The organism is Corynebacterium simulans, assembly GCF_001586215.1.
GTDB lineage: Bacteria > Actinomycetota > Actinomycetes > Mycobacteriales > Mycobacteriaceae > Corynebacterium > Corynebacterium simulans.
On record NZ_CP014634.1, the window covers coordinates 746966 to 1669711 of the forward strand.

838 protein-coding genes, 16 tRNA genes, 3 rRNA genes, 1 other RNA gene, 27 pseudogenes and 1 CRISPR repeat array (2 of these 886 only partly in view) are annotated in these 922746 nt (G+C 59.0%); of the genes and pseudogenes, 398 read left to right on the forward strand and 487 right to left on the reverse strand.

Annotated features, from left to right (window positions below; all coding sequences use genetic code 11):
* Positions 1-763, forward strand: a protein-coding gene (locus tag WM42_RS03485; RefSeq protein ID WP_370633393.1) for an IS3 family transposase (it extends 430 nt beyond the left edge of the window). Within the gene, positions 1-763 belong to an annotated coding region that runs on past the window's edge; the region does not span the whole gene.
* A gap of 509 nt (positions 764-1272) precedes the next feature.
* On the opposite strand, the gene WM42_RS03490 is transcribed toward WM42_RS03485, so the two are convergent.
* From WM42_RS03490 to gabT, 5 genes are all read right to left on the reverse strand, one after another.
* Positions 1273-7827, reverse strand: a complete 6555-nt coding sequence (locus WM42_RS03490) for a putative Ig domain-containing protein (RefSeq protein WP_062035698.1) — start codon at positions 7825-7827, stop codon at positions 1273-1275.
* Positions 7782-9242, reverse strand: a complete 1461-nt coding sequence (locus tag WM42_RS03495; RefSeq protein ID WP_062035699.1) for a hypothetical protein — start codon at positions 9240-9242, stop codon at positions 7782-7784. Before WM42_RS03495 ends, WM42_RS03490 begins: the two co-directional genes overlap by 46 nt.
* A 470-nt stretch (positions 9243-9712) precedes the next feature.
* A complete protein-coding gene (locus WM42_RS03500; protein WP_061920929.1) occupies positions 9713-10936 on the reverse strand; it encodes an aromatic amino acid transport family protein in 1224 nt (407 codons plus the stop codon).
* A 147-nt stretch (positions 10937-11083) separates the two neighbouring features.
* Complete coding sequence (locus WM42_RS03505) at positions 11084-12565, reverse strand: NAD-dependent succinate-semialdehyde dehydrogenase (RefSeq protein WP_061920927.1); 1482 nt, start codon at positions 12563-12565, stop codon at positions 11084-11086.
* Between the two features lie 31 nt (positions 12566-12596).
* The gene (gene gabT / locus WM42_RS03510; protein ID WP_062035700.1) at positions 12597-13925 is read right to left on the reverse strand and encodes a 4-aminobutyrate--2-oxoglutarate transaminase; all 1329 of its coding nucleotides are present in this window, start codon (positions 13923-13925) and stop codon (positions 12597-12599) included.
* Positions 13926-14069: 144 nt separating this feature from the next.
* Here gabT and WM42_RS03515 point away from each other — a divergent pair, with 144 nt between their 5' ends.
* The 6 genes from WM42_RS03515 to WM42_RS03540 all read left to right on the forward strand — a co-directional run bounded on the left by WM42_RS03515 (position 14070) and on the right by WM42_RS03540 (position 21061).
* On the forward strand, positions 14070-15578 hold the full coding sequence (locus WM42_RS03515) for a PucR family transcriptional regulator (protein ID WP_062035701.1): 1509 nt from the start codon (positions 14070-14072) through the stop codon (positions 15576-15578).
* A gap of 82 nt (positions 15579-15660) precedes the next feature.
* Complete coding sequence (locus WM42_RS03520) at positions 15661-16593, forward strand: carbohydrate ABC transporter permease (protein WP_371326196.1); 933 nt, start codon at positions 15661-15663, stop codon at positions 16591-16593.
* 16 nt (positions 16594-16609) lie between these two features.
* On the forward strand, positions 16610-17434 hold the full coding sequence (locus WM42_RS03525) for a carbohydrate ABC transporter permease (RefSeq protein ID WP_062035702.1): 825 nt from the start codon (positions 16610-16612) through the stop codon (positions 17432-17434).
* A 64-nt stretch (positions 17435-17498) separates the two neighbouring features.
* Positions 17499-18821 (forward strand): ABC transporter substrate-binding protein, encoded by a 1323-nt coding sequence (locus WM42_RS03530; RefSeq protein ID WP_062035703.1) that lies wholly within the window; start codon positions 17499-17501, stop codon positions 18819-18821.
* A gap of 44 nt (positions 18822-18865) precedes the next feature.
* Positions 18866-19945, forward strand: a complete 1080-nt coding sequence (locus tag WM42_RS03535; RefSeq protein WP_062035704.1) for an ABC transporter ATP-binding protein — start codon at positions 18866-18868, stop codon at positions 19943-19945.
* 807 nt (positions 19946-20752) lie between these two features.
* Positions 20753-21061, forward strand: coding sequence for a hypothetical protein (locus WM42_RS03540; protein WP_062035705.1), 309 nt, complete (start codon positions 20753-20755; stop codon positions 21059-21061).
* A 15-nt stretch (positions 21062-21076) separates the two neighbouring features.
* On the opposite strand, the gene WM42_RS03545 is transcribed toward WM42_RS03540, so the two are convergent.
* The gene (locus tag WM42_RS03545) at positions 21077-22318 is read right to left on the reverse strand and encodes a M20 family metallo-hydrolase (RefSeq protein ID WP_062035706.1); all 1242 of its coding nucleotides are present in this window, start codon (positions 22316-22318) and stop codon (positions 21077-21079) included.
* Positions 22319-22441: 123 nt separating this feature from the next.
* On the opposite strand from WM42_RS03545, the gene WM42_RS03550 reads away from it, so the two are divergent.
* From WM42_RS03550 to WM42_RS03575, 6 genes are all read left to right on the forward strand, one after another.
* A complete protein-coding gene (locus WM42_RS03550; protein WP_158510260.1) occupies positions 22442-23554 on the forward strand; it encodes an RsbRD N-terminal domain-containing protein in 1113 nt (370 codons plus the stop codon).
* Positions 23555-23558: 4 nt separating this feature from the next.
* Entirely contained in the window at positions 23559-24173 is a 615-nt protein-coding gene (locus WM42_RS03555; protein ID WP_062035708.1) for a cation efflux transmembrane domain-containing protein, read from the forward strand.
* 88 nt (positions 24174-24261) lie between these two features.
* Positions 24262-24489, forward strand: a complete 228-nt coding sequence (locus tag WM42_RS03560; protein WP_062035709.1) for a hypothetical protein — start codon at positions 24262-24264, stop codon at positions 24487-24489.
* Between the two features lie 23 nt (positions 24490-24512).
* A complete protein-coding gene (locus WM42_RS03565; RefSeq protein WP_141741003.1) occupies positions 24513-24806 on the forward strand; it encodes a hypothetical protein in 294 nt (97 codons plus the stop codon).
* Between the two features lie 159 nt (positions 24807-24965).
* On the forward strand, positions 24966-26243 hold the full coding sequence (locus WM42_RS03570; RefSeq protein WP_062035711.1) for an arginine deiminase: 1278 nt from the start codon (positions 24966-24968) through the stop codon (positions 26241-26243).
* 15 nt (positions 26244-26258) lie between these two features.
* A complete protein-coding gene (locus tag WM42_RS03575) occupies positions 26259-27575 on the forward strand; it encodes an amino acid permease (protein WP_062035712.1) in 1317 nt (438 codons plus the stop codon).
* On the opposite strand, the gene WM42_RS03580 is transcribed toward WM42_RS03575, so the two are convergent.
* From WM42_RS03580 to WM42_RS03590, 3 genes are all read right to left on the reverse strand, one after another.
* Positions 27572-28546, reverse strand: coding sequence for a nucleoside hydrolase (locus tag WM42_RS03580; RefSeq protein WP_062035713.1), 975 nt, complete (start codon positions 28544-28546; stop codon positions 27572-27574). The two genes, WM42_RS03575 and WM42_RS03580, sit on opposite strands and share 4 nt — an antisense overlap.
* A gap of 106 nt (positions 28547-28652) precedes the next feature.
* Complete coding sequence (gene ulaA / locus WM42_RS03585) at positions 28653-30227, reverse strand: PTS ascorbate transporter subunit IIC (RefSeq protein WP_062035714.1); 1575 nt, start codon at positions 30225-30227, stop codon at positions 28653-28655.
* Between the two features lie 9 nt (positions 30228-30236).
* A complete protein-coding gene (locus WM42_RS03590) occupies positions 30237-31076 on the reverse strand; it encodes a PTS sugar transporter subunit IIAB (RefSeq protein WP_062035715.1) in 840 nt (279 codons plus the stop codon).
* 890 nt (positions 31077-31966) lie between these two features.
* Between WM42_RS03590 and WM42_RS03600 the strand changes: the two genes are divergently transcribed.
* Positions 31967-33175, forward strand: coding sequence for an ATP-binding protein (locus WM42_RS03600; protein ID WP_235591306.1), 1209 nt, complete (start codon positions 31967-31969; stop codon positions 33173-33175).
* Here WM42_RS03600 and WM42_RS13835 read toward each other — a convergent pair.
* A complete protein-coding gene (locus WM42_RS13835) occupies positions 33128-33406 on the reverse strand; it encodes an integrase core domain-containing protein (protein WP_082787629.1) in 279 nt (92 codons plus the stop codon). The genes WM42_RS03600 and WM42_RS13835 overlap by 48 nt on opposite strands.
* Before the next feature lie 334 nt (positions 33407-33740).
* On the opposite strand from WM42_RS13835, the gene WM42_RS03605 reads away from it, so the two are divergent.
* Positions 33741-35135 (forward strand): GntP family permease, encoded by a 1395-nt coding sequence (locus tag WM42_RS03605; RefSeq protein WP_062039114.1) that lies wholly within the window; start codon positions 33741-33743, stop codon positions 35133-35135.
* A 50-nt stretch (positions 35136-35185) separates the two neighbouring features.
* Here the strand turns inward: WM42_RS03605 and WM42_RS03610 are convergent, their stop codons facing one another.
* The 3 genes from WM42_RS03610 to WM42_RS03620 all read right to left on the reverse strand — a co-directional run bounded on the left by WM42_RS03610 (position 35186) and on the right by WM42_RS03620 (position 36551).
* Entirely contained in the window at positions 35186-35656 is a 471-nt protein-coding gene (locus WM42_RS03610; protein WP_082787713.1) for a gluconokinase, read from the reverse strand.
* Between the two features lie 62 nt (positions 35657-35718).
* Positions 35719-36129, reverse strand: a complete 411-nt coding sequence (locus WM42_RS03615; RefSeq protein ID WP_235591307.1) for a hypothetical protein — start codon at positions 36127-36129, stop codon at positions 35719-35721.
* 173 nt (positions 36130-36302) lie between these two features.
* Positions 36303-36551 carry a hypothetical protein gene (locus tag WM42_RS03620; RefSeq protein ID WP_129720980.1) on the reverse strand — a complete coding sequence of 83 codons (249 nt, stop codon included), beginning with the start codon at positions 36549-36551 and terminating at the stop codon, positions 36303-36305.
* A 131-nt stretch (positions 36552-36682) separates the two neighbouring features.
* Here WM42_RS03620 and WM42_RS03625 point away from each other — a divergent pair, with 131 nt between their 5' ends.
* Positions 36683-38653 (forward strand): fructose-specific PTS transporter subunit EIIC, encoded by a 1971-nt coding sequence (locus tag WM42_RS03625; protein WP_062035719.1) that lies wholly within the window; start codon positions 36683-36685, stop codon positions 38651-38653.
* A gap of 42 nt (positions 38654-38695) precedes the next feature.
* Here WM42_RS03625 and WM42_RS03630 read toward each other — a convergent pair whose 3' ends face one another.
* On the reverse strand, positions 38696-39247 hold the full coding sequence (locus WM42_RS03630) for a hypothetical protein (RefSeq protein ID WP_061920882.1): 552 nt from the start codon (positions 39245-39247) through the stop codon (positions 38696-38698).
* 525 nt (positions 39248-39772) lie between these two features.
* Here WM42_RS03630 and WM42_RS03635 point away from each other — a divergent pair.
* Both WM42_RS03635 and WM42_RS03640 read left to right on the forward strand, forming a co-directional pair.
* On the forward strand, positions 39773-41140 hold the full coding sequence (locus WM42_RS03635) for a hypothetical protein (protein ID WP_062035720.1): 1368 nt from the start codon (positions 39773-39775) through the stop codon (positions 41138-41140).
* Between the two features lie 258 nt (positions 41141-41398).
* Positions 41399-42319 (forward strand): ribokinase, encoded by a 921-nt coding sequence (locus WM42_RS03640; RefSeq protein WP_062035721.1) that lies wholly within the window; start codon positions 41399-41401, stop codon positions 42317-42319.
* Here WM42_RS03640 and WM42_RS03645 read toward each other — a convergent pair.
* Positions 42316-43539 (reverse strand): amidohydrolase, encoded by a 1224-nt coding sequence (locus WM42_RS03645; RefSeq protein ID WP_062035722.1) that lies wholly within the window; start codon positions 43537-43539, stop codon positions 42316-42318. The two genes, WM42_RS03640 and WM42_RS03645, sit on opposite strands and share 4 nt — an antisense overlap.
* 232 nt (positions 43540-43771) lie before the next feature.
* On the opposite strand from WM42_RS03645, the gene WM42_RS03650 reads away from it, so the two are divergent.
* From WM42_RS03650 to WM42_RS03665, 4 genes are read left to right on the forward strand one after another with little or no spacing between them, the layout of a single operon-like run.
* Positions 43772-44533, forward strand: a complete 762-nt coding sequence (locus tag WM42_RS03650; RefSeq protein WP_062035723.1) for a LamB/YcsF family protein — start codon at positions 43772-43774, stop codon at positions 44531-44533.
* Positions 44533-46086 carry a 5-oxoprolinase subunit B/C family protein gene (locus WM42_RS03655; protein ID WP_062035724.1) on the forward strand — a complete coding sequence of 518 codons (1554 nt, stop codon included), beginning with the start codon at positions 44533-44535 and terminating at the stop codon, positions 46084-46086. Before WM42_RS03650 ends, WM42_RS03655 begins: the two co-directional genes overlap by 1 nt.
* Before the next feature lie 9 nt (positions 46087-46095).
* Positions 46096-47856 (forward strand): acetyl/propionyl/methylcrotonyl-CoA carboxylase subunit alpha, encoded by a 1761-nt coding sequence (locus tag WM42_RS03660; RefSeq protein WP_062035725.1) that lies wholly within the window; start codon positions 46096-46098, stop codon positions 47854-47856.
* A gap of 18 nt (positions 47857-47874) precedes the next feature.
* Positions 47875-48489, forward strand: coding sequence for a GntR family transcriptional regulator (locus tag WM42_RS03665; protein ID WP_062035726.1), 615 nt, complete (start codon positions 47875-47877; stop codon positions 48487-48489).
* Positions 48490-48703: 214 nt separating this feature from the next.
* Here the strand turns inward: WM42_RS03665 and WM42_RS03670 are convergent, their stop codons facing one another.
* Both WM42_RS03670 and WM42_RS03675 read right to left on the reverse strand, forming a co-directional pair.
* A complete protein-coding gene (locus WM42_RS03670; RefSeq protein WP_062035727.1) occupies positions 48704-49498 on the reverse strand; it encodes a putative hydro-lyase in 795 nt (264 codons plus the stop codon).
* 14 nt (positions 49499-49512) lie between these two features.
* Positions 49513-50676: an NRAMP family divalent metal transporter gene (locus WM42_RS03675; protein ID WP_141741058.1), complete on the reverse strand. Its 1164-nt coding sequence runs from the start codon at positions 50674-50676 to the stop codon at positions 49513-49515.
* Between the two features lie 297 nt (positions 50677-50973).
* On the opposite strand from WM42_RS03675, the gene WM42_RS03680 reads away from it, so the two are divergent.
* Complete coding sequence (locus WM42_RS03680; RefSeq protein ID WP_062035729.1) at positions 50974-52137, forward strand: thiolase family protein; 1164 nt, start codon at positions 50974-50976, stop codon at positions 52135-52137.
* Complete coding sequence (locus WM42_RS13785; RefSeq protein ID WP_062035730.1) at positions 52138-54321, forward strand: 3-hydroxyacyl-CoA dehydrogenase/enoyl-CoA hydratase family protein; 2184 nt, start codon at positions 52138-52140, stop codon at positions 54319-54321.
* Positions 54322-54409: 88 nt separating this feature from the next.
* Here WM42_RS13785 and WM42_RS03690 read toward each other — a convergent pair whose 3' ends face one another.
* Positions 54410-55360, reverse strand: coding sequence for a DUF559 domain-containing protein (locus tag WM42_RS03690; RefSeq protein WP_062035731.1), 951 nt, complete (start codon positions 55358-55360; stop codon positions 54410-54412).
* Between the two features lie 384 nt (positions 55361-55744).
* Positions 55745-56920 carry an acyl-CoA dehydrogenase family protein gene (locus WM42_RS03695; protein WP_062035732.1) on the reverse strand — a complete coding sequence of 392 codons (1176 nt, stop codon included), beginning with the start codon at positions 56918-56920 and terminating at the stop codon, positions 55745-55747.
* Between the two features lie 94 nt (positions 56921-57014).
* Here WM42_RS03695 and WM42_RS03700 point away from each other — a divergent pair, with 94 nt between their 5' ends.
* Entirely contained in the window at positions 57015-57572 is a 558-nt protein-coding gene (locus WM42_RS03700; protein WP_062035733.1) for a TetR/AcrR family transcriptional regulator, read from the forward strand.
* A gap of 3 nt (positions 57573-57575) precedes the next feature.
* Here WM42_RS03700 and WM42_RS03705 read toward each other — a convergent pair whose 3' ends face one another.
* Positions 57576-58637 carry a hypothetical protein gene (locus tag WM42_RS03705; protein ID WP_062035734.1) on the reverse strand — a complete coding sequence of 354 codons (1062 nt, stop codon included), beginning with the start codon at positions 58635-58637 and terminating at the stop codon, positions 57576-57578.
* Positions 58630-59052, reverse strand: coding sequence for an RNA polymerase sigma factor (locus WM42_RS03710; protein WP_235591308.1), 423 nt, complete (start codon positions 59050-59052; stop codon positions 58630-58632). Before WM42_RS03710 ends, WM42_RS03705 begins: the two co-directional genes overlap by 8 nt.
* A gap of 326 nt (positions 59053-59378) precedes the next feature.
* Here WM42_RS03710 and WM42_RS03715 point away from each other — a divergent pair, with 326 nt between their 5' ends.
* Positions 59379-60425 carry a ribonuclease HI gene (locus WM42_RS03715; RefSeq protein WP_062035736.1) on the forward strand — a complete coding sequence of 349 codons (1047 nt, stop codon included), beginning with the start codon at positions 59379-59381 and terminating at the stop codon, positions 60423-60425.
* A 573-nt stretch (positions 60426-60998) separates the two neighbouring features.
* On the opposite strand, the gene WM42_RS03720 is transcribed toward WM42_RS03715, so the two are convergent.
* The 7 genes from WM42_RS03720 to WM42_RS12890 form a co-directional block, all read right to left on the reverse strand.
* On the reverse strand, positions 60999-61391 hold the full coding sequence (locus WM42_RS03720) for a hypothetical protein (protein ID WP_062035737.1): 393 nt from the start codon (positions 61389-61391) through the stop codon (positions 60999-61001).
* Positions 61392-61493: 102 nt separating this feature from the next.
* Positions 61494-62732 carry a galactokinase gene (galK, locus tag WM42_RS03725; protein ID WP_062035738.1) on the reverse strand — a complete coding sequence of 413 codons (1239 nt, stop codon included), beginning with the start codon at positions 62730-62732 and terminating at the stop codon, positions 61494-61496.
* Complete coding sequence (gene galT, locus WM42_RS03730) at positions 62725-63816, reverse strand: galactose-1-phosphate uridylyltransferase (protein WP_062035739.1); 1092 nt, start codon at positions 63814-63816, stop codon at positions 62725-62727. The genes galK and galT overlap by 8 nt, the downstream gene beginning before the upstream one ends.
* The gene (locus tag WM42_RS03735) at positions 63816-64097 is read right to left on the reverse strand and encodes a hypothetical protein (RefSeq protein ID WP_062035740.1); all 282 of its coding nucleotides are present in this window, start codon (positions 64095-64097) and stop codon (positions 63816-63818) included. The genes galT and WM42_RS03735 overlap by 1 nt, the downstream gene beginning before the upstream one ends.
* 13 nt (positions 64098-64110) lie before the next feature.
* On the reverse strand, positions 64111-65766 hold the full coding sequence (locus WM42_RS03740) for a sodium:solute symporter family protein (RefSeq protein WP_062035741.1): 1656 nt from the start codon (positions 65764-65766) through the stop codon (positions 64111-64113).
* 15 nt (positions 65767-65781) lie between these two features.
* Positions 65782-66633 (reverse strand): aldose epimerase family protein, encoded by an 852-nt coding sequence (locus WM42_RS03745; RefSeq protein ID WP_062035742.1) that lies wholly within the window; start codon positions 66631-66633, stop codon positions 65782-65784.
* Positions 66634-66737: 104 nt separating this feature from the next.
* A complete protein-coding gene (locus WM42_RS12890; RefSeq protein WP_235591309.1) occupies positions 66738-67145 on the reverse strand; it encodes a YdcF family protein in 408 nt (135 codons plus the stop codon).
* 100 nt (positions 67146-67245) lie between these two features.
* Between WM42_RS12890 and WM42_RS03755 the strand changes: the two genes are divergently transcribed.
* Positions 67246-68223 (forward strand): LacI family DNA-binding transcriptional regulator, encoded by a 978-nt coding sequence (locus tag WM42_RS03755; RefSeq protein ID WP_062035744.1) that lies wholly within the window; start codon positions 67246-67248, stop codon positions 68221-68223.
* A 23-nt stretch (positions 68224-68246) separates the two neighbouring features.
* Here WM42_RS03755 and purE read toward each other — a convergent pair whose 3' ends face one another.
* Both purE and WM42_RS03765 read right to left on the reverse strand, forming a co-directional pair.
* A complete protein-coding gene (gene purE / locus WM42_RS03760) occupies positions 68247-68747 on the reverse strand; it encodes a 5-(carboxyamino)imidazole ribonucleotide mutase (RefSeq protein ID WP_062035745.1) in 501 nt (166 codons plus the stop codon).
* A 78-nt stretch (positions 68748-68825) separates the two neighbouring features.
* Positions 68826-70106, reverse strand: coding sequence for a 5-(carboxyamino)imidazole ribonucleotide synthase (locus tag WM42_RS03765; protein ID WP_062035746.1), 1281 nt, complete (start codon positions 70104-70106; stop codon positions 68826-68828).
* Here WM42_RS03765 and budA point away from each other — a divergent pair.
* The gene (budA, locus tag WM42_RS03770) at positions 70092-70811 is read left to right on the forward strand and encodes an acetolactate decarboxylase (RefSeq protein WP_062035747.1); all 720 of its coding nucleotides are present in this window, start codon (positions 70092-70094) and stop codon (positions 70809-70811) included. The two genes, WM42_RS03765 and budA, sit on opposite strands and share 15 nt — an antisense overlap.
* Here budA and WM42_RS03775 read toward each other — a convergent pair.
* Complete coding sequence (locus tag WM42_RS03775) at positions 70808-71248, reverse strand: hypothetical protein (protein ID WP_062035748.1); 441 nt, start codon at positions 71246-71248, stop codon at positions 70808-70810. The genes budA and WM42_RS03775 overlap by 4 nt on opposite strands.
* A gap of 45 nt (positions 71249-71293) precedes the next feature.
* Here WM42_RS03775 and WM42_RS13750 point away from each other — a divergent pair, with 45 nt between their 5' ends.
* Positions 71294-71428 carry a hypothetical protein gene (locus WM42_RS13750; protein WP_256365606.1) on the forward strand — a complete coding sequence of 45 codons (135 nt, stop codon included), beginning with the start codon at positions 71294-71296 and terminating at the stop codon, positions 71426-71428.
* A gap of 110 nt (positions 71429-71538) precedes the next feature.
* Here WM42_RS13750 and WM42_RS03780 read toward each other — a convergent pair whose 3' ends face one another.
* Together WM42_RS03780 and WM42_RS03785 are read right to left on the reverse strand one after the other, a co-directional pair.
* A complete protein-coding gene (locus WM42_RS03780) occupies positions 71539-72399 on the reverse strand; it encodes a biotin--[acetyl-CoA-carboxylase] ligase (RefSeq protein WP_062035749.1) in 861 nt (286 codons plus the stop codon).
* A 54-nt stretch (positions 72400-72453) separates the two neighbouring features.
* A complete protein-coding gene (locus tag WM42_RS03785) occupies positions 72454-73074 on the reverse strand; it encodes a hypothetical protein (RefSeq protein WP_070498745.1) in 621 nt (206 codons plus the stop codon).
* 47 nt (positions 73075-73121) lie between these two features.
* Between WM42_RS03785 and WM42_RS03790 the strand changes: the two genes are divergently transcribed.
* The 16 genes from WM42_RS03790 (at position 73122) to WM42_RS03865 (ending at position 87957) form a co-directional block, all read left to right on the forward strand.
* Positions 73122-74114 (forward strand): ABC transporter ATP-binding protein, encoded by a 993-nt coding sequence (locus WM42_RS03790; RefSeq protein WP_062035750.1) that lies wholly within the window; start codon positions 73122-73124, stop codon positions 74112-74114.
* Positions 74115-74290: 176 nt separating this feature from the next.
* The gene (locus WM42_RS03795; RefSeq protein ID WP_062035751.1) at positions 74291-75574 is read left to right on the forward strand and encodes an ABC transporter substrate-binding protein; all 1284 of its coding nucleotides are present in this window, start codon (positions 74291-74293) and stop codon (positions 75572-75574) included.
* Positions 75575-75773: 199 nt separating this feature from the next.
* Entirely contained in the window at positions 75774-76730 is a 957-nt protein-coding gene (locus tag WM42_RS03800; RefSeq protein WP_062035752.1) for a carbohydrate ABC transporter permease, read from the forward strand.
* On the forward strand, positions 76730-77551 hold the full coding sequence (locus tag WM42_RS03805) for a carbohydrate ABC transporter permease (RefSeq protein ID WP_061920765.1): 822 nt from the start codon (positions 76730-76732) through the stop codon (positions 77549-77551). The genes WM42_RS03800 and WM42_RS03805 overlap by 1 nt, the downstream gene beginning before the upstream one ends.
* On the forward strand, positions 77551-77916 hold the full coding sequence (locus tag WM42_RS03810; protein WP_062035753.1) for a hypothetical protein: 366 nt from the start codon (positions 77551-77553) through the stop codon (positions 77914-77916). Before WM42_RS03805 ends, WM42_RS03810 begins: the two co-directional genes overlap by 1 nt.
* Positions 77916-78101, forward strand: coding sequence for a hypothetical protein (locus tag WM42_RS13585; protein ID WP_061920760.1), 186 nt, complete (start codon positions 77916-77918; stop codon positions 78099-78101). The genes WM42_RS03810 and WM42_RS13585 overlap by 1 nt, the downstream gene beginning before the upstream one ends.
* A complete protein-coding gene (gene treS, locus WM42_RS03820) occupies positions 78098-79612 on the forward strand; it encodes a maltose alpha-D-glucosyltransferase (RefSeq protein WP_062035754.1) in 1515 nt (504 codons plus the stop codon). Before WM42_RS13585 ends, treS begins: the two co-directional genes overlap by 4 nt.
* A 332-nt stretch (positions 79613-79944) precedes the next feature.
* Positions 79945-81249 carry an inorganic phosphate transporter gene (locus WM42_RS03825; protein WP_062035755.1) on the forward strand — a complete coding sequence of 435 codons (1305 nt, stop codon included), beginning with the start codon at positions 79945-79947 and terminating at the stop codon, positions 81247-81249.
* 8 nt (positions 81250-81257) lie between these two features.
* Complete coding sequence (locus WM42_RS03830; RefSeq protein ID WP_061920753.1) at positions 81258-81560, forward strand: hypothetical protein; 303 nt, start codon at positions 81258-81260, stop codon at positions 81558-81560.
* Between the two features lie 206 nt (positions 81561-81766).
* Positions 81767-82018, forward strand: coding sequence for a hypothetical protein (locus WM42_RS03835; RefSeq protein ID WP_062035756.1), 252 nt, complete (start codon positions 81767-81769; stop codon positions 82016-82018).
* A gap of 162 nt (positions 82019-82180) precedes the next feature.
* On the forward strand, positions 82181-83794 hold the full coding sequence (locus WM42_RS03840) for an acyl-CoA carboxylase subunit beta (protein WP_062035757.1): 1614 nt from the start codon (positions 82181-82183) through the stop codon (positions 83792-83794).
* A 227-nt stretch (positions 83795-84021) separates the two neighbouring features.
* Positions 84022-85215 carry a metallophosphoesterase family protein gene (locus WM42_RS03845; protein WP_235591310.1) on the forward strand — a complete coding sequence of 398 codons (1194 nt, stop codon included), beginning with the start codon at positions 84022-84024 and terminating at the stop codon, positions 85213-85215.
* 106 nt (positions 85216-85321) lie between these two features.
* A complete protein-coding gene (locus tag WM42_RS03850; RefSeq protein WP_062035758.1) occupies positions 85322-86656 on the forward strand; it encodes a carboxyl transferase domain-containing protein in 1335 nt (444 codons plus the stop codon).
* A 13-nt stretch (positions 86657-86669) separates the two neighbouring features.
* On the forward strand, positions 86670-86864 hold the full coding sequence (locus WM42_RS03855; protein ID WP_061920746.1) for an acyl-CoA carboxylase subunit epsilon: 195 nt from the start codon (positions 86670-86672) through the stop codon (positions 86862-86864).
* Positions 86865-86887: 23 nt separating this feature from the next.
* The gene (locus WM42_RS03860; protein ID WP_062035759.1) at positions 86888-87484 is read left to right on the forward strand and encodes a Maf family protein; all 597 of its coding nucleotides are present in this window, start codon (positions 86888-86890) and stop codon (positions 87482-87484) included.
* 50 nt (positions 87485-87534) lie between these two features.
* Positions 87535-87957, forward strand: a complete 423-nt coding sequence (locus WM42_RS03865; protein WP_062035760.1) for a DUF3151 domain-containing protein — start codon at positions 87535-87537, stop codon at positions 87955-87957.
* 88 nt (positions 87958-88045) lie between these two features.
* Here WM42_RS03865 and WM42_RS03870 read toward each other — a convergent pair whose 3' ends face one another.
* Both WM42_RS03870 and WM42_RS03875 read right to left on the reverse strand, forming a co-directional pair.
* A complete protein-coding gene (locus WM42_RS03870) occupies positions 88046-89128 on the reverse strand; it encodes a DUF4282 domain-containing protein (protein ID WP_062035761.1) in 1083 nt (360 codons plus the stop codon).
* 163 nt (positions 89129-89291) lie between these two features.
* Positions 89292-90344 carry a Cj0069 family protein gene (locus tag WM42_RS03875; RefSeq protein ID WP_062035762.1) on the reverse strand — a complete coding sequence of 351 codons (1053 nt, stop codon included), beginning with the start codon at positions 90342-90344 and terminating at the stop codon, positions 89292-89294.
* 389 nt (positions 90345-90733) lie between these two features.
* Here WM42_RS03875 and WM42_RS03880 point away from each other — a divergent pair, with 389 nt between their 5' ends.
* The 3 genes from WM42_RS03880 to WM42_RS03890 all read left to right on the forward strand — a co-directional run bounded on the left by WM42_RS03880 (position 90734) and on the right by WM42_RS03890 (position 94088).
* A complete protein-coding gene (locus WM42_RS03880; RefSeq protein WP_062035763.1) occupies positions 90734-91585 on the forward strand; it encodes a sulfurtransferase in 852 nt (283 codons plus the stop codon).
* Positions 91586-91736: 151 nt separating this feature from the next.
* Positions 91737-93506 (forward strand): acetyl/propionyl/methylcrotonyl-CoA carboxylase subunit alpha, encoded by a 1770-nt coding sequence (locus WM42_RS03885; protein ID WP_062035764.1) that lies wholly within the window; start codon positions 91737-91739, stop codon positions 93504-93506.
* A gap of 18 nt (positions 93507-93524) precedes the next feature.
* On the forward strand, positions 93525-94088 hold the full coding sequence (locus WM42_RS03890; RefSeq protein ID WP_062035765.1) for a GNAT family N-acetyltransferase: 564 nt from the start codon (positions 93525-93527) through the stop codon (positions 94086-94088).
* Between the two features lie 89 nt (positions 94089-94177).
* Here WM42_RS03890 and WM42_RS03895 read toward each other — a convergent pair whose 3' ends face one another.
* Positions 94178-97609 (reverse strand): pyruvate carboxylase, encoded by a 3432-nt coding sequence (locus tag WM42_RS03895; RefSeq protein ID WP_062035766.1) that lies wholly within the window; start codon positions 97607-97609, stop codon positions 94178-94180.
* A gap of 323 nt (positions 97610-97932) precedes the next feature.
* Here WM42_RS03895 and WM42_RS12895 point away from each other — a divergent pair, with 323 nt between their 5' ends.
* From WM42_RS12895 to WM42_RS03910, 3 genes are all read left to right on the forward strand, one after another.
* The gene (locus WM42_RS12895; protein WP_158510261.1) at positions 97933-98340 is read left to right on the forward strand and encodes a peptidase inhibitor family I36 protein; all 408 of its coding nucleotides are present in this window, start codon (positions 97933-97935) and stop codon (positions 98338-98340) included.
* A 70-nt stretch (positions 98341-98410) separates the two neighbouring features.
* Complete coding sequence (locus tag WM42_RS03905; RefSeq protein ID WP_062035768.1) at positions 98411-99106, forward strand: ABC transporter ATP-binding protein; 696 nt, start codon at positions 98411-98413, stop codon at positions 99104-99106.
* Between the two features lie 115 nt (positions 99107-99221).
* Positions 99222-101501, forward strand: a complete 2280-nt coding sequence (locus WM42_RS03910) for a hypothetical protein (protein WP_141741056.1) — start codon at positions 99222-99224, stop codon at positions 101499-101501.
* Positions 101502-101852: 351 nt separating this feature from the next.
* Here WM42_RS03910 and WM42_RS03915 read toward each other — a convergent pair whose 3' ends face one another.
* The 3 genes from WM42_RS03915 to WM42_RS13590 all read right to left on the reverse strand — a co-directional run bounded on the left by WM42_RS03915 (position 101853) and on the right by WM42_RS13590 (position 104237).
* Positions 101853-102620: an ATP-binding protein gene (locus WM42_RS03915; protein WP_062034988.1), complete on the reverse strand. Its 768-nt coding sequence runs from the start codon at positions 102618-102620 to the stop codon at positions 101853-101855.
* Positions 102621-102626: 6 nt separating this feature from the next.
* Positions 102627-103706, reverse strand: a complete 1080-nt coding sequence (locus WM42_RS03920; RefSeq protein WP_235591219.1) for a Mu transposase domain-containing protein — start codon at positions 103704-103706, stop codon at positions 102627-102629.
* A 99-nt stretch (positions 103707-103805) separates the two neighbouring features.
* Positions 103806-104237 (reverse strand): hypothetical protein, encoded by a 432-nt coding sequence (locus WM42_RS13590; RefSeq protein ID WP_235591277.1) that lies wholly within the window; start codon positions 104235-104237, stop codon positions 103806-103808.
* Between the two features lie 70 nt (positions 104238-104307).
* Between WM42_RS13590 and WM42_RS13595 the strand changes: the two are divergent.
* Together WM42_RS13595 and WM42_RS03925 are read left to right on the forward strand one after the other, a co-directional pair.
* A pseudogene (locus WM42_RS13595) lies at positions 104308-104523 on the forward strand (GntR family transcriptional regulator); the annotation flags it as partial.
* A 92-nt stretch (positions 104524-104615) separates the two neighbouring features.
* A pseudogene (locus WM42_RS03925) lies at positions 104616-104996 on the forward strand (DUF2083 domain-containing protein); the annotation flags it as partial.
* Between the two features lie 68 nt (positions 104997-105064).
* On the opposite strand, the gene WM42_RS03930 reads toward WM42_RS03925, so the two are convergent.
* The 4 genes from WM42_RS03930 to upp all read right to left on the reverse strand — a co-directional run bounded on the left by WM42_RS03930 (position 105065) and on the right by upp (position 108884).
* Entirely contained in the window at positions 105065-106513 is a 1449-nt protein-coding gene (locus tag WM42_RS03930) for an NAD(P)H-quinone dehydrogenase (protein ID WP_235591311.1), read from the reverse strand.
* 65 nt (positions 106514-106578) lie between these two features.
* A complete protein-coding gene (locus WM42_RS03935; RefSeq protein WP_062035771.1) occupies positions 106579-107760 on the reverse strand; it encodes a M20 family metallopeptidase in 1182 nt (393 codons plus the stop codon).
* A gap of 113 nt (positions 107761-107873) precedes the next feature.
* Positions 107874-108197, reverse strand: a complete 324-nt coding sequence (locus tag WM42_RS03940; RefSeq protein ID WP_062035772.1) for a helix-turn-helix domain-containing protein — start codon at positions 108195-108197, stop codon at positions 107874-107876.
* A gap of 51 nt (positions 108198-108248) precedes the next feature.
* Complete coding sequence (upp, locus tag WM42_RS03945) at positions 108249-108884, reverse strand: uracil phosphoribosyltransferase (protein WP_062035773.1); 636 nt, start codon at positions 108882-108884, stop codon at positions 108249-108251.
* Between the two features lie 52 nt (positions 108885-108936).
* Between upp and WM42_RS03950 the strand changes: the two genes are divergently transcribed.
* From WM42_RS03950 to WM42_RS03960, 3 genes are all read left to right on the forward strand, one after another.
* Positions 108937-109221 (forward strand): hypothetical protein, encoded by a 285-nt coding sequence (locus tag WM42_RS03950; RefSeq protein ID WP_062035774.1) that lies wholly within the window; start codon positions 108937-108939, stop codon positions 109219-109221.
* Positions 109218-110153 carry a C40 family peptidase gene (locus tag WM42_RS03955; RefSeq protein WP_062035775.1) on the forward strand — a complete coding sequence of 312 codons (936 nt, stop codon included), beginning with the start codon at positions 109218-109220 and terminating at the stop codon, positions 110151-110153. The genes WM42_RS03950 and WM42_RS03955 overlap by 4 nt, the downstream gene beginning before the upstream one ends.
* 68 nt (positions 110154-110221) lie before the next feature.
* Positions 110222-111460 (forward strand): hypothetical protein, encoded by a 1239-nt coding sequence (locus WM42_RS03960; RefSeq protein ID WP_062035776.1) that lies wholly within the window; start codon positions 110222-110224, stop codon positions 111458-111460.
* A 99-nt stretch (positions 111461-111559) separates the two neighbouring features.
* Here WM42_RS03960 and WM42_RS03965 read toward each other — a convergent pair whose 3' ends face one another.
* On the reverse strand, positions 111560-112444 hold the full coding sequence (locus WM42_RS03965; protein WP_235591312.1) for an amidohydrolase family protein: 885 nt from the start codon (positions 112442-112444) through the stop codon (positions 111560-111562).
* 40 nt (positions 112445-112484) lie between these two features.
* Between WM42_RS03965 and WM42_RS03970 the strand changes: the two genes are divergently transcribed.
* Positions 112485-113771: a D-alanyl-D-alanine carboxypeptidase family protein gene (locus tag WM42_RS03970; RefSeq protein WP_062039127.1), complete on the forward strand. Its 1287-nt coding sequence runs from the start codon at positions 112485-112487 to the stop codon at positions 113769-113771.
* Here the strand turns inward: WM42_RS03970 and WM42_RS03975 are convergent.
* The 6 genes from WM42_RS03975 to WM42_RS04000 all read right to left on the reverse strand — a co-directional run bounded on the left by WM42_RS03975 (position 113740) and on the right by WM42_RS04000 (position 119537).
* Positions 113740-114576 (reverse strand): RDD family protein, encoded by an 837-nt coding sequence (locus WM42_RS03975; protein ID WP_062035778.1) that lies wholly within the window; start codon positions 114574-114576, stop codon positions 113740-113742. The two genes, WM42_RS03970 and WM42_RS03975, sit on opposite strands and share 32 nt — an antisense overlap.
* A 51-nt stretch (positions 114577-114627) precedes the next feature.
* Entirely contained in the window at positions 114628-115710 is a 1083-nt protein-coding gene (locus WM42_RS03980) for a YhjD/YihY/BrkB family envelope integrity protein (RefSeq protein WP_062035779.1), read from the reverse strand.
* A 96-nt stretch (positions 115711-115806) separates the two neighbouring features.
* Complete coding sequence (trpS, locus tag WM42_RS03985; RefSeq protein WP_062035780.1) at positions 115807-116826, reverse strand: tryptophan--tRNA ligase; 1020 nt, start codon at positions 116824-116826, stop codon at positions 115807-115809.
* A 97-nt stretch (positions 116827-116923) separates the two neighbouring features.
* Complete coding sequence (locus WM42_RS03990) at positions 116924-117115, reverse strand: hypothetical protein (RefSeq protein ID WP_005527974.1); 192 nt, start codon at positions 117113-117115, stop codon at positions 116924-116926.
* A 55-nt stretch (positions 117116-117170) separates the two neighbouring features.
* On the reverse strand, positions 117171-118097 hold the full coding sequence (locus tag WM42_RS03995; protein WP_062035781.1) for an exodeoxyribonuclease III: 927 nt from the start codon (positions 118095-118097) through the stop codon (positions 117171-117173).
* 102 nt (positions 118098-118199) lie between these two features.
* Positions 118200-119537, reverse strand: a complete 1338-nt coding sequence (locus tag WM42_RS04000) for an MFS transporter (protein ID WP_235591313.1) — start codon at positions 119535-119537, stop codon at positions 118200-118202.
* A gap of 222 nt (positions 119538-119759) precedes the next feature.
* On the opposite strand from WM42_RS04000, the pseudogene WM42_RS04005 reads away from it, so the two are divergent.
* From WM42_RS04005 to WM42_RS04030, 6 genes and pseudogenes are all read left to right on the forward strand, one after another.
* Positions 119760-120795 (forward strand): annotated as a pseudogene (locus WM42_RS04005) (iron-siderophore ABC transporter substrate-binding protein).
* 4 nt (positions 120796-120799) lie between these two features.
* On the forward strand, positions 120800-121792 hold the full coding sequence (locus WM42_RS04010; RefSeq protein ID WP_062035782.1) for a FecCD family ABC transporter permease: 993 nt from the start codon (positions 120800-120802) through the stop codon (positions 121790-121792).
* A pseudogene (locus WM42_RS04015) lies at positions 121792-122796 on the forward strand (FecCD family ABC transporter permease). The gene WM42_RS04010 and the pseudogene WM42_RS04015 overlap by 1 nt, the downstream one beginning before the upstream one ends.
* A 15-nt stretch (positions 122797-122811) precedes the next feature.
* Entirely contained in the window at positions 122812-123612 is an 801-nt protein-coding gene (locus tag WM42_RS04020; protein ID WP_062035783.1) for an ABC transporter ATP-binding protein, read from the forward strand.
* Complete coding sequence (locus tag WM42_RS04025) at positions 123613-124515, forward strand: siderophore-interacting protein (RefSeq protein WP_062035784.1); 903 nt, start codon at positions 123613-123615, stop codon at positions 124513-124515.
* A gap of 72 nt (positions 124516-124587) precedes the next feature.
* A complete protein-coding gene (locus WM42_RS04030; protein ID WP_062035785.1) occupies positions 124588-126774 on the forward strand; it encodes an NADP-dependent isocitrate dehydrogenase in 2187 nt (728 codons plus the stop codon).
* A gap of 109 nt (positions 126775-126883) precedes the next feature.
* Here WM42_RS04030 and WM42_RS04035 read toward each other — a convergent pair whose 3' ends face one another.
* Entirely contained in the window at positions 126884-127666 is a 783-nt protein-coding gene (locus tag WM42_RS04035; protein ID WP_062035786.1) for a MerR family transcriptional regulator, read from the reverse strand.
* A gap of 78 nt (positions 127667-127744) precedes the next feature.
* Here WM42_RS04035 and WM42_RS04040 point away from each other — a divergent pair, with 78 nt between their 5' ends.
* Positions 127745-129799, forward strand: coding sequence for a M3 family metallopeptidase (locus WM42_RS04040; protein WP_062035787.1), 2055 nt, complete (start codon positions 127745-127747; stop codon positions 129797-129799).
* 66 nt (positions 129800-129865) lie between these two features.
* Here the strand turns inward: WM42_RS04040 and WM42_RS04045 are convergent, their stop codons facing one another.
* From WM42_RS04045 to pdxS, 3 genes are all read right to left on the reverse strand, one after another.
* The gene (locus WM42_RS04045) at positions 129866-130882 is read right to left on the reverse strand and encodes an HNH endonuclease signature motif containing protein (RefSeq protein WP_062039135.1); all 1017 of its coding nucleotides are present in this window, start codon (positions 130880-130882) and stop codon (positions 129866-129868) included.
* 86 nt (positions 130883-130968) lie between these two features.
* Entirely contained in the window at positions 130969-131562 is a 594-nt protein-coding gene (pdxT, locus tag WM42_RS04050) for a pyridoxal 5'-phosphate synthase glutaminase subunit PdxT (RefSeq protein ID WP_062039138.1), read from the reverse strand.
* 49 nt (positions 131563-131611) lie between these two features.
* Positions 131612-132544 carry a pyridoxal 5'-phosphate synthase lyase subunit PdxS gene (pdxS, locus tag WM42_RS04055; RefSeq protein WP_062039143.1) on the reverse strand — a complete coding sequence of 311 codons (933 nt, stop codon included), beginning with the start codon at positions 132542-132544 and terminating at the stop codon, positions 131612-131614.
* Positions 132545-132625: 81 nt separating this feature from the next.
* On the opposite strand from pdxS, the gene pdxR reads away from it, so the two are divergent.
* Positions 132626-133942, forward strand: a complete 1317-nt coding sequence (gene pdxR / locus WM42_RS04060; RefSeq protein WP_062035788.1) for a MocR-like pyridoxine biosynthesis transcription factor PdxR — start codon at positions 132626-132628, stop codon at positions 133940-133942.
* Positions 133943-134106: 164 nt separating this feature from the next.
* Here pdxR and WM42_RS04065 read toward each other — a convergent pair whose 3' ends face one another.
* Genes WM42_RS04065 through WM42_RS04075 form a run of 3 tightly spaced genes read right to left on the reverse strand, consistent with a single transcriptional unit; the run spans position 134107 to position 138251 of the window.
* The gene (locus WM42_RS04065; protein WP_062035789.1) at positions 134107-134946 is read right to left on the reverse strand and encodes an SPFH domain-containing protein; all 840 of its coding nucleotides are present in this window, start codon (positions 134944-134946) and stop codon (positions 134107-134109) included.
* Entirely contained in the window at positions 134946-135593 is a 648-nt protein-coding gene (locus WM42_RS04070) for a hypothetical protein (RefSeq protein WP_061920693.1), read from the reverse strand. Before WM42_RS04070 ends, WM42_RS04065 begins: the two co-directional genes overlap by 1 nt.
* Positions 135594-135602: 9 nt before the next feature.
* Positions 135603-138251, reverse strand: a complete 2649-nt coding sequence (locus WM42_RS04075; RefSeq protein ID WP_062035790.1) for a nitric-oxide reductase large subunit — start codon at positions 138249-138251, stop codon at positions 135603-135605.
* Positions 138252-138655: 404 nt separating this feature from the next.
* Here WM42_RS04075 and WM42_RS04080 point away from each other — a divergent pair, with 404 nt between their 5' ends.
* The 3 genes from WM42_RS04080 to metX all read left to right on the forward strand — a co-directional run bounded on the left by WM42_RS04080 (position 138656) and on the right by metX (position 141511).
* The gene (locus tag WM42_RS04080; RefSeq protein WP_061920689.1) at positions 138656-138865 is read left to right on the forward strand and encodes a hypothetical protein; all 210 of its coding nucleotides are present in this window, start codon (positions 138656-138658) and stop codon (positions 138863-138865) included.
* A gap of 143 nt (positions 138866-139008) precedes the next feature.
* The gene (locus WM42_RS04085; RefSeq protein ID WP_062035791.1) at positions 139009-140346 is read left to right on the forward strand and encodes an O-acetylhomoserine/O-acetylserine sulfhydrylase; all 1338 of its coding nucleotides are present in this window, start codon (positions 139009-139011) and stop codon (positions 140344-140346) included.
* 13 nt (positions 140347-140359) lie between these two features.
* Complete coding sequence (metX, locus tag WM42_RS04090) at positions 140360-141511, forward strand: homoserine O-acetyltransferase MetX (protein WP_062035792.1); 1152 nt, start codon at positions 140360-140362, stop codon at positions 141509-141511.
* Here metX and WM42_RS04095 read toward each other — a convergent pair.
* Positions 141508-141834, reverse strand: coding sequence for a DUF3017 domain-containing protein (locus tag WM42_RS04095; RefSeq protein WP_061920683.1), 327 nt, complete (start codon positions 141832-141834; stop codon positions 141508-141510). The genes metX and WM42_RS04095 overlap by 4 nt on opposite strands.
* Positions 141835-142692: a bifunctional methylenetetrahydrofolate dehydrogenase/methenyltetrahydrofolate cyclohydrolase gene (locus WM42_RS04100; RefSeq protein WP_061920681.1), complete on the reverse strand. Its 858-nt coding sequence runs from the start codon at positions 142690-142692 to the stop codon at positions 141835-141837.
* A gap of 24 nt (positions 142693-142716) precedes the next feature.
* Between WM42_RS04100 and WM42_RS04105 the strand changes: the two genes are divergently transcribed.
* The 4 genes from WM42_RS04105 (at position 142717) to WM42_RS04120 (ending at position 145765) form a co-directional block, all read left to right on the forward strand.
* Entirely contained in the window at positions 142717-143187 is a 471-nt protein-coding gene (locus tag WM42_RS04105) for a tRNA (cytidine(34)-2'-O)-methyltransferase (RefSeq protein ID WP_061920678.1), read from the forward strand.
* 78 nt (positions 143188-143265) lie between these two features.
* Positions 143266-143532, forward strand: coding sequence for a FeoA family protein (locus WM42_RS04110; protein WP_061920677.1), 267 nt, complete (start codon positions 143266-143268; stop codon positions 143530-143532).
* A gap of 2 nt (positions 143533-143534) precedes the next feature.
* Positions 143535-145481 carry a ferrous iron transport protein B gene (gene feoB / locus WM42_RS04115; protein WP_061920675.1) on the forward strand — a complete coding sequence of 649 codons (1947 nt, stop codon included), beginning with the start codon at positions 143535-143537 and terminating at the stop codon, positions 145479-145481.
* Positions 145478-145765, forward strand: coding sequence for a hypothetical protein (locus tag WM42_RS04120; RefSeq protein WP_062035793.1), 288 nt, complete (start codon positions 145478-145480; stop codon positions 145763-145765). The genes feoB and WM42_RS04120 overlap by 4 nt, the downstream gene beginning before the upstream one ends.
* Here the strand turns inward: WM42_RS04120 and WM42_RS04125 are convergent.
* On the reverse strand, positions 145728-147191 hold the full coding sequence (locus WM42_RS04125; protein ID WP_082787632.1) for a PH domain-containing protein: 1464 nt from the start codon (positions 147189-147191) through the stop codon (positions 145728-145730). The genes WM42_RS04120 and WM42_RS04125 overlap by 38 nt on opposite strands.
* Positions 147188-147637 (reverse strand): PH domain-containing protein, encoded by a 450-nt coding sequence (locus WM42_RS04130; RefSeq protein WP_062039146.1) that lies wholly within the window; start codon positions 147635-147637, stop codon positions 147188-147190. The genes WM42_RS04125 and WM42_RS04130 overlap by 4 nt, the downstream gene beginning before the upstream one ends.
* A 91-nt stretch (positions 147638-147728) precedes the next feature.
* On the opposite strand from WM42_RS04130, the gene WM42_RS04135 reads away from it, so the two are divergent.
* From WM42_RS04135 to WM42_RS04145, 3 genes are read left to right on the forward strand one after another with little or no spacing between them, the layout of a single operon-like run.
* A complete protein-coding gene (locus WM42_RS04135; protein WP_062039152.1) occupies positions 147729-147989 on the forward strand; it encodes a helix-turn-helix transcriptional regulator in 261 nt (86 codons plus the stop codon).
* A gap of 4 nt (positions 147990-147993) precedes the next feature.
* On the forward strand, positions 147994-148476 hold the full coding sequence (locus tag WM42_RS04140) for a hypothetical protein (RefSeq protein WP_062035794.1): 483 nt from the start codon (positions 147994-147996) through the stop codon (positions 148474-148476).
* A gap of 55 nt (positions 148477-148531) precedes the next feature.
* On the forward strand, positions 148532-148894 hold the full coding sequence (locus WM42_RS04145; RefSeq protein ID WP_141741054.1) for a hypothetical protein: 363 nt from the start codon (positions 148532-148534) through the stop codon (positions 148892-148894).
* On the opposite strand, the gene WM42_RS04150 is transcribed toward WM42_RS04145, so the two are convergent.
* Positions 148891-152037, reverse strand: a complete 3147-nt coding sequence (locus WM42_RS04150; protein WP_062035796.1) for an error-prone DNA polymerase — start codon at positions 152035-152037, stop codon at positions 148891-148893. The genes WM42_RS04145 and WM42_RS04150 overlap by 4 nt on opposite strands.
* 134 nt (positions 152038-152171) lie before the next feature.
* Here WM42_RS04150 and WM42_RS04155 point away from each other — a divergent pair, with 134 nt between their 5' ends.
* The 4 genes from WM42_RS04155 to WM42_RS04170 are packed head-to-tail and all read left to right on the forward strand — an operon-like array spanning position 152172 to position 155707.
* Positions 152172-153029, forward strand: coding sequence for a MetQ/NlpA family ABC transporter substrate-binding protein (locus WM42_RS04155; protein ID WP_062035797.1), 858 nt, complete (start codon positions 152172-152174; stop codon positions 153027-153029).
* A 4-nt stretch (positions 153030-153033) separates the two neighbouring features.
* The gene (locus WM42_RS04160) at positions 153034-153936 is read left to right on the forward strand and encodes a MetQ/NlpA family ABC transporter substrate-binding protein (RefSeq protein ID WP_062035798.1); all 903 of its coding nucleotides are present in this window, start codon (positions 153034-153036) and stop codon (positions 153934-153936) included.
* A gap of 32 nt (positions 153937-153968) precedes the next feature.
* Positions 153969-155030 carry a methionine ABC transporter ATP-binding protein gene (locus tag WM42_RS04165; RefSeq protein WP_201057414.1) on the forward strand — a complete coding sequence of 354 codons (1062 nt, stop codon included), beginning with the start codon at positions 153969-153971 and terminating at the stop codon, positions 155028-155030.
* Entirely contained in the window at positions 155027-155707 is a 681-nt protein-coding gene (locus WM42_RS04170) for a methionine ABC transporter permease (protein ID WP_062035800.1), read from the forward strand. Before WM42_RS04165 ends, WM42_RS04170 begins: the two co-directional genes overlap by 4 nt.
* On the opposite strand, the gene WM42_RS04175 is transcribed toward WM42_RS04170, so the two are convergent.
* Positions 155694-156548 carry a ferredoxin family protein gene (locus tag WM42_RS04175; protein WP_062039155.1) on the reverse strand — a complete coding sequence of 285 codons (855 nt, stop codon included), beginning with the start codon at positions 156546-156548 and terminating at the stop codon, positions 155694-155696. The two genes, WM42_RS04170 and WM42_RS04175, sit on opposite strands and share 14 nt — an antisense overlap.
* A 104-nt stretch (positions 156549-156652) precedes the next feature.
* On the opposite strand from WM42_RS04175, the gene WM42_RS04180 reads away from it, so the two are divergent.
* Entirely contained in the window at positions 156653-157273 is a 621-nt protein-coding gene (locus WM42_RS04180; protein ID WP_062035801.1) for an AMIN-like domain-containing (lipo)protein, read from the forward strand.
* Here WM42_RS04180 and WM42_RS04185 read toward each other — a convergent pair.
* Positions 157270-158838 (reverse strand): DNA polymerase Y family protein, encoded by a 1569-nt coding sequence (locus tag WM42_RS04185; protein ID WP_062035802.1) that lies wholly within the window; start codon positions 158836-158838, stop codon positions 157270-157272. The genes WM42_RS04180 and WM42_RS04185 overlap by 4 nt on opposite strands.
* On the reverse strand, positions 158835-159518 hold the full coding sequence (locus WM42_RS04190) for a hypothetical protein (RefSeq protein WP_062035803.1): 684 nt from the start codon (positions 159516-159518) through the stop codon (positions 158835-158837). Before WM42_RS04190 ends, WM42_RS04185 begins: the two co-directional genes overlap by 4 nt.
* 59 nt (positions 159519-159577) lie before the next feature.
* Here WM42_RS04190 and WM42_RS04195 point away from each other — a divergent pair, with 59 nt between their 5' ends.
* Positions 159578-159991: a hypothetical protein gene (locus WM42_RS04195; RefSeq protein ID WP_062035804.1), complete on the forward strand. Its 414-nt coding sequence runs from the start codon at positions 159578-159580 to the stop codon at positions 159989-159991.
* Here WM42_RS04195 and WM42_RS04200 read toward each other — a convergent pair.
* Genes WM42_RS04200 through WM42_RS04210 form a run of 3 tightly spaced genes read right to left on the reverse strand, consistent with a single transcriptional unit; the run spans position 159988 to position 162971 of the window.
* Positions 159988-161130, reverse strand: a complete 1143-nt coding sequence (locus WM42_RS04200) for a hypothetical protein (RefSeq protein ID WP_145915034.1) — start codon at positions 161128-161130, stop codon at positions 159988-159990. The two genes, WM42_RS04195 and WM42_RS04200, sit on opposite strands and share 4 nt — an antisense overlap.
* Before the next feature lie 36 nt (positions 161131-161166).
* The gene (locus WM42_RS04205) at positions 161167-161820 is read right to left on the reverse strand and encodes a response regulator transcription factor (protein ID WP_062035806.1); all 654 of its coding nucleotides are present in this window, start codon (positions 161818-161820) and stop codon (positions 161167-161169) included.
* A 2-nt stretch (positions 161821-161822) separates the two neighbouring features.
* Positions 161823-162971 (reverse strand): ATP-binding protein, encoded by a 1149-nt coding sequence (locus WM42_RS04210; RefSeq protein WP_062035807.1) that lies wholly within the window; start codon positions 162969-162971, stop codon positions 161823-161825.
* 112 nt (positions 162972-163083) lie between these two features.
* On the opposite strand from WM42_RS04210, the gene WM42_RS04215 reads away from it, so the two are divergent.
* Positions 163084-164100, forward strand: a complete 1017-nt coding sequence (locus WM42_RS04215; protein ID WP_062035808.1) for a PspC domain-containing protein — start codon at positions 163084-163086, stop codon at positions 164098-164100.
* On the opposite strand, the gene WM42_RS13600 is transcribed toward WM42_RS04215, so the two are convergent.
* Positions 164091-164510, reverse strand: coding sequence for a hypothetical protein (locus tag WM42_RS13600; RefSeq protein WP_235591314.1), 420 nt, complete (start codon positions 164508-164510; stop codon positions 164091-164093). The two genes, WM42_RS04215 and WM42_RS13600, sit on opposite strands and share 10 nt — an antisense overlap.
* Between WM42_RS13600 and WM42_RS04220 the strand changes: the two genes are divergently transcribed.
* From WM42_RS04220 to WM42_RS04240, 4 genes are all read left to right on the forward strand, one after another.
* A complete protein-coding gene (locus WM42_RS04220; RefSeq protein WP_235591315.1) occupies positions 164502-165725 on the forward strand; it encodes an efflux RND transporter periplasmic adaptor subunit in 1224 nt (407 codons plus the stop codon). The two genes, WM42_RS13600 and WM42_RS04220, sit on opposite strands and share 9 nt — an antisense overlap.
* The gene (locus WM42_RS04225) at positions 165722-166393 is read left to right on the forward strand and encodes an ABC transporter ATP-binding protein (protein WP_061920640.1); all 672 of its coding nucleotides are present in this window, start codon (positions 165722-165724) and stop codon (positions 166391-166393) included. The genes WM42_RS04220 and WM42_RS04225 overlap by 4 nt, the downstream gene beginning before the upstream one ends.
* Positions 166390-167661, forward strand: a complete 1272-nt coding sequence (locus WM42_RS04230; protein ID WP_062035810.1) for an ABC transporter permease — start codon at positions 166390-166392, stop codon at positions 167659-167661. The genes WM42_RS04225 and WM42_RS04230 overlap by 4 nt, the downstream gene beginning before the upstream one ends.
* A gap of 417 nt (positions 167662-168078) precedes the next feature.
* A complete protein-coding gene (locus WM42_RS04240; RefSeq protein WP_062035812.1) occupies positions 168079-169038 on the forward strand; it encodes an HNH endonuclease signature motif containing protein in 960 nt (319 codons plus the stop codon).
* Positions 169039-169089: 51 nt separating this feature from the next.
* Here WM42_RS04240 and WM42_RS13510 read toward each other — a convergent pair whose 3' ends face one another.
* Positions 169090-169362, reverse strand: coding sequence for an aldo/keto reductase (locus tag WM42_RS13510; protein ID WP_201057417.1), 273 nt, complete (start codon positions 169360-169362; stop codon positions 169090-169092).
* Between the two features lie 105 nt (positions 169363-169467).
* Here WM42_RS13510 and WM42_RS04250 point away from each other — a divergent pair, with 105 nt between their 5' ends.
* The gene (locus tag WM42_RS04250) at positions 169468-170805 is read left to right on the forward strand and encodes a DUF2252 domain-containing protein (protein WP_062035814.1); all 1338 of its coding nucleotides are present in this window, start codon (positions 169468-169470) and stop codon (positions 170803-170805) included.
* A 52-nt stretch (positions 170806-170857) separates the two neighbouring features.
* On the opposite strand, the gene guaA is transcribed toward WM42_RS04250, so the two are convergent.
* From guaA to guaB, 3 genes are all read right to left on the reverse strand, one after another.
* Entirely contained in the window at positions 170858-172432 is a 1575-nt protein-coding gene (gene guaA / locus WM42_RS04255) for a glutamine-hydrolyzing GMP synthase (RefSeq protein ID WP_062035815.1), read from the reverse strand.
* A 450-nt stretch (positions 172433-172882) separates the two neighbouring features.
* Positions 172883-174019, reverse strand: coding sequence for a GuaB3 family IMP dehydrogenase-related protein (locus tag WM42_RS04260; RefSeq protein ID WP_062035816.1), 1137 nt, complete (start codon positions 174017-174019; stop codon positions 172883-172885).
* Positions 174020-174043: 24 nt separating this feature from the next.
* Entirely contained in the window at positions 174044-175564 is a 1521-nt protein-coding gene (guaB, locus tag WM42_RS04265) for an IMP dehydrogenase (RefSeq protein ID WP_062035817.1), read from the reverse strand.
* A 162-nt stretch (positions 175565-175726) separates the two neighbouring features.
* Between guaB and WM42_RS04270 the strand changes: the two genes are divergently transcribed.
* A complete protein-coding gene (locus tag WM42_RS04270) occupies positions 175727-176098 on the forward strand; it encodes a DUF5319 domain-containing protein (RefSeq protein WP_062039157.1) in 372 nt (123 codons plus the stop codon).
* Positions 176099-176150: 52 nt separating this feature from the next.
* Here the strand turns inward: WM42_RS04270 and WM42_RS04275 are convergent, their stop codons facing one another.
* Together WM42_RS04275 and WM42_RS04280 are read right to left on the reverse strand one after the other, a co-directional pair.
* Complete coding sequence (locus tag WM42_RS04275) at positions 176151-176954, reverse strand: hypothetical protein (RefSeq protein WP_235591316.1); 804 nt, start codon at positions 176952-176954, stop codon at positions 176151-176153.
* 63 nt (positions 176955-177017) lie between these two features.
* Positions 177018-177581, reverse strand: a complete 564-nt coding sequence (locus tag WM42_RS04280) for a sigma-70 family RNA polymerase sigma factor (protein ID WP_062035818.1) — start codon at positions 177579-177581, stop codon at positions 177018-177020.
* A gap of 303 nt (positions 177582-177884) precedes the next feature.
* On the opposite strand from WM42_RS04280, the gene WM42_RS04285 reads away from it, so the two are divergent.
* Positions 177885-178175, forward strand: a complete 291-nt coding sequence (locus WM42_RS04285; protein WP_061920616.1) for a WhiB family transcriptional regulator — start codon at positions 177885-177887, stop codon at positions 178173-178175.
* 10 nt (positions 178176-178185) lie between these two features.
* Here WM42_RS04285 and WM42_RS13605 read toward each other — a convergent pair.
* From WM42_RS13605 to glmS, 11 genes and pseudogenes are all read right to left on the reverse strand, one after another.
* Positions 178186-179116, reverse strand: a pseudogene (locus WM42_RS13605) (AAA family ATPase); the annotation flags it as partial.
* A gap of 242 nt (positions 179117-179358) precedes the next feature.
* The gene (gene groL / locus WM42_RS04300) at positions 179359-180975 is read right to left on the reverse strand and encodes a chaperonin GroEL (RefSeq protein ID WP_062035821.1); all 1617 of its coding nucleotides are present in this window, start codon (positions 180973-180975) and stop codon (positions 179359-179361) included.
* Positions 180976-180981: 6 nt separating this feature from the next.
* Complete coding sequence (gene groES / locus WM42_RS04305) at positions 180982-181281, reverse strand: co-chaperone GroES (protein WP_269465448.1); 300 nt, start codon at positions 181279-181281, stop codon at positions 180982-180984.
* Positions 181282-181444: 163 nt separating this feature from the next.
* Positions 181445-181873, reverse strand: a complete 429-nt coding sequence (locus WM42_RS04310; protein WP_062035822.1) for a hypothetical protein — start codon at positions 181871-181873, stop codon at positions 181445-181447.
* A gap of 105 nt (positions 181874-181978) precedes the next feature.
* On the reverse strand, positions 181979-183028 hold the full coding sequence (tsaD, locus tag WM42_RS04315; protein WP_062035823.1) for a tRNA (adenosine(37)-N6)-threonylcarbamoyltransferase complex transferase subunit TsaD: 1050 nt from the start codon (positions 183026-183028) through the stop codon (positions 181979-181981).
* Positions 183025-183495: a ribosomal protein S18-alanine N-acetyltransferase gene (gene rimI / locus WM42_RS04320; RefSeq protein ID WP_062035824.1), complete on the reverse strand. Its 471-nt coding sequence runs from the start codon at positions 183493-183495 to the stop codon at positions 183025-183027. Before rimI ends, tsaD begins: the two co-directional genes overlap by 4 nt.
* Positions 183492-184160, reverse strand: coding sequence for a tRNA (adenosine(37)-N6)-threonylcarbamoyltransferase complex dimerization subunit type 1 TsaB (gene tsaB / locus WM42_RS04325; protein WP_062035825.1), 669 nt, complete (start codon positions 184158-184160; stop codon positions 183492-183494). Before tsaB ends, rimI begins: the two co-directional genes overlap by 4 nt.
* Positions 184160-184627, reverse strand: a complete 468-nt coding sequence (locus WM42_RS04330; RefSeq protein WP_062035826.1) for a hypothetical protein — start codon at positions 184625-184627, stop codon at positions 184160-184162. Before WM42_RS04330 ends, tsaB begins: the two co-directional genes overlap by 1 nt.
* A 66-nt stretch (positions 184628-184693) precedes the next feature.
* Positions 184694-185158 carry a tRNA (adenosine(37)-N6)-threonylcarbamoyltransferase complex ATPase subunit type 1 TsaE gene (gene tsaE, locus WM42_RS04335; protein ID WP_062035827.1) on the reverse strand — a complete coding sequence of 155 codons (465 nt, stop codon included), beginning with the start codon at positions 185156-185158 and terminating at the stop codon, positions 184694-184696.
* Positions 185151-186245 carry an alanine racemase gene (gene alr, locus WM42_RS04340; protein ID WP_062035830.1) on the reverse strand — a complete coding sequence of 365 codons (1095 nt, stop codon included), beginning with the start codon at positions 186243-186245 and terminating at the stop codon, positions 185151-185153. The genes tsaE and alr overlap by 8 nt, the downstream gene beginning before the upstream one ends.
* A gap of 136 nt (positions 186246-186381) precedes the next feature.
* Positions 186382-188253, reverse strand: a complete 1872-nt coding sequence (gene glmS / locus WM42_RS04345) for a glutamine--fructose-6-phosphate transaminase (isomerizing) (protein ID WP_062035832.1) — start codon at positions 188251-188253, stop codon at positions 186382-186384.
* 152 nt (positions 188254-188405) lie between these two features.
* Here glmS and WM42_RS04350 point away from each other — a divergent pair, with 152 nt between their 5' ends.
* Positions 188406-189233: a dienelactone hydrolase family protein gene (locus WM42_RS04350; RefSeq protein ID WP_062039160.1), complete on the forward strand. Its 828-nt coding sequence runs from the start codon at positions 188406-188408 to the stop codon at positions 189231-189233.
* A gap of 62 nt (positions 189234-189295) precedes the next feature.
* On the opposite strand, the gene WM42_RS04355 is transcribed toward WM42_RS04350, so the two are convergent.
* From WM42_RS04355 to eccCa, 10 genes are all read right to left on the reverse strand, one after another.
* On the reverse strand, positions 189296-189559 hold the full coding sequence (locus tag WM42_RS04355) for a hypothetical protein (RefSeq protein ID WP_062035835.1): 264 nt from the start codon (positions 189557-189559) through the stop codon (positions 189296-189298).
* On the reverse strand, positions 189559-191205 hold the full coding sequence (locus tag WM42_RS04360; protein ID WP_062035837.1) for a hypothetical protein: 1647 nt from the start codon (positions 191203-191205) through the stop codon (positions 189559-189561). The genes WM42_RS04355 and WM42_RS04360 overlap by 1 nt, the downstream gene beginning before the upstream one ends.
* On the reverse strand, positions 191202-191525 hold the full coding sequence (locus WM42_RS04365) for a hypothetical protein (protein ID WP_062035840.1): 324 nt from the start codon (positions 191523-191525) through the stop codon (positions 191202-191204). Before WM42_RS04365 ends, WM42_RS04360 begins: the two co-directional genes overlap by 4 nt.
* A gap of 147 nt (positions 191526-191672) precedes the next feature.
* Positions 191673-193016: a phosphoglucosamine mutase gene (gene glmM, locus WM42_RS04370; RefSeq protein ID WP_062035843.1), complete on the reverse strand. Its 1344-nt coding sequence runs from the start codon at positions 193014-193016 to the stop codon at positions 191673-191675.
* 126 nt (positions 193017-193142) lie between these two features.
* The gene (rpsI, locus tag WM42_RS04375; RefSeq protein WP_061920585.1) at positions 193143-193685 is read right to left on the reverse strand and encodes a 30S ribosomal protein S9; all 543 of its coding nucleotides are present in this window, start codon (positions 193683-193685) and stop codon (positions 193143-193145) included.
* Positions 193685-194128: a 50S ribosomal protein L13 gene (gene rplM / locus WM42_RS04380; RefSeq protein ID WP_034656527.1), complete on the reverse strand. Its 444-nt coding sequence runs from the start codon at positions 194126-194128 to the stop codon at positions 193685-193687. The genes rpsI and rplM overlap by 1 nt, the downstream gene beginning before the upstream one ends.
* A gap of 325 nt (positions 194129-194453) precedes the next feature.
* Positions 194454-194741, reverse strand: coding sequence for a WXG100 family type VII secretion target (locus WM42_RS04385; protein ID WP_061920583.1), 288 nt, complete (start codon positions 194739-194741; stop codon positions 194454-194456).
* 46 nt (positions 194742-194787) lie between these two features.
* A complete protein-coding gene (locus tag WM42_RS04390; protein ID WP_061920581.1) occupies positions 194788-195105 on the reverse strand; it encodes a WXG100 family type VII secretion target in 318 nt (105 codons plus the stop codon).
* 119 nt (positions 195106-195224) lie between these two features.
* Positions 195225-196355: a type VII secretion-associated protein gene (locus WM42_RS04395; RefSeq protein ID WP_062035846.1), complete on the reverse strand. Its 1131-nt coding sequence runs from the start codon at positions 196353-196355 to the stop codon at positions 195225-195227.
* Positions 196352-200092 carry a type VII secretion protein EccCa gene (gene eccCa / locus WM42_RS04400; RefSeq protein ID WP_082787633.1) on the reverse strand — a complete coding sequence of 1247 codons (3741 nt, stop codon included), beginning with the start codon at positions 200090-200092 and terminating at the stop codon, positions 196352-196354. Before eccCa ends, WM42_RS04395 begins: the two co-directional genes overlap by 4 nt.
* Before the next feature lie 235 nt (positions 200093-200327).
* Between eccCa and eccD the strand changes: the two genes are divergently transcribed.
* Entirely contained in the window at positions 200328-201731 is a 1404-nt protein-coding gene (eccD, locus tag WM42_RS04405; protein ID WP_062035848.1) for a type VII secretion integral membrane protein EccD, read from the forward strand.
* 7 nt (positions 201732-201738) lie between these two features.
* On the forward strand, positions 201739-202953 hold the full coding sequence (locus WM42_RS04410; RefSeq protein WP_062035851.1) for a S8 family serine peptidase: 1215 nt from the start codon (positions 201739-201741) through the stop codon (positions 202951-202953).
* 18 nt (positions 202954-202971) lie between these two features.
* On the opposite strand, the gene eccB is transcribed toward WM42_RS04410, so the two are convergent.
* From eccB to rpsH (WM42_RS04505), 19 genes are all read right to left on the reverse strand, one after another.
* Positions 202972-204282: a type VII secretion protein EccB gene (gene eccB, locus WM42_RS04415; RefSeq protein ID WP_062035853.1), complete on the reverse strand. Its 1311-nt coding sequence runs from the start codon at positions 204280-204282 to the stop codon at positions 202972-202974.
* A 65-nt stretch (positions 204283-204347) separates the two neighbouring features.
* Positions 204348-205205, reverse strand: coding sequence for a tRNA pseudouridine(38-40) synthase TruA (gene truA, locus WM42_RS04420; RefSeq protein ID WP_062035856.1), 858 nt, complete (start codon positions 205203-205205; stop codon positions 204348-204350).
* Between the two features lie 15 nt (positions 205206-205220).
* The gene (locus tag WM42_RS04425) at positions 205221-206054 is read right to left on the reverse strand and encodes a trimeric intracellular cation channel family protein (protein WP_062039166.1); all 834 of its coding nucleotides are present in this window, start codon (positions 206052-206054) and stop codon (positions 205221-205223) included.
* Between the two features lie 101 nt (positions 206055-206155).
* Positions 206156-206677, reverse strand: coding sequence for a 50S ribosomal protein L17 (rplQ, locus tag WM42_RS04430; RefSeq protein ID WP_062035859.1), 522 nt, complete (start codon positions 206675-206677; stop codon positions 206156-206158).
* A 73-nt stretch (positions 206678-206750) separates the two neighbouring features.
* The gene (locus tag WM42_RS04435; protein WP_061920569.1) at positions 206751-207761 is read right to left on the reverse strand and encodes a DNA-directed RNA polymerase subunit alpha; all 1011 of its coding nucleotides are present in this window, start codon (positions 207759-207761) and stop codon (positions 206751-206753) included.
* 114 nt (positions 207762-207875) lie between these two features.
* Complete coding sequence (gene rpsD, locus WM42_RS04440) at positions 207876-208481, reverse strand: 30S ribosomal protein S4 (RefSeq protein WP_061920567.1); 606 nt, start codon at positions 208479-208481, stop codon at positions 207876-207878.
* 21 nt (positions 208482-208502) lie between these two features.
* A complete protein-coding gene (gene rpsK / locus WM42_RS04445; protein ID WP_034656521.1) occupies positions 208503-208907 on the reverse strand; it encodes a 30S ribosomal protein S11 in 405 nt (134 codons plus the stop codon).
* Between the two features lie 3 nt (positions 208908-208910).
* Positions 208911-209279, reverse strand: coding sequence for a 30S ribosomal protein S13 (gene rpsM / locus WM42_RS04450; protein WP_034656519.1), 369 nt, complete (start codon positions 209277-209279; stop codon positions 208911-208913).
* Positions 209280-209460: 181 nt separating this feature from the next.
* On the reverse strand, positions 209461-209679 hold the full coding sequence (infA, locus tag WM42_RS04455; protein ID WP_004566852.1) for a translation initiation factor IF-1: 219 nt from the start codon (positions 209677-209679) through the stop codon (positions 209461-209463).
* Between the two features lie 266 nt (positions 209680-209945).
* On the reverse strand, positions 209946-210782 hold the full coding sequence (locus WM42_RS04460; protein WP_062035861.1) for a L,D-transpeptidase: 837 nt from the start codon (positions 210780-210782) through the stop codon (positions 209946-209948).
* Positions 210783-210854: 72 nt separating this feature from the next.
* Positions 210855-211649 carry a type I methionyl aminopeptidase gene (gene map, locus WM42_RS04465; RefSeq protein WP_061920561.1) on the reverse strand — a complete coding sequence of 265 codons (795 nt, stop codon included), beginning with the start codon at positions 211647-211649 and terminating at the stop codon, positions 210855-210857.
* A 6-nt stretch (positions 211650-211655) separates the two neighbouring features.
* Positions 211656-212201 (reverse strand): adenylate kinase, encoded by a 546-nt coding sequence (locus WM42_RS04470; RefSeq protein ID WP_061920557.1) that lies wholly within the window; start codon positions 212199-212201, stop codon positions 211656-211658.
* Positions 212201-213526 carry a preprotein translocase subunit SecY gene (gene secY, locus WM42_RS04475; RefSeq protein WP_062035863.1) on the reverse strand — a complete coding sequence of 442 codons (1326 nt, stop codon included), beginning with the start codon at positions 213524-213526 and terminating at the stop codon, positions 212201-212203. The genes WM42_RS04470 and secY overlap by 1 nt, the downstream gene beginning before the upstream one ends.
* A gap of 247 nt (positions 213527-213773) precedes the next feature.
* On the reverse strand, positions 213774-214223 hold the full coding sequence (rplO, locus tag WM42_RS04480) for a 50S ribosomal protein L15 (RefSeq protein WP_061920553.1): 450 nt from the start codon (positions 214221-214223) through the stop codon (positions 213774-213776).
* Positions 214224-214226: 3 nt separating this feature from the next.
* Complete coding sequence (rpmD, locus tag WM42_RS04485; protein WP_061920551.1) at positions 214227-214412, reverse strand: 50S ribosomal protein L30; 186 nt, start codon at positions 214410-214412, stop codon at positions 214227-214229.
* A 3-nt stretch (positions 214413-214415) separates the two neighbouring features.
* Positions 214416-215042 carry a 30S ribosomal protein S5 gene (gene rpsE / locus WM42_RS04490; RefSeq protein WP_005527787.1) on the reverse strand — a complete coding sequence of 209 codons (627 nt, stop codon included), beginning with the start codon at positions 215040-215042 and terminating at the stop codon, positions 214416-214418.
* 40 nt (positions 215043-215082) lie between these two features.
* Complete coding sequence (gene rplR / locus WM42_RS04495) at positions 215083-215484, reverse strand: 50S ribosomal protein L18 (RefSeq protein ID WP_061920549.1); 402 nt, start codon at positions 215482-215484, stop codon at positions 215083-215085.
* 3 nt (positions 215485-215487) lie between these two features.
* Positions 215488-216024 carry a 50S ribosomal protein L6 gene (gene rplF, locus WM42_RS04500; RefSeq protein WP_061920547.1) on the reverse strand — a complete coding sequence of 179 codons (537 nt, stop codon included), beginning with the start codon at positions 216022-216024 and terminating at the stop codon, positions 215488-215490.
* A 14-nt stretch (positions 216025-216038) separates the two neighbouring features.
* Entirely contained in the window at positions 216039-216422 is a 384-nt protein-coding gene (gene rpsH / locus WM42_RS04505) for a 30S ribosomal protein S8 (RefSeq protein ID WP_061920544.1), read from the reverse strand.
* 353 nt (positions 216423-216775) lie between these two features.
* Between rpsH (WM42_RS04505) and WM42_RS04510 the strand changes: the two genes are divergently transcribed.
* From WM42_RS04510 to WM42_RS04520, 3 genes are read left to right on the forward strand one after another with little or no spacing between them, the layout of a single operon-like run.
* Entirely contained in the window at positions 216776-217021 is a 246-nt protein-coding gene (locus WM42_RS04510) for a DUF6457 domain-containing protein (protein ID WP_062035867.1), read from the forward strand.
* Entirely contained in the window at positions 217021-217863 is an 843-nt protein-coding gene (fdhD, locus tag WM42_RS04515) for a formate dehydrogenase accessory sulfurtransferase FdhD (protein WP_061920540.1), read from the forward strand. Before WM42_RS04510 ends, fdhD begins: the two co-directional genes overlap by 1 nt.
* The gene (locus WM42_RS04520; protein ID WP_062035870.1) at positions 217860-218612 is read left to right on the forward strand and encodes a B3/B4 domain-containing protein; all 753 of its coding nucleotides are present in this window, start codon (positions 217860-217862) and stop codon (positions 218610-218612) included. The genes fdhD and WM42_RS04520 overlap by 4 nt, the downstream gene beginning before the upstream one ends.
* Here WM42_RS04520 and WM42_RS04525 read toward each other — a convergent pair.
* Positions 218609-219394 (reverse strand): formate/nitrite transporter family protein, encoded by a 786-nt coding sequence (locus tag WM42_RS04525; protein WP_062035873.1) that lies wholly within the window; start codon positions 219392-219394, stop codon positions 218609-218611. The two genes, WM42_RS04520 and WM42_RS04525, sit on opposite strands and share 4 nt — an antisense overlap.
* A gap of 194 nt (positions 219395-219588) precedes the next feature.
* Here WM42_RS04525 and WM42_RS13610 point away from each other — a divergent pair, with 194 nt between their 5' ends.
* Positions 219589-220611, forward strand: a complete 1023-nt coding sequence (locus WM42_RS13610; protein ID WP_235591317.1) for a sortase family protein — start codon at positions 219589-219591, stop codon at positions 220609-220611.
* Between the two features lie 57 nt (positions 220612-220668).
* Here WM42_RS13610 and rplE read toward each other — a convergent pair whose 3' ends face one another.
* Genes rplE through rplN form a run of 3 tightly spaced genes read right to left on the reverse strand, consistent with a single transcriptional unit; the run spans position 220669 to position 221910 of the window.
* Entirely contained in the window at positions 220669-221220 is a 552-nt protein-coding gene (gene rplE, locus WM42_RS04535) for a 50S ribosomal protein L5 (RefSeq protein WP_046646792.1), read from the reverse strand.
* Positions 221221-221222: 2 nt separating this feature from the next.
* Positions 221223-221537, reverse strand: coding sequence for a 50S ribosomal protein L24 (gene rplX, locus WM42_RS04540; protein WP_005527724.1), 315 nt, complete (start codon positions 221535-221537; stop codon positions 221223-221225).
* A gap of 4 nt (positions 221538-221541) precedes the next feature.
* Entirely contained in the window at positions 221542-221910 is a 369-nt protein-coding gene (gene rplN / locus WM42_RS04545; RefSeq protein ID WP_061920530.1) for a 50S ribosomal protein L14, read from the reverse strand.
* 532 nt (positions 221911-222442) lie between these two features.
* Between rplN and WM42_RS04550 the strand changes: the two genes are divergently transcribed.
* Positions 222443-223372: a hypothetical protein gene (locus tag WM42_RS04550; protein WP_062035875.1), complete on the forward strand. Its 930-nt coding sequence runs from the start codon at positions 222443-222445 to the stop codon at positions 223370-223372.
* 218 nt (positions 223373-223590) lie between these two features.
* Here WM42_RS04550 and WM42_RS04555 read toward each other — a convergent pair whose 3' ends face one another.
* Both WM42_RS04555 and WM42_RS04560 read right to left on the reverse strand, forming a co-directional pair.
* Positions 223591-225642 (reverse strand): sucrose-specific PTS transporter subunit IIBC, encoded by a 2052-nt coding sequence (locus tag WM42_RS04555; RefSeq protein ID WP_062035877.1) that lies wholly within the window; start codon positions 225640-225642, stop codon positions 223591-223593.
* A gap of 130 nt (positions 225643-225772) precedes the next feature.
* A complete protein-coding gene (locus WM42_RS04560) occupies positions 225773-227098 on the reverse strand; it encodes a glycoside hydrolase family 32 protein (protein WP_062035879.1) in 1326 nt (441 codons plus the stop codon).
* A gap of 21 nt (positions 227099-227119) precedes the next feature.
* Between WM42_RS04560 and WM42_RS04565 the strand changes: the two genes are divergently transcribed.
* Positions 227120-228028, forward strand: a complete 909-nt coding sequence (locus WM42_RS04565) for a carbohydrate kinase family protein (protein WP_061920520.1) — start codon at positions 227120-227122, stop codon at positions 228026-228028.
* Positions 228029-228448, forward strand: a complete 420-nt coding sequence (locus tag WM42_RS04570) for a hypothetical protein (protein ID WP_061920519.1) — start codon at positions 228029-228031, stop codon at positions 228446-228448. It abuts the gene before it with no gap.
* Between the two features lie 223 nt (positions 228449-228671).
* Here WM42_RS04570 and WM42_RS04575 read toward each other — a convergent pair whose 3' ends face one another.
* Positions 228672-228989, reverse strand: a complete 318-nt coding sequence (locus WM42_RS04575) for a hypothetical protein (protein WP_062035881.1) — start codon at positions 228987-228989, stop codon at positions 228672-228674.
* A 167-nt stretch (positions 228990-229156) separates the two neighbouring features.
* On the opposite strand from WM42_RS04575, the gene WM42_RS13615 reads away from it, so the two are divergent.
* Together WM42_RS13615 and WM42_RS13395 are read left to right on the forward strand one after the other, a co-directional pair.
* Positions 229157-229381 carry an ABC transporter permease subunit gene (locus WM42_RS13615; RefSeq protein ID WP_235590997.1) on the forward strand — a complete coding sequence of 75 codons (225 nt, stop codon included), beginning with the start codon at positions 229157-229159 and terminating at the stop codon, positions 229379-229381.
* Between the two features lie 54 nt (positions 229382-229435).
* The gene (locus WM42_RS13395) at positions 229436-229858 is read left to right on the forward strand and encodes a hypothetical protein (RefSeq protein WP_162492782.1); all 423 of its coding nucleotides are present in this window, start codon (positions 229436-229438) and stop codon (positions 229856-229858) included.
* A gap of 48 nt (positions 229859-229906) precedes the next feature.
* On the opposite strand, the gene WM42_RS04590 is transcribed toward WM42_RS13395, so the two are convergent.
* Positions 229907-230440, reverse strand: a complete 534-nt coding sequence (locus tag WM42_RS04590; RefSeq protein ID WP_235591318.1) for a TetR/AcrR family transcriptional regulator — start codon at positions 230438-230440, stop codon at positions 229907-229909.
* A gap of 81 nt (positions 230441-230521) precedes the next feature.
* Positions 230522-231904, reverse strand: coding sequence for an MFS transporter (locus tag WM42_RS04595; protein ID WP_062035890.1), 1383 nt, complete (start codon positions 231902-231904; stop codon positions 230522-230524).
* Positions 231905-231947: 43 nt separating this feature from the next.
* On the opposite strand from WM42_RS04595, the gene WM42_RS04600 reads away from it, so the two are divergent.
* Positions 231948-232559: a GNAT family N-acetyltransferase gene (locus tag WM42_RS04600; protein ID WP_061920509.1), complete on the forward strand. Its 612-nt coding sequence runs from the start codon at positions 231948-231950 to the stop codon at positions 232557-232559.
* Between the two features lie 18 nt (positions 232560-232577).
* On the opposite strand, the gene rpsQ is transcribed toward WM42_RS04600, so the two are convergent.
* From rpsQ to rpsJ, 11 genes are read right to left on the reverse strand one after another with little or no spacing between them, the layout of a single operon-like run.
* Positions 232578-232862, reverse strand: coding sequence for a 30S ribosomal protein S17 (rpsQ, locus tag WM42_RS04605; RefSeq protein ID WP_061920507.1), 285 nt, complete (start codon positions 232860-232862; stop codon positions 232578-232580).
* Between the two features lie 2 nt (positions 232863-232864).
* Positions 232865-233095, reverse strand: a complete 231-nt coding sequence (gene rpmC / locus WM42_RS04610; protein ID WP_061920505.1) for a 50S ribosomal protein L29 — start codon at positions 233093-233095, stop codon at positions 232865-232867.
* Positions 233095-233511: a 50S ribosomal protein L16 gene (gene rplP / locus WM42_RS04615; RefSeq protein ID WP_061920502.1), complete on the reverse strand. Its 417-nt coding sequence runs from the start codon at positions 233509-233511 to the stop codon at positions 233095-233097. The genes rpmC and rplP overlap by 1 nt, the downstream gene beginning before the upstream one ends.
* Positions 233512-233514: 3 nt before the next feature.
* Positions 233515-234261 carry a 30S ribosomal protein S3 gene (rpsC, locus tag WM42_RS04620; protein ID WP_061920500.1) on the reverse strand — a complete coding sequence of 249 codons (747 nt, stop codon included), beginning with the start codon at positions 234259-234261 and terminating at the stop codon, positions 233515-233517.
* Positions 234261-234623 carry a 50S ribosomal protein L22 gene (gene rplV, locus WM42_RS04625; RefSeq protein WP_061920498.1) on the reverse strand — a complete coding sequence of 121 codons (363 nt, stop codon included), beginning with the start codon at positions 234621-234623 and terminating at the stop codon, positions 234261-234263. Before rplV ends, rpsC begins: the two co-directional genes overlap by 1 nt.
* A 3-nt stretch (positions 234624-234626) precedes the next feature.
* Positions 234627-234905, reverse strand: coding sequence for a 30S ribosomal protein S19 (gene rpsS, locus WM42_RS04630; protein ID WP_005527741.1), 279 nt, complete (start codon positions 234903-234905; stop codon positions 234627-234629).
* A 13-nt stretch (positions 234906-234918) separates the two neighbouring features.
* On the reverse strand, positions 234919-235755 hold the full coding sequence (gene rplB / locus WM42_RS04635) for a 50S ribosomal protein L2 (protein WP_061920496.1): 837 nt from the start codon (positions 235753-235755) through the stop codon (positions 234919-234921).
* Between the two features lie 35 nt (positions 235756-235790).
* Positions 235791-236093: a 50S ribosomal protein L23 gene (gene rplW / locus WM42_RS04640; protein WP_061920494.1), complete on the reverse strand. Its 303-nt coding sequence runs from the start codon at positions 236091-236093 to the stop codon at positions 235791-235793.
* Positions 236093-236755: a 50S ribosomal protein L4 gene (gene rplD / locus WM42_RS04645; RefSeq protein WP_061920492.1), complete on the reverse strand. Its 663-nt coding sequence runs from the start codon at positions 236753-236755 to the stop codon at positions 236093-236095. Before rplD ends, rplW begins: the two co-directional genes overlap by 1 nt.
* Positions 236752-237408 (reverse strand): 50S ribosomal protein L3, encoded by a 657-nt coding sequence (gene rplC, locus WM42_RS04650; RefSeq protein WP_061920490.1) that lies wholly within the window; start codon positions 237406-237408, stop codon positions 236752-236754. Before rplC ends, rplD begins: the two co-directional genes overlap by 4 nt.
* A gap of 42 nt (positions 237409-237450) precedes the next feature.
* Positions 237451-237756: a 30S ribosomal protein S10 gene (gene rpsJ / locus WM42_RS04655; protein ID WP_003848085.1), complete on the reverse strand. Its 306-nt coding sequence runs from the start codon at positions 237754-237756 to the stop codon at positions 237451-237453.
* A gap of 678 nt (positions 237757-238434) precedes the next feature.
* On the opposite strand from rpsJ, the gene WM42_RS04660 reads away from it, so the two are divergent.
* The 6 genes from WM42_RS04660 to WM42_RS04685 are packed head-to-tail and all read left to right on the forward strand — an operon-like array spanning position 238435 to position 241499.
* The gene (locus tag WM42_RS04660) at positions 238435-238962 is read left to right on the forward strand and encodes an Asp23/Gls24 family envelope stress response protein (protein ID WP_062035892.1); all 528 of its coding nucleotides are present in this window, start codon (positions 238435-238437) and stop codon (positions 238960-238962) included.
* 29 nt (positions 238963-238991) lie between these two features.
* On the forward strand, positions 238992-239330 hold the full coding sequence (locus tag WM42_RS04665) for a hypothetical protein (protein ID WP_062035894.1): 339 nt from the start codon (positions 238992-238994) through the stop codon (positions 239328-239330).
* A gap of 11 nt (positions 239331-239341) precedes the next feature.
* Entirely contained in the window at positions 239342-239536 is a 195-nt protein-coding gene (locus tag WM42_RS04670; RefSeq protein WP_061920486.1) for a DUF2273 domain-containing protein, read from the forward strand.
* Entirely contained in the window at positions 239536-240372 is an 837-nt protein-coding gene (locus WM42_RS04675) for an Asp23/Gls24 family envelope stress response protein (protein ID WP_062035895.1), read from the forward strand. The genes WM42_RS04670 and WM42_RS04675 overlap by 1 nt, the downstream gene beginning before the upstream one ends.
* Positions 240365-240940: a DUF6286 domain-containing protein gene (locus tag WM42_RS04680; protein ID WP_062035896.1), complete on the forward strand. Its 576-nt coding sequence runs from the start codon at positions 240365-240367 to the stop codon at positions 240938-240940. Before WM42_RS04675 ends, WM42_RS04680 begins: the two co-directional genes overlap by 8 nt.
* A complete protein-coding gene (locus tag WM42_RS04685; protein ID WP_062035897.1) occupies positions 240933-241499 on the forward strand; it encodes an Asp23/Gls24 family envelope stress response protein in 567 nt (188 codons plus the stop codon). The genes WM42_RS04680 and WM42_RS04685 overlap by 8 nt, the downstream gene beginning before the upstream one ends.
* Here WM42_RS04685 and WM42_RS04690 read toward each other — a convergent pair.
* The 5 genes from WM42_RS04690 to rpsL form a co-directional block, all read right to left on the reverse strand.
* Positions 241496-242215, reverse strand: a complete 720-nt coding sequence (locus tag WM42_RS04690) for a hypothetical protein (protein WP_062035899.1) — start codon at positions 242213-242215, stop codon at positions 241496-241498. The genes WM42_RS04685 and WM42_RS04690 overlap by 4 nt on opposite strands.
* Positions 242216-242327: 112 nt before the next feature.
* Positions 242328-243518, reverse strand: coding sequence for an elongation factor Tu (gene tuf / locus WM42_RS04695; RefSeq protein WP_061920476.1), 1191 nt, complete (start codon positions 243516-243518; stop codon positions 242328-242330).
* Between the two features lie 418 nt (positions 243519-243936).
* Positions 243937-246066: an elongation factor G gene (fusA, locus tag WM42_RS04700; RefSeq protein ID WP_062035900.1), complete on the reverse strand. Its 2130-nt coding sequence runs from the start codon at positions 246064-246066 to the stop codon at positions 243937-243939.
* Between the two features lie 348 nt (positions 246067-246414).
* Positions 246415-246882 carry a 30S ribosomal protein S7 gene (rpsG, locus tag WM42_RS04705; protein WP_042529270.1) on the reverse strand — a complete coding sequence of 156 codons (468 nt, stop codon included), beginning with the start codon at positions 246880-246882 and terminating at the stop codon, positions 246415-246417.
* A 6-nt stretch (positions 246883-246888) separates the two neighbouring features.
* Complete coding sequence (gene rpsL, locus WM42_RS04710) at positions 246889-247260, reverse strand: 30S ribosomal protein S12 (protein WP_046646811.1); 372 nt, start codon at positions 247258-247260, stop codon at positions 246889-246891.
* Between the two features lie 673 nt (positions 247261-247933).
* On the opposite strand from rpsL, the gene WM42_RS04715 reads away from it, so the two are divergent.
* Both WM42_RS04715 and WM42_RS04720 read left to right on the forward strand, forming a co-directional pair.
* A complete protein-coding gene (locus WM42_RS04715; protein WP_062035903.1) occupies positions 247934-249727 on the forward strand; it encodes a ribonucleoside triphosphate reductase in 1794 nt (597 codons plus the stop codon).
* Complete coding sequence (locus WM42_RS04720; protein WP_235591319.1) at positions 249684-250424, forward strand: anaerobic ribonucleoside-triphosphate reductase activating protein; 741 nt, start codon at positions 249684-249686, stop codon at positions 250422-250424. The genes WM42_RS04715 and WM42_RS04720 overlap by 44 nt, the downstream gene beginning before the upstream one ends.
* On the opposite strand, the gene WM42_RS04725 is transcribed toward WM42_RS04720, so the two are convergent.
* The 13 genes from WM42_RS04725 to WM42_RS04785 form a co-directional block, all read right to left on the reverse strand.
* A complete protein-coding gene (locus tag WM42_RS04725; RefSeq protein WP_062035905.1) occupies positions 250405-250956 on the reverse strand; it encodes a nucleoside/nucleotide kinase family protein in 552 nt (183 codons plus the stop codon). The two genes, WM42_RS04720 and WM42_RS04725, sit on opposite strands and share 20 nt — an antisense overlap.
* 19 nt (positions 250957-250975) lie before the next feature.
* Positions 250976-251746, reverse strand: coding sequence for an energy-coupling factor transporter transmembrane component T family protein (locus tag WM42_RS04730; RefSeq protein ID WP_062035908.1), 771 nt, complete (start codon positions 251744-251746; stop codon positions 250976-250978).
* Positions 251739-253151 carry an ABC transporter ATP-binding protein gene (locus WM42_RS04735; RefSeq protein WP_062035910.1) on the reverse strand — a complete coding sequence of 471 codons (1413 nt, stop codon included), beginning with the start codon at positions 253149-253151 and terminating at the stop codon, positions 251739-251741. The genes WM42_RS04730 and WM42_RS04735 overlap by 8 nt, the downstream gene beginning before the upstream one ends.
* 15 nt (positions 253152-253166) lie before the next feature.
* On the reverse strand, positions 253167-253790 hold the full coding sequence (locus WM42_RS04740) for an ECF transporter S component (protein WP_062035912.1): 624 nt from the start codon (positions 253788-253790) through the stop codon (positions 253167-253169).
* Positions 253791-254064: 274 nt separating this feature from the next.
* Positions 254065-258057 carry a DNA-directed RNA polymerase subunit beta' gene (locus WM42_RS04745; protein ID WP_062035914.1) on the reverse strand — a complete coding sequence of 1331 codons (3993 nt, stop codon included), beginning with the start codon at positions 258055-258057 and terminating at the stop codon, positions 254065-254067.
* A 136-nt stretch (positions 258058-258193) separates the two neighbouring features.
* Entirely contained in the window at positions 258194-261688 is a 3495-nt protein-coding gene (rpoB, locus tag WM42_RS04750; RefSeq protein WP_062035917.1) for a DNA-directed RNA polymerase subunit beta, read from the reverse strand.
* 228 nt (positions 261689-261916) lie between these two features.
* Complete coding sequence (pgfA, locus tag WM42_RS04755) at positions 261917-262873, reverse strand: cell envelope lipid trafficking protein PgfA (RefSeq protein ID WP_062035919.1); 957 nt, start codon at positions 262871-262873, stop codon at positions 261917-261919.
* Between the two features lie 129 nt (positions 262874-263002).
* On the reverse strand, positions 263003-263389 hold the full coding sequence (gene rplL / locus WM42_RS04760; protein WP_062039172.1) for a 50S ribosomal protein L7/L12: 387 nt from the start codon (positions 263387-263389) through the stop codon (positions 263003-263005).
* A gap of 79 nt (positions 263390-263468) precedes the next feature.
* Complete coding sequence (gene rplJ / locus WM42_RS04765) at positions 263469-263990, reverse strand: 50S ribosomal protein L10 (protein ID WP_062035921.1); 522 nt, start codon at positions 263988-263990, stop codon at positions 263469-263471.
* Between the two features lie 318 nt (positions 263991-264308).
* Entirely contained in the window at positions 264309-265103 is a 795-nt protein-coding gene (locus WM42_RS04770; protein WP_061920452.1) for an ABC transporter ATP-binding protein, read from the reverse strand.
* Between the two features lie 6 nt (positions 265104-265109).
* Complete coding sequence (locus tag WM42_RS04775; protein WP_062035923.1) at positions 265110-266162, reverse strand: FecCD family ABC transporter permease; 1053 nt, start codon at positions 266160-266162, stop codon at positions 265110-265112.
* Positions 266159-267226: a FecCD family ABC transporter permease gene (locus WM42_RS04780; RefSeq protein ID WP_082778544.1), complete on the reverse strand. Its 1068-nt coding sequence runs from the start codon at positions 267224-267226 to the stop codon at positions 266159-266161. The genes WM42_RS04775 and WM42_RS04780 overlap by 4 nt, the downstream gene beginning before the upstream one ends.
* Positions 267227-268171, reverse strand: coding sequence for an ABC transporter substrate-binding protein (locus WM42_RS04785; protein ID WP_062035925.1), 945 nt, complete (start codon positions 268169-268171; stop codon positions 267227-267229).
* A 141-nt stretch (positions 268172-268312) separates the two neighbouring features.
* On the opposite strand from WM42_RS04785, the gene WM42_RS04790 reads away from it, so the two are divergent.
* Together WM42_RS04790 and WM42_RS04795 are read left to right on the forward strand one after the other, a co-directional pair.
* Positions 268313-269089, forward strand: a complete 777-nt coding sequence (locus tag WM42_RS04790; RefSeq protein WP_235591344.1) for a siderophore-interacting protein — start codon at positions 268313-268315, stop codon at positions 269087-269089.
* 72 nt (positions 269090-269161) lie between these two features.
* The gene (locus WM42_RS04795) at positions 269162-270499 is read left to right on the forward strand and encodes a cryptochrome/photolyase family protein (protein WP_062035930.1); all 1338 of its coding nucleotides are present in this window, start codon (positions 269162-269164) and stop codon (positions 270497-270499) included.
* A 379-nt stretch (positions 270500-270878) separates the two neighbouring features.
* Here WM42_RS04795 and rplA read toward each other — a convergent pair whose 3' ends face one another.
* The 9 genes from rplA to WM42_RS04840 form a co-directional block, all read right to left on the reverse strand.
* Complete coding sequence (gene rplA, locus WM42_RS04800) at positions 270879-271583, reverse strand: 50S ribosomal protein L1 (protein WP_061920443.1); 705 nt, start codon at positions 271581-271583, stop codon at positions 270879-270881.
* A gap of 103 nt (positions 271584-271686) precedes the next feature.
* Positions 271687-272130, reverse strand: a complete 444-nt coding sequence (gene rplK, locus WM42_RS04805; RefSeq protein WP_061920442.1) for a 50S ribosomal protein L11 — start codon at positions 272128-272130, stop codon at positions 271687-271689.
* Positions 272131-272339: 209 nt separating this feature from the next.
* Positions 272340-273191 carry a transcription termination/antitermination protein NusG gene (gene nusG / locus WM42_RS04810; protein WP_062035933.1) on the reverse strand — a complete coding sequence of 284 codons (852 nt, stop codon included), beginning with the start codon at positions 273189-273191 and terminating at the stop codon, positions 272340-272342.
* A gap of 195 nt (positions 273192-273386) precedes the next feature.
* The gene (gene secE / locus WM42_RS04815) at positions 273387-273719 is read right to left on the reverse strand and encodes a preprotein translocase subunit SecE (protein ID WP_062035935.1); all 333 of its coding nucleotides are present in this window, start codon (positions 273717-273719) and stop codon (positions 273387-273389) included.
* Positions 273720-273744: 25 nt separating this feature from the next.
* Positions 273745-273820: transfer RNA gene (locus WM42_RS04820), tRNA-Trp, on the reverse strand.
* A gap of 129 nt (positions 273821-273949) precedes the next feature.
* A tRNA-Met gene (locus WM42_RS04825) sits at positions 273950-274021 on the reverse strand.
* 30 nt (positions 274022-274051) lie between these two features.
* Positions 274052-274127 (reverse strand) — tRNA-Thr (locus WM42_RS04830).
* A 251-nt stretch (positions 274128-274378) separates the two neighbouring features.
* A tRNA-Tyr gene (locus WM42_RS04835) sits at positions 274379-274460 on the reverse strand.
* 86 nt (positions 274461-274546) lie between these two features.
* Positions 274547-275551 carry a polyprenyl synthetase family protein gene (locus WM42_RS04840; RefSeq protein ID WP_062035937.1) on the reverse strand — a complete coding sequence of 335 codons (1005 nt, stop codon included), beginning with the start codon at positions 275549-275551 and terminating at the stop codon, positions 274547-274549.
* Positions 275552-275650: 99 nt separating this feature from the next.
* Here WM42_RS04840 and WM42_RS04845 point away from each other — a divergent pair, with 99 nt between their 5' ends.
* Positions 275651-276910, forward strand: coding sequence for a geranylgeranyl reductase family protein (locus WM42_RS04845; RefSeq protein ID WP_062035940.1), 1260 nt, complete (start codon positions 275651-275653; stop codon positions 276908-276910).
* Positions 276911-277012: 102 nt separating this feature from the next.
* On the opposite strand, the gene WM42_RS04850 is transcribed toward WM42_RS04845, so the two are convergent.
* The 7 genes from WM42_RS04850 to WM42_RS04880 form a co-directional block, all read right to left on the reverse strand.
* On the reverse strand, positions 277013-277705 hold the full coding sequence (locus WM42_RS04850; protein WP_061920436.1) for a demethylmenaquinone methyltransferase: 693 nt from the start codon (positions 277703-277705) through the stop codon (positions 277013-277015).
* Between the two features lie 11 nt (positions 277706-277716).
* The gene (locus tag WM42_RS04855) at positions 277717-278913 is read right to left on the reverse strand and encodes a glycosyltransferase family 4 protein (protein ID WP_061920433.1); all 1197 of its coding nucleotides are present in this window, start codon (positions 278911-278913) and stop codon (positions 277717-277719) included.
* A 23-nt stretch (positions 278914-278936) separates the two neighbouring features.
* Positions 278937-279461 (reverse strand): DUF3592 domain-containing protein, encoded by a 525-nt coding sequence (locus tag WM42_RS04860; protein WP_235591320.1) that lies wholly within the window; start codon positions 279459-279461, stop codon positions 278937-278939.
* A 15-nt stretch (positions 279462-279476) separates the two neighbouring features.
* A complete protein-coding gene (gene menD / locus WM42_RS04865) occupies positions 279477-281102 on the reverse strand; it encodes a 2-succinyl-5-enolpyruvyl-6-hydroxy-3-cyclohexene-1-carboxylic-acid synthase (protein ID WP_062035943.1) in 1626 nt (541 codons plus the stop codon).
* A 33-nt stretch (positions 281103-281135) separates the two neighbouring features.
* Positions 281136-281813, reverse strand: a complete 678-nt coding sequence (locus WM42_RS04870) for a hypothetical protein (RefSeq protein WP_062035946.1) — start codon at positions 281811-281813, stop codon at positions 281136-281138.
* A 60-nt stretch (positions 281814-281873) separates the two neighbouring features.
* Positions 281874-284294 carry an excinuclease ABC subunit UvrA gene (locus tag WM42_RS04875; RefSeq protein ID WP_432416271.1) on the reverse strand — a complete coding sequence of 807 codons (2421 nt, stop codon included), beginning with the start codon at positions 284292-284294 and terminating at the stop codon, positions 281874-281876.
* A gap of 156 nt (positions 284295-284450) precedes the next feature.
* Positions 284451-285470, reverse strand: coding sequence for an o-succinylbenzoate synthase (locus WM42_RS04880; protein WP_062035951.1), 1020 nt, complete (start codon positions 285468-285470; stop codon positions 284451-284453).
* 76 nt (positions 285471-285546) lie between these two features.
* On the opposite strand from WM42_RS04880, the gene WM42_RS04885 reads away from it, so the two are divergent.
* From WM42_RS04885 to menE, 9 genes are all read left to right on the forward strand, one after another.
* Positions 285547-286008, forward strand: coding sequence for a DIP1984 family protein (locus WM42_RS04885; protein WP_062035953.1), 462 nt, complete (start codon positions 285547-285549; stop codon positions 286006-286008).
* A gap of 295 nt (positions 286009-286303) precedes the next feature.
* On the forward strand, positions 286304-287272 hold the full coding sequence (locus WM42_RS04890; RefSeq protein ID WP_062035958.1) for a 1,4-dihydroxy-2-naphthoyl-CoA synthase: 969 nt from the start codon (positions 286304-286306) through the stop codon (positions 287270-287272).
* A 15-nt stretch (positions 287273-287287) separates the two neighbouring features.
* Positions 287288-287437, forward strand: a complete 150-nt coding sequence (locus WM42_RS13420; protein ID WP_162839570.1) for a hypothetical protein — start codon at positions 287288-287290, stop codon at positions 287435-287437.
* A 106-nt stretch (positions 287438-287543) separates the two neighbouring features.
* Positions 287544-287792, forward strand: coding sequence for a hypothetical protein (locus WM42_RS04895; protein WP_062035960.1), 249 nt, complete (start codon positions 287544-287546; stop codon positions 287790-287792).
* A gap of 169 nt (positions 287793-287961) precedes the next feature.
* Positions 287962-289128, forward strand: a complete 1167-nt coding sequence (locus tag WM42_RS04900; RefSeq protein WP_062035962.1) for a metal ABC transporter substrate-binding protein — start codon at positions 287962-287964, stop codon at positions 289126-289128.
* A gap of 6 nt (positions 289129-289134) precedes the next feature.
* The gene (locus tag WM42_RS04905; protein WP_062035964.1) at positions 289135-289821 is read left to right on the forward strand and encodes a metal ABC transporter ATP-binding protein; all 687 of its coding nucleotides are present in this window, start codon (positions 289135-289137) and stop codon (positions 289819-289821) included.
* Positions 289821-290651, forward strand: coding sequence for a metal ABC transporter permease (locus WM42_RS04910; protein ID WP_062035966.1), 831 nt, complete (start codon positions 289821-289823; stop codon positions 290649-290651). The genes WM42_RS04905 and WM42_RS04910 overlap by 1 nt, the downstream gene beginning before the upstream one ends.
* On the forward strand, positions 290651-291478 hold the full coding sequence (locus WM42_RS04915) for a metal ABC transporter permease (protein WP_062035968.1): 828 nt from the start codon (positions 290651-290653) through the stop codon (positions 291476-291478). The genes WM42_RS04910 and WM42_RS04915 overlap by 1 nt, the downstream gene beginning before the upstream one ends.
* 56 nt (positions 291479-291534) lie before the next feature.
* A complete protein-coding gene (gene menE / locus WM42_RS04920) occupies positions 291535-292668 on the forward strand; it encodes an o-succinylbenzoate--CoA ligase (RefSeq protein WP_062035971.1) in 1134 nt (377 codons plus the stop codon).
* Here menE and WM42_RS04925 read toward each other — a convergent pair whose 3' ends face one another.
* Positions 292669-293340 carry a metal-dependent transcriptional regulator gene (locus WM42_RS04925; RefSeq protein WP_062039180.1) on the reverse strand — a complete coding sequence of 224 codons (672 nt, stop codon included), beginning with the start codon at positions 293338-293340 and terminating at the stop codon, positions 292669-292671.
* Between the two features lie 215 nt (positions 293341-293555).
* Between WM42_RS04925 and WM42_RS04930 the strand changes: the two genes are divergently transcribed.
* Positions 293556-294446, forward strand: coding sequence for a 1,4-dihydroxy-2-naphthoate polyprenyltransferase (locus tag WM42_RS04930; RefSeq protein WP_062035974.1), 891 nt, complete (start codon positions 293556-293558; stop codon positions 294444-294446).
* A gap of 4 nt (positions 294447-294450) precedes the next feature.
* On the opposite strand, the gene WM42_RS04935 is transcribed toward WM42_RS04930, so the two are convergent.
* A complete protein-coding gene (locus WM42_RS04935) occupies positions 294451-294780 on the reverse strand; it encodes a DUF4229 domain-containing protein (RefSeq protein ID WP_061920409.1) in 330 nt (109 codons plus the stop codon).
* Positions 294781-294821: 41 nt separating this feature from the next.
* Between WM42_RS04935 and WM42_RS04940 the strand changes: the two genes are divergently transcribed.
* A complete protein-coding gene (locus WM42_RS04940) occupies positions 294822-295106 on the forward strand; it encodes a hypothetical protein (RefSeq protein WP_062035976.1) in 285 nt (94 codons plus the stop codon).
* A gap of 164 nt (positions 295107-295270) precedes the next feature.
* On the opposite strand, the gene WM42_RS04945 is transcribed toward WM42_RS04940, so the two are convergent.
* From WM42_RS04945 to WM42_RS13620, 8 genes are all read right to left on the reverse strand, one after another.
* Complete coding sequence (locus WM42_RS04945) at positions 295271-295528, reverse strand: helix-turn-helix domain-containing protein (RefSeq protein ID WP_061920405.1); 258 nt, start codon at positions 295526-295528, stop codon at positions 295271-295273.
* Positions 295528-296559: a c-type cytochrome biogenesis protein CcsB gene (gene ccsB, locus WM42_RS04950; RefSeq protein ID WP_062035979.1), complete on the reverse strand. Its 1032-nt coding sequence runs from the start codon at positions 296557-296559 to the stop codon at positions 295528-295530. The genes WM42_RS04945 and ccsB overlap by 1 nt, the downstream gene beginning before the upstream one ends.
* A gap of 82 nt (positions 296560-296641) precedes the next feature.
* Positions 296642-298285: a cytochrome c biogenesis protein ResB gene (locus tag WM42_RS04955; RefSeq protein ID WP_201057419.1), complete on the reverse strand. Its 1644-nt coding sequence runs from the start codon at positions 298283-298285 to the stop codon at positions 296642-296644.
* 16 nt (positions 298286-298301) lie between these two features.
* The gene (locus WM42_RS04960; protein WP_062035981.1) at positions 298302-299102 is read right to left on the reverse strand and encodes a cytochrome c biogenesis CcdA family protein; all 801 of its coding nucleotides are present in this window, start codon (positions 299100-299102) and stop codon (positions 298302-298304) included.
* Positions 299103-299144: 42 nt separating this feature from the next.
* Positions 299145-299711, reverse strand: a complete 567-nt coding sequence (locus tag WM42_RS04965; RefSeq protein ID WP_062039187.1) for a TlpA disulfide reductase family protein — start codon at positions 299709-299711, stop codon at positions 299145-299147.
* A gap of 46 nt (positions 299712-299757) precedes the next feature.
* On the reverse strand, positions 299758-300366 hold the full coding sequence (locus WM42_RS04970; RefSeq protein ID WP_062035984.1) for a histidine phosphatase family protein: 609 nt from the start codon (positions 300364-300366) through the stop codon (positions 299758-299760).
* A 32-nt stretch (positions 300367-300398) separates the two neighbouring features.
* Positions 300399-301721: a glutamate-1-semialdehyde 2,1-aminomutase gene (hemL, locus tag WM42_RS04975; protein ID WP_062035986.1), complete on the reverse strand. Its 1323-nt coding sequence runs from the start codon at positions 301719-301721 to the stop codon at positions 300399-300401.
* Between the two features lie 573 nt (positions 301722-302294).
* Complete coding sequence (locus tag WM42_RS13620) at positions 302295-302426, reverse strand: hypothetical protein (RefSeq protein ID WP_261340444.1); 132 nt, start codon at positions 302424-302426, stop codon at positions 302295-302297.
* Between the two features lie 306 nt (positions 302427-302732).
* Between WM42_RS13620 and WM42_RS04985 the strand changes: the two genes are divergently transcribed.
* Complete coding sequence (locus WM42_RS04985; protein ID WP_062035991.1) at positions 302733-303572, forward strand: NAD(P)-dependent oxidoreductase; 840 nt, start codon at positions 302733-302735, stop codon at positions 303570-303572.
* 6 nt (positions 303573-303578) lie between these two features.
* On the opposite strand, the gene WM42_RS04990 is transcribed toward WM42_RS04985, so the two are convergent.
* Complete coding sequence (locus WM42_RS04990; RefSeq protein ID WP_049063784.1) at positions 303579-304196, reverse strand: Fic/DOC family protein; 618 nt, start codon at positions 304194-304196, stop codon at positions 303579-303581.
* A gap of 327 nt (positions 304197-304523) precedes the next feature.
* Here WM42_RS04990 and WM42_RS05000 point away from each other — a divergent pair, with 327 nt between their 5' ends.
* The 5 genes from WM42_RS05000 (at position 304524) to WM42_RS05020 (ending at position 309361) form a co-directional block, all read left to right on the forward strand.
* A complete protein-coding gene (locus tag WM42_RS05000) occupies positions 304524-305099 on the forward strand; it encodes an ABC transporter ATP-binding protein (protein ID WP_061920381.1) in 576 nt (191 codons plus the stop codon).
* Positions 305096-306145, forward strand: a complete 1050-nt coding sequence (locus tag WM42_RS05005) for an ABC transporter permease (RefSeq protein ID WP_082787635.1) — start codon at positions 305096-305098, stop codon at positions 306143-306145. The genes WM42_RS05000 and WM42_RS05005 overlap by 4 nt, the downstream gene beginning before the upstream one ends.
* Before the next feature lie 120 nt (positions 306146-306265).
* Positions 306266-307771, forward strand: a complete 1506-nt coding sequence (locus tag WM42_RS05010; protein WP_062035993.1) for an ATP-binding cassette domain-containing protein — start codon at positions 306266-306268, stop codon at positions 307769-307771.
* A 106-nt stretch (positions 307772-307877) separates the two neighbouring features.
* Complete coding sequence (locus WM42_RS05015) at positions 307878-308246, forward strand: GntR family transcriptional regulator (RefSeq protein WP_062035995.1); 369 nt, start codon at positions 307878-307880, stop codon at positions 308244-308246.
* Positions 308243-309361 carry a DUF1648 domain-containing protein gene (locus WM42_RS05020; protein WP_062035997.1) on the forward strand — a complete coding sequence of 373 codons (1119 nt, stop codon included), beginning with the start codon at positions 308243-308245 and terminating at the stop codon, positions 309359-309361. Before WM42_RS05015 ends, WM42_RS05020 begins: the two co-directional genes overlap by 4 nt.
* Before the next feature lie 343 nt (positions 309362-309704).
* Here WM42_RS05020 and WM42_RS05025 read toward each other — a convergent pair whose 3' ends face one another.
* The 9 genes from WM42_RS05025 to WM42_RS05065 form a co-directional block, all read right to left on the reverse strand.
* Positions 309705-311096, reverse strand: a complete 1392-nt coding sequence (locus WM42_RS05025; protein ID WP_061920370.1) for a protoporphyrinogen oxidase — start codon at positions 311094-311096, stop codon at positions 309705-309707.
* Positions 311096-312136 (reverse strand): uroporphyrinogen decarboxylase, encoded by a 1041-nt coding sequence (gene hemE / locus WM42_RS05030; RefSeq protein ID WP_062035999.1) that lies wholly within the window; start codon positions 312134-312136, stop codon positions 311096-311098. The genes WM42_RS05025 and hemE overlap by 1 nt, the downstream gene beginning before the upstream one ends.
* Before the next feature lie 66 nt (positions 312137-312202).
* Positions 312203-312754, reverse strand: coding sequence for a hypothetical protein (locus WM42_RS05035; RefSeq protein ID WP_062036002.1), 552 nt, complete (start codon positions 312752-312754; stop codon positions 312203-312205).
* Positions 312751-313566 (reverse strand): MFS transporter, encoded by an 816-nt coding sequence (locus WM42_RS05040; RefSeq protein ID WP_235591321.1) that lies wholly within the window; start codon positions 313564-313566, stop codon positions 312751-312753. Before WM42_RS05040 ends, WM42_RS05035 begins: the two co-directional genes overlap by 4 nt.
* Positions 313567-313630: 64 nt before the next feature.
* Complete coding sequence (gene hemB, locus WM42_RS05045; RefSeq protein ID WP_062036005.1) at positions 313631-314608, reverse strand: porphobilinogen synthase; 978 nt, start codon at positions 314606-314608, stop codon at positions 313631-313633.
* Between the two features lie 99 nt (positions 314609-314707).
* Positions 314708-316387 carry a bifunctional uroporphyrinogen-III C-methyltransferase/uroporphyrinogen-III synthase gene (locus WM42_RS05050; RefSeq protein WP_062036007.1) on the reverse strand — a complete coding sequence of 560 codons (1680 nt, stop codon included), beginning with the start codon at positions 316385-316387 and terminating at the stop codon, positions 314708-314710.
* 215 nt (positions 316388-316602) lie between these two features.
* On the reverse strand, positions 316603-317490 hold the full coding sequence (gene hemC / locus WM42_RS05055; RefSeq protein ID WP_062036010.1) for a hydroxymethylbilane synthase: 888 nt from the start codon (positions 317488-317490) through the stop codon (positions 316603-316605).
* Between the two features lie 18 nt (positions 317491-317508).
* Positions 317509-318876 (reverse strand): glutamyl-tRNA reductase, encoded by a 1368-nt coding sequence (locus tag WM42_RS05060; RefSeq protein ID WP_062036012.1) that lies wholly within the window; start codon positions 318874-318876, stop codon positions 317509-317511.
* Between the two features lie 114 nt (positions 318877-318990).
* Entirely contained in the window at positions 318991-319242 is a 252-nt protein-coding gene (locus WM42_RS05065) for a glutaredoxin family protein (RefSeq protein ID WP_062036015.1), read from the reverse strand.
* Between the two features lie 138 nt (positions 319243-319380).
* Between WM42_RS05065 and WM42_RS05070 the strand changes: the two genes are divergently transcribed.
* The gene (locus WM42_RS05070) at positions 319381-320397 is read left to right on the forward strand and encodes an HAD-IB family hydrolase (protein ID WP_062039201.1); all 1017 of its coding nucleotides are present in this window, start codon (positions 319381-319383) and stop codon (positions 320395-320397) included.
* A 55-nt stretch (positions 320398-320452) separates the two neighbouring features.
* Here the strand turns inward: WM42_RS05070 and WM42_RS12920 are convergent, their stop codons facing one another.
* The 5 genes from WM42_RS12920 to WM42_RS05090 all read right to left on the reverse strand — a co-directional run bounded on the left by WM42_RS12920 (position 320453) and on the right by WM42_RS05090 (position 323912).
* Positions 320453-320554, reverse strand: a complete 102-nt coding sequence (locus WM42_RS12920; protein ID WP_003855542.1) for a 30S ribosomal protein bS22 — start codon at positions 320552-320554, stop codon at positions 320453-320455.
* 244 nt (positions 320555-320798) lie between these two features.
* Positions 320799-320987, reverse strand: coding sequence for a helix-turn-helix domain-containing protein (locus WM42_RS05075; protein WP_005527601.1), 189 nt, complete (start codon positions 320985-320987; stop codon positions 320799-320801).
* Positions 320988-321223: 236 nt separating this feature from the next.
* A complete protein-coding gene (gene proC / locus WM42_RS05080; RefSeq protein WP_062036017.1) occupies positions 321224-322015 on the reverse strand; it encodes a pyrroline-5-carboxylate reductase in 792 nt (263 codons plus the stop codon).
* Positions 322016-322166: 151 nt separating this feature from the next.
* The gene (locus WM42_RS05085; RefSeq protein ID WP_062036019.1) at positions 322167-322973 is read right to left on the reverse strand and encodes an Rv0497 family membrane protein; all 807 of its coding nucleotides are present in this window, start codon (positions 322971-322973) and stop codon (positions 322167-322169) included.
* Positions 322974-322982: 9 nt separating this feature from the next.
* Positions 322983-323912, reverse strand: coding sequence for a Ppx/GppA family phosphatase (locus tag WM42_RS05090; RefSeq protein ID WP_082787636.1), 930 nt, complete (start codon positions 323910-323912; stop codon positions 322983-322985).
* A gap of 33 nt (positions 323913-323945) precedes the next feature.
* Here WM42_RS05090 and WM42_RS05095 point away from each other — a divergent pair, with 33 nt between their 5' ends.
* The gene (locus WM42_RS05095) at positions 323946-324869 is read left to right on the forward strand and encodes a DUF3109 family protein (protein WP_062036031.1); all 924 of its coding nucleotides are present in this window, start codon (positions 323946-323948) and stop codon (positions 324867-324869) included.
* A gap of 8 nt (positions 324870-324877) precedes the next feature.
* Here WM42_RS05095 and WM42_RS05100 read toward each other — a convergent pair whose 3' ends face one another.
* The 3 genes from WM42_RS05100 to WM42_RS05110 all read right to left on the reverse strand — a co-directional run bounded on the left by WM42_RS05100 (position 324878) and on the right by WM42_RS05110 (position 327662).
* Positions 324878-325576 (reverse strand): response regulator transcription factor, encoded by a 699-nt coding sequence (locus WM42_RS05100; RefSeq protein ID WP_062036033.1) that lies wholly within the window; start codon positions 325574-325576, stop codon positions 324878-324880.
* Positions 325573-326835, reverse strand: coding sequence for a sensor histidine kinase (locus tag WM42_RS05105; protein ID WP_062036034.1), 1263 nt, complete (start codon positions 326833-326835; stop codon positions 325573-325575). Before WM42_RS05105 ends, WM42_RS05100 begins: the two co-directional genes overlap by 4 nt.
* Before the next feature lie 80 nt (positions 326836-326915).
* Positions 326916-327662, reverse strand: a complete 747-nt coding sequence (locus tag WM42_RS05110) for a phosphoglyceromutase (protein ID WP_062039203.1) — start codon at positions 327660-327662, stop codon at positions 326916-326918.
* A 146-nt stretch (positions 327663-327808) separates the two neighbouring features.
* Between WM42_RS05110 and WM42_RS05115 the strand changes: the two genes are divergently transcribed.
* Positions 327809-328849, forward strand: a complete 1041-nt coding sequence (locus tag WM42_RS05115) for a hypothetical protein (protein ID WP_062036036.1) — start codon at positions 327809-327811, stop codon at positions 328847-328849.
* Here WM42_RS05115 and WM42_RS05120 read toward each other — a convergent pair.
* From WM42_RS05120 to mshA, 5 genes are all read right to left on the reverse strand, one after another.
* Complete coding sequence (locus WM42_RS05120; RefSeq protein ID WP_145915038.1) at positions 328846-330045, reverse strand: ABC-2 family transporter permease; 1200 nt, start codon at positions 330043-330045, stop codon at positions 328846-328848. The genes WM42_RS05115 and WM42_RS05120 overlap by 4 nt on opposite strands.
* Positions 330046-330322: 277 nt before the next feature.
* A complete protein-coding gene (locus tag WM42_RS05125) occupies positions 330323-331003 on the reverse strand; it encodes an ATP-binding cassette domain-containing protein (RefSeq protein ID WP_062036040.1) in 681 nt (226 codons plus the stop codon).
* A 69-nt stretch (positions 331004-331072) separates the two neighbouring features.
* Positions 331073-331729: a response regulator gene (locus WM42_RS05130; RefSeq protein ID WP_062036042.1), complete on the reverse strand. Its 657-nt coding sequence runs from the start codon at positions 331727-331729 to the stop codon at positions 331073-331075.
* Complete coding sequence (locus WM42_RS05135; protein WP_082785879.1) at positions 331729-332850, reverse strand: sensor histidine kinase; 1122 nt, start codon at positions 332848-332850, stop codon at positions 331729-331731. The genes WM42_RS05130 and WM42_RS05135 overlap by 1 nt, the downstream gene beginning before the upstream one ends.
* A 32-nt stretch (positions 332851-332882) precedes the next feature.
* Positions 332883-334148, reverse strand: a complete 1266-nt coding sequence (mshA, locus tag WM42_RS05140) for a D-inositol-3-phosphate glycosyltransferase (protein WP_062036047.1) — start codon at positions 334146-334148, stop codon at positions 332883-332885.
* A gap of 82 nt (positions 334149-334230) precedes the next feature.
* Here mshA and WM42_RS05145 point away from each other — a divergent pair, with 82 nt between their 5' ends.
* Positions 334231-335949, forward strand: a complete 1719-nt coding sequence (locus WM42_RS05145) for a long-chain-fatty-acid--CoA ligase (RefSeq protein WP_062036049.1) — start codon at positions 334231-334233, stop codon at positions 335947-335949.
* Between the two features lie 187 nt (positions 335950-336136).
* On the opposite strand, the gene WM42_RS05150 is transcribed toward WM42_RS05145, so the two are convergent.
* Positions 336137-336631 (reverse strand): glycosyl-4,4'-diaponeurosporenoate acyltransferase CrtO family protein, encoded by a 495-nt coding sequence (locus tag WM42_RS05150; protein ID WP_062036051.1) that lies wholly within the window; start codon positions 336629-336631, stop codon positions 336137-336139.
* A 200-nt stretch (positions 336632-336831) separates the two neighbouring features.
* Here WM42_RS05150 and WM42_RS05155 point away from each other — a divergent pair, with 200 nt between their 5' ends.
* The 4 genes from WM42_RS05155 (at position 336832) to WM42_RS13425 (ending at position 351004) form a co-directional block, all read left to right on the forward strand.
* Entirely contained in the window at positions 336832-338562 is a 1731-nt protein-coding gene (locus WM42_RS05155; RefSeq protein ID WP_062036053.1) for a long-chain-fatty-acid--CoA ligase, read from the forward strand.
* Positions 338563-338606: 44 nt separating this feature from the next.
* The gene (locus WM42_RS05160) at positions 338607-340145 is read left to right on the forward strand and encodes an AMP-binding protein (RefSeq protein ID WP_062036055.1); all 1539 of its coding nucleotides are present in this window, start codon (positions 338607-338609) and stop codon (positions 340143-340145) included.
* A 187-nt stretch (positions 340146-340332) separates the two neighbouring features.
* Positions 340333-349434, forward strand: a complete 9102-nt coding sequence (locus WM42_RS05165; RefSeq protein WP_062036057.1) for a type I polyketide synthase — start codon at positions 340333-340335, stop codon at positions 349432-349434.
* Between the two features lie 292 nt (positions 349435-349726).
* A complete protein-coding gene (locus WM42_RS13425; RefSeq protein WP_062036059.1) occupies positions 349727-351004 on the forward strand; it encodes a Fic family protein in 1278 nt (425 codons plus the stop codon).
* A gap of 136 nt (positions 351005-351140) precedes the next feature.
* Here the strand turns inward: WM42_RS13425 and WM42_RS05175 are convergent, their stop codons facing one another.
* Positions 351141-352301 carry an RtcB family protein gene (locus tag WM42_RS05175; RefSeq protein WP_061920324.1) on the reverse strand — a complete coding sequence of 387 codons (1161 nt, stop codon included), beginning with the start codon at positions 352299-352301 and terminating at the stop codon, positions 351141-351143.
* Between the two features lie 551 nt (positions 352302-352852).
* On the opposite strand from WM42_RS05175, the pseudogene WM42_RS13185 reads away from it, so the two are divergent.
* Positions 352853-353038, forward strand: a pseudogene (locus WM42_RS13185) (hypothetical protein); the annotation flags it as partial.
* Between the two features lie 45 nt (positions 353039-353083).
* Here the strand turns inward: WM42_RS13185 and WM42_RS13625 are convergent.
* A complete protein-coding gene (locus tag WM42_RS13625) occupies positions 353084-353341 on the reverse strand; it encodes a hypothetical protein (RefSeq protein WP_061920320.1) in 258 nt (85 codons plus the stop codon).
* A gap of 544 nt (positions 353342-353885) precedes the next feature.
* Between WM42_RS13625 and WM42_RS13520 the strand changes: the two genes are divergently transcribed.
* The gene (locus WM42_RS13520; protein ID WP_201057421.1) at positions 353886-354521 is read left to right on the forward strand and encodes a phospholipase A2 family protein; all 636 of its coding nucleotides are present in this window, start codon (positions 353886-353888) and stop codon (positions 354519-354521) included.
* A gap of 32 nt (positions 354522-354553) precedes the next feature.
* Positions 354554-354868 (forward strand): hypothetical protein, encoded by a 315-nt coding sequence (locus tag WM42_RS05200; RefSeq protein WP_046645678.1) that lies wholly within the window; start codon positions 354554-354556, stop codon positions 354866-354868.
* Between the two features lie 415 nt (positions 354869-355283).
* Here the strand turns inward: WM42_RS05200 and WM42_RS13790 are convergent, their stop codons facing one another.
* The 3 genes from WM42_RS13790 to WM42_RS05210 are packed head-to-tail and all read right to left on the reverse strand — an operon-like array spanning position 355284 to position 356984.
* A complete protein-coding gene (locus WM42_RS13790) occupies positions 355284-355403 on the reverse strand; it encodes an SDR family oxidoreductase (protein WP_160330552.1) in 120 nt (39 codons plus the stop codon).
* A complete protein-coding gene (locus WM42_RS12940; RefSeq protein ID WP_082778537.1) occupies positions 355381-355836 on the reverse strand; it encodes an SDR family NAD(P)-dependent oxidoreductase in 456 nt (151 codons plus the stop codon). Before WM42_RS12940 ends, WM42_RS13790 begins: the two co-directional genes overlap by 23 nt.
* 20 nt (positions 355837-355856) lie before the next feature.
* A complete protein-coding gene (locus tag WM42_RS05210; RefSeq protein ID WP_062036063.1) occupies positions 355857-356984 on the reverse strand; it encodes a YihY/virulence factor BrkB family protein in 1128 nt (375 codons plus the stop codon).
* 80 nt (positions 356985-357064) lie between these two features.
* Between WM42_RS05210 and WM42_RS05215 the strand changes: the two genes are divergently transcribed.
* Positions 357065-357526, forward strand: a complete 462-nt coding sequence (locus tag WM42_RS05215; RefSeq protein ID WP_062036065.1) for an S-ribosylhomocysteine lyase — start codon at positions 357065-357067, stop codon at positions 357524-357526.
* A gap of 3 nt (positions 357527-357529) precedes the next feature.
* Here the strand turns inward: WM42_RS05215 and WM42_RS05220 are convergent, their stop codons facing one another.
* The 3 genes from WM42_RS05220 to WM42_RS05230 form a co-directional block, all read right to left on the reverse strand.
* Positions 357530-358417, reverse strand: a complete 888-nt coding sequence (locus tag WM42_RS05220) for an aldo/keto reductase (protein ID WP_235591322.1) — start codon at positions 358415-358417, stop codon at positions 357530-357532.
* A gap of 144 nt (positions 358418-358561) precedes the next feature.
* A complete protein-coding gene (locus WM42_RS05225) occupies positions 358562-359407 on the reverse strand; it encodes a PDDEXK family nuclease (RefSeq protein WP_062036069.1) in 846 nt (281 codons plus the stop codon).
* A 127-nt stretch (positions 359408-359534) separates the two neighbouring features.
* The gene (locus WM42_RS05230; protein WP_062036072.1) at positions 359535-360644 is read right to left on the reverse strand and encodes a UDP-N-acetylmuramate dehydrogenase; all 1110 of its coding nucleotides are present in this window, start codon (positions 360642-360644) and stop codon (positions 359535-359537) included.
* Between the two features lie 24 nt (positions 360645-360668).
* Between WM42_RS05230 and WM42_RS05235 the strand changes: the two genes are divergently transcribed.
* Genes WM42_RS05235 through WM42_RS05245 form a run of 3 tightly spaced genes read left to right on the forward strand, consistent with a single transcriptional unit; the run spans position 360669 to position 362865 of the window.
* Complete coding sequence (locus WM42_RS05235; RefSeq protein WP_061920287.1) at positions 360669-361160, forward strand: DUF2505 domain-containing protein; 492 nt, start codon at positions 360669-360671, stop codon at positions 361158-361160.
* An 18-nt stretch (positions 361161-361178) separates the two neighbouring features.
* On the forward strand, positions 361179-361991 hold the full coding sequence (locus tag WM42_RS05240; RefSeq protein WP_062036074.1) for a class I SAM-dependent methyltransferase: 813 nt from the start codon (positions 361179-361181) through the stop codon (positions 361989-361991).
* A gap of 52 nt (positions 361992-362043) precedes the next feature.
* Positions 362044-362865, forward strand: coding sequence for an LmeA family phospholipid-binding protein (locus WM42_RS05245; RefSeq protein WP_062036076.1), 822 nt, complete (start codon positions 362044-362046; stop codon positions 362863-362865).
* A gap of 18 nt (positions 362866-362883) precedes the next feature.
* On the opposite strand, the gene WM42_RS05250 is transcribed toward WM42_RS05245, so the two are convergent.
* From WM42_RS05250 to WM42_RS05285, 8 genes are all read right to left on the reverse strand, one after another.
* Complete coding sequence (locus WM42_RS05250) at positions 362884-363354, reverse strand: hypothetical protein (protein ID WP_062036078.1); 471 nt, start codon at positions 363352-363354, stop codon at positions 362884-362886.
* A gap of 1 nt (position 363355) precedes the next feature.
* On the reverse strand, positions 363356-363646 hold the full coding sequence (locus tag WM42_RS05255; RefSeq protein WP_062036080.1) for a DUF2516 family protein: 291 nt from the start codon (positions 363644-363646) through the stop codon (positions 363356-363358).
* A 12-nt stretch (positions 363647-363658) separates the two neighbouring features.
* Positions 363659-364039 carry a hypothetical protein gene (locus tag WM42_RS05260; RefSeq protein WP_062036082.1) on the reverse strand — a complete coding sequence of 127 codons (381 nt, stop codon included), beginning with the start codon at positions 364037-364039 and terminating at the stop codon, positions 363659-363661.
* A gap of 12 nt (positions 364040-364051) precedes the next feature.
* Positions 364052-365338: a DUF445 domain-containing protein gene (locus WM42_RS05265; RefSeq protein WP_062036085.1), complete on the reverse strand. Its 1287-nt coding sequence runs from the start codon at positions 365336-365338 to the stop codon at positions 364052-364054.
* Between the two features lie 156 nt (positions 365339-365494).
* On the reverse strand, positions 365495-365866 hold the full coding sequence (locus WM42_RS05270) for a hypothetical protein (protein WP_062036087.1): 372 nt from the start codon (positions 365864-365866) through the stop codon (positions 365495-365497).
* A 47-nt stretch (positions 365867-365913) separates the two neighbouring features.
* Positions 365914-366663, reverse strand: a complete 750-nt coding sequence (locus tag WM42_RS05275) for a succinate dehydrogenase/fumarate reductase iron-sulfur subunit (RefSeq protein WP_061920270.1) — start codon at positions 366661-366663, stop codon at positions 365914-365916.
* A complete protein-coding gene (locus WM42_RS05280; RefSeq protein WP_062036090.1) occupies positions 366663-368678 on the reverse strand; it encodes a fumarate reductase/succinate dehydrogenase flavoprotein subunit in 2016 nt (671 codons plus the stop codon). Before WM42_RS05280 ends, WM42_RS05275 begins: the two co-directional genes overlap by 1 nt.
* A 15-nt stretch (positions 368679-368693) precedes the next feature.
* Complete coding sequence (locus tag WM42_RS05285) at positions 368694-369449, reverse strand: succinate dehydrogenase cytochrome b subunit (protein WP_061920266.1); 756 nt, start codon at positions 369447-369449, stop codon at positions 368694-368696.
* A 392-nt stretch (positions 369450-369841) separates the two neighbouring features.
* Between WM42_RS05285 and ramB the strand changes: the two genes are divergently transcribed.
* The gene (ramB, locus tag WM42_RS05290; RefSeq protein ID WP_062036092.1) at positions 369842-371248 is read left to right on the forward strand and encodes an acetate metabolism transcriptional regulator RamB; all 1407 of its coding nucleotides are present in this window, start codon (positions 369842-369844) and stop codon (positions 371246-371248) included.
* A gap of 203 nt (positions 371249-371451) precedes the next feature.
* On the opposite strand, the gene lpdA is transcribed toward ramB, so the two are convergent.
* Complete coding sequence (gene lpdA, locus WM42_RS05295) at positions 371452-372864, reverse strand: dihydrolipoyl dehydrogenase (protein ID WP_061920262.1); 1413 nt, start codon at positions 372862-372864, stop codon at positions 371452-371454.
* A gap of 598 nt (positions 372865-373462) precedes the next feature.
* On the opposite strand from lpdA, the gene WM42_RS05300 reads away from it, so the two are divergent.
* The 7 genes from WM42_RS05300 to rfbA all read left to right on the forward strand — a co-directional run bounded on the left by WM42_RS05300 (position 373463) and on the right by rfbA (position 382326).
* Positions 373463-374875 carry an alpha/beta hydrolase gene (locus WM42_RS05300; protein ID WP_062036094.1) on the forward strand — a complete coding sequence of 471 codons (1413 nt, stop codon included), beginning with the start codon at positions 373463-373465 and terminating at the stop codon, positions 374873-374875.
* A 39-nt stretch (positions 374876-374914) separates the two neighbouring features.
* Positions 374915-376000, forward strand: coding sequence for an alpha/beta hydrolase (locus WM42_RS05305; RefSeq protein ID WP_062036096.1), 1086 nt, complete (start codon positions 374915-374917; stop codon positions 375998-376000).
* 61 nt (positions 376001-376061) lie between these two features.
* Entirely contained in the window at positions 376062-377414 is a 1353-nt protein-coding gene (locus WM42_RS05310) for a M1 family metallopeptidase (protein ID WP_062036098.1), read from the forward strand.
* A gap of 108 nt (positions 377415-377522) precedes the next feature.
* Positions 377523-378953, forward strand: coding sequence for an HNH endonuclease signature motif containing protein (locus WM42_RS05315; protein ID WP_062036100.1), 1431 nt, complete (start codon positions 377523-377525; stop codon positions 378951-378953).
* A gap of 100 nt (positions 378954-379053) precedes the next feature.
* A complete protein-coding gene (gene rfbB, locus WM42_RS05320; RefSeq protein WP_201057450.1) occupies positions 379054-380052 on the forward strand; it encodes a dTDP-glucose 4,6-dehydratase in 999 nt (332 codons plus the stop codon).
* A gap of 53 nt (positions 380053-380105) precedes the next feature.
* Positions 380106-381449 (forward strand): dTDP-4-dehydrorhamnose reductase, encoded by a 1344-nt coding sequence (gene rfbD, locus WM42_RS05325; RefSeq protein WP_062036104.1) that lies wholly within the window; start codon positions 380106-380108, stop codon positions 381447-381449.
* Positions 381450-381459: 10 nt separating this feature from the next.
* A complete protein-coding gene (gene rfbA / locus WM42_RS05330; protein ID WP_062036105.1) occupies positions 381460-382326 on the forward strand; it encodes a glucose-1-phosphate thymidylyltransferase RfbA in 867 nt (288 codons plus the stop codon).
* A gap of 10 nt (positions 382327-382336) precedes the next feature.
* On the opposite strand, the gene WM42_RS05335 is transcribed toward rfbA, so the two are convergent.
* The 3 genes from WM42_RS05335 to WM42_RS05345 all read right to left on the reverse strand — a co-directional run bounded on the left by WM42_RS05335 (position 382337) and on the right by WM42_RS05345 (position 385015).
* Positions 382337-382957 carry an MBL fold metallo-hydrolase gene (locus WM42_RS05335; protein WP_062036106.1) on the reverse strand — a complete coding sequence of 207 codons (621 nt, stop codon included), beginning with the start codon at positions 382955-382957 and terminating at the stop codon, positions 382337-382339.
* A 19-nt stretch (positions 382958-382976) separates the two neighbouring features.
* Positions 382977-384092: an S-(hydroxymethyl)mycothiol dehydrogenase gene (locus tag WM42_RS05340; RefSeq protein ID WP_049146094.1), complete on the reverse strand. Its 1116-nt coding sequence runs from the start codon at positions 384090-384092 to the stop codon at positions 382977-382979.
* Positions 384093-384202: 110 nt separating this feature from the next.
* Positions 384203-385015 (reverse strand): GDSL-type esterase/lipase family protein, encoded by an 813-nt coding sequence (locus WM42_RS05345; protein ID WP_062036107.1) that lies wholly within the window; start codon positions 385013-385015, stop codon positions 384203-384205.
* A gap of 232 nt (positions 385016-385247) precedes the next feature.
* On the opposite strand from WM42_RS05345, the gene WM42_RS05350 reads away from it, so the two are divergent.
* Positions 385248-386897 (forward strand): AMP-binding protein, encoded by a 1650-nt coding sequence (locus tag WM42_RS05350; protein ID WP_062036110.1) that lies wholly within the window; start codon positions 385248-385250, stop codon positions 386895-386897.
* 141 nt (positions 386898-387038) lie between these two features.
* Here WM42_RS05350 and nagE read toward each other — a convergent pair whose 3' ends face one another.
* From nagE to WM42_RS13635, 5 genes are all read right to left on the reverse strand, one after another.
* The gene (gene nagE, locus WM42_RS05355) at positions 387039-389162 is read right to left on the reverse strand and encodes an N-acetylglucosamine-specific PTS transporter subunit IIBC (protein ID WP_062036112.1); all 2124 of its coding nucleotides are present in this window, start codon (positions 389160-389162) and stop codon (positions 387039-387041) included.
* A 42-nt stretch (positions 389163-389204) separates the two neighbouring features.
* Entirely contained in the window at positions 389205-389984 is a 780-nt protein-coding gene (nagB, locus tag WM42_RS05360) for a glucosamine-6-phosphate deaminase (protein ID WP_046647861.1), read from the reverse strand.
* Between the two features lie 19 nt (positions 389985-390003).
* Positions 390004-391161, reverse strand: a complete 1158-nt coding sequence (locus WM42_RS05365) for an N-acetylglucosamine-6-phosphate deacetylase (RefSeq protein WP_049146086.1) — start codon at positions 391159-391161, stop codon at positions 390004-390006.
* A 177-nt stretch (positions 391162-391338) separates the two neighbouring features.
* Positions 391339-392022, reverse strand: a complete 684-nt coding sequence (locus WM42_RS05370) for an alpha/beta hydrolase family protein (RefSeq protein WP_235590987.1) — start codon at positions 392020-392022, stop codon at positions 391339-391341.
* On the reverse strand, positions 392001-392216 hold the full coding sequence (locus WM42_RS13635; RefSeq protein WP_235590986.1) for a hypothetical protein: 216 nt from the start codon (positions 392214-392216) through the stop codon (positions 392001-392003). Before WM42_RS13635 ends, WM42_RS05370 begins: the two co-directional genes overlap by 22 nt.
* Positions 392217-392462: 246 nt before the next feature.
* On the opposite strand from WM42_RS13635, the gene WM42_RS05375 reads away from it, so the two are divergent.
* The 5 genes from WM42_RS05375 to WM42_RS05395 all read left to right on the forward strand — a co-directional run bounded on the left by WM42_RS05375 (position 392463) and on the right by WM42_RS05395 (position 398719).
* Positions 392463-393701: an MFS transporter gene (locus WM42_RS05375; RefSeq protein ID WP_062036115.1), complete on the forward strand. Its 1239-nt coding sequence runs from the start codon at positions 392463-392465 to the stop codon at positions 393699-393701.
* A gap of 136 nt (positions 393702-393837) precedes the next feature.
* Positions 393838-394419, forward strand: a complete 582-nt coding sequence (locus tag WM42_RS05380) for a hypothetical protein (protein ID WP_080986250.1) — start codon at positions 393838-393840, stop codon at positions 394417-394419.
* A 494-nt stretch (positions 394420-394913) separates the two neighbouring features.
* Positions 394914-395468 (forward strand): hypothetical protein, encoded by a 555-nt coding sequence (locus WM42_RS13640; RefSeq protein ID WP_062036117.1) that lies wholly within the window; start codon positions 394914-394916, stop codon positions 395466-395468.
* A 411-nt stretch (positions 395469-395879) separates the two neighbouring features.
* Positions 395880-397121: a recombinase family protein gene (locus WM42_RS05390; protein WP_062036120.1), complete on the forward strand. Its 1242-nt coding sequence runs from the start codon at positions 395880-395882 to the stop codon at positions 397119-397121.
* Positions 397122-397123: 2 nt separating this feature from the next.
* Positions 397124-398719, forward strand: a complete 1596-nt coding sequence (locus WM42_RS05395) for a recombinase family protein (protein ID WP_062036122.1) — start codon at positions 397124-397126, stop codon at positions 398717-398719.
* On the opposite strand, the gene WM42_RS05400 is transcribed toward WM42_RS05395, so the two are convergent.
* The 3 genes from WM42_RS05400 to WM42_RS05410 form a co-directional block, all read right to left on the reverse strand.
* Complete coding sequence (locus tag WM42_RS05400) at positions 398688-399203, reverse strand: ClbS/DfsB family four-helix bundle protein (RefSeq protein WP_034969882.1); 516 nt, start codon at positions 399201-399203, stop codon at positions 398688-398690. The genes WM42_RS05395 and WM42_RS05400 overlap by 32 nt on opposite strands.
* Positions 399204-399396: 193 nt before the next feature.
* Positions 399397-399472 (reverse strand) — tRNA-Thr (locus tag WM42_RS05405).
* A 102-nt stretch (positions 399473-399574) separates the two neighbouring features.
* The gene (locus WM42_RS05410; protein WP_080986266.1) at positions 399575-400822 is read right to left on the reverse strand and encodes a DNA polymerase III subunit delta'; all 1248 of its coding nucleotides are present in this window, start codon (positions 400820-400822) and stop codon (positions 399575-399577) included.
* Between WM42_RS05410 and WM42_RS05415 the strand changes: the two genes are divergently transcribed.
* Together WM42_RS05415 and WM42_RS05420 are read left to right on the forward strand one after the other, a co-directional pair.
* Entirely contained in the window at positions 400821-402353 is a 1533-nt protein-coding gene (locus tag WM42_RS05415; protein ID WP_049147246.1) for an adenylate/guanylate cyclase domain-containing protein, read from the forward strand. The two genes, WM42_RS05410 and WM42_RS05415, sit on opposite strands and share 2 nt — an antisense overlap.
* A 60-nt stretch (positions 402354-402413) precedes the next feature.
* On the forward strand, positions 402414-403682 hold the full coding sequence (locus tag WM42_RS05420) for a DUF418 domain-containing protein (protein ID WP_235591324.1): 1269 nt from the start codon (positions 402414-402416) through the stop codon (positions 403680-403682).
* Here WM42_RS05420 and WM42_RS05425 read toward each other — a convergent pair.
* Entirely contained in the window at positions 403630-404289 is a 660-nt protein-coding gene (locus WM42_RS05425) for a hypothetical protein (protein ID WP_062036127.1), read from the reverse strand. The two genes, WM42_RS05420 and WM42_RS05425, sit on opposite strands and share 53 nt — an antisense overlap.
* A gap of 2 nt (positions 404290-404291) precedes the next feature.
* Positions 404292-407255 carry a type I DNA topoisomerase gene (topA, locus tag WM42_RS05430; protein WP_062036136.1) on the reverse strand — a complete coding sequence of 988 codons (2964 nt, stop codon included), beginning with the start codon at positions 407253-407255 and terminating at the stop codon, positions 404292-404294.
* Between the two features lie 357 nt (positions 407256-407612).
* Between topA and WM42_RS05435 the strand changes: the two genes are divergently transcribed.
* Positions 407613-408242 (forward strand): DedA family protein, encoded by a 630-nt coding sequence (locus WM42_RS05435; RefSeq protein ID WP_061920228.1) that lies wholly within the window; start codon positions 407613-407615, stop codon positions 408240-408242.
* Positions 408243-408291: 49 nt separating this feature from the next.
* Here WM42_RS05435 and WM42_RS05440 read toward each other — a convergent pair whose 3' ends face one another.
* On the reverse strand, positions 408292-408495 hold the full coding sequence (locus WM42_RS05440) for a cold-shock protein (RefSeq protein ID WP_061920226.1): 204 nt from the start codon (positions 408493-408495) through the stop codon (positions 408292-408294).
* 186 nt (positions 408496-408681) lie between these two features.
* Here WM42_RS05440 and WM42_RS05445 point away from each other — a divergent pair, with 186 nt between their 5' ends.
* Positions 408682-411045: a DEAD/DEAH box helicase gene (locus tag WM42_RS05445; RefSeq protein WP_062036138.1), complete on the forward strand. Its 2364-nt coding sequence runs from the start codon at positions 408682-408684 to the stop codon at positions 411043-411045.
* On the opposite strand, the gene WM42_RS05450 is transcribed toward WM42_RS05445, so the two are convergent.
* From WM42_RS05450 to ssd, 7 genes are read right to left on the reverse strand one after another with little or no spacing between them, the layout of a single operon-like run.
* Positions 411042-411362 carry an Rv3654c family TadE-like protein gene (locus WM42_RS05450; protein ID WP_062036140.1) on the reverse strand — a complete coding sequence of 107 codons (321 nt, stop codon included), beginning with the start codon at positions 411360-411362 and terminating at the stop codon, positions 411042-411044. The two genes, WM42_RS05445 and WM42_RS05450, sit on opposite strands and share 4 nt — an antisense overlap.
* Entirely contained in the window at positions 411362-411706 is a 345-nt protein-coding gene (locus WM42_RS05455) for a hypothetical protein (RefSeq protein WP_061920220.1), read from the reverse strand. Before WM42_RS05455 ends, WM42_RS05450 begins: the two co-directional genes overlap by 1 nt.
* A gap of 3 nt (positions 411707-411709) precedes the next feature.
* The gene (locus WM42_RS05460) at positions 411710-411901 is read right to left on the reverse strand and encodes a DUF4244 domain-containing protein (protein WP_061920217.1); all 192 of its coding nucleotides are present in this window, start codon (positions 411899-411901) and stop codon (positions 411710-411712) included.
* Between the two features lie 53 nt (positions 411902-411954).
* On the reverse strand, positions 411955-412485 hold the full coding sequence (locus tag WM42_RS05465; RefSeq protein ID WP_061920215.1) for a type II secretion system F family protein: 531 nt from the start codon (positions 412483-412485) through the stop codon (positions 411955-411957).
* Positions 412479-413255 carry a lipase chaperone gene (locus WM42_RS05470; protein ID WP_061920213.1) on the reverse strand — a complete coding sequence of 259 codons (777 nt, stop codon included), beginning with the start codon at positions 413253-413255 and terminating at the stop codon, positions 412479-412481. The genes WM42_RS05465 and WM42_RS05470 overlap by 7 nt, the downstream gene beginning before the upstream one ends.
* Complete coding sequence (locus tag WM42_RS05475; protein ID WP_062039208.1) at positions 413252-414397, reverse strand: TadA family conjugal transfer-associated ATPase; 1146 nt, start codon at positions 414395-414397, stop codon at positions 413252-413254. Before WM42_RS05475 ends, WM42_RS05470 begins: the two co-directional genes overlap by 4 nt.
* Positions 414398-414411: 14 nt before the next feature.
* Positions 414412-415437, reverse strand: a complete 1026-nt coding sequence (gene ssd, locus WM42_RS05480; RefSeq protein WP_061920209.1) for a septum site-determining protein Ssd — start codon at positions 415435-415437, stop codon at positions 414412-414414.
* A 404-nt stretch (positions 415438-415841) separates the two neighbouring features.
* Between ssd and WM42_RS05485 the strand changes: the two genes are divergently transcribed.
* The gene (locus WM42_RS05485) at positions 415842-416708 is read left to right on the forward strand and encodes an HAD family hydrolase (protein ID WP_082778534.1); all 867 of its coding nucleotides are present in this window, start codon (positions 415842-415844) and stop codon (positions 416706-416708) included.
* Positions 416709-416717: 9 nt separating this feature from the next.
* Here the strand turns inward: WM42_RS05485 and WM42_RS05490 are convergent, their stop codons facing one another.
* Complete coding sequence (locus WM42_RS05490) at positions 416718-417455, reverse strand: hypothetical protein (protein ID WP_061920207.1); 738 nt, start codon at positions 417453-417455, stop codon at positions 416718-416720.
* A gap of 109 nt (positions 417456-417564) precedes the next feature.
* On the opposite strand from WM42_RS05490, the gene WM42_RS05495 reads away from it, so the two are divergent.
* From WM42_RS05495 to WM42_RS05520, 6 genes are all read left to right on the forward strand, one after another.
* Complete coding sequence (locus WM42_RS05495; protein ID WP_061920205.1) at positions 417565-418059, forward strand: phage holin family protein; 495 nt, start codon at positions 417565-417567, stop codon at positions 418057-418059.
* Between the two features lie 158 nt (positions 418060-418217).
* Positions 418218-419153, forward strand: a complete 936-nt coding sequence (locus tag WM42_RS05500; RefSeq protein ID WP_062036150.1) for an alpha/beta fold hydrolase — start codon at positions 418218-418220, stop codon at positions 419151-419153.
* A gap of 235 nt (positions 419154-419388) precedes the next feature.
* Complete coding sequence (locus tag WM42_RS05505) at positions 419389-420975, forward strand: peptide ABC transporter substrate-binding protein (protein WP_062036152.1); 1587 nt, start codon at positions 419389-419391, stop codon at positions 420973-420975.
* A 335-nt stretch (positions 420976-421310) separates the two neighbouring features.
* Positions 421311-422237 (forward strand): ABC transporter permease, encoded by a 927-nt coding sequence (locus WM42_RS05510; protein ID WP_061920199.1) that lies wholly within the window; start codon positions 421311-421313, stop codon positions 422235-422237.
* A complete protein-coding gene (locus tag WM42_RS05515; RefSeq protein ID WP_061920197.1) occupies positions 422230-423189 on the forward strand; it encodes an ABC transporter permease in 960 nt (319 codons plus the stop codon). Before WM42_RS05510 ends, WM42_RS05515 begins: the two co-directional genes overlap by 8 nt.
* Positions 423189-424886 (forward strand): dipeptide ABC transporter ATP-binding protein, encoded by a 1698-nt coding sequence (locus tag WM42_RS05520; RefSeq protein WP_062036154.1) that lies wholly within the window; start codon positions 423189-423191, stop codon positions 424884-424886. Before WM42_RS05515 ends, WM42_RS05520 begins: the two co-directional genes overlap by 1 nt.
* Here WM42_RS05520 and WM42_RS05525 read toward each other — a convergent pair.
* The 4 genes from WM42_RS05525 to nth are packed head-to-tail and all read right to left on the reverse strand — an operon-like array spanning position 424883 to position 428141.
* Positions 424883-426079: a MarP family serine protease gene (locus tag WM42_RS05525; RefSeq protein WP_141740965.1), complete on the reverse strand. Its 1197-nt coding sequence runs from the start codon at positions 426077-426079 to the stop codon at positions 424883-424885. The two genes, WM42_RS05520 and WM42_RS05525, sit on opposite strands and share 4 nt — an antisense overlap.
* A gap of 58 nt (positions 426080-426137) precedes the next feature.
* The gene (locus WM42_RS05530; protein WP_062036156.1) at positions 426138-426845 is read right to left on the reverse strand and encodes an NUDIX hydrolase; all 708 of its coding nucleotides are present in this window, start codon (positions 426843-426845) and stop codon (positions 426138-426140) included.
* Positions 426842-427468 carry a TlpA family protein disulfide reductase gene (locus tag WM42_RS05535; protein WP_062036158.1) on the reverse strand — a complete coding sequence of 209 codons (627 nt, stop codon included), beginning with the start codon at positions 427466-427468 and terminating at the stop codon, positions 426842-426844. Before WM42_RS05535 ends, WM42_RS05530 begins: the two co-directional genes overlap by 4 nt.
* 19 nt (positions 427469-427487) lie before the next feature.
* Complete coding sequence (gene nth / locus WM42_RS05540; protein WP_062036160.1) at positions 427488-428141, reverse strand: endonuclease III; 654 nt, start codon at positions 428139-428141, stop codon at positions 427488-427490.
* A 341-nt stretch (positions 428142-428482) separates the two neighbouring features.
* Here nth and glxR point away from each other — a divergent pair, with 341 nt between their 5' ends.
* Entirely contained in the window at positions 428483-429166 is a 684-nt protein-coding gene (glxR, locus tag WM42_RS05545; protein ID WP_061920186.1) for a CRP-like cAMP-activated global transcriptional regulator GlxR, read from the forward strand.
* A gap of 101 nt (positions 429167-429267) precedes the next feature.
* On the opposite strand, the gene WM42_RS05550 is transcribed toward glxR, so the two are convergent.
* The 4 genes from WM42_RS05550 to WM42_RS05560 are packed head-to-tail and all read right to left on the reverse strand — an operon-like array spanning position 429268 to position 431099.
* Positions 429268-430080: an MBL fold metallo-hydrolase gene (locus tag WM42_RS05550; protein ID WP_062036162.1), complete on the reverse strand. Its 813-nt coding sequence runs from the start codon at positions 430078-430080 to the stop codon at positions 429268-429270.
* 19 nt (positions 430081-430099) lie between these two features.
* Positions 430100-430558, reverse strand: a complete 459-nt coding sequence (locus WM42_RS05555; protein ID WP_061920182.1) for a RidA family protein — start codon at positions 430556-430558, stop codon at positions 430100-430102.
* Positions 430558-430716, reverse strand: coding sequence for a Sp36 family protein (gene sp36 / locus WM42_RS13200; RefSeq protein WP_086892235.1), 159 nt, complete (start codon positions 430714-430716; stop codon positions 430558-430560). The genes WM42_RS05555 and sp36 overlap by 1 nt, the downstream gene beginning before the upstream one ends.
* A gap of 59 nt (positions 430717-430775) precedes the next feature.
* Positions 430776-431099, reverse strand: coding sequence for a WhiB family transcriptional regulator (locus tag WM42_RS05560; RefSeq protein ID WP_061920180.1), 324 nt, complete (start codon positions 431097-431099; stop codon positions 430776-430778).
* Positions 431100-431322: 223 nt separating this feature from the next.
* Here WM42_RS05560 and WM42_RS05565 point away from each other — a divergent pair, with 223 nt between their 5' ends.
* Complete coding sequence (locus WM42_RS05565) at positions 431323-433767, forward strand: transglycosylase domain-containing protein (protein WP_062036164.1); 2445 nt, start codon at positions 431323-431325, stop codon at positions 433765-433767.
* 111 nt (positions 433768-433878) lie between these two features.
* On the opposite strand, the gene WM42_RS05570 is transcribed toward WM42_RS05565, so the two are convergent.
* Positions 433879-434343, reverse strand: coding sequence for a GatB/YqeY domain-containing protein (locus WM42_RS05570; protein ID WP_061920175.1), 465 nt, complete (start codon positions 434341-434343; stop codon positions 433879-433881).
* Positions 434344-434394: 51 nt separating this feature from the next.
* Between WM42_RS05570 and WM42_RS05575 the strand changes: the two genes are divergently transcribed.
* Together WM42_RS05575 and WM42_RS05580 are read left to right on the forward strand one after the other, a co-directional pair.
* Entirely contained in the window at positions 434395-435267 is an 873-nt protein-coding gene (locus WM42_RS05575; protein WP_371326192.1) for a metallophosphoesterase, read from the forward strand.
* A gap of 101 nt (positions 435268-435368) precedes the next feature.
* Positions 435369-435445, forward strand: a tRNA-Pro gene (locus WM42_RS05580).
* Between the two features lie 137 nt (positions 435446-435582).
* On the opposite strand, the gene WM42_RS05585 is transcribed toward WM42_RS05580, so the two are convergent.
* Positions 435583-436359: an NAD(P)/FAD-dependent oxidoreductase gene (locus tag WM42_RS05585; RefSeq protein WP_062036166.1), complete on the reverse strand. Its 777-nt coding sequence runs from the start codon at positions 436357-436359 to the stop codon at positions 435583-435585.
* Between the two features lie 260 nt (positions 436360-436619).
* On the opposite strand from WM42_RS05585, the gene WM42_RS05590 reads away from it, so the two are divergent.
* The 6 genes and pseudogenes from WM42_RS05590 to WM42_RS05615 form a co-directional block, all read left to right on the forward strand.
* Positions 436620-437255 carry an MptD family putative ECF transporter S component gene (locus tag WM42_RS05590; RefSeq protein WP_061921197.1) on the forward strand — a complete coding sequence of 212 codons (636 nt, stop codon included), beginning with the start codon at positions 436620-436622 and terminating at the stop codon, positions 437253-437255.
* A 50-nt stretch (positions 437256-437305) separates the two neighbouring features.
* Entirely contained in the window at positions 437306-437977 is a 672-nt protein-coding gene (locus WM42_RS05595; RefSeq protein WP_235591016.1) for an energy-coupling factor transporter transmembrane component T family protein, read from the forward strand.
* Complete coding sequence (locus tag WM42_RS05600; protein ID WP_062036168.1) at positions 437974-439443, forward strand: ABC transporter ATP-binding protein; 1470 nt, start codon at positions 437974-437976, stop codon at positions 439441-439443. The genes WM42_RS05595 and WM42_RS05600 overlap by 4 nt, the downstream gene beginning before the upstream one ends.
* Positions 439444-439450: 7 nt before the next feature.
* Positions 439451-441199, forward strand: coding sequence for an ABC transporter ATP-binding protein (locus WM42_RS05605; RefSeq protein ID WP_062036170.1), 1749 nt, complete (start codon positions 439451-439453; stop codon positions 441197-441199).
* Positions 441192-442964: an ABC transporter ATP-binding protein gene (locus tag WM42_RS05610; RefSeq protein WP_061921189.1), complete on the forward strand. Its 1773-nt coding sequence runs from the start codon at positions 441192-441194 to the stop codon at positions 442962-442964. The genes WM42_RS05605 and WM42_RS05610 overlap by 8 nt, the downstream gene beginning before the upstream one ends.
* A 398-nt stretch (positions 442965-443362) precedes the next feature.
* Positions 443363-444568 (forward strand): annotated as a pseudogene (locus WM42_RS05615) (IS110 family RNA-guided transposase); the annotation flags it as partial.
* Here the strand turns inward: WM42_RS05615 and WM42_RS13840 are convergent.
* Entirely contained in the window at positions 444529-444789 is a 261-nt protein-coding gene (locus tag WM42_RS13840; RefSeq protein ID WP_070497559.1) for a pentapeptide repeat-containing protein, read from the reverse strand. The pseudogene WM42_RS05615 and the gene WM42_RS13840 sit on opposite strands and share 40 nt — an antisense overlap.
* 261 nt (positions 444790-445050) lie before the next feature.
* Complete coding sequence (locus tag WM42_RS05620) at positions 445051-446481, reverse strand: YhgE/Pip domain-containing protein (protein ID WP_062036172.1); 1431 nt, start codon at positions 446479-446481, stop codon at positions 445051-445053.
* Between the two features lie 114 nt (positions 446482-446595).
* Here WM42_RS05620 and WM42_RS05625 point away from each other — a divergent pair, with 114 nt between their 5' ends.
* Positions 446596-447120, forward strand: a complete 525-nt coding sequence (locus tag WM42_RS05625; RefSeq protein ID WP_062036174.1) for a hypothetical protein — start codon at positions 446596-446598, stop codon at positions 447118-447120.
* 16 nt (positions 447121-447136) lie between these two features.
* On the opposite strand, the gene WM42_RS05630 is transcribed toward WM42_RS05625, so the two are convergent.
* Positions 447137-448684, reverse strand: coding sequence for a catalase (locus WM42_RS05630; RefSeq protein ID WP_062036176.1), 1548 nt, complete (start codon positions 448682-448684; stop codon positions 447137-447139).
* Between the two features lie 185 nt (positions 448685-448869).
* Between WM42_RS05630 and WM42_RS05635 the strand changes: the two genes are divergently transcribed.
* The 3 genes from WM42_RS05635 to WM42_RS05645 all read left to right on the forward strand — a co-directional run bounded on the left by WM42_RS05635 (position 448870) and on the right by WM42_RS05645 (position 452563).
* Entirely contained in the window at positions 448870-449421 is a 552-nt protein-coding gene (locus WM42_RS05635) for an RNA polymerase sigma factor (RefSeq protein WP_062036178.1), read from the forward strand.
* A gap of 267 nt (positions 449422-449688) precedes the next feature.
* Positions 449689-451011, forward strand: coding sequence for a YkvI family membrane protein (locus tag WM42_RS05640; protein ID WP_062036180.1), 1323 nt, complete (start codon positions 449689-449691; stop codon positions 451009-451011).
* A gap of 232 nt (positions 451012-451243) precedes the next feature.
* Positions 451244-452563, forward strand: coding sequence for a YkvI family membrane protein (locus WM42_RS05645; protein ID WP_062036182.1), 1320 nt, complete (start codon positions 451244-451246; stop codon positions 452561-452563).
* Between the two features lie 97 nt (positions 452564-452660).
* On the opposite strand, the gene WM42_RS05650 is transcribed toward WM42_RS05645, so the two are convergent.
* Together WM42_RS05650 and WM42_RS05655 are read right to left on the reverse strand one after the other, a co-directional pair.
* A complete protein-coding gene (locus WM42_RS05650; protein ID WP_062036184.1) occupies positions 452661-453698 on the reverse strand; it encodes an aspartate-semialdehyde dehydrogenase in 1038 nt (345 codons plus the stop codon).
* Between the two features lie 21 nt (positions 453699-453719).
* Complete coding sequence (locus WM42_RS05655) at positions 453720-454985, reverse strand: aspartate kinase (protein WP_062036186.1); 1266 nt, start codon at positions 454983-454985, stop codon at positions 453720-453722.
* Positions 454986-455244: 259 nt separating this feature from the next.
* Between WM42_RS05655 and WM42_RS05660 the strand changes: the two genes are divergently transcribed.
* Positions 455245-456102 (forward strand): DMT family transporter, encoded by an 858-nt coding sequence (locus tag WM42_RS05660; protein ID WP_062039213.1) that lies wholly within the window; start codon positions 455245-455247, stop codon positions 456100-456102.
* On the opposite strand, the gene WM42_RS05665 is transcribed toward WM42_RS05660, so the two are convergent.
* Positions 456099-457250 carry a hypothetical protein gene (locus WM42_RS05665; RefSeq protein WP_235591325.1) on the reverse strand — a complete coding sequence of 384 codons (1152 nt, stop codon included), beginning with the start codon at positions 457248-457250 and terminating at the stop codon, positions 456099-456101. The genes WM42_RS05660 and WM42_RS05665 overlap by 4 nt on opposite strands.
* Before the next feature lie 315 nt (positions 457251-457565).
* On the opposite strand from WM42_RS05665, the gene leuA reads away from it, so the two are divergent.
* The 6 genes from leuA to WM42_RS05700 all read left to right on the forward strand — a co-directional run bounded on the left by leuA (position 457566) and on the right by WM42_RS05700 (position 465925).
* The gene (gene leuA, locus WM42_RS05675) at positions 457566-459383 is read left to right on the forward strand and encodes a 2-isopropylmalate synthase (RefSeq protein ID WP_062036190.1); all 1818 of its coding nucleotides are present in this window, start codon (positions 457566-457568) and stop codon (positions 459381-459383) included.
* Positions 459384-459402: 19 nt separating this feature from the next.
* Entirely contained in the window at positions 459403-460302 is a 900-nt protein-coding gene (locus WM42_RS05680; RefSeq protein ID WP_062036192.1) for a hypothetical protein, read from the forward strand.
* A gap of 222 nt (positions 460303-460524) precedes the next feature.
* Positions 460525-462219, forward strand: coding sequence for a hypothetical protein (locus WM42_RS05685; RefSeq protein ID WP_062036194.1), 1695 nt, complete (start codon positions 460525-460527; stop codon positions 462217-462219).
* A gap of 56 nt (positions 462220-462275) precedes the next feature.
* Positions 462276-463814: a DNA polymerase III subunit epsilon gene (locus WM42_RS05690; RefSeq protein WP_062036196.1), complete on the forward strand. Its 1539-nt coding sequence runs from the start codon at positions 462276-462278 to the stop codon at positions 463812-463814.
* 46 nt (positions 463815-463860) lie between these two features.
* Complete coding sequence (locus WM42_RS05695) at positions 463861-465147, forward strand: Mur ligase family protein (protein ID WP_062036198.1); 1287 nt, start codon at positions 463861-463863, stop codon at positions 465145-465147.
* Positions 465140-465925, forward strand: coding sequence for a type 1 glutamine amidotransferase (locus tag WM42_RS05700; protein WP_062036200.1), 786 nt, complete (start codon positions 465140-465142; stop codon positions 465923-465925). The genes WM42_RS05695 and WM42_RS05700 overlap by 8 nt, the downstream gene beginning before the upstream one ends.
* Before the next feature lie 139 nt (positions 465926-466064).
* Here the strand turns inward: WM42_RS05700 and recR are convergent, their stop codons facing one another.
* From recR to ffs, 6 genes are all read right to left on the reverse strand, one after another.
* Positions 466065-466721: a recombination mediator RecR gene (gene recR, locus WM42_RS05705; protein WP_061920107.1), complete on the reverse strand. Its 657-nt coding sequence runs from the start codon at positions 466719-466721 to the stop codon at positions 466065-466067.
* 78 nt (positions 466722-466799) lie between these two features.
* Positions 466800-467174 (reverse strand): YbaB/EbfC family nucleoid-associated protein, encoded by a 375-nt coding sequence (locus tag WM42_RS05710; RefSeq protein ID WP_062036202.1) that lies wholly within the window; start codon positions 467172-467174, stop codon positions 466800-466802.
* Positions 467175-467239: 65 nt separating this feature from the next.
* Positions 467240-469792 (reverse strand): DNA polymerase III subunit gamma and tau, encoded by a 2553-nt coding sequence (locus WM42_RS05715; protein ID WP_062036204.1) that lies wholly within the window; start codon positions 469790-469792, stop codon positions 467240-467242.
* 56 nt (positions 469793-469848) lie between these two features.
* A complete protein-coding gene (locus WM42_RS05720) occupies positions 469849-470325 on the reverse strand; it encodes a suppressor of fused domain protein (protein ID WP_062036206.1) in 477 nt (158 codons plus the stop codon).
* Between the two features lie 69 nt (positions 470326-470394).
* Positions 470395-471666: an aspartate aminotransferase type Ic gene (locus WM42_RS05725; RefSeq protein WP_062036208.1), complete on the reverse strand. Its 1272-nt coding sequence runs from the start codon at positions 471664-471666 to the stop codon at positions 470395-470397.
* A 100-nt stretch (positions 471667-471766) separates the two neighbouring features.
* An RNA gene (gene ffs / locus WM42_RS05730) (signal recognition particle sRNA small type) lies at positions 471767-471863 on the reverse strand.
* Positions 471864-472049: 186 nt separating this feature from the next.
* Between ffs and WM42_RS05735 the strand changes: the two genes are divergently transcribed.
* The 3 genes from WM42_RS05735 (at position 472050) to WM42_RS05745 (ending at position 474488) form a co-directional block, all read left to right on the forward strand.
* Positions 472050-472138: transfer RNA gene (locus WM42_RS05735), tRNA-Ser, on the forward strand.
* Between the two features lie 452 nt (positions 472139-472590).
* The gene (locus tag WM42_RS05740; RefSeq protein WP_049152104.1) at positions 472591-473799 is read left to right on the forward strand and encodes an IS110 family RNA-guided transposase; all 1209 of its coding nucleotides are present in this window, start codon (positions 472591-472593) and stop codon (positions 473797-473799) included.
* A gap of 600 nt (positions 473800-474399) precedes the next feature.
* Positions 474400-474488: transfer RNA gene (locus WM42_RS05745), tRNA-Ser, on the forward strand.
* 90 nt (positions 474489-474578) lie between these two features.
* Here the strand turns inward: WM42_RS05745 and WM42_RS05750 are convergent.
* Genes WM42_RS05750 through WM42_RS05760 form a run of 3 tightly spaced genes read right to left on the reverse strand, consistent with a single transcriptional unit; the run spans position 474579 to position 479788 of the window.
* Entirely contained in the window at positions 474579-475103 is a 525-nt protein-coding gene (locus tag WM42_RS05750; RefSeq protein ID WP_061920097.1) for a methylated-DNA--[protein]-cysteine S-methyltransferase, read from the reverse strand.
* A 21-nt stretch (positions 475104-475124) separates the two neighbouring features.
* The gene (locus tag WM42_RS05755) at positions 475125-477176 is read right to left on the reverse strand and encodes a YhgE/Pip domain-containing protein (RefSeq protein ID WP_062036210.1); all 2052 of its coding nucleotides are present in this window, start codon (positions 477174-477176) and stop codon (positions 475125-475127) included.
* Positions 477176-479788, reverse strand: coding sequence for a YhgE/Pip domain-containing protein (locus WM42_RS05760; RefSeq protein WP_235591326.1), 2613 nt, complete (start codon positions 479786-479788; stop codon positions 477176-477178). Before WM42_RS05760 ends, WM42_RS05755 begins: the two co-directional genes overlap by 1 nt.
* 527 nt (positions 479789-480315) lie before the next feature.
* On the opposite strand from WM42_RS05760, the gene WM42_RS05765 reads away from it, so the two are divergent.
* Complete coding sequence (locus tag WM42_RS05765) at positions 480316-482304, forward strand: acyltransferase family protein (protein ID WP_062036212.1); 1989 nt, start codon at positions 480316-480318, stop codon at positions 482302-482304.
* A gap of 30 nt (positions 482305-482334) precedes the next feature.
* On the opposite strand, the gene WM42_RS05770 is transcribed toward WM42_RS05765, so the two are convergent.
* From WM42_RS05770 to gluQRS, 3 genes are all read right to left on the reverse strand, one after another.
* Positions 482335-482673 carry a hypothetical protein gene (locus WM42_RS05770; protein WP_062036214.1) on the reverse strand — a complete coding sequence of 113 codons (339 nt, stop codon included), beginning with the start codon at positions 482671-482673 and terminating at the stop codon, positions 482335-482337.
* A 26-nt stretch (positions 482674-482699) separates the two neighbouring features.
* On the reverse strand, positions 482700-484256 hold the full coding sequence (locus WM42_RS05775) for a cation:proton antiporter (RefSeq protein ID WP_062036216.1): 1557 nt from the start codon (positions 484254-484256) through the stop codon (positions 482700-482702).
* Between the two features lie 70 nt (positions 484257-484326).
* Positions 484327-485271, reverse strand: a complete 945-nt coding sequence (gene gluQRS / locus WM42_RS05780; RefSeq protein ID WP_062036218.1) for a tRNA glutamyl-Q(34) synthetase GluQRS — start codon at positions 485269-485271, stop codon at positions 484327-484329.
* Between the two features lie 52 nt (positions 485272-485323).
* Here gluQRS and WM42_RS05785 point away from each other — a divergent pair, with 52 nt between their 5' ends.
* Entirely contained in the window at positions 485324-486733 is a 1410-nt protein-coding gene (locus tag WM42_RS05785; protein WP_062036220.1) for a hypothetical protein, read from the forward strand.
* Here WM42_RS05785 and WM42_RS05790 read toward each other — a convergent pair.
* From WM42_RS05790 to WM42_RS13645, 9 genes are all read right to left on the reverse strand, one after another.
* Positions 486730-487251 carry a hypothetical protein gene (locus WM42_RS05790; RefSeq protein WP_235591327.1) on the reverse strand — a complete coding sequence of 174 codons (522 nt, stop codon included), beginning with the start codon at positions 487249-487251 and terminating at the stop codon, positions 486730-486732. The two genes, WM42_RS05785 and WM42_RS05790, sit on opposite strands and share 4 nt — an antisense overlap.
* Positions 487248-488261 carry a TRAFAC clade GTPase domain-containing protein gene (locus WM42_RS05795; protein ID WP_062036222.1) on the reverse strand — a complete coding sequence of 338 codons (1014 nt, stop codon included), beginning with the start codon at positions 488259-488261 and terminating at the stop codon, positions 487248-487250. Before WM42_RS05795 ends, WM42_RS05790 begins: the two co-directional genes overlap by 4 nt.
* Positions 488261-489220 (reverse strand): hypothetical protein, encoded by a 960-nt coding sequence (locus tag WM42_RS05800; RefSeq protein WP_062036224.1) that lies wholly within the window; start codon positions 489218-489220, stop codon positions 488261-488263. The genes WM42_RS05795 and WM42_RS05800 overlap by 1 nt, the downstream gene beginning before the upstream one ends.
* Positions 489221-489225: 5 nt before the next feature.
* Positions 489226-490785, reverse strand: coding sequence for a GAP1-N2 domain-containing protein (locus WM42_RS05805; RefSeq protein ID WP_062036226.1), 1560 nt, complete (start codon positions 490783-490785; stop codon positions 489226-489228).
* Entirely contained in the window at positions 490785-493034 is a 2250-nt protein-coding gene (locus tag WM42_RS05810; protein WP_062036228.1) for a SaeA-related protein, read from the reverse strand. Before WM42_RS05810 ends, WM42_RS05805 begins: the two co-directional genes overlap by 1 nt.
* A gap of 14 nt (positions 493035-493048) precedes the next feature.
* On the reverse strand, positions 493049-495910 hold the full coding sequence (locus WM42_RS05815) for a hypothetical protein (protein ID WP_062036230.1): 2862 nt from the start codon (positions 495908-495910) through the stop codon (positions 493049-493051).
* The gene (locus WM42_RS05820; RefSeq protein WP_062036232.1) at positions 495910-499581 is read right to left on the reverse strand and encodes a tubulin-like doman-containing protein; all 3672 of its coding nucleotides are present in this window, start codon (positions 499579-499581) and stop codon (positions 495910-495912) included. The genes WM42_RS05815 and WM42_RS05820 overlap by 1 nt, the downstream gene beginning before the upstream one ends.
* A gap of 72 nt (positions 499582-499653) precedes the next feature.
* Positions 499654-502521 (reverse strand): vWA domain-containing protein, encoded by a 2868-nt coding sequence (locus tag WM42_RS05825; RefSeq protein ID WP_062036234.1) that lies wholly within the window; start codon positions 502519-502521, stop codon positions 499654-499656.
* Positions 502521-503120, reverse strand: coding sequence for a hypothetical protein (locus WM42_RS13645; RefSeq protein ID WP_235591328.1), 600 nt, complete (start codon positions 503118-503120; stop codon positions 502521-502523). The genes WM42_RS05825 and WM42_RS13645 overlap by 1 nt, the downstream gene beginning before the upstream one ends.
* 319 nt (positions 503121-503439) lie before the next feature.
* On the opposite strand from WM42_RS13645, the gene WM42_RS05835 reads away from it, so the two are divergent.
* Positions 503440-504138: a queuosine precursor transporter gene (locus WM42_RS05835; protein ID WP_062036237.1), complete on the forward strand. Its 699-nt coding sequence runs from the start codon at positions 503440-503442 to the stop codon at positions 504136-504138.
* Positions 504139-504292: 154 nt separating this feature from the next.
* Here WM42_RS05835 and tgt read toward each other — a convergent pair whose 3' ends face one another.
* From tgt to WM42_RS05865, 6 genes are all read right to left on the reverse strand, one after another.
* Positions 504293-505585 carry a tRNA guanosine(34) transglycosylase Tgt gene (gene tgt, locus WM42_RS05840; RefSeq protein ID WP_061920062.1) on the reverse strand — a complete coding sequence of 431 codons (1293 nt, stop codon included), beginning with the start codon at positions 505583-505585 and terminating at the stop codon, positions 504293-504295.
* A 5-nt stretch (positions 505586-505590) separates the two neighbouring features.
* Complete coding sequence (locus tag WM42_RS05845) at positions 505591-507993, reverse strand: MMPL family transporter (protein WP_062036239.1); 2403 nt, start codon at positions 507991-507993, stop codon at positions 505591-505593.
* Positions 507994-508103: 110 nt separating this feature from the next.
* Positions 508104-508194, reverse strand: a tRNA-Ser gene (locus tag WM42_RS05850).
* Positions 508195-508242: 48 nt separating this feature from the next.
* A complete protein-coding gene (locus WM42_RS05855) occupies positions 508243-508443 on the reverse strand; it encodes a CsbD family protein (RefSeq protein WP_061920058.1) in 201 nt (66 codons plus the stop codon).
* A gap of 44 nt (positions 508444-508487) precedes the next feature.
* Positions 508488-508919 (reverse strand): nucleoside deaminase, encoded by a 432-nt coding sequence (locus tag WM42_RS05860; RefSeq protein ID WP_046645837.1) that lies wholly within the window; start codon positions 508917-508919, stop codon positions 508488-508490.
* 31 nt (positions 508920-508950) lie between these two features.
* The gene (locus WM42_RS05865) at positions 508951-509430 is read right to left on the reverse strand and encodes a tRNA adenosine deaminase-associated protein (protein ID WP_061920056.1); all 480 of its coding nucleotides are present in this window, start codon (positions 509428-509430) and stop codon (positions 508951-508953) included.
* A 39-nt stretch (positions 509431-509469) separates the two neighbouring features.
* Here WM42_RS05865 and WM42_RS05870 point away from each other — a divergent pair, with 39 nt between their 5' ends.
* Positions 509470-510498 carry a prephenate dehydrogenase gene (locus WM42_RS05870; RefSeq protein WP_062036240.1) on the forward strand — a complete coding sequence of 343 codons (1029 nt, stop codon included), beginning with the start codon at positions 509470-509472 and terminating at the stop codon, positions 510496-510498.
* A 60-nt stretch (positions 510499-510558) separates the two neighbouring features.
* Here the strand turns inward: WM42_RS05870 and WM42_RS05875 are convergent, their stop codons facing one another.
* The 6 genes and pseudogenes from WM42_RS05875 to WM42_RS05900 form a co-directional block, all read right to left on the reverse strand.
* Positions 510559-510750: a hypothetical protein gene (locus tag WM42_RS05875; RefSeq protein ID WP_235591329.1), complete on the reverse strand. Its 192-nt coding sequence runs from the start codon at positions 510748-510750 to the stop codon at positions 510559-510561.
* Positions 510751-511173: 423 nt separating this feature from the next.
* Positions 511174-511246 (reverse strand) — tRNA-Arg (locus WM42_RS05880).
* Between the two features lie 148 nt (positions 511247-511394).
* Positions 511395-512968, reverse strand: a pseudogene (locus WM42_RS05885) (SLC13 family permease).
* 111 nt (positions 512969-513079) lie between these two features.
* Positions 513080-513397: a DUF202 domain-containing protein gene (locus tag WM42_RS05890; RefSeq protein ID WP_062036242.1), complete on the reverse strand. Its 318-nt coding sequence runs from the start codon at positions 513395-513397 to the stop codon at positions 513080-513082.
* Positions 513398-513775 (reverse strand): YidH family protein, encoded by a 378-nt coding sequence (locus WM42_RS13210; protein ID WP_062036243.1) that lies wholly within the window; start codon positions 513773-513775, stop codon positions 513398-513400.
* A gap of 16 nt (positions 513776-513791) precedes the next feature.
* Positions 513792-514184, reverse strand: a complete 393-nt coding sequence (locus tag WM42_RS05900) for an MmcQ/YjbR family DNA-binding protein (protein ID WP_062036244.1) — start codon at positions 514182-514184, stop codon at positions 513792-513794.
* 131 nt (positions 514185-514315) lie between these two features.
* Here WM42_RS05900 and WM42_RS05905 point away from each other — a divergent pair, with 131 nt between their 5' ends.
* From WM42_RS05905 to WM42_RS05925, 5 genes are read left to right on the forward strand one after another with little or no spacing between them, the layout of a single operon-like run.
* Positions 514316-514927, forward strand: coding sequence for a DUF4178 domain-containing protein (locus tag WM42_RS05905; RefSeq protein ID WP_062036246.1), 612 nt, complete (start codon positions 514316-514318; stop codon positions 514925-514927).
* A 6-nt stretch (positions 514928-514933) separates the two neighbouring features.
* Positions 514934-515416: a DUF2617 family protein gene (locus tag WM42_RS05910; protein ID WP_062036248.1), complete on the forward strand. Its 483-nt coding sequence runs from the start codon at positions 514934-514936 to the stop codon at positions 515414-515416.
* A complete protein-coding gene (locus tag WM42_RS05915; protein WP_061920038.1) occupies positions 515413-515802 on the forward strand; it encodes a DUF4247 domain-containing protein in 390 nt (129 codons plus the stop codon). The genes WM42_RS05910 and WM42_RS05915 overlap by 4 nt, the downstream gene beginning before the upstream one ends.
* A 14-nt stretch (positions 515803-515816) precedes the next feature.
* Entirely contained in the window at positions 515817-516215 is a 399-nt protein-coding gene (locus WM42_RS05920) for a DUF350 domain-containing protein (protein ID WP_062036250.1), read from the forward strand.
* On the forward strand, positions 516203-517762 hold the full coding sequence (locus WM42_RS05925; RefSeq protein WP_062036252.1) for a polyamine aminopropyltransferase: 1560 nt from the start codon (positions 516203-516205) through the stop codon (positions 517760-517762). The genes WM42_RS05920 and WM42_RS05925 overlap by 13 nt, the downstream gene beginning before the upstream one ends.
* Before the next feature lie 5 nt (positions 517763-517767).
* On the opposite strand, the gene WM42_RS05930 is transcribed toward WM42_RS05925, so the two are convergent.
* Positions 517768-518466: a potassium channel family protein gene (locus WM42_RS05930; protein WP_201040617.1), complete on the reverse strand. Its 699-nt coding sequence runs from the start codon at positions 518464-518466 to the stop codon at positions 517768-517770.
* Positions 518459-519760: a TrkH family potassium uptake protein gene (locus WM42_RS05935; protein ID WP_235590983.1), complete on the reverse strand. Its 1302-nt coding sequence runs from the start codon at positions 519758-519760 to the stop codon at positions 518459-518461. The genes WM42_RS05930 and WM42_RS05935 overlap by 8 nt, the downstream gene beginning before the upstream one ends.
* 174 nt (positions 519761-519934) lie before the next feature.
* Between WM42_RS05935 and WM42_RS05940 the strand changes: the two genes are divergently transcribed.
* Both WM42_RS05940 and WM42_RS05945 read left to right on the forward strand, forming a co-directional pair.
* Entirely contained in the window at positions 519935-521341 is a 1407-nt protein-coding gene (locus WM42_RS05940) for an NAD-dependent succinate-semialdehyde dehydrogenase (protein ID WP_062036254.1), read from the forward strand.
* Between the two features lie 597 nt (positions 521342-521938).
* Positions 521939-522670 (forward strand): response regulator, encoded by a 732-nt coding sequence (locus tag WM42_RS05945; RefSeq protein ID WP_235591330.1) that lies wholly within the window; start codon positions 521939-521941, stop codon positions 522668-522670.
* A gap of 49 nt (positions 522671-522719) precedes the next feature.
* On the opposite strand, the gene WM42_RS05950 is transcribed toward WM42_RS05945, so the two are convergent.
* Both WM42_RS05950 and WM42_RS05955 read right to left on the reverse strand, forming a co-directional pair.
* Positions 522720-522811 (reverse strand) — tRNA-Ser (locus WM42_RS05950).
* A gap of 89 nt (positions 522812-522900) precedes the next feature.
* A complete protein-coding gene (locus tag WM42_RS05955; RefSeq protein ID WP_061920029.1) occupies positions 522901-524031 on the reverse strand; it encodes a PucR family transcriptional regulator in 1131 nt (376 codons plus the stop codon).
* A gap of 100 nt (positions 524032-524131) precedes the next feature.
* Here WM42_RS05955 and WM42_RS05960 point away from each other — a divergent pair, with 100 nt between their 5' ends.
* Both WM42_RS05960 and hisC read left to right on the forward strand, forming a co-directional pair.
* Entirely contained in the window at positions 524132-525823 is a 1692-nt protein-coding gene (locus tag WM42_RS05960) for an alpha-keto acid decarboxylase family protein (protein ID WP_062036256.1), read from the forward strand.
* A gap of 10 nt (positions 525824-525833) precedes the next feature.
* Positions 525834-526886 (forward strand): histidinol-phosphate transaminase, encoded by a 1053-nt coding sequence (gene hisC / locus WM42_RS05965; protein ID WP_062036258.1) that lies wholly within the window; start codon positions 525834-525836, stop codon positions 526884-526886.
* Between the two features lie 93 nt (positions 526887-526979).
* Here hisC and WM42_RS05970 read toward each other — a convergent pair whose 3' ends face one another.
* The 3 genes from WM42_RS05970 to WM42_RS05980 form a co-directional block, all read right to left on the reverse strand.
* Positions 526980-527369, reverse strand: coding sequence for a hypothetical protein (locus WM42_RS05970; protein ID WP_062036260.1), 390 nt, complete (start codon positions 527367-527369; stop codon positions 526980-526982).
* A 95-nt stretch (positions 527370-527464) separates the two neighbouring features.
* The gene (locus WM42_RS05975) at positions 527465-527644 is read right to left on the reverse strand and encodes a hypothetical protein (protein ID WP_062036262.1); all 180 of its coding nucleotides are present in this window, start codon (positions 527642-527644) and stop codon (positions 527465-527467) included.
* A gap of 246 nt (positions 527645-527890) precedes the next feature.
* A complete protein-coding gene (locus WM42_RS05980) occupies positions 527891-528148 on the reverse strand; it encodes a MoaD/ThiS family protein (RefSeq protein WP_062039224.1) in 258 nt (85 codons plus the stop codon).
* Positions 528149-528232: 84 nt separating this feature from the next.
* Between WM42_RS05980 and WM42_RS05985 the strand changes: the two genes are divergently transcribed.
* The 4 genes from WM42_RS05985 to WM42_RS06000 are packed head-to-tail and all read left to right on the forward strand — an operon-like array spanning position 528233 to position 531291.
* Positions 528233-529384, forward strand: coding sequence for a molybdopterin molybdotransferase MoeA (locus WM42_RS05985; protein WP_062036264.1), 1152 nt, complete (start codon positions 528233-528235; stop codon positions 529382-529384).
* The gene (locus WM42_RS05990; RefSeq protein ID WP_062036266.1) at positions 529384-529854 is read left to right on the forward strand and encodes a MogA/MoaB family molybdenum cofactor biosynthesis protein; all 471 of its coding nucleotides are present in this window, start codon (positions 529384-529386) and stop codon (positions 529852-529854) included. The genes WM42_RS05985 and WM42_RS05990 overlap by 1 nt, the downstream gene beginning before the upstream one ends.
* Positions 529844-530290, forward strand: coding sequence for a molybdenum cofactor biosynthesis protein MoaE (locus tag WM42_RS05995; protein ID WP_062036268.1), 447 nt, complete (start codon positions 529844-529846; stop codon positions 530288-530290). Before WM42_RS05990 ends, WM42_RS05995 begins: the two co-directional genes overlap by 11 nt.
* A complete protein-coding gene (locus WM42_RS06000) occupies positions 530287-531291 on the forward strand; it encodes a ThiF family adenylyltransferase (protein ID WP_062036270.1) in 1005 nt (334 codons plus the stop codon). The genes WM42_RS05995 and WM42_RS06000 overlap by 4 nt, the downstream gene beginning before the upstream one ends.
* A 202-nt stretch (positions 531292-531493) precedes the next feature.
* Here WM42_RS06000 and WM42_RS06005 read toward each other — a convergent pair.
* Positions 531494-531578: transfer RNA gene (locus tag WM42_RS06005), tRNA-Ser, on the reverse strand.
* Positions 531579-531660: 82 nt separating this feature from the next.
* Between WM42_RS06005 and WM42_RS06010 the strand changes: the two genes are divergently transcribed.
* Positions 531661-532620: an NAD(P)H-quinone oxidoreductase gene (locus WM42_RS06010; protein WP_062036272.1), complete on the forward strand. Its 960-nt coding sequence runs from the start codon at positions 531661-531663 to the stop codon at positions 532618-532620.
* Between the two features lie 24 nt (positions 532621-532644).
* On the opposite strand, the gene WM42_RS06015 is transcribed toward WM42_RS06010, so the two are convergent.
* Complete coding sequence (locus WM42_RS06015; RefSeq protein WP_062036274.1) at positions 532645-533901, reverse strand: aminotransferase class V-fold PLP-dependent enzyme; 1257 nt, start codon at positions 533899-533901, stop codon at positions 532645-532647.
* A gap of 240 nt (positions 533902-534141) precedes the next feature.
* Between WM42_RS06015 and wzm the strand changes: the two genes are divergently transcribed.
* The 3 genes from wzm (at position 534142) to glfT1 (ending at position 536890) form a co-directional block, all read left to right on the forward strand.
* Entirely contained in the window at positions 534142-534993 is an 852-nt protein-coding gene (gene wzm / locus WM42_RS06020) for a galactan export ABC transporter permease subunit Wzm/RfbD (protein WP_062039227.1), read from the forward strand.
* A gap of 28 nt (positions 534994-535021) precedes the next feature.
* Positions 535022-535816: a galactan export ABC transporter ATP-binding subunit Wzt/RfbE gene (wzt, locus tag WM42_RS06025; protein WP_061920004.1), complete on the forward strand. Its 795-nt coding sequence runs from the start codon at positions 535022-535024 to the stop codon at positions 535814-535816.
* A gap of 168 nt (positions 535817-535984) precedes the next feature.
* The gene (gene glfT1, locus WM42_RS06030; RefSeq protein ID WP_062036276.1) at positions 535985-536890 is read left to right on the forward strand and encodes a galactofuranosyltransferase GlfT1; all 906 of its coding nucleotides are present in this window, start codon (positions 535985-535987) and stop codon (positions 536888-536890) included.
* Here glfT1 and WM42_RS06035 read toward each other — a convergent pair whose 3' ends face one another.
* From WM42_RS06035 to WM42_RS06050, 4 genes are all read right to left on the reverse strand, one after another.
* Positions 536891-537352, reverse strand: coding sequence for a GtrA family protein (locus WM42_RS06035; protein ID WP_062036278.1), 462 nt, complete (start codon positions 537350-537352; stop codon positions 536891-536893).
* Entirely contained in the window at positions 537352-537741 is a 390-nt protein-coding gene (locus WM42_RS06040; RefSeq protein ID WP_061920154.1) for a GtrA family protein, read from the reverse strand. Before WM42_RS06040 ends, WM42_RS06035 begins: the two co-directional genes overlap by 1 nt.
* A gap of 71 nt (positions 537742-537812) precedes the next feature.
* Positions 537813-538703, reverse strand: coding sequence for a plasmid pRiA4b ORF-3 family protein (locus WM42_RS06045; RefSeq protein WP_062036280.1), 891 nt, complete (start codon positions 538701-538703; stop codon positions 537813-537815).
* Between the two features lie 55 nt (positions 538704-538758).
* A complete protein-coding gene (locus WM42_RS06050; RefSeq protein WP_062036282.1) occupies positions 538759-539223 on the reverse strand; it encodes a hypothetical protein in 465 nt (154 codons plus the stop codon).
* A gap of 34 nt (positions 539224-539257) precedes the next feature.
* Here WM42_RS06050 and WM42_RS06055 point away from each other — a divergent pair, with 34 nt between their 5' ends.
* From WM42_RS06055 to WM42_RS06075, 5 genes are all read left to right on the forward strand, one after another.
* Positions 539258-539536 carry a hypothetical protein gene (locus WM42_RS06055; protein WP_061919993.1) on the forward strand — a complete coding sequence of 93 codons (279 nt, stop codon included), beginning with the start codon at positions 539258-539260 and terminating at the stop codon, positions 539534-539536.
* A gap of 144 nt (positions 539537-539680) precedes the next feature.
* Positions 539681-541096 (forward strand): decaprenylphosphoryl-beta-D-ribose oxidase, encoded by a 1416-nt coding sequence (dprE1, locus tag WM42_RS06060; protein ID WP_061919991.1) that lies wholly within the window; start codon positions 539681-539683, stop codon positions 541094-541096.
* 48 nt (positions 541097-541144) lie between these two features.
* Entirely contained in the window at positions 541145-541903 is a 759-nt protein-coding gene (gene dprE2, locus WM42_RS06065; protein ID WP_062036284.1) for a decaprenylphospho-beta-D-erythro-pentofuranosid-2-ulose 2-reductase, read from the forward strand.
* Between the two features lie 37 nt (positions 541904-541940).
* The gene (locus tag WM42_RS06070) at positions 541941-543911 is read left to right on the forward strand and encodes a galactan 5-O-arabinofuranosyltransferase (RefSeq protein WP_062036286.1); all 1971 of its coding nucleotides are present in this window, start codon (positions 541941-541943) and stop codon (positions 543909-543911) included.
* Positions 543912-543941: 30 nt separating this feature from the next.
* On the forward strand, positions 543942-547307 hold the full coding sequence (locus WM42_RS06075) for an arabinosyltransferase domain-containing protein (RefSeq protein WP_201057427.1): 3366 nt from the start codon (positions 543942-543944) through the stop codon (positions 547305-547307).
* A gap of 132 nt (positions 547308-547439) precedes the next feature.
* Here the strand turns inward: WM42_RS06075 and WM42_RS06080 are convergent, their stop codons facing one another.
* The gene (locus tag WM42_RS06080; protein WP_235591331.1) at positions 547440-548732 is read right to left on the reverse strand and encodes a PepSY-associated TM helix domain-containing protein; all 1293 of its coding nucleotides are present in this window, start codon (positions 548730-548732) and stop codon (positions 547440-547442) included.
* A gap of 249 nt (positions 548733-548981) precedes the next feature.
* The gene (locus WM42_RS06085; protein WP_062036291.1) at positions 548982-549815 is read right to left on the reverse strand and encodes an alpha/beta hydrolase; all 834 of its coding nucleotides are present in this window, start codon (positions 549813-549815) and stop codon (positions 548982-548984) included.
* Positions 549816-549845: 30 nt separating this feature from the next.
* On the opposite strand from WM42_RS06085, the gene WM42_RS06090 reads away from it, so the two are divergent.
* Positions 549846-550352 carry a CG0192 family protein gene (locus WM42_RS06090; RefSeq protein WP_062036293.1) on the forward strand — a complete coding sequence of 169 codons (507 nt, stop codon included), beginning with the start codon at positions 549846-549848 and terminating at the stop codon, positions 550350-550352.
* On the opposite strand, the gene WM42_RS06095 is transcribed toward WM42_RS06090, so the two are convergent.
* Positions 550339-552276: a M13 family metallopeptidase gene (locus WM42_RS06095; protein WP_062036295.1), complete on the reverse strand. Its 1938-nt coding sequence runs from the start codon at positions 552274-552276 to the stop codon at positions 550339-550341. The two genes, WM42_RS06090 and WM42_RS06095, sit on opposite strands and share 14 nt — an antisense overlap.
* Before the next feature lie 42 nt (positions 552277-552318).
* On the opposite strand from WM42_RS06095, the gene WM42_RS06100 reads away from it, so the two are divergent.
* Positions 552319-552894: a hypothetical protein gene (locus WM42_RS06100; protein ID WP_235591332.1), complete on the forward strand. Its 576-nt coding sequence runs from the start codon at positions 552319-552321 to the stop codon at positions 552892-552894.
* Positions 552891-553739 (forward strand): PrsW family intramembrane metalloprotease, encoded by an 849-nt coding sequence (locus tag WM42_RS06105; RefSeq protein ID WP_062036299.1) that lies wholly within the window; start codon positions 552891-552893, stop codon positions 553737-553739. The genes WM42_RS06100 and WM42_RS06105 overlap by 4 nt, the downstream gene beginning before the upstream one ends.
* Before the next feature lie 4 nt (positions 553740-553743).
* Here WM42_RS06105 and WM42_RS06110 read toward each other — a convergent pair whose 3' ends face one another.
* Genes WM42_RS06110 through betA form a run of 8 tightly spaced genes read right to left on the reverse strand, consistent with a single transcriptional unit; the run spans position 553744 to position 559284 of the window.
* Positions 553744-554040: an MGMT family protein gene (locus WM42_RS06110; protein WP_062036301.1), complete on the reverse strand. Its 297-nt coding sequence runs from the start codon at positions 554038-554040 to the stop codon at positions 553744-553746.
* Positions 554041-554835, reverse strand: a complete 795-nt coding sequence (locus WM42_RS06115; protein ID WP_062036303.1) for a VOC family protein — start codon at positions 554833-554835, stop codon at positions 554041-554043. It abuts the gene before it with no gap.
* The gene (locus WM42_RS06120) at positions 554835-555122 is read right to left on the reverse strand and encodes an RNA-binding S4 domain-containing protein (protein ID WP_062036305.1); all 288 of its coding nucleotides are present in this window, start codon (positions 555120-555122) and stop codon (positions 554835-554837) included. The genes WM42_RS06115 and WM42_RS06120 overlap by 1 nt, the downstream gene beginning before the upstream one ends.
* Positions 555123-555132: 10 nt before the next feature.
* Positions 555133-556056, reverse strand: a complete 924-nt coding sequence (locus WM42_RS06125) for a CE1 family esterase (RefSeq protein WP_145915040.1) — start codon at positions 556054-556056, stop codon at positions 555133-555135.
* Positions 556057-556060: 4 nt separating this feature from the next.
* Positions 556061-556387 (reverse strand): YbjQ family protein, encoded by a 327-nt coding sequence (locus WM42_RS06130; RefSeq protein ID WP_062036309.1) that lies wholly within the window; start codon positions 556385-556387, stop codon positions 556061-556063.
* A 10-nt stretch (positions 556388-556397) separates the two neighbouring features.
* Positions 556398-556751, reverse strand: coding sequence for a DUF2218 domain-containing protein (locus WM42_RS06135; protein WP_062036311.1), 354 nt, complete (start codon positions 556749-556751; stop codon positions 556398-556400).
* Positions 556752-556776: 25 nt separating this feature from the next.
* Positions 556777-557487: a LysE family translocator gene (locus WM42_RS06140; protein ID WP_062036314.1), complete on the reverse strand. Its 711-nt coding sequence runs from the start codon at positions 557485-557487 to the stop codon at positions 556777-556779.
* Between the two features lie 21 nt (positions 557488-557508).
* Positions 557509-559284 (reverse strand): choline dehydrogenase, encoded by a 1776-nt coding sequence (betA, locus tag WM42_RS06145; RefSeq protein WP_062036316.1) that lies wholly within the window; start codon positions 559282-559284, stop codon positions 557509-557511.
* A 333-nt stretch (positions 559285-559617) separates the two neighbouring features.
* Between betA and betT the strand changes: the two genes are divergently transcribed.
* Together betT and WM42_RS06155 are read left to right on the forward strand one after the other, a co-directional pair.
* On the forward strand, positions 559618-561867 hold the full coding sequence (gene betT / locus WM42_RS06150; protein WP_062036318.1) for a choline BCCT transporter BetT: 2250 nt from the start codon (positions 559618-559620) through the stop codon (positions 561865-561867).
* A 45-nt stretch (positions 561868-561912) separates the two neighbouring features.
* Positions 561913-563490 (forward strand): aldehyde dehydrogenase family protein, encoded by a 1578-nt coding sequence (locus tag WM42_RS06155; protein WP_062036320.1) that lies wholly within the window; start codon positions 561913-561915, stop codon positions 563488-563490.
* Positions 563491-563616: 126 nt separating this feature from the next.
* On the opposite strand, the gene WM42_RS06160 is transcribed toward WM42_RS06155, so the two are convergent.
* A complete protein-coding gene (locus tag WM42_RS06160; RefSeq protein WP_061919953.1) occupies positions 563617-564162 on the reverse strand; it encodes an NADPH-dependent FMN reductase in 546 nt (181 codons plus the stop codon).
* 31 nt (positions 564163-564193) lie between these two features.
* Positions 564194-564883: an alpha-ketoglutarate-dependent dioxygenase AlkB family protein gene (locus tag WM42_RS06165; protein ID WP_062039233.1), complete on the reverse strand. Its 690-nt coding sequence runs from the start codon at positions 564881-564883 to the stop codon at positions 564194-564196.
* A 67-nt stretch (positions 564884-564950) separates the two neighbouring features.
* Between WM42_RS06165 and WM42_RS06170 the strand changes: the two genes are divergently transcribed.
* Complete coding sequence (locus WM42_RS06170) at positions 564951-565583, forward strand: sugar O-acetyltransferase (protein WP_062036322.1); 633 nt, start codon at positions 564951-564953, stop codon at positions 565581-565583.
* Entirely contained in the window at positions 565584-567818 is a 2235-nt protein-coding gene (locus tag WM42_RS06175) for an ATP-dependent RNA helicase (RefSeq protein ID WP_062036324.1), read from the forward strand. It abuts the gene before it with no gap.
* On the opposite strand, the gene WM42_RS06180 is transcribed toward WM42_RS06175, so the two are convergent.
* The gene (locus WM42_RS06180; RefSeq protein WP_082787639.1) at positions 567802-568596 is read right to left on the reverse strand and encodes a TSUP family transporter; all 795 of its coding nucleotides are present in this window, start codon (positions 568594-568596) and stop codon (positions 567802-567804) included. The two genes, WM42_RS06175 and WM42_RS06180, sit on opposite strands and share 17 nt — an antisense overlap.
* Before the next feature lie 22 nt (positions 568597-568618).
* Here WM42_RS06180 and WM42_RS06185 point away from each other — a divergent pair, with 22 nt between their 5' ends.
* A complete protein-coding gene (locus tag WM42_RS06185) occupies positions 568619-569665 on the forward strand; it encodes an AbrB family transcriptional regulator (RefSeq protein ID WP_235591333.1) in 1047 nt (348 codons plus the stop codon).
* Between the two features lie 54 nt (positions 569666-569719).
* Here WM42_RS06185 and WM42_RS06190 read toward each other — a convergent pair whose 3' ends face one another.
* On the reverse strand, positions 569720-571381 hold the full coding sequence (locus WM42_RS06190) for a DUF885 domain-containing protein (RefSeq protein ID WP_062036328.1): 1662 nt from the start codon (positions 571379-571381) through the stop codon (positions 569720-569722).
* A 69-nt stretch (positions 571382-571450) separates the two neighbouring features.
* Complete coding sequence (locus WM42_RS06195; protein ID WP_062039239.1) at positions 571451-572020, reverse strand: LOG family protein; 570 nt, start codon at positions 572018-572020, stop codon at positions 571451-571453.
* A gap of 96 nt (positions 572021-572116) precedes the next feature.
* On the opposite strand from WM42_RS06195, the gene WM42_RS06200 reads away from it, so the two are divergent.
* Positions 572117-573178, forward strand: coding sequence for an ROK family transcriptional regulator (locus WM42_RS06200; protein ID WP_062036330.1), 1062 nt, complete (start codon positions 572117-572119; stop codon positions 573176-573178).
* Here WM42_RS06200 and WM42_RS06205 read toward each other — a convergent pair.
* From WM42_RS06205 to amn, 6 genes are all read right to left on the reverse strand, one after another.
* Complete coding sequence (locus WM42_RS06205; RefSeq protein ID WP_062036332.1) at positions 573175-573660, reverse strand: ferritin; 486 nt, start codon at positions 573658-573660, stop codon at positions 573175-573177. The two genes, WM42_RS06200 and WM42_RS06205, sit on opposite strands and share 4 nt — an antisense overlap.
* A gap of 248 nt (positions 573661-573908) precedes the next feature.
* Entirely contained in the window at positions 573909-574727 is an 819-nt protein-coding gene (locus WM42_RS06210) for an HtaA domain-containing protein (protein ID WP_062036334.1), read from the reverse strand.
* A gap of 103 nt (positions 574728-574830) precedes the next feature.
* On the reverse strand, positions 574831-575478 hold the full coding sequence (locus WM42_RS06215) for a biliverdin-producing heme oxygenase (RefSeq protein WP_061919937.1): 648 nt from the start codon (positions 575476-575478) through the stop codon (positions 574831-574833).
* A 102-nt stretch (positions 575479-575580) separates the two neighbouring features.
* The gene (locus tag WM42_RS06220) at positions 575581-576981 is read right to left on the reverse strand and encodes a SulP family inorganic anion transporter (RefSeq protein ID WP_061919935.1); all 1401 of its coding nucleotides are present in this window, start codon (positions 576979-576981) and stop codon (positions 575581-575583) included.
* 95 nt (positions 576982-577076) lie between these two features.
* On the reverse strand, positions 577077-577592 hold the full coding sequence (locus tag WM42_RS06225) for a phosphoribosyltransferase (protein ID WP_061919934.1): 516 nt from the start codon (positions 577590-577592) through the stop codon (positions 577077-577079).
* 43 nt (positions 577593-577635) lie between these two features.
* Positions 577636-579039: an AMP nucleosidase gene (gene amn / locus WM42_RS06230; RefSeq protein ID WP_062036336.1), complete on the reverse strand. Its 1404-nt coding sequence runs from the start codon at positions 579037-579039 to the stop codon at positions 577636-577638.
* A gap of 319 nt (positions 579040-579358) precedes the next feature.
* Here amn and WM42_RS06235 point away from each other — a divergent pair, with 319 nt between their 5' ends.
* Positions 579359-580336, forward strand: coding sequence for an esterase/lipase family protein (locus WM42_RS06235; protein WP_082787640.1), 978 nt, complete (start codon positions 579359-579361; stop codon positions 580334-580336).
* Here the strand turns inward: WM42_RS06235 and WM42_RS06240 are convergent.
* Genes WM42_RS06240 through WM42_RS06260 form a run of 5 tightly spaced genes read right to left on the reverse strand, consistent with a single transcriptional unit; the run spans position 580333 to position 585349 of the window.
* Entirely contained in the window at positions 580333-580581 is a 249-nt protein-coding gene (locus WM42_RS06240) for a hypothetical protein (RefSeq protein WP_061919930.1), read from the reverse strand. The genes WM42_RS06235 and WM42_RS06240 overlap by 4 nt on opposite strands.
* Before the next feature lie 44 nt (positions 580582-580625).
* Entirely contained in the window at positions 580626-581435 is an 810-nt protein-coding gene (locus tag WM42_RS06245; protein WP_062036338.1) for a heme ABC transporter ATP-binding protein, read from the reverse strand.
* Positions 581432-582496 (reverse strand): FecCD family ABC transporter permease, encoded by a 1065-nt coding sequence (locus tag WM42_RS06250; RefSeq protein ID WP_061919926.1) that lies wholly within the window; start codon positions 582494-582496, stop codon positions 581432-581434. Before WM42_RS06250 ends, WM42_RS06245 begins: the two co-directional genes overlap by 4 nt.
* A complete protein-coding gene (locus WM42_RS06255; RefSeq protein WP_061919924.1) occupies positions 582480-583532 on the reverse strand; it encodes a heme/hemin ABC transporter substrate-binding protein in 1053 nt (350 codons plus the stop codon). The genes WM42_RS06250 and WM42_RS06255 overlap by 17 nt, the downstream gene beginning before the upstream one ends.
* Positions 583533-583561: 29 nt before the next feature.
* Positions 583562-585349 carry an HtaA domain-containing protein gene (locus tag WM42_RS06260; RefSeq protein WP_061919922.1) on the reverse strand — a complete coding sequence of 596 codons (1788 nt, stop codon included), beginning with the start codon at positions 585347-585349 and terminating at the stop codon, positions 583562-583564.
* Between the two features lie 127 nt (positions 585350-585476).
* Here WM42_RS06260 and WM42_RS13215 point away from each other — a divergent pair, with 127 nt between their 5' ends.
* Positions 585477-585992, forward strand: a complete 516-nt coding sequence (locus WM42_RS13215; RefSeq protein WP_145915041.1) for a hypothetical protein — start codon at positions 585477-585479, stop codon at positions 585990-585992.
* On the opposite strand, the gene WM42_RS06265 is transcribed toward WM42_RS13215, so the two are convergent.
* From WM42_RS06265 to bioB, 3 genes are read right to left on the reverse strand one after another with little or no spacing between them, the layout of a single operon-like run.
* The gene (locus WM42_RS06265; RefSeq protein WP_062036340.1) at positions 585892-586815 is read right to left on the reverse strand and encodes a Sir2 family NAD-dependent protein deacetylase; all 924 of its coding nucleotides are present in this window, start codon (positions 586813-586815) and stop codon (positions 585892-585894) included. The two genes, WM42_RS13215 and WM42_RS06265, sit on opposite strands and share 101 nt — an antisense overlap.
* 29 nt (positions 586816-586844) lie before the next feature.
* The gene (bsaP, locus tag WM42_RS06270) at positions 586845-587087 is read right to left on the reverse strand and encodes a biotin synthase auxiliary protein BsaP (RefSeq protein WP_061919918.1); all 243 of its coding nucleotides are present in this window, start codon (positions 587085-587087) and stop codon (positions 586845-586847) included.
* Positions 587087-588067 (reverse strand): biotin synthase BioB, encoded by a 981-nt coding sequence (gene bioB / locus WM42_RS06275; protein WP_062036342.1) that lies wholly within the window; start codon positions 588065-588067, stop codon positions 587087-587089. The genes bsaP and bioB overlap by 1 nt, the downstream gene beginning before the upstream one ends.
* 77 nt (positions 588068-588144) lie before the next feature.
* Between bioB and WM42_RS06280 the strand changes: the two genes are divergently transcribed.
* From WM42_RS06280 to WM42_RS06290, 3 genes are all read left to right on the forward strand, one after another.
* The gene (locus WM42_RS06280) at positions 588145-589452 is read left to right on the forward strand and encodes a M20/M25/M40 family metallo-hydrolase (protein WP_062036344.1); all 1308 of its coding nucleotides are present in this window, start codon (positions 588145-588147) and stop codon (positions 589450-589452) included.
* Positions 589453-589857: 405 nt separating this feature from the next.
* Positions 589858-590703 (forward strand): HNH endonuclease signature motif containing protein, encoded by an 846-nt coding sequence (locus WM42_RS06285; RefSeq protein ID WP_235591334.1) that lies wholly within the window; start codon positions 589858-589860, stop codon positions 590701-590703.
* A gap of 8 nt (positions 590704-590711) precedes the next feature.
* Positions 590712-591233: a hypothetical protein gene (locus WM42_RS06290; RefSeq protein WP_062036346.1), complete on the forward strand. Its 522-nt coding sequence runs from the start codon at positions 590712-590714 to the stop codon at positions 591231-591233.
* Positions 591234-591484: 251 nt separating this feature from the next.
* Here the strand turns inward: WM42_RS06290 and WM42_RS06295 are convergent, their stop codons facing one another.
* From WM42_RS06295 to WM42_RS06305, 3 genes are read right to left on the reverse strand one after another with little or no spacing between them, the layout of a single operon-like run.
* Complete coding sequence (locus WM42_RS06295) at positions 591485-591709, reverse strand: helix-turn-helix transcriptional regulator (protein ID WP_049062476.1); 225 nt, start codon at positions 591707-591709, stop codon at positions 591485-591487.
* A 2-nt stretch (positions 591710-591711) separates the two neighbouring features.
* The gene (locus tag WM42_RS06300; protein ID WP_062036348.1) at positions 591712-592533 is read right to left on the reverse strand and encodes an ABC transporter permease; all 822 of its coding nucleotides are present in this window, start codon (positions 592531-592533) and stop codon (positions 591712-591714) included.
* The gene (locus tag WM42_RS06305) at positions 592533-593384 is read right to left on the reverse strand and encodes an ABC transporter ATP-binding protein (RefSeq protein WP_062036350.1); all 852 of its coding nucleotides are present in this window, start codon (positions 593382-593384) and stop codon (positions 592533-592535) included. The genes WM42_RS06300 and WM42_RS06305 overlap by 1 nt, the downstream gene beginning before the upstream one ends.
* Before the next feature lie 93 nt (positions 593385-593477).
* Between WM42_RS06305 and WM42_RS06310 the strand changes: the two genes are divergently transcribed.
* Positions 593478-593873 carry an NUDIX hydrolase gene (locus WM42_RS06310; protein ID WP_049151471.1) on the forward strand — a complete coding sequence of 132 codons (396 nt, stop codon included), beginning with the start codon at positions 593478-593480 and terminating at the stop codon, positions 593871-593873.
* Positions 593874-593961: 88 nt separating this feature from the next.
* A complete protein-coding gene (locus WM42_RS06315; RefSeq protein ID WP_082787641.1) occupies positions 593962-594459 on the forward strand; it encodes a hypothetical protein in 498 nt (165 codons plus the stop codon).
* Between the two features lie 97 nt (positions 594460-594556).
* On the opposite strand, the gene WM42_RS06320 is transcribed toward WM42_RS06315, so the two are convergent.
* The 4 genes from WM42_RS06320 to WM42_RS06335 all read right to left on the reverse strand — a co-directional run bounded on the left by WM42_RS06320 (position 594557) and on the right by WM42_RS06335 (position 598544).
* Positions 594557-595387, reverse strand: a complete 831-nt coding sequence (locus WM42_RS06320) for an alpha/beta hydrolase (protein ID WP_049192692.1) — start codon at positions 595385-595387, stop codon at positions 594557-594559.
* An 81-nt stretch (positions 595388-595468) separates the two neighbouring features.
* On the reverse strand, positions 595469-596875 hold the full coding sequence (locus WM42_RS06325; protein ID WP_062036354.1) for a DUF5129 domain-containing protein: 1407 nt from the start codon (positions 596873-596875) through the stop codon (positions 595469-595471).
* Entirely contained in the window at positions 596872-597513 is a 642-nt protein-coding gene (locus tag WM42_RS06330) for a response regulator transcription factor (RefSeq protein ID WP_005530578.1), read from the reverse strand. The genes WM42_RS06325 and WM42_RS06330 overlap by 4 nt, the downstream gene beginning before the upstream one ends.
* Complete coding sequence (locus WM42_RS06335; RefSeq protein WP_062036356.1) at positions 597510-598544, reverse strand: sensor histidine kinase; 1035 nt, start codon at positions 598542-598544, stop codon at positions 597510-597512. The genes WM42_RS06330 and WM42_RS06335 overlap by 4 nt, the downstream gene beginning before the upstream one ends.
* Before the next feature lie 111 nt (positions 598545-598655).
* Here WM42_RS06335 and WM42_RS06340 point away from each other — a divergent pair, with 111 nt between their 5' ends.
* Positions 598656-599252: an ATP-binding cassette domain-containing protein gene (locus WM42_RS06340; protein WP_062036358.1), complete on the forward strand. Its 597-nt coding sequence runs from the start codon at positions 598656-598658 to the stop codon at positions 599250-599252.
* Entirely contained in the window at positions 599236-600447 is a 1212-nt protein-coding gene (locus tag WM42_RS06345; RefSeq protein WP_062036360.1) for an FtsX-like permease family protein, read from the forward strand. The genes WM42_RS06340 and WM42_RS06345 overlap by 17 nt, the downstream gene beginning before the upstream one ends.
* Here the strand turns inward: WM42_RS06345 and WM42_RS06350 are convergent.
* Positions 600416-601111, reverse strand: coding sequence for a hypothetical protein (locus WM42_RS06350; RefSeq protein ID WP_062036362.1), 696 nt, complete (start codon positions 601109-601111; stop codon positions 600416-600418). The two genes, WM42_RS06345 and WM42_RS06350, sit on opposite strands and share 32 nt — an antisense overlap.
* 139 nt (positions 601112-601250) lie before the next feature.
* On the opposite strand from WM42_RS06350, the gene WM42_RS06355 reads away from it, so the two are divergent.
* From WM42_RS06355 to WM42_RS06370, 4 genes are all read left to right on the forward strand, one after another.
* Positions 601251-602492, forward strand: a complete 1242-nt coding sequence (locus tag WM42_RS06355; RefSeq protein WP_062036364.1) for an adenosylmethionine--8-amino-7-oxononanoate transaminase — start codon at positions 601251-601253, stop codon at positions 602490-602492.
* Positions 602489-603136 (forward strand): dethiobiotin synthase, encoded by a 648-nt coding sequence (gene bioD, locus WM42_RS06360; protein WP_062036366.1) that lies wholly within the window; start codon positions 602489-602491, stop codon positions 603134-603136. The genes WM42_RS06355 and bioD overlap by 4 nt, the downstream gene beginning before the upstream one ends.
* Positions 603137-603841: 705 nt before the next feature.
* Positions 603842-604186: a PadR family transcriptional regulator gene (locus WM42_RS12960; RefSeq protein ID WP_082778677.1), complete on the forward strand. Its 345-nt coding sequence runs from the start codon at positions 603842-603844 to the stop codon at positions 604184-604186.
* On the forward strand, positions 604183-604929 hold the full coding sequence (locus WM42_RS06370) for a hypothetical protein (RefSeq protein ID WP_062036373.1): 747 nt from the start codon (positions 604183-604185) through the stop codon (positions 604927-604929). The genes WM42_RS12960 and WM42_RS06370 overlap by 4 nt, the downstream gene beginning before the upstream one ends.
* Before the next feature lie 559 nt (positions 604930-605488).
* On the opposite strand, the gene WM42_RS06380 is transcribed toward WM42_RS06370, so the two are convergent.
* Positions 605489-606172, reverse strand: coding sequence for a response regulator (locus WM42_RS06380; RefSeq protein WP_235591335.1), 684 nt, complete (start codon positions 606170-606172; stop codon positions 605489-605491).
* Between the two features lie 502 nt (positions 606173-606674).
* Between WM42_RS06380 and istA the strand changes: the two genes are divergently transcribed.
* The 3 genes and pseudogenes from istA to WM42_RS13650 all read left to right on the forward strand — a co-directional run.
* On the forward strand, positions 606675-608249 hold the full coding sequence (gene istA, locus WM42_RS06385; protein WP_062036375.1) for an IS21 family transposase: 1575 nt from the start codon (positions 606675-606677) through the stop codon (positions 608247-608249).
* On the forward strand, positions 608250-608942 hold the full coding sequence (locus WM42_RS06390) for an ATP-binding protein (protein WP_062036377.1): 693 nt from the start codon (positions 608250-608252) through the stop codon (positions 608940-608942).
* A gap of 47 nt (positions 608943-608989) precedes the next feature.
* Positions 608990-610167, forward strand: a pseudogene (locus WM42_RS13650) (IS3 family transposase); the annotation flags it as partial.
* Positions 610168-610574: 407 nt separating this feature from the next.
* Here WM42_RS13650 and WM42_RS13225 read toward each other — a convergent pair.
* From WM42_RS13225 to WM42_RS06405, 3 genes are all read right to left on the reverse strand, one after another.
* The gene (locus tag WM42_RS13225) at positions 610575-610892 is read right to left on the reverse strand and encodes a hypothetical protein (RefSeq protein WP_141740970.1); all 318 of its coding nucleotides are present in this window, start codon (positions 610890-610892) and stop codon (positions 610575-610577) included.
* Positions 610889-611554 carry a hypothetical protein gene (locus WM42_RS13230; RefSeq protein WP_141740969.1) on the reverse strand — a complete coding sequence of 222 codons (666 nt, stop codon included), beginning with the start codon at positions 611552-611554 and terminating at the stop codon, positions 610889-610891. The genes WM42_RS13225 and WM42_RS13230 overlap by 4 nt, the downstream gene beginning before the upstream one ends.
* A 433-nt stretch (positions 611555-611987) precedes the next feature.
* The gene (locus tag WM42_RS06405) at positions 611988-613367 is read right to left on the reverse strand and encodes an ABC transporter ATP-binding protein (RefSeq protein ID WP_168161739.1); all 1380 of its coding nucleotides are present in this window, start codon (positions 613365-613367) and stop codon (positions 611988-611990) included.
* 96 nt (positions 613368-613463) lie between these two features.
* Between WM42_RS06405 and WM42_RS13655 the strand changes: the two genes are divergently transcribed.
* Positions 613464-613781, forward strand: coding sequence for a hypothetical protein (locus WM42_RS13655; protein ID WP_235591336.1), 318 nt, complete (start codon positions 613464-613466; stop codon positions 613779-613781).
* A 655-nt stretch (positions 613782-614436) separates the two neighbouring features.
* On the opposite strand, the gene WM42_RS13240 is transcribed toward WM42_RS13655, so the two are convergent.
* The 5 genes and pseudogenes from WM42_RS13240 to WM42_RS06440 all read right to left on the reverse strand — a co-directional run bounded on the left by WM42_RS13240 (position 614437) and on the right by WM42_RS06440 (position 619938).
* The gene (locus WM42_RS13240; protein ID WP_070497053.1) at positions 614437-615549 is read right to left on the reverse strand and encodes a hypothetical protein; all 1113 of its coding nucleotides are present in this window, start codon (positions 615547-615549) and stop codon (positions 614437-614439) included.
* On the reverse strand, positions 615542-616708 hold the full coding sequence (locus WM42_RS06425) for a hypothetical protein (RefSeq protein WP_141740967.1): 1167 nt from the start codon (positions 616706-616708) through the stop codon (positions 615542-615544). The genes WM42_RS13240 and WM42_RS06425 overlap by 8 nt, the downstream gene beginning before the upstream one ends.
* Positions 616709-616751: 43 nt before the next feature.
* Positions 616752-617534 carry a hypothetical protein gene (locus WM42_RS06430; protein WP_141740966.1) on the reverse strand — a complete coding sequence of 261 codons (783 nt, stop codon included), beginning with the start codon at positions 617532-617534 and terminating at the stop codon, positions 616752-616754.
* A gap of 61 nt (positions 617535-617595) precedes the next feature.
* Positions 617596-618249 carry an ABC transporter ATP-binding protein gene (locus WM42_RS06435; protein WP_062036393.1) on the reverse strand — a complete coding sequence of 218 codons (654 nt, stop codon included), beginning with the start codon at positions 618247-618249 and terminating at the stop codon, positions 617596-617598.
* A gap of 495 nt (positions 618250-618744) precedes the next feature.
* Positions 618745-619938: pseudogene (locus WM42_RS06440) on the reverse strand (IS3 family transposase).
* Between the two features lie 153 nt (positions 619939-620091).
* Between WM42_RS06440 and WM42_RS13845 the strand changes: the two are divergent.
* From WM42_RS13845 to WM42_RS06470, 6 genes are all read left to right on the forward strand, one after another.
* Positions 620092-620220, forward strand: a complete 129-nt coding sequence (locus WM42_RS13845; protein WP_432416270.1) for a hypothetical protein — start codon at positions 620092-620094, stop codon at positions 620218-620220.
* A 157-nt stretch (positions 620221-620377) separates the two neighbouring features.
* A complete protein-coding gene (locus WM42_RS13755) occupies positions 620378-620503 on the forward strand; it encodes a hypothetical protein (protein WP_256366453.1) in 126 nt (41 codons plus the stop codon).
* Positions 620504-620560: 57 nt separating this feature from the next.
* Positions 620561-621777, forward strand: a protein-coding gene (locus WM42_RS06455) for an IS3 family transposase (RefSeq protein WP_115021451.1) whose coding sequence is annotated in 2 segments (ribosomal slippage) — positions 620561-620822 and positions 620822-621777 — 1218 coding nt in all. Because the reading frame shifts where the segments join, the coding sequence is not laid out codon by codon here.
* Positions 621778-621797: 20 nt separating this feature from the next.
* The gene (locus tag WM42_RS06460; RefSeq protein ID WP_062036397.1) at positions 621798-622136 is read left to right on the forward strand and encodes a hypothetical protein; all 339 of its coding nucleotides are present in this window, start codon (positions 621798-621800) and stop codon (positions 622134-622136) included.
* A 48-nt stretch (positions 622137-622184) separates the two neighbouring features.
* A complete protein-coding gene (locus WM42_RS06465; RefSeq protein WP_062036399.1) occupies positions 622185-623315 on the forward strand; it encodes a Mu transposase domain-containing protein in 1131 nt (376 codons plus the stop codon).
* A 6-nt stretch (positions 623316-623321) separates the two neighbouring features.
* Complete coding sequence (locus WM42_RS06470) at positions 623322-624089, forward strand: ATP-binding protein (RefSeq protein ID WP_062034988.1); 768 nt, start codon at positions 623322-623324, stop codon at positions 624087-624089.
* A 751-nt stretch (positions 624090-624840) separates the two neighbouring features.
* On the opposite strand, the gene WM42_RS06475 is transcribed toward WM42_RS06470, so the two are convergent.
* A complete protein-coding gene (locus tag WM42_RS06475; RefSeq protein WP_158510265.1) occupies positions 624841-625482 on the reverse strand; it encodes an AbiTii domain-containing protein in 642 nt (213 codons plus the stop codon).
* Between the two features lie 90 nt (positions 625483-625572).
* Between WM42_RS06475 and WM42_RS06485 the strand changes: the two genes are divergently transcribed.
* A protein-coding gene (locus tag WM42_RS06485) for an IS3 family transposase (RefSeq protein ID WP_115021451.1) occupies positions 625573-626789 on the forward strand; the annotation gives its coding sequence in 2 pieces (ribosomal slippage) (positions 625573-625834 and positions 625834-626789; 1218 coding nt in all).
* Between the two features lie 156 nt (positions 626790-626945).
* Here the strand turns inward: WM42_RS06485 and WM42_RS06490 are convergent.
* Positions 626946-627515, reverse strand: coding sequence for a hypothetical protein (locus WM42_RS06490; RefSeq protein WP_062036403.1), 570 nt, complete (start codon positions 627513-627515; stop codon positions 626946-626948).
* 537 nt (positions 627516-628052) lie between these two features.
* Here WM42_RS06490 and WM42_RS06495 point away from each other — a divergent pair.
* Positions 628053-628373, forward strand: a pseudogene (locus WM42_RS06495) (TIGR02391 family protein); the annotation flags it as partial.
* Positions 628374-628706: 333 nt separating this feature from the next.
* On the opposite strand, the gene WM42_RS13660 reads toward WM42_RS06495, so the two are convergent.
* From WM42_RS13660 to WM42_RS13665, 6 genes are all read right to left on the reverse strand, one after another.
* Positions 628707-629678 (reverse strand): hypothetical protein, encoded by a 972-nt coding sequence (locus WM42_RS13660; RefSeq protein WP_235591220.1) that lies wholly within the window; start codon positions 629676-629678, stop codon positions 628707-628709.
* A gap of 5 nt (positions 629679-629683) precedes the next feature.
* Positions 629684-630517, reverse strand: coding sequence for a hypothetical protein (locus WM42_RS06505; RefSeq protein ID WP_062036407.1), 834 nt, complete (start codon positions 630515-630517; stop codon positions 629684-629686).
* A gap of 536 nt (positions 630518-631053) precedes the next feature.
* Positions 631054-631518: a hypothetical protein gene (locus WM42_RS06515; RefSeq protein ID WP_062036411.1), complete on the reverse strand. Its 465-nt coding sequence runs from the start codon at positions 631516-631518 to the stop codon at positions 631054-631056.
* A gap of 104 nt (positions 631519-631622) precedes the next feature.
* Complete coding sequence (locus tag WM42_RS06520; protein WP_062036413.1) at positions 631623-632024, reverse strand: hypothetical protein; 402 nt, start codon at positions 632022-632024, stop codon at positions 631623-631625.
* A 990-nt stretch (positions 632025-633014) separates the two neighbouring features.
* A complete protein-coding gene (locus tag WM42_RS06525; RefSeq protein ID WP_235591221.1) occupies positions 633015-634775 on the reverse strand; it encodes a hypothetical protein in 1761 nt (586 codons plus the stop codon).
* On the reverse strand, positions 634775-635287 hold the full coding sequence (locus tag WM42_RS13665; RefSeq protein WP_235591222.1) for a hypothetical protein: 513 nt from the start codon (positions 635285-635287) through the stop codon (positions 634775-634777). The genes WM42_RS06525 and WM42_RS13665 overlap by 1 nt, the downstream gene beginning before the upstream one ends.
* Before the next feature lie 1594 nt (positions 635288-636881).
* On the opposite strand from WM42_RS13665, the gene WM42_RS06540 reads away from it, so the two are divergent.
* Both WM42_RS06540 and WM42_RS13850 read left to right on the forward strand, forming a co-directional pair.
* Positions 636882-638075, forward strand: a complete 1194-nt coding sequence (locus tag WM42_RS06540; RefSeq protein WP_143339260.1) for an ATP-binding protein — start codon at positions 636882-636884, stop codon at positions 638073-638075.
* A complete protein-coding gene (locus tag WM42_RS13850; protein WP_432416262.1) occupies positions 638072-638872 on the forward strand; it encodes a DUF6414 family protein in 801 nt (266 codons plus the stop codon). Before WM42_RS06540 ends, WM42_RS13850 begins: the two co-directional genes overlap by 4 nt.
* On the opposite strand, the pseudogene WM42_RS06545 reads toward WM42_RS13850, so the two are convergent.
* Positions 638779-639972, reverse strand: a pseudogene (locus tag WM42_RS06545) (IS3 family transposase). The gene WM42_RS13850 and the pseudogene WM42_RS06545 overlap by 94 nt on opposite strands.
* A 57-nt stretch (positions 639973-640029) precedes the next feature.
* Between WM42_RS06545 and WM42_RS06555 the strand changes: the two are divergent.
* Both WM42_RS06555 and WM42_RS06560 read left to right on the forward strand, forming a co-directional pair.
* Entirely contained in the window at positions 640030-640692 is a 663-nt protein-coding gene (locus WM42_RS06555; RefSeq protein ID WP_062036428.1) for a DUF6414 family protein, read from the forward strand.
* Between the two features lie 290 nt (positions 640693-640982).
* Positions 640983-641692 (forward strand): annotated as a pseudogene (locus tag WM42_RS06560) (IS6 family transposase).
* Positions 641693-641954: 262 nt separating this feature from the next.
* Here WM42_RS06560 and WM42_RS06565 read toward each other — a convergent pair.
* Complete coding sequence (locus WM42_RS06565) at positions 641955-642614, reverse strand: hypothetical protein (RefSeq protein WP_062036429.1); 660 nt, start codon at positions 642612-642614, stop codon at positions 641955-641957.
* 197 nt (positions 642615-642811) lie between these two features.
* Here WM42_RS06565 and WM42_RS06570 point away from each other — a divergent pair, with 197 nt between their 5' ends.
* From WM42_RS06570 to WM42_RS06585, 4 genes and pseudogenes are all read left to right on the forward strand, one after another.
* The gene (locus WM42_RS06570; RefSeq protein ID WP_201057339.1) at positions 642812-643378 is read left to right on the forward strand and encodes a TetR/AcrR family transcriptional regulator; all 567 of its coding nucleotides are present in this window, start codon (positions 642812-642814) and stop codon (positions 643376-643378) included.
* Positions 643357-643758, forward strand: a complete 402-nt coding sequence (locus tag WM42_RS06575; RefSeq protein WP_201057341.1) for a cupin domain-containing protein — start codon at positions 643357-643359, stop codon at positions 643756-643758. Before WM42_RS06570 ends, WM42_RS06575 begins: the two co-directional genes overlap by 22 nt.
* On the forward strand, positions 643758-644315 hold the full coding sequence (locus tag WM42_RS06580) for a DUF4865 family protein (RefSeq protein ID WP_049146591.1): 558 nt from the start codon (positions 643758-643760) through the stop codon (positions 644313-644315). The genes WM42_RS06575 and WM42_RS06580 overlap by 1 nt, the downstream gene beginning before the upstream one ends.
* Positions 644316-644358: 43 nt before the next feature.
* Positions 644359-645346, forward strand: a pseudogene (locus WM42_RS06585) (IS481 family transposase).
* A 68-nt stretch (positions 645347-645414) separates the two neighbouring features.
* Here WM42_RS06585 and WM42_RS06590 read toward each other — a convergent pair.
* Together WM42_RS06590 and rpsH (WM42_RS06595) are read right to left on the reverse strand one after the other, a co-directional pair.
* Positions 645415-645690, reverse strand: a pseudogene (locus tag WM42_RS06590) (50S ribosomal protein L6); the annotation flags it as partial.
* Between the two features lie 14 nt (positions 645691-645704).
* Positions 645705-646103, reverse strand: a complete 399-nt coding sequence (gene rpsH, locus WM42_RS06595; RefSeq protein ID WP_034986964.1) for a 30S ribosomal protein S8 — start codon at positions 646101-646103, stop codon at positions 645705-645707.
* Between the two features lie 524 nt (positions 646104-646627).
* Here rpsH (WM42_RS06595) and WM42_RS06600 point away from each other — a divergent pair.
* The 3 genes from WM42_RS06600 to WM42_RS06610 are packed head-to-tail and all read left to right on the forward strand — an operon-like array spanning position 646628 to position 649673.
* On the forward strand, positions 646628-647746 hold the full coding sequence (locus WM42_RS06600; protein WP_005325331.1) for a FecCD family ABC transporter permease: 1119 nt from the start codon (positions 646628-646630) through the stop codon (positions 647744-647746).
* Positions 647746-648840, forward strand: a complete 1095-nt coding sequence (locus WM42_RS06605; RefSeq protein WP_005325330.1) for a FecCD family ABC transporter permease — start codon at positions 647746-647748, stop codon at positions 648838-648840. Before WM42_RS06600 ends, WM42_RS06605 begins: the two co-directional genes overlap by 1 nt.
* 50 nt (positions 648841-648890) lie before the next feature.
* Positions 648891-649673, forward strand: coding sequence for an ABC transporter ATP-binding protein (locus WM42_RS06610; protein ID WP_019176090.1), 783 nt, complete (start codon positions 648891-648893; stop codon positions 649671-649673).
* A 10-nt stretch (positions 649674-649683) separates the two neighbouring features.
* On the opposite strand, the gene WM42_RS06615 is transcribed toward WM42_RS06610, so the two are convergent.
* From WM42_RS06615 to WM42_RS06625, 3 genes are all read right to left on the reverse strand, one after another.
* A complete protein-coding gene (locus tag WM42_RS06615; RefSeq protein WP_005325329.1) occupies positions 649684-650322 on the reverse strand; it encodes a DedA family protein in 639 nt (212 codons plus the stop codon).
* Positions 650323-650495: 173 nt separating this feature from the next.
* Positions 650496-651512, reverse strand: a complete 1017-nt coding sequence (locus WM42_RS06620; protein ID WP_005291893.1) for an iron-siderophore ABC transporter substrate-binding protein — start codon at positions 651510-651512, stop codon at positions 650496-650498.
* Positions 651513-651577: 65 nt separating this feature from the next.
* Complete coding sequence (locus tag WM42_RS06625; protein ID WP_005325328.1) at positions 651578-652522, reverse strand: methionyl-tRNA formyltransferase; 945 nt, start codon at positions 652520-652522, stop codon at positions 651578-651580.
* Between the two features lie 77 nt (positions 652523-652599).
* Here WM42_RS06625 and WM42_RS06630 point away from each other — a divergent pair, with 77 nt between their 5' ends.
* Entirely contained in the window at positions 652600-653586 is a 987-nt protein-coding gene (locus tag WM42_RS06630) for an alpha/beta hydrolase (protein ID WP_224784305.1), read from the forward strand.
* Positions 653587-653588: 2 nt separating this feature from the next.
* Here the strand turns inward: WM42_RS06630 and WM42_RS06635 are convergent, their stop codons facing one another.
* The 5 genes from WM42_RS06635 to WM42_RS06655 form a co-directional block, all read right to left on the reverse strand.
* Positions 653589-664445, reverse strand: coding sequence for a non-ribosomal peptide synthetase (locus WM42_RS06635; protein WP_062036431.1), 10857 nt, complete (start codon positions 664443-664445; stop codon positions 653589-653591).
* A gap of 100 nt (positions 664446-664545) precedes the next feature.
* Positions 664546-665964 (reverse strand): lysine N(6)-hydroxylase/L-ornithine N(5)-oxygenase family protein, encoded by a 1419-nt coding sequence (locus WM42_RS06640; RefSeq protein ID WP_011274124.1) that lies wholly within the window; start codon positions 665962-665964, stop codon positions 664546-664548.
* 79 nt (positions 665965-666043) lie between these two features.
* A complete protein-coding gene (locus tag WM42_RS06645) occupies positions 666044-667771 on the reverse strand; it encodes an ABC transporter transmembrane domain-containing protein (RefSeq protein ID WP_235591223.1) in 1728 nt (575 codons plus the stop codon).
* Positions 667764-669581 (reverse strand): ABC transporter ATP-binding protein, encoded by a 1818-nt coding sequence (locus WM42_RS06650; protein WP_011274126.1) that lies wholly within the window; start codon positions 669579-669581, stop codon positions 667764-667766. Before WM42_RS06650 ends, WM42_RS06645 begins: the two co-directional genes overlap by 8 nt.
* A complete protein-coding gene (locus WM42_RS06655; protein ID WP_011274127.1) occupies positions 669582-669809 on the reverse strand; it encodes an MbtH family protein in 228 nt (75 codons plus the stop codon).
* 271 nt (positions 669810-670080) lie between these two features.
* Between WM42_RS06655 and WM42_RS12980 the strand changes: the two are divergent.
* The 4 genes and pseudogenes from WM42_RS12980 to WM42_RS06680 form a co-directional block, all read left to right on the forward strand.
* A pseudogene (locus WM42_RS12980) lies at positions 670081-670560 on the forward strand (IS1/IS1595 family N-terminal zinc-binding domain-containing protein); the annotation flags it as partial.
* 1 nt (position 670561) lies between these two features.
* Positions 670562-671778, forward strand: a protein-coding gene (locus WM42_RS06670) for an IS3 family transposase (protein ID WP_115021451.1) whose coding sequence is annotated in 2 segments (ribosomal slippage) — positions 670562-670823 and positions 670823-671778 — 1218 coding nt in all. Because the reading frame shifts where the segments join, the coding sequence is not laid out codon by codon here.
* A 49-nt stretch (positions 671779-671827) separates the two neighbouring features.
* A pseudogene (locus tag WM42_RS06675) lies at positions 671828-672592 on the forward strand (IS256-like element IS3503 family transposase); the annotation flags it as partial.
* Between the two features lie 162 nt (positions 672593-672754).
* Positions 672755-673453 (forward strand): Abi family protein, encoded by a 699-nt coding sequence (locus WM42_RS06680; RefSeq protein ID WP_034966322.1) that lies wholly within the window; start codon positions 672755-672757, stop codon positions 673451-673453.
* 232 nt (positions 673454-673685) lie between these two features.
* On the opposite strand, the gene WM42_RS06685 is transcribed toward WM42_RS06680, so the two are convergent.
* Both WM42_RS06685 and WM42_RS06690 read right to left on the reverse strand, forming a co-directional pair.
* On the reverse strand, positions 673686-674738 hold the full coding sequence (locus tag WM42_RS06685) for an RNA-guided endonuclease InsQ/TnpB family protein (RefSeq protein ID WP_080719550.1): 1053 nt from the start codon (positions 674736-674738) through the stop codon (positions 673686-673688).
* A gap of 191 nt (positions 674739-674929) precedes the next feature.
* Positions 674930-675241 carry a helix-turn-helix domain-containing protein gene (locus WM42_RS06690; protein WP_062036437.1) on the reverse strand — a complete coding sequence of 104 codons (312 nt, stop codon included), beginning with the start codon at positions 675239-675241 and terminating at the stop codon, positions 674930-674932.
* A 704-nt stretch (positions 675242-675945) separates the two neighbouring features.
* Between WM42_RS06690 and WM42_RS06695 the strand changes: the two genes are divergently transcribed.
* The gene (locus WM42_RS06695; RefSeq protein ID WP_049152104.1) at positions 675946-677154 is read left to right on the forward strand and encodes an IS110 family RNA-guided transposase; all 1209 of its coding nucleotides are present in this window, start codon (positions 675946-675948) and stop codon (positions 677152-677154) included.
* A 511-nt stretch (positions 677155-677665) separates the two neighbouring features.
* On the opposite strand, the gene WM42_RS06700 is transcribed toward WM42_RS06695, so the two are convergent.
* Positions 677666-677750, reverse strand: a tRNA-Leu gene (locus WM42_RS06700).
* 189 nt (positions 677751-677939) lie between these two features.
* Here WM42_RS06700 and WM42_RS06705 point away from each other — a divergent pair.
* The 11 genes from WM42_RS06705 to WM42_RS06755 all read left to right on the forward strand — a co-directional run bounded on the left by WM42_RS06705 (position 677940) and on the right by WM42_RS06755 (position 689164).
* Positions 677940-678773, forward strand: coding sequence for an FHA domain-containing protein (locus WM42_RS06705; RefSeq protein ID WP_062036439.1), 834 nt, complete (start codon positions 677940-677942; stop codon positions 678771-678773).
* 28 nt (positions 678774-678801) lie between these two features.
* A complete protein-coding gene (locus tag WM42_RS06710) occupies positions 678802-679254 on the forward strand; it encodes an FHA domain-containing protein FhaB/FipA (RefSeq protein ID WP_062036441.1) in 453 nt (150 codons plus the stop codon).
* Positions 679251-680594, forward strand: coding sequence for a PP2C family protein-serine/threonine phosphatase (locus tag WM42_RS06715; protein ID WP_062036443.1), 1344 nt, complete (start codon positions 679251-679253; stop codon positions 680592-680594). Before WM42_RS06710 ends, WM42_RS06715 begins: the two co-directional genes overlap by 4 nt.
* Complete coding sequence (locus tag WM42_RS06720) at positions 680595-681947, forward strand: FtsW/RodA/SpoVE family cell cycle protein (protein ID WP_062036445.1); 1353 nt, start codon at positions 680595-680597, stop codon at positions 681945-681947. It begins immediately after the preceding gene.
* Positions 681944-683371: a penicillin-binding transpeptidase domain-containing protein gene (locus WM42_RS06725; protein ID WP_062036447.1), complete on the forward strand. Its 1428-nt coding sequence runs from the start codon at positions 681944-681946 to the stop codon at positions 683369-683371. Before WM42_RS06720 ends, WM42_RS06725 begins: the two co-directional genes overlap by 4 nt.
* Before the next feature lie 2 nt (positions 683372-683373).
* On the forward strand, positions 683374-684807 hold the full coding sequence (locus tag WM42_RS06730; protein WP_062036449.1) for a serine/threonine-protein kinase: 1434 nt from the start codon (positions 683374-683376) through the stop codon (positions 684805-684807).
* A 3-nt stretch (positions 684808-684810) separates the two neighbouring features.
* Complete coding sequence (gene pknB, locus WM42_RS06735) at positions 684811-686751, forward strand: Stk1 family PASTA domain-containing Ser/Thr kinase (protein WP_062036451.1); 1941 nt, start codon at positions 684811-684813, stop codon at positions 686749-686751.
* A 70-nt stretch (positions 686752-686821) separates the two neighbouring features.
* Entirely contained in the window at positions 686822-687094 is a 273-nt protein-coding gene (crgA, locus tag WM42_RS06740) for a cell division protein CrgA (protein WP_062036453.1), read from the forward strand.
* A 70-nt stretch (positions 687095-687164) separates the two neighbouring features.
* Positions 687165-688199 (forward strand): sensor histidine kinase, encoded by a 1035-nt coding sequence (locus WM42_RS06745; RefSeq protein ID WP_158510266.1) that lies wholly within the window; start codon positions 687165-687167, stop codon positions 688197-688199.
* 62 nt (positions 688200-688261) lie between these two features.
* Entirely contained in the window at positions 688262-688507 is a 246-nt protein-coding gene (locus WM42_RS06750) for a hypothetical protein (protein WP_062036457.1), read from the forward strand.
* Positions 688508-688513: 6 nt separating this feature from the next.
* Complete coding sequence (locus tag WM42_RS06755) at positions 688514-689164, forward strand: response regulator (RefSeq protein WP_062036459.1); 651 nt, start codon at positions 688514-688516, stop codon at positions 689162-689164.
* 21 nt (positions 689165-689185) lie between these two features.
* Here the strand turns inward: WM42_RS06755 and WM42_RS06760 are convergent, their stop codons facing one another.
* The 5 genes from WM42_RS06760 to WM42_RS06780 form a co-directional block, all read right to left on the reverse strand.
* A complete protein-coding gene (locus WM42_RS06760; RefSeq protein ID WP_046646009.1) occupies positions 689186-689764 on the reverse strand; it encodes a hypothetical protein in 579 nt (192 codons plus the stop codon).
* A gap of 11 nt (positions 689765-689775) precedes the next feature.
* Complete coding sequence (locus WM42_RS06765; protein ID WP_062036461.1) at positions 689776-690345, reverse strand: hypothetical protein; 570 nt, start codon at positions 690343-690345, stop codon at positions 689776-689778.
* A gap of 55 nt (positions 690346-690400) precedes the next feature.
* Positions 690401-691687 carry a hypothetical protein gene (locus WM42_RS06770; protein ID WP_062036463.1) on the reverse strand — a complete coding sequence of 429 codons (1287 nt, stop codon included), beginning with the start codon at positions 691685-691687 and terminating at the stop codon, positions 690401-690403.
* A 516-nt stretch (positions 691688-692203) separates the two neighbouring features.
* Positions 692204-692860, reverse strand: coding sequence for a rhomboid family intramembrane serine protease (locus WM42_RS06775; RefSeq protein ID WP_201057343.1), 657 nt, complete (start codon positions 692858-692860; stop codon positions 692204-692206).
* A 73-nt stretch (positions 692861-692933) separates the two neighbouring features.
* Entirely contained in the window at positions 692934-693464 is a 531-nt protein-coding gene (locus WM42_RS06780; protein ID WP_082787645.1) for a peptidylprolyl isomerase, read from the reverse strand.
* A 68-nt stretch (positions 693465-693532) separates the two neighbouring features.
* Here WM42_RS06780 and WM42_RS06785 point away from each other — a divergent pair, with 68 nt between their 5' ends.
* Entirely contained in the window at positions 693533-694171 is a 639-nt protein-coding gene (locus tag WM42_RS06785) for an HAD family hydrolase (protein WP_061925731.1), read from the forward strand.
* Here WM42_RS06785 and metE read toward each other — a convergent pair.
* Together metE and WM42_RS06795 are read right to left on the reverse strand one after the other, a co-directional pair.
* Entirely contained in the window at positions 694151-696424 is a 2274-nt protein-coding gene (metE, locus tag WM42_RS06790) for a 5-methyltetrahydropteroyltriglutamate--homocysteine S-methyltransferase (protein WP_062036465.1), read from the reverse strand. The two genes, WM42_RS06785 and metE, sit on opposite strands and share 21 nt — an antisense overlap.
* Positions 696421-697344: a methylenetetrahydrofolate reductase gene (locus WM42_RS06795; RefSeq protein WP_062036467.1), complete on the reverse strand. Its 924-nt coding sequence runs from the start codon at positions 697342-697344 to the stop codon at positions 696421-696423. The genes metE and WM42_RS06795 overlap by 4 nt, the downstream gene beginning before the upstream one ends.
* A gap of 327 nt (positions 697345-697671) precedes the next feature.
* Between WM42_RS06795 and WM42_RS06800 the strand changes: the two genes are divergently transcribed.
* The 6 genes from WM42_RS06800 to WM42_RS06825 all read left to right on the forward strand — a co-directional run bounded on the left by WM42_RS06800 (position 697672) and on the right by WM42_RS06825 (position 703707).
* Positions 697672-698529, forward strand: a complete 858-nt coding sequence (locus WM42_RS06800; RefSeq protein ID WP_235591224.1) for a GDSL-type esterase/lipase family protein — start codon at positions 697672-697674, stop codon at positions 698527-698529.
* 99 nt (positions 698530-698628) lie between these two features.
* Entirely contained in the window at positions 698629-699438 is an 810-nt protein-coding gene (locus WM42_RS06805; protein WP_062036469.1) for a DUF4366 domain-containing protein, read from the forward strand.
* 116 nt (positions 699439-699554) lie between these two features.
* Entirely contained in the window at positions 699555-699758 is a 204-nt protein-coding gene (locus WM42_RS06810; protein ID WP_062036471.1) for a hypothetical protein, read from the forward strand.
* Between the two features lie 91 nt (positions 699759-699849).
* Positions 699850-701424 carry an ABC transporter transmembrane domain-containing protein gene (locus tag WM42_RS06815; RefSeq protein WP_062036474.1) on the forward strand — a complete coding sequence of 525 codons (1575 nt, stop codon included), beginning with the start codon at positions 699850-699852 and terminating at the stop codon, positions 701422-701424.
* The gene (locus WM42_RS13855; RefSeq protein WP_062036476.1) at positions 701421-703202 is read left to right on the forward strand and encodes an ABC transporter ATP-binding protein; all 1782 of its coding nucleotides are present in this window, start codon (positions 701421-701423) and stop codon (positions 703200-703202) included. Before WM42_RS06815 ends, WM42_RS13855 begins: the two co-directional genes overlap by 4 nt.
* 10 nt (positions 703203-703212) lie before the next feature.
* The gene (locus WM42_RS06825) at positions 703213-703707 is read left to right on the forward strand and encodes a GNAT family N-acetyltransferase (RefSeq protein WP_062036478.1); all 495 of its coding nucleotides are present in this window, start codon (positions 703213-703215) and stop codon (positions 703705-703707) included.
* 168 nt (positions 703708-703875) lie between these two features.
* Here WM42_RS06825 and WM42_RS06830 read toward each other — a convergent pair.
* Positions 703876-703948: transfer RNA gene (locus WM42_RS06830), tRNA-Ala, on the reverse strand.
* A gap of 176 nt (positions 703949-704124) precedes the next feature.
* On the opposite strand from WM42_RS06830, the gene WM42_RS06835 reads away from it, so the two are divergent.
* Together WM42_RS06835 and WM42_RS06840 are read left to right on the forward strand one after the other, a co-directional pair.
* A complete protein-coding gene (locus WM42_RS06835) occupies positions 704125-704973 on the forward strand; it encodes a polysaccharide deacetylase family protein (protein WP_062036480.1) in 849 nt (282 codons plus the stop codon).
* A complete protein-coding gene (locus WM42_RS06840; protein WP_062036482.1) occupies positions 704973-705521 on the forward strand; it encodes a DNA-3-methyladenine glycosylase in 549 nt (182 codons plus the stop codon). Before WM42_RS06835 ends, WM42_RS06840 begins: the two co-directional genes overlap by 1 nt.
* 6 nt (positions 705522-705527) lie before the next feature.
* Here the strand turns inward: WM42_RS06840 and WM42_RS06845 are convergent, their stop codons facing one another.
* The 8 genes and pseudogenes from WM42_RS06845 to gyrA all read right to left on the reverse strand — a co-directional run bounded on the left by WM42_RS06845 (position 705528) and on the right by gyrA (position 710769).
* On the reverse strand, positions 705528-706013 hold the full coding sequence (locus WM42_RS06845; RefSeq protein WP_061925562.1) for a MarR family winged helix-turn-helix transcriptional regulator: 486 nt from the start codon (positions 706011-706013) through the stop codon (positions 705528-705530).
* A gap of 42 nt (positions 706014-706055) precedes the next feature.
* A pseudogene (locus WM42_RS06850) lies at positions 706056-706328 on the reverse strand (succinate--CoA ligase subunit alpha); the annotation flags it as partial.
* A 311-nt stretch (positions 706329-706639) separates the two neighbouring features.
* Positions 706640-707020 (reverse strand): hypothetical protein, encoded by a 381-nt coding sequence (locus WM42_RS06855; RefSeq protein WP_061925555.1) that lies wholly within the window; start codon positions 707018-707020, stop codon positions 706640-706642.
* The gene (locus WM42_RS06860) at positions 707020-707229 is read right to left on the reverse strand and encodes a hypothetical protein (RefSeq protein ID WP_005325312.1); all 210 of its coding nucleotides are present in this window, start codon (positions 707227-707229) and stop codon (positions 707020-707022) included. Before WM42_RS06860 ends, WM42_RS06855 begins: the two co-directional genes overlap by 1 nt.
* 302 nt (positions 707230-707531) lie before the next feature.
* A tRNA-Ala gene (locus WM42_RS06865) sits at positions 707532-707604 on the reverse strand.
* A 9-nt stretch (positions 707605-707613) separates the two neighbouring features.
* Positions 707614-707690, reverse strand: a tRNA-Ile gene (locus tag WM42_RS06870).
* Between the two features lie 166 nt (positions 707691-707856).
* On the reverse strand, positions 707857-708201 hold the full coding sequence (locus tag WM42_RS06875; protein ID WP_062036487.1) for a DUF3566 domain-containing protein: 345 nt from the start codon (positions 708199-708201) through the stop codon (positions 707857-707859).
* A 3-nt stretch (positions 708202-708204) separates the two neighbouring features.
* The gene (gene gyrA, locus WM42_RS06880; protein WP_062036489.1) at positions 708205-710769 is read right to left on the reverse strand and encodes a DNA gyrase subunit A; all 2565 of its coding nucleotides are present in this window, start codon (positions 710767-710769) and stop codon (positions 708205-708207) included.
* A gap of 78 nt (positions 710770-710847) precedes the next feature.
* Here gyrA and WM42_RS06885 point away from each other — a divergent pair, with 78 nt between their 5' ends.
* The 5 genes from WM42_RS06885 to WM42_RS06905 all read left to right on the forward strand — a co-directional run bounded on the left by WM42_RS06885 (position 710848) and on the right by WM42_RS06905 (position 712999).
* Positions 710848-711060, forward strand: a complete 213-nt coding sequence (locus WM42_RS06885) for a hypothetical protein (protein ID WP_062036497.1) — start codon at positions 710848-710850, stop codon at positions 711058-711060.
* Positions 711057-711326, forward strand: a complete 270-nt coding sequence (locus WM42_RS06890; RefSeq protein ID WP_062036499.1) for a hypothetical protein — start codon at positions 711057-711059, stop codon at positions 711324-711326. Before WM42_RS06885 ends, WM42_RS06890 begins: the two co-directional genes overlap by 4 nt.
* Before the next feature lie 126 nt (positions 711327-711452).
* The gene (locus WM42_RS06895; protein ID WP_062036501.1) at positions 711453-711809 is read left to right on the forward strand and encodes a hypothetical protein; all 357 of its coding nucleotides are present in this window, start codon (positions 711453-711455) and stop codon (positions 711807-711809) included.
* 33 nt (positions 711810-711842) lie between these two features.
* Positions 711843-712280, forward strand: coding sequence for a DUF6918 family protein (locus WM42_RS06900; RefSeq protein WP_062036503.1), 438 nt, complete (start codon positions 711843-711845; stop codon positions 712278-712280).
* A 32-nt stretch (positions 712281-712312) separates the two neighbouring features.
* Complete coding sequence (locus WM42_RS06905) at positions 712313-712999, forward strand: nitroreductase (RefSeq protein WP_082787646.1); 687 nt, start codon at positions 712313-712315, stop codon at positions 712997-712999.
* Positions 713000-713084: 85 nt separating this feature from the next.
* Here the strand turns inward: WM42_RS06905 and gyrB are convergent, their stop codons facing one another.
* The 5 genes from gyrB to dnaA all read right to left on the reverse strand — a co-directional run bounded on the left by gyrB (position 713085) and on the right by dnaA (position 720234).
* Positions 713085-715139, reverse strand: coding sequence for a DNA topoisomerase (ATP-hydrolyzing) subunit B (gene gyrB, locus WM42_RS06910; RefSeq protein WP_062036505.1), 2055 nt, complete (start codon positions 715137-715139; stop codon positions 713085-713087).
* A gap of 143 nt (positions 715140-715282) precedes the next feature.
* Positions 715283-715804: a DciA family protein gene (locus WM42_RS06915; protein WP_062036507.1), complete on the reverse strand. Its 522-nt coding sequence runs from the start codon at positions 715802-715804 to the stop codon at positions 715283-715285.
* On the reverse strand, positions 715797-716963 hold the full coding sequence (gene recF, locus WM42_RS06920; RefSeq protein ID WP_062036509.1) for a DNA replication/repair protein RecF: 1167 nt from the start codon (positions 716961-716963) through the stop codon (positions 715797-715799). Before recF ends, WM42_RS06915 begins: the two co-directional genes overlap by 8 nt.
* Entirely contained in the window at positions 716963-718144 is a 1182-nt protein-coding gene (dnaN, locus tag WM42_RS06925; RefSeq protein WP_082778674.1) for a DNA polymerase III subunit beta, read from the reverse strand. Before dnaN ends, recF begins: the two co-directional genes overlap by 1 nt.
* A gap of 545 nt (positions 718145-718689) precedes the next feature.
* Positions 718690-720234 carry a chromosomal replication initiator protein DnaA gene (gene dnaA, locus WM42_RS06930; RefSeq protein ID WP_062036511.1) on the reverse strand — a complete coding sequence of 515 codons (1545 nt, stop codon included), beginning with the start codon at positions 720232-720234 and terminating at the stop codon, positions 718690-718692.
* A 617-nt stretch (positions 720235-720851) separates the two neighbouring features.
* Here dnaA and rpmH point away from each other — a divergent pair.
* From rpmH to WM42_RS06965, 8 genes are read left to right on the forward strand one after another with little or no spacing between them, the layout of a single operon-like run.
* Positions 720852-720995: a 50S ribosomal protein L34 gene (gene rpmH, locus WM42_RS06935; RefSeq protein WP_005530694.1), complete on the forward strand. Its 144-nt coding sequence runs from the start codon at positions 720852-720854 to the stop codon at positions 720993-720995.
* A 2-nt stretch (positions 720996-720997) separates the two neighbouring features.
* Positions 720998-721357 carry a ribonuclease P protein component gene (rnpA, locus tag WM42_RS06940; protein WP_062036513.1) on the forward strand — a complete coding sequence of 120 codons (360 nt, stop codon included), beginning with the start codon at positions 720998-721000 and terminating at the stop codon, positions 721355-721357.
* A complete protein-coding gene (gene yidD / locus WM42_RS12990) occupies positions 721345-721620 on the forward strand; it encodes a membrane protein insertion efficiency factor YidD (RefSeq protein WP_201057347.1) in 276 nt (91 codons plus the stop codon). The genes rnpA and yidD overlap by 13 nt, the downstream gene beginning before the upstream one ends.
* A gap of 9 nt (positions 721621-721629) precedes the next feature.
* The gene (yidC, locus tag WM42_RS06945) at positions 721630-722616 is read left to right on the forward strand and encodes a membrane protein insertase YidC (protein WP_082787647.1); all 987 of its coding nucleotides are present in this window, start codon (positions 721630-721632) and stop codon (positions 722614-722616) included.
* Positions 722617-722631: 15 nt separating this feature from the next.
* Positions 722632-723240 (forward strand): 16S rRNA (guanine(527)-N(7))-methyltransferase RsmG, encoded by a 609-nt coding sequence (gene rsmG, locus WM42_RS06950; RefSeq protein ID WP_062036515.1) that lies wholly within the window; start codon positions 722632-722634, stop codon positions 723238-723240.
* A 10-nt stretch (positions 723241-723250) separates the two neighbouring features.
* Positions 723251-724099: a ParA family protein gene (locus WM42_RS06955; RefSeq protein WP_062036517.1), complete on the forward strand. Its 849-nt coding sequence runs from the start codon at positions 723251-723253 to the stop codon at positions 724097-724099.
* Between the two features lie 8 nt (positions 724100-724107).
* Positions 724108-725118 (forward strand): ParB/RepB/Spo0J family partition protein, encoded by a 1011-nt coding sequence (locus WM42_RS06960; protein ID WP_061925510.1) that lies wholly within the window; start codon positions 724108-724110, stop codon positions 725116-725118.
* The gene (locus tag WM42_RS06965) at positions 725118-725693 is read left to right on the forward strand and encodes a hypothetical protein (protein WP_061925507.1); all 576 of its coding nucleotides are present in this window, start codon (positions 725118-725120) and stop codon (positions 725691-725693) included. The genes WM42_RS06960 and WM42_RS06965 overlap by 1 nt, the downstream gene beginning before the upstream one ends.
* On the opposite strand, the gene WM42_RS06970 is transcribed toward WM42_RS06965, so the two are convergent.
* From WM42_RS06970 to WM42_RS07010, 9 genes and pseudogenes are all read right to left on the reverse strand, one after another.
* Positions 725690-726871, reverse strand: coding sequence for an N-acetylmuramoyl-L-alanine amidase (locus WM42_RS06970; protein ID WP_061925505.1), 1182 nt, complete (start codon positions 726869-726871; stop codon positions 725690-725692). The two genes, WM42_RS06965 and WM42_RS06970, sit on opposite strands and share 4 nt — an antisense overlap.
* Positions 726872-726933: 62 nt before the next feature.
* Positions 726934-727263, reverse strand: coding sequence for a thioredoxin (gene trxA, locus WM42_RS06975; RefSeq protein WP_062036519.1), 330 nt, complete (start codon positions 727261-727263; stop codon positions 726934-726936).
* 5 nt (positions 727264-727268) lie between these two features.
* Entirely contained in the window at positions 727269-728195 is a 927-nt protein-coding gene (gene trxB / locus WM42_RS06980; protein WP_062036520.1) for a thioredoxin-disulfide reductase, read from the reverse strand.
* A 142-nt stretch (positions 728196-728337) separates the two neighbouring features.
* The gene (locus WM42_RS06985) at positions 728338-728877 is read right to left on the reverse strand and encodes a sigma-70 family RNA polymerase sigma factor (RefSeq protein ID WP_062036523.1); all 540 of its coding nucleotides are present in this window, start codon (positions 728875-728877) and stop codon (positions 728338-728340) included.
* 81 nt (positions 728878-728958) lie between these two features.
* Positions 728959-731442: an aminopeptidase N gene (gene pepN, locus WM42_RS06990; RefSeq protein WP_062036525.1), complete on the reverse strand. Its 2484-nt coding sequence runs from the start codon at positions 731440-731442 to the stop codon at positions 728959-728961.
* Between the two features lie 188 nt (positions 731443-731630).
* The gene (locus WM42_RS06995) at positions 731631-732158 is read right to left on the reverse strand and encodes a YceI family protein (RefSeq protein WP_062036527.1); all 528 of its coding nucleotides are present in this window, start codon (positions 732156-732158) and stop codon (positions 731631-731633) included.
* A 157-nt stretch (positions 732159-732315) separates the two neighbouring features.
* The gene (murJ, locus tag WM42_RS07000; RefSeq protein ID WP_062036529.1) at positions 732316-735492 is read right to left on the reverse strand and encodes a murein biosynthesis integral membrane protein MurJ; all 3177 of its coding nucleotides are present in this window, start codon (positions 735490-735492) and stop codon (positions 732316-732318) included.
* A gap of 12 nt (positions 735493-735504) precedes the next feature.
* The gene (locus tag WM42_RS07005; RefSeq protein WP_062036531.1) at positions 735505-737511 is read right to left on the reverse strand and encodes a DUF6049 family protein; all 2007 of its coding nucleotides are present in this window, start codon (positions 737509-737511) and stop codon (positions 735505-735507) included.
* Positions 737508-738074 (reverse strand): annotated as a pseudogene (locus tag WM42_RS07010) (NUDIX hydrolase); the annotation flags it as partial. The pseudogene WM42_RS07010 and the gene WM42_RS07005, both read right to left, overlap by 4 nt.
* A 46-nt stretch (positions 738075-738120) precedes the next feature.
* On the opposite strand from WM42_RS07010, the gene WM42_RS07015 reads away from it, so the two are divergent.
* Genes WM42_RS07015 through WM42_RS07030 form a run of 4 tightly spaced genes read left to right on the forward strand, consistent with a single transcriptional unit; the run spans position 738121 to position 741178 of the window.
* On the forward strand, positions 738121-739524 hold the full coding sequence (locus WM42_RS07015) for a CCA tRNA nucleotidyltransferase (protein ID WP_062036533.1): 1404 nt from the start codon (positions 738121-738123) through the stop codon (positions 739522-739524).
* 3 nt (positions 739525-739527) lie between these two features.
* Entirely contained in the window at positions 739528-740124 is a 597-nt protein-coding gene (locus tag WM42_RS07020) for a YqgE/AlgH family protein (protein WP_062036535.1), read from the forward strand.
* 17 nt (positions 740125-740141) lie between these two features.
* The gene (locus WM42_RS07025; protein WP_062036537.1) at positions 740142-740846 is read left to right on the forward strand and encodes an AzlC family ABC transporter permease; all 705 of its coding nucleotides are present in this window, start codon (positions 740142-740144) and stop codon (positions 740844-740846) included.
* Positions 740846-741178, forward strand: coding sequence for a branched-chain amino acid transporter permease (locus WM42_RS07030; protein WP_062036539.1), 333 nt, complete (start codon positions 740846-740848; stop codon positions 741176-741178). The genes WM42_RS07025 and WM42_RS07030 overlap by 1 nt, the downstream gene beginning before the upstream one ends.
* Positions 741179-741198: 20 nt before the next feature.
* On the opposite strand, the gene WM42_RS07035 is transcribed toward WM42_RS07030, so the two are convergent.
* The gene (locus WM42_RS07035) at positions 741199-741510 is read right to left on the reverse strand and encodes a hypothetical protein (RefSeq protein WP_061925465.1); all 312 of its coding nucleotides are present in this window, start codon (positions 741508-741510) and stop codon (positions 741199-741201) included.
* On the reverse strand, positions 741507-742466 hold the full coding sequence (locus WM42_RS07040) for a bile acid:sodium symporter family protein (protein WP_062036541.1): 960 nt from the start codon (positions 742464-742466) through the stop codon (positions 741507-741509). Before WM42_RS07040 ends, WM42_RS07035 begins: the two co-directional genes overlap by 4 nt.
* A gap of 84 nt (positions 742467-742550) precedes the next feature.
* Here WM42_RS07040 and WM42_RS07045 point away from each other — a divergent pair, with 84 nt between their 5' ends.
* Entirely contained in the window at positions 742551-742913 is a 363-nt protein-coding gene (locus WM42_RS07045) for an oxidoreductase (RefSeq protein ID WP_062036543.1), read from the forward strand.
* Positions 742914-742999: 86 nt separating this feature from the next.
* Here WM42_RS07045 and WM42_RS07050 read toward each other — a convergent pair whose 3' ends face one another.
* Both WM42_RS07050 and WM42_RS07055 read right to left on the reverse strand, forming a co-directional pair.
* Positions 743000-743371, reverse strand: a complete 372-nt coding sequence (locus WM42_RS07050; protein WP_062036545.1) for a Rieske (2Fe-2S) protein — start codon at positions 743369-743371, stop codon at positions 743000-743002.
* A 236-nt stretch (positions 743372-743607) separates the two neighbouring features.
* Complete coding sequence (locus WM42_RS07055; protein ID WP_062036547.1) at positions 743608-744063, reverse strand: SdpI family protein; 456 nt, start codon at positions 744061-744063, stop codon at positions 743608-743610.
* Positions 744064-744230: 167 nt separating this feature from the next.
* Between WM42_RS07055 and WM42_RS07060 the strand changes: the two genes are divergently transcribed.
* The gene (locus WM42_RS07060) at positions 744231-745448 is read left to right on the forward strand and encodes a dicarboxylate/amino acid:cation symporter (RefSeq protein WP_062036549.1); all 1218 of its coding nucleotides are present in this window, start codon (positions 744231-744233) and stop codon (positions 745446-745448) included.
* 118 nt (positions 745449-745566) lie between these two features.
* Here the strand turns inward: WM42_RS07060 and trpA are convergent, their stop codons facing one another.
* From trpA to WM42_RS07090, 6 genes are read right to left on the reverse strand one after another with little or no spacing between them, the layout of a single operon-like run.
* Positions 745567-746385 carry a tryptophan synthase subunit alpha gene (trpA, locus tag WM42_RS07065; protein ID WP_062036551.1) on the reverse strand — a complete coding sequence of 273 codons (819 nt, stop codon included), beginning with the start codon at positions 746383-746385 and terminating at the stop codon, positions 745567-745569.
* Complete coding sequence (gene trpB, locus WM42_RS07070) at positions 746385-747599, reverse strand: tryptophan synthase subunit beta (RefSeq protein WP_062036553.1); 1215 nt, start codon at positions 747597-747599, stop codon at positions 746385-746387. The genes trpA and trpB overlap by 1 nt, the downstream gene beginning before the upstream one ends.
* A gap of 37 nt (positions 747600-747636) precedes the next feature.
* Positions 747637-749013, reverse strand: a complete 1377-nt coding sequence (gene trpCF / locus WM42_RS07075) for a bifunctional indole-3-glycerol-phosphate synthase TrpC/phosphoribosylanthranilate isomerase TrpF (RefSeq protein ID WP_062036555.1) — start codon at positions 749011-749013, stop codon at positions 747637-747639.
* Positions 749006-750028: an anthranilate phosphoribosyltransferase gene (gene trpD / locus WM42_RS07080; protein ID WP_062036557.1), complete on the reverse strand. Its 1023-nt coding sequence runs from the start codon at positions 750026-750028 to the stop codon at positions 749006-749008. The genes trpCF and trpD overlap by 8 nt, the downstream gene beginning before the upstream one ends.
* A complete protein-coding gene (locus WM42_RS07085) occupies positions 750029-750679 on the reverse strand; it encodes an anthranilate synthase component II (protein ID WP_062036559.1) in 651 nt (216 codons plus the stop codon).
* Positions 750676-752211 (reverse strand): anthranilate synthase component 1, encoded by a 1536-nt coding sequence (locus WM42_RS07090; protein WP_062036561.1) that lies wholly within the window; start codon positions 752209-752211, stop codon positions 750676-750678. Before WM42_RS07090 ends, WM42_RS07085 begins: the two co-directional genes overlap by 4 nt.
* A gap of 295 nt (positions 752212-752506) precedes the next feature.
* Here WM42_RS07090 and WM42_RS07095 point away from each other — a divergent pair, with 295 nt between their 5' ends.
* Entirely contained in the window at positions 752507-753148 is a 642-nt protein-coding gene (locus tag WM42_RS07095; RefSeq protein WP_062036563.1) for a hypothetical protein, read from the forward strand.
* An 87-nt stretch (positions 753149-753235) separates the two neighbouring features.
* Here WM42_RS07095 and WM42_RS07100 read toward each other — a convergent pair whose 3' ends face one another.
* Both WM42_RS07100 and WM42_RS07105 read right to left on the reverse strand, forming a co-directional pair.
* A complete protein-coding gene (locus WM42_RS07100) occupies positions 753236-755086 on the reverse strand; it encodes an FAD-dependent monooxygenase (protein WP_062036565.1) in 1851 nt (616 codons plus the stop codon).
* A gap of 156 nt (positions 755087-755242) precedes the next feature.
* The gene (locus WM42_RS07105; protein WP_062036566.1) at positions 755243-756604 is read right to left on the reverse strand and encodes an MFS transporter; all 1362 of its coding nucleotides are present in this window, start codon (positions 756602-756604) and stop codon (positions 755243-755245) included.
* Between the two features lie 124 nt (positions 756605-756728).
* Between WM42_RS07105 and WM42_RS07110 the strand changes: the two genes are divergently transcribed.
* The 7 genes from WM42_RS07110 to WM42_RS07140 all read left to right on the forward strand — a co-directional run bounded on the left by WM42_RS07110 (position 756729) and on the right by WM42_RS07140 (position 764680).
* Positions 756729-758207 carry a fumarylacetoacetate hydrolase family protein gene (locus tag WM42_RS07110; RefSeq protein ID WP_062036568.1) on the forward strand — a complete coding sequence of 493 codons (1479 nt, stop codon included), beginning with the start codon at positions 756729-756731 and terminating at the stop codon, positions 758205-758207.
* A complete protein-coding gene (locus WM42_RS07115; protein ID WP_062036570.1) occupies positions 758204-758875 on the forward strand; it encodes a GntR family transcriptional regulator in 672 nt (223 codons plus the stop codon). The genes WM42_RS07110 and WM42_RS07115 overlap by 4 nt, the downstream gene beginning before the upstream one ends.
* 31 nt (positions 758876-758906) lie before the next feature.
* Complete coding sequence (gene hpaE, locus WM42_RS07120; RefSeq protein WP_062036572.1) at positions 758907-760421, forward strand: 5-carboxymethyl-2-hydroxymuconate semialdehyde dehydrogenase; 1515 nt, start codon at positions 758907-758909, stop codon at positions 760419-760421.
* A gap of 41 nt (positions 760422-760462) precedes the next feature.
* Positions 760463-761539, forward strand: coding sequence for a 3,4-dihydroxyphenylacetate 2,3-dioxygenase (hpaD, locus tag WM42_RS07125; protein WP_062036574.1), 1077 nt, complete (start codon positions 760463-760465; stop codon positions 761537-761539).
* 107 nt (positions 761540-761646) lie between these two features.
* Positions 761647-762432 carry a 2-oxo-hept-4-ene-1,7-dioate hydratase gene (gene hpaH, locus WM42_RS07130; protein ID WP_062036576.1) on the forward strand — a complete coding sequence of 262 codons (786 nt, stop codon included), beginning with the start codon at positions 761647-761649 and terminating at the stop codon, positions 762430-762432.
* Complete coding sequence (locus WM42_RS07135) at positions 762417-763196, forward strand: HpcH/HpaI aldolase family protein (RefSeq protein WP_062036578.1); 780 nt, start codon at positions 762417-762419, stop codon at positions 763194-763196. The genes hpaH and WM42_RS07135 overlap by 16 nt, the downstream gene beginning before the upstream one ends.
* A gap of 8 nt (positions 763197-763204) precedes the next feature.
* A complete protein-coding gene (locus WM42_RS07140) occupies positions 763205-764680 on the forward strand; it encodes an NAD-dependent succinate-semialdehyde dehydrogenase (protein ID WP_062036580.1) in 1476 nt (491 codons plus the stop codon).
* 47 nt (positions 764681-764727) lie between these two features.
* Here the strand turns inward: WM42_RS07140 and WM42_RS07145 are convergent, their stop codons facing one another.
* The gene (locus WM42_RS07145; protein WP_062036582.1) at positions 764728-765252 is read right to left on the reverse strand and encodes an excalibur calcium-binding domain-containing protein; all 525 of its coding nucleotides are present in this window, start codon (positions 765250-765252) and stop codon (positions 764728-764730) included.
* 49 nt (positions 765253-765301) lie between these two features.
* Positions 765302-766246 (reverse strand): AraC-like ligand-binding domain-containing protein, encoded by a 945-nt coding sequence (locus WM42_RS07150; RefSeq protein ID WP_061925398.1) that lies wholly within the window; start codon positions 766244-766246, stop codon positions 765302-765304.
* 124 nt (positions 766247-766370) lie between these two features.
* Here WM42_RS07150 and WM42_RS07155 point away from each other — a divergent pair, with 124 nt between their 5' ends.
* The 7 genes from WM42_RS07155 (at position 766371) to WM42_RS07185 (ending at position 774057) form a co-directional block, all read left to right on the forward strand.
* Complete coding sequence (locus WM42_RS07155) at positions 766371-767780, forward strand: aldehyde dehydrogenase family protein (protein ID WP_061925395.1); 1410 nt, start codon at positions 766371-766373, stop codon at positions 767778-767780.
* A gap of 30 nt (positions 767781-767810) precedes the next feature.
* Entirely contained in the window at positions 767811-768074 is a 264-nt protein-coding gene (locus tag WM42_RS07160; protein ID WP_005530783.1) for a hypothetical protein, read from the forward strand.
* A 3-nt stretch (positions 768075-768077) separates the two neighbouring features.
* The gene (locus tag WM42_RS07165) at positions 768078-768866 is read left to right on the forward strand and encodes a zeta toxin family protein (RefSeq protein WP_062036587.1); all 789 of its coding nucleotides are present in this window, start codon (positions 768078-768080) and stop codon (positions 768864-768866) included.
* A gap of 320 nt (positions 768867-769186) precedes the next feature.
* Positions 769187-770533 carry a recombinase family protein gene (locus WM42_RS07170; RefSeq protein ID WP_235591225.1) on the forward strand — a complete coding sequence of 449 codons (1347 nt, stop codon included), beginning with the start codon at positions 769187-769189 and terminating at the stop codon, positions 770531-770533.
* Positions 770534-771039: 506 nt separating this feature from the next.
* Positions 771040-771324 (forward strand): lactococcin 972 family bacteriocin, encoded by a 285-nt coding sequence (locus WM42_RS07175; protein WP_046646499.1) that lies wholly within the window; start codon positions 771040-771042, stop codon positions 771322-771324.
* Positions 771325-771329: 5 nt separating this feature from the next.
* Positions 771330-773336 (forward strand): hypothetical protein, encoded by a 2007-nt coding sequence (locus WM42_RS07180; RefSeq protein WP_062036589.1) that lies wholly within the window; start codon positions 771330-771332, stop codon positions 773334-773336.
* Positions 773323-774057 (forward strand): ATP-binding cassette domain-containing protein, encoded by a 735-nt coding sequence (locus tag WM42_RS07185; protein ID WP_062036591.1) that lies wholly within the window; start codon positions 773323-773325, stop codon positions 774055-774057. The genes WM42_RS07180 and WM42_RS07185 overlap by 14 nt, the downstream gene beginning before the upstream one ends.
* 567 nt (positions 774058-774624) lie before the next feature.
* Here the strand turns inward: WM42_RS07185 and WM42_RS07190 are convergent.
* Together WM42_RS07190 and cmtR are read right to left on the reverse strand one after the other, a co-directional pair.
* Positions 774625-776517, reverse strand: a complete 1893-nt coding sequence (locus tag WM42_RS07190) for a heavy metal translocating P-type ATPase (protein ID WP_062036593.1) — start codon at positions 776515-776517, stop codon at positions 774625-774627.
* Positions 776514-776873, reverse strand: coding sequence for a Cd(II)/Pb(II)-sensing metalloregulatory transcriptional regulator CmtR (gene cmtR / locus WM42_RS07195; RefSeq protein WP_062036595.1), 360 nt, complete (start codon positions 776871-776873; stop codon positions 776514-776516). The genes WM42_RS07190 and cmtR overlap by 4 nt, the downstream gene beginning before the upstream one ends.
* 369 nt (positions 776874-777242) lie before the next feature.
* Between cmtR and WM42_RS13000 the strand changes: the two are divergent.
* Both WM42_RS13000 and WM42_RS07200 read left to right on the forward strand, forming a co-directional pair.
* Positions 777243-777469: pseudogene (locus tag WM42_RS13000) on the forward strand (type II toxin-antitoxin system RelE/ParE family toxin).
* A complete protein-coding gene (locus WM42_RS07200; RefSeq protein ID WP_082787649.1) occupies positions 777456-777764 on the forward strand; it encodes a HigA family addiction module antitoxin in 309 nt (102 codons plus the stop codon). The pseudogene WM42_RS13000 and the gene WM42_RS07200 overlap by 14 nt, the downstream one beginning before the upstream one ends.
* Positions 777765-777818: 54 nt before the next feature.
* On the opposite strand, the gene arfB is transcribed toward WM42_RS07200, so the two are convergent.
* The 3 genes and pseudogenes from arfB to WM42_RS13795 all read right to left on the reverse strand — a co-directional run.
* On the reverse strand, positions 777819-778262 hold the full coding sequence (gene arfB / locus WM42_RS07205; RefSeq protein WP_062036597.1) for an alternative ribosome rescue aminoacyl-tRNA hydrolase ArfB: 444 nt from the start codon (positions 778260-778262) through the stop codon (positions 777819-777821).
* Positions 778263-778293: 31 nt separating this feature from the next.
* Positions 778294-778884, reverse strand: a complete 591-nt coding sequence (locus WM42_RS07210) for a putative glycolipid-binding domain-containing protein (RefSeq protein ID WP_201057350.1) — start codon at positions 778882-778884, stop codon at positions 778294-778296.
* Positions 778885-778934: 50 nt separating this feature from the next.
* Positions 778935-779731: pseudogene (locus WM42_RS13795) on the reverse strand (Fic family protein); the annotation flags it as partial.
* Between the two features lie 223 nt (positions 779732-779954).
* Here WM42_RS13795 and WM42_RS07225 point away from each other — a divergent pair.
* Positions 779955-781514: an ATP-binding protein gene (locus tag WM42_RS07225; RefSeq protein WP_062036601.1), complete on the forward strand. Its 1560-nt coding sequence runs from the start codon at positions 779955-779957 to the stop codon at positions 781512-781514.
* On the opposite strand, the gene WM42_RS07230 is transcribed toward WM42_RS07225, so the two are convergent.
* On the reverse strand, positions 781489-782139 hold the full coding sequence (locus tag WM42_RS07230) for an MOSC domain-containing protein (RefSeq protein ID WP_062036603.1): 651 nt from the start codon (positions 782137-782139) through the stop codon (positions 781489-781491). The genes WM42_RS07225 and WM42_RS07230 overlap by 26 nt on opposite strands.
* Before the next feature lie 29 nt (positions 782140-782168).
* Entirely contained in the window at positions 782169-784685 is a 2517-nt protein-coding gene (locus tag WM42_RS07235; protein WP_062036605.1) for a hypothetical protein, read from the reverse strand.
* Positions 784686-785247: 562 nt separating this feature from the next.
* Between WM42_RS07235 and WM42_RS13680 the strand changes: the two genes are divergently transcribed.
* Positions 785248-785631: a helix-turn-helix domain-containing protein gene (locus WM42_RS13680; RefSeq protein ID WP_235591227.1), complete on the forward strand. Its 384-nt coding sequence runs from the start codon at positions 785248-785250 to the stop codon at positions 785629-785631.
* 40 nt (positions 785632-785671) lie between these two features.
* On the opposite strand, the gene WM42_RS13860 is transcribed toward WM42_RS13680, so the two are convergent.
* The 4 genes from WM42_RS13860 to WM42_RS13400 form a co-directional block, all read right to left on the reverse strand.
* The gene (locus tag WM42_RS13860; protein ID WP_141740985.1) at positions 785672-785788 is read right to left on the reverse strand and encodes an HAD hydrolase-like protein; all 117 of its coding nucleotides are present in this window, start codon (positions 785786-785788) and stop codon (positions 785672-785674) included.
* A 167-nt stretch (positions 785789-785955) separates the two neighbouring features.
* Positions 785956-786306 (reverse strand): hypothetical protein, encoded by a 351-nt coding sequence (locus WM42_RS07245; RefSeq protein WP_141740984.1) that lies wholly within the window; start codon positions 786304-786306, stop codon positions 785956-785958.
* A 5-nt stretch (positions 786307-786311) separates the two neighbouring features.
* Positions 786312-786965: a hypothetical protein gene (locus WM42_RS07250; RefSeq protein ID WP_062036609.1), complete on the reverse strand. Its 654-nt coding sequence runs from the start codon at positions 786963-786965 to the stop codon at positions 786312-786314.
* Positions 786966-787262: 297 nt separating this feature from the next.
* Complete coding sequence (locus WM42_RS13400; protein ID WP_062036611.1) at positions 787263-787895, reverse strand: hypothetical protein; 633 nt, start codon at positions 787893-787895, stop codon at positions 787263-787265.
* 379 nt (positions 787896-788274) lie between these two features.
* Between WM42_RS13400 and WM42_RS07260 the strand changes: the two genes are divergently transcribed.
* Positions 788275-788610 (forward strand): hypothetical protein, encoded by a 336-nt coding sequence (locus WM42_RS07260; protein ID WP_062036613.1) that lies wholly within the window; start codon positions 788275-788277, stop codon positions 788608-788610.
* Between the two features lie 54 nt (positions 788611-788664).
* Here the strand turns inward: WM42_RS07260 and WM42_RS07265 are convergent.
* A pseudogene (locus WM42_RS07265) lies at positions 788665-789891 on the reverse strand (IS3 family transposase).
* Between the two features lie 44 nt (positions 789892-789935).
* Positions 789936-791793: a CRISPR direct-repeat array (repeat unit 29 nt; unit sequence GGAAATACCTCCGCGTGCGCGGAGAAGAG).
* Positions 791794-791859: 66 nt separating this feature from the next.
* On the opposite strand from WM42_RS07265, the pseudogene WM42_RS07280 reads away from it, so the two are divergent.
* The 3 pseudogenes from WM42_RS07280 to WM42_RS13865 all read left to right on the forward strand — a co-directional run.
* Positions 791860-793086 (forward strand): annotated as a pseudogene (locus WM42_RS07280) (IS3 family transposase).
* Positions 793087-793187: 101 nt separating this feature from the next.
* Positions 793188-793497, forward strand: a pseudogene (locus WM42_RS13800) (recombinase family protein); the annotation flags it as partial.
* A gap of 302 nt (positions 793498-793799) precedes the next feature.
* A pseudogene (locus WM42_RS13865) lies at positions 793800-794063 on the forward strand (IS1634 family transposase); the annotation flags it as partial.
* Between the two features lie 43 nt (positions 794064-794106).
* Here WM42_RS13865 and WM42_RS07290 read toward each other — a convergent pair.
* The gene (locus WM42_RS07290) at positions 794107-795162 is read right to left on the reverse strand and encodes an alpha/beta fold hydrolase (RefSeq protein WP_062036617.1); all 1056 of its coding nucleotides are present in this window, start codon (positions 795160-795162) and stop codon (positions 794107-794109) included.
* A 361-nt stretch (positions 795163-795523) separates the two neighbouring features.
* Between WM42_RS07290 and WM42_RS07300 the strand changes: the two are divergent.
* A pseudogene (locus WM42_RS07300) lies at positions 795524-796750 on the forward strand (IS3 family transposase).
* A gap of 34 nt (positions 796751-796784) precedes the next feature.
* Here the strand turns inward: WM42_RS07300 and cas2e are convergent.
* From cas2e to WM42_RS07340, 9 genes are all read right to left on the reverse strand, one after another.
* On the reverse strand, positions 796785-797099 hold the full coding sequence (cas2e, locus tag WM42_RS07305; RefSeq protein ID WP_049147286.1) for a type I-E CRISPR-associated endoribonuclease Cas2e: 315 nt from the start codon (positions 797097-797099) through the stop codon (positions 796785-796787).
* Complete coding sequence (gene cas1e, locus WM42_RS07310; RefSeq protein ID WP_062036619.1) at positions 797100-798032, reverse strand: type I-E CRISPR-associated endonuclease Cas1e; 933 nt, start codon at positions 798030-798032, stop codon at positions 797100-797102. It lies immediately after the preceding gene.
* Positions 798032-800659, reverse strand: a complete 2628-nt coding sequence (locus tag WM42_RS07315; protein WP_062036621.1) for a CRISPR-associated helicase/endonuclease Cas3 — start codon at positions 800657-800659, stop codon at positions 798032-798034. Before WM42_RS07315 ends, cas1e begins: the two co-directional genes overlap by 1 nt.
* Before the next feature lie 7 nt (positions 800660-800666).
* Positions 800667-801350, reverse strand: coding sequence for a type I-E CRISPR-associated protein Cas6/Cse3/CasE (gene cas6e / locus WM42_RS13025; RefSeq protein ID WP_082787651.1), 684 nt, complete (start codon positions 801348-801350; stop codon positions 800667-800669).
* A 144-nt stretch (positions 801351-801494) separates the two neighbouring features.
* Entirely contained in the window at positions 801495-802235 is a 741-nt protein-coding gene (cas5e, locus tag WM42_RS13870; RefSeq protein WP_371440784.1) for a type I-E CRISPR-associated protein Cas5/CasD, read from the reverse strand.
* Positions 802192-803256: a type I-E CRISPR-associated protein Cas7/Cse4/CasC gene (cas7e, locus tag WM42_RS07325; protein ID WP_061925336.1), complete on the reverse strand. Its 1065-nt coding sequence runs from the start codon at positions 803254-803256 to the stop codon at positions 802192-802194. The genes cas5e and cas7e overlap by 44 nt, the downstream gene beginning before the upstream one ends.
* Positions 803257-803283: 27 nt before the next feature.
* A complete protein-coding gene (locus tag WM42_RS07330) occupies positions 803284-803895 on the reverse strand; it encodes a type I-E CRISPR-associated protein Cse2/CasB (protein WP_061925333.1) in 612 nt (203 codons plus the stop codon).
* A gap of 15 nt (positions 803896-803910) precedes the next feature.
* Positions 803911-805425, reverse strand: a complete 1515-nt coding sequence (locus WM42_RS07335; protein WP_158510268.1) for a type I-E CRISPR-associated protein Cse1/CasA — start codon at positions 805423-805425, stop codon at positions 803911-803913.
* Positions 805426-805927: 502 nt separating this feature from the next.
* On the reverse strand, positions 805928-807511 hold the full coding sequence (locus WM42_RS07340; RefSeq protein ID WP_082787652.1) for an alkaline phosphatase: 1584 nt from the start codon (positions 807509-807511) through the stop codon (positions 805928-805930).
* 234 nt (positions 807512-807745) lie between these two features.
* Between WM42_RS07340 and WM42_RS07345 the strand changes: the two genes are divergently transcribed.
* Positions 807746-808126: a zinc ribbon domain-containing protein YjdM gene (locus WM42_RS07345; protein WP_062036625.1), complete on the forward strand. Its 381-nt coding sequence runs from the start codon at positions 807746-807748 to the stop codon at positions 808124-808126.
* A 5-nt stretch (positions 808127-808131) separates the two neighbouring features.
* Positions 808132-808371 carry a FitA-like ribbon-helix-helix domain-containing protein gene (locus tag WM42_RS07350; protein ID WP_062036627.1) on the forward strand — a complete coding sequence of 80 codons (240 nt, stop codon included), beginning with the start codon at positions 808132-808134 and terminating at the stop codon, positions 808369-808371.
* A 69-nt stretch (positions 808372-808440) separates the two neighbouring features.
* Here the strand turns inward: WM42_RS07350 and WM42_RS07355 are convergent, their stop codons facing one another.
* Positions 808441-809169, reverse strand: a complete 729-nt coding sequence (locus tag WM42_RS07355) for a GAP family protein (protein WP_062036630.1) — start codon at positions 809167-809169, stop codon at positions 808441-808443.
* A gap of 69 nt (positions 809170-809238) precedes the next feature.
* Here WM42_RS07355 and WM42_RS07360 point away from each other — a divergent pair, with 69 nt between their 5' ends.
* The 3 genes from WM42_RS07360 (at position 809239) to WM42_RS07370 (ending at position 814875) form a co-directional block, all read left to right on the forward strand.
* Positions 809239-809841 carry a TetR/AcrR family transcriptional regulator gene (locus tag WM42_RS07360; protein ID WP_062036632.1) on the forward strand — a complete coding sequence of 201 codons (603 nt, stop codon included), beginning with the start codon at positions 809239-809241 and terminating at the stop codon, positions 809839-809841.
* 121 nt (positions 809842-809962) lie between these two features.
* On the forward strand, positions 809963-812818 hold the full coding sequence (leuS, locus tag WM42_RS07365) for a leucine--tRNA ligase (protein WP_062036634.1): 2856 nt from the start codon (positions 809963-809965) through the stop codon (positions 812816-812818).
* Between the two features lie 242 nt (positions 812819-813060).
* A complete protein-coding gene (locus tag WM42_RS07370; protein WP_062036636.1) occupies positions 813061-814875 on the forward strand; it encodes a DUF2339 domain-containing protein in 1815 nt (604 codons plus the stop codon).
* On the opposite strand, the gene WM42_RS07375 is transcribed toward WM42_RS07370, so the two are convergent.
* From WM42_RS07375 to paaZ, 3 genes are all read right to left on the reverse strand, one after another.
* The gene (locus WM42_RS07375) at positions 814872-815477 is read right to left on the reverse strand and encodes a hypothetical protein (protein ID WP_062036638.1); all 606 of its coding nucleotides are present in this window, start codon (positions 815475-815477) and stop codon (positions 814872-814874) included. The two genes, WM42_RS07370 and WM42_RS07375, sit on opposite strands and share 4 nt — an antisense overlap.
* A gap of 11 nt (positions 815478-815488) precedes the next feature.
* Positions 815489-817165 (reverse strand): FAD-binding dehydrogenase, encoded by a 1677-nt coding sequence (locus WM42_RS07380; protein WP_062039281.1) that lies wholly within the window; start codon positions 817163-817165, stop codon positions 815489-815491.
* 75 nt (positions 817166-817240) lie between these two features.
* A complete protein-coding gene (gene paaZ / locus WM42_RS07385; RefSeq protein WP_062036640.1) occupies positions 817241-819322 on the reverse strand; it encodes a phenylacetic acid degradation bifunctional protein PaaZ in 2082 nt (693 codons plus the stop codon).
* An 89-nt stretch (positions 819323-819411) separates the two neighbouring features.
* Between paaZ and WM42_RS07390 the strand changes: the two genes are divergently transcribed.
* Both WM42_RS07390 and WM42_RS07395 read left to right on the forward strand, forming a co-directional pair.
* Positions 819412-819804 carry a PaaI family thioesterase gene (locus tag WM42_RS07390; protein WP_062036642.1) on the forward strand — a complete coding sequence of 131 codons (393 nt, stop codon included), beginning with the start codon at positions 819412-819414 and terminating at the stop codon, positions 819802-819804.
* A 144-nt stretch (positions 819805-819948) separates the two neighbouring features.
* Positions 819949-820836 (forward strand): endonuclease domain-containing protein, encoded by an 888-nt coding sequence (locus WM42_RS07395; RefSeq protein ID WP_062036644.1) that lies wholly within the window; start codon positions 819949-819951, stop codon positions 820834-820836.
* Between the two features lie 73 nt (positions 820837-820909).
* Here the strand turns inward: WM42_RS07395 and WM42_RS07400 are convergent, their stop codons facing one another.
* The 10 genes from WM42_RS07400 to WM42_RS07445 form a co-directional block, all read right to left on the reverse strand.
* Complete coding sequence (locus WM42_RS07400; protein ID WP_062036646.1) at positions 820910-821746, reverse strand: 3-hydroxyacyl-CoA dehydrogenase family protein; 837 nt, start codon at positions 821744-821746, stop codon at positions 820910-820912.
* Between the two features lie 2 nt (positions 821747-821748).
* A complete protein-coding gene (locus WM42_RS07405) occupies positions 821749-822513 on the reverse strand; it encodes an enoyl-CoA hydratase/isomerase family protein (RefSeq protein ID WP_062036648.1) in 765 nt (254 codons plus the stop codon).
* Positions 822514-823719, reverse strand: a complete 1206-nt coding sequence (locus tag WM42_RS07410) for a thiolase family protein (protein ID WP_062036650.1) — start codon at positions 823717-823719, stop codon at positions 822514-822516.
* The gene (locus WM42_RS07415; protein WP_062036653.1) at positions 823720-824496 is read right to left on the reverse strand and encodes an enoyl-CoA hydratase/isomerase family protein; all 777 of its coding nucleotides are present in this window, start codon (positions 824494-824496) and stop codon (positions 823720-823722) included.
* A gap of 30 nt (positions 824497-824526) precedes the next feature.
* Positions 824527-825681 (reverse strand): 1,2-phenylacetyl-CoA epoxidase subunit PaaE, encoded by a 1155-nt coding sequence (paaE, locus tag WM42_RS07420; protein ID WP_062036655.1) that lies wholly within the window; start codon positions 825679-825681, stop codon positions 824527-824529.
* Positions 825681-826220 carry a 1,2-phenylacetyl-CoA epoxidase subunit PaaD gene (gene paaD / locus WM42_RS07425; protein WP_062036657.1) on the reverse strand — a complete coding sequence of 180 codons (540 nt, stop codon included), beginning with the start codon at positions 826218-826220 and terminating at the stop codon, positions 825681-825683. Before paaD ends, paaE begins: the two co-directional genes overlap by 1 nt.
* Before the next feature lie 14 nt (positions 826221-826234).
* Positions 826235-827071, reverse strand: coding sequence for a 1,2-phenylacetyl-CoA epoxidase subunit PaaC (paaC, locus tag WM42_RS07430; protein ID WP_061925270.1), 837 nt, complete (start codon positions 827069-827071; stop codon positions 826235-826237).
* The gene (gene paaB, locus WM42_RS07435; protein ID WP_062036659.1) at positions 827068-827355 is read right to left on the reverse strand and encodes a 1,2-phenylacetyl-CoA epoxidase subunit PaaB; all 288 of its coding nucleotides are present in this window, start codon (positions 827353-827355) and stop codon (positions 827068-827070) included. The genes paaC and paaB overlap by 4 nt, the downstream gene beginning before the upstream one ends.
* Before the next feature lie 29 nt (positions 827356-827384).
* A complete protein-coding gene (gene paaA / locus WM42_RS07440) occupies positions 827385-828353 on the reverse strand; it encodes a 1,2-phenylacetyl-CoA epoxidase subunit PaaA (protein ID WP_061925266.1) in 969 nt (322 codons plus the stop codon).
* Between the two features lie 134 nt (positions 828354-828487).
* A complete protein-coding gene (locus WM42_RS07445) occupies positions 828488-828922 on the reverse strand; it encodes a hotdog fold thioesterase (protein WP_062036661.1) in 435 nt (144 codons plus the stop codon).
* Positions 828923-829021: 99 nt separating this feature from the next.
* On the opposite strand from WM42_RS07445, the gene WM42_RS07450 reads away from it, so the two are divergent.
* The 3 genes from WM42_RS07450 (at position 829022) to WM42_RS07460 (ending at position 832619) form a co-directional block, all read left to right on the forward strand.
* On the forward strand, positions 829022-829630 hold the full coding sequence (locus WM42_RS07450) for a TetR/AcrR family transcriptional regulator (protein ID WP_062036663.1): 609 nt from the start codon (positions 829022-829024) through the stop codon (positions 829628-829630).
* A gap of 352 nt (positions 829631-829982) precedes the next feature.
* Positions 829983-831248: an AMP-binding protein gene (locus WM42_RS07455; protein WP_371326212.1), complete on the forward strand. Its 1266-nt coding sequence runs from the start codon at positions 829983-829985 to the stop codon at positions 831246-831248.
* Between the two features lie 45 nt (positions 831249-831293).
* Positions 831294-832619, forward strand: a complete 1326-nt coding sequence (locus tag WM42_RS07460; RefSeq protein WP_062036666.1) for an MFS transporter — start codon at positions 831294-831296, stop codon at positions 832617-832619.
* 18 nt (positions 832620-832637) lie between these two features.
* On the opposite strand, the gene WM42_RS13270 is transcribed toward WM42_RS07460, so the two are convergent.
* Entirely contained in the window at positions 832638-832979 is a 342-nt protein-coding gene (locus WM42_RS13270) for a hypothetical protein (protein ID WP_141741045.1), read from the reverse strand.
* Positions 832980-833140: 161 nt separating this feature from the next.
* Between WM42_RS13270 and WM42_RS13275 the strand changes: the two genes are divergently transcribed.
* On the forward strand, positions 833141-833563 hold the full coding sequence (locus WM42_RS13275) for a hypothetical protein (RefSeq protein ID WP_145915046.1): 423 nt from the start codon (positions 833141-833143) through the stop codon (positions 833561-833563).
* A gap of 5 nt (positions 833564-833568) precedes the next feature.
* On the opposite strand, the gene WM42_RS07470 is transcribed toward WM42_RS13275, so the two are convergent.
* Positions 833569-834537 (reverse strand): acrylyl-CoA reductase family protein, encoded by a 969-nt coding sequence (locus WM42_RS07470; protein WP_062039284.1) that lies wholly within the window; start codon positions 834535-834537, stop codon positions 833569-833571.
* Between the two features lie 87 nt (positions 834538-834624).
* Here WM42_RS07470 and WM42_RS07475 point away from each other — a divergent pair, with 87 nt between their 5' ends.
* A complete protein-coding gene (locus WM42_RS07475) occupies positions 834625-835212 on the forward strand; it encodes a VanZ family protein (RefSeq protein ID WP_062036668.1) in 588 nt (195 codons plus the stop codon).
* Positions 835213-835219: 7 nt separating this feature from the next.
* Here the strand turns inward: WM42_RS07475 and WM42_RS07480 are convergent, their stop codons facing one another.
* From WM42_RS07480 to WM42_RS07490, 3 genes are read right to left on the reverse strand one after another with little or no spacing between them, the layout of a single operon-like run.
* Positions 835220-836218: an FAD-dependent oxidoreductase gene (locus WM42_RS07480; RefSeq protein ID WP_062036670.1), complete on the reverse strand. Its 999-nt coding sequence runs from the start codon at positions 836216-836218 to the stop codon at positions 835220-835222.
* Positions 836219-836836: a response regulator gene (locus WM42_RS07485; RefSeq protein ID WP_062036672.1), complete on the reverse strand. Its 618-nt coding sequence runs from the start codon at positions 836834-836836 to the stop codon at positions 836219-836221.
* Positions 836829-837983 (reverse strand): sensor histidine kinase, encoded by a 1155-nt coding sequence (locus WM42_RS07490; RefSeq protein ID WP_235591347.1) that lies wholly within the window; start codon positions 837981-837983, stop codon positions 836829-836831. The genes WM42_RS07485 and WM42_RS07490 overlap by 8 nt, the downstream gene beginning before the upstream one ends.
* 121 nt (positions 837984-838104) lie before the next feature.
* Between WM42_RS07490 and WM42_RS07495 the strand changes: the two genes are divergently transcribed.
* The 3 genes from WM42_RS07495 to WM42_RS07505 are packed head-to-tail and all read left to right on the forward strand — an operon-like array spanning position 838105 to position 840558.
* Positions 838105-839100, forward strand: a complete 996-nt coding sequence (locus WM42_RS07495) for an ABC transporter permease (RefSeq protein WP_062036674.1) — start codon at positions 838105-838107, stop codon at positions 839098-839100.
* Positions 839100-839714, forward strand: coding sequence for an ABC transporter ATP-binding protein (locus WM42_RS07500; RefSeq protein WP_062036676.1), 615 nt, complete (start codon positions 839100-839102; stop codon positions 839712-839714). Before WM42_RS07495 ends, WM42_RS07500 begins: the two co-directional genes overlap by 1 nt.
* A 43-nt stretch (positions 839715-839757) precedes the next feature.
* Entirely contained in the window at positions 839758-840558 is an 801-nt protein-coding gene (locus WM42_RS07505) for a YwaF family protein (RefSeq protein WP_235591230.1), read from the forward strand.
* Here WM42_RS07505 and WM42_RS07510 read toward each other — a convergent pair.
* Together WM42_RS07510 and WM42_RS07515 are read right to left on the reverse strand one after the other, a co-directional pair.
* Positions 840555-842180 (reverse strand): bifunctional ADP-dependent NAD(P)H-hydrate dehydratase/NAD(P)H-hydrate epimerase, encoded by a 1626-nt coding sequence (locus WM42_RS07510; protein ID WP_062039290.1) that lies wholly within the window; start codon positions 842178-842180, stop codon positions 840555-840557. The genes WM42_RS07505 and WM42_RS07510 overlap by 4 nt on opposite strands.
* A gap of 22 nt (positions 842181-842202) precedes the next feature.
* Positions 842203-843021, reverse strand: a complete 819-nt coding sequence (locus tag WM42_RS07515) for an Fpg/Nei family DNA glycosylase (protein ID WP_062036678.1) — start codon at positions 843019-843021, stop codon at positions 842203-842205.
* Between the two features lie 712 nt (positions 843022-843733).
* On the opposite strand from WM42_RS07515, the gene WM42_RS07520 reads away from it, so the two are divergent.
* Complete coding sequence (locus tag WM42_RS07520; protein ID WP_062036680.1) at positions 843734-845230, forward strand: DUF1846 domain-containing protein; 1497 nt, start codon at positions 843734-843736, stop codon at positions 845228-845230.
* 58 nt (positions 845231-845288) lie between these two features.
* The gene (gene trhO / locus WM42_RS07525) at positions 845289-846227 is read left to right on the forward strand and encodes an oxygen-dependent tRNA uridine(34) hydroxylase TrhO (RefSeq protein WP_062036682.1); all 939 of its coding nucleotides are present in this window, start codon (positions 845289-845291) and stop codon (positions 846225-846227) included.
* A gap of 49 nt (positions 846228-846276) precedes the next feature.
* Here the strand turns inward: trhO and WM42_RS07530 are convergent, their stop codons facing one another.
* The 3 genes from WM42_RS07530 to WM42_RS07540 all read right to left on the reverse strand — a co-directional run bounded on the left by WM42_RS07530 (position 846277) and on the right by WM42_RS07540 (position 848390).
* Positions 846277-846753, reverse strand: a complete 477-nt coding sequence (locus WM42_RS07530) for a hypothetical protein (protein WP_061925241.1) — start codon at positions 846751-846753, stop codon at positions 846277-846279.
* Between the two features lie 24 nt (positions 846754-846777).
* The gene (locus WM42_RS07535; protein WP_062036684.1) at positions 846778-847761 is read right to left on the reverse strand and encodes a universal stress protein; all 984 of its coding nucleotides are present in this window, start codon (positions 847759-847761) and stop codon (positions 846778-846780) included.
* A 155-nt stretch (positions 847762-847916) separates the two neighbouring features.
* A complete protein-coding gene (locus WM42_RS07540) occupies positions 847917-848390 on the reverse strand; it encodes a MarR family winged helix-turn-helix transcriptional regulator (RefSeq protein WP_062036686.1) in 474 nt (157 codons plus the stop codon).
* 183 nt (positions 848391-848573) lie between these two features.
* Here WM42_RS07540 and WM42_RS07545 point away from each other — a divergent pair, with 183 nt between their 5' ends.
* From WM42_RS07545 to WM42_RS07585, 9 genes are all read left to right on the forward strand, one after another.
* A complete protein-coding gene (locus WM42_RS07545) occupies positions 848574-848939 on the forward strand; it encodes a DUF5318 family protein (protein ID WP_062036688.1) in 366 nt (121 codons plus the stop codon).
* Between the two features lie 78 nt (positions 848940-849017).
* Positions 849018-851264, forward strand: coding sequence for a transglycosylase domain-containing protein (locus WM42_RS07550; RefSeq protein ID WP_062036690.1), 2247 nt, complete (start codon positions 849018-849020; stop codon positions 851262-851264).
* A gap of 9 nt (positions 851265-851273) precedes the next feature.
* Entirely contained in the window at positions 851274-852764 is a 1491-nt protein-coding gene (locus WM42_RS07555; RefSeq protein WP_062036692.1) for a glycosyltransferase family 87 protein, read from the forward strand.
* Positions 852765-852953 (forward strand): hypothetical protein, encoded by a 189-nt coding sequence (locus WM42_RS07560; RefSeq protein ID WP_062036693.1) that lies wholly within the window; start codon positions 852765-852767, stop codon positions 852951-852953.
* Between the two features lie 200 nt (positions 852954-853153).
* Entirely contained in the window at positions 853154-853444 is a 291-nt protein-coding gene (rpsF, locus tag WM42_RS07565) for a 30S ribosomal protein S6 (RefSeq protein ID WP_179294269.1), read from the forward strand.
* Positions 853445-853499: 55 nt separating this feature from the next.
* Positions 853500-854063, forward strand: a complete 564-nt coding sequence (locus WM42_RS07570) for a single-stranded DNA-binding protein (protein ID WP_062036694.1) — start codon at positions 853500-853502, stop codon at positions 854061-854063.
* Positions 854064-854111: 48 nt separating this feature from the next.
* A complete protein-coding gene (rplI, locus tag WM42_RS07575; RefSeq protein ID WP_062036695.1) occupies positions 854112-854564 on the forward strand; it encodes a 50S ribosomal protein L9 in 453 nt (150 codons plus the stop codon).
* A 568-nt stretch (positions 854565-855132) separates the two neighbouring features.
* Positions 855133-856572 carry a replicative DNA helicase gene (gene dnaB, locus WM42_RS07580; RefSeq protein WP_062036696.1) on the forward strand — a complete coding sequence of 480 codons (1440 nt, stop codon included), beginning with the start codon at positions 855133-855135 and terminating at the stop codon, positions 856570-856572.
* Between the two features lie 31 nt (positions 856573-856603).
* On the forward strand, positions 856604-857572 hold the full coding sequence (locus WM42_RS07585) for an alpha/beta hydrolase family protein (RefSeq protein WP_158510269.1): 969 nt from the start codon (positions 856604-856606) through the stop codon (positions 857570-857572).
* On the opposite strand, the gene WM42_RS07590 is transcribed toward WM42_RS07585, so the two are convergent.
* The 4 genes from WM42_RS07590 to WM42_RS07605 are packed head-to-tail and all read right to left on the reverse strand — an operon-like array spanning position 857496 to position 861950.
* Positions 857496-858074 carry a VanZ family protein gene (locus WM42_RS07590; protein ID WP_061925209.1) on the reverse strand — a complete coding sequence of 193 codons (579 nt, stop codon included), beginning with the start codon at positions 858072-858074 and terminating at the stop codon, positions 857496-857498. The two genes, WM42_RS07585 and WM42_RS07590, sit on opposite strands and share 77 nt — an antisense overlap.
* A 2-nt stretch (positions 858075-858076) precedes the next feature.
* Entirely contained in the window at positions 858077-859414 is a 1338-nt protein-coding gene (locus tag WM42_RS07595; RefSeq protein ID WP_062036700.1) for an MFS transporter, read from the reverse strand.
* A 45-nt stretch (positions 859415-859459) separates the two neighbouring features.
* Complete coding sequence (locus WM42_RS07600; protein ID WP_062036703.1) at positions 859460-861724, reverse strand: heavy metal translocating P-type ATPase; 2265 nt, start codon at positions 861722-861724, stop codon at positions 859460-859462.
* Positions 861725-861746: 22 nt separating this feature from the next.
* Positions 861747-861950 (reverse strand): heavy-metal-associated domain-containing protein, encoded by a 204-nt coding sequence (locus tag WM42_RS07605; RefSeq protein WP_062036705.1) that lies wholly within the window; start codon positions 861948-861950, stop codon positions 861747-861749.
* A gap of 129 nt (positions 861951-862079) precedes the next feature.
* On the opposite strand from WM42_RS07605, the gene trxA (WM42_RS07610) reads away from it, so the two are divergent.
* The gene (gene trxA, locus WM42_RS07610; protein WP_061925198.1) at positions 862080-862454 is read left to right on the forward strand and encodes a thioredoxin; all 375 of its coding nucleotides are present in this window, start codon (positions 862080-862082) and stop codon (positions 862452-862454) included.
* 147 nt (positions 862455-862601) lie between these two features.
* Positions 862602-863345, forward strand: a complete 744-nt coding sequence (locus WM42_RS07615; RefSeq protein WP_062036708.1) for a PspA/IM30 family protein — start codon at positions 862602-862604, stop codon at positions 863343-863345.
* Between the two features lie 104 nt (positions 863346-863449).
* Here the strand turns inward: WM42_RS07615 and WM42_RS07620 are convergent, their stop codons facing one another.
* Complete coding sequence (locus tag WM42_RS07620) at positions 863450-864628, reverse strand: NYN domain-containing protein (RefSeq protein ID WP_062036711.1); 1179 nt, start codon at positions 864626-864628, stop codon at positions 863450-863452.
* Positions 864629-864842: 214 nt separating this feature from the next.
* Here WM42_RS07620 and WM42_RS07625 point away from each other — a divergent pair, with 214 nt between their 5' ends.
* The 9 genes from WM42_RS07625 to WM42_RS07675 all read left to right on the forward strand — a co-directional run bounded on the left by WM42_RS07625 (position 864843) and on the right by WM42_RS07675 (position 877089).
* Complete coding sequence (locus WM42_RS07625) at positions 864843-865217, forward strand: GntR family transcriptional regulator (RefSeq protein ID WP_062036714.1); 375 nt, start codon at positions 864843-864845, stop codon at positions 865215-865217.
* Positions 865214-866104 (forward strand): ATP-binding cassette domain-containing protein, encoded by an 891-nt coding sequence (locus WM42_RS07630; protein WP_062036717.1) that lies wholly within the window; start codon positions 865214-865216, stop codon positions 866102-866104. Before WM42_RS07625 ends, WM42_RS07630 begins: the two co-directional genes overlap by 4 nt.
* On the forward strand, positions 866097-867023 hold the full coding sequence (locus tag WM42_RS07635; RefSeq protein WP_062036720.1) for a hypothetical protein: 927 nt from the start codon (positions 866097-866099) through the stop codon (positions 867021-867023). Before WM42_RS07630 ends, WM42_RS07635 begins: the two co-directional genes overlap by 8 nt.
* Complete coding sequence (locus WM42_RS07640) at positions 867020-867856, forward strand: AAA family ATPase (protein WP_188310733.1); 837 nt, start codon at positions 867020-867022, stop codon at positions 867854-867856. Before WM42_RS07635 ends, WM42_RS07640 begins: the two co-directional genes overlap by 4 nt.
* The gene (locus WM42_RS07645; RefSeq protein ID WP_062036723.1) at positions 867853-868854 is read left to right on the forward strand and encodes a hypothetical protein; all 1002 of its coding nucleotides are present in this window, start codon (positions 867853-867855) and stop codon (positions 868852-868854) included. Before WM42_RS07640 ends, WM42_RS07645 begins: the two co-directional genes overlap by 4 nt.
* Before the next feature lie 570 nt (positions 868855-869424).
* Positions 869425-870941: ribosomal RNA gene (locus tag WM42_RS07650) — 16S ribosomal RNA — on the forward strand.
* A 423-nt stretch (positions 870942-871364) separates the two neighbouring features.
* A 23S ribosomal RNA gene (locus WM42_RS07655) occupies positions 871365-874427 on the forward strand.
* 107 nt (positions 874428-874534) lie between these two features.
* Positions 874535-874652: ribosomal RNA gene (gene rrf, locus WM42_RS07660) — 5S ribosomal RNA — on the forward strand.
* Together the 16S, 23S and 5S rRNA genes form the textbook arrangement of a ribosomal RNA operon.
* 1244 nt (positions 874653-875896) lie before the next feature.
* Positions 875897-877089, forward strand: a protein-coding gene (locus WM42_RS07675; RefSeq protein ID WP_432416263.1) for an IS3 family transposase whose coding sequence is annotated in 2 segments (ribosomal slippage) — positions 875897-876179 and positions 876179-877089 — 1194 coding nt in all. Because the reading frame shifts where the segments join, the coding sequence is not laid out codon by codon here.
* Between the two features lie 483 nt (positions 877090-877572).
* Here the strand turns inward: WM42_RS07675 and WM42_RS07680 are convergent.
* A complete protein-coding gene (locus tag WM42_RS07680; protein WP_167599045.1) occupies positions 877573-878625 on the reverse strand; it encodes a pseudouridine synthase in 1053 nt (350 codons plus the stop codon).
* On the opposite strand from WM42_RS07680, the gene WM42_RS13450 reads away from it, so the two are divergent.
* The 4 genes from WM42_RS13450 (at position 878561) to WM42_RS07695 (ending at position 880750) form a co-directional block, all read left to right on the forward strand.
* A complete protein-coding gene (locus WM42_RS13450; RefSeq protein WP_167599040.1) occupies positions 878561-878704 on the forward strand; it encodes a hypothetical protein in 144 nt (47 codons plus the stop codon). The genes WM42_RS07680 and WM42_RS13450 overlap by 65 nt on opposite strands.
* 43 nt (positions 878705-878747) lie before the next feature.
* On the forward strand, positions 878748-879647 hold the full coding sequence (locus WM42_RS07685) for a universal stress protein (RefSeq protein ID WP_062036739.1): 900 nt from the start codon (positions 878748-878750) through the stop codon (positions 879645-879647).
* A 155-nt stretch (positions 879648-879802) separates the two neighbouring features.
* Positions 879803-880066 (forward strand): GlsB/YeaQ/YmgE family stress response membrane protein, encoded by a 264-nt coding sequence (locus WM42_RS07690; RefSeq protein WP_062036742.1) that lies wholly within the window; start codon positions 879803-879805, stop codon positions 880064-880066.
* Positions 880067-880141: 75 nt separating this feature from the next.
* Complete coding sequence (locus WM42_RS07695) at positions 880142-880750, forward strand: TetR/AcrR family transcriptional regulator (RefSeq protein WP_062036744.1); 609 nt, start codon at positions 880142-880144, stop codon at positions 880748-880750.
* On the opposite strand, the gene yidC (WM42_RS07700) is transcribed toward WM42_RS07695, so the two are convergent.
* Complete coding sequence (gene yidC / locus WM42_RS07700; protein ID WP_062036747.1) at positions 880707-881681, reverse strand: membrane protein insertase YidC; 975 nt, start codon at positions 881679-881681, stop codon at positions 880707-880709. The genes WM42_RS07695 and yidC (WM42_RS07700) overlap by 44 nt on opposite strands.
* Before the next feature lie 61 nt (positions 881682-881742).
* On the opposite strand from yidC (WM42_RS07700), the gene WM42_RS07705 reads away from it, so the two are divergent.
* Together WM42_RS07705 and WM42_RS13455 are read left to right on the forward strand one after the other, a co-directional pair.
* Entirely contained in the window at positions 881743-882474 is a 732-nt protein-coding gene (locus WM42_RS07705; RefSeq protein ID WP_062036750.1) for a class E sortase, read from the forward strand.
* Positions 882475-882627: a hypothetical protein gene (locus tag WM42_RS13455; RefSeq protein ID WP_167599041.1), complete on the forward strand. Its 153-nt coding sequence runs from the start codon at positions 882475-882477 to the stop codon at positions 882625-882627.
* On the opposite strand, the gene WM42_RS07710 is transcribed toward WM42_RS13455, so the two are convergent.
* Positions 882624-883178: a DUF2020 domain-containing protein gene (locus tag WM42_RS07710; protein ID WP_062039299.1), complete on the reverse strand. Its 555-nt coding sequence runs from the start codon at positions 883176-883178 to the stop codon at positions 882624-882626. The two genes, WM42_RS13455 and WM42_RS07710, sit on opposite strands and share 4 nt — an antisense overlap.
* On the opposite strand from WM42_RS07710, the gene WM42_RS07715 reads away from it, so the two are divergent.
* Positions 883177-884349, forward strand: coding sequence for a sensor histidine kinase (locus WM42_RS07715; RefSeq protein WP_062036754.1), 1173 nt, complete (start codon positions 883177-883179; stop codon positions 884347-884349). The genes WM42_RS07710 and WM42_RS07715 overlap by 2 nt on opposite strands.
* A gap of 42 nt (positions 884350-884391) precedes the next feature.
* The gene (locus tag WM42_RS07720) at positions 884392-885030 is read left to right on the forward strand and encodes a LuxR C-terminal-related transcriptional regulator (protein WP_061925116.1); all 639 of its coding nucleotides are present in this window, start codon (positions 884392-884394) and stop codon (positions 885028-885030) included.
* Positions 885031-885071: 41 nt separating this feature from the next.
* On the opposite strand, the gene WM42_RS13690 is transcribed toward WM42_RS07720, so the two are convergent.
* Positions 885072-885170 carry an Lsr2 family DNA-binding protein gene (locus tag WM42_RS13690; protein ID WP_235591231.1) on the reverse strand — a complete coding sequence of 33 codons (99 nt, stop codon included), beginning with the start codon at positions 885168-885170 and terminating at the stop codon, positions 885072-885074.
* A 124-nt stretch (positions 885171-885294) separates the two neighbouring features.
* Positions 885295-885927 (reverse strand): DUF6474 family protein, encoded by a 633-nt coding sequence (locus WM42_RS07725; protein ID WP_062036756.1) that lies wholly within the window; start codon positions 885925-885927, stop codon positions 885295-885297.
* Between the two features lie 66 nt (positions 885928-885993).
* On the opposite strand from WM42_RS07725, the gene WM42_RS07730 reads away from it, so the two are divergent.
* Positions 885994-887457 (forward strand): TM0106 family RecB-like putative nuclease, encoded by a 1464-nt coding sequence (locus WM42_RS07730; protein WP_082787654.1) that lies wholly within the window; start codon positions 885994-885996, stop codon positions 887455-887457.
* 50 nt (positions 887458-887507) lie between these two features.
* Positions 887508-888137 (forward strand): hypothetical protein, encoded by a 630-nt coding sequence (locus tag WM42_RS13280; RefSeq protein WP_070497839.1) that lies wholly within the window; start codon positions 887508-887510, stop codon positions 888135-888137.
* On the opposite strand, the gene WM42_RS07740 is transcribed toward WM42_RS13280, so the two are convergent.
* Positions 888134-889414, reverse strand: coding sequence for a copper oxidase (locus WM42_RS07740; protein ID WP_235591232.1), 1281 nt, complete (start codon positions 889412-889414; stop codon positions 888134-888136). The genes WM42_RS13280 and WM42_RS07740 overlap by 4 nt on opposite strands.
* Positions 889415-889425: 11 nt before the next feature.
* A complete protein-coding gene (locus WM42_RS07745) occupies positions 889426-890577 on the reverse strand; it encodes an MFS transporter (protein WP_062036760.1) in 1152 nt (383 codons plus the stop codon).
* Positions 890578-890669: 92 nt separating this feature from the next.
* Between WM42_RS07745 and WM42_RS07750 the strand changes: the two genes are divergently transcribed.
* Positions 890670-891578, forward strand: coding sequence for a LysR family transcriptional regulator (locus tag WM42_RS07750; RefSeq protein ID WP_062036762.1), 909 nt, complete (start codon positions 890670-890672; stop codon positions 891576-891578).
* 94 nt (positions 891579-891672) lie between these two features.
* Here the strand turns inward: WM42_RS07750 and WM42_RS07755 are convergent, their stop codons facing one another.
* Entirely contained in the window at positions 891673-892275 is a 603-nt protein-coding gene (locus WM42_RS07755; RefSeq protein ID WP_061925107.1) for a superoxide dismutase, read from the reverse strand.
* 197 nt (positions 892276-892472) lie between these two features.
* Here WM42_RS07755 and msrA point away from each other — a divergent pair, with 197 nt between their 5' ends.
* Entirely contained in the window at positions 892473-893123 is a 651-nt protein-coding gene (gene msrA, locus WM42_RS07760) for a peptide-methionine (S)-S-oxide reductase MsrA (protein WP_062036763.1), read from the forward strand.
* Positions 893124-893163: 40 nt separating this feature from the next.
* Here the strand turns inward: msrA and WM42_RS07765 are convergent, their stop codons facing one another.
* Positions 893164-895011, reverse strand: a complete 1848-nt coding sequence (locus tag WM42_RS07765) for an alpha/beta-hydrolase family protein (protein WP_082787655.1) — start codon at positions 895009-895011, stop codon at positions 893164-893166.
* A 130-nt stretch (positions 895012-895141) separates the two neighbouring features.
* On the opposite strand from WM42_RS07765, the gene WM42_RS07770 reads away from it, so the two are divergent.
* Genes WM42_RS07770 through WM42_RS07780 form a run of 3 tightly spaced genes read left to right on the forward strand, consistent with a single transcriptional unit; the run spans position 895142 to position 897729 of the window.
* Positions 895142-896089 carry an L-lactate dehydrogenase gene (locus WM42_RS07770; RefSeq protein ID WP_062036764.1) on the forward strand — a complete coding sequence of 316 codons (948 nt, stop codon included), beginning with the start codon at positions 895142-895144 and terminating at the stop codon, positions 896087-896089.
* Positions 896089-896787, forward strand: a complete 699-nt coding sequence (locus WM42_RS07775; RefSeq protein WP_062036766.1) for a glycerophosphodiester phosphodiesterase family protein — start codon at positions 896089-896091, stop codon at positions 896785-896787. The genes WM42_RS07770 and WM42_RS07775 overlap by 1 nt, the downstream gene beginning before the upstream one ends.
* Before the next feature lie 21 nt (positions 896788-896808).
* Complete coding sequence (locus tag WM42_RS07780) at positions 896809-897729, forward strand: DUF5926 family protein (protein ID WP_062036768.1); 921 nt, start codon at positions 896809-896811, stop codon at positions 897727-897729.
* Between the two features lie 118 nt (positions 897730-897847).
* Here the strand turns inward: WM42_RS07780 and WM42_RS07785 are convergent, their stop codons facing one another.
* From WM42_RS07785 to WM42_RS07795, 3 genes are all read right to left on the reverse strand, one after another.
* Positions 897848-899191 (reverse strand): LCP family protein, encoded by a 1344-nt coding sequence (locus tag WM42_RS07785; RefSeq protein WP_062036770.1) that lies wholly within the window; start codon positions 899189-899191, stop codon positions 897848-897850.
* A 103-nt stretch (positions 899192-899294) separates the two neighbouring features.
* Positions 899295-900044: a CPBP family intramembrane glutamic endopeptidase gene (locus WM42_RS07790; RefSeq protein ID WP_061925099.1), complete on the reverse strand. Its 750-nt coding sequence runs from the start codon at positions 900042-900044 to the stop codon at positions 899295-899297.
* Entirely contained in the window at positions 900041-901189 is a 1149-nt protein-coding gene (locus WM42_RS07795; protein ID WP_062036773.1) for an amidase, read from the reverse strand. Before WM42_RS07795 ends, WM42_RS07790 begins: the two co-directional genes overlap by 4 nt.
* A gap of 33 nt (positions 901190-901222) precedes the next feature.
* On the opposite strand from WM42_RS07795, the gene pheA reads away from it, so the two are divergent.
* Both pheA and WM42_RS07805 read left to right on the forward strand, forming a co-directional pair.
* Positions 901223-902140 (forward strand): prephenate dehydratase, encoded by a 918-nt coding sequence (gene pheA / locus WM42_RS07800; protein ID WP_062036776.1) that lies wholly within the window; start codon positions 901223-901225, stop codon positions 902138-902140.
* 11 nt (positions 902141-902151) lie between these two features.
* The gene (locus tag WM42_RS07805; RefSeq protein WP_062036781.1) at positions 902152-902817 is read left to right on the forward strand and encodes a histidine phosphatase family protein; all 666 of its coding nucleotides are present in this window, start codon (positions 902152-902154) and stop codon (positions 902815-902817) included.
* A 9-nt stretch (positions 902818-902826) separates the two neighbouring features.
* Here the strand turns inward: WM42_RS07805 and WM42_RS07810 are convergent, their stop codons facing one another.
* Genes WM42_RS07810 through WM42_RS07820 form a run of 3 tightly spaced genes read right to left on the reverse strand, consistent with a single transcriptional unit; the run spans position 902827 to position 905090 of the window.
* Positions 902827-903174, reverse strand: a complete 348-nt coding sequence (locus tag WM42_RS07810) for a metallopeptidase family protein (RefSeq protein ID WP_096337089.1) — start codon at positions 903172-903174, stop codon at positions 902827-902829.
* A gap of 45 nt (positions 903175-903219) precedes the next feature.
* Positions 903220-904311, reverse strand: a complete 1092-nt coding sequence (locus WM42_RS07815) for a septum formation family protein (RefSeq protein ID WP_062036784.1) — start codon at positions 904309-904311, stop codon at positions 903220-903222.
* A gap of 44 nt (positions 904312-904355) precedes the next feature.
* Positions 904356-905090: a GntR family transcriptional regulator gene (locus WM42_RS07820; RefSeq protein WP_061925084.1), complete on the reverse strand. Its 735-nt coding sequence runs from the start codon at positions 905088-905090 to the stop codon at positions 904356-904358.
* Between the two features lie 65 nt (positions 905091-905155).
* Here WM42_RS07820 and serS point away from each other — a divergent pair, with 65 nt between their 5' ends.
* The 6 genes from serS to WM42_RS07850 all read left to right on the forward strand — a co-directional run bounded on the left by serS (position 905156) and on the right by WM42_RS07850 (position 913759).
* Complete coding sequence (gene serS / locus WM42_RS07825; protein ID WP_062036787.1) at positions 905156-906412, forward strand: serine--tRNA ligase; 1257 nt, start codon at positions 905156-905158, stop codon at positions 906410-906412.
* Positions 906413-906552: 140 nt separating this feature from the next.
* A complete protein-coding gene (locus WM42_RS07830) occupies positions 906553-908373 on the forward strand; it encodes a lysophospholipid acyltransferase family protein (RefSeq protein ID WP_062036790.1) in 1821 nt (606 codons plus the stop codon).
* Between the two features lie 354 nt (positions 908374-908727).
* Entirely contained in the window at positions 908728-910440 is a 1713-nt protein-coding gene (locus tag WM42_RS07835; protein ID WP_062036793.1) for a glycerol-3-phosphate dehydrogenase/oxidase, read from the forward strand.
* A 27-nt stretch (positions 910441-910467) separates the two neighbouring features.
* Positions 910468-911208, forward strand: a complete 741-nt coding sequence (locus tag WM42_RS07840; protein WP_062036796.1) for an MIP/aquaporin family protein — start codon at positions 910468-910470, stop codon at positions 911206-911208.
* A 45-nt stretch (positions 911209-911253) separates the two neighbouring features.
* On the forward strand, positions 911254-912801 hold the full coding sequence (gene glpK / locus WM42_RS07845) for a glycerol kinase GlpK (protein WP_062036799.1): 1548 nt from the start codon (positions 911254-911256) through the stop codon (positions 912799-912801).
* A 121-nt stretch (positions 912802-912922) separates the two neighbouring features.
* Positions 912923-913759: a Cof-type HAD-IIB family hydrolase gene (locus WM42_RS07850; RefSeq protein ID WP_062036802.1), complete on the forward strand. Its 837-nt coding sequence runs from the start codon at positions 912923-912925 to the stop codon at positions 913757-913759.
* Positions 913760-913794: 35 nt separating this feature from the next.
* On the opposite strand, the gene WM42_RS07855 is transcribed toward WM42_RS07850, so the two are convergent.
* Positions 913795-915942, reverse strand: a complete 2148-nt coding sequence (locus tag WM42_RS07855) for an N-acetylmuramoyl-L-alanine amidase (protein ID WP_062036805.1) — start codon at positions 915940-915942, stop codon at positions 913795-913797.
* A gap of 204 nt (positions 915943-916146) precedes the next feature.
* Here WM42_RS07855 and glf point away from each other — a divergent pair, with 204 nt between their 5' ends.
* Positions 916147-917343 carry a UDP-galactopyranose mutase gene (glf, locus tag WM42_RS07860; protein ID WP_062036808.1) on the forward strand — a complete coding sequence of 399 codons (1197 nt, stop codon included), beginning with the start codon at positions 916147-916149 and terminating at the stop codon, positions 917341-917343.
* 280 nt (positions 917344-917623) lie between these two features.
* Positions 917624-919114 (forward strand): ATP-binding protein, encoded by a 1491-nt coding sequence (locus WM42_RS07865; RefSeq protein ID WP_062039307.1) that lies wholly within the window; start codon positions 917624-917626, stop codon positions 919112-919114.
* On the opposite strand, the pseudogene WM42_RS07870 reads toward WM42_RS07865, so the two are convergent.
* Positions 919111-919320: pseudogene (locus WM42_RS07870) on the reverse strand (type I restriction enzyme endonuclease domain-containing protein); the annotation flags it as partial. The gene WM42_RS07865 and the pseudogene WM42_RS07870 overlap by 4 nt on opposite strands.
* 294 nt (positions 919321-919614) lie before the next feature.
* Between WM42_RS07870 and WM42_RS07875 the strand changes: the two are divergent.
* Positions 919615-920157: a three-helix bundle dimerization domain-containing protein gene (locus WM42_RS07875; protein WP_062036814.1), complete on the forward strand. Its 543-nt coding sequence runs from the start codon at positions 919615-919617 to the stop codon at positions 920155-920157.
* Positions 920158-920165: 8 nt separating this feature from the next.
* Here the strand turns inward: WM42_RS07875 and WM42_RS07880 are convergent, their stop codons facing one another.
* Positions 920166-921476, reverse strand: a complete 1311-nt coding sequence (locus WM42_RS07880) for a hypothetical protein (protein ID WP_062036817.1) — start codon at positions 921474-921476, stop codon at positions 920166-920168.
* Between the two features lie 210 nt (positions 921477-921686).
* On the opposite strand from WM42_RS07880, the gene WM42_RS07885 reads away from it, so the two are divergent.
* A protein-coding gene (locus tag WM42_RS07885) for a glycosyltransferase (protein ID WP_062036820.1) crosses the window boundary here: on the forward strand, positions 921687-922746 show its 5' portion. The gene runs 920 nt beyond the window's last position; 1060 of the gene's 1980 nt are visible here — the first part of the coding sequence; its start codon is at positions 921687-921689; the stop codon falls past the right edge of the window.

Consider the following 922746-nt stretch of genomic DNA (forward strand, 5'->3'; position numbering starts at 1 on the left):
TTCCGATGCCCTTATTGGTGCAAGAATCAAGGCCATCTTTGATGATGAGAACGGGCTTTATGGTGCTAAACGCATCGCTGCAAGCCTCAACGACGATACGGACTTCGGCCCGATCAACCATAAGAAGGTTGCGCGCATCATGAAATCCATGGGGCTAAAAGGCTTTAGCAAACGGCGTCGATGCATCACCACCCGGCGCAAGCCTGGTCACCGTGTCATGCCAGATTTAGTAGGCCGTACATTCACCGCTGACGAGCCGAACCGTGTTTATGTAGGCGACATCACCTACCTGCCGTGTAAGGGCGGTAAGAACATGTACCTGGCCACGGTCATTGACACCTATTCACGAAAACTTGCAGGTTATGCACTCGCAGACCACATGCGTGTCTCACTGGTCATCGAGGCTTTGTCCCATGCCAGCACAGTCCGCGGAAGCCTTGACGGGGCTATTTTCCATTCTGATCATGGAAGTGTGTACACCTCACAGGCGTTTAGGGACCACTGCGCCCAACTTGGTGTACGCCAATCCATGGGCGCGGTGGGAACTAGTGCCGATAATGCCCTGGCAGAATCATTTAACGCCACCTTAAAACGTGAAGTGCTACGTGATCGGAAAGTCTTTGATAATCCCATTATCTGCCGGCAGGAAGTCTTTCGATGGTGCATGCGCTACAACACCCGCAGACGGCACTCCTGGTGCAACCTTCTAGCCCCCAATGACTTCGAAGCACTCACATCAGCTACACTGACCCAAGCAGCATAGCTAACCCCCGACGTGTCTACTTTCCGGGGGTCAGGCCCCACAGGGCTTTTAATGCTGACCAGGCTCCTAATCCACCGTCGAGTACTACGCATAGTGGTGGTTGCAGCTTTGAAAGCAGTTTTTGTAGGCGGGCCTGCCCCCTGTACAAACCGGGCATCGCGGTCGATTCTTAGACATGAAGGCAAATCAAACCGCACTTGCTAGCACAGGTACGGTTCAAACCCCGGGATTGGTCGAAATCCACCCCGATATATTGCCTGCCGGAATATACACGCAGCTTTTAGCAATTGTGACCAGCAGACTTCAAGATTTCGTCCGCATCCCCTTTTGACCCTTAACCCGCCGCAGGCAACAGCGAAGGCCGCGGGATCACCAAACGCCCGCCTTCTACTTGGAAAGAAATAGAAGACGGGCGTTTCGCTTGGTGGTGAAGCTAGTGGCAACCGGGATTAACCGGCTGCCTTAAGCAGTAGCTTCGGCTGCTCGTAGGGAAATTTCTCAGCGAGAGATTACTTGCTGGAACCACCGTTGGAGGAACCGCCGTTGGAGGAACCATCGGAGGAACCATCGGAAGCATCGTCAGAAGAACCGTTGGAGGAAGAGGAGTTCTTCGGGGAGCAAGCATCTGCCAGCAGGCCGATAGCCAGTGCACCAGCGGCAACCAGAGCGACACCGCCAGCAACCTTGCCAGCTGACTCGCCGTACTTACCGAACTGAGCGTTGATGCCAGCAACCTGCTTAGCAATAGCCGGGTTGTAGATACCCAGCTGCTTCTGCAGTTCGATGTTGGCCTTGCCAATCTGGCCGGAAATCTGCTCGATGAACGGGGACAGACCCGGAACCTTGATCTGGGAAGCCATGCCAACCGGAATCAGGAACAGCAGCGGCAGGCCTACAGCCAGGCCAGCTGGGATACAACGACCCAGGTCAACGCTGGAAGAACCGTTGGAAGAACCGTTGGAAGAACCGTCGGAGGAACCGTCAGAAGAGCCATCCGAGCTGCCTGGGTTCTTACCGGGGTCAGTACCAGGGTCGGTGTTCGGCTCGGTGACGGTCACGGTGATGCTGTCGATTTCCTCGCCGGAGCCATCGCGGACGATGACGGTTACGGTATCGCCTGGCTTGGCGTCTGGCTTGATGGTGACGATGACATCGCCGTTCTCTTCCAAGGTCGCGGAACCTGGGCCGGTGGCCTTATCGAGCTTGGCACCTGCCGGTACCTTGCCGCCGGCATTTGGAACCTTCACGGCACCACCAGCCGGGGCCTTCGCATCGTTCCAAGACGGTGCATCCGGGGTTTCCGGAGTATCGCCGGAGGTATCCAGGGTGAACGTTGCCGCAATGGTGTCAGCCACTGCCCCATCCGGGTAGGTGATAACTACCGGAACAACGAGTTCGAGATCATCCGGAGTTGCCGTCCCTGCCTTCGGCGCGATAACCGTCAGCTTGCCGGTGGCTTCATCGATGCTTACGTTCCAACCACCTCGGCCGGCCCAATCAGCAGGAAGCTTATAGGTCGTGCCGCTCGGAGCATCATCAGAACCGTACCGAACTTCAGCAGAACCAGTCTCACCGGATGCAACCTTTACGGGTTTGGAATAAGCAGGTTCGTAATCCGTGACGTCGGCAGGCGCAGGCTCAACAACCGTGACAACAACTTCTACCTCATCAGTAGAGCCGTCTGGATAAGTCACGGTCACCGGAATGGTGATGATATCACCCGGGGTTGCATCCTCCGGGACCTTGACAGTCAGTTCACCCGTTGCTGGGTCAACGCTCGCGTTCAGATCCGTGGTGGAGAACTTAGTGCCCTCAGGAAGTACCGTATCGCCGGTTTGTGGGACCTTGACCTCGCTACCCGGCTCGACGTCTACCGGCGGGTATGCCGGGCTATTTGCGTCTGCCAGCGGTTGCTGCGGATCCTTGACCACGATGTGGAATTCGCTGGTCGAAGATACGCCATTCACCGTTGCTTTAACAGTCACGGTGTAGTCGCCAGCCTTGGTTGGCTTGCCAGAAATCTGGCCGGTGGCCGGATCATAGGTCACGCCATCCGGCAGGCCGGTGACGGTGACGTCTGCTTCCTCGTTATCAACCACGACGTTGATTGGCAGCATCGTCGTATTGGTTGCAGCATCCACGTCAGCGATAGGTGCAATCACCGGTGCCGTGACCGGATCCGTTGGGTCGGTCGGATCCGTTGGGTCGGTCGGATCCGTTGGGTCGGTCGGATCCGTTGGGTCGGTCGGATCCGTTGGGTCGGTCGGATCCGTCGGGTCGGTCGGATCCGTCGGCGCGGCTGCGACGACGTCGATGATGAACGTCGTGGTGGACTTGTTTCCAGCGGCGTCGGTTGCCGTGATAGTAACCTCGCTGTGGCCGAGGGCGCTCGGCTTGCCGCTGATGGTGCCGGTAGCTGGGTCAAATTCGACGCCAGTAGGCAGGCCGGTTGCGCTCAGCGTTGCTGCTGGGTCATCGCTGTGAACGGTGACTTCAGTGACGTCTTCGCCCAGCTTCACGGTCTGATCCGAAATCGGGTCAAGCTTCGGCGCGCTGGTATCGGCCGGCTCACGGACCACGATGGTGAAGGTTTCGTCGGTGGCATTGCCGCTGGCATCGGTGACCGTCACGGTGACCTCGTAGGTGCCCGGCTTGGTCGGGGTGCCGGTGATGGTGGCAACGCCGTCAACGGTCTCAAGCTTCACGCCATCCGGCAGACCGGAGGCCGTTACCTTATCCGTGTCCGAATCAGAAGAGACCCGAATCGTTTCAATCGGCGTATTGGCATCGACAGCCTGATCTGCAATCGGATCCACCTGCGGACCGGTTGCATCCTTTACGGTGATGGTCAGCTTCTTTTCGGTAGTATTGCCTGCCGCATCGGTGGCGGTCACCGTCACTTCATAGGTGCCCGGAGTAGTTGGCACACCGGAAATCTCGCCGGTGGACGCGAAGAACCGAACGCCATAAGGCAAGCCAGTCACGGTCAGGGTAGCCTGCGGGTCATCCGAGGTGATGTGAATCGGGTCAAGCTCGGTGTCTTCCGTGACGGTCCGATCGGCGACGCCGTCTAAGGAAGGCCCCTCAGAATCGACCACGGTGATCGTGAACTTCTCGACGGAAGACTTACCGTCGGCGTCAGTGGCCGTTACGGTGACCACGATGGGGAAGTCACCCGCGCGGGTTGGAGTACCCGAAATCGTATTGGTATTGGTGTCGTAAGTAACGCCGTCCGGCAGCCCGGTCACGGTGATCGTCGTAGAAATCGACGGATCCGTCACGGTTGGCTTAATCTCCGTAATCGCTTCCCCTAGCGGCACCTTCTGATCCGAAATTGGTTCCAGAACCGGCGCTCCAGGGTCGACGACGGTGATGGTGAAGGTCTCCTTGGTCGTGTTGCCCGCGGCATCGGTGACAACCACGGTCACGGGGTGCTCACCAGCGGTGGTTGGCGTGCCAGAGATGGTCCGGGTTTCTGGGTCGAAGCTGAGACCAGCAGGCAGGCCGATGACCGTCACGGTGTCGCTCGGAACGTCGCTGACTACCTTGACAGGAGCGATGGCATCGCCCTTCTTTACCTCTTGATCGTCGATGGGGTCGACCTTCGGAGCAGTGGAATCGCTGACCGTGATGGTGAAGTCAACGTAGGAGGTGTTTCCGGCTACATCGGTTGCCAGGACGCGCACTGGGTAGGTGCCCGCGGTGGTTGGCGTGCCAGAAATCGTGTTGGTAGCGGCGTCATACTGAACGCCCTCTGGCAGGCCGACTACGGAAATCTTGGCATCAGGGTCATCCGCCTTGACAACGATATCTTTAATGGCGCTGCCGGCAGCAACGTCTTGGTCACTGATCTCGTCCAGCTTTGGCCCCTGGGCATCGGTGACGGTGATGGTCGAGGTATCGATAGCCTTGTTGCCCGCTTCGTCGACCGCGGTCACGGTCACGGTGTAGGTGCCCGGCTTGGTCGGGGTACCGGTGATTAGTCCCGTCTCTGGGTCAAAAGTCATGCCATCAGGTAGGCCTTCAACCGTTACCTTCGCAGAAGGATCATCTACGCGCACTGGAATCGGGTTGGCCTCAGATCCCGCAGCGACCGTGCTATCGGGCAGCGGCTGGATGACTGGTGCACCGGCGTCATTGACGTTGATGTTGAAGACTTCTTCGGTGGTATTGCCAGCGTCGTCCTTAGCGGTGATCGTCACTGGGTAGCTTCCCGGCTTAGTCGGGGTGCCCTCAATCTGCTTGGTATCGGGGTTATAGCTCAAACCCTCTGGCAAGCCAGTGACTGTCAAGGAGGTCACCGCAACGTTGTCCTCAGCGGTGATCTCAATTGGCGTGATCGGGGAATCCGCGGGAACGGTAGGATCCGAAATCGGCGCGATCTGCGGCGCGGTCTTATCGGAGACGGTGATGACAAAATCAACGGGCTTCGAGGTATTGCCGGCGGCATCGGTAGCCGTGACCTTAATGGTGTAGGTTCCCGGCTTCTCTGGGCGGCCGGTAAAGGTGTTGGTCACGGGGTCGAAGCTAACCCCCTTCGGCAGGGTCTCCGGATCAACCTGGACGGTAGCATCCGGATCATTTACCGAGACCACGACCGGCTTAATCGTCTCGTTCAGAGCGATATCCTGGGCCTCGATCTTCTCGATGACCGGGGCGGTCTTGTCTTCGACGGTGATGGTAAACGGTTCGTAGGACACGTTGCCCGCTGCATCAGTTGCCGCAATAACGACATCATAGGTACCCGGCTTAGTCGGGGTGCCCTCGATCTGCTTGGTCTTCGGGTTGTAGCTCAAGCCCTCAGGCAGGCCCGTGACTTCAATCTTCGCGTCTGGATCATCGGTAGCGACCGGAATCTCAGTGATTTGGTCACCCTCCGGGACGCTGACATTGTCCACCGGAGTGATGCGAGGCGCCGTTGCATCGTTTACCGCGATGACGAAGGTCTTAGTCGTGGCGTTGCCGGCGGCGTCCGTTGCGGTCACGGTGACCACAGAAGAGCCGGTTTCCTTCGGGGTGCCGGAGATTTTCTTGGTCTCGGGATCGTAGGTCACGCCCTCGGGCAGGCCGGTGACGGTCCAGGCGAGATCCTGCGGTGCGGTGGAGTTGTCGTCCGGGTTTAGGCTCATCAGATCGATGGGTTTGATGGCCTCCCCCTGGTTAATCGTCTGATCCTCCGGATCATCGAAGGTAGGCGCGGTGGCATCGCCCACGAACAAGACAACGGTCTGCTTCGTGGAGTTACCGGCTGGGTCGGTGGCGGTAACGGTAACTTCGTAGCGCCCCGGAGTGGTCGGGGTGCCCGTGACGAGCCCCGTTTCGCTATCAAAGGTCACGCCCTCGGGAAGGCCGGTGACGTCAATCTTCGCGGTTGGGTCCGGGCTGGTGACAGGCTCCAGGTTGAGCGGCTGATCTTCAGGAACCGAGACGTCGCGAAGCGGGCGCAGAGCCGGGGCAACGGTATCGGTGACCTTGATGTTAAAAGTCTTCTCGGTGACGTTTCCATAAGGATCAGTTACCTTGACGGTGACCGGGAAGTTCTTGCCATCTGGGCTCGTGACTTCAGTCTTTGGTGTACCAGAGATGATGCCGGTGTTCGGGTCGATGGAAACACCTTCTGGCAGGCCGGATGCAGCAAAGGTGGAGTTCGGCTCATTGCTGGTCACGGTGATTGGGTCCAGCGCAGTGCCATTTTCTACGGTGGCATCGGCAATGTTATCTACCTGCGGCGCGGTGGTGTCGGCTACCTTGAGAAGGAATTCCTGGGTCGAGGTATTGCCGGCGGCATCGGTCGCAGTCACCGTAATTGGGTACTCTCCCGGTGCCTGCGGGATTCCTTCGATCTTGTGGGTCTCCGGGTTATAGGTAACTTCTGGTGGCAGGCCCGCGACTACAACGTTGCTGACGGACTTGTCGAAGTTATCGGTGACGTCTACTGGAATTGCGGTGATCGGTTGACCGGCCTCTGCGGTGGCGTCGTCGATCTTGGCAATGGTCGGCGCCTTGGTGTCGGTAACAGTAACGACCAGGTTGGATACAGAGTTATTGCCCTGGGGATCGGTGGCCGATACGGCGACCGTGTAGATGCCCGGTTCGGTTGGGGTACCTTCGAGGGCACCGTTTTGCTCGTTCCAGGTCATGCCCGGCGGGATATCACCTTCCACGGTGACGGTGGCTTTAGGATCGTCCACCTTGATCGGAATCGAAGCAGGCTTATCCTCTGGGACGGTGGCATCCGGGCTGGTGAGAACCGGCGCGGAAGTATCCACGACGTTGATACTGAATGCAGTTTCGGTGACATTTCCGGCGGCATCGGTGACGCGGACGTTAACTGTCGACGCCCCGGTGGCCGACGGAGTACCGCTAATGGTTCCGGTCGCAGGATCGTAGGTGACGCCATTTGGCAGGCCACTGACCTCAACGCTGGTCACACCGACGTTATCCGTCGGCTTAACCTGAATCGGGGAGATGGCTTTGCCCAGCTCTAGGTTCTGCGAATCGATCTGCGCAATCTCCGGCGGGATGCCGTCAGTGACCGTGACCTTGGCATTGACGAGGTCGGTCGAGCCATCGGCGTAGGTGACAATGACCGGGACGGTGTAATCTTCCAGCGCAACATCGGCGCCCGGTGTGGCGGTGATGGTGCCTTGGTCATCAACCTTTACCCACGTTGGGGCGCCATCCGCCAGCTTGTAGGTGGTACCGGCTGGTGCCGGCAGGGTTTCAACGGTTGTTGCGGTAGTCGAGTCGTCGAAAAGCGGCGCCGCAACGGAACCAATGCTGCTTTGAGCCACGGTTGTAGAACCATAGGTGGGCTCGTAGCGCCCGGACGTCGGCAGTGGCTTAACGGTGAAGGAATCCTGCGTTATCGCCAGGCCATCGCGCACGCCAGAGGGCGAGACCGCAAACAAGCGTGCGGTGTAGGTGGTGGTCTTCTTCAAGTTAGGGTCGGTGACAAAACCGCAGGAAGGAAGCCTGCCACTCGCGTCTGGCGCTACCGGCGGGCAGGTGTACTGGGTCAGTTCATTGCCAGCCTCGTCGAACCACGCGATCTGATAACGCACGGTCCCGTTTTGTCGTACTGCAGGCCCGTCGTGTTGGTCTCGATGGCTTGACCCGCAGTAGCGACGTTGGAGAAAGAGTCATACGGGGTGACGTCAAACTTCAGGTTGCCCGGGTACAGCGCAAAGTTGATGTTGGTGGCGTAATCCAGCGAACCGCCCCAGTTAGACGGCCATCCGGCCAAGGTGCCGGCAGAGGTTAAGTTGCTGGTGGTGTTGCCGGTGTAACCGTTGTAGTTAAACGGCGTGTTCACGGAAATTCCCGGCATGTCCTGCAATGAGAAGAACATCCACTCGTCGTTGACGTGCTTCGACTTCATGTTGCCGTTGGCCCAAGAACCGTCCGCGGCAGAATCAGCCAGGTTGTGCCAGGTATAATCCTTGGACAAAATACCTCTATCGTCCCAGCTATTTCCCCAGATACCGCGGAACTGCAGCGTGTACTTACCGTTGGCATCGGTCTTGGCTTGGACGGTCTCTGCGATCCACTTCTGCTGGCCTTCCGCTGCCATCCGCTGCTTAATCCACTGCTGCAGCGCGAGTTCTTGCTGGGTACTCCAGTTGGAATCGCGCACGCGGCCCTTGTAACCGATGGCGGCCATGGTTGCGGGATCGTAGATGCGCGATAGCGCGTAATCAGAAAGGTAGGAGCCATACACAGTGACGTCTGGAGCCACGGAGTCGACACCGTTGACGGACTGGTAGTTCTGCCACAAGAGGGCGCCGGCGGCGGCGTTGGTTTGGTTCCAGAAGACGGTACCGGAGTATTGGCCATAGGAGCCCGAGCGCTCGTTGGTAGCAGCTTCGGCCAGGTTGTGCATCACCTTGTTGTTAGCGATGGGCGAGTAAGCGATCTTGATGTCGTTATAGGTATCAGACCCCACGGACTGGCTAGCGCCTGCCTCGGTGTTGGCGACGTTGCTTTCCGGCATGATCTGCTCTTGGCCATAGGAGTAGAGCAGGTTGTACTGTGAGGTATCCGGATTGATGGACCAGATGCGGAGCTTCTCCCCCTCCGGCAAGTTGGGGTCTGCGTCGAAGTTGCGCCGGACGCCCTTGGCGTCAGTAAAGGAGGTCATGCCGATGTGGAACTGACCATCGGCGCCGGTGGTGGTGGTATAAATCGGCGACGCCGTGCCGTCCTTTTCGAACCACTGGGCAAAGACTTTCACGCCAGACATGGGCGCAACGTTTGGATCGTTCAGGTTCGATTGCATGGTGCCGCCGGTCTGCAGGCCCACGAAGCCGTTCACGGAGCGGGTACTTCCCGCGGGAACCGTGGTGTTTATGGCGGTTTCTTCGGAGGAACCTGGCGCTGCGGTCTCCGCCTGGGCTGCAGGCTCATTATCGAGGAGGTTGGGTACAACAACGACCCCGCCCATAACTAGCGCGGCAGCCATGCCAGAGGCAGTGAGCATACGCCAGCGGCCGCTTAAATTAAGCCCGCTGAGTGCAGCTACAGAACGAGGTGGCCGAAAAGTTATTTTGGACATGACCAATGCTTTCTCTAATTCAGGTGTTGTCGCAGCTGTAGAGCAGACAGAGCGATAACAAAGTACGTGAGGAGGTTGGCTATTCGTAGAGGGATCGAATTACTCGAGATGTTATGTAGACGTATTGAGCTCCTTAGCAAAAACTTTAGAAATCTCTGGGAAACTCTTACCCAATAACAGTAACAATTCCTAGCCGAGCAGCCACTGGAAAATATATGACCCTAATCACACTAAATTGATTAGGTGTTCAGAGTTCTCATCCCGTAATGTTCGTTTTATTTCGCTATAACCTGCACTGATAGCCGGACGCGGCTGGAAAAATAAATTTCAGAAATACTTTGGAAAAACACCCCTGCCTACCCCCCTATGCAGGAGCGCTTGCCGACGCCATTTTCTTAAGCCCAGCCCGCCGGAACCAGGCCCACAATCGAGACAACCGAATAAACGAAAGCCAAGAAATAAACCACGATGATGACGCCCTGAATCAGCGGGTTTGCCAACGCGCCGACGCTCCAGCCGGGGTCACGATCACCCTTCTTGCGGGAGGCATTCAGCAACATCACCGGAATGATCGACATGATTGCACCCGCAAAGCCGCCCGCGTAGGACAGCGCTGCGACGAAACCGCCAAGACCCGCGATGGAGATAGCCAGCGGCGGTACAGCGGTCAGCGCCACGGCAATGCCACGCTGCGCGTTGTTGCCCTCCCAGTGCAAAATGTCGAGCACGTTGCGCATGGTGGTAAAACCAATCGCGAGGAAGGAGGTCAGCATCGCCGCCAACGCGAAGACATTGGCCAAGTAGTACGCGACCGGTCCAAGCGCCTCGCCCCAGGCGATGGTAACAACCTCAGTAACGTCCATTCCCAGCAGACCCAAAGCCGCAAACGGCACAAGTGCCAGCGTAAAGCCGGTAATCACCATGCCGAGCACGATGGCGCGAGCTGTCTCCTGCGGCTTCGCCGGGTCCATGCCCTGTACCAGCTCCGGCACCACGTACTGAGCCAAGAACGAGAAGACGGCCAGGTTCAAAATAGGAACGATGAAGAACGGGTGAAGCACCAACAGGTTCTCGGCCTCGATTCCAGGTCCCAGAATGGTCCAGCCGCACAGCACGGCAATGATGATGGCCATACCTGCGGTAATAGCGCCTTCTGTGGCACCGGTGGTGTGCAGGCCGCGGTACATAACCCAAGACCCAAAGCCGAAGAAGATCAACGTACCTGCCAGCGGCGGCAGGCCGAAAATATTATTGATGAGGTCGCCGGAGCCCGAGGCGTAGGCGATGAGCGCGCCGACGCCGTTGACGATAATCGCCACGAAGACCAGCCAACGGCCCCACTGCCCCAGATAGTGCTCCGCCAAACCGGAAACCTGCAGAGGCGCTTTTGTGCGCATCGCACTTTCCGCAACATAAAGCATAGAAATCGTGGTCAGGGTACCCGCAACGAGAAGCGCAATAACGAGCGCCATGAATCCGCCGTTTCGCGCGGCATAGGGAATGGAAAGAATGCCTGCACCAATGTTGGTGCCAAAAATAAGGGCAATGCCTTGGACGAAACTCAAGGCCGGCTTCGCAGCCTGCGAAGCAGCCCCTCCAGACTTTTCAACAACCGTCATATTTTCTCCCGAATCTAAAATAGAAATATAAGTAACTGCGCATGGAACAACTGGGCCCCTCGGCGCCCTCTCCTTTTTCTGCAAAAAGTGAGGGCGCCGAGGGGCAATGCCTGTAAAAATCAGCTCGCTGAGGCTTGCCGGTTAGAGCTAAGGCTTAGCGATGTAGCGCACGGAGATGTACTCCTCGATGCCTTCGGCACCACCTTCGCGGCCGAAGCCGGATTCCTTGATGCCCCCGAATGGAGCGGCCGCGTCAGAGATAGCGGAGCGGTTGATGCCCACCATGCCTGCCTCCAGCGCGTGTGCCAGGTATTCCGCGGTGTGGAAGTTCTCGGTGAAGGCATAGGCTGCCAAACCGAACTCGGTGTCGTTGGCCTTCGCCACGCCCTCTTCCAAAGTGGAGAAGGTGGTCACGGTGGCTACCGGCCCGAAGATCTCCTGGCGCAGAATCTCGGCGTCGTCAGGCACGTTCGCCAGAACGGTCGCTGGATAAAAGAAGCCGGCGCCATCCGGGCGCTCGCCGCCGGTGGTGGCGGTAGCACCCTGCTCGAGCGCGCGCTCGACCAACTGAGCCACTCCGTCGCGCTGCTTCGCGCTGATCAGCGGACCAAGCGTGGTGCTTTCTTCCAAACCATGGCCTGCCTGGATAGCAGCCATCTTCTCGGTCAGACGATCTGTGAACTCCTCAGCCACTGCCTCGTGCACGATGAAGCGGTTGGCCGCGATGCAAGCCTCACCGCCGTTGCGCATCTTCGCCTGCATTGCACAGTCAAGCACTAGGTCGAGGTTGGCGTCCTCGTGGACCAGGAACGGGGCATTGCCACCCAGCTCCATGGAGGTGCGTTGCAGATTATCGGCAGACTGGCGCACCAGAATCTTGCCCACGCCGGTCGAGCCGGTAAACGTCACCTTGCGCAGGCGCGGATCCGCCATGAGCTCGGAGGACAGCGCGCTCGACTGCGTGGTGGTCACGATGGAGAACACACCAGCCGGCACCTCGTGGCGAGCGAATACCTCTGCGATGACCTCACCCAACAGCAGCATGGTCAACGGGGTTTCCGCAGCGGGCTTAACCACGACCGGGCAGCCAGCGGCGAAGGCCGGGGCAATCTTGCGGGTGGCCATGGCCAGCGGGAAGTTCCACGGAGTGATTGCCAGCACTGGGCCCACCGGGGTGTGGGAGACGGTAATGGAGCCGTTGCCGGCCGGCGACTGCGAGTAGCGGCCCGGAATGCGAACTGCTTCCTCTGCGAACCAGCGCATGTACTCAGCACCATAGGCCACCTCGCCCAGCGCTTCCGCGTAAGGCTTTCCCATCTCCAAGGTCATCACGCGCGCGAAGTCTTCCTTGCGCTCAATAATGGCGTTGAAGATGTCAGTGAGGATGATAGAGCGCGTGCGCGGCGCAAAACCGGCCCACTCCTTTTGCGCGGCGTCGGCAAGCTCCAGCGCGCGCATCCAGTCAGCGGAGGTTCCATCTGCAACGTTGGCAATGACTTCTTCCGTTGCTGGGTCGAGGACCTCGAAAGTGGCGCCGCCGGTGGCTGCGACGTTCGTGCCCTCCAGCCAAAGGCCAATTGGCAGAGAACCCAACAGCTCAGAAACCTGCGAATAATCAAAGTTTGTCATTTGCTTCTACCCTTTTGGCTGCAGCCCAGACTTACTTGTACTCGTTGAACTGCTTGACCACTACTTGCAGGGCCTCGCGCCACAGATCCTCCGGGATGGCCAGGGAAGGCAGGAAGCGGATGACGTTGTGGTCAAGGCCGCAGGTGAGGATGAGGACGCCCTCTGCCTTTGCGGCATCTGCAATCTTGTGGACGAGCTCGGAGTCTGGCTCGCCATCAGCGGTGACGAACTCGAGTGCAAGCATGGCGCCACGGCCGCGGAACTCGGCGACGCGCTCGTCGCCCAGGATTGGCTCCAGCTCCTCGCGGGCAATCTTTTCCAGGTTCAGTGCGCGGGCACCAAAGTCCTTCTCCTCAAATTCCTTGAGAGTGGCCAGCGCTGCCGCACAGGAAACAGGGTTGCCGGTGTAGGTGCCGCCCAAGCCGCCTGGCTGCGGTGCATCCATGATCTCTGCGCGGCCGGTGACAGCGGAAAGCGGCATGCCGGAAGCAATCCCCTTGGCGATGGTGACCAGGTCGGGGACGATGCCCTCGTGGTCGGAAGCGAACCAGGTGCCGGTGCGCATCATGCCGGCCTGAATCTCGTCGACGATGAAGACAACGTCGTTGTCGTTGCACCACTTCTGGATAGCTGGCAGGTAACCCTCAGCTGGGACCACGAAGCCGCCCTCGCCCTGAATCGGCTCGACCACAACGCAGGCGAGGTTGGCTGCGCCGACTTCCTGCTCGATCATGGTGAGGGTCTTCTTGGCTGCTTCCTCACCACTGAGCTGGTCGCGCAGCGGGTAGGACATCGGCGCACGGTAGATTTCCGGCGCGAACGGGCCAAAGCCGTTCTTGTATGGGGACTGCTTTGCGGTCATGGCCATGGTGAGGTTGGTGCGGCCGTGGAAGGCACGGTCCATAACTACAACGCCGCGCTTGCCAGTGTAGTTGCGGGCAATCTTGACGGCGTTTTCCACTGCTTCCGCGCCGGAGTTAAACAGCGCGGTCTTCTTCGGGTGATCGCCCGGAGTCACCTCGTTGAGCTTTTCAGCGACCTCAACGTAGGACTCGTACGGGGAGATGGTGAAGGAGGTGTGAGTGAAGTGCGCGACGGCCTCCTGCACGGCCTTGACGACGGCCGGGTTAGAAGCGCCCGCGGAGGTAACAGCGATGCCGGAGGCCAAGTCGATGAAACGGTTGCCGTCAGCATCAGCGAGGATGCCGCCGTCAGCGTCGACGACGTAGCCCGGAAGCGAAGGCGCCATGCCGGCCGGGATGGCGTTCTTGCGGCGCTCATCCAATGCGGCGCTGGCTGGTCCGGGGACCTCCTGAGCGAGGTGGCGGGTCTGCTCGATGCGGTATTCAAGTTCCTGCATGATTCTCCTTCAATCGTCTTGCTTTGTGATGTGAATCATTGTGGATGCCACGACTAGTCACAGACCATGGACATCGCGTATATATTTAGGGCAAAAGACTATTCACTGTGTCTATCGACGAGTTACTGCAAGAAGGTCCCGGCAATGAGCGAGCTTCGCTTTCAATGGCTGTTTAACCAGCGCAAACTAAACCTGCGCCCGATTCTCGAAGGCCCGCGTGAGTTCACAACCATCCAAGCCAGCGAGTTGCGCGATCCCAGCGAGTTCACCACTCAGGGCGCCATCATCCTGACCTTGGGACTAGCCTTCGAACACTCGCCCAGCGACTTTTCCGCCTATGCGCGCACCCTGGTGGCAGCGGGCGTGGGTGCCATTGGCTTCGGCACTGGCCTGACCTTCTCCACGGTTCCGCAGGAGCTTATCGACGCCGCGGCGCGTCACCATCTAACGCTCTTTGAAGTCCCCCGCGCCACGCCTTTCATCTCGATTATCAATACGGTGACTACGGAGCAGACGCGCATCGAGAACAACCTCCAGTTCACCTTGCACCGTCAACAGGAGCGTTTGAATCAGGCGGCGTCGAATGGCACTAATGCGCTGCTGGAGCGGGCGTCGAAAGAACTCGGCGCTGCCGTGGCCGTGGCTAACGATTCAGGAAACGTCATCAATCGTCACGACTTAGGCGAGCTGTCCGCCGTCGAGTTCGCTATTGCCGCGGCAAGCCAAAGCTCGGGACGGACCTCAGGCGCGCGCTCGAGCATCACCAAAGACGGCACGACGATCGCCACCATCACCAACGTGTTTAATACCCACGGCCGACGGCGCATCGCGCTTGCGGTATCCCGCGAGCAAAAATTCGACTCTTACGATCGAGCATTGACCCGCCATCTCGCAGGCTTGGCGGAGATGCTGCTACAAAACCGCGATTCTTCGGCCCGCATCATCTTAGGCGCCCTCGCCCTTGCAACTCAGGTCTCCGGCACCACGTCTGTGCTTGGTGCCACGGCTTTAGACGCCGCTTTCAACTCTGTAGCCTCCCACGGCCGTCTCCACCTCTGCCTCGTGCAAGCTGATTCGCCCACCCGCCTGAGCCGCGCGCTGGGGCTAGTCCACCGCGCCGCAAACAAAGGCGGCTATGCCTGCTTCGTGCTGCCTTTGGAAGGCACGGCGTCTGAAAGCGCACTCATTGCCTTGCCTCCCGAAACCATCGATGCGCAGGAACTATTCGGCCGATACTCCAAAAACTTGCAGGTTTCCGTGCTCCGTGACACCCCGTGGGAGGAAATCAGCACCGACCGCGTAACGACCCTGAAGACCCACGCTCGCAGCCTGCCTCCTGGAACCATGGCGGAATTTAGCTCCGATGCACCCGCCTGGCTCGGTGAATCTGCAGTACACGAGGCTTTAGGAAAGCGCCGCGCCGCGATCGTCGGAAAGCTTCAGCACCATGACGCCGCGCACAATACGGAGCTGCTACGCACCTTGCGCACCTACTTGCTTGCCGACGCCCAGCTCGCCGCCGCTGCCAGCGAGCTCAATGTGCACCGCCACACCGTGCGCGCCCGCATCGAAAAGGTCCAAGCCCTGTGTGGCATCGATCTTGCCAACCCCGTGATTCGGGCGGAGGCTCTGCTACTTTGCCTTAGTTCTTGAGTATTTTTCGTTCATCTTTAGTTGGCCAAGTTTTCACCCCACCGGTAGCGGGTTTTAACCTTCCCAGCCTAGCTTCTCCAAAGTGGTTATTAAACAATCGGAGCATAGTCCCGATACAGCTGCTTTACGCAAGAAAGCAGAGGGGAAAAAGCGCCAAGAGTGGTGGCTCGCGCTAGCACTCTTAGCCCCCAACCTCATTTTGTTGGGAATCTTTACCTATCGCCCACTCATCGACAATATCCGGCTTTCCTTTTTTAACTGGAATATCTCGAGCCCAACGTCGACATTCGTAGGTTTTCAGAACTACGTTGAGTGGTTCACGCGCGACGATACGAAGACCATCATCGCGAATACCCTCATCTTTACTTTCTTTGCCGTAATCGGCTCCCTGGTATTGGGACTCGCGCTAGCTCTCTTGCTCAATCAAAACTTGAAGGGCCGCAATTTCACCCGATCGGTGGTCTTCGCACCTTTCGCGATTTCCGGAGCTGCCATCGGCATTGCTTTCCAGTTCATCTTCGATCCCAACTTCGGGCTTATTCAAGAGATGCTCAGTTGGGTAGGCGTTGAAAGTCCTAACTTCTATGCCATACCCGGCTGGGCGCTATTCATGGTGACTTTCACTTTCGTGTGGAAGAACCTGGGCTATACCTTCGTCATTTATTTGGCTGCTCTACAAGGCCTTTCCAAGGACTTGGACGAGGCCGCGGCTATCGACGGTGCGTCCACTTGGACGCGTTTCCGCCGCGTAACGCTGCCACAGCTTCGCCCCACTACATTCTTTCTTTCGATCACGGTGACGCTGAACTCTGTACAGGTCTTCGACATCATCAACGTAATGACCCGTGGTGGCCCACAGGGTAACGGCACTACCACTCTTGTGTTCCAGATTTATCAAGAGACCTTCGTGAACTTCCGCGCTGGCTACGGTGCTACCGCCGCCACAATCATGTTCTTGATCTTGCTGATCATCACCTTGATTCAGGTACGCATCATGGACAAGCAAAACCACTAATGGGAGCGAAGCCTTAATGGATAACACCCTTAAAAAAGTTTTTGGATACATCGGCATCGTCGCCGTCCTCCTGCTGGTTGGCCTACCGCTGTTTTGGATTTTGATGACCTCCTTCAAAGCCAAAGGCGACATCTACACGGATCCAGTAAATTGGCTTCCACCCAGCTGGGAAACCGCGAACTACAAAGACGCAACCACCCGCGTTCCTTTCTGGACGTACCTGCGCAACTCGGTGCTCATCACAGCTGCACTGTCGGTGCTGAAGATCGTGCTTGGCGTGATTTCTGCGTATGCGCTGGCAATCCTGCGTTTTCCGGGCCGCAACATCATCTTCCTAGTAGTCATTTCAGCGCTGATGGTACCTTCCGAAATCACCGTCATTTCCAATTACGCACTGGTCAACGCGCTGGGCTGGCGAAATACCTTCGCAGGCATCATCGTGCCTTTGGCTGGCGTCGCATTCGGCACCTTCCTGATGCGCAATCACTTCTTATCGCTGCCCTTTGAACTGGTTGAGGCCGCAAGAATGGACGGCGCTGGACCTATTCGCCTGCTGACAAAGGTCTTGCTTCCGATCTCTTGGCCAACGTTGACAGCCTTCGCAGTGATCACCATCGTCAACGAATGGAACCAATACCTGTGGCCATTCTTGATGTCCGATACTGCCGATGTCGCACCGCTTCAGGTGGGTCTAACCATGCTGCAAAACAACGACGGCGTCACCAACTGGGGTCCAGTTATGGCCGCCACCATCCTCACCATCATTCCGATTCTCATCATCTTCCTGGCCCTTCAGAAATACATGATCAAGGGCCTTACCACTGGTGCCGTCAAGGGATAGCCGCAGATGGCTACCTCAACCACGCTCGCCGTTTAGTCTTTCTATTTCTACAAGGAGTTAATTCATGGACCGCCGTTCATTCCTCTCTGTTCTTGCACTGAGCACCGCCTCGGTTTCTCTTTCTGCCTGCGCAGGCACTTCCTCCACTGACCCACAAGCTAAGAAGAATTCCTCTGGTTCCGGGGAAGTCACCGAGCTGACCTGGTGGTCCAACCACCCGGGTTCCTCGAAGGACATCGAAACCGAGATCATCTCCCGCTTCGAAAAAGAAAACCCGGACATCAAAATCAACCTGATTGATGCCGGCAAGAACTACGAGGAAGCAGCCCAAAAGTTTAACGCGGCACTGACCGGCAGCGACCTTCCCGACATCGTGGTTCTCTCCGATGTCTGGTGGTACAACTTCGCTATCAACGGTCAGATCGCGAACGTCGACGAGCTCGCCAAGGAAGCAAACGTCGACCTTTCCTCCTACGTGCAGCCACTGTATGAGGACTACGCCTACGACGGCGGCCACTTTGCACTGCCATTTGCCCGCTCTACTCCGCTCTTCTACTACAACAAGGACGCATGGAAGAAGGCTGGTCTACCTGACCGCGGACCAAAGTCTTGGGACGAGATGGATAAGTGGGCTACAAAGCTCGCGGATGCAAACCCCGATATGCAAGCCTTTGGCTGGGGCGATGCTGTTGACTACCTGGGTTGGATCTTCCAGGGGCCGCTGTGGTCCAAGGGCGGCGCATACTCCGATGAATGGGAGCTCAAGTTTACTGATCCCAAGACCATCGAAGCCGTCGAGTGGCTGAAGAAGGTCACCGATGAAAAAGAAGGCTACTCCTACGTGAGCAACGATATGGCGATGGAATTTTCCACCGGCCGCGCCGCTGCCACGGTGCTTTCCACCGGTGACCTCAGCGGCATCACCGAAAACGCCAAGTTCGACTTGGGCACCGCGTTCCTGCCTAATCCAAACGGCGATGGTGCTTGCCCAACCGGCGGAGCTGGTCTGGCTATCCCAGCCGGCATCGACAAGAATCGCCAAATCGCAGCGATCAAGTTCATCGACTTTGTAACCAATGACCAAAACACTGCCTACTGGTCGCAGAACGTCGGTTACATGCCCGTGCGCAAGACTGCAATGGAACTGGATGAGCAAAAGAAGTTCATGGAAGAAAACCCGAACTTCAAGACTGCTATTGAACAGCTACCGGATACCCGTCCACAGGATTACGCACGTGTATTCCTCCCCGGCGCAGATCAGGAAATCGGCGGTGCCTTCGAGAAGATCGTTACCAACCGCGATGACGTCAAGAAGACCCTAACCGATCTGGAAAAGACGCTGCAGTCTATCTACGACAACCAGGTCAAGCCGGTCATCAAGAAGTAATTCATCTCGCCGCCCCGTCTTCGTACCTGAACTGAGAGGAAACCATGGCAACTGTCACTTTTGATGGTGTCTCGCGGATTTATTCCAAGGACGCCGAACGCCCCGCTGTCGATTCGCTCAACCTCGACATCGCCGACGGCGAGTTCCTTGTGCTCGTCGGACCGTCTGGTTGCGGAAAATCAACGAGTCTTCGCATGCTCGCTGGATTGGAGCCAACCGATTCCGGCTCCATCCGCATCGACGGCAAGGACGTCACGGGCGTTAGCCCATCCGATCGTGATGTTGCCATGGTCTTCCAGAACTACGCCCTCTACCCCAACATGACCGTTGCGCAGAACATGAGCTTCGCCTTGGAAAACCGGAAGATGGGCAAAGCCCTCATCAAGGAGCGTGTTCAGGAAGCGGCGAAGATCCTGCAGATGGAAGACCTACTCGACCGCAAACCTGCAAACTTGTCGGGCGGCCAACGCCAACGCGTAGCGATGGGGCGCGCTATTGTGCGCGAACCGGCGGTGTTCTGCATGGACGAACCACTGTCTAACCTCGATGCCAAGCTGCGCGTATCTACCCGTGCGCAGATTTCCGAATTACAGCGACGCCTCGGTACCACGACGGTTTATGTCACCCACGACCAGACAGAGGCTATGACCATGGGCGACCGCGTGGCGGTACTAAATGCGGGTGTTCTGCAACAAGTTGCACCAACTCGGGAAATTTATGACCACCCCGCTAATACCTTCGTCGCGGGATTCATCGGATCGCCTGCAATGAACCTCTATGACATCGACGCTTCCGTTCTGCGCCGCTGGGGTTTCGAGCAAGCGCCAGAAGGTCCACTTACGGTGGGCATTCGCCCTGAAGATTGGAAGCGGAGTTCTGAAGGCGAAGGCGGCGTAAAGTTTGTCATTCACCATGTTGAGGAACTTGGCCACGAGTCTTACCTCTACGGCGATCTCACTGGCGAGGACGGCACGGTGTTTAGCTCCACTACTCGTCTGGGTGGCAATACCGGTGTGCTCGTGGAACCGCGCAGCCATCAAAGCATCGGCGAAACCATCTGGCTGAAGCCAAATACCTCGAACGTGCATATCTTCGACCGCGAAAGCGGTAACCGCATCAACTAACGGGCAGGGACTAGAGACAAACAGCAAGCGTCCATAAACCGCCAGTGAATGCACAGGCAGTCCCAGCGACCTAACAGCCACACATCATTGCTGTGCCAGCCGCATGTCTCATACTTTTGTTGTGCGTTTGAGAGAGCGCATGAGAGAGATAGAGAGAACCCCTCAGCTTCCGGAGGGCAGCCTTGGCTGATAATCGGAGGCGTTTAGAGAGAGACAGCGATAGCGCCCAGAGCCTTTTCGAAGACCTGGGCGCTTTCGTTGTGCAAAATATAGCGATATACAAACCTACTATCTTTTGCACAGCGTTCTTGTGCCGGTTTCTGGGGTTTGAGAGCTCATAATTTGCGTGTGTGTTTGAGAGAACGCGCAAAGAGGGAGATATAGAACAGTGCGGTACCAGCTTCCTCGAGGCAAGGCTTTCGAGATGACTAAGGAATTGCTCCGTCCTCTTTCCGTAACTGCAATCGTCGCTCTGTCCTTAAACAGCACGGTCGTGCCTACTGCCCAAGGGTTTAGCTCCGGGTCATCGTTTGGGGGTTCCTACCTCGGTGGCTTTGGAAAGAGCGAGTGGGTCAGCCCAGTGGGAATGATCGCCCGCGTAGAAAACGGCGAAATCGTGATGGACCGTCCGCTCAACGAGGGCGATGACGTCGAACAACTCGTAAAATACGGGCACGCTGACAACCTCACGCTGCTGCCAAGCGACATCGGCAGCTGGGGCGAAAGCTACTTCCCGATTCTGGATCAGAAGGTTCTCGCTGGCAAGATGTCGCTGCGCTTTATCCGGGGCTGCTGGGTTCTTAGAGTATGTTCAACGCGCAGACCGCCTCAATTGAGGTTCGCGTATCCCGCGAAATTACTGCCGATTGGAATGCTATAAAACCGGCAACCGTTGTCATCGCGGGTCGTGGCGGCTGGCAAGCCGAGCAGGATGAGGAAAACTTCACCCAGCTCTACGGCATCAACCTCGAAGGATCCGGTGAGCGCCGCGCCAATACCGCCGGCGTCGACGACAGCTCCGTGCTCGACGTCAACGCCGAGCCGGTAGAAGAAACCACGGAGTCTGCCGTACTCGAGTCCATGGCGGGCGCGCAGGTAACGCCGCTGGACAAGTAACTCGAGCCAGGTGTTTTAGGTCAGCGCGCCCTCAACCAGGCGCGCTGCCACGTGGGTAAATACATCAAGACCTGCAACGCAGTCTTCATCCTTGGTGTATTCCGCCTCATTGTGGGAGACGCCGTCAACGCTTGGGATAAAGAGCATGACGGTCGGTACGTGCTCCTTCATATTCGTCGAGTCGTGCCCAGCCACGGTGAAGATCTCCTGGTGAGAATAGCCCAGCTCTTCAACCACTTCACGCGCAAGTTCCACACCGGCCTCTGGATACGGGTTGAGCGCCCACTCATGGGTAGTGTTCAGCTCAACACGGGTACGGGACTCTTCTTCCGCTGCCGCAATAATCTCCCGAACGCGCTTCTGCGCGGTCTCCAGCGTCTCGCTATTCGGCGAGCGTAGGTCGATATTGAAGCGCACCTCACGGGCAATGGTCACCGGCGAGTTTGGCTCCAAGGTCAGCTGGGACACAGATGCCTGAAGCTCAAACTCTGGAAACTCTCGCGTTAAACGCTGTACTTCGGCAATGATGAGAGAAGCGCCAAACAGCGCATCACGACGATCCACCATCATGGTGGAACCGGTATGTCCCTGCTCACCGTGCACTACCGCCTGGAACTTCTTCGCGCCCCAGGTCGCGGTCACCAGGCCGATGGTGTTGCCAGCAGCCTCCAAACCCTTGCCCTGTTCAACATGGATTTCGCCATAGGAAACCACCTTCGGGGCCTGCTCGACCGGGGTCCATTTCGCTTCCTCAAAAGCCTCTGCCACGGTGGTTCCTGCAAGGTCCGTCGATTCCAGCGCCTTTTCCAACGGCATAATTCCGGTGAACACGGAGCTGCCCATCATCGACGGAGAAAAACGCGAGCCTTCCTCGTTAAACCAGTTGATTACGGCCAGGTTATAACGCGGCGAAATCTTCTCCTCTTCCGCAAGGCGGGCCACCCGGTTTGCCGCATGCGCTGCCGCCAGCACGCCGTATGCACCGTCATAACGCCCGGCCAAAGGCTGTGAATCGAGGTGCGAACCCAGGCCTACAAAAGGCGCGTCCGGAACGAACTCGAAGAGACCGTACTGATTGCCAATCTCGTCGTAGTGCACGCGCGCACCCATCGACTCCAGCACCTGCGCAAACCACGCACGATTAACGCGGTCGCCTTCGCTCGCAGCCTGCCTTTCGACGCCGCCTCCCGCAGTCGCGCCATTGGCCGACATCTCACGGAAGTCCGCCAGGTACTGTTCATCAGTTGTTGCTCGCATGCCTTAATCCCTCCGAATCTAGTAATTCATGTTCCAAGTCACACTAGAGCCCAATCGACAAGTGCACAGGTAGATTCAGAAAATCGGGGCAATATCCCACATATCCAGATTATGGTTATGCATATGCACAATTCCGATTGGAAAAAGATACTCGCCGAAGTTCGTGCAGATATACCGAGCATGGCAGAAGAGTTTATTCAGAAATTCCGCGATTCCGGAAGCTACGGCACCTCTCGCATCGACGAAGACGAGCTTCGAGAGACCGCAACCGCCGTGCTTGGCATCCTTATGGACTCACTTTCCGGTGAGGCCACCGAAGAGAAGGTTCGCCAGCACGCCGATGATCTCGGCCGGCGCCGCGCACAACAAGAAGTTGCCATCGGGACGCTTGTCGACGCCATCCAGCTTGACTTTCTTGTCATTTGGCAGCGCATTCGCCGCACCGCACATGCGAATCAGGAAGTGCTCATAGCCCATGTCGATGAGCTCCACAACGCGGTTACCAAATACAACTTCTTTGTCCGCGACGGCTTCCGTAGAGAAAATGCCCGCCTCGCCCGCGACCTCCGCCTCGCTAATGGTCGCTATATCGACAAGCTCTTTTCTTCTGCAACCATTAGCCCGCTCGGAGCTGAAGAAATAGCTCTTGCTCTAGGATGCGCCGCGCAAGAAACTTTCGATGTCGCCGTTTTTCACGCAAGCAGTTCACTCGAAGCACGCGACGCACTCGACACGGCTACCGCGCAAGGCCATGTATTTGGCCATGCCCATCACGGACTCTTCGCTGCGTTCTGGCCAAATAAATTACATCCCGCACCTGAGCTTCCCGATTTGCCCAGCGTCATTTTCCCTAAGGTAAAAGGCTTGGTGGGTGTGCGAGAAGCTGTACTAGCTACCCCGTCCCTTTTTGAAGCGGCTATCCTTGCACCCCATCCCACACCAGTCGAAGAATTGGCGTGGACAATCGCTGGCCAAGCATTGGCGGATTTCCCTGGCACCCGGCTCAAGAAGTTGAGTACTGTAATCACCAAGCTGCGCGCCGAACAGCCCTTGGTTGTCGAAACCGTCGAAACTTACCTGCGCACAGGTTCTGTCAAAGCAACGGCAGAGGCGAGTTTCTGTCACCGCAATACCGTCATCAACCGGCTACACCAATTCGCCGTAGCCACGAATTACGTAGTAACACTCCCCTACGATGCCGCCGCAATAATTCTTGCGCTCAATACTAACATCTAGCCTCGTGAGCTCTGAACTAACTTCTTCCACCCTCGGCACCCGCGCCCGGCGCGTGGTGGCGGGGGTTGCCACATTGAACCTGTTTGGCTTCATCGTTGAAGTGGCCATGGCCTGGCACATCGGCTCGGCTTCACTGCTTGCCGACGCCGCGGATTTCCTTGAAGACTTCCTCATCAACGCACTCGTCTTGGCGGCGCTTGGATGGTCGGTAGCGGGGCGTCGGAAAGCAAGTTACGGGCTTGCGGGACTTATCCTCATTCCGGCAATCGCGGCCTTTGCCACTGCAATCTGGAAGATGATTAGCGGCACTCCGCCAGAAGCCTTCCTGCTTTCCGGTACCGCGGTATTTGCTATGCTCATCAACCTACTTTGCGCGGTATTGCTGCTTAGTCTGCGCAAGCATGGAAGCGCGCTGACCAAGGGTGCTTGGCTGGCGGCCCGTAATGACGTAGCGGCCAATCTTCTTATCCTACTGGCTGGCGTTATCACCATCTGGTGGTTTAGCCCATGGCCGGACATCGCTGTCGGCATTGTAGTAGGAGTTATCAACTTGAGCGCTGCGAAGGAAGTTCTAGAAGCCGCCCAGGCAGAAGACCCGGAACTAGAGCTAGAGGAATAATCCCCATTTTCCGAGGGTCCTTGGGACTTTTACTCCATACTCCTTATCAGAATCGCTGACCTCGATAAGGAAGGAACCTAGATCTCTCATGCAGTCCCAGACCACGCAGATGCCAGCCCTGACGCCTGAACGCATCGCACAGGAACGCTCCCAGATTCAGTCCAACAAGAAGGCAATGGCGCGCGTCGCCAAGCTCGAGCGTGAAGCCTTGTCTGAGGCACGCAAGCAGGAACGCGACTTAGATACCGTGTTCCTAGGCATCCTGTCTGGGGTTCTGCTGGTCTACATGGCGCTGATGGCTGCCGCTTTGGTTTAGATGGGAATGCCATGGTGACCACGATGGAAATTCCCAACCGATACCGCAGCAAAGCTTTCGCGGAAAAAGCCCGCGAATCGGCACGCATGGCAAAGGCTTTGGAAGCCGCCAAGCGGGAGGAGCAAGAGGCCGGACGCGGCACCACCTATCTGTTGGCCGTGCTGTGTGCCTTGGTAGGTATCAGCATCTTCATCAAGTTTTGGCCGTGGGTTTTGGTTTTCTGCGCCGTCGTCATCGCGACGATTATCGTCGTCGCGCTTCTCCCCGCCTCCTACGACGAGTCCTACCCCCAGACGGGTGCAACGCGAGATTCCTGAATCTTTTGTGAATTATGCAAATCTTATGCACTACCAGCAGCATGAATGATATGTATGATTCAAATTACTATTCATTTCGCCATGTGACCCATAACTCATAAGGGTTTAGTTACTGTTGCCTCCAGCACCAAATACTTGAAAAGGAAGGCACAGATTTACATGATGGATTCTGTTGAAACCTCCGGTAACAAAGACGGGCAGCAACTCGGCGCTTGGTCAGAGGTAGGCAAACTCCGCCAGGTAATGGTCTGCCGCCCCGGCCTGGCACACGAGAGGCTCACTCCAAACAACTGCAAGGAGCTGCTTTTCGACGACGTCCTGTGGGTCGAGGAAGCGCAGCGCCACCACGATGAGTTCGTAGCCCGCATGGAAGACCGCGGCGTCGAGGTGTTGCACATGCGCGTCCTGCTAGAAGAAACGCTGGCGACCAAGGAAGGCCGCGAGTTCATCCTCGGCAACAAGCTACTGGATAAGAACGTCGGCGTGGGCGTGGGCAGCGAATTGCGCGAGTGGTTTAGCGGGCTGGACAACAAGACTCTGGCCGAACTTCTCATCGGCGGAGTGCCTTTCAACGAAATCCCCAAGGGCCTCGGCCATGGCGTCATTGACACCATGCGCAACGTGTACGCTCCCGATGAGTTCGCGCTGCGTCCTCTGCCCAATAGCCAGTTCTCCCGCGATAACTCCGCCTGGATTTACGGCGGTGTCTCGTTGAATCCGATGCGCCTTCCTGCCCGCCACCAGGAGACGATGCTCACGCGTGCTATCTACCGCTACCATCCGCGCTTTGCCAACGCATCCTTTGAGTTCTGGTACGGCGACACCGACGAGGATCCGGGCCTTGCCGCCCTCGAGGGCGGTGACATCATGCCGGTGGGCAATGGTGCGGTCCTAGTGGGCATGGGCGAGCGCACTACTTGGCAGGGTGTGAGCCGCTTGGCCAGCAACCTGTTCAAGGCGGGTGCAGCAGAAAAGGTCATCATCGCAGCCATGGCCCCAGATCGCGCCTCGATGCACCTGGATACCGTGTTCACCTTCCTCGACGCCGACAAGGCCACCGCCTATCCGCGCGTGGTGGATACCATCCGTCCGCTTATCCTGCGCCCTGCAGATGATCAGAAAAAGCTGGAACTCGAAAGCCCAGACAAGCACTTCGTCACGGTGGTCGAGGAAGCGCTCGGCCTGGATAAGCTCCACGTCGTAGAAACTGGCGGCAATTCCTATGCCGCGGCGCGTGAGCAGTGGGATGACGCCAACAACGTGGTTGCCTTGGAGCCCGGAGTGGTCGTGGCTTACGATCGCAACAAACACACCAATGCCAAGCTTCGCGACGCCGGCGTCGAAGTCATCGAGATCGGCTCGGCCGAACTGGGCCGTGGTCGCGGTGGCGGACACTGCATGACCTGCCCTATCGTGCGCGATGCAGTGGACTACTAAGGGGAGAACTAGCCGATGACAACATATGACACTGCCGCGCCCGCCGCGGACGAGACCGCATCTACTGCCTCCCCAGTAGGTCGCGAGGGTAAGAAGACCGAAGGTACTGCGCTGGGCTGGGTGCTCGCGCTCTTCGGCACCGCGATGGGCGCAGGTATCCTCTTCCTTCCGCTACAGGCGGGCACCTTTGGCTTCTGGCCGCTGGCCTTTGCTACGGCCATCATCTTCCCAGTGGTCTATTTCTCCCACCGGACCTACGCGCGCATCGTCTCGGGTGCTCCGGTCAAAGACCACGGGCTTGACGTCCTCGAGCTGGTACGCAAGTACTTGGGCCGGCATACCGGCCTCTTCGTGGCATTGATGTACTCGCTGGCGAACATCCCCACGGTGTTCATCTACGCCATCTCGTTGACCAACGCCATCGACAGCTTCATTGTCAATCAGCTCCACGGACCATCCATTAACCGCTGGGTTCTTTCGGTCCTGTGCGTGGGCATCCTGACCGGCATCTTCGCCATCGGCCGCAAGCCCATGCTGTGGCTGGCGCAGGCGCTGGTCTATCCGCTCATCATCTCTTTGGCTGCTACCTCGATCTATCTGATCCCGCAGTGGGACCTGCGTTCCTTCATGGAAGTGGAATATCAAGATGGCAGCTGGCCGTATATCTTGCTCGGCTCAGTACTGATTCTTCCGGTGCTTGCCTTTTCTTTTTCGCACATGGCCGGCCTTTCCCAATTCTCCGTGGATATGCAGCCAACCTACGGCGAGAAGACGGAAAAGCGCGTTACCCGCATCGAGCTCTACACCGCCGCTCTGCTGGTCATCTTCACGATGTTCTTCGTCTGGTCCTGCGTGTTGGCCTTGGGCGCCGATGGCATGAAGGAAGCAACGGAGCAGAACCTGCCAGTACTGTCCTACTTCGCCAACGTCACCGGCGTACCGCTGCTTGCCTGGCTGGCCCCGATGGTCGTTATCTTCGCGATTATTACCTCTTACTTCGGCACCATGCTCGGTGCTGAGGAGGGCACCTCCTATATGGTGCGCCTCATCGCGCCACGCACTGCGAACCGTCTGAACCGCCGCGGATTGCTCACCATCGTCTACACGTTCATCTTTGTCACCGGCACGCTGGTCTCAGTGTTCAATCCGCCAATCCTCAACCTCATCTACTTGGTGGGTGGCGTCTTCGATGCGGTCCTTATCTTCCTGCTTCCGGTCTACATGTTCCACCGGGTCAAGGAGTACAAGGCCTACCGCCATGACCCGTGGAACTACTTTGTGTTCTTCTTTGGTTCGGTGATTCTGGCAGTCACCATCTGGGACCTGTTCTAGTCCGCTTTCTGAATCGGACGGTTTGGGTTGGTCTGGGTTTCCAGGACGTCGCCAAGCAAGCCAAAGAAGCTTTCGCGGTCCGCCTTTTCGATGACGGTCGCGTTAGCTTCCAAGCCAAAGGTCTCCCAGGCCATTGCCGCATAGCCTCGCGTAATACCGTTGCCCGTGACCACGTCTACCTTGTAGCGCCCGGATTCTTGGATGAGTTCTGGGTGCAACAGCGTTGCTAGCGTCATCGAATCCGGGTGGGTGGAACCGCCAATACCGGCGGCTTCATCGAAGTCCAAGGTGGTATCGCACATGGCCTTGAAAAACTTGGCAATCGGGGTGCCCACCGCGACCTTTTGGTCATACTCCGCGCGCGGCATGGTGGCGTCATTGAAGGTCACTGGATCCCACGGCATCACGACGATGTCCTCAAAACCAGCGCCGAAGACAATCTGCGCCGCTTCCGGGTCGACGTAAAAGTTAAACTCCGCGGCCGGCGTAATGTTTCCACGGCCATTGTTGGAACCGCCCATGATGTAAAGCGACTTCACATTCTTTACAAAGTTGCGGTCTTTGACCACTGCCGTTGCGATATTCGTCAGCGGCCCGATTGCCACCACGGATACCTCGCCTGGGTTCTCCGCGGTGATACGCAACAGGGCGTCGACAGCATGCTCTTTTTCTACCTCGCAACCTGAAAAGTCCATGCTGAGGCCTCCCGAACCGTCACCGTGAACGTCTTCTGCCGAGGCCCACTCCTGCAGCATCGGCTGCGAGCAACCGGCATAGATAGGCACCTCGCCCAGCTTGCCCGCCGCATTCAAGGTCATGTGCGCATTCTTAATCTGCTGCTCAAAGCCCACGTTGCCAGCCACCATCGTGATAGCACGGAAATCCGCGCGCGTATTCAACAAGCCAACCAGGATTGCTACGCAATCGTCTTGAGCAGTATCGGTATCGAGAATGAAAGGAACGGTAGACATTATCTTCCTTAAGCAGTGTGGACATCGGGCTAGTTAGGCCTCCAATTTATCCTGTGCACGGGCGCGCAAAAAAAGCGCGCAAGTACATCCTTGCGCGCAGTTGAAATTAGACCCTCGAAGGCGGAACCGGAGCACCCTTCGGAGGAAGCACCTTGGGGTACTTCTTCGAAGCTGCGGTCTGGCCAGCGGCTAATGGCTTAACGCCAGATGCCTCAGCCTTTGGGGTGGCAGCGCCCGGCTGCTCACGCCACGGGGTGGGGTCCCAGTTGGTGGCCACAAGCTTGCGCTGAGAGAACCAGCCCAGGGCCAAGACGACCAAGCCAAGTACAGCGATGAGCACGAGGCCAAACGCTCCGCCGTCCTTGGAGGACCAGCCCAGGAGCAGGCCGAACCAGCCAAAGTCGGCGTCGCCAAAGGTGGTGTTAGCATCGCCGAAGGAGCCGAGCACGCCCAGGAGGAAGGCCGGCAGGAAGGTGATGATGAGGCCGTTAACAAACGCACCGAAGATGGCGCCGCGGCGTCCGCCGGTTGCGTTGGCGTAGACGCCCGCTGCACCACCTGTGAAGAAGTGCGGCACGAGGCCTGGCAGGATCAGCGCCACACCGAATGTTGGACCGAGCCATGCGGCCAGAACAGCGAGGCCGATGAGGCCGCCGATGAAGGAGAAGATGAAGCCCACCAGCACGGCGTTTTGTGCGTACGGGAAGACGATAGGCGCGTCCAGAGCCGGGATGGCACCGGGGACAACCTTGGCGGCGATGCCCTGGAATGCAGGGACGAGTTCGCCCAAGATGGTGCGCACGCCAAAGAGGATCACGGCCACGGCCACGCCGAATTGGAGGCCTTGGGTAAAGGACTGCATGAGGTAGTTACCCACGTTGGTGGCACCGCCTTCGAATGCAGTGAAGGCCTCCTCGGTACCAGCGCGCACCATGAACATGACGGCGAGCACGATGTACATGAGAGCCATGGACAGTGCGGTAGCCACCATGGAGTCGCGCAGGAAGCGCAGGCCTTCGGGAAGCTTGAGCTCCTCCGTGGACTTGGACATCTTCTCGCCCTTGCCGCCAACTGCCTTGCCCACGGCACCGGCAGCAAGGTAGCCGGCAGTGCCGAAGTGACCAATTGCGATGGAGTCGTCGCCGGTGATGCGGCGCGTCCACGGGTGTGCAATGGCAGGCAGGGACACCATCAAGATACCCAGCAACGCGGCGCCAAAGGCAACCACGATCCACGAAGAGTATCCAGCAGGTGCGAGGACCATGGTCAGCAAGGTGGCCATGAACAGCACGTGGTGGCCGGTCAGGAACACATAGCTCATCGGGGTAAACCGGGCCAAGATCAAGGAGACCACGAAGCCCAGAATCATAATCCAGGCTACTTGGGAGCCGAACTGGTCTTGGGCAATGCCCACGATGGCCTCATTGGTGGGCACCACGCCCTGCGCGCCGGTGGCGCCGGTGATCATGGCGCCGAGGGGTTCCAGCGAGGCGGTGACCAAGCCGGCACCCGCGCCCACCAGGAGGAAGCCGAGTGTGGCCTTGATGGCGCCGCCGAGGACCTGGCCCGCGCCACGGCCCATTGCGGCGAGACCCACCGCGGTAATGATGCCGATTAGGAACGCCGGCACGGAGAGAATTTCATTGACCAAGAAGTTGGCAATGTTCAACAAGACATCCATGAGTGCTCCTTAGACGTCGTAAAGCTCGCGCAGAGCAGAATCGATTTCGGACATGTTCGTAAAGTCTTCGATGACGTGGACGGGCACCCCGACGTCGCCAAGCGTTGCAGCGATTTCCCCGGAGGTCAGCAGGAAGTCAGCTTCCTTCGCACGCCCCTTGGCCGAAATCGTGTCTGTTGCCTCGACGGTGAGGTACTTGCCCCAGCCCCATTCATCGAGGACCTGCTCCAGCGTGTTCTTCAGGAACAACGACGTGCCCAAGCCATTGCCGCACACGGTGTAGATTTTGCCTTTTGAAGCCACCGAATCAGCCGCGATCTGGTGCTCGGCGCCCTCTCGCGCGTCACTGTGATCAGCTGCAGGAGCCGCGCTTGCCGACGCCGCTCCTACCCCACCGTTCGCAACATCCACAAGCACCTGTCGCAGCTCAGCTTCGCTTTCTACAGAATCCAGACGCGCACGCACGTCCTTCTTCCCGAGCAGCCCAGCCAGCTCTTTCATTGCCTTCAGGTGCTCGGATGAATCCTTCGCCGCAAGTGCTACGACAAGATTCACGGGGTCATTGGCTTTGGAACCGAACTCCACTGGTCGATCCAGGCGGACCCACGACAACGCCGTTTCGCGCACTGCCTCCGACGGCCGCGCGTGGGCAAAAGCGAAGCCCGGTGCGACCACAATGTACGGTCCATTTTCCTCCACCGAGCGCACCATCGCCTCGGTGTATGCCGGGCTGGTCTTACCCGCCCCAACGAGCAAGCCGCCCGCCAACTCAATAGCTTCACGCCAGTCACCAGCACGGCCGTGCAGATCAACCGCATCCTCCGCGAGCAACGCATTCAGCATGGACATACGTGTCCTCCTACCTTTACTCTTTGCTGGCCAAGAAGGATATGACCAGCCCTAGCTAAAGTAATTACCAGGTATGCAAACGTTTACCTAACCGTTGACGAATATTTAGACACATGCCATTCAACACTCGTTTCTGCCCTATCACGCAGCCCAAGAATGGAAGCCGCATTCACACTTGCACACCGTCAAGCAGAGCAGGCCGAAAGTTTTCCATTCACGATCTGTTTCCATAGTGTCGCGGAAAAGGCCACATAATGGCCTCAATATTTCGAACGGTCTCCTGGCCGCTCCATCAACAACGACGCGCCCTATGTAGGACAACACCCAAACATCGACGGCCAGCAGCGTCTCACCAGCTTGCATGCAGCAATCAAGGGATATTCTGTCCGTGCTCTCAACTACAGCAAGAAGAAGATCACGATCGCGTTCAATCCTTTCAGCGAAAAGTTCGAGTTCCGTACCCCTCCAATTGCCAAATCCCCTGAATGGGTTGCAGACATCTCCACTGTTTTCGACAGTCCGTACAAGGCAACACGTACGTTCCTTCGCCGATACGAGGAAGCAGGCGGAGAGCTCACCGATAGCTAGGGAGAAAAACCACGATACTTTTGCCAAGCTATCCGACCTACTCAAATACCAATTTGATGTTGTCCACCTTCAAAGCGCGGCTGACAAGCGTCTTATGGCGGACGTCTTCGTGCGCATCAATTCCGAAGGCGTACGCCTCAAGGCCGCCGACTACATCCTCACGTGGTTGAGCGTTTGCTGACCCGAAGGCCGCGAGCAAATTGAAGAGTTTTCTCGCAATTGCCAGGACTTAACCGAGCTCCAATCTTCATAGGTTTTCAAAGACTTCATAAATTTCATAAACTTCATAAGTCTTCATAGGGATGTTTCGCTACGATGTGAGTATGAGCCTCCAGCGAAACCCCTTTAAAGCGACCCTCGGCGCCACCCCACCACTGCTTGTGGGACGCAGCGAGGCTATCCGCGACTTCGCTTTCGCACTCGAGGAAGGCTCAGGTGCCCATGAACGAATTTCGCTAATTATTGGTCCGAGGGGTATCGGAAAAACAGTCCTGCTCAATGCCTTTGAGGATACAGCCAGCGAGCAAGGGTGGTTCACTCTCAGCGAAACGGCGACATCTGGATTTGTCGAGCGGCTTCGCAACGATATTATCCGGCGACTTTCCGATAAACGGTCACAGCTCAAAGGCCTAAACGTATCAATTCTGGGAGTTGGAGCAGGCGTTAACTGGGACACTAAAGCCATTGCCGAGTCCACTTACTCCCTGCGCAATGCTCTTAAAGATCTATTGAGCTTCAAACAAGAGCAAGATCGCAGAGCCGGTCAGCAACCTAGCGGAGTATTGATCACCCTTGATGAGATGCATCACCAACAAAGTGACGAACTCATTGAGTTCGGAGCAACTATCCAACATCTTGTCCGTGAAGGTGAAGACATCGCAGTCGCAATGGCAGGAATCCCTTCTTCAATCAAGCCTTTACTGTCCGGGAAACTAAACGATGGGGTAAGCCCCAATCCCGTAACTTTCTTGCGCCGTGCCAACCGGATCGAGCTTGGGCCAGTTTCAGACGAAGACGTCCGCGACGCCCTCAAAGAACCCCTCCGCAACGAAACCGTCTCGTGGTCCCCTTCAGCTCTGGAGATTGCGGTATCTGCGTGCCAAGGCTACCCATTCATGATCCAGCTGGTGGGTCAATGCTCCTTCCGCGAAAAAGAACCAACCGATGGCGATGCTTCACAAATTACTGTTAACGCCGCGGAAAGAGGGGTCGCCACCGCACGAAGAAAACTTGGACAACTTGTCCACGAACCCGCTTTGGCAGATCTTTCTGACGTAGACAGAACATTCCTAATTTATATGGCCCAAGATCCCGGACCATCAAAAATCGCGGACATCAAGGCCCGCTTCCACCGTTCCGACTCTTACGTGAGCAATTATCGCCGTCGATTGCTCGATGCAGAGATGATCATCAATACTCGGCGCGGTGAAGTTGACTTCGCACTTCCGTATCTACGCGACTATTTACGTGAACATGCAGCAGGACTCGTAGCAGAAAACCTCGACTATTAACTCGGACTCAGCATTCATGCACGGCCATGATGGCCACCGAGTGAGGTGCCCCGAGTTTTGGTGGAGTCTAGTCTCGTTCCACCAGCACACCCATTTGAGCGTCGCGATTTCTACCTCGACACCGTCATCCCAACTGCGAGAATGGACGAGCTCGTTCTTATAGGAGCCGTAAACGTTTTCGGCCAGAGCATTGCCATATAAGTCGCCAACCGTCCCGGTGGAAGCGGCAATCCCGTGCTGGGCAAATCACTCGTTATAGACAACACCGACATACTGCCACCCGTGATCCGAATGATCAATGAGACCTGTTGTTTCCTAAACACACACGATCGCCTGTTTGAGAGCTTGCCGCGACAAAGCTTCGGTGCCCACGGAATCTAATAACGCCCACCCATACGATCCGCCGGGAGTATACGGATGACACTTGGGTTCCAATTTGAGCTGCACGGTACGAAAGTCACATTTGAGTGGTTATATCCACGCTTATTTCCGATGATAATCTGACTCACAACTACGGCTTGACAGCAAGGCCGTAACTTAAGAAAGGATTAGTTCCATGGACGTCATGGAAACCTGGGAGCCGGTGCTTACAACCGGCCCTCTGCTGGGGATAGCAGCTGCCGCGGTTGCCTTGATCCTGGTCATGGTGATCTACTTCAAGGTTCACGCATTCATCGTATTGACCATAGTTTCTACCCTGACTGCGCTTATTGCCGGTATCCCTCTTGAAGGCGTAGTACCGACGCTAACCAAGGGCTTCGGCTCAACGCTTGGTTCCGTTGCGCTGTTGGTTGGTTTGGGCGCCATGATCGGGCGCTTGGTTGAAACCTCCGGTGGCGCTAAATCGCTTGCCGACGCCCTGGTTAAACTCTTCGGCGAAGATAAAGCACCGTTTGCACTAGGCGTTGCCTCGCTGATTATGGGTTTCCCCATCTTCTTCGACGCTGGCTTGATCGTGATGCTGCCGGTGATCTTCGCAGTGGCGCGGCGCCTTAACGGCCCGGTCCTCGCCTACGGTATTCCCGCGGCCGGCGCGTTCTCAGTAATGCACATCTACCTTCCGCCCCACCCGGGCCCTGTCGCGGCCAGCGAATTCTATGGCGCTGACATCGGTCTCATTTTGGTCTTCGGCCTGCTGGTCGCGCTTCCTACGTGGTATCTCTCCGGCTACCGCCTGGGCCTGCACTTGGGCAAGAAGTACCCCTTCGTTGTCGGCGATATTTTGACCGGCGAACGCGTGGCGGATGAAAAGCTTCCGGAAAAGCCAGCCTCACCGGCGACGGTCATCGGAATTCTTCTTATTCCGATGCTCCTTATCTTTGGCAACACCGGCTTGTCGGCGCTTTCCTCCGCCGGTCACATTTCGGGCGATGCCACCTGGGTGAAATTCTTCATCTTCCTAGGCCAGACCCCCATCGCACTGCTCCTCACGGCGATTGCCGCGATGATTGCGCTCGGGCTCAAACGCGGAATGGATAAGACCGCGATCGAAAAGACCATGGAGTCTTCCCTGGGGCCGATTTGCTCAGTGGTGCTGATTACCGGTGCCGGCGGCATGTTCGGCGGCGTGCTACGCACTTCTGGAATCGGCGATGCTCTGGCTGATTCGATGGCAGGCCTCGGCATTCCTGTCATTCTTGCCTGCTACCTCATTGCGGTCGCGCTACGTCTTGCGCAGGGTTCTGCCACCGTGGCTCTTACTACTGCAGCAGCGCTCATGGTCCCGGCTGTGGAAGCAGCAGACTACTCTGCGGTGCAGCTTGCTCTTATCGTGCTTGCCACCGCCGCGGGTTCGGTCTTTGGCAGCCACGTCAATGACTCGGGCTTCTGGTTGGTCGGCCGCCTCATGGGCATGGACGTGGCAACCACGCTGCGCACGTGGACCCTCAACCAGGCACTCGTTTCCTTCGTCGGCTTCGTCTTCGTGCTTATTATCTTTGGGATTACTGCAGCGCTTTAGCCCCAGTTAGCCTCAGTCCAAGAAAGCCAAACCACAACGGTTTAGGGCATCTAGCCCCGCAGATATCTCGCTGCTTCGGCAGCTAATTCTGCGGGGCTTTGTGCGACGTCGAGCACTATCCCCGGCTCGTCCTCATCGAGCGGTTCAAGCGTTTCGAACTGCGATTGCAAAAGCGATACCGGCATGAAGTGGCCTGCACGGTTTTGCATGCGCTCCAGCAAAAGTTCGTAGCTGCCGTGCAGATGAACGAAGACTGTATCCGGCGCATGGGTGCGAATCAGATCCCGGTACGAACGCTTAAGCGCTGAGCATCCCACGATGGCGCCTTCGGTTTGCCCCTGCATCCACTGCCCGATTGCTTCGAGCCAGGGCCAGCGGTCGGCGTCGTTAAGCGCGTGCCCCGCGGACATCTTTTCAATGTTGGCGGCCGGATGCATGTCGTCGCCGTCCCTAAAGACGAGGCCGACCTGACCTCCCAGCAGCTGCCCCACCGTGGATTTCCCGCAGCTGGACACTCCCATCACGATGACGTGTTTATGGGCAAGTTCCGTGTTCACCTTAGTAGAGTTCACAGCCTTCAAGCCTAGTACTGCGGGGTGAAGTTGATACGTTCAATCTCCGCTCGCGCGGCCGGGTCCAACATCGCGCACAATCCGCCGACCACGTAACGGACTCCGGGAACCGTGGTGGAAGAACCCACGCCTTGCACGCAACGATCAAAGGCAGGCAAGCCGATACCGGGTGCCGGCGAATTCATCGAATAGAACGACGCTGCCATCACCGCACCGCGATTGCTGTTCAGCGCATCAGAGGAACCCTTGATTCCCTGCCACAAGACTGCCCCAACCGGATCAACTAGGAACTGATGCTGCTCCTCCGGCGTCAACGCGGCAGCCTCTGGCGCAGTCGCACCCACGCCACCACCGCTAACCACGCCAAGGGACAAAAGCCCAACTGTCAAAGCACGAGCACAAACACGAGAGAACTTATTCATAAACGCAACCTACCACGCTAATCAGTCTCACAAAATGGATTTTCCACACGTTATTAACAGTGCTTCGCCTTCACCCAACACGACATGGGGCGAGGTACGTAATTCAGCAGTACCTACAGGCTCAATGCAGTGGACCCAATTGTCTGACTTCCAATGCGGCCAAACGTTACTGGCTACTCATGATTTGAAGGCTTCGGATTAGCTATAGCCTGTTGAATCATCACGAGCTCGACTCCTAAGATTTCGCCGGAAGATGACACATCCACAGCACCAGCAATAGATGCTGGATCGTCACTGAAAGATAGTGGAATTGAGTACTGATATTCGCCGACATCTTTATCATCAGTGCGTTTTAGCGTAATGCCTACATCGTCGAATACGCCTGACAAGTCCAGTTTGTCGCCCTTTTTGATCATCTTCATTCTCCCTTTCCCAATTAGCACGTACATCCAAAACACTATCGCAATTCAACTCCCTCTTCCCTCACTTCATTTCTCAGGCCAAATACCACCGCCGCTAGATTCCCGATTCCCCGTCCTGTTAGATCACTTTTATGAGTACATCGCAATCAAGGCCGCGGCTGCTTGCCATCACGGCCTGTCCTACGGGAATCGCACATACCTACATGGCGGCGGAAAACCTTGAGGCCGCGGCGCAGAAGCTGGGCTACGAGCTTAAGGTGGAAACCCACGGCTCCATTGGAATCGAGGGGAAGTTTTCGCAAGCAGACATCGATGCAGCAGACGCCGTTGTCATCGCGGCGGATACGGTGGTGGCTAAGGACCGCTTCGTCGGAAAGCGGCTCGTAGCTACCGGCGTAGACGAAGCCATTAGCCGCCCGGAGGCGCTGCTGGGCCGCGCACTGGAGGCAACGGCGCTAACTTCAGCCGAGGCCCGGCGTGACTCCGCCGAGAGCGCCACCCCGGCGGGAGGCCGCACGGAAGGTACTGTCGATTCGGGGCTGCGCGGCTTTGGCCAGACGCTATATAAGTCCCTGATGAATGGCGTCAGCCACATGATCCCCTTCGTGGTCACGGGCGGTCTGCTCATCGCGGTCGCACTGTCCATCGGCGGCACCCCTACCCCGGAAGGCATCGCCATTCCGGAAGGCAGCTTCTGGTTCACCATTAATCAACTAGGTGCCCTGTCGTTTTCTTTGATGGTGCCGATTTTGTCCGGCTACATCGCCGTGGGCATTGCGGACCGCCCAGGTCTTGCACCGGGCCTTATCACTGGCCTTATCGCCACGACGGGTTCGCTCTACGGATCGGATGCGGGTGCCGGATTCATTGGCGGCATCATCACAGGTATCTTGTCCGGCTATGTTGCCCTGGCCATCAAGAAGATCCCGGTGGGCAAGTACGTCGCACCGATCTGGCCCATCATCGTCATTCCGATTCTCACCACACTCATCGTGGGCTTGGCGTTCATCTACATCATCGGTCATCCAGTCGCCGCTGCCTTCGAGGCCATGACGGATTACCTCGCCGGCATGCAGGGTTCCTCCGTGCTCATACTCGGCGCTGTCATCGGCGCGATGATTGCCTTCGACATGGGCGGGCCTTTCAACAAGACCGCCTTCCTCTTCGGTGGCGGCCTCATCGCGGCTGGCAACGCGGCACCGATGGGCATGGCGGCAACGGCGATTGCCGTGCCACCGCTAGCCGTCGGCGTCGCCACCTTGGTTCGCCGCAGCTGGTTCAACAAGGCCGAGCGCGATTCCGGTATCGCCGCCCTTTTCATGGGTATGTTCGGAATTACCGAGGGCGCGATTCCGCTCGCCGCTGCTCGTCCGCTGCAGGTCATTCCGGCTAACGTCATCGGCGGTGCCGTCGCGGGCGCCATCGCGGGACAGCTCGGCGTCGAGGATCACGTCATGCACGGCGGCCCGATCGTGGCGCTGCTGGGCGCCGTCGACAACGTTGGCGGATTCATCATCGGCCTGGCGGCCGGCATTCTTGTCGACGCCGCGCTTATCCTCCTACTCGTCGGTATCACCGCCAAGAAGGGTGCCGCGGCGTCGGAAGCAACTCCTACTGAAGGCGCCAGCGATAGCGATGCCCTGCTTCTGCCCGATACGGTCGCGCTTGAGACCACGCGTGGTACCAACCGCGAGGACATCATTCGCGAGCTCGTCGCTTCCATCGCAGCCGCCGGTCGCACTTCCGACGCCGAAGCGCTTGTCGACGCCGCACTAGCCCGCGAAGAGCAACACTCCACCGGCGTCGGCAATGGCGTTGCGATCCCGCACGCCCGCACTGCAGGAGTTACGCGCCCAACCCTGGCTTTCGCCCGTCTTCCCAAGCCCGGCATTCAGTGGGCCGAGGGCGAGGAGGCAACCGACCTGGTATTCCTCATCGCTGTTCCGGAAGGCTCCGGCAATCAGCATCTCAAGATTCTGTCGAAGCTGGCCCGCCGCCTGATGAAGGAAGATTTCCGCGCACAACTGCGTGCTGCGGGCACTCGCGAAGAGGTCATCGACCTGGTGGGCGATGCAGTCGCTGTTCCCACCCCGGCGCAATAGTTCTTGAACTAAACGCTAAATCCCCCGCTTAGCGGGTGCTCGTCACGCTACTCGATCTCCCCATAGCACCCGCAATTCCTCAGTCGCCGGCCGCCAGTACGCAGCTTGGGCCGCAGTAAATTCCTTCAGCAAGTGCCCGCCGCTGCGTGCAGCGGTGCGGGTGGCCTCGTTCGTAGCGGCATCGAGGACGTCGATATAGCGGCCGACCTCGTCGCGCGGGATGCGAAGTCCCATCGTTATATGCGGGGTCCAGCGGGCCCCTCGTGATTCAGGATTGGCCGCGCTAATCTCCCGAGCGGCCGCTTCGAACTCATCGGTTGTTTCCAGAAGCCAAGCGATTGATTGCTTCGAGCGCGTTCCGAATACTACGGTTCCCACCCGTTGAAAAGTTGCTGGCAATAGCGGCGGAAGCAGTTCAGCGGCCAGTTCCACTGCCTCGGGGGCCATGGATTGGGCGAAAGTAATAGTGATGTGCGGGCGCTGATTCTGGCGTGGCAGGCCACGCCGAACGAGGTCGTCGAATAGCTCGGCGATGGCCCGTTCTTGCTCTTCAGAAAGATAAAGCAAGAGATTTTCTGGGGATTTGGCGCTCATGATTTCAGGTTATGGCATTTGAACTATTAAGGTAATCTGGTTTCCAAATGCTGTTAGCCGAGCACATTAGCCCGCATGGTGTTATCCTCACCACTGGGCACTATAGACCACGTGACAATACATCCCAGTCATTAATTTGCACAGGCTATCCCAAGGTGAAGCGCGGGGCTGAGCCAGCAAAACGGATTTTCCGCCTTTCGAGGACCGCCATTTAGCCATTTTCCACATAAGGATCACCCCTGAAAGTAATCATACTTTAGTTTGTGATCGTTCGGACAAGAACACTTTTCGCACGATGTAGTCCTAATTTGGAAAATTCCCAGTCAGCGTTAATTTTCCACCGAAGCTGTTTACAGCGTTCATGGCACTTATGTGAATTTCTATCTTTAATTGTCAATACATCTCTATCGTGCGTCACTGAAAAACAGTCGCTAGCGTAGGTCTTCGTCACGCACCGCCAACGTATTCGCCGTGCGTAACTCGCCAAAAATACGTCCACCTCCAGTCGTTCGAGGAGAACTAAACATGTCTATCCGTCGTCGCTCCGCCGGCCTGTTCGCCGGCCTTGCCATCGCCGGCAGCACGCTCATGATGCCAGCAGCTAACGCTGAAACCATCACCGAGTCCTACCCAGAGACTCCGGCCATCAACGCAAAGCTGCCAATCATCCACACCACCCACGGTTCCGACCACATGAAGGCTAACGTCCTTAACCCACGCCCGGTCTGCAACCCATGGGAAGACCACCGCACCGTTGTCTACAAGGCAACTGACACCTTCATGCCAGCTGGCACCATCTCCACCACCAACCAGACTAAGAAGGACATTCCGCTGCAGCAGAATCTGTCCAAGTCTCAGTCCATCCAGCTGGAGGTCAACGGCGACCGCACCAGCACCACCTCCATGAACTTGGGCGGCGACGTCTCCGGCAAGAACTCCAAGGGCTCCGCAGGCATCTCCCACGAGATCGCTACCAAGATCGGCGCTTCCGCTTCCTACTCCCTGTCCTGGGAGGCTGGCCAGTCCATCGGACCTTACGACGTTCCGCCAAACCACACCGGTGAAGCAACTTACGGCTTCCGCGTTCTGAACATGACCGGCACCCAGCAGTACTGCAAGACTAACGGCACCTGGTCCACCCCGACTGCTTGGTCCGCAATGCAGCCAGTCAAGAACGAGGTTCGCGTCAAGCTGTACGACGACATCGCTGACTCCTTCGCTCCTAACAAGGACGCACAGAACACCGAAGAGGTTAAGCAGGAGGACAAGGATCCGAAGGCTGACGCTGAGGTTGTCAAGGACAACGAGGCTCCGGTAACCGAGGCACCTGTTTCCGAGGCTGAAGCTAAGAAGGAAGAGGAAGCTGACAAGGCAAAGCTCGAAGAGGTAAAGAAGGACGAGAAGTCTGACGAGAAGCAGAAGCTCGACCTGAAGCCTTTCTTCACCACCTCCGGCGCTAAGCACTCCGGTTTCGCAGGCACCGTTGCTCTGCAGCTGGAAAACGTTGGCTCTGACCGTTACTACGGCACCTTCCCTGCAGTTCAGTACCGCGTTGACGTGAAGACCGACAAGGGCCCGAAGGGCGTTGACCGCCTCATCACCCCACGTTCTTCCAACGGCGCTCACATCCGTGACCTGGGCTTCAACGAGAAGACCTCCACCCGCACCTTCGAGGTCACCCTGGCTAACCCAATCAACGCTGGCGAGAAGGTTCGCGTTGCAAACCTCGACTTCGGCGATGGCGACACCAAGGAAGGCCGCATCCACAACTACATCGAGGTCACCCAGATTGGCCGTCTGGAAGGCGACAACTCCCAGGCTAACGACCAGAACGTTGACTCCCGCAAGGCAACCGTCAACGACTTCGGCAAGCAGGTTAAGGGCACCTTCTAAGCCCTGCAAGCATCCGCTGCTTAGATAAGCCGCTCCACATCTTCCTTCAGCTCCCTTCTCAGGGGCTGGAAGATAGGGAGCGGCTTTCCCAGTTTTGCGCACGCCCATCGGGGTCAATCCAGCACAATTTGCCAAACAAGGCGCCAAAACTTCCCGAAATCACCCCAATATTTGGCAAATTGCGCCCTTGCGCCACCCCAAGCCCGGACGCGGACTCTTAGAGTGGAGCACACAAGGCACAAACGCAAAGGAAACTTCATGACTGCAAAACAGCCGCGATGCGTAGTCGTCGGCTCGATCAACGCCGACTTGATGATTAGCGTGGAACGCCACCCCACCCCGGGCGAGACACTCATCGGCAGCGGTGGCGAGGTGCTCGCCGGCGGCAAGGGCGCAAACCAAGCGGTAGCTGCGGCACGCCAAGGCGCCAGCATCTCATTCGTGGGTGCAGTCGGCGATGATGCCTACGCAGGCCCAGCCATGGAACTGCTAGAAGCATCGGGCGTCGATCTCAGCCACGTCGAACACCTCAAGTCCACCACCACGGGCCTTGCGGTAATCGAGGTCGCAGCCGACGGCGAGAACACCATCGTTGTGGTCCCCGGCGCGAATGCGCAGGTGGACGCTGAGTTCGTTCAACAGCACGCGTGTGCAATGCACAAGGCAGACTTGGTGCTACTACAGGGCGAGATTCCCGCCGCCGGTTTCCAGAAGGCGGTCGAACTCGCACGCGCGGTAGGCGCCCGGGTGGTGGTGAACCTGGCGCCGGTGGTGGACGTCGATAAGCAGGCGCTCCTGCAGGCAGACCCGCTCGTGGTTAACGAACACGAGGCGGGGTTGGTGCTCAAGCAACTGGGTGCGCAGACGCCGGGCGATGAACCAGAGGAACTCGTAGACTGCCTGCGCGCCGAAGGCTTTGCCGCGGTGGTGTTAACGCTTGGACCGCGCGGAGCCATCGTGGCGGATGCCGAGGGCATCACGCCAATTCCCACCCCACAGATCAAAGCGGTGGACACAACGGGCGCCGGCGACGCGTTCACAGGCGCGCTCGTGGCGAAGCTCCTACAAGGGGCCATGCTTACCGACGCCGCCCATCACGCCGCCCGCGTCGGCGCCTTCGCCGCGCTGGGCCGCGGCGCCCAGCCTTCCTACCCGGATCTAAAAGCGCAGCTTCCTTAAACCGCGAGCCAAGGGCAAAGCGCAGCAACCGTGGCCTCCGCACCTGCTTCCAGGGTGGGGTGCAGCTCAGGGACGAACTGCGGAGAGTGATTGCCCGGTGCATTCTCCGGAGCTGGGAAGCCGCCGACGACCCAGAAGCAATACGGTGTGCCAAAGGCATTCGGAATGTCCGGGAAATCCTCAGAGGCCGATAAAGGCGCGAAGGTCTCCGTGCGCTCCTCCCCCAACAAGGTCTGCATAGACTCGGTGACCTTGGCAGTTACATCGCGGTCATTGTCCAGCACCGGGAAGCGTTCGGAGTATTCGAAAGATGGCTCCGGCGCGCCCGCCGCGGCGGCCTGATTGTTCACAATGCGCTCGATCGAGGCATGGATGTGGTCTTCGACTTCCTGCGAGTAGCAGCGGGTATTGAGCTCGAACACGACTTTATCCGGAATCACGTTGGACTTCGTGCCGCCGTGAATCGTGCCCACGGAGACCACCGCGCGCTCGCTGGCCGGTAGCTCACGGGAGACAATTGTCTGCAGCTGCATGATGATTGAGGAGGAAAGCACGATTGGGTCGACGCCCTTCTCCGGCATGGAGCCATGCGAGCCGACGCCGCGCACAGTTACCTTCACAGTGGAAGCCTGGGAGAAGCTAATGCCCTCGTTGGTCGCAACATGCCCCAGCGGCAGCGCGCCCATGACGTGCTGGCCCAGCATGACATCGGGGACCGGAATCTTGCCCGTGATTCCCGCCGCAACCATGTCTTTGCCACCCTCGGCAATCTCCTCGGCGGGCTGGAATACGGCCTCGAAAGTGCCGGACCACTGCTCGCGGTTTTCTGCCAGGAATGCGATGGTGGTCAGCAGCCACGTGGTGTGCATATCGTGGCCGCACATGTGCCCGACCGGAACTTCCTCGCCCGTCTTAGCGGAGATCTGCGTTGCAGTGGAGGCATAGTCCACGCCGGAGGCTTCCTTCACTGGCAAGCCGTCGAAATCGGCACGCATCGCCACGGTTTGGCCAGCGCCGTTGCGCAGAATTCCGACGACGCCGGCCCCGACGTCGACCACCTCGACGTCGCCAAGCGCCTCCAGCTCTTTGATAATCCGTGCCTTGGTTTCGGCTTCCTGCAGCGAGAGCTCCGGGTGCTGGTGGAACCACTTATAAAGCTCCTCACGCTGCGTCTTGGTCTTTTCCAGATACGTTTCCAAAGATTCATACAGCTGCGTCATATTTCCCACCTTATGTCCGCCCGGTCACCGCTTGCAGAGAACGCACTCTTGACGCCGCATACCCTGCCAACCTCACCACCGTCATCATCGGGGGGGTAGTCACGCACATCGATACAGCGTGACTACCCCCGCTCTTGCTCAAAAATGGCGTCCTACTTCACAAAGTGGCGTGACGCACGATACACTGTCCGCCTATAGATTGTTGAACAATTTCAGAAGGGGATTTGAGTGTATGAGCCAGCTCTTTATTGATCTCAATGCCGACCTCGGCGAGACCACCGCAGGCAATCCAGTCGCAGACGACGCAGCGATGCTCAAGCTGGTCTCCTCTGCCAACGTCGCCACCGGCTTCCACGCGGGTGACCCACACTCCATCGCCGGCACCGTCCGCGCAGCTAAAGAAGCGGGCGTCGTCGTTGGTGCACACGTGGGCTACAACGACCCAGCCGCGTTCGGCCGTCGCTTCATCGACTACAACCCGGCTGAGTTGGCAGACGAAGTCACCTATCAAATCGGCGCGCTTGAGGCGCTGGCCCGCGCACACGGCACACGCGTTGCCTACGTCAAGCCGCACGGCGCGATGTACAACGCCATCGTTCACCACGAAGCCCAGGCCACGGCAGTCATCGACGGCATCAAAGCCTTTGGAGATATCCCGGTCATGCTACTGCCGGGTGGCGTGGCAGTCGAGGTCGCCGAGGCACGCGGCCTGACTGTAATCCGCGAGGCCTTCGCCGACCGCAACTACAACCCCGACGGCACCCTGGTCTCGCGCACACAGGACAATGCTGTGCTGCACTCGGCAGACGACGTCGTAAGGCGCGTTCTCGAGGTGGCAGAAACCGGCGCCATCACCGCCATCGACGGCAGCGTCCTTAGCGTGGATGCGCAGTCCGTTTGCACCCACGGTGACTCCCCGGGCGCCGTGGAGATGCTGCGCGGCGTGGTAGCCGAGCTGGATGCCCGTGGCATTGAGATCCGGAGCTTTATCTAATGCACATTCACCCCGTAGGAACCCGCGCGTTGCTCGTGGAGTTGGATGATCTTTCCCAGGTCATGACCTGGCACGAGGCACTTACTGCGCAGCCACTGAAAGACCAAGTCGATGCGATTGCCGCAGCGACTACCCTATTGCTCACCTTTAATACCCCAAACTCGGCGCATGCCGCCGCCGAGCTCTTGGAGGATTTCCGCCCTTCCGCACGCTCCGTGGAGGAGCCACGCTTGGTAGAGATCGACGTGCTTTACGACGGCGCGGATCTAGACGAAGCTGCCGACCTGCTCGGCATGTCCCGCGAGGGGCTTATCGACTGGCATACCTCAACCGAGTGGCTTGCTGCCTTCGGCGGCTTTGCCCCAGGCTTTACGTATTGCACCCCGGCAGATGCCTCCCGCGGCGTCGACATCCCGCGTCGCTCTACCCCGCGTACCGCGGTGCCGAATGGTGCGGTAGGCATCGCCGGTAACTTCTCCGCGGTCTACCCGCGCGTCTCCCCCGGCGGCTGGCAGCTGCTAGGCACCACCTCGACCCCGATGTGGGAATCGGATGCGCAGCCGCCGGCGCTGGTGCAGCCCGGCGACCACGTGCGCTACCGTGCCGTCAGCTCCCTGCCAGACATCGTGTCCACCACCCCGTTTGGCCGCCGTACCCCGGCGCGCCTGCCACGCATGGAAGTCATCGACCCAGGCCTTGTCACCCTCTTCCAGGACCAAGGCCGCCCGGGTCGTGGCAACTTAGGCGTTACCCCTTCGGGCGCGGCTGACCAGGCAGCAGCGGCCACCGCCAACGTCGCGGTGGGCAACCCGCGCGGTGCGACGGTGCTGGAAAACATCGGCGGCATTCGCCTGCGTGCCCTAACTGATACCGTCATTTGCGTCACCGGCGCCCAGGCCCGCGTGGTCCTCGAGGAGATGCCGGTGCACCTCGCGCGCCCCGTACTAGTTACCGCGGGTTCCACCGTGCGCGTTGAGCCCGCCACCTACGGCATGCGCTCGTACATCGCCATCCGCGGCGGCATCGTGGCCGATAGCGAGTTGAGCTCCGCGTCCACCGACGTGCTCTCCGGGCTGGGCCCGGCGCCGGTGCGCCTAGGCGACATCATCGGCGTGTTGCCGCGTTCTACCGCCATGACCGACGCGCAGCTAACGAACCCGCTGCGCGTAACCGAAGGGTCCCGGGGACAGACCGAGGGCGTGCTGCGCTGCGTGCTGGGTCCGCGTGATGACTGGTTCACCAAGGAATCCCTCGAGAAATTCTTAAATACCGAATGGGAAGTTACTCCACAGTCCAACCGCGTCGGCCTGCGCCTTAGGGCCAGCGACGATGCGACCTTGTCACGGGCGCGCTCCGGCGAGCTCCCGAGCGAAGGAATGGTCGCCGGCTCCGTCCAGGTTCCGCCATCGGGTGAGCCGGTAGTCTTCCTGCGCGACCACGCCGTCACCGGCGGCTACCCCGTTATTGCCACCGTCCTCGAAGAAGACATTGATATCGCCGCACAGCTTCCACCGGGAGCCACGGTCCGCTTCGAACTCGCTACAACTATTTAAAGGTTAATTATGATTTCTGCAGTCCTTATTGCAAACCGCGGCGAAATCGCCGTCCGCATCGCTCGCGCCGCCCGCGATCTGGGTATTCGCTCCATCGCCATCTACTCCGAGGCAGACGCAGGCGCCCTACATACCCGCGTGGCCGACGAGGCCTACGCCCTGCCCGGCAACACCGCGGCCGATACCTATATGAATGTCCCGGCATTGCTGGACATTGCGGTTCGCGCCGGCGCTGATGCCATCCACCCGGGCTATGGCTTCCTTTCTGAAAACGCTGACTTTGCCCGCGCCGTCGCCAGTGCGGGCCTGACCTGGATCGGCCCAACCCCAGAATCCATCGAACTGCTCGGTGACAAAATTGCGGCCCGCCGCGTGGCCGAGGAGGTCGGCGCTCCTCTGGCACCGGGCACCTCGGATCCGATTGATGACTGGCAGGAGGCCCGGGCCTTCGCCGAAAAGCACGGTCTACCGATTGCCATCAAAGCTGCATATGGTGGCGGTGGACGCGGCCTAAAGGTCGTGGAAAACTTGGAAGACATTGAGGCAGCTTTCAACTCTGCAGGCCGCGAGGCTAAGGAAGCCTTCGGCCGCGCAGAGTGCTACGTGGAGAAGTTCCTGACTCACCCACGCCACGTCGAGGCGCAAATCCTCGCCGATACCCACGGCAACGTCGCCGTGCTCGGCACCCGCGATTGCTCCACGCAGCGCCGCTTCCAGAAGCTCATCGAGGAAGCCCCTGCCCCAGCGCTTAGCGACGAACAGCGCAAGGGCATCCACGAAGGCGCACGCGCCATCTGTGCCAAGGTGGGGTATACCGGTGCCGGCACCGTGGAGTACATCGTTTCTGAGGACGGCACCATCTCCTTCCTCGAGGTCAACACCCGTGTGCAGGTTGAGCACCCGGTCACTGAGGTGGTCACCGGCGTCGACATCATTGCCGAGCAGTTCCGCATCGCAGCGGGTGAGCCACTTTCCATCTCGACAGATCCGGAATCCACCGGCCACGCTTTCGAATTCCGCATCAACGCCGAGGACATCCTGAACGGCTTTGCGCCATGCCCTGGCACCATCGTGCGCTTTGAGCCGCCGACGGGCCCTGGCATCCGCGTTGACGCCGGCGTGCGCTCCGGCTCCATCGTGCCGCCTTATTACGACTCACTGATTGCCAAGCTACTGGTGTGGGGCCCAACTCGTGAGATCGCCCTGGCTCGTGCAAAGCACGCGCTCGAGGAGTTCGATATCGAAGGCGTGCGCACCGTCCTGCCTTTCCACCGCGACATGGTCTCCTCCCAGGTCCTGGCCGATCACGGCGATGCTGAGACACGAGCCGGTATCTACACCGACTGGTTGGACCACAACTACCGCCCTTCTGCAGAGGCTACGAGCCACATCGCGCCGGTGGAAGCCATCTATGCCAAGCGCACCCAGGTGGCCATCGAAATCGACGGCAAGCTGGTTAGCGTTGGTCTGCCAGAGCGTCTGCTTTCCGGTGTGGCTGCCGGCGCTGCACCATCTGGCACGGCAGGCAACGCAGCATCTGCCGGTGAGGGCGGCAGCACGGAGGGTGCTGTCACCGCGCCTTACGACGCCAACCTCGTGGCCTGGAACGTCGCCGACGGCGACACCGTCGAAGAAGGCGATGACATCGCCACCATCGAGGCTATGAAGATGGAATCTGCTGTAAAGGCTCCATGCGGCGGCACGATCAAGCTGTTGGCCAAGGAAGGCGACCGCTTGGATCCGTCGAAGGTTATCGCGACTATCGACTAATGAATTAAGCTGTCTGGCATGCTTTCTCAGTCCGTGGCGTCGAAAATTCGCGATGGCATCTCGGCCGGCGAGTTCATGCCTGGCCAACAGCTCAGCGAGGTGAAAGCCGCTGAGCGCTTCTCTTGTTCCCGCAATACTCTCCGCGAGGCCTTCACCGAGCTCGCTGCGCAACGCCTCGTGGAGCGCATCCCTAACCGAGGCGTCTTCATTGCGACGCCGGATGCCGATTACGTGCGCGACCTGTTCATCGCGCGCGCCGCTATCGAGCCCTCCGGTGTGCTGTGGGGCGAATTCGCCGACCCAGCAGCGTTGATTGAGCTTGTCACTGCTGCTCGCGCCGCGCAGGAACGCGGTGAGGACCAAGAAGTATCCAACATCAACCAGCGTTTTCACCGCACACTGGTGGCGTCGCTTAATTCCCCGACGCTTAACGAGCAGATGAACAACCTACTCGCACGGATGCGGCTGAGCTTCTTGCTCGTCATCCCGCGTTACCCCACCTTGCATGCTGAGCACATTGAGGGAAACATTCGCTTGTCCCGACTCGTTGCCGACGGAAAACGCGAAAAAGCTGCCGCGCTCTTGCACGACAGCCTGCTGCGCACCTGCGAGAAGATGCTCGCGGTCATCTAGCCTGGGGTGGCTTGGCGGGGCGGCCTCCCTGCCCCCCCATTGCGGTTTGGTCCCATAGGTTGGGTCCCTTTGTGGGGTAAAGGGACCAGTAAGCCAAGTTTTCCGGCACCGGCCACTCGTAAAGAAACCCAACCAATGAAACCCAAGCAATGGGACCATCCACAGAGCCGGGCAAAGGAGAGCCAGGCAAAGGAACGGCAGCCGCAGACCGGGCTTAAGGCACTTGATAGTCCACGTCACGCGCGTCGGTGACGAGCATCTTGCCGGGCTGGTGGGCAATCGCCAAGCGCGGCTTCGAGTTCATCACCACTGCTTGTGGTGTCACGCCGCATGCCCAGAACACCGGGATGTGCCCCTCTGGGATGTCCACGGCGTCGCCGAAGTCAGGGCGCGAAAGATCCTCAATGCCAATAGTCTCAGGGTTGCCCACATGCACCGGCGCCCCGTGCACCGACGGGTAGCGCGAGGTAATGCGCACGGCGTCGGCAACCTGAGATGCGGGAATCGGCCGCATGGAGACCACCAGCGGTCCGCTGAAAATGCCTGCCGGCACAGTCGCGATGTTCGTGCGGTACATCGCGACGTTGCGCCCTTGCTCGATATGGGCCAGTGTGATGCCATTTTCCTGCAGTGCTGACTCAAAAGTGAACGAGCAGCCGATGAGGAACGCAACCATGTCCTCAGTCCAAAACTCGGTGGCGTCTTCCACGGAGTCGGTCAGCTCACCGTCGCGGAAGATGCGGTAGCCCGGAATGTCAGTGCGGATGTCGCCACCGGCGAGCAGCTCCGAGCTGTATTGGCCCGCCTCCAATACGCCCACAATCGGGCACGCCTTCGGATTACGCTGGGCAAACAGCAGGAAGTCGAATGCGTATTCCTGCGGCACGGCGAGCAGGTTCGCCTGCATGAAGCCGTCAGCGAAACCTGCCGTGGTCACCATCTGATTCTGCCGTGCATGCGCCCGTACGTTAGCGGGCTGCATCGAGGAAGGGTGCGCTGTGTAAGACATCGACTATGCCTCCCCTAAGCCCAAAGTTTCATGATTCCGGAGAAAGAGTAAAAACCGATGTAGAGCTCTAGGAGCAGGGCCAAGGTGCCCAGCACCAGCAACCAGGTGGGATACTTGGAATCGCCGAGGAGGTCGCGGCGTCGATAAGCAACCCACATCACCATCGCAAACGCGATAGGCAAAATGATGCCGTTGAATGCGCCGGCGAAAATAAGCAGCTTCTGCGGAGCGGAGTTTAGAAGCAGGAAAAGCAAGGTGCAGACCGCAATGAAACCAACGGTCAGGAAGTTACGGGTACGTGGGGCAACCTTCTGTGTGGTCACGAAGGAGATCGAGGTATAAGACGCACCGATGACCGAGGACAGGCCTGCTGCAAAGAGCACCACGCCGAAGGCACGCAGGCCGAACTCGCCGGCCGCCTGACGGAACGCATCTGCCGCGGTGTTGTCCTCAGACAGTGCTACGCCAGTACTGACGACGCCGAGAACCGCCAAGAAGAGCAGCACACGCATGATACCGGTGATGATGACGCCCATGACGGAGGTAGTGGTGATGTTCTTGATGTGCTCACTACCAGACATTCCACTGTCGATGAGGCGGTGTGCACCGGCGAAGGTGATGTAGCCGCCGACTGTGCCGCCGATCAGCGTGGTGATGACGAAGAAGTCAATCTCTTCTGGCATCACAGTGTTTTTGAGCGCCTCGCCTACTGGTGGCTGGGAGACGATGGCAACGTAGAGCATGAGCAGAATCATGATGGCGCCGAGGGCAGCCACCAAGCGGTCAAGCGCGATGCCGGCGCGCTTGGACAGGAAGACGAAGACGGCAATCGCCGCTGCGATGACGCCGCCGATTCGGGCATCGATGCCAAGCATCGCGTTAAGGCCAAGACCCGTGCCGGCGATGTTGCCGATGTTGAAGACGATGCCGCCCAAGAAGACGAGCACCGCAAGGAACCAGCCGAGGCCTGGCAGAACGGTGTTGCCCAGTTCGTTTGCACGCATGCCGGAGACGCACAAGACACGCCACACGTTGAGCTGAATCGCGATATCCACGACGATGCTCAACAAAATGGCGAAGGCGAAGGCCGCGCCCATCTGGACGGTAAAGACGGAGGTCTGGGTCAAAAAGCCTGGACCAATGGAGGAAGTGGCCATGAGGAACATGGCGCCGGCCATGGCACCAATACCCTTGGGCGGGTTTTTGACGGCTGCAGCTGTTTCAGCACTCACTAGACTGTCCTTTCGTGACGCGGGTCGCATCGTTATGTGATGTGCATCATCTTAAGGTGTTGTTGAACAATTTGGAAAGAAAAACGGTCATTCACTCTAAATCTGCAGTTCACAGCCTTATGGGCAGGTACCCCCTCTACCCCAGCCCACCAACTTTATTTCCAATACACCATTGCACATTCCAGAATTGTGACCTAGGATTCATCTTTAACTAATAGTGATTCGTATTCTTAGGGGCTACACATGACCAAGAATGTCTACATCGCCAGCGCGGCACGCTTGCCCATCGGTAAATTCGGTGGCAGTCTCTCTCGTCTATCACTGACGGAACTCGGCACGCTCGCTTCTCGCGAAGCGATTGACCGTTCGGGAATTCCGGCCGCAGACATCGATACGACAGTGGCTTCCAACGTCCTGCCGGTAGTTCCGAGCGATCTCTACATCGGCCGCAAAATAGCCCTCGGCATTGGGATGCCGGACTCCTCAACCGCGCTCGGAGTCAACCGTTTGTGCGGCTCAGGTGTCCAGGCAATTATCTCCGCGGCCCAGCTTCTGCAATCTGGTGACGGCACCACCGCCCTAGTCGCCGGCGTCGAGTCCATGAGCCAGGCGCCCTATTCCGTCGACGGAATGCGCAGCGGCAAGAAGATGGGTGACGGCAAACTCTACGACTGGCTCACCGGCGCGCTGTCCTGTCCTTTCGGGACAGGCCACATGGGTGTAACGGCAGAAAATATTGCCCGTGACTACGGTATTAGCCGCGAGCGCCAGGACGAGTTCGCAGCGGAATCACAGCGCCGCGCCGCGGCGGCGCAAGCAGAAAACATCCAAGCCGAGGAACTGGTCCCCGTAGGCGACCTGGATTTTGATGAACACGTGAGGCAGACGAGCGTCGACAAGCTGGCGCGTCTCAAGCCGGCCTTTGCCAAGGATGGGACCGTAACCGCAGGCAATGCCTCCGGCATTAACGACGGCGCGGCCGCAGTGGTGCTCACAGGCCAAGAGGAGCTGGAGTCGCGGGCGCTGACGCCACTGGCGAAGATCGTCAGCTGGTCCATCGCCGGCGTCGACCCCACCCGCATGGGCCTGGGGCCCATCGCCGCGGCGCCGAAGGCCCTGAACAAAGCCGGCCTAAAGCTGGACGATATCGATCTCATCGAGTCCAACGAAGCCTTTGCTGCCCAGGCCATCGCGGTGCAGGACGAGCTTGGTTTCGACCCGGCTAAGACGAACATCTACGGCGGTGCCGTCGCCCACGGCCACCCGGTTGGCGCCACCGGCGTCATACTTGTCACCCGCTTGGCTTATGCGCTGCGCCGCCTAGAAAAGCGATATGGCCTGGTCACCATGTGTATCGGCGGCGGGCAAGGCATCGCGCTGATCATAGAGAACGAAGGAGCAAAGTAAATGTCAATCACAAAGGTTGCCGTCATCGGAGCGGGTTCCATGGGCTCGGGCATCGCGGCGCTATGTGCGTCGGCAGGCCTCGACGTCGTCCTGCTCGATCAAAACGCCGAGTCCGCGCAGAAAGGCGTCGATATACAGTTGAAGCGCCGCGGCTTTTATCTCCCCCAAGACGCCGAACGCGTGCGCGCTTCCGCCGACTATGCGTTGTTAGAAGACCGCGATTGGATCATCGAGGCCATCTTCGAGGACCTGGGAGCCAAGCACTCCTTGTACCAAGCCATCGAGCCGCATCTGAAGCCTTCAGCGATTCTCAGCTCGAATACCTCCACCCTCCCGCTCGCTCGCCTCAAGGACGGCGTTCCGGTCGCACGCCAGGAGCGCTTCGCCATCACCCACTTTTTCAATCCGCCCAAGGTCATGCGCTTGGTCGAGTTAATCGCTTCCGGCGAGACCGAGGCCACGCTGCGCTCGACCATCGAACAAACCCTAGGCAAGATTGCGCTCGAGTGCCGCGATACCCCAGGCTTTATTGCCAACCGCGTGGGTTGCTACTGGATGGCAGCCGGCGTCGCCCGTACGCGCGAGAATGGCGTGAGCTACGAGCTTGCCGACGCCTCCTTCGGCCGCGCCTTCGGCATCCCCCGCACCGGTATCTTCGGGCTTTTGGACTACATCGGTTTGCAGCTGGTGGGGCCCATCTGGAACTCATTAGAAACCGCACTGCCTGCCGACGACCCGATGTTGAAGGTTCCGCTCGGCGAGGATGCTTTCATCGCGGGTCTGGTCGAGCGCGGTTTGACCGGGCGCACTGGCGAAGGCGGCTTCTACCGCGGGCGCAACGAGGTCATCAACTCCGACTATGAGTACGTGGCACGCACCCAACCGGACGACCCAGTCATAGGGCTCAAGGATCCGCGCGAGGTCATGGACACAGATTCGCCGGGCGGCCGCTTTGCCCGCGCGGTTTTCCTCGATACGCTGCGCTATTGCTGCGAGGTAGCACCGGAAATCGCCGCGCACGTCGGGCTCATCGACGAAGGTCTCATTCTCGGCTTTGGTTGGAAGAAGGGTATCTTCGCGCTTGCCGACGCCATCGGCATCGAGTGGGTTGCCTCCGCCTACGGTGACGACGTGCCGGCGTTGGTAGACGCGGCAGCCAAGGCAGGTGGATTCTTTGCTGACGGTCAGGTGCTTAGCGCTGACGGCAAGCTGCAGCCACTGCCTGCCCGCGAGGGCGTCGAGAGTCTGCGTTCGCTGCCGCTGGAGACCGTGGTGTCGTTGCCCGCCGGCGCGGTGCATGCTTTAGAAACCGAAGCGGGACGAATCGGCATCGTGGATTTCCATACCCCGATGAACTCGTTGCCTTCCACCGCTCTTGAGGTCATTCGTGCTGCGGTCTCTGCGGTAGACGAACACGGCTTGCAGGCGCTAGTCGTGGGCAACGATGCACCGGTGTTCTGCGCGGGCGCGGACTTGGCTTCGATTGCCGCGGCTGGTGAGTCCGGCTCTGCTGAACGCGTCAAAGAGCTCATTGCGGACGGCTCAAACACGCTGCGCCAGCTGAAGTTCGCGTCGGTTCCCGTGGTCGCGGCGGTGCGCGGTGTTGCCCTGGGCGGCGGCTTAGAGCTAGCCCTTTCCTGCGACCGAATCGTGGCGCACGCAGATAGCCAGCTGGCTTTCCCAGAGCTCAACGTGGGTCTCTATCCGGGCTGGTCGGGCACCATATCCGCGCTGGAGCGTCTCCGCGCAGCTGGCGTGGCCGACTACCACCAGAAAGCCTTCGACTTCATCACCTCGACCAAGCCCTTCCCCAACGCTTTCGTGGCCAAGGAACAGGGCTTCCTCACAGCAGACGACGTCGTGTTAATGTCGCCGGATCACGTGCTCGCTCGCGCGATTGCTGAGGCGCAGTCCCTCATCGAGGGCTACGCCCCGCCTGCTGATGGCGCGATTGACCTTTACTCAGGCCCGGCGCTGGACCGCGAGTGGCCCCTGGAAAATGCCACTGAAAACGACCACGTCATCGCAGCAAAGCTGGCACAGATGTACACCGGTGAGGGCTCACTGAGCTTTAACGAGTTCGCCAACCGTGAGGTGGAGTTCGACGTGCCACTGGTGTTACTGCCAGCGAACGTCGAGCGCGCCAAGCACATGGCGGCGACGCGTAAGCCGCTGCACAACTAGCCCGGCGCGCCCCTCTCCCAACCATTTCTTTCGGATTGGTCCCATAGGTTGGGTCCCTTTACGGGGTAAAGGGACCACCTAGCGGGTTTTAGCCGGCCTTCTTACTCGTAAAGGGACCAGTAGACTGGGACCATCCTCGCTGTTGGGCAGCTTCCAGCGCCTGGCACACCTCCCGCACGACACGAGCTCTCTCCGTGAGCAGCTCCCGTGGGCTGTATCGCAGCACGATGAAGCCACGGTTCTGAATCAGCTTCTCGCGTCGTCGCTCCTCCACGATTGTTTGCTCGGCACTCTTGCCAAACGACGAGCCGTCGTACTTGACGGCACCGTCGATCTCGATCACGACGGCGTCGTCAATGCATGTATCTGCGCGGAAGTTCGGCGGAATGAAGTACTGCGCAACCACCTTCTCCCCCAGCTTTTCCGCGATGGCGATGCCTCGAAAGTAGGACTCGAAAGGCGATTCCGAATGCGCGATGGCGTGCTCAATCGCCTTCCGTGCCTGCGGGGCACCGTGCACGCGACCCATGGCGGTCAGCGTGCGGCGCAGCTCGTCCTTCGTGGTGAGTTCCTTCGCGAGCGCCGAATCCATGGCAACGAGTCCCTCTTCGAAGGAATGGTGCCTTGCGATGTCGATGCACGCTCGTGCCACAGTTGTACAACGGGTGCCGAGCTGCTGGGAAACCATGTTGTCTGGCAGGTGCGTCTTGCGGTAATCGTAATCGGCTGGAATCTTCGTCTTGACTGGCAGCGATTTGGACTGCCTGGCCATTTCAATCTTTTCGTCGAAAGGCGGGAGGACCCAAAGGCCCCATAGCCTGGCTGCTGATTTTCCTATCATGATGGCTTTGTGCACGCTTTTGCCCGCGGCAATCACTTTGAGGCGCTGGCGTTCGTAAGTGGGTAATTGCTCGAAGTAATCCCGCGGGGTTGCGACCCAGGGCGCTATTCGCAGAAGCTCGCCATTGGCTATTTGCTCCCACACCTGATGATCGTTGGACAGTGGACGTAAGTGAATGAGTCGTTGTGTTTGAGTCATACAACAATGTTTGCCAAGCGCGTGCGCCCGTGTCTAGAGTCAATTTTTTACCTGTGGATAACTCTGTGTTTGCGCAGCTAGGAGGAAGTATTTCCTAGGGGGAGTTGGCGCTTTCGAGGCTGTCGGCCGGCTAGCGCCTCAGCGGCTGTCCTCTCGCTGGCGAATGGGCGGTTTCAGCTGCCGCGGTTTGGTCGCCCTCTAGTGGTCCCATTGGTTGGGTAGTTTTACGAGAACCGACTCCCGCGCAATGGCTCCTAAGGGTTTCTTTACCCCCTAATGAAACCCAACCAATGGGACCAAACCCGGTAAGGGGGTGGAGCGAGCGCCAAGCGAGGTGCGAGAGCGCTAGGCGGCACGCATGCCAAGCGGGGCGCGGGCAGGCTGCTACTTGTAGGCCGAGAAACCCGTAATGACCTTGCCCATGATGAGGCTCTGCACGGTGTCGGTTCCCTCATAGGTGTGCATGGCCTCGATGTCGGCAAAGTGGCGCGCGATGTCGTTTTCTAGCAGGATGCCCACGCCGCCGAGCATGTCGCGGGCGTCGGAAGCAATGCGTCGCGCAGCGCGGGTGTTGTGCAGCTTCGCCGCGGAAGCCTGCGGCGGGGTGAGCGTGCCGGCCTCCTCGCGGGCGGCAACCTCGCGGCAGGTCAGCATCATCTGGTTGAGGTCCAGCACCATGTTGGCCAAGCGCTGCTGGATGATCTGCGCTTTTGCCAGCTCACGGCCGAACTGGACGCGCTCCATGACGTAGTTGCGCGCGGTTTCATAGCAAGCCACGGCCGAGCCCAACGCCATCCACGAGACGCCGATGCGCGTTGCAGTCAGCACGCGGGAGACGTCCTTAAACGTTTGGCAGCCGGGCAACCGGTTGGAGGCAGGAATGCGGCAATCCTCCAAGACGATGTGCGCCTGGTGGATAGCGCGCAGTGACAGCTTGCCGGTAATCACCGTGGCCGAGTAGCCCGGCGCGTCCTGCGGAACGATGAAGCCACCCACGTTTCCGTCCTCCATACGGGCGTAAATCACGGTCACGCCACCGGAAGCACCGTTGCCGATCCATTTCTTTTCGCCGTTGAGAACCCAGGAATCGCCGTCGCGGACCGCGGTGGTCTCCAGTGCAATGGAGTCAGAACCGTGCAACGGTTCCGTCAGACCAAACGCGCCGAGCAGCGAACACGACGCCATCGCTGGCAGGTAGCGGGAGCGCTGTTCCTCCGAGCCAAGCATCGCGATGGAGCGCATAGCCAGGCCGGCCTGCATGGCAACGACAGTGCCCATCGAGGCGTCGGCACGCGTGACCTCCATGAGCGCCAAACCCGCGCCGAGTGAGGTCATGGACTCGTGGCCAGGAACGTCAAGGCCGTCCGTCATGAGGTCGAGCTCGCCTAAGCGGCGCACAAGTTCGAGGGGGTATTCGCTTTTCTCCCAATGCTCATTGATAACCGGAAGGCAATCTTCACGAAACGAGCGAGCACGTGCCCAGACCTCGGCGTCTTGGGCACTGATGCCGTCGAACGCGCCGAGAAAGTCAGTTGTAGAATCAAAGAGATTATTGGACATTGCGGGCCTCCGAAACGAATCACTATTAGTCTGCTATTGTGATACACGCCTCACCGCCTGTCAAGAGAACGTACCCAGCGAAAGGCACACCACCATGGCTAACCAGAAGCGCCGCGGCCAAATCGCCACCGCCGCCCTCGACCTCTTTGACCAGCGCGGCTACCACGGCACCGGCATGGAAGACATCGCAAAGGCAGTGGGCATGCGGGCATCGAGCCTCTACAACCACTACAAGTCCAAGCAAGAGCTGCTCGCCGAGGTCACCGTCTCCGCCATGGAGGAACTCCTACGTGCCAACGCCGCGGCGCTCGCCGGAGTCACGGGTTCCGAGGAAAAAATCCTCGCCACGATGCGCGCACACGTCGTCTTCCACGCCACCCACGCCAAGCGCGTCCGCGTGGTCAACAACGAGCTCAACAACCTCGAAGAACCCCACAAATCCGTGGTCCTGCAGCTGCGCCGCGACTATGTGGCGCGTTGGATGAACGTCGTCGACGAGGGCAGCTTCCAAGCCGAGAACCTCAAGATTGCCTGCTGGGCGCTCATCGACATGGGCATCGGCGTGGCCACGTGGTTTAGCCCCGATGGCCCGTACACCGCCGAGGAGCTCGGTGACATGTACGGGCAGTTCGCGCTCCGCCAGCTGACCTAGCCGCTACGCGCAGCCAATCTCCTCGGCCTCTTCGTGGTCCGGGTAGATGACACGGATGCGCGAGTACACCTTGGCGTTGTAGCCACACGCTTCACGTTTGTCGACGACCACCCGCACCGGCGTCTGCTTAAACTTGCCCTCCGAGCAGAAGGGGTCGCAGTCGTTTTCCACGGCCGTGCCCTCAGCCGTGGCCTCATCGGCACCCCAGTTGGACCACCTAAGGTCATTGACCAGGTAGTTGTTATCACCGCAGGCCAGCGAAATGCTGTCGGGGCCTTCCAGTCCGGTGACGGACACGCAGCCCAAGATGGCCGTGGCCTCCACGGTGGTGGTCACATTGGGGCCGACCAGACCGACCACGCGGACCAGCTGGCCGGTTGCCGGAAGGATGGAGAAGCTGACGTGGTCAGCGTCGCGAATGACGCTGATGAGGCCGTCCTCCCCCACGCCGTTGTGGGAGCCCTGCGAGGCCGAAGCCAGGTCGTTGCCGTCGGTGGCGGCCAGAATGTCGTAGACAATCTTCTGCTGCTCGCTGCTCAAACCTGGCTGCAGCAGCAGCTGCAGCGCGCCGAGGGCGCGGTTGGGGAAACGATCCGCAAGAGCTTCCAGCCCAGCGCGGTCGGTGGCCGCCATAAGGTCTTCTGCGGGGATGGCCGGCTGCGGGTCGAACCCCGGCAGCTCGCCTTGGGAGGAGATGTTCACGGTGCCGTCGACGCCCACCGAGTACTCGGTCGTGGCAGTAGACGAGCCATCGGTGTCCACGCGCTTGAGGTACTCCTTTGAGGTCACGCCTTTGTCCGCGGCGTCGGGCTGCGCGGCGGCAGCCTCGCCCGCGTGCGTGAGCACCTCCGCCACGGCGACCGGCTCGCTGTGGTTCACAAACGGGATGACCCCGCCCACCAGAGCTAGGACACCGACGCCCGCGGCCACGGCCTTCCACGGCGTGCGTGACCCCGAATCGACGATGCCGCTGAGCACCGCCTCGGAGCGGGTAAGGGCGGCGTCGTCAAGCGCAGCGTCTGGCACCGGATTTGCGGCGCGCAATTGGGAAAGCGGATCAGTCATCGTAGCCTCCGGTGAGCTCGGAAAGGTGGGTGCGGGCGCGGTGCAGGCGCACGCGGACGTTGTTAGGGGTGATGCCGAGGACCTCGGCGATCTCGGCCTGCGTGAGCTCCTCCCAGGCGAAGAGAGTGAGGATCTCGCGCTCGGCATAAGGAAGCTGCAGCAGGGCGCGGTTGATGTCGAGGGACAAGTCAACGGCGGCGGATTCGTCGGAAAGGGCGCCGTCGAAGTCGTCGAGGTTTTCGAACTCTCGGCGCGAGCGATAGAACTCGCGCATCACGTTGCGGGCGATGCCATAGAGCCATGGCAGCGGGTTCTCCCCTGTCAGGGTGTCGAAGTTGGCCCAGGCGCGCGCGAAGACGTCGGCAGCCAGCTCCTCAGCGTACTCCTGCGGCACGCGACGCCGTAAGAACGCCAAGACGGCAGGATAATGCGCGCGAAAATGCCGGGAGAACTCCCGCTTTCGCGCGCCGGGCAAGGTTAAGACGGACAAATAAAACTCCACGAGCCTGCTGGAACATACTTCACATAGAGTATGTTGCAGCAGGCTCGGAATTATTACAGACTAGTGCGCGACTTTTTCTTTAACCGGAATCAGCACTGTCTTGACCAGAGAGGCGGCCATGCCTGCAGCGTCGACGTCGGTCTGCTGACTCGCGAGGATCAGCATTAGCAGGCCGACCGCTAGCGCCGGGTTGAGTCCGAGCAGCTTGGTGTCGGGCGCAGATGGTTTACTAGTAGACGATGGAACCGCTCGAACTCAGCGCGCTCACCGGCACGCAGTCCCGTACGTATGGCACCCGGAAGATCACCGACTCTATGGTGAACGCACCGGTCCATGTGGCGATCGCACTGTGGGACGAGCGCTGGGACTCGGCGCCGGGCGGCACTGTTGATGGCTGGGTCATCGCAGTAAACACCAGGCAGACGCGCTTCATACGCAAGGGCCAGACCAAGAGCGGCGACGTGGTGGAGATTGCCATCCGCGAATTCGAGAAGGCCACGAAGAACCTGAAGGGCCGAGTCTGGATTGTCACGGGGCGCCGGCAAAATGCGCTGCGGTCGGCGCTGGAACGGCGCGGTTATACGGTGACGGGTAGCTTTGCGGAGGAAAATAGGGCGTCGAAAAGCGCGAGCTCTGTGCGCCGCAAAGAAGCGGGCCTGACCGCGCGTAAGGCCAAGAAGTTGGGCGAGGCGCCGCGGAAGAAAGAGTCCACGCAGGTAGAGACCCCGAAGGCACATTGGTGGCCAAACTTCTCGCAGGCGTCATCATGGCCGGAGGGCGCCACGGTGCGCATTGCTACCGACGCCTCCTCCGACACCGTGTTCAAGGGCTCCATGTGCTTCGTGGCGGGCAATGGCGACTACCGGCTACGCACCCGCGAGACTAAGGCGGGTACTGACGAGCTCGAGCTGGAATCGCTGACCCTGGCGCTGAAGTACCTGCTCAAGGTGGGTGCAAAGAAGGCGATTATTGAAAGCGACTCGGTCGCGGCGCTCGAAGCAGTGGAGCAGTTGCGCAATAAGCAGTCGAAGGCGGTGCGCTCGCGGCGGACGTGGCGCGGCGTGACGTCAGGTGCGCGGTCGCGTTTCCAGCAGGCCTGGAACGACGTCGAGGGCGAATGCGAGGTGGAAATCCGCCGCGTGCTTGGCCATGCGGGCGATCCGCTCAACCGCGCGGCGGACCAGATTGCGTACATGGGGCTGCGTGCGATTGCGCATCCGATGAAGCAGTCGCGGGCCACGCTGCAGGAGGGCATCACCAAGGCGCTGGCCAAGCTTCAGGCTTAGCCGCCAAAAGATGATCAGGCAGGCAAACGCCACCGCCCACAGCCAACGGCGTTCGTGCAGCTTATCGCGATAGATGACGGACATTAACAGGTACCACGCCGACGGGATAATAAAGAAGAGACTGGTTCCTGGGGCCGCGCTAAAGCCAGTAAATCCGATTAAAAGGAAAACGCTGACAGGCCAGCTTTCCACCAAGAAAATGGGTAAAACTTGCCATCCGCCTCTGTTGACTCTGGCTCGTTAGCTTCGGTTTGAGCTGGTACGGCTTCGCTTGGCTCGTCTACTGGCGCTGGTTGGAAAGACTGCGTTTGCGGGGCTGTTTTCGACGCTTTCGTGTTGGTCCCCCTCTACGGGTTTCCCTCTAATGGTCCCTTTACGAGAAGCGTTGGCGACGAATACGGCCCATTGGGTTTCATTACCCCCTAAAGAAACCCAACCAATGGGAGCCAACCAATGGGACCAGTCTGGGACGTGCGGAAACCTCAGAAGGCGAGGGTCAGAGTGAAGGCCAGAGCGGAAGCCAGGCCGCGCGGGGCCGCGGAGGTCAGAGCGGAGGCCAGGCCGCGCGGGGCGCTAGTGACCGCCGTTTCCGCCGGACGCGAAGGTGAAGGTATCGGTCTCACCGGAATCGCAGGTCACGGTGTAGGTGTGGTAGCCGTCGGCAGGACCGGGGCCGATGTTGTCCGGCGCGGTTACGTAGCCCACCAGTTGGCCAAGGTCAGCTGCCGGCGACATCACCGTCGTCGCACCCCACGACGTGGTCAGGTTCGCGCGAGTGCCCGGGCAGTTTGCCGCGATAAGCAGCTCCTGGCCCGGCCCCAGCTGACCGTCAACAGTACTGGTCAGCTGGGTGCCAGCGGTGGTCTTCGCATCCTCGCTGAACGGGTTGAAGCCGGTAGCAACTGCAGCGCCACCACCAGCCAAAATAGCGCAAGCGGCGGTAGCAGCAACGAGGGTCTTTTTCATGATGACTCCTTAACTAGGAAGTTGATGTTCACCTAGTTAGTTGCACTACCGCCGCGTTTATTACAGGCGACCAGAAAGTTTTTCCAGCCGCCAGTAGGAGGCTTAACCGGCGATTCGGCGCGCGCCGTCGCCAGGGCTGGCCACAAGGAAGGTCGGCGCCGGGAAGCCGCGCTCAGCCGCGGCAGCAGCGATTGCCTCCGCCGTCGACTCCACATCGGCACGCTTAACCAGCGCAATCACCGCGCCACCGAAACCGCCCCCAGTCATACGCGCGCCCACCTCGCCGGCCGCCGCGAACGCGCAGTCCAGCTCAGGGGTCGTCACCTCATACTGGTCACGCAGCGAGACATGACTATCGCGCATGAGCTCCCGGAAACGGTCAAGGTTGCCGGCCTCCAAGTCGGAGGCAGCTTCCAAGGTGCGGGCGGTCTCCTCCACGACGTGGGCGACGCGGCGCTTAACGACGCCCTCATCCTCCCCCGCTTCCCTTGCCCACCGGGTGGCGGCCGCAACGGCATCGGGAATATCGCGGATAGTTCCGCCGCGGGCCCCAGAGCCCGCCAATGCAGACTGAACCGCGTCGATGACGCCACGGCGGGAGGCATACTGGCCGTCGTTCAAAGAGTGAGGGGCGTTGGTGTCCGCAATCAGCAGCACCATGTCGCGGTCCGCGATGTTAAACGGCACGCGGCGCACCTCACCCGTGGAGAAGTCCAAGACGAGTGCCTTGCCCTTTTGCCCAAACAGGCTGGCGTTTTGGTCCAAGCCACCCGTCGAGGCGCCCACGACTTCGTTCTCCGCGCGCATGCAGGCGAGAACTAGGCGGGTGCGGGCGGCGTCGTCAGGCGCGTGCCCTGTCGAAAGCTCGTAGGCCGCCACCGCCACCGAGCACTCCAACGCCGCGGAGCTGGAGAGGCCGGAGCCTACCGGAACGTCAGAGACAATCGCGATGTCGAGGCCCTCGCAGGAGGCTATGACGCCGTCCTCGAGGCTCGCCCACACGGCGCCGGCGACGTAGCCAGCCCAGGCGTCCGGGGTGCCGTTGGCCCAACCCGGGCCAACCTCATCCAGAAAAACGTCCACGCGGCGGACTTGGCCGCCAAACTCCGAGGCGATGCGCACGAGCCCATCCGAACGCGGAGCCACGGCCACGGCCGTGTTCTGCTCCAGCGCGAAAGGAATCGAGGCGCCACCTGCGTAGTCGACGTGCTCGCCGATGAGGTTTACTCGGCCCGGCGCGGCCCACACGCCAGCCGGGGCAACGTCAAAGGTGGAGCGAAACAGTTGAGTGGCGGCGTCGGCAAGCGCGGCGTCGGAGCGAGTGGAAATCCAGTTAAGCATCCCAGACCTCCTTGAACCGGTCGGCGATGCGCTCCGGGGTCGTGTCATTGATCCACACTGCCTGCGCGGACTCCGAGCCGGCAAGGTACTTCATGCGGTTCGGTGAGCGCATCAGCGAAAACAGCTGCAGGTGCATGCGCACGTCCCCGCGCAGTGTAGGGTCGGTCGGCGCCAAGTTCCAACCCGCGATATACGGGGTCTTCTCGACGCCGTCGAAGAAACGGTCCACAGCGGTATACAACTTCTTGAGCAAGGCGGCGAGGTCGTCGCGCTGCGCGCTGGAAAGCTCAGTGAAATCCGCCGCGTACTCGTTGGGCATGACCATCGCCTCGAGCGGCCACTTAGCGGCCGCGGGGACGAACACGGTGAAGTGCTCGGTCTCCGCGATGATGCGGGTGCCCGCTGCGCGCTCCTTGTCCAGGATGTCCTGGAAGAGATCGCCCTCGTAAGCCTGGGAGCTGGCCACGATAGCCTTCATGCGCGGCGAGAGGAACGGGTAGGAATAGATCTGGCCGTGCGGGTGCTGCAGCGTCACGCCGATTTCGGCGCCGCGGTTTTCAAACGGGAAGACCTGGGCCACCTCAGGCAGCGCAGACAGCGCAGAGGTGCGGTGTGCCCACGCCTCGATCACGGTACGGATGCGGCTGACCGGGAGATCCTTGAAGCTGGATTCCGGATCAGAGGTAAAGCAGACCACCTCGCAGCGCGCCTTGGCAGGCTTGCGCGGGACCAGGCCCATCTCGTCTACGTCTTCCTCGTAATCCTCCATGCCCATGGCAAAAGACGGGAAGCGGTTTTCGAAGACAACGACGTCATAAGAAGGCGAGGGAATCTCCGTGGGCAGCTGGCCCGGCAGTGTTGGCGCCAGCGGGTTTTCATTAGCTGGCGGCATGAACGTGCGGTTCATGCGGTGAGCGGCAAAAGCCACCCAGTCCCCGGTCAGCGGGTCGCGGCGCATCTCTGAGGCCGGCGTAACCTGCGGCAGATCGCGGCTGTCTTCTAGGACGCGATCGGTGTGTGGGGTGTCGTCGAAGTAGATGATTTCGCGGCCGTCGGCAAGCGCGGCCTTGGTGATCTCTACCATTACTTGGCCTCCGCCAGCTTCGATTCGTCGATCTTGGAAGGGTCAACGATGATGGGGCGCAGCTTAGCCCACAGCATGAAACCTGCTGCTACGACTGCCATGACGACGCCCGCCCAGAGGTTGTCGGAAGATTCCTTCGCCATACCGGTTTCCGGGTTTACACCCGGGTCGAGGGCAAAGGAGCAGATGATAAGCACGATGCCGTAGAGACCAAGCAGGGCACCGATGACGTTGCGAAGATCGAAAGCGCCTGCGTGCTGAGGAGAAGTCTTTTGAGTCATGATGGTTGCTCCTTTAGGCAAAGATGACGTTCAGGCCGATTGCAATGACCAAGCAGATGACGCCGAGCGGAACGGTCTGCTTGTACCACGGAAGGTTCTTCTCGGTGTAGTCCTCGAAGTGGTCCTTCGGTGTAACGGAAGAAACAAAGCCCACGAGCTCCTCGTCCGGCTTCGACTGAGTAAACATGGTGACGATGACGGAGACGATGATGTCTACCGTAAATGCCACGCCGGCGGCCACGAATGCGGTGCCCTGGCCCGGCAGGTTGAATATAGATGCGGTGGCGTCGGTGAAGGTAGCCACATACCAGAACGCAATCGCGGAAGCAGTACCTGCCACGAGGCCGGACCAACCTGCGTGCGGGGTCATGCGCTTCCAGAACATGCCCAGGATGAAGGTTGCGAACAGCGGAGCGTTGAAGAAGCCGAACAGGGTCTGCAGGTAGTCCATGACGTTGCCGAAGTTCTGGGCCAAAAGGGCGGTAAAGACGGCCACACCGGTGGCGACGACGGTCGCGATGCGGCCGAACTTCAGGTAGTAGCCATCCTCGCGATCCTTGACCACGTAGGTCTGCCAAATGTCATAAGAGATAACGGTGTTAAAGGCCGAGATGTTGGCGGCCATGCCGGCCATGAAGGAAGCGAGCAGGCCCGCAATTGCAACGCCCAAAAGGCCGTTCGGGAGCAGGTCGCGCATCAGCAGCAGGATGGCGTCGTTTGGCTTGGCGGTCTCTTCCATCAAGTCAGCGACGGAGACGGAGGCAATCATGCCTGGGATAACCACGAGGAAGGGCACGAACATTTTTGGGAAAGCACCAATGATTGGCGTCTTGCGCGCTGCGGAGATCGACTCCGATGCCATGGCGCGCTGGACCTCGACGAAGTTGGTGGTCCAGTAACCGAAGGAAAGGACGAAGCCTAGTCCCAGGACGATGCCGATGACGGACCAGACCGGATTCTCGAAGCCGGATATGTCAGTGCCCGGCCAGGTGTGGAAGTGGGAATCGTTCGCCACGGAATCCTTCAGCCCCTGCCAGCCGCCGACGCGGTTCAGGCCGATAATCGTCAGCGGTGCAAGCGCAGCGATGATGACGAAGAACTGCAGTACCTCGTTGTAGATGGCAGCGGACAAGCCGCCCAGGGTGATGTAGGACAGGACGATGATGCCTGCAACAACGAGCGCGACCCACATAGGCCAACCCAGCAGGGCCTCAACGATGGTGGCCAGCAGGTACAGGTTCACACCGGCGATGAGCAGCTGGGCTACGGCAAAGGAAATGGCATTGACCAGGTGCGCCGCGCTACCGAAGCGCTTACGCATGAACTCCGGAACGGATCGAACCTTCGAGCCGTAGTAGAACGGCATCATCACGATGCCCAGGAACACCATGGCCGGGATAGCGCCGATCCAGAAATAGTGCATGGTCTGGAAGCCATACTCCACGCCGTTGGCGGACATACCGATGATCTCCACCGCACCGAGGTTCGCAGAGACGAACGCCAGGCCAGTCACCCAAGCCGGCAAACCGCGGCCGGAGAGGAAGAAGTCGATGGAGGAGGAAACGCGGGCTTTGGCAGCCCAGCCGATTCCCAAGACGAAGAGGAAGTACAAGGCAACGAGCAGGTAGTCCACCCAGGTTGCGTCGAGTCTCAATACTGAAGGTTCCATGTGGAGAGCTTTCTTTTAGTAGATTGCGCTCAAGCGAAGCTCGTAGGCAATCGGTTGATGTGCGTTAATTTCGGCAAGGTCGATGCCACTGCGCAGTGCGTTCGGTGGAGCGCTCATGGGTTCCACCGCGAGTGCACGGCCGCGGCCGGGGTAGTTGTCCGGGGTATACATCTGTACCCAGTCAAGGCCCGGCCCCATTGCGAGGCGAACGCCTTTGCCTGCGGAAACGTAATCCGCCGTGAGGGGTCCCTGTCCGTGGAAGCAATCATCCCAAGTCACGTCAGCGATACGCTGCTGCTTGACGACGACGCTTTCCACCACGCCCGTGGGCAAGTTCCGGGTATCAAGAAGGTGGTGTTCGGTGACGCCGAGGCTAAGAATTGAGGCGTTGGCAGCCGCGCCGCGGGCAGAAAGATAGGTATGAAGGCCAAACGCGAAGGGGCAATCCTGCTCCGCGTGGGCCTCAAAGCGGGCGTGAAGCCCAGTTTGATCGAGGCTGTAAGTGGCGGTGAGCTGAATGGGCCACGGCCAAGGGGCCTCGATCTGGATGGTGAGCTGCACTTGGTTCACGCAGTAGCGCTTTAATTCCCAAGCCTTGTCGCATACAAAGCCATGGATGGCGTTGTTGCGCTCAGGCTCATTGACGGGCAGACAGTAAACGCTCCCCCGCCAGTTAAAACGGCCATCTGCAGTGCGGTTAGGCCACGGGGCAAGAACTACGCCGGCGCACATGGGCGGGAGATCCTGATAGGTCTCCACCAGCGGCTCGCCGGCGAAGGTCAGCGACTTAATACCGCCACCGAAGCTGGCAATTTCTGCCTCATATGCGCCATGCGCTATCCGGTAAGTAGGTGCCTGACTGGTCATAACCTAAGGCCTTCCTTTTCCGTGTGTAACTCACTACGTGGCTTAGGTTAAGACGCTGTTCAAACGCTAGTCAAACGTTTGCATAAACTTGCATAATGAATTTGCTAACGCCCTAAAGCGCTGATGACTGGTAATAAACGGCGCCACATAATCCGTGCCGCGGAGTGCGGAGTGGCAAGGACCTCACGCAAATAGTTTTCTGGTTTTAGCGCCCATGGCGTGAAAGCAGAATGCACGCGAATCGGGATTCCGAGGTGCCACGACCATAGCTTGGTACGCAGTGCATGGAAATCACTGGTGACTACATCGAAGTAAGGCGGCTTGCTCATCGCATAGGCATTTTCGAGATTCTCGTTGGTACTCGTGGCACGTGGTTCGACGATTATCTTCTCGCGCGGAACTCCCCTGCCCACCAAGTACTCGGCCATGACTTCGGCCTCGCCATAACCGGAGACGATGATGTCTTGTCCCCTCCAAATACGAAATGCATGCTCGAGTCTGCGCTCAAGCATGGGTCCAGGCACGCCACCTTGTACGCGGGCTCCCAGGACCAAAATGGGGACTAAGCTAGGGCCAAACATAGTGCAAAAGCCTAATTGAGAAAGGACTTCCGTGGCCACACCAACCTTGAAGGACCTCGCCGCGGCCACGGGGGTTTCTATCTCCACCGTCTCCCGCGCGCTGGCCAATCACCCTGCGATTTCTCCGGCGACCACGCAAAAGGTCAAGGCTGCGGCCGAGCAGCTGGGCTATCGCCCGAATGCCCAGGCACGCGCGTTGCGCGGTTCACGCTCCGATGCTATCGGCGTGGTGATTCCGAACCTGGCGGATCCTTATTTCGCGCTCATTGCTGCCGCGATTGAAGCCGAGGCCGAGCGCGTTGGCATCGCTGCCATCATGACCACCTGCTCTGAGTCACCTGAGCACTTAGCCAAAGCACTCGACGCACTGACATGGCGGCAGGTAGACGGCATTATCACCGTCCCGGTTGAAGGCGCCGAAGCAGCGCTAAAAGACGCCGCGAAATCCCGGCCGCTGCTGCTCATCGACCGAGAGCTGCCGCCCTTCCCCGCCGTTACCTCGGACCCGCGCCCGGGCATGTTCGCGGCATTAACGCAGCTGCGCCAAAAGGGTCACCGCGTGGTCGGCTATATTCCAGGCCCGCAGCAAACTTCTACGGGTAGGCAGCGGCTGAAAGTCTTCCGCGGTGCAAGCAGCGAGTTTTCCGCGCATTATGCACAAGGCGGCTTCCGCCGCAAGGACGGCTACGTGGGGGCATTAGAGCTTTTTGAAAAGGGCATTACCGCCATCGTGGCGGGCGATTCCATGATGACGGCTGGTGCGCTGGCCGCCTGCTATAACGCCGGCAAGGCCATCGGTGAAGACATCGCGTTGGTGGGCTACGACGACTTAAATCTCTTCCGCCTGCAACCGGTGCCGATCTCGGTGGTGGACCAGGACATGGCGGCGCTGGGCCGGCTAGCAGTCCAGCACCTGACCAAGGCGATTACGCATAACGCAACACCGACCGGGGTAAAGATTCCCACCTCTTATATCCCCCGCGTTTCCACCGCCCGGCAGTTCTCCTAAGGGCGGTAGCTCCAGGAAATCGCCTATTCCCCCAGCAGCTGGGCGCGCAGGTTTGCGTCCTTCTTCTCCACCTCGGCGGCCATATTTTCTTGGTACTGCGCCATCTTCTCGGTTAGTTCAGGATCCCCTGCGCCAAGGATACGAACGGCAAGAAGGCCCGCGTTCTTAGCGCCGCCGATAGACACGGTCGCCACCGGCACGCCACCGGGCATCTGCACGATAGACAGCAAGGAGTCCAGGCCATCCAAGTCCTTCAGCGCGCGCGGAATGCCGATGACCGGAATCGGAGTCGCCGCAGCAACCATGCCCGGCAGGTGCGCAGCACCGCCGGCGCAGGCGATGATGGCTTTCAGGCCACGCTTATGCGCGTCCTTGGCATAAGAGAGCATCTTTTCTGGGGTGCGGTGTGCACTGACGACGCCCACCTCGAAAGGCACGCCAAACTCCGCCAAGACTTCGGCAGCAGGTTTTACGGTAGGCCAATCTGAATCAGAACCCATGATGAGGCCAACGAGTGGTTCCATATCTTCTCCTAGGTAGTTGTTACTGGGGGCAGCAAGAAGGTTGCGGGAATCTGCGGAAAACTTATGCAGGCAGAGCTTTTAGAGCCAGGCCGCGTGCACGAGGAAGTGCGCAGCATCTGCCGCGATGTGGAGGGTTTGCTCGACGTCCTCACCCACGACGTTGACGTGGCCAATCTTACGGCCGGCGCGGTAGTCCTTGCCATAAAGGTGAATCTTGGCCTGCGGGTAACGCTCCATCACGGCACGTACGCGTTGCGGCATTGGCATTTCTGGATCTTCCGGGCCACCAAGGACGTTAGCCATGACGGTTACGGGAGCAAGCGCTGTGGTCTCACCGAGCGGCAGATCCAAGACTGCGCGTAGGTGCTGCTCGAACTGAGAGGTAACGGAACCGTCCTGGGTCCAGTGACCCGTGTTGTGCGGACGCATCGCGAGTTCATTTACAGCAAATTCTTCTACTGCTCCATCGCTTGGGAAACCAGCAGCGGAGGCTGCGGCAGCCGAGGCCGCGCTACCCCAGTTGTCCGCTTCAGCGACAGTGTAAGCAAAGAGTTCAACTGCCAGCACGCCAGTCACTCCTAGCTGCGTGGCCACGAGCTCGCCGACCTCGGCGGCGCGCTGCGCCAGCTCTGGGCTCAGGCCCGGCGCGGGCGCGAAGGCCTCGGCACAGATGCCGTCACGCTGCACGGATTGGGTAATCGGCCAAGCCTTCACCTCGCCGGAAGGACGGCGGGCGACTAGAACCGAAAGCTCGCGGGTGAGGTCAACCTTCTCCTCTGCCATCAAAGGCGTGCCGGCTTCCAGAAGCTCAGCGACCAGGGAATCCAGCTCCTCTGCAGCGGGGAACCACACGCCGTGGCCGTCGTATCCACCGCGGCGGGCCTTCAAGCAAACGCGGCCTTCTACAAGCTCGGCAAAATTACGCGCATCCTCAACAGAGGCGATTTGTGCAAAACGCGGAACCGGTGCACCCAGCTCCGCCAGCTTTTGGCGCATAAAGAGTTTGTCCTGGGCATACAGGAGCGCGGAAGGCTGCGGCTGGACGTTATAGCCGGCGTCGATAAGCGCCTGCACGTGATCGGTGGGCACGTGCTCGTGCTCGAAGGTCAGCGCATCGGCATCTTTAGCTGCAGAAACCAGCATCTCGTAGGCATGGTAATCACCCAAGACCACGTCTGGAATGACCTGCGCTGCGGACTGCTCCTGCGAGGAGGCAAGAATGCGCAGGTGGATGTCGAGCTCGGCGGCAGCCGGCTGCATCATGCGTGCGAGCTGGCCGTCGCCATAAACGGTAACGATGGGCTTTGCTGTATGACTCACCCATCCAATACTAGCCTTAACCTTATGATCGTCAGGCATACCATCTTCCAGAACTCCCTCATGGCCGCTCTGTTGGACGGCATTTATGACGGCGAAATGACCATTGGTGAGCTGCTCGGCAAGGGCAACTTTGGCATCGGTACCTTCGATGCGCTCGACGGCGAAATGTTGATTCTCGACGGCATCTGTTACCAGCTGCGCGGCGACGGAACTGCCACCATCGCGGACCTGGACCAGGGAACGCCCTTTGCGGTGGCCACCAATTTCGTACCCCGCATCAAAGTGCAAGCACCGCGCGGAATGCGCCGCGAAGAGCTTTCGGCCTTCGTCGATGAAGTCGAGCCTTCCGCCAACTACATGTACGCGGTGCGGATAACGGGGCGCTTCGAGTCAGTGCGCACGCGCACCGTGGTCAAACAGTCCAAGCCCTACCCTCCCATGGCGCAGGCGGTGGGCGGCGATAAGGAGCTGCACTTTGAAAACGTCGAGGGCATCATCGGTGGTTTCCGCACCCCAGTGTTTGAAAAGGGAATCTCGGTGCCAGGCTGCCACGTTCACTTTATCGACGCCGCGCGTTGCTCCGGCGGGCACGTACTGGACTACGTCGTCGACGAAGCCACCATCGAGCTCTGCCCCGGCACGGATCTTGAAATGCGGCTGCCGCTTACCCAGGAATTCAAGCAAGCCAACCTGGCTCCTGAGGATCTGGACCACCAGCTGCACACCACAGAGGTTAAGAATTAGAAGAGCTCCTGCTCGTTGAGAATTTCTTCTACGCGTTTGGCCCTGGGGATGGAAGAGAAATACATTGGCCGCTCATAACCGTGGATGGCCAGCGAGATCCCACCGCGGCGCCGCCTAGCACCGCGAATATCCTGCAGCGGGATGGAATCAATGTGCCCTCCCTCGCGGGCGATAACGCGCAGGTTAGTAACGATGAAGCGGCGCCGGCGCGCGCGGTAGAGCGGGATACCGAAACGCCACAGCGATAGCAGCGCCCAGATTAAAACGATGCCGTTACGCAGGTTTCTGTCTAGGCCGTGGACATCCGCCCAGCCGATGCCCATCCATGCCACGCCGGTAATGAGGATGAGCTCAAGGAAAGGAAAGATCAGCGCGCGAAACGGCGCTGTCATATCCACGCGGACTACTTCGCCGCGCCCCATCTTCATCAGTCCCATAGGGGTGCATGATACCCGCCGGAGACGGCGAAGGACTTCAGCAACGTGGCCTATTCCGCGGCTGAAATCACCAACGGCGATTCCTACACCGTCACCGTCGGCGGCACTGTCGCTGAGGCGACTGCCGGTGAGGTCTCCCAGGGAATGGGCGGCGGTCCGATGAGCGGACAGTGCCCCTAAATAGACGCAATTTGCCAAATAGGAATGCCTACCACGCTCTGCGGCGGGCCCTATTTGGCAAATTGTGTTTTAAAGCGCCCCGCCACTCCACTCAGCGCAGCAACGAGTCGCTACTGCACGGGACGCAGGTGGGTGACATCACCTGCCGAGTAATATTCGCCGCCAACGTTGATGCGGCCGTCGTCGCCAATGCCCTCGACGACACCCACGACGTCGCCAGTCGGCGCTTCAAGGCGAACTTCCTGGCCGATCGAGGAGCACACCGCACGGTAGTCTGCCATGAGCTGTGGGTCTTGGTTCTCCCACTGGGTGATGCGACGACGCAGGTTCTTGAGCAGGGCAATCGCCAATTCCGTGCGATCCGTATCGCGACCTTCCAGCATTAGCGAGGTGGCCTTTTCGATAGGCAGCTGCTCTCGAGTAAGCGTGACGTTCAGGCCCATGCCCACAACCACCCGCGCGGAAGGCGCAGGCGCGGCCTGCGTTTTCGGGGCGACCTCAGCCTTATTGACTTCAGCCTTGTTTACTTCCGCCTTGTTTACCTCAGCCTTGCTGACTTCGGTCTTGGGCGCGGACTTGAAGGCGGCACCGACGGGGCCAGCCTCGGCAAGGATGCCGCAGAGCTTATTGCCGTTGATGTGAACGTCGTTCGGCCACTTCAGAACGGAGCCCTCGACGGTGTCGGTGACGGCCAGGCCCGATGCCAGTGGCAGGGTGCCTAGGTGCTCGAGGGAATCTGGAAGGATAAGAACAGAAAGAATAAGCTGCGAACCAGCAGGGCTTACCCAGGTCCGACCTAACCGGCCCTTACCGGAAACCTGCTCGTTGGTCAGCAACACCGTGCCATCGGCAACGTTTTCAGCCTTCATAAGATCGGTGTTGGTTGAGCCGGTCTGCTCCACATATTCAACTAGAGCAAAGTCATCCGCCAGCGCGGTACGAATGCGTTCAATATCAAGTGCAGCTGTCATGCCCTAAGAGAGTACTCGACTATGCCGCATGCATGTTTACACGCAGCACAAAGGCTAGAACCAGTTTGGCTTATGCAGGATTTCCTGCGCGGTCCTTTCATCCAAGCAGCTAGTCAAGACTGCCTGCGGCAGCGCCTTTTCCACCTGTTCCGGGGAGATGGTTATGCCGCGGTTACCCGGCAGCCATTCCACGGTGTCAACAATGAGCTTGTCGTAGATAAAACGCTTATCCCCCGTCAGCGAGCGGCCATCGCCTTCCATGACGGCGGTGTAGCGAATTTCAGGATCCACCCATTCACAAACCCACTGGCCATATTCAGTGACCTCAGAATCAGAGATGTTAAGCCCCGCGGCAGTAAGACTGTCCTTCATAAGGGCGCGATCGAAGTGGCCGTTTTCTTCCAAATAGCCGCGCGCAGCGTTGGCATCAGCCTGCTCACCGAAGATCTTTTTGAAAGTGGTATCGCGCGGTGCGAGTGTCGCAGAGCTGGAAGGCTTTTCCGATTCTTTATTCGGCTCGCTACTCGGCGCGGCAGAAGTTTGAGCGGATTCGGAAGAAGTCTGGGATGCGGCGACGGTGGTCATTGGTGCGGCAACGTCCTCAGAAGCAGCGCCGGAGCAGCTGGCTAAGGGGAGAACAAAAAGAGGGACAAAGAGAGGAATAAGCTTTTTCATGGCGCCAACCAGCATATGTGATTTAGCGGGGGTGCTAGTGTAGGCGCATGGCAAAGGTCACTTTTGAAAAGGTCAACATCACCTACCCCAACGCCGCAGCCCCCACGGTCAAAGACCTTGACCTGGAAATCGCAGACGGCGAATTCTTGGTGTTGGTCGGCCCCTCAGGCTGCGGAAAGTCCACGACGCTTCGTTCGCTTGCAGGTTTGGAGCCGACCTCGAGTGGCCGCATCTTGATCGATGATAAAGACGTCACCGGTTTGGAACCTGGCGATCGCGATATCGCAATGGTCTTCCAGAACTACGCCCTTTATCCGCACCTCACCGTGGCTGAGAACATGGGTTTCGCGCTAAAGCTGGCGAAGATGCCAAAGGATGAGCTCAAGAAAAAGGTAGAAGAAGCTGCCGATATCTTGGGCCTTAGCGAGTACCTGGACCGCAAACCGAAGGATCTTTCCGGTGGTCAGCGCCAGCGCGTGGCCATGGGCCGTGCCATCGTGCGTAATCCAAAGGTCTTTTTGATGGATGAGCCTTTGTCCAACCTTGACGCCAAGCTGCGTGTGCAGACCCGTTCGGAGCTAGCCAGCCTGCAGCAACGCCTCGGCACCACCACGGTTTATGTCACGCACGACCAAGTCGAAGCGATGACCATGGGCGATCGCGTTGCTGTGCTCAAAGATGGTGTCCTGCAGCAGGTGGCCTCCCCGCGTGAGCTTTACGACGCCCCGGTCAACGAGTTCGTCGCCGGCTTCATCGGATCGCCCGCGATGAATATCTTTGACTACGACGGCGGCCGCATCGGCATTCGCCCAGAAGACATGCGCATCATCGACGGCCCGGTCGGCATCCCCGGCACCGTCGACATCGTCGAGGAACTCGGCGCCGAGTCCTTCGTCTATATCAATGTGGGCGAGCAGCGCTTCGTGGCCCGCGCTGACAAGGGCCGCACTCCACAGCGCGGCGAGGAAGTCCTTCTCTCTTTTGATGTGAAAAATGCGCACCATTTCGACCCCGAAACGGGCGAACGCATCGAGCGATAGTCCAAAACTGCAAAGAGTTGTTGGGGGGTAATAACCACCCCCAACTTTTCCTTTTCTGCAGGCCTTTTGCAGGAAGGCTCATTTCCACTTAGTGAATTAGGTCAAAAATTCCACGAAGTGTGGACACTGTAACTTATTTTTAAGGCACAAGAAGTTTTCCGAAAGGTTTATTGCCCATGAAGAAGTCCGTACTTCGCTCTCACCTTCGTACCGTCCAGAAGGGCGCCGTCGTAACCACCGCTGCTCTTGCGCTGGCTCTGGCAGGCTGCTCCTCCGACGAAGGCTCATCCGATTCCGCCGCACAGGGCTCCGTAGACGGTGCCGACGGCCGCGGCCCTATCACCTTCGCGATGGGTAAGAATGACACTGACAAGATCCAGCCGATCATTGAAAAGTGGAACAAGGAGCACCCAGAAGAAAAGGTCACCTTGAAGGAACTGGCCGGTGAGGCTGACGCACAGCGCGACACCTTGGTTCAGTCCCTGCAGGCAGGCAACTCTGACTACGACGTCATGGCACTCGACGTCGTCTGGACCGCAGAGTTCGCAGCCAACCAGTGGCTCGCACCGCTGACCGATGACCTTGAGGTTGATACCGATGGTTTGCTGGATTCCACCGTTGAGTCTGCAACCTACAACGACACCCTCTACGCACTGCCGCAGAACACCAACGGCCAGCTGCTGTTCCGTAACACCGACTTGGCAGACAAGGCTCCGGAGAAGTTCGCTGATCTGAAGTCCGCGTGTGAGGCGCTCAAGAAAGACACCTCCTGTCTGACCACCCAGCTCAAGCAGTACGAGGGTCTGACCGTTAACACCGCCGGCTTCATGGAGGGCTGGGGCGGCTCCGTTCTTTCTGATGATGGCGCTCCTTCCGTGGATTCCACAGAGTCCAAGGCTGGTCTGCAGGCACTTGTCGACGCCTACAAGGACGGCGTCATCTCCAAGGACTCCACCGCCGCCACCGAGGAGGAGACCAACCTAGCCTTCACCGAGGGCAAGTCTGCTTTCGCAATCAACTGGCCGTACATGTACACCAACGCTGAAGATGCTGGCGTGAAGTTCGAGGTCCAGCCGCTGGTAGGCAAGGACGGCGTCGGTGTTTCCACCCTGGGTGGCTACAACAACGGCATCAACATCAACTCTGAGAAGAAGGCCACCGCACTGGACTTCATGAAGTTCATCATCAACGAGGAAAACCAGAAGTCCTTCGCTGAGGCTTCCTTCCCACCGGTTCTGGCTTCCGTCTACGATGACCCAGCCCTCATTGAGCAGTTCCCGTACCTGCCAGCTCTCAAGGAATCCCTCGAGAACGCAGCGCCGCGTCCGGTTTCCCCGTTCTACACCGCTATTTCCAAGGCCGTGCAGGATAACGCTTATGCAGCTTTGACCGCTGACAAGTCCGTGGACGATGCAACCAAGGACATGAAGGCCGCCATCGAGGCTGCTTCCCAGGGATAAATTTTTATGCTCCTTGCAGCTCCTTTCTTCTTGTAGGAAGGCTCAAGAAGGAGGCGCCATGCGGGGCGTGGGTGAGCTTGTGTGCTCGCGCACGCCCCGCATTGTCTTTGATGTCAGGCACACCAGTTAGACTCTTACCCAACCAGTTAATCTCCAGCAGAAAGGCGTCCCCAGCGTGGCAGTAACAACGCCCACCGCCATGAAGCGCAAGCAGAATTTGCATGCCGCGGGCCTTATCGCGCCGGCTCTCCTTGTGCTCGCCGTCGTCATCGGTTACCCAATCCTGCGTGCCATCTGGCTTTCTTTCCAAGGAAACCGCCACCTCAACCCCAAGACAGGAATCTTTGAAGAAGGCGGCTTTGCAGGCCTTGAGAACTACCTGTACTGGATCAATAACCGGTGTGTTTCCGGCACTGGGCAGATAGCGCAATGCCCTCCGGGCGTGATTGCCACGGATTTCTGGCCGGCGCTGAAGATCACGCTGTTTTTCACTGTGGTCACCGTCCTGCTTGAGACCATCCTCGGTATGTTCATGGCCATCATCATGAATGGCGAGTACAAGGGCCGCGGCCTAGTGCGCGCCGCAGTCCTGGTGCCGTGGGCTATTCCTACTGCCGTTACAGCAAAGCTGTGGCAGTTCATGTTCGCACCAGATGGCATCGTTAACTCCCTGCTCGGCACCGACTTCGCTTGGACCACCGATCCTTTCTACGCACGTCTGGCAGTCATCATCGCTGACGTGTGGAAGACTGCCCCTTTCATGGCCCTGCTTATCTTGGCCGGTCTGCAGATGATTCCGCGGGATGTCTACGACGCAGCCCGCGTTGACGGCGCAAGCCGCGTACAAACCTTTTTCAAGATCACGCTGCCGCTGGTGCGCCCGGCACTGATGGTTGCGATCTTGTTCCGCACGCTCGACGCACTGCGCATGTACGACCTTCCTGTCATCATGATTTCGGCTTCTTCCAACGCCCCTACTGCCACTATCTCCCAGCTAGTGGTTGAGGATATGCGCCAAGGCAACTTCAACTCGGCTTCTGCGCTGTCCACACTCATCTTCTTGCTCATCTTCGTCGTGGCCTTCATTCTGGTTCGCTTCTTGGGGGCCGATGTTTCTGGCAGTAAGCGCGGTGCGAATAGGAAGGCGGCCAAGTAATGAAAAAGTTCGGACACTACGCAGGCATCATCTTCATCATGTTCTGGGGGCTTGCGCCCTTCTACTGGATGGTCATTACTGCGCTTCGCAATAAAGACCACACTTTCGACACCACGCCGTGGCCTACCCATGTCACCTTGGAGAATTTCCAGGATGCACTGGCTACTGATAAGGGCAATAACTTCCTTGCCGCTCTCGGCAATTCCTTGGTTATTTCACTGGCCACCACCGCCATCGCCGTAGCAGTAGGCGTATTTACTGCTTATGCTTTGGCGCGCTATAACTTCCCTGGCAAGGGCATCGTTACCGGCATAATTCTGGCGGCTTCCATGTTCCCCGCCATCGCCTTGGTTACCCCGCTTTTCCAGATGTTTGGCAACCTCGACTGGATCGGCACCTACCGCGCGATGATCATCCCGAATATTTCCTTCGCGCTGCCGCTGACGGTTTATACCTTGCTAAGCTTCTTCCGGCAGCTACCCTGGGAGCTAGAGGAAGCCGCCCGCGTCGACGGTGCTTCCCGCAGCCAGGCTTTCCGCCTGGTTCTGCTCCCGCTCGCGGCACCGGCACTGTTTACCACCGCCATCATTGCTTTCATCACCACGTGGAATGAGTTCATGTTGGCGCGCCAGCTCTCGAATGATTCCACTGAGCCGGTCACCGTGGCCATCGCCCGCTTCTCCGGCCCCTCCGCATTCGAATACCCTTATGCCGCTACCATGGCTGCCGGCGCACTCGTGACTATCCCGCTCATCATCATGGTGCTCATCTTCCAGCATCGCATCGTCGCCGGTCTCACCGCCGGAGGTGTGAAGGCCTAATGCTTAAAAACTTAGGGTTTGCCGCTATTTCTGCTTGTCTAGCTCTAGCCAGCGCTGCGTGCGCGCCTTCGGAGGAGGAACAAGTCGCAGCAAGCCAAGCTGAGTCCGTGGGCATGCCTGCCCCACTCATCTTGAGCACAGAGGAGCTATCTGGCCAGACCTTCGACTTAAAAATCGATGAGGTCCTCGTCATCACCGAGTCCACAGGTCTCTTTGCCGAGGTTAGCAATCCCGAAGTCGCTGAATTTTCCCCGGCGCGCACTGATGGTGCCACGGAATACAACGCCAGCGTTCGCGCATTAAAGGAAGGCGCTACCGCCATCCAATTGTCCGACGGAACCGCGTTCAACCTCAAAGTCAGCTAATGCGTCGGGCTTTATTGTGGGACACTGCTCTAGGCTTTGTTGGCTTCTTTGCCTTCCTTGCCTTAATCCAAGCAGTAATCAATCTCTTCTCTGTCTCTCCCGCCATCTGGCCCGGTTTATTGGCCGGCGGCCTATGCACCATTGAATATCTACTCTGGCGCGCAAAAAGAAAGGACCTCGCATGAATTGGTACGAAAACGCCATCTTCTACCAGGCCCTCGTCGGCTCTTTTAAGGACGCGGGTCCCAGCGGCGGCCAAGGCGTCGGCACGCTCCAAGGCGTCATCGAAAAGCTTGACTATCTACAGTGGCTCGGCGTCGATTGTCTCTGGCTTTCGCCTTTCTATGCCTCCCCTTTGAAGGATGACGGCTACGACATCGCCGATTACTACGCCATCCACCCCGATTACGGCACAATGGAAGACTTCGAACAGCTCGTAGCCGAAACCCACAAGCGCGGCATGCGTTTAATGACGGACCTCGCTCTCAATCACACCTCGACCGAGCACGAATGGTTTCAAGCGTCCCGCCGCGATCCTTCGGGCCCTTACGGCAATTACTACGTGTGGGGAGACGATCCGAACCGGTATCCCGAAATCCGCATCATCTTCACCGACGTCGAAGATTCCACATGGGCCTGGGATGAGGTGCGCGAGCAGTACTACTTCCATCGCTTCTACTCGCACCAGCCGGATCTCAACTATGACAATCCTGCCGTCCACGAGGAAGTCTTCCGCATCGTTTCTTTCTGGATGGACAAGGGCCTAGACGGCTTCCGCTTGGACGCCATCCCCTATCTCTATGAGCGTGATGGCCAGGGAGGCGAATCCCTTCCGGAGACCATCGCGTTCGTCGAGAAGCTACGTGCCTTCATGGATGAGAACTATCCGGAGGCCGTCATGGTGGCCGAGGCCAACCAGCCGCCGAAAGAAACCATGGAGTTCTTCGGCACCGGCAATCGCGTCCACATGGTCTTCAACTTCCCCCTGATGCCGCGCATATATGAGGCACTTGCGCTTGGCGACGCCACCCCCCTCTACGCCATCATGGATGAAATCCCCGAGCTACCTGCCGGCTGCCAGTGGGGCACCTTCCTGCGCAACCATGACGAGCTGACGCTCGAAATGGTCGACGATGCCAGCCGCGAGCTGATGTATCGCCATTACCTTCCGGATGAGCAGATGCGCGCCCACGTGGGTATTGCCCGCCGCTTGGCTCCGCTTCTGGGAAATGACCGGCGCAAGATTGAGCTTTTCTTCTCGCTTTTGCTTTCCATGCCGGGTTCGCCTTTCTTCTACTACGGCGATGAAATCGGCATGGCGGATTCTCCTTCACTTCCAGACCGCGACGCGGTGCGCACCCCTATGCAATGGGCCCCTGGCGACGGCGCTGGCTTCACCACGGCCCCGCACCCGCGCCGCCCAATCGTGGGCGGCACGAAGATCAACGTCGAGGAGCAAAAAACGGATCCGACATCGCTGCTCAATACCGTGCGCGAACTCATTGCCCAGCGAAAGGCCTTCCCGGAGCTAGCAAACGCCCCCTTTGAGGCGGTAGAAACGGGCGAAGCAGGCATCTTTGCTTTCCAGCGGGGCGGCCTTCTGTGTCTGCACAACTTCACCGCAGACGCCGTCGATCTGGGCCCGGTGGAATTAGGGCCATTTGGCTACGCTTGGCTGCCCATCGAGGACCAATAAGCCAGTGAATAAATAGGACCTAAACGGAAAATGCATATCGGCCGGGGGTGCACTCCCCCGCCTTGGGTAAACAATAGGTTAACACGATATGTATACCGCGGGAATCTTCACCAAAGACCGACTATCTAATGATTTAAAAGCCGAACATAAAGCGTAAAACCCAAGGTCATAGCAACCATTGAGAGATTAGGCCCAATCTCATAAGGCGTCTACTCTATACCGTTGTTAGTTAGGAACGCGGTTGCGACACTGTCGCCGAGTTTAACCTCGGCCGTCACGCCACGCTCCCTCGCTCGAGAAGAACCGAAGAATCTTGGAAAGGGGTCGCGCCCGTGACAGCGACACTAATCATCTTGGCCATCGTGATCGTCACTGCCCTTGCCTTTGACTTCACCAACGGCTTCCACGACACCGCTAACGCAATGGCCACCTCCATTGCCACCGGCGCTCTAAAGCCATTTACCGCAGTCGCCATTTCCGCATTGCTCAACCTGATCGGTGCCTTTCTTTCCGTTCATGTTGCCGCAACCGTGGCAAAAGGCATCGTCAACCTTGATTCCTACGATCTCTCTGTCGGAACCGATGGAGAAGCACTCCTAATGGTCGTATTCACCGGCCTCATTGGCGGCATCTTCTGGAACCTATTTACATGGCTCCTCGGAATGCCGTCCTCTTCTTCCCACGCCCTTTTCGGCGGCCTCATCGGTGCAGCCTTTGCAGCCCTTGGCAGCGGCGGCGTTGCCTGGTCTTCCATCGCCGGCAAAATCATCATCCCAGCAATCGCATCCCCTTTCATCGCCGCCATGGTTTCGGCCTGCGGCACCGCGCTGGTCTACTGGGTTACTAACACCATCCCAGAGCGCGTAAAGAACGAGCACTTCCGCCACGGCCAGATCGTCACCGCATGCCTAGTTTCCCTGGCACACGGCGCAGGCGACGCACAGAAGACCATGGGCGTCATCTTCCTAGCCCTCGTCGCAGCCGGTGAGGCAAATGCCGATCAGCGCATCCCCACCTGGGTCATCGTTGCCTGTGCAGTGGCAATCGCAGCCGGCACCATGTCTGGCGGCTGGCGCGTCATCCGCACCCTGGGCAAGGGCTTGGTGGAAATCGAGTCCCCACAGGGTATGGCCGCCGAGGCATCTTCCGCAGCCATCATCCTCACCTCCGCCGCTGGCGGCATGGCACTGTCTACCACCCACGTTTCCACCGGCTCCATCCTCGGTACCGGCCTAGGCAAGAAGGGCGCACAGGTCCGCTGGGGCGTTGCAATGCGCATGGTTTCCGCATGGCTAATCACCCTGCCTTGCGCTGCTGCAGTCGGCTTCGCCACCTGGTGGATTGCACGCCTGGTTAGCGGTGCAACCAACACCCTGACTGGCGCCATCGTTGACGCCATCATCTTGCTCGCCATGGTCGCAGCAATCCTGCTGCGCGCTCGCCGCAACCCAGTGGATGCATCCAACGTCAACGACGACTGGGACGCTGATGCTGAGTCTGTTGACTCCTCCATGCAGGCTCACGACAAGGTTGCCGCCGGCGTTGCCACCGGCAACGCTCCGGGCGCCGCGAATGGCGTACACGGCGTCGTCGACGACGCTTCCAGCTCCGCTCACGAAGTCTCCCAAGGAAAGTAGGAATCGCCATGACCGCAATGGAAATTCTCGTCGCCATCACCCGCGTCGCTGGCTTGGCACTAGCCTTCGGCGCTGGCATCCCGCTCCTTTTCGCCTTGGGCATGCGTTGCATGACCGGTGACCCAATCCGCAACAGCGACGGCGTCATCGTCGGCGACACCGAGGCCTCCGCCCAGATGAAGGTTTTGGGCTGGACCGTCTACGCGGTCTTGGGCGTAATCATCCTGATTGCCATCTCTTGGATTGCTAAGGATTCGATTCACAATTACTTCGGAATTGAGCTCTTCCCGGGCCTTTCCAGCAAGCATTAAGACAGAACCTAAACCAAAGTTCTTCAAGCGTTAAGTTAACGAAAAGTTAACTAACACGGAACTAAAGGTTGCTAAACTAGCGGACCGAGCGTACTATCAAGTACTTATCAGCTCGTCCGCTAGTTTCTTTGTTTTTAACTACATTTCTTTTCCCTACCCCCAGCGGCCGAAGATTCATTGTCCAGATCGAAAGAAGGTGAGCATCAATGAATACCATCAACGGACTGATTAACTCGTTCGCAACCACATTCAAGAGCGTCACCGGCACGGGCCTTGACGCCTTGGACGCAACCCCCATGGAAGCCCTCGTCACCGAGGAGCTTGTCAACCGTGACACCACACCGGCCACGACGGATGACATCGTTTCCGTATTCAACTCCATTGCTGGCCGCGCACCGCGCACCGAAGAAGTCTACGAGGTGGAGCTCTTCCTCATGGATTTCGGCCTCGCAGCCTAAATTCCCCAGCCTCAAACCTTAAAGCGCCTAGCTTTTCCACAAAAGGAAGCTAGGCGCTTTTCTTTACCCCACACCACTTAGCAGCACAAACTAGTTTTGTGAGGGAAATCACCCGTGTTTCAAGGTGTAAAACCCCGAGGGTTTTCTTTAAACTCTTCAAACATGACTATTTCCTCACATTTTACCTCCCTCGAGGATGAGCAAGCTGCCACCACTGCCGGAAAAATCGCCGAACTTAAGCGGCGCCGCGAGCAAGCCGCCGCTCCGCTCGGCGAAAAGGCCTACCAGAAAGTCCACGCCGCTGGCCGTTTGACGGCACGCGAGCGCCTTGACTATCTGCTCGATGAAGGCTCATTCGTCGAAACCGATATGCTCGCCGTGCACCGCACCTCCGATTTCGGCATGGGCGCGAAAAAGCCATTGACCGACGGAATCGTTACCGGCTGGGGAACCATCGATGGCCGCGAGGTCTGTATCTTCTCCCAAGATGGCACCGTCTTCGGTGGCGCGCTCGGCGAGGTCTACGGCGAAAAGATGGTAAAAATCATGGAGCTTGCCGTAACCACCGGCCGTCCGCTCATCGGCCTCTACGAAGGTGCCGGTGCCCGCATCCAAGATGGCGCAGTCTCCCTCGACTGGATCGCGCGCACCTTCTACCAAAACGTCAAGGCCTCCGGCGTGGTCCCACAGATCTCCGTCATCATGGGCGCTTGCGCCGGTGGCAACGCCTACTCCCCTGCCCTGACTGACTTCGTCGTTATGGTCGAGGAAAAGTCCAAGATGTTCGTCACCGGCCCCGACGTCATCAAGACCGTCACCGGTGAAGAAATCACCCAGGAGGAACTCGGCGGCGCCTCCACTCACATGCAATCCGCCGGTAACTCCCATTTCACCGCCGCCACCGATGAAGAAGCCCTCGACTGGGTCCACGACCTTTTGACTTATCTCCCCTCCAATAACCGCCAGCGCTCACCTTTTGAGCCCTATGAAGAACTCGGCGATGAAACCGCCGATGACCTCATTCTCGACGAGATCATCCCTGATTCCCCTACCCAGCCCTACGACGTCAAGCACGTCATCGAAGCCATCACCGACGACGGCGAATTCCTCGAAATCCAGGCAGAACGCGCCGAAAACGTCGTCGTGGCCTTCGGCCGCGTCGAAGGCCACACCGTCGGTTTCGTGGCCAACCAGCCGCAGGTCTTCGCTGGCTGCCTTGATATCGATTCCTCCGAAAAGGCCGCGCGCTTCGTCCGCACCTGCGACGCCTTCAACATCCCCATCGTCATGCTCGTCGACGTCCCAGGCTTTCTGCCCGGTGCTTCCCAAGAACACGACGGCATCCTCCGCCGCGGCGCCAAGCTTCTCTACGCCTACGGCGAAGCCACAGTACCGAAGATCACTGTCACCATGCGCAAGGCCTACGGCGGCGCTTATTGCGTGATGGGCTCCAAGGGGCTTGGCGCAGACGTCAACCTTGCGTGGCCGACCGCCCAAATCGCAGTCATGGGCGCCGCCGGCGCCATCGGCTTCATCTACCGCAAGGAGCTCAAGAAGGCCCGTGAAGAAGGCCTCGACGTCGAAGAGCTCGCCAAGTCCTTTGAACGCGAGTACGAAGACCACATGCTAAACCCCTACAAGGCGGCAGAACGCGGCCTAATAGACGCAGTGATCCTTCCTTCAGAAACCCGCAGTGCTATCACTCGGAACCTACGCCTTTACGCTGACAAGAACGTCCCCCGTCCAGCGCGCAAGCACGGCAACGTCCCGCTCTAGATAGTTTCTCCCTATTCTCCTATTCTTCATCTGGCGGCCATTGCCCGGATACCAAAGCGCCTTAGTCTCCAACTGTATTTCAAAAATTTCTTATTTAATAAGGAGACTAGGAATCCACTATGTCCAAGATTAAACGCCGCAATTTCCTCTCAGGTGCCTCTCTTCTCGGACTTGGAGCCGTAGCTTCAAACCGGAGCACAGCAGTCGCGCAAGATGCTTCGCTTCCCTTGGATAGACCCTCGCAAGACGATCAAACGCCATCTCGGCTGGAATTCAATTCCGACGGATCCTTTAAAGTCATTCAGTTCAATGACACTCAAGATGATCACCTAACCGATAAGCGCACAATCGAGTTCATGGAGCACGTTCTCGACGCAGAACAGCCAGGGTTTGTGCTTATCAACGGCGATGTCATTTCCGCCGGCCCAACCACCCCAAAGCAGGTCTACCAAGCCATCAATAACGTGGTGCTGCCTATGGAAAGCCGTGATATCCCGTGGGCCGTTACCTTTGGCAACCACGATGAAGATTCCGCAGAGGAGGGCGGCACTGGTGTGCGCCACCAGCACATGACACAGTTCGTGCGTTCCTACCGCCACAACCGGAATGCGCCTGCCTCGTCCGGCGGCTATGGTGCTTCGAATACGCATCTTGCGCTTTACGACGCCGCGACTGCTCGCTTCAGCTTTTGGCTTCTCGATTCTGGCCGCTATCACCCGGAGATCATCGGTGGACAAGATGCAGCAGATCTGCCGGCCTATGATTACATTCACCCAGAGCAGATTGCGTGGTACGCACAGCAGTCGGATGCGCTGGCCGCGGCGACAGGTTCTCAGGTCGAAGGGCTTATGTTCTTCCATATTCCTACCTATGAGCACCGCGACATGTGGTTCGGCGGCCCGCTCAAGAACGGTCTGCTTGACCACGCGAAAGCGGTAGAGAAGCATGGAATCAAAGGAGAAAAGAACGAAGACTGCTATGTAGGCGCCTTCAATTCTGGTATTTATGCCGCGGCCCAGGCCCGTGGCGACATTCGCGGAATCTACTGCGGCCACGACCACATCAACACCTACATGGGCAACTATTACGGCATCGAATTGGGCTACGGCCCGGGCACCGGTTTTGGGGCCTACGGTCTCCGCGACGGCACAATAGCGCAGCACTCACTGCGTGGCGCACGCGTGTTTGAGTTTTCCGCCAATGCTGAGTCTGTCTATACCGGCACCCGAGTAATCTTTGCCAAGGACATTGGAATTGACATGGCCCCTGCCAAGCAGCCGCTTCAAGAACCAGCGGCGCTTCCGGAATACGTGGAACTTCCGGAAGTCGATGATGCTTCCGCTTCCCCAGGCGAACCTGAAGAAAACGGATCTTCGCAATCTTCGTGGGGGCTTTCTAGCCTAAGCTCGAGTTCTTCCTAGCACTGGGGACTAGCACTGGGGACTAGCACTGGGCGCCATATGATTTCGCGCCATGCCTTCACCGCGAGGTGAGCGTATGGCGCCCAAGCTTGTAGACTGCATATCTATGACTGACATGAAGACCACCGCTGGCAAGATTGAGGACCTGAGCAATAAACTCACCGAGTCCCGAGCGCCACAGGGCGAGGTCCCTGCCGCACGTAGCGCGATTACCGCGTTATTCGATGCCGGCTCCTTCGTCGAAACTGACGCACTGGCGCGTCACCGCTCCACCGACTTCGGCCGCGAGTATGACCGCCCTTATACCGACGGCGTTATCACCGGCTATGGCACGGTAGGCGGCCGCAAGGTATGCGCTTATGCACAGGACGCGACCATCTTTGACGGCACCATGGGCGAGGTTTACGGCGAGAAGATCACCAAGCTTTATGACCTTGCCATTAAGACCGGCGTTCCCATCGTAGCCATGATCGCCGGTGATAAGCCCCGCGCCCAGGAAGGCATCGTTTCCTCCGCAATGCAGGCGCGCATCCTGGCCCGCGCCACCACGGCGTCTGGCCTTATCCCGCAGGTCACCGCGGTCTACGCCGATTCCAAGGATGCTTCGCTGGTCGCCGCGCTTGCCGACGTCACCATTGCACCCGACGGTCATCTCAGCGCCAGCTCCGAAGCCAATGAGATCGCCTTGATCCAGCAGGTTTTGAGCTACCTGCCGGCGAATAACCGCGCTGAGGCCCCCCGCACGGATGCCCCGCTCATGGTGGGCTCCGTCGAAGAAAATATGTCTGCGGATGACGAAGCCCTCAACAGCATCGTCGGCGATTCCGGCGAAGTTGACCTGCACGCAGTCGTCGAAGCTGTCTGCGACGATGTCTTCGAGCTCGAAGCTAAAGTTGAAGGCGTCTTTACCGGCTTCGGCCGCGTCGAGGGCCGCACCGTGGGCATCCTCGCCAACCGTGCAACTTTCGACGCCGCCGCCTCCGTCAAGGCCGCACGTTTTGTCCGCCTCTGCGACGCCTTCAATACGCCAATCCTCGAATTCGTGGATGCTCCTGCCCTGCAGCTGGAAACCGCAGCGCTGGCGAAGTTCGTGCATGCCTACTCCGCCGCGAGCGTCGGCAAGCTCAGCATCATCGTGGGCCGCGCGCACGGTACCGGCTACATCGCTTTCGGGTCCAAGGACCTGGGCGCAGACTTGTCCTACGCCTGGCCGACCGCCGAAATCGCAGTTGCTGACGCCGCTGCATTGGCCCAGGAGCTCGAGATTTCTGAGGAAGAAGCAGCCGAGTATCTAAGCCCGTATCAGGCAGCCGAGCGCGGCCTGGTGGATGCGGTTATCACTCCCGCCGCGACCCGCGCTTCCATCATCGAAGCACTGCGTCTTCTGGAACGTAAAATTGTCCCTACTTTGCCGAAGAAGCACGGCAACATCGTCTTGTAATAAGGAGAACACCATGACTGCTCCTCTGATTAAGGTCCTCAAGGGTAACCCCTCTGACGAAGAAGTCGCAGCGCTTTCCGCAGTTTTGACCCAGCTGGATGCCGATGCCCGCGCCAAGGCCGCAGATACCCGCGCTACCCGCGATCTCTGGGGCCAGCCGGGACAGACCTATAACCCGTCCGCGTTCCGTAACGTGCGCTACTACTAAGCGCCAAGGTTGAAGCCGAATTCATGCGAATTGTCCTCGCTTCTCAATCCCCGTCCCGCGCCTCCATCTTGCGCGGGGCCGGGGTTGAGCCCGTTTTAGCCCCAGCACACGTCGACGAAAGGGCCATCGAGGCGTCGCTAAGCAGCGCCCCGCCTGCCGACGTCGTCGCAGCCCTTGCCACCGCAAAGGCCGAAAAGGTAGCGCCCGATTACCCCGCAGACGTTGTCATCGGCGGCGACTCAATGCTGCTTTTAGATGGTCAGCTGCAAGGCAAGCCGCACACCGAGCAGGCCACCGTGGAGCGCTGGCGCGCCCAAGCCGGCCACTGCGCCGAGCTGTTAACCGGTCACTGCATCATCCATGGCGAAAAGCGCCACGTGGAGACCTCCCGTACCAAAGTCTTCTTTGCATCTGCCACCGAGCGTGACATAGCCGCCTATGCGGCAACGGGCGAACCCTTGGAATGCGCCGGCGCCTTCACCTTAGAGGCTCTCGGCGGCTGGTTCATTGACCGCATCGAGGGCGATCCCTCCTCCGTCATTGGGCTTTCCCTGCCGGTAGTCCGCCGCGCGCTCTATTCCTTTGATTTGCACGTCTCGGACTTCTGGAACGCGGCTTAGATTCCCTAGCCATCTGCACCACCAAACGGATTGGCGGTAGGGTTGCGGGCATGGAAATGAAAGACATGCTAGCCCCTGCCCCTATCCAGTTGCCCGCCGATCCTGGCGCGGATTCCGTTTCCGACCTACAGGCCGGAATCGTCGCACACCCTAATTCCCCACTGCTGTGGGCGCTGCTGGCGGAGCAGGAGCTAACCCGCCTGCGCGAGGACGAGGCCCTGCCGATTGCCTACATCACCGCTTATGCCTACGCACGCACGGGCTACCACCGCAGCCTCGACCGTTTGCGCGGCAACGGCTGGAAGGGCTGGGGCCCAGTTCCTTTTGCCCACGAGCCAAACCGGGGCGTTCTGCGCGCCATCGCGGCTCTCGCGCACGCTGCACAGGCAATCGGTGAGCAAGACGAGTACGACCGCCTCCGCCAAATGCTTTCCGACGCCGACCCAGACTGCGTAGCCCGCCTCCTCGACTAAATCGAATACCTAAAACTTAAAAGGCCTCGGTCTCGGCTCTTGAAAAGAGCACATGAGGCCGAGGCTTTTTAGCTGGCAGGTGAAGGGCTTACTTATCCGCTTCTGCCAGTTCGACGAGCTTCTTGGTGTTCTCCGTGGTCTGGATGTTGGAGACGAAGAACTCAAGCACGAGGCGAACCTGAATGAGGTAAATCAGCAGACCCAGGGTGCCGAAGATGAGGTGGCCCAGGATCATCATTGCAGCCATGCCACCGCCAGCAGAGGACGAGCCTGCAAGATCGCCCATGATGCCGGTTAAGGAGCCGCCCGTGACGGCCACGATGAGGCCACCAATCCAGGACAGAACACCGACCACAACTGCGATCACGTAGATGATGGATGCAAACTTCACGGTGATGAAGCTGGAGAACTTGAAGTCAAACAGGGACTTAAAGAAGTTATCCTTCGGCGCCTGCGGGTACTGGTTGAAGCCCTGCATCTGTGGGTTGTAGCCCGGCTGGCCTGGCTGGCCCTGTGGCTGGAAGCCACCAAAGCCTTGCTGGTTCTGCTGACCTGGCTGCCCCTGTGGCTGGAAGCCACCGAAGCCTTGCTGGTTCTGCTGGCCCGGCTGGTTCTGCGGCTGGTTCTGCGGCTGGAACTGCTGGTTGAAGCCACCCTGGTTGAAGTTGCCGGCCGGCGGAACTGGCTGACCAAAGCTGGATTGGCCAAAACCATTGCCTGCATTGTTATTGCCTGTGTTGATCACGCCGTTTGCGCTACCTGCGTTATCAGCGCTGTGGGAGCCCAATGCAGAGCTTGCGGGCTCGGCGGAAGCGCTGGCAGCCTGAGCGTTCTCAGAGCCAAAGCCCTGGGCATTGTCGGAGCTGTTGAAAGAGGCCTGGTTGAAGTCGGACTGGCCGAAATCAGAGGAAGTCTCACCGAAGTTCACGGTTTCTTCGCTGCTGGTGCCGTGCGCGCCGCCGAAGCTCGATGCCTCGGAGGAATCAGAAGCGCCGAAGGAAGAAGCACCGAAATCGGACTGGCCAAAGTCAGACTTGCCAAAATCAGAATTTCCAAAATCGGAGTTGCCGAAGTCGGAATTACCGAAGGAAGAGGAGCTCATCGCGTCCTCAGCAGCGTGCTGTGGATTCTGGTCGGAGTTGTTTTCTCCGAACTTGTCTGGGTTGGTCATATGAGAGACGTTCCTTTCAATTTATTAAGTACGCACAAAAGAAACTACAACACGCTGCACGATTCGGCAGCCCAATGGGAAATACTCCCTTTATAAGGGGCATATAAAAACCCTGCTTCCACCACCTTCGGGGAAACAGGGTCTGTAAATGTAAGAGGAGACCTTAAGCGTGTTTTGCCTCAACGCGCTTGATGGCTTCAGCGGCAACCTTCTGCTGAATGCCCATGTCAAGCTCGGAAGTAAAGCCCACGCAGGAGCAGTTGATCTCGCCAAGGACATAGGTGTCCTCGCCATTCTCGCCGTCGGCAAGCATGAAATCAGCAGTCCAGATCAGCGGGATGTTGTCACCGCCAAGCTTTTCTGCAATGACCGGACGAACCTCGGCAAACATGCCTACAAGTTCTTGCCAAGCTTCGGGCTTGTCATAGGTGTACTTAGCGCCGGAAAACAATGTGGCGGAGAAGTTGTCGCCGCCTTCAGCCGGCTTCTTGTGCACCACGAAGACTGGGTCAGGGCCGACTAGGAGGATACGGATTTCTCCCTCGACGATGCGCGGCATGAAGCGCATATCAACGAGCATGCCGTTGTCACCGATAATGTACTGGTCACAGAAATCCATGAACTCGCCGAGCTCGCGAACCTCGGTGTGGTTATCCACTGCCTCGGTGCACTTAAGCTTGGTCTCTAGCGGCAGTGCGGTGCCAGGTTCTACCTCGAGGGACTTGTCCTCGAGCTGGACACGCCAGATGCCTTCGCCCGTCGAACCGCGGTTTTGCTTCAGCACGCGCTCGCCGTAAGACAGCGAGGTGGGGAAAGTGTCGTGGAACGACTCAACGTCGTAATATGCCGCAGTATCGGAAGGTACAAGCTCAGTGTCATTGAGCTTGACCAATGCATCCTTGGCACCGTAGGCCATCATCTCATACGGAGTGGACATGCCAACCAGGCCAGCTTCAGAGAGCTTGGTCAGCAGATCAAAGTAGCCTTTCTCGCCGCCTGGGATATTACCCGGGTTCACGCGGGAGATATAAGCGTCGAAGTTTTCGGTGACGTACTCGAAGATGCGCTCAGACCACTCTGGACGGAAGAAGACGACCTCAGAGTGCCAGCCTGCGTCCTTGATGGACTCGACGATGGGCATGGTGTCCTTGCGGTGGCCGTTGAGCTGCTTGTCAGATCCGCCCTCGACCTCGAAGACGACGATTGCCTTGTGCACAGCAATTCCCTTTCGTTTGGGGGTTGTGGGTGATGGTCCGGTACGCCAGCGGCTTTCTGTGGACACTTCGTGTTTCAGACAGTATTTGAGCGATTTACGAAGCGTTTTGTACCGCACCACACCTTAAAAATAACGCAGGTTTGCACCTCCTCGCTGGGTTGTTAACCCCGCATTAACCCCGGTACGTTTTGGCCGCTCAAGATACATTCTAGGCATCTGACCTGCAGGCTTGTTATAACCAGTGATTGTGAGCCACGGCAATCGGCAAGAAAATGTATGCAACGCCACAATGTTCAGCTCAAGGTGACCAATTTAAGGGCTCAAGCGTTAGAGTTGTTGTGTTTAGAGAGATCTCTTTTATAAACCCCATTTAGAAAGGAAACCGGACCGTGGCCGAGTTCGATCCACATCCCCCATTCCAGGAATATGCGCACCCAGAGCGCCTCGTTTCCGCACCTTGGCTCTCCGCTAGGCTCGGCACCAAGGGCCTGCGCGTTATCGAAGTAGACGAGGATTCCCTCCTCTACGACATCGGACACATCCCGACCGCCTCGCGCATTAATTTCCAAACCGAGCTGCTCGATCCCCTCACCCGCGACGTCGTCGATGCAGCCTCCTTCTCCCAGCTCATGCGAGACAAGGGCATTAAGCGGGAAGACACCGTTGTTATCTACGGCGACAAAGCCAACTGGTGGGCAGCCTACGCCCTGTGGGTATTTGAACTTTATGGCCACCCTGACGTCCGCCTGCTCGACGGCGGCCGCGACGCATGGGTTACCGAAGAGCGCGATACCTCTTTCATGGTTCCAGACTTCCCAGAGTCCGATTACCCAGAGGTAGAACGCGACGACGCCACCTCCCGCGCCTTTGTAGACCAGATGCGCGAGACCTCAGCAAAGCTCGTCGATACCCGCACGCCTGAGGAGTACGGCGGCGAGCCTTCCACCGGCGAGTCCACATATGGCACCACCATGCGCCACGGACACATTCCGGGCGCCGCCAACTTGGAGTGGGATCGCTCCGTTTACCCGAATGGCTGTTTCCGCGCGCTTTCTGAGCTCAGAGTCAACTATGGCAACCTCGAGCCAGAAACCGAGACCATCCTCTACTCCCATGTTGGCGCGCAGGCCGCCCACACTTGGTTCGTGCTAACCTTCCTGCTGGGATTCAAGTCCACGAAGGTCTACGACGGTTCGTGGGCCGAGTGGGGAAACATGGTTCGCATGCCAATCGAGAAGTAACTTCTCCGTTCAACACGCCGATTTACTCCCGTATCCTCGCTGGTGCGGGAGTATTTTTGAGAGCAAAACCAGAACTTGACGGTTTACTCATGTTTTTGTGTGCAAGAATAGTGAGCAGTCCAATACGATTTTTATCAGGAGGGTTCCTGCCGTGGCAGTTGAAACCAAGAAGATCACCAAGGTGCTAGTTGCTAACCGCGGTGAGATTGCAGTCCGCGTCATCCGTGCCGCGCGCGACGCTGGCATCGCCTCCGTCGCCGTTTATGCAGAGCCAGACGCCGACGCACCATTTGTTGCGCTTGCCGACGAAGCCTTCGCCCTAGGTGGGCAAAACTCCGCCGAGTCCTACCTTGTCTTCGACAAGATTCTCGACGCCGCCGCCAAGTCCGGCGCAGACGCCATTCACCCGGGCTACGGCTTCTTGTCTGAGAACGCCGACTTCGCGCAAGCGGTTATCGACGCCGGACTTATCTGGATCGGCCCTTCCCCACAATCCATCCGCGACTTGGGCGACAAGGTCACCGCTCGCCACATCGCTGAGCGTGCCGACGCCCCGATGGCGCCGGGCACTCCAGACCCGGTTAAGGATGCAGCCGAGGTAGAAGCCTTCGCCGACGAACACGGCCTGCCAATTGCCATCAAGGCCGCCTTCGGTGGCGGCGGCCGCGGAATGAAGGTCGCCTATGAGCGTGACGAAGTAGCAGAGCTCTTCGAGTCCGCTACCCGCGAGGCCACCGCCGCATTCGGCCGCGGCGAGTGCTTTGTCGAGCGCTATCTCGACAAGGCTCGCCACGTCGAGGCACAGGTACTGGCTGACCAGCACGGCAACGTGGTCGTCGTCGGCACCCGCGATTGCTCCCTGCAACGCCGCTTCCAAAAGCTGGTGGAGGAAGCCCCTGCCCCGTTCTTGAGCGATGAGCAGCGCACCGCCATCCATGAGTCGGCCAAGCGCATTTGCCGCGAGGCTGGCTACTTTGGCGCTGGCACCGTCGAGTACTTGGTCGGCTCCGATGGACTGATCTCCTTCCTCGAGGTCAACACCCGCCTGCAGGTGGAACACCCAGTCTCTGAGGAAACCACCGGCCTGGACCTGGTGCGCGAGCAGTTCAACATTGCAGAGGGCGGTGAACTTTCTATCACCGAGGATCCCACCCCGCGCGGCCATGCTTTCGAGTTCCGCATCAACGGCGAGGACGCCGCAACAGGCTTTATGCCAGCACCGGGCACCATCGTTTCCTACAGCGAGCCTTCCGGACCAGGCGTCCGCGTGGATTCCGGCGTGCGCGAGAACACCGTCATCGGCGGCCAGTTCGACTCCATGCTGGCCAAGCTCATCGTCTGGGGTCCAGACCGCGAGACCGCGCTTGCCCGTGCACGCCGCGCCCTGACTGAGTACACCGTCGAGGGCCTTCCGACCGTCATCCCGTTCCACCAGGCCATCGTGAGCGACCCTGCGTTTAGCGCCGAGAACGGTTCCTTCGATGTCTACACCAAGTGGATTGAGGAAGAGTGGGTAAACGAACTGCCTGCCTACGTCGACGTTGAAACCCCAGAGGAAGAGGAGGCAGCAGCCTCCCAGAAGTTCGTCGTCGAAGTCGGCGGTCGCCGCATCGAGGTAGCACTCCCAGGCAATCTCCTGCTGGGCGGCGGCGCACCCCGCAAGAAGTCCAAGAAGCGCCGCGGCTCTAGTTCTAAGACCGCCGCGTCTGGCGACGCCGTCGTAGCACCGATGCAGGGCACCGTCATCAAGGTTGGCGTTGAAGAAGGACAGGAAGTCGCAGAAGGCGACGTCGTGCTCATCCTCGAAGCCATGAAGATGGAAAACCCAGTCAAGGCCCACAAGGCCGGCACCGTCACTGGCCTCAGCGTCGAGCAGGGCGCCCAGATCAACAAGGGCGCCCCATTGCTGGAGATCAAATAGCACACTAGAGTCGGTGGAATGACCGCCAACGACTCTTTGTATGTGGTCCGGCTGGCCAAGGAGCCAGACCGGACCTACCTGTCTCGTCTGCTCTTCCTCGCTGATGTTTTAGGCGACGAAGAGGCCGCCGTCCCTGACTTCCACACGGCAGACGTGGGCCTGTACATCGACGAATGGTCGCCGCTTGTCGACGGCGGCTGCATCGCCGTTTCCAGTCATAACGTACCGATGGGCGGTGCGTGGCTGCGCTACTACACCGGTGCGCGCAAAGGTGCGGCGTACCTGGGCAACCCGGAAGCAGAGCCTTTCGACGAATCCCAGTGGGCAACCCGTTTTGACCCGGAGGAAATCCCCGAGCTATTCATCGCGGTGGAAAACCGCTACCGTGGCTTAGGCGTGGGCCGCCGCCTGCTGCGCAACATTTGCGACCTCGCTGAGGCCCAAGAGGCCCCCGCGATTGCACTGTGGGTCGACCCCGAGAACCCTGGTGCCCGCAAGCTCTACGAATCCGAAGGCTTCGAAGACATCACCGTCCCCGGTGATTCGGAGGCGCCCACCATGGTCAAGTACTTCGCCCACTAGGTTGCAACCGCGCAGAATAGAGCGCACCTCCCGCCGACGCTTCAAAGGTCAGCGGAAGGGGCGCTCTTCTGTTGCCAGCTTATAGCTGATTAGTTAATGACCACGATGAGGTCGCCACCTTCAACCTTGGTGGCCTGGCCGATGGCTACGCGCTCGACCTTGCCGTCCTTGGTTGCGGAGATGGAGGCTTCCATCTTCATGGCCTCGATGACGGCGACTTGGTCGCCGGCCTTGACCTCGTCACCAGCCTTCACGGTGGCGTTGACCACGCCCGCGAACGGCGCGGCCACGTGGCCATCGTTGGACGGGTCGGCCTTCTCCACGGTGGCCACCGAGGACTCCACGTTTTTGTCGCGGACCTTCATCGGGCGAATCTGGCCATTGACGTTGAGCACAACGTTGCGCATACCCTTCTCATCCGGCTCGCCGAGGGCGTCGAGACGCAGCGTGATCGTCTTGAGATCCGCACGATCGTTGGAGCCATCCGGGAAGTAGTGGACGATGTACTCGTTGCCCTCTTCCAAGCCGTAGAGGAAGACGGTGTCCGTGAGCGCCTCAGTGTTGCCAAAGGTGCGGCGGAACTCATTGAACTCCTCGAACTGCTTCGGGAAGAGCAGTCGGTTCAGGGACGCACGGCGCTCGTCAGAGTTGTCGGAGACCAGGTGAGCTTTCTCCTCTTCCGGTACTGGCTTGACGGAGACGTCGCCAGGCGCGCGGCCCTCAAGGACCTTGTCGCGCAGCGGTGGCCAGCCACCTGGAGGGGTACCGAGCTCGCCGCGAAGGAACGCGATGACGGAATCTGGGATGTCGTACTTGGTCGGGTCGGCCTCGAAGTCTGCTGCGTCGACGCCCGCACCCACGAGGTGCAGCGCGAGATCGCCGACGACCTTCGAGGACGGAGTGACCTTGGTCGGACGGCCAAGCATCTCATTGACGGCGGCATAGGTGTCCTCGATGACCTCGAAGCGGTCCTCCAAGCCCAAGGCCGTGGCCTGCGCGCGCAGGTTAGACAGCTGTCCACCGGGGATCTCGTGGCGGTAGACACGGCCGGTCGGGCCAGGAATGCCCTTCTCAAACGGACGGTAGAGCTGGCGGACAGCCTCCCAGTAAGGCTCGAGATCGGAGACGGCTTTCAGATCGATGCCGGTGTCGCGCGAGGAGTTGGAGAACGCCGCGATGATGGCGGACAGCGAAGGCTGCGAGGTGGTACCAGCCAGCGGTGCGGAAGCACCGTCGACGACGTCCGCGCCAGAGAGCGCCGCAGCGTAATAGGTAGCCAGCTGGCCACCCGCGGTGTCGTGAGTGTGGACGTGAACCGGCAGGTCGAATTCCTTGCGCAGCGCCATGACCAGCTTGGAAGCAGACTCAGGGCGCAGCAGGCCAGCCATATCCTTAATGGCCAGCACGTGGGCGCCGGTGTTCACGATTTCCTCAGCCAGCTTCAGGTAGTAGTCCAGCGTGTAGAGCTTCTCCCCCGGCGAGCACATGTCGCCCGAGTAGGCCATGGCAACCTCGGCCACGGTGGTGTTGGTCTCCAGGACAGCGTCGATAGCCGGGCGCATCTGGGTGACGTCGTTCAGCGCATCGAAGATGCGGAAGACATCAACTCCGGACTTGGCAGCTTCCTGAACGAACGCGTTGCACACGTCGTTTGCATACGGGGAGTAGCCGACGGTGTTGCGGCCACGCAGCAGCATCTGGATGTTCTGGTTCGGCATTGCCTCACGCAGCAGATCCAGGCGGACCCATGGGTCCTCCTTGAGGAAGCGCATGGCGACGTCGTACGTTGCGCCGCCCCACGCCTCGACGGAGAAGAGCTCCGGGGTCATGCGCGCGACAGCCTCAGCAGCGGTGACCAAGTCGGTACCGCGCACACGGGTGGCCAGCAGGGACTGGTGCGCATCGCGGAAAGTGGTGTCGGTGACAGCCAGCGCGGACTGGGCACGAATCTTCTCAGCCCACTTCTTTGGACCGAGCTCCAGCAGCTCATCGCGGGAACCGCGCGGCAGTGGCTGGGACTTGTCGAAGGTAGGAATCTTGTCGAAAGGACGCAGCTTGGTCGGGCGCTCGCCGTTTGGCTTATTGACCGTGACATCAGCGATGTAGTCGATGATGCGGCCGGACTCATCCACTGCCGGCGGAGCCTTGAGCAGGTCTGGGTGCTCCGGGATGAAGCCGGTGTCCACGCGTGTGGCTACGAAGTCAGGCTCGCGCAGCAGGGCGCGCAGGAAGCCGATGTTGGTGGCCACGCCGGAGACGGTGAACTCGTTGAGCGCACGCTGCGCACGAGCAACTGCTTGCTCGAAGGAAGCGCCACGGCAGGTCATCTTGACCAGCAAGGAGTCGAAGTTCGGGGAAATCTCCGCACCGACTGCGGTTGCGCCGTCGAGACGTACGCCTGCGCCGCCCGGAGAGCGGTAGGTGGTCAGGGTGCCGGTGTCTGGGCGAAAGCCGTTGGCTGGGTCCTCAGTGGTGATACGGCACTGAAGAGCAGCGCCGGTAAGGGCGATCTCTTCTTGGCGCAGGCCGAGCTCCTCAAGGGAGACACCAGCGGCGATCTGCATCTGGGACTTCACAATGTCCACGCCGGTGACTTCCTCGGTCACGGTGTGCTCAACCTGCACGCGCGGGTTCATCTCAATGAAGACGTGGTTGCCCTTCTCATCCACGAGGAACTCAACGGTGCCGGCACCTTCATAGTTGATGTGCTGGCAGAACTTTACGGCATCGGCACAAATGCGGTCACGCAGCTGCGGATCCAGGGTCGGGGCGGGAGCGATCTCGACGACCTTCTGGTGACGGCGCTGCACGGAGCAGTCACGCTCGAAGAGGTGTACGACGTTGCCCTGGGAGTCCGCCAGAATCTGCACCTCAATGTGCTGGGGCTTGATGACGGCCGTCTCGAGGTAGACGTGGCCGTCGCCAAAAGCCGCCTCTGCCTCGCGGGAAGCCTCAGCACACTTGGTCTTGAGCTCGGCCTCGTTCTCGATGAAACGCATGCCGCGTCCGCCGCCACCGGCGACGGCCTTGACAAATACCGGGAAGGTGAAGTCCTTGGCGTAACCGGCCAGTACATCGGGGTCCGTGGAAGGCTCGGAGTCCTGCAGTGTCGGCAGGCCAGCTTCTTTCGCCGCGCTGACCGCAGCAGCCTTATCACCGGTTAGGTCCAACGTGCTTGGCGTTGGACCAATAAACTTAATGCCATTGTCCTCACACGCACGGGCGAGATCCGCGCGTTCAGAAAGGAAACCGTAGCCTGGGTAGATGGCATCCGCCCCGGACTTCTTGGCGGCGCGAATGATTTCATCAATATCCAGATAAGCCTTCACCGGCTGGCCCTCAGTACCGATACGGACAGCCTCATCAGCGAAGGCGCGGTGGAAGGAGTTCCGGTCCTCACGAGGGTAGACCGCGACGGTCTTAGCCCCAGTCTCAAAGGCAGCACGGAATGCGCGCACGGCAATTTCGCCACGGTTGGCTACCAGAATCTTTTTGAACGATGGAAGCGCGGGATTAGCCACTTCTGTGTTCCTTTCAACTCGGAAGGCGCTGAAATACAGCGTCTCCACTCGGGTGATCCGCATCTCAGTTTAGAGAGCTGCCCCTAAAATGTCTGCCCTTTTCTACGCCGAATTCGCCACACATACCAGCAGTGGAGTGACGCCCTAGGGGATTTCTGCAGCTCGACCAGTAACAACAGACTTACGACCCCTGTAAACCTTGCAAATTTTTTCCTCAACAAGATTCAGCGGACCCCACCTTAGGTTTACGAAGAATTCACCTTCTCTACATGAAAGTTTCCTTTTAATTAATTCCTATTTATATTCAGAGAGTTATTTTCTTAGTGCGCACTCAGCGCACATTCCACCAGTCTCTAACAAGGAGAGAAAATGAGAATAAAAAACTCGCTACAGCTAGCGCTATTATCGCGGCACTAAGCGGTATCGCTGTACCGACAGCCAACGCCTCGGCAAGTGAATGCGGCGGAGGCCTTGTATGCATTTTCAATGAAGCGAACTTCGGAGGGTTCCTGGGATCCCGTGGCCCAGGAATCGGAATTATGAATGTTTCGCGCAACGCTAATGACAAGACGTCATCGTGGATCAATAACACCGGAGGCCATGCCGCTTGGTATCAGCACGCCAATGGCGGCGGCAAGTGCCACACCATGACCCCATTTTCCAATAACAATTATGTGGGCTGGTGGGACAACGACACCCTCACCTCCTGGCGCACCAATCGGGGCTGCTAAGTAATCAATCGTTAGCTGGGAAGAAGGACGAAATTCACCTTTCTTCCCAGCTTCAATACTTCAGAATTAAATGACCCATATTCGCATTCACCAAGTTCATAAAACGCTCGGCTCCGGCCCTAAAGCTACTCACGCACTCAAAGGAGTTTCTTTAGAAGCAGAAGCTGGAGAATTCATTGCCATCTCCGGAAAAAGCGGTTCAGGAAAAACAACCTTTTTGGACGCCCTGTCCGGACTAATATCCGTCAACTCGGGCTCCATCACGGTTGACGGAATCAGGGTAGACACCGCGTCCGAAAAGGACTTGCTTCGACTACGCAGGGAGGTTGTTGGCGTTGTCCACCAATCCGATCTCATCATTCCCGAGCTAACCGCGGCAGAAAATGTACAACTCGTCCTCTCAGCGGCAGGATACGAGGCTACAGAAGCTCGAACGGCGGCCGAATCCCTCCTAAAACAGGTAGGACTCGAGGGGTTAGAAACTCGATACCCCGACGAATTGTCCCGCGGGCAATGCCAGCGGGTGGGTATTGCCCGTGCATTGAGCGGGAAACGGTCCGTCCTATTGGCAGACGAGCCTTCTGCTGCCCTGGATGAGCAAAACTCGCGAAGCGTATTCGCATTGTTCCAAAAACTCGCTAGCGAAGGAACGACCATCATTACCGCTTCCCATGATCCGATCGTACTGGAGTATTGCACGCGATCTTTCACCCTGATCGACGGCCTACTGCACAACGACCAAGAAGCGGAGAAGTCACTTGGTTAGTCAACTTCTGTTTAAAATCACCAAGCAGCAACCCAAAGTGCGCCTTATGTACGCACTAGCCGCGCTCAGTATTCTTCTCCTTGCTGCAACGGCCACAAGCTCAATGCTTATGACAATGTCCGTCGAGCAACACGTCGCATCCAATCTAGGCGATAACCAGCAGAGAGCAGACGCACCCTGTTCACTTGCTCTAGGCGACAAAATCGACGATTGCCTATCCTCACCGGAAGATCCCGAACGGTTCTCTCGTGAACTTATATCGCAGGATTTCTACACGGACGCTGACCCCGGTCGCAGGATGACATACGCAGAAGGTGATTGGGAAAGCCACGGTTCCAGCTACGGCTTAACCTTGAAATCAGGGCGGTGGCCAACTTCACCCGGGGAAATAGTTGCAACCACGCCTAGCGGCATTTCCGAGGAAACAGAGGTCAGTGCCTTTAGCAGCAACCTCAAGGTAAACGTGGTCGGCACCGTCACAAATGAGTTTATGCCGAAGGCAAGCGCTGTTTATGCGGCCCCAGGTACCTGGGATCTCACTACTTCACCTGTATCTCCATCAAGCGTTGGAGCACGCCCAATGCTTTTGGATAACCAGTCCTCGAACCTGAGCGAACTGGAAAAGACAATGAACCGCATTGCACACAGTGATAATGCCGAGCTCAGTGCCAAAGAGGCAGTGAAACTGTCATACCTCTCTAAGCAATCGCTGGAAGAACAACCTCCCAAAAGCCTCCTTGATGAATACTCGTTTTTCTTCGGTGCGTTTGCGTTTGTCTTGCCGCTGTTCTTCTCCGCTTTCTTAACGACTACTCAACGCCGCGCACTCAAAACTCCAGCTACTTCACTACATCAACTCGGAATTGCCAGAAAGAAGTTGTGGAGTATCTTTCACCTCCGTCTTCTTTTCCTAGTTCTATCCATTTCAACCTGCGCTATTGTCACCGGCGCACTCATTCCCCACCTCTTTAGGAACCAACTAGCAAAGCTGGGATCCGTACCCGGGCGAGATTTCGCACTCCCCTGGAAGTGGTGTTGCTTGCTGCTCGTCTCCGCAGTACTTCCGCCAATTTTTAGCGCGCTGACAACCGTGCTTCCAGTACGATTTCATAAAACTCACGCTGCTGAACATAAGCTTTCCTCGAAATGGAAAAGAGCGTCGGCTGGGATCATCCCCACTTTGTGCGGCATAGCACTAGCAACCGTGCTATTCGCAGGGGTAGTCGGTCCGGAAATTTTCACAACCCTAGCCCCGATCCCCACGTTGGCGCTCGCTTTTGCGGTGGCGCTCCTTTTGACTATTTCGATTAAAAGCAATGCCCCCACGTCACCGAGTCGTCTTGCTCGGCGGTTTTTGAGTTCACACCGTTTTCTTCCACTTATTGGGCTGGGCTTATTATCCAGCACGGTTGGGATAGCCATTTTTAGCAGCAGTCTGGCCGCTAGCATGACCGCTTCGGAAGCTGAATCCTATGCACCAATTGTCCCACCTGACCAGGCAATCTTAACTCTGCCAGCTGAGACGGACTCCGTAAATGGAACTGCACAGAATTCTTTAGTCGCCCAAGGTGACCTGCCCGAGCCTATTTCCGTGCAGCGACTTTCCGCAGGACTACCGATGGATCCCAATATCTCAGGAGCTTTTGGCGTTCTATCCGTTCACGATATCGATAGTTGGGAAAAGCTTACCGACGAAAGACTAACTTCTGACGAAAGGAAAACTCTTGAACGCGGCGGCGTTCTCGTACGCGACGAAAAGCTTGTCGACGCCTCCCACACACAGATCACTGATTCAAGCGGAAAGTCGCACATCCTCGATGCCCAAGAGAGTTCTTTTGGACATTACTGGGGCAGACAAGTTGGAGGTGTCGTTTTAGAAGCTACGGCTCAGCAGCTTGGGCTTCCTACTAATTCACCCCTCTGGGTATTCGACGGATTATCCGCCCAAAAGGCAGAACGTGTGCCAAAAGTCGCAAACGAACTTGGCATACCGCCCGAAGACATCCAGCTTTCCAAAGGTTACGAAACCGAGACCCCCTTATCGTTCTACATCAGCCTTACGGCAGCTCTACTTTCCGCTATTGCCATAGCCTTGGTGGTTTCACGCGGACTGAGTAGCAGTATGAAAGCGTTACATACCGCCTTTTTCCATCTAGGGCTTAGCCGTGATTGGAGCATCAAATCTCTTTCGTGGGCCATAAGCTTTATCTGTTTTAGCTCCCTAGTAATCGGAACCTTTAGCGGTCTCGCTCCTTTAGCAGGATTTAGCTTTCTACTTGGCGACGGCTTTCTATTCGCCATCGATTGGACAGCAATGGGATTAACCATAATCGCAGTTCTACTTGGCACTGTCATCGGAACATTCGCTCAACGAAACCGTCTTAACCAGCGCTAATTGCCGATTCACTCAGCCCGCAGTCACATCTACCGTTGACCGTGGGCACCTTCCGTTATGTGGTTACCCACATAGGTAGTAAACCCATAAACCAGAAAGGGAATCTCTATGCCACTTTCACAGAGGTCTGCGTAATGAGTGACACCCGGCCTATTTATCAGCAGCTGACAGGAGGAATCAGAGACATTATTATCAGCGGCGAGCTGCCAGAAGGCGAACACGCCCCCAGTGCTGAGAGCGGCTTGTTGGTAGGGGTGTTGCGGAACGGTGGTAGGGCTGGATTCCGACTAGGTGGTAGGGCCGGGCCGCTGGCCCTGTTGGGGCCAGCGGCCGGGCTTCTAATCCGATCGACTACTCGTTGGCGCCATATGTGGCGCTTGCCAGGTGTTGGCGCATGTCGTAGTCGCCGAGTTCGATGCGCTGTCCGGCATTGAGTCTGCTGACCAGTGAGTCCGCGCCGATGGGGTCGGGTAGTTTCTTCACCCAGTAGGCGGCGGTTGTCTGGGAGACGATGATGGTCGGCAGTCTGCCGTCGCGGTCGAATATGATCTTGGTTAGGTCTTCTTGTCCGCGCTGGTTGATTCCTATGGTCAGGAAATCATCGAGGATGAGTACATCAATGTTTTGTAGCTTGCGCATTTTAGCTACATAGCGTTCATCTGCTGGCAGGAAGGCCCCTAATTCATCGACGAGCTGATCCAGCCGGTAGTACGCGACACTGTATTCAGCCTGGCAAGCAGCAATACCGATAGCGCAGGCGATGTAGGTTTTACCCGCACCGGTGGGCGCTAGGACGTGCACATTGGAAGGTTCGTCGCGCCAGGGTGTTGCGGCTAGTCGTTTGAGCTGGCGTAGATTCAACCCTCGTTCATCTGGGTTGATCAGCTCGGCGAGTGTTGCTCCCGGATAGCGGAATTTCGCCTGGGTGATGGCTTTTGCGATGTTGGTTTGCCGGCGCTTGGCCGCGGTTTCTTCCACGGCTTTGAGGAAGATTTCCTCCGGTAGAGCGGTGTTGGCGTCATCGGCGGCGACTAGGTCGAAAAAGATATCAGCGAAGGTGGAAAGACGCAGTTTACGCAGTGTAGCTCGGATGTCATCGTCAAGGTTGATGGTGGTCATGATGGTCTAGGCCTCCTTCTTCGGGATGTCGTAGTGGCTGGCTGGGCGCAGGAATACTGCATCAGGGATTGCGGTGATATCCACAATGCGCGACTGGGCGTGATCGGCCTGGACGGCTGGCGTTTGGTTGAGGGTGTGACCGTTGCGGGCGATGTCGGCCTGAATCCGCGCGATGACCTGCATGTTGGGTGCCAGGCTATGGTCAATGACTTGCTGGCAGGCAGGCTCAAGCGTGGTCTTGTTGTGCTTGTTGCCCAGCTTGACGAGCACGTTGCGGGCAGTGTGTAGCCCGCGGGGTACGGCTTTGGCGTTGCGTTCCAAAATTGAGGAGACGACCTTGGCCGTTGCCGGCCCAAATGATGATGCTCGAGCAAGCAGCTCGTCACGGGTAAGAGGTTTGACCCCGGCAATGTCCTTATCCGGGGTATGGGCTGGGTCAGTGCAATAGCGGTACTTGAACCCGTGCATACGTGAGTGCTCTGCGACTAGGTCGTCGCCGTCGAAGATGCTCACCAGGCTGTTGGTCAGCCGTGCCCGCAGGGTTTTGCCGATGTATTGGAACGGCACTGAGTAGTACTGGTAGTCGCAGCAGATGTGCCAGTTACGGTCGACTTTGACGTTTCGCCAGGACACTTCCGTAAACGGGGTATCTGGTAAGTCACGCATCATGGGCGCTTCATCAGCATCAAACAACTCTTTACGGGTTATCCCATCGGGCCTAGGCATATTCATGTTGATGTCGTCGACGCGCTGGGCGATAGCCTCATTGAGTTCATCAAGACTGTAGAAGGTGATCCCATCGAAGTAGCCGAGGATGCGCGAGTAGACGAGTTGGACGGCGCGTTCCACAGCGGCCTTATCCCGAGGTTTTCCAGGTCGGGCCGGTACGAGCAGGATGTCGTAGTAGTCGGCGAAGTCCGCGTAGCGTTGTTGAATGCGCCGGCCGGGCTTGTTCTTCACCGGCCGATAAGTCGCGGTCGGTGCGTTGTCAGGAACGATGATGCCAGGGCATTTACCGAGGTAGTCTAAGGCTTTCACATGGCAGGAAATCCAGTTGTCCATCTTCTCGTTAGCTGTTGCTGTCACAAACAACAGTGAAGAATAGGGGCAGATGGCCACGAATAAGCTGGCTTTCATGCCGACTTCACCGATGGCCTTGTCAATGATGGAAACCTTGTCGCCGGCTCAGTCGACATAGAGTTCCTGGCCTGGCTCGTGTTCGATAATCGAGGTCATTCCAGTGGTGCGGATGTGGGTGCGCAGGCGTTCGCAAAACTGGGAGTACTGATACTTCGACTCGCCTTCACCGACAGGTGCAGCAACGTAGTCCAGCCAGAGCTTGTGGCGGGTCAAGTGCTTGTTATTGGCTAGTCGCTTGGCGAGCTTTTCGAAGTCTGGCTGGTCGTAGCGCTTGCGACGGGCCCCGCGATGGTCGCTGAAGTGCTCGTCGAAGAATGATGGATCCAGCTGAGCAAACGACTCCTTGGTGATGCTCAGGTCCGCAATCAGTGTCTTGGTTTTGGCAATATCCCGGTTGGAACATCCCAACGCCGCAGAGATGGCAGCATAGCTTCCCCCGTCCAAACACATCGCCATGATGTCTTTGAAGTTGGCCATGAAAGGCCCTCCTTAAGGTCATGAAAGGTGATGACGCGCCGGCACAAGTTGTGCCAACGCCACCTATACAATGACCGAAAACAGAGAGCCCTACCATCTATCCGGAAAACCCCGACCAACTACGCGGATTGCCCCTACCAACTACGCCGAAACGGCACCCAGCACCAACGAGCTTTCCGCGTTCCATTCCGTCAACCCGACCACCTCCGCCAAGGCACTTACCGTCCTCTTCGCGGAAGGCCTGCTAGAAAAGCGGGGTCAAGTCCGCGGAAGTGGTGTATCTGTGCTTTCTGAATCGAGGACAGTGTCAGGGGTGGTGCTAGGGTCCGGTCCGGGGTTGATGTCGGTTCATTAGGCTGCCTCTTTGATGGTTTGGTCTTCGCCCGCTCGGGTGGTTCTTGCCCGCTGTGGGTAGTCCACCGCGCCTTTGAAACGCCCAACCGCATCACCCGCCAGGTAGCCGCCATGCCGGATGGCCATTCCTACCTGTGGATAGGTCGCTTTGTGCAAGGAACCGCAAAATCTTGGGGAACCCCTCGCAAGGAATTCGCCGTGGGCTTAGGCTGCGATATCTCTGAGGCCGACCGCATTGTCTACGCCGATGCTCTTAATCTAGACTTATCCGCCGCCACCCCTATCGGCCCTGGTTGTACCGCTTGCCCGCGCGAACATTGTCCCCAGCGTGCCCTTCCACAAGCAGATCGTCCCATCCAGGTTTCACTCAATCGCACCGCCGAGCATTCCTACTCCACCTTTTAACAACGCATGCAAAAGCGCCCACCCTAGGCTGGTTGCTAAAGGCGGGCGCAAAAGAAAGGAAAGATCGCTTACTCCAGGTCATCGTGAGCCACGAGACGGCGTGCCGCCTCAGTGATGGTGCCGGACAGCGACGGGTAGACCGCGAAGGAATCAGCCAGCTGGTTAACGGTCAGCTGGTTGGTCACTGCCACAGCAATTGGCAGGATGAGCTCGGAAGCGGTCGGTGCAACGACGACGCCGCCGATAACGCGGCCGGAGGTAGCACGGCAGAACAGCTTCACAAAGCCGTGGTTCAGCGAGCGCATCTTCGCGCGCGGGTTGGTGTTCAGCGGCATCGTAATGGTGCGCGCGGAAACCTCGCCGGCCTCGATTTCTGCCTGGGTGAAGCCCACGGCTGCGATCTCCGGGCGCGTGAAGACGGCCGTGGCGACAGTCTTCAAACGCAACGGCGAAACGCCTTCACCAAGTGCGTGGTACATCGCGATGCGACCCTGCATAGCGGCCACGGAAGCCAGCGGGAACAGGTCGGAGCAGTCACCGGCTGCGTAGATGCCCGCGACGTTGGTGCGAGAAACGCGGTCGACCTTGATGTGGCCCGACTTCTGAGTAGCCACACCAACGTGCTCAAGGCCAAGTTCCTGGGTATTCGGGATGGAGCCGATGGACATGATGACGTGTGAGCCATGAATCTCGCGGCCGTCCTGCGTCTTGACCACAACATTGCCGTCTTCGGTACGAGTAACGGTCTCAACGCGGCAGTTCTTCTCCAACTCCACACCGCGCTCAGCCAGAACGGTCTCGAGGACGTCGGCTGCGTCGGCGTCATCATGCGGCAGAATACGGTCACGGGAAGCCACCATGGTTACCTTGACACCCATCTCTGCAAAAGCAGAAACGAACTCCGCACCGGTCACACCAGAACCGACCACGATGAGGTGCTCCGGATCTTCCTTCAAGTCATAGACCTGCTGCCAGGTCAGGATGCGCTCGCCGTCTGGCTGCGCGCCCGGCAGGATGCGCGGGGTGGCACCGGTAGCCACGAGCACGAGGTCTGCCTCGAGGGTTTCAGTTTCGCCTTCGCGCTTGACGACGTCGACCTTGTGCGCCGCGCCCTGCACACCATGCTGATCCTCGCTGAAGCTCGCGCGGCCGTCAATAACGTTGACGCCGATCTTCTCCAGGCCTGCACGAACGTCTGCCGACTGCTTGCCGGCCAGCGCCTGCACGCGTTCGTTCAGGGCCTGCAGCTTCAGCTGCATTGAGCCGAGCTGCTCGTTGAGCCCCATGGCTTCAGCGCGACGAAAGTCGGTGCGCAGGTTTGCACCAGCAATGAAGGACTTGGAAGGAACGCAGTCCAGCAAGACGGAAGAACCGCCGGGGCCCTGCTCTTCAACCAGGGTAATCTGTGCGCCGTACTTGGCTCCGGCAATGGCCGCCTCGTAGCCTGCTGGGCCGCCACCGATGATAACGATGCGCGGGGCATCCTCGATTGCAGCGTCTAGCGTTTCCTTCGTCACTGTCTAATGCTCCTTTATAGAGTGTTTAAGGACCTAATCCTTAAGACAGTGTAATGGTTGCTCCCCTATTCCTGCACCTTGGTAAATTGCTCCACCACGGAGCCGAAAAGTTTCACGCCTACACCGATGCAGCGCTCGTCGACATTGAGATCCCCCATGTGTAGATCGTGCTGCTCGCCCTCGCCAGACCAGCAGCCCAAACGCGCCATGGAGCCCGGCACATGTTCTAAGTACCAAGAGAAGTCCTCGCCGCCGGAGGATTGCGGGGCCTGGACGACGGCCTGCGGGTCGATGGCCTGCGCGGCGGAGGCCAACAGTGCGGTAGAGACGTCGTCGTTAAGCACGGGCGGAACGCCGCGGTGATACGTGAGCTCGTGTTCCACCCCAACCGGCGCCAATACCTGCTCCACGAGCTCCGAAAATAGCGCTTGCATGCCGCGCCAGATACCGATGTCCGCGGTGCGCATGGTGCCCGTTAGCGTGCCGGACTCCGGCATTGCGTTCGGCGCATAGCCGGAATTGACCTGTCCGAAGACCAAGACCGTTCCCGTCCGCGGATCCACCCGGCGCGACAGCAGGGCCGGCAGCTCCGTGATGACCTTGCCCAAAGCGTAGACGACGTCTGCAGAAAGGTGCGGGCGGGAGGTATGGCCTCCCGGGCCTTTGATCTCGAGCTCGACGACGTCGGTTGCAGAGGTAATCGCCCCAGCGCGCACGCCAATTCGGCCTACGCGCAGCTTCGGCTCCACGTGTACCGCGAAGATGGAGTTAACCCCTTCAAGAGCGCCCCATTCGATCACATCTGTGGCGCCGCCGACCCATACTTCCTCCGCTGGCTGGAAGATAACGCGTACACCCAACGGCAAGGAATGCGCGCGCTCGAAATCCGCCAGAGCGCACGCAAGCCCCAAAGCGATGGTGGTGTGCACGTCGTGGCCGCAGGCGTGCATGGCGCCGGGGTTTTCGGAGGTGTATTCCAACCCCGTGACCTCGGTAACCGGAAGCGCATCGATGTCGGCGCGAAAGGCCAAACGGCCCTGCTCGGTATCAGGGCCGATATCAACCATCAGGCCAGTCTGCGGGAAACGCTGCGGATTTAACCCATACTCTTCGAGCCTACGGGCGATGAAGTTGGTGGTCTCAACTTCATTATTGGACGTTTCCGGGTGCCGATGAATATGGCGGCGCCATGCAATTACTTCCGCGCGATGATTGTCGAACCACTCATTCACGAATGTGGAAATCACTCGGCACCTCCCAAAATTTTTCTACTGACCTCAAAGTCTACAACTAGACAAAGCGGTTCAGGTAGTCACGCAGCTCAGCGTCGGAATATACCAAGTGGTGCAGTTTTTCTTCTTTAAAATTCTGCGGCCGCTGCGAAGCGACGCCGGTCGATATACTCGGGCGCAAACGGGGTGACTTCGTCAAGCATGTGCTCCGCATCGGGCAGCAACGCAGAGGGTGGCACCTCTAGCGCGAATGCCAACTTAAACATCGTTGAAAGCTGCGGATCCGCACGCAGCGGCAGTGCCTTATCCGTACGCTCCAAGTTTGAGATTTGGCTGCGCGAGACCCCCGAGATTTCCGCCAAAGCCTGTTGGGACATGCGACGCCGTGCACGAATCCCCCGTAGCCGCGCCGCAAAGTCATGCCCTACTAACGCCCACGTTTTGTTGGCCACGAATCTTTCCTTTCCCCCATAAGTAGTTCGTGGCCGCTAGCCTAGCGCAGATTAGAAATCGATGTTGCGCGGGCCGTAGAGGCGGTCACCGGCGTCGCCCAAACCAGGAACGATGTAGGCTTCTTCATTCAGGTGCGGGTCAATCGCGGCGGTAACCAGACGCACAGGCAGGCCAGAATTGGCCAGCGCATCGACGCCTTCCTGCGCGGAAACCATGCAGATTGCGGTGATGTCGGTGGCTCCGCGGTCTGCCAGCAGCTTTAGGGAATACAACAAGGAACCGCCGGTGGCCAGCATTGGATCCACCACGAAGACGGTGCGGCCGGAAAGATCCTCTGGCAGTGCCTCTAGGTAAGGGACCGGCTCGTGGGTCTCTTCGTTGCGGGCCATGCCGATGAAGCCCACCTGCGCATCTGGGATCATGGCGAGAGCTGGGTCAATCATGCCCAGTCCCGCGCGGATAATCGGAACGATGATTGGCGGGTCGAGCAGGCGGCTGCCTTCGGCTGTTGCCACGGGGGTCTCGCAATCGAAGTGCTCGACGTCGAGTTCGCGGGCGGCCTCGTAAACAAGCATGGTTCCGAGGTCTTTGAGGGCGGCGCGGAATGCGGAGTTATCACTGCGGGCATCGCGCATGATGGTCAGGCGGGAAGCAGCAAGCGGGTGATCTACTACGTGGATGTCCATGGTTTCCCACTTTAGAACTTTTGGGAACCGTTTGGGTTTTGGGGCAGTCCAAATGACCATGACGACTTTCACGATTGATACCGAGCTCACCCGACATCTAGCCCGCGAACTTTTTGCCGCCACGCAAGAGACCACTCCTCCACTTCCGCATATACCTGACGGTTCACTTTCTGCATTTGGTGCTCATCTTTGTGACGCCGTTGCCAACCTCAACTCCCGCACAGAATCTCTGCGCGCGGATATGGAAGAGGTAGCCGCGGCGTCGGTAGCCATGGCAGAGGAGGCGGACGCCGCTGATTCTGCGGCTGCCGCTCATCTGGGAGGTGTTCTTTCATGATTGAGGCAGCGGTAAAGCAGATTTCGCAAATGGCTCCTCCTGCGCTACCGGCGGTAGACCTGCCAAAGGTCCCGGATTTAGAGACTGTCCCGGCGCTGGCAGAGATTGCACACGGTGACCCTTCCAAGCTTCTCGACGCCGCGAATGTCCTTAAAAAAGACCGCACCACCATCGAAAACGCGGTATCCCAGGCGCAACAACTGATTAAAGCTGCAGGCCGCGACCTCATTGGTATTGGAATCTCGCTGTTGACCAAGGCCGCCCCCGTGGCTTTGGGGATGCTCGTTCCGAACCCGGCAATCAATGCGGCAGCTCGGGCGCACATACAAGGTTTGATCGCGTCCCATCTGGCACAGGCTTTTGCGCGCTTAAAACAGCTTTTGAGCGAACTGTTGGCGGCGGCGCAGCCGCTATTGCCCATTGCCCGGCGCGCGGTGGAAAAGACTGTCAATGGCCGCAGCTCTGAGCCTGCCGAGCCGCATATAGCGCCGGGAAATAGTGAGAAACCAAGCGAGGTTAAGCCGGTCGCCGGGCTTTCATCTACAGCTGCAGCACAGGCGGCGGGTTCTTCCAGCGCAGGTGCGGGAAGCGAGCAAGGCAAGGCCGCAGTCGCTGCGGCGATGAGCAAACTCGGTACGCCTTATGTTTGGGGCGGTACGGGTAGCGGCGGCTTCGATTGCTCCGGTCTTACCCAATGGGCGTGGCGCCAGGCGGGCGTGGAGATTCCGCGAACGGCGGAAGCACAGACCGTGGGCAGGCAGGTCAGCGCAAATGAGCTCCAGCCGGGAGACCTCGTGGTGTGGGACGGGCACGTCGCGATGTACAAAGGCGGCGGCGAGATGATTGAAGCTGGCAGCCCAGTGGAGACGAGTCCGTTACGCACCAGCAATATGGGTATGGCCTTCAAGGGCTTTTGGCGGCCCACCGGCTAAAAGCATCTCGCTGGACTCGGGATATGCGAATACGGCGAATCTAAAGTGTTTGGGTAGACTGTTTGCCCATGAGCACACGCGCAATTGTTCCAGTCCAGCTCTCCTTGACCGAGGGCGATTTCTACACCCTATGGGCGCCAAAGTGGCGCCAGAATGGCTCTGAGTGGCAGGCATTTTTGGGGGACGCGGAATCAGTCCTCGTTTTCAACTCCGAAGCAGAGATGCTGTGCTACCTGGAGTCCGGAAAGCACCATGATCTCCTCGACCATCCACAGTGGTCCGAGTTCGATGCGCGTGCCGAAGACCGCGTCAGCCCAGCAAAGAAGGAAGTCTTCGATCTCATCGGAATGCCGGCGCACCTAGCTGGCCGCCCCAGCCACGAAAACGTTAGCGCGGTTGCTCGCTGCCTAGAGGTCGCCGAGTCTCTCGCTAACGTAGCCGGCGCCGAGCACACCGTGATTTTCTTCGCCTCCCACTCCATCCTGCGCAACGTCCCGCGCGGTGCAGACCACTATGCGGGCGAGCAAGGCATGAGCGAATGGTCTGGTGTAGGCCGCGTAATCCTTGCTAACTGGAAGAAAGTAATCGAGGACCTCGATTCCAACGTCAAGGTAGTAGATTCTTCCGAGTTCGACTCGGCGCAAGTCGCTTCAGCCGAAAAGCGCATCGCAACCGCAACCGCGGCGGCCGAGAAGGAACGAAAAGAAAAGGCAGAGGCACGCAAAGCTGCGGCGGCGGCAGCGGACCCATATGACAACTCCCCATGGGCTGCGGCGGGCATCGATCCGGTCAAAATCACCGCAGACATGAAGTCGGTTTATACGCTGCGCACCTACCTAGACGGCAAACCCGTGTTCTTGGGCAAGTGGGGCGAAATCTTCACCTTCAACTCCCCGAAGACTCTCGTTCGCTGGATTATGGAAAACGACGAGCATGATCTTGCCCGCGTTTCCACCTGGGAGGAACTCGTCTCCGCGGCCAACGCCGGCGAGCTAGAGCTTAGCGTTCACCCGGATAATCAGTACACCTTCAACGGGCTTACCCGCGATATCGAGAAGGGCCCCGAGGCAGTCGACCAAGACCAGATGGGCCGCTGCTACGAGGTTTGCGCAGACGCCGCAGACTGGGCTGGCGACGACTCTATTAACTCCTACATGCTCGAAAACCCACGTTTCCAGGATTACTTGGGCTACATGCTGGGCTCTACCGAGCACGCAGGCTACGTCCCCTCGAAGCCTTATAACCACCACGCAGAGGCATGGAAGGGCCTAGAGGAAATGCTCATCAAGCGTTTCTCCCGCTTCTAGCCTCAACGTGAAAGGACCCTGCATCGCAAGATGCAGGGTCCTTTACGATGCAGGGTCTTTTGCTTGTGCTGGCATTACTTCGCCGGCTGCTCCGGGGAACTATTCCGAGGCGACGGACTCTTCGGTGTCCGGTCCTGCAAGCTCAGGGTCAGAAAGCTCCTCGTATGCGGGAAGGATGACAGTCTCCAGCAAGTGCTGACGCTCCTCCTCAGTGCTAAACGAGTTCTCCAGCGCCTTCACACTCAAATCGAAGAACTCCTCCAACCCGTAGCCAAAGTGCTCGGTTAAGGCCAGGAACACCTCATTGAGATTGCCCGAACCGGCGGTTACGGCACAGGTAAAGCCCAGCTGCTGTAGCAGCGGCAGCGGATGGTCGCTGAATTCCGCAAAAGACAGTGGCTCAAAGGTAGCTGCCAGATGGCGATCCCGAATCCAACTCGAGACCGTTCCTGGCTGGATGCCCTCGAGATCGGCGGAGAAATCATCCGGCAGCTGGGTCGCATGCGCCAAACGAGTGGCACCGGCCTGCACAGCAGCAGCAACCGCCTCGAATTCGAGGCCGCGAACATCAACAACGAAAGGCACGAAATTCGCGCGCAGGTCCGCAGCAACTTGCGGATCACTCTCGCCTTCCAGCACAAAACCGACGACCTGCGAGCCCAAACGGGCGCTGGCGGACTGCGGGGCGTTGGTCAGCAACAAGCGCGCATCAATTCCGGCAACATCAAGGCCGGCTGTCGCTGCTTCGAGCGCAGCTTCCGCACCAAAAGCAAATGCCTGTGGGTCGAAACGAATCTCTGCATACACCACGTTCGCCGCGGCCAATTCCTGAACATATTCGCGCATCGCCGCGGTCAAGGCGGCGCTATCTGCGGGCAAAGATTCCGGCGCGAAAACCGCATCCAATTCGACCTTGGGTAGACGAGCGATAAGCTCCGGCGCGGAATCTTTATTTTCTGGGCTGATTAATGGTGCGTCATGCATAAGACACATCCTAGGCACTGTGCTTAAGATGTTCCATGCCATGAAATACGTTATCGCTACCGTCCTCGCTTCCGCCTGCCTCGTCGCTAGTGCTCCGCTTGCCTCGGCCCAAGACTTTGCACCCGCAGAGTCCAAACCTGACTCCAACGCTGAGTCGAACGCTGAAGGCGCCGAGACCAACGCAGACGCCGCAGAAATGAGCACGGACGCCGAATCCTCGTCCATCCGCACCGAAGCGCCGAACACCGATAACTGCCCCCATTCGCTTAGCCCCGGAGAGCCTGTCTCCACCTCGGAGCGTCTCGCGCCGGGCCAACCCACCCCAACTCCCCTGCCGCCTGTCGAATCCACGCAGCGCTGTGGTGTCACCGCCGCCCCAAGATTCGATCTCAATAAGGACGTCGTCGCCTCCGCTTGGATGGTCAGCGACTTAGACACCGGCGAGATCATCGCCATGAAAGACCCGCACGGCCGTTACCGGCCGGCTTCTATCATCAAGGCCCTTCTAGCACTCGTGGTCATCGAGGAAGTCCCCCTCGACAAAAAAGTCAAAGCCACCATGGAAGATGCATCCGTCGAAGGTTCCGCCGTAGGTATCGGCCCCGACGGCGAATACACCGTTGAACAACTCCTCGAGGGCCTACTGATGGCCTCCGGCAACGACGCCGCCCACGCCCTCGCCGGCCAAGTTGGCGGCGATGAGAAGGCCCTACGCAAAGTCAACGCGCTCGCGAAGAAGCTCGGCACCCGCTCCACCCACGCGGCAAGCTACTCGGGCCTCGATTCAGCCGGCATGTCCACCTCCGCGGAAGACATCTCCATCATCTACCGCGCTGCGTTCCAAAATAAGACTTTCGCCCGCATCGTCGATACCGAACACGTCAAATTTCCTGGCTGGGGCGAACTTCCCGGCTACGAATTATGGAACGACAACGGCCTTTATTTAAACGATCCCCACGGAATCGGCGGTAAGACCGGCTACACCGAAGACGCTCACCACACTTTCGTTGGTGCACTCGACCGCGATGGCCGCCGCCTGCAGGCCGTCATCTTAGATACCACCGTCGAGCACGGCTTCCGCGCGTGGCAGCAGGCGCAGATGCTTCTCGACGCCGCGTATAAAGTCCCGGCTGGCTCGGGCGTCGGCAAGCTTGGCGACGCCCCGCAGAAAGAAACTCCTCGCCCCGCACCGCAGACCACGCAACAGGCCCCCGAAACTAAAAAATCAGCCCTCGAGAAAATCGAGGGCTGGGCCGGCTGGGTCATCGCTGCAGCAGTGGCCTTGCTGGTTATCGCTATCGCTGCTTTTTCACTACTTCGGCGTTAGCGAGGTTATCGTGCGCACCGAGTAAACTATTTTCCTGATTGATAGTGGTGGCGTAGAAAATCGCGGCGAAGAAGCTGACTACCCCACCCAACCCTGGAACGAGGGTGACAACGCGCCACCACTGCCGTTTCAAAGACTGGACAACGCTGAGCTTGTCACCCGAAGTCCGGTCACGGACCTCATAGCCCAACAGCTTCTTTACCGGCGTTGCGCCCCATGAAACTTCGAAGCCTACGCAGTACAAAATCGTGCACAGCCCGAAGATAAGAGACATCGACAGCTCCGAGGCCCCCGCACTAATTGCCGCAATCGGAGTAGAAACCATGCCGCATAGGACGAGGTCCGCAATAGCCATCAGCGCACGGGTGCTGCCCAACGGGCGCTCGGCGTTAACTTGCGCTGGCTGATACGGGCTAAACGGTGCCGGAGCGGCCGCCTTATTCTGCGGCGCGAAAGGATCGAAAGGCGAAGCCTGGGCCTGCGCGGTTGGAGCGAATCCATAAGGCTGCTGTGGGCGCTGCATTTGCGCCGGCCACTCGCCGTAAGCGGCAAGCTCACTCAGCTGCGCCCAAGTGGGCTGGAAACTATCCTCCAAGCCCTGATCGTAGGTGGCGCGGTTTTCCGGGTTAGACAAGATTGTGTGGGCAATCTGTGCTTCTTGCCGGCGGTCGTCGCCAAGCTCGAAGCCCATCTGCTCCAGACGCGCGTCCTTGGCAGCAAGCAAGATTCCCAGCTCTCGGGAAGTGCTGCGATGGTCGAGGGAAAAGTGCTCGTACAGGTTCGGCGCGAAGGATTCTGGAGTCATAATAAGTAGTCTAAATCAGAGCCTAAATTATAGTGTCGGGGACGGGAAATGTTACTTCCGACGTAGCAGTGCCGCGATGCCAGCAACCACAGCACCCATCGCCGCACCTGCACCGAGGGTCACGCTAGTCGACGGTCCGCTCTTGACCTCATTGCGCACGCGGATCACGGCAGGCTCCGGCACTGGTGGCTCCGCCAACTCCATGGATTCTTCGGTGGTGGCGGTCCACGCGGAGACATAAAGTACGACGCGCCAAACGAGGTACATCATGACCATAAGCACAATAACCGGACCAAATACCGCACCCGCGGGGTTGCCGGAGGCAGAAGACATGATCACGGTGGAAAGCTGCTTGATGGCCTCGAATGCCACCGCACCGATTACCGCGCCCTTCAAGCCGGACTTGGTAGGGACCTCTGTGCGTGGAAGGAAGACGATCATCCACCAGAACACGAGGAAGTTCGCCAGCAGGCCGAGGGCAATACCGGCCAGGAAGATCACGGCGTCCATGCCCGGGAAAGAGGCGATGCCGACCTTGTCAAAGATTTGCTGAGTAAGACCGGACGAGCCCGCGGCGGTAACGCCGAAGGCGATGATGAGCGCCACCAGCAGGCCGATTAGGCCCAGAAGGTCGCTCAATTTTTGGGTAAAGAAGTTGCCCTGGGTTTCGTTCGGGTCCTTATCCCACATCGCAGAAATGCCGATACGCAGGTGATTCATCCAGCCCAAGCCGGACCAGAGAGTGGTAAGGCCACCGATGCCGTACATCGCGCCGCGCTGGGCGATGGCGGTTTCTAGGACCTCGTTGATGGTGCCACCAAGGTCGCCGGATACGGAGTTGGAAATGTAATCCTGGACCTGCTGCATGAGGTCAGGGCGGTTCGCCAAGACCGTTGCGACGCCTGCCACTGTAAGCATGAATAGCGGGAATATTGCCAGCACTGAGAAATAGGTGATGCCGGCGGCGAACTGGTTGCCGCCATTTTCGCCGTAGCGGCCCAGCATGCGCATGATGTGGTCGACAAAAGGCGACTTATCCCGCACCTTGTCTACCGGACCTGGGTCATCAGCGTAGGCGCGCTCGATGCCGTAGTCGTCCGTCTTGGAAGAGTCTGTTTGGGTGGTGGTAGCCACGGGCAACATGTCCTTTTCACGTATGAGTTTTTCACAAATAAGTTCGGACTACCCAGGTTAGCGTGTCACACCACCACCGCGCAGATTAGCTAGCGATTATTTGCGCAGTCGGGGGAGGAATCCGACTGCCTCGTAAACCTTCTCCACGAGCGGTTCTGCGATCTCCGAAGCCGCCTCTGCGCCTTTAGCCAGCAGGCGCTCCAGCTCGCCGCGGTCCGCCATAAGCTCGTCATAGCGCGACTTCAAAGGAGTGGTAAACGCCTCTAGCGCATCGGCGGTATCCACCTTGAGGTGGCCATAGCCCTTGTCGGCGTACTTCTCCACCAGTGCATCAATCTTCTCGCCCGTGAGCGCAGACTGGATGACCAGCAAATTGGACACGCCCGGCTGCTTCTCGCGGTCGAAGGCTACAACGCCCAAGTCATCGGTGACCGCAGACTTGATGCGCTTCGCGGAAGTCTTAGGTGGATCCAGCAGGTTAATAAGGCCCTTTGGGTTATCTCCCGACTTCGACATCTTCGAAGTCGGCTCCTGCAGGTCATAGATCTTCGAAGCGCCTTCCGGAATGAATGGTTCCGGAACGCGGAAAACCTCGCCGTACTTGTTGTTAAAACGCTCCGCCAGGTTACGGGTCAGCTCCAGGTGCTGGCGCTGGTCCTCGCCCACCGGCACGTAATCCGGGGAGTACAGGAGGATATCGGCTGCCATCAGCATTGGGTAGGTAAAAAGGCCAACCGTTGTGCGATCCGAGCCGTGCTTTGCAGACTTGTCCTTGAACTGGGTCATGCGGGAGGCCTCGCCGAAACCGGTCAGGCACTGCAGCACCCAAGTCAGCTCCGTATGCGCCGGAACGTGGGACTGAACAAAAAGCGTGGACTTTTCCGGGTCAATGCCCAGCGCAATAAGCTGTGCGGCGCCCGCGACGGTGCGGTTGCGCAGCTCCTCCGGATTCTGCTCGACGGTAATCGCGTGCAGATCAGGGATGAAGTAGAAGGCCTCGTAGCCGTTTTGCAGATCGATCCACTGCTTCAGCGCTCCCAAGTAGTTACCCAGGTGATAGGAATCAGCCGTGGGTTGGATACCGGACAGTACGCGGGATGGATTCTGCTCATTCATGGTTATTCACTCTACCCCGGCAGCTGCAACGCGCACCCAAGAGATCCAAAAATGCCCCTTCCCCAAAGGCAGGAAAGAGGCATCAAAAGCGCAGGCTTTAAAGCTTGCGGGAGGTTGGCGAGTGAATGTCGAGCATGATTGCCCAACCTGCAACCATGAACGCGCCGCCGACGCCCTGGAGGATAATAGGAGCCAGGAAGGCGAAGGACGGACCTACGATGGTCCACCACCAAATACCCAGGCCGAGCAGTACGGCGCCGAGCACGAAGTAAATAATTGCGCGGGTCATTAGGTTCTCCGTATACGAACTTAAGGGTTTAAAGCCTGACCCAGCTTAGCACCGCTTAGCGATACTGCACCAGCAAAGGGGAATGATCGGACCACCGTTCCTCCACGCTCGGTGCTTTTTCCACCCAGCTTTTTTCTGCACGGGAGAGCAAGTCCTTGGTCGCCGCCTGATAGTCGATGCGCCAGCCTGCGTCATTGTTAAAAGCCTGGCCGCGATAGGTCCACCAGGTATATGGACCATCAGCCTCTGGCGCCAAGCGCCTTGCAACGTCGTACCATTTGACGTCTTCCTCCCCCGGCACGCGGGTGGACCAGTCAGTCTTGGTCGCATACTCCACGACGCCCAGGTAATCGCCCAACCCTTTCTTCGGTTGCGGCGCGTCGTCCGGGAAGGTGCCAAAGACGTGATCCATGAAAGCGCGCTCTTCCGGCAGGTGGCCCGACTTCTTCTCGTTGGCCTTGTTGTTTTTCAGATCCTGCGCGCGATGGCAGATATTCCAGTCACCGCCGATAACCGCCTGCGGGTAAGCCTCTGCCAGTTCAGACAACACGCCCGAGAACTCGTCGAGGAAAAGATACTTTTCATCGAGCTTTGGCGAATCCGTATCGCCCGAAGGCAGGTACAGCGACGCCACGCGAACGTCCTTGCCCTCTGGGTCCTTAACGGTAGCCGCAATGAAGCGACCGGCATCGAGGAAGGAACCGAAGCCAACGGTGACGTCGCTAAGCGGCGTGCGCGACAAGATTCCCACGCCCGCACGCCCCTTAGCGGCAGCCTCTGCCTGCTCGAGGTGCCAGCCGGCCTCCAAAGCTGGGGCAAGCGCCTTCTCCGTCTCCTTCGGATTCGCACGGACTTCCTGCATGAGGACGACGTCCGCAGCAGTCTCAGCAAGCCACGCATTCATGCCTGGGTTGTTTTCATTGCGCTGCCTGCAGGCGGCGCGAATTCCGTTGACGTTAACGCTTGCGATAGTAAAAGTCATGCGCGCCAGTCTACTTACGCGCGAGCAGACAAACCGCAACCGCCACCGCGGCTAGTGCCGTGCCCGCCAGCGCCGGTGGATGCCTGAGAGCTCATAGCCTCTCTAGCTTTGTTCGATGATCTTGCTATAAACACCGCTTCGCTTGGCGGTTACCTGCGTGATGAACCAGACGACGATACCGCCCGATGCGAGCACCGCACCGACAAGCGAGGTGGCGTTGTAGTCAAAGCCCGCACCGACGACGAGTCCGCCCAAAGCCGCGCCCGTGGCGTTCGCGATGTTCAACGCGGACTGGTTGAGCGCGGAAGCCAGGGTCTGGGCATCGCCGGCGACAATCATGAGGCGCAGCTGCAGTGATGGGATAAGGACGGAGCCGAAGAAGGCTAGGAAACCGAACGCGGTGGCGGCCACCCACAGATTGTGGGCGCCGAAGAAGAAGATGAGCGAGGTCGCAACCAAACAGAGGAGGGCGCAGACGATGGAGTATTCGGTGTTGCGGTCAGCAAGCGCGCCGCCTACAGCGTTGCCGATGGTCATTCCGATGCCGTAAATCATCAGCACCGCCCAGGTCCAGTGCTCTGGCATTCCCGCAACTTCGGTCATCGTCCAGGTGATGTAGGTGTAGACGGCGAACATGCCGCCGAAGCCGACGATGCCCATGATGACAGAAAGCCATACCTGCAGGTTCTTCAAAGCGCCCAGCTCAGTGGAGATATCCGTCGAAGGCATCTGAGTCATGTGTGGGAAAAGGAAAAACAGCAGAATCATCGTCGCCAGCGCGAGCAGGACGACGATGAAGTAAGCCGCGTGCCAACCCAAGCTCTGGCCCAGTGCTTGGGCTGCTGGCACGCCGACGACCGTGGCCACGGCCAAGCCCATGCCGATTGCGGCCATCGCCTTACCACGAGCGCCTTTCGGCGCCATCGCCGCAGCCGAGAGGTTAGCCACGGAGAAATAAGCGCCGTGCGGCAAGCCCGCAATAAAACGGGCGATAAGTAACGTCGCCAGGTTTGGCGCCAGTGCCGTCAGCAGGTTGCCAACCAGAAGAAATGCGATTAGCAAAATGATCAGTCGACGGCGCGGGAGTTTGCCCGTTACCGCAGAAATCACCGGCGCACCGACCACAACGCCGAGCGCGTAGACCGAAATCAGCGTCGAGGCAGCGTCCTCCGTAATGCCAAAGTCACCTGCGATAAGCGGCAGCAAGCCCATCGACACGAACTCGGTGGTGCCAATCGAAAACGCACCCAGCGCAAGGGCGAGGGTCACCAGCGTACGGCGGGCATTGGAAATCTCGGTTTGGCGGGGGACGCGGGGCTTGGGTGCGGCGTCGGCAAGCAAGGCATCGGCACGCGAAGCATCGGCAGGCGAAGCATCGGCAGGCGAAGCATCGGGACGCGAACTATCGGCGGACGCGGCGGTAGAAGAGACAGGTTTCACGTGCGGAGACCTTAGCGCGGGGCAGACGGTGTGCGTAAGTCAGAGAGACTGAACTGGGTTATTCCCACACCATCGGACTTTTATGCCAAAGCTCACACCGCAGAAATTACGCAACATAGTCGTTGTGTAATAGGCTTGCCTAAGTTAGAACAGGATACCTTATCCAGTAATCACTGCTGATCCACCAAGCAAGGAGATCTCCCCCTCGTACGTGCACAAAGCATCATCGCCTCCGTCGCAGCGGCAGCCACCCTATTCAGCGTCACCGCCTGCTCGTCCGAAGAATCGACCAGCAACGAGTCTGTCTCCTCTGCAGACAACGCGAACTCGGCCGCTTTCCCCGTCACCATCGAGCACGCTTTCGGTGAGACCACTATCGAGAAGGCGCCTGAGCGCGTAGCCACCGTTGGCTGGGCTAACCACGAGGTCCCCCCTAGCCCTTGGCGTTGTACCAGTGGGCATGTCCAAGTCCACCTGGGGCGATGACAACGGCAACGGCATCATGCCGTGGACCGAAGAAAAGCTAAAGGAGCTCGGTGCTGAACCCCCGACGCTTTTCGATGAAACCGACGGCATCCCCTTCGAGCAGGTCGCCGATACCCAGCCGGACGTCATCCTGGCCTCCTACTCTGGCTTGACGCAGGAAGATTACGACACGCTGTCCAAGATCGCTCCCATCGTAGCCTACCCCGATGTTCCATGGGCTACGTCCATGGAAGAGATGGTGGAGATGAACGCTGAGGCCATCGGCAAGGAAGACGAAGGCAAAAAGCTTGTCGACGACCTCGATAAACAAACCGAAAAGGCCCTGAGCAAATATCCAGACTTAAAGGACAAGAAGCTCCTGTTCACCGCATTCGGCGGCACCACTGACGCCTCCAAGATTGGTTTCTTTACCACTGAGGATCCGCGCATGGGCTTCCTTGCTGAACACGGTCTCGGAACCCCGGACATCGTAGAGAAGAACTCCGAAGACGCGAAGCAGTTCTGGGTTGAGGTCTCGGCCGAAAAGCCGGAAGAATTCAACGACGTCGATCTCGTCGTGGCCTACTCCTCCGGCAACGCGGCAGATGACAAGAAGACTTTGGAGGAAATGCAAAAGGATCCGCTTAAGGGCAAAATTCCGGCCGTAAAGGCTGGCCACGTTGTATTCCTCGACAACGGCCCGCTCGGTGCTTCTGCTAACCAATCTCCGCTTTCTATTCCATGGGGTATCGATAAATACTTCGAGCGCTTGAACTCCGGTTTGCAGGGCTAATTCCATGACGGCTAAAAAGACCGCCGTCAGCATCGGACTATTGGCCGCCACTGTTGCCGCAGTGGTGGCTTCGGTCATGTTTGGCGTGCGCACGATTTCCCTATCCGACGCCCTCTCAGCGCTTAGCGGTTCCACTGCCACCGCCAGTGAGGCCGCCGCCTACTTGCGCGTGCCCCGCACCGTTTTGGCACTATTCGTCGGAGCTGCACTCGCCATGTCGGGCACCACGTTGCAAGCCATGACCCGCAATCCCCTCGCCGACCCCGGCATCTTCGGCATCCTGTCTGGTGCTTCCCTCGCTGTGGTCGTGGGTATCGCGTTCTTCGGACTCTCGCGCCCTGTTCCGACGATGATTGTGTCCATCATCGGTTCTTTCGCGGCCGCGGCGTTTGTTTATTTCGTCGGTTCCCTAGGCCACGGAGGCGCTACTCCCCTAAAGCTCGCGCTGTCCGGCGCCGCTACAGCCGCGGCCTGCTCGAGCTTGGTCAGCGCCGTGCTTTTGCCCCGCACCGATGTCATGGACCAGTTCCGTTTCTGGCAAATTGGCTCCGTTGGCGGCGCCCAGTGGCCGCATATCGCTATGGCCCTGCCTTTCCTAGTGCTGGGTCTTGTCATCGTGTTGGCCTGTTCGACAGCGCTCAACGCACTTGCGCTTGGCGACGACGTCGCCACCGGCCTCGGCATCAACGTCCTGCGTGCGCGCCTAATCTCCGTTGTCGGGGCAGTCATCTTGTGCGGCACGGCCACGGCGCTCGCCGGCCCCATCGCTTTTGTGGGCCTTATCGTCCCTCACGTGATGCGCATGGCCCTAGGAACCGACCATCGACTTCTCCTGCCGATGACCGGCCTCGCCGGCGCCTTCCTGCTCGTCGCAGCCGATACTTTGGGCCGCGTCGTCGCACGCCCCAGCGAGATTGCCGTCGGAATCCTCACCCCGCTTATCGGAGCGCCATTGTTTATTTGGATCGTCCGTCGCACAAAGGTGCGTGATCTCTAATGCAAACACTCCAGCAGCAGCGCCGTGCCCGCACTCGTTCTTTTGCCTGGTGCCTTAGCGCGCTCATCGCTCTCATCGTAGTGTTGTGGGCCGCCAGACTCATGTTTGGCGAGACCGTCTACGGCCCCCAGAAGATCCTCCAGGTCTTACTCGGAGAGACCGTTCCCGGCGCTTCCTTTACCGTCGGCGAACTACGCCTGCCGCGGGCCACCGTGGCCGTGGCTGCAGGAATCGCTTTCGGCATCGCCGGTGTGACCTTCCAAACCATGCTGCGCAACCAGCTAGCCTCGCCGGATATCATCGGCATCTCCTCCGGCGCCTCAGCCGCAGGCATTACGGCAATCGTCTTTTTCAATGCTTCCCAAACCACAGTCTCGATTTAGTCGCTGCTGTGTTCCCTCGCTGTTGCCGGAGCCATCTATTTGTCGTCGCTCAAGTCAGGTTTTACCGGCACCCGCCTGATTCTCATCGGCATCGGTATGGCCGCAATCTTGCAGGCCTGGACGAACTTCGTGCTATCGAAAGCACCGTCCTATGACCTGCCCACGGCCACACGGTGGATTACGGGCTCACTCAACACCATGTCTTGGCAGCGTGGCCTCCCCCTCCTCGTGGCGGTAGTAGTCATCGCGCCGGTCATGGTTATGCTCGGCCACAAACTCAACGTGCTACGGCTTGGCGACGACCTCGCCGTCGGACTCGGCCTCCGCCTTAACGCTGTACGCGTTACGGCAATTGTCGGTGCGGTCATCCTCATCGCAGTGGCCACCGCTTCGACAGGCCCCATTGCATTCGTGGAATTTATGGCAGGGCCAATCGCCACCCGGCTTTTCCGTCAGGGACCTTCGATGATCGCTCCCGCCGGTGCCATCGGTGCCATCCTAGTTCTTGCTGCGGACATGGCCGGACAATACTTCTTCGGCACCCGCTATCCGGTCGGAGTCGTCACCGGTGCGCTCGGCGCTCCCTTCCTTATCTATTTGCTTACCCGTACCAACCGTTAGGACACCGTCGCCACAATGAAACAATCAGCACAACTTTCCGCGCAGGAAATCACCCTAAGCTACGGCGAGCACGACATCTTAAGCGATCTATCCCTCTCGCTCGCCCCAGGAAAGATAACCTCCATCGTCGGCCCAAACGGCTGCGGTAAGTCGACCCTCCTACGTTCGCTCTCCCGTCTGCTAAAGCCAACACGCGGCGACATTTTCCTAGACGGTAAGAAGATTGCCGATATCCCGACCAAACAGCTCGCCACGTCGCTGGGCTTGCTACCGCAATCACCAATCGCGCCGGACGGAATCGTGGTCGCGGACCTCGTCGGCCGCGGGCGTACTCCGCACCAGGGGCTGCTTGGCCGCTGGAGTCAGGAAGACTACGCAATTGTGGAAGAATCGATGGAGCTGACGGGCGTCGCCAGCCTGGCGCAGCGCTCTATCGATGAGCTCTCGGGCGGCCAACGCCAACGCGTGTGGATCGCCATGGCACTAGCCCAGCGCACCGACATCTTGCTCTTGGATGAGCCCACCACCTATCTCGATATCAAGCATCAGCTCGAAGTCCTCGACCTGCTGGTGGACTTGAACGAAAAGCATGACACCACCATCGTGATGGTCATCCATGACCTCAACTTGGCTGCCCGGTACTCCGATGCGCTCATCGCTGTTAAAGATGGCACGGTCTACGCTCAAGGCACCCCGCAGGAAGTTTTGACACACCAGACCGTGCACGACGTGTTCGGTGTTGACTCGGTCATCGTTGATGATCCAGTCTCGGGGCTGCCGGCTGTCATGCCGATTGGGAAAAGGAGGGTGAAATAAGTGGCCTATCAACCATTCCGCGCGACCGTCGTCGACTCCACGCGGATTTCGCCAAGCTTTCAACGCGTACGCCTGTCTGGATTGAAAGAAATGGGCCCTGCAGGTGCGATCCACGATCTGCGCATCAAGCTGATCATCCCCGGCCCTGCCGGCCTGCCTGAACTGCCTGCCGCAGAAGATTGGTTCAGTTCCTGGCAAAAGCTCGACCCGGCTACCCGCGGAGCGATGCGCACATATTCTGTACGCGATTTAGACCGCGAAAACGGCATCCTCACCGTCGACTTCGTCCTGCATACTGCCCCTGGGCAAACCGGGCCAGCATCTTCTTGGGCACACGCGGCCAAACCCGGCGATAGCATTTACGTGATTGCTCCCCACGCCACCGACGCCCCAGGCCCTGGCATCGAATTCCAGCCCGGCGAGTCCCGCGAAATCCACATTCTGGGCGATGAAACCGCACTGCCTGCAATCGCCCGCATCCTCGACGAATGGCCGGCGGGGCTGACCGGCACTGTGCACATTGCGGTGCCCTACTTCCAGGATGCCCAAGCACTCGCTGCTCCAGCCGGTGTCAAGGTGGAATTCCTCCCGCACGACGAAGCCTCACTTATCGGCGCCCTCGCCCACCTCGCAGGTCTTCCCTCTCCCGCCCCTGCCGATAAAGACTTACAACCGAACTCCTTAAGCAGCGTCGTGGAGCGCGAAATCCTCTGGGAAACCCCCGCCTATTCCTCTTCCGGTGAAGAACTAGGCGAGCGCGCTGCAAGCGATGCGTATTGGTGGATTGCGGGAGAAAGCGGCGTCGTCAAGCGTATGCGTCGATTGCTGGTTAAAGAGGCCGGCGTGCCCCGTTCGGCTGTGTCTTTCATGGGATATTGGAAGCGTGGGGTCTCTGAGGGGTAGTCGTCAACGCCGCGAATACTAAGTAGGTATTCTGGTAGGTCGAAACATTTTCACGTTTTAATTAGGAGAATCATGGCAAAGATTATCTGGACCCGCACGGACGAAGCTCCGCTGCTTGCAACCTACTCTTTCAAGCCGGTTGTTGAGGCCTTCGCCTCCACCGCAGACATCGAGGTAGAAACCCGCGATATCTCCCTGGCCGGCCGCATCCTGGCGCAGTTCCCGGAGCGCCTCGGCGACAAGAAGGTCGAAGACGCCCTCGCTGAGCTGGGCAAGCTGGCTAAGACTCCGGAAGCTAACATCATCAAGCTGCCGAACATCTCCGCTTCCCTCGTCCAGCTAAAGAAGGCAATCGCTGAGCTGCAGGCTGCAGGTTACGACGTCCCGGATTACGAGGACGCGCAGGAGGCCTACGCTGTGGTTACCGGTTCCGCTGTGAACCCGGTGCTGCGTGAGGGCAACTCTGACCGCCGCGCTCCCATCGCAGTGAAGAACTTCGCGAAGAAGTACCCACACAAGATGGGCGCTTGGTCTGCTGATTCCAAGACCAACGTGGCCACCATGTCTGATAACGACTTCCGCCACAATGAGAAGTCCGTCATCCTGGAGCAGGATGACACCCTTTCCATCAAGCTCGTTGCTGAGGACGGCGCTGAGACCGTGCTGTTGGAGAAGCTACCGGTTCTAAAGGGCGAGGTTGTTGACGGCACCTTCATTTCCGCAAAGGCTCTGGATGAGTTCCTGAAGGCTCAGGTTGCACGCGCTAAGGAAGAGGGCGTTCTCTTCTCTGCTCACTTGAAGGCCACCATGATGAAGGTCTCTGACCCGATCATCTTCGGCCACGTTGTGCGCGCTTACTTCGCTGATGTCTTTGCACAGTACGGCGAGCAGCTTGAGGCCGCTGGTCTCAATGGCGAGAACGGCCTCGGCGCTATCTACGAGGGCCTGAACTCCCTCGAGAATGGCGAAGAGATCAAGGCCGCATTCGACGCTGCTCTCGAAAACGGTCCGGACCTGGCTATGGTCAACTCCGCTAAGGGCATCAGCAACCTGCACGTCCCATCTGACGTCATCATCGACGCTTCCATGCCGGCCATGATCCGCACCTCCGGCCACATGTGGAACAAGAATGATGAAGAGCAGGACACCTTGGCTGTCATCCCTGATTCTTCTTACGCTGGCGTCTACCAGGCAGTTATCGATGATTGCAAGGCGAATGGCGCTTTCGATCCTTCCACCATGGGTACCGTTCCGAACGTCGGCTTGATGGCTCAGAAGGCTGAGGAGTACGGCTCCCACAACAAGACCTTCAAGGTGCCGGAGAACGGCACCGTACAGGTGACTAGCTCCGCTGGCGACGTCCTCATCGAGCACGACGTCGAGGCAGGCGACATCTGGCGCGCTTGCCAGACCAAGGATGCTCCGATCCAGGATTGGGTCAAGCTGGCTGTTAACCGCGCTCGCCTTTCCGGCATGAAGACCATCTTCTGGCTGGACTCGGAGCGCGCACACGACCGCAACATCACCTCCTTGGTTGAGAAGTACCTCCAAGACCACGACACCGAGGGCTTGGATATCTCCATCGCCTCCCCGGTCGAGGCAACCAAGATCTCCATCGAGCGCATCCGTAAGGGCGAGGACACCATCTCCGTCACCGGCAACGTGCTGCGTGACTACAACACCGACCTGTTCCCAATTCTCGAGCTCGGTACCTCCGCAAAGATGCTGTCTGTGGTTCCGCTGATGGCTGGCGGCGGCCTCTTCGAGACCGGTGCAGGCGGATCTGCGCCGAAGCACGTTCAGCAGGTTGAGGAAGAAAACCACCTGCGTTGGGACTCCCTGGGTGAGTTCCTCGCATTGGCAGAGTCCTTCCGCCACGAGCTCAACGCTCACGGCAACGCTAAGGCAGGGGTGCTTGCCGACGCCCTCGACAAGGCCACCGAGACCCTCCTCGACGAGGGCAACTCCCCGTCCCGCAAGGTCGGCGAGAACGACAACCGTGGTTCTCACTTCCACCTGACCCTGAACTGGGCCAAGGAGCTGGCTGCTCAGACCGAAGACGCTGAGCTGGCTGAGACCTTCAAGCCGGTTGCTGAGGCACTCGAGTCTAAGAAGGACGAGATCCAGCAGGGTCTGCTCGATGTTCAGGGCTCCCCAGCTGATCTGGGCGGCTACTACGCACCGGACGAGGAAAAGATTTCCTCCGTCATGCGCCCGGTTGCTGCCTTCAACGAGATCATTGACGGCCTGAAGAAGTAAACCGTAACAAAAAGGCTCCCCTCTCTTACGGAGGGGAGCCTTTTTGTTGCTCGAGTACAGCACTGCGTTGAGCTCAGCGCTTAGGCTTGCTTGGTGCGTTTGAGCATCACTAACGCCATTGCGCGGTGTCTGGGTCGATTCCCGCGGCGTGTGCGGCGGCGTTAATCGCGTCTTGGAGCCACTGCGCAAGACCTGGCGCCTGGGAATCGTAGTGAGCGCGGAAACGCTCGTCGGCGGTGTAGCCGCGCGCGATAAGCACATGTTTGGACTTCGATACCGGAAAGTGCTCACCTAACAATTCGCGGTGTCGCTCTACCAGCTGTAAAGCTTCCGGCGCTGCGGGGTCCATTCCGGCCGTACAAGCAGCGGCTAGCTCACGCTCGAGTTTTTCATGGCGTTGCTTAAGCTCTTCCCAGTCTGCCACGTTGCGGCGGGCTGCATTGCGCTGGGAGATAGCCCAGTCTTCCGTATCGCCATAGGTTTCTTCGGCTTCGGCGTGGTGTTCGGCGAAACTATCGCCAAGCACTGCCGCAATCTGCGAAACCGAGAGATTGTTGTTATTCATGGTTTCCTCCAAAAGGGCATCGAGTGCGCGCACTTGTTCATCAAGGCGGCGTTGTTTTTCCATGAGCATCGCCTGTTGGCGGCGTAGGTGTTCCACCGGACTATCTCCCGCTTCCAGGGCCGCAGCTATATCTTTAAGCGGCATCCCCGTAGCGCGGTAGACCACAACTCTTTGCGCCCGTGCGATGTCTTGCTCCGAATAAAGCCGGTAGTTAGACCACGTACGAGCGTTCGGTATAACAAGTCCGCGTTCTTCCCAGTAGTGCAGAGTACGTACGCTGACTCCCAGAAATTCTGCGGCTTCGCCTACTTCCATGTGTATGCTCATACCAAAATTTCACTCCCTTACGTCGCGTGAGAGTCAAATCACTCCGCTTCAGCCCCTTATTGGGTACATTGCTCACTTATGAGTAATCCACTACTTTCTCCGTCTACTCTGCCCTACCAATTGCCACCTTTTGCCGAGATTAAAGAAAAACACTTCCTCCCGGCTTTTCACAAGGCTCTTCAGCTTCATGATGCCGAAATCGCCGCCATCGTAGATAATCCCGCCGACCCGACGTGGGAAAACACCGTCGAAGCACTAGAGAGCTCCGGACAAGACCTGGAACGCGTCATTGCTGTCTTTGCGAATCTCTCCGGAACCGATATCACCGACGGTATGGAGGCCATCGGTTCGCAGCTATGGCCAGAGCTTTCCGCCCATCAAGATGCGATCTATCAAAATGCGGTTCTCTACGCCCGTTTGAAGGAAGTGGGCGTAGACACGCCCAAGGACGAGGAATCCCAACGTCTATATGCTCATTTGCTGCGTACGTTCGCTCGCAAAGGCGCGGACTTAGATTCCGCAAGCAAGGCCCGGCTTTCGGAAATCAATCAGCGTCTTTCGACTCTGTCTGAGGAATTCGGCCGAACGCTGATGGAATCAACCCGAAAACTCGCGGTGGAGCTCACGGAACAGGAGTTGGAGGGCCTGCCGGAGGAGAGGAAGGCCTCCGCGAGCGCGGATGCAAAAGCTCTGGGTCGTGAAGGCTTCGTGATTCCTCTAGAGCTGCCAACTGTGCAATCGGAGCAGGCCCGTCTCGTGCAGCCGGAGGCTCGTGCGAAGCTTTATGAGGCGTCTGCTCGCCGCGGCGAAGGAAACGCAGAAGGTCTCATCGAGGCCGTACAGCTACGTGCCGAGCGCGCGGAACTTTTAGGATTTACCTCGCATGCCGACTATGTCATCTCTGAAGAAACTGCCGGAAGCGCCCAGGCGGCTCGCGATATGCTCTTCCAACTAGCACCTGCGGCTGAGGCCAACGCAGAAGGTGAACAGAAGTTGCTCGCCGAGGCAGCGAGCCTGCGCGATGAGGACTTTAGCGCAGCGGATTGGCCATATTGGGAGTCGCAGGTGCGTGCCCGTGATTTCGCGCTGGACGAGGAAGAACTACGCAATTACTTCCCACTCGAACAGGTCTTGGAGGAAGGTGTATTCGCTGCTGCAAATCGTCTTTATGGCATCGTGGTTGTCCCACGCGATGACTTGGAGGGATATGCCGAGGGCGTGCGCGTGTGGGAGGTTTTCGACGAGGGCCAGGATCCCGCAACGGACAAGGACAATGGCATCGGCCTGTTTGTCACTGATTACTTCGGCCGCCCCACCAAACGCGGCGGGGCATGGATGAGCGAGTTTGTGGGTCAGGCAGGTCTGCTGGAGCGCAAACCGGTGATCGTGAACGTCATGGGAATTACCAAGCCAGCCGATGGTTCACAGCCGCTGCTGAGCTTGGACGAGCTGCGCACCGTCTTCCACGAGTTTGGCCATGCGCTGCATGGTTTACTCTCGGATGTCCGATACCCCACTTTCGCAGGTACAAACGTCCCCCGAGACTGGGTCGAGTTTCCCTCGCAGATTAATGAGAACTGGGCATTGGAGCCGGCACTGGTGAAGCGTTACGCCCGCCACGTGGATACCGGCGAGGTCATCCCCGATGCACTCTTGCAGGCAGTTTCGGAAGCCAGCGAGTTCGGCCAGGGCTTTGCCACGGTGGAATACCTAGCGGCCTCGATTGTGGACTTGGCGTGGCACTCGCTTTCATTCGACGAAACCGCAGACCTCAAGGCGGCGGAGGTTGCGCAGTTCGAGAAGCAAGCCCTAGCCAAGGCCGGGCTGAACAACCCGCTTATCGCGCCGCGCTACCGTTCCCAGTACTTCAACCACATCTTCGCCGGCGGATACTCTGCAGGCTATTACTCCTACCTCTGGGCCGAGGTCCTCGACGCCGATGGATTTTCTTGGTTCAAGGAAGAAGGCGCCGGTGACTCGGACGAGCAAGCTCGTGCAGCTGGCGAGAAATTCCGCAAGCTCATCTTGTCCAAGGGCGCATCGCGCGATTTCACCGAAACCTACCGCGAACTGCGTGGCCGAGACAAGGACGTCGAGCCGCTGCTCAAGCGCCGCGGCCTCGCTGGTGCTTAAGGCATGCGTGTAGGCGCAATCGCCCAAGCGATTGCGCTAGTTCTGGCAACTACAGCTGGGTTACTGCTAGGTAACGAAGGTAGGCGGAGCTTCGTACGGTGGCTGCCATGCCACCCGCCCGCCGATGCGGAGCATGCGCCCGCGTTCGGGAGGCGCATTCGGGTCATCGCCGTTTACACCGTTGTGGTAGGAACACAGCGGAACCATATTTGAAACGTTGGTTTCGCCACCGTGGACCCAAGGCTCGATGTGGTGTATCTGGCAACGCTCAGCCGGAACTTTGCAATCCGGCCAGGCGCAGGTGGGGTTTTCTGCTGACAACATCTTTCGCTGCTTCGGCGAAGCAAAGCGCGACATGCGGTATAGATCCACCGGCCCTTCCTCGCGGCTAATCAGGGTAACGAATCCCTCGCCGGAAAAAGTACGCTCAAGATACTCCGCACCAGTCATTGTGGCACCGGAGGTAGTGCGCAAAATAACATCGCCATCATCGCGACCATTACCGCGCTGCAGCTCGCAATAATCCTCGAGATGGACTACCACCATCGTGGTAGCCTGCGTGCGCACTCCGCCCTCGGACTGCGATTCCAAGAAGCTCGCGCCGGGGCGAGACTGGTCGATGCCTTTGAATACATCCGTAATTCCCATCGAAGAACCAGTGACAGTCAGCGTGGCCAGACCATTGGGGTGCTGGCGCAAAGTAGCACGTTCAGATGCTACCCGCGGCGGCTGCATCTCCTTCAAGCGTTTGCGCGCGAGCCTTTCTACCTCTGGCGACGCCGCCGCGCAGAGTTCGACGCGCAAATTCCACGCCGCGACTTTCTTCTTAACTCGCGAAACAAAATGTTCGATGCGCCGCAGGGTGCTCAGGCTATGCTGCTGGTTTCGCGCGTGTGCAACGGCGGTGCGTTGCTTCTTGCTAAACGACGTCGGCCCAAAATAGGTGCTGTGTAGCGCCAGAAGCTCGGCGGCATCAGCAGACGTGGCACCTAAAGAAATCAGCTGTGCGGCAGACATGCCTTCGCACTCAGCGACGAGGTCAACGCCTCGGCTGAGTGCTGCAAGGTATGTCTTAAGGCTCATAGCCATCAAGCTACCCAGGCCTTCTACCAGCCACAACGCCTTGGCGCCCAGGATGGTCAAATTCGCAGCTATCTGACGGTTTATAGCTACACGCTTAAGCCTGCCAACCATCGCGCGTGGATGCGGTCATCGCCATTTTCTTCTGGATGGAAGCTCAAAGCGATGACGTTGTCTTCCCGTACTCCCACGACAACTGGAGTTCCGTCACTCTCAGGAACGGTGGCAATTACTTCCACCCCTGTGCCATGCGAGGTAACGATAGGCGCGCGGATGAAAGACGCCTCCACAGCCAGCTCCTCCTCATCCAAGCGCACGGGCACAGTGCGCTCTTCAGAGAAGCGCTGGTTCCCGAATCCATTGCGGCGCACGACGACGTCAAGTACACCGAGACTCTGTTGTCCAGGCGCCGGATTCTCCAGTTCACGGGCAGAGTAAATCAGTCCGGCGCAGGTGGCAAGGACGGGCAGGCCGGCACGGATGGCATCGCGAAGCGGCTGCGCGAGCTCGAAGGCGCGAGCAAGGCGGTCGATGGTGGAAGACTCGCCGCCTGGAAGCACGATGCCATCAAGGCCATCCAATTCCCGGGGCAAGCGCACGCGGGTTACGTGTGCGCCGAGAGATTCCAGAATTGCCACGTGCTCCTCGACGCCGCCTTGCAAGGCCAGCACGCCAATCGTCAGCGCTTTGCCAGGCTTCGCCGCTTTATCCGCCTTTTCGGCCGTATCTGTCTTACCAGCCACGTTCAGCCAAACGGTGCGGAGCCGGAACGTCAGCTACGTTGATGCCTACCATCGCCTCGCCGAGACCGCGGGAAATCTTCGCCAGCTCAGCTGGCTGGTCATACAGCGTGGCCGCTTTAACGATGGCCTCCGCGCGAGCAGCCGGATTGCCAGACTTGAAGATACCGGAGCCGACGAAGACGCCCTCGGCGCCCATCTGACGGACGAGTGCGGCGTCGGCAGGCGTTGCGACACCACCGGCAACGAAGAGCACGACCGGCAGCTTACCGGTCTCTGCCACCTCTGCGACAAGGTCGTACGGAGCCTGCAGCTCCTTGGCTGCGACATAAAGCTCATCGCGATCCAGGTGCTGTAGGCGGGCAATCTCGCCACGAATGGTACGCAGGTGCTTTACTGCCTCGGAGACGTCGCCGGTACCGGCTTCGCCTTTGGAACGAATCATCGCAGCACCCTCAGTGATACGGCGCAGCGCTTCGCCCAGGTTGGTAGCACCGCAGACGAAAGGCACGTCGAAGTCCCACTTGTTGATGTGGTTGACGTAATCGGCCGGAGATAGAACCTCGGACTCGTCAATAAAGTCCACACCGAGCTCGGCCAGGATCTGCGCCTCAACGAAGTGGCCAATACGAGACTTTGCCATCACCGGGATGGAAACCGCATCAACGATTCCCTCAATAAGGTCTGGGTCCGACATACGAGCGACGCCGCCCTGCGCGCGGATATCCGCTGGCACACGCTCCAAGGCCATGACGGCTGCAGCACCAGCATCTTCGGCGATCTTTGCCTGCTCCGGGGTAACGACATCCATGATGACGCCGCCCTTGAGCATATCCGCAAGGCCGCGCTTGACGCGGGTGGTCGCAATCTTGGAAGTATTTTCCGTCTTATTTTCAGTCTTGTTCTCAGTCTTGTTTTCAGCCATGCGGATCATCGAACCGCATAAAGTGGTCCACAACAAGGTCCAATCTAAGCCAATTGAATTAGACCACTTTAAGATGAGGGTATGAATTTAGGCCTCGACCCGGACGATTCGCGGACGCTGCCCGTGCAGATTGCGGCAGCCATCCGCGAAATGGTTGCCACTGGCACACTGTTGCCAGGCGAGCAGATAGATTCAACCCGTACCTTATCGGCGCAGCTAGGCGTCTCGCGCGGAACTGTGGTAACCGCTTTCGATCAACTCATCGCCGAGGGCTACCTCGTCGCAAGCACAGGCTCCGGAACCCGTATCAATCCTCGTCTACACCCCACCAAATCCCCCACGGTCGCCCCGAAATCGCACACCCCACCACCCCTCAACCGGGTGGAGCTAACCCCCGGTCTACCCGATACAACGAGCCTTATCACCCCCGAATGGCGCGCCGCCTGGCGCGACGCCGCCGCGCTTGCCGCGGCTCCCCAACTCCCCCAAGAAATCGCCCACCACCTCCGCCACATGCGCGGCCTTGCAGTAGATCCGGATAGCATCCTCGTTACCGCCGGCGTGCGTGAGGGGCTTGCGTTGTTATTGCGGGGCGTCGCCAAGCAGCTGCGTATTGGCGTGGAATCGCCGGGTTATCCCAGTCTGCGCAAGGTACCGGAGGCTTTAGGCCATACCCTCGTGGAAGTACCTACCGATTCAGAGGGTGTGCGTGTTCCGCTAACGGATCTGGACGCGCTCATCGTCACTCCAAGCCATCAATATCCGTACGGCGATTCCCTCTCGGCTGCTCGTCGAACGGAGCTGGTGCGGTGGGCACGGGAGACGGGAGTACTCATCATTGAGGACGATTTCGACTCCGAACTGCGTTATGTGGGCCAACCTTTGCCCGCGCTGACTGCCCTCGAGCCCGAGCACACGGCGCTGTTGGGCACGTTTAGCTCGGTGATCTCCCCGACCATCGCTTGTGGATATCTCGTCGTCCCGGAGCACCTGCGCGAGCCGCTGGTGCAGCAGCGGCAGCTTTTTGGGCAGCCCGTGAGTTCTATTACCCAAGATGCGTTGGCGGGGTTTATGGCCAGCGGTGCGCTGCGCCGTCACACCGGCAAAATGCGCCGCGCTTACCGACGCCGCCGTGACCTAGTCACCGCCACCTTCCGCACGCTACCTGGCGTCGAGCTGCTGCCGATTCGCGGTGGTCTGCACGCTGTGTTGCTCTGCGAACGCCCAGCGGCAGCGGTGGTCGCACGGGCAGCGGAACAGGGAATCGGACTTACTGCACTAGCTGATTACTGGGGCGGAGAGGAAGCACCAAACGGAGTCGTATTGGGCTTTGGCCACCTCAGCGACTTGGAATTGGCGCTAGCACTCGCTGCGGTCGCAGAAGCCGCATCTCTTTAATGGGTAGTAACTCGCACTGACTGCGCACTCATGCGCATGCGCAGCCAAGCCGCCTACAAGCATGCCCGGCGACACTGAGCTGCGTCCGGGAAAGCCAAAAGGGCCACGCAAAAGCGTGACCCTTTAGTTGCTGCGCTAACGGTTTACTGCGGCTGCCTAGGACGTTACTTATCCTCAGCCTTTTTAGCGCCGGCTAGCTGCGAGAAGTTCTCGTTGAAATCCTTAAATCCCTTCGAGAAGGTGCCGAGGCTGTCCATGAAGCCGCCCATGATGTCCATCGGCAGTGGGAAGACGATGGTGGAGTTCTGGTCTGCGCCTAACTCCAGCACCGTCTGCAGGTAACGCAGCTGCAAAGCTGCCGGAGCCTTACCCAGCTCCTCCGCGGCTTCTCGCAGCTCGCGGGAAGACTGCAACTCGCCGTGTGCGGAGATGACCTTGGCGCGACGCTCACGCTCGGCTTCTGCCTCGCGGGCAAGGGCACGCTGCATCATTTCTGGGATTTCCACGTCCTTGATCTCCACGATGCGGGTGATAACGCCCCAGCGCTCGGTCTGGCCGTTGATGATATTCGCAAGATCCTCGTTGAGTTCTTCGCGGTGTGCGAGGAGATCATCGAGATCCGCGCGGCCCAGCAGGCTACGCAGAGTCGTCTGCGCGATTTGCGAAGTAGCGACGGCGTAGTTTTCCACTTCCAGCACGGCCTTGAGGGAATCCGTCACTTCGAACATGACCACGGCGTTCACGCGCACGGAGACGTTGTCCTTGGTAATGATTTCCTGTGGAGGGATGGTAAGAGTCACCACGCGCTGGTCCACGCGCTCGAGCTTATCGATGCCCGGCCACATAAAATGCAGGCCTGGCTCCATGAGCGGACGCAGATGGCCGAATCGGAAGGCCACTCCGCGCTCGTACTGTTTGATGACTTTCAGCGAGTACATCAAAAAGACGATGATGAGCGCGACGATGATGCCGATGACGATCGGCCAGAAAACGAGTGCTGACATTAGCTAGCTTCTTCCTTCTTGCGTTCCGAGCGATAACGGCTGGACTTGCCGTACTTCGAACCATAGCGGTCGATTTGGGCGGCCAGCTCGGCTTCACGGTTGTCCATTTCGGGGACGACGATCTGCGGCGCATTCGATGGCGTATTCCACAGGTGGCGTGCCAACGGATAGACACCGAGACCGGTAATCACCAAGACGGTGGCAAGGGTGATAAGCACCTCGGACAGCGAGTGGTTGGTAATTAGGGACGACAGCGGAAGCAGGTAGCCCATGGCGGCCACCGCGAGGGCAATGCCGCGGTGGAAACGACCAGAGTCGGAGTGTGGCCATGGGTCGAGCTGCCGGGTGACTTCCCTGCCATGGTGGGAGACCGTGCAGGCATCCTTTACTGGGCAGGTATTGCACACCGTGGGGTTGGCACGGTAACGCATGACGCGGTTTTCCGGGTCAAAGCTCGACGGCCAAAGCCACTGATCTTCAGGGCACTGCCAGGCGTCGTGTTCCTCCAAGTAGCGGAAAGTGCCAGCGCGGTTAGCCATGGTGCGGTTGGCGGTTTGCTTCGCCATTGCATCAAAGCCCCACGCTACGACCAGCAGAAACAGGCCGTAGCACACCGCCAGGAGGGTAAAGATTCCTGGAGCTTGCATTATGTGTCCCTACTTCTTCCGATCCGGTTTATTCTGATTTGGCTTTTTCTGGCCAGGATTACCGTCCGCCCGCTTGTCGGAGCGGTAGGTGCCGCCCCACTTGGTGCGCGATTCGAACTCTGGGTCCTGTGGGCCAGAAGCTGCAGAATCGCCGCGGCCCGAGTCAGGGGCTTGCTCTTCGACGAAGGCGCCACGCTCGTCAATGTAGCCATAGCGGCGGCCTGCCACGCGTCCGGTGCTGTACGCGCCGTCGCGGGTATCCACACGACCCTTTCCGCCGGAGACAAGGCCGACGCTGGAGGCAGCGCCCGCGACGGGCACCTCGCCGGCGTGATCGTCGTCGTCAGGCGCGATGATGCTAAACAGCGGATCCTTCGGGTGCTCTTCGATGGTTGGGATTTCCTTGTTAAACAGCACGCCCTTGAGCGCCATCCATAGGAACGGGATGATGCCGGCTAAGAACATGACGTCGCCAGGCATGCGCAGCCACTCCATGATGAAGTTGCCGGGCTCGGTGATATAGCCCAGGGAACGGGCCTCGACGTAGCCGGTGGCCACGGATTCGTAAAGCTGCATGACACCAAGTGGCAGCAAGGAGATAACGACCATCCACAAAAGGCCAATGTTTTGCAGCCAGAATGACCAGGCCATGGCCTTTTCAGACCACTTTTCCTTCGGGATTAGGTAGCGCAGCGCGAATACGGACAGGCCAACAGCCAGGAAGCCGTATACGCCCATCATTGCGCCGTGTGCGTGGTTTGCGGTCAGCGCGGTACCGATCTCGTAATAAGAGACGATCGGCAGGTTGACTAGGAAGCCAAAGATGCCGGCGCCCAAGAAGTTCCAGAAGCCAACTGCAACCAGGAACATAACTGCCCAGCGGTGTGGGAATGGGCGTTCGCCGGAGGCGCGCTGACGGGAACCGAGCTGCATGAAGGTCCAAGCCTCAACGGTCAGCAGGGTCAGCGGCACGACCTCGGCAGCAGAGAAGAAAGCGCCAAGTGCCATGTGCTCAACCGGGGTACCGGAGAAGTACAGGTGGTGCATAGTGCCCAAAACGCCACCGGTGGAGTACAAAATAATGTCCAAGAAGATGATGCCGAGGGCGATCTTCTCGCGGATGACGCCGAGAAGCACGAAGACATAGGCCACCATCACGGTGGTAAACAGCTCGAGGAAGTCCTCCACCCACAGGTGGACGACCCAGAAGCGCCAGAACTCGGCAACAGAGATATGGGTCTCGGAGCCAGCCAGGTTACCCACTGCATAGAAAGCAGGGATGGCGATGCCGGCGTAGAAGAACAGCCACGGCATATTGGACTTGTGTTCGTACTTCAGGCGGCCGCGCAGCTGGCGGAAGATGATGCCAATCCAGACAAACATGCCCACAGTGAGCAGAATCTGGAAGAAGCGCGGCAGGTCAAGGAACTCCCACTGCTGGGAGAACAGGGTGCCTTCCTTGATGTAGCCCATGGTGGACAGCCACTCGAAGGCCATGGAGCCAAAGACCACAAACGCGATGGCACCGAGCAGGAACCAAACCAGCCAGTGCTGCTTCTTCGGTTCCTTCTTGCCTACAAAAGAGGCCAAGAAAATACCGGCAGCAAGCAGGCCGCCTGCAGTCCATAGCAGCGACAGCTGGAGGTGCCAGGTACGCGAGACGTTATACGGCAGGATTTCCTGCAATGGGATACCGAAGAAGCCGGTTAACTCCGTGCGGTAGTGCTGCGAGGCTGCACCCAGGAGCGCCTGGATGAGGAAGAGCAAAGCAATGACAAGGACAAACCATGCCACGACCTTCTGCGACTTGCTAAGACCTACCTCGCCCGGCTGGGTGAAGTCGAGGTTTGGCGCCTCTTCTGCGTGCCAACCAATGGACTTAGACCAGCGGCCATAAATCGCGAAGATAAGGCCGGTACCGCCGATCAGCGCGATGAGCGAGAGCACAGACCAGACCACGAGGTCTGCGGTCGGGCCGTTATCCACGCGTGGCTCAGCCGGCCAGTTGTTGGTATAGGAGTAATCGTGGCCCGGGCGCTCCGCAGCGGAAGCCCAAGAGGTCCAACCGAAGAAACCAACAAGGTTGTTGATCTGCTTTTTGTCTGTAATGAACTCAGATGGAAGTCCCTTGTTATGCGAGTCTTCGCCAAAGTACTTCGCGTAGTAGTCCTTGTTGGACTCGAAAGCGGCGATTTGGTTATCGGTCCACTTCAGTACACCAGTTGCTTCGTCATAGCGGTTGGTACGGAACTCCTGCTGGACTGCTTCTTCTGGAGTCGCGTCTGAGGAGATGAAATCGGGATAACCGTTGGCGTCGTTAAGCTCGCGTGCCTTATCCAAAGACATGCGGAGGTATTCCGCCGTGTAGTCAGGGCCTAAGTAGGCGCCGTGTCCCATGACGGAGCCGTATTGCTGCAGGCCGCGGGTTTGGTAGAGAGCCTGACCGTTCAGAATCTCATCCTTGGTCAGGATGGTCTCACCGGTGGTTTCGGAAACAATCTTTTCCGGAAGAGGCATAGACGCGTTGTAAGTGCGGTACGCCAAAAAACCCATGACTAGAAAGCCAAAGATCATGACTAGGGCGACGCCCTGCACCCACACGCTGCTGAGCTTAAGGACCGGCTTGCGGCGGTCCTCGTGGCTAGTAGTGGTGGACATATATTTTCCTGTCTTCTCAATGTGCTGACGCTTAGGCTGCGCGCCAAGGTGTCCCGAGTCAGAAGGCACCCACACCGATTATGGACGGAAAAACTAGAGTTAAATAGCTGGGCACGCGCCCACCTTCCCCAAAGGCGGTCATACGGAAGGTTGACATCCGCCAATAGCTAGACCATTCCCCCCATTGCTGACTTTCAGCTAATTTTTATATCTCCCCAAGCGAAACGCAATAATGCACGTCGACCGCACCTCCCGATTCGCTTTATCTTTAAAGCGATTTCCCAACGATGTTAATTCGATCACCATTTGCAAAGCGCTACAAAAATCAGAGTACATACAGGCTAACGCCACCAACCCCAGCCTCGAAAGTTGTTTAATTCGGATTTTGTCGTATTATTTTAAGCATGACTTTCGCAGAGCACACCAAGCGCAACTGGCTAATCACCCTCTTTGCCACCATCTTCCTTGCGGCGATTGTTTCGATGATTTTTCTGAACGACCCACACCAAACCGTCACGGTCGCAATGGTCTTCATTGCGGCTGCCTTACTACTCTTCGGCGGAATCCTAGGCGGCTGGTACCTCATCCATCAGCGCGCGGGCTCCCAAAAATAGACACGCGCTAAACTCACACCGCGACTAGCGGTCGGCTACCTGCCGACCGCTTTGTCTGTTTTTATTCATTTCACTTGCTGGGCAAACGTCAAATTTTCTCCACATCCATGCCCATTATGAACCGCTTGGTCTAGTCTTTGCTCATGGCTACAAAATACGACACCAGCAACTTAGAAAACCTCGCCCTCGCTACCCGCTGCCTGCACGTAGGCCAGGATCTCGACGGCTCCACCAACTCTCGCAACATTCCGATTTACCAAACCACTTCCTACGTCTTTGATTCGGCCGAGCATGCCGCCGCTCGCTTTGCGCTTGCCGACGCCGGCCCCATCTACACCCGGCTGACAAATCCCACGGTGGACGCACTCGAGCGTCGTCTAGCGGCGCTCGAAGGCGGCGTAGCCGCAGTCGCCTTTGCCTCTGGCCAGGCGGCAGAAACCGCCGCCATCGAAACGCTGGCTGGCGCGGGCGACCACATCGTGGCCTCCCCTCGCCTCTATGGCGGAACGAATAGCCTTTTTACCCATACGCTGCACCGTCTCGGCATTGAAGTAACTCTGGTCGAGGAACCCGATGATCCGCAGTCATGGCAGTGCGCTGTGCGCGGAAATACCAAGGCTTTTTATGGAGAGACCTTCGGCAACCCGGTGGCAGATGTGCTGGATACTCCGGCAATCGCTGAGGTAGCGCATGCAAACCAGGTGCCGCTGATTGTGGACAACACCATCGCTACCGCGGCACTGGCGCGCCCGTTAGAGCTCGGCGCGGACGTCGTCGTCGCCTCCACCACCAAATTCTATTCCGGCTCGGGCTCGGCCATCGGTGGCGTCATCGTCGACGGCGGCACCTTTGACTGGACCGTTCAGCGCGACGGCAAGCCGGTGTTTCCGTTCTTCACCGAACCCGACGAAAGTTACCATGGCCTGCGCTTCGCAGACCTCGGCGAACCGGCTTTCGCACTGCGCGCCCGCGCTGGCATCCTCCGCGATACGGGCGCCGCAGTCTCGCCTTTCAACGCTTGGCTGACCTTAACCGGGCTGGAAACTTTGGAGCTGCGCGTGCAGCGCCACAACGAAAATGCCCAGGCAGTTGCGGAATTCCTCGAGGCGCATCCGAAGGCGGCCAAGGTCAATTACGCCGGCCTCGACTCGAGCCCGTATAAGACCACCAAGGAAAGGCTCGGCTACCAATACACCGGTTCGGTACTTTCTTTCGAAGTGGCCACCGAGTCAGGCGAACCCGCAGCGGCCACAGAAACCGCCTGGAAGTTCATCGATTCCCTCAAGCTGCATTCCAATCTGGCCAACATCGGTGATACCCGCTCGCTTGTGGTGCATCCGGCTACCACCACCCACTCGCAATCCAACGAGGAGGGGCTGCGAGTAGCTGGCATCACCCAAGCCACGATTCGCCTCTCCGTTGGTATCGAAGCAATCAACGACATCATCGCTGACCTCGAGCGCGGCTTCGCGGCCATCTAATCAAGAAGTCGCCATGACTGTGCCCAACTTGGCTTGTGAAGGTGAGCTCGAAGAAGTCGGCGTCGGCAAGCTGCGTACTGAAGCAGGCGCTGAAATTCCCGAGGTGCGTATCGCGTATCAACGGTGGGGCAAATTCGCCGGTGACCCGCACGGCAAGAATAACGTGCTGCTCATCGAGCATGCGGTGACCGGCGATTCCAACGTGGCCGACTGGTGGGCCGACCTGCTGGGCCCAGGCAAGGCTTTGGATACGCGGAAATGGTGCGTGATCGCCACCAATGCGCTGGGCGGCTGTGCTGGTTCCACTGGGCCCGCCAGCGCGCATCCCGACGACGGCCGTGCCTGGGGTTCGCGCTTCCCCGCGCTATCGATTCGAGATTTGGTGAGAGCGGAAAGGCAATTCCTAGAAGTCCTCGGAATCACCCAGGTCCATGCCATCATCGGTGGCTCCATGGGCGGGGCGCGCACACTGGAGTGGACGCTGCTGTACCCGGAATCCATAACCGCGGCCTGCGTCATTGCGGTATCAGCGCGGGCTTCGGGCTGGCAGATTGGCATTCAATCCGCACAGATTTCTGCCATTGAGCGCGACCCGTTCTGGCACGGCGGGGATTACTACGCAAGCGGCAAAACGCCTCGCGAAGGGCTCGCCGCCGCGCGCCGGATTGCCCACCTCACCTACCGCGGCGAACAGGAAATCGACGAGCGCTTCGGCGTCCAGGCACAACGCGGCGAGGATCCGCTCGGGCCTTACCGCGCGGGGAACCAGCGTTTCGCGGTCAACTCCTACTTGGACTATCAGGGAGAAAAACTCGCCCGCCGCTTCGACGCCGGCTCCTATGTAACGCTGACGGAGGCGCTCAACCGCCACGACGTCGGCCGCGACCGCGGCGGCCTCAACAAAGCGCTAGCAACATCGACTGTTCCCACGATGGTAGTCGGCGTGGACACGGACATCCTCTACCCGTATCACCAGCAGGAACATATCTCGCGCAACATTGGCAACCTGCTGGCCATGGCGAAAATCGTCTCCCCCGTCGGCCACGATGCTTTCTTGGCCGAAGCCCGCCAGATGGACCGAATCTTGCGTAACTTCCTTACGCTCTCGGCACCTGACGGACTGGAGTTGGAAACGGCGTTTAGCGGCAGCGAGTACTACATCTAAGACCCCAACGCATCGACTGAAACCGACAAAAACACCATCACGGCACCAATAACGCCGCTAAAGCACGCATCAAAACGGCGCGATCGGACCGCGAGGATGCCGACGATTTTCGAGTCACAGCTAAGCCGCACCAACGAAAGCCAAAGCAGGCCTGCACCAAGGACTACCGTGGCGCGGCGCCAGTGCTCGGAAATCGCGAAAACCGCAGAAAGCGCAACGGCGGCACAAAATAGCCCCACGGCCGCCCACTGCACGGACGCGGGTAGGCGGGAGGGCCGCAGGTTGGCGTCGTGCGGGTTATCGAGGTTTAGCTCCGGGGCCATCTACTGCTGGCCCGCCAACTTTTCTGCGCGCTCCACGATGTTAGACACCAGGAATGCGCGGGTCAGCGGGCCGACACCGCCCGGGTTCGGCGAGACGAAGCCGGCCTTGTCCCAGACGTCTGGTGCGACGTCGCCAGCCAACTTGCCATCAACGCGGGAAACTCCGACGTCGAGAACCGCGGCGCCTTCCTTGATCATGTCTGCGTTGAGCATATGTGCCTTGCCGGCCGCTGCGATGATGACGTCGGCAGCGCGCGTCTCGGCAGCCAAGTCCTTGGTACCGGTGTGGCAGAGCGTAACGGTGGAATTTTCACTGCGGCGGGTAAGCATCAAGCCGATCGGACGGCCAACAGTCACACCACGGCCGATGACGACGACCTTCGCTCCATCCAGCTCCACGCCAAAGCGACGCAGCAGGTGAATGCAACCATTCGGGGTGCACGGCAGCGGGGCATCCTCGTTCAAAACCAGCTTGCCCAGGTTGACCGGGTGCAGGCCATCGGCGTCTTTTTCCGGATCAATCTTGGCCAGGATCTTGTTTTCATCCAGGTGCTTAGGCAGCGGCAGCTGCACGATGTAGCCGGTGCAGCCGTCGTCTTCGTTTAGCTCGTCGATGACCTTTTCCAGCTCCTCCTGGCTAATATCCGCCGGAAGGTCCTTGCGGATGGAGTTGATTCCCAGCTGTTCGCAGTCGCGGTGTTTCATCTTCACGTAGGAGTGCGAGCCCGGGTCATCGCCCACCAGCACGGTGGCCAGGCCAGGCTGGATGCCCTTTTCCTTGAGGGCCTCGACGCGGGTTTTCAGATCCGCGAAGATCTCGTCGCGGTACAACTTGCCATCTAGTTTGGTTGCGCTCATGCGCTCCATCCTAGACTTATGCCCATGAGCCAGCTGCACATCGTCTTTGATAATCCCGTGATCCCCACCAATACCGGCAACGCAATCCGCACCGCCGCCGTCACTGGAGCGTCCCTGCATCTCATCGAACCGCTCGGATTCAACTTCGATGACAAGCACCTAAAGCGCGCCGGCCTGGACTACCACGACCTTGCTGACCTGCACATCCACAAGGACTTCGACGCTTGCATGGACGCACTGCCCGGCGCGCGCGTGTTTGCTTTTAGCACGCATACCGATAAGTGGTTCACGGACGTCGAGTTCCAAGAAGGCGATGTCCTACTCTTTGGCACCGAGCCCACCGGCTTGCCGCCAGAGCATCTTAATCACCCACGTATCACCGAGCAGGTGCGCATCCCGATGGTCCCGGCGCGCCGTTCGATGAACCTGTCTAACGCGGCGTCGACAGCCGTGTATGAGGCTTGGCGCCAGCTGGGGTTTAAGGGCGCTGTCTAGGACAATTGTCACAACGATTAGGTAAACCATCATTCGGTTAGGGTAACTTTATAACCGAATTTGAAAGGATGCCTAGTCATGTTGCCTTTGCACGTACGCTCAGGCGAGTCGACCTCCCACAACTCGGCCTACTCCCTGCCGGTCGGTTCTACTGTTACCCTGCGCCCCGAATGCCTGGATTGCGTGCATAATCCGGCCATGGCCCGCCGCTTGGGCGAGCTGGGCATCCGCCCGGGAGCATGCCTAACCGTCGGCGCGCATGTGGCAGGTGGCGCGCGCATCGTCGCGGTTGGCTCCTGCCGCTACGCCATTGACCGCCAGACGCTGCAATCAATCGGGGTTTAGTGATGAGTGCTGTAACGCCCAGCTGCCATGGAAATCCGGGCGGGGCGCTGGCTCCCGCGGGCGCTGCCATCATCGCCATGGTGGGTGCTCCGAACTCCGGCAAGTCTACGCTTTTTAATGCGCTAACCGGTTCGAAGGTGCAGACCGGCAACTGGCCGGGCACGACCGTGGAGGTCAGCCGCGGCGCATGGAATATTGCGCATTCGTGTTGCCCGGCCGAGGTTGCCGATCTCATTGACTTCCCCGGCAGCTATTCTTTGGATCCGCTCAGCCCGGATGAGGCGCTCACGCGCACCATGCTTTACGACGCCGCCCCTGCCGAGCGCCCCGATCACGTCATCGTCGTGGTCGACGCGACTGCGGTTGCGCGCGGGCTCAACTTGGCGTTTCAGCTCGCAGAGCTTCCCTACCGGCTCAGCATCGCGCTGACCAAGCTGGACGTGGCACAAGACCAGGGCTTACAGGTGGATGCCGATGCGCTCGCGAGGGCCACGGGAATCCCGGTGGTCTGTGTGGATGGCCGCCGGCGGGAAGGATTGGAGCGCCTGCGTGAGACGGTGCAGGTTTCCCTCACTAAGGAGCCACAGGTCCTGCGCGAAGACGCCAGCATCGACGCCCGCTTTGCGGATCTCGACGCCGCCACCAAAGCAGCGGTGCACACGCAGTCCCAGCCGGTCACGCGTTCGCAGCGCCTAGATGCGATAGCGCTGCACCCGGTAGCGGGCCCGTTGCTTTTCCTCGCGGTGATGTGGCTAGTCTTTCAGATAACCACCACGGTGGCCGCTCCTCTGCAAGACGGCTTGGAGGCGCTCGTCTCAGGGCCCATCTCTGACGCAGCACGCCACCTGCTGGAGGCAATCGGCCTTCAGCATCCGCTGGTAGAGGGCTTGCTTGTCGACGGCCTTATTGGCGGCGTCGGCATGGTCCTCACCTTTGCACCCCTGATGGCGCTGATGTTTTTGTGCCTGGCCGTGCTGGAGGATTCTGGCTATATGGCCCGCGCGGCAGTGGTTACGGACCGTTTCATGCGCGCCATCGGCCTGCCAGGCAAGGCATTTTTACCTATAGTTGTAGGCTTTGGCTGCAACGTTCCTGCCATTGCTGCGACCCGCGTGCTGGGTTCGCCGCGGCATCGCATCATGACCTCGCTGCTTATCCCGTTTACCTCCTGCTCTGCCCGGTTGGTGGTCTTCGTGATGCTGGCGGAGACCTTCTTCCCGGGTCATGCCGGCAGCGTCGTTTTTTGTATGTACGTCATCTCCATCGCTCTGCTTATTCTGGTGGGATTGGTGCTGCGCGGCACGTTGTGGCGGGCTGTGCCGCAGGACCCGCTGGTCATCGATCTTCCGACGTACCAACTTCCCACCTTCCGCCTCGCCATGTCGGTGATGTGGACGAGGCTGAAGGGATTTCTGCAGACTGCCGGCGGCATCATCGTCTCCACGGTGGTGGTCATCTGGCTGCTCATGGCGATTCCCGTAGGCGCTGATGGGGTTTCCCTGTCTGACTACAAGTCGCCAGCTCCTGAGGATTCAGCTTATGGCGCTATCTCGCGCAGCATCGCTCCGGCCTTTGCCCCGGCGGGCTTTGATTCTTGGTCGCTCGCGGGCCCGCTAGTGACGGGGTTTGTGGCCAAGGAAGCACTGATTTCCACGTGGTCGCAGACCTACGCAGTAGACGACGTCACCGACGCCGCACCCGAAGAACAGGCATCGAGCCCCTTAAGCGAGAAGGTGCGCGCCGACTTCGCCACAGCCTCCGACGGAAATACGAACGCTGCAGTGTGGGCGTATATGCTCTTCCTGCTCGCCTATACCCCGTGCGTGGCAACGCTGGCTGCCCAGAAACGGGAGATTGGCTGGCGCTGGACACTCTTCGGTTTCGCGGTGCAACTATTTACCGCTTGGGCCTTGGCCGTGGTCGCCTTCCAGCTCTTGAGGCTGCTATGACCTCGCCCATTGCTCAGGTAAAGGACGCGATTTCCTCCGGCACCACCACCCGCGCCGGAATCGCGCACGTAACGGGCCTTAAAATCGGCACGGTCAATCTTGTGATTTCACACCTGCTCTCCACCGGGGAGCTAAACGCCGAAACGCTCAACTCCTGCCCCACCAGCGGATGCGGTTCCTGTACTGCTGCAGCCCACTGCGGCACAGCCTCCGCCAACCCCGGACGAAAGCGCGGTCCAGTCTTGCTTAGTCTGCGCCGGCCTCGCCCGGCGCCGGCATCGTAGCCTCGTGCTCCATCGAAGGCAGTTGGCGTTGCCGCAGGCGGGTGAGAAGCTCGGCGGCGTCGGCAAGCGCAAGCTGCTTTCCCGCCATTCCAACGGGACCCTTAACCAGATCGAAGCGGATGTTTTGCACGCCCAGCAGCTGATTGAGCGGGCCGGCTTGGACCGTCAGTTCCTGGATATGCGGAGTGCCCACGACCATCACCCGACGCGACAGTCTTCCTGAATGCACAACGGCGACGTCCTCGCCCACCAACGTGACCGCCTGCTGGCGCACATCCACCGGCGAGGCCAACCAGGCCTTACGCGGCGACACATAGGTGGGGTGGGTGTGCCCCTCTGGCTGGGCGTAATACTCGATCTGCGCGGCATCAAGATCGGAGACCAGCTCTAGTACGCGCAGCGCCTGCTCCCGCGTGCCCACCGGCAAGATGCGCGTGGAGCCCGACTGCTTGCCGCCGCCCACCGCGCCGTACCCGGCCACGGAAACCTGCACCTCGTACCAGCCAAACATGCGCCACAGCAGCGGCTGGGTAACCCGCACCGCATGAATGCGCGAACGCCGGATCGTCTGGCGGCGGCGGTCAGCCAAGCCGTAGGAGATGTTGAGTACCTCATCGTGGCCGTCGTAGCGGGATTGGAAGCGCCACGAGGTATCGATGAGATTCCAAATATTGGGCACAAAGCCCACCACGATGGGCACCGTGGCGGCGCGGAAATCCGGCAAAGCGAGGAAAATCGCCATGACTACAACCGCAATCAGCGTGGGCAAACGCAGCGCCTCCGCCGCCAGCGTGCGACCAACGGGGATTTCTGGAATCAGCTGCCAGCCCTGCTCTTCCGCCGGAGCTACCTGCCCGACCGCCTCGGAACCGGCATCCTCCGACACCGCCGAACGGCTATGCACGTGGGTCAGAAGCTCCTCGCGCAACGCCATGGCCTCTTGCCTGCGCAGAAAGGAAATCTCAATGACAGAGGCCGTGCCGCCGGCTGTTTCCACGCGCACTGCAGCCAGACCAAATAACCGCGCGATGACGGACTCCACCACGTCGACAGCCTGAATGCGGTCATAGCGTGCGGAGCGAAAAGACGTGGAAATCACGCCGTGGCGCAGCGCCACCTCATCGGGGCCGAGCTTATAGCCCAGCTTGCGCCACCAGATGGCGGAGACATACCAAATGCCCAGGCAGACCACGACGAAGCCGCCGAGCCCCGCGAGCGTTCCAAGGCCAATGTCACTCCAGTGCCCGCCGCGCAGGTAGGCCGCGATGTCGGAGAGCATCTCCAAGTTGAAGTTGAGCACGCAAATGGCCAGAAACGCGAAGATAACCGACCAAAAGCGCAGCAGCGGCGTCAGCCGGTGCACACGGCGATAGCCTTCCCTATCAACTGGGGCGCGGTCCTTGCCCAGCCGGTGCCGTCCGTTCACAGTCCGCTCATCCTCTCGCGCGCCTTCACGGCGAGGCGCTCGCGCAATGCATCGGCGTCAGCGGCTAAAAGGCCTGCAATTTTCGCATCTGAGCTTGTCGACGCCGTGTGAATCTTCACCCTTTTCAGCCCCAAGGACCGCTCGATGGGGCCGGCGGAGACGTCCACGAACTGGATGCGGCCGAACGGAACAATGGTCAGGCGGTACCACAGCTTGCCGCGGGTAATCACCAGCTCATCGTCAGTCTCCTTCCACCCCATATTCGCCACCTGCGCGGGGATAAGCCAGAGCAAGTAAACGAACCACACTCCCCAGGCTCCGGCGAACCAGTACCAAAATGAGCTGGCGAAGTACCCCGCAACCGCGAAAGCGATAGCAAAGACTGCCGACCAGCTCAGGTGGTGAATATAGCGAGCTGTGGTCAGCTTCCGGGAGACCGGATGCATGTCTGGAGAAAGGGCGGAGCGCATGCCGCCTATGCTAACAAAGCCCTCAGACCCCTTGACAAAGTGTTGGGTTTATACAACACTTTGGTTTATGTCCCCAAAGAAAAAGCCGTCTTCCCCAATTTTCAATAGGGTTCGGTTGCTCCGAGTCGAGAGGGACATGTCGCGCGCCCAGCTTGCCGACGCCGTCGGGGTCAACCCCCAAAGCATCGGCGCCCTTGAGCGTGGCGATCACTCTCCCAGCCTCGACCTCGCGTTCAGCATCTGCGAAGTATTCGGCCTCCCTGTCGAAGCCGTCTTCTCCCGCACCGAGTTCCAGCCCTTGTCAACAGAGATGTACCGAAAGGACTAGCCCAATGACTATTCAAAGCTCCGCCGAAGTCCAGGGACGCGTAGCCAAGCGCAAGCGCCTCGTATCTTTAGCCAACTGGAGCCTCGCCCTCATCGTATTGTCTGTTCCCCTACAGTTTGTAGATCAGTTTTGGCCTTTAATGCTCGCCTGCGCAGGTGCGATCATGACTGGCATGTATGTAGCGCAGCTGCGCAAGACCATCGGCGACGCAGACCTCCCCACCACCGAGCTCGACGAATACATGCTGCAACTGCGCGTCGAAGCCCGCGACGACGGTCTGAAGACCGCACTCATGTCTTCCCTGCTATTGCTCCTCGCTTGTGGCGCCATTTCAGTAGGCACGCGTTTCGTCGATTCGATGGACGGGATCTTTGTCGCCGTCTTGTTCTTCAAACTCATCCTGCTGCAGATGCTGTGTATTCCCTTCAGCGTCGCACAATCCCTCGCCGGCAAAATCAACCGCGACGAGCTCATCTCTAAGGAATAATCATGCCTTCACGTTCCCGTTATGGTCCTGTGGCTCGGCGGGAATGCTGGCCGGCGTGCTGATGTTCGGAGCATCGCTCACACTGCTGGGCACCATCGCGCTCGGAATGGACGCCGACGATCGCGCGGACAAGATCGCGTGCCTTTTCCTTCGAGATGCACTCACCGGCATCGTAGTCATAAGGAATGGGCACGCCGCCTTCGTCGGTGCGCCCATACCACTCAGTGGCTTGCTCCGAGGTGGAGTCGAACTCCGCGCCAATAGAATACTCCGCTTCTTCCCCGTCGAGGCCCAGCGGAATCCGCCCGTACTTAGAAAAGACCAGGTAGAGCAGGAGGAAAAACAGGCCCGCTGCCAGCGCGGGGTGAATGTTGTGCGGTATTACCTGAATACGGGGGGATTTCTCGCACCGGCCTAACGGAAATCACGCGAGCCGCGGGAGAGCCACTCACCCATGGCAAGCGGCTCCAGCTTGTCTGCCACCACGTTGACCGCGCCCGTGGCATTTTGCACGATGCCACGAATAACCAGCGCTTTAGACGTCCTGGCCACGGTCTTGTTGAGCTGCCACAGCCCCGGTGAGACCATCACGTTCATCAAGCCGGTCTCATCCTCCAAGCCCAAAAAGATGACGCCGGCGGCAGTCTGCGGACGCTGCCTATGCGTCACGATGCCCGCAATCCGCACCCGTGTGCCGTCTGGAACCTGCCGCAGCTGCGCGGCGGTGCAGACATGGGCGTCGTTAAGCGCGGCGCGCACGAGCTCCATCGGCTGTTTGTCGTGGGTAACGCCAGTACTGGCGACGTCGGAAGCCATCAGCTCGAAAGCGCTCATGCCAGGCAGGCTCGGCGCAGAAATAGCCGAAAGCCCTGCGAGCATGCCCGCCTTTTCCGTAGCCGCCACGCCCGCCTGCCACAGCGCCTGCCGCCGGCTTAGCCCAAAGGTCTCCAGCGCACCGGCACTGGCCAAAGCCTCCACATGCTCAACGCTAAGCTCCGCCCGCCTAGACAGATCCGCGATGTCTTGAAACGGCATCTGCGCGCATGCACCCTCGATACGCTGCGCGGCCTTCTCCCCCAACCCCTTGATGAGGTTAAGGCCCAGCCGGATCGCCACCTCGCCGCCGTCTTGGACCACCGCACGCGCCTGACAACCCGAAGCGTTCACGTCCAGCGGAAGAACTTCCACGCCGTGCCGCCGCGCATCCTGAATGAGCGATTGCGGCGAATAAAAGCCCATCGGCTGCGCCCGCAGCAGACCCACGCAAAACTGCGCCGGATAGTGATACTTCATCCACGCCGAGAAGTAGACCAACGAGGCAAAAGACTGCGAGTGCGACTCTGGGAAGCCATAGGCTGCAAAGGCCACGATCTTGTTCCACAGTTTGTCCGCAACCTCGCCCTCGATGCCATTCGTCTGCGCGAGCCCATCATAAAAACGCTGCTTGAGCGCGGCCATCCGTGCAGGCGAGCGCTTCGAGCCCATCGCACGCCGCAGGTCATCGGCCTCCGCTCCGGAAAAGCCTGCGGCGTCGACGGCAATCTGCATCAGCTGCTCCTGAAACAGCGGAATGCCCAGCGTCTTGCCCAGAGACTTCTCCAGCACCGGGTGGTCATAGGTCACAGCCTCCTTACCGTCGCGGCGGCGCAGATAAGGATGCACCGAACCGCCCTGAATCGGGCCGGGACGAATGAGCGCAACCTCCACCACCAAGTCGAAGAACTTCTGCGGGCGCAAGCGCGGCAGCGTGGACAGCTGCGCGCGCGATTCCACCTGGAATACCCCCACCGCATCGGCGCGGCAGAGCATGTCATAGACCTCTTTTTCCGCTAGGTCGAGCTCCCACAGATTCACCTTGTACCCGGTGGTCTCCTCCACCAAGTCCTGCATGTGGTGCAGCGCCTCCAGCATGCCAAGGCCCAGCAGATCGAACTTCACCAATCCGGCCGCCGCGCAGTCATCCTTATCCCACTGCAGCACCGAACGCTTTTCCATCCGCGCCCATTCCATTGGCACCACGTCTGCAATAGGACGGTCGCACAACACCATGCCGCCCGAGTGAATGCCCAGGTGGCGCGGTTGGCCGAGGAATTGCTCCGCCAGCTTAACGACGCCCTCCGGCGGCTCCGAAAGCCCCTTCGACCAGGAATCGGCGCTGCCTTGGGGATAGCCCAAGGCACGCGCTGCATCGCGAACAGCGCCCTTGCGGCGATACGTAATAACGTTGGCCACCTGCGCTGCGCGCTCGCGGCCATGCTTGTCATAGACGTATTGAATGACCTCCTCGCGGCGGCCGGATTCGATGTCGATATCGATGTCCGGTGGGCCATCGCGGTCTGGCGAAAGGAAGCGCTCAAAAAGAAGCCCCGCGGAAATCGGCTCGGCGTTAGTGATTCCTAAGGCAAAACACACCGCGGAGTTCGCCGCCGAGCCGCGCCCCTGGCAGAGGATGTTGGAGCGACGGCAAAAATCCACGAGGTCACACACGATGAGGAAATACCCTGGAAAGGTCAGCTGCTCGATAACGCCTAGCTCGTACTCGATCTGCTTCCACGCCCGCGAGCGAATCGCAGCCGGGCGCGAGGCATAGCGCTCTTCTGCTCGCTGCCAGGTCAGGTGCGTCAGCCAAGACATCTCGGTATGGCCTTCAGGCACCTCGAAGTCAGGCAGGTTCGGCGCGAGCGCATCCCAGGTGAAACTGCACTCCTTTAATACTTTGACGGTCTCGGCGATGAGCTCCGGCCGCTCCGGAAAAAGCTGCGCCATCTGCTCGCCTGAGCGCAGCCAGCCGGCACCCATCGGGGGCGCATCGGGTTCTGCCTGGTCCAGAGATTTTCTTTGGCTAAGCGCACGCTTTGCCGCGGCTAGGCGCGCTTCCTGCCGTGTGGCGGCAGCGGGTAAGGCAGTGGCGATGGCGCGCAGATTATTGCATTTATCCAGTTCAGCGTGGCGATCTGCGTCCTCAGGAGACATCGTGCAGGAATACTCAAGTACTATGCTGTCTATTTTTATTCTTTCGAGCACATGATCGATTTTGTCCAACCATTGCCAGTCCAGAAGGAACAGGCAATAATCTTGCAAACGCTCCGCAATTACTTCCAACGGCGGGTAAGCCACCTCGCCCTTCACATCTGCATCCATGCGCGCTTGGGCAATCAATCGCGATAGCCGGCGGTACCCCTCGGGGGTGCGGGCGAGGACGACAAGAGGGCCGTCGACAAGCGAAAGCTCCGCCCCAAACACCGCCGGCAGCCCCGCCTTAGCGGCGGCTTCGGCAAATTTCATCAGGCCATAAAAACCGTCCTTATCCACCAGCGCAAGCCCCTCTAGCCCCAGCTGCATCGCGCGCGCCACCAGCTCTTCCGGCTCCGAGGCGCCGTCCAAAAAGCTATAGGAAGAAACCGCATGCAGCTCCGCGAAAGGCACGGCCGAGACCCCGCGCTCGAGACCCTCGCCCCGCTCCCCCAAGTGCTCCACCGAAACGGGCGTTGCGGCAGGACGGCCGGAAAGAATCCGCTCCACCCGCGACCAAGGCAGCGCCACCCCACCATTAAACCTCATGGGGAAAAGATAGGATCGAAACTATGTTCTAGTCAATTTTTCAGTCTCACCCAAAGCGATATAGACAAAGCGGTTCAATCATTGCTAGGTTTCTTGCAACAAACGTTATTTCACTCGAAGGGACACCTCATATCATGCGTATTCGCCGCGTTCTCGCTGCTTCCTCCGCAGCCGTCATCGCAGCCACCAGCCTGGCTGCTTGCTCCTCTGGCGATTCCGACGGCAAGATCGTCGTCGGCACTACCGACGCCGCTAAGAAGGCATGGTCCGCCTTCGAGGACGAAGCCGAGGCGCAAGGCCTTGACATCGAGGTGCAGAACTTCTCGGACTACAACACCCCGAACCAGGCGCTTGACCAAGGCGAACTGGATACCAATAACTTCCAACACCTGAAGTTCTTGGCGGAGTTCAACAAGGGCAACGGCACCGACCTCGTTCCGATCGTCGCCACCGAAATCGTGCCGCTGGCATTGTTCTGGCAGGGGCACGACTCCCTCGACGGCATCGAGGGCCAGGAAGTAGCCATCCCGAATGACACCACCAACCAGGGACGCGCCATCAACGTCCTCGTACAGGCCAAGCTGGTTACGTTGAAGAAGGAAGGCCTCATCACCCCAGGTCTGCCGGATATTGACGAGGCAAAGTCCAAGGTCAAGGTCGTGCCTGTCGACGCCGCACAAACCCCCGCCGCCTACGGCGAAGGCAAGCCAGCCATCATCAACAACTCCTTCCTCGACCGCGCCGGCATCGACCCCACCACCGCCGTATTCCAGGATGACCCGAACTCCAAGGAGGCAGAGCCTTATATCAACGCCTTCGTCGTTCGCGCAGAAGACGCCAACAACGAGGAGATTAAGAAGGTCGCCGAAATTTGGCACTCCCAGGCCGTCCAGGACGCCGTCGCAGAGGATTCCAAGGGCACTTCCGTTCCGGTTCAAAAGTCTCCGGAGGAGCTGAAGAAGATCCTCGACCGCGTGACAGAGCAGAGCTAGCGCCGTGCAGCTGAAAAAGATTGCTGCGCTGGCTGCGGCAAGCATTGTTGCAGCCACGGGCCTTGCGGGTTGTTCTTCCAAGTCCTCCGAGTTTGCTGCCGGCACCGCAGAGGATCCAATCATCATCGGCACCACCGATGCCGAGCTTCCGGAGTGGGACGTATTGAAAGATCTCGCCGCCAAGGAAGGCATCGAGATCGAGATGAAAAGCTTCACCGACTACGCCACCCCGAACCAGTCTCTGGCGGAAGGCAGCACCGACACCAACAAGTTTCAGCACCTGAAGTTCCTGGCGGAATACAACGCGGGCAACGGCACCAACCTCGTTCCGGTGGCCTCCACGCAGGTCTACCCGATGCCGCTGTTTTGGAAGGGCCACAAGGATATAAAGGGCATCGAGGGCCAGGAAGTCGCCATCCCGAATGACGCCACCAACCAGGGCCGCGCCATCAACCTGCTGGCCGCCAACGATCTGGTGACTTTGCAGGAAAAGGGCAAGCTAACCCCGGATCCGGCCGACATCGACGAGGCCAAGTCAAAGGTCAAGGTAACCCCGGTCGATGCTTCCCAGACTCCGTCGGCATACGGCGAAGGCACCCCTGCCATCATCACCAATTCCTTCTTCAAGCGCGCGGGCATCAACCCGGCCGAGGCAGTGCTTTACGACGACCCCGAAGCTCCCAGCGCCGATCCCACCGTCATGTTCGACCCATACATCAACGTCTGGGCAGTACAAGAAAAGGATAAGGACAACGATAAGGTCAAGCGCTTAGCGCAGCTGTACCTTTCACCAGAGGTCAAAAAGGCAGTGCAGGAGACCACGGGCGGCACCACCATCTTCGTGGATCGTCCGCAAAATGAACTCCAGGAAATCCTGGATCGCTTGGAGACTTCCTCCGCCGAGTAAGGTCTTAGAAGGTTTTAGCCAGTCACAACAATATGAAGGAAACGCCTCACGTGACAGATAATCCCGGTGCCAAGCACGGCACCCGCATTGAGTTCCGCAACATCACCAAGGTCTTTAAAAATAACAAGACCGAAACCAAGGCGCTTGACGACGTCTCGCTGACCGTCGAGCCCGGTGAAATCGTCGGCATCATCGGCTTTTCCGGCGCGGGGAAGTCCACGCTGGTGCGCATGATCAACGGCTTGGATAAGCCCACCTCGGGCCGGCTCCTACTGGATGGCACCGACATCGTCGGCATGCCGGAGTCCAAGCTGCGTGGTATCCGCCGCAACATCGGCATGATTTTCCAGCAGTTTAATTTGATGACCTCGCGCACCGCGGCAGGCAACATCGAATACCCGCTGCGCCTAGCCGGTATGCCGAAGGAAGAACGCAAAAAGCGCGTGGAGGAGCTCCTGCAGTTCGTGGGCCTTGGCGATAAGGGCTCGAATTACCCGGAGCAGCTCTCCGGCGGTCAGAAGCAGCGCGTGGGCATCGCTCGCGCGCTGGCGACCAACCCTTCGCTGTTGCTGGCTGACGAAGCCACCTCCGCACTCGATCCCACCACCACGCACGAGGTGCTGGATCTGCTGCGCAAGGTCAACCGCGACCTGGGTATTACCATCGTCGTGATTACCCACGAGATGGACGTGGTTCGTTCCATCGCGGATAAGGTTGCCGTCATGGAAGCCGGCCGCGTCATCGAGGCCGGCAGCGTCTACGAGGTCTTTTCCAACCCGCGCACGGAGGTCGCTTCCAAGTTTGTTGCCACTTCCCTGCGCAACACCCCAGACCTGGTAGAAGCAGACGACCTCCTCGCCCACGAGGGCCGCCTTTTCACCATCAACCTGACCGAGAACTCCGGCTTTTTCACCGCATCGGCACGCTTGGCGGAAAAGGGCGTGTCTATCGCAGTGGTCCACGGCGGTATCACAACTCTGCAGAAGCATTCCTTCGGCAAGCTCACCGTGCGCTTGAACGGTAATGCCGCCGCCATCGAGGAGTTCTACCGCACCCTGCAACGCACCACCGAGATTGAGGAGATTTCCCGATGAACGTGACCTACCAAGCTGCCGCTGACTGGGATCGCTTGGGCGATACCCTCATCGAGGCCGTCCAAGACACCCTCATCATGGTCTCGACGACCCTGGTGGTCGCAGGCCTCCTCGGCCTCGTTTTAGGCGTCTTGCTCTACACCACCCGTCCTGGTGGCATCCTGCAGAACAAGGTTGTCTACTTCATCATCAATATCCTGGTGAACTTCATCCGCCCCATCCCGTTCATCATCCTGCTGGCCTTCGCGCAGCCGCTAACCGTGGCGGTCCTCGGCGGATCTATCGGCCGCGAACCTGCGACCTTCGTCATGGTCATCGCAGCCACTTTCGCCGTGGCCCGCATCGTGGAGCAAAACCTGGTCGCCATCGACCCCGGCGTCATTGAAGCAGCCCGCGCGATGGGCGCTTCCCCTTGGAAGATCATCACCTCGGTCATCGTGCCGGAGGCCCTTGGCCCGCTGGTTCTGGGCTATACCTTCCTGTTCATTGGCATCGTAGATATGTCCGCGATGGCCGGCTACGTCGGTGGCGGCGGCTTGGGCGACTTTGCCATCGTCTACGGCTACCGCGCCTTCGAGTGGGAGGTCACCGTGGTGGCCACCCTGATTATCATCGTGCTGGTTCAGGCAGCGCAGTTCTTCGGCAACTGGCTTTCCGCCAAGATCATGCGCCGTTAATATCCCCTGCGTGCACACCCACTGCGTGCCACGCCTTTGAGGTCTTCGGGCAGTCTCCACACGAGGAGATGACCCCGGAGACCTCTTTTTGTTCCAGCTCTACCCGCCAGGTGCGGCCGTCGTCGTGGTGCACGGTATCTTCAAGCGCGTGCAACTGCTCATAGCGCAAGGCCTCCCCCGCCTCGAGCAGCTCCCGCGCGACTGCCAGTTCCGCCACCTGCCCGCGCGGATCATAGAGCCCGCTGCCGCGATTGCCCGGGTAGAAATACTCCCCGCGACGCGCCGCCAGCAGCATCTCACGCGCCGCCTCAACGTTAAGCCTGCCAAAGGAATAACCCCACGGCATCAAAAGAATCGACGGAGCAAAACGATGCCCCTTCGTGTGCGAGGTCTCCCATACCTCCTCCGGGAAACTTGCAGCCAGCTCCGCCGCAAGCGGACGCCCCTTGACCGCACAGCACACGTCCCGGCGCCCGTGGGTACAAATCAGCACAAGCGGGCGGGAAAGAACGCCTTCTTCCGGCACCGCAAAATCCAACCCCAAGATGCCTTCAGGGCCGTCTAGGAGATGCTCCGTATAAACTCCACGCTCGGCCCAGACCACGTAGCAGCGATGCTTGCCGTTAATGCTGCGGCCTTCCTTGCCGGGCTTGCGGATAAGCTGCAGCCCTGCCACACCTTTGAGCTTGGATTTAAGTTCAGCAGTGAGTTCCGAGCCGAAGGTCCCGCCGTCTAAGACATCGCGCGACCAGCCGTTTGGCCACTCGAAGAGCACAAATACGCTTTCCTTCTTGGCGGTGCCCGGAAGCGGCTCAACCTGTACGTCGGAGCAAAAAGTCATGTGCCACAGCTTACCTGCCACCAAAATGAAAATGATGACAACAATGTGGTTAAGAATCCTGCCTTGGCTATACAGAGTCGGTGGCTAGGCAATAGTCTGTTTGCATGCCGAAATTGTCCTCCCTCGTGCCTACTCTCGCTGTCCTTACTCTCGGATCTGTAGCTTTGGTAAGTTGCGCTAGCGACACAGAGGATAAATCCAGTCTCGCGTTCACAGAGGCGGTATCTACTACGTCCTCTGTCGAAGGCGCCCCCACGACCTCTGCTCCAGCCGGTGTAACCCCGCTTGGCGTCACCAATCTCAGCCGCAAGACAGAACGCCCCGCGGTGCCTTCCCAGCTGGTTGTCACCGATGTTCGCGTAGGCAATCACAATGGCTTCGAACGCGTCGTCTTCGAATTCACTGGGGAAGGCAGCCCCGGCTGGTTCATCGACTACACAGACAAGCCTCTGCAGCAGGGTTCCGGCAACGCCATCGACTATGAAGGCGCCACGGCTCTCAACGTCAACATCGACGGCACCGTTTATCCCTTCGAAAAAGACATGGCCGATCCCAATCTCGGCTCCACCCCCGGCGCAGGCGGTTTTATCACCGAGGTCAAAAGCTCCGGTACATTCGAAGGCCGCTCCCAGTTCGTGGTTGGCCTAAAGGAACGCCACCCATATTCCGTGCAGGTCCTGGAAGAACCCACCCGCCTGGTCATCGATTTCCTCGCTGCCACCTAGCAATAGGACGCCTCCACGCTCCACCGCCCGGCCGCCCAGACCAGCAGCCAGGCCCGCTGATTCTGCGTGCCTTGGCCTACCACTTGCAAGCGTGCAAACCTTTGAGCTTCCTCTCCCCACCACGCAGTATCCACCGGCCATGGCCCAGCCCAGCCGATGACCTGATAGCGCTTGTTACCCCAGCTCAACGCCACTGGCGCCGCGCTCAATAGCGCTTCGGCGGTGACGTAGACGTCGTGGGAGGAGGCGTCGAGAAGCCGGATGCGCGAGGCAGGGTGCGCCAAACTTGCCGGCAGCGGCGAGGGAATTCGGCCTGGCCAGCTGCCCTGCGGAGCGGGGTCGCGCTGCTCGCCGTAGGGGACGTACTCGATGCGCTCTGCCACCCCACGCCCGCCGGCCTCCCGCGGCTGCAGTACTCGATCCACGCCCAGCTGCGATTGCACGCGCGCGATGACCCGCTTGGCTTTGTCATTGCTCTTCGTCTGCCCCCACAGGCCCTCGCCCTCCGGCGCCGCGGTTTCTACCGGTTCCAACGCCAGCCTGACGACGCCGCCTTCCGCGCCCGCCCGCGCCGAGCTCAGCCAGCCATCCAGCTGCCAGCGGACGCGATCGGCCGTTGCGCTTTCATCCAGGGCCTCCTGCGTACGCCACACGCGCTCCAGCACCGCGCCGCCTAGAAACTCCGCGACGACCCGCAAACGCACGCACATCTGCCCTGCCTCCGCGAGCACGCTGTGCAGCTGCGCCGCCAACTGGCGCGCCGCAAAGGCCGCGGCGTCCACTCGCTCTAAGGGTTCTTCATAGCTGACCTCCACCGCCAAATCCGGCCGCGCAAGCTCCGGCGCCACCCGCCTATCCGGGACAGCATTAGCTATGTCATGACAACGCCTTCCTGCCTGCCCAAAGCGCGTCATTACTTGCCTAGCCGGCAATGCCGCCAGCTCGCCGAGGTTGCTAATCCCCAGCTGCCGCAGCTGTTCTACTGCTTCTTTCGCGCAGCCCAAAGACACCTCTGCGGCCAGCACACTTAAGGGCTGGACCGCTAAAAACTCCCGCGAAGCGCCCTCCGGCACCACCGCGCCCAGGCCATTGTGGCGGGCTGCGATGAGCGCCGTGGTGATTTCGTCTGCCACCCCGACGGTGGCGTCGAGGCCGGCGCGGGAGGCGGCGTCGACAAGCATGTGCACCGCCGTGTCCTCACCGCCGTGGAAACGCCCCGCCGCAGCAGCATCCACGATGACCAGGCCCGGACGCAGCACCTCGATGGAGGAGGCCACCGCATCCAAGCCGGCGGCAATCTCGGCAAAGGCAGCGCCATCACGATCCGCGTTAAGCTCCTCGACGCGCAGCTCTGGCAGCACCGCCTGCGCCTGGCGCAAGCGCATCCCGCGGCGCACGCCGGCTCGGCGCGCGAGGCCATCGCATACAACGACCTTGTGCTGCGCCACGATAGCTGTAGCCCGCTCCCGCATTGTGTCTCCCCGCACTGCACCTACCCGCGCCGCCTCCTGCATCCGCAGCGCCTGGACCGGCCAATCTGGAAACCACAGCGCCGCGACCCTCATACCGCCTCCAGCCGACGCCGCTGCCCACACGTCACCGTGCCGCGCTGCGCCCGCGCGCCCTTGGACTCCACGTTTACTGCAATATCCACGCCGTTAATGCGCCCACTTCCGCGCCCCAGCCCGCGGAAGCTGGTGACTTCCGCTTCGATTTCCGTGGTGGTTCCCGGCAGGCGCACGCCCACCGTCACCACGGCCGCCTGCCCGCCGCGGATCTTCGCAAGAACCGGACGTGCCTTCGAAGGCGTAACCAGCCCCGCCCCGCGATGGATCACAACGTCGAGGCCTTCCGCCAACACTCCCGTCACCGACCACGGCTCAGCGCCGGGATCCGGGACGACAATCACGCGGCGCAAATCCCCCGACTCGGCCACCTGTGCGAGAGACAGCTCCGGCCAGCCAACAACGCCGACGTGTCCACCCTGTGCACTAATATGACAAACGAGCTCGACAATAAGCGCAGGACACACCCCACAATACACCGCACTGCGCCGCGCGAGGCCCCCACCAGGAAGCAGCCTGGCCAGGGAAGAAGGCACCTCCACCACTTCCTCATCTGACTGCACTGCCGGGGCGGTTCGAGGCGCTTCCAGCTTGTGCATCTGCGCCCGCAAAGCGGCAATCTGGTCCGCGCGACTCTGCCCCGCGGCCACCTCCGCTATACGAACACTTGTTTGATTCATGCCTCCATTATGGCCCTTGCCCCTATGCTCTTGCAATTGCAGTGGTAGCGTTAACCGGCATGACTGCCCATGCCAGCGATATCCGCCGCCGCGAAACCCCAATCCCCACCCCACACTGGGTGCGATTGGGCGCTTCCCTCCTCATCGGCGCCGCCGTGGCTGTGTTGGTCAGCGATGTCCACTTCGGCATCGCCATCGGGGTTGGCCTGCTTTTTCTCATTGCGGCCTTCGCCCTCATTTTTCTGCACCCCTACCGCACGCAACTACGGGCCTACGCGGACAAAAAGAACGTGACGATGCTGCCGAATATCAGCCAGCTCATCCCCCTGATGCTGCTATGGCTCATCGTCATGCTCGCCCCTCTTTTTACGCTTCCAGCCTGGGGCGTGGCCGTGACCTGGCTGCTGATTTCCGGCGCCGCCTTTTTCGTATTCCCCCACGTCGACGGCACCCGCAAACTAGCTTATGCCTAGCCAGCTTCGTTAAAGCTATCGAGCTCCGTCGGATCCGGCCAGTATTTCCTGGTCAGGCTATGCTCAACCGGCACCTTCTTTGGCCCGTCGGGGGTAAAGCGCATGCCGACGTGGCCGTCGAAAAGCGTGATGCCATCGCCGCGGGTATCAAAAAGCATCGTGCCAACGGCCGTAACCTGCTCATCCTTGAGCGCTTCGTCCGCGTGGAAGAAACTATCGTCGACGTCCTTCGGGAAAACACCGAAAGGCATGGTCAGCTGGATGCTGGCCGCCCGCTCGGCTTTATCCGACGGCGAGGTCAAGTCAAAGTCCGCCTCAGAAGGAAATGGCGTTCCCTCCTCTGCCGCGCAAACCAGAGAAAAGTTCTCCCAGCGGCATACATAGTCTGACTCGCGGGCAGGAATACGGAAAGACCTTTGATCTCGCACCAACTCATCGCGGTTTTCATCCCACGGCTTCACGTTCACGTTGCCCAGTCCCACTGGGCGCCCGCCATCACTGCCTGGCAATGCGCGCTCGAAATCCAGGTAGGCATCATCGTAGCCGTCATAATCAGATTGCAGCTTCTCCAGGCCATCGCCCACGACCAGTTTGTCACCATCTAGGGAGTAAGAGACCTTCTGGCCCTCCGCATAGGTCACCGTGGCCTCGGTGCCCTCGATGTCGACGTCCTCGACGCGCGAGGCAATCTTAATAACGGAGTCTTTAGCCAAATCCTCACCCGCGAAGAAGAGCACCGCCTCGCCGTGGTCCTGGGAAGGCTCGGACTTGCCCTCGCTGTTGTAGCGGCCGACGCGGTCGTCGATAGACACGACTGCGTAACTCATCGGCGCACACGGGTCGAACTGGTTATCCACCAGCCCCAGGTCATCTCCCATTCCGAGGGCATGCCCGCGCGGGCTATCCAGCCCCACCTTGCGCTGCATCAGGTAATAGCCAGCATAGGTATCACCTAGGTCAAAGAAAGGATCCGCGCATTCTTCAGCGCCTTCCACGGCACCCTTATCGGCCTCGCCGCTCCACAAATCAACCATGTTGAACTCCGGTTCCTTGGAGTCAGACGCAGCGTTTGGGTCAAAGAGCGGCTCATCTTTTGAACCCGCAGCAGAGCACGCAACAAGGCTAAGGGATAGGGTCACGCAAGCAATAGGGAGAGATAGACGCATGTAAATAACTTAATCCAGATCATGGCTAGCCGCCCAGCGAGTCAACTGATGACGATTCGACTGCTGCGTCTTGCGCAAAATATTAGAAGCATGCGTCTCCACCGTCTTCACCGAGATAAAGAGACGCTCGCCGATTTCGCGATACGTGTAACCGCGCGCGAGCAGCCGCAGCACCTCGAGCTCGCGCCGTGTTAGCGCATCGACCGCCGGGCCCACGGATTCGTCCGGCGCGCCGGGCTTCGACTCGGCAGGCGCACCCGATGCGAACGCATCAAGCACGAACCCCGCCAGCCGCGGCGAGAAATACGCATCCCCCTCATGCACCCGGCGCACGGCCGCGGCCAGCTCCGGGCCTGAAATATTCTTCGTCACGTAGCCCCGAGCGCCGGCACGGATGAGCGCGATGACGTCCTCCGCCGCGTCCGAGACACTCAGCGCCAGGTACACCGGGCCCGAGGCGCCACGCAGCACGGCCAACCCGCCGCCGTCCGGCATATGCACGTCGAGCAGCACCACGTCCGGGTGCGCCGACTCAATCCCCGCGACCGCCTCGGCGACCGTGCCCGCGTCGCCCACGACCTCGATATCCCCTGCGTCGGCCAACTCCGCACGCACGCCGGCACGGAAGACAGAATGATCATCGACGAGGAAAACGGAAACCATGGCTACAAAGCTACCGTGAGCTCCACCTCGGTGCCCTCTCCCGGACGCGAGTTCACCCGCGCGGTGCCCCCGGCGCGTTCCATGCGCCCGCGGATAGAGTCCCGGATTCCGTGCCGGTCCCCGGTCACCGCGTTCGGGTCAAAGCCCGCGCCACGGTCGCGCACAAAAATGGACAGCTCGCCGGCTAAGTTTTCCGCATACACGTCCACCGTATCGACGCCCGCGTGCTTACTGGCGTTGACCATCGCTTCCCGCGCCGCCTGCACCGCTAGCTTCGTGGGCTCGGTAAGCTCGATATCTTCGCCCACCGTCACCGGCGCAATCCGCACCGGGAACAGGTCTTCGACCTCGCCACACGCCGCGGCCAGCGCGCCAAAGACCGTCGCCGGCGCCGCCGAGGGGGCGTCAAATAGCCAGGCACGCAGCTCGCGTTCCTGCGATCGTGCGAGCCGCGCGACCTCCGCCGGATCCTCCGCGCGTTTTTGAATGAGCGCCAAGGTCTGCAGCACCGAGTCATGTAGGCGCGCCGCCATGATCGCCTGGGCTTCCGATGCCGCCTTCTCCGCGCCCTCATCCGCCACCTGGCGCCACAGCTTGAGCACGAGCGGCACCACGAGGGCGCCGAGGCCGACAACGGTCAGCGCGACCGCCGCCAACGCCGGAATAAAGTCCGCGCCGCCGTCCCACCGCGCGATGGTAATGACCACGCCGGACAAGACGAGCACACTACCCGCAGCAATACTCAGCTTGCTCGATACGTTCTCGAGCCCGCGGTCATAGGCTTGCCACGTCACGAGCGCGCCCGCGCCTACGATGACCAGCGGCAGCAGCATGTTGGCTCCGCTGGCCAGCGCGCTGACGACCGCCGCCACGGCAATGAAGACAAGCAACCAGTTAGCCCGGAAGTCGAAGCGGGAGGCGGGCGCGGGGGCATCGGCAGGCTTGGTCGCAACCCATACCCCGGCGTAGAGGAACGCGCCGAGGCCGCCCAAGGCGCACAACGCGGTCAAGGCCAGACGCACGAACAACACGTCAACGCCCAGGTGCGCCGCGACCCCCGCGCCCACGCCCGCCACGACGCGGCCGTCCTGGGGACGTGCCAAAGTCGGGAACGCGGGCTGAGTCGCGCGCGAAGCATAGGGAGAACTCATGCGCTTAATCTTCGCACGGCTGCACCCCGCGCGGATCGGGGTAAACCCTGAAGTTCAAAAATCAGGGCGTTCCCCGATGGTGGCGTACCTCGCGGTGCGTCACAATATAGGTATGAACACCGCGACTCTCAACCAGATGTGGGACACGCGCCCGCCCCGCATCCCGAGAAACCAGGGCGGCAATGCCATGATTGCCGGTGTCTGCGAAGGCATCGGCGTGCGCTACCAAATCGACCCGGTCCTCGTCCGCGTGGCTTTCGTTGTTACCGCGCTCGTCCTCGGCGGCGGCATCGCGCTCTACGCCCTGGCATGGATGTGCATGCCGCTCTACGGCAAGGCCACCGCACCCGTCCAGGACCTCTTTGGCAAGGCCGACGGCCCAAAGTCCGAATCCAGCCTCGCCATCGGGCTCATCATTCTCTTCGCCGCCACGGCCGGCTTCGGCCCGCTATTCGGCGAGAAGCAAACCCTCTCCACCGTCGTCATCTTCATCCTCGCTGCCGTAGCCTGGTACGGACTGCACCAACGCCAACCCATCCCGCCCGCCGGCGTCCTCGCGTCGCCGATCCCCGATACCACCCCGGGCCCCGATATGTCCGCCTTCACCCCCGTCGAAGGCTACCCGTTTCCGCCGGGGCGCACGACCCCACCGTCCTGGGATCCCCTGGGCACGGTGCCCGAGGCCTGGCATCTGCCCGACCCAGCGCCCTACAAGCAGCCTGAGCCAAAGAAGAAGCACCGCGAAGGCGTCATTGCGGCCATCGCGATTTCCGCCGCCGTCATCGCCGGCCTCGGCTTCGTGCTCACCATGACCATGACCAGCGAGGACGAGACCTCCAGCGACGTACGGTTTACCCCGCACGATGGCGCGGAGCTGCAGGACCTCTACGACAATGGCATCGGCAAGCTCACGCTCGACCTGCGTGAGCTGGAGCTCGACTCCCCGCGCACCGTGACCGTCGACAACGGAATTGGTGCCACGGAAGTCTACCTGCCGGACAACCTGCCCATCGCGATCGAATGCGACGCCGGCATTGGTGAGAGCAACTGCGTTCCACGCACGGATCGAGGCGCTAAGCTGACATTAATTATCGATAACGGAATTGGCACTACTACTATTCACGAATAATGAAAAAGAAGACTATCGCTATCACGACCGCCGCCCTCGCCGTCCTCACTGTGGGCGGTGGCGGCGCCTACTACCTCACCTTCGGCCCCGACGGCGTGGTGCTCACCGCCGCCGATGTCACGACCGTCGCGGCGAAGGACATCACGCAGTCCGTGCCCGCCACGGGCTCGATCGCACCCGCCCGCGAGGTCTCGCTCGCCACGACGCAGACCGGGCCCATCGTCACGCTCGACGCGAAGGTCGGCCAGCGCGTCACGGCCAACCAGCGCCTCGCCTCCTTCGACACCTCTGCTACCGAACGCGAGCTCCAAAGTCAGCGTGCCGCTCAGGCCGCGGAAGAAGTCGGCGCGTTCAATCAGGTCGAGGACGCGCAGCTCCAGCTCAACCAGCTCCAGGACGCGTTGGATCAAGGCCTCAACGGCGAGGTCAATGCCGCCCGCGCCTCCGTGGACACCGCGCAGCACAGCTTCGACGACGCGCAGCAGGCCGTCGCCGAGTCCCGCGCCGCCGCAGATCCTTCCGTCGCCGAAGCCGCCGCCGCGGTAGACACGGCCCGCGCCGGGCTGCGCACCGCGAATAACGCATCGCTCCAGGCCGCGCTCGCCTCACTCGGTGCTGCTGGCGAGGCCACCGCAGACAGCGCCACCATGGCCACGTCGCTGCTCGCCTCGACCGAGGCGGATGACGCGGTCAGCGACGCCCAGAAGCAGGTTGACCGCGCCGAGGAGTCCTACGCCCGCGCGCTCGAGGCCGTGGACCGCGAGGTCGGTGCCAAACAGCGCGCCGCCAACGCTGCCTACGCCCAGCTTTCCGATGCCCAGCTCGCCCAGCGCGCCGCCGAGCTCAGCGCCCAACAGCAAATCGACGCGCAGTCCCAGGCCGTCAACCACGCCCTCAAGTCCGCCGCGGGCGCACGCGTCGCCGCCGAGGAAGCCAATGCGAAACTCGAGTTCGACATCTCTGGTTCTCAGCTATTTTCTCCGCTTAATGGAGTGATCACGTCCGTCACCGCGCAGCAAGGCCGCCCCGCCGAGGGGCCACTGCTCGCGATCGCGGATGACTCGTCCCTCCTCGTCAAGGCAACGGTCAAGGAAGCCGACATCGCGGATATCGAGGTCGGCGACCGCGTCACGTTCACCTCCCCCAGCCAGCCGCATAAGGAATACACGGGCACCGTGTCCTTCATCTCGCCCGTCTCCGCCGCCCCCGCCGCCCCCGCCGCGCCCGCCGAGGCCGCCGGCTCTGGGGCCTCCGCACCGGCGGCGAGCGGCACCGGCGCGGGTTCAGGGAAAGCCGAGTTCCCCATCGAAGTCCGCGTGGACGGCAACCGCGAGGGCCTGCGTCTAGGTTCCACGGCAAAGGTCAAGGTCGTCACGCACGAGGACAAAGACGCACTGACGGTTCCGCTCAGCGCGCTCATCGATGGCGACAAAGCCGTGCTCGTCGTTTCCGACTCCGGCACCATCGAGCGCCGCGACGTGAAATTGGGCACCCGCACCGATTTCGAAGCCGCCGTCACCTCTGGCCTCCACCGCGGCGACCGCGTACTCACCCAGGGCGCGGCCCACGAAGGCGACGTAGGCCAACAGGCATCCCTGCCCGACGCAGCGAGCGGAGAGAAATGAGCCTCATCGACATGCGAGGCATCGTCAAGCGCTTTAACGAAGGCACCGATGCCGAAATCACCGTCCTGCCCGGCTGCGACTTTCAGATGGAGCCCGGCGAGTTCGTCGCCGTCATTGGCCAGTCCGGCTCCGGCAAATCCACGCTCATGAACATCATTGGGCTGCTCGACCGCCCCACCGCAGGCGAGTACTTCCTCGGCGGTGAGGACGTCTCCACCTACGACGATGACGCGCTCGCCCGCCTGCGCGCCGACAAGCTTGGCTTCGTCTTCCAGAACTTCAACCTCATCGGCCGCATCACCGCACTCGCCAACGTGGAGATGCCCATGGTCTACGCCGGCGTGCCCCGCCGCGAACGCGCCCGCCGCGCCGCCGAGCTCCTCGACCTCGTAGGCATGTCCGAGCGCGCCAGCCACCTGCCCAACGAGCTCTCCGGCGGCCAGAAGCAACGCGTCGCCATCGCCCGCGCGCTCGCCAACAACCCGGAGGTCATCCTCGCCGACGAGCCCACCGGTGCCCTTGACTCCCAGACCGGCCGCCTCGTCATGGACCTCTTCCACGAGCTCAACCGCGAGCGCGGCACCTCCATCGTGTTTATCACCCACAACCCGGAGCTTGCCGCCGAGTGCTCGCGCACCGTAACCATGACGGACGGGGTGCTGAAATGAATCTCACCGAATCTTTGCGCATGGCGCTCACCTCGCTGCGCACCAACAAGATGCGCTCGCTACTCACGCTGCTGGGCGTCATCATCGGCATTGCCGCCGTCATCGCGATCCTCACCCTCGGCTCCGCGCTCAAGGGCCAGTTCACCTCTGACCTCGACAAGGTCGGCGCCAATAACTTCCAGGTCCAGGTCAAGGAACGCACCGACGAAGGCGAGACCGACTACCACGTCGAATCCTCCGTCGACGACCCCGACTCCCTCCTCACCCCCGAACAGCTCGAGCAGGTGCGCACGGCGCTCGCTCCCGACGTCGAGAGCGTCATCATCGGCGAATCCGACACGTATCCGGGCGACCTGGCGGTGGAGGAGGCATCGGAAAGCTCAGCGGTGATGGTGAAACCAACCAACCCGGACTACGTGACGGCCTCGCAGTTCACCGTCCGCGCCGGCCGCGCACTCACGGACGACGACATCGCGGCCGACCGTGCCGTGACCATGCTCTCCGCCACGACCGCCACCGAGCTCTTCGGCGACGCCGACCCGGTGGGCCAGACACTGAATTTTGCCCCGCTCGACGGCACGGATCTGGAGCTCACCGTCATCGGCGTCTACGACACCCCCGACACCGGCGCGCTCATCGGTGGCGGCGAGGCCGAATACGCGCTCGTGCCCTATCCCCTCGCTGCCCAGCTTTCCGATGCCCCTTTAGCCGGCGAGGCCTTTTCCTCCGTGTCCCTGCGCGCGGCGCCCGGCACGGACAAGGCCGCGCTCGGCGCGCGACTCCAAGCGGCCTTCGACTCGATGTACGCCGACAACGAGGACTACCGCGTCGAGGTCACCGACTTCAGCAAGGACCTCGCGAGCCTCAACCAGCTGCTCACGGCGTTGTCCGCGGCGATTGCGGCGATCGGCGGTATCTCGCTGCTCGTCGGCGGCATCGGTGTTATGAACATCATGCTGATTACCGTCACGGAGCGCACGCGCGAGATTGGCGTGCGCAAGGCGCTCGGCGCGCGGCGGGGTGACATCCGCCTGCAGTTCGTGACGGAGGCCATCATCGTGTGTCTCATCGGCGGGCTCATCGGCGTGGTGCTCGGCTCTGTGGCGGGCATGATCGGCTCATCGCTCATGGGCTACTTCGTGTTCCCGCCGCTCGGCGCGATTGTGGTCTCGTTGCTCTTCGCGCTCGCCATCGGGCTCTTCTTCGGCTACTACCCCGCCGGCAAGGCGGCAAAACTCGACCCGATTGAGGCGCTGCGCTACGAGTAGCCTGGCTGCATCATTCATTTCGGCAACGACTACAACGAAACCGCCTATCCCGCCGTCCTCTCCGCGCTCACGGTGCCCGGATCGCATGCGGGCTACGGCCTCGACGAGCACTCGGCCCGCGCCGCGTGTGCCGCGCCCGCCGCAGCCGTGTACTTCATGGTGGGCGGCACGCAGGTCAACACCCCGGCCCAGGAGGCCGCGCTCTCGAGCCAGTACGTCTGCCAGTTCTTCGAGGAACACGACGGCCTATGCGCCGTGCGTTTCTGCACGTCCTAGTCCACGCGCGACGAGGACGTCGACGCGCTCTGCGCCTCCATCGCCCAACTCTAGGTCTACCCCCTGTTCGAATACCCCTGTTCGACAAATACATTGGACAATCGGTTGCAGGCTTTCCGACGCCTCCTTAACCTCCGTGGCATGACCGTCTCCATCTTCGATGCCCTTGCTCTCGGCGTCGATTCTCTCAAGGAAGCCGCAGGACTCACCGTGGCTGAACTCCGCGACCGCGGCCTAACACTCGCCGACGCCACGTTCATCCAGCCCTTGGCCGCCGTCTACTGGCGCACTAAGCCCAGAGGCATCGCCGAGGCCCGCAAGGCCGCCCGGGCTGCCGGCCACAGCCTGCGCGTGCTCGCCCGCATCGAGGTGCTCGCCGCGCGCTGCGACGACCCTAACGCCGCCCGCATCACCTTGTGTGGAACCGCGGAGACCAAGCTCGATGAGGTCGGCGCGAGTCTTGCCAAGCCGAAGATCCGCGTAGAGTCCGCCCGCCATACCTATGGCAAAGACGGCTGGCACCGTTTGGTGATTAACACCCAAGACCCGTGGCTGATGGACATGCTCAGCGCGCTGCCCGGCGACGACCTGCTCGACGGGTTCAAACAGTTCGTCGCCGACGGAGAACAAATTCAAGCCCCAGCCCGTGCTGCGCACGTAGTTATTCGTCTCGACGAGCACGAGGAGTACCTCGCCGAGGGCAAGCTCATTCGTGCCACGGATGGCACGGTGCGCCCAGCTCGTTTGCTTGTGCAGGAGAAGTTGGCGGAGGTCGGCTACGTTACGTTGGTGACTGATTGGGGTGAGCCGGTGGATTGCTTTAAGACCACGCCGATCTTCAACGAGAAGCAAACACTCATGGCGTTTGCGCTGCATCCGCAGTGTATTCACCCAGGATGTGTGACCCCGGCTCTGGAGTGCGAGCGTGACCACTTCATCCCACGGAACAAAGGCGGCGACACGAACGTCGCAAACCTTGTGCCGTTATGCCGGTTCCATAACGGACGCAAGGCCGACGAAGATTCGTATACCCGCGATGCCGAGGGCAATTACTGGTACGTCACGCCCTACGGCAAGCGCTACCTCTGCACGGTGGACTAACCCCCACAAACGACAACCCGCCCCGAAAGGCGGGTCATTCGACATGCCGTTTTAGTTTTTCGTGCCGCCGAAAACGTCGGACATGGCGGTGGCGTCGAGGGCCGCATCGATGTCAGCGGCCTCGTTAGCGGTGAGCACGATGTCGGCGGCGGCGAGATTCTCACGCAAACGCTCGGGCTTGCGGCTGCCGGGGATGGGCACCGCGCCCTTGGCCATGACCCAGGCCAGCGAGAGCTGCGCGGGCGTCGCGTCATGCACCGCAGCCAGCCGGCGGACGAGCGCGAGCAGCTCCGCGTTGGCGTCGTAGTCGCGGAACTGCGGCATCGGTGAGTAGGCCATTGGACAGCGGGCTCAACGCGATGAACTGCGCGCCGCGGCGCCCGCGCGCGAACTCTACGAGGCGATCGTTCGCGACTAGGCTGATTCGACGTGAAGACACAACATACTCCTGCCGAACGCCGCGCTGCCGGCAAAGCAGCCCGCAAGCACACCCCGCGCCGTACCCTCGGCTCGTGGCAGCCTGCCGAGGACCGCGACCCGTTGGGCATCATCCACGCGCAGGCTCCGGCGCGCGTCGCGGAGCTGCTGCCGCTGCGCTACGCGCGGATGGGGGAGTCGGCGTTCGCGTTCTACCGCGGCGGAGCGGCGATTATGGCGGCGGACCTCGCGTCGTTGGCTACCTCGGGCATCACGGTCCAGGCCTGCGGAGACGCGCATATCTCGAACTTCGGGCTCTTCTCTGCGCCGGATCGGCGCACGGTCTTCGACCTCAACGATTTCGATGAGACGTTGCCCGGTCCCTGGGAATGGGACGTTGCGCGACTGGTGACCAGCGTGGAAATTTGCGCGCGCGAGCGCGGCTTTGATCCGGAGGAGCTCGTCGAGTCCACCGTTGCCGCCTACCACCGGGCGATGTCTCGTTTCGCGGACATGGGCAACCTCGACGTGTGGTACGCACGCTTCGAGATGGAGGCGACACTCGATGAATTCGGTGGACGACTGGGCAAGAAGTCCGTCAAGAGCGTGCGCAAGCTCATCGCGAAGGCCCGTGCCAAGGACAGCCAGCGTGCGGTGGGCAAGCTCACCGAGGTCGTCGACGGGCAACGCCGCATTATCTCGGATCCGCCGGTGCTCGTGCCGCTGCGTGATCTCGTGGAAGGCCCCGAGCGCGAGCTTGCCGATGCCGTCGTGCGCGAAGCGCTGAGCTCCTATCTCGCCACGCTCGCACCAGAGCGGGCCAGCTTGCTGCGTCAGTACCGCTACCAGGATGCAGCGATGAAGGTCGTGGGCGTGGGCAGCGTGGGCTTGCGTGCGTGGATGGTGGTGTTCGAGGGCAACGGCGAGCACGACCCGCTTGTGCTGCAAATCAAGGAGGCGCGGCCGTCAGCACTCGCGCCCTATCTCCCGGCAAGCGAGTACGCTCATCATGGTCAGCGCGTCATCGAGGGCCAGCACGCCATCCAGGCGACGGCGGATATCCTGCTCGGCTGGACGCAGGTAGGCGACCACCACTTTTACGTGCGCCAACTGTGGAATGGCAAGGGTTCAATCGATCTCGATGACCTCAGCGCCGAGGAACTCAACGCAGTCGCCGTGCTCTCCGCCGTCACGCTCGCCCGCACCCACGCCCGGACCGGTGACCGACTAGCCATCGCGGGCTATCTGGGTAAAGGTACCGCCTTCGAGCGCTCCGCCGCCCGGTTTGCGCGGGCCTATGCCGACCAGAACGAGGCCGACTGGCAGGCGTTTCGCGCCGAATTCCTCTAAAACGCGCGCAGCGCCCCGCCGAGATCGGCGAAGCGCTGCGGGGCGGGCGGGACTATTCCCACTCGATGGTTCCTGGCGGCTTGGAGGTACAATCCAAGACCACGCGGTTGACGTCCTTGACCTCGTTGGTGATACGGGTGGAGATCTTCTCCAACACGTCATAAGGCAGGCGGGTCCAGTCTGCGGTCATGGCGTCTTCCGAAGACACCGGACGCAGCACGATTGGGTGACCGTAGGTGCGGCCGTCGCCTTGAACGCCGACGGAGCGGACGTCGGCAAGCAGTACCACCGGGCACTGCCAGATCTCGCCGTCCAGGCCAGCGGCAGTCAGCTCGGTACGCGCGATGAGGTCTGCCGCGCGCAAGGTTTCCAAACGCTCTTCAGTAACCTCGCCGATGATGCGGATGCCCAGGCCCGGGCCCGGGAACGGCTGGCGCGCCACGATTTCCTCGGGCAAGCCCAGCTCACGGCCCACGGCGCGCACCTCGTCCTTGAACAGCAGACGCAGCGGCTCGACGAGCTCAAACTCGACGTCGTCAGGCAAGCCGCCCACGTTGTGGTGGGACTTGATGTTCGCCGTACCGTCACCGCCGCCGGACTCCACGACGTCCGGGTACAGCGTGCCCTGGACGAGGAAGTCAACGGAGGAACCTGCGGGGGCGTCGTTAAGCACGCCTGCAACAGCACGCTCGAAGGAACGGATGAACTCCGCACCGATTGCCTTACGCTTGGCCTCCGGCTCGGTAACGCCGGCGAGCTTGGCAAGGAACGCCTCGCGTTCGTCTGCGGTGACGAGCTTTGCGCCTGTCGACGCCACGAAGTCCTTCTCCACCTGCTCACGCTCACCCGCGCGCAGCAGGCCGTGGTCGACGAAGACACAGGTCAGACGGTCGCCGATGGCACGCTGCACGAGCGCGGCAGCCACAGCGGAGTCCACTCCGCCGGACAGGCCGCAGATGGCGCGGCCTTCCGGACCAACCTGCTTCTGGATATCAGCGATGAGCTGCTCCGCAATGTTGTCTGCGGTCCAGTTCTGCTCGAGGCCTGCGACCTCGGTGAGGAAACGGGTGAGCACTTCCTGGCCGTGCGGCGAGTGCAGTACCTCCGGGTGGTACTGCACGCCTGCCATGCGCTTTTCAAGGCACTCAAAAGCCGCCACCGGCGCACCCGCCGAGGAGGCAGTAACCTCGAAGCCTTCCGGAGCCTCGGAGACAGAGTCGCCGTGGGACATCCACACCTTGTGTGTGGCCTCGAGGCCCTGGTGCAGGACGCCGCCGGAAACGTTGACGTCGGTGCGGCCGTATTCACGAGAGCCAGTCGAGGCGACCTTGCCGCCGAGCGCTTGGGTCATAGCCTGGAAGCCGTAGCAGATGCCGAAGACCGGGATGCCCAGCTCAAGCAGCTCGGGCTTCAGAGAAGGAGCGCCATCCGCATAGACAGAAGACGGGCCGCCGGAGAGAATCAGAGCGACCGGATTCTTGGCCTTGATTTCTTCCACGGTGGCAGAGTTGGGAACAACCTCAGAGTAGATGTTGGCCTCACGGACGCGACGTGCGATGAGCTGCGCGTACTGAGCGCCAAAGTCCACAACGAGGACTGGACGCGGAGTAGTGGTTGGGTTAGTCACGCGCTATAGTCTAGCCCATTGAACCGCCTTTAAATACGAGGTACCCCAGTTCGTTGTGGGAAGCGGTGGCCGCTACGCTTCGGGCTCTGGCGCGCGGGCGAGCGCGTGCTGCGTTGCCGTGGCTAGAGCGGCGCGGACGTTGCCGTCTGAAAACTCGTCACTCGGATAGTTCCGCGCACGAGTGAGGTCGACGCGAGGACCCGGGACTCCGCTTCGTCGGAAAGCGCAAGCATTCGCCCTGCGTATTCTGCCAAAATCTCACCTTGCTCGGTAAGCCGGATACGCCGCCCGACGTCACGCTCGCAGTGCAGCTTTTCGACGACGGCGGCACCTGGGGCACCGCTGCCCTGCGTCTACTGATGGCGGCGGCCGTCCTGCTGCCCATCAGCCGGCCAAAGGTACGCACCTGGGGCCGCGAGCAGTGGCTCGCCGCAGTCGGGCAAAGGTCGGTTAGCGTACTGCCAAGCCCACCTTCTGGAAAGACTTCAAGTCCGTGTAACCGCACTTGGCCATCGCACGCTGGAGTCCACCGACCAGGTTCAGTTGGCCGTGTGGCTCATTCGACGGGCCGTGCAAGATGACCTCGAGCGAAACCTGCTCCGGCTCCGACAACGGCGCGTATCCTGCCGCGATGAGGTCCACGTCCGCAGCTTCGATGACGCCGCGTGGGAAACGCGGGTGGCCAGCCGTCGACGGCCAGTAGTAACCCTTACCGCCTGCCTCTGCAGCGCGGGCCAAAACCGGGCCCAAGACCACAGAATCAGCGCCGCAGGCAATCGCCTTGGCGACGTCAGCGGAGGTGTAGATATCGCCGTCGGCAAGCACGTGCACGTAGCGGCCGCCGGTCTCGTCGAGGTAGTCGCGGCGAGCGGCAGCGACGTCGGCAATGGTGGTTGCCATCGGCACATCGATGCCCACGGTCTCGGCGTTGGTATTAACGCCAGAGCCCACGATGATGCCGGCAGCGCCAGCACGCATCAGGTGCAACGCAGTAGTGTAATCCGCCACGCCACCAGCGATAACCGGCGTATCGATGGAACCGATGAACTCCTTCAAGTTCAGCGGCTCACCGCCCTGCTGCACGTGCTCCGCAGAAATCAACGTGCCCTGGATAAACAGGATCTCAGCACCCGCCTTGATAACCACCGGTGCCAATTCCCGCGCGCGCTGCGGCGACACACGCACCGCGACGGTCACGCCGGAGTCACGCACCTGTGCGATGCGCTCTGCCAACAGCTCCTCATTCAGCGGCGCTGCATGCAGCTCCTGCAGCGTGGAAAGGTCGAAAGGATTCTCGGTGACCTTCACCAAAGCCGCCTCTAGGTCCGCGTGACGGCCCCACAGGCCCTCCGCGTTGATGACGCCCAAGCCGCCCTGCTTGCCCATCTCGATGACGAACTCCGGCGTGGCCAAAGCGTCAGTGGGGTGCGATACCAACGGAATGTCGAAGGTATAAGCGTCGATGTTCCAAGTGGTGTCGACGTCCTTCGACGAGCGGGTACGGCGGGTAGGGACCAAGGAGATCTGATCAAGATCGTAGGTACGGCGTGCCTCGCGGCCGATACCAATTTCAACGTAATCGCGCATGTGCTCTTTCCTCGAAAGATTCGTTTAGCGGTAGTTCGGAGCTTCGATAATCTGCTGCAGGTGGTGCGGGTGAGATTCCTTCAGGCCCGCCGCGGTGATCTGGACGAAGCGCTTGGTCTTCAGCTCCTCGATGGTGGCCGAACCGGTGTAGCCCATGGAAGCGCGCAGGCCGCCGATGAGCTGGTGCACAATGGCATCGATGTCACCGCGGAAAGGAACGCGACCCTCGACGCCCTCCGGAACCAGCTTGTCCTCGCTCTTAACGTCGGCCTGGAAGTAGCGGTCCTTGGAGTAGGAGCGCTTCTCGCCGGTAAGGCCGCGGCCCTGCATAGCGCCCATGGAGCCCATGCCGCGGTAGCGCTTGTATTGCTTGCCCTGAACCACGACGATATCGCCAGGTGCCTCGGTGGTGCCTGCGAACATGGAGCCCAGCATGACGGTATCTGCACCGGCAGCCAATGCCTTGGCGACGTCGCCGGAGTACTGCATGCCGCCATCACCAATGACCGGCACGCCAGCTGGACCAGCCACTGCCGCAGCTTCCATGATGGCCGTAATCTGCGGAGCGCCAACGCCCGCGACGACGCGGGTGGTGCAGATGGAGCCTGGGCCGATGCCGACCTTGATAGCGTCCGCGCCGGCCTCAATCATGGCCTTCGCCGCCTCGCGAGTAGCGAGGTTGCCGCCCACGACGTCGACCTTGGAGCCGAAGTCCTTCTGTACACGGGAAACCATCTCCAGCACGCGGTTGTTGTGCGCATGAGCGGAGTCGACGACGAGGACGTCAACGCCGGCGTCGACAAGCGCGCCTGCTCGAGCATAGGATTCCTCACCCGTGCCGATACCCGCTGCCACCAGCAGTCGTCCGGAGGAATCCTTGGAGGAGTTCGGGAACTGCTCGGTCTTTACGAAGTCCTTGACCGTGATCAGGCCAACCAGCTTGTTGTCATCATCGACGATAGGAAGCTTCTCAACCTTGTTGGAAGAAAGCAGCGCCAGCGCCTCCTCCTTGGCCACGCCCTCCTTGGCCACAACCAGCGGCATAGGGGTCATAATCTCGGAGACTTTGCGGCCGAAGTCCGGCTCGAAACGCATATCGCGGTTGGTGCAAATGCCCAGCAAGGTGCCCTTGTCATCGACGACCGGCAGGCCAGAAATGCGGAAGCGTGCGCACAGCTCGTCGACTTCCTGGATGGTCATATCCGGGCTAGCGGTAACAGGGTCCGTCACCATGCCGGACTCAGAGCGCTTGACGATTTCCACCTGGGTTGCCTGATCCTCAGTGGACAGGTTGCGGTGCAGGACGCCAATACCGCCCTGGCGTGCCATGGCGATTGCCATGCGAGCCTCGGTAACGGTATCCATGGCGGCAGAAGCCAGCGGAACGCCGAGACGAATGTTGCGGGTGAACTGCGCCGAGGTGTCCACCTCGGACGGAACGATGTTGGATTCTGCCGGCAGCAGCAGAACGTCATCAAAAGTCAAGCCGTGCAGGGCTACCTTGTTTGGGTCATCGCCGCCGGTGAGAATGTGATTATCGCTCATGGGTTAAGGACACTCCTTAAATAAGGCCAAGATGGTTTCGCGGTAACCACAACTGTAGTGCTTAAAGCACCCCGAATGGTAGCCGGGCCACCCCGTAAGAAAGGTAAGCGAACCCCAATGAGGAATTGCCTAAAGGGGGTGGAAGTTTATAGGCTCGCAAAGGTGAACTTCTTCGCCAATATGCCACGCGACCCATTCGCAGACGATCCCAACGACCCCGCTTCCTTCCTGGAGGAAGACGAGCAGGTCATGCCTTTGTCCGAGGAAGAACGCTTGGCTATCATCCACGACCTCGCCTTGGTACAGGAATTCGCCCGCGTGCTGGGCCCGCGCGGAATCGACGGCATCTTCTTTCTATGCGAGGACTGCGAAGAAAGCCACTTCTACGAGTGGGACATCATGGCTGCTAACATGCGCGCCACTTTGGACGGCGAACTCGCCCCGGTGCATGAGCCGGGCGCGCAGCCGGACCCCACGCGCTACGTCCCGTGGGATTACGCCCTGGGCTATATGGACGGCCTAGACGCCCGCTAAGAAAAAATTCCCTACCTCGCTGTGAGGCAGGGAATTTTTTAATACTGCTGGTTTACTGCTGCTGGTTTTCGCCGAGGTAACCATCAGGGCCTTGGCCCTCAGCGGTGTCCGTAGCGACTGAAGTTGGCTCGGTCTGCTCGCCAGTTTCCTGCGAGGGCGTATCCGGAACCACAACCGTAGAGGTGATGGTCTGGTATTCCGTTACGGTTACCGGCGCTGGCTCTGGGCTAGATACCGGGACTTCCTTTTCCAAGGTCTCCGTCGCAGTTACCGTAGAACGCGCTGCGGAGAATGGCTTGGTAGCTGGCGTGGCCGAGGGCTTTTCCGCAGCGGTAGGCTCCGACTGCGAGTTGTGTAATTCGTCGATGATGCGGCGTGCTTCATTAAGCAATTCGCGGGTGCCGGCCATGTCGCCATTTGCGGAGCGACGGTCCATTTCCTCGAGCGTGCCTGCAAGCTCCACGGAGGAAGCATCCGAGGTGCCAAACATGGATTTGTGCACGCCGTAGAGCGGAGAACCAGGACCTGCGTTGTACACGGCAGTACCAGTACCGGCGATGACCAAGGTCGCCGCCGCTGCACCAATTAGGCCGTTCACGAAAGGCCGCGAACGACGCCGCTTGGAGGCCGCGGCCAGAGAAATAACCTCAGCTTCCTCGTCGGCGCCTTCGATAACCGGAGCTGGCGGCATTTGCTTTTCGACGTCGTCACGCAGCTCGAGAAGCAAGCCCGCCAACTCGTCTTCCCCAGCAGAAGGGTCCTGGCCCTGAGAAAGGCTAGTCAGGAATGCGTCATCGTCGACCAAAGGCTGCAGTTGCTCAGAGATATTGAGCTGTGGCTCATCCTTCTTCGCCATGATGGCCTCCCTTCCTTGAATGAGATTATGGACATATGAGATTTGAGAAGATACGCGCTTGCGCTATTGACCAGAGGTGCCGATAGCCTTGCGCAGTTGTGCCAATGCTCGATGCTGCGCCACGCGTACCGCACCCGGTGTAGATTCCACGATTTCCGCAGTCTCCTCGGCTGTAAGGCCCACGAACACGCGCAAGATGACTATGTCTCGAGCTTTGTCACTTAATGTATCGAGCAACTCCCGCACTCTGTTACTACCATCCGTGACCAGCGCAGATTCCTCCGGATTTGCGTCTTTGGCCGCGCTTTCCGGGACTTCCTCGGCGGGGTTGGAGTGGTCTCGGCCCATGGCGCGGTGCGCATCGGCGACCTTGTTGAAGGCAATGCCATAGACGTAGGCCATGAACGGGCGGCCTTTGTCTTCGTAGGAGTCGATGGATGTGGCAACAGCGAGGCAGATTTCCTGCGTGACGTCTTCTGGCGTGGGTTGGCGCCCGCCGCCGATGCGTGCGCGGCAGTAGCGCAGCACCTGCGGGTGGATAATCCGCATGATCTTCTGGAGTGCGCGACGGTTGCCGTCAGCAGCTAGCGGCACGAGGTCCGCTAGCTCTTTATCGGTATCGCTCACTGTTTTTCCTTGGGGCTTTCCTTGGGGTTTGCTGCTTTAGTTTTCGCCTTAGCCCTTACACCCTAGCCCGTTCGGGTGGATTTATATCCTTTTACTCCCGGCGCGCCAAAAGTTCATACACCGTTTACCTTTGCTGTTCGTGCAGTTCAGACCCGCTAAAAATGCCCTCCGCGTAAAGAATCCATATAGGGGAAACAATCCGGTAACCATTCGTTTACCACGTGCGTCGAAACTTCTAAATCGTCTTATTCCTCCATGGCGCGAATTCATGCGCGCAGGGTATTTACTAAAGGAGTTTTGAACATGTCTCAGCCCCATTCGCTTCCCGGCCCTAACGCTGACTTTTGGGATTGGCAGCTGCAGGGTGCATGCCGAGGAGAGAATTCGGACGTGTTTTATCACCCAGACGGCGAGCGTGGCCGCGCTCGCGCCCAGCGTGAGAACCGCGCTAAGGCAATTTGTCAGTCCTGCCCGGTCCTCGAGCTATGCCGCGAGCATGCGCTAAGTTCCGCGGAACCGTACGGCGTGTGGGGCGGCATGAGCGAATCCGAGCGCGTGGCTGCTTTGCGCACCCGCGCTACGGTCACTGTTTAGGGGTCACCGTTTAGGCCACATATTCAGCGAGGTAACGCCCAGTCACAGAGGAGGCGTTGCCGGCGAGTTCGCGAGGGCTGCATGCGGCAACCAACCCGCCACCTGCGGAGCCTGCCCCGGGGCCTAAATCAATGATGTGGTCCGCGTGTGCGACCACAGCTAGGTGATGTTCCACGCACACCACGGTGTTGCCTTCCTCGGCCAGGTGGTCGAGCAATTCGAGCAGCTTATCGACGTCCGCCAAGTGCAAGCCCGTCGATGGCTCATCCAACACCAAAACATCAGCCTGCGCCTTCTTATCCGCCATGTGGACGGCCAATTTCAGGCGCTGACGCTCACCGCCGGAAAGGGTGTTGAGTGGTTGGCCCAAGGTGATATATCCCAGCCCCACGGCAACTCTATTCTCCGCGAAGTAAGCCGCAGCCTCAGCAGCTGGCGTTTCCAGTACGTCGGCGATGTTTTTGCCGCCTAGTTCGTAACGCAGCACGTCTTCGGAAAAGCGCCTGCCTTCACAGACCTCACACGGCACGTCAGCGCCGTCCATGAATCCGAATTCCACGTAGATGACTCCCGCACCATTGCAATTTGGGCACGCGCCTTCGGAGTTCGCAGAAAACAGGGCAGGCTTGACGACGTCGCTTTCAGAACTGTTCGCCTTCGCAAACGCCTTGCGGATGGAGTCCAACGCGCCGGTATACGTCGATGCCGCGTAGGTTGTTGCGCTGGGCGTTATGGATTTCGATGGCGCCCGAAGGAGTGCGGGTTTCTTCCTTGAACTGGGCGCGGTCCGCCAGGTGGCGGCCAGTTAAGGTATCCGCCTCGCGCAGTTTATCGACGGAACCGGTAAAGACCACTTCCCCACCCTGGCTGCCAGCGCGGGGCCCTAAGTCGACGACGTAATCGGCAATAGCGGTGGTCTCCGGTTTATGCTCCACCACGATGGCGGCGGTAAGGCCACTGAGATTCTGCAGCGATGGTTCCGAATACGAGAGAGGACTTGCCAGAACCGGAGACACCGATGAACACGGTGAGTTTCCGCTTAGGGATATCGACGCTTATATTTTTTGAGATTATTATCGCGCGCGCCGATAACGCGGATGAATTCTTGATTGCGCACCTAGCCCTCCTAAGACGAAACCCCGGGCCTCCACGTGGGAGACTCGGGGTGATTCGCGGCTAAAAATTAGTGGTGATGGCCGTGGGAAGCAGCGGGTGCTTCTTCCTCAGCTGGCTTTTCCACTACGGATGCCTCGGTGGTCAGAACCATGCGGGCAACAGAGGTGGCGTTAACCACTGCGGAGTGGGTGACCTTAACTGGGTCAATGATGCCCTGCTCCAGCAGGTTGCCGTACTCCAGGGTGGCGGCGTTGAAGCCGTGGCCGTTCTCGAGTTCGGAAACGTGGTCAACAATGACGGAGCCGTCCAGGCCAGCGTTCTGCGCAATCCAGTAAGCCGGGCGGGTCAGCGCGCGGGATACGGAGAGCACGCCGGTCTTGGCCTCGCCCTCGAACTCCTCGGCAAACTTTTCCAGTTCCTTGGAGATCTGCACGAGTGCGGAACCGCCGCCTGCGATGACGCCCTCATCGACGGCCGCGCGGGCAGCGTTGATGGCGTCCTCGACGCGCAGCTTGCGCTCGTTGACCTCGGTCTCGGTAGCAGCACCGACGCGGATGACGGCAACGCCGCCGGAGAGCTTCGCCAGACGCTCCTCGAGCTTCTCGCGATCCCAGGTGGAATCGGTGCGCTCGATTTCGCGGCGCAGCTGCTCGCGACGCTCTTCCACAGCGCTAGCTTCGCCAGCGCCGTCAACGATGACGGTGTCTTCCTTGGAAACCGTCACGCGGCGGGCAGAGCCCAGCACCTCGAGGCCAACCTCGTTCAAGTTGATGCCTACCTCAGGATCCACAACGGTGGCGCCGGTGACAACAGCCAGGTCATCCATGAAGCCCTTGCGGCGCTCGCCGAAGTACGGGGCCTTCACTGCGGCAACCTTGAGCACCTTGCGGATGGAGTTAACAACGAGTGCCTGCAGCGGCTCGCCTTCCACATCTTCCGCGATGATCAAGGTAGGACGCGACGACTCAGCAATCTTCTCCAGCAGCGGCAGGAAGTCCGGCAGAGAGGAGATCTTGTTGCGGACGAGGAGGATGGCTGCGTCGTCAAGCACTGCGTTGTAGGTCTCTTCTTCCGTAGCGAAGTACGGAGAAAGGTAGCCCTTGTCGAAGGAAATGCCCTCGGTTACGTCCACGGAGGACTCGATGGACTGGGACTCCTCGACGGTTACAACGCCGTCCTTGCCCACCTTGTCCATGGCGCCGGCGACCATCTCGCCGACCTCTGGGTCACGGGAGGAAACGGTTGCCACCTGCGCGATTTCCGACGCCGAGTTCACCGGCGTTGCACGCTTCATCAGCTCTTCAACGGTCTTTTCCGCCGCCGCAGCGATACCGCGGTTTAGCTCAACTGGGTTGGCACCAGCGGCAACGTTGCGCAGGCCCTCGAAGATAAGCGCCTGGGCGAGCAAAGTTGCGGTGGTGGTGCCGTCACCGGCGATGTCGTTGGTCTTCACGGCCACGGACTTCACCAGCTGTGCACCGAGGTTCTCAAAAGGCTCCTCGATGTCGATGTCACGGGCGATGGTCACGCCGTCGTTGGTGACGGTGGGGCCGCCGAAGGCCTTGGACAGCACAACGTTGCGGCCGCGGGGACCGAGGGTGACCTTGACTGCGTCAGCAAGCGTGTCAACGCCGCGCTGGATGCCCTCGCGAGCTTCCTGGTCAAATGCAATCAGCTTTGACATGAAGGCCTACTTCTCGATGACTGCGAGCAGGTCACGTGCGGACAGCAGGAGGTACTCCTGGCCGTCGTACTTCAGCTCGGTGCCGCCGTACTTGGAGAAGATTACGGTGTCGCCCTCGTTGACTCCGACCGGAACGACCTCGCCCTTGTCATTGGTGCGGCCTGGGCCGACGGCGATGACGGTAGCCTCCTGCGGCTTTTCCTTAGCGGAGTCTGGGATAACCAGGCCGGAAGCGGTGGTGGTTTCTGCTTCTACGATCTGGACGAGAACCTTGTCCTCAAGTGGCTTGATGTTTGCCATGGTGATTCCTCCGAAATTTGAATCAGTTAGTTGTATGTGCCGGTTGTGGATGTCCAGCACAGCCGTCGTCGCGGGTGAACAACTGTGGGTCAAACAACCTTCCTAGCACTCTACCCTTGCGACTGCTAACCCTCAACAAACTCCGGAGGCGCGGCGAAGCCTATAAAACTTAGACGGACTTTTCAGAATTGATGACTGCCGCGCGCCAGAGGCCATATTCTTCTGGGTAGTCTTCGCGGTAATTGCGAACGGCACGAATACCGTGCTCGACTGCCTCGATGACCTCGTCGAAGTTCTCAGACTCACCTTCTGCTTCGACGAAGATGACCGGACCGCTAATAGCGCGGATTGGGTCCTGCAGGAATGCCGAGTTACCGGTATCGGCAGCATTGCGCGCCAGGGAGGCAACCGGATTCGGCTCCGCGCCCTCAGCCTTGGCATTGGGGTTAAAAAGCGCGGCATAGGTGGAACCGTCGTCTTGGAACACGACGGCGACGCGGTCTTCGGTGGTGCCGCCCAAGAACTGGTTGGCGTGCTCAAGATCGAATTCGATCTTGCGGCGGGTCAAATCTGAATTAACGAGAAAACCGATGGTCATGACGGGGTAAGGCTCCTTCAATAGCCAGTAGGGCAATATCGTTTCCGCACATTACCGCCGCCTTAACCACCCCGCATCCGGAGGAAAGCAAACTTTTGGTGAACGTTAGTTTGCGCTAACGAGCGGGACTTCCACTTCGAGCTGGGTATCGGTGCCGCAGGCCAGGCCGGAAGGCTCCGCCCCTTCATGAATGAGCTGCGCCGCTACGGCCGCAATCATCACGCCGTTGTCGGTGCACAGCTTAAAACGCGGCACCCGCAGTTCGATGCCCGCCGATTCGCAACGCTTGGCCGCCAGCTGCCGCAGGCGCGAATTCGCAGCCACGCCACCGCCCAGCAGCAGCACCTTGGCGCCGGTGTCCTGGCAGGCCCGCACGGCCTTCGCGGTCAGCACATCCGCCACGGCCTCCTGGAAGGAAGCGCAAATATCCTCGATGGATACGACGCGTCCTTCCTTCTCCGCCTTTTCCACGTACCGCGCCACGGAGGTCTTCAAACCGGAGAAAGAAAAGTCATGGCGATGCACGCCGCGCAGATCCTCCGCACGCGAAAGGCCCCGCGGAAAGTCGATGTTGGCCTCGCCTTGCGCCGCCAGCTTGTCGATGACCGGCCCTCCCGGATAGCCCAGACCCAAAAGGCGGGAGACTTTGTCGTAGGCTTCGCCGGCGGCGTCGTCAAGCGTGCTGCCCAATTCCTTCATGGGCTTTCCCACCGCCTGGGCCTCAAGCAGCTGGGTGTGGCCGCCGGAGACCAACAGAGCCACTGCGTGCGGCAGCTGTTCACCTTCGAGGTTGGCCACAGCTACGTGCCCGCCCAAGTGATTGACGCCGTAGAAAGGCACGCCCCAGGCAGCCGCATAGGCCTTCGCCGCGGAAGCGCCCACCAGCAAGGCACCCGCCAGGCCCGGCCCCACCGTCGCGGCAACGGCATCCGGCTTGGAAATCCCCGCCTCCTCCAGTGCTGCGCGCATCACCTGCGGCATAGCCTCCAGGTGGGCACGCGAGGCGATCTCCGGAACCACGCCGCCGAAGCGAGCGTGCTGCTGCATCGACGAGGCAACGCTGTCAGCCAGGATTTCCATATGGCCATCCGCGTCCAGCTCGATGATTCCTACACCGGTTTCGTCGCAGGAAGACTCGATTCCGAGGATTTTCACTTCGCGGTCCTTTCGCTTTTACGCGGGCGGAACATGGTGTGCGCGTCCGCGCCTGAAGGTTGATAGTAATTGCGGCGGATGCCGGTCTTTATAAAACCGTAGGCTTCGTACATGGAAATGGCGGGATCGTTGCCCACACGAACCTCGAGAAAAACCGGGGCATCTTTCAGGTCAGCGATGTAGACGATGTTATCCATCATCATCCTGCCCGCCCCACGGCGCTGCATCGCGGGATCGACGCCGATGGTATGAATTTCGAATTCCGGGTCGGTGACAGGTCCCATCATGCCGATGCCGGCATAACCAACCAATACATCCTCGTCTTCCACCCCTAGATAAAAGGTGTGGCCGTGTGCGATTTCCTGCACGAAAGCCTCCGCCGGCCACGGCCCTTCCCCTGCAAAAAGCACTTTCTCCAGCTCCGCGCAGCGCTGCGCATCGGCGGCGGTTAGTTCGCGCAGCTTCACAGATTTAGCCCGGAAATGTCGGGAAGGGCGGCTGAGCGCGGCTTCGGCTTCGGCGGCACGGCGTCTGGACGACGCAGGTACAGCGGGGTCAACGGAGCAGGCGTCGCGGAAAGGTCGGCGACGGCAACCAAACCGGCCGGGCGGGGATTCGCCACCACGTGCGGCAGCGCCTGCAGGGCCTCGGGCAGCTTTCCAACCAGGTTATCTGGGATAACTACCGCTTCCACCTCCACGGCTATCTCGCCCGGCTTGACGACGCCCGGGCCTTCCACCCGCGCACCTTCCGCATAGGTAGCCCAGTAGATTTCCTTGCGCCGTGCATCCGTTGCCACGAGGATGCGCTTATCCGCGCCATGCTCGGCAGCGATGGCGTCATGGGAGCAGACGCCGTGGACCGGGATGCCGAGGGCGTCGCCAAGCGCGGAGGCGGTGGCCATGCCTACGCGCAAACCCGTAAACGGGCCCGGACCACACCCCACGACGATTGCGTCCAAATCGGCAAAGCCCATTCCCTTTTCCTCCAACAGACACTGGATGGTGGGAATCAACTGCTCGTTATGCGCGCGGGTATCAGTGATAATCCGCTCGCTGACCGCACCGGATTCGGTATCTACTACGCCGGTAACCAGGTCAGTCGTTGCGGTATCAATGCTTAAAACCAGCATTAAGCGCCCAACTTCCAGGTATCGCCTTCCTTGATAAATGGCAGCAGAGACTGGGTGGCAGCAGGCTGCAACGGCTGGTTCATCGGGCACAGATCGATCTTTTCGCGGTTGAGCTTCTCGGCATAGAACTCATTGTTGCCGCCGATGGCAACGAAGTAGTTGGTGTCCGCGTCGACGTCTTCATCAATGCCCAAGGCTTGCGGGTCGATGCCGTACATCTTCTTGATCTCATCCAACTTGGTGCCAGCGCAGATGGTGGTCATGCCCTGCCAGTTATGGCCCAGCACCTCGCTCGGGGCGACGGCGCTGACGGTCAGGTTGGTCTTATCGAGGGAATCGACAGCGCTTTTTAGGGTGCGCTCCACGGGTGGCTGCTCACGCATGCTCGACAGCGCAATCATCGCGCCCAGGGCAATAATGAACAATCCGATGAGGAATGTGGTGATGAATTGACCGACCTTGGTCATATTGAAAGCGCTCCTTGCACGTCATGTGGGGGGTTAGTTGACCCCGCTTATCCTACAAGAAGGCAGTTAACCTACCCAGTTCCAGGTAAACACGCGAGTATCGTCTGCGGCCTCACGGTTGATGCTGATCAGCAAAAAGGCCTCCGCGAGCTGGTCCATGAAGCCGCCGCCCCACTCGGCGACGACGACGGCGTCGTCAAGCTCGGTGTCCAAATCCAGTGCGTCGAGCTCGCCTAGGGGATCGTCGGAGTGGTCCAGCAGGCGGTAAGCGTCGACGTGGACGAGCGCCGGGCCGCCGACGGTCGAGCGATGCTCGCGGGCGATGACGAAAGTCGGCGAGGTGACGCGGCCTTTGACCTGCATGCCTTCGGCAATGCCTTGGGTGAAGGTGGTCTTGCCTGCGCCCAGCGGGCCGTCGAGGATGACGAGGTCGCCAGCCTCAAGCGCCGCCCCCAGTTCCTTTCCCAGCTCGCGGGCGGCTTCGGCAGTAGCTACCTGCTTTTGGCCCTGCTGCGGAAACTGGTTACGCATGCCCGATTCCTCCCTCAAAGTGACGGGCGGTGCGGCCGGCGGGACGGCAGATGATTTCGTAATTGATGGTTCCGGTGGCCTCCGCCAGATCCGTGGCGCTCAGGCCACCTTCGCCGAAGATGATGGCTTCGTCGCCTTGCTCGACGCTGTACTCGTTCTCGCCCAAGTCCACGACAATCTGGTCCATGCACACGCGGCCCACCTGTGGGTAAAGCTTGCCGCCGATACCGACCTTAAGCTTGCCCTGAAAGTTGCGCGGCAAACCGTCGGCGTATCCGCACGGAATCGTGGCCAAAAATCCCGGCTTCTCGGCTTTCCACGTGAGGTTGTAGCAGGTGCCCTCGCCTGGCTGAATCGGCTTGACGTTGACGACGTTCGCCGCCCAGGTCATCGCCGGCTTCAAACCGTGCTCGAGGCCGGGGATCGGCTCCAGGCCATAACAAGCCAAGCCCGGACGGACCATCTCGAAATGGGAAGAAGGTCGGTCCAAAACAGCCGGGGAGTTGGCCAAGTGATTCACTGGGCACTCCAGGCCTGCAGCCCGGGCCCGTTCCAGCGCGCGGCGAAAATTAGCTTCCTGCTCATCGTTGAAGGGATTATCTGGCTCATCGGCGCACGCAAAATGCGACATGAGGCCTAGAACCTCGACCTGAGGGGCGTCGCGAAGCAGTGCGAAAGTAGCATCCCAGTTCGCTTCCTCCACGCCGGAGCGATGCAGACCGGTTTCAACCTTGATATAAACCTGCGCCGGGATCTCCGATTCCACCAAGCGGCGCGCGTGTACCAAGGAGGGCACTGCAATGTGGATGCGGCACGCCAAGGCCTCCGCGATTTCCTGCGTAGAGTCCCAAATCCACGCCGTAATCGGCTGATCGATTCCGCTGCGCCGCAGCTCAATGGCCTCTTCGAAAGTCGCCACACCGAAAGCATCCGCACCCGCACGCGCCATCACTGGCGCGACTTCTTTGACGCCGTGACCATAAGCATCCGCTTTCACCACGCACATGAGCTGCGCGGGAGCCACCTTTTTCTTTAACAAAGAAACATTGTGGGCAATGGCGTCAAGGTCGATTCTGGTACGAAGCATGGGTCTATTGTGCCACTGCACTGGTGTGCAGGACTAACGCAGCAGCACGCGGCGCGGATTTCTCATGCGGTTAAAACACAAAATCCGGAAGCACCCACCATAAAACGAGGGGTACTTCCGGATTCAAAGCGAGCTCTTACTCGACGGTGACGGACTTAGCCAAGTTACGCGGCTGGTCGACGTCGTAGCCCTTCGCGGTGGCAACGCCACAGGCGAAGATCTGCAGCGGAACCGTGGCCAACAGCGGCTGCATCAGCGTCGGGGACTGCGGAATGCGGATGACGTGGTTAGCATATGCCTCCACAGCATCGTCGCCTTCTTCAGCAATAACGATGGTGATTGCGCCACGGGCACGGATTTCCTGGATGTTGGATACGACCTTGGAGTGCAGGGAATCGCGGCCACGCGGGGAAGGAACGATGACGAAGACCGGCTGGCCCTCCTCAATGAGCGCGATTGGGCCGTGCTTGAGCTCGCCGGCAGCGAAGCCCTCGGCGTGCAGATATGCGATCTCCTTCAGCTTCAGCGCGCCCTCAAGCGCAACCGGGAAGCCAACGTGGCGGCCCAAGAAGAGAACGGACTCGGCGTTTTGCATGGAGTTAGCAAGATCGGTGACCTGCTTCTCGTTGTCGATGACTGCTTGGACCTTCTCCGGCATATCGCGCAGCTCCTGCAGAACTGCGTTTACTTCGTCGGCGAACATGTTGCCGCGCAGCTGCGCTAGGTACAGGCCGAGGAGGTAGGTCGCGGTGATCTGCGCCAAGAAGGCCTTGGTGGAAGCGACGGCGATCTCCGGGCCGGCGTGGGTGTACAGCGCAGCATCGGCCTCGCGAGGGATGGAAGAGCCCTGGGTGTTGCAGATAGCGATCACCTTGGCACCCTGCTGACGGGCGTGGCGCACCGCCATCAAGGTGTCCATGGTTTCGCCGGACTGGGACAAAGCGACGACCAAGGTCTTCTCGTTGACGATCGGATCGCGGTAGCGGAACTCGTGCGCCAGCTCGACCTCGGTTGGGATACGGCACCAGTGCTCGATTGCGTAACGCGCAACGTGGCCTGCATAAGCAGCGGTACCGCAGGCGATGACGATGATCTTATCGATGGACTTCAAAACCGCCTCATCGATGTGAACCTCGTCCAGGGTCAACTTGCCTTTCCCGTCAAAGCGGCCAAGCAGGGTGTCACGTACAGCAGCTGGTTGGTCGTGGATTTCCTTTTCCATGAAGGAGTTGAAGCCGCCCTTTTCTGCGGCAGCTGCGTCCCACATGATTTCGAATGGCTTGCCCTGTGCAGCGTTGCCTTCGTAGTCGGTGATGGAAACTTCGTCAGCAGTGATGGTAACGACCTGGTCATTTTCCATCTCGACGGCGGACTTGGTGTAGTCGATGAAGCCGGAGACGTCGGAGCCCAAGAAGTTCTCGCCCTCACCCAGGCCAATGACCAGCGGGGAATCGCGGCGGGCGGCAACAATGCGGTCAGCCTGCTCGGAGTGGATTGCCAGAAGGGTAAAAGCACCTTCCAGGCGCTTGCCGGTCAGCTGCATCGCCTTGGTGAGGTCACCCGCAGCTTCATTGTGGAAAATATCGCCCAGCAGGGTGGCAGCAACTTCGGTGTCGGTCTCGGAAACGAAGTTATAGCCCTTGGAGGTCAGCTCGGTCTTCAGCTCAGCAAAGTTCTCGATGATGCCGTTGTGAACAACTGCCAGCTTGCCGCCGTCAACTACATGCGGGTGGGCGTTCAGATCGGTTGGGCCGCCGTGAGTTGCCCAACGGGTATGTCCGATGCCCAGGACAGAGTCCTGCAAAGGGCGGGAAGCGATCTCTGCTTCGAGGGCAGCAACCTTGCCGGCCTTTTTGCGCCAGTTAATTTCGCCATCGACGTACATTGCGACGCCGGCAGAGTCATAGCCTCGGTACTCAAGACGGCGAAGGCCTTCCAGCACAACGTCCAGGGCATAGTATTCACGGCCACTGGATGCGTGACCTACGTATCCAACAATTCCACACATAAGCCTCGATCCTACCTCATAGGAATTGGAACCTCTTCACTGCAAAGTTAAAGCTTTTCTTTCGCCGCCAACCGCGAAAGAAAACCCTCATTCTGAGCCATCAATATGGCTTATCCCCCGCCACCGTGCTTTCTTCCTCTATTCTGGAATACGTGTCTGCGAATCTAAAGAAGCATCTAGGAACTCTGTCCAAGCGCGGCCCCCACCGCGTCCTCGTCGGCGATCTTTCTTATGCCGGCATCAACAGCAAGGTTTATACCCCAGCTGAGGGCAAGGGCCTGCCAGCTGTGGCCTTCGCCCACGATTGGACGAAGAAGGTTAAGAATTACCACGCTACCCTGCGCCATTTGGCTAGCTGGGGCATCGTGGTGGTTGCCCCTGATACGGAGACGGGTATTAACCCGAGCCACCGCAATTTCGCTGCGGACGTCGAATCTGCACTGCAAATTGCAGCTGGCGTCAAGCTGGGCACGGGCAACATCGCGGTATCGCCTTCCAAGCTCGGCATCGTCGGCCACGGCATGGGCGGCGGCGTCGCCGCGCTGGCAGCGGTTGATAACCCAAAGGTTCGCGCCGTAGCGGCGCTGTACCCGGCAGATACTGCGCCTTCGTCTTATGCAGCGGCTAAGTCCATCACGGCTCCGGGCCTGATTATCGGTTCCGAGCGCGAGGATCTTTTCCGCGCCGGCAACCCTGCGCAGCTGGCTGACAACTGGGGCGGCGAGGTGGCTTACCGCGAGCTGGCCAAGGGCACCCAGGCTGGTTTCACTGAGGATCGCCTCTTCAAACTGGCCGTCGGTTCCGGTGCGTTCCAGTCAGGCCCGACTGAAACCGCACGCGCTTTGGTAACCGGCTTCCTGCTGTCGACGCTTGCGGGTGAGTCCAAGTACGACGATTTCGCCGAAGCTGATGCAAGCGCTAAGGGCGTGAAGAGTATTTTTGGTGAAGAACTGCGCAAGAAGGCCGGTATTCACCGCTAATATTCGCAGTCACTGCACCGCCTAGCCAGTCCGCACAACGCGGGCTGGCTTTTTATTTACCGCTATTGGTTGCGCCGCAGCACAGATTTGATTTGCCCGCTTCCGCGGCGCTTGCCGTGGGTTAGGAAGGCGGAGTGCTGGCGCGACTCGCTTGCCGACGCCGCCTGCCGCGTGTTCATCTTCGCCCTCGCCGTTGCTTTTTCAGCGGACTTTTCGAGTTGGTCTTGGGCTTGAGCCATTGCCTTTTCGAATTCGAGGAGGCGGGCGGCAGTCCGCTCCCTAAAGCCACGCGCAAATTCCGCGAATTCATCATTTACTGCTGCCATTACCACTGCCCTGCCTTCCGTGCGTGAACTGTTTTATCTTCTGGTGCTGGCTCCGGAGCCGGTGGTGCTGGCGGCGGTGCTGGTGCTGGTTCAGGTGCTGGAGCCGGCTCCGACGGTGACGGTGGGACTGGCGCTTCCGCTGCCTGCATGTGCGCGACCTTCTCCGGCGGCGGCGTAGGCTCTTCTACTTCCGCAAGCTCAGGCGGCGGTGGAATGACGCCATCCCGCGGCGGCTCGGGAGCCGGCGGTTCTGGTGCTGGCGGCGGACATGGTTCCGGCGCTGGTGGTTCAGGTGCCGGCGGTTCAGGCGCCGGCGGCGGCTCCGGGCACGGCTCCTCTGGAATCGGCATATTCTCTAGACACTCAGCAGCAGCGGCAGCCAGCAATCCCACGCCGATGATGGCAACGCCCACTCCCAATGCGCCGAGGCAACCACAGCACGACTGCTCCGGTGGGCATTGTTGGGCTACCTGTGTGGTTTCCTGCTCACACTCGACTATCTCTTGTTCGCACTCAGCTGTCTCTTGCTTGGCTTCGGTGTCTTGCTGTACTTCGGTGTCTTGCTGTACTTCGATGTCCAGCTGGACTGTAACCTGCCGCGGCTGTTCCTCCGGACACGGCGTCTGTGCAGGTTGGATTGGCTCGAGCGCCACCGGCGCCTGCGCTGGCTGCGTACAAGGCTGCTCAACAGGAGCTGCAGGAGGCGGGCAAACCGGCGACTGCGGCGGCGGTGTCGCAACCGGTGGCGCTACAGATGGAACTGTAGGCGGCGCAGTAGGCGGCACGGGATACGGTGCAGGATTCGGTGCAGGATTCGGTGGAGCTGGTGGTGCACCAGCGGGAGTGGTGCAGGTAGGCGGTGTCTTCGAAGGTGGTACTGGAGCATCGCACACTTCGGCCGGCGGTGTTTGGGCAGGCTGCGTGGTATCGGCAGGCGGCTGGCCGGTGACGGTGGGCGGGGCGGATGGACAGGGGGCGTCGGCAAGCGGTGGCTCACAACCGCGCGCGGGCTCGGGCGGAGTCTTAGGGAGCTCGCGCTCGCAGACCTTGGAACAGCACTCCTCGAACTTGTCGTAGCACTGCTCGATTGCGGAATCCCGGTCGCGACAGGTGGTCATCACCATGTCATTGGTTTGCTCGATGACGTTGGCGCCGATAGACGAAATAATCGGGACGATGAAGCGGCCGAGTGGGTGCTTGGAGGCGATCATCGTCAAGATGTTGAGCAACGGCACCACCGCGGAAAACAGCTCCGTCAAAGAAGTATCCGAAACACCGACGATGTCCTCGATGGCATTGGAACACTGCTGCGCCTTACCGGTTAGCTCATCGGCCTCGTCGCGCTCTTGCTCAAAGTCCTTCTGTACTCCACCGAGATGATCCATCAGGGCATTTCCCGCGATGCTCAGCACCGTTCCCACTAGGAAGCCTTTCAGCCCACCGCCACCGCGGGCAGGCCGGCGTCCGCCCATCGCGGCGGAAGTACCGCGCACCAGTTCCTGTGGCTTGATTCCATCGACGGAACCAATCATGCCGCCCAGCAAATCTAGTGGCGTGCTGGGGCCTGCATAGCTGCCCTGGCTGGCGGCCTGAAACTGGGAGACGGCCTGCGAATAATCCCCTAACAAAGACTTCGTGGTGCTCATCGGACCCCACCGCCAAAGGATGGCTCCACGTGGGTAAGGCTTGCCGCGTTGGCCTCGTCCAAGGCAGAGAATTCCTTAATCTGGGCGCGGGCAGCCTCCGCGGTGGCGGTGATGTTATCCAAGCGCCAGACACCGCGCGAGTGCAGCCTTTCCAACATGGCCTGGATGCGCGCGCCTTGCCCGGCAAAGTCGCGGCCTGCCGCCGCCGGGGAAAAGGCGGGAACATCCGCCACGTGGGCGCTGCGCTGGGCTTGGTTTTCCTCAATCACGCGGTTTAAGCGCTGGGCTATATCTTGCTCGTCGAAAAATACGTCAGTCACTGTGGGCACTCCTTGGCCTGCCAAGATTTATTCTTGCCCTTATTGGACTGTCCACAACCGCCTTCGGTTCCCCACTAATTGCAAAAGCCAGCCCGCCACGGCAAATTCACCGCACGGACTGGCTTTTAAATTATGCGCAAGGGCTGCTTATACAGCTGCAACGACAGCTGCAAGGCGTCCTGCTACCTTGCGTGCCTGCTCTTCTTCAGCTGCTTCAACCATCACCCGGAAAAGCTCCTCCGTGCCGGAAGGACGCAGCAGAACGCGGCCGGTGCTGCCGAGCTCAGACTCGGCCTCAGCGATTGCGTCCTGGACTTCCCGGGAAGCCATGATGCTGGACTTATCAGAAACCGGGACGTTGATGAGCACCTGCGGCAGCACGGTCATCACGGACGCCAGTTCTTTGAGAGACTTACCAGATTTAGCCATGCGAGCCATGATGGAAAGGCCGGTTAGCGTGCCGTCACCAGTAGTGCAGTCATCAGGCAGCACCAGGTGACCAGACTGCTCACCACCGAGCGAGTAATTGCCGCGGTTGAGTTCTTCCAAGACGTAGCGGTCACCGACGGCGGTCTCCTTGACCTCAATGCCCTGCTCCTGCATGGCCAGCTTCAGTCCGAGGTTGGACATCACCGTTGCAACGAGAGTGTTAAAACGCAGGTCATTGTCTTCCTTCATGCCCACTGCCAGAAGGGCCATGATTTGGTCACCGTCGACGACGTTTCCCTCAGCGTCGACAGCCAGGCAGCGGTCAGCGTCGCCGTCGTGTGCCAGGCCGAGGTCAGCGCCATGCTCGACGACGGCCGCCTGGGCCTTGTCGATGTGAGTAGAACCGCAATCCTCGTTGATGTTGAAAGCGTTCGGCTTGTTGTGGATGGCAATGACCTCAGCACCCGCGTCCGCGTACGCCTTCGGTGCGACCTTGGAGGCGGCACCGTTTGCGGTATCCACAACGACCTTGATGCCGCTGAGGTCGGTAGTAACGACCTCCGCTAGGTGCTTCAGGTAGCGCTCGCGGCCGTCCGGCGCCTCGGAGATGATGCGGCCCAGCTTGGTGCCCGTTGGACCATGTTCGGTCAGCGTCTCCATGGCGGCCTGGATCTGATCCTCGACGTCGTCAGGCAGCTTCTTGCCGCCCGCGGAGAAGAACTTAATTCCATTGTCCGGCATCGGGTTATGGGATGCGGAAATCATCACGCCCAGGTCTGCCCCATAATCATCAGTCAGGAAGGCAATAGCTGGGGTGGGCAAAACGCCCACCCGCACGACGTCGACGCCACGAGAGGCCAGACCAGCAGCGATGGCAGCATCCAGCATCTCGCCGGAAACGCGGGGATCGCGGCCGATGATGGCCAAGGGCCGCCGCTCGTAGGACTCACGGTTGGCGGTAAGCACTTCCGCCGCTGCTTGTCCCAGCTGCAGAGCCAAGATTGGGGTGAGCTTCGAGTTCGCAAGACCGCGAACACCGTCGGTTCCAAAAAGTCGAGTCATGGATCCAATTATGCACGTTGACCCCACCACCGCACAGCATGAGGTAAGCCTTGCGGAGTGCGAAAACGGCAAAAGCCGCTGCCTCCCAAAGGGAAGCAACGGCTTGAGCTGTACGTAAGCGAAAAATTAACGCTTGGAGTACTGCGGGGCACGACGTGCCTTGTGCAGACCAGCCTTCTTACGCTCGACGGCACGTGCGTCACGGGTGAGCAGGCCAGCCTTCTTGAGGGCAGCGCGGTCAGCCGGGTTGTAGACGTTGAGTGCACGAGCGATAGCCAGACGCAGAGCGCCTGCCTGGCCGGTCGGGCCGCCACCTGCAACGGTGACCTTGATGTCGAACTGGCCTTCGCGCTCAAGCAGGGTCAGCGGCAGGAGGATGTCCTGCTGGTGCAGCTTGTTCGGGAAGTAGTTCTCGAAGGAACGACCGTTAACGGTGATTTCGCCGGAACCAGCAACGAGGCGAACACGAGCGACGGCGCGCTTACGGCGACCGACGGTCTGGATCGGGCCCTCGTGGATCGGAGCAGCGGCCTCAGCCTCTGCCTCGGTGGAAGTAGCGATGGAATCACCGATGGTGTTGGTGAACTCCTCGGTCGCAGTGGTTGCTGCAGCGATGTCGGCAGCGTCGGCTACGTTGTTGTCAGCGTTTGCGATGTTCTGCTCGGTCATTACTGTGCCACCTGCTTAAACTCGAAGGTCTCCGGCTTTTGACCGGCGTAAGGGTGCTCCTCACCAACGAAGACGTGCAGCTTCTTGATGGAGGCGTCGGAAAGCTTGTTGTGCGGCATCATGCCCTTAACAGCTTCTTCGATAACGCGAACCGGGTTGGTGTCCAGGGACTGACCAAGAGTCATGGACTTCAGGCCGCCCGGGTAACCGGAGTGACGGTAGCGCATCTCGCGCTCGCGCTTGTTGGAGGAAACGTGGATCTTGTCCGCGTTCAGGATGATGATGTGGTCGCCGCAATCAACGTTCGGTGCGAACTGTGGCTTGTGCTTACCGCGCAGCATGTCTGCAACGGTGGAAGCAAGCTTGCCCAGTACCACATCGGTAGCGTCGATGACGTACCACTTGCGGGTGATGTCACCGCTCTTCGGGTGGAAAGTAGACAAAATGACTCCTTGAAAGTCTGTCTGAGGACTGCCGGCCAACGCTATGAATGTCCAAACGCTTTGCTACAGCGGCCGGTGGGGACCTGCAGAAAACGCGCGCTATAAAACAGCGCGAACACATAGAGCTATAACCCTACTCGGGCGCAGCTTAAAACCCAAAACGCCGCTAAAACGCCAAAAGTCCCCTGCCCCACTAAAGGCTGTTGCCAAAAGTAGTGCAAGGAACTTTTTTACAACACGCAGCTGGTTGCGTTCGCCTTCTGAAAACCCTGCTCTAACGGTGAAATTCTGGGCCCGGCTGCGCGCTTGTCCGCGTGAAAACTTTTTACCCCCAGCTTGCAGCTGCGCGGCGGTTGACGTCGCTCATTGCGTCGTTGCCCTGCGAGACAGTCTTCGAGATGGTGGCCAGCACGGTGTTGAGCTCCGCCGCTGCCTTATCCCACTTAGCCTGTGCTTCGTTATATGCAGCAGCCGACTCGCCTTCCCACGTAGCAACCATCGGCTGCAGGGTGGATTTCAGGTCACCGAGCAGACCGTTGATGCGGCCGGAGGTGGAGTTGATATCAGCGGCAGCGCCGGCGATGGCACCAAATTCGTACTTGATGGCAGACATGCTTTCTTCCTTTTCTTCTTTTCCAGTATTTACCAATGATGTGTGTTTAAAGCGCGAGGCCCGCGCCGCCGACGTTGCTGAATGCCTGCGCGTTGGTGGCCTCGACGTCATCGAAGTGACGTGCGTTGTCACGGATATTGTCAGAAATCGAGGTCAGTGCCTCGCGCAGCTGCTGCGCCGAGGTGTTGTAGCGCTGCATCAGGTTGTCGAAGGAGACCTGTGCACGGCCGTCCCAGTTAGCTCGTACAGAATCCACTACGCCCTGGAGACGAGTCAGTTCCCCCTGCACTTCATCGTTGGTGGTGTCCACGCGGCCAGCGGTGGCCACCATTACATCGGCTTCAGTCTTGAACAGCTGAGTCATTTCTTGCCCCTCCCTTTGGGCTCAAGTGGTGTGTATTTCCCCCGAAAAAGCCGAGTGCGGCTTTCTCATCTTTATTGGACTGTCCTTTTCCGCAAGCGGTTCCCACAGCGCCAAACTTTTTAGATCTTTTTCACCAGCGATTCCACGGCCATGCGGCAGGCAGCCTTTTGCACCACGTTGGCCTCGTACCTTGTATGACAACCCACGGAGAGCTGGTGGTCCTTGTCAGCCCACGTCATCCACGCGATCTTGGAACCGTCTCCGGGGTCTTCTTTGTAAGAAAGCCGACCTGCTTCTTCGTGCGCCTCGCCCAGGGCGGGATCGGCCTCGATTTCGGCATGGAGTTCCTTCAAGAGCATGTCGGCTGGCACTGCATAGAGGGGATCGGCTGCAAGCAGAATTCGCAGGTTGGGGTCTTCACCAGTTGCCGTAACGACCCCGTCCTTGATCTCCGTTTGAAATCCAAGGGGCAAGACCACGTGCATGCCCTCAACATCGAGTTCTTTTTGGCCCGGCGCGAGTTCCGGCTGTGCCCCATCTTCCGTGTTAGCGCTGATGCTTTCTTTTGCAGGAGCGCTTGGCGATGCCTCCTCTTCCGAAGGCACCGCCTCCGCCGCTGGCGCAGTCTCGGTACTTCGCCCCACTGCCCACCATGAAAGAACAGCGACAATGAGCACGATTGCCGCGATGGAGGCGTAGAAGGGATCGAACCAGCCCGGCAGCGCCGCCTTGCTCGCAATGCCGTCCTTTTTAACGCGTAGTTTTTCCGGCTTAAGGCTGGTGTTATCACCGGATTCTTCGCCGTTATTTGTTCGCAACATTTGTGCCGGTTGTCCGGCTGAAAATTCAGCGTTTTCTACCGCTTCATTTTCTAGTGGCCCACTCTCTAGCGGGCTGGGTTGCGAGGCAGGCCTCACAAAGTCTTCTTCCTCACTGGGAGCTACGGATACTCCGGTTACAGCGAGCTGGCGACGCAGAATTTCTGCCGCTTCGAAAGATACGGCGGTACCGGAAATATCAACGATCACCTCGGCGTTAACCTGCGGCCATTGCGGGCCGCAGATTTTCGTGCATTGTTCCACGACGGCGTTTAACGCCCAGCCTTCGACGATGCCCGTGCCTGGCAGATCATAACGGTAGACGGTTTCAGGGCCTTCAAAGATGGTGGCAGCATCCAAAATGGTAACGACGAGAGTTTCGGTTTCTGTCCAACCAGTAGCGGGATTGTCGCCGGTCAGGATGGAATTCATGAGTCATTCTCCTGGTTTGGTTCGGTGTAGAGAGATTGGGCAATGCCGATAAGCGCCCCGCGGACGGACCATTGGCCCCGGCCAGCTGGTTGGACCGCTGGCTTAAGTCCGAAGATGGTGCCCTCCTCGCGATCGGAATCGAGAAGGAATACCGCCGGCTGCAGGTCACGTACTGCAGAGAGGAATTGGCTGAACAAGGCGCGCGAGATTCCGCCAGACTTGCGGCTGATGATGAGGTGGAGGCCAATGTCCCGGGCATGCGGAAGTAGTTCAAGGAGCGGCGCCAAAGTGATCTCGCTTATGAGCTCAAGGTCCTCAATGACTAGATAGATCTCCGGCCCCTCCCACCACGAGCGGGCCGCCAACTCGGACGGGGTCACTTCCGCGCCGGGCATTCGGGCTTCCAGGGTGCGTACGGTATCGCTGATGACTTGTTGGCAGGCGGCGGTGTTTGCCGCGTAGGCCGCGACCATCTCAGGGTTGAACTCCCCCAGGTGGGCGCGGCGCTGGTCCAAAACAACCAAGCGGGCTTCCTCACGCGGGAATGCCTCGATTCCACGAACCAGGGTGCGCAGGAAGGTAGATTTTCCAGAGCCTTGAGAGCCCACGCAGACAACATGCGCAGTCGTGTCTGGGTTCCAATAAAGCGGCTCGAGATCCGGTCCACCAATTCCCCATGGGATACCAGCTTCTGCATTTTGAGCGGGTACCTCATCAAGCCTATCCGGCAGCATCTTCAGAGCCGGGGCAGGAAGTGAGTCCGCATGCAGGCGCCCGACGTGAGCGATGTCCTGATTGGCAGTTACCGCAATGAGCATGTTCTCGCCTTCCCCAGTAAGGCCCCGCCCCGGCGCGCTCGGCAGTTTTTGTTGGGCCTTTCGGTCGATTAGCGAGTCCATCGCCTCGCCGAGGCGCAGCTCCAATCGTTGAGAAATAAGGTCACGCACGTTTGGCCGCAGGCTGGTCCAACGGTTCGTGCTTACCGCCACATGGATATTGGCTGAGGCACCATCGGCAACGATGCCGGTAATAGCTTCGGATAAATCCTCGTATTCCGCACCAGCCGTACCAATGTGGTGCCAGCCATCGATGACCAGAAAAGTATGGGTCTCACTTGGACACCGAATATGCCCTGCTACTTCATCCACGATGCGGCGGACCTTTTCGGGTTCTGCACGTCCAGCCACACCGGCGACATGCGGGAGACGCTCCAACGGAGCCAAGTCCCCGCCGCCTAAATCGATGACGTAGAAGCGCACCTGCGCAGGCAGGTTCAGCACCGCCAAGGTGCTCACTAGACTGCGCAACGCCATGGATTTACCCGATTGCGGCCCGCCGCAAATGGCTAGATGGCCGCCTTTTTCTGCAAGGTTTACGAGGAGGCGATCCTGGCGCTGGTGATATGGCCTATCGATGATGCCGAGCGCCGCTTCTAGGTTCGGCGGTCCTGCTTGTTCTGTCAATTGCTCGCGGGTATTGCCCACCACCTTGGAAAGCTCCACTACATCAGGCAACGGCGGCAACCAGATGCGATGTGCTTTCTGCTGACGGCGTTGTGCCTCGCTGGCGGCGGCGGAGACCACGGCGTCGAGAAGCGTTTGCGTATCGTCCACCACCGTCTGCGTATCAGGTTGTGCAGGCTTTGCATCCGCATCCGTATTTTCAGGCCAGCCATTGAAAAGGCTGACTCGCCCGCGCGCGACATGCGCAGCTGCCTCGCCTTCCTCGGAGGAACTGACAGCCACGGGAATTTGGCGTTCAACCGGCCCCGATACATAGGTGGCCTGGAAGCTCACTGGGGCATCGGCATCCGTCTTGAGATAGCCCGCGCCCGGCTGGGCTGGCAGATGATAAGCATCCGTGACGCCAAGTACCTGACGGGATTCGGCTGCGGAGAAAGTTTTCAAACCGATGCGATAAGAAAGGTGCGAATCCAGCCCACGCAATCGGCCTTCCTCCAGGCGCTGTGATGCCAAAAGCAGGTGCACATGCAAAGACCTGCCCAACCTGCCCACCGCGACGAAAAGCTCCGCGAAATCAGGATGCTGCCCCAATAGCTCCGAGAACTCGTCGACCACGATGACTAGCGCCGGCAACGGACCGAATTTTCCAACCGCAGACGCCGAAGCATTGAAGGCATCGACGTTGGCGAAGTTACCCGCCGCACGCAGCAGCTCCTGGCGGCGATTCATCTCGCCGGAGATAGCATCGTGCATGCGCTCTACCAGCGTGGATTCATCCTCCAGGTTGGTAATCACCGCCGAGGTGTGTGGTAGCGAATCACAGCCCAAAAAGGTGGCGCCGCCCTTGAAATCCACGAGCACCAGGTTCAACTCGGCCGGCGTATGTGTGGCCGCCAAAGACGTCACGAGTGTTCGAAGGAGCTCGCTCTTGCCGCTGCCAGTGGCGCCGATACATAGCCCGTGTGGGCCCATTCCGCCCTGGGCGGATTCTTTCAAATCGAGAAAGACCGGCTGCCCAACCTCGTCCAAGCCAATCGGCACTTTCAGCCGCTGCTCCCCGACGCGGCCATGCCACATCCCGCTGGTAGCAAGCTCATCCACATCACGCACCCCGACCAGATCCAGAAGGTCATTTTTGTGCTTGCGAGTCCTAATCCCGCGATAAGAATCTGGCCTGCGAAAGCGCGCTAAGTTTCGGGCAAGCAATAAAGCATCGGGCGCCGAAACCATGTCCGGCACACCGAGAACTTCCTCCCCGGCGGCGGTTACTACCTGTAGCTTGTCATCGGCCACCAAGAAGATGCCGTCTTCTTCGGCCCTTTGACCAAGCGGCGTAAAGCGTTGCACTCCTACACAGATATAGGCCGTTATTTCCTCTTCTGCCCAAAGGTCCTCATGCGGTGGGATTGCGGTGGCGTCGACAAGCACGATACGAAAGCGCGCCTTTTTCGGTGCACGTGCATGGGGCAACCACTTCACCCATTCCCACTGCCCACTGGCTTGCGGATAAACCTCAATTCCCAGCGTTTCCGGGCCATGTGCCACAGCCAAATGCGTCACCATAGCGCGCGCTACCCCAGCGGCATTTTCTCCGCTAAGCCCCAGGTAATTGAAAGCCTGAATCTGTATGACCACCGGCATCTGCGCCAACGTGCGCAAAGCATTGACCGTATGGCGCACGCTGACCGCACAGACTGGGTCAAGGTCTTCCGTAGCTCCTGAGTCCGGCACGTTGATAGGCACGCACAACGACATCGGGCCAGTTCCTACCCGCACCTCCAATGCATCCGGGGCATCGGCATTGCGCTCCCACATCCGGTAGCTTCCCACCAACGCCGCGACCTGAGCCGGCGCTGGGTTGCGATGTTCCTCATGCGCGCGCTGCGCGGCAGAGACCTCAAGAACCTTCTCCCGCAGCGCTTTCAAATGCCGCAAGTAAGTCCGCCGCGTCTCATCCGGATCCTGGGAGCCACCCTGCGGATTTATCATCATGAACACAGAGGCCAGCATCATGAGCGGGAACATCAAGCTCATCGGGCTAATGCGGCGGCTAGGCCCTGCTCCCAACACCATGAGAGCGACCATGCCCAGCATTGCGGCCACCATGACAATCGGCATGAGCAGCCTAAGCAGCGGCATAGGCTGCGGACGTACGGCCTCCGGAACTGGCTCTGCATCAATGCCTGCCTGCGGAAGCGGCGGAGCCGGCTCGCGAAGTGCGCTGTCTAAAGGTTCGACAATTTTCTCGCGCGAAAGCCCAAGAATGGACATCATTCCCCCAATAAAATCCCTCCGATTTTTGTGCCGCGCCCACACGCTTTTCCTGCCTATCTAAACCACGAGGCAGCACCCCAGCTGCCTTCGTGGCCAAACACGCAGACACCAAAATGCTGACTGCGGTGGACACGTTGCCACTAGTAAGCCACAATGTGTGCCTATAGGCAAGGGGGAGAAGGCAAAAGCCAATAATTTTGGCGCCTTCAGGATTCTCGGGGGAGGATTTTTACACATGAGACATGCGCCAAACATTGCGCCAACGCAATCGGTGCGGCTTACGGTTCGTTTCAACATCGGTGAATTCCGCAAAGAGGCTGACGTTTGTTTGCCCTTAAACGTCAGTATCGGGGAGGCATTGGGCGAGCTTTTGCTGCTTGTCGACGCCCCTATTTTCACCGTTCCGCTCCAAGCCAGCACCGCTGGTGGAAAGGCCATTGCTCTCAGCACGGCTCTGGAGCGCACGCCACTGCACGATGGCAGTCTGCTTCTCATCGAGCAAGTCGCTGACAAGCCTGCGCCCGTCGTGCGCGATGCGGCAGAAGCACTTGCACACGATGCCGCCGATGCTAAACCCGCGCGCACTGCCACGCTGTGGGCAAGTTGTGGTTTGCTCGGCGCCAGCTGCATCATCGCGGCGCTCGCGGGTCTCGCAGCGGCAGCAGCGGCGTGTGCCCTTGGCGCATTCGCGCTCGCGCTCTGGACTCGCTCGACGCTTATAACGAGCCTTTTCATCCTCGCTGCTAGCGCAGCGGGCTGGCTTTTTGTTGCACCCACTCAAGATGAAATGCCGTGGGGAATATGGGCCGCCTGCGCCGGCGCACTTCTAGCTTTATGCGCCTGCCATATGGCGCAACTCGGCGGAACCCGACTGGCCATGTTGACCATCTCCGCCGCGATACTTTTCACAGTTGGCGCGGCCGGCAGCTATCTACCCGGCGCGCAGTCCGCCGGACTCGCTGGTCCCACAGCCCCCGAAGTTGTACCTGCTGCCGGTGCTGCCTGTTTGTTGCTGGCCATGGTCTTTGTCTTGGCGAACGCTGCCTCACTCTCTACTCACTTAGCCGGGCTCAAGGTCCCGCAACTTCCCACCGCTGGGCAAAGCCTCAACGTCTCCGACTCGGTACAAAGCGACGTCGATGCGCGGGCACAGCGCGCCGGGCTTGCATATGAGGGCATCTGCATCGGCGCAGCTATCGCCGGAATACCCAGCCTTATGTTTTTAGTTGGAATGCCGTTGAGCCGTTCGGACGCCGTAGCCGCATTATTCGCACAGCTTTTATGCCTGGCCTTAGCCGGTGCCACGGTATTGCATTCCGTGCGGCACGCCCGGGTGATCTCCAGTTGGGCGCTTTCCACGTGTGCGCTGACGGCTGCTACCGCCGCTGTGGTGCTAGTGGGCCGGGGTTGGCAAGAGCTTGCTCACCCAGCTCCGTGGAGCCTGTGGGTAATGAGCGTGCTTGGGTTCATCATTGTGGCGGCGATGGCTTCTACCCCGCTGTGGTCGCACAAGATTGCAGCGGCTGAGCCCACCACGATTGCCTGGTACGAACGCGCCGAAACCATCGCGGTGGCCGCGTGCTTGCCGCTCGCCGCGCATGTGGCAGGCTTGTTCTTCCTCATCCGCGGACTGGGATAGGTCCAGCATGGTGAAGTCAAAAAACGTCCAGAAAAAGCTCGCCGCACTACTGCTAGCGGGATTTCCCTCGGCAGCAGCAATTTCTGCATTTACCGCGCCGACCCTAGCGTCGGCGCGTGAACCCGACGTCGCCTGTGCACAGCCGATTGCCGCAGCGCAGTCACCGGATACCTCAGCGGAGCAAAGCGCATATCGGGCGCGGTTGCATTCCTTTGCCACGGGCGAGGGAATCAAAGTTGCCGTCATCGATACTGGTGTCAGCCCACACCCGCAGCTGCGTGCTTTGCGCGGCGTGGATGACTTTGTCACGCCCGAAGAACCAGATCCTTTGCGGGACTGCGATGTACATGGCACCGCGGTTGCGGGCGTCATCGCAGGCTATGACATCGGCATTGCGCCGCGGGCGGAGATTTTATCCATCCGGCAAACCAGCGCGCACTATCGGCACCGCGCTGCTGACTCAGAAAGTACCTCCGGCACGCTGGAGACTTTGGCCGCCGCATTAAACCGCGCCTTGGATGAACAGGCCAAGGTCATCAACATCTCGGTGGTTTCCTGCATTCCAAGCGACGCCGCGGACCGCGTCGACACTCGCGATCTCGACGCCGCGCTCCAACGCGCAGAGCACGAAGGAACGGTCATCGTTGCGGCATCGGGCAATGCTTCTTCCGATGGATGCACCAAAGAAGACACCGTCTATCCAGCACATGCGGATACCGTTCTCGCAGTGGGCGCGCTTTCTACCGCGCACGAGGTCGCGGACTATTCCATCCCTGCCCGCAATGGAGCACCAGAGCTAAGCGCCGAAGGCCACGTCCCGCTCGCCCTTGCACCGGGTAATCAGTGGGCAGAAGCCAAAAGCACCGATGGCAAGCAGACTGCCGCGTTCCACGGCACTTCTTTTGCAGCGCCAGTGGTCACGGGAACCGTGGCACTACTCGCCCAACGCTATCCGCACGATTCAGCGGCGCAGCTGCGCGAGCGTATCTATGCCGCCGCCGAGCCAGGCCACGGCTTCATCGATCCGCTGCAAGCCCTCACCATTCACCGGTCACAAGACGATGACAAAAACGCTGAGGCAGAAGACGAAGAAAAGACAGTCACCGTCTACCCAGCTGCCGTGCATCGCAGCCAGGCACCAACCCGGCTTATGACTTTGCTTGGCCTGCTCGGCCTTGCTGGCGTTATCGCCGCAACGCTGCGGCGCGCCAAGCAGCACTAGAAATTAGAAGCTGGCGCTCTACTCGGTTCCCTCATCGCCGCCCTGGCTCGCCAAGGCGTTTTCGCGGTCTAGAGGCGAGCCCTCCGGCAGCAACCGCAAGATTTCCCACGGGACTTTTGCCTGCGTGGTCGTGCCCAGTGCTTCGACCAGTGCACCTTGTGCCACGGAGTGCCTGATACCCGTCGCCGAAACCACATGGAAACCGTGGCCGCTGTCTATGCCTACACCGCCAGCTTCCAAGCCAGCGAACCGATCAGCAGTGGCCTTGCCGGCAATAGACACAGTAGCCTCAACCGCGGGGCTAAAGACCGTTCCGCCCCGCTCATCCGCGCAGAGCCAACCACGACCTGGAGACAGGAAATCATATGAATTGGCGGGCAGGTTGAAGGGTAACGCGGCGTCGGAAAGCGCGGCGACTTCGGCGCCATCGACCGATTCGCGCGAGGCGCCCATGCCTGCCAGCATCTCTGCCTGCGTGGGAGTAATCGAGGCAACACCCTGCTCATCGCCTGCGCCTACGCGCACCCACAGATCATCGCCGGTGTCTAAAATCTGCGGGGTTTGCTCAGGAAAGCGCAGCGGCGGAAGCTCCGCGTAGGCATTCAGCAGATCCTCCGGGATCTGCCACACATAGGAATCATCGCGCACGCCAATGCCGCGGCGCAGCACGCGGCCCTGTGTCGAGGCAGCAGAAGGCAGCTCTACGCGCCCTGCCGAAGTCAATAGCCATTCCTTGCCACCTGTGGAAACCAACGCCGCCTCCGCACTGCGGAGGTGCTCAACCTTGGCGTTGGCCAGTACCACAGTCTCCCCGGGTCGGCTGCCTTCCCCGTCAATCGTGGTGGGATTTTCTTTGTCCTCGTCAGCTGCGGCCGCATAACAGGCCGCCCAGCCTTGTGCCGGGGTTGCAGGATCAGCCAAGTAATCCGGGGCGTCGGCAATGCCTAGCGGAGTGCCAAGCCGCGCATTGCTCAAGAACTCATTGCCCATGGCCTGGGGCGCCGCCGGCTCTCCCGCGATAAGGCGCGCGGAGGCCAAATTGCTCACCGGATGATAGGACTCATTAACCAGAACGAAAAGCTGGCCTTGCTGCGAGCGCACGATGGGTGCATCGCCCGGATTGGGATTGGGCTGGAGCCACGCGAGCATTCCCGAACCAATAGCCAGAAACGACACTGCGATGATCCCAAAGATGAGGGCGCGGCGCCGGCTCGCTAAAGGATCATGAATCATGCGAATATCGCCAAGTACCAGGCCATGCTCCACGCGGCGCTGCAAAAATTTATGCCCGGATACCTGTGCTTTCGTCGTCGGCATTGGACGTGACATGCAGAATTCCCCCTCAAACAAGGCAGCACCCCTACTGCCCTAGTTTTGTCATTCCACGCGTTAGCTTAACCCAGCGAAAGCTCATCCGCAGTGCGACGGTCACGGGTCTGCGCAGCGCGCGCCGCCAAATCAGCATCTGCCGGATAGTCCACCTGGACCAGGCTCAGCCCCTTTGCCGGCGCTAGCGGAATGTGGGAAGAACGAGAGTTCAAAGCGAGCATCTCCGCGGCAAAGTCGATTCCCCGGGAGCCCTCGCCTACCCGCAAGCAGCAACCCACGAGTGAGCGAACCATCGACCAGCAAAAGGCGTCGGCGCCCACGCGGGCTTCATAAAGCTGCGGCTCGCTCGGGGTAGATACATCGACCCACTCAAAAGACAAAAGGTCGCGAATTGTCGTGGCATGCGGCTTTGCCTTACAAAAGGCGGCGAAGTCATGCAAGCCAACCAACTGCTCCGCGGCTTGCTGCATTGCCTCGATGTCCACCGGCTTCGGCCAGACGGCGGTGTCGCGGGCGCGCGTCGGCAATGCCCCGCGCGGATGCGTGGTGATGCGGTAAACGTAGTGGCGCTCAAGGGCCGAAAAGCGCGCGTCAAAGCCCTCTGGTGCTTGCTGGCAGTCATGTACGCGAACGTCTTCCGGAAGGAGCTTCGCTAGGCGACGCACGAGCTTTACCGGGTCCCCATCAATCGATCGCTGCTCGAGTGCACTAGCTGGAATGTCGAAGTGCGCGACCTGGCCTGCCGCATGCACACCGGCATCCGTGCGCCCTGCCACGGTCAGTTCGACCTCATGGCGCAGGATCATCGAAAGATTGTCTTCGAGAACCTGCTGCACCGTACGCAGCTCGCCCTTCTGGCGGGCCCAGCCATGAAAATCCGTGCCGTCGTAGGCCAGGTCTAGGCGAAGGCGAACGTTAGTCATGGATGCTGATCCTACCTAGTCGTTGGCATTCCACTCGCGATTGAGTTCCCAATCCTGGGACGCGCGCTGGCCCTTCGCGCTCTTGCTCACGCCGAGCTTGCTCAAAGCGGCATAGCCAGCCCGCTTGGGGTGCTTTAGATTCTCCTTGGCCTGGCCGGCTTTGCGCTTGGCCTTGCGGGCGCTATCCCGAACAATGCGGGCAGACAAGCGCAGGCGCGGGTCCATGGGTTGTTCGGCTCCCCGGTATTCAAACACCGGCAGCGACCATCCGAAGTAAATCGCGGCCACGCGCAGCGCCAGCGCCAGGCATACCGTCACGACGCCAGCGACCTCGGCGCTGAGCCCCAGCTCCATCAATCCCGCATAAGAAAAGGCTGCAAGAACAGAAATGGAGGCGTACAGCTCCGCGGACAAGACCAGCGGGATACGGTCGGACAACAAGTCACGCAAAATACCGCCAAAGACACCGGTCAGCACCGCAGCCACGGCAGCGATAACCAACCCATGGCCATGTTCCAAGGCCTTCTGAGCGCCAAGGACGCTGAATACCGCAAGACCTAGGGCGTCGAGAGCCAAGAATACATGCCGGAAATAGTGCATGAGGAAGGACATGTAAACCGTGGCGACGGCGGCGGCCACCACGGCCAAGAGGAACCGCGGTTCCGCCACCCACGTCAACGGGTAGGCGCCCAGCACCATGTCGCGGATCGTGCCGCCGCCCAATGCGGTGACAGCGCCCAACATGATGACGCCAAACAGATCCATCTTTTGCCGGCCAGCGGACAGCGCAGCGGTCATCGCCTCGGAGACGATGCCGATTACGTACAGCACAGTAAACAGCGGGGTCATAGAGTATACGTTCAGGTCGGGGTCATATAGCCCAGAAAGCATAACAAAAGGCCGCAGCCCCACCTAAGGTGGTACTGCGGCCTAGTTAAGGCGAGAGAAGTTTACTTCTCCTCGGACTCCTCAGCAGCGGTCTCCTCGACCTCTGCCTCGGTTGCCTCTGCCTTTGCTTCCTCAGCCTCTTCAGCCTTGGTCTCCTCGACCTTAGCCTCTTCAGCCTGCTTGGAAGCAGCTGCGCGGGTAGCGCGGGTTGCCTCGGAGGTCACCGTCTCCTCGAGAACGAGGGAGATCTGGGACATCGGGGCGTTGTCGCCGGTACGGTTCTCCAGCTTGATGGTGCGGGTGTAGCCACCCTCACGGCCTTCGAACTTCGGGCCCAGCTCGTCGAACAGGTGCGCAACAACATCCTTGTGCGGGATGAGCTTCAGCACTGCGCGGCGGTCAGCAAGGGTGCCGGACTTAGCCTTGGTGATGATCTTCTCAGCGTAAGGGCGAAGCATCTTCGCCTTCGCATCGGTGGTCTTGATTGCGCCGTGCTCGAACAGGCTAGCAGCCAGGTTGCTCAGCAGGTGAGCCTGCTGGGTAGCGGAGCCGCCGAGACGGGCACCCTTCTTAGGGGTTGGCATTATGTACTCCTCGTGTGCGGATAAAGTGAGCGCGCGGCGAGCATAAGCTCGGGCCGCAGGTCAGTGTGGTGCTTTACTCGGAATCGTCCGCAGACGGATCCTTGAAGTCACCGGTTTCTGCGTCGTAACCCTCAAGCTGGGTTGGGTCGAAGTCCTCAGGGGTGTCCTTGAGAGCCAGGCCCAGGTTAGCCAGCTTGATCTTTACCTCGTTAATCGACTTCTGACCGAAGTTGCGGATATCCAGCAGGTCCGACTCGGTGCACTCTGCGAGCTCACCAACGGTGTGGATCTCCTGACGCTTCAGGCAGTTGTAGGAACGAACGGAGAAGTTCAGGTCCTCGATAGGCATGCTGTAGGCCGCGATGTACTCCGTCTCCTGCGGGGACGGGCCAATCTCGATGCCTTCAGCAGCATTGTTCAGCTCGCGAGCCAGGCCGAAGAGCTCGACCAGGGTGCCGCCGGCGGAAGCCAGGGCGTCGCGGGCAGAAATCGAGTTCTTGGTTTCGACGTCGATGATCAGCTTGTCAAAGTCGGTGCGCTGCTCAACACGAGTTGCCTCGACCTTGTAAGAGACCTGCAGAACCGGGGAGTAAATCTGGTCAACCGGAATGCGTCCGATTTCACCAGAGGTCGGTGCTGCTGGAACGTAGCCGCGGCCACGCTCGACGACGAGCTCCATGTCCAGCTTGGCGGTGTCGTTCAGGGATGCGATGTGCAGATCCGGGTTGTGGATCTCCACGCCAGCCGGCGGCTGGATATCGCCCGCGGTAACAACACCTGGGCCTTCCTTGCTCAGGTACATAACAACCGGCTCGTCAGAGTCGGAGGACAGAACCAAGCCCTTGATGTTGAGGATGATCTCAGAGACGTCTTCCTTCACACCGTTGATGGTGGTGAACTCGTGGAGAACACCATCGATCTTGATGGAAGTTACTGCTGCACCCGGGATGGAAGACAGCAGGGTACGACGAAGGGAGTTACCGAGGGTGTAACCAAAGCCCGGCTCGAGCGGTTCGATGACGAACTTGGAACGAGACGGCTCGATGAATTCCTCGGTGAGCTGAGGACGCTGGGAAATGAGCATTGAATATCTCCTTGTCGACGCCCGCTATTTGACGTCGGTAGAAGGGGTAAAGATTGAGGTTTCGAAGATTCACTCTTCTCCGAATGCCACAAACGGGGCACTCGGTTACTAAGTTTACTTCGAGTAAAGCTCGACGATGAGCTGCTCCTGCAGCGGAACGTCGATCTGAGCGCGCTCGGGCAGCTGGTGCACGAGGATGCGCAGGGTCTCAGGAACAACCTGCAGCCATGCCGGTACGTTGGCATCGACCAGGCGGTCCTGAGCGTCTTCGAACCATTCCATCTTCTGGGAACGCTCACGAACATCGATGATGTCGTACTGCGAAACCTGGAAGGAAGGAACGTTGATCTTCTTGCCGTTCACGGTGAAGTGACCGTGGGAGACAAGCTGGCGAGCCTGGCGACGGGTGTTTGCCAGGCCAGCGCGGTAGACGACGTTGTCGAGGCGGGACTCGAGCAGAACGACCAGGTTGTCACCGGTCTTGCCCGGGCGGCGGTTAGCCTCGGCGTAATAACGACGGAACTGACGCTCAAGAACACCGTAGGTGTACTTAGCCTTCTGCTTCTCCTGCAGCTGCAGCAAGTACTCGGATTCCTTGATGCGGTTGCGGCCAGCCTGTCCCGGTGGGTACGGGCGGCGCTCGAATGCCATGTCGCCGCCGACCAAGTCGACGCGCAGACGGCGGGATACGCGGGTAGCGGGGCCAGTGTAACGAGCCATTTTCTTACCTCTTCCTTTCCCTTAAACCTTGCGGCGCTTGGTTGGACGGCAGCCGTTGTGCGGCTGTGGGGTTGCATCCGTGATCGAGGAAACCTCGAGGCCTGCAGCCTGCAGGGAACGGATGGCGGTCTCGCGGCCGGAGCCCGGACCCTTAACGAATACGTCGACCTTCTTCATGCCGTGCTCCATTGCCTTACGAGCAGCGTTCTCAGCAGCCATCTGTGCAGCGAACGGAGTGGACTTACGGGAACCCTTGAAGCCGACGTGGCCGGAGGATGCCCAGGAGATAACAGCACCGGACGGGTCAGTGATAGACACGATGGTGTTGTTGAAGGTGGACTTGATGTACGCGTGGCCTGCGGCCACATTCTTCTTTACGACGCGACGGCCAGTACGACGCGCGCCGGAGCGAGTCTTTGGAGGCATGAATTACTTCTTCTTTCCTGCGATCGTCTTCTTCGGGCCCTTGCGGGTACGAGCGTTGGTCTTGGTGCGCTGACCACGAACCGGCAGGCCACGGCGGTGGCGAATGCCCTGGTAGCAACCAATTTCAATCTTGCGACGGATGTCAGCCTGAACCTGGCGGCGGAGGTCACCCTCGACCTTCCAGGTAGCTTCGATTACGTCACGCAGCGCCGACAGCTGATCATCGTCGAGGTTGTCGGTGCGCAGGTCAGGAGAAATGCCAGTCTTTTCCAGCAATTCCTTGGCACGGGTTGGACCGATGCCGTAGATGTAGGTGAGAGCGACCTCCATACGCTTGTTGCGTGGAAGGTCAACACCAGCTAGACGTGCCATGTGGCGTGTCCTTTCGGGTTGTTACGATGGTTTTCTCCCTATCCGCCCCGCTCCATGCAGCACTTCGCCCGGACCGATGCCGGATCTGTGGGCTACTTACCAGTGCGGGCTCAGGCCATCGCAGCCTGAGGTGGGCTAGACATAGCGCCGCTATGTCAGAGGGTAAGGAGGCTTACAGTGTTTACTTGTAGCGGTAGACGATGCGTCCGCGGGTTAGGTCATAAGGGGACAGCTCTACAACCACGCGATCCTCTGGGAGGATGCGAATGTAGTGCTGACGCATCTTGCCAGAAATGTGTGCAAGAACCTTGTGTCCGTTGTCGAGCTCGACGCGGAACATTGCGTTTGGCAAAGGCTCGATAATACGACCCTCGACCTCGATTGCGCCTTCCTTAGCCATAACCTCTACTTTTCTAGGTGACTTCAAGTGAGTGTCACCTGCATGTTTGGTGTCTACTGCTTGGCGACGTCGCGGTAAATAAGACCGCAAACATACACCAGCGCTCTAGCATACGCTGCGTGCGAGCAATAAACAAACTCCTCTACCTGCGCACTCTTAGCGACACGCGCCAAGGCGGCAATAAAGCAAAAAGTTCTCCCCGGGGAACTATCTTCCACGGGGAGAATTCTCTTTGAAAAGATTAAAAGCGTCTGCGCTTTGGATGCTTAGTAGATGAAAACCTTGGAGCCGACTGGCACATCGTTCCAGAAGCGAACAGCATCCTGATGCGACAGGTGGATGCAGCCGTTGGACTCGTAAGCCGGGGAACCCTCGTGGAAGGCGTGGCCGGAGTTGGTGAAGTACATGGAGTAAGGCATCGGCGCGTTACCGAACTCGCGGGAGATCTCGTCTTTGATCTTGCGGTTGATGTAGAAAGTGCCGCGCGGGGTTTCCTGACCTGCCATGCCAGCAGACATCGCAGATGCTACGTAAGAAACGTTGCCGTTGTCCTGCAGCCAGGTGCGCTTGCCGTTCAGGTCAACGCAGACGCGTGCATCCGCCGGGCAAGGGCCGCGGTCAAACTCGTTGCGCTTGCGCTGTGCTTCGGCCTCACGTGCAGCCGCCTCAGCCGCAGCATGTTCGCGTGCAACCTGCTCTGCGTGCGCACGCTCCTGCGCCTCACGTGCCGCACGTGCTTCAGCGTTCTTCTGGTCAATCAGGCCCGGGAAGATAGCGTTGACTGCAGCGTCAACAGCCGGCTGAATAGCGTCTGCCGCAGCAGGGTTTAAAACCTTAACCTGATCCAGAATCTGATTACGGGTGTTCCAAGCCTGCTCGCGGGACTGACCAACGAAGTTATCGATCTGTGCGCGGGCGTCCGCGGTCAGGGCATCAATCTGTGACTGCGCATCGGAGCTCATGGACTCGATGGAAGGAACGGTCTGTGCGGAAGCAGCTGGGGCGCCTGCCAAGACGGAGACGGTCATGACGCCGGCGGTCATAGGGGCAACTAGGGCACGACGTGCCTTAGAGGACACGTTGCGGGGGCGAAGTTTAGACATGGCAACGAGTATAGACCCTCACGTGGAATCCGCATACTCGACGCGACCCCAGTCCTCCCCCGTGATTTTCAGCTAATAGCGACGAGTAAGGATTCGCGGGCCGTTAGCGGTCGCGGCTACGGTGTGTTCCCAGTGAGCGGCGAGGCTGCCGTCAAGGGTGACCACAGTCCAATCGTCGTCAAGCACGGCGTTATCTTCCGTACCCAGGGTAAGCATCGGCTCAATCGCGAGAACGGAACCTTCTTGAATGAGCGGACCGCGGCCCGGCTTTCCTTCGTTCGCGAGATAAGGTTCTTCGTGCATGGTGTGGCCAATGCCGTGGCCGCCGTAGCCATCCACAATGAAAAGATCAACGCCGAACTTATCTTCAGCGCGGTAGGTTGCTTGCTCAAGAGCGTGCGAAACATCCGTCAAGCGGTTGCCCGGGACCATCGCCTTGAGCCCTTCAGCCAAAACCCATGCCGTGGCGTCGTTAAGCGCGGTTGCTTCGGGGGCCAGCTTGCCCACGCCGAAGGTCCACGCGCTGTCTCCTACCCAACCGTCGAGCGTTGCGCCGCAGTCGATGGAGACCAAGTCACCTTCCGCCAACACGATGTCTTTGCCCGGAATGCCGTGCACGATGACATCGTTGACGGAGGCACATATGGAACCCGGGAAGCCCTCGTATCCCTTGAAGGTAGGGGTAGCGCCCAAGTCCCTGATTGTTTGCTCGGCTACTTCATCGAGCTCGAGTGTGGATACGCCAGACGCCGCAGCGGCGCGCACGGCTTGCAATGCTTTGCCGACGATTTCTCCGGCGGCCTGCATCGCGTCCAGTTCACCTGGGGTGCGTGCGGGAATGGTTTTGCTGCGGCGTCTAAATCCCATGGCGTATTACTTGCCCATAGCCTTCAGGGTGCGCTCGTTGATTTCCTCAACGGTGCCCTCAGCCTTGACGTTGATGATTTCATCGCCGTAGTGCTGGATGAGCGGGAAAGTCTCGTCGCGGTAGACGCCGAGTCGGGTGCGGATGGTCTCCTCGTTGTCATCAGCGCGGCCACGGGCCAGCATGCGCTCGACGACGACGTCCTCGGAAACCTCGAAGTTGATAACTCCGTCGAGCTTGACGCCCTTCTTCTCGAGCAGCTCGGCCAGAATGCCAGCCTGCTCCACGGTGCGTGGGAAGCCGTCCAGCAGGAAGCCGTTTGCAGCGTCGTCCTGGTTAAGGCGATCTTCAACCATGCGCGCGGTGACGTCGGTCGGAACGAGCTTGCCGGCATCAATGTAGGACTTTGCCTCAACGCCCAGCGGGGTGCCCTCACCAATGTTGGCGCGGAACAGGTCACCGGTGGAGATGTGCGGAACAGACAGCTTCTCGCTCAGGATTGCTGCTTGGGTGCCTTTGCCGGCACCGGGAGGGCCGAGGAGTACGTAACGCATTACTTGAGAAGTCCTTCGTAGTTGGATTGTAGGAGCTGGGACTCAATCTGCTTGACGGTAGTCAGAGCAACCGAGACCATAATCAGAATAGCGGTACCGCCGAAAGCGGAGGTGCCGTTTGCGGAAGAATGGCCAACGCCGAGATCCAGCAGGATATTCGGCAGAATAGCGATCAACGCAAGGTATAGGGAGCCTACGAACAGCAGACGGTTCATTACGAAGCCGAGGTACTGTGCGGTTGGGCGGCCCGGACGAATACCCGGGATGAAACCACCATACTTCTTCATGTTGTCTGCCTGCTCGGCAGGGTCATACTGCACCGAGACATAGAAGTAAGAGAAGAAGATGGTCAGCACGAAGTACAAGACGATGTACTGCCAGGAGCTCGGGGACTGCAGGTGCGCAATCACGTTACGCTGCCACCAGTTATCCGGCACGTTACCGGAACCAGAGTTAACGATCTGGGTGATAAGCACCGGCATATAGATAAGCGAGGACGCAAAGATAACCGGGACAACGCCGGCCTGGTTGACCTTCAGCGGCAGGTAGGTAGAGGAACCACCATACTGGCGGCGACCAACCATGCGCTTTGCGTACTGCACTGGGATGCGGCGCTGGCCCTGCTCGATAAAGGTAATGCCAACGACCAACACGACAAGACCCGCAGCGACCATGGCGAAGACCAGACCGCCGTTGTTCTGCATGATGCCCACGCCGTCGGTTGGCAAGCGCGTTGCAATGCCGGCGAAGATCATCAGGGACATGCCGTTGCCGATGCCCTTTTCAGTAATGAGCTCGCCCATCCACATAACGAGGATGGCGCCCGCGGTCATGGTGATGACCAAAACGATAAGGGTAAAGAAGTTACGGTCTTCAGCCAGAACCGGTACGCCCTGGCCCAGCAGCTGCTCGCGGTCCGCCAGGGCCACGATGCCAGAAGACTGCAGCAACGCCAGCGCGAGCGTGAGGTAACGCGTGTACTGCGTCATCTTGGCCTGACCGGACTGGCCTTCCTTCTTCAGCTGCTCAAAATGCGGGATGACAACGGTCAGCAGCTGGACGATGATCGAAGCCGTAATATACGGCATGATGCCGATGGCGAAGATAGACAACTGCAAAAGCGCGCCACCTGAAAACAGGTTAATCACGGAATACAGATTGCCGGACTCCTCCGTCAGAGAACGCAAACGACCGGAGATCGAAGCGTAATCAACGCCCGGGGATGGAATCTGGGCGCCAATGCGGTAAGCAATAATCATCAAGATAGTGAAGATGATCTTCTTACGCAGGTCGGCGTCCTTAAAAGCCTGCAAAATGGCGGACACTACAAAATCCTCCTGGCCTTCCGGCGCTATCAACATTTAAGGGAAAATAGGTGACAACGCTCGGAGGTGGAACTCATCTGTCCCCTAACATGGGGAAGGTTGAACACTTATGACCATGCAAGCCTACCAGCCACGCGCTATTTAGCCACATTTAAGGTAAGGATTGCCAGCCAACTAATAAGGAAAGCGCCCGCCTCCCGATCACTCGGGAAAGCGGGCGCTTTAATGCTTTAAGTAACGCAGTTGATTACTTGGTTGCGGTGGCGGTGCCGCCAGCAGCCTCAATCTTCTCAACAGCGGACTTAGAGAACTTGTCAGCGGTGACATTCAGCTTGACGTTGATGTCGCCGTTGCCCAGAACCTTGACCGGCTGGTTCTTACGAACCAGGCCTGCGGAGACGAGATCTGCAACGGTGACGTCGCCACCGTTTGCGAATGCCTCTGCGAGGTCTGCAACGTTGACTACTTGGTACTCAACGTGGTTCGGGTTCTTGAAGCCCTTCAGCTTCGGCAGACGCATGTGGATCGGCATCTGGCCACCCTCGAAAGCAGCGGAAACCTGCTTACGAGCCTTGGTGCCCTTGGTACCGCGACCAGCGGTCTTACCCTTGGAAGCCTCACCGCGGCCGACGCGGGTCTTAGGCTTGTTTGCTCCTGCGGATGGGCGCAGGTCGTGCAGCTTGATGATATCAGCCATGGTTTACTCCCCTGCCACTTCTTCGACGGTGACCAGGTGGCGTACCTTCTGAACCATGCCGCGGATGATCGGGGTGTCCTGCTTTACAACAGACTGGCCGATCTTCTTGAGGCCGAGAGCCTCAATGTTCTTGCGGTGATTCGGCTTGGTACCCACCAGGCCCTTTACCTGAGTAATCTTCAGAGCCATTGCTTATGCCTCCTGACCTGCGCGCTTACGCAGCATCTGGGCCGGAGCAACCTCTTCGAGGGACTTGCCACGACGTGCGGCAACCTCTTCAGGGCGAACCAGCTGCTTGAGGCCGTCCACGGTAGCGCGGACGACGTTGAGGGCGTTGTCGGAGCCGAGGGACTTCGACAGGATGTCCTGCACACCAGCGCACTCGAGCACCGGACGTGCAGCACCACCGGCAATAACACCGGTACCAGGTGCGGCAGGCTTCATCATGACGATGCCAGCTGCGTCGCGACCCTCGACCGGGTGGGTGATGGTGCCGGCGATCATCGGGACACGGAAGAAGTTCTTGCGAGCCTCTTCTGCACCCTTCTGAATTGCGGCAGGGACTTCCTTAGCCTTGCCGTAGCCAACGCCAACCATGCCCTGGCCATCGCCAACGACGACGAGAGCGGTGAAGGACATGTTGCGGCCACCCTTAACCGTCTTGGAGACGCGATTGATGGTGACTACGCGCTCGATGTACTTATCGCGCTCGTTGTCCTGCTGATTACGACGATCGTTGCGACGACCGCCATTGTTGCGGTCGTTATTACGACCGTTCTCGGCGGAGCGTCCGCCGTCACGCTTTTCACGGTCCGACATTAGGCGTTCCTTCCGTTGATGTTTCCGTTTGCCATGATCATTAGAACTTCAGACCACCTTCACGAGCTGCCTCTGCGAGAGCGGCAACGCGACCGTGGTACTTGTAGCCAGCACGGTCGAAGACAACTGCCTCGATGCCAGCAGCCTTGGCGCGCTCAGCGATCAAGGCGCCAACCTTTGCGGCCTTTGCCTTCTTGTCGCCCTCGAGCGCACGAACGTCAGCTTCCATGGAGGAAGCTGCGACCAAGGTGTGGCCAGCCAGGTCGTCGATGACCTGGACGTGCATGTGGCGGGAAGAGCGGTGAACGACCAGACGCGGTGCCTCAGGGGTGCCGCGCAGGGTCTTACGGATGCGGAAGTGACGGCGTGCGCGTGCTTCGCGACGGCGGGAGGAGATGTCCTTGCCGATTGGGGTGCGCTTTGCGTTTTCAGTGTTAGCCATTGCTTACTTACCCGTCTTTCCGACCTTGCGGCGGACCTGCTCGCCTTCGTAACGAATGCCCTTGCCCTTGTAAGGATCGTCCTTACGCAGGCGGCGAATGTTAGCGGCGACCTGTCCGACCTTTTGCTTGTCAATACCAGATACGGAGAGCTTGGTTGCGCCATCCACAGCGAAGGTGATGCCCTCCGGAGCCTTGATGAGGATCGGGTGGGAGTAACCCAGAGAAAACTCGAGGTCGCTACCCTTCTGCTGAACACGGTAGCCGACACCGAAGATTTCCATCTTGATGGTGTAGCCCTCGGTCACGCCAATAACTGCGTTGTTGACGAGAGAGCGAGACAGGCCGTGCAGAGCGCGGTTCTTGCGGTCATCATCTGGACGGGAAACCGTGATTACGGAATCCTCGACTGCGATGGTGATTGGCTCTGGCAGAACGACGGTCTGGGTACCCTTGGAACCCTTAACCTCGACCTCCTGGCCGTTTACCTTGATTTCAACGCCGGATGGTACGGCGATTGGTGCTAGACCGATACGAGACATGTGTCAATCCTCCCTTACCAGACGTAGGCGAGAACTTCTCCGCCTACGCCCTTCTCCTGAGCCTGACGGTCGGTCAGCAGACCCTGAGACGTGGAGATGATAGCCACGCCCAGGCCGCCAAGGACCTTCGGCAGATTGGTGGACTTTGCGTACACACGCAGACCCGGCTTAGACACGCGACGCAGACCAGAGATGGAGCGCTCACGGTTGTTGTACTTGAGGGTGAGCTCGAGCTCGCGGCCCTCAACGGAGTAGTCAGCGATGTAGCCTTCCTGCTTCAAGATGTCGGCGATGTTTGCCTTGATCTTGGAGGTCGGCATCGACACGGTGTCGTGGTGCGCATGGCTTGCGTTGCGCACGCGCGACAGCATGTCGGCGATAGGATCAGTCATGGTCATGTGAGTGACCGTTACCTTTCTCGTTGCGGTTCCCGTACCCACCAAAGCGTTTTCCGTGTGATTTCGGGCTACTCACGCTCCTCACGGTCAATACCGTAAGGCGCTCGCCACCCTTTGATACATACAACGGGCCGCCGAAAACGGCGGGGGGCCTACAACAAAGTTGATGATGTTCAGTTCTTGATTCAGGCTCTACGTTTCTGCAGCTTGTAGGGCTAGATTTCATTTGCCATCTGGTCACACTACAGCCTCGACGTGAGTCTGAACTGCAACACTACCCGCTAACCTGCAGTTTTCCAAATCTTTTTTAGCGTCGAAGCTGCATGTCACCCTCGAGGACTAGAGTGGCCGTCATGACTGCAGAAAATGACCCTATCCACTCCGCCCACCAGTGGTTGGAGGAAGCGGCAGAACTAATCGGCGTCGACAAGCAAGATGCCACTGCCTTGACCCGTGAGCTGCTCGACCTTACCCGCGACGTCGCACACAGCACCTCGCGCCCGGCCGCTCCCCTGACGGCATATTTGGTTGGGTTGGCCTCGCGGGACTCGGACGAGGCGCGCGCGAACATCGCCAAACTGCGGGCGGAGCTGAACTAGTGGCGGGCCGGGCAACAAAGTCCTTTGCCGTGACCAAGGTTCACTTGGATGGCACGGAGGTAACCCAGGTGGATACCCGCGCCGACATCGTCACTGGCGAGGAGCCGCTGGAGATTCGTGTCGGCGGGCAGACCCTGACCACCACCATGCGCACTCCGGGCCATGATATTGAGCTAGCTCATGGCTTTTTGCATTCTGAGGGCCATATCGCCACGCTTGCCGACGTCTCCGAAGCCCGCTACTGCGCTGGTTCCACCGTGGACGGTATGAACACCTATAACCTGCTGGATATCGATCTGGCCCAGAAGAATGTCATTGGGCTAAAAGATCTGCGGCTTACGCTCACCAACTCCGCGTGCGGCGTATGCGGCACCAGCTCCATCGAGGATTTAAACAAGAAATCGCGCTACGCGCTCCCCAACATCCAGATTGACCCAGCCGTGGTTGCGCAGCTGCCCGAAAAGCTGCGCGCCGAGCAAAAGCTCTTCCGCAAGACCGGTGGTATCCACGCCGCCGGCGCATTCACCTTAGACGGCAAGCCCATCGTTGTGCGAGAGGACGTCGGCAGGCACAACGCAGCAGACAAGGTCATCGGGCACCTGCTCCTTGAAGATCGCCTGCCCGCAGACGACCTTATTTTGGTTATGAGCTCCCGCGCCAGCTTCGAGCTTGTACAAAAGGCAGCAATGGCCGGGTTCGGTATGCTCGTTGCTGTTAGCGCGGCATCCTCGCTCGCTGTGGAGACTGCCCGGGAGACTGGCATGGCTTTGGTAGGGTTTGCCCGCGGCGATCGTTTCAACATCTACGCAGGTGAACTCAAGCCAGGAGAACTCAAGCGATGAGCAACCACTCTTCAAAAAAGATCCGCAGTACTGGGGAACTCATCGAGTTCCTTGCTGACGCCAGCATCAGCCCCGAGGTCGCGGCCTTACGTCCCGACTACCGCGCGCTGCTCATCGCCGTCGATGGCATCACGCCTGCGCCTTCCGACGCCCACTCGGAGCAGCTCTTGCGCAACGCCGAAGACGTTGCCCGCGCACGCTTGGGCAAGTGCGCCGTCACGGACTTCCCGCACATCGCAGCATGGCGCAAGGCTTATCAAGGATTCGGCGCGAAGCCATCGCGAACCCGCAACAGCACGGAGGCGCTCATACGCCGCGCGGAAAAGGGGCTGCCTCGCATCAACCGCCTCACGGACATCTATAACTCGCTGTCCGTGACTTACGAGATCCCCTTCGGCGGCGAAGACCTGAACGACTATGTATCCGCTCCACAGCTGGTGCGAGCTACTGGTGCTGAGAACTTCGCCACTATGGACAAAGGCGAGCCTGTAACCGAGCATCCCGAACCGGGCGAGGTGGTCTGGCTCGATGCGAACGGGGTCACATGCCGCCGCTGGAATTGGCGCCAGTGCACCCGCACGGCGCTGCACGACGACACCACTGCGGCGCTGTTCATCCTCGATGCACTGGAACCTGTCGACGACGTCGAGCTGCGCGCTGTGGGTGAAAACCTAATCGACGAGCTCCGGGAGTATTCCTCGGAACTCGTCGTTGCAATGCGCATCCTGCGCGCAGAAGATGATGCTTAGTCGCGGTAAGCCTCAGGGCCCTTGTTGAGCCAGGCGTAAACGCCGCCGATGAGGAAGCCGCCGCCGATGACGTTGCCCACCCAAACCAGCGACCAGTTGGTGAGAACAGCGCCCAGGGTAAAGCCATCCGGCAGTGGGTTAGAGCAGAAGAAGGTCAGCGTCATCAAGCAGAAGTTTGCGATGACGTGCTCGAGGCTAAGGCCCACGAAGCAGGCGATGATCGGCACGATGACGAAGAACTTCGAGACGATGTCCTTGGCAAAGACAGCACCGACGATGGCCATGTTGACCACGAAGTTTGCGAGGATGCCCTCAACCAGCAGGCCGCCTGGGCCCTTTTCTAGTTTGCCCATGGACAGCGTTGCGATGAGGTGCGATGGGTCAATGTGCCCCAGCTTCGCGGAAACACCCATGGCAGCGGCGAAGAGTACGGCACCAACAAAGTTGAAGAATGTGGTGACGATGAGCAGCCAAAAGCCCTTGCCCCAGCCCACCTGTTTATTGATGGCACCGTAGACGACGTACATCATGCTGCCGGTAGCAAGCTCCGCGCCGAGGATGACGATGGCGAAAAGTCCAAGGCCGAAAAGCATGGCGAAGACTGGTGCACCCAGGCCCTTTGCGTGCTTGTCGACGGCCTGACCTACGACGGCCGCGAAACCGGTACCGATGGCGAGATAGACGCCGGCCAAGATCGCACGTACCGCGAAGCGGGCGAAGGACTCGTCGAGCAGAGTCACTTTCTTCTTAATTGCTGCTGCAGCAGATTCGTTGAGAGACACGAAGCTTCCTTTACCTAGAGTTATAACTGCGATAACACTACAGCGAAGTTCCAGGCTGCGCCAACAACTTTATGCCCACCACACGTGGGTATTTTCCGCGGTTATTATTGCTCAACGCCTGCCAAGGATTAAAATTAGTTAGAAAATTCACTTACTTTTAGAACCCACCTCCCTCACCCCTGGAGCCGCCGCCCATGCCCCCGCGTTATCCTCACGATCTGCCAGATCACAGCGCAGATCACACGCGCCCCCGGGCAGCCAGGACCAGCAGCACCAGCGCCAGTACACAGCGCCGCCCCATCAATAGCAGACCCATCGATACCCGCCGCGCCGGCAACGGCAACCCCGACGGCGAGCGCACCTACGTGCGGCGCACTCCCCCAACGCCAACGACGCCGAAGACACCAACATCAACAGCAGCAGCGCCGAATCCACTACCTAACCGCCAAAAGCGCAGCCCCCAACCAAAGTCGCAAAGCACGGGTGGCCGCCACCGCGCGCCAGAAACGAACACGCCGGCGCTCCATACTCGCGCGCTGGAATTGTGGTCCAGCTCGGGCAAGTTCCGTATTACGGTTGGTGTCCTTGCAAGTGCGGTCCTTGCAAGTGTGGCTCTTGCCGCCACGATGCATCACGTGGTCGATCCTCCTGAAGGACTAGAAAGCAACCAAGTCCCTGTGGCAGCTGCTCCAGTCATTGAGCCCTCCGCCGCAGTTGAGATGTTCATCCCTGCAATCGAGGTCCATGCCGAATTTGAAGATGGCTCCTGCCGCGTCAAAGACGGCGCGATTAACCCGGATACGATGACGGAGGCCTGCACTTATACCGCTGCGGACCGTCCGTATTCGCTGCCAGGCACTAATGCGCCAGACATCACCGTCATCGCCGGACACACCGGCGCCGGCGTTCCCGGTGTCTTCAACAACCTCTACGACGGCGGCGCAAACAAGCACAAGGTCGCCCTCGGCGACAAGCTCTACCTGCGCACTGCAAACTCCGGCGACAACTGGCTGGTCTACAGCGCCACCGACATGCACGACCCAGTAAAAGAAGGCCTCGCCGAAGACACCACAATCTGGGGCGAAGGCCCCATGCCAGGCCGCCTTCTCACCATCAGCTGCATTCAGCCGCTCAACCTCCTTGAAGCCTCCGTGCGCAATGCAGTGGTGGGCTGGCAATACGAAGGCGTCACGACCGTTACCCCACCGGCAGAGTAGGCATACAAAACGCCAAACGCCCTCACCAAAAGGTGAGGGCGAAAAGCTTAAGCCGCTTTACTTGAACGGGAAGCCGAGCTCCTTGAGGAGGCGGCGGCCTTCTTCGTCGTTGGTAGCGGTGGTGACAACGGTGATGTCCATACCACGTGGGCGGTCAACCTTGTCGATGTCGATCTCGTAGAACATGGTCTGCTCGGTGAGACCGAAGGTGTAGTTGCCGTGGCCGTCGAACTGCTGATCGGACAGACCGCGGAAGTCGCGAATACGCGGCAGCGCGATGGTCAGCAGGCGGTCCAGGAACTCCCACATGCGGTCGCCACGCAGGGTGACGCGGGCGCCGATTGGCATACCCTCACGCAGCTTGAAGTTCGCGATGGACTTCTTTGCGCGACGCAGCTGCGGCTTCTGGCCGGTGATCGCGGTGAGGTCCTCGAGAGCGCCGTTGATCAGCTTGGAGTCACGTGCAGCGTCGCCAACACCCATGTTGACAACAACCTTGGTGACACCTGGGATCTGCATGACGTTGTCGTAGTTGAACTCGTCGTTCAGGGTCTTCTTGATTTCCTCGCGGTAGCGGGTCTTCAGACGCGGAGTGTAGTTCTCGCTCATGATTAGATGTCCTTCCCGTTGCTACGTGCGATGCGGACCTTCTTGCCGTTTTCATCGAAACGGTAGCCCACGCGGGTCGGATTGCCCTCGGAGTCAACGATTGCAACGTTAGAAACGTGGATCGGAGCTTCCTGGGTAACGATTCCGCCGGACTCGGCGCCACGCTCGGTAGCGGAGTTAGCAACGTGCTTCTTCACGCGGTTGACGCCCTCAACGAGGACCTTGTCGCGCTTCGGGTATGCTTCGATGACCTTGCCCTTCGCGCCCTTGTCAGGACCCGAAATAACAATCACCATATCGCCCTTATGAATCTTCATAAGACTAGATCACCTCCGGTGCGAGAGAAACGATCTTCATGAACTTCTTGTCACGAAGCTCGCGAGCAACTGGGCCGAAGATACGGGTACCACGTGGCTCGTTGTCGCCCTTGAGAATGACTGCAGCATTCTCATCGAAGCGGATGTAAGAACCGTCCGGACGACGGGTCTCCTTCTTTGCACGGACGACGACAGCCTTAACGACGTCGCCTTCCTTAACGTTGCCGCCTGGGACAGCATCCTTGACAGTGGCGACGATTACGTCACCGATGCCAGCGAAGCGTCGAACGGAGCCACCGAGAACGCGGATGCACAGAATCTCACGTGCACCAGAGTTGTCGGCGACGCGCAGACGGGATTCTTGCTGAATCACTATGGGTCTCCTGACCTGGATTGATGTGCGGTAAGATTTCCGTCCTTACCGCACGCGGTCTACAAACTTGCGATGCTCAAGCCTTGACAACGGATTACACCGAAGGGTCTCGGACCGGCGGTTCGGAAACGCACCACTACGGGCCGACCAGCTTTTGCAACCTATACATTCAACCACACGCCAGCACCCTTACCAAAACGCTGCTCGACGGCTGTCGACGCCCCCTACCTCCACATTTATTTTCGCCAGTACACCCGCTTACCCCTTAGCCCATTATTTCGAATGCACCGACACACAAACAGTCTCCAAAACTATCGGCACACTCTGCACATATAAACCTCACCTTAACGTTCCTCAGTGCAAATCGGGTCGCACGACCATTCTAATAATCCAATTTTTTCACAGCTGTGACGTATGAAAATTACAGTTAACTTCTGATTTCCGCGTGACAACTGTGAATTATGTGACTATTGTTGTTTGCGTCGCGAAAGACATTTTTTGCGCTTTCCCATATTTCCCGAAGGAGAAACACATGAAGCGTTTGCCACAGACCCTGACCGCTGCTGTACTGACCGGCGCGCTCGCCTTTGGTGGCGCAGCTGTTGCTCAGGCTCAGGACAACAACGAATCGAATCAGTTCACTGAGCACGGTGATGGATCTACTCTCACAACTCGTACTGATAACTATGTACCAGGTGCTGAGAACTACAATCCGTCCAATGAAGAGGGCGAGGAAAGCACTGAAGAGCCGAACACCAACGAAGAAAGCGCCGGTGAAGTCGAACGCCACGACGTCGCTGCTGATCCCATCGAGGTAGATGGCGTCAAGTACTACAAGCAGGAGGACGGTAGCTGGCTGTCCAAGCCAGTTGCAGGCAACCCAGTACGCCTGACCGCAGAGCAGGCAGAAAAGTACGTGAAGGAGCAGCAGGACACCTCCGCAATTCCTGCTCCTGCCACCAAGGTAGACTCCGAGGGCAACACTTGGTACCAGAGCATGAAGGATCCGACTGTCTACGTCAACGATCCAGCCCTGGTCAACGTGGAAGTTACCGCCGAGATGCGTGACGCTTACGCAAAGGCATTCCCTTCTGAAGCTGCGAAGCCTGAATTCGACAAGAAGAAGCTCGCATGGTTGGCTCTTCCGGCAGCCCTGGTGATTGGTGGTATCACCTGGTACCTGTCCCAGGACGGCAAGACCTACGTCAAGGACGAGGCACGCAAGAACCAGGAACCGACCGCCGAGGAAAAGGCTGCTTCCGAGCAGATGCTGAACGCTAACAAGGATGCGGTTATCGCCCAGGGCGGTCAGCTCGCTGAGGGCAACGCTGCCCCGGCAGCCGCACGTGGTATGTCCGCTGAGACCGGCTCCAACTCCGTTGCACAGGCTTTGGCTGCTCTGGCCGTAGCTGCAATGGTTGCCGCTGGCGCTTTCGCTGCACGCCGCAAGTTCTTCGCTTAAGCAAGAGCCTTCCTACCAAGTAGGAAACTGAATTGAGACTGGCTGCGCCGGTCGGGCTTCGGTCCGGCCGGCGCAGCTTTTTGCTATAGGCACCCTGGTGCGTCACAGTTTGCTTGGGCTCAAGATGAGCTTTCGCCCCAGAGAGCGCCGCTATTGCTAAACCGTTAAAGGCCGAACTGGGAAGGAGTTCTCCTCAGTTCGGCCTTTGTTCTTTCAAGCTAACGGGTTGTGCCTGCAGGCTCGTCAGTGGATGCAGGTGTAGCTGCATGTCCAGTGGCTGGAGCGAATGCTGGATCGGGCTTGGGATCCACAGTAAAGATATCGGTGCCGAAGCCAATGAGTTCGCCGGGGCGGAAAGCCGCGGTAGGAAGAACAGGGCCAGTCTTCTTCGAATTCGAGACGACCACCGGGGTAGTTACGGGAAGGCCGGCGGCCTTGATGGCGTCGATATCAAATTCGGCGAGGACATCGCCTCGCCTGACCTCATCGCCCTTGGTGACGTGGGAGGTGAAGTGCTTGCCTTTAAGGTTTACCGTATCGAAGCCAATATGCATGAGGATATCGATATTGCCCACCACTGGGCCCTTGGTGCGAATGGCGTAGGCATGGTGGGAAGGGAAGGTAACGGTGATTTTGCCGTCGGCAGGCGCAACCAGTTTGCCCACGGTCGGCTCGATTGCCACGCCCTGGCCTAGCTTGCCGCCGGCAAACATAGGATCGCTGACCTGAGACAGTGGCACGGCGGTGCCCTCCAATGGGGAGAAGATGGTGCAGGCATCCTCGGCTGCTACCGCAGCTGGGGTGGCAGCGGCGGCTTGAGCCTCGGCTGCCGGAGGATTCACCTCATCCGGATCAATGGAGCCGTTCTTCCGGGCTAGGTAGCGGCCATAAAGGTAGGCGCCGATGAAGGAGCCTGCGAGTGCGATTGCAGCACAGATAAAGAACTGACTGTAATCCTCCGGGCGCATCGAAACGAAACCGATGATGCCGGCCGCGCCGAGTGCCGTTGCCTTCACGTCGAAGATGGCAATGAGAGTCGAGGCCACTGCAGAGGCAGCCATGCCGATGTAGAAAGGCCAGCGCAAGCGCAGATTCACACCGAAGATGGCAGGCTCAGTGATACCGAATAGTGCCGAGGTACCGGAAGCACCAGCCAAGCCCTTGAGCTTTTCGCTACGCGCCAGGAAGTAGACCGCGAGGGCTGCGCCACCTTGGGCAATATTCGCCATCGCTGCCGTGGCGAAGATGAAAGATCCGCCTTGATCCCACAGCATGTATTCGATTGGTGGGAAGGATTGGTGCAGGCCGGTGATGACGATTGGCGAGTAAACCAAGCCAAAAAGGAAGCCGCCGACAGGGCCTGCAAAGTCATACAAATTGGCCAAGCCAACGCCCAACCACTCACCGGCAGTGCGCAGGAACGGGCCAATGGCAGCGAAAGTGATAAAGCCGGTGACCAGCAGGGTAATCAACGGCGTGAGCATGAAGTCCACCGTGCCCTTTAGGTGGCGGTGGAGGAACTTCTCAATCGTGGCCAGGATCCACGCAATAACCAGAATCGGCAGGATGGAACCCTGGTAGCCGGCCTGTGCGACATCGAGGCCAAAGATGTTCCAATACTCCATGTCGCCGGCCTCGATGGTCTCAGCCACGTTGTAGCCGTTGACTAGGTCCGGCATAACCATTGCCATGGCCATACCCGCGCCCAAAAACTCATTGCCGCCAAAGCGCTTAGTGGCAGTAAAGCCCACCAAAATGGGCAGGAAAGCAAAGGGAGCAGAAGCCAGCAGGTTGATAAGGCCAGCAACATCTTTGAGTGCCGGCACCATTTCAATGGCCGCTTTCTCACCAAACAACCCTTCAGCCGACAAGACGTTGTTCAGTGCCATGAGCAAACCGCCGCCGACCAGAATCGGGATGAGCGGCACGAAGATATCCGCGAGCACCTTGACGGCGCGGGAGAACCAGTTGCCGGAATTAGCGGCAATGTCTTTGAGCTCTTCGGTGGAAACGGCAACGTCCTTGTGGATCATGCCGTTCAATTCCCTATAAACAACGTTGACGTCACCTGGACCAACGATGACCTGGAACATTCCACCGGCTTCAAAGATTCCCTTGAGGTCAGGGTCAGCCTCTAAGGCCTTGGTATCGACCTTCTTCGTATCCTTCAGCACCATGCGCAGGCGCGTTGCGCAGTGCGCCAAGCCGATGATGTTTTCTTCGCCGCCAAGTGCACGCAGGGTCCGTGCGGCAACTTCCTTATGGTCCATAGGCAAAGCTCCCTTTCTTTTTCACGAGCTAATCAACCTAGAACCATTAGATACAGCTTTCAGACAAAAAGCCAAGAGATCGGACATATTTGAGGGAAAATTCACCAAGTTTTGCCGTTTGAACGGTCACCTAGTTCTTAATCCAGCCGCTCCATCGCGCTCCGCCTTCGCCAAATACGCTTGCCGACGCCGCAATTCGTCCACCGCCAGCGAAAATTTCCACGGCGCAGCCATCGGCAATGGCCATGACCTCGCCCTCTGGGCAAGCAATCACGCGCTCGTCATCGCCCACACTCACGCGCAGCAGTCCTTCGCCTGCGGTAAAGCGCAGGTGTTCCCTACCTTCATCATCCACGAGGCTATAGCTGCCGCCACGCGAAGAGTTCAGGCTCACCGTGCTGCCGAAGCCCTCCCTACCAGCAACATCGGGAATCGTCTCCCACACCGGCCATTGATAAAGCACGCCGTCTTCCAGCCATACCCGGCGCGGCAAGGTCAGGGTGTGCACCCAGCCCTCCTCCACAGTGGGCTTGTCATCTTGAGCAGGAAGGCCCATCCAGCCGAGCAGCAGCGCCTGGCCATCGCTCATGCCAACCAGCTGCGGGGCGTAAAACTCGTGTCCATAGTCCAGCTCGCTGAAACCACGCTCGACGTGGAAGGTGTTGCCGTCCAGCTTGCCCACCAGGTAGCCGCACTGGTCGGAAGAAGCGTAGTGCGTTTGCCCATCTACCTTGATGGGTTCAAGCCCCTGCGGGCAAAAGACCAGGACGTCCTTAGACTCACCGGTCGCCTTATCAGTCAAGGTCACAAGGTTTGGGCACTCCCACATATATCCGCCCGGTAGGAGATCGGGGCTAAGCCCCAGCGCGGCGTCGTCAAGCGCGAATTTCAGTGCTCCCTCAAAGTCCCAGTTCTTAAGGTCCTGCGAGCGGTAGAGCACCACCGCAGCGTTCTCATCCTCACGTTGCGCGCCAATGACCATGCGCCAGCCTTGCTCATCCCGGGAAATCTGCGGATCACGGAAGTGCCCGGTAAAGCCTTCCTCGCTATCGGGAATCAGCGGGTTCGCGGCATCGCGATAATAAATGCCGCCCTCAGGGCCGGAAGGGTCGAGAACGCGCACGCGGTTCTGGGAAGGAATGCGCTTGCCATCCACCTTGAGGTTGCCCGTATAAAACAGCCACACGTCGGTGCCATCGACCACGGCACCGCCGGAGTAACAGCCGTCCTTGTCATAGGGCAGGTCAGGCGAAAGCACGTCCGGATGATGCCGCCAGGGGCCTGCCACTGAGTACTTCGCCGAGGCATGCGCCCACCCCGTTCGCTTCGGCGCGTGCGGGAAGCAAGGGTCATGTTGGTAATAGACGTGCATGGTGTCGCCATCTAGAAAGACACCATTTGGATCGTTGAGACGGCCATACGGGGGCGCGATGTGGAAGTTCGGACGGTAGTTCATATCACCGATACTATGGAATCCATGAGAATCCATGTGTGTGGCGAAGGACTCGTCGATCTCGTCCCCGTCAGCCCAGGTAGCTTGCAAGACCTCACGCCGGCTTTGGGCGGCGGGCCTTTCAATGTGGCCATCGCGGCGGCGCGTCTGGGCGGCGAGGTCAGCTTCCAGTCGCGCCTTTCCACCGACGGTTTCGGTAACGCGCTGGTGGAAAGGCTGGAACAAGAAGGCGTGGACACGTCTATGGTCCAGCGCGGTCCAGAGCCCACCACTTTGGCCGTGACCAGCATCGGTGATGATGGTTCGGCGTCCTATACCTTCTACACGGAGGGCACGGCAGATAGGTTGGTTGAGCCCACGCTTTCCGACGCCGAGATTGCCTGCTTCGGCACTGTTTCCCTCGCGTTGGAGCCAGGTGCTTCGCGCTATGGCGAACTGCTCAAGCAATTCGCAGCTAAGGGCAGCATCGTGGCGCTCGATCCGAATATCCGCCCGTTCTATACCAACGATGAGCACAAGGCCTTCCTCAACGAGCTACTTGCCCACGTCACCGTGCTGAAGCTTTCTGAGGAAGAAGTGGAATTCCTGGGCAAGCAGGCCCTCAAGCAGGTTCCCGTCGTGGTGGTTACCCGCAGCAGCGAGGGCCTCACGTTGCGCGCTGGCACGACCCGGTTCGATGTGCCTTCCGCCAAGGTCGACGTCGCCGACACCATCGGCGCGGGCGATACCATCATGGGCGCGCTGCTCACAGAGATCGCCCGCCGCAACCTCACGGCCGAAGAGCTCACTCACTTGAGCGAATACGACTGGAAAAAGATTTTGGAATTCGCCGCGGCAGCCGCTGCGATTACCGTCTCTCGCAAGGGCGCACAGCCACCGCACCGCGCAGAAGTGCTTGCCATGCAAGCAGATGTTCAGAAGAAAGAGGCCTAAATGTTTTCTTCCTACCAGGGCCGTAGCGCCATACTTCACACCGTGGCGTTCATCTTCGTGGCGCTGTCTTTCATCTTCCCGGTAGTCCTGGGCACTTCTGCCCTGCTGCCCACGTGGCTATCCGGCATCGTGAGTATCCTCGTTGCGCTCGCCATTCTTGTCGACGCCGCGCACAAAGCCTTCGCCCCACCTGAACGCCCCGCACGTGGCCTGCGCGCACTTTCCGCCCTCGCTGCGTTGACCGCGCTCATCGGCTGGATCTGCTGGCTTATCATCTTCAACAACTTCGACGCCGCCGGCACCACCATGTACAAGGTAGGTACCTTCACCCTGGGCACCAGCGCCGTGCTCAACATCTTCTGCGCCGCCATGGCCTTCCTGGATTGGCGGGCTGGCCGCGTTACTCCGGTCAAGCATTAATCGGCAAAACTGCCTTTGGCTCCCCGAAAGACATCAAGAACTCCTTGTAGTAGCTCTGCGCAGCCACAAGGAGTTCTTGTTATTCAGCAGCTTCGATTTCAAAGCCGGTGCCCAGACGAAGCGGGCCGTTCGGCAAAGAGGCATCATTTTGCCAACCAACTTTGTCAGCAGCGATCGACACTGTCACATGCTTGCCCACCCACGGCTCTGCCTTTTCGCGGCTTTACTCGTGCGTGCTGTAGTGCGATGCAAGCAAGCCGCTATCGATCCAACGGGTTTCCTTGTAATTTGCCCTGTTCCCGGTGACCTCCCCCGGAGCGTCAAATTCGAGGATCCAATAGTCGCCGTTGAGCTCGCTTTCAGGGAATCCGGATTCAGACTGCGAACCTAGGGTCTCACGCCCCTTCTTCTTTACAACCTTGCCCGTCATCTTCAAGATGCCGTCTTCAACGACCACCGCTGGTTTCTTCGATTCTTCTGACGCCTTGGATTCTTGGGAATCCGCCTCTGCTGAACTTTGTGGCGCCATCGTATTGAACATCTTCTCTGTTTCTTTAGCGGAGTCGTTTTTTCCGGAATTACTGCAGCCAGAAAGCGCTAGGGCTGCAACACAGAGTAAGGAAACATAGCGGCGCATGATTGGACCTCAAAACACATAAGGAAATAGGAGACAGCGTTTTAGCTTAACGCCCTGGGGCGGTGAGGATTGTGGAAATCGGCGAATCTGCCGCGGCGGTCTCCCACACCGTCTACGAAGCGGCGAAGGTCTCCGGTGCCAAGGGGCACCAGACCTTCTTCCGGATCACGCTGCCTTTGCTTACACCGGGTATCGCAGCAGGCTGGATTCTGGCTTTCTTCGCAGGATTCCGTGAACTCGTGATTCTTCGCTGGTGCGCCGGAACAACATCAACCTGCTCGCGTCCTGGATCATGAACCAATTCGATCAAGGCCACCGCGCCGAGGCCATGGCAATGACCCTTATGGGGGTTGGAACTTCAATTATCGTCCTCGTACTCGTCACTTCCTGGCAACAAAAGGAACGCGCATGATCACCATGACTATAAATGGCCCGAAGGAATCATCGCGCACGGGACCGAACCGCACTTCTTCGAAATCGACGGTGTGCAGGCGTGGACCTGCGGCGTGGCCACCGACCCTGACCCACGAGAGATCGAAATCCCCAGCTTCAATGGCCTGGGACTGCTTCACACCTCTGTGCACGGTGAATTCAGCCGTAAGCCTTGCCTGCCGTGCAAGCTAGAGGATCTGCAAGAAAGCGGTGCGACGTGTGTGCTTGGGCACGTGCACAAGCCCATCACGCTAAGCGCAGAACCGTTCATTGGTTGGACGGGAATGCGTGCCGGCGTGCACTACGACCCGACGACTTCCGCGGTGAGCAGGTTTTCTTAAAGACTATTTCAAAGGTTGTCTTTGCGAGCAGAGACCGCTCGGGGGTCGTTAACTCGGATGCGGCGCGAGAGTTGCTGGGATGGTCTGAATTAAAAGCTCTTTGAGGCCGGCGTTCTTTGGAAAATCCCTGCGCTCGGACCAACCTGCGATGCATTCGATGAAGATGCCGATCAGACTGCGGGCACGGGTGCGGTCGATAATGCTGGTGCCCGTCTCAGCTAGGACGCAGTCCACCCACTGGTCCGAGTGCTGCCAGATATGGCCCAGCAACGAAGGATTTTCACGCAACAGAAGGACTCGATCTGCGAGCTGTCCTCCCCACGCATCGGCATCGCTGAAGAGTTCGCGGAGCGCTGCCTCCAAGTTCTTATAATCAGTCATCTGCGCGATGTCCACCAGAACCTTTGTTGCTTCGGGGCTGATGATGACACTGGTGATAACGGCTTCTTTCGTGCCAAAGTGGCGGTAGAAGGTCATCGCTGAGACATCAGCGGCTTCGGTAATTTCAGCCACGGTGACGTCGTCATATCCACGCTCTGCAAAAAGCTCGAGCGCCGCACTTCGGATCGCGCGCCGCGTCATAAGTTTCTTTCGGTCGCGACGATTAAGCCCAAGATTGTCCGAAGACGAAGATTCTAAAGGACGTGACACCATGCCTTAACTCTATAATTTCTGCTGCCTCGTGTGCATGAATAACAACGCAAATCCCGTTAAAACACAAGCAGCGCTACACAGGACAAAGACGCTATCCATCGCATGGATATAGGAGGCGTCGCTAGCCGGCTCGCCTGCCAAGTTAATTACGAGTGAGGCGATGAAAGCAACGCCTAGGAGCGAGCCAAGCTGCCGAATTGTATTAACCAACGAGGCACCACTTCCCCGGCGCTCCGGGTGAACCTGCGCCATCGCCTCCTGCAAAGCCAAGGATTGACCCGCCCCCACACCAAAGCCGGCAAGGCTTAACCCCGCGGCCAAATATCCATATCCGCTGGATGGACTCGTCAACGCACCAACCAGCAGCCCCCCGGCGACGAGGAAAATCGAGCTAGGCAGAAGCCACCGCCCAATCTTGCTTCGCCGCACCAACAGCCCGGCTGCCAAGGCGCCAACGATGGCAGTGCCGGCCAAAGGCATAAGCATCAAGCCACCCCGGGCAGGCGAGTTGCCCAAGATATTCTGCAGGTAGTGCGGAGTGACATAAAGCAGCCCGAAAAGCACCAAGTTGATAAAGAACAGGGTCACAGTATTCACGAGGAAGCGCGGATTGTTCAAAAGCCCCAAGTCCACGAGCGCTTGATCGCTCCTTCCGCCGAAGACCAGGGCCAGTGCCAAAGCAGCCAACCCAATCAGAATTGGTAACCAAACCGCACTAAATGAGACCTTGCCGCCAACGTTAATCATGCCAACCGTGAGAACAAGGAAACCAAAGGCAGAGAGCAAGATCTGTACCCAAGGCAGCACCGGATGGGAAGGAACAGCTCTTGCCTTCGGCAGTCGGCTACAGCCGAAAAAGACAAGGGCGATGACAACGACGTCAAGCCAGAAGATGCCACGCCAGCCTAAAGCATGAATAATCCAGCCACCCAGGAGCGGACCTAAAGGAGCGCCAACACCACCGGCGGCGGTCCACAAACTATTGGCCAGTGCCATGTCGGAAGGCTCTATCACCGTGGGCAAAAGGGCCAGCGACATCGGCGTAAACACCGAGGCCGCAAGTCCCATGCCCGCACGTCCGACAATGAGCCAGATGGCCGACGGAGCAAGCGCGCACACGAGCGCTGATACAAGAAAGACCATGCTTCCTAAGAGGAGTAGACGTTTATGTCCGAGCCTGTCGCCGAAGAGCCCGCACGGCAGCAATACCGCAAGGAAGGCGACATTGTATGCGGAGACAACCCATGCGGCTTCCGCGGGGCTCGCACCTAGTGAGTTCGTCAATGCTGGCAGGGCAACCGCAACCATGGTCGTATTCATATACAACGCCATAATTCCGGCACACAGTGTTAATAGATGCGACCAATGCGTTTTAGCGATAGTCTCTACCATGCGTTACAAACTACCACTTTTAAAGAGATTGGAGACTACGCTAATGGGCCACTACAAACCAGGACAGATTCCCGTCGGCGAAGCAAAAGAACTCTTCGAACTTCTAACTCGTTGCGACAAGGACTTCACTCCCCCGCTCTCGCAGCGCGCGGCCGTTGGACAGACCGACTGGGACAGCCAGGGAGCGAATACGGGAATCAAAGACTATTACGAGTCGTTGATCGAAAAGGCCACCATCATCACGGTCACCCGCAACAACAAGTTGGCAGGGTTCTGCGCTTATTACTATCCCTATCAATGGCAGGGCCAAAGCTACCTATACGTGAGCACCGCGGTCACCGCGCCCGAATGGCGCAAGCACGGACTCACTAACGCGTATGTGCGCCATATCTGCACCGCCGCAATGCGGTTGAAATGCCCCATCCTGGCCAAGACTTGGTCTACCAACAAGCAGAGTATGACGGCACTATCCCGCTATGCCGATAGAGCAGACACGCTTTGCGACGACCGCGGTGTCGGCATCGACACTGTCTACTGGGAGACCACGCTAGATACGTTGCTATACCGGGCAGCGCGACGAACGCTTAAAAAATACGCGCATATGAAAAGCCGGCCGAGCCTTCTTCCTAAAGGAGGAAAAGCTCGGCCGGCTTAAGTGTTGAAAAGCTAGGTTTTACTTAGCCTTCTCAACGACCTCGACGAGACGGAAGTGCTTGTCCTTAGACAGCGGGCGGGTCTCGGCGATCAGAACGCGGTCGCCGACGCCGGCGGTCTCGTTCTCGTCATGTGCCTTAACCTTCTTGTTAGAGCGCATGATCTTGCCGTAAAGCGCGTGCTGCTTGCGATCCTCGAGCTCGACGACGATGGTCTTATCCATCTTGTCGGAAACTACGATACCGATGCGGGTCTTGCGCGCACCGCGCTCCTTCTTTACTTCGTTCACGTTTGCCTCACTCATGATTAAGCCTCAGCTCCCGGAACTACGGACAGGCCCAGCTCGCGCTCGCGAAGAACGGTGTAGATGCGGGCAATGTCGCGCTTAACCGTGCCGATGCGGCGGTTGTTGGTCAGCTGGCCGGTAGCCTTCTGGAAACGAAGGTTGAACAGCTCTTCCTTCGCATCCTGCAGACGCTTTTCCAGCTCAGCGTTGTCGAGCTCACGGAACTCGTGGGCGGGGGTACCGGTTGCCATTAGAACTGGTCCTCCTTCTTGATGATGCGGACCTTGCAAGGAAGCTTCTGGCCTGCGCGGCGCAGTGCCTCAATTGCGGTGGCCTCGTTCGGGTAGGACATCTCGAAGAGGACGCGGCCCGGCTTAACGTTGGCGACCCACTTCTCAACCGGGCCCTTACCGGAACCCATACGAACGCCGAGCGGCTTCTGGGTCAACGGACGGTCCGGGAAGATGTTGATCCACACCTTGCCACCACGCTTGACGTGGCGGTTGATGGCAATACGTGCGGCCTCAATCTGACGGTTGGTGATGTAAGCCGGCTCGAGAGCCTGGATTGCGTAATCACCAAAGTTGATGCGGTTACCGCCCTTGGAAACACCGGTACGGGTAGGACGGTGCTGGCGGCGGTACTTAACGCGCTTAGGAATCAGCATGGATTAGCCCTCCTGCTTCTGCTGTGCGCGCTGACGACGCTGGCCACCACGGCGCGGACGACCGTTACGGTCACCGCGGCCACGGCCCTGCGCCGGAGCGTTCAGTTCGGATTCGCGTACGCCACCGACGACGTCACCCTTGTAGATCCACACCTTGATGCCAATGCGGCCGAAGGTGGTGTGAGCCTCTGCGGTGCCGTAGTCGATCTCGGCGCGAAGAGTGTGCAGCGGAACGCGACCCTCGTGGTAGCGCTCGGTACGGGACATCTCGGCGCCGCCCAGACGACCGTTCAAGAGGATCTTAATACCCTTGACCTGCGGCTGGCGCATAGCGGACTGGATAGCCTTGCGCATTGCACGACGGAATGCAACACGGTTAACCAGCTGCTCGGCGACGGACTGAGCAACGAGGGTTGCGTTTGCGTCGACCTGCTTGACCTCGAGAATGTTGAGGGCGACCATCTTGCCGGTGAGCTTCTCGAGCTCGCGGCGGATGCGGTCTGCCTCAGCACCGCGGCGGCCGATCACGATGCCTGGGCGGGCGGTGTGAATGTCGACGCGTACGCGGTCACGGGTGCGCTCGATAACGACGTCGGCAATGCCGGCGCGGTCGAGGCCCTTCTCGAGGTACTGACGGATCTTGATGTCTTCGGCTACGTAGTTCGCGTAGTCCTTATCGGCGAACCAGTGGGTCTTCCAGTCGGAAGTGATGCCCAAACGTAGGCCGTGAGGATGGATTTTCTGGCCCATTACTTGGCCCCTTCCTTCTGGCTCTCGACCACCACGGTGATGTGGCTGGTGCGCTTACGAATCATGAATGCACGGCCCTGTGCGCGTGGCTGGAAACGACGCATGGTCGGGCCCTCGTTGGCGTATGCCTCGGAGACGACCAGGGTGCGTGGGTCCAGACCGAAGTTGTTCTCAGCGTTAGCAGCTGCAGAAGCAACAACCTTAGCGACTGGCTTAGCAGCGCCCTGCGGAGCGTACTTCAGGATTGCAAGTGCCTCGGCTACGGACTTGCCGCGAACCAGATCGATGACACGGCGTGCCTTCATCGGAGTAACGCGGACGTAGCGGGCCGTTGCGGATGCGGAGGTGATGGTTTCACTCATCGCTTATCGACGTCCCTTCTTATCGTCCTTGATGTGACCCTTGAAAGTCTTGGTTGGTGCGAACTCACCGAGCTTGTGGCCGACCATGGAGTCCTCTACGAACACCGGCACGTGCTTACGTCCGTCATGGACGGCGAAGGTGTGACCGATGAAGTCAGGCAGAATGGTCGAGCGGCGAGACCAGGTCTTGATGACCTGCTTGGTGCCAGCCTCGTTCTGAGCATCCACCTTGTTGAGGAGGTGCTCATCGACGAACGGGCCTTTCTTAAGGCTGCGTGGCATTGTTTACCTCCTCTTAGCGCTTCTTGTTCGGGCGACGACGGCGCACGATCATGTTGTTCGAGTAACGGTTCGGGTTGCGGGTGCGACCCTCCTTCTTGCCCCATGGGGACACAGGGTGACGACCACCGGAGGTCTTACCCTCACCACCACCGTGTGGGTGGTCAACCGGGTTCATGACGACACCACGGACGGTCGGGCGAACGCCCTTCCAGCGCATACGGCCGGCCTTACCCCAACGGATGTTCATCTGGTCAGCGTTACCGACCTCACCCACGGTTGCGCGGCAACGGATGTCGACGCGGCGGATCTCGGAGGACGGCATACGCAGGATTGCGTACTTGCCTTCCTTACCCAGCAGCTGGATGGAAGCACCAGCGGAGCGAGCAAGCTTAGCGCCTGCGCCCGGCTTGAGCTCCACAGCGTGGATGGTGGTACCGGTTGGGATGTTGCGCAGCGGCAGGTTGTTACCAACCTTGATGTCGGCGTTAGCGCCGGCCTCAACGATGGTGCCCTGCTTCAGGCCCTTAGGGGCGATGATGTAGCGCTTCTCGCCATCTGCGTAGTGCAGAAGAGCGATGTTTGCGGTGCGGTTCGGGTCGTACTCGATGTGAGCAACCTTTGCCGGGATACCGTCCTTGTCCGTACGACGGAAGTCGATCAGACGGTAACGACGTTTGTGGCCACCGCCGATGTGGCGGGTGGTGATGCGGCCGTAGTTGTTACGACCACCAGTCTTGGTCAGCGGGCGCAGCAGGGACTTCTCCGGAGTGGAACGAGTGATCTCCTCGAACTCGGACACGGAGGATGCGCGGCGACCCGGAGTTGTCGGCTTGTACTTACGAATAGCCATAATTCTTCCTTTTCCTTTCGGCTCTCCGGTGGCGCTTAAGCGCCGCCGCCGAAGATGTCGATGGAGTCGCTGCCTTCGCGAAGCGTCACATAAGCGCGCTTGGTGGACTTACGCTGACCGAAACCGGTGCGGGTGCGCTTACGCTTACCTGCACGGTTGACGGTGTTCACGGAGTCAACCTTTACGCCGAAGATCTGCTCGATGGCATCTTTGATCTGGGTCTTGTTGGAGTCCGTGGAGACGTAGAACGTGTAGACGTTCTGCTCCATCAGGCCGTAGGACTTCTCGGAAACGACCGGTGCGATGACAATGTCACGCGGGTTAGCGAGCTTAGCCATTACTTCTCCTCCTTAACTTCCTCGTTCGCACCCTGAGCGCGAGCGACGAAGGTGTGCAGAGCCTCAACGGAGAACACAACGTCGTCAGAGTAAAGGACGTCGTAGGTGTTCAGCTGGCCTGCGTCCAGGATCTGGACGTTAGGCAGGTTGTTGGCGCTGCGGCGAGCGTTGATGTCCTCGCGGCCGACAACGAGCAGCACGTTCTTGCGCTCGGTCAGACGCTCGATGAAAGCCTTAGCCGCCTTGGTGGACGGGGTCTGGCCCGGGACGAGCTCTTCGATTACGTGGATACGCTCGTTGCGAGCGCGGTCGGACAGTGCACCAAAGAGAGCAGCCTTGATCATCTTCTTAGGGGTGCGCTGTGCGTAGTCGCGCGGAACCGGGCCGTGGGAGATGCCGCCACCTGCGTAGTGCGGTGCGCGGATCGAGCCCTGGCGTGCACGACCGGTGCCCTTCTGGCGGAAAGGCTTACGGCCACCGCCGGAAACCTCGCCACGGGTCTTTGCCTTGTGGGTGCCCTGGCGCGCAGCAGCAAGCTGAGCGTTGACAACCTGGTGCATCAAAGCGATGGATGCCTCGGTGTCAAAGATCTCTGCTGGCAGCTCGACAGAGCCGTTGGTCTTACCCTCAGCGGTCTGGACGTCTAGCTTGAGGTTGCTCATGCGTGTGCACCGCCCTTCACTGCGGTCTTAACGGTGACGAGGCCACCGCGTGCACCAGGGATAGCACCCTTGATGAGCAGCAGGTTGGACTCGGCATCGATCTTCTGAATCTTCAGGTTCTGGGTGGTCACACGGTCGTGGCCCATGCGGCCAGCCATGCGGGTGCCCTTGAAGACGCGAGCCGGGGTAGCGCAGGCGCCGATGCCGCCGACGCGGCGGTGAGCAGCCTGGTTACCGTGGGCAGCACCCTGACCTGCGAAGCCGTGGCGCTTCATGGCGCCAGCGTAGCCGTGGCCCTTGGTCGTGCCGGTGACGTCAACGAAGGTGATGCCCTCGAAGATGTCAGCGGTAACTTCCTGGCCAACCTCGTAAGCAGAGGTGTCATCCATGCGGATTTCGGCAACGTGGCGACGTGGGGTTACGCCAGCCTTCTTGAAGTGACCTGCGGCAGGCTTGTTTGCCTTGCGTGGGTCGATTTCGCCAAATGCGATCTGGATGGCGTTGTAGCCATCGGTTTCTGCGGTGCGAATCTGGGTAACAACGCACGGCCCAGCTTCAACGACGGTAACCGGTACAACGCGGTTTTCCTCGTCGAAGATCTGGGTCATGCCGAGCTTCTTGCCCAGAATGCCCTTGATCTCGTTTTCACTCATTGTTAGTTCTCCACCAAATATCTATTCGTCGATCGCTTTACACTACTGAATGTTTACGTCGACGCTGGCCGGAAGGTCGATGCGCATCAAAGCGTCAACGGTCTTCGGGGTCGGGTCGAGAATGTCGATGAGGCGCTTGTGAGTGCGCATCTCGAAGTGCTCGCGAGAGTCCTTGTACTTGTGCGGAGAACGAATAACGGCGTATACGTTCTTCTCGGTTGGGAGCGGCACTGGGCCAACAACACGAGCACCCGTACGGGTAACGGTCTCGACGATCTTCTTTGCAGAAGCGTCGATAGCCTCGTGATCATAGGCCTTCAGCCGAATGCGGATTTTTTGTCCCGCCACGCTTATCCTCTTCCTCGCTACCCCACATTCACATTCCCGGCGTATCCGGGGCGTGAAGCGGTGGGAATTGCTTCTCGATTTCTCTATAACGTTGTCCGGACTCTAGGGCCTGGGCGCAACGCCAGTTGTCTGACTGTCATGACGACCAAAAGTTGCGACCTGGCAATAAACCTGGTTGCAGTGCTTTCGACGGGGTACAAGACCCGTAAGTCAAAGTTCTATAGAAAGAGGACGGTTCCTCACGCATTACACGTGGAGGCACAAATCCAATTCATATACTGCCGCTGTTTATTTGCCATGCCCCTTCTCCGGTCCATTCGCTCGGGATGTCTCTACTAAACGCGGACCTAGCCCGATTGAATGACCTTCTCGGCACACACTTAAAAAGTGCCCACCTGCGAAGGTGTCATGTTCGCTTTACCAGCAACTTTGTTGAATATCGGGTGTGTTTCACCCACGATTTCCAAACGCCGTTGTGTTAAAGCAACCCTTGTATTTAAGCATGTAATCGCGCGTTTTCCAAACTTTTTTCCAAACCGTGTGCAAAGTCACGTTTTCCAAAAGATTGCACCTCAGCACCCCACAATGTCCGCATTCAGATATAGGCTCGGAAAGGTAGCTTTCTTGTTAAGGCGAAACTTCCCGCAATCAAGTCCCTATAGATAAGGAATAAGCACAATGACCGCTAATACCCCAGCGAATACTGATCAGAACGCTGCCCAGAACACCGCACAGAACGCAGCAACTTCCACCGAGCAGGCAAACACCGCCGCTGCTGCCCCGGAGGTCAACAAGAACCTGGAAACCGAGTACGGCACCACCACTATCGACGGCGCCGTGGTTTCCAAGATCGCTGGCATCGCCGCCCGCGAGGTTTCCGGAGTCGCCGCACTGGGCGGCGGCGGCGCTCGCATGATGGGCTCCATCCGTGAGTCCTTCGGCGCATCCGAGGATGTGCGCCAGGGCGTTACGGTTCAGGTCAACAACGCTGTTGCCACCATCGAAGTTGCCATCATCGCTGAGTACGGTGTTGCCATCCACGAGTTGGCTGAGGCTATCCGCCGCAACATCATGAACGCTGTCGAGCGCATGACCGGCCTGGGCGTTGAGCGCGTTGACGTTGTGGTCCACGACGTCAAACTGCCAAAGGAAGACACTGCCGGCGAGCAGGCCTCCAACAACGCTTTGGCACAGGGCCAGGAATAAACCTTTTCAAAGACTAAGGCAGTTTTTAAATGATGGAGTCCTCTCCGGAGCGCTTTGAACTAGATGCCGCTGCTGCACATCGCATCGTCGACTCAGTAGCAGCCATCCAGGGCGTCGCCAAGCTGCATCCCGGTTCTTTCGGCGAAGTTGCGTTGCTTTACCCCGGCAAGCGCATCGGCGGCATAAAGCGCCCGAGTCCGCGCGACAATAGCCATATCGAGGTACACCTTGTAATCGACGTCGCGAAGCGCATTCCGGTTGCCACAATCGCGGACGCCGCCCGCACCGCGGCGCTCGAGGCCTGCCCGGGACTGCAACGCGTTGATGTCGTCGTGGCTGATGCTTTAAGCAGCGCACTGGAAGATTAAGAAGGAAGATTATGAAGAACTACTCCACGCTGGGCATTGTTGCCGGTCTGGTTTTGGCCTTTTTCATCCACCTTGGCCTGTGGCCCACGGTGTTGGCCATCCTGCTTGCCGCCATCGGTGGTGTTGTAGGTGCGCACTTCGACGGCCGTATCGACCTCACCGCCGTGTGGTATGGAATTATCGGCAAGGATAAAGGGCAGGGATAATGCCATCTGCCACGCCACAACAGCGCACTGATGGCACCTTGCGGTTTACGCACAAGGCTCTCGAACACATTGTCACTAGCGCCATCGCTTCCGTCCCCGGGACCGAAGCCATCGACGCCAAGCTCGCCGGCTTAGCTGGGCGCGCATTTCCGCGCCTGCTTATCCAGAGCGATCCTGCTTCCGAGGTGCTAGCGGTGGATGCCTCGATCGCGGTGACCTGGCCGAGTCCTGTCACAGACGTAGCGAAGTCGACCCGCAAAGCCATCGAGGAATGGGTTGCGGCCTATACCGGCTACCGCACCACCCGCGTCAACGTCACCGTTGCCGCAGCAGTACCGGGCGAGCGCGTGTCAGGCCCTGCCGTCGACGCGCGACAAACGCCACGGGCAATCACTCCGCGGTCACTTCCGGAGCGCCAGCTTAAACCGATAACCACCAACCATACGGTGCCAATACGCAATATAGATGCGCCTGCCCCGCAAACGGTGCGCTCTATCGACGCTGACAGCGCTCCGCTTCATGTCGCGTCCGTACACGCCCCGGAGCCAACTAGGCTTTTGCAGGTAAAGCCGCCCACGCCTAGCCACATCCGCCCTGTCGCCGCTCCCAATCCCGTGGCGGTACGCAGCGTGGCCGCTCCTCGGCCGCTGCAGCCGCGTCCGGTAAGTGCTCCCCGCCCGGTTGCGCTGCGCACAGTCCACGTACCCGAGCCAGCACCTGTCCGCCAGCCCTCGCTGCAAGGTACCGCGCCGGTTCGGCATGTCGTAGCGCCCCGTCCACAGCCACTGCGTGAAATCACAATTAGACCGATGTACAGAGGGGGTCAGGATGTCTAAGAAAGATGCTCTCCCGCAGGGCTTTGGCCAAAGTCCGGCGGCATCCCCCGCAGCCCGTAAATGGGCCGTTGTCCTCGGAATCGTTTGCTTGGGCGCCGCAGCTTTTCTCGGAAGGGAAACGTGGGCTGTCAGCACTAAAGCTGATTCCTGGCTGCAGCCTTTCATCGACGTGATGTCACAGGACGCGGTCGAAACTTGGATGCTGATAGGCGGCGGCATCGCTATTGCCATCGGCCTCATCTTCCTCATTGCTGTGTTCAAGCCACGCAAAAAGACCCACACCAGGCTCGCCTCCGACACCGCCTCGATGTGGCTGCGCTCGGTAGACATCGCGCGCGTGGCCTCAGCAGCTGCGCGCCGCGTGCCCGGCGTCAGTGCTGCCCGTAGCCGCGCAGTCATCAGCAAGAAGAAGATCGGCGTCGATATCACCGTCAACGGCGACACTGAGGACAATCTGTTGGTCGGCCGCGTGGAAGAGGCTGTATCGCAAGCCCTTTCCTCGTTGGAGCGCACCCCCCAGCTAAAAGTAAAGGCAGAAAATCTCCCGGAGGTCGATAATCATGTCTAAGGGCTTGGCAGCATTCGACCGTTTCCTATTATTCCTCATCGCCGTGGTCCTCATTGCGCTAGGGCTTTGGCCGATCCTCATCCATTTCGGGGTTCCCTTCGCCACTTCCCTGGCACGCTGGGTTGATCACGACGCTTGGGCAGCGCTGCCTAGCGCTAGTTGGTGGCCGGTAGCGCTGGGTGCAGCCACCATGCTCCTAGCGGTAGCCGGCATCTGGCTCATCGTGGCGAACTTGCGCCACCGGCGCTTCAACAACGTCGCATCCGATTCTTCGAATGATGAAGGCGCCATTTCCACCAATATGCAAGCTATTGCTGGTGCCGTGGCCAAAAGCTTTGATGCTCTCGACGGAGTCGAGAAGGTTCACCGGTTGGTGGCCTATGACCGTGCGCGGCCGACCTTGCAATACAAGATAGAAGCCAGCGCGGATATGCCACTAGATGAGCTAACCAAGGCAGTCGAAACCAGCGAGAAGGACTTCCGCGCAGCCTTCCCCGATGCCAATCTAGATACCGTGTACAAGCTGCACTTTAGCCAGGTTAAGGCACTAAAGGACTAGCCAATGTAGCCATCGACGGCGATATCAGGGGCGGATTCAGCGAGGAGTACCTCGGTGACCGCCCCAAATTCATGCGTAACCCCACGTGACAGCGATACTTGCAAAGGCTTCCCGGGACTACACTGCAGAATCTGCTTCCAGGAATAGTCAGCACGTTGCAGGCAGCGCCGTGCAATTTTAAATGCATGTAAGCCGTGGTCCAAAAGGATGGTTTCCAGCTCGGTGCGGATAAGCCACGCCCGCTCCCCTACGTTGCGCCTTTTCAACCCGCTGAGCTGGCGTGAATCTTGCTTTAGGCGGGTAATTGACTCCACTACGCCAAAGCGATGTTCGATGGACTCCGAGTCCTTGATAACAAGAGGTCGACCAGGCCCCACTGGCCGAACAGCCGAGTACTGCCACGCCACCGGCTGCCGCGGACCATCATCGCTGGTACGGCGAATGACCACATTTGCCTCGTCAATAGTCACGCGCTCACGCTGGGTGACGAGTAGCCACAATCCTTCCTCCACGCGGCCGTCGCCAAGCGGCAGTGTCGGTGGATGCAACCGCGCCATTTGCTCCAACGCACGAACCATATCCGCGTCGTCAGCACCCCATCCGAGGCCTTGGTTGGCCAGCATTGCAAACAGCGTGCCCAAGGGCAGCTCCGGCTGACCTTCCCACGCAGCTTTCAGAGCCTGCAGGGTGCGGTCGATGCGTGTGGGATCAAGCATGGCTCATAGCTTAACTGGCGCGGGAGCAAGACACGCAAAAAGCCACCGCCTTCCCGGAAAGGGAAAGCGGTGGCTTTAAAGGGCGTTACTTTAAACGCTCAAGCAAATGCTCTTACTTGATGATCTTGGTAACGCGGCCAGCGCCGACGGTGCGGGAGCCCTCGCGGATAGCGAAGCGCAGGCCCTCGTCCATAGCGACCGGCTGGATCAGCTCGACGGACATCTCGACGTTGTCGCCAGGCATAACCATCTCGGTGCCCTCAGGCAGCTTGATGACGCCGGTAACGTCGGTGGTGCGGAAGTAGAACTGCGGACGGTAGTTGTCCATGAACGGGGTGTGGCGGCCGCCCTCTTCCTTCTTCAGGACGTAGACGGAACCCTCGAACTGGGTGTGAGGGGTGTAAGCGCCCGGCTTGATAACAACCTGGCCACGCTCAACCTCTTCACGCTTGGTACCACGCAGAAGCAGGCCACAGTTGTCGCCAGCCTCGGTGTAGTCCATCATCTTGCGGAACATCTCGATACCGGTAACGGTGGTGGAGATGGACTTCTCCTGGATACCGATGATCTCGACGTCCTCGTTGACGTTCAGGGAGCCACGCTCAACACGGCCGGTAACAACGGTACCGCGGCCGGTGATGGTGAAGATGTCCTCGATCGGCATCAGGAACGGCTTGTCCAGCTCGCGCTCCGGATCCGGGATGGAGTCATCGCAAGCCTGCATGAGGTCGACAACAGCCTGTACCCACTTCTCGTCGCCCTCAAGAGCCTTCAGAGCGGAGATGTGAACGATCGGAGCTTCCTCGTCGTAGTCCTGCTCAGCGAGCAGCTCGCGGATCTCCATCTCGACGAGCTCGATGATTTCCTCGTCGTCAACCATGTCGCACTTGTTCAGTGCAACGAGGATGTAAGGAACGCCAACCTGGCGAGCCAGAAGAACGTGCTCGCGGGTCTGCGGCATCGGGCCATCGGTTGCAGCAACAACCAGGATAGCGCCGTCCATCTGAGCAGCACCGGTAATCATGTTCTTGATGTAGTCGGCGTGGCCCGGAGCGTCAACGTGTGCGTAGTGGCGCTTCGGGGTGGAGTACTCAACGTGGGAGATGTTGATGGTAATACCGCGCTCCTTCTCCTCAGGAGCCTTATCGATCATGTCGAATGCGAAAGCGGTGTTCTCCTCAGGGTACTGGTCAGCCAGAACCTTGGTGATCGCTGCGGTGGTGGTGGTCTTGCCGTGGTCGACGTGTCCGATGGTGCCGATGTTAACATGCGGCTTCGTACGCTCGAACTTCTCCTTTGCCACTGTTTGTCCTCCTGGACTCTATGGCGGCTGCATAGGCAGCCACGTGGTTGGTTAATGTCATTGGCACTTGGAACGAAAACTCCGAAGCGCTAATGACGCTTTCTTTACGTGCCAGTTACACGATCCTAGATTTATGCCGCAGTTTTTTCAAACCGCCTAAATAGGAGGTAACCCCGCGCATGTTGTGCGGTCGTTGACCCTCGACAAGAATCTGATAACGGATCCTGGGAGGGTAACGGCCGGCTCAACCAACACTTTTTGCAAGTGCAAGTTCAGCCAACCGCTACCCAACCAGTTGCCTCACGCGGGAGAAAAGCTGCAAGCTCTTGCCCCGCCCCGCAACTGGAATCTACTGGCAAAGACTACCAGCCGTATGCGGGGCTGAAGCGTGAGGGGGTGGCGATTGCCTTAAGGCTAGTTAGGCCTTGTTGCCGGTGCGCTCTTCGATGATCTCGGTTGCAACGGAGGAAGGAACCTCAGCGTAGGAATCGAAGACCATGGTGAAGTTTGCGCGGCCAGCGGTGGAAGAACGCAGGTCGCCGATGTAACCGAACATCTCGGACAGCGGAACCTTTGCCTTGACAACCTTTGCGCCGGAGCGGTCTTCCATAGCGAAGACCTGGCCACGACGGGAGCTGATGTCACCGTTAACGGTGCCCATGTACTCCTCAGGGGTAACAACCTCAACGGCCATGACCGGCTCAAGAAGGACTGGCTTTGCCTTAGCAACAGCTTCCTTCAGAACCTGGGAGCCAGCGAGCTTGAAGGCCATCTCGGAGGAGTCGACGTCGTGGTAAGCGCCGTCCTCGAGGGTTGCCTTGATGTTAACCAGCGGGAAGCCAGCGAGGTAGCCGTACTGCATTGCGTCCTGGATACCAGCGTCGACGGAAGGGATGTACTCCTTCGGAACGCGACCACCGGTGACGGCGTTCTCGAACTTGTAGGTTGCGGACTCGCCCTCCTCCAGCGTCTCTGGGTCCGGGTTGTAAGGCTCGATGGTGACGATGACCTTTGCGAACTGACCAGAACCACCGGTCTGCTTCTTGTGGGTGTAGTCCAGGGACTGAACCGTCTTGCGGATGGTCTCGCGGTAAGCAACCTGTGGGTTACCGATGTTTGCCTCGACCTTGAACTCGCGCTTCATACGGTCAACCAGAACGTCGAGGTGGAGCTCGCCCATGCCGCCGATAACGGTCTGGCCGGTCTCTTCATCCAGCTCGACGGTGAAGGTTGGGTCCTCAGCAGCGAGCTTCTGGATAGCGGTACCCAGCTTCTCCTGGTCAGCCTTGGTCTTTGGCTCGATGGAAACCTTGATAACCGGCTCCGGGAAGTCCATGGACTCGAGGATGATTGGGTTGTCCTTGTCGCACAGGGTGTCGCCCGTGGTGGTTTCCTTCAGGCCGATAACTGCGTAGATGTTACCTGCGTCAGCCTGCTCAACAGGGTTCTCCTTGTTGGCGTGCATCTGGAACAGCTTACCGATGCGCTCCTTCTTACCCTTGGTGGAGTTGAGCACCTCGGTGCCTGGGAAGACCTGGCCGGAGTAAACGCGAACGAAGTTCAGCTGGCCGAAGAACGGGTGTGCAGCAATCTTGAAGGACAGTGCGGAGAACGGGGAAGAAACAGCCGGCTTACGAGTAACCTGCTCTTCCTCGTTGCCAACAGCGTGGCCAATGACCTCGCCGACGTCCAGCGGGCTCGGAAGGAAGTCAACGACTGCGTCGAGCAGCGGCTGAACGCCCTTGTTGCGGTAAGCGGTACCACACAGAACCGGGTAGATCTCGGAGTTGATGGTCATCTTGCGGATGGCTGCCTTGATCTCGTCAAGAGTCAGCTCCTCGCCGCCGAAGTACTTCTCCATGAGCTCTTCGTCAGACTCAGCAACAGCCTCGAGCAGCTTCTCGCGGTACTCTTCAGCCTTCTCCTGCAGGTCAGCAGGGATCTCCTCGATGGTCGGCTCAGCACCGGTCTCGACCTTGCCGCGCCAGGTGATGGCACGCATGTTCAGCAGGTCAACGACACCGTCGAAGTCGTCCTCAGCGCCGATTGGCAGCTGCAGAACCAGTGGCTTAGCGCCGAGGCGATCGATAATGGTCTGAACGGTGAAGTAGAAGTCAGCGCCCAGCTTGTCCATCTTGTTGACAAAGCAGATACGCGGAACGTCGTACTTAGCAGCCTGACGCCACACCTGCTCGGACTGCGGCTCAACGCCTTCCTTGCCGTCGAAGACAGCAACAGCGCCATCCAGGACACGCAGGGAACGCTCGACCTCAACGGTGAAGTCAACGTGACCCGGGGTGTCGATGATGTTGATCTGGTTGTTGTCCCAGAAACAGGTAACAGCAGCGGAGGTAATGGTGATACCGCGCTCCTTCTCCTGCTCCATCCAGTCAGTGGTGGATGCGCCATCGTGCGTCTCGCCGACCTTACGGTTAATACCGGTGTAGAAGAGAATACGCTCGGTGGTGGTGGTCTTACCAGCATCGATGTGAGCCATGATGCCGATGTTGCGGACCTTGTGAAGGTCCTTAAGCACTTCTTGTGCCACGGTTTTACCCCAACTTATTTATCGTGGACGCTTCGCGCCGGTTCCCCGCTTTCAAAGCGAGGTTCCAGCACCAATCCGTCCGCATGGATAGGTCTTTATTAATTTTGCCACGTCTCGGCCGTCTTAGCAGCCGCAGGGCTACTAAAACTTCCAGCGGTGCACCTTAATACACCTTTATGTAGCCCGCCTCCCCAAGCTAGCCGTCTGCCCACAAGGAGAAGACACCAGCTTAGAAAAATGGCCCGAGCAACGATATGAAGTTATGTTTGCAGTTTCAACCGCAGAAAGCGGGTGGAACTGTTCAGCAAAACTATTACGTTGCTCGGACCATAGGCATACGCTGGAAAATTACCAGCGGTAGTGTGCGAAGGCGCGGTTTGCCTCAGCCATCTTGTGGGTATCTTCACGACGCTTCACGGAAGCACCAAGACCGTTGGATGCATCCAGGATCTCGTTAGCGAGACGCTCGATCATGGTGTTCTCACGACGCTGGCGGGTGAAAGTCACCAACCAACGCAGAGCGAGGGTGTTAGCGCGAGCCGGCTTAACCTCAACTGGCACCTGGTAGGTAGCACCACCGACACGGCGGGAGCGAACCTCGAGGTCCGGGCGGATGTTGCCCAGAGCCTTCTCCAGGGTGCCGACTGGGTCGGTACCGGTCTTCTCACGGCAAGCCTCGAGTGCACCGTAGACGATGCGCTCTGCGGTGGACTTCTTGCCATCGAGGAGGATCTTGTTCACGAGCATGGTGACCTGCTCGGAGTTGTATACCGGGTCCTTAACTACAGGACGCTTCGGAGCAGCATTCTTACGCATTGTTGATTACTGTCCCTTCTTTGCACCGTAGCGGGAACGAGCCTGCTTGCGGTCCTTAACGCCCTGGGTATCCAGTGCGCCACGGATAATCTTGTAACGAACACCCGGGAGGTCCTTAACACGACCGCCGCGGACGAGCACCATGGAGTGCTCCTGCAGGTTGTGGCCCTCGCCTGGGATGTACGCGGAAACCTCGATACCGGAGGTCAGGCGAACACGAGCGACCTTACGCAGTGCAGAGTTCGGCTTCTTCGGGGTGGTGGTGTAAACGCGGGTGCAAACGCCACGACGCTGAGGGGAGCCCTTCAGCGCTGCGGTTGCGACCTTGGAGCGCTTATCATGGCGGCCCTTACGGACCAGCTGCTGAATAGTTGGCATAAATCTAGTCTTTCTGTATGACTTCGGCTGAACTGACCGATGCTGCCCAAACACGCAAAAATAGGGGCTCTTTTCCGGGGCCCTTCCGCGTGTCCAGAACATCAATCAGCCATTCAAGCCGATTAATCGATCAGACTTTTCGCCCTACATGAAGGCGAAACCTCTTCGAACAATAGCAGCGACACACAAAACATCCAAATTTCATCTACCTGGCTTTTCTTTCCATCACCGCAGGCAGTCAATTACGCAACGCTTGACGACGCCACACCCCACCCAAGCCCGCCTGTGACAAATTCCCCGGAACTTTGATCCCCACCCAAAATCGGGCATTAGGCGAGGCCTATAGGGACAACAATCACATCCACTAAATAGGCACACGCCCCGTCGGCGTTTCAACATTCGAACCACTATATATAGAAACGATAAACCCATTAGTGCGAATATCTTGTGTTTTAGTTGCTCGCCCCGGAAGAAATTACAGCTATGTTATTTCGTGTCGCCCGGCGCTGCGTGGTGGCTTTTTGGCATCCCGGCTTGCCGCAAGTCCTCCCACATGACTGCAGTTGCCACCTAATTCCCCCACATGCACGCCTGGGCGTGCCATCAGAGCTGGAAAGGCAGCGAGCTTTTCGCTGTACCAGCGCTCCATTTCCATAACGAAGGGAAGAACTACATGGGTTCACGGACCATTAACGTCGCAGATTCCATCGAAGAGTACTTGGGCCGGCGCGATTGGCGCATCAACGCCAATGCCAATCAGGATTTCTCGCTAGGAGGGTTGATTCTTAACAACGCTGGCAAAGTAACCGCCAATTACTGGCTAGATGAGGTCTTTACGCCAGCCGCGGGAAGTGCACACCGAGCCGGTGATATTCACATCCATGATCTAGACATGCTCAGCGGCTATTGCGCTGGCTGGTCACTGCGCCGAGTTCTAGAAGAGGGATTCGGTGGCGTTCCAGGCACTATCTCTTCAGCACCACCGAAGCACTTTTCCTCCGCGTGCGGACAGATCGTCAACTTCCTGGGCACTCTGCAAAACGAGTGGGCAGGCGCGCAGGCCTTCTCCAGCTTCGATACCTACATGGCGCCTTTCGTGCGGCTGGATAACCTCAGCTACGGCCAGGTGCTCCAGCACATGCAGGAGTTCATCTTCAACTTGAACGTGCCTTCCCGCTGGGGCACGCAGACGCCATTTACAAACCTCACTTTCGATTGGCACTGCCCTGCCGACTTACGCGACCAGGTACCGCTCATCGGTGGCGAGCCCGTCGACTTCTGTTACGGCGACTTGGAGGCGGAGATGGTCATCATCAACCGTGCCTTCATCGAGGTGATGTCCGCCGGCGACGCGGACGGTAGGCCTTTCACCTTTCCTATCCCCACCTACAACATCACCCCGGACTTCGATTGGGACAGCGAGAACGCCGAGGCGTTGTTTAGTATGACCGCGAAGTACGGGCTGCCCTACTTCCAGAACTTCCTCAACTCTGATCTAGACCCAGGCATGATTCGTTCCATGTGCTGCCGGCTGCAGCTGGACCTGCGCGAGCTATTAAAGCGCGGCAATGGCTTGTTCGGCTCGGCCGAGTTGACCGGCTCCATCGGCGTGGTCACGCTCAACTGCGCACGCCTGGGCTACCTCTACCGCGGCGACGAGGAGGCGCTATTGGCGCGCGTCGCAGAGCTGGTAGATCTCGGCGTCGACACGCTCGAGCGCCGCCGCGCCTTTGTTAACAAGTGTTTGGAGAAAGGTCTTTTCCCCTATACCAAGCGTTGGCTACCCAGCTTGGATAACCACTTCTCCACCATCGGCGTCAACGGCTGCAACGAGATGATCCGTAACTTCACTGCCGACGCCTACGATCTCACCGATCCGTGCGGCCACGCACAGGTTCTGCGTCTGCTGGAGCGGGTTCGCGCACTGCTTGTCGACGCCCAGGAAAGAACCGGGCACCTTTATAACCTTGAAGCCTCACCTGCCGAGGGCGCTACGTACCGCTTCGCCCGCGAAGATCTGAAGCGTTATCCAGACATACTGCATGCCGGCACCGCAGAAGAACCGTATTACACCAATTCCTCGCAACTGCCCGTCGCGCACACTCCCGATCCTTTCACCGCACTTGCAGCCCAAGAGGACCTGCAGACCCAATACACCGGCGGCACCGTGCTGCACCTCTACATGGGCTCAGCAATGTCCTCCGGTAAGGCGTGCGCGAACCTCGTGCGCCGCTCGCTGGAGAACTTCCGACTGCCCTATGTCACCATCACGCCGACCTTTTCCATCTGTAACTCCCACGGCTATATCTCCGGCGAGCATCCGCACTGCCCCGACTGCGGTTCCAGCACTGAGATGTGGACGCGCGTGATGGGCTATTTCCGGCCAGTCTCCAGCTTCAACACGGGCAAGAAGGGAGAGTTCCATGAGCGCCAGTACTTCGACGAGAGGCTTGCGGCCGGCGTTTAAGACTGCGCCGTCGTTGCAAGCGCCGAAGCTAAGTTCCAGAACGCAGCTGCCGATTGGCGGGCTCATCCCCTTCTCGGCATCAGATTGGCCAGATCACCTGACCATGACGTTGTTCCTCAACGGCTGCCCGCTGCGGTGCACCTATTGCCATAACCCGCAGCTGCAGGCCTTTGTGCCGGGAAGCTATAGCTGGCAGGACGCGTTTTCCTTGCTATCCAAGCGCCATGGGCTTCTCGACGGCGTGGTCTTTTCCGGCGGCGAGCCACTTTCCGCGCCCGGGCTGCCGCAAGCGATAGCTGAAGCCCACGCGGCTGGCTTTGAGGTTGGCCTCCACACGAGCGGATACCTGCCGAGCAGGTTGGAAAAGCTCGTGAATAACCCCCTGACGCGGCCAGATTGGATAGGCATCGATGTCAAGGCCTTGCCAGATGATCTGCCACAGGTCACCGGCTGCAGCCGCGCCCAAGCGCAGCGGATGTGGGAGTCCTTTTATCTTTTGGCAGAAAGCGCCCGGGCAGGGCGGCTAAAACTACAGGCCCGCACCACTTTGTGGCCCGGCTCCTGTATAGAGGCACGGCTTCCCGAGCTGGAAGAACGCGTTGCGCAACAGGGACTTAAGCTGGTGCTCCAGTGGGCGCACGACGTCGACAAGCACGGCGTCTACTGCGGGGCGGAAGCTACTGCCATTCCCACGTAAATTCGGCGTCGGTGGCGCGCTCGGAGAAGTAAACCTTCTCTTGTGCCTCCCAGGTCTCGAACCACTCTGCGTAGTCCGGATCTCGCTCGATGGCTCGCTCATAGCGCTTTTCGCGCGGGCCGTCGAGGCGCACCGTAATTACGGTGCCACGCTCCTTAGCGGCGGCGATATTTTCTGGGGTAACCGCACCGACTCCCTCCACGATGAGGTCATCGCGCGCGTCCAAACTCGCCCATTCACCGGGCGCATTGGCTTCCCAATCCCAGCGCCAGTAGCCAGGATTGGCCCCGCGCAGCACCTGTTCGGCAACCATCTGGGAGCCCTGCTCAAGGCCGTGCCAACCGGGATAGAACTCGTCCAGGTGCACCACACGCCAGCCTGCTCTATCGGCGAGGGCGGCGCAGGCCCACGTCTTGCCAGCACCCGATGGCCCATCGATGAGCACCGTCACCGGCTTGAAGGGTTTCTTGCGCGTCGCGGCAGCCTTGATGACATCCTCGATGAGGCGGTCGAGCTGACTGTCGAAGTCCATGCTTCGTGGCCCTTTCGTCTTATAGACCGAAGAATCTCCAGGAATCTGTAACTACCGACGCTACCACCGGCACCGCTGCCAAAAGTGAACCGGCTAACATAATCAGCCAATCTATCCTGCTCACACGCGACTCGCGCGCCCACGTGCGCGCCGGCGAATACAACGGCGTGCGCCCGAAACCACGGGCCTCCATCGCCGTGGCGAGCTTGCCTCCGCGGCGCAGCGCCACTACCAAAAGGCCGAAGGACATCGTAAGCAAATGCTTAACCTTGCCGCGATCCCCCAATCCCCTAGCCCTCCGGGCACGAGCCATGGAATCCCAGTCGTCTCGAAACAGCGTCGCCATGCGCACACCGGCGACCGCGCCAATAACAAAACGCGAAGGCAGGCGAAGGTTTTGCGCCAGGGCGTCGCCTAAGCGTGTGGAATCAATGTCGCGCGCGAGGACAATCATTGGCAGCGCTACCGCGAGCACACGCAGCATCATCGCCACCGAAAGGCGCACCGAGTTCTCCGAAACCACGATGAGCCAAAGCCGGAAGTAAACCTCCCCGCCCTCGGCGCCATACAGCAACATCGAAACGCCAGACAGTGCGGCGAGGATAAACAGGAACCATCCGCTCCTTATGAGCTTTCCCAAACTAACCCCACACAGCGGCGCAAATACGAAGGTGATGACCAAAGAAACCGCGGCGGAGACCCAATCCACCGAGAGAAACAACGGCAAGGTCAGCGCCAGCATAAGGTAAACCCGCGTCAATGGGTTTACGCCGGACAAGATATTAGGCACGCGGCACCTCCACGCGGTGGTCACCGAGAGCCGCAATGAAGAGGGGATCGTGGGTTACCGAGGCAATGGTCACTCCCTCATCGCTTAACTCGCGCAGCATCCACACCAGTTCCGCGAAGGTCTGCGGATCCTGGCCGAACGTCGGCTCATCAAGCAACAGAACCGCCGGCGCGCTCACCAATGCTGTCGCCACCGAAAGGCGCCGTTTCTCTCCGCCCGAAAGGGTGAAGGGGTTGGCGCCAAGCAGCTGCCCCAAACGCAGGCGCTCCACTAATTCCGAGATGCGCTTTTCTGGGACCTCCTCGCCCATCACTCGGGGTCCCACGCGCAGCTCATCGGCAACGCTGCGCGCGACGAATTGATGTTCTGGGTTCTGAAACACGTACCCAATGCGATGCGCGAGCTCGCGCGACTTCCACGTTGCCGGGTCTCCTTTGAGGCCGCGACGCACGTGCTCGGCGACGCCCACCTCACCCGACGTATACGGCAACAGCCCGGCCATGGTTTCCAGCCAGGTGGTCTTTCCCGCCCCGTTGGGACCTGTCACAACGGTCGAAGCTGTCGAGGGAAGCTCAAAGGTACGCGGCGGGCCAAAGCGGGTAGCCAAATCCTTCGACCACATCGCTGGCTCAAGGCTGGATACGTCTTGTGGAACGCGAGCCTGCGGCAGCGTGGGCATCGCTTGGGCGCGTGCTTCCAGCACCTCGCCCACGGAAGCGTCAAGCGCAACCTGCCCATCCTCGATGAGTAGTCCGCGTTGCAGCAAGTGACGCCATCTATCTGGCTGGTGCTCAACCACGATGAGCGTGGCGCCGGTGCGCTCCACTAGCTGGGTCACCGCACGAACCACCGAATCGGCGCCCTCTGGGTCGAGGTTCGCCGTGGGCTCGTCCAACAAGATAAGTCCTGCGCCCATCGCCATCACGCCCGCCAAAGCCAAGCGTTGCTTCTGGCCACCGGAAAGCCGAGCGGTGGGATAGTCACGTGGAAGGTCAAGACCCACCAGCTCCAAGGCTTGGTCGACGCGGCGCCAAATCTCAGAGCGTTCGAGGCCAAGGTTCTCGCAGCCGAAAGCAACGTCGTCGCCCACTCGCGAGGAAATTACTTGGGAATCAGGATCCTGCAGGACCAGCCCCACTGGCATGCCTTCACCAGGCCACTCACCATTGCCCGCGGTATCAGCTCCGAAGAGCTGGATCTCTCCTACCTGCTCACCTTCCTCGTCGCCGCCGAGCACTCCGGCAAGAGCCGCCAAGAGCGTGGACTTGCCAGAACCGGAGTCACCGCACAGCAGAATTCGTTCGCCGGGCTCGACGTGGAAAGCAACATCCCGCAACGCCGGCTCTGCGCGCCCGGCATGAGTCCAGCCAAAACCTTTAACGCGGATGCCTGTTCCAGAAACCATTCTTGAAAATGCTTCTTAAGACTCGCGGCCTGCAGCAAAGCGGTCGAGCGCGCCAGTGGCCGCGAGCGCCTTGACCGTGAAGTAGCCCAGCACACCGGCGAGGATTGCGCCGGAGAGGCAGGTGCACACCAAGTAGATGATGTTGTATTCAACGGAACGGGCTAGGTGGCCGGCTGTGAAGAGCTCCAAAGTCCATGCACCGACGCCGGCGGCAAGGCCAGCGATGGTGGCAACAAGCAGGTTAAATGAACGGTAGGCAAAAATGGCGAAGACAATCTCCACGCCGATGCCCTGGGCGAAGCCAGAGAGCAAGGTTGCCGCGCCCCACTGGGAGCCAAGAGCGGCGGAGACGCAGGCAGCGAGCAGCTCCACGAAGAGCGCCGCTCCCGGCTTGCGGATGATGAGCCCACCGAGCACGCCTCCCAGCAACCAGATGCCAGAGGCCAAACCGCCCAGGCCAGGGGTAAAGGCATCGAGAGCCTCGTAGCCGGCATAACCCGCGGTGTTCCAGAACAAGAAAATCAGGCCACACGCCACGGACAAGACCGCAGCCACGACGATGTCGACGACCCGCCAGCGGCGGTTGGGCTTTCCAGCCGTGTGTGCAGTGCGTGCCGAAGATGCAGGTGAAGTAGACATTTTCCTCCCTCGCGCCGGTATTACCCGGATCAGGTGCAACGGTTCCCATATGTGGGGTCTCAGCCTTCTCCCGCGCAAACTGCTGCGATGGTTGTTCCTGAGTTTCGGTCTAAGGAGGGAGAAAGCACCCGTGTTCGCTGTGTAATTAGATGACTTCGTCAACTTGGACCCACTAATGCTAGCAAAAGTAAAAAGGCCCCATGCCTAAAAGCATGGAGCCTCTCAAAGCCGCAGCGTTATACCCAGAAAGCTGGGGCATCGCGCGGGGGTGGACTTAGAACGTGAAGTCCTCATCCAGCGGGACGGATGCGCCGGTGAACTCACCGAATCCATCGTCGCCGTAGATGGAATCGCCGTAAGTCGGGATCGAGTACGCAGCGTTGCGTGCGGCCTCGGTCGGCTTAACGGAGATGTTGCGGTAACGCGAGATACCGGTACCAGCCGGGATGAGCTTACCGATGATGACGTTCTCCTTCAGGCCAATGAGCTGATCGGAGCGCTTGTTAATAGCGGCGTCGGTAAGCACGCGCGTGGTCTCCTGGAAGGAGGCCGCGGACAGCCAGGACTCGGTAGCCAGCGATGCCTTGGTGATACCCATGATCTCGGAGCGCAGCTGAGCTGGCTCGCCGCCCTCGGCAACCTGTGCGGCGTTGACCTGCTTGGCCTCAGAGAGGTCAACCAGAACGCCCGGCAGGTAGTCGGTGGAGCCGGAGTCAATGACGGTACCGCGACGCAGCATCTGGCGGATGATGATCTCGATGTGCTTGTCGTGGATGGCAACACCCTGGGTACGGTAAACGGCCTGCACCTCGTCGATGAGGTGCTTCTCGACGCCGCGGCGACCGAGGACCTCGAGGACGTCGTGCGGATCAGCCGCACCACGCATCAGGCGCTCGCCGGTGGTGACGTGGTCACCGTCGCGCAGGGAACGCTCGATCATTGCGTCCGGGTTGGACTCCATCGGGCGGCGGACCTGTGCCAGGCCCTGGCGCTTCGACAGCTTCTCGTAGACGACGTTGTCGGAACCGTCATCCGGAGTGATGGTCAGGGTCCAGAAGTTGCCCTCATCGGACAGGGACACGGTGCCGTCAACGGATGCGATCGGCGCGCGGTTCTTCGGGTTACGAGCCTCGAACAGCTCCTGAACACGTGGCAGACCGCCGGTAATGTCGCCACCGACACCACCCTGGTGGAACGTACGCATGGTCAGCTGGGTACCCGGCTCACCAATGGACTGTGCAGCCACGATGCCGACCGCCTCGCCGATGTCGACGAGCTGGCCGGAGGCCATGGACTTGCCGTAGCACTTCGCACAAACGCCGGCTGGCGTCTGGCAGGTAAGGACGGAGCGAACCTTGATGTCGGCGATGCCGGCAGCCAAGATCTTCTCGGTCAGTTCCTCGGTCAGGTCAGAACCTGCTTCAGCAACGACAGTGCCATCTTCAGCCTTCACATCGGACGCGACGACGCGGCCGGATGCGGAAGTCTCCCACAGCTCGTGTGGAACCAACTTGTCGCCAGCCCACTCGCCCAGCGGAACGCGGACGCCCTGGCGGGTGCCACAGTCTTCTTCGCGGACGATGACGTCCTGTGCCACGTCGACGAGACGACGGGTGAGGTAGCCGGAGTCCGCGGTACGCAGTGCGGTATCGGCCAGGCCCTTACGGGAACCGTGCGAGTTGTTGAAGTACTCCAAGACCGACAGACCCTCACGGAAGGAGGTCTTGATCGGACGGGTGATGTAGTCACCCTTGGAGTTCACGACCATGCCCTTCATGCCGGCCAGGGTCCAGATCTGACGCATGTTACCCGCTGCACCAGACTTAACGATCATCGGAATCGGGTTGTCATCCGGGTAGAGATCCTCGACTGCCTTACCAACGGTGTCGGTAGCGTCCTTCCAGAGCTCAACCAGGCGGTCGTAACGCTCACGCTCGGTCAGCGCACCCTGCTCCCAGTACTTGCGCTCAATGCGCTGTGCTTCCTTCTCGTAAGACTCGAGAACCTCGGTCTTGTTCGGAAGGACCAGAACGTCGTCCATGGTGATGGTCACGCCAGAACGGGTTGCCCAGTAGAAACCGGCATCCTTCATCTTGTCCAGAACCTGGGCAACGGTGATCATCGGGTACTTAGCAGCGAGGTCGTTAATGACGTCACCGAGCAGTACGGAGTTCTTGGCGCCGCCCTTACGGACCATGACGCCCTCGAGGTACGGGTAGTTCCACGGCAGCAAGTCGTTGAACATGATGCGGCCAAGGGTGGTCTGCGCCATCCAAGCCTGGCCCTTCTGCCAACCATCAGGGAACTGCTCAGCCTCGATCTCAGCCGGTGGACGCAGGTGGGAGATGCGGACCTTGATTGGTGCCTGCAGGCCCAGGACGCCGCGGTCGCGAGCCATGATGGCCTCAGCGTAGGAGGAGTAAACGCCAGTTGCAGGGCCGTTTTCGGTCGCCTCGGTGTAGCGGCCCTCGCCGCCGATCTCGCCCTCTGCCTTGTCCATGGTCAGGTAGTAAAGACCGGTGACCATATCCAGACGCGGCATAGCCAGCGGCTTACCGGATGCCGGGGAAAGAATGTTGTTGGAAGCGAGCATGAGGACACGAGCCTCAGCCTGTGCCTCTGCGGACAGCGGCAGGTGAACTGCCATCTGGTCACCGTCGAAGTCAGCGTTGAACGCCTCGCAAGCCAGCGGGTGCAGCTGAATTGCCTTACCCTCGACCAGCTTCGGCTCGAAGGCCTGGATACCCAGACGGTGCAGCGTAGGTGCACGGTTGAGCATAACCGGGTGCTCGGAAATAGCCTCTTCCAGAACGTCCCAAACCTCTGGACGCTGGCGCTCAACCATGCGCTTTGCAGACTTGATGTTCTGTGCATAGTCGTTTTCGACCAAGCGCTTCATGACGAATGGCTTGAACAGCTCGAGAGCCATCAGCTTCGGCAGACCACACTCATGCAGCTTGAGCTGCGGGCCGACGATAATAACGGAACGGCCGGAGTAGTCAACACGCTTACCCAGCAGGTTCTGACGGAAACGGCCCTGCTTGCCCTTGAGCAAGTCAGACAGAGACTTCAGCGGACGGTTGCCAGGTCCGGTGACCGGGCGGCCGCGACGGCCGTTGTCGAAGAGCGCGTCAACAGATTCCTGCAGCATGCGCTTCTCGTTGTTAACGATGATCTCAGGAGCGCCGAGATCAATCATGCGCTTCAGGCGGTTGTTGCGGTTGATAACGCGGCGGTACAGGTCGTTCAGGTCGGAGGTGGCAAAACGGCCACCGTCGAGCTGAACCATCGGGCGCAGCTCCGGCGGGATAACCGGGATCGCATCCAGGACCATGCCTGCCGGGTCGTTGCCGGAGCGCAGGAAGGCTGCTACGACCTTCAGACGCTTCAGCGCGCGCATCTTCTTCTGGCCCTTGCCATTGTTGATGACTTCGCGCAGCTCTTCGGCCTCAGCCTCGAGGTCGAAGTTGCGGATAAGGGTCTGGATAGCCTCAGCACCCATGCCGCCGGTGAAGTAATCCTCGTAGCGGTCAACGAGCTCTTCGTAGATGGTCTCATCGATGATCATCTGCTTCGGAGCCAGCTTCAGGAAGGTGTTCCAGATTTCATCCAGGCGTGCGACCTCGCGCTCGCCACGCTCACGGATGTGCTGCATCTCCTTGTCAGCAGCGTTCTGGACCTTGCGGCGTGCTTCAGCCTTTGCGCCAGCAGCCTCCAGCTCAGCCAGATCCTGCTCGAGCTTGGCAGCGCGCTCTGCGATCTCAGACTCGGTGTCTTCCTCGACGTCCTTCTTCTCCAGAAGCATCTCTGCTTCCAGGGTGGACTGGTCGTTGTGGCGAGCCTCTTCATCAACAGAGGTGATGATGTTGGCTGCGAAGTAGATGATGCGCTCCAGGTCCTTCGGAGCAAGGTCCAGAAGGTAACCCAGGCGGGAAGGAACGCCCTTGAAGTACCAGATGTGTGTTACCGGAGCAGCCAGCTCGATGTGGCCCATGCGCTCACGGCGAACCTTGGACTTGGTGACCTCGACGCCGCAGCGCTCACAGATGATGCCCTTGTAGCGAACGCGCTTGTACTTACCGCAAGCGCACTCCCAGTCACGGGTTGGGCCGAAGATGCGCTCGCAGAACAGGCCGTCCTTTTCCGGCTTCAGGGTGCGGTAGTTGATGGTCTCAGGCTTTTTAACCTCGCCCTTGGACCAACGGCGAATGTCATCGGCAGTGGCCAGACCGATGCGGAGCTCGTCGAAGAGATTTACGTCAAACACGTAATGTCTCCCTTTCATCCCCACGCGAGTGTGGGGAACGTTGATGGCTTTAAAAAATTCTCAAATAGTGTGCCCTGCTGGTAGCTCGGGAGCTACCAGCTAGGACCGTAAGCTCTCACGCTTGAGCTCAAGCGTGCTATGCGATGTCGGCGTCAGCGCGCTCGTCGCGCGAAAGGTTAATACCCAGCGACGGGCTATCCATGTCGTCATCGTCAGAGCCAGACAGCTCCATCGGCGTGCCGTCGGTGGAGAGAACCTCCACGTTCAGACACAGCGACTGCAGCTCCTTGAGGAGGACCTTGAAGGACTCCGGGATACCTGGATCCGGGATGTTGTCGCCCTTCACGATTGCCTCGTAGACCTTCACACGGCCGACGACGTCGTCAGACTTGATGGTCAGCAGCTCCTGCAGGGTGTAGGCAGCGCCATAAGCCTGCATTGCCCACACCTCCATCTCGCCGAAGCGCTGGCCACCGAACTGCGCCTTACCACCCAGCGGCTGCTGGGTAATCATGGAGTAAGGGCCGGTGGAACGAGCGTGAATCTTTTCGTCGACCAGGTGGTGCAGCTTGAGCATGTACATGTAGCCGACGGAAACCGGGTACTTGTACGGCTCGCCAGAGCGGCCATCGAAAAGCTGTGCCTTACCGTGCTCGTCAACCATGACGTCGCCGTCGCGGTTCGGGCGGGAGGAAGCCAGCAAGCGGCCGATCTCCTCGTTGGAAGCACCGTCGAAGACCGGGGTTGCGGTCAGGGAACCAGCCGGGACGTCGTAAAGCTCTTCCGGCAGGGTCTTGAGCAGCTCAGCGTTAGCTGGGTCATCAACGTCGACCTTCCAGCCGGCGTGGGCAAGCCAGCCGAGGTGGACCTCGAGGACCTGGCCGATGTTCATACGACGCGGAACACCGTGGGTGTTCAAGATGACGTCGACAGGCGTGCCGTCAGCCATGAATGGCATGTCCTCTGGCGGCAGGATCTTGCCCACGACACCCTTGTTGCCGTGACGGCCAGCGAGCTTATCGCCATCCTGGATCTTGCGCTTCTGAGCGACGTAAACGCGGATCATCTCGTTGACGCCCGGTGCCAGATCGTCGTCGTCCTCGCGGGAGAAGCGCGCAACGCCGATAACCTTGCCGTTCTCACCGTGTGGAACCTTCATCGAGGTATCGCGAACCTCACGTGCCTTCTCACCGAAGATGGCGCGCAACAGGCGCTCCTCCGGGGTCAGCTCGGTCTCACCCTTCGGGGTGACCTTACCGACGAGGATGTCACCTGCGCGGACGTCCGCACCGATGCGGATGATGCCGCGCTCGTCGAGGTCGCGCAGAACATCGTCGGAGACGTTCGGGATCTCGCGGGTGATTTCCTCGGCACCCAGCTTGGTATCGCGAGCATCGATCTCGTGCTCCTCGATATGGATGGAGGTCAGAACATCGTCCTCGACGATGCGCTGGTTCAGGATGATTGCATCCTCGTAGTTGTGGCCTTCCCAAGGCATGAAGGCAACCAACAGGTTGCGGCCCAAGGACATCTCGCCGTTGTGGGTACCCGGGCCGTCAGCCAGAACCTGGCCGGCCTCTACGCGCTGGCCCAGCTCGACGAGCGGGGTCTGGTTGTAGTTGGTGCCCTGGTTGGTGCGCTCGAACTTGCGCAGCATGTAGGTGTCACGCTGACCCTCGTCATCCATGATGGTGATGAGATCGGCGGTGACGTTTTCTACGATGCCAGCCTTCGGGGTGATGATGAGGTCGCCGGCGTCGTATGCAGCGCGCTGCTCCATACCGGTACCAACGAAAGGTGCCTCGGAGCGCACCAGCGGCACTGCCTGGCGCTGCATGTTAGCGCCCATCAGCGCACGGTTAGCGTCGTCGTGCTCCAAGAACGGAATCATGGCGGTTGCCACGGAAACCATCTGGCGCGGGGAAACGTCAACGTAGTCGACGCCGGAAGCGTCGGTAACTCCGATGTCGCCGTCCTTCAGGCGGACCTCGATACGGGTGCCGACGATGGTGCCGTCAGCTTCCTTCTCGATTTCCGCCTGCGCAATTGCGTACTTATCTTCCTCATCAGCGGTGAGGTACTCGACCTCGTCGGTGACCTTGCCGTCAACAACCTTGCGGTATGGGGTCTCAATGAAGCCGAAAGCATTGACGCGAGCGTAGGAGGCCAGGGAGCCAATCAGACCAATGTTCGGGCCCTCCGGAGTCTCAATCGGGCACATACGGCCGTAGTGAGAAGCGTGCACGTCTCGGACCTCAATGCCGGCGCGCTCGCGGGACAGACCGCCTGGGCCCAGCGCAGACAGACGGCGCTTGTGGGTCAGACCAGACAGGGAGTTGTTGTGGTCCATGAACTGGGACAGCTGCGAGGTACCGAAGAACTCGCGGATAGCAGCAGAAACCGGACGCACGTTGATAAGGGAGGTCGGAGTGATGGACTCCGCATCCTGAGTAGTCATGCGCTCGCGAACGACGCGCTCCATACGGGACAGGCCAACGCGGACCTGGTTCTGGATGAGCTCGCCGACGGTACGCAGACGACGGTTACCAAAGTGGTCGATGTCGTCAGTGTGGATGGCGATGGTCTCGCCGTTCGGAGCGGTCATCTCACGCTCACCTACGTGCAGGCGTACCAGATACTCGAGGGTGACAGCGATGTCTTCCTCGGTCAGGGTCATCAGACCATCGTGGTCACCGCCCAGACCCAGCTTGCGGTTGACCTTGTAACGGCCCACCTTTGCGAGGTCGTAGCGCTTTGCACGGAAGAAGGAGTTATCCAGCAGGGACTGCGCGAGCTCGCGGGTCGGCTGCTCGCCCGGACGCTGCTTGCGGTAGATCTCCAGCAAAGCCTCGTCAGTGTTTGCCACACCATCGGACTCGAGGGTGGACATCATCAACTCGGAGAAGCCGAAGCGCTCACGGATCTGTTCCTCGGACCAACCAAGGGCCTTGAGCAGTACGGTTACCGGCTGGCGACGCTTACGGTCGATGCGGACGCCGACGGTATCGCGCTTGTCGACGTCGAATTCCAGCCATGCACCGCGGGAAGGAATCACCTTCACGGAGTGCAGCGGACGCTCGGTGGACTTATCGATGGTCTGATCGAAGTAGACGCCCGGGGAGCGAACGAGCTGGGAAACGACGACACGCTCGGTACCGTTAACGATGAACGTACCCTTGTCCGTCATCATCGGGAAGTCGCCGATGAAGACGGTCTGAGACTTGATCTCCTGGGTGTCGTTGTTGATGAACTCTGCGGTCACGTACAGCGGCGCGGAGTAGTTGATGTCCTTTTCCTTGCACTCGTCGACGGTGTTTTTCACCGGCTCGAAGCGAGGCTCCGACAGGGACAAGGACATGTTGCCCGAGTAGTCCTGAATCGGAGACAGTTCCTCAAGGATGTCCTCGAGGCCGCTGGTGACGCGAGCCTCGGGACCGCGCTCAGCCTGCTCGCGCTCGCGCCACTCTGGCGAGCCGATCAGCCATGCGAAGGAATCGAGTTGTAGATCGAGGAGGCCCGGGACGGCGATAGGCTCGTTGATTTTCGCGAACGAGTATCGCTTCGGGGCTCCAGGGATATTGGCCACTGACTTGGTCTGGCGGGAGACTGCCAAGATGGGTCCTTCCAGCACCTCACGCGGATTGCCTCCCCGCCCTGGCCGACGAGGTGCAAAACCGCTGGTAAATTTAGCATTCGGTCTGCTGTGGATTGTCTGGGTTCAGAATGCACAAAATCACCTTGTCAAGTCGGTTTTGCCATCACCTACTTGAAAGGCTAAATGTGCACCGAAGATCCAGATTCCAGCGCAACGAAATAGCTTATAGGAAAATTTCCACCGTGTAAAGGCGAAATCAGCATGCTACTTGCGGCGGCGTTTCTGGAAAGCACCCAATGCCCCAGCCAAACCGATGAGAGTCAGCACCGCGCCTAGGCCCAAGACGGCCCAGCGAACCATGGTGGCAAAGGCAGGCTTGGGGAATTCCGCGGCTTGTGCGAGGAAGACGGCGCGATCCTCGTCAGAGGTCTTGCCCTCAAACATGAATTGGGTTTCGCGGCCAGCACCACTGCGGTCGCCCCAATAGTCATCGATGGCCACGTCCATTCCTACTACCATGCCGGTTACCTGATCGACGTAGAAATCGCGTGTCGCTTTGTGGAATAGGTAACCCTGCTCGGTCGAATCATCTTCATTGTGCAAGGTGGTAGTGGTCTGTCCTGGGTACAAGGTCGCGAGGTTAGTCGGCTCAACTTCTTGGTGGAAGCGATAGACGGTGCGCCCCTCGATTTCCATCTCCTCTTCGAAGACTGCATCGGCAGCCTTGCGCAGATAGGGATCAAATACTGGATACGTAGTCTGCTCGGTTGCTGCTGGGAACTTTAGCCACACACCATCGACGGTGACCTGCGCGGTAGGGCTGCCCAGGGTGTGGGTAAGGGAGGCGTCGCCAAGCGCGTCACCGCTCAGGCGGTCCATGGAGTAGCTCCACACGCGCGCCATGGAAAGATCCTCAACCTTGCCGCTATCTCCGCGCATGGCCGACTCACCGATGCGGAGCGTGGCCTGCTCTTTATCTGAAGGATCTTGAATGTCCATGTTGAGCTGATAAGTCATTGGCCCCTCGTAAGGACTCGTGCCCTCCCCTGTCACTACCTGCGACTTGGCGGAATCGTCGTGCAGCGTCCACGTGGTGTGCTGCAAATCCAAAGGAATGCGCGGTTCGAAGCTCAAGAACTTCGGCGCCGCGATACCTGCGGCCATTAGCGCAACGCCGAGGCCTAGAAGCAGCACAGAAAAGATTCGGGATTTGGGCAGCATGGTGGATTATTCTACAGGTCGCGGACGCGGAGGCTGGAATCTGCACGCGGGGCGGGGAAGGACAAACACCTCCAAAACGGGAACAACCCCGTCTCCCAGCGGGGAAACGGGGTTGTAAGCCAAGTAAAATTACTTGAGCTCGACAGAAGCGCCAGCCTCTTCCAGCTTAGCCTTAGCAGCCTCAGCGTCGTCCTTGGAAGCACCCTCGAGGATAGCCTTCGGTGCGCCCTCGACGAGCTCCTTAGCTTCCTTCAGGCCCAGGCCGGAGACGATCTCGCGGACAACCTTGATGACGCCGATCTTCTTTGCGCCAGCGTCGGTCAGAACGACGTCGAACTCGTCCTTCTCTTCCTCAGCAGCGCCACCAGCAGCCGGTGCGCCTGCAGCTGCAACTGCAACCGGAGCAGCAGCCTCAACGTCGAAGACCTCTTCGAATTCCTTAACGAACTCGGAGAGCTCGATGAGGGTCATTTCCTTGAAAGCTTCAATGAGCTCGTCCTTGGTGAGCTTAGCCATGATGGCCATCCTTTCTTTTGGGCTGCGATGCAACCCAGATTGTGTTTGTGTTGATTTTTATGCGCCTTGATTGGCGACTTTAAGCCTCGGCAGACTTCTTGTCCTGCAGGGCCGCAGCGGTGCGGACCATCTTGGTAGCAGGAGCGTTGAATGCAGCCGCAGCCTTTGCCATAGAACCCTTCATAGCGCCGGCAAGCTTTGCGAGAGTGGTCTCGCGGTTGTCCAGCTCGGCGATGGCAGCAACCTGCTCTGCGGACAGAGCGTTGCCATCCATGTAGCCGCCCTTGACGACGAATGCCTTGTTGTCATCAGCGAACTTCTTGATGACCTTAGCGGCATCCACTGCCTCGCCCTTGATGAACGCAATTGCGGTCGGGCCAGTCAGCTTATCGTCAAGACCTTCGATGCCAGCCTCGTTAGCGGCGATCTTGAAGAGGGTGTTCTTGGCGACGGAGTACTCAACGTCAAAGCCGAGGTTGTTACGCAGCTCCTGGAGCTGAGAAACGGTCAGGCCGCGGTACTCGGTCAGCACGATGGACTCAGCGCCAGCGAGCTTCTCCTTGAGCTCCGCGAGATCTGCGGTGTTCTTCGGGTTTGCCATGTTCTACTTCGCCTCCTTTCGAAACATCTCTGTGATTTTCCGTCGAGACATCTTCAATAAAAAATGCCCCGTGCAAGAGCACAGGGCGCGCAGCATAAGAGAATGCCGCGATTAATCGCAAAGTGTCTCCTGCGTGGGCCGTCCCCTAGGATGAGGAACCTTCGATCCGGACTCCCGGATGACCGACGGTCTTCGGTGAACTTTGACTCGACCTTTCAGGCCGTTCAAACTTCGCTAGGAACTATACAAGCCACGCTAGCCAACTCCAAATCGCGGCTCTCGGGGCTTCCTTCTCCCTGTTTCACCCAACGAGAATTCTTAGTCCCTGAGCACCCCGCGCGGAACGATGACGGGGGCGTCGCTTCGCGGGTCATCCCAGATCTCGACGTCGATGCCATAGGCGGCTGCCAGCACTTCTTTCGTCAACGCCTGCTGGGGAGTTCCCTGCGCGATGACCTCGCCGTTGTTCATGACCACCATGGTGTCGGAGTACTGGCCGGCCAGCATGAGATCGTGCAGCACAACGACCACCGTTTTCCCGGCGTCGGCCTGTTTGCGCACGAGCTCCAAAACGCTCATGGCGTGGGCTGGGTCGAGGAAGGTTGTGGGTTCGTCGAGAAGCAGCACTGGCGTGTCCTGCGCCAGAGCAAGCGCCAGCCACACCCGTTGGCGTTGGCCACCCGAGAGCGCCGCGATATCACGGTCGATGAAGTCCGTAATGCCCGTCTCCACGCAGGCCTGCGCGATGATGTCGCGGTCCTTCGCAGACAGTCCCCGACCGCGGCCCAGGTGCGGGTAGCGCCCGCGCGCTACAAGCTCGCCCACCCGCAGCCCGTCCGGCGCCGTCGGCTGCTGTGGAAGAAGCGCCACGTGGGTAGCTGCTTCTTTCGGGCTCATGCCATGTACGTCTAGCTCGCCGATATGCACGCTCCCCTGCCGCGGGCGAAGAATTTTAGACAAGGTCTTCAGCAACGTGGACTTGCCGCAGCCATTAGGCCCAATGAGCGTGGTGATTTCACCCGGGTGGGCCACCAAGTCAACGCCGGACAGGATGTCGTCGCCGTCCTTATAGCCGGCATGGATACCGGTGGCCGTAATTTCTCTGTCTTTCACTAGCTTTTATCCTCTCCTCCGTGCGGCATTCCACACCAAGATGACCAGGGCACATCCTCCGATGATGGAGGAGACTGCACCCACTGGAGCGTCCATTGGCAACGCTCCAGCAATCACAGCGCACGCACTCAACAAGGCGGCGCCAGCAGCGCAAGAAACCAACGGCACAGGCGTGGGCGTCCGGGCAACAATGCGCCCCACATGCGGGGCGAGAAGCGCGATGAAACCAATGGGGCCGGCCACGGATACAGTCACCGCGCAGATTCCCGTAGCAGCGACCAGCAGGAACGCGCGTGTTCGCGTGATGTTAACTCCGAGGGAAAGGGCCGAGAGATCATCATGCGCAAGAAGTGGCAGCTCCCTGGCACACCACAGACCAAGCACCACGAAAGGAGTCAACCCCACGAGAAGAGGAGCAATGACCTCCATCCGCACGAAGCCCGTGGTTCCCGCCAGCCACAGCTGCGATTGCGCCGCGCGAAGGAGCTCGGCGGCGCGCAAAAGATACGCCACCAGCGCTTGAAACAGCAGCGAGAGCGCGATTCCGACGATAACGATGCGGTTGCTCGTGCCGATTCCCCCAAGCGCTACCAGCAGGATGGCTGCTAGCACGGCACCCAGCAACGCGAGCCCGGCCCGCCACCAGAACATGGAGAGCCCTTCGGCAAGCACAGGCCGGGAGAGCACCGTTCCGAGGACCACCATGACGGACGCACCACCAGTCACGCCAAGGATATCGGGAGAGGCCAGCGGATTGCGCGACATCGACTGCGTCCACGACCCCGCCAGTCCGAGCGCGGCACCCACGATGAGCGTCGCTAGCGCTACCGGCATGCGCAGGTCCCACACAACGCGAATTTCGCTGCGGCTTCCCCCGCCGTTGAGAATCTCCAGGACCTGCCCCGGGCTCAAGGCCACAGGGCCCTGCCCTAGCATGAGGACATAGGAGCTTGCGGCGACCACAACAAAGAAGCAGGTCGCTGCCCATATCCATGTCCGGCGCTGCCGCTCTTGGGAACGCAGATGCTTGACGACGTCCCCCTTCTGCAACCCCCTCATAGCTCGTGCTCCCCACGGTGTACGGCCCAGATAAGAAATGGTGCGCCCACAAAGGCCAAGACGATGGACATCTCCAGCTCGGAGGGACCCACGATGAGGCGGCCCAGAATATCCGCAACGAGTACGGAGCAGCCACCGAGTAAGGCGGCTGGCGCAACCATCGCGGTAACTTCTGGCCCCGTGAACCGGCGCAGCAGATGGGGGATGGCAAAACCAACGAAGGCAATGGGCCCCGTCGCCGCGGTAGCGCATCCTGCTAGCACAACGATGCTCAAGGCAGCACCGCGCCGCGTCAGCGTGGGCGAGCCGCCTAGTGCCACCGAGGATTCCTCCCCCATGGCTAAAAGGTCGAGCGGGCGCGCCACTCGTGCGGCGATGATAAGCCCGATTAGCAACCCAACACCTGCAATGGCGACATCCTCTGGGCCGCGCCCAAACGTGGAGCCGATGGTCCACCGGCGCATGCTGTCGAGAACATCCGTGGAGTACAGGCCGATCAACATGGCGCTAGAGCTCAAGGCAGCAGCAACGCCTGCGCCGACCAAGACCAGCGTCAAAGGATCCTGAAACCTGCGGGACACACCCAGCACTAATGCCGTGGCCAAGCCGGCACCGAGGAGGGCGAGCGCTGTCCGCATCCCGGTTGAGGTGGCGATCCCTAGTGTTGTCCCGAGGGCAACAAGGAACGAGGCTCCCGCAGTAATACCAATGAAGCCCGGATCGGCCAAGGGGTTCCTAGTCCAAGACTGAGCGATAACACCCGATACCGCGATGGCAGCTCCCGCGAAGTAGGCCACGAACGTGCGGGGGATGCGTAAATCCCACACGATATTCTCGATATCTGCCTCGCCCCCGTGGAGGAGGGCAGCGAACAGATCCGGAAACGGGATAGTCCTTGACCCCACTACCAGCGAGCACAGCAAAAGGAGGAGGGTCGACACAACTAGGGCCGTGGTGAGCAGTGCGCGGCTTCTTCCCCGCGAATCCAATGCGGCTGCTTCACCGCCGTGGCGCGCACCCGCAGCACCGTGGATAGCATCAGCCTTCCTCGGTAGTGCGAGCATTTAGAGCTTCTCTTCGAACTTGTCGACGGCCCACGGGATCGTCAGCGGGTTCGGAATGCTCATCGCATTGCCGGTGTCCGTGTCCAGGTAGCGAACGCGGCCATCCTTGACCACGTCGAGGCCTTGGAACGTGGAATCCTTCTTGATTTCATCGACCGCGCCGTTGTAGTCCAAGACGAACAGGTAGTCCACGTTGTTGAGCTGGGAGTAGTTTTCCGGGGCATAGTCCACGAAGAAGCTGGAACCATCACCCTGCAATTCCTGCGGAATCTCAAAACCGAGGTTCTCAATGAACTGGCCGCGGCCGTCCTCTGCTGTGTAGAGGCCCAGCTTCCCCTCATAGGGCATGACGATGGCTGCTCGCTTGCCCTGCAGCTCCGGGTGGGAGTCCTTGAACTGCTCGAAGGCGTCCTCCGCCTGGTCAATAAGCTTCTCCCCCTCCTCTTCCTTGTCCACGGCAGAGGCGATGGTCTTGACTTGTTCCTCCCAGGGAATCTGCCAGTCTTCGAAACCTTCGGGCTTCACGGTCAGCGGGGCGATATCCTCGAGGGATTTCTTCGCTTCCTGGTCCACAGCTTGGTTCACGGCGATGATCTGTGTGGGATCCGAGGCAGTGACCTGCTCAAGTACCTCTGCCGTGAAACCGGAAGCGGTGTTATAGATCACCTCGGGCTGGGCATCTCCCAGAAGCTCCTTCGCCCATGGGCCAACGCCGGAGCCATCACCGTCGCCTTGCGCACCCCATGGTGCTACGGCAACCGGAGTGATTCCGAGTGCCAGCACGGTATCGGCATCACCCAGCCCTAGGCTGGCAACGCGCACCTCCTCAGCACTGTCCGCACCCGTGCTGTCCTCGCCACTTCCGCGCGAGCACCCTGTCAGAGCAATCGCTGCCGCTGAGACAATCGCGAGCACGCCTTTTGCGCGCCGGCTGATAGCAACCATGGAAAAACCTTTCTTTCAACGGGAACGAGCACGCAAGCATTCGCACCCCTAACCTATTTGAGGCTAGCCTACCCTTCGCTTTATGATGGCTTCGAATTTCTCTTTTACCTAGGAACAATTCCCTTGACGAATCACCGCTTATTGCCCGTTACCCTCACCGGGAACACCCGCCTCAAGCCGCGGCTGCACCGTTTAACTTTTCACTCGCCGGCTTTTAGTGACTACCCCCTAGCCGGGCCTGACGAGTATTTTGGGCTCCTCATGCCCCAAGACGGGCAGAAGTTCTCCCCTTTCCCAGTCGAAGATGCCAATGTTCGTGCTGCCGTCAACGGATTGCCCGACAGCATACGCCCAGCATTACGCTGGTACACAATTCGCAAGCTCAACCAAGAAGCGTGCACCATCGATGTCGACGTTGTGGCCCATGGCGATAATGGCCCGGGCTCACGCTGGATCCTCAATGCCCACCCCGGGGATACCGCCGGAATATATACCGGGCAAGTGCGGTGGCAAGCGCCTAAGAAGTCACAACTATTGCTCGCAGATGCCTCTGCCCTTCCGGCGCTGTGGCACATCCTCGAGCACTACGAAGCCTTGTCACCGGAAACCTTGGGTGCAGTCGACGTCGTTGCCATGATCGCAGACGACGCTGAAGTTGAAGACGGCTTTGAGGAAACGTGGCGCGACAAGGTTCGCTCACTCGCCATGATCACCGCCCCGCACGAGGAACACAGCACGCGCGCTAGCCAGCTTCTTGGATCCCGATTCTCCGCGGATACAGCGCCGGATTCGGTGTGGGTGTCAGGCGAAGGAGACCTGGCCAAAGCAGTGCGCTCGATAGCCGTGCATGACTGGGGTGTACCGCGCGAAGACGTTATCTGGTCCGTGTACTGGATGAAAGGCAAGCCGCGGCCTTAATTCCTTCGCACGCATCTACGCTACATGGCAATCTCTCTGCCCGCTCACCGTGCATCCGTATGCTGGGATACCATGACCACCCTTGTTTGGTTTCGCGATGACCTGCGCCTTTGCGATAACCCCGCACTCACCTGGGCTGCTTCCCGGGGCGAGGTTGTTGCCTGCGTCCTCGACGAGCCTGCCTATCCAGGCTCGCGCCCGCTCGGAAGTGCGGCGGCGTGGTGGCGCGAGCGCTCCCTGGCACAATTGCGCACCCGTCTCGCCGAGCATGACATTCCACTGTTGCGCCTAGACGCTGATGCCCGCACGGCCATTCCCCGCCTTGCCCACCAGATTGGCCCAGATGCGGTGCTCTGGAACCGCCGCTATCACGTGCGGGATGTCGACGCAGCAGTAAAAGAGTCCCTCACCTCGTCCGGCATCGCTACTCACTCCTTTGCCGGCCACCTCCTCATTGAGCCCACCGCCATCAGGCCTTATAAAGGCTACACTCCCTTCGCCCGCGCAGCACGCCAGCACCTTGATGACCATCCTCTCGGCGATCCCGTGCCCACCCCTGCGCTTAGTGGCCCAGGCGCGCAGGCCTTTGCCGAGCTTTCCGAGCCCTTCCCCGATGAAGCCCCGCTCCCTTGGCAACAGCGTCTCGCGGACTACTGGGACCCCGGCGAACTCGCCGCCCGGGAAACGGTGGCCGGCCTCGAGCTTGACCACTATGACCGCGACCGTGACTTCTTCGCCCGGCCGGCTACCTCCCGGCTCTCACCGCACCTGCGCTTCGGCGAAATCTCGGTCCGCGAAGTCTGGCAGGCCGCCAGCGAGCTGCCCTGTGATGCCTCCAGCTTCGGCTCCGAGCTGCTCTGGCGCGACTTCGCCTGGCATCGCCTGTACCACGTGCCAGACCTCGCAACAGAGCCTGTGCGAGACAAGTTCCGCGACTTCGATTGGTATTGGGACGGCGGCGGAATCGACACCTCCGGAAAGGACCCGCGCCCGCATCCCCTGCCGGAACTAGAAGCCTGGCGCACGGGCGAGACCGGCATTCCGCTTGTCGACGCCGGAATGCGCGAGCTCTGGCACACCGGCTACATGCATAACCGCGTGCGCATGGTGGTGGGCTCCTTTTTGACGAAGAACCTCGGCATCCACTGGCGCCACGGCGAAGAGTGGTTCTGGGACACGCTTGTCGACGCCGATCCTGCTTCCAATCCCTTCAATTGGCAATGGGTCGCTGGCTGCGGCGATGACGCCTCGCCGTTCTTCCGCATCTTCAACCCGCAGCTGCAAGCCAGCAAATTCGATCCCGACGGCACCTACGTGCGCCAGTGGGCACCACCGCTTAGCCCACCGCCCATCGTGGACCTCAAGCAGTCGCGGCAAGCCGCCTTGGACGCATACCAGGAAATCCGTTAGGCCCGCAGCGTGTTCTAACACGGTCATGCAAGACAGACCGGCGAGACAACAGGAAAACATCGAGGGCCCCGACCTTACGGCCGGGGCCCTCGATGTCTCTCTATGCGCTTTGGATATCGCTGCGGGGTCTCAAGCCGCTGCGCCCTGCAAAGCTCAGGGTGTTCTCTCTATCTCTCATGCGCCTCTCTCAAACGCACAACATAAGTATGGGGCATAGAACTTGCGAGACAATGAATTCAACCTGCAAGTCCCCTGTGCGTTCCTGCCAATTTCCTGAAATTTAGAAAAGGGCAAGAAGGCAAAAAGAATGCCCCAACCGCGACGCGGTCGGGGCGAACCATCAGCGGCGCTTAAAGCGAACCACTAACAGAAGCAGAAATTACTCTGCGTAGTTCTTCTGAACAGAAGCGTCAACCGGGATGCCAGGACCGGAGGTCGTGGAGATGGTTACCTTCTTGACGTACTGGCCCTTAGCGGAGGATGGCTTCAGACGCAGGATCTCGTCGTAGAGAGCGCCGTAGTTCTCAGCCAGCTTCTCAGCGTCGAAGGAAGCCTTGCCCAGGATTGCGTGCAGGTTGGAAGCCTTGTCAACACGGAAGGAGATCTTGCCGCCCTTGACGTCGGAGATAGCCTTCGCAACGTCAGCGGTGACGGTGCCGGTCTTCGGGTTCGGCATCAGACCACGTGGGCCGAGGACACGTGCAACGCGGCCGACCTTAGCCATCTGGTCCGGGGTAGCGATTGCAACGTCGAAGTCGATGTTGCCCTCGTTGATAGCGGAGATCAGCTCGTCGGTGCCGACAATGTCAGCGCCTGCAGCCTTAGCTGCCTCAGCCTTCTCGCCCTCTGCGAAGACGGCTACACGAACGTCCTTACCGGTGCCGTTAGGCAGGGAAACGGTGCCGCGAACCAGCTGGTCAGCCTTGCGTGGGTCAACGCCCAGGCGGAAAACGACGTCGACAGTAGCGTCGAAGTTCTTGGAGGAGGTCTCCTTGGCGAGCTTTGCAGCCTCCAGCGGAGAGTACTGACGGGACTTGTCGACGAGCTCAGCAGCCGCCTTGTAAGCCTTAGAGTTGGTGCTCATTTAAGCAATTCCTTTTCTTGGATTGGTGTGGTCTTGGCGGGCCGTAGCTGGCCCTACCACGAGCGACCACACGAGATGGCCGCTCATTTTTTGATGAAGTTGTTTACTTGGCTGGGATGCCGTCGACGGTGATGCCCATGGAACGAGCAGTGCCGGCGATGATGCGAGCACCGTTCTCGATGTCGCGAGCGTTCAGATCCTCGAACTTGGTCTGTGCAATCTCCTTGCACTGATCCCAGGTCACGGAACCGACCTTGTCGGTGTGAGGAACGCCGGAGCCCTTCTTGATGCCAGCGGCCTTCAACAGCAGCTTCGCTGCCGGCGGGGTCTTCAGCTTGAAATCGAAGGAGCGATCCTCGTAAACGGTGATCTCAACAGGCACAACGTTGCCACGCTGGGACTCAGTCGCAGCGTTGTAAGCCTTGCAGAACTCCATGATGTTGACGCCGTGGGCACCCAGTGCCGGACCAACCGGCGGAGCCGGGTTAGCAGCGCCAGCCTCGATCTGCAGCTTGATGAAGCCAGAAACCTTCTTCTTCGGAGCCATCGAATTACCTCTTTCCTGTGTTACCGGTGCGCTGCCACGATGAATAACAGCGCCCCGTCCGGATGCTCACCTCAAGTGGGCCACCGGGGGAGAAACGTTTAGTTGTCTGTGCACGCAAAAAGGCGCACGGCGTCTCATCTTAGAACACCGTGCGCCCTGCTACCAAATCGCATAGCCTGCCATTTTCCCAGGCTACGCGCCAAGTGGTTTTAGGAGACGCGCTCGATTTCGGTCGGGGAAAGCTCGACTGGAGTCTCGCGGCCGAAGATGGAAACCAAGCCCTGCATCTTACCGGTCTCTGGGTCAATCTCGGAGATGGTTGCAGAAACGGATGCCAGCGGGCCGGAGAGGATTGTAACTGCCTCGCCGACCTCGAAGTCGTGCGCGTAAGCCTTCGCAGCAGCCTTCTCCGGCATTGCGACGACCTGCTCGCCGTCTTGGTCGCCAGCGTTTTGCTTGGACTCCGATGCAGCCTCGTTCGGCATGAGGAACTTGGCGACGTCGCGGATCTTGACCGGGGTCGCATTGCCCTCATTACCCACGAAGGAGGTCACACCAGGGGTTTCGCGAACGACGGACCAGGCGGCGTCGTTAAGCTCCATGCGGACCAAGACGTAGCCCGGCAGCAGCTTGCGCTTGACGATCTTCTTCTTGCCGTCCTTGTTTTCCAGAATCTGCTCGACCGGAACGACAACCTCGAAGATGGAATCCTCGACCTCAAGGGTCTGGGCGCGCATGTCGAGGTTGGTCTTCACCTTGTTCTCGTAGCCGGAGTAGCACTGGATGATGTACCACTGGCCCGGCTGCTTCTTCAGCTCGCGGGTGAACTGGCGCAAGCGACGGCGGTAGTCATCGTCCTCGGATCCCTCAGCTTCAGCGGCGCTTGCAGCCTCTGCGTCTGCAGCGTTAGATGCGCCTTCAGCGGCTTCTGCACCTTCTGCGGCAGGTGCGTCCGCGGACTCGGAATCAGCCACAGCTTCGGCTGCCTGGTCCTGTACGTTGCCGATGAGGGCCGCTTCGAGGGAGGTTTCTGGCGTTTCGACGTTGTTCTCGTCGCTCATGGTCTTTTACTCCATCCGTTCGCGCGCGAGCTTTAAAGAAGCAGGCGCTTCAAGAATTTTCTGCGCCCTAGCCTACCTGCGTTGCGGCCCCTAAACGAACGCCGCCCCGCCAAGCCACTAGGGCAAAAAGTATCCCGCCGTTTCCCTCGCCTCGCGAGTGAAATCAGCGGGATAAAAGCTTGTATTAAAAGACTACTAAGGAGTCAGAATCTTCTCAACTCCCAGACCGGACAGGGTGTCAACTCCCCAGACAAGGGCAGTCAGGACGATGAGGAAGGCGAAGGTAATAACGGTGTACTGAACCATTTCCTTTGCGGTTGGCCAGACGACCTTCTTCATTTCGGAAGCAACCTCGCTTGGGAAAGCGGCTACACCGCCGCCGACGGTTGCATCATCTTTTTTGTCCTCTACGCGTACAACTCGCTTGTCGGTGTACGCCTGCGATGAGGTGGTAGCTGCACCGGAGAGCTGGCGCTTACCGGTGGGGCGTGAAGCGCCTGACTTAATCGGCTGCTGTTCATCGCTCACAGCTGGTTCCTCCTTGGAAAAGTTTTGGCAGGGGCGACAGGACTCGAACCTGCAACCTACGGTTTTGGAGACCGTTGCGCTACCAATTGCGCCACGCCCCTATGCATGTAACTGTCAAAGACAGCATGCACAACCCTACCAGAACTGCGATTTACTTCTAAACCGCCAGCCCTTGGGCCGGAGTCGGTAGTAAAAAAGCGCCCGCGTTGTGGGGCACTTTCCTTTCCCGGTAGCGATGGCGAGAATTGAACTCGCGACACAGCGATTATGAGTCGCTTGCTCTACCACTGAGCTACACCGCCATAATCATGTGCACTAGATGCAGACATGATTGGAGCCCCCTGACAGAATCGAACTGTCGACCTTTTCCTTACCATGGAAACGCTCTGCCGACTGAGCTAAGGGGGCACAGCCTCGTTGAGTAACGAACTTTTTGTTCGCTGTGCTCTCGTTGAAGCCTTGAAAAGATTAACCCGATTTAGTCTAATTACACAAATCGCCAGTTCACTCTGCGTTTTTGAGCTCTTTCAAACGCACGTTTTCGCACACCTTTAGCCCAAGGGGCAGAGTGAGGCGAGCTTGAAGAACACGACCGCTAGATTTCACCCACGACGCGAAAACGAAGAAACCCCGTGGTCGAAACCACGGGGTTTAGATTGTGCCAGGTAGAAGATTCGAACTTCTGAAGGCAATGCCGGCGGATTTACAGTCCGCTCCCTTTGGCCGCTCGGGCAACCTGGCTTGCACTCGAGGTGCGATTAGGTACTTTACTACGAAGTGCCCACCGGCATGCAAATCGGCAGGACACAAGTCCTTTTAGTGCCTGCTTAGCCAACCCGGCGAACCGTGTAATCCGCCAACTGGCGCAGCGCCTCGCTAGCTGCACACTCCGGCAGCACCGAAAGCTGCTCCTCCACAACACGCAGGTAGCCATGCACATCGTTCATAGCCTTCTCGCGGCCGCCCGAGCGACGCAGAAGGTCGATGGCGTGATCAACAGACGCGTCGTCGGCAAGCGGGCCTGTCAAAAGCGCACGCAGTTCGTCGCCCACTGGGCCTTCCTCCTCCAGGGCGTAGAGGACCGGCAGGGTAAATACACCCTCGCGGAGATCGGTGCCCGGGGTCTTACCGGATTCGTTCGGGTCGGAGAAAATGTCAATGATGTCGTCGACGATTTGGAATATCATGCCGATTGCACCGCCAATCTGACGCAGCGCGGCGGCCTGTTCAGAGGTAGCACCGGAATGATAAGCGCCCAGGTAGCCAGCAGACGCAATGAGCACGGCCGTCTTCTCACGGATAACCGCCATGTAGTGATCCACCGCATTAGCCTCGCCCGCGCCGATGGTCTCACGCATCTGGCCGGTGACCAGCTCCTCGAAAGTCTCCGCGAAGTGTCCAACCGTGTGGGTATCAAGCTGGGACATCAGGCGGGAAGCATGCGCCAAGAGGGCGTCGCCAGCCAAAATTGCCACGGAGTTGGTCCAGCGGAAATTGGCGGACTCGACGCCGCGGCGACGCTCAGCCTCATCCATCACATCATCGTGATAGAGCGTTGCGACGTGCACCATTTCAACCACCGTGGCGGCTTTAATGACCTCAGCAGAAGCTGGGCGCTGGCCAAACTCGGAGGCGAGCAAAGCCATCATTGGACGAAAACGCTTTCCGCCTGCACTCGAAAGGTGGCTGACCTTCTCTTTTACGAAGTCCTGCCCACGATCAATTTCATGGTGCAGCAATTCCTCAACGGCAGCCATTCCAGCGCCAATGCGCTCGCTTAGCTGCGGGTCACCCAAGTCCACATGAGTGGCATGAGTCTGGCCGTGAGACATTAACAGCGTTCCTTTAACTCAAAAATGGCAGTGATAATCAGCTACTTACCGTAGTCCATACCACGGCCCTAAACACACTCAAGGTGGCCAACGCGTGCAATGATAGTGCCCATGTCGCAGCAGATCGGTAACCCAGAACTTGTAGACGTAGCCATCATCGGCGCAGGGCCGGCAGGTTCCGCCGCCGCCATTCACGCAGCTAAAGCGGGCTACGAAACGCTGCTTATCGACGCCGCTTCTTTCCCCCGTGACAAAACCTGCGGGGACGGGCTCACCCCGCGCGCGATGCATCAGCTGAATCTATTGGGGCTGGACGTTAATGCGCAATATCGCAATAAGGGCTTGAAGCTACACGGTTATGGCGGCTCGGTAACCGCGCCGTGGCCTTCCAGCTACCCTACTTCGGTGGGCACGGCTTTGCCGCGCCACGAGTTCGACAATCTCGTCTTTGCGGCCGCACAGGCTGCAGGTGCAAAGACGTGGACCGGCACGCCTGCGACCGCCCCAGTGGTGGAAAACGGGTCTCTCACCAGCTTCCGCGTTGGTGAGCGCGAAGTGCGTTCCAAGTGGGTGATCGTGGCCGACGGCGTGCGCTCGACCTTTGGCAAGCAGCTAGGACGCGCTTGGCACCAAGACGAGGTCTATGGCATCGCTGCGCGCAGTTATGCGACTTCCACGCACGCAGCGGAGCCGTGGATGCACTCGCATGTGGAGCTGAAGTCGGAAACCGGCGAGGTACAACCAGGCTACGGCTGGATTTTTCCGCTGGGTGCGGAAATCGGTGAGGTCAACATCGGCCTTGGCGCGCTTTCAACGGCGCAGCGTCCGGCCCGCATCAACACCAAGAAGCTGCTTTCTCACTACGCGCAGCAGCAGCGCGCGGACTGGGGCTTAGGCGAAATCACCCGCGTGGCCTCAGCTCTGCTGCCTATGGGCGGTGCGGTCTCGAACGTGGCCGGTGCCAACTGGATGCTCATTGGTGACGCCGCGGCTTGCGTGAACCCGCTCAATGGCGAGGGCATCGACTATGGCTTGGAGACCGCAAAGCTTGCAGTCGAGCTGTTGGGCACCAAGGACTTCACGCTGGCCTGGCCAGATCTGTTGCAGACGCAGTACGGCGAGGCTTTCGTCTTGGCGCGCACGGCCGCGCGCTTACTGACTTACCCGCAGTTCCTGCCTTTCGCGGGCCCAGTTGCGCTGCGCGGGCCGGTCGGCCGGATGCTGATGCCGGCGGCAGCCCGGCTCATGGGCAACTTGGTCACAGAAGAAGACCGCGACCTCATCGCTCGCGCGTGGCGCCTGGCTGGCCGCGGCGTAGCGGCGGCGCGGCGCGATACGCCGCTGTGGAACTCGCTCTAGGCCCGCGTGCCTTTCCAGATGGTCCTTTTGCGGGGAGCCTGGCCAAAGCTCGGCAGAGGGCTCGGTGAGTGCTCAGCAGGGCCGGAGCCAGCGTTGCTGGGCCTAGCGCAACGGCTTCGTCGCCGAGTGCAGCGCCACGATGCCGAGCGTCATGTTCTTCCAGCCCGCGCCTTCCCACCCATTGCGGTTGATGGCTGCGGCAAGTTCCTCTTGGTCGGGCCAGGCGCGAATCGAGTCAGCGAGATAGACATAAGCCTCCGGGTTCGACGAAACTAGCTTCGCAATCGGCGGCAGCAGGCGGGTTAAGTATTCCTTGTAGACCGTGCCGAAGACCGGGATGATGGGCTTGGAAAACTCCGCCACTGCAATACGGCCGCCCGGCTTAGTTACGCGAGCCATCTCACGCAGCCCCAGCTCAAAATCGTGGATATTGCGCAGGCCATAAGAGATTGTTACGGCGTCGAAGGTCTCGTCTGCGAAGGGCAACTGCATGCCGTCGCCGGCAACCTTCGGCACATCGCGCTGTGCACCGGCGGCCAGCATGCCGCGGGAGAAGTCGCAGGCCACGCACCACGCGCCGGACTTGGCGAGCTCCTCAGTCGACACAGCCGTGCCCGCCGCCAAGTCGAGGACTTTCTCCCCCGGCCGCAAGTCCAAGCGTTCACGGGTGCGCTTACGCCAGGTCTTATCCTGGCCAAAGGACAGCACCGTGTTAGTGATGTCATACTTGGCACCGACGGCGTCGAACATGCGCGCAACGTCGAAGGGCTTCTTATCGAGATCTGCCTTTGACATAAGTAGCTAGTTTAGGCCACGCGTGCACCGAGGGCACGCGCCGCCCACCGCGGCAGCTCAGGGCGCTGACCCAGGATGGTCAGCGGCACGCGGCGAGTATCTTCCAAGACCTCCTCGTAGTAGCCCAGAAGCTGCTCACACAGCGCCTTCCACGTCTTGGAAGAAATCGACTCGCGGGCATTCGCACGCAACTCCTCGTGGATTTCTGGGTTCAGCAGCGCATCGACGGCGTTGGGGAGATCCTCGACGAAGGTCGCGACTTCGAGAAGCAGCCCGTTGTAGCCCTCCTGAATGAGATCCACTGGGCCTCCGGCGCGCGGCCCAATCGTGGGGACGCCGGAAGCCTGCGCCTCCTGAATGGCCTGGCAGAAGGTTTCGAATTCGCCCGCGTGAACGAAGACGTCGAGAGAGGCATAAGCTTGGGCCAACTCGTCGCCGCCGAGCGCGCCCGTGAAGTAAGCGTTGGGCAGCTGTGCCTCCAGCAGTGGACGCTCTGGGCCATCGCCAACGATGACCAGCTGAATATCGGAGCGATCATTCAGCGCAGCCAGACGGTGCACGCCCTTTTCTGCAGCAAGACGGCCAACGAAACCCACGACCTTCTTGCCGTCTGCGCCCCACTGCTTGCGCAACTGCGCGGAGCGCTTAGACGGGTGGAAACGCTCCGCATCCACACCGCGGCCCCAGTGGCGCACATTTTTGATGTTGTGATCTTCCAAATCGCGGATGGTCAACGAGGAAGGCGCGAGCGTCATCTGGCAGGCGTTGTGGATGGTGCGCAGCCACTCCCAGGTGGCATAAGCCAGCGCGGAAGCGTGGTACTTGGTAGCGAAACCGGCGACGTCAGTTTGGTAGAGCGCCACCGACGGAATGCGTTGCTGACGGGCGGAGAAGGCCCCGGCAGCACCCAGAACAAAGGGGCTGGCCAGGTGGATGATGTCGGGCTTGAACTGCCGCAGTGCCTCGTCCACGGCGGTGGTTGGTACGCCGACAGGCAGCGAATCAATCAGTGGGATGCGCACGGTGGGAACCCGCACGATGGGAAAGCCTAGATAATCCGCGATTTCCTCCTGCCCCTCGCGCGCACCGGGGGCAATGACAAGGGCCTCGTGCCCGGTTTCTGCCAGGTGCTCAAGCACACGCAGCACGGAGTTGGTCACTCCATTGACGTTGGGAAGGAAGGACTCTGCCACAATCGCAACACGCATGGGTTCAATAATCCCCTATTTGCCTAGGATTCCGGTGAAGCCTGCGGAAAATTTTGGTTAACACTTTCATTTGCTTGGCGACGCCGCTCCGCCGCCCGCGTGCTCAATCCCACCGTCCACCATGCTGCCGCGGCAATCAGGCTGGCCACGACCATCGAGGAAAGCGCCGGGAGGATAGACAGCGTCCATTCGCGGCCCTCGACTTTTACTAGGTCAGGGTCACTTTGCGAGTAGAGCACCCAGACCTGCTGGCCCTCCCCCAGCCCGGTGGGATAAAGCAGGCCGGATTGCGGGGAATGGTAGATGCCTTCGGAGTCCTGGAAATCGACGTAGGTTCTTGTGATTCCTACGTCCGTGACCGTCGCCAACGCGCGGCCCGGATTGGACTCGATGGAGCGATCGTTTAAGAAAGCCCCCACCATCATCCCCAGCATCGCGACAATCGACGCCGCGTACAACGCAATGATGAGCTGATGCAGGCGCCGGCGATACACGACAGGCGTGTAGCGCGGGGCCACTGCCGCCTTCGGCGCCTTGGGCGGCCGCACCGGAAATGCACCCACCTACTGGCCGACCTTTGCAGTCAGCTCCGCCTGCAGCTGGCGGCGAGTCTCACGGGTGGTGTGTGCTTCGACGATGGTGACTCCGGTGGAGTATTCCTTCAGCTCGGCGAGCGTATCGAGAAGCTCCTGTGGAGTATTCGCCGCGCGGTACTCGGCGCCGAAGGCTTCCGCCACCTGTTCCAGTTTCATTCCGTGCGGTGTGCCGAAGGCCTTCTCGAAGGAGGGACGGAACGGCTCTGCGCCCTGTTCCAGGAGCTCGAAGATGCCGCAGCCGTCATCATTGGCCACCACGATAGTGAGATTTTCCGGGCGGGCCTCGCCTTCTGGAACAAGAAGTGAGGTGGCGTCGTGGAGGAAGGTGACATCGCCAAGCAATGCGATAACGCGCGGGGCGCGCCATGCATCAGCTTCGCGGGATTGGGTGGCCAGCGCGATGCCCATGGCCTGTGCGATGGTGCCGTCTATGCCGGCGGCGCCGCGGGGTGAGAAGGTATCCACGCCGTCGAAAGGCAGGCCTACCAGCGAGGCATCACGGACCGGGTTCGAGGCGCCTAGGACCAAGGTGTCTTCGACGGAGAGGGTATCCCCCACCGCGGCGGCGACATGCAGGCCGGTGAAACCAAGCTCCTCGTTCTCAAGGACCTCGCGCACCCCGGAGGAAGCCATCTCAGCAGCGCCCTCGCAGATCTTCAGCCACTCGCGACTCGGCTCGCCGGTGGTCTTGACCGTGGTACCCAAGGTGGCTTGCTCGCTACGCGGATTGGTGAAATCGGCGCTGCGGGAAAGAACGATGAGCTCGATGTCTGGGTCGTTGATAAGCGCCATGACGCCGCGGTGCAGCGTAGGATGGCCCACCACGATGACCTGCTCGACCTTGGTGTTAACCACGTAATCGTTAGCCGAGACCTGCGCGCGGCGGAAGATATGAGCCGCCGCTGGGTGCACCGGGTGGAACGGTGCCGGCGCGGTGGGCTCGGCGATGGTCGGGACGTCCTCGAGGCCTTGGACCTCCCAGGCTTCGTCGCCGGCGATAACGAGCGTGTTCTTGCTCAAGTCAACCTCGACCTCGCCGTGGTTGACAGGTCGCGGCGTAGGCGCCTTGCGGGAGGTGTGATCAGAAGGCTTTTCCGGCAGTGACTCGTGGAGAAGTGGAACGTCAAAGGCAACGTTGATGTGCACTTGCAGGTCACTAGTAAAACGCTGCGCAACCTGCGGAATGTCTGCTTCCTCAGCCACCTGGGTGGTTGCAGCGTAGACGCCGAAAATGCCCTGCTGCTGAATGGTCTGAGAAGCGCCCGTGCCCACCAAGCGTGCGGGACGATCAGCGCTGATGACAGCCAGCGGGGTATGCGAGTGGGCTGCCTCCACCATCGCTGGCAATGCGTTAGCCACGGCAGTGCCAGACGTCATCACAACGCCAACGTGGCGGCGCTGCACGCGCGCCATGCCCAGGGCGGTAAAGGCCGCGGAGCGCTCATCCAAACGAGTGTGAACGCGGATATCCTCGCGAGCCAGCAGCGCCAAAGAAAGCGGCGCGTTGCGGGAGCCTGGGCAGATAATGACGTCAGACAGGTGGCGCGCCAATTGCGCAGCCACCGCCTCCGCCAGCTTCATGGAGTCAGTCATGGTGCTCCATAGTACTAGCTGGCGTTTAGGGGCTTAAGCTCCCTGGGAGTTGCCGTTACCGTTGCCATTCCCATTGCCGTTTCCGCCGCCCAGCAGGTCGTTCAGTAGACTCTCTAGGTCCTCGCCACCCTGATCCAGCTGATCCCGTACGTCTGGCGGAAGCTCGGTTGGCAGCTGGTCGATCGGGTTTTCACTCTGTGGTGCTTCCTCGGTGACCGTTTCAGTAACGGTGGTGGGCTTTTCCTCAGTAACCGTTGCGGTGGAAGTTACCGTCTCCGGCTGGGAATCCGCCTCGGAGCTGGCGTTGCGCCACATGAAAAACAGTGCGCCGGCCGCGATAACTGCCAGGGCCGCAATAGCAGCGAAGACGCTGGTCAACCCAGAACCGCCGCTCTTACGCTTGCGTTCCGGCTCCACCTCATAGCTGGAGGGCACCGGCTCGTAGCCGGATTCATAGCCAGAGTCATAGCCAGAGCCATAGCCGCTAGGCTGACCATATCCGCCGGGGCTTGCTTGAGGTGCCGGAGACTGTTGCGCGCCCTGCCCAGGAAATACCTGACGCGGCCGCTCCTCTGACGCGCCGAATTGACGGGTGGCATCGTTGCTGCCGAAGCCGGAGTTGGAGCCCGGGCCATACCCAGTCACGCGACCAATCTGCCGGGTTTCATCGTCAGAGTAGCCGCCGGAGTTATTTCCAAAGTTATTAGCCATGCTCCTAGAAATACCCTATTTTCCTGTAGAAACACAGGCAGAAACCCGCAAGCTGCCTTATTAACTTGCAGCGGCAGCCAGCGCGCTGCCAGTTGGACTGTCCTGCTTGGCAACCTCGCCTGGCGTGCCGGTAGCCACAATCTTTCCGCCCGCCGCACCGGCACCAGGGCCCAGCTCGATGACCGTATCTGCCTCCGCGATAACCGAGAGATTGTGCTCGACCACGACGACGGTCTGCCCGGCGTCGACAAGCTTGTGCAGCTCTGCATTCAGCAAGGCGATGTCCGCTGGGTGCAGACCAGTGGTTGGCTCATCGAGGAGGTAAACCGTGTGCCCGCGGTAGGAATTGCGCGAGCGCTGCAGCTCGGTGGCCAACTTGATGCGCTGGGCCTCACCGCCGGAAAGCTCGGGCGCGCCCTGGCCTAAGCGCAGGTAGCCCAGCCCCACCGCCTGGAGGGTCTCCAGCGCGCACATGATTGCAGTGACCTGCGCGGAGCCTTCAGCGGCGGCGAATACCTCGTGGGCGTCGTCAACGCTTAACTCCAGGATCTGCGCAATCGTGCGCCCACCCCACGTCACCTCGAGTGTTTCAGGGTTATAGCGTTTGCCCTGGCAATCCGGGCATAGCGTGTAAGAACCGGGAAGGAAGACCAACTCAACCTCGATTTGCCCCGCGCCGCCGCAGGTAGGGCACTGCCCTTGTTTGACGTTGTAGGAAAAGCGCGAGACCGTCCACTTGCGCTGCTTGGCTTCTTGTGTGTTGGCAAAAAGCTTGCGGACGTGGTCGAAGAGGCCGGTATAGGTCGCGAGCGTCGAGCGCGGCGTGCGGCCAATGGGCTTCTGAGTGATTTGCACCAGGCGGGTGACTTCGCCGAGATTTTCTGTGTTTTCGACACTCCACTGCCGGGCCGCACCGTCGGGTTGTTCCTCGGCGTCGGTCACGGCGGTTGCCTGATCGCGCAACAGACCTGCAAGAACCGTCGAGACCAGCGTGGATTTTCCCGAACCGGAGACACCCGTGACTGCAGTGAAGGCGCCTAGTGCAAAGTCCACGTCGAGCCCGCGCAGATTGCGCGCCTTAATGCCGCGCAAGTGCAGTTGTTTCTCGCTCTTTCGTGGGGTCTCATTCAATGCCAAACGACGCCGTGCCAGCGCCTTACTGGTCGGGGTATCGGCAACATAGTCGGCGACTGGGCCGGAGTACAGTACCTGGCCGCCGCCTTCGCCGGCGCGAGGGCCGACGTCGACAAGCCAGTCAGCCTGTGCGACCAAATCCATGTCGTGCTCAACCAGCAGGACGGTGTTGCCGGCGTCGACGAAGCGGCGGCAGATGTCCATGACGGCAGTGCGCTCCTCTGGGTGCAGGCCAGCGGAGGGCTCGTCCAGCACGTAGGTGACGCCGAAGAGCCCCGAGCGCAGCTGCGCGGCGAGGCGGATTCTTTGTAATTCGCCGGCCGAAAGCGTCTCCGTGGGGCGGCCTAGGCTCAGGTGCGCCAGGCCGAGTTCCAGGGCGGAGGTCAAGGCAGGAATAACCTGTTTGAGTAAGAGATCCTCGGCGCTGTTTTCTTCCGGTTTCTGCTTGGCAAGCAAATCGTGGAGCTCATCCAAGGGTAGGTCGTTGAGGGCGTCGATTGGCAGGCCCGCGTAAGTGACCTGCAGCGCGCGCGGATTCAGCCGGCGGCCCTGGCAGGTCGGGCAGGTGTGTGACTCCATGTACTGGAGCGTGCGCTTGCGCAAGCTCTCGGACTGCGTTTCCGCGAGAGTCTTGTTGAGGTAGCTGGCCACCGAGCGCCACGTGCCTTCGTAGTTGCGCTGAATCTGGTCAGCGCCGCGCAGTGGCTTGACGGTGACCACGGGGCGTTCCTCGGTGAAGAGGATCCAGTCTCGGTCTGCGCGCGGGAGCTCGCGCCACGGGGAATCCATGTCATAGCCCAAAGTCATGAGGATGTCATGGAAGTTCTTGCCTGCCCATGCACCGGGCCAGGCGGCGATGGCGCCCTCCTCGATGCTCAAGGACTGGTCCGGAACCATCGACTCCTCGGTCGCCACATGCACCACGCCCGTGCCCTGGCACTCCGGACACATCCCCTCGGGCGTATTCGGCGAAAAGGAATCGGAGTACAGGCCTTCCGGGTTATCCCCGGCGCGCGAATAGAGCAGACGCACGGAATTGGAGATGGCGGAAATCGTGCCGACGGTCGAGCGCGCGCCGCCCGCTGAGGTGGACTGCTCGAGAGCCACTGTGGGTGGAAGGCCTTCAATCTGACTGACCTGCGGATCCACGGCGGAGCCGATGAGGCGGCGTGCAAAAGGCGCGACGGATTCGAGGTAGCGGCGCTGGCCTTCTCCGTGGATGGTGCCGAAAGCAAGGGAAGACTTACCCGAACCTGAAACGCCAGTCACGGCGACGACTTTGCCGCGCGGAATATCGACGTCGACGTTGCGCAGGTTATGAAGGTGGGCGTCGCGGACGCTAATCATGCCAGTCATGGCCGCCATCCTACCGCGCTCAAACTCAGACCAACGGTGTACATTTTGCCAATTAGTGGCGGGGATCCTGGCGTTTTCCGGGCGCTAATTGGCAAATTGTGCGGTTTTCTACGAAGCACAAACGCCGTTGCAGATAGAGATAACACCCTAAAGGAACTGCCAACACTCACGCACGCGCTCAAACCACCAATCCCGGCGCTCGGACGCGGCCGCCAGGCCGGACAAGCGCGCCGGATCCGGTGGGAGCGGGGTGGCGGCAAGGTGCCCGTCAATCAATTGGCGCGGTTCGGTGACATCTTCGAGGAACAGCGAGCCCGTGGCCAAACCAGCGGCAGCAGGAGTGACGTCGACGTCTTCGTCATCAAGAATCTTCGGTAGCGCCGCAACGGTGGCCAGCCCCATGCCGATTCCCACCGAGGTATCCAGGGCCGAAGCCACCGTAATATCCATGTGGCGAGAACGCAGATGCTTTGCGACGTCGAGCACCCTGCGCACTCCGCCCAAAGGCGCCGGCTTTACCACCGCGACGTCGGCTGCCTGCAGATCAGCCACGCGGTACGGGTCCTCGACCTTGCGGATAGACTCATCTGCCGCAACGCGCACGAAAAGCCCGTTGCGCATCAGCTGGCGACGCACCTCCGCGAGTTCTTCTGCGCTTGCGCAAGGCTGTTCCATATAGTCCAACGGCATCAAAGCCTTGGCTGCCTCGACTGCCTGCTCAACGCTCCAGCCGCCGTTGGCGTCGACGCGAAGGACGGGGACGCGTCCGCGCTCGATGATGTAGTTGCGCACGGCGGTGACGCGCGCGATGTCGTCGGCAAGCGTTTGGCCCTTCTCGGCAACCTTGATCTTGAAGGTGCGGCAGCCTGGGTAGCGTTCCATCACGGCAGGAACCTCGCTGGCAGGCACGGCGGGGATGGTGCCGTTGACCTCGATGAGATCGCGGACCGGCTCAGGGAAACCTTCATAAGCCGCCTCCAAGCCTGCTGCCAACCAATGCGCCGACTCGGCTGGGCCGTACTCCAGGAAAGGTGAGAACTCGCCCCAGCCTGCAGGACCCTCGATAAGCAATGCTTCGCGGGTTGTTATCCCACGAAACTTCACGGCAAGCGGCAATGAGACAACATGGGCGCGGGATAGGACGTCATCGATATGCATGGCTTTCATGGTAGCGCCCTCAGACCATTGACCCCCTCCCCCGCTCTGCGATATTTTGGGAACCTATACCAATAAAGGAGAAATTATGCTGCTAGCTGAGGCATTGGCGGAGCGCGCCCAGGCGCAAGAGCGTCTCAATAGCCTGCACGAGCGGCTGCTCGCTGTGGTTCGCGTGCAGGAAGGCGATACCCCGGAGGAGGATCCGCAGGAGCTGCTGCGCGAGCTCGACGGCGTGACCGGGCGCATCGATGAGCTGGTGCAGGCCATTAATGCGACAAATATCGCCACCGTCTTCGATGAGAAGATGAACTTAATGGAGGCCCTCGCTCTGCGCGACGGCCTTGTGCGCAAGCGCCGCATCTACCATGACTTGGCGCAGCGGGCGGGCACACGCTCGGATCGTTATTCCCGCAACGAGATTAAGTTTGTCTCCACCATCTCGGTGGCGGATATGCGCAAGCGTGTCGACGATCTGTCTAAGCAGTACCGCGAGTTAGATACCCGCATCCAGCAGCTGAACTGGAATACCGAACTGAAAAACGGATAGTCATGTCGCGCGCTGCTTAAAGCGCGCGATGGTAGCCCACACGCCTGCAGCGAGCAGGCCCCCACCCTGGAGGGGAAAGTTCAGGGAATGCAGGCCCCCTTTAGCGCTTTAAGGGGCGGGGGAGTTCGAGTCTCCCCACAGCATGGAGTACCGCGCTGGTATGGCGTACACGGGTACATTGCGGGGCGAAGCCCTCGTAGTATCGCGCATTGATTATTACCGGCCTGCTGGGCAGCGCGTGTGGGTGAGGGTTGGGAATGGGGACTATTCTTCTTTTGCCACTAAGCTGGCCGTTATGAGCGAGCAGAAAAAATACAGCACCGATAATCCCTTTCGGCCGGAATTGTGGCATTCCGTAGAGGGGTTTGAAGACCTCACGGATATCACCTACCACCGGCTCATCGGAGACAAGCGCGAGGACGGCATCGTCCGCATCGCGTTTGACCGCCCGGAGGTGCGCAATGCCTTTCGCCCGCACACGGTGGATGAGCTCTACCGCGCCCTTGACCACGCACGCCGCACCCCAGACGTAGGCACCGTGCTCCTCACCGGCAATGGGCCGAGTGAAAAGGACGGCGGCTGGGCGTTCTGCTCTGGCGGCGACCAGCGCATTCGCGGCCGCTCCGGGTACCGCTACGCCACCGAGCACGCCCACGATGATGCCACCGCTGATGAATCCACCGTGGACACCGCCCGCGAGAAGGTCGAAGGCGGCCGCCTGCACATCTTGGAGGTCCAGCGCCTTATCCGCACCATGCCCAAGGTGGTCATCGCCGTAGTCAATGGCTGGGCTGCCGGCGGCGGGCATTCCCTGCACGTGGTCTGCGACATGACCATCGCTTCCCGTCAAGAGGCCCGTTTCAAGCAGACCGACGCCGACGTCGGATCCTTCGACGCCGGTTATGGCTCGGCCTACTTGGCAAAGATGGTGGGCCAGAAGTACGCCCGCGAAATCTTCTTCTTGGGCCGCACTTACGACGCGCAGCGCATGTACGAGATGGGCGCCGTCAACGAGGTCGTCGATCACGCCGACTTGGAAGATGCCGCCATCCAGATGGGCCGCGAAATCAACGGCAAGTCCCCGACGGCCCAGCGCATGCTGAAGTTCGCCTTCAACCTGACCGATGACGGCCTCATGGGCCAGCAGGTCTTCGCCGGCGAGGCGACCCGCCTGGCATACATGACTGACGAGGCCGTCGAGGGCAAAGAGGCATTCCTCGAAAAGCGTGATCCACAGTGGGAGCAGTTCCCGTACTACTACTAGTCAGGAGTTGGCACGATGTGGATTTTCGCCATCGGCTTGGCCACACTTGCGCTGGCGGGCGTCATCGGCTCGCGCGTATGGATGCTTCGCCACATCAAAGACGCCGAAAGGCGTGGGGAGCGTCCCTTCGATCAGGAGGACACCCCGCGCAATCCGTACATGTAGGAAGGCATAGACGCTGCGGGGAATGTCGTGAGGCATCTCTGGGACCAAGGTGAGACATCATAAACTTTTGTGGATATGTCCATAGTTCATACGTAAAGTGTCGAGCATGAAACTCAGCAACTCATTCGCCATGCTCGCAGCACGCGTCGTCCTGGGCGTAATCCTCGTCGCCCTGCAGATGGTGGGCGCTGGCATCTTTGCCAACCACTTCTCCTCCGGCATCTTCGTTTCCGATGGCGGCTGGGAACTGGTTGGACTCATCGCCGTCGCCGGCCTCATGCTCGTTGCCGCCGGCCCGGGCATGCACTCCTTGGACCAGCTCCTCTTCAGCAAAAAGGCAAAAGTAGCCAACTAAGGCCACCACTTCCTAACCTCTCACTTCATCCATTGAAGTGAGAGGATTTTTTAAGTTTTAGCTGATCAAGAAGGAGATAGGACTGCCTAAGTTCATAATATTGAACAATCTAGTTCAAGGGTGCTAGTGTTTGTTGAGTTCACTTCTCCCAATGCAAAGGAAGTTCATGATGAGCTCAAATCACAGCACCCCACGCCGGCCCCTACAGCGCATTCTCGCAGGCACCTGCGCCCTAGCACTCGGCGCCAGCCTCGCCGCTTGCAGCGCCTCGAAAGAATCCACCGACGCCGCAAAACCGAAGGACGGCGACACCGTCAAGGCCGTGGCCACGACTACCCAGATCTGCGACTACCTCACCCAGATAGCCGCCGGCGGCGTCAAGCTCCACAAGGTCGACTCCCAAGGTGCAGAGACCACCTCCGGCGAGGGCCCAGTGACCCTCGACCTCACCTGTTTGCTCGCCCCCAACGCCAGCGCCCACGAGCACGAGATGACCCCACAGCAGATGCAGGCGCTCTCCCAGGCCGACTACATGTTCGTCAACGGAGTCGACCTCGAGCACTTCCTCGACCAAGCCGTGGACTCCTCCGGCTTCCACGGCGTCATGGCCGTGACCTCGGGCGTCAAGAGCGAAGGCATGAGCGATGGCAACGGCAAGTACACCATCGACGAGGGCATCGAACACGTGAGCCCGCGCCCGTGGCCTTTCCCGGGGGAGGACGGCGAGGCCCCAGAATTCAAGTACGACCCGCACGTGTGGACCTCCCCGAAGCAGGCCAAGATTCAGGTCGACAACATCGTCAACACGTTGTCCCAGGCCTCCCCGCAGGCCAAGGACGCCTTCACCGCCGCCGGCAAGAAGTACACCGACCAGCTGGAGGACCTCGACAAGTGGGCCAGCGATTCCATGTCCGCAGTTCCTGAGCAAGACCGCGTGCTCTTCTCTTCCCACGACGCCTTCGGCTACTTCTCTAACGAGTATGGCGTGAAATTCATCGGCTCCGCACTGTCTGACTTCAACCACCAGCAGGACGCCACCTCGAGCCACATCGATGAGCAGGTAAAGAAGGTCCGCGAGTCCGGCGCCAAGGCCATCTTTGCGGAGAATTCCAACAACTCGAAGTCCATCGAGGCCATCGCCCGCGCCGCAGGCGTCAAGGCGGTTACATCCGACGACGCTTTGTACGGCGACTCGCTAGGTGTGCCAGGCAGTGAGGGCGAGACCTACATCGGATCCATCGTCCACAACATCAACACCCTGGTCAGCGCCTGGGACTCCAAGCAGCAACCGTTGCCAGAATCGCTGCAGGAATTCGACTTCGCCAAGCGCAAGTAGCTCTTTATGTCTTCCCCATTAGTCACTCTGCACAATGCCACCTGCGGCTATGGCGCCCGGGATATCCTCACCGACGTTGACCTTGAGATCCGCGCGGGCGAGGCCGTGGCGCTCCTAGGTTCCAACGGCGCGGGCAAATCTACCCTGCTCAAGGCAATCACTGGCCTGGCTGCCTTGCGCGGCATGGCCACCATCGACGCCTCGCTCGGATACGTCCCGCAGTACCAAGACTCCGACCTGAGCTTTCCCGTCACGGCTTACAAGGTCGTGGAAATGGGCCTTTTGCCCTCAGTGAGCTGGTGGCACAGGTGCACGAGCATGCGTAGCTACCGCGACTGCGTACTCAATGCCCTGCGACAAGTGGGGATGGAGCACCTCGCCGAGACGCGGTTTGGCCAGCTCTCGGGTGGGCAACGCCAGCGCGTGCTCATCGCGCGCGCGTTGGTTTCGGCCCCGGAGCTGGTGCTTCTCGACGAACCCTTCAACGGGCTTGATCAAGAAAGTCGCCGAATCCTGATTCAGATCATTGCGGATCTCAAGGAAGCAGGAATCGCCCTGCTCGTCTCCACTCACGACCCCATCTTGGCGCAGCACACCTGCGACTGGGCGGCGTTTGTGCTCGACGGCAAGGTCCGCACCATGGGAACCGAGGAAGCAGTGGAAACCTATATGGAGCAAGGCGCGCGACTGTGATGGAGCAGATTCTCTTCGCCCCGTACCTGCGCAATGCTTTCCTCTTCCTGCTGTGCCTATCGATTGCGGGAGCTGCCATTAGCGTCCTCGTTAATCTCCGCCGCATGGAATTTACGGTGGAAGCCCTCGTGCACTCGGTTTTTCCGGGCATCGTGGTAGGGCTCATCGTGGGCGGCATCCCGGGCATCGTGCCGGGTGCGGCCGCGGTGGCCACGGTGACGGTGCTGGTGCTGGCTTCTCTGGGTTCTGGGCGGCGCCAGTCAGCGCGGAAGCTGGATATGGAAGCCGGAACGGCCGTGGTACTGACCTTTATGTACGGCATCGGCGTGGTCATCAGTTTGGCCTATGGCGACAAGTCCGGGCAGCTGGAGGCACTCATGTTTGGCCGGCTTCTCGACGTCACGCAGTCCAGGCTGGCAACCTCCGTCACGCTCTGCGTGATTGCGGCACTGCTCATCCTGACAACCTGGCGCATGCAGATTCTCGTCGCTTTCGATACAGCAGCGGCCCGCGCCATGGGCGTCAACGTGGCGGCTTATGAGCTCATTGCGAATATCGCGGTTGGCCTAATCGTGGTGGCAGCTAGCTCGGCAGTGGGTGTGTTGCTGGTTATCGGTTTTATTGTCATTCCAGGCCTCTCAGCGCGCTTGATCGCAGGATCCCCGCGCAGCATGTGCTTTTGGGCTGCGGGTTTGTCCACGCTGGCAGTGGTGGTGGGATTTGCCATCATGTTGTCCCAAACCACGCATCAGATTTCGCCGCAGGCAATTGTCAGCTTGATGCTGGTTGCCACCGTGCCGCTAGCAGGCTTGAAGGGGGTATTTAGCTGATGGGACTGTCTCATCTTGATCCAGAGATCCTGCGGTTGCCCCTCCTTGAGGCCATCGCTGTGGGATGTTTATCTGGCTTAGTTGGAACCTTGATGGTCATGGGCAAGCGCGTCTTTTTCGCCGAGAGCCTGTCGCACGGAATCTTCCCCGGCGCGGTGCTCGGTGTAGTAGTGGCCAACCTTCTGAGCTTGAATCTCTCCACGGGTTTGATGGTGGGCGCGGCACTGTTTTGCCTGCCTTTGGCCTGGCTTATGCGGTGGTTGAGTACCGTCGAAGGCATTTCTTCGACCGCTGCCGCCGGCGTGACGCTCACCTTGGGATTTTCCCTGGGCATCTTGTTGCTGCGCTGGTTCCAACCGCTACCTATCCACGTGGATAGCTTTCTCGTGGGCTCGCTGACCACTGTCAATGCGCAGGATGTCTGGTTTGTCGGCGCCCTGGTGGTGGTCAGCCTTGGCGTGCTGGTGGCATTTCGCCGGACGTTGGTCTCCTTCTACTTCGACCAGACATCCTTCCGTGCACAAGGCGGAAAGCCCGGCCGCTATGACTTGCTTACCCTCACGCTTATCAGCGTGACCATGGTGGTGGTGATTCCCGCGGTGGGCACTATCTTGTCCCTGGCGCTGCTGGTAGCCCCGGCGGCGGCGTTACAGCCGTGGATCAAGCACCCGACCCAGCTCATGCTCGGTGCCGGTATCGCGGGCATTGCGCTGGCATGCGGCGGGCTCTGGCTGGCGGCCGCACTCAGTTTGTCGGCGGGCGGCTGCATCGCGGTGCTGGCGGGTGTGTTCTATTTGCTCAGCATGGGGCTGCGCGCCTTGCTCTAAACGCCCGGCGCGCCGCCTCCCGGGACGAGCGATATGCCCGGGTAACCTGATTATTCGTGACTCATATCCTCGCCCCACTCCCAGTCGATCCCCGCAATCCCGCAGCTATTTTGGATGAGCTCGAGAAAGCCATCGCTGGGCAGACCACGCTCTTGCCCCTTCCCGCAGCGGACCGCACGCGGGCGGAATTGCTGCGCAACCACATGCGCGCGAGCGAATCGATTGCTGAGGACATTGCTTTGGTGGTGGTTACCTCGGGTTCCACGGGCACACCGAAAGGTGCGCAGCTAAGCCCGCTTAACCTGGTGGCGAGTGCGGATGCCACCCATTCTTTCCTGGGTGGACCCGGCCAATGGCTACTGGCCATGCCCGCCCACCACATCGCGGGCATCCAGGTGCTCGTGCGCTCGTTGGTGGCGGGGGTGGAGCCACTGTGCCTCGACCTGTCTCAAGGCTTTAACATCACCGAGTTCGCCCGCGCAGCAGAAGAGCTCGCTCACACCGAGGACCGCATGTACACCGCGCTCACGCCAATGCAGCTGCACAAGGCACTCGATTCGCTGGACGGCATCCAGGCACTGCGCCGTTTCAACTCCATCCTGGTGGGTGGAGCAGCGCCGCATCCCCAGCTGTTGGAATCTGCGCGCAAGCTCGACATCACCGTGGTAACCACCTATGGCTCCTCGGAGACTGCGGGCGGTTGCGTCTACAACGGCACTCCCCTGCCCGGCACCGAGGTGCGCATCGGGGACGATAACCGCATTTTCCTGGGCGGGCCGACCATTGCGCAGGGCTACCGCAATGTGGAATCGCGCGACTTCGTCGATGGCTGGTTCGCCACTTCCGACGCCGGAGAGCTCGACGCCCACGGTCAGCTCACCGTCACTGGACGTCTGGACAACATCATCAATTCGGGCGGCCTGAAGTTGCACCCAGAACAGCTGGAACAGCTCTTGTTGCAGGTTCCGGGCGTCGACAGTGCATGCGTGGTGGGCATCCCTGATCCGCGTCTTGGTCAGATGATCGCCGCAGCTTACACCGGCTGGGCTTCGCGCACCGACATCCTCGAAGCGCTCGATGACCTGCCTCGGTGGCAGATTCCGCGCGAGATTATCCGCATTGCTGAGATGCCGCTGACCGGCCCCGGCAAGGTGGACCGTCGTGGTGTCGCAGGGCTCTTTAAGAACTGATTAGGTTTCGTTAGCGCGCACTGTCACGTCGGCGGCCGCGACTTCCGCAAGGGAGAACTCCTTGTCCCCTGCGTGCAGGTTGAGCAGGCCCGCAACGCGGGAATCAACTACGACCTCGACGCCCAAGCCGACGCCGTGGCTGTCGAGATAGCGCAACAGCTCGGTGTCCCCGTCGCATACCCGCTCGATGGTGACAGGGGTGTGAAGGGGGACGTCGTCAAGCGTGAGCGTGCCAAGGTCCTCGATGCTGCCCTGCGCATCGGGGATGGGATCGCCGTGGGGATCGCGCTGAGGATGGCCCAGGTGCTGATCGAGGCGATCGATGAAGCGATCGGAGCATGCATGCTCGAGGAGATCGGCGTCCTCGTGAACCTCGTCCCAGGTGTACCCCAGTTCTTTAACCAGGAAGGTCTCGAGGAGACGATGGCGGCGGACCATGCCCATGGACAGTGCCTGCCCCTCTGGGGTCAGCGAAACGCCAGCGTAGCGCTCGTGTTCCACCAGCCCTTGGGCAACGAGACGCTTTACGGCTTCGGACGCCGTGGGCACCTTTTGGTTCAATCGCCCCGCCAGTTCTTTGAGCGCGATGGGCGCGCCGCCAGAGTGCTCGGAGAGGTCCCACAGGGCTTTGAGGTAGTCCTGGGTACGTTCAGGGAGATCGCTTAAGTGCATGACATTCATCGTAGTAAAGGCCTTGCCCCGCGAGCGATTCACATGATAACTTTTAGGAAAGTTCAACGCGTTGAACTTTTGTCACGGGTGTGGCCCACAGCCGTCCTTTCTTGGGTATGTACGACGCGCTTTTGCCATACCCGTGGCTTTTATATGTCCGCCGTGTGCGTCCCTTGTGCACAGCATGTCCGCGGTGGCGTGGCACAATAACTGACATGTCACTTTCTGCCTATCCCGCAACTGCCAAAGACTGGTTCCAAGGCGCTCGCCCGCATACATGGGCAAATGCTTTCGCCCCAGTCATCGCTGGTACTGGCGCCGCCGCGGCTGCCGACGGCGCGCACTGGGGCCGCGCCTTTCTCGCACTCATTGTGGCGTGGGCGCTCATCATCGGCGTCAATTACGCCAATGACTACTCCGACGGCATCCGCGGCACCGACGACGACCGCACCGGCCCGCAGCGTCTAACCGGCGGTGGGCTGGCGAAGCCGCAGCACGTGAAGTACGCGGCCTTTGCTTCGTTCGCAGTTGCTGCCATGGCTGGCATTGCGTTGTCTTTGGTAGCGAACGCCGCGTGGTTCATCTTGGTAGGCGCGCTTTGTATTGCTGGCGCATGGTTTTATACCGGCGGCAAGAATCCGTACGGTTACCGTGGCCTCGGTGAGGTCGCTATCTTCATCTTCTTCGGATTGGTGGCGGTACTGGGTACCCAGTTCACACAGGCAGGCCACATCACGCTGACGGGTCTTGCGCTCGCAGTGGGCATTGGTGGAATGAGCTCTGCGGTGAACTTGGCGAACAATATTCGTGACATTCCTTCGGATAGTGAGTCCGGAAAAATCACGCTGGCAGTGCGCCTGGGTGACAAGAAATCACGCAACCTGTTCATGTGGCTGCTGCTCATCCCGGTTTTGCTGACCATTGTCATCGCATTCGATTCCTGGCTGGCGCTCGCGGCGTTGGTCTACTTCCCGTTCGCACTACAGGCGGTGCGCACCGTCAACCGCGGCGCCCGCGGCCCCCAGCTCATCCCGGTGCTCGGCATCACTGGCCGCGCAATGCTGGTGTGGGCGCTGGTCAGCGCGATTGCGCTTTTTCTTGTTTAAGGGATTAACGGCCGGCTAGCTCAGCCTGGACCCAGGCCTTATGAGCCTTGCGCTGAGCGGAATACTCAGCCAAGGTCTCGGTGGCTTCTACGCGCCATTTCTTAAACACGAGCATCGACAGCGGCAGCGCCACGAATAGGGCAAGCAGCGCTGCGAGCAGTACTGGAATGGGGAAACCTGCCAGGATGGCGATGAGCTCGATGACCACCGTGAGCAGGATAAAAAGCACCAGGCGGGCCAAGCCGTACTTCCAAAGCGCGGCGCGGGAGCGGCGGCGCAGCTCGGGATCGGGTGCCGGCGGCTCCGGATTATGTGCAGAAGAAGTATCAGTCATGGGGCTAAAGTCTACGCTTTCGATTCCGTAGGATATAACGCATGGGTCGTTTGATTTTGCTTGTCTTAGTTGTTCTTGCCGCCGTACTGGTCTGGAAGGCTTTTGGCCCTTCCAGCTGGAAGAAGCCGCAAACAACGCAGCAGCGCCCAGCCATCAAGGGCCCAGACGACGATGAAGAGTTCCTGTGGAACCTCGAGAAGGAGCGCTTCAAGGAGCGCCGCGCCCGCGAGTTGCAGGCCGAGCGGGAAGCCGAGGAGCGCCGCCGTCAACAGCGCCGCGAGAGCCACCGCGACGAGCCCCCGCGCGACGAAACGGACGAGAAGTAGGGTGCATTCTCCGCGCCGGCACGGAATGGTCTCCCTCTAAAGGTCCCTCTCTACGGGTAGCTTTACGAGTATCAGCAACCCTGAAAACGCGCTTCATGGTCCCATTGCCCCACAAAGGGACCCAAGCAATGGGACCATGAAGAAAGTGATGGAAAGCTACGCCGCTAAGCGCGCGGCTGGAAGCTCATCTCAAGGCCAAGGGCCTCCGCGACCGCGGTGACCTTCTCCCAGCGCACACCGCTACCGCCATGCTCGATGGTGTGCAAAGTGGAGCGAGATACGCCCGCGGCATCAGCCAGTTGCTGCTGCAGGATACCGAGCTCGCGGCGGCGAGCTGCGAACTCCGCGCCGATAGCCAGCAGCTGCGGGTTATCGCCTGCTGGCTTTCCCTGCTTATTTCTTGGCTTATGCGTATCAGGCACTAGTTCAACCCCGCGTAAGAGTGCAAACCGGAAACAACCATGTTGATGAAGAACAGGTTGAAGACCATCAAGGAGGTCGCGGCAATGTTGATCCACGGCGAGAACTTGCGCCAGGACGGCGTCGCACGAGCGTGGAGGTAAGCCGCATAAAGAATCCAGGTAGCGAAGGAGACGGTCTCCTTCGGGTCCCAACCCCAGAAGCGTCCCCAGGCAGACTCCGCCCAGATGGCGCCGAGCACGATGCCTAGGCCCAGGGTCGGCAGTGCGATGATGCCGAGGCGGTAAGCAAGCTGATCCAGCTTCTTCGCCGAAGGCAGCGGCTTGCCCACGACACCAGCGAAACCACGCTCAGCACCCTTCGGCTGCCAGACACGCAACATAGTCAGCAAAGACGCGATACCGGAAACCACGCTGATGGAAGCACCCAGGGAAACCACAGTGACGTGGATTGGCAGCCAGTGCGACTGCAGCGCCGGGACAACCGGAGCGGATTCCGCATACAGCTTGGTGGAACCGTAGAACATCAGCGCCAAAATCGGAGTGAGGATCCACGGCCACATCGTGCGCCATTCCTTGCGCTGCATCGCGATGTTGGACACGATGAGCACGCCAGCGGTCACCATCAGCACGTACTCATACAGGTTGCCAAACGGGAAGCGGTGTGTGGCTAGGCCACGCAGCACAATTGCCACAACGTGGAGCACAATGCCCAGCCACAGCAGCATCTGCGTCATGCCGCCGAGCTTTTCAGCCTTTTCCTCGAGGACGCTGGGGTCTTTGACTGGGGTGGTGTCGGCGACGGCAGCGTCGGCAAGCGCAGCGTCATCAGCGGCTGGTGCGTAGGGGCTGCCGCCTGCCGCTACCTTCTGCTTGGACTGCGCGCGATCTGCTGCAGCTGCGCGGCGGGCATCGATGACCGACTGCATGCGGCCGTAGTACGCCAGCGAGAGAAACAGCGCGATGGCGTAGATAACGAAGGCCGTTTGGACGGCGATGTCGGAAAAATTCGACAGATTCTGATCAATCAGCATTGAAAACCTTGCGCTTTGCTCCAAATAGTACCTGCATACGATACTCCCGCATGCAGGCGACATCAAACTTTAGTCGGATGGATTAATCATCCACCCAGATCTCATCCTCTTCTACTTCGTCCGGGTCAGGCAGATCCAAAAGCTCGCGATAGAGCGCGTAGAACTCCTCGGACCAACCGGCGCGGTCGGTGCGGGCAAGACCCGCCATCTGGATGTCGGTTCCTCCATCCGCGGCCGGGCTGATGCGCACCCACACGCGGCGGCGCTTGATAACTAGCGAACCGACCAGGGAAACCAGCATCAGAAGTGCCGAGACCAAGACCCACTTTTGGAATGGGTCATAAGAAATCTGGTAATTCGCATACTGGGAGGCACCGTTGAAGGTGACCTTCGTGCCATCGTCCAGCGTCACGGATTCGTTCTGCGAGAGATTCACGCGGTCAATCTTCTGCAGCTGGCCCGAGTGCACCAGGGAGGAATCCAGATCGAAGATGGACTGCGCAGTGCCGGTATCGAGGCCGGCATCGCCGCGGTAGATATCGATTGCCAAGGCAGGATCCGTAAGCCCTGGGTACGCGGAGGTCAGCAGCTGACCGTTCTCCCCGGACCACTGTGCGGTCGGCGCGAAAAGGCCCTGGATGGCGAGCTGATTCTGGCGACGCTCAAAGAGATCCGGGTACATGCCAGCCGGCGGGTCGAAACGCATGACGCCGGAAGACAGGAAGCGAACCATGTCATCGGGGCGGAACTGGATGGTCTGGGTACGCTTCTCGCCGTTTGGCCACTCCACCGTCACGGTCGGCGCGTAGCCGTGGCCCTGCAAGTAGACGCGGTTATGGGAAAGGCGCAGCGGGTGGTTGACGCTGAGCGCGTAATCCTGCCAGGTGGAAGGGTCGGAGTAGATGTCATCGCCTTCCGCATAAGAAACGTTCGATCTAAACATCTCCGCCTGGCCGTTATCCAGGTAATCCGCGGTGAAGTCGTGGGCTACGAAGCAGAACGGGTGCAGGCCCGTGCCGTCGAAAAGCGAGCCAGCGCGGAAGGAGTCATAGTTCGAGGTCGAGGTATTGCAGAACTCGGTGGACTGATCCAGCTTGGTCTCCCCATCCTGGGAGCCGGACTCAGTGACCACGATGACTTGGCCCTCGTAGTTAGACAGGCGGCCGGCGGCAACGGTGACCAAGATGGCCACCAAGGCAATATGGAAAATCAGGTTGCACAGCTCGCGGGCATAGCCGCGCTCAGCGGAGAAAGACTGCAGCCCCTGGCGGTCTTCTTCCGGGCCTGATTCAGCAACGCGCCACTTCTTCAGTAGCTTGGTTACTCGAGCTTTGATTTCCTCCGGCGAATGCTCCGAATGGCCTTCGGCGTGAAGCGGCATCTTTTCCAGGTACTTCGGAGCACGGGTAGGCGGGGTTTTCCAGGCTTTGTAGTGCTCCCAAGAACGCGGGATGATGCAGCCCACGAGGGAGACCATCAGCAGCATGAAGATGGCCTGGAACCAGATGGAAGAAAAGACGTCGAAAAGCTGCAGTTTGTCGTAGATTTCCGCAACCTTGCCGTGGGAGCTGATGAAGTCCTTGACGTTAGCCTCGTTGAGATCGCGCTGTGGAAGCAGCGAGCCCGGGATCGCAGCCAGGGCGAGCAAGAACAGCAACGCCAGTGCGGTGCGCATGCTGGTTAGCCAATGCCATGCCTTGCGCAGATAGCGAATGATAAGTTTCATATGCCTTCTTATCCTCTTAAATTAGGGTCGCGCCGTATTCAAACGTCCACTGGCGGATGAAGCTGATGAAGTTGCCCCACAAGCCGGTAGCCAGTGCGAGGCCCACCAGAATCATGGCGATACCACCGATGATCTGGATGGTGCGAGAGTGTTGCCGCATCCAAGAGATTGTGCGCATGGCACGGGCTGAGCCCAGCGCAACGAGCAGGAAAGGCAGCCCCAGCCCCAAGCAATAGCCGATGATAAGGAACGTTCCGCGGACCGCGGTCATGCCTTCAGTGCCAACGGAGACAGAGATAATCGCCGTGAGCGTCGGGCCTAGGCACGGCGTCCAACCAAGCGCAAAGACGCCGCCAAGCAGCGGCGCACCCAACCACGTGGTCCAGCGTCGCGGCGCCATGCGGGTATCTTTCTGCAGCACCGGCACCACGCCCATGAACACAACGCCCATGAGGATGGTGATGATGCCGCCTATCCGCATGAGCACATCAGCGTTGAGCGTCAGCGCGGAAATCGCACCGAAAACAGAGACCGTCGCCAGTACGAATACCACGGTAAAGCCCAGCACAAACAGCGCCGCGGCAAGTACTACGGCCCATTGCTTGCGCTTGCCGACGCCGATGCCATACTCCGCGTCATAACTAACCTCACCGCCAACCACACTGGCCAGGTAAGAGATATAGCCGGGGACGAGCGGGACCACGCACGGACTGGCAAAGCTGACCAAACCAGCGGCCATGGCGAGGAGAAAACCTAGGGCGAAAGGACCGCTAGTGATGACCGATTCGACGTTGAGCGCCGTATCCGTAAAGTCCATGAAACCTCGTGCAATTCCAAATAAGTTGTCTAGCAGCAGAAACTACTCTTTTTCCAGCGAATCTACGACTTCGAGAACATCCTTATCGGTGATCTCGCGCAGGAATACGGCGGCTGGTCGATGCTGCTTATCGAGCACGATGGTGGTTGGCACGACAGAGGTCGGTACGCCGCCAAGAGCCGCAGCCGTCTTGAAAGGCGGATCGTAGATGGACGGATACTCCAGCCCGTTATCTTCCAAAAAGTCACGGGAAATTTCCGGGTTGAAGTCGCGGACATTAATTCCCAGAACTGTACCGGTACCGCGTTTGGTCAGCTCGGCGTGGATGTTTTGTAAGTCATCCGATTCGGAGCGACAAGGAGCACACCATTGTCCCCAAGAGTTCAGTACGACGATCTGGTCAGAGAAATCATCCAGAGAAATGGTCTGGCCGTCGTGGCGCAAATTCTCTCCTGTGAAGGACTTCAACGGTTTGCGCTCTTCGGGCGCATATTTGATTACTTTTTCTCCGCCTGGAGCAAAGAATTCAAAGGTGCCGCCACTCGCCACTGCATTTTGTGCTTTATCTGCGTCTTGACCGCACGCAGTGATAGCCGAAGCGACAACCATCAACGAGGCGACTACAGGCAAAAGTTTGTGTTTCACGGGCTCTGCCTTAAATATCCTGCGCCGGGGAGGAGTAGAAGATGTCGATGAGCTGGTCGTCTTGGAAGACGAGCGAGGTCACCGAGGCAAGGTCGCACTCGCGGTCCCATGGTGCGTGGGCAAGGCGCTTGCCCAGTGCGGTGCGCTGCACCATGACGATGGGCAGCTGGTGGGAGACGATGATGGCCTCGTGGCCTTCTGCCTTATCGCGTGCGCGCTCGACTGCATTGACCATGCGGGCAGCGATCTCCTCGAAAGGCTCGCCCCAGGAAGGCTGCATCGGGTTGCGCAGCAGCGGCCAACGTTGTGGGTTCCACAGCTGGGAATTCCAGCCCTTGGTGCGCAGGCCCTCAAAACGGTTACCGGATTCGATGACGGACTTGTCGATCTCAACGTCAAGGCCGGTGACCTTGGAGATCGGCTGCGCAGTTTCCTGCGTGCGCTGCAACGGGGAAGCTGCCAAGTAGGTCACGTCGTGGCCACGGAAAGCCTCCGCAGTACGCGCCGCCATGGAGTGGCCGCGGGAGGAAAGGTGGTAGCCCGGGATGCGTCCGTAGAGGATCTTTTCCGGGTTGTACACCTCACCGTGGCGGACCAGGTGGACGATAGTCGTCGACATAGAAGTTCCTTTCGCTCTTCTTTAAATGAGCTTTAAGCGCGCTGGGCTGCTGCGGCAGCCTTTGCTGCGGGCGCGAGCGCCTTTTCAATTACCTCAAAATCATTGTCGGTCAGCGCATCGGAGACAAACCAGGTCTCAAAAGCTGATGGTGGAACGTAAACGCCGCCTTCCAGAAGAGCGTGGAAGAACGGAGCAAAGCGCCAGGTATCGGCAGCCTTCATGTCGTCGAAGTTGCGGCCGCGCCCCTCAGCGAAGCGGATGGAGAACATCGAGGAAGCGCGCTGAATGTTGTGCGCCACGCCTTCCTTATCCAATGCCGCAGAGATAAGACCGGTTAGGCGGTCAGCGTTTGCGCCAAGGCGCGGGTACAGCTCTTCGTCGGCCAGCTCCAGGGACTTCAGACCAGAAGCCATCGCAACTGGGTTACCGGACAAAGTGCCTGCCTGGTAGACCGGACCAGCTGGCGCCAGGTAAGCCATGACGTCGGCGCGGCCACCAAAAGCGGCGGCAGGCAGACCACCGGAGACAACCTTGCCGAAGGTGACCAAGTCACCAGCGACGCCGTCGACGCCGAACCAGCCCTTGTGGGAGGTACGGAAGCCAGTCATGACCTCATCCAGGATGAGCAGCGCGCCGTCGGCATGCGCGATTTCCTTCAGCGCCGCATTGAACCCCTCATCGGGAGCCACTGTGCCCATGTTGCCCGCGGCTGCCTCAGCAATGATGCAGGCGATCTCACCTGGGTGTGCGGCGAAAGCCTCACGGACAGCATCCAGATCGTTATAAGGCACAACGATGGTATCGGCAGCGGTTGCGCCGGTAACGCCCGGGGAATCCGGAAGGGCGAAGGTAGCAACGCCGGAGCCTGCCGACGCCAAGAGCGCATCAACGTGGCCGTGGTAGCAGCCATCAAACTTCAACACCTTTGCGCGACCGGTGAAGCCACGGGCCAGGCGCACGGCGGACATGGTTGCCTCAGTGCCGGAGTTGACCAGACGCACCTGCTCTACTGCGGTGCGCTCCACAATGCGCTCTGCCAGCAGGGTTTCTGCCTCAGTCGGCGCGCCGAAGGAAAGGCCATCGACCGCTGCCTTCTGCACAGCCTCCACGATTGCCGGGTGGGCGTTGCCGTGAATCATCGGGCCATAGGAGCTAACCAGGTCGACGTACTCGTTGCCGTCGACGTCCCACAGGCGGGAAGCCTCGCCGCGCGCGATAACGCGGGCCTGGCCGCCGACCGAGCCGAAGGCACGGACCGGGGAGTTCACGCCACCTGGGGTGACCTTGGAGGCGCGCTCGAACCACTGGGTGGACTGGGAAACTGGCTGCTGACTCGTATTAGGCATAGCCAACATTGTAACTGCTTTGTCCCTATACAAAAGTTGGAGTGTCCGAAACGCGCCACCGCACCCAGAGCACTTCGCGCCCCACCGCAGCTACTCCGCATTCCGTTAATCCTGCACGCGCTTCAAAATGAGGTTAAGCTACTGCCGTCGCCACGTTCGCAGCGTCATGGGGGAACAACAAAGCGCGCTGTGCTCAGGCTGCTCATGCAGCTTGCAACCAACAATCGTGGCGGTGATTTTAAAAGGGGGAAATTTTCATCATGCGCTCACGCATTTTCTTCTGCGCAATCGGCCTTAGCGCTGTATTTTGTGCATCCTGCGCAAGCAAAGAAGTCACCATGGTTCCAGCTCAAGATATGAAACCGCTGGAAACGCAAACATCAGAAAGCACCACGCCTTGGGCTCAGGGCTCCGCGCCACAACCGGCCACACGCTTAGCGCTAGATTCCGCGCAAGAGTCATCCAGCAAACACGAACCAAAGCCGAAAGAAACACCGAAGGCGCCCGCACCTGAGCAAGCTCCGCAGGAAAGCCAACTAGCCCCGCCACCAGAAGCACCGCCGCATTCTCCCGATACGGTAACTATCCACGCACCTGCGCCGGCTCCGCCACCACGGCGTCCAGCGCCCGCACCAGTTCCAGGTCTGCCAAAGCTGCCGGAATTTCATATGCCACCGCCACCGCCGCCACCAGCGCCGCCGCGGATTCCCACAAAGGTTCCGCTTCCGCCGGAGGTACAACAGGGAATCGATCAAATACCGAAGCCGCCACCACTTCCACGCCCGGAGGAAATCTACATCCCGCTGCCCTAGCCCACGGTTTTCAGGCCTACGATGCCGCCGATTATCATCGCCAGCCCACATGGTGTGGGCGGTACCGACGGGATACGAACCCCGCCACTTTTGCTCCTTCTGGGCTCCTTCTGGCCGTCTTGTCGCACTGTACTGAGGCACGGCGCTCGTCCGGTGGCACACCGAAGTTGACTGCGCGCCCGCAAACAAAAATGGCACACTGGTTTCCATGAAAATCGCATTCCTTGGAACCGGCCGAATGGGCAGCGAGCTTGCCCGCCACCTGCTTAAATCTCACGAGGTTACGGTGTGGAACCGCACCGCTGAGCGCGCGCAGCCTCTCGTCGAAGAAGGCGCCAGCTTGGCAGATACCCCTGAAGAGGCGGTGGCAAACGCTGAGGTCATCATCACTTCCTTGTTTGGTCCTGATGATATTCGCGAGCGCATCATTGAGCCCGCGCTGATCCCCGCCGGCGTTACCTGGATTGACACCACCACCGTTTCCCCGGAGGCCGCCCGCGAGTTTGCCGCTGCCGTGGATTCCTACGTCCACGCACCAGTCGTGGGTTCCCTGGGCCCAGCCCGAAACGGCGAGTTGGGCGTCTATGTGGGCACGCCTGACGACGACCGTCGCGAGCTCGCCATGGACATCGTCGAGCCTTGGGCCGGTGAGAACAAGCTGATCGGCGTCGAGTCCGCAGCTACCGCCGCCCTGGGCAAGCTGCTGGCCAACCTCGCCCTGGCCGTAACGGCCGAGGGCCTGCTGGAGGCACTGCAGCTCGGCGAATCCGAGGGCCTCGATTCCGAGGTCATCCTCGAAATGCTCGATATCACCGGCCTCGCGTTCATGAAGAACATGAAGGGCCCGTTCGTCACCGGCGAGCGCAACACCACTCCGGGCGACTTCACTGTCGATGCCCTCTGCAAAGACGCCAAGCTCATGGAAGCCACCTCCAAGACGCCACTGCCAGCCGTGCACGCCGCCATCGAACGCTTTGAGGAACAGCAGTCCATGGGCCACGGCGACCAGGACTTCTCTTCTATCTTTGTATTCCGCAACAAGGGCTAGCACGAGCTAGCGGTTGCCGACGATTTCGCGCAGCACCCGCGCCAGCTGCGCGTTATCGCCTGTGTCCTGGCTATGAAAACGTGCAGCGATGAACCGCTCACGCAGTTCACTATCAACGGCTAGGCGCTCCACGTCCAAGGCAAACCCAGCATTATCCACAAGGAACGCGAAAAAGACGGTCTGCGTGCGGGTGTTTCCCTCGCGGAAGCTGTGCACAACGTTGAGTTCACCCCACACTTCCGCCAGCTTCGGGACGAACTCCTCAAGAGTCATATCGCACAACAGGTTATCGCGGGCAAGACCAGCAAAAATCTTGTTCGCGGCCTTGGTCAGCTCTGGACCCGCTGGGTAATAAGCATGACCGGCCTTCACCATGAACTGGTCAGTAGGAGCCGTACGCTCCTGCCCCGCCCATTCATAAACATCCTGGAAAAGGTGGCGATGGATGGCTTTGAAATGCTGATAATCAAAATTCCCCTCTAGGGGCTCATGCTGTAATTCCGAGATTCGCAGGAATACCAGTTTTTCCTCGAGTAATCGGAGCTCCTCAGCATCAGTTGCCCCCAATAGATTCTTCAGAACCGTTGTTCCTGGAATGAAGTAATCTTTCCAACCCCCGCTCATTTTCCCCTGCTTACTTAAATGCCGTCCGGCGAACTTGGGCTATTGCGTCCTCAGCAGACACCGTGCCAGCGGCTACGCGGCGGGCCAAGTCACGAACTTTCGGGTCACTAACGTCATGGCCGGCCAAACGCATTGCTGCGTCTCCCAAGGCCAACTTGTTATCCCTCGGTTTATCAATTTCGGTGTCTATGAACTCATTAGCGGGCTGTGGAGTAACCATTCTTTTTCTCCCCCAAAATAGCTGTTTGACGCTAAATTTTAGCAGCTCAAGGTACCAAAACCAAGGTCTTGAAAGCCTGCAAGCAGCAGAATTGATAGCCTTGCCGCATGCTGAACATCGATGCCACTTACGGACATACCACAGCCCTCGGCCATCTTGCCCGCGAGTTTGCCCCGGGCCGCATGTACGGCCTCAAGGGAGCTAACGGCTCAGGCAAGTCGACGCTGCTCGCCACTCTCGGTGGCGAGCTCGCGGCTCTCGAGGGCACCGTCCGTGTTGATGGGAAGGAGGTGGGAACGAGGGCGTCGGCAAGCGCGGTGCTCACCGTGGCCGACCCAATCTTCCTACCGGACCTCACCGTGGGCGAGCACATCGATCTCATCGCCCGGACCACTGGCGTTGACTTCGCTGAAATCATCGAATTATGGGCGCTTGAGGAGCTCCTGCCCCACCCCGCCACGCGTTTGTCCGCGGGCCAGCGCCAGCGCGTTTTCCTGGCCATCCAGCTCTACCAGCCCGCGCAAGTGCTGCTTATCGACGAACCCGAGCGCCACCTCGACGCCGAGTGGACGCAATTCCTCAGCAGCGAACTGCGCCACCTGGCGAAAGAAGGTCGCTGCATCATCGTGGCGTCCCACTCGCCTACCGTCACCGATGCGTGCGATGAGTTGGTGGAGCTATGATGCCTGGCACTAACTCTCGTATTGGCATGACACGGGCCCTGTCGAAGTTCGGTGACGTCGTTGGAGCGATCGCCATGTTTGGTTGTCTCCTAGGCGTACTTTTTGGCGTATGGCAATACGCCGCCGACTATTTGCCTTTCTTCGTAATTCGCACCGACGTTGCTCCTCTACAGACAACGGGCGGCACCCTGGGACTGCTGGCGCTGATTGCGCTTCTGGAGGCGCTGTTCCCGCTGCGTGGGATGTCAGGCCCTCGGTGGGTTTACCACCTCCGCCCACAAGGACGCCTGCGGGGCATGGATTCAATTTCAGTTCTGCAGCTGCTCGGGGTCACTGCACTCGCGTTGCTGCTTTGCGTGTCCCTCGGCGCATCTCCTCTATTCGCACTGGCAGCGCCAGCATTACGCATGGCCGTGGGCTGGCGTTCCTTCACCGTTGCGTCACTGCTCGCTGCTGGCCGTTCCCGCCAGGTGAGCAGTTCAGGTGTGAACCTGCTCGACTCTGAGATCAGCTCCGACGCCCTAGCCAGCCAAAGCATGTGGTTGAAACCGCAGATCGGTTCGTCCGCTTCTTTAGCTGGTCTTTTCGCGCGCCGTCTAGGCAGGCGTTGGTACATCGGCGTCGGCGCACTGGCAGTTGCTGGTTTGAGCCTCGGGTTCGCACCGCACCTGGGTTCGCTGGGCATTCTTGCATTTGCCACCGCTTGGTCCATGGTGGGTGCGGCCGTAAGCCGCGCAGGTTCCTTTGGGCGAATCGTGGAAGGGCCTTGGGCAGAGTGGGGTCTTCCTATGAGCGCTGCGATAGGCACAGCGATTATAGGAACGGTCTTTGTTGCCATCGTGTGGCAGCTTTCACTTGCTGCACTTGCAGTCATCGCGGTAGGCCTGGCGTGGGCCGGCTACACCAGGTCCCGCCCTGCCCGCGTGACGCAAATGAGCATGGTCGATACGGGCGGTTTCGGTGCTTCCTTTTCCCCTGAAGTGGTGGGCTACTTAAGCCGCGGTTGGAAAGGCCTCGCAGTAGTGGCAGTGGCACTTTTCTTGTAATTCCATTTCCTCACAAACTATTGACACCACGCACGCACGCTGCTAACCTTCCTTGCCATGAAGATCCGCTCTTAATTCGAAGCTCACATCAACACCTCTGACTCGAAGGCGGATCGATCCATGCCTATTTCTTTCACTGACCTCACCATTACGTGGCCTGACGGTAAACCCTGTTTCGCGAATCTCAATGGGACTTTTAGCGCTCAGTTCACCGGACTCGTTGGCACCAACGGCTCGGGCAAATCAACGCTGGCCAAGGTGCTGGCCGGGATACTCGAACCAACCTCAGGTACCGTCAGTGCCCCTAGCGTCGGGTACCTCGACCAAGACTTAGGCCTGAAAGTCTCCGATACTGTTGCCGACGTATTCCACGCCCGTGAAGTATTGGAGGCCATCGAGCAAATCGAAGCGGGACACTACACCGACGAGCTCGTCGAGGTCGTGGGCGAGCGTTGGGACCTCAAGGAAAAAATCAGTGCTGCGCTCGCGGCGTCGGAATTGCCCATTTCCTTGGATCGCACAATCGGTAGCCTATCGGGCGGCGAGGCCGTTACTGTCGCGCTTACTGCGCTCTTTTTCTCCGAACCTGACGTGATCATTTTGGATGAGCCCACAAACAACCTTGATGCGCAGTCCAAGGAACTTCTCCTTAGCTTGATCGCTGACTCGCCAGCCCAGGTTTTGGTCATTTCACACGAACGCGATCTACTCAATCACGCAGATTGCATCGCCGAGCTCTACCACGGCTCGTTACGCATGTTTACTGGGAACTACGCCTCCTATAAGGAGGCTATTGACCAAGAACAGGACGCCGCGCTTGCCGACGTCCACCAGGCCAAGGCCGCCTTACGCAAGGAAGTCCGCCAGCGGTCAGCAATGCAAACGCGGCTAGCCCGGGATGAGCGTCGCGGAAAGAAATACGCGGCCTCCAAACGCAAGCCTCCTCTCGCATTGGGCTTGGACAAGAATCGCTCTCAAAACTCAGCTGCCAAGCGCTCGCACGAAGCTGCCCAATCAGTGGCAAGCGCACAGCAGGAGTACGACAAAGCTCAGCTGCGGCTACGCGACGATTCTTCCGTCCATATCGAGCTTCCGAACACTCAACTGCCTAACGCAACCCAAGTTCTCCGCAGTGAGCTACTCAGCATCGTAGGCCCAGAGCGCGTCCGACTCGCAGGTCCCAACGGTTCCGGAAAGACAACGTTCCTCAACCGCGTGGCAAACGGCGACGTCGACTACGCACTAGCCTGTGGTTACTTGCGTCAGCGCATAACGCTTCCCGGCAATAAAAGCGTGTGGGAGTTAGTGACCGAGTCCAATCCTCACGCTGCGCCGCAGTATCTGCGCAATCAGCTTGCACAATTACTGTTCCAGAACGACAGCGTACACGCTCCGCTTTCCCAGTTATCAGGCGGCGAGCGCTTTCGGGCCGAATGCGCCCGGGTCTTGTTGTCAGACCCAGCGCCGAAGTTTCTGCTCCTCGACGAACCAACGAACAACCTCGACATTCCCACGGTGGATTGGCTTATCGACGTCCTCTCTGCATACTGCGGGGCAATGCTGGTGGTGAGTCACGACGAACACTTCTGTTCACGCTTGCTTCTCGATCGCACCGTTGAGCTTTAGGTAACTAGTTTCAGCCCGAGTTTGTATCATTGACACCAATACAATCTGTGCTATATTTACTAATACAACGTTGTATTAGTAAGAACAACACAGAAAGTGAGGGTGCATGTTCATCACCCTTAGCCCGGACTCTGACGTCCCACTGTTTAAACAAATCCACAACGAGATAGTTGCGGCCATCGCTCACGGTCAGCTCCGTGACGGCGACAAGCTCGATCCAGTTCGCCGTCTCGCAGCCAACTTCGGTATCAACCCGGCCACGGTCAAGAAGGCCTACGACCAGCTCGTAGCCGACGGCCTCGTGGATACCGCTGGTCGCTCCGGCACCGTGGTCCGCCCAGGCGCCCGCACTGCAGCCCAATCCCAGCAACTCGACGAGGGCCTCACCCGCGTCGCCTGGCTTGCACGCGCGCAGGGCTTCACCGTTTCCGAAATCCGTGACCATCTCGACGCCATCCTGAAGGAACTACCATGATTTTCGCATTATCAATGGCCGCGGTCATCTTAGCCGTGACGTGGGCCCTGGCGGCAGCACCGGCGATAGCCGTCCTGCCCCTTGGCGTTTCAGTACCCCAAGACAAACGCGCTGAGCCTGCAGTAACTGATGCGATTAAGCACTACCGCTGCCTCGTGTGGGCGATTGGTATCGCCGCCACCCTTATTTCAGTGGCCACATGGAAGTGGCCAGCAATCGCAGCGTTCCCTTCCCTTTTCGTCATCTTTGGAGCACTCTTTGCTTACGTTAAATCGCGTCGCCGCATCATCGAGGCTAAAGCCGCGGGCGGCTGGTATGACGATATCGAAACAGCCATTTCCGCACAGATAACTGCCACGCCGCTGAGCAACAGCGCGCTGGCCGACCTCACCGCACAGGCCCGCTTTCCCTGGATTTGGGTCCTCGGTTCACTGCTCATGACCGCAGCTGCCGCGGGCATCGTTGCCCAAGGCTGGGACACGATTCCCGAGACCATCCCTACGCACTGGGGCGCCTCCATGCAGCCCGACGCCTGGAGCGACAAAGGCATCGGCACTGTATTCGGGTTGACCTTCGTTAACCTCGGAATGATCGCAGTCTTCGCACTCATTTTTTGGTTCGTCTGCACCTCATCGGTCCATGCACGTTCGGACCGCTCTATCAAGGGTCAGCTGCGAAACCGCGCGGTAGTGGACGCAACAAACCAGGCAACAGGCTTCTTGCTCTTTGCAATCTGCCTACCCATGGCGCAGATTCAGGTTGCCTCCGCATTGCCTCGCTACGCCGGCTGGCTGCCTGTGGGATTCATCGGCGTTATCGTCATGAGCCTGGTCGGAGTCATCGCCCTCCTCGTGATGATCCTGCGCGCACAAACGCGCATCGATGACGCCCTGCGGGGCGTGAATTTCCCCGACGACGGCAAAGACTCCCCCGATAATGACGAGTTCTACAAGTGCGGCATGTTCTATTACAACCCTGACGACCCAGCCGTCATGGTAGACAAGCGCTTCGGCGCCGGCGTGGACTTCAACTACGCCCGCTGGCAGGCGAAGGTTTTCATGGCCGTCATTTTGCTACTGCTCATAGGCTCCATCGCTTTGCCGATTTTGCTCTAGCAGCTTGTCGGTGGAGGTTTTTCGTAGGCGGCCTGGCCGCCCACATTGGGCCAGAGGTTAGCCCTGCTCCCCAAAGTCCTCGGCCAGAGTCTTCGCGAGCTTCTTCGTTCTGCTCATGGAGGTCAGCCGGGTTCTCCAGAACATCGGAGAGCTCCGCAAGGCGAGATTTCAGCTTTTTGGCCGAAAGCGGATCGGTTCCGCCGGAGATGCTCAAAGAGATTTCATCCAGGTGCTCCGTGCCGTCTTTAAGAGTCCAGACACGGGCCCCACTTAGAACCATAAGTACGTGAGCCATGCCGCCGCATCGTACCGATTGTGTGCGTGCGAAAGCTTGGCTGCTCTACTACGCGAGCAGCCGCTCAACGGCACCGCGTGCATCTGCCACAACGGCTGGCACGCCCACACCGCCGGACCACGCGCCGGTGGCCTCGATGCCGGGGACGTCGGCAAGCGCAGCGTGCGCTGCAGCGACGGTGTCCAGGTGGGTCTCGTCGTAGCGCGGGATGCCGCCGAACCAGCGTTGGGTGAAGATCTCGGATACACCTGCAGCGCGGCCATCGAAGCCGGTGATGTGCTGAAGATCGTCCAAAGCGTAATCAACCAGATCATCTTCCTCCGCGCGGACGAGGGCGTCGTCGCCGAAACGGCCGAAGGAAGCACGCACCAGCGCACCACCGCGTTCTGCCAGGTGCGGCCACTTACGCGAAGACAGCGTAAACGCTTTAGCGTGTACGTCCTCTTGATCCGTGCCCACCAAAATGCCGGTGTTATCCGGCAGGCGGTTGCCGTTCGGATCGGTATCGGAATCGAACTTGAAGCCGACGACCACAGAACCGGCCAGTTTGACCTTCTTCAGCGCGGCAGAAGCCGCAGGAGAAAGAGCCGGCAGAAGACGCGCGGTAGTGGGCGCCGGGGTGGCAAAAAGCACGCGGTCATAAAGGCCGGCCTCGTTCGGTGCGCCCTTGACGCGGAAGCCCTCGGACTCACGGGTCACGCCGGAGATAAAGGAATCGAGGTGAATATCGGCGCCGGACTTTTCCGCGAGCGCCTCGTAAACCTCAGCGTAGCCGCCGCGGAAAGTCTGGAAAGGCGCCCCCTTGCCCGGGGTGCGTGGGCGTGCCTGCTCCATTGCGCGGACGGCGTCGGAAAGCTTGACCGGGCCATCAGCTGCGAGCTTATCCAAGCTAGCGGCCAGCGCCGGGATCGTGGCGCGCAGGCCCAAGTCATCCGCAGTGCAGGAATAGACGCCACCCAGAAGGGCGGAGACCACGTGGTCCACCACGTCGTCACCAAACTGCTGACGGACCAGCTTGCCCACCGAAACATCGCCACCGATTTTCCACTCGAAAGGCTCTTCGTTGTCGATACGGCGCGCGGTCTCCGCAGAGACCAGCGGAGCGATGGACTCAGACGAGGACGGGATGCCCATCATGCCGCCGGAAGGCAGGGACTGCAGCTTGGAATCGACGTAGACCAGCGGGGATAGACCCGAAGGAGAAACAAAGGAATCCGCCAAGCCCAGCTTGGTGAAAAATTCCACTACCTCTTCGTTGCGGGCTAAGAAAGCCTCAGCGCCCATGTCTGTTGGGCCGTCATTAAACGGAACCGTGTAAAGCTTGCCGCCGATGCGGCCCTCAGCCTCATACACGTCCACCTTGTGCCCAGAGTCATGGGAAGCAATCTCCCACGCTGCTGTAAGGCCTGCCAAGCCAGCACCAATAATCGCGATCTTCATTAGCCCTCCTCGTGAATGATAGAGACGGCGCGGGTAACAGCCTCCGCCTCTGTGGTTGGCAAAACTCCGTGGCCAAGATTCCAGATATGCGTATCGATGTCGCCGGCTGCTTGGGCTGCCGCGACCTCGCCCTTGATGGTGCGCACCGCGCTGCGAATGGCGTCGTCGCCAGCAAAAAGCAGCGCCGGATCCAGGTTGCCCTGCAACACGCTGGCGTTAACACGGCCTGCAGCGGCATCCATGGGCACGCGGTAATCCACGCCCATGACCTCACTGCCAGCCTCCGACATCGCGCCGAGCAGCTCGCCCGTTCCCACGCCGAAGTGGATGCGCGGGATGCGGCCTTCCGCGGCCTTCAAAATCTCCGTGGAATAAGGAAGCACGAACTCGCGGTAGTCGCGCTCATTGAGGTAGCCCGCCCAGGAATCAAAAAGCTGCATCGCATCGATGCCCGCTTCCATCTGCAGTTGCAGGAAGTTGATGATGGTCGGCGTCAGGCGCTCCATCAGTGCGTGCCAGGTCTGCGGCTCCGCATGCATAAGGGCCTTTGTCTTCTCGTGGTTCTTGGAAGGACCACCCTCCACCAGGTAGCTGGCCAAGGTAAATGGGGCGCCGACGAAACCGATAAGCGCCTGGGTCTCGGTCAGCTCATCCAAGATGATGGCGATGCCATCGCGAACCTGCGGAACATCAGTGTCCAGGATGGGCAGCTTGGCGACGTCCTCTTTGGTGCGCACTGGCTGTTCCATCACTGGCCCGCGGCCAGGCACGATGTCCACGCCGACGCCAGCGGCCTTGAGCGGCACGACGATATCGCTGAACAAAATCGCGGCATCAACGTCGTGGCGGCGCACCGGCTGCAGGGTGATCTCAGCGAGCAGCTCCGGCATGAAGCACGAGTCGAGCATGTCGATGCCCTCCCGAACCTTGCGGTATTCCGGCAGGGAACGCCCTGCTTGACGCATGAACCACACGGGCGGACGGGACGGCGTGCGGCCAGCGGCGGCATCGATGAGCGGGGCGTTTTTAAGTCGTGACATGGTCTTCATTATGAATCAAAAGTTGGATATAAATCTAGTTAGCTCTGCCTTGGGCAGGCCCGCGAGCTAGAAGCGCGGATTACGCTCGCGCATAAACTGGTTCGAATCCGGGCGATAGAGCAACAACAGCGCCACAGCCAGCACAACCGGGATGGTCACTAGGCCGAGCCCGCCCACGCCCAAGGTCATGGCGGCAATGTTGACAAACAAGCTAAAGGCAATCGCGATGGTGATGATCCGACGCGACCACTTGGAGCCATGCGGCAGTTGCGGCGCGCACAGCGCCATCACGAGCGCACACACGATGTTAGAAATAGCCACGAAGTTGCGGTTGCGGGACAAATAATCAGCAACCTGCCTTGAGGCAGCGACTTCTTCCGCGCCAGAGTCACCGAACATGCCAATCATGCCGGAAACCAGCATGACTATCGCCGCAATCACGAGCACCCAGTAGGCAAAGCGCAGCGACTTCGGCGCGCCGCCAGCACCCGCGGTGTCTGCTGCGGACTGCTTGTTTCCAGCCTGCTTGCGGCCAGCGCGGTTGTAGTCCACCGGACCTGGGCGCGATGGGTCGCCCTTAGGCTGGCCACTTCCCTGGCCAGGGAACATGCTGGTCATCGGCGTGGCTCCTGCTCATCCTTGCCAGCCTTCGCATCCTGCTTTTGCTGTTGCTGCCTTTCCAGCAGCTCTTTGCGCTCCTGTTCGCGGCGCTCGCGCTCCTTCTCGCGGCGTTCCTGCGCCAGCTCTTGCTCCAGCTTGCGCATCTGTTCCAGCTCGCCGGTGTAATCCAGTGTCTCCTCCTTAAGCGAGAAGATAAGGCCCATGACTGCTCCGACACCAACCAGGATTTGGATGATGCCATCGCCGGCAATCAGCCAGTCCGGCGCCTCATTGCCCGCGGGCGTGGCGAGGAAGACTAGGAGCGTGCGGAAGGCAAAGAAGAGGGAGAACGCGAACCACAGGCGGCGTCCGGTTGCCGCGGCTTTGCCGCCCTTGTTGAGTAAGTGCAGCATCACTGCGAGAACGACGATGATAACCAGCGAGAGCACGGAGGAAAATGCCACCGAGCCATATCCGATTACCTCAATCAAGGAATCAGAGACCTTCTGACCAGAGTCCTGCGCGGCTTCCTCCGCCGTCTGGCGTGCCTGGGCAAAAAGCACCGAGCGATTCAGCAACGTCATCACCAGGTTCAAAATCTGGTGAATGACCTCCAAAGCCAACGCGCCCGCCCACAGCTTCAGCATGAGGCTTACGGCCTCCGTACGCTCCTTCGGAGCCTGCGGTGGCTTGGCATTACCTGTCTGCAGCGCCCCACGGTGCTGCGGCGCATGCTGCGGGTTTTGAGTCTCCGTTCGCTCCTTCGGAGCCTGCTGCGGCTGTGAAGGCTGCTGATTCTGAGGGGGCTGAGGGGAAGCCGGAAGTGTCACAAAATTCCTTATGTACTGTATATTCGCGAAAAATTGGCCAGTGGCCGCGGAAAGAAAGAAGCGGCTACTTCAGCAAACGAGCGGCGTCGGTGGCGAAGTAAGTAAGGATCTGATCCGCACCGGCGCGCTTGAATGCGGTCAAGGACTCCAGCATAACGGCCTCTCCATCAATCCAGCCATTTTGCGCAGCGGCCTTAATCATCGCGTACTCACCAGAAACCTGGTAAACCGCAACCGGCACGCTAGAGCGCTCAGCCGCAGCGGCCAGCACGTCGAGGTATGGCAGGCCCGGCTTGACCATGACGAAGTCAGCGCCTTCCTCAATGTCCAAGTCGATCTCCAAAAGGGACTCACGGAAGTTGCGCGGATCCTGCTGGTAAGTGCGGCGATCTCCTTCCAGGGAGGAGCCCACGGCATCGCGGAACGGGCCAAAGAAGGCAGACGCGTATTTTGCGGAATAAGCCATGATAGCGACGTCTTCATGGCCGGCTTCGTCAAGCGCCTCACGGATGGCGGCAATCTGGCCGTCCATCATGCCGGAAGGGCTAACCATGTGAGCACCCGCGCGGGCCTGCGAGCGAGCCATGTCTTGGTACAGGCTGACGGTCTCATCGTTGAGCACGCGTCCGGATTCATCGAGCATGCCGCAGTGGCCGTGCGAGGTGAACTCATCCAGGCAGGTATCTGCCATGACGATGAGGTCATCGCCGAACTCCTGGCGTAGCTCCGCAATGCCGCGGTTCAAGATGCCCTCCGGATCCCAGGCAACAGAGCCGGTGGCATCCTTGTCTTCCTCCCGCGGAACGCCAAAGAGGTCAACGCACTTAACGCCCGCATCGAGCGCTTCATGGGCAGCGCGCTTGAGGGAATCGAGCGTGTGCTGATAGACGCCCGGCATGGAAGTAATTTCCTGCGGCTTATCGATGCCGTCCATGATGAACATCGGCAGAATCAGATCCGCAGGCTGCAGGGTAGTTTCCGCGACCAATTCGCGGAAAGCAGCAGACTGGCGCAGGCGGCGGGGACGGCGAACAAGGCTCATGAGTATTTCTCCCTAGAGGTCTTTTTCTTTGCCTCGCCAGTCTACTCATACTTTAGTTGCAGACTAACCTTGCCCCGCTGCCAGACGGATGCGGCAGACTTAAGCAGACTTGGTCGCCTTCTTACGCGAGCGGCGCTTCTTCCGCGGTGCCGGCAGGTTGCCCGCAGCGCGCAGGGCGGCAACGTGTTCAGCCAGGGCGTCGATAAGCGCTGGCACCTCAGCAACCTCCGGGACCACGTCGACGCGCAGGCCCAGCTCTTCGGCGGCGGCCTTCGTGGAAGGGCCGATGCAGGCGATGATGGTGCGCGCGTGCGGCTTGCCGGCGATGCCGACTAGGTTGCGCACGGTAGAGCCCGAGGTAAAGGCCACGGCGTCGAAGCCGCCGGACTTGATCATGTCGCGGATCTCCGCCGAAGGAGGGGCGGCGCGCACGGTGCGATAAGCCACGACGTCATCAACGTCCCAGCCCAGCTCCTCCAGGCCGGTAACCAGGGCATCGCCCGCAATGTCCGCCCGCGGCAAAAGCACACGACCCACAGCGTCGATGTCTTCGACATAGTTCGGGAAGACCTCGACCAAGCCCTCAGCGTTTTGCTTGCGCTTATCCGGCAGCAGCTCCGGGACCATGCCCTTGGCGCGGATGGCATCGGCGGTCTTGGTGCCAACGGCGGCCAAGTGAACGCCGGCGAAGTCGCGGGCATCCAGGCCCAGCTCCGCAATCTTGTTCCACACTGCAGAAACCGCATTCACGGAGGTAAACACGATCCACTTGTAGCGGCCTTCCACGATGCCCTTGATAGCGCGATCCATCTGCGCCGGGTTGCGAGGCGGCTCCACCGAGATAGTCGGCACAGACTGCGGGATGGCGCCATAGCCGGCCAAGCGCGCAGACATGGCAGCTGCCTGCTCCTTGGTGCGTGGCACCAGCACACGCCAGCCATAGAGCGGACGATTCTCCCACCAGGAGTACTTGGAACGATCGTCAAAGCTGCGCCCCAAGGTCACCACGAGGTCGCCGGGCAACTCGGCGTCGAGCTTGCCCAAAGTTCCCAAGGTGGTCTCATGCGTGCGCTGCAGACGGGTGGTGCCGTGAACGGTCACGTAAGCCTCAATGTCCGCAGACATGCCGCGCTCGATGAGCTCCCGGGAAATCACCGGAAGGTCGGCGGCAGTTGCCTGAAGTACCAGCGGCTGGGTAGCGCTTGCCAGCGCATCCCAGTTAGCGCCTTCAGTAATATCCGCCTCGGTATAAGTAGCGCCCAAAGCCAGACCGGCGAAGGAAGGAACGGTAGAAGGCAGGGACATGCCGGGCACTACCTGGAACTCCAGGCCTTCGGCGGCCACGGCCGAGATTTCTTCCTTGATGGACTCGCGGTTGAGCGGATTACCGCTAACCAAGCGGATGACGTCAAGACCATCGGCTTCTACCAAGCCTTCGCGCAGTTGCGCCACGATGTCTTCAGATTGCGGCGCATAAAATACCGCTGCCGTTGGCGGAGCAGGACGCGGCGGCTTGCGGCGCGCGCCAGCTTCCTTGGCCTCCGCGCAGATGCGCGCGTACTCTTCTTCCGCGGCGTCGAGAAGCTCCTGCGGTACTGGAACTGCGCGCGCGACGACGTCGCGGATTCCGGAGGAAACCTCTTCATCGACGATTGCGATTGCGTTCGCCTCGAGAACCTCGCGGGCGCGGACGGTCAACAGGTCAGGATTGCCTGGGCCGGCGCCTACAAAAACGACTTTTCCCAGTTCAGACTGAGTGTCCGGCACAGCGTTGCTCATAAGGTTCTTTTCTACGTTTGGGCCTCAGGCACCACGCACGGACATGATCGTGCGCGGCGAAAACCCTGCGACCAGCGGGCGGTGTTCTTCACAGCGTATTAACGGCCAAAATCCCAGGCCAGAAGTCCTGGGATCAAATTAAGGGGGGCCGAATCATTGGGGGCCAATGATTGTGTGCTAGATACACCTTAAATTATCAAGGCCTAAACAAAAAATTAGTTCCCCAGCAGCTCGGCTGCGCCACGGGAGAAAAGCTCCTCAGATACAGCGCTGCCCAGTGCCGCAGCATCGCTCAGGGAACCGGAAGCGGTGGCCAGAAGCTGGCGAGAGCCGTCAAGCGCGAATACGCCGCCGCGAACGGTGAGCTTATCGCCGTCTACCTCCGAGGTAGCTGCTACCGGAGCGGTGCAGCCGGCCTCTAAGCGGGAGAGCACGGTGCGTTCGCCCAGTGCGGCCGCAGTTGCTTCCTCATCAATGAGGGTTTCGATGGCACGGGCAGCCGCAGAATCCTTGACAGCCTCGATGGCCAGCGCGCCCTGCGCCGGGGCCGGCATGAAGTCTGCAGGCGAGAAAACCTCGGTGGCACGGTCCTGATAATCGGCGCGCACCAACCCGGCATAGGCCAGCACCACGGCATCGAGCTCGCCGGAGGTTACCTTGCCCATGCGGGTATCGATGTTGCCGCGCAACGGCTGAATGTCCAGGTCCGGGCGCACCGCCTTGAGCTGGCTGATGCGCCGCGGCGCCGAGGTACCCACGCGCGCGCCCTCCGGCAGCTGCGCCAAGGTAAGGCCATCGCGCGCCACGAGCGCCTCGCGCACGTCTTGCCGCTCCGGGACGACGAGGAGGAAGCGCTCGTCCACTGCCGTGGGCAGATCCTTGAAGGAGTGCACCGCGATATCGCATTCGCCGGCATACAGCGCCTCGCGCAGCGCCTGGGTAAATACGCCCACACCGATGCGCTCGACCGGCGCCATGTTGACGTCACCGTGAGTGGTGACGATGTGGAGCTCAGATGCAAAGCCCTTGGCCTCCAGCCAATCGCGCACGTGGCCGGACTGCGTCGTAGCGAGCTTGGAACCGCGGGTACCGATCTTGAACATATTTTTTAAAAGTTTCCTCTAGTTAGTGCTTTGTTCTTGGCTCTTTTTGACTTCGCTCAAGGCTGGCAGATCCTCGACGTCTACGGAGACGCCGCTGCCTTCTAGCTGCAGACCGAACAGCTCCTGCAGCGCTCTTTCATGGCTGACAGATCCGGAGTTAGCAGCCAACTGCTTAGCTCGCACCGTCGGCTCGTGCAGCAGCTTGTCCACCACGCGTTTGAGGGCACGGGAGACGTCATCCACCTGCTTTTCATCCAGTTCCGGGTGCTTTTGGTTCAGCCGGGCGACTTCGCATTCGACGAGGTCGGCAGCGCGGCGTCGCAAAGCGGATACCGCAGGAACCACGTCGCGCACGCGCTGTGCGGAAGCGTAGGATTCAAGCTCCTCGTTGACGATGCGGCGAGCCTGCGCGTGCGGACTCGTGCCTGCAGCGACGTCGGTGTCAGCGGCGTTGAGCGAGCGGCTCAGGCGCTCGATGTTAACCAGATCAACGTTGTCGATGTCCGCCGCGGCATCATCGATGTCACGCGGCAGAGAAAGGTCCACGAGCATCAAGGCCTTGCCTTGTGCGCAGTGCTTGGCGACGTCGCTTTCAGTAATGGTGAAGTTCTGCGCACCGGTGGCAGAAATCGCCATGTCTACCTGCCCTAAAGCCTGCGCACGCTGGTCGAAGTCGATGACCTCAGCGCGCACGCCCGCCTCATGCGCATGGGAGGCAAGGCGCTCGGCGCGCTCGCGGGTGCGGTTAGCGATGACCAGCTGGGCGCCCAATCGTCCCGCGTGGGTGGCGGCCAAAGAAGCCATGGCGCCCGCGCCCAGGATAAGCACGCGCTGTCCCTGCAGGTTCTCCTGCCCCATGCGCTGCAGCGCCTGGTCAAAGGCGAAGGAAACCATCGAGGAACCGGCCTCGTCGATGTTGGTCTCGGTGTGCACGCGTTTGCCGGTGTGCAGTGCGGACTGTGCCAAAGCATGCAGGCGTGCGCCGACCGTGCCCTGGTCCGAGGCCGATTGATAAGCCGCGCGCACTTGGCCGATGATTTGTTGCTCGCCCATGACCATGGAATCAAGACCGGAGGTCACCGTCATCAGGTGCTCGGCCGCGGCATCGGCGTAGCGCACGTACAGGTAGCGGCGCAGGTCCTCCTCCGGAACCCCGGAAACCTCAGCCAGCACGTGCACCACGTCCTGGACACCGGTGTGGAAGGAATTGGTGACCGTGTAGACCTCCATTCGGTTACACGTGGAGATGATCATGGCCTCGGAAAGAGATTGTGCAGAAACCAGCTCCCCGCAAGCGGTGTTTTGCACCGCGTCATCCATGCTTAGTTTCTCCAGCAGCGCTACTGGTGCCGACTGGTGGGACATGCCCACGACGAGCACACTCATGCACAATCCTCCACTTTCAGATCAACCCTTTGATTGACATAAATCAACCAAAAGCCTAATAGTTTATCCGGCTTTTGCCGAACTAAGGCTGTGCTAATTAGGGGCTAATTAGGACTAATTAGGGCTAGCCGCAAGCTCGGCTGCGAGCTCTTCGTTGTCTACTTCCCAGCAGGAGAACTCTTCGCCGTCAATGACTACAACGGGCACACGGTCGCCGTATTCCATTGCCAATTCTTGGTCTTCATCAACGTTGCGGATATAAAATTCCGCTCCGGCGGCTTCTACTACTGGGGCAATTTGCTCCCGTACCCTAGCGCAAGAACCGCAGGTAGTACGAACCATCAACTCTACGACACGGCGCGACATATGCCTATTTGCTCCTGACTTTGGCGCTTTATAAAAAGACGCCATTGGTCGAAAGGTTTACTATGGACACGATAGTCCACCTCCCCGTCGAAAGCTGCATGCGTACCCGTGTCCTCTGCGTCCCCCACCCCACCTGGAATGCCCGATTCTCCCCGCGATTTCCTCGCGAATTGGACCGCCAGCCGGGGAAATCTACGCAACTTTCTTGAGAACCAAGCATTAGCGCCGCTTGACGACGACGCGCAAAAGACCGCTGGTGAGGCTGCCGCACGCGCTGCGGTGGATAGCATTTTCGGCCTCGACCTAGAGTCCTATCACTCGGGCGTGGATTCCGTGCAGGGTTCTTTTGAGTCCGCCGGTGCGAAGAAGATCACCCAGCCGGATCCGGATGTCCCACAAGACGCCGGGGCCGCGGCCTTCTTCGACGTGGACAACACACTGATTCAGGGCTCCTCCCTGGTTGCTTTCGCCTTTGGGCTCTACCGCAAGCGCTACTTCAAGCTCCGGGAAATCCTGCCCATTGCGTGGAAGCAGTTGAAGTACCGCGTCTCGGGCAGCGAAAATGCCGATGATGTCGCCGCTGGCCGCGTGCAGGCCTTGGACTTTGTCAAAGGCCGCTCGGTAGAAGACATGGTGGCACTGTGCGAGGAAATCGTCGATGCTTCCCTGACCCGCCGTGCATATCCGGGAACCAATCAGCTGGCGCAGCTGCACGTGGCCGCGGGCCAGCAGGTCTGGCTAGTAACCGCGACCCCGGTACAGCTGGCCCAGGTGCTGGCAAAGCGTTTTGGCTTCACTGGTGCGCTCGGCACCGTGCCTGAGGTAAAAGACGGCAAGTTCACCGGCCGCCTGGTGGGTGATATCCTGCACGGCCCCGGCAAGACCCATGCCGTCGCGGCACTGGCCACCATTGAAGGCCTCGACCTAGAGCGCTGCACCGCCTACTCGGACTCCGTCAACGACGTACCAATGTTGTCGATGGTTGGCACCGCCGTAGCGATTAACCCCGACTCCAAGCTACGCGACGTCGCCGAAGACAACGGCTGGCTCATCCGCGACTACCGGTCTGTGCGCAAAGCCGTGCGCGCCTACGGCCTTCCCGCCCTGGCCACCGCAGCCTTCTCTTATGGCGGCTGGCGCTGGATAAAAAAGTAGCGCCTTTGCAGCAAAAAGGCCCCGGCTCCCTTTCGGGAAACCGAGGCCTAAATGTTTACTTGCCAAGCTTACGACGCTGAACGCGGGTGCGGCGCAGCATCTTGCGGTGCTTCTTCTTGGACATGCGCTTACGGCGCTTCTTGATGACAGAACCCATAGTAGGTTTCCTCACTTTCGAGATCAGTACGTACTAAACCTGCCAGCCACAGCCTGGAAATGGCCGCTAAGGTGCACTTCTCAGCAACCCCACGCTTTGCGAACAAGGCGTGGAAGACGCAGGACCGCTGGCACGAATGGTGACTATCTTACCCAGTCGGGGCCTTCGTACCAAAAAAGACAGTGCCCACCACCGCAGACCAAGCTGGTCAGCAGAGGTGGGCACTGTCAAAGGCGCGAGTATTTTAAGCTCCGTAAACGGAAGCCTCGAGGTACTCGTTAACCGCAGACTCGTGAACGCGGAAAGAGCGTCCAACGCGAACTGCCGGCATTTCGCCTGCGTGAACCAAACGGTAGACAGTCATCTTGGAGACTCGCATGATTTCTGCGACCTCGGCGATGGTCAAAAAGGTTCCCTTATCTTCATTAGCCATAGTTTATCTAACCCTTCAGCCCGTGACGCGCTGTAGGCTTCCCCTCCCACAGGACATTCACGCACGTGCTCGTACCAGCCTATCGTGAAACCTGTGACTAATGCGACCCAAGAGCCAAATTTTTTCCCAGGTGTCCCCCAGCTCTCGCCAAACTCCCCGCGCAACTGGTGTCACACGAGGATCGGCCGCTCTGATTTTTGGTCCACATTGGGGACACCCGTGCGGCTAGGAAGTCTTTAGCCAAGCTCCTTGGCACGCTGTGCGCAGGCTTCTGCCGCACGGTAGAACGCGCCACGCAAGCCGGACTCCTCCAACTCGCGCACTGCTGCCGCAGTCGTGCCGCCTGGGGAGGTAACGCCCGCACGCAATGCGAGCGGCTCACGGCCGGACTCGACGAGCATGGCACCGGCACCAGAAGCGGTCTGGGTGGCCAGCTTCGTCGCAACGTCACGGGTAAGACCCAGCTGCACGCCGGCGTCGACAAGTGCCTCAACAACAAGGAAGAAATAAGCCGGCGCGGAACCTGCCAACGCTGCGGCTGCATCGATGTCCTTTTCAGCAACGACTGCAACTTCACCGACGGCACCCAGAAGCTCCACAACGCCGTCGAATTGCTCATCACTGACGTGGGTACCCGCGGTAGCCGTGCTCATGCCCTTGCCCACCAACATCGGCGTATTCGGCATAACGCGCACAACCGGCACTCCATCACCGGCAGCGGCCTCCAGCTTTTCTAACTGGATGCCAGCAGCCAGGGACACTGCGACAGCGCTTGCAGGAATCTCTGCTTCTGCGAAGACCTCTTCAATGGCATAAGGCTTCACGCAGCCAAAGACGAAGTCTGCATCCTTCACAGCCGCCCTGTTATCGCTCAAGGTCTTAACGCCGTAGGTCTTTTCCAAGTGCGCGCGACGATCCTCGCTGCGGTTAGTCACGACGATGTCCGCACCGGCATAGCCAGCGTTCACAAGGCCCGAAACGAGGGCCTCACCGATTTGTCCTCCACCAAGTACTGCAATTTTTGTCATGCCAACCACAGTGCCAGAAAGCCTGCCGCTAGGCCACCGTGTTACCCGCTCCTTTGTACCTTGGGCTTAGTCTCCTCGCTGTAGATACACAAAAGCGCACCACCTGCTTTAAGCCAAGCGGTGCGTTTTATAACGTGCGATGAATTATCGCCTACATAACGATGAGTAGCGGGCCGAAGGTCAGTACGAGACCAACGAAGACAGCCAGCGCCATCGAGGCGCCATCACGATTGGTACGCAGCACGTGCACCAGAGCAGCCATGAGAGCGGTTACAGCAACGGCCAGGATGGCAACGATGGAGCGGGAGAAGCTATCCCAGAGAATCTCGAAGCCCTTGAATACGATTGCGCCGAGCACGATTCCTACGAGAGCAAGCAGCAAAACAGAGAACGGATTAAGCTTCTCATCTTCTTCCTCGTAATCCGCATCAGACTCGGTCTCGAGCAAGTCCTTCTTCTGAGCCTTTACCGGAACGCTGTCGCCCATTTCCGCGCCAGCGCCCGCCGCAGCGGTGTCAGCAGCCGCGGTGGTTGCCGCAGCAGCCTTAGGAGCCTTGCTGTCGTCCTTGGAATCAGCCTTGGCTTCTTCAGCCTTAGCATCTTTAGCGTCCTGCTTTGCCTCAGGCTTGTCCGTTACGCGCTTGATAACGCGGGTGTCATCGGTAGAAGGCTGGGAAGCCTTTGCATCAGCGGCCTGCTTTTCATCCTGCTCCTGCTCCTGCTTTGGGGCAGGGATGACTGGAGCGGTTTCGTCGATGGAGACATTCGAGTGCTTCGACTCGGCCGGAGTTGCCTTTACTTTTTCCAGGTTGCCGGTGAGCTCGGCAACCGAGACGCCACCGTCTTCCAAGCTACGGCGGCGGCGACGGCGTGAACCGCCCTCAGAATCAGCACCAGCGCGCTCCTTCGAGTTACGGGCGAGGAGCTCCGCTACTGTCAACTGTTTTTCGTCAGCCACGTTTATTTCCTATTCCAGTCCCTTATCGGTTCGTCGCAGAATTACGCCTTCGCGGAGTGCCCACGGGCAGATCTCCAGCTTTTCGATGCCCAAGGCACGCATGCTTGCCTCAGCCACCAAGGCGCCAGCGACGATTTGATGCGATCGGTTAGAACTTACCCCTTCGAGGTCTGCTCTGTCTGCTGCGGTCATGCGGGAGATGAAGGAGATAAGCTGGCGAAGGCCCGGTGCGGTCAGCGTGCGTTTTACATAAGGGCCCGCAGAAGACGGTGCGGCACCGGTCAGTCGCGCCAGCGTACGGAAGGTTTTTGAGGTACCCACAGCAAGCCCCGCGGTACCCATTGCACGCATCTGTTCGGTCACTGGTACCAATTCCGCATCAATGTAGTCACGGAGCATATTAACCTTGGCCTTCTCAGGCGGATCGGTATCGAACCAATTGTGGGTCAAGCGGCCCGCGCCCAGGTCCAGAGAAAATGCCAAGTCGGGATGCTCATCAGTACCGGTGGAAAGCTCTAACGAGCCACCGCCGATGTCCAAGTTAGTGATGCGACCTGCAGACCAGCCGTACCAGCGGCGCACGGCCAGGAACGTCAGACGTGCTTCTTCCTCGCCAGAGAGGATCTCCAGACGTACACCCGTCTGCCTTTCCACCTGATCAAGCACGTACTCAGAGTTCGTGGCTGAACGCACTGCCGAGGTAGCAAAAGCAATGAACTCATGACAGCCCAACTTTTGCCCCAGCTCGTTTGCTTCAGCAACCGCCGAAATCAGCTTCTTCAAGCCTTTTTCGTGGATGTTGCCGTCCTTATCCAACTGCTCCACAAGACGCAGCGGAGTCTTCCAATCGCTCATCGGAGTCGGGCGTCCACCCGTAGCGGCGTCAACCGCAACGAGGTGAACAGTGTTGCTTCCGACGTCTAATACACCTAATCGCACACTCCTAGAGTAGTAGGTCTACCGTGGTTAGGTGTGAATCGCCCGAAATCTAGCTCAAAAAATAACCCAGATTCTCACACGGTTTATCTCGGTTTTCCCAGCTCTTCCCCCGCTGCCTCCTCGATCCTTGCAGGCCGGGAGGAGGCACCCGATTTTCCACGGGAATGGTTCGAATTCACCAATCCGACAGACCCCCACCATGTCTTTTCAATCGATCTCACGTGGGTCGAATCGCACTACACGTGTCAGTTCGGCACCGCGGCTTGCCACGGCATCGATGCCAGCCAACCCGACGTCGGATGTTGCGTCCATGGCGCGTACATGGCTGATGAAACGGATCGAGAGCAGCTTTACGACGCCGTCGAGCGCATGCCAGAAAAGTACTGGCAGCTACGCCCAGCTGGGGTAGATAGATACCTTTCCGCCGAAGACCCCACCGAGCTAGAACCCTGGCTCGTATGGGACGAGCTCGACGGGGACGACGGGGAACCAGAGCCAGCGCTTAAAACGCCCATCGTCGATGGCGCCTGCATCTTTGCCAACCGCGCGGGTTGGGCCACCGGCGCGGGCTGCGCACTGCATCAGTGGGCAATGGCAGAAGGCGAAGAGCTGACAGTGGTCAAGCCGGAAGTGTGCTGGCAGCTGCCGCTGCGCCGCCATGAGGAATATGAAGAGCGTCCAGACGGCCAGGAAATCCTGCGCACCACCATCGGCGAATATGATCGCCGCGGTTGGGGCGGCGGCGGAGAAGACTTCGATTGGTATTGCTCCGCTGATGCGGCCTGCCATACCTCGCCGGAACCCATGTGGCTCTCTCAGAAAACTGAGCTCATTGCCCTAATGGGCGAGGAATGCTACGAAATCCTGGCTGCTCACTGCGCCGCACGAGCCGAAGCAGCCAAGGCTGGCGTTAACCTCACGCGGCACCCGGCCAGCGTGAAGGCCAACGCTTACTAAGGCGCCTATTAAAGTTCGAACTTGTAGCCCAGACCGCGCACCGTCACTAGGTGCTGCGGGCGGGAAGGCTCTGCCTCGATCTTCGAGCGCAGGCGCTTGACGTGCACGTCTAGGGTCTTGGTATCGCCCACGTAGTCAGCGCCCCAAATACGATCAATCAGCTGGCCGCGGGTAAGAACGCGTCCTGCATTACGCAGCAGGTACTCCAGCAGGTCGAATTCCTTCAGCGGCATCGAGACTGCCTCGCCGTCGACAGTGACGGTGTGACGCTCAACGTCCATGCGTACGCGGCCGCCCTCAAGAATCTGCTCGTCGAATTCCTCCTGCGGATTCTCAGAAGCAGAGTCTTGGCCGCGGCGCAGAACCGCGCGAATACGCGCAATCAGCTCACGGGAAGAATAGGGCTTGGTCACATAATCGTCTGCGCCCAGCTCGAGGCCGACGACCTTATCGATCTCCGAGTCACGGGCCGTGACCATGATCACCGGAACCGAGGACGTCGAACGCAGCTGCTTGCACACATCGGTGCCGGACATTCCCGGCAACATGAGATCCAGAAGAACGATGTCGACGGAGTTCTTCGCAAACTCCTCGAGGGCGGTCGGACCATCCGGCGCAAGGATGACGTCAAAGCCTTCCTTGCGTAGAAGGAACGCTAGTGGATCGGCCAGCGACTCTTCATCTTCAACGATGAGGATGTTGGTCATTGTGCTTTGTCCTTTCGACGTGCGGCTACGCGAGCGACGGCACGAGGAAGCCCAGGCGCAGCTGAGCTGACGGCACCATCTACTTCATTATCCTGATTCTCTACGTTATCCGCTGCAGTTTCGTCTTTGTAAATAGGTAGCTCGATCGTGAAGGTCGAGCCCGTGCCCGGCCGCGACCACAGCTTGATGTTGCCACCGTGGTTGGCCACAACGTGCTTAACGATAGCCAGTCCCAGACCCGTGCCACCGGTCTGGCGCGAGCGAGCTTTATCCACGCGGAAGAAGCGCTCGAAGACTCGCTTTTGGTCCTCCGGGGCGATACCGATTCCGCGGTCAGTCACGCGCACGAGCACGATATCGGTACCGACGATCTTGAGGGTCACCGACACCGGCATCTCATCCGGCGAGTAATGGATTGCATTGGAGATGAGGTTGGAAATAGCGGTGATAAGCAGCGCCTTATCGCCCTTGACCTGCACTCCCACCGGCTTGCCGCGGGTAAGTTCATTCTGATGTGAATCGGCTGCCAACTGATTGCGGGAGATTGCTTCATCCACCAATTCATCAAGATTTAGCGGCTCCATCTCCGGCAGCGCCTCCGCACCTTGAAGCTTGGAAAGCGCGATCAGCTCGTTGACCATATCCGCCATGCGGTTGGCTTCTTTTTGTAGTTTGCCACCGAAGTATTCCACGGTTTCAACGTCAGCCGGGTCATTGAGCAGAGCCTCCGCCAGCAATGCGATGCCGCCGACAGGGGTCTTAAGCTCGTGGGAGACATTCGCCACAAAGTCGCGGCGAGCGGCTTCCATGCGCACAGACTCCGATTCGTCGGTGCCGTAGACGATGACGAAGCGGTCGTCGTTAAGCGTCAGCGGCTTAACCACCGCCAGCACCTGAGTCACTCGGTTACCGGTACGGCGCTTCGGAATGGAAAGGTCAAGCGAGCGCGTTTCCTTGTCCGCGAAGACCTCCTCCGCGACCTTCCAGATATCCGGATTAACAGTGCGATCATGGACCAAAGACATCTCATGGGCTGAAGGATTAGAAAGGATGACCTCCTTCGAGCGCGAGAGAACCGTGATGCCTGTCGGCGCGCCTTGGATAGCCAAGTGCAAAACCTGGCTCACGGTAGTGACTCTGTTGGAATCAGCATCATTAGATTTGCGGAAACGCTCGATGCGCCCGCGCACCCAAGAGATCACCGGTAGAGCGAAGGCGCAAACCACCACGCCGGCTAGAAAAGCTAAAAATAATTCCACGTATCTATTACCAGTTAAAACAAAACAATCCCCAGGGAGTATAGACCCCCGGGGAATTGTACGCAGTACTTCTTTAGCCCTTACTTGCCGCCCTGTGCCGCAACAGCTGCGGCGCCGGCAGCAGCAGCTTCCGGATCCAGGTAGGTGCCGCCTGGGTTCTGGACGCTGCCGTCTTCCGCAATCTCGTAGACAAGCGGAATTCCCGTAGGAATATTGAGGCCAGCGATGTCTTCGTCAGAGATGTTGTCCAGGTGCTTAACCAGCGCACGCAGGGAGTTGCCGTGTGCGGCGATGAGGACCACCTCGCCCTTCTTGGCGCGCGGAAGGATCTCTTCCTCGAAGTAAGGAACGAGGCGCTCAACGACGTCCTTCAGGCACTCGGTGCGCGGAACCTGCTCCAGGTCGCCGTAGCGCGGGTCGTTGCTCTGGGAGTACTCGGAGGAATCTTCCAGCTCTGGCGGCGGGGTGCCGTAGGAACGGCGCCATGCCATGAACTGCTCTTCGCCGTACTTGTCTTTAGTCTCTGCCTTGTTCAGGCCCTGCAGAGCGCCGTAGTGGCGCTCGTTGAGACGCCAATCGCGCACGACCGGGATCCAGTGGCGGTCTGCCGCGTTAAGCGCAATGTTTGCGGTGCGGATAGCACGGCGCAGCAGTGAGGTGTAGAGAACCTCCGGCAGCAGGCCCTTTTCCTTCAGCAGCTCGCCGCCGCGCTTTGCTTCTGCCTCGCCCTTTGCGGTGAGGTCCACGTCGACCCAACCGGTGAACTGGTTGGATTCGTTCCACTGGGATTGTCCGTGTCGAAGAAGAATAAGCTTTCCTTGAGTCATGCCTTCAAGCATGCCAGTTTTTAATGGCCCGCGCTGCAACTTTTAGCCCTCAGAGGTAACCGAAAATTTCCTACAATGGGCTTTTATTGCTCAAGAAATCTAAATCACAATTAAATGGAAAACACTCGCCGAAAGCAGAAGCTGCCATGCACGTCATTCAGATAGCCCCACCCCACTTGGAAAACAATCATTTGCCTTCCCTAGCGCTGCGCGTATGCCACGAGGCGGACAGCGCATTGCTTAAATACCTCGCAGGCAACGATGATTTCTGCGAGTCCATGGACAGCTTGCTCAATAGTTTGCGTCCAAGTTCCCAGCGCCTTTCCTTCCTGCTCGCCGCCTGCGAGCAGGAAGGCCAGCTGCGCGCCCAGGAGGATGAGACCGACCTCGGTGCGCGCGGGTTCCTGCGAGTAAACATGCCGCTGACGGGTGAGACCACGCTGGCCTATTTGGCCCCCATCTTCGTCGATGACTACAGCGAAGAAGTTCTCGATGCGCTCTTGGATGCGGCCGCGGAGCTCATGGCACAGCACGGCCGCACCACCATTACATTGGATGTTGACTTTGCTATAGGCGGGCTTGACGACGACCCCCGCGCCGCCGCTTTCACAGGCCACGGCTTTGTACTCGGCATCGTGGAGCAGGCTTGCCAGCTTGAACTCTCCAAAGCCGAGCCAGCGCAGCTGCCTGCAGGCCTGCGCGCCGAGTACTTCGAGGGCCACCTCCTGCCCGAGCACCTCTCGGACCACACCGACTCTTTCCTTGAGATCCTCTCAATTGCTGACCTCGACGTCCCCACCGCCGAAGGCCCCATCGAGCGCGAGTGGACCGAAGAAATGCTGCAGGAAGCCGCAAAGCACCATGCTCGCTCCAAGACGGTCACGGCCAATGCGGTTCTCATCGATGAAGAAGGCATCGCCGCCCTCTCCGTGCTGCTCCTCGATCCCTCACACCCCGAAGTAGCCAAGCAAGAGCTGACCATCACCCACCGCCGCGCCCGTGGCCGTGGCTGGGGCATGCTGGTCAAGCAGGCGCTCTGGGGCGAAGCCGCTGCCCGCTACCCACGCTTAAAGCGTGTCACCACCTACAACGCGCTGAGTAACGAGCGCATGCTCGCCATCAACGCGAAGCTGGGCATTGAGCCGAAGTTCTGGTGGACTTCCTGGACGAAGTCACTCGCGAGTTAAGAATCCGAGCTCCCGACCATGGGAGCCTTCTTCTGCCAGCAGAAACAAAGGGATGCGAGCGCTACCACCATCACGGGTATCGCTATTGTCATTCGGCCGATATTCGTGACCGTCTCCGGCCAAGCGCTAAAGGCTACAGTCCACAATGGAGTATTCGCTAGGACATCTCCGCCCAACGTAAGCGAAATGATCGTAAACACGATGCTCAGAGCAAGCGTGAACGTGCTCCCGAATCGGGCATTTAATAACAAGCTTGCCAAAGCGATAATGGTGCCCACTGCAATGCTGAGCACGAGTCGGCGAAGCTCATCGCCAAGCGCCCCGCCAGCAATGAGCCCCGCAAGCAAGCTGCATGCTGACATTTCAGCGACCACGCTGATTAACCAGTAGATCAAGGTGCTTCGGCACCCTCGATATTCGAGCAACATCAACGGCCAACTATCGCGCAGTGCAGCCCATCCCAGCACGGGTGCAAGCCCCGATCCGATGGGCAAAATGCCGAACACGAACAGGCCATGGACATAAGAGGCCGGGTACAGCAAAGCGGTAAATACCAGCAGCGTTGCGCTAAGAACCATGCAGGCCACTAGCGCTGGTGCCGTAGCCGCAAAGCAAAGCGCTAAAAATGGCCGTGGCCGTTGTGCACAGTCCCTTGTAACCACAGCGGGTTTCCACCCCACCCCAGGTTCGTTTGCTGTCGCTTTCGAGCGTCGGACTAGCCGTGGGTGCCAGCTATCTGGTGCCCAGAGCGCTGCTGCAATTCCCACCAGAGCAAGAAGAACGCACAAAGCTAATGCGTTCCATGGTTTCTCAGCTGCCAAAGGCGCACCTGGTTCAAGTGGAACGGAGTTTCGGTGAATGCCCATAATCGGCAGTACAGCTCGCACCGGCCACGCTGGCGGGCAAATCCACCAATTGTCGGCTTCCACGACGGGATTTAGAGCAAAGAATAGTTGCCAGATAACAAACACTACGAGTGTCACTACCAAGTTAGTCAGGCGCGCTACTGCTGCTGCCAATCCAGCAATGCCAATCGAGCCGACAAAGCACAGCACACCGACAGCGAGAATGCGTGAGCTATTCTCGCGCGAATAGACGGCTAACCAACTTCCGCCGAAATTAATTACATGAAATACAGCAATGCTGAGGAGGACAACGAGGAGGCGGGCCAACCTCTCGGCATTCAAGAATCGCATCCTTCGCACCTTCGGAAGTCCCGCCAAACGCATATGCGTCCCGCCAAACCGAGCACGCTTCTCCCGTGCCTCCGCAGCTGCAGCAAACATTGCAACAAGTGGAGCCGCCATCCCGGTGACATACATTGATTGCCACATGAGTACGCCCGTCGCATCGGTGGCAGGAGATGCAAGGCGAGAAAGGTTATATGTCAGAAGGACCAAAGGCACGGCTATCAAAGGCAACCACACCAACGAAGTACCGCGAGCGCGCAACAGCTCGGTATGAAGCTGACGCCTAAACATTGCGTCCCCCTGCGGTGAGGCGGAAGAACTCTTCTTCCAAGTTTCCTTCCGGAGCCAAATCTCGCAGAGGCCCCGAATAAACGATTTCACCTTGTGCCAGCACAGAAATGTTATCTGCGAGATGAAGTACTTCCCCAAGTTGGTGAGAACTAACTAGAACCGTGCCGCCTCGCGCAGCCCAGTCACGCAGGAGCTCGCGTAGCTCGCTGATTCCTTGCGGGTCAAGGCCATTTTGCGGCTCATCAAGTACGAGCACTTCGGGGTCGCCGAGAATAGCTTGTCCTAGGGCCAACCTAGCTTTCATTCCGGTGGAAAAACTCTTGGCTTTCTTGCCACCGACGTCCGCCAGCCCAACCACAGCAAGGGCCCGATCGGCCTCCTCCGCGGGCAGACCAAGCAATCTTGTGTGCACAAGGAGGTTATTCCGTGCGCTGAGGTGACCGTAGAAAGCTGGCCCATTCAAGGACGCACCGACCGTGGGCAGCTCACCGATGGTTCCAGAATCTGCAGATGAAAGTCCCAACAAAATCGACATCAGGGTGGACTTTCCCGCGCCGTTTCGCCCAAGCAAAGCATGTACTCGTCCAGGAGTTACTGAAAGCGAGACGTCGTTGAGGACTCGCTGGTTCCCGAACGACTTGGTGACACGTGACAAGCTAAGTGATGAGGACATGAAAGAAGTATGTCGCCGTAGCTTCTTTCCTGTATCCCCTAGCAGAACCAACCTTGGTCTGAAGTTCTCCTACTGCAGTAGGACTTTTTGGCCTAGCAACACCAAAGCCACGCGGTCCCTAGCTTGGAGCTTCGACATGAGCGAGGAAACGTGCGTCTTAACTGTGGTCTCAGCGAGGACGAGTTCTTGGGCAATTTCCCGGTTAGTCGCGCCACTAGTGATCAGCCGCAGCACTTCCAACTCGCGTCGAGTCACTAACGCAAGCCCTTGCCTTTGCGCTGCTGACAGTTCGGTTCGTCCAGCAATCGCTGCGCGATAGCCCTCCAAAACGGTTCCGGTCACTCCGCTTGCTAGGACGGCTTCTCCTGCATGAACCGCACGAACAGCCCCTACGAGCACCTCCGGATCAGAGTCCTTGAGAAGGAAACCATGAACTCCCGCGAGTAATGCAGAACGAACCAGCTCCTCTTCATTGAACGTCGTAAGCATGATTACTCGGAGTGAGGCGTTCCTCGCCAAAAGCGCGTTTGCCGCAGCAATTCCATCCATTCCCGGCATCCGAATATCAAGAATCGCAATATCGAGCGAATGCGCAACTGCAGCCTCGACGGCTGCTTGCCCATCACCAACCGCGGCAACGACCTGAATGTCCCCTGCGGCATTAAGAATGGTTTCCAACGCACTGCGCAGCAACGGCTGGTCATCAGCAAGAAGTACTCGAATCATTATGTTGTCCTCTGCGGAAATTGTGCTTCAACTAAGAAGTGCCGAGCGTCTCCGGAGGTACGCACCCAGCCACCCAATGCTGTAGCCCTTTCGGCGATTCCCACCAAACCTACACCGGCTCCAGATGTCTCTCCTTGAGGTCTACCCCATGACTCAACACTCAGCACAGCAGAATCAGAAAATTTCAGGCGAACTGTCGCCCCTGTCCCTTGGTGGCGAAGCACATTAGTTAGCGTCTCCGTGATAATCCGGACCACCGCCAATTGGGTTAGCGCAGGAAAGGCTACAGAGGAATCGGGAAGCTCTGCGCTGATATCAAGGCCTGCAGCGCGAAAACCGTCAACGATCTTCGGGATATCAGCTAGTTGACGAGATGGCTCGCGCGTTGTCGGCGCCCGTAGCGACGACACAATTGAACGCACCTCCGCGAGCGCTCCGTCCGCTTCAGTTCGGATAGTGCGCAATGCTTCCTCCGATGTCCCCGAAGCAACAAGACCAGCATTTGCTTGAACTTTGATGAGGGTCAGCGAATGAGCTAGTACGTCATGTAGTTCACGCGCGATAAGAAGCCGCTCTTCTTCCTGAGCTTCACGCTGTCGCGCCTGCCGTTCCAGCTCCTTGTCACGCAAACGCACCGCAACTACATAAACGAGCAACAAAAGTAGCCAGTGGAAAAGGAAAGTAAATAGAAAATCCGTTCCGCTTCGGTATCGCTCGGTCAGGTCTGGTTGCAGCTTCCACATGAACGGCGAAGCGAAGGTGCCAGCGAACGTTGCGCCGAGAATAGCCTTTGGAATCCACCGTTCTTCACATAAACGCGCAGAAGAATAAACAGCTAAAGGCGCAGCGACCAACCACGGAGAGAATCCAGAGTTAACCGGAAGCGCCCAAAACCAAATGATCGCCCATAAACCGAGGCAGAAAATCATGCCTGCCGAAGCAAAAGCAGGACGCGAGCGCCAAATAACAAAGAACGGGACGAAAGCCCACGAAACCACAGCTTGTGCGGTGTAAATCCCCATGGGCAGCGGCCCCGATACCAGGGTGTACAAGAGCGCCAGTAGCACGGCCAAGCCCGCAAGCAGCACATCACCTAAGCGGAGAGTGCGCAGTAAAGTCATGACTTTAGACATCAAGTCTTTTGTCCCGCTACTTAGTAACCAATTGCCCGGCGCGCATGGCAATCCGGGACTTCGATGTGCAGGGCTTCCTCGTAGATCTGGGCAAGAACGCTGGCGGATTCAGCCCAGCTGAACTTCGCGGCGTGGCTGACGGCGGCTTCGCCCATGCTGATGCGCAGCGGGTCGTCGTCAAGCAAGTGCTCCAAGGCATCCGCCCAAGCCTCGGGTGAGTGGCCGTCGACGAGCTCGCCGGTCTTTCCATCTGCCACTGCGATGGGTAGGCCGCCCACGCGCGCAGCGATGACGGGGGTACCGGAGGCCTGTGCCTCCAAAGCCACCAACCCGAAGGACTCGTTGTAGCTGGGCACCGCCACCAGATCGGCCGCGCGGTAAATGGAGACCAACTCCTCCGGCGGACGCGGGCTTAGAAAGCGCACATGCTTGGAAAGCCCCAGCTTGTGCACCAGGTTCTGGTAGTACTCCGGCGTCGAGTTTGCACCCGATGGGCCGCCGCAGAACAGCACGCGGATATTGCGATAAGGATCGCGCTCAATGAGCTCAGCGGTTGCACGAATGAGAACCTCCGGGCCCTTGAACTTCTGCAGTCGGCCCACGAAGGCCACGACCTTGGTGTGAATCGGAATGCCCAGCTCGCGGCGCGAACGCTCTGTGTTGCGGTTGGTGCCCGGAGTAAACAGCTCAACGTCAGCGCCGGGCGAGACCACCTTGATGCGGGAAGGGTCGGCGTCGTAATGCTCGACCAAATCCTGCGCCTCCTGCTTCGTATTCACAACGAGCAGGTCAGCGTTATCGACCAACTGCTGCTCGCAGATGCGGCGCGCTTCCGATTCACGCGCATCGTCCGCGGTGCGGTGAGCATTCTTTACCGCCGCCAAAGTATGCGCCGTGTGCACCAGCGGCACGCCCCACAGATCACGCAGCAGCCAGCCCACCTGGCCGGAGAGCCAGTAGTGCGTATGAATAAGGTCATATTCCAGCCCAAAGCATTTCACGAACTGCACCAGGCCACCGGCAAAGGCGATCATCTGCGTGGGAAGGTCTTCCTTATCAAGGCCCTCGTACGGGCCGGCCACGATGTTGATAACCCGGAGGCGCTCTTCAATCTCGACGACTTCCCCCTGGCTAGGCCGGGTAGCACGGGTAAAGACATCGACCTCTACTCCCTGCTTAGCCAGCTGCCGCGCGATACTAAGAACGTAGACATTCATGCCGCCGGCATCGCCGGAACCGGGCTGCTCGATAGGGGAGGTATGCAGAGAAATCATCGCGATGCGCATAGCTACACAGTCTAGCGTTCCCTATTCGTGGCTATACTGGCCCGTGCTAAAACTTACGTAACCGAAAGGTGCTGAATTCCCCATGTCGGCAATCGACAACAAGGAGTGGCTCCAGTTCTACCCAGAGTGGACACCACATCACCTTGACTACGGAGACACCACTCTCCTCGACATTTACGACAACAATCTGGCAATCAACCCGGATAAGCCCGCGACGTACTTCTTTGGCAAGACCCAGACTTTTGCTGAGCTCGACCGCCAAGTTCGCCGCGCGGCCGCCGGCCTCCGGGCATTTGGAGTGCGCCCAGGTGACAAAGTGGCCATCGTCGCCCCGAACTGCCCGCAGTACGTTGCGGCCTTCTACGCCATCCTGAAGCTCGGCGCCATCGCCGTGCTGCACAACCCGCTCTACACTGCGCACGAGCTGGAGGGGTTGTTCAAAGACCACGGCGCCCGCATCGCGATTGCCTGGGACAAGACGGCTTCGACCCTGGAGAAGCTGCGCGGCACCACGAACCTTGAGACGGTCATCTCCATCAACATGATCGATGCGATGCCAACGACTCAGAAGCTGGCGCTGAAGTACCTGCCATTTCTAAAGTCCAAGCGCGAGCAGCTTTCTACCCACGCAAAGAACACCGTGACCTGGGATAGCCTCATCGGCAACGCGATTGGCGGCGACGGCCGCGACGTCAAGACACCGGAGGACATCACCAAGGACACCGTGGCGGTCATCATGTACACCTCCGGCACCACGGGGCAGCCAAAGGGCGCGCAGCTTTCCCACGGCAACTTCTTTGCCGTGATTCTGCAGGGCAAGCACTGGGTCCCTGGCCTGGGCGATAAGCCAGAGCGCATGCTGTGTGCGCTGCCGTTTTTCCACGCTTATGGCCTGGTCATGAACGTCATCCTACAGCCGCTCATCGGTGGCGAACTGGTCATCATCCCGAAGCCGGACATCTCCCTCATCATGGACTTGATGAAGAAGCACACCCCGACGTGGATTCCGGGCGTGCCGACCCTCTACGAGCGCATCGTGAAGGCAGCTGAGGAAGACAACATTGATATCAAGGGCGTGCGCGCGGCTTTCTCCGGCGCCTCCACCCTGCCTGTCGATACCGTGGAAAAGTGGGAAGAATATACCGGCGGCCTGCTGGTTGAAGGCTATGGCCTAACCGAGTGCTCCCCCATCATCGTGGGCAACCCGATGAGCACCGATCGCCGCCCAGGTTACGTGGGCATCCCGTTCCCGGATACCGAGATCCGCATCGCAAACCCGGACAACCTGGACGAAACCCAGCCCGACGGCGTCGAGGGTGAGGTCCTCGCCCGCGGCCACCAGATATTCAAGGGCTACCTCAACAACCCTGAGGCCACCGAGGCTGCCTTCCACGACGACTGGTTCCGCACCGGCGACATGGGCATCATGGAAGAAGACGGCTTCATCCGCCTGGTTTCGCGTATCAAGGAAATCATCATCACCGGCGGCTTCAACGTCTATCCAGGTGAGGTCGAAGAGGTACTGCGTACACACCCGGCGATTGACGACGTCGCGGTTGTCGGCCGCCCGCGCTCCGACGGCTCTGAGGACGTCGTGGCCTGCATCGACTTGGCCAACGGCGTGGCGCTCGACCCTGAAGGTTTGAAGGAATTCTGCCGCGAGCGGCTCACCCGCTACAAGGTGCCGCGTACCTTCTACCACTTCGAGGAACTGGCCAAGGACCAGATGGGCAAGATTCGCCGCCGCGAGGTCCAGGCCGATCTGCTCGAGCGCCTGGAAAAAGAGAAGGCTGGGCAGTAGCCGCTGCTTCCGGCTCGACTTCCCGGTCCCTTCCAAAAGCTCCCCTTCAAAAGCTCTTTTTGCTCAGCTCCCATCGCCGGGCAAAAAGAGCTTTTGGCCGTTTTCTGACGAGCTTCTACTCGACATACAACCCTTTGAAAGGGAACTTTTGCACGGGACCAAAAAGAGCAGCAACAGCCTGAAACGACTAATCCCTCAACCGCGTCATAACGCGGATCTGCAATAGGACCGGGTAAACATGGCCAATTATCCCGATCATTAGGAGGACTACCGCTGCCAGCCAGCCGTCGGCGGTAACCGCCCAAATCGCACTGGCTACATGAAGCAGCACCGACCACGAATGCCCAACCGCAGAGGCGCGGACGTGCCGCAGGATCGGACCTTTCTCATTGCCATCCGATTCGCGCTTTCGCATTGCGACTATGTGCTTGTTCCAACCGATTCGCCAGAGAAAGGCGTTGAAGCAATCCACGCCCCAACGTCGGCTGGCAGCACGTGAAAGAGAGAATCGGCGCCACAACGAGGCCGGAAGATAGCGCTCCAGTGAGCCACCGACGAACAGCGCAAAGCCAAACCCCATGAGCGTTACCGTGACAACAAACCCCACGGAATCAGCACCAACCGCGCCCGCCACTACAACGAGGCCGTAGATTCCCGCAGCCGTGAAAAGTAAAGCAACCACGAAACACTCACCGCTTCCCCGTCTCGGTTCCTGCAAGAACTATGAGTACAAATGTGAATTCTAGCGGACCACAAACACGGCGAGCTAAGGAGAAACGGCAACTACCCCATCGCAAAAGTTTGGCAGGCAGAAGTGTTTAGTTCACAAAATGGTTATACTGTCCGAAACAAAACTGTTTGCCACCCCAAAGGAGTGACGTCATGTCGGATACCCAGCCATCTGCATACGAGTCCAAAGCTTGGCTTGCCAGCTACGCCGAGTGGACCAACCACCACCTCGACTACGGCGAACAGACCCTGCTTGATATCTACAACGAGAACCTTGCCAAGCACGGAACTTGGCCGGCTACCTGGTTCTTTGGACGCCAACAAAGCTACCACGAGCTAGATGTCCAGGTTCGCGCCGCAGCGGCCGGGCTTAAGGCCTTTGGTATCCGCCCCGGCGATCGCGTGGCCATGGCGCTTCCTAACTGCCCACAGCACATCGCGGCCTTTTATGCGGTGCTCAAGTTGGGCGCGATCGTCGTCGAGCACAATCCGCTCTACACCGCCCACGAGCTCGAGGGCCTTTTCCAGGATCACGCCGCCCGCGTGGCCATTGTCTGGGACAAGATGACCGCCACCTTCGAGCAGCTGCGCGAAACCACCCCGCTTGAGACGATCATCTCCGTCAACATGACCGAGGCCATGCCGCGTAGCAAGCAGCTGCTCCTGCGCATTCCTATCCCACCCATCACGGAGCAGCGCGAGCAGCTCACCGCCCCAGCGCCCAACACCGTGCCGTGGAGCACCCTGACCGGCACCGCAATCGGTGGCGATGGCACCAAGCTTGCCGACGCCGAAATTCACCCCGAAGACACCGCCATCATCCTGTACACCTCCGGCACCACGGGTACACCGAAGGGCGCGGAAATCACCCACGCGAATGTCTGCGCCAACGTGAAACAAGGTGTGGCCTGGGTGCCCGAGTTTGGCAGTAAGCCTGAACGCATGCTGGCCGCTCTGCCAATGTTCCACATCTACGGCCTCACACTCATCGCAGCACTCGGCGTCTACGTCGGCGGCGAGCTCATACTCACCCCGGCACCAAAGATCCCGCTCATCATGGACATCATGAAAAAGCACCGGCCTACCTGGCTGCCTGGCGTGCCCACCTTGTATTCCAAGATCATCGAGGCAGCCGAGGAACAGGGCGCAGACATCACCGGCATCCACAACTCCCTGTCAGGTGCTGCGGCGCTTCCCCCAGAAACCGTGGAGGAGTGGGAGTCGCTCACTGACGGCCTGCTGGTTGAGGGCTATGGCCTCACCGAGACTTCCCCGGTCCTCACCGGCAATCCGATGAACAATTCACGACGCCCCGGCTACATCGGCATCCCCTTCCCCGATACCGAAATCCGTATCGCTAACCCGGACAACCTAGACGAGACCATGGCAGACGGCGAGCCCGGCGAGCTGCTCGCGCGCGGCCCGCAGGTGTTCAAGGGCTACTTCAAGAACCCAGAAGCCACTGAAAAGGCCTTCCACGATGGCTGGTTCTGCACCGGCGATATGGCGGTCATGGAGTCCGATGGCTTCATCAAGATCGTCTCCCGCATCAAGGAGATGATCATCACCGGCGGATTCAACGTCTACCCCGGCGAAGTCGAAAAGGTCATCGGCATGCACCCCGACGTCGTCGATGTCGCCGTGGTGGGCCGCCCGCGAGAAGACGGCTCCGAGGACGTCGTCGCCTGTGTCATCCTGCGTGACGGCGCCGCCCTCGACCCAGAAGGCATGAAGGACTTCGCGCGCCAGAACCTGACCCGCTACAAAGTGCCGCGCACCTTCTATCACTTCGAGCACCTTGCCGCAGACCAGCTAGGCAAGGTTCGCCGCCGCGAAGTGCAGGCGGATCTGCTGCAGCGCCTAAAGTCCGGGAACCACAGCTAGCGGTTTAGGCCCGCCATAGCAGCCAGGGCTAAGCTTAAAAAGCGATGCAGTTTTCTTCTTCTCAGCCCTGGCACCGCTTCTATGGCGAATGGACACCCACCTCATTGGACTACGGCAACGCCACGCTTCTTAGCCAACTGGCTGAGACCATCGCTGCGCACCCCGAGCGGGTGGCACTGCGTTATATGGGCGAAGAACTTTCTTATGCGCAGCTCGACGCCGAAATCAACCGGGCTGCCAGCGCACTGAGCGCCCGCGGCGTGCAGCGCGGCGACTTCGTGGCCTTGGCGCTTGCTAACCGCCCCGCCCACGTCATTGCCTTTTATGCGGCACTGCGCTTGGGCGCTGCCGTGGTGGAGCACAATCCCCAGTTCACCACACACGAGCTAACCCCAATGGTGGCCCACCATGGCGCCCGCGTAGCCATCGCAGAGGGGCCGGCGGTAGGCATCTTCCGCGAGTTGCCGCAGCTTGAGCACGTCATCGACGCCGACGCAGACTGGGAAGATTTCCTCGCCGAGGGTAAGAAGCAAACGCCACGGGCCGAAGTAAACAAAGACGATCTCGCACTCATCCTCTACACCTCAGGCACTACGGGCACCCCCAAGGGGGCCATGCTCTCTCATGGCAACCTCGCCGCCAACGCACTGCAAATGGCCCACTGGCGCCTACCGGAGGAGCACCCACAAGCGATGGCGGTTTTGCCGCTGTTCCACTCCTATGGCCTGACCATGTCGCTGACGGTAGGTGTGGTCACGGGGGCGTCGATTAGCCTCGTGCCCGCCCCGCGCCTAGAGCTTATCCTTGCGGCAATTGCGGCAGCCCCTCCCACCTGGCTGCCCGCGGTCCCTACGGTTTATCAGCGCATTGTGGACGCCGCACCGGAGCTTCCGAAGATCACCCAAGCCATTTCCGGCGCCGCGACGCTGCCTTCTGCAACCATCGGCCAGTGGGAGACTCAAGCCCACGGCTTCCTCGTGGAAGGCTATGGGCTTACCGAGGCCGCGCCCGTGGTGACCTGCAATCCTTTGAACGAACACCGCCGCGCCGGCTGCATTGGCATCCCTATGCCGGATACGCAGGTACGCATCGACCCCGATACCGGGGAGCTGCTCGTGCGCGGGCCGCAGGTCTTTTCCGGCTACCTCCACAATCCGGAGGCCACCCGCACCGCTTTCCAGGACGGATGGCTGCGCACGGGCGACCTCGCCACTCAGGACGCCGATGGCTTTATCACCCTGCGCGCCCGCCTCAAAGAGACCATCATCACCGGCGGTTTCAACGTCTATCCCGGCGAGGTCGAAGAGGTGCTGCTTTCTCACCCTGCGCTTGCCGACGCCGCCGTGATCGGCCGCCCCCGCCCCGACGGCTCCGAGGACGTCGTCGCCTGCATCGTGCTCGCCAGCGCCCAACCCGGCGCGCCCGCGGATGCTGCGCAACCCACGCAGGAAGAATTCCGCGAGTGGTGCCGTGGCCAGCTCGCCCGCTATAAGGTCCCACGCGAGTTCATCGTGGTTCCAGACCTAGGCCGCGATGGCCTGGGCAAACTCCGACGCCGTGCTGTGGCCGAGCGTTTTCTGTAATTCTTCCAACCACCCCCAAAGTTGAGTAAAACCTCACATTTTGGGTGAATAAGGCTGCAACCTTACGCCTACGTAAGATACCGTGTCGTCATCGCGTTTATTTTGTTATAACTAACTATTCTTTAACGCGGTTTTACTTCCTCTCCCCCTTTTTCTTCCAACCAAGAACTTCCGAGGTAATAACCCGATGCATTTGTCATCCCTGACGCCACTTCACCGCCTAACTGGCGCCACCATCCTCTTCGCCGGCCAGGGTTCTGCCTGGCAGAAGGCACTCGCACAGGCCGCCGCGCAGCCACAGGTTCGCACCCGCCTGGTCGAGCTCCTCGAATCCACCCGCACCACCACCGCCCCAGTCGCGCGCCAAATCGCGTCAACCTGCCCCGGCGTCTTCGACCGCCTGCAGGAACTTATAGACGGCGAGGACAACGTCCAGGACGCAGACGTCTTCCCCGCCTATTCCATCCCGGGAATCGTGCTCGGGCAGATCGCCGCAGTGGAGCATCTCGCGCAGCTGGGCCTGCGTCCGGAAAGAGCACTCGGCCACTCCCAAGGCTCCCTCGGAGTGCTGGCGCTGCACGACCCGCAGGAGGCGCTGAGCTTGGCACTAGTGATGGGAACGGCGGCGTCGGCAAGCCACGGCAGCGTCGACGCCCGCTCGCACATGCTGGCGCTGCGCGGACTCACGCGCGAGTTCGTGGAGGAACGTCTCCAAGGCGATGCCGCCATAGCCGTGGTCAACGGCCGCCGGGCCTTCGCAGTATCCGGCGCCCCGGACTGCCTCGCCGCCACGCGCGCCGCCCTGGAAGGCGCAGTGGATGAATACAACGCCACTCTCGCAGAGCGGACCGTAGGCGGCGACGAGATCGAGCTCCACGCCACCGAGCTTCCAGTAGCCCTTCCCTTCCACCATCCCAGCCTTCACGCCGCCGCCGAGCTCACCGAAGAATGGGCAGCTACCTGCGGAATCGCAGACCACGGCCTGGCACGCGAAATCCTCGTCGAAGAACACGATTGGCTGAGCCGTATCCAGGCAAACATCGCTGAAAAGCAAGCACAAGGCTCGGAGTTTTTGCTCAGCCTCGACGCTTCCCTAACGCGCCTGAGCGAGCCGCTGGTCACCGGCAGCGGCAGCGTCATCGTAGAGATTGCTACGCCCGAGCAACGCGACGCCCTGGCCACACCGGGCACGGAGCTGCCCGAGCCGCTTGATTACCGCGACTTCGCGCCCCGCCTGGTGGAGCTTCCCGATGGCCGTTTCTATACCCAAACCCGATTCTCCGATCTCACGGGTCTCTCGCCCATCATGCTGGGCGGCATGACACCAACGACCGCCGACGGCGAGATCGTGGCCGCCGCCGCAAACGCCGGCCACTGGACCGAGATGGCCGGCGGCGGAATGTACTCCGACGAGGTCTTCCGCGCTCACCTTAAAGTGATGGAAGAACACTTGAACCCAGGCCGCACGGCGCAGTTCAACACCATGTTCTTCGACCGCTACCTGTGGAACCTGCAATTCGGCCAAACCCGCATCGTGCCCAAGGCGCGTGCGGCCGGCGCTTCCTTCAACGGCGTGTGCATTTCTGCCGGCATCCCAGAAGTCGAGGAAGCAGGCTCGCTACTGAACCAGCTCCACAGCGATGGCTTCCCCTATATCTCCTTCAAGCCCGGCACCGCCCAGCAAATTCGCGACGTCCTCAAGATCGCTGCCGCCTACCCGGATGACCAGATCATCATGCAGGTCGAGGACGGCCACGCAGGCGGCCACCACTCCTGGGTCAACCTCGATGACATGCTGCTCGAAACGTACGCCGCAATCCGTGAGCACAACAACGTAGTGCTCGCAGTGGGCGGAGGCATCTCTACTCCACAGCGCGCCGCCGACTATCTCACCGGCAAGTGGGCACTGCGCTACGGTCAGCAGCGCCTGCCTGTCGACGCCGTCTTCATCGGCACCGTCGCCATGGCCACCAAGGAGGCTAAGGCCACCGATTCGGTCAAGGAGCTACTGGTAGGCACCACCGGCATTTCGCCAGAAGACAACGGCGGCTGGGTCGGCCGCGGCACCGGCACCAATGGCGTGGCCTCCTCCCAATCCCACCTGTTGGCCGATATCCACGACCTCGACAACTCCTTCGCCGCGGCCTCGCGCCTTATCACTTCCTTGTCCACCGAGGACTACCCCGCCCACCGCGCAGAAATCATCGCCGCACTTAACAAAACCTCGAAGCCTTACTTCGGCGACGTCGAGAAGATGACCTACGCCCAGTGGCTGGAGCGCTTCGTCGAGCTCGCCGACCCCTTCGTCGATCCCACCTGGGATGACCGCTTCTTCGACCTTCTCCATCGCGTGGAAGCACGCCTCAACCCGGTGGATCACGGTGAGATCGACACTCTTTTCCCAAGCATCGATGACGTCCACGATGCCCCTGCCGCTTTAAAGCTTTTGCTGGAAACCTACCCGGAGGCGGCGTCGACAAGCGTGTCCCCACGGGACGCCGCCTGGTGGATCTCGCTGCACTACAAGCATGTAAAACCCATGCCGTGGGTGCCTGCCATCGACGGCGATCTCAAGACGTGGTTTGGCAAAGACACGCTGTGGCAGGCGCAGGACCCGCGCTACACCGCCGACCAAGTGCGCATCATCCCCGGCCCCGTGTCGGTTGCCGGAATCACGCGCAAGGATGAGCCCGTGGCGGAGCTGCTCGCGCGCTTCGAGGCGGCCACCACCCAACAGTTGCGCGATACAAACGCCGAGCCGCAACGCCTCTTCTCCCGCTTGCACGCGGTTGCTGACGCCGCGGAATTCATCAAGGCTTCCCCCACCCTGGTCTGGCATGGCCACTTGATGGATAACCCGGCCTTCCACATGAATGACTCCGCTTTTGAGCTACGCCAGGATGAGACCGGCCAATGGGAAATTGTTATTCACGCCGACTCCTACTGGGACAATTTGCCGGATAAACAGCGCCCCTTCTACGTCCGCGAGGTCACCGTGCCTGTGGACTTGCCAGCCGATGTGGCCACGGGTGGCTCGCCGGTGGTCTCCCACGAGCGCCTGCCCGATGCCGTCTTCGCGCTCCTGCGCGGCCTCGCCGGCGTGGGCTCGGTGGCCGAGCAAGGCGACGTCATCGACGAGATGCCACGCATCGCAGAAGGCAGCATCGACGCGGATGCGCCTTTCGGCCGCGCGCACTACTCCTTCCACCTGCCGGCTTCTCTGCTGGAGGCGCACACGGCTGTCACCGGCGCTGGCCTGCCCGTAGCGGAGAAAGCGCTGCCGGTGGGCACTCCCGATGTGCTGGTCGGCCCCTGCTGGCCGGCCATCTACACCGCGCTAGGCTCTGGCCTGCTGCCCGATGGCTACCCAGTCATCGAGGGTCTGCTCAACGCCGTGCACCTAGATCACCTCGTGGACCTGCGTGTTCCGCTCGCCCAGCTGGCCGACGGCCGCCGCATCGACGTCACCTCTCAGTGCACCTCCATCGAGGAATCCGCCTCTGGGCGAATCGTGACCGTGGAGCTCGAACTACGCAACGGCCCCGACGTCCCGGAAAAAGCGGGCGAAATCGTCGCTATGCAAGTACAGCGCTTTGCCATCCGTGGGCGCGCGAGCGGCACCGCGGCACCTACGCCGGCTCCGGAGTGGGGCGGCGGCAAATCCTCGACAAAGGTCACCTCCACCCCGCGCTCCTTTATCGACCGCGCGGTAGTCACTGCCCCGCAGGATATGACCCCATTCGCGCTGGTCTCGGGCGATTACAACCCCATCCACACTTCTTATAACGCCGCCCAGCTCGTGGCTCTCGAGGCTCCGCTGGTCCATGGCATGTGGCTTTCTGCCACCGCGCAGCACCTCGCGGCCCGCCACGGCCAGGTGGTGGGCTGGACCTATTCCATGTACGGAATGGTGCAGTTGAACGATGTGATTGACATTGTCGTCGAGCGCGTCGGCCGCAAGGGCATCCACGCCGCGCTCGAAGTCACCTGCCGCATCGACGGCGAAGTAGTCTCCCGCGGGCAGGCGCTGCTTGCACAGCCGCGCACCGCCTACATCTACCCGGGTCAGGGCATTCAAGCAGAGGGTATGGGCAGCACGGACCGCGCCGCTTCCCCGGCCGCGCGGGAGATTTGGCGCCGCGCCGACCAGCACACCCGTGCGGCGCTGGGCTTTAGTATCCGACACATCATCGACGAGAATCCCACGTCCCTGCGCGTCGGCGAGCAGACCTTCGTGCACCCACAGGGTGTTTTGCACCTGACCCAATTCACCCAGGTCGCCCTGGCAGTCGTGGCGTACGCACAGACCGAGCGCTTGCGTGAGAACAACGCCATCGGCTCCAACTCGATGTACGCTGGCCACTCGCTGGGCGAGTACACAGCGCTGGCCTCGCTGGCTAACATCTTTGACCTCGAAGCGGTCATCGACATCGTCTACTCCCGCGGCTCCGCGATGGGCAGCCTCGTTCCACGCGACGCGGAGGGTAACTCCGAATACGCCATGGCCGCACTGCGTCCGAACATGATCGGCGTGAGCGGCGATGAGGTGGACACCTACGTCGCCTCCATTGCGGAAGAAACCGGCGAGTTCCTAGAAATCGTCAACTACAACATCCGCGGTCAGCAGTACTCCGTGGCTGGCACCAAGGCCGGCCTGCGCGAGCTGGTCCGCCGCGCCAACGCTGTCAAGGAACGCGCAGCCGTGATGGTTCCGGGCATCGACGTCCCGTTCCACTCCCGCGTGCTGCGCGATGGCGTGGCCGCGTTTGCGGAGAAGCTCGACGAGCTCCTTCCGGCTGAGCTCGACCTCGACGCGCTGGTCGGCCGCTACGTGCCAAACCTCGTAGCAGTACCGTTCGAGCTGACCCAAGAATTCGTCGACACCGTGGCCCCGATGGCTCCTTCTGGCAAGCTCGACGGCCTCGACGCCTCCTCGCTTGAGCCGCAGGCACTCGCCCGCCTGCTCCTCATCGAGCTGCTGTCCTGGCAGTTCGCCTCCCCGGTGCGCTGGATTGAGACCCAGGAACTGCTCTTCGACGAGGTCGATCAATTAATCGAGGTCGGCCTTGCCACCTCCTCAACCCTGACCAACTTGGCCAAGCGCTCCCTGGCCGTGGCAGGCCGCGACCTGCCCGTATTCAACGTCGAGCGCGACCAAGACCAGGTCATGCTCCAGGACGTCCAGGCAGCACCAGAACCCGAGACCGCCCCAGAGACAGAGGAACCGGCTGTCGAGGCCGCGTCGGTCCCAGCTGCTCCAGCCACCCCAGCCGCTGAATCCGCGTCAGCCCCGGCCGAGTTCATTCCCGCAGTTCCTGCCCCGGCCGCGACTTCCGCAGGTGCCGCCCCCGAGCTCACCTTCCGCGCGGCCGAGGCCATTATGGTGCTCTTCGCGTTCCAGAACAAGATCCGCATCGACCAGATCAACGACTCCGACACCATCGAGGAGCTCACCAACGGCGTTTCCTCGCGCCGCAACCAGCTCCTGATGGACATGTCCGCTGAGATCGGCGTGCCTGCAATCGATGGCGCCGCAGACGCCGACGTCGCTTCGTTGCGCGAAAAGGTCAACGCCGCCGCCCCTGGCTACGCGCCTTTCGGCAGCGTCCTTGGCGAGGCCGTCACCGCACGCCTGCGCCAGCTGCTCGGCGCTGCGGGCCTCAAGCCCGCCGCGGTGGCCGAGTACGTCACCGGCACCTGGGGCCTGCCCGAGTCTTGGGTCGCCCACGTCGAGGCCGAAATCCTGCTCGGCTCCCGCGACGAGGATTCCGTCCGCGGCGGCAGCCTGAACACGGTTGCGTCCAGCGCCACCAGCAAGTCCGCGGCGCACGAGCTTATCGACGCCGCCGTCCAGGGCGTCGCCAATGCGCACGGCGCCAGTGTCTCCAAGGGCGCTGCCGCAGGTGGAGCCTCCGGCGGGGTCGTGGATTCCGCCGCTCTCGAGGCCTACGCCGAGACCGTGACCGGTGAGAACGGCGTGCTCGCCACCGTGGCCCGCCAGGTCCTCACCCAGCTCGGCCACGTCGCCGAGCCTGCCGAGGCCACCGCCCCAGACACCGAGGTCATCGAGGCCGTCGAGGCCGAGCTCGGTTCCGGCTGGCTCAAGTCCGTCACCCCTTCTTTCGACGCGGCACACGCCGTGCTTTTCGACGACGCCTGGGCCACCGCCCGCGAGCGCCTCGCCCGCGTAGCACTCGGTGAGATCGCAGCTGACGACGAGCGCGCGCAGCCTGCCGCCTTCCAGGGCGCCGGCGCCACCGTGGCTGAACAGGCCCGTTGGTGGGCACGCTCGGGGAACACCGCCGTCGACTCTGCCCACTTCGAGCAGATAGCCGCAGCCGCCGAGTCCACCAAACGCGGCGCTTACGCCGACGACGTCGCCCTCGTCACCGGTGCCGCTCCTGGCTCCATCGCCACCGCGCTTGTCGAGCGCCTCCTCGCAGGCGGCGCAACCGTCATCATGACGGCATCGCGAGTGACCCAATCCCGTAAGGAATTCGCCCGCCGCCTCTACGCCGAGCACGGCCGCCAGGGATCTGCCCTGTGGTTGGTTCCGGCCAACCTCACCAGCTTCCGCGACGTGGACTCCCTGGTGGAGTGGATCGGTTCCGAGCAGCGCGAATCCGTGGGCAACGAGGTGAAGATTCTCAAGCCAGCGCTCACCCCAACCTTGGCATTCCCATTCGCGGCACCGTCTGTTTCCGGCTCGCTTGCAGACGCCGGCTCCTCCACGGAGTCCCAGGCTCGCCTGCTGCTGTGGTCGGTCGAGCGCCTCATCGGCGGCCTCTCTGACCTCGCGGTCAAGGCCCCGAGCCCCACCCGGTGCCACGTGGTCCTGCCGGGCTCACCCAACCGCGGCACCTTCGGCGGCGACGGCGCTTATGGCGAAGTCAAGGCCGCGCTCGACGCCATCCTGGCCAAGTGGAACGTCGAAGCTGGTTGGCCTGCCGGCGTCACCCTTGCGCAAGCCAAGATCGGCTGGGTCGCAGGCACTCACCTCATGGGCGGCAACGATGTCCTCGTTCCAGCCGCGCAGAAGGCCGGCATCCACGTCTGGTCGCCGGAGGAAATCTCCTCTAAGCTGCTAGACCTAGCTTCCGCCGAGTCCCGCGCCCGCGCCACCGAACGCCCGATCGAGGCAGACCTCACCGGCGGTCTCGAAGGCTTCTCGCTGACCTCCCTAGAGGTCGAGAAGCCTGCTGCGCAGTCCGCTGCAGAGAGTGCCGTCAAGAACACCACCGCCCGCATCAAGGCACTGCCTTCCCCGGCACGCCCGGTGCAGCCGCAGCTGGCTGAGGAACTTGGCGACATCACCACCGACCTCGACGACATGGTGGTCATCGCCGGTATCGGCGAGGTGAGCTCCTGGGGTTCCGGCCGCACCCGCTTCGAGGCCGAGTATGGCCTGCAGCGCGACGGCTCCTGCGAGCTGACCGCCGCCGGTGTCATCGAACTCGCGTGGATGACCGGCCTCATCGCATGGCACGAGGAGCCCACGCCGGGCTGGTTCGTCGGCGAGACTGACGAACAGATTGCGGAAGAGGACATCTACGAGCGTTTCCGCGACGAGGTCGTGGCCCGCGCCGGCATCCGCGAGCTCACCGATAAGTACCACCTGGTTGACCGCGGCTCCATCGACCTGACCACAGTGTTCTTGGACCGCGACATCACCTTCACCGTCGATTCCGAGGCCACCGCCCGCGACATCGCCGAGGCCGACCCAGAGTTCACCAGCATCCGCGAGGCTGACGGCGAGTGGGAGGTCACCCGCCACAAGGGCGCCACCGCAAAGGTGCCGCGCAAGGCCACGCTGACCCGCACCGTGGCCGCGCAGATGCCGGACAACTTCGACGCCGCCCGCTGGGGCATCCCGGACCACATGCTGGACTCCCTCGACCGCATGGCCGTGTGGAACCTGGTCACCGCCGTCGATGCTTTTACCCAGGCAGGCTTTAGCCCCGCCGAGCTCCTGCAGGCCGTCCACCCAGGCCAGGTCGCCACCACGCAGGGAACCGGCATCGGCGGCATGGAGTCCCTGCACAAGGTCTTCGTCTCCCGCTTCTTGGGCGAGGACCGCCCCTCCGACATCCTGCAGGAAGCCCTACCCAACGTCATTGCAGCGCACACCATGCAGTCCTTGGTCGGCGGATACGGCTCGATGATCCACCCCATCGGCGCCTGCGCCACGGCCGCGGTGTCCATCGAGGAGGGCGTCGACAAGATTACGCTGGGTAAAGCCGACGTCGTGGTCGCCGGCGGCATCGACGACGTTCAGGTCGAGTCACTGCAGGGCTTTGGCGATATGAACGCCACGGCGCAGACCTCCGCCATGACCGCGCAGGGCATCGACGAGCGCTTCATCTCCCGCGCCAACGACCGCCGCCGCGGCGGCTTTCTCGAAGGCGAAGGCGGCGGCACGGTTCTGCTCGTGCGCGGTTCGCTGGCGGCCGAGCTCGGCCTGCCGGTGCTCGCCGTGGTCGCCCACGCCGCTTCCTACGGCGACGGCGCCCACACCTCCATTCCGGCTCCGGGCCTCGGCGCTCTGGGCGCCGGTCGTGGTCGAGAGAACTCTCGTCTCGCACGCTCGCTGCGCGGGCTGGGCCTTAGCCCGAACGACGTCACGGTGCTGTCCAAGCACGACACCTCCACCAACGCCAACGACCCGAACGAGTCCGAGCTGCACTCCATCTTGTGGCCAGCTATCGGGCGCGACGCGGATCAGCCGATGTTCGTCATCTCGCAAAAGACGCTCACCGGCCACTCCAAAGCCGGCGCCGCGCTCTTCCAGACCGGCGGGCTCATCGATGTCTTCCGTACCGGGCGCATCCCCGCCAACGTCTCGCTGGACTGTGTCGATCCCCTCATCGCACCGAAGGCGAAGAACCTGGTGTGGCTGCGTTCGCCGCTGGATCTGGCAGCCGCGGGCCGCAGCGTGAAGGCCGCGGCGCTGACCTCGCTGGGCTTCGGACACGTCGGCGCGCTCATCGTGTACGCGCACCCGGGCGTGTTTGAGAAGGCCGTCGCCAAGCAGCGCGGCACTGACGCTGCAGCTGCTTGGCGCGAGCGTGCCGAGCAGCGCCTAGCCGCCGGTCACGCCCGCTTCGAGGCCGGCATGTTGGGCCGCGCGCCGCTCTTCGAGGTCATCGACGGCCGCCGCCTGCCGCACGCCGACGCCAAGGTGATGATTGACGGCTACGGCCTCGTCGACGCCGACAAGGCCGCGGAAATCTCCATGCTCCTCGACGCCGATGCGCGCCTGGGCAGCAACGGTGAATTCCCGAGTGTGTAGTCGTTAGCTAACTGGCTGGCCAGACCAGCCAGTAGTAGATAGAGCTCAGGCCCGCTTCCTTAAAAAGGGAAGCGGCGCGACGAACCACTCATGTGGATTGTAGGTGCGCCCGTCGATCCCAACCTGAGACACCTTCAACCGCACGTCTGCAAAGCAGTGGCTCACGATAAGAGTTATCTGGCGCATTGCGCTCGCAGTCCACCGGGATAACAGCTATCCCGGTAAACTAGGATATCGATCTACCGGGATAAGTCTTATCTCCAATGCCCCAAGCGCATGACAGGAGTCAGCTGTGGCAAAGACAGGCGAATTGGAATGGATCCCCGCTGATGGCAGTGGTCTTTCTCGACGCGCCAAACAAGGAGGTAAGTATCACGCTTTCGTTCCCGATCCCCTCGCAAGCATGTCGTTGAAGCTTCCGTCCGAGCTCTCGCGACGTATCGTTCGCATCGAGCGGGAGATTCACAATCTTGGGATGAGAGACAATACCCACTCCCTTGAAGGAGTTGTGCGACTCCTGCTCCGTTCTGAGGCCGTCGCTTCCTCCCGGATCGAGGGAATCGCTCCCAACTCCGACAAAGTGGCCATGGCGATCCTCGCGCGTGAATCAGATTCCGAAATTCGGGGTTTCAAAGAATCCGCAACAGCTGTCGCCCGCAATGTCGCCATCCTCGACACCATCAATGCAGACTTAGCTTACAAAGACGAGCTGGTCCTGGATGACATTGTTGCAATGCAGACAGCGCTCGTTGCAGAAAAGCCTTTGCAAGGAGTACGAACTACTCAAAACTGGATTGGCGGGTCTGACTATCACCCCATCGATGCGGCTTTTGTCCCCCCGCCTCCTGTACAAGTCCCAGGACTCCTCGACGATCTCATTGAATACTTCAACGGGGCAGACCACGCCGCGCTCGTTCAGGCAGCGCTGGTTCATGCACAGTTCGAGACCATCCACCCATTCCCGGATGGGAATGGACGCGTGGGGCGAGCCATGATTCACGCGCTTTTGCAGCGCAGAGGGCTCACCGATGCTGCGGTTCTCCCCGTCAGTATGGTTCTGGCAACGCTCGGTGACCGTTACGTCGACGGACTCACGAAATTCCGCGAGGGTGACGTGCTGGCATGGATCTCTTTCTTCGTCAAGGCTGCACAAGTCGCCACCACCAAAGCAGCTGAACTTGCGGATAGCGTCGCCGCCCTAGAAGCAGAATGGATGGACAAGGTCAATCACCACCGCACTGCGCAAGGAAGCAAGCGCGCATTGAAATCGAATTCGACGGAGTTCCAACTGCTCAAGAAGCTACCTGCCATGCCTTTGGTCACGGTGCCCATCGTGAAGTCCGAGCTGGGGATTTCATCGACAAGCACGGCCCGAGATGCTCTCGATTCACTCACCGACGCTGGCATTCTGCGTAAGAAAGTCATCGGTGTGGGCGGGCTTCTCGGTTACTTCGCTGACGATGTTTTCATGTTGGTCAACGATGCTGAACGCCAACTCGCCTCGACGCAGTTTAATACTCGGCTTTCACCTCCGACCGGCCGAGCGGTTCCAGCCCTTCGCGATAAATAAGCAGTAATCATTAGTAGTCACGCGCTTCGTTTCCTTACATAAGGCAAAGCGTCGTGCTGGTGCGACGCTGCAGGAAAGGCATCGGAAAGCGCAAAAGGGACAGTCACTCAAAGTGACGGTCCCTTAATGGCGCAGATTAGGTGCCCTTAACGTTGAGGATCTGGCGCAGGGTGTGCTTGACCTCAACGAGCTGGGTGGCATCGGCCATCACGCGGTCGATGTCCTTGTAGGCGTCCGGAATCTCATCGACGAACTCGGCGCCGGGACGATAGACGATGCCTTCCATGCGTGCGGCAAGGTCCTCCTCGGTGAAGCGGGCCTTGGCCTGGGTGCGCGACATGACGCGGCCGGCGCCGTGCGGCGCAGACTTAAGGCCCGGCGCGTAGCCCTTGCCTTCCACGACGTAGCTGGCGGTGCCCATCGAGCCGGGGATGAGACCGCGGTCGCCCTCATCCGCCTTGATGGCGCCCTTGCGCGTGAGCCACACGTTCTTACCGTAGTGGTTCTCGCGCTGGGTGTAGTTGTGGTGGCAGTTGATGCGCTCGAGCTCGAGGTTCTCGCGATCCGCGCCGGACCAGGTGGCGACGCAGTCGAGGAAGCGGTCCATCATCTCATCGCGATTGAGCAGCGCAAAGTGCTGTGCCCAGTGGAGATCCGCAATGTAGGAGTCGAACTCTTCCGTGCCCTCGACGAGGTAGGCCAGGTCCTTGTCCGCGAGCTGGATCCAGTGCTTCTCGCAGTGGCGCTGCGCAGCTTTGATGTGCTTCTGTGCAATCTTGTTACCCACGCCGCGCGAGCCGGAGTGCAGGAACAGCCAGACGCGATCTTCTTCGTCGAGACACAGCTCGATGAAGTGGTTGCCGCCGCCCAAACTGCCTAGCTGCTGGCGCCAGTGCTTCGAATGACTAAGGTCCACGCCGGTGTCCTGGGCCAGCTGCGCGAGCTCGCGCGTGCGGGCCTCGGTGCGCGGGTCCATGATCCAACCGTTGTAGTTTCCGGGCGAGAGTGGAATGGAGTCTTCGACCGCGGTGCGCAGGTCCTCGAGAGCGAAGTCTTGGATATCCGCGTGCGTAAGGTGGGTCCGCACGGCAATCATGCCGCAGCCGATGTCCACGCCGACGGCCGCCGGGATGACGGCACGCAGCGTGCCGAAAACGGTGCCGACCGAGGAGCCCTTGCCGAAGTGGGCATCAGGCATGAGCGCCACGTGTGGGTAGACGAAGGGCAGGTCAGCGACGAGTTGTGCCTGCGCCACCGTCTTGTCTTCAACAATGGAGGCGAAGTTGTGCAGGCGCATAAAAGAGCCTTTCTCTGCGTTTGCGTAACGCAGTTCGTGAGAAAGGGCCTGCTTGGGCGGCTGACTTATAAGTTTGCGCGCGGGTCGCGCGGCTGGCACCAACGTCCGGGATAAGCAGGGCCGCTTTCCCGGGAAATGGTCAAGTCAGCCTGTTAGAAGAGTTGCTTAAAGAAGCGTCCTAGCGGCTGATTGTTATAGGTCATCATCGCGGTTCGCCTCCTTTATGCTTTCTCGTTCTTCTTTCGGGCTGTTAGTGCTGCGTGTGAGCCTACACGATGTACGCGATTTCTGCATGCGATTGATGATGCGAAGAAATTCACCCAGCCACGAAAAACTTGACACCGTCCATTCAACCGCATTCGCTGCCTGCTCATTTGTTCGTCCGTCTGGCGGGGTGTCGTGCGCCGTGATGAGCTTCGTTTAATCGTTCAGCCCACCTCGACCTAGTCGAGAGTGGGCTGGATCTTTATCTGGGTTATGCAGCAAGATTGCTCTGGGTAAAGCCGACGTCGTGGTCGCCGGCCGCATCGACGACGTGCAGGGCGAGTCCCTCCAAGGCGGGTGCCGCGCTCTTCCAGACCGGCGGTATCATCGACGTCTTCCGCACCGGCCGCATCCCGGCCAACGTGTCGCTGGACTGCGTTGATCCGCTCATCGCACCGAAGGCGAAGAACCTGGTGTGGCTGCGTTCGCCGCTCGACCTGGGGGCCGCTGGCCGTCCGGTCAAGGCCGCCGCCTGCCGCACGCCGACACCAAAGTGATGATTGACGGCTACGTTTCAGCTAACGCTCGACCAACTTTTGCTTCTCAGGGTCATAAACGACGGAAACGATATCGCCAGTCTGAATCATCTGAATCGCTTGATTGATCACCGGAAGCAGCGCGACGAACCACTCATGTGGATTGTAGGTGCGCCCATCGATCCCAACCTGAGACACCTTCAACCGCACGACCACAAATACCTTGTGCAAGAGGTTTTCCAATGCCGAAGAGCGCAAGTTGTAAACACGATAATCAGCCCCAATCTCTACTGGGGCCATAAGCTAGGTCGGTTCTCTCAATGCAATCGCAACCCGCTGTTTCACCGGATCGCTGATCAATAAGGCCTTCGATGACACGAATGTTCCGTACCAACCCCTCGTAGAGGATTCATGGCGACTAAACAGTCAGGATTCACAAAGTCGCATGGATACAGCGCTACGCCTCTATCGCAAGCGAGACGCTACGACCGCTGACAAACGAGCGGCCTGCACAAACCTGGCGTACATTCTTGGGGATAAGAGACAATTGTTGAAGACCCATCTGCTCACTAACGGCGAAGCCGCCCCCTTCCAACGTGCAAGGTCCCATATAAGTTTGATATTCGACACAGCAATGACCCAAACAAGGTGATCATGATGGAGCATTTCGCGATTGGGTTTTGGTGGTATCGCGCCATGGTACAGCTCATCGAACGGCTGCTGGAACGATAAAGCAACACACTACAAGACAAAAGTTCATGAAAATTTGGGTAAAAGTATTGCCATCTCTTGAATTCTTCAGTAATTTCCTCAACAAAACCAGATTGACAAGAGAATTAAGGAAATGAAGTTGAAGAATACATTCCAAAAAGTCTTTCCCGTTCTTGTTGTAGCCGCAACAATATTCGCTACCCCCACCGGAAGTTTTGCTCTGGAGACCACCCCAACAGTATCCGCCGCATCCCCAGCTGATAGCACGCAAGACAAAAACTTAGTTGGCAATCAAGCTTTAGCAATCCCTGCAAGCGAGGTATCAGAGTCAACAGATTTTGATACTGCGATGGCCACACTGTCTCACTACCTCGTATATCGGGCGGACGGACAACGCCATTTCGACACCGAAAAAGCCAAAGAAGAAAATGCGTCGCATTATTTACTCGTCGCAGGAGAAAACCTCAACCGCGTAGCCGACAATAACGAGGTCATGATATGCCTTGAAACGCGCGACATGCCTGGGTATGGAAACTGGTGCGGCCCAGGGCACAGTGGTCCGGGTGCCCCAATCAATACTCTCGACTCTCTCTGCCAAAAGCATGATAAATGCTATGGCTCGCGAGGATACTTCGCTTGCTCATGCGACAGGGAGCTGGTTCAAGGAATTCGTAAAAACCGGGGCAAATTCAATGGAGTCGGAGAAAACGCGATGGCCCTTGCTATTGCTACATATTTCAATTCCGCCCTGTGCAATCCATTAGCATAGTGGATCCCCAACGGTCCGGGAAGGAGAAAGAAATGAACAGGCACAAAAGCAACAAGAGCCTAAAGTTAAGTAAACTTCTCTCAGCTTTACTCTCAACAACTGCGATTGCGTTCCCGTATCTTTTTCCTTCCATTTTTCCGGAAGGGACCATGCCGTATTTCATCATTACCGTACCCATAGGTGTAGCAGCTGGAGTCCTTGCATACAAAAGCCAATCGTGGTTGCTGGTTGCATTCTCTATTCTTGCCGGATTATCCCCTCTACTGTTCGCTTGGATAATTTGGGGTGTTATCAAGATCATATATTTTGTCACGGGCGGTCGCTTACCCGGCGCTGAATGGCTCTAAAGAATTCAGAGCCGCAGCACACCCTCGGCAAACAAAATATGCATGAAATTTCCAGATCCCGCGCCCCCTACTGCGGTGCGGGCTTTCCGCAGCTTTAACCGTAAAGGTGTCAAAGTGAACTACTCCCCATAATCCGGACTGAAAATCAGAAACCAGATTGTGGGGAGTTTTTCTATGCATCCAGCAGCAAGTTAAGCCAGGCTCAGCGTGAACAAGCAGTGGAACTATTTGAGCAGGGGGCTATGGCGCTAGAGCGGTCTCTAATCCTCTCGTCTCATACGCTTCGCTAGGTCTATCCTCCCCGGACGCGGCTGCCCTACTTTCGCCCTCATCACCAAGCTCTGGCGAACAGCACATGTCATGTCAGCGCACCTAAGTTTTCCAACGATCATTTCACTGATAGTCGACCTGCGTTTTAGTGGAAGACCATGCCGCCGTCGACGATGATGGTCTGGCCGGTGATGTAGTCAGAGTCGGAACCAGCGAGGAAGCCGATGATCTTGGCAACATCCTCAGACTCGGAAAGGCGTCCCAAGGAAGTGTCCTTGGTGAACTGCTCCCAGCCCCACCTCGGCGGGCTTGCCAGCGTTTTCTGCGAGTTCCTCAGCAAGACCCTTCATGAGCGGAGTCTTTACGATACCCGGCGCGTAGGCGTTGACGGTGATGCCGTCGTCCGCAAGGTCACGGGCGGTGACCTGGGTCAGGCCGCGCACGGCGAACTTGGGGGAGCTGTAGAGTGGAATGCCCTTGTTGCCCTTGATGCCGGCCTGGGAGGTGGCGTTGATGATCTTGCCGCCGTGACCGAGCTCCTTGAACTTCTTGGCCGCAGCCTGCGTGCCCCACAGGACACCCTTGTAGTTGACGTTGAAGATCTTGTCGACTTCTTCTTCGGTGATGTCCTCGAGCGGGATCTGCGGAGCGATGCCGGCGTTGTTGACGATGACGTCGAAGCCGCCCGCCTCGGCCAGGACGGCATCTACCCCGCGGTTTAGTCCTCGGCGTCGCCGCCGTCCTCAGCACCGTGTCTGAGGATGGCGTCGCCTCGCGCCTCAAGGTTTTTCTGGGTCTTGGCCTGGGCGCGCGCGGCGACGTCAGAACGCGGCGCTGCCTGGATGTAGTGCTGCGACTCGAGGCCTATCTGCAGCTCCTTCGCCCGCAGAACCTCGGCGTCGAGCTTGAGCCCCAAGATCAGCACGGTATTCATAATCCAGAGTGCAACGAACAAAGCCAGCACGGTGCTCAGCGCGCCATAGGCGCTCACGCCTGCAAAATGCCTCAGGTAGAGGCCGAAGAGCCACCACACCACGACGTTGACAAGCAGCGTCACCACAGAGCCCAAGGTGATCCAACGGAACCGCGGTGAACGCACGTTCGGGGCATAGTGATAGAGAACCGCAATCAGCACCATGACCATCACGACCGTCACCGGAAAGCGCAGCCAGTTCCACACCGGAAGGAAAATGCGCAGCAAGAAGTCCACGGCGGATTCTAGATGCAGCGGACGCGAGACGGGTTCAATAAGCCCAGTGATGACGGTATCGCGCAGCAGGTTAGCAAAGACCAAAATCACCGCGCCGACCACCAAGAAGATGGTGAGAACCCACATCATCGCCCAGGTACGCAACAGCCCGCGGCCCTCCACGCGGCCATAGACCATGTTGGCGGTGCGCGAAAAAGCGCGGACGTAACCAGAGGCCGAGAACAAGGAAACCAGCACGGATAAAACCAGCGCTATGGTGCCCTTTGCACTCGAGCCAATGATGGTATTCACGATGTCCGTGGCCTGCGCCGAAACGTCCTGCGGCAGATAATCTTGAATGAGCTGCCGAGTCAGCTGCTCCACCTCTTGCTTCCGATTGGCAAAAAGCAAAGTGGCAATCGAATAAACGGCCAGGACGGTCGGGGCAAAAGCCATAAGCGTGAAATAGGTCATCGCCGCGCCGCGGTCGCCCAGCCCCTCAAGGAAATAGTCCGACCACGTCCGACGCAGCACAAGACCCCAGCTCTCCTTGCACAGGCGATTTTTACGCGAGAGCGGGTTTCTCTCCGTTTGGTCAATGTCCAGCACCTCAGTGCTGTGCGGGGGAAGAATCTTGGAAGGCTCCTGCTGGCTCATTTCGCCAGACTAAGCGCATTCAGCTAGCTGTCAGGGAAGTGACACCCGTGGCACGTCAAGTAGATACTAGGCTGTTATATATGACTGAACGCAGCAATGTTGAATCCTTCGAGCTGGACCACCGCAACGTCAAGGCCCCTTATGTCCGCGTGGCCGGCCGTACCCCGCTGGGAGGCGGCGCCGAGATCATCAAGTACGACCTGCGCTTCTGCCAGCCCAATGAGGCTCACCTCGAAATGCCCACTGTGCACTCCATCGAGCACATGATGGCCAACTTCATGCGCGATTACACCGATAAACTCATCGGTTTTGCGCCGATGGGCTGCCAGACCGGCTTTTATGCCATCACCAACGGCATGGAGCAAGAGGAGCTGCTCAACGCACTCGAGCACGGCCTCGAGGATATCCTCCACGCCACCGAGGTTCCCGCCGCCAACGAGCGCCAATGCGGCTGGGGCGCCAGCCACTCCCTCGAAGGCGCACAGGCAGCCGCCCGCGAGTTCTTGTCCAAGAAGGACGAGTGGCTCGAGGTTATGGCCTAACCTTTATCCGCGGGCCTTATCTACGAAGCCTTCGTGCAGTTGCGCCAACCGCGCGCCCTGCACGGGCTTTCGGCTTAGTACCTCGTCAACGGCCTCGCACTCCTGCGTGCTCAGCGCAGTGACTGCGAGGTTTTCTTTGATCCGTGCGAGGTTCGTCGAACCGGCAATCGGCACCACGTCCTTGGCCAGCAACCAGCCCAGCGCTATCTCGGAGACGTTGCGGTCAGACACTGCTGCCGCCACTTCCTGCGCCAACTGCTTGTTGGCCGCGAAGTTCGCAGAGTGCAAACGCGGCGAGGAAGAATCATCATCTGGCTCGCTGCGGCCTGCCAAAAGCCCCTTCGCCAGCGGTGAATAGGCCATAAACTCCGCGCCCAATTCGCGGGCTAGCGGGATGATTTCTTCTTCTACGTCGCGGCTGAAGATGGAGTATTCATACTCCAGATACGTCACCGGGCAGACCTTGTTCGCGCGGCGAATGGTCTCCGGGCTTGCCTCGCACAGCCCGAAAGCGGCCACGTCACCTGCATCGATAAGTTCTTTCACTGTGCCCGCTACTTCCTCAATGGGCACGTCTTGGTCCACGCGATGCTGCATATACACGTCCAAGCGCTCCCGTTTTAGCCGGCGTAACGAACCATGGGCGCTCGCGCGAATAACCTCCGGGCGCGAGTTCAAAGCGCCGGTGGGCTTTCCTTCCTTAATCTCCCATCCGAACTTGGTGAGGACGCGGGCGCGGTTGCCCAGGGCGTCGCCAAGCATTTCTTCGCCCGTGAAGGGCCCCTGGATTTCAGAGGTGTCGAAGAGCTCTACGCCTGCCTCCACCGCGCCACGCAGGACATCGACCATCTCGGCGCGACGCGGGGAATCGGGATAGGAGTGCGGAGTCATTGAAGTACAGCCAAGCGCGATCATGGACACCACCGTAGCTGCTTCCCTCGTGTGCGTGTACCTCCCTGTGTAAATAACCTCCTCAAACCGGCCCGATTTCCTGCGCTAAATACACACAGAAGTACGGTGCCGAGCGCACAGCGCTCACCACCGCGCGTTCTCGTAGCGGAAATAGTGATGCCACTTCCACGCTGGCGGCAGCAACTGCCCTCCCCCGCGGGCCACGGCGATGACCTGGTCGACTGCAACCTGCAGATGATGTTCAATCATCCCCGCCGTGAAATGCAGCGGCTTCCACCCGCGCTGCACTGCGTCGTTGAGCTTCTGGCGGTCCAGCTCGAAACGCTGGATGCGCTCACCTTTGTGGTACTCGTAGCCATCTATCTCGATTGCGACCTTCTCCTTGGCCAGCACGATATCCCAGTAATACGGCCCGATGCGTTGGTTGTTGGCCACTACGAGGCAGGCATCGGCAAAGGCTTGGGTGAGAAGACGCTCGTATTTGCTATCACTGCCGATGACGCTACGCTGCATAATCCGCCGTGTGCGCGCGGGAAAGCGCTGGAAATCCTCCTTATAAAAGGCCAGCCGTTGGTGGCCACCCTTGCCGTTGCAGAAACGCTCCAAGAACTCGATGGCTTTGTCTTCTTCCACCATCTCCAGCGCTTGCAGCGGATTGCACGCGTTTAGGCCGTTGACCATATATGGGCCCTTGGGTGTGGCGCGCCGCGTGGTGAAATACTCACAGGTACGAGCGTGACGTGCCGCCATGAGCTGCAACGGAAACTCCAGCTTGCGCTCGGTATAAGCGGCCATGGCTGAGTGGCCGTCTAGAACGGTGCCGGGATAGCGCTCGTTCAAAATCCCCGCGAGTTCGCGCGGGGTGGGTTGGCGCGGCAACGCCAGGCCCGGCGTGATGCGCACGGCTTTGCCCTTCGCCACGAGTCGATCGATAGTGCGCGAGTGTTTCCCCCGAATTGGTTGCAGCATCTTCTTATCCCCTAAGTGTGCGTGCTCCCCCAAACACGCGGATACCTCTCAATGTAAATAGGCCCTCCAATTCGCGCAATTGGAAGGCCTTATTTTCACACAGAGGGACGTCCTGGGGCAGGACGCCCTAAATGGACACCCCAATCCAGACCGGCTCCGGCACGAGCTCCACGCCGAAGCGCTTGGCGACGCCCGCGCGAATCTCGCGCGCCAACGCCACCACATCGGCAGCGCGTGCCACGCCACGGTTCGTCAACGCGAGAGTGTGCTTCGTGGACAAGGTAGCCGGACCAGCACCCGGATAGCCCTTGGCGAACCCGGCGCGCTCGATGAGCCAGGCGGCCGAGAGCTTTACTTCCTCGCCGTCCGAGCCTGCGAGGACGGCGTGGCGCGGCATGCGGTCTGCGTCCTCGGCGCCGCGTTCGGTGCGCACGATTTCCTGGATGCTATCGGCAACCGCAGAGTCCACGATGGGATTGGTAAAGAAGGAGCCGGCGGACCAAGTGTCGTTGTCGGTTGGGTCCAAGACCATGCCCTTGCCGCGGCGCAGCTGCAGCACCTGCGAGCGCACCTCCGCGACGGGACGGCGCTCGCCCGGGGTCTGCGTGAGCTGGCCAAAACGCAGCGGCTTGGAAAGCCCATCCGTAGAAAGCTGCAGTTCCACCTCGAGCACGACTGCACGGTGGGTGAACTTCAGGTTGGAGTAGCGATAAGCCAGGTCCAGGTCGGAGGCGGGAACCCACTCATCGGCACCGGTCTCGCGGTTATACAGGCGCACGCGGTTAAGCACGTCCGAGATTTCTGCGCCATACGCGCCCACGTTTTGCACCGGCACAGCGCCCGCGGTACCCGGGATTCCGGACAGGCACTCGATGCCGCCGAGGCCCGCCTCCACGGAAGCGGCAACCACTTCGTCCCAGTTCGCGCCGGCTTCCGCGCGGACCACGCCAGTTTCTGCGTCCACGCTCACCTCAGCGAAGTCGAGGACGAGTGCCACGACATCGATGCCCTCATCGGCGACCAAGAGATTAGAACCGCCGCCCACCACGACGAAAGGAATAGAAGCTTGATCCAGTGCCGTGACAGCGGAAATGGCGGCGTCGGCAAGCGTGGCCCGCAAACACAGCTCAGGTTTGCCGCCTACGCGCAGGGTGGTCAGGTCTGCGAAGGTGGTCTCCGTGTCGAGGACGAGGCCATCGATCGCGGAGAGCTTTTGGGTCATAAATTCATCAAGCACGTCTACCAAGGTAGTCTGTAAAGCATGTCAACCCGTAGCGAAAACACCGTAACGATCAATCAGCCTATCGAAAAGGTTCACCAGGCACTGCTCACGCAGGGTTACTGGGAGCACATTGTTGCTAACCTGTCCCCGGATCCGGGCCAGGTTCATGATTTCACCAACAACGTAGCCATCCTCTTCGAGGTGCTGCCAACCACCCTGCTGCCTGAAGCTGTCCGCGCCATGGTTTCTCAGGACCTGAAGGTCAAGCGTGTCGTCACCATTGGCGAGCTCAACGGCAACGCTGCCGATGTTAAATACACCGCAGACGTCAAGGGCACCCCTGTTGACTTCGGCGGCGACATCGCCCTGACCGGCGAGGGTGATACCACCACCTTGTCCTACGTCAACGAGATCTCCGTGAAGATCCCGATGATGGGCGCTGCCATCGAGCCGAAAGTTGCCGATGCTCTAGGTGAGCTCTTCAATAACGAGGGCAAGCTGACCGAGCAGTGGATCGCTGACAACCTCTAAACGCTACTTTTAACAGAAATGGCCGATCACGCACATAACCTGCGCGCAAGCGCGAGTGCGGGTCGGCCTTTCGGCGTTATTACCCGCGGTACAACGAATCAGAATCGGTTGCGCCGCTGCGATAGGTGGATGGCTACACATCCGGCTATCACTTCCCTGCTGCGGGGGCACCAGGAGCCTTTGGCTTTAGACGTCGGCTATGGCGCGTCCCATTTCACCACCGTGGAGTGGGCGGGCTGGCTGCGCCGGGTGAATCCACGCGTGCGGGTGACCGGCCTGGAGATTGCGCCGGAGCGGGTGTTGCCGCCGCGCGACGGCGTGACCTTCGAGCTAGGCGGCTTCGAGCTGGCGGGGTATCGCCCGCAGCTGGTGCGCGCTTTCAATGTGCTGCGCCAATACGATGTCTCCCAGGTTCCCGAGGCCTGGGAAGAGGTTACCTCGCGCTTGACCCCTGGTGGTTTCTTCGTGGAAGGCACCTGCGATGAACTGGGCAGGCTATCCACCTGGATCCTGCTCAACCGTGAAGGCCCGCAGAGCCTGCATTTGGCGTGGGATCCCTTCAACGTGGAGCGTCCCTCCGACTTAGCGGAACGCCTGCCCAAGATACTTATCCACCGCAACATTCCGGGCGAGCCGATTCATGAGCTTTTACAGGCCGCCGACCGCGCATGGGATCATGCCGCAGGGTGGGCTCCCCACGGGCCTCGTGTGCGCTGGCGAATGGCGCAACAGGCGATGATTGATGCGGGGCTGCCCGTGCATCCGGTGCGCAGGAGGATGCGCGATAGTGTCTTGAGCGTTAACTGGGAAGTCGTTGCGCCAAAGCTGTGAAGCAGGTTGCCCTCATTGGCGCTGTGAGTTCACATAAGTAACACTGGTAGGTATGGCTCAAAAGAAGACGTCTCTGGCTTGGAAAATACTCATCGGAGTGCTCGTGGCATTCCTCGTTCTCATTTTGCTGGCGGAGTTCGGCCTGCGCTGGTTCATGGGCAACCAAATGAAAGACCAGTTCGCCCAGGCCGCCAAGGACCAAGGAATTGAGTCCCAGGAGGATCCGAACATTAGCTTCGGCACCACTCCTATCCTGCTTGGACTATTCGGCGGCAAGCTCAGCGAAATGAACATGGAAACGCCATCCACGCTGCAGATCGACGGCACCGAGATCAAGGGCCAGCCAGCTACGAACGTCCACATCGAAGACATGACGCTGTCCGATGACCCAGTGGCAGGCTCCCTGCGCGCTTCCACCAAGGTTCCAGATGATTACCTGTTGGCCACCTTCCAGAAAGGCATCGCAGACGAGTCCGGTAGCGAACAGGTCGGCAACTTGGTGGTCACCAACATCACGGCTAACGACGCCGAGAATCTTCTCGACGTCGAGTTCGCTGGCGGCCTCGCCAATCTCGCGTTGGAGCCGAAGGCGCAGGACGGAAACCTGTCGATCACGGCAAAGAACGCCTCCCTGCTGGGCTTTGAACTGCCAAAGGAGGCAACCGACGCCATCTCTACTGCGCTGCAGAAAGGCATGAAGGATCAGTTCATCGGCGAGGGCTTGAGCGTCGACGAGGTGGATGTGGCAGACGGCGAGCTCAACCTCACCATCACCGGCCAAGACGTGCCGATGAGCGAGCTGGGCAGCGCCGCCAATGCGGCGGGCAAAGGCGCGAAGGAAGGCACCCCAGCACCCGCGCAACAAGGCCGTTAAAAGGCGTTTGCACTTAGGCTAGCTCGCGGGCCAGACCTCGGCAGGCAACAAACCTGCCGGCTGGCCCGTGAGCTTTTCTTGTAATTGCTCGGCTTGGGCAGGCGAGGAATAGACGAGCTTATCGAAGCCCGCCTGCGCTGCCGCTTGCGCCGCGGCGAGAGCATTCTCGCTCGCGGGAAGGATAAGCCCAAGCTGGGCCGGCTGCGGGCAGGCCTCGCGGACGGTGATGAGATCGGTGAGCAAGCTGGTGGCGTCGCCAAGCAGGGCGTCTACCGCGACCCATACCTCCGCGGCGCCAGACTGCACCGCCAGGCGCGCCTCGGAGGCCTTGATGAGGCTGTGGTGGCGGCCGGTGGGATAGCCGGCGACGGTGACCACGTGGGCGGCGCCCTGTGCAGCCAGCACGTGCGTGGGCGCGACGAGCAGGGCCTCATCCGGCTGCGCGGCGGCGCGGACGTCGTCGAGAGCAGCGTTTAAGAGATTGCGCATCTTAGTAGCTGTAATCGCCGTTGACGATGGCCTTGAGCTGCGGGCGGACGTCGAACCAGTAGACGCCGGTCACGACTGCGCCAATCCACGGCAGGAAAGAAAACGGCAAGTTCAGCGCCAGCGCGGAAGCTGCCAGCATGCCCACCCAGGTCCACTTGCTCTTGCGGTCGCCGGCACGGTAGGCATCCTCGCGAGTGGTGGCGGCGAGGATGGCGCCAACAATGGCGAAGATGCTCAAGATGGTAAAGAACCACCCGGCTGCGTGGTTGAGAAGGTAAATGATGATGTCCATAGGTATCCCAGCCTAGCGGGCCGGGCCAAACGGATTTTCTTCGCCTTCTGCAATGACCTCGCCGTCGATGATGTTGCCGTTTGCCGAGGTGGAGCCGGAGCGCTTTTCCTTCACGCTGGAAATCGCACTCTCGACGCCCTCGCGGCCTTCCTCATAGGCCGCATTAAAGTCCTTGCGAGCGCGGGCAAAAGCCTCGGAGTCACGCACCTCACCGGCGGCGTTGCTGACGCTTTTTCCAAGGCCGCGGGCGGTGCCGGTGACCTTGTCGAGGAAAGAGCCTTCCGGTTTCGGCTGCTGCGCGTGCTCTGCCTTCACGCGGCTAGAAAAATCCTTGGCGGCTTCCAAGCCAGAAGCGCCCGCGGTCTTCAAAGAATTAACGAAGGAATTAGCCATTATTTTTCTCCTTTAAGCACCAAAGACGAGGTGATTTACGGTGTAGATCACCAATCCTGCCAGTGTTCCCACAACCGTGCCATTCAGGCGGATAAATTGCAGATCCTTGCCCACCAAAAGCTCGATATTTTCGGCGGCTTCGGTGGCGTCCCAGCGCTTGATGGTCTCCGGGATGATGCTGATGATGTCTCCGGCGAAATTCTCCGCCGCCCAGCGCGCGGCCTTATCCACGATTTCATTCGCCTTGTCACGAAAACGCGGGTCCTGCTGAATGCGCACGCCGAAGTTCTGCGCTTCGGCCGCGATCTTGGTGCGCAGGAAGGATTGCGGTTCGCTCGCCTGCTTGGCGACGCCCGCCCTAAAGGCCTCCCACGCCGCCCCCGGCATGGCTTGTACCTGCTCGGAGTTCATCATCTCCTGCTTGATGCCCTCAACGCGGGCGACCATCTCGGGGTCGTCCTGCAGGCGCCGTGCAAACAGCTCCAGGTTGCGACGGATGGACTGCCGCACGGCATGGTTCTTGTCATACTTGACCTCGGAGGCCCACTCCACGATGGCGACGTAAACCTTGTCACCGGCCATGCCGCGGGCGAAGCGGGGAAGCCAAGCCGGCATCTTTTCGTCGACAAGCTCGATGACTTCGTTTTCAAGGGTGAGGACTTTGGCATGCGCCCAGTCAATGAGGTCGTCGACAAGCGGCTCTGCCTTGCCATCGGCGATGTAGCCTTCCAGCAAACGTCCCACCGGCGGGCCCCACTCGGGCTCCAGCATGCGGTCGAGGATTTGGGTGCGGATGAGGTCCTCGGCCTCGGCGGAATCGAAACTATTGACAGCGCGTGCCAGGATATCGGCCGCCTTCTGCGCGGCTAGCTGCGAGTTAGGCTCCTGGGCCAACCAGGCGCCGGCCTTTTCGGGAATGTTGTTTTCCGAAATCTTCGCCGAGAGAGCGTCCGGGGTAAGGAACTGCTCCTCCACGAAGGTGCTCAAGGCCTCGCCGACCTGATCCTTCTTCTTTGGGATGAGCGCCGTGTGCGGAATCGGAATGCCCATGGGGTGGCGGAAGATGGCGGTAACCGCGAACCAGTCAGCCAAGCCGCCGACCATGCCGGCCTCCGCGCCCGCGCGCACAAACCCCACCCAAGCCGGAGCATTCGCGTCCTGATGCTGCCACCAGGAACATGCGAAGAAGATGACGGCAGCCAAGATCAAAAGGCCGGTGACACCCCACTGGTACTTGCGTAGCGTGCGGCGACGCTCGGCGACGTCGGCTGGGTTAGGGCCTGGTACGGCAATGCTCATGTTGACGGTGACTCCTTTTGTTGCTCCGTATAACTGTACTAACGGATTCGGCGTGCGGCCTCTTCCCTGGTGCAGATAGGCAAATGAAAAGCGCCCCTAGCCTCCATCGAGGATGGCTAGGGGCGCTTGTGGCAGGAATGCTAAGTTCGCACCAGCTTAGTTGATACGACCGGTCTCAGAACGGTACTGACGATAGTAACGACGACCGTAGTGGATGAGACCAACGCAAGCGACAGCAATGACGACGAGCAGGGCAGCACCGACGATGATGGAAATCTTGGAGCTTTCCTGGCCCACGCCGTACTGGAAGGCACCAGCACCGAGGCCCCAAATCAGGGTGCCGGCTGCCGGCAGCAGAGAAAGGATCAGGCCCATGCCGACCCAGGTGGAGGTGCGCAGCAAAGAAGAGTGCGGTGCGCCGAAGGATACTGGGTCGTATCCCTCAATGTAAGAGTCCTGGATCTTGCCGGAGAACTCCGGGTAGGTCTCACTTGCGTGATCAGCAACTGCGTGGGTGTTGTCGCTCATGGCTGAAACTTTCTCTCGTTCCTGTTATTCCTGTGAATGACTATATCTTAGTCGTCCTTGCCGCGGAAAGCAGCACGTGCACGTTCGCGGGTAACTGCGGACACAGCGGTCAGCGGAACGCCTGCTGGGCAGACGTCAGCGCATTCGCCGTAAAGGGAGCAGTGACCGAAGTTCTGCTCGAGGTCATCGACCATGTTGCGTGCACGACGGCCACGCTCTTCCTTGCCCAGCGGCATGAGGGAAAGGTGAACCAGCTTCGCGCCGGTGAACAGGTGAGCTGCACCGTTCGGGCAGGATGCCACGCAGGCACCGCAGCCGATGCAGGCAGCGTGGTCGAGGGAGTACTCGGCGGTCTCGTGGTTGAGGTGCAGGGTATCGGCATCCGGAGCGGTGCCGGCGTCCATGGAGACGTAGCCACCCTGCTCCATGACGTGGTCCAGCTTGGAGCGGTCCACGATCATGTCCTTGATAACCGGGTATGCGGCAGAGCGGAATGGCTCCAGCTTGATCTTGTCGCCGTCCTTGAACTGGAACAGGCGCTGCTGGCAAGCCGGGGTGTTCTGGCCTGGGCCGTGTGGGCGGCCGTTGACCAACAGACCACAGGTACCGCAGATGCCCTCACGGCAGTCGGATGCGAATGCGAAAGGCTCGTTGCCAGCCTCGACCATGCCCTCGTTGACGTGGTCGAGCAGCTCCAGGATGGACATCTGCTCGGCGGCGTCGTCAACCTGCACGGTCTCGAACTTGCCTTCTTGCGTCGGTCCGGCTTGACGCCAGATCTCAAGTGTCAGTTTCATTACTTGTAGTTCCTTGTCATCAGCGGGATCGAATCAAAGTACAGCGGCTCTGCGTGGCGAATGAACTCACCAGCGTTTGCGCCTGGCTCCCAGGCAGAAACGAAGCACCAGTTCTCATCGTCACGCTCAGCCTCGCCATCCTCGGAGAGGTGGTCGTCACGGAAGTGCGCACCACAGGACTCGTCACGGTCCAGGGCGTCAACACACATGAGCTCGCCCAGGTCGATGTAGTCAGCAACGCGCAGACCGTACTCGAGGACCTGGTTCATGTCGTTGGCGTTGCCGGTGATGCGGACGTTAGCCCAGAATTCCTCGCGCAGATCGCGAATCTTCTGGATAGCGACCTTGAGGTCCTCGACGTTACGGGAAACGCCGCAGCCCCAGTAGAGAATCTCACCGAGCAGGCGGTGGTAGTGAGCTGGGCCGTGCGGGTCATTGCCACGCACTCCCATCAGACGGTCGATGCGATCTTGTGCGCGCGCAACAGCCTTCTGTGCCTCGGCCGAATCCTCAGCCAGCTTGTCCTCACCGAGGTGCTTAGCCAGGTAGTTAGGAACCGTAAATGGCAAGGTGAACCAGCCGTCGACGGATGCGGACAGCAGGGAGTTAGCGCCCAGGCGGTTCGCACCGTGGTAGGTCCAAGAGCACTCACCGGCGGCGAACAGGCCGTCGATAGCGGTCATCTCGTTGAAGTCGGTCCACAGGCCACCCATGGTGAAGTGGCAGGTCGGTGCGATACGCATCGGGGTCTCGTATGCGGATTCGCCGATTGCCTCTTCGTACATCTCGATGAGGTTGGAGTAACGCTCGCGGATCTTGTCCTTACCCAGACGCTGGATTGCATCGCGGAAGTCCAGATAAACGGAGTTGTGCAGTGGTCCGACGCCCAGGCCCTTGTTGATCTGCTGGGAGATCGCACGAGAAGCAACGTCACGCGGAACCAGGTTGCCGAAGGCTGGGTAGCGGCGCTCTAGGAAGTAGTCGCGCTCCTCCTCCGGAATCTCGTTAGCAGGGCGGTCGTCGCCTTCCTTGATCGGGGACCAAATGCGGCCGTCGTTACGCAGCGACTCGGACATGAGGATGGTCTTGGACTGCCACTCGGAGTTGACCGGAAGACCCGTCGGGTGGAACTGGATGAATGCCGGGGAAGCCAGGTATGCGCCGTGCTCGTAAGCACGCATCATGGCGCCAGCATTGGAGTTCTTAGCCAGGGTGGACATGTGGTAGACGTTGCCGTAGCCGCCGGTACCGAGGATTACTGCGTGGCCGGTGAAGGCCTTCAGCTCGCCGGTAATCAGGTTACGGGTAACAATGCCGCCCGCGCGCTTCACACCGTTGTCGTTGTAGGTGATGATGTCCTGCATGTCGTGGTGAGCGAACAATTCCACGTTGCCCAGACCGATCTGGCGGTACAGCGCCGAGGTGGTGGACAGCTGCAGCTGCTGGCCTGTTTGACCACGGGTGTAGTAGGTACGGGAAACCTGGACACCACCGAAGGAGCGGGTTGCCAGGGTGCCGCCGTACTCGCGGGCGAAAGGAGCACCAATGGCGTTCATGTGATCGATAACGCGCACGGACTCATAAGCCAAGCGCCAGCAATCGGACTCGCGGCAGCGGTAGTCGCCGCCCTTCACGGTGTCCTTGGTGTGGCGGTATGCAGAGTCGTTGTCCACCTTCTTGTGGCGGGAGGAGTTGACGCCGCCCTGCGCAGCGATGGAGTGCGCACGACGTGGGGAATCGTGGTAGGTAAAGACCTTCACGTTGTAGCCCAGCTCGCCGAGGGCGGCAGCTGCGGAACCGGCCGCCAGACCGGTACCAACAACAACGATCTCGAACTTGCGGCGGTTAAGCGGGGAGACCAGATCCATATGATCCTTCTGGTAGCTCCACATTTCCTTCATCGGAACGCCGTGCGGCTCGTGGGACTCTAGGATGCGACCTGCGGTGACGCCCGGGACAATCGACGTCGGGTGCGAGAACTTCGGGTGCTCGCGCTTGAGTTCAGTGTTAGTCATTTTTAAAAAGCTCCTTTAGCTGACCCAACCCAGGGCGACGGACAGCGGCATAACGATGTTTGCGATGCAAACTACAGCCGGGATGATGTAGGCCAGAATCACGAAGACCTGACGCCACTTCGCACCGGTGATACCCAGGTCAGAAGCAGCCAGACGGATGCCGTGGGTCAGGTGCAGGAACAGGCAGCACATCGCCAGAACGTAGAAGATGGTGACTGGCCAGCGGCTGAAGGTGGCAATCATGTTTGCCTTGACCTCGCCGTGCACGAATGCCTCAGGCGCAACCGGCTGCACACCCATGGTGAGGTCCAGCAGGTGGAAGATGATGAACAGCAGCAGGACTGCTCCGGTGACCAGCATGGTCTTGGTTGCAAAGGAGTCGAGGCCACCCATCAGATTGGTGCGCTTGAATTTGCCGCGGGACTGCTTGGAGCGAGCGGTAAGTGCGAATGCACCGTAAATATGTGCAATAACGCAAGCCAGCAAAACAATGCGGATCATCCACAGCAGGTGGCCGTGCGGGATGAGCGGTGCGCCCAGATCACGCAGGAACTCGCCGTAGATATCGAGTGCTTCGTCGCCGTCGTGTGCCGGCAAGTAAAGCTTCAGGTTGCCGGCCATGTGGCCGACTACGAAAAGCGCAAAGAACAGGCCGGTGATGGCCATCGTAATCTTCAGTGCCCAGGTGGGTACGGAAGGCTTAGTACGAATCGTTTCGTTAGTGATGCGGCCGTGAGCGATTGCCTCACGGTCAGGATTTTTTACAGACATGACACCTCCATAGTCGCTATTACCTTACGCAGCCTTATCCGCTGGCAACTAGTCAAATTCGGGCCAAAGCAGTCTCTTCTTAAGGGCCTAAGCAGTCCGTAGAAATTTCATTAGGTAAGCATCGCCTAAAACGGAGTATTCGAAAAGCCGTTTACCTTGCACGCTGCTTTTTACGCAATACTCACGTTGCGTAATTCCCAGGTGTCTATGAGGTTCGTCACAGCTAATTTTCGGAGTGACTAGTTCACCCCTTTATGTGTCAAACTTTCGCAGGAGTCACACCGCCCACACTCCACACATTTTTACCCCTATTCGCAGGGAGGTTAAGAACCTTCACACAGTCTTTGCAAAAATCCTGTTACAGGATGGCAGGGGCCGGTAATCTTTTTCACATGAGTAAGACTTACGTGGGTTCACGCCTGCGCCAATTGCGGCGCGAACGGGATCTAAGCCAAGCCTCTCTAGCCTCTACGCTGGGGCTTTCGGCTAGCTATGTCAATCAGATCGAACACGACGTCCGCCCTTTAACTGTACCGGTACTGCTGCGCATTACTGAGGTATTTGGCGTCGACGCCACCTTCTTCTCCCGCGATGATGACTCCCGCCTGCTGGCTGAAATCCAGGATGTCATCCAAGACAAGGAGCTATGCCCCTCCCCCGTTGAACTGCAAGAATTGTCCGAGTTGGTTTATAACCACCCCACCGTGGCCCGCACGCTGGTGGAGATTCACCGCCGCTACGGCAATGTTCGCGACAAACTGTCCCTTGCCACCGATACCCGCCGCTCCGCAGGCACACAGGCGCTTTCCATGCCACACGACGAAGTCCGCGACTTCTTCTATGCGCGCCAAAACTACCTGGATGACCTAGACGTTCACGCTGAGACGCTCGCTTCTGAGCTGGACGTTTCGCAATTCCGCATCCGCGATACCGAGGCCGCCCTGTCAGCGCGGCTGCGCGACAAACACGGCGTCGAGATCGTAACGACGCCACAAATGGATGGCACGCTACACCGTTTCGACCGCGAAAGCGGAACGTTCCGCCTCGCCAGCCGCCTCTCCGAGGGGCAGCGCGCCTTCCGAATGGCTGCTGAGCTGGGATTTCTGGAAGCTGGCGAGCTCATCGACTCCCTTGTCGACGAAGAGCCCTTCACTTCCGACGCCTCGCGCAACCTTGCTAAGCGAGGCATCGCCAGCTACTTTGCGGCAGCCACAATCCTCCCTTACACCACTATTCATTCTGAAGCAGAGCAATCGGGCTATGACCTGGAATACCTATGCCAGGTCTTTGGCGTGGGCTACGAAACGGTGGCTTCGCGCCTTTCTACCCTGCAGCGCACGAACAAGCGTGGCATTCCATTCACGTTCGTCCGCGTGGACCGCGCCGGCAATATGTCCAAACGTCAATCAGCCACCGGCGTCCACTTCTCCAACTCGGGCGGTACCTGCCCGCTGTGGAACATTTATGAGACCTTCTCTAACCCCGGAGTTATCTCCCGCCAGCTCGCGCAGATGCCCGATGGGCGCAACTACCTGTGGATTTCGCGTTCGGTTCAGCACCACCAGGGCCGCTACGGCGATACAAATAAGCTCTTCGCCATTGGCCTGGGTTGCGAGGCTCGTCATGCTGACCGCACGGTATATGCCGAGGGCCTTGATCTGGGCGACCTATCTGCCGCGACCCCGATTGGCAACGGATGCCGCACCTGCCCGCGTGCCAATTGCGCCCAGCGCGCCTTCCCCGCCATCAACGAAACGCTGACAATCGACGCCCATCGCTCTGCAGTGGCGCCGTACTAAGCACGCGACATCCCGGGCTTGCGGCGTCGCGCTTCGCTGCCGGAACGCAAATACCCAGCCCCGAAAAACCAGACCTCGTGGTCGCACAAGCATCCCGTTTGTTCTCGCGGGATCGCCACCAGCAGGTCTGTGTTTCCAGGACTGGGTATTTGCCAGAAGATGCAGAAAAGGCCCCCTCGCGGGGGCCTTAACGCGAAAAGCGCTTAGAGGTTAATCATGTGGCCGCCGATGCCCTCGGCGGCTTCCTTCATTGCCTCAGAAAGCGTTGGGTGGGTGTGGATATTGCGTCCGATTTCCTCAGCGGTGAGGTCGAAGCGCTGCGCCAGCGTCAGTTCCGGCAGAAGCTCGGAGACGTTGGAGCCAACCATGTGTCCACCAATGAGCTCACCGAACTCACCATCAGCAATGAGCTTGACGAAGCCGGCGGTCTCGTTAAGGCCCGCTGCCTTGCCGTTTGCGGAGAACGGGAAGGTTGCGACCTTGATGTCGCGGTCAGCAAACTTCTCGCGTGCCTGCTCCTCGGTGTAGCCGAAGGAAGCAACCTGCGGGTTGCAGAAGGTAGCACGCGGCATGTTCATGTAGTCACCCAGTAGCTGGGTCTCAGCGCCAGCGATAACCTCAGCAGCAACCACGCCCTGTGCCTCAGCAACGTGTGCAAGCTGGAGCTTTGCCGTGACGTCGCCAATTGCGTAGATGCCCGGAACGTTGGTGCGCATGTAATCGTCGATTGCGATAGCGCCGCGCTCGGTGAGCTCAACGCCGGTGTTTTCCAAGCCGAAGCCCTCAACGCGCGGTGCGAAGCCGATGGAGACCATGCAGCGGTCAACGGTCAGGGTGTCGGTCTTGGAGCCGTCCTTGGACTCGACCTCGACGGTGACATCGTTGCCATTGTCCTTGATGGAGGTGGTCTTGAAGCCGGTCAGCAGCTTCACACCAAGCTTCTTGTACTGCTTAGCAATCTCCTTGGAGACGTCCTTGTCCTCGTTCGGCAGGACGCGGTCCATGAACTCGACGATGGTGACGTCCACGCCGTAGTTAGCCAGAACGTATGCGAACTCCATGCCGATTGCGCCGGCGCCCACGATAACCATGGACTTCGGAGCTTCATCCTTGAGGATTTGCTCCTCGTAAGAAACGATGTTGCCGCCGATTTCAACGCCTGGGAGGGAGCGAACGACGGAACCCGTTGCGATGATGCAGTTTTCGAAGGTGACGGTCTTGCCCTTGTCATCACCCTCGGTGATTTCGATGGTCTTTGCGTCTTTGAAGGAGCCAAGGCCGTTGATCTCGGTAATCTTGTTCTTCTTCATCAGGTAGTGGACACCCTTGACGATGCCCTCAGAGACCTTGCGGGAGCGCTTGTGAGCAACACCGAAGTCGAAGGAGACATCACCAGAGATGCCGAAAGCCTTAGCTTCATGGTTGAAGGTGTGTGCAACCTCGGCGTTCTTCAGCAACGCCTTGGAAGGAATACAGCCAACGTTGAGGCAGACGCCTCCCCAGTACTGCTTCTCAATGACAGCAACCTTCTTGCCAAGCTGGGCTGCGCGGATGGCGGACACGTAGCCGCCTGGGCCCGCGCCGAGTACTACAACGTCATAATGTTCTTGAGTCACGCGTACAAGAATACGGAAGATTATCCGCGCTGTCTCACTCTCCCCCAAGATTGAGTACCTTTTAACTTTCTAAGACGAAAACGCAGCCCTCACAGGAATTAAAAAATCTCCCTTTCCTGCCTTAAAAGCAAGGTAGGAAAGGGAGATTGCTTCAGCCGAAGCAATATCTTAGAACAGACCCATGCCCAGCGCAGCCTCGGAGGACATGGAAGAGCCAGCGTGTACCCAAGCGCCGAGGACGTTGTTGATGGCGACAATGAAGGAATCAAAAGCGTTCATGAAGTCTTACTTTCTGTTGTTACTGCACAAATGCAGGGAGGGGGAAAGAAACCTGCTGGTGGGGATGGTTTCCTGCGAGCAAATTGCACTCTTTATAACGGCATCTTAGGCACATACGTTACGCAGTGCGCTAATTCCAGCCGAAATTATGACACAAAAGCCACATGTTCACCAGCATTCACTTTTGTTACTTGATAGTTTGACTGTAACTCCCTCTCTCCTACCTCTTGCCTTTGGCGAGGACACAAGGAAATATAGTCAAAGAAAATGCGAGGACCCTCTCACGCATTACCGACTCCCTCTAAGGAAGCAAACCTAAATGAAGACTCTCCACTCATTGGTCAAAGTCGCCGCCTCTGCAGCGCTGATTTTGGGGTGTACGATCATTCCGGCCACCGCATCTGAAGTGCCTGCTGCCACCGTGGCAGGCGCCGCCACCCCTTCCACCATCACCGAGGATTCCGCCTGGAAAGTCCTTAACGCGGATCCCTCCATTCAGGGCCTTTTGGTCTCCGAAGACGAATACCGAGAAAGCATCGAAACCTACCGTGCAGCCGCAGCGGACGGCACCCTCGATGCCGCGAAGTACAAGGAGCTGACCTTCGACCTGGATCTGGCGAAGTTGCCAGACGAGTTGAAGTGGTACGGCTACGTTTACAAGTACCCGGACTACCGCGCCAAAATCGTCACCATGCAGGCCTCTTCCCCTGCCATGAATGGCCGCGAAATCCCGCTCGCCGTCATCACCCCTGACGGCAAGTTCGATTCGCAGCGCCCGACGCTATACCTGCTCAACGGCGCAGGCGGCGCTGACCAAGGCATGGATTGGATCGTCAGCACCGCTGGCCGCGACCTAGATCCGGAAAAGCCGGGCACCCAAGACATCGATGACTTCTACGGAGACCGCAATGTCAATGTCGTCATCCCGCAGGCCGGCGCATTCAGCTACTACACCAATTGGCTGGAGGAACCGGACGGCAAGTACGGGCTTAAGGGCCCACAGAAGTGGGAGACCTTCCTAACCAAGGAGCTGCCTGGCCCGCTGGAGGATCACATCAACGGCAACGGGCAGCGCGGCATCGCTGGCATGTCCATGTCCGCCACCTCTTCGCTGCTGCTGGCTGAGCACAACCCACGCTTCTTCGACGCAGTCGGCTCCTACGCCGGCTGCGCCGCTACCTCGAGGCCGCTGCCACACTTCTACCTCCAGCTAACCCTGGGCCGCGGCGGCGCTACCCCAGAGCAGATGTGGGGCGAAATGGGTGGCGAGTACAACCGTTATAACGACGGTCTCATCAACGCGACCAAAAACAACCTGGATGGCACCGACATCTACGTGTCCGCCGGCTCCGGCCTCGCGGGCGCAACCGATTTGGGCTCGACCAAGTCTTCTTCCACCCTCGTGTTTGAAGGTGGTGCCATCGAAGCCGCAATGAGCGCTTGCACCCATGACTTGCAGGCAAAGCTCAACCACGAAGACGTCCCGGCTACGTTCAACTTCCGCAACACCGGCACCCACTCCTGGCCGGGCTGGTTGGAAGACATCAACGCTTCCTGGAAGGTCTTCGACAAGGCCTTCAACGCTCCAGAATCGGAGGATCGCGTCGCCGAGGCAAACAATGCTGATGAAGTAGTTGCTAACGAAAAACTTGGCGACGCCGATATCCCTAATGTTGAGCAGCCTGCCCCCGCTGACTCCCTGCCGGTAGACCCAGCAGCGCCAGCACAGTAAGCTCTCCTTAAAACTCTCGACACGTTGGGAAAGAAGTTAATGAAGCGTATTAGCTCTATCATCGCCGCAGCCGCAATCGCTGCTGGCGCACTCGTTGTACCATCTGCTGGTGCCGCTACCGTTGCACCAGCAACCATTGCAGGTGACACCGCGCTGTCCACCATCACTGAGATCGACCCGAGCGCCGTTCCTGCCGATGTGGCAGGCACCAAGTGGTACAAGAAGTACAAGGATGACGGCCGCGTCGAGAAGCTGCTGGCCCATTCGCCTTCCATGGATCGCGATATCCCGCTGGCTGTCATCAAGGCTAATGATGCTAACCGCCCAACCATCTACCTGCTCAACGGTGCAGGTTCCGCAGAGCAGGATTCTGACTGGCTGAGCTTGTCCGACGCGGTTGACTTCTACCACGAGAAGAACGTCAATGTCGTCGTTCCGCAGGCTGGTGCTTTCTCCTACTTCACTGACTGGGAGCAGGAGCCAAACGGTAAATACCTGCAGGGCCCGCAGAAGTGGGAGACCTTCCTGACCAAGGAGCTGCCAGGACCAATCGAGCAGCGCCTCAGCGCTTCCGACAAGCGTGCAGTGGCTGGTATGTCGATGTCCGCTACTTCTTCCCTGCTGTTCGCAGAGCACAATCCAGGCTTCTACGACGCAGCCGGCTCCTACGCGGGCTGTGCCGCAACCTCCTCCCAGATCCCTTATGAGTTCCTGCGCCTGACCGTCAACCGTGGCGGCGGCCAGCCAGAGCAGATGTGGGGCCCAATGGGCAGCGACTACAACCGCCACAATGACGCCCTTCTGAATTCCCACAAACTGAAGGGCACCACTCTGTACGTCTCGTCTGCCTCCGGCCTGGCTGGCAAGACCGATATGCCTTCTTACTACACCGCACAGGGCATGAACCCGGCCGCCGCATTCGTCGGATCCGCACAGCTCCAGGTCGAGGGCGGCATCATCGAGGCTGCGGTTAACAGCTGCACCCACAACCTGAAGGCCAAGCTGGACCAGCAGAACATCCCGGCTACCTTCAACTTCCGCAATACCGGCACCCACTCTTGGCCGGGCTGGCGCGAGGACATCGAGAAGTCCTGGCCCGTATTTGCATCGGCTCTCGGCGTATAGGCCTATAAGGCCTCAACGCGAATAGGGTTTCATCCTTAAAGGGCGGTAGGATCGCAGCATTATGAAGCTGCTTTCCACCGCCCTTTCGCATATCGCATCCACCGCCGGTCAATTATCTGAACAGCGCGATAGCTACACAGGTGTCGCGTTCAACTTAGGCTATGAGGTCACCCATTATGACCTGGACCTTACCTACCGCGTTGAGCCCAACCTTTTGCAAGGTGAAGCGGTGCTGCATATCCGGGTGCTAGACGGCGTCGACAAGCTCACGCTCGATCTCGGCGGCGCCATGGTAGCCCGCCGCATCACCGCCAAGGGCGCACCGCGGGTGGCGAAATTCCGCCAGTCCGTGGGCAAGCTGCGCCTGATTTTCGCGGATACCATCGCAGCTGGAACCGAGTTCGAGCTACACATCCGCTACGGCGGCTCCCCACGCCCCATCCGCACCCCGTGGGGCGAACTCGGCTGGGAGGAAACCGAATCCGGCTCTCTAGTAGCTAGCCAGCCCAACGGTGCCCCGAGCTGGTTCCCATGCGACGATACCCCGAGCGAGAAGACCACCTTTGACATCAAGATCACCGCAGATAATCCGTTCCGCGTGATTTCGAATGGAAAGCTGGTTTCCCGCAAATCCGCCAGCGGTTCGATGACGTGCTGGCATTACCGCACCGAGCACCCCACGGCTACTTACCTGGTTACGGTTCAGGTAGGCGAGTTTAGCGAGGTCAGGCTTGGCGACGACGTGCGCGCCTGGGTTCCGCCAGCACTCAAGATGCCTGTCCAAGTGGTCTTTGCCCAGCAGCAGGAGATGCTGGACTTCTTCTCTTCCTGCTTCGGCGCCTATCCGTTTGACGAATATCAGGTTGTCATCACCGAGGACGAGCTGGAAATCCCGCTGGAAGCCCAGGGCCTTTCGATTTTCGGCTCCAACCATGTCTCGCCTACCTTCGAGCGTCTCATCGCTCACGAGCTTTCCCACCAGTGGTTTGGCAATGCGGTAGGCCTTAGCGAGTGGAAGGATATTTGGCTCAACGAGGGTTTTGCCTGCTACTGCGAGTGGTTGTGGATGGAGCACGCGCATGGCCGGGCGGTGCATGAATCTGCGCGTTCGCACTACAACGTGCTCGCTCGCAAGGCGCAGGATGTGATACTGGCAGATCCGGGCACTCAAGACATGTTCGATGATCGCGTGTATAAACGCGGCGCGCTCACGGTACATGCGGTACGCGTACTGCTTGGCGACGCCGCCTTTTTCGACGCCGTGCGCTCCTACCTGGCAGAAGGCCGCCACGGCGTGGTTACGCCGGAAGACCTGCTTTCGAAGCTGCGCGAGCGCGCGGAAGATACGGCCGCGCTCGATGGCCTGCTGGAGCAGTGGCTGGAACAAGAACAATTGCCGCACTTCCCGGCTTAAGCACCACCCCCCAAACTTTCGAACTTATTTTCCAATTTACCCTTGACAGGTCGTTGCATGTGGATAAAATAGAACATGTAATCGAAACGCCGAGGGGGGTGGGGCGCCATGCAAGACAAACACGAAGCGATTATCTCCACAGTCAACGAAATTGCCACATCGCTAACAGAACTGCGGGAACTTATGAAAGAACCCGCAGACCTCTACTTCGGCCGTTTGCATCCTGCTTTCGAGCACCTCGAGAACGCAATGGGAAAGAAGACCACCATCGATGCCGCCTTTGCCTTCCTTGCTGCCCGAGATGACGCTGGCCGTACAGTCGGCTCCAGCAAGCCGGAAGACTATCTCACCGCACGTTTGGGCCTGACCTATCCGGAGGCACAGGCGCGCATAAAGACCGGGCAATCGCTCTTTGCCCCGCTTTCGGAGGAAGCGGCCGCAGATGCGCCAGCTTCTGCCCATCCAAGCGCGACGGGCAGTGACAGCGAAACGGCAGAACAAAAGCGTGAGGACGCCACCCGTGAACGCGCCCGTCGGGAGCGGGAAGCCGCAGAAAAGCGCCGCCGGCAAATGCTTGAAGAAGAAGCCGCACACGCGCGCACTATCGCACTCATCGAACAGGAACTTGAGCACCTCACGGAGGGCGCGCTCCCTGGCCGGCAAGAGCTTAGCCAGCACGCTTTGGAGAAGTCTCGGGAGATGTCACATACAGCGCTCCGAGCCTGGCTGCGCGAGGCCATTCGTGCAGCAAACAAATCAGTCTCCGATGCAGACGCAGTCATTAAAAAGCGTCGCTTGCGCATCTCCCAGCCAGATGCTGATGGTGGCGTCTTCATCAGTGGATACGTCGATGCCGCCACGGCAGCAATGCTAAAAGCCGCATTTGCCCCAGCTCGCCATCAGGGAGGGCCAAATCTTCCGGCAGAGGAAGATTCCCGCACATACTCCCAAAGAATGGCAGACCAGCTTTCTGCCATTGTCCACAGCTATCTCGAATCTCATCAGCACGGCACTGGTGGTGTGGGTTCCTTGCTTATCACCACCACGCTGAACGAGTTGGAAGAGATGGATTCTTCCACCCGGTTCGCCACCAACGCTGGCGTGGAGCTCTCCCCGCTGGACCTACTACGTATTGGAGCGGCATCACACGATTTCATCGGTGTGGTTGATGATAAGAAATTCCCGCTGGAATTGGGCCGCTGCAAGCGCAGCGCAAGCCTTTATCAAAAGATAGCCTTAGCGGCCTCTGAGTTGGTATGCACCCATCCCGGCTGTGACCGCCCTTGGGTCGAATGCGATGTCCACCACCTCCATGCGTGGGCAGCAGGTGGAGCAACGGATCTCAAGAACTTAACGCTCCTCTGCAGAAGACATCATGCGGATAACAATGACCGACGTGACGGTTTCCGCAACATGGGGCATGCAGAGCGAGACCCAATAACTCGAAGAGTTGGTTATCGTCCGGCAGGGTCGGAAAGGATCCATTTCAACGACAGCCCAGCTGCACATAAAGCCCCGGCCCACAAACTCAGCGCCTAACCGCAGGATACTTGTGCCCTGCGGGCGGATTGCGCTTGCGTTTTATCGCGAGGTGAAAATAGTGAAGGTAGGTAGCCTAAAATTGTTATCCATGCGCAGAATGCTAGTTACTGGCGGCGCCGGATTCATCGGCGCCAACTTCGTCCGCTTGGTCGCTGCCACGCGCCCAGAAGTCTCCATCACGGTGCTGGACAAACTCACCTACGCGGGTAACCGAGCGAACCTCGAAGGCGTAGAGTGCCGCTTGGTTGTCGGCGATATTGCCGATGCCGCGCTGGTGGATGAACTGGTGGCGCAAAGCGACATCGTGGTGCACTTCGCAGCCGAGTCCCACAACGATAATTCGCTGCAGGATCCCTCCCCGTTCATCCAGACCAACGTCGTAGGTACTTTCACCTTGTTGGAAGCCTGCCGCAAGCACGATGTGCGTTTCCACCACGTCTCTACCGACGAGGTCTTCGGTGACCTCGAAATCGGTGCCGCTACCAAATTCACCGAAACCACCCCTTATGCGCCTTCCTCGCCGTACTCCGCGTCGAAAGCCAGCTCCGATCACTTGGTGCGCGCCTGGACGCGCAGCTTTGGGTTACGGGCAACCATCTCGAATTGCTCCAACAACTACGGCCCTTTCCAGCACGTAGAAAAGTTCATCCCGCGCCAAATCACCAACCTGTTAGACGGCCAGCCGGCCAAGCTATATGGAACGGGTGAGCAGGTCCGTGACTGGATTCACGTCGACGATCACAACAGCGCGGTCCTCACCATCCTCGATCACGGCGAAATCGGCGAGACCTACAACATCGGCGCTGACCAGAAAGACATCAATAACAAGGAGGTCATCGAGCTCATCTGCGAGATCATGGGGGCTACCAACGCTGCAGGCGGCGCGCTCTACGAGCACGTGGCTGACCGCCCCGGCCACGATCAGCGCTACGCCATGGACGCTTCCAAGCTCCGCCGCGAGCTGGGCTGGCAGCCGCACTACACTGACTTCCGCGAAGGGCTGACGCAGACCATCCAGTGGTACCGCGACAATGAGAAGTGGTGGCGCCCGGATAAAGGCGACGTCGAGAAGCATTACGCCCAGCGCGGCCACTAGGCCGGCAGCGCAAGCCCATTAAACGAAACCTAGACAAGAAGAAACGAGCACACGTGCAGGTAACCAAGACGGCCATCGAGGGCCTACTGTTCATCGAGCTTGACGTCCACGGAGACAATCGCGGCTGGTTCAAGGAGAACTGGCAGCGCGCAAAGATGGTTGACGCCGGGCTGCCCGATTTCCAGCCGGTGCAAAACAACGTCTCTTTCAACGCCGCGGCGGGCGTGACCCGCGGTCTGCATGCCGAGCCCTGGGACAAACTGGTAAGCGTGGCCCACGGCAAGGTCTTCGGCGCGTGGTGCGATCTGCGCGAAGGCTCCGAAACCTATGGTGAGCTGGTCACCCATGAAGTAGGCCCCGATACCGCCGTCTTCGTCCCGTGGGGCGTGGCCAACGGCTTCCAGGCGCTTGAGGAAACCGCGTATTCCTACTTGGTCAACGATCATTGGTCACCTGAGGCGGAGTACACCTTCGTCAATCTCGACATGGTGGAATGGCCGCTCGATCCCACCGAAATCTCCGACAAAGACCGCGCGCACCCGCAGCTAGCGGACGTCACGCCCATGGCGCCGCGCAAGGTGCTGGTCACCGGCGCCAACGGCCAGCTGGGCCGCGCGCTACGCAAGGTACTACCGAACGCGGAGTTCTGCACGCGCGAGGAATTCGACATCACCAATCCGCCGCAGCGTCCTTGGCGCCGCTACAGCGCCATCATCAACTGCGCCGCCTACAACGACGTCAACGGCGCAGAAAGCGACCGCGCCCGCGCCTGGGAAGTCAACGCGCTGGCACCTGCCAAGCTGGCGCGCATCGCCGCCGATAACAACTTGACGTTTGTGCACGTCTCCAGCGACTATATCTTCGACGGCGAAACCGAAGTGCACACCGAGGAAGAAAGCCCTAGCCCGCTGAGCCTGTATGGGGCGTCGAAGGCGGCGGGTGAGGCGTCGGCAAGCGTGGCACCTAAGCACTATGTGGTGCGCACCTCGTGGGTCTTTGGCGAGGGCAACAACTTCATCAAAACCATGGCTCAGCTGGCAAATAAGGGCATCGAGCCGAAGGTCATCAATGACCAGCGCGGCCGGCCCACCTTTGCAGAGGACCTGGCCAAGGGCATCGCGCACCTGCTGGAAACCCAGGCGCCTTATGGCATCTACAACCTCTCCTCCGGGGGCGATACCGTGGGCCGCGATGAACTCGCCATGGCCACGTTCATCGGCATGGGGCACGACCCCGCCGAGGTCCACTCGGTCAGCACCGCGGAGTACGGCGTCGAGCCTGCCCGCCGGCCCAGCGAATCTACGCTGGATCTTTCCAAGATTGAGGCCACCGGCTTTAGCCCGATGAATTGGCGCGCCGCGCTAGCGCTCTACCTTGCGCTTTATCCTTTGGATTAGGCTTTCAATCATGAAAGGCATCATCCTCGCGGGCGGTTCAGGCACACGCCTCTACCCCATCACCAAGGGCATCTCGAAGCAGCTCATGCCGATCTATGACAAACCCATGGTCTATTACCCGCTCAGCACCCTGATTCAGGCGGGGATTCGGGAGATCCTCATCATCACAACCCCCGATGATTCGGCGTCTTTTGAGCGCCTGCTTGGCGACGGCTCCCAACTAGGCCTCATGCTTTCCTACGCAGTGCAGCCACGTCCAGAGGGCCTAGCGCAGGCCTTCCTCATTGCGGAGGATTTCATCGGCGATGACTCCGTGGCCTTGGTACTGGGCGATAACATCTTCGAAGGCCACGGCTTTGCCACCGCCTTGGGCCAGTGCCGCGACCCCGAAGGCGGAATCATCTTCGCCTACGAGGTCTCCGATCCGCAGCGCTATGGCGTGGTGGAATTCGACGCGGCAGGCAACGCGCTGTCCATCGAAGAAAAACCAGCCCAACCCAAGTCCAATCATGCCGTGGTTGGTTTGTATTTCTACGATAACTCAGTAGTCGACATTGCCAAGGGCATCCGCCCGAGCGCCCGCGGCGAGCTGGAAATCACCGCCGTCAACGAGGAGTACCTGCGCCGCGGCAAGCTGCGGGTGCAGCGGATGCAGCGCGGCGACGTGTGGCTCGATACCGGAACGGTGGACTCGATGAGCGAGGCCTCCGCCTACGTCGAGGTGATGCAAAAGCGCACCGGCACCGTCATCGGCTCGCCGGAGGTGGCGGCCTACCGGGAAGGTTTCATCTCCCGCCCCGCCTTGGCCGCGCTGGCAGAGCCGCTGATGAAGTCCGGCTACGGCTCCTACCTGCTGGCCTCGGCGCGCGAGGATTAATCAGGCGGTTTTAGTAGCCGCGGGCGACGTATTCGTCGATGCGCGCGGCCTCTGCGCCCACGGTGGTCTCATCGCCGTGGCCCGGCAGCACGCGGGTCTCGGCGGGCAGGTTGAAGACCACGTTACGCAGGGATTCGATGATGACGTCAAAGTCGGAGTACTTGCGGCCGGTGGCACCAGGGCCGCCGTTGAAAAGCGTATCGCCGGAAAGCAGCACGCCCTCGCTCGGCAGGTGAAGCACCACGCAGCCCGGCGAGTGGCCCGGCGTATGGAAGACGGTGATGTCTTCGCCGCTGACCTGGAACTGCTGGTTATCCTCCAGCGGGTGGAACGCGGCGCCGCCGTTGGATTCTTCCCACAGCATCTGGTCATCTGGGTGGAGGTAGACTTCGGCGCCAAAGCGCTCGGCGGCCGCCGGCGCCAAGTCACAGTGATCGTTGTGCGCGTGGGTGAGCAGGATGCCCTTGACCGAACGATCGCCCACGAGCTCGGCCACCGCATCCAAGTCGTGGGAGGGGTCCACGACGTACACACCCGAAGCATCGCCTACGACGTAGACGTTATTGTCCACGTCCCACTCGCCGCCGTCTAGGCGGAACTTGCCTTTGGTTACAGCCTTGTCGATCTGCATTAGTTCTATTTCTCCTGATCTATGCGAATTCAACGACGGAGCGCAGCACCTTGCCGGACTTCATGGTGGCGAAGGAATCTTCGACCTCGTCCAAGGAGATGCGCTCGGATACGAACTTATCCAGCGGGAACTGGCCGTTGCGGTGCAATGCCACATATGCAGGGAAGTCGCGCTCTGGCAAACAGTCGCCGTACCATGCCGGCTTGATGGAACCGCCGCGGCCGTAGAGGTCGATGGCTGGGATATCGACGTGGTCGGTGAGGTTAGGCACGCCCACCATCACCATGCGGCCGGCATGGTCGCGGGAGTAGAAGGCCTGGCGCCAAGTCGGCTGGATGCCCACGGCGTCGATGGAAACGTCGGTGCCGAAGCCGCCGGTTAGCTGGCGTACGGCCTCGATGACCTCATCCTCACTCATGTCCTTAGAGTTGACGACATCGGTGGCGCCGAATTCACGCGCGGTCTCAAGCTTTGCCTCGTCGATGTCGACGGCGATGATCTTGGCCGCGCCCGCCAGCTTCGCACCGGCGATGGCTGCGGTGCCGACGCCGCCGCAACCAAAGACGGACACGGACTCGCCGAGCTGGATTTCCGCGGTATTGACGGCCGCACCCAAGCCAGCCATGATGCCGCAGCCCAAAAGTCCCGCCGCCGCCGGATCCTCTTCCGGATCCACCTTGGTGCACTGCCCCTCGTGCACGAGGGTCTTCTCCGCAAAGGAGCCGATGCCCAAGGCAGGGGTCAGTTCGGCGCCTGCGTCCTTATCATCCTCAGCCAGGTACATCTTGGCGGAGGCGTTGTGGGTATTAAAGCAGTACTTTGGCTCGCCCTTCTTGCAGGCGCGGCACTCGCCACAGACTGCGCGCCAGTTAAGGATGACGAAGTCGCCCTCGGCAACGTGGGTAACGGCGGAGCCTACGCGCTCGACGACGCCCGCGGCCTCATGGCCAAGCAGAAATGGGAAGGCGTCCTCGATATCGCCATCGCGATAAGCCAGGTCCGTGTGGCAGACTCCGCAGGCCTGCACCTTGACGATGACGTCGTTTGCGCCTGGCTCAGGGATCACGATGTTGACGGTCTCGACCGGTGCTCCCTTGGAGCGGGCAATTACGGCTTTAACAGTGTTGTTGCTCATGCGGCCCCAGCGTACACGGATTTCCAGCAAGGCCGCACTAATGAAAATTCATTTCAGCAGATATGCGAAAGCGTGCGCGGGTTACCCCAGCGCACGCCGAAAATTAGAAATTAAGAGCCAGCAATAACGTTTGCCGCATGCTCGTGGCCGCGCGCATTTACGTGAAGCGGCAGGTTGCCGTCGCCAGCAGTGAAGTCAACCAGGCCGGCCCACATGCGGCGATCCGCGGTGGCACACATGCCTTTATCGCGGGTGCTCGGCTTCAGGTCGAGGAACTCGGTCCCGGTACGCGCGGCCAAGTCCACCTGCATCCATTGGGAAGCATCCTCCCAAGCCCGCACATTCGGCAAGAAGGTGTGATCGAGCGGTGCCGGACCCACGTGCAGCAGGCAATAGCTACCAGCAGAGCCGATGGTGGGATACCCGACGATCTGAATGCGCGCATTTGGCGCCGCAGCACGGATGCGGCCGATGAGCGGAGCGTTCGCATCCACGAAGCGGCGGCGCAGCTCACCCTCGCTCATGCCTGGGTTGTTATACGTGTCATTAAAGCCCGTGGCGTAGAGAACGCGGCGGGTATTTGGGCTCAACGCGCCAGTCTGGATAGCGCGATCAACCTGGGCGAACATCTGCGGGCCGCGCGAGAAGGAAACAGCGCCGGAGCAAGAAAAGTCTGCGACCGGCAGGCCCAGCTTCGCGCCAGTGCGGCGGGCATAGTTATTAGACTGCGGACAATTCACGCCGCCAGCACTCTGGGAGCTCAGACGCGCGGTGAGATAAGCACCCGCGTCTGGGTCGGCCAACACGGAATCACCAAAGGCCACCAGATTTGCATCGGCTGCCACCGCTTGAGGTGCCGTGCCCAGGCCTACCGCGATGCAGGTCGCAGCAAAAGCTGCCATTACCTTCTTTTTCAGGTTCATGGATTTCCTCTCAAATTTTGCTGCCCATCATCTTAGCCCAACCTGGGCGGTCCGTTTAGAATCAATATATGTTCTATGGCAAAAATATACTATAGTCCACAGGGGCAACTTCTGTAACATTAGTAACAATCTTCCGAGCCGCGCAACGGTCTGTGCAGCCCACACGATTTACAAGCCGGTAGCCTAACTGTCGCGCTAGCTTTCCCTTATTGACGTAGGACTTTTACTCAACATGCCTTTTAATTTCTCTGATTTAACCTTCCACGCCGCTGCCCTGAGCCGCTTTATCCCGCAGCTTTTTAAGTCCGGCATCATCACCCACCGTGATGGCATCACCCCGCTGCTCAAGGCCGGCCCCATCTTAAGCCGCTACCGCTTTACCACTGCCCGCGAGCTCGAGCAGGGCTATATCACCTGCCCAGAGCGCCTCGCGCTAATCGACGACGACGGCACCCTCACCTACCGCCAACTGCGCAACAACGCGCAGACCCTGGCCAAGCACCTACGCAGCCTCGATCTGCCAGAAATCCGCCTCGGCGTGATGGCCCGCAACGGCCGCGGCATCATCACCCCATTAGGCGCCAAGGGATACGCAGGCGCGCATATCTTCCTGCTCAACGTCGGTTCTTCCCCAGAGCAGCTCGCAGGCTGCATCGAGGAAAACAACATCAACGTGCTCGTCATCGACGACGAATTCATCGACCGCCTCGATCCCGCCTATCACGAGAGGATCGCCGTTATTATCGGGCATGACTCGGGCGCGGAACATTTCGGGCTGCCGACGCTAGACGGCATCGTCAAGCACGCCGAAGCAGTGCGCGACATCCGCTTGCCAAAGTATCCGAAGCACGGGCACATCGTGCTGATGTCTTCTGGCACCACCGGCATCCCCAAGGGCATCATGCGCCCGGAGCCGACGCTGCCGGTCGTGCTGGCATCCATCGTGGAAAACATCCCCTGGCGTGCCAACCAGAAGGTGCAGATGACCGCATCCATCTTCCACACGTGGGGCTGGGCCTGCCTCAATATCGCGCTGGGACTGCGCAATACCATCGTGACCCGTCGCGTCTTCGACCCGGCGGCCGCGCTCGATGACATCCAGCGCTACCAGCTCGATGGTCTGCTTTCCTCCCCCGTCTTCTTCCGCCAGATGGTTGAGGTTGACCCGGATTCGGCGTATGACACCTCTTCGCTGAAGTTCATTGCCTCCGCCGGGCATGCGCTGACCCCGGAGATCGTGAAGGAAACCCACGAGCGCTTCGGCCCGATTCTCTGCAACGTCTATGGCTCCACGGAGCTGGCGCTGGCGTCGACGGCCAGCATGGAAGAGGTGGCTAAAGACCCGACCATCGGCGGCAAGATTGCCTCCGGCACTAAGCTGCGCATCCTCGATGAGGAGGGCAATGAGGTTCCGCGCGGCGAGGTCGGCGAGATCTACCTGACCAATTCCACCGCACTCATTGGCTATACCAATCCGAAGATCCCACTCCACAAGGTCGATGGCCTCATTTCCATCGGGGACTTGGGCTATATCGACCCCGAGGGCTACCTGCATGTGGTGGGCCGCGCCGATGACATGATCATCGTCGGCGGCGAGAACGTGCACCCGCAGTCGGTGACGGAGGTACTCGAGGCCATGCCGGGCATCGCGGAGGTGCATGCCGGTGGCGTGGAGGATGAAACCACCTTCCAGCGCATCGCCGTGTGGGCGGTGACCACGCGGGACGCCCTAGGCAACGCCGTGACTGCCGACGCCATCCGTGCCTGGGTCCGCGAGAACCTGGCGGACCACTCCGTGCCGCGCGATGTCCACTTCCTGGACAAACTCCCGCGCAATGCCACGGGCAAGGTGGTGCCGCGCCTGCTGCACGGCACCGACTAACCCACGCCTATTCCTCTCAAGACGTAGAACCCTCCGAGCCAAAACTGCCCGAGTTGCCAAAACCTTCGCTCCTAACCGCAGGGAACAACGTTGTTTTTGGCAACTCGGGCAGTTTTTGTGTCTGGGATTTAATCCAGCCGGCTAGCTGCTGCGCTTGACGGTTGCTGCGACTTCGCCTGGCAGGGCATGGCCCTCGCGAGCGATGTCGACTCCGGCGACCTGCTTGGCCGTCGGGCACACCACCGGGGTGATGAGGTTGACGCCGCGCTCGCGCAGCTTGCTTGCCTCCACCGCGATGATCGGCGTGCCGGCAGTGACGGTATCGCCCTTCTTAGCCAGGGCGGTGAAACCTTCGCCCTTGAGCTCCACGGTGTCGATGCCGATGTGAATGAGCAGGTCCAGCCCATCCGCGGTCTTCATGCCGAAGGCGTGGCGCGTCTTAAAGATCATGGTGATGGTGCCGTCTACCGGGGCGCAGACGTCGAAGGCATCGACGGCATCAGGCATCACCGCGAAGCCTTCACCCACCATGCCCTGCACAAAGGACGCATCCGGGACCTGGGAGAGCTCGACAACGTCTCCGGCGAACGGGGTGCGCACGTCGACGCCAGCGGCATCACCGCTTCCGCTCTGAGCGGCAGCGGCGCTGGCTCCAGCACCTGCCGCGCTCGCTGCACCAGTCGTGGCCAGGGCCGGGGAGCCGTGGCGCAGCTGGTGGCTGACCTCGTCATACATGAATTGCACGGCCGGGCCCACGATGACCTGGACGCTCTTCTCGGAGGGGTGGATGACGCCGGAGACGGCGGCGCGTTTGATCACGGAGTCGTCGACAAGCGCCTGCTCCTTCACGCCGACGCGCAGGCGCGTGGTGCAGTAGTCCAATGAGTCAATGTTGTCCTTGCCGCCGAGACCCTCGATGATGCGGGCGGCATCACGAGCAGTCTTCTCATCGCCGGTGGCGGAATCCTCCATGGAATCTGCTACCGCATCGTCCTCGCCGCGGCCCGGGGTCTTGAGGTTGAGCCAGCCGATAAGGAAGTAGAAGATGACGAAGTACAGGGCGAAGAAGCCCACACCCATGACCAGCAGCATGTACCACTTATTAGCCAGCGGGTTCTGTGAGGAGAGCAACATGTCCACGAAACCGGCAGAGAAGCCAAAGCCGGCGGTCCAATCCATGGCGGAAGCGATGAAGACGGACAGGCCCATCAGCAGCGCGTGCACCACGTAGAGCAGCGGGGCGACGAACATGAAGGAGAACTCCAGCGGCTCAGTCACGCCGGTGAAGAAGGAGGCCAAAGCACCTGCGGCCATCAGGGAACCGACGACCTTGCGCTTGTTCTTATCCGCGCGCAGGTACATGGCGAGTGCCGCGCCCGGCAAGCCGAACATCATGACTGGGAAGAAGCCCGCCTGATAGCGGCCGACGACGCCCTCGACCGTGCACTGGCCGTTGGCCCAAATGCCCGGGCAATCGGCGGCGGAGGTAGCAGTAGCGGCTGCCTCGATGGTCTTCTGACCAGCCTGGAAGTTGCCGATGTCATTGATACCGATGACATCGAACCAGAAGACGGAGTTCAGCGCGTGGTGCAGGCCGGTCGGGATGAGCAGGCGGTTAGCCACGCCATAAATACCGGCGCCCGCCGCGCCCAATCCTTGGATGGAGGTACCGAAGTTAAAGAGCGCGTTGTAGATGAACGGCCACACGAAGTAGAGGATGCCGGAAATCACTATGGCGATGACGGCGGTAAGAATCGGCACGAGGCGCCGTCCTGAGAAGAAAGCCAAAAAATCCGGCAGCTTGGTGCCGTGGAAGCGGTTATATACCCAGGCCGCCATGACGCCGGCGAGGATGCCGAAGAGGACGTTGCCGCCGCCCACGGCGTTCCAGCCTTCCGCGGCCCATTCCAGGGCCTCATCGCCGGTCAGCGCGGTGGGGTCTTCGATGCCGCGGTAGCCGGCCACGGCCTCCGGGCCCAGCAGCTTCATGAAGGTGGCGAAGGCCAGGAAACCAGAGAGCGCCGCGGCGCCGTTGGAATCCTTGGCCAGGCCGAAAGCAATGGCGATGGCGAAGATCCAGCCCAGGTTGGACAGCACCGCGTCGCCGGAGCTGATCAGCAGCTGGGCGGCGAGGTTATCCGGGCCAGCCGCGCTGGAGATCCAGTAGCCAACGCCACTGAGGATCGCCGCGACGGGCAGCACCGCCACAGCGCCCATGAGGGCTTTTCCGAGCCGCTGCAGCGGCCCCATGACATCGATTTTCATGCGAGGAGTCCTTTCACACTAGTAAGGAATTAGATGGAGTTTTTAGGAAAAGAGTGGGCGGTGCGGACGGTGCTTGTCCGCGAAAACGTAGTACTCGCGGTCCTCCAGCTGGGAGGCGGCGGCTTCATCGAGGATCACCGTGGCGCGCTGGTGCCACTGCAGGATCGACGCGGGGCAGTGCGCGGAGAGCGGGCCTTCCACCATGGCGTGGACCGCGCTGGCCTTGTTGCTGCCAGTGGCCAACAAGAGCAGGTGGCGGGCCTCACTGATGGTGCCCAATCCTTGGGTCAGCACGTGGCGCGGGACCTCGTCTTCGTTGTCAAAGAAGCGGGCATTGTCCTGCACGGTTTGCGGGTGCAGCGTCTTGATGCGGGTGCGTGATTGCAGGGAGCTCGACGGCTCGTTGAAGCCGACGTGCCCGTTGGCCCCGATGCCCAGCAGCTGGATGTCCACGCCGCCGGCATCACGGATGGCCTTGTCATAGGTGGCCGCGGCGGTGGCGGGGTCATCGGAGTCACCAGCGGGGCTTTTTACCAGGTCATCATCGAAATCCACGTGGCTGGTGAATTCGCGGCGGATGGTGGAATAGTAGGACTGCTCGTGGGTACGCTCCAGCCCGATGTATTCATCAAGCAGGAATGCGCGGCTGCGGGCAAAGCTCACCTCGCCGCGCTCATGGCGCGTAATGAGCTCCTTGTACATCGCTACCGGGGTCGATCCTGTGGCCAGGCCCAAGGTGGCGCCGGCGTTGGCGTAGTGCGCGAAGATGTCAGCGGCCTCCACGGCCACTTCGGCCGGCGTGGAGCGGATGAGGATTTCCATGAGATGCCTTCCTGTGTGTTTAAGAGAGTGGGATGTCCGCGCCGTCGACGATGACGCGCACCGGTTGGTAGTGAGAGTTAAGGCCAACCAGGTTGGCGCGCGCGCCAACCGCGATGCGGCCTAGATTCGTCTCCCCCAACACGTCGGCTGCCGTGGTGGAGGTAAAACGCACCGCCTCGCCCAGACCATGGCGCTCGGCGAAGCTGGCGAATTGCTGGGACAATGTAGAGGTGCCGCCCGCGATAGCACCGCTGGGCACGCGCGCGACTCCCCCGCTCACGGTGACAGGCAGCGAACCCAGCTCATAGTCACCGTCGGCCATGCCGGCCGCCGCCATGGCATCAGTGATGGCGAAGGCGCGGTGACTGTGAGCCATGTCCACGGCGCCGTCAACAAGATGCACACCATCTGCGATGAGCTCGACGGACACATCCCCCGCCTTCGCTGCGGTGAGCAAAGCCGCTACCGGGCCCGGCGCGCGGTGGTGAATAGAAGGCATGCCATTAAAGAGGTGCGTTCCAGTCACGGTCAGGCCGAGCTCCTTAGCCTTGGCGATAACGCTCAGCGTGGTGTCATAATCGGCCTCGGTGTGGCCCAGGCTGGCGATGATGCCATGCTCCGCGCAGACGTCGAGCAGCTTGTCGACGTTCTCCGTTTCCGGCGCGAAGGTAATCGAACGCAGGTGGCCGCGGGCCGCGGCGATGACCGCGCGGAAGAAGTCCGGGTCACCGGGCACGATGCGCGATGGGTCCTGTGCGCCGCATTTGGCCGCAGCGATGAAGGGGCCCTCCATGTGGATTCCGGCGATCTCGCCTTCTTCAGCCAGCTGGGCTAAAAGCTCCGCCCGGGCGCAGAGTTCTTCTTGCGTGCCGGAGACCAAGCTGGCCAGCAGTGTCGTTGTGCCGTGCGCGCGGTGGAAGCGGGCGGCGGCTAGGCACTGCTCGTAGTCGCCGTTGGGGAATCCCCCGCCGTTGCCGCCGTGGTTGTGTAGGTCCACGAAGCCGGGCACCCACAGCAACGCATCCGAGTCCCCGGCGCGCCAGGCAGCCTCGGCTTGGGGGACGTCGCCAAGCACTATGCCCTCAATACTCTCCCCGAACGTGACGGCCCCAGCGCGCAGCTCGAAGTTTTCATCAATATAGAGGCCCTCGACGTGGCCTTTCTCCTTTGTCTGCATGGTTCATTCGGTCCCGCTTGTACGGGCTGACGTGGCGCAGCCCGGTTGACAATTCACTTGAGATTTATCAGGGCTACCAATTTTTGTGAACCACACTTCCTCCGAAGGGGGTGTGTGAGCGCAGATGGCTTTTAGCGCGTTAGGTGCACCGCACGGAATGTCGAAAGGCCCGGCGAGCTACCAGCCGCGGGTGACCACTCGGTCCCAAAGCGCGTTGCTCGCTAGCTCACCGGCGCCCGCTGGTGAGGTGCCAACGAACACATCTCTCGCATCAGGATCATCAGCAAGAATGTAGCGGAACCACGCGGTGGCGTAACTGTCCCCGAACTCTAGAACGTCCTTGTGGTCCGCGCCCAGGCGGCGGGCAATGATTGCCGGACCACCAGCTGATTCAAAGTTCTCCTGCAAGTCTGACCACGGACTAACAAGCCAGCGGTCCGAACGGCCATCGCTCGTCATCAGGAATAGCGGTTCCTCTACGTCAGCCGTGTTGTAGTCCCAGTCATTGGACTGTGCCACTTTGTGGGAGGCCGGGCTCGCCGCATACACAGCTGCTACCTCCGTGTGGGCCGCAGCGTTGATGGCACCCGCACCACCCTGTGAGTGGCCAAAAATGCCGACTCGTGATCGGTCCGCACGAGAATCCAGTTCCGGCAAGCGCTCAATCAAGTGCACGACATTCTCTCCTGTACCTGTGTGGGGAGTCTCATCGCCGACAACCACGAAGCCCCAACTAGCCAGGTGCTCCGCCACGGGCAGGTAGCTGCTCAGCGGCGTGTTCGTGCCATTAGCCATGACCGCCGCCGGAAACGGTCCCGCGCCTGTCGGTGCCGCGATGGTCACGTCGCCATCACGCCGCACGTCGACCTCGTGCGGCCCTCGCCCGCAAACGACGCTTCCAGCGGGCCACCTGTCTCAGCGCTATATCCGGCAGCCACGCCGTCATCACCGGTCACGCTGTCTGCGTCCACCCACTGCATGAATCCCACAAACCCTACAAACGCCACCACAATCACGGCCACCACGGCAATCATGCCAACCACAAGCTTTTTCATGCTCTGTATTGTGTTTCGCACGAGAGCGAAGGTCACTAGCGCTAGCACTACTTTTTCCTGTACACAGTGCAAGAGCTGCCTCCGCTACGCCCTTGAAATGAGAGACTCACATCATTACCTTGTTGTATGTAATCGTCATCACATATGGGAGAAATAATGCTTACCTCCGAAACGCTTTCCGAAGTAGTCACAGTAGGAGGTTCAGGTCCGTTCAGCGGCCAGGGCAACGAAACAGTTGCAGCCTAAATGCATCCCCCTAGAAACAGTGGTGACGAAGGACTTTCATCTATCTACACCTTGACCGCCACATATTTTTTATTGTCAGTGTGCGGGTCAATGACCAGCCTCTCGATTTCACTCCACTTCGCCGAACTCAACAAAGGCGAACTGTTGGTGGCAAGCATCTTCATCTCGGGTACTTGCGCTCAAGTTTTTGCAGTCCCCTTTCTGGCCCCACTCTTCAACAAATTCAACAGCTATCACATTGCGCTTGCTGCACTCTTCTTAGATCTTCTGGGCCTGTTATCAATGGCAGCCTATCCAGAGCCATTGATCCTCATTGTCGGAAATCTCGTCACCGCATGCTTAAGCGGACTGTCAATTCCATCCATTTTCACCATCGCTGACTCTCAGGTCGGCGAAGGACAGCAGGCGAAAGCCTTCTCCCTCTTGGACACAGCCCGACTTGGCAGTGGATTCCTTGGACCACCTCTAGGTGGATTACTACTGGACCAAAGAAACCTGCAGACAGCGCTCTTCGTTGAAGCTTGCGCCGTTGGAGTCTCGCTACTTGCTTTTTATTTCCTTTATAAATCCTCGCCCCCGAAAACACTGCTTCATTCAGAAACCAAAGATTCTTCACCGAGTTTTCTCCAGAAGGTCCTCGAAGCACCTTCCCTTTTGCTGAAGAATAGAAGCGCTCGGTCCGCGTTAACCAGCATTTGGGGAGCAATTATCTGCACCTCGGTTTTCAACGTTTCGCTTGTCTTCTATGCGACGCAGACCCTCCACGTCAGCGGTACGTTATATGCCATCATTGCCCAAGCATTTATCGTGGGCCGCATCTTTGGCGCACGGCTTTCAGCTCGCCTTCACTCACAGAACGCTGGGAAAGTCCTGGCCGGGGCAGGATTCGCTATGGGGTGTTTCATAGCTTTACCTGGACTATTTCCCTCATTGTGGCTCTGCATCCCATGTTTCCTCCTGGGCGGAGTCTGCAATGCTGCTCAGGTGGCCGCACTACGCATAATCGTTGTCGGATCCGTACCTGATGAAGTGAAACCCAAAGCCCTTTCTACGATGGGTTCAATTAACAGCTCCGCAGTGCTTATTGGATACATCATCGGGGCACCTGTTGTAAGTGCCATCGGCCCAGCTGCGGCCCTTGTCGTATCAGGGTTTGGCACCTCTATCCTCACTCTGGGGCCAATTCTGAAGACCACCATGTACGGTGCCTCCGGTGACCAAGACTACGACAACAAATAGCATTCAATTCTGTAGTAAATCTACTGTCAGATGCGAGTTTTTGGTACCGGTGTTCTGGGGACTCGGTACTGCCGTGTTCCGGGTAGTTGGTACCGGGCCGAGGGGTGCGTCGGCCCGGACGGGCTACAATTTCAGGGTGGAATCACAGCTAGTCGCCTACATCGATGAGTCCTCCGCCCTTAGACCCCCAGACCGGCAGGAGTACATGGTGTGTGCAGCCATCATCGACACTCAAGACTTGGAAAAAATACGCGAGGAGCTGCGTCCACTACGACTTCCTGGCCAGGTCAAACTTCACTGGACCGACGAACGTAATAGCCGACGCCGAAAAATCGTGGACACCCTTTCTGAGATCGACTCCATGCAAGCGATCATCACCCACCAGAGTGAAGTGAGCAAGAAGACGGAGAGGCACCGCAGGAAATGCTTGGAGCAGATGTACTTCGAGCTCTCCGAGATGCACGTCCACAACGTCACTTTGGAAAGCCGGCAAGAAGCACAAAACAGGCGAGACGTCGCCCATATAGTTGCCCTGCAGGGCCAAGGACAAAGTGCTGGTATCCGACTGCGACACGTACGCGGTGGCGATGATCCCCTGCTCTGGATTCCAGATGCCGTTCTGGGAGCACTGAACTCCGTCCATCTAGGGGAAGAGCAGTACTGGGAGAAGCTGCACGAGAAAGTGGTCCTCAACCGTCCCACCCCGGATTCCCTCTAGAGGCAGGCGAAGACCCTGAGTCCAGTCGTCCGGCTGGGATCCCAGGGTCTTCTTCCGATCCTGTCGTAACAGGTGGCAATAACACTAGGGTAGCACCATTTGGCACCATTTAGCACCATTTGACACCATTTGGCACCATTTGGCACCGATAGGCCCCGTCCGTTTCCTTAGCTGGATCGGCGGCCTCATCCTGGTTTCCTGACCAAATCCACATCGACCAAGCCGAACGCAGCGGGCTAAATATCACTCTGCTCAATACCCCTAGACGTTGACGCCGACATGCCCCGCCGAGATACAGCAGGTCATAGGACAAAGACCTCTTACTCCGGCCATCACTGAATCGATCATCAAACCACCCCGGCGGGAGCTGACGGAAAATCTCTGAAGTCAAACCCTCATCAGAGATGACTTTCTTTGCACGGGATACTTCCCGTCGTGAACACCCCAATGCGTGTGTGATCTGCGCCTAGCTAGCACCATCAAGGCACATCGCAATGATCTGCTTGAAGTTGACCACAAGGACCAGCTCCTTCCAAGTAGAAGTTGACGCAACACCAGCGGATTGTGGTGTCGCCAACATCACTTCGTATGACGCCAATGACCATCAAAAAGCATGGGCTTCAGCTGCACGAAAAATGGACTCCACGCTTGAAGAAGAAATCCAAATAGAAGAGATTATCGGGTCTGTTCGCTTGGATCTCTGCGAAACGCTAGTCAAGCTACTGAAGTTGAAGGGCATCAACTATCCGCAAACCTTCAGTGAGAAAACTGGTCTCTATGACGGCCTTTACAACAAGATAGCCAATGGAAAGCAGCAGACGATGAAGCGTGACACTTTGATGGCTATCGCGGTTGGTTTAGGACTTACATCGCACGCCACCCAGGAGCTCATGAAAAAGGCCGGAATTTCCCTCAACGCGCTGAAAGATCCCGACCGAACCTATCTTACGATTTTGGAACGGTTCCCCGGAACAGATCTTTACAACGCTAACTGCTTCCTTGAAGCCCGGAATCTTCCTCCGTTGGGAAGCAAGTATCGAGATTTCTAAAACTCGAAAACTTTGAAAGTTCGGATTAAGCCCCCATCGTGGGGCTTTTTCTGTATGCCCTGAGAGATAAACCCGCTTTTACTAGGCATTTCAATTGAGCTTTCGAAGTCAGGATTCCTGTTTTCAAACCAGGCATGCTCGGTTCCATGAACACAAAAACACTCACTATAGCCCGGTTCTCCGAAACAGTGCCCCACAAACTTGGCTTTATTCGCGATGCCACAATGCTTGCCTGTCTTGCAACGAACAGGGTGATCAGTGCTAGCGAGCACGAAGCCTTGTACGCCCAACTGGCGGAGATGTGTCGGCCGGTTTATCAGCGCCGAAAATTATTGGTTTTGACTGGATAAACGCCATGTTTAGAGCGTGTATAGACACAAGCACCGATCAGTTTAGAGGTGAGGAGGAATAGTGGCGAAGATCGAGCAGGTGACGCCAGCCAAGCCAGTGAGAGTGAAGCTGGTGAATGTCGCAGCATACGCGCGGGTATCCACAGCAAGGGAGCGCCAGCTGTCCTCTATCGCCGCCCAGGTTTCTTATTATTCGCGACTCATCCAATCCACCCCCGGCTGGGTCTACGCGGGAGTTTTCACCGATGAGGGAATCACTGGCACCAAAACCAGCGGCCGACAAGGCCTAGCAGACTTGATGGAGCTCGCCAGGAATGGCGGGGTGGATATTGTGTTGTGCAAGTCGATCTCCAGGCTTGCCCGCAACACGCTCGACCTGCTTCGTATCGTGCGCGAACTCAAGAACTTGGGTGTTTCTATCCGTTTTGAGCGTGAACATATCGACACTGCCACCGCTGACGGTGAGCTACTGCTGACGTTGCTAGCCTCGTTTGCCCAAGAAGAGTCTGCTTCTTTGTCAGCGAATGTGAAGTGGGCGATTAGGCAAGGTTTCAAACAAGGCAAAACGAATTCGTTTGTGCTTTACGGCTACCGCTGGGACGGAGAACGCTTCCACATCGAGGCGCGCGAAGCCGAAGCCATCAGACGCATCTACACCAGCTTCCTGGCAGGGATATCGCCTGAGAAAACTGTGGCTCAACTTAACGCTGAAGGTTTCCGTTCTCTAACCGGTGAACCCTTAGAGCCTAATCTTGCTCGCCGCATCCTTGAAAACGAGCGCTACACCGGAAACCAGATGCTTCAAAAAACCTTCATCCCCGCTATCGGCGCCAAACGAGAAGTAGAAAACAATGGCGAGTTGGAGCGCTACTGGGTTGAAGACTCCCATCCCGCCATCATCGACACAGAGACCTTCCAACAAGTACAAACAGAGTTAGCGCGTCGCCGCAGGCTTGGTCTTGCTGCCACGCCTTCGCTTGCCACGGGCTGTTTTACTTCCAGGATCAAGTGTGCCTCGTGTGGCAGGAATTATCAGCGTAAAACCCGCTACCGAAAGGCTGGTGCTTACAAGATTTGGCGTTGCTGGGGAGCATGCCTCGGGCAAGGCAATACTTGTGGGCCGGATCTCAAAGAAACCCGACTCAAACAAACAGTAATCAAGATCCTCACGCTGGCTAAGTGGAATGAGGAAGAAATCATGTCCCGCCTATCTTGCATCACGGTCATGAAAGACAAGTTGATCTTCACCCATGACGATCAGCGCCAGACAGTCATTGCGCTGGCCCAGCTGGAAGGAGAATAACAGTGGCTACGGTTACCGCGATACCAGCAACCAAGACACGCATCCACGACAGCGCGCTTTCAGGTTTTAGCTCCAAACGCCGGGTGGCAGCCTACGCAAGGGTGTCCACCGATATGGAAGAACAAGCCACCAGCTATCAAGCCCAAATCGATTACTACACCGTCCACATCCAATCGCGTGCTGATTGGGTGTTTGCTGGCATGTATGCCGACGAAGGCATTAGCGGTACTTCTACCAAACACCGTGAGGGCTTCCAAGCCATGATCGCCGACGCGTTAGCCGGGAAAATTGATCTGATCCTCACCAAGAGTGTCTCGCGGTTTGCTCGTAACACCGTCGACTCCCTGACCACCGTCCGACAGCTAAAAGAAGCCGGTGTGGAGGTGTATTTCGAGAAAGAAAGCATCTGGACCCTTGATTCTAAAGGCGAACTACTCATCACCATCATGAGTAGTCTTGCCCAGGAAGAATCTCGCTCCATATCTGAGAACGTCACCTGGGGACATCGCAGACGCTTCGCTGATGGGAAAGTCATGGTGCCCTACTCCTCGCTACTGGGATATAAGAAAGGCGCTGACGGTAACCTCGCTATTGATGAGACTCAAGCCCCGACCGTGCGCTTGATCTACCAGCTGTTTCTAGACGGCTCATCGATCACCGAAATCCGTGCCGAGCTACAGCGTCGCGGTATTTTGACTCCGCGAGGTAAAACCAACTGGTCCACCTCAACCGTGCGCTCCATCTTGACCAATGAGAAATATAAAGGCGACGCCCTGCTCCAGAAAACGTTCACCGCTGACTTCCTAACCAAACGAATCGAAGTAAACGAGGGCGAAGTCCCGCAATACTACGTCACCGGAAACCACGAGCCGATTATTGATGCGCCCGTCTGGGATCAGGTTCAATACGAGTTGGCCACCCGCCACGCAACCAACAGCTCCAAAATCGGCCTATTTGCCAGCCGACTCAAATGCGCAGATTGCGGATCCTGGTACGGACGCAAAACCTGGGCATCCAACACTAAATACAAGCACACGATCTGGCGGTGCAACCAAAAATACGACCATCCCCGTCCCTGCCAGACCGCTACCTTGCGTGATGAGCAAATCCAGACCGCGTTCCTCGCCGCGCTAAACCAGCTGGCTGAACAATATCGCGGACAAAGCCACCTACCACAGGTCATCGACGCCATGTTTAATACAGACCAGCTCGAAGCGGAGTCCAAGCGCCTAGACGAGAAAATCCGCGCTCTTGCCAGCGAGATTGAATCATTGGTTGCAGAAAATCAGCGGGTAGCGCAAGACCAGGACCAATACCTCGCCCGCTACACCCAGCTAGAAGCGCGATACCAGAAAACCCTGGGCCGCAAACAAGCCATCGAGGCCGAGATTGCTGCCAAGAGTGCCAAGGCCACTGCGATCAAAACCGCCTACACCCAGTTGGCCGACAAGCCCATCCAGCATTTTCAACCATCCCAGTGGACAGCGCTTATCGACCATGCCGTTATCGGAGCCAACGAGATCCAGTTCGTCTTCAGAATCGGCACTGAAATCACCGTGCCTATTGCTAGCAGGCTGCCAGTTTCTTCCACTTCCTGATTTTGGTGCGAAACGTCGTAAATGGCGCGACGGTGTTGATATGCACCCATTTCCACACCGGCCACGCCGACGGGGTGGAAGAAGCCCACGCACGCTGACCCGAACTAAACAATTCTGATTCGGTTAGACCGCCCACCATTTTGACTATCTCACCAAGCAGGATCTTGAACCTGTCGATCAAATCCTCAGTAGATACCTGCTCCCAGCGTTGGTAGAACGATTCATACAATCCGCCCAGTTGATTCCACTTAAAACCAGGTGCCGGAGTCACCACGTCAAGACCGGCTTGTTCGTCACGTTCCCAGCCGAGCAGTAATTCCATCCAGCCAAGCTGGTAGGCGATCATCTGCCGGGGCGTGCGGTCAACACCGTCAACCAGCCGGTCCCAACCATCGCCAGGAACGCCTACGAACTCGCCGATAAAAAGTTCGCCACGCTTAGTAATCTCTGCGGCTAGTTCATCGCCGGACGCATACGATCTCACCACACACCTCCTCGTGAAACGGCCTTAGGTTTAACGCTTCGTTAGCGCGTTAAACCCTGAATACGCATTTTACTAGGGCAAACAAGATACCCGCTAACGCAAAACCCAAACCCGCTAACGCAAGCGATTTTTCACACCCCCCTAAGCGATACTCGCTAACGCAAAAGGGTACTTATCAAATCCGACGTCTAAGTGGAGCCGCCTGCGAGAATCGAACTCGCGACCTTCTCATTACGAGTGAGATGCTCTACCGACTGAGCTAAGGCGGCACGATGCAGTGTGTATATGCACCGCCTGAGAGTTTAGCCTAGGCCTGGGCTGATAAAGAAATCGGGCTATCACCTGTAGTGTGCACGCAGCACACGTGCTGGTTAGCGCGCGCCACAGGCCAGGCGCAGGCGGCCCACCATGCCGTCGAAAGCCACCTGCGGGGTGACGTTCTGCGGCAGCTGCTCGCGGCAGGTACGGATGGCGGACTGAGCGGCAAGCAGCCCATCCTCGCTCACGCGTTGGGCAAGTTCGCCCGCCAGGCCGGCGAAGTCCGGGTGGGTCATGTCCACCTCAGCGCCAACTTTGAGCATGAGCGCATCGCGGTAGATACCGGCAAGATCCACAAGGACAATATCGAGGCCGTCGGCGATGCGGCGTTTAGCGCGCTTCTTATGGAGCTCCTCCAGTTCTTTCAGGGCACTGCGGGCGTCGCGCTGCGCCTTGCTTGCTCCCTTACCCTTGGCGCCGATGCCGAAGGACTGCTCAATTTTGGAGCGCTCCGCTTCTTCGGATTCAGCGTGAGAATCCTTGGCGTCCTTCTCAATGAACTTCAGCAGAGCGGTAACGGATTGGAAGGCCTGGGAGCCGTGGAAGACGTCTTCGGCCAGGTTGATGGCCATGGCGCGACGCTTTTGTGCGGCCGCATCCTGTACCAGGTGGCGGGCACGGCCCACGTGCTGCAGGCTCGTGACGGCGGCCAGGCGAGCATCGTGTTCGCTGGCGCCCTCGGCGACGAGCTGTTTGACCACGCCTTCCACGCTGGGCGAAGGAATATATAGGTGGCGGCACCGCGAGCGCAGGGTCTGGGAGAAATCTTGTGGGTCCTCGGAAGGAGCCACCATGACGATGACGGTGCGCTCCGGCGGCTCCTCCACTGTTTTCAGCAAAGCGTTGGCGGCCTCGTTGCGCAGGCGGTCGGCTTTGTTGAAGATAACCACGCGCCACGGCGCCACGCTGGGCAGGCTCGCCGCACGGCCGATGACATCGCGGGCCTCGCCGACAGTGATGAATTGTTCCTTAGGATCGACGAAAACTAGGTCGGTGTGTTTTTGTTGTTCCAATACCGCCCGGCAGGCCGCGCACTGCCCGCAACCGGGGTCCCCGTTTTCGTCTTTGCTCGTGCACATCAACGCCGCCGCAAAGCACAGCGCCGCCAAAGAGCGGCCCGCCCCGGGAGGACCCGTAAGCAGCCAAGAATGACTCATCGCCCGCAGATCTCCCTCACCTCGGGCGGCCCGAGCTGCGGCCAAGATGGTCTGGGCCACTGCTGGGGTATCTGCCAATCGTTGCGCAACGCTTCCGGTATTCACTCGCCCTAGCCTACTGGGATAACTAAAGTAATAAATCATGAACAGACTACTGCGTGGCGCCCGCTGGCTCATGGGCACCCAATGGCCTATGTACGCCACGCTCGTTCTGGGATCCAACATCTTAGGCGCCGTGGCGATCATGACCTTCGTGGTCTTCTTCCTGCCGATGCCGGAGATTAAGGACTTTACTTCCGACGTCCCGCACTTAGCGTTAATCGGCGTCCTCTATGTTTCCTTCGCCGTGCTCATCGGCATTTCGGTAACCCTGTTGCTCTTCCGGCCGGTGCTGGACTGGCAGCGCAATCCCGAAGCCCACGATCCAAACATGGTGCGCAACCTGGTGCTGCGCATCCCCATCTACCAAGCCGCAGTGGCCGGCCTGGTGTGGATCATTGGCATCGTCCTGGCCATCATCATCGCCACCCAATCCTCCGGCAGTCTGGGCCTAGTCGTGGGAGTTTCCACAACCTTGGCCGGCCTGTTGGTGGTGTTGCTTACTTATTTGCAGGCGGAGCGCCTCGTGCGCCCCGTTGCAGCGCAGGCAGTGGCCCGCCGCTTCGAGGACTCCACTCTGGAGCCGCCGATTAAGTACCGCCTCATCTATACCTGGGTGATGACCTCCGGCATTCCGCTCGTCGGCATCGCACTGGTGCTCGTGGGCCAGCGCACCGGCATGTTCACGGATAACGCCAACGACATCATGCCCGCGGTCATCGCCCTAGCGCTGACCGCCCTGGGAACGGGTTTTACTGGCACCGTCTTCGCGATGATGAGCGTCGTTGACCCCATCGTCGAGCTACAGGATGCAATCAACCGCGTGCGCCGCGGCGAAAATGATGTGCAGGTCGATATTTATGACGGTTCCGAGTTGGGCGTGTTGCAGGCAGGCTTTAATGAAATGATGCGCGGCCTGCGCGAGCGTCAACGCGTGCGCGATATCTTCGGCCGCTACGTCGGCATCGAGGTCGCCCAGCGCGCACTGGAGGAACGCCCCGAGTTGGGCGGCGAGGACCGCAAGGTAGCCGTTCTTTTCATCGACGTCATCGGCTCCACCACCTTCGCGGTCAACCACACCCCAGAGGAGGTCGTCGAAGAGCTCAACAAGTTCTTCGAGCACGTAGTCGAAGTGGTGCACCGCAACAAGGGCATCATCAACAAGTTCCAGGGCGATGCCGCGCTGGCCGTATTCGGCGCTCCGCTTAACGTCTACGACGCTAACTCCATGGCGCTGCAGGCGGCGCGCGAGCTGCGTCAGGAGCTACGTGGCTTGGAGCTGCAGGCAGGCATCGGCGTCGCGGCGGGTCACGTGGTGGCCGGCCACATCGGCGGCGCGGACCGCTTTGAGTACACCGTCATTGGTGATGCAGTAAACGAGGCGGCCCGCCTGACCGAGCTGGCCAAGGACACTCCGGGCCAGGTCCTGACCAACTCCGCCACGCTGCGCGGTGCCAACGAGGCAGAGCAAGCCCGCTGGACCATGATGAAGTCCATTGAGCTGCGCGGACGACGCCGCATGACACGCCTGGCACGCCCTATCCGCTCCACGCTTGCTGAACGCGCGGAACAATAGCGGAGCAATAGCGGCGCAGTAACCGAGAATTTATTTCATAAAATCTGTAACATGCGCCCCATGACTTCCGCAGTGTCTCAGTCTCGACCTCGCATGATCGTGCCCGACGTAGCTCGTGGTATGGCTCTTCTCGGCATCGCCCTAGCCAACGTCTGCACTGGGTGGATTACCACCTCCCATCCAGACGGCCAGTACTTCGGCGGCATCGATTCCGGCAACGCGTGGGATAAAGCAACCGTGCTCTTTACCGCGATGTTCGCGCATAACCGCGGCTTGCCGATGTTCTCCACGCTCCTGGGCTTCGGTATTGGGCTTATCACCCTGAGCCTTTGGCGCCGCGGCTTCCCGCTCGGCCAAGCGCGCATGGTCATCATCAAGCGCTACGGCTTCCTGGCCCTTTTCGGCATTATCCACCTGGTGTTTATCTTCTATGGCGACATCATGTTTTTCTACGGCTGCTGTGCTTTGGTCATCAGCATGTTTATTTCCCTGCACGATAAAACTCTCAAGAAGATCGCTTATACCCTGCTGACCATCATTACGGTCCTTGGAATCGGTGCGTTTGTGCTTACGCTTTTGGTTCCGGAATTAGGCATGAATTACGTCAACTTTTCCGAGCTTCCCCAATCCTATGGAAAGTTGGTGCTGGATGGATTATTGATGCTGTTGGGGCAGGCTGTTAGCGCCGGGCCGTTCATGCTCATGTACGGACCCATCATGTTGGTGGGCTTTACGTGGGCGCGCCAGGGCACGCTTGCCGACGTCGCGTCTCACCGCGCCGAGCTGCGCATCTGGGCGGGCATTACAGCAGTGATCATCTTGGGCGTGGGCCTGCCGTGGGGTCTTGCTACTATCGGCGTGCTCCCCGCGGAAGCCGAGGGGGCCTTCTTTCAGCTCAACACCTTCGTCGGCGTGATTACCGGCCCGGGCATCCTGGCGATGCTCGCGCTGGTGCTAGAGAAGGTGCAAACACTGCCCTGGTGGCTGTGGCCATTTAGTGCGCTGGGTAAGCGCTCGATGAGCGGCTACATCATGCAGTCGATCATCTTCTTCGCGGTGATTTTCCCGTTCACCTTGAACATCGGCTCCCAGTTCTATGCCTCCGGCTTGGCCTTGTTGGCGGTGGGCAACTGGCTGCTCACTCTGCTGCTGGCCTGCCTTCTCGAATACTTTGGCAAGCCGGGCCCGTTCGAGTGGCTGCATCGCCGAATTTCTTATGGCAAGACGATGCGGCCAGAACTAAAAAGGCAGCCGCCTAGCGGCATTGAATCACCCGTCAGTGGCGCTCCAGTGCATCAACCAGAAGGAAATGTCCAAGCACGCGGCTAGCGGCCTCGGCGGCGCCCAGCAGGCGGCTATCGCGCAGCGGGTTGACGGGCAGGGTGCGTGCAAGGGTAAGCCCCTCTGAAAAGAGGATGAGGTTGGCGCCGTGGCTCGCGCCCTTCGTGGCGTCTGCGCGCAAGGCTGGATCCCCTGCGAGCGCCGAAGTGGCGGCAACAGCCGCACCAGCCACTGCGGTGGCCGCGCGGTAGCGGCCCTTAGATACGGCAAGACCGCCAGCCCACGCGCCGATGCGCAGGCCCCAGCCCAGCTTGTCGTTGCGCTGCGCACGCAAAAGATACAGATAAGCCCCGTGATGCAAGGCAATGGCGGCAATGCCTAGAGCATTCGGTTCGCCGCGCTTGCAGTACTGGCCCACCGAACCGGCAGCAAGGCCACCGCGCAGCACCGGGTTCGCCGTTTGGGTGCAGAGAGTAGCTATTACCGCGGCGTCGAGAAGCCGGGGCTCAAACCCGAAGATGCGCGCCCAAGCGCTGGCCTCCCCGGCGGCTAGAAACCCTAGGCACGCGGGGTGGCCGGCGGGATCGGTGATTGCGGGATATACCGCCCGCCACAGCGCGGCGGCGCCCTGTTCAGTGCGTTGCAGGAAGTCCATCGCTACTTGCGGCTGCCTGCCTTGACCACGTTCTTAGTGCCTGGCGAAGGCTTCTTCGCCGTCGACTTCTTCGTGGATTTCTTGGTTGCCTTCTTCGTGGATTTCTTAGTCGATTTTTTGGTCGACTTCTTACCAGCCTTCTTGGTGGTCTTCTTCTTACCACCATCCGCGGCTTCCTTGGCACGGCGTTCGGACAACAGCTCGTTGGCACGGGCGTCGGTAAGCGTTGCGGGATCGTCGCCGCGGCGCAACGAAGCATTCGTGGTGCCGTCGGTGACGTACGGGCCAAAGCGGCCATCCTTGACGGACATCGGCTTGCCGGAGACGTCATTGTCACCCAGCTGCTTCAGCGGCGGCTGCGCGGCGGCGCGGCCACGGCGCTTCGGCTCCGCGTAGATGCGGCGCGCCTCGTCCAAGGTGATGGAGAAGATCTGCTCTTCGTTAGCCAGCGAGCGGGAATCGCTGCCCTTCTTCAGGTACGGGCCATAGCGGCCATTCTGTGCGGTGATGACCTCGTTATCGGAAGGATCCACGCCCACCTCACGCGGCAGGGAAAGCAGCTGCAGGGCCTGCTCCAGGGTGACCGAAGAAGGCTCCATGGAGCTAAACAGCGAAGCGGTGCCAGGCTTGAGCTTTTCGTCGATGTACTCGGCGATGCGCTTTTCCTTCTGCTTTTCCGCAGTCTTGGTCTCCCAGTTCTTGGCGCGCTTGCCTTCCTCGGCGCGCTGCTTATCCTCAGCCTCGCGCTCCTGCTTGACCACCTCGAGGGCCTCGGCCTCAGCCTTCTCGCGCTCATCCTCGCGCACCTGCTCGGTGACATACGGGCCGAAGCGGCCTTCCTTGGCCACGATCATGCGGCCATTGGCGGGGTTCTCACCCAGCTCGCGGCCGCCCTGCGGGGTGGCAAAGAGCTTCTCAGCGAGCTCTTCACCCAGCTCATCCGGGGTGGTGGTCTCAGAAAGGTTGGCGCGCTGATACTCCGGTGTGCCGTCCTCGGCCGTGCCCACCACGCGCTCGATGTACGGGCCATAGCGGCCGACGCGCACGAAGACGTCGCGGCCTTCCGAGTCGGTGTAGAGCAGCAAGGAGTTGACCTTGCGAGCGTCGATGGCCTCAAGGTTGATATCGATAAGGGACTTCAAGCCGCCGTGGCGCGCGATGGAATCCGCCTTCTGCTCCTTGGCCTCAGCATTGCCGAAGTAGAAGCCCTTGAGCCATTCGGTACCGTTCTCGTTACCAGCGGCAATCGCGTCGAGCTCGTCTTCCATCGAGGAAGTAAAGTCATAATCCACCAGCTCGGTGAAGTTGTCTTCCATCAGGCCGATGACCGCGAAGGCAACCCAAGATGGCACAAGCGCGTTGCCGCGCGAGAGCACGTAGCCGCGGTCCTGGATGGTCTTGATGATGGAGGCATAGGTGGAAGGACGGCCAATGCCCAAATCTTCCATCTTCTTAACCAGGCTGGCCTCGGTATAGCGCGCCGGCGGGTTGGTGGAGTGACCGTCAGCGGAAACTTCCTGGGAGGCCAGCGCGTCGCCCTCGTCGAGGTGCGGCAGGCGGGACTCACCGTCGGAATTCTTGTTAGCCACGTCCTCGTAGGCCTTCAGGAAGCCCGGGAAGGTAATGGTGCGGCCGGTGGCAGAAAACTCAACGTCCTGCGCGCCCTCGGCGGTCTTCGCATTCGCAGCCACCGTGACCTTCATGGAGGTTCCCTTGGCATCTGCCATCTGGGAGGCCACGGTGCGCTTCCAAATCAACTCGTAGAGCTTGAACTCTTCGGCATCGAGGCGGCTCGACAGCTCGCCCGGGGTGGCAAACTTTTCGCCCGCCGGGCGGATCGCCTCGTGGGCCTCCTGAGAGTTTTTCACCTTGCGGTCATAGATACGCGGGGAATCAGCGACATACTCCGCGCCAAAGATGGAGCTAGCCGCGCCACGCGCCGCGTTCAGGCCCTGCTTAGACAGCGAGGTCGAGTCGGTACGCATGTAGGTGATGTGACCGTTTTCGTAAAGACGCTGCGCAATGCGCATAGTGCGCTCGGAGGTGTAGTGCAGGCGGCGGCCCGCCTCTTGCTGCAGGGTCGAGGTCATAAACGGCGCATAAGGCTTGCGGGTATATGGCTTGTGCTCGACGCTTGTGACGGAGAAAGCGGCGCCTTTCAGGGCGTCGGCAAGCGCCTGTGCGTGCGCCTGCTTGACGACGACCACCTCGTCGCCCTTGAGCTTGCCCGAATCATCGAAGTCACGGCCTAGGGCAACACGCTTGCCGTCGATGGCGGTCAGACGAGCATCGAAAACTTCCTTCGCCTCAGCCTTCTCGCTGTGCAGGCGAGCGGTAAGATCCCAGTACTCGGCGGAGATGAACGCCATGCGCTCACGCTCACGCTCGACGATGACGCGGGTGGCAACGGACTGCACGCGGCCGGCAGAAAGGCGCGGCATGACCTTCTTCCACAGCACCGGCGAAACCTCGTAGCCATAAAGGCGGTCCAGGATGCGGCGGGTTTCCTGCGCATCGATCAGGTTCTCGTCGAGCTCACGGGTGTTTTCTGCCGCCTCCAAGATGGCGGACTTGGTGATCTCGTTGAAGACCATGCGGCGCACCGGCACCTTTGGCTTAAGCACCTCAAGCAGGTGCCACGCAATCGCCTCACCCTCGCGGTCGGGGTCTGTTGCGAGATAGAGCTGATCGCACTGCTTCAGCTTGGCTTTAAGGTCAGCGACCTTCTTCTTTTTGTCCTGGCTAATGACATAGAGCGGGGTGAAGTCATCCTCGGGGTTGACGCCGAGGCGCGCCCAGGATTCTTTCTTGTACTTCACCGGGACGTCGGCGGCGCCACGTGGGAGATCACGAATGTGTCCCACGGAGGCCTCAACAATGTAATTGTCGCCTAGGTAGGGCTGGATCTTCTTAGCCTTCGTCGCCGACTCGACGATGACCAGGGTTTTCCCGGCTACTTCTGCCACTCGACTTCATCCCTTTCGATGATGCGATCACTTGTCGCTCACACGTTGCTTTCTACAACGGTTATACAACGCCCTTTGTTCACGCTACGTTAAACGAGCACGATCAAAAGGCAATTGAGCAATAGCGTACAGAAGTTCTTTTACTCTGTACTTATTAGGGCAGCTGCGCTGCCTTACCTGCCGCCTTTAGATATGCACGGTTATACTGGACGCTTTGTAACGTACTGCGGCATCGGGCTGTTAGAAGTAGGCGAATGGCAGAGCCTTTCGACCACAGCAACAGCACTGCTTTGCCACAGTAACTGGGCACAGTAACAGGCACAGTAACACGAATCGCGTATCCGATGGGGAGGAATGATGATTGCATCCGTCACCGCATGGATCGAAGTAGTCATGCTAACCCAATGGGTATACCCGCTGGTAGGAACATTGATTTTCCTCGATTGTTTCTTCCCAGTGCTGCCTTCAGAGATCCCGCTCAACATGGTTGGAGCATGGTCGGCCTCGCAGGGCTACCCGCACATCCCCATGATGTTCTTCGTGGCAATTCTGGCCGCCATCGTGGGCGATAACCTGTGCTTCCTGCTCGGCACCCGCCTGATGACGCTAGTCAATCGCGTCCAGAAGGGCACCAAGGCCTACGAGGGCCTGGCTTGGGTCAAGCGCAACATGCGCCGCGGCGGTGGCGCGGCGATTATCATCGCCCGCTTTATCCCTTCGGCCCGCCTTTTCATGACCATCCTGTTGGGCTCGATGCGCTATCCCTGGCCGCTGTTTTTCTTCTTCGACATCATCGGCGTCAGCATCTGGGCCGCACAGGCGCTGGCCATTGGCTTCGTGGGTGGCAAGGCCTTCTCGGATTCTCCCGCCGTGGCGATGATTGTCAGCATCATCGCCGCCGTCATCATCGGCTTTGGCCTGCAAAAGGCCCAGAATGCGGTGCTCGAGTGGTGGGATACTCGCCGCGGATATGCAGAAACCCCTTAAGCCTTTAAAGGCTTAAAGGGGCCGTGTGTGAGCTTTTAAACGCTGCGTTCTAAAGGGCGGTGACGTTCTGGGCCTGCAGACCCTTTTGACCTTCGGCGACCTCGAAGGAAACCTTCTGGTTTTCCTCCAGGGTGCGAAAACCGCTGCCCTGAATCTCGGAGTAGTGAACGAAGATGTCGCCGGAGCCATCTTCCATCTCGATAAAGCCGTAGCCCTTTTCTGCGTTGAAGAACTTGACGGTGCCTTGTGCCATGGTGTTTAACCTTCTATGTAAGTGTCTACTAGTAGTGGACAAAATGGATTGTGGAAAACAAATCTTCGCCAGCACTAACCAAAAGAAAAACACTGAGCCAAGAATTTATCGGCCTAGCACCCAGTGTGGCACGTTTGGTTAGCTGGCGATAGCTCGCCACGTAAATCTTTTTAGAAAGGGGGTAGCGTGCCCAACCCCCTCGGCCAAGAATTAGTCGAGCTGCTGCAACGCCGCTTCGATGAAACAACGTTTACTTCCGTCACCACTTTAGAGGCAAAACCTGCCCAATTCGGTCCGTGGCCAGATTGGGTTTTGCCGGGGCTTAAAACCTATTTGCAGGGCCATGACGTGGCAAAGCTTTATTCGCACCAGGTTAAAGTGGCCGAAGAAGCATGGCGGGGCAACGACGTCGTGGTCGCCACCGGCACTTCCTCCGGCAAATCTTTAGGCTACCTACTTCCCATCCTGACCAGGCTGGCGGAAGAGCCCACCGCGTGCGCTTTGTATATCACCCCCACTAAGGCGTTGGGCTCGGATCAGCTGCACGCGGTTTTGCAGATGTGCCGTGAGATTGAGCAGTTGCGTGGTGTGGTCGCGGCGCCTTATGACGGCGATACGCCCACCGAATCCAGAGCCGGCATCCGGGACGACGCGCGCTTTATCTTTTCGAATCCAGACATGATCCACATGTCGATGCTGGCCTCGCATCAACGCTGGGCGCGTTTCTTGCGGCACTTGCGCTTCATCGTCGTAGATGAGTGCCACTCCTATCGGGGAGTATTTGGTGCGAATGTGGCGCTGGTTTTACGCCGCTTGCTGCGCTTATGCGAGCACTATGGCGCGCATCCGGTGGTGATTTCTGCCTCGGCCACGATGAAGGACCCAGCACTGCATGCGCAGCGCCTTACCGGGCGTGAGACGGTTGCGGTCACAGAAGACGGCGCGCCCACGGGCGCGCGGACGGTGGCTCTTTGCGAGCCCGGGTTCATCGATGGCGCGGAGGGCGAAAATGGCGCTCCCGTGCGCTATGCCGCAACCACCGAGTCGGCTGGGATGATGGCGACTTTGGTGGCAGAAGGCGCCCGCACTCTTACCTTTGTGCGTTCCCGGCGCGCCGCGGAGACGGTGGCCTTGCGCACCGCGGAGGAGCTATCTGGTTCCCTCGGACGTCCCGATTTCGCCCGTCGCATCGCGGCTTATCGGGCGGGTTACTTAGCTGAGGACCGGCGCAAGTTAGAACACGCGCTTGACGACGGCACGCTGCTCGGCGTCGCCACCACCTCCGCGCTGGAGCTAGGCATTGACGTCGGCGGCCTTGATGCCGTGGTCATTGCGGGCTTTCCGGGAACGGTGGCTAGCTTCTGGCAGCAGGCGGGCCGCGCGGGAAGACGCGGGCAAGGCTCCGTGGTGGTCTTGGTCGCGCGCGACGAGCCGATGGATACCTACTTGGTGAATCATTCGGAGGCCCTGCTGGGAAGGCCGGTGGAGGCCAGCGTGTTTAACCCGGCAAATCCCTATATCTTGTTCGGCCATGTCTATTGCGCGGCGGTGGAAAAGCCACTGCAAGATGCGGAGATCGCCCAGCTGGGTGCGCAGGAGGTTGTCCATTCCTTGGCGGAGCGCGGGCTGTTGCGACGCCGCGACCGTGGCTGGTTTGCAGCGCCCATCCCGGCGGGCGAAGAGCTCACCCCAGAGACCGCACACTCGGCGGTATCGTTGCGCGGCGGCGCAGGCGAGGAAGTGATGATCGTGGATTCTTCCGACGGCCGCCTGCTTGGCACCATCGACGCTGGACGCGCCGCCAGCCAGGTCCACCCCGGCGCGGTGTATCTGCATCAGGGCGAAAGCTTCGTGATTGAGCAGCTGCACTTCGCGGACTACCTGGCGCTGGCAATGCCGGAGACGCCGGAATATACAACGACCCCGCGCTCGACTACGGATATCCGCATCGTGCGCGAGGCCGATGAGCTCATCAACTATGCGCCGGGTCTGTGGGTGGCCAACGTAGAAGTGGAAGTAGTCGACCAAGTAACCGGCTACCAGGTGCGCCTGCCCGACGGCACGGTTGGCGATGACATTCCGCTGGACATGCCGCAGCAGCGCCTGCACACCCGTGCGGTGGCCTACACCATTGATCCGCTGGCGCTTGCAGCAATGGGTGTGAGCGCCGCCGATACTCCGGGCACTCTGCACGCGGCGGAGCACGCCGCGATTGGCCTGCTACCGCTGATTGCTACCTGCGATAGGTGGGATATCGGCGGCGTGTCCACGGCGCAGCATGCGGATACTGGTCTTCCTACGGTCTTTGTTTACGATGGTCACCCGGGCGGCGCCGGCTTTGCCGATGAAGGCTTCCGCCGCTTCCCGGAGTGGATAGCCACCACGTATGAAACGGTGGTTTCTTGCCCGTGCGAGGCAGGCTGCCCCTCGTGCGTGCAGTCACCAAAGTGCGGCAACGGCAACAACCCGCTGGATAAGGCCGGTGCCATTAAGTTGCTTGGTGCACTGGTGACGATGACGCAGTCAGGGCCCATGCCCACCGAGACCTAGACCGGACCAGCCCGAGCCACCGCCTCCACGCGCCTCACGGCGACAGTGACGATGACATCGCGCTCGATCACGCGGCACTGCCTAACACTGGAGTTGTTGTGCTGCGCGGTCTCCCGCGCCGCGGCACACCCGTCTTGGCCTTTTGCGTGTTCCCACGCGGCCGCCACCGCCGACATGTCGGCGGCAACCTGCGCCTCATGGCGCGCTGCCACGCGGCTGGCCACGGTGACAACAACCAAGAGGAGGGAGACGATGGCAACGATGATCCCCGCATTAACCACGGTGGCATAGCCAGCCTCAGCGTCTTTGCGGCACATCACTGCCCGCCTCCCGCCGAACCCGCTATCTCGGCCGGAAACACTGCCTGCGCTTTCATCTCCCCCAACGGCGAGCGCACGGTGGCTTGTGCGGTGACGAGGCCACCCCTTTCAGCGATGTCGACGCTTACTTTCTCCTGGGAGTAGTCCTCGCCTATCGCATAGGCACGCGCAGCGGCACCGGCGGCGTCGACAGCCGCCAGGTGGGCCGCCATCGTCGCGACACCCGCAACGGCACCGGCTGCAACGATGACCAAAGAGCTCAAGCCGAGGGCTGCCTCAATGGTGACCGAACCAGTGTCGCCGCTAAGGCGCCGAACGATGTGAAGATAACAGCGCCGCATTGTTTAACCCGGAGTGTTAGACAAAGCGTCAGTGATGATGGATTCGATAGCGTCTGGCACCTGGCCGCCGTTGATGACGGCATAGAGCACAGCCGCAAGGGCCGCAGCGGCCAGCGAACCCATGGCGTATTCGATGGTGGACATACCGTCGTCATTCTTGAAAGCGGTATTAATCTGAGCAGCAATCTTGTGCATGTTCTCTTCCTTTCCTTGTGGGTGAATTGAGGTGAAAAATGTGTGGTTTACGGTTACAACAATTGGGAGCCGAGGCTTAAAATCACCGGCACCAATCCCAGGACTATGAAGGCTGGGAGGAAGCACACTGCCAGCGGCAGCGCGATGAATACCCCGGCGCGCTCTGCCCGAGCGGTTGCATGAGCTGTGGCTTCCGCCCGCAAGGTTTCGACTAGGCGATGACAGCCCGCGGCAATCGCCGCACCCGATTCCCCGGAAAGCTCCAGTAATCCGGCGAGATCTTCGAGTTGCGGCTGTGCACGCAGCACGTCCACGGCAGCGGCCAGCGGAGCGCCCACGCCCAGCAGCGTCGCCGCTTCCTTCCAGGCAGCGCACGCGCTTGTCGACGCCACGCCTGCCAAGGCCTCACGTACCGACAGCCCTGCCTCCACGCAGGCGGCGAAGAGCTCTAGGTCGGCGGCCACATCGAGCGGTGCCGGCTGCTTTCCGGGGCCATCCCGCGGAGTCTTGGGCCGCACGATCCGACGCAGCGGCGCGCTCGTGGGAATGCACAGTGCAAGAGCCAGGCAAAGATAAGTCAGCATGCCGTCGCGCTCCTTAAGATGTAGCGCGACCACGCAAACCCGCCGCAGGCCAGGCCAACCCCTATGACGAGAAGAAGGCCACCAAGTCCGCCTCCTAAAAGCAGCCCCAGCGAATCCGCGCCCATCGCGCCTCCCATGGCGATGCCGGCCAACGGCAGACATGCCAGGATAAGCGCGGTGGCCTGCGGACCTTGCAGAGAAGACTCCGTGGATTGCGCATGCCGGCGGGCCGCATCCAACTGGGATTGGGCTTGCTCCACCAGCCCCGCCAGCGCCACGCCGTGCAAAGAAGAGAGCCGAATGACGTGGCCTAGCCGCACCACCGCCGGTTCCGTGGCCGCAACGAGCGGACCGTGGATGGCCCCACCGTGGGCGGCCATGCCTGCCGCAGTGCGCAGCGGCACGAGCACGGCGGCGGGGCAATCCGCAGGTAGCGCTTCCACGCCACGCTTTAGGGCACCGGCCGTCGTAGCACCGGCCCGCAGATCCGCAGAGACCGTGCCCAGGAACGTGGCGAGTTCTTTGCGGGCGCGCCGGGACCTCCGCGCGGAGTTGATATCCCGCAGGTACCACACCGCGCAGGCAACGACGCAGAGCACTGCGAGGGCGACGCTTAAGCGGCCAAAGACGTAAAAGCACAGCCCACCACAAAAGACGATTGGCCCAATCAAAAGCGTCGGGACACGCTTGCGCCCTTCCGTTTGATGCAAGCGCCGCGCGGCGGATGGTTGCGCTAAAAGCGCAGCTAAAGCCAGAAGTATAAAAGTCATTGCGCCACCCCTAAGCGCTCAACAAACTCACTAAAGCCTTCCCCCGGCCCGGTGTCGGCGCTCCAGATAAGCTGCGGCCGTACCGGATTGCCTTCCAGCACCCCAATGTGTGCCAGGCGCCTTCCCTCAGGCCCTCTTTCCATCGCCAGGACCACATGCACTGCGGCGGCCAGTTGGGAGTGCAACGCCGCCCTGTCCAACCCACCCAGTGCGGCGAGTGCCTCCATGCGAGCTGGCACCTCCCACACGGAGTTGGCATGCAACGTTCCTGCTCCGCCATCGTGACTAGTGTTTAATGCGGCGAGCAGGTCCACGACCTCCGCACCACGAATCTCACCGACCACGATGCGGTCGGGGCGCATACGCAAAGACTGCTGCAGCAACTTAGCCATCGTTATTTCACCGCGGCCTTCTGCATTAGCGCGCCGGGATACTAAAGTCACCACATGCGGATGCAGCGGCGCCAACTCCGCGGTGTCTTCGATGACAAGGATGCGCTCATTCTTAGGCACCGTGCCCAGCAGCGCCGACAATAAAGTGGTCTTTCCCGCACCGGTGCCGCCAATGACGAGAAAGGAAGCATGTTTTTCCACGATGGCCCGCAGCAGCGGCTCCACCTCTTTCGCGATACTCCCGCTGGCAACAAGCTGCTCCAGGCTCGTCTGCGCCTGGCGTAGCACGCGCAAGCTGATGCACGTCCCGCCAGCCGAAGGCGGTGCCAACAAAGCATGCAGGCGCAACGCAGTGCCATCCCCACGGGCAAGCCGACCATCGGCAAAAGGCTGCGCATCATCGAGGCGCACGCCTGCTACTGCGGCCAGGCGCGTGGCCAGCTGGCGGACTTCGGCATCATCGACAAAAGAAACTGGCGTGGGTTCTAGCCCATTGCCTCGGTCGATAAAGCAACTGCGCGGGCCGTTAACCACGACGTCGCTAAGCCCGGGCTGCGCCAGGATCGGCTCGAGGACTCCCAGGCCCAGGGAATCATGCCGCAGGCGACGCAGCAGATCCAGCACGTCTGCATCGCTGATAACGCCTGCCTCCTGACGAATCCGGCGCGCGAGCGCCGTAGTGTCAGCCACCAACTCAGGCGACGCGGCCACAATCGTGCGCAACCTATCCAAGAGATTTATCTCGCTCATCCCTGCACCGCCGCTCATGCCAGGACCTCGCCGACAACGTTTTCGGCAGCCACCCGCAGCCCGCGTGGCAGCCGCCGTAGGCCACCCGTATCGGCAGCTTTGGTAAGACCCCGGAGCGTGGGAATTTCGGCAATCGGATCGCGATGAACAATTTTGGCGATGTCTTCCTTCGAAAGGCCTGACCACTGCCTGTAGCGCACCACTACACTGCATTTTTGTTGTTTGGCCTCCAGCTCCGCCACGAGCTTGGCGCATGCGGCAGTCGGGCGCACCTCTGCAGCCGTTAGGATTACGACATGCTCGCAGGCCTGTGGGATTTCAAGGGGCGAGCAATCGAAAACTGCCCCGGCTGGGTGCATCGCGGCAGCCTGAAAAATAGCCTCCCGGCGCGCCGGCTTAATACTCGGCTGGCCTGCATGGCCACTCCGCGCAGCAGCCAAAATTCCCAGTTCGCCTACTCGCGGCAACGCGCGATGTAGATCCACTGCGTTTACGCTTCCGCTACCTGCCGCAAGGTCCGGCCAACGCGCTCCCGGCTCCTCCTCGATTCCTGCCAGTAGGTCAAGCCCACCGGAGTAAGAGGTGGCGTCGATAAGCAGTCCGGCCCCTGCCACGCTCGCCACGGCATAAGCAAAAGTCGAAGTTCCTACTCCCCCTGCCGCGCCAACTATGGCCAACGCGAAGTTATTGCCGCTTGTCTGCTGCGGCCGGACTCGATCCGCCAAAGCGCTCAAAAGCTGTTTCGATTCCGCCGGAATGATAAAGGCCTCGGCGCTGCGGCACTTCATGGCGGCCTCATAATCAATGGGTCCTGGATCTGCTGCGACGAAAAGCACTGGTGCCCTACTGTGGCTGGCGACTAATTCCGCGGTGAGCTTATCCGCAACGATGACCGTGGCTTTCGGCAGGTACCGCGCGAAGTCACGCGGGTCCTCAACCGCAGTAACCTGCGCGCTCGTCGCCGCTGCCGCGGCGATTACTTCCACCCGCAGCGCGGAATCTCCCACTGCGATAGCGATGCTGGCGTCGTATGAACTCATGCCTCCAGCATTGGTGAAGCGATATCCCCAGCACTAGAGGCAATTTTGCGGCTGTGGATAACTCGCCGGTTTTAAAGCACCTACCGCGACTCAAGGTGACGTATCAGCTAAAAACTGTGGAAATAGTGCGGTTGGTACTTTCCTGAACGCGTGGTTTCTAGGGCATCCCGCCTGTAAATAGATGATGACCCGCGCCTCGGGGGGGTGTGCGCGGGTCATCGGTAACCCGGCATCGGGGGGGTGAGCCGGGGCAGGCCGCACTGTATATCGGGGCCTTGCAAGGCTCATTATGACATGTAAGAGACAGGTTGACAACAGCAGCAATCCAGCTTGTTTCCTGCATTTGTTGGATTGCACCGATCCTCTTGCCGCAGCCACGCAACACCTTTAACATTGGCCACAACATGAATGATGCATCCAGCCACCACCGCAGCGGCGAGGCTCCCGTAGAGCAGGCCGCCGATTACGCACGCGTGGCTGCGTTCTTCGATCTAGACAAGACCATCATCGCCACATCTTCCGCTTTCGCCTTTGGCAAAGAGTTCATGCACAACGGGCTCATTACCCCAGCGGAGGCGCTGCAGATGTCGATTGCAAAAGCAAGCTACATGTTCGCGGGGCACTCCAGCCAGCAGATGGACGCCACTCGCGATCAACTAGCCGCGATGATCGCCGGTTGGTCCGTCGCGGAGGTACACAGCATCGCCAAAGAGACCATGCACAACGTGGTCACGCCCGCCATCTACGCAGAGGCCCGGGAACTCATCGATTTCCATCAAGCAGCCGGCCACGAGGTAATCATCATCTCGGCTTCGGCTGCCACGCTCGTGCGCCCCATCGCTGAAGAGCTAGGCATCGAGCGCGTAGTCGCTACCGAGCTAGAAGAGGTGGACGGCAAGTTCACCGGAAAGATTCTGTACTACTGCAAGGGCGCAGCAAAAGCTCAGGCCATTGCGGACTTCGCTGCGGAATTAGATATCGACCTGGATGTCTCTTTTGCCTATTCTGATTCCGCCACCGATATCCCGATGCTAGCTCTGGTTGGCCACCCAGTGGCGGTCAATCCCGATCGCCACATGAAAAAGCATGCCCTGGAACATGGCTGGGATATCCGCACCTTCAAGGATCCGGTTCCGCTATTTACGATGCCGGGCGCAAAAGAAGTAGGCATTGGATCTGCCGTCGTCGCTGGCATCGCAGCGGTTGTGGCCGCAGGGCTCTGGCTCAACCAGCACCCGGATTTTCTGCGTGCCCCAAAGTCCAGCGCCTAGTGCCAGCTTCTAGGCCGAGCGCGCGATTCCATCCGCCTCCACGCCGCCGGCAGCCCAGGCTGCAAGCAAAAACTCCAATGCGGGCCCGGGATTTTCCGAATATTCTCCTATGACCTGCCAATACTGCGCGCTATGGCGGTTGTAATAGGTCTCCGGTACGGCGAAGCCACGCGGATCGAATCCGCTATGGATGGCTGCCAGGCGTGCGGCAACCATTCCAATCAAGTTACTGCGTGGGCCAAATACCTCATAAGCCGCAATTTCCGCGTGCACCACGACGGGCAGCAGGCGGTCGAAGGCAACGCCGCTTCCTCCACTTACAAGACGAGAAAGGGCTTGTACGCGTGCTGCTTGTGCGCTGTTTGGCATTCCCGTGCCGCCGGCCGCGACGTCGAGACGCGCAAGCACCTGCAACGGGGCACGGGCAAAGGTACGCACCGTGGTTGCCTGAACCTCCGGGGCCAAGAGACTATAGGCGCTAATGGAATTGGCCAGCGGCCCTTCCATTGCGTCTTCAGCAGTTAGATCGGGGGATAGATCGGGCGCAACATTGGGCGAAATTTTGAGCCCATCTACAAAGACCGCAGCACGTGCACCCCGCATCGCCGATTCCGCAGAAATGACATCAAATTTCCGCAATCCAGCAGGACGGCGGTGCGCGCGAGAAATTTTCTCGACCGCACGCGCGGCTGAATTTTCCACACCGGGTAACGCAAAGAGCGGGGCCAACGGGTCTTTTTCTGCCATATCCTCTAGGATAGACCTGTGCGGCCACTGCGATTCCTCACACACGCAGCTGTCAGGCTTCATTACTATGGCCAATACAGATTTAGACAAACGCTAGGAGTATTTAACCGTGAGCAACGACGGACTATTCACTGACGGTGCGAACCAGTTCGCCCCAAAGGTCAACGCTATCCCGCTTAGCGACGCCGATAGCTCGAAGCGCGGCGAGGCCTCCGTTGGCCAACTGGTCTCCAACGCTACCGAGCAGATGTCTCAGCTCGTCCGCTCCGAGGTCGAGCTCGCCAAGACCGAGCTGGCTCAGTCCGCTAAGAAGGGCGGCATCGGTGCTGGCATGTTCGGCGTTGCCGGAACCGTTGCGCTTTATAGCTCTTTCTTCTTTTTCCTCTTCCTCGCCGAGCTGCTTGACAAGTGGCTCGACCGTTGGGCCGCATTCCTGATCGTCTTCCTCATCATGCTGGTGATCGCAGCCGTCGTTGGCTTCATCGGCTTTAAGAACATCAAGAAGGTCAAGGCACCCGAGAAGACCATCGAGTCCACCAAGGAACTAAAGAAGCTGGTTCCAGGCAAGGCTTCCAAGTCCGTCGAGCGCGGTTTGTACACCTAAAGCTTCTACCTTGAGATTTTTCTTCGCTTAGTCCGCCCGAGCTTGCTTTTGCTCGGGCGGGTTTAGCATTTAATAGGCGAGTTTGCTTTTCGCCGCCCCCGTCTCTCCCACCCCTTCTTGCTGCAAGCTGCCTCATCTGGTGAAAGGAACCACATCTCATGGCCCAGACTCCAGCACCCTTGTCGCCCTCGGTGGTTGAGCTAGACGGACCATTCAAACACGAGTACATCCATACCCGCGGCATTCGCCTCCACGTTGCAACCGCAGGTTCTCCAAGCGATCCGCTCGTACTTTTCCTACACGGCTCTTTCGGCGGCTGGTTCGATTTCAAAGACGCCATCGCCCCTTTGGCCGCACAAGGCTTTCACGTTGCTTCCCTCGACATGCGCGGCTTTGGCCTTTCCGATAAACCGCCAGTCGAAGCAGGCCAAGATATGCGCGCAGTGGTTGGCGACGTCACCGGCGTAATCCAAGCCTTGGGCCACGATGCAGCCTTCTTGGTTGGCGCAGATGCCGGTGGCGCAATTGCCTGGGCGGTAGCTAGCGAGCGCCCAGAACGCACGCTTGGCTTAGTTTCCATCTCTTCTTCCCACCCGGTCGATCTGCGCCGCGCGATGGCGGCACGTCCCTGGGACTTCGGCTGGCTCCTTTTGCGCGCCGCCCTTTGCCGCTTGGGCGGACCACTCAGCCGCCGCAACCCTCTCCTTTATGCCTCAAGCTATGAAAAAGAGCTGGCCCTCAACACCGACTCGAGCTTTTCGCACGACGCACGCAACCAGATTGCGCAGCTGCGCATTACCGCCTCACAAATCGGCAATGTACGCCGCGGCATCTTGTGGAACCACCGCATGCGCACTGCTGTTCCGCCATTAAGTTGGATCGACTCCTCGGTGGAAGCACCCATTCTTTATTTTCATCCCGCTCAGCAACTATGGCGCCCGCTTATTCGCCGCGCGAAAAACCGCTGCCTTGGTACCTTCGAAGAAAAGACCATTCCGCAGACTAAGAATCTGCCACACATCGAGGCCCCGGGCGTTTTCGTCGAGACCCTTCAGCAATGGCTTGCACCCTTAAGGGAACAAATTGCGAAATAAGTAACAATTAATACTTTCAGAGCGCCACCCCACAAAGGGGTGGCGTTTTCTTTATGTATTCGCACAAAAGTCCTGTACAGATAATACTATCTGCCGACTTATAGTTTTCATCACACGCTTATAATTTTCAAATCCTTGAATGTGCGCGCAGCCACAGTGTAACTTCAGTTCCAACCTTTCAAGGTTCATCAATGTTCACTCAAGGCTCGACCTAATTCGGAGGTCTCTCCCCGTTATGACGATCAAAAAGACGTTCGCTGTAGTTTCTGCAGCCTCCCTAACCCTGGCCCTCGCGGCATGCGGTAGCGATAACGGCTCCGCGAACGGCTCCGGCGGCAACTACATCACCGCATGGGGCAGCGAACCCCAGAACCCGCTGATCCCGGCAAACACCAACGAAACCGGCGGCGGCCGCATCGTTGACAGCATCTACTCGGGCCTCGTGTACTACGACGCGGATGGCAAGGCGCAGAACGAGATCGCAGAATCCATCGAGCCGAACAAGGACAACACCAAGTTCACCATCAAGCTCAAGAAGACCAACTTCTCCGATGGTTCCCCGGTTACCGCAAAGAACTTCGTTGACGCGTGGAACTACGCAGTGGCAAACGATCAGCTCAACGCTTCCTTCTTCAGCAACATCAAGGGCTTCAAGGAGGGCGTAAAGGAGCTCGAGGGCCTGAAGATAGAAGACGATTACACCTTCACCGTCGAGCTCAACAACCCTGAACAAGACTTCCCAGCACAGCTGGGTTACTCCGCGTTCTACCCGCTCCACGAGTCCGCCTTCGATGACCTGGAGGCCTTTGGCCAGAGCCCAATCGGCAATGGCCCGTACAAGCTCGCCGAGTGGAACCACAACCAGGACGCTACCGTCGTTCCGAACGAGGAGTACAAGGGTGGCCAGAAGGCTGCTAACGACGGCGTTAAGTTCGTCTTCTACACTTCTAACGACGCCGCCTACGCCGATCTGCTCTCCGGCAACCTGGATCTTCTCGACGCCGTCCCAGATGCCGCCTTCGACGTCTACGAGTCCGACCTGGGTGAGCGCGCATCCAACCAGCCTTACGCAGGCTTCCAGTCCTTCACCATCGGCGAGAACCTTGAGCATTTCTCCGGCGAAGAGGGCAAGTTACGCCGCCAGGCAATCTCTTACGCAATCAACCGTGACGAGATCACCGAGACCATCTTCAAGGGCACCCGCACCCCAGCCAAGGACTTCACCTCCCCTGTTCTGCCGGGCTACTCCGAGGACATCGAGGGCAATGAGGTCTTGAAGTATGACCCAGAAAAGGCCAAGGAGCTGTGGGCCAAGGCCGACAAGATGAACAAGTGGTCCTCGCCTTCCTTCGAGATCGCCTACAACTCTGACGGCGGCCACAAGAGCTGGGTTGACGCAGTCTCCAACTCCATCAAGAACACCTTGGGCATCGAGGCAGTTGGCGCGCCTTACCCGGACTTCAAGTCCCTGCGTGATGAAGTCACCAACCGCACCATCAAGACCGGCTTCCGCACCGGCTGGCAGGCAGACTACCCATCCATGGGTAACTTCTTGGCACCGCTGTACCAGACCGGTGGCTCTTCTAACGACGGCGACTACTCCAACGAAGAGTTCGACAAGCTCCTGGTAGAGGCAGCAAAGTCCAGCTCCCAAGAAGAGGCTAATGCCAAGTACAAGGAGGCCCAGGCAATCCTGTTCGAGGACCTGCCGGCCATCCCACTGTGGTACCCGAACGCCACCGGCGGCTTCTCCGAGGCCGTAAGCGACGCTAAGTTCAGCTGGAAGGGCGTACCGGTCTACTACGAAATCACCAAGGAGTAACCCTCCTTCCGCTCATGGCACCTGCTCCGCCTCGGCGCGTTCGAGGCGGAGCAATGCCATGCCCGCCCCTTTCTCGGTTTGCACATCCCACAGTTTCTGTTACGGACTAGGCCCGTTATTGACAAGGCCCCCGCGCACTACCCCTCTAATAATTCGATAACGCCTGCATATTGCACATTGAGATAGGTCACAAACTACGATTTCCTATAGCCAGACAGGCGACAGATTTTAATAAACGCGTAAGCAGCCTCTGCCACAGCGTAAATACGCACGGACCCGCCAGGTTCCACGCGGCGTCGGCAAGCGAATGTACACAACTAGTAAAGGACGACACTATGTTGCGCTATATCGGGCGACGAGTGCTCCAGATGATCCCGGTGTTCTTCGGAGCCACCCTGCTCATCTACGCACTGGTTTTCTTGATGCCCGGTGACCCGGTCGAAGCCCTCGGCGGCGACCGCGGCCTCACCGAGGCAGCTCGCGCCAGGATCGAGGCGGAATACAACCTCGACAAGCCATTCATTGTCCAGTACCTGCTCTACATCAAGGGCATCTTCATGCTGGACTTCGGCACGACCTTCTCCGGCGTCCCGGTCACTCAGGTCATGGCTAATGCCTTCCCCGTCACGGTGAAGCTGACGCTCATGGCCATCGTCTTCGAGACGGTCTTCGGCATTCTCTTCGGCGTCATCGCCGGCATGCGCCGCGGCGGTTTCTTTGATTCCACCGTCTTGGTCGTGTCCCTCTTGGTTATCGCCGTTCCTTCCTTCGTCATTGGCTTCGTCTTCCAGTACCTCATCGGTATTAAATGGCAGCTGCTGCCCGTAACCGTCGGCGCTAAGGCTTCCTTCGAAGCCCTGCTCATGCCGGCCATCGTCCTGGGTGCGCTGTCCCTGGCATACGTCATCCGCCTGACACGTCAGTCTGTGGCCGAGAACCTACGCGCTGACTACGTACGCACCGCGCGCGCAAAAGGTCTTTCCAGCGGGGCTGTTACCCGCCGACACGTGCTGCGCAACTCGCTTATCCCCGTTGCCACCTTCATCGGCGCCGACATCGGTGCGCTGATGACCGGCGCCATCGTCACCGAAGGAATCTTCGGCATCAACGGCGTCGGCGGCACCATGTACCAAGCCATCCTGCGCGGCGAGCCGACCACAATCGTCTCCTTCACCACCGTGCTGGTGATCATCTACATCATCGCCAACCTGCTGGTTGACCTCCTCTACGCAGTACTCGACCCGAGGATCCGCTATGCCTAAACTCGACAAGACCACCCAGTACCCAGGCCAGGAGCACTTCATCTCCGACGTCGACGAGACCGGCCTCGGCGCCGTCGACGCTGTCAAGGATGAATCCGCCCCTTCCTCCCAGTGGGGCGAAGCATGGCGTTACCTGCGCCGCCGCCCATTGTTCTGGGTCGCCGCCGTGATGATCACCTTGGCGATTCTCCTCGCGCTCTTCCCCGGCCTTTTCACCAATACTGACCCGCGTATGTGCGAGCTCTCCAAGTCGCTCGACCCAGCAGAGGCAGGCCACCCATTCGGCTTTAACCGCCAGGGCTGCGATATCTACGCCCGCGTTATCTACGGCGCACGCGCATCCGTGATCGTCGGTGTTTTGACCACCCTCCTCGTGGTCATCATCGGTGCCCTAGTGGGCGCCATAGCCGGCTTCTTCGGCGGTTGGATTGACGCTGTTCTCTCCCGCATCACCGATATCTTCTTCGCCATCCCGCTGGTGTTGGCGGCCATCGTTGTCATGCAGATGTTCAAGGAGCACCGCACCATCATCACTGTGGTTCTCGTACTTGGCTTGTTCGGCTGGGTATCCATCGCCCGCATCACCCGCGGTGCCGTTGTATCCATCAAGAACGAGGAATTCGTCCAATCCGCGCGTTCCATCGGTGCTTCCAACGCCCGCATCCTGTTTAGCCACGTCCTGCCGAACGCTGCGGCTCCGATCATTTCTTATGCCACCGTCGCGCTGGGCACCTACATCGTTGCCGAGGCCACGCTGTCCTTCCTCGGCATCGGCCTGCCCTCCACGTTCGTCTCGTGGGGCGGCGACATCTCTGATGCACAGGCCTCCCTGCGCATGAATCCAGCCGTTTTGTTCTACCCGGCAGGCGCTCTGGGCCTGACCGTTCTGAGCTTCATCATGATGGGCGACGTCGTCCGCGACGCCCTCGACCCGAAGGCAAGGAATCGCTAATGAATAAGCCACTTCTTGAAATGAAGGACGTCCACATCTCCTTCGAGTCCTCCACCGGCACCGTCGAGGCAGTACGTGGCGTCAACATGACCATCTACCCAGGCCAGTCCGTGGCAATCGTGGGCGAGTCCGGTTCCGGTAAGTCCACAACCGCGATGTCCATCCTGGGACTTCTGCCGGGCACCGGCAAGGTGACGAAGGGACAAATCCTCTTCGAGGGTGAGGACATCACCCACTACAACGACAAGCAGTTCGAGGCCCTGCGCGGAAACAAGATCGGCTTGGTTCCGCAGGATCCAATGTCCAACTTGAACCCGGTCTGGCGTATCGGCACCCAGGTCGAAGAGTCGCTGAAGGCTAACAACGTGCTGGAGGGCTCCGAGCGCGAAAAGTGCGTCGTGGAGATCCTGGAGGAAGCAGGGCTTCCCGACGCCGCGCGTCGCGCCAAGCAGTATCCACACGAGTTTTCTGGCGGCATGCGCCAGCGCGCACTCATCGGCATCGGCCTGGCTGCGCGCCCAAAGCTGCTGATTGCCGACGAGCCCACCTCGGCGCTGGACGTGACCGTGCAGAAGACCATCCTGGACCACCTGGGTCACCTCGCTGAAGAGCTGGGCAACGCCGTGCTATTTATTACCCACGACTTGGGCTTGGCGGCAGAACGCGCCGAGCACCTCATCGTGATGCACCGCGGCCGCATCGTGGAGTCTGGTCCTTCGCGCGAGATTCTGCGCGATCCGGAGCACCCATATACCCAGCGTCTGGTTACCGCAGCGCCTTCCTTGGCTTCCTCGCGCATCCGCGCTGCCCAAGAGGCAGGCGTGGAAAGCACAGAGCTCAAGGCCGCGGCTTCGCACAGCGCCAACATCGAAGATGAAGCCGTCATCTCCGTGCGCAACCTGAACAAGGAATTCGATATCCGCGGTCAGCGCGGCGAGAAGAAACTGCTCAAGGCAGTCGACGACGTCTCTTTTGATATCCGTCGCGGCACCACCATGGCACTCGTGGGCGAGTCTGGTTCGGGCAAGTCCACCGTGGCAAACATGGTGCTGGGCCTGCTCTCCCCGACCTCCGGCACCATCGAGTTCGAGGGCAAGGACACCTCGAAGCTGTCCAAGAAGGAGCTTTTCCAGCTGCGCCGCAAGATGCAGGTGGTCTTCCAGAACCCATATGGTTCCTTGGATCCGATGTATTCCATCTACAAGTGCATCGAGGAACCACTCGCGCTGCACAAGGTGGGTAACCGCAAAGAGCGCGAGGCCCGCGTTGCAGAGTTGCTCGACATGGTGGCAATGCCGCGTTCTGCGATGCGCCGCTACCCGAACGAGCTTTCCGGTGGTCAGCGTCAGCGTATCGCGATCGCTCGTGCCTTGGCCCTGCACCCAGAGGTCATTGTTCTCGACGAGGCGGTCTCCGCACTCGACGTGCTGGTCCAAGACCAGATCATCAAGCTCTTGGCGCAGCTGCAGTCCGAGCTCAAGCTGTCGTACCTGTTCATCACCCACGACCTAGCCGTGGTGCGTCAGACTGCCGACGACGTCGTGGTTATGCGCAAAGGCAAGGTCATGGAGGCTGGCACCTCCGAGGCCATCTTCAACAACCCGCAAGAGGAATACACCCGCAACCTCATCAACTCGGTTCCGGGTATGCACTTGGAGATTGGCACGGGCAGCAACTTGGGGCTGACCAAAAGCTAGCTAGCAACGCAGCTGCCGGTGTCTGCCGGGCGCCGCAGCTGCGTGATATCGCCGATGTGGCTTTTTACCTCATCGGCAGTAAGCGCGTAACCGGTCTCCGCATCATCCACGGAAGCGCCGAAGACCACGCCCAACACCTGGCCCATGTCATTGACTATCGGGCCACCTGAATTTCCCTGGCGAATGGTGCCGCGCACCGTATAAGCGTCACGCTCGACGCGGCCCTTGGAATAGATATCCGGCCCAGCAATGGTGATGCGCTCGCGCACCCGCGCCATGCCGGCGTCGAACGGCCCGGAGTGCGGGAAGCCCATGACCATCACGTCATCGCCGGTATCGGCCGGCTGTTCAGCCCACTCAAGCGGAGCAATTCCCAGGTTCTTGCTGTGCAGCACAGCAATATCGACGTCCGGGTTGTAATAAACCACCTGCGCTTCGCGCAGCCCCAACACGGTATCGAGGTGCACCTTCTCAGTGCCGGCTACCACGTGGGCGTTAGTGATCACGTAATCATCGGCCGCGACGAAGCCGGAACCCATCAAGCGGCGGGAGCAAACCTCTGCGTCGCCAAGCACGTGAATAATTGATGGACGCAGCTGCTCGACCAGCGCAGGATCGTTCACGTCCTGTGGCGGCGCGGCCACCTCGACGGCTGAGTCGGAAGTCTGCCACGGCGAGACCAGCGGCGGCAGGCCGGATTCATTCAGCATCGCCGCGACGCCATTCGGCAACGCAGCCAGCTGCGTAGGCGCCACCCCATTAAGCGCCGTCAGAATGCGTGATTCGCGCAAGGCCTTGCCTGGGGTACCGCCCACATTGGAGGCCAAGGGCAGCGAAACCAACCAAATCACAAAGATCGCAGCCACTGCCTGGAAGCCGGCACCGATGAAAGAATCCACGCGCTGCTTTTGCCGGGTCCGCATCCTATCGCGCAAGCGCGCGCCGATGCTTGCGCCGATGAGCTGGCCGACGCCCACGAGCAGAACAAGCACGCCGATGGCCAGCAGGAAGCGCAAAGCCGCTTGGTCCGTAAGCTGCATGGCAACGGGAGCCAGCACCGTGCCCAACACAACGCCCGCCACGATGCCCACGAAGGAAAGCACGGCAGAGATAGCTCCTTGGCGCCAGCCCGCCGCCAAGGCGAGCAATACGGCGACCATAATCAGGAGGTCTAGGGCGAGGGTCAGGGTCACGGGAGGAAAATCTTTCTTTATCTATTGTCTAAGAAGAGCCGTAAGTTGCCTGCGGAAGCTAAAACATCTTCTCATTATTCTGGGAGCGGCTTAGTGCGCCGTGCAGATCACGCACGGAATTGTTATCCCATGTACGCTCCCACCCAGCGTGCTCCAATATTGTTGCCAGAATTCCGGCAGTAAAGCCCCACACGAGGTAGTCATTCGCATAAAAGGCCGGGCCACGCCACGGACCGAAGCCCACCAACAAACGATTCTTCGGCTCCGCGAGCTCACGCAATGGATACCAAAACACGTCATCGGTCTCTTCCGGGCTGGCAGCCCAGACCTCGCCCGGGGAGTGCCAGTAGGCCAAGACCGGGCTTACGGGGTTACCCGTTGCACGAATATGCAACTGTTCCCACACTTCCAGAGCAGTCACACTCGCGCGCTCCAGCCCGGTTTCTTCCCAGGCCTCGCGTAGTGCAACGTCGACAAGCGTGGCGTCTTCTGGGTCCCGCCGTCCGCCAGGGAAAGCAATTTGGCCTGAATGAGAGCGCATGGTGGGCGAACGGTGTGTGAGCAGCACTTCCCCATCCTTAAAACTAGAGCCTTTGAACAGGACCAAAACGGCAGACTCACGCCGCACCGGTGGTGTGGTTTGGGTAAAGCGATCCGCATCCCGGTTACCGATTCGCTCCTGCGCCGCCCGCGCATCCACGCCTAAGGCAGGACGCAGCCACCCCGGCGCTCTTTCCGGAAAAACCGTGCGTTCCCGCGCGCTCATCGCAGGGCCTCCTCCACGGCCTTCTCCAGCTCTTCCGCCGACTTAAAAGGCTTGACGTACTGCTTTTTCACCTCGCCCTTATAGGCCACGACGGTGACCGGGATGACGCCGGGAAGACCCAGGGTGCCGGCGAAGGAATTATCGGAGTCTTGGTAGCTTGCGAGATTCACTCCGAGGTCTTCCAAAAAGGCCGCGCCATTTGCTGCATTCTTATCCGCATGCACTCCCACGACGGACCATTCGGGATGCTCATCCGCAATCTGGCGCACATACGGCAGCTCAGCTCGGCAAGGCTCGCACCACCACGCCCAGACGTTGATGACCTGCACATCCTTTGCCTTCCCCTTGGTCTGCGCGCCCAAGCACTCAAGTTCTACTCCGGCGACCGGCCCTTCCGGACACGCTGGGCGCTTGGCGACGTTCGCGTTCGCGCCAACACCCGCAGTAGCGCTCTGGTCCGCGCCTTGGGCCGCATTCTGGGCCGCATTCTGGGAACTGTTTGAGGCACTGTTTGCGGAATCCTGGCCTGCGCCCAAAAGGCTGCGTGCTCCAACAAAGGCCACCAAGGCAACAAGCACTGCTGCGATAAGCGAACCGATGACATAAATGTTGGGCCTGTTCATGCGCAATACCTTACTGCCCCTACCGGACATCAGGAGGTGCGGCGCCCGTAGGACACAAATGACGCACTACGCAGGCGCCGCATTGCGGGGAACGCGCATGGCAAACACGGCGGCCATGGAAGATGATGCGATGCGAAAACACCGTCCATTCTTCCTCCGGCAGCAGCTGGGCTATGTCTTTTTCGATCTGCAGCGGCGTCTTGGATTCGCTCAAAGCCATGCGCTGCATGAGCCTTCCGAAGTGGGTATCTACAGTAATCCCCGGCAGCCCAAATGCATTGCCGCGTACCACCAGCGCAGTCTTGCGGCCCACGCCGGGCAAAGAGGTCAGCTCCTTAATTCCGGTGGGGACCTGCCCATCGAAATCGGCCATGATTTTCTCGCCGATGCCCAGCAAGTGCCCCGCCTTCGCGCGCTGAAAGCCCAGCGGGCGCAAAATAGCCTCCAGGTCGGCCCTTCGGGCCGCGGCATAATGCGCGGCAGAGGGATACTCTTCAAAAAGCTCCGGGGTAACCTGGTTGACCCTGGCATCGGTGCATTGTGCCGAGAGCACCGTGGCCACGAGCAGCTCTAGGGGATTGCGAAAATCTAGTTCGCATTCGGCGTCGGGGTACTCCGTTGCTAGCAGCTCATTGATGCGCGATGCACGGCTAGCGGGCGATGAGTCAGACATCTTTCCTACCTTAGTAGAATGGCGGGCATGGTCTCACTGGTTATCATCGTGCCCGTCGCCCTCGCACTGTTTGCAATCCTCATGGAAAAGCTTGAGGCGAAGGTCCTCGGAAACTAAGAAATTTCTTCGCATACGCCCCCTGACCTCCTCTAAGCTGTGACAATTTTTCACGAGGTTAGATAAAGTGACAAATTACACTGTAGGATGAGATGAGTTACATAGGGGCGCGCGCCTGTATCGCTAGAACACATCTAGGTTTTCGTTACACACGCGTCAAATGCTTGGAAGAGTTCTGGGCATTTCAACACCACTACCCCCCCATTGACTTCAAGGAGTAAATCGTGGAAGGCGTACAGGACATTCTTTCTCGCGCTGGTATTTTCCAGGGCGTTGATCCCGTCGCGGTACAGAACCTCATTGAGCAGATGGAAACCGTCCGATTCCCGCGCGGAACCACCATTTTTGATGAAGGCGAGCCCGGTGACCGTCTCTACATCATCACCTCGGGCAAGATTAAGCTGGCCCGCCACGCTCCGGATGGCCGCGAGAACCTGCTGACCGTCATGGGCCCTTCCGATATGTTCGGCGAGCTCTCCATCTTCGATCCAGGCCCACGCACCTCCTCCGCAGTCTGCGTCACCGAGGTGCAGGCAGCCACCATGAACTCCGAGATGCTCAAGCAGTGGGTCGCTGATCACCCTGCCATCGCCCAGCAGTTGCTGCGCGTTCTGGCTCGCCGCCTGCGCCGCACCAACGCGAACCTCGCGGACCTCATCTTCACCGACGTTCCGGGCCGCGTTGCTAAGACCCTGCTGCAGCTGGCTAACCGCTTCGGCGTGCAGGAAGGTGGCGCACTGCGCGTCAACCACGACCTCACCCAGGAAGAGATCGCCCAGCTGGTCGGCGCTTCCCGCGAGACCGTCAACAAGGCTCTGGCCACCTTCGCACACCGCGGTTGGATTCGCCTCGAAGGCAAGTCCGTCCTCATTGTGGATACCGAGCACCTGGCAAAGCGCGCTCGCTAAAAGCCTTAAAACTAAAAGTAATCTCCCAGCTTCCCTATTCAGGAGGCCGGGAGATTATTTGTAGTTTTAGCGGTTTTGTTCAGGCAGTTTATTTGCCCCGCCTACTTGCGCGCAGCTAAGTACTTCAAAGTAGTACGAGTGGACTGCTCAGCTGCATGCCGCAGAACTGGGTCAACGTCGTCATACATCTCATCGACCAAAGTCTTGAGATCAATGTCCTCGCCCAAGCGGCCGTGGATTTCCTTGATCTGGTCAAGACGGTGGTAGCGACGGTCAATGTACTTGCGCGCAACCTGGGAAACATCATCCAAATCTGGGCCGTGGCCAGGCAGCAGCGGGATGTCCTTGCCGCGCTCTTCCAGCATGTCCAAGGTCTTCAAGTATTCGCCCAAGTCACCATCGGTCTCAGACAGCAAGACGGTGTGGCGGCCGGCAATGGTGTCACCGGTCATGATTCCCTCGAGCTGAGAATCCTTGGCAACGCCAGACCACACAAAGAAAGAGGTGGAATCCGCAGTGTGCCCTGGGGTGTGGACAACCTCTAGCTGCGGGGTAATTCCGTCGACGGTGATAATTTCGCCGTCGACAAGCGCCTCTGCTCCATTGCAGTAGTTCGGGTCGAAAGCGCGGATCGGCGCACCGGTGAGCTGGCGAAGACGCTGCGCACCCGATGCGTGATCATCGTGACGGTGGGTAACCAAAATCAGCGCCACCTCGCCAGCGTTAGCGCTGACGACGTTGAGGTGACCTTCATCTTCTGGGCCCGGATCAACAACGATGGCCCTGGAATCTTCGTTAGCGCGAATGATCCACGTGTTGGTTCCCTCAAGTGCCGTGTAGCTTGGATTGTCACAAAGAACAACGCCCACGGATTGAGTCACGGGACGCAATTGGCTGTATGCAGGATGCTCCATGATTACTAAGCCTATCCGATCACTTAGAAATTTCTACGATAACTTCAACCTCGACGGGCGAGTTTTTCGGCAAAACGGCCACGCCCACAGCCGAGCGAGCGTGAGTGCCAGCCTCTCCGAATAGCTCTCCGATGAAGTCAGAAGCACCGTTGATAACAGCAGCCTGCTCCACAAAGTCAGGTGCCGAAGCCACGAAACCTACAACCTTGACCACGCGCGAGACGTTGTCTAAGCCAACAACGGAATCGATAGCTGCGAGAGCATTCAGCGCTGCCACCCGGGCGTATTCTTGCGCATCTTCAACAGATACCTCTGCGCCGACCTTGCCGGTGGCAGGCAGATTGCCGTCAATTACAGGCAACTGACCGGAGGTCCACACCTGATCTCCTACGCGCACTGCAGGCACGTAGGAAGCAAGCGGCTTTGCCACCTCGGGCAGTGAATATCCAAGATCAGCCAGGCGCGTGAGATGGCTCATTACTGCTCCACCTCACGCTTGAAGTAAGCCACGACATTTTCCGGATTCATGCCGGGAGTGATGGTAACCAGCTCCCATCCATCTTCACCCCAGGAATCGAGGATCTGCTTGGTCGCGTGAGTCAGTACAGGCGCGGTAGCGTATTCCCATTTAGTCATAGGCCATATTCTACCGGCCTAAGGGCAAAAATGGCGCGTTAACCAACCCTGCGATTTGGTTAAATACCGATGAGTTCGCCGCCCTCAGCTAGGTAGTGTGCCCAGCTGGTGATGTGCGGGTTCTTGCGCAGCAACGCACGGCGCTGGCGCTCAGTCAGGCCACCCCATACGCCAAATTCCACGCGGTTATCGAGGGCATCGGCACGGCATTCATTGAGCACCGGGCAGTGGCGGCAAATTACAGCAGCCTTACGCTGCTCGGCTCCACGGACAAACAATGCGTCTGGGTCACCGTTACGGCACTTTGCTTGAGTTACCCATTCACCGCGCTCGGTCGCACTTGCAGACTTAGACGCTCCCGTTACCTTCAGGCTTACGGTCATGACTGGGTAGCTCCTTTCTCTACTACCTATTCCGCGGCTTTGGGAATAATTTTTATGAAACCCCATACAAGCAGCGCAGCCGCTTGTAAGATGTTTCATATTGCGGAATATTATGTAACAACGGTAAGTGTATTCACACGCGTAAGCACTTGTCTAACACGTCACACTTTAGGGGGGAGTTCATTCTTCCCCGCTCACAGTTTCACCACGTAGGGTGTTTCTCGTGACTGTCATCAAATCCCTGGGAAAAATTGCCCTCTCCACGGTTCTCGTGGGGGCGCTCATCGCCGTAGTAATTGCCCCCTTTGCGGGTCTTTCTGGTGTGGCAATTGCCCGTACCAACGACACCATGCAGTCAGATCTGCAAGATCTCACTGCTGGCGACGCCCCAGGCGTATCCACGATTTTGGACGCCAAAGGCAACAGCCTGGCCTATATATATGAGCAGCGTCGCCACCCTGTTAGCGCCGAGAAGATTTCCAAACCGATGAAGCAGGCAATCGTCGCCATCGAGGACCGCCGGTTCTACGAGCACGAGGGCGTTGACTTCCAAGGCAATTTCCGTGCCCTTTGGAGCAACTTGGCTTCCGGCGGCGTCTCCCAGGGCGCTTCAACTTTGAACCAGCAATATGTAAAGAACTACCTGCTGCTGGTCAATGCCAAAACGGAAGAAGAGCGCGCCGCCGCCATCGAGCAATCGGTACCGCGCAAGCTGCGTGAGATGCGCATGGCAACGGACCTCGATAAGAAGCTGGACAAGGAAGAAATCCTCAGCAATTACCTGAACCTCGTCCCCTTCGGCAATCACGCCTACGGCGTCGAGGCCGCTGCGCGCACCTATTTTGGCACCCATGCTTCTGAACTCACCGTGCCACAGGCAGCGATGCTGGCCGGCATGGTCCAATCCTCTGAGTACCTCAACCCCTTTACCAATAAGGACGAGGTGCTCTCGCGCCGCAACCTCGTGCTGCAGTCCATGGCAGATAGCGGTTCCATCACCCAGGAAGAGGCCGATAAGTACGCCCAGCAAGATCTCGGCGTACTCGATAAGCCTTCCCTACTTCCTAACGGTTGCATCAGCGCCAAGGATCGTGGCTTCTTCTGCGATTACGTCATCGAATACCTAGAAGAAAAGGGCATCTCCCGCGAGCAGCTCGCCCGCGGCGGCTACACCATCCGCACCACGCTGAACCCGGACGTACAAGACCAAGCACTCAATGCGGTGCGCTCTCAGACAGACCCCAATACACCCGGCGTCGCCGAGGTAATGAACGTAGTCGAGCCCAGCAAGTCCAACCGCCCAGTGCTCGCCATGGTCTCCTCCCGCACTTATGGTCTGGACCTCGACAAGAACGAAACCATGCTCCCGCAGCCGCACTCCCTAGTGGGCAACGGCGCCGGCTCGGTCTTCAAGGTCTTTACCGCCGCTGCCGCTCTGGAGTCTGGTTATGGCATCAAAAATCAGCTCGATGTCCCAACCCACTACGAAGCAGAGGGCTTGGGCTCCGGCGGTGCCGTGGGCTGCCCACCTAACCGCTATTGCGTGGAAAACGCCGGCAACTACGCCGCGACCATGACGATGCAGGATGCCTTGGCGTTCTCGCCGAATACGACCTTCATCAAGCTCATCGAGCAGGTCGGCGTGGAGCACGTAGTAGATATGTCCGTAAAACTGGGCCTGCGCTCCTATGACGAAAAGGGCAGCTACGACAAGGACACCTCGATCGCCCAACACATCAAGGAATCCAACCTGGGTTCTTACACGCTTGGACCGACTGCCGTAGATCCGCTGGAGCTGGCTAACGTCGGCGCCACCTTGGCCTCGGAGGGAATGTGGTGTGAGCCTAACCCGATCAGCAAGATCACGGACAAGGACGGCAACGAGGTCTACCTCAAGGTTCCGAATTGCGAGCGCGCCGTCAACAAGGACATCGCCAATGCGCTGACCAACAACATGACGGCCGATACCGAAAAGGGCACTGCCTCTGCCTCCGCACAGATGATGGGCTTTAACGGCAAGGCTGCGGCAAAGACTGGTACTACAGAGTCCAATCAGTCCTCCGCATTCCTGGGCTTTAACTCCGCTATATCTGCCGCTCCTTATATCTACAACGACGGCACCAACACCTCCTCGCTGTGCACCAGCCCGGTGCGCCAGTGTGGTTACGGCGATCTCTTCGGCGGCCTTGAGCCCGCGCGTTCCTTCTACGCGATGGCCTCTAACCTTCCGGCCGCAGCACAGGGCACGGTTCCGAATTACAACAAGGCTTATGACGAGGGCAAGGTCAATTCGCTCTTCGACAGCCTCCGCGGCAAGTCCGAAAGTGAGGCTCGCTCCAAGCTAGAGGCCGAGGGCTATGAGGTAAAGGTCTCGCAAGTACAGGGCAACGGCGTGCCTTATGGCCGCGTGGTCCGCGCGATTACTGGGCCAAAGGGCCTCAAGAAGGGTGCGGAGGTCACTTTGCAGCTTTCCGACGGCACTTCTGCCGCACCTCCGCCTTCCTCCAACGGTAGCGGCCAAGGCGCCGAAGCAGCACGGACCGGCACCGGCGGTGCCAACTCGGCCCCTTCCGGCAATCAACAGCAGCAGCCCGCACCGGAGCCGCTCATCCGCCAGGAAGACATCGACGCCGTCGCTAACGACATCCGCAGCTTCTTCGGCCTCTAGCTTCTAGAGAAGCTAGAAGGGCATAAAAAAATACCGCTCTATGTATTTAAGGCACTCCGATCGCGGAGATTGAACGCCTTATTTGCATAGAGCGGTACGCGTTTTTAGGGCTTAAGACAGCTTTGCCTTTACAGCCGCGGAAAGGCGCTTGCCATCAGCGCGGCCAGCGGCCTTCGCGGTGGCAACCTTCATCACATTACCCATCTGCTTGATGGTTACGGTCTCACCGGTTTCTGCTTCTACCTCAGCGATGGCCTCGCCGACGAGGGTGTCCAGCTCGGCGTCGTCAAGCTGCTCTGGCTGGTAGGCCTCGAAGTAAGGGACGTCGGCAAGCTCGGCGTCGGCCAGCTCCTGGCGGCCATTTTCTGCGTATACCTCAGCGGACTCGCGGCGCTTCTTGATTTCGCGTGCGATGACCTTGAGTACGTCTTCATCGGTTAGTTCATGGCGTGCGCCATTGGTTTCTTCTGCCTGAATTGCAGCGAGCAGGGCGCGGATAGCGCTGGTGCGTTCCTTCTCGCGGGCCTTCATTGCGGTCTTCAGATCTCCACGAATGGTTTCTTTAAGCTGGCTCATGTACTTCAATCTACGCCAGGTAGGCTTGATTAGGTGAAGATTCTCCCGATTATGGGCGGCATTGCCGCCGCTGGCCTTGGCACCCTGGCGTGGGGTTACACCGAACTGACCAAGTTTGAGCTGAAAGAGTACACGCTGCCGCTGCTGCCTGCGGGCACTTTGCGCGGTGAGGAAGAGTTCCGCATCCTCCATATCTCGGATCTGCACATGATTCCGGGGCAAGAAGCAAAAATTGAGTGGGTTGCGGCGCTGGATAAGCTGAATCCCGATTTGGTGGTCAACACCGGCGACAACCTGTCGGACCAGGGCGGCGTGCCCGATACACTGCGCGCCCTCGGCCCGCTGCTGAACCGACCAGGCCTGTTCGTTTTCGGCACCAACGACTATTGGGCGCCGCGTCCGGTCAACCCATTCAAGTACCTGTTGGGCCGCAAGCGTGAGCCTTCCTACGTTGACCTGCCATGGAAGGGCATGCGTGCGGCATTCATTGAGCGTGGCTGGCACGACGCCAACCAGGCTCGCGTGGAATTCAAGGTGGGCGACGTCAAGCTCGCCGTCGCTGGCGTGGATGATCCGCACCACGACCTTGATGACTATTCAGAGATCGCCGGCGCCCCCAACCCGGATGCGGACCTGGCATTGGCACTGCTCCACGCCCCTGAGCCGCGCGTACTTGAGCAATTCGCTGCCGACGGCTACCAGCTTTCCCTATCCGGCCACACCCATGGCGGCCAGATCTGTCTGCCGGGCTCCCGCGCACTGGTCACTAACTGCGGAATCGACCGCGCTCGTGTCCAGGGTCTGCATGACTTCGGCCCGATGAAGATGCACGTTTCCAACGGCCTCGGCACCTCGAAGTTTGCCCCTGTGCGCATCTTCTGCCGACCTTCCGCGACGCTGCTGCGCATCACCGAAGCCAACTAGCGCCGCATCCTGGCCACAGGCTAGAGTCCCCGCTCATCTGGCGTTTTGTTGTTCACCCTCAGGCTGCGTTAAAGTATTCGGGTACCGCTTAAGACGGTTTCCGGGATATGGCGCAGCTTGGTAGCGCGCTTCGTTCGGGACGAAGAGGTCGCAGGTTCAAATCCTGTTATCCCGACCAATACAATCAGCACAAGCTGACAGAAATGGTCGCTGCTTCACACAGAGCAGCGACCTTTTTCTTTTTCCGCCGCCGCCCGCCGGTCGGCTTCCCCACCATGAAGCGCGTAGCGAAAGCTGGCTACCAGCAAGATTGACTTAAACCAGCTCGCTTAATTCAGCGGTCAGCATTGCTTGGTCGATCGCAATTGCGGTGGCAGCTCCGGCTCCCATAGCTTGTGGGACTTGGTCTGGTGAACTGGTTACATTGCCTGCAGCCCACAGATTTTGTTGGGAAGTACGTCCGTTGGATTGCTGAACCCATCCGTCCTCGTCGTACTGACAGCCTGCTTCAATCAAAAGCTGGTGGTTCGGGTGGAAAGCCGGCCCCACAAAACAAGACTCAAACCGGATCTTTTCCCCATCCACGCTGAGGATAAGCCCCTCAGAGAAATCAGGATCGGCGGCAACCTGCTGCACAGGCTTGTTATTTACCTCGATGCCACGCGCGGCGAATTGCTTGAGGTCTGTTTCGCCAAGAGAAAGACCATTCGGAAAGAAAGTAATGTTCGGGCTCCACTTTCGCAGCAAGTGCACCATCCGCACAGTAAATCCCGGATTGAGGCCGCCGATAACCGCGATTCGACGATTACGCACTTCATAACCATGGCAATACGGGCAATGGAAAATTCGTTGGCCCCACAGCTCCTCTACACCGGGAATATCTGGCAATTCATCCGTAATACCCGTGCTGACCAAGACATGTTTGGCACGGATTTCATCACCTTCAACAGTAAAAGCTCGCCAGCCCAGTGCGCCGCCCTCGGCAGGCTCAAGCTTGGCAACAGTGCCTTTTATGTAATTGCCGCCGAAAGCACGAAACTCGCTTTGCCCCTTTTCCAAGTACTCCACCGGGTTCACACCGTCGAGCCCCATAATTCCGTGCGCATGCGAGCTAAACCGATTGCGAGGTTTGCCGCTATCGACGACAGCAACGCTTCGCAGGGTTGTCTTGCCGTTGGTGCTTACTTTGTCGGTGCATAGTCGGTAGTCGTGCTCTGGTTTGATGTCCGCTTATCTACATTCGCCCCCATTAAGGGTGAATCTTCAGATCAAAACTAGAAATAGTTTATATACAGCACTATCTGTATTAGGTAAGCCTTGCCTTTCCAGCTGTTCATGAATCGAGGTTTACTATGACCCAACAGTCCTCTACGCCCGCACGGAGTACAAGCTCATCCAGTGGGGCGACGGCACGTTTAAACACCAGAGATCTCATCAACGCTGGTATCTTTGCTGCACTTTACTTTGTAATCACCTTTGTAAGCGGAATGATTGGATTCGCAGGACCACAATTCATGTTTATTGGATGGTTCATCGCGGCAATCGCAAACGGAATCGTGCTAGCGCTTTATGCCGCCCGCACGCCCAAAATGGGTGCTTTCACCCTCGTCGGTGGTATTAACGGACTAGCATTCATGCTCACCGGACACTACTTCTGGACCCTGCTGGGAAGCATAATTCTAGGGTTTATCGCGGATTTGATTATTACAAAAAGCCACCTCAGTATTGCCAGATCCTTCCCTATTGCCTACAGCGTCTTCTGTGTCTGGATTTCTATGCCTTTTATCCCGCTAATTCTGGATACGGACTCCTACTACGTCGATATCGCAGACCAAATGGGTCAAGAATATGCCGATGCCATGTCGGATATCTTCCAGCCATGGACCATTGGAGTACTGGCCATTTGTGCGCTCATCGTCGGCTTTATCGGAGGAAAGGTCGGAGTTCGCGTCAGCCGCAAACACTTTGAAAGCGCTGGTCTCCTGTGAGCCTGCAAAAACAGGGCGTGCTTCGTCGATCTTCGATCGATCCACGGACCGTGCTGCTTTCTGTTCTAGTAATCAATGCGGTAGCTCTCAGCCACGGCCACCTACCGACACTGCTGATTTCTATCGCTTTCAGCTCCATCGCACTAGCTACAGTAAAGCCACACTATGGTCTTATTTGCCTGTTCGCTTTTGCATTATCCTATCTAGGGTACTGGGGCCTATTACAGCTTCCTGGCTCCACATTTTTCGCTTTTTCAGCGGCAATTTTTTCGTGGCTAAGCCGTTTTGTCATCAGCATGTCCATCGGCGCATTCGGCTTGCTCACTCTCACACCATCCACGTTGACCTCAGCACTGCGGGACCTGCGTTTACCAGGCTGGGCCACCATTCCACCGGCGGTATTCCTGCGCGTTTTGCCGATCATCGTGGCAGAAGCCAAAGCCATCCGCGATGCCATGGTCCTTCGGGGTCTCCAGCCTGGAGTAAAAAGCTGGATCACACAGCCCACACAATCGTCCGCGATGTTGATCATCCCCTTATTAGGTGCCGTCGTCCGCGCTGGTGATGAGCTCGCTGCCTCTGCTCTTGTCCGGGGATTGGGAGGACCCGCACGCCCAACCACCACCGCCGATCTTTCCTTCAAGCTTGTCGATGCAACTGCACTAGCTGGGTTGGGCCTCGTTGTTGCCTCTGTCTGGCTTCCCACGGAGGTCCACTTATGAACGAACGCAGTATCGCAACCAGTGTAGACGCCCACAACGTTTCTTTTACATATCCATTGGGAGCTCGGCCAGGCATTCAAGGTGTATCTGATGTGTCTTTTTCTGTCTCTCCAGGACAGTGTCTACTGATTACCGGTGATTCCGGATCGGGAAAGTCCACGGTACTCAATTTGATCAACGGACTCATCCCCCATTTCAATCCAGGAGAGCTACTAGGCACCATCACTATTATAAAGGATGACCAGGCTTTTACCCCTGCGGAAGAACCGCTGTCCCGAGCCATCGAGTTCAGCGCCTCAGTATTCCAGAATCCAAGGACACAATTTTTCACTGAAAGCGTCAATGCAGAATTGGCCTTCGGGCTAGAAAACCTTGGTGTAGATCCCAAAGAAATTGAGTCGAGGATTCAATCAGCGGTCGAGCTACTAGGCATTAACGATCTTCGGGGCCGGCGATTCAAAGAATTATCCGGTGGGCAGTTACAAACCGTGGCATGCGCATGCGCGCTTGTGTCCCCGGGCAGTCTCGTGCTTCTCGATGAACCCACGTCCAATCTCTCCATGGAAAGCATCGATATTCTTGCACGCGTGCTACACCGCTTGAAGGAATTAGGCACAACGATCATTATCGCTGATCACCGTCTCTTTTTCTTAAAAGATATCGCTGACCAAGTTATTTACTTGACTCAGGGAAAAATAACGCGGAGTTTCCGCGCTCAGGAGTTTTATGCCTTAGACGAACCCGAACGCAAACAATTGGGGCTACGCAGCTTACACCATGTTCCCCTGCCCGCGAGCGTGCCGGTACCACCCACGCTCGAAAACGCCGATCCCCAGCGGAGCGGACTCGAGCTAAGCAACATCTGTTTTTCTTATGGCGCACATGAGGTATTAAACATTGACCACGCATTTTTCCCCAGCGGCGAAGTCACCGCCTTAATCGGGCCCAACGGCGCTGGAAAAACCACCCTCGCCAGGATCATTTGTGGTCTTGCTTCTCCCAAACGCGGCGGTAGTCTCCGTTTGAACAGCAAACGAGTAGGAGCGGCTGCCCGCAGACGTGCCGCGTACATGGTGATGCAAGATGTTGGCCGCCAATTATTCGCAGCCACCACCGAAGAAGAAGTCACGCTCGGACTGGCAAAGAAGAAGCGGGACCACATCGATGTCAATGAGATTCTCCATCGCCTCGATCTGGCAGGAATGGCCCAACGGCATCCGCAGTCTCTGTCCGGTGGGCAACGGCAACGCTTAGCCATAGCTTCAGCCCAAGCCGAGCAAGCAGCGATCTACATCTTCGATGAACCTACCTCTGGCGTGGGCTGGCGCCAACTGCAATCCATCTCTGCGCTACTTCGATCTCTTGCAGCAAGCGGAGCAGTGGTCATCGTCATCACCCATGACCACGAATTCATCCAAGAATCAGTCACCAGAATCATCGATATGACTGACATCAACAAGAATTGAGAAAGAAATGTCTGAACTAAAACAAAGTTCCACAGAATCAAGCGGAACCCACGCACCAGAATCACACGGTGCGTCACCGGAAGAAGAGGCTCACGCAAAACTAAAAGCCGGCCAGGTCGCTCTAAAGAAACTACTGGCCCCAGTGCAAACAACCATCTACTTCGCACAGTTTCTCGCGCTTATATCCTCGGTACTCGCCGTAGCACCCTACGTCGCGTTGGTGGCACTGGGAAATGCTCTAATCGACGGCAAAACTGATGACGTCGCGTCCATTGTGAAATGGCTACTTGCTGCATTTTTGGGCCAGCTATTCTTCTATTTCCTTGCCCTTGCAATCACCCACTTCGCTGATGCAAAGCTGGTGGGGATTAACCGGCGCCGAATTATTACCGCTATTGCGAAAGCACCACTCTCGTGGTTTAGCCAGACTAATTCCGGCAAAGTCCGCAAAGCCGTCGAGGACGATACGTTAACTCTGCACACCCTGACAGCCCATGCTCCTGTAGAGAAGGTCGCCGCGATCTTTACGCCCCTCGCGCTTCTGGTTTATGCCTTTTTCTTGGATTGGCGCCTTGGTCTACTTTCTATTGCCACTGTGCCCATTTTCCTAGCAATCCAAGCATATTCAATGAAAGATATGGGCACAAAAACTGCGGAAATGGATAATTATCTGGGTGAGGTCTCTGCGACTGCGGTGGAGTTCTCCGAAGGTATTTCCGTCGTCAAGGCTTTCGGCACCGTTGGCAAAGCCCACGCTCGATATCGCGAAGCTGCCCAAAAATTCGCGGAATTCTATTACGAGTGGGTACGTCCGCTTCTGCGTGTTTCCGCAATCTCAGAGTCTGTGGTGGCGGTTCCTGTCCTCATCCTTATCAATCTAGGAGTCGGTTCCCTGCTGATAGCTGGTGGCTATGTCACGGTCGCTGAAGTCATCGCAACAACGTTAATTGCGCTGGTGCTCCCAGGCACGATTCAAACCGTCGGCCAAATGATGTGGTCTTACCAGCTCGCTGGCAATGCGGCGTTGCGCCTTGATGAAGTCATGACAATTTCCCATGTGAAAGAAGGCCAAAAGAGACTCGATGCCAGTAGTCAAGACATGGAGGTGGAGTTCCATAAGGTCAGCTTTAGCTACGCCCCAGACACACCAGTCCTCCAAGACTTTTCTGCGCAACTAAATGCAGGCACTGTCACGGCATTGATTGGCCCCTCCGGGTCTGGCAAATCCACAGCAGCAACGATGCTGGCGCGTTTCCAGGATCCAGATTCGGGCACAATCACTATCAACAACGTGGATATCCGTGATCTCACTTTCGACAGTTTGTACCGCACTGTGGCTTTCGTCTTACAAGATCCTCACTTACTGCGTATGAGTATTCGGGAAAACATTCGCCTTGCACGCCCAGAAGCCCGCGATGAAGAGATCTGGCAAGCCGCAGAGGCTGCGCACATAGCTGCTGATATTCGCGCTTTACCGGCTGGGCTCGACACCGTTGTTGGTGAGGACACCTCTTTATCCGGTGGACAACAGCAACGCATTTCTATTGCCCGGGCAATCATTACCAATGCCCCAATCTTGATCCTGGATGAAGCTACTGCGGCAACTGATCCTGACTGCGAAGCAGAAATTCAAGCAGCTCTAGCCACACTCGTCAGAGGCAAGACCGTCTTAGTCATCGCCCACAAGCCGGAGTCCATCCAAGGAGCAGACCAAATAATCTGCCTCAAGCCTATGAAGGATAATTCTCATGTCTAATGCCACTACGCCTGTTAGTTCGCGTCTTCGTGATCCGCTACTCACTCGCAGTGTCAAAAAGCTGCAAAGTCCTGTAGGCCATAAGCTCAATAAAAGGTATGCTTGTCTATCGCTTATCGTTGGCGTGCTTGATGGCCTCGCCGTTCTCACGCTCGTGCCACTTACAAAGGCACTCGATGGGGATACGACGATCGCACCATGGATGTGGACGCTTTTGGCAATTGCGCTCGTAGCTTTTGCGCTACGATTTTTCGCAACCATGGCCTCTTACCACACGGCCTTGGATTTCATCCGAGCCGCGCACACGACTGTGGGCGATAAATTAGCAACGCTACCGCTCGGCTGGTTCGTACCGGCTAATACCGGCGGCCTATCTCGCCTCGTTTCAGATCGCTTTATGGTGGCGGCCGAGACCATTGCGCATATTCAAGGAACGATATACCGCGATAGCGCGGCACTTGTCACCTTGTTAGTAGGAGCGTGTTTCTGGAACCCGAAGCTGGGCTTGGTCCTTCTTATCATCGCACCATTGGCGCTCGTGGTGATGCAGTTGGCTGCATGGATTCGTGAGAAAGCATCGAACCGCGCACTGGGGCCGAGTAAAGAGCTCTCCCAGCGCATCGTAGAATTTGCTAACCGTCAACCAGCCCTGCGCGCGGCAGGACAATCACAAGTTTTTGCGCCACTAGAGCAAGCGCTAGAAATCGACCATAAAGCACGAATACGCGAGCTATGGGTATCCACATTAGCTTTGCTACTCAACGGCATAATAGTGCAGATCTTCATTGTGGCTCTCATTATGGTCTCCGCGGATCTTGCCGTTGAAGGCGCCCTATCGCCACTAGAAACAATTGCGATCATCGGAATCAGCTTGAGGTTTACCCGCACGCTTGAACAGCTGGGTTCTTCTTTCGTCGGTTTAGATGCCGGCCGTATCGCGCTCACAGAAACTGAGCTCATCACCGATGCCCCTTCCCTGCCAGAACCCACTACTCCGCGCCTAGGCGATGGTTCGGGAAATGTCGAGCTGCTTAATGTCACGTTTGGATACGGCGATAAACCAGTATTGGTAGATGTCACTTTCCATGCTCGACCAGGCACCGTTACCGCCATTGTCGGTCCTTCTGGCTCCGGAAAGACCACAATTGCGCGCCTTATTTCGCGATTCTGGGATGTAGATTCCGGGGCGGTGATGGTTGACGGCGTAGATATCCGCGAGCTTGGAACCGAACAGTTAATGTCCAGACTGTCCATGGTCTTTCAGGACGTTTACCTCTTCGACGACTCGTTAATCGCTAATATCCGCGTTGGTCGTCCCGACGCCTCCGATGAGGAAGTCTTCCGCGCAGCTGATCTTTCAGGCGTGACTTCTATTGCCAACCGCCTAGGGTGGCATACTCCTGTTGGTGAAGGCGGGCGGCTTCTATCCGGTGGTGAACGCCAGCGCGTATCTGTAGCTCGCGCGCTTCTCAAGCAAGCGCCGATTGTACTCTTTGATGAGGCTACCTCCGCGCTCGATGCAGAAAATGAGGCAAACATTCTTGCTGCGATGGACGAGCTACGGGAGCAATCTACTTTTATTGTCATCGCCCATAAGCTGGATACAATCAAATCTGCTGATCAAATCGTAGTCTTGGATGAACACGGGCAAGTCAGCCAGCTAGGCACGCATTCTGAGCTTTCCGATGTCCCTGGTATCTACCGTCACTTCTGGCAGCAACGCAAAGCAGCAAGCGGGTGGAAAATCAGTTCGGGACGCGATTAACGCGGGCACCGAGATCGGCATTGTTTGCGGGGGACACCCTTCTCTCCCCCTCTCTCCCATTACGTTGTTAGCAGTTCCACCCCAGGGCGCCGAAGATTCATAGCCTGTCCACCCGAGTGGGAGGGGCTATGTTTATGTCCGTTCCCGCCGTCCGAAAGGACAGTGGAACTAGTCGCTGGCTTCGGTATGGCTTATTCCTGTCCCTGTTAAGAAAATGATCCGGGGGGTGATGCCACCGGAGACAGTGACATACTCAAACAGCTCAATAGGAACCTGACCCGGCCCAGGCGGCACGAGGTCTCACAGTAATGTGGATGCCAGCGCCAGTATGTCCGACCACCCCAGCGATGAAGCGTAAATAATCCAACTCCCTACTCATCGCTAGGAGGCACCAACTCATGGCCTATGACTTCGTCATTGGAATGGACGTCGGCAAATACTTCCACCACGCCTGCGTCCTCGATCCCCAGGGCAGACAAGTCCTATCCAAACGCATCAACCAGCACGAAGGCTCGCTACGCAAGCTCTTCGGCAAATTCCTGGCCAATGACGCCGAAGTCCTTGTCGTCGTCGATCAGCCCAACAACATCGGCAGGCTAACCGTCGCAGTCGCCCAAGCAATGGGAGCCGACGTTCGCTACCTCCCCGGGCTTGCCATGCGACAGCTTTCACGTATCCACGTCGGCAACTCCAAGACCGATGTACGCGACGCTTATGTCATCGCCCATGCCGGCCTCAACCTGCCAGATGCCCTGCGTAGCGTCGACCGCGTTGAGGAAGTCTTCCTCCAGCTGAAAGTCCTCAACGGTATCGACGAAGACCTCGCCCGCGCCTACACACGCCTGATCAACCAGATGCGATCCGCGCTCGTGGGCACCTACCCCGCATTCGAACATGTCCTACGTGGCCAGATGATTCACCGCAAGTGGATTCTCCACCTTCTGGCGAAATACGGTGGCCCCACCAAGATTCGACGCGTCGGCAAAGCACGGCTGACAGCTTTCGCACGTGGTCACAGGGCACGTAATCCTGAACCAGTTATCGATGCCATGCTTGCTGCGATCCACGGCCAGACGGTATCCATCGCCGGCGCAGAATACGCGGAACTTGGCGTAGCAATGTCCGCCAAAGATGCACTAGCCAAGCTGGAGCACCGCAAAGAGATTGAAGCCCAGGTACTCGAGCTGATCCAGGACATTCCTCAGACCGAGATTCTCTTGTCCATGCCCGGCATCGGCCCACGTAGCGCCGCGCAAATCCTTATGACCGTCGGCGATATGTCCGACTTTCCCAATGCAGCGCACCTGGCTTCCTATGCAGGCCTGACGCCGCAGACGAATCAGTCGGGAACGTCGATCATGTCGAATTCGCCCAACCGGGCCGGCAACAAGAAATTGAAGAACGCCCTATGGCAATCATCCTTTGCATCGATCAGATTCCACGAGCGTTCCCGGCAATTCTATGAGCGAAAACGCAAAGAAGGCAAGAGACATAACGCCGCAGTCGTCGCGCTCGCACGCCGACGCCTCAACGTCCTCTTCGCCATGATGCGCAGCGGAGAGCTCTACAGAGACATCCCCACAGCCTCCGAAGCATCCGCTTCAAATCCTTCGCAATGCGCGAGCTGCTCTGACGAGGCGATTACTGGCTTCATGTACGCGTTGTGGAGGATGGCCCAGGCGAGCATCGCGCCGCGAAAAGAACAGCCGCGGCAGATACTTGCTTCCAGATTTATTCCGGTCAGGTCGTAGCCGGAGAAGTCTTTTCCGGAAATATCTCGGCCTGCGAATTCTTGGAACCAGGTATCAGGCGTTTGCTTATACATTGCCGGTTCTTCCTGTATAAGGGCCAAAACGGGAAACGACGCGGCGCCCCTACAGCAGCCGCGTCGCCCCTATTCCCTATCACTCACAACGGATTGGAGAAACCGTTTGCCTACCCCCTAAGTAGGCATTGTGAGCAAGATTCACTCTAGCACCGATTGGAAACAAAACGGTAACCAATCAAAAGTTTCCACAGAAGGAATCACAAAATTGCATGTTTGGTCTAATTTTAGAAAAACCAATTAGTCAGTACATTTAGCGTCTTAGCCTTTTCGTTTCGCCGAAAAGCCGCGCTTCATAATACCTATCGAAAAAATTCCAACTGCTACAAGGATGCCAAGCCCGATCCACGCGAGGCTCAGCTGCCCCGAGTTACCGGCAACCGTAAAGCCAACCGTTGACCAGTGCATTGGCAGCAAGCCCATCACGGTCTTCCACACCCCGGCCACAGCGGTGGCGGCAGTTGCAGACTTCCAGAACCAGCCCACCGCAGCAAGTTGCAGCAAACCAAGGACAATGACTACACCGGCGCCGATCTTCGGGAAGTAGTGCAGCACCACTGCCGTAAGACCAGCGCTTCCCAGCGCGGTCGCCGCAGCCATGGCAGCAGCCAGCCCCGCAGCCATGCCATCAACGCCGGTAGCCAGAATCATAAAGACAATCTCAGCCGCGGCAGTCAGCACAACTACACCAGCAAGAAGGCTCAGCCAAGGCTTCCGCGAACGCACCACATAAGCGCCCAGGGCAGTTCCACCGAGCGAGACCATCGCCGCGATAAGCAGCGCCACGATGGGGCTCAGCATCTTTACTTCCGCACCCTGACCATCCGCGGCAGCCGGCAACGCACGCTGCACATCCTGCACCTTGGTTTGGTTCTGCTTCGCCATGCCGTCAACACGCTTGGCACCTTTGTCCAGCTTGTCGATGCCGCCGAGAGCCTCATCAACCTTGGAATTAAGCTCCTTGGTGCCATCGTTCAAACGCTTGGCGCCATCCGCTGCCTTATACACGCCATCGTGATAGGCATAGCCGTTAACCGCGAGCTGATTGGAAAGCTCCCGTGAGCCATCCTTCAAGCGCTTAAGTTGATTAGTTAGATTCTGGTCAATCTGAAAATTATTGACTTGATTGCGCAGGTCCCCGAGCTGCGACTTGATGTTGCGCGCCTCGGGGGAATTATTTCCCTCAAGGTCCTTCAGCGTGCCGTCGATGGCGGCCAGCAGCTGGCCCTGCACCACGGTAAGACCTGTAATTTGATCCACTGCGTTACCCACGCCGTTTGCCACCTCAGTTGCACCATTGCCCAGCTGGTTGGTGCCGGACTGCAGCTGAATCAGGCCGTCGTAAAGCTCCTGCGATCCGGCGCTGAGCTTGTCGACGCCACCGCCCAGCTCACCAGCACCATCCTTCAGCTTGCCCGTGCCGGTGGAAAGCTGCTGGGTTCCCGACTTCAAAAAGCCAGCCTGGGCCTGCGCCTGGCTTGCGGCACGCGCCGCCTCGCTTAACGACGCCGCACCTGCTTGACCTTCTGTCGGCGCACCGGTTCCCTCACTCGACCACGCACGTGAGGCATCCCACCCCGTCACGCCTGTCACAATGGCACCTACCACCAAGGGCAGAACCACCAGCAAGCACAGAAGTGCGCCACGCAGGCGCGAGGGACGGGACGGCAAATCAGCAAGGCGGGAGTTCATCCTTTAAAAAATATCGCTCCCACCACCGCAAACAACGCAGGCGCGCCGTTTTAAGTCGGGGCAAAGATACAGAAATCCCAAAACTTCCAACCAACTGATCATAGGATTTAGCCCATGAAACGTTCCCTACTGATTCTCCCCCTAGCCGCACTTCTTCCACTCACCGCCTGCTCCCCCAAAGACACTGCAGATAGCGAGCCGCAGTTCGCAGCAGCCGAATCCAACGCGGCCGCAAAAGAAACCGCCACTAGTGAGACCCCAACCACCACCAGCAGCAAGGCCGAAGATCAGCCCGCCCCGACAACCAAGACCGTCACCGCCACGGTCGAGCCGGAGCAGCCAGCGCCAGATACGCCACAGGCGCAAAGCAAAGGCAGCTGCTCAGTCGATGCACTTCAGCAGGCCAACACCTCGATGAGCAACATGACTGTTATCGATTGTGACGGTTCGTGGGCATACATTGCCCAGCGCAATACCGATTGGTTCGCCTGGGCTTATTGGGATGGCCAAAAGTGGAAGGGTGAACCTCACATCGGCACCACTAGTAGCGGCATGCAGGGCCCCTGCTATGACGTCGAAGGCATGAAAGCACGAGGCCTGAGCGACGCTATGGCAGCGGACGCTCAGGCCTGTGATTAAGAGGTTGTAGTACGTGCTAGTTCTTCTCTGCGAAGAGCTCGCGAACGCGCTTTTCTAGGCGTGGGGAAACTGCGCCCCAGTAAGCGTAGATGCGCTCCTCGGTCTCGGAGGAAACACCAGCCATGGCGTTGGTAATGTTGTCCGCCATGCGCTCCTTCTCCTCGTCGTTGTAGACGTTCTCGTACAGGTCGGTTGCCTGCGCGGTATCGGAATCCTCAGCGTGGCGGACATACGGTGCGCGAACCAAGTCCAAACCTGCTGGGTCCGGGTTGACGTAGAGATCCGGAGCGGTGGTGGTCTCTAGCTGGCTACGGTCGTTGACGTCACCGTCGAGGTAGCCGCCGCCCTTTGCGTGGCGGTTCGGGGAGTAAACCGGATCCTCAGGAGCATTGAAGAGGAACTGCATGCTTCCCTCGTGCTCGTAGGTGTTGACCTTGTCCGCATTCAGTGGCTGGTTAACTGGCAGCTGCTTGTAGTTCGGCCCAATGCGGTAACGCTGCTGGTCAGCATAAGCAAAGACACGAGCTTGCAGCATCTTGTCCGGAGAAAGGCCGATGCCTGGGACTAGGTTGGAAGGATCCAAAGCAACCTGCTCGATCTGCGCGAAGAAGTTGCGTGGGTTGCGGTTGAGCACAAAGTATCCGACATCAACCAGTGGGTAGTCCTTCTTGGACCAAACCTTGGTGAGGTCGAACGGGTTGAAGCGGTATTCAGCTGCTTCAGCAAGCGGCATGATCTGAACCTTGACGTCCCAGATTGGGTAGTCGCCTTCTTCGATGGCGTTGTAGAGATCCTCGCGGTGATAGTCGGCGTTCTTGCCTGCCATCTCACCTGCCTCAGCATCAGTGAAGTTCTCAACACCCTGGCGAGACTTGAAGTGGTACTTCACCCAGAAGGCCTCGCCTTCTTCGTTGACCCACTGGAAGGTATGGGAGCCGTAGCCGTTCTGGTGGCGGGTGGTCTTCGGGGTACCGCGGTCACCCATCAAGTAGGTGACCTGGTGGGTGGACTCTGGGTTGCGGGTCCAGAAGTCCCACTGCATATCCGCGTCACGCAGGCCGTTGACGCCGAGACGCTTCTGGGAGTGAATGAAGTCAGGGAACTTCATGCCGTCACGCAGGAAGAAGACCGGGGTGTTGTTGCCGACGATGTCGTAGTTGCCATCCTCGGTATAGAAACGCAGTGCGAAGCCGTGCACATCGCGCCAGGTATCCGGAGATCCCTGCTCGCCAGCAACGGTGGAGAAACGGCCCATCATTGGGGTGACAGTGTTTGGTTGAAAGAGCTTCGCCTTGGTGTAGCGCGAGACATCGTTGGTGATGTGCAGCTCGCCAAAGGCGCCATGGCCCTTTGCGTGCGGGGTGCGCTCTGGCACGCGCTCGCGATTGAAGTGCGCAAGCTTCTCAATCAGGTGAATGTCATTGAGAACAACTGGGCCGTTCTGACCTGCGGTAATGCTGGTATTCTCGGTAGCAACCGGCTGACCGGAAGGGCTGGTGGTATTTGGGCCGCCTGCGGGGCGCTGGCCTTTGTCGAGGACCTTGTCAGCTTCAGAGTTAGTCATGGAAAGCCTCCTAAGAAAACTAGCGGGAACTAGTCAATAAAATTGTTGATAATTTGGGGTGGATTATCAATCACGGACAAGCAATAACCTACCCCGCTTAATAGGCCCTCGCAACAAAAATCAGCGAATTAATAAGTTCTGCCAGGGAAATCTAATTTAGCGTTCATCCTGGTAAGTTCATTTTGGTGAAACACCACTCCGAGCATGACGACGCCCGCGTCACTGACCTTGCGCTCAAGGCCGGCCGCGGCGATCGCGCAGCTCTCACGGAGTTTATTAAGTCCACTCAGGATGATGTGTGGCGTCTTCTCGCGCACCTAGGCGGCGCGGAAATCGCAGACGATCTCACCCAAGAGACGTACCTACGAGTCATCAGCGCGCTCCCCCGCTTCGCCGCGCGCTCCTCAGCACGCACCTGGTTGCTTTCCCTCGCGCGCCGCGTATGGGTGGACAACATTCGCCACGACATGGCGCGCCCGCGAAAGGCTGCAACGGAATATGAAGACGCAGCGGCACAGACGCCTTCGACCGAGAACTCCGGAGCGTGGAGCGATTGGATCGACGCCCGCACGCTAATCGACGCCCTGCCCGCAGACCGCCGCGAAGCCCTCATCCTCACCCAAGTACTGGGCTATTCCTACGAAGAAGCAGCCAAAATCGCTGGCGTACGCATCGGCACGATTCGTTCCCGCGTTGCCCGCGCCCGCAAAGACCTCATCGAAGGTACAGGAGCCTAGCCAGGAATCATTAGCGCGAATCGTTACCTACTATTTACCAGGCTTCACTTTCGGTACAATTAGCTGCGATTTTAGCGCTGGAACCCAAGAAGTTTTCGCGAAATTTCTGTGCACTTTTAGAAAATTGTCTGGATGAAAGGCATTAAAGAAAAGTAGCATGGCTTAAAAACACACGTGACAAATCGAAGGTCGACCCGGGCCAGCGCGCTACAAAAATGCGCGCATTTCTTTTTGCCCGGCGCGTGTGAGAATGCGAGAAATCTCCTCATGATGAAACGCGCATTGGCTATCTCCATGGCGTTTATCGGTGTTGTTGTCGGCGCGGGCTTTGCCTCGGGCCAGGAAGCTATGCAGTACTTCGTAGCCTTCGGAACCACTGGTTTCTGGGGCGTAGCGCTGGCTGCCGGGTTGATGATCATCACCGGCATTTCAATTTTGCAGCTGGGATCTTATTTCCAGGCCACAGAGCACACGGCGGTGTACGACAAAATTTCCGGACCAATTACCTCCAAGATCTTGGACTGGTCCACGATTGCCACGCTCTTTTCCATCGGCTTCGTGATGTTCGCCGGTGGCGGATCCACCATCACGCAGCAATTCCCAGACATAAAGATTTGGGTAGGTGCAACGCTGATGTTGGTGCTCGTCCTGCTCGTCGGCCTGCTCGACGTTGACCGCGTCACCGCAGTCATCGGCACCATTACTCCATTCATCATCATCTTTATCGTCTTGGCCACCGGCTATACCATCGCCACCGCCGACGTTGATTGGAGCCACCTCAACGAATTCGCCACGAATAACGTTGACACCACGCTGGGCAACTGGTGGCTCGCCGCCCTGAACTACACCGGCCTGAACGTCATGTGCGCGGTATCCATGTCCATCGTCATCGGCGGCAACATCCTCGACAATCGTGCAGTGGGCATCGGTGGCCTCATCGGCGGCTTTATCTACCTGCTTCTGCTGACACTGCTCGTGGCCTCCCTATTCATGGTGGCACCGACCGTGCATGCAAAAGATCTGCCGGTTCTAGAGCTCATCAACACCATTCACCCGTCTCTGGGCTATGTGATGACGATTGTCATTTACGGCATGGTCTTTAACACCGCAGTGGGCATGTTCTACGCGCTGGGCAAGCGCCTGACCCGTAAGAAGCCGAAGCTTTTCTACCCAGTCTATGCCGCTTCCTGCATCATCGGTTTCATTCTTTCCTTCGTCGGTTTCAAGTCTTTGGTCAGCAACATCTACCCAATCTTGGGCTACCTTGGCCTGCTGATGATTGCCGTTATGGTCTTCAACTGGGTTATAAAGCGCGACAAAATTACTTCCGAAAGCAAACGTCGAGTGCGTGCTCGCACCCTGGTCCAGCGCAAGCTCGACCCGCGCGAGCACTTCACCAAGAAGAACCAGAAGGAGCTCGCAAAGCTCGCGGCCGCTTCCAATATGAAGACCGACGAGTTTGAGGACACCGTTGCCGAAGAAATCCACGAGGAGCTCGAGGCAGATGACGAGCTCGAGTACGACCGTGAAGATCCTGATCCTTCAGTTGTCTTCGTCGAGCACACCAAGCCAGAAGTTCCACGAGACTAATACAAAGCTCTCTCCCCTTCCTGCTTAAGCAGACCTTTCCAAGGCGTATGAGTTGGCCTAACCCAGCTCATACGCCTAATGTTTTACAACGCACACGTGATAAATCGAACGTCGAACCGGTCTTGCGCCACCATGGCAGCAAACGCCCCGCACACAAAAGCACAGCCTGCAAAATGATGAGCGCGGACTTACCCTCCCGGCGCGTGTGAGATAGCGAGACTCCCCACATCTTATGTTTAAACGCGCAGTAGCCATCTCCATGGCCTTTATTGGCGTTATGGTCGGCGCTGGCTTTGCCTCCGGCCAGGAAGCCATGCAATATTTTGTATCCTTCGGCACGCTCGGATTGTGGGGCATGGTATTGGCCGCCGCCCTCATGGTCGTCGCAGGCATCGCTTTCCTACAGCTTGGATCCTATTTCCAGGCTTCGGAGCATACCGCTGTTTACTCCCAAATCACCGCGCCTATCACCTCGAAGATCCTCGACTGGGCCACCATCATCACGCTTTTTGCGGTGGGCTTTGTCATGTTCGCCGGCGGCGGCGCCAACCTCGCCCAGCAATTCCCTTCCCTCCCAACGTGGGTGGGCTCCTTGATCATGCTGGTGCTGGTGCTCATCACGGGGCTTCTCGACGTCGATAAAGTCACCGCTGTCTTGGGCTTTATCACGCCTTTTATCATCGCCTTCATCGGCTTCGTCACTATCTACACTTTGGTGACGAACCAAGCGACCTTTGAGGAAGCAAACAACTACGCCATCCACAACGTTGATCCGGCAATCGCTAATCCTTGGATCGCCTCGCTTAATTACACTGGCCTAACCGCTATTTGCACCGTTTCCATGGCCATTGTGATTGGCGGAAACTTCTTGGATAACAAGACCGTCGGCCTAGGCGGTGTTATTGGTGGCGCTATTTTCCTGTTCATGCTGGCGTTGCTGGTCTGCGCCCTATTCTTTGCCGCACCGCAGGTAAATGGCCAGGCAATGCCTGTCCTAGCATTGATTAACACCATCCACCCAGCGCTGGGTTACGGAATGACTTTTGTCATTTACGGCATGATCTTCAACACCGCAGTGGGCATGTTCTACGCGCTGGCTAAACGCCTGACGCGCGGCCATGAGAAGCGCTTTTACCCCGTCTATCTCATCACCTGCCTCTTTGGCTTTGCGTTGTCCTTCGCTGATTTCAAGGACCTCGTCGGACTGATTTATCCAATTCTTGGCTACGGCGGCTTGGTGGTCATCGCTATCATGCTCTTTGGCTGGGTTAAGAATCGCGGCAAGATGGTAAAGGAATCAGACCGCCGTACGCGTGCTCGTACGCTGGTGCAGCGTCGCCTTGATCCGCGCGAGCACTTTACCAAGAAGAATGAGAAGGAACTGCGCACCTTGGCCACGGCCTCCAACATGGAAACTGCGGAGTTTGTCGATACCGTCGAAGAAGAAATCCACGAAGATCTCGAAGCAGACGAAGAACTCGAGTATGACCGCGAGGACCCAGATCCTTCCGTGGTCTTCGTCGAGCACACCAAGCCGGAAGTACCAAAGTAAGAATCCGAAGTAGATAGCTAAAAAGGAGCTTGTACATCCGTTTATTGGATGTACAAGCTCCTTTCTGTGTTTTATGGCTTTGTTTTGGGTCCGCGCGCTAGACCAACAACTCAGCAATCTGAATCGTGTTCAAAGCTGCGCCCTTGCGCAGATTATCGCCGGAAACAACCAGCACGAGGCCCTTGTTGTCATCAACGGACTGATCCTGGCGGATACGGCCCACCAAGGACTCGTCCACGCCTGCGGCAGCAAGCGGGGTCGGAACGTCGACGACCTTGACACCGGGGGCGTCGCCAAGCAGGCGGCGTGCCTCGTCCGGAGTGATTGCCTTGTCGAACTCCGCATGCATCGTCAGGGTGTGGCCGGTAAATACCGGGATGCGCACGCAGGTGCCAGCAACCTTAAGCTCAGGAATACCCAGGATCTTGCGCGACTCGTTGCGCAGCTTCTGCTCCTCATCGGTTTCCTCGGAGCCATCATCAACCAAGTTGCCAGCGAAAGGCAGCGCGTTGAAAGCAATCGGCGCAACGTATGGGCCAAGCTCTTCCTCAGAGACCTCGAGAACGGAGCCATCATGGACAAGCTCTACGTTGCGATCTCCAATCTCGGCGGCCTGCTTGGTCAAGGCCTCAACACCAGCCAAGCCAGAGCCAGAAACTGCCTGATAAGAAGACACGTGCAAACGGTTCAGGCCGGCAGCATCGTGCAAGACCTTAAGAACCGGCATTGCGGCCATGGTGGTGCAATTCGGATTAGCAATGATGCCCTTCGGCAGGTTCTTTGCCTGCTCGGGGTTTACCTCAGAGACAATGAGCGGAACTTCGGGGTCCTTGCGGTATGCGGAGGAATTATCCACCACGATTGCGCCTGCAGCGGCAAAGACCGGGGCCCAATCGAGCGAAGTAGCGCCGCCGGCAGAGAACAAAGCAATGTCGACGTCAGCGACGGATTCCTCGGTTACCTGCGAGAGATCCTCAACCACAACCTTCTCGCCACGGAACACCAGTTCCTGGCCAGCAGAACGCGGCGAGGCAAAGAAACGAACCTTGTCAGCTGGGAAATTCCGCTCCTCCAAGATGGAACGCATGACGCGTCCCACCTGGCCGGTAGCACCAACAACTGCAACGGTGGTCATGAAAAATTCCTTCTTCCTAAATTAACGGCCCGTGCCAGCGTAAACGGTAGCTTCTTCCTCGCCCCCGAGCTGGAAGCGCTCGTGGAGCGCAATGGCTGCCTTGTTCAGTTCCAGCTCTCGCACCAGCACGGAGATGCGGATCTCCGAAGTGGAGATGAGCTCCATGTTTACCTCGGCGTCGCGAAGCGCCTCGGTGAAGTCTGCGGTGACCCCTGGGTGCGACTTCATTCCGGCACCGACCAAGGAAACCTTGCCCACCTGGTCGTCGTAAAGCACGTTTGCCCAGTGGCTCTCATTCTTGAGCTTGGTCAAAATCTCCATGGCACGCGGGCCATCCGCGCGCGGGCAGGTGAAGGTGATGTCGGTGGTTCCGGATTCCAAGGAGGAGACGTTTTGCAGGACCATATCGATGTTGATCTCCGCCTCCGCGATGGCGCGGAAGATCTTGGCGGCCTCCCCTGGACGATCCGGAATGCCCAGAACGGTGACCTTTGCTTCAGAGGTATCGGTCGCGATACCAGTCAGTACTGCTTCTTCCACAGGGATATCCTCCATTGAACCGGCCACCAAAGTGCCGGGGTCGTTTGAATAAGACGAGCGAACTCGCAGGGGCAGATCGAATGCGCGGGCGTATTCCACACTACGCAGAACCAGAATCTTGCAGCCGACGGCTGCCATCTCCAGCATCTCCTCGAAGGAGAGCTTCTCGAGCTTCTGCGCGTTCGGCACGATGCGTGGGTCTGCGGTGTAGACACCGTCGACGTCGGAATAGATCTCGCAAACATCGGCGTGCAGCGCAGCGGCAAGGGCTACCGCAGTGGTGTCGGAACCGCCGCGGCCCAAGGTGGTGACGTCGCGGCTTTCCTTATTAACGCCCTGGAAACCAGCGACGATGCAGATCTTGCCTTGGTCCAGGGCCTCGGTGATGCGGCCCGGCGTGACGTCCACGATGCGCGCGTTGCCGTGGCGCTCCGTGGTAAGCACGCCTGCCTGAGAGCCAGTGAAGGACTGCGCCTCGGCGCCGAAGGATTCCACGGCCATAGCAACCAGGGAGTTAGAAATGCGCTCGCCGGCGGTAAGCAGCATGTCCATTTCACGCTGCGGTGGCACTGGGTTGACCTGGGCAGCAAGGTCGAGGAGTTCATCGGTGGTGTCCCCCATGGCGGAGCAGACAACAACCACGTCGTTGCCTGCCTTCTTGGTAGCCACAATGCGCTCGGCGACGGCGCGGATGCGATCCGCGGTTTCGAGGGAGGAACCTCCGTATTTTTGAACGATTAAGGCCACGTTGGGATATCCACCTTTCACTGTGCGCTTCCCGCGACAGCCTATAGCCACAGGCCCGATAAGCCCCGCTATACCTGTCGTGCATTAGTCAGTTGTCCATGCTACCCCGACGAGGTACTTCCTTTCACAATATGTGAAGGGGATCAAAGTGTTTTTATTCACCGCACCAAAAGAGGCAAACCTAACGACTTTGAAACATTTATTTTCACCCGTGAGCAGTATTCGTTAAAAAGGGCGACTACCTACTACGGTGGTGGAGGTGTTCAGCAATCTCTTGGCGGTTTTCTTTGCCCTTGCCTCCGCGCTCACCGTGGCTTGGGGCACGGTAGTCCGTCACCGGATCGCACTTGAAGCCTCCGGCTCGGTCATGCGCACCGCGATGCGCAATCCCGTGTGGTGGGTCGGCACACTTGCCGCCATTGTGGCTTATGGCCTGCAGATTGTCGCCCTAGGCTTTGGCACCCTGCTGGTAGTTCAGCCCATCTTGGTGCTCTCGCTGATGTTCACGTTGCCGCTTTCTGCCTGGTATTCCAAGCGGTCGCTGTCTTTTCATGAAATCTTCTGGTGCAGCGCGCTGACTATCGCAGTGGGCATCTTGGTGGTCTACGGCCGCCCCGTTGCCGGCGATCCGCGCCCCTCCCTTTCGCAATGGTGGCCGCCACTGCTGTGCGGCGCACTGGGCTTGGCGCTGCTCGGCTTCCTAGCGTGGCGCTTCCCCGCCCGGCGCGCCTTGGCCTTGGGAACTTCCTGCGGCATCCTCTACGGCTATGTGGCGCTGCTATCTAAGTCCGTGGTGGACATCTTCTCCCACGAGGACCTTGGCCAGCTCTTGGTGTCCTGGCAGTTTTGGGGCTTAATCGCCCTCGCCGGCGGCGGAACCGTGCTCCAGCAATATTCTTTCCACGCCGGTGCGCTAAAGCAATCCCTGCCAGCTATGACCATCATGGAGCCCATCGTTGCTTTTGGCTTGGGCTACGTGGTCTTGGGCGAGCAATTCCAGGTTGATTCGCTGGCGGGCTGGACGCTCATGTCCTTAGCTCTAGCCGTGATGATCCTAGGCACGGTCATCTTGTCGCGCCGCCCAGTGGGCTCCTCCACGCGGCAGATCCAGAGCTAAATAGCCCACTCGAATACGGCAAGCATGTGCGCCGAAAACCACGCACCGAAGAGAACATAGGCGCCGCATAGCGCTGCGGTGCTGCGGGTGATCACGGAATTAGCCAGCTTGATTGCCCATGGAATAAACAAGACCGCCGCGGGCAAAAGCAGGCGTGGGCGCGAATGCATGATGCCATCAGAGAACAAAACATTCGCTATGAGCGCGGCGGCGAAAAGCCAAACCGGCGCTGGCAAGCGCCGCCAGCCCAAGAGCAACAGGATGGGCGCGCCGACGATTACGAGCGCGGAAAGCAGATAGCCCACGTTGTCAGAGGTCAAAAGCGTGGACCATATCCACTTGAGCGTTGCCGCACCGAAATCGAAATGGGAGTTCCAGTGTTTTTCTTGGATGCCAAAGTAGCCACCTGCCTGCCCGAGATAGCTATTCGCCCACGTCAGGTAAGCACCCAATGGAATCGCTGCGAAGATGAGGCTCAGCCAGGCCTTCCACTCGCGGACGGCCTTGAATAATACGATGAGGGCAAAGACCACGAGGACGTCGATAGACGTGAGCCGCACTGCGGAAAGCGCAAAGCCTAAAAGGCCGGCCAGCCACCACTTTTCATCCAGCAAGGCAACGAGCATCCACATCACCAGCGCGCCGAAGAGCGCCTCCGTGTAGGGCATGGCGAACACGATGGACATCGGGGCGCTGGTCACGGCGATGGCGGCAACCGCGCGGGCCTTAAAACCGGCCCCCATGCGCTGCGCGATGGCCATGACGCCCGCAGCCATGAGAAAAGTGAAGAGGAAGTTCAGAACAATGGCGACGGCAGCTTCATTCGCAACAAAGAAGCTGCCCGCCTTTATGACGAGTGGAAAGCCCGGGAAGAAGGCCATCGTTACTTCATTGACGTTTCCGTCCGCGGCAACGTCAGCACCGAAGTAACCAGCACGGGCAATCTCCGTGTAGTACTTTGCGTCCCATTTGGTCAGCAGGCCGCCTAAGTTATCTTCGTTAGCCTGCGCAAAAAGGGCCAGCACCCCAATCCGCAGGAGGTTGCCCAGCACAGCAATTAGACTCGCGGCAATCCAATCCTGCCTACCGAGACGAGGGGCCACGCTATGCGCTACTTCTGCGCCGGCCACATTCTTGACTTCGTGCACGTTATGCAATGTTATCGGCATGCTTCAGACCCCACCTCGATTTGCGTGGAATTATCCCACCCCAAAAAGGAGATCCCATTATGTGGGAACTCTTGCCACATCATGAGAAACGCGTTAGTGTGATTCACATGACTATGCGGCAGAGCCTCCTCCTTATTTGCCGCGGCGGGATTTAGGCCTTTCAAAACCCACCGGCCAGCGCCCCCGTCGCGGGTTTTCACAACGCGCATCCAAACTGCGCCTTCCCACCCCCGCCGCTGCTGGCCAAACGGTACCTCTTTATCCACTTCCTTAACGAAGCAACAAGGACAAATCATGGCTCCCAACGATTCTTTTATCACCGCCCCACGCGAAATCACCACCCCCAACGGCGACTTTGGCAAGAACCAGCCCGCCTGGAATAAGCAGCGCGGTTCCGCAATGCCCACCCACCGCTACCGCAGCTTTGCCCAAGAAGTAGAAGACATTCAGCTGCCGGACCGCACTTGGCCGGATAAGAAAATCACTTGCGCTCCACAGTGGTGCGCGGTCGATCTGCGCGATGGCAACCAAGCGCTGATCGACCCCATGAGCCCGCAGCGCAAGCACCGCATGTTCGACCTGCTGGTCAAGATGGGCTACAAGGAAATCGAGGTAGGTTTTCCTTCCGCATCTCAGACCGACTTCAACTTCGTGCGCGAGATCATCGAGCAGAACAAGATCCCTGAAGACGTCACCATCCAAGTCCTGGTGCAAGCACGCGAGCACTTAATCCGGCGCACCTTTGAGGCCTGCGCGGGCGCCAAAAACGTCATCGTGCACTTCTACAATTCCACCTCGAAGCTGCAGCGCCGCGTGGTCTTCCGCAAAAACCGCCCTGCAATCAAGAAGCTGGCTTGCGACGCCGCAGCGCTCATCAAAGAAGTAGCCCAGGACTACCCCGACACGAACTGGCGCTGGGAATACTCCCCGGAGTCTTTCACCGGCACGGAGCTAGAATTTGCCCGAGAGGTATGCGACGCCGTGGTTGAAATCATGGAGCCCACGCCCGAGCACCCAATGATCATCAACCTGCCTTCCACAGTGGAGATGATTACGCCGAACGTCTACGCGGATTCCATCGAATGGATGCACCGCAACCTGGCCAAGCGAGAAAGCATCATCCTGTCGCTGCACCCACACAACGACCGCGGTGCCGGCATCGCGGCTGCCGAGCTGGGTTATCTGGCGGGCGCGGACCGCATCGAGGGCTGCCTGTTCGGCAACGGCGAGCGCACCGGCAATGTGGATCTGGTGGCGCTGGGCCTGAACATGCTCACCCAAGGCGTCGATCCACAAATTGATTTCAGCGACCTGCCCACTATCCGCGATACCGTAGAGTACTGCAATCAGCTGCGCGTTCCTGAGCGCCACCCCTACGGCGGCGAGCTGGTCTTTACCGCCTTTTCCGGTTCCCACCAGGACGCCATCAACAAGGGCCTCGACGCCCTGGCCAACGAGGTACGCCCCGGCGCCATCAACACGGATGTCTCGTGGGAAGAGCTGCGCGAGACCGAATGGGAGGTGCCTTACCTGCCAATCGATCCGAAGGACGTCGGGCGCGACTACGAGGCTGTTATCCGCGTGAACTCCCAGTCTGGCAAGGGCGGCGTTGCCTACATCATGAAGACCGATCACGGCATTCATATGCCGCGCACGATGCAGGCAGAATTTTCCGCCGTGGTCCAAGAAGTCACGGATGCCGAAGGCGGCGAGGTCGGTTCCAAGGGTATGTGGGATATCTTCGCCACCGAGTTCCTGGGCCGCGAGGCACCGCTTGCACACAAGAGCTTCCAGATCGATAACGCGGTAGGCGACGACGCCGAAGCCAAGGTCACCGCGACAGTCATCTACAACGAGGTGGAGTCTGTGGTTTCCGGCCACGGCAACGGTCCGATTGCGGCCTACGCCAATGCCCTCGAAGCGCTGGGAATTGATTTCGAGGTAATCGAGTACGCACAGCAATCGCGTAGCGCTGGCGACGACGCCGAGGCTGCCTGCTACATTGCCGCCGACGTCAACGGCACCAAGGTGTGGGGCGCTGGCATTGCCGGCTCCACCACGCGTGCTTCGATTTTCGCCATCAATTCGGCGGTCAACCGCGCGCTGGGCTAAAGGTGGTAGAAGTCGAGGCATGACTTTATCGCTCTATCCCATCCCCCACTTGGGGCTCGGCGCGGTGCAGGAATTGCCCGTGCACCCCGCATCGGCATCCCAGAATTCGCCTTCTGCGGAAGCAAAACAGCGAGAGGTCAACGCCACTTTGTCCAGGCAGCCTGACGGCACCTGGCAGGTGGCGACCGCCGCCGGCGTCGTAGGTCTGATTGTGCCTCAGGATGCGGCTGAGTACCCAGAGATAGAGCTGCTTTTCGACGCCCAGCTGACTCCAGCAGTAACACTTCGCCAAAGCCCCCAGCCCACGGTGTTGCTGCCGCGTCCGGGCCTATGCCTGCCCGCGAATAATCCGCCGTCCAACCCGTGGGCGCTGCTTTCTTTTGCCCCAGCGATAAGCATCACGGATATCCCAGACGAGGTCGACATTCCGCAGTTTGGGCGAATCCACCTGCTGGTTACCTTGCGCGCGGCCGAATCCGATCCGCAGCGCATCAGCGCTTATCTTGGCCCACAATTCATCGGCACGCTGGATAGCTACCCGGACTATCTTCCGGACCTGCTCGTCCAGCATGCCAAGCAGGGGCTAAGCACGCTCGCCCATGCCTACCACTTCCCTCGCCAAGGCGGACGAGTGCTCAACATTTATGCTGGTAAGCAGATAGAACAGGAAACCCGCGACGGCTCCGGCCAGGAACGCCTACTGGCGGAAAACACCCGTAGCGCAAGCTCTGCTGCAGCCACTTTTGAGACCACCAGTTTCAAGGCCATCACCGATGAAGACTTGTCCCGTATCGACCGGCTCCCGCAAAAGGCCACAGCGGATTCCACCCGGGCAAAAAAGAACAATAAGAGCTGGCTCATCTTCGCCCTCGTGATTGTTTGCATCGCCGTTTTGATCGCAGTGTTGATTGCCCTTTAATTGCACGCTCATTGCCCAACTCAGTCAGCGCACGGCAACCTTTCGACCTGCTCAAATGCCGCTTATACGTTTGAGTTCAAAGCTACGAGGCGGTAGGGTGGAATTAGTTTCTTTTAGAGGGTCAGCGCGCTCTAGGCGCAGCAGACCCTCTAAGTCTCTCTCCTTAAAACTCGCACCCCCACTCCCAAACTTCTTCCCCGCACCCTACGAAAGCGAATACAGATGAAATCGACAAACTACATGGTCCCTAACCATGGTTTTGGCGATGTAAATCGAATTCCCATCCAAGAAGTAAGCCCAGACTTCCTCGTCGAGCTAATGGAAGAATCTGGCTCTGAACAGCCTGCAGTGGAGGTCAACCTCACGGGCTCTTCTGCCGAAGGCTTCCGTGTCCGCTACGAAGACACCACCATCGGCTACCTCGAACGGGAAGAAGCTGCGGCTTATACCGAGCTTGATTGGATCATCGATGCAGGTTTGCGCCCTCTGGTTACCGCACACGTAACCATGGTGGAGTTTGATGGCGAGGAATGGCCTTCTTTCGATGTCGAGCTACCGGCCCCTGGCCTGTGTGTTCCGGTCAATAACCCGCCGGCTGAGCGCTGGGCCATGCTGCCTGGCACTACGGCTGCGGCAATCACTCAGTTCCAGTCCAAGATGGACGTCTTCCCAGAATCCGCCGAGCACTTCTTGGTCACCCTGCATGCGCGCCGTTTCTTTGGCCGCCGCAGCGTCAACGTGGCGGTCGATGGTGTGCAGATCGCCTCGCTTAGCCGTGATGACGCCCACCGTTTGGCCGATACCGTTTCGAGCTACCAAAACAGTGGCCTGCTCGCCGTAGCACGCGCCTATTACTGCATGGATGAGGGCAAGCCTCGCCTTGTCGTTTATGCCGATGAGCAGTCTGATGACAAGCGTGCTGTTGTCGCTGGCGTCGCCGGCGCTGCTACTGCAGCTTCCATGGGCCTTTCCGCAGTGGCTGCCGCCCGCGCAGAGGCGCAGGAACACACCAACGTGAATTTCTTCGGCTCCACCAACAATGAAGTCGCGGCGCTGATGTCTTCGCAGGCTTCCTCCATGCCTCTCGTCGGCGGCAGTGCCGGACTAAAACTCGTGGCCGCTGCCAGCGCAGCGATCATCGTCGGCGGTGGCGCTAACCTCGCGGCCTCCATCTTTTCCGTGGATGAGCAGGCTCGCGAAGAAGCTACCGAAGCACAAAGCCACTCCTATGAGGACTCAGTCTTCCCACGCGACCTTTCGCCCTACCGGGACATTTTCGGCACTTCCAGCGCCCAAAAAGCCACGGCAGAGCCTAGCTCACGCACCACGCCTCGCGAGGATTCCCGCGAAGGCACCAAAGACCGCAGTGCTGTAGCTACACGGAAGCAGACTTCCGACGCCGTCGAACCCACCGCAGAACCCAACACGGACGAAGGCTCCCGGGATTCCGACGAACGCATCCTCGCTGCGCCAGATGCGCAGACCATGCTCGAGGGCAACAAGGAAAACCCACGCGTTCCTTCCCGCCCAACGTCGCCGCGCCATGCTTCTGGTGACGACCAGAACCTTCCAGCGCCACTGCCGGTACCGACGCTTCCGCCGGCCACCCCAACGAAGGAGCCTTCTCCCCAACCGCGTAATGCAAAGGAGCCAACGCGAACTGCACCTTCGCCTACCCGCACGGATCCAAACATCTCGAAGCCACCGGCAACCTCCACCACGCCGACGACATCGGAGCCGAGCTCGACTTCCACCTCTCCTACCCCAACTAAGGAAGCAAGCACCACCGAAACTACGGAAGCATGCACCACCGAGGAATCCACGACTCCTAACTCGACCACGCGTCCGGCCTCCCCAACGTCAACGACCCGGAAGCCCACCACGCCAGGAACCATCACCATCATTATCCGCGGCTAGGTCACACGCTCGCCCGTTGAGCCAACGTGTCCAGCCGGGGTACTACACTTAAAACAATGAGCACCACCCCCGGCCCCGATCCAGCCCCCGCGCCTTCACCGGCCGCGCTGGCTGCTGGCCGCCCGCACAATCCCGGCCGGGCTAGCACCGACAAAGAAAGCAAGCAGCCAAGCGCGCAAGAAATAGCGCAGGCCGAGGCCGTTGCTGCCTACCCTTTCGTCGCACTCACGGTGCAGACCACCGGCATCCATCCTTCTACCGGGCGCCTCGTTGCCATCGATGCCCTGACTTATAACGAAAAGCACGAGGTAGGCCAAGAATTCCACGCCATCATCAACCCTGGTACCAACCCGGGCCCACGGCACCTGCATGGGCTTAGCGTTGAGGAAGTAGCAGAAGGCCAGTCTTTCTCGCGGCTGCTCAAGCCACTTGATCGGCTAATTGACGGCCGCACCTTGATCGTGCACGATACCCCTTTTACCTGGGGTTTCATCGTCTCCGAGGCGCGTCGCGCCATGATGGCCGCCGCGCGCCAGAACCGCTCGCGAAACCGCAACCGTAATAAGGGCAGGCGCCGCCGCCAGAAGGTCGGCCACGTTCCTACCCCGGTCAGCATCGTCGATACTTTGGCCACCGCCCGCCGCCAGGGGGTGTGGGATAACGATGTCCGCCTCGCGGCCGTCGCCAAGCGCAGCGGCCTTGATGTAGCTCCGCCCACCGCAACTGTTGAACGTGCCCAACGCAGCGAGGCCGCCACCTCCCGCGAGCAAACCCAGCTGCTGTACCGCCTCTATCAGCATCAAGCAACCGGCACGCGTAGTGCATACGCGCCAGATGAGCTGCGCGCAGATCGCTTTGGTTTGCAGCGCTCGCACGTGCGTGTCGACGCCGCAGAAGCCCCACGTCAGCACCACAATCCGGGCAAATACGTTCCTGGCAAGGAGCTGCACCGCGGCATGGAGATCGTGGTCGCGCCAGAGATCATGGAAGATCCAGACACCATCATCGCGGCTATCGCACGTGAAGAGCTCAACTATTCGGAAAAGCTCACGCGCGAATCCTCGCTGGTGGTTTGCAACATCACCACCGATTTCGTGGGCAAGCCCATGCACGCCCACCGCAAGGGCATCCCGCTGATGTCTGACACTGCTTTCCTTGCAGCGCTCGAGCGCATCCAAGAAGCAATCGAGCCGGAGCCAGAGAAGGATTCCGATAATCGCGCTCAGGCACACGTGCCGAACAGCAATAATCGCCGCTCCGGCAGCGCTAATAGGCGGCGCTCGCGCCGTAAGTCGGGCTCGGGCAAATCCTCCGGCCGCAACCAGCAGAAGAACAATAGTCAGCAAACAAACGAAAATCCCAATTCTTCCAACGCCAAGCCCGGCGGCAATCCGAAGAACGAGGAGAAATCCGGCTCTGGGAACTCGGGTGGCAACAAACGGCGGCGGCGCCGTGGCGGCCGCGGTGGCCGTGGCCGGCGTGGTGGCAAGCCCAAGGGCGGAAACTCGCAGGGCAACAAGGGCCAAACCAGCTCCGGAAAGAACAGCTCCGGGGCAAATGGGTCTGCCAAGAATAAAAACTCCGGCCAAAACTAGGCGCGCAAGTACCCGCCCCGCGGGCTGACGCGACTACCCTAGGGGCATGAGTTTTAACCTTTCCGGCACGTTGCGTTCATTGCGTACCAACGCCGCCACGACCGCTGCCAAGCTGGCCACCACCGCCTCCCGCGCAACCGGACGAGGCGCCGGCGGAATGATCGGTGGCCTTATCGCTGGCGCGATTGATCCACAGATCATGGCTAACCTCGGCGGTGGCCGCCCTGCGGTGCTGGTTACCGGCACCAACGGCAAGTCCACCACCACCCGCATGCTGGCCGCCGCTGTACGCAGCGAGCACAAAGTCGCTACCAATGACGGCGGCGACAACATGGATGCTGGCATCATCTCCGCGCTCATGGCGGGCAAAGACGCCTCCCACCTCGTGTTGGAGGTAGACGAGCTGCACGTTCCGCACGTGGCAGACAACCTGAATCCGCAGGCGCTGGTGCTGCTGAACCTCTCCCGTGACCAGCTCGACCGCGTCGGTGAGATCAATAAGATCGAGCGCGCTCTGCGCGGCGCCGTCGAAGCCCACCCAGACATGCTGGTCATCGCCAACTGCGACGATGTCCTCATGACTTCCGTGGCCTACGACGCCAAGAACGTCATCTGGGTCTCCGCCGGCGCTGGATGGCTCGGCGAGTCCGTGACGTGCCCACGCACCGGCGGCCACATCGTGCGTGATGAGGATGATTGGCGTGCGGTCAAGCCGCTTCCCGACGGCCGCGAGTTCCGCCGCCCCACCCCAACCTGGCGCGTAGACCAAGATGGTTTGCACACTCCGCAGGGTGACAAGGAGCTGAGCCTCTCCCTGCCTGGACGCGCCAACCGTGGCAATGCCGCCCAGGCCATCGCCGCCGCAGTGGAAGGCTTCGGCGTGGACGAGGCCAAGGCCATCGCCGCCACCGAATCCGTCAACGACGTGGCCGGCCGTTACTCCACCATCACCTTGGGTGACCGTGAAATTCGCCTGCTGCTGGCTAAAAACCCAGCCGGCTGGCAGGAGGCCCTGTCCATGGTGGATCGCTCTGCCGACGGCCTGGTCATTGCCACCAACGGCCACGTGGCAGACGGCATCGATATGTCCTGGCTGTGGGACGTACGCTTCGAGGACTTTGAAAACCTCGCGGTCAAGGCCGCCGGCGAGCGCGGCACCGACCTTGCTGTGCGCTTGGTCTACGCCGATATCTCGCACGAGCTCATCCCGGATCCAGTCAAAGCCATCGAGGCCTGCCCACCAGGCCGCATCGAGGTGCTGGCTAACTACACCGCTTTCCGCGATTTGAAGAAGGCGCTTGAGCGCAAAGTAAAGGAGAACGCCAATGGCTAAGACGCAGTTGCAAATCGGCCTCATTCTGCCCGACGTGCTTGGCACCTACGGCGACGACGGCAACGCTCTTGTCCTTCGCCAACGCGCCCGCATGCGCGGCCTTTCAGCTGAGATCGTTCCGATCAAGCTTGGCGAGGCAGTCCCTGACTCCCTCGACGTCTACACACTCGGCGGTGGTGAGGACACCGCGCAGATTCTCGCGGCGGAGCACCTCATCAAAGACGGCGGCCTGACCCGCGCAGCTGAGGCTGGCCGCCCGATCCTTTCAATCTGTGCTGGCCTGCAGGTTTTAGGCGAGTCCTTCCGTGCTTCGGGTCAGATTATTGACGGTGTCGGTCTCATCGACGCCACCACGGCTTCCATGGCTGAGCGTGCCATCGGCGAGGTCTCCTCTGAGCCGACCGGCGCTGGCATCACCGCGGAGCTGACCGAAACCCTCACCGGCTTCGAGAACCACATGGGTGCCACCATCTTGGGCCCTGCCGCGCAGCCGCTGGGCAAGCTCATTCGCGGCCAGGGCAACGCCGATACCGCAGCCACCGCCGATCTTTCCGACGCCGCCGAGCAGCGCATTGCCGAAGGCGCCGTCCAGGGAAGCGTCATCGCCACCTACATGCACGGCCCGGCACTGGCGCGTAACCCGCAGCTGGCTGACCTCCTGCTGGCCAAGGCCATGGGCGTTGCCCTCACAGACCTAGAACCGCTCGACATCCCGGCCGTGGACAAGCTGCGCACCGAGCGCCTCAACGCATCAAAGCCGCCGCGCTCGCAGCTCTAGACACGCAACTGCGGGCGCTCAGCTGACGCTCGCGGCTTGCCTTAGCCCGGCTTGCCTTAGCCGCCCTAAATGCCAAATCGTCGCCATTTTCGCGCAACTTAGCGCCACAATCCGGCAATTAGGCCGGCTGCTAAGACAGCTACACCGTCAAACGACCCGACAGCGCGCGGGACAGCGTCAGCTCATCCACGAACTCAAGGTCGCCGCCCAGCGGCATACCGGAGGCTAGGCGCGTGATCTTCAGATCCGGGAAGTCACGCAACAACCTCACCAGGTAAGCCGCGGTAGCCTCACCTTCCGTGTTCGGATCGGTTGCGAGGATAACCTCTTTGATCTCCGGCGTCGTGTCATACAACGGCGCGTCCGGGGTGGAATCCGCCAGCTCGCGGTCAGGCAACACGCCACCGATGCGCTGCAGCAGCACGGAGATGTTGAGATCCTTCGGACCCACGTTCGCCAGCGGGTCCAAAGCGCCACCTAGAACATGGTAGCGCCCCTCATACTCACCGGTGCGCTCGATGACCTGGATGTCCTTAGGCTCTTCTACAACACAAATAGTGGATGCATCGCGCTGCGAGTTCACACAGATTCGGCAGACTTCTTCGCGCGAGATGTTGCAACAGATACGGCAGAAAGTCACGCCATCACGTACCGCGCCGAGCGCGTTTTGCAGGCGGTCGACGTCCTCCGGATCCATGTGCAGCACGTGAAAAGCGATACGCTGCGCCGACTTCGGCCCGACACCCGGAAGGCGCGAAAACTCGTCGATGAGATCCTGCAGAGGTCCTTCGAACACGATTCTCCCTATCTATGAAATGCAAAAAGGCCGCTTCCCCCGCTGCGGGGAATAACGGCCTTTTAGTTTAACGCGCGACTACTGGTTGCCGCCGAAGACATCCTGGAAGGAAGGTCCATCGTAGCCCTGCTGGGACTGGCCCATGCCCTGGGACAGCGGGCCAATCTTTTCCTGAGCCAGCTTGCCAGCGGCAGCGTGTGCTTCCTTGAAAGCGCCGATAACGAGGTCCTGGAGGGTGTCAACGTCCTCAGGGTCCACAACGGACTTATCGATCTGGAGGTCAACGAGCTCTGCGCCGCCGGTCATGACAACCTTAACCAGGCCGTTGCCTGCGGTGCCTTCAACGTGTGCGGCCAGGATTTCTTCCTGTGCCTTCTGCAGCTCAGCCTGCACGCGGACAGCCTGTGCGAGCAGGTCGTTCATGTCATTTGCCTGGGACATTGGGTCAGTCATGGAAAGTCCTTTCAACGTAAATTTCTTTAAGATTTTCGCTACCCGTCAAGTGTACAGACGCTTAACTACAATCGCCGTGCACCTAGCTCCTTGGTGAGCAGTTCCATTGCAACTTCCGTGGAGCTGCGGTGGTCCATCTCGCCGGCGTTTTGGGCTTCCTCCATCATTTCGCGTTCTTGTTCATCGCGGGAGTAGGCCTGTTGAGCAGGTTGTGGTGCCGGTTGCGCAGTGCTTGCCGACGCCCCCATCTCCTGGTTCTGCTGCCCCGGCCCCGGTTGACTGGGCTGCGGGTCAGCTGGATAGTACTCCTCTGGTGGTGCCTCAAATTCGTCTTCCGGCGCTGGTTCGGGTGGCAGTGGTACACCGTTGCCGAACTGCGGAATCTTGTTGAATTCCTCGTCGCGTTTTTGCGCGACCTGCGAAGCCTGCGCGATTCGCGAACGCCAGTCACCACCCTGCTGGGATGACTGTTGTGCCGGCTTCGCCGCTTGCTGACGCGGGGCCTGCACCTGCGCAGGCGGAGTAGCTTGCGGTGCAGGTTGATGCGCGCTTGCCGCCGCCGATGCCGCAGCCGCCGATGCCGCAGCTGGTGTCACTGGCCCGGGGCTCTCTTCGCGAGCAGTCTCGTTGTTCTGCGTGCCGATAGGTCGCGGTGCTCCCCACGGATCATCAGATGCAGACGCAGATGCGCTGGCAGACTGCTCCGATTGCTGCTCGGGTTCAGTCTGCGGGCTAGGCCTCTCAGACTCCTGTTCTGGCTCAGCGGACTCGCGCTGTTGCTGGTTTGGGTTCCACGTTGGCTGCTGCCGCGGAGTGCTTTCGCTAAAGCCTGCTGCCTTCGGGTTGGTGCCGATAATGCAGTTGACCTTGACGTCGCGGCGCAGCTCTTCCTTAAGAACCGCTACGATTGCATCATTGTTTGAAGGCGAGTTGATTCGCTCCGCCAGCGCACCAGTGGTGTGCCCCAGAATCAACGTGTCATCGCGGAAGCCGAGCACGCGAGCCTCGGCAAGCATGATTTCCGCGACCTTATTACGACGCCCCACGGCCGCGCGAAGGTTCGACCACTGCGAACGCACTTGCTCCGCGACATCAACTGCATGTTCCTGGGCAGATTCCTGCACTGGTTCCTGAGCAGACTGCTGTGCCGGTTCCTTGGCTGGTTCCTGAGCAGACTCCTGTGCAGGTTGAGTCTCGGTTCGCTGCTGAGGCGCCTGTTCGGCGCGCTCGGCGGGCTGCTGCGCAGCCTGCTGTGCCGGTTGTTGCGGCTGTGCCTGCGACGCTTGGGCCTGCTGCTGTTGTTGCTGCGCCTGCTGCTGAGCCTGGCGGTTACGGCGAGCAGCGATGATGGCAGCCGCCGCGGCTGCTGGGTCTTGGGCTTGGGCAGTAGCGGGTGCAGGTTGGTTGGAAGCTGCGGTATTTGCGTGACCGGCAGCAGGCGTTCCATCGGAAGTGCCTTGCGGTGAGCCAGCAGACATTCCCTGTGGCAGCGCAGCAGCCTGGCCCGCGGCGGCAGCTGCGGGCGCAGAGCCGACCAGAAGGTGGGCACACAGGATCTCCAGAAGCAGGCGCGGCGAAGTAGCGCCACGCAGCGAAGAAATGCGGCTATTGACGGTTTCTGCCAGGTAAGCCAACTGCGGGCCGGTAAAGCGCTGGGCTTGGGCCAAAAGGATTTCGCCGCGGTCGGTCGGGGCCGAGACCAAGCCGGCCTCCAAAGCACCCGGCACCGCTTGCAGAATCATGAGATCGCGAAGGCGATCCAAAAGGTCGATGGTAAATCGGCGCGGCTCGTGGCCGGCTTCAATGACGTCGTCGACGATCATGAACAAGGCTGCCTTGTCTTGCTCGGCAAGCGCCTCAATAGTCTTATCCAGCAGGCCCAAATCGGTGACACCGAGCAACGGACGCGCGATGTCATAGGTCAGACCATCTGGCCCCGCACCAGCCAAGAGCTGATCCAGAATGGACAAAGTATCACGCGGGGAACCGCCACCGGCCTGGATGACCATGGGATACACGGTGTCATCGACATGCACGCCCTCAGAAGCGACGGTGCGCTCAAGCAGGCCCTTCATCGCAGGTGGGGTCAGCAGACGGAACGGGTAATGGTGCGTACGCGAGCGAATGGTGCCGATGATCTTTTCCGGCTCCGTGGTAGCGAAGATAAAGATCACGTGCTCCGGTGGTTCCTCCACCACCTTCAGAAGCGCGTTGGCGCCCGAGGCGGAAATCATATGTGCTTCGTCGATAATGAAGATGCGATAGCGCGACTCAGCAGGCGCATAGTACGCGCGGTCACGCAGCTCACGCATGTCTTCCACACCGTTGTGGGAAGCCGCGTCAAGCTCAGTTACATCCAGATTGCCCGGGCCACCTGGTGCCAGCGAAACACAAGACTCGCACACGCCACACGGGGTAGACGTAGGCCCCTGCTCACAGTTGAGCGAGCGGGCCATAATGCGCGCTGAAGAGGTCTTGCCGCAGCCGCGCGGACCGGAAAACAGGTAGGCATGATTGATACGCCCTGCGTCGAGGGCAGCGGATAAAGGCTTGGTGACCTGCTCTTGGCCGACCACTTCCGCGAACGTTGCTGGACGATATTTCCGGTATAGAGCCACGGTTAGTCAGTCTACATTCTGTGCCCGACACTCTCCCCCGCAGCGGGCGGAGCAAGCTAGCCGGCGCGCTTCCAATCGAGGATATCGACGCCCTGTTCAGCTACTGCTTCCTGCAGCTTGGCGACGCCCTCTTCCACCGCATAGGCATATTCTGAATCGGTAAGCATCAGCAGCTGACAGACCAAAGTCAGCCGGCCGTCCTCCGGCAGCTGCGGGGTGCTGCCGCCCCACAGATAAGGCGCGATCAGCAGACCATGGTGTACGTTGAGCGAATCTTCCGAAAGTATCTCCGGCAGCATGATGCCCGGCTGCGCAGGCAACACACCACCGGCCTTGGTCAGCTTTTCTGCAGCCGCAGTAACCGCAGCGGCCACCTCCGGCTGCGTCGCGCGCGCCACAGTCAGCAGCTCGCAGCGCACATCGACGCCCTGCTCCGCATGCTTGAGCCCCGTGTCTACCTTGCCGAAGGTGGTGGTAACGGCGAGGGACTGGGCGTCGTCAAGCGCGGCTAAACCAAGCCGGCGGCCTTCCACGTTTTTAAACTCCAGCGGAACGGGAATGACCTGGCTTAGCCAGTACGAAGTCTCGTCGGAATTGATGGCTTAAGCCCCCAACTTCTCCAAAGCGGCGAGCAGCACGCAGGTTGCGACGCCGTCCATTGCAGCCTCGACCTCTTCCTGCGGTGGCAGCGAAGGTGCCAAGCGGATGTTGCGGTCATTCGGGTCCTCGCCGTGCGGGAAGGCAGAGCCAGCCTTGGTCAGCACGATGCCGGCGTCCTTCGCCAGCTCCCAGACGCGGGTGGCGGTGCCATCGACGACGTCGAGGGAGATGAAGTAGCCGCCCTTCGGCTCGGTCCACTGCGCGACCTCGTACTCGCCCAGGCGGGACTGAAGGATGCGCAGGACAGCGTTGAACTTCGGAGCCAACAGCGCCGCGTGGCGGCGCATGACCGCACGCACGCCTTCGGCGGAGCCGAAGAACTGGTAGTGAGCAAGCTGGTTTATCTTGTTCGGCCCAATGCCGCGAATCTTCGCGTGGGAGAGGTACCAATCCAAGTTCTCGCGGGAGGACGCGAAGAACGCAACGCCAGCTCCGGCGAAGGTGATCTTGGAGGTAGAAGACATAGCCCAGAAACGGTTCGGGTTGCCTGCCTTAGCTGCAATGTCGAGAATCGGCAGGATCTCCGGGAACTCATCGGTGAGAGTATGGACCGCGTAAGCGTTGTCCCAGATGATGCGGAAGTCTGGCGCTGCGGCTTCCATGGAGGCGAGCTCCTTGGCGATCTCCTCGGAGATGGTCACGCCAGTTGGGTTACCGAACATCGGAACGGTCCACATGCCCTTGACCTGCGGGTCCTTGACCAATTCCTTGACGGCGCCGAGATCGGGGCCGTCGGAAAGCATAGGGACCGAAATCAGCTCGAAGCCGAAGTGCTCCGTGATAGCGAAGTGGCGGTCATAACCCGGAACCGGGCAGATCCACTTGACGGTCTTTTCCTGGGACCACGGACGCTCGGACTCATTGGTACCGAAAGCATAAGCCCAAGAGATGAGGTCGAACATGATGTTCAAGGAGGAGGAATCTCCAGCCAACAGCAGCTCTGGGTCGATGTTGGTCAGCTTGCCCCACAGCTCACGCAGTTCCTTGATGCCCTCAAGGTTGCCGTAGTTGCGAAGGTCGTTGCCTGCGGCGTCGGAATAGTTGCCCGCGCCTGGCAGCTCGAGCAGATCGTTGGACAGGCTCAATTGCGCCTTTGCGGGCTTGCCGCGGGTCAAATCCAGCTTCAGGCCCATAGCCTTCAGCTCCTCGTAGTCCTTACGAACCTTCGCTGCGAGTTCGTCGAGCTCAGACTTTTCGAGATTGAGCAGGGACATTCCTGTCCACCTTCCGGGTTAGTTGCGGGTAGTTGCGAATATATGGCAACCAATACTAACGCTTGCGTGCAGCTTTTGTAATGTTTATCACCCAGAAAACTTAAAAGGGACCCCGCGCACCCGTCAGAGCCTCCTGACCCTTGCTGCATTCCTGCCCTGGGGGAGTTCAGAGGATGGACGCCACGCGGAATCCTGCCGATAAGCCTAGCGCGCCTGCTACCCCTGCGGCAAACCGTTATTGCCCCCAATCGCCGCGGCCCCGCTCCTTCCCATCGCTGCGGCCGCTGTTACGGCTACTCCACTAGCGCCGGACGCAGGTCGGCCTACCCGGAGTGCGCAGTACGAATTTTTCCTTGGGGCCTGCTCGTGTAGAGTCTTCCAACGGAGGATTCGACTAGCGGCCTATGTCACACGCCTGGAACGCGTGCGGGAGTCACATCCCTCAGGGGTTCAAATCCCCTATCCTCCGCCACGGGTCCCAGCTCTTCGGAGTTGGGACCATTTGCGTTTTCTTGGGTTACGTTTTCTTAGGTCCGGCGCCACTGCCCGACACCCTCCCCCAGCTTCTTTCGCCCGACATCCCCATTACGTTGTTAGCAGTTCCACCCCAGGGCGCCGAAGATTCATAGCCTGTCCACCCGAGTGGGAGGGGCTATGTTTATGTCCGTTCCCGCCGTCCGAAAGGACAGTGGAACTAGTCGCTGGCTTCGGTATGGCTTATTCCTGTCCCTGTTAAGAAAATGATCCGGGGGGTGATGCCACCGGAGACAGTGACATACTCAAACAGCTCAATAGGAACCTGACCCGGCCCAGGCGGCACGAGGTCTCACAGTAATGTGGATGCCAGCGCCAGTATGTCCGACCACCCCAGCGATGAAGCGTAAATAATCCAACTCCCTACTCATCGCTAGGAGGCACCAACTCATGGCCTATGACTTCGTCATTGGAATGGACGTCGGCAAATACTTCCACCACGCCTGCGTCCTCGATCCCCAGGGCAGACAAGTCCTATCCAAACGCATCAACCAGCACGAAGGCTCGCTACGCAAGCTCTTCGGCAAATTCCTGGCCAATGACGCCGAAGTCCTTGTCGTCGTCGATCAGCCCAACAACATCGGCAGGCTAACCGTCGCAGTCGCCCAAGCAATGGGAGCCGACGTTCGCTACCTCCCCGGGCTTGCCATGCGACAGCTTTCACGTATCCACGTCGGCAACTCCAAGACCGATGTACGCGACGCTTATGTCATCGCCCATGCCGGCCTCAACCTGCCAGATGCCCTGCGTAGCGTCGACCGCGTTGAGGAAGTCTTCCTCCAGCTGAAAGTCCTCAACGGTATCGACGAAGACCTCGCCCGCGCCTACACACGCCTGATCAACCAGATGCGATCCGCGCTCGTGGGCACCTACCCCGCATTCGAACATGTCCTACGTGGCCAGATGATTCACCGCAAGTGGATTCTCCACCTTCTGGCGAAATACGGTGGCCCCACCAAGATTCGACGCGTCGGCAAAGCACGGCTGACAGCTTTCGCACGTGGTCACAGGGCACGTAATCCTGAACCAGTTATCGATGCCATGCTTGCTGCGATCCACGGCCAGACGGTATCCATCGCCGGCGCAGAATACGCGGAACTTGGCGTAGCAATGTCCGCCAAAGATGCACTAGCCAAGCTGGAGCACCGCAAAGAGATTGAAGCCCAGGTACTCGAGCTGATCCAGGACATTCCTCAGACCGAGATTCTCTTGTCCATGCCCGGCATCGGCCCACGTAGCGCCGCGCAAATCCTTATGACCGTCGGCGATATGTCCGACTTTCCCAATGCAGCGCACCTGGCTTCCTATGCAGGCCTGACGCCGCAGACGAATCAGTCGGGAACGTCGATCATGTCGAATTCGCCCAACCGGGCCGGCAACAAGAAATTGAAGAACGCCCTATGGCAATCATCCTTTGCATCGATCAGATTCCACGAGCGTTCCCGGCAATTCTATGAGCGAAAACGCAAAGAAGGCAAGAGACATAACGCCGCAGTCGTCGCGCTCGCACGCCGACGCCTCAACGTCCTCTTCGCCATGATGCGCAGCGGAGAGCTCTACAGAGACATCCCCACAGCCCAGGAGGCCGCTGCGGCCTAGCCCCTACCAGCCCCGGAGCCGATTGCGCAGGAAGCCCAATCGGCTCTTCAGCATGCCCGAAAACAACATCCGCAGCGTGAAGCAGAACCCCTTCACACCCCCAGCAACCTCACCCACGGAGTTGACAACCTATATAGGAACACCCCCCGACATCCCCAAGGCACCGCAAATACCCAGACGGCAAACGAGGATGGTAAATCCACGCACCGCCTGTGCCACTGATCCACTTCCATATCAGCAATTGCGACAAGGCTTGACCATTTAGGAACGCGGCCTGCCATTCAAACGGAAATCGGTACTCCGCGGCGGCACGGAAGGGCCAAATGGTGAGGTGCAGATGGTGAGTTCGCTATTCAACAGCCCCAGCAGTTAACAGCACCCCCATCCGTAAAGGGTCGACCTCACCATTTGGACGTGACCTCACCATTTGGAGGATGGGCCCGCACGGATTGCACTCAGGCCGCGGGATTCATACTCGGCCGGAATGGTTTGCGCTCGGCCCGCGTGGCTCGCGGGCGGCCTGCGCGATTTGAGGGCCACCTTTCCACTGTTGACCTGCGGATTTTGCCACTCTAGACAAGGCTGATAATGTTTTCCAACGGAGGATTCGACTAGCGGCCTATGTCACACGCCTGGAACGCGTGCGGGAGTCACATCCCTCAGGGGTTCAAATCCCCTATCCTCCGCCACAGGCCCCAGCTCTTCGGAGCTGGGGCCATTTACGTTTTCTTGATTCCGGCTGGGTTGGCAGAGCAAAGGCGGAGCTAGGGGGACGAGGACTAGGGCGTTCGAGCGCCACTTTCTAGGCGCAGCAGCAGCTCCTTTGCAGCCACGCCGCCGCGGTAGCCGCCGAGGCTGCCGTCGCTGCGCAATACGCGGTGGCACGGCACGATAATCGGCACGGGGTTACGCGCGCAGGCGCTACCCACGGCGCGGACGGCCTTGGGGTTTGCGGCGGCGTCGGCAAGCTGGGCGTAGGTGGTGGTCGCGCCGTACGGAATGTCCGTCAGTAGCCTTTGGACGCGCTGGCGAAAGCCCGAGGTGAGGGCCTCATCAATGGGCACGCTGAAAGTGCGGCGCGCGCCTGCGAAGTACTCGTCTAGCTGTACCGCTGCAAGTGTCAGCACCGGACTTGCGCCCATGGTTGCCGGACCGATCTTGTTGTTAAGGAGCGCCAAGACTTCCGCGGACTCTTCGCACGCGAAGGCCAGATAGACCACACCCCGCTCAGTCGCCGCCACGAGGAGTTCGCCCACAGGCGAGTCGACGTAACGATAAGTAACTGAGCGGGGTGTAAATGCCATGCCGGCAATTCTAGTGCGGGGCTACATCAGCTTGGTCTCCGCAAGGGCCGCATCCAGCTTCGAGGTATAGGCATGCAGCGGCTTGTGCAAGACGAGGCCGAGGAAGAACATCGGCAGCAGGAAGACCAGCAGCACCAGCAGCGAGAGCCAGTAATCAGCGTGATAGACGCCGCCGATTGCCGCGCGGAAGGCGCGAATCGTGTACGTCGCCGGCAACCACGGGCTGATGTTCTGGAACCACTCCGGCAAAAGCTGCAGCGGATACGCGCCGCCGGCACTGGAGACCTGAATGACCAACAAAAGCACGCCCAAAGCCTTACCCGCGTTGGCGAAGGAGACCACGAGCGTATAGATGATCATCATGAATACGGTCGAAGAGACCCAGGCCGCCAACCACAGCAGCACCGGATGTGCGGGTTCTAGCTGCACGAAGAAGATAAGGCCAAGCGAAAGCAGCGTGGACTGGAAGAAGCCAATCAGCGCGAAGATGCCGAAGCGGCCAAAGAAGCGCTGCACCACGGTATAAGAGTCGCGGTTGCTGACGTCAGTGCGCAAGGTGACGGCTGTGAGCAGGCAGCCCACCCACAGCGCCAGGGTGGTATACAGCGGCGCCATGCCCGCGCCAAACGACGCCACCGGATAGACAGGTTGGCGGTCCACCGAAACCGGCGAGGCGATAAAGCTTGCCAGGGCATCCGGGTTATTGCCCACCACCTTGGCTAGGCGTGAGAGATCGCCGGTATCGCGTGCGCGGTCGAGCTCATCTTTTAGCTCGCCGAAGCGGTCCGCATCCGAGTCCAGCTCCTGAGCAAGGGTGCTCAGTGCATCCCGGGCGCCAGTCAGAGACTCGGTGTCCAAGCTGATGCCAGAGCCCTGCGAGTCGATGTCACTGCCGATGCGCTGCAGGGAGTCCTGGAGCTTGCCCACAGAGGTGCGCAGCTGCGAGTCGCGGCTGGACTCGATTGCTTGCTGGGCGCGGTCGATGGAAGAAAAGTCCGGCTTCTGCGCACCCGGCGCATTCGCTGCGGCTACCAAGCGGGAGTGCACGGCCTCCTGTGCCGCAATAGCCTCGTCGAGGTTGCTGGTCAGCTGCGCGGCCTCCGCCGGCAGCACTGGCTTCACATCGCTATTTACGCGATCCCGCAGGCCTTTGTAGGCATCGATCTGCCCCTGCACCTGGCCTGCCAGCGTATTCAAGGTGGCCTGCATCGAGGCGCGCGAGGTATCCGCTGAATCGTATAGTTCGTCGATTCGCTGGCGTACTACATCGTAGCTATCGGCAGTCTGCGAAAGCGCCGCGTCGAGGGACTCCGTAGACAGGTTCAGATCTCCAGTTGGGCCCGACAGCGAAGGACGCGGCGCATTGGCGATGCGTTGTGCGCTTTCTACTAGCGGCACTGAAGAATCCACCAGGCTGCCCATCGAACGGGCCGTACGCGCGCCGGTGTGCAGCTGTGTTTCGATGCCATCGGCACGAGCTTCAATGCGCTTCAACGTTGCCTTTGCGTCGGACTCGTTGAGGTATTCGTCGAGGGAGGAAATCAGGCCTAGGGAGACGTCGCCAAGCGTGTGTGTGAAGGACTCCGCGATCTGGGAGGAAACGCCCTCTGCGCCCTTATTCGTAATTTTCGGCGCCAGCGCGTTCTTCTTCTCGTTGGTGTACAGCGAGATTTCGGTCGGCTTGGAGCCTTCCGCATAGAAGGTCATCATGTCCGAGCTGAAATGCTCCGGCAGCACGATGGAGGCGTAATACTCGCCAGATTTCGTGCCGTCGATGGCGTCTTCAGCGTCGGTGATGACCCAATCCAACTTGTCATTTGCACGCAGCTCCGAGAGCACCTTCTCGCCTACGTTGACCGGAACCGGGAAGATGTCGCTTTTATAGCCGGTATCCTCACTGGCCACGGCTACCTTCAGCTGGCCCGTGTTGGAGAAAGGATCCCAGCTGGCCAACACGTTGAACCAAGTAAACAGCAAAGGAATAACGACGAGGCCAAAGAGGATGACTGATGCCATGACGTTGCTAGTGGCACGGCGAAGATCATCCAGGAAAATTCCACCGATCTTTTTCATTATTTCTCCTCGCCTTTTTCGTCGAGAGTGCCTTCATTGTGCAAGACGCCGTCTTGGTACTGCGCCTCCTCAGCCGAAGCCGAATGCACACCTTCACCGCGGGCGGCAACGGAGTGCCGGAGCTCTTCCTCGTTGAAGTCCACCAACTCGGTGGACTGCGCGAGGCTCTTGCGCAGGTACTCGAGGGTGACCACGATGCCCAAGATAAGCAGGCACCACAGCGTCCAAATGCCCAACAACAATGGTTTCTGCGAAGGCACAAGCGCAGCCACGATGCCGAGCACCACCATGCCCACAACGCCAAGTACTGCAGCCACGCGGATCCAGTGCCTGTAATCGTGCTTGCGTTTTTCCAAATCAGCTGCGAATTCCTCACGGCCTTGCAGTGCCTTCAGGACATCGGCGAAGCGGTAACCATCGCCGACGATCTGGACGTTTTCTGCCGCGATGAGATCGGTCTTGGCCAGCTCGCGGTTAAAGAGCAAGTTAAAGTGCGCGAAGCTGCGACGCCCCAACAAGCCCAAGGCGAAAGCCACTACGAACATCAAGGCCAGCACGGACATGAACTTGAGATAGTGCAGACCATAGAAGCCGCCGATGGTCTCGCGCATGGCGTCGATGCCATATGAGAATGGCAGAAGCGGGTAGATGGAACGGAAGAAGTTCGGCATCAGCTCAATCGGGTACAGGCCGGAGGCACCCGGAATCTGTACGATGACCAGCACCACTGCAAGGCCACGGCCCACGTGACCAAGGGCCGTCGACAGCGCGTAGATGATGCTGAGATAAGCCAGCGCGATGAGCGTGCCGGTGGCAACGAATGCGACTGGATTTACCGTCTGTACGCCCACGGCCAAGTCACCCACGGTGACAATTACGGCCTGCACCATCGCCATCACGGCCATGAGCAGGAAACGGCCCAGATAAGCCTGGCCCACCGTGAGCCGCTTAAAGCCTTCGAGATCCACCTCCACGCGGAAGATGACCACGAGCACGAAGGCACCGATCCACAGCGAGAGGTTCGTAAACAGCGAGGCCATCGCGGAACCGTAGGAGCCCACCGGATAGACTGGCGCGCTCTTCACCTCAACGGGATCAGCGAAGAAGGAACCAATCTCATCGGAGTTCAGGCCGGTGATGGTCTGCAGTTCCTTGGTCCGCGAGTGAGCGGTGATGGCGCGGACGTCGTCACGCGCGCCCTCCACACCATCTTCCAGGGAGGCAAGATCTGAATCGAAGGAACCAAGTGCGTCCTGGGTTGCGCCGAGCTGCTTGCCGACGCCGTCCAGCAAGTTCTGTGCTTCCTCCATCGTCGCCTTTTGGGTGTCCAGCGAAGCCGAGAACGCACCGACCTTGGAGCTTAGGTTGCTCATCGCGCGATTAATCTCCGGCACAGACTTATCGACGGTGTCCGAGAGAACCTGGGAGGTCTTCTTCGTATCCTGCGCCGCCTGATTGACCGCATCCGCCGTGGACTTCACGGACTTGGCGGTCTCATTGCTGTCATTGCTGAGTGCTTGGAGATTACCCAGCAGCTGCTTATTCGCAGCGTTGCCCTCCTCCAAAGTGGCAATTGCATCATTGAGCGGGCCCGCCACACCCGGAGCTACGGCGGGCGAATTAACGACATCACGCAGCTGCCGGATGGATTCATCCCCGGCGGCAATAGCGTCGTTGGTTTGCTGGGTCGCGGAGTTAAAACGGGAGTTTGCTTGGTCGAGCTGCGCAGTAATATCCGCGACGGATTCCTGGGCGCGCGCGGTGCCTTGCGCGACGCCGGTTGACCCCTCGACGAAAGCCGAGGTCAGGGAATCGGTATAGCCGGTGACGTCGCCTTGTGCGCTGGCGATGACATTCTGGACGTCGCCAAGTGCGGCTTGTGCATCCGTCATAGCCTGCTCAACATCGCGCACCGTCTGCTTGGCATTTTGCATCTTGACCTGCGAGTTGCCGAGCTTATCGCTAACCTCACGCAAATCCGCACGCGCGGAGGAAATGTTATTTGCTGCCTTATCGAAGGCTCCTTCCGAACGCTGGCGGGAGCGCTGCAGCCGGTCTTCGAACTTATTGCCCTCATCGCGCACCGAGGAGGCCGCTGCCTCCGCCACCTGCTCCTTGAATGCAGAGGTGATCTGTTCGTCCAAGCTAGATGCGGCACTGTCGGTGATCTTGGGCGCGATTGCGCTGGCCTTCTCATTGACGCGGTACTCCAACGTTGGCTGCGCATATTGGCCGTGCAGCGCGCCTAGAAGATCCGAGCTGAAATTCTCCGGGATGGTCACCGTGGCGAAGGTCTCCCCGCGCTCCAAGGAGCGCTCGGCTTCTTCAGCGTCAAGGAATTGCCAGCCCAGCTGGTGATTGTCGTGCAGCTGCTCCGTGACTTGCTTGCCGACGTCGATATGACCGGTGACATCAGAAGATCCGCCCTTGTCCTCATTGACAACGGCGACCTTAATATTTTCGGTTGCTCCATATGGGTCCCAGAAGGCCGCGATATTGACCCACGAATAAAGCGCGGGCGTAATGACCAAACCGATGAGAATGATCCACGACTTCTTGGTGCGCCCAAGACGGGCAATATCTCTTAGAAAAATTTGCCAAGCATAACGCACGCTGAACACACTACTTAAGCTTTCGGACATGGCGTTAACCAGCACCTTTATTGTTCAACGAACGAAAGTAGTTCATTTTAAAAACTATTCATTTCAAGCTGCGGGACGTCGGTTTAATACGGCTTTCCTTCCCCGGACGAAGGCTTGAACAAACTTGAGGCATCGGAGTTATTTCCCGAGCTTCTCGGCCTAAACGGAACCCGTACTATCACTTACGCTTTCGAAACTCGCCTTAGCGCGCAAAAGGCACAGCTTTTCAACACCGCGATCTACAGACCACCTTTAAACCACTTTGTTAAATATGTCACTCACTGTATATGCGAGGCCCAAAGAACTACATAAAACTTTTACTCACCCCCGCAACCCCCACACCGTGGGGAATGTTCTCCCCTAAGGACCAAACATGTCGAGACAAGGGTTTAGAGTAAGTGGAGCTTCGCGCTGTGACTGCCCTTCATTTTTTCGCAGCGCGAGATATGTCCGTTTCCGCCCCCTTTGATTAATGTTTCCCTATAGGAGAATTCCGGATGCCAAGACCGGTTGATTCACATACCTCTTACGTGCCCGCAATCGACGGCCTGCGCACCGTCGCTGTGCTCAGCGTCGTGGCGTATCACCTAGATCCAGCCTGGCTGCCCGGCGGCTACTTGGGCGTCGGTATGTTCTTTACGCTCTCCGGCTACCTCATTACTGCCAACCTTATGCGCAGCCACCTGCGCGGCAAGGGCCTTGGTCTGCCTACCTTCTGGCTGCGCCGCTTCCGTCGCCTCGTGCCGGCAGTCGTGCTCATGCTGGTCTCCGTAGTATTGCTGACGATCTTCTTCGATCTCCCCAAGCTCGGTGAAACCAGCGGCCATGCGCTCAGCGCGCTGTTCTACGTCAACAACTGGCATGTCATCTTGGAGGGCCAGTCCTACTTTGACCGCTTTGCCGGCCACGCACCGCTGGACCACATGTGGTCACTGTCGGTGGAAGAGCAGTTTTATCTCTTCTGGCCGCTGGTGTTGTTTGTGCTTCTCAAGCTCACCCGTGGCAAGCGCAAGCCGCTTCTTATTTCCACGCTGGTGCTTGCCGCACTCTCCTTCGGTTGGATGGCCTTCCTGTTCAACACCGGCGCCGATGCCACCCGCGTATACGAGGGCACCGATACCCGTGCCGGCGGCATTCTGCTTGGCGCTGCCCTCGCTATCGCACTGACCAAGCAACGCGGCTACCGCATCCCGCCGCGGGCACTTACCATCCCGGCTTCCATTCTCGGTCTGGTTGGTATTGGCCTGCTCTTCTGGTTGCTGCCGGACTATTCGCCGCACCTATACAACTGGGGCCTTATCGCTCTTTCCATCGCCACCGTCGCGGTCATCGCCGCGGCCTTGGATCAGCGCAGCCTTCTCTCCCGCTTCTTCGCGCTGGCACCACTGCGCTGGATCGGTGAGCGTTCCTACGGTATCTACCTCTGGCACCTGCCTGCCATCGTGTTCATTCCAGATTGGTCCGTAGCGCACCCCATCTTGGTCACCGTGATCTCCATCCTCCTCGCGGCCATTTCTTGGGCGCTAGTTGAGGACCCGATCCGCCGCAACGGCGTCGTCGAGCCGGTGAAGAATTGGTGGGCGAAGCGCAAGAGCATCGGCATGCCGCGCCTTGGCCTTACCGTTCCAGCCACGCTTATGGCGGCCGTGATTGCAATGGGCATTCCGGCCGCATGGAACGATTCACTGGGCCAGGAAGAAACCCCAGGCTCCCAGCAAATGGGCTTGAAGGTCGGTGGAGGCGGACCCAAGAAGGACACCGCGGCTGCGGCGCCAGCACCTAATGCCTCTTCTAGCGCGGCCCCAAGTTCCGCTGCCCCAGATCCGAACCAGAAGGGCAAGACGCGCTGCACCACCATCATCCACGTCGGTGACTCCACCTCCATCGGCATGTTCTCCGATGACTACGTCTCCGATCCTTCACTCAATGCCCAGGTGACCTACAAGAACGTCGGCGCTCAAGAAGTCGTCGCAGACGTCACCGGCGCCCGCTCCACCGTTGAGGCCCTCGAGGGGGATCCAACCATCCTCGATTCCGTTAATCAGCTGTTGCAGCAGGGCTACGGCGAGGACGATTGCTGGGTCATCAGCGCTGGTGTGAACGACGCCGCAAACCGCGCCGTGGGCGGTTCCGGCGAGGAAGACTGGCGCGTGGACCAAATCATGCAGGTGCTTGGCAAAGCCCCCGTAATGTGGCCGACCGCCACCACCAACCGTGACTCCGGCGCTTACGCGGATTCCAACATGCAGCCTTTCAACGAGGCGCTGCTGGCCTCCCGCGATCGCTACCCGAACCTCGTGGTCTATGACTGGGCTACCGATGCCCGGACCGAGTGGTTCTTGGAGGGCGATGACGTCCACTACAACACCGGTGGCAACGAGAAGCGCGCGGAGTACTTCTCCAAGGCAATCGCCAAGGCATTCCCTGCTGATGGCTCCAAGCCGGAGCACCAGATCGTGGCGGTAGATTCCACGCCTACCCGCTAGGAAAAAGCAAAGATATCGGGCAGGACATAGTTAATTCGCAAAGGCCGGTGGTTCAAAACCATCGGCCTTTAGCCATTCAATATGCGGCGGCGTGTTGTGGCCCCACTCGTTGCGGGTCCACACAAAAGCCTCTTCTACTTCTGCTTCCGAGTAGCCGCCATCGCGCAGATAGGCCTTGAAACCGTTTTTACCCGGCTCCTTAATCCACAGCCAGATATAGTCCAGCACACTGTGATCCCCCAGCAAGTCCTGCAGAGACTCCGGCAGGTATTCACGCTCGGCGCGCACGCGGGCTTCTAGGTCCTCGTCGAAGAAGTCGTACAGATAATCCATACTGTCTTCCAGCTGGGCATATTCGAGTGCATTCATGTTTTTATACTCCTTGCGGCCCCAGCCTAGCGGGTCTTGGTTCCCAGGGTCATGCGGTCTACTTCCTCGAGTACTTCATCCACGATCATCGGGTTGAAGTTGCGGTCACGGCGCAGGCGAAGCAGCTCCTGTTGGGCGCCTGCCAAGGCAACCCGGCGCGCCGCCAGCGCGACGTCGCGAGCTTTGATCGCCTTTTGCAGACGGGTGCTGGCATCGTCGCCGTCCTCGTCTTCACCAAGGCGATCCTCAAACCACTGCGAGATATTGGCGGCAATCTCTGGGTCCAATTCTTTGTATTTCCTCCGCATCGAAGCCACGCCAGCTTTGCGCGCACGCTTGGTGATTTCCGCGCGCATTTTGTCAGAGGCTGCCTGTGAATACGTGGTGAGATCCAGCTGACGCATGAGCCACGGCAACAGGAGGCCTGGCAGCACCATGGTCATCACCAGAACGGTCAGGGCGATAACGGAAAGCTCATCGCTATAGGCAATGGCATCGCTCGGTATGGACAAAACCAGCGCGAGGGTGACCAGGCCACGCATGCCAGACCAAGCCATAAGCAGCACTTCCTGCAGGCGCAGCGGGGCAAGGCGTGGCTTTCCGCGCCGCAGATTGATGCGGTAGAAAAGCCACATCCATAGCAGCCGAACTACAAAGGCCACGAGGGAAAGCAGCACGCCAACGATGATCGAATGCCCCAGGTTGGTACCCGCCTCGTGTACCGCGCTGTTGACGGTCATACCGATGAGGCCAAAGGCCACGCCCGTAAACAGCAGCTCGATGGTCTCCCAGAAGGATTGGCCGGAAAGACGGTCTTCGGCCTGAATCGGCGCGCGGGAATGCAGCTCCACCGCGGCGATAACGACTGCGATAACGCCAGAAGCATGGAGTTCTTCCGCAACTACATAGACGGCGAAGGGAATCACCCAGGTAAGCGCATTGCGGGCAACCACTTCATGAACTCGCGCGATGAACATGGAGGCAAGGCGTCCGCTGCCCCAGCCCAGCACACCCGCCACTGCTGCGGAGTAAAGGAAGCTCAAGATAGCATTCCCCCAGGTCATGGTGGAATCATCGGTCACCGCCACGAGTGCGAGGTGGAAAGCCACAATCGAAGCCGCGTCGTTGAACAGGCCTTCAGTCTGCAGCGTGGAAATAATGCGGCGCGGGATACCCGCGGGCTCAGCCACTGCTTCCACCGCAACTGGGTCAGGCGGCGCGATAGCAGCGCCGATGAGAATCGCACCCGCCAGGCTGACTCCAGGCAAGAAGGCATAGGCGGTCATGCCCACGGTCAGCGTGGTAGCAACCACCAAGAGCACGGACAAGCTCAAGATAGTCACCCATTGCTCTCGTATTACGCCCCAGGAGGTTCTACGCGCCAGCGCCCACAGCAAAGGCGGCAGGAAGACGGGCAGGATGAGATCGGTTGGAATCTCAAAGTCCGGCAGCCTCGGAATGAACATGGACAAGGCCGCCAGAATGGAAAGCAAAGCCGGCCAGGGAAGCCCGGTCTTATCCCCGACTGCCACCACAATCACGGTCAACAACATCAAACCAATGAGTACTAGCAATACTTCCACAAAACTCACTCCACATACGCGCCGACTCTGCCCTTGAGGCTTTACCCTTTAAACAATAGTCTGGCCGGTATTAGTCCTGTGCGGCACCTCGGCGCCCATCGCTCCACTCATAAGGCTGAGTGCTCAGCGCCTCCGGCTGAAACTTTTCCAGTAGCTCGTGAGCGCTTGCTGCCGTATAGCCCAGCGAATGCGCCATCTGCCCCACCACCTGCTCCGGGGTATAAAACTCCAGCAACTGGCGCAGCGTTACCGCACCATCCCGTTTAGACAAGCGCTTGCCTTCCGGGTTGAGAACCAAGGGAACGTGAACAAACTCTGGCGCCGGCTGGCCCAACAGGCTCGCGAGATAAGCCTGCCGCGGGGCGGAGCTCAACAAATCATCGCCGCGGACTACCTGGTCGACTCCTTGGTAGATATCGTCTACCACCACCGCCAAGTTATAAGCCCAGTCCGCCTGCGGATTGTTGATATCGGCTACCTGGCCGCCGCGCCGCAAGATGAAATCGTCGACGTCGCCTGTGTAATTGCCGTGCAGCTTGTCCTGGATGGTGAACTGATTTGTTTCCGCACGCAGCCGCAGCGATGGCACACGGCTTTGCGCGGCAAGCTCGCCGCGTTTTTGCGCTTTGGTTTCCTCATCAAGATAACGGCAGGTTCCCGGATACTGCCCGGGGATGGCATGCGGGGCGCGAGCGGCTTCCTGAATGTCTTTGCGCGAACAGAAGCACTCATAGTACGGCAGCTTCCCCAAGGCCGCGCTGTAGGCGGCTTCCCTATCCTGCTGGTAGATGACCTCGCCGTCCCAGTCGATTCCGAGCGTGGCCAGATCTTCCAATTGGCGCTGCGCTGCATCACGCGAGGAGCGCTGCTTATCGATGTCCTCGATGCGCACCACGAAGCGCCGCCCTGAAGAACGCGCAAAAAGCCATGCCAGAAGGGCTGTGCGGAGGTTTCCGAAGTGGAGATCCCCGGAAGGGCTCGGGGCGTAGCGTCCAGCGTGGGTGTGAGAATCCATGGAATCTAGTGTACGAGCGAAATTTATATGTTCCTGCACTAAAATCTGCCCCATGCCTACCGATGTGACTTACCCTATTCTCAATGCTCAACGTGCCACCGAGCTTTTGGAAATTGCGAAAAGCTACGACAACGACACCGCTTTTCCCGCGGCGGAATTAAAAGAAATCGGCGTGCTTTTGAGCCAAGTCATCGGTGACGATAAATTCGTGGGCTCAGCTGAGGACGTAGCGCCTACCGCTGACCTGCTCAATGCCTTTATGCTCCTGCTTATCTGCCAGGAACCGACCTCCCCCGCAGCGGCCCAGTCCGCGCTGCACATCGCAAGCCTCGGCGCCTTAGCTGGTAATCCGGCCATCACCAGCCGCGGCTTTAGGCTCGCGTCCCGTTACTACGATGCTCTGCAAGACTCCGAGAAGGCATGGGCATACGCCAAGAAAGCTGCCCAGGCAGGAGACGACGCCCAACTGATAAAGCTGCAGAACATCGCCGAGCAAAAGCGCGCCGCCGAGGAAGCACTAGCCGCCCAGCAAGCACAAGCAGCCGAAGCAGAAGAAACAGCAGAGCTAGAGCCAGAAGAACCGGAAGAGCGCGAGCGAACCGGCACCCTCGAAGAGCAGCTAAACAAGCTGCGTGACCGCCTCGAGACAGCCAAGAGTGAGAACGTCAAAGAGCACAGCGAGGAATTCGTCGACATCAACCGCCAAGTCCAGCTCGCTGCGTTCAGCGAGGAAAACTCGCTTCCGGCCTCCCCAGTCAGCGCGGCGCCGAACCCAAGCACCGCCCTCGCGAAGGCGCTGTCTATCCTCCTCGAATCCGCTGTCGGCGCGCTGTGGGCTTGCCCTTCCTTCGCGACGCGCAGCCACGTGGCGAACAAGAGCAACGAGATCCTGCGCAAGTACCACCTCAGCCCCGAATATGCCACGCTGCCTGCGGGAATGCTGGCACGCTTTTACGCTGATGCGGCCGGCAACAATACCGATACCACGGGCGAAACCGCAGCTGATTTCTACGGCCTTGCGGCTAAGGAATACTCCCGCAGCGGCAATGAAGCCCGCGAGCTAGAAATGCTGCTGCGCAAGGTCGAGGTCTTCCTCATCGACAATGACCGCGATGAGGCACACGATATCTTGGCTTCACGGTACGTCAACGCACTCAAGTACACGGAGCTGCCCATCGCCGCACGCTGGACCGTCTTGTTCTCCGAGACGCTGCGCACGGAGGCAGAAAACATGTTTAAGTCCACCCAGGTCCTGATGGACTTTCTAGGCCGTCACCCCATCGCCTCGGCGCGCAGCCCCCTAGATTTCAACGCCTTGGCTGAAGTCGTTGAGCTCTTGGGGGATCGCTATACCTCCGCGAACGATACTGTCACCGCACGTGAGAAGTACCGCGTGGCCTATGAGCTGTTTAATACGGCGAACAATCAGGAGGCGCTCGCGGCATTGGCTAAGAAGGCTTAAAAGCCGAACCATTCCTTATTGCCCGGCAGCCACAGCAGCACGATGGTTACCATTGCTGCCAAGGAAATGGGCCAAACGTGCGGCAGCACCAGCATCAACACCACGATGGCGAGGATGACCGTCAGCCAGATGCGTGCCTTGTGCTGCGCATGCAGCGTGTAGACCATGAGCACGCACAGCGCGAGCACCACGAGTGAAAGCCCCACGCCCAGCTCAGTGGCTAGGCGCTCGATGCGGTTCAAGTGTTCGGGCACGCGCTCGGAGGCCACGAGCTCGAATACGTAGTAGACAATGTAGGCCGAGATTCCCAGCACAAAAAGCGCAGCGATCTGCAGCGCCCACGGCGCCCGCCAGGCGGACATATCGGCGGCCCGGCGCGCCGCCTTCTGTTGGTCTGCAACCTGCCCATAGCGGTAGTCACTGACCGGCATCGCTGGGGAACCAAACTGTGCTCCGCCAGCACCGCCTTGGGAAGGAACCCCAAATTGCTGGTTTCCGTTGGGCGTACCGAAAGTCACTGGACATCCTTTCCAAATACGCCGTGTCCGCTAAGCAGCGTACGGATTGGGTCCAGCACGCGGAAAGGTGCGATGCCACTGCGTGCTAGGTGCCGGCCTGTCGGCGCCTCGCCTAGAGCGGAGACCGCGAAGTACCGGTATCCGTTCTTGCTGACGTTGGCGACCATGTTGATGAGGTCGAAGGCTTCCAGGTAGCGCAGCAAGGAGTCCACTTCCTGGTGCAGGACGTAGGAATCGTCGAAGTGGAAGTTCCAGCCGGTATCGCGGCGGAAGGCAGCGCCCGCGTTGCCCATGATCTTGGCCCACGGCGTATTCGGGTTATGCTCCAGTTTCTGCAGCGTATCGAACTTGGAGATGGTAACTGCCAGCGGCGGCGGGCACTCCGTTCCCATCAGCGTGATGAGGTTTTCCAGTACCTGCGTCGGCTCGGCACCGAGCTCACCAAAGTCCGGAACAAGTCCGTGCAGGTAGTCCCGGATTTGTCGCTCACGCAGCGGGTCAAACAGGAAGATAACCAGGTCGGCGTACTTGAAGAAGGACAGCGCCTCGCGGTCTTCTCCCCGCTCCGGCAGGTTCTCCAGGTCCTCGCCGGCAACGTCACGGAAGACGAGGTAATTGGTACGCATTACGCCTTCGGCATCTGGCCAACGGCCCAGATCAAAGATCAGCGGGTCACGCTGATAAGCATCGGTGGCCACGGCGCTCGGGGTGGGCTCCATGCTCTGCATTTCCTTAAAAAGCGGGTTTTCGTACTTTTCCGCATAGCGCTGCGCCGTGGATTCATCGGCCGCCAGCACGGAGTGATCGTGCTTGTGCGCAAGCTGCTTGAGCTGCTTGACCATCACTGCGGTATACAGCGACTTGCCGGAGTTACGCGCGCCGGCCATGGCCACGCAGTGGGTCACCGATTCAGTCCAGTCCGGCAACAGCTCGCGGTTGTTATATGGGCTTTCGGTAGCGCCCTTTTCCAGCGGGCGGAAGGTCCACGGGCATGCGGCGGTGCTGGTCATTAGTACTCCTCCTTGAGCATCGCTGCCACTTCATCGGATAGGCGCGCAAGATCGCTGTTGAATGCGCTGCGCTGCTTATCGACGTCGTCTCGGTCAATCACCACGAAAGCCACCGGGTGTTCACCTGCGCTAGCCCGCGCGAGTTCAACTTCCTGCTCGGCAATCGGGCTAACCACAATCACCACGGCGGGCTTTTCACCGCTTAGCATCGCGGCAGTAGGGCTGTCGGTTACATAGATAAACAGCGAGGAAGATTCATGTAAGTCATGTCCCTTCCACTGGCGGCGCCCCACGCGGTCAGCACCGGCATCGATAGCACCAGTGATAAAGCTCTGCAGCTCGCTTACGGTATGGCCAGCGGTACGTTCCTGCCCATCGGTCGCGGTGAAGTTCGCGAAGGAATCCGCTAGGGCATTTATGTACTTCGCCGCTAGTTCGACAGCACCATCGGAAGTGTTGACCTGCATGGAAGCAGAGCTATCGATAACCGCGATGGCATCGGCCAGCTCAGCGTCATCAAGCGCCGCGCGGCGCATCTTTGAGCGGACCTCGCGCGCTGAATCGGTGATTCCTGCGCCCTCGGAAGAACCAAAGGCCGAAAGACGCAGCTGCTGGCCCTCAACCTGCAGCTCGGCGAGACGCTCGGGGCTATCTTCCGCGCCGTCGATAAGCACGCGCGGGAAGCTCACGGTGTCCTCACCGTTACTGATATTCAAACGAATCTCGCTGCGCAAACCAAAGGTGCCGAAGCCCTTCGGGCGCACCTGGATCGTCGCATCCTGTGTAACCGCATGCACGATGAGCAGCAGGTCATCTACGCGAGTGTAATTCACACCCTCGGGCACGATAGCGAGTTCAACCTGCGCGCCACCCGCACCGATTTCGAAAGCCTCGACGCGAATGGTGTCAGTGATTGTAAGGTGACGAGATTCCCCGTCTTTCAAAGTGTATTTAGCCATTGTCTTTAACTTTCCGTGAAACCGTGTGCTCGGATTATTTCTGCAAAAATCTCGCTCAAGTAACGTCCTAATTCACCAGTCGCCGCACTCCGCCGTTCCTCAGGCTGAATAACAGGCGCAAATCTTTCGATAGTGAGTGCACGCGCTTGATCCAGCGTCGCCGTGTCGATGCCGCCCAAAGCCTGCGAAACTAGGAAGTTGTAATCGGCCGGAAAATATTTCACCCAAGAAGCCAATGCTGCCGCCAGCGCAAAGATCCGCGTTCCCTCGGGGAAGCAGGAAGGATGCAGCAGCGCAAAGTGAATAGCACGCCCCCGATGCTCCTCCAGGTAATCCATCCACCAAGCTGGATCGAAGTCTCGCAGCTGTCCCAGTTCATCTGAGGTAAGCCCCGGAACGACGGCGTTCGCACCCGGCGCTGCAGGGGCCGCTGCAGCTGCTGCGGTCGGTGCAGGTTCCGTTTGCGCGATGCTTGGCGATGCCCCGTTTACCTCGCCCTGCGGCGCAGATTGCGCACTTTCGCTGAAAGGGTTTACCTGCGACGCAGCCGACAAGTCTGCGGCAGCTGCAGCCGGCGACTCAGCCCATGGCTCGGTCCATGGCTCGGCCACAGATCGTGCGGGTTCGTCAACAAAAGGCGAGCCCGTCTCTGGCTCTACTGCTGCCGGTGCTGGGGTCGGCGCCGACGCCACTGCCCCGGCGCCCTCATAGGCGCTCAAGTCCGGCAGTGGCTCGCCCAGTTCGAAGATCACCGGATTGCCAGGAATAGCCCGGGCCTTGGTCAGCTCTGCAAGGCGCAACTTTTCGGACTCAGGAACCACCACCATGGTCGAAGTGCCCAGTGGAAGCTCAGCTATAGCGGCTGGCTTTTCAAAGGTAGAGAATCCGAATCCCAGCTCGCCTACCTCGCGGGCTGCGGCAGCAACCCAAAAGGCCGCTTGGTTTTCGGGCGCCACCAAGATGACGAGAGTTTTCTTCTTCGCAGAAAGCACCTTCGCTATCGCTTCTACCAAGCGCGCGTTATAGGCGGCGTCGTTATGCGGCACTACGGACTTGAAAGGCGCTGGCAACGTTGCAGGGCTGCGGAATTCGCCGGCCAAGAAGTCGTCGATAAGCGCGTCACTTGCAAGCGGACCCTTGCGCGAAGTTTTTTCCGGGATCTCCACCTTGTCCACTTCAAAGATGGAAAAAGGCGTCGGCACATCCGGCGAATACAGCACGTCCGCCGGTGCGGGCGGCACTCCCCCGTCTGAAACCGCGGTGTAGGTAAAGACGTTGCCGCCGCGGCCCGTGGCGTCGATGCCGGCGGGAACGGAGACCATGGTGACCCATTGCTCGCCCTCCTCGGTCAGCGTGAATACCGCAGTGCGGCGCACCAGCTCCGCGCGCTCCTGAGCCGAAGGAAAGTCCGGGATAGGCGCACCGCTGTTCAAGCTCGTTGGGACAAAACTAACCAGCTCCTGCAGCTGCTCCTGGGAAATATCCCCGCTTACTGCGCCCACTCCCCAGCCACCTGCCCGACCGTTGCCGCGCGAGAAGGATGCAAAGCTAAAAGCACCCGCCATTAATACTGCCCTCCTTGCTGGAAGTTCTGCGCGCCATCCTGCGGGGAAGGCAATGGGTCAAAGCGCAAGCGCTGGGCGACGCCGCTTTCTACCACGACCGTCCTATCAGTGGCATTGAACTGCGACGCCGAATCAGAATCGAAGCTGCCCTGCTGGCCCAAGCTGAAGTCGTGGCCGAAGTCAGGGTTGAAAGATTGCGCGGAAAAATCACCCGTAGCAAAGTCTTCGACCGCAAACAGGCGAACATAGCCGCCGTTCCAGGTTCGCTGGTCTAAGTCCACGATGAAATCAGGCTGCTCAAAAGTGCCCTGGTGCAGGCCCTGGCTGGTGTAGCGGTCCGTGTTCATGCCAGACAGCTTCAACGGCACACCATCCTCAGCAAACAGCGGCAGGCGCACCGGGTTATAAATCACCTGGCAAGAAAATGGGCGCCTATCGCCCATGTCCAGGCTGGACAGGTACACGCCAAGCTGCCGGGTGCTGAAGTCATAGTGGAAGTCATAAGTCACCGTGCGCAGGCCGGGGTATTCAATGACCTGTTCGCGGGCCTCAGTTCTTTTACCCGCAAACATGGCAAACGGGCGCAGGCGCACGACGTCACTGTGGCGCTCGAGTTTCAGGCGAATGCCGCCCTGCAACTCGTATTCCTCCTCGCGCACCGTGGTAGTGCCGCTGTTGGTCGTGCACTCCACCATCGTGGCGCCGCGCGGCCAGGTGAAGGAAATCAACTGGCTATCCACGCGCTCGATAAGCCGCACTTCATCCTCCCCGATGGGCAGCACACGCTGCAGAACGCGCGACTCACCGACCCATGCGTCGGCCTCGTTGAAGTTGACCGGGGTGACATAAACCTCGTACCAATCAGAAGGCCACGGCATCGTGGTGTTCTGCACGGAATCCGGTGGGGTTGCGCCTCGCGTTTCAGTCACGGCGTCGGCAAACGCGTTTTCCACATAAGACTTATCGATAGCCTTGGTGCGCAACTCCGGACATGGGGCGTGCGGGGTCAGATAAATCTTGACTTCGCCCGTCTTCGGCGAGTTCCACTCAATCTCGATGTTGTCGTGGCCATCGGAATTCTCCCGCTCACAGCGCGTAAGCGACATCTTCTCTAGCTCACTGGCTAACTTCACCGAATGCTGCACTACCGTCTCATTCGCGCTGGTCAACCTGCCATCTCGGAACTGCGCCTGGCCTTGCAAGGAGACAACCATGGTCTGGCCCGCCTCCTGCACACGGATGGTGGCCTTACGCCCACTGCTTTCGATGTCCTGCTCAAACCGCGGGGAAAGCAAGTCGCGCTCGGTGTCCTTGCATGCATAAACGACGGCGGCCTCATGGCCCTCCAGCAAGTCCCACGACACCTGGATTGCGCCCTTGATGGTGGTCACCTTGACGTTGACCGGCGGGAAGACCACTGCCGTCTCACCCATAAACAGCGGCTGGCTGCTAATCGCTTCTCCCAGATCGGCTCCCTTATAAGCCCACACCGCATAGTGGCGCAGACCGGCCGCACCCGGTTCCATGTCGCGGTAAGCGGTGCCGCGAGTGATCATCAATGTCTCGCCTGCTTCCGGCGAGGCAATCATCTCTCGGTCATCGGCAACGACGCGGTAGAAAACCAGTTCTCCCGGCTGCGCAGAAACCGGCTCCCACCAAATGCGCACCGGGTGGCGGACGTCCGAATTATCCTCTTCCGGCTGCTCGTAGCCATAAGGATCTTCTTCTGCTTCTGCCGCTGCATCGGTGGTTTCCGGGACCTCGACCACAGCGTGCATCTCAGGCACTACCCAACCTTCTGGCTGCTTGCCCTTATAAGGCGCGCTGAATGCATCTGCCGGCAGGTTGGTGTAATCGTCCTCGTTGACCTGGGTACGTACGTTCTCCTGGGCCTTGAGCTTGGCAAGCTCCGCTGCCCAGTCGATGTCCTTGCTACCAGGCTGTGGCGACTGTGGCGGCTGTGGGTTTTCTCTTTGGGGACTCATGTCTTTGATCTCCGAAGTTCCAGAGAAGGATAGGGTAGCGCCCGTTTGGGGCTCCGGAGCAGGCGGCTGCGGGTTGAGATTGGCCGCGTTAAGTTCCGGATGCGCAACGGCGCTGCCGTTGAATACCGCCGCGATTTGTTCTGCAAACTCGCCGTACTGCGGTGCAATGTGCCGACGCACGTCCTCGGCCGAGACCTGCTCCAAATCGTGCAGCGGGCGGAATTGCGAAAGCGGAATATCCGTAATTTTGGGTGATTGCGTCATCTTGGTGATTGCTCCTAGAACGTCTCGTCCAAGTCATCGAGGGACGGCGTCTGGCTGTGGCGGCCAAAGCTAAAGCCGGTGGAACCCTCGCCGGCGCTGTGGCGGCCCGGCTGCACCTGCGAAGCATTGTTGAAAGAGTCCATGTGGTCGGTTTCGTCCAGCCCACTGAGCGCATCTGCGAAGGAAGGTAAAGCAGCTTCCGTCTCCGGCTGCGCTTCCTTTGGCAGCAAGTATTTGAAATCGGTGATGCGGCCGAACTGCACCACGGTCAAAGAACGCGAAAGCTGGCTGGTTAGCGCGGTATTGCTATCGACCTCGATGATGCGAGTGCGGGAAGGATCGATCTCGGTGTATCCATCGGAGGCGCCCAACGTGGTCAGCGATTCATTGCTGAAGGCCTGCATAGCGCCCTTTTCTTCGCTCATACCCGCCATGAACTGCTGGGTGGATTGCTCCTGCCTGCGGTTATCGTCCAAGAAGGTCACCTTGGACAGGAACTGCTGCATGCTGCCCGTCATTTGTGGATTGGTAATCGCACTGTGCCAGACCTGCGGCTTCAAATCTCGATCCGCCATCGCTGGGTGATCCAGGTTGCGAGCGATCATGTCCAGCGGCGACTTCGAATACTGGCCGCGCATGCCCCACATGGCGCTCGGCTGGATAGAGCCGTTGCCCACCTGGTGGCGCTCGAAGACAGAATTCATGTAATCCACGAGCCCACGCAAAGACTTATGAGCCCAGGCCTCAGAGAAGACGTGGGAACGAATTCCCTCGGCCATGCGGCTGGTTTCGTCGTCGGAGACCTTTGCCTTGCCGATGCGCGCGTTATCCGGCAAGCCGGATTCCGGGGTGCGCAGGTGGTCACTGGTGGTGGACTTCAAGCCGAATGGCGCATAGATTGCGCGACCCAGAACTGAAGACCAGCTCAGGAACTGACCATATGCATTGATGTTGCGGTCGATGTCTCCCGCTGCGAGCACGATGTTGCGCGCGGCAATCTCCTGGTTCTGGCGGTTGAGCTTTTGCCTTTGCACGTAATCGTAGATTTCGCGCTGCGCCTTGGTGAAGGCAAGCCAGGAACAAACCAGGAACAAGGCGATGGAAACAATGACGCCGAGGGTGGTCCACTTCCAGTCCAGGGTGGGCATGGAATCCCAAATCCGCAAGTCGCTGTTGTAGTGCGAGATGCACAGGTAAATGAGCACGAGCAAAATCGCGCCTAGCACGCCCCACATAGCACGCAGCTTGGTGGTCAGCTTGCGGTTTTCGGCGTTGAAGTCACGCTCGGCAAAGCCCTTGGCTTCCTCGCTGAGCTGGCGGGCGACGTCTTCGAAGTGCGCCTCGCGCTGGCGTGCGGAATGCAGGCTTGCGGCCAAACCAGAGCCGACCTTCCATGCGAAGGTTTCCTGGTGCTGGTTACGCCATGCCGCGAATTGCTGCTTTTTACGGTTGATCTCAGTGTTTTGTGTGCTCTGGCTAGTCCACTCCAGGTCAGCCGCGAACTTCTCCGCAGCGAGTGGATCGAAAGGTGCAATCGTTGCCTGCGCCTCGTTTTCATAGCCCACCGTGCGGTTCATCAGCGGGTGGAAACCACGGAAGGATTGGCTGACATCGGGCACGGACTGCTTGCCGTGCTGGACAATGAGCACGTCCTGATTATTGCCCTTCGGCGGGGCGAAGTTGGCGTTTTCCTTCCACTGACCATCGACTAAGCCCAGCGCAAAGTCATGATAGGCCTCCCACATGCCAGCCAGCTGCGGGGTATCACCAACGTCGAATTGGACCTTCTGGGCTTCATTCAGCGTCCGGTTATTCTTCTGCTGCATCTGTGCGATGGATACAGCATTCTCGCCCTTGCCGGAATGGCCATCCAAAACCACCTCCATGTTGGAATTGCGGCCATAGAGAAGATTCTGCAGGAACGAGGCGGTTGCGCTGTTTACGGCACCGCGCCGGTCGTTGACCCAATCCTGCGGCTTGCCGATGACGGTTGCCCAGTACAGGCGCAGGTTATCGCGCAGCGCAGCCCACGCGCCGATCTTCTGCGTCTTCGGGGTCTCCAGCGGGATTTCCTGGGAAATCAGGCTGCCACCAAAAGCGTGAAAGAGGGTATCCGCGTAGTGCTGCGTAAGCGCGTTCGGATCGGTAGCGTGCTCGGTGTAGCTGGTGTTATTCACGCGGGTACGCGGCAGGCGATTATTCGGATTGAATACTCGGTCCTTGACCTCATTTTCGACCTCGCTGGCATCGATAGTGCGGTGGAAAGCACGCACGAGGCGGAAGTTTTCCCAATTTCCGGTTTCCATCAGCCGGCCCGACTCGGCCTCGAATACAGCTGCCTCCGGCATTCCGCGCCACAGGCCGAAGATGGATGCCACGGCAGGAGCTGCGAACTGTGCCAAGGCAAAGCCATCTTCGCTGCGCATGATGGGGCGAATATGCGAAGCGGAAGGAGTGCCGCCCTCTTCTGGGGAAAGCACCAGGTTCTCCCACACCTGCAGCGGCTCAATGTGTGCCGGCTGCAAAGGCAAGGTGGTCAGCAACAGGCGAACGCGCTGGTTCGAGGCCTGGACGATGCGCGAATCCACGGCCGCCGCCCACCGCGACAAAGCGTCTGGCTGCAAGGAATCACTTTCATCCAGCGTATCGATGACCACGAGGAGCATATCGCCTTCGTAGTTGCGCAGAGACTCATCGAGAGTGGCAATACGTGGGTTTCCCTCGGCGTCGAAGAAGCGTACTGCGGCTGCCGACGTCGGTTGGGTGTAGTCCACCCACATGAAGTTCTGCAGCAAGCCAACAGCTCGCAGGTCGAAAAGGCGGGAACGAATCTCATCGGCCGTGGCGCCGTGTCCAAAGAACAGTACGTTAGTCATTAGAAGGTGTCATCCAAGTCGGTGAGGTTGAATTCAGGCTCAAAGCGCGGGGTCTGGCTGGAAGAATCCCGGCTCGCGGGAGCCTCAAAAGTATCGGGCGTTTCAGCGACGGTCTTTGCCTGGCCCAGCAGATCGCGGATGCGCTGCGCCATGACGACGACGTCCGGCGCCAAGTCACGGTAGTACGGCGTAGCGGAGGCGACGTCGCGGCGGCGAATGTTTGCAAATGGCTTGTCATCCATGCCTTGGCCCGGCAGAGAATTCATTCCACCCGGAATGAAGTGATCTGCGCCGCGGACGAACTTATCGAGCTCCGCAACGAAGGATTCATAACGATCCTGGATGCTGGAGCCGACGACGCCGCGGCCCGGCACGGTGCCATCACGCAGGAAGGCCGCCAGACGGTGAACCAGTGGGTGCGTCGAAGCACCAGAGTGCGCAAAGTCCTGGCCGTCGTCGTAAAGCCCGCGCAGCAACTGGTACGGGTACAAGGAAGAGGCAAAGCCGTATGCGCCGTTCTTTTGTACCCTCGCGTACGCGATGAAGATGGACTCAAGCACGGAAGACATCCAGTCGGACTTCTTAACCATGCGGCGCGGGGAAATCAGCATCGGGTTCGGGAAAGGTACCCAATCGCCTACGCCATTGGCGGTGTCGTCGTAGATATGTGCCGCGGCGTTATCGGAATCCGGGTTGGATATGTGGATCCGGCCGGTAATGCGGCCGATGATCCAACCTGCCACCATGGCCTGACGCTCGGTCTCAGTCAGCGGCAGAGCCGCCGCGAGCGGACGGGTACGACGCTCCGACCAGTAGGAACCATCGAAGTTTTCTTGCTTATCGATGTCCTCGGCGATGTAGCCGAACATGGAAGAAAATACGATCGGCGAGTAGTTCGGGTAGGAACCGAAGATCTCGATGTGCTGTACCTGCTCGGACATGTTCAGCGAGTTACGCAACGCCACCTGCGATGGCTCGTCAATAGAAGGCGTAGAAAGCAGCTCGCTCAGGCGTGGAACGATGCCGGTTTCTTCGCTGCCCAAAGCCTCGAAAGGAATATCAGAGAAGGAGTAGGTGTACTGCACGTCCTTGCCGTGGATGCGCTGGACCATGTCGCTGGACACGGCAGCCAACGGGCGGGCGTAGCTCAGCGCCATCTGGAAGGCGCTGACGAAGCGGTCAATGCGCTGGGAGTGCTCCACCTCGTTGATATCCGGGGTCAGCGTCAGGTAGCTGCGCAGATCCACGGAGTTGAACTTGTAGAACTCATAGTCGCGGCGGTTAATCCACGCACGGGAGCGCTCCAGCAGATCTGCCGGGCGGATGCGCGAACGGTACTGTGCGCGCTGGGACTCGCGACGCTCCCCGGTCTGCGGATGCTGCGATAGGTGCTTGGATACCCAACCTGCACGGTTGCTGTATTCATCGTTGGTGCGCTTCTGCGGCGCCAGCGTATCCCGCGGTGCCTTGTTGGCATCTAGCGAATCCCACTCGCCGCGAATGACCGCACGCACCGCGAATGGGTAAGCCTGATCGTAATGTTGTACATCGGCAGTGGACTGCTGGCCCTGAATGGTGCGCAACATCTGGGTTTGGTAGTCGGTGATAAACGCGTTGACGTCGGTCAACATGATTTCGTTTTCCGCGCCCTTGAAGCGAGACTCAACGACCTCGTCTACTTCCTCCGGCCAGGCGTTGACCTCGTTGGTGCGAACGTCTGCCAGCTTGTTGGTCTCCGGGCGTGACTGTGCCGCCTTCTCGAGCACCTCATGGGCGTCGCCAAGCTCACGCTGCAGATGGAAGAGGTTCTCGTCGACGTAATCCTGCAGAACGTCCTGCAGAATATGCGCCGCAGCCAACAGGAAGTAGTGGTAGAACTGCTGGTGATAAAGGCCCAGTAGCGCGTTGACAGTCGGCGTTGGATCCGTCATCTGGCCCTTGCCGGTCAGCGGGCTAAGGATCGGCTCCGCGCCTTGCGGAAGCGCAAGCACGGCGAAGTTCTGGAAGGAATTAGAGAACTCGTTAAGCTGCGGCTGCAGGCGGTCGCCGCTGGCCAAGACGTCCTTGACGCGATCGAGCATCTCGCGAACATAAGGCAGGCCCACTGCCGCCAACTCGCCCTCGACCGTGCTCAAGACCTTGTCTGAGAAGAAGTTAGCGAAGCGATAGGTGGTGTCATACGCTGCCTGTTGGAGCATTCCCGCGATGTACTGCTGGTTCTGTGGATCGCTCAGGTTCTGCATGAGCTCTGCGCGCCACTCGTTAACGTTGCGCCCTTCCCCCACCGGGATGAAACTACGCAGGCTGCGCGCTGCGTTTTCGGCAGCTGGCTGGCCCATGCCGCCGAATACGGTGTTCAGCCAGTTATACGCGGAGTTCGGATCGATAGGTCCGCCCATCGCCCAGTTCGGATCCAACATCATGTCTTGGAAGCGGCCCGGCAGGCGCTCATCAAGGCGCTTTGCAATCTGCATCTCGCCGGCCTCTGGGTTGGCCTTGTCAAGGTGGCCGTTGAGCAAGCGATCGAAAGAACTACGGGCCAGGCGCTGTGCGGAATACTCAGCGAAGCGATCGCGGCCCATGGAAATCTGCGCATAACCCAGCGAACCCCACGGCAGGCGGGCCCACGGGGTACCGCCCTGGGACTGATCACGGTCCCAACCGAAGAAACGGCGGCCGCCGTCACCGGATGGGGTGTTGGTCAACGCATAAGAGACCAGGTTGTCAGACGCACGAGTCGAGGCCATCAAGCCGGCCAGCGCGCGGCCCAGGCCGCGGTAGATCGACATCGCGGAGCCATCGCCAAAGCGGGAGCCGGTGGTGCCCATCTTGGAACCGATGGGAAAGATTCGGCCGAAAGTCGGCCCCTCTGGCGGGGTGCCCATATCAAAGGCCTCGAAGATGGCGCGGTCATGCGCGGTGGAGTTACCCATCTGGGATGCAACGACCTCGCCGAACATGGCCAAGGAGTTGGGCCATGCGCCGGCCATGTCCTCTGCCTTATTGTCGGAGAAGATCTCCGGGGTGTACATGAAGACCAGCGTGCTGGTCGGATCGAGATTCTTGATGGTGGTCAGAACGCGGCAGACATCCAGGAACATCGAAGCGCCTGCGCCGCCTGCCATGGAGGAAACAACCAGCACAACCGGCGCGGAGGAACCAGTATCTGTGCGCTTCTTCGACTGCTTGTAATTGAGCTCGTTGAGCTCCTGGATAGCTTCCTGGGTAAACATCTCAGACACCGCCGCGTTCAATGCGTTGCGGATGTCCTTCAGGTGGCGCAGGGTCAGGATGCGGCCGATGGCGCGGTACTGGCCGGCGCCGTCGGCAAGCTTTGTGTCATTCGATTGCGGCGTACGCGAAGCCCACGTGGCGATCTCACCAAGCTTGCCGGAGCGGCCCAACGTTTCAGAGATACCAGCATCGAACTGGTTGTAATGCTGGCGTGAGCCGATACCCACATACTGACCGCCGCTTTGGGTAACGTTCGGCAGCTTCTGCGGGCCGGCCTCCTCTTCGAGGGGAACATCGATGTTCACAAACTGCCACGCCTTGGGCAGCTCGGTGATGTCTGGATCGATGGTGCGCAGCTCCGCCTTGAGCTGGTCCATGATAAAAGCCAAGGTCTTGGCGCCGGAGCCACCGCAGCCAACTACGAGGAACTTCTTCATCTGCTCTTAAAACCTTTCGGGATGTCTCTTTAAGTGTTCAACTTGTGCGTTCTGCTTGCGTTATGGTTCGGGCTAGTTGTTTCCGAAGGAAGGCCCCTGCGGCCATCCACCGTTGTTGCCGCGCGGCCCGTTGCCCGGCTGGCCGAAGCCGCCCTGGCCACCTGGTTGACCAAAACCACCTGGCTGGCCGCCCTGGTTACCCGGTTGGCCAAAGCCTCCCTGTTGGCCTGGCTGACCGAAGCCACCTTGGCCACCTGGCTGACCGAAGCCACGCTGCTGACCTGGCTGGCCCGGCTGCTGCACCTGGCCCGGCTGCCCCGGGAACTGCTGCACTGGAGCGTTAGCACCCGGCGCGTTCTGCGGCGCCTGTGCGCCTTGTGCGCCTTGCTCTCCCTTCGGGCCCTTCGGAGCCTTAGGCTCCTTCGGCGCTGGGAACTGCACCTGCTCGAAGAGCACCGGTGCGGAGCGGTTGATCTCCTCGGAAAGCTCGTCGTACTTTTCGGCATGTGCCATCGTGTCGACCGTCAAGACGATTTCGCCGCGATCCTTGTCATTAGCGTTGCCCACGAAGAACCAGTTGTTCTGAACTGCCAGCGGCAAGATGGCGCGGCCGCCAGACTGCTTGCCCTTTCCGGAGATGGAGCCGTCCTTTTCAACTTCCACATGGGCCGCGGTAAATGGGCTAAGGCCCATCTTTGCCTTCGCCTCGTACAGGCCCAGGTTTGCCCGGCGCGGCGCGGCGTCGACAGGCACTGCGCCCTGGAACTCCTCCTTGGAAACCGCAAACGGCTTGCCGGTATCCGTGCGGATGAGGCTCGTGCCTTCCTTCTTGACCGGAATCGTCTTCGCGAACATACGCGGGGACTCAGGGATGCGGCCGGAGAACCACTTCATGAAGTAAAGAACTGCCAGCGGAATCAAAAGACCCAAGAGGACCGCCAGCACGAAGGCAAGGCCGAAAGCGCTCTTGCTCAAAGGCGTGGTCATCGAGCCCTTGAGTTGCAAAGGCAGCTGCGCTTCCTGGTTATCTTCCGCAGACTGCAAGCTCAGCGTTGGCTTCAAAGCCAACGCGCCGTCTTCCATGTTCTCTGCAGAAAGGGTGATCGGCAGCGTCGCCTCTTCGCCCTCACCAAGCTCAAGCGCGTTATCCACGGAATCGTGCTTGGACGTAACCTTGAGCGCATCCACGCCCTTCGGCAGCGTGGCCTCATCAGCGCCGAAGCTTTGCTCCGTCAGCCACACCTTGCCCGGACCAGTTACCGGAACATCGACCGTGACTTCCTTTTCCGTCATCGACACCACCTGTGCCGAGCCGACGGAGGGCATGTTGACCGGGGTAATCGTCAGCGGAGTTTCACTCTTGATGGGGTTGAGCTTGGAGCCCGGCTGATTATCGACGCCCTTCGTGGTGATGTCCACGCTGGTCACCAGCTTGCCCGCGGCAACGTTTTCGACCTTGTCCAACGGGATATCCACCGCGTTGCCATCCACAATCGGGGCGTTTTCGAGCAGCGTTACTGGCTCGCCCTCTTCGGGGACGAACTCCGCGCGCAGCGTGCCTTGGCCTTCGAGCTTGCGCGGCTCACCGCCGCCGTCGACAAGCTGTGCCTTAATAAATTGGTCGGAGTTGATGCCGCCGCTTAGCTTCTCACCGTTTTCGCGCTGCAGGTTGAGGTTCAGACCCGGAATCATCACCATGGATGCTTGGTACTCACCCTCGGCGCCGCCCTCCAGCTTGTAGCCAAAGGTCCACTTGCCGGCCCAGCCATCGCCGCCCTTCTTCATCGCGACGTCGACCATGCCCGGCAGTCGGTCATTGGTGGTGATCTCCACGTCAGCGCCGGCGACCTTCTTGGTATCCGGCTTCAGCTCTACCGTTTGCCCATCAGGGCCGGTGAGGGTCGGGATGATCTTGCCTTCTTCCACGCTGGTCTTCGGAACCGCGGACAAGCGGACCGGATCGACCGAGTTATCCAGGAAGAAATCGAATTGCTCGGTAAACGTGCCTTCTTTGTTCAAGCCACCGGAGGTAGGGATGAGGTTACGGAAAGCCGCGAACAATGCGGCGGGATCCTCACCGCCGTTGAAGAAGGCACCGTTCGGTTCGCCTTGGCCACAGCCCGCGCCTTCAGCCAGGTCGGTGAGAAGCTCCGTCTGCTCCTTCGCATCGCGCGCCGGTACGAGACCGACGTTGAAGAGGCGGATATTGGACTGGCGGAATGCGGACACCGTGGAATCCGGGGTGCACAAAATGTTGCGGGCTGCTGCGTTGTCCTTACCGGTCTCAACGCCCACGTAGGCGCCGTCGGTGAAAAAGACAATGGCGCGGCAATCGCTGCCATCATGATCGCCGAATTCTTTGAGCGCGCCCGAGTAGGCCAAACCGTAGTCGGTCTCTAGGTCAGAGGTGCGCTCCTTGTTACGGAAAGCGTCAATCTCCTTGTCCAAGGCGCCGGCGTTTCCGGAAACATTGGTCCAGCCGCCGTACTCGCCGGCCTCGGAGTAATAGCCTGAACCGAATCCGGCAAGCTTGACATTGATATCCGCGCCGGCGTCCTTGCCTAGGTTGGCCAGCTGATTGACGATGTCCTTGGTGGCATCAACACGGAAGTGAGAGTCATCGGTGGCGGGTTCGCCTTCGTAACCGATGAGGGACTGCGACTGGTCGAGCACGAACAACAGGTCCGCGGATTTCTTATCCGCGATACACGAGCTAAAGTCCGCGAGGTTTTTCTGCGAGGTCTCAGAGAGGCTGCTCTCGGAGGCCTGCGGTGCTTTATCCTGTGGAGCCTGTTCTTGCGGTGCTTGTTCTGCCGGCGGGGCCGCCTCAGGTGCCGGGGCAGGCGCTGGCGCCTCTTGCGCGGAAGCTCCCAGAGAACCTGCGAAACCGCACAACAGTGCAGTGCTGCTGAGAGCGAGGAGACGATTTAGTTTTCGCATTAGGCGCCCATCACCTTTCCTACGTAGAAGGCGATCTCCACCGCGGAAGCGATCACAAGCAAGAAGCCGCCGATCATGACGAGGCGGTAGACCAGCGTCTGGCGCGTGTCCTCAATGTAGAAGCTTTCCGCTTGGCGCCGAGTATTTTGCAGGGTGTATAGGCCAAGGAGCACAAAGGCGACGATGCCGGCAAGCACCCAACCTGCGATGGCCAAGCCAAAGAAAAGGCCCTGGGTTGCAGTGGAGGCCAATGGCGCGGCGATTACCGCGATTAAGGAGAAAATAGCGGCCACACCAGCGGCGATGAGCAAAGGCCACGGCCCCTTGGTGGGCATGGCTGGAGTGGCTGGGCGCGAGCTGCGCGGCGCGCTGGGCTGCCCGCCTGGTGCGCCAAAACCCTGGCCGCCACCTTGTGCGGGGCCACCTGCGCCAAACGACGGCGCGCTTCCTCCTGGTTGATTCGGCGAACCGAAGCTAGGGGAACTTGGGAATCCGAACCTCGGGCCGGCTGCATTGTTAGGGCCGTTGTTGGGGCCGCTACCCGCTCCGGGGCGCGGACCGCCAAACTGGGGCGATGAGCCAGGCGAACCAAATGTCATAACTAATGACCTTTTCTCAAATAGCGCTCCCCCAGCCAAGAGAGCAGCCAGGGAAACCAAAGGGAACAAAATAGGCACAAGTGTTGCAAGCAAAAGAATGCCATACTTAAGGCCTCATTTCGCCTCTTCCTTGGGATTTACCCTCCACTACCCCAGCGCCACATCGATAATGCCGGATTCAGCTGCACATATCTCGCTGGATCTACCTTGAGGATCATTCCCCAGTCTCCCCTAAGATGTGTGAGCATTTCTGTTTTCTCAGGCCATAAGACAACGCCATAAGACGACGCCATAAGACGGCATGGCAAGATAACTGCCCATGACAGAAAAATCGGCAACCGCAACCACTTCCAGTGGCGAGAGCATCCGATTCATCCCGGTACAGTCCACGCTGTACCCGTGGCTGGTTACGGTGTTCGTCGTTACGTTCCTCATTTCCAACATCAATGCCACAAAGGGCGTCCAGCTCGGTCCGCTCATCACCGACGGCGCGTTCTTCTTATTCCCGCTGGCTTATATCGCAGGCGACGTCCTGTCCGAATGCTATGGCTTCAAGTCCACGCGGCGGGCGGTCTACATCGGATTCGTCATGGCGATTCTGGCCGCGGTGTGCTTCTATATCGCGATTTGGCTGCCAGCGGCGGATTTCTATGAAGGCCAAGAGGCCTTCGCCGCTACCTTGGGCCTTGTGCCGCAGATCCTCGCCGCTTCCTTGGCAGGCTACTTGGTGGGCCAGCTGCTCAATTCCTTCACGCTGACCCGCATGAAGGCAAAGTCCGGTGAACGCGGGCTCATCGGCCGTTTGGTGGCCTCAACCGTCGTGGGCGAGCTCGGCGATACTGTGTTGTTCTGCATCATCGCCGCACCAGTCATCGGCATTTCCACATTCAGCGGCTTTCTCAATTACGTAGTGGTCGGCTTCGTGTGGAAAACCCTCATCGAGGTGGTCATGCTGCCGCTAACCACCGTCGTCATCAAGTGGATTAAATCCCGCGAAGACTACGTTCCCAGCAGCTAACCCGCAAATACCCAGACCTAGAAACCCAGGGCTGGAACTGCAGCTTCCTGGTGAAAAGGGCGGCGTCGGCAAGCGCGAGAAAAGCCGAACAGGAGGTCTGCAGTTCCAGCCCTGGGTATTTGCGGAAAAGAGGCGGCGAGCGCAGGGAGGTAGCTTACTTGCCGGCGTAGTAGCGGCCCATGAACTCGTCGCGGTAGGCCTCGTAGTAGCCGCCGTCGATGGAGGCGCGGATGTTGTCCACCAAGCGGATCATGAAGGTAAGGTTGTGCATGGTGCACAGCGTGCCGGCCAGGAATTCGTTGGCCTTGAGCAGGTGGTGGATGTACGCGCGGGAATAGTTCTCCGAGACGTAGCCGCCGAACTCCTCGTCGATGCCCGTGAAGTCGCGCTTGAAGCGCGCACCCTTGAGGTTCAAGCGGCCATCGAGCGTGTACACGCCGCCGCGGCGGCCCAGGCGGGTCGGCGCAACGCAGTCGAAGGTGTCGGCACCAGCCTCGATCGCGGTAAACAAATCATCGGGCTCGGAAATGCCCAGCAGGTGACGCGGTTTATCCTCAGGAAGCTCGTCGCAGACCCAGCCCACGATGGTGCCCAGGTTCTCCTTCTCCAGCGCGCCGCCGATACCAAAGCCGCCGAAACCGCGCTTGCCGTCCGCCTCGGCAGCCTGGGAAAGCTCCACCAGACCGCGGGTGGCTTGGCGGCGCAGGTCCTCGTACTGCGCGCCCTGGACGACGCCCCATAGGGACTGGCGCGGCTTCTGCGGGCCACGCTCCTCGGTCAGGCGGTGGTGCTCGTCGAGGCAGCGCTGCGCCCAGCGGTGCGTTCGCGCGACGGATTCCTCCTGATAGGCACGGCTATCGATGAGGGTGGTCAGCTCATCAAAGGCGAACATGATGTCAGCACCCAAACCATGCTGAATCTGCATGGAGACCTCCGGGGTAAAGCGGTGCTTCGAGCCATCGATAACAGACTTAAAGTCCACGCCATCCTCGTCGACCTGCGCCATACGCTCCTTCTTGGCCGCGCGGATGTCCTTTTCGGTCAGGTTGGCCGTGTCCATGGCCAGGACCTTCTTGAATCCCACGCCAAGCGACATCACCTGGAATCCGCCGGAGTCCGTGTAGGTGGGGCCATGCCAGTTTTCAAAGGTCGCGACGCCGCCAGCCTCATCCACGATGTCGTGGCCCGGCTGCAGATAAAGGTGATAAGCGTTGGACAAGATAGCCTGCGCGCCCGTCTGGCGGATCTGCTCCGGGGTCAGGGTCTTAACCGTGGCCTTGGTGGCCACGGGGATAAAGGCTGGGGTCTGAATATCCCCGTGCGGTGTATGAATGGTGCCGCTGCGACCATGCTTGCCAGGACCAGCCTGGTCGAGGCGCGTGCGCACGTCGAAGCTCAGGTCAGTCTCTAGCTTGGGTGCAGGAAAAGGCGGCTGTTGCTCGATCATAGAGGCTAGTTTACGTGTTGCGTCGTATCCGCAGATGCGCCGCCATGCTCACGCTCCCACTCTTCTTCCAGAGCTGTGCCTTCGATGTCGAGGGAAGGCATGACCTTATCCATCCACTTTGGCAGCCACCAGGTCGCGCGGCCCAATAGGAACATCGTGGCGGGGACGAGGGACATGCGCACAAGGAAGGCGTCGAAAAGCACGCCTGCGGCAAGGGCGAAACCGAAGATCTGGATAAACGGCAGCGGCTGGTTAATAAACGCCACGAAGACCGAAATCATAATGATGGCTGCGGCCGTGACCACACGCGCGCCTTCGGTAAAGCCCGCGATGGTGGCCTCATCCACGGCGTTGTACTTGGTGCCATTGCCGCGTGGATAACGCGCGATGTGCTCGCGCATGCGGGTAACCAGGAAGACCTGATAATCCATGGCCAAGCCGAAAGTCACGCCGATCAGGAAGATAGGCATGAAGGAAATCAGCGGACCAGGCGCCGGAACCAGGCCGAAGAGGCCGTCCTGCCACACCAGAACCGTAAGGCCGAAGGCCGCGCCCACTGAGAGCAGGAAGCCCAAGCCAGCCACCACGGGGACCAAGACCGAGCGGAAGACTAGGAAGAGCAACAGGATGGCCAAGCCCACCACGATGGCGAGGTAAGGCAGCATGGCAGCCTCCAAGCGCTCAGTAATATCCAGCTGCACGGCGGTCAGGCCAGTCATGCCGATTTCCGCGCCGGTGACCTCGCCCAAGCGCTCGTTCTCTGCACGCAGAGCCGACGCCGTGCCGACGGTCGTGGGATCCGTCGGGCCTGTGGTCGGTGCGACCATGATCTGTGCCGCGGTCTGATCAGAGTTGAGGCCAACGATCTGTGCGTGCTTCACGCCGCCGACCTGGTTAAGTTGCTGGGTCGCGTACATGAAGGAGGCGAAAGTTGCCTTCTTTTGTTGGTCTTCGCCTTCTTGACCCTGGATCAGCGGCTGGAGGGCTGGCGCATCCGGGTTGGCTTCCTCACCGTTGACGATGACCAGGAATGGACCATTGACGCCTGCGCCGAAGCCTTCGGCCAGCAGGTCCGCGGACTTGCGCTGGGTGGTATCCGGATTCGAGCTGGTATCCGCCGGCAGCGCGAGCTCCATGTCCAACACCGGGGCGCTCAACGCGCCAAGACCCAACACGACCACGGCCATGACCAGGCCCGGGGCCTTCTGCACCGCACGCACCCAGCGGTTGCCCATGGTGGCGCCCTTACGGCGATTGCCCTTCCTATTCGGGTTGCCGGCGATGCCGGGGATTCGACCGGCAAAGGCTTTATCGCCGGCCAGGCCAAGCAGCGCCGGCACCAGGGTCAGCGCGACGAGCACCGCCATGAACACGGTGCCCGCGGCAGCCAAGCCCATGGCGGTGAGGAAGCCAATCTTGGCCACGATGAGGGCGAAGAGCGCCACGAAGACCGTGGCGCCGGCGAAGACCACGGAGGAACCTGCCGTGCCCACCGCCATGCCGGCGGCTTCGGGCCCATCCATCCGCGAGCGCTCCTGGCGGTAGCGCGACATGATAAACAGCGCATAGTCGATGCCCACGGCCAGGCCAATCATGATGGCCAGGACCGGGGTCAAGTTATTGAGCTCAATCCAGTGCGTGGCAATCATGACGCCGAGCGCGCCCAGGCCCACGCCCACGACGGCCGAGATCAGCGGCATGCCCGCCGAAACCAAGGAGCCGAAGGTAAAGATAAGGACGAGGAAGGCCACGCCCAGGCCGATGATCTCCGAGGTGGAGTTGACCTTAATCTCATCGCCAAAGCCCGCGCCGCCAGCCTCGACCGTTAGCCCCTTCTCGCGGCCCAGCTCCATCGCCGCGGTGACGACGTCCTTGTCTTCTTGCTCAACGGTGTAGGAGCTTTCCGCATCGAAGTTGAAGGTGGTATAGGCGATGGTCTCGTCCTCATTAACCATCGCGAGGTTATCCGCATCCTTGCGAGCGGTCTCTTCCGGCAGGCCCATCGAGGTGAATTGTTCGATAACTTGCTGCTGCAAAGTCGGCGATACGTCGAGCGGGTTGCCCCAGCGTTGCTGGTCCTTGATGCCGAGCTCGTTGGTGATCTGATCGACCACCTGCTGCATCGCTTCCTTATTTTGCGGGTCAGAAAGCTTCTGCCCCTCGGGTGCTTGGAAAACCAGGTTCACCGAAGGCGCGCTGGCCAAATTGCCGCTTTCCGGGAAAAGCTCGGCGGCGCGGTGGGTAGCGTCAATCGCCGGCGTGCCCTTGATGGAGTACTCCGAAGTCATGGGCTTCATCAAGGCAATCGTGGCGCCCACAGCGGCCACAAAGATCACAAGCCACGCGATGATCACTTTCCACCTGTTGAGGAAGGACCAGCGCCCAAGACGGTACAAGAGTTTTGCCACAGGAGTTACCTTCTGTCTCGTTGATTAACTTCGCCCAGTCTAGCGGCCAGCCGCTGGCAGCTAAAACAAGAAAAGCCGTGGAGCAATTACTTGCCCCACGGCTTTCGCTATGGCGGTGGCGGCGGGATTTGAACCCGCGGTTGGGGGTTACCCAACATTCGCTTTCGAGGCGAACACCTTCGGCCGCTCGGACACGCCACCGTGGTCTAGGTTACGTGTTGAAGCGCGCGGCACAAAATCCCGCCGGATTTACTTGTCCTTCAGGCCGCCAATAACCTCGTTGGCCTTGTCCTTTACGCCCTCGACAGCGTCAGAGACTTTGTCCTTAGCCTGGGAAGTAACCTGGTCTGCCTTGCCCTCGTTAGCAAGATCCTCGTTGTCGGTTGCGTTTCCCGCAGCTTCCTTTGCCTTACCTACTAGGTCGTCCTTCTTGTTTTCGAAATCGCCCATGTTATTTCTCCTTTTTGTTTGCGGTGACCCCATCCTACGCAATGTCAGCGCAGCTCGCCGAAGAAGCCGGTGAGCAGTCCGGCGCATTCTTCCTCGCAAACTCCGGCGCGCACTTCGGGCACGTGCAGGGCACCGGGGGCACGCAGGACATCGACAAGCGAGCCACACGCGCCCGTCTTCGGTTCGAAAGCACCAAAGACCACGGAAGCCACGCGGGCCCCCTGGATAGCCCCGGCACACATCGCGCACGGCTCAAGGGTGACCACAAGTTCGCAGCCTTCTAAGCGCCAGCCATCGCCATGCTTGGCGACGGCCGCGCGAATCGCCTCCACTTCCGCATGTGCGGTGGGATCGCCGCGCTGCTCCCGGCGGTTGACGCCGGTGGAAAGCTCGTTGCCGGCGGCGTCGTAAAGCACCGCTCCTACCGGGATGTCTCCCGCGGGTGTCTGGCGTGCCACCTCGAGCGCGCGGCGCATGCGCGCCTCGGCGCTGGCCAAGCCTTGGGATTTAAGCAATGATCTCTTCGAGCTCGTCACCGAAGCCTAAATCGCCCGCGATGCGCAGGAGCATATCGGAGGGCCAATCTTCGTCATTGTCGATGATGTAGCCCAACTGATCTTCACTGAGCCCAAGATCAGCAAAGATATCGAAGTCGCCGTCGCCATAAGGATCTGGATCCTCGTCGTCGTCAACGATTTCGGGAAAGTCAAGGTCGCGCAGCTCCAGGAAGTCTGCGGCAAAATCATCCTCGTCGGCATATGTGGCGTCAGAGATCAGCATGCGCACATCTCCCGGCACTGGGCGTACGACAACGAAGTATTCATCCTCTACGCACAGCAGCGCGAAGGCCGCGCCCTCGGAGCGCAGCGCGCGCACCGCGCTGATGGAGGTGTTGATGTCCTCGAAGTCGTCATTAAACTCCCGAACCACCCATTGCCCCTCATTGCGGGCAACGGTAACTGCGAAGGAGATGTTGTCATCACTCATACCTCGTGAGATTAGTCGTGTTGTGCCAGAATTGTCACCGTGAGTTCTCAAGACGTTCAACGACCCGTATGCATCATCGGCCTAGGCCTTATTGGCGGTTCCCTGCTGCGCGATCTCGTGGCAAGCAAACACGCAGTATATGGCTATAATCACTCGACTTCCGGTGCCCGCAGCGCCATCAAAGCGGGCTATGACGTCACCGATGACCTGCAGGCAATTTTGACCCGCGCGGAGGCAGACAATGCACTAATCGTCATCGCTACCCCGATGAAAGCGGTCGCTTCGGTCTTGGACGAGATTCAACAGCACGCGCCGAGCTGTGGCATCACGGACGTAGTTTCCGTGAAGACTGAGGTGCGTGATCTCTTCTTGGAGCGCGGCATGGAATCGCGCTACGTGGGCGGCCACCCGATGGCCGGCACTCAAAACTCAGGCTGGGACCACTCGCAGACCAAGCTCTTTAAGCGTGCAGCATGGGCAATTACCTATGACTACGCCGCCGAGTGCGAGGCCCGCGGGGAGCGCATCCCGAAGAAGTGGATTGAGACCTTCTCCGATGTGGTGCGTATGACGCAGATGGTGCACGCCGAGGCCGTCCCCGTGCGCGTGGCAAATCACGATGCCGCGGTGGCGCGCATTTCTCACCTGCCGCACGTCTTCGCTGAAACCCTCGCTGTGGTGGGCGACAACGGCGGCATCCTCGCGCAATCACTGGCCTCGAGCTCTTTCAAGGACGGCACCCGCGTGGCCGGTACCACCCCGGAGCTGGTGCGGCAGATGTGCGAGACCAACGCACCCGCGCTTGTCGACGCCCTCGATGAAGCACTGCAGCTCCTGCAGGCCGCGCGCGACTCTCTCGCCGCTGAGCAGCCCTCTGTTGCTGAACTCGCGGAGAATGGCTTCCGCGCCCGCACCCGCATTGAGGCACGCTCCGGCGCCCGCAAGGAATCGGTCTCCCCGGTCAAGATTTCCTCGCGGCCGGTACTGCGCCTGCACCCGGGTGGCCCGAACTGGGTGGCGCAGCTGCGTCAGTCGGAGTCTTTGGGCGGGCGAATCGAGATTTTCTAGCCCCGTCTAGTCTTCTAGGCCTGTCTAGGCTTCCCGCCCTGTCTAGCCTTCCCGCCCCGTCTAGTCACGGAACGTATCGTCGCGCCGCTTGCGGGACTTCGATTCATCCCTGCTCACCGCAAGGATGGGAAGTCCCAGAAAGCCCAGTGCGAGCCCAATCGGGAAAAGCACCAGCATTCCCGAGGCAACCCACAGCACCACGCCGAGGATTGCGCCCGCTACCAAGCAGGGCACGAGTTTGTTGTTGTTCACGCTCACCTTTCTAGTTCCCGTAGCGAAGGCAAACTTTTTACTGGCCATGAAGCTAAGCACCTAAAAATGAGGTCTCGTAAAGCGGTTCCGGTCTCATCGTACGCCGCGGCCTCTCTCGCAGCAGCTTCCGCGCCCCGCAGGTCTTTCGCACGGCACCAGGTTCTCTGCACGGCACCAGGTTCTCTGCACGGCCCCTGCGGCTGCAAATCGCAAATGGTGAGGTCGACCCGCAACGGAAGTGGCTGGTGTTAACGCCCGTGGCTGGTGAGCGGTCACCTCACCATCTACACCTCACCATTTGACTGGCTGGCCTCACCATTTGACTCCGCGCCGCCGCCAAGAGCCACCAAGCGCCTCCTTCGCGCCACCCATACAAAACGAAAATCTCGCGGCCTCCAAGAAGGAAACCGCGAGAAAATTTTGTGCGCCCGGAGGGATTCGAACCCCCAACCTTCTGATCCGTAGTCAGATGCTCTATCCGTTGAGCTACGGGCGCTAACCGCTACTGCGTTTGATTGCTGTGCAATCTCTCGCTGCAACGTGGATTAACTATAGTGCCGTTCTTTAAAGGCGGCAAATCGCCAGGCCAACACACGTTTTTACGCGTTGTTAACCTGTCGATAACTGCACTTAAACACCAGCCTTTAAAGCACCAGCCCAAAGACCGGCACGGCCAGCAGGTAGACCGTGAGAGTAATCAGCACGCAGCCAATGAGGTTGAGACCGACGCCGCCCTTGATCATGTCGCCAATCTTCACGTAACCCGATCCGTATGCGATGGCATTCGGCGGGGTTGCCACCGGCAGCATGAACGCGCAGGTTGCCGCGAGCGCCACCGGAATGGTCAGCAGCAGGATGTTGATCTCGCCGCCCTCGGTCAGGCCAATGCCAACCGCAACGCCGCCCATGATGGGCAGGAAGGTCGCCGCCGTTGCCGTGTTGGAGGTGATCTCGGTCAGGAAAAGAACCAGCAGCGCAACTGCTGCGATGAGCAGCACCGTGGGCAGGCCGCCGAGACCCTTAGCCATCTCGCCGATCCACAGAGATAGGCCCGAGTTGTTAAACATCGCGGACAGAGACAGGCCACCACCAAAGAGAAGCAGGACGTCCCACGGCATCTCATTCGCGGTCTTCCAGTCCAGCAGGCGCACGCCGGTCTTGGCGTCGGCTGGGATGATAAACAGCAGCAGGCCGGCAGCAATACCGACGATGGCATCGTCGTAGTTTGAGTCCTCGCCAACCAAGAAAGGAACGACCACCCAGGCGATAGCTGCGCCTAGGAAGATGATGCCGGTGAGAATCTGCGGAGCAGTCCACGGACCAAGAGCTGCGATTTCGCGGTCAATTAGCTCCTTGCCGCCAGGAATACGGTCCATCTCCGGCTTGAAGATGGTCACCAACAACAGCCATGCGATAAACAGGAAGATAACTGCCAGCGGCATTCCCACGATCATCCACTTGCCAAAGCCGAGGACGATGTCGTGAGATTCCTTCATATATCCGGCCAACAGAGCGTTCGGCGGAGTACCGATCAGCGTGCCCAGGGAGCCAATGGACGCGGAATACGCAATGCCCAGCATCAGCGCCGTTGCAAACTTCTTCTGCTTGGCCATGCCACCCACGGTGTCTGCGGTCAGCGCCAGCACGGAGGTACCGATAGGCAGCATGACTACCGCGGTCGCCGTATTTGAGACCCACATGGACAAAAAGCCGGTTGCCAGCATAAAGCCAGCACAATGCGCTTTGGCGAGGTGCCAACCACCTTCACCACCGCCAGGGCCATGCGGCGGTGCAAGTTCCAACGCTGCAACGCGAGCGCAATGAGGAAGCCACCCATAAACAAGAAGATCGTCGCCGAAGCATAAGGCGAGCCAACTTCCTTAATGGTGCCCACGCCGGCCAGCGGGAAGATAACCAAAGGCAAAAGTGCCGTAGCTGCCAGCGGAATTGCTTCGGTCATCCACCACACGCCCATCAGGATGGTCACCGCCGCAACCGCGCGAATCGCGCCATAAGTATAGGTTTCCTCTGGGTCCGCGCCCGAGGATTGCAGCACGGTATCCACCGCATTCGACGGAAAAATAAACCACACCAGGGCGGCCAGCGCTAAGCCTAGAAACAGGCCTATAAGCATGCGGCGCCATTCACGCTTGGCGACGCCGTGATCTTCTTCGCCTTCTACGTGAGCTGTTGATTCATGTGTTTGCGGGGTCGTCATTCAGTTCTCCTTGCCAAACCTTCTAGCACGCGGGGATAAGCAAAATGCGAACCATGCAATACCCACGTTTGCGAACACCATACAACTTTGAACCAAAGAAAAAATCGGTTTTTAAACGCGGTTACCCCCACCAAGGCCCACCAGAGCCAGCACTGCCAGCAGCATCACGGCCACGGCTAGGCCCGCCAGCGCCGCGGCGCCGGGGAGGGCGCCGCCGGTGTGAAGAGCGGCGTCGTAAAGCGCGTTACGGCGGCGCACCCGCCAACCCAGCCAGGCGCAGGCACCCGCGCCGCCCACGAAGGCGCTGAGCTCCGCAATGGTCCACGGCAGCTCACTGCGCAAAACCACCAGAACCACCAGCACGAACGCCAAAAGGCTGCGCTGCCACGACAGCCGGGTGCGCTCCGGCTGCAGCCCTGGGTCATACATTTATGCCCCCGCGCCCACGAGCTGACCTACCAGGATCAGCACGCCGATAAGCAGCACCACCAACACGAGCAGAGGCATCGCGGCATTCGGCGGCAGGGGCTTTTGTTCACGCATCGCGCTTTCCGACGCCGCCCAATGCGCCCACGCCACCGCCGGCAAGACGATGGCGACCACCAGCATGATCACGGAGATGATAAGAGTCAGCGTGCCGTGAATCGGGAGGTCGAAAGCCTGCAGTGCAACGCCGCCTGCGATGAAAGCGAGCGAGGTACGAATCCATGCCAAGAACGTGCGCTCGTTGGCCATGCTGAAACGCGGATCGGGCTCTGTGCCTTTTTCATAGACAAAGCGTGGGAACCGGCCATTAGACTTTTCCATTGCTTTTTATATTTCCTTAACGCACTGCCTCTTGCCACCCGGCAGGGCGCTGCGCCTTAGGCAGCTTTTGCACCACCGCGGCATAAGATTCCTGGACGAGCTCCCGAACTAACTTGGGGTTTATCGAATCCCCGGGATACACGGTGTACCAATGCCGCTTATTCATGTGATACGCAGGGCCGATGTCGGCATAACCAGCCTGCAAAGCGGTGACATCCTCCGGCGGAGCTTTGAGAATGATGGCTTTCTTTCCACCGAAGGGCTTATTCGCAGGCATTGTGGTGGCCAGCATGAACCACTTTTTGCGCACCCGCCAGGCTCGCCAGCCTTCGACGAAGGGATAGGACTCGGCGTCAATGAGTTCTTCCGCCGCATCGCTCGCAGTAGAAATAAGCTCTTTTTCGTTCATACGCCGACCTAAAATCCATCGAATTGAAAACGATATTTCCCCAGCTTAATGCGTAGGACTATCGGACGTCCAAGGCGTGGGCTAAGGTGACTGCTACAGACCTAAGCTAAGCAAAAAATAAAGGGCCAGTCATGAACAAGATTTTCTTTCTGCTCGCCGTGGTTTTGTTAATCGCGGCCATCTACATGTTCTTTAAATCGCGCCAAGCCAAGGCGGCTAGCGCGCAGGAGACGGGCGATACCTTCTCCAAGGATTACTTCGCTGAGGCCAAAGGCCAAAACGAGTTCAATCCAGAAAATCTTGGTCCGGGTGCAATCATCCGTTACGGCGCCACCGACTACGTCGTCCGCGGCACCCTGACCCTAAATGAGGGCCCTTATTACTGGTACGAATACCTGCTCGACGGTGGAGATAACTCCTCCTGGCTGGGAGTCGAGGTCGATGAAGGCCAGCTCAATCTCACCTGGTGGACCTCCCGCAAGGGCGCCGGCGTCACGCCAGATCGCGGCACCGTGGAATTCGAGGGAGTTACATATAGTGAGGACGAGCGCGGCCATGCGCGCTACACCTCCACCGGCACCACCGGCCTGCCAGAGTCCGGCGAGATGCGCTACGTAGATTATTCCGCGGGTGAAAAGCTGCTGGGCTTTGAGGGCTGGGCCAACAATGACAGCTGGGAGGTATCCACCGGCCGCACCATGCTGCCGGGTGAGTTCACCGTGTACCCAGCTCCGAAGGCATAGGCCGCAGTGGAGGTTCTAGATTGCCCCAGCGCGGACGTCAGTGCCGCTGACTTGGGGCTGCGCTTAAACGGCCCGCGCCCGCAGGCGTTAAGCACGACCATGCTTCACGGTTCCGACAGCCTGCGGCTTGAGCTGGATATCATCGGCGCTTCGCATACTGCCAGCGTTTATCGCGGCAAGACGCTACTCTTCCGCGAGGAGATCTCCTGCCACTGTGAGGGTCCGCTGCCGCAGGCCTACGGTGAGATGATGGGTTACGAGCTGAAGACGGACGTCGCCAAGCATGGGGCGGATGGCTTCGCCGCAGAATTTCAACGGGTATCGGGCACGGATTGGCACTCTGCGCAATTTCCCGGGCAGGGTGATTACCACGTCACCGCCCTCAAGGGCACCGCACCCGAAGGCTGCGCAGGCTTCGAGTGGGAAACGGTACATATGTACCCTGCAGAAGAAATAATCGTGAAGACTACAAGTAGGTGGGTTCCATGAACTATGACAAAGGCTGGAAATGGTCACTGGTCTTCGCCGTACTTTTCGCAGTAATTGGCGGTCTGACTTCACCCGGCGTTACTGGCGCTCCCATCAGGTCAGGCACCTGTCAGGCAAACAATGTTCAGGCAGAGGCCAACCGCCTTGCAGCAGAGCATAAGCCGAAGGCGCGCCAATTCGATCCCGCAACGGGCACAGAGTACCTGCGCTACCGCAAGCAGATTGTCAAGGTCGAGCCCACTGGCCCGCAGAACTGTTCAGTGCGCGTGGAAAACCTCGATCACTTCCACGACGGCACCTATATCTTCTTAGGTCCCGGTTTTAGTCCCTCCTCCCCTTCCCGTTCTTCCGGCGGCTCCTCCGGCTCTTCCGGCGGCGTGAAATAGAAAGGCTTTAGTTCATGCTCGATTCAATCCTGGCCACCTTTGCTTATTTCGGTATTGCAGCGGTGCTGCTACTTGCCGGCTTCGTAGTTCTGGATCTGCTCACCCCGGGCAAGCTTTACCGCGCTGTCTTCGTTGATCATCACGTCAACGCTGCGGTCATCGCTTCCGCCCAGCAGATTGCCCTGGGAGCGGTGCTGGTTACCGCCATCGTGCACTCTTTTGACCTGCTAGAAACCGCTGTCTACGGCCTAGTCGGCATCGTGCTGCAGGCACTAGCGTTGGTCATTTTGGAGGCGCTTATCCCCGGCCGTTTCCGGGATCTGGTGGAAGATACCAAGCCCCGCGCGGGCGCCTTCTGCGCGAGCGTCATCCTCATCGTCATCGGCGCAATTAATGCCGCATGTCTGACCTAAACGCTTCCCCCACCGCAGATTCCCTGGTCCGCTCGCGCGCCTGGCGGGTAGCTCTGCTTATCTCCGTCTGTATCTGCGCAGCTTCGGGCTTGGTCTACGAGCTGGCCTTGCTGACGCTGTCCACGAGCCTCAACGGCGGCGGCATCGTAGAGACCTCACTGATCGTGGCAGGTTACGTCGCCTCCTTGGGTTTGGGCGCGTTAATGGCCAAGCCATTCTTGTCGTGGCCGGCGAGTTCTTTCCTCATCGTCGAAACTCTGCTCGGCCTGTGCGGCGGCGTGAGCGCCGTGGTGCTCTACATGGTCTTCGCGCTTGTGGGCCAATCCACCCTCATTTTGGTCGTAGCGACGCTGCTCATTGGCATTTTGGTGGGTATGGAAGTGCCACTGCTTATGACGCTGATTCAGCGCGGGCGTACCTCGAATGCTGAGGATTCCGGCTCGGTGGTAGCCAACCTCAACTTCGCGGATTACGTCGGCGGCCTGCTGGGCGGTTTGGCATGGCCATTTGTCTTGCTGCCGTGGCTGGGCATGATTCGTGGCACCGCTGCGGCCGGCTTGGTCAACCTTGTGGCCGCACTCGTGGTCGCACTACTTCTGCTGCGCACGGTGCTCTCCGGCAAGCAGCTTCTAATGCATGTCCTCGCGCTGCTGGGCGCTATCGCCTTGCTGCTCACTCTCATCATCCGCAGCGAATCCATAGTGGTAACCGCCCGGCAATCGCTCTACGATGATCCTGTCATTTACGCCCATACCTCGGATTACCAGGACATCGTGGTGACCAAACGCGGCAAGGATTCGCGCCTCTATCTCAACGGCGGCCTGCAATATTCCTCCCGCGATGAGTATCGCTACACCGAGTCCCTGGTCTATCCCGTGCTGCCTGCCGAGCCAGGCGGGCGAGTGCTCGTCATTGGCGGCGGCGATGGCTTAGCCGCGCGCGAGCTGCTCAAGATGGACTTTAAGCTCACCCAGGTCGAGCTCGATCCCGAGGTGGTGAACGTGGCCAACACGGTCCTGCGCGAGGACAACGGCGGTGCCATGGAAGATCCACGCGTGCGGATCCTCAACGAGGACGCGTTTACCTGGCTGCGATCGGGCGGGGATCACACGCTTTACGACGCCGTCCTCATCGATCTACCCGACCCCGACTCCGCCGCCATGGCCCGCCTTTACTCGGAAGAGTTCTACTCCATGGCGCACAAGATGCTCGCTCCCGGCGGCAAGATGGTCGTGCAGGCAACCAGCGCCTTTAGTACTCCCGATGTGTTCTGGCGTATCGATTCCACACTGCGTTCCGCCGGCTGCCCCACCGTGCCTTATCACGTGCACGTGCCCACCTTTGGTGACTGGGGCTTTGTAGCCTGCGCAGAGGAAATCTCCGTGCCCAGCTACGCTCCCCCGCTGCGCTACCTCGATGATGCGACTCTTGAGGCCGCGCAATCTTTCGGTTTAGATAACCAGCCGCGCAACCTGCCGGCCTCCACGCTCGATCATCCTTATGTGGTCGATGACCTGCGCCGCGGATACCGCCAGGCAGGGGACTAAGAAGCCTAAGACCCAGCCTCGGAGAACTTCTCCAAGGCGATGGGGCTGCCAGCAATCACGATGAGATCCGTCGGGTTCAATTGCTGGCCTTTCTCAACAGGCATCCAGTAGCCATAGTCCTTGCGCACTGAGACCAGCTGCACGCGATGTTTTTCCCACGTTTTCTGCGGATCTAGTGGGGTTTGCACCAAGTGCGCGGGCGGGGTGAGCTTGGTAACGCCATAGTCCTCGGCGATTTCGGCGAAATCTTCGAACTTGCCGCCGAGCAAGTGTGCAATGCGGCGGCCAGTGTCGCGTTCTGGGCGGATTACGTGGTGTACGCCCAGCTGCAGCAGGATGCGTGCATGCGCGTCGGAGTCCGCCTTCGCCCAAATGTCCTTTACGCCGAGTTCCACCAGATTTGAGGCGGTCAAAATGGAGTCCTCTAGGTGCGAGCCGATGGCCAGCACCACGCGGTCCACCTCGTCGATGCCCAGCTGATGCAAGACCTCGGCGTCGGTTGTATCAGCTTGTACTACCTCGGTGAGAACCGGCGAATAATCGCGCACGAACTTCTCGCAATTGTCGATGCCAAGCACCTCGACGCCATGATCCATAAGCTCACGTGCCAGGGAAAAACCGAAGCGCCCCAAGCCGATGACCACCACTGCGGGGATGTCGATGGATTGATTTTCGCGGCGCAGCGCGCCGAAGATATTAGCCAATGAACGGCCTTTCTACTGGGTAGCGATAGTGACGAGTTACCGTGCGCGCGGCCAAAGCGGCCACCAACGTGGTCGGCCCAACGCGACCAAGGTACATGATGAAGCACAAAATAATCTGGGAAGGCGCGGTCAGGCTGGCCGTAATACCTGTGGACAGGCCAACGGTGGCGAAAGCCGAGAGCACCTCGAAGGTGATCTGATCGGTGGAGAATTGCGGGTTCAAAACCACCAGGCTTCCAACTCCGAACATCACCACTGCCGCACCGGCCACAGTCAGGGCGAGCGCCTGGCGCGTAATCGAATACGGCAAACGGCGCTTACCGATGGTGGTGTCCTCACGGCCCAGGAACTCCGCCGCCATCGCCGCAACGAGCACGCAGGTGGTGGTCACCTTCACGCCGCCGGCCGTACCGGCGGATCCGCCGCCGATGAACATCAAGATGTCCGAGGCCATCAAGGTAATGGAATGCACATGCCCGTAGTCGATAGCATTAAAGCCCGCGGTACGCGGCGAAGCACTCATGAAGAAGCTATTGAGCAGCTTGGTGCCAAACGGCATATCTGCCAGCACGCCGGACCACTCGGCCACCAAGAAAAACGTCATGCCGCCGAAGAGCAAAATGGCAGTTCCCACCAGCGTCATCCGCGCGGTAATGGACATGTGGTGCACGCGCGGCGCACGCCCTCGCAGGGCGAGCTTGATCCGGCCGCGGATACGGCGCACTATCTCCGCCAACATGGGATAGCCCAAGCCACCCACGATGAGCGCAAAGGCCACCGGCAGCAGAATCCACGCATCGGTATTAAAACCAATCATATTGTCCGAGTACGTACTAAAACCCGCGTTGTTAAATGCCGAAATCGCGTGGAAGACACCCTCCCACATCGCGCGCAGCACCGGGACGCCATGTGCGAAATGCAGGCGTAGGGCCAAGAGGACAGCAACTGCAGCCTCACAAACGAGGGTGACGAGAAAGGTAAGCAAGAGGGTACGGCGAATGCCGCCGGCTACGGGGCGGCCCTCGGCGGCCGTCGAGCGCCGCGCCTTCAAGCTGATGCGTCCGGTTAAAAGCATGCCGGACAAGGAAGCAAGCGACATGATTCCCAAGCCGCCGAGCTGGATGAGGGTGATAATTACCACTTGGCCGAAGGGAGTCCAGTACGTGCCGGTATCTTCAACGATAAGACCGGTCAGAGAGACAGCGGAAGTCGCTGTGAAGAAAGCGTGCAAGGGAGGCGTCCACTGCGATCCTTCGGTAGAAAAAGGCAGCATCAGCAGGAATGCCCCCAGCATGATGAGCAGAAAAAAGCCCAAAGCTGTCACGCGTGCAGGACCAAAGATGCGGCTTCGGTTCTGCAAAGATCTTCGTTTCACAAATAGGGATAATAGACCTGTTAGGGCGATTTACCATTTTATAAGTGAGTCATTTTTCTTGAAGGCTCGGCACATCGCGGGTACACAGGGGACATGAGTACTTTTGCACTTGAGAACCCAAACACTGGCGTCTCCGAGGAGACCTTCGACCGCATCAATGACTCTGACCGTGACGCGATCCTGGACCGCTCCACGGAAGCCTTCAAGAGCTGGTCCCGCACCTCAATCGAGGAGCGTGCAGCCATCCTCTTCCGCACTGCAGAACTCTATGAAGAAAATGCAGACAAGCTAGCCGAGCACATCGGCCGTGAGATGGGTAAGCTCACGCGCTGGGCAAAGGGCGAGATTCAAATCGTCGCTGACATCTACCGCTGGTACGCCGAGCACGCTCACGAGCTGCTCGCGCCCGAGTACTTGGCGGCCCAGGGCGCGCAAAAGACTGTTGTTCAAAAGGAGCCGCTCGGCCCGCTGCTGGGCGTTATGCCATGGAACTTCCCGTACTACCAGGTTGCCCGCTTCGCGGCGCCGAACCTTTTGCTGGGTAACACCATCGTGCTCAAGCACGCTTCCATCTGCCCGCTGTCTTCCCAGGCCTGCCAGGATCTCCTGGAAGAGGCAGGTCTGCCGAAGGACGCTTTCATCAACATCTACGCTTCCGGCTCCCAGATGGATGCCTTCGTGGCGGACAAGCGCATCAAGGGCGTTTCCCTCACCGGCTCTGAAGCAGCCGGCGCTGCGGTGGCAAAGACCGCGGGTGAGAATTACAAGAAGTCCGTGCTGGAGCTCGGCGGCAACGACCCGTTCATCATCATCGATGACAAGAAGCTCGAGTGGACCCTCGATCAGTTCGTACCAATCCGCATGTACAACACCGGCCAGGCCTGCAACGCCCCAAAGCGCCTGATTGTGTTGGAGGATTTCTACGATCGCACCCTCGACTACCTGGTAGAAAAGATCGGCAACCTCAAGGTCGGCCCATACGACGACAAGAATGCCGACATCGGCCCACTGTCCTCCATCGGTGCCCGCGACGAAATCATCGAGCGCCTCGACAAGGCTGTTGCCGATGGCACCGCCACCGTCCGTGTGGGTGGCAAGAAGGTAGACCGCGACGGCGCCTACATGGAGCCAACGCTGCTTAGCGACGTCGATCCTTCCGCCGAGATCGCCTGCAACGAGATCTTCGGCCCAGTCGCAGTCATCTACAAGGCAAAGGACATCGACGAGGCCATCGCGATTGCCAACAACTCTGACTATGGCCTCTCCAGCTCCGTGTGGGGTTCCGACCTCGACAAGGCCTTCGAGGTGGCGCAGCAGCTTAACGACGGCATGACCTTCGTCAACGAGGCTTCCGTCACCGCTGCCGGCCTCCCGTTCGGCGGCATTAACCGCTCCGGCTATGGCCGCGAGCTCGAGCGCTGGGGCGTGGGTGAGTTCGTCAACGAGCACCTCTACCGCGTCAGCGGCCAGGACGACGCGGGCCTCTCCCCGGCGATGTAAGTACACGAGCCCGCTCTTCCGGAGCCGCACCCCCCCGTCCTGCCAGCTCATCACTGGTGGGGCGGGGCTTCGTCTTTTACTGTGTCCACACATGGTGAGGTCACCATCTAGCAGCAACCACGGTGCAGCACAAGGACGCCCCTAAGACCGATAAAGAGTCCAAGCGCAGCATCCCACGCAAAACATGCAAACGCTCCCGGAGGCAGTGCGATTGAACTAGCCTGCGGGAGCGTTTGAAGGTTTTAGAAGCTCTTACTTCTGCAGACCTTCAGCGATTGCCTCGAAGATGCCGCCGAGGATTTCGAGAACGGTGGATGCGATTTCCATGATGGAGTCCTAACTGTAAAAGGGTCATTAACAAGTGGATTTGGGCTGTGCCTGAATCCAGTTAGGACCATACTTCCGTTAGCGTAGGTTAGCTAGCCCTAACCACGCTTGGACCACCGGAAATGGCCCAAATTTAGCTTTATATTCAGGCGAAATATACTTTAGTATCCTCCTTCGCGCGTGCCCAATGCACGAGGTTTTAATTGAGCTCAATGATGGTACAAATAAAGTGTGCATAAATAAGAGTTTTAACTATGAAAGTAGATGCCTATGGCTATTTTCCAGGTCGGCGATCCAGCATCGATGAGCACCGCTGACACCGATAGCCGCATTGCGACGTTGATCGTTGATGACGATCCCCTCGTACGCTCGTCGCTGAAGACCTACTTCTCATACACTGCCGACATTCACGTCGTCGCCGAGGCCAGCACCGGCGTCGAAGCCCTTTCGCTTCTCGACCAAATCGACATCGATGTCATCATCGCCGATATTCACATGCCCGAGATGGACGGAATAACGCTCTTGCGCGAGGCCAAGAAGCGGCCCACCCCACCAGCATTCGTAGCAATAACCGCTTTAGACACTGACAAAACAATGATCGAGGTCTTAACCAACGGAGGGGCCGGCTACGTTGTAAAAAGCAGCAAGCCAGCCACAATGTATGCCGCTGTGCGCGAGGCGGTAAACGGTGGCACAGCCGTATCGCCGCACGCACTAACCCGCCTGGTTGACTACCTTCCCCAATCCGATTCCCATACAGAGGGCGATAACGACAAAGAATCCAGCGTTATCGAGTTCAATGAGAAGTACGCCTTACTCACCGATACTGAGAAGCAAATCTTGAGCCACATCTGCGAAGGGCGCTCAAACGCAGAGATCGCCAAGTCGATGCACTACGCACAATCGACCGTTAAGAAGCAGATTTCCCACCTAATGTCCGTCTTCGCGGTGAGCTCCAGGCTCAGCTTGGCAATAACCGCACTGCCCCACATCGGGGTCTAAGTAAAAAGTCTCGAGACAGCGAGTAAACGATGTCTCGAGACTTCTCAAGTGGCGGAGACGAGAGGATTTGAACCTCCGGACCTGCGCAAGCAAGTCAACTCCTTAGCAGGGAGCCCCATTCGGCCGCTCTGGCACGTCTCCAGCGATTCGCAATGAATCTTCGCTTACTTTACCCGAGCCCCTCCACGCGTGCCAAACAGCCCCCTCACTACCGTCTAACTGCTTAGGTTTTAGCGGCGATTAAGCGCCGCATGCAGCTTCAATGCCACATACAAAGCGGCACAGCGCCAGCCATCTTCGAGGGCAGCCGAGCCCAGAATCTCACGGACGCGGTCTAGGCGATAATGCAAAGTAGCACGGTGAATATAGAGTGCGGCGGCTGTGTCATTGACGTTGCGGGAATACTCGAAATAACAAAGCAGACTTTCCCAGTAGCTTTTGCGCTCGGCGTCTAAAAGCAGTGCGGCATCGGGGCTCAGCGCGCGCACGGTAGCCGGACTCAGATCCCATCCCAACAGCGCGCGCCAGGCGCCAGCCGCAGCCCAGTCCATCGCAGGTTGCCCGGTTAGCCGCGCCACGTCGGCCATGAAACGAGCCCGACGCGCAGTGGGAGCACTGCCCCGCGCACCAATCTGCGTTCCCGCCGTAAGGGCCGCGGAAGCAACCTCCTCAATCAGCGTTTTCGTGTCTTGCTCGTCGCGCGGGGATTCCACAATGATGAGCGAATCATGCAAGTCCAGGGCCAGAAACGGACGCCGCCGCAGCGGACGGGCGAGTTCCATCGTCAGCTGGACTAAATCACCGTCTACGTCGATACGGTGAATGAGCACTTCCCCATCACGCGGCAAAAGGTCGCGCTCGCGGGCTATAGCCAGCGCACTTTCATCACCCGCAACGATGTCACGGGTTAAGTCACCAAGCTGCTGCGCACGAGTGGCCAGGTAAGCATCGCGCTCGTCTACCAACTTGGTCAGCGTGCTCAGTTGCGGGGAAACGGAGGCAAGAGCGGCGTCGGAAAGCGCGTGCTCATCAATGATCCACACGTGCCCTACCAGGTCAGGACCGTGGCGCAACGGAATAACCACGCGCGGGAGCATGTCATATTCCGCATTCGCCGGCAGGCGCACCGGGGCAGAAGATTCCTGAATGCCATAACTGAGCATCCACGGGATCGGCTCCGGCGGCGGGGTGCGCTCCAGAATCGAGGCCACGCGGTGACTATCCACGGCGCCCAACTGCGCGCTTGCCGCAATCACGTTGATAGAGGGAGTGGTTACCTCCACCGAGCATTGCAACTGCCGCGCGATGTCATCGGCTAACTCTTGAATCCGTGCCAGGTTCGGCGCCGTCAGTTTCGACATATGTCAAAGATAGTTCTCTATTTTGACTAATGACAACAAAAATGTGACCTACGATAATCGAAAAAGCACGTTTTATCGCTATCAAAAGAAAGGACTCGCAATGCAGACTACTGTCGGCGAATTTATCCTTGATCGCTTGAAGGCCATCGGCATCACCGAAATCATCGGTGTCCCGGGCGATTTCAACTTGAGCTTCCTCGAGCAGATCGACGAAGACAAGGACATCCGTTTCGTCGGCGCCTGCAATGAGCTGAACGCGGCCTATGCCGCTGATGGCTACGCCCGCCAGCGCGGCGTCGGCTGTCTGCTCACCACCTACGGCGTGGGCGAGCTTTCTGCGCTCAACGGCATCGCGGGTGCTCGCGCGGAGCACGTTCCGATGGTCTCCATCGCTGGCGCACCGCCGCAGTACGCCACCGAGTTCGGTTGGAACCTGCACCACTCGCTTGCCGACGGCGACTTTGCCAACATGCTCGACGCCATCGCACCGTTTACCGAGGTAGCCACCCGCGTTTCCCCGATGAACGTGGTCGAGGAATTCGACCGCGCCCTGCACACCTGCCTGCGCGAGAAGCGCCCGGTGCACATCCAGATCCCTTCCGATATCACGCACCTGACCATCGAGGTCCCGGATACCCCGTTCAGCACCGAGCTGGCTACCTCCGACCAGGAGCGCCTCAACGCCGCCGCCGATCGGGTGATCGAGGCGCTGGCTGCGGCCAAGGATCCCATCTTCCTGATCGACCAAGACACCGATCGCCACGGTTTTACCGAGAAGTTCCGCGCCATCATCGACAAAGCCCAGCTGCCGTACTCCCAGCTTTCTTCCGGCAAGGCCATCCTGTCCGAGCGCGACCCGCTGTTCATCGGCACCTACAACGGCGCCGCTTCCGCCCCGGGCGTACAGGAGCGCATCGAAAACTCCGACTTCCTGGTCACCACCAACCCACGCTTCATCGAGGTCAACTCCGGTTCCTTCACCCACGATCTGGATAAGGCGCACGTGTTTAACTTCGGCGATCAGCACCTCAACGCTGACGGCGAGTACTTCGTGGGCATCAATACACTGGAGCTTCTCGACGTCCTCGTCGAGCGCATCCCAGCCAAGGAAGCCGCCGCGGGCGAGAAGTTTGAGCTGCTGGCCTTCGAGCCAGACGAGTCAGCACCGCTGACCCAGGAGCGCATCTGGAACCAGATGGTTCACTTCCTCAAGGAAGACGACGTGGTCATCACCGAGGCTGGTACTTCCAACATCGGCCTGGGCCCGCTGCGTATGCCGGAGGGCGTGCAGTACATCAACTCCACCATCTGGGGCTCCATCGGTTTTACCCTGCCTGCCGTGCTCGGATCCCAACTGGCTAACCCGGAGCGCCGCCACGTGCTCTTCATTGGCGATGGTTCCTTCCAGCTAACAGCCCAGGAGCTTTCTACCATCCTGCGCCAGGAGCTCAAGCCCATCATCGTGCTGGTCAACAACGATGGCTACACCATTGAGCGCTACATCCTGGGCATGGAGCAGGAGTACAACGCCATCCAGAACTGGAACTACAACGAGCTGCCGAAGGTCTTCAAGGCAGATACCACCATGGAGTCTTATGCAGCGAAGACCGAGGGCGAGCTGGCTAAGGCGCTCGCGGACATTTCTGAGCACCCGGAGCGCGGCGCCTTCCTTGAGGTTCAGCTCGACGCATTTGATGCACCGAAGGGCCTGCAGGCGTTCGGCCCGCTCACGGCCGAGTTTGACTACGGCCCTCGCGGTCCGCGCAACCCGGAAACCTCTTCCCAGGGCTAAGGTGGTTGCCATGATTCGATGCGATCTTTCCTCCCTGCCCGTCTATGTTCCTGGTGCCCGCAACGAGACTGCTTTGAAGCTGTCTTCCAATGAGGCCACCCAGCCTCCGCTTCCGGAGGCGCTCAAGGCCATGGAGGCCGCGGCTGGCGACGCCAATCGTTACCCAGACATGGGCGTCGTCGAGCTGCGCACTGCACTCGCAGAGCACCTTGGTATGACCCTCGATGAGGTGGCCGTGGGAACGGGTTCTTCTGCCATCTGCCAGCAGCTGGTACAAATCACCTGCCAGCCTGGCGATGAAGTGGTTTTCCCGTGGCGTTCCTTCGAGGCCTATCCAATCTTCGCCCACGTGGTTGGCGCGACGCCGGTTCCGGTCCCACTGAATGAGGAGCACCGCCTGGACTTGCCGGCGATGGCCAAGGCCGTGACGGAAAAGACCAAGGTTATCTTCGTATGCAATCCGAATAACCCCACCGGTTCGATCATCACTCGCGCGGAATTCGACGAGTTCCTGGCGGCCGTGCCGGATGACATCATCGTGGCATTGGACGAGGCTTACATCGAGTACAACCGCAACGACTCCCTGCCGCTGGCCACCGACTACGTCAAGACGCACCGCAACGTCGTGGGCCTGCGCACTTTCTCCAAGGCCTACGGCCTAGCCGGCGTGCGCGTGGGCTATGCCTTCGGCGACAAAGAGATCATTGAGGCGCTGAACAAGGTAGCCATCCCGTTCTCCGTGAACACGGTGGCTCAGGTCGGCGCCCTGCACTCTCTGGCGGCACAGGATTCCTTGCGTGAGCGCACCGACGAGACGGTTCGCCAACGCGAGCGCGTCACTGAGCACTTTGCTAAGTTCGGCGTTCCTTCTTCCGAGACCAACCACATCTGGTTCCCGGCAGCAAACATCACCGAACTGGGCACCCCACAAGAAGTCGCTGCCAAGCTCGCCGAAAACGGCGTGCTGGTTCGCGCCTTCGACGAAGGCGTACGCATCTCCATCACCACCGTCGAGGAGACCGATGTACTCCTCAAGGCGTGGGAGGCTGCTTTCGGCGCCTAAAACGACAACGCGGGTAAAAGATCACAAAAGGGGTTGCCACCAAAGCAGCACCCCCTTTTAGCGAAGCGATATATCGCAAGCCGCGATATACTCCTATTCCTCGTCGTATTCGTAAGGCATCTTGTGCTTATCCGGATGCGGGACAACCATAAGCGCCATCAGCAGGCCAGCTCGGTCCTTTTCAATGATGAATCGGCTCAATGCCGCTGCGTCCGCGTCCCTAGGCAGTGGGTTGCCACCAAAGTTTGTTCCAATCTCACTTGATGAAGGGCTTGCAGCGTCATATATAGCAAGGTCATCAAAGCTCATGACTTTTTCAATGACATCCTGAAGCTGCTCACTAGTCAGTGCGTCGTCATCGTAGCCGGTATCTTGGACGATGTAGACAAGATTGACCCAATCATCATCGGCTCTGAACCAATCAATGACAGCGTCGTAGACTTCATCGGCAGTGAGAATCTTGCGCGGTTTATCGGGCAACATGGACCTTATAGCTTTCGGCTCCCGAAGACACTTCAAACGGGACTCATTGATGAATGAAACACGTAAACTTAGCGTTCTTCATTTCACTACCTGTGCTAAGCGTGTTTTTCCCCTTCGCTTCTCTTTTTCACAGGTATAGCAACCGAAAGAGCGATGCCTAGCAAGGCTATGGGAATCCCAAGATTGGTAAGCTTATTTTCCCAATATAGGCCCGCTACGCACAACAAAACCCCTGCAATGAGAACGACAAGGGTAAAAGCTTTAAGCAATTTCATTTCCGCATCGTCCTTACAATTTTCGTCGTCAACTGAGCTTAAGAATCGCCCTTTAGACTAACAATTCTTTTCCCACCAATGAGTCCTGTTTCTAAATCGGGTACTTTCGTATACTCTTCTCGGATTTTGTGGTTTGACCAGAACATGAAGGTGAAAATGGACGTGTTCCATGAAAGCATCCACATCACAGTCTATTGTCGGACGTAAATGCCCTGAGGACCGATACAAGACACTAGACCAGCAGCCCTACCCGCCTGCAAAAGGCGGCAACACGTCAACACGCGTCGCACCCGTGAGGGAGGCGGCGCGTTCGGCGTTTTTGCCATCCACCAGGAAGGTGCAGCGGTCTAGCACCTCGCCCAAGTTCATGCCGGCCTCGGTGGTGCCACTGTGCTCTGCGGCCACGGTGTCCAGCAGCTCGCCTAGCGTTGCAGGAGCTGCAATCTGTTCGTGGCTTACACCTGCCGCTGCGCGGGCGGCGGCGAAATAGTGAATTTCAACCATGTCTGCCACTATGCCAGTTTTTGCATTGAAAGTGCCGTTAAAATTGAAGAGGTTAACCAGGAACATAAGGAGAGGCACGCCAGCATGCGCAGTTACGAAGAACACCTAGCAGCTATCCGTGGGGCACTACCTGCGCCGACGGTGGTGACGCGCTCACTGCTGGAGGTCGATGGCTTGATCCTCGCGCGCACCATCGCCGCGGCTTATGACATGCCGCGCTTTAATAACTCGCAGATGGACGGCTACGCCATCACCACGACGGAAGGCGGCACCTTCACCGTCGGCCAGACGGTGGCTGCCGGTGCTGTGCCCAGCGCTGCACAGGATGGCATCGCGGCCCCAATCATGACCGGCGCCAAGGTGCCAGAGAACACCGTGACCATCGTCCCAGTGGAGCAATGCGAGCCACCGCAGTTCCCGCGCGAAGGGGAAAAAGTCACCATTCCGGCGGCTCCGGCGGGCCAGTTCATCCGCGAGGCCGGATCCGACATCGCGGCTGGCAAGGTGCTGGTGGAGGAAGGCACGCGGCTGACCCCAGCCATCATCGGCACGCTGGCCTCCCAAGGCATCACTGAAGTCGAGGTCTATGCCCCGGCACGCATCGTGGTCGCCACGGGTGGCGCAGAGATCGGCGGCCAAGGTGCGGCCAGCATCCCCGATGCGAATGCGCCGATGATTGCTGCTCTCTGCCGCGAGTACGGCATTGAGGTCGTTGCTTTCGTACGCACCAACGATGACCCAGGAATCCTGCGCTCCGATCTGGACGGCGTGGTCCGCGTTTACCAGCCCGACGCCATCGTCACCTCCGGCGGCGTATCCCACGGCAAGTTCGAGGTCGTGCGCCAGGTCTTCGAAGAAGACGGCTGGTTCGGCCACGTAGCACAGCAGCCCGGCGGCCCGCAGGGACTGTCCAAGCTGGGCAGCGTCCCGGTTATCTGCCTGCCCGGCAACCCCGTTTCAACGCTGGTCAGCTTCCGTATCTACGTAGGACCCGCGCTGGGTCGCGCCAAAACAGCCCACACCGCGCAGGTCACCGTTCCGGTCACCGGCTTGGAAAGTCGTGACCAGTTCCGTCGCGGCATCATCGACTATGAAAACGGTATCGCCACGGCCGAGCTCTTTGCTGGCACTGGTTCGCACCTGATTTCGCAGGCCATGAGTGCCAACGCCCTCATCCGCATCCCGGCCGGCGCACAGCTGCAGCCGGGCGATGTCGTTGAGGTTATCCCGTTCTAATGGCGCGACGTGCAGTAGTAGTGGTTGCCTCCACCCGCGCGGCAGCGGGCATCTACGAAGATCGTTCCGGGCCCATCGCGGTGGATTTTCTGCGGCGGATGGGCTTTGATACTCCGGATGCGCTCGTGGTACCCGATGCCGAAATCGCCGAGGCCCTCGATAAGGTCTTCGCCGCCCAGCCCAGCGTCATTTTAACTTCCGGAGGCACGGGCATTTCGCCTGACGACGCCACGGTGGAGGCCGTCTCCGCGCATCTGGCACGGGAGCTGCCGGGGATAGCGCATGCTTTTTACGCGGCGTCGGCAAGCGTGCCCACTGCCGCGCTCTCGCGTACCGTCGCCGGCGTCAACGCACACACCTTCGCCATGGCGCTGCCCGGTTCCACGGGCGGGGTGAAGGATGGTTGTAAGGTTTTGGAGCCTTTGCTACCGCACATCGTCGATCAATTGGAAGGAAGGCATGAGCACTGATCCCGCCTTTGTTAGCGCCGATACCGGAAAGGTAATCGGGGCGATGATGACGAGCTCGCCCATTGAAAAGCCTGATATTTCCACCCCGGCGATGGGTGCCGTGGTCACCTTCGACGGCATCGTGCGCAACCATGATGGCGGGCGCGGCGGCGTGGAGCTTTTGCGCTATACCGCGCACCCCACTGCCGAATCCGAGATCTCCCGCGTGGCGCAAGAAGTCATCGCCGCGCATCCGAATACCCGCCTGTGGTGCGCACACCGCACCGGTGATCTGCGCGTGGGCGAGGCAGCATTCGTGGTGATCGCTGCCGCGGCCCACCGCGGGGATGCTTTCGCGGCTGCGGAAGAGTGCGCCGACCGCGTGAAGGCGGAGGTGCCGATTTGGAAAGAGCAGCGTTACGCGGATGGTTTTAGCAACTGGGTGGGCTTGGAATGAGTAATCGCTACGCACGCCAGGAGGCCCTGTGGGGTACAGAGGGCCAGGCCAAGCTAACTAATGCAACGGTGGCGGTCATCGGTGCCGGCGGGCTTGGCTCGCCTGCCCTGCTTTACCTCGCGGGCGCAGGTGTGGGGCGCATCCTGCTTTTCGACGACGACGTGGTCTCCCTATCCAATCTGCAACGCCAAGTCATCCACGGCATGGACGATATTGGTGGGCCGAAGACTGCGTCGGCCGCGGAGACGATCCATCAACTCAATCCGGAGGTACAGGTACTGCAGTACCCGCGCCTCAGCTCCGCCACGGCGCTTGCGCACTTGGCTGAAGCCGACGTCCTCTTAGACGGCACCGATAATTTTGAAGCCCGCTACCTGTGCTCTTGGGCGTGCCACGAGCTGGGTATTCCGCACGTGTGGGCGTCGATTTTAGGATTCGATGCGCAGCTTTCCGTCTTCTGGTCTGGGCACGGTCCGGTCTACGAGGACGTCTTTCCCACGGCACCTGCCCCTGGCTCGGTGCCTTCGTGCTCCCAAGCCGGCGTGCTGGGCCCCGTGGTGGGCACGGTGGGCTCCGCCATGGCGTTGGAGGCCCTTAAGTACCTCACGGGTATGGGCACGCTGCTTACTGGGAAGATTGGTTACTTCGATGCGCTGACCTGCACCTGGGAGTACATTCCGGTGGTTGCCAGCGGCGCAACGCCCACGCAGCCTGCCGACGCCCCCGAAATACGCACCATCCCCTCCGGCTACCGCATCATCGATGTGCGCACCGAGGAAGAACGCGCGGAGCATTCCATCCCCGGCTCCGAGCACTTCCTCCTGGACCGCATCCTGGCGGGTGAGAATCCCCGGCTCGGCCACGACGAACCCGCCGTCATCCACTGCGCCGGCGGCATCCGCTCCGCCCAAGCCGTAGCCGCACTACGCGAGCGCGGCTACACGCAGGTCTACTCCCTGCGCGGCGGCATCAATGCCTGGCTGGAGCAGAATACCGCGTAGGCGCCCCATATTAAGGAAACTGAAAGCAGCCCACGGTTCATGTACCTCTGTGTGTATTTAGCGTGCCTGAATCACCAGGTTTCTGGCCGCTATTTACATATATCGGTACATGAAACCACGCATGGCGGTGCGAAGGGATCTTGAAGGAAACAAAAATCTCGAGACACCATCCAAAGGAACGATGTCTCGAGACTTCACACGGCGGAGACGGCGGGATTTGAACCCGCGGTGGTTTGACCCACGCTGGTTTTCAAGACCAGTGCATTCGGCCGCTCTGCCACGTCTCCTTGTCTTGCGACCCACTAAGCCTACTAAACCTAGCGATGCAGATCATATTCGGCCTCGGAGTTTTCGTTAAGCTGGGTGGGCATGAAAGCTATCGTGCAGACCGACCCTAAAGATCCCGGCGCGCTGGAGCTAGGCGTCGTCGAAAAGCCGCTGCTCCACCCCGGAGAAGTTCTAGTAAAGGTCCATGCTGCGGGTGTGAACCGCGCTGACCTCTTGCAAGCGCGCGGACACTATCCGCCACCAGCAGGCGCTTCCGAGACCATCGGCCTGGAGGTGGCCGGTGAAATCGTGGATGCAAATGGCACCGAGTGGAAAGAAGGCACCCAGGTTGGCGCGCTGCTTGCCGGCGGTGGTTACGCCGAATATGTCGCGGTACCAGCGGGCCAGCTGCTGTCCATTCCGAAGGGCTTTTCGCTTACCGATACCGCCTCAGTCATCGAGGTGGCCTGCACCGTATGGTCCAACCTCGCCATGGAAGCGAACCTGCACGCTGGGCAAACCATTCTCATTCATGGTGGTGCGGGCGGCATCGGCTTGTTCGCCATCCAGGTGGCCAAGGCGCTGGGCGCTACTGTTGCGGTGACGGCCGGCTCCGCGGAGAAGCTGGAGACCTGCAAGCACTATGGCGCAGACATCCTTATTAATTACAAGGAACAAGACTTCGCAGAAGAGTTGAAGAACCAATGCGACGTCATCTTGGACATCATCGGCGCGAAGTACCTCAAACAGAACCTGAAGGCGCTGGCTACCGACGGCCACATGGTCACCATCGGCTTGCAAGGCGGCACGAAGGAAGAGCTCAACATGGGCATCGTCCTAGCAAAGCGCCTCACCTTGCAGGGCACGACGCTGCGCTCCCGCAGCATTGAGGACAAAGCCGCAATCGTGGCAGACACCGTCGCCAACGTGTGGCCATGGCTGGAAGATGGCACGGTAAAGCACCATCTCCACGGCACTTACCCGCTGGCCGAGGCCGCCGCTGCGCACGAAGCACTAAACTCCGGCGCCGTCACCGGCAAGTTGGTGCTGACGGTGTCTTAAACGTCTTGGGTCTAAGCTACTGGCTTAGGCCAAAGACGCCACCACGCGCGTGAGGTGTTCAATATCGTGGCGGGTGTTGAACGGGCCCAAGGCCACGGTAACGGCGCCGCCGATTTCGTCGGCGCCCATCTCCGTAAGAAGCGGAGTGCGCAGCGCCAACGTCGTGACCAGGCCGTTATCGATGAGGCGGCGGTGCACCGTCTCTGCCGGTACGTTCTGCACCGCGAAGGTAAGCCGCGGCAGGCGATCCTTTGAAGCGCCGGCGGCAGCCTCACCCGTCACGCCCAAGATGTGGACGGCCGGCAAGGTCTCCAAGTAGGCGTACATGTCATTGGTCAGATCGCCCAAGTACTCATTCAGCGCCTCCATCGACTTATGCACGCGCACGCGGCGCGAACCAGCCTCACCGCCAGCCAACGCTGCTAAGTGATCAACTAGAGGGCCAACGCCACCGGCCAGGCCGGTAGATACTGGGGTCTCTAGTTTTTCCGCAGAATTAGAAGCCTTCACCGGGCTATGCGCATCGACGCGGCGGAACATCGCTTCATCACGGAATACCAGGGCCGCTAACTGCGGGCCGCCGAGCATTCCGATATCAATGCCGATGATGTCCGCGCCGAGTTCATCAAAGTCCAGGGGGCGATAAGGCGCGAGCGCGGAGACGTCGACAAGCGTCCACGCGCGCGAGCGCGAACGAATTTTCTCAATGATCTCAGCCGTGGGTGTTACTGTGCCCAAAAGCTCATGCGCTGCGGAGAAGGAGACCAGGCGCGTCGAGCCGTCGACAAGCTCAGCGTACTGGAAAGCCGGCAGCTCACCCGTGCCCAGATCCGGCTGTGCCCAACGCACTTCCGCATCAAGCTCCGACAACGCGGAGTACAGCGCCGGCGGATCCAACTTGGACAGAACCACCGAAGAATTATGACGCAACATCGGGCGCAGGCTGCGCGCCAAGGTCTGGTACAAAGCTGGCAGCGAAGGGCCTAAGACCACGCGGCTGGCCTTCGAGCCCACGAGATCCGCAATCGCCATGCGCGCGGCGTCGTAATGCGCAGAGCCCTCCAACCGGCCCGGCGCGCTATTCGCGGAATGCGCTCCCGTGGCATCTTCCTGCGGGGCTACTGCTGGGGACATACGGAACGAGCGAGCTACGCCGGCCGCTACTCGTTCAGAGATCTGCGGCGCAGCATTCGCGTTGAGGTAGGTCCACCCGTCCGATAGGCCAGTGTAAAGACCTCGCACACTGGCGACGTCATACCGTGCTGGCAAGCCTAATGGCATGTATAAAACCTTCCTCTACGCCTTTCATTGGTACCCAAACGCAACGTTTGTAGGGGCCGCTGTGGGGCAGTCGACTCCCTACTCTATACGGCTTTGGGTTTGGTTTCCTAAAAAGGAATTTTTGCAGGTTACAGCCATTCCCCCAGTACAGACGGCGTGTAGATACCCGTTTGTCCAGCACGCGCGCTAGGGTGTTTTGACGTGCAAGATAACAACCAACTGCGCGCCGACATCGCCCGCATGACCTCCACCCCGGAGGAAAGCGCGGTACCGGCCTCCCAGTCCATGACCATGAAGTCGGCTTTTGCCGATCTTATCCAAGGCGCCAAACAGCGCGAATTGTGGTTCATGCTGGGCATTCAGGACATCAAGCAACGCTACCGCCGCTCGGTTCTAGGACCTTTCTGGATCACCATCGCCACCGGTGTGATGGCAGCAGCACTGGGCCTTTTGTACTCCATGCTCTTCCAGATCCCAGTCGCGGAGTTCCTGCCTCACGTCACCGTGGGCCTTATCATGTGGAACTTCATCTCGGGCGCAATCAAGGAAGGCTCCACCGTCTTCATTGACAACGAGGGCCTCATCAAACAGCTCCCGGCTCCCCTATCGGTGCACGTCTACCGCCTGGTGTGGCGCCAAACGCTATTCTTGGGCCACAACCTCATCATCTGGCTGCTGCTCATCCTTATCTTCCCGCGTCACCTGGGTTGGGAGTTCTTCCTCTTCATCCCGGCACTTGGCCTCCTACTGGTCAACGGCGTGTGGGTAGCAATGTTCTTCGGCATCGTGGCAACCCGCTATCGCGACATTGCGCCACTGCTCGAGGCACTCACGCAGCTGCTGTTCTACGTCACGCCGATTGTCTGGATGACCAACACTTTGAAGGAGCAAGGCGGTGCCGTGGGCAACCGCGCTCGCATCGCAGAGATCAACCCGCTGTATCACTACATGGAGATCGTGCGTGCCCCCATGATCGGTGAGCCCGTCGCGGGCTACCACTGGCTTATCGTCATCGCGTGTACCGTCGTGGGCCTCCTCGTCGCCGGCCTAGCCATGCGCCAATGGCGTTTCCGCGTGAGCTACTGGGTATAGCGCAAGCTGCACGAAAGGATCTTCAACAATGGTTTCTATCGATACTTATAACGCTTGCGTGGACTTTCCCATCTTTGATGCCAAGTCCCGCTCCTTAAAGAAGGCCGTACTTTCCTCAGCCGGCGGTGCGATTGGCCAAAACTCCGACAAAACCGTCGTGGTTGAGGCCCTCAAAGACATCAACCTTCACCTCCGTGAAGGTGACCGCGTAGGTCTCGTGGGCCACAACGGCGCCGGCAAGTCCACGCTGCTGCGTCTGCTTTCTGGCATCTACGAGCCCACGCGCGGCACTGCCGACGTTCGCGGCCGCGTCGCCCCCGTCTTCGACTTGGGCGTGGGCATGGACCCAGAGGTCTCCGGCTACGACAACATCATCATCCGCGGCCTATTCTTGGGCCAGACCATCAAGCAGATGAAAAACAAAATGGATGAGATCGCCGAGTTCTCTGAACTGGGTGACTACCTCGCCATGCCGCTGCGCACCTACTCCACCGGTATGCGCGTACGCTTGGCGCTCGGCGTGGTTACCTCCATCGAACCGGAAATCCTGCTGCTCGATGAGGGCATCGGCGCAGTCGACGCCGCCTTCATGGCCAAGGCCCGCGTGCGCCTGCAGGAGCTGGTTAAGCGCTCCGGCATCCTCGTTTTTGCTTCCCACTCCAATGACTTCCTGGCCCAGCTGTGCAACACCGCGCTGTGGATTGACCACGGCACCGTCCGCTCTGCCGGCGAGGTCTCTGAGGTCGTGGGTCAATACGAAGGCCCCGAGGTAGGCGAATACGTCAAGGACTTGCGCCGCCGCTTCGACAACGAAGACGACTAAGCCCCAAGCATCTTCTTTAACTCACCGGTTACGCCTTCTACTTCGATGGTGTAGCCGGTGTCGTCGTATAGCCACTGGCATCAATCCGCACAGCAAACGGCGGCCACATCTGTTCTAACTCCATGTCCAAAGCCTATACGCGGCGCCACGGGTGGCAGAATAGAGCCCATGACTGCCACCTTGAACGCCGCCGGTTCGACGGCCGCCGTAATCGTCACCCACCAGCGCGTGGAACTGCTTCGCGCCTCATTGGAGCAGGTAGCGCACCAGACCCACCCTGTGCAGTGGATCATCGTGGTGGACAATGGGGCCGAGACCGCAGTCGAGGAATTGGTCAATGAGATTGCCGGCGACCGCGCCGTCTACGTTCCTTCCCAGACAAACCTGGGCGGCGCGGGTGGCTTCGCCCTTGGCTTCCTCACGGCTCTTTCGTTGGGCGCCGACGCCGTGTGGTGCGCCGATGACGATGGCCGCCCCGCCGATAAAAACGTGCTCGCAGAGCTCTACCGCGTGGCAGAAGCCAACGGCTTGCACGAGGTCTCCCCTGCCGTGTGCAACATCAACGAGCCAGCCCGCCTGGCCTTCCCGCTGCGCCAGGGCCTCGTGTGGCGCCGCTACATGAGCGAGCTCGAGGGAGACTTCCTGCCAGGTATTGCGTCGCTTTTCAACGGCGCACTGATTTCGGCGGAAGCCATGCAGATAATCGGTGTACCGGATTATCGCCTCTTTATCCGTGGCGACGAGGTGGAATACCACCGCCGCCTAGCAGGCTCGGGCCTCAAGTTCGGCACCGCGCTGACCACCAGCTACCTACACCCGGATGGTTCCGACGAGTTCAAGCCGATTCTTGGCGGCAAGATGCACACCCAGTACCCAGACGGCGAGTTCAAGAGGTTCTTTACTTACCGCAACCGCGGCTATCTACTCTGGCAGCGCGGCATGCGCAAGCTCCTGCCCCAAGAATTCGCGCGCTTTGGCTGGTTCTTCCTCGTCCAAAAACGCGATCCACAAGGCTTTGTAGAGTGGCTTCGCCTGCATAACCAGGGCCGCAAGGAAGACTTCCGCCGGCCCTAACTAATCCTCCACCACGAAGGATTTCCGGGTGCGGCGGAAGATTACCCAGCGCTGCACGAAGAAGTTGATGGTGGTGGCCGTGCCCTGCGCAAGAACATACGCCGCGACCAGCGCCAACGTGGATGACCAAGCCAGGTCCTCGTCAAAGAAGTTAAAAGCCCGGCGGTAGATCACCATGTTGACCAAATAAGTCAGGGCGTACGTCGCCGCCACTGCCACAAGGCGGCGTTTGGAGGCTTTGGCGTTGAACGTCCAACGGCGATTGAGCAAGTACGCCACGAGCGTGCCAAAGATAAAGCCAACGGTGCGGGCGCCATCTTTATCAAGCAGCCCCAAGCCCAGCTGCAGAAGCCACGTTAGGCCAGCATCAACGATCGCAGAGATTACGCCCGTAACAACAAACTTGGTTCCCTGCGCCTGCAGGGAATTCGAGCGTGAGAGTTTCTCTGCGCTAGTCACCATTAATCTCCCTTAAAGATGAAGATGCGCTGAATGGCAAAGTTGGTTACCGTAGCCACACCCTGCGCGATGACAAACGCGATGGTGTCTTTGACTGCTCCCTCAAAGCCCATAGAAATCAGCGGCTCGTTGAGCACCCAGTACAGGAAGTTCTGTACCGCAAAGGTCGAGGCATACAACGCCGCCACGGCACCCGCAGTGCGGCCGGAGACCTGCGCGCCGAAAGTCCAACGCGCATTGGCAACGTACGCTGCGATGGTGCCAAAGACCCAACCGATTGCCTTTGCCGCAGAACGGTGCAGGCCAAAATGGGTCAGCAACAAAGTAAGTCCGTAGTCAATTGCCGCTGTGAACACACCCACGAATACGAAACGGAAAAGCTGCGTCGCCAGCGAGGTGCGGCGCACCTCGACGTCGCGGGGCGCCGCGTCAGAAGGATTTTTATCAGTCACGGCTAAAAAGCCTACCTGCGCAGTAGGGCACGGTAAATGTCAAGACGATCCACCGGCGCTAGTGCCTCATCCCCATAGGCGCCCACGCTTGCAAGCACAGAAAGCGAAGCGCTACACAACTCGCGTATTTCCTCACCCGTTAAGAGCTTGCCTTCATCAGAGACCCAACCCAAGGCATCCATCGTGGACTCTGCCACGGAATTGCTAAGCTCCCGCCCGCCCATGCAGGTCAGCGCTAAGACCATGGACCAAAACGAATCCTGGCCTTCTGCGGTAACTTCCCGCGGCAAAGAATCTAAGACCGAAGAAGGCGCGTTTGAATCGCTGCGCTCTAGATCGAGTGCCTGCAGCAGCGGCACGAAATCGAAAAGCTTGCTGCGCTGGATGAGCGCGCGCACCGGCGGGGCCACGATGTTGAGTACTTCATCGATGGTCTCCTGACCAGTTAATTGCGCATTGATGGCGGTAAGATCGAAAGGTTGCGTGAAGGCGCCCGATCCGCCTACACACAATGATTCAGGGGTACCAGAATCGCGCGGGTAAATGTCAACCGCAACCAGGCTAAAGTCCCACAACCCCCAGGCATAGTCCAGCTGCACGCCCTCACGCCACAAAAACTCGGAGACTTGATGCTTGGGATCGATGCGGGCCCCGCGGGCTTCATGGTGTTCAAAGAAGTGCCACGGCGAATCTTCATCGGGGAGCCCGAAGCAGACTTCGAGCACGTGGTGGAGTTGCTCAAAGGTAAGGGCGTCAGAAAACCCGATTTGGCGGTGGACTTCGACGTCCGCGCTCACGTTGGAAACCTGGCAGATGACGGTGAGAGGCTCGCGGCGCAGGGTCACGACAGAGTTGTCACGCTTGGCGCGTGCCGTACTCAAATCTGTGACCCCGAGGCTCATGAGCCCCACCATACGCAAAGTTGCGGGTCAAAGTTGTCGAGGCAAGCGCGTGAAGCTATGCCGCGCGCTTGGCGATGTCGCGTGCTTCCAGCTCGCTCACCACAAAAAGCAGGCCCGCGCCGATGGCCCCCAGAGTGGTCCATGGCTTCTGCACACCGCGCTTGCGCAGGGGCTTGACCATGGCCTGCGCAACCTTGACGTTGATGAAACCACCGGCGATGAGCACCAGTACTACGGCAACAAATGCTGCCCAGGCCTTCACGTCCATCTCTTGTTCTTGTGCCTGCACCGGCTGCTGTTCTTCCTGCTCGCGCTGTGCATTGGTCACCGCAACCAGCGCGCCGAAGCCCAGAAACGAGCCGATATAAGCGGCGACGAGTGCCTTCTTGTTCTTGATCCAATCTGGATAGGAGGTCATAAGGCCCAAAGCCAGCGATTGCGTTATGCGGCCAGCCAGGGTGTCATCGAGTGCGTAGCGGTCGACGCGCTCGGTTTCTTGTGCGGAGTCTTGCTCAGTCATGGGGATTACTTTATGCGGCACTAAGCTAAAGCGCATGTACTCCTCCAAGAAAGAGCACCTCACCCCTGCCCAGCGCGCAGCCCAAGACGAACGCGCTGAAGACGACAAGTACAACGGCCACTTCCTGGCCACCGAGCACACCAATCTCCCGCTCGATGGATTTATGACGCGCCTTATGGCTGAGGAGCTGCCCATCCTCGATTCCACTTCGCGCCGTCGGGTCTATGAGATTCTGCGTTCCTACAAGGGCCCGGAGATTACCTCCCAGGAGCAGCTCCCAGCAGAGATCCGCGAGCTCATGGATCTGTATTAGATCTGGATTAGGACGCCAAATCAACACATTCGGGCCCTGCCGATGCCCGAACATGTTCCAAATATCACTAACGTCACGCACGTCACGTGTCCGTGTTGGTGAGTAGGCTAGGAACGACATATCACGTCGAGTAAAGAGTAAAAGATGGAACTACATACCACCGAAAAGTCCCTGCACGGCTGGGGCCGCACCGCGCCGACGACTGCCCACGTACTGTCCACCGAAGACGTCGAGGTCATCAAGAAGGCCGTCGCCCAGGTTGCAGAAGATAACTCCGACAAACCAGCACACCTGCGCCGCGGCGTCATCGCCCGCGGCATGGGCCGTTCCTACGGTGACCCTGCCCAAAACGGCGGCGGCCTGGTCATCGACATGCAGCCGCTGAACAAGATCCACTCCATCGATCCGGAAACCGCAATCGTCGACGTAGACGGTGGCGTAACCCTGGATCAGCTGATGAAGGCCGCCCTACCATATGGCCTATGGGTCCCGGTTCTGCCAGGCACCCGCCAGGTCACCATCGGCGGCGCAATCGGCCCGGATATCCACGGCAAGAACCACCACTCTGCTGGTTCCTTTGGCAACCACGTCACCTCCATGGAGCTGCTCGTGGCAGACGGCCGCGTACTCCACTTGGAACCTAACGGTTCCAAGGATGATCCAGACGGAGAGCTCTTCTGGGCCACCGTCGGCGGCATGGGCCTGACCGGCATCATCCTGCGCGCGCAGATCCGCATGACCAAGACCGAGACCGCCTACTTCATCGCGGACACTGACCGCACCGAGAACCTGGATGAGACCGTAGCCTTCCACTCGGATGGCTCCGAGCACAACTACACCTACTCCTCTGCTTGGTTCGACGTCATCTCCCCAGAGCCAAAGCTCGGCCGCTCCACCATCTCCCGCGGCAGCCTGGCCACCCTGGCGCAGCTCGAAGAGCTCGCACCAAAGCTGGCGAAGGATCCGCTGAAGTTCAACGCTCCACAGCTGATGACGGTGCCGGATATCTTCCCGAACTTCACCATGAACAAGCTCTCCCTGATGGCCATCGGCGAGGCTTACTACCTCATGGGCGCACCGGCTCGTAACAAGATCAAGAACCTGACGCAGTTCTACCAACCGCTGGATCTCATCGGCGAGTGGAACCGCGGCTACGGTTCCAACGGCTTCCTGCAGTACCAGTTCGTGGTACCGACCGAGGCAGTTGAGCCTTTCAAGGAGATCATCCGTGACATGCAAAAGTCCGGCCACTACTCCGCACTGAACGTGTTCAAGCTCTTCGGCCCAGGCAACAAGGCTCCGCTGTCCTACCCAATGCCGGGTTGGAACGTTTGCGTGGACTTCCCAATCAAGCCGGGTCTCGGTGCTTTCCTCGATGATCTGGACAAGCGCGTCATGGAATTCGGCGGCCGCCTCTACCTGGCCAAGGAGTCCCGCACCTCTGCGGAGAACTTCCACAAGATGTACCCGGGCATGGAGGGCTGGCTTGCCACCCGCAACGCCATCGACCCAACCGGCGTCTTCGCATCCGACATGTCCCGCCGCCTCGAGCTGCGCTAAACGTCCGCACCGAACACAACGCAGAAGATCTTTTAAGGAATAACCCACATGCTCAATGCAGTAGGCCAAGCACAACACATCCTTCTCCTTGGCGGCACCTCCGAAATCGGCCTCGGCATCGTCGAGGAATTCTTGAAGCGTGGCCCGGCCAAGGTCACCCTCGCTGCCCGCGCACAGTCCCCGCGCATCGCCGATGCCACCGCCGCTTTGACCTCCCGCGGTGCTGACGTCGAGGTCATCGACTTTGACGCAACTGACTTCGAGGCCCACCCGGACGTCGTCAAGCAGGCATGGAACCGCGGCGACGTCGACGTTGCCATCGTCGCCTTCGGTACCCTGGGTGACCAGGAAGAACTCTGGCAGGACCAGGCCAAGGCCGTCGCTTCCGCACAGACCAACTTCACCGCCCCGGTCTCCCTGGGCGTGCTGTTGGGCCAGAAGTTCAAGGAGCAGGGCCACGGCACCATCGTCGCCATGTCCTCCGTAGCGGGTATGCGCGTGCGCCGCTCCAACTTTGTCTACGGCGCTTCCAAGGCCGGCGTGGATGGCTTCTTCATCAACCTGGGTGAGGCACTGCGCGGCTCCGGCGCCAACGTCCTCGTGGTTCGTCCTGGCCAGGTGCGCACCAAGATGTCCGCGAACGCTGGCGAGGCACCGCTGACCGTCAACGTTGACGATGTTGCCAAGGCCACCGTCAAGGCAATCTTGAACGGCACGCAGTCCATCTACGTACACCCACTGTTCGAGTACGTCTCCTTGGCCTTCAAGTTCATCCCACAATCCATCTTCCGAAAGCTGCCTTTCTAATTCCAGCAATCATCCCGAATGTGGGAAACTAGTGTGCATGACTAGCCCAGCAACCATGCACTCCATGCACACTGAACACACCCGTGCCACGGATTACAACGCCGACGAGCTTTCAACTAAGTCGGCTCTGCTGGGCATAGCGGCGGCTGCCCTTGGCGGGGCGGTCGTCGCTCTCCTCGGTTTTTATGTCTTCAAGACGGTCTCCCTGCCGGCTTTTAGTACCTCCATGGTCACCCGTGCGCTGTGCACGGTCGGCATTGTTTTGACCCTCTTGCTGGTCGGCGTGCTCTGCGTGAAGTGGATTTATGACACCCACCGTCCTGCTTTCACGCGGCCTAAGTGGCGCACGTGGCTGACCTACGCGGCGTGCTATCTCTCGCCTGCCTTGCTAGTGCTTTCTGCCATCGGTCTGCCGCTTTCCGCCTCCAAGCTGTGGCTGGACGGTGTGCAGGTGGACCAGGTCTTCCGCACCCAGTTCCTGACCCGCACCACGGATCAGATGGGCTACGCCGACATGAACTACGAGGGCCTTCCCACCTTCTACCCCATGGGCTGGTTCTGGCTCGGCGGCCGCGTGGCCAACCTTTTGCACATGCCTGGTTGGGAGGTCTTCCAGCCGTGGGCGCTGATTTCCATCTCGATGTGTGGCTGCCTGCTCGTTCCGCTCTGGCAGCGCTTGGTGGGCTCGCTTCCAGTTGCCACCGCAATCGCGCTCGTGACCACCGCCGTCACGCTCACAGTCAACGCTGAGGAGCCTTATTCCGCGGTCATCGCCATGGGCGTTCCGGCAGTAGCCGTGCTGGCTGCCCGTGCCTTCAACGGCTCCTGGCTTTCTACCTTGGGCATGGCCCTGTACCTGGGTTTCTCCGCCTGTTTCTACACCTTGTTCACCGGCGCCATCGCACTGACCGTGGTCTCGTTGGTTGCTATCGTCACCGCAATCTACGAGCGCTCCCTGCGCCCCCTCGTACACCTGGTGGTCATCGGCGTCGGCTCGCTGGCCATCGCCGCCATTGCCTGGACGCCTTATCTGCTCGCCACCCTCCGCGCAGAGGCGCCACTGGAGTCCGCCGCTCAGCATTACCTGCCGGAGGAAGGAACCCAAATTCCGGTGCCTTTCCTCTCCTTCAGCATCATCGGCGCGCTCTGCCTCATCGGCCTTATCTACATGGCCATGCGCCTGGAAGACGCCGCAGTACGCGCCCTTGTCATCGCCACCTTGGGTACCTACCTCTGGGTCGTGATGTCCATGGTGGTCACCCTGGCCGGCTCCACCCTGCTGGGCTTCCGCTTGGAGAGCATCATCGTGCTGCTTTTCGCCACCGCCGGCGTTCTTTGTCTGGCAGAAATCCGCCTGCTGGGCATTCCCACGTTGTACCCGGCGCGCTTTAGTGAGACCACCAACAAGCGCATCACCGCGGTGTTCGCCGTCTTCTTGGTATTCGGCGGAATCTACTACGCGCAGCACATCCCGGAAGCCAACGAGGATGCCCTCGACCACGCTTATACCGATACCGACGGCAACGGCGAGCGCGCCGACCGCTTTGCCAGCGATTCCTCTCAGGACTACCTGAAGATCCGTGAGTTCATCGACTCCCACGGCTACGCGCCGAATGCGACCACGGTCATGACGGACGAGAAGCTGTTTATGGCTTATCACCCATACTGGGGTTTCAACGCCTTTACCAGCCACTACGCCAACCCGCTGGGTGAGTTCAGCGCCCGCAACGCGCAGATCGAAGCCTGGGGCAAGGACTCCTGGGAGCAAACGCCAGCCGAGTTCCAGAAGGCGCTCGATTCCGCGAAGTGGAATGGTCCCGATGTTGTCATCTTCCGCGGCAGCCTCGAAGAGCCGGGCGATGGCTTCAAGATCCACCTGGCTGAGGATATCTACCCCAACCAGCCCAACGTGCGTTACCGTGCGGTCTTCTTCAACCCAGATGTCTTCGAGGAAGGCTGGGATACCAAGCAGGTTGGCCCATTCGTGGTGGCGGTGCGTTCTCACTAACTCTAGGGGCCGTGCCGTAAACTGATCGCCGTGTCAGTTAGCCTTCCTAGTACCGAAAATACCCGCTTAGCCATAGCGGACGCCCCGCGTTCGCTGCGGCTAACCGCCATTATTGCCGGCCTGATTGGCTTCATTTGTTTTGTAGCGACCCCGCTACTTCCGGTGAACCAAACTCAGTCCTCTTTTGATTGGCCGCAGAATAACTCGCTGCAGTCCATAAACGCCCCGCTGATTTCGGTGGCGCCGGAGGACATCAAGGCCGAGATCCCACTGAGCGCCGCAGACCAGCTCCATAATGATCAGGACCTGCTCTACGGCACCATCCCGCCGGAATCCACCAAGGCCTCCAACCGCGGCATGTTCGTCCGCGTGAGCGACCAAGGCCTGTCCGTCGTCTCCTTGGACGAGGTGCTGCTTGCCCTTACCCCCAAGGAAGTAGCCGCACTGCCTGACGACGCCGTGCTCAAGATCGACTCCTCCGGCTCCGGCACCACGGTCAGCGTGGATAAGCATTCCGAAACCACGAAGGACGACGTTCGTCCGCAGGTCACCGGCGTCTACACCGAGCTAGAAGATAAGGATGCCGCACAGCTTGTCGACGAAGGGCTAAACGTCCACGTCGATATCAACTCGCGCTTTACCTCCTCGCCTTCTTTGCTAAAGAAGATTGCGATGTGGCTGGGCGTGGCCATGACCATCCTGAGCCTTTTCTGCCTGTGGCGCATTGACCGTCTAGACGGGCACAAGCTGGGCTTTATGCCTGCCACCTGGAAGCAGATCCGCCCGCTCGACGGCGTGGTTGCTGCCGTCCTCGTCTTCTGGCATATCTTCGGCGCAAATACCTCGGATGACGGCTTCATCCTGACGATGAGCCGCGTTTCCGGTCACGCCTCCTATATGGCGAACTACTACCGCTGGTACGGCGTTCCCGAGGCCCCGTTCGGCTCCCCGTATTACGACCTCGTGGCATTCCTGTCCGAGATTTCCAGCACTTCCGTGTTCGTGCGCCTGCCCGCCCTGCTTTCCGCATTCATCGTCTGGTTCATCCTCTCGCGCGAAATCTTGCCGCGCTTTGGTGACTTGGTGAATAAGCGCCGCGTGGCGCACTGGACCGCCGCCTTCATGTTCTTGGCATTCTGGCTGCCATATAACAACGGCACCCGCCCAGAGCCGATCGTGGCTCTCGGTGTCATGGTGACCTGGGCTTCCTTCGAGCGCTCTATTGCCACCCGCCGCCTACTGCCAGCAGCCGTGGGCACCATCGCCGCAACCTTGACGCTGGGCGCTGGCCCTACCGGACTCTTCGCCGTCGGCGTGTTCTTGGTATCACTGCCGAAGCTATTTGCCTTCATGGCCGAGCGCGCCCCGCACGTGGGCTGGCTCGCCATGATTGCGCCTTTCCTCGCTTCCGGCACCGCCATCATGGTCGCAGCCTTTGGTGATCAGACGCTGGCTTCGGTCATGGAGTCCACCCGCGTGCGCTCTGAGGTCGGCCCTTCGCTGCCGTGGTACTCGGAGTACGTGCGCTACACCACGCTCTTCCAGCAGTCCGTGGACGGCTCGATGACCCGCCGCTTCGCCATGTTCACCATGATCTTCTGCTTGGCGCTAATCATCTATGCCTTCATCAAGGATCGCCGCGTCGTCGGCGCAGCAGTCGGCCCAACCCAGCGCCTGCTGCTCATCGTTGGGCTTAGCACCTTCTTCTTGATGTTCACCCCAACCAAGTGGACCCACCACTTCGGTATCTACGCCGGCGTCGCGGGCGTGATTGCGGCATTGGGCGCGGTTGTCCTCTCCCAGATCGCAATGCGCTCGCCACGCGCGCGCACCTTCGCCCTCGCATCGGTCATCTTCCTGCTGGCTATCTCCATGGCTGGCTGGAATGCCTGGTGGTACGTCTCCTCCTTCGGCATCCCGTGGTGGGATCGCACGGTTCAGCTCAAGGCCATTGAGGCCAACACCGTGCTGCTGTTTATTGGCTTGGTGGTCCTTGCCGTCGGCGTCGTCCAGGCGATGTTCCACAGTTACCGCAAGGCCCAAGCAGAAGAGGAAGGCCGCCTCGAGGAGTTCAAGGTACAGGCCGCCGCCAAAGTCTCGCGCTGGGCAGGCATTATGTCCGCGCCGCTTGCTTTGGCCTGCGCGCTGATTGTGGCCTTCTCGTGTGCATCCTTCGCTAAGGCTTATGCTTCGCAGCAGGATTCCTACTCCGTGGGCAAGGGCAACTTGGCCTCGCTGAAGGGCAACCAGTGCTCGCTTGCCGACGCCACGATGGTAGAGACCAACACCAACGACTCCTTCCTCAGCCCGGTTGAAGGCGAGCTCAAGGATTCGCTGGAGGACCCAAGCGAAGATTCCTTCGGCTTTGGCCCCGATAACATTCCGGAATCCATCGAGCCGGAGAACCTGAACTCGGCGTCGGTTGGCGCAATTGCGAATACCTCAACCGAAAAGGCAGAAAATGCTGACTCTGCCGATGCCGCGCAGTCGGAGGAAAACAGCGAAAAGTCCGCCAATGAGCAAAGCGGCGGCGTGCGTGGGACCAAGGGCGTAAACGGCTCGACCCGTCACTTGCCTTTCAACCTGGATTACAACAAGGTACCGGTGTTGGGCTCCTACGATGAAAAGCAGCGTTCTACCTCTACCGTGACGACCCAGTGGTACAACTTGCCTGAGGCCAAGGAAAACGCCCCGATTTTGGCTGTTTCTGCGGCGGGCAACATCTACCACCACGATGTCAATGGCATCGAGCAGGACGGCATGGAGCTCAAGCTGGAGTACGCCACCTACAAGGACGGCAAGGCCACCAACAAGGGCGAAGCAGAGCTTTCCGACGTCGGCGCTACCCCGAAGTGGCGTAACCTGCGCATCCCGCTGGACAAGCTGCCGTCTGAGGCCAACGTGGTCCGCCTGGTGGCCGTGGATGATTCCACTGACGAGGACGAATGGCTCGCCTTCACTCCGCCGCGCGTGCCGGAGCTGGCGACCATCAACTCACAGTTCGATTCGCAGACCCCGGCGTTGCTGGACTGGTCTGTGGCTCTGCAGTTCCCATGCCAGCGCACTTTCGACCACTATGCGGGCGTGACGGAGATTCCGGAATACCGCATCCTGCCGGATGCTGCGGCGCAGACGTCCTTGACTGACTTCCAGTCCTTCTCGGGCGGTGGCGCGATGGCCACGGCTGAGGCAGTCAACTACTCCTACGAGATTCCGAGCTACCTCAACAATGATTGGGCTCGCGACTGGGGCGCAATCGAAAAGTACGAGCTGCGCACCAACTCCAAGGGCGAGGCACCTGCCGAGGCGAACATCGATCATGAGATCGTTTCGCGCTCCGGACTCTGGAAGGAATCCGAGATGAAGATTCGCCCGGAGGGCTCTGAGGAGAAATAACGCTGGGTGGCATAGCACCCAGCGTGTAATAGCACCCAGCGAGAAATAGGACCCAGCGAGAAATAGGACCCAGCGAGTACGAGAGAGGGAGGACCAGGTGGTCCTCCCTCTCCTTACTTTATGGCAATCGTTCTAGACAGGTTGCTTAATGCTTTCCCCTTCTTGGGTTTCGCGTGGCTCGGTCTGTTTCGCCTTCTTAACGCGCTGCACTACCCAATCCACGAGGAAGAACAGCACCAGGGATGCGCCGAAGAGCGGAGCGATGATGGAATACAACACCGCGCCCACGACCAGCGCTGACGAGAGCTTCAGGTGCTGGAGCGCGCGCTTCGGGCGACTAAACCACATCCACAGGCCCATGACGCTGACCGCCAACAGGCCTAGCGCGAGAAGCGCGAGCGCAACCTGGTTGTAGATTCCGAACAAGGTGCCCATGTGCAGCTGGATGAGCCATGGGACCACCTTGGCCATGAGCGGCCAGTCCTTAAAGTCCACGCGGTCCACCACTTCGCCAGTGTGCGGGTCGACAGCGATAGCATCGTAGCTCAGCTTGTAGTCTTGGCGTGCCTCCGTGACGGTCCACGCTGGCGTCTCCGCGGAAGGCGGCGTCATGTCGAGGATGCCGGTCAACCCGGCCGAACGCGCGGCCGCCAACGCGTCTGCGCCGCCCATCACGTCCATGTCTCCCGTCATGTCCATATGGTGATGATGCTCGGCATGCGGGTCCGCGGCAGCAGTTGCTGCGGGCTTGGGCTGCATCCAGTCCATCTTCTCGCGCAGGGTAGAGATGTTTTCACCAGCAACCAAGGACCAGGTCAGGCCAGTGATAGTGAGGAACACGAAGCCAGGCAGCAGCCACGCGCCGATCTTGGAGTGCAAGGTGAGCATCTTGCCCGCCTTCCGACGCCGCTTGAACCACAGGTAGATGCCCATGATCGCCAGTGCGCCCAGCCATGAAGCGGCGAGCTCGGAGTAGATGCGGCCGGCGTCGCCAAGCCAGAGGCGGCGGTGCCCCTCGGAGAGCCAGCTGCGCAACGGCAACGCGCGGGAGGAACCATACTGCACGAGGTCACCCTTGATTTCGAGCGTGACGGGATCCACGAACACTGCGTGGGCGTAGCTGGAGGATTTCAGTGCGTCATCCGCGAAGAGCACGCGGGTGTTCTTCTCGCTGTCATCGAATGCCTGCACCTTGCTTACTGCGAGATCCGGATAGACCTTCTGGGCTGCTGCGATCTGCTCGTCGAGGCTGTGTGCTTCACCGCTTCCTGACGCCGCGATCTCATTCTTGTACACCACCGACTCGATGCTGGGGGCCAAGGCGTAGAAGAACCCGCTCAGCGCTGCAACGATGAGGAACGGTGCTATGAGGACACCGGCTGTCTTGTGTAAGCGCGACATTGCACCATGATTGGAAATACTCATGGGTGAATAGTCGCGCCGTTACTAGCAATAGTTCCCGATAAAGTTTTCTTGTGATCCTTTCGAATCGCGGGAACTTTTGTCGGCAGTGGTCAGGTTGCCCTCAATTCGGTTTGGTTTCCCTGGTTGGGTCCCCCTCTAATGGTCCCTTTACGAGTAGCGAAGCCGTACGGGATGCCCCATTGGGTAGCTTTACCCCCCAAGGGGAACCAACCAATGGGACCAAACCGATAAACGCTAAAACCAGGCGGCTTAGACGGAGCGCAGGAAGTCCGCGGTGTCCATGATGCGCTGGCGGGCCACTGCCGGAGTTGAGATGCGGTGGGTCGAGACGTAGTCGGCGGTTTCGGCGCCAGGGATGGTGACTCGCTCGGCGATTTCGTCTTGCACCGCAGTCTGGACGAGTGTGCGCGGGTACTCGTTTGGCAGCTCGTAGCCGGCGCGGATCTCCTCGGGGAGATTGGAAAGCGCGGCGAAGTCGGGGAAAGTAAGGATGAGTGCATCGGCGGGCGCGAGTGCAGCCAAGGCGCCGCCCGAGGAGTAGCCCCACACGGTCACGGAAGCCGCACCTTGTTCGCGGGCATAAGCGATGGCCTTGTTGACGGATTCCACCATGTCAGCCACGCTGTGTTCAGGTGCTAGCGGGTAGTCCACGTCGATGATGGTGGTGCCGGACAACTGTGCTGCGGCGGCAACTTCGGGGCGCCACTGCATCTCTAACGCGGTTCCATCACCGCGCCACCAGCCGCCGGAGTGGAGGGAGACTGCCCACTTGCCATTCGGCGCAGTGGGCTCGAAGATGGCGCCGACCTCAGTGTCACGCTGCGTGATTCCATCAGTGAACTTGGTACCCGGCAGCGCGTGGTCAACCGCAGTGCCCAAGACCATCATGGAAGCCTGCGTGATGCGATCCGGTAAAAGCGCGCAGTAGCGGTCAGCATCCGGCGAGCCGCCGCCAGCCCACGGCGGACGGAAATCCGGCAGTGGGTAGTGGACCTGCATGTAGGTGTAGAGCTGTTCCAGCTGCTCCTCCTCGCTCAACTGGCGGTCTTGGCCGCCAATCTGCCACTGCTCAATCGAAGTCATGCATTCGAGGTTACCGCTACTATGGCGGCCATGACGAAGGTAGCCAAACTCCACCCCACCGCCGAACTATCCCCCACTAAAGCCGAAATCGCAGCTAAGCACGCCCACATCGACGAGATCATTGGAAGCTACCGCGCAGTAGATCCTGATGACGAAGTTGGCATTGAAGTCCTCCTCGGCCACGATTACGCCGGCAACATCGTCCAATTCCCCGTCACCTACCGCGCCGCCGACAATGCCACCAACAAACCACTGTGCGCCATGGACCACTCCGTGCTCGGAAAGCGCTCGGTAGCCCGCGCCGAAGACGACCCAGTCGCCATCACACAATGGGTCCATCTTGTACAAAACGAGGAAACCTCCGCCGCATACTCCACCGGCCCACAGCGCTTCCACGCCTATGGCACCGGCGGACTACCTGGCGAAATCGAGTTCTTGCCCACCCTTACCGTTACCCCACCGGAGGCTGGGCAATTACGAGTAGTCGACTCCGAGACCGGAACCGACTACCTCGCGGCGCGTCTTACCAGATTGTGACGCGGTCTTCCTCGGCCAGGTAGAACGGAGAATCCTTCTCTACCTCGAAGGCCTCGTAGAACTCCGCCACATTCGCCGCGATAAGGTTGCAGCGGAACTCCGCCGGGGAGTGCGGATCGATGGCCAAGTACTGGGTGGCCATCTCCGGACGGATTGCGGTGCGCCAAACGCGCGCCCAGGACAGGAAGAGGCGCTGCAGGCCGTTGTACTCGGCGTCGTAAAGCGCAGGAGATGCGTCCTCCACCTCGAAAGGGGCCACTTGGCCAGCGATGTCGAGGCCGTTGTCCGCGCAGTAGTTCTTGTAAGCCACCACTGCGATGCCCAGTCCACCCAGGTCACCGATGTTCTCACCCAGGGTGAAGCTGCCATTGACGCCCGCGGAATCAGTACCTTCCAGAACGGAAGGCACGCGGCCGTTGAACTGCTCCACCAACTTCGCGGTGAGCTTTTCAAATGCCGCGCGGTCCTCTTCAGTCCACCAGGAGTTCAGGTTGCCCTGGCCATCGTACTGCGAGCCCTGGTCATCGAAACCGTGGCCGATCTCGTGGCCGATGACCGCGCCGATTGCGCCGAAGTTCTCGGATACGTCGCCGCCCTCAGCGGAAGGGACAAAGAATGGCGGGCGCAGGATGGCGGCCGGGAAGGTGATGTCATTGACCACCGGGTTGTAGAAAGCGTTGACCGTCTGCGGGGTGGAGAACCACTCGTCGCGGTCCGCGGGCTTGCCAATCTTGCGCAGCTCGAAGTCGTGTGCCCACGCGTTGCCCGCGCGGACGTTGGCCACGAGGTCCTTGCCCTCAGAGCTGAAGCTCAGATCGGAGTAGTCGCGCCACTTATCCGGGTATCCAATCTTGGCCTTGAACTGGGCAAGCTTCTCCAGCGCGCGCTCACGCGTTGCCGGAGTCATCCACTCGAGCTGGGAGATGCGCTCGCGGTAAGCAGCGGTTAAGTAATCAACCAGGGTGTCCATCTCCGCCTTAGATGCCGGCGGGAAGTGCTGGTCCACAAAGACCATGCCAATCTCCTGGCCCACCAGGGACTCCGCTAGGCCCACGGCGCGCTTCCAGCGGTCACGCTGAGTGGTAGCACCGGAAAGGCGGGTGCCGTAAAACTCGAAGTTCTTCTTGCCCACCTCTTCCGGCAGGTACGGCGCGCGGGACAGCAGGATGTGCCAGGTGGCCCACAGCTGCCAATCTGCCATGCGGTCCGCGGTGAAAAGCATCTCGAAGTGCTCGAGGTAGGAAGGCATCATGTTCACAACGCGCTGTGCTTCCAGGCCACCACCTGAAAGGATGGCGCGTGCCAACTCCGGCAGCTCCTCGAAAGGCATCGGGTTATAAGTCTTCACGGCATCGCGCGTGGAAACGACATCCCAATGACCGGCAGCCAGCTCCTTTTCCAAACCCACGATGCGCGTGGCGGCAACGTCGGCGCCCAAGCCGAACAGGCGGGCAGGATCGAGGAAGCCCAGCATCTGCGCCACGTGCTTTTCATATGCAGCCAGCGTCTCCGCATGCGCTTCCTCGCGGTAATAAGCCTCGTCCGGCAGGCCCAGGCCAGACTGGATGACGTAGGCCACGGCTTCCTCGGAACCGGAATCCTTTTCCACCCAGAAGGTCACCGGGGCGCCGACTCCCTCGCGCTCGAGTTCGCCGAGGCGCTGCGCCAGCTCTTGAGGGTCGGCTGCGGTGAGGTGGTCGAGGTCGGCGTCAATTGGCGCCATGCCTGCACCATTTACGCCCTCGGTATCAAGGTGCGATGCGTAGAGCGCGCCCGGGCGCCCAGTGTCATTTTTAACAATCTCGTGCACGAGCTCTTCCGCCTCGTCACGCAGGTTGTGGAAGGTGCCATCAACGCCCCGATCATCGGGGATGACGTGGGATTGTAGCCATGGTCCGTTGACAAATTGGTAGAGATCTTTCATGCCAGCCACTCTAGGCGAATCAATCCGGTTAAGGTGTGGACTATGCCAACTTATCGGTTCCCACCATCACAACTCCGCAGATATTTTCTCGCGGTCGTTAGCTTCGTGCTGGTAGTGCTCGTCATCCCCACGCTTATCGCAGCAACGGTGACCCCGCCCGAGCCGAAGACCGAGGAAGTGGTGCTTGATTCTGCGACAACAGGTTTCAGTGAGGATGAAACCTGGACCATTGAGGTCCCGGGTCTGCGTTGCACGCCTAATTCGGAGACCATGGCGAACCAGGCCTGGGACTGCGGTGCGACGCTCGTGCAGGTGGTCAGCACTGAAGGCCTCGACGGTGCCGACGAGGAGGTGGCGATGCATCGCGCCGTCCGCGGCTATGCTTACGGCGAAGTTTCCACGGCAAAGATCCACAGGGAGGGCGATGCACTCGCGCTTTACGACGCCCCCGCCGACGCAATCGTCCTCTCCCGCGACGGAGAGGGCGACTTTACCGACTTTGACTACATCGTGGTGCTCACCGGCGGCGATTTCACCCACGCCGCGGAACTCATCTGGCAGGCCTTTGGACACCGCGAGCTGCCGGTGAAAGCGGAGACGGGAGTAGTGGCATCATGAGCAAACTCTTCCGCAACTCGCTGTGGGTACTACTGGCTCTGGGCATGGTGAGCATCATGGCTAACCTAATCAGCTACCTGCTGATTGCTCCTGCTTTGGTGGTACCCAGCGTGCTCATCGGCGGCGCCTACGTGGCCCTCGTCCTCTTTTTGCTTCGCCTAAGCCCCATGTTCCCGGCGCGCGGATGGGTCTGGGCGGCGCTCCTGTGGGGTGGCGGTACCGCGGTGAGCATGGCTTTGCTCTCCTCTACTCCGCTGATGACGCTGGCGTCATCCTTCGGGTGGCAGGCCGCCACGATGTCGTGGGCGGGTGCCTACCCAGAGGAGATTTCCAAGGCCACCGGAGTCTTCTTCATTCTTTTGTCATTCCGGCAGCTCAACCGGCCGTGGCACGGCTGGGTCGTGGGCGCCACCGTGGGCTTAGGCTTTGAGACCCTCGAGAACGTGTTGTACAGCGTCGTCGGCGGCACGATGCACCCGCTTTCTGACTGGACCGGAATGTTTCAGATGTGGGGTCTGCGCCTCATCGCGGGTCCGGCGCTGCACGTCTTGCTCACCGCGCTGGCGGGTTGGGGAATAGGCTGGGCGCTATTCAGCGCGAACAAGACAGTCTGGTGGCGCCTGGGCTCCATCTTTGGCTTCCTTTTGCTAGCCTTTGGCCTGCACTTTTGCTGGAACTACCTGCCGGAGAACACCACGCTGATGCCAGTGCAATACGTGCTGGTGGGGCTGGTGCTCTACCCACTGAACATCTACCTGGTCTATCGCGGCAACAAGTTCGCGCGGGAAGACACCACATACAGCGTGATGCATGCTGGCACCGCGGTCAGCAAGAGAAAGAACTAAGCTCTCAACCGATCAACCCTTCCAAGTCGCGGGCATCTAATCCATGGCGACGCATGCTTACGCGGCCGTCTTTATGAGTAATTCCTTCGGCTTCCCAGCGTAGGATTGAGCGCTCAGGCGCGTGCGAGGTGCCGTCGGCGCGCACCACGCGCCACCAGGGCAGGCCGGGGACCTTCTTCATCACCCAGCCCACGTAGCGGGCATGGCAGCCCGCCGCTTTAGCCACTTCCCCGTAGGTAGAGACGTTGCCGGCCGGAATGCGCCGAACGACCTCCGCTACTTCCTCTACCTTGTCTTTCATCTAAAAGTCGAGGTTGAGAACGTCGTCCGACTCGCGCGGCTCTTCCTCCGGCGCGTCCTCGACCTCGGCCAGAGTGACCGTAGCGCCGGTGGAATCAGCCAGCAGGCATAGGCGCCCGAAAGGCGAATCCCACGGCTCGCGGATAACCTCACCGCCAAGCTCTACTGCCTTGGCAGCAGCCGCCTCGAGATCACGCACGCCGAGGTAGGTCTGCCAGAAGCTCGGCACCTGCGGCGGGAACTGGCCCTCCGCGTTCCAAAAGCCGGCGAAAGGCGCGCCTTCTTCCTCCGCGGTGGCATAAGCATCGCCGCCACGGACCTCCCAGTTAAACAGCTCGCCGTAGAAGTCCAAGGCCTGCTGGTAGCTGGTAGTGGCAGTCAGTTCGTGCCAGACCGGCGTGCCCGGTTCGCCGCCGGCCACGAACTGGTCCGTGCCCGCCGGTTGGATGAGGCCAAACATGCCACCCGCGACGTCGACAAGCAGCGCCATATGGCCCAGCTGCACCTGCATTGCCGGCGCCAGCACGCGGCCGCCAAGCTGCTCCGCACGCGCACAATCGCCGTCGATGTCCTTGCTCAAAAAGTAGGTCACCCACGTATCCGGCATGGAAGCCTGCTCGGGCTGCGGAATGAAGCCGGCAATCGGCAGGCCCTGCACGCGGCCCACGCGGTACTCGTTAGCGGAATCAACTTCCCAGCCCAGCACCTGCTCGTAGAAGTTCACGGATTTCCGCGGCTCAGAGGTGGTCAGGTCGATCCAGTAGGGCATGCCTACTTCAGCTTCGAAAGCGGGCATTACATGTTCCTCCACTTCTCCGGATCAAAGTCATCGTCTGCTGTGGCCTCATCGAAGTAATCGTCCTCGTCCTCATCTGCTGCGGCCACACGGGCACTGGTGCCAGCGATGCTCACCTCGTCGCCGGGGTGCAGGGTGGCGCCGCGCTGGGTCACCACTTCCCCATTGACCTGGACCTCGCCTTGCGTGATGAACTCCTTTGCTTCACCGCCGGTACCCACGAGGGAGGCCAGCTTGATGAACTGGCCGAGCTTAATGGAATCGCCCTTGATTGAGACTTCTAACATGCGGCATAGCTTACCGAGAAGGCACCTTGCCGGGATACTCAACCTTGAAGAAGTCCAAAATGGAGTTGGTTGCCCAATCGTGCGGGACAAGCCCGCTGCGATCCGTTACGCCACCGTTCCAGGTGTGCGTGCCGCCCTTAATTTTGTAATTCACTGTGGGCACCGCGCAGGAACCCCACGTAAAGCGGGTGACTGCGTCTTCCCGGTGCTCGGCGGGGAAAGGATCGCAGGCATTGTCCTCGGCGACTTCCGCCATGGTCTCCTCCACACCGCGGTAGTGGCCACCGTGGGCGGTGCCGCCACCGTAATTAATAACGACGTCGGCAGTGCCGTGCACCGCAAAATAAGGGGTGGGCTTTCCTCCACAGTTTTCATCCACGGCATCGTAGTTCGCCGCGGAAACCGTGGCGGCGCCGTCCAACTGCCGGTTGCAGGCTAGGGCGCGCACGAAACCGCCGCCATTGGAAAAGCCTGCGGCAAAGACGCGGCCATCGGTGTTGTAATTCTGTTTAACCCAGGCCAAGGTGTCATCCACCAAAGCGAAGTCTTCCCCCAAGGAAGTCTGCGCATAAGGCGCAGGCGCCCAAGCCTCCCCAATACCCGCAGGAAAGAGCGTGATGGCGTTGGCCTCATAGAGCTCAGTGTCCTGGAAGATGGTCGCGGGATCGCTGTTATATCCATGAAAGACCATGACCACCGGCGCGGGCTGCGCTGCGTCATAGTTATCAGGTACGTGCGCTATGAAGCTTCTGCCGCTGGGCAGCTCGATCGTGCGGTAGTGGCCGGTCTGCGTTGCGCCCTGGGAAGGAAGCTCGGCCTTTTCCGAGGCCGTTTCCATGTCCGCGGGATAATCATAGCGGCCGCGCCCCGGCTCATCGACGTGCGAGCACGCGCTCAAGCCTAGGCACAGCGCTATTAAAAGATACTTGCGCACCTATCTAGAGAGCGCGCAGCTTTACTGCTGTGCCGGTGGCGGTGACCATCAGCATGTCGTTGGCCTGGCCCATAGGCGAGTAATCAAAGCTGATGCCCACGACGGCGTCGGCGCCCAGCTCCTGGCCGCGGTTCCACAGCTCGTTAAGCGCTGCCTCGCGGGCCTTGACTGCCTCTTCCTCATAGCCAGCGGAGCGGCCGCCAGTGAAGCTGCGGAAGGAGGCGCCTAAGTCCTTGAGGAAGTTAATGCCGGTCACCGTCTCACCCGCAATGACGCGAATGTACTCGGTGATTTCGTGACCATCGACGTTGTTGGTGGTGGTGAAAATCATGAGCCCTAGACTACCTGCGTTCTGGGGGAAGATCAGCGACGCTGAAGTACACGCCCGGTGTGCCGTCGGCGCGGGTGAACTCGACCTTCAAGTCGTCCTTCTTGCCAAAGCCCACGAGGTGGCGGGCCACAACGTGCTCGACGGACTTGATGCTTTCTGAGTCTGCCTCGACGTTGAGGAGGAGGATGTTGGGCTCAACAGCAAGGTCGAGGGTACCGCGGGTGTTTTCGCGCTCGAAGACGCAGCGGCCAGTTTCGGTTTCTGGGTCCCAGTGGGCGTCAATCTTGGCAGAGAAATGCGATGCCAGCTGCTTGCCGTAGCGTGCCGGGCGATCGGTTGAAACGCGTGCGGTGGAATTGCTCATGCCGGACACTGTACGCGTTTTAGGTTTACCTAACCAGCGCGAGTATTCCCTCATAAATCATCACGCAGCCCAAGGCGCCGAAGATGAGGCCCGAGCCGATATCGAGATGGGCCGAATACTTCGTGAGGAAACGCGCCGCCGCGCGGACGATGAGCGCGAAGGTAGAAAACCACGCCACGGAGACCACAGTCAGGATGATGGCGATGAACACGGTCCATTCAAGCCCCATGTCAGGGCGAATGAACTGGGCAAAGACGGCACCAAAGAAGACAAGCGCCTTCGGGTTGGAAAGGTTGGTGAGCATGCCCAGCTTGTAGGCGCGGCCAGCGGTGATGTCCTCGACGTCGCCAGTGCTCACTGCCTGCTCGATGTGCTCCTCATCGAAGCTTCCCGCGCTTTCCGCTGAGTCCTGTGAAGTACTGCGGGCAGAGTTAAGGGCAGAGCGCCGTTGCGTCAGGCCCGAGCGGATAGAGCCATAGGCCATCCAGAGAAGGAAGCCCCCGCCCACCAGCTGCAGCAAACCGAGCAGACTGGGGCGAGCGGCGATAAGAGCAGATAGCCCTGCCAGGGAGGCGGTGAGCCAGACGACGATGCCGGTGCAGATGCCCAGCGCACACATGATTCCGGCACGCATGGACCGCGGGGCGACGCGGATGACCTGCACTACATCAGGGCCGGGAGCGACGATCATCGCCACCCACACTCCTAGCAGCGAAACTAATGCAGCTAAAGTCATCCGACCCTTCTCTTGGCTCTTCTAGTAAGCACCCTTTACGGCCTGCTTGTGATCGCGCACTGCCTCGCCTGGGGCGTACAGCGGCATATCCTCGCCAGCCTTGTACCAGGTTACGTCGTTAAGCGGTGCCAAAGGCTTCTTTCCGGCAATCAGATCGGCGGCCTTCTCGCCCACCATCATCGTTGGCGAGTAGATGTTGCCGTTGGTCACGGACGGGAAGACGCCAGCATCAGCGATGTAGAGGCCCTCAATGCCCCAGACCTGCATGGTTTCTGGATCCACAACCGCCATTGGGTCATCCTTGGAACCCATCTTGGTGGTGCACGACGGGTGCAGTGCGGTCTCACCGTCGTTACGTACCCATTCGAGGATCTCCTCGTCGGTCTGCACGTCAGGGCCCGGGCTGAACTCGCGGGCGCCCACCTCAGCCATGGCTTCGGTGTCCAGCAGAGAACGCGCAACGCGCACTGCCTCGACCCACTCGCGGCGATCCTGGTCGGTCTTCAGGTAGTTGAAGAGAATCTCCGGCTTTTCGTGGATATCGGCGCTCTTGATGCGGACATGGCCCTTGGTATCGGAGAACATCGGGCCAACGTGCCACTGGAAGCCGTGCTTGACGTCGGCCTTCTGGCCGTCGTAGCGCACTGCCATCGGCAGGAAGTGGAACATCAGGTTCGGGTATTCCTCGTTCTCGTTGGAACGAACGAATCCGCCACCCTCGAAGTGGGAGGTTGCAACCGGGCCCTTCTTGGTGAGAATCCACTGCAGGCCCATAAATGGCCAGCGCCACTTGTCCAGGTAAGGCTGGGAAGAAGCGGTGGACTTGGTGGTCTCGTACTGGATGTAGACCTCGAGGTGATCCTGCAGGTTCTCGCCCACGCCTGGCAGGTGCTTGACGACGTCGATTCCGTGCTTGCGCAGCAACTCCTCGTCACCGACACCGGAGACCTGCAGCAGCTGCGGGGTGTTGATGGCGCCAGCGGAAAGGACGATCTTCTCGGCGAATACGCGGTGGACGCCGCCCTTCCACTCGTATTCCACGCCGACGGCCTTCTGGCCTTCGAAGAGAACCTTGGTGGTAAAAGCGCGAGTACGAACCTCGAGGTTCTCGCGGTCTAGGTTCGGGTGCAGGTATGCACGCGCGGCGGACCAGCGCTTGCCGTGCTTGATGTTGCGGTCGAAAGGAGCAAAGCCTTCCTGGCGGTAACCGTTAACGTCGTTGGTCAGGTGGTAGCCGGCCTGCTGCACGGACTTGAACAGGGCCTGGAAGAGCTCGCTGGTTGCAGGACCGCGGGAAAGGTAGAGCGGGCCGTCGTGGCCGCGGCGCGGATCGTTATCTTCTGCCGCGGCGGCGTTTTCCATGCGGTTGAAATAAGGCAGGCAGTGCGCGAAGTCCCAGTTTTCCATGCCCGGGTTCTTGGCCCACTTCTCGTAGTCCATGGGGTTGCCACGCTGGTAAATCATGCCGTTGACGGAAGAAGAGCCACCCAGCAGCTTGCCACGGGCGTGGTAGATGCGGCGGCCATTCATCTCTGGCTCCGGCTCGGATTCGTACATCCAGTCGTAGTTCTTTGCACCAATCGGGAAAGAGAATGCGGAAGGCATGTGGACGAAGAGATCCCACAGGGAATCGTTGCGTCCGGCCTCAAGGACCAGCACACGAGTGTTCTTGTCTTCGGTCAGGCGTTCGGCGATGACGGAGCCTGCGGAGCCACCGCCAACGACGACTACGTCGCTTACTTCATCGGTGACCTTCTTAGCGGAACGCTTCTTGGTCAGCTTGTCCATAAAACCCATAAATCCCCTTCTTTCTGTGAAATATTTCACACGTCAAGATTGTCCCACCGGAAGTGAAAACATTGTAATTTATACAAAAGTCTGTATTTATTCACATCGCCTCATGTGCGGGCACTACCTTCAGAGTACACATCCTTCTAGAAGTTTGCCCATCTTAATGTATATTTACCTTGTCCGGATGGATGTCTCTGGAGATGAAATCCGAAGTCTTTGCACATAGGTTGCCCGAATATGATTCATTTCACTCACCTTTCTCTCCCTGCGATCTTGTGAGCATTTTGGGGCACCCGTGCGAAAGATTCGGCCCAAACCAACCAACATTAGGAGAAGTAGATGGCTAACTTTGACCCTCACGATCCTGAGGAGTCTCACACTTCAAGTAAAGTCCCCCAAGAAGGGGGTAAAAACACCTCTCTCGCAACCCCATCTGGAGAGCCCAAGAAGCGCAGCCCACGCTACCAAGTTCGTGCCCTCGTCGGCAGCTACAAGGCTGAAACCGGCGATGCCGTAGGCGCGGATCAGGTCCCTGCTCCCAAGACAAACTGGCCGGTATTTATCATCTCCGGCGTCCTCATTATTGCCATGGCGCTCTATGCCGGGCTCGGCCGCGATTCCGCGGCGGAAACCCTCGCCAGCGTCACCGGCTGGATCGGCCACAACCTCGGCTGGTTCTATGTCCTCACCGCCACCATCGCCGTGGTCTTCGTGCTCTATATTGCCTTTTCCAATGCCGGCAATATCCGCCTCGGCCCGGACCACTCGCGGCCGAAATTCAACACCTTCTCTTGGGCGTCCATGCTCTTTGCCGCCGGCATCGGCGTGGACCTCATGTTCTTCGCTGTCGCAGAACCCGTGACCATGTACGTCACCCCACCGGTCGGGGAAGGCGAAAACATGGAGGCCGCCAAGGAGGCCGTGGTGTGGGCGATGTTCCACTACGGCATCACCGGTTGGGCGCTTTATGCACTGATGGGCATGGCCTTCGGTTACTTCGCCTACCGCCTCAATATGCCGCTGGCTATCCGCTCCGCGCTGTATCCGCTCATCGGCAAGCGCGTACACGGCCCAGTTGGTGATGCAGTCGATATCGCTGCCATGCTGGGCACCGTCTTCGGTGTGACCGCCTCCCTGGGCATCGGTGTGGTGCAGCTGTCCTACGGCTTCCACCTCATCTTCGGCATCGAGCAGGGCCTTGGTCTGCAGTCCGCTCTCATCATTATTGCGGTGGCCATTGCCACACTGTCGGCTGTATCCGGTGTGGATAAGGGCATTCGCTTCCTCTCCGAGCTGAACGTCTATTTGGCCATCGCGCTGATGGTCTACGTCGTGGTCTTTGGCAAGACCGCCTACCTCTTCGATGCCATCGTGACCAATATCGGTGACTACGTCTCGAAGTTCCCATCCTGGACCATGGAGACCTTCGCCTTCGCCGAAGACCAAGCCAACGTAGACACTTGGATGCAGTCCTGGACCCTCTTCTTCTGGGCATGGTGGATTGCCTGGGCTACCTTCGTCGGCCTGTTCCTCGCCCGTATTTCCCGCGGCCGCACCCTGCGGCAGTTCATCTTCGGCGTGCTGACCTTCCCCTTCCTGTTCATCCTGATGTGGATGTCCTTCTTCGGCAACACCGCTTTGGACATGGTTCGTTCCGGCGAATACCCCGACTTTGCCGAAGCCGCAATCAATACACCGGAGCAAGGCTTCTACGACATGCTGGCCGAGTTCCCCGGCGCATCCATCGTCATCTTCTTGACCACGTTCATCGGTCTGCTGCTCTACATCACCTCAGCCGACTCTGGTGCGCTGGTGATGTCCAACTTCACCTCGAAGATTACGGATAGCCGCCAGGACGGCCCGAAGTGGATGCGCATCTTCTGGTCCGTCACCGTGGGCGCACTAACCCTGGCGCTTTTGCAGATCGATGGCATCACCACAGTCCAGTCCGCCACCGTGGTCATGGGCCTGCCTTTCGCCTTCGTGGTCTACCTCATTATGTTCTCCCTGTGGAAGTCCCTGCGCCTAGAAAACGTGCAGCGCGAAGCCCGCACCACCGCTATGCACGGAGTGATTTCCTCCCGTACCGAGCGCGAACCGGCCAATGCCGACCTCTGGAAGAACCGCCTCGACCGGGCCAATACCTTCCCCTCTAAGCAGGAGATGGATACCTATTTGCGCGAAACCGCCACCTACGCCCTCCAGCAGGTGGCAACGCACATGCGTACCCGCGGCTACGACGCCATCTTGCTCACCAGTGAGCTTCCCGACGTCGAACTGCCCCAACTCGACCTAGAAGTAAAGCTGCACAATGAGCGCATGTTCCGCTACCAGCTTTTCCCGGTAGCGGCCGAGCGCCCCGATTTCAGCGCGGGCGAAGGCGACGAGTACTACCGCCTCGAGGTCTACGATATGACCGGTTCGCTGGGCTATGACGTCTACGGCTATTCCGAGAACCAAATCATCAATAACGTGCTGGACCTCTACGAGCGCCACCTGGCCTTCCTCTACATGCAGCAGACCCAGCCGGGTGACTCCGATGTCTCTGATGGCGCCGAGCCCGAGCGCACCTGGCGCGAAGATAGCTAAGCTGGCCACTACAACTACCTCTATGAGAGAAAGGTTGCTTTTCACTTGAGCACCCAGAACACTTTGTTCGACCCCACCCAGACCGACCTGCTGAAGGGCGTGCATGCTGATGGCGCCCCGAAGTCCCTGTTCATCAACGGTAAGTGGGAAGCCGCCCAAAGCGGCGACACCCGCACCATCATTTGCCCGGCCGATGGTTCCACCGTCGGTTTAGTCTCCGAGGCATCCGACGAGGACACCGAGCGCGCCATCAAGGTTGCCCGTGAAAGCTTTGATAACGGCGAGTGGGCTAATACCCCGGCCGCCGAGCGCGGCAAGCTGGTCATCCGCGTGGCCGATTTCATCCGCGAGCACAAGGAACTTTTCGCTTCCGCCGAGTCCGCTGATACCGGCAAGCGCTATGAGGAGTCCTTCGGCGATATGGATGACATCGCCAACGCCTTTGAGTACTTCGGCACCCTGGCCCAGCACCAGGCCGGCCGCGTAGTCGACCCGCAGGATCCCAACCTGCGATCGCGCATCGACGCCGAGCCCGTTGGCGTCTGCGGACTGATTACCCCGTGGAACTACCCGCTTCTGCAGGTCTCCTGGAAGGTCGGCCCGGCCCTGGCCGCCGGCAATACCTTCGTCCTCAAGCAGGCGGAACTCACTCCGCACACCGCGATGCTGCTCATGGCCGCCCTCAAGGAATGCGGATTGCCAGACGGTGTGGGCAACCTCATCACCGGCGCCGGTGCCAACTGCGGCAACCCACTGTCCCAGCATCCTGACGTCGATATGGTCTCCTTCACCGGCGGCCTGGTCACCGGCAAGATCATCGCAAAGAACGCTGCGGAGACCGTCAAGCGCACCGCGCTGGAGCTCGGTGGCAAGAACCCGAACGTCATCTTCGCCGACGCGGACTTCGACGTCGCTGTAGATAACGCCCTCAACGGCGCTTTCTTCCACTCCGGCCAGGTCTGCTCCGCGGGTTCCCGCATCATCGTGGAAGAATCCCTGCACGATAAGTTCATCGAGGCACTGGTGGCGCGCACCAACAACATCAAGATCGGCGGTCCGACCGACGATAAGGCGGAGACCGGCCCGCTCATCTCCGCCGATCACCGCGAGAAGGTCGCCGCTTACGTGGACAAGGCCCGCGAGCAGGGCGCCAAGATCCTCACCGGCGGCCGTGCCGCTACCAGTGAGGACACCAATGGCCAGCACGGTACCGGCAACACGGACCTGGGCAAGGGCGTGTACTACCTGCCGACCATCATCGATGGCGCCACCAAGGACATGGAGTGTGTCCACGACGAGGCCTTCGGCCCTACCGTGACCATCGAGACCTTCACCACCGAGGAGGAGGCCATCGCCATCGCGAATGACACCGAGTACGGCCTGGCTGGCGCCGTCTACACTTCCGACGCCGGCCGCGCCGAGCGCGTTGCCCGCGCCCTGCGCCATGGCACCATCTGGATCAACGACTTCCACCCGTACCTGCCGCAGGCAGAGTGGGGCGGCTTCAAGCAGTCCGGCAATGGCCGCGAGCTTGGCCCCACCGGCTTGGCCGAGTACCAGGAGCACAAGCACGTCTACCAGAACCTGGCCCCTGCGGCTTGGGACCAGTTCGGTTTGCAGTAATTAACTCTGCGTGCGTGGCTTGATGGTCATCGTGTCGATGTTGACGTGCGCTGGAAGCGAAGCCACCCAGCGCACCGTCGAGCACGCAGGCTTCCCGCGAGATAGTGACCGCGGAAGGATCGGTTTCTAGCTCGCGATGGAATCCTCAAGCTCAGCCAGCATGTTGTCAACGAGGCCAATCTTGAAGTCAGCTGGCGCGAAGGCGCCCTCGTTCATGTCGGTGATGAGGTTGACCTCTACCTGAGTGCGCAGCTGCTTCATGGAGAAGTTAGCCACTGCCAGGCGCCATGCCTCAACTGCGCGAATGCCGCCGGAGAAGCTGTACCCCACGAAAGCGATGGACTTGTTTACCCACTCGGCGCCCAAGGAATCGAAGGCGTTCTTGAACGGACCCGGCACGGAGTGGTTGTACTCAGGGGTGACAAAGACGTAGCCATCGCAAGAATCGATGGCATCGGACCAAGCCTGAACGTTGGCGTCGTCATAGCTCTTGTTCGCCGCCATCGGGATGACGGAGGTGGTCATGATCGGAACGTTGAATGCCTTGAGATCAATTACTTCGTATTCAACGCCGGTGTTGCGGCCTTTAGCCAAGTCACCAACCCAGTTTGCGATTGCCTCGCCTGCACGATCGTCGCGAGTAGAGCCGAGAACGATGCCAATCTTTGCCATGGGAATAACCCTCTTTCGTTTTGTTGATTAGTCAACAAGAAAGACTAGCACGCGCGTCAACTTGGCGAATAGTGATATTGATTCGCCCTTCCCGCAAACCACATCCTTCTGGCAACGTTGCGTCATTAACCCGCACCACACCGTGATAGGCCAGCCGCTTCGGTCCGCCAAAGACAATCAGATCCCCTGAACCAAGCAGAACGTCATCCCAGGGCTTATTGCGGTTTTCCGTATTGCCCATCCGAAACAGCGCTTCATCACCAATGGATAGAGAAATTACCGGCGCCAAGGATTCCTCAAAATCGTCGACGTGCATGCCCATCCCCGAGCCCGGTGGATAGTAATTCACCAACGCCATCTCAGGAACAAAGCTCTCAGCCCATGGCGCTAACTCGGGCGCGACCTCGGCAGCCGCGCGCAGTGCCGGAGACGCCAGCTCCCGCAACGATTCCAGCATCGGCGGCACTCGAGTCCCCTCAATATTGTCCACGTAACGATAGGTCTCGTAATGCCAGAACCTGCCCAAATGCAGCTGATGCACGCTCATCTGCCCCGACTTCAAACGTGGGCGATACATCGCCATCGGCGTGCCCGCATAAGCCCGCGCCACCTCACGAACAGCAGAAACCAACGCTTCTTGGCTGCTCACGGACAACCATCCTGGCAGATGCGCCACGCCCGGCGCGACCTGGACGGCGGGGCGAGAGACGTCGAAAAGCATGGCCCAAGAGTACATGTCCGTCCGCAGCACACAAGACGTCCCTTTCACGCGACTAGACTAAATCCCCATGAACCTCGAGCAATTCGGCACCTGGGAAAAAATGTCCGGCGGGCACTGGCACCTGCCGGGGCAGACGGAACAAGTACGCGCGGAGCACGCCCGTACTTTCCGCTTGATCAAGCAGTTCAACGAGTTAGGTAGCACCGATCAAGACAAAGCACGGGAAATTCTGCGGGAGCTGCTTCCGGAGGAATCCCATGTGCCGGGCTGGTTCGGGCCGGCCAACGTGGAGTTCGGTTGCAACCTCATCATAGGTGAGCATGTTTTCATCAATTTTAATGCCACCATCTTGGCCCAGGCCAAGGTCACGCTGGGGGATCGCGTGATGATTGGGCCCAATTGCTCCTTTATCACCGTGAGCCATCCGGTCAATGACCACGAGATGCGCGAGGGAGGTTGGGAGATTGCCAAACCGATCACCGTGGGCCGCAACACCTGGTTCGGGGCCAACGTCACCGTCATGCCCGGTGTCACCATTGGCGAGGATTGCGTCATTGGTGCGGGCACGCTCGTCACCCGCGATATCCCGGATAAGTCGCTGGTACTGGGCACTCCCGGCCGCGTGGTGCGCAAGCTCAATGGAGACAACCTCGAGCGCGAAGATCTCGAAGGCCCAGTGGAAGGCTTCGGGCTGACGTAGATGTTCGATCTCGCACGCATCGGCGCGGGCCTGCCCGTTGCCGAAACCATCGATAGCCTGCCCAAGACCGGAAACATAGTGGTGCAGGCCCCGCCTGGCACCGGCAAGACCACGCTAGTTCCGCCGGCCTTGGCAAACATGGATGGCAAAGTCATCGTCACTGCCCCACGCCGCGTCGCAGTCCGCGCGGCAGCCAACCGCCTCCAAGCGCTGTCCGGCCAGCAGATCGGCTACGCGGTGCGCGGTGATTCCCGCAAAGGTCAGGACGTAGAGTTCGTCACCCCGGGCGTGCTGCTGCGCCGCCTCCTTAAAGATCCCGAGCTCACCGGCGTTGCCGCAGTAGCCATCGACGAGGTTCACGAACGCCAGCTCGACACGGACTTGGTCCTTGGCATGTGTCTCGAATTGGCGCAGCTGCGCGACGATTTCCGCGTCGTCGCCATGTCCGCGACCGTTGATGCGCAGCGTTTCTCGCAGCTTATGGACGCCCCGGTTCATGTCACCGAGGCGGTCACTCATCCCCTCGATATTCACTATCGCCCAGCGCCTGGACGTGCTTCCGGCGACCGCGATTTTTATGCTCACGTAGCCCGCCAAGCCATGGGGCATACAGGTTCCACACTGGTCTTTGTCCCCGGCGTGCGCGAGGTGGAGCTGGTCTGCAAGATGCTGCCGGAGGCCTATCCGCTCCACGGTAGGCAGAGCACGGCTGAGCAGGATGCTGCGTTGTACACGGATGCCGATCGCATCGTTGTCGCGACATCCATCGCGGAATCCTCCCTGACGGTGCCCGGCGTGCGCACCGTGGTCGACGCTGGTCTCTCGCGCACCCCGCGCCGCGACGCCCAGCGCGGAATGTCCGGTCTGGTTACCGTATCCACCTCCAAGTCGAGCGCGGATCAGCGCGCCGGACGTGCAGGCCGTGAGGCCCCGGGTACCGTCATCCGCTGCTATTCCCAAGAGGATTACCAGCACTTTGCCCCGCACATCACCCCGGAGATCTTGAGCGCCGACCTCACTCAAGCCGCGCTATTCCTGGATTGCTGGGGCGCCGGTCCGGATTTCCCGTTGCTGGATCAGCCACCTGCACGCGCGCTTGCCGACGCCCACCGTACCCTCACCGCGATTGGCGCCACCCCGGAGCTCGCGACCATGCCTACCGACCCACGCCTCGGGGCTGCACTTTTGAAATACGGCTCCCAAGCTGCCCCAGCCGTGGCGGCGCTGAGCGATTCCCCGCGCGGGGATATCACCCGCATCGCTCCGGCCAAACGCGAGGTCCAGCGCCTCGCGCGCCTCGTGCCGGATAAGGGCAGCGTCGATCCCAGCCGCGTTGTGGCCGCCGCATTCCCCGATCAGGTGGCAAAGAGAATGGGCGATGACTACCTTCTGGCCAGCGGTACCCGCGCCCGATTATTAGAGGACAATGGTGCCGCATGGCTGGCCGTAGCGGAAGTGTCTCTTTCTAACGCTGGCAACGCCATCATCCGCGCCTTTACCCGCATCGACGAAGAGGCAGCGCTTGCAGCCATCGGCACCACTGAAGAAGTAACTGCGACCTTAAAGGATGGGAAAATCCGCGGGCGCAAAGTAACCCGCGCCGGCGCGATCGAGCTAAGTTCTACCCCCATCAAGGTCACCGGTGCCGCCGCCGAAGAAGCCCTTGCTGCCGGCATCCGCGAGCAGGGCCTAGGTCTTTTCTCTTTCAGCGAGAAAGCCCAGATCCTGCGCGATCGCCTTCGTCACCTCTACCGCAACTACGGCGCGCCTTGGCCAGACGTGGAGCAGGCGGATCCTGCCGAGTGGCTCGGCCCCGAGCTGCACCAGATTGCAGAAGGCACGCCTGCCTCCGCTATCGACGTCTACCCTGCTCTACAGCGACTTCTGCCCTGGCCGGAGGCAAGCAAGCTCGACGAACTCGCACCTGAGCGCCTACCCGTTCCTTCCGGCAGGGATGCAAAGATCGACTGGAGTGGCGAGCGTCCCGTGGTCTCCATCAAGCTGCAAGAGTGCTTTGGCTTGGCCGAATCCCCCGTATATTGCGGCCACCGCGTGCAATTCCACCTGCTCTCGCCTGCCGGCCGGCCGCTTGCCGTCACCGATGATCTGGCCAGCTTCTGGGCCGGGCCCTACCAGGGCGTGCGCGCCGATATGCGCGGGCGCTACCCCAAGCACCCGTGGCCCGAGGACCCGTGGACCGCACCTGCCACCGCCAAGACTAAAAAGCGGATGTAGGCCCCCACTGCTGGATGCCCAGGTAGATGCTCATCACCACCACGAGGGTAAGCAGAGCATAACGAATCAGCTTGGTGCCGCCGCCTAGGACCGTGCGGGCACCGAGCTGCGCGCCAATGACGTTAGCCACGGCCAAGACTAGGGCCAGCGCCCAAATGACGTGCCCTCCCAAGATGAACACGCAGAGCGCGCCGACGTTCGTGCAGGTGTTGACCACCTTCGCCATCGCCGCTGACTTGAGGAAGTTCTGGGAGAAGATGCCCGTAAACGCCATGATGAGAAACATGCCGGTGCCGGGGCCAAAGATGCCGTCATAGAAAGCGATGCAGGCCACCGCTGCCAACGCAGCCCACGTGCGCCATCCGCCACGGATGCCTTCGCTTTCATTCGTGCCAAAGCTGGGGCGAAAGGCCACGAAGGCACCGGCGCAGACCATCAACACGATAATCAGCGGGCGCATCACGTCCTTATCAATCATCGCCGCAGCGCCCGCGCCGATGCCGGAGCACACCAGCGCTACCAGGCTTAAGCGGACAAGCTCCCCCGCCGGTGGCCGAACCTTGCGCACCATCGTCACTGCAGCCGAGGCCGTGCCCGAGACTGCCGCAACTTTATTCGTGGCCAGCGCCGTCGCCGGCGCCAGTTGCGGTGCCACCGCCATGATGAGCGGAATTAATACGAGTCCCCCGCCGCCAATGACGGCATCGATCCATCCCGCTACCGCAGCTCCTGACGTCAAAATTGCCCAACCGCTAAATCCCAGGTCCAACAACTCCATGCGTGTTATTAAACTCGACGCTATGTCTGTTCGTGCACAGTGGGCCATCATTGCGCCAGGGTCTGTGGCCCTCGGCGCGCTTTTTACTTACCTGCACGTGCCCGCCGCCTGGATCCTGGCAGCCATCGTGGTCTCCGGTGCGATGGCGCTTATCACCGGGCAAGAACTCACCGTCAACAAGCACTTCTACGCCGTGGCCCGCGGCTTCATCGGCATCATGGCGGCCATCCCCCTCACGCTGGTACCGGCCTCGCTACTTCTTGGCTTTCTTCCCGCCGCCATCACGATGTCCCTCATCACCGTCGTCGTCGGCATGGCAGGCGGAATGTTGCTGCACCGCTCGCAGCCCAAAGAGATCTCCTGGGAGACCGGCATTTTATCCATGCTGCCCGGCGGCGCCTCCCTTATGCCGGCGCTTGCCAGCGAGCTCGGCGCCGACTACCGCTACGTGGCGCTGACCCAATACCTGCGCCTGCTCGCGGTTTCGGTCTCTCTGCCTTTTATGGTCAGCTTCATGACCACTGAATCCGGTGGCACGGATGCATCCGTCCACGTCGATAGCGCCTGGTGGGTCATTGCGCTGACCGTAGCTATTGCGGTCCTCGGCGAGCGCCTAGGCAAGCTCGCGCACCTGCCCGCCTCAGCCGTCTTGGGCCCGCTCATCCTCACCGTCATCGTCGCGCAATTCCTGCCCGCCGGGCACACACTGGAGCCGCACTCCATCTTCAAGATCATGGCATTCATGTCCATCGGTTGGGTCTGCGGCGGCGGACTGTCCATCCCCGCGCTGCGTTCCTTTGCCAAGCAGCTCCCGGCCACAATCGCCTTCATCATTATCGTCATCGGCGTCTGCGCGCTTACCGCCTGGCCGCTGACGGCCTGGCTGGATATCTCCTATTTCGAGGCCTACCTCGCCACCTCGCCCGGCGCTCTCGAGACAGTTCTTGCGCTATCTTCCGAAGGCGGCGCGGGACCTGCAGTGGTCGCGGTGCAGATCGTCCGCCTCATCATCGTGCTCGTTATCGCAGGCTATCTGCCCCAAATTTTGCGCCTTATAACCAAAAAGTAAGTGACCATCAAGCGCTCCGCTGCTATCAAATGGCTAAGACTGAAAACTCAGGCTTTAGTTCAAGATGGTCTGCCGCAGAATCGACATAGGAACAGATCCTAGCGCCAAGGCCTCGGAGTGGAAGTCCCGTACGCTCATTCCCTGCTCCACGGCCTCCTGCCTGGTCTGCTGCCATAGGCGCTCGCCCAAGGCATAGGAAGGCGCCTGCCCCGGCCAGCCCAGGTAGCGGTTGACCTCAAAGTTGAGGTTCGCGTCATCCATCGCGGTGTTTTCGCGCATGAAGGTCTTCACGTGGGCCTTATCCCACTTGCCAGAGTTGCTGCAGTCCGGCAGCTTCTTGCCCAAGTGCAATCCGATGTCCACCACAACGCGGGCGGCGCGGAAACGCTGGGCGTCGAGAAGCCCCATGCGGAATCCCGGATCCTCCATATAACCCAGCTCCGCCATGAGCGCCTCAGCGTAAAGCGCCCAGCCTTCGCCGTGGCCCGAGTTCCAGGTCACCGCACGGCGCCACAGGTTGAGATCATCTTGGACCAGCGCAGAACCCAGCTGCAGATGATGGCCCGGCACGCCCTCGTGGTGAACCGTGGTCAGCTCTTGCCAGGTGTGGAAACGCTCCTGGCCAGCCGGAACTGACCACCACATGCGGCCGGGACGCGAGAAATCATCTGAAGGCGGGGTATAAAAGATGCCGCCTGTACCGGCAGGATCGATGCAGCATTCGATATCGCGGATCTGCTCCGGAATGTCGAACTCGGTGCCATCCAAATCCTTGATGACTTTCTCCGCCGTGCCCTGCATCCATTCCACGAGCGCATCGGTGCCCTCCAGCACGTAGCGCTCCTCTTGGTTGAGGTTGCGCATCGCGGCCTTCACGGTGCATTCAGAGCCATACAACTCGTGCGCGATCTTTTCCTGCTCAGCACGGATTTCTTGGACGCGCTCCAGGCCCCACTCGTAGGCCTCATCAAGATCGACGGTATCGCCGACGAAAAGCTTGGAAAACCGCTCATAGCGGTCACGGCCCACCGCATCCTCGGTGGAAGCCTGCGGCTGTAGTTCGTTGGAGAGCCAATCAGCGAACTGCCCAAAAGCGCTCTTTGCCGCCTCGACCTCAGTACCCTCGACGCCAAGGCCCTCCAGCATGGAACCGGCGTCGGCAAGCCGCTCACACTGGACGAAGACTTCGTTGATCTGGCGATGCGGCGGAATCAGGCCATGTGCCGCCGACTCCTGCAAGGAATCCTTGTATCCGCTTAGTGCGCCACCGACCTTGGACAGGCGCGAGCGAATGGCATCAAGCTGCTCAGGGGTATCCTGCGGCATCAGCAGCAAAGTATCGCGAATGGTCTGCACCGGGGAGGCGATGTTGTTGAGGCTGCGCATATCCTCGCCGTGGTGGTGCAAGTCCAGCTCTAGGCAAAGGCGATCGCGCAAGACGGCTGCGGTCACGTAATCCACATCGTCGAAGTCATCTTCATCATCGGACTCGTCAGTGGTGTCATCCAGAGCATCGACGTCAGCGACCATGTCACGGGTGCGGTCAGCAATAGCCGCGTAGTACTCCGGCGAGAAATCCTGCAGCTCGCCTTCGAATCCCGGGATGCCCCACGCCGTTGCTTCGGTAGGGCTTAGCTCCGCAAGATCGTGCACAAAGTTATCGCAGGCCGCGTCCAAGAGGGAAGGATGGCGGCTCTGGTTTGGCTCTGAACTCATGAGGGTGAAGTCTATCCTTTACCTGGAGCCTAGGGCCAACCTAGGCGCCAAACGTTGTCAGCTTGTTAGCTACTTGTTATCCCACTTCATCCCGGGATTAGTCCAACCCGCAAAGGCATCCAGAACCTGCGCTGGCGTTGGCTCAAGCACGATCGCATCCACAAAGCGGCGCTGCACGAAGCCCGCCTCTGACATGCCCGCGTACATGTCCACGAAAGGACGCCAGAATCCGGCGACGTCCACCAAGCCAACGGGGCCGTCGACGTGGCCTAGTTGCTGCATGGTCAGCACCTCCGCGAGCTCTTCGAGGGTGCCCACGCCGCCCGGCAGACACACGTAGCCATCTGCCAAGTCCTCCATGCGGGTCTTGCGCTGCGCCATGGTCTCCACCACTTCAAGTGAGGTCAGGCCAGGATGTGAAAGCTCTAGGTCCACCAGCTGTTCGGGGATCACGCCGGTGACCGTTCCGCCTCCTGCCAGACATGCATCCGCTACCACGCCCATGAGCCCCACGTTGCCGCCGCCGTAAACCAAGTTGATTCCACGATCTGCCAGCTGCCCGCCCAGCTGACGGGCTGCTTCGATATATGCTTCCGAGTTACCGGTGGCCGAGCCGCAATAAACCGCAATTGAATCCATGGACACCACACTATAGAAAGAAGTCCTTAGACAATGTTGTCTAATCTTGCGAATACCTGCTAGACAATACGGTCTAGAAAATCTATACTTCTAATTATGCTCAAACCTGGCCCCGTGTTCACTCGCCCGCGCACCCCAGCGGCTAAGTGCCTTCACCTCGTGCGTTTAAACCCCATCATCACGCGCAGTGAGCTCGTCGAGGCAACAGGACTTTCCCAGCCCACCATCACCCGCGCCACCGCAGCACTGCTCCAGGCGGGCCTCATCCAGGAAAGAAACGATCTCACCCGTTCCCGAGGCCGCGGGCGCCCCACGGTTCCGCTCGAAGTTGCCGAAAATGACTGGATCCTGGCCGGAATTGCCGTGGGTACCTCGCAGACCCACATCGGCTTCTACGACACGCTCGGGCGCACCATCCGCGAAGATGACGTACCTACCCCCGTCGCGCAGCTGAGCGAGGAGGACTTCATCGAGCACATCATGGCCGGCGTCCATCGCCTAAGCGCAGGCCTCGACCGCAAACTGGTCTCCGTGGGCATTACCACCTCCGGCACTGTCGACGCCGCGGGCCGCGTCACCGCCGCAAACCTGGGCTGGGTCGACGTCGACATCGCAGAGCGCCTGCGCTATCAGTTCAGCGTGCCCGTTGTGGTTTCCTCCGCCGTGCCCGCAATCTTGGGCTCCGAAACCCAAGCCGCGGAACTTGGAAATACCGATCCGGTTCTAGTGCTTTTTGCGGATGACTCGATCGGCGCCGCGCTTTCCACCGGCGACGAAGTCTCCCAGATCATCCCCCTGCCTTCCATCGCAGAGGTGCCCCACCCAGAGGAAACCTTAACTACCGCCGCCGTACAGAAAAAGCTAGACAGCGTCGATACCTCCGCGCACCGCGAGATCCTCGATGAACGCGCTCGCCATCTAGGCCTTGTCGCGGCACAGCTCATCAAGGAGCATGAGCCCACCACCGTTGTGCTCGCCGGTGGAGCATTCCTTGATGACCCTGCAGCGCCGAAACGTTTCGCGGCAGTCGTACGAGAAAAAGCCGGAAAGTCCACCCAGCTACGTCTCATCCCCTCACATCAGGAGATCGTGGGGGCGATTACCCGCGCAATTGCGCTCGATCCCCTGCTGCGCGTGCCGCTCGAGCTAAAGGCTTAGCCGCGGGAGGAAAGCTCTGCGTCGATGCGCAGGAGGCCGGAGCCATCGTTGCCCACGAGCTTGATCTGGTCGATGATCTCGCTGACGGTGGACTCCTCCTCGATCTGCTCCTCTAGGAACCAGTTGATCATGGAGCGGGACTCCAGATCGCCGGCCGCATCAGCGGTGCGCGCGATCTCGCGAATCTGCTCGGAGACCTTCTGCTCGTGCGCGAAAGCCGCCTCGAAAGCATCCAGCGGGGTAGCTGCCTTGATGGAAGGAACTGAGATGTCAGAAAGCTCAACGCGGTAGCCGCGGTCCAGCAGGTGCTGCGCGAACTTCTGCGCGTGCGCGCGCTCCTCTTCTGCCTGCGCGTAGAACCAGTCGCGCATACCTGGGAAGGAGAGGTTATCCATCTCGTATGCCAGCTGGGTGTAAATAAGAGCAGCGCCGTGCTCGTTGTTGACCTGATTGTTCAGGAGGGTTTGCAACTTCTCGTCCATGTCAGGAACCTTTCTCTAAGACACCCCGGAAAGTACAATTGCCTATCAAACCGGGGCGATTCATTAAGTGCAACACCAACAATACAGATTTATTTCCGTCGCGCTAGGAAGGTTTGCTTTAGCAAACATGCCGGTCAAGGCAACTTTTTGGGTTGGATCTCCTAACTTTGCTCAGGATATCCACCACTGCATTCCCCCTTAGGACAACCGCGACACAACCAAGCCACGCTTGACGACGCCGCCCTTGCCTAGAACAGCTTCGGCAGTTTCAGGCCCGGAATCGCACCAGAGAAGGCAGCACCGACTGCAGCCAGAATCGCAACAATCGCGGCTACAATGCCGCCGATTGCACCCGCGGAAGAACCCGCGTCAGGCTTTGGATCTGGTTTCGACTCTGGCTTCGGCTCTGGCTTCACTTCTGGCTCAGCAGCCGCCTTGCCATAGGTGACAGTGAGGTCAGTGTTTCCGTCCTCTAGCGGTCCCGGCTCGTAGAAGCCCAGCATCGCGTCGGAGCCAACCTTGGTGATGGACGTCTGCGCATCTGTGGTGGTGTAGGTCTTCTCTGCTGCCGGAACAATTGCTTCGCTCAACTTAAAGGTGGAGATTTCTGCGTCATCCAGGTCGGTTTCAATTGCCTCCTTGCTGCCTGGCCCCTTGGCACCGGTGGTCTTCAAGTCCGCCGTGATGGTGGCATCAGTGCCGGAAACCACCACCTTGATGTCGCTGAACGTCATATCGAGGCCATAGCCGCCATCTGGGCCCATGCCCGGGTGTGCTTTGAAGTGCAGCGAGCCATCAGTGTCGATGGTTCCGTTACCCTTTTCGTCAACCGTGGATGCGGAAGCATTCACTGGAAGCTTGAAAGAATTGTCAGCGAAGACGGCACCATCAGTGGTCTTAATCTCACCCTGCGCAAAAGGCTTTTGCAGGTAGGAAATGAAGGACTCCTTGATGGGCCAGCTGAGCTCACCGGAAGCGAGGGCAGGAATTTCCGCAGCGGAAGCAGTGGGTACTGCGAGAGCACCGGCCACGAGAGTGGTGGCGGTGAGTACAGAGATTGGCTTCATTTAGTTCTCCGAATCAGAAAGAGTGTAGATGAGAGTATGCAAACTGAGCTTTGCTATACCTAACAGAGGTTAGGCAAGGCTAAGCTTAAAGTCAAGACCTGTTTTAGTGTCGCCGATCTAACTCAGCAAAGATGCCCGAATTAAACGCAAAGGCCGCCTGGGCCTCAGAGATAAGCGCCGCCCGCTCTGCTTCTGCCAATCGCATCTCATCAATACGCTGTCGGTAACCATTGCGGTAAGGAGGAATCTTCCCGATCGCGGTGAAGTCGTAGAAGTTAAGCGCATCCGGATCAATCCCATACAGTGCACCCAACCGCGCCGCAATAACCTGGCCGCCGGAAATGTCACCGAGGTAGCGCACATAGTGATGCGCCACAACCTCAACTGCATGCTCAGGTGTAGCCAACTGCTCAAGGCGGGCCACATAAGCCGCGGTAGCCGGCAAGATGCGAACCTTATCACGCCAATCCCCTCCCAGCTGCTGAGTCAGATCGACCTCGAGAGCATCGCGGCGCTCCAAACGCGGATCGGCCACAGCGCCCGCGGTGGCCGTTTCCGCCACAGCACGCACTGTTCGCTCCAATGTCTCATACACAAACCACAGCTGACCGGTCAGATCGGCGACAGCTTTGGCATCTAGCTCTCCCGCCATGAGCCGCTGCATAAAGCTCGATCCCTCCGCCGCCTCGTGGGCACGCGCAGTCTCCTCGCGCAAAGCCAGCGATAACGGTCGATCCAGCGCAATGGTCATAAATTCTCCTTAGAAAAGTAATGCTTACCTAACTTACCGAAACCAACTTAAAGTTAGGGTTACCTAAAAATCAATATTTAAGGAGAAAATCAACCAAAAGAACTACCTGTCTAACTTGCCGCTCAGACGCTCCAAGCGCTGCAAGCTCGCACCATCCAAGCCCCGGAATTCCACCTCGACCCCGCGGTCGGCATACTTTTCCTGCACCGAATCCAGCGTCGCCACCGTGGAGGCATCCCAAATTTCGGCGCCATTTAGGTCAATAACCACGTGCTCTTCCGGCAACGTGTAGTCGAAGGCATAAACCAGATCGTTCGAGGACGCGAAGAAAAGCTGCCCACGCACAAAGTAGGTGTTTCCCTCCAAGTCCACCGACACGAAATGCGCCACGCGGCGAGCAAAAGCCACCGACGCCGCCAGCACACCGGCGACCACACCCACTGCCAAGTTGTGGGTAAGCAAGGTGCCCACCACGGTTACCAGCATGACCACTGTTTCCGAAAGCGGCATAAGCCGCAGCGTGCGCGGGTTAATCGAATGCCAATCCACGGTCGTACCAGCGACAATAATCATCACCGCTACCAACGCCGCCATAGGAATGCGGCCGACGGTCTCCCCCAAGACCACGACGAGGATGAGCAGGAAGACGCCGGCGAGGACCGTCGACAAGCGCGTGCGTGCCTGCGCGCCCTTCACATTGATCATGGTCTGGCCAATCATCGCGCACACACCCATTCCACCAATCAGTGCGGACAAGATGTTTCCCACGCCTTGGCCTAAGGACTCGCGCGTCTTATCGGAGTGCGTGTCCGTAATGTCGTCGACGAGCTTCGCCGTCAGCAGCGATTCCATCAGTCCCACCAGAGCCACGCCAACCACGTAAGGAGCGATGAGCTCGAGCGTCTCCAGATTCAGCGGCACGTTCGGAATAAACAATCCCGGCAGGCTCGTAGGCAGCTCACCTTGGTCGGCCACGTCCGGGACCTTCCACCCGAAAGCAATAGCCAACACCGTGACCACCAGGATGGTCACCAAAGGCGCAGGGATCACCGTGGTCAGCCGCGGCAGCACCAGCATGATCACCAGCCCCATTGCCACCAGCACGTATACCATCCACGGCACATGCTTAAGATGCGGCAGCTGCGCGGTAAACATCATGATGCCCAAAGCGTTGACGAATCCGGTCATCACCGAGCGCGGGATGAAACGCATAAGCTTGGCGACGCCCAGCATCGCCAAGATGATCTGCAAGATGCCGGCCAGCATGATGGTGGCCACCACATAGTCAAGGCCGTGACTGTGCGACAACGGCGCAATAACCAAGGCCACCGCGCCCGCCGCCGCAGAAACCATCGCGGGGCGTCCGCCGGTGAACGCGATGGAGATTGCCATGATCACCGAGGCAAACAAACCTACGCGCGGATCGAGCCCCGCTAAGATGGAAAAACTGAGAACCTCAGGAATCAGCGCCAGCGCTACCGCGAGGCCGCCGAAGACCTCCATACGAAAGCGCGCTGGCGAAGAAAATGCGTATTTAAAACTGCCGAGAACAGAAGTAGGTGCGGGTTGTTGAGACACCGCACATACTCTAGCGGCCCCTAGGCCCCTTCCCTAAAAGAACCGTCAACAGTGATAACAGGCAGAACCGACCACGCAAAATTGATCCAGGCATCTGTCTTTTTCCACGAGAAATCCGGCTCAAAGATGGTCGTGGGCTTGGTGTAAATAACGGCTGACTTCACCTCAGCGGCCGTTTCCGCCAGCAGGTTGACCACGAGATCGAGGGTCTTTCCAGAATCGGCCACGTCATCGACCACCAGAACCTTCTTGCCCTGCAAGGATTCGATATCCAGCTGCGGGTTAAGCAGAACTGGCTCGGGCAAGGTCGCACCGATGTCGGTGTAGAACTCCACGTTGATTGCGCCCATTTCTTTGACGCCGATTGCATAGCCGATGGCGCCTGCTGGGATGAGGCCGCCACGGGCCACGCCCACGATGAGATCAGGGAACCACCCAGAATCAATGACTTGTTGGGAGAGCGCTCGGCTTGCCTCGCCGAATGTTTCCCACGTGAGGTTCTCGCGTTCTGAGTTAAACCATTCTGGGACGCTCATGCGGCTTGCCTGCTCCTTCGACCGACGAATCTTTTCGTATAGTCTATCGGAAAGGAACCTCGCCCAAAGTTCTTCTGAGCTTTCTTGTGTGCAAACGGGAGGGATTTCCTGCTAGCTGCTCCACTGCGCGCACCGCGCACATCACGTGCGCTTCCTTAGAGTTCGAGTAAAAGGCCTGCGCTTGTGCGGGCAGCTTGGGGACGGCATGCAAAGGCAAATCGGAGACGGACAGAAGCGTGCCATAAGGAACGCGGTAGCGGTAACCGTTTGCCGCCAGCGTGCAGGACTCCATATCCACCGCCACAGCGGTGGAGTGCTGTAGCCACTCCCACAGGTCGCGGGAGGTGCGCCATTCCCAGTTGCGGTCGTCGGTCGAGAGCACCGTGCCGGTACGCATCAAAGGATTATCGTCACCGTAGACCTCTCGCACGGAGGCCTCCAGCATGCGCTGCACTTCAGGGATAGCGGGAATCGGATTCCCCGCGCCCACCTTGCGGTTGAGAATGTGGTCCTCGCGCTGATAGGCGTTACCCAGGATGAGGTCGCCGATACGCATGCGGCCGTCCAGTCCAGCGCAGTGCCCGATCATGATCCACGCCTCGGGGCGCAGGACAGCAAGGCAGTCCGTGATTGTCTTGGCGTTGGATGGACCAACGCCAATGTTGATCATCGTGATTCCGTCCCCGCTGGCCGTGATGAGGTCAAAGCGTGGCATCTGATAGCGGGAGGTTAGGGTGAGCTCGTCGACGTCGAGAAGCACGGCGTCATTCGAGTGGATCGTCTCCCCAGTAGGCAACACCAGCGCCGTGTAGCGGGAATCCTCTTTGGTGAGCTCGCGCAGGCCAAACTTCACAAACTCCGTGGTGTGCATGGCATAGTTGGTGAACAGGATGTACTTCTGCACCGTGTCGACCTCGATGCCGGTGTAGTGCTCGATGCGCGCGCACGCGATGTCGAAGCGCTGCGGGCCAAAGTGGAAGAGCGGTTTTTCCTTACCGTGGAAGGCCTTCCACTCGCCGTCGATGATGGCATCGTTGACCTCGTCCAGAGTGGGGCGCGGTATCTCACCGCGGTTCTCGGGCACTGAGCCGGCGTCACGGATGTACTCCGGTGGAATGAGCTCATTCGACTGGCCTACGTAAATGTCACAGGGATAGTTCTCCGTCAGCCTTGATAGCTGCTCCGTGAGGTAATCACGCAGGAGCTGAGGTTTGGAAATGACGGCAGAAAAGCGGCCAGCTTGGTCCACATATCCAAAGGGTTCGGAACGGTCGATGGGCTGCCATTCGCGCACGTGCACAGTGATTTTGGGATAGACCACGTGCCTATAACGATCGAAATCCCCCGTCGCGAGGGATTTACGCGCGACGGAGCACGAGCTGTCATAGAGCTCGATGAGACGGCATACTGCCTCTTCAACAAAGTGGGCATGCTGCAGGTCAGTCATGCCAGCGAGTGTAATTCGGGTACACCATTTCGGCAGCTTCAACGGTGCCGGGAAACCGTCGAGGGACCGCTAGACTGCCCCAAGGCTATTGAATTAACGAGGGCCCGCCAGCTGCGCACTGGCGGGCCCTCTCCCCATGACTAATCTTCGGCACCTGGTAAAGAAGTGGAGCGCATCTTCCCAAGTAACCGCCCGTGATTAGGCAAGCCTTAGTTTATAAAACTTTTGGATGATGGTCAAGCGTTTTCCAAAATTTTTAAACTGCTTCATAAAACTGCCCATGACGTGCATAAATGGATCAAGGGTACAATTTTGACACATGGCACCAGATCCGATCGTTGAATTGCGAAACTCAATCTCCGCGCAACTCGGGAAGTTTTGGCGCCCCAGTGAAGACTCACCGCGCTATGGAATCGCAACCCCTGCAACCGCAATCGCGTTGCGCGAGGACGTCTCCCAAGAAATCGCCTCGCGCCTCCACGCACGCCCCGACTCCACGCCCGGAGAAAAGATCCTAGAAGCGGACACCGCAGCCACCCTCCCCCTCGGCGCACGCATCAAACCCCGCGGCATCTTCGAGGACGATTGGTCCGCCCGCCCAACGCCGGAGCGGCCCTGGCCAGTAATCCTCATTCACGGCACCTGCGACACTAAAGGCATCTGGCAGCTGCTCGGCACCCAACTCCGCGAGGACGGATGGGCAGTTTTTGCCCCTGACTACGGCAACCGAGCAACCCAGCCCATCCCTGAGTCTTCTCAACAACTGGGCTCCTACATTGATGCAGTCCTCAACGTTACCGGCGTAGAAAAAGCTATCCTCGTCGGTCACTCTCAGGGTGGGCTGTTAGCCCGTTACTGGATGCGCATCGATGGCGGCGCCGAAAAGGTCCGCCATCTCATCTGCCTAAGCTCCCCCAACCACGGCACGACGCAGGGCGGAATCGTCAGCCGACTTGTGCGCAGCGGACGCCAAGAAGCGGTGATGCGCTCCATCATTGATGGTTGGTTCGGACCAGCCGGCATGCAGCAAATCGTCGGAAGTAAGATCCTCCTCGATACAAACGTCGACGGCGACCTCGAGCCCGGCGTGACCTACACGTGCATCGCCACGAAGAACGACGCCGTGGTGGTTCCTCCCGAGACGTGCTTCCTAGACGGCAGCAAGGTCAAGGACGGCACCGTGCGCAACATCTACGTTCAGGACTTCGACAAACGCGCCGTCGTCATGCACGAGGACATGCCACTGGACAAGCGTGTGCACGCCATCGTACGCACGCTCCTTAAGCTCATTAACTAGATGCTCGGCAGCGCTGGCATTGCGGGAAGTAGCCCCGATTTCATGATCGCATGACCGATGATGGCAAACATTCCACCGAGCGCGGTCAAACCCAAGATGTAATTCCATGCTTCAGCGAAGCTGGAGGTCTGTTGCTGTGCTGGTTCCGCACAGGTTTGGGTGGGGTCGCATGTTTGCTCGGCGCTCGCCTGCGGTGCCAAGAGAAGGGAGCTGGAGAGCGCGACAACAAGGGCTAGTTTTCGCATGATTTTTCCTTAGACAAAGTGTTGAGATTTGAGTATTGATCGATTTAAATGTTGGACAATTTGTATGTGGAGATAAGTGAGTCGATGCCCGTGGGCGGACAGCGCTGCGGCAACACGCACAGCCGGCCATCGATCTCAGCTACCGTGATGTCCCATCCATAAACCTCGGACAAGACCGCATCGGCGTAGACCTCCGGCACGGTTCCGTGGGCCACCACCTTCCCGTCCGCCATGCACACGATGTGATCGCAATACGCGGCAGCAGCGTTGAGGTCATGCAGCACCACAAGGACTGCAATTCCGCCTTGCTTAGCCAGTGCTTGGGCCAAGGAAAGTACCTGCTCCTGATGGTGGATATCCAGGGCAGCGGTGGGTTCATCGAGCAAGATAACCGGGGTTTGCTGCGCGAGCACACGGGCCAAAGCAACCCGTGCCCGCTCACCGCCCGACAGCGTAACGACGTCACGGCCGGCCAGATGCGCGACGTCGGCAGCAGCTAAGGCCGCGGCGACGATCTCTTCATCCTCAGCCTCAGATGAAGTGCCCGCCCACGGACTTCGGCCCATCGCAACCACGTCGCGCACTAAGAACTCGAAGGACACTCCAACATCCTGCAGCATCACTGCCCGCAGACGGGCCAGTTCGTTTGGGGAAAGCCCCGTGGGGTCAAGCCCAGCCAGCTGTACGCTTCCGGAGTATTCAAGGTCTCCCGCGACCGCGGCCAATACCGTCGATTTGCCGGCGCCATTCGGCCCGATGAGACCCGTAACCTCGCCAGGTTGCGCGTCGAAAGAAACGGCGTCGACAAGCTTGCGGTGCCCAATTTCAACAGTAAGTCCCCGCACCGAAATCATGAGTGCATCCCTTTTCGCATCATCCGCCGCAACAACACAAAGAAACAGGGGCCACCCACTAGCGCGGTGAAGATTCCGATGGGCAAGTCCGCAAAGGGAATCAGCGTACGTGCAGCAACGTCGGCAAACCCGATGAGTACCGCGCCAGCAAGAGCCGAGGCTGGTAACAAGATTTTGTTCGCAGGCCCCACGATGGTGCGCAACAGGTGCGGCACGATGAGTCCCACGAAACCGATGAGGCCAGCGAAGGACACTGCGCCCGCGGTCAGCACCGCAGAAGCAACGATCGCGGCGATACGCAACCTTTGGACGTTGATGCCGATATGCCCCGCCGCGCGTTCGCCCAAGGCTAAGGCGTCGAGCTGCTCACCCAAGCGGAAAGCCACGAACGCTCCTAATGCAGCCACTGGTAGCACCACCCAGACGTGCTTCCACTGCGCGCCGTTGAGGGATCCCATTTGCCAGAAAATGATCTGCTCCCGGTTGGCGGTGGGCGCCAGATAAACCATGAAGGAGATGACCGCATTGCACACTGCGTTAATAGCGATGCCGGTCAGGATCAGGTTGACAACGGCCACGCGTCCGCCATGGCGAGCGAGTTGATAGATCAACGCGGTAACGGCAAGTGCCGTGAGAAAAGCTGCGGCAGGCACGATGAAGGTGCCCAGCAAGGAGACGTTGAAGACGATGACCACGGCGGCGCCCACGCCAGCGCCGGAGGTCACGCCGATGATGGAGGGCTCTGCCAAGGGGTTGGCAAAGACGGCCTGCATCAAGGTGCCAGCCACGCCAAGCGACGCCCCGACCAAAAAGCCCAGTGCGATTCGTGGAAGGCGAATCTCCCACACCACATTGGCGGACAAGGCCTCTTGGTGCGGACCGCCGGCAAGGATTGGAAACAGATCCTGCACAGGCACGTAGTACTGGCCCAACACGATGGAGACCAGCGCAGCGGCACACAGCAGCACCGCCAGGACGATGAAGACCCACGTTCTTTTGCGCTGGCGCTTCTCAAAAACGTCAGGCTGTGCGTTCAGCGTTGTATTAAGCGTCTGGAGCATAAACTGCCTTCGCCAATTTGATGAGCGTCTGCCCCGTCATCGGCCCGAAAGCCAAGGATTGCCCATCCGGGATGGTGACGATTCTCTGCTTCTTTCCGGCAGTGGTCTGTGCGACACCTGGGCGCTGCATGAGGCCGTCGATTCCGCCGGTCGACTCCAAGCCGTTGGTCATCATGATGATCACCTCGGGGTCGATCTTGGCCAAGGCCTCGGCGTTTGCTGGTTCGGCGTAGGACAGATGGTTTTCGGTTCCGAGATCCACGCCACCGACTCCCTCGATGAGGTCGCGGGCGCCCGTGCCCTCTCCCATGATGAAGAAGACACCACCGTTGCCACGCGCGTAGAGGAATGCCATGCGCATGGGCTCGTCTGGCACCAGCTCGGCGATGGCGGCCTTCGCCTCATCGATTTCCTTAATTGACCTCTCCCCCAGCTCCTTTGCTTCTTCGGGCAGGCCGACGACCCCGCCAAGCTTCGCAATGTCCTCGCCAACCGAATCGATGGTGCGCTGCGGTTCCATGACCACAGTGGTCACGCCAGCGGCGCGAATCTGATCGATTGCGTCGCGCGGCCCGATGGAGTGATCGACAATCACCAGCGTGGGCTCGAGCGAGAGAACAGCCTCAACATTGATATTGTGTCCGCCTTCGGTAACCACCGGCAGATCCTGTAGGTTGGGTTCGGTTGAGGAAACAGTGCGACCGACGATCTTGTCCGCTAGGCCTAAGCCAGTCAGCGATTTGGTGTAGGTGCCATAGATGTCGAGAGCCAAGATGCGCGAGACGTCATTGACGGTCACATCGTTGCCGTCAGCGTCCGTGAGTTCTACTGGCAGCTGCGGTTCCACGGAATCCGCCACTGGTTCGATGTCTTTGAAGTCGCTGACGTTACTTAGTCCGGTAAAGGAACGAGGGTCGCTCACGCTATCTGCTGCGGGCAGTTCGCTCGTGAGGTCCTCATACCCGCCTTGGACGCCACACGCGCCGAGAGTCAGCGCGCACACCAGCGTCAGAAAAATAGAGGAGAACTTTTTCATGTTTTAGGTCTTTTCTCTTTTTAAGCTGGTTAAGCCGGGTTCTGCATGACCAAGCGGCTAGTAGAGCCGCCCGCGATCACGAGTCCGGCGATGAGCAGCAGCAGGTAGGTGCGGGAGTCGCCCCACTCAAAGCCCTTGTCCTGCGCTGCGGCAGACTTGATCTTGAAGTTGCCAGATCCGTCCTGGTAGCCCTGCGACTCGCCGCCTGTCAGCGATGCTGCGTCTGCGTTCTTGCCTGCCGCGCCAGCACCAGTAGATCCGGATTTAGATCCGCCGGAGGTGCCCGCGACGCCAGAGCCACCGCCTGTGACGGCAGCGCAATCTGCGCTGCCTCCTAGGTCTGCACTGATGGAGAGCGGATCCAGCTGTGTGCCTGGCTCATAGAAACCAGCAAAAGCCTCGGAGCCGGTCTCGCTCAGGGCCACGCTCGCCTCACCTTGTAGGGAGTTTTCTCCCACGTCGAGGGAGCTGAAGCTGAGATCACCGATTACGGTTCGGCCAAAGTCCTTCTTTTCGCCTTCCATGTTGGAAGAGCTGACGTCACCAATCAGCTGCCCGGAGTTGCCGTTGAAGGTGACCGCGAGATTGGAGATATTAAGATCGAGTTTGCCGTGGTGACCGCTAAAGTGCATCGAGCCGGAGTACTGAATGCTGCCTGCGTTCCCGTTTACAGCGCCGGAGTTGCCGTTAAAGGTGAAGCGCTCATTTTCGTAACCCACTGCGTTAAGGTCCCAGCGGCCCTGCGCAATCGAGCCAGTGATGTAGGACTGGAAGGACTTCTTTACACCCCATGCAGCGCTAGCTTGGGTAACGCCAGTGGCCTCGCACTTCTCGTCCCCGTTGCCAGCGCTTCCTGCAGCCGCAGCTCCTGCAGCCTGCGTTCCCGTTTCGGCCTTGGTTCCTGCGGACTGGCTTCCGTTTCCGGAAGCTGTAGACGCACCCGTACTCTTGGTGTCACCACCTTTTTGCGCTGCGCTGTGCGATGCCCCGTTGGAGCCGCCTGCCGCAGTACCACCGGAATTACCAGCGGAATCGCCATAAAAGGACTTGAGCTGGCTCAAGAATTTCTCGGTGTTACCCATGAACGTGGTGATGCCATTCATGGTGTCGTTAGTCTCGGACAGGATTGCCATGGCCTCTTTGTTGAAGCCGGTAAATTTACCAGTGATCGACGTTGGGACATCGCCGGTGCCTTTGCCTGCCGCGCAACTACCATCAAGGCCCACAGTTCCCGAGGAAGGATCCAAGGCTTCGCCGGGCTCGTAGAAGCCGGTGAAGAGGCGATTTCCGCCCTGCGTCAAAGTGGTGGAGCCGGTGAGGTTGACCGAGCCGCTCTCGGGTTTGACCGGATTCTGCAGGTCAATAATCGCAATGACTTCATTGTCACCCCGGATTTCCTGGCCTCGGGCCATGGCGGATCTATCGAGCTCGTAAGAGACGTAGTCCACCGAGATCTCTGCGCGGTTTCCCGAGGCGTGGACTTGGAAGTCGGACAAGTTCATGTCAAGGACGCCGTTGTGCCCCTTGAAACTGAGGTTTCCGTTGAAGGGGATCACCACCGAGTCCCCTTCCACACTGGCCTTTGTCGGCGTGAAGGTAAACGCACCCTGACCGCGTTCATCACCTGTGAAACCAATGCCATTTGCGCCCCACGAACCATGTGCAATGTTGCCTTTGATGTAGTTGCGGAATGATTGCTTAATTCCCCAGTTCCAGGTGCAGTTTTCTGCCGCATGGGCTGTTTGGGGTGTCAGCGCAGCGGCCGGACCTGCAACCAAGAACGCGGAGGCAAGGCATGCAAGAAGGGTTCTTTTCATGAGAGTGAGTCACCTTAACGAAGAGATTTAGATAGGCTAGGCTTACTTAATGCATGTTATACTTACCTAACTTAAAAGGCAGGCGTCAACCGTGTACCCCTCTTTGACCACAGAAAACACCCCCTCCGTGGACGCTTTCCGCAACATTTACCCCGATGTAGATCCAGCAGTCGGCCTACCGCTCACGGTAGGCGAACGCATCGCCATCGCCGTGGCCGTAGCCACTCTCGTATTCGGCGGAGCAACCGGGAACCTCATCGTTGGGGCCGCTGGGCTCGCATTTGTCCTTTTCTGCGCCGTGGCTCAAACGCACAAACCGCAGCGCCGCATCCGCGCGGAAGCACGCGGGCGCTTCCCCAACCTCAATTGGTATGAAAACACCACCGTGGCATCCGGCTACGTCATCCCCTCCCTGTGGTTGTTGATCATCGCGGGCACGCTGGCGGCGTGGTGGTTCACGCCGGTCAAGTACTTACTTCACGTAGGTGTACTCAGTGCACTCGTTGCGGCACTCATCATTTGGTTTATGCCGGGACTGAACCCTATATGGACAGCTCGTCGAGCAGCTCGTCAAAAGCCGGACCAACCTGCGTCCGCCACAGCGTATCCACACGATTATCCCCACGCCCCGGACCACCGTTAATCACGGATACCCGCTTACCCGCTTTCTTGGCGTCGAGCACAAAACGGAAACCGCTCATCACGGCCAGCGAGGAGCCCACCACCAGCAGGGAGCGCGATCCAGCCAGAATCTCATAGGCCGCATCCTTCTTCGCGGCCGGAACCGGTTCCCCAAAGTAGACCACGTCCGGCTTGAGGAGCAGTGAGCCGCACACAACGCAGGGCGGCATCACAAACTCATCGACGGCCTCCTGCGAAAGCGCCACGTCACCGTCCGGGTTGACCTGGTCCTCGCTGACCCCCCAGCGCGCTAAGAAGCCCGGGTTGAGGGTCTCCGCGCGGACGTCGAAAAGCTCGCGCTCTTCCACGTTCCCGCAGTTCAGGCAAACCACGTGCTTCATGTCACCGTGCAAGGCAACGACATTTTTCTGCCCCGCCTCCTTGTGGAGGCCATCGACGTTCTGCGTGACAAGCCCACTGAGCAGCCCGGCGCGCTCGAGCTCCACCAAGGCGTAGTGCGTGCGATTCGGGCGCGCAGTATCCATCACGCGCCAGCCCACAAAGGCACGCGCCCAGTAGCGGTGCGAGGCCGCGGGATCGTGCCGAAACTCCTGGTAAGTCATGGGTCGATGCCTGCTCAACGAACCTTTCGGGCCGCGATAATCCGGCACGCCCGACTCCGTGGACACCCCCGCCCCCGTGAGCACCATGACGCCACCTGCACGCAGTTGCTTGGCGACGTCGCTAAGCGCAAGCCCTGGCTGCGTCGGTTCCGCGGTCTCCGTGACGACGCGCTCAATAGAACGCAACGCGGACTTGTGGGCTAATTCAACGGCGGGATCCATGCCTCCAATTTAGGACAACTCGGGCCAAGCTAGGGAAGGGTCTCCACGTAGAGCCAATCCGAATCCAACTCTCCGTGGCGCGAACACTTCGTACTCCAACCGTCCGGGCGGACCTGCGCCACCATGCGCCGCCCGCAGATCTGGCAAAAACGCGGCACGTCCAAGCCGGCTGCCGCCGCTGGATGCAGGTGCGCGTCTTTAAACGGCTCGCCGGTATTCGGATGGAAGATTGGCTCCTCCCCTGCCAATACGGCAGCAGCCAACTCATCCATTACAGAGCCTTGATCGGCAGATCGATGCGGCCCAGCATGTCGACGTCCTTTTCAATCTGACGGCCAAGCGTGGTCAGGTAGTTGCCCGCAATGATCGCGTTGATGCCGCCGAGCAGACCCTTCTCCGTACCGTCGTCGCCAAGCGAAAGCTCGCGGCCGCCTGCAAAGCGCAAGGTCACAGACGGCATCGCCAAGCGGAAAGCGGCAACGGCGCGCAGCGCTTCACCCAGCGGAACCAACGGGTAATCCGCGAATGGGGTGCCGGGGCGCGGATCGAGGAAGTTCATCGGAACCTCGCATGGGTTTAGCTGCGCGAGCTGGTACGCGAACTCGGCGCGATCCTCCAAGGACTCACCCATGCCGATGATGCCGCCGGAGCATACTTCCATGCCCACCGCGCGCACGTTCTCCAGGGTCTCCTTGCGTTCATCCCAGGTATGCGTAGTCACCACGTTGGGGAAGAAGGAACGAGAGGTCTCCAGGTTGTGGTTATAGCGCTGGGCACCCATGTCCTTCAGGCGCTGCGCCTGTTCGCGGGTCAGCGTGCCAAGGGAACAAGAAATCTCGATATCGACTTCATCCAAAATCGCCGGGATTGCCTCCGCGACCTGGGAAAGCAAGTTCTCATCCGGCGACTTTACAGCGGCAACGATGCAAAACTCCGTCGCACCAGTCTTGGCGGTCTTCTTGGCGGCCTCCACCAACTCCGGAATGTTCAGGCGGGCCGCACGCACCGGGGACTCAAAAAGACCGGACTGCGAGCAGAAATGACAATCCTCCGGGCAACCGCCGGTCTTAATCGAGATGATTCCCTCCACGGAAACATCCGGGCCACACCACTTCAGGCGAGTCTGGTGCGCAATGTCTGCGATTTCCTCGAGCTGCTCATCCGGAACCTGCAGCACTTCCAGCAATTCTTCTTGGCTAAGACCAATTCCCTGGCCTAGGGCTTTATCACGGGCGATATCGATAATGCTCATGGAGAGCAGCGTACTTGAACGTCGTTCAATTTTTGTTAAAAGAACCGAAATTTCACCCGGCGACTACCCTTAAACGCATGACGCTTTACGACGACACCCTGGAACTACTGCAAGAACTCATCCGCAATGCCTGCGTCAATGACCTCACGCCGGACTCCGGCAACGAGGTGCGCAACGCCGACACCTTGGAGAAGTTCTTCGCGGGCACCGACGTCTCCATCGCGCGTTATGAATCCCACCCCTCGCGCGTAAGCATCGTTGTCACCGTCCCAGGCGATCCAGAAAAAGAGCCGCTTACCCTCATGGGACACACGGACGTGGTTCCCGTTGACGAGCCGAAGTGGACCAAGCCGCCTTTCGACGCCCTCATTGAAGACGGCAAGCTCTACGGCCGCGGCGCCGTCGACATGCTCTTTATTACCGCCTCCATGGCGGCGGTCACCCGCAAGATTGCTCAGGAGGGCAACCCGGGCGGCACCCTTGCATTCGTAGGCATGGCCGACGAAGAAGCCCGCGGCGGGCTCGGCGTGAAGTTCATGTCGGAGCAGCACCCGGATGCGTTTTCGTGGAAGAACTGCCTGTCCGAGACCGGCGGCAGCCACCTACCCGACGCGGTGGGCTTTAATGTGGGCGAAAAGGGCGCCGGCCAGCGCCGCATCCACGTGCATGGCGACGCCGGCCACGGATCCACGCCCTATGGCAAGGACTTTGCAATTTTGAAGATCGGCGAGGTCGCACGCCGCATCGCCGCTGCTGAACCGCCGGTTGCTTCGAATGAGATCTGGGAGGGATTCGTCAAGACCTTCAAGTTCGATCCAGAAACAGAGGCGGCACTAATTGCAGGTACCGGCGATTACTCGAAGTTCGGCGATCTTGCCGCGTACGCTCACGCCTTTAGCCACACCACCATCGCCGAGACCGTCCTACGTGCTGGCGGCGCAATCAACGTGCTGCCTTCCCACGCCTACCTGGAGATGGATATCCGCCCCTTCCCAGGCCAGACCCAGGATGAGCTCGATGACTTCCTGCGCGAGGCGCTAGGAGATCTTGCAGACGAGGTTGAAATCGAGCACCTGATTACGGAAGACGCCACGCAATCTTCTACCGATACGAAGCTCTGGCACGCGATTGAGGCAACCTCCAAAGAGTTCTTCCCCGATAAAGATGTGGTTCCAGTCCACGCCACGGGTGGTTCCGATCTGCGTTTCGCGCGCCGTATGGGCGGCAACGCTTATGGCTTTGCCATGCATGCCGAAGCCCGCGATATGGCGAGCGCCAACTCCCAGCTACACAGCCACGACGAGCATCTTTATCTCGAGGATTTGGAGCTTACAGTGCGCGCTTATGACTCACTTGTAACGCGGTTCCTCTCTTCCGAAAAGTAGGACACTACCTGGTAAAAGTCGGCGTCGGCAAGCCGTTTCCGGGGCATGTTTTAAAGTGTGATTCGTAAGTTAGTTCGAAACACTTTAACGGTGAGGAACCTCTTGCTATGAAAGTGCCCTACCACTCTCACACCAACCCCGAAGACGAAATAGCCCAAGCCGCCGCACAAATCCGGCATGCAGAGCTGCGCTTCTGGCGCGAGCATCTGCCGGAGTTCGATAACGATATTGAGCTCGCGGTGCAGAGAATGTTTTCTGCCACCGGTGTTAGCCCGGCGCGCATATCCAAAATTTTCATGGCTTTAGATCGTCTCGAATCCATGCCAGAACTACATGCTCTCCAAGAGCGCTATCTCCACCTAGATTTAGATCGGCTTATCGCCATCAACGAGTCCTTAGACAAGCTTGGGGGAGCCGCTTGCCGGCGCCCTTGCCCGCATCGACGCAGGCATCACCAAGTACCTCACGCCAAAGCGTGCGAACCAAGTCCCGCCCACGCAAGCAAATATCAAGCGCAAACTCAATGAGCTCATTAGCGCCGAAGATGACACGATTGCCCTGCAAGATACGCGCCGCCGTGGTCGATACAGCACCGACCCATTCTCCGTAACGCTGGAAGCAGATCCAGAAACCATCGCGAGCGTCGACCAGGCGGTACGCGCCTTCGCCGAGGCCGAGCAGATTCCACTCGCCCAGGCCATGACGCGCCTCATCCTCGGCGAGGCCCAACCAAAGGTTATCCTGCACACCTACCAAGCAACTGACATCCCCGGCGCGCCAACCTTCATCCAAGGCCACGGTTGGTCCCGTACTCCCGTTTCCCCTTCGGAGGTCCACGAGGTCGACCCATACGCCGAGAGCAAGAACTACATCACTCCGGCGAACATTCGAAAATACGTCGAAGGCCGCGACGGAACCTGCCGCTACCCGGGCTGCAACCATCCGGCCTATAAATGCCAAACGGACCATCGCGTCAATTTCGCCGACGGTGGCCCAACAACCCCCGCAAACCTTGCTTGCTTGTGCCAACACCACCACAACATCAAGACGGATGGCACAGCCTTCTACATCATGGACCCATACACCGGGGATATCTTCTGGCTCTTCGAAGATGGGACGTGGAAAGCCACCGAGCCCACCGGCCCCATCGCGGAGAAGAACTGGACGCAGACTTTCGCGCAGGCCATCGCAAGTAGGCGCCGCCGTGCCCACGAGCAGGCCGCTGCTTTAAAGGAGGAGATAAAGAGCTAGTCACAACCATGCCTCGCACACTGCTCATTAATTCCACCCTCGCCGCCATCATCGGAACCACCATCATGGTGTTTCTGCACGAGTGCGCGCATTTCCTCACCACCTTGGCGTTGGGACATTCCGCCAGCCTCTCTGCGTTCGCGGTGACCCATAGCGAAGATATCCCAACGCACACCGCTTTGATTGCGGCCGCCGGGCCTATCTTTAGCCTGCTCAGCGGTATCATCTGCTCGCTGCTACAACCAAGACGCCTGGTGTGGATCTGGTTCAGCTTTGCTTCCATCATGGAAGGCGTGTGTTATTTCGTCATCACGCCCGCTGGCGCTGGTGACACAGCAACGGTTGTGGATGCACTCGGTTGGCCCGCATGGGTGCAATTAGTCATGTGCGCGGTGGGTGTGGCAGGCATGTTCGCCACCGCTTGGCACTTTGCGCCGTACATCAAGCGCTTTGCCGGCGATGATCGCAAAGCCCAGTGGGCAATGGCATTCTGGCCGTGGCTCATTGGCGCCGCAGCGATGTATCGCTGAGTATCGGCGAAAAATCCTCGTCGGCATTTCCGACTTCGGCGTGCTCACCTTCGCCCCGATGGGTTTCATCTTCCGCGGCCGGTGGAGCGAGGTTGAACAAGAACCGCTGCGAACCCGCTAGTCGGTGAACCTGGCGAGAGCGAATTCGTGGCGCACGCGCTTGTCGACGGCGCCGTCGTCAGCGTCAGCTCGCACGATGAGCAAGCACTCCGCCAGCTCATGGAAAAGCAAGTAAATAAGGTGGCAAACCGCTAAGACAACGGCGGGAATTCATCCAAGGAAAAAACGGATTCCACCGACACTCCAAAATACTGCGCAATACGCAAAGCAAGATGCAACGACGGTGCAGACTCGCCGCGCTCTAGGTACCCAATCGTCTGATAGTGAATGCCTAGGGCCTCGGCGAGTTCACGCCGGCTGATTCGCCGGTCAGTACGCATCACAGCGATGCGGTTGTGAACTATGTCTTCAGTCATTTCTAAATTCCGATTTGGGCCCGAGTCTTGGATTGGATATTGGCGAGGGAGCCAAAAGTCTCCTTGCGGAAGCTATAGCGTAGCAAGGCAATAACAACTATAAATCCAACGATGATCCAAGTAAGAAGAACCCCCACAGCTAGCACAGGGGTGAATTCTCCGCCGTACTCCCACTGCGCAGGATTATCCGAGATCCACCGCGATAGGTGTCCGGACCAGTAGAAGGGCAGGATGAGCTGCGGAATCTGTATCCAGCGAGGAACGTCAGCCAAGGAGATAAAGCTGCCGCTGGTAGAAAACAGCGCTATGACGATGGCATAACCGACAAGCTGTGAATATGTCCCACGCATGAACGCACCGAGCACCAGCCCCAAAGGTGCTGCGGCTAGATTCGAGAGCAAAGCGATGCCCAGCATGGGAACAATACGACCCCATGAAATTTCTAGGTTCGGCAAGATAAAAAGTGCGGCAAAGAGCAGTACTGCCTGCATGATGAATACGACGCTTACACAAGAGATTGTCTTGCCGATTGCCCACACCCACGAGCCATTAGGCAACATTCGCGCGCGCACTAAGGCGCCGCCTAATCTGTCGCTATAGAACTCGGCAGCAATCTGCATTATCACGAACGTCGAAAAGCTGCCGACCAAACCAGCGAGAATTACCGACGAAGTCGAAGTTTGCTCAATCATCTCCTGCGAGCTTTGGCGAACCATCACCACGATAAACAGAACGGGCGCGAACACCATGAACGCTCCGACGCCTACAAGCTGCGGCCGAATGTCACTTGCCGCCTGGCGGAGGGCTGCTTTGAAGATTTTCATTACTGTTCCCCATTCTTTTTCACGATGGAAAGGTAGGCATCCTCTAGCGTCGGACGCGTCACGGTTAATTCAGAGATGGAACTAAGAGGAAGGCTCTGCAGAAATTTCTCTGGCGTTTCCGTGGCATGAACGTTGCGCACCCCATCTGCAACCCACGAGACCTCCGCAGTTCCCAAATGTGCTGAGCGCAGCTGCATAGGGCTGCCGTTTGCTAGGACTTTTCCCTCACCCAAGATGATGATTCTGCTGGCGAGCTTTTCAGCTTCTGCAAGGTCATGGGTGGTCATAAGGACCGTGGTGGAACGATCCACGTGGTCCATAATCACGTCGTGCATTTGTGTCTTCGAGACCGGATCGAGCCCCGTCGTCGGCTCATCTAGGAGTAACAACTCAGGCCCACCGATGAGCGCTGCCGCAAAATCTAGGCGACGCCGCTCGCCACCGGACAGGCTCGAAATCTTCTGATTTTCCTTATCCCCTAAAGACACCAACTCAAGCGCCTGCTCAACCCCCATTGCTGCCGGTGAGTGGGTTTCATGGATGCCCGCAACCCATGCCAACTGGTCTTTAACGCGCCACTTGGGGTGGTCGGACCAATTCTGCTGAACCAAACCCACACGAGACCAGAACCCGGCCTTTACCCTGCGAGGGTCCTGCCCGAAAACACGAACCCTGCCGGCAGTTGGAGTCAACGTGCCCACAATGTTTTCCAGCAGCGTGGTCTTTCCCACACCGTTTGGGCCAAGCAAGCACACCACCTCGCCGGGGTCAACATGCAAGTCCACTCCGCCCAGAACTTTCTTCGCACCATAGGAGAAAGCCAGGCCGTCGATTTCAATTACTCGAGTCATTACACTCCCTTCGGTTCAATCCTCACTAAAGAAGATAGCACATGTACTACATATTGGAAGGGGGTTACTTCATGTCCTGATAAGCTCGTCTCCATGCCAACACAAGAAATTCACGTAAGCGCTGTCATTTTCCACAACTCAGAAGGCCATGTCCTTTGCGTGCGAAAGAAAAACACCACCGCGTTTCAGTTTCCGGGTGGTAAACCAGACCCCGACGAAACGCCCCTCCAAGCTGCAGTGCGCGAGGTAGGAGAGGAAATTGGCGTCACGCTTGATGGTGCCCTACTTAGCCCACGCGGCACCTTCCGCGCAGCCGCCGCCAACGAGGAAAATCATGAGGTCATTGCAGATGTCTTCAGCTATCCATCCCCTGTCATCCCAAACATTGCAGCGGAGATTGCCGAGTACGCATGGGTAGATTTGGCCGAACCTCACGTTGAACTCGCACCGCTTCTGAAAACCCCTGCACTACGCGAGAAGCATTGTTAGATTGCGGTCATGAGCAGCACAGAGCGATATGTTGAAGATGCTGTCCTTGGCCGAGTAAACCTTCCACTTACTGCACTTTCATGGCACAATGGCCTGCATGAGCAAAGTACGTAAGTCCGCACTGTTGACTGCAGCCACCGCAATCACCGTTTCCCTTGCCACCCCAGCCGCCTCCGCCGACATGGTGGATGACTACCTCGCGAAGGTTCCTGCGGGCCAGATCTCCTGCGATCAGGCAAGCCGCTATTACACCAACGCTTCCGACTACAACTCCAAGAAGTCCCAGGCGCTCGCCGCTGCTAATTTCCACCCGCGTGGTGGCGAAATCCGCGATGCCATCGCGCGCGCGGATGAGGCGATCGCGCGTTGTGGTCTAAATGGTGGCGCTCCGGCTCCAAAACCAGCACCTGCCCCAAAACCAGCACCTGCCCCAGCAAACGTAATTTCGGTTGGTGTGGTTCCGGGTCAGCCTACGGTTGATGTGCCGGTTGGCCCGCAGGTCTTCCGCATTCCGGACATCAACAAGATCATCCAGGATCTCTTCTCCCAGGCACAGTCCCAGGTTTCGCAGCTTTCTTCCTTCTAGAAGGGCAGAAAGTACTCGTCCGCGTGCAGGCGAACCACTCGCGGCAGGTAGCGCACTTGTTTGCCACGACGTCGACAAGCGAGTGCCCCATGAATCATTAGCGGGTAAGACCCCACATAACCTGATCGAGCGCGCAAGAATCGTGCGGCAGATCTGGATGCGCTGCTGGGGCCTCACAGACGTCGCCCAAGCTGACGTTTTCAACGTCGGCGCCTGGTACCGCAGTAAGCTTCGAGGTTTCGTTCGGCGTGACGGTGGTATCCGCCGGGCTATAGATCGAGGTGTACTTAACCCCCGGCGCGGTATCGGGCAGTTTGTTCATTTTCTCAATAAAATCCGAGCCCTGCAGCTGCTGAATGCCGGCCGTAGTGCCCAAGAAGGCAGCCAGCTTCGGCATAACCTTGGCAATATCACTCAACGCAGGTCCCATACCGTTCAGCGTAGTGCCGTGATAGTCGCCACCGATTGCGACAACACGGGAGACCTCCTCTGGGGAACCGTAGAGCTGCGTGAAAGTCTTGGTGTGCAGCCCGCCCTGGGAATGGCCCACGAGGTTGACCTTGTCAGAGCCAGTAGCGGACCGAACATACTCGATTTGCTCTGCAATCTCGCGAGCAGAAGCATCAAGATCCCCAATCGCCTTCATGGCCGGGATAGCATTCTGCAACGTGACATCGTCCGCGCCGTAGTCGAATGCCCACACGCACATGTTTTGCTCCTGCAGCCGCGGAATCAGATCCGTCCAGGCCGAGGAATTATCGCTGGTGCCATGAATGAGAACCACTGGCTCAACATCAGAAACGCAGCTCGGATCGTTGATGCCATAGCTCTCTGGCACTGAGGTCTCAAAAGTGGCAGCTTGAGCAGGTGCGATGGACACGGTAGCGGCTAGAAAAGAAGCCGTGAGGAAGGTGGTAATTCGACGCATGCCCCACAGAATAGACCCTGCTCACGGATTTTATTCAAGATAGGGTAGCCGGGTGTGTACGTTCGGACAATACTCAAAGTGTCAGAAACTCGAGGCACCACCAGCGCCGGAGAACCCCGAGCTAAAGTTGCTGCTCACGTTGGGTGAAGAAGCTACGGAAGCGCTGTTCCATGAGCTGATCGCCATAAAGGGTACGAATCCGTGATAACCCACTCCCGGATAGAAGGAAGACTCGTCAATACGCGGGCGCGCCGCCAATTCATCCGCTTCGTTTTCCTTTTGTAACTGCGTTTGGATCTGCCCAAAGAGCGTGGCTGCGCGCTCCACTAGCTCGAGGTAACGATCCATAAATTCAGGCGCGGCCGCATCGATCTCCTCGGAAACGGCAATCAGCCGGGATGCTTCTTCCGCGACCCCGCCCGTGGATTCCGTGCGCGCCTCAATCAGGTCCTTGCGTAGCTCATAGAGTTCCTTGCGGCGCGCGTTAATGTCAGCATGCTCGACGGCATACAGACGGTCGATGTTGTGTTCTGCGGTATCTACGCGGTCACAGATGGATTTCGCTTCCTCGATTCCACTCGCCGCTTGTTCGAATTTCTCGTCGGAGGACTGCTCGTTCAGGCTGGCAAAAGCGCTAACTTTATCGTCGAGATTGAGGAACTCGTCGCGCAATTGCTCCCATTCCTCGCGCATCCGGGCGTCGACAAGCGCTGATTGCAAAGAGTGGGCACGCACGTCGATGGCATTCAAGCGTTGAGCGATATCCCCATAAGCCCGTGAAACGTATTTCCAATCCTCACGGGCGGTCGCAATACGCTGCGCTTTCCGACGCCGCGTAGCGCCCACCGCAGCCACGATCCCTCCGGCAGCCGCACCTGCGCCGAAACCACCAAAGCCAATACCGAGACCGCGGTTAGCCTTAGCATCGGAATAAAGCTCCTCACTGACCTTGTCTGCATCGGCAGCATAGTCAGCGCCAGCGAAAAGACCTGCCGGGATATTTCCTGCCTTCACGCCCAGTTTGATCTCTTCGATTGCGTCTTCCAAATGACCATCTTCTAGTTCCAGGGACAGGTCCTTCCCCACATCGTTGCCCGCGAAGATGAAAGCTTGACGTGGATCGAGGCCCACGCCAACGAAGAGCTGGCCATCGGTGAAATGGTCATCGCCAATGAGGTCTGGGTGATTATCGCGTAGATACTCTTCGACGGAATCTTCTACCTCGTCTTTGTTCTTTTTGAAGACAAGGTAGTTCAGCTGCTTGACCGGAGCCGCGAAGTGGATTCGCTCAACGTCACGACGCATGCGTGCTTCGTCATCGGGGTTTAAGACATCTTCGGGATCCATGATCTCGACCTTGACGTCTGCGGACCGCTCGACGGAATAATCTGCTTGCTCCGGAGATTCCACAAACGTGGCAGCGCCGAAAGCAGTGCCGCCGCCAACCAAAAGCGCTGCTGCTGCAGATGCCGCCAGAATCTTTTTCATTCCAATCTCCATTCTCGCTTGGTGCGCAGCCATGCCAGGACTGCCTTGACGCGGCGGTTTTCGTCTTCGGGGCTGAACCCGAGCTTCATGAAAACATTCGCCACGTGCTTGCTTACTGCACCGGCAGTGAGCACGAGCTTGCCTTCGATCTCGCGATTGCTGGCGCCTTGTGCCATCAAGGCTAGTACCTCGCGTTCTCGGGGCGTGAGCTTATCGACGCCCATCTTCCGGGAGGAGAGCAAAGTGCTCACGACTTCCGGATCTACCACGGTGCCACCTGCAGAGACCGTATCCAGTGCATGGATGAACTCATCCACATCGGCGATTCTTTCCTTGAGAAGATAGCCGAATCCGCCGTGTTCGATGAGTCCGTCCAGGTAGCTGGCGGCGACGTATTGGCTCAACACCACGACGGGCTGCTCAGGCGTACGTTTGCGAATCTCATTGACTGCTCGCAGGCCGTCGTCCTGCAAAAGCGGCGGCATCCTGACGTCGGTGACAATGATGTCGAATCCTTCCGCCGCAGCACGCAATTGATCAGCATCTTCGACCGTGGTGACCTCATGGTCCAAGGAACGCAGGAGTTGTTCGATTGCCGCACGCAGCAGGGCGGAGTCTTCAGCAAGCAAAATTTTCATGGCAGTCTCATCCTTAACCGTGCGCCCTGATCAGTGTCTTCTAGTTTCACGCTTCCGCCCAGGGCTATGGCGCGCTCTTCCAGGCCGGCGATGCCGGTTCCCTCGCCCGCGGTTAACCCATGTCCGTTATCGGTGATGGAAATTTTTATCCCTTCTCGGTAATCCAGCTTCACAGTCGCTGCGGTGGCCTCACCGTGCTTTACGGCGTTGGTTAGCCCCTCTGCCACGCAGTGATAGGCCAACAAGGCGCTGGTTTCATCAAGGGAGCGTTCTACGCCCTTGCATTCGAGGGTGATCTCCAGCCCGGAATGGACGAGGAGTTCTTCGAGAGCCGCAATCAGGCCATTATCGAAGAGGACCTGCGGTGCGATGCCGCGGACCGTGTCGCGCAAGGCGGAGAGAGCAAGGCTGGCGTTGTGGTCGGCGGCGTCGAGAGCCGCGGTGTCTCCCCTTTTCGCCGCGGCTAGGTTGAGCTTGAGCGCGGTGAGGTACTGCTGCGGGCCGTCGTGTAGCTCTCGTTCGATGCGGCGGCGCTCGCCGGAGAAGGCGTCGATAAGCGTGGCTCGCGCATCGCTCTCCAACGCCAGGCGAGTGGTGCTCACGGAAAGAAAGGTCAAAAACTTCGCGCCGAAGATAAGGACCAGCAAGCACAGGCAGCCAAACGTCCAGCTCACCACGATAGCCAGGGCTCGATTTTCAATGACGAGGCTACCGATGTTGAACCTATCCGTGAAGAAAGGAGCGATGAAGAATACCACCGTCATAGACCCCACGAACAGCCACAACGCCATGCTCAAAATCGAGAGCAAAAGCTGAATCAGAAGGTGATAAAATTGCTGCCAATCAAACCAGCGATGTGGGGTGCGGTAGCGAATCTTCACGCCCAACCACCGTGCGCCGCCGCGGGTAATGACGGCCATGAGGGACGCAACGAGCGGAATCCATGGCAGCATGACAACGGAAACCACAACAGCGGGAATACACAGCAGCGCTAGCACTAGATTCCACGCCACGGATTTGAAAGTTGCCATAGAGTACAACCCTAATCCGCACTTCGGACACACGCAGTGGAGCTAGCTCCCCTAAATTTCTGGGAGTCTCCCCCATCGGAATACTGCGCCTTTCAACGTGAAATCGAAAGCATGACACTCATCGCAAAAAATCTCACGAAGAAATACGGCAAGAATCTGGTGCTAGACCATCTCTCGCTGCGCATTGAACCGGGCGAGTTCGTGGCCATCATGGGCCCTTCCGGCAGCGGCAAGTCAACACTCCTCGGCCTGCTTTCTGGCCTCGACAAACCTACAACCGGCAAGGTCAATGCACCGGGGCGCAAGCACCGCGCTTTCGTGTTCCAAGACTATAACCTCCTGGAATCGCTTAACGCCCAGCAGAACGCGGAACTTACGGCGAAGTTCTCTGGCCGCAAATGCGGCCCGGCGAAGCTGCACCAGACCTTTGAGAGCTTGGGCATCGGCGGGCTGGAAAAGCGCTTACCGGCACAGCTTTCGGGCGGACAGCAGCAACGCGTCGCGGTGGCGCGAGCATTGCTTGCCGACGCCCCCTTCATCTTCGCCGACGAGCCCACCGGTGCGTTGGACGACGACACGGCGGACGTGGTCATGGATCATCTCGTCCGCGTACCCAGCACGGTGGTAATGGTCACCCACTCGCACGCGGCCGCCGCGAAGGCCGATCGCATCTACAAGCTGGAGGAACACCATGTCCGTATGGCTTAAGGATCTACACAGCAATTGGCCTTCCTGGCTGGCGGTGGCGCTGACGTGTTTTATCTCCGGAATGGGATTCTCGCTCGCCGTAGCGCTCATTAACGCAACCGGTGATGACACAACTTCTCTGGGCGGAACCATCCTCGGGCTGGCTATCTGCTCCAATATTCTCGTCATTTTCTCGCAGATGAAGCTCATCATCGACGAGCACATCCACATCTACCGCAGCTGGCGCATGGTGGGCATGCCCAATTGGCTCATCTTTGTACTCGTGCTGGGTCAGATTGCGGCGGTCTCTACGTGCGGTGCGGTTCCTGGCGCCTTTTGCGCTACATTTCTCACGGACTTCGCACTCGATGCTTTCCACCGCGACAACATTCGAGTGGACGGTATCTCCGTGACGATGGGCGGTGTTGTGCTTGCTAGTGCGGTGTGCGTACTTGCCGCAGTACTGGGTGGATTCTTGTCATTGCGGCGTATCTACCGTTCGGGGATGCCACGGTGGACAGCTGCCAAGTGTGCGCTCGCTTTAATCCTTGGTGCCGGGATCTTGTTTGCCTGCACCTTGATCGAAGATCCGATAGATGCAATGTCCGCGTGTTTGGGCCTTATCCCCTTGTTCGCATTCCTGGTTCCATGGATGTTGCCACTGCTTATGCAGTGGACCCGACCTCTCGGCATCGCTGGCGCGAACGTGCGCGTACGCAGCAACTTCACCGCACCACATATCATGCCGTGGATCTTGTTCGGCGGCCTCATCATCGCCGTGGGCTCAGGTCTCCGCGCCATGTTGAGCATGGAGGAGGAGTTTACGATGTCGCCGTGGCAGGTGTTCGTAGTGGTACTCGGGCCGACGATCGCGCCGAGCGTGATGGCGGCGTTTACTACTTCGCTGTTAATGCGCAAGCGGATCGCTCACGACGCAGGGGCGCTAACTTTGGCGGGTGCTGCCAGGAACAGCATTTTCCGGGTACAAATCGGTGAAGCCTTCGCGCTGACAGCAACCACGACGGGATTACTGTCCGCGCTCACGCTCTTCATCGTCTTGCTCATGAACCACGGGATGACAGGAGAATACGCGCTCACCGGCTTCTGGTGGCAGGCGTTACTTGTGCAAGCTTGCGTGATGTTTATGGGTCTTTCCGGCTTCAAATGCGGGTTGGCCACAAACTTTAGGGATACAGCTGCGCACGTCCGTCCGTAAAGGACTTGTACTGCTCAATGTCTCCGCCAACTGGGACCAATTGATCATCTTCAACCTCTAGGCGCACGCGTGCGGTTTCGGTAATTCCCTCTGCGGTAGAACGGCCGCGATTGCCCACGGTGAGCTCGATTTCATCGTCTCCCACCACGGAAGCCTCTTCCACGGAACTGGCGGTAATACCGTGGCCGCCGATCAATTCACCCTCGGACCAAATGAGGATTCCGTCTGCGATTGATGCACCCGTTCCGGCAGGACCGCTTTCATCACCGAAGGCGCCATCCAGTACGGCGTAGCTAAGCTCCGCGCACGGATCATAGGTGCCGTCACTGACCGTGTAGTGGAACTTAAAATTATCTTTATCCGTGTTGAGGACGCCCTTTGCGCCGTTGGCGAATCGCTTCTGCAAATCAGAGCCGCCGTCCGCGCACTCTTCCTCTTCATTTTCTTTATTTTCCGCAGTTACCGTTTCGGTTACTACCGGCTGCGGGTCTGCTTGCTGCTGGGTCTGTTCTGTGGACTCAGTTTTCTCAGTGGACTCGGTTTGTTGTTCGGCAGTCTCACGGAAGACCGGCTTCGGAGAATCGCTTTCGGATTCCGATGAACAACCAGCAACGCTCAACGCAACTACAGCTACAGCACTCGAAACGGCAACAAATTTCCACATGATTTCAAGATACTTGACTGCCTGCTAGAGAAGTTCCGATAACCAAGGAAAGAAAGAACAGCGCAGGAGCTACACCCAGCCTTGAACGTTGTTCAATTACAGTCATAAAAGAGATTATTGCTGTGGTAGAGATAATTCCATGCCTTTTTTGAACAGTGTTCAAGTCGCTGCGATCGACTCCACCCACATCTGGCATCCCTATGCCGCGCCCGGCGCGCCAGCCTTGCAGGTGCTGCGCACCGATGGTGCCTATTTAGAACTCGCGAATGGCCAACGCGTCATCGACGGCATGAGCTCCTGGTGGGCGGCATGCCACGGCCATTCGCACCCGCGGCTGGTGGCGGCGGCGAAGGATCAGATCGATAGGTTCAGCCACGTCATGTTCGGCGGGCTCACTCACGAACCGGCGGCGCGGCTTACCGCAAACCTCATGGAGTTGACCAACCACCAGTACGCGCAGGTCTTCTACTCCGATTCCGGATCCGTCGCGGTGGAAGTGGCAGTAAAGATGGCGCTGCAGTGCTCGCCGCCCGGCCGCACCAAGCTTTTGACCTGGCGCTCGGGCTATCACGGCGATACCTTCGCCGCGATGAGCGTGTGCGATCCGGAAGGCGGCATGCACACTATGTGGAAGGGCATCCTTGCCGAGCAGATCTTTGCCCCAGCTCCGCCCACGGAAGGCGCCTCGGCTAAGCAGCGGGCGGAATACTTGGATAAGTTCGAGTCCTTTATCACCGAAGAAGTCGCCGCGGTCATCATCGAACCCGGCGTGCAGGGCGCGGGCGGGATGCGCTTCCACGACCTAGAGCTGGTCGCAGGCGTGCGGGAGCTATGCGATAAGCACGGAATCTTGCTCATCGCGGATGAAATCGCCACCGGGTTTGGTCGCGCAGGTGAGCTCTTCATGACGCAGGCGGCAGGAATCACGCCCGACATCATGTGCGTGGGCAAGGCGCTAACGGGCGGGTTTGTCTCGTTGGCAGCAACCCTGGCCACGCAAAAGGTGGCGGAGACGATGCAGCCACGCGCATTGATGCATGGGCCGACGTTCATGGCCAATCCCCTGTCCTGCGCGGTGGCGGCCGAGTCCACCGCCATGATTGCAGAAGGCACCTGGCGCGCGGACGTCGCACGCATTGAGCAAGGTTTACGCGCAGGGCTTAGCGACGCCCCCGGCATCACCCGCGTGCGCGGCGCCATCGGTGTACTGGAAATGGACCATGACGTGGACATGGAAGCGACCACCGCGGCGGCCCTTGAAGAAGGCGTATGGCTGCGCCCATTCGGCAGGCTCATCTACACGATGCCGCCATATATCTGTACCGATGAGGAAGTAGCGCGTATTTGCCGCGCCGTCGTTGCCGCCGGGGAGGTCGCATGATCTATTGCATCACCGGAACCAATACGGATGTGGGAAAGACCATTGCCACGGCGGCCCTGGCCGCGCAGTACCAGGCGGCGGGCAAGCATGTGGTGGTGGCGAAACCGCTGCAAACAGGAGATACGAGCGATTGCGCCACGGTCACACGCCTTACCGGCGTGGAATCCCGGCAATTCAAGCACTATCCGGAGCCTCTAGCGCCGAACCTTTCTGCCCGGCGCGCGGGATTACCGCAGGCCGAAAAAGAGGAGGTGCTGGCGTGGATTCGCAGCATCGATGCAGACGTCGTACTCGTGGAGGGCGCGGGCGGCCTGCTGGTTAGGCTCGCAGATAGCTTCACGCTTGCCGACGTCGCCCGTGACCTCGGCGCCGAACTTTTCATAGTCACCAGCTTGATGTTGGGAAGCCTCAACGCCGCTGAGCTCACCGTGGAAGCTGCCCGCGCCCGCGGCATTCACGTCAAAGGGCTGATTGGCGGCATGCTGCCACAAGAGCCGGACCTCGCCACTCTCCTCAATATCGCGGAGCTTCCCAAGGTCACCGGCGTGCCACTGCTCGGCTGTATTCCTGCCGGCGCAGGCTCGTTAAGCAAGGAGGAATTCTGCGCCCAAGCAGCGCAGTGGGATCTCTTAGGCGGCCTCTAGATCGGCCCACGCAACCGGAACGGGTCTTTCATGACTCGGCCTCCTCATCCCCTGGAACAATCTTGCCGTCTATGGCACTCAAGATACAGCCAGCCAAAATGTAACCACTCGCCTGCATATGGGTGGCCCAGTTGCCTCCGCCTCCGGCCACAACCAAAAAGATCATGAACCCCACAGCAATGAGACAATAAACAATGAATCGACCATGCGCACCAAGCCGATATCTCCGCGCAGAAATGACGCTGATGACCCAGCTGAGCCCTAGGAGAATTGCATAAACTAGCCCTCCGGCCAACGCACCCGGAACCATGTACAGCATTCGCTACCCCTTCCAACAATCATCTGCGGGGCCTTGGAAGCACTTTCTAAAAGGTAAAACGAAAAGTCTTGAGACTTCACAAGCGTGTGCAGGTCACAAATGCAGGTCAACATACCTTTCTGAAGATTTCTTCCCGGCCACACTAACAAAATCTCCCAAGGATTATTACCCCCTTGCCCCCCATTAAAAAATCCTAGTTTAACTGCAAAACATCAGGCCTAGATGCCGTTGAGACGAGACACCGTGACCAGTGGGCTACTTTTAACCGTCGTTAACACGATAGCCCGACGGAACAAAAACACTCGACAAGGCCTTGTCGGCAAGAAACACACGTACTTTCTATGTTGCGACACAACCTAGGTAGGTTTACAATCTAGGTTGTGTCCATGCATAGATCTTTCCCAAGCCACTGGTTACGAGCCGTACTACCTCTCGCAGTCATGCATGTCTTAGCTAAAGAGGCGACTTATGGCTACGAGATAGCTGCGTCACTCAAGGAGTCAGGGTTTGGCGACATTAAAGGTGGCACTCTTTATCCGCTACTTGCGCGATTAGAGCGAGATGAATTGGTTTCACCACAATGGCGCGCAGGGGAATCAGGACCAGGTCGGAAATATTACGAACTAACCGAACAGGGAAGAGCGCAACTAGACGAACAAACACAGCAGTGGCGCGAGTTTTCACAGATCGTCACAGCTCATTTTGCACACAACAAGGAGAAGCCGGCATGACACAATACGCAACCGAAAAAAGCTTAGCGCCTGACATCGATCCACGTTGGGCGGAAGAATTTATCCTCACCGCACGTCTCGAAGAAATTCCAGGAGACGTCATCGGAGATACGTTAGGCGAAGTAAACGATCACTGCCGTTCGGCCAATGAAAGCGCACTTGAAGCCTTCGGCCCTGCACGAGACTACGTAGAACAGATCGCAGCCGACGTGAAAAAAGTTAAAAGCCCAAGCATTTTAATACTTTTAGGGCCTGCTTTTTCACAAATCGTAGGCGTGGTTTTGTGCCTGCAAGGAGTCTACGGCCTTGCCTCAGGAACGTCGCATCCCCTCGATTGGGCGACAATAGCAGTCTTTGGGATTGTAGGAGTACTACTGCTGTGTGCTGAAAAGCCTTTAGCATTCGTACTGCGACTGATAGTCCAAAAGCCAGTACTCGGCGCCGCTACCTTCGGATTACTTGCCCTGCTGTGCTGTGCACTGTTTTCTATTCCACTGTGGTGGTCAACCCCAGCCGCACCTATTCACAGTTCAATTGTGTTGTGCATTGGAATCGCTGCGATACTAGTTGCAACCATCCTTGAAATCAGATTCGATAGTTTCGGAGACTTTGACGATCCCCTCATCGTGGCCGGGCAGAAAGATAAGACGCCCGAAAAGAAGTCAAAACTCTCATGGCTATCCAGCGGGTACGCCATTATTTGCGCGATTATTGGCTCGATAATCATCATGATATTTGCCTAATTTCTGAGTTAGGCATCCGCTGAGAGTGTCTGATGGTTTGTGTGTGGGATTCCATCCCGCATAAGGAGATAAGCCAGAATGACTACTGTGGCACGACGAGACCCGGCTGATAAGGCCAAGATTGACGCGATTGAGAAGAAGCTTCTTGCTAACCCTGAAATCGCGAAGCTAATTGACGAACTAGGCACGTTGAAACCAAGCCCCACACACAAACAAACTTGACACGCTCTCCCAACGCCGCAGAGATGGCAGCATAGCTTCCCCCGTCCAAGCACATCGCCATGATGTCTTTGAAGTTGGCCATGAAAGGCCCTCCTTAAGGTCATGAAAGGTGATGACGCGCCGACACAAGTTGTGCCAACACCACCTATACAATGACCAAAAACAAAGAGCCCTACCACCTATCCGGAAAACCCCGACCAACTACGCCGAAACGGCAGCCCAACGAGCGCAGCAAGGCGGGAGTAGTGGTTGGGCTGTGTCAAGGACCCCAATATCGTGTGTCACGCCCGAACCCCCGGCGAACTAATCAATGCACTCTAAAACCGGAAGAGCCATTTTACAGTGATTTTCCCAATCCTGATTGGATCACCGTGATTGCGAGACTGAGTCTTGAGGTTACGCCAAAACATGCGATGAGATGTGAGACGTGCTTTTTTACTGTCGCTTCGGAATACTTCATCGCAGAAGCTATTTCAGCATTGGATAGCCCTTGGCATATATGTTGTAGGACGTGCGTCTCTGCTTCGGTAAGCCTTTCGTACACTGGGGAAAGGTTCGTTTGGGGAGATGCTGGTGTGAGAACTTTCCCCGGTATGTACTCAATGAGTCTGCTTAAGGCCTGCGGGGAAACTGTTGTGCCACCGGTCATCGCCTCTCGGACCGCAGTGATAATTGCCTGTGGCTGTGAGCTTTTAATGATGTAGCCGACACCGCCACCTGCCAACACCTTGAGCATGGTTTCGTCACTGTCAAGCGCGGTGATGGCTACGAATACAGGAGGACTCAGTCGACGTTGGACTTCGTGCAGTAACGTCACCCCGTCCATCTCCGGCATGTGGATGTCAGCTAGAATGATATCGACGTTAACACTGTCGATCGCAGTGAGTGCCTCGATTCCATTGCGTGCTTCCGCTACGACACGGATGTCCTCAGTGGTAGCGAAATATTGTCGAAACGAGTGCAGGACCAGCGGGTCATCATCGACAATAAGGACCCGTTTTTCCATGTCATGCTCGCTCATTGTTGGCAACTTAGTTGCACCACCGAAGGGCTGGATGATGTTCGCAAGAGAAGATATCGGTGATAGAGCCGAGTGTTGTAATAACGTGACTTTCCGTGTGCGGCTCTTGAACTTGGGGAATCTGCGATATCGGGAAGGTCGGTTCAGCCGTTGCGGAAGGGGTGACTGTCAAAGTTAGGAACGTCGCCGCTGTGAGGGGGGCAATAAGTTGAAGGTATCGGAAAGGTGACATTTCCTGTCCTCTTCTATATCTAGGGGCCATCTCAGACATCTTATTGTCTCGTACTCGTTATTTAATCAAGTGATTTTCATTGAGGATTGTAGACGAAAGTGACCACCTCATTGGGGGGTGTTGGCGGACATGAAAAGTTGACCAGTGGCGGACACGGGATTTAGGGGTTTGGGGAGTTTTTATCGGGGGTAGAAAACTAAGGGGGTCTTCATCCAGTGTTCGATAGAAGTGTCTAGCCGGACATATCTATCGAAAGGATGAAGACCCTTTATGCAGTCTTCCAGAAGAAGCCAGAAAATTCTGGCTCGTTACGCCATTTTAAAAAATGCGCGTGCTGTCGCCGACGAACATAACGTCTCGCACAACACGGTTCTACGCGTGGTGCGCGCTCACGCTGACGCACCGCCAGTGCGTGGGCCACGTCCGTCGATTACGGATGCGCACCGTGGATTCATCAAGGAACTGATCATCAACTCGGGCGGAAAGATCCGCGCTGACGTGGTCTATGAGGTTTTGCTGGACCGTGGTTTTGAAGGAAGCCAGCGCACCACGCATCGCATCGTCGCGACGCTCAAACAGGAATACCGCCTCTCGTCATCGCGGCGCGCACACCAGCGGTGGGTAACCGCACCAGGCAAATGGCTCCAGTACGACTTCGGCGACGGCCCAGTAGTCGATGGCAAGAAGACCGTGTTGTTTGTGGCTTGGGTTGCCTACTCGCGATTCCACGTCGTCTTTGCTCTGCGTAACCGAAAGATGACTACCGTACTCGCCGCCTTAGACCGGTGCTTTCGGGCTATCGGCGGAGTACCCGACTTTGTGCTCACGGATAATGAGAAAACCGTAGTTGTAGGCCGTCACGCAGGCCTGCCGGAGTTCAATCCGACAATGGAATCGTTCATGTCGCACTACCGCGTCAGTATCCAAGTCTGTGCACCGGCAGACCCTGCCACGAAAGGCGGAGTCGAATACGCCGTACGCCTAGCCAAAGACGACATTCTTCCCCGCGATACGAATCTCGTGGACGCCTACGAGACCTTCGGCCAGTTCGAAGCAGCATGCCAGGCGTTTATGGACAAGATCAACGCCCGACCACACCGTACAACCGGGCTTGTTCCTGCAGAAGTACTGCGTGAAGTCGAAGCTAAACACCTCGGGCCACTGCCGGTGGACACGCATCCGAGTGTCTTCGGTGAACTGCGGAAAGTGCCGGCGAATACGCCCATGATCACCTACCAGCACGCGGTGTACTCAGTGCCTGAAGAACTCATGGGCCAGCAATTCTACATCACAGAACAATCCAGCCCAGACGTCGATGAGGTCGTAATCTACTTCCACGACATCGACGGGGTGGAAGAAGTCGCACGCCATGTCAAAGGAGCCCGCGGCGACAGCCGCATCGACCCGAACCATTTCTCCTTCCAACGGCCTGAGCCTGGCCACTACAAGGTCAATCCTCGCTCGAAACTAGAAAAAGACTTCCTTGCCATCGGACCTGGTGCCGAAGCGTGGCTGCGCTTTGGGGTTACCCACCACGCACCGCAAATCAAACACACCATGAGTTTGTTCGTCACGCTGGCCGCTACGCGCGGGAAGTGGTTCGCTGATGACATCGCTCGCGCCGCGATCGACGCGGGCCTTATCACCAGCACCGATATCGAAGCCATGGCAGATAACTACCCAGTCAACGCCCTAGCAGCCAAAATCGGCACGGCCTTTGATATCGAGGGCCCAGAACCTGAAACCATCGAACATGCCTCGAACTCCTGGGACGGGTTCTACACACCCACACCACCTAAGACCTCACACCACAAGGCCGACGCGCACGAGGAGGAATGGTTCTAAATGAGCGCACCCAACTACCAGCTTCCCGCAGGGCTTTCCGCACAACTAACCAGGCTTCGAGTACCCGGGCTTAAAAGTGCCGCCATTGACTACTTTCAATCATGTGACAATGACGCTCACCGCCGGCACCTGGAAGATTTTCTAGGCACCATTGTCGAAGCAGAAGCACTCAGCAGGGCCAAGTCAGCTCTAGTCACCAGGCGTAAAAATGCTGGACTTCCTACCGGGGTAAGTTTCGACGCGTGGGACCCAGCCAGGTCTACCATCCCAGTAGAACGCCAAGAACACCTCAAAGCCCTGAACTGGGTGGACCGCCACGACACCCTCGTTTTGTGCGGGCCACAAGGCACTGGCAAATCCATGCTCACCGAAGCACTTGCAGTCGAGCTGATTAAACGCGGCAAGAAGGTCAAGTGGCTCACAATGAAAAACCTCGGCCAACTCATTAACCGGCACGCTGCGGACTTGGACCCGCATAAAGGCTTTTCGAAACTCGCCAAACTGGACTTAGTCATCCTTGACGACGTGGGATACTTCGACGTTACCGTCGCTGAAGCCAACGGATTCCTCGCGCTTATTGAAGCGACCTACCAGCACACCTCGCTGGCGATTACCCCAAACTCGCATCCGTCACGGTTCGCCGACCTCATGCCACAGGTACGCCCCACACAGATCAACGCCGCCATCGACTGAAGTGCCCCAGGTTTTGTTCCGTTTGAGTAGATGGGAAAATTTGGAACATGCCAAAGAAGTTTGATCAGGAGGCGAAGGACCGTATGGTCCGTCTTGTAGAGGATCGTATTCTGGCGGAGAATATTTCGACGCAGGAAGCGTGCAAGATAGTGGCGCCGAAACTGGGCGTGTCGTGGCACACAGCCCGGCAGTGGACGCAGGCTGCTCGTCGTGAAGGACGCGTTGTCGATCCGATGCCTGAGGATCTGGCTGCGGAGAATGCACGGTTACGCCGTGAGAGTCAAGAGCTGCGGGATACCAACGAGCTATTGAAGGCTGCCTCGGCTTTTTCGCGTCGGAACTCGACCCGAGACGTCGGAAATGATCCGGTTCATTGATGAGTATCGGAGTCGTTTCTGCGTCGAGTTCATCTGCCAGACGTTAAACATCCATCGTGAAGGCGGCTTTTTACTTCGCGTGGGTACCGCCAGTCTAAAGCCCGGGGCTTAAGCGCTCGCAGTCTTCGCGACGCTGTTTTCGTGGAGCACATTCGTGACGTTCATGCTGAGAATTACGGCGTCTACGGGGTCCGGAAGATATGGCGCGTACTGCGCCGCCAGGGCATTGACAGTGGCCGCGAGCACACAGCCCGGCTGATGCGCAGCGCTGGGCTGTCCGGCAAGGGCAAAAGGTGGGGCACCAATCACAACGCGCAAACCCAAGGGCCCGGATCTTGGCCCTGATTTGGTGAATCGTGAGTTCAAGGCCCCTGGCCCCAATCGGCTGTGGGTGGCGGACATTACTTATGTGCGCACCAGGAAAGGCTTCGCGTACACCGCGTTCGTGACCGATGTGTACTCCCGGAGGATTGTTGGATGGGCGTTGTCTGATTCGATGCGCACCGAGGCGCTGCCGTTGCAAGCACTCAACCAAGCAATTGTGTGCGCTAAGGAAACAACGGGCTTGGTTCACCATTCAGACCACGGCTGATAAGCAATATGTGAGCATCGTCTACAACGAGCGCTTGGCTGAGCACGGAATCGCAGCGTCCACTGGGGCGGTGGGCGACTCTTATGACAATGTTTTGGCTGAGAATGTCAACGGCTCCTACAAGAATGAGCTGATTCGTAGACGCTCGTGGAACGATGTCGTTGATGTGGAAATCGCGACGTTCGAGTGGGTGAATTGGTGGAACGAATCACGGCTCCACCAGAGCCTGGGCTACCGCACGCCGGCTGAAGTCGAAGCCAAATCTTGGGAACACCACCCCAGTCAAGAAATAATGGAAATTAAGGCAAATGCCTGGGAACAAAACCCGGGGCACTTCACTTCTGGGCTCTCGCCGGTCAACCCCCGGCTGCGGTACCAACTACCCGCGCTCAGCACCCAGGTAGGAAGCGGGAAACGGGGCGATGCCAATGAAGGATACGAGATTCAAAGCCGCTGCCGGAATCGTCCAGGGATTGGCGAAACTGTCAGGATGAAGGAAAAAATTTGCTGCCACTGCCAGGATTCCGATGAGCCCAGTCCACTAGGGCAGAGGGGAAGGTGATTGCGTTAGCTTAGCCCACGTGCTTATCAATGATACTGGCTTTCTAGACATTTGTTTCCCGAAATTTGTCAGCGCTCGCAATCAGCATAATGGCACGTCAGCTAAGCTTCTAGGGACACTTCAAACACGGGGGTGTAATACTCCAGCACGGTAGGGCTAGAGTTTGTGCAAACCCCATTCACTTCAACCCATTCAGTCCACTCTGATTCGCTCTGATCTGGATAGCTCCGGCGTGCGATAATGATTCGGCACTCGATATCCTGTTCAGAAAATTTAGTAATAACGTATTGAGCTAGTGCCTCATCAAAGTGGCTCCCCTCGATTTCTGTAAGTAGATTCCGAGTAAAACGTTTTTGCCGTTTACTTATAGGTGAAGGGATTCTAAAAGAATAAGGGTCAACTCGCAGGCCTTCTTTCATGATCTATCTCTTTCTTTTAACCAGGTTACCATCCGATGATGAACGCCATCTGTCGATAAGCATGCGTAACCATGGGATGTCCCCCCTACTTGAATTAGAGTCACATCTCCTCGCTCTGACATGGTTCGTAAGAAAAACCCCCACGCGTCCAAGAATGGGGTCGAAGGATTGAGATCTTGTGTTCCATGACAAACAAGCAAGTGGTGGCGGTTATCGACCGTGACCCCCCTCCAGTCGAACCAGGGGGGAGTGGGATTCAGTGAGGTTTCTAAACTTGGCGAAAGGGTAATAGAAAACGGGCTACCAAATGGTGTTCGGGCACGATCGAAACAAGCTGATACCACCACAGCGTTGATCGGGGTATCGAGGGTGTTGTTCAGCATGAGCCTGATTACACCGCAGCTTTCGCTAACCCCTATCATGTTGACGGAAATTGTGGCTCCCACTGGCTTAGGCTCCTGTATTTTAATAAGCCTCTCCATAATGGCGTTAGCGCACTTTGTTGCCACGGAGGCTGAGGAGAGCGAGGAACTCGGCAGGCTAATGATACATGGTCTGACCATGATCTCATCGTGGCCATCTTTTTCAGTATCGATAAATTTAATATCAGGGTCATCTTCAGAAGTGAAACCCGCAAATGAAATTATAAATAATTCAATCATCTTTTTTCCAGCAACTTTTTAGACATGTCGTCCATTGTGACAACTTCAATATCGTTATCTCTTGTTGTATCTGCTACGCAATAACCACTCAAGAGTAGATCGTTAGTTCTATGGTCAACGATATCTACAAGCATGCTGCGGGACACTTGAGACAAAACATTATTTATCGTTGATGTTCTAGCGTCAAGTTCTATGAAACTGGGTATGGCGGCATGTTTGTTTTGTCGCAAGGAAACGAGTTTCCCGTTCCATTTCCACGGTCCGTACGGGTCTGGAAGGTGGGAGCTAGTGCATAACAATGCAGAGGTGGTTAGACGTTTTTCGCTATCAGGACTGGAAGCTATCTCCATAAAGTCATTGATAAACCTGTCACTCACCCAGCTATTTGTCTCGGTAAAAAAAGAATAAGAAAGAACCCTGAAAAAAGGTAGCATTAATCCCCTCTGAATTCTATGGTTTGAGCGGGTCGGTCGATTACGCCACCTTGGTGGCTAACCTCTATGAAGGACTTTTTTAATGAAAGGTCGGAGAGCAGTTGCTGGGCACATTTCACATTGTCTTCGTCGAGACCATTTAATGGTTCGTCTAGTGCTATGACCAAGGGCTTCCCAATGATTGCCCGAGCCAGGGATATTCTGCGAGCTTGGCCCCCGGATATATCGGCGCCATTTCCGTCAATGAGCGCCTGTGAGCCACCTCGATCCTGAAGTTCTGAAGTGATGCCAAGGGCGTCTAGAAACTTGTCGACTTCTGCGGGAGATATATCCCGCCCCATTGCCACGTTCTCTGCGATCGTGCCATCTAGGAAGGCATTGGCTTGGGGGCAGTATCCTACTTGACCAGAAAATTTTCTATCTAGGTCGAGGATGGCAGATTTTAGATACGTACTTTTTCCGCTACCAGACGGCCCGGTTAGTCTGACTAGGCTGTTTGGGGATTCGAGCATTTCGTGGCAGTCACGCACCGGTTGAAAATCTCTTCTACGGAACAGCGAACCAAGCGTCTCTCGTGCTAGGGTTCCTCTCTTCACGATCTCGAAGCAGTCTCCTAGGCTCGATAGTGGGCGAGCGACTAGCGAAGCAAAGGTCATTACAGCCACTGTTGATGCAACATCATCCTGTTGGTCGAAGTAGAGGTACCAGAGAAGGATGAAAGCGGGTGAAAGATGGTTGATCAGAGAGGGGACGAACGTCGCGATACTGGAATAGCAAGATTGACGGACTGAAGTTCGAAAATAACTGTTACCGCTGTCCCGTGTTCGCTGATTCGCCCACGACTCGGTGGCAGCAGCTTCTACAACATCTGCGAAATCAGGGACAAAACGTTGACGCATTGTTTTTGAGAAATGGGCAAGGCAGTCCATGTTCTCCCGCCAAGCTAGAGAGGATTTTCCGGCCAACCATTTGGAGCTGAGGATTGCGCATAAGGATGTCGTGCTGATGATGACCATAGCGTTGACTGTCATATCGTCAAGGACAACAAATGCGCCCGTGAATGCCGCGATCGATGACAGGATGGTGTTTGGCAAGCTCCGCCATGTGTCAATAAGGGTGCCTCCATCGTTCATTAACCGGGATTGAAGTTTATCTGGATCAGGCCGCGCCGCTCCTCGTGAGGACAGTACTTCTAAGGCAGTGGAGAACATGGAGCTTAAATGAACGATGTTTGCTTTCAACGTGACGAGCTGTCCGATGAACAGTGAGGCAGGACCGGCGACAGTGAATGCGATGAACAAGATGATGTCCTCGGTGTCCAGGTTTCCTTGGGCGTACCCGCCTAAAGCCAGCTCCAAGCCTTTAGCTGGAAGTACCATTAAGAGACCTTGGAGGAAAGACACTCCCCAACTAAATATCACCCAGGTCAGCGCTGACTTTCCTAAGCCGAAGGTCCAAGAAACAGGTTGGCCGAAATGTTGTTCTCCCGTTTTTCTCTGTCCCATTTACCTTTGCCCCTTCGCAAGGAACCCGATGATCTCGGTGATGCCATTCAGCTGTCGGCTTTGAGGGGGCGCGGAGTTCTCATGGAAATAGACCAACGCAGTAGGAAAACTGGCAATCCGGTGAGCGCGAGCCAAGTCACTGTGTTTTTCATCCTCAAAGACGAGTGGGACGAAGAAGTCTCGATCCTCGATAATGCTCTTCAACACACGGCAGGAGTTGCATCCCTGCTGTGTGAGAATGGTGATTTCGGAGACCCCTTCGAAATCTATTTCCCGGTCATCGGGTAAAGAATGCTTAAATTTAGGCGGTCTAGATGTTCGCTTACGCTGCCACATGATTAGAATGAAACCGCCTGCCAGCAGTCCTAACAAGACCGAACCGGTTGAACGTGAAGGATCCGTCACCAATATCGATACTAGGTTTGTAGACGAAATAATGGCTAGTAGCGAGAGATGTAATTTGTCGATACTATTTTCGGATATTCCGAAACAATTACACTGTGTCCCACGGAGTAGAGAAGCAACCGTCAACAATGCTAGGAAATAGAGTCCTATCAGCAAGTTTGAGTAGGGAAACGGAATCCATACCCCAATCCCTATGACAATGAACTCTGTCAGGATTACTAACCAGTCAGCGATTTCTAACCCGGCTAACTTAGTTTGTCCCGTCCGAATTGTTATATTTGCCCAGAGCTTCTTTATCGCTGAGATCGCAAGAATTACTATGCCTGCGGTCAGTACGACAGAAGGCATGCTAGTCAACGCCGTCATTGGATCCACCGTTCGATTTCCTCTCTCACCTCAGGCGAAACCCACTGACTGATGTTTTGTTCGCGCGTAAGGGGGGACTCCATTGCTTTTACCTCTAAGTAAACTTCATGGGGAATTTCATAGATTTCCCACTGGGAGAGGCTAAAAAGGAAAAAATTCTCCTCGTTTTTTGCTACGCTCGCTTTTTTAGCCACAACTCCAACTCCAGACTCCGAAAAATAAAAAAGCTCTCCTGTGCTACATTTCGGGGGTTTTTAAAGGTTTCCCCCAGCAGATCTTCATCAATGATGCCTTCGGAAATGAGATATCCGCCGCGTAGTTCGGAGAAGATGCGCGGAGAGTTGGACATGACGAAATGATGCTCTTCTTGGCTCCGTGTCGCAGAACCAGTTACGCCATTGAGCGCATGGCCCGAAAATCCGACCGGAACTTTCGTTACAATGTTTCGAAAACTGTCATATCTCATCCGAGAATAATCAGGCGTGCCAATAACTGATTTCAAGAAGTGTTCATCGGTGACCGCGAAATCGAGGACGTGCCCCATTCCCAACGCCACTTTCTGAAGGATGGTCAAGCGGGGATTCATTTTTTCCCACACGACGGCGCTCGCCATTTTAGGAAGTTCTTTGAGAGCGCTGGTCCAAATAGCAGTGGAGCGTAACGCTTCTTCTTGACATAATTTGAGAGCCGAATCAGTCCAGAAGGTCGGCATCCGGAACGACGTACGCCCTCCGAGCGGGGTATCGTCGCTAGAACTATTAGCTTCGCTTGTTTGTCCCGAATTTCTTTTTGTTCCGAGCGTTCTTCTTTGAAGAAGCTCTATCACGGATGGCTTGTAACGATCTTGCGTACTGATAGACAAGAGCCCCCGAACTCCAAGAAATGAAATGAGACGATGCTCGTCTTCCCTGGCCAAACGACTAATTGCTAAAATGGAACCGTCTTCCCGATAATTCATAGGAAAATCTGCGAGGGAAAAAGCTGTTGAGTTAAGCCATTCCTCTATTCTGATTCCGCGATGGTTCACAGACCGATTGGCGAGACTGAAACCTGTCGAGACGCCACCTGGGTTAGAAGACACCAAGAACAGGGATTTCCGTTCTGCTGCCCAGGCGTCGATGGATCGCTTGTTGATCACCCTCCGGCGCGGGGTTGAGTCTTCAATATGGGAGATACCTTCTTCCACTAACGCCGAAATCATCTCCAGGTCACTTAGCTCAGGATGAGTGACCTTGTCGGTAGTGCGAAGCCCCACCAGCTGGACTAACCATGCGGGGTTAATCATATGCGCCATCCGTTCTGCGAATCTGAATCTCGGTGATGATGGGTACTGCAATGACGTAAGCCGCCAATATCCCTAGTGCATGGGGAGTGAAAGCATCCCATGGATTTAGGCTTGATACTTGCGCGACTGCAGCGGCTAGAACAGTGCCACCGATACAACCAAATAGCACGAAGGGAAGCGTAAGACTGATAGTTTCGATGCGGATCAGCTTCTTGGCCACTGCATGTTGAACTCCACGTAAAGTGAGAACCTTAATTAGCTTGGCCCGGTCTCTGATCGCTGCAATAGCGATTCCGCTCACTGCAGCTAGACCGAAGAGCAGAATACTGAGTGTCAACGCAGATGCCGCTTCACGGTACCCGGATGACATTGCAGAGTTGACATTGTCGATTCTTTCCTGCGATGTCAATCCGGTCTGGGTTTGTGTGACTGCAGACAAGACAACGTCAGGAGGAAGTTGTTCCAGATCCGCGTATAGATATCTGCCTGCACTGTTGATTTCATTATTGGACGTTGAAATGAGAATTTCCGTGAGTCCAGGAACTTCTTGGATTTGTAATGGCGGCAGTTGTAGCTCGGTATCCGTGGCTGGGATAACAAATTGAGGGGATAAGGCTGCTGAATCCGTTCCCTCTGGGATCAGCAATGATTCGGAGTCATTGGCTGGGCATTTAGGGTCGTCAGTGGCCAGCTCTGCATATTCATAGCAGGGCATAACGAACGCGTTTACTGAACGTTGGTTCTCTCTCATAATCCGGCCTTGGCCAAAAGTTCCCATTATTCCCGGTGCAGCAAATTCTTCGTAGGCATCTTTAAAATTGGCGTCATTGCGAAGAGCTCCCCAGTGAATTCCCTGCTTCCAGTAACTCGTCCCCGAACTTACTTGCCCTAGTCCGGCGTTTGCTAAACCAACTGTCACAGTGGATACGGCGCAAATGCAGAATAAGAGCACCACGCTCAAACCTATGGAAGTGGAACGGTAGCGAAGGGAGGACGAGATTAGAGTTCCCTGGATCCCTCCGCCGAAGAGCTTTTCATAACACCAGCCAGCACTGATAGCGAGAAAAGGTGCAAGATACACTAATCCAGCAATGATAGGGAGGAAAGCTAGAGGGACCAAGATTGGTAGGGAAAATATCTCGGAGAAGATGACCATCACGAATGCTAGAACTATGCCAGCCGGAAAGGCGACTAATCGCCATTTATACAGTTTCCGCAAAGAGCTTCATCCTCCTCAGATACGTCGCCACCCCGACCATGAGGGTGATGAGAACACCACAGCTAAACGCTCCTATTAGACCCGCGAGAGCATCTTCGGGGAGGAACCCACGGCCTTCCCAGATAACTCTTTCGAGAATGCGAGATACGAGATACAGGGGCACGGCTGAAAATACAACGCTGATGAGGAGGCCGGCCAGAGGCGCAGCCGACAACAGGATGGCCGCAGTCCCTTTTTTCGCTCCTCGAAGGGTAAGAATGCGAGCAGTTTCTGCCCACTTAGGGTCGAAAATCTTGGAAACATTCCAAAAACACACCAAGCAGGGAATCACAACAACAATTAGATAGACTAGAACTATGTACATGACGGTCTGATCTACCGTGGGTGCTGAATCCTTGGTCACAGTGTCACTACTTTCCATCGATTCATCTGTGGGCATAACAATGTTTACCGTTCGGGAGTCCGTGACCGCTGTATCTTTGAGTGAGGAAGTACAGTCCAGAGCTTCCGTGTAGTGAATGAACCTGATAGGAGCGTTGTCTCCTGCTCCTGTGGCGCAGTCGAAAGGCTGCGTCTGATCCTGAAAAGGAATTTTATTGAGTCGATCAGTAGTAACGGATGTCAGTTCCAGAACCCCGTCGCCGGAAGCGATTGACCATGTCGACAAGTTCTGCTGGTTAGCGGTATCATCCGGAGATTGCCAGTGGGTACGTTCATCTGCATTAGCAAGCATCATTATTCCCATGAGTGGGAGAAGAATGATCACTAGCAGCGCTAGGTTAAAGAAACCTACGACGAAAACTTCGCTTGTATTCCGCTTTGCTAAGTCACCGAGATACACGAGAACCACCGATCTCGTAGACGGCGGAGGCATTTCTGGTTACTCGGGCATCGTGAGTAACCACTACCACCGGGATCTGGAACTGCTGAGCTAGCTCTAGAAATAGATCCATCACAGTCCTGGCAGCTTCATCGTCGAGGCTGGAAGTTGGTTCATCCGCAGCAATTAGTGAGGGGCGGTTAGCGAGTGCACACCCAATACTGATGCGCTGACGTTCGCCTCCTGAGAGAGAGCTCGGGTGACGGTCTTCATACGATCTCATGTTTAATCGTGTGAGAATTTCCCTCGCTGTAATGAAACTCTGCTTTCTCCCCCCTCTGGACATCTCAGCAATTAGCCGGATATTATCGCGGCAGGTCAAATCCTCTATTAGATGGTTCTCTTGATCTACCACGCCAATATTCTTGAGACGAAAGTCTCGGCGTTTTTGCTCAGGATACTTTGAGTAGTCCTTTCCTGAGAGTGAGATCGTTCCAGAGTCTGGTTGGTCGATTCCTATGATGCATCTAAGCAGGGTAGTCTTGCCACTTCCGGAAGGTCCAGTGATAGCAATTAATTCGCCCTGGCCAACGGAAAGGTTAACCTTATCTAGGATAGATTTCCCCGAAATGCTCCTGCTGATGTCGCTAACTTCTAGCATGTGTTCCGTACTCCTAAAATAAATAGTGTGTCGCCGATATCGGCGACACACTATTCCGTCTTTCTTTTACACGCAGACGCAGCGCAGATCGAGGAATCCCTCGCAGTAACCGCCGGCAGAGTTGTAGTTGTCTCGACAGTAAGCCGCACAGCGGCCTTCCGAAGGGCAGCCACAGCATTCTGCCGGAGCGGTGGTGGCGTGCAGGTTTAGGTTCCGGGCGGACTCAGTAGACTCAGTGCGAAGTGCGAATCCAGGCATCATTTCTCCTTCTTATCTGGAGCACAGCTGGTTTGCTATGCACTGTAGATGTTAGAGGAACTTGTTCGATCGCCAGGGCAAAAGAAGGAAACAGGATACAAAAGTCACCACCCCTTCGAGGGGTTGAAGAAAGAGCAAGAAAACGGGCTGGGCCGTCGAAGTAGCCGAGGATGCGCGTATAGACGAGTTGGACGGCATGGGGCCTGGCCCCCGGAAAGTGGACACGTCGGGGGTTAGCTATGCTGCTTTGGTCAGTGTAGCTGATGTGAGTGCTTCGAAGTCATCGGGAGCTAGAAGGTTGCACCACGAGTGTCGCCGGCGCGTGTTGTAGCGCATGCACCACCGGAAGACTTCCTGCCGGCAGATAATGGGATTGTCAAAGACTTTCCTATCACGCAAGACTTCCCGCTTTAAGGTGGCGTTAAAAGATTCTGCTAGGGCGTTATCCGCACTCGTTCCTACCGCGCCCATGGATTGGCGCACACCCAACGACGAGCAATAGCTCCTAAAGGCTTGTGAGGTGTACACGCTGCCGTGATCGGAATGGAATACAGTCCCGTCAAGACTGCCGCGCACGCCGTGTGCGTGGGCTATTGCATCGACGACCAGTGACACTCGCATGTGGTCTGCGAGCGCATAACCTGCAAGTTTCCGTGAATACGTGTCAATGACTGTGGCCAAATACATGTTCTTGCCACCCTTACAGGGCAGGTAGGTAATGTCGCCTACATAGACGCGGTTCGGCTCGTTGGCTGTGAATTTACGGCCTACTAAGTCCGGCATGACACGGTGGCCAGGCTTGCGCCTGGTAGTGACACATCGGCGGCGCTTGGTAAAGCCTTTAAGTCCCATGGATTTCATGATGCGTGCGACCTTCTTGTGATTTATCGGGCCGAAATCCGTATCACTGTTGAGGCTTGCAGCGATGCGTTTAGCGCCATAAAGCCCGTGCTCATCATCGAAGATGGTTGTAATTCTCGCACCAATAAGGGCATCGGAATACATCTTTAGCCTGCGCTTTTCACGGGTTTGGACCCATTTATAAAACGAGGAGCGATTGAGCTTTAAAACGTGGCACATCCGTGTGAGCCGAGTATTCGGTTTGGTGGTCATAGACAAACTGGAAGCGGATTACCAGCGTGTCTCTTCGGTAAAATATTTAGCAGCTTTACGTAGAATATCGCGTTCTTCGCGCAGCTTCGCGTTTTCTTTTTCCAGCTGGCGGATTCGCTCAGAATCAGTCGCCGCTTGGGCTTTATCATGCACGGCTTTAATGCGGGCACGTTTGCCGGTGCCGTACTTCTTGATCCAAGCATGCAGCGAGGCACGGTTGATACCGAGCTCTGCTGATGCTGCGTTCAGCGAGAGGTCCTCATTGTTTTCATAGAGGGCCACAGCATCGCGTTTGAACTGTTCGGAGTACCTGGACATGGTGGTAGATTACCTTTCTTCTCGCCAGATGCAGAAGTCCATTGCTCATGGCTTGTTGAGCTCGCACAAGATGTTTCTCCCAGTGATATAACCTTAGGACGCTTTTTCAACGGGTACTTCTTGAACTTGAGCGGTAGTGCTGTCGCCGCGCTCATGCATTCAAGGATCGGCCCTCAGAAACCCGTGCTTTCGGTTCCTCCTATTCCCCCAATCCCATCCATCCCTCCTATACCCCCTATCGAACCAGTGCAGTCCGTATGGCCAATCCCTTCATTGAAATAGTGCCGTTTCGGCGTAGTTGGTAGGGGCAATCCGCGTAGTTGGTCGGGGTTTTCCGGATAGATGGTAGGGCTCTCTGTTTTCGGTCATTGTATAGGTGGCGTTGGCACAACTTGTGCCGGCGCGTCATCACCTTTCATGACCTTAAGGAGGGCCTTTCATGGCCAACTTCAAAGACATCATGGCGATGTGTTTGGACGGGGGAAGCTATGCTGCCATCTCTGCGGCGTTGGGATGTTCCAACCGGGATATTGCCAAAACCAAGACACTGATTGCGGACCTGTGAGGTTACCCTCGTTTAGTGGACACCCTATTTGTACGGATCTTGTGTCCGTAAGAGAGGATGTTCATTGTGAGTCAACAGCGCAAGAAGTACACGCCGGAGTACCGGCGTGAAGCCGCGAACCTGGTAATCGAGTCAGAGCGACCGATCGCTCATGTGGCTAAGGAAATCGGTGTTTCCGCCGGGCTTTTGGGCCGGTGGGTCAAACTCGAACGTGAACGCCGAGGATCCTCCGATGGGATGAGCGAGGCTGACCTCCGAGCTGAGAATGCTCGTCTGCGCCGGGAGCTGGCAGAAGCCAAGATGGATAACGAGTTTTTGTCAAAAGCGACAGCCTTCTTCGCCGCGAAGCAACGCGAGCAGAAAAGTTCGAACTAATGCAGCAGGAGAAGGCGAACTACAGCATCAAGCGCATGGCACGACTATTAAAAGTATCTCGGTCTGGATACTACAAATGGGCCCATGCGCAGCAGAAACGACTATCCGGCGAAGATGATCGGGCAGCATTTTACGATGATGTTGACCGAAAGATTCATCAGATTTGGAAAGACTCCGATGAGGTTTATGGTGCTCCGCGGATCACCGCAGAGCTTGCCGAGCGCTACCAGATCACCTTGAATCGCAAGACTGTGGCTAAACGGATGCGCATGATGGGCATTGAAGGGATTTCACCGCGTGCCTTTGTCCCGGTGACAACGATTCAAGCCAAGCGTAAGTCAACTCTTCCTGACCTGGTCAAGCGCATGTTTGATACTGGTCAGCTCAACCGAGTGTGGATGTCAGATATTACCTACCTGCGCACCGGTGAGGGCTGGTTGTACTTGTGCGCGGTCCGCGATGGTCATTCCCGCAGGGTACTGGGCTGGGCTATGGATAGCGTTCAAGACACACACCTGGTTGAACGGGCCCTGCGGATGGCGCATACGCTACGCGGTGATGTTCCTGATGGGCTGGTGTTTCACGCTGACCGCGGAACGCAATTTACCAGTGAGAAGCTCTGGGAGGTCTGCCGCAACCTGGGCATTGCCCAGTCTGTGGGGCGTACTGGTGTGTGCTTCGATAACGCGATGGCTGAGTCGTTCTGGTCGACGCTAAAGACTGAATTCTATGACCGGCAGCGCTGGGCGACCCGTGATGCTGCACGCAAGGCCGTTGCCTACTGGATTGAAGTCGTCTACAACCGCCGACGCCGGCACTCTGCACTCGGGATGGTCAGCCCCGTCGACTTCGAAAACCACATTGGTCTAACCACCAGTAGAAAAGAAATAGCTGCCTAACCACTAGGTAGCTCCACTACGTGTCCACGATTTGCGGGCAACCCCACCTGAGCATCACCAAGGAGTCGTTTGCTCAGCTGGATCCATCATTCTTCGACGAGCACTTCAGCGACCATCGCGGGGCCCGTCGCAAGCGCTACGACCAGCCAGACTTCGAAAAGCTCGCCAAGCGACTAGCCAATAACAAGCACTTGACCCGCCACAAGCTCTGGCTGGACTACGTTGCTGCACCTGTCGGTGAAGGCGAGTCGAAGTATCAGTACTCCCAGTTTTGCGAACGCCTGCGCACCCACATCCGCACCACTGGAATGACCTCGATTATCGAACACGAGCCAGGCCAGGAACTCTATGTCGACTGAGCCGGCGACAAGGTTTCCATCATTGACAAGGCCATCGGTGAAGTCGGCATGAAAGCCAGCTTATTCGTGGCCATCTGCCCCTATTCTTCACTGTTGTTTGTGACAGCAACAGCTAACGAGAAGATGGACAACTGGATTTCCTGCCATGTGAAAGCCTTAGACTACCTCGGTAAATGCCCTGGCATCATCGTTCCTGACAACGCACCGACCGCGACTTATCGGCCGGTGAAGAACAAGCCCGGCCGGCGCATTCAACAACGCTACGCGGACTTCGCCGACTACTACGACATCCTGCTCGTACCGGCCCGACCTGGAAAACCTCGGGATAAGGCCGCTGTGGAACGCGCCGTCCAACTCGTCTACTCGCGCATCCTCGGCTACTTCGATGGGATCACCTTCTACAGTCTTGATGAACTCAATGAGGCTATCGCCCAGCGCGTCGACGACATCAACATGAATATGCCTAGGCCCGATGGGATAACCCGTAAAGAGTTGTTTGATGCTGATGAAGCGCCCATGATGCGTGACTTACCAGATACCCCGTTTACGGAAGTGTCCTGGCGAAACGTCAAAGTCGACCGTAACTGGCACATCTGCTGCGACTACCAGTACTACTCAGTGCCGTTCCAATACATCGGCAAAACCCTGCGGGCACGGCTGACCAACAGCCTGGTGAGCATCTTCGACGGCGACGACCTAGTCGCAGAGCACTCACGTATGCACGGGTTCAAGTACCGCTATTGCACTGACCCAGCCCATACCCCGGATAAGGACATTGCCGGGGTCAAACCTCTTACCCGTGACGAGCTGCTTGCTCGAGCATCATCATTTGGGCCGGCAACGGCCAAGGTCGTCTCCTCAATTTTGGAACGCAACGCCAAAGCCGTACCCCGCGGGCTACACACTGCCCGCAACGTGCTCGTCAAGCTGGGCAACAAGCACAACAAGACCACGCTTGAGCCTGCCTGCCAGCAAGTCATTGACCATAGCCTGGCACCCAACATGCAGGTCATCGCGCGGATTCAGGCCGACATCGCCCGCAACGGTCACACCCTCAACCAAACGCCAGCCGTCCAGGCCGATCACGCCCAGTCGCGCATTGTGGATATCACCGCAATCCCTGATGCAGTATTCCTGCGCCCAGCCAGCCACTACGACATCCCGAAGAAGGAGGCCTAGACCATCATGACCACCATCAACCTTGACGATGACATCCGAGCTACACTGCGTAAACTGCGTCTTTCCACCTTCGCTGATATCTTTTTCGACCTAGTCGCCGCCGATGACGCCAACACCGCTCTACCGGAGGAAATCTTCCTCAAAGCCGTGGAAGAAACCGCGGCCAAGCGCCGGCAAACCAACATCGCAAAAGCCATCACCCAGGCGAAATTCCGCTATCCGGGAGCAACACTCGCCGAGCTGATCAACCCAGATGAACGAGGGTTGAATCTACGCCAGCTCAAACGACTAGCCGCAACACCCTGGCGCGACGAACCTTCCAATGTGCACGTCCTAGCGCCCACCGGTGCGGGTAAAACCTACATCGCCTGCGCTATCGGTATTGCTGCTTGCCAGGCTGAATACAGTGTCGCGTACTACCGGCTGGATCAGCTCGTCGATGAATTAGGGGCCTTCCTGCCAGCAGATGAACGCTATGTAGCTAAAATGCGCAAGCTACAAAACATTGATGTACTCATCCTCGATGATTTCCTGACCATAGGAATCAACCAGCGCGGACAAGAAGACCTAACCAAGATCATATTCGACCGCGACGGCAGACTGCCGACCATCATCGTCTCCCAGACAACCGCCGCCTACTGGGTGAAGAAACTACCCGACCCCATCGGCGCGGACTCACTGGTCAGCAGACTCAATGCCGGACAGCGCATCGAACTCGGCGACTACGACATGCGCCAACACCTGGCAAGCGCCACATATGGCGCCAACGAGTAGTCGATCGGATTAGAAGCCCGGCCGCTGGCCCCAACAGGGCCAGCGGCCCGGCCCTACCACCTAGTCGGAATCCAGCCCTACCACCGTTCCGCAACACCCCTACCAACAAGCCGCTCTCAGCAGAAATAGTCCTCTACCAAATGGGAAGACTTTATACCGGCATAGTTGGCACTTCACCGAATCATCGAAATTAGCCTCTGTTAGGCTCAGCCGGAGCTTCACCAGTCCTAAGAGGCTCTCGCACATGAAGACACTCTGAACCTCCGAAACCTTTACTCCACCACCCCGCGAGTGAAGCGAAAGCCCTCGTTACTTACTTTTCTCCAATCACAAGACTCTCGACGGCTCTTAGATAGTTGGTGCACCTCTTGCCGTTTCAGCAGAGATGTTACGACGGCATCCCGATGCCCATCTTTGGTCTCTACGATTCAATATTTGTGGTCCCACTATGTCGTTTCACAAGTTCACTAGCTAGATCAGCAGTAATTTGCACCGCTTCTGGGGGATCGGTGATCCAGATGTGGTCCCCAAACTGAAGCAATTGCCTTACCCCCTGAATATCCCCATATCCCACCACGATACGGACAAAGTTTTCATCCACGGGTTCATGGTGGATAAGCCGTGATCTCAAAACAGAACCGACCCCATCAGGCCCCACCTAGAGAGAATTTCAACGCAGTCTTGATTCAGAATCCAACTTTTCCACTTTTGACCTGTTGAACCTGCGGAACAGGTTTCAACTTAATACTATTTATTCCTGCATGTTTGCAGATTCCATGTGGTTAAAATTGACTTGTTTTCTTTCTTGCCTTTGGTCGTTTAACTCACCGGAGACTCTTGTGTTCGTAGCACCTTGCATGAAGGTTACATCTCCCATGAACTGTTGGACCAACACTTCCGTCCTCATTCTCCCTCGTTTCAGATCATCGGTCGAAGTTTCTTCAGGAGAAAGCATCTCGGGAGAAATCTTTTCTAGCTCCAGTGATAGCTTGAGAGCTTCGGTACGAGTCCTAGAAAGCACCTGGCTAAACTGCAGCTTTGAATATTGAACCATCGCTCTTTCTAAGACCATCATCGAGAAACCGGACGCTTGACCTTCCTCGAAAAGCTGAGCATACATAGCTACCCATTTCTTTGGAAGCTCAATTGAGGGCACCGCTTCGGCATTGACTATCATTTCAAGTTCCGAAATCGAGGCTCCTACAGCAGTCATCTCATCGCTATCAAAGCTAAGACTTTGCGGGAGATCGGAGGGAGACAAAATTGTCTGCTTCTGATAACCACCCATGCCTACGTAGAACATCTTGATGCAGTACGAGACATCTTGTCGATAGTTCGGTACTTCACTATCTTTCGGATAACCATTTAATTCATTTAGAACCCAAGCTCGCAATGTGTCCGCTCCGGCACGATAACTAAACGTTGAGGTTACCCTCGTTTAGTGGACACCCTATTTGTACGGATCTTGTGTCCGTAAGAGAGGATGTTCATTGTGAGTCAACAGCGCAAGAAGTACACGCCGGAGTACCGGCGTGAAGCCGCGAACCTGGTAATCGAGTCAGAGCGACCGATCGCTCATGTGGCTAAGGAAATCGGTGTTTCCGCCGGGCTTTTGGGCCGGTGGGTCAAACTCGAACGTGAACGCCGAGGATCCTCCGATGGGATGAGCGAGGCTGACCTCCGAGCTGAGAATGCTCGTCTGCGCCGGGAGCTGGCAGAAGCCAAGATGGATAACGAGTTTTTGTCAAAAGCGACAGCCTTCTTCGCCGCGAAGCAACGCGAGCAGAAAAGTTCGAACTAATGCAGCAGGAGAAGGCGAACTACAGCATCAAGCGCATGGCACGACTATTAAAAGTATCTCGGTCTGGATACTACAAATGGGCCCATGCGCAGCAGAAACGACTATCCGGCGAAGATGATCGGGCAGCATTTTACGATGATGTTGACCGAAAGATTCATCAGATTTGGAAAGACTCCGATGAGGTTTATGGTGCTCCGCGGATCACCGCAGAGCTTGCCGAGCGCTACCAGATCACCTTGAATCGCAAGACTGTGGCTAAACGGATGCGCATGATGGGCATTGAAGGGATTTCACCGCGTGCCTTTGTCCCGGTGACAACGATTCAAGCCAAGCGTAAGTCAACTCTTCCTGACCTGGTCAAGCGCATGTTTGATACTGGTCAGCTCAACCGAGTGTGGATGTCAGATATTACCTACCTGCGCACCGGTGAGGGCTGGTTGTACTTGTGCGCGGTCCGCGATGGTCATTCCCGCAGGGTACTGGGCTGGGCTATGGATAGCGTTCAAGACACACACCTGGTTGAACGGGCCCTGCGGATGGCGCATACGCTACGCGGTGATGTTCCTGATGGGCTGGTGTTTCACGCTGACCGCGGAACGCAATTTACCAGTGAGAAGCTCTGGGAGGTCTGCCGCAACCTGGGCATTGCCCAGTCTGTGGGGCGTACTGGTGTGTGCTTCGATAACGCGATGGCTGAGTCGTTCTGGTCGACGCTAAAGACTGAATTCTATGACCGGCAGCGCTGGGCGACCCGTGATGCTGCACGCAAGGCCGTTGCCTACTGGATTGAAGTCGTCTACAACCGCCGACGCCGGCACTCTGCACTCGGGATGGTCAGCCCCGTCGACTTCGAAAACCACATTGGTCTAACCACCAGTAGAAAAGAAATAGCTGCCTAACCACTAGGTAGCTCCACTACGTGTCCACGATTTGCGGGCAACCCCAACGTCAGTAATTGCCTTAACGATTGCGACAATGGTACCGATTCATCAGCGAGATCATCTATTAACTGTTGCAAGCTGCCCATGCGGACATCACTCCATCAATCTAGCCGTTTAGGAGCCAAATAGAGCTTGAGTCACTAAAGGGCCAATCGCGGCGCTAGCAGCCGGCGCAAGGACATTGTCAGCCATCCAAGCTCTCACAGTTTTCAACGCCCCTCTCTTTCCTTCTTTTTCACTTACGCTTTGAAGTTCTTCAGCTCGCCCAGTTTCACCATTCGCGTACAAGGCCAAGATTATCTCTCTAAGGAGCTCAGACTCATTGTTTTGGTTGACATTATTGCCATCTCCTTGAATGTTGATTGCACTGCCCAAATTGAAATTGACCTGACTATTCACAAAAGAACTCCTAGTTTGTGGACGACTGATTTCCTTGACGGAAATCCCGTGCTCTACTAAATCAATTCCCCTACGCTTCGCACGTACCGTTGAAATGTCCCCGGGAAAACTATCAAAAATTTCAATAAACTCTCGCTGGCCTAACCAATATAAATCCACTTGAAGGTCATCAATGTATTCACCCTCCAAATTTTCAGCACGTCGAAGCTCTGAGAATTGAACAACATCTACGCCAGAATTAACGACGACTTCTAGGATTTTGTCCCGCCGACTCCAAACATCCATGTAAATAAGATACCAATGGTTGCAAGCACTACCCAGGACAACAAATCGAAATTTAACAGGCGCAGGTGAGTACCATTCTATGCGCTCCTACAACCCATCGGAGAGCTTTAAACCGGATGTCAATTGAACAAAGTTTTGGCTGAAACGGGTATCAGTCGATATAACCTTGGCGGCTCAACAACTAAGTGAGCGCGAATTGCACATGCGGTAGAGCGAAAACAAGCTAGCCAGAATGACGGCAGGTCACTCGTCAAGTTGTTGTCAGTTGCATTCGATCCACGAAATCTGCTCACTGTGAAGACCGGATGTGACATAAATGTAGCCCGAGGCGAGGTAACCGCAAATATGTCATTCGACGGGCTTTTCGTTTCAGAGGAGGGAAAAATCAGATGGATCACCAAAACAAATACGCTCAGTGAGGCAAAGCTTCGAAGCGAACAGCTTCGCACATTGCTTCTGGAACGCGGTGCTCATGAACAAGTCTTGAGGCACTGACGCCCAGAACTTCTTCAGGAAGACTAATACGAAGCCGTTTTTGAAAGCATCAAGGGATTAGCCGAACGCTTACGTCTTATTACTGGGATGGACTTGGACGCAAGGAAGCTGGCCCAATCAGTCTTCGGTGGTGATAACCCGCGATTGAAGATCAATCAATTAAATAGCTCAACGGACAGGAACGAGCAAACAGGCACCCAACTTTTAGCTGAAGGGTTTTCTGCTTTTCGCACCCCTGCGGCCCTCGAAATCCAACTCAAGTGGCATATTAGCGAGCAAGACGCACTCGACATCATGGGTCTCGTTTCACTGATTCATCGTCGCGTCGACAACGCTGAACATCTTCAGAATCTAGGTATATAGAATCAATACCTGCCATATGCCGTAACATTTGCCTGCTAGAAAACCTCGCTTACAGAATTGCTTGAAAGCTGGGTTCTCTAGCGGTTACTAAGGGTTGTGTCCCGTGTCATACTGCGTCTACCACTTCGAGGTAGACACGTCGGGGTCAGGCCCACCTGCCCGTTGTGGCAACACTGGCTTACTGCGATTCGTGATTGGGAGGATCCACCAGACCTGTTGTTTCTTCAGTGCACCTAGATAGGCTGGTCGGGGGCTTGTTCCAGCGAGGCTGCGGTGCGTCTGGAATCTAACAATGCCAACTTGCGGCACCTCAGGTTATGTTTCATCTGACTTCTATTTAGCAATGGGTGTTGACGACCAGGAACGGAGGGGGCCGTCGTGGAGCCCTTGGAAAAACTGGTATTTTTCTAGCGGGATACGCGCAGGGGGATCGAAGTCGGGAGCTGCTGTTAACTCATTAGTGTGTGGGTCGACAACGCATGCTGGTGTTAGGCGGGCCAAATAGCCGTCCGCCCCATAGAAAGCGTCATCATATGGGGATACACCTAGTGGTGCAAGGATGGCTTCTATCTGATTCTCCCCAAACTGAGACCACATAATCTGCGCGTGTTCTTGTGTAAACGTTTCTTGCGGAAACTCAGTGACCTTTGGCAGGGAGTCAAAATCAAACCCGTAATCCTTAAAAGGTTCACTTTGATCCTCAAGGTACGACATGGAACGATGCAGCGTACCATCAGCTTTTAACTGTTTGTGGCTGCTAAAAGATCTGTAGAAGCAGCAATCAAATCGGCCTAAAGGGTCATCGGGTAATTCGGAGGGAAGCGCGCACATTATAAACTCTATTTCTCCGTAGCTTGCCCGATGGAAAAAGGCTACATCGTCGGTATCTACCCACGGCGTATGCTTAATTTCGACGTAGTAAGGAACTTGTGACTCAATTTCTTTCTTGCGCGCCAAAAGGTAGGCAAATTCATCAATCCACGGCATCTTTGGCGCTTTGGTAAAGCAGCAGGGGCTAAACACTGCAGTCCATTCTGACTCGGTGGGGACGAATACAAACTGCGTAATGTGATTTTGCGGCTTAAGTAGCTCTGCAAGCTGGTTCCTGCCAGCAGATACCTTGTTCGTATGAACCATACATTCGATTGTCTGGCTTTGAAGATAAAAATAAGGCTTTGTATACCGACTTTCTATTCCTGATGCCCACTGCTGAAATTCTTCAACCACGGTAGATAGTGGAAACCGAAGAAGCGCCACAGCATGGGATACCGGTGCTATGGAATGGGTGTAGAAATACTTCGTCATTGTCTTTAGTTCCCTTCGTGTTCGCGGACCCAGGTGTGTTCACGACGTTCAAATAAAGCGCATGGCCCGTACTTTTTAGGCAAAGGGTATCCACTATTGATAAGTGTTGCACGCCCGGTGAGGAACTGTCTGTTGAAGGGATCGAGCCCAAAAAGCTGTGCACACTCGAAGAGATCATCGGTAGTAAACCGCTTGCGTAGTGGACCCTTTTTGGTTTTGAGTCTTTCCAGTCCGGGAAAGGCGAAGTCTTCGCCGTCAGGCCAGTCGGTAAAAGCCTGGAACCGGGTTTCTCCTTCCCCAATACCTACAATAAAAGTGTCGTATCCTCGGATTTCAGCGGCAGGGGCGCGTTTGCCGATAGCGGCATCCATATCGTAGGTGCCGATGATGAGGGACTTGCTGCCTGAGCGGTAATTCCACCCTTTGACGATTTTGCGTTCATCTGGCTCATCCACGATACGTAGCTGTGTCATACCGGGAACAAAAGGAATAGAACCATTATACCTAACGGTTGCGAAAAAATCGTAATTGTTGCTCGAGTCATCGCAGATAAACCACACCCAATCAGGATTCGTGGTTTCCAAAACTGCTGCCCAACGACGAGGAAACTGCGGATCGTGCACCCCAAGACGCAGCGCATGAGGAAGATCATCGACGGTAGTATCAATGTCCACATACTGCTGCGACCAGTAACTATTAGCTGTTTCTAAAGGCGTGTGGAAAACACGTGACCGTGCGGCAGCCTCAACCGCATAATCAAAAGGCAGCTTCAAAAATAACTGATCATAAGAATACGGGGCTAACAGATAATCAATATCTCGCCGCAGGTACACACTCATCTTTAAATCCCTTCCCTGAGCGAAGCGACATAGTTGTCTACTCCGTCTCGATTAGCTTTGATGACTTTCCAAAGTTCAGAGGACTCATCAAGCTTGTCTAGTGTAAGCAGCCTAAAAACCGCATCCGGATTCGTATCCAACTGCTGCTGTGCATGGTGCGGCGCCCTAGACGCAGGTGGCCGGTCGAACTCAATTTTAATTGACACACCATCCTCGTGGACAATACTAAGATCGGGTCGTCCACGGCTTGTTGTCTTTAGTGCCTTTTACCGCGTTTCTGAGTCAGAAAAGTAGTCAGAATCGCGTCTAAACTGTTCGTAGTAGCTTTTATTTCCTCTTGACCTGGGCTGGATGGTATGGGCTACCTAACAAGGTTCAGATCCTTGCCCGCATTACGAGCACAACGACCTTAGCCATATACCGCAGTACAAAGCGGGAAACTGGAACCGTCATCAAAGTTGGTGTGCGTTCTAACTACTTGCCGTTAAAGTATGCCGCTGCCGCTTCGTTCGCTAACACCTAAGGATTACTTTTCACTAGGCAAGGAACGACGTTTCAAGAAAGTCCTCAAGACTCCAATATTCAGGATCAAACCACGCAACGCCTTCGTCGACTTCGAGTGCGACTAATTGGTCAGGCAATAAGATGAGGAAATCATTTATCTCGGTGCGGATTCCTTGGCGTTGTAGCTCTTTTGCGACTCGTTCAGTGCTCTCCTGCGCGGTCTCAGCGGGGCGACGATTAAGGTCAACACCATAGAAAGTATCCGTGATTGGCACCTCCATGTACTTCATTTCAACGGTGACGCACTTACCGTCCTCCACACAGCACACAATCTTGCGGCCAGGATCACCAGGCTCTAGTGTTTCGATATCGACCCAGCCTTCAAACTGTTCCTCATACGTATCGGCAGTCAGCTCAGAGTCGTAGCATGCTTTAGTGGCTTGGTTCACCGTCATACCGGGTTTTACGGGCAAGGGACAGGTACGTTCAAGATTCATTGTCTCGATACGCTTTCTTCTTCGTCGGTTGTTTAGTACGTCAAGGCCTTCGGTCAGGCTATCGCCAATTCACACGGCGCATTCGCGTGATTGAAATTGACTAGCTACCCCCAGTAAATAGCCACAACTTTGCCGAATTGGTATGACAAAGCAATTGTCCCATTGTCGTGCGGAATGGTTATGCCGTCACGGTCGTGTTCAAATTCAATCCCCACATCTTTTAGGGCTTTTACAAACTTTCGACTCGACAATGACAGTGGGATATCAAGGAAGCTATCTGTCTCCCGCGCGTTTAAGATTTTTATTGAGGTAATCAATCCGTCGTTTTCAAAGCCCTTAATGTCGTAGTCGATTCCCCCGATCTCACATTTGCCAAAAATTTGGCCCGTGCTGCCTATCCCGAGATAAGAAATATCCAGGTATCGGTAATCAGACAGAAGATTTTCATAGTATGAAACAGGTACAGACCGCTGCAACGGTTCAGGGACCTCAAAAGTAAATTTCATTTTCTATGGCTTCCTTAGAGAAGGGGGACTCACAACACAAGATGCTACCTACCTGTTAGAACACGCTGGCAGAGTTTAAGCCCATATGGTGAAAGCCACAGGGCAAAGAAGCCGCCCCTTCTCAGCACAAAGAAAATGAGCCGCGTGCCGCTAGCGGCCTCCGGTTCTCAGCTAAAGCCACTAGACACTCACCACTAATCCAAGAGCTATTGCCCCACTAGAAAAAGAGTTCCTGGGAGGTCACCACCGCACCTAGGGACTCTCACCGCAATTCTCCACGCTGCTTACGGAGTATATCTTGTGCTTTGCGCAGCGCAGTCTCGTTCGATTTCGTTAACTTGGAGGAAGCCTTCAGTGCGTCAAAGAACTCTTCTGATTCAGCCCATCGCGCCAATTCTTCATACGAAAATTCGGAGGCTTCGTCTTTTCTATTTATAGCCACTTCACCTGTGCTTTCGTCAACCCATACACAATGTGTTCAAACATGCTACTTGGGTTAAGGGTTAAAAGAACCGAGTTTAGTAGGAAAATACTCTGTTGAGGGTTGAGGGACAGACCCTTTTGACCCCTAACCCTCTGTTGGCACCATCGAAATAAAAACTCGAAAGGCGAGAGCGGGAGCTAGGATGTAAATCCCCACGCTTACAATCCTCGACCACTAAAGTTCAGAAAAAGAAAGAAACCGAAGGTCACGAACCCTTTCGAGTTTGTTACCTCCGGTGTCACAGTTTGTACAACTGCTCAGCGTGTGATGTTCACGATGGCAGCTCAACATGGCTTTTCAAAAAGCGTATCCCGTACTGCGGATTTGAATTCTCCCGAGAATTAACTACACCCACACCCCACCCTTGTTGGCACAAATACAGCCTTAAAATCACCGTCTCACCGGTCGGCGACAGCGTATAACACAAAGAGGTGACATGAAAAATGCCCACCTCGAAAAGTCCAGGTGAGCATTAGAACATACGTTTAAGATTATTTCCCAGACAATTAAGTCCGGGGCGGCACCTTGGCCAGGTCTCGGCCAGTGTCCTCACGGACCATGCGGAGTCGTCGTGTCATCGAGTCCTGACCTGCGGTTTTCCGCTCAAATTGCTCTTGAATTGCCAGGTTCGTCGAGGCCACCCACAGCGCGAGCGTGATGTAGAGCATCGGCTCACGCCTCACACCGCGCTTGAAAGATTCCATGCCAGTAACGTGCGGGGACTTCATGATTGAAAACCGCTGCTCAGTAATGGCGCGAGCTGCTTCATAATAAGTCGCATGCTCCCAGGAACCGGGAACAAGCCCCCACTGCGCGCGTCTCCACTGCTCAGGGGTAAACGTGTGGGTGATACTCGACTTTGCACAGCATTTATAGTGATCTGCACTCCAGCTGGGTGAAATTTCTGGTGCCTCCTCGGGTGATTGAGTCATGGACGCCGGTTTGAGTGGGCATCGCACTCGCCCCTGTACGGCGGGGCAGACCAAATCGATTTTCACCGGCTTCTCTGAATTTTCTTCCTGCTTACGAGGGCGGCCACGGCCTTGACGCGCACGATAAGGCCGTGAATTAGTCCCCATGATCAGTGGGAATAAGGATTCGAGTCGAGCATCGTGGCGTTCAAAACCGTCGTCCTCTCCAAGTAGTTCCATCGTGCGTCGAACTATTTTGCCGTCGCCTGCGATCGCACGCGCGGCAGGGCAATAAAACTCACCGGCGACTTGCAGTGGTCCACTGGCAGGTTCGTCCCCTGCAGCGCTGTCAGATGCGAAAACAGTACGCCAGGATTTGGGATAGCGAACAACGGGAGCATAGCCTGCGGCAAGAAGCTCGTCGTTAAAGTGCCTTTTGACGTTGTAGCCCATGTCGACGGTTAGCAATGGCAAACGGCCACGCGTAATGCGCTGGTCAAAACCATTTTCTTGATGAAAACGAATAGCACGCGCCAGACCCTGCACCGAACCTGAGCTGGGTTTATCGATTGAAATTCCTGTGATCACCGGGGCGACCGAGTAGACCGCTTTTGGTGGTCCGACGCGGCATACCGCAGTAATGCCAACGGCTACCCCGCCTTTGGTACTACGCCGGGTACCCAGCTCGGCGTGCAGGGAGTGGTCTTCGCGATCGCGGATGTAGTATGCACCCGAGTATGCCGCGCCGCGGTGTTTCGTATCGCGGCTGCCTAGCCCCATTGACTGGCCTGCCAGGTCAATAATAGTCTCGTCGGCGACGATATCGCCTCGATACCCCTTGGGGGCCTGCTCATGGATTGAGCCTGCCACCAGCGAGTTTACAACCTGATGGAGCCTTTCAGATGCCATCTCGGAGGCTTGCTCTTGCTCCGGAGAACGCGCAGCAATCATTCGACGATGATCCCCATTTTTCACACGGCGCGCAGGGGCATCTGGCAGTGAATCCAGTGGTTCAAGCCGCCGTGTTAGCCACATGGCAAAAGCGCGATACGAGCCCTCGCCGCAAGAAAGATCTAGGTCGAGCCGCTCCTGTTGGGCGGGGTCTAGCGTCCATAGAGTGCGCCAGATCTCCGCCATCGAAGGCACACGCCGAATCCCAATCAAAGCCAAACCCACGGTGAGCACCCCCAGCATTGAGTATTTCGGGCCGGTGGATCTCCGTCCGCCCACGCCACGGTCCTGGTGAAAATAGAATTCGATCATCCGGTGCGCACCAGATTTTTCAATCACAGCCGCGCAGCTGTCCATATAGTCCGGAGAGATCATCACCCTCTGCTCCTGCACTGCAACTGTCATTAGAGGTCCTCCCCTTTACAGTGCAGCAAAGCTCTTGCCCCATCCTCCGGCGAAAACTGCGGCAGATCCGCTTCCAAATCGTGCAAAACCCGCAGGTCAGCAATGCCTGCCATTTTCATCAGCATCGCAGCCGGCACCCCCGGGTCAGAGGCCAGCTTTACCACCCAACGGTTCCGCAGCGCCGCTGCATTAAATCCGGGAAAACCCTGCTCAACGAGCTCTTCTGCCACATGACAAATTGCATTTCGAGGCATGGAATCCCCCACAATAGGAAAAACGAAACCGCTGCCGACCTCGCGTGCCCGTGTCAAAAGGCGATGCCCTCGAACCGGGCATACCACCGGGACCACGCGAGAGATAACTCCTCTTTTTCTCACAGCGATTTGCACTACCGTGCGTTCTGCCAGCTCAAGAGGGGAAATATCGCTGCCCCGCAGATGACGGATCTCCTGAGACGACAGCCCCGCGCCCGTAGTCAGATCTAAGATCGTCAGCAGTTGCGCGCGCAGCATCGGTCGCAGGCTCGGAGCAATCGCATACAACTCATCTTCCAGTGATGTTTTCGCAGCTGGGACCGCTTTGCGTCGCGGTCCTCGTTGACGATGAGGCTCAGGGAATTCATGAGGGTACAGCGTCCGGCCTGCAGCATAGAGGATCGTCCGGTATGTGCGCTGTGACCTGCGAGAAAAGACGTCATCCCGGAACAGCCATTTATCCACTGCAGGTCGTGTCAGCGCTCGTTCTTCGTCAACCGAGCCGAAAACGATCGCCTCATCGTAGAGGTATCGCGCTACAACGCGGGCCGCCTTGACATCAGCGACCTCATCTATAGCTCGGGTGTGCGCTTGGACAAGGGCTGCACGGTCTATGGCGTCACTCCGCAGTGGTCCCGCTGGGCGCTGGATTCCGATCTCCCTCAGTCGCAGATAGCGATCTGTATCAGGCAACGTGCGTCGAGTAAGGCGGCGCACCCTCGACGGGGATGCCTGACCAATCACCGACACAGCAGGAATACTGCTACGCTTTGATTCCTCGACGACCACTGGTGCTGCTGCAAGAGCCGTGAATCTACCCACGCGCGCTCACCGCCCTCATGCTTGAGGCGTTGGACCGGGTGACACTGTTGCTAAATATTTTGAGGCATGACAAGATAGGCGTATCTCCATTCATGTAACTTGCAGTGAATTGATTGGATTCTTTCGCTCAACGTTTTGCAGAACGTCGGCGACCACAGGGCGCGATCTTGCAGGATCGGGCCCTGATTATGTTTCGGATTTGTCCGATAATTGCGATTAGGTCACAGGCGCACCCCCACGATCCCCATGTAAGAGCCCTGCCTCAGAAAGCCACTGTGTCATCACATGCGACATGGAACACCCACGCTCCGCCGATTCAGCAGAAAGCTTCGCCACGATAGGCGCAGATAAGCGTAATTCGACGCGCACAATCGCGTCGTCAGGCACTACCCGACTGACCTTACGGCCAAAATGCGCCGACGGGATTTCCATCGAGCCTCCTTCACACAGCTACCAACACGTGGCACGGATGTGCCACGAAAACACAGGCAAAAGCCTGCGCCAGCCGAAAAAACTCCGGCTAGTAGTGACATTGAAGTCACGTCAAATCAGTAGCCCTGTGTGGGCTGTGTCTTTACACGTCAAAGCGCGATCCGCATTGGGCCTTTGTAGATTGCCGAATCAATGGGCCTTTGTAGATTACCGGCTCCAACCGGCACATAACAAATCACTCAACGACTTTTGCATTTGCTCAGACTTTCAACACACGGCGATCCCAGTCAGAATTCGAGTTTCGGCCCGCGATCTATCCAGCCGGCAACCCGCCGTCAGAAAATCAAATCCGCAACCAAGGCTTCAATCATCGCAACGTCAAATGTTTGGCTTACAAAAATTACAGCAACATGTCGAATCGGAATCCCAGGTATCCAGCGGATGCAAATGACTAAAGGAATCGCGCGCTTCCTGTTAAACGATGCGGATATACTGAGATGCTAATCAATCTCGACCGATAGAGTGAAGCCCACTCAGGTCGTAAATATCCACCAACCTGGCATGTAATGCCACGGGAGTAATCGGAAGAAGCGAATCATTGGACGAACCGTTAACAACACTCACGGTTAAACTCGATCACTTCACACCCCAAGGAACGCCGATGGTGCGTTTACCAAATGGGGTGCTATTAGCCGGGGATCAAGAGATCAAGAGATTGAGCCCTAAGGTAGGCGACATCCTCGTGTATTCCTCGGGCTGGGAAATCGCATCCGACCACAGCTGGGAAGTTAAGGCCCAAATTGGGGTTATCGAACAAAAGGCCGGCCCCGACGAAGTTCTTATAAAGACTTCGGACGGGTATGCCCAGAAGTTGGTGCATAGAAATACTCGATGGAGTATGGGAGATTACGCCCTCTTCAATGAGAGCTCTTCGATTTTGAAAGTGATCCCACAAGAAGCAGCGCGAAAAAGCACTACCGAGGATGAAGACAGCGCCTCGAAGTTTCGTATTGACCTAGACCCCGAGAGATTTCATTGGGACTATTTTGTCGGCTCGCACGAGATACTGTCCGACGCAAAACGAATAGTAGAGTTGTACACCACGCCCGAGGGACGAGATTTTATCTCACAGATGAAGGTTGATCCTGTACACGGGATCCTTTTCGCAGGTCCACCGGGAACCGGGAAGACCTTTTTAGCTCAAATAATGGCAGCCCAGTCCAAGTCCGCCTTCTATTTGGTTACAACCGCGTCTCTAGGTGGTCAACTGGTAGGGCAAAGTGAAGAACGACTTGAAGCAATATACGAGGACGCAGCTAAACAAGAAATGTCGATCATTTTTGTTGATGAGATTGATGTTTTAACTAAAGACCGTTCGAATGCGTATGAACACGGTTCCCGTCTCGTTAATGTATTTCTCACGAACATGGACGGAGTAGGTGCACCTGAAAATGTCCTAACTATCGGGGCAACCAACCGTATTTCCGACATTGACCGCGCGCTGCGCCGACCCGGGAGGTTTGACCGCGAAGTATATTTTCGTCTACCGAATCAAATGGACCGTCTTGAGATTCTAAAGTCTCGCACGCCAACGCTAGCCAACGATATTGATTTCGATAAAATTTCGTCACAAACCGAAGGATGGACTGCCGCAGAACTACGGTCGATTCTCCAGTACTCAGGAGAGTTAGCTGTCATCGAAGGTCGTTCAAGAATATATAATGATCACTTTCTTTTGGGATTTGAAAAAGCAACTACCGCGCGAAATGCTCGAAAGGGCGAAGAAAAGTGAATATTAAGAGTTGGTTCCGAAACTATAGGAAGAAGCACGAAAGCTTCCGTCGCTCACGGATTCTAAGGAAAATCGAGCGGCTTTCCCGTAAAGCGTCACCGCTGGGCGACATAAGACAGTTCCTCTATCTCGATGAATTGGCTCTTCGTAGCTTGTATATCTCCCGGTTCGGTCCTGAGGATGCCCAAACGACCCTTACTCAGACGAGAACAAAGGACTTAGGATTAACACTCGGAGGCGGTGCATCCATTTCTCGCGTCAATGATCAGACCTCGAATGGCACATCATCTATCAGCTTCCGATCTGGAAAAAGCAAAACCCTACAGATCGAACAAGTCTCTTCAGAACAGTCTCTTTTCAGAGATTTTGTGTCGAGAGAATCCTATGCCGGAAAAGAAAGTCAAATCTGGGACGGCGTGCCGCAATCCAACAGTCAACCAGAGTTACCGCCTGGTGGACTAAAACGCGGCCAACTAATTCAGGTCAGAATACGCCTAGAAGCCCATTCAATCTATGCCTATAGCACCATTGCTAACGCGCTTGTCGAAACCTCGGCCAATACTCCAGCGCTCGGATTTTCCCAGGACGACACCCTTATCCAGGCCGCCCAACTAATTCAGCAAATGCTAATCGGCCAAATTCCAATAAACTCGGAGCTCGTTGATGGGCCCGACCCCCGGAAAGTGGACACATCGGGGGCTGGCTATGCTGCTGTGGTCAGTATAGCCGAAGTCTCGGCTTCAAAGACATCAGGAGCTACGAGATTGCACCAGGAGTGCCGCCGGCGCGTGTTGTAGCGCATGCACCACCGGAAGACCTCTTGACGACAGCTAATTGGGTTGTTAAAGACTTTCCGATCACGCAGTACTTCCCGCTTTAAGGTGGCGTTAAAGGATTCTGCCAGGGCATTATCGGCACTCGTTCCAACCGCGCCCATGGACTGGCGCACACCTAACGACGAGCAGTAGTTCCTAAAGGCTTGTGAGGTGTACACGCTGCCGTGATCGGAATGGAAAATAGTCCCATCAAGACTGCCGCGCACGCCGTGTGCGTGGGCTAGAGCATCGATAACTAGTGAGACCCGCATGTGGTCTGCGAGTGCATAACCTGCAAGTTTACGTGAATACGTGTCAATGACTGTGGCAAGGTACATGTTTTTGCCTCCCCTACACGGCAGGTAAGTAATGTCACCGACATACACACGATTTGGCTCGCCAGCTGTGAACTTGCGGCCTACTAGATCTGGCATGACACGGTGACCAGGCTTACGCCTGGTAGTAATGCATCGACGCCGTTTGCTAAAGCCTTTTAACCCCATGGATTTCATGATGCGTGCAACTTTCTTGTGATTGATCGGGGTATACGTCGTGTCCTCCTTGAGGCTTGCGGCGATGCGTTTAGCGCCATAAAGCCCGTGCTCATCATCGAAGATGGTTGTAATTCTCGCACCAATAAGGGCATCGGAATACATCTTTAGCCTGCGCTTTTCACGGGTTTGGACCCATTTATAAAACGAGGAGCGATTGAGCTTTAAAACGTGGCACATCCGTGTGAGCCGAGTATTCGGTTTGGTGGTCATAGACAAACTGGAAGCGGATTACCAGTGAGTCTCTTCGGTAAAATATTTCGCGGCCTTACGCAGGATGTCGCGTTCTTCGCGCAGCTTAGAGACTTCTTTTTCCAGCTGACGGATTCGCGCAGAATCATTCGCCGCTTGGGCTTGATCGTGCACGGCCTTCGTGCGGGCACGTTTGCCAGTGCCGTACTTTTTGACCCAAGAATGTAGCGAGGCACGGTTGATACCGAGCTCAGCTGATGCTGAGTTCAGCGAGAGATCCTCGTTGTTCTCATAGAGGGCTACGGCATCGCGTTTGAACTGTTCGGAGTACCTGGACATGGTGGTAGATTACCTTTCTTCCCAGCTCGACTGGGCTGGATATCAGGTGTCCACCACATGGGGGTCAGGTCCGATTGGGACTGGGACAAAAAATCTAGCACACTCATCCGTCGCGCTGATGGCACGGCAAACAGTCCTATCCGCTTAGTCGGTCTTACCCAACTCGACAACTATTGGGGAGATGTTCGAAGCTTCCTTTTCGACCAATCCGAGTGCATTGCCCTGGTTCGAATTAGCCAAGATACCCCCTCAACTAGCTGGTCTCCCCTCAAGCTCTTCGATGCTGCTAGGGGATTGCCTAGCTTCGACGGCTTTGATACAAAAATCGCCGAGTTGAATTCCATATTAAGCAGCAAGCAGAAAGCAGAAACACCGGTTTCAAATGCAGCGGAAAGAACCCTCAGCCATTACCTACAAATCAGAACCGACAATGAGGAACTCAAGGTTCAACTAGAGCCACAAGTGAATGAGATAGCTCAAATGGTACCCGATGGTTCTCAACGTCAACTTAATGATGCATTTGACCAAGTTGATTTTTTACTTTCGTCGCAGGGAAGCACAGAAACCACTCCCGATGAGATCGGAAGCTTGCGAAGCAAGGCAATTAGATTAGAGCAAGGAACCGGAGCGCCACTCAAGAGCGAGGAGAACGTCTTACGCGCACCGAACGATGATTCAGATCTCTATTTGGTAGGCGATATCATCGCTCTGTACTGGTAAAGCGTATCTAGTCCGTAGTGACTATTTCACCGTCATTCGCAAGAGAGGGATCGGAAGCTTTGCGTATGAGGGCTACTTCCTCAATCACGACAGAGAGCGCGCAGCGCGCTCCCCACACGTGAGAAAATCAAGCCTTCCTTTACGGCGGAGCAACAGTCTGACAAAAGCGTCATCTACAAGACACAGACAACACAATCCCAACCGGAGCCGTTGCAGGAACAATAGGTCTGTCACCTGGTGTTGTTGCAAAGTTGGGGCAGTAGGAAGAGTGACGTGATGTAATCACAGCCATGGGTATTTTCTCCGGTTGTCATTTCCCCCGTGACATTATTCTGTGGGCAGTGGGTGGTACTGCCGCTACGGGGTGAGCTACCGCGCTCTGGAGGAAATGATGACCGAGCGGGGCGTGCCAGTCGATCACACCACGATCTACCGCTGGGTCCAGAAATACGCGCCTGAGCTGGACAAGCAAACACGGTGGTACCGGCAGGTACCTGACTGGCAGGCCAGTTCTTGGCGGGTGGATGAGACCTATATCCGGGTCGGCGGCAGGTGGTGCTGTCTCTATCGGGCGATTACCGCCGGTGGCCAGACCTTGGACTTTTACCTCTCTTCGAAGCAGAACGTGGCTGCAGCGAAGTGTTTCCTGGCCAAGGCCGTCAGATCCAATGCGTCAGCCGGGTATCCCAGAGTGATCAACACCGATTAAACACCCTCCCTAGCCAGGGCAATCGCCGAGTTGAAGTCAGAGGGAATCTGCCCGGCAACAGTGGAACACCGGTAGGTGAAATACCTCAACAACATCCTGGAAGGCGACCATGGTCGGCTGAATCGGATCCTCGGGCCGAAAGGCGCGTTTAAGAACCGGACATCTGCATATCGGACGTTGAAAGGGATGGAGGCGATGCACTCATTGCGGAAAGGGCAAGGCGCGATGTTTGCCTACGGGCAACCGAACCCGGACGCGGTGATCGTCAACCAGGTCTTCAAGAGGGCCTAACAACGCCCACACGCAGCGGCCATCAGGGAATGAGAAACTGAGTCTTCGCTGCTCTCCGCCCAACTTTGCAACAACACCTCTTTGTCCTCTACTTTGCCTGACGTATAGGACATGGCGTGGCAGCTTTCGAACTAAAAGACGATTACGGGTGGAGAGGGGAAAATGTTCCCGAACTGCCGGAAAATATCCATAATTGGAATGGCGGTGAAACTGACCCTGGGCTAACAGATTTCAACCATCCCGAGAGGATGTGGACCCTACGCTAAAGGAGGGAGTTGATCTTCTCCCACAGGGTCTTTTCGAGTTCACCCTCAATAGCGATGAGCTCTTTGTGGAGTTCCTTAAGGGCATCGTCTCTCCAGGTAAGAGTCTTAAAAGGGGCGGCGTCCTTCTTGGGTTCCCTTTTCACGGTAATGCGATCACCGGACTGGATGGCATCCACAGGCGACCCAAGTAACTCATATGCTTCGGTATCCGTTATCTCGCTGTGGAAGCCATGTGCTACTTCATTGCGGAGATCAATTGCAGTTTTCAGCCGATCCAAGAGGGACTCGGGAACATGGGGCTTCAGGCTCTCCTGCAGTTGAGTTCCTGAGCGTGTCCATGCTTTATCAATTGGCGAATCAAATGGGCCAGACTTTGAGACTGCAATGATCTGCCCCGCGACGTGTTCTGTCGCAGCTGCCTGAGAGATCACTAGGCCAATTTGGCGTAAATTCTGGTCGTTCAGCATTTCTGAGCTGCCCCGGTATTTTTCTAAATCTGTTTGGTGGATGATTTTTTCGGATATCGCTTTTAGTATTTGTTTTGCTTGCTTGCGCTTGTTTGGGTCTTGGCCGAACTGGTCAGCGCATAAGTAGAAGAGAGCTTTTAACGCATCTGTATCATCAGGCAAGTTTTGGGAAAATTCGTTTCCGCTCATGAAACGCGCCCTTCTGTCATCAACGATGGAAAAATATGTCAAAACCTTGTCGGATTAGTTAACCTCATTGTCTAGCTGTTCGCGACATGAATGTTCACTCGGTCCCCCTAGCTGTACTGACCGGAGACGTTGATTGAGACGGCTCACAGCAGGGATCAGATTGACAGCCTGTAACTACTGGTATGTACAATCGAGTCATGGACACAAGAAGTCGACTCTTAGATGCCACCCAGGAACTGCTGTGGGAGCGGGGTTACGCCGCGACCAGCCCGAAGGACATCCTGAGCCGGGCCAACGCCGGGCAGGGCAGCATGTACCACCACTTCTCCGGCAAGCAGGACCTTGCGGTAGCGGCGCTGGAGGCCAGCGCGACAGCCATGCGGCAGGATGCTGAAGCGCTGCTCCATGGAGACGGAACGGCCACGGAGCGGCTCGTCGCCTACCTGGGACGTCAGCGCGACTCCCTCATGGGGTGCCGCATGGGGCGCATGACCTACGACGCGGACGTGCTCGCGACGCCTAAGCTGCTCACGCCGGTCTCCGAGACCCTCGCCTGGCTTGTCCAGACGATCAAGTTGGTCATCGACGAGGGGATCGTCAACGGTGAGTTCCCGCGCCACACCGATGCCCACCGGCTCGCCTCCATGGTAGTAGCCACTGTTCAGGGCGGCTATGTCCTGGCGCGTGCGCAGCAGGATCCTGCCGAGTTCGACGCCGCCGTTCAGGGTGCGACCGTGCTCTTGTGTGCGTGGAGTCAACGATGAGCACGGTGCCTGTGCACTTCACAGGCACCGTCAACGCCACGACGTTGGCGACACCCACGCCCCAGTCTCCTCTGGCTGTCTACGCCGTCACGTTCACCGCTGGCGCGCACACCCACTGGCACACCCATCCCAAGGGACAAGGCCTCTACGTCACGGACGGCGTTGCCCTGGTGCACATCGAAGGACAGACGGCCAAGCACCTGACCAAGGGGGAATCCATCTGGATCGACGCCGGCCGGCGGCACTGGCATGGCGCTGCACCTGGGCAGCCGATGACCCACGTCGCCTACCAGCAAGCCGCCGACGACCTGTCGACCATCGATTGGCACAAACCCGTCACCCCCACGACCTACGCCCAGGCAACCAAGGAGAACCACTGATGTACGCCATGCAGTATCAGATCACCCTGCCCACCGACTACAGCATGCAGATCATTCGCGACCGCGTCACCCAGACCGGGCACTTCATGGACGGCTACCCCGGGCTGCAGTTCAAGGCCTACCTCACCCAGGAGAAGACCAAGGGCGCACCGCGCAACGCCTACGCCCCCTTCTATATCTGGCGCGACATCGATGGGATGCGGCAGTTCTGTTGGGGCGAGCCCGGCTACTCGGCCATCGTGCGCGACTTCGGCCGCCACTCGATCCAGGACTGGACCGTCCACCAGCTCGTCGACGGGCCCGCGGACTACTCCGCTGCCCGCAGCTTGACCGTCAAGACCGCGCACCTGCCAACCAACGCTGCACCGTCCCAGTGCATCGACGACATCACCGCTGAGTTCCTCGCTACGACCACAGACTCCACCGTGGCCCGCGTCACCGCCGTCGACGTCACCACCTGGAACGCCATCCTCGTCGAACTCAGCACCCACGAAGCCGACCAGAGTTCAACAGGTGTCACCGCCTACGAGGTGCTCCACGTCTCCACTACTGCCTGACCCACCACACATCAGCCGCCCCACGGGGGGCAACCCGGCCTTCATGTCGCACCCCAATGCCGCTCTCACACCCCGCCACCGGCTGATTGTCGGCCGCCTCGTCGTGGACGAGGGCTGGCCGATCAGCGAGGTCGCCGCCCGGTTCCAGGTCTCCTGGCCGACCGTGAAGCGCTGGGCCGACCGCTACCGCGCTGGCCAGTCCATGCCGGACCGTTCCTCGCGACCGCACCGCTCTCCGAACAAGACCGATGCGAAGACGGCCAAGCGCTGCATCCAGCTGCGGCTCCGACTGAGGGAAGGTCCCGTGCAGTTGGCATGTCGGCTGGGGATCGCGCCGTCGACGGTCCATCGAATCCTGACCGACGCTCACCTGAACCGGCTGTCCCATGTTGACCGCGCCACGGGTGAGCCTGTTCGCCGCTATGAGCATGACCATCCTGGCGCGATGCTGCATGTCGACGTGAAGAAGCTGGGCCAACATCCCCGATGGCGGAGGCTGGCGCTACGTCGGCCGACGACAAGGCGAGAGGAACCGCGCCGCGACCCCGGGCAAGCCCAGGAGCAAGTACCGGGACCCGTTGATGGGTAAGGCCTTTGTCCACGCTGTCATCGACGACCACTCCCGCGTCGCCTACGCCGAGATCCACGATGACGAAACCGCCCTCACTGCCACGGCGGTCCTCATTAGGGCTGTTGAGTGGTTCAACGCCCGCGGCGTCACCGTCGAGCGGGTCCTGTCTGACAACGGTGGCGCCTACCGCTCACACCTGTGGCGAGACACCTGTGCCGAGCTGGGAATCAGGCACAAACAGTCCAGGCCGTATCGCCCGCAGACCAACGGCAAGATCGAGAGATTCCACCGAACCCTGGCTGATGGCTGGGCCTACGCCCGCTGCTACACCTCCGAGGCGGAGCGTCGGGGCGAGCTCGAGGACTGGCTGCACTATTATAACCAGCACCGTCCTCACACGGCCTGCGGGAACCAGCGGCAGTTCTCACGGTTGACCAACGTCTCCGGTCAGTACACCTAACTGGTTTCGGCTCACTTAATGTGACAGGCAGAGGTTCCGTTCCTCGAGTGCGCATATGTTTTATGGAGTACACCGAAGATTTCCATCTTGATGGTGTAGCCAGTAGTAACGCCCACGACCATGTTGTTGATCAGGGAGCGGGACAGGCCGTGCAGGGAACGGTTCTTGCGGCGGTCATCGGGGCGGGAGACGACGAGTTCTTCGCCTTCCTGAGCCACGGTGATTGGTGCCGGAATCTCTTCAGCCAGGGTGCCCTTAGGACCCTTGACTTCAACGTTCTGGCCGTTGATGGTGACGGTGACGCCAGAGGGGACGGTCACCGGTGCCTTGCCAATACGAGACATGGTTAAACCTCCTCTTACCAGACGTAGGCGAGGACTTCTCCGCCCACGCCCTTGTTGTTGGCCTCACGGTCAGTCAGCAGACCCTGGGACGTGGAGATAATAGCCACGCCCAGGCCACCGAGAACCTTTGGCAGATTAGTGGACTTTGCGTAAACGCGCAGACCCGGCTTGGAAACACGACGCACGCCAGCGATGGAACGCTCGCGAGATGGGCCGTACTTCAGGTTAAGCTCCAGGGTCTTGCCGACGGTCTCGTCGTTAACGGAGTAGTCGGCGATGTAGCCTTCCTGCTTCAAGATTTCGGCGATGTTGGCCTTGATCTTGGAGGATGGCATAGACACGGTGTCGTGGAACGCATTGTTTGCGTTGCGCACTCGTGACAACATGTCCGCAATCGGATCAGTCATGGTCATGTGAAGTGACCTGTTGCCTTTTTCGTTACGGTTCCCGTGCTCACCCTTGATGAATCGCGTGTACCGCACGATCGCTGGCTACTCACGCTCCGCCTAACTCAGTAGTTAGGGGTGCTCGCTGCCTTTATCCGTGCGGCCGCTTCGGGCGAGGGGCCTGTAACAAAGTGGATGTACAGTTTTTCTCCCTTGTAGCGGGAGACTCTTTCCGCAGGTCATGTGGCATTCCCGGGATTTTGACGCGTTAGCGTCGAAAAAAAGAACATGGGGGTACCTACCTACGGCAAGACCTGACTAGCCTAGCAACCAGCTAAAACATGTCCAAATCCCTGCTCAGAAGCATAGAGCTGAGGTGTAGGGTCGGCGCCATTCAGGGCCGACCGACCTCACTAGCCGCACCTGCTGGCTCACACACTCACCTGCACAGCTCCACAATCCCTCCTTGTAGTACTTTGATTAGGCTTACCTTGTTCATATAAGCTTGCTCCCGTTAAGATCATGGACTTTCACGCGTCAAGGAGGGATGCATGGCTATCTCTACCCCGCATGCGCAATCCCCTTCTCAATCACACCTGGGGTCTCGCGCGGACGCTACTGCGGACGCTTCTGCCAGCGCTCCATCAGGTAAAATCCCGCGTCGCCTCGTCGGCCTCGGCGTCCTTTTCCTCCTATTGCTCGCCAGCATCGTTGCCAGCATCGTGTTTGGATCACGGCAGATCCCTTTTGGAGAAGTGTCCGCCGTGTTCCGCGATCTCGGCACGGCGTTCGGCCACGCGGAGGGGCTGAATGTGGATCAGCGCGTGATCGTCGAGCTCCGCATTCCCCGCACCCTGTTGGGCCTAGTCGCCGGTGCTGCCCTTGGCGCCTCCGGTGCATTGATCCAAGGGCACACGCGCAACCCTCTCGCGGACACGGGCATTCTCGGCATCAACTACGGTGCGTCCCTGGCCGTGGTTGCCAGCTTCTCCTTGCTGGGTGTGACGTCCGTGTGGGCTACCAGCATGTGGGCGTTCGGTGGGGCCATCGCTGCTACTGCGTTGGTGTTTAGTTTGGCGTCCATAGGAGGAGGACAGGCCAATCCAATGACGCTGGTCCTCGGCGGCGCGGCTTTGTCCGCGGTCCTCAGCGCCATCATCAGCGGTTTTATCCTCACTGACGATGCCAATCTGGATCGCATGCGCTTCTGGACCGTCGGCTCCATCGCGGGCCGGGATCTCACCGTGTTCTACGGCGTGCTGCCGTTTATCCTGGTGGGCCTCCTGCTGGCGTTCATCACGGCACCGCAGCTAAACCTCCTGAATCTGGGCGATGACATCGCCTCCGGACTGGGCATCAACACCCAGCGCGCCCGCCTGATTGGCATGGCTCTGATCGCACTGCTGGCCGGTGCCGCGACAGCTGCCGCCGGCCCCATCACCTTCATCGGCCTGGTGGTCCCGCACCTCGTGCGCGCCATCACGGGCCCTGATTACCGCTGGATCCTCCCTTACTCTGCCCTGACGGGTGCGGTGATGATGCTGTTCGCAGACGTGGTGGGCCGTCTGATCGCTCGTCCGGGCGAGTTGCAAGTAGGCATCATCCTCGCGTTCGTGGGCGCGCCGTTCTTCATCGCCCTTATTTATCGACGCCGGGTGGTGGCCATTTAATGAGTTCCCTCCTTGCCCGCCCTACCTCTTCCACTATCCCTGGGCGCCCGCCATTCCGCGTGGGCTCATTTTCTGTGGTCTGGCGCCCTCGCGCGTTGACGGTGTCTCTATTGCTGCTCGTGGCGATCGTCTTGCTAGCGGCGGTCTCCATCGGCCTGGGTGACTATCCTGTGTCCCCGGCTCGTGTGCTGGAGGTGCTGTTCACCGGCCAGGGCACCCGCATTGAGCGTCTGGTGGTTTTGGATTGGCGCATGCCTCGTGCGCTGACGGCCATTCTGGTGGGCTGTGCGCTGGGATTATCCGGAGCCCTCACTCAGTCCGTGACTCGCAATGCGCTGGCCAGCCCGGATATCTTGGGCTTCACTACGGGCGCGTCCGCGGCCGCGGTCACCGTCATCACTCTGGGTGGTGGCGCTGGTGGTTTCCTCGGCTGGCTCAGCAGCATCGGCATTCCCTTGGCCGCGGTGCTTGGTGCGGCTGTCACCGCAACGGTGATGTGGGCTCTGGCGTGGAGGAGATCGACTGATTCCTTCCGGCTAGTGCTGTTCGGCATCATCATCTCTGCTCTGTTGACCTCGTATATCAACTTCCTGATGATCCGCACGGAGTTGCGCGATGCCGCGGCCGCGCAGTTCTGGCTTACTGGCTCCCTGAGCACTGCGGACTGGTCCAAGATGTGGCCCATCGCCATTGTTGTGTTGGTGTTTACACCGCTGCTGGCCTGGATTGGTCACCAACTTTTAGCCACCTTGCTGGGCTCGGATACTGCACGGGCTTTGGGACAAAACGTCCAGGGTGTGCAGGTGCTTCTGCTCGCCGCTGCCGTGGCTTTGGCAGCAGTGGCGGTCTCGGCCGCTGGCCCCATCGGGTTCGTCGCCTTCGTGGCCCCACAGGTGGCGCTGCGCTTGTGCAACTGCTCTGCACCACCGCTTCTGGCCTCTGCGCTGACCGGCGCTGCGCTACTCCTGCTGGCAGATATCAGCACCCAAACTCTTCTGCCCGTAGAGCTGCCGGTGGGCATTCTCACCTCGGCAATCGGCGGTGCGTTCCTTATTTATTTGCTGGTCCAACGGAATAGGTCAACCACGGCATGAGAAAAGATCCCACCCTGGAAGTTAGCAGTGCCGCGAACAAAGAAGGACACATGACTCAGAAGCACAGCATGAGCGCACGCGGCCTCGCCGTGGGCTACGGCGACCGGACGGTCATCGAAGGCTTGGACGTGGACTTTCCTCGCGGGCAGATCACCACAATCATCGGCCCCAATGGCTGCGGCAAATCCACGTTGTTGCGAGCCATGTCTCGTCTCCTTCCGGCGAATGAGGGCGAAGTGCTGTTAGACGGCGCCGATATCTCATCCATCAGGCGCAAGGACCTCGCACGGACCATCAGCGTGCTGCCACAAACCCCTACCGCCCCGGAGGGACTCAACGTGGCTGATCTCGTCTCGCGCGGTCGGCACCCACACCAATCGTGGATCCGTCAGTGGTCGTCCACGGACGAAGCCGAGGTGCACAAGGCGCTGGAAATGACTGGCTCGATGGGGCTGGCGGAGCGCACCCTGGATTCTCTGTCCGGAGGGCAGCGGCAGCGTGTGTGGATCTCCATGGTTCTTGCGCAGAACACGGACATCCTGTTCCTGGACGAGCCCACCACCTACCTGGATCTGGCCACGTCGGTAGAGATTTTGGAGCTGGTGCAGCGTCTACGCCGAGAGCTGGATCGGACTGTGGTGATGGTGCTGCACGATCTCAACTTGGCTGTACGCTACAGCGATAATCTCGTGGTGATGAAGGATGGACAGGTCCTCGCCACCGGGCGTCCCAGCGAGGTCATTACCCCAGAGCTACTGCTCGAGGCGTTTGCCCTCAACGCGCTAGTCATCGAGGATCCTGTCACCGGCGGTCCGCTGATCGTCCCCAAGTGACGATCAGGGCTTAGTCCTCCATCAGCTCCTGGGCGGGAGTCTTCTTGGACTTCCGCCAGTTGATCATCGCGGAAATCACCACCGGAGTCACAGACACCAGCACGATGACGATGGCGATCATGTCGATGCGATCCGCAATGCCCGGGATATCCCCCAGCAGCACGCCAATGCCGACCATGCTGACAATCCACAGCACTGCACCCGTGACGTTCCATCCCACGAACTTCTTGTACGGCATCTCCGCGGTACCAGCGGCCACGGGAATGTAGGTACGCACGATCGGGATGAAGCGCCCCAGTACCAGAGCCAACGGCCCGTACTTCAGGAAGAAAGCCTCGGCTTGTTCGAGGTGCTCGGTTATGAGGATCTTGGCGTCGGGCTTAAACAACTTGCGGCCAAAGCGGTGGCCGAGCCAGAAACCTACCTGGTCGCCCAAGAACGCCGCGACGATGGCCACGCCCACCAGAATCGGAACGTTCAAGCCCAGCTGATCGCGCAAGATTGCCGCGGTGACCAGCATGGAATCGCCGGGGAGGAACGGGAAGAGCACGCCGGATTCAATAAAGATAATCAGCGCAATGCCGCCGAGCGCCCAGCCGCCAAAGTTCTGGAGCAGGGTGGTGGCGTCCATGAGGTCGCTTAAGTGCACAGGGAATCCCTTCTAGAAAACAACTGGTCTATTCTTACCCCGGTTTCTGACCGGAATACAGGCAGCTCGCCCCTAGCGTGCATCCGTTATCCCCATGAGTGCCCGTCCCCTAGCCAGCAACAGCAAAACCGCCCCAGCACGTTCATGCGGGGCGGTTCGGCAGTTGATTCAGACTACTTCGTGGCGTCTGCCAACGGCTGCTCGATCTTGTCCAGCAGGTAGTTCAGGCTCAGCACGGTCTGCCATCCGAAGGCCTTTTCCAGGTCGCCTTCCAGGTAGACACTGTGTCCGTCCTTCACGGCGGGCAGCTTGCCCACGATCGGATCCTCGGTCACAGAAGCCTTGCTCTGCTTCGGAGAGTAAGACAGTTGATCCCACACCAGCACGTCAGAGTTGATCTGGTCTGCGTTTTCCTTGGAGACCTCACCGTAGAACTTGTCCTTGGTGATGCCCGCGTAGGCCGGGTTGATCTTGAATCCCAGCTCGGTGAAGAAGCGGCTACGCGGATCGCCCTCGGCAAAGACAGCCAGGCTCTCGTCGGAGACAGTGGCCACGCCGAGTTCCTTTTCGGCCCATTCTGGGTGGCGGCCCTTGAGCTCTGCGAACTTCTCCTTGACCTGCTCCACCTGGCGCTTTGCCTCTTCAGGCTTGCCCACGGCCTGCCCGATCTCTTCCGTGGTCACGTCCCATGGTTGCTGTAGTTCTTCGTATTCGCCCTTTTGTACGACGACAGGGGCGATCTCAGACAGCTTCTTGTACGTGTCTTCATCGATGTCCGAGTACACGGCCACGATGAGGTCTGGATTGTCCTTGGCGATGGCTTCCGCGTTGACTTCTGTGTCCTTGTCGATCCGAGGAGTGTCGCCCTCGATCTTGTCATTGGACCAGTTGCCCGCAGCCTGACCATCCGGGGTCATTCCGTCCCAGTACTTCACGGAGACAGGAGTAACTCCCAGCGCCAGCAGTGCGTCCTGATCCGTGTAGCCCAAGGAGACCACGCGCTGCGGGGCTTCCTTGATTTCGGTGGAGCCGTAGCGGTGCTCGATGGTGGTGGGGAATGCGCCCTGCTCGGCGTTGACTGCCTGGGAGTCCCCGGAATTTCCGGACTGGTCATCAGTCGAGCAAGCGGTCAGTGCCGCGCCCAAGGTCAGCACAGCAGCGGTGCTAACGAGAATCTTCTTGAGTGTCATTTTTCTCCGTTGTTACTGGTGACGGATTTCCGCGCGAGGCGTGGCCCGTACACAAAAGGGAAAGGTCAAACCTTTGGTTGGATATATCCAGCCCTATGTCCAAAGAATTCGGTGGCGGTCAGTTCCGAGTTGTCGTCGAGACGAACACGATCCAGAACAATCGCCGGCGCCGGCACGTTGGCACGGGGCGATCCACAGACCACCGCGATTCCTCCCTCGTGAGGGATGGTGACTCGGCCGGGGGTTCCGCCGAAGCGGCCCTGCGAGACGTGCGCGGAAAGCACGCGGACGCGCTGGCCTCGGAATTCAAAGTAAGCATTGGGGTACGGGTCGGACTGCGCCCTGACCAGCAAGGCGATATCTTCCGCAGGTTGGGTGAAATCTATGCGAGATTCCTGCTCGCCGCGCTTGTGGAAGTACGTAGCGCGGGTGGGATCTTGAGGTTGCGCAGTGGCGGTGCCTTGGGCGACGTCACTCAATGCGCGTTCCACGAGGGGCTCGATGAGGTCGATGGTCTTGGCCACGAGATCCGTGGTGGTGTCCTGCGGACCCACGGGGATCGCGCGCTGGGCAACGATGGGTCCGCCGTCCAGCACTTCATCCATCTCGTGCACAGTGACGCCCACGTGAGTTTCCCGGTTCAACAGCGCCCACAGGATGGGCGAAAATCCGGCGTACTCGGGCAGGAGACCATCGTGGACATTCAATGCGCCGTGCTTGGCCAGGCTGAAAACCTCGGGAGGAAGCCAGGTTCGCCAATTGTTGGCCACGATGATGTCTGGTGCAGCATCGCGCAACGCCTCAATGACGTCTTGACCCACGCGCTCAGTGACACACACCTGGAGCTCATGTTCGCTGGCGAGCTCCTCAACGGAGTCTGCCCACATTTGCTCATAAGGGTGATCGCTGGCAGGGTGCGTAACTACCAAAACTACTTCATGACCAGCATTGATGACCGCAGACAACGTCCGGTGTCCCCACGACTGATAGCCGAAAACAGCAACTCGCATGCAGGGGATGTTAGCTTAGGTTTACCTATGTAGTCAATGATGAAAGTGGCGCAATTTTCATGCCAGACTCCCCGGACGTGACCACCCTTCACCGAATCTCGGTGCCCGCGGATGCGGAAGCCCTCGTTTTCCCGGACCCCTACCGCTCGAACGTCGAGCTCACCGAATCGATGTCCACCGTCGATGTGCGCATCCCGGCGCACTCAGCAGTGACCTATAGCTTTCAATCCGGCGAGCTGAAATATCCCGATCCACATAACGCACACGGCGCAGGCCCACAGGCGAGCCTATTGAGCGGCGATTCTGTGGACCAGACACTCTGGCCGCCTCGCTCCCCAGAAGTCATCGCGGACTTGCCCGGCGCACGCCTGTCCATCGACCGGAAGGTATTCGGCAGGCGCTGCACCGCGCGCCTCGATGACCGCGGTGCGGATACCACCGTGGTGTTTTTGGATGGCGATGACTGGATCCATCTGCATGACCTCACGGGCGCACTGGACCGGGCAGTCACGGCAGGGCTTATCCCCCAGATCAACCGCGTCTTCCTGCCGGCAGCCAAAGACCGCAGCGAGGAGTACACCTCCCAAACATTCGCCAGCGCACTGGCCACCGAGCTTCCGCCGATCATCAACAGCAGCCACATAGTCCTGGTGGGGCAAAGCTTCGGCGGTCTCTCCGCCCTGCGCGCAGCTCTTACGGCTTCCACCGAAACCACGCCTGCAATCAAAGGAGCCATCGCCCAGTCCCCTGCCGTCTGGTGGTCCGCTGACCGTTCTGCAGAGCTCGCGGACACGCTCTCGGACGGGCCCGCAGGAGGCGACATTGCCGCACAGCTCACTGGCCCCTCACTCGAAAATCCTGCGGCTCACAGTGGCTCCGGTCTGGCACGCATCGTACTGACGTGCGGTGCAGAAGAGCCGCCCATGCAACGACACGTGGATGCAGTGGCCGATGCCCTGACACGCCGCGGCTTTCCCACCACCAATCACCGCACGCCCGGTGGCCACGACCCTGCGATGTGGCGCCACGGGATCATCCCGGCACTCGCCGAATTGCTGGGCTGAATCTACGAGCGCGCCTCCACAAACTCCGCCACGCGCTCGACTGTCCGCAGACCGTAGAATTCGCGCACGCCAACCTCCACTCCCAGCTCTCCACGCAGCAGTGCGCAGAGCTTGATGACCGCCATGGAGTGCCCACCCATGTCAAAGTAATCAGCATCCACCGGCACGTCCTCGGGCTCAATATCTAGCGATTCGGCAAACAGCTCCGCCGTGATCTCCTCGGTTTCGTTCGCCGGTTCGCGGCCCTTCTCCGTGATCCTTTCTCCCTCACCCAGTGCAGCAAGGTCGGTCTTTCCATTCGACGTCACCGGCAACTCATCCACGATCGACCATCGATCCGGGATCATGTAGCTGGGCAGTTCCTCGCGCAATGCATTACGCACGCCAGTCAGGAAACTCTGCCGCTCCCCCTGGTCCGCATCGCGCAGTTGTGGGGCCACGAGGTGACAGGCCAGGAGTGTGGCGTCGGATATACGAACAGGAACGGTCACGCAGTGGAGGATGCGGGGATCAACGCCGCGGGACACGGCGGCCGAGACGTCGCCGGGATCCACGCGGTGACCACGAATTTTCACCTGATCGTCGCTGCGTCCGAGGTACTCGAACATGCCATCCGCACGCACGCGGACGATGTCTCCCGTGCGATACATCCGCTCACCCGGGGCGCCCCACGGGCAGGCGACCATGGAGCTGGCGGTGCGCGCCGCGAGCCCATGATACTCCTGCGCTAAGCCGCTGCCCGCGAGGTAGAGCTCACCCGGCGCTCCTGTAGGAACGGGGCGCAACCACGGGTCCAAAACGAACGCCGCCGTGCGATCCACCGGCATTCCGATCACGGGCGTGGCGCTCTCATCCGTGCCAGCACCCAGGGCGTTGATGGTGTACTCGGTGGGTCCATAGAGGTTGTATCCGCGCACGTCATCGGCCTTTCGCAAGGTCTCCCACACGCCGTGCGAGACAGCCTCGCCGCCCAAGAGCACCAGCCGCGGGCGATGCGCGCCGGATTCCAGCATCCCCTCCGCGAGCAGCTGCTCGGCAACGGTCGGGGTGACGTTGATGACATCCACCTGATGCGCGCGAATGGCCTCAACCATGGCCGCAGCATCGCGTCGCAAATCCTCGGAGAAGATCCGCACCTCGTGGCCTTCCACCAGCCAAAACAGCTCTTCCCACGACATATCGAAGGCGAAGCTGATGGCATGCGCGATCCGCAACGTCCGCCCATCGGCAGCAGCTGGGGCGAAGATCTTGCGCCGGTGATTGTCCAGCATGTTGTGCAGCCCGCGATGCTTGATCACCACGCCCTTGGGCTTGCCGGTCGATCCGGAGGTGTACATCAGGTAGGCATCGTCCCCGGGCACCGCCGCAGGCGTGTGGGTGGTGGCGTGGGAATCGGCAGTGGTGACGTCGACGCAAGGAAGCGCACCGATCCGCTCCATGCGCTCCCGAGAACTCGAGTCCACCAGCGCGGCTGCGGGCTGGCTGTCCTCCACGAGGACCCGGAGCCGCCCATCGGGGTGCGTCAGATCAAGCGGCGCGTAGCGCACCCCTGCCCACAGGGCTCCCAGCAGAGCCACCACCGAATGCGCGGAGCGCTCCACCGCAATGGCGACAGTATCGCCGCTGGTCACGCCGCAATTCTTGATCTTTTCCGCAATGTCGGAACAGCGAGCAATCAGCTCACCGAACGTCCACTGCTGTGCGTCATCCGCTAGCGCGATGCGATCTGGGAAGCGCTGGGCGGTGTCCTTGAGCTCATCCGCAATGGTGCGGTCAATGCCTTCGGCCTTCTGCCAGGAAGCCATCTGCTCCGTCGTGCTTTGCGGGGAAGAATCCTCCGCTCGGGCTGGCGCCAACTGGGCCAGCTGAGCGAGCGGGACCTCTGGTGTGTCCACAAACGCGGTCAGGACTTCGGTCGCGGCCTTGAGCACGGAATGTGCGAGGGACTCGTCCACCACGTCGTGGCGGAATTCCAGCTTGATGCCCAGCTTCGGCCCCGGAGTGAATACCCAGGTCAGAGGGAAGTGCGTGGAATCTTCCGCGCGCTCCTCCACAACCCCGTGGCGTTCCCGAAGTTCCGCTGCTGCCTGCGGATCGAGGAAGTTCTGCACCACCACCATGGAATCGAACAGCGTGCCTACCCCCAGCTGCCGCTGGATGGCGCCGAGGTCCGCGGAATCGTGGTCCATATCCTCGATGCGCTGGCGATAAACATCCTGGACCAGTTCTTCTATGCTCTGGCCGGGCCGAGCTGTCACTCGCACTGGCACTGTGTTGAGCAGCACTCCCACCACATCAGACATGGCGGGGTCGCTCAAGGCATCGCGGCCACTGACAGACTGACCAAACACCACATCCGAATCCCCTGTGACAGCACCCAAGGCCACGGCCACGGCTGCGTTGACCACGGAGGTCAACGTCACGGCCTGCGCCCGGATCTTTTCCTGCAGTGCGCCGGTCAGCTGCTCGCTGACCTCGGCAAACACCTGGCGAGGCAACTCGCTACCAGCGTGCTCTGAAGAGATATCCGCGGCCTGCGGGGCAACGAGCGTGGGCTGAGACAACGTCTCTAGGCGATGTACCCAATAGTCGCTATCTGCCTGCTCTTTGCGAGTGTCAACGGACTCGAGCAGGGCGTCAGCAATAGAACAACCGCGAGGAACCAACTCTCCCGCACCCTGCGTGCGGGCCTGGCCGGACCTCAACGTCAGCCTCTCGAGGAAGGTTTGCAGCATCACTGCACGCGACCAACCATCGACCAGAACCAGGTGGTAGGTAAGAAGCAGCGTGTCGCCAGGCTGTCCGTCACTTCGGCCGGTGACGATGGTTGCCTTCGCCAGCGGCACGGATGCGAGATCGATGCCCGCGCTGCGATCAGCGTGCATGATCGCCTCGAGATCCCCTTCGGTGGTCTCGACGGGGAGGTCAATGCCCTGTCCACTCCACGGCAAGTTCTGCACGGGTTGGCCGGAAGCATCGGTGTGGAACTCCGCGCCCATGGCTGGATGCACGGTCACTGTGTCCCGGAAGGCTTCCACCACGGCCTCGGCATCCAGTCTCCGGTCAAACGTCAACGCAGTCTGTGCAACGTAGGCACCCGGTGCTGCCACCTGTGACTGGAACCAGATTCCGCGCTGCAGCACGCTCAGCGGAGCGCGGCGTCCTGAGGATTGCTCGCGGCTGACGTGCTCCTGCAACTCGCGAGCAACCTCGCCGATGGCGCTGCGCAAACGCTCGGCGGAAATCACCGCATTCACCACGGACAGCTCCATGCTTACGGCCCGCTCGCTAGACCACACATCGGCCTCCACCAGGTAATCCGTCCACTGGCAGGCGGCATCGCCCGGCGCGTGGAGGACAGCGCCAGTCTCTCCCCGTCCGAGGTAGTTGACCAGGATCTGTGCCCCATGGGCCAGGGTTCGCTGCCCTTGCGGGTGTGTGTATCGCAGTGCCTGATAAGTGCGGCGGTCCGGGGCTGTGCCGTCCTCGTGGAGCGCGCGCATTTCCGCTGCGGCACGTGCTGCATCCGCTGGATCAGCCAACGGGATTTCCACCGGCGCGATGGTGGTAAACCATCCGAGGGTTCGACCATAGGAATGATCAGCCGGACGTCCGTGGCCTTCTACGTCCACGGCCCAGCTCCGCGCGTCCGTGCCCATTGTTCGAGCCACCGCGACGGTCACCAGTCCTGCCACGAGGTCCTGAACGTCCACACCCATCACGTCGGGTGCAACGCTCTGCAGGACCTGCGCGGTCTGTCCGTCAATGTTCACTTCGAGCGTGCTCACATGATCCGTACTCCACTGGTTCGAGTCCTCGACGGGCCGTGGCAGCGTAGCCAGTTCACTCCAGTGCAGGGCATCCTGAGCTGCTGCGGTGTGAGCATCGTGCAGTTCTTGCAGGCAAAGATCCTTGTAGCTCGCCTGCCCGGAGAGAATCCTGCGCCCTGCGAGCGCATCGCGCAGATCGTCTTCCAGAATCATCCAACTGGCGCTATCGATCACCGCGTGATGAGCAACGGCCTTGACGTACCCATCCACACACCCGAGCACCACGCTACGACCAGCAGCAATATCGATGTGATCGATCAATGCATCCACGTCCAAAGCCCGCACAACCATAGGGCCGTCTCCCTCGGCACCAACAAAGTGCGCGAACGCAGAACTGGTGTCCACGCGCGTACGAAGCATCGGATGTGCCTGCGCTACCTGCTGCAGGGCCTGTTCCAAGTCCTCCACAGCGACTGGCCCCAGATCCAAGCGGCGCGCCTGCACAAAGCGGTCGCTCATGCCTCTTTCCATCTGCCTGCGCAGCATCGCCGGGATGGGGAAAGCCCCCGAGATCTCCTGGTGCCCGTCCTTGGGCAGGGCTTCTTCCTGGCTCTGCCTTGTTTCCTGGATTTTCTGCTGGGTGGCCTGCGGCGTGACCCGCTCGGCAATCTTGCGTGGCGTGCGGCCCAAGAAGAAGTCCCGCGGAGTCACGTTGAGATCAGCGCGCGCCAGCGCGTGAGTAACGCGGATGGCAAGAATACTGTCTCCACCTAAGCGGAAGAAGTCCGAGTCCGGCTCCACCTCGGCGCGGTCCAAGCGAAGTGCATCAGCAATTGCCTGCGAGATCGCCTCCACCAGATCCGAGGTGCCCGAAGCCTGCTGAGCAGCAGGAATCTCACCCAGAAGGTCCAGGATCGCGCGCTCATCCCGCTTGCCATTGATGGTCTGCGGCACCTGCGTACTCACCGCGAATAGCTGCGGAACCATGTAGGCAGGGAGCGCGTCTCGGGCCGCTGCGGCAGCTCGGGAGGTGATCGCCTTTGCGTCGGCACGAGAATCCGTAATCAACAACGCACCCGGCACCTGGCCTTCGGGCAGATCGACGACCACCACGGTGGCCTCCCGCACACCGCTGACCTTCTCCAGCGCGCTCTCGATCTCCCCCAGCTCCACGCGATAACCGCGCAGCTGCACCTGCCTATCGGCGCGGCCCACGTAATCCAGATGACCGTTGTTCAGCACCTTTGCCATGTCATTGCTGCAGTACATCCGCGCGCCGCCGCCAACGAAAGGATCGGCCACGAAGCGGGAGGCCGTGGTAGAAGCAAGCCCCCAATAACCCGCGGTGACCTGCGGCCCGGCAACGTACATCATGCCGGTCTCTCCAGGCTGCACCGGCTGTAATTGCGCGTCCAGAACATAGGTACGCAACCCGTCCATCGGGCGGCCGATCGGGCTGCGGGCCTCCCCTGCATTCTCGGAGCATTCGTGTGCTGTGACGTGCACTGTCGTCTCCGTGATGCCATACATGTTGATAAACCGAACATTCGGATGAGCACTGCAGTAGGCAGCCTCCGCGCGGGCCTCCAAGGCCTCGCCGCCGAAGATCACCGTGCGCACCGCAGAGTCCTGCCCGAGGTGCGGCTCCAACGCGGCAAAGGCGGTTGGGGTCTGGCTCAGCACCGTGATGGCTTCGGCACGCAACACCTCTGCGGCATCCTCGGGCGAGCGCATCAGCGCATACGGCATCACCACGGCACGCCCGCCGGAGCTCAGCGCTGCCCACATCTCCCACACCGAAAAGTCAAAGGCGAAGCTGTGGCTGATCGACCACACGTCCTCCTGCGAAAACTCCACGTGGCTGCGAGCATTGCCCAGCATCGCGGTCACGTTGGCGTGTGTGACGGCCACGCCCTTCGGCCGCCCTGTGGAGCCGGAGGTGTAGATCACGTAGGCGATGTCATTGGCACGGGCCACGCTTGCCGACCGGCCCGCAGGCGGCTTCGCTTCCCCGCTCATCGTCTGTTCACTGACCACGAGGACGGGACAATCTACCAGCTCAGAGACCATTTTTTCCGCGCTGGGAGACACCAGCACGGCATCGGGCTGGCAATCCTCCAGGATCAATTCCACCCGCGCTTGCGGGGACAACGGATCCACGGGAACGTAGGTGCCGGCGGACATCGTGGTCGCCAGAATGGCCGCAACCTGCCACGCATCGCGCTCCATGAGCAGGGCTACTCTCGGGGTGTGGATGGCAACCTTCCGGTCCAGCACAGCGCGTATACGCTGAGCGGCGTCGTCTAGTTCTTCGTAGGTCCAATGCTCCGCAGCACCGTCTTCTCCGATGCTGGTCAGGGCGGGCCGGTCGCGGGAGTGCTCGAAGCTGCGTCGCCACAAAGAAGGAAGCGTGTCCACACCAGATACCGCACCCAACGCCTCTGCAACCTCACCCACGGTCGCCACCGCACCGGATTCAGACAGCAAAGAATCCACACTCACCGCGAGCATCTGCGCGATCCTTTCGGCACGTACCTCGGTGATTCGCTGCGGATCGTAGATCAGGCGCAGTGGGTGCTCAGCGGAAGGGTTGACCACGACGGACAGGGGAAAGTGCGGCGCGCCATTGTTGCGCACGTCAGCAACCTGTAGTGGCGAGCCGGGGCAGCCCACGTCCTGTGGAGATAGCGGCACCTCCACCACCATCAACGTATCCAGCAGTTCGCTGGCGTTGGTTCCCAGGTCGCGGGCAATATCAGCCAGGCTGACGTGCTGCACATCGCGGACCTGATTGTTGTGATGGACCATGGCGTGCAGCATGCTGGTCACCGGCAGGGTGGGATCAGATTGCCCCGGCGCGACCACCGGGATGGTGTTGAGCTGCATGCCCACGGCATCGGCCACGCCAAGAACGGGAATGTCACGGCCGGAAACGGAAGTGGCAAACACCACGTCAGCCCCAGGTTCGCAGCCCACCAAGGTGCGAAGGACCAGCCCCCACGCCGCGTGCACCACATCCGGCAGGCCCACACCCGCTACCCGAGCACGCTCAGACAAGCCAACAGTCCGCGGATCGTCTACCAGCAACTCCCGGCGCTCGAGCGAACTCGAAGGATTAGGGCACAGCACCGTGGGGCGTACCTCGCGCATTTCCTCGCGCCAGACGGACATATCGGCTTCCGCGTCTCTGCGCGCCACCCATCGCACGCTGCCGGCCATTCCGGCGTCCGGGTCGTAGCGCGGGATTCGGGCATCGTCATCCCGGTAGATCTCCAGGAGATCCCGCAGCATGATGGGCACGGACCATCCGTCGGCGATCAGGTGATGCACCGTCTGGATCACGGCGATGTCCTGGCCACACACCGCACCATCGACACTGGTCGGGAGCACAACGGTCCATCGCATGAGCGGCTCGGGCGCGGCATCACCGGGCGGCTGCAAGGAGATTCCCCGCGAGAGGTCATCAGCGGCAATCTCTTCCGTACGCTGCACGAGCCACCCGTCTAATCCAGGCCCAGCCAACTCGGCAGGCACCGTCACGTCCCGAAAGTCCACCCGCAAATGCTCGGCAATCCCCGGATCAATCACGGCAACCACATCGCCACCGTCAGTTTCCCAAGGGCGGGTGCTCAGTGCGGGGTGGCGTCGGATCAAATTACGCGCAGCGCGGGCGAATCGCTCCCGGTCAAACGGTTCGCTGCATTCCACCCGCAAGACCTGTTGCTCCACATACGAGCTGGCCGATTCCTCGAATAGCGAGTGGAAGTACATGCCGTGCTGCAGCGGGGTCAGCGGCAGCACGTCCTGCAGCTCCGCGGAGCTCTGCGCAGTGATTCGTGCCAGGTCCGCAGAGTTCACGGGTGCGGGGGCAACGTCGCCCACGGACAACACGCCGTGATCGGCAAGCGCTGCCACCTCGCGCAATGCCACATCCCAGTGCGCGACCAATTCGTCGATCCGTTCGGGGGAGATCCTGCCGCGCGCCCAGGAGATCGTGGTGCGCAGGACGTATCCCTCGCCGGTGTCTTCGGCGATCGCGTTGAACTCCAGCTCGCGGACCAACGGCTGGTCCGGGTCGCGTTGCTCGCCGAGTTGGCCGGTGGAACCCGCGGGAGCGAAATCTTGTGCTCCTGCGGATACGCGCCCCAAGTAGTTGAACAGCACCTGTGCCTGCGGAGGGGTCTTCGCGGACTGATGCAACCAGGTGTGGGCCTGGTAAGGAACGCCGTTGCCGGGGATGGCCGCGAGCTGGTCTTTCACTGCGTTGAGTGCCAGCGCTAGCGGGGCGATGCTGCCCTCGACCTCTGTGGAGGCCTCCTGCACTGCCGCCCGGGTGGGGTCGATCAGCATGGGATATAGGCAGGTGAACCAGCCCACCGTGCGTGAAAGGTCTGCTTCCCTGCCCTGTGGCCCGGGTACGAATCGGGTTTCGCGGCCGTGCCCCTCCATCTCCACCAGGGTCCATGTTTGTTTGTTTCGACGCCAACGCGCCAACGCCACGCTCAATGCCGTAAGCAATACGGAATTCGCCCCCGTGCGGAAAGCGTGGGGCACCGCACCCAGTAATTCGTCCGTGATCTGCACTGATGCCTCATGTACCACGCTGCGCTCCTCACGGACTGTGGGCGCTTTCTCGGGACTATCAGCAAGCGCTGGCACCTGCGGGTCCCGCAGAGGTTCATCTGCACTCGGCAATGGGGGCAGGGAACTATTGGCATCCTCCGCGAATTCGCCAGTATCAACGGCCTGTTGCAGCAGCTGCGTCCATCGGCGCAGGGACGTCCGCTCCGGCGCGAGCTGTTCCCCGCGATACGCCGCGGCGAGGTCCTCGCCGATAATGTTCCATGACACGCCATCGACCACCAGGTGATGCACCACAAGGCGCAATCTTCCGGGCACCAGCCCAGCCGCTACCACCACTCCGACTGCCGGATCCAGCAGTTCAGAAAGCGCAGCGATGTCCGTGGTGGGGTGGATCGCCACCGCTTCTTCGGCAGATTCCTCCGGGAGTTCCAGCCGCAAGGGATTCCGCTGCACACGGGCCCGCAGTGCAGGGTGCGCCTGCAGCACGTCAGCCACCATTCGCCCGGCCAGCTGCGCATCCACATCTTCTGGAACTGAAAACTCCACGGACTGAATGAAGCCGTCCACGTGATCAGTAATGGAATCGAACCAGCGCAGAATCGGCAGCGACTGCACCTCACCGGTTGGTTCATCGTCTGGATCCTGCACGAAGGTTCCGCGCTCTTCGGCGCACCGAGCCAGTTGCTGTGGAGTGCGCGCAGAGAAAATATCTCCCACACTCACCTCCACCCCGCGCCGTCCCAGAGCCGAGACCAGGGTGATGGCCCGCAGGCTATCGCCACCGATATCGAAGAAGTCCGTCTCCGCACCCACCGCGCTAACCCCCAATGCTTCAGCCATTGCCTCCGCGAGCAGAGCAACGGTTTCCCCGTCACGTTCAGCATCGGCCGGGGCATCAGTGAGCGAGCTCCAATCAGGTTCCGGCAGTGCCTTCCGATCCACTTTTCCGTTGGCCGTCCGCGGCAACTCATCCATGACGGTGATAATCGCGGGCACCATGTATTCGGGCAGTACCTCGGCACACCAACTACGGATCGCAGCACCCACGAGGCCCGCAGTCACCGTCACGTAGCCCAGCAGTCGCCCCTCCCGAGCAATCACGCTCGCCGCCTCCACATCTGGGTGTCCCACCAGCGCAGATTCCACGTCCTCCAACTCCAGACGCATGCCACGGATTTTCACCTGATTATCGGCCCGCCCCACGAATTCCAGCGAGCCGTCGTTGTGCCGGCGCACCAGGTCTCCCGTGCGGTACATCCGGGTTCCGTCCGACGCAAACACATCCGCAACAAAGCGGCTGGCCGTGAGTCCTGGGGCATTGATATACCCCTTGGCCAGCAGGAATCCGGCCACATAGAGTTCACCAATTTCTTGGTCTGGAACCACCCGCAGGTGCTCATCGAGCACATAGAGCCGACAGTTGGGATTGGCCACACCGATGCTCGTGTTGAGGCGATCCTCGTCGTCACGGTAGATGACGTGGGAGACACCGATGGTAGCTTCCGCTGGCCCGTACCCGTGGTACAGCGGGATGGCCAGCTGCTGGCGAAAGCGACGGAACAGCGCCTGGGTGAGCATCTCTCCGCCACACCAGACATGCCGCAAGCTGTCTAATAGATTCGTGCCTTCGGCCTGTTTGAGCATGACGTCGAGAACACTCGAAACCAGATACGCAAACGTCACGCCCTCGCGATGGATGAGGCGGGCCAAGCGTTGGGGGTCTTGCTCCACGCCCGGCGCGGCCACCACCACGCGGCCCCCGCAAACCAGCGGCAGGAAGATCTCATTGATGGAGATATCAAAGGCCAGCGGTGCCTTGAACAGGGAGGCATCATCGCGGCCGAAGAACAGGATCTGATCGCGCTGCCAGAGCAAGCGCTCCACGATCGCACCGTGGCGGATCATTGCGCCCTTTGGGCGGCCGGTGCTGCCAGAGGTAAAGATGACGTACGCAACGCTGTCCGTGGACGGCGGGGTGAACAGCTCGCGGGTGGCATCGAGGTCGAATAGCGCGTCTTCGGTGAGCGCGCAGTTGTCCGGCGTGAGTACGAAGCTCAGGCTGGCATCGTGGGTGACGGATTCCCGGCGCGCCTGCGGCCACGAGGGGTCTAGCGGGACAAAACTGCCACCGGCGAGCAACGTGGCGACGATACCCACCACCATCTCCGCGCTGCGCGGCAGGGAGATTCCCACACTCTGACCAGCGTCAATACCGTGTTCCCGCAAATTTCGCGCTACAGCAGTTGCATGGGCGACGAGCTGCGCATAGGTCAGTCTGTGCCGGTCATCCACCACTGCGAGCGCATCCGGGGTCTCCTGCGCATGCTGCAGGAGCAGGCTAATCAGGTCCGGGCGATCGCGATCCTGATCCGTGTCATTCCATATGCGCTGCTGGGCGATCCGATCCTGTTCACTGCGGCCATGACCGATGACGGCGCCGCCATCTCGAGAAGCAAGCGTATCGCCAGAGGAAAACGGAGTGTGAGCAGACGATCGGGTGGGCACAAAGAGCCTTTCGGTTGATGGGGAAACAGGGAATCAGACGCGGATGGCGGACGTCGGGCTAGGTGTCAGCCAACCTCAAGCGGAGCACGGCTCGGGAAAATCAGCCTGCGATCAGGTGCGAAGAATCCCGATGTTGCTCGGAGCGGAGATCTTCATCCGCCGGCGCACGATGCGTGCGTTGCTGACCCGTGATGGCCTCCACCAGTTCCCCGGAGCGGGTCGCGATGTTGGAGAGCAACGTGGAACCGAGTCCATGCGTGGCCTCAGTTGCTCCCTGCACGAAGAGTCCTGGCACGCGCTCGCCATTGAGCACGGCGCCGTAATCCCTAGTGACGGTGAATTCTTCACTGCCGTGACTATCAGCGTGAATCCCCGCAAGACCGCGAGATCGGAAGCCCGTGGCGCACACCACCACGTCAAAGTTTTCTGTCACCACGTCTCCGGTTACTCGGTGGCGAATGTCCACGTCGACGCTGCCGTCGGAACAATTACGCGCACCGAGCACCTCCGTGGTCCGGCGAATATCGAGCCGCTGACGCCCGGTGACGCTTTCCCGATACTGACGGTCGTGGAGCTCATCGAGGAGCTCAGATTCCACGCAGGCGTAATTGGTGTACCGGTGGCGGATCAACAGCTCGTTGCGGATCGCATCGGGCGCATGGAAGAAGTCATCAACGGCCTCCGGGTCGAACACCCGATTGGCGAAGGGGCTGTCATCGGCGGGGATGAAGCCGTAGCTGTTCAAGCTGCCCGTGACGGTATCGATATGCGGGCAATCGTGGAAGTACCGGATGGCCTCGGCTGCGGACTGGCCCGCGCCGATCACCAAAGCTCGGCGGATATCCCACCCACTGTTCAGCAGCTTCTTGGTGCGCGGGAGCAAATCGATGTTGTGGAAGATGCGCGAGGTGTCCAAGGAGCTGTCCTCTGCCCACGCAGGCATCTTGGCTTCCAGCCCGCGGGCAACCACCACGTTGCGGCAGCGAATGGACTCCGACTGCTGAGCTCGCTGCCCTTCGGACTCACCGCTTCCTAACTTCCTGCGGACGTGCACCACAAAACGAGCTCCGTCTGCGGCCAGTTCCGGAAGCGTCTCGATGGACGTCACGGTGGTGTTGTACTGCGTGTCCACGGTGATGTGATCCGCGATCCATCGGAGGTAATCGGCGAATTCCACGCGTTCCGGGGTGAAGGTTTGGCGGTTAATGAAATCAATCAAGCGGTCGCTGTGATGCAAGTAGTTGATGAAGCTGAAGCGGCTCTGCGGATTGCGCACCGTAACCAGGTCTTTAAGGAAGCTGATCTGCATGTTGGATCCTTCGAGGAGCATGCCTGGGTGCCAGTTGAATTCCGGGCGGGCTTCCACAAAGAGTGCATCGAGTTCTGGAGCTTGCTCTTCGATAGCTACCGCGAGCCCGAGGTTTCCGGGGCCGATGCCGATCCCGACGATGTCGCGGACGGAATTTTCGTGGGTACTGCGCTCTGCGGATGTCTGAGCTTGACGATCGATGATGGTCACTATGGCCTCTCTGTAGGATGCGCCAACCAACTTCTTAGGGTAGGCAATGCAAAGGGTAGGCTAACCTATCTTCTATTGCTCAACAACCCCCTAGCGAGAATTGCTCACCCCGCGTCCGCAAACTCCCAGCTAGAGGCTTCACATCAACTACGTCCTCGGCTACCGACTGGAAGGCCCTCCCCACACACAGGACCACCGTGGTACGCCCGCGGCGAATATCTCTCACCGCACGCGCCACTTTCATGCCCGTCATTGAATCCACTGACGAGACCGGATCAACCATCACCAACATCTCCGGCTCAGCCAGTAGCGCTCGTGCCAATCCCAGCCGCTGCCGCTGACCACCGGAAAGATTGCGCGCACCTTCGGTCAGCTCGTGATCCAATACCCCGGCTGAATGAGCCGCCCCCGGCGCCAGTTCATCGAGCCCTAAGGCGTTAAGAATGTCTACTGCATCCTCCGCCCTGCCCTCTCCAGAGCTCCGCAGCACCGCCTGCCCCACTGTGTCCCCAAACAATGCCGGCTTCCGAGGCTCGGCAAGCACAGCGGAACGCACATCGTCTACCGAGATCTCGCAAATATCGCGCCCCCGGATCCACAGTTGTTGAGTTTGTGGCCTAGTCAGGGAGCCAAGCTCCATCGACTCCCCCGCGACCAACGCATCCACCAGAGCATCTGCCCATGCGGCTGAACAGTGCACCACCGTCAGTCGCCCCTCTGCGAACGCCACGGAAGCCTGCTCTGATCCCTCGACCTCGCCGTCTCCTTCGGCCTCACCGTCTCCACCGCGCATGGAAATGGCAGGCGTGCCAATCTGAGCAGATGGCACGCCCTGCCCCTCACGCAGCCGCTGAGCTTCCGCCACGCGCTGCAGCCTCCGAACGGAAGCCCTCGCCAATCCAATGAAGCGCGGCATTCTGCTGCACTGCCGCATCGGCTCCGCGATAAATTGTGACAGCGCCACCACGGTGACCAACTCCCCCAACGTCACATCGCCGGAAATGGTTCGATAGCCCGCGTACAGGCCCACCGCACTCAGCAACAGCACATTGCTGCCCATCGCCACGGCTTCATAACCTCCGCTGACCCACGCGAGCTTCCGAGCATCCGCACACGCCTCTTCAGATTTACGCGCATATCCACGGTAGGCCGGATGCGCGCCAGCCACTCCCGAGATCACCGGCAGCCCCTGCAGAATGTCGGTCATGCGCGCGGTCACTCGCGCGAGCAGAGTTTGTTGCCGCTCCGCGCGGCGTTCAATGATCTGAGACAGCCGGTGCAGGACTATCAACACCACCGCGCTGAGCACCAACACCACCACTCCCAGTGGCAGATCAATCAGCGCCAGAACAATCGTGCAGAAAATGGCTCCCACCAGCGCACTGATCCCCACCGGGACCACTTCGATGATGTCTACCGCCTGCACCACGTCTTCACCCACCACCGTGGGCAATTCCTGGCGAGGCAGACTGTCCGCATCGTCGGAATGCCCACCATGGCTCACCACCTGCGAGGTGATGCCTGCCCGCAATTCACATACGTTCCGAGCCGACGTAGCCTGCAGTATCCGGAACCCTGTCTGCCAGCTCACAGACACCGTCGCCAGCGTAGCGCCTAAGGCTGCGATTCCACCCACCAGGTGCCACACATTCTCGCTAGCGATAAGACTGTGCGCCAACCATCCCAGTAACACCGCAATCATGGCTTCTGCCACGTGGTAGATGCTCAGCAACAAGCCACTCAGAGCCATCGCGCGAGAATTTTTTCTGACCAGCCCGCGCAGCGTCACCACCTTGTTGTCAGACACGCGCCTGCCTCCCCTGCTCATTCCAGGCGGTCCACATATCGGCATATGTTCCGTTTCTTGCTGCCAGCTCCTCGTGCGTACCTGTTTCCACCACGCGCCCGCGCTCCATCACCACCACGCTATCGGCGGAGGTTGCTTGGCTGAGCCGGTGCGCAATCACCATCGCCGTCCGTCCGCGGATCGCCGCGCGGGCAGCGTCCTCCAAGGACATCGAAAAGGCCTCGTGTGATTGCTGTGTTTCCTCGAGGTCACCGTCATCTTCGGCCGTTGATTCGTCAAGAATGACGACGCCAGCCCGAGACAATGCCACCCTGGCCAGCGCCAGACGCTGTGCCGCCACCGCATCTACGTGCAGGCCCCCTTCGCCCAGCATTGTGTCTAAGCCCTGCTTGTCGCCATGGGACAAGGATGTGCACCAATCTTCCGCACCGGTTCGGCGCAGCGCATCCCATATTTCTGCGTCGCTGGCACCTTCGGCTGCCAGCAGGAGATTATCGCGCAAACTCATCGCGAAGACGTAGTTTTCCTGGGAGGCAACGCAAAAGATCGAGCTTCTTTCTTGCGCACTCATTCCCACCACGTCGCACCCCCCAACGGTGATCACACCCGGCTCTGCCATCTCGAGGGTTCCAGAGACAATTTCCGCAACCGTGGACTTGCCAGCTCCCGATCCGCCGACCACGCATACCGTGCACCCCGCAGGGATGTGGAACGCCAAGTCATGCAAGATCTCTGGGCCATCCTCGTACCGATAATTCAGGCCCTTGACCTCTACAGCTGGACTCTGCCGATGCGAGGAGTAGTCATCAATCGGCTGTGGCGTATCCGCACCCGCGGAGCGAATGAGTCCCACGATGCGCCCCAAGGCCGCCCCGCTGCGCTGCAGTTCATCAAAGGTGAACAGAATCGTGCCGATCGGCACGAACTGACGGTGGAACAGAATCAACGCTGCCGAGATCTCGCCCACCGTCACCGCATCTTCGCGGAAGAGCAACCAGCCTACGACAGACAGGGCTGACAACCCCATGAACTCCGCGAAGTTCTCCCGCGCCACCAGCCCGGAAAACACACGAAACGCAGCGATTGATTCGTCCCGCGAAGCCTGCGCGTAGCGCCTGGTGAGACCTTGGCGGCTATCCACCAGCCGATGCGAACGAACCGAACGAATGCCCTCCATAGAACCTTGCAAGGAACCGATGACACCGGCTTCTAATTCGCGTTGGCGTCGATACAAAGGGGCAGAACGAGGAAGATACCATCGCAACCCCAGCGCATAGAACGGAATCCCGCACAGCCCCGCCAACGCGAGGCGCCAATCCAACCCCGCTATTCCAGCGCTGGCCACCACGACCATCACCAGCGCGCTGAGGGTCGATGGAACCGACTTGCGGGCACTGCTCACCAGCGCGGCGACATCCGCACCAACTCGGCCCAGCACCTCTCCCCGGCCCAGGGACTCCACCGTGGTGGAAGGCAGATTCAGCACCGCGGCGACGGCGCGCTCACGCAACTTCGCAACTACCTGGGCAATCGTCACACCCGTCAGCGCCTCCGCAAGGCCAGCGACAACGGCAGTACCAACACACGCCACGGCAGCCCACACAATCACCTTCAGCACGCCAGACTTGCCGTCACCGGCGGCTACCGCATCGATGACGCTGGCCAGCAGATAAATGGGCACCAGAGAGAGCAAGGCACCGGCGAAAGTGAACAGCACCGCACTAATTGCTGGAGTTGCGGTGCGACGGAGCAGGCGGCCAATCTCCGCAGCGGACTCACCAGGCAAAGCAGTGGGAAGTACGGCACTCACTTAAGCGTGAGACTTTCCTGCCGGTTGCAAGGTGGTCCACTCGCGGTCGATGAACTCCATCGCCTCGTCCCGCGATACCCCGCCGTCTACGCCACGGGAAGGGTCTCCCAGAGCCACGGTCCATCCGTCTGGCACGGCGGCGAACGTAGGCCACAACGAGTACTGTCCCTCGTCGTTGATAAGGGCGAAGAAGCTGCCCTGTTCGTCATCAAACGGGTTGCTAGACAACACGCGCTCCTTGTCTCATGATGCGGAAATAACGGGTTTATGGGCTGCGTTGGCCAAAGTGGTGGCACAAGTGCAGCAAGCGTGAATTAACTTAGCATAACCTAATATGCAGCTTTTGAGGGTTAAGTAAAGAAAAGTGTGTCCGCATGCCACCATAACCCCAGACCACACACCACAAATCACCAAAGAATAGCTCCCCGAAAGCTATTACCCACACCATCCCGCACCTCCGGCCACATTTGTGCTAACCGCACACCGGTTGGATTAAAGGATGACCACCAACCGCCCCAGCTGCCCACTATGCGGCAACAACACAAAGAAAAACGGCACCACCAGCAAATCAACCACCCGTTGGCGCTGCACCCACTGCGGACACTCCTTTACCCGCAACACCCAAACCCACAACAAAAATACCGCCACCATGGCTTTGTTCATCCAATGGGCCACCGGCACCCAATCTCTAACCACCTTCGCCGCACACCATGGCGTAACCAGGCAAACCATGCACCACCGATTCCGATGGTGCTGGTGGATCATCCCCACACCCACCATCGACTCATTCCGCATCCATGACCAAATCTTCCTCGACGCGACCTATCTAAAGTCCGGATGCCTCCTGATCGCAGCCAGTAAAACCCACGTCATCAACTGGACCTGGGCCAGACACGAAACCACCGCCGCCTACACCGAACTGAGGTTACCCTCGTTTAGTGGACACCCTATTTGTACGGATCTTGTGTCCGTAAGAGAGGATGTTCATTGTGAGTCAACAGCGCAAGAAGTACACGCCGGAGTACCGGCGTGAAGCCGCGAACCTGGTAATCGAGTCAGAGCGACCGATCGCTCATGTGGCTAAGGAAATCGGTGTTTCCGCCGGGCTTTTGGGCCGGTGGGTCAAACTCGAACGTGAACGCCGAGGATCCTCCGATGGGATGAGCGAGGCTGACCTCCGAGCTGAGAATGCTCGTCTGCGCCGGGAGCTGGCAGAAGCCAAGATGGATAACGAGTTTTTGTCAAAAGCGACAGCCTTCTTCGCCGCGAAGCAACGCGAGCAGAAAAGTTCGAACTAATGCAGCAGGAGAAGGCGAACTACAGCATCAAGCGCATGGCACGACTATTAAAAGTATCTCGGTCTGGATACTACAAATGGGCCCATGCGCAGCAGAAACGACTATCCGGCGAAGATGATCGGGCAGCATTTTACGATGATGTTGACCGAAAGATTCATCAGATTTGGAAAGACTCCGATGAGGTTTATGGTGCTCCGCGGATCACCGCAGAGCTTGCCGAGCGCTACCAGATCACCTTGAATCGCAAGACTGTGGCTAAACGGATGCGCATGATGGGCATTGAAGGGATTTCACCGCGTGCCTTTGTCCCGGTGACAACGATTCAAGCCAAGCGTAAGTCAACTCTTCCTGACCTGGTCAAGCGCATGTTTGATACTGGTCAGCTCAACCGAGTGTGGATGTCAGATATTACCTACCTGCGCACCGGTGAGGGCTGGTTGTACTTGTGCGCGGTCCGCGATGGTCATTCCCGCAGGGTACTGGGCTGGGCTATGGATAGCGTTCAAGACACACACCTGGTTGAACGGGCCCTGCGGATGGCGCATACGCTACGCGGTGATGTTCCTGATGGGCTGGTGTTTCACGCTGACCGCGGAACGCAATTTACCAGTGAGAAGCTCTGGGAGGTCTGCCGCAACCTGGGCATTGCCCAGTCTGTGGGGCGTACTGGTGTGTGCTTCGATAACGCGATGGCTGAGTCGTTCTGGTCGACGCTAAAGACTGAATTCTATGACCGGCAGCGCTGGGCGACCCGTGATGCTGCACGCAAGGCCGTTGCCTACTGGATTGAAGTCGTCTACAACCGCCGACGCCGGCACTCTGCACTCGGGATGGTCAGCCCCGTCGACTTCGAAAACCACATTGGTCTAACCACCAGTAGAAAAGAAATAGCTGCCTAACCACTAGGTAGCTCCACTACGTGTCCACGATTTGCGGGCAACCCCAGAACTCCTACGCCCCATTGCCGCACCACTAATCGCAGTCACAGACGGCGGACAAGGTGCCCAATCAGCCATCCACCACTGCTGGCCAACAACACGCATCCAACGCTGCCTCGTCCACGCCCAACGAACAGTCCGCCGCCACACCACCAGCAACCCCCGCACCGATGCCGGCAAAACCCTCTACCGCCTAGCCCTGAAACTCACTCGCATCACCGACCTTGACCAAGCATCCACATGGGTCGCCCACCTGCACGAATTCGACCACACCTACCGGGAATGGATGAACGAGAAAACCACCATCAAAGACCCTGCTACCGGCGCCTACACCAAGGTCTACACCCACCAACGCGTCCGAGCGGCCTATCAATCATTGCTATCTCTGCACCGCAGAGACCTGCTGTTTACCTACCTGCAACCCCCACCAACAACCATCGACCCCGACAACCTTGCAGCAACAACAAACAGCCTCGAAGGTGGCATCAACGCCCCCATAAAAGAACTAGCCCGCAGACACCGCGGACTATCACTACCGCATCAACGCACAGTGATGGATTGGTGGCTGTATCTACATACAGAAGTCCCTGACGATCCGGTCAAGATCGCCAGGGACCAACGATGGGGTCAAGACGCACTTTCCACAGCAACAGACCTGATCACCCACAACACCACAGCCACTACCAATGACATCGGTGCACCAGCAGAATACGACACCGCCATCGACACCAGCTACCAACACAACCTCGGCATCCAAAAAGGCTGGATCAAATAACCGCAACACGCCCGGAAAAGACACACTTTTCTTTACTTAACCCGCATTGGCCTGCCGTTATGCGCCCGAGCCTCCCCCAAAAAATCAGTAACCCCGGTGATATGCATCTAAAACGCAGGGATCGCTCCGGGGCTTTCATAGAAAATCGTAACATTTGTCCCCATGAATTCCAACGAAAATCTGACGATCAATCTTGACAAGTGGTTCTCACCTGCGCGGATGAGCACCTATGCCCACCACCCAGATCCTGAATCCCTCTACCTCTGGAACACGCGCGTCACCAAGGCCTTCCTGGAGGACCTCCAACATGTCGAGGTGCTGCTACGAAACTGCGTAGACGCCGCCGTCGCTCCGCGCTACGGACCCAGGTGGTACACCCACCCGGCCATCCCCTTCGAAAAACCGGCCGAGAGAGCCATTAAAAAAGCAGAACGCCGTGCCTGCACACGAAGAGAGCAAGCCCCACCGCCGGGGCGGGTTATCGCTGAACTCAGCTTCGATTTCTGGGCCTACCTGTTCACCAAAACCTACGCCTCTACTCTCTGGCCGCTGGTTCGTAAAGATTTGGTCGGCACACAGGCACCTGCCACTGGCGGAAGCAAGCCTGATGTCCTTGTTCCCAGCCTTGACGAGTTCAGAAGTGAAGTTGGTGTGGTCTACAACCTGCGTAACCGGTGCGCCCATCATGAGCCGATTATCAAAAAGGACCTGCAGGACGAAAACGATAACCTCGATCGAGCGCAGCAGGCTATAGAGAAGCTGTCTACCTGGATTGATCCCTCTGCGGCGGAGTGGATAGTCGCTAACTCCAGACTTCCCGAAGTGCGGGACGACAGACCGTCGCCCAAGGTATGGGGGTAACTATCGCGGGTGATGAGGCTGTGCTCGTAGGTTAGCGTCGGAAACCTTGCCCGGGTCTGCCAGGACAGACCATGGGCAGAGCACATCACCGCAGCCAAGAACGTGCAGGGGTTGGTATAGGATTCTCGACTCGTTGGCCCCATCTTGTGGGGCTGTAGCGACCGCGAGGGTGGGGTCCCAGCTCGGGGTTAAGAGGGGAAGAAGCCCCGTTGCCGCTACGTTTTGGGTCTGGTTAGTCGTGGCTGGGTTTGGGTGACTTAGTGTCTTTCAGGTGTTTCCTTTCGGCCTCAGCTGCGATGTTCAATGCGGCGTTGTGGTCCCGGTCGAGTGATAGGCCGCATTCTAGACATGTGAATTGACGGTTACTCAGGGAAAGATTCTCGTTTTTCCAACCACACCTCGAGCAGGTTTTGGAGGATGGGTAAAACCGGTCGATGACCTCTAGAGCAGCGCCGGTGCGCTTGGTTTTGTACTCCAGCTGGCGACGAAACTCGCCAGGGATCCCCTCAAGCATTCGGCGGTTGAGGGATGATTTCGCCCTCACGTTTGTTCCCGGTGCGTCTACGGTTCCCCTGGCTGAACGAGTCATGCCTTTAACATTGAGGTCTTCGATGCCGATCAGGGCATAGTTGCGGGCCAGTTCGGCGGTGATCTGATGAACAAACCCATCGCGCTGCAACTTCAGCTCGTGGTCGACGCGTTTGATCGTGGCGATGAGCTTTCGACGGCGGTTGGATCCCTTTTGGCTCCGGGCCAGCTTTTTACGTAGGTTTTTCGATCGTTTGATGTTGCGCTGGAGCAGTGGTGGAAGCTGGATGACTGTGGAGCCATCCGAGAGCGATAGGTAGTTGTGGATGCCGATATCGATGCCCAGGGTGTCTGCTTGTTTTTGCCGTCGGGTTAGCGATGGTTGGCGTTGAGCTGACTTAACCATCACAGCGACGTACCAGTAGCCGCCTTTTTGGGAGATCGTAAAATTGCTGATTTTGGCGTCAGGGTGGTTCTGCAGAGCTTTGACCAACCGTCTGGTGGAGCCATGGACGCGTACGCGCAATATCCGGTCTTTTTTATCCGGCTTGGAGGCATGCGAGAAAAGATTGGCCAGGTATAGATGCTTGTACCCGGTGATCTGGGGCTGCCCTCGGGGTGGAGGGCAGCCTTTTGGCCCCATTCTGCTGTCTGGGTGAATGGTGACTGATTTCCGAGATCGGTGGGTCTTGCGCTGGGGTTTTCCCATAGCCCGGCCTTTTCTTCGACCAGTTTTACTGGCGTAGTAGTTTTTCATGGCCTCGGCTGCGTTTTTGATTCCACTGACGGGGCAGCGACGGTTGACGAGATGGAGAAAGGGGCGGGCGCCCTTGGTATCGGGACTCCAGACAGCATCAAGCCGTTCTTGGTGTTGAGGTGACCATCGTTTCCCGTGGTCTCGTTGCCACAGCAGTTTTGCTGCCTCCCGGTGACGCCGGATTTCGGGAGTTAAAACATCTGTCTCAAATGAAAAACGGTGCGGTTTTTTAGTGCTGGGTTGGTTTCGGCCTCTTTTTTGATCAGCTTGTTCACGCTGCTGGCGTTCACGCCGGCAGCCAGGAGCTGATCTTTTCTTGCCCGGTAGTTTTCGTCGTACTTCTGCCAGGCTTCGGTGAATGCGTTGAACCCCCAGTGTGCTGCCCGTGTCATCTCCTCAAACAGGGCTTCTTGCTGAGGGGTGGGAATGAGCCGAAACACGAAGCCTTCGTGGTCATGATTGGTGTTGGGTGAGGATTTTTTAGCTTGTGGTGAATTGGTCATCCTTGTTGCCCTTTCGTGGTGAGTGGACGAGCAGGATAACTACTGGGGTGGACACCCTCCGATAGCGTCGAACTTAAATTCGAACTGGGTAACGGTGGTTCACAGGGGCGCAGGGTCCTGTTAGGGTGGCGAGCGTCTCCCCGTAGAGGGGGCCGTCGGCTCCGGACGGAAGCAGACGTTAAAACCGCACGTGGATTGCATTACTGAATTTCCGGGCATGGGCCCGGGGAGACGGTTTTGCTTGGAAGCGTGCAGAGTGCAGTTTCGGCTGTATCTCAGCGTCATCCCGCGAGGGATGTCTCGCCTACTTGAACTTTTTGGGGCGTCTTGATCAGCTTTTTCGCTGCTCAGGAAGAGGTTGCCCATTACGTTGTTAGCAGTTCCACCCCAGGGCGCCGAAGATTCATAGCCTGTCCACCCGAGTGGGAGGGGCTATGTTTATGTCCGTTCCCGCCGTCCGAAAGGACAGTGGAACTAGTCGCTGGCTTCGGTATGGCTTATTCCTGTCCCTGTTAAGAAAATGATCCGGGGGGTGATGCCACCGGAGACAGTGACATACTCAAACAGCTCAATAGGAACCTGACCCGGCCCAGGCGGCACGAGGTCTCACAGTAATGTGGATGCCAGCGCCAGTATGTCCGACCACCCCAGCGATGAAGCGTAAATAATCCAACTCCCTACTCATCGCTAGGAGGCACCAACTCATGGCCTATGACTTCGTCATTGGAATGGACGTCGGCAAATACTTCCACCACGCCTGCGTCCTCGATCCCCAGGGCAGACAAGTCCTATCCAAACGCATCAACCAGCACGAAGGCTCGCTACGCAAGCTCTTCGGCAAATTCCTGGCCAATGACGCCGAAGTCCTTGTCGTCGTCGATCAGCCCAACAACATCGGCAGGCTAACCGTCGCAGTCGCCCAAGCAATGGGAGCCGACGTTCGCTACCTCCCCGGGCTTGCCATGCGACAGCTTTCACGTATCCACGTCGGCAACTCCAAGACCGATGTACGCGACGCTTATGTCATCGCCCATGCCGGCCTCAACCTGCCAGATGCCCTGCGTAGCGTCGACCGCGTTGAGGAAGTCTTCCTCCAGCTGAAAGTCCTCAACGGTATCGACGAAGACCTCGCCCGCGCCTACACACGCCTGATCAACCAGATGCGATCCGCGCTCGTGGGCACCTACCCCGCATTCGAACATGTCCTACGTGGCCAGATGATTCACCGCAAGTGGATTCTCCACCTTCTGGCGAAATACGGTGGCCCCACCAAGATTCGACGCGTCGGCAAAGCACGGCTGACAGCTTTCGCACGTGGTCACAGGGCACGTAATCCTGAACCAGTTATCGATGCCATGCTTGCTGCGATCCACGGCCAGACGGTATCCATCGCCGGCGCAGAATACGCGGAACTTGGCGTAGCAATGTCCGCCAAAGATGCACTAGCCAAGCTGGAGCACCGCAAAGAGATTGAAGCCCAGGTACTCGAGCTGATCCAGGACATTCCTCAGACCGAGATTCTCTTGTCCATGCCCGGCATCGGCCCACGTAGCGCCGCGCAAATCCTTATGACCGTCGGCGATATGTCCGACTTTCCCAATGCAGCGCACCTGGCTTCCTATGCAGGCCTGACGCCGCAGACGAATCAGTCGGGAACGTCGATCATGTCGAATTCGCCCAACCGGGCCGGCAACAAGAAATTGAAGAACGCCCTATGGCAATCGTCCTTTGCATCGATCAGATTCCACGAGCGTTCCCGGCAATTCTATGAGCGAAAACGCAAAGAAGGCAAGAGACATAACGCCGCAGTCGTCGCGCTCGCACGCCGACGCCTCAACGTCCTCTTCGCCATGATGCGCAGCGGAGAGCTCTACAGAGACATCCCCACAGCCCAGGAGGCCGCTGCGGCCTAGCCCCTACCAGCCCCGGAGCCGATTGCGCAGGAAGCCCAATCGGCTCTTCAGCATGCCCGAAAACAACATCCGCAGCGTGAAGCAGAACCCCTTCACACCCCCAGCAACCTCACCCACGGAGTTGACAACCTATATAGGAACACCCCCCTAGGCGCATGGGCGATCCCACACCTCTTGCACTTTTTGTTCCACTTGGTTGTTTTCCCTGGCTGCATGGGGGATTTATATCGATGCCGGGGTGGGTCTTTAATCAGGTGTGTCTTTTTGGGGTACGCCCTATTGTTACACGTGCCTGCGACGGAATGCCGCCTACAAAATAGGACCACTTCGGCCATTGTTTTACATGAACAAATATCGAAAGACGTGCCGAGCGACAAAACGGGATTTAGGATGTAAATCCCCACACTTACAATCCTCGACCGGAAAAGTTCAGAAAAACAAAGAAACCGGAGGTCACGAACCCTTTCGAGTTTGTTACCTCCGGTGTCACAGTTTGTACAACTGCTCAGCGTGCCCGGGGCGGGACTTGAACCCGCACGTCCTATAAGGACACTGGCACCTGAAGCCAGCGCGTCTGCCAATTCCGCCACCCGGGCTGGGTATTAAGTGTCTTGGCGACCAACTAACATTAGCATGCAGGAGCTAAGAATCTACAAATCCGCAGGCAAACACGAAGTTTTCTGGGGAAAAGCCCCCTAAAAGCATCGGAACTTTAGGCGGCGCGGCTACGTTTAGAAGGGGTAGGCACCCTATAATTAGCCTGTCATAGAAAAGGAGGACAGCACGTGGCAATTTTTGAAAAGCTCGCGAAGCTGGATTCCGCCATGCAACGAGGCTTGGACAATGGCATGGCCTTTGTCTTCGGAGGCAAGGTCGTTCCCGCGGAGATTGAAGAGCTCCTCAAACAGGAGGCGCAGGACAATCTCGCACGCGGTGATGACGAGAACCTCTACAGCCCCAACGTCATGACAGTAGGCGTATCTTCCAAGGACTTGGAAAACCTCTCCCGTGACCCAGATCTGCCCGCAGATTTCGCCGACCAACTCACCCGCTTTGTTAGAAACCACGGCTGGTCATTCGCCGGCCCGGTCATCGTACGCATCGCGGAGGAATCAGGATTACGTACAGGACAGCTTCGAGTGTCTTCGTTTATTGATCACGAACCCGCCGAGGAAACCGGATTCGACGCAATCTTCCACGAAGACGATGGTCAGGAGGACCACATGAGTAACCCGTTTAATGCAGACGAGGCAGCAACCACCACCTTTATGGCACCGGATCAAAATCCAGAGCAGCCACACTCGCAGGGCCCCGCAGTGAACTTGATGCTGCAGGATGGTTCCTCCCGCGTGTACCACGTGCGGGAAGGTTCCAACATCATCGGTCGCAGCAACGACGCTGACCTTCGCCTGCCCGACACTGGCGTTTCCCGCCAGCACGCGGAGATTACGTGGAACGGACAGGATGCCGTCTTGGTAGATTTGCAATCCACCAACGGCACCACTGTCAACGAGACGCCAATTGAAAACTGGCTGCTGGCCGACGGAGACGTCATTACCATGGGACACTCCCACATCGAGGTCCGTATCACCGGCACCGAGAACAACCACAACTACTAAACCCCGCCGAGAAAGTAAGGAGGTCACCATGGATTCAGTCGTTTTGCTAGCTCTTCGCATCGGCCTTCTGGCACTGTTGTGGCTTTTCATCCTGGTGGCCTTGAACGCAATGCGCCGGGACGCCAATAAGGCTGCCGGCGTCTACCAGCCTTCGGCGCAGGCGAAGGCCACTCCGCGGCGTCGCGAAGCGCCCAAGCAGATCAACATCGTGGACGGGCCCCTGCGTGGCTCCCACATGCAGCTCGGCACGCTCGAAGAGTGCACCATGGGCCGTGCGCAGGACTGTGACTTTGTCACCGGCGATGACTTTTCTTCCGGTCATCACGCGCGCCTGTTCCGCCGCGGCAGCGAGTGGTTTGTGGAAGACCTGGAATCCCGCAACGGCACCTTCGTGGGTGGCGTTCGCATCGATCAGCCGGAGCGAGTTGGCGTTGGCACCGACATCAAACTTGGCCGCACGACCGTGAGGTTGATGGCATGACTTTAAGCCTTAAATTCACCGCGATCACAGATCGCGGTCTAGTACGCCAAAACAACGAGGACAGCGCCCACGCTGGTCCCCATCTTTTGTTATTGGCAGACGGAATGGGCGGCCACGCCGCCGGCGAGGTGGCCTCCCAGCTCATGGTTGAGCACTTGGAGCACCTCGACCAAGACCCCGAAGACAATGACATGCTCGCGCTGCTGGGCGCCGCGGCAGAAGATGCAAACGCGTCCATTTCCGCACACGTCGAGCAGCATCCAGAGACCGAGGGCATGGGCACCACGCTTACCGCGATGATGTTCAACGGCACCGAGTTCGGCGTATGCCACGTAGGTGACTCCCGCGGCTATCGCCTGCGCAACGGCAAGCTGACCCAGGTAACGCGCGATGACACGTATGTGCAGTCTCTGGTGGATGAGGGTCGCCTCGACCCCGAGGACGTTTCCTCCCATCCGCAGAAGTCGCTGATTCTTAAGGCCTATACCGGCCGCCCGGTGGATCCCACCTTGTTTATGTTGGATGCCAAGGTCGGAGACCGCCTGCTGCTGTGCTCCGATGGTCTTTCGGATCCGGTTACGGCAGCCACCATCGAACTGGCACTTTCGCAAGGCACGCTTGACGACGCCGCGGTTACCCTCCGCGATCTCGCCCTGCGTTCCGGCGGCCCAGACAACGTCACCATCGTCTTGGCCGAGGTAGTCGAGGGCAAAGGCGATAGCTCGCCGGTCAAGGTCGGCGCCATCGCAGGCGTCGTACCTGAGCCGACACACCCGGATTCCTCCGCCAGCCGCGCGGCTGCGCTAACAAGGCCACGGGAGGCGTCGCCTGCGCCCCAAGAAGAGGAAGACGACACCGAGGAACCTCACAGTCCAAAGAAGAAAGTTGGTTGGAAGGTAATCGGCGCCCTCGTAGTGGTGCTCGCGCTCGTCATCGGCGGCGGATTCTGGACCAAGAACGAGATTTCTAACAACTTCTACGTCGCCACCGACGAAGAAGGGGCACTCAGCATCGAGCAAGGCGTAGATTTCTCAGTCTTTGGGCGTTCTTTGCACCACAAATACCAAAATGCGTGCGTCGATAAAGCAAACACGCTGCGTCTCGGATCCACTCCGTGTGAGGGGGATTTCGCCCCGTTCAAGGTCACTGACCTGCCAGATTCCGAGCGCGCGGCCGTAGATAACCTGCCTTCGGGTTCCTATGCCGAGGTACAAACCCAGCTTTCGAGCCTGTCCTCCAAGGCACTCAAGCCGTGCATCAGCACGCCGAGCAAGAAGACGGACGAGAAGCTAGAGAAGAAAACCGCTAAACCAGGAATCACGTGCCGGGAGGTGAGCTAAGTGAAGAAGATCTTTTCCCGCGGCACTGAGCTCGGGCTGCTGATTCTGGCGGCCGTGGTCTTTGCCATCACCACCGTCAGCCTGGAACTTTCCCAGGGCAACATCTTGACCATGGACGTCCTCTACCTCATCGGTGGATTCATCGGCGTCTTCACCGTCGCCCACCTGGTGCTGTGCTTTTTGGCACCGCATTCGGATCAGCTCATGCTGCCGATTGTGTCTCTGCTCAACGGCACCGGCCTGGTCATGCTGGCGCGCCTCGACCTCGTCAATGATGGTGTCCTGGCGCGGCGGCAAGTGATGTGGACGATCGTCGGCCTTATCCTCTTCGTGCTGGTGCTGGTTGTATTGCGGGATCACCGCTCCCTTACCCGCTACTCCTACATCCTGGGCGCAGCCGGCCTCATCCTGCTGGCGCTGCCGCTGGTGTGGCCGCAGCCGCCGGGAGTCGAGGCGCGTATTTGGCTGTGGCTGGGTCCATTTTCTATCCAGCCTGGCGAGTTCTCGAAGATCATGCTCATCTTGTTCTTCGCCATGTTGCTTACCCAAAAGCGCTCACTGTTCACCGTTGCCGGTTACCGCTTCTTGGGCCTTTCCCTGCCGCGTCTGCGTGACCTCGCGCCGATTCTGGTGATTTGGGGAATCGCCATCGTGATCATGGGCATCTCCAATGACTTCGGCCCGGCGCTGCTGCTGTTCAGCACCGTCCTCGGCATGCTGTTTATGGCAACTGGCCGTGTCAGCTGGCTGCTCATTGGCCTGCTCTTGGTAGGCGTTGGTGGTTTTGGCATCTACCAGATCTCTTCGAAGATTCAAACGCGCTTTTCCAACTTCCTGGACCCGCTGGGCAACTACGACAACGGCGGTTACCAGCTTTCCCAGGCACTGTTCGGCATGTCCTCCGGCGGCATCTCCGGAACCGGCTTGGGCCAAGGCCACCCAGAGATCGTCCCAGTGGCGCACTCCGACTTCATCCTCGCCGGCATCGGTGAGGAGTTCGGCCTCATTGGCCTAGCCGCCGTGCTGGTCATGTTTGGCATGCTGGCTTCTCGCGGTTTCAATACCGCGCTGAAGTCCCGTGATTCCTACGGCAAGCTGGTTGCATCCGGTTTGTCGCTGACCCTGGCAGTCCAGGTCTTCGTGGTCACTGGCGGTATTTCCGCCATGCTGCCGATGACCGGCCTGACCACCCCATTTATGTCGGCTGGCGGTTCCTCGCTGATGGCTAACTACATGCTTCTGGCAATCCTGCTGCGCATCTCTAACGCGGCTCGTCGCCCAGCGCGTGAGACCAGCAGCAATGCGCCTACCGATACTTCCATGTTCCCCGCCGTACAGGAGGCAACCCGATGAATAAGTCGATCCGCCTCGTCTCTCTCTTTGCCATCCTCTTGACCGCAGTGTTGCTCGTAAACCTCACCGTGGTGCAGGCATTTTCAGAGGACAAGTACGCACATAACCCGAAGAACATGCGCGGTTTCTACGCCATGCAGACCACCCCGCGTGGCCAGATCTTCGCCGGCGATACGGTGCTGGCTAAGTCCACCGAGGATTCCGAGGGCAAGTACTCGCGTTCCTACCCCACCGACTCGCCGGCCTTTTCCAACATCACCGGCTACCTTTCCACCCAGTTCGGTGCTTCCCAGTTGGAGGCTTCCCAGAATGAGATCCTCAACGGCACCGACGATTCCCTCCTCACCCAGAACTGGCTTGACACCATTTCCGGCAAGGAAAAGGTAGGTGCCAACGTCGAGGTCACCATCGATCCTGCGCTGCAGCAGGCCGCCTATGATCAGCTGGTTGGCCCGGGTTACAACGGCGCGGCGGTGGCCATCCAGCCTTCCTCTGGCAAGATCCTGGCCATGGCTTCCTCGCCGAGCTACAACACCAATGATCTCCTCGGTGAAAACGCCGACGAGACCTGGAGCGCGCTGCAAGAGCAGAAGGGCACCCCGCTGCTCAACCACGCCACGCAGGAAACCCTGCCTCCTGGTTCCATCTTCAAGATCATCACCACGGCCGCCGGCCTCAACAATGGTTTCAACCCCGGCTCCTCGCTGACGGGTGCTAATTCCATCGTGCTGCCGGATTCCGTGACGGAGCTGACCAACTACGGAAACCAGATGTGTGGCGGCTCCCAGTCCGTTACCTTGCAGACTGCCTTCGCCCTTTCCTGCAACACCGCCTTTGTGGAGATGTCTGAATCCATCGGCGCTGATGAGTTGCGCAAGTACGCCGAGGCTTTCGGCGTGGGCGAAAAATATGATCTCGGGGTCAACAGTGCTGCCGGCAATTTGGGCGAGCTTGCCGACGGCGCGCAGGTTGCCCAGTCCGCCATCGGTCAGCGAGACGTGACCATGTCTGCACTGCAGGCGGCCATTATGGCTGGCACCGTTGCCAACAAGGGCAAGCGCATGGAGCCCTACCTCATCAACCGCATCACTGATGCGCAGATGAATGAGATCCGCGCGACCAAACCCCGCCAAGCCGAGCAAGCGGTAACGGAGGATGTTGCGAACACGATCAAGGAATTGATGTACGGCTCGGAGCACTCGACCTTCGGCTACGATGGCAACTCCTTTGCTTCCAAGACCGGCACCGCAGAGCACGGCGATGGCCTGGCTCCACACGTGTGGTACGTCGCGTTCGATCCGGACCGCGACATTGCCGTCGCCGTCGTGGTCAAAGACGGTGGCAATCTCGGCGAGTCTGCCACCGGCGGCCAGGTTTCTGCCCCTATCGGACGCGCCATCCTGCGCGCATATGGAGGACAGTAAAAGTGAGCAACTCAGATAATAAAGAGCATCTCCAAGCCCTCATCGGCGATGACTACCAGCTGCAGTGGATCATCGGCCACGGCGGCATGTCCACGGTGTGGCTGGCTGACGACGTCCGCGGTGACCGCGAGGTAGCAATCAAGGTACTGCGCCCTGAGTTTTCCGACAACACCGAGTTCCTCAGCCGTTTCCGCAACGAGGCTCAGTCGGCAGAGTCGATTACCTCTGAAAACGTGGTGGCCACCTATGACTACCGCGAGCTCGAGGACAACGGCCGTACCTTCTGCTTCATGGCGCTCGAGTACGTCCGCGGCGAGTCCCTCGCCGATCTTCTAGCCCGCGAGGGCGCCCTGCCGGAGACCCTCGCGCTCGATGTCATGGAGCAGGCAGCGCATGGCCTCGCCGTGATCCACCGCATGGGTTTGGTGCACCGCGATATCAAGCCCGGCAACCTGATGATCACCCAGAACGGGCGGGTCAAGATCACCGACTTTGGCATCGCCAAGGCAGCAGCTGCGGTTCCTCTCACGCGCACCGGCATGGTGGTCGGCACTGCGCAGTATGTCTCCCCAGAGCAGGCACAGGGTCTCGATGTCACGCCGGCTTCCGATGTCTATTCCTTGGGCGTCGTGGGCTACGAGATGCTCGCCGGCAAGCGCCCGTTTAGCGGCGATTCCTCGGTGTCCGTCGCGCTCGCGCACATCAGCCAGGCGCCGGAGCCACTCTCGACGTCGATTAGCGCCCCTGCTCGTGAGCTCATCGGGATTTCTCTGCGCAAGGATCCCACCACCCGTTTTGCGGACGGCAACGAGTTCACCAACGCCGTCGCCGCAGTGCGCAACGGCCAACGCCCGCCACAGCCTAAGTCGGGGGCATTGGCACCAATGGCGGCCGAGCCTTCCCCTTCCGCATCCACGGAGATGCTCGCCAGCGTGGCCAACCCCAAAACCGCCACCCCGGAGCGCGCCCCAGTCAAGGACACCCCACACCCCGTGCCAAAGGAGAAAAAGAAGAGCTCTGGATTTGGTGTAGGCCTTCTTATTGCTGCCGCATTGGCCGCCTTGGCAGCATTGGGATTCTTCGCGGCAAACTTCTTCAAAGGCGCAGGCGAGTCCACGGAGCCCACCACTCCGCCGGAATCCATCGTGGTTACGGAGTACCGCGATCCCGTAACAACCGAGGTCGTTACCCCCGAAGAAACCACGGAAGATACCCCTGAGCAGGTCACTGTCACCACCACGCACTCGGTTGAGGAGGAGACACCTACGCAGGAGAAAACCACCCAGACCCAGCCGGTTCATACCCCCAGGCAGCAGGAAATCCCTACTACTGTCCCGCAGGAGACCGAAGTCAATGAAACGCCAACGTCTCCAACCGCAGTAGACTCGCTGCCTGATAACCCCCAAGAAAATCTACTACCCCAGGATGGTGCCTAGAACATGGTCAATGACCGCTACCACCTTCGCCAGGTCATCGGATCTGGCGGCATGTCTGAGGTTTATGACGCCGAAGACACGGTTCTGGGGCGCGCGGTTGCTGTCAAGATGCTGCGCCCCGAAATGGCGCGTGACATTAATTTCCGTGAGCGCTTCCGCCGCGAGGCTCAAAACTCCGGCAAACTGAATCATCCCAACATCGTCTCCGTTTTCGATACCGGTGAAAAGACCGTCGATGGCATTACGATCCCCTACATCGTGATGGAGCTGGTCAACGGCCGCACTCTGCGCGATATCGTCCGCGAAGACGGCCCACTTCCAGCCCAGGAGGCAGCGCAGCTGCTGGCACCCGTGGCGAATGCGCTGCAGGCTTCCCACGAAGCCGGCATCATCCACCGCGACATCAAGCCCGCCAACATCATGCTCACCAACACCGGCCAAGTGAAGGTGATGGACTTCGGCATCGCGCGTGCGCTCGATGATTCCACCTCCGCCATGACACAAACCTCTGCGGTCATCGGCACCGCTCAGTACCTGTCTCCTGAGCAGGCCCGTGGCAACCCAGCGGATGCACGCTCCGATGTCTACGCATTGGGCTGCGTGATGTACGAGGCCGTCACCGGCCGCACCCCTTTCGAGGGCGAGACCCCGTTCGCGGTGGCGTACCAGCATGTTCAAGAAGAGCCGGTTCCGCCTTCGCAGTACATCGACACGACGCACCTGACTAATACCCAGCGCCTCAACATCGATGCGGTCATTCTGACTGCCATGGCCAAGCACCCGGCGGATCGGTACCAATCCGCCTGGGAGATGAGCGAAGACCTGCAGCGCATGGCCAATGGCCAGCTCACTGAAGCTGCGCGCGGCCACGTTAGCGAGGAAGAGCAAGCGACTTCGATGGTCTCTCCCGTTGTGGGTGCACATCGCGCTCCTGTGCAATCCACTCGCCCGGAAGAGGAAGAAGAGGGCGGCAATGGCTTGAAGTGGCTCGCGCTTTTCTTGGCGGGCCTGTTGGTTGCCATCATGGGCTACTTTGCTTGGGACTTCTGGAATGCCTCGCGCGAGGAAGATCGTGCTGCTCAGCAGCAAGAGGAGGCGACCGCCCGCGCCAATATGGTCGTTGTTCCCGAGGTAGAAAAGCGCCCACGCAACGAGGTCGTCGCCGAACTCGAGAAGATGGGCCTGCTGGTTACCGTCAACGAAGAAGCTAACCCGGATATTAAGCGTGGCCAGGCAATCCGCGTGAACCCTGCGCCGGGTTCGGAGCTGCAGAAGGGTTCCTCGATTACGTTGACTGTTTCCTCCGGTGACGAGATCACCGATGTGCCGGATCTCTCCGGTATGACCTTGGAAGAGGCGGGCAAGGCGCTTAGCGACGCCGGGCTTTCCCTCAACGAGCAGGTCGAAGAGAAAAACGACGATGCTCCTGCCGGCCAGATCATTTCTCAGAATCCCGCCGGCGGCTCGCAGCTGTCTAAGGGCTCAAAGGTCAAGGTCACCGTGTCCAAGGGCAAGGAGGAGGCCAAGGTCCCTGACGTAACCGGTATGCCACAAGACCGCGCTGTCAGCATGCTGGAGTCGGTGGGCTTTGAGGTAAACGTCAACGTCGTGGACTCTCAGGAGCCGGCGGATCGAGTTTTGTCCGTAAGCAACCAGGGCAGCAAGCTGGCCAAGGGTGAGACCGTCACGATTGAGGTCTCCAATGGCATGCTCATCACGGCACCGAACCTGTTGCACAAGACGCCTTCTGAGGCTGAATCCGCGCTGCGCTCTGCCGGCTGGCAGGGTAGCGTGCGCACCGGCCCCGTTGTTCCTACCGGTGCACTGGTGGATAACGGCCGCGTGGGCTGGGCTTCTGTGAATGCGGGCGATGCCATTCGCAAGAACGCAACCGTGGAGCTCCGCGTCTGGGAGTTCACCGCCACAGAGCTGCTCCCGCGCTAGTAGCAGGCGAATTTCGCCTGCTAAAGTAACCGTTAAAAAGAATGCCTAAAGAAAAGTTGAAGGTTTAGCAATGCCAAAGTCAAAGATCACCCAGAGCTCGGGCGTTCCGCAGTCCTCTAGCTCTGCGACCAACCGCACTCCGGTCAAGATCAATTCCGAGGGCACGCCAAAGTGGTACATCGCCATCATGCTGGGCCTGATGATCATCGGCCTGCTGTGGCTCGTGGTCAACTACTTGGCCGGCGAGTCCATCCCATTCATGCAGGAACTGGGCCCATGGAATTACGGCATCGGTTTCGGCTTAGCCATCATCGGCCTGCTCATGACGATGGGCTGGCGCTAAACTTCATCCCCAGACCATGAACTCTACGAGGTTCTACCTTTTCGCCGGCGTCGGCTTCATCATCGCCGTGATGCTGACCGTCGCCATCGATCCTTCTGTCCTCACCCCCGGCGCGCTGTTGCTAGCGGCCCTCGGCGTGGCACTTACCCCGCTCGGTATGAACCACCCGCTGTGGGCGGCTGCGGCTTATAGCGCGCTTTTTGGTATTTGCACATGGCATACTGAATGGCGCTCGTTCTTATTAGTCGCATGGAGCGCAGTCATCGTTGGGCTAATTTCCTACCGACGCCCATGGACTCACGCCGTTATCCCAGGACTGGTGCTGGTACTTCTTTCCATTATCGATCCTGCACAGGGCATCTGCACCTCGCTCGACCTCTTTAGCTTTGTTCTGGTGTCCGCGATCAATTTGCTGGGTATCATTTTCGGCGTTTGGCTAAAAAAGGCGCGCCAACGCAGGCTCGCCGCTGAGCAGAGGAACCAGGAATACCGACACGCGCTGATGACCACGCTGCATGATTCCGTGGCAACGACGTTAACCTCGGTGGTCATGCGCTCAGAAACACTCGGCCTTCTAGAAACCAACCCGAAGGTGGCTGAGAACTCCACAGCCATCGCGGATGACGCGCGCAAGGCAATGGGTGAGGTCCGCGATCTGCTGCGCCTTATGAAAAACGAGGACCTTCCAACGTTAAAGAAAGCACGCTCGACCATCGCAGAAGAACTGGAAGAGATGCAGAGCTTCCTGAGAAGCCATGGTTTCGAATGCACTGTGAAAGGAAAGCTCGGGAAATTGGCGCGTTCCATGGCTTTGCCCAACGATCTGCATCTGGTCTTTTCAGAACTTAGCGCCAACTTGATCAAATACGCCGAAGCAGGTTCCGAAATCACCATCCGACTACGACGCAATTACCGCGGTCTCGATATAGAAGTCCATTCACTCATCGCTGAAGCCCAGGCAGATCAACATATGACGACTAGACTGGGTCTTTCAGAAATCGAAAAAAGAGTTGCTGCAGCAAACGGCACTTTCAGCAGCGGCCCCCACAATGGTAAGTGGATAAGTGCGCTTTATATCCCAATTTCCAACATGGTGCGCAGATAAACTTACCTTGTAGTAGGCTAAGGCCTATCGTCTTTATTTCTCGCCCCAATAGGAGTATCTACATGCGTCTTCGTTCTGCTGCCGCCGCTGCCGGCGCCGTACTGTGCCTTACCAGCACCCCATTTGCTAGCGCTGCTTCTTCCTTCGGTTTTTCCAGTGCCGCTGAGTCTGCTACTCAGACTGAGACCGCCAACGAGACCGCCTACACCGGCGGATTTACCTACTACACCTCTCAGGCGGAAGACTTTGCAAACGCTTTGCGTTGCTCCACCAGCCCGCAGCGTTGGTGGTGTGGTCGTAGCCACTAAGCCTCGATGTCCATTAGAGTCTTTCTCGTTGATGATGACCCGCTGGTCCGCTCGTCACTGCGGCTTTATTTCGAAACCACCGATGACATCTCGGTGGTAGCTGAGGCAGCTAACGGCGCAGAATGCCTCTCGATGCTGGACAACGTTGATGCCGACATCGTCTTGGCAGATATTCACATGCCCACGATGGACGGCATCACTTTGCTGCGCAAAATCAAGGAAAGGCCCTACCCGCCAGTTTTCTTGGCGGTGACATCCTTTGATTCGGATGACACCATGCTCAAGATTCTGCAAGAGGGCGGCGCTGGCTACATCCTGAAAAACCAAAGACCGCAATCCATCATCGATGCAGTGCACGAGGCCATCCACGGCGGCACCGTCGTTGCACCCGTAGCGATGCACCGCCTGGTGGGATACATCGGGGATGCGCCCCGTAAGGACCCAGTCGCCACCGCCATCGAGACGCATCACCTCAGCACTAACGAGATCAACGTGCTCAAACTGCTGCTACAGGGCAATTCGAATTCCGAGATCGCAGCAGCGCTGGAAATCTCAGAATCTTCGGTGAAAAAGCACGTCTCCAGCCTCATCGTCACCTTTAACGCAAGCACCCGCCTAAATCTTGTAACCAAGATTTTAGGCGGGGCAGGTAGCTAGGCACTGAGGCTAGAACACGTCTTAATACACCGGGGCGTCGTCAATGCGTAGCTCCGAATAGCGTGAGTACGGTGCGCTGACAAAGTACGGCGCGCCCTTTTCTACCCACTGCTGATCCTCGGAACAACGCACATCCTGCGAATCCGCGTCGAGCATCATAAAGCCCCACACGAGCTTGCCTTGCTGATTAGCTTCCAAATCGTAGGGGCCAATCTTTTGCCCGAGGCTCCAATGGATCTGGTGGACGAAGTTAAAGCCAAATGCGTTCGACATGTACTTTTCAATGTCGCCGATTGGCTTCACCGAAACGCTGACCTCAGTGGTCTGCGTACGCTTATCAGTCACGGTGTGGCTAACTGGAACAGTGTAGTCGTTGCGATTAGCCACGCTGGCAGCGTCAGTCTGCTTAAACCACATGCGCTCCGCCGTGACATAGGTGCCCTGTGCGCCCGGTGTTGCACAGTGCGTGCCCGGCTTGTAGTCATCGTTCCAGCGCTGCGGCAGGCGGTAGGAAGCCGCGCCGTCGACAGCCTGCGCAGCCGGAGTGGCCGCACTTACTGCCACCAGCAATGCTGCGGCGATGCGTGCAAACTTGCGCACAGTTGCCTCCCCTAGTTGAACTTCATGTTGTCGCGAGTAGAAACCTCAACGTGGCGCTCTGCTGGCAGAGACGCGGTGAAGGTCTCGCCGGTGCCCTGCCAGGTTCCGTCCTGGCCGCACACGGTCTTCTCACCTTCAAAGTCGGAGACAACCCAGCCCGCGCGCATGACGGCGGTCTTGCCAGGTGCAACGTTGTACGGACCGACGGTCTCGCCTACCTCGTAGGTCTGGGAATCGGTGTAGCCAGCGTTGAACTTGATGTTGACCAGCTTCAGGATGTCGAAGTCAACGCCTACGGAAACGTTCCAGGTCTTGGTCTTGGTCTCCTTGATGGCGCGGGTCAATGGCAGCGGCTCAGCATTGTAGTTGGAGACAGTCCAGGTGCCTGCGGAACCATCAAAGTAGGTGCGGACAATCTCAACGGTCTGGCCGGTATCGCCCGGGTTGACGCACTTTTCACCGATGGTGGTCGGGTTAGCAGCGCCGTGGTTAACGGCAGGCAGTGCCATTGCTGGTGCAGCGGCGATGGAAGTTGCAGCAATTGCGGATGCTGCCAGGGCGAGAGTGCGGTTAAAGCGCATGATGTACTCCTATTTAGTGAGAAAGAAAGTGGGGTTGGTAGGCGGTGTCGTGGTGTTAATAAGCGGTCTGGGTCGCAACTGGTAGGTCACGCCACTCATCTGGGGTGACGTCAACCTTGCGGGTCGAGCCATCCTTGCCAGTGACGGTGGCCTCCGCCCAGAATCCGGCCGGCGCGGAGGCCTGCTTGAAGTCGTGAACGAGGCTGTATTTACCATCGCGGCCACAGTGCAGCTCGCTGTAGTTCACGCGCATCATGGTGGTGCCGTATTCGATGCGCGCGCGCTCACCTGGCTTAAGGTCGAGCGGCGCCAGCGCGGTACCCACCGGCATGTAGGCACGCTGTGCGGCACCGATGGAGCCGAGCCAGCCCTCCGGCAGGCGGCCTTTATTGCCCAGCCAGTTCATCTGGCCGTTGTACTGCGCGCCCACCAGGTGGTCGGTGATGCCACGATAGGTGTAATCAGCCTCAGTCCAGTTCATGAAGTCCTGGGAAAAGCCCGGCTTTCGGAAAGTAGGAGCTACGCCCTCAATGGTGTTCGGGTACCACTGCATATCGCCAGCGGTGCACTCTTCGCCTTCGCTCGGCCAATTCTCGCGCTGCAGGTCGGTCGTAGGGTTGACCACATAGTCCTGCTTTTCATCGGCAATCTTCTCCAGGCTTGGGCCGGAGACGGCATTGTAGCCACCGTCAACAACCTTGCTGTTCGCACCCGGCGCGCGGGAAGGAATCTCAAGCGCTTGGTCATCAACGGTACCGTCGGCGTGGATTACGGTTGCCCAGGCATAACGCTCGGCCGGTGCGGTACCACGGATGACATTTGCACCCTGGATATTGGTATAGATGCCATCCTTGCAGTCCACAAACATGGAAATGAAGTCTTTTTCCACGGTGCCGTATTCCACGCGGAAGGAATCGCCAGGCGCAAGCTTGATCGGCCCGATGGTTTCCCCCTCTATCCAGCCGTTGGACAGAGTCAGACCGATGTCTGCCTTTGCGGTGGTGTTCCAGTTGGAAGGCCACTTGGCGGCAGAGTTTGCTTCGATCTCGTGATTAGTCCCGGATTCGACGGTGGCGGTGTACGGAACCGTCTGCTTGGTGGTGTTGGTGAACTGGATGGTGCCATCCGAAAGGTAACGGCGGCCAGTTTCACCAAAGTGCCAATCTGGATAGCCCGCTGCAGTAGCTTCTGTTGGGCTGCACTCCTGGTAGAGATTCTCAATCGGATAGCCCTGTGGCATGGCGGGGATCTCTGCGTGTGCCGCAGCAGGGGCAACGAGGCTTGCCGCAGACAGTGCGGCGGCTGCTACGTAGTAGCTGAGACGGAGGCGGGGAATGCGCATCGCTACGTTTCCTTTTATTCACTATTTTTTGAAGTTTGAGGTTCACAGCAGCGCGGTCTCTCCCTCCACGCGCTGTGAACTACTCACATGACGCTAATCGGCCACCATCGCATCCTTCAATACCTCAGATACTTTCGGATAATTGCCACTTGAGCTTGCATTTTCCAGAATTTTCCCAGCTATTTTTGACTCCGCGCGCAGCCAAAATTGTCCTTTCGTACACACCCGCTTCTGCCCCCTTCCCGAGTTGCCAACAAGATGGGAGGAAAGTTATCCACAGGCTGGGGATAACTCTGTGAAAATCAAATTCCCCAGCTTTCTTCCACAGCCTGTGGATAACTGTTTTCACCCACTTCCACAAGGGCTAAATTACAAGAATGTAAGTCTTCTTGCCTGCGTGATCAGGCAAAACTCCGGCCATGCGTTCGAGAAATTACAAAAATGTAGTTATCCACATTGTGGATAACTACTGTGGAATTCTTTCGCACAAGCGTTTTGGTGAATAACTCGCCGGAGTTATCCCCAAAACCCTGCTTGAAGGCCTAAAAAGAAACTTAAAGCCAAGAAAACCGTGAAAATTCCCGTCCATCGCACTCCCCGACGGCTGTTAAAAACAAAAAATGCGAGAATCACGCCTGTGAACAAACCGCCCAAATGACCCCATAGGGATACGCCGGACATCAAAAACGTGTAAGCCACGTTGGCCGCTACAAGAACAATGGGTGCCCGCAGATCCATACCGCGAGAGTTGTAGAGCCCTACCAGCAAAGCCAGCAGTGCATATATAGCTCCCGAGGCCCCCACCGTCGGTGTTTGATAATCCATCCCCAGCACGGCCGCTGAGGCGCCCAGCAAAGAGAGCAGATATACACAGGCATACAACACTCCGCCTAAGGCCTGTTCGATTTCGCGGCCTACGAGCAAAAGCAGAAACATGTTCACCGCTAGGTGTCCGAGATCGATATGCATAAACCCGGCACTTAGCGCCGTCAACGGCGCAGCCTCAAAGTCCGGGCCCCACAGCGTCCAGTCATAGGCCAGCGAAGAGCCGTAGTAGGACGCAGTAAGCGAATGCGACTGGATGGCGGTAACTGTCCAAACCAGCGTGCACAGGGCGATGACCCCGGCGGTGACCGGCGCTTGTTTTAGGTAGTTGCGCAATGTCTTTTCCATATTTTCCCAAAAAACTTCAATGAGCCCACCGCCACTTTTAATAAGTGGTGGTGGGCTCAGTTGTTAAGAGCTCTTAGGCGATCTCGATGGACTCGATGATGACGTCCTCACGTGGGCGGTCCATGCGGTCCGTATCAACCTTGGCGATCTTGGACACGACTTCCTGGGATGCCGGGTCGGTGACCTCACCAAAGATGGTGTGGTGGTTGTTCAGGTGCGGGGTCGCAGCCACGGTGATGAAGAACTGGGAGCCGTTGGTGCCTGGGCCAGCATTTGCCATAGCCAGCAGGAATGGACGGTCGAACTGCAGCTCTGGGTGGAACTCATCCTGGAACTGGTAGCCAGGGCCGCCACGGCCGGTGCCGGTTGGATCGCCACCCTGGATCATGAAGTTATCAATGATGCGGTGGAAAATTGCGCCATCGTAGAACGGTCCGGACTGCTCGCCCTTTGCGTTCTGGGTGGAGTAGTCCTTCTCGCCCTTTGCCAGGCCGATGAAGTTCTCCACGGTTACCGGTGCATGGTTACCGAACAGGTCGATAACGATATCACCGTGATTGGTGTGCATCGTTGCAGTTGCGGTCTTCTGAGTCATGCCGACCATTGTATGGAATTTCTGGCTCGCGCGCCGCAAATGACATAACGCCCTAAGCGATCACTATGCTTAAGTCCATGATTCGCGCCGTGCTCTTCGACCTCGATGACACTTTGATGGACCATACCTCCGCTATGCGCGAAGGTCTCGACGAATGGTGCCGCGAGCTAGGGCTTCCCACTGGCCAACATGAACGCTTTGCCGCCATCGAGCGCAAGTGGTTCGCCGCCTATGAGCGCGGCGAGGTCACCCATCATGGCCAGCGCATCGCCCGCTGCCGCGAGTTTCTAGAAAAAGACCTTTCGGAGCACGACGCATTGCAGGCCTATTCGGGTTATCTTGCCGCCTACCAGCGCAATTGGCGCGCTTTTGCCGACGCCCTGCCCGCCCTGCAGCGAGCCCTGCAAGCAGGTCTTCGCGTTGGCGTCCTCACCAACGGCGCCCGCGAGATGCAGGAGGCAAAGCTGCGGGCCGGCAAGTTAGATCTGCCAGAGGTGCGTCTCATCGCCACGGTGGATCTGGGAATCCCCAAACCGCAGGCCACCGCCTACCTGGCAGGCTGCCAGGTGGTGGGTTCTACTCCCGCGGAAACGCTGATGGTGGGTGACTCGCTGGCTAACGACGTCGAGGGCGCCCGCGCCGCCGGGCTGCAAGCGGTGCACCTGCGTCGCGACGGCTCGGGCGATATTTCTGGCCTAGACCAATTGGGGTTCTAGCGCGGAGGCCAGCACTTCCTCGCGTGCCAAGACGAGATTGCGCAAAGCCGCTTCCGTCTCGGCATAGCCGCGGGTCTTAAGACCGCAGTCTGGGTTAATCCACAGCCGCTCCGCCGGCACGTGGCGTAGTGCTGCCCGGATGAGCTCGGCCATCTCCGCCACCGAAGGCACGCGCGGCGAGTGGATGTCATAGATGCCAGGGCCGATCTCCGAGTGGAACTTCTCATCGATGTCTTGCAGCAGCTCCATGCGTGAGCGCGCCGCCTCGATGGAGGTGACATCGGCATCGAGGCCTGCCACCGCATCAATGATCTGCCCGAACTCGGAGTAACACAGGTGCGTATGAATCTGGGTGGTCGGTTGCGCCTCGAGGGCAACCAAACGGAAGGCACGTACTGCCCAATCAAGGTAAGCCTGGCGTTCTTCTTGACGCAGCGGCAGCAGCTCCCGCAGTGCGGGCTCGTCGATCTGGATGATGCTGATGCCGGCGTCTTCGAGGTCACGCACCTCGTCAGCCAGCGCCACGCCCAACTGGTCCGCGGAGACTGATTGATGCACGTCATCGCGGGTAAAGGACCACGCGAGGATGGTCACCGGGCCGGTTAGCATTCCCTTGACATGCTTTGCAGAAAGCGACTGCGCGTACTTGGCCCACTCCACCGTCATCGGCTGCGGGCGGGAGATGTCACCGACAACGATTGGCGGACGAGTACAGCGCGAGCCATAAGACTGCACCCAGCCATTTTCGGTGACCACGAAGCCGTCGAGCAGCTCCGCGAAGTACTGCACCATGTCATTGCGCTCCGGCTCGCCGTGCACGAGTACGTCCAGCCCTAGGCGTTCTTGCAGGTCGATGACCTGCGCGACCTCCTTGCGCAGCGCCTTTTCATAATCGGCGTCGGAAAGCTCGCCCTTGCGGTGCGCGGCGCGCGCGGCACGAATCTCCTGGGTCTGTGGGAAGGAACCGATCGTGGTGGTCGGAAGCTGCGGCAGGCCCAGGGACTTCTGCTCCTCGACGCGCTCGGCAAACAGCGGCTGACGCTGGACCTGCCCTTCCGGCAGCCCTGCCGTGCGCTTGGCGACGTCCCGGTTATGCGTGCGCGCCGATTCCGCCCGGGTACGCACCGCGCGATCGGCCTGGGCATAAGCCTCTGGGGCGTCGAGCGGGCCGGCGAAAAGGGCCACGACCTCGCGTACCTTTTCATCAGCGAAGGAGAACCACGTCGCGACGTCAACTGGCAATGTGGTTTCGGCAGCGACGGTATGCGGAACGTGCTGCAAAGATACCGAGGTAGTAACCGAGGCGCCCGGAAGCTGCTCCAGCTTGGCACGCAGATCGCGCAGGTTCGCCGCCCACACATTGCGGCCATCAACCAGGCCCGCGCTCACGTGCACCGGCAACTGCGCTACGCGCTCCAAATAATCCGGTTCCAGCGCCAGGGTTCCCACGCTCAAGTCCACCTGGACTGCTTCCGGGCGTAGCTTCGCAATCGCGTCCAATCCCCTGCGGGCTGCGCCATAAGGCGTGGTCAAGTAGATCTGTGGGCGTTTCGCAGTGCCGAGGATGCGTTCGTAGGCCTGAATAAGGGCGTCGGCAAGCGTAGCGTCATCTGCTGACTGCAGATCAGCCACCAGCGCTGGCTCGTTGAGCTGAATCCACTCCACGCCCGCCGCATGCAGGTACCCAAGCACCTCGATATAGGAATCCACCAGCTTGCCCAGATGCTCGAGAGGCTGGGTGTGGGAACCTTCCGCCGGCTTGGACAGCGCAAGCAGCGTCACAGGCCCCACCAGCACTGGGCGCACCTTGTGGCCTGCTTGCCGGGCTTCCTCCACCAGCTTCAACACGCGCTGCGGACGCGCCTTAAACTCCTGCTCGTCAGCAATTTCTGGGACGATGTAGTGATAGTTGGTGTCAAACCACTTGGTCATCTCCAGTGGTGCTGCCTGTGCATTTCCGCGCGCTAGACGGAACTCATCGGCAAGGGTTTCACCCTCGACTGCACCCACCGTCAGCGCGGTTTCGAGGACGTGATCGTAATAGGCCACGTCCGCCGGGATGGCATAATCCTCGCTCAAGCCGAGGTCGTGCAGGCGGGCATAGGTATCAAGACGCAACGAGTGCGTGGCCGATTCGAAGGTCTCCTCATTGATCTTGTCGGCCCAGAAGGCCTCAAGTGCACGCTTTAGCTCGCGGTTCGCGCCGACGCGCGGATAGCCTTCGATGGTTGTGTGAGGAAATGGTGCGTTCATCGATTTACTCCGATTCTGCTCAGTAGGTCGTGGGTGATGGCTGAGTTGTTATGCGTATATATATGGAGGCCCTCCGCGCCCGCGCGCAGAACGCCGCGCGCGAGTTCGGCCGTGAGCTCCATACCGATTTCTTGTTCTTCTTCTGGGGTTTTCGCTGCCGCGAGCGCTGCCCGCACTTTTGGCGGGACGTCGAGCCCGGACAGCCCCGCCATTCGCTCAAGGCGGGCCACGCTGGTCATCGGCATGATTCCTGGGATAAGCGGGATGCGCACGCCGGCGAGCCGGGCGCGTTGATAGAAGCGCGCATAGTCTTCTGGGTCGAAGAAGAGCTGCGTTATGGCGAAGTTCGCGCCCAAGCGCTGTTTGGCCAGCAAGACATCGATGTCCTCATCAGCATTGGCTGATTCCGCATGGCCATTGGGATAGCACGCCACGCCGACGGCCAGGTTGCCTGCGGCGAAACGTGCCGCTTGCGCTGCTTCCCGACGCCGAATGAGACGGATCAGCTCATCAGCATGCTGCAGGTAGCCCACGGGCATGCCGTCTTCCGGAAGATCCCCGCGCAGTGCGAGGAATCCGCGGACGCCAGAATCGACGAGTACATCGACCCACTCGCTAAGTTCCTCCGGGCTACCGGCAGTGCAAGCAAGATGCGCCAGGGGACGCATCGAGGTAGTGCGCGAAATCTGCTCAATGAACGCGGCCGTGCCACGCAACCATCCGGAGCGCTGCGAGCTGGTTACTGCAATGTAATCAGGGTGATAGCTCTGCAACACTGCAAGCAGTTCAGATGTCTTGCTCGCATCAGCGTCGTTGCGCGGCGGAATCACTTCGAAGGAAAGCGCGGTGCGTTGACGCACCCGAGCCGTCCATTCACTGATTTGGTCTAAAGGAGCAGAGGCCGAGAGTCGCGGAGTCATGTCCACCTCCTTCGCTGGTCACTTCGATTTCGTTGAGATGAAATGTACCAAGCGGTCTATTAAGAAAGGAGGGCTAAATTTTAGGTACCATCTTTAAAACGGTTCTGCCTGCGGGGTTAACGTTTATTAGCGCGAATAAAAATCGCCCAAAATGAACCAAGCTGTCTACCTAGAAGGCGTGGCGGCGGGGGTAACTGGCCTGAAAAAGCAGTAAAATCAAGGCCAATTCCCAATGTCAGACTTGTCTATACCACCTCTCTTAAACAAGTTGCGACCAGCTCCAAACGCAAACGACATCGAGGCTCTCTCTTGAAAAAACATAAGATTTTGACCAAGCTCTCTGCTGTCTGCGCTGCAGTAGTAACCACCGCAGCTCTTGGAACGGCAGCCGCATCGGCTCAGCAATCTGAGACGGTCCTCTTCGGCGACTCCATTTTTGCCAACCCCACCTTCGATCAAATCGGCTCCCCCATTGCCGAGCTGTCTAGCGCCATGAAGATCGGCAGCGACCCAGGCGCTCCGAGCCCACAGGGTTGCCCGCAGGGCGCATCCAACGTTGGCCGCGAGCTCGGCCGCGCCTCGGGCCAGCGCGTCATCAACTACGCTTGCTCCGGCGCTACCGCTGCTGGCTCCACGCCGCGTTCGGACTTTGTCCAGCAGGTAGGCCACGCAGTGGATACCCACACCCTCAACCCGGGCACGCGCAACGTGCTGATCCAGTTCGGCTTCAATGACGTCGTCAACACGAACTTCATCCTTGACCCGAACCGCACGGCTTATAAGAACGCGATGCGCAATCAGATAAACCGCATCCGCGCTGCCGCCCCAAACGCCAAGATCACCCTGGTGGGCTACCCAGCCTTCTCTGCGGCAAACGGCTCCATTTGCCCAATCCGCATCAAGGAGAACCCAGGCCTAGGCGCTAACCTCTCCGCACTGGGCAGCGTACGCACCATCGAAGACAACGTTAACCATGCGATGTTCCAGGCCGCCCAGGAAAACCATGTGGACTACTTTGACCTACGTTCGGCCACCATCGACCACAATATGTGTGCGCCGACCGGCATGCGCTGGATGGGAGGCGTCTACGAGTTTGCGGAGCCGCATAATTTCTTCAACCACCTGACCCACTCCGGCAACGTTGGCGTGGCGCGCATCCTTTCGGATCGCGTCCTCGCACGCTAGGAAATCCACATAAGGATTAAACGCTATAGTGGCGGGGCCCTCGCGCCGTCACTACGCTGGGGTGAAGCGCACCATAAACTAATTTAAGGAGCATCTGGGATGAACCCCACCGCAATTTCCGCCTCCATCGGTCTAGCGAACAATCTATGGAGCCGTTTCAAGGATTACCGCGAGGAAAAAGAACTCGAAGCTTATGCCGCCCTTGAAGGCGCCGCCGCACGTGCGGAAAGCCGCAGCAAGGATCTCTTCCCAGAGGCACGCCGCAACGCCGGTGCTGTAACCCAGGCTGCCCACGAGCGTCTCGAGCGCACCATCGCTGAGCTCAAGGAGCGCGGCCAGGAAGCTGGCAAGCAGGCATCTGAACGCTTCGAAGAGGCTCGCGAGGATGCCAAGAAGGCGCAGAAGAAGACCAAGAAGCAGGCAAAGAAGCAATCCAAGGCTGTACGTAAGGCCGCAAAAAAGGCGCAGAAGCAGAGCGCAAAGAAGCTGAATAAGGCAAAGAAGGTCAACTTCCGTAAGGAAGACAAGGGCTCCAAGTTCTGGCCATTCGCTCTTATTCTGACTCTTGTCTCCGCAGTTGCCGGCGGCGCTTACTACTTCTTCAAGATCCGCAAGGAAGCTCCTTCCGAGGTTCCACCTCGCGTTGAGGACTTCGGTGGCGGCGCAAACGCAGCGGCTGAGGGCTCCACCTTGGTCTACACTTCCACCTCCGAGCAGGACCTCAAGAAGGATTCCGACCTCGCTGAAGAGGGCGTCGTCGAGCGCGATGAGGAGCTGCTGGGCTCCATCGATGAGCAGCTGGCAAAGCACAAGGAAGAAGCTGCGGCCGCTGAGGCCGATACCTCCCGCATCACCGATGACCGCGAGGACGAGGGCAAGCACCGCCTGCAGACTGACGAGCAGGAGTAGTAATATCCCCCGAGCAAGGGGGTAGCGCTCAAGTTGTCTTGATCTCAATTCTTTGATTAAGAGACCTAGAGCTGATTGAATTCTTGAGTATTTCGAACCTATCTCAAGGAGAGTAAATGAGCTTCGAGTCTCTCATTGTCAAGCTCAAGAGCGGAGCGACCTACTACTTCCCAGCCGGCTCCGTCAGCGGGGATCCTTCACATCGTGTTGACAATCTCCGCTTTGCAATTGAGAACGGCACTATCTTCCGTTCTGTTGATGACAACGGTATCGACCGCGAGTTCTCTGGATACGACGTATCGAATTACCACCTTGCATAAAACCTGCAGAGCATAAAACCTGCTAAGGCTGCCTTTCTTTCCGGATAATCCGAGCAAAGGAAGGCAGCCTTTTCTTATAGGATAAGCAGCTATGACTGTCTATCCTCGCATGAAAACCTGGTCTTGGTACCTGCCAAGCCAGCCACCCGCCGGGGAGACCTCTCTCACCGAAACCACCAATTGGTCTAAACCCCGCAGCGCAACCCGGCGCCTGCTCTTTGCGCAGCCGGTGGGCGTGGCCGGCATTCTCATCTCCGCCGCCATCAACGCGCCATTGGGCGCGCTTGTCTCCGTGGTTATTGGCCAAGCCACGCAATACGCATTCAGCGCCCCTTCCTGGCGCACACTCGCCATTCCAGTGGCGTTGACCGCACTGCTGCTTTTCATCGTCTATCTCGCCGAGGCCACCGCGGATGCCTTCACCGATCTCAGCCAGGCCCGCACCACGCATACGCTGCGGCTCGGGCTGCTGGAGAAGCTGCTCCGCTCTTCTACCTCCGGACTTAACCCAGGCCGCCTGCTCAACACGATGGACGAGGATTCCCATTACATCGGCCAGCTCAAGCAGGTGCTCAACTTTCCGCTGACCATGGTGGGCTATCTGCTGGGCGCGATTTTCAGCCTAGCGCCGATCTCGTCCGTGGTTTCCATCGTGCTTTTGATAGGTGCCGTCGTCACCGCGGCGGTATCTTGGGCCACCGCAAAACCGTTGACGAGAGTGGCGGCAGCCCGCCGCCACAAGGAAAACACGGCGCTTTCGCTCGCAACGGACTACGCGCAGGGCTCCCGCGTTATTAAAGGTCTAGGCGCTAACGAGGTGGCCAAGCAACGCTTTGGCACCGCTGCACACACCGCCCTCGACGCAATGCTGCGCGAGCTAAGGCTTAGCGTCTGGTTGAACTGGTTGCGCCAGATGGTACCTACCGCATTTACCATCGGTCTGCTCGCATGGACCTCATGGCAGATGTACCTGGGCAATATTTCCCCAGGTGGGATGATGAGTATCACGATGCTCGCCCCACCGGCGCTCAACGTCCTTGGGATCGCGCTGGGCCATCTCACCGAGGCGTGGGCGCGGGCCCAGGCCTCCGTGGAGCGCATCGGTGAGTTGCTGGAGGACCTGGATAAAAGGGACGTCGCAAAGCACGGCGATGCGCTTTCCTTAAGCCCTGGCTTGCAGGTCTGGGTACCGGGGACCACCAAAGGGCGCGCGCTTGTCGACGCCACCATGTCCCGCCTTTCTGCCCACGGCGCCCTGTGCCCGCCGCACCGGATTTCCGTGCTGGAGGGAACGCTGGCCGATAACATCAATCCGCTCGGCAACATCCCGGCATCGCAGGTTCGCGCGGCGCTTGAGGCCGCGGCCTGCGAGGACATTGTCACTCGTCTCGGTGGCTTCGATGACAATGGCGCCTTGCCGGATGCTCCCATTGGGGAGGCTGGACTGAACCTATCGGGCGGTCAACGCCAACGCGTTGCGCTTGCCCGCGCGCTTGCCGCGGACCCAGAAATCTTGGTGCTTGATAACCCCACTACGGGCTTGGATTCGCTAACACTCGCGACGGTAGCTGAGCGCGTGGCGTGCTTGCGCAAGGACCAGATCACCGTCGTAATCAGCGGCGCGTCGACGTGGGCGGCTAACGCGAAGGAGGTGCTAGAACTATGAGTAAACCCGCAGCAGATGCCCTAGCTCCTGCCTCCGCCCGTGAGTCCTGGCAGTTCCTTCGCACGCTGCCTTCCGCACCGTCGAAGGCGAAGCTGGCGCTGGTATTCGGCATCTTCACTCTGACCATCCTGATGATGAACCTGGGCTCGCAGGTACTCGGCCGCCTCGTGGATATCATCCAGGGTGGCGAAGTCCCTGTGATTGGCTCTGGGCGCAAGGCGATGATTGCTGCACTATGGATCATCGCAGCCTGCCTCCTCGTTGAGGTCAGCGGCCGGGCGCTCGGCGGCTATCTCATCAACGCCCGCACGCGCCGACTGGCTGTGGATCTGCGTACCGCAGCTCTCGACTCGGTGCTGCGCGCTCCCGTGCCGCGCGTGATGGAGCTGGGAACCGGCAACGTGATCACGCGCTTGTCTAAGGACATCGACACCGTGGTCACGGCAGTGGCCATGATGGGTGAGCGCCTTGCCGTCACCATCTTCATTCTGCCGCTTACTTTCCTAACCATGGCTTTCATCCACCCGGCTTACCTTTTGCTGTGCATGCTCGCAGCCGCCGTGATGTATCCGTTTATCAAGGGAACGATTCGCGATATCCCCGCCGTGGCCAATGCCGTCTCCACCGTAGAGGCCCGCCGCAACAACGTCTTGCTCGATACCATTCGCGCATTGGAGACCCTCCGGATTTTCCGCCTCGACGGCTGGGCCACGCGCCGCATGGAGAACTATTCTTGGAATACCGTGCAGGCCTGGGGCGATAAGGTGCCGCTTATCAACCGCATCATCGGCCAAGGCAGCATTGCTTTCGGTGTGCTGCTCCTCGGTTCACTCTCCATGTCAGTGCCCATGGTGGCCTGGGGTTGGCTCACACAAGGCCAGGCCACGGCCGCGGTCTTGCTGGTCATGCGCCTAGAGATGCACGTTTTCAACATCTTGTTCTTCGCTGGGGAAATTCAGCATTCGGCAACTTCCTTGGGCCGCGCTGTAGCGCTGGCTCTGCTGGGCGCTGACGTGCCAACCAAGGAAGTAGCGCCGCTTGGGCAAGCCCCCGCGGTGCATATCGACGCCGTGAGCTACTCCTACCCCGGCGGCGCCAAGGTCTTAGACGGCATTAGCCTCACACTGACGGCCGGCACCACGACCGCGCTGGTGGGCACCTCAGGTGCAGGCAAATCCACCTTGGCCGCACTGGTGGCCGGGCTGCAATACCCCACTGCGGGCAGCATCCGCCTTGACAACGTCGACACCGCAACAGTGCCCAATACCTGGGTGACCGAGCACGTCGCGCTGATTACGCAGGAAGTCCACCTCTTCTCCGGCACGCTGCGCGAGGATCTTCTGCTCGCGCGACCTACTGCCAGCGACGCAGAGCTATGGGCAGCCCTACACGAGGTCGGCTTGAAGGAAGGTTCACGCTGGCTTCCCGACGGTCTCGATACCCGCATCGGCGCCGGCAACGAAGAGATGGGCGCCGAAGCCGCCCAGCAGATCTCGCTGGCGCGCATGGTGCTGCGCCAGCCGCCGGTGCTCATCATGGATGAGGCCACCTCAGAGGCCGGCTCTGAACACGCCGCCGTGCTTGAGGAAGCCGCCCGGGCCGTCACCCGCGGGCACACCTGCCTAGTGGTGGCGCACCGCTTGGACCAGGCTCGTGAGGCGGACCGCATCATCGTGATGGAGCAAGGAGAAATCGTCGAAGACGGCGACCACGCCTCCCTCATGGCGCTCGGCGGCCGCTATGCCAAGGCTTATGCGCAATGGGAGCACGGCCACTAGGCTGGCCACCATGCCTGATTTCGAACTGCGCCATCTCACCGAAGCAGACCGTACTTACTTGGCACGACTAAACTTCCTCACTGACACTTTCGGCGATGAGCACAAAGAACTCACCCCGCAATTCGAGGCCGACTTTGATTACTATCTGCGCGGCTGGAATCCTTCTCGCGGCGGGTTCATTGCTTGGTCAGGAGCCATTCCGGCCGGTGGAGTCTGGCTGAACTGGGGAACTAAGGATCGCCATGGGTACGGCCACGTCGCCGAAGGAATCCCTGAGTTCGCACTCGCCGTCGAGCCGCGCTTCCGCGGCCAGGGCGTGGGTACACTGCTTCTCGACGCCGCCACCAACCTCGCCCGCGAGAAAGGAGCCCCTGGTGTCTCCCTCTCGGTAGCGATAGCAAACGAACGCGCCCATCGCCTCTACCTGCACTTAGGCTTCGAGCCCGTCGATGAGGCGGAAGGCCACATTGTGTTGGTGAAACGCTTCAAGCCGACGCAAAGCTGATCGCGCTGCTTCCTCCCCTTCTCTCCTTCATTTCTCCTCTCTTCGAGGGTGGTCCCTTTGCTTGGCTCCCTTTGTGGGGGATGCAGAAGCGAGTCTCGGAAGCGGCGGGCCGAGGGCAACGCAGGAACGACGAAACCCGGCACCGAATGGTGCCGGGTTTCTGGGCTGTGGAGCATAGGAGAATCGAACTCCTGACCTTCTGCTTGCAAAGCAGATGCTCTACCAATTGAGCTAATGCCCCAGTGCGTTTAATGCTACCCCAGGGGTATCGCAGAAAGAAAATCGCTGGCCCGGCCGGGAGTCCCATCAGTCGCAGTAGTTAACTCTTTTCACTCTGGTTGCGTGTCACTACGGTTTTTAGAAACGGCGGTGACCATAATCTAGGAACAGAAACACCCTCGTTAGAAAGGCTTTTGCATGCGCCGCCTCGCTGCCGCTACCGCTGCACTCTTACTTACCGCCGCACTTCCAGTCTCAGCCCACGCAGCGCCGGCATCGCCCTTCCCGGTCCCCAACTTGCCGCAGATGCAGCTGCCGAACCTCCAGCAAGAAGCCGAGAAACTCAATAACGACTTCCTAAACTCCTTGCCACCAGAGCTCGGTTCTTCGAAACCTGCGCCGCAAAAGCGCACCCCAAGCCCAGCACCTGCACCGACGCAAAAGTCTGACTGCTCCAACTGCGTCGCCATCACCTACGACGACGGCCCCAGCACCCTAACCAACCAGCTGCTCGACACCTTGCGCGAAAAACACGCACACGCCAGCTTCATGGTGCTCGCCCCTAACGCCACAGCCCACCCAGAGCTGCTGCGCCGCATGCAGGCAGAGGGGCATACCATCGGCAACCACACCAACACGCACCGCGAACTGAACAAGCTCGCCGCCGGCGACATAGACGGGGAAATCAAGGCGGGTGCCGGCGCCATCAAGGCAGCAACCGGCCAGAGCCCTCGTTGGCTACGCCCACCGTACGGCGCCACAAACGGCACTGTCGACGCCGCGGCCAAAGCCAACGGCCAAGCCGAGGCCATGTGGTCCGTGGACACGCTGGACTGGAAGGACCGCAACTCCGAGCACGTATGCAGCGCTGCAGTCAGCGGCGCGCAGCCGGGCGGCATCATCCTCATGCACGATATCCACGCCACCACGGTTAATGCTGCCAGCTGCGTCATCGACGGCCTGCGCGCCAAGGGCCTCGAGCCGGTCAGCCTCGATACCCTTGTCCCCAACCCACAGCCGGGCAAGCAGTACTACTCTCGGGGCTAATGATTGATTTCTCGGCCCCCGCAGATGTCGTTGCGCCCCAACTCTTGGGGGCAACTCTCACCTTCAACGGCGTCAGCATCCGCCTGACGGAAGTCGAGGCCTACCTCGGCGCCAAAGACCCCGCCGCGCACACGTACAACGGCCCAACCCCGCGCAACGCCACGATGTTCGGCCCGCCCGGGCGCCTTTACGTCTATGCCTCCTATGGCATCCACCGCAACGGCAACATCGTGTGCGCCCCGGAGGGCACGGGCCAAGGATGTCTGCTACGCGGAGGCGAGGTCACCGAAGGTACCGAGCTCGCTTTCCGACGCCGCGGCACCACCGACTTCCATAACCTCGCCCGTGGGCCGGGAAACCTCGGAAAAGCACTGGGATTCACGCTGGAAGATAACGGCACGCCAATTCAACTCACCGAGCGTGAGCAAGAGCCGGAGTGGGTCTGCGGGCCGCGAATTGGCATCAGCAAGAATAAACAAGCGCCATTGCGCTTTTGGATTCCTTTCGACAAGACCGTCTCGGCGCGCAGAGGCCTGCCGCCGAGCTAATAAGGCCTAGTAACGCCCGCCGTAGCGTTCATCGCTCTCGATGGCCGCGAGGATGCGATCGTTGATCTGGTTGAGCTGGCGCACCTGCGTGCGAGTGAGGTTGTCCATCACGGAACGACGCGCCTGGGCGGCGTGCCCAGGCGCGGTGGCGACAACCTTGTCCCAGCCGGCGTCGGTAAGCTGCGCCAGCGTGGTGCGGCCATCATTCGGATCTGGACGGCGCGTAACCCAACCTTGCTTCTCCAAGCGCGTGACCACCTGGCTAAGCCGTGAGAGCGAGCCGTTCGCCGTGTACGCAAGGTCGCGCATGCGCATCTCACGGTTCTCCGACTCAGAAAGACGAGACAGAACGGTGTACTCGAAGAAGCTCAAGCCGGCGTCGTCACGCAGCTGGGCATCCAGAATGTTGGTTAAGCGGATGGTGACTCCCATGAGGGATACAAAGGAAGCGAGTTCCTCCTCATCGAGCCACTTCTTATCCTTCTCGGTCATGAAATTAATTCTAGCAATGAAGCTTTATTTGTTAAGCATCTGCTAGGCAGATTTCAGCGCTTCCCGGAGAAGCTGCGCCGCCTGGCTCGGAGTCTTGCCGACCTTCACGCCGGCCTCCTCAAGCGCCGCCATCTTGCCCTCTGCGGTTCCGGATCCTCCAGAGACAATCGCTCCTGCGTGCCCCATGGTTTTGCCCTCCGGCGCGGTAAATCCAGCAATGTAGGCCACCACCGGTTTGGTCACGTGCTCCTTGATGTAGCGTGCGGCATGTTCTTCGGCATCGCCGCCGATCTCGCCGATCATGATGATGGCCTCGTAGAAAGAAACTTAAGTACTACCACCCGCGCAGTTTTTTACCGCCAGCACACGTATCTTGCGCGAGACCACGCTGCAAAAATACGCCCGGACTGGACTTTTCGGACACGAAGCGGCCAAGATTAGACGCCAGATCCTCGACCAGGCCGAGCCGTTTAACGCCGCCCACATCACCAACTGGGGACGACCTTGAAAGCCCACCGTCACGCGCGGCTAACGCACACGAGTCCACCGGCCGATAAAAACGCCCAGTACGCGTGTGTATCATGCGCGTGCTGGGCAACTTTCGCTGTCAGTGTAATGTCCTCCTTTTAGGATGCTGCGAGCTTTTGGGCGCGCTGGTAAGACACGCCGAGGACTGTTCCCATATCTCGTACGGTCATTCCAGCGTTTCTCATTGCAACAGCGAGGTCATGAGTGCTTGCCTGTGCCGCAGCGGCCAGTCGTGCCGCTTCTTCGCGTTCTTTTTCGGCGCGAGCTTTCATTTCCGCAAGGTCCGGTGGAAGAACGACATCAACAATAATGTTGAGTTCGTCTGGGTCTAGACCTGCCTGGTAGGCCAGTGCTTCGCGCATCTCGTCGGCAGCATTAGCCAGCCGCTTAGTTTGGGACACTGCCCCTAGTTCGGCGCATTCGAGCACCCATACTCCGCTGGTTCCGCGTTCTGCGGTTACTGTGTATGTCGTGGTCATTACCTCCACCAGCCTTTCCCTAATTCTTGGGCGTATTGGTCGAAAAACTTCTTGACTGTCACATCGTCAATCTCACGGTGCCTACCTAAGGTTCGGGTTGTGCTGCCTACCCGATAAGCGTCATGGCGCGATAGGGCGATTTCCTCAAATTCAAGACCACGCCGCTTAGCTTCCGCTTTCAATTTCTTGATGACGGCGTTTCGCTTCATAACGGTAGTCTACCGACAGGAGACTAAACAAGTCAACCATGGGTTGACAGCCAAACTTCGCTGTTGCGTTCGCAACGTTGAGGACTCCGCTCACCACGTTAAGGATTCCAACTCCTGAGGTGGCGGGGTCTTTTTTCTTGCGACCGGGCGTTTCCAATGAGTGTCTACCCATTAGTCACCTCGGGCAAAGTAGCAGAAGGGCATGCGGACGAAATTTTGCTACTTAGCCCCGTGTCAGGAACGGTGCACGCCCCGAAGCAACAAAGGAACCCGACACCATTACGGTGCCGGGTTCCGGGCTGTGGAGCATAGGAGAATCGAACTCCTGACCTTCTGCTTGCAAAGCAGATGCTCTACCAATTGAGCTAATGCCCCATTGTTCCGTGGTGGGCCTAGCAAGAATCGAACTTGCGACCTCATCGTTATCAGCGATGCGCTCTAACCGACTGAGCTATAGGCCCCTGTGCGGAACGAGATGTAACTTTACATACCGATCCGGCAAATACACAAATCGCCAGCGCAGCCAAGGTTTTAGCAGGTTGTTTAAAAAGCGAAACCGGCACCGTCTCTTAAGAATTTGAACCTAAAAGACGATGCCGGTTCGATGTGGGCTAGCAGGCTCGGGCTTTAGCCATGACCAGACTGGATACCCAGCTTGAAACCACCGAAGACGTCCACGATGGCGTTATAAAGTACCGCGAGCAGCGGCGCTAGCAGCATGTTGAACACCGCCACGATTGCGCCGAAGAGAGCAGAGATAGACAAGACCACACCGAAGGTCACTTCGAAGGCGCCGCCCACTCCGCCGACTAGGCTGTTGAGGGAATCCCAGATTCCCGCCTGATCGAGGCCGAAGTAAAGCAGGCACACAGCAAGCAGCCATGCGATAAGCCCGACGAGGGACATCGCCAAGCCCACGCGGAAGGCCGAAATCGGTGAGATCCGCGTAAGGGTTACGTCTCGTCTTGCCATGGATTACTCCTCGCTATCTGCTGCGTTCTTGGAATCCGCAACCTTGAGGTGTTCCTGCTGAACGTCCTCAACGGATTTCTCGCCCTTGGCCACAGCCTGAGCGTCTTCCTCACCATCGTCCTCAACGTTGCGGTCGATTGCAAGCAATTCGACGTCGTCGGAGAGGTTGACCAGGCGCACGCCCATGGTGGCGCGGGAGGAAGGACGAATCTGGCCTACCTCGGTGCGGATGACGCCCCCAGCGGAGGTGATAGCGAAGATCTCGTCTTCCTCATCGACGGAGATAGCGCCGATGAGCTTGCCGCGCTTCGGGGTGTACTTGAAGGTCATAACGCCCAAGCCACCGCGGCCCTGTGGCGTGTACTCCTCGATAGCGGTGCGCTTGCCGTAGCCGCCGGAGGTGGCAACCAGCAGGTACTCGCCATCGTGAACCACGGACATGGACAAAAGCTGGTCATCGTCGCGGAAGCGCATGCCCTTCACACCGGCGGTAGCACGGCCCATCGGGCGCAGCTGGTCGTCGTCAGCGGTGAAGCGGATGGCCTGGCCCTGCTCAGAGGTCAGCAGGATGTCATCGCCTTCGTCGACGAGGGACGCGCCGATGAGCGCATCACCCTCGTTGAGGTTGATGGCGATTAGACCGGCAGAACGTGCGGACTCGTAATCGGTGAGGCGGGACTTTTTGACGCGGCCCTGCTTGGTGGCCAAGACGAGGTAAGGAGCGTCCTCGTAGGACTGAATCTGAATGACCTGTGCGATCTTCTCCTCCGGCTGGAACTCCAGCAGGTTAGCCACGTGCTGACCACGTGCGGTACGGCCTGCCTCCGGCAGCTCATAAGCCTTGAGGCGGTAAACACGGCCAAAGTTGGTGAAGAAGAGGATCCAGTCGTGTGTGGAACAGACAAAGAAGTTCTTGACGATGTCGTCCTGCTTGAGTTCCGCACCGCGCACGCCCTTGCCGCCGCGCTTCTGCGCCTTGTAGGCATCAACCTTGGTGCGCTTTGCGTAGCCAGTGGAGGTGATCGTGACGACCACGTTCTCGCGGGCGATAAGATCCTCGTCGGTGACGTCGCCAGAAGCGGCCACGATCTGGGTACGGCGCTCATCGCCGTACTTTTCAACGATCTCAGCGAGCTCGTCGTGGACAATCTGACGCTGGCGTTCCTCGCGGGCGAGGATGTCCTTGAGGTCAGCAATGATCTCTTCGATCTCAGCCAACTCGTCAATGATCTTCTGGCGCTCCAGGGCTGCCAGCTTACGCAGCTGCATCGCGAGGATGGCGTCTGCCTGTACATCATCGACGTCGAGAAGCTCCTTCAACCCTTCTCGCGCTTCGTCGACCGTTGGGGAACGGCGGATAAGCGCGATGACCTCGTCGAGCATATCGAGGGCCTTGACCAAACCACGCAGGATGTGGGCGCGCTTTTCGGCCTCATCCAGGCGGTACTGGGTACGGCGAACGATGACCTCGATCTGGTGCGCAACGTAGTAGCGCAGCATCTGGTCCAGGCGCAGGGTGCGCGGCACGCCATCGACGATGGAGAGCATATTGGCGCCGAAGGAGGTCTGCAGCTGGGAGTGCTTGTAGAGGTTGTTGAGCACGACGCGAGCGACGGCATCGCGCTTCAGGGTGACCACGATGCGCATGCCAACTCGGTCGGAGGACTCGTCCTCAATCTTGGAGATACCGGCGATCTTGCCATTGGCCACGGACTCCGCGATGTTGGAGATCATGTTATCCGGGTTAACCTGGTACGGCAGCTCGGTAATGACGATGGTCTGGCGGGAGCCAGACTCCTCGATGGAGGTCACACCGCGCATACGGATAGAGCCGCGGCCGGTGGTGTAAGCATCCTTGATGCCCTGGTCACCAACGATGAGGCCGGCGGTTGGGAAGTCCGGACCCTTCACGCGTTCCATGCAGGCTGCCAGCGCCTCTTCGTCGGAAGCCTCTGGGTTATCCAGCAGCCAGAAGATAGCCTCAGCCAGCTCGTTGAGGTTGTGCGGCGGGATGTTCGTGGCCATGCCGACGGCGATACCGCCGGAGCCGTTCATCAGCAGGTTCGGAACGCGGGAAGGCAGGATGTCCGGTTCCTGGGTCTTACCGTCGTAGTTCGGGGAGAAATCAACGGTGTTTTCGCGAATGTCACGGACCATCTCCATGGCCAGCGGGGTCATGCGGCACTCGGTGTAACGCATTGCCGCTGGGCCGTCGTTGCCGCGGGAACCGAAGTTACCCTGGCCGTCGACCAGCGGGTAGCGCATGTTCCAGGACTGCGCCAAGCGCACCAACGTGTCATAGATTGCGGAGTCACCGTGCGGGTGGAATTGACCCATGGTGTCCGAGACCGGGCGAGCGGACTTCACGTAGCCGCGCTCGGGGCGGTAGCCGGAGTCGAACATCGCGTACAGGATGCGGCGGTGCACCGGCTTCAGGCCGTCGCGTACCTCTGGCAGAGCACGGCCGACGATGACGGACATGGCGTAGTCGATGTAACTCGACTCCATCTCCTCGTTGATATCAATCGGTTGAATACGATCAAAGAGATCGTCATTTTGGTCACTCATAACGGCAAATTCTACCCTCTGCGCCCCTCTCCCGCCGTCTGCGCCGCGCTAGTGATACCGCGGTGATACCATCGGGCCATGGCTATGACTCTTCGTCTTACAGCGGAACAGGATCATGCGCTGACCCTCCTGGCCTCCGCGCAAGGCACCTCCAAGCACGAGGCGGTGGTGCGTGCAGTTGTGGCGGCTGCGGCGCGCACGCTTTCCGACGCCGCGGTCCAAGACGCCGCACGCCAGCTCCTGCCCGGCCGCGCCGAGCTCGAGGCAGAAATCCGCAGGGCTCGCCCATGACTGCAGAGCAGCTCCTTCTCATCGCGCGCGAATTCTGCGCGCAACACAAAACCACGGTGACTAACTTTGGCGCTTTAGTTGCCGCCGCGAGCGTCTCAAATGCCCAAATTGATGGCATCCCCGTCCACGCAAACCGGCAGCAAGCAGCTCATGCGATGCAGCAGATATTGGTGGCTTATCCAGCCCTTAATAAGCACAACCGCGCCTTCGCAGCACTTAGCGCCCGAGTATTCATGGAGACGGAATCACGTCTTAGCCTGCGCTGACCTATCCTTTGTTGCCCGAGTTATGTAAGTTATAGCTGGTAACACTTAACTATTCCCTCGAATATCCGCGCGGCTTGGCCTTGAGGAATGACTGAAGCGTCAATGCAACGCGTAGGAAAGGAAGACATGTCTCTGAAGAAAGCCATCGCTGCGGGCGTAGTAGCAGTATCCCTAAGCACCGCTGTCACCCCAGCCGCAACCGCCGCCTCCAGCACCCCTGAGACCACCAACACCTGGGAAAACCAGGTCAATCCTAATTTCAAGCAAGGCAAGGAAACTTCCTCTCTCACCGGCTCTTCCCCACTCGATTTGGGCATCATCATCGGCGGTTCCGTCGCTGGCGCCGCGCTTATTTTCAAGCTGGTGACCGATTTCGCTCCGGCACTTCTTACCCAGGGCGTCCCGAACCTCGACCTCGAGCGTCTTGCTCGTGACAATGGCTTAACCCAACTTGCAGATCAGATTGCTGCTCTGAAGGGCTAATTGCCGCATTCGGGTTTCAGTAAGATTACTGCCATGTCTAATCTTTCCCAGCTCCTGGAAGAGCCAACCCGCACCAGCGTTGTCACCGCGCTTGTTTCCTTGGTCGATAACACTGTCTCCGAACAATCCGGCATCACCGGCATGGCCATCAAGGGCGCGGTGGCCGCGGCGAAGAAGGTCGACGCCGACATCGTCTCAAAAGGGATCAACCGCGCCCTGCCGGATCTCCTCGGCGAGATGGAATCCTACTGGCAGGAGTTCGAGACCTCCCCGCAGGAGGATTTCGGCACCTACCTGGCCGGAAACGACAAAGAGGTGGCAGATTCCATCTTGGGTGTGGCTGATCGTAATGCAGACCAGGTAAATAATCCGGCGCTGGTGAAGACCTATAACTCCCTACGCAGCAAGATCGCCAAAATTATTGAGCCCCAGATTCCGGAGCTCGCGCGCATTTTGCAAAAGCATATGTAACCCCATATGTAAGAAGGTGTAGTCTGGCGCGCATGACTTCAAGCAATAACTATTCTGAATTCATCCGCAGCCGCCACTCCGCCCGCGCCTACCTGCCAGAACCAGTTCCGGCAGAGGTTATTAAGCAGGTGCTTATCGACGCCCAGTCTGCACCGTCTAATTCCAATACGCAGCCATGGGACGTGCACGTGGTTAGCGGTGAGAAGCTCCGCGAGCTTTCTGATGCGCTCATCTCCGAGTTCAATGAAAACGGCATCAACCCGGATTTCACCTTGGACTACGGCGAGGGCGTGCACCCTTCCCGTTCCATTGAGCTGGCAAAGAAAATGTACGGCATCCTAGGAATCGCCCGTGAGGATAAGGAGGGCCGCACCGAGTTCGTGCGCGAAAACCTCCGCTTCTTTGGCGCCCCGCACGCAGCACTTCTTTATATCCCACCAATGGGCGATCGCATTCGTGCTGCCTTCGATCAGGGCACTTATGCAGAAAACTTCTTGCTTTCCCTGCGTGCCCACGGTTATTACGGAACCCCTTTGGGCATGATTTCGCTCATGGCGCCGACCACCCGCGAGTTCCTCGGCATTGATGAGGAGCAGAAGATGGTCGTCGCCATCGCCTTCGGTAAGGCGGACGAAGACAGCCCCGTGTTCAACGTAGAGCCGGGCCGCGCCGATCTTTCTGAGACGGTCACCCTGCACGGCATCGATTTGGACATCTAAGGCCAAATTACAGAAAGCGCCCTGCTCTCCCATTCGAGGAAGTGCAGGGCGCAAGTTTTTTCTGGCTCGTGTAAAGCCTTTGGCTTTACACGTCCAGGAAGCGAACGTCCTTCGCGCGGCGGGTAATGAAGGAGCGGCGAGCCGAGACATCGTCACCCATCAGGATGGAGAAGAGCTCGTCGGCGCGCTGTGCGTCTTCCAGATCCACGCGGCGCAGGATACGGGTGGTTGGGTCGAGTGTGGTCTCCCACAGCTCGGATGCGTTCATCTCACCCAGGCCCTTGTAGCGCTGGATGCCATCGTCCTTGTTGATCTTGCGATTAGCTTCGAGGCCTTCTGCCAGCAGCTTGTCGCGCTCGGCGTCGGAGAAGGCATAGCCCGGCTGGCCCTTTGCCCACTTGAGCTTGTACAGCGGCGGATTAGCCAGGTAGACGTGGCCATCCTCAACCAGCTGCGGCATGAAGCGGAAGAGCAGGGTCAACAGCAACGTCGCGATGTGCTGGCCGTCAACGTCAGCGTCGGCCATCAGCACGATCTTGTTGTAGCGCAGCTTGGAGATGTCGAATTCTTCGTGGATACCGGTGCCCAAAGCGGTGATGATCGCCTGGACCTCGGCGTTTTTTAGAACCTTATCCATGCGTGCCTTCTCCACGTTCAGGATCTTGCCGCGCAGCGGCAGGATTGCCTGGAACATGGAGTCACGGCCGGCCTTTGCGGAGCCGCCTGCGGAGTCACCCTCCACGATGTAAAGCTCGGAGATCTTCGGATCTTTAGAACGGCAATCGGCAAGCTTGCCGGGCAGGCCGCCCAAGTCGGTGGCGGACTTACGGCGCACCATCTCGCGGGCCTTACGCGCTGCGACGCGTGCGTGCGCGGAGGAAACGGCCTTGTTGATAATCGCTTTTGCCTCTGCCGGGTTGGCATCGAACCAGTCGTTGACGTGCTCGTTGACGGCGCGCTGGACGAAGCCCTTAATCTCAGAGTTGCCGAGCTTGGTCTTGGTCTGGCCCTCGAACTGTGGGTCACTGACCTTGACGGAAATGACGGCAGAAAGACCCTCACGGCAGTCATCGCCGGAGAGGTTGCCGTCCTTCTCCTTGACCAGCTTGTGCTCCTTGGCGTAGCGGTTCATCAAGGAGGTCAGCGCTGCACGGAAGCCCTCTTCGTGGGTACCACCCTCATGGGTGTTGATGGTGTTGGCGAAGGTGTGGACGGACTCCTTATAGCCCTGGTTCCACTGCAGAGCGACCTCGACTTCGTGATCCTCGCCCTTGACGTCGAAAGCGACGATGGTGGGGTGGATGGCGGTCTTGGTCTTGTTGAGGTGCTTGACGTAGTCAATCAGGCCGTCTGGGTAGTGGTAGACAACCTTCTTCTGCAGTTTCTTTGCCGGCTTGTCCTCGCTCGGGCCGTCTACTTCGGAATCGACGTCGACGTCGTCAAAGGACTCAGCGTCCAGGGCGGTCTCGCCGGATTCGGCGTCGGCAATTGCCTCGAGCTCGAGCTGCTCCTCGGTAACGCGCTCGTCGATAAGCTCGATGGTCAGGCCCTTGTTCAGGAAGGCCATCTCCTGCAAGCGGCGTGCGATGGTCTGGTAGTCATAATCCGTGGTCTCGAAGATCTCTGGATCGGCCCAGAAACGGATCGTAGTACCGGTACCGCGCGCATTGCCGCCTTCCACCAACTCATCTGGGATGGCGTTAGAGAAGTTCTGATACCAGTGCTTGCCGTTGCGCTTGATCTCTGCCTCAACGCGAGTAGACAAAGCATTCACAACGGAGATGCCGACGCCGTGCAGACCACCGGAGACTGCGTAGGAATCGGAGTCGAACTTACCGCCAGCGTGCAGCTGGGTCATGACAACCTGGACGGTTGGTGCGCCGGAGGCGTGCATCTCCACAGGGATGCCGCGGCCATCATCGATGACCTCAACGCCGCCATCGGCGAGCAGCTTGACGACGACCTTGGAGGCATAACCAGCCATGGCCTCATCGACCGAGTTATCCACGACCTCCCAAATCAGGTGATGGAGACCGCGTACGCCGGTGGAACCGATGTACATACCCGGACGCTTACGGACGGCTTCGAGGCCCTCCAGGATGGTAATGGAACTAGCACCATATGCGTGTTCTTCAGCCACGGAAACGTGTACTCCTTTTGGCTATAGCAAAATCTAAGACTTTAGCTATTCTACACGGTGTCCCCCTACTAGAGAGCACTCCACACCAGTGAGAGGGCGGAATTTAGCCCGATTTTTCGATCCAGATTTTTATCCCGAAGCGGTTATCCGTAGGTATCTTGCGAGCCTTGCGGTTTCACCCACTGCCGGCCCTGATAATTGCGGTGTTGCTTAGGGCCTTGAATACGCAGTTCAACGATGACGTCGGGGCCAAGGCGGTCGGCGATCTTGCGCAAGATCTGGCGTTGCAGATAGCGCAGCTCCGTAGCCCACACAGAGGCATCGCAAGAAATATAGACGACCTTATCCTTAATGCGCTCGGGCTTCGTGTGTGCGGCGATGCGCTCGCCCACCAGGTTGGTCCAATTGCCCATGACCCAACCATCAGCCAGCTCGTTTTCCCACCCGCGGCTCACAATCTCCTTGTTCAGCGTGGCACCGAGGCTAGGGATATCCAGGCTGCGGCGCTGCCGCCTACCATCGGGGCCGGTGGGCCTGCCCACGCGGTATTTCTTCGCCGGTGCATCGTGACTGATCTTCATCTTCGGCGCTGGCTTATCCAATTTGGGAGCATTCTTGGAATTTGAACGCACACGCTCAAAGAAATCCTGAATAGGATCAGTCATCTTCGCGCACCTTTGTAATTTCAGAAATTCGCCCCTCTTGAGTATCCCGAACGGAGACTTCGTAGCGAACGATCGGTTCTAGGTTGCCGGGCAGGTCCTCATCCATGGCGGCGGTGATCAGCACTTGCTCAGCTTCCATGGCTAGGTGCACAAGCTTCTCCCGGCGCTTAGCATCGAGTTCGGCGAAAACATCGTCGAGGATCAAAATTGGATCGGTGCCTTCCTCGCGCAAGAGGTTGAACTCGGCAAGGCGCAATGAAATGGCATATGACCAGGTCTCGCCGTGACTTGCAAAGCCTTTTGCCGGCTGCGTTCCGAGGTTGAGCACGAGATCATCGCGGTGCGGGCCCACCAGGGAGATGCCACGCTCGATCTCGCGCTGCCGCTTAGCGGCAAGCTCGGTGAGCATCACGGCTTCCAGTACGTCGCGGTCAGAGACGTCGATCGTAGATTTGTACTCGATGTGGGCTGGCCGCGATTCCGGGGCCAGGCCTGAATAGGCGGATGGGATCAGCTCGCTTAAGGCGTCGACAAGCGCGAGGCGTGCCTGAATCACCTGCGCGCCTAGATGTGCGAGCTGGGCGTCCCAAACATCCAACGTGGCCAAAGCCGAGGCACCATCGGCGTCATCGTAGCCGCGGCGCAGGCTTGACGACGCCGACTTTAAAAGCGCATTGCGCTGCTTTAAGACCTTGTCATAATCCGCCTTTACCCCAGCTAAGCGCGGGGTACGCGAGGCGATGATGTCATCCATGTAGGTGCGCCGCTCAGCCGGCTCACCACGCACGAGCGCGAGATCCTCAGGCGAGAACAACACGCTTTTGACTACACCCAATAACTCGCGCGGGCTTTTCAGCCGCGTGCGATTGATCTGGGCTTGGTTAGCCGCGTGCGGTTTGATGAGCAGATGCGCGGTAAGCTCGCGGCCCTGATTGACGGCAGTGGTGGAGATTCTGGCATTAGCGGCACTTTGACGTACCAACGGCGCGTCGTGGCTAACACGGTGCGAGGACAGGTGGGCCACGTACCCGATCGCCTCGACGATGTTGGTCTTGCCAAAACCGTTGCGTCCGACGAACAAAGTGATCCCCGGGCCGAGCTCAATATGTAGCTCAAGCCACGAGCGAAAATCCCGGACGTCGAGTTCGCGTATGAACATTAACCTGGCAGACGGACCGGCATCAGAAGGTAGGTGAAGTTGGTCTCCGGGGTTGGGAAGACTCCATCCTCATCTGCCATCGGCATCTCCTCTGGCTCCGGAATCATAATTGCTGGGCGGGAAGGCTCAGTGAAGCCGAAGACCACGCGGTCAGTATGGACCACGGCCAGGCCATCCTTGAGGTAGCCCGGGTTAAAGGCGATGGTGAATTCATCGCGGCCGGTAAATGCACAAGGCAAAGTCTCGTCTGCCTTACCGGAATCCGCGCCAGCTGCCAGGGTGACCTGACCTTCAGAAAAGTCCATGCGGATCTGGGCGTTGCGATCAGTCAGCAGGGAAACGCGGCGGATGGCTTCCTGCAGCGGAGCAACCTCGATGCTGGCCATTGCGGTATGCGTCTTTGGCAGCAGCGGAGAGACGTTTGGGAAGTCTGCATCCAGCATGCGGGTGGTGGTCTCGCGGTTATCCGCGTGCAGACCAAACAGGCCCTCTGCGCCAATGTTTTCGCCGGTGCCTACCGCGATCTCCACTGGGATGTTGAGGTGAGTATCAAGGGAGCGGCCGGTGTCTTGCAAGGTTTTCGCAGGAACCAGCAGCTTTGCCTTTACGTCAGGGGATACCGGATCCCACTCGAAAGTGCGCATGGCCAGGCGGAAACGGTCGGTAGCAGTCATTTCGACGTGGGAACCGTTGATTTCCATATGCACGCCGGTCAGCATCGGCAGAGTGTCATCCTTGCCGGCAGCGGATGCGACCTGGCTGATGGCCTCAACGAAAAGCTGTGGGTTGATGGTGCCGGTGACCTCCGGCAGAACCGGCAGCTGCGGGTAATCATCGAGTGGAATGATAGGCAGCTCGAAGCGGGAAGAACCGCAGGTGAGCAGGACCTTGGAATCCTGCTGGGTCATCTCGACTTCCTTGTTCGGAAGGGTGGCAACGATGTCTGCGAGCAGCTTACCGGCGACGGCGATGCGGCCTGGTTCGTCGATCATTGCCGCGATGCGTACGCGAGTAGAAACTTCGTAGTCGAAGCCGGTGAATTCCAAACCATTGTCATCGGCGGTGATAAGCATCGCGCGAAGAACAGGCTGCGTCACCTTGGAAGGCAGACTACGGGCTACCCAAGCAACTGCGTTGGCCAGATCATCTTTGGCAACACGAAATGACACAGATTGGTCCATGGTCTCGATGAGCTCCTTGCTGGGTTCTAGCTGGGTTGATTTTTGTAAGTAACAAAAGCTGTTTCCAACTTACCGCATAGGCGCCGTGCGACAGACTTTTGTAATTTACTCGCGGCCTGGCGCCTCGGGCCGAGGCGAGGGCGAGAATTACACACATCCCCTTTTTACTTAAGGGATCAGGAAAAATAGTTAGTAGTAGTAATAACCGTTGTGAGATCTGTGGATAACGCCCTAAAAGGCAAGGTGACGGGCCCGATCCGCGCTGTGATCGTGGTTGTGGGATCAGTGTGATCAAATTACATAAATTGTGAGTAACCGGAGGGGTGCCGGTTTTATCCACAATCTATCCCCAGGATTGTGGAATTTGATCACAGCATTGATCACAAGCTCCTGATCAGGGCGAATGCTTTGTGAAAAACAAAAATGTGTCGAAGATCTATGAATTACAACAATGAAATTACACAGATGTGAATAACGCTGTGGATAAAAATAACCCGCCACCTAAGTGCAGGTGGCGGGTTATATTTCTAGCTGCAGAAAGCGTTTTAAGAACGGCTGTGGTTCTTGATCCTTTGCGTCAGCGCCTGGATCTCATCGTAGGTATTGCGGTTTTCTGTCATTTCCTTACGGATCTTGCGATCGGCATAAATGACAGTCGTATGATCCTTGCCTCCGAACTGATCACCAATCTTCGGCAAGGAAAGCTCAGTCAGCTCGCGGCAGAGATACATAGCCAACTGGCGGGCATGAGCGACGGCGCGCTTCTTGCCCGCACCACGCAGGGTCTCGACGTCGATGTCGAAGAACTCTGCTGTTACTTCCATGATCGCGGTTGCCGTAATTTCACGTCCCGCTGCATCGGGCGCGAGATCGTGCAATGCGATCTCCGCCATCTCTAAGCTGATCGGTTCGTTAACCAAAGAGGAATAAGCAGAAACGCGAATCAGCGCGCCTTCAAGCTCGCGAATAGAAGACTCGAAGCGCGAAGCGATGAGCTCTAGAACAGATCGATCTACTTCGGTGCCGTCCGCAGCTGCCTTCTTCATCAAGATGGCTATGCGGGTCTCGAGATCTGGCGGCTGAATATCCGTGATCAAACCACCTTCGAAGCGAGTGCGCAGGCGATCCTCCAAGGTGGTCAGCTGCTTCGGCGGACGGTCAGAAGATAAAATGATTTGCTTATTGGCTTGATGCAGTGCATTAAAGGTATGGAAGAACTCCTCCTGAGTCGATTCCTTACCCTCCAAGAACTGAATGTCATCAACCATCAAGATGTCCAGATTGCGATAACGCCGCTTGAAGGACTCCTGGCGGTCATCGCGCAAAGAATTGATGTAGTCGTTAGTAAATTCCTCGGAAGAAACGTACTTCACGCGCAGACCCGGATGCAGAACCTGCGCGTAGTTGCCCGCGGCGTGCAACAGGTGGGTTTTGCCTAGGCCGGAGCCGCCCCAAATAAACAGTGGGTTATAAGCACGCGCTGGATTTTCCGCTACGGCCACCGCCGCGCCGTTGGCAAAGCGGTTGGAGGAACCGATAACGAAGTTTTCAAACGTGTGCTTTGGGTTCAGCGACTCTTCCCTATTGGGATCGTGCGCCGGCTGCTCACGCGGAATGCGGGCATCTGCATTGTGCTGGGGCTGGTATTGCTGCTGTTGCTGGTTGTAATGATCAGCCAGTTCATCCAAGCTCGCCGGGGCATGGCTGGTCTGCCAAGCCTGCTGTGGCGGCTGGTACTGCTGCGGTGACGGCGCCTGCGGTGCTTGAGCCGGGGCGTCGTTAAGCGGTGCTTCTTCTTCCACCGGATTGGCCAGAGTTACAGCAAGCGTGCAAGGCCTGCCCAGGTGCCGGGTAAGGGCACGCGAGATGTGTGAGCCGAGATCGGTTTCGATGACTGCCTTGGCCTTTTCATTGTGTGCTGCCAGTAGTGCGTAGCCATCCATCATCATGATGGGTCGCGCGAGCTGCAGATACAGTCGCTGCGTGTGGTTGAAGTTGGGTACCTCTGAGTTGGGTTTCTCAGATTGGGCGAGCAGATCTTCCACTACTGCTCGCCAGTTGGCGTTAAGTACCGCTTGTTGATCAGTCAACGCGCCTACCTTGTGCGGCCTTCCCAGAAGAAGGCCCTAGTTCGGACGGAGAAAAATTTACAGTGAATTTCACGGACGTATCCACATCGAAAATTGCGGCACGACCTTGATCTCCACAGAGTTATCCACAGATGTGGAACAAATGTTTATCCACAGCCTAGTCGATGGCTGTGGATAACTATCAATCGGGTACTTTAGGCTATTTACCTGCTGGAATACAAAAAGTCTAAAGCTGAGATTTAGAGTTATTCACACCTTGTGGACGGCTGTGGAATTCGATTCTTTAGTTTTACCGCCGAGTTAGCGGGGCTGTCTAACGCTTTTCGGCGCTTGCATGGCGTGAACCTAAAATGCAAGCCGCCGTATGTGCTCTGACCCCGCAAAGTAGCCTTTTAGCTGCAGATAAAAACATCTTTGTAATTTTGGGTACACCCGGGTGTCGATTTGTTCAAGGCTGCATTCGTCACGTAATCTGTCATGGTCTATCGCAACAGAAGACGTTGCGCGTGAGTGTGAACCCACTCCCAAGGGTTGCTAACTACTCACATATCCATTCATCAGTGGAGCTGGGGGAATGACTTTCCCTGGGCTCCGCGCACAACTTCAAGGAGATAATCGTGGCAAAGGGTAAGCGTACCTTCCAGCCCAACAACCGTCGTCGCGCTCGTAAGCACGGCTTCCGCACCCGCATGAGCACCCGTGCAGGTCGCGCTATCGTCGCAGCTCGTCGTAAGAAGGGCCGCGCAAAGCTGTCGGCATAATCGTGCTTCCAGCCCAGCATAAGCTCACTTCGCCAGCGGAATTCCGCAGGACGATCAAGGGCGGCAAGCGGGCCGGTACACGTACGGTTGTTGTGCACTTTCGTAACAACGCCAGCCAAGACACCAAATTCGATATTGCGGCCGCCGGCCCAAGGTTCGGATTGGTTGTTTCAAAAGCCGTCGGGAATGCAGTGGTTCGCCACCGCACCTCCCGGCGGCTTCGGCATGTGTGCAGGTCCCTCTTTCCGGATCTTCCACCGACCGCAGATCTGGTTATCCGCGCGCTTCCCGCAAGCGCCACAGCGAGCAGTGAGCAATTAGAAAAAGACATCCGCAAGGCTCTGCGTAAATGCGGTATGTAAATTCTTCCGGTGCCGAAATCCCGGAAGCTAAGGGTGCGGCAAAACCGATGGTAAAAGCGGTGCGCTTCTACCAAAAGTATTTCTCACCCCTTAAGATGGTTTCCACCTGTCGTTTTGAACCGACTTGCAGTGCCTACGCCCTCGAAGCACTCTCCGTTCACGGAGCTATCAAAGGCGCCGGCATGGCCATCGCTAGGGTTTGCAAATGCGGCCCTTGGCATCCGGGCGGGTTTGATCCCGTACCCGGCACGAACAACAACTGAGGACTATCCTTGCTTAATATCATCTATTGGCCGATCTCGGCCGTCTTGTGGTTCTGGCACTGGCTTTTGAGCTTCGTGATGGATCCTTCTTTGGGAATCACGTGGATTCTCTCGATTGTCCTGCTGACGTGGACGCTCAAGGCCATCATGGTCAAGCCGACCATCACTCAGCTGCGCTCATCCCGCAAGATGCAGGAGATCCAGCCGCAAATCCAAGAGCTGCGTACCAAGTACGCGAATGACCAAACCAAGGCTGCGCAAGAGATGCAGCGCATCTACAAGGAATCTGGCGTTCGCCCGATGGCAGGCTGCCTGCCGATCTTCGCTCAGATCCCAATGTTTATTGGTCTGTTCCATGTTCTGCGCGCCTTCGACCGCACCATTCACACTGCGGGTGGCTTCGGTCACCCAGCTGATGAGCCAATGTCGGTGGAGGCTAACGCGAACACTGCGAACTACATCTTCAAGCCGGAATTGGTGCAGCAGTTCCTAGACGCCAAGATCTTTGGCGTTCCGCTGATTACCAACTTGCGCGTGAACTCGCCGATTCTGGATCAGCAGGGCATCACGACGTCGCAGGCAGCGGTCATCATCGTTCCGTTGATTGCCATCATTGCGGTTTTGACCCACTTCAATGCCCGTATGTCGCTCAACCGCCAGGAGGCACGCCGTGCTTCCGGTAAGACTCCGACCCCGCAAGGCCAGAACGCTGAGATGATGCAGCAGCAGATGGCAATCATGAACAAGATGATGCTGTGGGTCATGCCAGGCATGCTGGTCTTCTCCGGTGCTATTTGGCCTATTGGCTTGCTGTTCTACATGTTGGCCAACACCGTCTGGACCTTCTTCCAGACTCGCATCGTGTACAAGAAGATGGATGAGGAAGAGGAGCGAGAGGCAGCCGCCAAGGCAGAACTCAAGCGCACTTCCGCACCGAAGCCAGGTGTGCGCAAGAAGGACAACCGCACCAAGAAACAGCGCAAAAACAACAACTAAAAACAGGAGTTTCTAGTGTCCGATTTGGACCCGTCTGAAGTATTTGGCTCCCGCCTGCCACTCGCGCAGGCTTACCACGATTCGCTCGCTACAGACGGGTCCATTCGTGGTTTTATAGGCCCGCGCGAAGTCCCGCGCCTGTGGGAGCGCCATCTTCTCAACTGTGCCGTGATCGGCGATGTCATGCCGGAAGGCGCCCGCGTAATCGACGTCGGCAGTGGCGCAGGCCTCCCAGGCATCCCGCTGGCCATTGCGCGCCCAGATCTTGATATCACTCTGATCGAGCCGCTCCTAAAGCGCTCTAATTACCTGTCTGAGGTCAAGGAGCTGCTGGACCTAGATAACGTCACCGTCATCCGCGGCCGCGCCGAAGAAGGCCCAGTGAAAAAGGCCGTGAAGGGTGCAGACATTGTGACCTCTCGCGCCGTCGCGCCCTTGGGCAAGCTTGCCAAGTGGTCGCTGCCATTGGTCAAGGTGGGCGGCGAGATGATCGCTTTGAAGGGTGAGTCCGTGCATGAGGAGCTGGAGCGCGACGCAGCTGAGCTAAAGCGTGCTGGCGCAGGTAAAGCCGAGGTCATCACCATCAAGGGCACGACTATCATCCGTGTCCCCCGCGTGAACTAGAGTAGACGGCATGACTAATCCACGTCTTATCACCATCGCGAACCAGAAAGGCGGCGTCGGCAAGACCACGTCGGCTGTCAATCTAGCCGCGGCGCTTGCTGAGGCCGGCAAAAAAGTGTTGGTGATCGACCTGGACCCGCAGGGCAATGCCTCAACTGCGGTGGGCGCTGCTCATACCTCAGGCACTGATTCGAGCTACGAGGTCTTGCTGGGAGACCGCACTGCGGAGCAAGCAATGCAGCCGTCTCCTTCTAGCACCAATCTCTTCTGTATTCCCGCCACCATTGATCTGGCTGGCGCGGAGATCGAAATGGTCTCGCTGGTACGCCGTGAGTTTCGCCTTTATGACGCACTCCATAACGGCTTCCTTGAAGAGCACGGCTTCGAGTACGTCTTCATTGATTGCCCGCCTTCGCTGGGCCTTTTGACCATTAATGCCATGACCTGTGCCGAAGAGGTCATCATTCCTATCCAGTGCGAGTACTACGCACTGGAGGGCGTGGGCCAGCTGCTTGGCAACATCTCCATGATTCGTGAGCACCTCAACGAGGAACTACATATTTCCGCCGTTTTGCTCACCATGTATGACGCCCGCACCAAATTGGCAGAGCAAGTTGCCCATGAAGTGTGCGAACAATTCGGCGCCGTAGTTCTTGGTAATGTAATTCCGCGTTCGGTGCGCGTGTCTGAGGCGCCGGGTTACGGCAAGACTGTTATCTCCTATGATCCTTCTTCCACCGGTGCTAGGGCTTATTCGGCGGCGGCCCGCGAGCTCGATTCGCGCGGTGACTACCGCCCGCACCCCACCACTGGCGCCATCGGCGTTAGCCCAGAGATTTTCGCTGAATTGGAAGGATAAGTTTTAGCATGACGGAACAAAAGCAAGGTGGCCTCGGCAAGGGTCTTGCAGCACTTATCCCTTCTGGCCCCGATGCCCCATCCCGCAAGCCGCGCCTTGGTAACGATGCAGCAGATATCATCCTTGGCGCTGCTACCGGCGGTCCAACTGGTGATAAGCCCCGCGTGAAGGGCGCGCCAACCATTCCACAGGGCGCTAATAAGAAGCGTCAGGCAAAGCCTTCCGTGATCGGCGCTACCTACCGTGAGATCGCGGTCGGTGACATCATCCCTAACCCAAAGCAGCCGCGTACCGTCTTCGACGAAGAAGGCCTCGCAGAACTCGTTCACTCCATCAAGGAGTTCGGCCTGCTCCAGCCGGTCGTCGTGCGCCCGGCAGATGAGGGCGGCTTTGAGCTCATCATGGGTGAACGTCGTTGGCGTGCTTCCTCCAAGGCGGGGCTTGCCACCATTCCGGCCATCGTCCGCGATACCAAGGATGACAACCTCCTGCGCGATGCCTTGCTGGAGAACATCCACCGCGTGCAGCTTAATCCATTGGAAGAGGCACACGCCTACCAGCAGTTGCTGGAGGAATTCGGCGTCACCCAGAACGAGCTGGCTGACCGCCTCGGCCGTTCCCGCCCGCAGGTGACCAACATGATTCGCCTACTCAAGCTCCCGGTGAACGTGCAAAAGCGCGTCGCTGCTGGCACCTTATCCGGCGGCCATGCGCGTGCCCTGCTGGGCCTGCCCGATGCTGAGGCCATGGAGCTCATCGCCAACCGCATCATCGCAGAAGGCCTGTCCGTCCGTGCCACCGAGGAAGCGGTTACGCTGTACAAGAGGGGCGATAAGCCACAGGAGAAGAAGCCTGCTGCCCCGCAGCCACAGTACTTCACCGATTCCGCAGAGCGCCTGTCTGACCGCTTCGACACCAAGGTCACCGTCACCATGGGCAAGCGCAAGGGCAAGATGGTCGTCGAATTTGGCGATCAGGAAGATTTCGAGCGCATCCTTGGTCTCATCGAGGGCAAGTAATGCTCGTCGAGTCAGTCAAGGAAGGGGTAGAAATCAACCCCTTGGCGGCTCGTTCCATCTTTTGGGAGCTTGATACTGAGGTAACTGATCCCGCCTTCGAGAAAGAGGCGTGGATTTCCGCTGTGCTCCTAAGCGCCGGCGACTGTGGCCTAACGGTGGGCAACGAGGCTACGGTCTTCTTCTGCCCCGCTGATTATGCCCCTGGGGCGTCCAAGCTGCCTACCGCTCCCGTGAGCCAGGACGCAGCTTTGCTGTCCTCATTGTTTGTGAAATCCCATCGCGCGGCACGTGGCTTGGAAGCGGTGCTTCTCGACGCCGCGATTATGAACCTTTCCTCGCGTGAGTTCAGCGCGGTAGAAGCCTTTGGCTACCGCGACGCAAAAGAGGCAGAGTTTCTATTACGCGAAAAACCCGCCTTCATCGGGCTTCTGTCAGTAGAAACCTTAGAATCGGCGGGTTTTATGGTGGTCCAAGACCACCCCGTTACTCCACGGCTGCGCCTGGATCTCCCACCAGCCTTCGACCTACTCTCGGCCGCTGCGGTAGAAGATCTGCTAGCAAAAGCTTTGGCTTAAGCCTCCTCGGCGCGCAGCAGCTCCGAGAACTTATAGGTGCCGGTGACAGCATCGTCATCATCGAGCAGGTAGAGGCGCTTTACAGAAACCACGATTGCTTCTGCAATATCATCGCGCTTGGCCGACGTAGTAAGCACTTCTACGTCACCAGGGTTGGTGAGATAGCCCAAGACAACCTGGACTACTGGCATCTGCGTCAGACGCAAAAGATCCCAGGTGCGGCCGTGGTTCCAGCAGTTCTGCAGTGGCGTGCGAGCCACGATCTCGCGCTGGATGAAACCAGAAAGAGTCTCACCAATGAGCGAGGAGCTGCCGATCTCCGAACCAAAGTAGAAGGTGGCAATGCCATTGGCCTTCTCGTTTGGATAGCGGTCACAAGCCAAAGAGATAACCAGATCGGCGTCGAAGGCGTTTGCCAGATCCGCACGGTCCTTGACAGAAGGATTATCGGTACGTGGACGCGAGATGATGGTTTCCATGCCCGCTGCAATCATGCGTCCGGCCACGCGCTCTGCCAAGTCCCACAGAAGCTCTTCTTCGGTGACGTCACCAAAGCGGCCCTTGACCTTGATGCCCTTCTCGGCACCGCCTAAGGCAGGGTCGATGACCACGCGCTTGCCTGCAAGCTGTGGGCCGGCGTTGCGGACACGCTCGCGCTCTTGGATGTTGTGTGCGGAACCGCCGGTGATGCGGCGGCCCAGCAGATTAAGAGCGTTGATCGTGGTCGGACCACACACACCGTCTTTCTGGAGACCGCTGTTGAGCTGGTATTCCATGAGTGCGGCGTGAGTATCGGGACCGAAGTGGCCATCCACTCGGTTCTGGTAGAAACCGAGTTCTTGAAGTTGCTGCTGAAGTTGTGCGACATCGTCGCCAACTAAAACGTTGCCCGGCTCGTACGTGAGTACGCGCGCGCCCAAGCTATAAGAAGCCTGGCGCAGCTCACGAAGGGTAAGGTCATCGATTACGCCGGTGGGCACAATGCCGCGGGACTGCTGAAAGGCCTTGATGACCTCAGAGAGTTCGGCGTCGAATACTTTTTCCGTCTCGGAATACTTTTGTTGCTTCCAATCGGACAGTGCGCCCCGGTAATCCTTCATGAGGCCGAGACGGGCGAGGGTTGCACGTGCTTCGGCGACGCGGACACTTTGGTCACCGACCTGCAAAACGCGATTCACACCTACCCCTTTTCTCGTGTTAAAACTGTGCGCCCTGTGACGCATGTGAATAAGGCTACCAGTTAGAGCTGCTTTTGAATTTGTGCCACGATGTCCGGCTTGGAACGCAGGCCGACAAATTCGTCGACCTTCTCGCCGTTGCGGAAAATCAGCACAGAAGGAATCGACATGATCTGGAACATGCCGCCCAGAGTGCGCTCCTCGTCGACATTAACCTTTACGACGGAAACATCCTCGCCCAACTCGCTGGCGACCTCATCCAAAATTGGGGAAAGCTTCTTGCATGGACCACACCATTCAGCCCAGAAGTCCACGACGACAGGCTTGGATGCCGAAGCCTCAACGACGTCAGTACGGAAGGTATCCGTGGTTACGCTTTTTACGTTGCTCATGATTATTAAACGCTTTCTGCGAGGAAGTGTTCCGCATCGATTGCTGCGCGGCAGCCGGAGCCTGCCGCGGTAATAGCCTGCTGGTAATGGTCATCAACCAAGTCGCCGCAGGCGAAGACGCCCGGCAGGTTGGTCTTGGTGGAAGGCTGCTCAACGACGACGTAGCCGCCCTCGTTGAGCTCAACCTGGCCTTCCAGGAAGGCGGAGCGTGGATCGTGGCCGATGGCAACGAACATCGCGGTGACGTCCAGTGTGGAGACCTCACCGGTGATGGCGTCCTTGATCTCCAGGCCGGCAACCTTGCCCTCGCCCTCGAGAACGCGCTCTACGGTCTTGTTGGTAGCCCACTTGATCTGTGGATTGGCCTTTGCGCGCTCCAGCATGATCTTGGAAGCTCGGAAGTTCTCGGAGCGGTGAATGATGGTTACGGTCTCTGCGAACTTGGTGAGGAAGGTTGCCTCTTCCATTGCAGAGTCACCACCGCCAACGACGGCGATGTTGTGGCCCTTGAAGAAGAAGCCGTCACAGGTAGCGCAGGCAGAAACGCCGCGGCCAGCTAGCTCGGCCTCACCCGGGATGCCCAGGTAACGCGGTGCTGCGCCGGTGGCAAGAATGACGGTTCGAGCTTCGAAGACCTCGTCTCCAACGTGCAGCTTCTTGATATTCCCTGCCAGCTCGACAGAGTCAACAACTTCCATGCGCAGGTCCGCGCCGAAGCGGATGGCCTGGGAACGCATTTCTTCCATGAGCTCTGGGCCCATGATGCCTTTCTGGAAGCCTGGGTAGTTCTCCACCTCGGTGGTGTTCATGAGTTCGCCGCCGTACTCGAAGCCCTCGAAGACGATCGGCTTCAGTTCAGCGCGTGCGGCGTAAAGCGCCGCGGTGTAACCGGCAGGGCCGGAGCCTACGATGGCGACATCGTGGACGGTCATTAAAAACTCCCTTGCAATGTTTTGCTGGATTAACCCCACAAATCCTACCCGCGCCATGGTTAAATTCGGGTATCAGAAACGGGGTTGATGCTTAAACGTGACCTGTCCTGCAACGCTAAATATCGCAGGCTTATTTCCTTATTTAGGCCATGGCCTTGCGTAACACGCTACGTGCGCGGGCTCTACGGGATTTGATAGTACCTGGCGCTACTCCCTGCGCTGCGGCGACTTCGGCGATGCCATAGCCTTCAATGTCGGTCCAATACAGGGCGTCGCGCTGGTCTTGGCGCAGCAGCTCTAGGGCTTCGCGGACTGCCAGTTTGTCATCCAAGAACTCGTTCGGGTTATGCGCAAGCAGATGGTTGCGGTCATCATCGATGAAGTCCACATCGAGAGAAGAATTTTGCTGGTTGGAGCGATGCTTAACGTAGTCATAACCACAATTCATGACCAGTCGATGCAGCCAAGTAGAAAGCGCTGACTTGCGCCGGTACTTGTGCAGATTGCAGCTGGCGCGAAGCAGGGCTTCCTGGACGACGTCCTGCGCATCGGTGTCGTTGTGCGTATAACGGCGCGCCACAGTTGTAAGGCGGGCGCGGTGCCTTTCTACTATGACGGAAAAGGCTTTGTTATCCCCCTCGATGAAAGCCTCAACCAATTCATGATCACTGCGTTCAGACATGTAGATTCCCCCCGGATCAACAAGTATGTGAACCTGTTTTAACCGAGGGGAATCTAGTCGCGCTAGCGAACTGTGTCTTTCCTATTGACCACTTTTGACCCGCAGCGTGCGGCGCAAGTGATCCTGGCATTCGAGCAGCACGCGGCGCAGGGCACGTGGACGCTCAATGCGCAGGAACTCGTCCGTCGCGGCGTCTGCCATAGGCAGCTCTGGGTAGAGCCCACGGACGAGACGGTTCGCGATTTCGATCGGATGCTCCTGCCAGATCTTGTCCAAGACCGTGAAGAACTCTTCGGCGAAAGGCTCGGTGAGCTGCTTCGAACGTGGCGCGTTGAAAGCGGCAAGCAGGGAATCGACCTCGGCATTCGAGTAAGCGCCAGGTCGCAGGACCATATCAAAGACCTCGCGCTTGTCCCCTGGGAAGGAACGGGATACGCCGAGGTACGCCGCTGCACCGGTCAGCGTGTTATCGCGCTGCTTTTCTTCTTCCAGCTCCTCCTTCGTCACTGCCTCACGGGCTGCGAGCGCACGCAGCGCGGCCCAGCGAATATCGGGATCCGTGGCGTCGTCAAGCACTGCACGCAGGCGCTCGTTGGTGTCCTCCGGGCTGTCACCGAGCGCCGCGATGGCCGCGCGCGTGAGCAGCAGGTGGGTATCGGTACCTTTTTCTGCGTCCTGCAGCAGCTGCCAAATGTGGTTGGCAAAGTCGGGTGATTCCGGCAGATAATGGTTAACGGCGTACTGCGCATTGTTCAGGGCCGTGGCCAGCAGTGACGGTGACTCCCCTACTGCGTGCCGCAGTACGGTGTCGACGTAGTTTTGAGCCGGCCATTCGCCATCGCGCGTGAGGTTCCACAGGGAGGTCCAGATGACGGCGCGGGAAAGCTCATCCTCAATCGCAGAGAGCTTGTCTTGGATGGTGGCAAGCGAGGTTTCGTCGAAGCGCACCTTGGCATAGGTGTGGTCGCCATCGTTAAGCAGCAGCAATGCGGGTGCTGCCAGGCCAGAGGCGGCATCGACAATGGTGCGCGGGCCGGCGACATCGACGTCGAGGACCGCGTACTTGTTGAGATCGGCGTCGAAAAGCGCGGCGTTGAGGCGGTGCGGGCGTGTTTCATCCTCGGCCTCGGCGAGCACGGCCAACTCCGTGATTTTTTCTCCTTCTACGTGCAGCTGCGGGGTCAGGGTGTCTGGACCCCAGGTCTTGAGCCATGCCGCAGACCACGCGTCGAGATCGCGCTCGGTGTGGTTTTTCAGCGCGTCCAGGAGATCGTCGAAGGTCGCAGCGCCGAAAGCATGGGCCTGGAAGTAGTCCTGCGCGCCCGCATAGAAGTTCTCACGGCCGACGTAGTGCACCAATTGCTTGAGTACGGAAGCGCCCTTGGCATAGGTGATGCCGTCGAAGTTTTGGCGCGCGGCATCCACGTCCGGGATATCGGCCTTGATGGGGTGCGTGGTGGGCAGCTGATCCTGCAGGTAGGCCCAGTTCTTGCGCTGGCCTGCGAAGTTCGCCCACGCCTCGGTGTACTCGGTGGCCTCGACGGAGGAATCCGCGCCCATGAACTCCGCGAATGACTCTTTGAGCCAGAGATCATCCCACCACTTCGGTGTCACGAGATCGCCGAACCACATGTGCGACATCTCGTGCAGGATCGTGTTGGTGCGGCCCGCATGCTGGGCACGGGTGGCCTGGGAGCGGAAGAGGTAGGTCTCGGTGAAGGTCACCAGGCCCGGGTTCTCCATCGCACCCAGGTTGTACTCCGGCACAAAGATGGAATCGTACTTGCCCCACGGATACGGGAACTTGTACGCCTGGTGGAAGAAATCCATGCCTTGTGCAGTGATTTCTAGGATCTCATCGTCGAGGTACTGTTCCATCGACGCACGTGCGAAGGCGCGCAGCTGCGCGCTTAGGGTGCCATCCGGCGCGTTCCAAGTGCGCTGCTTGGACACGTAGGGCCCTGCGGCAAAGGAGGTCAGGTAGGTAGAAAGCAGCGGAGTGGATGCGAAGGTGACGCTCACGGAATCGCCGGACTCGCTGCGGTTTTCCTCCGGCTGGTTCGAAAGCAGCTGCCAGCCTGTTGGGCCGCTCAACGTTACCGTGAAATTCGCCTTGAGATCCGGCTGATCGAAGCATGGGAAGATGCGGCGGGCGTCGGAAGGCTCAAGGTGCGAGTAAAGGTAGGTATTCCCATCGGCCTGATCCTGCATGCGGTGCAGGCCCTGACCGGTGCGCGAATAGCGTGAGGAGCCCGTGATCTCCACGCTGATCTCCTCGCCTACCGGAAGATCGCGCAGGTAGATGCGCCCACCATCAAAGGTATTTTCCACCTCCGTGCCGTTTAGCCGCACGGAACGGACCTTATCGCCCAAGTAATCCACGAAGGTCTCAGGTGCGTTAGTCGTAAAGGTGATGCGGGAAGTTACCTCAAATGTCTCCGCCGAGGTAGGCGCGCTGTTGACATCAAGGTGCAAGTGATAAGCGGAAATCTGCAGCGCCGCACTGCGGGCCTGCGCTTCAGCCTGTGTGAGGTTCGCGGTTTTGCGGGAGGTCGTGTTAGCCATGTCGCTTATTTTAGGGATTGCCGTGCCCCGCGACTCCGTTTTTATCTGCTTGGTCTGATTGTTTCGGTTTGGCGGGTGCAAGGACCTTGTGGGCGCATGACTAAACCCCAACATCGACCGCACTTTGGGCGCGCTATCGGTGATGGGGTTTATGGCTGGTAGCCGGGCCAAATCTGGCCGCAAATTTTTTACTGCTTGATGGCGGAGATCTCGAGCTCGATCTTGATCTCCTCGGAGACCAGCACGCCGCCGGTCTTCAGCGGTGCGTTGAAGTCGATGCCGAAGTCGGTGCGGTTGATCTTGGTGGCTGCCTCGAAGCCGAAGCGGGTGTTGCCGAATGGATCCTCTGCCAGGCCCTCTGCCTCGACGTTCAGGGTGACCGGCTTGGTGGTGCCCTTGATGGTGAGGTCACCTGTAACGGTGCCGTTGCCAGTCTCGTCAACGTCAAAGGAGGTAGCGCTAAAGGTCAGCTCTGGGTACTGCTCGACGCTGAAGAAGTCATCGCCCCTAACGTGTGCGTCGCGGTCCTCGTTGCCGGTGTTGATGGAAGCGGCCTTGATGGTGGCCTCCGCCTTGGAATCGGCGATGTTCTCAGCGACGGTGATGGTGCCCTCGAACTCGTCGAACTTGCCGCGGGTCTTGGTGACCATTGCGTGGCGAGCTACGAAGCCGATGGTGGAGTGTGCTGGGTCGATTGCGTAAGTGCCTGCGAACATGGTGTCCTCCTAAAAAGTTTCGCTTTTGTTGATGTGACAACATTGATTCTAGTTGCCGTCTTGAAATAGTCAACGCTTTAAGTAAAACTACTATTTCCAAAAACAAACGCCATCATGCCTAAGCAGGCATGATGGCGCTATTTAGAAGTGAATAAAATTATGGCAATCCAACGACTTGCATCTCTGAGACGGCCGTCTTGCCGTCAAACATGATGAGCACGCCGTCGAAGCCCTCCTGGACCTTCTCTAATTCGATGTCCTGCTTGGAAGAGCTCAGCTTACCTTCGGCCAGCTCGGTGCCCTCTGGGTCCTTTGGATCGAAGTCGGCCATGTCGACGCCATAAACCGTGAACTTATTTCCCGTGGCGCCGTAGTGGCTCAGCTGCAGCACGTGCAACTGCGTTTTCTTCTCAAGGGTGACCAGCGCGCCTTCTTCCACGTTGACGCGGTCAGCTGTCTTGCCATCAATGAGCGCCTTCTGCGGCTTATTATCCGGAACCGTGAAGGCTTCCTTTTCCTTCAGCAACACGGGCGGCGTATTCGGGAAGCTCGTTACCGAAGTCGAAGGCTTCGACACTGGCGAGTCATCGCCCACCAGGGACATGATCCACGCCGTCAGCGCCGCCATCAACACCACGAAGACCGTGGCAAAGACGCCCAGCACAATCGCGCCCGATCCCGAGTAGCCGCGGCCGCCGAAGCCTGGGATGGCCTCTGGTTGTTCAACCTTTTCTTCCGGAACGTCGAGCTTGTGGACCTCAGGTGCTTCGCCCTCGCCTTCGAGCTCCGCGTCCTCCTTGGCGAACTCCTCAAGCTTCTGCGCGCGCTCGGCCAGTCCGTCTTCGGAATCGGCAATTTCTTGCAGTTCGCTGGAACCCGCGGCCTCGGTCAACAACGTGATCGTGGAGTTGATTCCATCGAGGTCGGTTTCTTCCGTGTTACGCTCCAGCACAGCGGGGAAAGCCAGCTTTGCGACGCCGTCGGTACCGATCTGCACGCGGCTGCGGTTGTCCAGACCCAACACCAAGCCGTTTTCGTGGGCCGTAGCGATATCAGCAACCAGCGGAGCCAGAGCACGTGCGACGGCCTTTGGATCCAGGTTGTGGTCTTCTGCAACCGTCTTCAACGGCGTGCCCTCAATCCAGTCAGCCACTACGAGGCAGCCCTGACGATAGGACAGGATCTTGATGTTTGATGCAATCGCCGAAAGATGAAGCTCGCTGAGCTTGCGGGTATTGCGGGAGATCTCAGCCGAGCGGCGGGCAGCTACCGCCGGGGTGGCCGGTGCCAGCGGAGCCTCACCAGTGGTGTCCACGAAAGTCAGGGAGACGAGCCTGCCAGAGGACTGTTCGCGGGCCTTCCAGAAGCGGGCACCGGGGACGGAGCCGTAGTCTTTCAACAAGCGGAAGCGGCCATCAGAGACCGGAGCGCCCGGCACCAGGCTCGGGCCGCGGACAATGCCAGCAGACATCGGTGGCGGAACCGGCGAGGAGTTGAATGCGTCTGCCGTGTAGACCGGCTGAATCTCTCGCACCTCCGGTTCTTCGATCTCGATAGCTTCGGCGTGCTCGATCTTGATGATCTTCGACATGCCCGGAATGCGCTGCAGCTGGCGGCCCAAGTTGATGACTTCTGGCAGTCCGGAGCGCGAAAGCACGATGCCGGCCACGACCACGAATACAACGCCCAGGAAGGCTACTTCGAGCAAGTAGACGATGGAAGGAATGCTGTCCGGCAAGACTAGGTTGAAGCACCAGTGGAGGGCGATTGCTGCGAGCAAGCCAATGCCACCGGCCAGGGTGGACCAGATGACGGTGGTGCGCAGTTCGCGGCCGCCCAGGCTGCCCAGCTTGCGCTTAAGCAGGAAGCCGCCGATGACCGCACCGGAGAGGAAGCCGAAGCCGTTCGCAGTACCCAGCAGGATTACTACGCGGTCGGTGGAATCAGCGACCATCGGAGCAAGCAGGGTCAGCGCGATCTTGGTGGCCGTAATGCCGGCGATGATGAAGGTCGGCGTCCAGGTTTCCTCACGGGCGTAGAAGACGCGCAGGTGCAACAGTACGAGCGCATAAGGAATGAGCGTGAACGCGGAGAAGCTAATAGTCAGGCCGAGCTGCTCTGCGCTCGATGCGCCATAAGCGCCGTATTGGAACAGCGCGCGGGCGATTGGAATACCGAAGCCGGTCATGAAGATGACGATCGGAATAAGAGCGATAAGCGTCAGCTTCGAACCCAGCGTGAGATCGCGAACCACGGCTTCGACATCGCCGTCTGCTGCGTTGCGCGAAAGTCGCGGCATGATGGCGGTCAGCAGCGTGACGCCGATGACGCCATAAGGCACCTGCAGCATTAGCCATGCGTTCTGATAGACCAACATCGCGCCGCGGTCGGCGTAGGAAGCTACCTGGGAAGTGACAATGTAGCCGGCCTGGGAAATGGCAACGTAGACAATAATCGCCAACGCCATTCCGCCGAACTGCTTGATGCGGTGATCGATTCCCCACTTCGGGCGCAGATCGATCTTGGCCTTAACCAGATAGGGAACCAAGATGAGGCACTGGACTACCACGCCCAACGTGGTGCCCAAGCCAAGCAAGATGACGTGCTTATCTGTCACGGGGGAAGCTGCCGTCGGATCCAGCTCACCCGGCAGCAAGCGGTACATCAACAGCACTGTAATGGAAATGACGTTGTTGATAACCGGTGCCCAAGCGCCCGGCCCGAATACATTCTTCGTATTCAGGATCGCCTGGAAGAGCGCGAATAGACCATAGAAGAGGATCTGTGGAAGCAACAGATACGCCATCGATGTGGCCTGGAAGGCATTAACTTTACTGTCTTCCGGGACCATCAATCTGGTAATCAGTGGCGCGAAAACGATCGACAAAATCGTCACCACCGCAAGTATCGACATCGCCAGGGTAAACAGCCTTCTCACGAAGGTTCTGCCGTTATCCGAATCTTCCTTTTCGGCACGAACCAAAACTGGAACCACCAAAGAAGTCAGCACGGCGCCCAGGACAATCTCAGTAATGAGGTTAGGGATCTGGTTTGCCGTACCGAAGGCAGTTCCGACTACTTCGCCGAGGGTTGCGCCAATGAGCATCTGACGTAGGAAGCCAGTGATGCGCGAAAATAGCGTGGCAATCGCCATGGTGCCTGTCGCGCGGACAATCGAGCTATTGGAGTCTGTCTCCTGCTCGTGGTGAGAGCCACGCAGTGTCGACTTGTCTTCTTCTGGAACGACCTGGACGGGTTCGATCCGTTTCTCCGGGACAGGTGCCGGTGGCGTCGGCGTCACGATGCGACGGCGGGAGCCATATTCATTAGTCATAAAAGGAACTAACTATCTCTTTTTCGAACTTTTCTTTTCTCTACGGCCCAGCCGGAAGAGCAGGGTTAAAATGAGAGCAAGAGCGGCAATGGTGCCGACTCCGTACACGCTTACGATACCGGCACGAGTCTGAACAGCGATATTTATCGGCTCGGAGATGGTCTGCTGGTTAGGCGTGGCCAACCACAAGCTGATGTCTGTTCGGTCGACGTCCGGCATATCTGCGGTCATGGTTACCGTAATGGAACCCTTTGCTGGGATGCGCACGCGCGACGGAGTGTTGAGCGATGCGTCGTCGGACTCATAGATAAGCGAGGCGTCGACAGGCAGCGGCAGTCCATTTTCCGCCACGATGAGCAGCGGCGATGAATCCGAGACGCGGGTATAGACGTTGCCCGGTGGGATCAGCGACACCGAAGAACGCAGAGTGCGCAGCATCTCAGATTGCTTGGACAGGCGGTAATCAAAGTCCCGGGTCAGCGCCAACAGCAGGTCGCGGCGCAGCGGCAGCGTAAACCCATAGCGCGTCATTGCAATCGCCGGGTCGTTGACCATGATGTTGGTCAGCTCATCCGTATAACGCGCCTGCTGCTCCACGCGCACGATATCCGTGTCGCTGTAGGCATTTTCATCTTCATAAGGCGAGCCCAACGGGCGTTCAGTCTCCTCCAACGGCAGCTGCGTCACTGGGCGCGGCTGCACCTTGTCATGCTCGATGAGCCGCGCCGCGGTCTCGAGCACCTTCTGGCCTTTTTCCGGGCTCAGGTTATTGGGCAGCTTGGCCACCACATCTTCTTCAGTTGCCGCAATGCTTAGCGATGCCGCGCTGCTCAGCGCCTCAGCCAGCGCAGAGTTCTCTGCCTCATCGTGGCGCAGATACGGGTTACCGTAGCCCGCCTTCGGATCCAGAAGCGCTCCCAGCGAGGCGTCGAAAGTTGCAGCTTTACCAGACCAGCCGGTGTTATCGGCCACCAGAGCCGGGCGTGAAAACTCCTGGGTGACATACCCGGCGTCGGGAAGCAGCAGCGTCGACGTCGGCTTGCCCAGCAGATCATCGAAGTGGCGGTCGATCGCCTCATGAGTCAAGAACTGATTATTAATGTGGGCCACCGCATTGATATCGGTGTTGCCCCACGGCAGCGCCATTGTGCAATCGATCTGCTTGAGGCGCTCAATCCACGCCCTCGCATCCGCGGAACCGCTGCCCTTCTCGCCGCGCTCCTCGGATTCATCCCTAAACCAAGAGTCGCGCAGGCGTTTTGGACGCTCCGCAATTGAAGGACGCGTGGAATTGACCGTATAACCATCGGCCATGCGGTCCACCGTATCCACCAGCGCAGGATCCAAAGCCACGCAGCCCGCGCCCTTTAAATCATGATCCAGGTAGGAGTCCAGCAACTTATCCAGCCGGCCGCCCTCACGCAGCTCCCCGGCCAGACGATCATCGCTCAAGATGAGGGACTCTCCCCCGGTCTCACCAGGCACGATGTTTATGTCCGCGGTGATCGGGTAGATCAGCGTCAGGGCGTGACGATTTTCCACCTGCGCATTGAAATCAAAGATCATGCGCTCCTCGGCAAAGCTATTGGCCTGCCCATTCTGGGTACCCGTCAGCGTGAAAAGCAGCGGGTAATTGCCCGGCTCCGTCATTGCGAGCGTGGGCTCCTGCCCCAAAGAAAGCGGCGCTTTGATCGTCACTTCCTTGGTATCCCCTGGGGCAAGGCTGCCTGCGCTTGTCGACGCCCCGTAGTACGGGTAGGTGCCCGCCGCCAGCTCTTCCTGGGCCTGCGCAGTGGTCGAAATGGCATCGCTGCGCCGACTCGTAATCTGCAGATCCTCGATCTCTTCTTCCGTCGGATTATGGATCCGGAAGGTCGCGGACATGACGCCGTCTTCGGTTGACTCGGTGAGCATGTCGAAGTCGAGCGTGCCCGACGACGTGGTCTGCGTGGTCTGCGCCTGCGCAGGAATCGGGGCAGCCAATGCTCCCGCGAGGATCAGTGCTGCCAGCCGCTTCACCGTGGGGTCGCCTTTCCTGCGGCGGCTTCCTTTCGGGCCAGATCCGGCAGCAGATCGTGCGCGATGCGCGCCAGCTTGCGTTCATCGGCATAAGCCAGGTGCTCGATGAGCTCCGAGACCGGGATCCAGGAGACCTCGGTGACTTCTGGGTCCTCGTCGTTCAAGACGCCGTCGACGAAGCGCAGCAGGTGGTGATGCACCGTCTTGTGGATGCGCACGCCCTCAGAGACGAACCAGTAATCAATCATTCCAAGATCCGCGAAGACCTTGCCGTGAATACCCGTTTCTTCCCAGACCTCACGCTCAGCGGTGACGTTTTTGTCCTCACCGTTTTCCACGTGCCCTTTCGGCATGGACCACAGCAGGCGGCCGCGGCGGTCGAGGCGCCCGATGAGCGCTACATAGATACGGGACAGATCTACCTGGTCCCCATCGACGGCTTCGGCGAGTCCGGACACGACAAGTCCGCCTGCGGAAGTCTCGTCACGCGTGGTCATGTGCGTGGCGGAGCTGCGCTGGGGGCGTCTTTCCGGACGGCGGCGGCGACGCCGTCTGCCGGAACCTTGTTCGTGCTTAGTCATCCTGGTTAATCGTAGTAGACTCACATCCGTGAATTTTCAGGACACTCAGCTAAACGGCGTTGAAAAGACTCTAGCCTCGCTCAGTGGCCTCGCAGAGCAATTTCGTGCTCGCGGAAACCGGCTCTATCTAGTCGGCGGCTCTGTGCGTGACGCGTTGTTGTCGCGCCTCGGCCACGATCTTGACTTCACCACGGATGCGCGTCCCGAGGTGGTCCAGGAGATTTTGGAAGGCTGGGCCGAAAAGGTCTGGGATACCGGCATCGACTTCGGCACTGTATCGGCCGTCTATAAAGGCCAGCAGATCGAGATCACCACTTTCCGCTCCGATTCCTATGATGGGGATTCCCGTAACCCCGAGGTAGTCTTCGGCGACACCCTCGAAGGTGATCTGGTCCGCCGCGACTTCAAGGTCAACGCCATGGCCATCGAGCTTAAGGAAGATGGGTTTGAGTTCCACGACCCGATGGGTGGCCTAAGCGATCTGCAAAACAAGATCCTCGATACTCCTGATAAACCGGAGATCTCTTTCCACGATGACCCGCTGCGGATGCTGCGTGCTGCGCGCTTTGCCTCGCAGCTGGAATTCCAGGTGGCAGATCGCGTCAAGGCCGCGATGGAAGAAATGGCTGGCGAGATCCGCCGTATCACCGTCGAGCGCGTGCAGGTCGAGCTGGATAAGCTGATCCTGGGCAAGCGCCCGGAAACGGGCATTGACCTGCTCGTTGATACCGGAATCCTAGATCATGTTTTCCCCGAGATTCCGGCGTTGCGTATGGCGCCCGATGAGCATGCACAGCACAAGGACGTCTATGTCCACTCGCTGACCGTGCTGCGGCAGGCCATCGATCAGGAGGAAGAGCCGGACCTTATCCTGCGCTGGGCAGCCTTGCTTCACGACGTCGGCAAGCCCGATACCCGCGATACCACCAACGGCAAGGTGACCTTCCATCACCACGAGGTCGTCGGCGCGAAGCTGGTGCGCAAGCGCCTGCGCAAGTTGAAGTACCCCAAGGCCACCGTCGAGGCCATCGGCCAGCTGGTCTACCTGCACATGCGCTTCCATGGCTTTGGTGAAGGCCAATGGACCGACTCTGCCGTGCGCCGCTACGTCACCGACGCGGGCGATCTCCTTCCTCGACTGCACAAGATCGTGCGCGCCGATTGCACCACCCGCAACGAAAAGAAGGCTCGCCGCCTGCAGCGCACTTACGATCACTTGGAAGAACGCATCGCGGAGATCGCTAAGAAGGAAGATCTGGCCAAGGTGCGTCCGGATCTCGACGGCAACGAGATCATGGAGATCCTCGGCCTGCAGCCCGGGCCGGAGGTTGGCCAAGCTTGGTCTTATCTTAAGGAATTGCGCTTGGAGGAAGGCCCGCTGGGGCGCGAGGTTGCTATTGCAAAGCTGCGTCAGTGGTGGGAGTCTAGGTAAGTAATGTATGCCGATAGACTTTTCAACGCCCTAGAGCGCAACGAGCCCGCCCCCGGCCAGCTTTTGATCGCTGCACCGGGCATGCTTTCTCCTGAATTCGCTCGCTCGGTGATCTTGGTGATCGAGCACAACGACGTGATGACCTTCGGCGTCGATCTGACCAAGCGCTCCGAAGTGGCCGTGTTCAACGTGCTTCCTGAGTGGCTGCCCCTCGTGGCTAAGCCGCAGGCGCTCTACATCGGTGGCCCGATGAATCAGCAATCCGTCATAGCGCTTGGCATGACTAAGCAGGGCGTGCGCATCGAGCAGGAGCCACAGCTCAATAAGCTTGCCCCGCGCCTGGTGCACGTGGATCTGCGTGCTGAGCCCGAGGAGATCGCTGAGCTTGTCGCCGGCGCGCGTTTCTTCGCCGGCTATGCGGAGTGGGGCCCTGGCCAATTATCGGAAGAAATTGATCGCGGCGACTGGTACGTTGCTCCGGCGCTTGCGCAAGACGTGCTCACTCCCGGTGCCGCTGACCTGTGGGGCGATGTTATGAAGCGTCAGCCTATGCCGTTGCCTTTGTATTCCACATACCCAGCGAATATTAATGACAACTAATGATCTAGTATTTGCGCATGCGTGAGGAGATTCTTAAAGGTCTGAAAGATACTGCGCCGGTAGCCTTAGGACTCGTACCGCTTGGACTCGCGTTCGGAATCCTGATTGTGCAAACCGGCTACGACTGGTGGTGGGCGCCCATCTTTTCCACCGTTATTTATGCGGGTTCGATGGAGTTCCTCGCCATCAATATGGTTACGGCAGGCACCAGTGCAATTGCCTCGTTGGTCACTGGTTTCATGGTTAACTTCCGCCATATTTTCTACGGGCTTACATTCCCACGAGATAACATCCACGGCCGTCTGGGCCGCGCTTATGCCACTTATGCGCTAACCGACGAGGCCTATGCCATCGTTTCCTCCAAGCCTAAGGATGAGGAAGTTAGCGGCCCACGCATCCTTACTATTCAGGGTCTGATTCAGTCCTCCTGGGTGTGCAGCGGAATCGTCGGCGCTCTTGCTGGCCAGGTTATCCCCGCGGATATCAAGGGCCTCGAATTCGCCCTCGTGGCGCTCTTCGTTGTCCTGACCATGGATGCCTTCCAAAACAACAAGGATTACTCTCTGCCGCTTTCCGCAGCAGTGTGTGGCATTCTTTCCGCGGTGCTGTTTCCGGGGCAGGTTCTCATGGTCGCACTGGCAGCCTATTTCTTGCTGCTGTTGATGCGTCACTTCTCTCCACGTCTTGATACCGCAATGATTTTGCGAAGGGGTGAGCGTTAATGCCAGCTGGCGTAAGTCTGTCCATGGTAGCGGCGGTGTTGCTGCCAATCTGCGTTGTTACTCTGCTGTTGCGTGAGCTGCCCTTTTCCTTCATCAAGGCGCTGAAAGGCAGCCAGTTCATCGGCCTGCTCGGCATGACGATGCCGGTGGGCGTTATGACCGTCCTGGTGGTTTATACCGTCTATGGACAAAAAGAAGCGCCCGGCGGAATCCTCGCCGCCTTGATTGGTGTGGTGATTACTGCCGGGCTGCACTGGTGGCGAAAGAGCTCCGCTTTCTCGATCTTCGGCGGGACTGTCGCCTATGTGCTTTTAGTTAACTTCGTCTTCTAACGCTTCTACCTCGAAGCGTCTTATAGATCTCCGTAGAGCGCCAAAGCCTCGGTCCACAGTGCCGTGAAATCCTCTTCGGAGACATGCTCCGCGCTGATATTCGGGTAATTGTCGTAGGTGTTTGGATGCGGCACCGTGGATTGCGGGATGTCGGCGTTTCCCACCGATTTATTTGGGGTGGCGGCGCCTGCCACGGCGTCGTTTGGCGCGAGCGCAATCATGCGCAGCATGGTGCAGGTCTCGGCGTCTACTTCTTCCATTTCCGCTACGTGAATGGCGGAACCGACGCCCGGGACCTCCATGGTAGTGCGGATGTACATCAGGGTGCTCATGACTGCCCAGCATACCGGGCGGCCAGCCAGGAGCAGATCATTAGCTGAACCTGGTGGTAAATCATCAGCGGCAGGATTAAAAGCCCCAATGAGGTCCCACCCGCCGCGAAGATAACTGACGCCATGGGCAGCCCGGTGGCGAGAGACTTCTTGGAACCACAGAATTCGATGGCGATGACGTCCTCGCGCCCGAACCCGATGTGGGAGCTAATGATGCGCGTTAGCCACAGCATGAAGGCCACCATAGCGATGGAAAGCGCCACGAGGGACACCAGCTCCCAGATCTTGATTGAGCCCCAGATGCCGTCGACCACTCCCTTGGAGAAGGCGCCATAAACCACCATCGCGATCGAACCACGGTCGACGATCTTTGTGCCTTTGTTAGCGGCAAAGTCCTTTACCCAGCGACGCGTGAGTTGACCTAAAACGAAAGGTGCAAGCAGAAGCAGACTGATCTCCAGGAAGACTCCCCCGTCTACCGATATGCCATCTCCCGCGCCCATCAGCGCCATGACTAACAAAGGAGTTAGGACGACTCCGACTAGGTTTGAGGCCGAGGCAGACACGATGGCTCCCGCGACATTTCCTTTCGCCACCGAGGTAAAGGCCACCGAGGATTGCACTGTTGATGGCACCAGCGTTAGGAACAGGATTCCCAGATACATGTCCTGTGAAATGAATGCCGTAAGTGGGCGAAGTGCTAATCCCAGCAACGGATAGGCCACGAAAGTAAAAGCCAAGATCGTTAAATGTAAGCGCCAATTTTTCAGCCCTGCCAGTGCTTCCGCAGTAGAAAGACGAGCACCGTAGAGGAAGAACAGCAGCGCAATAGCGATGTTCGTTAACGAGTCGAAGACTGCGGCAAATTCTCCTCTGGCCGGGAAAATAATAGCGACTATTACCGCGGAGACGATGAGCAAGATGAGCGGATCTATCTTCTTGAGGCGCGAAGTCATGAGCAAATCTTATCGGTAGCATGTGAGCATGACTAAGCTATTTACTCCGCTGACCTTGCGCGGCGTCGAGTTTCCCAACCGCGTGTGGATGCCGCCGATTGGATCTTTGATCGTCCAGCTTGGAATGTCGAGGAGACCGTCAGCCTTGCCGTGCAGCTGCGTGAACGTGGGGTCGACCTGATTGACGTATCTACCGGCGGCAACGCGCATGCCGATATTCCGGTTGGACCTGAATATCAGGTGGACTATGCCACTAAGGTCCGTGAAGCGGGCCTGCCGGTTTCGGCGGTTGGCCTCATTACTGAGCCGCAGCACGCCGAAGAAATTCTTGCTGCCGATCGAGCCGATGTCATTGAGGTTGGCCGTGCCGCATTAAAGGACCCCCTATTGGCCGCGACGCGCTGCCGAAGAACTCGGTTCACCGTTGGAGGCGCTCCCCTCCTATAGCCGCGCTCGGTGATTGCGTCTTAGTGTTTCGGCGTTATTAAGCAAAAGAGCGAGTGTTTCACGTGAAACACTCGCTGTTTTTGGTGTTAAGCCGAGACGTTCTTAACCTTGTCGCCTTCGGTCTCAACGCCGTACTCGGTCAGTGGCTTACTGCCCGGACCATCAATGACGGAACCGTCTTCCAAGTTGTAAGAAGTGAAATGTGTGGTGCAGGTTGCCGTCATCTCCTCGATCTGGGTGATTAGGCTGCCCTGGTGTGGGCAAGTCTGCGAGTATGCTTTAAACTCACCCTTCTTGGGTTGCGCGAAGATGACCTTGTCTACGATGATGGCCGAGCCGACCGGAACCTCGGTGGCTGCGATTTCTGCGCTTGGTTCCTTACCGCATGCGGCAAGGTAGGCGCCCGCGAAGGTGGTTGCGGAGCCAAGAAGGAAGATGCGACGTGAACACTGAGTCATGTGTCTACCCTATCGCATTCTTTTGGACATTCGGTCAAGTTTCCTTTCGACGGGTGAGGCCAAGTCTTGGAGTAAACAAATTCTTTACACTCCCCATTTTCGGCTGACATAAGTTGCCAATGTTAAAGTCACCTATGACGATAAGTCTTTAGACTATCTGATTTGTTAATTAACATCACTGTGTCTTTATGAAACGCCATGAAAATAGCCCCCGCGGCGCGAGGGCTGAAGGCTTGCTAGGCGCGATCTGCTTGCTCGGCTGCCTTGCGGAGCGCGCCGAGATCTACCTCGGGTTCGGTGGAGCCGCATCCATCGTCGCCACAGTTGCAGCTGTCGCCGCAGCCCTCTTCTGCCTTGTGGGCTTCATCCCACAGGAAGGCTGCGCGGGAACCCATGTTGGATCCGATGGACAGTGCCAGGATGGAAATAACAAAAGTCAGGGCCGGGATGGTCCACATCCAGCCGCGTGCGGAGATCGCCACGACTCCGCCGAAGAGCAAAGAGACACCAGCCAGCATCCAGAATGGGCCAGCGATTGCATGAGCATTGTCCCAAGCTTCCTTAGTCTTGCGGATCTCTACCAGGCGGAGGCCCACGACACTATTACCGGGGAGCTTACGCGCGGTGGCGAGGCCGCCCACGATGAGGAATATGGCGGCGAGGGTAAAGAAGATGATGGCTATCGCGAGCATGTCCCCTAGTTTATCCCTGAATTTGCCAGAAGAAAATCCAGCTCTTCGTGGGTTCGCGGCGATTTTACGATGAGTGTGAAAAGCCGCTCGTTTGGTAACATTCTGCTCGTGTTGTGCCAAAGAAAACAGTCGTCACACGCACCACATAACAATGAAAAGAAAGCTAAATGAACCTCAAGAGTATTACTGGCTCTTTGCTCTTTAAGATCGTCGCCGCGATCATATTGGGCATTGCTGCCAGCTTCATTCTGCCGGAATGGGCCGCGCGCATCTTCGCCACGTTCAATGGGCTCTTCGGAAATTTCCTGGGCTTTTTCATCCCAGTTCTGATTTTCGCCCTCGTGGCGCCTGCGATTGCGGGGCTTGGTCGCGGCGCCGGCAAGTGGCTCGGAATGACGGTCGCACTCGCGTATGGCTCCACAATTCTCGCGGGCTTCATTGCCTATGGATTGTCAGTCGCGCTTTATCCAACGATGCTTGCGGGCCAGAACATCGATACCAACGTGTCCGATATTGAGGAAGGCGCGCTGCAGCCCTACTTCACCGTGGATATGCCGCCGCCATTTGAAGTAATGTCGGCGTTGCTTTTGTCCTTCTGTATCGGCGTCGCGATGACTGCGGTGAAATCCGACACTCTCTACGCGGTGACCAAAGAGCTGGAAGCCGTCGTAGTCAAGATCATCTGGGGATTCGTCGTTCCGCTTCTGCCGATCTACATCTTCGGCATGTTCTTGTCGCTGGGAATGAATGGCAATCTTGGCGACGTCCTCGTTGCCTTCTCGAAGGTGCTTATCCTCGCCGTCGTCATGACCATCGTGTACCTCCTCTTCCAGTACCTGGTCGCTGGTGCAATCGCGCGGAAGAATCCCTTCGTCGCGCTAAAGAATATGGCACCGGCCTATTTCACCGCGCTGGGTACCTCATCCTCGGCTGCCACGATTCCGGTCTCCCTAGAGTCCGCGCTCAAGAATGGCATCTCCCGTCCGGTGGCTGGTTTCGTCATTCCGCTCGGTGCAACCATCCACATCTCGGGCTCGATGATCAAGCTGACCCTGTACGCTTTCGCCATCGTCACGATGACGGGCATGGATGTTTCCTTTGGCGAGGCGGCAGGGTTCATCTTTCTTCTGGCCATCATGATGGTTGCTGCGCCTGGCGTCCCAGGCGGTGCGGTGATGGTTGCGGTGGGTCTTCTGCAGGCAAACATGGGCTTCGATGATTCCCTCGTGGCGCTTATGATTGCGGCATACATTGCCATCGACTCTGTCGGAACCGCAGCGAATGTCACGGGCGACGGTGCAATCGCGATGATTGTGGATCGCTTCGCGCGCGGCGAAATTGAGGGCCTTGACGAGCAATCCGCTTCCCCAGCCGAACAACAGTAAGAGTTGGTTTTATAGGCGCTTAATCCAAAACTAGGGCCCGAGGATAGTTCAGGTGAGAACTTTCCCTCGGGTCCTTTTCGTTTTGCTTACGTTCTAAGAACCTAGCTACGTTGCGCTGTTACCGCTTGGTTGCGGCCTTCATGGATGCGACGAAGTCGGTGATGTCTTGCTTAAGGGCATCGATATCAATGTCGGTTTCACGTGAAACGTGCTTCTCAATGATCTTGGTGATTGCGGAGCCGGTGATAGCGCCCGCTGCGCCGGCGGCGATGGCGTCGGCAACATGTTCTGGGGTGGAGATGCCGAAGCCGAGGAGAACCGGAGCGCCTTCGAAGCGTTTGACGTTGGCGACCACTTCGTCGAGGCCGCGGGTCTCTGAGGCTTTCTCCGTACCAGTCACGCCATCGCGGGAGATGGCATAGATGTAACCCTTGGAGTACTTAGCCACGCCTGCCAAGGTCTTCTCGCTCGCCTGTGCCGGTGCGATGAAGATTGGGTCGACGCCAGCCTTTTCCGCGGCCGCGACGAATGGGGCGCCTTCGCGCACCGGGACGTCGGGAAGCAGGATGCTATCTGCACCCGCATCGTGGAACTCCTGATAGAAGTTCTCGATGCCGCGGGTGAATGGGACGTTGCCGTAGATCAGCATGCCGATGGGAAGCTCCGGAAACTCGGAGCGAATCTGCTTGATCTGCTCAATTGCGGCATCGACGGTCGCGCCGTTGGCTAGCGCGCGGATGTGCGAGGCCTGAATCGTCGGGCCATCGGCAACTGGGTCGGAGAAAGGAACGCCCAACTCGAGGGCGTCGGCACCGCCGGCGACGGCCGCGCGGACGATCTCCAGAGCTACTTCCAGAGAGGGATCGCTCAGCATGATGAAAGGAACGAATGCTCCCTCGTCCTTGAGGGCGGCAAACAGGGTGTCGTAGTGGCTCATTAGTTTTCCTCCTTGAGGCGCAGCTGTGGGTTCTGCTCGAGGGTGTGACGGACATGGTCGATGTCTTTATCGCCGCGGCCAGAAAGGGATACGAGGATGGTGATGTCTTCTTCTTTACGCTTCAACGCGTAGGCCAGAGCGTGGGAAGATTCGAGGGCCGGGATGATGCCCTCTTTCTTGCTCAGTAGCTGAAAGGCTTCGAGTGCCTCGGCATCGGTGATGCCGACGTACTTAGCGCGGCCGGTCTTAGACAGGTGTGCGTGCTGTGGGCCGACGCCCGGGTAATCCAGGCCGGCGGATATGGAGTAAGACTCCTCTACTTGGCCGTCAGCATTGCGCATCAGATAGGAGCGCGCACCGTGGAGGATGCCTACCGTTCCGTTGTTGATGGTGGCGCCGTGCTTACCGGAGTCGAGGCCCTCGCCTCCTGGCTCAGCGCCAACTAGCTCGACTCCCTCGTCTTCGATGAAATCGGCAAACATGCCGATGGCATTGGAGCCGCCGCCGACACAGGCGACGACGAGGTCTGGCAGCGCGCCAGTCTGTTCGATCATCTGTGCCTTGGCCTCTTCAGAGATGACCTTGTGGAACTCGCGCACGATGGTTGGGAATGGGTGCGGGCCGGCGGCAGTACCGAGGAGATAGTGGGACTCGTGGAAGGTTGCGGTCCAATCACGCAGTGCTTCGTTAACGGCGTCCTTGAGGGTGCCGGAACCGGTGTCGACTGGGACGACTTTGGCGCCCATGAGTTCCATGCGGTAGACGTTGGGCTGCTGGCGCTCGACATCCTTGGCTCCCATGTAGACCACGCACTCAAGGTCGAGCAGCGCGCAAGCCAGTGCGGTGGCGGTGCCATGCTGGCCGGCGCCGGTCTCTGCGATGATGCGGGTCTTGCCCATGCGCTTGGCCAGCAGAGCTTGGCCGATTACTTGGTTCGTCTTGTGTGCACCACCGTGCACCAAGTCCTCACGTTTGAGGAAGATGCGGGCCTTGCCGCCTAGCTTGGTTGCCTCAGTCAGCGGAGTCGGGCGGCCGAGGTAATCCTTCAGGTAGCCGGCGAGATCCTCACGGAAGGAGGGATCGTTCTGGGCATCTACGAAGGCTTGCTCAAGCTGATCGAGAGCTGGGATGAGGGATTCTGGCACGAATTGCCCGCCGAATTCACCGAAGTAGGCTGGGAGCAAGGTTTCCCTGGTTTCTTGTGTTTCAGTCATGTTCTTTCCTGTGTTGGGGTGTTGTGAAGAAGTCAATTTAAGGATTTGTGTAGTTGCGGATGGTTTGGAAGGCGCGGGCGATAAGGCCAGAGTCCTTGCCGCGGGAGGTCTCCAATCCGGAGTTGAGGTCGAGGCCGGCGGTGCCGACGGCGAGCGCTTCTTTCAGATTTTCGAGGTTGAGTCCCCCAGCGAGGAGGGCCGGGACATCACGTGGAACCGTGGACCAATCGAAGGTCTGCCCCGTGCCGCCGCGGCCGGTGTCGAGGATGAGGAGATCCGCGTCTTCGGCAAGCGCCCGTGCCAAGTCCGGGGCATCCGGCGCCGTCATGTCGATGGCACGCCAGACAAAGTTCGAATGCTTGCGGGCCTCCGCGATGAGAGCGCGCTCGGCCTCGACGCTCCCCTGATATGGGGCATGCAACTGGATTGCCTGGATGCCGTCGAATGCAATCTTCGCGAAGTTGGACGTGCGGCGAGAGACGGCGATGTAACGCAGCCCCGGCTCGTGGCTGATGATCTGTTCCGCAGTTTCACGTGAAACATTGCGCGGAGAGTCCTCCTCGAAGATGAGTCCACCGTAGATGGCACCGGCCGCGCGGGCTGCCTGTGCCGCGGAAGGAGTACTGAGTCCGCAGACCTTGTTGTCGCCGTAGACGAGGCGGCGCGCGGCTAGGTCAATGTCCGGCTGGCTCGTCAGTTGAGAGCCGACGAGGAAAGCGTTGGCGTGGCCGCCGATGCGGCGCACCGTCTGGTTATCGCGGATGCCTGACTCGGAGACAATGATCTTGCCTTGCGGAACATATTCCGCGAGCTTTTCCGAACGCGTCAGGTCGATGCTCAGATCGTGGAGGTTCCGATTATTGATGCCGATGATGTCGACGCCGAAGGCGACGGCGCGGTCGACCTCCTCCTTGGTAATCGCCTCCGTCAGTACGTCCAGTCCTAAGGAATCGGCGAGCGTCTTCAGCTCCGCGTAGGTCTCGTCGTCGACGATGGACATCATTAACAAGATGGCGTCGGCGCCGTAGTAGCGTGCGGCATAAACTTGAATCGGGTCGACGATGAAGTCCTTGCACAGCACCGGCAGATGTGTGGACATCGCGACGGTCTGCAGATGATCATAATCGCCGCCGAACTTATCGGGCTCGCACAGTACCGAAATTGCCGAGGCATAGCGGGAGTAGATGCGCGCGATGGCACCCGGCTCGTAGTGCTCGCGAATAAGGCCGAGTGAAGGCGAAGAAGACTTGCACTCCATGATGAAACGATTGGTGCCATTCAGGGCGTCGTAAAGCGAATGCTCCGACTTCGGCAGGTTCGCCAGATCCACGTGGGCGATGCGCTCACGGATCTCCGCGAGGTGGGTGCGACGCCCCGCGACGATCCCCTCCAGCACCGTTGGCAGCTTAGGCATAGTTCGCCTCCTCGTGGGTGCGCAACCAATCGGCCACCTGGCCGGAGTCGATGATTTCCTTCGCGTGGGCGACGCCCTCGGCGATGGTTGCGGTTTTGCCGTAGAGATAGAACATCGCACCCGCCGCGGCGACGATGGCATCGCGGTGTGCGGGCTTGCCCTCCCCCGCGAAGACGTCGCGAAGCAGCTGCGCATTCTCCGCGCCGTCACCGCCGACGAGGTCCGCGAGCTCGTGGCGTTCAATGCCGAGGCTTTCTGGCGTGACGTCATATTCGGTGATCTCGCCATCCTTTAGCTCCCACACGTGGGTGGTGCCGTGGACAGCAATCTCATCGGTGCCCGCACCGTGGACCACTAACGCGCGAGTGCGGCCTAGCTCCTTGAAGACTTCCGCGATGAGGCGTCCCTGCGCGGGTTTGGCGATGCCCATGATCTGAAACTCCGGGCGACCCGGGGAAAGCAGTGGACCGAGGGTGTTGAAGATGGTGGAGATGCCGAGTGTTTTGCGCACCGGCTGCACGTGTGCCACCGCCGGGTTATAGGCCGGGGCGAAGAGTAAGGTGAAGTTGGACTCCTCAAATTGGCGCACGGCGCGCTCTGGATTGAGGTCTAGCGGAATGTTCAGTGCCTCAAGGACGTCGGCCGAGCCCGACTTGGAAGAAACCGAGCGGTTGCCGTGTTTAATCATCTTCACCCCATCGGAGGCTGCGACTAGCGACGCCGCGGTGGTGATGTTGATGGTATTCGCACCGTCACCACCAGTGCCCGCGGTGTCCATCAGGCCCTCGCCGGTGATCGGGAAAGGACGGCCGGCCTTCAGGAAGGCATGGGCGGCACCGGCGACGTCGGCAAGCGTCTCGCCCCTGGTGCGGATGTGGATGAGCAAAGCGGCGATGTGAATGTCGTCGTACTCGCCGACGGTCAGCGAAGTAAAGACCTTCCCGGCCTGTTCGAGGGTGGGTTCGGCGGTGTTCAAGTACTCCTGGAGGAGCTTCAGTGCGTTCTCGTCTTCCATTTAGTTGGCCTTTCCAAATATGTACTTCGCGGACAAATACTCGATGCAGCGTTCCAGCATGATGGGCCCGGTGGGACTAAGTACGGACTCTGGGTGGAATTGGACCCCAAAGGCCATCTGGTCCTCGGTCTCGGCCGCCATGACGACGTCTCCGATGGCGGTCTCGGTGGTAGCCAGCGCCCGCATTTCTGTAGGGATTTTCTTGCAGCCCAGGGAGTGATAGCGCGCCACTGGGACTTGGGTGCCGACGTAATCCGGATTGTCCGGCTCGGAGTCGACGGCGAGCCCGGTGAAGATGGGATGTTTCGCGCCAGCTTTAGTGAGGGTCATCCGGACCGACTTGCCGTGAACCGGGCCGCAGGGCTCGACGGTGCCGCCGTGGTGATCCAGCAGCGCTTGGAAGCCGAGGCAGATGCCAAACAACGGGATCTTCCCCAGCACGCTATCGATGAGTTCCGCCATGCAGCCGGCCTCGCGCGGGTGGCCCGGGCCTGGGGAGAGACAGACGATGTCGGGTTCCGCAGCCAGGATTTCTTCAACCGAGACGGTATTGCGGAAGATGGTCGTGCGGTAGCCGGCGAGTGCGTCGACCAAGTTGTAGACGAAGGAATCGTGGTTATCGATGAGCACCACGTGCGGGGAATGAGTCACCGGACAACCTCCAGTTTTGCGTTATGAGCGAGTGCGATGGCGTGCAGCACGGCATAGGCCTTGTGCAAGGTTTCATCGGCTTCGGCCTGCGGCACGGAATCGCGGACAACGCCGGCGCCAGCCTGAACCACCGCTACCCCGCCTTTCACGTAGGCGGAGCGGATGACGATGCAGTTATCCATGGAGCCATCGCCCTTCAGGTATCCCACTGCCCCGCCGTAGGAACCGCGGCGCGTTTTCTCGGTTTCGCGGATGAGTTCCATCGCGCGAAGCTTCGGGGCGCCGGTGAGAGTGCCCATGTTCATGCATGCGCGATAGGCGTCGAGGGCGTCGTAGTCCTCGTGGAGGGTGGCGGTTACACGTGAAACCAAGTGCATCACGCGGGAGTAGCGATCCACCTGGAGGAGCTCGGCGACCTTGCGGGTCTGTGGGACGGCCACGCGCGCGAGATCGTTGCGGGCCAGATCCACGAGCATCGTGTGCTCGGCAACTTCCTTGTTATCCGTGCGCATTTCGAGCTCATTGCGGATGTCGAGTTCGTGGTTGATGCTGCCATCCTTGTTGAGCCCGCGCGGCCGAGTGCCGGCGATGGGATAAAGCTGAACCTCACGGCTGGCGGCGTCGAACTTTAGGTTGGATTCTGGTGAGGCGCCGAAAAGTTCGTAGTCCGCGCCGCGCACGTAGAACATATATGGCGAAGGGTTCGTCTCGCGCAGTTGGCGGTAGGCGGCGAAGGCGTCGGGGCAATCGAGGGAAAATGCGCGGGATGGCACCACTTGGTAGATGTCCCCCGCAGTCACGTTATTTTGTAACTGTGACACAATTGCGCGGAACTTGGAGTTGGGCATCGAAGCTTCCGCAACGAGGCGATCTCGGTCCGGCGCGGGTTCTATCGCTTGCGGCTCGATGGATGCGAGCTCTGCCAAGCTTGCCGACGCCGCGTCCTCACTCAGATCGACCGCATGCAACGCGGCGGTCTCTGCGGCGTGGTCGATGGTGAGGAGAGTCTGTGCGACGACGAACTCATAATCCGGATAATCGTTCGGCCCCTCCCCTACGGCCGGGAGCTTCTCGAAGGTCTCGAGATAGTCATAAGCAAAGCCGCCTCCGACGAATGGAAGGGCGCCATCCGGCGTGGAGTATCCGGCATCTAATTGAAGGGCACGAAGTACGGCGGCGGTCGAAACGTCGCGGAGGCGCTCGCGCTCGTCGCTCTTCGCGGAAAGGCTAAAGGCGAACGCCTCGCCATCGAAGTACTCGCCAAGCTGATCCTTGAGGCGCTCCATCATTGCCTCGCCCACTTTAGTTAGTGGCGTGGCTGTGACACGCTGTCCCCGGCAGGTAACTTTCAGTGCGGCCTGGAGAATTGCGATGCAATTGAGGTTCTTTTTCGACTCGATGTCGGCGGCTTCAAGGAGGAGGCTATCCTTCGGCTGCGCGAGCCGTTGGAAAAGCAGGGATGCATCCTGCTCATAAGGTATCGCTCGGGAGGCGGTATGGAAGACCGTTCCGGAGGTAGGGGTTGGTGGCATTCGTGGTGGCCTTTCGCGGCTAAATGTTGTCTGTAGCTTTTAAAGTTTTGAAGCTTTAGATTCGCGCCGCGTGCGCCGTGGTGGTTATAAAACCACGAAAGGCCCGCATAGCGCGAGCCTAAATCTTCTGGGTTCGAGTGAACCGGCCCGCAGTTACGCGAGCCACCACCAGTTCTGGGATTTATTGGTCAGAAGTTGCATGAGACACACCTTAGCATGAGTGTGTGCTACGTGTGTGGTTTCGAGCACATTTTATGCACGAACAAAATGAATGCTCCGATGTACGGTTGCGACCATGGGCACACTTGAATCCAAACTCGCACCACTTCAGGAACAGTACTCGGAACAACTAGCCAAGCGCCGTGAGGAAGCGGCCGAGACCTTCAAGCGTTTCATGGAAGTTCACGGCGACGATGAGAAGCTGAAGAAGCACAAGACATGGCAAGCGCCATATGTCGACGCCTTCGCCCATGAGGTCGCTCCGAAGCTCAGTGTCGATGAGGTTGAGCTCGTGCTCGGCCAATCGCTGGTGGAATACCACGGCAGCGATTGGCTCGTGGTTGGAGAGGACGATGGCGAGCCAGTCCTCGCTATCTTCGATCCGGGCCGCCGTAGCGCTGCCGTTCCCCGCAACTACGCCCGCGAAATCGTGGAAGGAAATTGTCCCAAGTTCTTCGGCCTCGACTGGGTCCAGGTCTGGGACTTTGAGCCGGATGCTCCGGAATATGCTCCGGGCAAGCCCATAGCGGTGATGGAACAAATCGTATTGAGTGCCGCTTTCTATCGCGCGTTGAAGCACCCAGAAGAATCTTCTAGCGAGGTCTTGGATAAGGTCCTTCCAGAATTTGAAGCTGCCGATCTCCGCGAGAAGGGAGCGGAGCTGAACCGCCAGCCGCTCGCGGAGCGTCTGGAAGCGCTCCTGGCTAAGCACTCCTAGGCGCTGCTAACGCTTAACGCCCCGCGTAGTGTTTCACGTGAAACACTACGCGGGGCGTTGTTTGTGGCTGCTATTTAGAGCTGTTGCTTACTTGGTTGGCAACAGCGCCTTGTTGAAGTAAGCCTCGACAGCCGCGGCGTCGTCAAGCGGCAGGACCGCGCCGACGTATTGGTCTGGGCGGACGATGATAACGGCGCCGTCGCGGGAGATTCCGCGGGCCTGGAAGATGTCGCGCTCTTCGGGCAGGGCGTTGAATACGTTCTCCCAATTGGGGATATGGAACTTGCCGTTGAACGGGCGGAAGAGACGCGGGGCGTCCAAGATCTCGTAATCGTGGTGGTTGGTCTGCTGGTAGATGGCCTTGACGTCGAAGTAGGTGTTCTCGTCGGCGTCAGCGGGAGTGAACTTGGCCAGAACCTCTTTCATCCGCTCGGCCCAGGCGCTGAACTTGGATTCCTCGCCGGCCTTCGGGGCGTCGGCAAAAGCGTAGATGCGGTAGCGGCCGTCTGCGAAATGCTGGTGGCCCAGGTGCTGCTGAACTGCGTCGCAGCGGCGGAGAACCTCAAAGGACTTAAAGCGCTTGCCCACCGGGAAGCCAGTGGCCAGTTCTTGATGCTGGGTGTCGCCGACGATGATGTTCTCCTCGTACTGGGTCATCATGCCGGCGGCGAATTCCTCGGCGGCGACGTAGTACTTCTCCACCGCGCATGGATCCTCGAGTTCCTCCGGCGGGGTGGCCATAAGGGTGGACCATTCCTTATCGAAGTTGATGAGGTTCTGTGCGGCTGGCTGGCGCTCGCCATGGTAGGTGCTCAGCAGCTCCTCCGGCGCGCGGCCATCCAAGACGTGACCAAGCTTCCAGCCGATGTTGAAACCATCCTGCATGGAAACGTTCATACCCTGGCCCGCCTTCGCGGAGTGGGTGTGGCAAGCATCGCCGGTGAGGAAGACGCGCGGGGAATCGTTGTTGTCATCAAAGGCATCGACTAGGCGGTGGCCTACTTCGTAGACGGAGTGCCAAGCCACCATCTTCACATCGATGAAGTAAGGAGAGTAGATCTCGTTGGCCTTCTCAATGATCTTCTCGATTGGCGTCTCGCGGATCTTGCCGTTGTCACCTTCTGGGACGACGCCCAAGTCGACGTAGATGCGGCAGAGGTAGCCGCCCTCGCGCGGGATGTGGAGGATCGAGCCAGCCTTGGAGTGGATGGCACACTTGGTGCGCCAATCTGGGAAGTCGGTATCGACCACGACGTCCATGACACCCCACGCGTGGTTGGCCTGATCGCCGTTTAAGCAACGGCCAATAGACTTGCGCACGCGGGACTTGGCGCCGTCCGAGCCAACGACGTACTTGGCGTGGACCGTGCGGGGATTGCCGTTCTCATCTTCGAGCTTGACGGCAACGGGGTATTCGCCCTCCCCTACCTCGAGCTCGATGAACTTCCAGCCATAGTCCGGTTCGATGCGGCCCGGGGCGCGGTGGGCAAAGCGGGCGAAGTAATCCAGAACGCGGGCCTGGTTGACGATGAGGTGTGGGAACTCGGAGATGCCACCCTCGTCATCGACGGGGCGGGCGCCGCGGATAATGTGCTCGCGGTTTTCTGGATCCGGGTTCCAGAAGGACATCTCGGTGATCTCGTAGGCTTCTTCGGTGATTTCCTTGGCAAAGCCGAAAGCCTGGAAAGTCTCCACGGAACGGGACTGGATGCCGTCTGCCTGGCCCAGGATGAGGCGGTGCGGGCGGCGCTCGATGATGCGAGTGTTGACGCTCGGGAACATTGCCAGCTGTGCAGCCGTGATCATGCCCGCCGGCCCGGAGCCTACGATGAGGACGTCCATGGTGTCTGGCAGTTCGCTGGCGCGGTCGACGCCGTAACCTGCGGGCTCGAGGACGCGGGGGTCTTGGGAAACATAACCATTGTGGTGGAACTGCACTGTGATCTCCTTGTTGGCCAAGATGAAGTGGATGGGATGCAGGTGACTTAACTCAATGCATTTAGGGAGTGTGATCTAAGTCCTATGTGCGGAATCATATATGATGCCGCAGTTTTCTACAATGAGCATTCAGATTTGCGTGGAAACGCTGGGGATTTACTTGCTGAAGATGAAGTGCCCGCGCGCTTGCGCGGCTTCGTGCTCTGGGCCAAGAGGGATTCCCTTGCGCTCACGGAGGATGAAGGTGCACACGAGGCCAACCAGCGAAGCCGTGACTAGATAGCCGGATACCGCGAAGGTGGTGCCCGTTGCTTCGACCAGGGAAGCCGCAATCATCGGGGCGAAAGCTCCGCCTAGGACCGAGCCGAGGGCGTAGGTGATGGAAACGCCCGTGGCGCGAATGGATGCCGGGAAAAGCTCGGCATACATGGCGGACTGGGCGCCGTAGGTCAGGCCCAGGCCAAAGGTTAGCGAGGTCAGTGCCAGATAGAGCAGCTTGAGATCGCCAGTGTTGACCAGAGGGAAAAGCGCTGCGGCGCCGAGCGTCTGAGCGATAAAGCCGATGAGATAAGTCGCGCGGCGACCAATTCGATCGGAGATGGCACCGGCAAACAACGTAAAAAGTGCCCAGGTAAACGCGGAAAGCGTGACGGCATTCAGGACGTCGCCGCGCGCGAGCGCAACCGGACCGTCCGGGTCGGTCGCGTACTTCTGGATGTAGCCGCCCGTGGTCATGTAGCCCACGGTGCCATTGCCTGCGAAAACCAGTGCTGCGGTGAAGACTAGTGGGAAAAACTTCTTGAACAGAACGGCGAAAGGATGTGGCGTTTCTTCCTCTTGGCGCTCGGCGATTTCCTCGAAGACTGGGGATTCGTCAACGCCCATGCGGATTAGGTAACCCACCAAAACCAGAACGAAGGAAAGCAGGAACGGTACACGCCAACCCCAGGCCATGAAGGCGTCGCCAGGCGCGATGGTGTTCATGATTGAAAGAACTCCGGAAGAAAGCAGCAGGCCAGCCGGCACGCCCACCTGGGGTCCGGCGCCATAGAGCCCGCGCTTATCGACGGGTGCGTGCTCCACCGCCATCAGCACCGCACTGCCCCACTCGCCGCCTGCGGAAATTCCTTGGATGATGCGCAGGGCAATGAGCAGGATCGGCGCCCAAACGCCAGCGCTATCGAAGGTGGGCAGGACGCCGATTAGCGTGGTGGCGCCGCCCATGGCAAAGAGGGTGACCATGAGAACCACGCGACGGCCAAGGCGGTCGGCGAAGTGGCCGGCGAGGAAAGCGCCGATTGGGCGGAAGAGGAAGGAAAGGCCAACCGTAAGGAAGGAGATGATGGTGGCCAGGCCGCCTTCCAGCGGGCCGAACATGAGCTTGTTGAATACGAGGCCAGCTACTGCGGCGTAGAGGAAGTAGTCGTACCACTCGATGGCGGTACCGATGGTGGTCGCGGCGACAACACGGCGGCGTTCGGCCGTCGTGATTGTCGGGGCGGCAGTTGCTTGCGACATGTTTTCCCTTTCTAGTTGTGGCTTGTCGTATACCTAACCACTTATTGTGAGTTGAACCACTTGCGGCGTTGGTAGGGATAATATACGATTTGGGCAAACATTTGAGAGAAAAGAAGGATTTTTCATGGCTGTACCCCAATTTCTGCCTGAGAAACCGGGCAAGATTATTGCCGTGCACGTGGCTTTTGAGTCCCGTGCCGCTCAACGTGGTCGCTGGCCCAAGACCCCGAGTTACTTCCTGAAGGCGACCAGTACCCTGGCGGAATCCGGCGGCGTCGTCGAGCGTCCGGCGGGCACTGAGCTGTTGGCGTTTGAGGGCGAGATTGCGCTCATCATTGGCAAGCCGGCTCGCAATGTCACCTTGGATGAGGCTTGGGGTCATGTTGCCTATGTAACTGCGTCCAATGACCTGGGGCTTTATGATTATCGCGCGCAGGATAAGGGATCTAATACCCGTTCCAAGTCCCGCGATGGTTATACGCCGATTGGGCCCATGCTTATCGACGCCCAGAAGATCGACCCCGCCTCGTTGCGCCTGCGCACCTGGGTTAATGGCGAGCTGGCGCAGGAGGGTACCTCGTCTGAGAAGGACCTCATCTTCCCTCTCGCGCAATTTGTCGCGGACCTCTCCCAGCACATGACTCTGGAGACTGGCGATATCATCCTGACGGGCACCCCGGCGGGCTCCACCGTGATCAAGCCCGGCGATGTCGTCGAGGTCGAGGTTGACGTACCGGGTGGCGAGACCTCCGGACGTCTTAAGACGGCAGTCGTAGAAATCCCGGCTTCCTTCGATTCAGCTCTGGGCAACCTGCCGAATGTTGATGACAAGCAGCGCGAGGATGCCTACGGCGACCGTGAGTCCGCTGGGCTTCCGCCGCTTCCCTCTTCCTCCTCTTCCGAACTTTCCGCGGAATTGAAACGGAAATTGGAGGAGGCGCCCACCGCCGGACTTTCGGCACAGTTACGAAATCGCGGCATCAACCAATCCGTTATCGAAGGCGTCTATCCACAGACTCCGGGCACCAAAATGGTGGGCGTCGCCCGCACCCTGCGCTTCGTTGCCGGGCGCGAAGATCTCTTCAAGAGCCACGGCGGCGGCTTCAACGAGCAGAAGAAAGTCTTCGACACCGTAAAGGAAGGCGAAGTAATCGTTATCGAGGCTCGCCAAGAGCCGGGGTCTGGCACCTTGGGCGACATCCTTGCACTGCGCGCGAAGACCCGCGGCGCGGCCGGTGTTGTCACTGATGGTGGTGTGCGCGACTACGAGGCGGTCCGTGAGATCGGCCTGCCCGTCTTCACCCAAGGCGCACACCCATGCGTGCTCGGCCGCAAGCACGTTCCGTGGGATAGCGACATTGCTGTTTCCTGTGGCAACGCCACCGTTATCCCGGGAGACATCATCGTCGGCGATGACGACGGCGTCATCGTCATCCCGCGCGAGCTGGCTGAGGAGGTAGCAGACGCTGCGCTTGCCAAGGAGCACGAGGATGAGTGGGTGGCCGAGCAGGTCAAGGCCGGTGCAAGCCTCGACGGCATGTTCCCGCCAAAGGGCGCCAACAAGGAGGCCTACCTCGCCTTCAAGAATGGGGGTGGTCAATGAGCCTCGCGGAGAGCAAATCCCAACAGGCCTATAACTGGATAAGCCAGCAGATCCGCACCCGCGGATACGAGCCAGGCCACCGCTTGGTTCTTACAACAATTGCAGAAGAACTCGATGTCAGCGTCGTGCCGGTGCGCGAGGCCATCAGGCAGCTCGAAGCCGAAGGGCTGGTTACCTACGAACGCAATGTGGGCGCGCGAGTAACCACCCACAACCGCGAGGCCTACTACGAATCCATGGAGATCGTGGCCACACTCGAGGCCCGGGCAACCGCCCAGTCCGCTCCCTTCCTCGAAGCCGCGGACGTCGCCAAGGCGCGAGAGCTTAATCAGCAGATGCGCGAGCTTGTTGTCACCCACGACCCAGACGAGTTCACCAAGCTCAACAAAGAATTTCATAGCGTGCTCTTTGCCAAGTGTCCCAACGAAAGGCTTGTAAAGCTGGTTTACGAGCAATGGGACCAACTGGAATATCACCGCGTTTCGACCTTCCGCTACATCCCGGAGCGGGCGTTGGACTCGGTGGAAGAACACGAAAAGCTAATCACCCTCATTGAGATCGGCGCCGAGGAAGCATACGTGGAAAAGGTTGCACGGGAACACCGCTTGCAAACCTCCCGGAGCTATCGGGCAAAAAACGCCGAAACAGACACTGCAAACGCAACCTAGATACCCAGACTTAAAGGAGAACCCTAAAGCCATGAGCATCAACAACGACGCCGCGAAGCCAAACGACCTGCCAGAGAAGATCCTCCACTACATCGATGGTGAATTCGTTGCCTCTATTGATGGCGACGAGTTCGAGGTACTCGATCCGGTAACCAACCAGAACTACATCAAGGCCGCCTCCGGCAAGCCGGCCGACATCGACAAAGCCGTTGCTGCCGCCAAGGCTGCCTTTGAGCGCGGCGAGTGGTCCAAGGCTCTCCCCCGCGAGCGCGCTCGCGTCCTCAACAAAATCGCAGACATCGTCGAGACCCGCGCAGACAAGCTGGCTGCTTGGGAGTCCTTCGACTCCGGCCTGCCAATCACCCAGGCCAATGGCCAGGCCAAGCGCGCGGCGGAGAACTTCCGCTTCTTCGCTGACCTCATCGTTGCGCAGGCCGACGACGCCTACAAGGTTCCGGGCCGCCAGATCAACTACGTCAACCGCAAGCCAATCGGCGTCGCAGGTCTTATCACCCCGTGGAACACTCCTTTCATGCTGGAGTCCTGGAAGCTCGCCCCTGCTATCGCCACTGGTAACTCCGTTGTCCTGAAGCCGGCTGAGTTCACCCCGCTTTCCGCACAGCTGTGGGCAGGCATCTTTGAGGAGGCTGGCCTCCCGAAGGGCGTCTTCAACCTAGTCAACGGCTTCGGCGAGGAAGGCTACGCGGGCGACCCACTGGTCAAGCACCCAGACGTCCCGCTGATCTCCTTTACCGGCGAGTCCCGCACCGGTCAGATTATTTTCGGAAACGCGGCACCGCACCTGAAGGGTCTGTCGATGGAGCTGGGCGGCAAGTCCCCTGCCATTGTCTTCTCCGACGCGGACCTCGACACCGCAATCGACGCCTGTATCTTCGGCGTGTTCTCCCTGAATGGCGAGCGCTGCACCGCCGGCTCGCGCATCCTCGTCCAGCGCGACATTTACGATGAATTCGTTGAGCGTTACACGGCCGTCGCCAAGCGCGTAAAGGTGGGCCTGCCTTCCGATCCGAAGACCGAGGTTGGCGCCCTGGTTCACCCAGAGCACTACGAGAAGGTCACCTCCTACATCGAGATCGGCAAGCAGGAAGCAAAGCTGGCAGCCGGCGGCGAGCGCCCAGAGGGCTTTGAAGAGGGCAACTTTGTGCAACCGACCGTCTTCGTTGACGTCGACCCATCCGCCCGCATCTTCCAGGAAGAAATCTTCGGCCCAGTCGTTGCCATCACCCCGTTCGACACCGACGAGGAAGCGCTCGAGCTGGCCAACAACACCAAGTACGGTCTGGCCGCATATGTCTGGACCTCCGACCTCAAGCGTGCGCACAACTTCGCACAGAACGTTGAGGCTGGCATGGTCTGGCTGAACTCGAATAACGTCCGCGACCTACGTACCCCATTCGGCGGCGTGAAGGCTTCCGGCCTGGGCCATGAGGGTGGCTACCGTTCCATCGACTTCTACACCGACCAGCAGGCAGTCCACATCAACCTCGATAAGGTTCACAACCCGGTCTTCGGCAAGCAGGACTAAATCCTTTTTCTCTCACCTACTTTTCACCCAAGGAGCACATCATGACCAACGTTCAAGCACCGGATATCCTGCGTTGCGCCTACATGGAGATCGTTGTCACCGATCTTGAGGCTTCCCGTAAGTTCTACGTGGATACCTTAGGCCTCGTCGTGACCGAGGAAGATGACAACGCAATCTACCTGCGCACCTACGAGGAGTTCATCCACCATAACCTGGTGCTGCGCAAGGGCCCTGTTCCGGCAGTGGCGGCCTTCTCCTACCGCGTGCGTAGCCCCGAAGATCTGGACCGTGCTGAGGAGTTTTACAAGGCCCGCGGCTGCGAGGTTCGTCGCAACAAGGACGGCTTTGTCAAGGGCATCGGCGATTCCGTTCGTGTGCAGGATCCGCTCGGTTTCCCGTACGAGTTCTTCTACGAGGTAGAGCACCGCGAGCGTCTGGCGTGGAGCTATGACGCTCATATCCCGGGCGCGTTGGTTCGCTTGGATCACTTCAATCAGATCACCCCGGATGTTCCGAAGGCCGTGGATTACATGGAGGATCTTGGCTTCCGTATCACTGAGGATATCCGCGATGAACAGGGCACCGTCTATGCCGCATGGATGCGCCGTAAGCCGACCGTCCACGACACCGCAATGACCGGTGGTGACGGCCCGCGCATGCACCACATCGCGTTCGCTACCCACGAGAAGCACAACATCATCGCCATCTGCGACAAGCTTGGCGCTCTCCGCGAGTCTGACGCTATCGAGCGCGGCCCAGGCCGTCACGGTGTTTCCAATGCCTACTACCTCTACTTGCGCGACCCGGATGGTCACCGCGTGGAGATCTACACCCAGGATTACTACACCGGCGACCCAGACAACCCGGTTGTCACCTGGGACGTCCACGACAACCAGCGTCGCGACTGGTGGGGTACCCCGGTTGTTCCTTCTTGGTACCGCGACGGCTCCACCGTCCTCGACCTCGATGGCAATCCGGTTCCGCTGGTCGAGCGCACCGATGAGTCCGAGATGGCGCAGACCATCGGCGCGGATGGCTTCTCCTACACCCGCAAGGAAGATTCCGAGGAGATGCCGGAGTGGAAGCAGGGCGAGTTCAAGCTCGGCAACCAGCTCTAAAGCTCTCATGGATGCTGGACTGTGATTTCAAGGTTGATTAAAACCCAGAAATGCGGTCCAGCTTTTCTGCATGTTTCACGTGAAACAACGAACTAAGGAATTCGACAATGTTAGATAGCAAGCAACATATAGCCATCGCGGATGAGCTGGCGCAGGCCGAGCGCGACCGCACGATGATTCCTCTGCTGAGCACTCGTTTCCCGGACATGGGTGTGGAGGATTCTTATGCCATCCAGGGTGAGTGGGTAAAGCGCGGCATCGCCGGTGGGCGGCGCCTCGTTGGCCGCAAGATTGGTCTGACCTCCAAGGTGATGCAGGAGGCAACCGGTATTACCGAACCGGACTACGGTGCCATCTTTGCGGACCAGGTCTATGAGAACGGATCCGCTATCGAGCACGCGCAGTTCTCGAACGTGCGCATCGAGGTGGAGCTCGCCTTTGTTCTCAAGGAGGACCTGGCGGGGCCTAACTGCAGCATCTTTGACGTGCTCCGCGCGACCGATTACGTGGTGCCAGCCTTGGAGATCCTCTCCTCCCGCATTGAGATGAAGGGCCGCACCATCGTGGACACCATCTCTGACAACGCGGCGCTCGGTGCGATGGTTTATGGCGGCAACCCAGTCCGTCCCGAAGACGTTGACCTCCGTTGGGTCTCCGCCCTCCTCTATCGCAATGAATCCATCGAAGACACCGGCGTCGCCGCGGCGGTGCTCAACCATCCGGCGATGGGCGTCGCCTGGCTGGCGAACAAGCTGCATGCCCACGGCGACACTTTGAAGAAGGGCGACATCATCCTCGCCGGCTCCTTCACCAAGCCGATGTGGGTGGAGCCGGGCGATGCCGTCCACGCCGATTACGGAAAGTTGGGAGCAATCACATGCCGATTCCAGTAGAACTTCCGCCAACCTTCACGCGCGCGCTTGACGACGCCCCCTTGATCGGCGCCTGGATCTGCTCCGGCTCCCAGGTGGCGGCGGAGATTGTTGCTTCCGCCGGTTTCGATTGGCTGCTCATTGATGGCGAGCACTCCCCTTATAGCTTGGAGACCATCGCAGAATTGCTTCGGGCCACAGATGTGTATGGGCCAACCCGCATGGTGCGTGTTCCGGTTAATGATACCGCACTTATCAAGCAATACCTAGATGTTGGTGCCCAGAATCTGATGGTGCCTATGGTCGATACTGCAGCCGAGGCCGAGAAGGCTGTAGCGGCAATGTATTACCCACCGCGCGGTGTGCGCGGCGTCGGCAGTGCGTTGGCTCGTTCTTCCCGCTGGAATGGTGTGGAGGGGTATTTGCAGAAGGCCGCTGAGACCGTCAGCCTGACCGTGCAGATTGAGTCCTTCACCGCTGTGGAGAACGCGGCGGAGATCGCGGCAGTCGATGGTGTTGACCAAGTATTTGTCGGCCCATCGGATTTGGCGGCCTCAATGGGGCTGCTGGGACAGCAGACTCACCCAGACGTGCTGGACGCAGTGCAGCGTACTTTCGATGCGGTCCGTGCCGCGGGCAAGCCGGTGGGCGTCAACGCTTTCAATCTGGAGCAGGCGCAGCGTTATCTTGACGCAGGTGCGTCGTTTGCACTGGTAGGAGCTGATGTCCAGCTGTTGTCCGGTGCGGCGCGTACGCTGGCGGACAAATTCTCGAAGAAAGGTTAGCAACTTTTATGACTATCAATGTTGAGCAACTGTTGGCCAAGGTTCCGACCGGCCTGCTGATTAACGGGCAGTGGCGCGATGCTGCGTCAGGTGAGACCTTCGACGTGGAGAATCCCGCCACCGGCGAGGTACTAGCCACATTGGCTTCGGGTAACTCGGAGGATGCCGTGGCCGCACTGGATGCCGCCTGTGCCGTCCAGGACGAGTGGGCGCGCACAACCCCGCGCGAGCGTTCTAACATCCTGCGTCGTGCCTTCGAGCTTGTTACCGAGCGCAAGGATGAATTCGCTGCGTTGATGACCTTGGAAATGGGCAAGCCTCTGGCTGAGGCCTACGGTGAGGTCACTTATGGTGCGGAGTACCTGCGCTGGTTCTCTGAGGAAGCCGTGCGTGACTATGGCCGCAGCTTGCCCGCACCGGAGGGCACCCTTCAGATGGTGACCCGCCGTAAGCCGGTGGGCCCGTGCCTGCTTATCACCCCGTGGAACTTCCCACTCGCCATGGCCACCCGCAAGGTTGCGCCGGCGGTTGCTGCGGGCTGCACCATGGTGCTCAAGCCAGCGAAGCTGACTCCGCTGACCGCTCAGTACTTCGCCCAGACCATGATTGACGCGGGTCTTCCGGAGGGCGTTCTGAACGTCGTGGCGGGCAAGTCCGCTTCCGCCATTTCTGAGCCGGTCATGGCTGACTCGCGCCTCCGCAAGGTGTCTTTCACTGGCTCTACTCCGGTGGGTAAGACCTTGTTGAAGGCTGCTGCGGACAACGTTCTGCGCACCTCCATGGAGCTCGGCGGCAACGCGCCGTTCATTGTTTTCGAGGACGCAGACTTGGATCAAGCTGTAGCGGGTGCGATGGGCGCGAAGATGCGCAACATTGGTGAGGCCTGCACCGCAGCTAACCGCTTTATTGTGCACGAGTCCGTGGCCGAAGAGTTCGCACAGAAGTTTGCAGCCAAGATCTCTGAGCTCAAGGTGGGCAACGGTATGGACGAGGGCGTTACCTGTGGGCCGCTCATTGAGAAAAAGGCCCAGGACAACGTCGCCGCGCTCGTCGAAGACGCCGTCGCCAAGGGTGCCAAAGTTCTCGTCGGCGGCAGCCGTGGTGAGGGTGCTGGCTACTTCTACGAGCCGACCGTCCTGACCAATGTTTCACGTGAATCACGCGTGGCGCAGGAGGAGATCTTCGGACCGGTTGCGCCGATCCTTACCTTCAGCGATGAAGCCGAGGCCATCGAGCTGGCCAACGACACCGAGTATGGCCTGGCCTCCTATGTGTTCACGGAAGACTCCGACCGTATGTGGCGCCTGGGCGATGGCCTAGAGTTCGGCCTCATGGGCTTCAACGCCGGTGTCATCTCTAACGCCGCTGCCCCATTCGGTGGCGTCAAGCAGTCCGGCATGGGCCGCGAAGGCGGCGCCGAGGGCATCGAGGAGTACACCTCGCTGCAGTACATCGGTGTGCGTAACCCATACGCCAACCGATAAGGAATATAAGAAAAGCAGCCACTCCGATGGGGTGGCTGCTTTAGGTCTTAACGAGGGTCGCGCTCGCAACCAACGCCATCGCCATCACGATCAAACTTCGACATGAAGCCAGGATCGCCAGAGCGGATTGGGCGGCCAATGGAGTTCCACACGGCAGTGCAGTTTGCATAGCTGGCGGTGACGCGAGCAGGGGCGGGTGCCATCACGCGAGGTGGGGCTGGAGCTGGCCTAGCGGCGGGAGCGGGAGCTGGTGCCGGTGCTGGCGCAGGGGCGGGAGCTGGTGCTGGAGGATTCGGAATAATTCCAGGTAGCGGATTGGGGATCATGCGCTGTTGAACAGCCCAATAGACTCCGCCCGCGATGAGGCCGGCCAATGCGAGAGCGCCAACGACAGAGCCAACAATTACCCCGGTATTAGGTTCAGAGGACTGGGAGTTGGTGGCGGTATCTTGTTCGGCTGTAACGCTCGTTTCGGAGGCAACCGGAGCGTTAACTTCTTGTGCTTGCGCTGGAGAGATAGCGCCAAATGAGAGGGCCGCTGCAAGCAGTAGGCCAAGAGATTTCTTCTTCACAAATTTGTTATGCGACCACGCAGAGCCGTATGGAGGCTAAATGGGAGATTTACCCCCATCTAGAACTCTTAAAGGGATGGAGTGCGAAACGGGCGCGATAAGCGCTGGGAGAAAGTCCGAACTCAGCCTTGAAGATGCGCGAGAAATGCGAAGGATCGTGCAGGCCGTAGCGCGAGGCGATGGTGCCAATGGATTCCTTGGCATTTAAGGGGTTTGTTAGCTCCTCCCGTACTTTCTCTAGTCGGCGGCTGCGGATATAGGAGCCTACTGATAGGCCTTGTGCGGCGAAGCGGGAATGGAGATGACGCACGGATACGAAAAGCGCCGTGGCGATACTGCTTGGGGAAAGTTCTGCATCACCCAAATGCTGCTCGATATATGAGGTGGCCTGGTTGAATAACAAATTCTTCGAGTCAGAGGCGGTGTCGACTTCAGAAGAGAACACTGTGACCAACATGTTCAAGGCGGAGCGAACAAGGGCCGGGGCGTGCGGGCCTTCCAGCACGTCGAGGTTATTGGCCAGCTGCTCGAAAAGCGGCACTGCCACCTTGCCCAAGCCATGATCACGGGAAACTGGGCTCGCAGTTAGCTGCTGAATCTGCGCCGGTGTGAGGCTAAGTAGGCTCTGTGGAAAGTGAACGATAAGAGTGTGCTGCTCGACGGGATATTCAAGAACATAAGGCCGTTGAGTGACATACAGTGCTAAGTCACCGGGATGAAGCTCGCAGGTTCGGCCATCTTGCGCCATGGTGGAGCGGCCGGAAAGCTGGAGGCTGAGCTTGCAAAAGGGGGCGTCGGCAAGCGCTGCGTTTTCCCTTTTTACCGAATGGGGCGCGGTGCGCATGTCAAAGAGGGAGACCTCCCCCACCCTGGTGCTGGTGAGCTGAGCCCAAAAGGTGCTCGCCTCGGGTGCATGAACTTCCAGCTTGCCGAAGGTCTCCGAAGACGCCGCGCGCCAGGCCGCGAGGTCATAGTGCGAGGAAGGGTTGGGCATATAAGTACTATACAGTGACCTCAAGCACATTTTTGAACAAGTTTTGTGCGCTTAAAGTCAAGCGACAATATGTGTTGTGGGTAACAATAGTCAAAACTTTGCACACCTCGACTAAGGAGAATAAATGTCGCAGTTCGCCACGTATGAAGATCTTCTCGCAGCTGTTAGCGCTGAGGATGGCGTAGAAATCATCAACCCAGCCACCGAAGAGGTTGTGGGCGTCGCACCTGAAGGCAGTGTTGAGGAGCTCAATGCGGCGGTCGAGCGCGCGGTTCACGCGCAGAAGTCCTTTGCAAAGCTCAGCGACTCTGAGCGCTGTGACCTCCTGCTCAAGGCTGCGGACGCCATTGAGGCTTCCGCGGAGCCACTGGTGGAGCTGCTCTCCCGCGAGCAGGGCAAGCCGCTGAACGGCCCGAATGCTCGCTTCGAGGTTGGTGCGTGCTCCGCGTGGCTGCGCGCGACGGCGTCCTTCGAGTCCCCTGATTACACCGCTGTCGATGATGACATCACCGCGACGGTGCACTACCGTCCGCTCGGCGTCGTCGGTGCGATTGGCCCGTGGAACTGGCCGATGATGATCACCATTTGGCAGATTGCCCCGGCCCTACGCATGGGTAATGCCGTGGTGGTTAAGCCTTCCGAGTACACCCCGCTGTCCGTCCTGGCGCTCATCAAGGTCTTTAATTCCGTGCTTCCGGAAGGCGTCCTGCAGGTTGTCACCGGTGACGGCGCGGTAGGCGCAGCGCTGACCACTCACGCGGACATCGACAAGATCATGTTCACCGGCTCCACTGCGACCGGCAAGAAGATCGTCGAGTCCTCTGCCGCGAACCTGCAGCGCCTCACCCTTGAGCTCGGCGGTAACGATGCGGGCATCGTGCTTGACGACGCCGACCCAGCCGCCATCGCCGGCGACCTTTTCTGGGGCGCGTTCATCAACACTGGACAGACCTGCGCGGCAATGAAGCGCCTGTACGTGCCGGAATCGCTTTACGACGCCGTCTGCGAAGCCCTCGTCGAGGTAGCCAAAGCCTCGCCGATGGGTGTGGGCTTGGAAGAAGAAAACGTGCTCGGCCCGCTGCAGAACAAGCAGCAGTTCGACATCGTGGACAAGCTGGTAAAGGCAGCGAAGGAGTCCGGAGCGCGCGTGCTGTTGGGCGGCGACCCTGACTATGACGCGCCGGGCCACTTCTACCCCACCACCCTGGTGGCAGATATCGACCCGGATAACCCGCTCGTCGTCGAGGAGCAGTTTGGCCCTGCTCTGCCGATCATCAAGTACACCGATTTGGACTGGGCAATCGAGCAGGCCAACAAGCTCGATGTCGGCCTTGGTTCCTCGGTGTGGTCCGCCGATCGCGAGCGTGCGCGTGAGGTTGCGGCGCGTCTCGAGGCTGGTACCACCTGGATTAACGGTCACGGCGGCGTCGACCCGCGCGTGCCATTCGGCGGCATCAAGTCTTCGGGCTACGGCGTGGAGTTCGGTACCGAAGGCCTCAAGGGCCTGGCCTACCCGCAGATTATCAACGGCTAAAACCGCCGTGGCGCTGCTATTCTAAGCGCCATGAGCACCGCCAACGTCCCGGAGATCGAGTACGCAGCCTTCGACGCAATGAAGGAGGTTGCGTCCTCGCTGAAAGCTGCCTACCTCACTCGGGCCGCTGAAGCAGGCAACGATGTTGAATCACAATGGTGGATTCGTCAGAATTGGCTGGTAGAGGACATAGTCAGTGGTGTTGATTCAACCGACATTGAAGCCATCCGCGCCGCTGCGGCTCTCTTTGCGCAGCGGCTTGAAGCCCTCTCCTCCGAGCACAAAGCGGCATAGCTTATGCTTTCCGCCGCTGATTTCCCCGTTGATCCACAAGTTATGGAGCAACGGCTAAAGACTCTGCAAGCCAGCTACTTTGGCCGATCGAATGCTCACAGTCCGTCTGTTCCAGAAGTCATTTATGTGGCGGGGCAGCCAGCGTCAGGCAAATCAACGGCTATTGAATCTGTAAAGAATGGTCACGCGGTCCTTGATTCCGATGAGGTTCGGAAGCTGCACCCCGCCCTCGACGAGATCATGGAGCGCGACCCCCTGCGCATGGACGTGCTCACCAATGGTCCGGTGCCCTATTGGATGTCCTCGCTGATTGAGTATGGCCGGCAGCACGGGCACTCCCTCATCATTGAGAACACGCTGTCCAACCCGGAATTCATCGCAGGAGAGATAGCCAAGTTTCGCTCCGCGGGTTTCCGCGTGAGGGTCGTGGGCTTGGCGGTGGCGCAGGAGGTCTCCAGGCTCGGTGTCGTCCAGCGCTACCTGGAGGCGCAGCGCGTGAGCCGCTACCCGCGCTGGACCAATGAGGTTTCCCATACGTCGGGCTTTAAGGCCATCGTCCCAGGGCTTCAAGCGATTGCCCCGCTTGTCGACGACCTCGAGATCCGCACCCGCGACGGCCGCACCTTGAGCGGTATCGAGGATATTGAAGCCGAGCGCGCAACCTGGTTCGACTCCCCCGCCATTCGTGCTGATTGGCTGGCCCGCTTCGACAGCTGCGACTTGAGTGGCCTTGAAGCGGAGAAGCTCACGCAAAACCTCGTGGCTGATGCAGAGCGTATCCGCAAACTTTAAGGCTGTGCCCGTGGAACTGCGCGCCCGGTAGGCGGTGAGAGCTTCGTGTCAAAGCGGCTGCTGGCGAGCTAGCGGTCTGCGAGGTCGAGCAGGCTGAGGATGTCGTCTGCGTGGAGTTTCGTTTCAATGTAACCTAAATGCGCTATGAATAGCGTATGACTACACGTGCTACTATTTACCTCCGTATCTCGTTAGATGCTGCCATGGACGGCCTCGCCATCGACCGGCAGCGTCAGGACTGCGAAGCCCTCGCCGAGTAACGCGGCTGGGACGTCGTGCATACCTACGTCGATCAATCGATCTCTGCATCAAAGAAGGACGTGGACCGTCCCGACTACGACGCGATGGTGGCGTCCTTTGAGCGCGGCGAGATCGACGCGATCATTTGCTGGGACCTCGACCGCCTCACACGACAGCCCGCGCAGCTCGAAGAGTGGATCGACAGGGCGGAAGAGCAGGGGCTGAAACTCGTCACCGCGAACGGTGATGCTGACCTTGCCACCGACGGCGGCAGAATGTACGCGCGTATCAAAGCAGCCGTGGCGCGCGGCGAGATCGAACGCAAAAGCATGCGCCAATCCCGTGCGCAACAGCAGCGCGCCGAGCAGGGCCGCTGGTACTCCGGCGGTGTGCGCCCGATCGGCTACACCTCCACCGGCGAGATCATCCCATCCGAAGCCGCCGCCGTGCTCGGTATGTTCCGCGCTGTCGAGAGGGGCAACTCCATGCGCGATATCGCACGCGCCTTATCTGGGGTCGATCAACCGGGCTTGCCGGACATTCCGACCACGCCGCGCCATATGCACACCGTGGTCACAGAGCGCAACGCACGCCGTCGCGCTGCTGGCCAGGAAGAAAAGTCGGTTCCCGACGCGCAGCCCTGGGCCTACACGTCGTTGCACTCGATCCTGCGCAACCCCGTGTATGCCGGCTACTCCACGTATAAGAAGGCCAAGCGCAAAGGCGTGAAGAACAAATACCGCCGTGTCACGCATATCGTCCGCGACCCCGATACCGGCGAGCCGGTGAAAGGGCAGTGGGAGCCGATCGTCACACCCGATCTGTGGTGGCGTGTGCAAAACGTGCTCGATGATCCCGACCGGCTGACAAACAAGGAGCGCCGGAACACTCGCCGCCATCTTGGCTCGGGCCTGTATGTCTGCGACGAGTGCGGCAACCCCGTGCACACGCATGCCGACCGCTACCGCTGCGCGGCCTGTGGCTTAGTGCGCACTCATAGCGTCGATGATTTTGTGCTCGCCGTGATCCGCGCCCGCCTTGGCCGTGACGACCTAGCAGACCTGTTGCCAACTGCGGATGACGACGAGGTCGACGCCATCGACGACGAACTCGCTGAGCTTCGCGCAAAGCTCGCCCGCGTCCAGGCTGACTACGACGAGGAGCTTATCGAGGCCCGTGACCTCAAGCGCGCGCGAAACCGTTATGAGCCGCAGATCGAGAAACTCGAAACGCGCCGTGCCCGCCTTGCTGGCGCATCGGCGCTGCTCGACACAACCGGCTACGCCTCGCCCGTGGACGCCTTCGACAACGCAGAGCTTGCCGTGCAGCGTCGAGTCATTAACACCCTGTGCCAGGTGCGCCTGCGCCGTGGCGTGCGCGGCACCAAGACCTTCAACCCTGAATCGGTGCAGATCGTGTGGAACTAGGTTGCAGTGTGTGGCACATCAACAATCGCGCGCATGTGCTGCGCCTTAGGGGCGGCCTAAGCAAGCGCACGACACCGTGCGCTTGCGGCGTGCGAAACTAGGCAGGAGTTTCGCGCAGCTGACGTTGGCGAGGATGACGTCAGAAGAGAGCAAGGACGAAAGGGCGTGTTGCGGGCAACCCCACTCCGTACGGGGTGAATCCAAGACATAGCGGACCAAGGACAACCACCGCCCTCCCGAGCCTAAGGCCCGTGAAAAGTACCAATAAAATTAGAAAACTGGTTCTATTCCCATTTATATTCACTTAGGGTAGCCTTCCTTTTGAGGCAATCCCGCCTCATTTCCTCTCTCAAAGGAGACTGTTATGACCCCCAAAAAAGCGCACTCGGCAGTTTGCAGCGCTGCTGATTGCCTCTGCTCTGAGCGTTTCCGTATCTAACTCAGCCGTTGCTTCCGCAGAAGAATTCCAAGACCACGGCGCCAAGGGAGGCTTTGCTTCCGGTGTGATGGCCGAGCTACTCGGCGAGGCAGCACCAGCCTTCACAACCTACTGGGCATCTGTCGGCCGGAAAGTTCGCTACCCTGCAGGTGGCGGTACCTGGGAGTACGGATTCTGGGACGCTAAGGCGCGTTCTTATTTCACCGTGAATCGGTGCCATACTTCGACTGTGATCGTCAACGACAGAAGGCAACAAAGCATCGACACCCGCGGCGGCCAGAAGTCGATCGCCGAGCTTTGGGCAACGAATTTGCCGGGCACTAAGGACAGCTACTACTACAACTTCTGCTAGAACTCATGCGTATTCGACCCCTAGTACTTGGGCTTTTGAGCCTACTTCTTGCTGCAGTCATCGCGACTACTGGGTGGCTGCTGACAGCCCTGGTTGACTCCACCAAGCCCTTGTCCTTAGGGGTCGAATCAACCTTTAGTCTTGACTACGTCGAGCCTAAGACTTCACTCGCGGAGGAACTTGAGTCAGACTACGCACCGACGGTAATCCGTAACTCACTGGTTTCATTGGCCGAGCAGAACGGCTACTCCATCTACCGGCTGACTGGCACCGATGACGCAAGCGGGACTTCCCACGAGGTTTTCATCCCGCTGGAGGAAAATTATCCAGCACCGGAACGCATTCCCCGGCTCAACCGGCCGGATGCCTTGAGCCAAGCGGCCAGTGAGCTTGGGTCGCTGGATTACCACGGTGACTACGTCTTGGTTCCCAAAGCAACGGGTGGCAATGCGAACCACTTCTACGAATCGGCCAGGAATGACGGGCTCAGGCTAAGCGAAAAGACGCAGTTCCTTCACCTCATCCAATCGGTCGTATTCCGCCTGCCCGCGTTGGTGGCGATCCTGTTTCTATTTGTCGTTTCCCTTTTTGCCCTGGTATTTGTTCTTCGGGTTTCCGGTCTTAGATTGGCAGCGCTGCGCACAATAAATGGAGGGCACCGCAGTCAAAAAGGCAATTCGCGGCAATGGACCTTTGTCATCCTCCCGCACCTAGTTCTCATTGGCCTTGCGAGTACATTCCTCGCCCGCCAAGGGAGCTATTCTTTTGCCCTCCTGTTCCTCAGGTTCTACGCCGCCGGGATAGGCTTGGCCCTGGCTACCACCGGTTTGGCCGTAGCCGTCACCGCCCCATTGTTGCGCCGCGCAGTAGCGCTGCTGGGGCAGCGTGCCCCCGCAGAGAAGGCGGCGGGAAAAGCGCTGAAAGTAATTTCGGTCTTTACCTGCGTGACCTTTGTAGCAGCGGGTCTTAGCTCAGCGGCTGCGCTCCGCTCCTACCAGCAGGAATCCGAGGCCCAGCAGACCTGGAAATCTCTCGCGGAGTTTGGAGCCTTGCATTTTTCAGCCAACTTCGACGGCCCTGCTGGCCGCGTGGAAGGAGGCGAGCTCTTGCCGCCCAGTGTGCAGCAGAACTTCCGCGACTTCGCGCTCAGCTGGGAACGGGAGCACGGGGCTGTCCTCAGCCATACTTTGCCGAAAGAAGGTACCGGTATGCCGGACTCCTGCCCCGTGGCACTTGCTAACCGCCAATGGCACGATCTGCAGGATTATCAGTTCCGTCCCGGAGACGACAACCACTCGGTCGACTATTCCGCAGCCCAAGAGCATTTCGCAGCTTCCGTGGATCTGTGGGCTCAGGAATCCGGCGACCTGCTCCTTAAATCTGCGCAAATTGGTCCGGTCAGTGCCGATCATGCGGTCGGATTCATTAGTGGAACAATGTCGGGGGAACTGGTTCCCGGCGATTGTTTTTACGTGCTTGAAACGGACGATCTATCCGGCTTCGACGCAGACTTCCTAAGCTCCACAGCTTCGAGTGAAAATTTGCTCTTCGCGGATTTCTCGGAACTGGGTCCAGAACTTACCGCTGCCGGCCTCGAAGGCTACGTGTACCCGGTACGCGCGGCCGATCGCGGTCTGGCCGAACTAGTAGCCAGCACGGCGCTGTTCTGGCTGAGTATCCTGAGCGTCCTCGGAGCTTTGCTCGCCACGCTTGCGGCCTTGATAGTCCAGGCGCGCATCCAGCTCCGAGTTCACCGTCGCCTCCTGGTACTCCTCCACAGCGCTGGGCAATCACCGGACAAAACGATGTGGCGACTATTCAAAAGCCAACTGGTCAGCCTGACAGTTGTCGTCATATTGTCCGTCCTGGCTCCGCTACTGCTTCCCAACCCGTTCCTCTACACCTTCACCGCGCTAAGCTGCCTTGTCTTAATCGTCTACCTCGGTTTTGTCCGTCTCAGTATTTCTCAGCACATGTCCGCCTCCCCTAGGAGTCACAATGTCATTGGCTAGCCCCAATCAGTCCCCCACTCTGCCGCCAGAGATTTCCACCTCTCATCTCTGTCTCGCCGCGGAGTCGACTTTTTCTGTGGGGCGCAGCACGCGGATGGTGAAGAAGTCCCTCGTGGAAAATGCAACGTTTTCCCTACCCGGGCCAGGCTTTGTCGCCATCTGTGGAGCCAGCGGTTCCGGAAAGACTTTGCTGCTCAACACCTTGGCCGGGCTCCTGCCGCCGGCGGACGGCCTCCTCCGGATAGACGGCGAGAATGCCTCCGCGTGGAAGATGAAGCGGAGGCGGAGGTTCTGGCGAGAACGCGCAGCGATAATCCACCAAGACCACGGAATCATTCCCGAACTAAGCTGCGAAGATAACCTCACCCTCGGGCTATCCAGGAAGCAATACTCCAAAGAAGAATTGCTGCACTCCCTCGGCGAAGTCGGTCTTGATGTCCCCTTCGACGGGCCGGCAGCTATTCTCAGCGGAGGCGAGCAGCAGCGGCTGGCCATCGCCCGAGCCCTGCTCCGCGGCGCGGCTTATGTGTTCGCTGACGAGCCGACCGCCTCCCTCGACCCCACAAACCGCGACCAAGTTATCGCGCTCCTGCGGCGAGCTGCGGACGGGGGCGCACTCGTTCTGGCCGCCACGCACGATGCCGCAGTTATTGCTGCCGCTGACAACACCTTGCGCATCAATGATCGCCAGGTCACAGTCTCCGGCTCTGCGCGGGATTAAATCGCGATGCCCGCGGCCTTGGCCACCTTCCGGTACCCGGCCGCATGGTCCGCGACGCTGGCGTGGGCGTTGAGTCCGCTGGGGTTGTCGAGCACGGGCCTGACCCCCGGAAAGTAGACACGTCGGGGGTTAGCTATGCTGCTTGGGTCAGCGTAGCTGATGTGAGTGCTTCGAAGTCATTGGGGGCTAGAAAGTTGCACCAGGAGTGCTGTCTGCGGGTGTTGTAGCGCATGCACCACCGGAAGACTTCTTGGCGACTGATGTCGAAGTGGTCGAGTTCAAGTTCAACGTGTAACGCGAGGCGCTAATGACGTTTCGCGTTATTGGGGGTAGGTTGAAGAGCGCTGTCTCTAACTCCGGTTTTCGTTCGGCCTCGGTCCATTCCGCTACCTCGTGTGAAGAATCTGCAAGCGTTATCGGGCCGTTGAACTATTAGGTTCACCCACAGTTCCCGTGCCTGCACGCATCGAGAAGGACCAGGTGGTGAACTCGAATGACTCGCCTGGTCCAACGTGTGTGTGCGCTCGGCGCGTGGTTTAACCCTTATAAGACTTGCCGGTCACAGCCTCAGCGTTTCGCTCGTGCAGCCCGCAGGCCGTTCAAGATCACGATGACTTCGGCGACTTCGTGTACTAACACGACGGCGGCCAGGCCCAGTACACCGCTGATCGCCAGTGGCATCAACACGATGATGATAGCCAGAGACAGCACGATGTTTTGGTTGATGATCCTGCTGCCTCGGCGGGCGTGCTGCAGCGCCTGCGGGATCAGCCGGAGGTCGTGGCCAGTGAAGGCGACGTCAGCGGACTCGATCGCGGCGTCAGAGCCGGTCGCTCCCATCGCAATGCCCACCGTTGCGCCCGCCAGTGCCGGCGCGTCGTTGATGCCGTCGCCGATCATCGCCGTCGGCGTCTTGGAGGAGAAATCGGCGACGATGCTTGCCTTGTCCTCCGGTCGCAGTTCGGCGCGCACGTCGTCGATTCCGGCGATTTCAGCCAGCGCCCGAGCGGTGCGAGTGTTATCACCGGTGAGCATGCTCACTTCCACGTCGTTGTCGTGCAGGGACTGCACGGCATCGGGCACCTCGGGCCGCAACTCGTCGCGCACCCCGATCGCCCCGGCGAGAGCGTCATCGACGGTGACTAGGACGCAGGTCTGGCCTTCGGACTCCATACGCTCAACGTCCGCCTTCAGTGGCCCGGCGTCGATCCATCGGGGGCTGCCGACCAGCACCCGTCGGCCTTCGACGGTGCCGCCGATGCCATGACCGGCTTCCTCGCTGATATCCAAGGCGGTGGGCGCTTCGGGCTCCGCTGCCACGATCGCCGCGGCGAGGGGGTGCGTCGATTGCTGCTCAACCGCCGCCGCGAAGGAAAGCACCTGCGCCCGATCGAATCCGTCTGCCGGGACCACTCCGGTAACCTCGGGCTGGTTGCGGGTAAGAGTTCCGGTCTTGTCTACCGCTAGGTGACGGATGCCGCCGAGTCGCTCGAACGCCGCGCCGGACTTGATGACTACTCCGAACTGGCTGGCCGCGCCGATCGCGGCCACGACCGTCAGCGGCACGGAGATTGCCAGCGCGCACGGCGACGCTGCGACCAGGACCACCAGCGCACGGGTGATCCAAGTCTCTGGGTCGCCCAACAGCGAGCCGATCACGCCGACCAGCACTGCCAGGATCATCACCCCGGGCACGAGGGGTTGGGCAGTTCGGTCGGCGATCCGGGCGCGGTCGCCCTTCTCCGCCTGCGCCTGCTCGACGAGGTCGACGAGTGTGGTCAGCGAGTTGTCCGTTCCAGCTGCGGTCGTCTCGACCTCCAGCACACCGGCGGAGTTGATCGCTCCCGCGGGTACCTCGTCGCCGGGCGCAACCTCCTCCGGAATGGATTCTCCGGTGATCGCTGAGGTGTCAAGGCTGGAGCGTCCGGACCGAATGATGCCGTCCGTGGCGATCCGCTCCCCGGGGCGTACGACCATTAGCTCGCCAACCTCAAGGTCCTTCGCAGCGACCTCGGCCGTCGTACCGTCGCGCAGGACGGTCGCGGTTTGCGGTACCAGCTTCAACAGTGCCCGCAGTCCGCCTTGGGCCCGGTCCATCGCCTTGTCTTCAAGCGCCTCGGCGATCGAGTACAGGAACGCCAGCGCCGCGGCCTCTCCGACGAAACCAAGGATCACCGCGCCGACAGCGCTGATCGTCATAAGCAAGCCAATGCCGAGCTTGCGCTTCGTGACAAGGTTCCGGATCGCTCCAGGTGCGAACGTGTAAGCGCCTAACAGCAGGCCAAGCCAATACAGTACCGTTGCGGGCGTCTCCAAGTCGGACCAGTCCAGCGCCAGTCCTGTAATGAGGGCTACGCCGGAGAAGATCGGTAGCAGTAGCTCGGGGTCCTTCCACCATGGCCGATCGAGCTCTTCGATCTCCGTGGCGGGTTCGTGTTCGCATCCACATGCTGAACTCATGCGTCCGTTCCTTTCTCGCCGCAGCCGGGCACCGAGCACTCAGTGTCGATGCAGGGGGCATTCTCGTCGACGGCCAGCGTCGCGTTGACCAGCGCTTCGAGCGCCGCCGCGAGGTGCGGATCGGCAATTTCGTAGCGGGTCTTACGGCCCTCCGGCTCAGCGACGACGATGCCGCAATCGCGTAGGCAGGACAGGTGGTTCGAGACGTTCGAGCGCGTCAGATCCAAGCTTTGCGAAATCTCGGCCGGGTAGGCCGGACCGTCGAGTAGGGTCATCAGGATTCGGGAACGCGTCGGATCAGCCATGGCCCGGCCGAGCCGGTTCATGACGTCGAGGCGTGAAGCAATAGTCAGCATGTACTGAACAATACAACGTGCGCTGAACTATTCAAAATGCACTGAACTGACGGTTGCGCGAAGGTCCAGCGACCTGCAGGAATTAGTCGATGGGATAGAAGATGACTGATCCTTTGTGGTTCGGCTGCCACCCAACGCGGGAGCGACGTGGGCGGCGAGGTTCTCAGAATCTTCACGTTGACGTCTACGCCATCCCGCAAAACCTTTACGTGTTTCCATGCGCCCATATGTTCTCTGTGTGCTGACGTAATTGCAGTTTTCTGATTGTTGCAGGCTAACGAGAAAGTAACTTTGCAACAACATACCGTGGAGTTCAAATTTAACGTGTAGCGTTATTGATGCTTCGCGTTATGGGGGATAGGGTGAAGCATGATCCAGTCGTTCGCTGACAAGGACACTGAGCGTCTGTGGAAGCTGCGCCAGCTTGGGTACGCGCAGACTCTTGATGAGTTACGGATTCCCCGGGAAACCGGCTCGAGGCGTTGAAAGGTGATCAGCGGGGTAAGTTCAGCATTTGAATCAACGACCAGTGGCGGATCTGTTTTCGGTGGTCCGCCGCGGGGCCAGAGGAGGTTGAGATCGTTGACTACCACTGACAAGCTCCCTCCGGTTCACCCCGGTGAGATCCTCATGGAGGACTTCCTTAAAGGAATGGGGATCACCCAGCACAAGCTCGCCGTCTCCATCGGCGTTCCGCCCCGCCGGATCAACGAAATTGTTCACGGTAAGCGCGCTGTAACCGCTGACACGGCCCTTCGTCTAGCGAAGTTTTTCGAGATGAGCCCCCAGTTCTGGCTCGGGTTACAGGCTCAATATGACTTGGACGTGGCGGAAGACAAGACCCTCTCGGAAATCGAGCGGATTCACCCGGTCCAAGCTGTCTCAGCGTAGCGGTTACCCGAACCAGGTCCGTCAGCGTGAGGATATGCACGCGGATGGTTCGAACTAGGGAATTTGGGGCCGCCGTCGCGTGGACTTGAGTTCCGAGCGCCGCTTTTTCGCTTCGAGACGGCGTCGTACCGAGCTCCGCGTCGGCTTGGTCCTGCGCCGCGGAGGAGGAGGCGGAGCGAGCGCCTCGCGCAAGAGGGCGGCCATGCGTTCGCGTGCCTCGGCGCGGTTGCGTACCTGTAATCGCTGGGTCGATGCGGTAACGGTAAGGACGGTGCCGTCTAGGCGGTGCTCGAGGTTGTGAAGGACGCGGCGACGCTGGGCGTCGGAAAGCGATGAGCACGTAGCGATATCGACGGAAAGCTGCACTTTGCTGTCCGTAGTATTGACGCCTTGGCCGCCTGGTCCCGACGACTTCGCGAACCGCTCCGTCAGGTCGGCGGCGACGATGACCAGACCCCCGGGGATCCCTGGGCCAGGCGCGATGGTCAGGTCGTTCATACCGCCCAGCTTAGTTAGAGTTGTTTCCGGATCAGACCCGCCGTGCGAGATCAGGGTAGTGTACGACCACTCCGTCACCGTCGACCTCCAACTCGACGTCGACTCCCCGTGTTCCGCTTTTGTATCGGACAGTTTCAGCATCGACGGAGCTGTAGTACTGGTCTGATGCGATCACCTGGAGGGACGGCATATCAATCCAAGCCATGATCAGCTGCGTTTTCGGAACCTGAGTCTCAAGCAGCGTCAAGCGACGAATAGGCATTGTGTTGGTGAGAGGGCACAGACCGAGATCGCAATCGAGTGCGGCTTTCAGGTCGGCTGACTGGACGATACCGGGGGAGGGCAGATCTTCAGGCTGGGCGCCCTCTTCATTGGTTTCCGCCGACCACACGCCTTGCTCGGACCTAAACAGCTCGAGGCTTCGCCCCCATCCGTCGCCTTCAACGTTCACCGACACACGTTCGGTCACCCAGTTCTCCGCGGCGCGCAGCTCCCACGTGGCCTCGTATCCATCGCCGTATTGCACTCCGGAAGCGGTCAAACCGGCTCCTAAAAAATGAACTGCGGCCTCGTTCCGGATGAGAGGAGTCTCGACATGCTCCCACTTATACGTGCGCTCCATGGTGAGGATTTTACAACGCTCGATGGTGCGAAAAGGCAGGTAGCTTTCGATTTGGACCGCGTACCGAGGAGGAGGCTTACCGGCAGAATGGTGTATTCAGTAAGTCCGCGACGCAGAAGAATCCCATGAATGAGAGCACGGCCCACACGGCCGTTGCCATCTGAAAATGGGTGAATCGTTTCGAATTGAGCGTGAGCAATCGCGGCTTGGATGAGAGCACCGTGCTAAGCGCCATCTAGGTAAAGGCACAGGTCTTCAACGAGGTCACGGACTAGGCGTGGGGGTGCTGGGATGAACTCGGCACCAATAGGTGTGTGGTTACCTCCTCCGATCCAGTTTTGAATAGTGTGAAGTCCAGTGGGAATAGAACCCTTCTCCCCCATCAACTCTCTTTGAAGCTTTTCAAGAAGCTCGATGGAGATTGTCGGTTCGGTGGCAAAGCTCTGCTCGATGGAACGCAGAACGGTAAGGTTACGGGCAACCTCTTCCGCGCCTTCCTTAAAGCCGCGGACTTCTTCTACTTGGGCGAGTTCCGCGAGGATAACCTTATCGACGTTGGGTGCAATACCCTCAATGCGTGAGGAAGAAATAGCTTCAGAACGCATGAGCAGGCGGGCCACAGACTCCAACTGGCCTGAAGCCGCATGGCGGTTGAGCCCCAAAATGTCTCGCTCGATACGCGCTGCCCGGCTGGTGAGTTCTGGGGAAAAGTCCACGCCTTACTAGCAAGATGGTCAGGGACATAGACCTAAAAAGGGCCTCCGGCCTTATCGCGCCGGGGAGTGCCGGAGCCTGATTCGGGGATCCAGCTCTCGGTAACGTAGTGAGGCTTGTAGAGGCTATCCATTCGTCAGACAGCAAATGAGTGGTTGGATAACTCTTATCCAACCACTCATTGCGGTTTATGCGCTAGATAAAGCTTAAACATACGGGGTTTCAGGGCCATAATTTGGCCTCAATGAGAATGTCAATGACACCTCAATGGGAAGATCAATGAGAACTCTTGTCATTGAAGAGGAATGAAGTTAGCATTGAGCCGTCATTGTTAACATTGAGGGCGGGTATTCATCGTGAACAATTGGTCCGAGAATCAGCTGAGAGAGCTATTGGCTGAGCTTGAGTTGCGCGGCGGTGATTCAACAACAGTCGAGGTCAAAACCGCTCAAGGGGGCATTCCGGACTCTCTACCGCAGACATTGTGCGCGTTCGCAAACATGCCGAGTGGCGGCCTTATCATTCTCGGTGTCAATGAGAAGGAAGGATTCATTGTCACTGGCATTGAGAATCCTTCGGAGATGGAGGCTGCTCTGGCCTCGCAGGCGCGTCATGCCATCACCCCTCCAGTCACAGTGCATACCGACAGTGTGGCAATAGATGGCACGCATGTCGTGATTGCGGAGGTTACGGGTCTTCCGATTATTGATAAGCCTGCTATCTACAGGGGAGAAGCGTATCTTCGAATGGCTGATGGGGACTACCGTATGAGTGCCTCGGAGCTGCGCATGATGGACGTGGCAAAGCTGCATGCCGAAGAGGCAGTGTCCTATGACACGACGATTGTGGAAGGCACGAGCCTTGCAGACCTAGATAGCGACGTGGTGCAAGATTTCTTGGTTCAGGCGCGGAAAAAGAATCGGCGACTATCGGGACTTACTCAAGATGAGGACGTCTTACGGGCGCTAGCGGTGACGACCGCGACTGGAGAGCTGACCCTTGCTGGCCTGTATGCGCTGGGTTTCTATCCCCAAGGACATTTTCCCTCCTTAGCAGTAACGGTGGCGCAAAGGCTACCAAATGGTTCGAAGCACGGGCGAGTGCTGGGGTTGGAGACCTTTGAGGGGCCCGTTCCGGTGCTGTTGAACTCGGTAATGGGATGGGTAAGGCAACGTTTAGCCGCCGTACGGCGATATCGAGAGGACGGATCAATGGTGGAAGTTCCTGAACTTCCCCTTCCGGCCATTCGAGAGGCCGTGGCTAATGCATTGGTGCACCGTGATCTTGGGCCAAATACGTTGGGTGCGGGTAAATCGATTGATGTCCGCCTACTACCGGACAAGATGGTTATCTCCAGTCCAGGAGGCCTACGGGATCTGACGGTTGAACAGCTCAAGTCGAGAGATCTGGCGCGCCAGGAGATTAACCAGCGGCTCTATAGACTGTGCCGATATCTCAAAGCAGACGATGGCTCTTTTGTTATTGAGGGCGAAGGCGGCGGCGTGCAGCTCATGCTGGATGCCGCGCGAGAGCAAGGACTACCGGAGCCTGACCTGATAGATTCTGGCGTGCAATTTACGGTGAAGATGTGGCGGCCGGACACTCGTGGAGAGGCCCGTATCTGGGAGCCACTACGCAAGGAGGAATCAGGCACCGGCCCGGAACGACGAGTGGATGCACCAGTGACCTTGGAACGCCTGGGTGTTAACGCCCCGCGCGTAGCGGAGGCGCTGCGTACGGCGGCACAACCGCTGTCTATCGGCGAAATAGAAACAGCCACAAACCTTACTCGAGCGCAGGTCCGATATGCGCTGAAGTCACTGGTGAAGGCACGATTCGTGCGTATGGATGGCACGCGCGGTTCACAAGCGACAACCTATGAATGGCTAGCTAACCGCGGGGCTGCAGGCGCTTGACCAGCTGATCGTGGTGGACTGCGGCAAGGCAGCCGGCGTCGACGACGCGCCGGGCTAGCTCCTTGTCCCCCATCTTGGCGGCAAAGGCCATGCCCATGGTGATGTCATGGTCGGGGCGGCCGATGAGCGTAATCTCATCGCCAGAAGTGATGCGGCCAGGCTCGATGATGCGCAGGTAGGAACCGCAATCGCCACGCTCAGTGAAGGACTTGAGCCAGCCGGGCTCGTCCATCCAGCCGGAGAAGGTGGCGCAGGGCGTGCGCGGAATGGAGACCTCGAGCACGCACTCCCCCACCTGAATCTGCTGGTTGATCAGCATATTCGGCCAGGAGATCCCCTCGGTGGTGAGGTTCTCCCCGAAGTAGCCATCACGCAGCACGCGGTTGAGCGTGCCCTCCCAGTAGTCGAGCTCCTCGCGGGCATAAGCGTAGACGGCCTTCTCGGCACCGCCGTGGTGGGCGTGGTCACCGATGGAATCCCCCACCACGCCGGAGCCGTCACCGTAGTTGGGCCCAGGTATCTCCAGGTCCAGGAAGGGGCGTGGCTGCTTATCGATGCCCGTGTACTCGTGTCGCCCATGCGGCTCGGGGCGGCGGACAGCGACGTTCGTGGAGATAACCTTCATGCTCACCTATTGTGGCACACCTCACGCGCTCACATGTCGCGATCGCGGAAGAGAGCTTCGGCCGTCACGAGGTCGTAGAAGAAGAGGCGGGGGGCGAGCGGCATGACGTCGGCAAGCATGGGCATGTCCTCCTTCAGCAGGGCGTTTTCTGGGATAGCGCCGTGCGCCACCGCGCGGGAGGCCAGCGCGAAGGCGTAGGAGATATACGGCATCCACGCGGCGGCGTTGAGCTCGTCGGCGGTGTTGCCGCTGCCAAAGGCGCTCAGCGCGATGAGCGTGTGGCTCACGGACATGTCCACGCCGGCTTCCTGAACAATCGAGGTCAGGGCCGTGGCATCCTTGCGCAGCTTCTCCACGGTGCCCAGGGCATCGAGCGGGCCGTTGTTGGCAAAGCATTCGCGCAGCGCGACGATGCGGGCGGCCTCGCTGGTGAGGTCATCTACCTCAGGCGAAGGGCTCGGTGTGGTGGCGGCCGCGAGCAGCATCGGGCGCGTCAGGCTGTCGACGCCCGAGGTGCGCGCTGTGGCGAGCTTTTCCGGCAGCGCGGCATCGGATGCGACGGCGCCCAAAAGGCCCGGGTAGTTATCCGTTGCTGGGTTATCGCTGGCGACGTCCATGTGGAACAAACGGGTGCGCACCAGGGAGCGAGCCTGCTGGTTAACGCTCACACCAGACTGGCCCAGTGCCTGCACGGCTGCGGCTGGGTCGAGGCGCAGATTGTCGATGATGCTGTCGAACATCGCCTGCAGGCGCGGATTCGGGCTGCGCTGCGAGAGCACGTGCAGGGAACGGAAAGCATCCCAGAGCTCGAGCGGGGTCCACTCCTTCGAGGCCAAGGCCGGCTCGGCGGCGTCGGTGCCCACTACGAGTGAGGCGCTCGACGGGCGCGCCGGGGCGGCGAGGTTGGAGGAAGCCTGTAGCTCGCGGACGTCGACAAGCAAAGTGCCCTCGAGCTCAGGAGCTTCGAAACCGGCCTCGTTTGGCTCAAGACGGGTTGGGGCAACGGTTGGGTTAGCCAAAGGCCACGCCCATCCCACGAGGTCAACGGGTTCTTCGAGGTTCTGCTCGATCTCGATGCCCTCCCCAATCAGGCCGCGGCTGGCCAATGGGGACTTGCGGACGGTAGCCAGCGCAGCATAGATGAGGCTCGAGGAAGCCGATGCCTCGTACTCCAGCACACGGCGCTCCATGCTGCGGCTCAGGTGCGCGGCGCGCTCCTTCTCAGGCAGCTCGGCGAGGTAATCCTCGTAGGACAGCGTGGACCACATGAGGAACAGCTCGCAGGAAGCCTGCTTGCGCACGGCGCTGACCAAAGCGCCATTCGGCACGGACAGGTTGCGCACCGGCTGAGTGGTGCGGGAGGTACGCGCGAGCTCCTTGATCTTTTGGCGGGAGTCGATGGTGACGAACTTCGCCAGCGGTAGCGGGCGCGGGGAATGGACGCTGAACTGGGCATCCTGGTCCAGTTGACCTGCCAGGATGACCGGCTTTTCGTAGTGGATGGTCGGCTCCAAGCCGATGCGTTTGACGCGGGTGAAAAGGGCCTCCGGGATGACGTCGAATTCCAGCTCGTAGCCGGCCTCGCTGGCCACTACCTCGCGGCGGGAAACCTCCGTCTCCTGGAAGGTGCGTGCCTTCTTATCCAGCACGATGGGCTTCTTCGGCGGCGAGGCGAGCAGGTAACCAAACGCGGAGTGCTTGCCCAAAGCATCGATGAAGCGGAAGTCGGTACCGCGCGGGCCCTCGTTCTTTGCGCGCATGTGCAGGCCCTCGGCCATGGAGATAAAGCGGACGTCGACAAGCGTGTCCTCGTGGTACAGCGAGACCTCGTAGCGGCCGACCCATGGATCCTCGTAGAGATCGGAGGGAAACGCCTCTGCCACGCCGGTGCCGAGGGTTTGCTCGGAGATCTCTTCCTGCTCGCCGTCGACAGGCGCATAGACCAAATCGAGGCGCCACTCCCCTTCTTGGTGCAGCGTTACCTTCGGCGAGTGCGTATAAATCGGCTCGCCGTCCAAGCCCTGCGCATTGGTCAAGGTCTTTACGGAAAAGTCCCACTCAAAGAACACTTGCTTATCGATGTCCACCGGCTCGCGCTGTGGCACCTCTACGCGCTGTGGCAGTGGACCAAACTCCCAGCCCGCCCAGATAGCTAGCGGCGTGGCATCCTCCAGGGTGCCCTGTGGGGCGAGCAGCGTGGACTGATCGTGGATGATAAACGGTGCATCGCTGCTGATGCCGGTGAAGTTAAACTCCGGTGCGAGTGGTTCCTCGCCGTCCATGAGGGTTACCTGGATGGACTTGAAGGGGCCGGGAATGCCCACGCGCAGACGCTCGCCGGCTTCGAAGACGCGGACGGAGTGTGGGCGATCGATGAAGTGGGATTCGACGCGCCACTGCGGTTGCTTCAGTTCGTGCTCCATGAGGTCTGGCAGCGCGATATCCAGGATGCGAGTCTTTGGGTCAAGGCTTAGGCGAGGGGCCTGTTCGAGATAAGAGGACTGTTCAATTGCCGTGGTTTCCAAGCACAGAGTCTCCGCATTCATTTGCCCCATATTAGGACAAATTGCAGCGTGTTGGTAGTGCGCTGGTAGCGGGCTGTGGCGGCTTGTACAAGGTCATGACGGTGTTGGGCTATGAACTGCACATTGAGCACGCCGGCTTAGCGACGCCTTCGCTGCCACCGCCGCGCGCGTCATCAGCGGTGAGCTGCACAGTGAGCGCATGCTTCTCGATGGCGTAACCGTCGGCGATTGCGTCCGTTAGCGTGGTGTACGAGTTGGTTCCTGTGATGGGCCCCGAGGACAATTAGGGCGACCATCATGGGTACCTGGCGTTCAAAGCGCTTGCCAAGGGCGTAGACGCGGAAATCGCCGGTGGACTCGACCAGTACGACCCGGAACTTATCGATGGCGTGCGCGTTCTCGGGATTGCCCAAGGAACCGCAGCACGCGACGAAGCAGCCTTTAGGCATGCGCGTAAGACCGGTCACCGCTTGCGCCGGCAAGACAACGCCTGACAGACGCAGCGATCATCAATGCTTACGAGCACGGCTACAACGTCGCATATACCCACGGCGGGGCAGGCCGCGACAACGAGATGCCACCCATGCGCGACCGCCAAACCATGGCAAGGCGCGTGCGTGGGTATGTCACCCTCTCCAAGAGTGATGCCTACAGCGGCTCTAACGCGCCAGGTCAAGCCACGAGCAGTGAGCGTAAAGCACTGGCCACTATGGGGCGCAGAGGCGGCAAGAAAGCAGAAGAACGCTGGAAAACAGACCCAGAAGGTGAGTACGTCCAAGTACGGCGTACAGCGTTGGAAGAAACGAACATCAAGCGTGCCACTGGAGGTCGTGCCACCGCTCGACAGATTGCCAACTACTTCGATGACACTCTGCTTCAGACTGGGAAGTATCCGTCTATTCCAGACACTATGAGAGAGTTTGGTGTCTCTAGACCAACGGTTAAGAGGGCGTTGAAAAACGCCTAAAGCAGCGCAGTTTTGTGCCGACTTGTGGACAGTCTTCCTTTTATGCCCATTTCCCATCTTGGCGTGCGTGAAAAAGGAGGAAATCCGCACCGATAGCTCGAGCTAAAGCTCCATCAGTATCAACATTGTCGCCAATAACTATGCTGTCCTCGATCACTAAACCGGAAGAGCCACTTAACCCTTATGTACCCTTTTGATAGATGCACTAATTTGGCCACAGTACCCGCATGGGTACTGTGGCCAAATTTTGGAAGACAGTTTAGCAAGATCCTATCACTTTTTATCAAGTGATTAATAGACTGCTAGCTCCAGTTAAAACACCGATCAGGCCGCTGCTCGACGAAAGGCTATATGGTTATTGGGCCAGAAAAAGTAGCAGATGGCTAGGAACGCTACGACTATTCGCCCAACCAAGCTAGGGAAGAAAGCTGTAATAGCTATCGTTGCAGCAAAGAGGAAAATGGAACGCACACGATGCATCCAAGGAGATACCGCTTTTTCACCCATGATCATGGAAATACCAAAAAGGATTGCTCCCAATATTGAATAGATCCACAAATATCCAGAATTGAAAAAGTGTTCAACTCCATGTTTCTCAATAATATCCGAGGGGAATATAGTGACAAAAGCCCACAGAGATTCTGGAAAGCGAATAAACTTTGGATCTTTATCCATCCGCATTAGTCATCCTCAATCTCTGCGGTAATTGGCGGAAATCCCCATTTAGAATACCAGGTAATACCTTTACCCTGCACGACCGCCCCTGTGATTTTAGCAGCAAGATCGATAAAATAAGCTGCCCCAAGAACACCGGCAGCGGCAGCAATAGCAGCTCCGATCGGCCCGCCTGTTACAGCACCCCAAGCAAAGAATGCCGCCTCAAGAGCAGCTGGCCCTTCCATTGCCGCTGCGGTAAGAGTTGCAGCCGCCCCAACCTTCAGATCGTTATTTGATATGTGGCCGAGCTTGTGATCATATGTAGTAACAATTTTTGGCTCGTTTTCCTGGTGCTGAACAATGCTTTCATCCTCAGCAAGCACTGAGTGGAAAAAACTGACATCTTTGTCTTCAAAACCATAGTCACTACGGAGCTGATCATCGTTGAGATCGGACTTGAGGTTACCCTCCTCGTCGTAATCAATATGTTCACCGACGCTACTAATTAGCTCAAGCTGCTTCTTCTCTTCAGGAGTGATCTCCTTAAGAGACCTATCAAATTGCTCTTCAGACCAAACAGGAGTTTTCTCTGCTTGTTCAACCGTTTCGGCAGAAGCTGCGGGGGCAATACCTGCAGTGATTAGAGACGCAACTGTCAGAAGCGTGACTCGATTCATGATAGAACCTTTCTGTATCGATAGGCGGACCAAAGCGATGGTACACACTACCCTGACATCCCGCTTCTCAGATGAGCCGCACCCTACAACATGTGGAATACTCTCGCTGGTGGAATGAGAATTGCGGGATTCCCAATGTCTCATAAATGAGAGTTCTCGCCTGTGAGCGAAAAGGCAGGCAAGTACAAAGGCCGCAAGCCCGCTCTTAGCCCGCAGCAAGTAGCAGAAATTAAACGGCGCGTATGGGCGGGGGAGTCTTCGGGGCGGAATTGTTTGTACATGTTGAGGTTCCTTGTCTTATGGTGTGGTCGTGCTGGTTCTATCAATCCAAACGGCAGCTTCCCAGTCAAGAGGGCAGGTGTATTTGCCGGTGGATTCCACCATTTGTCGGAGTCTGTGTTGGTAGTCGATGTATTTCTCGGAGGTTAGTGTTGACCAGGCGTTGGGCGCCACGGGGCGTGTGACACCTGCGCTGGCGGCTTCCTTGTAAACGTACTGATCGACAGGGACGTGCAGGTAAGGATAGAGGCGCTGCACATCGGGGTGGTCGAGGACGGCGAGGTATTTCAGCGTCATGTTCAGCCACTTTTGGGCTTGGCCGTAGTGGAAGGAGAACGGCCGGCTGCCATGCTCATGGTGTGCGAATTTGTCGCAGGTTGTACGACACCAGTGGTCGTGCTGGGCATCGAAGCTGGCTTGTGAGTCGATGGTGGCGAGATTATCGACGAAAGATTGAATCGAGGCAATCGTTGATCTCTTGAGTTCGGAGCGTGATTGGTGGGTGCCGAAACCGCGTAGGGTGCGTTGCAGATCAGCGTAGGCACGACGTGCGACACCGTGGATCGCCTGCTCGCTGGTGACGTTGGCTGTAGCGACCTTTGTGCCGAAGTAAAAAGCGATAAGGCTGCGACGTTGAATTTGGGTGTCCATAGCCGCATTCTTCCAAAAACGGGGCGCGACATCGCACGAATCGAAGATTTACTTGCCCCGTAAATGAGGTGATGACTCCTGCGGAGCAGCCGAGGGGGATACGGCGCTCGACGCAGGAGCTATCAGAGAGGGAGCATCGGGGATGGGGGATCGCGTCATGCCCCCTCACAAAGGAGAGTAAACCAAGCGGCATGTTTTCCCAGGGTAACTACTGAGATCCAGTCAACTTCACATAGTTGTCGAAAAGCAGCCCGGGCCTGACCCCAGAAAGTGGACACGTCCGGGGTTCAAGCCCGCGGTCGCGTGGCACGAAGCGCTTGATGCCCGGCTGTTTCGTGGTGATGGTTCAGTAACTAGTGACGGTGGTGGGGTGCACCCCATGAACGGTAGATTTGTTGAGTTTGATCCAGCTGCGGAGCTGCATGCTGCACATTCTGAGTTTCTCGACTCCCTGGCGTTGCTTGATACCCCAATTGAACGTGGACTCGCCTACTTCTGCTCTGCTAAACGTAGCCAGTTCCACTTCGACGGCAATAAGCGAACAGCCCGGCTTATGCCTTCTGGGATGCTCATGTTCGCGGGATACAGCGGATTGAATATCCCAAACGCCCGTCACCGCGAATTCAAAATTGCGCTCGATGAGCTATTTAGCACTGACGACGCCACCGCGCTGATGGACTTCCCCTATGACTGCCTGGAGGAGTCTTCGGGGTAAATACCGTTGTTGGTAAGGAAATACTGAAGCGTCCTGGGTTTAGTTCCGCTTCTTTTACGACCCTGTGTTGATGGGCTGGGTGAGATAGTACTCGGTTTCTACTTCCTGTGGGGTGGCGTAGTCCAATGCTTCGTGAAGCCGCTTAGTGTTCCACCAATGCACCCACCGCAAGGTGGCCAATTCGACTTCTCCGACCGACGTCCACGGACCTTGGGCATGAATCAGTTCCGCCTTGTAGAGACCATTGACGGTCTCAGCTAGAGCATTGTCATAAGAATCGCCGACTGTTCCCACACTCGGCCGGATTCCGGATTCCGCGAGAGCGGTGGAATACTTCAGTGACACGTACTGGCTGCCCCGATCGCTGTGGTGAATCAGCTGGTTTCCATGGATTCGCCCTGCAGTCGTTAACGCATGCTCCAAGGCCTCCATGGGTAGCGCATCGGTGCGCATCGTTGAGCGTGTAGCAACACCAACAATCTTTCGACTGTAGACATCCACGACAAACGCGGTGTAGGCGAATCCTGACAGGGTGCGAACGTAAGTAATGTCGGCAACCCACAGCCGGCCTGGTGCTTGTGCACGAAAGTCTCGCTGCACTAGGTCTGGGCGATGATCCGGTGTCTTCGGGCTGATCGTTGTCACGGGGGTTCGTCCACGTCTGCGGCCGCAAACACCTGCTAGCTTCATCAGACGTGCAGTCTTATCGCGACCAATATGAAAACCTTCACGGTTCATCGCGTGCCACATTTTGCGGATACCGTAAACCGAGAAATTCTCCGCATGCACACGCTGTATCTCTGGGATGAGAAGGCTATCGCTTAAGGCCCTTGCACTGGGAACACGTGTAGTGGCTTTGCGGTAGCCGCGTGAAGTGATGAATCCACGATCTGCTTGTTTGAGGACTCGGCAGATGGCCCCGGGCCCCAAACTGATCCTTATACGCGTCGATGTAAGAGATCATTTGGTCGTGGGTCGGCCTGGTTCCGCTGCGAAAAAAGCCGAAGCAGTCTTAAGAATCCCGTTTGCTCGCTTCAGCTCACGGTTTTCGCGGCGCAAACGCTTGAGCTCTTCTTCCATCGTTTCGCCGCCTGAAGCGCCAGAGTCATCACGTACTGAAGCGCTGTCACGGTACCAAGCCCGCAACGTATGGTGAGACACTCCAAGCAGCTCACCGACCTCCGTGTAGGCACGTTGCAGTGAGCAGGACTCCAGGCGGACCATTTCGATGATCTGATGGACCGCCTTCTCCTTGAACTCAACGGAATACTTTCTAGGCATAGTTCAATCCTTCCTTAGCTGAGGTAGGAACTAAACCCAGGACGCTTCATACCTCCGCGTGCGCGGAGAAGAGCCCGTAGTCGTGGAGGCTATGCACTATGGCCCGGAAATACCTCCGCGTGCGCGGAGAAGAGCGCTACAGCTTACAGGCTTCACCACCCGTATTGGAAATACCTCCGCGTGCGCGGAGAAGAGACACGGCCCCATCTTCCGAGCGGCGGGCCGTGGGAAATACCTCCGCGTGCGCGGAGAAGAGAGTCGGCCATGGTGACCCTAACGCTGGTTGTGGGAAATACCTCCGCGTGCGCGGAGAAGAGTTGTCCAATCTATTGGTTCCCCATGCCATTTAGGAAATACCTCCGCGTGCGCGGAGAAGAGGCGCCTGGAGTTAAACACCTTGGACCGTAATGGGAAATACCTCCGCGTGCGCGGAGAAGAGCGGCTCGTGGCCTACGTCTTCGATGATGAGGGGGAAATACCTCCGCGTGCGCGGAGAAGAGAACATCATCAACGGCCTGATTAATGGCATTAAGGAAATACCTCCGCGTGCGCGGAGAAGAGGGTGCCCGCGTGCTAGGCATGAAGGTGCCGGCGGAAATACCTCCGCGTGCGCGGAGAAGAGTGTTCTTCCGCCAGGCAGAAGACAACAAGGGTGGAAATACCTCCGCGTGCGCGGAGAAGAGTGGTACTGGGAGCACATGCCGGGCGGCGAGCCGGAAATACCTCCGCGTGCGCGGAGAAGAGGTATCCGCCACGGTGCGCGGCTATTCAACCCCGGAAATACCTCCGCGTGCGCGGAGAAGAGAAGCGCGGGGGCCGGTAGTCAGCTTCCTGGTAGGAAATACCTCCGCGTGCGCGGAGAAGAGCACGAACAAACATCAAAGGGGTGAAAAAGCCGGGAAATACCTCCGCGTGCGCGGAGAAGAGCTTCGTCGAAAGCTATGACCGAGGATTCATAGGAAATACCTCCGCGTGCGCGGAGAAGAGAAACACCAGGCCTATCACCTGATACAAAGATAGGAAATACCTCCGCGTGCGCGGAGAAGAGCCACGCTGGTTAACCGCCTGACCGTGGATGGTGGAAATACCTCCGCGTGCGCGGAGAAGAGGGTTGCGCGGTGGTGAGCGTGTGGCGCAGCTTGGAAATACCTCCGCGTGCGCGGAGAAGAGCGTGGGTGTAGGTGGTCTACCTGAAAGGCGGTGGAAATACCTCCGCGTGCGCGGAGAAGAGGAGTGATGGTGTTACAGCCGGGCGCATTTGCTGGAAATACCTCCGCGTGCGCGGAGAAGAGGCACACGCCTTACCGCCACCCCTCACACCCATGGAAATACCTCCGCGTGCGCGGAGAAGAGCACTTCATGATGATGTTCGCGGCGCGAGTCTGGGAAATACCTCCGCGTGCGCGGAGAAGAGATGGTGATAAGTGGCGTGTAGCCCATGGGCTAGGAAATACCTCCGCGTGCGCGGAGAAGAGGCAGCGATGTGCGCTAGAGCGCGGTGAAGCTTGGAAATACCTCCGCGTGCGCGGAGAAGAGGGTGGGCTGCCTTAAACGCCTTCGAGTTGAACGGAAATACCTCCGCGTGCGCGGAGAAGAGACGCTTAGGCGTGGTCTGGGTGGACATTCCTGGGAAATACCTCCGCGTGCGCGGAGAAGAGGCCTTCTTAGCAAAGTGCACCTTCACCAAGCCGGAAATACCTCCGCGTGCGCGGAGAAGAGAGCTCCATGAGGTAGGCGGATTCCGGTATCTCGGAAATACCTCCGCGTGCGCGGAGAAGAGGCCATGTAGTCGGCTAGGGCTGTGGTGAGCTCGGAAATACCTCCGCGTGCGCGGAGAAGAGCCCTTCTTGTGGACACGATTCCCGCTCTACCGAGAAATACCTCCGCGTGCGCGGAGAAGAGTCTTCCTGAACAGCAACTGAAGCGTCCTGGGTTTAGTTCCTACCTCAGCTAAGGAAGGATTGAACTATGCCTAGAAAGTATTCCGTTGAGTTCAAGGAGAAGGCGGTCCATCAGATCATCGAAATGGTCCGCCTGGAGTCCTGCTCACTGCAACGTGCCTACACGGAGGTCGGTGAGCTGCTTGGAGTGTCTCACCATACGTTGCGGGCTTGGTACCGTGACAGCGCTTCAGTACGTGATGACTCTGGCGCTTCAGGCGGCGAAACGATGGAAGAAGAGCTCAAGCGTTTGCGCCGCGAAAACCGTGAGCTGAAGCGAGCAAACGGGATTCTTAAGACTGCTTCGGCTTTTTTCGCAGCGGAACCAGGCCGACCCACGACCAAATGATCTCTTACATCGACGCGTATAAGGATCAGTTTGGGGCCCGGGGCCATCTGCCGAGTCCTCAAACAAGCAGATCGTGGATTCATCACTTCACGCGGCTACCGCAAAGCCACTACACGTGTTCCCAGTGCAAGGGCCTTAAGCGATAGCCTTCTCATCCCAGAGATACAGCGTGTGCATGCGGAGAATTTCTCGGTTTACGGTATCCGCAAAATGTGGCACGCGATGAACCGTGAAGGTTTTCATATTGGTCGCGATAAGACTGCACGTCTGATGAAGCTAGCAGGTGTTTGCGGCCGCAGACGTGGACGAACCCCCGTGACAACGATCAGCCCGAAGACACCGGATCATCGCCCAGACCTAGTGCAGCGAGACTTTCGTGCACAAGCACCAGGCCGGCTGTGGGTTGCCGACATTACTTACGTTCGCACCCTGTCAGGATTCGCCTACACCGCGTTTGTCGTGGATGTCTACAGTCGAAAGATTGTTGGTGTTGCTACACGCTCAACGATGCGCACCGATGCGCTACCCATGGAGGCCTTGGAGCATGCGTTAACGACTGCAGGGCGAATCCATGGAAACCAGCTGATTCACCACAGCGATCGGGGCAGCCAGTACGTGTCACTGAAGTATTCCACCGCTCTCGCGGAATCCGGAATCCGGCCGAGTGTGGGAACAGTCGGCGATTCTTATGACAATGCTCTAGCTGAGACCGTCAATGGTCTCTACAAGGCGGAACTGATTCATGCCCAAGGTCCGTGGACGTCGGTCGGAGAAGTCGAATTGGCCACCTTGCGGTGGGTGCATTGGTGGAACACTAAGCGGCTTCACGAAGCATTGGACTACGCCACCCCACAGGAAGTAGAAACCGAGTACTATCTCACCCAGCCCATCAACACAGGGTCGTAAAAGAAGCGGAACTAAACCCAGGACGCTTCATGTTGCGGTTTGCATGATATAAGTCGATTTCATACACCTTTATCCCACGGTAGTGCGCGCATAGATGCGCTGTGACTGTTACTTTCCTGCACGAGGATCTCACGTTTGCGAAAGACACGTCCGACGCGCATGCGGAATTAATGCTCGGCATACTCGGTAGCTTTGCGGAGTTTGAGCGGGCCATTATTCGTGAGCGCCAGGCGGAGGGTATCGCGCCGGCGAAAAAGGGGCGGCAAGTACAAGGGCCGTAAGCCCGCCCTAAGCCCGGGCCAGATAGCGGAGTTTAAGCAGTGCGTGCTGGCGGGGGTCGAAAGCCGCACTAGCGCGGGAATTCGGAGTCACCCGGCCTACCCCGTGTATCGGGCACTGGAAAACGCCTAAAGCGGCGCAAGGTGGGGGTAAATATGTGCAGACGTTGAAACTGCCACATGTTAGAACATATGTCACACCATATGCCTTTCCGTATAGTTCCGACCTGGCTTGGCTCACTGTGGTGTGACCGACTTAACTCTTGACGCGTAGACCTGCTGGTTTGGTGTTGGGGTTGGGTATTTTTCCGCACTAAGGGGTGGGGTGTGGGGCGGACGGTAGTGTGATCTTTTGTGAGCCCGTCTATCCGTACTGTGACGACTGCTTCTGGGGCTACAGCTGTCCAGGTAGTCACGAGCGAACACGTGGGCAATCGGATGTCGAAATCCGATCTCAAGGCGCGACCAATTTATGCCCGAACCGAGGGCTCGATTAATGCGCACCTCAATATCGTCATGGCAACACTCGCAGTAAGTCGAATGATGGAATCAGCAACCGGACGAAGCATTAAACGACTCGTGCGAACTTTCAAAAAGTATCGCAGTTTTGAACTCAGAGTCGAAGACACAACAATCCACGCGGCCACGCCACTACCAGCCGAAGTGCAAAACCTCGTCCACGCCATCACCGAACCCTGACTTCCGCACTAAAATGATCCAACTCAGGAGAAGCGCACGCGGATTAGCCTACGCCGGCCAGCAGAATTTCTACGAACTCCTTGCGCTTTTCTACATGGAAGTTGTGGCCCGAGTCAGCCTCGACTTTAACGGCACCGGCGGGAAGAGAATCCATGGCCCTGGCGGCGTCCTCATCACTGGCCGCAGCTTGAAGGATTTCCCCGTCGTATCGCGCTTGACAATGAATATAGGTAACTGGCGCTTGAATCGCCGCAAGTGTTGCTTCTTGATCAAACCCTTCGTTCCAGAGACCCGTAAAGAAGGCATCACCAAACGCTGGGTCATAATCCATGATGTACACCTGTGCCTCATTCATCTCGGGAGGCATGGTCCACAGAGCTATCGGGGCGCCCGGATGCCGAGAGTGATATGCGAGTCCATCACCGATGAACCCCTGAGCAGAGTCCCCAAAGTATTGCCACATTTTTTGGCTGCGCCACTGATAAGCCTGCCAGTCGGTCTCTCCTGAAGACAAGAACTCATGAGTGCTGACAGCTAGGTCCTGATAATTCCACGTATTGCGCGCCTCAGGCAGCTCTGTGGCAAATAGCGGCGGATCTTCTAACACCAGGAAGCTAACCAGTTCTGGATGACGCGCAGCAATCAACGCGGCCAATTGACCCCCAGACGAATGCCCACTTAATACGACGGGTTGGCCAATTGTCTCTATATAACGAGATAGGACGTCTGCGACCTCCACCGCTCGATAAGATTCAAGGCGTTCAGACTTGCCATGCCCTGGAACGTCGATGGCATACACTTGGCGGTCCTTGCTGAGGTCACGTAAAGCGTAACCGTACTGGCGCCATCCGCTCGCTTGACCATGGATAAGGACAATAGGGGAACCGTCCCTTGGCTCGCTTACCCCTACATTGAGCTTCACATGATCCACGCTCACCCGGTGCTCTTGATAGCCAGCCTTTTCCAGGGATCTCACAAGACGCGAGTGATACGTGGTTGTGTACCATGCCCAACCGCCAGCACCGGCTGCCGCAAGTGCAACGATTGCCGTCACGATAAGTCCCGCCACCTTCAGGACCCTTTTCCCGACCAGGGCCATGAGCTATCACCTTACCAATAAATCTGTATTATAACACCAGTACACTCGCATTATAACCTGGCTTGGCTCACTGTGGTGTGACCGACTTAACTCTTGACGCGTAGACCTGCTGGTTTGGTGTTGGGGTTGGGTATTTTTCCGCACTAAGGGGTGGGGTGTGGGGCGGACGGTAGTGTGATCTTTTGTGAGCCCGTCTATCCGTACTGTGACGACTGCTTCTGGGGCTACAGCTGTCCAGGTAGTCACGAGCGAACACGTGGGCAATCGGATGTCGAAATCCGATCTCAAGGCGCGACCAATTTATGCCCGAACTGAAGCGTCCTGGGTTTAGTTCCTACCTCAGCTAAGGAAGGATTGAACTATGCCTAGAAAGTATTCCGTTGAGTTCAAGGAGAAGGCGGTCCATCAGATCATCGAAATGGTCCGCCTGGAGTCCTGCTCACTGCAACGTGCCTACACGGAGGTCGGTGAGCTGCTTGGAGTGTCTCACCATACGTTGCGGGCTTGGTACCGTGACAGCGCTTCAGTACGTGATGACTCTGGCGCTTCAGGCGGCGAAACGATGGAAGAAGAGCTCAAGCGTTTGCGCCGCGAAAACCGTGAGCTGAAGCGAGCAAACGGGATTCTTAAGACTGCTTCGGCTTTTTTCGCAGCGGAACCAGGCCGACCCACGACCAAATGATCTCTTACATCGACGCGTATAAGGATCAGTTTGGGGCCCGGGGCCATCTGCCGAGTCCTCAAACAAGCAGATCGTGGATTCATCACTTCACGCGGCTACCGCAAAGCCACTACACGTGTTCCCAGTGCAAGGGCCTTAAGCGATAGCCTTCTCATCCCAGAGATACAGCGTGTGCATGCGGAGAATTTCTCGGTTTACGGTATCCGCAAAATGTGGCACGCGATGAACCGTGAAGGTTTTCATATTGGTCGCGATAAGACTGCACGTCTGATGAAGCTAGCAGGTGTTTGCGGCCGCAGACGTGGACGAACCCCCGTGACAACGATCAGCCCGAAGGCACCGGATCATCGCCCGGACCTAGTGCAGCGAGACTTTCGTGCACAAGCACCAGGCCGGCTGTGGGTTGCCGACATTACTTACGTTCGCACCCTGTCAGGATTCGCCTACACCGCGTTTGTCGTGGATGTCTACAGTCGAAAGATTGTTGGTGTTGCTACACGCTCAACGATGCGCACCGATGCGCTACCCATGGAGGCCTTGGAGCATGCGTTAACGACTGCAGGGCGAATCCATGGAAACCAGCTGATTCACCACAGCGATCGGGGCAGCCAGTACGTGTCACTGAAGTATTCCACCGCTCTCGCGGAATCCGGAATCCGGCCGAGTGTGGGAACAGTCGGCGATTCTTATGACAATGCTCTAGCTGAGACCGTCAATGGTCTCTACAAGGCGGAACTGATTCATGCCCAAGGTCCGTGGACGTCGGTCGGAGAAGTCGAATTGGCCACCTTGCGGTGGGTGCATTGGTGGAACACTAAGCGGCTTCACGAAGCATTGGACTACGCCACCCCACAGGAAGTAGAAACCGAGTACTATCTCACCCAGCCCATCAACACAGGGTCGTAAAAGAAGCGGAACTAAACCCAGGACGCTTCAAACTTTAGTTTGTCTCGGTGCGGTTTTGCGTATGTTCTCGCGAAAACGTGCACGCAAGTAAAAGGCCGTCCATGTCAATGATTGTACGGCGTCGCGGTCCCATAGTGTTGACTGCAAAGCCCTGTTCGCGGGTCCGGTCCTCGTTGATCATGGTTAGGCTGCCGTCGGCGATGGCATTGGAAAGCCGTCGCCACAGGTTATCGCGGACACGACGGGAAACGTTTCCTACATAAACACCGGTATCTACTTCCGAAAGGAAACGCGAAAGGTAGCCATGCATGTGGTCCGGGAGGCTGGTGGTTGTGATTACAAGAAACATTCAGCGCCGTCCATATTGTGTATGCCCGGCGACTTCATCGCCGCGCCCAGAGACGAGTCGATCGTCATCACGTGAAGGTAAGTGGGGTGTGAGTACCTCTGTGAGAACTTCCAGCATGTCGACGAGTAAGTTCTTTCGATGGATCTCTCGGCGTAGTTGCTTCCTTAGCGCTGGTAATGGATCTTCCTCATTGGCACAGGCGAAAGCCAGTGGGATTGAGATTGTGGGCTTGTACAGATCAGCCAGATCAAAGAGCAATGAACGAGCATTACCTCGATGAATGATGCCCAAGGCAGGATTGACACCTATTGCCGCGCACGCAGAAGCGGCGCATCCATAGAGCATGGAGTTCGCTAGGTTGAGTCCCTGATTAACTGGGTCATCGTTAGCAGTATTGCGCCGAAAATTCTTGATCCTGTGTTTCTTCGCCTGGGTTTGATAAGTCTGTTTCATTACGCGGCCTTCAAGTCCGCGCATGATGGAAATGCTCGGAGCATCAGCAATTTCTTCGATGCCTAGTTGCCGCTGGTAGAGCTTGATTGCAGCCTTTCGCTGGTGGGCTTCATTAGAGACGAGAGCTGCCTGGGCAATTGCCCAACGCGCCGAGGAAGTTAGTGGGGTTGCGTGAGTATAAGCCGGCACTCCACCACCGCCAGTGAACATGATGGTCGTTCCTGAACGAGTACATGAGGTAGCAGCGGCTGCAGAAATGGAGGTTCCAGGTCCGAGCATAAGAACTGCAAGTCCGCCTACAGGGAGTTGGATGCGTTGCTCTAATTCTGAATTGTCAACAACCGAATAGGCCACTACACCAGTACGGTCCTGGCGGATAGCTGCACGCTCCACATAAGCAAAGCTGACACGGTCTTCCAAGCGGACTTGGTGGTCTGCTGGAATGGTGGAAAACGTAATGGCGTCTTCGGAGTAAGCCATTAGGAGTGTGCCTTTCCGTAGATGAGTCCAAGGGCTGGATCGTAGTTGTCGGAGAGATCAACGATTCTGAAATACTGCAGTAGGGAAGTCTCCCACGGGTTCGAGAGAAAACGCGGATCTTCGGGAGGAAAAGAGCCTTGACGTAGGTTGATACTTGAGCGGAGAATACGTTTCAGATCTTCCTGAGTGGGCTTCGTGAGTTCTAAATCGATACTGGTTATGGCACCCGGAATTGTGCCAGCGTCATCGAGAACGAGAGCACGTACAGTTTCTCCTTCGACGTAACGTGTACGGAGATCCTCGAGTGCGGTAGTTCCTTCTGTGAGCTTGGTTAGCTCGCTTAGGCGAACGTCTTCTTTTAGAACGGCTTCCAGGTTGCTTTGAATATTCGACGCTGCCATGTGCTTCCTGGAATCCTGGGCAAAGGCATCAATGTCTTGGTCATCGTTGATATTTGTGAGAGTAATTGATGTTGTGTTGACAAAGTCTTGACACTCGACCGGGAATTCAATTCTTCCGTTATGAGAATTCAGCCAGCGTTGCGTGCGGTTCAGTAGAGCCTCCATGTAGGGAAGATTCTCACGGTGCTCGTAATTCTGGTGGGCAACAATATGCAGATGCATGTGGTCACGCCCAGGAAGTCGGTGCTTGCGTTGTGGGTCTCTTCGGCGCCAGACACGACCGGCCCGTTGGATGAGGGAAGCGGACGGGCATAGGTCGGTGCTGAGTAGATCAAGGTCAATATCCAATGATGCTTCAATGGCTTGTGTACCTACAACACATATCCCTTCACCGTTTCCATGTGGACCAATCGTGCGAAGTAGCGTATCGGCAGCAGCTTGGCGATGTCCCGCAGTCATCGCAGCGTGTAGAAGCAGGACGTCTTCGCCTGCCTCATTAAGCCTGCGGGATATCTCTTGTGCCCAGTCAACTCGGTTGCATATGACCCCGATGCGAGCAATCGGATACTCCGCACGCATGCGTCGAACCCAGTTGACATGTGCGTCTATCTGAGACGGGTTTGCGATGGTGATGTCGTAAGTCAGCGTGTATGGCGTTGAATCCAACGGAGTGGCTGTATAGGAACTGGAGTTGTGGCTGAGGATCGAGGGAAAATCAATGTTTGTTTCCAGCGGGTACCCGGTGTAGGTACATGCGAGTGAATTGCACTGTTCTTGCGACAACGTGGCGCTGAGAAGGGTAACGCGTGCTCGCACGGTACCTAGCCATTGCATCAATGGTTTGAGCAATTGTGCTTGATAAGGATCTAGCGTATGGACCTCATCAATAATTACATGCGCGTTTGCCAGCGCCAACAGAATGACATGGGTCCATTTCATCGGAAGTGCTGCTTTAAGCGCTTGGTCCACGGTGCCTACCGTGATAGAGGCCAGCATGCGTTCCATTCCTGAACGCACGAACTCAGCTGGTACGAGTCCGCCGACGTCTTCCAGTGGATTACTGTCGCGGAAGGTGGTGACGGGGCGGGAGTAGAAATCCTCAATGGTGGCCATTCCGTGTGCGAGCGCTGCAGTGTTTTGAGTCGAACTAAAGATTCTCTGTACACGCTTCATCAATGCATTCGAGGTCGCCATCGTGGGTAGTAGGAACAACATGCGTTCTTTACGTTGCGCATGGCGTAGGATAGCGGCTTCAGTCTTACCGGAACCTGTAGCTGACATGATCGTGAATAGACCATCAGGATCGGTCATGGCTTCTCGCTGTGCAGGGCGTGGTTCGTAGCCTTGAAGAATTGCTTCTAGCGCGTCTTCAGCGCTGGGCCAATCGGAATAGATACCAAGTTGTTCTCGAATACGAGCTAGAGCAGGTTCAGCTTGTGTGAGTATCCACTCCTTCGGCTGTGTCAAGTCTAGTTCGGCTGTTTGGCACCGTGCTTGAGACTGTTTTACCCATTCGTGGGCTGATACCAGGCGGTCGGCCACAACAGTTAGTCCGCTGATCAGAATCATGGCCGACGTTGGAACTTCATCGGGGAACACTGTTACTCCGCAGGCTTCGCGAAGCGCGTGGTCTAAAACTTTTTGGGCAGTATTCCACCCATTGCTGGCTAGAGCCGTGTTCCACAGTGCCTCTTTTGTACCTGTGCGATCGCCGCCAAAGTTTGGAGTATCAAACCTTCCATGATGACCCATAGCTGGGATACAGCGCCAGGCTTGAGTTGCTGAAGCATCCACCGTGAGGCTGCCAAGGAGGTAGGAAGCTGAAGCCTGCTCATGGCGTCTAAATGCGGCGACATCGTGAAGTCCTCGCAAAGCACGTGGTGGGAGCTTAAAACCCAGCTCTTCGTTTTCCACAATCCGGTTTCTTACAGAAGACCAGATTTTGCGTTCTTCAGGACGCTGCCTCGCATGAGTAAGTAGTTGGCCTTGAAAGAAGGGGTTCGCTTTGCCGATGTCGTGCGTGCCAACCAGCCACATTACGATTTCACGTGCGTGTGGCCCCAGCTCTTCGCGAAGGTAGCCCTGCAAGCCTGGCCTCAACCAGTGATCGAAGAGCTGTCCTGCCATGGAAGCGGCATCACACATATGGGCAAGCAAAGGGTAGCTTTCTTCGAGGCTATGTTGTTTGGCCCACACGGAAGAAAACGTTGAATGGGTGGCAGGCATGGGGTTCCTAACTTAGAGCGCGGATAGATAGTAGACCACAGCCGTAAGCCTTTTCTCGGCCGATTCCAGTAGTCAAAATGGATACGAGTGCTGCGGTGTCGCGTACTACGGCGATGCCATCCACAGCATCTATTTGTAGCGTCATACGCCCCTTTTCAGCCTTAGGATCTTTGAGTACAGCGCGCCGGTGGTTGGTAACCTCCACAGCATCTAAGGCGGGAGATAACTTCTGTGCCAGCCAGGGGCCAAATGTGGTTCGTTCCGTATCCTCATGATCCAACGGGATGGGCTTAACTTTGTACGAACGCTTACCGGAAGCATTAGTGAATGTCTCGCGACGAATAGCGTTGAGACTAATGCGAAAACTTACTGAAGTTCCAGTAGGCGGAGCCTGAAGCTCAACTTGCTTAGTCACAATGTCTGGACAGCTCGAGACAGTGGGCTCTGTAGCAGACTGGATAAGAAAATACGGAGCCTGTCCTGCCGGGGTCTCTAAACGGAAAAGAATTTCTGCAGCGGAACGTGGATTGGCGTCGTCGAATGCAGGGAAAAGACCCATGACTGCGCGATGACGAAATGTTGGGCTATTAAGACTTGCGGGACTCACACGGCGAGCACTATTCGCAGCCACACTTAAGAGAGCGTGTGCAGGTGCTTTGGTTAGATACCGAGTGGTGATCATATTCTTCATCTTTCGTCGGGAATACGTTAGATTTGTTCAGAGTGGCTCTCCGCTGATGCGGAGGTAGTTCATATTTCATTGAATTGGAACCACCTTCTCCGCGATACGTGGAGGCAAGCGAAGCGGTAGGTCAACAAGGCCTACCGCTTTTGGCTACCGTTGAATGGTGGAGTGGCGGTGCAGGCTGAGCTCCTTGATGCCTTTGAGCCAGTCCGTTCGGGTCGCAACAGCGGGAACACTCATGCTCTCTGGGGACACTCCGGAACCGAGCGATGGTTCAAAGATTCGCACAGTCGCTTTACTCGACGCGTTAGGAGCAAGGGCGGGGATGAGCGACAGCATCTCTGCTGGCCCAGTTCCCAGATAGAACGGGAACGTTGCTGGAAAAGCTTTTCGACCTAGATAAACAGAGAAGACAGGGCTGGCAAAAGCCTGATCTATCTCCTCCGTGTGGCCTTCCAGAGTGGCACGTACAATGAATTCAGATTCGGCTAGGTACGTGCGTCGGCTGATAGAAGTCGCACCCACGGCAGGGGTGAACTTAAGCTGCTTCACAGAGGTAGCCTTCATTTGCTGCATGATTGCAAGGCGCCGTCGGAAAGTAAATTCATCTTCCCTGTCACCGATGGTGTGAAAATCATCAACATATTTTGGAGTCTTATCCTCCCGCAAGGTGAAATGCACGTCATCGATCCACGTTGGCCACTGCCCTCTTTTCGCACCTAGACTCGCAGCCAGTAGCCCACGGAGCGCGCTGAGCGTAGGGCGAGGCTCAGTACGGACAAAATTTCCCGATACAGCCAGACCCGCCCACGACTGGAGGGGTCCCGCAAGACGGATATAGGTGGAACTAGGCATCGAGAATCCACTCCACAACCTGGATAATGAAGTCATCGAGAGAGACGGGCGAGAGGTGTCCTAGTTTGCCGTCAAGATCCTTGTGCGTGCCGGACAGTACTTCAACAGGGCCAAAGTTGGCAGGGTCAAAGAAACGAGCTTGTTGGTACTGTTCTGCCAAAGCTTCAATTGAAGGAACGAGAAAACCACCATCGCCCTGTGGAGTAACTGGCTGTTCAAAGTCATATGCGACGCGGGCACGCTGTTCTTCTGCGAAGACAACAGCTGGGAGCGTGTAAGGTGCGGTACTGTTTTCTTTACCTCGTGGCTGGCCGTAGACGATAGCACGGAGTAGTTCGCTGAGGTTTTGCGCAGCGTCTTCAGAGTCAAACCCGGTCCAGCTTTCTTTTAGCTGCACTTTGTCAATCGTTACGGTCCGATAGAAGATGCCGCTGGTGTATTGGCTAACTCCTAGGAACGTCGCTCCGGAGTCATTGTTACGCTCACGGATGTCATCGACCGTGGAGAAATAATCGGTGTCGATGGTAGCGGCATGGGTAGTAATTGCCGGAGAAACACTGATTGCGGCTTCGGTGTTGCTGGTTGGGGCGTTGGCGAACATACGGCCAAATGCGGCGATTGCCAGGGATCCCGTCTTAGTGCCGTTAATGAAGCCTGAGTCCTCAGACTCTTGGTTACCAGCGATCTTTGTTGCTGCTGTGAGGAGTTCCTCACCAGACAACCATGTCGAACGGTCAGATTCTCCCTCAGAAGCCGTTGCTTTGGTCAACGTGCCAATAATCTTCTTGGCTTCCTTTAGTGCAGCTTTCTGATCCAGTTCTGGGTTTAGCTCTACAGCTTTTGTGACAATCTCATCTGCCAACTTGCCAGATCGGATGGAAATGTTGCCGGAAGCATCTTCGTAGCGCAGGCGGACGCCGCGCTTGATGGACTGCGAGGAGTGCAGGGCACGGAGAACTCCACCATGCATCGTGCGCTTTGGAACGCCGGTGTCATCGCGATTGAGGTTGGAGAATGGAATGCTGGACAGGATATTGATAGTGAGGTGACGCGACATGGGAAAAATCCTTTCGAAGGTTGTGGTTTAGGAAGAAGCGGAGGTGGAAAAACCGGAGTAGTAGTTCTGGAGCACGCTGCGGCGAACGCGTTGAGAGCTTTCTGTGAAGCCATTGCCCCATCGGAAGAAAATCCGGAAAAGGTCATACACAGGTAGCGGAGGTGTGTCCTTCGTGTTCCCTGCTAGTGCGGCGATACGACGAATAGTAGTGATAGCTTCATCCACGTTTTGCGTATGTAATGAGACGAGCCTGCTGGCTACAGCATCCGGATGGCGAGGATCTAGCGTTTCTTGTTCTGGAGCCAATTTGCGAGAGATGAGGTTGCACCATTGTCCGAGTGATCGGAAACCCGTTTCTTGGGAATCAATGTGCGGTACCGCATCGAATTCCGCAACCAGAGCTGCGAGGCGAAGCGCTACTGTGCGGGTGGTGGGGCTGGCATCGGCAGGCAAAAGAGGAAAAATGAATGGATAGGCGTAGTGCTCCGTAGACTGCGAATTACCGCGGCGAAGGAAAGCACGGGTGCGGCGCCATTCACTGCCGGAATGGGAAGTGGGTTTGTCGTGGTAATTACGCACAGATTGAGTCAGCCAGGTCAAAAGTGGCTGCCATTCTGGCGTAGATTGTGTGTGATTCATCCTTTTCCTTAGAAATTAGGTGGTGGGGTCGTCGGGGTCTTCGGCAACAAAATCCTTGATGTGCCGTTTTACCCAGTACTCGACCCCGGCTCGAACGTGGGCAATCCGTGCGGGCTCTTGACCAAAATGTGGTTGTGTGACTGAATCAAAAGCGGCCATGGAAGCGGTGTGTAGCCCGGTACGCAGCTCCGGGGAAGCGATGAACTCGCTCTTGGCTGAACGGCACTCTTTGAGCAGCAAAGAGAAATTGTGGGACATATTGCGCCAAAAGGCTTCGCTTACATCTCCGCGGCTGGATTCCAAAAAATCCAAAACTAGCGGTACTTTGCCGCCTGCACGCTCGTTAGCGTTTTCTCGGCGGAATGGGCGGATTACGGTGCTATGAAGCTTGTCGATGCAGTTTGCACCAAGCCTGATATCAGCTTGCACACCAGGATTGGTGTCGTGGGCCCACTCCTCATCACGAGGGAAGAATATGTCGGAAGCGCGAATATTGGGGCTAGAAGCGGTACCCTCCATGCGGTGCCGGATGAACACTAGGCGTGCTTCAGCTGTTGGAGGAAGTATGTGGGATGAGCTGGCCTTTTCAAACTCCGCGGTTTTATTTTGTGCAGCCCAGTTGATGGCCAAAGCAGTAGCATCTTTACCCAGATCTAGACGCTGAAGTTTTAGCTCTTTGCCATTATTGATGTACAGGTAGAACGGGTCTTTTTGATTGCGCAGCGTCCACCAATCTTTTTGCTGATCTTTGCTGCCCATCTCGGTAAGGAACCATTCAGGCGGTACACCGCCGGTGCGGACACCAACAAGCTCTGATGCTTCCCAGGCTGTAGCAGGGGAATTAGAAGTCCACGTGGCCGACCATAGCGGGTGAACTATCCCGTCGTGGCGCGAGTACGCGCAGGTGCGGTCAGCCCATGCGGGAAGGCCTGTGCCCTTGACCCATGACTGTGGAATTGCCATGAGCAAGGTTTCTAGTAATGATTGCCCATGCCACAGCACTTCTGTTGCCGAATTCTCAGTACCAACAAAACGCATCGCCGGGGAACCAGAAACGCATTTGTCACCGCAGTACGCATTGTTGCCTGCTACGGATAGGTGATGATAAGTCACGAGCCACATCACTGCATCTTCTAGAGATAACCGTTCCTGGTTAGCGGTGAGAAGGTTGGCAAAGTCTTCCGACTCATTGGGTGGCATAGCCGGTGACAGTTTCTTGACTGGATGAGTCCCGGGGCCAACATAAGTTGCTTTGTCCTTGGGGTTGGACGTATTAACTGCCGGTCGTTGCATGAATGGGAATTGTGCGTCGTGCAAGTAAGCACCAGCGCTGAGCTCTTCGAGAGCCTTATCAACGGCCGCTTCAGATAGGCCGAGATTGAGTAATTCGGCAGGGGTTTTGGCTTCGTGCCGTAGTACTACTGCAGTAATGCCTGCCAAAAGTCGAACCTGAGAGCTGAAATGAAAACCGGGTTGCGAAGAAGTGATATCGAAATCGTGTTTGTGGGCCCTAAGGAGTGCATCACGCACGCTTAGCCGGCCTTGTGATGTCGGCAGAAATTCGACATTTGTCAGGCAATTGATGTTTGGACTCTCTGATGTCATCGAGACCTTCTTTCTTCAGTGCGAGCCTAAAATTCACTCTAGTGCGCAGATCATTTGGGCATAGGAAAATTTCTCAAAAATTTTTCCAATTCAGTTAAATAGTTGACGTTTCTATCGAATTGGTGAAAGCGGCTAGCGCGGTGCGCGAGACGGAGTGTCTTTAGTGAATGTGCTGGAATAGGAGTCATACTGGTGACGATAGTCTTTGGCCTGGACACGTCTAGCTGATATTCGGATGATTGTTCGATCGTTGAGGTGAGCGCCGACACTAGAATTGGCTGTCCGTCCTGCCTTCTGACTGCGTCCTTTTAGCGGTGAAAACGTCCAAAGCCCTCGTCATCCCCTAGAAAGTGACGGTGTTTCCGTTTGTGGGGAGACGAGGGCTGGTGCTTGTCCGCGGCTTAGTGGCGGGGCGTCGGCTAGCGCATTAGGCGAACTGCTTGATGAGGTCTTGCAGAGCCTTGAAGTCGAACTTGACCAGGCCAAGGGCCTGAGCGGCAGCGGTGATGATGCCGAAGATGAGGGCCATCACGCCGGCGCCAGCCAGGCCAGCGCCTGCAGAAGAGGAGCCGTCGGAGGAACCGTCGTTAGATGGCTTGTTGTCGGTGTCGCCGGGGTTGTTGGTGTCGTCTTCAGCGGTGTTGAACCACCACTCGTCCAGGGCCAGCTTGGCCACGGTGGTGTTGTCGATGTACTCGCCGCGGACTGGGTCGGTGCCAGAAACCTTAGCCTGGATATCTTCGGAGCCAGCGCCCTTGAAGAAGAACGGTACTACCTGGTTGGTGTGGTTGGTGGAGTACCACTCGTGGGTCGGAGCGGTGCCCTTGGTGCCGGTCTGTGGCTTCCAAGCGTCGGTCTCATCCTTGCCGGAGAGGTAACCAGTCTCGTGGTCAGCGGTGACAATCAGCAGGGTTTCCTCCCAGGAGGAGTTCTTCTCAACCCAGTCGATGGCGGCGTCGACAGCCGCGTTGAAGTCCTGGACCTCTTCGATGTCGCGGCCGGTCTGGTTTGCGTGGCCGGACCAGTCGATGGCGCCGCCTTCAATCATGAGGGAGAAGCCGTCCTCGTCCTGGCCCAGGGCGTTGAGTGCGCCGTTGGTCATGGTCGGCAGGTCAACCACGTCGTTCTTCGGGTCGGTGCCTGGCTCCTTCGCTTCAGCATCGCCGGAGCGGTTCTGCTGCAGGGTGGTTGCAACTGGTGCCAGGCCGAAGTACTTCTTACCCTCTTCTGCGTTGCCAGCAGCCAGGGACTCAAAGCCGGCGGTGTTATCGGTGAACTCCCAGCCCTTCGAGCCGTCGCGAAGCGCAGCGAGGTTCTCCTTGGAGATGTAGGAGTAGTCCTCGGAACCGGCAGCAACCTTCTGCGCGTCATCGTTGTACTTAGGGTGGCCCGCACCCATGATGACGGAGAGATCGGAGTTGATCATGGAATCGCCGATCTCCAGGTAGTTGTTGCGGTTCTTGTTGTGCGCCGCGAACGCCGCTGGGGTGGCGTGGTCGAACGGTACGGAAGTGACGACGCCTGCGGACTTGCCCTCGCGGATGGCGCGCTCGGAGAGGTTTTCCATTTCGTGGCCGTAGGAAGAGACGCCCAGGGTGCCATTATCAACCTTGGAGCCGGTGGCCATTGCGGTGCCGGCCGCAGCAGAGTCGGTAGGGCCTTGCTTGATGTACTCGTGGTCAGACCATGCCTTGGCTGGGTCGTAGGAGCCGCCGTGCGGGAAGGTAGTCATGGACAGACGGTTGAAGTCCTCGAATGCCTGGACGGATTCGCCTTCGAGCTCCTTCGCAGTGTCCGGACCGAATGCGCCTTCAACCAGGTACTTGGACTGGCCGGACTCGTAGAGATTGTTGGAGGCGATGTGGCCGTAGCCCATACCGTCACCAATCATGTAAATGATGTTCTTAGGGCCAGAAGCAGCGGCGTGTGCTGGGGCGACAAGGCCGGTGGTCAGGGCGGTAGTGGCTACTGCGGCCACGCTAACGCGCAGGGCGCGAGAGAAGTTGCGCATGAGAGAGCTTTCTATGTTCAAGGTCTTTGGGGACTTTAAAGAGAGATAGGAATAGAAAGAGGCAAGTTCCAAAAGTGAGAGTGGAATCAACCGTGCATAAATCTAGGCAGGCGGAGTAACAACGGGACCACACACGGGTTAATAAGAATCAAACTATGTGGGTAGTTCTTTTGGACGTCAATTACCCACTACGCCGTTCAGCCGTAAGCGTGAGCACAGATTAGAATCCCTCTCATGACTGAAAATGCAGCTGCGATGTTGCCGCCATGCCCTGAATGTTCCTCCGAATACACCTACGAGATGCCGCCGCTCATCGTCTGCCCGGAGTGCGCGCACGAGTTCGAAGCCACCGCCGCTGGTGCGGACACCGACTCCGCTGAGCCCCAGGTAATCGTTGATTCTGTGGGCAACGCGCTTGCCGACGGCGACACTGTCACCGTCACCAAGACCCTCAAGGTCAAGGGTGCGCAGCAGCCGCTGAAGTCCGGCACTAAGGTCCGCGGCATCCGTCTGAACTTTGATGCTGGAACGGGTCAGGAAGACCACAACATCGACTGCAAGATTGATGGCTTCGGCGCCATGACGTTGAAGCCGGCGGTGGTCAAGAAGGTTTAGATGCGATGGCCTCATTGGTAGTAAGAAACCTTGACGACGCGATAAAAGAAGCGCTCGTGGCTCGTGCGCGGGACAATGGCCGCTCAATGGAAGCGGAGGTGCGTGCCATTCTTATTGACGTTGTGCAACCGAAGAACATTGGGATTGCTCTTTATGAAGCAAGCAGAGATGCCGCGGTTGAATTGGAAACTCCACCACGTGAAGATGAAGCGCGGGCGGCGCTTTTTAAAGATTGCCTCCGTTAGCGTGGTGTGCGAGTTAGTTCCTGTGATGGACCCGATCCTTGAAAACAGATCACCGCAGCTTCAACGGGTCTAAGTGGCGAACCACAAAATCGAGGCGGCTTGGGCAGCGAGGATGAATCCCACGATGCCAATGATCCAAGCAGTAGTGCTCTGCGCGTTCTTCATGAGCCAGTTGTTTAGGCGAATCAACGGTTTTTCGATTGCGGAGCGGGCCATTATTCGGATGCAAGTGAGTAAGAGGGCCGGAAGGATCATTACGAAGCAATAGCCCAGCAAGAGCAGCACATTGCTGGGGAATCCGGGACCCTCGACGGTGATGATGCCGATGCCCGCGAGGTAGGGCAGCATGGTTGCGGCTTCGAGGAATACGGCGACGAGAGCCAATCCGATGAGCGAGCCGGTGGTGCTTGAAGAGGATTTTCCGCTCATGACCTGCGAACGCCACCTCAATATTCGGTTATCCCCACGTGCTGCTCGCTCCGCAGCGCGTGCTCGAGCTTTCTCGGTGTCCATGAAATGGCTTATTACCAGCAATGCAATCCCTGCTATGAGCTGCACATACCGAAAGCTCGTGGACTCGAACAGATGACTATAAGAACCAAGTAGCGACGTAGCCCCAAACAGCAATGCCACGCCCAGTGCGAAATAAGAGCCAGCCACAACACTCAGAAAGAGCAGGAGCCTGCTGATCTGCAGGCGTCCAGGTGCCGTTAACAAGCCGAGAGGGATCAGGAGGGTGCCGAAGCTGGTCGAATCGATGAGGGCTAGGACGACGAGGCTGCCGATGGTCGCGATCATCACGGGCCTTTCTTAGTAGCACGACTGTGTTAGACGAGACTTTAACACAGTCGTGCTAGAGTTTCTTTTGTGGCGCCAAGACTCGACATCGAAGAAAGAAAAAAGCAGCTCGCTGAGGCCGTATGGCAGGTCATTCTGGAGCGCGGTATTTCGGCCGTCTCTGTAAGGAACGTGGCTGAGCAGGCGGGAATCGTTGTTGGTTCACTGCGGCATGTGTTTCCCACCCGCGCCGAGTTGATGAAGTTCTCGGCTGAGCTAATGGTGCAGCGCGCAACAGAACGGGTGCTTTCCGTTCCTCCCAGTGATGAACCGCAGCAGTATGCGCTTGAGATTGTGAGGCAGCTGTTGCCGTTAGAGGCGGACTCGCGCGCTGAATTTGAGGTCAACCTCGCACTCGCAACCGAAGTGCCAGCGCTTCCAGAGCTGGCCTCTATTCGGGACGAAGCACACCAGAAACTCCATGAAGTGGCACTGCGCTTGGTCGAATTGGTGTCTGGTCAATCTCGCGAGTCGGAAGAAGTTGAGGTGAGTGCGCAACGGTTGCATGCACTGATCGACGGTCTTGCATTCCACTTGCTGCACCGTCCCGTGGAGGACGATCCGCAGTGGGCCCTCGACATCATTCGCGCGGAATTAACAGCCATTCAGGCTGACTTCAGAACGCGGGGTTAGGTGGGGCTTAACGCGGCGTCGCCAAGCGCATTCCCATCTCAGCGAAAATCCCACCAGATGGACAAGGAAAGCCCAAGGCTAAATGACACAATGACCAGCTGGGCTACTACACTGTCTAAACATGACTAACCCGAGTGATTCCACCGCGCACCGCTATACCCCGGAGCTTGCGGCCCAGATCGAGTCGACCTGGCAGCAGTACTGGAAAGACAATGGCACGTTTAACGCGCCGAACCCCGTCGGCGAGTTAGCCACGGAGAGCGCGGGCGCCCTTCCGAAGGAAAAGCTCAACATCCAGGACATGTTCCCGTACCCATCCGGCGCAGGCCTGCATGTCGGCCACCCGCTGGGCTATATCGCCACCGATACCTATGCCCGCTACAACCGCATGCTGGGCAAGAACGTCCTGCACACCCTGGGTTATGACGCCTTCGGCTTGCCGGCCGAGCAGTACGCCATCCAAACGGGTACCCACCCGCGCACCACCACGATGGCCAACATCGAGAACATGCGCCGCCAGCTGGGCCTGCTGGGCTTGGGCCATGATCCGCGCCGCTCCGTGGCGTCGACGGACCCAGAGTTCTACAAGTGGACTCAGTGGATCTTCCTGCAGATTTACAACTCCTGGTTCGACGAGGAGCAGCAGAAGGCGCGCCCAATGTCTGAGCTCGTCAAGGAGCTCGAGGTAGGAAAGCGCAAGACCAAGGATGGCCGTTACTACTCCGATCTGACTGCAGCCGAACAGGCCGCAGCCCTGGACGAGTTCCGTTTGGTCTACCTGTCTAACTCCACCGTCAACTGGTGCCCTGGCCTGGGTACCGTGCTGGCAAACGAGGAGGTTACGGCAGAGGGTAAGTCTGAACGCGGCAACTTCCCGGTCTTCCGCAAGAACCTGTCCCAGTGGATGATGCGCATTACCTCTTACTCCGATCGCCTGCTGGATGATCTGGAGCTTCTGGATTGGCCGGAGAAGGTCAAGTCCATGCAGCGCAATTGGATTGGTCGCTCCCGCGGCGCCGAGGTGGACTTCACCGCTGAGGGCCACAAGATCACCGTCTTCACCACTCGCCCTGACACCCTGTTTGGCGCTGAGTACGTGGTGCTGGCTCCGGAGCACGAGCTTGTCGACGCCCTGCTCTCCCCCGTCCCGTATGACGACGACGTCGACCAGCGCTGGACCTTTGGCCACGATGATCCGAAGGAGGCCGTGGAGGCCTACCGTGAGTCCATCGCCGCAAAGTCTGACCTGGAGCGCCAGGAGAACAAGGAAAAGACCGGCGTCTTCTTGGGCACCTATGCGGTTAACCCGGTCAACGGCAAGCAGGTTCCGATCTTTATTGCTGACTATGTTCTGACCGGCTACGGCACCGGCGCCATCATGGCGGTGCCGGCGCACGATACGCGTGACTACGAGTTCGCCACCGAGTTTGGCCTGCCAATTACGGAGGTTGTCTCTGGTGGTGACATCAGCAAGGAAGCGTTTACTGAGTCCGGCAAGGCCGTTAACTCCGCTAACGAATCCATCGACCTGAACGGCAAGTCCAAGGAAGACGCAATCGCGGCCATCATCCCGTGGCTGGAGGAGCAGGGCATCGGCCGCGAAAAGATCCAGTACAAGCTGCGCGACTGGCTGTTTGCACGCCAGCGTTACTGGGGCGAGCCCTTCCCCATCGTCTATGACGCTGAAGGCCAGGCTCACCCGCTGCCAGAGTCCATGTTGCCGGTCGAGCTGCCGGAGGTAGAAGACTACAAGCCGGTCTCCTTCGACCCAGACGATTCCGATTCCTCCCCGCAGCCGCCGCTGGCCAAGGCCCGCGAATGGGTGGAGGTGGAACTCGACCTCGGCCAGGGCACCCAGACGTATTATCGTGACACCAACGTCATGCCGCAGTGGGCAGGTTCTTCCTGGTACCAGCTGCGCTACATTGACCCGCAGAATTCGGAAGAATTCTGCAGCTTGGAGAACGAGCGTTACTGGACCGGCCCTCGTCCTGAGGAGCACGGCGCTGGCGATCCAGGCGGCGTGGACCTCTACGTCGGCGGCGTCGAGCACGCAGTGCTGCACCTGCTCTACGCCCGTTTCTGGCACAAGGTCCTCTTCGACCTCGGCCACGTTTCCTCCAAGGAGCCGTACCGCCGACTGTTCAACCAGGGCTACATCCAGGCCTATGCCTACACCGATTCCCGTGGCGTTTACGTCCCGGCTGCCGAGGTGGAGGAAAAGGACGGCAAGTTCTACTACAACGGTGAAGAGGTCAACCAGGAGTACGGCAAGATGGGCAAGTCCCTGAAGAATGCCGTGGCTCCGGATGACATCTGCCGCGACTACGGTGCCGATACCCTGCGCGTTTATGAGATGTCCATGGGTCCGCTGGATACCTCCCGCCCGTGGGCAACCAAGGACGTCGTCGGCTCCCAGCGCTTCCTGCAGCGTCTGTGGCGTCTGGCTGTAGACGAGACGACAGGAGAGCTTGCTACTAGCGACGCCGCGCTCACCGAGGATGATCTCAAGGCCCTGCACCGCGCCATCGCCGGTGTGCGTGATGATTACGAGAACCTGCGTCTGAACACCGTGGTGGCTAAGCTCATCGAGTACGTCAACTACCTGACGCGCACCTACGGCAACTCCGCCGAAGGCGCTCCGCGTGCTGCGGTCGAGCCGATTGCGCAGCTGGTCTCCCCGATTGCTCCGCACATCGCGGAGGAGCTGTGGAAGCGCTTCGGCCACACCGAGACCATCACCTACTCCTCCTTCCCCACCTTCGAGGAGAAGTACCTGGTAGATGACGAGATTGAGATTCCGGTCCAGATTAACGGCAAGGTTAAGGCTCGCGTTAACGTGCCTGCCGACGCCGACGAGGGCACCGTGGTTTCCGCCGCGCTTGCCGACGCCCGCATCGTCGAGCTGACCGAGGGCAAGAACGTAGTCAAGAAGATCTACGTCCCTGGCCGCATGGTCAACCTGGTGGTTAAGTAAGCGCTAAATCATCACAAACAGAGGGCCTGCGCCACATCAAGGGGCAGGCTCTCTCCCCTATTTGTGCTGCTTGTCGAGGCCACGAGCTGCACGCTCACAGGTGGTCCTTTCCAGTTTCGGGGCCATGCCGCAGGGCATGTTCGCGCCATTGGGTGATATCCCAGCCGGTGAAAGGTTTCAAAGGCATAACGAAATACTAGGTTCTCTGGTAGACACGGGGGTTTCGCGGTAAGTCATTAAGCATGAATCCAAACCAAGAGCTGCTCAGGGACGCTTTGCGTCGGCTCGACATTGCCGAGCAAGCACTTAGCGACGCCCGCGCCAGCCTCCGCGATTTCGAACGTCAGACGGCCGGCGTGCCCGAGATGCAGCCAATTTCCACCCCACCCCAGCAGGCCCCTGCGCCACCTCCAGTGAAGCAGCCAGCGCAACCGGCGGCGCAGCCCCAGCCGCACGCGGTACCTCCTCCTTATCCATGGCAGGCACCACGGCCGCGTGCCCCGCGGGACCGCGAGAAGACGCTCATCAGTGCGGTTGCTATTGGCGGCACCGTCATCACCCTGGCGGGCGTGGCCTTCCTTGTGGGACTTGCCATTCAGGCGGGCCTGCTAGGGCCGGTGGGCCGCGTCGTTCTGGCTTACATCGTGGCGGGTGCGCTGCTCGGGGCCGGATGGTGGTTCCGCAACAAAGCCGCCCCGGCCGGTGTAACCGCCTTGGTGGCCACTTCCCTATTTGCGGCGCTGGCCACGACGTTCCTCGTGGTCACGTGGCTGGGTTGGTGGCCGGTGTGGCTGGGCGCAGTGCTCATGGCGCTCATCTATGGCGGATTCGTGGGGTACGCCCATTGTTTCCGCCAGGGCTCATTCACACAAGAGTGGATGGCCGCAGGCGCAGGCATCGCCGCACTCTCCTACCCCAGCGCAGTGGCACCCGCACACGTCGGCGGTGCCATGCTCGTTGTCGTGATCCCGTTGGTTACCGCCACCTACAGCATCTTGTGTCGCAGTGAGCGCATGGCCGAGGTGCTGCGGGCTATCGCCGGCATCGGGCTTGCCGTGGTCATGACGGAAGTCGCCGCCCGCAGCACCCTCTTCAGTCTGCCCTCGTTGTGGATCGCCATCGCATGCAGCCTGCTCGCCATCGCGGCTGTGGCCTTAGTGGTCTACTTCCCCACCGCCAAGGCGGAATTTGGATTCGCGTTCTTGGGGCTGTTCGCCCCGGGCTTCCTGCTGTTCACTGCCCTCTTTCGCGCGGACACCATCCTCGCCCAGTGGATGGCCGTTGCTGCCCTGGCTGTCATCGTGGGTATCGCCTGGCTTGGCAACTCCGTCATCAGGGATTGCGCACTTGGGGCTATCCCCGTGGTCTATGCCTTGGTCATGCTCAACACCATGGCGGGCTGGACCGGCACAGCCCCCACAGGGACCATGGCTGTAGTCCTGACGTTTGTCCTAAGCGGGCTCTTCTTTGCAGCATTCGTGCTGCTCTTCCAAGCGATGCGCAATGCTTTCGTCCTGGCCGCCTGGTTCCTCGGCTCGATCATAGTGCTCTCCCCGCTCCTCGGCGGTGTGCTCTTTGATCCGCCTGCCCTCGCTGGCATGGAGCCACTTGCCGAGGGCATCGTCCTCACCGTGGCTCTCATCGCGGGCTACCTGTTGCGCCAGCGTATCCCCCACTACGAGAGCCGTGGAGTCGCAGCCGCACTGCTACTCTTTGTACTCCTGCTCAGTCTTCTTGCCGCGGTAGGCACAATCGCCTCGGCAGCCGCCATCGTGGCGGGAGCCGAGGGCCTCAAGACTGCCTACCTGGCTTCGCACGCTCTGGTTTCTGTGGCGTGGATGGTCCTTGCTGCCCGCCTGCTTCTTGCTGCGGACCAGCGCTTTACCGCCATCGGCGTGCTGCTTGCCATTGTGGCGGTGGCCAAGCTGACCTTCTTCGATCTCGCGGCCACAAGCGGTATCTTCCGCGCGCTCGCATTCCTGCTCAGCGGCATTATCTTGCTGACCATCGCGGTGCGTCGCCGCGGCGTCGACAAGCCGCGCCGCGAACAGGCCTAGGCCTCGTCCCAGAAAGGAGTAGCGCAGACCGCCACGGCGTCGATTGTCGCGTGCGCGGGCGGTTCTTCCTCGAAGACCACCGCAAACCCGGCCACTTGGCCCACCCAGAATTCATTTTCGGTGAGCTCATGCACGTGCTTCGCGACGTCCTTTACCTCACCCGTCACCCGCACCCGCGGGGTCAGCATGCTGGGCTTGTAATTGCTGTAGAAGCGTTCCGTGTCGGGGGCCTCGAAATCCTCGATAGCGTGGTGACCTGCGGGTTCCACGTGCGTGGCCAGGAGTGCGGGGTACAGTGTGCCCTGCAAAGCCTCGCCACCGGCAGGGTTGCCGGCAGGGAGGGAAAAGGGGGCGTCGACAAGCGCGGCGAAGCGCTTACCTGCAGTTTCTACCACCCCGATGAAAGGCGTGGCCCTGTAGATGGTGCCCTGCTGGGCCGGGCCGCGGTAGGTGACCACGGCGGTCTGCTCATCTTCGTAGGTCATCGCAGTGATGCAGATGCCTGAAGGATCGCGGTGATAGAGGACCTCGTCAAACGCGGGGTCCTCATGGGAGCGTGCGACCTCGTGGAGCTCGTCGACGGTTTCCAAAAAGATGTCCATGATGGGCCATCTTAGCTGCGCGCGAGAGCCTCGCCTACGCGCTTGCCAGAATGGATGCAGCCGCCCAGGAACGTGCCCTCGAGCGCGTTCTTGCCATGCATGCCACCGCCGCCGAAGCCGGACGCCTCGCCGCAGGCATACAGGCCGGTCAGGACGGTTCCGTCGGGATTGAGGCAGGCGCCGTCGAGGTTGGTTTCGATGCCGCCCAGCGTCTTGCGTGTGAGTACCTTGAGGCGCACCGCGATGAGCGGGCCCTTGTCGAGCAAGCGATGCGGGGCCGCGCAGCGAATCAACTTGTCGCCTAAGAAACCGCGAGCGATGCGGATGTAGTTGACCTGAGCGTCCTTGGAGAACGGGTTGTCGAGCTGCGCGTCGCGATCCTCAATGATCTTGCGCAGTTGGTCCACATCAATCTTGGGTGAACCCTCTGGACTGATGGAATTCATGCCTTTGACCAGGTCTTCTAGGTTATCTTCGACAACCCAGTCGATGCCGTTGTCCATGAAAGCCTTGACGGCCACATGGGTGCCTGGGCCGAGCTTGCCGGCCAGCTTCTTGAACTCCTTGTCTGTGAGGTCGGGGTTCTGCTCGGAGCCGGAGAAGATGAACTCTTTGTCCGCAATCTCCTGGTTGAGCACGAACCAGGAGTAGCCATGCCCGGTGTTGGTGATGTGCGACAGTGCGGCGAGGTTATCCGAACCAGGGAAGAGGTTGGTGGGCAGACGATTTCCTTCCGCGTCGAGCCACAGGCTGGATGGGCCTGGGATGATGCGGATGCCGTGCTCTGGCCAGATGGAATTCCAGTTGCTCATGCCCTCGGGGTAGGCCCACATGCGGTCCTGGTTGACGAGGTTGGCGCCGGCCTTGCTGGCGATGTCGATTCCTCGGCCGTCGACATGCGCGGGAACACCCCTGACCAGTTCCTCTGGGCATTTACCCCAGCGCTCAGTGGGCCACATGGTGCGCACTTTCTCAAGGTTTCCGCCGATGCCGCCGGTGGCAATCACCACGGCCTGGCCACGGAGCTCAAATTGCTTGACGACGTCCCTTCCGCTCGCCTCACCACGCACCTGGTCGGTGGGCGCCAGGACCGAGCCCTTCACACCGACGACGCGCCGTGCGCTCCCGTTCCCCTCGGTGATGAGCTCGTCCACGCGGTGGCGGAAGTGGAATTCCACCTTGCCTTCCTTCTCGGCCTTCTCAAGAGGTTCGCGGAATACACGGACTACCTCAGGGCCGGTGCCCCAGGTGAGATGGAAGCGGGGGACTGAATTGCCGTGCCCGGAGGCGTCGCCCGAGCCGCGCTCTGCCCAGCCAATGGTGGGCAGCACGTTAAGTCCCAGCTTCTTGAGGTAAGAGCGCTTTTCATTTGCGGCGAAGCGAACGTACTCGCGGCCCCACTTGCGTGGCCAGTAGTCGTGGGAGTCTTCGGTGGTGACTTCGTCGTAGTCGGCGGAGTTGGCCCAGTCGCGCCAGGCCAGTTCCTCGGAGTCTTTCACACGCATGAGCTTTTGCTCAGGGGAGCCGACGTAAAACAGGCCACCAAGTGACCAAAAGGCCTGTCCGCCCAGGTTATTGCGATTTTCCTGCTCGAGGAAGATGACGTGCTTGCCGCCTTTGATGGCCTCGTAACCTGCGACCATTCCTGCCAGCCCAGTGCCGACGATAATGACTGAGTTCTCTTTCATACACAAAAGCATACGGCAGGAATGTGACCTGTGACGCAGTCTCCTTAATCGTGGCGGCAATAACGCCTATTCGTATTACTGCTGCGCGTAGATGGTGTCGACCTTCTCCACCAGGGTCAGGACGTCGTAGGACGCAACCAGCTCGTCGTGCTGGTTGTAGAGGGCAGCATCCCAGCAGACCTCGCCATAGTCGTCGGTCACGCGCGGGGTGATGCGTTTGGCGGTGAGCTCGATGCGGATGGAATCGTCGTAGGTGACAGGGTTGATAAAACGCAGGTTCTCCAAGCCGTAGTTCGCCAGAACGGGACCCGGAGCAGGCTCTACGAAGAGGCCGGTTGCCCAGGAAACCAGAAGGTAACCGTGTGCGACGCGGCGCGGGAAGAAGGGGTTCGCGGTGGCGGCCTCTTCGTCGGTGTGGGCGTAGAAAGTATCGCCGGTTTCGTTGGCGAAGGCTGTGATGTCCTCCAAGGTGACCTTGCGCAGGTCCGACGCGAATTGGTCGCCTACCTTGAGCGTTGCCAGATCCTTGCGGAAAGGATGTGTACCGGTGCCTGCCTCCACATCGGCGCGGGTCACGCGGTTAACGGCCGCGCCACGGTGCCACTGGCCGGTAATTGCCGTGAGGTGATCTGGGGTGCCCTGGATGGCGGTGCGCTGCATGAAGTGCTTGATGCCGCGCACGCCGCCGAGCTCCTCGCCGCCGCCGGCGCGGCCTGGGCCGCCGTGGACCAGGTGCGGCAGGGGAGAACCGTGGCCGGTTGAGGTCTTGGCGTCGTCGCGGTCGAGGAAATGCAGGCGGCCGTGGTGAGCGGCGATACTGCGTCCGAGCTGAGCAGTTAGCTCTGGGTCGTGGGTTACGACGGATGCGACCAGCGAGCCTGCACCCAGGGCCGCCAATTCGATGGCCTCCTCAGGGGTCTCGTAGCCAATGAAGGAAACCACTGGGCCGAAGGCCTCGGTGTTATGCACGGCTGGGGTGCGAGAATCTGCAAAGCGCAGAATCGTCGGTGCGAAGAATGCGCCCTCGAGCTCGTCGGGGCCGCCGAGGACGATGTCACCGCCGGCGTCGACAAGCGTGCGCACTGCAGTGGCGACGTCCTCGCGCTGCTCAACGGAGACCAGCGGACCCATGGTGGCGTTGGTGTCGCGCGGATCACCAGGCACGACCTTCGCCTCGAGGCGTGCCTTCAGCGCTGCGATGACGGGATCGACGAGGTGCTGCGGCACGATAGCGCGGCGGATGGCGGTACATTTCTGCCCAGCCTTGGCTGTCATCTCGCCGAAGACGGCCTTGACGTAGGCTTCGAACTCGGGGGAGTCCTCGGTGACGTCGGTGCCCAAGATGGCGGCGTTGAGGGAGTCGGCCTCGGCGCTGAACTGGATGCCGCCCTCCACGACGTTGCGGTGGCTGCGCAGCGCGTGTGCGGTGGCGGCGGAACCGGTGAAGGCCACGTGATCGCGGTAATCCAGGTGATCCAGCAAATCGCGCGCGGAACCAGAGATGAGCTGCAGGGAGCCCTCTGGGAGGATGCCGGAATCCAGCATGAGGCGTACGCAGGCCTCGGTGACGTAGCCGGTGGGGGTGGCTGGCTTCACGATGGAAGGAACGCCCGCGATGAAAGCAGGTGCGAACTTCTCGAGCATGCCCCAGACCGGGAAGTTGAAGGCGTTGATCTGCACGGCCACGCCCGGAATCGAGGTGTAGATGTGGCGGCCGATGAAGGAGCCGTCCTTGGAGAAGACCTCAGCCTCGCCGTCGGGGATGACGGTGGAGTTCGGCAGCTCGCGACGCCCCTTCGAAGAGAAGGTGAACATGGTGGAGATGCCGCCGTCGACGTCGACGAAGTTATCGCGCTTGTTGGCGCCGGTCTTGTGCGCGAGCTCGTTGAGCTCATCACGATGTTCTTGCAGGTAGAGTGCCAGTTCCTTGAGCTTGATGGCGCGCTCGTGGAAGGTAAGCGCCTGCAGCCCGGTGCGGCCGGTGGTGCGGGCATAATCGACGGCCGCGGCAATATTGAGGCCCTCTGCGCTCACGCGAGCGACCAGCTCGCCGGTGGACGCATCGTGCACATCGGTGACCTTGCTGGGGTTGTCAGGCGTGACCCACTGCCCGGCGAGGAAGCTGGGGACAAGCTGCGCGGTGTTCTCGTTTGTCATTGCGGAATCGTTCCTTTCGCGAGTAACTGATCGTTCGGTCAGTAATTTAAGTTAGTATAATCCACATCACATAGCGAGGAGGAAGAACCATGCAGCAATGGCAAATTGTGCTCGGTGAGCTAGACAAGAAAATGGGCGTTGAGGTGCTCGAACAGTCGCCGGAGAAAGTTGTGGCCACAATGCCTGTGGAGGGGAATACGCAGTCCTTCGGCCTCTTGCACGGCGGTGCGATGGTGTGCCTAGCCGAGGCCGTGGGCAGCTGGGCGGCCGTCATCCATGCTTCGACGCAGGGCAAGGTAGCTGTGGGCGTGGACATCAACGCCACGCATCACTCTTCCGGACGCGCCGGGTTGGTTACCGCAACTGCGACGGCCATCAAGTTGGGGCGCACGCTGTGTAGCCACGAGGTCGTGATTACCGACGAAGCCGGCAAGCGCCTGTGCACCGCGCGAATCACGAACGCATTGGTGGAAAGAAGCTAGGTTAGCCGCCCTAGATGCCAAATCGACGCATGTTGGCTGCCTGAATGGGCCACGATTTGGCATCTAGGCAGGCGTGAGCGCCTCCACCGCTTCAAGCTGCACACCCCGCCCGCCGGTGCTAGCTTCCAATTGGGGGAGATAATCATGCACAAGGGCTTAGTGTCGGGGCTGACGAAGAGCCAACTGGCCACGCATATCAAACACGGGCGCGTCACCAAGATTGCGCGGGGGCTCAACGTTTGGGGTAGGCCTACGCCGCTGGAAGTGCTCTGGGCGGTCCAACAGCGATACCCGCAGGCCGTCGCCACTGGGCGGACAGCCGCGCAGTTGTATCTGAAGCGCGAGGTGACACTGCCATTAGAACTCGCCGCACCGAAGCGTCTGCCAGCATCTACGTATTATTCCGCGCGGCGAAGCGTGCGGGAGCAGACGCGCGAAGTGCTGGGCTGCTCCGTGCAGAATCCGCTGTTGGCTCTCGAACAGATTGACTGGGGCCGCGGCATCGAGCTCTGCGAGGCGCTTTATTCCGGACATCGCGGGCGCGAGAAGCTCGAGGCAGACCGGGCTGAAATATCCAGTCTGCCCGCCCGAGCGCAGGAGCTGTTGAGGTCCGCAGTATTGTTCACCGACTCCAGCGCGGAGATTGCGGTTGCACGGGCACTCCAGCAGGCAGGGCTGAAGATTGAATGCAACGTATTCATCGGCGTGCATCGCTGGGACATCGTGATTCCCTCACGCAAGATAGCCATCGAGATTAACGGGCTGAAGTTCCATTCCGAGTTGGGCGTGTGGATTCGCGATCACTGGAAGAACAACGAAGCCGTATTAAGAGGTTGGCGGACTTTGCGCTACACCGGCCATTGCGTGGCGCATCACCTAGATTACATCGTGGAGCAGGTAGCGCAGCCGCCCAATTGGTCGCGGCGTTTCTATTCCTTCGTTCACCTCTGGCACAAGGCGCTGCTGCCTAAACCATGGGAGGAATACGCGCTGCCGCCAGAGCCGGAGTGGGTACACGAAATATCGCCCTAAATGCCAAATCTGCGCTTTACGACGTCGCGATTTCGCTCCGATTTGGCATCTAGGGCGGCGGAACTTAAAAGCGCTAGCTGTAGTCGTAGAAGCCCTTGCCGGACTTGCGGCCGAGCTCCCCGCGAGCGACCATATCGCGCATCAGCTGCGGAGGCGCAAAGCGCTCGCCGAGCTGAGACTCGAGGTACTCGGCGATGCCGAGACGCACGTCCAAGCCCACGATGTCGGTGAGCTCGAGCGGGCCGATGGGGAACTTGTAGCCCAGCACCATCGCGTTGTCGATATCGCGCGGGGAGGCAACGCCTTCCTCCACCATTCGGATGGCCTCCAGCGCAATGGCCACGCCCAAGCGGGAGGACGCGAAGCCGGGGGCATCCTTGACCACAACGGCCGTCTTGCCCAAAGCCTCAACCCAGCCCTTGGCGTCCTCAACCAGTTCCGCGGGGGTGGAGTCAGCGATGACCACCTCTACCAGCTTGGATGCCGGAACTGGGTTGAAAAAGTGTAGGCCGATTACGTCGTTGTTTACGCTTCCTGCCAGCTCGGATACGGACAGGGAAGAGGTATTGGTGGCGATGACTGCCTCCGGAGCTGCCGCCGAAACGTTGGCGAATGCCTGCGTCTTGAGCTCCATGGACTCCGGGACTGCCTCGACTACCAGCGGGAATCCCGCGAAGTCGGCAGCCTCGGTGGACAGCGTCAGGCGCTGAGCCCACGATTCGAAGGTGCCGGAAGCGCCGCGATCCAGGGAACCCTGGATGGCCTTCTCCACGCGCTGGCGGGCGGCTGCGACGGCATCGTCGTTGATATCGACGACGTGGACCTGCGCACCCGCTGCCAGGAAGGCATGCGCGATGCCGGCACCCATGCGGCCGCCGCCTAGTACTCCAACTTTATTCGGGGTTTTCATCTTTATTTTTCCTTCTTGCGGTCGAGGAATGCTTGCATGCGGTCGAATTTGGCCTGAGACTCGAAGAGCACGGCCTGAGCGATGTTGTCTACTGAGGGGTGCGCGGAATCCGGCATGTCCATTAGCTGTTTAGTAATGCGCACGGCCAGCGGGTCGAGCGCGGCGATGCGCTCGGCTAGGGCCTTTGCGCCGTCGAGGAGCTCAGCGGGGGAGTGAACCTCGTTAATAAGGTGTGCCTCCAGCGCCTCTTCGCCGCTTAAGATGCGTCCTGCCAGCAGAATCTCCTTGGCGAGCGGCACACCGACCGTGTTCTTGAGCCGCCACAGCGCCCCGGCCGCGGCGATGATTCCCAGGTTGGCCTCCGGCTGGCCGAACTTGGCAAACGGGGTGGCTACCCGGAAATCCGCAGCGAGCGCCAGTTCCAGGCCGCCGCCTAGGGCATAGCCGTCGACGGCAGCGATGACGGGCATCGGCAGCTGGGCGATGCGGTGAAAGATGCCGGAGTTGATGCCGCGCAGGGCGTCGTCGCGGCGGCGCTCCCGCAGCTGGGCGATGTCCGCGCCCGAGGCGAAGATGCCGCGCGGACCCTTGGAGGTTTCCACGGTGCAGCCGGTGATGATGAGAATCTGCGGTTCTTGTTCCAACCCCGCGCAGAGTTCGTGCAGCTCAGCCACCATCTGCTCGTCGATGGCATTGCGCACCGTTGGGCGGTTCAGGCGGGCTAGAACAAAGCCTTCTTCTTGGGTTATCTCGATAGCGGTACTCATTTAGACCCTCTCGATCGCAATCGCGGTTCCCTGACCCACGCCCACGCACATGGTGGCCACACCGCGCTGCAAGCCTTCGGTCTCGAGACGGTTGAGCAGGGTCAACGTGATACGCGAGCCGGAGGAACCCAGCGGGTGGCCCAGAGCGATGGCTCCGCCCCACGCATTGACTTTGTCCTCGTCGAGCCCGAGCTCGCGGATGCATGCGAGGGACTGGGAGGCGAAGGCCTCGTTGAGCTCAACCGCGTCGAGGTCCTCAATGCTCCAGCCAGCGCGCTCGAGCACCTGGCGGGTAGCGGGCACAGGGCCGGTTCCCATGATCTCGGGCTTGACGCCGCGGGCGGAGTTCGCGACCACGCGGGCGCGAGCCTTAAGACCATGCTTTTCGACGGCCGCTGCAGAGGCGACGATGACGCAGGAAGCGCCGTCGTTAAGCGAAGATGCGTTGCCGGCCGTAGTGACTTCGCCGAGGCTGGTTACCGGGCGTAGCTTGGCGAGCTTTTCCAGGGAGGTTTCGGGGCGCGGGCCCTCGTCCGTGTCGACGATGGTGACATTTCCCTTGCGGTCCTTGACCTCTACCGGCACGATTTCCGCAGCGAACTTGCCGTCGGCGATAGCCTGAAGTGCGCGCTGGTGGGAGCGCAGGGCGAATGCGTCCGCGCCCTCGCGGGTGATGCCGTAGACGTTAGCCACCTCTTCGGCGGTTTCCGGCATGGAGTAGGTCATCTTTTCCTGCGCCAGGAACTTGGAGTTGGGGAAGCGCCAGCCGATGGAGGTGTCATAGACCTCGCCTGGCTTGGCAAAGGCCTTGGTGGGCTTTTCCATAACCCACGGCGCGCGCGACATGGACTCCACGCCACCTGCGACGATGATGTCCGCCTGGCCCGACTCTACGAGGGCGGTAGCCAGCGCAATCGAGGACATGCCCGAAGCGCACAGGCGGTTGACGGTGATACCGGGGACGGTGTCGGGGAAGCCAGCCAGTAGCCACGCCATGCGGGCGACGTTGCGGTTTTCCTCGCCGGCGCCGTTGGCGTTTCCGATGATGACTTCATCCACCAGGGATGGGTCGATGCCTGCGGTTTCGACGGTCTGACGGATGGTGGTGGCGATGAGATCGTCGGGGCGCACGGAAGAAAGCGCGCCGCCGTAGCGGCCCACTGGCGTGCGGAAACCGGAGACGAGGTATGCGTTAGGGGTAGTCATTTATGCTCCTTTGAACTGCGGCTTGCGCTTTTCGTTGAAGGCATCAAAACCTTCGTAATAGTCTTCGGTCTCGCACAGCTTTCCTTGTGCGATGTTCTCCGCATCCACGGAGGCCCACAGCCCGGTGCCGTTGTCGCGGATGTCTTGGACAAGCTTGCGGCTGGCCATGAATGCCAAGGTGGCCCCTTGAGCCGCGCGCTTGGCGACGCCCCGGGTAAAGTCCAGCAGCTCCTCTGCCGGGAGTGCGCGGGAGAAGAGCCCGGCTTGGACTGCCTCCGCGCCGCTGATGAGCTCACCGGTGATGATGAGGTCCATCGCGCGGTGCGGGCCGAGGCGCTCGACGAAGAGGTGGTGGCCACCGGAGTCAAGGGTGGCGCCGAGGTTGGCAAAAGGAGAACCGAATTTGGCGTCTTCGGCGACATAGACAACGTCGCAGGCCAGCGCGATGCCTAGGCCTACGCCGAGGCAGGGGCCGTGGACTGCGGCAAAGGTTGGGGCGGGGAACTCGTCGAGCTGGCGCAGGACTGGGGTGACCTTGTTGGCTAGGAAGTCGGTTGCGTCATCTTCGCGCGGGTTTAGCCCCTTGATGTTGCGGCCGGCGCTAAAGCTCTTGCCCTCGCCGCGGACGATGAGTGCTTTGGGCTGCGCCTTGGCTGCGGCATCGAGGGCATCGGAAAGCTCTGCCAAATCCGCAATGCCTAGAGAATTCATGGCCTTAGGCTTGTTGAAGATGAGTTCTGCGACGCCGCTTTCAGCGTCCACCTGTAGTTCAATCATGCTGTGCCTTTATAAAGTAAGTAGTGGGTTTTAAGCGTCGAAGTTGAGGGAGACGTTTGGCGTGGTGGCGTGGGATTGGCAGGTCAGCACATAGCCGGCTGCCACTTCGTCGGCCTCGAGGGCGTAGTTTTCATCCATCTCCACTTCGCCTTCTGTGACCTTGGCGCGGCAGGTGCCGCACACGCCGCCGGCGCAGGCGAATGGGACATCGGAGCGCACGCGCAGAGCGGCGTTCAGGAGTGATTCGTGGGCGGAAACCGGGGAGGTAACCGAGCCGGAGAGGCCATCGAGCTGGAAGGTGATTTCGACGTTGTTGCCTTCTGGATCGGCTTCTACCCGGCGGCCAGACTGGTTCTGATTGCCCGTGGGCTTGCCGGTGGTAAAGAGCTCGTAGCGCACGTTCTTCTCATCGACAGCGCGGCCGGAGAGCTCGTCGCGGACCAGCTGGACCAGTTCGAAGGGGCCGCACAGGAACCACTCGTCCACGTTCTCGGTGCGCACCACGTTATCGAGCAACGTCTGCAGCTTCTCGGCGTCGATGCGGCCGGAAAACAGCGGGTTGACGCGCTGCTCGCGGGAAAGCACGTGATGGACGGCGAAGCGGTTCGGGTACTTATCCTTCAAGTCACCGATCTCCTCGGCAAACATGACATCTCCGCCGCCCTTGTTGGCGAAGATGAGCTCGAAGGTGGTTTCCGGGGACTCCGCCAGCACGGTCTGAGCAATCGCCATGATTGGGGTGATGCCCGAACCCGCGGCAACGGCGACGAGGTGCGGATGGTCAAGCTTTTCCAGCTCCTCGCGCACGGCCTCTGGGTTATTAAGGCCGGTCAGGTGGGTCTTTGAGGTAAACGCGCCCTGCGGGTTCATCACGTCCATCTGGGTACCGGGGGTTAGCTCCTCGTTGGCCCAGGTAGAAAAGATGCCGCCGCGGTCGCGCTTGATGGCCACGCGGATGACACCGTCGCGCGGCACATCGCAGATGGAATAGGAGCGACGCACTTCCTGGCCGTTGATCTCGGCACGCAGTGCCACGTACTGGCCGGGGATGTAGTTGTAGTCTTCCTGGAGTTCGGCGGGGACTGCGAAGGAAACCTCGACGGAGTCTTCGGTGAGCTTACGTACACCGGTCACGGTCAGGGTGTTGAACGTAGCCTTCTTCTTAGCGGGGATTGTGGTGGTCATTAGTGCACCTTGAAGTAGTCGAAAGGCTCTAGGCAGTCCAGGCAGTTATACAGTGCCTTGCAGGAAGTAGAGCCAAATTGGGCGAGCTTGCGGGTGCGGCGGGAGCCGCAGTGTGGGCATTCGATGGCAGGTGGGGGACCAAGGGTCAGCGGGATGGGTCCAGAGTTTGCCGCGCGGGACTTGCCGGTTGGCGGCGCGATGCCATAATCCTTGAGGTTCTTGCGGCCCAACTCGGTGATCCAGTCGGTGGTCCACGCCGGCTGCAGCACTAGGTCCACGCGGGCAGCGCTGTAGCCTGCCTGCCCCAGCGCTGCGGTGATATCCGCGGTGATGTGCTCCATGGCGGGGCAGCCCGAGTAGGTCGGAGTAATGGTTACCACTGCGACGTCGTCTTCTAGCTTCGCTGCGCGCAGAATCCCCAGGTCCGCAATCGAGATGACGGGAATCTCGGGGTCGGGGACTTGCGCGGCGACGTCCCATACCTGGGCGTCGGCAGGCGCTGCCGGGCGCAGGGGATGAGAGGTATCAGTGATGGTCACAGTGGTCAAACTCCTTACCAGGTAGCGCCCGGATGCTGGCGGGCGAGCGATTGCATCTCGGCGAGGATGTAGCCGCGGTACTCGGAAAAACCGCCGCCGCGCTGGCCGGAACGAGCCTGCTTTACCTGCGGGATATCCAGTTCGGCCTTGCCAAGGACGTGCGCGATGCGCTCGTCGAACTCAGCGCGCAGGGAGGAAGGCAGAACGGCAATCTCTTCGGCGGCGAGTTTCTCGTGCACCGGCAGATCCTCGAAGAGTTCGTCGAGGTAAGGCCACATGTAATTCAGGCCTGCCTGCACGCGGCGCTTGGATTCCTCGGTGCCCAGGCCAAGGCGGAGGATCCACTGATTGGCGTGGTCGACGTGGTACTCGACTTCCTTGATGGCTTTTGCCGCGATGGCCGCTAGCGTCTCATCCTTGGATGCCAGCAGGGCGGTGTAGAGACCGTACTGGTAGTAGGAAAAGAGCAGCTGGCGTGCGATGGTCTGGCCAAAGTCGCCGTTTTCCTGCTCCACGAGGCGGCAGGAACGGAATTGTTCTTCGTTGCGGAAGTAGGCGAGATCGTCCTCAGTTTTGCCATAAGCAGTACCCGCGTAGGTCAGAAGGAAGCGGGCATGGCCGATGAGGTCGAGTGCGATATTTCCGAGTGCGATGTCCTCTTCCATCTCTGGGGCGCGGGAGATCCACCAGCCCAGGCGCTGGGCGAGGATAAGGGCGTCGTCGCCAAGCGTTAGTGCGTAAGCAGCAACGTCTTCCGAGGCCACGGCGCCGGAAGCGGCGATGTCTTCTGCGGTAATGCCGTTACCCTGCGACTGCTTGGTCGCAGAATCGGCGGTTGCGAATCCACTCACAGGTGCGGCACCCCCTCGGACTTGTCGTAGTAGGTGGCGTGGCGGTAGCTCTTGCCCTGCGGGGACTCGAAGAAGCCGCCCTTGGAGTCAGGATCGGAAGAAGACATTGCTTCGGTGGGAACTACCCACACGGAGGTGCCTTCGTTGCGGCGGGTGTATAGATCGCGCGCGTTACGCAGCGCCATGGTTGCGTCGGGCGCGTGCAAAGAACCAGCGTGGACGTGGGACAAGCCGCGGGAAGAGCGGACGAAGACTTCCCACATTGGCCATTGATTTTCAGACATGGGGTTTCCTTTGGTTGATGTGGAGCGGATTAGGCCGACAGGGCGGAGTCGACGTTGTGGTATTTCTCGGCATAAGCAGCTGCTGCCTCGCGGACCCAGGCGCCGTCGTCATGCGCTTGGCGACGTCGCTGCATACGCTGCACGTTGCACGGACCCTCGCCCTTGATGACGGACTTGAATTCGGCCCAGTCCAGCTCGCCGAAGTCGTAGTGGCCACGCTCCTCGTTCCACTTAAGGTCCGGGTCTTCGAAGTGGAGGCCTAGGGCCTCAGCCTGCGGGACGATCATGTCGACGAAGCGCTGGCGCAGTTCATCGTTGGAGAAACGCTTGATCTTCCACTCCATGGACTGCTTGGAGTTCGGGGAATCATCATCTGGTGGGCCGAACATTTGCAGGGCTGGGCCGTAGAAGCGGTTGATGGCCTCTTGCGCCATCTGCTTTTGCTCCTCGGTGCCGTGGGAGAGTTCGTAGAGGATCTCCCAGCCTTGGCGCTGGTGGAAGGATTCTTCCTTGCAGATGCGCACCATGGCGCGGCCGTATGGGGCATAGGAAGCGCGGCACAGTGGGACCTGGTTGCAGATTGCCGCACCGTCGACCAGCCAGCCGATTGCTCCGATGTCTGCCCAGGTGCGCGCCGGGTAGTTGAAGATGGAGGAGTACTTCGCCGTGCCATCAAGAAGCTGTTGTACCAGCTCATCGCGGGAGGTGCCGAGGGTCTCGGCGGCGGAGTAGAGGTAAAGGCCGTGGCCTGCCTCGTCCTGCACCTTGGCCATGAGGATTGCCTTGCGCTTAAGTGATGGTGCGCGGGTGATCCAGTTGGCTTCTGGCTGCATGCCGATGATCTCGGAGTGCGCGTGCTGGGAGATCTGGCGGGTCAGCGTCTTGCGATAGGCGGCCGGCATCCAGTCGGTGGGCTCAATGCGGGAATCTTCCGCAATGAGCTCGTCGAAGCGTGCTTCTGCCTCTGCGCTGGCGAGTGCGGAGTCAGTGGTAGTCATGGAGGAAATCCTTCTATCCGGATGGAGGAGTAAGCGGGGTATTACTTACTGAATGGTTGGTCAGTATATGGGAGATCTGTGACCTACGTCAACACATTTTGTGATGTGTCTCTAGTTTCTTGGGGGGGACTTCGTTACTTCTTGGCTGGCAGGACGCGGAAGGTTCCGCGGAACTCCGCGATGGGTTTGCCGTGGATGTTCAGCGAAACGTCGACGATTCCGTTGCGTCCCCAAGTCTCGCGCGTGATGGCTACGCCACTGACGACGTCGCCCTCGAAAGCGGGGGCGATGTAGTGAATGGAGTTGTGGGCAGCGACGGCGACTTCGCCGGGGGAGTTGCACGCGCCGGCAAAAAGTGAATCGGCAAAGGTGTAGAGAAAACCGCCCTGTGCTGTGCCGTGGCCGTTGCACATCTCTGGGCGGATGGTGAATTGGCCTTCGCAGTGTCCAAGTTCGAGCTTGGTAATCTCCGCGCCGATGTGCGCGGTGGCTTTATCGCTTTCAAACATGGCGCGGACGTGGGCGAATTCTTCAGATTCGGCCACGCCGGGGCGCAGGATCTGGCTCATGGATGCTCCTAGTTAGCTGGAGATCTAGAGCAAGCACTCGATGAGAAATGGGGGTGTGGTGATTGGAGAGTCTAACCATTTTTTGGCCGTTCTGCTTGAATGGGGACCGTGGTTGAAGCAAATGTTGGTGCCGGGCGGGGTCGCCCGGGCTATTCCCGTGATGATGTAATTAGCGCGGCTGTGCGCGCTTTTAATGCCCGTGGATATGACGCGACATCGATGGGGCATGTTGCGCACGAGCTGGGAATTACAAAGTCGGCGCTCTATCACCACATCTCTTCAAAAGAGGAGATTTTGGAGCTGACGGTTGCCCGCGCGCTCAGCGAGCTTGAGGCCGTGGTTGCCGAGGTTAAAGATTCGGACTTGGCTTCCGGGGAGCGTGTGCGCTGCCTGGTGGAGGGGTCCATTCATGTGCTGTGTGTAGACCCGCAGTCGGTGTCCTTGCTGCTGCGGCTGCGTGGCAACTCGGAGGTTGAGTCCCGCGCTTTGGAGCGACGTCGTAAGCTAACCCGCTCAGTTATCCCGCTCGTGCGCGATGCTCAGGAGGATGGCGCAATCAGGTCTGACCTGGACGCTGCGATCTTGACTCGCATGGTCTTTGGCATGGTCAACTCAGTGGCGGAGTGGTACAACCCGGGCGGCAAGCTGGAGGCGGAGGAAGTCGCCGATGTTGTGGTGGGCTTGTTGTTTGGTGGCCTGAGGGGCTAGAAGTTTTGGGGTGCTGCGGGGGTAGCTCGACTGGGGAGAATCTGTGAGAGAAAAATTCTAGGCCTTAGCTGCGTTTTCCCAACGGGAAATGTGCCCTGGGTCATGAAACTTTTTTAATTGTGTTGTAACTCACGTACAGGCCTTGTATTGTACCTCACATGATTTACCTGAACGAACGGTAGGTCATGAATTCGCCGAGGTTAATATTCCTCGGCTTAACCCAAGCAAGACAGTTAAATATCTCGAGCAGCGCTTTCGAGGGAATGCGGGTGTGGACCTCAATTCTCCCGAGTCGAAAGGCAACAACGTGACCGCAACGTTTGACATCTTTTCTGATCACCACGGCCCGCAGATGGGCATTGAGTATGCTTCCCGCGACGAAATCATCGCGTTACAGACGCAGCGCGCAAAGAACGAGCTGCGCCACGCGTACTACAACGTCCCTCACTACCGTCGTGCGTTTGATGAATTGGGCGTCCACCCCGATGACTTCAAGGAGCTGGCAGACTTTGCCAAGTTCCCGTTCACTGACAAAGAAACGCTGCGCTCCGAGTATCCGTTCGGAATGTTTGCTGTAAACCAGAGCCAGATCTCCCGTATCCACGCGTCCTCCGGCACTACCGGCCGCCCAACCGTGGTGGGGTATACCCAAAATGACGTGAAGATCTGGGCTGAACTCGTGGCTCGTTCCCTGCGTGCCGGTGGCCTGCGCCCAAGCGATAAGGTGCAGATCACCTTCGGCTACGGCCTATTCACCGGTGGTCTTGGCGCTCACTACGGCGTCGAGGAGCTGGGCGCGACCGCAATCCCAACCTCTGGTGGTCAAACCGAGCGCCAGATTCAGATCATGCAGGACTTCCAGCCGGATGCCATCCTTGGCACCCCGTCCTACATGCTTAACCTTTTGGATCGTATGCGTAAAGACGGCATCGACCCGCGTGAAACCTCGCTTCGAGCTGGCGTCTTCGGCGCCGAGCCGTGGACTGAGGGCATGCGTCGCGAGCTCGAAGAAGGCTTTGGCATCACGGCCACCGATATTTATGGCCTCTCTGAGGTCATGGGTCCTGGTGTTGCGCAAGAATGCGTGGAAACCAAGGACGGTCTGACCGTCTGGGAGGATCACTTCTACCCAGAGATCATTGACCCAGAAACCCTGCAGCCGGTGCCTGATGGAGAATACGGCGAGCTCGTGATTTCTTCCTTGACCAAGGAAGCATTCCCGATCATCCGTTACCGTACGCACGACATCACTCGCCTGCTGCCGGGAACAGCGCGTTCCATGCGCCGCATCGACCGAATTTCGGCTCGAAACGACGACATGATCATTCTGCGCGGCGTGAACTGTTTCCCATCCCAGTTTGAGGAAATCATCACTGAGGATTCCAACCTGCGCCCGCGCTACCAATGCATCCTGTCGAAGAAGGGGCGCATGGATCACCTGACGCTGGTTGTTGAACATGCGACAGACGTTGCCCAGTCTGATATCGAAGCATCGGGTGATTGGCTCAAGAAGCAGATCAAGAACCGCATCGGTATCTCCGTCGGCGTCGATGTGGTTGACCACGTTGACTGCGGTGAGGGCAAGGCAAAGCGCATCGTCGATAACCGCGATAAGTAATCGACCTTATCCATCTGCTTTTGCACCCATAGAGAGAGTCACCCTATGTCTGCACCTGTAATTGAACGTAGCCAACCGGCAACTGGAATCACTCGGGAGCACAAGCGCGTGCTCGCCGGCTCCATGGTCGGAACCACCATCGAATGGTTCGACTTCTTTATCTATGCCCAAGCTGCGGGTCTTATTTTCGCCACGCAGTACTTTGACCCAGTCTCGAATGAAAACGCCTCGCTCGCGCAGATCATTTCCTGGGCTTCATTGGGTATCTCATTCCTGTTCCGCCCGTTGGGTGCTATCATCGCAGGTCACTTGGGTGACCGGCTGGGCCGCAAGCCAGTTCTTGTCATCACTCTGATTGGCATGGGGCTAGCCACCATGCTCATGGGTGTCTTGCCCAACTATTCTGCAATCGGCATGGCCGCCCCAATCCTGTTGGTGGCGCTGCGCGTGCTGCAGGGGCTTTCTGCTGGCGGCGAGTGGGGCGGTGCGGCAATGCTCGCCGTGGAACACGCGCCACGCGGCCGCCGCGGCCTCTTCGGCGCCTTCCCACAGGTGGGAGTTCCGCTCGGAATGTTCCTGGCCACCATCTTCATGCTTTTGCTTTCCGCGGTCTTGACGCAGGAGCAGTTCTTGGCATGGGGCTGGCGTATCCCCTTCCTGTCCTCTGTTGTCCTGATTCTTCTGGGCTACTTTATCCGCCGCGCGGTGGAAGAGTCTCCAGCATTCGCTGAGCTGCAGGATCTTCAGAAGAAGGAATCTGCCCCCTTGGCGGTCCTGTTCAAGAGCCACACCGGCACCGTCATTAAGTGCGCGCTCATCTTCGCCGCTAACAACGCTGTAGGCTACTTTGTCATCGCCTACTTCACCTCTTATGGCACCAAGGTGGTGGGTTACTCGCGTACCGACGCCCTGCTAATCGCGCTCATTGCATCCATCGGCTGGTTCGCTGGCACCCTCTACTTCGGCCACCTGTCGGACAAGGTGGGCCGCAAGCGCACCTTCATCGTGGGCTACATTGCGTTGGCTGCGTGGTCCATTCCGTCCTGGATGGCTGTTGACTCCGGCAATCTTGCCCTCTTCGGTGGTGCGGTTCTCATCCTGGCGACCATGCTGGGTGCCACCTATGGTCCCCAGTCCGCGCTCTACGCGGAGATGTTCCCAGTGAAGGTGCGCCTCTCGGGTGTTTCAATCGGCTACGCGTTTGGCTCCATCATCGGTGGTGCTTTCGCCCCGATGATCGCGGAGATGCTCTTCACTGAGTTCAAGACCTCCATGGCTATCGCTACCTACGCGATTGTCATCTCCGCCATCTCCCTCATCGGCGTTCTCATGGTGCCAAAGGGCATTCAGGACCGCGACCTGCACGTTTAGAAGTATCTGACTTCTAAACTAGGCGCATAAGTGCGAAGAGCCTGCCTGGGCGGCCAAGGCGCAGAACTGTAGCTGGGCGTTGGTCACTGAATCTTCGGCACCGCGGATTGCCTGGCGGGCTGGGTCGTGGAACTGCACCGGCACGAAGTTGAGGATTTGCTGCTCCAGCGGGGAAGGCTGGCGGCCCGAATTGCGGATGCCGTCAGCGGTGATGCGAACAGCACCCAAGATGTCGCCGGTGAGCTGGGAGGCCGCGCCATAAGTATTCGCGGCGATGGTAAAGCCATTGCCAAAGGAGGCGGTGGCATGGACGTTGCGGTTATCGTCCCAGCCGAACTTCGTGCCCACAACACCCGGCACGCGTGAGGTGCCAAAGTCTTGCTTATAGCCGTCAGCGGCAACGGGGAAGCGGTGCGCATGCCATTGATAATTGGCGTGGCTAGTGGGTCGCCCACAATCGCGGAGGTAAAGCGCGCAAGGTCCTCAGTAGAGGTAGTGGTGTTGCCCCAGAATCCTGGGTAGTGGGTCTCATGCAGGCCAAACTGGCCGATGATCTCAGGGATTGCCTGCGGGTAGCGGCGGTCCAAGTCTGTGGCCGTGCCGTCCTCGCTGAAACGAATCATGTTCTCCACGCGGGCTTTATCCGCCGGAGCGCCGTGCTGCAGCACCCAATAGCCCAAGTAGAGCTTGACCAAGGAAAGCGCCGGGCGAGATTCGTGGGAATTAGCAGTAGAGACTACTGCGCCATTGCTGTAGCGCAGCGTGACCTGAGTACGCCCGGGCACAGCGTTAGGGTCGATGGTGATGCCAGCCTGGGCAACGGGCGTGACGAGGCCGGCGGCGAGGGTGCCAACCAGCGCGGCAGCAGAGATAGAGAGACGGGAACGCATAGGAAAATAGTAACAGCGCTGGGAAAACTAATCGTCCCCAGCGCTGTTAAATAGTTTGTCTAGATTTCTACGATGGTGCGGCCATGGCGGGTGCCGGCGAGTAGCTCCTTGGCGGCGTCTGCGACATCGTCGAGCGCAACGGTGCTGGAAATAGAGTGCAGCATCTCAAGATCGAGGTGCTCGTCCAGCAGCTTCCAGGCATCCTCGCGGACCTTGAGCGGTGCGTCAACGGAGTTGCCGCCTGCCAGGACGATGCCGCGCAGGATGAATGGCAGTACCGAAGCCGGGAGGTCAGGACCAGCGGCCATGCCGGTTGCTGCTACGACGCCGCCCCACTTGATCTGCGCCAAGACGTTGGCCAGGACGGTGGAGCCAGCGGTGTCTACCGCGCCGTCGTAAAGCGCCTTCTGCAGCGGACGGCCGGTCTCCGAGAGCTCGGAACGATCAATGATGTGGTCTGCGCCCAGGGCCTGCAAGTACTCGCTTTCGCTATCAACGCGGCCGGTAACGGCGGTGACCTCGAAGCCCAGGGACTTGAGCAATTGGACGGCGATGGAGCCCACGCCGCCCGTGGCGCCAGTGACCAGCACATGGCCCTCGCGCGTGCCGTGGGTGAGCAGCTGGTTGACGCAGATGGCGGCGGTGTAGCCCGCGGTGCCGATTGCGGCGGCGTCGGCAGCAGTGAAGCGCTCCGGAACCACGAGGGTGGCATTGGCATTCGCACGCTGCTTAGTGGTGTAGCCGCCGTGGCGGAATTCTCCCAGGCCGTCGCCGAAAGCGGCCACCAGGGCGCCCTCAGGTAGACGTTCATCGTTTGACTCCGCAACGGTGCCCACGACGTCGATGCCCGGCACCAGCGGGTTGATGCGCATGACGCCCTTGTTACCGTCGAGTGCCATTGCATCCTTGTAGTTCAACGAAGAATGGGAAACGTTAACCAGTACGTCGCCCTCGGCCAGAATCGGCTCATCCTCGAAAGCGTGAGAGATGGAACCGTCTTCGTTTCGCGTGACTTTGAGTGTGCTCATGCCCACGATGGTACGCCCATTATGAATCAGTGTTTTGCCAGCGAAGTACACGGCAAAAGTACAGCTTTTGTTGTTAGATTCTCGGACATGCTCGTTACCGAACAAACCACTCATTCGCGCAGCCGTATTCCGGCGGCCCCGCGCCGCCACCAAACGCTGCGCCGTGACTCACTTCTAGTCACGGCGCTCGTGCTGCTCGTTGTTGGTGTGGCGACGTTGGGTAAATCCTTCATTGAGATCCCCGGCGTGGTCAATGCCTCCGCGCATGCGGTGCGAAGCTTAGATCTGCAAATGTTCAACGGTTTTGATCATCCGACTATCTGGTACGGGCCTTGGACCAACACCATCGGCAATTTCTTGTTGTTTATGCCACTCGGCGCAAGCCTTATCGTGATGGGCCAGAATCTGCGCCGCGTGCGCTTTGGCCTCGGCGGAACCATCCTGGCCGGCTTGGCGCTGAGCTTGAGCATCGAAACCCTCCAGTACCTCTTCGCCCTCGGCTTCAGCGACGTTGATGACCTTGTGTTCAACACTTTGGGCACCGCCGTGGCGGCCTTCTTCATGTCACGCGTCAGCAAGGAAAAACAGTCCAAGGTGTTGCACCGGATTGGGTTTATGGCTGCCACCGCGCTGACCGTTTTGGGCTGTGCGATTGCCACGGGGATCATCGCTTAAGCAGCGCTCAATCAATCCGGCCTTTAATAAAAGAAGCAACGTCTGCCGCCGCCTGCTTGGCAAAGGGGCTAACACCCGTGATGGTGGCTGAGCCCGGGCCAGTCCACGTGCCATATCCCACGAGGAAGAGCCCCGGCACGGTGGGCTGGCGGTCTACCAGGAGGCGAGAAATGGGGCGAAGTGCGGGCCGGAAGCCGGTGGCCCAAATCAGGTGATCCGCGTCGATGTCGTCGAGGGAATCCGGCATCGGGGTGGCGCGCAGGAGCCCTTCATCACGCGCCTTGAGCACCGGCGGGACCATGACGATATCGCCCAGGTTCGTATCCGCGCCGGGGTCAGGCTCGCCGCGATTGATGGCGTTGAGACGCTCGCGGTTGCGCCGGAAGAGCACACGTCCGTCGACGTCGTCAGGCATCCAGCGCGGCTCGCCCCTCGTTAGCCAGGTCGTGGAAATGCCTTCAAGCAGCAGATCTGCCGCGATCTGTGCGCCGGAATTGGCCGCGCCCACCACTGCCACGCGGGAGCCGCTGAACTCCGCGACGCCGGGATAAATGGCCGAATGCCATTGTGTCCCCGCGAACTTACCGGGGTAGTACGGGATGAAGGGCGCGCGCCAGGTACCCGTGGCCGCCACCACGGTGCGGGCCATCAAGCGTTCCGTGCTCGAGTAGACGTGAAAGAACTCGCCATCGTGCTCCACGGACTCAACCATGAAGGGGCGTCGCACCGGCAGCTCATAGCGCTCCTCGTAGCGAGTTAGATAATCCACCACGTGGCTCGCTGGCGGGAAACCTTCATAAAAAGGCATGGGCCAGCCCGGTAGGTTGGAGGCGCTCGTGGTGCTAAACAATGTCAGCGAGGGCCAGGTGTGCAGCCACGCACCACCGGGACGCGATTCCGCATCCAAGATGGCGAAGTTCAAGCCTTTTCTGCGCAGGTAGTAGGCCGTGGCCAGCCCTGCTTGGCCGCCGCCTAAAACGAGGCAATCATAAACCTGCGCGGACACTTAAATGAGCTTCCTTTCCCGGGCCACGGTGACAGCCGCTGTGCGGGTATCCACGCCCAGCTTCTGATAGATGTGAATCAAGTGCGTCTTCACTGTAGCTTCCGAGATGAACAGGCGCTGGGCAAGCTCCTTATTCGATTTGCCCGTGGCCAGGGCTTCTAGGATCTCCAGCTCGCGGCCGGAAAGTGCCACCTCGGGGCGGGTGATGCGCTCGACCAAAAGCGCTGCCACCTCGGGTGCCAGGGTGCGTTTGCCGGCGGCCGTGGCCAGGACGGCGTCGTGAAGCGCCTGCTCCGGCGCATCCTTTAGGAGATAGCCCAGGGCGCCTGCCTCCACGGCGGAAACAATGTCGGATTGGGTGTCATAGGTGGTGAGGATGAGCACCGGCGGGCCGCCAGCCTGGGCGAGCTGGGAAGTTGCCGCAATGCCATCGGTGCCGGGCATCTGGATATCGCAAATGACCACGTCAACATGCGGAGCATCGGGAGCCTCCAGCTTGGCGACGTCCGCCCCATCCGCGCCTTCTAGCACCACATCGATGTCAGGGAAAGCGTTCAAAATGGCTCGCAGGCCTGCGCGCACCACGGGATGATCATCGATGAGCATGACGTTAAGCATCCTGGTCCTCCACTTTTTGCGGCATACGGATAGCAAGGGCGGTTCCCTCGCCTGGGGAAGATTCCACCGTGAGCGTACCGCCGTGGCTTTCCACGCGCTGGCGCAGGCCCCGCAGCCCGAAGCCACCCTGCGAAGGTGAAGTAGGATCCATGCCTTCTCCGTCGTCGACGATGTCGAGCGTGGTCTCGCCTTCAAAACAGCCTAAAGTCACCACCGCGCGCCGGGCGCCAGAATGCTTGAGCATGTTGTTGAGCCCCTCTTGCGCAGCACGCAACAGGTCCTGGCGGTGGGCCTCGGGAACGGTGCTTTCGCCGGAAACAACTAGCTCGATGTCGGTGTCCTTCCCCAGCGCAGCGGCTTGCGCGGTAGCTGAATCCACCACCTGCTGGAGGGCCTCCTCCAAGGATGCGGCGGGAGATGCTAGCTCGCTGACGAAGCGGCGTGCCTCGCTTAAGTTCTCGCTAGCCACTTTTTCAATCAGCGCCAGTGTCTCTGGGGAAGGATCTTTTTGAGCCGCGCGCGAGAGCAGAACGATGGAGGAAAGGCCCTGGGCCACGGTGTCGTGGATTTCCCGGGAGAGCCGTTCGCGCTCTTCCAGGCGGCCTGCTTGGTGCTCGCTCGCGGCAAGTTCGGCCTGGGTGGCGCGCAGCTGCCGGGCAACCTCTGCATGGTGCGCCGCCTCAGCCTGCACCATGCGCCCGGCATGGAAGGTGCCGATGGCAAAGGCCGTGCCGATGAAGGGGCCGATGGCCGCCGCGATGGTCCATTCCGCCGGATGCTGCCAGGCGGGCAGGAAGGCGGCCAGCGCCCATAACAATCCGCTGCAGGCGATGCCCGGCCAGCGGGGAAGCGAGCTTAGAAAAGCAAAGACCAGCGGGAATTCCAGCCACATGAAGTCCTGGGCATGCACCATGAGCCCGCACCACAGCACGCACAAGCCCACCAGCCACAGGGCGCGGGGGAGTGCGCGCCGCAGTGCGTAGACCACGGCCAATGCGACTGCCAGACCAAGGGCGCGGGCATCGAGGCGCCCGTCGAGCCCGGCGCGCAGCAGGCCGAATAGCAACAAAAACGCGAACATCACGTGTAGCCCGGCGCGCCAGGGGCTAAGGCGCTTATGGAAGGTCTGCAGGGAGCGCTGTTTCACGTCATTCACAGCCTTTTACCCTAACCCGCAGGTGGGACACGGGGAATCAACCAGTTGGTTGACTCGAAGTTCAACTAGCGGCCCGATTACTAATCTGCGAGTGGGGGCGATGCTTGAAACTATGTTTCTTGCACTTAGAGAATTGCGCGCAGCCCGCGGGCGCTTTGCGCTAATTGGGACCGTGGTCGCGCTCATTACCTTGCTTTTGGTCATGCTCTCTGGGCTCACGGAGGGCCTTAGCAAACAAAACACCTCGGCTTTGGAGGCCTTGGGGCATGAGTATGAGCAGGCGAGCTTTAGCACGCAGAAGCCAACTTTTACGGAGTCAGAGATTTACGCGGACGACGTGGTGCCTGGCAGCGCGCCTTTGGGTACCTCGCAGACCAAGGTGGAGGGCTTCGGTGGCGTGGCCGTACTGGGCCTGCCGGCGGGCGAGCCTATTCCGGGTACCAAGCAGCAGGTGCCGGCCACGGGAGTGGTGGCCTCGCAAGCGATTACACAGGGAAATTCCGTGGTGATTGGGGATGAGACCTATGCCGTTCGCGCCACCGTGCCGGATCTGTACTATTCCCACTCGCCGGTGCTGTGGGTTTCCACGCAGACCTGGGCGCAGTTGAGCCACGCGCCTTCCGACGTCGTGGGCACCGCCCTGCTGCACGCGAACAGCGTTGCCACCGGGCTTCCCACGTCCGTCAGCATGCGCGAGGCCTTAAGCGGCCTGCCCTCCTACAACTCGGAGCGCGGCTCGCTTTTGACCATGCAGGGCTTCCTGTATGCAATTTCGGCGCTCGTGATGGTGGCTTTCTTGAGCATCTGGACCATGCAGCGCACCCGCGATCTTTCGATTCTGCGTGCGCTGGGGGCGCGGACGCGCTACCTGCTTGGCGACGCCCTGGCACAATCCGCGCTCATCCTCGCCCTCGGAGTTGGTGTGGGTGCCGCAGTGGGCTGGGGCCTGGGCGCGCTCGCGCAATCGACGGTGCCTTTTGTGCTCTCGGCGCGCACGATTGCTGCCCCGGCCGCTGGCATGTGGGTACTCGGCATGCTGGGCGCGGTGCTGGCCACCCGCCGAATCAGCAAAATCAACCCTTTGGATGCGTTGGGAGGACAAGGCTAATGCTAGAGATTGAAAACGTGACGGTTACCTTCCCCGATGGCCGCGATCGCGTGGTGGCGCTGGATGACGTCAGCCTGGCCATCAAGCCGGGCCAGCTCATGGCCGTCGTCGGCGAATCCGGCTCCGGTAAGTCCACCTTGCTCTCCGTGGCCGCGGGGCTAATCGAGCCCGATAGTGGTCGCGTGCGGGTAAGCGGTGAGCGCGGCATCATCTTCCAGCAATCCAACTTGGTCAGCTCGCTCAATGCCCTGGATCAACTGCTCATTGTGGACCACATGGCAGGCCGAAAACCTCGCCGTGAAAAGGCGCGGGAGCTGCTTGAGTATGTAGGCCTGCCTGGGATGGAGGCTCGCCGCATCACCCAGCTTTCTGGCGGTCAGCGCCAGCGCATCAATATCGCGCGCGCCTTGATGGCTGATCCCGAGGTGCTGCTCGCGGATGAGCCGACGGCGGCGCTGGATTCTGCGCTCTCGCGCGACGTCGCCAAGCTGCTGCGTGACATCACCGATGAACAACAGACCGCAACGATGCTTGTAACCCATGACCGCAGCCTGCTGGATTTTGCGGACAATGTGGTCACTGTCAAGGACGGAAAATTGGTGTCCGGTAACTAAAGTCCTGCAAGCGGGCGCAAACGGAGTATTCTGTTTTCCCGTTATGCCGAAAAAGAATCCGCGAGTGCGCGTCACGCCCACCACCTATCCCCGCATGGCGCAATGGACCGGAGTGCATTACACGATGCTTTCTGTGACCATTGCCGCATGCGGTGTATTCATCGTGGCTGCACGACGCATCCGGGGCACTACCAAGGAGACCTTCTATCGGCAGATGACTGGCTGGGTGATGCTGGTGCTCGGTACGGCATGGACCATCGTCTCCCTGGACCCTTCGCAATTCGACATCCGTGAATCTCTGCCGCTGCACCTGTGCGATATTCTGCGCCCAGTGTTGGCGCTCGGTCTGATTACGGGCAATGAGCATGCGCTGACGCTGACCTATTACTGGGGCATCATCTTGAACCCGCAGGCGATTATCACCCCAGATGTTATTTATTACTTCGATCCGCGCTGGCTGCGCTTTGCCACCTATTGGTTCTTCCACATCACCGCACTGGCCATTCCGCTGGCGTTGACCTTCGGCTTGGGCTACCGCCCGACGTGGAAGGGATACCGCTTTGCGGTGGGAGTAACCCCGGTGTGGATGGCCAGCGTCATGGCGGTCAACGCCCGCACAGATGGCAACTATGGATTCTTAAACCACGCGCCGGGCAGCCCCTCCATCATCAACCTGCTGGGGCCGTGGCCGTGGTACATCCTCGCCGAGATCGGCGCCGTGGCAGGTGCCTGGGCTGCGATGACGTGGCCGTGGGAAACCCGTAGGCTGCGCCGCGGCACGGTGGCTGCCGGTGCCAAGGGGCTGTTGCGCCGCTCCGTGCGCGCCGTGGCAAATAGGCTTTAGCGAGCCATACGCAAAAGCTTGGCGATGGCCCGCGGGATCGCCGCGGCAATCTGCGAAGCCGAGCAGATGGCATAGCCCTCCGGCGTTTGCGCCGCGATGGCTGCCGCATGGGCATGGATAGCCCCGGCATGCAGGACCTCGGTGATTAGCGCTTCCTGCAGATCGAAGTCAGCCTTCTTCTCCTGCATCCGCTCATCGAGATGCATCTGTGCGAGGACTGCGCCGAGGATGCCCGCGAGCACGTCGCCTGAACCAGGGGTAGCGGCATAGGAATGGCCTGCATTGTAGGCATAAATGGGTTGGCCGGGTGCGGTAACCAGGGTATTTCTTCCCTTGAGCAGCACGATGCAGCCCAGTGCCGTGGCGAGCTCCTGCAGTGGCGCTGCTTTGCCTGATGACAGGTCGAGGTCCTTGTTGAAGGTCGCCTCGTAAAGCTCGGTGAACTCGCCCAGGTGAGGGGTGAGAACCGTGACGGGCAGGCTTCCCAGGCGGGCGCGCAACTCGGGGTGACGGGCAAGGAGTCGCAGCGCATCGGCATCGATGACGGCCGAGATGAACCCATCGAGTACCTCCGCGAGCTCCGCTTGGGCCGCAGCGTCAGTGCCGCGTCCTGGGCCCACGACGATGGCCTGGGCGTGACCTGCTGAGTCAAGATTTGGGTGAACCACGAGTTCCGGCAGGAGCGAGGTGATGGAGCGGTCTCCGATAAAGCGCACCATGGCCGGGCTGGTGCGCACTGCCGCGGTGGCTGCCAAGATGCCAGCTCCGGGATAGGTGTCGCTGCCTGCGGCAATAGTGACCACGCCACCGGAATATTTATCGGAGGAAATTCCTGGGGTGGGATCAACGATTGGTCCGGTACAGCCAACCGGGCGCGGGTGCGTGGCGATGCCGTGGGCGGTCTCGATGTTGCCGGGGCGCCACGCATATGCGGATTCTAGGGTGGGCTCGTTGGCGATGTGCCCGGCCGGTTGCGCGAGCGATTCGAGCATCGCGCTAAACGACGTCGCGCCGGGCAGCGTTAAGTCCGCCAGCACTACTTGGCCGCATTCGGCCGCAAGCACATGACCCATGCGTGCCCAACCGAAAGTTACGGTGACGTCAGCATGCACTGCGCCTTTGCGGGCGGCTACGCCGGTGTCCGCATTAATGCCAGTGGGCATATCGACCGCGAGCACCGGAATTCCTGCTGCCTGCTCGTAGACCTCCAGCGCCTGGCCGCTGAGCCCGCGTCCGGAACCGAGGCCAGCCACGGCGTCGATAAGCAAGCCCGTGTCATCGGGCAGGGAAGCGGTGGAATTAGGAGTGGACCCACTTTTTAGAACCTCGCCGCCGGCTTCCTCGAACGCAGCAAGAGCGGTTGTGTGGCAGGTCTCGGGTACGAGGGCTGTGACGGCGTGTCCCTGCTGGGCGAGGAGTGCACCGGCGAAAAGGCCGTCGCCGCCGTTGCCACCGCTGCCTGCCAGAATCATCATGCGGCCTGGGTGCGCGGCGAGCATTACCGCGGCGGCATCGGCCACCGCGTGGGCGGCTAATTGCATGAGCTGGTCTGGATAGCTCTGCTGGGCGAGCAGGCGCTCCTCGGCAGCGCGGACGGCGTCGACGGAAAAGGCATATCGCATGCCGTCCAAAATACCCGCCTGCTTAGGCTGGAGCGTTCTGGCAGGTAGGGCACCAGAACAGGTTCCTGCCTTCGAGCTTCTTTTCTGCGATGGGCTCGCCGCAGATATAACAAGGCATGCCGGCGCGGCGGTAGACATAAACCTCGCCGCCGTGGTCATCCTTGCGTGGCGCGCGGCCCATGGCCTCTGGCGTGTGCTCCGGGCGGACCGTGTCGATGCGGGCGGTGGGCACGCCGGCGCGCATGAGTTCTACCAGGTCCTCCCAGATGACATCGAATTCGTGGCGGTCCAGTTCATTGCCGGCAATAAAAGGTGAGATGTTCTGGCGGAATAAAACCTCGGCGCGGTAGATGTTGCCGACTCCGGCAAAGAGATGCTGATCCATCAGCAAGGAGCCGATGCTGCGGCTCGACCTGTGCACCCGCGGCCAAAGGTCGGCCGGTGATGCGTCCTCGCGGATGGGGTCCTGGCCAATCTTGGCGAGCGCGACGTCATACTCAGCATCCGTAATGAGCCGGCACCACTGCGGCCCGCGGAGGTTGGCAGCTAGGTCATCGCTTTCGACGCGCAGGCGAATCTGGCCCCAGACATCGTCCAAAGGCTCAAAGCGCAAGCTGCCGATCAACCCGAGGTGAATATAGATGATGTGCTCTGGCGCATCGGCGGAAAAGTGCATAAAGAGGTGCTTGCCGCGCGCTTCGGCGAAATCGAGCTGCGTCCCATCGAGCATGGCTGCTTCCGCCGCAAAGCGGCCTTGCGGACTCGTGACGCGCAGCGGCCCACCCCGGAATTCACGGTTGAGGCGCTGTGCAAGGTGATGGATGATGTGGCCTTCGGGCATGGGGATAAGTCTATTGCATGTGCTGCGAAGAAAACCTAAGGATAAAACGGACATTATTCCCGTTTGGAATGTGGGATTGAAGTGCGAAGACGAGACTTAAACGTTCATTTTCTGCTTTAAAGGTCTAGGTTAAATAGACGAAAGTTAACATAATAAACATTTATCTAATTTGTTGCTTAGACTATATCGTGACCATATTTGATAAAGATTGACCCGAATGTATAGCGATCCGTTTCACATTTATTTTTCTTCCGGGTTAATTGGACTAGAAAGTGCCAGCACATGGCGCTAAATTTTTATAAAGTTAGGATTGGTTGATGAATTTCTTTATCAGATTTTTGTCCGATTGGCTTTGAAAACGTTGACTTTGAAACCGCCGTTGATATGCTTCGCATGGGTGTATCTACTGGTGAGTGATAGATCCAACCGCTGCGCATGTAGGGGTGCGCGGCGGCTATAGTCAGGTGGGTGGGACTGCCTGGCTATAGAGGGTGAGGGCTTGTTCCACACCCTTAGAGAGACAGGTAACGCCTGGGCCCATCCTTTCCAGGGCCCAGGCGTTACTCGTATGTTTTAGCCGGCGTCGTCAGTGCGGTTTCTTGCGGTGTGATGCCGTGGCAGGGCGTATGAGTAAACACAGTTCTTTCGAGTAAAATCCAATCCAAAAGATCCAGCCCGGTTGCGGGGATTGTCTATGGCGGAAGGCCTTTAAATGACGCGTTTGCTTGGTTTTGACCGTGAGAAGTACATCGAGATGCAGTCGGAGCACATTCATGCACGGCGCGGAGAAATCGGTGGCAAACTCTACTTGGAGATGGGCGGCAAGCTCTTTGATGACATGCACGCCTCCCGCGTGCTGCCGGGCTTTACTCCAGACAACAAGATCGCCATGCTTGAGCGCATCAAAGACGATGTCGAGATTCTCATCTGCATCAACGCCAAGGACATTGAGCGCCAGAAGATGCGCGCTGACCTCGGAATCCTCTACGAAGATGACGTCTTGCGCTTGGTCGACGTCTTCCGTGGACGTGGCTTCCTAGTAAACAACATCGTTATGACCCAGCTGGAAGATGGCAACAGCCAAGCTGAGGCCTTCATTGACCGCCTGGAGCGCCTTGGCCTGAGCGTTGCACGTCACCGCGTTATCCCGGGATACCCTTCGAATACAGATCTCATCGTTTCTGAGGAAGGCCTTGGCCGGAACGAGTACGCGGAAACCACGCGTGACCTGGTTGTCGTCACTGCGCCGGGTCCAGGCTCAGGCAAGCTGGCGACCGCCCTATCGCAGGTCTACCACGAGCACCAGCGCGGTGTGCAGGCTGGATACGCCAAGTTTGAGACCTTCCCTATCTGGAACCTGCCGCTCGATCACCCAGTGAACCTGGCTTACGAGGCCGCAACCGTTGACCTCAACGACGCAAACGTCATCGACCACTTCCACTTAAGCGCCTACGGCGAGTCCACGGTGAACTACAACCGCGATGTCGAGGCCTTCCCGCTGCTTAAGACCCTCCTGGAGAAGCTGACCGGCAACACCCCGTACCAGTCCCCAACGGATATGGGCGTCAACATGGCTGGCTTCTGCATCACCGATGACGAAGTCTGCCGTGAGGCCTCCAAACAGGAGATTATTCGTCGCTACTTCAAGGCTTTGGTGGAAGAGGCGCGCCTCGGCTTGGATTCCACGCAGTCCGAGCGCGCGGCCGTCGTCATGGCGAAGGCAGGCATTAAGTCTGATGACCGCCCGGTAGTAGTGCCGGCGCGCAAGCGTGCCGCGGAAACTGACGAGCCGGCCTCTGCGCTGCAGCTTGCCGACGGCACCATCATCACCGGCCGCACTTCTGAGCTGCTGGGCTGCTCCGCTGCGATGCTGCTCAATGCACTTAAGCATCTAGCCGGCATCGATGATGAGATCCACCTGCTGAGTCCAGAGGCCATCGAACCGATCCAGAAGCTCAAGACCGAGTATCTGGGTTCGCGTAACCCGCGCCTGCACACCGACGAGGTGCTCATCGCTCTTTCCGCCTCCGCTGCGAAGGACGAGAACGCTCGCCGCGCAATGGCGGAACTAAAGCAGCTGGCAGGTTGTGACGTTCACACCACCACCATCTTGGGCTCGGTGGATGAGGGAATCTTCCGCAATTTGGGCGTGCTCGTGACCTCCGATCCGGTCTTTGCACGTAAGCAGGCGCTTTACCAGAAGCGCTAAACCCAAAGATTTTCGGGAAATTTAGGAAGAGCAACAGCTCACGCCTACAATCGATGGCGTGAGCCTCAGCAAGATTCTCCTTTATTACTGCTTTACCCCAATCAGCGATCCCACTGCCATCATGTTGTGGCAGCGTAACCTGTGCGAAAAGCTCGGGCTGAAGGGCCGCATCCTCATCTCCGAGCACGGAATTAACGGCACCGTCGGTGGTGACATGGATGCTTGTAAGCGCTATGTCCGTGAGACCCGCGAGTACCCGGGCTTTAAAAAGATGGAATTCAAGTGGTCCGAGGGTAGTGCCGATGATTTCCCACGCCTGTCCGTGAAGGTTCGCGACGAAATCGTGGCATTCGGCGCGCCCGGTGAGCTGAAGGTGGATGAGAACGGCGTCGTCGGTGGCGGCGTGCACCTGAAGCCAGAGCAGGTCAACGAGCTGGTTAAGGAGCGCGGCGACGAAGTCGTCTTCTTCGATGGCCGCAACGCCATGGAAGCTGAGATCGGCAAGTTCAAAAACGCTGTCGTCCCAGATGTTAAGACCACCCATGATTTCATCGAGGAAATCGAGTCCGGCAAGTATGACTGGATGAAGGATAAGCCAGTCGTTTCCTATTGCACTGGCGGCATTCGTTGCGAGATTCTTTCTTCCCTGATGAAGAATCGTGGTTTCAAAGAGGTCTATCAGATAGACGGCGGCATCGTCCGCTATGGCGAGAAATTCGGCAACGACGGTCTCTGGGAAGGCTCCCTCTACGTCTTTGACAAGCGCATGCATCACGAATTTGGGCAGGGCCTGCAAGATCCAGGTTTTATCCAGCTTGGTCACTGCGTGCATTGCGGCAATGCCACCAACACCTTCCATAACTGTATCAACGAGGACACCTGCCGCAAGCAGGTGCTTATCTGTGATGACTGCATCCAGAAGGTAGAAACCCAGCACTGTGGGCGTCCAGATTGCGCGGAAGTAGCCGTAGCCGCGGCGCAAGGCGCAGCTCAGTAACCAGCTGGAACCTGCAAGGTTCCAGCCTCTCCTTTCCCTCGGGGAACGGTTAGCCCAGCGGAACCAACAAGATTTGAATGTCGGTGATGCACCACAGCATGAAGTTGCAGGCCATTACCCAGAAAATTGCCATCCAGGAGCGCCAGCGCAGATAGCGTTTGAGCTTGCGCACCATGATGACGGCGGTGCCCACCATTCCCAGGAACGGGATGATGACGGTGGTCAGTGCAAAGAAGCGGCGCTGGCCTTCGGTGCACAGCCAGGTGGCAAGCTGGGCGTCGCAAAGCGCCCCGCCCTGGGAGCGGGTAATTAGTGCCACCACAAATGCGTAGAGGCCGGAAAGCAGCAGCACAGCGACCATGAACCAGATAGCCTGCCGGGAAGAGCGGCGGTTGGCTGCAGCTACCGCTAGGGGATCTGGCTCATCCGCGAGCTCATCGAAAGAGCTTGGCTCCGGGCGCCGCAGGTTGGCGTAGTCGGCATCAGTTGTCAGATCGTTTTCCGGATGCTCAGGCTGGAGATTCATAGGCCAAAGTCTAGTCGCCGTGGATTAGTCCGCAGTTTCGACTGAAGGCGCAGAGTCCGAAGGGCGCACCAGAACCGGGACGCGCACATGCGGAAGCAGCTCGGTGGCCGTGGAGCCAATGAATACGCGTTCGAAGGGGCCCATCGGGGAAGAACCTAGGCACATCAAGTCGCCTTTCTTCCACTTCAGCGAGTCCACCGCGCCAGACCAGCCATGGCCGGTGCCGATTTCGGTAGTAATCGGTAGCTCTGGGAAGCGCTCTGCCACCACATCGTGTGCGCGGTCCAGCATGGACAAAGAATGCTCGTGCCAGCCTTTGGCTAGCTTGGAGGCGACGTCGACGTTGCCGCTGACCTGGGCGTCGAGAAGCCCGTCGGCGGAAAAGGCCACGATACGCAGCGGAACGTTCCATGTATTCGCCAGGCGGGCGGCGCACAGCAAGGCGGGGTCCTCGGAGTCGCTGCGCTCGGTGAAAGCGAAGTTGATGCGGGTCACGCCATGCTTGGAAAGCTTGATATCGCGCGGGGAAAGGCCCAACGGAATAGGGGAGAAGTGCAGCAGGGCGTCGGCAGTCGAGCCTGCGAAGAAACGGCCCTTTGGCGCGGATTGGTTAGCGCCAAGCAGGATTGCATCCGCGCCGAATTCTTCTGCCATCTCGGTCAGCAGCTGCGGGCGGGAGGGGCCGGCCAAAAGAACGGAAGGCTCTTCGTCCAGCTGGGAATCGGAGATACCCGCCGCCTCGAGTGCTTCCAGAACTCGTTCTTTGCACTTGGCCTGTTCCTTGGTGAACCACTTTTTAAATTTATTGCCGTGCTTGTTCAGCGCGGTGGTGGCCAGCGGAACGGAGATCGTGGAAACGACCCTGATGCGAACGTTGGTGGAGCGGGCGAGCCACGCTGCAAAATCGATCGCTTCAGTGCCAGTGGAGGAAGGACTCCACGAAATTAGGATTCGCACAGGGTCTTTAGCGAGAGAAGCAAAAGACTTGTGTTGATGATTTTTATCCATTCAGCAATACATCCCGTGAACTGTCCGGGGGCGTAATTCTTAGCCCATTATTAGTCACGGGAGGGGCGAAAAAGAAATCCGGGCCTGCTCCGCATTACCCCTGGTTGCTTTGGTCTACATGCGGTTTCATGCCCAGTTTCTTTGCTAAGTGGGTTTTAGTTCATTGTCGGGCGATAGACGTCTGCCAATTTGGCAATCAGGGAACTCATCTGACGAGCCGCTTGCAAGTCTTTAGGTTCCATCCACTGCAGGATCTCCGCCAGGGCGGCGGCACGCTGACGGGAGACGATGTTCAGCTCAGATTCACCTAGTTGGGTCAGTGCCACGAGGACGCCGCGGCGGTCTTTGTCATCTCGGTGGCGCTCCACAAAGCCGTGGCGCTCCAATTGGTATAGGGCATTGGACGCGGTGGGCATGCGGATGAGTTCTGCCTGTGCGATGGTGCTCACGCGGGATGGGCCGCGCAGGCGCAGCTGGTTCATGATAGAGACCTGGGAGGTGGTCAGGGAGGAACCTTCGGTGGTGCGCTGGAAGATGAGCATCAGCTTGTTTAGCGCGGGCTGGATGCTGCGGGCTACGTCAAGGGCGTCTTCGTAGGCGGAGGGGGACTCAGCAGCTTGTTCACTCATGGAAAGTAATAGTAGCGCCCGTACACTCACAACGGTAGTTAGGCCACGAAAAATTTAGCTTTTGAGTTAAAAAATACTCTCCGCTCATTCGCACGCGGGAACAGGTGGCGTGGTTAAGCTGTTGTCTAATTAGGTGTCTGGTCAACTTGAGGCCCGGATCTAGGGAAGGAGGATAGGGCTACTGTGGCGGTTTCTTTCAAACACGTGATCTCCCACGAGTGGGAGCGTGCGCAGCACCTGCGCAAATATCGAGCGGGCCTTATAGAAAAGGATGCGCTTTGCGACGCCGACTTTCTCCTCCGCGCTGCAGCCAAGCATCATGGCACCGACATGGAGCGCAAATGTCCTCTCTGCGGGGAGGCGATGCGCCTTACCAAATGGGTTTATGGCGAGGCGCTAGGGCGGCGTGCCGGCAGCGCGCGCAGCGATGAAGAAATCGCAGAATTCGTCGCCGAAGGCCTCGAATTTACGGTTCATAAAGTCGAAGTTTGTACGGCGTGCCGGTGGAATCACCTATTGGCGGCGGCGACGGCTTATGATGAAGGTTAGTTTTTGGCTCGGCCGTTGTGGCCGGTAAGCTGCACTTATTTAAGAAAATCTGCCCATGATTGACGAGGACACGAAGCAGTGACCGAAAAGGAATCCGCCCAAAAGAGAGCTGGGCGTCATAGTAAAAAATCTACGAACCAGCGCAAACGTCGTCGCTGGCCCTGGATTGTTTTGATCGTCGCCTTGGTGCTCGTGGCTGTGCCCGCAGCTCTCTTCGGCTACGCCTACTCTCAGTACACGGTCCCGGAACCAAAGGACCTTCAAGCCAGCCAGGTTTCGACCATCGTTGCTGGTGACGGAAACACCCAGCTAGCTAAGTTGGTGCCGCCGGAAGGCAACCGCACGCAGGTCAAGCTGGAAGAAGTCCCAGATTACGTAGAAGATTCCGTGCTTTCGGCCGAGGACCGCGAGTTCTGGACCAACTCGGGCTTTTCCTTTACCGGCTTAGGCCGCGCAGTCTTGGGAAAGCTCACCGGTGACTCCACCGCGGGTGGTGGCTCCACCATTACCCAGCAGTATGTGAAAAACACTCTGGTGGGTGACGAGTACTCCTATGTCCGTAAGATTCGTGAGCTCATCTACTCCATCAAGATGACCAACGAATGGTCTAAGGAAGACATCCTGCAGGCCTACCTGAATACGGTCTACTTCGGACGTAATGCTTATGGCATCCAGGCTGCTTCGAACGCCTACTTCAACAAGGACGCAAAGGATCTCACCGTGGAAGAGGGCGCCATGTTGGCCGGCCTTATCCAGTCTCCTTCCGTTCTTGATCCGCGCGTTGATGAGGAAAGCTCCAAGGCACGTTGGAACTATGTTCTCGATGGTTTGGTAGAGATGGGCGATCTCAACGCCACCGAGCGTAAGGGAATGCAGTTCCCGCAGACTCGTGATCCTTCCGAGTACTCCGCATACACCGAGGCGCCGGGCGCTTTTGGCCACATCAAGAATCAGGTCATCGCCGAACTCGAGCGCGTCGGCATCACTGAGGATCAGGTGGCAACCGGTGGTCTGAAGATCACCACCACCATCGATATGAACGTGCAGAACGCCTCCACCGATGCGGTGGATGGTCAGCTGGCTTCCCTGCAGGAAGACGCACGTGCTGCTGCCGTCACCATTGACCCGGCAACCGGCGGTATCCGCGGCTACTTCGGCGGCAACGAGGCAACTGGTTGGGACTACGCAAATGCGGGTCTGCAGACCGGCTCCACCTTCAAGATCTTCACTCTTGCGGCAGCACTGCAGCAGGGCATTGGCTTGGATACCTATTACTCCTCGGCTCCTTATCAGCTGCCTGGTTCCCAGGTGGTTACCAATGTTGATGGTGGCTGCGGCAGCTGCTCCATCGCTGAGGCGTTGAAGAAATCCTACAATACCTCCTTCCTCCGTCTGCAGGACGATCTGGAAAACCGTACGCAGGACACCGCAGACATGGCGCATGCTCTGGGTATTGCAAAGTCGCTGCCGGGCATCGATAAGACCCTGAGCGAGAAGGGCGGGACTCCGTTCGAGGGCGTTGTGCTGGGCCAGTACCAGTCCCGTCCGCTGGATATGGCTAGCGCTATGGCCACTTTGACCAACGGTGGCGTTTGGCACCAGCCTCACTTCGTTCAGAAGGTGGAGACCACCGGCGGCGAGGTTCTCTACGAGTTCGATGACAAGGGTGGCGAGCGCCGTGTTTCCGCGAACGTTGCCAACAATGTCTTGAAGGCAATGCTCCCGGTCGCAGGTTGGTCCAACGGTGCTCTGGCCGGCGGCCGTGAGTCCGCTTCCAAGACCGGTACCACGCAGCTGGGCGATACCGGCAACAACAAGGACGCTTGGATGGTTGGCTCCACCTCGCAGCTAGCAACCGCCGTGTGGGTTGGTACCGCTGACAACACCTCTGCCATCTTCAACTCCTATGGCGGAATCATGTACGGCTCCAACTCCCCGACTCAGATTTGGAAGCAGATTCTGGATACCTCGCTGGCTAACGCTGAGTACAAGTCCTTCCCGCAGGCTTACCCTGTCCGTTACGGTAACGGTAACTGGGGTTCGGGTTACACCGGCTCCTACGACTCTTCCTATAACTCCGGTACCGCTGGCAGCGACAGCAACACCGCTCCGGAACAGGACGCTCAGGCACCTACTCCGGCACCAGAGGAACAGGCCCAGCAGCCGGCGCCTTCGCCGGAACAGCAACAGGGCCAGCCGGGCCAGGGACCTGGCCAGGGGCAACCGGGTCGACCGGCACAGCCTAATCAGCCGGCGCAGGATGTCCCGTCGATTGAGGACATCATTAGCGGCCAAGGCGATTTGGCCGATCTGCTTAATCAATAGGAGATCAGCGTGACTGATAGGGCCCTTCGTAAGGTGAAGTCGGTGGCGCAAGCTCGCCCCGCTTCACCTGTTGCCCCCGCATCACCCGCCGCCACGGATAAGGCAGCGGCGGAAAATACTGGACTCGTTCCGCTTTCGTCGGAGCCTTTTGCGCACGATGTCGTCGAGTTCTTCGGAGGGCCGAAGGGTCGTTTCGCATATTCGGGCAAGAAGCAATGGTTTAGCCCCCTGCGCGCCCTCATCGCGGTGGCTTGGATGTTTCTGGTATTCGGCTTTCTCAGCAAGGCCACTTGCGCGGGCAGCCGCACTTCTGCAGAAGGGCTCATTTCGCTGAACTGGGATGGCAACCGTCAGTACACCTCGTTCTGCTACAACGACATCATCCCGCTCTACGGTGGCCGTGGCCTCGACCAGGGCGGCTTCCCTTATGCCTTTTCGTGGCAGGAGGGTGATCTCACCCGCTACATGGAATACCCAGTCTTGGCCGGTATGTTTCAGGGAATCATGGGTTGGCTCTCGCGCACTACCTACCCGGTGGGCCACTGGTTTGGCATCGCCGAATCCGGTTGGTACTTCGGGCTCACCGCACTGGTGATGTCGTGCATCTGGGTCGTTACCGTCTACATGGTCTTCCGCCTGACCGGAAACCGGGCGTGGGACACCGTACTGATGGCGGCCAGCCCACTGGTAGTCATCCATGGATTTACCAACTGGGACATCCCCTCCATCGCTTTCATGGTGGGCGCACTTCTCGCCGTAACCCGTGGCAAGAATTGGCTCGCCGGAATCCTGATTGGTTGCGGTACTGCGTTCAAGCTGTGGCCGCTATTCATCCTGGGCGCGTTCTTGGTGCTGGCAGTGCGAAACAAGAAGTGGGCACCGTTAGGCGCAATGCTCGGCGGCACGGTGATTTCCTGGCTCGTGGTCAACGTCCCTGTGGCAGAAAAGTACCCGGAGGCTTGGCACGAGTTTTTCCGCTTGAACGAGGAACGTGGCGCGGAGTGGACCACCATCTATGCTGTGCTTAACCGCGTGACGGGAATCGAGTTCAGCCCGGAATTCCTCAACGCCTTCACCCTGCCCGCCTTCCTCATCGCATGCGCGGTCATTGGAGTCTTCGGACTGCGGGTGGCACGTACGCCGCGCGTGGCCGAGCTAATCTACCTAATTTTGATGGCTTTCTTGTTGGTGAACAAGGTTTGGTCCCCGCAGTATTCGCTGTGGTTGGTGGTTCCGGCTCTGTTGGCCCTGCCGCGTTGGCGTTTGCTGATGAGCTGGATGCTTGTCGACGCCCTGGTGTGGCCGGTTCTCATGTGGCACATGCTGGGGGAGGAGAACAAGGGCATCGGGCATGAGCTGCTCGACATCATGGTCATCGCCCGCGACGGCTTCATCATCGTCATTGGTGTGCTCGTCGTGCGCCAGATGCTGGGCAAGAGCGTTGATAAAGTCCGCGCGGCACACGCAGGCCGCGATCCGCTAGTAGGGGAGTTTGCCTAAATGGGAATCACAATCGTGGGAATCGTTTCGATCGTCCTCGGGTTCTTCTGCGTCATGGCTGCTTACTATCTCTATCAGCGCAGCGAAGATCGCCGTTGGCCCATCTTGCTTGGCCTACTGGCGCTTTTGTTTCTGACGGTGATTCCAGCCGGCAGTGCGATCTTCTTCGCCACCACCATGCGGAGCTAGGTGCGAGCCACGCGCACGGTCGTTCGTGTGCTTGGTTACAGACTGTAAGTCCTCAGCGGAAATATCCCGTTGGGGATTTCTTTTTGGCCGGTCAATGCGCTATTGTGATGGGGTTGCTTGACGCAACGTACCCTCCTGCCATATCCGCAAAGGTGATATGGCCGAAAACAATTACTAGACCATAGGAGGTGATGAGGTCCGTGCGTCACTACGAAGTCATGATTATTCTGGATCCTAACCAGGATGAGCGCACCGTATCCCCGTCCCTAGACAAGTTCCTGGAAGTTGTCCGTAAGGACGGCGGCAAGGTTGAAAACGTTGATGTATGGGGCAAGCGTCGTCTTGCTTACGCCATCAACAAGAAGGAAGAGGGCATCTACGCCGTCGTTACCCTTGAGTGCGAGTCCGCATCGGTACTCGAGCTTGACCGCCGCCTGAACCTGAACGACACCATCCTGCGTACCAAGGTTCTGCGCACCGACAGCAAATAGCGGATACTGGTTTCAGAGTTTTAAGAATCCACGTAACCGATAAGGAGAACAGACCATGGCACAGGGAGAAACCCCAATCACCGTTGTTGGCAACGTAGTTGCTGACCCGGAGCTTCGCTTCACCCCAGCGGGTGCAGCTGTAGCAAACTTCCGCGTTGCTTCCACCCCTCGTCGCTTCAATTCGCAGACGAATCAGTGGGAGGATGGCGAAGCCATGTTCCTGACTTGCAACGTGTGGCGCCAAGCCGCAGAAAACGTTGCAGAGACTTTGACCAAGGGCATGCGTGTCATTGTTAATGGCCGCCTCCGCCAGCGTTCTTACCAGAACCGCGAGGGCGAAAACCGCACTGTCTTTGAGGTTGAGGTCGATGAAGTTGGCCCATCCCTGCGCTACGCTTCCGCTCAGGTCACCCGCAAGTCCGCCAATGGTGGCAATGGTGGTGGCAACTACGGCGGCCAGCAGCAGAACCAGGGTGGCAACAACTTTGGCGGCGGCAACCAGGGCGGCTTTGGTGGAAACCAGAGCGCTCCGCAGCAGTCAGCTCCTTCTAATGATCCGTGGAATTCTGCACCACAAGCCGGCAGCTTCGGCGGTGCAGACGCTGAACCCCCGTTCTAAACACTGTCAAACGCAATTATTAACTAACTCAATTGAAAGGCAGGGATCATGAAGCTGATCCTCACCGCTGCCGTTGAGAACCTCGGCGCCCCAGGCGAAATTGTTGAGGTTAAGAACGGCTACGGACGTAACTACCTGCTTCCTCGCGGCCTGGCAATCGTTGCCACCCGCGGTGCTGAGAAGCAGATCGAGGGCATCAAGCGCGCCCAGGAAGCTCGCGCAATCCGCGACCTGGATCACGCACGCGAGGTCCGCAACCAGCTCGAACAGCTCTCCGGCGTTCAGGTTGCAATGAAGACTTCTGAGAACGGCAAGCTTTTCGGCTCCGTTTCTGCAGATGACATCGTTTCCGCTATTGAGGCCGCTGGCGGCCCGAAGCTGGACAAGCGCATCGTCGTTCTGCCAAAGGGCCTGGTCAAGAAGACCGGCAACTACCAGGTCGAGCTCAAGCTGCACGCTGATGTTCTCGGCAAGGTGAACTTCTCGGTCGTCGCTGCCTAAAACTGATTTAAGGCGCACGACGGTTTCCATGCCCGAAGCATGGAAACCACAATGACAACAGCAACGCAGTTGGTCCTTGGGGCCTGCCATGTGAGGTGGCAAACCCCAGGGGCCTTTTGCGCGTTTTAGGCACGATTTCACCCGCCTGTGGACAACTGTGGATAACTTTCCAAATCTGTGGATAACTTTTGTCAAGTGGAGGCTGTTTTTACCGCTCGTTAACCCGCGGGTAAAAGCGTTAATGCGCAGGTAGATGCGGTTGTCCACTGGTTTTGTGTACATTTTCACATTGGCAAAAACATCACCTGACCTGCGCTTATAGTAATCGCAGGTCAGTGGCTTGAAGGAGTTATCCACAGGTCCTAACAGCAGTCTTAGGGCAAAAGTACGCACTCACCTGGGAATTGCACAAGTGCCTGTGGAAAACTTTCGTTTTATACCCAAGCGAAGCGTGTATCGGGGCGAAAATTGTATGTCTATCCGCTGCATTAGACTTAAAGCTCGAAAGAGTAGCCGAGGGGAGATATGCCGCCTAGCGGCCGCAAAAATATCGTGGGATGGATTGTCTATGACTAATGCAAGCTTTGATGACTCTGACTTCGTACCACCAGAGGCACCCGATGTGCCGGAAGTAGAAGAGCGCCCCTACCGCGGCAAGCGCAAGGATGACGTTAAGCGCTATGGCGAGTTCCGCCAGCCGCCTTCAGATAGGGAAGCGGAGCAAGGCGTCTTGGGCGCTATGCTCCTTAGCCCGAATACAGTTATGGAAGTCATTGAGGAGCTCGAACCAGATGACTTTTATTACCCAGCGCATGCGTTGATTTATCAGGCTATGGTCGATCTTTATGCCGCCGGCACTGACATTGATGCGGTCATCGTGGCCTCCCGTCTAGACCGCTATAACAATCTGGAGCGCGTGGGTGGTGCGCCCTACTTGCACACCCTTTTGGCCACCGTTCCTACTGCAGCGAATGCTCGCTACTATGCGGAAATCGTTGCGGAAAAGGCAGTTCTGCGCAAGCTTGTTGACGCAGGTACGCGCGTTGTTCAGCTGGGTTTTGAAGGCGCCGAAGATGCAGAAATCGAGTCTGTCTTGGATCGTGCCCAGCAAGAAGTGTTTGCGGTGGCGCAGAAGAAGACAACCGAGGATTATCAAGTTCTTGGAAAGCTTATCGATCCAACCATTGACGAGCTCGCGATGCTGCAGCAAAACGGTGGCTTGGAGGCCGGCGTACCAACTGGCTTCATTGACTTGGACAAGCTCACCAATGGTCTGCGTGCAGGGCAGATGATCATTGTCGCGGCGCGTCCTGGTGTTGGTAAGTCGACGCTGGCCATGGACTTCATGCGTTCGGCTTCGTTGCAGCATGGCAAGACTTCCGTAATCTTCTCCCTCGAGATGTCTGCCTCTGAGATCGTGATGCGTTTGCTCTCGGCTGAGGCGGAGGTAAAGCTAACCGATATGCGCGGTGGCCGCGTTTCCACTGAAGACTGGGCCAAGATCGACCAGACGCTCAACCGCATCCAAGACGCGGCACTGTTCATCGATGATTCTCCGAACCTCACCATGATGGAGATTCGCTCCAAGGCCCGCCGCCTCAAGCAACAACATGGTTTGGACCTCATCGTGCTTGACTATATGCAGCTGATGTCTTCCGGCAAGAAGGTTGAATCCCGTCAGCAAGAGGTCTCGGAATTCTCCCGACAGCTTAAGCTTTTGGCCAAGGAGCTCGAGGTGCCGCTGATTGCTATTTCCCAGCTGAACCGTGGCCCGGAGTCCCGCACTGACAAGAAGCCGCAGCTTGCTGACCTTCGTGAGTCGGGCTCGCTGGAGCAGGACGCCGATATGGTTATGCTGCTTTACCGCCCAGACTCCCAGGACCGGGATGACCCACGAGCCGGCGAGGCTGACATCATTCTGGCTAAGCACCGTGGTGGTCCTATCGATACAATCCAGGTTGCGCACCAGCTGCACTACTCCAAGTTCGTCAACATGGCACATGGCTAATAGCCTGCCGCACCCTCAGAATAGGCAACCGGTGTCGCATATCCGCGGCTTAGCGATTTCCGGCGCCTTTGCCGCGGCCGTTATGGCATTGAGCCTCAGTGGCGTTGGTTGTTCCGGCACCCCAGCGCCTGAAGGAGGCACGGGGCAGCCCACGTCGGCGCCCGTGATGCCCACTAAACCCTCTCCGCAGGTAAATGCCCAGAAGTTTGTTTATGGCCATCAACACCCGCGACAACATGGATACTTGGTGACGCCCAAGAAGCTTTCACCTGCGAAAAAGATCCCTTTAGTGGTTTTCTTCCATGGTGGTGGATGGCAAGAAAAGTCTACTGCGCGCTCTGCGGCACCCGTGGTCAACGACCTAGCCCAACACGGAGTTGCAGTGTGGAACGTGGAATACCGTGGCGTGACTTTGAACGCGAAGGATGCGCCTGGTGGGTGGCCAATGACGTACAACGACGTTGCGGCGGCTATTGACTTCATTCCGCAGCTCGCGCATGAATCACGCATCCCCCTCGACATCAGCAATGTCGTTGTTGCTGGTTATTCAGCGGGCGGCAACCTTTCGACGTGGGCTTGTTCGCGTCCGGCGCTGCCGGCAAAGGCACCTGGTGCCGCACCAAAGTTCCGCGTAGATAAATGCGTGGGTATTGCCGGTGTTTATGACATGCACCTGGCCTTTAGACAGCACGATAAGTTTGTGCGCACGCTTCTAGGTGGTACGCCGCGCCAGGTGCCGCAGCGTTATTTCGAAGCTTCACCTGCGGACAATGTCAACGACAAAGCCCGCATCGTGGTGCTCCACGGTAAAAATGACAAGACCGTCAACGCCGACGAGGTCAAATACTTCATGGCTCGAGCACGTGCGCATGGACTCAGCATTGAGACGGTGCTCCTCGATGACGCGGAGCATTATTCGTGGTCTAAGCCGGAAGGGCCGCAGTGGAAAGCTGCGCGGAAAGCGATTCTTCAGCAGATCCATACAGAGACAAATCCTTGACCTTTGCAGGATCACCTAGGCGCGGGCCGAGTACTACGAGCACGATAAATACTGCGGTCGTGGCGATGGCCAACCATTGCCAGAAGGCGTGCAATCTTTTTCCGAGCTGTTGCGCGAACCAGGCGCCGAAGAATGCACCCAGGGTGTTGAAGAAGAGATCATCGATGTCGGTGCGCCCTAGCGAAAAGACGTATTGGATGGTCTCGACTAGGGCAGAGAAGACAAGACCCCAGATCGTTGCCTTGAGTTTCGAGCCCACCTGCACGTAGAGCAGTATTCCAAGTGGGACGAAGAATGCGAAGTTACCGCCGTATTCAAACGCGGGCTTGAACCAGCTGCCGGAGAACAGATCATCCAGCGGCATCAGACGCAGCTCCCTGGCGCGTTGATTGTCCGGATTCCAGAGATAGCCGATCTGGAAGAAGGCTTTCAGGGTGGTCAGTGACAAAATGACCGTGCAATATCCACCCAGAGCAACGGCAGCGCGCAAGCGTGCTTTCATCTCTATACCAGGGCCTTTCCCCGTTGTTCCGGAAGTAAGAATGCGGCAATTGTTGCCACGGCGAATGCGGCGGCGAAGATGGCAAAAAGCCAGGGCTTACCGCCGTGCGAGACTACCACTGGCACCATCAATGGAGCGAGAATGGAAGCAAGCCGGCCGAAGCTCGCGGCGGCACCCGTTCCCGCGCCGCGGAGGTGGGTGGGATAGAGCTCTGGGCCGATGGCGTAAAGCGCACCCCAGGCTCCCAAGTTGAAGAAGGACAACAGGCAACCTGCCACGAGAATCAAGGTCGTGGTGGATGCAAAACCATACATTCCTGCTGCACAGGCGGAACCGATTAGGAACGCGGCGAGCGTTGGGCGTCGGCCCCAGGATTCAATAAGCCAGGCTGCAGCGGCGTAGCCGGGCAGCTGGGCAAGCGTGATGATTAACGTGAAGCTGAAGGATTTAACCAGGCTGAACCCATCGGCTACGAGGAGTGAAGGAATCCAGATGAACGCGCCGTAGTAGCTCAAGTTCACACAAAACCAGATGCTCCAGAACGCGGCGGTCCGCCGGCGCAGTGATGCCGACCAAATGCTAGTCGAGGTGATGTCTTCCTCCCCGTAGGTCGGTGGGGTAACGGCAGAAGATTGAGGTTTGCCCTCGGATCTGGCCGCTGCTTCGAAGGAGGCCACCGCCTCTTCTGCCTCCGCGTGCCGGCCTTTGGATTCCAAGAAACGCACCGATTCGGGCAGACGGAGGCGCACGAACAGGGCGTAGATGGCAGGTGCCATTCCCAGCGCCAAGGCCCAGCGCCAGCCGCTAGGCGACGCCCCGACTACAAAGGTGCCAATGAGCGCTGCGAGCACCCAGCCCACTGCCCAGAAAGCCTCAAGTATGACCACCATGCGTCCACGCACTTTAAGCGGGGAGAACTCGGAAATGAGCGTTGATGCCACCGGCAGTTCTGCGCCTAAACCGAGGCCGACGATAAAGCGCAGGATAAGGAGCATCGTCAATCCGGTCGAGAGGGCTGATGCGCCGGTGGCCAAACCGTAGACCAGCAGGGTTAGCGCGAATACTTGGCGGCGCCCAATCTTATCGGCGAGCAATCCTCCAAAGGTCGCGCCGAGTGCCATGCCCACGAAGCCGATTGAAGCCAGCCAAGAGGATTCGGTAGGGCTAATGCCCCAGTGGGTTGCCAAAGCTGCCATGACGAAAGAGATGAGTCCGACATCCATGGCATCGAGTGCCCAGCCGATCCCTGAGCCGGCTAACAGCTTCTTGTGCTTCTTAGTAACAGGCAGGCGGTCGAGACGCTCTGCGCGTGAAATGTAGCCTTGGTTGATTGTCTGCATACCAGGGCACTATAGCCGGGTATAGCTCTGTGTGCTGGGAAAATGCTAGGAAGATTGGAAGTTGCGCAGACGCAGTGAGTTGCTGACAACGAACACCGAGCTAAAGGCCATAGCGATGCCGGCGAAAAGCGGGTTGAGTAGGCCCAATGCAGCCACTGGGATGAGCAGTACGTTGTAGGCGAAAGCCCAAAACAGGTTCCCCTTGATGATTCGTAGGGTGCGGCGCGAGAGCCGGATGGCGTCGGCTGCGGAGCGCAGATCGCTGTTCATCAAGGTGATATCGGATGCTTCAATCGCCACGTCGGTGCCAGCCCCCATGGCTAGGCCGAGGTCTGCCTGGGCAAGGGCTGCTGCGTCGTTGACGCCGTCACCCACCATGGCAACGGTCTTTCCCTCCTCCTGCAGGTGCCTAATTACCGCCACCTTGTCGGACGGCAGCACGCCTGCGGTCACGTCCGCGTCGGCGATGCCCACGGCCTTGGCGACGGCGCGCGCTGCTCCTTCGTTGTCACCGGTCAGAAGATGTGGGTTAAGGCCGAGTTCGCGGAGCTTGGCGACGGCCGTGGCAGACGTCGGCTTCACCGTATCGCGAACATCGATGATTCCAGCGAGCGTATCGTCCACGTAGACGGCGACCGGGGTTGCACCCTCGGCCTCCGCGGCCTGGAAGGTGGCGGCGAGCTCGCCGCGTGCTGCTTGCTCACCCTTTATGCGTCCTACGCGCACGCGGTGTCCGTCTACTGTGCCCTTGACGCCTTGGCCTGCCACGGAATGGAAATCGCTTGCGGGCTCAATGCGGCCTGCCTGCGGCAGATCTTGGGCTGCTGAAACGATGGCCTTGGCAATCGGATGCTCAGAACCTACTTCCACCGCCGCGGCGAGCAGGAGAAGCCTGCCTTCTGCTGTAGAGCCTCCCATTTGCTGTGCGAGATGCACACGTGCGACGGTCATTTTGCCCTCGGTGACGGTGCCGGTCTTGTCCATGACGATGGTGTCTACTTTCTTGGTGGACTCGAGGACCTCAGGGCCTTTGATGAGAAGCCCCAGCTGCGCGCCGCGGCCAGTGCCCACCAAAATGGCAGTCGGAGTGGCAAGGCCCATTGCGCAGGGGCAGGCGATGATGAGTACAGCGACCGCAGCGATGAAGGCTGGTGCGACGCCGTCCCCAAAGACCAAGTGCGCGAGCAGCGTTAGGGCGGCAATGATGATGACCACGGGCACGAAGACCTGTGCAATCTTGTCTACCAGGCGCTGGACTGGGGCCTTGGAAGCCTGGGCGTCGGTGACCAGCTTGGCCATTTGCGCGAGCGTGGTATCCGCGCCGACCTTGGTGGCGCGGACTTCTAAGCGGCTGGCGGAGTTTAACGTGGCGCCGGTAACGTGGTCACCCGCCTTGACTTCCACGGGCATTGACTCGCCTGTCAGCATGGACTCGTCTACGGCGGAGGCGCCGGCTTCCACAACGCCGTCGGTGGCGATCTTCTCGCCAGGACGAACGACGAATATGTCTCCTACCTGGATCTGTGCGATGGGCACGCGTTTTTCCGCGCCGTCGACAAGCAGCGTAGCGTCCTTGGCGCCCATCCCCAGAAGCGTGCGCAGCGCCTCCGAGGATTGGCCCTTGGCTTTGACTTCAAACCAACGGCCCAACAACAAGAATGTGATGACCATGCCCACCGATTCCAGATAGATGTGATCCATCTGTGCGTGGTTGGACATCAGCTCCATGTGCATCTTCATCCCAGGCTGGCCAGCGGTGCCGAAGAACATGGCATACAGCGACCAAAAATAGGCCGCGGTGGTTCCCATGGAAATTAGCGTGTCCATGGTGAAGGAGCCGTGACGCAGATTTACCCACGTCGCCTTGTGGAAAGGTGCGCCGCCGAAGATATAGACGATGGTCGCCAGAATTGCGGCCGCCCATTGCCAGTTGTCGAACTGCAGGCTGGGCAGCATGGAAACCAGCATTACCGGTGTGGAAAGCGCGGCTGAGATGAGGGTGCGGCGCAGTAGATCACGGGACTCCTGGGCGCGCGCGGCCGCGGTGGGATCTGAGCCATTCTCGGGGTCTTCCGCATCGGAAGAATCATCGCCCATAGTGAAAGCGTTGTAGCCGGCGCCGCGAACTACCTCAATGAGGGATTCGGGGTTTGCAGTGGCCGGGTCGTACTCAATGGCGGCGGTCTCGGTGGCGAAGTTGACGTTGGCCGTTACTCCGTCGACCTTGTTGAGCTTGCGCTGCACGCGCGACGAGCACGAGGTGCACGTCATGCCGGAAACGCCAAGATCCAGGTGGGCGAGATTAGTCATGGTTCTAAGAGGGAAGAGTGAATTAGGCCTTGAGCTTGTAGCCGGCCTCTGCAACGGCGGCGACAACCTGCTCGTCGGTGAAGCCCTCGCCCTCGACGGTGACGGCGCCGGTGGTGTGGTCTGCGCTAACGGAGCTGACGCCGGCGATTTCGCCGACCTCTTCACGTACCGACATTTCGCAGTGTCCACAGGTCATGCCCTCTACGGTGTAGTTCTTTACGCTCATTGTTTTTCCTTTCTTTGGGTACAACCCGACCGTATACCCCCAGGGGGTATATTGCAATAGTGCGCCAAGGAGTAACACTCAGTCATGTACCGTTGATAGGAAAGACCCCGAAAAACAGGAGAGATTTATATGGCAACTATCGACGTAACTGAAGAGACCTTTGAGCAGACCGTGTCCGGTGAGGGCATTACTCTCGTAGACGCTTGGGCTGATTGGTGCGGCCCGTGCAAGCGCTTCGCGCCGGTATTTGAGAAGGCTTCCGAGGAGCACCCAGACGCGACCTTCGCCAAGCTCGACACCGAGGCAAACCAGGGCCTTTCCGCAGCGCTGCAGATCCAGTCCATTCCTACCCTGATGATCTTCCGTGACGGGATCCTGGTCTTCCGCGAGGCGGGTGCATTGCCACCAGCAGCCCTCGAGGATGTGATCAAACAGGTTAAGGAGCTCGACATGGAGGACGTCCGCCGTCAGGTTGAAGAGCAGAACGCGCAAAGCGAGAGCTAGGAAGCCGGCGGGTTCGGCGCATAGCGCTTTATCCCCCACCCTCAAGCTCTTTTCTCGGACGCTTTCTAGCTAGTCCGGCTAAACTCGCTAGAAAGCGTCCTTTTTATTGGGACCTTCCCTTATTTCCACACGCAAGGAGTTAGTTCAATGGCGAATCCATTCAGCAAAGGCTGGAAGTACGTAATGGCCTCTTTCGATCAGAAGATCGATGAGAACGCCGACCCTAAGGTGCAAATTCAGCAGGCTGTGGACGGTGCCAAGGAACAACACCGCAAGATCTCCGAGCATGCGGCGGAAATCATCGGTCACAAGAACCAGCTCGAGCTGCAGATCAACCGCCTGCTCAAGCAGCAGGAGGATTACCAAAACCAGACGCGGCGCGCCCTCGAGCTAGCAGATAAGGCGGATGACCCGCAGGCTGCTTCCGAGTACAACCAGGCTGCCGAGGTCGTAGCCTCTCAGTTGGTTGCTGTGGAACATGAGCTGGAGAACGTAAAGACTCAACACGCCGCTGCCGCTCAGGCTGCAGAGCAGGCTAAGGCTCAGCAGCAGCAGTCCGAGGCGCGCCTGAAGGAGCAGCTGGCACAGGTCGACGAGCTCATGGCGCAGGCTGATCAGGCTGCGATGCAGGAGCAAAACGCCAAGGTCGTGCAGTCCATGGACGAACTGCAGGCGGATGACTCCGTGCCTACACTAGATTCTGTGCGCGCAAAGATTGAAAAGCGCTATACCGATGCACTGGGTGCGCAGGAGCTGCACCAGGCTTCCGGCGGCAGCCGTATTCAGGAAATCACCGCGGCCGGCAATGACATGAAGGCAACCTCCCGTCTGGAGGGGATCCGCGCCGAGATGGCTAAGCAGAAAGAGCTAGGCTCCGGTGAGCAGAAGTAGCCACTAAGGCTTTTAAGGCAGAAATAGAAAAGAGGCGGCCACCTCCTTCTTTCCTCAACGCTGAGGGAGCTGAAGGGGTGGCCGCCTCCTTTTAGGCGAGGAGGTTAGCTTTCCTCGCGGCGGATGGCGATGAGGACGCCACGAATGCCGGAGTGGAAGCCATCGCGCAGATTGACGCGTTGGGATTCGCTCAGCGTGTACTCGTGCAGAGTTTCACAGGCAAACTGCAGCAGCGGGCGGTCGATCTCCGGCGGCAGGCCGCCGCCCGAGAGTAGGTGTGCTTGGTCGCGTTGCTCGGCGTTGGCGGCATTCTCGAACCACCAGGAGGCGTATTGCTGGCCGACGTCGAATGGCGACTGGAAGCCTGCAGAGGTCCAGACCTCCTCGGGTAGTGGCACGTACTTGGAGCGCAGCTTGCGGCGCGGAGCCATCATGGACGGCTTCGGTGCAGCTGGCTTCGGAGTCTCGGCTGCGCTTTGCGTTTCGTCGGTGGAATCCGTAGCTGGGGGCTGCGGTGCCTGCGTGTTCTCGGCCGCAGGCTTGGCCTCGGCAGTTTCACCCGAGCCCGTTGTGGTGGCCGTCTGTGGCGCGAGGTCGGCAGGGGAGGGGCTGGGCTTCGGTGCTGAGGTAAACGCTGCTTCTGCCTCGGAAGGCTCGCACTCGTCCTCTACTTGAGGCACCTGCGGCAGCTCTTCGTCGCTGTTGTGAGGCTCGCGGATGGTGGGCGGCAGTGGGCCTTCCAGGACCTGGAGCTCCATTGCGTCGGCGAAGTCTTCGCGCGGATCGAGGATGGTCGTGGTGTCACAAGCGTGGCGCAGGGCGGAGGACATGGAGTCCCAGCCAAAGCCATAGAGGTGCACGCGCACGCCCGCGTTTACGGCTTCTTGTACGCCTGGGATCATGTCGGCGTCACCGGAAACCAACACAAAGTCGGTGACTTGCTGCTTCATTGCAGCGAGGATCATGTCGGCAACGAGGCGGGTATCGACTGCCTTTTGGGTGCGGCGCTCGCCCCACTCGATGAGCTGGCCGGTGCGAAGTTGCACGCCATCACAGGTGCGCAGTGCGCGCTGGTAGCGGTGTGGGCCAGTGTCTGGGATTCCGTCGTACCAGTACTGGCGGTGAATGCGGTTTCCGAGCTGGTTCTCCACCATGGAACCGAGATTATTTACGACCTCTGGGAGGTCTATTTCTAGTTGCGCGCGAGCTCCGGTTTCCCATGAGTTATAAAAGCTCGCAAGCAGGTAAGACGTGTCAACGAAGACAAGTGTTCGTTCAAGCATGGCTCCTAAGTTCCGTTCCTAATAGTTCTAAATAAATTTTCTTTGGGATCCAGTGTGCCCCATTAGTCACTAAACGTCGATGCCTTGGGGGGAATTGGCAGGTCAGACGGTCTAGAAAAGTTTTGCTCTTGCGTAAATCTAAAATCCGAGGTACTTGTTTAGTTAGTTAGTTGAGTAACTAACCAGTTGAGCAAGCGAGGAGGTGCAGGCGTACATGGATAACTCAACGCAGCCGTTATTCAGACAGATCGCCGCGCTAATTGAGGACTCCATCGTGGAAGGTGGCCTGGAAGAAGGAGCACAGGCGCCTTCGACGAATGAGCTAGCCGCCTTCCACAACATCAACCCCGCCACGGCGCGAAAGGGGATCACTTTGTTGACCGAACTCGGAATTCTAGAAAAACGCCGCGGCATCGGCATGTTCGTGGCGGCCGGCGCTACCGAAAGAATCCGCCAGCGGCGACGCAATGACTTCGCCGCCGAATACGTCGCCCCCCTCGTCGATGAGGCCGTCCGCCTTGGGTATACGCGCGAGCAATTACAAGAACTTGTCCACCGTGTCGCAGAAAGCAGAGGACTCTACTCATGACCGCACACACCGCACACACCGCGAACCCCGCAAACGCTGCAATTACTGCAAACACCGTTGCAACCGCGCAGGGTGTTTCCAAGTCTTTCTCCCGCAAGACCGTCCTGGACGGCGTCAATATTCAGCTAGCGGAAGGCCGCATCTACGGGCTCGTTGGCCGCAACGGCACAGGCAAGTCCACGCTGCTTTCGCTGCTAGCCGGGCAGGCGCGTTACAAGGGAAAAATTGAGGTCTTCGGACAAGCGCCTTTCGATAACGCCGAGGTGATGGATCAGGTGGTTTTCGCTGGCGTGGACACCACCTACCCGCGTTCCTGGAAGTTTGGCGCGATTGTGAAGGTTGCAGCCCAGCGCTACCCCCACTGGCAGCAGGAGGTGGCGGAGCATCTCACCGAGGTCTTCAGCCTCGATCTGAGCACGCGCCATGGCTCGGCTTCCCGCGGCCAGCGTTCCATGCTGGCCATTGTCATTGCTCTTGCGGCGCGTGCGCCGCTAACTCTGCTGGATGAGCCTTACCTGGGTCTCGATGCCTATAACCATGAGGCCTTCTATCGTGAGCTCCTCGCTGAGCTGGAGGCCCATCCGCGCACGGTGGTGTTGGCGACCCACGATCTGCACGCAACTTCGCAAGTGGTCGACAGCTACCTAGTGCTGCGCGACGGCGTTGTCCGCACTTTTGATGCCGCTCTGCTTGACGACGCCCTCGTTGAAGTCACCGTTACCGGGTCCCTACCCGCAGAGCTGGAAGAGGCGGCGCTCGTTAAGGAGACCGTAGGTGGCAATACCCGCGTCATCGTGGAGCGCGGCGTCGCCCAAGGCAAGCCGGTCAACTTGGAAGATGCAGTGAAGCTCGCGATGGGAGGGCTCGATGTTAAAACCCATGTTTAGCCTGTTTTGGCACCACATCACCGACTATTGGTGGCGCTGTCTCGCCGCGGTGGTACTGATTGTAGTTTTTTCCTCGGCGCGGTTCTGGACAGACTTCCCCCTAGTTTCGCAGGTTATGTACTCGTGCTTGGGTCTCAATTTGGCCGTTGCACTCTTGGTCCCTTTTCCGGCATTCAAGGCCTTTGGCTACCGGCGCGCGGATTTCCTTCGTTTGAATATTCCCCTCGCGGTGCTCGTGGTCGGAGTCATTGCCGTGTTCAATATTGGTGTTATCCCACTGCCGCAAGCGCTGGGAATCACCGGGCTAGTCGCACTTTTCGTCGTTTGGTATTTATACAAGCAAATCCGTGATAAAGATCGTGAGCGCAAGCGCACCGCCGTTAAAGATTCGAAGGGCTCGCGGTGGAAAGTCATACTATCCACTGCCGTCATCGTTGGCGGCCTGCTCTTCGCTTGGCAGAAGTTGCTCCCCGGCGTATTCCCTTCAGTGAGGGATCCATTTATTTGGGCAATTCCCGTCCTCTTTGGCGCCCTTGGTAGCAGCTGGCTCTTTGGCGACGACCTTTACATGTGGCAGGCATTCGGGCGCACGCGCCGCTCCTGGCGCCGCCACAACCTAGGCACGGGCTTGCTCGGTTTGGTGTGCGTGCTTGCACTAAGTGGGCTGCTTGCGCCCGCGGATCTCTTCGTGAATGTAGGACTTTATGTCCTGTTCTTTGTGTTGTGCAATGCGAGTTTGTGGTTGGGCCTCGTTGGAGTGATAGGAGGAATGAGCCTTCTCGGGTTTATTCGGGGCGTGGAAATGTCGCAGCCTACCGGCGCGATCGTATGCGTAGTCTGCATCGTCCTTGTTTTGCCCGTTCATTACTTTTACCCGCTGTACGCAAATACCCAACGTATCCCGGAGTGGTCGAAATGATTAAAGCCGAAAACCTAGCTATGCAAAATGCTCCGGCGCTGTCTTTCGCGCTCGAAGATAACCTGACCCACGGCCTGGTGGGTCCCAATGGAGTGGGCAAGACGACGCTGCTGCGCATGATCGCAGGCCAGCTCAAGTCGGAGGGGTTGAAAGTCTTTGGGGAGCGTCCCTTTGACAACCAGAAGATCATGGATCGCATCATCCTGATGGGCATTGATAACCCGCTTTTCGATGGCTGGAACGTAGACAAGCTCTTCCGCATTGGCAAGGCGCGGTGGAAGACCTGGAACCAGGAGCGGGCTGAAGAGCTTGCCGCGCAATTTGCGCTCCCGAAGAAGAACTACTCCGGCTTGTCCCGCGGCCAGAAGTCCGCGATGGGTTTTATCTTCGCCGTAGCTTCCGGCTGCGAGTTGATGCTGCTGGATGAGCCCTACCTGGGCCTCGACGTCGATAAGCGGCAGCGCTTTCTTGAGGTCCTCCGGGAGGAACAGGGCAAACGCACGATTGTGGTGTCCACCCATCATCTCGATGAGATTGAGGGCTACCTCGACACGGTGCTTTTGCTTGGCGAAGCACCCTTGTCTGGCCCCATTGAAAGCCTCGTCGACTGCATCGTGGCGGTGACGGGCCCTGCGGAACAAGTAGATAGGGCACTGGGGCGCCTACAGTTGCCGGTATTGGCCCGCCATTCCTCGGTCCACGCAGAGCGTGTGCTTATCGACGCCCGCCCCAACTTCGCCGAGTGCGTCTTCGATCAGGCGGCAGAATTCGGGCTACGCGCGCAGGAAGTCACCCTGGAAGAGGCGGTGTTGGCGCTAGGAGGTGCACAATGAAACTCTTCTTCGGCACGCTGAATTGGGGAAACTCGCTGCTGTCGATTTTCTTGCTTTGTGGGTTCTTCCTGGCGGGAGGCGCCGACAATGCGTTTATTGCGAGTTTCGTGTTCGTCGGTCTGTGGGCCGGTATTTTTACTGCCGGCCCGCAAGGAATCAAAGCGCAGCCATTAGGGCTTAACACAGCCACTAAAACTCGATACGGGCGCATCGCAGCGCTCTTGCCAGCTGTGATTGCTGGCATTTTGGCCATCTATCTGCGTTGGTGGATTGCTCTCGCTATCACGGTGCTAATCCTCGCGTGGAAGCTGATCTGTTGGAAGGCCAAAGCCAAAACCATGACGGTCGAAGACCTTCTAGCGGATACTCCAGGCAATGATAGCTTTGGACGCTTCCCGGCAAGCCTTGAAGGTCAGCTGGTCTACCGCCCGTTGGTTCGCGGTTGGTTCATCGGCTGGGTGGTCCTGTGTATCGCAGCGGTGGCGAACGCCTTCATCAGCAACACATGGCCTGAGAACGGACCGAATATCGGAAACATGCTGATGACAATAGCCGTCTTGGCCATGACGACAACTTTTGTGCAACACCTAGATTCTTTGGCCAACTTCGTCACGCTTGGTGGCAGCCAAAGTACATGGGCGCGACATGTCATCATCGCAAGCTTGGTCAGTCCGGCGGCGAGCCTCCTTGGCGTTGGGCTTAGCTGGCTAATTGTGGGTAAACCTATTTGGCTCATTGCAGTATTCGGCTTCCTGGTGCCCGCACTCGTTGTCTCACTTGAATTGTGTTCGTGGAAGACCGTCTACATGCCGGTGCTGATTGCCGCTGCAACGGCAGCCATCTTCGTGTTGCGAATGAAGGAGATGCTCGACGGGTTGCCAATGATGCTCGCGGCGGCCGTTACGTACGTGCTGTGGGCGTTGCTGCTGCCCGCCAACGTGCGACGGGTGAATCCATACGCCTCAGGCCTTAAAAAATGGCTAGGTATTAAGGCCTAAAAAGTTGGATTTACCAGCAGATTTGTAAAGTTTCAAAGTGATGTGTAGCTTTATGTGAGTCAGCGCGACCGACAGCGCCCCACAGTGACACAGTGACTGGCTGAAGCGGCGATAGGAAAACAGGCCCTGACAAAAACAAATTTTTTGCTCATGATGAGCCGCCACCATTCAAATGGTGTCCGTTCGTTGTGTGGCGATGATGTCTGAGAACTCAATAGTGTGCCAATGTACTTTTTTCTGCATTGTGTGGTTGATTGTGATTGTGCTGGTCATTCTGGATGTTTGGCTGGTGTGGTGTGTGCCGGATCGGGCCTTGTGGGCGCGATTGTAAATAATTAAGTTTGTTTGGTATGCATTTTTAAGTCATGTTGGCTGCATTTTTGTGGTTTGACTGCCCCCTTTATTTTTGCCCCGTCGGGTTGGGGGTGGTTGTGATTTTTCTTTGTATAGTAATTTTTTGGATTTGCCAGCCTTATTGAGCATTCATTGTGATGGGTGTTTGGTTGGTTTGTCTTTTTGTTAGGTTTGGGCTTTTCACGGCCTGATTTTTTGGCTTTGTGCTGAAATTTTTTTGTGGAGAGTTTGATCCTGGCTCAGGACGAACGCTGGCGGCGTGCTTAACACATGCAAGTCGAACGGAAAGGCCTCAGCTTGCTGGGGTACTCGAGTGGCGAACGGGTGAGTAACACGTGGGTGATCTGCCTTGCACTTCGGGATAAGCTTGGGAAACTGGGTCTAATACCGGATAGGACAGCTGTTTAGTGTCAGTTGTGGAAAGTTTTTTCGGTGCAAGATGAGCTCGCGGCCTATCAGCTTGTTGGTGGGGTAATGGCCTACCAAGGCGTCGACGGGTAGCCGGCCTGAGAGGGTGGACGGCCACATTGGGACTGAGATACGGCCCAGACTCCTACGGGAGGCAGCAGTGGGGAATATTGCACAATGGGCGGAAGCCTGATGCAGCGACGCCGCGTGGGGGATGAAGGCCTTCGGGTTGTAAACTCCTTTCGACAGGGACGAAGCTTTTGTGACGGTACCTGTATAAGAAGCACCGGCTAACTACGTGCCAGCAGCCGCGGTAATACGTAGGGTGCGAGCGTTGTCCGGAATTACTGGGCGTAAAGAGCTCGTAGGTGGTTTGTCGCGTCGTCTGTGAAATTCCGGGGCTTAACTCCGGGCGTGCAGGCGATACGGGCTGACTTGAGTGCTGTAGGGGAGACTGGAATTCCTGGTGTAGCGGTGAAATGCGCAGATATCAGGAGGAACACCGATGGCGAAGGCAGGTCTCTGGGCAGTAACTGACGCTGAGGAGCGAAAGCATGGGTAGCGAACAGGATTAGATACCCTGGTAGTCCATGCCGTAAACGGTGGGCGCTAGGTGTAGGGGGCTTCCACGTCTTCTGTGCCGTAGCTAACGCATTAAGCGCCCCGCCTGGGGAGTACGGCCGCAAGGCTAAAACTCAAAGGAATTGACGGGGGCCCGCACAAGCGGCGGAGCATGTGGATTAATTCGATGCAACGCGAAGAACCTTACCTGGGCTTGACATATAGCGGATCGCTGCAGAGATGTAGTTTCCCTTTGTGGTCGTTATACAGGTGGTGCATGGTTGTCGTCAGCTCGTGTCGTGAGATGTTGGGTTAAGTCCCGCAACGAGCGCAACCCTTGTCTTATGTTGCCAGCATTTGGTTGGGGACTCATGAGAGACTGCCGGGGTCAACTCGGAGGAAGGTGGGGACGACGTCAAATCATCATGCCCCTTATGTCCAGGGCTTCACACATGCTACAATGGTCGGTACAACGCGCAGCGACACTGTGAGGTGGAGCGAATCGCTGAAAGCCGGCCTTAGTTCGGATTGGGGTCTGCAACTCGACCCCATGAAGTCGGAGTCGCTAGTAATCGCAGATCAGCAACGCTGCGGTGAATACGTTCCCGGGCCTTGTACACACCGCCCGTCACGTCATGAAAGTTGGTAACACCCGAAGCCAGTGGCTCAAACTCGTTAGGGAGCTGTCGAAGGTGGGATCGGCGATTGGGACGAAGTCGTAACAAGGTAGCCGTACCGGAAGGTGCGGCTGGATCACCTCCTTTCTAAGGAGCATTATTTTGCCCACAGTTGTGGGTGTGTTGGTTGAGTGCACATGTGTTGTGCTGCCAACGGTATTTTTTAATCGGGTGGAGACACACCTTAAACAAGAGCAGTTAGTCGTTTATTACACAGTGTGGGAGTAGTTTTTAGGTACGTGGTGCATTGTTGGGTGTCTGGGGCATTATTGTCCTGGTGTTGCCTAGTTGCTGACGCAATCATGGTTTGTTGTGTGGTTGTTGTTGGTGGTTGGGGTGTTGTGTGAGAACTGTATAGTGGACGCGAGCATCCCCAAATGATGGTGCTTTTTAAGGCAGTGTTGTTTGGGTGTGTAATTTCTTTATTCTTTTGTGTTTTGTGTAGTTCACGCCAGCACGATAGTTAAGGAATGGGCTGTTTGCTTTGTTTCTTGTTGTTGTGTTGGTTGTGTGTTCGTTATTTAGGGCGCATGGTGGATGCCTTGGCATGCTGAGCCGATGAAGGACGTGAAAGGCTGCGTTAAGCCTCGGGGAGTTGTCAATTAAGCGTTGATCCGAGGATGTCCGAATGGGGAAACCTGGCACTTGTTATGGAGTGTTACCCTTCAGTGAATTCATAGCTGTTGTGGGGGCAACGCGGGGAAGTGAAACATCTCAGTACCCGTAGGAGAAGAAAATAATAATGATTCTGCTAGTAGTGGCGAACGAACGTGGATGAGGCTAAACCGTGTGCATGTGATACTTGGTAGGGGTTGTGTGTGCGGTGTTGTGGGCCTTGATGTGCAGCGACTACCATCGTTGCGTCTTGTTGTTGATGTTAGGTGAAGTGGTGTGGAAACGCCTGCCGTAGAGGGTGATAGTCCTGTAGCTGAAGACATTGATGATGGGGTTGTCAAGTTGCCCGAGTAGCAGCGGGCTCGTGGAATCTGCTGTGAATCTGCCGGGACCACCCGGTAAGCCTAAATACTCAGTGTGACCGATAGTGGATAGTACCGTGAGGGAATGGTGAAAAGTACCCCGGGAGGGGAGTGAAATAGTTCCTGAAACCATGTGCTTACAATCCGTCAGAGCACCTTTTGTGTGTGATGGCGTGCCTTTTGAAGAATGAGCCTGCGAGTCAGCGGCATGTCGCGAGGTTAACCCGTGTGGGGTAGCCGTAGGGAAACCGAATCCCAATGGGGTGGCAAGTGGCATGTCCTGGACCCGAAGCGGGGTGATCTACCCATGGCCAGTGTGAAGCAGCAGTAAGATGCTGTGGAGGCGCGAACCCACGTAGGTTGAAAACTGCGGGGATGAGCTGTGGGTAGGGGTGAAAGGCCAATCAAACTCCGTGATAGCTGGTTCTCCCCGAAATGCATTTAGGTGCAGCGTCGCATTAGCTTGGTGGAGGTAGAGCTACTGGTTGGTTGAGCGGGACTACAATCTTAGCAATGTCAGCCAAACTCCGAATGCCATTAATGTGTTGTGCGGCAGTGAGACTGTGGGGGATAAGCTTCATAGTCGAGAGGGAAACAGCCCAGATCGCCGGTTAAGGCCCCTAAGGGTGTGCTAAGTGGAAAAGGATGTGGGATCGCGAAGACAGCCAGGAGGTTGGCTTAGAAGCAGCCATCCTTGAAAGAGTGCGTAATAGCTCACTGGTCGAGTGGTTCTGCGCCGACAATGTAGTGGGGCTCAAGCACACCGCCGAAGCCGCGGCAATAATATTTTATTGGGTAGGGGAGCGTCGTGCACGTGTTGAAGCGTTACCGTAAGGAGGCGTGGAGTGTGTGCGAGTGAGAATGCAGGCATGAGTAACGAATTGGAAGGTGAGAATCCTTCCCGCCGGATGACTAAGGGTTCCTGGGTCAAGTTCGTCTTCCCAGGGTGAGTCGGGACCTAAGGCGAGGCCGACAGGCGTAGTCGATGGATAACCAGTTGATATTCTGGTACCCGAGTATATGCGCCCCTGATAAAGCACTGATACTAACCACCACAAGCACCTTTTGATGACACTTTGTGTTGTTGGTTGGTGTGCGTCGTGGGGCCTGATGTGTGGTTCAAGCGATGGGGTGACACAGTGGGGTAGCCATGCCACTTACTGGATTGTTGGTGTAAGCGTGTAGCTTAGGGTGTAGGTAAATCCGCATTCTTTTAGGTGAGACGTGATGCGTAGCCTTAATTGGTGAAGTTGGTGATCCCGTGCTGTCGAGAAAAGCCTCTAGCGATGTATATACTCGGCCCGTACCCCAAACCGACACAGGTAGTCAGGTTGAAAATACTAAGGCGTTCGGGTGAACTGTGGTTAAGGAACTCGGCAAAATGCCCCCGTAACTTCGGGAGAAGGGGGACCACATGGCGTTAACACTCTTGCGGTGATAAGCGTTGTGGGGTCGCAGAGAATAGAGGGGAGCGACTGTTTATCAAAAACACAGGTCCATGCGAAGACGTTAAGTTGATGTATATGGACTGACGCCTGCCCGGTGCTGGAAGGTTAAGAGGACCGGTTAGCCCATCTTTGATGGGCGAAGCTGAGAATTTAAGCCCCAGTAAACGGCGGTGGTAACTATAACCATCCTAAGGTAGCGAAATTCCTTGTCGGGTAAGTTCCGACCTGCACGAATGGCGTAACGACTCCCCTGCTGTCTCAACCACAGGCCCGGTGAAATTGCACTACGAGTAAAGATGCTCGTTACGCGCGGCAGGACGAAAAGACCCCGGGACCTTCACTATAGCTTGGTATTGGTGTTCGGTTCGGTTTGTGTAGGATAGGTGGGAGACTGTGAAGCTATCACGCCAGTGGTGGTGGAGTCGTTGTTGAAATACCACTCTGATCGGATTGGATACCTTAACCTTGGCCCATGATCTGGGTTGGGGACAGTGCCTGGTGGGTAGTTTAACTGGGGCGGTTGCCTCCCAAAATGTAACGGAGGCGCCCAAAGGTTCCCTCAGCCTGGTTGGCAATCAGGTGGTGAGTGTAAGTGCACAAGGGAGCTTGACTGTGAGAGTGACAGCTCGAACAGGGACGAAAGTCGGGACTAGTGATCCGGCACCTACTTGTGGATGTGGTGTCGCTCAACGGATAAAAGGTACCCCGGGGATAACAGGCTGATCTTCCCCAAGAGTCCATATCGACGGGATGGTTTGGCACCTCGATGTCGGCTCGTCGCATCCTGGGGCTGGAGTAGGTCCCAAGGGTTGGGCTGTTCGCCCATTAAAGCGGCACGCGAGCTGGGTTCAGAACGTCGTGAGACAGTTCGGTCTCTATCCGCCGCGCGCGTTGAAACTTGAAGAAGGCTGTCCCTAGTACGAGAGGACCGGGACGGACGTACCTCTAGTGTGCCAGTTGTTCCGCCAGGGGCATCGCTGGTTGGCTACGTACGGAAGGGATAACCGCTGAAAGCATCTAAGCGGGAAGCCTGTTTTAAGATGAGGTTTCATTCGAGGTCCCCTAAAGACTATGGGGTTGATAGGCCAGACATGGAAGCATCGCAAGATGTGAAGTCTACTGGTACTAATAGACCAAAACAAACACACACAACGTGCAACACACAAACAAACAAAAAAGATGATTACGTCATGCACGCGTCCACTATGCAGTATCTGACACAACACTTAAAAGGGCAACACAGCCCCGAAAGTTTGTCGGTGGTTAATAGCGGCAGGGAAACGCCCGGACCCATTCCGAACCCGGAAGCTAAGCCTGCCCGCGCTGATGGTACTGCAACCGGGAGGTTGTGGGAGAGTAAGTTACCGCCGACATAAAACAATAAACACATAACTCAATACACAAAGAAGGAAGGCAAGCAACCAAACATGCTGGTTGCTTCCCTTCCTTCTTTTTCGTTTTCTACTATTGAACCAACACCAGCCAGCCAACGGCTATCGGCACGACGTTCCCCTTCGCCTTATCGTTGGCCAACCTGCATTCGAACCACCCAACCAGCCCACAACGCCCGGTTTCGGCAGCTTCGATGGTCCGAATGCAGCTTTGTTCACCATATGAACTATCCCAGGCAACTGCGATGTTCATTGTCGCAGCGTTGGAAAGCAATCAGGGCCTTCCTTTCTCATTGTCACTGTGCCTAAAACAGTGTGAATTAGACATTGGTTCGTGCGCGGATGAGGAGTTGGGATCAGCATTCGAACCATCGAGGAGCGTTGGGAGTACTAGATTTTATGGCTTCGATGGGTCGAATGCAGGTCCTGTCCGCTTCTGAGTTTACATGCGGCTTTCGATGGTTGATTAGGATTGGGCCCCGCTTGGTTAATGCCGATGAGATATTCCCCAAGGCCGCTAACTCTGGAGAAGCTCTATACATCATCTTTCGTCGCCTAACTCTGACGGCGCTTGGGCAATCAACCTGGTTGTTATCGGCCTTGGATCAGAGAATCCATGATTGGAGATCTTGTGTTCGCAGGGTACTTGCTGCGTCAATGATTCACTCAATCCGCAACGGTTTTCCAATTGTGCTCCTGTTTGTACACCAAGTTTTGGCCCGTTTCCCTTAGTAAGGCTCAATCCCTGCGTCTTTGCATGTCGTTTAGATTGCTTTTTCGTTGTTCGGTTAGTCGAGACGCTTTCCGTGAGTAGTCCCATTCTGAGCCGGATGGTAATTGCGATTATAAATTTGCATAGCTGTGCAATTGGTGCTTGTCCGGCTTGTGAATGTGCAGGTAGAGACAGTTTCACTGATAGCGGCGCCAGCCCGGACTGACCTTTTGCCCGTGGGCGACGGTGTTGGCGCCTGTTCCACTTCGCCGTCCTTAGTCTCGGTTTAAGGCACAGTTTCGAAAAGCTTCCTACGGATGGAACGCATGAAAGTAGACATTCCACCGCCGATTTCTTTATTGCGATTGCAGCCGCGGACCGTTTCATCCTTGGGTGGCGGCGACGAGTGGGGGCACGGAGTTGCTATGGGCCTCACGGCGCCTGGGACTGCCCCTGTTTGGTAGACACCTGATATTCAGCCCGGTTGGGTTGGGAAGAAAGGTAATCTACCACCATGCCTAGGTACTCCGAACAGTTCAAACGTGATGCTTTAGCCCTCTACGAAAACAATGAGGACCTCTCACTTCACACGGCTTCAGCAGAGCTAGGAATCAATCGCTCCTCACTTTATTCCTGGCTTCAGCAGTACGGCACCGGCAAACGTGCCCACTCGAAAAACATGCGTGATAAAGCTCAGGTGACGACTGATTCTGAGCGGATCCGCCAGCTAGAAAACGAAAACACAAAGCTGCGCGAAGAACGCGACATCCTGCGCAAGGCCGCGAAGTATTTTGCCGAAGAGACACGCTGGTAATCCGCTTCCAGTTTGTCTATGACTACCGAACCGAGTACTCGGTCAAGCGGATGTGCCACGTGTTAAAGCTCAATCGCTCTTCGTTCTACAAATGGCTCAACACCCGCGCAAAACGCAGGTTAAAGATATGTTCCGATGCCCTTATTGGTGCAAGAATCAAGGCCATCTTTGATGATGAGAACGGGCTTTATGGTGCTAAACGCATCGCTGCAAGCCTCAACGACGATACGGACTTCGGCCCGATCAACCATAAGAAGGTTGCGCGCATCATGAAATCCATGGGGCTAAAAGGCTTTAGCAAACGGCGTCGATGCATCACCACCCGGCGCAAGCCTGGTCACCGTGTCATGCCAGATTTAGTAGGCCGTACATTCACCGCTGACGAGCCGAACCGTGTTTATGTAGGCGACATCACCTACCTGCCGTGTAAGGGCGGTAAGAACATGTACCTGGCCACGGTCATTGACACCTATTCACGAAAACTTGCAGGTTATGCACTCGCAGACCACATGCGTGTCTCACTGGTCATCGAGGCTTTGTCCCATGCCAGCACAGTCCGCGGAAGCCTTGACGGGGCTATTTTCCATTCTGATCATGGAAGTGTGTACACCTCACAGGCGTTTAGGGACCACTGCGCCCAACTTGGTGTACGCCAATCCATGGGCGCGGTGGGAACTAGTGCCGATAATGCCCTGGCAGAATCATTTAACGCCACCTTAAAACGTGAAGTGCTACGTGATCGGAAAGTCTTTGATAATCCCATTATCTGCCGGCAGGAAGTCTTTCGATGGTGCATGCGCTACAACACCCGCAGACGGCACTCCTGGTGCAACCTTCTAGCCCCCAATGACTTCGAAGCACTCACATCAGCTACACTGACCCAAGCAGCATAGCTAACCCCCGACGTGTCTACTTTCCGGGGGTCAGGCCCCCTTTTTAGTTTCGGGGGATTCCATCCGAACCGAGGTAAGTAGCCCTTTCAAGTTTTGTCGTTTCGTTTGCGTTGCGGCGGCTCTGCTTTCATCGTCCGCGGAGCGTTGTGTCTTAGTCGTTCGGGGTGACCTTAGGTCGCGGACTATAACTCCAAGTCTGTGGCTTGTTCGTGGTTGCTGTAACGGGTCGTGCTTGTTTGGTGGATCGCTCGCGTCTGGGGTGACTGCTTTCTGGTCGGGTCCAGGGCGCGATAGCGCGTGCACGAATGCTCTATCACGCCCTGTATTTTTAAGTGGGCGGGGCTTGGCTTTTGAGAGTTTGGAATGCGGGTTGGCGGTTTTTATTTCCTTTCTTTTTAGTGGGTTGGGCAAAAGATGAGTTTATGGAGTCTCGTGATTTTCCTGGTGAAAAGTTCGATGGGATCGACGAACGAATTAGAACATTTATGGGTGAAGAAAATTATGGGCGACGAGTGGCAAATTTGAGGAGAATTCGCGAGGCTTACCCGACAGTGGATCGGTGAATGAGATATGCGTTGCGGTCAGATGCATTGGGACGCGCATATCCTCCGCGTCGGCGGGATAGATGACGGGGTATACAGGGTCGCCAAGGATGGGTACACCGGCTTGCCACATGTGGAGTCTTAGCTGATGGGTCTTACCCGTCTTTGGCTTGAGCGTGTAGCGAGCGAGTGGGGGTTGCTTGCCATGAATGTTTTCGTAAGCGGTGTTGTCCACAGCGGTCACACCGGCGAGGATGGTGATTGCGTTTACGGGGCCGTCCACAATGCGCCCTTGGATTTCGCCAGGGGTCTTTTCGATGCGTGACTCCCACACGGTTTCTGCCGCGACGTCGGAAAGCGGGGCGATAGCCTCGTAAGTCTTTTGCACACGCCTTTCCGCAAATAGTGTCTGGTAGGCGCCGCGTACGTCCTTCGTCTTTGTAAAAACCAAGATTCCGGAAGTAAGTCGGTCGAGGCGATGTGCCGGTGAGAGTTCGTCGATTCCGGTCTTGCGGCGCATCTGAACAGTGGCCGTCTGGACGATGTGCTTCGCGCGCGGCATCGTTGCCATAAATGGCGGCTTGTCTACTACGAGCAGGTGCTTGTCTTCATAGATGATCGGGATGTCATAGGGCACCGGTGCTTCGGGCGCCGGCATGCGGTAGAAGTACACGTCAGTGTCGGTGCTGAGCATTGTTTCCGGGCGCAGGACCGTTTGGTCGCGCAGAACCACCTCATCGTTGTCGAAGCGCGTCTGGAGCGCCGCGGCGTCGTCAAGCGGACTGCGATGGCGCTGTGCTGTAATCACTTCTTCCAAAAATGCCCAGGCTGTAATTGGTCCGGCTGGTACGCGCACCCTGGTCGGATTCAGACCATTTTTAATTGGCAATGGGCTGAACCCCTTGCGCATATGTACTAGTCTGTTTCCCATGGATTTTGACTCTCTTCTCGCACCGGTAATTGAATTCTTCTCCAACGGTATTGGCGCCGTAATCGCACAGATTGCGGAGTTCTTTTACTCCGTATTTTTCCCAGCTAATGCAGACGCTGCAACTACTGCGGATCTTGGTTAGTACGTACTAGACTGAGGGTATAACCAGCTGAAAGGAAAACATCATGGCCAAGGAAGACATTGTTGTTGTTGCCGTAGACGGTTCGGAAGCCTCCAAGAACGCTGTTCGTTGGGCTGCTAACACCGCAACCAAGCGCGGCATCCCGCTGCGCATTGCCTCCAGCTACACCATGCCGCAATTCCTGTACGCAGAGGGCATGGTTCCTCCGAAGGAACTATTCGATGATCTGCAGGCAGAAACCCTGGAGAAGATCGAAGAAGGCCGCGCCATCGCTCATGAGGTTTCGCCGGATCTGAAGATTGGCCACACGGTGGCTGAAGGCTCCCCGATTGACATGCTGCTGGAAATGTCGAAGGACGTCACGATGATTGTCATGGGCTCCCGCGGCATGGGTGGCCTCTCCGGCATGGTGATGGGTTCCGTTTCAGCTTCCGTGGTTTCCCACGCTGCCTGCCCGGTTGTAGTTGTCCGTGAGAACAACAACGTCACCGAGCTGAACAAGTACGGTCCGGTTGTTGTCGGTGTCGATGGTTCTGAGGTTTCCCAGAGGGCTACCGCTTATGCCTTCAAGGAAGCAGATGCTCGTGGTGCTGAGCTCATCGCAGTTCACACTTGGATGGACATGCAGGTCCAGGCTTCCCTCGCTGGCCTCTCCGCAGCACAGGCTGAGTGGGCAGACGTGGAAAAGGAGCAGGCAGAACTGCTCAGCGAGCGCATTGCTTCCCTCCAGGAGGAGTACCCAGGCGTTCAGGTGAAGAAGGTTATTGCCCGTGACCGCCCGGTTCGTGCACTTACCGACGCCGCCGATGGCGCCCAGCTGCTCGTCGTTGGCTCCCACGGCCGCGGCGGATTCAAGGGCATGCTTCTTGGCTCCACCTCCCGCGCACTCTTGCAGTCGGCACCATGCCCGATGATGGTTGTGCGTCCGGACTCCGGAGAATAGAGCGCTAGTTTCTGGGCGTTCCCTGGCAATTAACTAACGATTCATCAACGCTTCGAGGGGCGACCTGCGGAAACGCAGATCGTCCCTTTTGTGTTTATATTTTTTGCTGGCACCATAGTGCTTGTAGCTGAAAGAACTAATAAAAGGAGATAGCTATGGGCATGGGCCTTGGATTTTTCGGTTCGATCATCGTCGGTATTATCGCTGGCTGGTTGGCAGAGAAGATTATGAAGCGTGATCACGGTCTGCTGACCAACCTGATCGTTGGTGTTTTGGGTGGCCTTATCGGTGCGGGCATCATGTCCCTTATCGGTGGCAGCACCGGTAGCAGCTGGATCTTGATGATTGTCGTTGCAACCCTCGGTGCTTGTTTGTTGCTGTGGATTGTCGGCCTGGTTACCAAGAAGTCTCCCAAGTAAACAACGCTAATTAGCGTACATACCGGTTTGTCTATATTGTATAGATGAACCGGTTTTGTCGTTTTAGGAGAGGATATGCCAGAAAAGAAATCGCGCAGGAACCGTCCAAGTCCGCGCAGCCGACTCCTTGAGTCCGCAACCAATCTTTTCACCACCGAGGGCATTCGCGTCATCGGTATTGATCGCATTCTCCGCGAGGCGGATGTGGCCAAGGCATCCCTTTATTCCCTCTTTGGCTCTAAAGACGCCCTCGTCATTGCATATGTGGAGTCGCTTGATGAAAAGTATCGGGCCGATTGGGAAGCCCGTACCGCAAACATGACCGATCCGTACCAGAAGGTGCTGGCCTTCTTCGATAAAGCAATCGAGGAACAGCCAGAAATCGAATTCCGCGGCTCCCACTTCCTAAACGCGGCGGGCGAATATCCACGCCCTGAAACCGATGCTGAACGCGGCATCGTGGCAGCCTGCGTAGAGCACCGCACCTGGGTGCACAACACCATGACTGCGCTGCTTACCGCAAAGAACGGCTATCCTTCTGCCACGCAGGCAAGCCAGCTGCTCATCTTCCTGGACGGCGGCATGGCAGGCGCGCGCCTTACCCGTGAGCTTTCACCGCTGAAGACCGCGCGCGAACTGGCTATTCAGCTTCTTTCTGCGCCTCCTGCTGACTATTCGATTTAAGCTGCTTGCGAGCCTCCGCCACGATGCGCATGTTTTCCTTGCGCTTCGCCTTAGCCTGTTTCTTTGCCTCCTTGCCGGAACGGGCTTTCTTTTTGCGCTTTTCTTCCTTGGAACGCCAGCGGCCGATGGTCTCACGGCGGAAGGCATGGACTTCCTCTGGTAGCGGGTAACGGCGGCGCAGGATTAGCTCATAAACCACTGTCTGGATGAGCGTGTAAAGATACGTCCAGCCCCAGTAGTAAATGATTGCCACCGGGATAGGTGCGTTCATTGCGGTGTTCCACAGCAGCCACGGCACCAAGAAGATAAGCAGGACCGTAAACCAGAGCATGCGGCGGTTGAACTTCTTATCAAACTGCGTGGTCAGATAAGAGCGGTAAAGCGTGATGACCATGTTCAGAACGGTGAACAAAAGCGCTAGCACCAAGATGGGAATCACAAGATCCTTGTGCTCACGGGCGAAATCCGTAATCGGTACTCCGTTGAGCAAGGTGGTGCGGAATGCCGCGACGTCTGCGGGATTTAAAAGGCCCACATGGTCGCTGTTGCCCTCGCGGGAGGCGCGCAAAACCACCTGGTAGAGGCCCAAGAACATCGGCATGATGATGAAGATGGGCAGGCAGCCTACCGCCGGGTTGAATTTGAATCGCTCACGCAGTTCCTTTTGCTCGGTGAGGATCTCCATCGCCTCTTCCACCGTGGTTGCCTCTTTGAGGCGGGCATCGAGAGCGACCTGCTCGGGGCGCATGAGCGCGCCAATGCGCCCCGACTTCACCGAAAGCCAATTCAGCGGTGCAATAAAGCTACGGATTGTGATCACAAGGAAGACTATTGCCACCAACCATGCCAGCGAGCTATCGAGGAATTGGGCGAAAAGTATGTGCCACAACTTCATGATTCCGGAGACCGGGTACATGAATATTTCGAGCATGTTAATCCTTCACGAGGCGCGGATAGGGCTTTCTGTACTGTACAGCGATTAAGTTTAAATTATGAGCAAAAATAGAGTGAGCACCGTCATCGGTGAGCTATTGCTGACCATTGGCGTCATCTTGCTTCTCTTTGCCTTCTATGAGGCCTACTGGACCAACCTTGAGTCTGACCGCCTGCAGGAAAAGGCGAGCGAAAAATTGGAAACTCAGTGGCATAACCCCCGCGGAAAACTCCACCCCAAGCTGGGTGAGGCCTTTGCCCGGATGTATATCCCGACGTTCGGCTCGGATTTCCAATTCGCCATCGTTGAAGGCACGCAGGAAGAGGAACTGCTGCGCGGTCCAGGTCGCTACACCGATAGTCAGATGCCGGGGGAACTCGGAAACTTCGCCGTCGCCGGACACCGCGTGGGCAAGGGTGCCCCATTTAATGACTTGGCTAACCTTGAGACCTGCGATGCCATCGTGGTCGAAACCCAGTCGGAGTGGATAACTTACCGCGTGTTGCCAATCGACGGCGCGCCAGCTGATTGCTTTAGCCCTGAGCAGAAGGCTAAGCCTGAGTACCAAGGTTTGAGCGGTCGGCATATCACGCTGCCTGGCGACGTCGGGGTTATCGCCCCTGTCCCGGGCTGGGATACCCCGGTCGAGCAGGCGTCGGAAGCCTTGCTCACCCTAACCACCTGCCACCCGCAGTTTTCGAATGCGGAGCGCATGATTGTCCATGCCATGGAAGTCGCACATGAACCGAAGGTAGAGGGCAAGACCCCTGCCGTACTGGAGGAGGGCTAGATGTATCGCGCACTATGGAATCTTTTGCCAGGGCCCACCGCCGTTAAAGCGGTGCTGGCTCTCGCGATTGCGGTTGGCGTATTTTTCCTCCTGATGGAGGTTATTTTCCCGTGGGTTTCGACGATAATGCCGTATAACGACGTGGCGGTTTAAAGGCCTAAGTTCTTGATCGCCTCTTGGGCGATGAGCTCAGCCTTCAATGTCTGGAGCTGATTCGACCACACCAGCACGGCCTTGTTGTCCTTTTGCACGGCGTATACGGAATACGCTTCGTCAAAGACACCGCGGCCGCCGGACCAGCCTGCGAACTCGGCTAGTTCCGTGGAATCGACCGGGGCGGCCCAATCCACCACGGCACGGGCCTGTTCAACGTCCGGCATCTCGCGGACTACGACCGTGGCCTGCGGGTCTTCCGGATAGGACCAGAAGATGCACGCGGGGGTGCTAAAGCGCTTGTCGACGGCCGTGCGGGTCATCCTTTGCCCATTCGTATCAGCTACCCACTGGGTATCGAGATAGGGGCAAGTTTCTTCGGCATTCGGCTCGGCGGTGGCATCGACGGGCAGGCCGTCTCCTGGAGCCGCGGAAGACGGCGCGGCGTCGTGAGGCGCGGGTGCGAAGTCGGTGGATGCGGTCTCCTGGGAGCTGCAGGCGCCGAGGGCGAGCGTGACGGCCAGAAGGCCGGACAGTAGGCTTTTGCGCATGATGTCCACAATAGACCAGCGTTCCTCAGAGACTGAGGCTTTGCGCAATGGCATTCATATCCTTACCGCGACCTTGCTCGTGGTGGCTATCTTCAGCACGGTGCGCCTGCCGTTGTGGCAGGCCGTGATCAACCTGTTGCTGTTGACGGCGTTTGCGGCAATTTACTTCGCAGGCTCGGTCTTTTTGGAGCAATGGCCAAAGGGCGTGCGATACCTATGGCTGGTGATTCTATCCGTCGTGTGGATGGCAGACATGTTCGTCGCTCCCGTTGCGATTTACCTGGTCTTCGCGCTGTTCTTTTTGTATCTCTACGTACTGGACCTGTACGTGGGCATAGTTTGCGTCATTGCGGCGACGGCGATTTCGGTGATCATGCAGATCCCGGGTGGGTTGACCTTCGGCGGTGTCATGGGACCTGCGGTCTCCGCGCTAGTGACGGTGGCCATCTATTACGCATTCCGAGCCTTGTCCCTGATGAACCGCGAGCTCATCGAGACGCGTTCGCAGCTGGCGGAATCGGAACGTGAAAGCGGCATGATCGCAGAGCGCCAGCGCATCGCCCACGAAATTCATGACACCCTAGCTCAGGGTCTTTCCTCCATCCAGATGCTGCTGCATGCGGCGGATCGGGACTTGGGGAAGGAAGACATCAAGCGAGCCCAGGAGCGCATCGAACTCGCGCGGCGAACTGCGGCCGATAACCTGCACGAAGCCCGCGCCATGATTGCGGCGCTCCAACCGCCCGCGCTGGCGGAGGCCTCACTGGAGGCGGCGCTTAACCGCATGGCTGAGAACTTTGCGGCCACTAGCGGCGTGAATGTCGAGGTGGAGGCAGAAGGTGAAGAACTTAAGCTGCCGATGAAGGTAGAGGCGGCGCTTTTGCGTATCGCGCAGGGTGCGGTGGGCAACGTCGTCAAGCATGCGGGTGCCACCCGCGCGCGCATCACCGTGACTTATGCCCCGGACGAGGTGCGTGTCGACGTCGTGGATAACGGGCATGGCTTTGACGTAGCGAAGGTGCAGGACCAGCCCGCGGGCCTGGGGCATATTGGGCTCAGCGCTATGAGCCGGCGCGCGGAGGAGCTCGGCGGTGAGGTCGTGGTGGAGTCAACACCAGGTTCCGGTACTGCGGTGTCAGTTAGTATGCCCTTGGGCGGCACGGTAGATTAAACTTTTGGATGATTGTCTCGACCACTTTAGGAGGAAGCGCGCGTGATTAGGGTCTTGTTGGCCGATGACCACGAGATCGTTCGCCTCGGGCTGCGATCCGTACTCGAAGGCGCTGAAGACATCGAGGTTGTAGGCGAGGTGGCAACTGCGGAGGCCGCGGTGTCCGCGGCACAGGCCGGCGGAATCGATGTCATCTTGATGGACTTGCGCTTCGGTGCCGGCGTGGAAGGCACGCGCGTGATGGGCGGTGCTGAGGCAACCGCAGCTATTCGCTCCTCCATGGCGCATCCGCCGAAGGTTCTCGTAGTGACTAACTATGACACCGACGCCGATATTCTCGGCGCCATTGAGGCTGGCGCAGTGGGCTACCTGCTCAAGGACGCTCCGCCGAACGAGCTGCTCGCTGCCGTGCATTCCGCCGCAGATGGTGACTCGGCGCTTTCGCCGATCGTGGCAGATCGTTTGATGACCCGCGTGCGCACTCCGCGCACCTCGTTGACCCCGCGAGAGCTAGAGGTACTCAAGCTGGTGGCTGCCGGCGCTTCCAACCGTGAGATCGGCCAAGACCTCATGCTGTCTGAGGCAACCGTGAAGTCCCACCTGGTGCACATCTACGACAAGCTGGGCGTGCGCTCGCGTACCTCCGCTGTGGCGGCTGCTCGCGAGCAGGGCGTGTTGTAGAGCCTTCTCGGCCTTACTGCCCACAGGGGGGAAACGGGATATTACTGGGCGCCTGCTGCGTTGTAGGCGTCCACAATCTCGTGCGGAATCTTGCCGCGGTGAGCAACCGGGATGCCCCGCTTGCGTGCCCATGCGCGCACCTTGCTAGGCTCGATGTAAAGAAACCGCCCCTTTTTAAGGTTCTTATTAGAGGCCCAAAACTTGGTTGAGCCTTCATAAGAAAAATAAAAAAGGCGGCGTGGAGAACTGCTCTGCTGGTTGACCTTATGCGGACAGACGCTGCTGGATTTCAGCGGTGATGTTGTCAATCTCCGCGTTGATGGTCTTGTGCACGCGGCGGCGCTGCTGGTCGGTCATATACTCGGCGTTATCGATGGAAGAGTCAACCTCGTTGAGGCGCTCCTTCACGTCACGCTTGAAGCCGGCCGGGAGGTCAGAATCCTTGAGGGTGTTGCGGATGCCTGCGGTGCGAGCCTTTAAGGAAGCACCGTGGCCGGAGAATGCCGCCATCTGATCGGTAGTCAGGCCGGCTTTCTTAGCGCGGTTGGCCTCAAGCTGGCCCTGTGCCGCAACGATGCCACGGTAAACGAGCGGCAGCAGCAGTGGGGCAGCGGTGCGCAGAGCACCGGCGTAACGCTTGACATTGTCCTTGTTAAGGCGGCCGTGCTTGAGCTTATCGAGCTCGAGCTGTGCCATCTTCTTTTCGTGCTTGCGGCGCTTCTTAAGGCCCTTCTCCTCGGACTTGATGAGCGCCTTTTCCTGCTTGGCCAGGAGCTTCTGCTGGCGCTGCTGGGCCTTGGATGCTTCCTTAACCTCTGCCTTGACGCGGGTCTTGGCGGCCTTGACCTCGGCGCGTGCTTCGCGGCGAGCCTTCCTAATCTTCTTCACGATGCTCATAAATTTTTCCTTTACTTAATTGTCTGGGTTCAACTTTACCTTGCTGTTCTATTAAGCTCACCCGTTGTGAAGGATGTGCTTGGTGCTGCGGACCTCGTGGGGTGCCGCTATAGGCTGGTGCAGCGGCGTGCCCATCCGGAGATCCAACCAACTGAGGCCTCCAAGGCCCGGGCCGAAAGGCACGTGGCCGCCGTAGAAGCCGCGATGGCGAACCTGCCGGTCAAGGCTCCCGGCCGCTTCCGGCGCATCGACTTGGAAGGTGATGAGTGGGAGCGTTCTATGGCCACGCTAGAAGCGTTGGCTTATGGATACACGCATATTACGGGAGCCATTTTCGCCACCGGCGAATGGAAGGTAGAAATAGACCTTCTGCTGCGTGAGGGGGAGGCCTATACGCCGATCATCGTCTCGAATCACCGCGTAGCGCGCCGTAACGAAAATGCGCGCACTCTGGCGGTGCCCACCCACAGGGTAGGCCTTAGTGAACCACTAGAGGTGCCTTATAAGCTGCGGCATCATTCCGTCGACGGCTATCGTCTGGCATTTGCAGCGCGTGCGCTGGAGGACCTTGATCTAAATTCGGGCCGGGGTGGAGCGATTGGTCAGGATCGCTCGCGGGTATTTTTCACCGACACCGCACGTTTCGACGTCGCGAGTGCGTTGGCGCAGCCTTTGCCCACGGGTCCACGCCGCGTCAAAGAGTGCGCAACCTGCCGTTTCTGGAAGCTGTGCGAGCCTGAGCTGCGCGCCCGCGACGACATTTCACTGTTCCTGCCGGGCGATCGCGCCAAGCCCTATCGCGAAAAGGGCATTGAGACGGTGCAAGCGCTTATCGACGCCCAGTTGGGCGAGCCCTCCCAGCTCGCCAAGGCCTGGCGCGTGGGCGAGCCACTTTTGCGCCGCGATAAAGCTACACAGAGCGCTCAGCCCGGACTCACCGTGCCACGTGCCGACGTCGAAGTCGATGTAGACATGGAGGCCTACCTGGACCAGGGCGCTTATCTCTGGGGTGCTTGGTATGAGGGTGAGTACCACGCTTTCGTGACCTGGGAACCGCTCGGCGGGCGCGCTGAGGCTGCTAACTTCGCGGAGTTCTGGGAGTGGCTGATGGGCCTGCGCGCCCAGGCGCATGCCGCGGGCAAGACCTTCGCGGCCTATTGCTATTCCGCGCACGGTGAGAACCACTGGATGCGCATGTCCGCCAAGCGTTTTGGCGCCCCACAGCTTGAAGAGGTCGAAGAGTTCATCGCCTCGCCCGAGTGGGTCGACATGTTTGTCCAAGTCAAGCGCAACTTTGTGGGACCTTACGGGCTCGGCCTTAAGACCGTGGCGCCTGTTGCCGGTTTCCAATGGCCCGAGGATTTCGACGGCGAGGAATCCGTCAACGCCCGCCGCGAAGCTTTGGCAGGGGATATGGAAGTTCGCCAGCAAATCCTTGATTATAATTCTGGCGACGTGCAGGCCACCCGTGCCGTGCGCGACTTCATGAGTGCCGGCGCGCCGGGCGTGCCTGCGCTTATTTCTTTCTGATCTCTCTAACTCAGAGCTAGCTTAGGGCTAACTCAGAACGGAATATCCAGGTGTCCGCACATAAACCTGCGGCGAAGGTCGCTGTCCTTATCGCCGCAGTATTGGTTTTGGTCCTTATTGGTTTCGGCATTGGCCGCGCGCTCTCGGGCGGCGACGATGATGGGAAGGACCATGGAACGCAGGTGTCGGTGACCGCGGCGTCGGCAAGCAGCAGCTCCCAATCGGCCTCGCGCACAAGTTCCAGCAGCGCCTCGAAGACCTCGAGCGCCGAGCCCACGGTTACCGAAACGGCCTATGCTGAGCCCACCGATTTCCAGGCCACGGAACCTACCCTTCTCTACTGCGATCAAGGCGCGCTGACCATTTTGGGTACGTTCTCCGATGGAACGCGGCGCCCCACCCCGGAATGCGATACCGCCAACCACCGCAGGGCCGTGCGCGCGGAGACCGTGTGCGGCAGTCTCAACGGCCGACTGATGTACCCCGATGAATGGGTTGAGCTGTGCAACGGTGGCCGCCCGATGGAGTCGGGCGACCTCAACGGCTATCCAGACGACGATGACAGCTATAACTCGGATGACAGTTACGACGCGGACGCCAGCGACGGGTATGACTCCGCGTACGAGTCCAATTCTGGATACGGCGAAACCTCCGCTGCCAGCACCGAGTCTGCGTACTAGAACAGCAGCAGTGGCGCTAGGATGGCCGCGCCGATGCCCAGCTGGTGCCACGGAATGGTGGTTTCCGGGGCAGGACCCTCGGTCTTCTTCTGCAGCACTGCCTTTTGGGCTTTCACCGCGCGTACGATGAGCACCGGGTAAACCGCGAGGGAGCCGATGCACAAGAGGGCGGCGCACAGGGTGACCCAGACTGTCGTCGAGGACATCCAGATCGCCACGCCGCCGTTGATGAAGGTGGCGCGCAGCAGGCCTAAGCGGTTGAGCTCCTGCAGGCCCGAACGGGTGGCTGCCGGGCCGCCGCCCATGGTGATGGGAAGCAGGTAGCTCATCACGCCAAAGAGGAGCTGTGCGGCAAAGCCCACCACCAGTCCAAGCGTGGGAATGCCGGGCTCAGGGCTAAAGAAGTGTTGCACCGTGTAGTAGGTCAGCGCGCCTACCAGCCAGAAAGCGGAGCACAGAACGGAGATCGAAGGGTAGTTCACCCGCCCGCGCGGATCCTTAGCCACATTGAGCACGTTGGTGACCCATCCCTCAAGGCTTAAGACCCAACCCACGCAGTAGACCGCGAGCCCGAACTCCGGGTGGTTAACAATGGTGCCGACCAAGGTGATGACAACGCCGAGCGCCAACAAAAGGAAGCTCGGGCGCATACGCTTGTTGACGCCCTTGGTGCGCCAGATGGACGGGAACAAGATTGTCAGCGAGCCGGCCGCGGCCAAGCCCACGAAGCCAGCGACGTTGGCCGTGACGTGGGCGATGAGCAGTTGTGGGTGAGCAGGATGCACCGAAAGCAGCGCGCCCAAAGCAGCGCCCACCGCGAGGAAGAAGGCGGAGGCGACGTAGGCGGCAACGACGGGGCGGAAGCGTTTGCCATTGCTTCCACGCCACTGGCCGGACAAGGAAACGCCATGCCAGGCAATCATCGCAGCAACTATCGTGGCGCCGACCTGGGTGAGTATCCAGTGCTGTGACCACGCATGCAGAAGCAATTGACCGATAAGCACCAGCACAATGCCCGCGTTGAGCACGTAGATGCGGGTGAGCTGGGCGGGCCGGGCGGAATCCGGCAGGCGGGTTTGCACAAACTTCTCAGAAAGGTGCTGGGACCACACCACGATGGAGTTGCTCAGAATACCCAGCGTGAAAATGTGAATGAGCACCCAGCGGGCATTTGGGATAAAAGCATGGATGGCGCCCACAACGATAAAGACCATCATCCAGATTGTCACGGGACGCGAGGCCCGGCGATGCCACGTGCGCGCTGACCATTTATCCATAAAACACGAGTTTATTCGTTTTTTCTCAAGGTCAAAGTCAGGCCTGTCAGTACCAGCGCCGCGCCGCCGTAACAGGCGATGAAGCCGGCCCAGGGCAGGGCGTCGAAAAGCAGGCCTGCCACCGCGCCCAGGACGGAAGAACCAAAGTAATAACAAAAGACGTACATGCTGGAGGCCTCCGCACGGTCATGGGTGGCCAGGTGGCCCACCCAGCCGGAAGCCGTGGAGTGCGCGGCAAAGAAACCGACCGTCAGCGCCACGATGCCCAGCAGAACTAGCGGAAGGGGCCCAGCGCAGGCAAAGATGCCGAGCGTGAAAAGAAGGCAGGAAGCAAAAAGCGTCTTTCCATGGCCGATCTGCTGTACCAGCCGGCCTGCGCGAGCCGAGGCCCACGTGCCGCTCAAGTAGAAAAGGAACACCGAACCCGCCAGCGCTGGCGCCAGACCAAAGTGCTGGATGAGCCGGAATCCTAAGAAGTTGTACATCGAGACAAAGGTGCCCATCGCCAGAAATGCCACCAGGTATAGCCCCACCAGCTTGCGGTTTCGCAGATGGCCAAAGATGGCGCGTAGCTCGTTGCCAAAGCGCAGTGCCTTAGGGGTGAAGTTGCGCTGTGCAGGCAGCAACACGATGCAAACGAGGGCGAAAAACAACGAGACGCAGGCTGAGCCGAACAACGCCCAGCGCCAAGAGCTGAACTCCACGATGCCGGTGGGCACGAGGCGGCCGGTCAGCCCGCCGATGGAGGTGCCGGCGATGTAGAGGCCCATCGCGCGGGCGAGATCGGTGGCAGAAAGCTCTTCAGATAACCAGGCCATAGCCGTGGCTGGGGCACCGGCAATCACCGCGCCCTGCAGGCCACGCAAAGTAATGAGCAATGCTGCGTTTGGGGCCAGCGGTACGACTAAGCCCAGCAGCGTCGCACCGACCGCTGAGACGATGAGCAGGCGGCCGCGTCCGAATCGCTCCGAAAGGATGGAAGCGGGAATCACGCATAGAGCCAGCGCGCCCGTGGCCGCCGACACCGTCAGAGCGGCCTGCGTGGAGCTGAGCCCCATCTGTTCCACCAGCGTGGGCAGTAGGGCTTGGGTGGTGTAGAGACAGGAAAAGATCGCCAGCCCCACGAAGAGCATTGCGAGCATGGCGCGCCGGGTTCTAGTCATATAAACAGCATGCGTGGCGGCAATGCATGTGTAAAATGTCTGAAAATTAGAAATTTAATGCAGACGGCGCATATAGAAAAGTGGGTGCGGGAATGAACCTGGATGACGTTCGTGGCGTCGTCGCCGTTGCGGAGCTCGGGCAGGTGGGCGCCGCGGCCGATGAGCTAGGCATTTCCCAGTCTGCGCTCACCCGCCGAGTGCAACGCATGGAGCGTGCGCTGGGGGCAAGTCTTTTCAACCGCGTGGGGCGCAGGCTGGTGCTCAATACCCGCGGTGAGGCATTCGTAGTGCACGCACGGAAGATGCTCGCCGCTGAGCGCGCCGGGCGGGATATGGTGTCCCGGCTCATGGACCCGGAACGCGGCGCAGTTCGCCTAGATTTCATGCATTCGCTGGGCACCTGGATGGTCCCTGACCTGGTCAAGGCTTATCGCGCACAGCATCCGAACGTGGATATTCGTCTGCATCAAGGCGCGGCGCAAGAGCTGGTTGGCCGCGTACTCGCGGGCGAGTCTGACCTAGCGCTGGTGGGCCCGCGGCCTACTTTGCCCGAAGCGGCGGAGCCGGCAACTAGTGCACAGATAGGTTGGCATCAGATCGAGAGACAGCGGCTGGGGCTCGCCGTGCCCGAGGGACACTGGGCCGCAGACCGCGCGGAGGTAGGAATCGCCGAGTTCCGCGACGAACCCTTCATCGGCATGCTTCCCGGGTATGGCACGCGCATGCTTCTCGACGCCCTAGCAGACAGTGCAGGTTTTAGCCCACGGTTGGTATTCGAGTCGATGGAGCTAACCACTGTGGCAGGACTCGTTGCCGCCGGCCTGGGTAGCGCGCTTTTGCCACTCGACGACCCGTATCTCCAGGTGGGCAACCTCGTGCCCTTGCAGCCGCCCGCCTACCGTGAGCTTGGCCTCGTCTGGACGAAAGGCGATGAGGCCCCGCCGGTCGCGCAGTTCCGCGACTTCATCGTGGAAGGCACCTGGGCAAAAGGCGGGGCCTAACAAGGGCTCGAGAAGTAGGTAAAACAAAAAGAAAGCCGGCCTTCCTGCCAATCAAAGGCGGGTAAAGGCCGGCTCTAAAAGCGTTAATTAACGCTTACTTGGAAGCTGCAGCGAAGCGCTCAGCAACGTCATCCCAGTTGAATACGTTCCAGACTGCCTTGACGTAGTCAGCCTTCACGTTCTTGTACTGGAGGTAGAAAGCGTGCTCCCACATATCCAGCATGAGCAGCGGGGTGAAGTTGATGGAGGTGTTGCCCTGCTGATCGGTCAGCTGCTGAACGAGGAGGCGGCCAGCGATGTGGTCGTAGCCCAAGACAGCCCAGCCGGAGCCCTGCAGGCCAAGAGCCGCAGCGTTGAAGGCCTTCTGGAAAGCCTCGAAGGAACCGAAGTCACGGTTGATAGCCTCTGCCAGCTCGCCGGTTGGCTCGCCGCCACCGTTAGGGCCAAGGTTCTTCCAGAAGATGGAGTGGTTGGTGTGGCCACCCAGGTTGAAGGCCAGGTTCTTGTACAGAGCGCGCAGGCGGTCAGCGTTGCCCTCGCCCTTAATCTCAGCGTCGATAGCCTCGAGAGCAGCGTTTGCGCCAGCAACGTAGTTAGCGTGGTGCTTGGTGTGGTGCAGCTCCATGATCTCTGCGGAGATGTGTGGCTCGAGTGCGTCGTATGCGTAGTCGAGTTCTGGGAGTTCGTAGACAGCCATTGTTAATTCCTTTCTTTGGGTACGGTGCCCAATGATAGGAGCGCTGAAAGTATTCCGCCACAATTTTTCCACCCCGCGCTACACTCGTCCGCATCGAAGAGCAGGCCTTGGCCCTAAACGGTGGTCAAACGGCCCGAAGAAAATTCGTGAAAACCATCAAATAACCATCAAATTCAGAGTGAAACGAGGAAGAAAACATGTCGTGGTTGTTTAAACCAGAACCGAAAATCGTTAGCCGGGAAGATGCTCTGCCGGGGCGCGCGGAACCGATCTTGGAGCCGCAGCCGCACGCTGTGTTGGGCACGCCGATTACCGGCCCCTGGAAGGAGGGGCAGAAGTCTCTCGTGATCGGCATCGGCTGTTTCTGGGGTGCGGAGAAAATGTTCTGGGAAACCCCCGGTGTGGAGTCCACGTCCGTTGGCTATGCCGGCGGCACCACCCCAAACCCCACCTATTACGAGGTCTGCCGCGGGCTGACCAATCACGCGGAGGTCGTGCAGATTACCTATGACCCGCAGCAGGTAACCCTGAAAGAGCTCGTGGTCAAGGCCTTGGAAGCACACGATCCAACGCAGGGCTTCCGCCAGGGCAATGATGTGGGAACGCAGTACCGCTCGGCCTTTTATCCAGAGACCGAGGCCGAGCGCGTGGAAATTCAGGGCATCGTTGACTCTTACGCGGGCAAGCTTGCCGACGCCAGCTTTGGTGACACCACCACCGAAGTAGTCGTGCTATCTGAGACCGACGCAGGCGAGTATTACCTCGCCGAAGACGAGCACCAGCAGTACCTGCACAAGAACCCACACGGCTACTGTCCACATCACTCCACCGGCGTGAAGTGTGGCTAAGACCCAGCCATGCCGGGATAGAGCGAGAAGCGTTTCTTAGCTAAAAACGCTTTTTTACCTGGTGCCGGAAATCGGAAGGCTTGTTGAGCTGGTCGCGCTCGACGAAGGCGCGCATGCGCTCTGCCAGTTCTGACGTTAGCTGCGTACGCGCCTGTGAGCCGAGCACGCTATCCCAGTACCAGAAGGTTTCCTCGAAATAGTTATGCCCGTGTCCGCCAGGGACGTTGAGCGAATTGAGTTGGTCGAGAGCTACTTGCCAGAAGGTGATGAAAGGCACCCATGGCAGGCGCCTGAAGGTATCTGCGTACAGCGTCCTTGGGGCGGGTTCCTGGATCCAGTCTGGACGTATAAAGATGAGGCGGCGATCCCACCAGACGATGGCGTCGGATGCATGCTGGGCAAAGACCACGCGGGGACGCTGCCAGCGCTGGTATTCGTTGCCAAAGGCGTCGTGCTCCATGTGTTCTGGGGTGGAAGCGAACCTGACGTGTTGCCCGGCGTCGATAAGCGGTAGCCGCTCCAATGAACCGCGGTCGCGGGCGCGGGCCAAACGGCGGGTAAAAGCCGTCATCCGCGGCGGGCCGGTAAAGACCGCGCCATCGCAAGCCGCCAGCAATTCCTCCAAGTCCCGATAGTTTTCAACGATGCCGTAGCAGCCCAAAGATTCCCCGGCGAAGTAAAGCTTCGGCCGGTTATCCTCCGGCATATCGTTGATGCGTGATTGCACCGCGGCGATGAGTTCGCGCGCAGCATTGATTGGTGCTTTGCGGTCCACGACGTAGCAAAAGACCGAAGGAAGATAGGAAAACTGCAGCGTCACGGTGGCGCAGTCGCCATGGGTTAAAAACTCATAGGCGGACACCGAGTAGTTGTTGATCCACCCGGAACCTGCTGGCAACTCAATCACGATGGTGTCGCGGCGGAAGGCACCGGTGCGTTCCAGCTCGGCGAGTGCCTGTTGAGCGGCGGCGATGGGCCCGCGGCCTTGGACCAAGCCAATGAAGATGCGGATCGGCTCGTGCGCATCAGAGCAGAGCATGACGTCCTTGATGTCGTGCGCGCGGGGGCCGCGATCCAAAAAGGCGCGGCCTTGTGAGCCCACGGCAGTCCATGGCTCCAGGGACCACGGGCTGCCGGAGCGCTCAGGCTCCCACGGCATCACAGAGCCGGGATAGACCAGCTTATTAAGCTGCAGCGCCTGCATCGAGGCGTCGTGAATGAAGCGCCGCCACAGCATGCGGTCACTAAATAAAGCCATGAGATAACCCACGGTTGATCCGGCCAATGGCCACGCCAGCCAGCGTGGCAGCCAACGTTGGGCCTGGCGGGAGAGCTGGGTGACGGTGAGCTGGGCGGCCTCGCCGATGACGAGCAGGCTGCCATAACCTAGGGTTCCGATGGCGATGCCGAGTGCCGCTGACTGGGGGCCGCGCTCGTTGTACTTGTTGACCAGCTTGGCCTGCTCGCTCTGATTGCGCAGCGAGCGCGCGCCCATCAAAAGCGTGATTACGCCCAGGGCGAGGTGGGTGCGGCTACGGGTGGTGGGCCCAACCCTGTCTTGTGGGCGCTTACCGATGTAGCGCAGGCCGCGTTTAGTGATAAACGCAGCGGTGGTTGCCGTGAAATGTCCGGCTGCCTGACCGATGGCGACGTTGGCTGCGGTGACCCACCAAGGACGTGGCAAAAGCGACGGGGAGACTGCGGCCCAGGTAGCAATTTCCGCCACAAAGATGCCGGGCGCCATATTTTGTGGCAAACGTCTCCTGCCCGTCATGCGTACTCCAGGGGTAAGATCGCTGAGCACTTCCAGACCGAAAACCGCAGCTGAAAGGGTATGTATGGCTGCGGTGCGGGCGAATTTGCGGGCGATATCACGCATGCGAACCATTCAACCAGCATCCTCACCCTCGTGCAGGGGATGTTTGATCGGGCATAAATGATGTGAAATCGGACAGTCCCTTGTGTGAGATCGGGCGTACAACAGGCAAAGTTGGGAGACTCGGGGCACAATAGGGCTCATGGGAAATCATGTAGGAAACAAAGTCGTGCTCATCGGCGCAGGTGATGTTGGAGTTGCCTACGCATTCGCACTCGTTAACCAAGGAACCGTCGACCACCTGGCCATCATCGACATCGACGAGAAGAAGCTCGCCGGCAACGTGATGGACTTGAACCACGGCGTGGTCTGGGCGCCTTCGCGCACCCGCGTCACCAAGGGCACCTACGCGGATTGCGCTGATGCCGCAATGGTGGTCATTTGCGCCGGCGCCGCGCAGAAGCCGGGTGAGACCCGCCTGCAGCTGGTGGATAAAAACGTCAACATCATGAACTCGATCGTTTCCGACGTCATGGCCAACGGCTTCGATGGCATCTTCCTGGTTGCTTCCAATCCAGTGGACCTTTTGACCTACGCAGTGTGGAAGGCTTCCGGCCTGCCGCATGAGCGCGTCATCGGCTCCGGCACCATCCTGGACTCCGCGCGTTATCGCTACATGCTCTCGGAGATGGATGACATCGCTCCGACCTCCGTCCACGCCTACATCATCGGCGAGCACGGCGACTCTGAGCTCCCGGTTGTCTCTTCGGCCAATATCGGCGGTGTGTCCTTGTCCCACCGCTCCGAGGAGGATCCAGGCTACAACGAGCGCATCGAGAAGATCTTCGAAGATACTCGCGACGCTGCCTACACCATCATCGACGCCAAGGGTTCCACCTCTTACGGCATCGGCATGGGCCTGGCACGCATCACTCGTGCAGTCATCCAGAACCAGGCAGTTGTGCTTCCGGTTTCTGCGTACCTGCAGGGCCAGTACGGCGTTGAGGATGCCTACATCGGCACCCCAGCGGTGATCGACCGTTCCGGTATCAACAAGGTTGTTGAGCTGGCGCTCGACGAGCACGAAAAGGAGCGCTTCCGCGCTTCCTTTGAAACGCTCAACAAGATCAAGACTGAGATCTTCGGATAGTGAGAATTGTCGCGCACAGGGGATACTCCGGTAAATATCCGGAGTTGTCCTCTCTTGCATTTGCTAAGGCGCTGGAGCTGCCGATTCACGGCCTCGAGTGCGATATCCGCCTGTCCCGGGACGGCAAGGTGGTGGTCAACCATGACGCCACCCTTGACCGCACCGCGGGCCGCCCAGGCCGCATCGCGCAGATGGATTGGGAGGAGTTGCGCCAGGTCGACATCGGCGGCGGCCAGCACATGCTGCTGCTCGATGAACTGCTGGAGATGCTGGGCGATAACCCGCATCACCTTTACATCGAAACCAAGCATCCTTCCGGCCAAGGCGATGTTCTTGAAGAACAGCTGGTGCTGCGCTTGCGCTACGCCGGGCTTCTCGATGACCCCCGCATCCACATGATTTCCTTTTCCCACAAAGCAGTCCGGCGCATGCAGTCTCTTGCCCCGCAGGTCGATCGCTTCTATCTACGTCGCGACTGGGAGCGGCACTTCCCGGATGTTTTGCTTTCCCGCCCAACGGGCCTGGGTATGTCGTTGTTGCGTGCCAAATTGCGCCCCGATGACATCGGGGCCTTTGGGCTTCCTACCTATCTGTGGACGGTGGATAAACCGGATGACATGAAATGGGCGTGGTCCAACGGGATAGACATTTTGGCCACGAATCAACCAGAAGTGGCCCTACTCGCCATAGAGCTCTAGCCAGCAGGTAGATTGGTGAACATGGCCAAGAAGAAAAAGAACAAGGAACAGCTGCCTGAGGGAATGTCTCGCCGTCAGGCCAAGCTAGCTGCTCGCGCCGCAGAGCGCGCGGCCCTAGAAAAGGATGCCCGTCCCTTCGGTGGCTTGAGCGCTGAGGCTTCCCTCGTTGCGATGCAGGAATTCGTTCCTTCCGCGACTGCAAAGCTTTCCCTCAAGGGCTTTGACAAGGACGTTTATGTCGCCACCGTTCTGCCGGGCGCTTCTGCCGCACTCATCCGTGACGATGAGTTCGGCGGCGACGCATTCGTGGGCTTGCAGGTACAGTCCCACACCCACAACCCGGGCCGCGACCTCGCATTCGCCCTGAACTGGGTAAAGAATAATGAGCCGGGCTCTACCCTTGAGTCCACCGCGGCAGACGGCTCTGAGCCGGCTCTTAGCGAGCTGCTTGAGGAATCTGCAGACTTGGACATTAACGTCTACCAGGATTTCTCCTGGTGGATGCCAGAGGGCGCTCAGATCACCCCGCAGGTGGCGCAGTCTATGCAGATGGCAAACGACTCCGTCATCGAGTCCCACCAGGTAGGCAACGACATCGAGGGCATCGCCTTCTGGGCAAACGCCGGCGGCGGCAAGGCGCACATCCGTTGGGTACGCCCGAACGATGATGAGAACGCCTTCTTAAACGCCCTGGCCCGCGTTGCAGCACGCGGCGAGCTGAACCTTGGTGAAAACACCAAGTTCGCCGGCGTCTTCCGCACCCACGGCCTCATCGCGCCGGTCTTTGACCTGCAGCCAGAGGTAGCATTCGACTCCTACGAGGCAGAGCTTGCTCGTGTCGACAAGGCGCTCGCCGCAGAGATCGACAACGACGAGAACCTGAACTCCGACGAGCGCAAGCAGCTCGAGAACATCAAGTCCCGCCAGGTCACCCTGCGCTAGAAAGTAGCTGTTTAGTACTTTCCGCGCGTACGATGCGCCTACAAAAGACACAAAGAAGGGGAGGCACCTCCGATGAGGTGCCTCCCCTTTTATGATCGCTGCTTTACCGGGAGCGGTCTTACTTCAGCGAATCCCACAGCTGCTGGGTTGCTTCTTCATCCCAGAGCACCACGTTGCCTACCGTGGTGTCCTCGAAGCCGCCGATTGGCACGGTCTCGGTCTCCACGCCGCTGGCCATGGCCAGCGCCACGCGGGCCAGGTGCCAGACGTGGTCTTTTTCGCCCACGATGAAGGAGCTGGCGGTGTGGTTGACCAGGGAGATGGTCCTAAACGGATTGATCAGCGTGCTCGGCGAGGTGATCTTATCCAGCAGCGCTGCGAAGAATTCACGCTGGCGCTGGACACGGTCAAGGTCACCCATCGCGGTAGCGCGCGTGCGCACGTAGCCCAGCGCCTCCGGTCCGCGCAGCTCCTGGCAGCCCGGCTGCAGGTTGATTCCGGCGAGCGGATCATCAATCGCTTCCTTGACGCAGATATCTACACCGCCAACAGAATCAACCACGTTGGCCAGGCCGCCCATGCCGATTTCGGCATAGTGATCGATGTGCAAGCCAGTGGATTGCTCCACGGTTTCCGTCAGCAGCTGCGGGCCACCATAGGTAAAGGCAGCATTGATCTTGTCCATGCCGAAGCCAGGTACCTCGACGTAGCTATCGCGCGGAATGGAGACCAGCTTGGCCTTGCCGGAAGCCGGAATGTGCAGGACCATGATGGTGTCGGTACGGCCGACGCCCACGTCACCACCGGTGCCGAGCTCTGCCTGCTGTTCCTCCGTCAGCCCCTGGCGGGAATCGGAGCCCACCAACAGCCAGTTGGTGCCCGCTGTATTGGAGACCTGCTGTTCCGGCATCGCCTCGATGCGGGTCAGGCGCGAATCCGTCCACAAGGTAAAGACCAAGGTCAGCACGAGCATGATCGCCACGAACCAGCCCAGGCAGCCCAAAGACTTCTTAATCGGGTTTACCTTCTTGCGGCGGCGATGCGGACGCTGCGGTTTTACGCCCCTTGGGCCTTCAGGTGAGCGATAGCTGCGCGGTACATCTGGCGTTGCGCGCCGAGGCGCACGCTGGGGCATGCTCTGCTGTTCGCGCCGGGGCGGCGTGCGCCGTGGCGCGCCCTGATTGCGCTCCATGTATGCGCCCACATCAAAACGGGTTTCTTCCGGGCGGGGAGAGGTCGGGCGGGCGCTAGGGCTACTCGCCGCAGATCCTGCCCGCGGTGGGCGCGGCGCTGCTTGGCGACGCCGCACTGGGCGCCCAAAGCGGTCCCTTATAGGTTTGCCGTCAGCACCGAGCACGTAGTCTGCGGCCGAGCCTGCGCCGGAATCTGCTCCGGAGGCGGGCACAGGGCTATCACCTGCGCGGCGTGCCTCGCGATGCGGGTCTCGTCCAGATTGAGTCATGCGCTCAACTCTACATCGAATTCACTCCTGTCCCATATGTGTACATGCGTTTGTCCACATACGTTTGTTCCGAACTGGGCTGTGCATAAACAGAATGCGCCGTCTAGAAAAGCAGGGAATATCCCACGAAAGCCACTGCGTCGATGAGAAAGTGCGCGATGACAAGCGGCCAAACTTTGCCGGTCTTGGCATAGAAGTATCCGTAGACCAGCCCCATCACGATGTTGCCGAAACCTGCCGATACACCCTGGTAGAGATGATAGGAACCGCGCAGGATTGATGACGCCGCGAGGGTAGCCGGCAGCGCCCAGCCTGATTGGCGCAGGCGGGTCATAAACCAGTAGACCACCACGACTTCCTCGGCAAAGGCGTTCGCGGCCGACTTCAAAAGCAGCACTGGCATTTCCACCCAGGCATTATCGAAGGAGGTTGGGACCACTTCCTTGGTCCAACCAAAGTGCAGCGCAGTGTAGTACAGTGCGAGCCCCGGCAACCCGATGAGTGCGGCCAGGCCTGCGCCCTGCAGCCAATCCCTTACACGCAGGAAACGCTCAAGCATCGCCGCGGGTTTGTTCCGGACCGAAAGCAAATAGAGCGCCAGCGCGCCCCAGGAAAACAGCACGGCGGCGGAGCAGAGCTGCAGGCCCAGGTCCAGCCACGGGGAGACAGATTGGCTCGAGTTGATGGTCACCGATTGCGCGTTTAGTGGTGCTGGATTGAGCAGGTCATCGATGAGCCGCAGCACCGAGCGCACGCCCGAAATACCAAAACTCAAGGCCAAGACGATGAGGATTTCCGTCAGCCTCGTCCGGTTCTTTTGGTTTCCGGCCTCTTTAAGATGCCCGCGCGTCATGGGTGCAGCACCTTCGCTAAGCCGAGCAGCTCGGCGTCGTCAAGCGTTATGCCTCCCAAATGCACGCCCACCGGCGGATGGTCTGGCACCTTCCAGGGAATCGAAACCGCGGGCAGCATCGCGACGTTGAACAGCGAGCCCCACGGCGACCACCGCGTTTGTTCGTCGAAATTCTCCTGGTGCGGGAGGGCGGTGAACGCGCCGCGCCTGGGCGGATCATAGGTCAGCATTGGCGTGAGAATGGCGTCTACCTGCCAGTACTGCGCCAACAACGCCGGCAGCTGCGCCGCGTGCTCGCGCGCCGCCGCGTGCTCGGCGTTGCTTACCTGCATCCCCAGTTGGCGGATCCACTCGGCGTAGCCGGTGGTCTCCGGGAGCTTGGCCAGCTTGCGCATGAATAGGCGCTGGAAAGCTTGGAATGTCTCGCCTGCCTGCGGATAGGGCGAAATCGCCACCGTTTCGAAGCCCTGCCCCTCTAGTACCTGCGCTGCTTCTTTGACCGCCTGCAGCATGTGCGGGGCAACGGCCGTGGAAGCAAAGAGCGGATCGACCAGCACGCCTACCCGTGCGCGTGGCGTCCGTGGGCACAGTTCGTGGAGAAAAGCGGCGTCGTCAAGAGTGCGCGCAATAAAGCCCTGCACCGCCAGCTCCTCGCCGGAGGGCTTGAAGCCCACCACGCCACAAGCTGCAGCGGGCACCCGGATGGAGCCGCCGCCGTCCGAAGCATGGGCCGCACGCAGCAACCCTCGGGCCACCTGCACGGCCGCACCGCCCGAGGAACCACCCGGCGTCTTTCCTGGATAGAGCGGGTTATCCGGATGCGGCAGGTCCACCGGCTCCGTATCTACCCGCAGGCCCAGCTCCGGTGCCGCGGACTTACCCACGATGCGCGCTCCCTGCTGCTCCAAGCGCTCGATGAAAGGATCGCTGAACTCTGGGAGATAGGTGCGCTGCACATGCCCCATGGTGGTAGGCATGCCCGCTACATCGTTGAGATCCTTGGCGGAGAGTATCCACCCGCTTAACCGGCCTTCCGCCTGCGGTGCGCGCTCCAAGTCGAGGTGGGTAAATCCATGCTCTTCGGCGCTTAAATGCGCAAGCGATTCGCGGAGAGCCGCCAAGCTGAAATCCGGGGAAAACTCCATGGCGCCACAGTCTAGTGGGCTAGGGTTGCCAGCATGAGCACCGCAACAAAAATTGCTTTCCTTGGCCCCGCCGGTACCTTCACCGAGGCTGCCCTGCAGCAGATGGCCAGTGAATTCGCCGCCGTGGAGCCGCTGCCAGTGGACTCGCCTGCGGCAGCTGTGAACGCGGTGCGCGCAGGTAAAGCGGATTATGCCTGCGTTGCTCTGGAAAATTCGGTCGACGGTGCGGTGACCGCCACCTCCGACGCCCTGGTCGATGGCGACGCAGTGCAGATCTATCGCGAAGTCGACCTGCCCGTTGCGTTTAGCATCATGGTCCGGCCCGGCACTAAGCCCACTGACGTGCGTACCTTCTCCACCCATCCGGTGGCCTTGCAGCAGGTCCGTGGCTGGTTGGCAGAGAATCTTCCCGCTGCCACGTTTGTTGCCGCCAGCTCCAATGGTGCCGCAGCCCAGGCGGTAGCTGCGGGGGAAGTCGATGCGGCAGCAGCGCCGACCCGCGCCGCGGAACTCTTTGAGCTGGACACGCTTGCCGATGCCGTGGCCGACGTCCAGGGCGCCACCACCCGCTTCGTCCTCGCGGGGCTGCCCGGAAAACCAACGACCCGCACCGGTCGTGACAAGACCGCAGTGGTCTTTACCCTGCCCAACGAACCAGGTTCGTTGGTCGGCGCACTGGAGGAATTCGCCCACCGCGGTGTGGATCTTTCCCGTATCGAATCGCGGCCTACCCGCACCGGACTCGGCACGTATAGGTTCCACGTGGAACTAGTAGGCCACATCGATGACGAACCCGTGGCCGCAGCGCTGCGCGCATTGTGGTTGCGCGCGGAAGAACTCGTCTTCTTGGGTTCGTGGCCCTCCTATTCGGATAAGGGCACGCAGCCGCGTGATCTATCGCGCTTGAAAGCGGCAGATGAATGGGTAGCGCGGGCACGGAAGGGCCAATAGTGTAGGAAACTATGAGCGGAAGAATCTTTCTCGTGCGCCATGGCCAGACCTACTCCAACGTCGAGCACCTGCTCGATACACGCCCGCCGGGAGCCGAGCTTACCGAGCGTGGCCGTGGTCAGGCCACGGACGTTGGCCAAGAGCTTGCGGAGCTAACCGCAGGCCGCAAGGTGCGCTTTTATTGCTCTATTGCGCTGCGCGCCCAGCAAACCGCGATGCTGGCGGCGGAGTCTTTTGCCAAGGCCACCGGCCAAATCCGTGTGCCTGTGGAGGTAAAGACGGGCATCCACGAAATTTTCGCCGGCGACTTCGAGATGGACGGCAGCGAGGACGCCCACCGTTCCTACATGGTGGCGCTGCGCGGCTGGCTCGACGGCGACGAGAACGCCTGCATGGAAGGCGGCGAGACCTACCGCAACGTGCTGGAGCGCTATCAGCCAGTTATTGAAGAAATTGCCGCTAACCTAGGCGAGGACGAGGACGCGGTCGTTGTCAGCCATGGCGCCGCCATTCGTGTGGTCAGCCGTCACGCCACCGGAGTCGACGCGGACTTCGCCTACACCGGGTACATGGCAAACGGACGTTTTACGGTGATGGAGCCCAACGGCCAGCCCTTTGGCAAGTGGACACTGAAACGCTGGGCAGATACCGATATGGAAGAATCCAGCAGCATCTAGCCGAGGGCGCTAACCCCAGCCCAGATGGTGTAGCTCGTGTTCTTCTAGCCCGAAGTAGTGGCCGAGCTCGTGGAAGACGGTCACCTCGACTTGGTGCGCCAGCTCTTCTTCCGTGTTGCACCATTCCTGCAGCGCACCACGGTAGATGAAGATGGTGTCGGGGAGAAAGCCCGTGTGGTCGAAAGTGCGATCCGGAAGGGCCACGCCCACGTAGAGGCCCAACAGGTGGGGATTTTCTGCGTTGAAATCCTCCACCAAGATGGCCAGGTTGCGCATCCGCTGGACGAACTCGTCCGGGAGTTTATCGAGCGCATCGTTGACCATCTCATCGAAGCGCTCTTCGCTTACTAAATACACCTGCTGCTCGTTATCGCCTTTTGTATTACCGATTTGCTCGGCTTATTACTGCGCGGCAGGTGCCGGAGTGTTAGCCGCCGAGCTATTGTCTGCTGGGGCGCCCTGTGCGTTAGGCGCTGGGGTGGGCGCTGCGGAAGGGTTGCGCACCGGATTGCGCTCTGGCTGGACTGCTGGTGGCGCGCCGTCGATAGTCAGAGCGTTACGGCCGCCAGTGGCTGAGCCGGTGATGGTGGAGAAGTGGCCATCGTTTGGGTGCATCAAAGAGCAGTTCACGGAGCGGCTGCCACCGTTCCATGCGGCCTCGCTGACCGAGCCCCAGAAGGGTTGCAAGGTGGACTGATAAAGGTTTTCTTCCTCGCCCAGGTACTCGATGGCGGCGGCCGTACAAGTTTCGTTGAGGTAGGAGTTTAGTTCCTCACCGTTGGGGTAGCCACCGGTGAAGTGCTCGCCCAGGTTCACGATGGATACGGTCTCCAGCTGGTGCGGCTGCGCACAGTCCACGGTGCGCACGATCTGCTTGTCATCGATGCTGCGGCATTCGCCAGGCTTGGCGACGACCGCCTGATCCACCGCTTCCACGTTGCCGGTATTTAGCTGTGGAACGCCTGCCTCATCGGTGGTCTGTAGGCCACAGAGTAGGGTGCGATCTCCTTGCTGCCATGCAGCCTGTGGCGGCAGGACAGATGCAATGTCGTACTTGCCGTTTGGATCCCATTTGCCGTGCAGGTAGCCCAGGGTGCTGGACTCGCACAGCTCATCGCGCAGGGCATTCTGGCGGGTTACGTCGGGCCGCTCAGCGTCGGGGCCGAACTCGCTGGTGGGGTAGGTGCTGAGATCCTCGCGAGCAGCAACCTCAAAGCGGTGCGGCTTATCGCAGGAAATCTCGGCGAAGTTAGAGATTTCTCCCTTGCCGTCGATGTCCCAGGATAAGCAGGTGCCGGACTCGGCCGAGGTAAACGCAACTACCTCCGGCTCGGCGGAGGGCTGCTCTGCTTTATTGGGAGCGGACTGGTTGTTCGTGCTGCCAGTATTCGGGCTAAGCAGCCCGTATGCACCGAGAAACGCGGCGGCTGCGAGGGTGGCCACCAAGAATAAGCGGACGGCAAACGATGAGCGCCAAGGAGAATTCTTACTCATAAGGCCTCCCATAGTACCCGCCTGCCTGGGATTCTTCTTATCCCTTAGGTGTCGAGAGCGCGGCTTACCCGTGTGGTAAGCCGGTAGCGGTCGGTGCGATAGACCGAAGAACACCACTCAACTGGGCGATCGCCCGAGCGGGACTTGCGGATGATGTGCAGCAGTGGGGTGCCGGGCTCGACGTCGAGAAGCTGCGCTATCTCCGCATCCGCCGCAATCGCCGTGACCGTCTGATCCGCCTCCGTGATCGGTAGATCGAAGTTGGAGTCCAGGATGGCGTAGACCGAGTTGTAGATGTCATTTTCCAGAAGGTTGGGAACAAAGGCAGAGTTATACCAACCGTCATCGATGGAATAGGGCTCCCCATCGCCCAAGCGGAGGCGGCGTAGGTGGGTATGCGTCACGGAAGGATCGGCGCCGAAGAACTCGGACACCTCATCCGGGGCTGACGCGCGGCCGCCCAAGAGGATTTTGCTGGAGGCCTGGACACGTTGGGCACCCATTTCATCGGAGAATGAGGCCAAATGCAGACGAGATACTAGGGGATTAGGGGCGACGAAGGTGCCTTTGCCGCGCACGCGCCGCAGGCGTCCGGCGGCAACCAAATCACCGATGGCGCGGCGCACCGTGATGCGAGAGACGCCATAAGTCTCTTCCAGAATGCGCTCACCTGGGAGGATGTCCCCTGGCTTCAAAGTGGTGTTGCACAGCTCGGTGAGGATGTCACGCAGCTGGGCATGCTTTGGGACGGGTCCATCGGTGATGATTTGTGCGGTCATAAACACATAATAATTCGCTGGTTATTACCACTGCAAGGGCAGCCTAGTGCGCTAAACTTTTAAGCGTGATTGATCTAAAGTTCCTCCGCGAAAACCCAGACGTTGTCCGTTCCTCCCAGGTAACCCGTGGTGAGGATCCAGCTCTTGTTGACGAGCTTCTGGCCGCCGACGAAGCCCGCCGTTCTGCCATCCTGGCAGCCGACGAGCTACGTTCCGAGCAGAAGGCCTTTGGCAAGAAGATTGGCCAGGCCTCCCCAGAAGAGCGCCCAGCCTTGCTGGAGGGTTCTAATGAGCTGAAGGAAAAGGTCAAGAAGGCCGAGGCGGAACTGGCTGCTGCTGAAGAAAAGGTAAACGAGCTGCAGTTCCAGCTCTCCAACGTCGTGGAGGGCGCGCCGGCTGGCGGCGAGGATGACTTCATCGTCCTCGAAGAGGTTGGCACGATCCCAGAGTTCGACTTCGAGCCGAAGGATCACTTGGAACTCGGCGAGTCCCTTGGGCTTATCGACGTAAAGCGTGGCGCCAAGGTGGGCGGCGCCCGCTTCTACTACCTGACCGGTGACGGTGCCTTCCTACAGCTGGGCATGCTCATGCTCGCGGCACAGAAGGCGCGCGAGGCTGGCTTCCAGCTGATGATCCCGCCAGTTCTGGTTCGCCCAGACATCATGGCCGGCACCGGCTTCTTGGGCCAGCACTCCGATGAGATCTACTACCTGCCGGCAGATGATCTCTACCTCGTCGGTACCTCCGAGGTTGCGCTCGCGGGCTACCACAAGGATGAAATCCTGGATCTCAGCGACGGCCCAATCAAGTACACCGGTTGGTCCTCCTGCTTCCGCCGCGAGGCTGGCTCCCACGGCAAGGACACCCGCGGTATCCTGCGTGTTCACCAGTTCGACAAGCTGGAAATGTTCGTCTTCTGCAAGCCGGAAGAAGCAGAGCAGATGCACCAGATGCTGCTGCAGATGGAAAAGGACATGCTCGCTGCGATGGAGCTGCCTTATCGCACCATCGACATCGCTGGTGGCGACCTTGGCTCGTCTGCGGCCCGCAAGTTCGACAACGAGGCATGGGTCCCAACCCAGGGCTGCTACCGCGAGCTGACCTCCACCTCGAACTGCACCACCTTCCAAGCGCGTCGTCTGCAGACCCGCTACCGCGACGAAAACGGCAAGACCCAGTACGCCGCAACCCTCAACGGTACCCTGGCCACTACCCGTTGGCTCGTTGCCATCTTGGAAAACCACCAGCAGGCCGACGGCTCCGTGGTTGTCCCAGAAGCGCTGCGCCCATTCGTGGGCAAGGATGTTCTGCGTCCGCGCTAAAGCAGATTAGTTAACAGTTATATATACGTCCCCCGGGTTTTCCTGACCCGGGGGACTTGTCGTGCTTAACTAGTAGTTGTTTTGTCCGAGCTACCTTTAGCCTCCACAAAGTCCCGCATTTTTAACCAGGGGGAAGAACTATGAACGCCGTTAAAGACTTCTTTTATCAACGCATTGTCACCCTGGCACGGGGCGTTACTATTGCGCAGGGGCTTAAGTTTCGCACCTGGGGCGAGGAGAATATCCCGGACAAGGGCGGTGCGGTGCTCGTGGTCAATCACACCGGTTACATGGACTTTGTCTTCGGCGGTTTTCTGCCGCATAAGAAGAAGCGCCTGGTGCGCTTTCTGGCCAAGGCCGGAGTCTTCAAGACCCCAGTCGTGGGCCCACTGCTGAAGATGATGGGCCACATCCCGGTAGACCGGATCGATGGTGGAGCTTCCATCCGCCAAGGCATCGAGCTGGCCAAGGCCGGCGAGCTGGTCGGCGTGTTCGCCGAGGGTACGATTTCCCGCAGCTTCGAAATCCGCAGCATGCGTGGCGGCGCAGCCCGCATCGCTTATGAAGCCGGCGTGCCGATTATCCCGACGGTCACCTTCGGCTCCCAACGGTTGTGGACCAAGGGACAGAAGAAGAACCTGGGCCGCAGCAATACCCCGCTGCTTATCCGTGCCCTCGAGCCTTTTAAACCGACTGGCGACGTCGAGGCAGACACCGCCGAAATTCGTCGCCGCATGCAGGAAGGTCTCGAGGTGCTTTGGAAAGACTACGAGGCGGAGTTTGGTCCAATGCCGAAGGGCGCTTTTTGGGTTCCAGCCCGCATGGGCGGCGGAGCGCCGAGCCTGGAGGAAGCAGAGCGCGAGGATAAGGCGGTCGAGTCGGAGCGCTACCGCGTGCGCCGCCTGCGCGATGACCTGATGGGGCTCAAGACTCGCATCTCCGAAGCCACCTCTGAGCTGGTCAAGGACCGTCTGGCCATTACCGCAAAGCCGGCCAGTGGCGAGGTGGAGGAGCTCAAGCGCACCACCCCGGAGACACTCGAGTGGATCAAGGAAAACCTCAACATCGTCATCGAGGAGGCCACTCGTGGCTTGGGTGAGGGCCGCGACAAAGTCACCGAAATCATGGGACAGCTCAAGGTTGATGTGGCTGAGGCGCAGGCCAACCTCGCCACCAGTAGCAAGGAAGTCTTCGCGGGCTCCAAAGTGGAGCAGGGCTTGTTGAGCGCTGCGACCCAGTCGCGCCTTATCGTCTCCCGCCTGCCACACCGCATGAAGGCGCACTTCACGCAGATCCCGCGCATCGTTGTGGCAGATGAATCCACCTTGAATTATGAGGATGGTTCCGTGACCAAGCGCCTGCATGATGCATTCGCCGGCGTTTATCCGGAGTCGCAGATGCTGGTGCTGATGTCCCCGCAGGCGTCGGCTTACCCAGACTCCACCTTTGCCAATATCCAGCAGGAACTGTGGAGGATTGAGCATCAGGGCGGCGTCGTCAAGCATGGCTCCGAGGTTATTGCTATGCACCCGCTTTCCGACGCCACCGTCGCCGCCGTCGAAGCACACAGCGACATTGTCGTCGAATGGGCCTACGAAGGTGGGGAAGTGGTCTCTGGTCATATCAAGCGCGAGCTGCGTGAGGTGAAGGACGTCCTGGGTGAAGTATCCGGTGCCCGTTTCGTGGACACCCCAACGGGGCTAATCGTGGTTGCAGATGAGGCATGTCGGTGGGCTGCTACTGAGCAGATTCTTGAGCTAGTGGGGGCGGCCCCACGTGAGGTGATCGTCTTTGCTGGTGAGGTAGGAGACGAGGTTTTCTTGGACCACACGCAGGTGGTCGCGCTGGAGACTGCACCCATTGAGCTGGTCAAAGAAGCAGGTTCCGTGACCTACTCGGCAGAGCGCGCTGGCGTCTCCGAGGTGCTGGAGGCGATGGCGAAGTTGAATAAGAAGAAGTAGACCTTAAAAAGGTTAGGGAAACCGCAAGGAGCGTCTGGATATGACCGGGCGCTCCTTTTTATTTGTCTGTCTACACCCCCCTATAGGGGTATAATAAGTTTCTTTCCTTTATAAAAACTCATGGAAAATGCTGGTTACGGTGGCGAAACTTACGAGTGAGTAGTGCAACAGCGCGCTTTCTGTCGTGACCCCTAACATAAGATTTAGGAGAAAAGATCTTCAAGGCCCGAGGCGGGGAATGGACCACTTTGGGCGACCATGAGGCTCCACCTGTCACCGTAGCGCGCGCCGTGCGAGAGCACGGCGACTGTATTGCGATGGCATAAGGGGCAAGTTAAGGAGATGAGTTTAGTAATGACAAAGCTAAGCAATCAGAGTTTCAACCCGGAATACTTTGAAAAGGCATGGGAGAACTACTCCGATGAGGAATATGACGTCGTCATCATCGGCGGTGGCTCCGTTGGCGCAGGCGCAGCAGTCGACGCCGCTACCCGTGGCCTGAAGACCGCAGTTGTCGAGTCTCGCGACTTCGCAGCAGGTACCTCTTCCCGCTCCTCCAAGATGTTCCACGGTGGCCTGCGCTACCTGGCGATGTTCGACTTCCGCCTGGTCGCCGAGTCTCTCCATGAGCGCGAGCTCAACATGTCCACCCTGGCTCCGCACCTGGTCAAGCCGCTGAAATTCATCTTCCCGCTGACCCACCCAGTCTGGGAGCGCGTGATGATGTTCGGCGGCTTTACTTTGTATGACCTCATGGGCGGCGCAAAGAGCGTTCCGATGCAAAAGCACCTGACCCGCAAGGGCGTGCTGAATGTTGCCCCGGGCCTGAAGGATCACGCAGTGGTTGGTGGCGTGCGCTACTACGACACGCTTGTCGACGACGCTCGCCACACCATGACCGTCCTGCGTACCGCCGCCGAGTTCGGCGCCAGCGTCCGTACCGGCACCGAGGTCGTGGGCTTTGAAAAGGACCGCGGCGGCCGCATCATTGGCGCGCATGTCCGTGACGTTGCAACCGGCCGCGAGGCCACCATTAAGGGCCGCGTCTTCATCAACGCCACCGGCGTGTGGAATGACAAGATTCAGGAGATGGCCGGCGTGGAGGGCAAGTTCACCGTCCACGCTTCCAAGGGCGTGCACATCGTCGTGCCGAAGGACGCCCTCGACGCCGATGCTGCACTGTGCTTCGTCACCGAGAAGTCCGTCCTCTTCGTTATTCCATGGGGCGAATACTGGATCATCGGTACCACCGACACGGACTGGGAAAAGGGTCTGTCTCTGCCGGATCCGGCACCAACCAAGGCTGACATCGACTACATCCTGGATCAGGTTAACCAGCGCGTTTCCCGCACCATTACCCGCTCCGACATCGTCGGCGTTTACTCCGGCTTGCGCCCGCTTTTGACCGGTAAGTCCGACACCACCACCAAGCTGTCCCGCAACCACGCCGTGGCCAAGGTTGCTCCGGGCCTCGTCTCCGTTGCCGGTGGCAAGTACACCACCTACCGCGTCATTGGTAAGGATGCCGTTGACCTGGCAGTAAAGGAGCTGACTTTCGACGCCCCAGAGTCCGTCACCGAACGCACCCCAATCCTGGGTGCCGAGGGCTACCACGCTCTGGCTAACCAGGTACCGACCTTGGCTAAGCGCTACGGAGTGCACCAGGACGTCATCGAGCACCTGCTTGGCCGCTACGGCTCCCTGCTGGGCGAGGTCCTCGCTCCGGCAGAAGAAGACGCTGAGCTGCTGAAGCCGGTTCCAGGCGCAGAGCAGTACCTGTGGGCTGAGGTGCGCTACGCCGTCACCCACGAGGGTGCACTGCACCTGGATGACATCCTTTCGCGCCGCCTGCGCATCGCCATTGAGTACGCACACCGCGGCGTCGATTGCGCCGATGCGGTGGCCAACTTCGTCGCTCCGCTGTTGGGCTGGGACGATGCTGTCAAGCAGGCAGAAATCGCCGCATTCAAGCAGCACACCGAAGCCGAGCTGCAGGCAGAAGCAGCACTGACCGACCAAGAAGCAAACGACATCCTCGTGCGCGCGGCAGGCAAGCCGCAGGTATAAGGACCATTCAAGAGAAAGACTAAAAGCATGACCGCAATGGATGCTTTCCTCTGGGAGTTCATCGGAACTGCCCTGCTCCTCCTGCTGGGTAACGGCGTGTGCGCCTTGGTTACCCTGCGCACCTCCGGTGCCAAAGGATCTGACTGGATTGTCATTGCCCTGGGCTGGGGCATGGCAGTTTTCGTGGGCGCCAGCGTGGCGGACCCTTCCGGCGGCCACCTCAACCCGGCCGTGACCTTGATGGTTGCCATCAACGGCGGCCTTGAGTGGAACCTCGTTCCTGCTTACATCGCAGGCCAGCTATTGGGCGCAATGCTCGGCGCATTGCTTGCTTGGGCGGCCTTCAAGCAGCTTTTCGACGCCAATAACCTCGACGAAGCTGGCAATGAAACCGGTGCGAACGCCTCCACCGGTGGCATCTTCTTCACTGGCCCTGCTCACCCGAATAGCTTCTGGAATGCGGTCACTGAGTTCATCGGTACCTGCGTACTGTTGATGTTCATTGCCTTTGGTCCTTCCGGCGGTGAGATTGGTGCACTGAAGTATTTCGCAGTCGCATTCGTCGTCGTTTCGGTCGGCCTTTCCCTGGGTACCCCAACCGGCTACGCCATCAACCCGGTTCGTGACCTGGGTCCGCGCTTGATGTACGCATTCGTCCTTCCCATCAAGGACAAGGGAAGCGCCAACTGGGGCTATGCCTGGGTACCAATCGTCGCCCCGATGCTTGCTGCAGTAGCCATCGGTTTCCTTTCCATGGCTTTGGCTTAAATACGCATCTCACCGCATCTTTGAAACTACGCAAGGAGTAAATCCATGAGCGAAAACAAGTTCGTAGCAGCAATCGACCAGGGCACTACGTCCACCCGCTGCATCATCTTCAACCACGACGGCGAGCAGGTCTCCGTCGGCCAGTTCGAGCACGAGCAGATCTTCCCGGAAAAAGGTTGGGTTGAACACGACCCGAAGGAAATCTGGGACAACACCCGCCGCGCCGTCGGCGAGGCTTTGGCCAACGGCGACGTCGCCGTCGAGTCAATCGTTGCGCTGGGCATTACCAACCAGCGCGAGACCACCGTCGTGTGGGATAAAAACACTGGTGAACCGGTCTACAACGCAATTGTTTGGCAGGACACCCGTACCACCCAGATCTGCAAGGAGCTGGCGAGGGAGGAGGGCCCGGACAAGTGGCGTCGCCGCACCGGCTTGGTCATCAACTCCTACCCGGCAGGCCCAAAGGTCAAGTGGATCCTCGATAACGTCGAGGGTGCTCGCGAGCGTGCCGAGGCTGGTGACCTGCTCTTCGGCACCATCGATACCTGGCTGCTGTGGAACCTGACCGGTGGCGCCGAGGGCGACGGCGACCAGCCGCCAGTTCACGCAACCGACGTCACCAACGCATCCCGTACCTTGCTCATGGACATCGAAAAGCTCGAGTGGGATGAGGAACTGTGCAAGGAGATGGGCATTCCTACCTCCATGCTGCCGGAGATTCGTCCTTCCCTCAGCGACTTCCGCACTGTGCGTGCCCGCGGCTCCCTGGCTGGTGTGCCGATTCGCGCCATCCTCGGCGACCAGCAGGCAGCAATGTTCGGCCAGGGCTGCTTCCGCCCGGGTTCTGCAAAGAACACCTACGGCACCGGCCTATTCTTGCTGTTGAACACCGGTACCACCCCGAAGTTCTCCGAGAACGGTCTGCTGACCACGGTGTGCTTCCAGCGCGAGGGTGAACGCCCTGTCTACGCGCTCGAGGGCTCGGTCTCCATGGGTGGCTCCCTGGTGCAGTGGCTGCGCGACAACCTGCAGATGATTCCGAACGCGGCCTCCATCGAGAACATGGCCCGCTCCGTCAAGGACAACGGCGGTGTTTACTTCGTGCCGGCCTTCTCCGGTCTCTTCGCACCGTACTGGCGCCCGGATGCCCGCGGCGTCATCGTTGGCCTTACCCGCTTTGCTAACCGTAATCACATCGCCCGTGCGGTTCTGGAGGCAACTGCCTACCAGACTCGCGACGTCGCCGATGCCATGGTTGCCGATTCCGGTGTGGAGATCACCGAGCTGCGCGTCGACGGCGGCATGACGCACAACGAGCTGCTCATGCAGTTCCAGGCGGACATCCTGAACGTCGAGGTGCACCGCCCGAAGAACGTGGAGACCACCGCAACCGGTGCTGCTTTCGCCGCTGGCCTGCAGGTTGGCTACTTCGAGGATCTAAAGAGCCTGGACACCGGCAGCGGTGAGTTCAAGGTCTGGAGCCCGAAGATGGATGAGGAGGAGCGTTCCAACCTCTACAGCGAGTGGAAGCGCGCCATCAAGCGTTCCCTGGCTTGGGAAGACTCTGAAGACGATGACGTCATTCAGTAGGCAACCCTCCCGCTAGCTCCCGATTAGCTAGCGCGCTCTAGGTCCCGCATCTTTTTGGTGCGGGACCTTATTTCTTGCAGGAGGTGCTAATTGCCTGCGGGCGCGAAGTAGACTGTGGGGCATGGTTGATTCCTTATGGGCGCCGCGCCTTATTGCCAGTGACATCGACGGAACTTTGTTGGATAAGAACCATCGCGTCACCAAGCGAAACCGTGAAGTAATAGCCCGAGCCGTGGCTTCGGGTGCGTACTTTGCGCTTTCCACCGGGCGCCCGTTCCGCTGGATTGCGCCCGTGCTGGAGCAGCTGCCCGTCCGCCCGGTATGCGTGACGTCGAATGGCGCCGTCATCTACGATTCCGCGGAAGATAAGCTCCTCAATGTGCACGCGCTCTCGCCCGCGGCCATCACAGACGTCATCGCCGTGGCGCAGGAGGTACTGGAGCCGCTTGGGGGAGCAGGCTTCGGCGCGGAACGCGGCGGGACCTCGCTTGCCGACCCCGTCGAAGAGCTTTTTGTGGTGGAGCCCCACTATTCCGAGAACGCGCTTTTCGACGGCTTCGGGGTCGTTTCCATCGATGAATTAGCGGCTGAGCCCGCGGTGAAATTGCTTATCCGCAACACGCAATTTAGCGCCCCTGAACTCTACGATCTGATTGCTCCGCGGGTGGACCCAACGGTTGCCCATGTTACCTATTCGATGACGGAGGGCATCCTCGAAGTCGCTGCCCCCAACGTGACCAAGCGCAAGGGTGTGTCCTGGCTGGCGGAGAACTTTGGCATCGAACGCAGCGACATAATCGCTTTTGGGGACATGCCCAATGACATCGAAATGCTGTCGTGGGTGGGGCGCGGCGTCGCCATGGGCAATGCGCATCCTGCCGTGAAGGAGGCTGCTGACGAAGTCACCATGGCCAACCATCAATCGGGCGTAGCAAAGGTGCTAGAACAATGGTTCTAGCACCTTAATCCTGCAGGGGTGTCAGCCCCTGCCAACTAGTCGGTGAAGACGTTAATCTTCTCGGTTGCTGGGTCGTACTGGATGTAGCCACCCTGGAAGTCCACGCGGATTTCGCGGCCGTTGCCGGTGGAGACCTCGTCGGAGGTTGGCAGGCCGAGCTTGGTGGAGTTGTCGCCTTCGGACCAAGCCTTAGCGATCTGGCCCGTTAGGGCGTGAGTGCCGGTCTCCTCGGAAGAGAGAACGACGCCGTTTTCAAAGAGCTGGGAGACAACGCCCGCCTTGAAGTCCGGGCCGCCTACTGCGAGGCCGAGAACCGGGCCGAAGGCGTTCAGGATTGCCGTCCAGGACTGCTGCAGGCCCGGGTTGCCGGAGATCTGGACGACCTTGGAGACAATGTTTGGAATCTCCGAGGTGGTCAGGCCACCGACGACGGTCTTATTGCCGTCGACCTTCTGGCCCGAGCGAGCCAGGAAGATGCCGACCAAGGTTGCGGCGATACCGGCAACCGCCTGGACTACTGCAACCGGCACCTGGACGCCGCCCAGGGAGGAAGTAGCGCCGTTCGTACCGGTGGTTCCACCGGTGTTTCCACCCGGATTATTGGTACCCGGCGTCGTGGTGCCGGTATTCGTCCCAGTGTTCGTGTTGGTGCCATCGTTGGATGGCAACTGCGCACCGGAGCCGGCAGTGCCGTTCTTGATGGACTGGTATTTGCGGTAGGTCGCATTGCGGATATCGCCCCAACGTGCCACGGTGTACTGGCCTGGGCAGGCGGTGTAGTGCAGGTCATTGTGGCCGTGGAAGGTTGGAACGTGAGCAACCGCGCCTGCTGGGAAACGGGAGCCACCGAAGCCGCCGGAGACCAGGTCGGTGGAGCCCTTCGGGTTGATGTTGGAGATCGCGGCCTTCCAGCCGGCGATTTCCGCCACGGAGTTCAGCATTTGCTCCGTCGGTGCTGCGGTTTCGTAGTTACCAATCATGGAGATGCCCCACGTGTTGGTATTGAAACCGCCAACGTGTGCGCCCTGCACGGCCTTATCGAGGCCGCCGTAACGGCCCTCGTAGATGGTGCCGTATTTATCCACCAGTGCGTTGTATCCGATATCGCACCAGCCCAGGTTCTGCGCGTGGTACTGGTAGATTCCGCGCACCTGCGCTGCAGCATCAGCCTTGGTGTAGTTGTTGCTGCCCGCGGTGTGGTGCAGGGTCAGTGCCTTAACGCCGTCGTCGTAGTCTGGCCCCATGCAGCGCTTAGACTCGTCCGCACCCCAGCCTGCGCGGGAGACGACCTTTGGCATGCCGTCGGTGACAGCGGTCTGCTCGATAGCCTCGCCAGCCTGCGCATTGCCGTCAATGAAGACAGCCTCCATGCCCTCGGTGCTGGTGTTGTTTGCCGACGCGCCGGAATCCTGTGCGTCAGAATCCTGTGCGCCGGAATCCTTAGTGTCCATCTCCTGCACGTCAGCCACCGGCGCAATGTCACCGACGTTGTACGGCAGCGGCGCCGGTTGCGGGTTGGCTGCTGCTTCCGCGGCCTGTTCAATCACGGACTGATTGGAGTCCTCCGCCGGTGCGGAAGCAGGCGACTGGCTTGCCGACGCCGCCGGTGCCGAGGTTTCCGGTGCCGCGGACTCTGGGGCCTGCGTACCGTCTTCTTCCACGGGGGTTTCCTCGAAGCTCTTGTCCAGGTTGGTGCCCGAGACAAGATCGACGTTGTTGATGGAAACCTGCACGTCGTTGGTGGTTCCTGTGTAAATCAGCTCGGTGCCGTTAGTGGCGTTCGGATCGTCGTTGGTATAACCCGAGTTGTCCATGTCGTACCACTGCGACCACGAACCGTCCGCCTGCTTGGCGCGCACGAAAGCGGCGACGTCACGAGCGCCCTTCCAGGTCACGGCGAACATGGAGAAAGGCTCGTCCCGGTGGAACTGCTTGACGGCGCGGGGGCCGTCGCCTTCGCCCTGGGCAGAGATAGCAGCGTCGTCGACCACAACGGTTTCGCCGTCGCCAAAGCTCGTCGAGGCGGAAGCTACTTCGATGGGGCCGGAGCCGTTTTCTTGGGTGCGCAGCACTTGGTGGCCACCGAAGGCGGCAGCCGCAACCATCGAGACAGAGGTGACAGCAGCGATGATCGGAGTGGACCACTTCGACTTGGTAGGAACGAGACGGCGTCGTAGTTGCACGTTATCTCCCTTGAGGTTTTGCGTAACGCGTGCGGGTGGTTTAGACAGCTCAAACCGAATTACGAAAGTTAACAGTTGCGTAAAATGTTACTTATGTTGTTTCTGTTAATTCTGTTCCGACACGCGTCAAAAGCGCATTCTTGATGAAGTTCTTTGTGGGTGTCATCCCCGGCGACAAGGGCGATCTCCAATAAGGTGGGGTACATGACTTCTTATGACCTCATCGTTGTTGGATCTGGATTCTTCGGCCTGACCGTTGCAGAACGTGCGGCCTCTCAATTGGGCAAGAAGGTGCTCATCGTCGAGCGCCGTAACCACCTGGGCGGCAACGCCTACTCGGAGGCGGAGCCGGAGACCGGCATCGAGGTGCACAAGTACGGTGCGCACCTGTTCCACACCTCTAACGAGCGCGTGTGGAACTACGTCAATCAGTTCACCGACTTCACGGACTACCAGCACCGCGTCTTTGCTATGCACGACGGCACCGCGTATCAGTTCCCAATGGGTCTGGGCCTTATCAATCAGTTCTTCGGCAAGTACTACTCGCCGGATGAGGCACGTCAGCTCATCAAGGATCAGGCCGGCGAGTTCGACGTTGATGAAGCTCAGAACCTGGAAGAGAAGGCCATCGCTCTTATTGGTCGTCCGCTCTATGAGGCATTCATCCGCGATTACACCGCAAAGCAGTGGCAGACCGACCCGAAGGAGCTGCCGGCGGGCAACATCACCCGCTTGCCGGTTCGCTACACCTTCAACAACCGCTACTTCAACGACACTTACGAGGGCCTGCCGGTAGACGGTTACGCGGCATGGCTGGAGAACATGGCGAAGCACGAGCTTATCGACGTCCAGCTGGACACCGATTGGTTCGAGGTTCGCGAACAAGTTCGCGAAGAGAATCCGGATGCGCCGGTTGTTTACACCGGCCCGCTGGATCGCTACTTCGACTTCTCTGAGGGCGAGCTGGGCTGGCGCACCCTGGACTTTGATCTTGAGGTCTTGCCGACCGGCGACTTCCAGGGCACCCCGGTGATGAACTACAACGATGCTGACGTTGATTACACCCGCATCCACGAGTTCCGCCACTTCCACCCTGAACGGCAGGATAAGTACCCGAAGGATAAGACCGTCATCATGAAGGAGTACTCGCGCTTCGCCGAGTCCGGCGACGAGCCTTACTACCCAATCAACACTCCAGAGGACCGCACCAAGCTGGAGGCTTACCGACGCCTCGCAGCGGCCGAGGCAAAGGAGAACCAGGTTCTCTTCGGTGGCCGCCTGGGTACCTACCAGTACCTCGACATGCATATGGCCATTGCTTCCGCGCTGAGCATGTTCGACAACAAGCTGGCCCCGTTCTGGAACGAGGGCAAGGCCCTCGAACAGGAGCGCGGCCACTAAGCCGAACTTCGTCAACATAACACTTAACACTCAACACACCACCCAACACACCACTCAACACACCACACTATGGAGTGTTGGGTGGTGTGTTGTATGTAGTGTTGTGTAGTGTTGTGTAGGTCGGGAAAATCATGATTGAACTGCGAAATTACCCCGTACTGTGAGAATTTCGGACGAGGAGTACGTGCGAACACTACACACCACACCACAGTGTGTGTAGTGTTGTGTGTAGTGTTTGAGGGTGTTCAGGAGCGTTGAGTGCTGATAGGGGTGAGTGATTGTGGTCTGGGACGATGACCAGGCGGAGATCGCCGAGATCATTGGAAGCCTGCGATCTCAGGACACCGATACGCGCGCCGTAGAGGTCAAGGCAGCTGCGGGAGGTTTTCCTAAGAAGCTCGTTCGCTCTATCTCTGCCTTTGCTAACGGGACTGGTGGAATCATCATCTTGGGGCTGGATGAAGAAAACGGGTTCGTTACGGTACCAGGCTTTGATGCTACTGCCATGGCGGATGCTCTGGCTGGCGCATGTGCAGACCTCGTGACCCCGTCGGTTCGCGCCCAGATCGGCATTGTTGAGTGGGAGGGCGCGAGCATTGTCGTTGGCACCATTCCCGAATGTGCTCCTTTTGAGAAGCCTTGCTGGGTCGTTTCTCAGTCGAAGTATCACGGCAGCTATATCCGGGTCCATGATGGGGACCGCGTACTAAAGCCATACGAGATCGACCGGCTGGAGGAAAACAAGACCCAGCCGGAATGGGATCTGGAGCCGGTTCCGGATGCTGACATCGACGATCTGGATCCTGACATTGTGGCCGAGATCTTGGCCCGCGAGCGCTCCATCCATGAACGCATTTTTGGACGGTTGAGCGATGAAGAGGCGATGTTAGCGCTCCACCTGATTACCCGGAACGACAACGGAAAACTAGTGCCAACTCTGGGCGGGCTTATGGCAGCGGGCACTTACCCGCAACAGTTTTTCCCGCGGCTCAACGTGACCTTTGCAGCATATCCCGGCACCGATAAATCGGCCGGAATGGGCAAGCAGCGCTTCCTCGACAACGAAAGTCTGGTGGGGCCCATTCCTGTGCTGGTCGCGGATGCCGTGCGGGCAGTCCGACGCAATATGCGCGTCGGAGGCGTAATCGAGGGAGTCTTCCGTAAGGACTTGCCGGACTATCCTCCGGAGGCTGTGCGTGAGGCAGTCGCTAATGCGCTTATGCACCGTGACTATTCGCCGCAGGCGCGGGGCACGCAGGTACAAGTGAACCTGTATGTCGACCGGCTGGAGATCCTCAACCCCGGTGGTCTTTATGGAACGGTTACCGTTGATCGGTTGGGCACTGCGGGTATGTCTAGCGCGCGCAATCAGCATTTGTCTGCGTTGCTGGAGGTGACTCCTGCCGGTGACGGAGATGGGTACGTTGCGGAAAACCGTGGTACCGGATATATCGAGATTCTCGACCAACTGGAGCGGCAGCTGCTGCCGCCGCCGGTACCACGGGATTCATTAACCACATTTGAACTCACCTTTGCACGGCGAAATCCGACTACCCCGGAGCGCACCGCGGCGTTGGGTGGCGGAACCCGCGGGCGCGTGCTCGACTATCTTCGCGAACACAGGACAGCGTCCAGCCGCGAATTGGCAGGGGCTGCAGGGCTGTCCCTCAACGGCGTGCGCAGGACCATCAACGAACTTGTTGAGGAAGGCGTCATCGTGCGCACTGAGCCGCTGAAGAGCCCGAAGCAGCACTATCGGCTGCAGGGCTAACCACGGCGTTCAACGTCAGCTTGTTCGCGCGCCGCCGCTGAATACTTGTAGTCGCGTAGCAACCTGCGGCCCGAGCGGCGTAGTTTCGCACGTACGTCATCGCGTACTGTCCAGTCGGTCTTTGCATCTCGACGCAGCATGGAAACGAGCTGGCGTGCGATTTCAGCAAGAACTTCGTCGTCCATGAGCTCGGTTGCGGATTCGTTACGTTAAATAAACTCGAGCGAAGTACCCAGCTTTTAGTCTGTTAATCGTCCTGAAGGGGGCTTAAGACTGGTTAATTAATGATAAAAGAGTGTTGCCCGAGAGTGGTTTGGTTTTTCGTGGGGATCGGGCTTCAAAAGCGTATGACTTGCTGACGTGTTCGGTCAGGTCCGGTGATAAAGCGGTACTTTGACGGTTTTGTGCGTGCCGCGGGTTGGTGTTGAAACCGGGAGCGAATCTCCGTAAGGTTAACGTTAGGTTAACAAACGGAGAATAGAAAGTAATTGGTGAGTACCATGACGCATCTCAATGATCACCGCCTCGCGACCTTGCGCCAGGACCTCCACGACCTGTACGGCAACGCTCACGCTGCTGCGGAAATCGACGCCGAGGTAGACGCGGCAATCGCGCGCCATACTGCCGGTGCAACGGTCGAAGAATTCATCCCTGTTCTGGTTGAACGTGAGGTAAAAGATTACTTCGGCGAGCACCGCCTTCACGTGCGCTTTTCCGCTGGCGCAAATCAGGCCTTGGCACAGGAAGTTGTAGAGCTCGCCAAGAAGTATGCTGGCGACGCCTTGCTTGTCGACGCCGCGGCACCCCACGAGGAAGCCGACCCCGAAGGCCGTATGGTCGAAATGCCTGATTTCATCGTCTACCTAGGCCGCGAGATTCCGCGCGACGAGCCGGGCAAGGACATCAAGATCTGGGACATCGCAGAGGCTAACACCGAGGAAGAAAAGCGCGAGCTGCACGACGACCTCGGCGCCCGCGTGCTTTATATGTTGGGCAAGCTGGGTATCGAGCCAGTAAGCGATAAGGCCCCTGTCGAGGCCTAATCTCACAACTAGAAGCGATAGGCCGGTGGCAGGTTCGCAGAAATAGCGTTGTTGGACACCCAGAACTCGGCGTAGTTATAGGGCATGTAGTGCGTGCCCATGCCTGGATGCCAATCCTGCTCGCCTAGTTGCGGCGGGACTGCCCGCTGGTGATTGAGTTCGCCGTGGGCATAAAGCCGCTCGGGCAGCGCGCCGATGATAGGACGGTAGTCGGCTAGAAGGCGCGCAAACTGTGCCGAGAAGTCCGCGCGAGAAAGATCCTTTTCCAAGATCTCAATGCGCTCGAGAAGGGCGCTGATCGCGCTCGTCGCCGGAAGGTCTCCGCTTTCTGCCACTGCAGAAGCTCTCTGCATATCTGCTTTCAACCATCCCAACTCAGTTGACCGCGTGAGTTTTTCGCCCTTAGCCATGCGCTGGAGATCATCCAGCTGCGCCTTCGCAGTGCTGAGTCGGTGCAACTGGCGGTAACCCTGCGTAATTGATCCGCTGTGTTGGAAAAGTAGGGAAGCGCTAGCCGAAGGATCCAACGAATCCAGTGCCACAATGTTCGGCTTTCCCCGGCGATAGTCAGCCTTGATTTGTTCCCATTGAGCCTTGAAGGCCTCGTTAATCAGCGGGGTATTAAGTTCCGCGACGATTTTGTCGCCCTCGATGATGAACTTCGTGGCCGCTGGTAGAGCACTGCGGTTGAAGTCCAGCTGTTCGAGGAGTCGACGGGCGGTTACCCTGCGCGAATACAGAAATGAAGCCACGAGCATCGCGACCGCTAGCACTGACATCGCGATGAAGATGCTCCAGCCCGGAAGCCGTGTAGTCGATTTGCGGTAGATAGAGGGATCGCCCGCAGCCTTGGCCGCCAAAAGCAGGCCGACGGTGTAGTTGCCGCCCCGCACCGGCGCTTCCATCTGGTCCAGAATACCGTTCAGGCGCCCGGGCTCTTCGATGGAAATCGCTTCGCACACGTCATTACTGCAACGGGCAGTCGATGACATTGGATCCAAACCAACGCCGATGAGCAGCGTTCCTTCCCTAAGACTGCGCCCATCCGTGTTTAGCAGGCCGCGGGCGTTGTCTCGCAGGTATTCCAATGCATCAGTCGATACATCCTTGTGGTTGTGCTCATAGGTGAAGTACAGAATCCGGCTTACCTCAGGAGGTAGGTCCAGTTCCTCCGATTCCTGGCGCAGAGTTGATTCATCCGAGGGCGAAAGCAGATTACCTTCATCAAAAATTTCCACCGTGGGCGTAGCGGCGTGTGCCGTTGCTGGCAGCGTCACCAGCAAGAAAGCTACGGCGAGTAGCTGGAAGAGATATTTCATTAGATAAAAGAGTCCGCTCTTAAAAGATGGAGAATGCGAGCGCATTTATGGCTCTTTAGGCTCGGATCAATCGTAGTGCTCACGGCCGGATTGTATTAAATACGCGTCACTGCAGCCATGAATCCGTGTGGGAGCGAGGTTATCGGCCACAAACCACTAGGCTGTTTGACTGAATATTGTCATAAAACCGTTTGGAGAATCGAAGTAATCGTGACTGCCAACAATCCCTCCGCCAGCGCCGCTGGCAGCGAAACCCGCGTTTTCGAACCTGTTCAGCGAATCTTGCTGCCCAAGCGCGGCGAGCCTTTTGACGTCCGGATGCTCTACCTCATCGAGTCCGAGCAAAACCGCGAGCGCCTGAGCTGGACCAACCGCACTGCGGTGACGATTCCAGCGGGTGAAGAGGCTTCTTTCGAGACCTACTTCAACGCTTTCCCTGCTTCCTACTGGCGCCGCTGGTCCCAGCTGAAGTCCATCGTGCTCTCCCTCGAGCTCGAAGGCCAAGCCAACGTCTCCATTTACCGCTCCAAACAGGACGGTCAGCGCATCTCCGTGGCCAACCACCTGGTCGGCAGCGGTCACCACGACTTCGAACTGCCGCTGAAGAACTTCGAAGACGGCGGCTGGCTGTGGTTCGACATCACTGCTGAAAAAGAGACCGTTCTCTCCAACGCTGCGTGGTGCGCTCCACACGAGCCGGGCCCGCAGATTATGCCGGACGGTACGGAGATCCCGGCTTCGGAAAAGCGCGTTGCCGTGGGCATTCCTACCTTCAATCGCCCAACCGACGCCGTCGCAGCGCTGCAGGCTCTCGCCGAGGACCCAGTGGTCGACGGCATCATCGACTACGTCCTTATGCCGGACCAGGGTAACCAGCACCCGGCAGACGAGCCAGGCTACGAGCAGGCCGTCGAGCACTTCGGCCCGCGCTTCCGCGAGTTCCGGCAGGGCAACCTGGGCGGCTCCGGCGGCTACTCCCGCATCATGTACGAAGCGTTGGAGAACACCGATTCCCCGTTCATCCTCTACATGGATGATGACATCGCCATCGAGCCTGACTCCATCCTGCGCGCAGTTCAGGCCGCGCGATACGCCGCAAAGCCGATCATCGTTGGCGGACAGATGCTGAACCTGCAGGAGCGCTCCCAGCTGCGCACCACCGGCGAGCAGGTCAACAAGCACGACTTCATGTGGGGCGGGGCGCCGCACGCGGTCTACGACCACGACTTCGCCAAGTACCCATTGCGCGCTATTGGCGACGCCCAGTCGC

Bases quoted from the DNA above. Each gene is read 5' to 3' on its own strand.
- WM42_RS03615 (WP_235591307.1), bottom strand. From the start codon at position 36,129: ATGAATAAGTTCTCTCGTGTTTGTGCTCGTGCTTTGACAGTTGGGCTT.
- WM42_RS04735 (WP_062035910.1), bottom strand. From the start codon at position 253,151: ATGGTTTCTGGAACAGGCATCCGCGTTAAAGGTTTTGGCTGGACTCAT.
- WM42_RS03530 (WP_062035703.1), top strand. From the start codon at position 17,499: ATGGACCGCCGTTCATTCCTCTCTGTTCTTGCACTGAGCACCGCCTCG.
- WM42_RS03660 (WP_062035725.1), top strand. From the start codon at position 46,096: ATGATTTCTGCAGTCCTTATTGCAAACCGCGGCGAAATCGCCGTCCGC.
- WM42_RS03810 (WP_062035753.1), top strand. From the start codon at position 77,551: ATGCTTAAAAACTTAGGGTTTGCCGCTATTTCTGCTTGTCTAGCTCTA.
- glmS (WP_062035832.1), bottom strand. From the start codon at position 188,253: ATGTGTGGAATTGTTGGATACGTAGGTCACGCATCCAGTGGCCGTGAA.
- WM42_RS07645 (WP_062036723.1), top strand. From the start codon at position 867,853: ATGAAACTCTTCTTCGGCACGCTGAATTGGGGAAACTCGCTGCTGTCG.
- WM42_RS05035 (WP_062036002.1), bottom strand. From the start codon at position 312,754: ATGACCAGCATGTTCCCTGGCCAGGGAAGTGGCCAGCCTAAGGGCGAC.
- WM42_RS03975 (WP_062035778.1), bottom strand. From the start codon at position 114,576: ATGACTCCAGAATCCTTCGCGCCGAACCTGTACGAGCACTTTTCCCTC.
- WM42_RS06200 (WP_062036330.1), top strand. From the start codon at position 572,117: ATGCTCAAACCTGGCCCCGTGTTCACTCGCCCGCGCACCCCAGCGGCT.
- WM42_RS04965 (WP_062039187.1), bottom strand. From the start codon at position 299,711: ATGGTTGTCGCTTCGGCTATCACTGCGTGCGGTCAAGACGCAGATAAA.
- WM42_RS04845 (WP_062035940.1), top strand. From the start codon at position 275,651: ATGATAGTGCCCATGTCGCAGCAGATCGGTAACCCAGAACTTGTAGAC.
- WM42_RS07685 (WP_062036739.1), top strand. From the start codon at position 878,748: ATGGCCAAGGAAGACATTGTTGTTGTTGCCGTAGACGGTTCGGAAGCC.
- WM42_RS06345 (WP_062036360.1), top strand. From the start codon at position 599,236: ATGTCCGTATGGCTTAAGGATCTACACAGCAATTGGCCTTCCTGGCTG.
- WM42_RS04045 (WP_062039135.1), bottom strand. From the start codon at position 130,882: ATGAGCCTTAAGACATACCTTGCAGCACTCAGCCGAGGCGTTGACCTC.
- WM42_RS05335 (WP_062036106.1), bottom strand. From the start codon at position 382,957: ATGCAGATCGACAAGGCTGTAACCAAAGGCAAGTTCCGCCTAGACGGC.
- WM42_RS05865 (WP_061920056.1), bottom strand. From the start codon at position 509,430: ATGAGTGATGACAACATCTCCTTCGCAGTTACCGTTGCCCGCAATGAG.
- WM42_RS06140 (WP_062036314.1), bottom strand. From the start codon at position 557,487: ATGACTTTAGCTGCATTAGTTTCGCTGCTAGGAGTGTGGGTGGCGATG.
- WM42_RS07445 (WP_062036661.1), bottom strand. From the start codon at position 828,922: ATGAGCCAGATCCTGCGCCCCGGCGTGGCCGAATCTGAAGAATTCGCC.
- bioD (WP_062036366.1), top strand. From the start codon at position 602,489: ATGATCTATTGCATCACCGGAACCAATACGGATGTGGGAAAGACCATT.
- trpA (WP_062036551.1), bottom strand. From the start codon at position 746,385: ATGAGCCACTACGACACCCTGTTTGCCGCCCTCAAGGACGAGGGAGCA.
- WM42_RS07025 (WP_062036537.1), top strand. From the start codon at position 740,142: ATGCGTGAGGAGATTCTTAAAGGTCTGAAAGATACTGCGCCGGTAGCC.
- gyrA (WP_062036489.1), bottom strand. From the start codon at position 710,769: ATGAGTGACCAAAATGACGATCTCTTTGATCGTATTCAACCGATTGAT.
- WM42_RS05520 (WP_062036154.1), top strand. From the start codon at position 423,189: ATGAATAAGCCACTTCTTGAAATGAAGGACGTCCACATCTCCTTCGAG.
- WM42_RS06710 (WP_062036441.1), top strand. From the start codon at position 678,802: ATGGATTCAGTCGTTTTGCTAGCTCTTCGCATCGGCCTTCTGGCACTG.
- WM42_RS12890 (WP_235591309.1), bottom strand. From the start codon at position 67,145: ATGCTTGAGCGCAGACTCGAGCATGCATTTCGTATTTGGAGGGGACAA.
- WM42_RS13855 (WP_062036476.1), top strand. From the start codon at position 701,421: ATGAGTAAACCCGCAGCAGATGCCCTAGCTCCTGCCTCCGCCCGTGAG.
- WM42_RS05255 (WP_062036080.1), bottom strand. From the start codon at position 363,646: ATGGACATCATCATTTACCTTCTCAACCACGCAGCCGGGTGGTTCTTT.
- WM42_RS06690 (WP_062036437.1), bottom strand. From the start codon at position 675,241: ATGACCAATTCACCACAAGCTAAAAAATCCTCACCCAACACCAATCAT.
- WM42_RS13655 (WP_235591336.1), top strand. From the start codon at position 613,464: ATGTTGTTCTCCCGTTTTTCTCTGTCCCATTTACCTTTGCCCCTTCGC.
- nagB (WP_046647861.1), bottom strand. From the start codon at position 389,984: ATGGAAATCCTCATCCGCTCCACGCCGGCCGAAGTGGCCGTGGAGGCC.
- rplO (WP_061920553.1), bottom strand. From the start codon at position 214,223: ATGGCTGATATCATCAAGCTGCACGACCTGCGCCCATCCGCAGGAGCA.
- WM42_RS07105 (WP_062036566.1), bottom strand. From the start codon at position 756,604: ATGTCGCAAGCAACTGCCGCCCCGACAATCACGACGGCCGAACGCCGC.
- WM42_RS06185 (WP_235591333.1), top strand. From the start codon at position 568,619: ATGTCTGTTCGTGCACAGTGGGCCATCATTGCGCCAGGGTCTGTGGCC.
- WM42_RS05125 (WP_062036040.1), bottom strand. From the start codon at position 331,003: ATGTCCTCATCACTTAGCTTGTCACGTGTCACCAAGTCGTTCGGGAAC.
- WM42_RS03780 (WP_062035749.1), bottom strand. From the start codon at position 72,399: ATGACAGCTGCACTTGATATTGAACGCATTCGTACCGCGCTGGCGGAT.
- cas1e (WP_062036619.1), bottom strand. From the start codon at position 798,032: ATGGCTTACTCCGAAGACGCCATTACGTTTTCCACCATTCCAGCAGAC.
- WM42_RS04875 (WP_432416271.1), bottom strand. From the start codon at position 284,294: ATGATTAGCGTCCGCGACGCCCACCTTCATAACCTGCGCAACGTCGAC.
- WM42_RS04195 (WP_062035804.1), top strand. From the start codon at position 159,578: ATGACTGCCCATGCCAGCGATATCCGCCGCCGCGAAACCCCAATCCCC.
- WM42_RS06305 (WP_062036350.1), bottom strand. From the start codon at position 593,384: ATGACTCGAGTAATTGAAATCGACGGCCTGGCTTTCTCCTATGGTGCG.
- WM42_RS05310 (WP_062036098.1), top strand. From the start codon at position 376,062: ATGAAGCTGCTTTCCACCGCCCTTTCGCATATCGCATCCACCGCCGGT.
- WM42_RS05535 (WP_062036158.1), bottom strand. From the start codon at position 427,468: ATGAACAGGCCCAACATTTATGTCATCGGTTCGCTTATCGCAGCAGTG.
- WM42_RS05590 (WP_061921197.1), top strand. From the start codon at position 436,620: ATGACCCAACAGTCCTCTACGCCCGCACGGAGTACAAGCTCATCCAGT.
- WM42_RS03765 (WP_062035746.1), bottom strand. From the start codon at position 70,106: ATGCCTGACGATCATAAGGTTAAGGCTAGTATTGGATGGGTGAGTCAT.
- WM42_RS06055 (WP_061919993.1), top strand. From the start codon at position 539,258: ATGTACTCCTCCAAGAAAGAGCACCTCACCCCTGCCCAGCGCGCAGCC.
- WM42_RS03580 (WP_062035713.1), bottom strand. From the start codon at position 28,546: ATGTCTACCGTTCCTTTCATTCTCGATACCGATACTGCTCAAGACGAT.
- hpaE (WP_062036572.1), top strand. From the start codon at position 758,907: ATGAGCATCAACAACGACGCCGCGAAGCCAAACGACCTGCCAGAGAAG.
- rpsE (WP_005527787.1), bottom strand. From the start codon at position 215,042: ATGTCGGACCGTGAAAAGCGTGACGGCGGACGCTCCGCCGAGAACGGT.
- murJ (WP_062036529.1), bottom strand. From the start codon at position 735,492: ATGACTAATGAATATGGCTCCCGCCGTCGCATCGTGACGCCGACGCCA.
- WM42_RS06295 (WP_049062476.1), bottom strand. From the start codon at position 591,709: ATGACTGAAGACATAGTTCACAACCGCATCGCTGTGATGCGTACTGAC.
- WM42_RS07180 (WP_062036589.1), top strand. From the start codon at position 771,330: ATGCGTATTCGACCCCTAGTACTTGGGCTTTTGAGCCTACTTCTTGCT.
- WM42_RS06890 (WP_062036499.1), top strand. From the start codon at position 711,057: ATGACTGCAGAGCAGCTCCTTCTCATCGCGCGCGAATTCTGCGCGCAA.
- WM42_RS06620 (WP_005291893.1), bottom strand. From the start codon at position 651,512: ATGACACTCAAGAAGATTCTCGTTAGCACCGCTGCTGTGCTGACCTTG.
- WM42_RS07625 (WP_062036714.1), top strand. From the start codon at position 864,843: ATGGATAACTCAACGCAGCCGTTATTCAGACAGATCGCCGCGCTAATT.
- WM42_RS04425 (WP_062039166.1), bottom strand. From the start codon at position 206,054: ATGACCCCGCTGTTTACTGTGCTGTACGTAATCGGCATCGTCTCCGAG.
- WM42_RS06750 (WP_062036457.1), top strand. From the start codon at position 688,262: ATGCGTCTTCGTTCTGCTGCCGCCGCTGCCGGCGCCGTACTGTGCCTT.
- WM42_RS13585 (WP_061920760.1), top strand. From the start codon at position 77,916: ATGCGTCGGGCTTTATTGTGGGACACTGCTCTAGGCTTTGTTGGCTTC.
- WM42_RS06350 (WP_062036362.1), bottom strand. From the start codon at position 601,111: ATGTGGAAATTTGTTGCCGTTTCGAGTGCTGTAGCTGTAGTTGCGTTG.
- WM42_RS03990 (WP_005527974.1), bottom strand. From the start codon at position 117,115: ATGACCCGCGCAATTATTTACTTCGTGCTCGGCGCCGTACTGCTCGGC.
- WM42_RS04915 (WP_062035968.1), top strand. From the start codon at position 290,651: ATGGGACTGTCTCATCTTGATCCAGAGATCCTGCGGTTGCCCCTCCTT.
- WM42_RS07020 (WP_062036535.1), top strand. From the start codon at position 739,528: ATGTATGCCGATAGACTTTTCAACGCCCTAGAGCGCAACGAGCCCGCC.
- WM42_RS03670 (WP_062035727.1), bottom strand. From the start codon at position 49,498: ATGTCTTACACAGCGCACCCTTCCTCGATGCAGCCCGCTAACGTACGG.
- WM42_RS05065 (WP_062036015.1), bottom strand. From the start codon at position 319,242: ATGTCGCGCCGTGTCGTAGAGTTGATGGTTCGTACTACCTGCGGTTCT.
- rpsD (WP_061920567.1), bottom strand. From the start codon at position 208,481: ATGGCTCGTTACACTGGCCCCGCTACCCGCGTATCCCGCCGTCTGCGC.
- WM42_RS04880 (WP_062035951.1), bottom strand. From the start codon at position 285,470: ATGAAAGCCATGCATATCGATGACGTCCTATCCCGCGCCCATGTTGTC.
- WM42_RS07470 (WP_062039284.1), bottom strand. From the start codon at position 834,537: ATGAGCACACTCAAAGTCACGCGAAACGAAGACGGTTCCATCTCTCAC.
- paaE (WP_062036655.1), bottom strand. From the start codon at position 825,681: ATGACCACCACAATCCCCGCTAAGAAGAAGGCTACGTTCAACACCCTG.
- WM42_RS13400 (WP_062036611.1), bottom strand. From the start codon at position 787,895: ATGGACACCCAAATTCAACGTCGCAGCCTTATCGCTTTTTACTTCGGC.
- WM42_RS04690 (WP_062035899.1), bottom strand. From the start codon at position 242,215: ATGCTTGATCCCACACGCATCGACCGCACCCTGCAGGCTCTGAAAGCT.
- WM42_RS04905 (WP_062035964.1), top strand. From the start codon at position 289,135: ATGTCTTCCCCATTAGTCACTCTGCACAATGCCACCTGCGGCTATGGC.
- WM42_RS03830 (WP_061920753.1), top strand. From the start codon at position 81,258: ATGACCGCAATGGAAATTCTCGTCGCCATCACCCGCGTCGCTGGCTTG.
- WM42_RS07620 (WP_062036711.1), bottom strand. From the start codon at position 864,628: ATGCTTGAACGAACACTTGTCTTCGTTGACACGTCTTACCTGCTTGCG.
- WM42_RS04890 (WP_062035958.1), top strand. From the start codon at position 286,304: ATGAGCGAGCAGAAAAAATACAGCACCGATAATCCCTTTCGGCCGGAA.
- WM42_RS04560 (WP_062035879.1), bottom strand. From the start codon at position 227,098: ATGAACTACCGTCCGAACTTCCACATCGCGCCCCCGTATGGCCGTCTC.
- ssd (WP_061920209.1), bottom strand. From the start codon at position 415,437: ATGAGTTCATACGACGCCAGCATCGCTATCGCAGTGGGAGATTCCGCG.
- crgA (WP_062036453.1), top strand. From the start codon at position 686,822: ATGCCAAAGTCAAAGATCACCCAGAGCTCGGGCGTTCCGCAGTCCTCT.
- WM42_RS05755 (WP_062036210.1), bottom strand. From the start codon at position 477,176: ATGAAAAAGATCGGTGGAATTTTCCTGGATGATCTTCGCCGTGCCACT.
- WM42_RS05305 (WP_062036096.1), top strand. From the start codon at position 374,915: ATGAAGCGTATTAGCTCTATCATCGCCGCAGCCGCAATCGCTGCTGGC.
- WM42_RS05605 (WP_062036170.1), top strand. From the start codon at position 439,451: ATGTCTGAACTAAAACAAAGTTCCACAGAATCAAGCGGAACCCACGCA.
- WM42_RS06695 (WP_049152104.1), top strand. From the start codon at position 675,946: ATGGCCTATGACTTCGTCATTGGAATGGACGTCGGCAAATACTTCCAC.
- leuS (WP_062036634.1), top strand. From the start codon at position 809,963: ATGACTAACCCGAGTGATTCCACCGCGCACCGCTATACCCCGGAGCTT.
- WM42_RS13230 (WP_141740969.1), bottom strand. From the start codon at position 611,554: ATGATTGAATTATTTATAATTTCATTTGCGGGTTTCACTTCTGAAGAT.
- WM42_RS07475 (WP_062036668.1), top strand. From the start codon at position 834,625: ATGCTCGTTACCGAACAAACCACTCATTCGCGCAGCCGTATTCCGGCG.
- WM42_RS03705 (WP_062035734.1), bottom strand. From the start codon at position 58,637: ATGACTGATCCGCTTTCCCAATTGCGCGCCGCAAATCCGGTGCCAGAC.
- WM42_RS04570 (WP_061920519.1), top strand. From the start codon at position 228,029: ATGTTTTCTTCCTACCAGGGCCGTAGCGCCATACTTCACACCGTGGCG.
- WM42_RS05280 (WP_062036090.1), bottom strand. From the start codon at position 368,678: ATGACTAACACTGAACTCAAGCGCGAGCACCCGAAGTTCTCGCACCCG.
- WM42_RS04135 (WP_062039152.1), top strand. From the start codon at position 147,729: ATGTCCCCAAAGAAAAAGCCGTCTTCCCCAATTTTCAATAGGGTTCGG.
- rplR (WP_061920549.1), bottom strand. From the start codon at position 215,484: ATGGCTAACACTGAAAACGCAAAGCGCACCCCAATCGGCAAGGACATC.
- WM42_RS05225 (WP_062036069.1), bottom strand. From the start codon at position 359,407: ATGCTGCAACCAATTCGGGGGAAACACTCGCGCACTATCGATCGACTC.
- WM42_RS06600 (WP_005325331.1), top strand. From the start codon at position 646,628: ATGGCTATCTCTACCCCGCATGCGCAATCCCCTTCTCAATCACACCTG.
- WM42_RS06240 (WP_061919930.1), bottom strand. From the start codon at position 580,581: ATGCGAAAACTAGCCCTTGTTGTCGCGCTCTCCAGCTCCCTTCTCTTG.
- WM42_RS04935 (WP_061920409.1), bottom strand. From the start codon at position 294,780: ATGACTGATACTTCTTCTGCACATAATCCGGAGCCGCCGGCACCCGAT.
- glf (WP_062036808.1), top strand. From the start codon at position 916,147: ATGACTTCTTATGACCTCATCGTTGTTGGATCTGGATTCTTCGGCCTG.
- WM42_RS06860 (WP_005325312.1), bottom strand. From the start codon at position 707,229: ATGAAGCGAAACGCCGTCATCAAGAAATTGAAAGCGGAAGCTAAGCGG.
- WM42_RS05240 (WP_062036074.1), top strand. From the start codon at position 361,179: ATGGCCGATCACGCACATAACCTGCGCGCAAGCGCGAGTGCGGGTCGG.
- dnaB (WP_062036696.1), top strand. From the start codon at position 855,133: ATGACTAATGCAAGCTTTGATGACTCTGACTTCGTACCACCAGAGGCA.
- WM42_RS03955 (WP_062035775.1), top strand. From the start codon at position 109,218: ATGATTGAGGCAGCGGTAAAGCAGATTTCGCAAATGGCTCCTCCTGCG.
- WM42_RS05210 (WP_062036063.1), bottom strand. From the start codon at position 356,984: ATGAGCCAGCAGGAGCCTTCCAAGATTCTTCCCCCGCACAGCACTGAG.
- WM42_RS07785 (WP_062036770.1), bottom strand. From the start codon at position 899,191: ATGACTCAATCTGGACGAGACCCGCATCGCGAGGCACGCCGCGCAGGT.
- WM42_RS05510 (WP_061920199.1), top strand. From the start codon at position 421,311: ATGTTGCGCTATATCGGGCGACGAGTGCTCCAGATGATCCCGGTGTTC.
- WM42_RS05020 (WP_062035997.1), top strand. From the start codon at position 308,243: ATGATTTTCGCATTATCAATGGCCGCGGTCATCTTAGCCGTGACGTGG.
- WM42_RS03630 (WP_061920882.1), bottom strand. From the start codon at position 39,247: ATGAGCGCCAAATCCCCAGAAAATCTCTTGCTTTATCTTTCTGAAGAG.
- WM42_RS07290 (WP_062036617.1), bottom strand. From the start codon at position 795,162: ATGGCCCTGGTCGGGAAAAGGGTCCTGAAGGTGGCGGGACTTATCGTG.
- galK (WP_062035738.1), bottom strand. From the start codon at position 62,732: ATGCTTAACTGGATTTCCACTCGCTCCGACGCCGCGCTTGCCGACGCC.
- WM42_RS06565 (WP_062036429.1), bottom strand. From the start codon at position 642,614: ATGAGCGGAAACGAATTTTCCCAAAACTTGCCTGATGATACAGATGCG.
- WM42_RS06280 (WP_062036344.1), top strand. From the start codon at position 588,145: ATGACGCTTTACGACGACACCCTGGAACTACTGCAAGAACTCATCCGC.
- WM42_RS05010 (WP_062035993.1), top strand. From the start codon at position 306,266: ATGCCTATTTCTTTCACTGACCTCACCATTACGTGGCCTGACGGTAAA.
- WM42_RS06905 (WP_082787646.1), top strand. From the start codon at position 712,313: ATGACTTCAAGCAATAACTATTCTGAATTCATCCGCAGCCGCCACTCC.
- budA (WP_062035747.1), top strand. From the start codon at position 70,092: ATGATCGTCAGGCATACCATCTTCCAGAACTCCCTCATGGCCGCTCTG.
- WM42_RS07850 (WP_062036802.1), top strand. From the start codon at position 912,923: ATGGTTGATTCCTTATGGGCGCCGCGCCTTATTGCCAGTGACATCGAC.
- WM42_RS06120 (WP_062036305.1), bottom strand. From the start codon at position 555,122: ATGTTAGAAGTCTCAATCAAGGGCGATTCCATTAAGCTCGGCCAGTTC.
- WM42_RS06130 (WP_062036309.1), bottom strand. From the start codon at position 556,387: ATGATTTTCACCACCACCAACAACGTCGATGGTCACGAAATCACCGAG.
- WM42_RS03805 (WP_061920765.1), top strand. From the start codon at position 76,730: ATGAAAAAGTTCGGACACTACGCAGGCATCATCTTCATCATGTTCTGG.
- WM42_RS05220 (WP_235591322.1), bottom strand. From the start codon at position 358,417: ATGACTCCGCACTCCTATCCCGATTCCCCGCGTCGCGCCGAGATGGTC.
- WM42_RS03500 (WP_061920929.1), bottom strand. From the start codon at position 10,936: ATGACGGTTGTTGAAAAGTCTGGAGGGGCTGCTTCGCAGGCTGCGAAG.
- WM42_RS05980 (WP_062039224.1), bottom strand. From the start codon at position 528,148: ATGGTTGAAATTCACTATTTCGCCGCCGCCCGCGCAGCGGCAGGTGTA.
- WM42_RS04555 (WP_062035877.1), bottom strand. From the start codon at position 225,642: ATGGACCATAAGGAAGTTGCCGCACGGACCCTGCGTGCACTTGGCGGC.
- amn (WP_062036336.1), bottom strand. From the start codon at position 579,039: ATGACTGACCTGCAGCATGCCCACTTTGTTGAAGAGGCAGTATGCCGT.
- WM42_RS04225 (WP_061920640.1), top strand. From the start codon at position 165,722: ATGAGCCTCATCGACATGCGAGGCATCGTCAAGCGCTTTAACGAAGGC.
- WM42_RS03915 (WP_062034988.1), bottom strand. From the start codon at position 102,620: ATGACCACCATCAACCTTGACGATGACATCCGAGCTACACTGCGTAAA.
- WM42_RS07380 (WP_062039281.1), bottom strand. From the start codon at position 817,165: ATGAAAGAGAACTCAGTCATTATCGTCGGCACTGGGCTGGCAGGAATG.
- WM42_RS13665 (WP_235591222.1), bottom strand. From the start codon at position 635,287: ATGCTGCGCGCGCAACTGCTGACGATCTTAGATCTGACTACGGGCGCG.
- WM42_RS05490 (WP_061920207.1), bottom strand. From the start codon at position 417,455: ATGGCAGAAAAAGACCCGTTGGCCCCGCTCTTTGCGTTACCCGGTGTG.
- WM42_RS04240 (WP_062035812.1), top strand. From the start codon at position 168,079: ATGACCGTCTCCATCTTCGATGCCCTTGCTCTCGGCGTCGATTCTCTC.
- WM42_RS07705 (WP_062036750.1), top strand. From the start codon at position 881,743: ATGAGCAAAAATAGAGTGAGCACCGTCATCGGTGAGCTATTGCTGACC.
- WM42_RS07355 (WP_062036630.1), bottom strand. From the start codon at position 809,169: ATGATCGCGACCATCGGCAGCCTCGTCGTCCTAGCCCTCATCGATTCG.
- WM42_RS07405 (WP_062036648.1), bottom strand. From the start codon at position 822,513: ATGAGTACCGCTATCGAGATAACCCAAGAAGAAGGCTTTGTTCTAGCC.
- WM42_RS13225 (WP_141740970.1), bottom strand. From the start codon at position 610,892: ATGAAAGAAGGCCTGCGAGTTGACCCTTATTCTTTTAGAATCCCTTCA.
- trpD (WP_062036557.1), bottom strand. From the start codon at position 750,028: ATGGAAGACGAGAACGCACTGAAGCTCCTCCAGGAGTACTTGAACACC.
- pgfA (WP_062035919.1), bottom strand. From the start codon at position 262,873: ATGCTGCCCAAATCCCGAATCTTTTCTGTGCTGCTTCTAGGCCTCGGC.
- yidD (WP_201057347.1), top strand. From the start codon at position 721,345: ATGCGGTATGTAAATTCTTCCGGTGCCGAAATCCCGGAAGCTAAGGGT.
- WM42_RS05835 (WP_062036237.1), top strand. From the start codon at position 503,440: ATGACAGAAAAATCGGCAACCGCAACCACTTCCAGTGGCGAGAGCATC.
- WM42_RS07605 (WP_062036705.1), bottom strand. From the start codon at position 861,950: ATGAGCGTAAAGAACTACACCGTAGAGGGCATGACCTGTGGACACTGC.
- WM42_RS04070 (WP_061920693.1), bottom strand. From the start codon at position 135,593: ATGCAAGCTCCAGGAATCTTTACCCTCCTGGCGGTGTGCTACGGCCTG.
- rplA (WP_061920443.1), bottom strand. From the start codon at position 271,583: ATGAGCACCAACTCTAAGGCTTACAAGGCGGCTGCTGAGCTCGTCGAC.
- bioB (WP_062036342.1), bottom strand. From the start codon at position 588,067: ATGAGCATTATCGATATCGCCCGTGATAAAGCCCTAGGCCAGGGAATT.
- rpsS (WP_005527741.1), bottom strand. From the start codon at position 234,905: ATGCCACGCAGCCTTAAGAAAGGCCCGTTCGTCGATGAGCACCTCCTC.
- WM42_RS07160 (WP_005530783.1), top strand. From the start codon at position 767,811: ATGAGCACCGCCAACGTCCCGGAGATCGAGTACGCAGCCTTCGACGCA.
- WM42_RS07875 (WP_062036814.1), top strand. From the start codon at position 919,615: ATGACGCATCTCAATGATCACCGCCTCGCGACCTTGCGCCAGGACCTC.
- WM42_RS04165 (WP_201057414.1), top strand. From the start codon at position 153,969: ATGAAGGAAACGCCTCACGTGACAGATAATCCCGGTGCCAAGCACGGC.
- WM42_RS03560 (WP_062035709.1), top strand. From the start codon at position 24,262: ATGCAGTCCCAGACCACGCAGATGCCAGCCCTGACGCCTGAACGCATC.
- WM42_RS05725 (WP_062036208.1), bottom strand. From the start codon at position 471,666: ATGTCCCTGCTCAATCTCGAAAAGTCTGAGCTCGACGAACTCGCAGCG.
- WM42_RS04940 (WP_062035976.1), top strand. From the start codon at position 294,822: ATGGGTCGTTTGATTTTGCTTGTCTTAGTTGTTCTTGCCGCCGTACTG.
- WM42_RS03910 (WP_141741056.1), top strand. From the start codon at position 99,222: ATGTCCGTCGAGCAACACGTCGCATCCAATCTAGGCGATAACCAGCAG.
- WM42_RS07315 (WP_062036621.1), bottom strand. From the start codon at position 800,659: ATGCCTGCCACCCATTCAACGTTTTCTTCCGTGTGGGCCAAACAACAT.
- eccD (WP_062035848.1), top strand. From the start codon at position 200,328: ATGAGACATGCGCCAAACATTGCGCCAACGCAATCGGTGCGGCTTACG.
- WM42_RS07560 (WP_062036693.1), top strand. From the start codon at position 852,765: ATGGGAATCACAATCGTGGGAATCGTTTCGATCGTCCTCGGGTTCTTC.
- WM42_RS03505 (WP_061920927.1), bottom strand. From the start codon at position 12,565: ATGACAAACTTTGATTATTCGCAGGTTTCTGAGCTGTTGGGTTCTCTG.
- WM42_RS05500 (WP_062036150.1), top strand. From the start codon at position 418,218: ATGGCCCAGACTCCAGCACCCTTGTCGCCCTCGGTGGTTGAGCTAGAC.
- WM42_RS05165 (WP_062036057.1), top strand. From the start codon at position 340,333: ATGCATTTGTCATCCCTGACGCCACTTCACCGCCTAACTGGCGCCACC.
- WM42_RS04065 (WP_062035789.1), bottom strand. From the start codon at position 134,946: ATGTCAGCACTCGTTTTCTGGCCGATCGTCATCGGCATCATCGTCGCG.
- tgt (WP_061920062.1), bottom strand. From the start codon at position 505,585: ATGATCGAGCAACAGCCGCCTTTTCCTGCACCCAAGCTAGAGACTGAC.
- WM42_RS05585 (WP_062036166.1), bottom strand. From the start codon at position 436,359: ATGGGGCTCGACGGTGTGAACCCGGTGGAGTACTTGGAAAAGGGGCAA.
- WM42_RS07370 (WP_062036636.1), top strand. From the start codon at position 813,061: ATGAATCCAAACCAAGAGCTGCTCAGGGACGCTTTGCGTCGGCTCGAC.
- pheA (WP_062036776.1), top strand. From the start codon at position 901,223: ATGAGCACCGCAACAAAAATTGCTTTCCTTGGCCCCGCCGGTACCTTC.
- WM42_RS13210 (WP_062036243.1), bottom strand. From the start codon at position 513,775: ATGGAAAAGTCTAATGGCCGGTTCCCACGCTTTGTCTATGAAAAAGGC.
- WM42_RS06765 (WP_062036461.1), bottom strand. From the start codon at position 690,345: ATGCGCTTTAACCGCACTCTCGCCCTGGCAGCATCCGCAATTGCTGCA.
- hpaH (WP_062036576.1), top strand. From the start codon at position 761,647: ATGTTAGATAGCAAGCAACATATAGCCATCGCGGATGAGCTGGCGCAG.
- WM42_RS03645 (WP_062035722.1), bottom strand. From the start codon at position 43,539: ATGACGCAGCTGTATGAATCTTTGGAAACGTATCTGGAAAAGACCAAG.
- WM42_RS04040 (WP_062035787.1), top strand. From the start codon at position 127,745: ATGAGTAATCCACTACTTTCTCCGTCTACTCTGCCCTACCAATTGCCA.
- WM42_RS03675 (WP_141741058.1), bottom strand. From the start codon at position 50,676: ATGGCCGGCGCCATGTTCCTCATGGCCACTTCCTCCATTGGTCCAGGC.
- WM42_RS05410 (WP_080986266.1), bottom strand. From the start codon at position 400,822: ATGATTTATTACTTTAGTTATCCCAGTAGGCTAGGGCGAGTGAATACC.
- WM42_RS06795 (WP_062036467.1), bottom strand. From the start codon at position 697,344: ATGACTCCGCGACTCTCGGCCTCTGCTCCTTTAGACCAAATCAGTGAA.
- WM42_RS03620 (WP_129720980.1), bottom strand. From the start codon at position 36,551: ATGAAGATGATCAAAAAGGGCGACAAACTGGACTTGTCAGGCGTATTC.
- WM42_RS07535 (WP_062036684.1), bottom strand. From the start codon at position 847,761: ATGGATAAAAATCATCAACACAAGTCTTTTGCTTCTCTCGCTAAAGAC.
- WM42_RS06250 (WP_061919926.1), bottom strand. From the start codon at position 582,496: ATGCTCCAGACGCTTAATACAACGCTGAACGCACAGCCTGACGTTTTT.
- WM42_RS06105 (WP_062036299.1), top strand. From the start codon at position 552,891: ATGAGCAAACTCTTCCGCAACTCGCTGTGGGTACTACTGGCTCTGGGC.
- rpsM (WP_034656519.1), bottom strand. From the start codon at position 209,279: ATGGCACGTCTAGCTGGTGTTGACCTTCCACGCAACAAGCGTATGGAG.
- msrA (WP_062036763.1), top strand. From the start codon at position 892,473: ATGTCGTGGTTGTTTAAACCAGAACCGAAAATCGTTAGCCGGGAAGAT.
- WM42_RS03790 (WP_062035750.1), top strand. From the start codon at position 73,122: ATGGCAAAGGTCACTTTTGAAAAGGTCAACATCACCTACCCCAACGCC.
- rpmC (WP_061920505.1), bottom strand. From the start codon at position 233,095: ATGGCAACCGGTACCCCCGCCCACGAGTTCCGTGAGCTCGACAACGCT.
- WM42_RS05750 (WP_061920097.1), bottom strand. From the start codon at position 475,103: ATGGCATTTACACCCCGCTCAGTTACTTATCGTTACGTCGACTCGCCT.
- WM42_RS07190 (WP_062036593.1), bottom strand. From the start codon at position 776,517: ATGAGTTCAGCATGTGGATGCGAACACGAACCCGCCACGGAGATCGAA.
- WM42_RS03835 (WP_062035756.1), top strand. From the start codon at position 81,767: ATGAATACCATCAACGGACTGATTAACTCGTTCGCAACCACATTCAAG.
- ulaA (WP_062035714.1), bottom strand. From the start codon at position 30,227: ATGGATGTCTTGTTGAACATTGCCAACTTCTTGGTCAATGAAATTCTC.
- WM42_RS06780 (WP_082787645.1), bottom strand. From the start codon at position 693,464: ATGGTCGGCATGACTCAGAAGACCGCAACTGCAACGATGCACACCAAT.
- WM42_RS06525 (WP_235591221.1), bottom strand. From the start codon at position 634,775: ATGACAGTTGCAGTGCAGGAGCAGAGGGTGATGATCTCTCCGGACTAT.
- WM42_RS05215 (WP_062036065.1), top strand. From the start codon at position 357,065: ATGACTGAACGCAGCAATGTTGAATCCTTCGAGCTGGACCACCGCAAC.
- WM42_RS07570 (WP_062036694.1), top strand. From the start codon at position 853,500: ATGGCACAGGGAGAAACCCCAATCACCGTTGTTGGCAACGTAGTTGCT.
- WM42_RS05690 (WP_062036196.1), top strand. From the start codon at position 462,276: ATGAGCACCACCCCCGGCCCCGATCCAGCCCCCGCGCCTTCACCGGCC.
- WM42_RS03680 (WP_062035729.1), top strand. From the start codon at position 50,974: ATGACCAAGAATGTCTACATCGCCAGCGCGGCACGCTTGCCCATCGGT.
- WM42_RS04470 (WP_061920557.1), bottom strand. From the start codon at position 212,201: ATGCGTTACGTACTCCTCGGCCCTCCCGGTGCCGGCAAAGGCACCCAA.
- rpsH (WP_061920544.1), bottom strand. From the start codon at position 216,422: ATGACCATGACTGATCCTATCGCCGACATGCTGTCGCGCGTGCGCAAC.
- paaA (WP_061925266.1), bottom strand. From the start codon at position 828,353: ATGACTACCACTGACTCCGCACTCGCCAGCGCAGAGGCAGAAGCACGC.
- WM42_RS05940 (WP_062036254.1), top strand. From the start codon at position 519,935: ATGAGTACTTTTGCACTTGAGAACCCAAACACTGGCGTCTCCGAGGAG.
- WM42_RS06775 (WP_201057343.1), bottom strand. From the start codon at position 692,860: ATGGAAAAGACATTGCGCAACTACCTAAAACAAGCGCCGGTCACCGCC.
- WM42_RS06335 (WP_062036356.1), bottom strand. From the start codon at position 598,544: ATGGCAACTTTCAAATCCGTGGCGTGGAATCTAGTGCTAGCGCTGCTG.
- dprE2 (WP_062036284.1), top strand. From the start codon at position 541,145: ATGCTCAATGCAGTAGGCCAAGCACAACACATCCTTCTCCTTGGCGGC.
- WM42_RS06205 (WP_062036332.1), bottom strand. From the start codon at position 573,660: ATGGACGAGAAGTTGCAAACCCTCCTGAACAATCAGGTCAACAACGAG.
- WM42_RS06095 (WP_062036295.1), bottom strand. From the start codon at position 552,276: ATGAAAGATCTCTACCAATTTGTCAACGGACCATGGCTACAATCCCAC.
- paaB (WP_062036659.1), bottom strand. From the start codon at position 827,355: ATGTCTGAAAATCAATGGCCAATGTGGGAAGTCTTCGTCCGCTCTTCC.
- metE (WP_062036465.1), bottom strand. From the start codon at position 696,424: ATGAACGCACCATTTCCTCACACAACCATCGAAGGCTATCCGCGCGTC.
- WM42_RS06555 (WP_062036428.1), top strand. From the start codon at position 640,030: ATGGGGGTCAGGTCCGATTGGGACTGGGACAAAAAATCTAGCACACTC.
- nagE (WP_062036112.1), bottom strand. From the start codon at position 389,162: ATGAAAATCGATGTCATGGGGCCGCTGCAGCGGCTCGGAAAAGCCCTC.
- WM42_RS06825 (WP_062036478.1), top strand. From the start codon at position 703,213: ATGCCTGATTTCGAACTGCGCCATCTCACCGAAGCAGACCGTACTTAC.
- rplF (WP_061920547.1), bottom strand. From the start codon at position 216,024: ATGTCTCGTATCGGTCTAGCACCAATCGCCGTACCATCCGGCGTTGAA.
- WM42_RS04130 (WP_062039146.1), bottom strand. From the start codon at position 147,637: ATGCATCCGGTCTCCCGGAAGCTGACCACAGCTCGCTATATTCACCAC.
- WM42_RS06330 (WP_005530578.1), bottom strand. From the start codon at position 597,513: ATGAAAATTTTGCTTGCTGAAGACTCCGCCCTGCTGCGTGCGGCAATC.
- WM42_RS05630 (WP_062036176.1), bottom strand. From the start codon at position 448,684: ATGACTAACTCTGAAGCTGACAAGGTCCTCGACAAAGGCCAGCGCCCC.
- WM42_RS07750 (WP_062036762.1), top strand. From the start codon at position 890,670: ATGAACCTGGATGACGTTCGTGGCGTCGTCGCCGTTGCGGAGCTCGGG.
- WM42_RS06580 (WP_049146591.1), top strand. From the start codon at position 643,758: ATGTACGCCATGCAGTATCAGATCACCCTGCCCACCGACTACAGCATG.
- WM42_RS07185 (WP_062036591.1), top strand. From the start codon at position 773,323: ATGTCATTGGCTAGCCCCAATCAGTCCCCCACTCTGCCGCCAGAGATT.
- WM42_RS04775 (WP_062035923.1), bottom strand. From the start codon at position 266,162: ATGAGGGGGTTGCAGAAGGGGGACGTCGTCAAGCATCTGCGTTCCCAA.
- WM42_RS06290 (WP_062036346.1), top strand. From the start codon at position 590,712: ATGCCTCGCACACTGCTCATTAATTCCACCCTCGCCGCCATCATCGGA.
- WM42_RS13845 (WP_432416270.1), top strand. From the start codon at position 620,092: ATGCATTCAAGGATCGGCCCTCAGAAACCCGTGCTTTCGGTTCCTCCT.
- WM42_RS06965 (WP_061925507.1), top strand. From the start codon at position 725,118: ATGCTCGTCGAGTCAGTCAAGGAAGGGGTAGAAATCAACCCCTTGGCG.
- WM42_RS07155 (WP_061925395.1), top strand. From the start codon at position 766,371: ATGTCGCAGTTCGCCACGTATGAAGATCTTCTCGCAGCTGTTAGCGCT.
- WM42_RS05435 (WP_061920228.1), top strand. From the start codon at position 407,613: ATGATTGCATCCGTCACCGCATGGATCGAAGTAGTCATGCTAACCCAA.
- WM42_RS06855 (WP_061925555.1), bottom strand. From the start codon at position 707,020: ATGACCACGACATACACAGTAACCGCAGAACGCGGAACCAGCGGAGTA.
- recF (WP_062036509.1), bottom strand. From the start codon at position 716,963: ATGTTCATACGCGAACTCGACGTCCGGGATTTTCGCTCGTGGCTTGAG.
- hpaD (WP_062036574.1), top strand. From the start codon at position 760,463: ATGACCAACGTTCAAGCACCGGATATCCTGCGTTGCGCCTACATGGAG.
- WM42_RS04230 (WP_062035810.1), top strand. From the start codon at position 166,390: ATGAATCTCACCGAATCTTTGCGCATGGCGCTCACCTCGCTGCGCACC.
- WM42_RS07115 (WP_062036570.1), top strand. From the start codon at position 758,204: ATGAGCCTCGCGGAGAGCAAATCCCAACAGGCCTATAACTGGATAAGC.
- WM42_RS03840 (WP_062035757.1), top strand. From the start codon at position 82,181: ATGACTATTTCCTCACATTTTACCTCCCTCGAGGATGAGCAAGCTGCC.
- WM42_RS13420 (WP_162839570.1), top strand. From the start codon at position 287,288: ATGTGGATTTTCGCCATCGGCTTGGCCACACTTGCGCTGGCGGGCGTC.
- WM42_RS07820 (WP_061925084.1), bottom strand. From the start codon at position 905,090: ATGACCGCACAAATCATCACCGATGGACCCGTCCCAAAGCATGCCCAG.
- arfB (WP_062036597.1), bottom strand. From the start codon at position 778,262: ATGAACGACCTGACCATCGCGCCTGGCCCAGGGATCCCCGGGGGTCTG.
- WM42_RS05340 (WP_049146094.1), bottom strand. From the start codon at position 384,092: ATGAGCAACAACACTGTTAAAGCCGTAATTGCCCGCTCCAAGGGAGCA.
- WM42_RS07805 (WP_062036781.1), top strand. From the start codon at position 902,152: ATGAGCGGAAGAATCTTTCTCGTGCGCCATGGCCAGACCTACTCCAAC.
- WM42_RS06955 (WP_062036517.1), top strand. From the start codon at position 723,251: ATGACTAATCCACGTCTTATCACCATCGCGAACCAGAAAGGCGGCGTC.
- truA (WP_062035856.1), bottom strand. From the start codon at position 205,205: ATGACTAACGTTCGCCTTCGCCTAGACCTGGCCTACGACGGCACGGAT.
- WM42_RS03570 (WP_062035711.1), top strand. From the start codon at position 24,966: ATGATGGATTCTGTTGAAACCTCCGGTAACAAAGACGGGCAGCAACTC.
- WM42_RS05050 (WP_062036007.1), bottom strand. From the start codon at position 316,387: ATGAGCAACGCTGTGCCGGACACTCAGTCTGAACTGGGAAAAGTCGTT.
- WM42_RS07635 (WP_062036720.1), top strand. From the start codon at position 866,097: ATGTTTAGCCTGTTTTGGCACCACATCACCGACTATTGGTGGCGCTGT.
- WM42_RS05925 (WP_062036252.1), top strand. From the start codon at position 516,203: ATGTCTGACCTAAACGCTTCCCCCACCGCAGATTCCCTGGTCCGCTCG.
- rplE (WP_046646792.1), bottom strand. From the start codon at position 221,220: ATGAGCGAGAACTACACTCCGCGTCTGAAGACCCGCTACCGCGAGGAA.
- trpS (WP_062035780.1), bottom strand. From the start codon at position 116,826: ATGAATGAGCAGAATCCATCCCGCGTACTGTCCGGTATCCAACCCACG.
- WM42_RS05905 (WP_062036246.1), top strand. From the start codon at position 514,316: ATGAACAAGATTTTCTTTCTGCTCGCCGTGGTTTTGTTAATCGCGGCC.
- WM42_RS05075 (WP_005527601.1), bottom strand. From the start codon at position 320,987: ATGGCTAATGAAGATAAGGGAACCTTTTTGACCATCGCCGAGGTCGCA.
- WM42_RS04925 (WP_062039180.1), bottom strand. From the start codon at position 293,340: ATGCACTTAAGCGATCTCCCTGAACGTACCCAGGACTACCTCAAAGCC.
- WM42_RS05145 (WP_062036049.1), top strand. From the start codon at position 334,231: ATGTCGGCAATCGACAACAAGGAGTGGCTCCAGTTCTACCCAGAGTGG.
- proC (WP_062036017.1), bottom strand. From the start codon at position 322,015: ATGACAAAAATTGCAGTACTTGGTGGAGGACAAATCGGTGAGGCCCTC.
- WM42_RS06810 (WP_062036471.1), top strand. From the start codon at position 699,555: ATGAGCTTCGAGTCTCTCATTGTCAAGCTCAAGAGCGGAGCGACCTAC.
- eccCa (WP_082787633.1), bottom strand. From the start codon at position 200,092: ATGATGTCCATTCTTGGGCTTTCGCGCGAGAAAATTGTCGAACCTTTA.
- WM42_RS05860 (WP_046645837.1), bottom strand. From the start codon at position 508,919: ATGCGCCGCGCGCTCGAGGTGGCACGCCAGACACCCGCGGGAGACATC.
- WM42_RS05060 (WP_062036012.1), bottom strand. From the start codon at position 318,876: ATGAGTGTGCTCGTCGTGGGCATGTCCCACCAGTCGGCACCAGTAGCG.
- WM42_RS04435 (WP_061920569.1), bottom strand. From the start codon at position 207,761: ATGCTCATTTCCCAGCGTCCTCAGCTCACCGAGGAATTCATCGAGCCG.
- WM42_RS04720 (WP_235591319.1), top strand. From the start codon at position 249,684: ATGAGCGCCAGTACTTCGACGAGAGGCTTGCGGCCGGCGTTTAAGACT.
- WM42_RS03970 (WP_062039127.1), top strand. From the start codon at position 112,485: ATGAAATACGTTATCGCTACCGTCCTCGCTTCCGCCTGCCTCGTCGCT.
- sp36 (WP_086892235.1), bottom strand. From the start codon at position 430,716: ATGACTAAATGGGAATACGCTACCGCGCCTGTACTGACTCACGCGACC.
- WM42_RS07690 (WP_062036742.1), top strand. From the start codon at position 879,803: ATGGGCATGGGCCTTGGATTTTTCGGTTCGATCATCGTCGGTATTATC.
- bsaP (WP_061919918.1), bottom strand. From the start codon at position 587,087: ATGGATGAGTTGGCTGCTGCCGTATTGGCAGGGGAGGAGCCAATCTTC.
- WM42_RS07485 (WP_062036672.1), bottom strand. From the start codon at position 836,836: ATGCTTAACGTCATGCTCATCGATGATCATCCCGTGGTGCGCGCAGGC.
- WM42_RS03715 (WP_062035736.1), top strand. From the start codon at position 59,379: ATGGAACCGCTCGAACTCAGCGCGCTCACCGGCACGCAGTCCCGTACG.
- WM42_RS13840 (WP_070497559.1), bottom strand. From the start codon at position 444,789: ATGTATAAGCAAACGCCTGATACCTGGTTCCAAGAATTCGCAGGCCGA.
- WM42_RS05025 (WP_061920370.1), bottom strand. From the start codon at position 311,096: ATGAAGATCGCGATTATTGGTGCTGGCTTGGCAGGCCTTACAGCAGCG.
- WM42_RS07590 (WP_061925209.1), bottom strand. From the start codon at position 858,074: ATGAAAGCACGCTTGCGCGCTGCCGTTGCTCTGGGTGGATATTGCACG.
- WM42_RS07400 (WP_062036646.1), bottom strand. From the start codon at position 821,746: ATGAAAACCCCGAATAAAGTTGGAGTACTAGGCGGCGGCCGCATGGGT.
- mshA (WP_062036047.1), bottom strand. From the start codon at position 334,148: ATGCGCATCGCGATGATTTCTCTGCATACCTCCCCTATCGAGCAGCCC.
- WM42_RS07515 (WP_062036678.1), bottom strand. From the start codon at position 843,021: ATGCCCGAAGGCCACATCATCCATCACCTTGCACAGCGCCTCAACCGT.
- trxB (WP_062036520.1), bottom strand. From the start codon at position 728,195: ATGACCGTCCACGATGTCGCCATCGTAGGCTCCGGCCCTGCCGGTTAC.
- WM42_RS07460 (WP_062036666.1), top strand. From the start codon at position 831,294: ATGTCTGCACCTGTAATTGAACGTAGCCAACCGGCAACTGGAATCACT.
- WM42_RS05970 (WP_062036260.1), bottom strand. From the start codon at position 527,369: ATGTTGCCCGATAAACCGCGCAAGATTCTCACTGCCGATGAAGTCTAC.
- WM42_RS06110 (WP_062036301.1), bottom strand. From the start codon at position 554,040: ATGAAAGACAAGGTAGAGGAAGTAGCGGAGGTCGTTCGGCGCATTCCG.
- WM42_RS07060 (WP_062036549.1), top strand. From the start codon at position 744,231: ATGAACCTCAAGAGTATTACTGGCTCTTTGCTCTTTAAGATCGTCGCC.
- WM42_RS06505 (WP_062036407.1), bottom strand. From the start codon at position 630,517: ATGAGTGTGTACCTGCGGCGAGATATTGATTATCTGTTAGCCCCGTAT.
- WM42_RS07505 (WP_235591230.1), top strand. From the start codon at position 839,758: ATGCCGAAAAAGAATCCGCGAGTGCGCGTCACGCCCACCACCTATCCC.
- WM42_RS07345 (WP_062036625.1), top strand. From the start codon at position 807,746: ATGACTGAAAATGCAGCTGCGATGTTGCCGCCATGCCCTGAATGTTCC.
- WM42_RS07260 (WP_062036613.1), top strand. From the start codon at position 788,275: ATGAACGGTAGATTTGTTGAGTTTGATCCAGCTGCGGAGCTGCATGCT.
- WM42_RS05000 (WP_061920381.1), top strand. From the start codon at position 304,524: ATGCTGAACATCGATGCCACTTACGGACATACCACAGCCCTCGGCCAT.
- WM42_RS13755 (WP_256366453.1), top strand. From the start codon at position 620,378: ATGGCCAACTTCAAAGACATCATGGCGATGTGTTTGGACGGGGGAAGC.
- glfT1 (WP_062036276.1), top strand. From the start codon at position 535,985: ATGACTGCCACCTTGAACGCCGCCGGTTCGACGGCCGCCGTAATCGTC.
- istA (WP_062036375.1), top strand. From the start codon at position 606,675: ATGCAGTCTTCCAGAAGAAGCCAGAAAATTCTGGCTCGTTACGCCATT.
- paaZ (WP_062036640.1), bottom strand. From the start codon at position 819,322: ATGACAAACGAGAACACCGCGCAGCTTGTCCCCAGCTTCCTCGCCGGG.
- WM42_RS04680 (WP_062035896.1), top strand. From the start codon at position 240,365: ATGTCTAAGAAAGATGCTCTCCCGCAGGGCTTTGGCCAAAGTCCGGCG.
- hisC (WP_062036258.1), top strand. From the start codon at position 525,834: ATGATTCGATGCGATCTTTCCTCCCTGCCCGTCTATGTTCCTGGTGCC.
- WM42_RS06255 (WP_061919924.1), bottom strand. From the start codon at position 583,532: ATGAAAAAGTTCTCCTCTATTTTTCTGACGCTGGTGTGCGCGCTGACT.
- WM42_RS06045 (WP_062036280.1), bottom strand. From the start codon at position 538,703: ATGAGCCTCGGGGTCACAGATTTGAGTACGGCACGCGCCAAGCGTGAC.
- WM42_RS06380 (WP_235591335.1), bottom strand. From the start codon at position 606,172: ATGAGCGAGCATGACATGGAAAAACGGGTCCTTATTGTCGATGATGAC.
- WM42_RS05990 (WP_062036266.1), top strand. From the start codon at position 529,384: ATGGCGCGACGTGCAGTAGTAGTGGTTGCCTCCACCCGCGCGGCAGCG.
- WM42_RS06135 (WP_062036311.1), bottom strand. From the start codon at position 556,751: ATGAGCAATTCCACCGCACGCGTTTCAACCGATCGCCCGGCACGCTAC.
- WM42_RS05560 (WP_061920180.1), bottom strand. From the start codon at position 431,099: ATGACCGTAAGCCTGAAGGTAACGGGAGCGTCTAAGTCTGCAAGTGCG.
- upp (WP_062035773.1), bottom strand. From the start codon at position 108,884: ATGGACATCCACGTAGTAGATCACCCGCTTGCTGCTTCCCGCCTGACC.
- WM42_RS03860 (WP_062035759.1), top strand. From the start codon at position 86,888: ATGCGAATTGTCCTCGCTTCTCAATCCCCGTCCCGCGCCTCCATCTTG.
- feoB (WP_061920675.1), top strand. From the start codon at position 143,535: ATGAGTGCTGTAACGCCCAGCTGCCATGGAAATCCGGGCGGGGCGCTG.
- trxA (WP_061925198.1), top strand. From the start codon at position 862,080: ATGGCAACTATCGACGTAACTGAAGAGACCTTTGAGCAGACCGTGTCC.
- WM42_RS03850 (WP_062035758.1), top strand. From the start codon at position 85,322: ATGACTGACATGAAGACCACCGCTGGCAAGATTGAGGACCTGAGCAAT.
- yidC (WP_062036747.1), bottom strand. From the start codon at position 881,681: ATGCTCGAAATATTCATGTACCCGGTCTCCGGAATCATGAAGTTGTGG.
- WM42_RS06915 (WP_062036507.1), bottom strand. From the start codon at position 715,804: ATGACTGATCCTATTCAGGATTTCTTTGAGCGTGTGCGTTCAAATTCC.
- WM42_RS05235 (WP_061920287.1), top strand. From the start codon at position 360,669: ATGTCAACCCGTAGCGAAAACACCGTAACGATCAATCAGCCTATCGAA.
- WM42_RS05765 (WP_062036212.1), top strand. From the start codon at position 480,316: ATGCCAAGACCGGTTGATTCACATACCTCTTACGTGCCCGCAATCGAC.
- hemL (WP_062035986.1), bottom strand. From the start codon at position 301,721: ATGTTGGCTATGCCTAATACGAGTCAGCAGCCAGTTTCCCAGTCCACC.
- WM42_RS06070 (WP_062036286.1), top strand. From the start codon at position 541,941: ATGACTAGCCCAGCAACCATGCACTCCATGCACACTGAACACACCCGT.
- WM42_RS05900 (WP_062036244.1), bottom strand. From the start codon at position 514,184: ATGAACGAAAAAGAGCTTATTTCTACTGCGAGCGATGCGGCGGAAGAA.
- rpsI (WP_061920585.1), bottom strand. From the start codon at position 193,685: ATGACCGAGCAGAACATCGCAAACGCTGACAACAACGTAGCCGACGCT.
- WM42_RS07790 (WP_061925099.1), bottom strand. From the start codon at position 900,044: ATGACGCGCGGGCATCTTAAAGAGGCCGGAAACCAAAAGAACCGGACG.
- dnaN (WP_082778674.1), bottom strand. From the start codon at position 718,144: ATGGACCAATCTGTGTCATTTCGTGTTGCCAAAGATGATCTGGCCAAC.
- WM42_RS06435 (WP_062036393.1), bottom strand. From the start codon at position 618,249: ATGCTAGAAGTTAGCGACATCAGCAGGAGCATTTCGGGGAAATCTATC.
- hemB (WP_062036005.1), bottom strand. From the start codon at position 314,608: ATGAGCCTTGTTCGCCGTCCCCGCCGCCTGCGCCAGTCTGCTGCTTTC.
- WM42_RS13635 (WP_235590986.1), bottom strand. From the start codon at position 392,216: ATGAAAAAGCTTGTGGTTGGCATGATTGCCGTGGTGGCCGTGATTGTG.
- WM42_RS06815 (WP_062036474.1), top strand. From the start codon at position 699,850: ATGACTGTCTATCCTCGCATGAAAACCTGGTCTTGGTACCTGCCAAGC.
- WM42_RS03745 (WP_062035742.1), bottom strand. From the start codon at position 66,633: ATGACCAGTCAGGCACCTACTTACCGGATAGCGCATGGCGCATATGAG.
- WM42_RS07600 (WP_062036703.1), bottom strand. From the start codon at position 861,724: ATGACTAATCTCGCCCACCTGGATCTTGGCGTTTCCGGCATGACGTGC.
- WM42_RS05960 (WP_062036256.1), top strand. From the start codon at position 524,132: ATGCAGACTACTGTCGGCGAATTTATCCTTGATCGCTTGAAGGCCATC.
- WM42_RS05515 (WP_061920197.1), top strand. From the start codon at position 422,230: ATGCCTAAACTCGACAAGACCACCCAGTACCCAGGCCAGGAGCACTTC.
- WM42_RS07415 (WP_062036653.1), bottom strand. From the start codon at position 824,496: ATGATTGAACTACAGGTGGACGCTGAAAGCGGCGTCGCAGAACTCATC.
- WM42_RS03635 (WP_062035720.1), top strand. From the start codon at position 39,773: ATGTCTATCCGTCGTCGCTCCGCCGGCCTGTTCGCCGGCCTTGCCATC.
- purE (WP_062035745.1), bottom strand. From the start codon at position 68,747: ATGGAACCACTCGTTGGCCTCATCATGGGTTCTGATTCAGATTGGCCT.
- WM42_RS03575 (WP_062035712.1), top strand. From the start codon at position 26,259: ATGACAACATATGACACTGCCGCGCCCGCCGCGGACGAGACCGCATCT.
- WM42_RS04330 (WP_062035826.1), bottom strand. From the start codon at position 184,627: ATGACCAAGGTCGGTCAATTCATCACCACATTCCTCATCGGATTGTTC.
- WM42_RS04565 (WP_061920520.1), top strand. From the start codon at position 227,120: ATGAGAATCCATGTGTGTGGCGAAGGACTCGTCGATCTCGTCCCCGTC.
- WM42_RS07795 (WP_062036773.1), bottom strand. From the start codon at position 901,189: ATGGAGTTTTCCCCGGATTTCAGCTTGGCGGCTCTCCGCGAATCGCTT.
- WM42_RS06960 (WP_061925510.1), top strand. From the start codon at position 724,108: ATGACGGAACAAAAGCAAGGTGGCCTCGGCAAGGGTCTTGCAGCACTT.
- WM42_RS05120 (WP_145915038.1), bottom strand. From the start codon at position 330,045: ATGCGATTCTTGAATGCCGAGAGGTTGGCCCGCCTCCTCGTTGTCCTC.
- WM42_RS06235 (WP_082787640.1), top strand. From the start codon at position 579,359: ATGGCACCAGATCCGATCGTTGAATTGCGAAACTCAATCTCCGCGCAA.
- WM42_RS05740 (WP_049152104.1), top strand. From the start codon at position 472,591: ATGGCCTATGACTTCGTCATTGGAATGGACGTCGGCAAATACTTCCAC.
- WM42_RS06170 (WP_062036322.1), top strand. From the start codon at position 564,951: ATGAACCTCGAGCAATTCGGCACCTGGGAAAAAATGTCCGGCGGGCAC.
- WM42_RS13680 (WP_235591227.1), top strand. From the start codon at position 785,248: ATGCGCGACCGCCAAACCATGGCAAGGCGCGTGCGTGGGTATGTCACC.
- WM42_RS06405 (WP_168161739.1), bottom strand. From the start codon at position 613,367: ATGGTACTTCCAGCTAAAGGCTTGGAGCTGGCTTTAGGCGGGTACGCC.
- WM42_RS05640 (WP_062036180.1), top strand. From the start codon at position 449,689: ATGATGAAACGCGCATTGGCTATCTCCATGGCGTTTATCGGTGTTGTT.
- ccsB (WP_062035979.1), bottom strand. From the start codon at position 296,559: ATGCTGATTGATCAGAATCTGTCGAATTTTTCCGACATCGCCGTCCAA.
- menD (WP_062035943.1), bottom strand. From the start codon at position 281,102: ATGACTGACTCCATGAAGCTGGCGGAGGCGGTGGCTGCGCAATTGGCG.
- WM42_RS04205 (WP_062035806.1), bottom strand. From the start codon at position 161,820: ATGGTTTCCGTTTTCCTCGTCGATGATCATTCTGTCTTCCGTGCCGGC.
- WM42_RS05810 (WP_062036228.1), bottom strand. From the start codon at position 493,034: ATGACGCAATCACCCAAAATTACGGATATTCCGCTTTCGCAATTCCGC.
- cas6e (WP_082787651.1), bottom strand. From the start codon at position 801,350: ATGAAGAATATGATCACCACTCGGTATCTAACCAAAGCACCTGCACAC.
- rplD (WP_061920492.1), bottom strand. From the start codon at position 236,755: ATGAGCAACCTCAAGCTAGACGTCCAGACCGCTGAGGGTAAGACCAAC.
- WM42_RS03740 (WP_062035741.1), bottom strand. From the start codon at position 65,766: ATGGAACCTTCAGTATTGAGACTCGACGCAACCTGGGTGGACTACCTG.
- rfbA (WP_062036105.1), top strand. From the start codon at position 381,460: ATGAAAGGCATCATCCTCGCGGGCGGTTCAGGCACACGCCTCTACCCC.
- WM42_RS06190 (WP_062036328.1), bottom strand. From the start codon at position 571,381: ATGAGTTCAGAGCCAAACCAGAGCCGCCATCCTTCCCTCTTGGACGCG.
- rplI (WP_062036695.1), top strand. From the start codon at position 854,112: ATGAAGCTGATCCTCACCGCTGCCGTTGAGAACCTCGGCGCCCCAGGC.
- WM42_RS05530 (WP_062036156.1), bottom strand. From the start codon at position 426,845: ATGAGCGCGCGGGAACGCACGGTTTTTCCGGAAAGAGCGCCGGGGTGG.
- WM42_RS04600 (WP_061920509.1), top strand. From the start codon at position 231,948: ATGGGCCACTACAAACCAGGACAGATTCCCGTCGGCGAAGCAAAAGAA.
- WM42_RS05160 (WP_062036055.1), top strand. From the start codon at position 338,607: ATGCAGTTTTCTTCTTCTCAGCCCTGGCACCGCTTCTATGGCGAATGG.
- WM42_RS03720 (WP_062035737.1), bottom strand. From the start codon at position 61,391: ATGAAAAAGACCCTCGTTGCTGCTACCGCCGCTTGCGCTATTTTGGCT.
- WM42_RS05315 (WP_062036100.1), top strand. From the start codon at position 377,523: ATGCAAGACAAACACGAAGCGATTATCTCCACAGTCAACGAAATTGCC.
- WM42_RS03950 (WP_062035774.1), top strand. From the start codon at position 108,937: ATGACCATGACGACTTTCACGATTGATACCGAGCTCACCCGACATCTA.
- WM42_RS07395 (WP_062036644.1), top strand. From the start codon at position 819,949: ATGCACAAGGGCTTAGTGTCGGGGCTGACGAAGAGCCAACTGGCCACG.
- tsaB (WP_062035825.1), bottom strand. From the start codon at position 184,160: ATGCTGGTTTTAAGCATTGATACCGCAACGACTGACCTGGTTACCGGC.
- WM42_RS04260 (WP_062035816.1), bottom strand. From the start codon at position 174,019: ATGCGCGATTACGTTGAAATTGGTATCGGCCGCGAGGCACGCCGTACC.
- WM42_RS07140 (WP_062036580.1), top strand. From the start codon at position 763,205: ATGACTATCAATGTTGAGCAACTGTTGGCCAAGGTTCCGACCGGCCTG.
- WM42_RS03545 (WP_062035706.1), bottom strand. From the start codon at position 22,318: ATGCGAGCAACAACTGATGAACAGTACCTGGCGGACTTCCGTGAGATG.
- WM42_RS04100 (WP_061920681.1), bottom strand. From the start codon at position 142,692: ATGAGCGCAACCAAACTAGATGGCAAGTTGTACCGCGACGAGATCTTC.
- WM42_RS06050 (WP_062036282.1), bottom strand. From the start codon at position 539,223: ATGACTGAGCAAGACTCCGCACAAGAAACCGAGCGCGTCGACCGCTAC.
- WM42_RS13590 (WP_235591277.1), bottom strand. From the start codon at position 104,237: ATGGCCAACTTCAAAGACATCATGGCGATGTGTTTGGACGGGGGAAGC.
- WM42_RS06370 (WP_062036373.1), top strand. From the start codon at position 604,183: ATGACACAATACGCAACCGAAAAAAGCTTAGCGCCTGACATCGATCCA.
- WM42_RS07090 (WP_062036561.1), bottom strand. From the start codon at position 752,211: ATGCCACCAACCCCTACCTCCGGAACGGTCTTCCATACCGCCTCCCGA.
- WM42_RS06625 (WP_005325328.1), bottom strand. From the start codon at position 652,522: ATGCGAGTTGCTGTTTTCGGCTATCAGTCGTGGGGACACCGGACGTTG.
- eccB (WP_062035853.1), bottom strand. From the start codon at position 204,282: ATGTCACGTCCAATGCCGACGACGAAAGCACAGGTATCCGGGCATAAA.
- gabT (WP_062035700.1), bottom strand. From the start codon at position 13,925: ATGCAGGAACTTGAATACCGCATCGAGCAGACCCGCCACCTCGCTCAG.
- WM42_RS03540 (WP_062035705.1), top strand. From the start codon at position 20,753: ATGTTCAACGCGCAGACCGCCTCAATTGAGGTTCGCGTATCCCGCGAA.
- WM42_RS03590 (WP_062035715.1), bottom strand. From the start codon at position 31,076: ATGTCCATGCTGAATGCGTTGCTCGCGGAGGATGCGGTTGATCTGCAC.
- WM42_RS05070 (WP_062039201.1), top strand. From the start codon at position 319,381: ATGCCCGATTCTCCCCGCGATTTCCTCGCGAATTGGACCGCCAGCCGG.
- WM42_RS07040 (WP_062036541.1), bottom strand. From the start codon at position 742,466: ATGACTTCGCGCCTCAAGAAGATAGATCCGCTCATCTTGCTCATCGTC.
- WM42_RS06315 (WP_082787641.1), top strand. From the start codon at position 593,962: ATGGCCTGCATGAGCAAAGTACGTAAGTCCGCACTGTTGACTGCAGCC.
- alr (WP_062035830.1), bottom strand. From the start codon at position 186,245: ATGCTTCGTACCAGAATCGACCTTGACGCCATTGCCCACAATGTTTCT.
- WM42_RS07410 (WP_062036650.1), bottom strand. From the start codon at position 823,719: ATGACTACCCCTAACGCATACCTCGTCTCCGGTTTCCGCACGCCAGTG.
- WM42_RS05575 (WP_371326192.1), top strand. From the start codon at position 434,395: ATGGGCGGCATTGCCGCCGCTGGCCTTGGCACCCTGGCGTGGGGTTAC.
- WM42_RS06320 (WP_049192692.1), bottom strand. From the start codon at position 595,387: ATGCGTCGAATTACCACCTTCCTCACGGCTTCTTTTCTAGCCGCTACC.
- metX (WP_062035792.1), top strand. From the start codon at position 140,360: ATGACTGTGCCCAACTTGGCTTGTGAAGGTGAGCTCGAAGAAGTCGGC.
- WM42_RS07250 (WP_062036609.1), bottom strand. From the start codon at position 786,965: ATGAATCGAGTCACGCTTCTGACAGTTGCGTCTCTAATCACTGCAGGT.
- WM42_RS04395 (WP_062035846.1), bottom strand. From the start codon at position 196,355: ATGAATTCCATCCTGACCGGCGACAATCCCGCTACTGGTTGGACAGAA.
- rpsL (WP_046646811.1), bottom strand. From the start codon at position 247,260: ATGCCAACTATTCAGCAGCTGGTCCGTAAGGGCCGCCATGATAAGCGC.
- rplX (WP_005527724.1), bottom strand. From the start codon at position 221,537: ATGAAGATTCATAAGGGCGATATGGTGATTGTTATTTCGGGTCCTGAC.
- WM42_RS06260 (WP_061919922.1), bottom strand. From the start codon at position 585,349: ATGAAAAGAACCCTTCTTGCATGCCTTGCCTCCGCGTTCTTGGTTGCA.
- WM42_RS03565 (WP_141741003.1), top strand. From the start codon at position 24,513: ATGGAAATTCCCAACCGATACCGCAGCAAAGCTTTCGCGGAAAAAGCC.
- WM42_RS06715 (WP_062036443.1), top strand. From the start codon at position 679,251: ATGACTTTAAGCCTTAAATTCACCGCGATCACAGATCGCGGTCTAGTA.
- WM42_RS06745 (WP_158510266.1), top strand. From the start codon at position 687,165: ATGCTGACCGTCGCCATCGATCCTTCTGTCCTCACCCCCGGCGCGCTG.
- WM42_RS07245 (WP_141740984.1), bottom strand. From the start codon at position 786,306: ATGGATAAAGATCCAAAGTTTATTCGCTTTCCAGAATCTCTGTGGGCT.
- trpCF (WP_062036555.1), bottom strand. From the start codon at position 749,013: ATGCCTAAGCTGCCAACGGTGCTGGAGGGGATCGTCGCGGGGCGTCGC.
- WM42_RS04785 (WP_062035925.1), bottom strand. From the start codon at position 268,171: ATGGTTGCTATCAGCCGGCGCGCAAAAGGCGTGCTCGCGATTGTCTCA.
- WM42_RS06220 (WP_061919935.1), bottom strand. From the start codon at position 576,981: ATGGAGGTCTTCGGCGGCCTCGCGGTAGCGCTGGCGCTGATTCCTGAG.
- trpB (WP_062036553.1), bottom strand. From the start codon at position 747,599: ATGACTGAAACACAAGAAACCAGGGAAACCTTGCTCCCAGCCTACTTC.
- WM42_RS06160 (WP_061919953.1), bottom strand. From the start codon at position 564,162: ATGGCAAAGATTGGCATCGTTCTCGGCTCTACTCGCGACGATCGTGCA.
- WM42_RS04390 (WP_061920581.1), bottom strand. From the start codon at position 195,105: ATGACTCAGCTGTTCAAGACTGAAGCCGATGTAATGGTGGCCACCGCT.
- WM42_RS05475 (WP_062039208.1), bottom strand. From the start codon at position 414,397: ATGAGCGAGATAAATCTCTTGGATAGGTTGCGCACGATTGTGGCCGCG.
- WM42_RS05250 (WP_062036078.1), bottom strand. From the start codon at position 363,354: ATGCGCAATCTCTTAAACGCTGCTCTCGACGACGTCCGCGCCGCCGCG.
- WM42_RS04590 (WP_235591318.1), bottom strand. From the start codon at position 230,440: ATGACGCGGCGCGCGATCCGAAGTGCGGCGCTCGAGCTTTTTGCAGAG.
- cmtR (WP_062036595.1), bottom strand. From the start codon at position 776,873: ATGCTGACTATTGCTTCACGCCTCGACGTCATGAACCGGCTCGGCCGG.
- tsaE (WP_062035827.1), bottom strand. From the start codon at position 185,158: ATGCGTAACCAGTTTCCGCAGCAGGGCCAAAAGCAGGTAGCTACTGCC.
- nusG (WP_062035933.1), bottom strand. From the start codon at position 273,191: ATGAGCGACGAGAACAACGTCGAAACGCCAGAAACCTCCCTCGAAGCG.
- hemE (WP_062035999.1), bottom strand. From the start codon at position 312,136: ATGTCACGACTTAAAAACGCCCCGCTCATCGATGCCGCCGCTGGCCGC.
- WM42_RS06085 (WP_062036291.1), bottom strand. From the start codon at position 549,815: ATGACTTCGATTGAGCAGTGGCAGATTGGCGGCCAAGACCGCCAGTTG.
- WM42_RS04020 (WP_062035783.1), top strand. From the start codon at position 122,812: ATGAAACAATCAGCACAACTTTCCGCGCAGGAAATCACCCTAAGCTAC.
- WM42_RS07770 (WP_062036764.1), top strand. From the start codon at position 895,142: ATGGGAAATCATGTAGGAAACAAAGTCGTGCTCATCGGCGCAGGTGAT.
- WM42_RS04685 (WP_062035897.1), top strand. From the start codon at position 240,933: ATGTCTAAGGGCTTGGCAGCATTCGACCGTTTCCTATTATTCCTCATC.
- WM42_RS04670 (WP_061920486.1), top strand. From the start codon at position 239,342: ATGAAGAACTACTCCACGCTGGGCATTGTTGCCGGTCTGGTTTTGGCC.
- rplC (WP_061920490.1), bottom strand. From the start codon at position 237,408: ATGAGTGAAAACGAGATCAAGGGCATTCTGGGCAAGAAGCTCGGCATG.
- WM42_RS04355 (WP_062035835.1), bottom strand. From the start codon at position 189,559: ATGGCAGCAGTAAATGATGAATTCGCGGAATTTGCGCGTGGCTTTAGG.
- WM42_RS03735 (WP_062035740.1), bottom strand. From the start codon at position 64,097: ATGACTCAAAAGACTTCTCCTCAGCACGCAGGCGCTTTCGATCTTCGC.
- WM42_RS06995 (WP_062036527.1), bottom strand. From the start codon at position 732,158: ATGTTCGCAGGCACTTACGCAATCGACCCAGCACACTCCACCATCGGC.
- rplB (WP_061920496.1), bottom strand. From the start codon at position 235,755: ATGGCTATTCGTAAGTACAAGCCGACAACTCCGGGTCGCCGCGCATCC.
- WM42_RS05600 (WP_062036168.1), top strand. From the start codon at position 437,974: ATGAACGAACGCAGTATCGCAACCAGTGTAGACGCCCACAACGTTTCT.
- WM42_RS04660 (WP_062035892.1), top strand. From the start codon at position 238,435: ATGACCGCTAATACCCCAGCGAATACTGATCAGAACGCTGCCCAGAAC.
- WM42_RS05465 (WP_061920215.1), bottom strand. From the start codon at position 412,485: ATGCTGACTTATCTTTGCCTGGCTCTTGCACTGTGCATTCCCACGAGC.
- WM42_RS04110 (WP_061920677.1), top strand. From the start codon at position 143,266: ATGTTGCCTTTGCACGTACGCTCAGGCGAGTCGACCTCCCACAACTCG.
- WM42_RS03890 (WP_062035765.1), top strand. From the start codon at position 93,525: ATGACCGCCAACGACTCTTTGTATGTGGTCCGGCTGGCCAAGGAGCCA.
- WM42_RS05795 (WP_062036222.1), bottom strand. From the start codon at position 488,261: ATGACCAGCACCGCCGCATGCCCGTGGACCTTCCGCCCGCTGGAAAAG.
- WM42_RS04780 (WP_082778544.1), bottom strand. From the start codon at position 267,226: ATGCTCGCACTACCGAGGAAGGCTGATGCTATCCACGGTGCTGCGGGT.
- WM42_RS05620 (WP_062036172.1), bottom strand. From the start codon at position 446,481: ATGAACTCCCGCCTTGCTGATTTGCCGTCCCGTCCCTCGCGCCTGCGT.
- WM42_RS06605 (WP_005325330.1), top strand. From the start codon at position 647,746: ATGAGTTCCCTCCTTGCCCGCCCTACCTCTTCCACTATCCCTGGGCGC.
- WM42_RS07055 (WP_062036547.1), bottom strand. From the start codon at position 744,063: ATGCTCGCGATAGCCATCATCTTCTTTACCCTCGCCGCCATATTCCTC.
- WM42_RS05975 (WP_062036262.1), bottom strand. From the start codon at position 527,644: ATGAAATTGCTTAAAGCTTTTACCCTTGTCGTTCTCATTGCAGGGGTT.
- WM42_RS03655 (WP_062035724.1), top strand. From the start codon at position 44,533: ATGCACATTCACCCCGTAGGAACCCGCGCGTTGCTCGTGGAGTTGGAT.
- WM42_RS05005 (WP_082787635.1), top strand. From the start codon at position 305,096: ATGATGCCTGGCACTAACTCTCGTATTGGCATGACACGGGCCCTGTCG.
- WM42_RS07880 (WP_062036817.1), bottom strand. From the start codon at position 921,476: ATGAAATATCTCTTCCAGCTACTCGCCGTAGCTTTCTTGCTGGTGACG.
- rpsQ (WP_061920507.1), bottom strand. From the start codon at position 232,862: ATGAGTGAGGCAAACGTGAACGAAGTAAAGAAGGAGCGCGGTGCGCGC.
- WM42_RS05985 (WP_062036264.1), top strand. From the start codon at position 528,233: ATGCGCAGTTACGAAGAACACCTAGCAGCTATCCGTGGGGCACTACCT.
- leuA (WP_062036190.1), top strand. From the start codon at position 457,566: ATGGCTCCCAACGATTCTTTTATCACCGCCCCACGCGAAATCACCACC.
- cas5e (WP_371440784.1), bottom strand. From the start codon at position 802,235: ATGACTTCATTATCCAGGTTGTGGAGTGGATTCTCGATGCCTAGTTCC.
- WM42_RS06845 (WP_061925562.1), bottom strand. From the start codon at position 706,013: ATGACCGAGAAGGATAAGAAGTGGCTCGATGAGGAGGAACTCGCTTCC.
- WM42_RS05300 (WP_062036094.1), top strand. From the start codon at position 373,463: ATGAAGACTCTCCACTCATTGGTCAAAGTCGCCGCCTCTGCAGCGCTG.
- WM42_RS06465 (WP_062036399.1), top strand. From the start codon at position 622,185: ATGAAAGCCAGCTTATTCGTGGCCATCTGCCCCTATTCTTCACTGTTG.
- WM42_RS06885 (WP_062036497.1), top strand. From the start codon at position 710,848: ATGGCTATGACTCTTCGTCTTACAGCGGAACAGGATCATGCGCTGACC.
- WM42_RS04075 (WP_062035790.1), bottom strand. From the start codon at position 138,251: ATGTCCACCACTACTAGCCACGAGGACCGCCGCAAGCCGGTCCTTAAG.
- WM42_RS05710 (WP_062036202.1), bottom strand. From the start codon at position 467,174: ATGACTGACCCAATGTCCCAGGCAAATGACATGAACGACCTGCTCGCA.
- WM42_RS07595 (WP_062036700.1), bottom strand. From the start codon at position 859,414: ATGCAGACAATCAACCAAGGCTACATTTCACGCGCAGAGCGTCTCGAC.
- WM42_RS04990 (WP_049063784.1), bottom strand. From the start codon at position 304,196: ATGAGCGGGGGTTGGAAAGATTACTTCATTCCAGGAACAACGGTTCTG.
- WM42_RS06770 (WP_062036463.1), bottom strand. From the start codon at position 691,687: ATGCGCATTCCCCGCCTCCGTCTCAGCTACTACGTAGCAGCCGCCGCA.
- WM42_RS03905 (WP_062035768.1), top strand. From the start codon at position 98,411: ATGACCCATATTCGCATTCACCAAGTTCATAAAACGCTCGGCTCCGGC.
- WM42_RS03870 (WP_062035761.1), bottom strand. From the start codon at position 89,128: ATGACCAACCCAGACAAGTTCGGAGAAAACAACTCCGACCAGAATCCA.
- rplK (WP_061920442.1), bottom strand. From the start codon at position 272,130: ATGGCTCCGAAGAAGAAGGTTTCTGGCTTCATCAAGCTGCAGATCGAG.
- WM42_RS06090 (WP_062036293.1), top strand. From the start codon at position 549,846: ATGACGAAGGTAGCCAAACTCCACCCCACCGCCGAACTATCCCCCACT.
- WM42_RS03515 (WP_062035701.1), top strand. From the start codon at position 14,070: ATGAGCGAGCTTCGCTTTCAATGGCTGTTTAACCAGCGCAAACTAAAC.
- WM42_RS03775 (WP_062035748.1), bottom strand. From the start codon at position 71,248: ATGGGACTGATGAAGATGGGGCGCGGCGAAGTAGTCCGCGTGGATATG.
- WM42_RS07695 (WP_062036744.1), top strand. From the start codon at position 880,142: ATGCCAGAAAAGAAATCGCGCAGGAACCGTCCAAGTCCGCGCAGCCGA.
- rpsK (WP_034656521.1), bottom strand. From the start codon at position 208,907: ATGCCTCCAAAGACTCGCTCCGGCGCGCGTCGTACTGGCCGTCGCGTC.
- WM42_RS04595 (WP_062035890.1), bottom strand. From the start codon at position 231,904: ATGGTAGAGACTATCGCTAAAACGCATTGGTCGCATCTATTAACACTG.
- WM42_RS05645 (WP_062036182.1), top strand. From the start codon at position 451,244: ATGTTTAAACGCGCAGTAGCCATCTCCATGGCCTTTATTGGCGTTATG.
- WM42_RS05115 (WP_062036036.1), top strand. From the start codon at position 327,809: ATGCACGTCATTCAGATAGCCCCACCCCACTTGGAAAACAATCATTTG.
- galT (WP_062035739.1), bottom strand. From the start codon at position 63,816: ATGGTAGAGATCACCAAGGCCGCGCTTGCCGACGGCCGCGAAATCATC.
- WM42_RS05415 (WP_049147246.1), top strand. From the start codon at position 400,821: ATGAACAGACTACTGCGTGGCGCCCGCTGGCTCATGGGCACCCAATGG.
- rplV (WP_061920498.1), bottom strand. From the start codon at position 234,623: ATGAGTGAAACCATCACCTCCGCATCCGCAACGGCCCGCTACGTCCGC.
- WM42_RS13510 (WP_201057417.1), bottom strand. From the start codon at position 169,362: ATGCCGCAGTTCCGCGACTACGACGCCAACGCGGAGCTGCTCGCGCTC.
- WM42_RS05110 (WP_062039203.1), bottom strand. From the start codon at position 327,662: ATGACTCAAGGAAAGCTTATTCTTCTTCGACACGGACAATCCCAGTGG.
- WM42_RS06390 (WP_062036377.1), top strand. From the start codon at position 608,250: ATGAGCGCACCCAACTACCAGCTTCCCGCAGGGCTTTCCGCACAACTA.
- WM42_RS03855 (WP_061920746.1), top strand. From the start codon at position 86,670: ATGACTGCTCCTCTGATTAAGGTCCTCAAGGGTAACCCCTCTGACGAA.
- map (WP_061920561.1), bottom strand. From the start codon at position 211,649: ATGGGATTTAGACGCCGCAGCAAAACCATTCCCGCACGCACCCCAGGT.
- pknB (WP_062036451.1), top strand. From the start codon at position 684,811: ATGGTCAATGACCGCTACCACCTTCGCCAGGTCATCGGATCTGGCGGC.
- WM42_RS06875 (WP_062036487.1), bottom strand. From the start codon at position 708,201: ATGGCAAGACGAGACGTAACCCTTACGCGGATCTCACCGATTTCGGCC.
- rplW (WP_061920494.1), bottom strand. From the start codon at position 236,093: ATGGCTAAGCTCGCTAACCCGCGTGACATTGTCATCGCACCGGTCGTT.
- WM42_RS05175 (WP_061920324.1), bottom strand. From the start codon at position 352,301: ATGCGCCTGCACAACTTCGCCTCCATTGTTGAAGACAAGACGGTGGCG.
- WM42_RS05245 (WP_062036076.1), top strand. From the start codon at position 362,044: ATGGCTCAAAAGAAGACGTCTCTGGCTTGGAAAATACTCATCGGAGTG.
- WM42_RS06210 (WP_062036334.1), bottom strand. From the start codon at position 574,727: ATGAAGCCAATCTCTGTACTCACCGCCACCACTCTCGTGGCCGGTGCT.
- WM42_RS07375 (WP_062036638.1), bottom strand. From the start codon at position 815,477: ATGGACATCTTTTTGGAAACCGTCGACGAGCTCCACGAGGTCGCACGC.
- gluQRS (WP_062036218.1), bottom strand. From the start codon at position 485,271: ATGGATTCTCACACCCACGCTGGACGCTACGCCCCGAGCCCTTCCGGG.
- WM42_RS04150 (WP_062035796.1), bottom strand. From the start codon at position 152,037: ATGAGGTTTAATGGTGGGGTGGCGCTGCCTTGGTCGCGGGTGGAGCGG.
- WM42_RS05100 (WP_062036033.1), bottom strand. From the start codon at position 325,576: ATGACCAACATCCTCATCGTTGAAGATGAAGAGTCGCTGGCCGATCCA.
- WM42_RS05625 (WP_062036174.1), top strand. From the start codon at position 446,596: ATGAAACGTTCCCTACTGATTCTCCCCCTAGCCGCACTTCTTCCACTC.
- WM42_RS05200 (WP_046645678.1), top strand. From the start codon at position 354,554: ATGAACAGGCACAAAAGCAACAAGAGCCTAAAGTTAAGTAAACTTCTC.
- WM42_RS04190 (WP_062035803.1), bottom strand. From the start codon at position 159,518: ATGAATCAAACAAGTGTTCGTATAGCGGAGGTGGCCGCGGGGCAGAGT.
- WM42_RS03960 (WP_062035776.1), top strand. From the start codon at position 110,222: ATGAGCACACGCGCAATTGTTCCAGTCCAGCTCTCCTTGACCGAGGGC.
- trxA (WP_062036519.1), bottom strand. From the start codon at position 727,263: ATGAGCAACGTAAAAAGCGTAACCACGGATACCTTCCGTACTGACGTC.
- glpK (WP_062036799.1), top strand. From the start codon at position 911,254: ATGAGCGAAAACAAGTTCGTAGCAGCAATCGACCAGGGCACTACGTCC.
- WM42_RS04175 (WP_062039155.1), bottom strand. From the start codon at position 156,548: ATGACTTTTTGCTCCGACGTACAGGTTGAGCCGCTTCCGGGCACCGCC.
- WM42_RS03865 (WP_062035760.1), top strand. From the start codon at position 87,535: ATGGAAATGAAAGACATGCTAGCCCCTGCCCCTATCCAGTTGCCCGCC.
- WM42_RS05700 (WP_062036200.1), top strand. From the start codon at position 465,140: ATGGCTAAGACGCAGTTGCAAATCGGCCTCATTCTGCCCGACGTGCTT.
- treS (WP_062035754.1), top strand. From the start codon at position 78,098: ATGAATTGGTACGAAAACGCCATCTTCTACCAGGCCCTCGTCGGCTCT.
- WM42_RS06225 (WP_061919934.1), bottom strand. From the start codon at position 577,592: ATGAGCGTCCCAGAATGGTTTAACTCAGAACGCGAGAACCTCACGTGG.
- WM42_RS13645 (WP_235591328.1), bottom strand. From the start codon at position 503,120: ATGACATTTGGTTCGCCTGGCTCATCGCCCCAGTTTGGCGGTCCGCGC.
- WM42_RS05450 (WP_062036140.1), bottom strand. From the start codon at position 411,362: ATGTGCCGCAAAGACGCTGAGGCTGGCTATGCCACCGTGGTTAATGCG.
- WM42_RS03610 (WP_082787713.1), bottom strand. From the start codon at position 35,656: ATGGGAGTGTCCAGCTGCGGGAAATCCACGGTGGGGCAGCTGCTGGGA.
- WM42_RS07095 (WP_062036563.1), top strand. From the start codon at position 752,507: ATGGGCACACTTGAATCCAAACTCGCACCACTTCAGGAACAGTACTCG.
- WM42_RS07455 (WP_371326212.1), top strand. From the start codon at position 829,983: ATGGGCATTGAGTATGCTTCCCGCGACGAAATCATCGCGTTACAGACG.
- WM42_RS04460 (WP_062035861.1), bottom strand. From the start codon at position 210,782: ATGTCTAAACTTCGCCCCCGCAACGTGTCCTCTAAGGCACGTCGTGCC.
- WM42_RS05805 (WP_062036226.1), bottom strand. From the start codon at position 490,785: ATGGCGGGTGCTTTTAGCTTTGCATCCTTCTCGCGCGGCAACGGTCGG.
- rplJ (WP_062035921.1), bottom strand. From the start codon at position 263,990: ATGGCAAACCCGAAGAACACCGCAGATCTCGCGGAGCTCAAGGAGAAG.
- WM42_RS04085 (WP_062035791.1), top strand. From the start codon at position 139,009: ATGGCTACAAAATACGACACCAGCAACTTAGAAAACCTCGCCCTCGCT.
- WM42_RS04035 (WP_062035786.1), bottom strand. From the start codon at position 127,666: ATGAGCATACACATGGAAGTAGGCGAAGCCGCAGAATTTCTGGGAGTC.
- WM42_RS06570 (WP_201057339.1), top strand. From the start codon at position 642,812: ATGGACACAAGAAGTCGACTCTTAGATGCCACCCAGGAACTGCTGTGG.
- WM42_RS07780 (WP_062036768.1), top strand. From the start codon at position 896,809: ATGGCCAAGAAGAAAAAGAACAAGGAACAGCTGCCTGAGGGAATGTCT.
- WM42_RS04185 (WP_062035802.1), bottom strand. From the start codon at position 158,838: ATGAGGGTCGCGGCGCTGTGGTTTCCAGATTGGCCGGTCCAGGCGCTG.
- WM42_RS03535 (WP_062035704.1), top strand. From the start codon at position 18,866: ATGGCAACTGTCACTTTTGATGGTGTCTCGCGGATTTATTCCAAGGAC.
- WM42_RS06000 (WP_062036270.1), top strand. From the start codon at position 530,287: ATGAGTAATCGCTACGCACGCCAGGAGGCCCTGTGGGGTACAGAGGGC.
- WM42_RS04870 (WP_062035946.1), bottom strand. From the start codon at position 281,813: ATGGCTAATAACTTTGGAAATAACTCCGGCGGCTACTCTGACGATGAA.
- WM42_RS07740 (WP_235591232.1), bottom strand. From the start codon at position 889,414: ATGGATAAATGGTCAGCGCGCACGTGGCATCGCCGGGCCTCGCGTCCC.
- WM42_RS04885 (WP_062035953.1), top strand. From the start codon at position 285,547: ATGCTGCTAGCTGAGGCATTGGCGGAGCGCGCCCAGGCGCAAGAGCGT.
- WM42_RS07710 (WP_062039299.1), bottom strand. From the start codon at position 883,178: ATGCGCAAAAGCCTACTGTCCGGCCTTCTGGCCGTCACGCTCGCCCTC.
- WM42_RS07150 (WP_061925398.1), bottom strand. From the start codon at position 766,246: ATGCCCAACCCTTCCTCGCACTATGACCTCGCGGCCTGGCGCGCGGCG.
- WM42_RS04180 (WP_062035801.1), top strand. From the start codon at position 156,653: ATGCCGAAATTGTCCTCCCTCGTGCCTACTCTCGCTGTCCTTACTCTC.
- WM42_RS04510 (WP_062035867.1), top strand. From the start codon at position 216,776: ATGACTGCAGAAAATGACCCTATCCACTCCGCCCACCAGTGGTTGGAG.
- WM42_RS07390 (WP_062036642.1), top strand. From the start codon at position 819,412: ATGCAGCAATGGCAAATTGTGCTCGGTGAGCTAGACAAGAAAATGGGC.
- WM42_RS05955 (WP_061920029.1), bottom strand. From the start codon at position 524,031: ATGTCGAAACTGACGGCGCCGAACCTGGCACGGATTCAAGAGTTAGCC.
- WM42_RS07350 (WP_062036627.1), top strand. From the start codon at position 808,132: ATGGCCTCATTGGTAGTAAGAAACCTTGACGACGCGATAAAAGAAGCG.
- WM42_RS07450 (WP_062036663.1), top strand. From the start codon at position 829,022: ATGGGGACCGTGGTTGAAGCAAATGTTGGTGCCGGGCGGGGTCGCCCG.
- rpsH (WP_034986964.1), bottom strand. From the start codon at position 646,103: ATGACCATGACTGATCCGATTGCGGACATGTTGTCACGAGTGCGCAAC.
- WM42_RS05915 (WP_061920038.1), top strand. From the start codon at position 515,413: ATGAACTATGACAAAGGCTGGAAATGGTCACTGGTCTTCGCCGTACTT.
- WM42_RS13455 (WP_167599041.1), top strand. From the start codon at position 882,475: ATGTATCGCGCACTATGGAATCTTTTGCCAGGGCCCACCGCCGTTAAA.
- WM42_RS04030 (WP_062035785.1), top strand. From the start codon at position 124,588: ATGGCAAAGATTATCTGGACCCGCACGGACGAAGCTCCGCTGCTTGCA.
- WM42_RS13625 (WP_061920320.1), bottom strand. From the start codon at position 353,341: ATGGCCCCAGTAGAGATTGGGGCTGATTATCGTGTTTACAACTTGCGC.
- WM42_RS04105 (WP_061920678.1), top strand. From the start codon at position 142,717: ATGAGCCAGCTGCACATCGTCTTTGATAATCCCGTGATCCCCACCAAT.
- WM42_RS05460 (WP_061920217.1), bottom strand. From the start codon at position 411,901: ATGCACAAGATTGCTGCTCAGATTAATACCGCTTTCAAGAATGACGAC.
- WM42_RS04985 (WP_062035991.1), top strand. From the start codon at position 302,733: ATGAAAATCGCATTCCTTGGAACCGGCCGAATGGGCAGCGAGCTTGCC.
- WM42_RS06490 (WP_062036403.1), bottom strand. From the start codon at position 627,515: ATGGATGTTTGGAGTCGGCGGGACAAAATCCTAGAAGTCGTCGTTAAT.
- WM42_RS06785 (WP_061925731.1), top strand. From the start codon at position 693,533: ATGATTCGCGCCGTGCTCTTCGACCTCGATGACACTTTGATGGACCAT.
- betT (WP_062036318.1), top strand. From the start codon at position 559,618: ATGGCTAACTTTGACCCTCACGATCCTGAGGAGTCTCACACTTCAAGT.
- WM42_RS05785 (WP_062036220.1), top strand. From the start codon at position 485,324: ATGCCTACCGATGTGACTTACCCTATTCTCAATGCTCAACGTGCCACC.
- WM42_RS03700 (WP_062035733.1), top strand. From the start codon at position 57,015: ATGGCTAACCAGAAGCGCCGCGGCCAAATCGCCACCGCCGCCCTCGAC.
- WM42_RS05505 (WP_062036152.1), top strand. From the start codon at position 419,389: ATGACGATCAAAAAGACGTTCGCTGTAGTTTCTGCAGCCTCCCTAACC.
- WM42_RS07530 (WP_061925241.1), bottom strand. From the start codon at position 846,753: ATGAATCTCCAGCCTGAGCATCCGGAAAACGATCTGACAACTGATGCC.
- rplP (WP_061920502.1), bottom strand. From the start codon at position 233,511: ATGCTGATTCCTAAGCGCGTTAAGTACCGCCGCCAGCACCGTCCTACC.
- WM42_RS04910 (WP_062035966.1), top strand. From the start codon at position 289,821: ATGGAGCAGATTCTCTTCGCCCCGTACCTGCGCAATGCTTTCCTCTTC.
- WM42_RS06175 (WP_062036324.1), top strand. From the start codon at position 565,584: ATGTTCGATCTCGCACGCATCGGCGCGGGCCTGCCCGTTGCCGAAACC.
- WM42_RS06515 (WP_062036411.1), bottom strand. From the start codon at position 631,518: ATGAATCTTGAACGTACCTGTCCCTTGCCCGTAAAACCCGGTATGACG.
- rpmD (WP_061920551.1), bottom strand. From the start codon at position 214,412: ATGGCTCTGAAGATTACTCAGGTAAAGGGCCTGGTGGGTACCAAGCCG.
- WM42_RS03800 (WP_062035752.1), top strand. From the start codon at position 75,774: ATGAAGCGCAAGCAGAATTTGCATGCCGCGGGCCTTATCGCGCCGGCT.
- rplQ (WP_062035859.1), bottom strand. From the start codon at position 206,677: ATGCCAACCCCTAAGAAGGGTGCCCGTCTCGGCGGCTCCGCTACCCAG.
- WM42_RS05920 (WP_062036250.1), top strand. From the start codon at position 515,817: ATGCTCGATTCAATCCTGGCCACCTTTGCTTATTTCGGTATTGCAGCG.
- WM42_RS06895 (WP_062036501.1), top strand. From the start codon at position 711,453: ATGTCTCTGAAGAAAGCCATCGCTGCGGGCGTAGTAGCAGTATCCCTA.
- WM42_RS05820 (WP_062036232.1), bottom strand. From the start codon at position 499,581: ATGAAGAAGTTCCTCGTAGTTGGCTGCGGTGGCTCCGGCGCCAAGACC.
- WM42_RS04155 (WP_062035797.1), top strand. From the start codon at position 152,172: ATGCGTATTCGCCGCGTTCTCGCTGCTTCCTCCGCAGCCGTCATCGCA.
- WM42_RS07135 (WP_062036578.1), top strand. From the start codon at position 762,417: ATGCCGATTCCAGTAGAACTTCCGCCAACCTTCACGCGCGCGCTTGAC.
- WM42_RS07725 (WP_062036756.1), bottom strand. From the start codon at position 885,927: ATGAGCATCGTGAAGAAGATTAGGAAGGCTCGCCGCGAAGCACGCGCC.
- WM42_RS06340 (WP_062036358.1), top strand. From the start codon at position 598,656: ATGACACTCATCGCAAAAAATCTCACGAAGAAATACGGCAAGAATCTG.
- WM42_RS06610 (WP_019176090.1), top strand. From the start codon at position 648,891: ATGACTCAGAAGCACAGCATGAGCGCACGCGGCCTCGCCGTGGGCTAC.
- WM42_RS04895 (WP_062035960.1), top strand. From the start codon at position 287,544: ATGAAACTCAGCAACTCATTCGCCATGCTCGCAGCACGCGTCGTCCTG.
- WM42_RS05685 (WP_062036194.1), top strand. From the start codon at position 460,525: ATGAAATCGACAAACTACATGGTCCCTAACCATGGTTTTGGCGATGTA.
- WM42_RS07210 (WP_201057350.1), bottom strand. From the start codon at position 778,884: ATGGAGCGCACGTATAAGTGGGAGCATGTCGAGACTCCTCTCATCCGG.
- WM42_RS12920 (WP_003855542.1), bottom strand. From the start codon at position 320,554: ATGGGTTCTGTCATCAAGAAGCGCCGTAAGCGCATGTCCAAGAAGAAG.
- WM42_RS06245 (WP_062036338.1), bottom strand. From the start codon at position 581,435: ATGATTTCGGTGCGGGGACTTACTGTTGAAATTGGGCACCGCAAGCTT.
- WM42_RS05815 (WP_062036230.1), bottom strand. From the start codon at position 495,910: ATGACTAACGTACTGTTCTTTGGACACGGCGCCACGGCCGATGAGATT.
- WM42_RS03605 (WP_062039114.1), top strand. From the start codon at position 33,741: ATGGAAACCTGGGAGCCGGTGCTTACAACCGGCCCTCTGCTGGGGATA.
- WM42_RS04170 (WP_062035800.1), top strand. From the start codon at position 155,027: ATGAACGTGACCTACCAAGCTGCCGCTGACTGGGATCGCTTGGGCGAT.
- WM42_RS13240 (WP_070497053.1), bottom strand. From the start codon at position 615,549: ATGATTAACCCCGCATGGTTAGTCCAGCTGGTGGGGCTTCGCACTACC.
- WM42_RS04410 (WP_062035851.1), top strand. From the start codon at position 201,739: ATGGTGAAGTCAAAAAACGTCCAGAAAAAGCTCGCCGCACTACTGCTA.
- WM42_RS06215 (WP_061919937.1), bottom strand. From the start codon at position 575,478: ATGACCATTGCGCTGGATCGACCGTTATCGCTGGCTTTGCGCGAGGAG.
- WM42_RS07615 (WP_062036708.1), top strand. From the start codon at position 862,602: ATGGCGAATCCATTCAGCAAAGGCTGGAAGTACGTAATGGCCTCTTTC.
- WM42_RS07340 (WP_082787652.1), bottom strand. From the start codon at position 807,511: ATGCGCAACTTCTCTCGCGCCCTGCGCGTTAGCGTGGCCGCAGTAGCC.
- WM42_RS07175 (WP_046646499.1), top strand. From the start codon at position 771,040: ATGGCCGAGCTACTCGGCGAGGCAGCACCAGCCTTCACAACCTACTGG.
- WM42_RS07815 (WP_062036784.1), bottom strand. From the start codon at position 904,311: ATGAGTAAGAATTCTCCTTGGCGCTCATCGTTTGCCGTCCGCTTATTC.
- WM42_RS07235 (WP_062036605.1), bottom strand. From the start codon at position 784,685: ATGAATGCGGAGACTCTGTGCTTGGAAACCACGGCAATTGAACAGTCC.
- WM42_RS05995 (WP_062036268.1), top strand. From the start codon at position 529,844: ATGAGCACTGATCCCGCCTTTGTTAGCGCCGATACCGGAAAGGTAATC.
- WM42_RS07330 (WP_061925333.1), bottom strand. From the start codon at position 803,895: ATGAATCACACACAATCTACGCCAGAATGGCAGCCACTTTTGACCTGG.
- WM42_RS06685 (WP_080719550.1), bottom strand. From the start codon at position 674,738: ATGAAAAACTACTACGCCAGTAAAACTGGTCGAAGAAAAGGCCGGGCT.
- WM42_RS04140 (WP_062035794.1), top strand. From the start codon at position 147,994: ATGACTATTCAAAGCTCCGCCGAAGTCCAGGGACGCGTAGCCAAGCGC.
- WM42_RS03965 (WP_235591312.1), bottom strand. From the start codon at position 112,444: ATGCATGACGCACCATTAATCAGCCCAGAAAATAAAGATTCCGCGCCG.
- pdxR (WP_062035788.1), top strand. From the start codon at position 132,626: ATGAATTTAGGCCTCGACCCGGACGATTCGCGGACGCTGCCCGTGCAG.
- WM42_RS13640 (WP_062036117.1), top strand. From the start codon at position 394,914: ATGATCTGCTTGAAGTTGACCACAAGGACCAGCTCCTTCCAAGTAGAA.
- WM42_RS04970 (WP_062035984.1), bottom strand. From the start codon at position 300,366: ATGTCGACGACTATCGTCCACCTGGTCCGCCACGGTGAGGTGTACAAC.
- WM42_RS04840 (WP_062035937.1), bottom strand. From the start codon at position 275,551: ATGTCTCACGGCCAGACTCATGCCACTCATGTGGACTTGGGTGACCCG.
- wzm (WP_062039227.1), top strand. From the start codon at position 534,142: ATGACCTCCACCCCGGAGGAAAGCGCGGTACCGGCCTCCCAGTCCATG.
- WM42_RS06900 (WP_062036503.1), top strand. From the start codon at position 711,843: ATGTCTAATCTTTCCCAGCTCCTGGAAGAGCCAACCCGCACCAGCGTT.
- WM42_RS03625 (WP_062035719.1), top strand. From the start codon at position 36,683: ATGAGTACATCGCAATCAAGGCCGCGGCTGCTTGCCATCACGGCCTGT.
- WM42_RS05770 (WP_062036214.1), bottom strand. From the start codon at position 482,673: ATGAATGCACTCGAATATGCCCAGCTGGAAGACAGTATGGATTATCTG.
- WM42_RS04550 (WP_062035875.1), top strand. From the start codon at position 222,443: ATGAAGCGTTTGCCACAGACCCTGACCGCTGCTGTACTGACCGGCGCG.
- WM42_RS05695 (WP_062036198.1), top strand. From the start codon at position 463,861: ATGAGTTTTAACCTTTCCGGCACGTTGCGTTCATTGCGTACCAACGCC.
- WM42_RS04955 (WP_201057419.1), bottom strand. From the start codon at position 298,285: ATGAAACTTATCATTCGCTATCTGCGCAAGGCATGGCATTGGCTAACC.
- WM42_RS05350 (WP_062036110.1), top strand. From the start codon at position 385,248: ATGCCTTTTAATTTCTCTGATTTAACCTTCCACGCCGCTGCCCTGAGC.
- WM42_RS03600 (WP_235591306.1), top strand. From the start codon at position 31,967: ATGTTTCGCTACGATGTGAGTATGAGCCTCCAGCGAAACCCCTTTAAA.
- WM42_RS06100 (WP_235591332.1), top strand. From the start codon at position 552,319: ATGCCAACTTATCGGTTCCCACCATCACAACTCCGCAGATATTTTCTC.
- WM42_RS04725 (WP_062035905.1), bottom strand. From the start codon at position 250,956: ATGGACTTCGACAGTCAGCTCGACCGCCTCATCGAGGATGTCATCAAG.
- WM42_RS03525 (WP_062035702.1), top strand. From the start codon at position 16,610: ATGGATAACACCCTTAAAAAAGTTTTTGGATACATCGGCATCGTCGCC.
- WM42_RS06310 (WP_049151471.1), top strand. From the start codon at position 593,478: ATGCCAACACAAGAAATTCACGTAAGCGCTGTCATTTTCCACAACTCA.
- WM42_RS04285 (WP_061920616.1), top strand. From the start codon at position 177,885: ATGTCTCAGCCCCATTCGCTTCCCGGCCCTAACGCTGACTTTTGGGAT.
- WM42_RS03640 (WP_062035721.1), top strand. From the start codon at position 41,399: ATGACTGCAAAACAGCCGCGATGCGTAGTCGTCGGCTCGATCAACGCC.
- WM42_RS04080 (WP_061920689.1), top strand. From the start codon at position 138,656: ATGACTTTCGCAGAGCACACCAAGCGCAACTGGCTAATCACCCTCTTT.
- WM42_RS06755 (WP_062036459.1), top strand. From the start codon at position 688,514: ATGTCCATTAGAGTCTTTCTCGTTGATGATGACCCGCTGGTCCGCTCG.
- WM42_RS06805 (WP_062036469.1), top strand. From the start codon at position 698,629: ATGAACCCCACCGCAATTTCCGCCTCCATCGGTCTAGCGAACAATCTA.
- WM42_RS03665 (WP_062035726.1), top strand. From the start codon at position 47,875: ATGCTTTCTCAGTCCGTGGCGTCGAAAATTCGCGATGGCATCTCGGCC.
- WM42_RS06325 (WP_062036354.1), bottom strand. From the start codon at position 596,875: ATGAAAAAGATTCTGGCGGCATCTGCAGCAGCAGCGCTTTTGGTTGGC.
- WM42_RS06355 (WP_062036364.1), top strand. From the start codon at position 601,251: ATGCCTTTTTTGAACAGTGTTCAAGTCGCTGCGATCGACTCCACCCAC.
- WM42_RS05275 (WP_061920270.1), bottom strand. From the start codon at position 366,663: ATGAAACTGACACTTGAGATCTGGCGTCAAGCCGGACCGACGCAAGAA.
- WM42_RS05015 (WP_062035995.1), top strand. From the start codon at position 307,878: ATGTTCATCACCCTTAGCCCGGACTCTGACGTCCCACTGTTTAAACAA.
- rplL (WP_062039172.1), bottom strand. From the start codon at position 263,389: ATGGCTAAGCTCACCAAGGACGAGCTCATTGAAGCTTTCAAGGAAATG.
- WM42_RS05680 (WP_062036192.1), top strand. From the start codon at position 459,403: ATGACTTTATCGCTCTATCCCATCCCCCACTTGGGGCTCGGCGCGGTG.
- rfbB (WP_201057450.1), top strand. From the start codon at position 379,054: ATGCTAGTTACTGGCGGCGCCGGATTCATCGGCGCCAACTTCGTCCGC.
- cas2e (WP_049147286.1), bottom strand. From the start codon at position 797,099: ATGTTTCTTGTAATCACAACCACCAGCCTCCCGGACCACATGCATGGC.
- WM42_RS07050 (WP_062036545.1), bottom strand. From the start codon at position 743,371: ATGACTCAGTGTTCACGTCGCATCTTCCTTCTTGGCTCCGCAACCACC.
- WM42_RS06115 (WP_062036303.1), bottom strand. From the start codon at position 554,835: ATGCCCGCTTTCGAAGCTGAAGTAGGCATGCCCTACTGGATCGACCTG.
- WM42_RS04275 (WP_235591316.1), bottom strand. From the start codon at position 176,954: ATGGCGAAGAAGGATGAGCCACAGCTCAATATCTCTGAGCAACTGCAG.
- WM42_RS06010 (WP_062036272.1), top strand. From the start codon at position 531,661: ATGAAAGCTATCGTGCAGACCGACCCTAAAGATCCCGGCGCGCTGGAG.
- WM42_RS05890 (WP_062036242.1), bottom strand. From the start codon at position 513,397: ATGTATGACCCAGGGCTGCAGCCGGAGCGCACCCGGCTGTCGTGGCAG.
- WM42_RS04850 (WP_061920436.1), bottom strand. From the start codon at position 277,705: ATGTCAAAGGCAGATCTCGATAAGAAGCCCTTCGACGTTGCGCGCATG.
- WM42_RS04520 (WP_062035870.1), top strand. From the start codon at position 217,860: ATGAGCAACCACTCTTCAAAAAAGATCCGCAGTACTGGGGAACTCATC.
- WM42_RS06035 (WP_062036278.1), bottom strand. From the start codon at position 537,352: ATGGTGACTAGCGCAGAGAAACTCTCACGCTCGAATTCCCTGCAGGCG.
- WM42_RS07840 (WP_062036796.1), top strand. From the start codon at position 910,468: ATGACCGCAATGGATGCTTTCCTCTGGGAGTTCATCGGAACTGCCCTG.
- WM42_RS04740 (WP_062035912.1), bottom strand. From the start codon at position 253,790: ATGTCTACTTCACCTGCATCTTCGGCACGCACTGCACACACGGCTGGA.
- groL (WP_062035821.1), bottom strand. From the start codon at position 180,975: ATGTCAAAGCTGATTGCATTTGACCAGGAAGCTCGCGAGGGCATCCAG.
- WM42_RS07630 (WP_062036717.1), top strand. From the start codon at position 865,214: ATGACCGCACACACCGCACACACCGCGAACCCCGCAAACGCTGCAATT.
- WM42_RS05440 (WP_061920226.1), bottom strand. From the start codon at position 408,495: ATGGCACAAGGCACCGTCAAGTTCTTCAACGCAGAAAAGGGCTACGGC.
- nth (WP_062036160.1), bottom strand. From the start codon at position 428,141: ATGTCTGACTCATCGCCCGCTAGCCGTGCATCGCGCATCAATGAGCTG.
- WM42_RS07165 (WP_062036587.1), top strand. From the start codon at position 768,078: ATGCTTTCCGCCGCTGATTTCCCCGTTGATCCACAAGTTATGGAGCAA.
- WM42_RS04120 (WP_062035793.1), top strand. From the start codon at position 145,478: ATGACCTCGCCCATTGCTCAGGTAAAGGACGCGATTTCCTCCGGCACC.
- WM42_RS04715 (WP_062035903.1), top strand. From the start codon at position 247,934: ATGGGTTCACGGACCATTAACGTCGCAGATTCCATCGAAGAGTACTTG.
- WM42_RS05610 (WP_061921189.1), top strand. From the start codon at position 441,192: ATGTCTAATGCCACTACGCCTGTTAGTTCGCGTCTTCGTGATCCGCTA.
- WM42_RS13785 (WP_062035730.1), top strand. From the start codon at position 52,138: ATGTCAATCACAAAGGTTGCCGTCATCGGAGCGGGTTCCATGGGCTCG.
- WM42_RS05650 (WP_062036184.1), bottom strand. From the start codon at position 453,698: ATGACCACCGTTGCAGTTGTTGGTGCTACCGGCCAGGTGGGACGCGTC.
- cas7e (WP_061925336.1), bottom strand. From the start codon at position 803,256: ATGTCGCGTCACCTCACTATCAATATCCTGTCCAGCATTCCATTCTCC.
- WM42_RS07830 (WP_062036790.1), top strand. From the start codon at position 906,553: ATGAACGCCGTTAAAGACTTCTTTTATCAACGCATTGTCACCCTGGCA.
- WM42_RS04665 (WP_062035894.1), top strand. From the start codon at position 238,992: ATGATGGAGTCCTCTCCGGAGCGCTTTGAACTAGATGCCGCTGCTGCA.
- WM42_RS05470 (WP_061920213.1), bottom strand. From the start codon at position 413,255: ATGACTTTTATACTTCTGGCTTTAGCTGCGCTTTTAGCGCAACCATCC.
- WM42_RS05135 (WP_082785879.1), bottom strand. From the start codon at position 332,850: ATGACTTTACTGCGCACTCTCCGCTTAGGTGATGTGCTGCTTGCGGGC.
- WM42_RS05420 (WP_235591324.1), top strand. From the start codon at position 402,414: ATGACTTCCGCAGTGTCTCAGTCTCGACCTCGCATGATCGTGCCCGAC.
- WM42_RS04360 (WP_062035837.1), bottom strand. From the start codon at position 191,205: ATGAGCACCACGAAGTCTTTGTTAGGGGATTATTCGCAGGCCGTCTCC.
- WM42_RS06300 (WP_062036348.1), bottom strand. From the start codon at position 592,533: ATGAAAATCTTCAAAGCAGCCCTCCGCCAGGCGGCAAGTGACATTCGG.
- WM42_RS07755 (WP_061925107.1), bottom strand. From the start codon at position 892,275: ATGGCTGTCTACGAACTCCCAGAACTCGACTACGCATACGACGCACTC.
- WM42_RS13450 (WP_167599040.1), top strand. From the start codon at position 878,561: ATGGATTTTGACTCTCTTCTCGCACCGGTAATTGAATTCTTCTCCAAC.
- WM42_RS06725 (WP_062036447.1), top strand. From the start codon at position 681,944: ATGAATAAGTCGATCCGCCTCGTCTCTCTCTTTGCCATCCTCTTGACC.
- WM42_RS05800 (WP_062036224.1), bottom strand. From the start codon at position 489,220: ATGGCTAAATACACTTTGAAAGACGGGGAATCTCGTCACCTTACAATC.
- WM42_RS04930 (WP_062035974.1), top strand. From the start codon at position 293,556: ATGTCACTTTCTGCCTATCCCGCAACTGCCAAAGACTGGTTCCAAGGC.
- WM42_RS07230 (WP_062036603.1), bottom strand. From the start codon at position 782,139: ATGAAGGTTATCTCCACGAACGTCGCTGTCCGCCGCCCCGAGCCGCAT.
- WM42_RS06265 (WP_062036340.1), bottom strand. From the start codon at position 586,815: ATGGATCCCGCCGTTGAATTAGCCCACAAGTCCGCGTTGCGTTCTATT.
- WM42_RS06840 (WP_062036482.1), top strand. From the start codon at position 704,973: ATGATTGATTTCTCGGCCCCCGCAGATGTCGTTGCGCCCCAACTCTTG.
- WM42_RS04795 (WP_062035930.1), top strand. From the start codon at position 269,162: ATGACCACCCTTGTTTGGTTTCGCGATGACCTGCGCCTTTGCGATAAC.
- WM42_RS06835 (WP_062036480.1), top strand. From the start codon at position 704,125: ATGCGCCGCCTCGCTGCCGCTACCGCTGCACTCTTACTTACCGCCGCA.
- WM42_RS04210 (WP_062035807.1), bottom strand. From the start codon at position 162,971: ATGAGTTCTCCCTATGCTTCGCGCGCGACTCAGCCCGCGTTCCCGACT.
- WM42_RS05345 (WP_062036107.1), bottom strand. From the start codon at position 385,015: ATGAACCTGAAAAAGAAGGTAATGGCAGCTTTTGCTGCGACCTGCATC.
- WM42_RS05265 (WP_062036085.1), bottom strand. From the start codon at position 365,338: ATGAGCATTGCCGTACCAGGCCCTAACCCAGCCGACGTCGCCGAGCGT.
- WM42_RS06080 (WP_235591331.1), bottom strand. From the start codon at position 548,732: ATGAGTATTTCCAATCATGGTGCAATGTCGCGCTTACACAAGACAGCC.
- WM42_RS07035 (WP_061925465.1), bottom strand. From the start codon at position 741,510: ATGAGCACCCTGATGTACATCCGCACTACCATGGAGGTCCCGGGCGTC.
- WM42_RS05130 (WP_062036042.1), bottom strand. From the start codon at position 331,729: ATGATTCGAGTACTTCTTGCTGATGACCAGCCGTTGCTGCGCAGTGCG.
- WM42_RS07520 (WP_062036680.1), top strand. From the start codon at position 843,734: ATGACGCGTTTGCTTGGTTTTGACCGTGAGAAGTACATCGAGATGCAG.
- WM42_RS03650 (WP_062035723.1), top strand. From the start codon at position 43,772: ATGAGCCAGCTCTTTATTGATCTCAATGCCGACCTCGGCGAGACCACC.
- WM42_RS06520 (WP_062036413.1), bottom strand. From the start codon at position 632,024: ATGAAATTTACTTTTGAGGTCCCTGAACCGTTGCAGCGGTCTGTACCT.
- WM42_RS05155 (WP_062036053.1), top strand. From the start codon at position 336,832: ATGTCGGATACCCAGCCATCTGCATACGAGTCCAAAGCTTGGCTTGCC.
- WM42_RS05550 (WP_062036162.1), bottom strand. From the start codon at position 430,080: ATGGAGCATCCTGCATACAGCCAATTGCGTCCCGTGACTCAATCCGTG.
- WM42_RS05945 (WP_235591330.1), top strand. From the start codon at position 521,939: ATGGCTATTTTCCAGGTCGGCGATCCAGCATCGATGAGCACCGCTGAC.
- pepN (WP_062036525.1), bottom strand. From the start codon at position 731,442: ATGGCTAACACGACCTCCCGCAAAACCGCGAACCTCACACAGGCTGAA.
- WM42_RS03550 (WP_158510260.1), top strand. From the start codon at position 22,442: ATGCACAATTCCGATTGGAAAAAGATACTCGCCGAAGTTCGTGCAGAT.
- WM42_RS03495 (WP_062035699.1), bottom strand. From the start codon at position 9,242: ATGCTCACTGCCTCTGGCATGGCTGCCGCGCTAGTTATGGGCGGGGTC.
- WM42_RS06195 (WP_062039239.1), bottom strand. From the start codon at position 572,020: ATGGATTCAATTGCGGTTTATTGCGGCTCGGCCACCGGTAACTCGGAA.
- WM42_RS05935 (WP_235590983.1), bottom strand. From the start codon at position 519,760: ATGCTGGGGGCATTCCTGCTGATGCTGCCTTTTTCTACCGAAGGATCG.
- pdxS (WP_062039143.1), bottom strand. From the start codon at position 132,544: ATGGCTGAAAACAAGACTGAGAACAAGACTGAAAATAAGACGGAAAAT.
- WM42_RS07110 (WP_062036568.1), top strand. From the start codon at position 756,729: ATGGCTGTACCCCAATTTCTGCCTGAGAAACCGGGCAAGATTATTGCC.
- WM42_RS04855 (WP_061920433.1), bottom strand. From the start codon at position 278,913: ATGCGTGTTGCGATTGTGGCAGAGTCCTTCCTTCCCAACGTCAATGGA.
- WM42_RS06680 (WP_034966322.1), top strand. From the start codon at position 672,755: ATGAATTCCAACGAAAATCTGACGATCAATCTTGACAAGTGGTTCTCA.
- WM42_RS05555 (WP_061920182.1), bottom strand. From the start codon at position 430,558: ATGAGCCATCTCACGCGCCTGGCTGATCTTGGATATTCACTGCCCGAG.
- WM42_RS03795 (WP_062035751.1), top strand. From the start codon at position 74,291: ATGAAGAAGTCCGTACTTCGCTCTCACCTTCGTACCGTCCAGAAGGGC.
- hemC (WP_062036010.1), bottom strand. From the start codon at position 317,490: ATGTTCAAGATCGGTACCCGCGGTTCCAAGCTCGCTACGACGCAGTCC.
- rpsG (WP_042529270.1), bottom strand. From the start codon at position 246,882: ATGCGTAAGAATGCTGCTCCGAAGCGTCCTGTAGTTAAGGACCCGGTA.
- rpsC (WP_061920500.1), bottom strand. From the start codon at position 234,261: ATGGGCCAGAAAATCCATCCTCACGGCCTACGTTTGGGCATCACTTCC.
- WM42_RS07835 (WP_062036793.1), top strand. From the start codon at position 908,728: ATGACAAAGCTAAGCAATCAGAGTTTCAACCCGGAATACTTTGAAAAG.
- WM42_RS04385 (WP_061920583.1), bottom strand. From the start codon at position 194,741: ATGTCTGCCATCAAGTACGAATTTGGTGCCATCGCCGGCGCTGCCGCT.
- WM42_RS04960 (WP_062035981.1), bottom strand. From the start codon at position 299,102: ATGGACTTTACGGATACGGCGCTCAACGTCGAATCGGTCATCACTAGC.
- WM42_RS05485 (WP_082778534.1), top strand. From the start codon at position 415,842: ATGAATGATGCATCCAGCCACCACCGCAGCGGCGAGGCTCCCGTAGAG.
- WM42_RS05825 (WP_062036234.1), bottom strand. From the start codon at position 502,521: ATGCGAAAACTAAATCGTCTCCTCGCTCTCAGCAGCACTGCACTGTTG.
- WM42_RS03785 (WP_070498745.1), bottom strand. From the start codon at position 73,074: ATGAAAAAGCTTATTCCTCTCTTTGTCCCTCTTTTTGTTCTCCCCTTA.
- WM42_RS03690 (WP_062035731.1), bottom strand. From the start codon at position 55,360: ATGACTCAAACACAACGACTCATTCACTTACGTCCACTGTCCAACGAT.
- WM42_RS03995 (WP_062035781.1), bottom strand. From the start codon at position 118,097: ATGACTTTTACTATCGCAAGCGTTAACGTCAACGGAATTCGCGCCGCC.
- ramB (WP_062036092.1), top strand. From the start codon at position 369,842: ATGAGTAAGACTTACGTGGGTTCACGCCTGCGCCAATTGCGGCGCGAA.
- WM42_RS05260 (WP_062036082.1), bottom strand. From the start codon at position 364,039: ATGGCTAATTCCTTCGTTAATTCTTTGAAGACCGCGGGCGCTTCTGGC.
- WM42_RS06015 (WP_062036274.1), bottom strand. From the start codon at position 533,901: ATGCCATTAGGCTTGCCAGCACGGTATGACGTCGCCAGTGTGCGAGGT.
- WM42_RS04310 (WP_062035822.1), bottom strand. From the start codon at position 181,873: ATGACCATCGGTTTTCTCGTTAATTCAGATTTGACCCGCCGCAAGATC.
- WM42_RS07745 (WP_062036760.1), bottom strand. From the start codon at position 890,577: ATGACTAGAACCCGGCGCGCCATGCTCGCAATGCTCTTCGTGGGGCTG.
- WM42_RS06985 (WP_062036523.1), bottom strand. From the start codon at position 728,877: ATGTCTGAACGCAGTGATCATGAATTGGTTGAGGCTTTCATCGAGGGG.
- WM42_RS13610 (WP_235591317.1), top strand. From the start codon at position 219,589: ATGCCCCCGCGTTATCCTCACGATCTGCCAGATCACAGCGCAGATCAC.
- WM42_RS07715 (WP_062036754.1), top strand. From the start codon at position 883,177: ATGATGTCCACAATAGACCAGCGTTCCTCAGAGACTGAGGCTTTGCGC.
- WM42_RS07495 (WP_062036674.1), top strand. From the start codon at position 838,105: ATGTTTCTTGCACTTAGAGAATTGCGCGCAGCCCGCGGGCGCTTTGCG.
- WM42_RS07500 (WP_062036676.1), top strand. From the start codon at position 839,100: ATGCTAGAGATTGAAAACGTGACGGTTACCTTCCCCGATGGCCGCGAT.
- WM42_RS06180 (WP_082787639.1), bottom strand. From the start codon at position 568,596: ATGGAGTTGTTGGACCTGGGATTTAGCGGTTGGGCAATTTTGACGTCA.
- WM42_RS04215 (WP_062035808.1), top strand. From the start codon at position 163,084: ATGAACACCGCGACTCTCAACCAGATGTGGGACACGCGCCCGCCCCGC.
- wzt (WP_061920004.1), top strand. From the start codon at position 535,022: ATGGTTTCTATCGATACTTATAACGCTTGCGTGGACTTTCCCATCTTT.
- WM42_RS05270 (WP_062036087.1), bottom strand. From the start codon at position 365,866: ATGAGCGACAACACCCACGCAGTTGCTGATCACGCAAGTGAGACCTAC.
- WM42_RS05425 (WP_062036127.1), bottom strand. From the start codon at position 404,289: ATGGACTTCCTGCAACGCACTGAACAGGGCGCCGCCGCGCTGTGGCGG.
- WM42_RS12960 (WP_082778677.1), top strand. From the start codon at position 603,842: ATGCATAGATCTTTCCCAAGCCACTGGTTACGAGCCGTACTACCTCTC.
- WM42_RS03695 (WP_062035732.1), bottom strand. From the start codon at position 56,920: ATGTCCAATAATCTCTTTGATTCTACAACTGACTTTCTCGGCGCGTTC.
- WM42_RS07540 (WP_062036686.1), bottom strand. From the start codon at position 848,390: ATGAGTGAACAAGCTGCTGAGTCCCCCTCCGCCTACGAAGACGCCCTT.
- WM42_RS04575 (WP_062035881.1), bottom strand. From the start codon at position 228,989: ATGTTCAATACGATGGCGCCACAAAGTTCAGCAGAGGCGGATTCCCAA.
- WM42_RS04095 (WP_061920683.1), bottom strand. From the start codon at position 141,834: ATGGCCCCGGAGCTAAACCTCGATAACCCGCACGACGCCAACCTGCGG.
- WM42_RS07030 (WP_062036539.1), top strand. From the start codon at position 740,846: ATGCCAGCTGGCGTAAGTCTGTCCATGGTAGCGGCGGTGTTGCTGCCA.
- WM42_RS06165 (WP_062039233.1), bottom strand. From the start codon at position 564,883: ATGCTTTTCGACGTCTCTCGCCCCGCCGTCCAGGTCGCGCCGGGCGTG.
- WM42_RS07640 (WP_188310733.1), top strand. From the start codon at position 867,020: ATGATTAAAGCCGAAAACCTAGCTATGCAAAATGCTCCGGCGCTGTCT.
- WM42_RS04010 (WP_062035782.1), top strand. From the start codon at position 120,800: ATGACGGCTAAAAAGACCGCCGTCAGCATCGGACTATTGGCCGCCACT.
- WM42_RS05455 (WP_061920220.1), bottom strand. From the start codon at position 411,706: ATGCGGCGCTGTTATCTTCACATCGTTCGGCGCCTTAGCGGCGACACT.
- WM42_RS05570 (WP_061920175.1), bottom strand. From the start codon at position 434,343: ATGAGCCAGCTTAAAGAAACCATTCGTGGAGATCTGAAGACCGCAATG.
- guaB (WP_062035817.1), bottom strand. From the start codon at position 175,564: ATGAGCGATAATCACATTCTCACCGGCGGCGATGACCCAAACAAGGTA.
- WM42_RS07765 (WP_082787655.1), bottom strand. From the start codon at position 895,011: ATGGTTCGCATGCGTGATATCGCCCGCAAATTCGCCCGCACCGCAGCC.
- WM42_RS04900 (WP_062035962.1), top strand. From the start codon at position 287,962: ATGAGCTCAAATCACAGCACCCCACGCCGGCCCCTACAGCGCATTCTC.
- WM42_RS04675 (WP_062035895.1), top strand. From the start codon at position 239,536: ATGCCATCTGCCACGCCACAACAGCGCACTGATGGCACCTTGCGGTTT.
- infA (WP_004566852.1), bottom strand. From the start codon at position 209,679: ATGGCTAAGGAAGGCGCAATCGAGGTCGAGGGTCGTATTATCGAGCCT.
- WM42_RS05285 (WP_061920266.1), bottom strand. From the start codon at position 369,449: ATGTCTGTAAAAAATCCTGACCGTGAGGCAATCGCTCACGGCCGCATC.
- WM42_RS05855 (WP_061920058.1), bottom strand. From the start codon at position 508,443: ATGGGCGATTTCGAAAACAAGAAGGACGACCTAGTAGGTAAGGCAAAG.
- WM42_RS07510 (WP_062039290.1), bottom strand. From the start codon at position 842,180: ATGCGATATGCCTTTTCCGTCGACGCCGTCCGCGCTGCCGAGGAGCGC.
- WM42_RS05375 (WP_062036115.1), top strand. From the start codon at position 392,463: ATGCATCCCCCTAGAAACAGTGGTGACGAAGGACTTTCATCTATCTAC.
- dprE1 (WP_061919991.1), top strand. From the start codon at position 539,681: ATGGAACTACATACCACCGAAAAGTCCCTGCACGGCTGGGGCCGCACC.
- WM42_RS05365 (WP_049146086.1), bottom strand. From the start codon at position 391,161: ATGCAGACAAAGGAGAAAGGCCACGTCGAGGGCCTCTATATTGATGAA.
- betA (WP_062036316.1), bottom strand. From the start codon at position 559,284: ATGGGTTTTATGGACAAGCTGACCAAGAAGCGTTCCGCTAAGAAGGTC.
- glmM (WP_062035843.1), bottom strand. From the start codon at position 193,016: ATGACTCGACTTTTTGGAACCGACGGTGTTCGCGGTCTTGCGAACTCG.
- WM42_RS13660 (WP_235591220.1), bottom strand. From the start codon at position 629,678: ATGACGAAGTATTTCTACACCCATTCCATAGCACCGGTATCCCATGCT.
- WM42_RS13520 (WP_201057421.1), top strand. From the start codon at position 353,886: ATGAAGTTGAAGAATACATTCCAAAAAGTCTTTCCCGTTCTTGTTGTA.
- WM42_RS06470 (WP_062034988.1), top strand. From the start codon at position 623,322: ATGACCACCATCAACCTTGACGATGACATCCGAGCTACACTGCGTAAA.